Here is a 900270-nt window from a genome sequence, read left to right as displayed (position 1 = left end):
AAGTCCTGAACGCCGCGAACGCGTCCATGGGCCCCGGCACACTCGCGACATCCGCGAATATCGGGAACTTCGGTCGACAGATCGGCAACAGCATCGCCGGTCCGGCCGGCGCTGGGGCCGTTGGCGGTTTCGTTGGGGCGCTGGGCGGCGCCGCGGTCGGCGTGGCCGGCGCAATCGGCCAAACCGTTGCCAGCGGTCTCATCGGCGCTCAAGCCGGCGCTGACTTCGGCAACCAGTTTGGCCTGCTCGGTTTGGTCGCAGCGCCGGTGGGCGCGGCTGTCGGCGCGCTGATCGGCGCGGGCTTCGGCGCAGCGTCCGGCCTCGCCCCCGTCGCGGCAAACATCGCCGCTGGCTACGCGACCGGCGTCACGGGCTACAACGCCCCGATTGACCCGATCAGGACGCCGAACAGCCTCTACTAGCCCGACGGCAAGGAGCAAAACCTAAGAAGGGGCCGAGGTCGCTGCGGCGGTCTCGGCCCCTTCCCCGTCGGAGCCGGCCCCTTCTCCCGCCGAGCGCGCCGCTACCGCGCGGCCAGACGATTTTGGCTTCCTCATCACTGGCAGGGAAGCGACATGATCCCTCTCTTCTAGACAACAACCAGACCCACCCGCTAAAGGAGGTCGGCATGGACAAGTTCGACGTCGTCGTCGTCGGAGCCCGCTGCGCGGGGTCCGCGCTGGCGATGCAGCTGGCCCGGCAGGGACTGCGAGTGTGCGTTGCGGAGAAAGCAAGCGCGCTCGGCGACAAACCGTCCACCCATCTGCTCACGGCCAGCGGAACAGCAGTGCTCGAACGCCTTGGCGTCCTTGACGATGTGCTGGCCGCAGGCGCGACACAGCTGCGCACGATGCAGTTCCGCGTCAACGACGCGACCGTCGCATCGCACATGGACACCGAAATTCTGGGCGTCACGCTCGGGATCCGGCGCGAGGTGCTCGACAACGTCCTCCTCGAGCACGCCGCGAAGGCCGGAGCCGACGTCCGCCTTGGCTGCCCCGTCGACAGCGTCCTCGTCGAGGACAGCCGAGTGGTGGGCGCCGCCACCGCATCCGGGCCGGTGCACGCCGACCTGGTGGTCGGAGCCGATGGCGCGCATTCGACGGTGAGCAAGGCGGTTGGCGCCGAAGAATACCTCGCAATCCCCGGCAATTACATCCCGATGTGGTCCTTCTTCGAGGGGGCGAACCCTAAATTCGACCTCGTCTTCGGGGTCATGAACGGATGCAACATCGTCGCCCCGCGTTTGGACAACGGCATCTACAACGTGCAGTTGGGCTTCCCGACGAGCAACGCCGACGCAGTCTTAGCCGACCGCGGCACGAATTTCGACAACGCCCTGTCCAAGTGCCCGGAACTCGTCAGCGCCGTGCTCGACGCGACCCGCGTCGGGCCACTGCGAATGTATCGGCGGTGGCACGGGTATTTCCGCACTCCGGTCGGCCCAGGCTGGGCGCTGCTCGGCGACGCAGGCCATTTCAAGGACCCTGCGCTGGGGCAAGGCATGGCGGACGCGTTCCGCCACAGCGAGCAGCTGGCGGGAGGAATCCTCCGAGGCTTGGGCGGCGGGGATATCGAGCGCGAACTGCTCGACTGGTGGCGCTGGCGGGACGCCGACGCCTTCGAGATGTACTTCGCCTCATACTTCTTAGGAGACGCCGAGATCCCGTACACGTGGTTCAACTCGCTGGGCCGGGCGCTGCTCAAACGCCCCGACACCGCCGAGCGCATCCTGCAGATGCTCTCGCTGCGCAACGTCAAACCGCGTCACGCGCTCGGGCGGAACATGTCGCTCATGACGGCATACATCGCGCCACGCCTGATCAAAGACATGTCGCAGATCGTGCCGACGATGGTTTCGCTCGACGAGCATCTCTCGCGCATCCTGCAATTGGCAGCAGCCTATCCCGGGCACCGGCTGGGGGCACGTCGGTATCGGAGCCTCCACAAGCTGCCGAAGGAGGCGGCCATGCCCGAACCGGCTCCCTGACGTGTTCCCGTCCGCCAGGCCCTGCATTCGGGGAGCAGCACGCGGGCGCGATCCTCGCGGAGGGCTCCTCGGCACAGCGACAGACTTGGAAAACCGTCAAGAAGCCCCGCGCATGAGCCTAGAGCGGCAGTTCCCCCACGGCCCATTCCGCGCACAGGGTAAAGCGCCCGCCCAAACCAGACGACAAAGGCAGACACGCGAAGCACTCTCTGTTCCGCCGCCAGGACTCGAACCTAGACAAACAGGACCAAAACCTGTCGTGCTGCCAATTACACTACGGCGGATTGCGCAAGGCCCAGTGGGAGAGCTTAGCATCTGCGCGGCGCGCTCGCGACAATGTTCAGCTGCGCGGAGCAGCACGGCCGCCCAAAGCGGAACCAGCCCTGAACGGCAACGGCGCATCACGTGTCGGGCAAGCGCCCGACATGAATTTCTCCCTCGGAAAACGTTCTTCACGAGTTGCGCGTCGGGATAGCACGTCTATACTGGTGAGGCCCGTATGCGGAATACCGCTAGGGTCCGCAAAAGAAAAACACAGAAGGGAACCACCATGGTTTCGACTGCGAAAATCGCTCCTTTTGCCATTCTGGGCCTCATCGGCTTGTACCCGGCCGCCCTCGCCGAAGCGCAGGCGTCGCCTCTCCCGCAGAGCACGCAACATGTGGGATCAGTCCTCCTCAAAGCCGACCCGGACGACTCCGACGACGACGACAACGGCCCTCCCACCTCCGGTAGCGGCTCCGCTCCGGACGGCACCCAGGGCGGCGGCGGCATTAATGGCGGCGGCGGCTCCATCCCCGGCGTCGGCGAAGGCCACGGCGGCCCGCAGGGCGGCGGCGGATGCGTCAACGGCATCTGCGTGAACATCCCGTGACACGCTGAGCGACCCCAAAATTTTGACTGAGAAGGGCTGTTCTCCCGCCGCGCGCGGCGGGAGAACAGCCCTTCTCGCATCGGTCAGAGTTTCGCGAAAGCCTGCGCGAGGACATCGATCCCCTCGCGCAGCAGATGATCCGGCATGACCAGCGGCGGCAAAAAGCGCAGCACATTGCCGTAGGTGCCCGCGGTGAGCACGAGCAAGCCTTCTCGATGGCAACTCGCGGCGATCCGTTTGGCGGCCTCCGCGTCCGGCTCCTTGCCGCCCGGTTTGACCAGCTCCGCCGCGATCATGGCCCCCCTGCCCCGGATGTCGCCGACGAACGCGTGCGCGCGTCGGAGATCTCCGAGCGCGGCGAGCATCGTCGCGCCGATGCCCCGCGCCCGCTCTGCCAGACGCTCCTGCCGCATGAGCCCGATGGCCCCGAGCGCGGCGGCGCACGCCACCGGATTGCCGCCGTAGGTCCCGCCGAGGCCGCCCTCGCGCACGGCGTCCATAAGCTCGGCCCTGCCGGTCACCGCAGCGAGCGGCAAGCCTCCCGCGATCCCCTTCGCGGTGGTGACCAGGTCGGGCACAACACCCTCGTGCTCGGACGCGAACCAGTCGCCGGTGCGACAGAACCCAGTCTGGATCTCGTCGGCCACGAACACCGCCCCGCTCGCCCTGCACCATTCGGCGAGCCGGGGCAAAAAACCTGTCGCGGGCTCGATGAACCCGCCCTCGCCCTGGATCGGCTCGATCACCACGCATGCGACGTTGCCCGCCCCGACCTGGCTCTCGACCAGCCCGATCGCCCGCTCCGCCGCGTCCTTGCCGGTGATCTCGGCTGGCTCGCGGTACGGGTACGACAGCGGCGCGCGGTAGACCTCCCCCGCGAACGGGCCGAAGCCCTGCTTGTACGGGGCGTTCTTCGCGGTCATCGCCATCGTGAGGTTGGTGCGGCCGTGGTAGGCGTGGTCGAAGACCACCACCGCGTTCCTGCCGGTGGCGGCACGGGCGATCTTCACCGCGTTCTCCACCGCCTCCGCCCCGGAATTGAAGAGCGCCGATCGCTTCTCGTGCGTCCCCGGGACGAGGGCGGCGAGCTCCTCGCAGACGGCGACGTAACCCTCGTAGGGGGTCACCATGAAACAGGTGTGGGTGAACGCCCCGACCTGCTCGCGCACGTTCGCGACCACCGGCTCGGCGCTGTTGCCGACGCCGGTCACCGCGATCCCCGACCCGAAGTCGATGAACGAGTTGCCGTCCACGTCCACGATCACCCCGCCCCCGGCCCGCTCGACGAAGACCGGCAACGTGCTGCCGACACCGGAGGCGACGGCGGCACGCCGCCTCGCCGTCAGCGCGTCGGACTTCGGACCGGGCACGGCGGTGACGATCCGCCGCTCTTGCGGGAGAGAGGAGCGCGACATAGGCCGACTATACCGAACGGCCAGCTCGCGAGGGGTAAAACGACGAACATGGCGACAGCTGGCCCAACCGGCGCGACACGGCGGGCCAATCCGCTTCACCTCGCGCCTCCTGTAATGTATCCTCTATCAAGCTATACGGAACGGTAACTCCGTATAGCTCGCCGAAGTCGCACACTGAGCTTTGAAAGGCCGACCTATGACCGCACCGCCCGGGCGGGAGCCGCAGCAGGCTCCTTCCGCCCCCGAGCAGTCCCCACAGAGCGTGCGGCGGAAGCGAAAAATCACCCCGTTCTGGATCTTCAAGCGGATCTGGGTGTTCCTCGTCATCGCGGCCGTCGCCACGGTCGCGGCGTTCTCCGTCGACCGGCTGCACGGGATCTTCGGCTCCGACGTGCACCTGCAGTCCGGCTATGAGCCTATCGCCACCGAGAACAAAAGCTCGAGGCCCAAGCGGGTCCTTTACGAGCTCACCGGCACGACCGGGTCCAAGGCGAAAGTCCGGATCAGCTACTACGACCAGAACACCGAACCACAAGAGCTGATCGTGCACAGCCTGCCCTGGAAGTTGCTGATCAGCACGACGAACACTTCGATGGCGGCCAACATCATGGCGCAGACCGACGGCGACTCCATCAGCTGCCGCATCACGGTGGACGACAAAGTGAAAGCAGAGAAGACAGCGACGGGCCTCAACGCCCTCGTGGGATGCCTGGTGAAATCCGCATGAGCAATTCGCATAAAGAACGGACGTTCTCCGCGCGGATCATCCGCGCCCTCGCGCTGCCGATCATCATCGGCTGGGTCGCCCTCACGGTGATCTTCAACCTCGCCGCCCCCCAGCTGGAGGCGGTCGGCAAGGAGCGCTCCGTCTCGCTCTCGCCCAAAGACTCGCCCGCGCTGATCGCGATGAAGGAAATGGGCAAGGTCTTCCAAGAGTCCGACTCCGACAGCGCGGCCATGATCCTCATCGAGCAGACCGACAAAGACCCGAAGAAAACGCTCGGCAAAGACGCGCACGAGTTCTACGACAGGCTCGTCCAGAAATTCCGCGCGGACACCAAACACGTCCAGCACGTCCAAGACTTCTGGGGCGACCGGGTCACCGAGGAAGGCGCCGAAAGCACCGACCACAAGGCCGCGTACGTCCAGCTCAACCTCGCGGGCAACATGGGCGAGGCGTTGGCGAACGAGTCCGTCGAGTCCGTCCGGAAAATCGTGGCCGACGCCCTCAACGACAAGAACAACCCCCCGCCGCCCGGGGTCACGGCCTTCGTCACCGGCCAGGCTTCGCTCATGAGCGACCAGAACGAGGCCGGCAACGACAGCATGGAGAAGATCACCTCGGTGACCTTCATCGTCATCATCACGATGCTGCTGTTCATCTACCGGTCCATCTTCACCGTGCTCATCATGCTCCTCATGGTGGGCGTCGAGCTCGGAGCCTCCAGGGGCATCATCGCGTTCCTCGGCCACAACGGCATCATCGGCCTCTCCACCTTTGCCACGAATATGCTCACCTCGCTGGCCATCGCCGCCGCAACGGACTACGCGATCTTCTGGATGGGCCGCTACCAAGAGGCGAGAGGGGCCGGCGAGGACAAAGAGACCGCGTACTACACCACCTTCAAAGGCACCGCGCACGTCGTGATGGGCTCGGGCCTGACGATCGCGGGCGCGATCTTCTGCCTGCACTTCACCCGGCTCCCCTATTTCCAGACCATGGGCTTCCCCTGCGCCGTCGGACTCCTGCTCACCGTCCTCGCGGCCGTCACGCTCGGGCCCGCCGTGATCACTGTGGGCAGTAAGATCGGCCTCTTCGAGCCCAAGCGGAAGATGAAAGTCCGGACCTGGCGCAAAATGGGCACCGCCATCGTCCGCTGGCCTGGGCCGATCCTGGTCGTCACCATCGCCGTCGCCTTAGTCGGCCTCGCCGCGCTGCCGGGATATCACCCCAACTACAACGACCGCGAGTACATGCCCAGGACGATCCCGGCCAACATCGGCTTCGAAGCCGCCGACAGGCACTTCTCCCAGGCCAGGATGAACCCCGAGATGCTGTTCATCGAGACCGACCACGACCTGCGCACCCCCGCCGACATGATCGTGGTGGACCGGATCGCGAAAGCCGTCTTCCGGGTGCCGGGCATCGCCCGCGTGCAGTCCATCACCCGGCCCCAGGGCACGCCGCTCGAGCACACCTCGATCCCCTTCCAGCTCAGCATGCAGCAGGCGGGCCAAATCCAGCAGCAAGGCTTCATGCGCGACATGATGTCCAAGATGAAGGTCCAAGCCGACCAGATGACCGTCATGATCGCGACCATGGAACGGATGATCGCCTCCATGGAGAAGATGCAGAACATTGTGCACAGCATGGTCGGCCAGATGGACGAGATGTACGCGACCATCAAAGAGCTGCGCGACGACATGGGGTACTTCGACGACTACATGCGCCCCTTGCGCAACTACTTCTACTGGGAGACGAACTGCTGGGAGCTGCCTTGGTGCTGGGCGTTCCGCTCCATCTTCGACGCGCTCGACGGCATCGACAAGATGACCGACCAGTTCGGCCCGATCATCGAGAACATGCACGACATGGACCGGATCCTGCCGCCCATGGTCGCGGACATGAAATCCATGCTCCCCATCATGCGGAGCATGCGCGACATGATGCTCGAGATGTACAACACCCAGATGGGCATCCTCGACCAAACGGACGAGGCGACCAAGAACGCCACCGCGATGGGGAAAGCCTTCGACGCGTCGAAGAACGACGACTCGTTCTACCTCCCGCCGGAGATCTTCGACAACGCCGACTTCAAACGCGCCATGAAGAACTTCATCTCGCCAGACGGGCACGCCGTCCGCTTCATCATCTCCCACCGGGGGATCCCGGCCAGCGAAGAAGGCATCGCGCATATCGAAAAGATCCGGCAAGCGGCCCAGGAGGCCGTCAAAGGCACCCCGCTCGAGGAAGCGAAGATCTACCTCGGCGGCACGGCCGCCACCTATAAGGACATGAGCGAGGGCTCGGACTACGACCTGCTCATCGCCGGGGTCTCCGCGATCTGCCTGATCTTCATCGTCATGCTCGTCCTGACTAGGAGCCTGGTCGCCGCCGCCGTCATCGTCGGCACCGTGGTGCTCTCGCTCGGCGCGTCCTTCGGGCTCTCCGTGCTGCTGTGGCAGTACATCCTCGGCATTCCTTTGCACTGGATGGTGCTCGCGATGACCGTCATCATCCTCCTCGCCGTGGGATCGGACTACAACCTGCTCCTCGTCTCACGGTTCCAAGAGGAGATCCACGCCGGGCTCAAGACCGGCATGATCCGAGCGATCGGCGGCACCGGCAACGTCGTGACGAACGCGGGCCTCGTGTTCGCCTTCACCATGGGAGCCATGGTGGTCAGCGACCTGCGCATCATCGGCCAGGTCGGCACCGCCATCTGCCTCGGCCTCCTCTTCGACACGTTGATCGTGCGCGCCTTCATGACCCCCTCCATCGCGGCCCTCCTCGGCCGCTGGTTCTGGTGGCCCGTGAAGGTGCGCGCCCGGCCCGCGAAGACGGCGGCTCCGACCTCCTAAGCGGCGGACCGCCCCGAGCCCCTCGGCTCCAGGCCGATCCCTCCAGCTCTGTATCCTGGAAGGACCGGCCTGGAGCCGAGACTCGTTTGAGAGGAGCCGCCATGAGCGCCGCCGTCGCCGGACCTGGCCGGACATTCGCCCCGCCCGTTTTCGACAACCCCGAAGACGAGCGCCAGCACCGGAAAGTCCGCCTCGCCGCCGGGTTCCGCCTCTTCTCCAAAGCGGGCTTCGACGAAGGCGTCGCCGGGCACATCACCGCCCGCGACCCCGAATTCCCAGACACCTTCTGGGTCAACCCCTTCAGCCTGCACTTCTCTCTCATCAAAGCCAGCGACCTCATCCGAGTCGACCACGAGGGCAACGTCGTCGAGGGCGACCGCCCGGTCAACCGCGCCGCCTTCGCCATCCACTCCCAGATCCACCAAGCCCGCCCCGACGCCACCGCCGCCGCGCACAGCCACTCCGTCTACGGGAAATCGCTCTCCGCGCTCCGCGTGCCCCTCTACCCCATCACCCAAGACGTCTGCGCCTTCTACCAAGACCACGCCGTCTTCGACGACTACACCGGCGTCGTGCTCGACACCGAAGAAGGCAAACGCATCGCCCACGCCCTCGGCGACAACAAAGCCGTCATCCTGCGCAACCACGGCCTGCTCACCGTCGGCCAGACCGTCGACTCCGCCGTCTGGTGGTTCATGACCATGGAGCGATCCGCCCAGGCCCAGCTCGCCGCCATGGCCGCAGGCCCGCTCGTCGAAATCACCCCCGACAGCGCCGCCGTCACCCACGGCCAGGTCGGCTCCGAGTACGCGGGCTGGTTCCAATTCCAGCCCCTCTTCGACCGCATCGTCCACGAGCAGCCCGATCTGCAGGACTGATCCGAACACGACCCATCCCGACCGCAGCCGGTTAGGTTCTCGCCCCCACGCTCTGGTAGAGTATCCCTGCTCGGGCGCAGTTTCCGCCCGACACGGGCTGTGGCGCAGTTTGGTAGCGCACTTGACTGGGGGTCAAGGGGTCGCAGGTTCAAATCCTGTCAGCCCGACGCAGGTCACGAGGTGTCTTTCGTGATCTTGAGGTCGGATTTTCCCTCTCGTACCCCAACGCATACCCCAACCAGCTTCGCGGAGCCGCTGGTGAGCGCCGCGCTTGCCAGTCCGCCAGTGCGTCGGCCTGGTCCCCAAATGGTCCCCATCGCTCAAATTCCCAGCACGGCAGAGAGCCCGTCCACCGCCGAACGCGCCGCCTGGTCGGATGTGTGGCCGTAGATGTCCCCGGTGATCGCGATGGAGCTGTGCCCGAGCAGATCGGCCACCGCTTTGATGTGGACTCCGCTCTCAAGCCACGCCATCGCCGCCGAGTGCCGCACCGCGTGAACGTTCGCCTTCTCGATACCGGCCTTCTTGGCGGCGGCTTTCACCACGCGCAGCAGGTTGCGCGGATCGACTATCGTTCCGAACTCGGTCGTGAACACCATGCCGTTGTCTTTCCACTGGTCGCCAGCCCGCAAGCGCTCCTCAAGCTGCCTCTTTCGATGGGCTTTCAAAGCTGTGACCATGCCTTGCGAAAGCGGGATAGTCCGACGCGAGGTCTTCGTCTTCGGATCGGTCAAGACCAGCTCGCCGCCGATGCGCGCTGCGGTCTTACGAACGGTGAACTTGCCGTCCTGCTCTTTCAGCTCGACATCCGACCAGCGCAGGCCAGCCGCTTCGCCTCGCCGTATCCCACTGGCCGCGATGAGCAACAGAGTCGTGTGGTAGCGCGACGAGTCTGCGGCTTTCAAGATCTTCGCGAGGTCTGCGGCCTCGAAATGCACGGCCTCTTTGCGCTCGACTTTCGGGCGCTTGACCTTGGTCGCCGGGTTCTCTGCGAGCAGTCCGTCCCGCACTGCGGTGTCCAGCGCTGAGCGCAGCACCGTGTACGTGGTGCGGACGGTGGACTCGGCAAGGCCCACAAGGTTTTTCTTGCCATCGTCTCCGGTCTGAGCCTTGCCAGCGTTCTTCAAGTGGACGATGAGGGCTTCGATATGGCTCGGCTTGAGCTTGTCCAGGGTCAGCGTCCCGAACTTGCCCGTCTCGATGTGGTGGATGGACAGCCGCTCGTAGAGCTCGATGGTGTTGGCCTTGCGGTCGGACGCTTGCAGCGTGGTCGCGCGCCAATGCGCCATCCACTCTTTGACGGAGGCTTTCGCGTCCGTGGGCGGCGCTCCTTTGTCCAGCCGCTCGCGCGCGTTCTTGAGCTTTTCCCGCGCGGCCTTGGCCGTGTCGGCGTAGAACGACGTCCGCTTACGCTGGCCCGTCTTCGGATCGAGGTAGGCCAATCGTGCTTCCCACAGCCCGTTAGGCCGCTGCCGTACGGTGCCTTCGCCGTTCGCCCGCTTGCTCACTTTTGCTTCTTTCCTTTCGTCGTGGGCGGCAGCAGTCCGTCTCGACGGCAGAGCTGCACGTACCTCGCGGCGGTGCGTTCGGACACGCCGAATGCCCGCTGAATGGCTTGGACCGGGCCGGTGTCGAAGTGCTCGCGGTAGATTTCGGCCACTTGCTTCAAGAGGTCCGGCTTCATCGTCCGGTGAGATTGCTTGCGCGCCCGACGTACCTCGTTAATCCCCTGCTCATAATTATGGTCCTGCCCATAATGGCCATCGCCCAGCCACCTACTAGAGCATGCACCCACGATTACTTCGATCCAATGATCGAGGTTGACGCTGCGGAGGTCTTTGGGTCGCACCTCTGGGCCGTCTTGTTTGGCCACGAACTGTAACTCGGAACAGATCGGCATTCCGTTCCGCACGATGATTTTCATGAACAACGAAGGCTGGTTGTCGCCACCTGGGAAGTCCACCAGTATCTCCGGGGGGATGGCCCGGTCCCCAATCCTGACCCGTTCTGCCACGATGTTGTAGTAGGCGGTGCCAAAGTCGAGATCCACTTCGTACTGGAAGCGGAAGAATCTTGGGGACATGTTCGCCCTTTCGCCTATGCCACAAACCCGCGCTCTACTGACATGGAAAAGTATGTCACTTTTGTGAAAGGATGTCAATGTCAGCACGAACGCACGCTGACTCCGACGATCACAGGAGGTAACCATGCAGGACGCGGCCTCGCAACGGCTGTATCCGATCCAAGCTGCTAGAACGGCACTTGGAGGAATCTCGACAACCACCGTTTATGAGCTGGTCAAGCAAGGCGAGATCACCAAAGTCAACATTGGGCGGCGCGGCTTCATCACTGCGAACAGCATCAACGCCTACATAGAGCGGCTTGCGGCCACCGCCAGCGGGAGCATGGCATGAACTTGATCGAGAAAGAAGGACGCTTCCGCGTGGTCCCGGTGCACCAACACCGGGGCGGAAGCGTCCCGACCAGTCCGAACAACTCTGCTGAAAGGCTCTGGTGATTCTATGATGCCACCGATTGCGCGTGACCGCGATATCGACACAGACGACGTGCTCGTCAAGCTCTCCCCTGATGGGAAAGAATGGCTGTCCTGGGGCGCTGTCTCACTGCTGAGCGGCGTGCCTGTGGAAGAGGTCAAGAATGCTCCGAACCCGTGGCCTGCGAATTGGTGCAAGCAGACCTACCGCCGCCTGAAAGAAGCAGCGGCGTATTGCGGCGACTACTCAAAGCTCACGGCGGTCTTGCACTATGCGGCGGACGCTGGTTGCCCGGTCGAGGTCATCGATTTGACGGGAGGCCGCCCGTGAAGTCATATGAGCGCGTCGTAGGCGCTTTCCAAGACGCTGGCCTCATTGTGACGACGCGAGGGCACGGCAGGGCGCAGGCACAAGGCCCGGATCATTCCGGGCGTGACCGGTCGATCTCGATCACCCACAACGGGCATGATCGCACTTTGGTCTATTCGCACGCGGGCGAGACCCTTGATGAAGTCCTTGCGTCCGTGGGCTTGACGATGGCAGATTTGTTCGACAGTCCGAGCGGGTCGGAGTACCAATACCCGGATGGGCGCACGGTGCTCCGCTCGGTGGATAAAAAGTTCGAGCAACGAGGCTATCGGAAAGGCGACAGCCTTTACCGTGTCGATGAAGTGCGTTCCGCTGTAGCCCGTGGCGAGACGATTTACGTGGTCGAGGGCGAGAACGACGTCCACGCTGTTGAGCTGATCGGCGGCACCGCGACGTGCTCACCGATGGGAGCGGGCAAGGCCAAGCGCTTCGACTGGTCACCCTTGCGAGGCGGTGACGTGGTGATCGTAGCCGACGATGACGATGTAGGTCGCAAGCACGCCGCCACCGTGCGGGACATCCTCACCATTGAGATTGGTGTCAAAAGCGTGCGTATCGTCCAGGCGAAAGAAGGCAAAGACGCGGCGGACCACATCACGGCGGGCCACGGGCTCGATGATTTCGAGCCGTGCGAGCTGCCGGAAAACGAAGAGCGCCGTTCCGCGCGTCGGGCGAAAGTGACATGGGCAGACCAGATCAAGCCCGAGCCGGTGGTATGGGCCTGGGGCGAAGGCGCAGACGGTCGCATACCGGCAGGGTCGCTGTGCGTGGCCGCTGGCCGTGAGGGCACCGGCAAATCCTCATTCGGCATCTGGCTCGCGTCCAAGATCACCACCGGCGAGTTGGAAGGGGCGTGGATCGGCCGCAAACGCAAAGTGCTGTACGTGGCCGCTGAGGACTCATGGAAGCACACCCTCGTACCTCGGCTCATCGCGGCGGGCGCGGACCTCTCCCGAGTCGGACAGTTCGGCGTGGTCGTGTTCGACGACGAAGAGACACCCCTGTCCTTGCCAGTGGACAACGACCTTTTAGAGCGCACGATCTTGGCCGAAGACGTGGGACTGATAGTGCTCGATCCGCTCATGTCCGTGATCTCAGAGCGCGTGGACACCCACCGGGAGCGGGACGTGCGCACCGCATTGGACCCGCTGGCGAAGATCGCAGACCGCACCGGGGCGGTCATCCTCGGCATCGCCCATTACAACAAGTCCACGAACACGGACGCGGCTTCTCTCATCACCGGCTCAGGCGCGTTCAAGAACGTTCCCCGCTCGGTGCTCGGCTTCGCCAGAGACACCGAGAACGGGGAGCGGGTCATGACCCAGGTGAAGAACAGCCTCGGGCGCGACGATCTGCCGTCCCTGGGCTACGCCATCAATCCCGTCGTCATCGACACGGGCAAGGGCGAGGCGATCACCTGCCGGTTGGAGCTCACCGGGGAATCCGAGCGCACCGTCCACGAGATTCTACGATCCGGCACGCAGCCGGTCGAGTCCTCGGGCAACGCCGCGCAAGACTTCCTCAAAGATCATCTGCTCGCCCCTGAGCGCGGCGGCGAAGCACTTGTGGCCGATGTGCTCAAAGCGGGCCGCGCAGCAGGGTTCAACGAAACCGAGCTGAAGAACGCCCGAGCCCGATGCCGAAAGCCGTGGATCATCTCGCGTAAATCCGGGTTCGGCTCAGGATGGGTATGGGCGATCAGCGACGATACCGCCGAAGACATCACGAAGACATCAAAGACATCACCTTCTGAAAACCTGACATCTTCGATGTCTTCGATGACACCTTCGGCCAAGGAGTCAGAACCGACGAACAACCAGCCCGTCTACTGCCAGGAATGCAAACGAGAGATCTTGCACCCCATCGCCAAGCCGCGCGGCATCTGTCACGGATGCAAACCGATCACGCATCGCGAGCAAACCGAGTACTACAAGGCGATGCGCGAAGCCGCTGGACAGACTTCCGCTTGAACCTCTCGATACTCCCCTCGCCCATACATCGGCACCACGCTCGGCCCTGTGGCAGTATCCCCCGACTGCTAGAACCACTTCACACCGTTGCCGCGAAAAAGTGGGGAATTCCCCACTTTTCAGAGTCGCGAAACTTACTTGTGACCCGAGTCACAGATGGTACAGATGCTTCGATCCCGAACGAATCCAAAGATTTTCGGCGAGGCTCTATGCCGGTGCTCCCGGTGGGCGGTCGCGTGCCCGTTGCCACGCGGCTGCGACCTCGTTGGCGCTCACCCCGAGATGGGGGGCTAGGGCTTTGGCCCTGGTGTCGGCGATCGGCGTTTCGCCGCGTTCGAGCTTCGATAACACGGTGGTGGTGATCCCGGCTGCCTTCGCGAGCTGGGGCTGTGTGAGACCAGCCAAGACTCGCAGGTCGCCCAGAGTTTCGGTGCCCTCGGGGATGCTCACGAGCTGAGCGACAGGAATCTCTAAGTATGCGGCGACTTTCACGAGAGTGTCGATGTTCGGGGCGTGCTTGCCGTTCTCCCATGTCCATACGGTCGTGTACGTGACCCCCGCGCAGCGCGCGAGGTCTTGCACCGTGATCTTCCGCTCTTCACGCGCGGCTTTAAGCGCTTCGGGATCGAAGCCGCGCAGGACTCTTCGGCTCACCGGCCTGCGCTCGGCTGGGTCGCTGACATGTGCCCATGTTGGTTTTGCCACCCCCGTTGTGTCATTCGTCAAGCGAATAGACTTAAAATCTCTCGATAGCACCGCGCAGATGGGCGCGGTGTCATAGGATGAACGCCAGCACGCGGCGTTCCTGGCTCGACGGAGGCCCGCGCATATGCGGTCGCACAGTTCACACGCGAGGTTTGAAGAATCATGACTCAGACGATGGGCGCGGACTATGAGGTCATGCTCTCGTACGCCGAGCGGATCGACGCGATGGCTGCTGAGCTAGAGGCGCAGACCGCGCCCATGCTCGCGGCGTTGCAGGACGGCACGGTGATGTCGTCCATGTCGCAGGGCCTCGGGCCTATCGGAGCGCCGTTCACCGCGTCCTACATGGCGGCGATGACGAACCAGTGCATGAACAACATGGAGACAGCGGCAGGTATGCACGCCCACGCCGAGGCCATCCGCGAATCCGCCGAGCAGTACCAGGGCACAGACGAGCTGCACGCCGCTGCTCTCGAAGCCGAACAAACCATGAACGACGACCTCGCCCAAGGAAAAGACCTCCTCAGCGGCGCGACCGAAGCAGCCATGCCGGTCAACCTGAAAGACCAACTCGACCCCCTGGACCCCGGAACAACCCAGTTCGTCAGAGATATAGCCTCCACTCGCGACCCCGCGGGACACGCTGGCATAAAGGGCGCTGACCTCGGCATCCCCGCCAAGCTCGCAGATGGCACCCCGGTCATGCTGTTCGGGGACTGCAACAAGCCGGGAGAACAGGGCGGATACAAGGGCGGGATCGTCGCGGCAACGGTAGAGAACACCCCGGACGGCGTGAAGGTCACCGGCATCGCTGGATGGGGTGCCGACAAGCTCCTAGCTGACCATGCGTTGGAGGACAAGCACAACTACTACCCGAGTGGCGTGATCACGATGTCGGACGGTCGTCAGCTGCTGACGGTCGCCAATGTGGATGTTAGTGGCGATAGCGGAGAACCATTCGTGCCGAAGTCCTCGCATATGGTGCAGATCGGTGGCGCTGAAGGGAACTGGCAGAGCGTCAGTGGGAGCATTGATGTAAAGGACGGGCATCCCTGCTATAGCTACGCTACGGGGCAGCAGATCGGTGACACGGTGTACGTCGCGGCGACGGAGAATAATAACGGTCCGGTGCAGCTCTATGAGATTCCTGCGGACAAGATCACCGACCGGTCGAGTTGGGGTCAATACGCGGTGGGCGAGCCGATCACGGGCGAGGGCGGCGGCACGCCGCAAATGTCGCGTGTAGGAGACCAATGGGTGCTCTCGTATATGAATGATGATGCGCTCGGCAATGGTGTGCATGTCAGGATTTCAGACGATCCGGGGAGTTTCGCGGGCGCGCAGGCACAGTTCGTGGATATCGCCCAAACGGGCGACTATCCCAGTCCGCCAGGCGCTGGTCGCGCTTACGGAGGGTACGTTCTGCCCGACTCGACCCCGGATGACCTCCGGTTTGGGGTCAGCTACTTCAATGAGGCCGAAGACCCGAACGGCGAGCCGTACGGGGTAGGCGAGTGGCGATTTCGGCCGCAACAGTGAACACACAGGCAGCGAGGTTAAGATGCGAGGCATGAGCTTGATCCAGAAAGCCTTGATCACGGCGTGGTCTATCATCGCGACAGGCGAGCAGATCGCGTCGGCAGAACCGTCCGTGCCGGACCTCAAGTCATACGAAGCGTCAGACGTCCAGGAGTACACTCGGTGTTCCGATACTCCTGGAGGACCATCGCATTGCGGGATTTCCTTTCGTTCCGAGGACGGGTTTTACTGTGGGATGGTCTCTGTCCTCGCAGAGGCTCATTGCTTCGACACGGCAGGATTGAGCGAGGATGGTGGTTCTGTCCGCGAGTATTCGGTCAAAACAGCGGGTACCCCGACGATTTTTGTTAAGCATCTCGAAAACGGCAGCTCGCGAGATGAAGCGCAAATTTTGCAGCCGTTGCACAAGCTCTCGTTCAAGTGGGGAGTTGCGTATGCTCCCCCTACGGACCAGTTGAGCTGTGGCGTGGTCGAAGACGGATCTGTGAGCTGCCAAAACATTCAGGGCCATGGATTTGTGCTGTCTCACGACGGCAGCAAAACCTGGTAGGTTGCCTAGCTCGTTGGCTACGCCGGAGCTGCTGACCATCGCCTGATCGGGCAAAGCAGGGTGCGTTAACCCGTACATTCTGCGCGGCGCTATCCGGCCCGTGGCGGCGGGCGTTCGCTGCTGGGGTCCATCCCCACCCCGGCAACCTGCACGTAAAACGCAAAATCCGAAAACCTGTCACGGCGCGAGATGGCCTGGCCGAACGGTCGGCAGTGAGCAGCGCCGGAGATCGCCATACCCCAGGGGAGTAGGACTCCCCCCACGTACTTTGCCTACAGGCCGCGAAGTCGCTGCGTTCCTGTACGCTTGTAGATTTTTCGACACCCCCGGGGGGTACCCCCTCCCCCGGTCGGGCCTACGCCGGATCGTCTTAGACGCTCGCGATTTGTACGAGTCTGGCGGAATTTCATGCGCGCGTGGCAAACTTCTGGCCGCTGTCTGCACGACGATCTAATATGAATCTAGTTGCATACCAATGGTCCGAACGCAAGGAACACAAGCATGGCCGGTAGTCCGATCAAACCACCCGAACTTCGAGCGCGCCGGAACAAAGATCCGGTGCCATTCCGCACGGTGGTGGCCCATCCTGTCGCGCAGCCGCGCTTAGAAAACGTGATGGGCGAAGTGTGCCCGAATGACCAAGCCCCTTGGCATCCCGGCACACTGCGATTCTGGGAATCGTTAGCCACCTTCCCAGTGACACGGGGCCTGCTCGAAGCTCAATGGCTGTCCCTGGCCCGCGCGATGGTCTTAGACCACATGCTCATGACCGGGCAAGGCGACCCCGTGAAGACGCAAAGCGCCCTACGCATCGCCCTCGCCCGGTTCGGCATCGACCCACAAGACATGCTGAAGCTCAGAGTGCAAGTGGTGGACACAGAAGAAGCCGAGCGCCGTAAGCACCCGTTCGGCTTCGGCCAACGCGCTCGTGAGCGCTACGGCGATCTGCTCGGCCCCGACAATCCGCAAGACCAGCTAGACGCATCCACCGGGGAAGCATACTGACACCCCGCGCGCCGAGTCTTGCGACCAGCGCTGAAATTATGGCCGTAGAGCTGGGCTTACGATGGATTTGCATACCCCTACCTATACCCCAACCGGCCTATTTTCGCTGATTTTCACCCCTGTTCGCCAATGGCCGGAAATAGGCTCTCATCTCGCGATCCCGGCCACTGGCGAACATCGGCGCATGTGCTTGTTATGACTGGGGGTCAAGGGGTCGCAGGTTCAAATCCTGTCAGCCCGACGCAGGTGGAGAGGGTTTTCCCTTCTGCCATGCCGATGTTTATGGAGCGTTTGGGGACCAGTTAGCCCACTGACCGGCGCAACTGTGTGCTAGACGAGCCACGAAGCTAAACACAGACCAGAGCGGGCAGGAAAAACCAAGACGGCTACTGAGCCATCCACGACTCCCGGGCAAGCTTGTGTTGTGGTCATGCCACACTCGTTGCGACAACGAGCAGCGCCCGGTGCTCCGCGAAGAGAGAATCTCACGGACTGATGTGTCGTCTGACTAGGTTTGCAGAAGGCTTCAATCTCCTCGAAGATGGCGTTGGCGAGGTGCCACGCAATGGACCTGTATTACGCAACCTCGTTGGGGAGGGCCGTCTCTTTGATATGGCGCAGAATCTCGATGATGGCCTCGACATCCTCATCGGGGAAAAGATGATCGGGGCCAGTCGGCGCATACTCTGTGTACGGCCACTCGAAGAGTCGGCTCGGCTCCATGATGCCGTTCTTGGTGAGCTCGTCGACGATATGGCTCGCGAAGCGCACCTGCTCGACGGAAAACCTGGTGTCGTTGAGGTAATGCTCGAATGCCTCGATCGCCGCAGAGCGGTCGAGGCCGACCAAGTTACGAACGAACAGGCCTAGGCCGCCATTTTGCTCCCCCACCCAGACGATGTCCACGTGTTGGCCCCCGGAGGCGATCAGCATGTGCTCTAGCTCGTTGATATCCTCCGGGGTGAGCTGCCTGTTGCGGCGAAGACGTTGCAGTGCGAGGTTGTCGAGGTGGTCCTTGAGATACGCCTCGGCTTTGGCGCGAAACCGCTCGAAGTTGGTGCTGGGGGTAATGCCAGGCAAGAGCACTTCAACGCTTTCGCCGAGGGTGTCCGCGAAATCTGTGTAGACGGGATTGCGCGACGTCTTTCCGATGAAGCGCACAAGTCCGCGCAAGCGCAGCCGCACTAATTCAAGCATCGAAAGAGTGATGTCAATCCACCACTCGTCGCCAGCAACCGACTCCAAGAGGACGGCTTGCTCGGCGACTGCGAGGATTGCCGTCTTCCCGAGCAGCGCGGAGGCGACGTTCTGGATGGTTTCCCGGAGCTGTTCTGCGAGGATAGTGTCGCCGTTGAGCAGGGCTAACTGGCATCGCAACACGACCAGGTCGAATCGTTTGGCATCCTCGTCGTCATCGCGAACCGACGACGGCAGCCCGGCCAACGTCAGGGCTGTCTCGGCGCTCTCCGGTGTGAGCTCCTTCCAGGCTTCGGGCAGGGTGAATCTCTCGACTGCCCTGCGGTGCTTCCGAACGACGAAGTTGTCCAGGTTCATCCCGGCCACGATCTCGTAGAGCGTGGTCGCCGTCGATCTGCGAAGGTCGGGCTCGTCCTCACCGAGAGCCGCCACCAAGCCCAACCGGGTCTCGAACAGCCGCTGGGACAGCGACTTCTGGATCTGCCCTTCCGAGCCCGGCAGATCCTGGCTGAAGTATTCTAGATTGCCGCAGAAGTCGAAGACGAAGAAATCCTCCTTCTTCCGCCCTGGGCCGAACAGGTCGGGGCACAGCCTCGTGCCGCGCCCGATCATTTGCCAGAATTTGGATTTCGATCGCACCTGCTTAAAGAACACAAGGTTGACGACCTCCGGCACGTCGATGCCGGTGTCGAGCATATCGACGCTGACCGCGATGTGGGGAGCCTTGTCCTTGATCGAGAAATCGTCGATCAGCGACTGCGAGTATGGCGCGGCGTGGGTGATCACCCGGGCGAAATGCCCGCCATGCTCCGGGTAGGCGAGGTTGAAGCGCTTTTCGATGAACTCCGCGTGCATCTGGTTCTTGGCGAAGATGATCGTCTTCCCGAGCCGGTCGCCGCCCGCGACCCTGTACCCCTTTGTCATGAGCGTCTCTAGGACCTTGTCGACGGTGTCCTCGTTGAAGAGGAACCTGTTGAGATCCTCAGCCCCGACCTCGTCGGGCGGCCCGTCCTCGCCCCAGTCGAGCGCGTCCCACTGGGCCTTCTCTTCTTCTGTGAGCTCGTCGTATTTGATGCCCGAGCGCAGGAACTTCGTGCCCACGCTGACGCCTTTCGGCGGCACAAGCCACCCATCGTGGACGGCCTCGTCGAGGCTGTAAGCGTCGGTGGGAACGCCGTCCTCGAGGTGGAAGAGCCGATAGGTGTTGTGATCGACCTCGTCTTTCGGAGTCGCGGTGAGGCCGACGAGCAAGGAGTCGAAGTAGTCGAAAATCGCGCCGTACTTCGCGTATACCGACCGATGCGCCTCGTCGATCACGACGAGATCGAAATAGCCTGGCCCGAAGCGGCGCAGCCCGGCCTCCGTCTCGTCGATGAGGTTCATCATCGTCGGGTACGTCGAGACAAACACCCTGCCCTCGGTGGCTTTCTCCGTGGCTTTCTCAGTCACAAGGTTCACTGTCGTGGAACCCGGCAGATGCGCCTTGAAGGCGTTAGCGGCCTGGTTTACCAGAGCGGTTCGGTCGGCCAGGAACAGCACCCGCTTGACCCAATTGGCTTTCTGCAGCAGGTCGACCAACGCGATGACGGTGCGGGTCTTGCCCGCTCCCGTCGCCATCACTAACAGAGCCTCGCGCTGCTTGTGGTCGAACGCCCCGCAGACCGCCTTGACCGCCCGGATTTGGTACGTCCGTCCGGCGATGGCGGTGTTCACCGGCGAGGTCGCGAGAGGGAGCTTGGTCCGTCGGCGCTGGATGAGCAGCTCCAGCTCGTCCCGGGTGTAGAACCCCTGCACTTCGCGAGGCGGGTAGCCACCTGCGTCGTCCCAGATACGATGCTCATAACCGTTGGTGTAGAAGATCACCGGCCTGCGGCCGAACTGCGCCTCAAGGCAATCCGCATAAAGCTTGGCCTGCTGCTGCCCGATTTCTGGCGATCTGGACGTGCGCTTGGCCTCCACCACTGCCAGCGGCAGGCCATCGGCCCCCCAGAGAACATAGTCGACGAAGCCCTTGCCGCCGATGTTCGGCATACCGCTGACTTCGAACTCCCGGTCGCGTGCTTGGTCCAACGGCCATCCGGCTTCGCCGAGGAGCACGTCGATGAACAGGTCGCGCGCGTCGGATTCGTTGTAATCGCGGTCGTCCGGCTTGGCTGCGGCCTGCGCGGCCGCGATTTGCGCCTTCAGCTCCGCGATCTCCGCCTTATGCGCCGCGAGGCGTTCGTCTTTCTCGGCCAGCGCTTTGACATGCGCCTCGTCCTGAGCTTTGAACTTTTCCGCGAGCCGCGCCACTTCCTCACGCGTCAGCGGCGCAGCCCGCGCCGCCAGCTTAGGGTCGAATTGCGCCTGCAACGGGACAACGCCAGGCAGAGGCGAATGATGGTATGCGGTCCAGACGACAATGTGGAACAACTCCCGCAGCACCTGCAACGAGATATCGGGGCGGACTTTCCGGTTCTCGTGCACGGCGGCGTTGCCGATATGCCGAATCACGGTCATCTTCTGCGTGATGGTCTGCGGCACCTTCGCTTTAAAGGCGGTGTCGCCAATTTTCGCGGCGAGTTTGTTGCTATACGGCGCCTGCAACGACAACACGTTGTAGAGGTAGCCGACGACCTCTTCGACCACGCGCCGGGCGTAGAAGCATGCCGACCGAGGGTCAGAGTGCAGATATGACTCCGCGCGAGCACAGTCTTCGTGAATCGGTGGAAGCGCCTGGCGGACGAAGGTGAAATTGCTCATGCGCCCTCGCGATCGATCCCGAAGTGGTCGGCAAGGCGCTCCAGTGTGAACTCCTGACGGAGTTTGCAAGCGCTGTGCTGGTTAGCGAACAGGCCTTTCTCCCAATATGCCTCGGACTCGGGGCGAGTGCTGAACCACTCGACCGGAACAACCCACTCGGCATCATCGTCAGTGTCACCGTCATGCCGGTAGGCGTTTGAGAGTACTAGGTCTGCGAGCGGTACCAATTCGCCATTATGATGGGATTCCGCTTCCTCGAAACGCACTGCCGAGCCCAATGTTTTGCCCACGCCGACATACCCGGTGTCCGGCACGTTCACCCAAATCCGGGCACCTTTCGGGAGGGAACGCATAGTTTGAGAATAGAACTTTCCGCCACCGGCAGAGACAAATCCAAATTTTCGCGCGTCCTCCCATGGCCGATTGGCACCGAATGAGACGTACCAGTCGATCCCATTCCATGTGGCGCGTTTACTCTTCTTGCTGCCAGCAGAGGCAGTCGTCGATTCCTCTTCGGATGCCGCGAACCACGAGCGTGCGAGATACCGACGACCTTCGTCCTCAAGGTAGGAGAAGAACACCGCGTTGATCGGCACGCCGAAACTGCGAAGATACGTGACAATCCGCTCTGAACTGCTGTCTAGTTCGGAAGCCACTACTGTGAGACTCAGTTCGCCGTTGAGGTCATCCGGCGGCGCAGTCGCGAAGACATCTTCAAACGCTGCCTCAAAGGGCTGACTCAGATGCTTCTCGGCAATATCGATAATCTCGTCACGCGACAGCGTTGATGCCCATGTACCGTAGTCAAGCACTTGTGCGACAACCTCACGTGGAGTCTTGTCACGCTTGAGTTCCAATAGATGCAGATTGCCTTCAACGTCGATCGCCAGCAGATCCAGCCTCTTACCGTACGGGGTCAGCACCTCGCTGCCGATAACAAGAAGACGCTCACCGAGCAAGGAAGGGTCACGAACAAGGAACTCGTGCAGTTCCCTTTCGTTTGGAAGTACCGTTGTGGTCAAGCGACACGGTTGGTCACCGTCAATCCGCCACATCCTCATCTCAACAGTCATCAGTCAAAGCTCCCCTCGGAAAGCGCGCGATTGGAGGGAGGCGAAGAGTTCGTCATGAGTAGCCATTATATGCTGCAGAGCCGCGTGTTTGGATGCAATAGACATCTTACGCTCCAAGAACCTGAGTTGGTCACGCATAGGAGGCATTGGGACTGGAGCCGCCCGGAGCTGAGTCATATTTATTGAAGCGATTCCAGTTGTCTGCTTCGCGCTCCTAAGAAAGTAAGCTCTTGACTCGGAGCTTGCGAGACATTCCGACAGATAGTCAGGCAGTACTATATGTTTGTCCGGACGAACCTTGAATACGTGATTCTGGTGCAAGCAGAGCGCCAATTGACTGCGCCACACTGTGCCTCGGCCCAGTTTGTCGGGGTCTCCCCCCTCCGTAAGAACAAGGTCACCATCTTGCAGAGCGTAACGCTGGATCTCTGCACTTGTTGCTGGAATCTCTTTCACAAGGTCGAGCTTTATGCAACCTGCCTGCACATTTGAAACCGCCAGATAAGGAGTTGGCGTTGTTGATTCATTCGTTTTTCGACCCTTTGTGATTCCTGATGAGACAGCCGCAACCTCGTCCAATCGGAGGGTCTTGTAAGTATGTCCACCAAACGTGTCGTGGAATACGGACCCAGTCAGCGTGGCGAGATGGTTGAGAACTTGGCGGCGCCTGGAGCGGAGGGCATCGGCCTGGTCGAGGATCGCAGCGATGCGGCGCTGCTCAGAAAGAGATGGGAGTGGAATCAGAAACTTTGCAAGCAGGTCCGGGCTGAGCCGAGGCAGGTTCGCCCCTGAGGTGCGCGACGCTGCATAGTCGATCATACTCGGCTGCAGCAGGAAATGTGCAAGATAGTTGCGATCGAGGTGCTTGCCCGGACGGATCGGAATGATGTCGGTGCTACAAACGCCTTCGAATTCCGGTCGGCTGATTTTTCCGAGGTTAGGGCGCAGCTTGCCGAAGAGGACATGCTCCGGCGAGAACCGGAACTTCGTGCTCACAAGTTGTGCGCCCCCTACAGTTTCATAACCGATGATCCGCCCACCCTGCTCAATATGTTCAAGGCCGAGATAACGGGTCTCGGGCACAACTGAACCCGGGTTGACTCCTTGCCTATCGATAGTCGCGACTGACCCTAGATCAACAGTCTTCACGACAGCAACGCTTTCAACTCAGCGAGCCCCTTGACGATCTCGTCTTCGAGCACCTCAATGTCTGCGAGTATCTCTAGGGGTGGGCGATGTTCAACCTCGTCGTGCTGGACCTCCTTGTATCTGTTGATCGACAGATCATAGTTTTGCGCGACGATATCGGCCTTAGGAACGAAAAACGACTGCTCGGTGCGGGAACGCCCCTCCTCTCCCTCGAGGTTCTTCCAGCGCGCGAGCAAGTCTGGGAGGTCGTTTGATTCTACCGGGTTGCGCTTGTCGTCGAGAGAGAAACCATCTGCCCGAACATCGTAGAACCAGACGTTGCCGGTGTCGGCGGAATCGGTCTTGGTGAAGAACAGGATCGCTGTGGACACACCTGCGTATGGCCGGAACACCCCGCTGGGAAGCTTCACCACCGCCTCAAGCTTTTGCTCCTCGACCAGAGTTTGTCGCAATGCCTTGTGCGCTTTGGACGATCCGAACAGCACCCCATCTGGCACGATGACCGCCGCCCGGCCACCCGGCTTGAGCAGTTTGAGGAAGAGCGCGAGGAACAGCAGCTCTGTCTTTTTCGTCTTCACGACCCGCTGGAGGTCTTTGCTGGTGGCCTCGTAGTCGAGCGATCCCGCGAAGGGCGGGTTGGCGAGGATCAGCGTGTACTTCTCCGCGTCCTCGCTCGCGCCCTCAGAGAGCGAGTCGCGGTATCGGATGTCGGGAGCCTCGATGCCATGCTGCAGCATGTTCATCGACCCGATGCGCAGCATCGTGGAGTCGAAGTCATAGCCGTGGAACATCGACCTGTGGAAATGCTTGCGTTGTTCTTCTCCGAGCAACGCGTCAGCGTGCGTATCGCGGATGTACTCGCTCGCGGCGACGAGGAACCCCGCTGTGCCGCAGGCCGGATCGCAGATCTCGTCCTTGGGCTGCGGGTCGGTCATCTTGACCATGAGGTCGATGATGTGGCGCGGCGTGCGGAACTGGCCGTTGACACCGGCGGCGGCGATCTTGGACAGCAGGTACTCGTACAGGTCTCCGTTGGTGTCACGGTCGGTCATCGGGATGTCATCGAGCATGTCGACGACCTTGGACAGCAGTGCCGGTGTCGGGATGGTGAAGCGGGCGTCCTTCATATGCTCGCTGTAGGTGGAGCCATCGCCCAAAGCACGCAGGAAGGGAAACACCTCGTCGGCGACGATCTTGTGCATCACCACGGGTGCAGCATTCTTGAACTCACGCCATCGCAGCTGCGATTGGCCCGGCAAGAACACCGGGTTCTCGATGGCGCCGCCGGTGTGGCGCGCTCTGTTCTCGGCCAGCGTTTGAACGTCGTCGAGACGGCGGATAAACAGGAGGTAGGTGAGCTGCTCGATCACTTCGAGGGGGTTGCTGATACCACCAGACCAGAAAGCGTCCCAGATGCGGTCGATCTTGCTCTTCAGCTCACCGGTAATCACAGCGGTAACTGTAGCCGAGGCCGCATCATTTATAGCGGTGGACATGAGGTCCGCAGCCCCAAGAACGCCTGGTGGGGCCGATCCCCCGCTCCCCTGGGCACAGCTCAGCGGGAGCCAACTCCGCCGCGCAGCCGCAGGATACTCGGGCCTGGCGCAGTCACGCGGACCTGTTTTCCTTTCCCAACGATCGCCACAAAACCGCAGGAAGCACGTTAGATCAACTCCCAAGCCCTGGCCGTGCCCCCCAGTAAATAAAATCCCGGGGACCAGTTGGGGACCACGCGCTCTGCACGATCCTGAACGATCCGCTCGCACATGAACGTGGCGCACGGGACAAAATAGCTTTTGAGCAGCCAAAATGTCTAAATCGATATCTGGGGGTCAAGGGGTCGCAGGTTCAAATCCTGTCAGCCCGACGCAGGTCACGACATGTTTTTCGTGATCTTGAGGTCGATTTTCTCTTCTCGTATCCTAACGCGTCCCCCAACCGGTTTCGCAAAGCCTCTGGTGGATCTGGCGATGTCCGCCTTTTCCAGATGAAGTGATTGGTCCCAATCTGGCCCCAACCGCTCAGTGTCCCGGCACGACGGGCAGCCCGTCCGCCGCCGAGCGAGTCGCCTGGTCGGACGTGCGGCCGCGTGGACATTCGCCTTTCCTTCCGCCACAGCAAATACGGCTGATTCCAGCGCCAACCGGCCCTCCTCCGGAGCGCAATACGTCCGGACGCATATCCTTGGGCTGTGATGTCCATGGGCGCGGTAACACCGACCCCCGCCGACCCTGGTGTTTCTGAGGTCGTGGCGGAACTTCTGCGCCTCGACCCGGATGGGTCGCGAATGGCACAAGTGTTCCGGGCCACTTTCGACCAGCTCTACGACGGGCAACGCACCGGGCGATATAGCGTCGAGCAGCTGTTCAAGACTGAGAAGACCCATTTCGGCACGTTGATTGAGATCAATCTTCAGCGCGAGCTCAAACTCGGCGACGGGGACGTGTTGGACTTCAGGATCGCCGGGCACGAGGTGGACTGCAAATATTCGCATACCGGCGATTGGATGCTCCCCAGGGAGAGCTTCGAGCAGATCGTCCTGGTCGCGCAGGCCAACGACCAGCAATCTCGCTGGAGCGCCGGAGTCGTCCGCGCGACCGAGGAGAACCGCCGCGCTAGCGAGAACCGGGACAGGAAAACCGGGCTCAACGCCCACGGCCGGTCCCAGATCACATGGCTTTTCAAGGACGCGCCGATGCAGCCCAACGTTCTCCTCCGGCTCCCCGCCGATGTGGTGAAAGAGATCATGGCCGGGCGCAGCGGCCAGCAGCGGCTCAACGAGCTGTTCCGCAAGGCGACGAACCGCCGACTGACGCGGAACATCGTCGCCACTGTCGCGCAGCAGAGCGATTACATGAAACGAGCCCGCGATAACGGCGGCTCCCGCGAGGCGTTGCGCCCCGAGGGGTTGCTGATCCTTTGCGGCGACTACAGCATCCAGCGAAATCTGGCGGTCGCGCTCGGCTCCGCGGTCCCGGAGCGCGGCGAGTTCGTCAGCGTGCGCGTTGTTCCTGCTTCTTCGGCCGACGGGACCGAGATCTCGGGCTCTTGGTGGCGTCTGGCGGCAGATGGCGAGCCCCTGACGGCTCCAGCTCCAGTGGCTCCGAAGAAATGACCGAAGCCGATATTCCGGACCCCGACAGCGACGAGCTGCGGCGACTGCTCACCCGCGAGGATCTGCGCTCGCTCTACGCCTTTCTGCACGAGCGCCGTGAGCGTCCTCCGACCATGGTGGAGATTCGCGAACACGCGGCCTCAGCCCGTGGCGCGTCGCATGCGCAGACGGACCGGCGTGTCAGGGAACTGCGCGGTTGGTTCAGGCTATCAGCGGTCCGCTCGGGAGCTGCGCATGTTTACTCCTTGGAGGGACGCGCGGACCAGGTCCAGGGAGGAAGGTCTGGGATCTCCTCGAAAGTGCGCGGCGAGGTGCTCAGCGCCAAGCGGTGCGCGCAATGCGGGAAGACTCCGGCCGAGGACCATGTGAAGCTCGAAGTCGACCACAAGATCCCGCACAGCTGGGGTGGAACCGATAGCATCGAGAACCTTCAGCCGCTCTGCGCGCAGTGCAATCACGACAAACAGGCTTTCTACTCATCCATGGACCCTTATGAGAGCCAGATCCGTGCCGCGACCGAGCATCGAGAGCCCCACCGCCGCATCGGCGAACTCCTCAAGGCATTCCACGCCGCCGGCGTGGAATGCCCTGCCCAAGTGATCGGAGTCGTCGCCTCGATGCACCAGCACCAGGACGACTGGCAGAAGCGGATGCGAGAGCTTCGCGAGCTTGGGTGGGACTACACGACCAGCAAGCACAAGGAGAACGGGCGCGTTGTGAGCTACTACCGGCTCACCGCGTTCACCGACTGGCCAGATGGCAGTATCAGAGCAGAGATCGCGCGGCGAGAGAAGGCCAAACGCGGCCGGGAGGGCTGCTAACTCACAGCGCGGAGTTCCGCCCCTGCGCGCTTCGCCACAGGGAGCGCCACGCCAAGGGCTTCGGCGATCGAGCAGCCGACGGCCTTCGCGACCGGCGGCGGGAACGCATTGCCGATCTGCCGGTACACCGAAGTCTTGCGGCCGGCGAAGCGCCACTCCGGGGCGAAGCCCTGGACTCGTGAAGCCATGTCGTTCGTCAGGCGCGGGATATGGTCGAGCGGGGCTTCCGGGGCCGGGGCTTCGTCGGCGATCCCTTTGCCGTCAACGCCGAGCTGCAGCCAGGCCTGCTTCGCGCGAGTCGGGCCTAGGTCCGCTCCGCCATGCTTTCGAGAGCCGCCCACGATCGTCGGGGCGATGCTGTTGGCGCGGCTGGCCCAGATGTCCGCGCCCGCCCAGCCCCGCGAAGCCATCAGCGGGCGCAGCGCGGAACCGACGGTGGGCGGCGCGCTGATCGCGCGGGGCCACTCGAACTTACGGAAGTCGCGGCGCTTCATCGCGACAAGGATGAACCGGGGACGCAACTGCGGAACTCCGAACTCGCTGGCGTTCAGCAGCTGCCAGTCTGCGTCGTAGCCCATGTCGTCGAGGGCTTCGAAGATGGATTGCCGGTACGAGGCGAACCGCGCCGACGCGAGCCCCTTGACGTTCTCCAGCATAACGGCGGCGGGCCTGGCCTCGCGGACCAGGCGGATCGCTTCTGGGAACAAGTCGCGCTCGTCGTCAGCGCCGAGCTGTTTGCCCGCGATGGAGAACGGCGGGCACGGGACGCCTCCGGCGAGCAGGTCGACGCCCTTGTACTCGCGGCCGTTGACCTCCCGAACGTCGCCTTCGTGAACGTCCCAGGAGGGACGGTTCAGCTGGAGCGTGGCGGCGGCGTCCTTGTCGATCTCCACGGCGAGCGCATGGCCGAACCCGGCCATCTCCAAACCGGAGGACTGTCCGCCAGCGCCGGCGCAGATCTCCAGGACGCTGAGCTGCGGGGTGGAAGTCATGCATCGATCCTCTCATTCTCGCGGCCGGATTCAGGGCTCAACCGCCGACGTGGCGGATCATGTCACAAGCCACCGACGCCTCTCCCCTGCAGGTTCGGGAGCCGCCGGACGGCGGCCTTGTCCGCTTTGGCGGAGCCCGCGCCGCATTTCGCCTCGATACGGCTGACCAAGAGAACCTCGCCTCGCAGGGCCGGGACATGTTGCAGGTCACTTCGCGTCCAGCGCTAGAGTGATGGTGCCGTCATAAACGCGGAGTCCCTTGTCGCGAGGGACCGAAAACTGAGGTCGGAGAGCAACTATGAACGCCCAGCAGTCAACGATCATCTACACGCTGACCGATGAGGCTCCGTTGCTCGCGACCTATGCCTTCCTCCCGATCGTGCGCGCCTTCGCCGAGGAGGCGGGCATCACGGTCAAGACCAGCGATATCTCCCTTGCGGCGCGGATACTGGCCGAGTTCTCCGACTACCTGACCGAGGCGCAGCACGCGCCGGACGACCTGGCCGAGCTGGGCAGGCTGACGCAGTTGCCCGACACCAACATCATCAAGCTGCCGAACATCAGCGCCTCGGTGCCCCAGCTCCTGGCCGCGATCAAGGAGCTGCAGGGGAAGGGCTACGCGATACCGGACTATCCGGGCGATCCGAAGACGGACGAGGAGAAAGCGCTCAAGGCCCGCTACGGCAAGTGTCTGGGCAGCGCGGTGAACCCGGTGCTGCGCGAGGGCAACTCGGACCGCCGCGCGCCCAAGGCGGTCAAGGAGTACGCGCGCAAGCATCCGCACAGCATGGGCGCTTGGTCCCAGGCTTCGCGCACGCACGTGGCGACCATGAAGCACGGCGACTTCTACCACGGGGAGAAGTCGCTCACGCTGGACCGCGCGCGGGACGTGCGGATGGAGCTGGTGACCGGCGGCGGCAAGACGATCGTGCTCAAACCGCTGGTGAAGCTGGACGCGGGGGACGTCATCGACAGCATGTTCATGAGCAAGAAGGCCTTGTGCGACTTCTACGAGGAGCAGATGGAGGACGCGTACAAGACCGGCGTGATGTTCTCGCTGCACGTGAAGGCGACGATGATGAAGGTATCGCACCCCATCGTGTTCGGCCACGCGGTGCGGATCTTCTACAAGGAAGCCTTCGCCAAGCACCAGCAGCTGTTCGACGAGCTGGGCGTCAACGTCAACAACGGGCTCTCCGACCTCTATAGCAAGATCGAGTCGCTGCCCGCCTCGCTGCACGAGGAGATCATCAACGACCTGCACGCCTGCCACGAGCACCGCCCGGAGCTCGCGATGGTGGACTCGGCCAGGGGCATCTCGAACTTCCACTCGCCCAGCGACGTGATCGTGGACGCCTCGATGCCCGCGATGATCCGCGCGGGCGGCAAGATGTACGGGGCGGACGGGAAGCTCAAAGACACCAAGGCGGTGAACCCCGAGTCCACCTTCTCCCGCATCTACCAGGAGATCATCAACTTCTGCAAGACCCACGGCCAGTTCGACCCGACGACCATGGGCACCGTCCCCAACGTCGGCCTGATGGCGCAGCAGGCCGAGGAGTACGGCTCGCACGACAAGACCTTCGAGATCCCAGAGGACGGCGTCGCCAACATCGTGGACGTCGCCACCGGCGAGGTGCTGCTGTCGCAGAACGTGGAGGCCGAAGACATCTGGCGCATGCCCGTGGTCAAGGACGCCCCGATCCGCGATTGGGTCAAGCTGGCCGTGACCAGGGCGCGCAACTCCGGCATGCCGGTGGTGTTCTGGCTGGACCAGGAGCGCCCGCACGAGAACGAGCTGCGCAAGAAGGTCAACACGTACCTGAAGGAGCACGACACCGAGGGCCTGGACATCTCGATCATGTCGCAGGAGCGGGCCATGCGGCACACCATCGAGCGCGCGATGCGCGGACAGGACACCATCGCCGCGACCGGCAATATCCTGCGCGACTACCTCACCGACCTGTTCCCGATCCTGGAGCTGGGCACCAGCGCCAAGATGCTGTCCATCGTGCCGCTGATGGCGGGCGGCGGGCTGTACGAGACAGGGGCGGGCGGCTCGGCCCCCAAACATGTCAGCCAGCTGATCGAAGAGAACCACCTGCGGTGGGACTCCCTCGGCGAGTTCCTCGCGCTGGGGGCCAGCCTGGAGGATCTGGGCGTCAAGACCGGCAACGCGCGGGCCTCGGTCCTCGCCAAGGCGCTGGACCGGGCCACGGGCAAATTGCTCGACAACAACAAGAACCCCTCGCGGAAGACCGGCGAGCTCGACAACCGGGGCAGCCAGTTCTATCTCGCCATGTACTGGGCGCAAGAGCTCGCAGAGCAGACCGAGGACCGAGAGCTGCAGGCGCGGTTCGCCCCGCTCGCGGCGGCGCTGGCCGAGAACGAGGATTTGATCGTCCAAGAGCTCGCCGACGTGCAGGGCAAGCCGACGGACATCGGCGGGTACTACGCGGCGGACAGCGACACGCTCACGGCGGTGATGCGGCCGAGCAAGACGTTCAACACGATCATGGCCGCCCCGCGAGGCTGACTCCGGTCCGAGGCGGCGGCCCCGGCCCGACCGCCCTGTAGACTGCCGTCACCAACGCGCTGAGACTTGGAAGGAACCGTCGTGATCATTCGCCGCGCTCAGGCTCTCGCTCCCGCGCTCATGCTCCTCGCCGTCTTCGTCGCCCCGTCCGCTGCTGCGGACACCGCCGAGGACTGCGCGATCCTGAGGAAAGCGTCGGGCGAGTACGCCAAGCTCGCCGTCGACCTCGCGAACCTGCGCAAAACCGCCGACGCGCAAGAGCAGGCGGACGACATCGCCGCGTTGACCGCGACCCAGCGCAAGATCGTGGACTTGGCCCGAACGATCGGCGGCAAGCTGCACGCGCTACAAGTCCAGATGAAGAATCCGGCCCTCGAGTACGCCTACAAGACGGACGCGGCTTCCTTCAACACCTATGCCGACACGCTCGAAGGGGCGATCAACAACGGCGACGTCGCCGCCACCAATATCCACGTCACGAGGGCGTACAGCCGCAACAGGGAGACCGTCGAAGCCACGAACGACACCTACCACGAGCAGTGCGGCAAGTAGCCGGGGGCAAAGCTTCCCGCACAGTCCCGTAGAGCGGCAGGCTCCCTCGGAGCCTGCCCGAACCGTCCCAATGTCAGCGCTCCTCTGTCTTTGGCTTGCGCGTCCGAGGCCATACGCGTCGGCGATCAGACGAATGAGGCGGTCTTTCTGCGTTTCGACACTGTGCCGTCCAGCCGCGCTTGCCGCTGGCGGTGGCAAGCGGCAGCAGGCTCCGAGACGCGGCAGACGAGCCCGCAGGAGGCCCGGACCTGAGCCCCTGTCCAAGAGAGGTCCGGGCGCGAAACGGCTTCCGACGGGACGGAGCCGTTAGTCCACGCAGGGGATGCCGCCGCTTTCGACGGGCTTCCCGTGGTCCGGGGCCTCCGGGCTCCGGTCGGAGGCGGCGGGCCTGGTCGACCCGTTGCCGCTGGCCCGCGCGGCCTCGGACGTTGCCGCTGGCGCGGGCGCGGGGGCCTTGCGGTAGCCGAACGCCTGCTGCACCTCGTCCGCGACCTTCTTCGGGTCGATGATGTTCACCGATTGCTCGTTGATCATGTCGTAGCGCTCCACCGGCAACGTGCGGAACTCGACCTCCCCGCCGGTGCTGCGCTGGATCTGCTGGATGAAGCTGACCACGTCCCAGTTCGGGGACAGGACGACGTCCTTCTGCACGGCGGACACCAACGAACGCAGCTCGCTCAGGTTCGAGAGCGTGCCCGCCGAAGACAGCTTGTGCTCCACGGCCGCGAGGAACGCCTGCTGGCGATGGGTCCGGTCCAAGTCGCCGTTGTCCAGCCCGTGCCGCTGGCGCACGAACGCCAACGCCTGGGACGCGTCGAGCGTCTGCCGCCCCGCAGGGAAGTTCGCGCCCGAATAGTCGTCGGACACCGCCTGGTTCAGGCAGACCTCGATCCCGCCGAGCGCCTTCGCCACGTCGTAGAATCCGACCAGGTTGACTTCGGCGTACTGGTCGATGGGGACGCCGAGCAGGTCGTGCACCGTCTGCAGCGTCTCCTGCCTGCCCGCCTCCCTGCCCTCGCGCTCGATCCTTTTGCGGTCCGAAACGCCCTTCGCGACCAGCTCGTTCTCTTTCTCGAACTTCTTGAGCCCGTACGCCTCTTTGATCTTGATCTTGCTGTAGCCCTTGATCCCGCGCACGGCGACGTAGTCGTCGCGCGGGATCGAGAACGCGACCGCCTTGCCCCCGCCCGCCGGGATGTGGACCAGGATCAGCGTGTTCGTGTTGTAGCCGCCCTCTTGGCCGTCGCCCGCGTGCAGTTTCGAGAGCATCGAGTACGGCAGGTCGTTCCCGTCCTGGTCCTTGCGGGAGTCCAGGCCGATCAACAAGACGTTGATCGACCCGTCGGACGACTTCGGGCCTGTGATGCCGCCACCTGTCGGAAACTCGGGAAGGAGCTTGAAACCCGCGCCGGTGAGCGTGAGCGCGAGCGCCGAGGCGAAGACGGCAGTCGCCCGCAGCGCGCCCTTCCGCGAGGAGTTCCGCCGGGCCGCGTGCCTTCTCGGCGCGCTGTGTTTCCTCGACGACGAATCAGCAGCCCAATGCCTCCCCTTCATCCGCTGCAGCTCGTTCATGGCGACATCATACGGCACCGGCGTGGCGCAACCGAAGGTTTGCTGCGCCGAAACCAGCGCCTCACCTGCTTGCGCTCAGCCAGACCTGCGACAACCACCTCCCACGCGGCTCCCCCTTCAGAGCGCGCCGGCCACCAGCAATTGGTCCCAGCGGGTGGTGTACGCGGGCGAGAGGAAGTCTCTGCGCATCTCCCAGGTCCGTCTGGCCGACGGCCCGAGCCCAGAGGCGCTTCCGACGGAGCAGGCCGCAGGGCGGCCTTCACATGTTGAAGAATCCGCGCCGATCCTTGGTGTGCGCATGGCTGAAGGGACTGAGCTCGGTGTCGGCAAGGGCGTCTGGCCGAGGATTGAAGCCACAGAGTCCACGAAGGCGAACAGCAGCGGCCAGCTTCGTACTAACCACGAATGACAGTTGGTTTTGGAGAGCAACCTGGACGAGCCTGTGACCGATGTCAGCTTCCCTTACGAGGACAGTCGGGGCGAGCCCCCTCTCGCATTTTGATCCCCTTGCTGATCGACACGAACCAACGGCGATTCTTCCCCCGAGGGAAGGGTGGCCTACCCGATCGTTCGGGTTTGGCAATCGCCTAATTCGGCCCTTCTGCGTTGTGAGCTGGACAGACTCACGCGGTGCGCATCGGGAAACGCGTGCAACAGTTCGGACGGTTTGACAGTTGGCAGATTTGCCAGCGAACGATTGTCTCTCACGTCTGCGCGGCCCGCTCTGCAGCGGCCTTCAGGCTGTTCGCCCCGAGCTGGGAGGAGTGGAGGAAAGGCACCCGCGAGGTGGTCGACGCGTTGGCAGCGGAGGGGAACACGTCACGTTCGGTGGAATCTAAGGCTCGAACATACCTAAGATTCACGGGCATAACCCAGTGAGGGTGGACGTGGACGCTTTGTACCTAACCAGCCTTAGTCCCGATCTTGAGCCCGAGATCCACGCATTCGCAAAGGAGCTGCGGGATTGGCGGAAGTATCGGCGAGCCGAACGGCGATCCGGTAGAGGCTTTGGCTAGGCGTGGCCAAGAGAGCCTGAAGGCCCTGGACGAGGAATATAGTGATCGCCAGACACGTTATAGACACCATTCTCGTCCCTGTGCCCGTCTTTGCACTGGGACGATCGCAAGTTTCGGCAAGCCGGCGCGAGAGCAAGGATGTGACGTGATGCGTGTGGTGGGTTTCACCGAGTTCGGCGGACCGGAGGTGATGCGCGCGATCGAGCTGCCGGAGCCGCACGCGGGCGACGGGCAGGTGCGGGTGCGGGTCGTCGCAGCGGATGTCAATCCATCCGACACTTTGGCGAGAGAAGGGCTGACGAGGGTCGATTATCAAGGCGAGCCATGGTTCCCGCCCTCGGATGTGTACATCGTGGGATGGGACGCCACAGGTCACATCGACGAGGTGGGCGGCGGAGTCGAAGGATTCTCCATCGGAGAGCCGGTGGCGTTGCTGGCGAAACCGTCGCAGACCTTCGGCGCACAGGCGGAATACGTGGTGGCGCCTGCCTGGGCTGTTGTCCGAGTGCCCGAGGAATCCGACCTCATCGCATGGTCGACGCTCTTGATGAACGCGATCACCGCCCGTGACGCGTTGGAGAAACTCGAGCTGGCCTCGGGTGCGACAGTGGCGGTGACCGGGGCAGCCGGAGCTGTCGGCGGCTACGCCGTCCAACTCGCCAAGGCGCGGGGGTTCACCGTCGTCGCAGACGCGGCGGACAAAGACCGCGCGCTCGTCCAGGCGCTCGGGGCCGACCACATCGTCCCGCGCGGCGATGGCTTCGCCGCACGGGTCCGTGCGCTCGCCCCGGAAGGGGCCCACGGCGTGATCGACACGGCGATGCTCACCAACAAGGCCCATGACGCGGTTCGCGATGGCGGAGTCATAGCCCCGCTGCGGCCTCTCACAGAATCTGGCACATTGCAGTCGTACACAGGCCCCAGAGAGCGCGGCGTGCGCTGGGAACTCCCCAATGTCCTAAACTATTTCGGCAATAACGCGGCTCTGGCAGAAATACGCGATCTCGCCGCAGCGGGGACGCTGACACCACGTGTGGCGCGGACGTTCGCGCCCGAGCAAGCCGCCCTCGCCCATAGAGCACTCGAGCTCGGGGGGCTGCGAGGCAGACCCGTGATCGTCTTCGACCCAAACTACCCCAACGCCCACCCACAGGCGGCCGAGCAATAGAAACCTCCATACACCTGTCGAGTGAAGACCCGACGACACAGCCAGCAGGACCTCGTTCGCCCGTCTAAGCCCACAGGCGGCAGATACAGCGCATTGCATCGGCAACCGACCGATGCCTATGCGTCCGTGTCGCCGCCGACCCTCGGACTGGGGTTATCGCCTGCGGTGGCGACAGCACGATACTCATGGGTCGTTCTCCTGCCGTAGAGCTGCTTGTAGTGCAGAACAACCAAGCACCCAGCGTGCTCCACGACGCGTCCGATAGCTGACCGCAGATCCGCAGAGCGCGAGATGTCGGCCAGATGCCTTCGGACAGACACTCCCTTCTCAAGCAAATCGGCGAGTAGACAGGTCCAGAGCCTCGGGGCCTCTCCCCGAGCAAGCCCACGCGATGTCCGGCCCTTCCGGACTACTTGGTCACATCGATCTCGACCCCCAATCCCGTGCCCACGACGAGCACGGCTAATTCTTCGGGAGCACGCCCCAACAGCACCCGCTCGCGCCAATACGGCTCCGGTCGGATAGAGCGACACGCCTCCGCACCTGACGATTCGGACTCGCCGACACCGTGGTGGGTTAGCCCGGATTATTCTGTGATCGCCAATCACTTAGAGTTATGGGGATATTTTGTGTATACTGAACACTAAGATTGACCGGATCGGTCGCCGTTTCGCAGGAGGCGCGTGGAACGCAGTCGCGCACGGCGGGGCGCGGACTCAACCTAAGGAAAGGACGGACGCAGCCAGAACCAGGGCGAGGGGGCTCGCGCAAACCCCTCTCGCCAAGATTCCGACGAGCCCGAAAGCCCTCGAAGGAATCGCGAGCGACACCGGTCCGACCGGCCAACCTTCACCAGGGCGTTCGCCGCCCTCTTATAGGCGCGCATTCGCCCCCATAGACAGTTTGCGTAGAACAGTCCCATTTCCACCCAACTAACGGAAGATGTCGCGGGGAGAGCCGTTCGCAGACACGCCCGCCGAGCGACACCCCCGCAACTACGACCAAGGAGGCTTCGTTGACGAGCACGAGCACCCGCCGTGAGATCCGTTTCCCGTCCGGCGTGGGCGAATGCGCGGCGTGGGCCTATTCACCCGAAACCGATCCTACGGGCACGTCCCCGCCAGTAGTCGTCATGGCGCACGGGCTCGGCGGGGTCAAGGAAGTCCGCCTTGACGCGTTCGCCGAGCGATTCCGCTCGGCTGGATACTCTTGTTTGGTATTCGACTACCGCCATTTCGGCGAGAGCGGTGGCGAGCCGCGCGAGCTGCTCGACGTGCGGCTGCAACAAGAGGACTGGAGGAGCGCAGTCGCGTTCGCCCGTTCCCGTGACGGTTTCTCCGCAGACCGCGTCGTCCTGTGGGGCACCTCCTTCGCGGGCGGACACGTGATCGTCACCGCAGCGGATGATCCGAAGGTCGTCGCCGTGATCGCGCAGTGCCCGTTTACCGACGGGCCCGCCTCCGCTTTAGCGCTCAATCCGAGGGACAGCATCCGGCTCGCCCCGCAGGTGTTGCGGGATCTCGTCGCCATGTGGCGCCGACGCCCCCCGGTGCGAGTCCAGATAGACGGCCTGCCAGGACAGCTCGCGCTATTGACCGCGCGCGACACCAAGCCAGGCTACGAGATGCTCCTCGCAGCTTCCGGGATTTCAGATCTGCCGCGACGGGTACCCGCGCGCGCCGTTCCTCAGATCATGCGTTACATCCCTGGCAGACGCGCGAAGGATGTCCGATGCCCGATCCTATTCTGCGTCTGCGCACACGACTCCGTGGCACCCGCCCAAGCCTCAGTCCGCCATGCCCGCAAAGCGCCGCTCGGCGAAGTCAAGATCTATGACGCAGGTCATTTCGACATCTACCTCGGCGAGCACTTCGAGCGCGTGGTGGGCGATCAGATCGCCTTTCTGAACACGCACGTCCGCACCAGACTCGGCACACATCATTGAGCGCGGCACCCTGGCGACGCACACCGCCCCCGACCAATCGAAGTGACAAAACTTCCGCTGGCCCCATGAATCAATCGGCTGCACCAGCATGGCCAGACCGGTGGCCGGGACTGTTGGCTTCCTTCGCGAGGCACCGCCCCGTCAGATCAGACCCTACGCCATCCACATCCGCTGGTCCCGACACAGCCCGACAAGGCGGACGCGGATTTTGAATTTCAAATGAATTAGACCATGCAATAGGCGCGGAATTACAGAGAAAGGCTTTCCTGCTCATGTTACCTATCTCACCTCGACAACGTTTTGCTTTGGAATTGATCGCCGACACGTTCGCCCCCGGCGACGGAAACAGCACGCCTTCTGCCACCGGGTTAGGGTCGGTCGAGCTATCGTTGGCGTTCTTGGCGCGCAACCCGCGGGCCTTGGAGCTATCAGCGCTGAAGGGGGTGCTGAGCTCGTGGGACACACGGCTCGGGGGGCTGCTCATCTCTGGCCGCCCCCGCAAGTTCTCCGCCACCACCTTGAAAGAGCGCGAAAAAGTTTTGCTCGGCCTGGCGCAGTCCCGACTCTCGCAAAAACGCATGCTGTTCACGATATTGCGCAACGCGTTGCTGTTGCCGTATTACATCGAGCCCGGCAAGGACGAACGCTCGCCGGTGTGGGATTCTATTGGATATCCAGATGCGCCGTCATCGCCGACAGCCCCGGGCGACGGTCTTCATCCGTTGAGCGTCACCGGCGACCTGGAGTTGGGCTGCGATGTCGTGGTCGTGGGTTCCGGCGCGGGCGGAGGCACGGCAGCGGGTGTTCTCGCGGCGGCCGGCCTTGACGTCGTCATCGTCGAGGCCGGCGAGCACTACCGAGAAGAGGATTTCGACGGCACCGAGAAGACTGGGCTGCTCAACCTTTACGCGGGAGCCCCTATGCTCACCGCCGAAGGGCAGATCATGCTCCTGGCCGGAAGATGCGTCGGCGGCGGCACCGTCATCAATTACACGACCTGCTTCCGTACCCCCGACCGTGTGCGCGAGGAATGGGCCGCGCTCGGCGCCCGCCAATTCGCCGAAGACGAGTACGCTAACGCGCTGGACGTCGTCTGGAAGCGGCTGGGAGTCAACCGCGACTACGATCGCGCGGCGGGACGCGACGCGGTCATGGAACGAGGCTTACGCAATCTCGGATGGTCCGTAGGACCGACCGCGCGCAATGTGATCGGGTGCGATATGGGCGAACAATGCGGCCGATGCGGTATGGGCTGCCCGCTCGGAGCCAAGCTGTCAACGGCGAAGACTTGGCTGGCCGATGCCGTCTCCGCCGGAGCACGACTCGTGACAGGCGCGAGTGTCCGCGCAGTCGACACAATCAATGGCCGCGCATCTGGAGTGACCGCGATGACGTCCGCAGGCCACAGGGTGGCCGTCCGCGCCCGTGCTGTGGTCGTCGCCGCAGGAGCAATTCAGACTCCCGCCCTTCTCAAACGGTCGGGGCTGGGTAACCACAATATCGGCCGCCATCTCCGATTACACCCGGCTGTTGCAGTCTGGGGCCAGATTCGAGGATCTACGCCCCCGTGGGAGGGGAGCCTGCAGAGCCGCTACTCCGACCACCACTCCGACCTCGACGGCGACGGGTACGGAGTCATCTACGAGACGCTCCCGGCGACACCCGCATTCGCGGCGCCCGCGCTTCCCTGGCGCGGCGGACAGGCGCACCTTGCGTCCATGAGAGAACTCCGCTCGATGGTCCCGCTCGGAGTCCTCGTTCGAGATAAGGGAGCTGGCGAAGTGGCCATCGGCCGTGACGGCGAGCCGATCGTGCGCTATACTCTCTCCCGCCACGATGCCCGGCATCTGATGAGCGGTATAGAGGGAGCCGCCCGAATCTTGGAGGCGGCAGGAGCTCACAAAGTGATCGCGCCGCACTATGAAGGGATATTTTTCGAGCCCGGCAAGACTGGAACGGTCGATTCCTTCGCCGCCGCGTGTCGCGCCGCAGGCTCCGGTCCAGGCAGACTGAGCATGGCATCCTTGCACATCATGGGTTCGGCACGCATGGGAGCCAATCCCCGTGACAGCGCGACGAACCCAGATGGGGAGATATGGGGAGCCCCTGGAATCGTCATCGCCGATGGCTCTTGCTTCCCCACCGCGTCAGGAGTCAACCCCATGATCTCCATAGAAGCCGTTGCCCACATGAATGCGACCCGGCTCGCCGCCAGGCTCACATAACCAACGAGATCTGCTCGCAACGGCCAGCTCACTGCCCGCGAATGCACACAGCCGACAGGAAAAGCATTCGCCAGACCAAACGGGCGCGTAGCGCCAGTGAAAATGATGGAGATGCATTTCGAGTATTGACATTACGAGCACGTCGCGCGAAGCGGTACAGCACGGCTAGCCCTTATGCGCTTCCAGCGCTGATCTGCCAGGGCGTCCGCGCCCCGTCGCACGCCCGGCGCGGACGCCAACGCCCACCCGCCATCCGCGCCGTTCCGCTGCGATCTCCGGGATAAAATCTTGTAGCGAATCACGGCTTTCAGCCTGACCAAGGCTTTCCATCGCGTTCGATAGCCGCAAGACTCGCAACTAGCGCCCACCGACACGGGATTGCGGCGACACCTGACGCTCGTGGAAGCGCACTCGGCATTCCCACCGGATAGCCGCTTCAACGATGCGGCTTCGACCGACAAGGGATATTAGCGATCAAAACCAGCGGCCTGCTCCAGGCGCATCGTGGAGGGCGTTGCGGATGAATGAGCTGAACTCGTCGATGGCGTCGAACCCGTCGGGGAAAATGTGCGCGTCCATATGGAAGTCGTGCAGCGCTCTGTCCCAGATCTGAAGTTTCACGGGAACTCCGGCCACCTGGCATCGCTCGACGATCAGTTCCGAGTCGAGGCGGAGGACTTCATGGGAGCCGACTTGGAGAAAAACCGGCGGCAGATCAGAGAAGTCGCGGTTCCTCAGCGACCAACCGGGAGCGATTCCCCCCGCGCTTTCCACGGCCCATCGGACCGATAAGGAGTAGACATCCGCAGAGCAGAACCCTTCGCTCTTGTTGTTCGGATGCGCGAGCTTCTCAGCCAGATCGAACTCGGCGAACGGCGAGATCGCAGCGATGGCCCTCGGCGCCGGGAGCCCGCGCTCGCGACAGCTCAACGCCAAGAAGAAGCACAGCCCCGCGCCCACCGAATCCCCAGCCAGCACAATCCGCTCGGCGGGGATCCCTTCGGCCAGCAACAGCCGGTACGCGGCGAAGCAGTCTTCCAGCGTGTCCTCGATACGCGCTCCGTGCGGGATCTGCCGGTATTCGACGTTGAGCACTGGAGCGCCGCAGCCGCGCGCCACCCGGGCGACCATCCCCCGATGGGTGCGCAGGCCGCCGATGAGCAGGCCTCCTCCGTGGAGGTACAAGACCGCCGCCGGGTCAGCGGCCGAGCCCGGGTCGTCGATACCTGGCCCCCAAACCCACTCGGCCCTGAAATCTTGGAGATCAACTGGCCGCAACCGAGTGCCCGGAAGCGGCGGCAGCAGGACCTTGGGCAGAAACTTATTGACTCGTCCGCAGAAGCGCAGGATCTGGCCCTGAGTCATGATGTTGCGGTCGTACGCCCGCGCGACGAGGTCGAAAGACCTGCGGAACGTCGCACGGAGGAAATCATGGAACAGCCTCGTGCCAAGGCGAGTGGTCACCGTTTCCACCACTGCCGTCGAACGGCCCACGCTGTTCGTGCCTTCTCTCTGAGCCTTGGGCTCGTGCATGCTTATCGCCTTTCGGTTCTTTGCCATCCCATGAATCCTTGTGTCCACGATCGTCTTTTCGATTACGACAGCGATCCGCCCCGAGCCTGAAATAACTATGCCCCGCCGTCTCCACCTGCCTTCCTCCGAAGGACCTCGATTCCGAAGAACAGCAGCCAGAGCGGGACCACTGCCCCGGCGGCGGCCAGCAGGACGTCTGCGACCTCGCGGGCACCTGCGGCCTCGACCGCGAAATACGCTGCGTACAACGCTCCGACCAAACCGAGCAACCACCACGACTTGAACCTCGATCGCCGCAGCTGCGGCACGATAGCGAAAGCCCAGAAAGCCATCACCGGCCCCTCGAACCACCACAGGCCGCGCTGCGTCGAGTAGACGAGCGCGAGCCAGACGTGCTCCACCCCCGTCCGCACCGCAGCATCTGTGGAGCGATGGGCTTCGATCATCGGGCCGAGCGCCGCGAACTGACTCGAGGCGCCCGTGACGCCGAGGAGGACATAGACGACGATGCTGAGGGCGGCCATGTCCATCAACGCGCCGCTGCGCGGGCGTAGACGCCCCCAAAGGTAGCCCCCGATGATCAGGAAAGGCAAATAAAAGCTGAAGCAGTCGGCCAACATCCCCACTCGGAACCATCGCGCTGACGCGGCGGACATGGCCAACGCTTCTCCTGGCTCGAAAAAAGTTTTGAGATCGAAGCCCGACGCGATCGCTGTGGCGGCGACAGTGAGCCACGCCAGCGCTGCGGCCACGATTGCCGTCCACCCCGCCAGCTGCCATCCTGCGCCCGGATCCGATCCATCGACAGGGCGCGAGGTTGCGGGCGATTGGCCTGGGGCCGGGGAATCGACAGGGAAGCTCTCGCGCATGAGGACCATCATGGGAGGCCCCCGGCACGACGTCCATGACACATGTCTTGCGGTTCCAGCCAAGGGCGGCTTGGCTGGAACCGCAAGACATGTGTCATGGACGCCAAAACGCGGCACGCACATCATAGATGTATGACCACCCGCTCCAGACTCGTCCAACTCGTGGTGTTCGACGGTTTCGAGTTGCTCGACCTCGCCGGACCGGCCGATGTCTTCAACGCCGCGACGGTTCTCGCGGGCGAGCCCTTGTACGACGTGGAAGTGGTGGCCGCGCAAGCTGGTCTCGTGCGCGCTCTGAACGGCGTGGAGGTCAACGCGCCCCTCGTTGTCGGCGGCGACGAGAGACCTGTGGACACCGTGCTGGTGGCGGGCGGACTCTCTTTCCATCGAGCGAACGCAGACAACGATCTGATCGGGGGCATCCGACGTGTCGCCGATCGGGCACGTCGGGTGGGCTCGGTCTGCGCGGGCGCGTTCCTGCTCGCGGAAGCCGGCCTGTTGCGGGGCCGGACGGTCACCACCCATTGGGCGGGAAGCGCTCTGCTGGCAGAACGATATCCCGACATCTGCGTGGAACCCGACCGCATTTACGTCCAGGACGGCCAGATCTGGACCTCGGCGGGCGTGTCCGCGGGCATCGACCTCGCGATCGCCCTGGTCGCCGCCGACCACGGGCCCGATCTCGCGCGCGAGATATCCCGATGGCTCGTCGTCTATCTGCACCGGCCCGGCGGCCAAAGCCAGTTCAGCGTGCCGGTCGCGGCGGGTCCGCCGCGTTTGGAGCCGTTGCGCGCCCTGCAGGCGTGGATCGAGGAGAACCTCGCCTCCGACCTCTCGTTGGAAGCCCTCGCCCGGCAGGCCCAGATGAGCACCCGTCATTTCTCTCGAGTCTTCGCCGCGCAGTTTGGGACGACGCCGGCCCGCTATGTGGAAGCGACCCGAGTCGCGGCAGCGCGCCGGCTGCTGGAGACCACAGACCTGACGTTGGACCGAGTCGCGGTTGCGGTCGGGCTGGGCCGCGCCGAAACCCTGTACCGGATATTCCAACGCCTACTCGGCGTGGCTCCAGGCCAGTACCGTGAGCGGTTCTCGCGCCCTCGACCCGGCCAGACCACCCCGCTCACCGCGCCCCTTGGCCTTGAAGCGCATCGCGACGATGTGGCAGTGCTCGGCGAGCTCTCTTCAGGCACGCCTTATCAGATATCGAAAGGATGACCCCTCGTGCAAATCGTTTTCGTCGTATATCCGGGAATGACCGCGCTCGACATGATCGGACCCTACGAGGTGCTCCGGGCATTGCCTGATGCGGAAGTGCGTTTCGTCTGGCACGAGCCCGGCCCTATCGTCACGGACTCGGGGGTGTTGCTCTTCGGCGCAACCCACTCGTTCGCCGAGACATCCCGGCCCGACATCGTCCTGGTGCCGGGCTCGGGCACCTCCACCGCGTCCACCGCTCGAGATGAGGCACTACTCGCGTGGCTACGGGAAGTCCATGAGACCACGCGATGGACGCTCTCCGTCTGCAGCGGCTCCGTCATCCTCGCGGCGGCGGGCCTGCTCAGGGGGAAGAAGGCCACGTCGCACTGGCGCGCGCTGGACCTGTTGCGGCCGTTCGGGGCTTCTCCCCAACCCCATTCGCGCATCGTCTCGGCCGGCAAGATCACAACGGCCGCCGGCGTGTCCGCAGGAATGGACTTGGCGCTCTTCATGGTTGGCGAGATAGCGGGGCCTGGGTACGCTAAGGCGCTGCAGCTCGCCCTAGAATACGACCCGCAACCCCCGTTCGACTCTGGGCACATGAGCAAAGCCTCGTTGAAGACGAAAACCCAGGCGCATGCGATTATGGCGAAACACGGCATGTTCAAACCGGCTGAGATGGCAGCGGGCACGCGTCTCCTCTGGGACGCGGCGCTCATGCGAGTGCGTCAAGGCCGCCGCCCCGCCCCCCCTGCCCCTCCGAGTGGGCGCGCGCAACCCATCCTGACCACGCTCGACGGCTTCGAACGGGCGAGACGCGCCAGCAGCCGGTTGACTCCAGCAGAAAGACACCGTTTGCCCAGCACGGTCGGGACTTGCCAAGCAGCCAAGATCCTCGCTCCCTCCGAAAGATCGGGGCGTGCCAGAGGCACATGCGTGTTGTGTCACGAGCGAGAGAGCGTGTCAGCGTCCGTCTGGCCGCTGACAGCGCGCGTCTCGTCCGACTGCGGCGAGAAGCCGGGTGAGCGGCTCGAGCTCGTCGAGCACGAGACGAGCGGGCACCCCTGACGAGGAGAGAACGGGAGCGCGCCGTCGGTGTCGCCGAAGTGGTTCCGCGCTGGACCGCACCGCGAAACCCTGGCCACGTTTCAAATCGACGTCTTCAGCCTTCCCGCCCGCGGACCAGTTCGAGGCAGCGGTCGACCATGCGGTGGGCCGCCTCGGCAGGCAGGCCGCCGCCAGGCCGCTCGGCGCAGTTCGACGCGAATTTGATCACTTCTCTCAGGCCGCCCGCAAGGAACGCGGCAAGCACCTCTGCCGCCTCGTCCTCGATGGCCGATGACCCGCTGTGTTCGCCCCTGGCCCGAGCGAGGGGCCTGCATATCTCCACGAGCAGTTCGTGGAAGAAGTCCGCGAGACGCTCAGACGCCGCGCTCGGGCGGAGGTTGCGGGCGATCGGCTCGCAACCTATGGAGATGTCCACGAGCCGGTGGACACGACTGGATGGGTCGTCGACCTCGCCGTCGAACACGGCCGCTCGGATCATGTCGATCATCGCCGAGGCCACGACATCGTCGCGGTCGGCGAAATGCAAATAGAAAACCTGCCGGCTCGCCGAAGCCCGTTCGGCGATCTCGAGCACGGAGATGGACTCGATCCGGCGCTCGCGCACCAACGCGAGGGCTGCTTCTTTCAATTTCGCCTGGACTCGCACGGAACGGGGGTCCAGGCTCCTCGCCCGAGATGGCATAACTCCTACCTCCGACGCTCTCGTTGACAGTTGCCCATATTATCGGTACGGTCAAGTCATAGGCATATGCCTATGACTTGCAAGCGCCCATACCGGAAGGAAGAACCCCGCCATGACTGAAATCGGTGTTATCGGAGCCGGGCTGCTCGGCGGGACGCTCGCCCGCCAGATCGCTGCGGCCGGGCATCGCGTGGCCGTGGCAAACTCCCGTTCGCCGAGCACGATATCCGACCTCGCAGGCGACGGCGTCACTGTTGGTTGGGCCAACGAGGTGGCGGCGAGCGCTGAAATCCTGTTCCTCGTGCTGCCCTACAGCGCGATCCCGGCTTCCGCGCAGATGTTGGCGGAATTCGTTCCGCCCAGAGCCATCGTCGTGGACGCAGGCAATTACTATCCGGGACGAGACGGGGCAGTGCCCGGCCTCGAGGACGAGAATCCTATCCCAGACACGGCGTGGGTGGCCGAGACCATCGGCAGGCAAGTGTTCAAAGCCTTCAACAGCATCACCTACACCAGCCTGACGAACCTCCGGCTGCCGAAAGGAGCGCCGAACCGTGTCGGGTTGCCGGTCGCGGGCGCAGAGGGAGAAGCCAAACAGCGGCTCTTCGAGCTGGTCGACGGGATCGGATTCGACCCAGTCGACGGCGGAACGCTCGCGCAGTCGTGGCGTCAACAGCCCGGGTCGCCCATCTACTGCACCGATCTCCCAACTGTCGAAGTAAAAAGACACCTCCACGAGGCCAAAGACGAGGACGCTGCCGCCTACCGCGAGAACCGCCGCACATACGACGACACGACCGCCGCGGGGTACGAGCGCATCCGTTCGCTCCGCGCCCAAGGGCTGACGTTCGACGCGATTCTCGACGCGATGGCAGAAGACTACGAACAAACCATGATGAAAGTGCACGAAGCCCAGAAGAAATAAACCGCGCGAGCCCCACTACGAAATTGCCTCTGCCCGCAAAACACGCCACCCCACGATAGGCAGACACTCGAAGGGCTCCCCACGGCCACGCCTGGGATTGTCCGGTACCGTGCGAGCAATCCGGCGTGGCGTCCCGGCTTGGGGCGCTGGGCACTGCGCGTCGTCACAGGCGGGGGGCGCGCGCCGGGATGTCTGCGATTTCGTTCGCGAGCTGCTCGATGGTCGCGAGTTCTGTCCCGTCTTGTTGCCCCGAGGGCAGCGCGGCTTGCGCAATGCCGAGTCTGCCGTAGATGAACCTGTGTTTGACGGGATCGACGATGACGGCACTCGAGCCGAGCTCTTCGAGCCTGCTCAGGTCTTCTCGGATCTGCTCCGGGTTCCCCACGCCCAGGGGGCGCTCGTCCACCGGGACCGCCTTCTCTGTGATCGTCAGGGTGATTCGAGGCGCGACCTCGGGCGTGTCGCGGCCTTCGGCCTCGGCGAGTTCCGCGAGCTTGCGTTTGCCCGTCGCGAGCGCTTCGAGCGTTGGGAACGTGGGATGCCAAGCCGCGCCGAAACGCGCGGCGCGGCGCAGCGCAGCGTCTGACGCGCCCCCCACCCAGATGGGCGGCCCGCCAGGCCGTGCTGGAGCTGGGCCGGGCAGAAGGTCGTCGAACCGCAAAAACTCCCCCTCGAATGACCAATCGCCGGCCCACATCCGCGTGATCGCGGCCAAGTACTCGTCCGTCATCGCCCCTCGGCGCGAGAAGTCCACGCCGAGGGAGGCGTACTCGTCGCTCGACCCGCCGACTCCCACCCCGAACACCATCCGGCCACCGCTGAGCCTGTCGACCGTCGCCGCCGCCCGAGCGGTCAGCAGCGGATGGCGCAGCGGCAGCACCACCACTGTCGTCCCGATCCGGATCCGCGACGTCACAGCCGACAAAAACGAGAGTGAGGCGAACGCCTCGAAGAAGTCCTCGTCGTACACCTGTCGGACCTGCGCGGGCTGAGTCACATGGTCGGTCACCATCGCGTACTCGAACCCCAACCGCTCAACGGCCTGCGCCCAAGCCCGCAGCTTCTCCGCAGATGTGCCATCGCCGTAGTTCGGCACCGCCACTCCAAAATCCACTGCCACTCCTGCAAGCATTCTCGTTCCTGCCAATTGTATGGTTAGCCCGACGGCTTTCAGGGTGCGGAATGTGGCGCTGACAGCGCGCTCCTCCTCTTGATGAGAGGAACAGGCCGCGCCTTCGAGGGTTCCCAAACTGGCGAAAAACGCTTCTTCCTGGAGTTGAAACCGGCCGTATGACAGACATCAGCAGTAGTCATATCTGACCGCCAATCACTACTCGAAACCCGACAACCCTGTCAAGGCTGGCGGGAGAACGGCGGTGTTGCCAGGCGCGGACGACCCCCGCGCCGTAAAAGGCGTTCTCATCCGCCCTGGGCGACAGGAATGTTCTGATAAAATGGCCTTTTAGCTCACCAGAGGCAGCTCGGCGAAGAGGACTGGGATCGGTCAGACTATGACGACGCGCGCGCAAAGCTCAGATCCTCGTGCGATAAAAGCCCGGGCCGCGATTCTTGACGCGTCGTTCAAGCTGATCTCCCGCCGCGCGGTCGACACGATTTCGGTGCACGATATCACCGAGAACGCCAAGGTCGGCCCCGCCACGTTCTATCGTCATTTTCGTGACCGCGACGACGCGGTCTACCACGCTGTCATGCGGTCTTTCGGTTCGTCGCTCGATTCGGTGGAGATCGCCTCCCGGAGCGAAGCGGTCGACCGTGTCCTGCAACTCATGAGATTCGCGTTCGAGAACGCGAATCTCATGCGCAATATCCGCCCCAGCAAAACATACGAGCTGGTCCTCGAAGCCTACCGAGAGGCGCTCCGAGGGCCCGGGGGGAAGATGATCGAGTACGAGATCCTCACCTGGGGCGTCGAAGACGATCCGGCGCTCCCCCACGTGATCATGGAGATGATGTTGGGCGGGCTGATGGGATTGATACAGCGGAGGCTCAGCGCCGAGGCCCCGCTCGACGAGGACCACGTCGTCTTGCGCGCGCTGCGCACCGCGCTAGAAGCGACCGGGGGGCATCGCCCCGCCGGCCTTCCCGCGCTGACGTGGCCCGCCTCCGCGAACTAGGCCCCGACTCGCTCATCGGGGCGCGTCGTGCCGAGGACGCCAGCGCACCACTCGCGGCCACCAGAACCACGGCCCGAGGATCCGCGCTATGGCCGGGACGATGAACGTGCGCACGACGAAGGTGTCGAGCAGCAGCCCGACGCAGATCGTGGAGCCCAGCTGTGGCATGACCTTCATCTCGTTGGGCACCATCGAGAGCATGGTGAACGCGAACACCATGCCAGCGGAGGTCACGACCCCGCCCGTGCTGCCGAGCGATCGGATCAAGCCCGTCTTCAATCCGCCGTGGATCTCCTCCTTCATACGGGAGATCAACAACATATTGTAGTCCGATCCGACAGCCACCAGGAGGATGAAGGAGATCGGCATGACCATCCAGTGCAGCGGCAGGCCGATGACATCCTGCCAGGCGAGGACTGAGAGGCCGAGCGCGCCGAGGAACGAGAAGGCGACGGTGAACAAGATGGTGAGCGCGGCCCCGATGCTTCCCGTCATGGTCAGCATGATCAAGAAGATCAGCGCGAACGCGGTGATCGCAGCGATGGTCAAGTCCGACTCGACGTACTGCTCGATATCACGGGCGTTCGTGCCTGCGCCGCCGAGATAGATCTTCGAGTTCGCCAGGGAGGTTCCCTTCACGGCTTCGCGCGCCGCGCTTGAGATCGCTTGGACGTGCTTGATGCCTTCGGCGCTCTGCGCCTCGCCCTCATGCGTGATGATCAGTTCGGCGGTCTTGCCGTCCGGGGACACCAGCATGCCCAGGGCGAGTTTGAAGTCGGGGTTGGCGAAGACGTCTTTAGATATATAGAACGTGCTGTCGTCGCCGGATTTGTTGAAGTCCTTCCCGATGTCCAGCGAGTCCTTGAGATTCTGCTCGGTCTGGTCGTTGGACAGCTGCGACCTGCCATGGTCCTCGTCCTGCATGGAATTCAGCGCCGCAGTCATGTCGTTAGTGGTCTTCGTGAGGGCCGCCAGCTGCGGGGCGAGGGCGTTCAACTCGTCCGTGGTCGTCGCTTGAAAGGCCATACTCTCGCTCATTTTGTCGATGCTGTCGAGCATGTCGAACATCGAGCGGCCCACCCAGCACCACGGCAGGTCGTAGCAGTTCGTCTCCCAGTAGAAGTAGGCCCGCAGCGGCCTGATGAAGTCGTCGAGGGTCCCGATTTCCGTGACCATGTCTTGCATCATGGGGACCATGTTGTTGTCCGTGTTCTCGGCGATGGCTTTGTTCAGCGCGTTCTGTTTGGCCGTGAGCTTGGCGAGCTCGTACGCGACGGCGTTCATCCTCTTGTTCATCTCCAGCCGCAGGTCTGACGCGTCGTTCCCGGCTTTGGTGAATGGGAGCTGCAATCCTTGTCCGCTGGCCTGCTGGCTGATCATCTGCGCGAGGGACGAGAAGTCCATGGGCCGGCCCTGCCCTCTGGTGATGCTTTGGACGAGTTCGACGCCAGGGGTGTGGAAGATCTTTTTCGACACGTTCTCCAGAGCAATGAAATCGGCCGGGTTCCGTATGTCGTGGTCCGCTTCGATCAGCAGGATCTCGCTGTTCAGCTTGCCTTTCGCGAAATGCCGGTCCGCAGCGAGGAAACCCTCGTTGGCCGGGGTGTTAGGCGGCTGGAAATCGAGGTCGTTGTACTTCGGCGCGTACGTCGGCACGAACACGGCCCCGACCATGACCACCGCGCAGCTCGCCGCCAGGATCGGCGCGGGCCAACGGACCACGCTGGCCCCGATCCGCCGGTACAGGCGCGTCTTGGCCTTGCGCTTCGGCTCGAAGAGACCGAACCGGTTGCCGACGACGAGCAAGGCCGGGCCGAGCGTGAGCGCCGCCAACACGGCGACGAGCATCGCCACAGCGCACGCCGGGCCCATGGTTTTGAAGTAGTCGAGCCGCGCGAAGCTCAGACAGTACGACGCCCCGGCGATCGTCAGACCTGAGCCCAGGATCACGGGAGCAACCCCTTGGAACGCGGTGTAGTAGGCGTCCTCGCGGCTTTGGCGCGCCAGTCGCGCTTCGTGGTATCGGCCGACGAGGAAAATGCAATAATCCGTTCCTGCGCCCATGATCAAATTCGCCACCATGGCGGTGGCGAACGAGGAGGTCCCGATCAATCCGGCTTCTACGAGCGCCGCGACGGTCTGGTTGCCGATCATCAGCTCGCACAGAACCGTGATCAGCGCGAACAACATCGTGAAGATCGAGCGGTAGACGATCAGCAGCATCCCGACGATCACCGCGACCGTGACGAGCAGCACTTTCTCCATGCTCGCGGTGCCGACTTTGAGCAGATCGGTCATGATCGGCGCGGCGCCGCTGACATACACTTTGAGCCCGGCGGGCGGTGGATTCTTATTGACGATATCCCGGACGGCGGAGACGGACTCGTTCGCGAGGGCCTCGCCGATATTGCCGGCGAGCGTCACGCTCACATACGCGGCCTTGCCGTCCTCGCTCTGCGCGCTCGCGGCGGTGACAGTCTTCCCCCAGAAGTCCATGACATATCGGACGTGCTTCTTGTCCTGTTCCATTCGCCGGACCAAGCCGATGTAGTACGCGCGGTCTCCCTCGTCGAGGACGCGGCCGGGCGTCTCGAGCACGATCATCAACGAAGCGGTCGAATCGTATCCGTGGAATTGCTTGCCGAGCTCGACTAGCGCGCGTTGGCCCGGGGCGTCCATGGGGACCACGGCTCCGGCGTGCTCCTCAGTCACCTTCGCCAAACTCGGCACGCCCATGACCAGCCCTATGGCGGCGAGAGCCCAAAAGATCACGAGTGGGACGGCGAGCGCCCGGATCGTTTTGGCGAAGAAGGTGCGTTTTTGGGCGTGCTCCATGTCCAAAGGGACCTCTTTCGCGCTCATGCGGACTTCACCTGGCAGGTGACCGCCGCAGCTGCGTGGTCCTCTGCCTTCTCGTCGCGGACATCGCCGTCCACCGTGATCCGGCAACGCAAAGAGCTGGCCTTGGTCTGTCCCATGAGCGTGGCCGACATCGATGGGAGCGTGGTGGTCTCGGTGTGAGACCACGGCAACGCGGACTGGTCCTGCCGCGGAGCGCCGTCCGCGTCCAAATAGCTGACCGTCACCCCCGCGCCCGCAGGCCCGAGCAACTCGTATGTCACTCGCCTGACGGTGAGAACCTTCGCGGCCTCGATGCCGTTCGCTCCCTGGATAAACATCGCGGGCTCATAGGCCTCCCGCACTTTCACCACGCCGACCGCCGCGAGCGCGGTCACTGTGACGAAGACAAGCGGTATCCACCCACGCCGCAAGAGCCCCCTGCCGATTGCACGTGAACTCATCCTTCTCACTCCTCGCCCAGCGTCTCTGACCTAGCGCCTCTTGCGCAGATGGGGATGCCCACTCAGCACGACGGATTTCCCGCCAGCCGCAGATCAAAGCCATCGTCCACGCCCTGCCGATTTCCATTTCGGATACAACCGTATCACACTTTGGATACACGTCTATCCTACTTCGGATAGATATATCTCACAGATTGACCGACGCTCGGCCGCCCGCTCGGACACAGGGGCATTTGGGAGCCCGTGGCCGCTGGTCGAGCCATGCTGCCGCAATCCCTTTCAAACTGGATTCGCTCCGGCGTCAGAGGAGGCGGTAGCGGAAGTAGTTGCCGAGGCCGTTCCGTTTCCAGTCGAGCGCCATCTTGGGCGTCGGCAGCCAGAATGGGTCCGGGATTGGGATCCCGAGCCATGCGGAACGGCTCAGCCCCAAGCTGCGCGCACGGAAGATCATCGTCAGCAGCGGTATGCGGGGCTGGTAGCCATAGTCGAGCCTGCCTTTTGCGAGCGACGCGCCGATCAGGCGCGACATCTCGTCGGGCGACCGCGTGATACCTGCGGCCTCGGGATGGCCGCGGCGCCATTGCTCGGCCGCGACCTCGGTCGCGAAGAAACTGTTGTAGTCGCACCACCCCACGACGCGATGGGGCATCTCTCGCAAGGGGCGCCCCAGGTGCACGCGCAACGTCTTCGGCGCGTAATCCAGCAGGACGCCATCGCGTCCCACGAGGCGCACCGGCTGTCCGGTCTGCCTGCACACCGAGTCCACGACCACCTCCGAGCCCGGGAACTGGCTCGATATCGCGCACGCTTCGACGGCGCACTCGGCGTACCACTTCTGCTCCCCGTCGACGGTGACGCGGTAATGGTTCTCGAACGCCGCGAACGGGCGCGCGTACACGATCTCTCCCATCCCCGGCTGCCGCGTCGCCAACGCCTCGCCCTGGAAGAACGCGCTATCTGCGTGCTCCTCGTCTTGACGAGCCAGGCAGATAGCGCCTTCGAGGGCGCGGATGTTGGCGGACAGCTCCTCGTCGGACAATCCGAACCCTTCGCGCAATTCGGCGATCGCCGGAGCGGTGCCGCTCTCCCAGATCTGGTCCATAACGCGCTGACGGATCGCACACGCCTCAGCGGATAGTTTTGCCATCGCCACCTCCATTGGCTCGACTGCGCGGCGGATGCATCTCGCCACATTGTGATCGCCACTTATATCGTGAGCGGCGATCACATTATAAGTCGTCGAACGACTCCGTGTCAATCACGGCCACTACACAGCGACCTCGCGGACCGCTCGAAGCCCTGCCCGCCGTCGACAGGAGCTCAAGCAAGGTCCGGCAACAGCGCGACGCGCTCGCGGGAGAAACCCATCCCGACCATGACGGTGCGCAGGTGCGCAGCGTAGAGCTCGTCGACGCTGCCGATAAGCCGCGACGCGCTGCCGAAGACCTCGCCGACGAGAAAGCCGAGGACGGAGCAGAAGCCGTTCACGGCGATCGCCGCCCGACGGAGGCCCTGCGCCCCACCCTGGCCGAAAAGGAAATATGCGCCGAGCTCGCCCGGAACGGGGTCGACGGGCGAGAAGCAGCCGTCCGTGTCAGCCGACCCTTCGCGCAGAGCTTCGTCGAAGGCCGTGTAGACGATCGCGATCACACGCCCGGCGGCGGGACCGGTGGCTTCCGTCTCTGCCCGGAAGCCGGGGATGGGGGTGCCGAAGAGCAGCGCAAACTCATTTCTGTTAGCCAAGGCCCAGCGGCGGAACGCGTGAAACGCCGCCCAAAACCGCACATCGGCGGGATCAGCCGCGTGCGATTCGACGGCGGCCGCCATCGCATCGCCGAGCTCGGCGTACCCGTCCACGCACAACGCGCTGATCAGCTCGGCCTGGCTCGAGAAATACCGATACACGGCCGCAGGGGCCATCCCCATCTCCCTCGTCACCCCGCGCAACGACAATGCTCCGACCCCCCTTCCGCCAGTTGCTCGCGCGCGAGCGACTTGATCTCTGCGAGGGTCTCCCGCCTGCGGGTGTCGCGGCGCGAAGGCTTCGTCGGCTCTCCTGTTGTCATGACAACCATGATCCTATCGCTCCCCGCACCATAGCGAAGCGGGCCCGTGATAGCGCTTTCAGAATTTAACCATGGGAAGAGGGCGGGACGGATTCTCTCGGAGTCCCCGCGCGAAGGCCCGCGCGAGCGCCCTATGCAAACCCACGTCGGGGAAGCGCGAGAGCAGTCTCCGATAGTCCTCCCTACGCACGTTGGAGAAGGCGCGCAAACGGAACACATCAGAGCTGTCCGCCCTCCGCATGGCCTCGACTAGCGGATGCGGGTGCCGGGCCGGGCGCACGCGGTGGTGCTCATCTATCATCGCATCGACCAGCGGCGCGAATCCCCGCTCCTCCTCCCGCAGCTCGGCGAGGGCCCGCCGCCTCGACAAGAGAAGGTAGTCCCAGGTGTTGTCGAACCAAATCGCGGAATCGTGGAAATACGCCGCGACAGCCACGGGGCGCGCGGTCTCCTCGTCCAACGGGACCTGCAGGTCGATCAGGCCGACTACCCGCTGAACGTGCCCCCGGTACGTCGCGAGGTCTTCGCCGAATACTTCCGCGTCGCGCTGGAAGAGCTCGTCGACTTCGCGATGCGCCAGTTCGGCCGCTTCATGGTCGTTGGTCACGATCCGCTCCTGGGTCATCCGATTCAGCGTTATAGTGGTCGGTGTTCACTATAGCACTAGCGATCACTAATGCCGCGACGCGGCTGGATCGGAGGAGGACACCATGTTCAGAGGACAAGCTTCGGTTGACATCGCGGCGCCGGCTGAGGTCGTGTACGACCTCGTCGCCGACCCGGCCAACATGAGCAGGCTCAGCCCGGAGGCGCGGAGCGTGCGTTGGACCGGTGGGCACACCAGCGCGGAACCGGGCGCCCGGTTCCGGGGCACGAACCGCTCCCGCGGCGTGTGGTGGCCGCGCACCGGCGTCGTCACGGAGGCAGAGCGCGGCGTGGTGTACGCCTTCAAGACGGAGCGGGGCCGGCTTTTCTACGACGACTTCGCGGTGTGGCGGTACGAGTTCGAGCGCACCGGACAGTCTAGCGTGCGGGTCACCGAGAGCTTCGTCGTCGACGGGGCGAGATGGCTCATGGCGCTTTGGACAACCATGCGGCGGCCTCAGGAACTCCAGCTCGGCGTCGAGAAAACGCTCGACAACCTCAAACGCCTCGCCGAGTCCAACGCACTCCCGGAGGGGAGTCTGTGATCCACAGCTGGATGCCATGTCGAGCGCCGAAGCGCGCAATGAGGCGCCCGGCGATCTTGTCGGCACGGGAGGTGCTCCGCTCGCGGTTTTGGAATTGTCTGGAACAAGCTGGTCCAAGCCGCCTCCAGATGACTCAAGCTCTGCGTAGCCCAGCCGGGCAGCGCGGGAAATCCCGCCCGATTGACACGGCGAAACCAGAACCCCTCGTGAGCTGTGACGGGCGCCTACCGCGCCTGCGAATAGATCGACTCCTTGCCGTCCACGTCCACCAGCGCGGCCACAAGGCCCCGGTCATCGGACACGGTTGACCGCCCACGTCGCCACGCCCCACACCGCGTCCGGCGCCTCAAGGGCAGCCTGCCGCAGCCGCGTGACGACGAAGCCGTCCTCTCCCGTCGAGGCGACCACGACAGATCCAAGGCGCGGTTCGAGGGAGTGGTCCACCACCAGGAGCGATTCGGGCAAGATCCCCGCCTCGGCCAACGCGTCGCCCCGCGCCCGCCAGCAGAACGTCGCCCCCGGCCGGGGGGCCACGAGCGCGGACAAGTCCAAAGCCCGAGCCTCGTAATCCGCCGCAGGAGAGGGCCATCCTGAGAACGTGCGTTCGATACCGTCCATCGCTCTAGTAGAACATGGATTCGACTATCGCGCAAGCCCTTCCGCGGCGGCCGCCGCGCCCGGGGCCCGGCCGAGCGCGCTAGGCGCCCTTGCCGAGCTGGACCGCCTTGACCACCAGAAGGACCGCGCCGATGACGAGGTACGCGCGCAGGGCGAGCATGGAGAGCTTCGTCCCTGTCGACCATCTCACCGGCTTGAGCAGGGCCAACGGCGGCATGCGCCAGGTCATCTTCGCGGCGGGGCTGAACGTGGGCGGCTCCGGCTGCGCGGGTTGCGGGCGCAGCCGCTCGTACAGCTTGAAGCCCGCCCATGCGAGGATCGCGGCGATCGCGATGGCCCCGGCCAGCCACCAGGTCAGCGCGACCACGTCGAGCCCGTCGGGGAACAACGTGGTCGCCATGAGGATCCCGGACAAGAGCAGCAGCACGGCCACGGTGACGCCCGCGGCGATGTTGAGCCATGGCCGGTTCACCCACGGGCCGAGCACCTCGCGGTCGTTGCACAAGAGCAGCAGGAAGACGCTCGCGCTCGGCAGGAGGAGCCCGGCGAGCGCCTGCACCGCCTGGGTGATCAGGCCCAGCGGCGCGCCGGGGATCAGCGGGACCGCCGCCGCGACGACGATCATCGCCGTGTAGGAGAAGTAGAACTGCTTGGCGTCCTTGAAGCTCCGGTGCAGCGAATGCTTGAGCCCGAACACGTCGCCGAAGGCGTAACTGGTCGAGAGCGTCACCGCAGCGGCCCCGATGATGCTCGCGTCCAGGAGGACGACCGCGAACAAGTGGCCCATCCACGGCGCGTGCTGGCCCAAGAGGTCCGCGATGATCTTCACGCCGTCGTCGTCGTCCCAGTCGGAGCGCCTGCCGCCCGGAGCGGAGCGGGCCGCGTAGTCGGCGATCATCACCAGCGCGGCGGCTCCGATCACCACGACGAAGGAGCCGATCACCGTGTCGGCGCGCTCGTAGCCGATGAACCTCGGCGTGATGCGCTTGTCGACGATGTTGGACTGCTGGAAGAAGAGCTGCCACGGGGCGACCGTCGTTCCGACCATCGCGATGATGAGCAGGATCGAGGCCGAGTTCAGCCCGCCCTCGATGCTGGGGACGACGAAGCCGCGCCCGGCGCGGCCCCACTGCGGCTCGCAGAAGAAGAGCAGCGGAACCTGCAGCAGGGCCACCGCGATGAACGCGAACATGGCGCGCTCCCAGCGCCGGAAGTTGCCGCTCGCCATGATCGCGATCAGCGCCACCGCGGCGGTCGGCACCACGACGTACTTGGATACCCCGAGATGGTCGGCGGCGAGGGAGATGCCGATGAACTCCGTGATGATGGTCAGGAAGTTCAACAGGAACAAGTCGCCAACGGAGAACCAGCCCCAGCCCCTGCCGAAGCGCTCGTTGATGAGCCGCGCGTGCCCGACGCCCGTGACCGCGCCGAGGCGCACCACCATCTCCTGGTTGATGATGAGCACCGGGATCAACAGGAGCAGCACCCACAAGAGGGAGTAGCCGTACACCTGCCCGGCCTGGGCGTACGTCGCCACGCCGCCCGCGTCGTTGTCGCCGACCATGACGATGAGCCCCGGGCCCATGATCGCCAACAGCGTCATCGCCCGCTGCTTGAAGCCTTGGTTGTTGTGCGCCTCGTCGACCTTGATCTTCCCGAAGGCGCCTTCGATGTCGCCGAGGTGCGCCGAGTCGAGGACCGCCGATTTCTGCTGCTCAGTCACCGGAGCCCCCCGAAGCGGCTTCAGAGTCGCCCGCGACCGCCTCGCCGCGTGGATCCGGGGTGCGTCTGCGCCAGTCCTCGGGGATGATCTCCTCGAGGACGTCGTCCACAGTCACGACGCCGAGGATTTTGCCCTCGTGGTCCACCACTGGGATAGTGGGCAAGTTGTAATCGTCCATGAGCAGGGCGACGTCTTCGAGGTCTGTTTCCGGGAGGACGCGCACCGGGTCGTCGTCCATCACCGAGGAGAGCTGCGCGTCCGGCTCGGACTGCAGGAGGGTGATCACTTCGACGACGCCGCTCAGCTGGCCCGTCTCGTTCACGACGTGCACGGTGACCAGGGACTCCGGCTCGAAGTCCTTCGCCGCCGCGATAGCCTCGACGGCCTGGCGGACCGTGTTCGCCGGAGGCAGGGCGATCACGTCGGTGTTCATCCGCCCGCCCGCGCTGCCGGGGTTGAAGCCCATGAGCGTGAGCACCTTGGTCCGCTGCCCCGCGGGGAGCAGGTCGAGCACCCGCTGGCGGCGGGACTGGCGCAGCTCGCTGATCGCGTCGGCCGCGTCGTCCGCCTCCATGTGGGCGAGCACGCCCGCGACCTCGTCGTCGCTCATCGAGCCGAGCAGCTTGGTGGCGTGGTCGGGGTCGAGCTCCTCGAACACGTCGGCTTCCAGCTCGGGGTCGGCGCTGACCTGTTCGAGGATCTCCTCGCCCTCGGCCTTGTCCGCCTCCTCCAAAAGGTCCGCGAGGTCGGCGGGGTGCAGCTTCGCCAAGAGCCCTTGCTTGCCGCGCAGCAGCGCGCTCGGGTTGTGCCCGATGAGCGGGGCGAACGCCTTCCAGTCCCTGCCGGGGTGCCCGTCGCCTTGCCGGACGAGGCCGAAGAACCTGGCCGGACGGCGGGTGTCGAGACGGGCGAGGACCCATCCCTCTGGCGTCTTCTCCAGCTCCACGTCCCACGCGCGGACCAGCTCCACCTCCGCGACGTCGATCAGCCGGTGGTCGAGGATGTCCGAGGACAGCAGCACCTCGCCCTCCCTGCGCTCGAAGCTGCGCAGGTCGACCCGCTCGGAGGCGAGCTGGGCCCCGTTCTGCGTGAGCGCCGCGACCTGGTCGTTGGCGATGTACACGCGCCTGCCGCCGACCTGCGCGACCAAGCCCGTGACGAGCGGATAGTCCGCGCCGCGCAGCCGCACGATCACATCGTCCACCCTGCCGACCGTTTCGCCGGAACGAGCGGTCAGCGGACTTCGCAGGAGCCCGGAGAGGTGGAGGACGGCAACGGTTCCCTGCTCGCTCATAATCAGCGCCTTCCTTTGGCCCCGCGCGCGGGGAGGGATGAGACTTTGGACCGGGACTAAGGATGCCTTGTCCTGCTCCCATCCTCAACACCGGGGCTCGGCGGGGCGAAACCCTGGTCTCGCCACCTGCCTGCTTCGGAGACCCACGTCACTGCGGACCACGCCCGGCAGGCCTCGGGCCGAGGAAGGCGACAAGGGGGACAAGGGATCGGCGGACTTCCTCCGTGCCCGGCTTTATCCGCCTCTCCCCCGGCCAAAAGCGGGGGCTACGAGCTCGAGCTCGACGTCTTCCGCTTGAGCCAGCCGATGACCGCCGTGGCGACGAACAACAGCGCCCCGACATAGACCAACCACGCCAATGTTTTCACAAAGAGCCCCACGATCGTCAAAACCAACCACACGACCAGAAGAAAACCTATCAACGCAAGCATGTTCCCATCTTACCCGCACAACGCGCCCGCCGCAGCTCGAGCGGAACCCCGAGCAGCCGGATTCCGCTGGAGTAGCCTCCCGGTAAGGGGCCAGCGCGCCGTCCGACGCAACCGAGGAGAGCCAGATGACCGCCGACGAGAAAGTCCAGATCGACTTCAGCGGACCGATGCAGACCTGCCTGCTCACCCTCTACGGCAAGGCCCTCGACGCGAGGGCGGCCCAGCCCTTGCTGGGCGACCGGTTCGCCGCAGCGGCCGTCGACCGGCTGGACTACGATTTCTCCCAGATCAAAAGTCCGAAACGGCTCCAAGCCGCCGCGGCCTCGCGGAGCAAATATTTCGACGACCACGTGCGCAAGTTTCTCGCCGAGCGCCCGCGTTCGACGGTCCTGCACCTGGGAGCCGGGCTGGACGCCAGGGTGTGGCGCGTCGACCCCGGCCCGGAGACGGATTGGATCGACGTCGACCTCCCGGAGGTCGTCGCGGCGCGGGAAAAACTCTTCCCCGCCCGAGAGCGCTACCGCGCGTTCGGAGCCTCTGTCGTCGACCCCGCCGTGCTGGAGCAGGCCTCGCCGGACCTTCCCGTCTTAGTCGTTGCCGAAGGGCTGACGATGTACCTCGACCCCGGCGAGGGCCAGGATCTTTTCCGCCGGACCGCCGAGCGCTTCCCCTCCGGGAGCATCGTCTTCGACACGCAATCCAAACTCGCCAACCGGATGGTGGACAGGCTGCTCCGTCGCGTTTTCGGGCAGCCGATGATGCGTTGGCCGATCAACGACCTCGCAGCGCTCGCCGCGAGCCTGCCTCGGACCCGATGCGTCGAAGCCTTCAGCGCGATCGAGGTCTCCGCCAAGACCACACCGATGAGCCGGTCCCAGCGAGTCGGCGCGGCGATCATGCTCGCGATCCCGCCGCTGCGGAACATCGGCCACTACGCGCGGTTCGACTTCGGCTAACGACACGGCGAAGCTGCGCCCTCACTCGATGACGAGCAGCAGGTCGCCGCCTTCCACCCGCGCGGTCGTCGTGACCGCGATCCGGGCGACTTTGCCGGTCCTCGGCGCGGTGATCGCCGCCTCCATCTTCATCGCCTCGATGGTCGCGACCGTGTCGCCCTCCTCGACAGCCTGCCCTTGCTCCACCGAGACGGCGACAGTCCCCGCGAACGGCGAGGGCACATGCCCCGGATTGCTCCGGTCCGCCTTCTCCGCCGCGACCACCTCGCTCTCGATGGAGCGATCCCGCGCCTGCACCGGGCGCAGCTGCCCGTTGAGCAGGAACATCACCGTCCGCATGCCGCGCTCGTCGGGGTCGGAGATCGCTTCGAGGCCGATCAGCAGCTCCACGCCCTGCTCCAGCTGCACCCGGTGCTCGTCGCCGTGCCGCAAACCGTAGAAGAACTGGTTCGCAGACAGCCTGGAGGTGTTCCCGTACTGCTCCCGGTGGGCGAGGAACTCCCTGGTCGGCCCAGGGAACAGGAGGCGGTTGAGCGCCGCGCGGCGCTGGGCGCTCGAACCGTCGAGCTGCGCCTCGTCCTCGGCGGTGAGCTCGGCGACGGGCTTGGCCTCCGCGCGGCCGCTGAGCGCCTTCGTGCGGAACGGCTCCGGCCAGCCGCCCGGCGGGTCGCCGAGCTCGCCGCGCAAGAACCCGATCACTGAATCCGGGATGTCGAACCGGGCCGGGTCTGCGGCGAACTCCTCGCCGCTCGACCCCGGCCCCCACCAGCGCTAGCGCCAGGTCGCCGACCACTTTGGAGAGGGGGTGACCTTCACCAGCCGCCCCAGGATCCGGTCGGCGGCGGCGTAGCACTCCTCGACTTGCTCGAACTGGTCGCCCAAGCCGAGCGCGATGGCCTGTTGGCGCAGGTTGGAGAGCTGGCCGCCGGGGATCTCGTGCTCGTACACCCGGCCGGTCGGCGACGGCAGGCCGGACTCGAACGGCGAGTACACCTTGCGGATCGCCTCCCAGTACGGCTCGAGCGCGCACACCGCGCCCAGGTCCACCCCGGTGTCGTACGGGGTGTTCGCCGCAGCCGCCACGATCGAGGACAGCGCGGGCTGGCTGGTCGTCCCTGCGAGCGGGGCCGCCGCGCCGTCCACCGCGCTCGCCCCGGCCTGCCAGGCGGCCCAATAGGTCGCGAGCTGCCCGCCCGGCGTGTCGTGCGTGTGCACGTGCACCGGCAGATCGAAGCGCGAGCGCAGCGCGGAGACCAGCGTCGCCGCAGCGGGCGGGCGCAACAGGCCCGCCATGTCTTTGATCGCCAGGACGTGCGCCCCGGCCTGGACGATCTCCTCGGCCAGGCGCAGGTAGTAGTCCAGCGTGTAGAGGCGCTCGCCTGGCGCGGAGAGATCGCCCGTGTAGCAGAGCGCGACCTCGGCGACGGAGGTGCCGGTCGCGCGCACCGCGTCGATCGCCGGGCGCATCGCGGACACGTTGTTGAGCGCGTCGAAGATCCGGTAGATGTCGATCCCGGTCGCGGTGGCCTCCCGCACGAACGCGTCGGTCACCTTGGTGGGGTACGGGGTGTAGCCGACGGTGTTGCGCCCGCGCAGCAGCATCTGCAGGCAGATGTTCGGGATCGCCTCGCGCAAGGCCGCGAGCCGGTCCCACGGATCCTCCTTGAGGAACCGCAGCGCCACGTCGTAAGTCGCGCCGCCCCAGCATTCGACGGAGAGCAGGCCCGGCGTGGTCCGCGCGATGTGCGGTGCGACGGCGAGCAGGCCGGTCGTGCGCAGCCGGGTGGCGAGGAGGGACTGGTGCGCGTCGCGGAAGGTGGTGTCGGTGAGCCCCACGCCGGGGCTGTCCCGCAAGTGGCGGGCGAACCCCTCGGGGCCGAGCGCGAGCAGACGCTGGCGGGAGCCGTCCGGCGGGGCCGAGGCGAGGTCGACCGGCGGCAACTTGTCGTGCGGGTACACCTTCGAGGGGCGCTGCCCGTGCGGCCGGTTCACCGTGACGTCGGCGAGGTAGTCGAGGATCTTGGTGGCGCGGTCCGCCGAGCGCCGCGCGGTGACCAGTCCGGGGCGCTCCTCGATGAACGAGGTGGTGATCCGGCCGGCTTGGAAGTCAGGGTCGTCGAGCACCGCCTGGAGGAACTGGATGTTCGTCGTCACGCCCCGGATGCGGAACTCCGCGACGGCCCTGCGGGCGCGGGTGATCGCGGCTTCGAAGTCCCGGCCCCGGCAGGTGAGCTTGACGAGCATCGAGTCGAAGTGCGCGCCGACCGCCGCGCCGAGGCTCGTGCCGCCGTCCAGGCGCACCCCCGCCCCGCCAGGGCTGCGGTAGGCGATGATCCGCCCGGTGTCCGGGCGGAACCCGTTCGCCGGATCCTCGGTGGTGATGCGGCACTGCAGCGCCGCGCCCCGGACTCGGATCGCGTCTTGGCGAAGGCCGAGCTCCGCGAGCGTCTCGCCCGAGGCCACCCGCATCTGGCTCTGCACCAGATCGACGTCGGTGATCTCCTCTGTGACCGTGTGCTCCACCTGGATGCGCGGGTTCATCTCGATGAACACGTGCCGGCCCTGCTCGTCCACCAGGAACTCCACCGTGCCCGCGCAGCGGTACCCGATGTGCCGGGCGAAGGCCACCGCGTCCGCGCAGATCTTCTCGCGCAGCTCCGGGTCCAAGTTCGGGGCCGGGGCAAGCTCGATGACCTTCTGGTGCCGACGTTGCAGGCTGCAGTCCCGCTCGTACAGGTGCACGACCTCGCCATGCCAGTCCGCGAGGATCTGCACCTCGATGTGCCGGGGGTTGATCACCGCCTGCTCGAGGAAGACCGTGCCGTCGCCGAACGCCGCTTCCGCCTCGCGCGAGGCGGCGAGGATCGCGTCGCGCAGCTCCTTGGGCTCCGCCACACGGCGCATGCCCCTGCCGCCGCCGCCCGCGACGGCCTTCACGAACACCGGGAACGTCATCGACTCCGCCGCGGCCAACAACTCGTCCACGTCGGCGGACGGAGCCGCCGAGGCGAGCACGGGCAGGCCCGCCGCCCGCGCGGCGGCGACCGCGCGGGACTTGTCCCCGGCCAATTCGAGGATCTCGGCGGAGGGGCCGATGAACGCGATCCCCGCCTCGGCGCACGCCCGTGCCAGGCGCGGGTTCTCGGACAAGAACCCGTATCCGGGGTAGACCGCGTCCGCCCCGCACCGTTTGGCCGTCGCGACGATCTCGTCCACGTCCAGGTAGGCGCGGACCGGGTGGCCCACCTCCCCGATCTGGTACGACTCGTCGGCCTTGAGCCGGTGCAGCGAGTACCGGTCCTCATAGGGATACACGGCGACGGTGCCCGCCCCCAGCTCGAACGCGGCCCGGAAGGCCCGGACCGCGATCTCTCCACGATTGGCGACCAGAACCTTTTGGAACATGCGCATCACGCTACAACATGGCCCTTCGCCACGCCGGACTCGTCACCCAGTTCGTATAACAATGTCAACTCCTCACGACGTCGGCTCCGCCGCCTCGCCATGCCCGGCCTCCGCCCAGCGTTCCGCCCCAGAGCCGACTTCCGTCACGGCGCGGGCGAGGAATCTCTCATCGGACCGTAGGTCCGAGCCCAGCGCCTCCGACCTCGGCGGGCCAACGGTCCCGATGCGGCTCAGGCGACCGGGCTCCGCGCCTGCCCGGGCCGCCTTTGACTTCTCGCGGCGACCCGGGCAGGACGGGCTTTTCAGTTTCCGGTCAGTTTGTCTTTCACCGCTTCGACGCCGTCTTTCACCTTGTCGGCGATGTCGGTGACCGCTTGCTTGGCAGCAGCCAGGCCTTGGTCGGCTTGCCCTTCGGCTTTGAGCTCGTCATTGCCGGTCACGGCCCCAGCCGCTTCTTTGGCGCGGCCCTTGATGTCTTCTGCGGTGTTCTTCGGGTTGTCGGAGATGCTCATGGTGGAGAGCCCCTTTCTGTTGGTTCATTTTTTCTTATTTCCCGGGCGCCGTCGGAACGAAGCCCAAGTTCATGGGTGTGCGGAGGGAATAGGCCGCCGCGTTGTTCCCGGTCGCGCCGCTCGGGGCCTTGTTCCTGGTCTAGAACAAGGTCGTGTCGGTTTGATCGGGGCTGATGTATTTGACGACGAACTGAACGTCGACGTCGTCGCCTGCCGCGGCGCGCGCGTCGGCTCGGCATCTGCGGGCGAGCCGGGAGATATCGGCCGGCGGGGTGTGCGGCACGAGTTCGGCGACGATGCGTATCACAGGGGCACGGCCCTCTATGCGGGCGGCGGCGCGCGCTTTATGGACTTGTGGATGGCGGGCCAGATCGTCGGCGGCCGCAGCGGCGATCCGGTCCAAGGCGATTTGACCGTGCGGGGACGCGACGGTGCGCGCTGTCGCATGACGCAGATGCGCCAGCACGATCCATAGTCCGACCAGGACCAGCACGAAGCCAATGCCAGCGGCAGCCGCCGGCCACCATGGCCATTGGAGCGCGCGGGCGAACGCGTGCGGGTCGATTCTGTCAGCGCTTTGGCGGGCGATCGGGACCTCTGCGCGGTAACCGGCCAGCCATATCGCGCCGACGAGCAGCACCAGTCCCGCGAATGCGGTCAGAAACCTGTCGGCCAAGCGCAGGGAAGAACTCATCGATCGATCCTTTCGTCCAGCACGCCGTCTTCGAAGCCTCCGCGCTGTTGGTCCTGCCAGTGGCCCAAGGCGGTTCGGGGGAGCCAGACTCCGTCGCCGACGAGGACGTGGGTGCGGGGACGCGGAGCGACCGCCAAAACCACCAGCGCCAGCCCCGTTATCGCGGCCGCGGCCGCGAAGGGCCATGTCCACCACGACCAATGCCCGCCGTCTATCCAGCTCGCGGCGGGCTGGACCAGCGTCGAGCCATGAAGCCACCCGAAGCCGATAGCGGCGTCCCGCAGCGCGCACACCCCCGCGACGATCAGCGCCAAGGCGATCAAGAGCGCCACGACGGTGGCCGAGGCCAGGCCGCGCGGGCCTGCGCCGCTGCGGTTTGCGCCCGTGTCGTCGGCTTCGGCGTGCCCGGCCGCGCACGCCTGGGCGACCTGCGCCGGGGTGCGTTCGCTCTCGAATCGAGCAATCTGCACTCGGACGTGGTCGGGCCGCTCGCCCAAGGACCGATGCAGCTCTTTGGCCACCGCTCGGCGCACTTCGTCGGTGATCTGTCCGCTGTCGGCCGGCCAGCTCGCCGCGATCCGGACGTCCACGATGCTCCGCCCCTCACGGACCTCCGTGCTGACCGACGGAAGGCTTTGGCCGGGCAGAGCGCCCCGCCGCACGACCACTCCTGGAACCGAGAGCGCGGCGCGCTCGATCAACCGCTGACGGGCACGGGCATGCACGACCGTGACCCCCCGGCGGGACGGCGTGGGTGTTTCCATCGCCATCGCCATCAGCTCCGGCGACGGCCAAGAGAAGTCAGGTCGATCGCGCCGTCGAAGTGAGCGCCGACCACTGCCCCTGCTCCGGCGAGCACGATCGCCAGCAGAAAGCCGACCAGGCCTCCGACGACGATCGCGATGGCCAGCAGCAGCCCGCCGAAAAATCCGGCTACCGCGTATTTCCCGTTCATTTCCATCTCCTCCTCGGGAGTTGTCGTTTCTTCCGCCGAGCGCCAAAGACGCCCGACCGTAGGAACACCGCCATCCTGCCGCGCCATGTCCGCCGCGCTCGGACCGGAGCTCGTCGGCAGGCATCTCGCTCGTCGAAGGCCGCCAACGCCGTGATCAGCATCTCCGCGGAACCGCCCGCGTCTGGATGGCAGCGCCGCACGGCTTCCCGGCGCGCCCGGCGCGCGGCCTCATCCGCACGAGCCGCGCTCACTCGACTTGGGCCGAATCCGGTAAGGCCACATCGCCAACGACGACGTCGACCGGCACCCCGGCCACCTCGCTGGCGACATGGCGCACGTGGTCCGCCAGGTCGATCAACCCCTCGCGCAGCTCGAGGACCACTTGGACCTGACCGCCCGCCGGCCCCAGCCGCACCCCCTGGACTGTCCGTCCAGGAAGGTGCGTGGCCGGGGCTCCGGCGCCTCCGGAATAGAGGCCGACGACGCCGTCGATAGCGGTGATCGCGGCGACGAGCCGGTCCACGCTCTCTGCGGCGGACTGGCTCATTGGACTCTCGGCTCCCCCGAAGCGTTCTCATTGTCGTCGTCGTCGCTGAAATGCACGTCGTGGACGGTGATGTTGACTTCGGTGACCTCCAGGCCTGTCATGTTCTCGACGGACGAGATGACATTGCGCCGGATGCCGTCGGCCAGATCATGGATCGCGATCCCGTACTCGGCCACGATGTCGATGTCGATAGCCGCCTGCCGCTCACCGACCTCCACGCTGACGCCCTGGCTCAAGCTGACCGAGCCCGGCAGCGCTTCGCGCAGCTTGCCGACCACGCGAGCCGCCTGGCCGCCCAGGTCGTGGACTCCGTCGACCTCGCGAGTGGCAATGCCCGCGATCTTCGACACCACGACATCGGCAATCGTCGTGACGCCGTGGTCGGAGAGTTGCTCCACATTCTTGCCGGTGCGCTCAGCAGGCTTGGCCACGCTCACCCCGCGGGATTCTGTCGTCGTCATCAGCTTTCTCCTTCAAGTAATTTCGAACTGCCGAAATCTGTACGGCACAATGTTGTGTCGGAGCCCGGCGCAAGCAACGCACGGATTTGAGACGCAGAACACAGAACCTGTCTTCGGCCGTCGCGCGAAGAGAAGAGACGAGAGGACCCCATGCCGCTTTCCGAGGCCCGGCTCCTGGCCTCCCTGTCTGACGACCGGCTCGCCCGGCGCGCCCAGCACGGCGACGCGAAAGCGTTCGAAGCCCTCGTCGCGCGGCACGCCAGCGCGCTTTTGCGGTTCGTCCAGAGCACCTATCCCGAACGCTCCGGTTGCGACGACATCGTCCAAGAAACCTTCATAGCGGCCTGGAAAGCGTTGCCTTCGTTCGAGTTCCGCTCCCAGTTCCGCACCTGGCTGTACTCGCTCGCCTCCCGGAAAACAATCGACGCGCTGCGCAAACGTCGCGCGAACACCGACCTCGACACGATCCCGGAAACCCCTGACGTCCGCCCCGGCCCTGGACAGCAAGTGCTCCACGGCGAATTCCTCGCCGCTCTCAGAAGCCAGTTAGCCCGCCTCCCGTACACAGCCCGCGCCGCGTGGTGGCTGCGCGAAGTCCACGACCTTCCCCTGGCCGAGATCGCCACGATCCTGCACACCAGCGAGGGCTCGGTGCGCGGTCACTTGCAGCGCACGCGCAACCATCTCGCAAAGGCGCTCGAGGAGTTCCGCCCATGAGCCTCCAAAGCTCCTCCCCCGGCCCGAGCACTTGCACAGCTCCTCCCCTCGGCGTAAGACTGGAGAACCGATGAGAGCTAGAGCGGGAGATCGCCATGACTCCGCCGCGGATGCGACGGAGTGGATCGCCGATGCCACCAGAGAACTCGCGGGCCTCACCAAACGGACATCGGCCGAAGGCTCCGACGACACGCCCGACGTGGACCTTCCCGCGCTGGAACAGCTTCGAGCAGCCATCGGGCAGCTGGTCTCAACGCTTCCAAGACCGGTGAGACCGGTCAGCACCGCCGCGCCCGGCATCGCCATCAACTACCTCGCGTTGCGGAAAATACTCATGTGGGCACTCGCCGAACCGGCCGCTGAGGCATCGGCGGCGGTGGCCGATATCGCCATAGAGCTCCAGGGCACCACACTCGCGGCGGTGCACATCGACGTCATCGCGGTCGGCGCGGACGAACGCGAGCACACCTACCTCGACGACGGCGACGCGCTCCGCGCCCGCGCCGCCGCGACCATCGCCGAAACCCTCGGCACGCCCGCGCCGCCGGTCACCCTCGCCTGGGACGATCTCGTCGAACTCGACGACCCCCTCCAGCCATAGGAAGCGGCTTTTTCTTATTCGTTGTTGGCGAGTTGGCGTTTGGCGATGAGTCCGTGGGCGTGGGCGAGTTTGTCGAGGACTTTCGGAGGGAGGACGAAGGGGTAAGAGGTCTTGGTGTCCCATGGAGCGGTTGACCATCTTGAGGAACCAGACCGGGGGTCCACCTCGTCCTCCCACCCGGCGGGCTCGCCCTGGCTGTAGCGCCGGTCGAGCGCGAGGCCACCGACCCGCAGGCAGCTCAGCTCCACCTCGGAGCAGTAGCACCAACAGGCATGGAAGATTCTTCTATAACGCGCACTGCGCTCAGCAAATCCGCGCTTTTGACTTATTTTTCGACAGAATAGCTTCTTGCGGAGAAAAGTGATATACATCTCCTGACCTCGATTTATACGACCATATCCCTACCTCTGCCGAAGGAGCCGCCATGCGGAAGCATGCTTTCGCCGTCCTCGCCCTCGGGCCGGTCGCGCTCCTCTTGTCCGCGCCGACCGCTGAGGCCGGGCCGCTCTACCGGAACTGCTCCGAGGCCAGAGCTGCTGGCACGGCCCCGCTCTATAGAGGCGACCCCGGTTACAGCTCCAAGCTCGACCGCGACGGCGACGGGGTCGCATGCGAAGGCGGCTCCGGTTCGTCCGGGCGGCGCGGATCTGCGCCACCCGTCCCTACCCCGGCTGCGCCAACGCCAGCAGCTCCGACCATCGCGCCATTAGCGTCTGCTGTTCCCCCGGCGACATCGTCCGCAGCTTCACCCGCCGGCTGTTCCGCCCCGATCCTCGACGCGCCCTGCTGCAACGCCGAGCGCTTCATCTTTGGAAAGGGGCCGAACGGTGAGCAACTTGCCTGCGCGTACGCGGGCAACACCACGCCCCGCTGGGTAAGCGCCGCATCCTTCGTTGGCACGAAAACACGTGGCTCGGCCTGTTCGTTTCACACGGATGGCACTGCGGAAACCCCCGACGGCATTGCGTTGATCTGTGTCGGCGATGCATCCAACAGCACTTGGCAGCCCGGACTATGACAAAAAGTCAGCTCCGCTTGGGCTTGGGGCCGCGCTTCTCCCGCTCGCGGACGTTGATCTGGATCGGGGTGCCCTCGAAGCCGAAGGTCTCGCGGAGCTTGCGCTCCAGAAAGCGCCGGTAGCCCGCCTCGAGGAACCCGGTGGTGAAGAGCACGAACGTCGGCGGCTGGGTGGTCGCCTGGGTGACGTAGAGCAGCCTCGGGATCTTCCCGCTGCGCGGCGGGGGCGGGGTGGCGGCGATGATCTCGGAGAACCACTGGTTGAGCTCGCCGGTCGGGATCCGCTCCTCCCAGGAGGAGAGCGCGACGCGCAGCGCCGGGGCGAGCTTGTGCACCGCCCGCCCGGAGAGGGCCGAGATGTTCACCCTCGGGGCCCATGTCACCCTGGTCAGGCCCCGGTCGAGCTCTTTCTCCAGCTCGTGGCGGCGGTCCTCGTCCACGAGATCCCATTTGTTGCACGCGAGGACCATGGCGCGGCCCGCCTCGCCGACCATGCCGAAGATCCGCTGGTCCTGCTCGGTGAGCGGCACGGACGCGTCGATGAGCACGATCACGACCTCGGCGGCCTCGATCGCGCTCTTGGTCCGCACGGCGGCGTAGAACTCGTGGCCCGAGGCGTGCCCGACCTTGCGCCGCAGGCCGGCGGTGTCGACGAACTGCCATTCCTCGTCGTCAAGGGTGATGATGGAGTCCACCGGGTCCACCGTCGTGCCCGCCATCTCGTTCACCACCGAGCGCGTCTCGCCCGCGAGCTTGTTGATCAGGGAGGACTTGCCGACGTTGGGCCTGCCCACCAGCGCGACCCGACGGGGCCGGGGCCCTTCGTGCTCGGCGACCAGGACGGCGGGCACCGATTCGAGCGCGGCGTCCAAGAGGTCGCCGGAGCCCTTGCCGTGCAAGGCCGAGACCGGGTAGGGCCTGCCGAGCCCGAGCGACCAGAGCCCCGAGGACTCGTCCTCGATCTGCGGGTTGTCGGATTTGTTCGCCACAAGGAAGACCGGTTTTTTCGAACGGCGCAGCGACTTCGCCAACGCCTCGTCCACCCCGGTCGGCCCCGCCTGCGCGTCCACGACGAGGAGGATCACGTCGGCGGTGGCCATCGCGAGTTCGGCCTGCTGCGCGATGGACAGCCCGATGCCGGTGGCGTCGGGCTCCCAGCCGCCGGTGTCCTGCACCAGGAAGCTGCGTCCGCCCCACTCGGCATCGTACGAGACCCGGTCCCTCGTCACGCCGGGCACGTCCTCCACCACAGCGGCGCGGCGGCCGACGAACCGGTTCACCAACGTCGATTTGCCGACGTTGGGGCGGCCCACGACCGCGACCACGGGCAAACGCTGCTCCGGCTTCTGCCCTGTCATACCAACCTCCGCTTTTCCAACACGTCCACGAGCCGCTCGATGGCCTCTCGCGCCGACAGCTCCGAGGTGTCGAGCACCAAGGCGTCCGCTGCCTGGCGGAACGGCGAGGCCTCGCGGCTCGCGTCGTACGCGTCTCGGCGGTTGAGGTCTTCGAGCACCTGGGTCCGGTCCCCGCCGATGCGCAGCTCCCGGTTCTGCGCCGCCCTGCGGTCGGCCCTTGCGGCGGGCGAGGCGGTCAGAAAGACTTTCAAGTCCGCGTCCGGGGCCACCACCGAGCCGATGTCCCTGCCCTCCACCACGATCCGGTCGTGCGCGTCGATCAACGCGCGCTGGACCGCGACCAGCTGCTCGCGCAGCTGCGGCGAGGCCGAGACGGCGGAGACCGCGGCGGTCACCGCGTCGCCGCGCAGCTCCTCGGAGACCTCTTCCCCGTCGAGCCAGACCCGGTCGTCGTCCGGGTCGGTCCCCAGCGCCACCCGGCCGGTCGCGGACAGCTTGGCGCTCACCTCCGCGGTCGCGTCGTGGTCCGCCGGGTCCACGCCCTCCCGCAGCACCTGCAAGGCTGCCACCCGGTACATCGAGCCGGTGTTCAGATATTTCGCCCGGCTCGCGACCGCGAGCCCCTTCGCGACCGTCGACTTCCCGACGCCGCTCGGCCCGTCGATGGCCACGACCAACCTGCCGTCTTGTCCGCTCACTCGCGCACCGCTTTCTGATCCACGGCCGCCCACAGCGCGCCGACCTCCTCTGGGGCGAGCGCACGCAGCGCCCCCGCTTGCAAACCGCCGAGCCGGATCGGGCCGATCCGCAGACGCGCGAGTTCGACCACCGGATGCCCGACCGCGTCGAACATCCGCCGCACGATCCGGTTGCGCCCCTCGTGCAACGTGATCTCCACGACGCTGCGAGCCCCGCCGGAGGCATGGCCAGTCTGCGCCTTGCGGAGCGGGGCGGGCCTCGCCTCTCCCTTGACCGCGACCGCGTCCGCCCGCGCCGGGCCGTCCTCGAGCGACACCCCGCGCCGCAGCGCGTCGAGCGCGCCTTTGCCCACCGCGCCGCGCACGGTGGCGAGATAGGTCTTCGGGATCTCGTACGAAGGGTGCGCGAGCCGGTGCGCGAGCTCCCCGTCGTTGCTCACGAGCAGGAGCCCGGTGGTGTCCGCGTCGAGCCTGCCGACGTGGAAGAGCCCGGCGGGGAGGTCCGGCTGCTCGCGCAGCAAGTCGCCGACGCACCGCTCTCTCTGGTCGGACATGGCCGTGACCACGCCTTTCGGCTTGTTGAGCAGGTAGGTGGCGTGCCGGTCGTCCACCGCGACCCGCTTGCCGTCGACTTCCACGACAGCGGTCGCCGGATCCACCTGCATGCCCTGCTCGACGACCAGCCGCCCGTCCACGACGACCCGGCCTTCCGCGATCAGCTGCTCCGCGCCCCTGCGCGAGGCGACGCCTGCGCGCGCCAACACTTTGTGCAGGCGCTGCGCTTTGTCGCCGCCGCCGACAGGCTGCGGCCGGGAGAGAGGGTCATTCGGCATCGACGTTCCAGACTAGCGGAGCGGGCTCTATGCTCGGCGCCATTTCGAGCCTGGGATCGGTCAAGACTTCCTCCACCCCCTCGGGGCCGGGCAGCAGCGGCTCGATGTCGGGCAGCTCCGCGAGCGACGCGACTCCCAGCTGCTCTAAGAACCCGTCGGTCGTCTCGTAGACGATCGCCCCCGTGCCCGGCTCGGTCCCGGTCGGGGCGAGCAGCTCGCGGAGCACCAGAGAGCGCAGCACGCCGTCGCTGTCCACGCCTCGGATCGCGTTGATCTGCGACCGCGTGACCGGCTGCCGGTAGGCGGCGATCGCGAGCGTCTCCAACGCGGCCCCGGACAGCTTCACCCGGCCCTGCTTGCGCAAAAGGCCCCGCACCGCCCACGCTTGCGCCCCTCTGGTGTACAGCCGCCAGCCGGAGCCCGATTGCTCGCTCCCCCCGATTTCGCGCAGCTCCATGCCGCTCCCCCGCGCGGCGAGCCCGTCGGCCAGCGCCCGCAGCGCCGCGTCGACCCTGGCGACGGGCTGGCCGACCGCCTCGGCGAAGTCGTGCGCGGGAGTCGGCGCGGCGACGACGAGGAGCATCGCTTCCAGCGCCGCGCGCAATTGCTCGTCGGTGAGGTCCTGGGGCGGTAGCTCCGGCTCGAACTCCTCGGCCGCCTCGCCTGTCATGCCGCAGTCACCGCCCGCAATCGGAGCGGAGCCAGCGGCTCGTCCTGTTCGAGCTCGATCCTCGACTCGCCGTGCAGGCGCAGCACCGCGAGGAAACGCGCCACCCACAGCTCCCTGCTGCCGAGGATCTCCGCGACCAGCTCGGCGAAATCCCACCACTGCCCCGGAGCCCGCCCGCCGATCTTGCCGAAGAGCAGCTCGGCCTGCTCCGCGACGCTCACCGGCTTGGTGTGCATGTGCCCGGTCGCGACCTCGGGGACCGGTTTCGGCGCGAGCGCCTCGGCGGCGATTCTGGCGAACGCGGCGAGGTCGACGCCGATGCTCGCGGGCTTGGCCCTCGGCGCGCGCAGCTCCTCCTCCACCGCTGCCGGCGCTGCGGGGAAGCGCCGGTTGGAGTCCGCCATCAACTCGGCGAACCGGGCGGCGGCCGACCGGTACGCCCGGTACTGCAGGAGCTTAGCGAACAGCACGTCCCGCGCTTCGAGCAGCGCCAGCGCCTCGGGGTCCTCCGGCTCGGTCGACGGCAGCAGCCGCGCCGCCTTGAGCTGCAAGAGCGTGGCCGCGATGACCAGGAATTCCGTGATCGCGCCCAGATCGCCCGCGTACTGGTCGCCGAGTTTGCGCGTGTGGGCGATGAACTCGTCGGTGACCTCGGCCAGAGCGAGGGTCGTCAGGTCCAGCTCACGCTTCGAGATCAGGTCGAGCAGCAGCTCGAACGGCCCAGAAAAGTTCGTGATCCGGAGCTCGAACGAGGGCTTAGTCACGCAAGGCCCCCTCGGTCACGCTTCCGTCCGGGCGATGAATTCTTTCGCTAAGTTCAGGTATGCCTTCGCCCCGGCGGACTCCGGGGCCCAGGTGATGATCGGCTCCCCCGCGACCGAGGTCTCGGGGAACCGGACCGTCCGGCTGATCACCGTGTCGAAGACGGTGTCCGCGAACACCTCCACCACGCGGGTCATGACCTCCCGCGCGTGCAGGGTGCGGGCGTCGAACATCGTCATGACGATGCCGGTGATCGCGAGCTTCGGGTTGAGCCGGTCGTGCACCTTCTCGACCGTGTCCTGCAGCAGCGCCAGGCCCCTGAGGCTGAAGAACTCGCACTCCATCGGGATCAGCACGCCCTCGGCGCAGGCCAGGGCGTTGAGCGTCAAGAGGCCCAAACTCGGCTGGCAGTCGATGAGGATGTAGTCGTAGTCCGCCTCGACGCCGCGCAGCGCCCGGCCCAGCGCCTGCTCGCGGCCCACCTCGTTGACGAGCTGGATCTCGGCGGCGGAGAGGTCGATGTTGCTCGGCAAAAGGTCGAGCCCGTCGAGCCGGGTGCGCATGAGGACGTCGTCGATGCCGGCCTTCGGGCCGACCAGGAGGTTGTGCACCGTGTTCTCGAGGTCGTGGTGCGCGACGCCCAGCCCCGCCGAGAGCGCGCCCTGCGGGTCCAGGTCCACGAGCAACGTGCGCCTGCCGTACTTCGCGAGGGCGGCTCCGAGGTTGATCGTCGAGGTGGTCTTCCCCACCCCGCCCTTCTGGTTGCAGACCGCGATGATCTTCGCGGGACCATGGGTTTTCAACCGCTTCGGCTCGGGGAGGGGCCGCCTGGGCCGGCCGGTGGGGCCGAGCTCCGGCTCGTCGCCTTCGGCAGGCAGATCCACCAGCGGTGGTTGCTGCGTCGTCATGACGGTGCAGTTTACCCGTCTGGAGGCGGCGCGTTCGACCGACAGGCCTACTTCGCCCCGGCCCGCCTTGCGGCGAGGTACTCGGCGAAGGTCGTCGTGCCGTACGCGGCCTCGGGCGCGAGATTGTGCCCCGCCGCGTAGCCCGCGAACGTTTTGCCGGGCAGCCAGAGCGGGACGACCGGTTTGCGCGACCCGGCCGAGGCCTTCCACTGCCGCGCCCACTCGGCGGCCTTCGCCGCCCGAGGCCCCGCGATGTCCGCCGCCCTGCCCTGCGGGGCCCCGCTCACGATTTCGACGATCTTGTTCGCGGCGTCCCCGACGTCGATCGGCTGGACGGAGAACGCCGGAGCGAAAAGCACGGGCAGGAAGCGCTGTGCGGCGAAGATCTGCTCGACGAGCGAGTGGAACTGGGCGATCCGCAGGACGGTGTGCGCGATCGCGGACTCGCGCAGCAGCTCCTTGACGGCAAGTTTCGTCTTGTAGTACGGCAGCGGGATCTTGTCCACCCCGATGATCGAAATGAAGACGAGATGGCCGACCCCGGCGGCTTTGGCCTCCTCGACGAGCCTGGCGGCGAGCGGCAGATCGCCCTTCCCCGCCGGGTCGTCCTTGCCGATGGTGCTCACCAGGTGCACCACCACGTCAACTCCCGCGACGGCTTCGGCGACGCCCCTCCCGCTCACGACGTCCGCCGTGACCAGCCCCGGCCCGGACTTGCGGGACAGGACGCGGACGTCGTGCCCCGACGCGCGCAGTCCTACGACTGTCGGAGCGCCCAGCTGGCCGGTTCCTCCGGTGACAAGCACAGTGGTCATGAGATGTTCCTTTCCATCGGTTCACCCCTCTCGACCAGACAGCTCCTCGATCTGTGACAGCCGCGCCCGGTCCACGAGCTGCGCCGAGGCGTGGGCGAGCTTCTCGGGGTTGAGCGCCAGCCGGATACTGGCGATTTCCCCGCCCACGACCTCGAAGAACAGGATCGAGTGCAGGCCGCCCGCTCCGAGCACGAGGACGCACGGCTCGCCGTTGGCCTCGCCGATCTCCGCCCGCAGGCCCGATGCGAACCGGGTGGCGATGCCGACGAAGTAGCGGGCGACTCGCTCCGCGCCCCGGACCGCGTTGCGGGCGGCGTTCACGAAGCCGCCGCCGTCCGCCCAGGACGTGGCTTCGCGGGCGAGCACCGACTCCAGGCCCGCCACGTCCCCGCGCTGCGCGGCCGCCAGGAACTTCGCGACCAGCTCGGCCCACTGCTCCGGCGCGACCGGCTTCGCGGCGCGGGAGCCCACGCCCGCTTTCGCCCTGCTGTAGAGCTGGCGGGCGTTGGCCTCGGAGACCCCGACGACCTCGGCGACCTCCCGATGGCTGTAGCCGAACGCCTCGCGGAGCACGTACGCCGCGCGCTCGGCCGGGGTGAGCCGTTCGAGCAGCGTGAGCACCGCGACCGACACAGCCTCGCGCTGTTCGGCCGTCTCCAGCGGGCCCAGCTCACCGCCTCCGGTGAGCACCGGCTCGGGCAGCCACGGCCCGACGTACACCTCGCGTCGGGCACGGGCCGAGCCCAACGCCGTCAAGCACAGGTTCGTCACCATTTTCGTGAGGAACGCCGCCGGGTTCGCCACCTGTGCCCGGTCCGTCCCGCGCCAGCGCAGCCACGCGTCCTGCACGATGTCCTCGGCGTCCGCCGCAGAGCCGAGCATCCGGTACGCGACGGCGAAGAGCCTGCGCCGCTGGGCGGTGAACTCGTCGAGACTGTCCAGGGTCATCGCCTCATTATGAGCGGCCCTCTGCCGCCTTCCGAACCGCCGTCCGGCCACCACGATATGACGATGCTCACCACCGCCCCTGTTCGCGGAACGAATCTGCGCGGCGACGCTGGCCGCGACCGCCGCGCGCACCGGGGTTCGGGCTCCGCTCTTGCCCGCCTCGTTCGCCACGGACTTCCCGTTCTCCGACGTCTCGCGATGCCGGCCGGATCGGCATGGCGGAGGCTCCCTCGCGCTCTCTGCCCTCATGCTCCTGCCGACGCGCAAGTAGTCTGAAAGGGTCCGTGCCGTACGAGACGCCGCCAAGGGCGTTGCGCAACATCGAAGGGGAAGCACATGAGCATGTTCGGGTCGTATCGCCAACGTCCGTCCCAGCCGCAGGACGGACTGTTCCCCCGGCTCGGCACGGAGGACGTGGCCCACATCGAGGGCCTGGTGGCCGACTCGTTCGCGCAGCACAGCCTCCGTGCCTCGGTGAACGGCGAGGAGACCTTGGTCACCGGCGGGCAGACGTACCGGACCAGAGAGGTGATGGACGCCTGCGCCGACGCGGGCGACCCGGATTTCTGGCCGGAGGTGGTGGACCGCTGGGTGAGCAATATCGTCGCCGTGCGCAACATGCCGACCACGATCGAATTCGACCAGAGCGACATGCTCTCGAAAGTGCGCACCAGGATCATCACGCCCGCCTTCGCCGAAGACCTGGAAGCCGAGCACCGCTACCGCAAACCGCTGGTCGGCGAGTTGATCGCCGTCCTAGGAGTGGAGCTGCCCCAGGTCACCGCCGTGCTCACCGACGAGGAGATCGCCGGGCACGACCTCGAACCGCTGTGGGCGCAGGGCCAGCGCGCGTCGAACTACCTGCAGGTCCAGCCCCAGCCCGTGCCGAACAGCCAGTACGACTTGAAATTCGTCCTCGGCGACACGGTCTTCATCTCTGGGAAGGTGCTCGACTTCCCCTCGCTCTTGGAGAGCCTGATCGGCGAGGCCCGGCACGGCGTGCTCTTCTCCGTCCCCGCAGCGAACATCCTGATCTGGCACGTCCCGCGCGAGTCCGCCGCCGCGCTACGAGCGATGGACGAGCTGGGGCAGTCGACCTGGCTCACCTTCAAGGACACCCCGGCCCCGCTCTCCCCCGAGGTCTATTTCTGGCACGAGGGGCAGTACAGCAGGGTCACGTTCCTCGACGGGGACGGCGTCCGCCAGCGAGATCCGCAGACGCCGTTCTGGGGCGTGCTCGACGACCTGGACGGGGCCCCTCGGACTCCGTGGTGAACGACGAGGCGAACAACGGCTGACGAGCTGAATAACTTCTGACGCCTTCGACTGGCTCCACCGCCTCCCCCCGCCGGGGTGGCGCATAATGATCGGCGTGGCTCAAGTGATATCCCCCGCCGCCGTCCTCCGCTGGCTCACGCTCGGCTACCCGCAGGGCGTGCCGCCGCAGGACCGCATCCCCTTGGTGGCGCTCCTGCGCCGCAAACTCACCGAGGAACAGGTGCAGGAAGTGGTCAACTCCCTGATCGCCCCGAACTCGGACGCGTTAGAGGACGGGGTCATCAACAAAGACGAGATCTCCGCGTCCGTCTTGACCGTCAAGGGCGCGGAGCCCACAGAGAGCGACATCGCGCGGGTCGCCGAGAAGCTCGTCGCGGGCGGCTGGCCGTTGGACGAAGCCGACTTCGGCCTGAGCAAGACATCCTAAAGACCCGCACGAGGCGCTCGGAAGGGCGAACCGGCCCCACGGGCGGAAAAGCAGGAGCGAGGGACAGCCGACTGTCCCTCGCTCCTGCTTTTCCGCCCGTCCCGAAACGGGACCGAGGCTCAGCGGCCAATCATCTCGTAGACCGAGTCGCCGACGTGGCTGCGGCAGCTCGTGATCGTGGAGTCCACGACGGACGCTCCCGCCGAGGAGCCCGCGCCCTTGTACGAGAGGAGGTCGCGCACCAGGGTTTCCTGCTGCTCCGGGCGCTGGCTCAGAAAATCCGCGCACTTCGTGTCGATGGGGGAAGCCGACGCGAGCGCGGACGCGGAGAGCAACGCCGCGATTGCGGCGACCGGGGCGGCCACAGCCACCCGAAAACCAGCCCGGTGGAATGTCTTGCGTGTCATGCTCTGAATGCTATGGCGGAAATACCGTGCAACAAGGGCCGCGACCAGTGAAAACCAGCTCTCATAAACTCGTTATGTGTCGCAGGGCATACATTCTCGCGAGTTTTCAGTGGCTTGCAACACAATAGAATCCATCGATCGCCCGAGTCATACCTCGCGGTTTCCGCGACGCTCAGCCGCGAGCGTGCCCGTGGTCTCCGTCTGATCGACAGCAGGGTGCTCGCAGCCCGACGGCCAAGAGCCCCGCGATCAAGACCGACGCGCAGGCCGCGGCGCCGCGCAAGACCATGCCCGGCTCCTCAGCCGCTGAACACCGACCGCACCCAGGGCTCCGCGCAATACGCGCGCTCGGCCGAAGCCGGATCGAGCCCCGCCGCTTTGAGCGCCGCGTCCCGCTGCGCCCGCGAGCCCGCCGGCTCGTCGTCCCCGCTCAACGAGCACGACGAGCCGACGACTGCGCCCGTCGCCCCGTCATGCCGCACTCGGACGTCCAGTTTGAGCACGTCGACCGCTTTGCCGCCCGCGAACCGGTAGAAGTCGAAGACCACAAGGCCCGCGCCGCCTCGGCCGTAGTCGCCGAAGAACTTGCCGTCCGCCGTCCTGCGGAAAGCGCCCTGGCCCGAAATCACGCCCGCGTCGGCGAACCGGGCGGCGGGGCCGCTCGCGCGCCAGACCTCGAACTCCCTCGCCCCGCTGCTGCCGCCGCCTCCGAACGGCAGGAGCACTTCGTCCAGCCCGTCGCCGTCCAGATCCTTGAACTCCGGCAGGCCGAAATGCCCGCCCCCGTCGTCTTGCGGCGGCGGCAAAACCTGCTGCGACGTGCCGCCCTCGGCGAACACCTCGACTTTGTACGGACCCGATCCGGTCACTTCCAGCACACGGCCCGACTTGTCCGAGGCTTTGACCGAACAATCCACGTTCTTCTCGCCGTCGCTGGCCGCCGCGCAGTCCCGCAGCCCCGCCAACCGGCCCGACTGCGACAGGCCGCCCGTCGCGGCCTGCCTCGCGCAGCCCGTCGCGGCCAGCGCGATCGTCAGGATCGCAACGCCGACGCGCACTCCAGAAATCGTCACGGCGGCAGCCTACCTTGTCGAGGTTCCGCCTGTGCGGGCCGAACCGGCCAGCAAGGGCGCCAATGCAACGCCGAACGTCCCCGCGCGCTGCATCACGGCTCTCTCTTCCTTCTTGCGCGTCGGCCCCGCTCTCTCGGACTAGCCCGCCGCCGCGCCCTTGCGGGCCAAACTGGCACGGGCCCTGGCCCAGCCGCGCGCGATGAACACGTCCACCACCGGCGACAGGTACTTCTTGGCCAGGTACGTCCTGCGCCCCTCGAACGGCAGGACGAGCAGGAACCTGCCTTGCCGCACCGCGCGGAACACCGCATCGGCGACCTGCGCCGCCGTGATCTTCGAGCCGCGCATCAATTTCCCGGTCAGCTCGGTGAAGAACGGATCCGTGCTGCGCATCCGGTCGGCGAGGTTCGTCGCGAAGAACGCCGGACAGACCACCGTCGTCTTGATCCCGTGCGGGGCCAGTTCGTGGCGCAGGGTCTCGGACAGCGAAATGACGCCCGCCTTCGTCACGTTGTACGAGGTCATGCCGGGCAGGTTCATCAGCCCGGCCAAGGAGGCGACGTTGACGATATGCCCCGACCGCTGGCGTTTGAAGAGCTCCGTCGCAGCGCGCGCCCCCCACACCACGCCGAGCAGGTTGATCTGGAGGATCCAGTCCCAGTCCTGCGGCGAGATCCGCTCGAACTCCCCCGCCGCCGCGACGCCCGCGTTGTTCACCAGCACGTCCAGCCCGCCCCATTCGCGCTCGCACCACGCGATCGCCTCGGGCCACGCGTCGGGATCGGTGACGTCGAGGCGGCGGTACGCCGCTTCGACGTACCGGGAAACCTCTTCGCGCGCTTTCTCCCCCGCCTCGTCGTTCACATCGGCGATCAGCACTTTCGCCCCCGCGCGGGCGAACCGAAGCGCGATCTGCAAGCCCAAACCCGAAGCCGCTCCGGTCACGAGAACACGTTCGCCCATGCCAGCACCGTAGCACTGGCGAACGCGCTACCGCGGCGTGGGAGCGGCGCGGCGCTCCGCGGCCTCCGCGGTCCCTCGAATGATCGCGTTGAGACTGCCCGAGGCTTCCAGCCCAATCATGTGCCCGGTGTCCGGCAGCACCACGAAACGCTCCAGCCACCCGTGTTCGGCCAGCGCCTCGGCGATTCTCCGGCTGTGCCCGAGCGGCAGCACCCGGTCTTGCGCCCCGGCCACCACGGTCGTCGGCACGGTCAGGCGCTCGACTCCGGACCGGATGTCGAGCGGCACCAGCGCGAGCTGCCATTCTCCTCGCGTCCTCGGCGGACAATCGAGCGCCATGCGGGCGGTGAAGTCCACGTCGGCGGCCCGCGCCGAGGGCGAAAGCGCGTAGTTGCGCACGGCGCGCCTGGTCGCCCAGGAGTTGCGGATCAGGCCCATCGGGAACGGCAGCCCCAGCACGGCGGCGACGGCCTCGTTGAACGCCCGGGGCCGGCAATGGGCCGAGGTGCCGACGAGCACGGCGGCCTTCGCCCGCTCGCCCACCCGGCCGGGATGCCGGTCCGCCCAGGCGATGATGCTCATCCCGCCCATGCTGTGCCCGGCGAGCACCGCCCGCTCCCCGTCCCGCAGGACATGCGCGAGCACCGCGTCCAGATCGTCCGCGAGCAGGTCCACCGAGAACCGCCCCGCCCCCGCGTCGCTCTGGCCATGCCCGCGCTGGTCGAAGGCGACGACGCGGAAATCCCCGACGAGCGTGCGCACTTGCGGCAGCCACGCCTGCGCCGCGCACGTCCAGCCGTGGGCGAGCACCAAAGGGGGCGCATCGGCAGGCCCGTAGGTCAGCACCCGCAACCGGGCTCCGTCCGAGCTGGTCGCCCAGGACTCGCGCGGCGCGTCCTGCGGCGGTTCGAGGTCCGCGTTCGGCAGAGCGCGTTTCGCCGGCCATAGCAGCGCCGCGCCCGCCACTGCCGCCGCGACTCCAGCAAGTGCAGGAAAAAGAGACCGATCGCGCGCCATGTACTCATCGTAGCCACCCCGCCGGGAGGCACAGCGACGGATTCGGCGAAGCGCCCACCGCGTCAGCGGCTGCGCGGCCGAAAGCGTCCCCGCCGCGTCAACCGGCACCCGCCCGCCGTCAACTGCCAGCGTCCCAAGCCCAGATCGGACCGCTGTGCCAGTCCCCCGCCCGTGCCTCAACCGAGCGCGCTATGCCATCTGACGAGGTTGTCGAAGGCTTCGACCCACTACGCGCATCGAGCCCAGCAGGCCCGCCTCTCTGAGGAGGCGCCCGAAGATCCACGAGAGACGTATTGCGATCCCCTGTCGCTGCGGGCCACGGCGCCGCGCGGCTTCGATGAAGCGGCATCCCCCTGCCACAAAACCACACACATGCGCCAGATCGCATGTAAAATCGTGGCATGATAGTGCTTCGTGTGTTAGCGATAGCGGGCTATTTCCTGGCCCGATGGCTGCTACGCGGATGTGGCAGGCTCGGAAAACGGCTGCACGTAGGCGGCATGAGCATTTTCGTCGCCATCACCGCAGCTACCGTGTGCGGAGTAGCCCTGACGCACCTGACCGTCTTCGCCGAGCGCGGACCCCAACCCCTGGTGCTGATATCAACCATGCTCCCGCTGTTTCTCGGAATGTGCGGCTTCATCGCGTACCGATGGGCGACTTTCGACCCAACCGCCCCCGCACGCCGAATGGACGGCTGGATCGACAACTAAACGCCGCTCTTCACAATCAGATCCCCGGCCCGTCCCGGCGATCATGATCGCGGACAGGACAGGCATCCACATGCTCAGAGGGTCCGTCAAGGCCGCTCACCCGACCGTCTGGACGATCCAACTCATCAGCGACGCGGCCCTCGCCGCCGCTGGCTGGCGTCATCGGAGCGAAAAGGCCGAGCGCAAGGCTGCCGAGCGTGAACCCATAGGCTCGACTAGAAGTCCCAGTCCTCGTCCTCCGTGGCCACTGCCTTGCCGATCACGTAGCTCGAACCGGACCCGGAGAAGAAGTCGTGGTTCTCGTCCGCGTTCGGCGACAGGGCCGAGAGGATCGCCGGGTTGACCGACGTCTCGTCCTTCGGGAACAGGCCCTCGTAGCCGAGGTTGTTCAGCGCCTTGTTCGCGTTGTAGCGCAGGAACTTCTTCACGTCCTCGGTCAAGCCCACCGGGTCGTAGAGGTCCTGGGTGTACTCCACCTCGTTCTCGTAGAGGTCGAAGAGCAGCGAGAACGTGAAGTCCTTGAGCTCTTCGCGACGCTGCTCGGTCGAGGCCGCGAGGCCGCGCTGGTACTTGTACCCGATGTAGTAGCCGTGCACCGCCTCGTCCCGGATGATGAGCCGGATGAGGTCGGCGGTGTTCGTGAGCTTGGCCCGCGAGGACCAGTACATCGGCAGGTAGAAGCCGGAGTAGAACAGGAACGACTCCAGCAGGGTCGAGGCGACCTTGCGCTTGAGGGGGTCGTCGCCCCGATAGCGCTCCAGCACGATGGCGGCTTTGCGCTGCAGGTTCGGGTTCTCCTCCGACCAGCGGAACGCCTCGTCGATCTCCGGGGTGTTGCTCAACGTCGAGAAGATCGAGCTGTAGCTCTTCGCGTGCACCGACTCCATGAACGCGATGTTCGTGTAGACGGCCTCCTCGTGCGGGGTGAGCGCGTCCGGGATCAGGCTCACCGCGCCCACCGCGCCCTGGATCGTGTCGAGCAGGGTCAGGCCGGTGAAGACGCGCATGGTGAGCTGCTGCTCGTGCTCGTTGAGGGTGTGCCAGGACTGGATGTCGTTGGACAGCGGCACTTTCTCCGGCAGCCAGAAGTTCCCGACCAGCCGGTCCCAGACCTCGGAGTCCTTCTCGTCGACGACCCGGTTCCAGTTGATCGCCCGGACGAGCTTGACCTTGTCCGGCGCTTTCTGCGAGCTCTCAGTCTCTAGAGGGTGCATGACACGCAGCCTTCCACTTCGGTGCCTTCCAGCGCGAGCTGGCGCAGGCGGATGTAGTACAGCGTCTTGATCCCTTTACGCCAGGCGTAGATCTGCGCTTTGTTGATATCGCGGGTCGTCGCGGTGTCCTTGAAGAACAAGGTGAGCGAGAGGCCCTGGTCCACGTGCTGCGTCGCCGCCGCGTAGGTGTCGATGATCTTCTCGTATCCGATCTCGTACGCGTCCTGGTAGTACTCCAGGTTGTCGTTCGCGAGGTACGGGGCCGGGTAGTAGACCCTGCCGATCTTGCCCTCTTTGCGGATCTCGATCTTCGCGGCCACCGGGTGGATCGAGGAGGTCGAGTGGTTGATGTACGAGATCGACCCGGTCGGCGGCACCGCCTGCAGGTTCTGGTTGTAGATCCCGTGCGCCTGCACCGATTCCTTCAGGCGCTGCCAGTCCGCAACCGTCGGGATGGCGACGCCCGCCCGCTCGAAGAGCTCGCGCACCCGCTCGGTCTTCGGCTCCCAGCTCTGGGTCAGGTACTTCTCGAAGAACTCGCCCGAGGCGTACTTCGAGCGCTCGAAGCCCGTGAACGCCCGGCCCCGCTCGATCGCGATCTTGTTCGAGGCCGAGAGCGCGTGGTAGAGCACGGTGTAGAAGTAGATGTTCGTGAAGTCAATGCCCTCTTCGGACCCGTAGTGGATCCGCTCGCGGGCGAGGTAGCCGTGCAGGTTCATCTGCCCGAGGCCGATAGCGTGCGACTGCTCGTTGCCTTCGGCGATGGAGGGCACCGAGTCGATCCTGGTCTGGTCCGAGACCGAGGTGAGCGCCCGGATCGAGGTCTCCACCGTCCGCCCGAAGTCCGGGGAGTCCATGGTCTTGGCGATGTTGAGCGAGCCGAGGTTGCAGGAGATGTCCTTGCCGATGTGGCTGTAGCTCAGGTCCGCGTTGAACGTGGAAGCCGTGGAGACCTGCAGGATCTCGGAGCACAGGTTCGAGTGCGTGATCCTGCCGTCGATCGGGTTCGCCCGGTTCACGGTGTCCTCGTACATGATGTACGGGTAGCCGGACTCGAACTGCAGCTCCGCGATGGTCTGGAAGAACTCGCGCGCGTTGATCTTCTTCTTGCGGATCCGCTCGTCGTCCACCATCTCGAAGTACTTCTCGGTGACGCTGACCTCGGCGAACGGCACGCCGTACACCCGCTCCACATCGTACGGGGAGAAGAGGTACATGTCGTCGTTGCGCTTGGCGAGCTCGAAGGTGATGTCCGGGATCACCACGCCGAGCGAGAGGGTCTTGATCCGGATCTTCTCGTCCGCGTTCTCCCGCTTGGTGTCGAGGAACCGCATGATGTCCGGGTGGTGCGCGTGCAGGTAGACCGCCCCTGCCCCCTGGCGCGCCCCGAGCTGGTTCGCGTAGGAGAAGGAGTCCTCCAACAGCTTCATCACCGGGATCACGCCGGAGGACTGGTTCTCGATCTGCTTGATCGGGGCTCCGGCCTCACGGATGTTGGTCAACAGCAGCGCCACTCCCCCGCCGCGCTTGGAGAGCTGCAGCGCGGAGTTGATCGACCGGCCGATGGACTCCATGTTGTCCTCGATGCGCAGCAGGAAGCAGGACACCGGCTCGCCGCGCTGCTTCTTGCCGCAGTTGAGGAAGGTCGGCGTGGCCGGCTGGAAGCGGCCCTCGATGATCTCCTCCACGAGCTGGCTGGCCAGCTCCTCGTCCCCGTCCGCGAGGGCGAGGGCGACCATGACCACCCGGTCCTCGAAACGCTCCAGGTAGCGCTTGCCGTCGAACGTCTTGAGCGTGTAGGAGGTGTAGTACTTGAACGCGCCGAGGAAGGTCGGGAACCGGAACTTCTTCGCGTAGGCCTGGTCGAAGAGCCCCTTGACGAACTCCCGCGAGTACCGCCCGAGCACCTCGGGCTCGTAGTACTCGTTCTCCACCAGGTAGTCGAGCTTCTCCGACAGGTTGTGGAAGAAGACCGTGTTCTGGTTGACGTGCTGGAGGAAGTACTGGTTGGCGGCCTCTCGGTCCTTCTCGAACTGGATCTCGCCGTTCGGGCCGTAGAGGTTGAGCATCGCGTTGAGCGCGTGGTAGTCCAAGTGCTCGGCGTGCTGCTTGTGCGCAGGCGCAGAGCCTGCCGCCGCTTGCGCGCCGGCCGGGGTGTTCAGGGTCGATGTCACCTGTGCTCCATTCTGGTTGGACTTCATAGCTTGGTCGGCGACGCCGCGCTCAGGCAGAGAAGGCGAGGTCCGCCTCGCAGATCTCGCGCACCGCCTGCACGTCTTCGGTTGTGCCCATGAGCTCGAACCGGTAGAGGAACGGCACCTGGCATTTGCTCGAGATCACGTTCCCCGCGTAGCCGTACTCGGCCCCGAAGTTCGTGTTCCCCGCGACGATCACGCCCCTGAGCAAAGCGCGGTTCTCCGGGTCGTTCAGGAACTTGATGACCTGCTTGGGCACGTACCCGCCTCCCTTGCCAGGGATGGGGTGCCCTCCGCCGTAGGTCGGGGTGATGAGCAGGTACGGCTCGCGCGCCTTGACGGAGGCCCCGTCGCCTCGGACCGGGATCCTGACGGCTTCGACGCCGAGCTTCTGCACGAAGCGATGGGTGTTCTCCGAGACCGAAGAGAAGTAGAACACGCGCATCGCCGGAAGCCTCCTCGGCCTTAAGCGGCGGCAGCCGAGGAGGCGAGGGCGGCGATCCGGTCCGGGCGGAAGCCCGACCAGTGGTCCCCGCCCGCGACGACGACCGGAGCCTGCAGGTAGCCCAGCGCCATCACGTAGTCGCGGGCTTCGGTGTCCACCGAAAGGTCCACCACCTCGTGGGCGATGCCCGCGCGGTCGAGGGCGCGGTGGGTGGCGTCGCACTGCACGCAAGCCGGCTTGGTGTACAGGGTGATCGCACGCGTCGCGTTGATGTCGCCCATGTCGAGATTGCTCATGTGATGAAAGCTCCTGGCAAGTGCTGAGGGGATAGTTTCTTTGCTCCCTCAACACTACACCTTGTGGCCGACAAGGCAAGCCAACACAACAGGTTGTGAATCACAATTGTGAAATTCCCTGGTCGTAAGCCTGTCCGCGCCACACGCCCCGGCGTGTCGGACTCCTTCGGCGTGTCGGGCCGAGGCTGGCTCTTCGTCCCCGTCCCGCCCGCGCCCGGCGCAAGGGCGGCAGAAGCGGAAAAGCCGGTGGGGCCCCGACGATTCGAGGCCCCACCGGCTTTTCCGACGGAAGCTCAGCCCTTGGCCGCCCCGACCAGCGCGGCCAAAACGGCCTTCACCCCTTCGACGATCTGCGGATCGCCCGACGGCTCGCCGTCCGGCAGCGCCCCGATGGAGGCGAACACCGTCTCCTCGATGACCGAGCCGCCCGCGACCGAGGCCGCCGCGCCAGCGAAGCCGATGGACTGCGGGCCGCCTTTCGGGTTGTACGCCGCGCCGATGACCGCGACCGGCTTGTTCGTGATCGGCCCGTCGCCGTACGGGCGGGAAGCCCAGTCGATCCCGTTCTTGAGCACGGCGGACGGGGCCCCGTTGTACGCCGGGGTCACCAGCAGCACGGCGTCCGCCCCGCTCACCGCGTCTTTGAAGCGCACGACCTCGTCCGGCAGCGGCGGGTTGTCCTCAAGGTCCTGGTTGAAGTGCGGCAACAGCTCCAACCCCGGATAGATGTCCACCGACACGCCTTCCGGCGCTGCTTCCACCGCCACCTGGGCGAGCTTGCGGTTCACCGAACCGGTCCGCACGCTCCCGACCAGCACCAGCACATTCGTCATGACTTACCTTTCCTGCGCGTCGATATGCAGCTCCGCCGAAAAGCCGCCACGACCGCAGCCCGAACTTCTCGACAAACCCCTTAGCCTCCCCGAGCATACCCAAACATCGGCCAGTCCGTCCGGACGACGACCGAAGATCCGTCAGGAGCGCGGGCCCAACGCGGGCGGCGTCATCCGAGGAAGCGCTCGCGCAGCCAACCGCCCAGCCGAGCAGCCGATTCCGCGACCTGCTCCGGCCAGCTCGTCGCCCGCTCGTCGGCCTCGTCGCTGATATGTTTGACGATCTGCAGCGTTGCCCCGAATTCGGCGCAGACGTGCGCCAACGCGAAACCCTCCATGTCCACGAGATGCGCGCCGAGCGCGAGCCTGTCGCGCAGCGCCGTGTCGTTGACGAACACGTCCCCGGTGGCCAGGACCGAGCCGTCGCCCTCGGGAATCTCGTAGCGCGCGGTGAGCGAAATGCCCATCTCCTCGATCGACGTCACGTTCATCTCGTGGTTCACGACGGCAGAGGGGAACCAGAGGCCCGAGAGGCCGGGGCGCAACGCCCCCGCCGTGCCGACGTTCACGACAAGGGGCGGTTTCGGGTCCGGCCAACGGGCCAGCGTCTTCGTGAGCGCGGTCGCCGAGGGAACCTTCCCGATCCCGCAGATCAGCAGGGGCAGGCCGGCCGGGACGCCAGCCGCTTCCGCTTCGGTCGCCGAAACGACAAGCACGTGGTTCATCCCAACAGGATGACATGGCGGAAGAAGGAAACGGCCACGCGCTCCGCGGGCCGGCCGCCGCATCCGAGGGCAGCGCCCCGAACGCCGCAAGCGCGACCCATGCCCTTTGCGCCTCCGGCGGTTACAGTGATCCCATGACGACACTGCGCGCAACGATCATCGCCGAACTCGCCGTCTCGCCGACGGTGGACTCGCAAGAAGAGATCGACCGACGGGTCGGCTTCCTCGCCGACTACCTCGTCGCCAGCGGCGCGAAAGGATTCGTGCTCGGCATCAGCGGCGGACAGGACAGCGCGCTGGCCGGCAAGCTCGCCCAGCTCGCCGCCGAGAAAGCGCGCTCGGACGGCCACGAGGCGCAGTTCTTGGCGGTGCGGCTGCCCTACGGGGCTCAGGCCGACGAGGCGGACGCGCAGATCTCGTTGCAGTTCATCGGGCCGGACCGCTCCGTGGTCGCGAACGTCAAGCCGGGGGCGGACGCCACGGCCAGCGCCGCCGCGACAGCGCTGGAAGGCGGCGAGCTGCGCGATTTCGTGCGGGGCAACATCAAGGCGCGAGAGCGGATGGTGCTGCAGTACGCGCTCGCCGGACAGCTCGGATACCTCGTCGTCGGCACCGATCACGCGGCGGAGGCGGTCACCGGATTTTTCACCAAGTACGGCGACGGCGGCGTGGACGTCACCCCGCTCAGCGGCCTGACCAAGCGCCAGGGGGCGCAGCTCCTTCGCTTCCTCGGAGCCCCGGAGTCGATCACCAAGAAAGTGCCGACCGCCGATCTCGAGGACGACCGTCCCGCGTTGCCGGACGAAGAGGCGCTCGGCCTCACATACACGCAGCTCGACGATTACCTCGAAGGCAAGCCGGTCGCCGAGGAAGTCAGCGCGAAGCTGGAGAAGATCTTCCTCGCGACACGGCACAAGCGGGCCGTCCCCGTGACGCCCTTCGACTCGTGGTGGCGCTCTTAGCCCGCGCACAGCAGAACGCGCCGACCGGAGCCTTGGGCTTCGGTCGGCGCGTTCGTTTTCCCATTCCTGCTGTGCGATGGGAGCCTTGCTGCTGCGCCTAGTTCGCGGGCGCGGGCGGCGCGACCGGCGCAGGAGCGGTCTCCTGCGCGGCCGGAGCCGCCGGGGCGGGGGCGGCGGGCACGGCCTCCGGGGCGACCGGAGAAGCGGGCACCACCGGAGCGGGAGCCTCGGGGAGGACCGGAGCCACCGGAGCGGGAGCCTCGGCCGCGGGAGCGGCAGGAGCCGAAGCTGCGGGAGCCTCGGCGACCGGAGCCGCAGGAGCCGGAGCCGCAGGAGCCTCGGCGACCGGAGCCGCTTGGACCGGGGCCTGAGGGGCAGCAGGGGTCGGAGCGGCGGGATCCGCAGGGTCTTGCTTCTTCGCGGCGCGCTGCTGCTCGAGCTGGACCACGGCCGCGGCCTGCGCCTGCGGGAGCATGTTGGACAAGCCCGGAATCACCGTGTTCATCATGGGCAGGACGGTCTGGATCTGCGAGCCCACAGCCGACACGCCTTGCCCGATGTCCTGGGACTCAGACGTGATCAACCCGCCGGCCTGCTGCGCGATCATCGTCGCGAGCCCGGACACGTCGCCCTTCTCCACCTGCTCCTTGATCTGCGGCACCAACTGCGCGATCGACATCACGTTCGGACCCGAAGGCGCCGCCTGGCCCAAACCGCCGATCCCGCCCGGCATGCTCGGAGTCCAATCCGGACTCGCCCCCGGCGGCGGCGTCAACGGCACCCCCGGCAAGCTCGGATCCACATAGCCCGCGTTCGGATCGCTCGGATTGTACCCAGGGTAACCACCCGTCGCACCAGGATACGACGGAGCCGCAGGCTGCGCGATCGGCTGCCCGCCGCCACCGGACGGATCCGGATACACCGGCGGAGCCGGAGGAGCAGGATCCCGCTTCACACCGCCCAAGAAATCCACGTCAAAACCACCACGCACACCACTCTCCGCCGCAGCAGGAGTCTGCGCCACAGCGCGCTGCTGCTCCAACTGGTTCACGGCGACGGACTGCGCCTGCGGCAGGATGTTGGACAGACCGGGCACCAGCGTGTCCATCATGGGCAACGCGTTTTGGAGCTGCGAACCGACTGCGGACACGCTCTGCTGCACGTCCGTGGAGTTCGTCTCCATCAACCCGTTCGCCTGCTGGGCGATCACCGAGGCGAGGGAGGACACGTCGCCCTTCTGCACGGCCTGCTGGATCTGGGGCAGCATCGAGACGACGGAGGCCACGTTGATGACCGGCATGCCGGTCGGGGCGGCCTGCCCCGAAGTCCCGGCAGGAGCCGTCTGGCCCAAACCGCCGACCCCGGCGGGGATGTTCGGCTGCCAATCCGGGCCCGCGCCAGCGGGAGCCGTGAGCGGCACGCCCGGCAGAGCCGGATCCACGTAACCCGCGTTCGGGTCGTTCTGCGCGTAGCCCTGGTACGACGGAGTCGCGGGCTGGGCGATCGGAGTGCCGGGGACGACCGGCGGGACCGGAGCGGGATCTCGCTTGACTCCGCCCAAGAAGTCCACGTCGTACCCGCCGCGCACCCCGGCGCCCTGCCGAGCGGCGCGCTGCTGCTCGAGCTGGACCACGGCCGCGGCCTGCGCCTGCGGGAGCATGTTGGACAAGCCCGGAATCACCGTGTTCATCATGGGCAGGACGGTCTGGATCTGCGAGCCCACAGCCGACACGCCTTGCCCGATGTCCTGGGACTCAGACGTGATCAACCCGCCGGCCTGCTGCGCGATCATCGTCGCGAGCCCGGACACGTCGCCCTTCTCCACCTGCTCCTTGATCTGCGGCACCAACTGCGCGATCGACATCACGTTCGGACCCGAAGGCGCCGCCTGGCCCAAACCGCCGATCCCGCCCGGCATGCTCGGAGTCCAATCCGGACTCGCCCCCGGCGGCGGCGTCAACGGCACCCCCGGCAAGCTCGGATCCACATAGCCCGCGTTCGGATCGCTCGGATTGTACCCAGGGTAACCACCCGTCGCACCAGGATACGACGGAGCCGCAGGCTGCGCGATCGGCTGCCCGCCGCCACCGGACGGATCCGGATACACCGGCGGAGCCGGAGGAGCAGGATCCCGCTTCACACCGCCCAAGAAATCCACGTCAAAACCACCACGCACACCACTCTCCGCCGCAGCAGGAGTCTGCGCCACAGCGGGCTTGGACGCGGTCTGGTTGCGGGCGGACTGCGCCGGGTCCGCGCCGGAGAGGTAGCGGTTGATCCCGTCCGCGAGGGCGGCGGCGTACCGCTGCTGCCCCTGCGGGCTGGTGAGCTGCGCGGCCTCCTGCGGGTTCGAGCCGTTGCCCATCTCGATCATGAGGTCCGGCACCCGTGCGAGGTTCACTCCGGCGATGTCGGAGCGGACGTCGATCCCGTTCTTGCCGAGGTAGTTGCTGACCGGGAAGCCTGCGGCGGTCATGGCGTCGCGCATGAGGTACGCGGCTTTGCGGCCTTCCCAGGACTGCACCTTGTTCGCTTCGGAGTCCGGCAGAGGGAGCGTCGGCACGATGATGTGGAAGCCGCGCTTCGACGCGTCGGCCCCGCTGGAGGTGGAGTCGGCGTGGATGTTCACGCCGACCGAGGCTCCGGAGCTGTTCTCGGCATCGGCGCGCTCGTTGACGCAGCCGCCCCAGCCGGTGTCGTCTTGACGGGAGAGGACCACCCGCGCGCCCGCCTGCTCCAGGCGCTGCTTGACCAGCTGGGCGACCTGCCAGGTGATCGTGTGCTCGGGCACCCCGGTCACCGTGGTCATCCCGCTCGTCTGGCACGCCTTCATACCGCCTCGGCCGTCGGGGACCTTGCGGTTCAGCTGGGCGGGGTTGTTCGCGGCTTGGTGGCCGGGATCGAGGAACACGGTCTTCCCGGCCAACGTGCCCTCGTGGACTGGCGTCCCTGGAGTGGCGAGCGCCGCTCCTTGGGAGCTGAGCGCCAACAGGGCGGCAGCGACTGCGCCACCGACTTTTTTCGACGTCTTCATACGCTGGCGGACGCGGGTCGGAACTCGCGCCACTCTCCTTCCATCAATAAGTCACAGCAGTAACAAGGATTAACTTCTGCAACAGAAGCCAACTCCTGTGTCACTAGTGAAACAGAGGAAACGCCAGACGCGGTGAGGCCGACACGGAGTCTGACAACCGTTAAACCCCCGTGATATCAGCGAAGCCAAACCGTGGCGGCCCCGACCGGGGTCAGGCGGCGGTCAGCTCGCGGCGTGCTCGGCGATATGCTGTAAGACCAGGTCGGCGACCACTTCCGGCTTCTCGTCCGGAATCCAATGGCTGACCCCTGGCAGCATCTCGAGCCGAAACGGGCCGTCCACGCCGCGCCCGGCCCGCCGCATGGCGACCGGCGAGATCGCCACATCGGCGTCGCTGCCGATCATCAAGGTGGGCGAAGAGACCTTTTTCAGCATCGAGGGAGAGGAGAAGGCGGCCCCCCGGTACACCCCGATGCTGCTGTGCGCGGTCTCGGGATCCGCCATCTTCGCCAGATCTCGCCGAACCCGCTCCGGCGTCTGCCCGCTGCCGATCAGCCGTCGGTAGATGAATCCGTCCTGCCTGGCCAAAAGCCGCTCCGGCAGCCAAGGGATCTGGAACAGCCCGGCGTACCACGAGCGCCGCATCTGGTCGAGGATGGTCCAAGGGCCGACCCCAAGGGCGGCGCGCGGATGCGGCACCGAGATCGCGGTGAGCGTGCGCACCAAGTCCGGGCGGGCCGAGGCCAGCCCCCATGCCGCCATCGCGCCCCAGTCGTGGCCGACCACGTGCGCCGGGGCGAGCCCGTGCGACACGATCAGCTCCACGACGTCCGCGACGATCTCCTGCTGCCGATAGGCGAATCGGGAACGAGGGCGGGCTCCCGGACTCGTGCCGCGCATGAGCGGGACGATGGTCCGGTACCCCCGCGCGTGCAAGATCTCCGCGACCTGATCCCATTCTTCGAACCCTTGCGGCCAACCGTGCAAAAGCACCACGGGCGCGCCTTCCAACGGTCCGGCGTCGCTGACGTCGAAGACGAGTCCGGCTCTCTTGAACTGGGCGATCCGCTGTGTGATGTATGCCATAAAGGCTAATATACCGGACGCGCGATTCCGCCGTTGCCCGGATCTCCCCCAGCCGAGGACGTGGCAGTGGCCACAAGGGCGGTGCGCTCGGCCGTCCCCAGATACCGCAGCGGCTCGCTGCTCTTGCGCCTTCGTGGTCAGCGCTTCCAGCGGCACGGCGCGGGGCGCTTGGAGGCCATGGCGCAAGTCCGCGTCCGGCCGCCCCGCGCGCTGGATTGCCGCCGCGCTCCTTGACCGGCCCTTCAGCCGGCGCCGCTGCCGAGGTTCACCAGCACCACGCCGACCACCGTGACCCCCAGCCCGACCAGCGTCGTCGTGGAGAGATGCTGGCGGAACCACAGCCACCCGATCAGCGTGATGAGCACCGTGCCAGCGGCGGACCAGATCGCGTACGCGACCCCGACCGGGATTTCCTTGAGCGTCAAACTCAAAAAGTAGAACGCGGCCCCATAGCCCGCCACCACCAACGCGAGCGGCAGAGGGCTCTTGGCCCCGTCCACTTGCTTGAGCGATGTTGTGGCGACCACCTCGCACAGGATCGCCGCCACGAGGTACGCCCAGTTCGCGCTGATCACCCGTGCAAGCCTAGCCGAACCGGGCCCACGCCACGACCAGGCCGAAGCCGCCCGCCGCCGCCGAGCGAGCGTCTGGAAAAGCCGTTAGGGTGAGCGCGTCCGCCGCTGGAAGGAGCCTGTCATCCGCCGTCACGCACTCGTCTTGACCGCCGTGCTGTGCCTGCTGTGGGGCGCTGTCGGCTCCCCAGCCAGCGCAGAGCAGGCATTGCGCTTCGGCACCGAAGGCACCTACTCCCCGTTCACGTACCACGACCCCGCCACGGGCGAGCTCGTCGGGCTCGACGTCGAAGTCGCACGGGCCCTGGCCGCGAAAATGGGGCGGCGGGCCGAATTCGTCGAGGCTCCCTTCGACTCCCTTTTCGCCGGATTGGACGCTGGGCAATTCGATTTCGTCGCCAACCAGATCGCGGCCACGCCCGAACGCGAGCAGGCGTACAGCCTCACCGCCCCGTACATCTACGCGACCGGCCTGATCATCACGCGGGCGGGCGACGACTCGATCCGCTCCCCCGGCGATCTGAAAGGCAAACTCGTCGCCGACTCCCCGGTGAGCAACTGGGGCGTGCTCGCCGCGAAGCTCGGGGCCAGGCTCGAAGCTTCCGACGCGACCCAAGCGCTCATCCTCTTAGAGCAAGGCCGAGTCGACGCGGTGGTCCAAGACGACCTGACTTTTCTCGCGTACAAAGCGAAAGTGCCGCAGGCGAAGGTGGACATCGCCGTCCGGCTCGCCGAACGGGCCCCGTCCGTCTTCCCCGCCCGCAAGGGCGACCCGTTGGCAGGCCAGGCCAGCGCAGCGCTCGAGGCGCTGCGCGCGGACGGGACGTTGGATCGGATCAGCGCCAAATACTTGCGGCCGGAGCAGGCCCCCGCTGCGGCCCGGCTCCCGAGCCAGTGGGAGACAGTCGCAGCGAACCTGTGGCCGATGGCCAAGGCGCTGGCGAGGGTCACCCTGCCGCTCGCCGCGATCTGTTTCGTCCTCGGGCTCGTGATCGCCGTGCTCACCGCCCTGGCTCGCATATCGCGCAATCGGGCCGTGTCCGCGCTCGCCCGAAGCTATGTGTCCGTGATCCGGGGCACTCCGCTTTTGGTGCAGCTCTTCTTGATCTACTTCGCCTTGCCCGAGTTCGGGGTGAAGCTGCCGCCGTTCCCCTCCGCCGTCGTGGCGCTCTCCCTCAGCGTCGGGGCGTACGCCTCGGAAGTCGTGCGCGCCGCGATCCTCGCCGTCCCGAGCGGACAGAGCGAAGCCGCTCGGGCACTCGGGTTCTCCCGAGGGCAGACGCTCCGGCTGGTCGTGTTCCCGCAGGCGGCCAAAATCGCCGTGCCCCCGCTGTCGAACACGCTGATCGCGCTGGTCAAAGACACCTCGCTGGCGGCGACGATCCAGGTCACCGAGCTGTTCCGCACCGCGCAAATCGCGGCGGCCCCGATCTTCCGATATTTCGCGCTCTACGCCACGGCGGCCGTCTTCTATTGGGTCGTCTGCCTCGTGCTGTCCTGGTTCCAAGGCAGGCTGGAGCGCCGGCTCGAGCGAGGCGCGGCGAATACCAGCACAATGGTCGGGTGACGCAAAGCTTCTCCGTATGGGCGCCAAACGCGCAACAGGTCCGTGTCCGAGTCGACGGGGACGACCACGTGATGCGCCAGACGGGCGGCGGCTGGTGGGCCGCCGAGGTCGGCTGCTCCCCGCAAGCCCGCTACGGCTATCTCCTCGACGAGGACCCCAAGCCGCTGCCCGACCCGCGCTCCCCGCGCCAGCCGGACGGGGTGCACGGGCTCTCCCAGCGCTTCGCGGTGGACCCCGAGTCGTGGACGGACGCGAGATGGACGGGCAGGCAGCTCGCGGGCGGCGTGCTCTACGAGTTGCACATCGGGACGTTCACCCCGGAGGGCACGTTCGCGGCGGCGGCGGCGAAGCTCGACCACCTCGTCGCCCTCGGCGTCACATTCGTCGAGGTGATGCCGGTGAACGCGTATAACGGCGAATGGGGCTGGGGCTACGACGGCGTGGACTGGTACGCGGTGCACGAGCCGTACGGCGGTCCCGGCGAGTTCGCGAAGTTCGTCGACGCCTGCCATGGCAAGGGCCTGGCGGTCTGCTTGGACGTGGTGTACAACCACTTGGGGCCGTCCGGGAACTACCTGAACCGTTTCGGCCCGTATCTGAACCCGGACGCGACGATTTGGGGCCCAAGGGTGAATCTGGACGGGGCCGATTCCGACGAGGTCCGCCGGTACGTGATCGACAACGCGCTGCGGTGGTTCGAGGAGTTCCACGTCGACGCGCTGCGGCTGGACGCGGTGCACGCGCTCTCGGACTCCACCGCGATCCCGATCCTCGCCGAGCTCGCCTCGGCGGCAGAGGCGTTGTCCGCAAAGGTCGGCAGGCCGCTGTCCCTCATCGCGGAGAGCGACCTGAACGACCCGAAGACCACCACGCCGCAGGCCTCGGGCGGGGACGGCCTCGCCGCGCAGTGGGACGACGACGTGCACCACGCGATCCATACGGCCGTATCCGGAGAGCGGCAGGGCTACTACGGCGACTTCGGCTCCCTCGCGTGCCTGGCCACGACGCTCGAGCGGGCGTTCTTCCACGCGGGCACCTACTCCTCGTTCCGCAAACGCCGCCACGGCAGGCCGATCGACCCCCAGACCGCTCCCGCCTCCCGTTTCGTCGTCTACACCTGCAACCACGACCAAGTCGGCAATCGCGCGACCGGCGACCGGCCCTCCACCTACCTCACGCCGGGGCAGCTCGCCATCAAAGCCGCGCTGGTGCTGCTCTCCCCTTTCACCCCGATGCTGTTCATGGGCGAGGAATGGGGCGCGTCGACTCCGTTCCAGTTCTTCAGCTCCCATCCCGAGCCGGAGATCGCGAAGGCGACCAGCCAAGGGCGGCGCAGTGAGTTCGCCGAACACGGCTGGTCCGCCGAGGAGGTGCCCGACCCACAAGACCCGGCGACCTTCCAGCGCTCCAAGCTGGACTGGTCCGAGATCTCCCGCGAGCCGCACGAGCGGCTGCTCCTGTGCTACCGGGACTTGCTCGCACTGCGCGCGGCCCATCGGGAATTCACCGACCCGCGCCTGACGAACGTCCGGACCGAGCACGATGAGCAGGCGCGATGGTTCCTGCTCCACAGGGGGCGCTTCACCGTGGCGGTGAACCTCGCCGCGCACGATGTCGCCGTGCCGGCTTCGGGCGAAGTCGTCTTGGCCTGGGGCGAGCCCGCCATTGACGGGGAACGCGCGACGCTTCCCCCGCACAGCTTCGCCGTGTTCCTCCGGCCTTCGTCGACGACATAACCGCAGGTCGCACACACGGGACGGAGGGCGGCCCCCGCTTTTTGCGCGCAACGGCACGAGCAATCGTTGTGCCCCACGCCACTAAGTGGTACTCTCGGTATCTGATATCTCATATGAGATACACGATCAATCCTTGAAATCCCGGACCCGTCTGAGGCCCGCCGAGCGCACCCTTGGAGACGACCATGCCCCAGCCCACAAGCACCCGCTACCCGAAAGTCCGGCGAATCCTATTCCGATTCGGCGACCCCGAGCCGATGCGGCGCTACTTCGCGGACAACAACATCGTGTACAGCCATTTCGTCGCGGGGCTCTCGTTCGGCTTCCCGCCCGGCGAAGAAGCCTTCATCCGCGCCGTGCGCCGCTACTCCGACCACGTGGTCGATCCCGTGCTCAAAAAGCGCGTCGCGGGATTCATCGGACAGGAGGCCGTGCACGGCCAGCAGCACAACAGCCTCAACGAGAAGCTGATCGAACTCGGCTACCGCGACCAGGCCGCGAAGAGCCTCGAGCGCATGCGGCGCCTAGAAGAGCGCTACCTCGACAAAATCCGAAGCGCTTCCCCCTGCTGCGCTACGCGACGTTGGCGGGAACCGCTCTGGCCGAGCACTTCACGGCGGTCGCCGCTGCGCGGACGCTCACCACCCCGCAAATTCAGGCGATGATGACCGACCCGGAGGTCCGGCAACTGCTCAACTGGCACGCCTTCGAGGAGCTGGAGCACAAGTCCGTCGCCTTCGACGTCTACCGCGCCGCGAACGGGCCCGAATGGCTCCGCGTCTGGATGATGCGGATCGCCGTGCCCCTCATGACCCCGCTCCTGATCCTCAGCACCTTGGTTTCGATCGTGGCGACCGACCCCGTCGGGCGGCGCCAGCCGGTCCGGATCCTGCGCGAGACTTGGCAGCTCCTGCGCGGCCCGCTGCTCAAAGGCGCGTTCACGGAGGCGTGGGCCTTCACCCGGTGGGGCTTCCATCCGGACGACATCGACACCACCGCCCTGCTGGAGAAGTGGAGCGAGGAGCTTTTCGGCAAGGACGGCGAACTCGTCGGCCACCTCAGATAGCATCGCGCCCAGTCTCCGCCGAGCGATCGCGCGCCGCGACCTCGGACTTGGACCGCCCCCGCGCGATCGTTCGGCGAGACACGCGACTTCCTCCACCAGATTATGCCCGAAACAATTTAGTGATACCATTGGTATGAGATATTTCGCGGGTCCGGAGCAACCACGGAACGCCGCCCTCAAACCGTCAAACGCATAGGAAGCGACCATGGCCCCACAAGCAAAAACGAAAGCGCTCTACCCCAAGGTCCGGCGGATCCGGTTCCCGTTCGGCGAGCCCGAGCCGATGGATCGCTACTACGCGGACGACAACATCGCGCTCAGCCATTTCGTCGCGGGGCTCTCGTTCGGCTTCCCGCCCGGCGAAGAAGCCTTCATCCGGTCGGTGCGCCGTTTCTCGGACAAGGTCACCGACCCGGTCCTCAAGAAGCGAGTGGCAGGGTTCATCGGCCAGGAGGCCGTGCACGGCCAGCAGCACAACAGCCTCAACGAGAAGCTGGCCGAACTCGGCTACCAGAACCGGAGCGAGGCCTTCTTCAAATACTTCATCCGGTACGAGGAGCGATTCCTCGACAGGGATCCGAAACGGCACCCGCTGCTTCGCTACGCCTCCCTCGCCTCGACCGCGCTGGCCGAGCACTTCACCGCCATCGCGGCGACTCGGCTGCTCACCACCCCAGAAGTCCAGGCGCTGCTGACCGACCCCGAGGTGAAGAACCTGCTGAACTGGCACGCCTTCGAGGAGCTGGAGCACAAGTCCGTCGCCTTCGACGTCTACCGCGCCGCGAACGGGCCCGAATGGCTCCGCGTCTGGATGATGCGGGCCGCCGTCGTCCTCATGGGTCCGGCTCTGATCCTGTCCACCGTCGCCTCCATCGCGGCCACCGACCCGGTCGGACGGCGCCAGCCCATCCGGGTCGCCCGCGAGATGTGGCAGCTGCTGCGCGGCCCCTTCATCAAGGGCATCATCCCCGAGATGTGGGAGTTCACCCGGTGGGGCTTCCACCCGGACGACATCGACACCACCGCCCTGCTGGAGAAGTGGAGCGAGGAGCTTTTCGGCAAGGACGGCGAGCTCGTCGGCCACCTCAAGTAGCCGCGCCGCACGCCTCTCGAAGGTGGCGCGCCGTTCTCCGGCGCGCCACCTCGCCCGTCCGGGCCCCGGACAACGCCCGGCAGCCCCGCTTGACGGCCGCAGAATTTTTGAGCGTCCTCGCCTGACAAACATCGTTCGTGGCGCTGACAACCTCACAGGTCAACGGAGAGGGCCGTTGACCTGTCGCGCCAGTCCTCTCCGGCAGGATCGCGAGTATTGCGAGGAAAACATGTCCAACCCCGTGATGACCGTGTCATGCTGGTGAAAACCAGCCCCGAATGACTCGGCTTCCCCATCGACAAGCGATTCGCCAAGCTCACGACGCATTCGGAGTCCGCGCTGCGCCGCCACCCCTCGGTCAAGCTGCGCTGGTTCGACGTCGAGTTCTCCACCACCAAGGCTTCGGACATCCTCGTCTGGGAGACGACCTCCCAGCACGAGTACGAGCTGCTGGTCGAAGAACTCCGCGAGACGCCGCTCTGGGACCGATACTTCACGATCGTGGAGATCCTGCCCGGCGTGGAGAACGCCGACGCGGATAATGACAACCGCAAGGCCGTCGGCGCTTAGCCCGCCGCCGATCGGAAATACGCCACCGAGCGGCGGATTCCTTCAGCGAGGTCGGTGCTCGGCTCCCAGCCGAGCACCGACCTCGCTTTCGCCGGGTCCAAGCAGGAGCGGGCAAGGTCGCCGAGCCGGGCAGGCGCGAACTCCGGATCGTCGGGCACACCGACCGCTTGCGCGACGAGGCTGTGCAGCTCCCGGTCGGAAGTCTCCACGCCGGTGCCGATGTTGAACCGCTCCCCGCCGCCCGAAGCGCCGCTGGCCAGCACGAACGCGTCCACGACATCGTCAACGTACACGTAATCCCTCGTGTTCGTCCCCGCGCCGAAGACTTTCGTCGGCTTCCCCGCCAGCAGCGCCCCGGCGAAGATCGCGATGACCCCCGCCTCCCCGTGCGGGTTCTGCCTCGGCCCGTACACGTTCGCGAGGGCGAGGTGCGAGCAGTCCAGCCCGTGCAGTCTGCGGAACATGTTCAGGTACAGCTCGCCGCAGGCCTTGCTTGCGGCGTACGGGGACAGCGGGGCGACAGGAGTCTCCTCGTCCACCGGGAAACCCGTCGGGTCGCCGTAAATGGATCCGCCCGAGGAGGTGAAGACGATCTTCCGCGCTCCCGCGGCAGCCGCCGCCAGCGCCAAATTCACCGTGCCGAGCACGTTCACCCGCGCGTCGTGGGCCGGATCGGCCACCGATTTGCGGACGTCGATCTGCGCGGCCAGGTGGAAGACCACCTCTGGCTTCGAGTCCGCGAGCACGTCCGCGACCGCTGGCGAGTTCAAGTCCACTTCCCAAAGCCTTTGGAACCGGTCGTTGCGCTCGGCCTGGACGAGGTTCCCGGCTTTGCCCGAGCTCAAATCGTCGAGGACTCCGACCTCGTGGCCGTCCGCCAGCAATCGGTCCACCAGGGTGGACCCGATGAACCCTGCTCCACCAGTCACTAATGCGCGCATTCCGGCACCCTAGCAGGGCCGCGCGGCAGAAGACGCGAACACACCCGTGTGGGCGAGGGCTCAGCCTTTGCAGAAATGGTTCTGGTCGTTCGAGACGACCGGATCTTCCTGGTCATGCCGCACGGCCAGATCTCTGAACTCGTAGATCGTCACCGGCCCGTCGTGGTAAACCGGCAGGACACCGGGCGCGTCGATGAGGTGGACGAAGGGGTCTGGATGATCCGGCCAATAGTTCGGCGGGCTCTGGAGAGCGTAGCGGACACGCAGCCGCCGCAACGCGTCGGCGACCCGCCAATCCCGGCCAGCCGAGGCGGCGAACCAGTAGACGCACGCTTGGTCGGCGCTGAAGCTGGGGCTGCGATAGTGCGCGAACATCGGCTTCAGGCCCGCCTCCGCGTACATCCATCCGGTGCCCTGTTCGAGCTGGTTGAGGACGACCGTGCCGTTCACGTCCGGCCGCGCGGCGAGCCAATGGTACGCCTTGACGTCTTCCGGTCCGACCAGCCAATCGTTTCGGCTGCTCGAGGCCAGCGCCCCGCGTTCGAGGCGCATGTGGTGCCCGTAGCCAAGGATGAGCGCCATGACGAGCCCGAACGCCGAGGGGGCCGCCCAGCGGCGCGCGAACGCCGCCGGGCGCAGAAGCCGTTCGGCGCAGCACAGCGCCGCAGCCACCCCGAAGCCGAAGAACCCGGTCACCAGCAGCGTCAGCACCTCGGCCAAGCGATGGGGGTCGTGGTAGAAGCTGCCGCTGGCTTTGTCCAAGAACCACGGGACGGTGAACGACGGCCAGTCCGAGGAGGGCCTGCCGTCCGGATGCAGCGGCAACGGCCCGCATTGCGGGTACGGATGGCACACGCCAGGGCCGAATGGCACAAGATCGTTCGTGGCGACCACCACGAAGAGCGCCCAGAGCACCGGGGCCCACCACTGCCGCAGCCACAACGCCGCGAGCAGGCCCGCCGCCGCGACGGCGAGCAACGGCAGCATCAGGTGCGCGCGATGCTCGAACGGCGCGCTCTCGTCCGCGGTCCTCGACACGAGACCCGCTGTGCGCAACGCCGCTTGGGCGTGCGTGAGAGTGAGGTCGTACCAGTAGAACGGGAACGCGTCGGTCTCGTTCGAAGCGGACCTGAGGCCCAAAGCCATCGGGGCGAGCAGCGCCCCCGCGCCTGCGGGGATCGCCGCGAGGGTCGCGAAATCCTTCAGACGGGTCGCGACCGGGCTCCACAGCAGCTGCGTCGCCCACCAGAGCATCAGCAAGGCCGCCACCACGACCGTCGCCGAAGGATGCGCGGCGGTCACCCCGGCGAGGGCGAGGACGGCGACCGGCAACCGGGACCGGTCCCGCACGCACGACATCGCGAGCACTGCGACCACCGGGGCGAGGGCGATGGCCACCGCGGAGGGGACCGAGCCGAAAGCCTCTTCCTCGTAGAGCGAAGGGAACAGCGCCGAGCCCGCGGCGGCGGCGCTCGCCCCGTACGCGGCCCACCGCTCCCCGAGTTTGCCCCGCGCGAGCTGCCACGTCAACGCAGCCGCGCTGATCGGGAGGACGACGGCGGGGGTGATCACCGACGCGATGTTGTACAGCTGGGGGTAACCGGACCGGACCCCGAGCAGCGCAGCGGCCGGCTCGCCGAGCGCGACCAGCGCATGCCAGGCGTCCGGATAGAAATGCCCGTCGTGGTTGTCCGAATTGATGAGCTCCCCGGTGCGGATCGGGGAAGCGACCCCGGTCTCGGCGATGAACCGGATCAAATTGGCGTGCCACAGGGCGTCCCAGACCTGGCTGATGTTGTCGAACCCCCGAGAGGTCCGCAGCTGCATCCAACGCAGACAGGTGTAGCTGAAGATCCCCGCGCCGATCGCCACGCCCGAGCCGATCGTGGCGGCCGACCGCCTCGACATGGGCTCTGCCGGTTCCACCGGGGGCCAGACCCTGCCTCGGTACGCCGCCGCGGCCCAGAGCAGGAGGAACACCGCAGAGGCCGCGACGAGGTTCCAGCGGATCGGGGTGAAGCCGAGCCAGAGCGTCGCGAACCCCACCACGCCGAGGGTCACGGCGGGGCCCGCCGCGAGCGCGGACGCGCCGGGCAGGCCCGCCGCTTTCGCGAGCGCCGCGCCAGGCAGGACGAGCAACGCCGCGACGACGAGCGCGACGACGGCGGCTTCGATCATTCGCCAGGCCCAGCGGGCGGCGCGGGCGATTGCTCCGGAGCGGGAGCGGGCGCGGGAGCCCCCTCCGGCGCGGGCGATTGTTCCGGCGCAGGAGCAGGGGCCGGAGTAGGCGCGGGAGCCCCCTCCGGAGCGGGAGCGGGAGCCCCTTCCGGAGCGGGAGCGGGAGCCCCTTCCGGAGCGGGAGCCTGCGTCGTGGGCGGCAGCGTCTCCGAGGGACGGGTGACGGTGGCTTCCGGTCCGACTTCTTGGTGCGGCACGTTCACCCCTGTGGCGAGCCCCCCGGTGTCGGCGGTCTCCGCAGGGGCCGTCGACGAGCTCGGTGACACCAGCTGGTTCAACCATTGGCCGTCGGCGTCCAAGACGAACGGGTGGCCCATGAAGGTGGCCCATGGCGTTCCCCGTCCCCCCTGGCCGGACATCCTCGCCATGTTCCGCAAATGGATTTGGTGCGAGTCGACGTTCTCGCGGTCTTGGCCGGTCGCGATGAACTGCGCAGCGGATTCCGGAGCCCCGACCTGCCGGGCGATGTCCGCCAGCTCTTGGTCGGTGAGGTCTTTGAGCGCGCCTTGATGCGGCTGGATGTCCTTGTCGAAAAGCCTTCGCACGAACTTCCAGGCCATGTCCGCCGTCTGCGACTCCCCTGTCACCAAATAGGCGGCGATCAGCGCCCTGCTGGAATAAGAGGCCGACGCTGAGTACGGGTCGAGGTAGCTGACCAGCCGCAGATTCACCACGAGCTTGCGCGCCTCGATCTGTTTGCGCATTTCCTCGCCGAACAGCTGGATCAACGTCGCGCAGTTCGGGTCGATGAAATCGAGGTACAGATCGATCGGCCGCAACGCCTCCGGGTCGCCGATCTGCAGCACCTCTTCCAGCACTGCCGCCGGAGCCGGGCCAAGATCGGCGGGCGGCTCCGGGTCCGCCGCGCTTCGCACGGCGCAGAAACTTGCCACGATCAGAGCGAACGCGACCGCCAGACCGCACCACCTTGCCAAATTCTGTGCCAAACCACGTTGAGACACGACCGATCCACGCATAGGCTCAGGATAACGAGGCATCTGCCGTCATACCCGCCAACCGGCGCAGGGGCGTGTCCCCCGGTTCCGGAGGAAGGCTCCTCGCCGGGAACGCAGACTCGACTGGCGGGATCCAGCTGCCTTCTACCGGACGGAGCCTTGGAGGGCGACCGCGCAGTAAAAGAGGAGGACGAACAGCGTCGCCCAGTGGCGGGGATGCGCCCCAGAACGCGCGCGGAAGAACTGCCATGCCCCGAGAAAAGGCAAGACAGCCGCGCCGAGCATGGCAGAGTCGAAATCACGGAAGCCATCATCGAGAACTGCCCTGGACACGCGGCCGCGAGTCCTGCCATCGGGTCGCGTCGGACTCGTTCGCAGCGCGACTCGGCTCCCCGCAGCGCGAGACCGTACGCGAGGAGCGCCAGCGCGGTCCACGAGATGAGGGCGCTCACGAGCAGCGCGACCGACGAGGCGAAAAACAGCGAGCAGGCGCAGCAAAGACGCCGGTTGCCTCGCGGGAAAGATGGGGTGGAATCCAGAGCGCGGAACAGCAATTTCTCTCTGAACTCCGACCGCTCGAGCCGATCCGCCCCAATCGGCGCGCGGACCCCGCAGCCCTCGGCCCTCAGCTCTTCGCCGCCCGTGAGGCGCGCGGGCGGAGAACGGCTGCTTATGCTGGAGCCCTCATGCCGAAGCTCCTGGCCGACATCACTCCGCTGAAAACCCCGTCGTTCCGTCGTCTGTGGGTCGCTGGCGTGGTGTCCCAGCTCGGCGCGCAATTCACCGTTGTCGCGGTGCCCGTGCAACTGTACGAGCTCACCAAAAGCTCCGCCTATGTCGGTCTCGCCGGGCTCTTCGCGCTGCTGCCGATGCTGGTCCTCGCGCCGCTCGGCGGCGTTTTGGCCGATCTCTACGACCGCAGGCGCATCCTGATCGTCACAAGCTCGGGGCTCGCGACGACCTCCGTCCTGCTCTGGGTCCAAGCCGCGCTGCCCGTCGCGAGCGGTTCGGCGCAAATCTGGCTCATCCTCGGGCTCTTCTCGCTGCAACAGGCGTTCTTCTCCGTGAACAACCCGACCCGAGGAGCCATCATCCCGCTGCTGCTCCCGCACGGGCAGTTGCCCGCCGCGAACGCGCTGAACTTCACTGTGGTGGGGCTGACCACCTTCGTCGGGCCGATGCTGGGCGGAGTCCTGTTGAACGTCCCCGGAGTCGGCCTCTCCCGGCTTTATCTCATCGACGCCGTGACCGTGTGCGCGACGATCAGCGCGGCGGTCCGGCTGCCGAATCTGCGCCAGAGCCTGCCGGGCAACGCCGCAGATCGCCGCGTGGGCCCCGACAGCGCCGGAGCCAAGGCGCGCGAGGCCATCAAAGCTCTGGCCGACGGCTTCTCCCACTTGCGGGCGGACCAAATCCTGCTCGCCACCTTCGTCGTCGACCTCATCGCCATGATCTTCGGGATGCCTCGAGCGCTTTTCCCCGAAATAGCCCACACAGTCCTCGGCGACCCCATCCACGGGGGAACGCACCTGGGCCTGCTCTACGCCGCGGTGCCGGTCGGCGCGTTCCTCGGCGGGCTCTTCTCCGGGTGGGTTCCCCACGTGCGCAGGCAAGGGCTCGCGATCATCCTCGCCATCGCCGCCTGGGGGATCGGCGTCGCCGGGTTCGGCGGGGCTCTCTCCGTCTGGGGCGCGGCGGGGTTCTGGGCCGCGTTCGCCTGTCTCGCCGTCGCGGGCCTCGCCGACACGTTCTCCAGCGTGTTCCGGTCCACGATGCTCCAGGCCGCCGCGCCCGACGAGCTGCGCGGACGAATGCAAGGCGTGTTCTTCCTCGTGGTGGCGGGCGGCCCGCGCGTCGCCGACTTGCTGCACGGCTACGGCTCGACCGTCCTCGGCCCGATCGGAGCCGCCGCGGTCGGCGGAGTCCTCGTGGTCGTCGGCATCGCAGTTGCCGCGCTGGCCCTCCCCCGCTTCACCGCCTATCGCTCCGACGCGTGAGACGCGTCGGAGCCGTTGCGCGTTCCTCGCTCCGCGCCAGCCTAAGCTTGTCGCCATGAGTGCAACGACGACTCTGCGGCGATCCTGGGCGCGCGCTGCGTCCTTCTCCCTGCTCGCCTTGCTCGCCGCGGCCCTCGTGCCCGCAGCGGCAGCGGCCCCTGCCCCGCAGCAGCTCCAGTTCCACGCGACGACGTTGGACGGCAAGCCATTCAACGGGCTGGACTACGCGGGCAAGCCGGTCGTGTTGTGGTTCTGGGCCTCATGGTGCCCCGAATGCATGCAGGAGGCGCAGCATGTTGCGCGCGCGGCGGCGGCGAACCCCCAGGTGGCCTTCATCGGGATCGCGGGCAAGTCGAGGGCGCCCTCGGAGGGGGAGGCGCTCGCGCAGATCAGGAGTTTCGTCCAAAAGTACGGGCTGGGCGGCATCACACAGGTCACCGACCTGAGGGGCGAGGCGTTCTTCCGCTCCAACGTCACCGCGATCCCCACCTTCGTCTTCCTCAAGCCCACCGGCGAGGCCTCGTCGCTCTCCGACGTGGTCTCCGAACAAGCCCTCTCTGAGCGGGCTCGGCAAACGCTGAGCTGACGCGGGAAGAAGAACGAGCCATCACATGGAACTGACCCACACCCAGATCCTCTACTACGCCTTCATCCAGGGGTTGGTCGGCGCGCTCAACCCTTGCGGTTTCGCCATGCTCCCGGCCTATCTCTCCCTCGTCGTCCTCGGCGAGGACACCACGCAAGAAGGCAGGCGGTCGTTGTCCTCGGCGCTGCGCGCGCTCGTGGCCACTGCCGCCATGGCGCTGGGCTTCGTCCTGGTCTTCGGTTCCTTCGGCCTGCTCTCGGATTCTCTTTCCTGGCGGATCCAGCGCTACCTCCCGGCCGCGACCATGGTCGTCGGCGCGACGATGATCGTGCTCGGGCTGTGGTTCCTCTGGCGGATACTGCGCGGCAATGAAGTGGTGGTCCGGCTGCCGAAATGGTCAGGCGGGACTCCGACTGCCCGGATCGGCTCGATGTTCGGGTACGGCGTCGCGTACGCCATCTCGTCGCTGTCCTGCGGCTTCGGCTCGTTCGTCACGGTGATCAGCCTGACTTTCCGGTCCGGGGCGAACAATTTGGGGCTGCTGGCCTGCCTCGCCTATGCGGGCGGCATGACCGCCGTGGTGGGCTCGCTCGCCGTCTCCGCGGCCCTGGCCCACAACGTGATCTCCGCCGCCCTGCGCTGGGTCCTGCCGTACATCAGCATCATCAGCGCCGCGCTCGTCGTCGCCACCGGCCTGTACGTCGGCTACTACGGCTGGTACGAATACCGTCTGTTCCAGGCGAACGGCGATCCGAACAACCCGCTCATCTCCATGGCGCTCGCCGTGCAGAGCTGGCTCGCCGCCGCGGTCAACGCTTTCTCCGCATGGCAGTGGGTCGCGATCCTCCTGGCCCTCCTGGTCCTCGCCGGAGTCTGGACGGCGGTCGTCCGGCTTTGGCTGCCCCGCCAAGACCTGGTCGACTCGACCGGCCCGGACGCGTAGCCGCGAAACTACCCCGGACCCTCGGTCCGCGAAACCTTTGCGATAGCCTCATGAGAACGCGCGCGGCGTGATGGCGCGCACAGGAAGGCTGTATGGGCGAGTTGGACAATCCGCAGACGCGAGGGCTCTGGACGAGTCCGGACGCGCGTTCGGCCCTCGGGCCTCGCGCGCGGACAGCAGCCGACGACGAGAAGACGGGAGCGTGACCATGCCTTGGCTCGACAAAGAGGATCTCCGCCAGCTCGGAGCCGCAGGAACCGCAGTGCTGCGTTCGAAAATGCTGGTCCCGCCCGGTCCTCGCGCAGCGAGCAGGATGTTCTCAGCGTTCTGGCGCTTCGGCCCGACCGCGGCCCTGCCGATCGCCATCTCCGCCGCCCGCTGGCCGGAGCGCGTCGCGCTGGTGGACGACGACGGCAAGCTGACGTACCGCGATCTCGTCGGCGAGAGCGAAGCCCTCGCTGACGCGCTGGCCGCCTCCTACCAAGAGCTCCAAAGCCGTCGTGCCCACTCGGTCGGCGTGTTCTGCCGCAATCACCGGGGCTTCGTCATCGCCCTGCTCGCGGGCTGCCTGCTCGGCAAAGAAATCGTGTTCATCAACTACGACCTCACCGCCAAACAGCTCGCCCCCCTGCTCTCGCGCCACGGCATCGACCTCATGCTGCACGACGAGGATCTCGGGCAGACGCTCGACGAAGCCGGCTACACCGGGCGAAGGGCGGTCCCCACAGATCCCTCAGCCGTCCCGAGGAAGACCGCCGGACGGCGGCGGCGCACGCCGTCCCTGCTTCCGGTGGAAATGACCCTGCTGACCTCCGGCACCACCGGAGCCCCGAAAGGGGTGCCCAGGGCGATCCGGCCCGTCGCGGGCCTGTTCACCCTCGCCTCGGCGCTCGCAGCAACGCGACTGCGCTCGGGACAAGTCGCCGCAGTGACCAGCCCGCTCTTCCACGGGCTCGGGATCGCGGCGGGCCTTGGCTTCCTCGCCCTCGGCGACACCGTGCTCATCCGCCGCCGGTACTCCGCCGACCTGCTCTATCGGGACATCGAGGAGCACGGGGTCGAAGTGATCATGACGGTCCCCACCGTCCTCGCCCGGCTGACCGAGGCCGCGCGCGCTGCGGAGCGCGCACGCGACATGTCCTCGCTCAAACTGGTGCTTTCCGGGGGCGCGCTCCTGCCCGCCCCGGTGGTCCGCGATTTCACCGCCGCGTTCGGCCCGGTTGCGGTCAACGGCTACGGCACCACCGAACTCGGGATCATCTCGTTCGCCGACCCGAGAGACCTCGCCGAGGAGCCCGCGACCGTCGGCAGGCCCATCGTCGGCGCGTCGGTGAAGATCCTGCGCCCCGACCGCACCGAGGCCGCCGTCGGCGAGTCCGGAGTCATCTTCGCGAAAGGCACTGCGGCCTATGCGGGCTACACGCCGGACCCGAACGCGAAAGTCAAGGCGAAAGAAGTCGTCGCCGGCCATATCTCCACCGGAGACATGGGGCATTTCGACGCCAAAGGCCTGCTGTACGTGGACGGCAGGGAGGACGACATGATCGTCTCGGGCGGCGAGAACATCTTCCCGAGCGAGGTCGAGGAGGCGCTGCTCGCCCATCCATCGGTCGCGGACGCCGCCGTCGTCGGCGTTCCTGACTCCGAGTTCGGACAATGCCTGCGGGCCTTCCTCGTGCTGCGGCAGGGGGCCGCGCGTGTCGAAGACGACGCGCTCAAGGCGTTCCTGCGCGATTCGCTCGAGCGCTACAAGATCCCCAAGCAATTCCACGTGCTGCCGGAGCTGCCTCGCAACCCGTCGGGCAAAGTGCTCCGGACGACCCTGGCGACGCTCGATTAGTCCGGACGAGAGGACCGCCTCCTGGACGCAGCCCTCTCGCCCGAGCGAATCTGGCACTCTGTTCTCGAGACTGCTAAAATCCGTGGTATGCCGACCTATTCGTATGCCTGCACCCAATGCGATAACCGCTTCGACATCGTGCAGTCCTTCTCCGATCCTTCGTTGACCGTGTGCGAGCAATGCCAAGGACGGCTGCGCAAAGTCTTCGACTCGGTCGGCGTGGTCTTCAAGGGCAGCGGTTTCTACCGCACCGACGCGCGGGGCTCGGGCGGCGCTTCCACGAACTCCAGCAAGCCTTCGAGCGAGAGCGCGAGTAGCTCCTCAGCCGCAGCCCCGGCCACGTCAACCGCGTCCAGCGCGGGTTCGAGCTCTCCGGGCTCCAGCTCGGGAAGCGCATCGGCTCCCGCCGCCGCGAGCTAATCGCGGGAGCCTCGTCCGACTCCCCTGTGGAGAACACGCATTCGTTGTCCACAACCGCCGTGAAACGCCGAGCGCGAGCCCTCGAGCGGATTAGGGTCGAGCCATGGGCACATCCGCACATTTTTCGACATTCACCGCGTGGTACGCAAGGTTGAGCTGGTGGCGGCTCGTCGCAGCCCGTCGGATCGCCGCAACGTTGCTGCTCCTGCTCGCCGCCGGTCTTGCCGTCCGGGCGCAGCTGCATCCCGGCGAACTCCCCGTGGTCGTCGCGGCGCACGATCTCAAGCCAGGGGCCGCGCTGCTGCCCGCCGACCTCGGGATCCGTCGCCTTCCGCCCGACCAAGTCCCCGAGGGCGCCGCCACCGCGGCGGAGCAGCTCGTCGGACGGACCGTCGCAGGCCCCGTCCGGACCGGCGAGACGCTCACGGACGCACGCGTGATCGCGCCAAGGCTCGCCCAGCTCGCGACCTCCGTCCCAGAGGCCCGAATCGTGCCCGTCCGTCTTCCCGACCAGGCGCTCGCCGATATGCTCCGGCCCGGCGACGTCGTGGACGTGATCACCGTGCCGCAACGCCAATCGGGATTGCCGGAAGACGCCACGACGAAGCAAACCGGGCTCAGGCCTCCCGAAGTGCTCGCACGGGGGGCCGTGGTGCTGCTCGTCTCCGAGCCGGAGCGCTCCCGCTCCCCGGAGGGACGCGTCGCCCTGATCGCCATGGCGGACAAACCGGCGCAGACGGTCGCCGCCGCGACCCTGGTCCAGCCCGTCACAGTGATCTTGCGCTGAGGACGGGCGAACCCCATCCGTCCGTGCTCTTTCCCTGCTAGCGTGAAGAAGCCGAGATCGCACACCCCCTCGGCGATCCCTCATTTTGTCGAAAGGAACAACAGGAGCCATGGCTGTGTTAGGCGGTTTTAAGAAATTCCTCTTGCGGGGCAACGTCGTCGATCTCGCTGTCGCGGTGGTGGTCGGAGCTGCGTTCACCGCTATTGTCACCGCATTCACCAATAAGATCATTCAGCCGCTCATCGCTGTCCTCGGCGGCGACCACGCGACCGCCGGGCTGGGCTTCAAGATCCTCAAAGACAATCCCGCCACGTTCTTGGACTTCGGCGCGGTCATCTCCGCGGCGATCAACTTCATCCTGGTCGCGGCCATCATCTACTTCTTCATCGTGCTGCCGCTCAACACGCTCACCGATCTGCGTAAGACGAAAGAAATTCCCGAGTCCGAAGCGCCGCCCTCGGAGATCGAGCTTCTCGAGCAAATCCGCGACCTTCTCGCCGCGCAGACGAAAGCCGCGTCGGCCCAAGGCGGCCTGCACGCCGCAGCTCCCGAAAAGAGCGACCCCTCGTTCTGATCCCAAGGCCCGACCGAAACGAAAAGAAGGAGGTCTTCCGCTCGGCGAGCGGAAGACCTCCTTCTTTCTCTTGCAGGCTTCTTCCTGATTTCCAGCCCGGAATCAGCCAATGCTGAAGGGGGCCCCCAGATCATGATGAACGCCATGGTCTTGGAGTTCTTGATACGCACACGCGTGTAAGGCCGCGCCTGGGCGTACCCGGCGCAACCGTCCACCTTGAACGTCACATCCGTGTAGCTGATCCCGCCGTGGTTGCCCGCGAACGCGAAGTAAGAGTCAAAGGTCTGGTTGCCGTAGTCGTCCGGCTCCTCGATCCGCAGCATCGGGTAGTCCACCGCCTGGCCAGGTCCGATGGAGAACCCGATGCTCCCGCTCGGCAAGTACGACGAGGCGACCGGGCCGAGCGCGGTGCCGACCCCCTGCAGGTTCTGCGCGTTCAGCGCCCCGCCGATCGCAGCCGCGTTCAGCCCGGTGCCGGTGTTGCCGGTGCCGCCGTTGAACGAGCCGCCCGCCTGCGCGCCGAAGGTGAACTGGCAGCCGACGATGTAGCCGGGGGTGATGCGGCCCTCGTCGCTATGCCCCTCGATATCCACCCGCACCGTGCCGTTCGCCCACATGTTCCGCGAAGTCTGCACCGCCACCATCGCAGGCGAGATGATCGCGTACTGGTCGCGAACCGACAACGTCACCGCTGTCCCGTCCGGCAGCGTCTGCGTGATCGAGTCGTCCGGCAAATCCACCGTGTTGTCCGCGAACGCCGCCCCTGAGGACGAGAGCACCGCACCCCACGCGCTCAGCCCGGCGGTCAACCCCGCCAGCGCGCGCCGCACGCCGCGCGCATGTTTCCAGCTTCCCATAATGATGGTCTCCTTTGCTCCCGTATGTGCCTTACGTCGTTGTCGTGAGGTCTCGCTTCTGCGGCCTTCGAGGTCAGCCCATGTTGAACGGAGTGCCATAGACCGTGTTCAGTACATAGAAGTTACTCGGGACCTGGACGATCGCGTAGGCGCGCGCCGCCGCGTAACCGCCGCAAAGCTGCGTGGTGAGACCGACGTCGGTGTACTGCAAGTAATACTCCCCCGCGCCCAAGGTGTCGCGATAGGCGATCTCGATGCGGGCCACCTGCCCGGGGTTGAGCGGGATGGTGAGGCTGCCGCCGACGCCGACTCCGAGCCCGTTCAGCGTCCCCGCGAAGTTCAGGCCAGCGCTGAGGCCCTGGATGTTCACCTGGCAGCCGACATCGTATCCGCTGCGGATGATGATGCCGTACTGGTTGTAGTTGTTCGTGAGTTCGAGCGGGCTCTTCCCGTCCACAGCGGGCCCGGTGATCCTCGCGTAGATAGTCCCGCTCGTCCAAGCCGTCCGCCCCGCGCCGTTCGCCGAAAGGTCCTGCGACACCAGCACGTGGTTGTCGTAGAACTTCAGATCCACATAGGTGCCCTCGTCGTTCGTGACGCTGCGCTCCGCGTCGTCCAGGTCGTACCAGACATCCGCGTGGGCCAGATTCGCGTCGAAAGCGCCCCAGCCGAGCGCAAGCGCACCAGCCGCGAGCATCGTCGCGCACCGGCGGACGCGTCCTTGAGCTTTCATAGACCTGATTCTCCTCAAATCACACTGGTGGATTAACAGTTCGGCTGTTCTCGCTGTTGTCTTGGGCTGGGTCCGGCAGCAGTTCCGCAGCGCCGCGGAGCCATCATTATTCCGACCCGTTCCGGTACGTTATCAAATCGTGATCCCCACAAGACGACCGGACCTCCGGAGCCTTTGGATAGCGAGGCCGGGGGCAACGGCAGCTCAACGCCGTTCCCGATCGCTTCCGCGCGGGCTGACCACAAATCCAACAACGGCGACCACAAATCGTGGCCGCCGTCGCACTTGGGCCGAACCGTTACTAGAGCGTCATCGATCTAGCAATCAGATCGTTGCACACCTCGCCCAGATCGGTAAGGCGGAAACGGGGCATTTAAAGTGATTAATATCACAAAGTGAACAAAGAAGTGGGTTGGATCATAGGCAAATGCCACAGTCGTAGAATGCACTGCCGCAACTTGCGCAACAGAAACAAAATACCGATTCCCTCCGGTCGATATTTGTTCACCTAATGTTCAGTCGTCCAGCACCGAAAGTTGATGAATGACGTTCTCCGCCAGAGGGATCAAGGTGGCCATCCCGTCCCGAACGGCTGGCCGCGTCCCGGCGAGGTTCACCACGAGCGTGCTGCCCGACACTCCTGCAGCCCCGCGCGATATGCCCGCCTCGATCGATCCGGCCGACAGTCCGGAAGCGCGCAACGCCTGTTCGATGCCGGGCAGCTGCAAATCTATGAGCTCCAAAGTCGCCTCCGGCGTCACGTCCCGATCGGACACCCCCACGCCGCCGACCGAAACCACCAGGTCAACGCCGCCGATCACGGCGGTGTTGAGCGCGTTTCTGATGTCCGCCATATCGGAGGGGACCACGACGATCGCGTCGACGTGGAAACCCCCCTCGTTCAGAAGCTCCTTCACCAACGCGCCGAGCTGGTCCTCTGGGTGGCCTGACGCGGCCCGATCATCCACCACCACGACTAACGCCCGACCGATCGCCTTCGACACATGCACCACGGTTGACACCGTAGCCGACAGGTCCGACGCCTGGGCCTTTGGGTGAACAGAGATCTTCGAGCGCTCCGACATCACGACATCCCCAGCGTGACCGGCACGGTGCGCTCCGACCCGCCTGGAGAGCCGTCGGTGTATGTGATCTGGATCTTCTCCCCAGGGTCGTGCGCCCGGACTGCCGCCACCAATGCCACCGTGCCGTCGATCGGACGACCGTCGACCTTCGTGATGACCGACCCAACGGAGAGCCCTGCGGTCTCCGCCCCGCTGCCGGAGTTGACTCCGAGCACGCTGACGCCGTGGACCGCCGCTGCGGGATCCGTCCCCCGGACCGTGACCCCCAGCGAAGCATGCGTCGCCTTGCCGTTCTGGATCAACTGGTCCGAGACGTGCTTGGCCAAGTCGATCGGGATCGCGAAACCGAGCCCGATCGATCCGGACTGGCCCTCCCGCTCGCCGAGGGTGTAGATCATGAAATTGATCCCGACCACTTCGCCCTGCATGTTCACCAACGCCCCGCCCGAGTTGCCGGGGTTGATCGACGCGTCCGTCTGGATCGCCTCCAGCGCGCTCGTCCTCCCGCTGCCCTCGTCGCCGCCCGCGGCGACAGGACGTCGCAGAGCGCTCACGATGCCCCGCGTGACAGTCCCCTCCAAGCCCATCGGAGAGCCAATGGCGACCACGTCCTGGCCGACCGCCAGTTTCGCCGAGGAGCCCAGTTTCGCGGTCGGGAGGTCCGATCTGCCTTTCGCCTGGATCACCGCGAGGTCGGTGTCCGGGTCGGCCGCCACCACCGAGGCGGACAGGGTCGTGCCGTCGTGCAGATGCACCTGCATGACCGCCCCGCCCCTCGAAGCGTCCGTCACGACATGGTTGTTCGTGAGGATCTTGCCGTCCGCGCTGAGGATCACGCCCGAACCGGTGATATGTCCGTCCGGGACGACCACCTCGATCTGGACTACTTCGGGTTGGACCAGAGCAGCCACTTCCGCGACCGTCATCGGCCGTCCGCTGGCGGCGGCTGGAAGGCCTTTATTCCCCAAAATCCCCCGGTCGCCGCCGTCTGGCAAGGCTGAGTGCAGTCCCCCCCGATGGTCGAGCGCGTACACAAGGCCCGCTCCCCCCACAGCGCCCGCGCCGGTGGCGAAGACCGCCAGCAGGGCAGTCAGCCCCAGCGCCCGGCCCGCGCGGCCCTTCGGCTTCGCCTGCGCGGCGGCCGGGGCGTGGGAAGCAGGGGCGTGGGAGAAGAAGGCCGAGGTGTGCGAGGACGGGCCAGGGGCCGCGTGGTGCGCCGTCCACGGGGCGAAGCTCTGCGGTTGCGGCGCGGAGCCCTGGGCGGAAGCAGCCTGACCCGGGCGAGACCACATCCAGTGCTCCGCCGGAGCCTGGGCGGGCGCGGGAGGCTCCTGGGCCTGCTCGGGCAAAGGCGCAGTCGCCTCCGGGCCGTGCTGGGCGGCCTGCTGGGACTGCGGTCCATCCGGCTGGGGCTGGGAAGCTGCGGCGTTCGAGTCTTCGCTCATTCTCACTCGTCTCATGTCAGTTGCTACCTGGGGGTTGCGACCATGATGGAGCCCCAAGCTAAATGTCAGCTAAGAGTCAGACTAGCGAGATCCTGAGAAGTTGGCTAGCGGTTAGACCTGTTCGTGACCTGGGCTCTCTTCGGGGACCGCGAGCGTCGGGCTGCCGGGGAAGACCATTCGCACCAACGCACCGCCGCTCGGCGAGGATTCTGCGGACACGCTCCCACCGTGCCGGGCCATGACCTGCTTGACGATCGCGAGCCCGAGCCCTGACCCCGGCATCGAGCGGGCGGACGTGGCCCGGTAGAACCGCTCGAAGACAAGCGCCCTGTCTTCCTCCGGGATGCCGGGCCCCTCGTCCGCGACAACGAGTTCGACCAGCCGGGGAGCGCCGCCGACGGCTTCGGGCGGAGGCTCGACCTCGCGCAGCCGCACCTCGACCCTGCCCCCCGCCGGGCTCCACTTCGCCGCGTTGTCGAGCACGTTGAGCACGCCCCGCGCCACGCTCGCCGGGTCGCCTCGCAGGAACCACGGCGAGAGGCGGACGTCGAACTCCACATCCCCACGCCTGCGGCGCACCCGCTCCACGCAGCTGTCGACGACCTCGCTGAGGTCCACCTGTCCTTCTGCCGGATCCGGCGCGTCCTCTCTCGCGAGGTCGACCAAGTCCGCCACCAAGGTCGAGAACTCCTCGATTTGGGCGAGCACGTCGGCGCGCAGATCCGCCATGTCCTTCTCCGACACGGGCGCGGCTCCCTCCTGCGACGAGGCGATGAGCAGCTCCACGTTCGTGCGCAGCGACGTGAGCGGCGTGCGCAGCTCATGGCCCGCGTCCTCGACGAGGCGTTTTTGCCGGAATCTCGACTCCGCGAGCGCGCGCAGCATGGCGTTGAAGCTCTCGGTCAGACGGGCCAGCTCGTCGTGCCCGCTGACCGGTATCGGCGTCAAGTCGTTGGTCCGGGCGATCCGCTCGGCCGCGGCGGTGAGCCGCCCGACCGGAGCGAGGCCGGTCGCGGCGACGGCGAGCCCCATCACTGCCGCGACGACGACCCCGCACAGGCCGACCAGCACGGAGATCCACGCCAGACGGTCGGTCAGCTCGTCGATCGGCGCGAGCGGGCGGGCCAGAATGAGCGTCTCGCCCTCCGGCAGCTTGTGCGCGAGCACTCGTTGTCCCCGGAACGTCCGCAGCGACTCCGCCCGCAGCCCGTGCGCCACCTCGCGCTCCGCTGAGCCGAAGGGGACTTGGCCGAATTCGAACGCCTGGCCGTCCTCGCGCACCAGCATCACGTTGAACATCTCGTCTCCGACAATCGGAGCCTCCGCCGACTGCAGGACCGCGCGGGTCTGGTCCACCGAGCCGATCATGAGCGCCTCGCGGGCCCGCAGCTGCTCGTCCACGTTGTCGTACAGAGCCCGGCTCACGACGATATACGCCGTGACCGTCAGCACCACCACGGCCGCCGCCACCAAAGACGCGGACAGGATCCCGAGCCGCGCCCGCAACGTGATGTTCCGCTGCCGCCATGGCGTGGTCATTCCGCGATCTCGCTCGGTTGAGGCGCAACCGCTTCAGCCCCCGCCGATCCAGATCGATGAGATGCAAGGCGGCAGGGCGTGTGGTGCGCGACGAGCGGAGTGCCAGCGGAACCGCGCATGAGCGCCCGACAGCGCGGCAGATCGCGATCTGGGCGGTGAGTTTTGATCATGGGGGGGTTTCGCGCAGCACGTAGCCAACGCCCCGGACTGTGTGGATCAGCCTGTTCTCGCCCTCTGCTTCCGTCTTCCTGCGGAGATAGCCGATATAGACCTCAAGGGCGTTGCCCGAGGTCGGGAAGTCGTACCCCCAGACCTCCTCCAGCAAGCGGGTCCGGGTCAGCACCCGCCTCGGATTCTCCATGAGCATTTCGAGCAGGGCGAACTCGGTGCGGGTCAGACTGATCTCGCGCTCGCCCCGACGCACATCGCGCGTGGCCGGGTCGAGGCTGAGGTCTTGGAAGGTCAAGGCTTCCACGCCCGGCTCCAACTGCGGGGTGCGGCGGCGCAGCAACGCCCGCACGCGGGCGAGGAGTTCTTCGAGCGCGAACGGCTTCGGCAAATAATCGTCCGCCCCGGCGTCGAGGCCCGCGACCCTCTCGGAAACGGTGTCTCTCGCGGTGAGCACCAGAATGGGCAGATCGTCGCCAGAGCCGCGCAACCTGCGGCACACTTCGAGCCCGTCCAAACCAGGCATCATCACATCGAGCACCATCGCGTCCGGACGGTCCTCCAGGATTTGCGAGAGCGCTTCGATCCCGTTCTCCGCAGTCCGCACCGAATAACCGTTGAACGACAACGACCGCCGCAACGAGTCGCGCACGGCACGATCGTCGTCGACCACAAGGATGTCCATGATCGATAGTTTGCCTATCTGAGCTGAGACAGAGCTAAGAAGCTACGCAAGAGGCGGCCAACCCCGCCCTGCCGATCCAGACGGATCCGGACGCAAGGCCGAGGACGGCGCGCGCAGCCGGAGCGGGGTAAGGAGCGCCGCGCTTGCGGGGCCGGGCGCTCGGCAGGCCGACGGCCTAGACCTCGACGTAGCCCAGGTGCACGGCCTTGACGAGACGACGGGGGACGCGCACGTCCTGGCCCGCGACGCGGACGGTCACCAGGTCGACAGCGGCGGCCTTCCACTGCGAGCGGCGGGCACGGGTGTTGGAGCGCGACTTGCGCCGCTTGGGGACAGCCATCTCTTCGGATCCTCTTCGTCGGTTTTTCTCGTGTCGTTTCGCTTCGTGTCGCGCGCCGTCAAACGCGCGTTCACGCTGTTGATGGGCATCTTCGCCGACCCCGCGCCCCCGTCCGGGAGCGTGTCGGAACCAGCTGAATTGCTCTCACCTGCCGTTACAGGGTACAGTATTGCAAGCACATTCACGAAACCGAGCTGAGACGTGCCCTCAGCCGGGGGTTGAGAATGTCCTGAACAGGCGAAATGATACGCTACGGCGATCAGCCCCGTCGACACGAGCTTTAATTTTGAAGGAGCACTGACGCATGTCCGCACACTGCCAGGTCACTGGCCGCCAGCCCGGATTCGGCATGGCGGTGTCGCACTCCCATCGTCGGACCAACCGCCGGTGGAACCCCAACATCCAGCGCCGTCGTTACTTCCTGCCCAGCGAAGGGCGGACGATCACCCTCAACGTGTCGGCCAAGGGAATCAAGACCATCGACCGCAAAGGCATTGAGACCGTGGTGGCCGAGCTTCGCGCCAAAGGCGTGAAGGTCTAGGCGCCGGACTCGAAGGATTAGGGAGACAACACCATGGCCAAGAACGAGGTCCGTCCGATCATCAAGCTGAAGTCCACGGCGGGTACCGGGTACACCTATGTCACCCGGAAGAACCGGCGTAACGACCCTGACCGGATCGTGCTCAAGAAGTACGACCCGGTCGCCCGCAAGCACGTCGAGTTTCGAGAGGAGCGCTGATCGCACATGGCGAGCAGAGCCAAGATTGTGAAGAACGAGAAGCGCGCCGAGATCGTCGCGCGTTACGCCGAGCGTCGCGCGGAGCTCAAGGAGATCATCCGCAACCCGCAGAGCACCGACGAGGCCCGCGAGGAGGCTCAGGCCGCGCTGCACAAGCTCCCCCGCGACGCGAGCCCCATCCGGCTGCGCAACCGCGACGCCTCTGACGGCCGCCCGCGCGCGTACCTCCGGAAGTTCGGCCTCTCCCGCGTCCGGATGCGCGAGCTCGCGCACCGGGGCGAGCTGCCCGGCGTCCACAAGTCCAGCTGGTAATCAGCTAGCCGCCGACTGACCATTACGACGTAAAGAAACGAGTGAGCAAAGCATGGCCCGCAAGCCTCCTGTGAAGAAGCTCCGTGTCGCCGAGATCCGGAAGCCGAAGAAGAACCCGTTGAAGGCGCAAGGCGTGGAGCACGTGGACTACAAGGACACGAACCTCCTGCGCACGTTCATCTCCGAGCGCGGCAAGATCCGTTCCCGCCGCGTGACCGGCCTGACCCCGCGCCAGCAGCGCGATGTGGCGGTCGCCGTGAAGAACGCTCGCGAGATGGCGCTGCTCCCCTTCACCAACAAGTGAGCCGTCGCCGCGTCCCCGCGGCGGACACAGCGAAGGAGCCCTCCCGGCCGGGAGGGCTCCTTCGCTTTTCCACGGCCTTCGTCAAGATCCCGTTAGGGATGTCAAAATCCCATCAATACGGCCCACGTGCGGTTCCTTCGGGCGTATGAATGTCCCGTGACTTTGCTCGAGCTCTGCCCCTCGCTCCGGGCCGCCGCCCGGCCTCGGTTCGACCATCGGGCGTGGCCCGCCACGTTGCGGTGCGACGAAGACGGCAGACCTGCCGTCGGCGGCTGCGGCCTGACCGATCTGGCCGATCAGTTCGGCACCGCGTGCGACGTCATCGACGAGGCCGAGGTCCGAGCCCACGCCAAGGCGTACCGCGCCGCCCTTCCCCACGGGGAGATCGCGTATTCCGGCCGCGCCTTGCTCACCCCCGCGATAGCCGGGTGGCTCGCCGACGAGGGGCTCTCGCTCGACGTCGGCTCTCCCGACGAGCTCGGAGCCGCTCTTCGAGGCGGGTTCCCCGCGTCGAGGATCATCGCGGGCGGCGCGGTCAAGACGCGGGAGGAGCTCGCCGCCGCCCTCGCCGCGAGAGTCGGGCGGATCAGCGTCGACACCTTCGACGAGCTCGCCTGGCTGGCCTCGCGCGTCGACCGGCCGCAGCAGATCCTTTTACGGGTCGGCCTCTCCGACGAACTCGAGCAAGCCTTCGGCTTCCCGTTGTCCGGTTTGGCCGAAGAGGCTTGGCTGCGCGCGTCGCGCCAGAAGCATCTGCGCGTCGTCGGGCTGCACTGCCACGTCAGCTCGGGCACGCACGACCAAGCGCAGGGCGCCCTGCTCGAGTTCCTCGACCGTATGCGCGCGGCGCACGGCTTCGTCGCGGAGCAGATCAACCTCGGCGGCGGCGTGTCGGTGGAGACCGCAAGGGCGCTCGCCGAAGCAGCCGTTCCTCGGCCGCTCCCCCGCCTGGTCGTCGAACCCGGCCAAGGCGTCGTCGGCCAGGCTGGCGTGCGCCTGGTCCGGGTCATCGCCAAAAGCGTCGGCGCGCACGGCGAGCCGTGCGCGCACGTCGACGGGCCGTTGCCGACCGCAGGAGCCCTGCCGCGCTCCTGCCCCGGAGCGGATCTGGACGAGTGCCGTTTGGTCAACCGGCACTCGCTCGCCGCCGATGTGCCCACTCGGCTGCTCTCCCGGCCCCGCAGCGAACACCACTGCCCTGCGGAGACCGCCGTCGTCGCGCTCCCGGCGGACGCGCGCGCGGGCGACTTGATCGCCTTCCCCGGCGTCGGAGCCTACGCGCGCGACAGAGCGGTGGGCGCGCTCGTCGGGGTCAGAGCCGGAACTCCGACGAGGGTGTAGCCGGGCGGGGCCCTGTGCGGCCGAATCGGGTCCGCGTTCTCACAAGCGTCAGACGCTGCGTCGTCCTATACCTGAAGCCAGAGGGCTCCTCGGAAATCATCGACACGTCATGCCGTATTCACCCGGGCAGGCCGCCCGGCTGATCGCAGACGACGGGGCTTTCGCCTCCGACGGCGACGGGACAGCGCTGAAAGAGACGGGATCGCGCCGAAAGACCTGCCCCGAGGCGGCTGGAAGAAATCTCGAACGGATATTTTCACGCTGAGCTGACCGGGTTCTGGCGGAACCTGCTGGCCAGCGGTATTCTGTGATGATGACCGACGGCCATCTCCCATCCGGGCGCCCCGCGCGGAACCGGCCGCTTCCCGAAGCGCTCGCCCAGTTCCGCTCCGGCCCGACCGCCTACCGCGCCTCGGACATGGACCGTGAGCAAGTGACCCAGTTGCTCGGCAGGGCCATGGGAGCGGGCCAGATCGACATCCACGAGTTCGAGCGGCGCACGAAGGCGGTGTACGCCGCGAAAACGCACAGCGAGCTCGAAGCGGTGACCTGCGACCTGAGCGTCCACGCGCTCGCCGCCCCGCTGGCCGTGGTCCCCGGATCCGGCCCCAAGCTCGTCACGCTGTTCGGCGTGTTCGGCGGGTTCCGCCGCCGGGGGCACTGGGTGGTGCCGCAGACGCTCAATGTGTTCGTCTTCTTCGGCGGCGGCTTCCTCGATCTGCGCGAGGCCTCGTTCGTCTCCCCCGACGCGCGGATCAACGTCTGGTCGTTGTTCGGACGGACGAAAGTCATCGTCCCGCACGAGCTCGACCTTCGCGTCGAGGGCATTGAAGTGCTCGGCGAATTCGAGGACAAGGCGAGCGGCTCCGGCGAGACCGGTCGCCCCAAAGTCGTGGTCAACGGTGTCTCGATGCTCAGCGGCGTGCACGTGGAACGCCCGTACGGCAAGGGCAAGGCGATGCTCAAGAAAATCCTCAAGGGCGGGCGCTGAGCCGCCTGGGGCTAACGGGGCGGCACCAAGTACACGATGTTGCCGTAAGGGTTGCCGTAGCTGATCCGCTGCGTCCCGTCCGCGTTGACGTTGTTCGAACCGATCAGAGTGATATGGCCGCCGTTGTTGCTCGCGACGAGCTCGGTGTGCTGGCTCCCGTTGATGATCGCGACCGCGCCGGGCGGCGGGTTGCTGGTGACCTGCCAGCCTTGGGCTTGCAGCCGCGCGGAGAGGTCCGCGACTCCGTTCGTGTGCCAGTCGATCATCCCCGACTGCCGCAGGACGGCCGAGACGAAGTTCGCGCAGCAAATGTCGCTGGGGATGCCCGGGTCCATGCCGATGCCCGCGCCCTTGAGGTCTGAGGCGTTGCGTCCGAGGTAGCCCCTCGCGATGTCGAAGGTGGAGCCGGTCGGACCGCCCGGCCCGCCGACGGGCGGCGGCCCGTCGGCGTCGGCCTGGCCGTCTCCCTCGTGCTGGCCGTCTTTTCGCCGCTGGTCCTCGTCGCCCGCGACTTCCTCGATGGCTTTGCGCGCCTGGTCCGCCGCGCTCTTGTCCGCCGCGTCCCACGCGTTCACCACGTCGACGACCCTGGACTGGAGCTCTTTCGCGTCGGAAACCACCCGCATGGTCAGCCGGGTCGGACGTTCGGGCCGCAGGCTCCAGTCGTCGTTGACCCCGTAGCCCAACGCCTCGGCCAATTGCAGTGTGGAGCGCACGTTGTTCGTCGCGGCGGTCATCTCGCTCGCGGCGCTCGTCAGGCCGGACTGGATCCTCGTCAGATTGTCCAGCTCCCGGTGCAAGTCCGCCGCCTTCGCGACGACAAGCTCCCGCGTCGTGTCCCCGAGCTGCCCCAACAACAGCGAGTCCACCGTCCGCTGCGCGCCCTCGATCTGCGCCACCGCGCCGCCGAGACGGCCCGCGAGCGCTCCGACCGTCTGGACGGCCTGTTCCAGGACGGCCGGCCTCATCTGGTCGAATTGCGATTTCGTCGGTCTCATATTCCCTCTTCTCCTCTCGTCACAGGATTTGCGCCCGGTCTGCGGCCGCCCCGGCGGTTTCCCCGCCAGCCGAGGCGCGCTGCCCGGAACTGTGCTGCTCGAAGAACTGGGCGGCCTGCGCGTACGGGTCCATCATGGTCTGCACGTCCGCGTGGACTCCGCCCTCGTGCGGGAAGAGGCCGATCATGCTCTGGTCGTTGGAAAGCCACGGCGATCCGTCCGGCTTCTTGTCCGCGTATTGCAACGACTCCGGGTACTCTGTGCTCCCGTAATTGTGCAAACCGCTCTCGCGCAACGCGGTCTGCAGCGCGGACTGGACATCGCCGTCGCTCACGCCCAGCTGCTTGCCCGCTTCGATGATGGCCTTCGCGTTCTTGGTCTGCTCCGGCGACAGCTTCACCTCGCGTCCGTCCGGACCCATGATCGACATCGTGTCCCCGTCGCCGTCTCCGGTCTGATCCTCGACCGGTTGGGCCGCGTCCTGGGCTCCGGGCAGCCCCTCGCCTTCCGAGGGCTGCCCCTCGCCTTGCTCGCCCGAGCCAGACGGCGCGCCCGAGCCGGAATCGCCGCTCGGCGCGCCGCCGCTGGCGGATCCTCCTCCGCTCGGCGCGCCGCCGCCCGAGGAACCTCCCCCGGAGTCGCCGCCCCCTGAGCCGCCTCTGTCGGAGCCCGATCCTCCGCCGGAGGCGCCGCCGCCCGCGTCGGCGGGGGCTCCGCCCTGCTCGGGCGCTTCTTGGGCCAGGGCCGCCGCAGCGTCGTGGTCGACTTGGGCGATCTGGTCGAGCGCGCCGAGCAGCTTGCCGGAGAGATCCTCGAGCCACTGCCCTTGGTTCTGCAACGCGCCTTTGAGCGTCTCGTCGACATTCGCCACGCCCTTTTCGGTGTCGGTGCCCGGCAGTCCGCCGGAAACCGACTCCGAAATCGAGGTGTTCGCCTGCAGCCCCGTGATCGTGTCGCCAGCCTCGCGGAATTGCAGCGCCGCTATGCGCAACGCGTCGAGGTCTTTGATCGACAGCACGCCCGGCCGCCCGCCGGGATCAGCGCCGTTGTTCATCGTCTCTCCCCTTCTCTTTGTTCTGTGCCTGATAGTTTCCGGGCCGAAGTCACCCGTCCGCGCCCTTCTGCTCCCCGGCCACGCGCCCGCTCAAGACCATGCGCGTCGCCTGCAAGTCTTCGCCGACGCACGCATGCTCGTACGCCAGCTCGGCGAGATGGCTCTTGCCTGGCGGGATGTCGCCCAGCCGCAGGCGCAACAGGATCGCGATCATGGCGCACACCCTGGCCGCGTAGAACGGCCAGGCGTAGCCATGGCCCGCGCTCAACAACATGGCCTCCTGGAACGTCGGCGCGGGCGAATACAAATCGAGCGATCCGAGCCGGGAGTCCGGCACGCGCCGCGCTTGCGCCTGCGCGGCGAGCCTTGCTCCCTCCTGCCAGACGAGTTGGAAGCCTCGCGCGTCGGCCCTGCCCGACCGAAGGCCGTCCAGCACGCAGGAAATCTGGGGGCTCTGTTGGCGGAACGCGCACAGCTCCGCCGCGCTCAACGTCAAATCCAGACCCGCGAGCCAACGTTCTTGGACCGGTATTCTCGCGATGACCGCCTCGGTCGCGCCGCCGTCGACTGCGGCGATCCGGGTCGCGGCCTTAGCCGTCGCGTCGGAGACGGCGCTGCCGCACGGCGCGCCCTCGGCGCACAGCATGTTGCGCAGCTGCGCGACCGCCTCCCCAACAGGACGGCTGCTGACGAGGCTGATCAGCCTGATCTCCGGGCGCGACGAGCGCAGCGCGAGGCAATGGTCGGCGAGCGTGCGCGCCGGGTTCTCCAGACCCAGCCACGGCCCGAGCTCCCCGTCCGCGACAGCAGGGCCGAAGACGTGCCGCAACCGCGCGTCCCATTGCAGTCCGGGAGGGAGGAATCCCGCCCCCTCGTTGCTCACCGCGTAGAACCGTGTCGCGCCCGCGTCCTCGTACGCGCTCACCGCCCAGTCGATCCCCGGATAGGAGCGCGACTGCGCGACCAGGTCCGCCACCATGGCCGCCGCCGTCCGCGCCGCGTCCACGCGGGAGAGGCCAGTCGGATCAGAGGCCCGCTGCGGCTTCGAGACTGGCGCGGGCCTGTGTTGCGCGCTGGCCCGCTTGATCTTCTCCTCGTCGTCGAAATACCCCCAACGCCGCCGGTCCGAGTACGCGTACCAGTCGCTCTTCATACGTCACGCCACCCCTGTGGCGGCGAGAGGAGAACGTGCGGACGGCCATGCCATGCGCGACGCGGGCAGCGCGCAACGCTCCACAGCACCGCGCATGACGACCTCCTCCCAGGACTCCGCCTTCCAAACTTCGCAGAACTGGCGCTTTGCGAATTGCAGACAATGTATCCCGAGGGGGTTCGTCCGTCAATACTTTCGCGAAGTCCCGCAAGTCATGCCCTCCCCGAGTCCGAGTTCGAGCCGGCAAGGGTGGCAAGGGAAATGGGCGCTGTTCCCGCCCGGCAGTTCTTTCATTTTTTCTTTTTCTTTGCGATGGGCGGCACTCGCTAGTGAAGTCAAACTTATGGACGAGAGCGCTGGAATCGTCTTGGGGGAAGTGTTGCAGAGCCTGCCCGCGCCGTCATCGCTCTAGCAGCGCAAAACACTCCACATGATGCGTCAACGGGAACGCGTCGAACACGCGGATCTCACGAACGGTGTAGCCGTGCTCGACATAGAGCCCCACATCGCGACTAAACGCCGCCGTCTCGCAGCCGACGTGGATGATCCGATCAGTCCCTGCCAGCGCCGCGACCACCGCCCGGCCCGCTCCCGAGCGCGGCGGGTCAACGACTGCGACCTGGGCTCGCGGCAGATCCGGCAAAATTTTCTCGGTTGAGCCGGAAAGCACCTCGACATGCCGCAGATCGGCGAGCGATTCGACGGCGGCTCGGCTCGACGCGCCCGCTGAATCCACGGTGAACACGCGACCGGTCGGCCCGACCGCCTGCGCGAGCACAGACGCGAACAGTCCTGCGCCGCCGTAGAGATCCCAGGCGACGGAGCCAGAGCGGTCCGCTTCGGGCAAATCGCCCGTCCACTGCGCCACCAGCGCCGCATACCGGCGCGCCGCCTCCCGATGGGGCTGCCAGAACGCTCGGACCGGAAGCCGCCACGCCCGATCGCCCACACGCTGAACAGCATGCCCAGACCCTGCGAGGTTTCGCCTGCCGCGTTTCCGGTCCGCGAGTTGGACGTGCCGCGTCTGCTCGTCGTCCACGGCCACGAGGATCTCCGCGCCGACGGGGAACCGCCGCCGTTCAAGCCCGTCCAAAGAGCCGGGAGCCGGCTGCGGGCACTGGAGCTCGTGCGTCAGCTCGTCGCTGTGGTAGCGGCGGAAACCGGCGCGCCCGGACTCGTCCACGGCGAGGCGCACCCTGGTGCGCCAGCCGGTCGGAGCCCCCAACGCCTCGGCTTCGCCTTCCCATTCGACCCCGCCCAGCTTGGCGAGCTGTTCGGAGACCACGCGGCCTTTGAGCGAGCGTGCGGCTTCCGGATCGAGGAAAGCGAGGTCGCAGCATCCCGACCCGTGCTTCTCGGCGATCGGGCAGAGCGAGGGCCGCCGATGCGGCGAAGCCTCGAGGACCTCCACGAGGTCGGCGTGCCAGTACGAGCCCTTGTCCTTCACGACACGGGCGCGAACGGCTTCGCCTGGCAGCGCGCCGCGCACGAAGACCGCCCGGTTCTCGTGCCTGCCGACAGCGCTGCCGCCGTTGGCGAGGCTCTGCGTCGAAAGCTCGACAATACGCTCCGCCACGGTCAAAAGCCGCCGCCGCCGGCGTACGTCGCGGCCCGTCTGCGCACGTCGAGGAGGTAGGCAGGCGAGTCGTTGTAGGCGCGCAGCGCGTCCCGCCAGCCTTTCGGGGTCGTCATGTCCCCTCCTCGCGAGCACAGGTAGTGCGCGGCGGTGGCGGCGGCGTCGTCGATATTGTCCGGGTCGTAAACGCCATCCGCGTTGCCGTCCACTTTGTTGCGGTCCCACGTCTCCGGGATGAATTGGAACGGGCCTTTCGCCCGGACATAGATCGGCGGGCCGTCCGGGTTGGGCGGCTCGTAGGTGTCCACCATCTTCACGGTCCCGTCGGTGCCGTCGAGCGCATGGCCCCGGATCTTGGGCCGGACGTCCCCGTTCGGGGCGATGGTGGCGTTGCCGTGCTCGCCGTTCGCGCTCTCCTTCGACGCGATCCCCGCCAATGTCGTCCACGCGATGCCGCATTCGGGATCGTTCTGCCGGGCGAGGACGACCGCGTTCGCATACGCCATGAGCGCTCGTTTCGGGATCCGGGTGTGCCGGGAGATGGGCTCGGCCCATTCGGCGAACAGTTGCGCGGTCGGGGTCTTCGGATGCGGTCCGAAGAGGTTCGGCACCGCTTCGCCCTTCGGCGGCGGCGTCACCTCGATGAGCGGGCGTTCCTGGGTGGACGACACGTACACGAGCGCGACGACGGCGAGCATACCGACGCAGAAGGCTCCCGGCCAGAGCCAGCGGCCACGTCGCGGCTCCGCCGCCGAGGCGGCGTGCGCGGGCTGGATGTGCCTTGGCGTGCGCAGCTCGGAATCTCGCAGTTCAGTCATCGCGCGCCTCCGAGAGAGGCAGCCGCAGCGCCTTGCGTCTGAGCCGCAGGCGCGGCGTGGATCGCGCCCACCACCCGGCGCACGAAGTCGATCAGCGCCGAGCCGCCCGCGTCCTCGGCGGCCTTGCCCGCGCCCGCCGAGGGCAGCGGGACGGTGAGCACCCCGGAGGCAGCGCGCCACTGCGAGCCGGGGAACAACCGCGTGAGCCGGACCTGCTGCGAGTCCAGCAGCGTCACCGGGGAGAGCCGCAGCCGCCGCCCCGACACCGCCGCTTCGGTGATCGAGTGACGGCGGCAGAGGAGTTTGAGCTCGGCGATCTCCCGCAGCAGGGCGACCTCTGGCGGGATCGGGCCGTAGCGGTCTTCGAGCTCGGCGATCTTCGCTTGCACCTGCGCGTGGTCCTCGGCGGCGGCGAGGCCTCGGTACGCTTCGAGCCGGAGCCGCTCGCTCGCGACGTACGAGACCGGGATGTGCGCGTCCACCGGCAGGTCGATGCGCACCTCGACGGGCGTGGCCGGGATCTCTTTCCCGTCGAGCACGGCCCGGTACGCGGTCACCGCCTCGCCCACAAGACGGACGTAGAGGTCGAAGCCGACCCCGGCGATATGCCCGGACTGCTCAAGGCCGAGCACGTTGCCCGCGCCCCGGATCTCCAAATCCCTCATCGCGACGGCCATGCCCGAGCCGAGCGAGGAGTGCTGCGCGATGGTGGCCAGGCGCTCGTGCGCGGTCTCCGACAGCGAGCGCTCCGGGTCGTAGAGGAAGTACGCGAACGCCCGCTCCCCGCCCCGGCCGACGCGTCCGCGCAGCTGATGCAGCTGGGAGAGGCCGAGGGTGTCCGCGCGCTCCACGATGAGCGTGTTCGCGTTGGCGATGTCCAGCCCGGATTCGACGATCGTGGTGCAGACCAGGATGTCGTGCTCCCCGCGCCAGAACGCCTCGGCGGTCGCCTCCAGCGCCTCTTCTCCCATTTGGCCGTGCGCGACTGCCACCCGCGCCTCGGGGACGAGCTCTTTCAGGCGCGCGGCGGTCTTCTCGATGGAGCTCACCCGGTTGTGGATGTAGAAGACTTGGCCGTCGCGCACCAATTCGCGGCGCAGCGCGGCGGCGACCTGCTTCTCGTCGTGGGCTCCGACGTAGGTGAGCACGGGGAAGCGCTCCTCCGGCGGGGTGAGGATCGTGGACATGTCGCGGATGCCCGTCAGGCTCATCTCCAGCGTCCGGGGGATCGGGGTGGCCGAGAGGGTCAGCACGTCCACGTTCACCCGAAGCGCTTTGATGTGCTCTTTGTGCTCGACCCCGAAGCGCTGCTCCTCGTCGACGATCACGAGGCCGAGGTCCTTGAACCGCACTTTCGACTGCAGCACGCGGTGCGTCCCGACGAGGACGTCAACCTCGCCCTCCGCGACGCCCGCGAGCGTCTCTTTCGCCTCCGCCGGGTCGGTGAACCGGGACAGGCCCTTGACCTTGACCGGGAAGGGGGCCATCCGCTCGGAGAAGGTCCGCAGATGCTGGTCTGAGAGGAGGGTCGTGGGCGAGAGGACCACGACCTGTTTGCCGTCCTGCACCGCTTTGAACGCTGCCCGGACGGCGATCTCGGTCTTGCCGAAGCCGACATCGCCGCAAACTACCCGGTCCATCGGGACTTCGCGCTCCATGTCCGCCTTCACCTCGGCGATCGTGGTCAGCTGGTCCGGGGTCGGCGCGTGCGCGAACGCCCCCTCAAGCTCCGCCTGCCACGGGCTGTCCGGGCCGAAGGCGTGGCCTTTCGCGGTCTGCCGCGCGGCGTAGAGCTGGACGAGCTGTCCGGCGATCTCGCGCACCGCCTTGCGGGCTTGGCGTTTGGTGTTCGACCAGTCCGAACCGCCCATCTTCGACAGCGCCGGGGACTCCCCGCCGACGTAGCGGGAGAGCTGGTCGAGTGCGTCCATCGGGACGTAGAGCCGGTCCGGCGGGTGGCCGCGCTTGCTGGAGGCGTATTCGACCACGACGTATTCGCGCCTGGCCCCGGCCACCGTGCGCTCCACGAGCTCGACGAACCGCCCCACGCCGTGCTGGTCGTGCACCACGAAGTCGCCCGTTTTGAGCGCGAGCGGGTCGACTTGGTCCCGCCTGCGGACGCCGAGGCGCTTGGGCGGGCCGATGTTCGTCGTCTTCGAGCCGGTCAGCTCGGCTTCGGTCAGGACGAGCACATCCGGCGGGGCCGTGCCTCTGCCGCCGGCGGGCGGGGCCAGCCGGACGCCCTGCGCCAGCGCGCCGCGCAGGACGGTCACGACCCCGGTGTGCGGCGTCTCGCCCGAAGCTCCTGCCCGCACTGGCAGGTCCGCCGCGCGCAACTGCTCGACGACGCGCTGCACGGTGCCTTGGCCCTGCGCCACCACCACCGCGACGCCGTTGCCGTTCAATTGGGCGCGCAACGCCGCGACAACGGATTCGAGCGCCGGTTCGCCAGGCCGGGCGATTTCCGGCACGGTCAGGCCCAGTTCGATCTGCCGCGAGCTGGGCAGCGCGGAGACTTCCCACACCGCGCAGCCCGCCGCCCTCGCGTCTTCCCGCAGGGAGGCGACATCCCGGTAGGCACTGCCGTCGCCGTCTATCGGGACCGAGTCTTCCGAAGCGACCTGCCAGGCGGCGGCGCGGAACTCCTCGTCGGTCCGGATCAGGTCGGCGGCGCGGGCGATCACTCGCTCGATGTCGCCGAGGAGCAGCTGCGTCCCCGGCCCGAGCAGCGCCACGACGCTGCTGAGCGCGTCGGCCGCCAAAACGTCCCGCAACGCCTCGGCCCCCGGCGCGACGACGCCTTCGGCGAGCTTGGCGAGGGCCTCGGCTATCGGCGCTGGCAGCCCTCCCCTCGCGGCCAGCTCCCCGGCGCGCTCCCGGACCGGCGCGGTGAGCAGCAGCTCCCGGACCGGCGGCGCGATGAGCTCGGCCCGCTCCGATTCGGGGCTGCTCTCCGAAGCCGCGCCCAACGAGCGTTGGTCGATCACGGAGAAAGAGCGCAGCTCGGTGATCTCGTCCCCCCAGAACTGCACCCGGACCGGATGGTCGTCCAATGGGGAGAACACGTCGAGGATGCCGCCTCTGACCGCGAAATCGCCTCGTTCGGCGACCAAGTCCACTCGCGTGTAGCCCAACGCGGTCAGCCGCTCTGCGAGCAGGGTGAGGTCCTGCTCGTCGCCGACCCGGAGCCGCGCGGGCGCGACGTCGAGCACAGCGGGGTCCAGCGGTTGGATGAACGAGCGCACGCTCATGACCGCGATGTCGGGAGCCTGTCCGTCTTCTCTGCCGAGAAACCTGCGCAATCCCCAAAGCCGCTCGCCGACGGCCCGCAGGCTCGGCGAGAGCCGCTCGTGCGGCAACGTCTCCCACGCCGGGACGAAGACGACCCGATGCTTTCCGAGCAGGTCCGTCAGCTCCTGCGAGAGCGTTCCAGCCTCCCGCTCCCCCGGCGTGACGACCAGCGTCCTGCCTCGCTGCGCCACCGCAGCGGCGACGAAAGCCGCCGCGCCCGAGGGGGCGAGGATCTCACCTCCTCGAAGCCCTTCGGCCTCGAGGACTGCACCGAGGGGCCGCGCGATGAGAGCCTCGAGCCCGGCAAGGGGCAGGGAAGGCTCAGACACGTGAAAGACACTCCTTCGGTACACAGGCTCCGCCGAGTCGGCGCTCAACGGGCCTCAACGCCACAGACTCCGCCGCGCAGCAGGGCCTGGAGCTGCTCTCTGAAAGTCCGTGAGGCGTATACGTCTCTAGGTGGTGGCCAGTCCGCCGGACTTTCAGGGCAGCTCATTCGCGGTTTACGCCTTGCGAGACTGGGACCGGGAAAGCCTACCAGAACTCACGCGCAGGCCGGTGGAGGTTCGACCGCCGCTGAAGAGAAAATCCCTCGGCCCGGTCGCGCGGACCGTCGGGCGCAAGGCCCGCGCGACCGGGCCGCGCCAGGCGGGCTTCCCGCCATGCCGCATCGCAAAGACTTCCCGGCCCAGCTCAGCGCCCTTCCCTGCTGTCGCCGGATCAACGGTCGGTCCGGATGAACGGTTGGCATGCGGACGCCCGCGATCACAACAGGGCCGGGCAGCTCCCGGCTGAGCCCAGCGCCCTGAACGCCCCGGAGCGCTGTAGGCTGGTGTGCGCGGCCGACAGCCCGGCCGCGCACACCGCTCGGGGGCCCGTGGACGCGGGCTGAGAGGGCAGGACGACCTGCCGACCGACTGAACCTGTCCGGTTAACACCGACGTAGGGAGCATTGCAATCATGACTATCGCCCAATCTGCCGAAGCCCTGACCCTCGGTCCCCTTCCCGGCAGTTCCAAGCACTACATGGAGCACGACGGGCTGCGCGTCCCGTTCCGCCGGGTGCACCTCACCAACGGGGAGCAGGTGGACTTGTACGACACCTCCGGCCCGTACACCGAGGACGACCCGCAGATCGACTTGGGCCGGGGCCTGCCGAAGCTGCGCGACCAGTGGTCCCGCCCGGACGGCCCGTTCCGCACCCAGCTCGAGCACGCCCGCGCTGGGGTGCTCACCCCGGAGATGCGCTTCATCGCCGCGCGCGAGGGCGTCGCCGAGGAGCTGGTCCTGCAGGAGGTCGCCGCCGGGCGCGCCGTCATCCCCGCCAACCGCAACCACCCCGAGATCGAACCGATGATCATCGGCAAAGCCTTCCGCGTGAAGATCAACGCGAACATCGGAAACTCGGCCGTCACCTCTTCCATCGCCGAGGAGGTCGAGAAGATGGTGTGGGCCACCCGTTGGGGCGCGGACAACATCATGGACCTCTCCACCGGGGCCGACATCCACGAGACGCGGGAATGGATCCTGCGCAATTCCCCCGTCCCGGTCGGCACCGTCCCGATCTACCAGGCGCTGGAGAAGGTCAACGGCGACCCGGTCAAACTCACCTGGGAGCTCTACCGCGACACGATCGTCGAGCAGTGCGAGCAGGGCGTGGACTACATGACCGTGCACGCCGGGGTGCTGCTGCGCCATGTGCCGCTCACCGCCAAGCGCGTCACCGGCATCGTCTCGAGAGGCGGCTCGATCATGGCGGCCTGGTGCCTCGCGCACCACCGGGAGTCCTTCCTGTACACGCATTTCGAGGAGCTGTGCGAGATCCTGCGCGCCTACGACGTGACGTTCTCGCTCGGCGACGGCCTGCGCCCGGGCTCCATCGCGGACGCGAACGACGCGGCGCAGTTCGCCGAGCTCGCGACGCTCGGCGAACTCACCAAGATCGCCAAATCGCACGGCGTGCAGGTGATGATCGAGGGTCCCGGCCACGTCCCGATGCACAAGATCGTGGAGAACGTGCGGCTGGAGGAGGAACTCTGCGAGGAGGCCCCCTTTTACACCCTCGGGCCGCTTGCCACAGACATCGCGCCCGCCTACGACCACATCACCTCCGCGATCGGGGCCGCGATCATCGCGCAGGCGGGCACGGCGATGCTCTGCTACGTCACGCCGAAGGAGCATTTGGGCCTGCCGAACCGGGACGACGTGAAGGCGGGCGTGATCGCCTACAAGATCGCCGCGCACGCCGCCGACCTCGCCAAGGGCCACCCTAAGGCCCAAGAGCGCGACGACGCGCTCTCGAAAGCGCGGTTCGAGTTCCGCTGGCACGACCAGTTCGCCCTTTCCCTCGACCCGGACACCGCGATGGCCTACCACGACGAGACCCTGCCCGCCGAACCCGCGAAGAAGGCCCATTTCTGCTCGATGTGCGGGCCGAAGTTCTGCTCCATGCGGATCTCCGCCGACATCCGGGAGCAAGCCGCTGCCCAGGAGGCGCTGATCGCCGAGGGCTTCGAGCAGAAGTCCCGCGAGTTCGCGGAGGCGGGCGGCTCGGTGTATCTGCCGATCAGCCCGGCCTAGCACCTCGCTGCGGCCGATGCGGAATATTTCGCCCGGTCGTCGGGTTCCAATGCATTGGCACCCGACGACCGAGCGAAAAGAGAGCCATGCCGGAGAACAGGCCGACCACGTCATTGCCGCTCGATCCCAGCCGGACGATCAGCGACGCGCACGCCGCCCCGGCCTCGGTGCTGGGCGCTATCAACGACAACTTCATCGCGCACTTGCGCGCGAACGGCGGGCGGATCGTCGAGGGACCGCTCACGGGGCAGAACTGGCTGGTGCTGCACGTTGTGGGCGCGAAAACCGGCAAGGAGCGGGCCGTCCCCCTGTTCTACCTCGACCACGAGGAGCGCTGGTACTTGGTCGGCTCGTTCGCGGGCGGGCCGAACGACCCCGCGTGGGCGCACAACCTCCGCGCGAACCCTGCCGCCAGGGTCGAAGTCGGGACCCAGACGCGCGCCGTCACCGCTCGTGAGCTGACCGGCCCCGAACGGGAAGAGGTGTGGGCCGCGCTGCTCGCCCGAGCCCCGTATTTCACCGACTACCAGGCGAAGACGGCTCGGCTGATCCCCCTGTTCGAGCTGGTCCGAGGCTGACTGGCCGACAGTTCAGCCCGGCCCTCGCGCACACGAAGCGACGGCCGGCCCTGCCGGTTTGACGCATCGCGTCCATTTCTTTGTTCGGGCCGATACACGCCGTCTACCTTGGTGACTATATTTTCATCCGACAGGAGAAAAATCCCGACAGGAGAAAAATATGGACGAGCGGTGCAATGCCAAAAACCGGGACGGAACGTTCTGCCGCAATTCCGCGCGCACTTGCCCGCGACACTCCAACCTGGAGCGTTCCATGTCGAAGGCGAAGTGGTATCTCGTCGCCTCGGGGGTCGCGGCGCTCGCGCTCTGCTGCATGATCGGTCTGGCCGCGACAGGAATATCGTCGGTCAAACGTTCACTCTTGCCCAGATCCTCCCACTTGACTGCCACATCCGCCCGGACGACCGCCACGACGAGCTGGCGGCCTCGGCCGACGACCGCCACGGTGACCTCAACAGTCACCAGAACCACCGCCGCCCCGTCGCGAAGCGGCGCGGCCCAGCCCCATTGGGAGGGAGCCTGGTTGCGGAACTACTCCCAAGGCTCGAACGACTGCGCCCAGGTCGACAACTATTTCGTAGTCCAGCCGCATGGGAAAGCAGACACGTACATGCTGCGCGACGGCTGTTTCCCGCGCGCTGTCGCCGAGAGCATCAACAGCCATTGCACGAAGCTCTTCCACGGCACAGTCAAGGGGGTTTGCGCGATATGGGACCCTGACCTGACGTTGAGCGACCCGCGCCGCGTCGGGGACATCGCGGTCGTCGCCCTGACCCAAGCCTGCCTCGACCGCGCGCACCTCCCCGGTTACAGCACGCAGCATCCGGTGCATAAGGACTGCGTTGTGCTCCCCCGGTAGGGGTTATCCGAGCAGCCAGACGATGGCGAACACCACGGGGATCGAGAGCAGCGTGGTGATCAGCGAGGCGTCGCGGGCCAGGCTCTTGCCCCGTCCGTAGCGCACCGCGAGGACGTACACCATGTTCGCGGTCGGCAGGGCGGCGAGCACGGTGGCGGCGAGCACCTCGGGCGCGTCCAGGCCGAAGGCGAATTTCGCGAGCAGGTACGCGGCGAGCGGGTACACGGCGCTCTTGAGCGCGACGACGAGCCAAAGCTCCCGCTTGGCGGACCTCTCCCGGTCGAACGCCGCGTCGCCGACGAAGGACATGCCGAAGACCAGCAGCGCCGAGGGCACGGTCATCGCGCCGACCATGGCGAGGGAGGAGTCCAGGAACGCGGGCCGCGACCAGCCCGCCGCGCTCACGGCCACCCCGCACGCCCCGCCGAGCAGCATCGGGTTCGCGAAGCCCCGCAGCGCGTCCGCGAGGCTCCTCTGCTCGCGCGCGCCCTGCCCCTCTGCCGGGCGGCCGAGGCTGAGCAGCATGATCGCGAACGGCTGGTAGACGACCATCTGGAAGAGCACGAGCGGCGTCACGTACTGCTGCCCGCCCAGGATGAACGTGGCGATCGGGATGCCGAGGTTGGTCGAGTTGGAGTACGAGGCGGCGAGCATGCTGAGCACGCTCGACTGCAGATCCCCGCCCCAAAGCCATCGCGCGACCGCGAAGCACGCCGCCGCGACCACGAGCACCGCCGCCCCCGCCACGAGGATTTCGGGCGAGAAGACCTTGTCCGTCGGGGTCTTCGCCAGCATCTCGAACAGCAACGCCGGGGTGGCGATGTAATAGACGACGCGGGCGAGCACGTCGACGCCGTGTTCGCCGAGCAAACGGAACCGCGCCGCGAGGTAACCGATGCCGACCAGCACGAAAATGACGGCGAAGCCGTCGAGCACGCCGCTCATCGGTCCGTCGCGGCCTTGAGCGTCTCGAAGGCGTTGCGCCGGTGGGCCGCGAAGAGCCCGAACGCCGCCTCGGCGTCCCGCGCGCGCAGCGCGGCGGCGAGCTGGCGGTGCTCGTCGGGCATATGCGCGAGGTAGCCTTCGACGCCCGCCCCCATCCTGCCGAGCATGAACAGATGGACTCGGCCCCGGATCGACTGCCACGCCTCCGCCAGCAGCCGATGCCGGGCCGCGGCGTAGACGGCGTCGTGGAAGGCGATATCGCAGCGGACCATCTCGTGCGCGTCCGAGGCCCGCGCCATCCGTTCCGCCGCTCGCTCCACCGCCTGGAGGCCCTCGTCCGAGGCCCGCGCCACCGCCTGCTCGACCGCGAGCCGCTCCAAGGCCTCGCGCAGGCTGTGCAGTTCCTCCAGGTCCTCGGCGGAGAAGGCCGTGACCGAAGTCCCCCGGTGCCATTCGCCGCGCACCAGCCCCTCGCGCTCCAGCCGCAGCAGCGCCTCGCGCACCGGCCCCCGGCTGACCCCGAGCGCCTCGGCCAGCTCGACCTCGCGCAGCTGCGCCCCCGGCTGGTACACCCCGGAGAACACGGCCTCTCGGATCCGGTCGGCGACCTCGTCCGCGAGTCCTCTGCGACGGGCGGGGCGGATGCGGTCCGCTGTCCTTTCCATGTCGTAATGTTAACATTACGACATGGCCGGGCGGCGGAGAAGGCCCGCCCTGGCCGTCAGCCCAACGGCGGCGGCCATGCGGCGCCCGCGTCCGGGGCGAAATCCAGGGCGCGGCGGCCCGAGACCGCCTCCCGGTGATGCGTCGCGAGGATCACCGTGCGCCCGACCGGGACCAAGCCATGGTCGGGGTCGAGCAGCGCGCGCAACAAGGCTGAGGACGACTCTCTGTCGAGATGCTCGGTCGGCTCGTCCAGGAGCAGGATCGGGGCCCGCGAGAGCAGCGCCCGCGCCAGCAGCAGCCGTCGGCGCTGCCCCGCCGAGACTGCCTCCGCCCCGCCCACCAGCACAGTGTCCACGCCACAGGGAAGCGAACGGGCCCAGTCCGACATGCCCACGGAGGCGAGTGCCCGCTCGACCTCGTCCGCGCTGGCCGAACCATTGGCGACCAGAAGATTCTCTCGGACCGTGGTGGCGAACAGGTGGCCGTCCTCGGGGAAATAGGCGATCTGGCCGGGCAGGAGCGCCGGGTCGTCCGACAGCCCGAGCAGCTCGCCGCCCCTCGGCCGCAAGAGCCCGGCGAGCGTCAAGAGGAGCGTCGTCTTGCCGCTGCCGCTCGGGCCGAGCACCGCGAGCCGGTCTCCGGGTTCGATCTCGAAGCTCCCGAGCCGTCTCTGCCGCCCGCCCGGCCAGCCGATTCGCAGCTCGGCCGCGCGGACGCGCGGCGCGGCGGACGGGACCTGCGGGCGGTCCTGCGCGGGCGCTCCCCCGGTTTCGCCGCCCGCCTCGTCGAGCAGCGCCACCACCCTGGCCGCAGCCGACCGCGACGCGACCAGCCGCTGGGCCGCCTCGGGCAAACCGGAGGCGGCGTCGAACGCGGCGAGCGCCAAAAACACCGCCACCCCGAGCAGCGTGGGGCTCGCCGCCGCCGATCGGACCACGTCGGGGTCGAGGAACACCGCGAGCACGGCGAGCCCGGAGCCGAGCGGCACGCCTGCGGCGGCCCACGCGTGCGATTTGGCCGCGCCATCCCGCGCGGCGACCACCTCGGCCTGCGCTTCGCCGAGCGCGGCCAACGCCTTCGGGAGCTTCCCGGCGACTTGGAGCTCGTCGGCGTGCTCCAGGACTGCGACCGCCTCGGCGGCGTATCTGGTCTGGGCGAGCGCGCCCGCCTCCTCGTCGGCGCGAGCCGCCCGCGCGGACAGCGCGGGGACCACGCCCACCACGAGCACCGCGATCACGAGCAGCGCGACGGCCGCAGCCGGGGCGAAAAGCGCCATCGCCGCGACCGCCGAAGCCGCCGTCACGACGGCGACCGCGATGGGCAGCAGCGCCCGCACCACTGCGTCGCCGACTGCGTCGAGGTCCGCGCCGAGCCGCTCGGCGAGCTCCCCCCGGCGCAGGCCGTACGTCGCGGCGGGGTCCCCCGAGGCCAGCGCCACATACACCCGTTCGCGCGCGCCGACGAGCCCGCCGAGCGCGATCCGGTGCGCGGCCAGGCGGTCGAGATAGCGGAACAGGCCGCGCGAGAGCCCCAGCGCGCGCACCGCGACGATGGCGACCGAGAGAAAGAGCACCGGCGGCATCTGCCACGCGCGCAGGATCAACCAGCCCGAGAGCGCCGTAAGCCCGAGCGCGGACAGATGCGTCGCGACGCCCGTGCCGACCGCCCCGACCACCTGCGCTGGCCGCAGCGAGAGGAGCGCGAGCGCCCGTCGCAGTCCCCCGCGAACCGGCGCGGCCCCCAGCTCCTCTGACTGCTGGTCAGGCATGGGCGACCGCCCGCTCCGCGACGCCAACCCGCACCACATGGTCTGCGGCCTCGACGAGCGCGGCGCGGTGCGAGACCACCACGACCGTCGCCCCGGCCCGCGCCTTCGCCCGCAGCGCGCCGACGACTTCGGCCTCGGCGAGCGCGTCCAAATGCGCCGTTGGCTCGTCGAGCAGGAAGACCCGCGCCGGGGAGTCCAGCGCGCGGGCGAGCGCGACGCGCTGCGCCTCGCCGAGCGAGAGCCCCCCGCCCGTCTGCGACGGCGGCGGAGCCTGCGGAACCCAGCGGACCTGCCCCCACCACCAGGCCGGATCGAGCTCGCCGATCGGCACGTCGCCGAGCAGCGCCTCCCCTTCGTCGGGGACGACCAGCCCGAGCAGCACGCGCAACGCCGTGGACTTGCCGCTCCCGTTCGCGCCGACCAGCGCGGTGATCTCGCCGGGGCGCAGGACGGCTCCGAGTCCCTGCGGGGCGCTCCCGTCCCGGCCCGAGACGGTGACCGAGCGCAACTGCAGCGCGGCGGCCGCGTCACCGACCCGATTCCCTCTCGGCCGGGCGGGCAGCTGGTCCAACAGCTCGAACGTCTTCGCGCACGCGGCCACGCCGTCCTGCGCCGCGTGGAACTGCGCGCCCATCGCGCGGATCGGCAGATACGCCTCCGGGGCGAGGACGAGCGCCGCGAGCCCGGCGAAAAGCCCCATCTCTCCGTACACCAGCCGGAGCCCGACCTCGACCGCGACCAGCGCGACGCAGAATGTCGTGAGCAGCTCCAGCACGAGCCCGGAGAGGAACGCCGTGCGCAACGTGGCCATGCTCGCCCGGTAGTGCGCGCGCCCGAGCTCGCGGACCCGTCGGGCTGGCGCGAACTCTCTGCCCAGCGCGCGCAGCGTCGCAAGCCCCGCGATCACGTCCATGAGCTCGGCGGACAATCGCGACAGCGCGTCGAGGCGCTTGGCCGAGCGCCCCTCGCTGTACCTGCCGACGAGGATCATGAACAACACCACGAGCGGAATCCCGCAGGCGACGACGACCCCCGAAAGCGGGTCGAGGACGGCGACGGCGACGACAGCCACCGGCGTGACCGTCGCGGAGAGCACCAACGCGGGCAGGTACCCCGTGAGGTACGCGCGGATCCCGTCGATCTCCCTCGTCGCGAGCGTCGCGGCGAGGCCCCGGTGCTCCATGGCGACGCGCTGGTCGGCCCCGGCCATCCGGACCAACAGCTGGTTCTGCAGCTCGGCCACAGCTCGCGGGGCCGCCCGGTGCTTGTACCTTGCGTGGAGCCAGGCGATCGCGCCGCGCGCGGCGAACACCGAGGCGAGCAGCCCGAGGAGCGGGCCGAAGCCGCCGGGCCGCTCCGGCGAGACCGCGCGCTCGACGAGCGCCGAGACCAGGACCGCCGAAGCGACGACGCAGCCCGCCGTCGCGAGCCCCATCGCGCCGGTGAGCACCAGGTACCGGCGCGCCGAGCGGCTCGCTCCGGCCAAACGCGGGTCGAACGGCGCGGGCATCAGCGATCCCCGGCGTTCCCGTCCGGCTCGCCGGCCTTGCCCGGCGCGGGCAGGCGCGGGCTCAGGCCGATGGACGGCGGGATCTGCGCGGCGGAAATGCGCTTGCGGAACACCCAGTAGCTCCAGCCCTGGTAGACGAGCACGAACGGCGCGGTCCCGAGCGCCGCCCAGGCCATGACTTTGAGCGTGTACGGGCTCGAGGCTGCGGACTCGATGGTGACGCTGCGTTCGGGATACGGCAAGGAAGCGACGAGGTTCGGGTAGAGCGACCCGAAGAACAGCACGGCGAGCGCGAGCACCGAGGCCCCGGTGAGCGCGAACGCCCAGCCCTCGCGCACGAGGCGGACGGCGAGCGCCGCTGCCAGGAGCGCGGCCGAAGACAGGATGGCCGCGTAGAACGGCAATTGCATATCGCGTCCCTGTTCGCCGAGCGCCCAGCTGACCGTCCAGCCGAGCAGGAGGACCACAGGCGCCGCCCCCGCGACGAGGCCGACGGCGAGGCGGCGGGCCGCCACCCGGATCTCGCCCTCTGTCTTGAGCGCCACGAACACCGCGCCGTGCAGCAGGAACAGCAAGCATGTCGCCGCCCCGCCCAGCAGGGCGACGGGCCGCAACAAAACCGGCAGCCCGCCGGTCACGTACCCGTTCTCGTCCAGCGGCACCCCGACGGCGATGTCGGTGAAGGCGATGCCCCAGAGGATCGCGGGCAGCCAGGAGCCAAGGCCGATCCCGACATCGCACCACCTGCGCCAGCGCGGATCCTCGATCTTGCCGCGCCATTCGATGGAGACCACCCGGACGATCAGCCCGAACAGGATCAGCAGCAGCGGCAGGTAGAATCCGGAGAAGAGCGTGGCGTACCACTGCGGGAACGCCGCGAACATGGCGCCCGCGCCGGTGATCACCCAGACCTCGTTGCCGTCCCACACCGGCCCGATGGTGTTAAGCAGCACGCGCCGTTTCACCTCGTCGGAGCGGCCGAGGATCGGCATGAGCATGCCGACGCCGAAGTCGAAGCCCTCCAAGAGGAAGTACCCGCCGAAGAAAACGGCGACCAGCAAGAACCAGAAATGCGGCAGATCCATGGCTTTTCTCCTTGTCCGCTCAGTAGGCGAAGCTCAGCGGCTTGGCCTCGTCGTCCTCGTCCGCTTCGGCGCGCGCCCCCGGCGGATGCGCGTCATGTTCGAGCGGACCCTCGACCACGTAGCGCCGCATGAGCCCGAACCACACCGCCGCGAGGAACCCGTACAGCAGGGTGAAGCCGATCAGCGACGCGGCGACTGCGCCGACGGCGTGCCCGGAGACCGCCTGCTGCACCGTCAGATGGATCTCCTTCACCCCCGTCGGGTTCGGGGCCACCGCCCAAGGCTGGCGGCCCATCTCGGTGAACACCCAGCCCGCGCTGTTCGCGAGGAAGGGCGTCGGGAGCGCCCACAGGGCGAGCCTGCGGAACCACCCCTGGCGCGGCGTCCGACCGCCCCTGGTGAGCCAGAGCCCGGCGGCGGCGAGCGCCGCCGAGCCGAGCGCCCAGCCGATCATCGCGCGGAACGCCCAGTAGGCGACGAAGAGGTTCGGCCGGTAGTTGCCCGGCCCGTATTTCTCGACGCCAGCTCGCTGCAGATCCTCCACGCCTTCCAGCGTGACCCCGGTGAACTGGTCTTTCGCGAGGAACGGGAGCACATACGGCACTTCGATGATGCGGCTGATCGAGGCGCAGTTGTTGTGGGTGCCGGTGGTCAGGATCGAGAAATCGGGGTCGGTCTCGGTCTGGCACAACGACTCCGCGGAGGCCATCTTCATCGGCTGCTGTTGGAACATGAGCTTGCCTTGGACGTCCCCGGTGATCGCCACCGCTCCGCCCGCCGCCACCATCACCCAGAGCGCGAGCCGGACGACGGGCCGGAACATCTCCGAGACGTCGGCTTTCTCTTTCACCAGCCACCACGACCCGATCCCCGCGACGAAGGTGCCCGCCGTGAGGAACGCCCCGGCGATGGTGTGCGGGAACGCGGCGAGGGTCGTGTTATTCGTGAGCAGCTCCCAGATGCTGGTGAGCTCGGCGCGGCGTTTCTCGGGGTTGTAGCGGACGCCGACCGGGTGCTGCATGAACGAGTTCGCGGCGATGATGAAATACGCCGACGCGTTGGTGCCGATCGCGACCATCCAGATGCAGGCGAGGTGCGCGCGGCGCGGCAGGCGGTCCCAGCCGAAGATCCACAGGCCCAAGAACGTGGACTCCATGAAGAAGGCGACGATCCCCTCCAACGCCAGCGGCGCTCCGAACACATCGCCGATGAACCGCGAGTATTCGCTCCAGTTGAGCCCGAACTGGAACTCCTGCACGATCCCGGTCGCCACGCCGAGGGCGAAGTTGATGAGGAAGAGCTTGCCGAAGAACTTCGTCATCCGGTACCAGCGCTCGTCGCCCGTGACGTGCCAGACCGTCTGCATCAGCGCGATGAGCGGGGCAAGGCCGATGGTGAGCGGGACCAGCAAGAAGTGATAGACCGTGGTGATTCCGAACTGCCATCGGGCGATGTCGAGCGCGGTCATAACTGCTCCTCAAGATCGGGCTGCGGGCGTGCCCCGAGCACGGACACGCCCGACTCCCACTGTAGTTGCCGCCGCAACGGTTACTACTACAGTAAGTAGTAGTTCTCATCCTATCCCTCCCCACGCCGCCGCGCGGGGGCGGCCTCGTGTTTTCATGAAGGCGTGACCCTCCCCTCTTCCGCACCAGGGCAGCTCGAGCCAGGGCAGACCCCGCCCAAAGTGCTCACCATCGCCGGCTCGGACTCCGGCGGCGGCGCGGGCATCCAGGCCGACCTGCGCACCTTCGCGCTCGCGGGATGCCACGGCATGACCGCTGTGACGGCGGTGACCGTGCAGAACACCCTCGGGGTGAGCGGATTCCACGAAGTCCCCCCGGAGACGGTCGCCGCGCAGATCCGCGTGGTCGCCAGCGACATCGGCGTGCAGGCCGCGAAAACAGGGATGCTGGCCTCGGCCCCGATCGTCTCGGCGGTCGCCGCCGCCTGCGCGGAGGTCGGGATCGGCGGCGACGGCGGCGTGCCGTTCGTCGTGGACCCCGTGTGCGCGTCCATGCACGGCGATCCGCTGCTCAAACCCGAAGCCCTGGACGTGATCCGCGCCGAGATCTTCCCGCTCGCGACCGTGGTCACCCCCAACCTCGACGAGGTCCGCCTGCTGGTCGGGATCGAAGTCACAGACCGCCCGAGCGCCGAAGAGGCCGCGCGCAGGCTCGTCGGCCTCGGCGCGCGCTGGGCGCTGGTGACCGGCGGGCACCTGCGCTCGGCCCCGGAGAGCGTCGACATCCTCTACGACGGGCGCTCCTTCTTCGAGTTCGCCAAGCCCCGCATTCCGACCGGCAACGACCACGGCGGCGGCGACACCCTCGCCTCCTCCATGACCTGCGCGCTGGCGCGCGGGGCGAGCGTGCCCGAAGCGGTCGCCTTCGCGAAAGACTGGGTGACCGAGTCGCTGCGCTGGTCCTACAACTTGGGCGCGGGGCACGGCCCGGTCAACCCGCTGTGGCGGCTGGGGTGAAGAACCTGATTTCTCGATCTTTATCGTTTCAAAAACGTCCATAGTCAAACGGAGAGCGCGCAAATCAGCGACGCTCCTTTACATATGACACTGGACAATGTCAAGTAAAATCTGACACTGGACAATGTCAAGTAAAATCGTTTTATGACGCAGGCACTGACCGCAGATCTCGCGGCGCCGAAATACCGGTGGACTCCGGAGCGATTCGTGCGCGCCTGGGAGGCCGGGGTGTTCGACGGCGAGCGGGTGGAGCTTTTGGACGGGGAGGTGGTGCCCGTGCAGATCGGGCCGTGGCACGCAGAAACGACAATGCTGGCCGTCGAGCTGCTCCCCGGCCGCGAAGGCGGAACCGTGAAGAGCAATGCGACGCTCCCTTCGGGTTCGTCGTTGCCCGACCCTGACATCTGGGTTCGTCGTGCTGACGCGAAGACAAAGAAGCACCACAGCAAGCTCCTCGCGAGCTGGGATCCTGCCGACGTGCTACTCGTCATCGAAGTCTCCAACACGACGCGAGCGATCGACCTCGGATTCAAGGCGCAGCTCTACGGCTCGTCGGGCTACCCCGAATACTGGGTGGTCACCCCTGAGAAGGTGTACGCGCACCGCGAGCCCTACGCCACCGGCTACCGTACTCGTGTGGAATACACCCCCGGCCAGCAGATCCCCGTCCCCTACGCTCCGGGCCAGACGGTGGACGTGGGCGAGCTGCTCAGCGTCGAGGCCGACGGCTCAGGTGACGATCACGAGCTCGGTCGCTGACGGGGTCTCCACTCGCAGTCCCGCCTTCCGGGCCACCGCGGCCACGCCTTTCAGATCCGTCGGTTCCGCGCGCGTTGTCGCCAAAGCCCTGGCCAGAAGGCCCTTGTGGTGCTTGTTGAAATGGCTCACAACGCTGCGCGAGCCGTCCGCGCGCTCGGTCACCACCGTCGCGGTGATCGCGCCGGAGACCTTGCCCAGCTGCTGGTAACCCCCCGAGCGCAGATCCACCACGAGGCCGAGCCCGGCGTTCGCGAGCGCGGGCTCGAGCACGGGCTTCCAATGCGCGGCGAGCGTGCCGAAGCCGGGGAGCTTGGAGCCCGCCGAGAGCCGGTAGCCTGGAATCCCGTCGCCCGCGCCGACCACGCCGAACAGCGCCGACCCCACGGCCAAGCGCGCGTCCGCTTTGGCCCGCTGCGCCTTGGTGAACGAGGCCACGTCGAGCGCGTCGTAGAGGACTCCGGTGTATCGGGCGAGCGCGGGACGCGTCGGGCTCGACCAGAGCGAGGCGTTCACCTGCGCCAGCTCCTCCGCCTGCGCCTCGCTGATCCCCAGCGCTTTGGCAGTGGCCGCAGCGTCCGTCGCAAGGCTCACCAGCGCGTCGAAGAGTGCCCGCCGCGCCTCGGTCAGCTCGGGCAGCCACAGCGCGTCGGGGTCGACCGGCGGGCCGTCCCCGCCGGAAGCCTTGGTCTCGGAGGGCGGCAGCAGAATGAGCACGGGGTCCGACCTTAGCGGACAGCCGCCACCCGCTTCGCGCATGTGATGGCCTTCATGGAAAAATTCCGCAAAGCCAGCGCGTTGAAGGAGCCGCTTTTGAACAATCCTCCCCCAGCCCTCGACGGGGCCGACACCGCGTGGGTGCTCGCCAGCGCGGCGCTCGTCATCCTCATGACGCCGGGACTGGCGTTCTTCTACGGCGGCATGGTCCGCGCGAAAAACGTGCTGAACATGATGATGATGTGCCTCGCGGCCATCCCCGTGGTCTGGGTGCTGTGGATGGCGTTCGGCTACTCGGCGGGCTTCGGCGAGGACCTCGGCGGCGGCCTGCTCGGCGACCCGACGCAGTTCGCGGGCCTGCGCGGGCTCTTCGCGGGCCCGGACGCCCCGGCCCCCGTGGTCGGGACGGTTCCGGCGCTCGTCTTCGTGGTGTTCCAAGCGGGGTTCGCGATGGTGACCGTCGCCCTCATCGCGGGGGCCGTCGCCGACCGCATGCGCTTCACCTCGTGGATCGTCTTCGCCGCGCTGTGGTCCGCATTGGTGTACTTCCCCGTCGCGCACTGGGTGTTCTCCCCGGACGGGCTGACCGCCGCGCACGGGGGTTGGATCGTCAACCGGCTCAAAGCGCTCGACTTCGCGGGCGGCACGGCGGTGGAGATCAACTCCGGAGTCTCGGGGTTGGCGCTGGCGCTGGTGCTCGGCAAACGGCGGGGCTGGCCGAAAGACCCGATGCGCCCTCACAACCTGCCCGCCGTCATGCTCGGCGCTGGCCTGTTGTGGTTCGGCTGGTTCGGCTTCAACGCGGGATCCTCGCTCAAAGCGGACGGAGTCGCGGCGCTCGCGTTCGCGAACACTCTGGCCGCCGGGGCCGTCTCCCTCGCGAGCTGGCTGGTCGTCGAGCGGATCCGCCACGGCAAGCCCACCTCCTTCGGCGCGGCCTCGGGAGCCGTCGCGGGCCTGGTGGCGATCACCCCGTCCTGCGCGTACGTCACCCCGGTCGGGGCGCTGGCCATCGGGGCCGTCGCGGGCGTTGCCAGCTCGATCGCCATCGAATGGAAATACCGCCTCGGCTACGACGACTCGCTCGACGTCGTCGGCGTGCACCTGGTCAGCGGGCTGGTCGGCACGCTCATGATCGGCCTGGTGGCCAGCAAGGCCGCAGGCGCGAGCCCGGCGGACGGGCTCTTCTACGGCGGCGGGTTCGACCAGCTGTGGCGACAAGCCCTCGCCGCTCTCGCCGTGCTCGCCTATGCCCTGGTGGTCACCACGCTCGTCGGCCTCGCGCTCAAATTCGTCCTCGGCCTGCGCGCCCATCCGCAGGGCGAGGCCGAAGGCCTTGACGAGACCGAGCACGCGGAGTCCGCTTACGACTTCGCGGTGGCCCGAGGCGGGCGGGTCTCCGGCGGCGATTCCTGATCCGCGAGGCCTTGTCACGGCCCGAAAAGCCGAGTACCGTACGCGTGTATGGATAGCCAATACGAGCAGATCGTCGCCGCCATGGTCGCCCTGCTGGCGGGTGGCGGCTTCGAGGCGGTCAGCGTGCGGCACGTCGCCGCCCGCGCCGGCGTGTCCATCGGCTCGGTGCAGCACCACTTCCCCACCAAAGACCTGATGCTCGAAGCCGCCACCGACCGGCTCGGCGCGGCGTTCATGGAGCGGCTGCACGCCGCGCTCGCGGGCGCGGGCGCTCCCGAAGACCGGCTCCGCGCCGCCGTGCTCGCCCTCGTCAACCCCGACCCCGCGCATGGCCAGCTCTCCGTGCTCTGGACCCTGCGCATGGCCCGCGCCGCCGTGCACGAGCCCACCGCCCGGCGGCATCGCTACGACCGGGGCCGGGTGGAGAGGCTCGTCGCCGGGCTCATCGCCGAGGCCCGCCCGTCGCTCGACGAAGCGCAGACGGGAGACCGGGCGGCGACGTTGCTCGCGCTCGCCGACGGCTTGGCCTGCGCGATCGTGGTCGAGCCCGCCCGTATGCCCGCCGAGCGGGCCGTGACGCTCGTCGACTCCGCACTGCGGGTCGCGCTCGACAGCGAGCCATGACGAGCGCCGTGTTCTTGTCCCCTCAGGGGTCCCGGCGCAGCGTGGCGACGGAACCGGCCCCGAAAACCGCCAGCGACCAGGCCGCGAACACGAAGAACGAAACCGAAGGCGAGTACTCCGTGAGCGCGGAGGAGCCCCGGCCCGAGACGAATTCCCCGAAACTCGTGAACGGCAGAAGCGCTTGCGGGATGCGCGCTGCATGGTTGCTGACGCCGATGACCAAAGTCTGCACGAGGGTTTCGAGGACGAGCATCCACACCACGAGCAACGTGATCGCCCCGGCGCTATGCCGGATGAGGTTGCCGACGCCGATGGCGAAGAACGTGCCGAAGAAGACGGCCGCCGGAGCCGTCCAGAGCAGACGGAGGTCTCCGGAGAAGCCGAGCCCGGCCGCGGTCGGCCGCGCGAGCGCCCCCGCGACGAGCACCCCGGCCGAGGCGGAGAGGAATCCGACGACCGCGCCGACGGCCCCGACCACCAGAGCCTTCGCGGTGATCGCCCACAGCCGGTCGGGTACCGCGAGGAAGGTGGTGCGCAATGTGCCCGCGCGCCATTCCCCTGTCACCGCGACCGTCGCCGTCACCAGCAGCAGGATCAGGCCCGGCCCAGGCACCGCGCTCGTCATCCCCGCCAGACCGCTGAGCGCTTCGGCGTTGCTCGGCGAGTACCCCGCCGCGGCCACTAAAGCGGCCAGCCCCACGGCGAGCAGCACGACCAAGAGATAGCTCACCCTCGTGCTGCGGACCGAGGCGAGTTTGATCCATTCGGCTTTGAGCGCGTTCACGAAGCCGCCCCTTCCTGCGCGGATTCGCTCGGCGCGCTGGGCAGCGCGTGGCTGTGGTACTCCACCGCGCTCTCGGTCAGTTTCAAATACGCCTCCTCCAGCGACGCCCGCTGCGCGGTCAGCTCGTGGAGCACGAAGCCGTGCCGGGCCGCGAGCTCGCCGACGTCCGCGCTCGTCGCGTCGTGCACGACCAGCTCGCCCTCGTCCCCCGGCTCGACTCGGTGGCCGAGCCGCACAAGCTCGGCGGACAGGGCTTCTGCCTGCGGGCTGCGCACCCGCACCACATCGTCGGTGGCCCGGTCGATGAACTCCTCGACCGAGCAGTCGGCGATGAGCATGCCCCTGCCGATGACGACCAGATGATCGGCGGTGAGCGCCATCTCGGCCAAGAGGTGGCTGGAGACGAGCACGGTGGCCCCGCGTCTGGCCAGCTCCTTGATGAGCGAGCGGATCCAGCTCACCCCCTCCGGGTCCAGCCCGTTGACCGGCTCGTCGAAGAGCAGCACGTCGGGCTCGCCCAAAAGGGCCGCCGCCACGCCGACCCGCTGCGACATGCCGAGGGAAAGCTGCCGCGCGGGGAGCTTGGCGACCGAGGCGAGTCCCACCAGGTCGAGCACTTCGGCCACCCGGCTGGCGGGGACGCCCCCTGCCGCCGCGATCCATCGGAGGTGATCGGCCACGCTGCGGCTCGGATACGCCCATTTCGCGTCGAGGAGCGCGCCCACCGTCTTTAACGGGTGCGTCAGGAGGCGGTAGGGCTTGCCGAAGATCGTGGCGCTCCCCTCGTTCGGGGCGTCGAGCCCCACGATCATCCGCAACGTGGTGGATTTGCCCGCGCCGTTCGGGCCGAGGAAGCCGGTCACCTGGCCGGGTTTGAGGGCGAACGAAAGGCCCGCGACCGCGGTCCGGGAGCCGAAACGTTTGGTCAAACCCCGGACCTCCACTGGCGGCGAGGTCTCGGCGGGCTTCGCTGGGTCTGTCACGGGACAAATCTTAAAGGCTGCAACGCGCGCGGGCCCCCGAAGCTCGTCGACGCTTTGCCTGACCGGCGATCAGCCGCTCGACTCGATTTCATGATGCGCGCCACAGCGCTGGACCAGGCACGCGATTTGTTGACCCCGGTTTCGTTGTGCGGCGCGGCGGTGCGCCACAAGGCCCTCCCGACACGCTCTCCCGCGCCTGCGGGAACCTCTCATACGCGCGATGACAAGCAGAGCGTTCGTCTGGCCGCACGAGCGACGGCTCCGTCCGCCGCTCTTGTTCGCCGCCGCCTCGGCGGGCGGACAACGCCGAGGCGCTGCGCCTGCACGACGCGGACAAATTCCTCGACGTGCGCCCCGCTCCGGGCGATTTCGCTCAGCCCCTCTCAAATCTCCGCCGCCCCGAAGGTCCGGCGGTCGGGCTCGGCCTCGCCCGACCTATGCCGGGGGAAGCAGCGGAACGGCGCTCGGAGGCGAGCTGGGCCCCGTCCGGGCCGCCGAGGCGACAGCGCGCCCGAGGCTTCCAGCACTACGTCACCGCGACGAAGCCGTGACGCTCATCCGTCCAGCTCCGGCGAGCTCGGTTGCGCCCAGAACCGTTTCGGGATCCGTCCGGCCAGATGGCAGAGCCTGCCCGCCTTGACCGCCGCCGCCATCGCCTCGGCCATGCGCACCGGGTCTTTCGCCCGGTTCACCGCAGTCGCGAGCAGCACGCCGGAACAGCCGAGCTCCATCGCGCGCGCCGCGTCGCTGGCCGAGCCGACCCCTGCGTCGAGGATGACCGGAACCTGCGCCCGCGAGACGATCATCTCGATATTATGGGGGTTGAGCACGCCGAGGCCCGTTCCGATGGGCGCGCCGAGCGGCATGACCGCCGCGCAGCCGAGGTCTTCGAGCCTACGCGCGAGCACAGGGTCGTCGTTCGTGTACGCCAAGACGGTGAACCCGTCGTCCACCAGCGCCTCGGCAGCGGCGAGCAGCTCCACCGGGTCCGGGAGCAGCGTGTGGTCGTCGGCGACCACCTCGAGCTTCACCCAGCTCTCGCCGAGCGCTTCCCTGGCGAGTTTCGCCGTGAGCACCGCGGTGGCCGCGTCCTTGCAGCCCGCCGTGTTCGGCAGCGCCGCGACCTTGAGCCGTTCGAGCACGTCGAGCACGCCGGAGCCGGGCGCAACCCCGGCCCGGCGGATCGAAACCGTGGTGAGCTCGGTCCCCGAGGCCCGCAACGCCTCTTCGAGCACCCCGAGCGACGGAGCCCCGCCCGCGCCCATGATGAGCCGGGATCCGAAGGAACGCCCTGCGATGACCAAAGGATCTTCAGCGTGCGTCACAAAACCCCCAGCGATCCTGGCGGACGAGATGCAACCCGGCACGAAAGGCGCAGGTCGCCTCGCAGGTGCGCGAGCGACCGGCAACGCAGCAGATCGCCGCCAGGGCGCCGGGTTGCCTTACCCACCGGGGACCGCCGTCAGAATCTCGACGACCGCGCCGGGCCGTAGCGGCTGGTCCCATTCGCCGCGTGGGGCCACCACGCCGTTCACCGCGACCGCGATGCCCTTTGGCGAGAGCCCGAGCGCCGCGAGGAGGTCTGCGATCACCGCCCCTTCCGGGAAAGCGCGCTCCTCCCCGTTCACAGTGATGAGGATGTCGCCCATGGATCCAGGTTACCGAACCGAGAAGCGGGCCGGGTCCATCGCTCGCAGCGCCTCCTCCTCCGGCCCGCCGACCTGCTCGTTCTCCAGGAGCGCGACTGCGAGGTCGGCGGTGAGCGGCGCGAGCAGCATGCCGTCCCTGCCGTGGCCGGTCGCGACGAGGCAACGCCCGACGGCTTCCGGCCCCGCCCAGCCAAGGACCGGGCAACGGTCCGGGGTGACCGGGCGGAATCCCGCAGAAGCCTCGACGAAATCGTAGTCCGCGAGGCCGGGGAAAATCGAGGTCGCGTCCGAAAGCAGCTCGAAAACGGACTGTGCCGCCACCGCAGCCCGCTCGTCCCCCTCCAACTCGGTCGCTCCGACCACCACGCCGTCCCGGCGCGGCACGAGGTACACGTGTCGGCCCCGGACCAAAGCGCGGATCGTCCGTTGCGGAGCCCCGACCGTCCTCGGCGAAGCCGCGAGCCGCAGGATCTCCCCCTTCACCGGCCGCACCGGCAGCCCCGGCAGCAAGGCGGGCGTTCCCGCGCCCGCCGCGACGACGACGCAGTCCGCCCCCGACCGGGGCAGTTCGGGCAGGCTGTGCGCCACAAGCTGCGCCCCGGCGCTGCGCGCGGCTTCGGCGAGCGCGGCCAGCAGCGCCCGGTTGTCCGCGGCGGGCTCCTCGGGCAGGAACCAGCCGCCGCGCGCGTCGGCAGCCAGCCCCGGCTCGATCTGCCGGAGCTCGGCCCGCGTGCGCCGTTGCCAATCGAGCCCGACGCTTCGGGCGAACTCGAATCCCGGGTCGAGCGCCTGCAAGTCCGAGGCAGTCGCGCCGACCACGATGGTCTCCCGCGCCGCGAAGACCCCGTCCGGCGCGAACCCGGCGAGCTCGTCGGCGAACCCCGGCCACCGCTCCAAGCTGCGCATCCCGAGCCGCAGCAACGCAGCGTGCCCCGGCCACGCCTCGGAGAACGGCGCGAGCATGCCGCCCGCCACCCAGGAGGCCGAAGCCCCTTGCCGAAGCACGCCGTCGAGTCTCGGGTCGAATAATCGGACCGACCAGCCGCGCTGGGCGGCGCGCCACGCGATCGAGAGGCCGATCACCCCTGCTCCGAGAACGTCGAGGGTGCGGGCCATAGCCTTCGAGCCTACCCGCTGGCCCGGTCGGGCTAGGGTGATGGGATGGACACTCGCGAAGCCCGGCTCGCACGACTCGCGCAGGCGCGGCTGTATGTGTGCGTGGACGCCCGCAGAGACCGGGGCGACCTCGTCGCGTTCGCCGAAGCCGCGTTGTCGGGCGGGGTGGACCTTTTGCAGCTGCGGGACAAATCGAAGCAGGATCCCCTTGAGGCGGGCGACGAGCTGGCCCTGCTGGCGCGGCTCAAACAGTCGACCTCGGCCCACGGCGCGTTGCTCGCGGTCAACGACCGGGCCGACGTCGCCCTCGCGTCCGGCGCGGACGTGCTGCACCTCGGTCAGCGGGATCTGCCGGTGGGGATCGCCCGACGGATCCTCGGCCCCGACGTCCTCATCGGGCGCTCCACCCATTCGCCCGAACAAGCGCGGGCCGCGATCGAAGACCCCGACGTCGACTATTTCTGCGTCGGCCCGTGCTGGACGACCCCGACCAAACCCGGCAGGGCCGCCGTCGGGCTGGAGCTCGTCGCGCAGGTGGCGGCGCTCGCGCCCGCAAAGCCCTGGTTCGCCATCGGCGGCGTCGACCTCGACCGCCTGCCGCAGGTCCGGGACGCGGGAGCGAGACGCGTCGTCGTCGTCCGCGCGGTCACCGAGGCCAAAGACCCCAAAGCCTCGGCCCAGGCGTTGCGCGCCGAACTCGCCTGACCGTCCCTGGACCGTCGTCGCGCGAAAACCTGCGGCGCGTTCAGGAAACCCTGTGGTAACCTGGGCGCAAGGAAAGGGGGCGGAGATCATGGAGAAATTCAGCGTCAACACGTCAGCGCTGCGAGGGTACGCGGAGCTGGTGCAGCGCAACGCCGGGTACGTCGGGCAAATACAAAGCTACCTCGCCAAAGAGGGGGCGCGGGCCGACGAGATGACCAGGGGGCTCGCCGGCTGGCGGCAGACGGCGCAAAAACTGCGGGACCGGGAGGGAGAGCTCGCCGCGACGGCGCAGAAGAACCTCGCCCTCACCGCGGCGGCCGTCGCCGAGACCGCTGGCGACTACGAGACCGTCGACGCGCAGCACGCCGCCGAGATCGACTCCGTCCTGCATCCGGTCTATTCGTATTAAACGTTCGGCTTAAACGTTCAGCGCAAAACTTTTTCAGAAGGGGGCCATTTTGGACGGGCTTGATTTCTCCGACACGATGCATCCGCCGAGCAGGCTCACGCCTCCCGGCAACTACGACCAGCAAGCCGTCGACGCGACCCGCGAAGCGCTTGCCATTGCGCAAGACCTCCAGGACATTCTGCAACGGGTCGTCGGCGTGGACCCGATGGCGAAAGTCGTCGACTTCCTCGGCATCAACTGGGGAGTCTTCCTCAGCCTTCGCGACATGTGGAACTCCGTGTCGTACGCGATGTCCGACGTCGGCGACAACCTGCTGTCCGGGAAGAACACCCTCGACCCGCATTGGAACGGGAACGCCGCCCAATCGTTCGAGGGGTACATGGACAGGTGGATCGCCATGTTCGAGGAGAACCAGCAGGCCGCTGCTGGCGCGCGGGACATGATGAACGATCTGGCCGAGAACTACAAACAGGGCGTCGAGTTCGTGGCTTCGGCGATCAAACTGATCGCAGACAGCGCCCGACCCATCCGAGTCGCGCTCGAAGCGGGCAAACTGCTCGACCCGAGGACGCTGAGAAGCATCTGGACTTTTTTCAACCAGGTCAGAAAAGTGTTCTCGGAAATCATGAAGGTGATCAACACGCTCCTCGACACGATCGCCTTCGTGAAAGAGCTGTACGGGACAGTCGTCGAGCTTCTGGACGACGAGCACGCGGAGATCAAGCTCTACGTTCCAGGCGCCTACACATCGCAGCATGTGGCAGGGAAATAGCGCTCGCGGGGGTATCCGGCTGACATGAGCACCGACAGGGCCGAACGGCTGCGGCGAGTCATCCAGGAGGCGGGCGAGCGCAGCGCGCAGTGCCGCGAAACGATCAGCCAGTCCCGCGCGCAGCTGGACAAGCTGCGCGCGGGCCGCCCCCGGCTGAGCCCCGAGCAAGAGCGCGAGATGGCCGAGCTGTACCGGTCCGGCGGGGCAGGCCCCGCCATGGCGAGGATCCAGCGCCGCATCGACGAGGGCGAGTTCACCTGGGACGACCTCGACAACGGCCGAGTGGCTCCGGAGATCGCGCGGGAGTACAACCGCGCGTTCCCGGCCCTGCCGGACCAGGCAGTGGTGCAGAACCTTTCCTCGGCGATGCAAAGCGGCCTGAGCTTCGAGGAGTTCCTCGCGCAGCAACGCCTGGACGGGCAAGAGAGGCCGCTGCCGGGCCAGCCGCAGAACGAGCGCCAAGACCGGTGGTGGGGCGCACGCCCCCGCTGGGACCGTCACGAGGAGCGCGACGAGGACGAGTAGTCCACGCGATCGGGCGCGTTAACCCCGCAGCCAGCTCAGCGCCGTCTCCCGAGGGACGTCCATCGTCTCGCCCTCCGCGCCCAGCCAGCCGAAGCCGCCGTCCGGGAGTTCGACCGTCCGCTGATGCCCGCCGTGCGCCAGGATCTCGAAGAGCCCGACGAGCTCTTCGTCCGACTGCCAGGGCGCGAGCGTGACCTGGCGGGTCCGGACGCTCGGCCATCCCGAAGCCATGGCGGGGTGCAACGGCAACGACTCGACTTCGCCCTCCGGGACCCAGCGCAGCTCTTCGCTCTCCTCGTTCTTGAACAGCGGAAGCGTTCGCGGCGCGTCGGCGAGCACCGTGATGTAAGTCCAGCCGGCTTCGATCCGCGCGGTCTCGCGCTCACCTCGGACCTTGAGCTCGGCGGGATCGACGCCGGTCTCCTCGAACGCTTCTCGCAAAGCGGTCTCGACCGCGCTCTCATGGCTGTCGCGCGCCCCGCCCGGCAGCGACCACGTGCCGCCCTGATGGCTCCACAGAGCCCGGTGCTGCAGCAGCACCATCGCCTCGCCTCGGTGGCCGGGAGCCCGGAGCAGCAACCCAGCCGCGCCGTACCGGCCCCAGCGTTTGCTTCCGTCCCGATCGACGACCCAGCCGTTCCCATCGCCGCGCATGCCGTCTATCTTTCCACAAGCTGCGCCGGGACGGCGCAGGAAGATGAGCGGCGCAGGCTCAGCAGAGGTGCACGAGCACCCCGCCGACCAGGTTCCCGGTGGCAGGGCCGAGCACGTTGTGCCCGAATCCGCCCAGGACTGTGCCGGTGCTCATGCCGACGACGTTGTCCATCGTGCCCCCGACGCTGGTCGCGAGCATCTGGCCGCAAGTGCTGCCCTTCGGGGCGACGAACGGCAGCGGCAACGCGCGGCGCGGCGCGGCGGCTCCGCCTGTCCGGGCGTAGCCGCCCCTGGACGCGGGGACGTTCACCGGGCCTGCGGGCACGCCGTTCAAATAGTCCTGGTAGTTCTGCTGGTCTCTGCCGTTGAGCATGCCGACCTCTTCGGCAGGGCCCTCCGAGGAGTCCCAAGCCGGGGCCTCGCCGTCCTCGTCCGAGTTCTCGTCCTGGATAGGAGCCTCCTGCCCGGCATCGTCGGCGGGGTCGGCCGAGGCAGGGGCGGCGTTGAAGCCGCCCGCCATGAGGCTGAAACCTCCGGCGAACACGCCGATGGCGAACACCTTCACGATACTTCTCAACATAATGTCTCTCCTCACAGCCGCGCGGATCGCGGCTCTCGCGGACGTACCGAGAGTATCCATTCCGTTTAAGAAGGGTCTGTTGTTATTTTGTGAGTTCTTTGTGATTGTTGCGTTTTCGGCGTGTCGCCGTTGTGTATGTTTATTCGTGAGGCGGGTGTGACATTTGGTTATCAAAAAGTGACCATTAAAGGCGAGTGACGCAGCGCACTTCGGCAAAAGTTAGGCTGCCCTGATCAAAAGTGGGCGTATACAGGGCAATTATCTTTAAGGAAAGAAGAGCCGCATAAGTTACTGACAAGTAACTTACTGGCGAGTAACCTGTCCGTAGGCCCTGCAGCCCGCAACCGGCCGCCGCAACGTGAGGAGACCGCTCCACCGTGAACGCCACCACCATCACCCTCGGGACCATAGGCGTGCTCTTCAGCGTCGTGGCATGGGCCTCGTTCTTCAGCGGGGTCTGGCGCATCGTGCGCGTGATCCGCCTCGGCCAGCCCGACCGCAGCCGCCTGTTCCCGGTGTGGCCCCGTCTGAAGCAAATGCTCGTGGAATTCCTCGCCCACACCAAGATGGTGCAATTCCGCAGCGTCGGCTGGGCGCACTGGCTCGTCATGATCGGCTTCCTCGGCGGCTTCCCGCTGTACTTCGAGGCGTACGGCCAGACGTTCAACCCCGAGTTCCATTGGCCGATCATCGGCGACACCTTCCTCTGGCACCTCTGGGACGAAGCGCTCGGCATCGGCACGGTGATCGGCATCGTCACGATGATCGTCATTCGCCAGCGCAACCACCCGCGCGACGCGCAACGCCTGTCCCGCTTCTCGGGCTCCAACTTCGTCGCGGCGTACACCATCGAGGCCATCGTGCTGGTCGAGGGGCTTGGCATGATCCTGGTGAAGGCAGGCAAGATCGCCACCTTCCACGAGAGCAACCCATACACCGACCCCTTCACCTCGCTCGTCGCCCAGCTGCTGCCGGAAAGCGTGGTCATGGTCTCGGTCTTCGCCTTCGCGAAGATGCTCTCCGGAGCCATGTTCCTGCTTCTGGTCGGGCAGCGGCTCAACTGGGGCGTGGCCTGGCACCGGTTCTCCGCCTTCTTCAACATCTACTTCAAGCGCGAGGTCGGCGACAAAGTCGCGCTCGGCGCGGCCAAGCCGATGACCTCTGGCGGCAAGGTCTTGAACCTGGAGGAGGCGGACCCCGACGAGGACAGCTTCGGTGTCGGGAAGGTCGAAGACTTCACCTGGAAGAACCTCCTGGACTTCACCACCTGCACCGAATGCGGGCGCTGCCAGTCCCAGTGCCCCGCGTGGAACACCGGCAAACCGCTCTCCCCCAAACTCCTCATCACCTCGCTGCGCGACCACGCCTACGCCAAGGCCCCCTACCTCTTGGGCGGCGACAAGGCCCCGGCCTCGGCGGTGGCCGAGGCCGAGCGGCCGATCGTCGGCGGCGTGGGCGAGGACGGCGCGCTCGGCGGCGTCATCGACCCCGAAGTCCTGTGGAGCTGCACCACCTGCGGAGCCTGTGTCGAGCAGTGCCCGGTGGACATCGAGCACGTCGACCACATCATCGACCTGCGCCGCCACCAGGTGCTCATCGAGACGGAGTTCCCGCACGAACTGTCCACGCTGTTCAAGAACCTTGAGAACAAGGGCAACCCCTGGGGGCAGAACGCCTCGGCCCGCACCGGCTGGATCGGCGAGGTCGACTTCCCCGTGCCGGTGTTCGGCGAGGACGCGGAGTCCTTCGAAGGCTTCGAGTACCTGTTCTGGGTGGGCTGCGCGGGCGCTTACGAGGACCGGGCGAAGAAAACCACAAAGGCGGTCGCCGAACTCCTCTACTCCGCCGAGGTCGAATACCTCGTCCTCGGGGCCGAGGAGACTTGCACCGGCGACTCGGCGCGGCGCTCGGGCAATGAGATGCTCTTCCAGGCGCTCGCCCAGCAGAACATCGCGACCATCGACGCTGTCTTCGAGGGCGTCGAGCCCAGCCGCCGCAAGATCGTCGTGACCTGCGCGCACTGCTTCAACGCGCTCAAGAACGAGTACCCCGACCTCGGCGGAGCCTACGAGGTCGTGCACCACACCCAGCTGCTGAACAAGCTGGTCCGGGAGAAGAAGCTCGTCCCGGTCGCCCCGGTCGAGGGCAACAACTCGCTCACTTACCACGATCCCTGCTACTTGGGCAGGCACAACAAGGTCTACGAGGCCCCGCGCGAGCTCATCGAGGCCTCCGGCGCGAAGCTCGCCGAAATGCCCCGGCACGCGCAGCGCTCCATGTGCTGCGGCGCGGGCGGAGCCCGGATGTGGATGGAGGAGACGCTCGGCAAGCGGATCAACATCGACCGCGTGGACGAGGCGCTCGCCACGAACGCGCAGACCATCGCGAGCGGCTGCCCCTTCTGCCGCGTCATGCTCACCGACGGCGTGACCGCCAAGCAGCAGGACGGCGCCGGCGAGAACGTGCAGGTCGTGGATGTGGCGCAACTCCTCTTGGACTCCGTGCGCCGAGGCGGCCCGCTCGTGGTCCGCGAGCAGAAGAAAACAGCCTCCGCCCCCGCCGCCGCGAAACCCGCGCCATCGGAGCAGCCGGCGCAGCCGCAAGCCCCCGCCGCCGAAAACCCGAAGCCAGACACCCCCGCCGCCGCGAAACCCGCAGTCGGCCTCGGCATCGCCGGCCCCGGCAAGCGCCCTGGGGCCAAGAAACCAGCGGCGACAGCGCCCGCAGAACCAGCCGCCGAATCCCCGGGGCAACCAGCCGCCGACCAGGGAGCAGCCCCTGCGGCCAAGCCCGCAGTGGGCCTCGGCATCGCCGGACCGGCCAAACGCCCCGGAGCCAAGAAACCATCGGCAGCGGCGCCCGCAGAACCCGCGACCTCAGCGCCAGCCGAGACGAGCGAGCCCACAGCGGCTGAACCTGCCCCCGAAGCGCCGAAACCGGCTTCCGCGACGACCGCCAAGCCGACAGTCGGCCTCGGCATCGCCGGACCGGCCAAACGGCCTGGGGCTAGAAAGCCAGCGGCCCCGGCCGCCCAGCCAGAGGCGACCAGCGCCGACGAGCCCGAGCAGAAAGACGCGGAGCAGAAGGACGCGGAGCCGATCTCGGCGGCCGACCCCTCCCCACCGACGAGCAAGGGCCGACCGAGCAAGAGGCTCCCCCCGTCGAGCCGGAGCAGGCCGCAGAGCCCGCGCCACAAGCGGTCGAGGTTCCCGAGCCCGCCGACGAGAAACCCTCGGCCGACACGAGCGCGGCGAAGCCGACCGTCGGCCTCGGCATCGCGCCCGGCGCGAAACGGCCCGGCAGGCGCTAAGGCCGGGGCGGCTCAGCCCTGCCGGGCGTGCTCGGCCATGACCGCCTGCATGTCCGGGTGCGACAGGGTCCATTCGCCGGATGTCGCGTGCGTTGTCGTGACGCTGTTCGACTGCATGACCCCGCGCACCTCCATGCAGCCATGCCGCGCGCTGATGACGCAGGCCGAGCCGACCGGGGCGAGGTTGTCCTGGATCGCGGTCACCACTTGCCGCCCGATGCGCTCTTGCACCTGGAGCCTGCGGCTGTACCCGTGCACAAGGCGGGCGAGTTTGGACAAGCCCACGATCTCGCTGGACGCTTGCGGACGATAGGCCACTGTGGCGTGTCCGACGATCGGGAGCAGGTGGTGCGCGCAGGTCGAGACCACGCGAACGCCGCCGACGATCACCAGCCCCGGATCGTCGAAGGCTTCGAACGTGCGCAGCAAGTGCCTTGCGGGGTCTTGCTCGTACCCCGCAAGCGCCTCGGCCCACGCTTTCGCGACTCGGCCAGGCGTGTCTCGGGTGTGCTCTCCCTCGTCGACGCCGAGCGCGTTGAGCAGCTCCGCGACAGCGATCTCCGCCTTCTGCAAATCGATCACCACACCACCTCCGCAGCATTGACATGCGTTTCTGACACCCGGACCCGCGCGACGGCGGCCCCGGTCGCTCCGAGCCCCGCGAGGCAGGCTTGCGCCACTCTCGCCAACAACTCGGCGACGTTCTCCACCGTTGGCCATTCCAACCCCGCCGAAGGCTCGTCGAGCCCGAACCGGAAGAGCTTCACCCCCTCCTCGAGCAGGGCGGGGACGAGGGAGTCTGCCCTGCCGAGCATCGCCCCGTGATCGAGCCGTTCGTCGATCCACGCCCGCAGCTCGGCTTTCAGCGCGCCGAAGTCCAGCACGATCCCCCGCTCGTCAAGCTCGCCCGCCACCGTCACGTCCGCCCACCAGGAATGCCCGTGCAAGTTCACGCATTTCCCGCCGACGAGCGGCAGACGATGGGCCGTCTCGAAGTTATGCCGAACGGTAATAGATGTCACAATATGTGATTGTAGTGGGTTAGGTAACGTGCATGAAATAGATCCCCTACTATCTGTTACATGCGGTCCGCCGTACCCGTGCGACCGGCCGCGCGGAGCCTCGCTGCCGTCGAGCGCTCCTTGCCCCGTTCCACGAGGAGGCCCCTCCATGCAGACAGCCCCGTTCTTGGAGATCGACGACCCGTCGTTCGATTTCGCCTCGCCAGAGGTGGACGAAGCCAGGGAGCGGCATTGGTTCGCCCGCACGCCCCGAGGCCCCGTCGTGCTGCGGCACGCGGAAAGCGTCGAGCTGCTCAAGGACAAGCGCCTGCGCCACAACGGCCACCAGTTCATGCGGATCAACGGGGTGACCGGCGGGCGGCTCTACGACTGGTGGACCACGATGCTCCGCAACCGCGCCCCCCGAGGACCATCTGCGGCTGCGCTCCGCCGCAGCCCGCGCGTTGAGCCCTTCTCGTGTGTTGGCGCTTCGCCCTCAGATCCGGGCACTGGCCCAGACGCTCGCCCTCGCGCTCCCCTCCGGGGAGGTCGTGGACTTCGCCGAGCGGTTCGCCTCGCCGTACGCCAGCGGCGTGATCGCCCGGCTGCTCGGCGTCCCTGACGAGGACCACGAACGGTTCCGCGTCGTGTCGAAAGACGCGGGCCTCGTGTTCGCGTGGAGCGACCTGACCTCGGTGCTGCCGACCGTCGAAAGCGCGATCGTCGAGCTCGGCAGGCTCGTCCACGAGCTTTTCGCGAGCAAAGCGGAGCGTCCGGGCGACGACCTCACGTCGTACCTGCTCGAAGCTTCCGCCGGAGACGAGGCGCTCAGCCGGGAGGAGGCGGAGCATCTGGTGCTCGACATCGCCTGGGCGAGCCAGGAGTCCGTGGCCCAGCAACTGGGCCGGGCGCTGATCGCGTTCCGGTCCCACCCCCGGCAGTGGGACGACGTCGCCCGGAGCCCCGCGCTCGCGGAACGCGCCGCCGACGAAGCCCTCCGCTGGGCCCCGCAGATCCGGATCCTCTTCCGCTTCGCGCTCGAAGAGCTGCGCTACCGGGATCTCGCCGTCGACCGCGACCAACTGATCATGTTCTGCCCGCCCAGCGCCTCGCGCGACCCTCGCGCCTACGACAACGCCGACGAATTCGACATCGAAGCGGGCCGGGACGCCCGTCAGCTCGTCTTCGGCGGGGGCGTGTTCCGCTGTCCGGGGGCCGTCCTCGCGAGGCTGGAGCTGGAAGAGGCGCTCGCCGCGCTGGCCCCTCGGTTCCGCTCTCCGACGCTGCCCGACCTCGCGACGGCGCGCGCCGCGTTGCCCATGGTCAACCTGCGCCACGCGCTGCCGATCCGCTGGGAGCGCCGCGAAGCCGGGGCGGCGGGCGGGCCGCCCGCCCGGACCAGCCGAGGCCCCGCTCAGGTCTAGTTCTGCCGAACTGGCCTGATTCTTCTGCCGATATTGCGGTCGAGGAGCCCCCGTCTGGCACACTTGACAGATGAGCAGTCCCCAGCACACCCCTGTCAATCCGTACTTGCGCACGCTCGGCCAGTCCCGCAAACTGCAGAACGTCGCATACGAGATCCGGGGCCCGGTGCACGCGGCGGCGACGCGGATGGAGGCCGAGGGCCACCGCATCCTCAAGCTCAACATCGGCAACCCGCCCGTCTTCGACCTGCAAACCCCGGACGTGATCCTGCGCGATGTGATCGCCGCGCTCTCCCACGCGCAGGGCTACACCGAGGCCAAGGGCATCCTCTCCGCCCGAAGGGCCATCGTCACCCGCTACGAGCTCGTCCCTGGCTTCCCGTACCTCGACGTGGACGACGTCTTCTTGGGCAACGGAGTCTCCGAGCTCATCACCATGACGCTGCAGGCGCTTTTGGACGACGGGGACGAGGTGCTCATCCCGACCCCGGACTACCCGCTGTGGACTGCGGCCACCGCGCTCGCGGGCGGCACCCCCGTGCACTACCTCTGCGACGAGACGCAGGACTGGAACCCGAACCTCGACGACATCGAGGCCAGGATCACGCCGAACACCAAGGCGATCGTCGTCATCAACCCGAACAACCCGACCGGGGCGGTGTACTCCCGCCAGGTGCTCGACGGCATCGTGAGCCTCGCGCGGAAGTACTCGCTGCTCATCCTCGCCGACGAGATCTACGACCAGATCCTCTTCGACGACTCGGAGCACGTCTCCATCGCCTCCCGCGCGCACGACCTCTTCTGCATCACCTACAACGGTCTGTCGAAGACCTACCGGGCTCCTGGGTTCCGCTCCGGCTGGATGGTGCTCACCGGGCCGAAAGACCACGCGAAAGGCTTCCTCGAAGGGCTCGAAACCCTCGCCGCCACCCGCCTGTGCCCGAACGCGCCCGCGCAATACGCCATCCAGGTCGCCGTCGGCGGGTACCAGAGCATCCGCGACCTCGTCCGGCCTGGCGGCAGGCTGCGCGAGCAGCGGGACGCCGTCGTGGAGGAGCTGGTGAAGATCCCCGGGGTCTCTTGCGTGGTCCCGAAGGGAGCGATGTACGTCTTCCCCCGGCTCGACCCCGAGGTGCACGAGATCCACAACGACGAGCAGCTCGCGCTCGACCTCCTGCTCCAGGAGAAGATCCTGATCGTGCAGGGCACCGGGTTCAACTGGCCGCACCACGACCATCTGCGGATCGTCACCCTGGCCCCGGAGCGCGACCTGCGCAGGGCCATCGAGCGGTTCGGCAACTTCCTCGCGAGCTACCGGCAGTAACCGCGTCTGATGGGACATCATTCGCATGAGCCCGAGCCCCATGCGCCCATACCGCATGAGCGCGGGCAACACGGGCACCACGGGCACGGCCACTCGACCGGCCCGGTCGATCTCCCCCGCTCCCGGGCCACGGTGGCCGTGCTCGCCACGCTCGTCGTCGCGGCTGTCGCCGTCCTCGCCGTGATCGCCCTGACCTGGCCGCAGCACCGCCACCACGACATCCCCCTCCAGTACCGGGACGAACACGGGCACGCCGTGCGCACCGAGTCGGCCTCGGTGCGCTCCGTGGTCCTCACCGATTGCGCTAACCCGCTCGTCAGCGAAGTGCTCCGCGACCCGCCGCAAGTGAGCTTGCGGCCGAACGGGATGTGCTTCGACGCGACCGCTGTTTTGACCTCGGGCCCCGACGCGGACCGTTACGTGCTCCTCGAAATCCCGACGAACCGGGTGACCCAAGGATTGGCCAAGGACTCCGGCGGAGCCGACGATGGCACGGTCCGGCCTGGCCCCGGCCAGCCTCGGCTCAATGCCGGCGACAAGATCCGAGTCATCGCGCACACCGGGCCGGAAGGGCGGTCGTACAACTTCGACGACTTCCAGCGCCGCGTCCCGATGCTGCTCTGGGCGGCGTTCTTCGCCGTCGTGGTGGTCGCGGTCGCGGGCTGGCGCGGGCTCCGGGCGCTGATGGGGCTCGCCGTCGCCTTCGCCGTGCTCACGCTCTACACCTTGCCTTCCCTCTTGAACGGGGCCTCGGCGACGCTCGTCGCCGCCGTCTCCGCCATCGCCATCCTCGCCCTCGTGCTCCCCCTCGCCCACGGGTTGAACTGGCGCACCGCCTCGGCCCTGCTCGGCACCATCGTCGCGCTCGGGGCCACCGCGCTCGCGGGCTGGCTCATCATCGACTCGACGCAGACCAGCGGCCTCACCGAGGAAACAGGCAACGACCTCCAGGTCTACCTCGGCAACGTGTCCATGCCCGGAGTCTTGCTCGCAGGGTTCATCATCGGCTCCCTCGGCGTGCTCAACGACGTCACGATCACCCAAGCGTCAGCCGTCTTCGAGTTCGCCGACGCGGCCCTCCCGCGCAAACGCGTCTTCGGCGCGGCCATGCGCGTCGGTCGCGACCATATCGCCAGCACCGTCTACACGCTGCTCTTCGCCTACGCGGGCGGGGCGCTGCCCTTGTTTCTCTTGCTCTCGGTCTCCGGCAGGCCGCTGAGCGACCTTTTGACCAGCGACGCGGTCGCGACGGAGTTCGCGCGGGCCGTGGTCGGCGGCATCGGGCTCGCGCTGTCGGTCCCCCTCACCACCGCCGTGGCGGTCTCTTTGCTCCCCAGACAGCGATCTACGGCGTAGCGCCAAGCCTCGTGCGCGCTCCGCCTCCTCAGCGCGCCTGGCGTCTCATCTGCCTGGAAAGCAAATCGGCTAGGACCGAGGACCGGCCAACGCGGCGTAGTCCCAGCCCGCCGCGCGCCATTTCGCCGCGTCGAGGCAGCGGCGCCCGTCGACCACCACACGCGAGCGGACGTGCCCCGCGATCTGTTCCGGGTCCAATTCGACGAACTCGGGCCACTCGGTCAGCACGAGCACCCCGTCCGCCTTGCCGCAAGCGTCGACGACCGAGGTCGCGTAGTGCAGCGTCGGGAAGACCCGCTTCGAGTTCTCCAGCGCCTTCGGGTCGTACACGGTCACGTTCGCGCCGCGCAGCTGGAGCATGCCCGCAACGTTGAGCGCGGGCGAGTCGCGCACGTCGTCGGATTGCGGCTTGAACGCCGCCCCGAGGACCGCGAGGTTCGCGCCCAAGACCGAGCCGCCGCACGCGCTGGTGACCAGGTCCACCATCTTCGAGCGTTGGCGCATGTTGATGCTGTCGACCTCGCGCAGGAAGGTGAGGGTCCGATCCGCCCCGAGCTCGCCCGCCACCGCCATGAAGGCTCGGATGTCCTTCGGGAGGCACCCCCCGCCGAAGCCAAGGCCGGCGTTGAGGAACTGCCTGCCGATCCGCTTGTCGTACCCGATCGCGTCGGCAAGCGTGGTCACGTCCGCGCCCGCTGCCGCGCACACCTCGCCGACCGCGTTGATGAAGGAGATCTTCGTCGCCAGGAACGCGTTCGCCGACACCTTCACCAGCTCGGCGGTGGCCCAGTCGGTCGCGATCATGGGGACGCCCTCGGCGAGCGGGGTCGCGTACATCTCGCGCGTCAGACGCTCCACGAGCTCCGGGGCGGCAGGGTCGACCCCGAGGACGATCCGGTCCGGGCGCAGCGTGTCCGACACCGCGTGGCCCTCGCGCAGGAACTCCGGGTTCCACCCCACGTGCACCTCCACCCCGTCGGGGGCCAGCGCCCGGGCGCGCGCTTGCAGCTGCGCCGACGTGCCGACCGGGACGGTGGATTTGCCGAGGATCAAAGCCGTGCGGCGCAGCAGCGGGGCGAGCGCGTCGATGACCGCGTGCACATGCGCGAGGTCGGCCCCGTACTCGCCCTTCTTCTGCGGCGTGCCGACGCCGAGGAAATGCACATCGGCGAATTCGGCGGCCTCCTCGTAGGAGGTGGTGAACCTCAGCCTGCCGTTGGCGAGGTTCTCCCGCAGCACCTCTTCCAGCCCTGGCTCGTAGAACGGGACCTCCCCCGCCGCGAGCTTCGCGATCTTGGACGGGTCCACATCGACGCCGAGGACCTCATGGCCAAGGGCGGCCATGCAGGCCGCATGGGTGGCTCCCAGGTAACCGGTGCCGAACACAGCGCATCGCACGGTGTCTATTGCATCGCGGGGCCGTGAGCGGGAGGCGAAGGGAAACAGACGCGAATCCCAACGGGACATGACAGTCTGGTGCTCTGGCAGGCAAGCCCGGCCGTCACGCCCTCCTCGAAGCCTCCGTCTTATCCGACGTGCGCGCGGGCGGCGGCGCGCAGCTCCTCGCCGACCCGGCCGAGCACCGCCCGCGTTCGCTCGTCCGCGAGAGTTTCGACGCTCAACCGACCCTCGAAGGTGAGAATCACATATATCTGGGTCTCCTCGCCGACGGCCTGATCGTCAGCGGCAGGCGGCGGCGGGAAGGGCGGGAAGCAACTCTGGAAGTCGACGATCCGCAGATCCGACGGGGTTCGCGGCAGAAGGATCCGGCCCCAGTTCGTCGAGTGCAGCACTTTGCCGGGCTGCGGCCCGAAAAGCGGCAGCTCCGCCGCGCCCGTGTGCACCGTTCCATCTGCGGTGGCAGCCGCGAGCTGATCGCCGATTCGGCGCGCAAGCGCGAACAGGCCATCGTCATGGCCGTCTGCCGAGAACGCAATGCTTCGAATCATGTTCGTCACCTCGGTCAACCCGACCGGGGGAACGACACGCCCCCGCAAGTCCACCATGTAGACGTAAAGCGGCAAAGGCGCGTCCTCGCATGCGTGCGCCCGGATCAGCGCCGCAGAGACCAGCGCGTTCACCGTGACTCCTGCGTCGTGGCCAAGGTCGATGAGCGACTGGGTCTCGTCCCTGCTCAACTGCGCTCTGGCGGGCAGCATGGCATTGGACCGGACCCGCCCTTCCGCCCAGTCGACCTGCGGGGAGCCCGCAGAGGGAAGCTCGTCCAAGCCGAGAGACAACTCCGCTCCTGGGTGCTCCCGAGTGTCGAGGTAGTGCTCGAGCGGCAGAGGGAAAGGCTCTGGACGAACCGGCTGGGGCTCGCCCGTTTCGACGCGCTGGGTGTAGCGGCCCCAAAGCTCTTGGAGCAGAGCGAGCGCGTGGCGCCCGTCGGCCGCCGAGTGGTGCACGAACAGCGTGACACGGGTGTCGCCGTCGCCTGGGATGATATCGAGATACGCCAGCCGATCGGTCTGATCGAACTCGGCGCCAAGGCCCGTGACCTGGGCGTGCTGGTCTTCGCCGGAGAAAACCCGAGCGCGGGAGAGAGCGCCCGTGGCGAACTCGAAGCCGGAGCCAGACTCCCGGATGACGCTGCGCAGCAGCGGATACTGCCGCTGCAGCTCGCCGAACGCGTCGTCAAGCGCGCCAAGGTCGAGGGCTCCGACGCACAAGCACGAGTAGCCCACGTAAATTCCAGGGGGGACCGCGCAAAAAGAGCCCCTCGGAGTGGGCGAGCGCTCGGATCGAGCCCGCCCCGCCGCCCGCCGTTCCCCCGGCAACCCGCGTCATAGTCATCGGAACCTTTCTCCCTATCTCCTCGGGCGGATCACTCCGCCAGTAAACGGAACTATCGCTCCACTTACTGATTCGAGGATACCCGAAAGCCCCCGGTTCCAGCACGCAGACTCGTCCAAGCCTGCCGACGCGCGCGGCCCAGCTCCGCCGCAAACGTTCCGAAAAGCCCAATGACCTGCTCGTCCGGAGCAGGCACGGACGAACTGTCCGCGACTGTCCTACTGAAAGTTCAGATAGGACTTCGACGGCGTCGGCCCCCGCTGCCCTTGGTACTTCGAAGCAACGGTGGCGCTGCCGTACGGGTTCGAAGCCGGGCTCGTCAGCCGCAACAGGCACAATTGCCCGATGAGCATGCCCGGCCAGAGCGTGATCGGAAGGTTCGCCACGTTCGACAGCTCGAGCGTCAAATGCCCTGAGAAGCCAGGATCCACGAAGCCCGCCGTGGAGTGGGTGAGCAGACCGAGCCGTCCGAGCGACGATTTCCCTTCGAGCCTGCCCGCGAGGTCGTCCGGCAGGCGCACCACTTCCAAAGTCGACCCGAGCACGAACTCGCCGGGATGCAGCACGAACGGCTCGCCTTCGGCTGGCTCCACCAAGCTCGTGAGCTCGTCTTGGCGCTGCGCCGGGTCGATATGGGTGTAGCGCGTGTTGTTGAAGACCTGGAACATCCGGTCGAGGCGGACGTCGATGCTGGAAGGCTGGACCCGCTTGGGATCGAACGGCTCGATCGACAATCTGCTGGCTTCGAGCTCGGCGAGTATGTCACGGTCGGAAAGGAGCATCGCAATAGCCTAGCGGATCCGGGCGGCCGGGACGGATCGGCCGCAGGGCCCGCTCGGGCGCTAGTTGGGCGGGTAGACGGTGTCCTTCGGAGGAGCCTTGAGGGCGATCAAGAAGTTCGCCAAAGCCTGGGCCGCGGGTCCGCCGGAGATGAGGCGGACCTCGTCCGAGCCGTCGTCAACCCCGACGAAGGTCGCCGCCCCGCCCAACTGGGCCGCCACAGCTTGCGACCAGGCGTAGGGCGACCGGATGTCGTCTTTTCCGCCGATGACGAGCACGGGCGAGGCGGCCGCGCCGGTCGGGGCGGCCTGCGCCGGGCTGGGGAAGCCCAGGCACAAGACGAGGGTGCGGTTCGCGTACGGGGAAGAGCCGAAATGCGGAGCCGCCGCAGCTTGCGCCTGCGCGGTCTTCGCGACGTCGCCCGGCGCAAGCTTCAAGTCGAGGTCCTCGCACAGCCGGAAATCGACCGTCGGGTGCTGCACCGGCGCGTTCGCCGGGATCTCGTCCTTCGGCGCGTCCGGGAACGGCTGGTTCCCGGCGAGCGCCTTGAGGTAGCCCGCCAATTTCGGGTAGTCGGCCTTCACGAGCAACTGGCCGATCTGCCAATTCAGATACGGCTGGTCGAGGCGGACGTCCGGGAACGCCGGATTCACCAGCCCCGCCTCGGAGCCCGCCTTCGCCGCGAGGGCGCTGTACACCCCCCACGCGTCCTGTTTGCCGAGTGCGCAGCCCTGGTCCTCCTGGCACCAGGCCGCGAAACGCTGGTAGCCGCCTTCGATCGCCCCGGCGAGCTGGGTGGCGAAATCGGGCGCGGTGAGGCTCGGCGGGACCGGGGCGTCGAGGACGGTCGCGCGGACGTGGCTCGGGTAGGTCCGCAGGTACGCCTGCGCGGCGAGCGCGCCGTAGCCGTGCGCGTAGAGGCTGATCTGCTCCACGCCGAGGGTCTGGCGGAGCAGCTCAACGTCCTGGGCCGAGGTCATCGCGTCGAAGTGGTCGACCTTCGAGATCCGAACGCAGGAGTTGTACACCTCCGACCCCTTGCTCCTGGCGGCTTCGAGCTGGTCGGTGGTGGTGATCGGAGCGCGCCGGACCGGCTCGGCCTCGTTGAGCACGAATTTGTCGCAGAACGCTTGCGCTTTCGCGGAGCTGGCGGAAACCTCGAACTTGCCCGCGACGCCGCGCGGGTTGAAGCTCACCAGGTCGAAGTTCTTCTCCAGCCCGGCCAACGTCGGATCGTCCAAGATTTGATCGACTCCGGAGCCGTCCATCGCGGGCGGGAAGTAGACGAGCGTTCCGATTTTGGTCTGCTGATCGGTCGCGAGACGGCGGACGACCGCGATGTCCACCGTCGCCGGACCGTTCTTCTGCGAGGGGTCGGCGGGAGCCTTGAGCACCGCGCACTGCGCGTCCCCCGGCTTGGCCTCCGGCCGAGGCTTGCTGGGGTCGAACCGGCAAAGGTCCCAGTGCAGCGCGGCGACCTGCGCGGGAGGCGGCGGAGGCGGTGGGGTCGGCGCCGCGGGCTGACGCGGACAGCCCGCCAAGGCGGCCATCAACGCGGCGGCCCCAAAGGCTCGGAAGACGGACGATCTGGTCGACATGACAGCCCTCACCGCGCGGAGACGATCTGCCGGAACCGCGCCTGCCGCCGCAGGTCTTGCGCGAACGCGGCAATCGCCCCGAACATCGCGATCACCGGGGACCACGCGAGCTTCGGAAGCCCCCGCAAGACTGCCCGCGACTGTTTCGCCAACCCGAATGCGGCCATGACATGTCCTCCACACCTTCGCGTCTCGACCTCTTGCTGGCCGAAGACGACTGCGAGCCTAGCAGAGGCGCCCGCGCCGGACGCAGATCAGGAGCCCAGAGAGACCCCGAGGAGCGCGTCGACGGCAGTCGCAACGAGCGCGGGGGCCGTCGGGTCGGAGCCTCCGTACGCCAACGCCTCCGCGACCCAGCTGTCGACCGCCGCGATCCCCCTCGGAGTGTCGAGGTCGTTCGCCAGATGCTCGCGCAACCGGGCCACCGCGCCCTGCGCCGAGGGGCCGGAGGCCAGCAAGGCCGCTTGCCGCCAGCGCGAAAGCCGCGCCTGCGCCTGCGCCAAAAGGTTCTGGTCCCACGACCGGTCGGCGCGATAATGGCCCGCGAACAAAGCGAGCCGGATGGCCGAGGGGTCGACGCCCGCCGCGCGCAGCTTCGAGACGAAAACCAGGTTCCCCAAGCTCTTCGACATCTTCTCCCCGTCGAGGCCGATCATCCCCGCGTGGACGTAGTTGCGCGCGAATCTGCCGCGCCCATCGGCTCCGGGGACAGAACACCCGCCGACCTGCGCCTGAGCGTGCGCGGCGGAGAACTCGTGGTGCGGGAAGACCAGATCGGCCCCGCCGCCCTGCACGTCGAAGCCGAAACCGATCCGGTCCAACGCGATGGCGGAGCATTCGACGTGCCAGCCCGGCCTGCCGGGGCCGAACGGCGAAGGCCAGCTCGGCTCGCCCGGCCGGGCCGCGCGCCACAGGAGCGCGTCGAGCGGATCGGCTTTGCCCGGACGGTCCGGATCGCCGCCCCGCTCGCGGAACACTCTGGTCATCTCGTCCCGGTCGTAGCCAGAGACGTAGCCGAAGTCCTCGGTGGCGCCGACCCGGTGATAGACGTCCGGGTACTCGCCCTCGGCCACAACGTACGCGGACTGGTTCGCCAAAAGCTTCTCGACCATCGCGACCACCAAATCGATCGACTCGGTCACGCCCACGTAGTCCTGCGGCGGCAGAACGCGCAAAGCCGCCATATCGGTGCGGAAGAGTTCGATCTGTTCCGCCGCGAGCGCCCGCCAGTCCCGGTCGTCTCGCTCGGCCCGTTCGAGCAGCGGATCGTCGACGTCGGTGATGTTCTGCGTGTAATGCACCTCGTGGCCCGCGTCCAGCCAGAGCCGGCACACCAGGTCGAAGGCGAGATAGGTGGCCGCGTGGCCGAGATGCGTCGCGTCGTAAGGAGTGATCCCGCAGACGTACATCCCCGCTTTCCGGCCAGGGGCGACCGGCCGGAGCAGGCGGTCCGCGGAATCCCACAGACGCAATTGCGGCCCTACGCCCTCGAGCTTCGGGACCAGTGGGGTAGGCCAAGAACGCACGCTGCCACTTTAGCCGCTCGAAACGCCTCGCCAGTCCACAGGACCGGACCGCTACATCAGCGGCCAGGGAAGAGCCCTGTCGCTGCTCGGAATCGGCATGATCCGCTCGGCGCGCAGCCGTCCGGCCCGTTCGGCCAATGCGACGATCTCCTCTCCGGACAAATGCTCCGACAGCGTTTCGCCGAGCTGGCCGTCCAGCTCGGCTTCGAGCCGGGCTATGTCCGCGAGCTGGTCTTCGGGGATCGGCTCGCCGGCCCAGCCCCAGAGCACCGTGCGCAGTTTCGGATCCTCGTGCAAACAGACCCCGTGGTCGATCCCCCGCACCTCGCCGCCAGCTTCGGGGAGCACGTGCCCGCCTTTCCGGTCGGCGTTGTTCAGCAGCACGTCGAGCACCGCGAGCTGCCGCAGCCTGGGATGGTCGGCATGGGCGAGCGCCACGTCGGCCCCATCCTCGTCGCTGCCCACGACGATCCCCCGCCAGCCTGCGGGCACCTCGTCGCGCAAGAAGACCCCGACGAACCCGACCGCGGGATCCTCATCCCCGGAGCCATCGGGAGACCGCACCCATTGCTGCGCCATCCCCCAGCCGTACGGCCCGTCGCGCAGCGCGGTCGGCGGGATGAGCGACCAGCCGAGCGCTTCGCTGATCACATAGCTCGCGTACTCCCGCCCGGCGAGCGAACCCTCCGGGAAATCCCACAGCGGCCGCTCCCCGCGCACCGGCTTGTAGACACAGAGCCGCTCTGCGGGGCCGCTCTCGGGGTCGGCGAACTCGCAGAGGAAGACGACGTTCGAGGCGGAGCGCAGCCTGCCCAAGGCTTTCAGCTCGGCGCAGCGCAGCAGGCGCTCCGTCTCGGACGAGGAGCGAGACATCTCTGCGCGCCCTAACCGGTTCGGCGGTGGTAGCCGTTCGACCGGGGGCAGATATGGCCCGCAGGGTCGAGAGGCTCAGAGCACAACGGACAGGTGCGACGGCCCGCCGAGATGACCAGGCCCGAGCGGGCGACGAATTCGCGGGCGGCTTGCGGGGAGAGGAAGACGCGGACCGCGTCCGGGCCCTCCTCCGAGTCCTCCAAGATCATCGATTCGTCCAGCTCCCCCTCGGTGATCGCCATCAGCTCCACCACCACTGTCGCCGACTGGGCGTCCCAGCCGAGCCCCATCACCCCGACCCGGAACTCCGTCTCGATGGGGGTGACCAAGGGGTTCAAGTCGGCCACTTCGGTGACCGGCGGCGGCACCGGAGCCCCGAAACGGCGCGCCACCTCGTCGAGCAGGCTCTCGACGCGGTCGGCCAGCACCTGCACCTGCTGCTTTTCCAGCGAGACGGTGATGACTTGGACCGAATCCACCACTTGGATGAAGAACGCGCGGTCGCCGGGCTCGCCGACGGTGCCGGTGATGAAGCGCTCCGGGCCTCGGAACACATGGATCGCCCTCGCCATCACACCTCCATCGCAGACTCGACCAGCACATCCCTCCGAGGAGCCGCGAAACGCACGCCTCGCCTGGCGGATTCGGACTTTCTGATCAATGTTCTCCCAATTTTCTCATGGTACGGCGCGGCTCATGAGGGCGCGCGGCCTCTGACGGCGCCGAGCCTCGTCACATTCTGGCGGAATCCGCATCAGCTCCTGGCGACCCACCGACTATCCCATCATATGCCGCCTGTTCGGCCTCATCGGCCTTCGGCGCTGCGACGGCGGCGGGCAGGACGTTGAACTTCGCGGGCGGCAATTCCCCGTTCGTGTGGTTCACGCAGGACACGACGGGCAGATGCGGCGTGTACGCGACCACGCTCACCGATGCGGGCTCGACGAGTATGCGCTGGAACTGGTCGAGGTGCGAGCCGACCGCGTCGGCGAGGACCGCTTTGATCACGTCGCCGTGGGAGCACGCCAACCAGAGCGCGCCCGGACCGTGCTCCGCCGCGACCGCGCGGTCGTGCTCGCGGACCGCCGCGACCGCCCGCGCCTGCACCTGGGCGAGGCCTTCGCCTTCGGGGAACACCGCGGCGGACGGATGGCGCTGCACGGTCTTCCACAGCGGCTCTCCCGCCAATTCGTCAAGCTTTCGGCCGGTCCAGCTGCCGTAGTCCACCTCGCTGAGCCGCTCGTCCACCGCAGGCTCAAGGCCAAGCGAATCGGCGAGGGCGGCGATCGTCTCGGCGCATCGCTGCAACGGGGAGCGCACGATGCGCCGAATCGGCAAAGCGGCGAGGCGCGAGACGAGCTCTCGCGCCTGCTGCTGCCCCAACGGGTCGAGGCCGACGCCAAGGCTGCGGCCTGCGAGCGTCCTTGCGACGTTGGACGTGGACCGCGCGTGGCGCACCAGCAGAACTGTCATGCGTCGAGGGTAACGTGCGACACCGGCCGCGCTGTGCGTGCCGCTCGTGGCGACAGAGCTGCGAGGCGGCATGGCAAGATGGCCAGATGCCCTTCTCTCGTACGGACGCCCTGCGATGAAATACCGCACACTCGGTTCGAGCGGGCTGCGCGTCTCCAGGCTGGGCCTTGGCACGTTGAACTGGGGGCTGCGCACGAACTCGGACGAGGCGGCCGGTCTGGTCAGCGCGTTCCTCGACGCGGGCGGAACGCTGGTGGACAGCTCCCCCGCGTACGCGGACGGCGTGTCCCAGACCATACTCGCGGGGCTCTTGAAGAGCCACGTCAAGCGCGAGTCCTTGGTCATCGCCAGCGGATCGGGCATCCATCCGATGATCCATCCGAGGGTCGACTGCTCCCGCCGGGCGCTCGTCGCCCAACTGGACGACACGCTGCGCACGCTCGGCGTCGACCACCTCGACCTTTGGCAGGTCGACGCGTGGGATCCGCACACCCCGGTCGACGAGGTCGCGCAGACGCTGTTCTACGCCGTGCGCCGGGGCTCTGTCCGCTATATCGGAGTACGCGGGTTCACCGGCTGGCAGCTGGCCACTCTGGCCGCCCGATGCGCGGAGTTCCCCCTCGTGTCGGCGGGCATGGAGTACTCCTTGCTCGCCCGCGAGGCCGAGGGCCAGCTGCTGCCCTGCGCGAAGTACCACGGCGTCGGCGCAGTGGTCGCGACACCGTTGGCAGAGGGGGTTCTCACCGGGAAATACCGCCAAGGCGTGCCGAAAGACTCACGGGGCGCGGATCCGACAGCGGCGGTCTCGGTCGAGCGTTTCCGCACCGAGGCGGCGAACCGGATCGTCGACGGCGTCCTCACCGCGGCGGACGGGCTCGCGACCTCGCCGCTCGCGGTCGCGCTCGCCTGGGTCCGCGACCGGCTCGGGGTCTCCAGCGTGCTCGTCGGGGCGCGCGACGTCGCGCAGCTCACCGGGGCGCTCGCCGCCGAGGAGCTGACCTTGCCGAAATCCATCGCGTCCGCGTTGGACGATGTGAGCGGAGCGCAGCCATGAGTTTCTCCCCGTACCGCCTCCTGCGGCCCGTGTTGTTCCGCATGGCCCCTGAGACCGCCCACCACGTCGCCTTCGCAGGCATCCAGCTGGCCTTCCCCCTGCTCCCCCGCCGCGCAGTTCGACCCGGTTCTCGCCCAGCGCCTCTTCGGCGTGGACTTCCCGCCCCGTTCGGCCTCGCCGCCGGGTTCGACAAGGACGCGCGCGGCGCGCGGGCGTGGGGCAAGCTCGGTTTCGGCTTCGCCGAGATCGGCACGATCACGCCCCGGCCGCAACCGGGGAACCCGTCCCCCCGGCTCTTCCGCCTCCCAGAGGACGAAGCGCTCATCAACCGCATGGGCTTCAACAACGAGGGCGTGGCCCGCGCCGGGAGCAGGTTGCGCGGCACGGCTCGCCCGGTCCCGATCGGGGCGAACATCGGCAAGAACAAAACCACGACCCCGGAAAGCGCCGTGGACGATTACCGCGCCTGCGCGCTGGCGCTCTCCCCTGTCGCGGACTTCCTCGTGGTGAACGTGAGCTCGCCGAACACGCCTGGCCTGCGCGATCTGCAGGCGGTGGCGACCTTGGAGCCGATCCTCGCCTCGGTCGCGCAGGCGAGCACGGTCCCCGTGCTTGTGAAAATCGCCCCAGATCTCGCCGAAGCCGACATCGAAGCGGTCGCGGACCTCGCGGCCAGACTGAAGCTCGCGGGCCTGGTCGCCTGCAACACCACGATCGGCCGCGCCGGGCTGCGCTCGGACCCTGCGCTGGTGCAGCGCGCGGGGGCGGGCGGGCTGTCCGGGCCGATCCTGGCCAAGCGCGCGCTGGAGGTGCTGCGCCTCGTGCGCTCGGCGACCTCCGGAAGCCTCGCCTTGGTGAGCGTCGGCGGAGTGCGCACCGCGCAGGACGCATGGGAGCGGATCCGGGCCGGGGCGAGCCTCGTGGAGGGCTACACCGGCTTCATCTACGAGGGCCCGCTCTACGCGCGGCGGATCAACCGGGGGCTCGCGAAGCTCGTCCGCGAGCACGGGTTCGCGACGATCGCCGAAGCGGTGGGCGGGGAGCGGGCGTAGCCCTACCGCGAATACGTGCCGACGATCGTGGCGCGGGCAATTGCCTGGCTGAACAAGTTGAAGGCGAGAATCGCGGGCGCGGCCTCGGGCGGCACGCCGAGTTTGGGAACGCCGACCGCCCAGACCGTGAAAAAGTAGCGGTGCTCGCCGTGCCCCTGCGGCGGGGCGGCTCCCAGGAACTGCCGCACGCCCCCGTCGTTCACCAACTGCACCGCGCCTTCCGGCAACCCCGATCCGGACTCGTCCCCGGCTCCGGTGGCCAGCTCGGTCGTCCCTGCCGGGATGTCCGCCACCGCCCAATGCCAGAACCCGGAAAGGGTGGGCGCGTCGGGGTCGTAGGCGGTGATCGCGAAGCTTTGGGTCTCCGCCGGGAAGCCGGACCAGGACAACTGCGGGGAGATGTCCTCGCCGCCAGCGCCGAAGATCCCGCTCACCTGGGCTTTCTGCAAGCGTCCTCCGTCCGGGAAATCGGCGGAAGCCAGCGTGAAGGCGGGCAGCACGGGCAGCTTTGCGAATGGGTCGTAGCTCATGGTCACTCCTCTGTGTGTGTTCAACTGCGGAGCAGGAAGTCGGTGAACACTCTAGTGCCGAAGACGAGCGAATCCACCGGCACCCGCTCGTCCACCCCGTGGAACAGGGCCGCGAAATTCAAATCGGCGGGCAGCTTGAGCGGCGCGTAGCCGAAGCAGCGGATGCCGAGCGCGTCGAACGCCTTCGCGTCGGTCCCTCCGGAAAGCATGTACGGCGTGGGCCTGGCCTCCGGGTCGTGCGCCAAAAGCGCCGCGTTCATCGCCTCGACCAGCGCGCCGTCGTACGCCGTCTCGTACGCGCCGAGGTCGGCGACCGCGCTGCGCTCGACGTCCGGGCCGATGATCTCGTCCACCTCCTTCTCGAACGCGGCCCTGCGTCCCGGCAGGATCCGGCAGTCCACGACGGCCTCCGCGGTCTGCGGGATGACGTTGGCCTTGTATCCCGCCTTGAGCATCGTCGGGTTCGCGGTGTCTCGCAAGGTCGCGTTCAACGAGCGGGAGAAGTCGCCGAGCTTGGCGATCCGCCCCTCCAGATCCGGGGCGTCCGGGTCCAAGTCGAGCCCGGTGACCTCCGAGACTGTGCGCAGGAATTGCGCGACGGTGTCGGTGATGACGAGCGGGAAGACGTGTCTGCCGAGTTTGGCGACGGCTTCGGAAAGAATCGTGACCGCGTTGTCGCCGTTGAGGAACGAACCGTGCCCGGCCTGTCCTTTCGCGGTCAGCCGCATCCAGTACAGGCCCTTCTCCGCCGTGGAGATGAGATAGAGGCGTTGCGTCCCGCCCTCTTTGTCCGGCACGGTCATCGAGAAGCCGCCGACTTCGCCGACCGCCTCGGTCACGCCCTCGAAGAGGTCCGGCCGATGCTCCACGAGCCAATGCGAGCCGTACGCGCCGCCCGCCTCCTCGTCCGCGAGGAAGGCGAAGACCAAATCGCGCGGCGGCACAATGCCTTCGGCCTTGAACTGCCGCGCGACCGCCAATGTCATGCCGACCATGTCTTTCATGTCCACCGCGCCCCGGCCCCAGACGTACCCGTCCCGCACCGCGCCGGAGAACGGGTGCACGCTCCAGTCCGACGGCTCTGCGGGGACCACGTCCAGATGGCCGTGTATCAGCAAAGCGCCGCGTCCGCTTTCGGCCCCTTTGAGGCGGGCGAAGACATTCCCCCGCCCCGGCGCGCCGGATTCGAGATACTCTGTCTCGTAGCCGACCTCCTCCAGCTGCGCCTGCACCCACCGCGCGCATTCCGCCTCGCCTTTTGTCGTGGCAAGCTCCCCGGTGTTGCTCGTGTCGAACTGGATCAGGCGTGAGACGATGTCCACGACTTCGTGCTCTGCGCGGGATTGTGGCTGAACGGCTTCCATGCCCTCCTGTCTACCATCGTCCGCCGAAGACCGCGCACGGCGACCTGGCGTTCCTCTCCCCCTCCTCGCGCGACACACGCTGCAAATTTCTAATATTTTTTTGCGCTTTTCTTCCTACTTAATAGGGTATAGCTGCGTATTTTTGTCGCTTTTTTGCTTAGCCAATAAACTCTTCCCTTTTAAGGGATTAGTATTCATAAAAAGCGTGCTAGCATCCGTTTATGGGAGATCTCAACAGAACGGTGACGTTAGAGGTGAGGGGGCATTTGGCCAGACGAAGGCTGAAACGCAGCGATGTCGCGAACATCCTCGAAATCAGCCTCCGCACCGTCAGCGATCTGCTCGGGGAACGCCGCCCATGGCGCGTGGACGAGATCGAGACGATCGCCGCGTGGCTCGATATCAGCGTCTCCGACCTGTTGTTCCCGAAACACACCAGCTACAGCGCCCGCCGGAAGAAGGCCCCCGCCGAAGGCGGCCCGTTCGATCTAGAAGCCTCGGTCTTCAAGTTCGACCCATTCCGAGAGATCTCCGCAGAAAGCGACCGGTCGAAAACATCGGAGAACGGGGCCGAGTTCCACCGCGCCGCGCAATCAGAGAAACCGAACCGACGCGAGCTCGGTTCCGGCAAGGACCTTTAACGGCCCCGTAGCCGCGGCGGACCTCAGTTGCCGGAGATCTCGAACACTTCCGCAGGGGCGGAGTACTTCTCGCCCCAGTTCCACCAGGCCATATCGGTCGGCCCGATCACGCTGGCAGCCAAGTCCCACTGTCCCGCTCCGCCGCGCAGCAGCGCCGCGTACACGGACGACCGCTGCTCGCCGTCGAACTTCGTTCCCGCGTAGTCGACTAGTTTTCCGTCCGGCTCCTCGATGCGGGCGTAGAGGAAAGCCCATGCTCCGGACACGTTCAAGCTCCCCACGTCGAGCCGCGCCGGTTTGCCGAGCTCCGCGACGACATCGGCGAGCGCTCCTCGCAAGATCGCTTGGGCTTCGACTGGATTCGTCATGGAAATCTCCTATCCCCTAGATCAGTTTTCCGGATCAGCGGCCCAGCGACGCCGCCGCGCGGGTTGCCGTCGTGATTTGTTTCGAGCTGTCTGCGTCGATGTTGTTCGAGCCGGCCCGTTCCCCGGCCTTGGCTCACACATCCAGCCACTCCCGCACCCCGTTGGACTGCTCCGCGCTCTGGTTGCGCTCGTCGAACCTGGCGGCGATCGCGAACGCCCGCGCCTCAAGCTCGTCCGCGAGCGCCGACACTTCGGTCTCCCCCGCCGGACGGCCCTCGTAGGCGGGACGGCGCACCAGCTCGCCCTTGCGCCCCGCCGATGCCGCGACGCGGAACGCGACAGCGCACGCGGTCGAAAGACGCATGTCCTCGGACGGGGTCGCCACTCCGTCCAGCCAATCCAGATGCTGCTGCGCCAGCTCGAACGCCCGGTCGGCGTCGCCGACGTGCGCGCAGAACCTGATGTGCTCGGAGACCAGCCCCGTCTCGAAGCGATTGTTCCGCAAAGCCGGATACGCCGCGAGATGCGCGCGACGGCCCTGATCGGGCCGCCCGATCTTCAAGCACGGCTCAAGGAGCAACGTCATCATCGCCTGCGGCTCCGAAACGCACCGCTTGCCCGAGTTCAGCGCCGCCCGCGCGACTCGCACCGACTCCTCGTAGTCGCGGGTCCAGTTGTGGTACGCCACTCGGGCAGTCGGATCGCACACCGGGCAATTGGACAGCGCGCCTCTCGTGCTCAGCCCCCAAAGCCGGAACTCCTCGGCCGCCGTGCCGGGATCCCCGATGTGCTGCGCGAATTGGCAGCGGTACTGGTGCACCGGCTGCATCGACTGCCCCGCCTCGCGGAACCGTCGCTCCATCTCGTCGTGCATCGCCCGTCCTTGGGCGAGGGGGATCTGCGGAAACCTGGTGAACCCGTGCGCGACCCACTTGAACGCCCACAGCAACCGGAACTCGTGCTGCCGCTCGCCCCGCTCATACGCCGCCAGGCACCAGGCGAAAGCCGAGAACAGCTTCTCCGTCTCGCCGCCGAAAGTGTACGCCTCGATCAGCCGCACGCGCACGGCGTGTTCCACAACGTCCTGCCCCTGGGATTGCGCTTTGGCCAGCACGAGCTCCATCGCCTCGATCTGGGTCCGGCCATGGCCGAGGGCGATGGCTTCGCGCAACTCGACCATCAGCTCTTCCTCACTGCTCATCGGAGCCCCCGTTGGCCAAAGCCAGCTCCACCAGGCCGAGGAACGAGCGGTTGAGCAGGGCCGAGTCGGCCCCTTTGAGCGGATGCTGCCCGAGCAGCAGCGCGTGCCCGTAGACGCCTTCGAGCACCGGACGCAACAGCCTTGGTTTCCCCGCGAGCCCGACGACCCGTTCCACCAGCGGGTTGCGGAAGTTGAGCACCAGCTGCGGGCCCCGCGCCGCTGGTTTCTCGAACACGGACAGCAGCTGCGACCACAACTCGTCCGCCTGCCCTTTTGTCGCCTGCAAGTCGTTCTGATACGCGTCCGCCCGGTCCAACAAGTACAAAGCGGCGACCCCGGCGGGCTCGAAGCTGCGCATCGCCACCTCGCAGCCGAGCGGGCCGAGGATCTTTCCCGCTTCGGCGAGGAACGGCGCAAGCCCCCTGGCGAGTTCCGGCTCAAGCTCGTCGAGCTGCGTTGCGATATCGCCGGGGCCGATTTCGCGGGCCGAGAACGCCGGGTCGACGCGGGTGTAGCGCCGGATGATCTCCGCGTCGTAGACATAGCCCGCGTTGACCAACACCAGGCCTTGCGCAGCCGCGATTTGAGAGAGCTGGCGGAACTCGTCCAATCGCGGCGTGTACCCGACCGGCCCGCCCCGTTCGGCGAGCGCGGCGAGGGTCATGGGGCCGCAGCTGGTCTGCAGCGGCCAGAATTTCCCGATGAGCCGCAGCATCTCGTCGTCGTGCACCGCGAGGGCTTTGACTCCGAGGTGGTGCGCCTCGAGGAAGACGCCCAACCTGTCCGGATCGGCGACCGAGAGCGCGATCAGCCAAGACCGCAGACGCGCGCCCAACGTCTCGCGCACGCTCGCCAGCAGCTCGTCCTCGTAGAGCGCCTCGCGGCTGGCGGTCGGACGCAGCTCCTCCGCGTTCACCACGCAGCGGGCGAAAAACGCCCAATCCGGCAACAGCCGGTCGGCGTCCTCGGTGAGGAGCATCCGCTTCACGTACACCCGGTGCGCGCCCGATTGCGTCGGGTTCGCGGCGCTCCCCATGATGTACGCGACCCCCGTCAAACCCGCCTCAGGGGCTTCGAGCTCCACGAAGTCGAACGGGGTGAACCCCAGGACGTCCTGGGCGTAGCCGACCAGGTCCGCCGCCCGGCGGCCGGTGCTGCGCCCGTCTTTCTCCCACGGCAGCCCGCCGCCCGAGACGGCTTCGCCGTTGACCGTGATCGGGTACGGCAGCATCGAGCCGAAATGCCGGACGATGTCGCGGACCGTCCTCGGGTCGAACCATTCCCCCGAGCCGGGTCGCGCCGCGAGCCGGACCGTCGTGCCGACCTCGTCGCGTTCGGCGGGCTCGGTCGAGTACGACCCCTCGCTGCGGCCGACCCACCGCACCGGCGCGCTGCCCTCGGCCTTCGTCGTCACCTCGACCTCGTCCGCGACGAGGAACGCCGAAAGCAGGCCGACGCCGAACTGGCCGAGGAACTCGTGCCGCGCAAAACCGAAATCGTCGCGCTTCGAGCTGCGTCCGATCGTGGCAAGGAACTCTCGGACCTGGTCCGGCGCGAGGCCGATCCCCGTGTCGACGACCGCCAAAGCGCCGCCGGAAGCCTCGATCCGGATCTCGGCGGGAGCGTGCGGGTCCACCGCCCGCCGGGCGGTGATCGCGTCCACCGCGTTTTGCAGCAGCTCCCGCAGGTAAACCCGGGGGCTCGAGTACAAATGGTGGGAGAGCAGGTCGACGACCCACGAAGGTCGACCTGGAACGTGTCGTTCATCGGGAGCCAGTGTACGGCTCCCCAGTCATGGCCGCCACCAGGGCCGAAGCGGCAGCCCCGCGCCGCCGCGCTCGTCGGTTTTGACCGCGAGGACCTGGTGCAATTGGATGTTGTTGCGCTCGAAGTTCAGGCGCGACCCGGCGAGGTAGAGGCCCCACACGCGGGCCGTGCCCTCGCCGACCTCGGCGACCGCCTCTTCCCAACGGTCGACCAGGTTGCGGCACCAATCCCGCAATGTCATCGCGTAGTGCTCGCGCAGATTCTCGCTGTGCCGGACCTCCAGCCCGGCGTCTTGGACCTCGACGGTGATCCGCCCGGAGCTCGCGAGCTCCGCGTCGGGGAAGACGTAGCGGTCGATGAACGAGCCCGCGCGATGCACCAGCTTGCTGTCCGGCCGGGTGATGCAGTGGTTGAGCAAAAGCCCGCCGGTCTTGAGCTTGTCGCGCAGGAACCCGAAATACGCGGGGTAGTTCGCCACGCCGATATGCTCGGTGAGGCCGATGGAGGAGACCGCGTCGAAGCCCCCCTCCGCCACGTCCCGGTAGTCGCCGTGGCGGACTTCGGCGAGGCCGCCGAGCCCTTCGCGCTCGATCGCCTGCCCGGCCCAGGCCGCCTGCTGCGCCGAGAGCGTCACGCCCAACGCCCGCACGCCCCGTCTGGCCGCGTGGCGGACCATGCCGCCCCAACCGCAGCCGACGTCGAGCAGCCGGTCCCCCGGCTTCAGCCCCAGCTTCTCGAACACGAGCTGGTATTTGTGCTCCTGCGCCGCCTCAAGGGTCGCGGCGGGATCGGGGTAGCAGGCGCAGGTGTAGGTCATCGACGGGCCGAGCACGTGCTCGTAGAACGTGTTCGACACGTCGTAATGGTGGTGGATGGCCTCGGCGTCCCTCGCCTTCGAATGCCTGACGCCCTCGGCGACCCTCCGCCACCGGGGCCTGGCCTCTTGCGGCGGCGGCGCGATCGGGGCGAGCGCGCGGGGCCCGATCGCGGCCACCGTCTTGATCAACTCCAGCGTCCGGGGCGGATGGAAAGCCAGGTTGTCCGCGAGCAGTCTCAGCGCCTCGTACGGATCGCCCTCGTGCACCCCCGACAAGCGCAGCTCGCCGGAGACGTAGGCGCGGGCGAGCCCCAGCTCGCCCGGCGAGGTGAACAGGTACCGGGCCCCTCGCTCGCTCAGCAAGTGGAACCCGAACGGCGCGCCGGGCGGCCCCGCCGCGCTGCCGTCGAACGCGGTGAAGCGCAGGCCGGGGGCCGCTCCGGCGTGCGGCATCATGCACGAGGCCAGCACGTAGGCGAGGCCGTCGGTCTTCGTCGTTGGCAGTGTCGTGGTCATCGCGCGCTCCTCGGTCATCTGTTCCGAACGGTTTTCTGGTACAGCGTCAGGAATCTGCCCTCCGGGTCGTACCGGGCTTTCAAGTCGCGGTAGCGCTGCCCGCCGTAGAGCTTCTCGAACTCCTCCGGCGCGTAGAACGACTCCGAATACAGCGACTTGTGGCCGGAGAACTCCGCGACGGTCCGCTCGATCAGGCGGTTCGTGCTGCTCGGGTCCCCCGGCCGCTGGGACACGGAGGACCAGAAGCCGACGTTCACCCACGTCTTGCCCGACTCCAGCGGGTAGAGCGGCCACGGACGGGCGGGCCCCGCGCGCTGGCGCAGGACGATCGGGCAGAGCCACACCGGCGCGATCCCCGTCGCGCCGAGGAACCATCGCACGAACTGGGCGAGCCGCTCCACGGGCACCTCGACGTCTTGGACGACCCGCTCCAGCGGCGGGCGCCCCGCGCGGCGCTCCAAACGGTCGGCGACCCCGAACCTGCGGTCGAGGGCGACGAGCTTCCAGTACACGCTCGAGCGCCGCCACCGTCTCGGCCACAGCCGCCGCACGAGCGGGTGCTGCGCGCCGAAAGCCCGCGAGCACCAGAACCAGTCCGTGTCCCAGCGCCACAAATAGTCGTGCGTGGTGAGCCGGTCGCGTTTCGCCTTGCCGGCCTCGGGGTGCCGGATCGACTGGTAGAAGATCCGCTGCCCGGTGTAGTCGCTGGTCGGCCCGGGCTCGTGGGTCTGCCTGCCCAGCACGAGGTAGGACTCACCTGCGGAGAAGACCACGCCGTCGAGGTAGTCCACCGCCTCGCGCTCCCAGGCCCGTTCCGCGCAGATCGCGACGATGGCCGCGCTCAGCTCATCAAGATCGGAAAACCGGACCGAGCGCAGCGCGACGTACCGCGCGGCCTGCTCCAATTCGATCGTCAACCTCGTGGCGTAGCCGAGCGTGCCGTAAGAGTTCGGAAAGCCGAAGTACAAATCGCTGTGCTCCCCGAAGGCCGGGCCGTGACGACCTCCCCCGCCGGGGTGAGCACGTCGATCTCGAGCACCGACTCGTGCGGCAGGCCGTTTCGGAACGAGGCCGACTCCACGCCCATGCCGGTGACCGCCCCGCCGATGGTGATGGTCTTCAGCTGCGGGACCACGAACGGCGAGAGCCCGTGCGGCAACGTGGCGGCGACGAGGTCCTCATAGGTGCACATCCCGCCGACCTGCGCGGTCCGCGACCTCGGGTCCACGTCGAACACTCCGGAGAGGCCGGAGACGTCCAAGCCGGGCGCGGCGGCCTTCGCCCGCTGGCGGAAGAGATTCGACGTCCGCTTCGCAAGGCGTACGGGCTCCCCGGCGGGGATCCGCCGGTACGAATCTGCGAGCCGAAACAAACCGGTCGCGTAATCGACCGCCATACCCTCTACGGTAGCCAATCCTCGCGCCAGGTGCTAGAGGAATGTGATCAACTCCAAGCTCGCCCCACCAGTTACGATGGGAGCCATGGGACAAGTGAAAGCCGAAAGCAGCCTGACCATCCCGGCGAGCAAGGAGAAGACTCTCGCCGCCATCGCCGACTACCGCGAGGTCCGGCCCGCGATCTTGAGCGGCCACTACCGGGACTACCAGGTCCTCGAAGGCGGAACCGGGTCTGGCACGGTGGCGCAGTGGACGCTGCAGGCGACGGAGTCCCGCTCCCGCAACGTCAAAGCGTCGGTCGTCGTGGACGGCTCGACGGTCACCGAGAAGGACGCGAACTCCAGCCTCGTCACCGTGTGGAAAGTCGCCCCGGCTGGCGAAGGGGCCGCACAAGTCACCGTGACGACCACCTGGAACGGCGCGGGCGGCGTCAAAGGGATCTTCGAAGGCATCTTCGCGCCGCTGGGCTTGAAGAAGATCCAAGGCGAGGTGCTCGGCAACCTCGCGAAGCGTCTCGCGGGCTAAAGCCTCCAGCCGGCGCTTTCCGCGCCGCCCGGACGCCCCGCGCGGTCGCGCCTCGGCATGCTGCTTTCCCTTCTTCGCCGCTGTGCCGGCCCTCGCTCGCGAGCCTCTCCCTTCGCGATATCCGCACCGCACAGAAACGCCGCGCACCTGGTCACGAACCCCCTGCAGTGCCCCGGAGAGAAGGGCCGCACCTGGTATGTTCTTCACAATACGAGAGGAGAGTGATGGCGGGTGAGCACAAGCATCCCTGACCCCCGGGCCGTGCTGCAGCAACTGGAGGAGATCAAGCGCAAATACCTGGAAGCTCAAACGGACGTGGCCTCCGTGCGGGCGACCGGTTTCGACCAGGACCGGCAGGTGAGCGTGACCGTGCTCGGACTGGGCGAGGTCAGCGACATCAAAATCGACCCCGCCGCAGTGGACCCGGACGATGTCGAAGGGCTCCAACAGAAGATCTTGCAAGCCTTCCGCAGCGCGAACAACCAGGCGCGGGATCTCGCTTCGCACATTCTCTCCCCGCTCAACATCGCTCTTCCAGAGCCGGAGCCAGAGCCAGAGCCGGAGCCAGAGCCAGAGTCGGAGTCTCCAGAGCCAGAGTCGGACCCGGAACCGGTCCAGCAGCCTGCGGCCGAAGAGCCCGTCGAAGAGCCGTCTCCCGCCGCGCCTACGCTTTCGTCTCCGTCCGTGTCCGTCTCCACGCCCTCGCTGTCGCCAGGCGTCTCCCTCTCCCCCGGTCTCTCCGCGGAGGCGGCAAAGCCCGTCGCGGCCGTCCCAGACCTGGCCCTCCCAGAGTTCCCCGAGGAGCCCGCGCCAGCCGCCGCGCCTGAGCCGACAGCTCCAGATCTGAGCCTGCCCGACCTCCCCGCAGCAGCCCCATCGGCTGAAGAACCCGCGCCATCGCCCGCAGCTTCCGAACCAGCGGCTCCCGCGCACGCAGGCGAAACGGCCCCGCCCGGGCCTGAGCGGCCGTCGCTCGCCAATTATCAGCATTACCGGCCACGTTGGTGAGCCGCGCGCCGTGCGCGCAGTAGACTCCTGGAGTGTTTGAAGGCCCGGTCCAGGACCTCATTGATGAGTTGAGCCGCTTGCCCGGAGTCGGGCCCAAAAGCGCGCAGCGCATCGCGTTCCACCTCGTCGGGTCCCCGAAACCGGAGATCGACCGGCTCGGTTCGGCGCTCGCCAAGATCCGCGACGGCGTGCAGTTCTGCGATATTTGCGGGAACATCGCGGCAGACGAGATCTGCCGGATCTGCAAAGACCCGCGCAGAGATCTTTCCCGCATCTGCGTGGTCTCCCAGCCGAAGGACGTCGTCGCCATCGAACGCACCAGGGAGTTCCACGGCCGATACCACGTGCTCGGCGGAGCGCTCAACCCGCTCGCGGGCGTCGGACCCGACCGGTTGCGGGTCAAAGAACTGCTGACCAGGCTCGCGTCCGCTGTGGACGGGGTGACCGTCACCGAGATCATCATCGCGACAGACCCGAACACCGAAGGCGAAGCGACCGCCACCTACCTCGCTCGGATGCTCGCCAATTTCCCCGACTTAGAGGTGACTCGGCTCGCCTCGGGTCTGCCGATGGGCGGGGATTTGGAGTTCGCCGACGAGATGACGCTGGGCAGAGCGCTCGCCGGACGCCGCAGCCTCGCCTAACCAGCGGACACCGGAGGCGAACCAACCAACACCGAGCCGACGAGATGACGCTGGGCAGAGCGCTCGCCGGACGCGGCAGCCCCGCCTAACCAGCGGACACCGGAGGCGAACCAACCAGCACCGAGCCGACGAGATGACGCTGGGCAGAGCGCTCGCCGGACGCCGCAGCCCCGCCTAAGCCCGCGCAGCCCGCGTGAGCGCCGCGAGCGCGGCCTCGTACTCTCCCCGGTCGAACACGAACGGGCCGAAGCCTTCGTAATCGCGCTCCGGTCGGAACGGCTGCCCGAAACCGCTCCACGTCACCGAGTTCCGGGAAACCTGGATCCGGCAGCAGAACGGCCAGCAGCCCGCCTCCCCGCAACTGCAGCCGAGCAGGGCCGTTTTGCCCTCGCCGAACAACATGTCATCGCTTGTCTCGCCCAGATAGTAGGCGAGCAACGTGCCGGGGCTGCTGGTCAACGGCGCGTAGCCGCCAGACGGGACGAACCCGGCGCGGGCTTCGTACTGGGCGGCGAGCTCCACCAAACTCGTGCCGTCCACCACCGGGACCACACCAGCGAGGAGGGCCCAGCTCTCGAACTCCTGGAGGACGAACGCGATTGAAGAGAACCCGGCCACAGAAGCATCCTGCCGGAGACAGGGCCTTCTGGCAACGAGTTTCCCAAGGCTGCTCGCGCTCGCAGCGCGAAACAGTTTCGAAACCTCATTTCTCCGGGGAAGGGAACCAAACGCGGCCGCAGGGCGTCTAACCGTGTGAGAGCGCAACCCACCACAGGAGGGGGAGTTCTCGTCGCGCGAAGTTCAAGACAATGGCGTCTGAGCCTCAGACAACACAAGACGAGAAACTGAGCGGGAAACCACCCTGATATCTGATTTTTGAGCAAAGGAAACCACGTGAAGACCACTGTCATCGCAGCTCTCTGCCTGTTCGCCGGGGCGCTCGGCTCCCAAGCGCCCTCCGCCGAAGCGGCTCCGACTGCCCACACCAAGCCCGGCCCCGGCAACGGGCGCACGCTGTACACCGTGACCTGCCACTACGTGCAGCGCACCGCGAGCGGAGGCACCCGGTCCGGGGTTTCCTCCTCTTCTGCGCTCAACGCCGCCGAGGCGATGAGCGCCGCGCGCCGGGGCGTCCCGTCGAACGCCCAAGTCACCGGCTGCCAGACCTCGATCCAGCACTAGGGCCGCAGGCGAAAAGCGCGCGGGCAGAGATGCGATCTCTGCCCGCGCGCTTTTTCTGCAAGCCTTTACGACGTGCTCCGGTTGCCGGCTTTCCAGACCTCCCATGGGACATTCCAGTCGCCCAAGCCGTCGTTGCCCGGCAGCACAGTGCCCTTCGTGTTCTTCACCAGCACGACATCGCCGCGCTTGGCGTGCTCCAGGAACCATTTGCCGTCTTCCGGGCTCACGTTCAAGCAGCCGTGGCTCGTGTTCCTCTTGCCCTGCGCCCACAAAGACCACGGGGCCGCGTGGATGTAGATGCCGCTGTAGGAGATCTGGGTGGCCCAATTCACTTTGGTGCGGTACCCCATCGGCGACCACGTCGGCAGGCCGAAGGTCGAAGAGTCCATGATCATGGACTGGTTACGGTCGCCGACGATGTAATAGCCGTTGTTCGTCAACAGCCTCGGGTCGTCCATCCCCATCGACGTCGGCATCGTGCGGACCAACTCGCCGTTCACGAACACCTGGATCTGCTTGGTGTTGTCGTCCGCAACAGCCAGCAGCTCGTCGCCGATGGTGAAGCTCGTGGCGATGTCCTGCTGCCCGTACATCCCGTTGCCGAGGTCCACGCCGTAGTCGTGGACCTCCACAGACACCTTGGTGCCCGTCTTCCAGAAATGCTCGGGCCGCCACCGGACCTCGGTCGGGGAGATCCAGTAGAACGCGCCCTCGACGGCGGGCTCGGTCGTGACCTTGATCGCCTTCTCCGCCGCCGCGCGGTCCGCGATCGGCTCGTCGAACTTCACGCCGACCGGTTGGGCGACGCCGACGACCTCCCCGTTCCCGTTGCCCTTGTTGAAATACGGCATGGTCAGCGCCTTCGGCACCGACGTCGTGAACGTCCGGGTCAGCTTGCTCGCCCCGCTCGCGCCCATGACCTCGGCCTTGAGCGTGTACTTCTTCCCGTAGCCGAGCGGCTCCGCAGTGCGCCAGCCGTGCTTGTCGTCGCTCAATTGCGTCTTGACCGCCGTGCCGTCCGCCCCGGTCAGCGTCGCGGAGACGATCACTCCGCCGGTGGCGGCCAGCGTGACCGGCTCCGCCGGGGAGACCCCGGTCGCGCCGTCTTTCACCGAGACGTCCAGCTTCGGCTGCAACGCCTCCTCCGCGGAGCCCGCCGCGCCCTGCGCGACGCCCGCGGTCGCGTGGCGCTGCTCCGAGCCGCAAGAGACCGAGCCGAGCATCAGCCCGACCGCTGTCGCGGCGGCGACCGAGCGGCTCAACCAAGCATTGCTCGCCTGTCGCGTAGGCCACACAGCCTCAGGCATCTCGCGTCCTCCTTCTGGCTCGCGGCCAGAGTTCCAAGGAAGCGCTCCACCGCTGGTCAAGCCATAGATCGGCCAAACCATAGCGCAGCGCTGAACCCCAATTGATTGCTTCGCCGCCATAGTACGGGATCGCGCGGTCCAACGCCAGTAGCGGACGTGGTGTCGCAAGGGTGTCGCGAGCACCCCTTTGGGCCTGTTACTATTTACGGCACGCGCTAGTAGCTCAACTGGCAGAGCAGCTGACTCTTAATCAGCGGGTTCGGGGTTCGAGTCCCTGCTGGCGCACAACGTCGGGCCTGGTCGGATCGTGTTTCTCACGAACTGGCCAGGCCCGATTTTTTTGCCCATCCGATGTTTTCGTCCAACAAGGCGGCCACTTCGCGGCGGATTTTGTTCCTGCCGTAGTAGACGTTCTGCGTCATCGAGACGTGCGCGTGGCCGATCTGGTCGGACGCGGCCAGATCGTCTAGACCCGCATCTTTGATGCTGGTGGCCGTGGTCTTGCGGTACGTGTGCGTCACAACCCAGTCCAGCCCGAGCGCGACCCGCACGCGCCGCCATTGCCGCTGCGTGTTGCGAGGATCACGAAGCGACCCGTTCGCGGCTGGGAAGACCAGCGGCAGCAGTTCAGCGTCTTTCTGGATCTTGGTGGCCGAGACGAAGCCACGGCGCGCGCTGAGCGCTTGCGCCTTCTTGCGCGCGGCGAGCATGGCGACCACTTTGGACGGCAGGGCGAACACCCGCCCGTCGCCCGCCTCGCTCTTGGTGAACTCCTCGCGGATCAGCCCTTGCCCGCTCCCCCGCGTCACCTTGCCGCTGAGCGTGAGCGTCTTTTCCTGCAAGTCGATGTCCGACCAGAGCAGCCCGAGCAGTTCCCCGGTCCTCAGCCCCGTTCCGGCGAGCATCACGAAGATGTCGACCAGGTCAGCGCTCGCCGCGTACGCCTTGACGGTCGGACGATAACCCTTGGGCTTGACCTGCTTGCCGTCCTTCGGTTCGGGGTTCGAGTCCCTGCTGGCGCACGTCGGCTCCCCAGGTCAGAAGCAATTCCGATCTGGGGGCGTTTTCGTTTTCACGGCTTCTGCGGGCTCCCAAGCGGGTCGATAGGCTTGAGCGCCCCGGAACCGGCGAGAGCCGCTCAGCCGTCGGCGAACCCCGCTTTCGAATGCAGTCGGCCGAGCGGCTTCGGCACCCACCAGTTCCATCGTCCGGCGAGTTTCATGAACGCGGGGACGAGCACCATTCGGACCAGTGTCGCATCCGCGCCGACCGCGAGCACGAGGAACACGCCGAACATCCTCATGAAGGAAACCTGCGCAGAGCACATGGACGCGAAGACGATGCACATGAGCATGGCTGCAGCGGTGACGATCCGACCAGACGTGGCGACGCCGAGCGCCACGGACCGCTCGTTGTCCGCCGGGGTCTGGTCCGACGCGAGCCAATGCTCCCTGATCCTGGAGACGATGAACACCTCGTAATCCATGGAAATCCCGAAAGAAAGGATGGACATGAAGACCAGCATGTTCAACGCCAGCGTGCCGGTGGGAGTGGTCCCGAGCGCCCCGAGGTGGCCTTCTTGGAACACCCAGACCAAGGCTCCGAGCGCCGCCGTGAGCGACAAGGTGTTCAACACGAGGGATTTGATCGGTAGCACGATGCTTCCTGTGAGCAAGAACAGCAGCACGAACGTGCTCAAGGCAATAAGGCCGAGGACGAGCGGCGCGTATGCCATGACGCCGTCCGTGGCGTCCGAGGCCAACTGCTCTTGTCCGGTGAATTCGGCCTTCGCCTGGCCCGGCGGAGGAACCGCGCGCAACGCCCGGAGCTGCTCGGTCGCGGCTTCGGAGAACGCGGCGACCGACGGGGCGCGGACGACGGTGAGCCACACGCGGCCCGCCTTGGCCCCGGCGCTGAACGAGGGGGGACCGATCCGGCTCCCATCGTGGTGCGCCCCGTCCGGGCTGTTCACCACGTCGACCCCGGACACACGGGAGAGCTGGTTCGCGTAGTCGCCGAGCGCGGCGGCTTCCGTCTTGCCGACGTCGGACAGGACGATGGATGTGACATCTGCCGGATTCACCTGGAACTGCGCGCGCAACTGGTCACCCACCTGCCGCGCGGACGAGGACGGGGGAAGGACTTGGTCGGTCGGCGTGCCGAATCGGGCGCGCAAGAACGGGCTGCCCAGCACGAGCAGCACGAGGACGCCGCAAACGAGGGCGAGGACCGGCCGCCGCATGGCCCGCTCGGCGGACCGGCGCCAGAAATTCCGCTCGCCGCCTTCTTGCCGCTGGGCCGACAGCTGCCCGATCCGGTCCCCGAGCAAGACGATGAGCGCGGGGGCGACGACGACCGCCGAGGCGGCGGCGACGGCGACCACGCCCATGGCCGTGTAGGCCATCGAGCGCAAGAAGTACATCGGGAAGAGCGTCATCGAACTCGCGGCAAGCGCGACCGTGACCGCGGAGAACAAGACCGTGCGCCCCGCTGCGCCCACCGCCGCGCGCAAGGCGTCGTCCCGGTCGCCCAGCCGTCGAGCCTCCTCGCGGTATCGGCTCACCATCAGGAGCGTGTAATCGATCCCCAGCGCCAAGGCCATGGCCGTGGTGACGTTCATGGCGTAGACGGAGACCTGTGTGACCTCGGTGAGCAAACGCAGCTCGGCGAGCGTCCCCACCACCGCGAGCCCGCCGACCACGATCGGCAGCATGGCCGCGTACAGCCCGCCGAACACCCAGATCAGCGCGATGAAGCTCAACGGAACGGCAATCGCCTCCATGAGCAAGAGGTCTTTTTGGCTTTGCTCGGCGATCTCGGCCTGCTCGATCGCGGTCCCGCCCGCGAGGACGGCCAATCCGTCGTGCGCCGAGACAACCGCGTCCACGGCGGCCTTCGCGTTGCTCGGAGCCTGTTCCTCGCCTCCGGCCACGGAGGCGAGGACCATGGCGGACTTTCCGTCCTTGCTGACCAAGGACGTCGTCACAGACGGCGGCGCGGTCCACGGCGAAAGGACGGACGCGACGCCCCCGGCGGAGCCGATTTGCCGCGTCATCGCGCGGCCAGCACGGGCCGTTTCCGGATCGTCTATGCCGTTCGGCGTCTTCACAAGCAGCACGAGGTCCATGTCTCCCTGGCCGAAATACTCCGAGAGGAGGCTGTTGGCCCGGGCCGACTGGGAGTCGGGATTGAACTGGCCGCCGCCGAGGAGATGCGAGATCGCGGCGGAGCCGAGCGCGCCGCACGCCGCCGCGAGGCAGACGGCCACGAGCAACACCCTTTTGGGCATGCCGATCGCGAGATCGGCGATGCGGCTGAGGCGTTCAGCCACGGACCGCCCCTAGGTAGGTCGACTCCAACACCAAGTCGGGGATGAACGACTGGTACTCCAGATGCGTCTTGTGCTCCACGGTCCGCCAGTCTTTGCCCTCGTGCTCGCGCATGTGCGCGAGGTACTTCGGCGCGCCGGGGACCTTCACGTTGTCGGCGACCACGACCGCGCCTTCGCGCAGAAACCCCGCGTCGAGCAACAACTCCAGGTCGGAGAGGTACACGCTGTGCTCGTGATCGATGAAGAGGAAGTCCAAGGATTCCGGCCCCAGGCCGAACTCCGTCCGCAGCCGCCCGAGGGTTTTGCCGTCGCCGAGGGCGCCGACCACGGCGGTGATCCGGTCGGCCACGCCCGCGTGCTGCCAGATCGTCGTCGCGGTCTGCGCGTTGAACGGGCTTATCTCCACGGAGTACAGGTGCGCGCCCGGCGGCATGGCCCGCGCGATCCGCAGTCCGCTGTATCCGCAAAAAGCTCCCAGCTCCATCAGTCGGCGCGGCTGGGCCCGCGCGACCGCGCCGTCGAGCAACAGGCCCTTCTCGTCGCCAACGTTCATGAGAAAGGCGCGTTTGCTCCCGAACTCGTCGATCAGCTTGATCACGCCGTCGACGTCGCCCGGTTCGGCGTTCGCCGTCACATGCTCGACCAGCGCTTGCTTGTTCGCGCTGTCCGTGTCTCCCTTTCGCGTCGCCGACTTGGCGAGAGACCAATAATAGGACAACCTGCTCATCGCACGCTCCTCGCTGTGTCGGGGCCGCACGGGGCGACCGTGTGGTAGGCCAGGTCGTAGTCGGCCAGGTCGAGTTTCCCCATCTGACGGCGGTAAGCGGTGACCCCGCCGGGGAACATCATTCCGTTGAACCCGCTTTCGGTCAGGTACCAGCTCTGGCAGCCTGAGTTGAACGTCGTCTTCGCGAGTTTGCGCTGCAACCGAGCGTTGTGCGCGGCTTGGGCTTGCGGTTTCACGTCTAAAAAACGCAGGTCTCTGCTGAGGAGCTCTTTGATCCCCCGGACCGAATAACGGACCTGCTCCTCGATGAACAGCAGTTCGGAGCTGTGCCCGAACGCGTTCGGGCCCATGATCCAAAAGTAGTTCGGGTAGCCGGAGACGTTCACGCTCTTGTAGCCGACCATGCCGTGCGCCCAGTCCTCGGCGATGGTCCGCCCTCCCCTTCCGATCAACCGGAACGCCGAGCCTCGGTCCCCCACGTCGTAGCCGGTGGCGAAGACGATGCAGTCGAGCTTGTGCTCCGAGCCGTCCGCGGCCCTGACGCCGTCCTCTCGGACCTCGACCACCGCATGCGGCACGAACGTGCAGTTCTGCCGCTGTATGGCCGGGTAGAACGCGCTCGTGATCAATGGGCGCTTGCACCCGAGGCGGTAGCGGGGAGACAGTTGCGCGCGCAACCGGGGATCTTTCACCTGCGAGCGCAGATGTCGTCTCGACACGCCTTCGGCGACTTTGGTGAGCGGCGTGATCCAGACAAGGGCGTAGGTCAAAAGCTCGTAGAACGAGTACAGCGCCCCCCGAACGGCTCGTTGCGCGCCGGGGAAGCGGCGGAACAGCCGTTTGAGCGCGTCCGGGATCTGAAAGTTCACCCGAGGGATCACCCATGCCGGGGTCCGTTGGAACACGACAAGCTGGTCGACGACCTCGACCAGCTCCGGGATGACCTGCACGGCGCTGGCCCCAGTCCCGACGACGCCGACGCGTTTGCCCGCGCAGTCGTAGCCCGTGTCCCAGTTGGCGCACAAGATCTTGTGCCCGCCGAACGCGTCGAGGCCGGGCACCTTTGGGAAGCTCGCGTTCGAGAGCAGGCCGTCGGCTCCGATCACCGCGCGCGCCGCGAAACGCCGCCCGTCCTCGGTCTCGATCCGCCATCTGCCCTCGCGCTCGTCGAACGCCGCTTGGCAGACGTTCGCCCCGAACCGAATCGACGGATCCAATTCGAATCGCCGGACGATGTTCTCAATATAATTTTGTATTTCTGACGCAGTGGCGTTCACTGCGCTCCAATCCGGGTTCGGCGCGAAGGACAAAGAGTACAGCCACGCGGGCACGTCCACCTCCGCTCCGGGATACACCGCGTCTCGCCACGTCCCTCCGACTCGTTCCGCCCGTTCAAGAATGGCAAAATCGGAAATACCAGTCTCGCGAAGTTTGATCGCGGAAGCCAATCCCGCGAAACCAGCTCCGACGATGACGACATCGATCAGCACCCAATTGGAGTCTCGCTTCGGCATACGTAGATTCTACTTGAACGCCGAGGCCTCGGTCTGTTTTATATTCATGTTCCTACTTCACGAATAAAGGCGGTGATTTTTTACTTCTTGGTGAACATAAGCGGGAATTCGGCGCACCCGAGGGCATGAGCAAGACACGGGCGGCGATGTTCGCGGATCGAGACTTCTCTCTGCGACAATCCTCCCCGCAACCCTCTCCGTAAATATTTACAAACGGTTACAAACGCCGTGTTTGAAGTTAAAAGCGCCGCGCCTGCTTTACATCGTGCTTAACCGCAGTTCGCACGGCCCATCCCGCTTCATTCGCAATCTTGGCCACGCCCCTATGACGGATATCTCATTGCGCCCCACAGGCGGCCGGACTATCTTTATTACTGTAACGGGCAGCCCCGCTATAGGGCGCCGTGATTACTGCGATGAGCAACAAATTAATAATCTGACAGCCGCATGACGCCGACCCGGATGGGCGGAACGAGAACCCCGTCCGCCATGTCCGACGCACCCTTGCTCGGGGTTTCATGCGCGGTATGAAACCCCGCTATTTCAGCGAATTCCGGCTTGGCGCAACAATCCTGATAGTTTCGCGTGGTGCACGCGTATGCGGTATGTGAAATATTTTCATGGGCCGCTCACATCGATCGGCCGCCGAATCTCGTATCGCTCTTCAGCATCGCAGTCGTCCCTGGCGACATGCGACCTGAAGCCATACCTTATTCAAAATTAGGAGCGCACTGTGGGAATGCTCACCTGGCTCGACAGCCCGTCTCTAGACACCGGCATATATTTCGCGTCGGATGACGCGAATCCCGTGTGGTCGTTCGCCTCGTACGCCGACCTGGCCGGGGATGCGCTTCGCACGGCGAGCCTGCTGCGGCGGCACGGGCTTGAGCGCAACGGCGTCGTGTCCATCCTTCTTCCCGAACCAAGGGACTTCCTCCCCGCCTTCTACGGAGCGCTGGCCGCCGGAGGGACCCCCTCCCCGATGGCGACGCCGCTGACATTCCGATCATTCGATCAGTACAAACAGCACGTCGCCGACATTCTTCACGCCTCCGAGCCCGCGCTGGTGCTCGTGGACCCGGCGCTGGCCGACCTCGTCCGAGCGGCCGTGGCGGCGAGAGAGCTCCGCGCCGTTGTGCTCGAATTCCACGCGGGCCTCGCCGACGGCGAGGAGGCTGGTCCGCCGGGCCTCCTCGCAGACTTCGCCCTCCTGCAGTTCACCTCCGGGTCCAGCGGCACGCCAAAGGGCGTGCAGGTGAGCGCGACAAACCTGACGGACAATATCGCGGCGATAGGCGCGCGCTCCGAAGTGACGCGCGATGACACGTTCGTGAGCTGGTTGCCTCACTATCACGACATGGGCCTCATCGGGGTTTTGCTCCAAATGGCCACGTTCGGGGTCAACCTCCGCCTGCTCAAACCGGTTCAGTTCGTCCGATCGCCGATTGCCTGGCTGCGCTCTCTCGGTCAGGACGGCGCCACGGCGACAGTCGCCCCGAGCTTCGGCTACGCCTACGCCGCGCGGCGGGTGAGGCCCGAGGATTTGGAAGGTTTCGACTTCTCCCGATGGCGGATGGCGGCGATCGCCGCAGAACGCACAGATCCCGTCGGAATCAGGAAGTTCGTCGAACTCGCCGAACCGCACGGGTTCTCCCCCAAGGCGTTCCAGGTGGCGTACGGGCTCGCCGAAGCGACGCTCGGGGTGAGCTCCACCCGGATCGGCAAGCCGATCCGCATGGTCCAGCTCGAACAGAGCGCGTTGCGCGACGACGAACCGGTCGTGATAGCGCAAGAGTCCGTGCTCGGCGCTCCCGTGTCGGAGGGCAACTGGCTGGTGAGCTGCGGCACCGGCGACAAGACGATCCGCCCGGAGATCATCGACGGGAATGGCGACCCGCTTCCTGAACTGCGCCACGGCCAGATCCGCGTGCATGGGTCGAGCGTCGCGCACGGGTACAGGGCGGCTCCGCACGCGCAAACCTCGACCTCGTTCCACGATGGCGTCTTGGACACCGGCGACACGGGGTTCATGCTGGACGGCGAGCTGTATGTCATCGGCCGGATGGGCGACAGCATCAAAGTGCGCGGCGTGAAACTCTTCGCCGAAGACCTCGACGTGAAGATCGGGCTCTCGGCCGGACTGCGCATCGGGCGGCACGCCGCAATCCTCGGCACGGTCGGCAGCACGGACGTGGTCTCGGTTATCGTGGAGAGCCCAGACTCGGCGTGGCTTCCCGCCGTCAAATCCGTGCTCTCCTCTGTCACATCGGAGAACATCGGCGTGGCGGTCTTCCGGGGGGAGGCCGGGGCGATCGAACGCACCTCGAGCGGCAAACCGAGACGTCGTGTCCTATGGCAGCGCCTCCTCGACGGCGAGCTCCCCGTCGAACTGGTCCACACGAACTGGGGCGATGTCGCGACGGGGCCTCATCCATGGCCAACGCGCGAGCGAGCCGCGTCACCGGCATGACGCTCCCGTCGCCAACACGAACTCCCGTATCGAAGGAAACCTTATGACCACAGCGCACATCAATAAGATCGCGACAGCGACTCCCGAATACGACATGCATCGACCGTTCCTCGACTTCGCCGAGAACAACTTCGAGGACACGAAGCAGCGCATGCTTTTCCGCAGGATGGTCGAGCGGGCGAATATCTCCCACCGTTGGACGCATGTCCCCGGCATCGCCGACTTCTACAAGGACGGCCCGAACGACATCGATCTGCGCACCCGCATGGTCCTGTACGAGCAGTACGCGCCCAAGATGGCGGTCGAGACGGTGAACAAGCTGGACCTCGGCCCCGCCACCGCCGAGATCACGCATCTCATCGTCGTGACGTGCACCGGGTTCTTCACCCCGGGGATCGATTTCGCGATCATGAACAACTGCGGCGTTCCCACCTCGGTGGAGCGCACCCAGGTCGCCTTCATGGGCTGTTTCTCGGGCGTCAACGGCATTAAACTCGCCCACCACATCGTCCGCTCAGAGCCGCAGGCCAAAGTGCTCGTCGTCGCTCTCGAGCTCAGCTCGTTGCACCTGCAAGCCAGCCAGGACCTCGAAACAATGCTCGCCTACACGATCTTCGGCGACGGCTGCGCGGCGGCGCTGATCACTGCCGAGGAGGCGGGCATCGCGATGGACTCGTTCAAAGCGCTAGTAATACCCGGGACCGAGAACCTGATGACCTTGAAGATCGGCGAACGTAGCGTGGAGATGTACCTTTCGGGCAAAGTCCCCAACGCTCTGGGCAAAGCCCTCCAAGAGGGAGACGCTATGCTTCTCATCCTCGACGGCGCCAAGAAGCAGTCCATCGATCTCTGGGCCATCCATCCCGGCGGCCGTTCGATCCTCGACGCGGTGGCCAGGGCGGTGGAGCTCACCGAGGAAGACCTCGCCATCTCCCGGAGCGTGCTGAACAACTACGGCAACCTCGCCTCGGCGACAATTCTCTACGTCTTCGCCGAAATCCTGCGCCAGAATGAGGATGGCGAGCTGTCGGGCCAAACGGGTTGCGCGCTGGCCTTCGGGCCGGGGCTCACCGCCGAGACCATGCTCTTCCGAGCCGCGTAGGAGGGTCGCACATGCAGGATCCGGACCACGTGCGCACGCGCGTCTACAACCTCGTCGGAAGGCTCAGCCCAGAAGGGCCGAAGGAAATCCTGCCGACCGATCGGATTATCGACGACCTCGGCTATCACTCGGTGAAGGTGGTGGAGTTGGTCATCGAGATCGAGCTCGAATTCAATCTGCCCCCCTTCAGCGAGGCGGACACCGCTGGCGTGGAGACTGTGGACGATATCGTCCAATTGGTCGAGAAACGGATCGCGACGCGCGCTTTGTAGGGATGAATCCAGCACGATCGCGATACAGCCGGGTTCATCCACGAGGATAATATCTCTATTGATGATTTCATTGATGCTCCAACGCCGATAGAAGCAACTTATCGGCAACTGGAAAACAAGGACGCGCGTCGGCAAAGAGACCCCTCTTGCGCCCGTGATCCAGCGATGAGACGAGCGCCTACTCGCTTTGCTTGCCGGGCGGAAGTTCGCGAATCGGCGTTCCGTCTGGGCAAATAGCTCGCTCCGCTGGATTTCGCCGATCTAGGCGACGCTCGCGTCGTTGATCCGATTGAGCGATTTCACGTCGGCCTTTCCGAATATTCCTTTGAAGACGATCTTGATCGATGAATTGCCGAACCACCAGAGGTCATTTTTTCCAGGGCGCTTATCGCGCTGGAGCAGTGATGCCTTGCAAATGGTCATCTTGTTCTTGAACAGATGTCCTTTGGCCCCCGCGATCTCCTCGGACATCACGCCTTTGGTGAGAACTTTGCCGAGAAAAATTTTCGTCGCTGCGGGCTTCGCTTCCGCCGAACGGGAAGACGGAGATCTTCGCGGGTCGTCGCTGGTTGAAATCCGTCTGCCGCAAGGTCGACCAGATGAGCCTTATGGCCCTCGGCAGCGAAGCCTCGGATGGCACAGCCCCTATGCCAGCGGCAAAGAAGCGCCTGCGATTGGGCGAATTCTCTTGCGAGTCCAACGCTGTGAACTCTGGTGGAAAGTTAGGCAAAATCCTCCGGTTTGGAATTAGGCCAAATCCTCCGGTCGAAAAGTGAGCTACCGCCATAAGCGAGCGGAGGGGACGGCGCTCCGGTGGGCCAGGCGTGAGCCTTGGCCCTTGCTTCTGGCTCCAGGGCCGCAGAGGCTCGCTGGTCCAAGGGGCCGCGAAGCGGCAGCGCGGCAGCGACTCCGTCGACATCTCATGGGGCTAAAAGTCAAGCCGCAGCCGCGAGAGGCGGTGGGAATGCTTGGTTTTCGTCGTAGAAGATTCCGGTTTGGCGGCAGTGGTGGAGGTGGAATCCAACAGTCATCGCAACGCTTGGGGTTGCTGGTGGGACTTGATGAGGGTAGCGAATCGTTGTGCTGGGGTGTCCCAGTTGAGGGTTTTGCGGGGCGGGCGTTGAGCTCGTCGGCGATGCGGGCGAGCGCGCGGGCGTTGTGCAGGTTCAAATCGTTGCGTTTGGGGAAGTAGTCGCGCAGCAGCCCGTTGGTGTTCTCGTTGCTGCCGCGCTGCCAGGCCGAATAAACTTCGCAGCCCTGGCCGAAGCACTGGAATGCGGGATCAAGAAACGGACGACAGGTTTCGGCGGCCAATCCGGTTCGGCAAACTGGCTATCCGTCGGCCGGACCGGGCAAGCCGCCCCCGCCCCGAGGCTTTCACCAGAAGACCATCTTCAGTGGTCGGAGCCGGGCGTGTCCCGACGCGTCCGACATAACGGGCTCGAGTTCGATTCCCTGCTGGCACGCGTCGGCGGGCCTCCGTCTCCTGGTTAGCGGTTGATCCACATAACAACGGCCACAATAATCGCGAGCACACAAAACGCTATGCCCGACACTAGCAGAAAAGGCATCGCGTCCACGGGCTCAATCTACCCCAAGGCCAGGGATCCTTGCTGCTCGAATCCCCGAACCACGATCAGGCGAGAGGCATGTCGAGCGTCTGGCGGTCAGAGCCACTACTACGTGATACTGACCAGTTCCGCGAGGTCGTCCTTCGGAAGACCGCCCTCGACGACGGCGGTGACCACGGATTCGTTGAGGACGATCGCGCCCCGGTGGTTGTCGAGGAACGCGGTATCCGCCGCGTCGCGGCCTGTGGCGATGCGCACGAGCGTGGAGCGAGGAGCCAGGCACGTCGCGTCGACGACCCGCCACGCCCCGCCGACAAGCGCCTCGGCGACGGCGTGGAAGTCCATCGGGTCGCAGCCTGGGGCGTAGACGGCCACCAACCGCGCGGGAACGTTCAGCGCCCGCAGCATGGCCACGACGAGGTGCGCGTAGTCGCGGCACACGCCCCGGCCCGCGAGGAGCGTGTCCACCGCGCCGTCGATGGGGTCGCTGCTGCCGGGGACGTAGCTCAGCCGGGAGCCGACCCACGCGGCGACCTTCTCCAGCAGGACCTCTGTGTCGAGGTATTCGCCGAATTCCGCCGAGGCGAAGCCGAAGAACTTGTCGGCTTCCGCGTATCGGCTCGGGCGGAGGAACACCGAGGCGTCCACGTCGGCGACCGGGGCCGGGTCTGCCCTGCCGGTCACCGTCGCGTCGTAGGCGACGAGCAGCTTGCCTGGCGCGGCGGGGAAGGCGTGGATCCGACTGCCGTGCTCGGTCACGATCTCCTTTGCCTCGACCGGTTTCCCGTCGAGGACGAACGACAACGACTCGTCCACCCTCGCGCCTGGATGCGGGGCGACCGCGATCTGGAATTCGAGGAACGTGGCTTCGACGACATCGACGTCGAGACGAGCGGAAACAGTGCGGACGGTCATGCGCGGCTCCTATCGAACGGCACGGCGCACGCCGTGCCGTTCCTAGCCTAACCGGAAAAGGCGACGGGGGCAGGACGTGCGGATGAAGCCTGGACGACCGGGCGGGAGGGGCCGGAAGCTCGGACTCAGCCGAGGACCGCGACGCCGGTCAGCCCGCCGGGGAGCGTCGCGACCAGCCGGTCGAGGCCGCTCGCGGCGTTGACCTCGCGAATGTTGCCGCCGAGGTCGGTGACGTAGAAATTCCCGCTCGCCTCGTCGCGGTCCACTCCGATCGCCTCGCGGAACCCCGAGGCGAGGATCGTCGGGGCCGCGCCCTTCTCCCCGACTGCGGGGATCGGCGCGCGGTTGAGCGTGTTGCCCTCGGGCGCGGAGCCTCGGTCGGTCCAAGAGATCTCGCCCGCGCCGAGGTCGAGGCACAGGTCGATGGGCTCGGGCAGGTTCTCCCACAAGATCTCGGCGTCGTCGCGGCTCGCGGGGTCTGCGGGGACGACGAGCGGCGCGCGGAAGATCCGGCCCAGACCGCCCTTGCTCGGCCCCTTCTGCGTCCAATACAAATGTCCGCCCGCCGGGTCCACGGCGATCCCCACGCAGTGCCGCAGGACGTCGCCCTGCTCCTCGGGCACGGTGTGGTCGCCGTTCTGCACCAGCACTTCCAGGCCCGTGCCGTCCAGGTTCGCGCGCAAGACCCGCAGGCCCTCGCGGTCGCAGAAGTACAGCTTGCCCGCGCCGAAGTCGGCGACGAGCTGCTTGCCGGTGACGAAACTCCCCGAAGGCAGCACCGTCGCCCGTTCGGACCCGTCGAGGTTCGCCCGTTCCAGGGAGCCGTTGCGCCGGTTGAACGTGCCCGAGCCCCTCGTCAGAGCCGTCGCCGCCGAGCCCCCGTCTGGCGTGCCCATGTTCGTCCAGTACAGCACCCCCCGCGCCTTATCCACGACCACGCCGTCAGGAACCTCGTCCGCCGGGGCCACCAAGGTGGTCACAGCTCCGGTGACGGTGTCGACGGACTGGATCTCGAGGGCTCCTGGGTTCAGGACGATGAGCGTCGGCATGGCGGCGTCCTTTCCTGCGTTCCGCGCAGCGGGCGGCGCAATTCGATTACTTGCCTCAGACTAATTTTATCGGTCGCGCATGGGCGCGAGAGAGAGAACTCGCACACATCCGCAAAGCCTCCGAGGCGGATCGGCGGCGAACCTGTCGGGCAAGCCCCGCACGACGCGCGGTTGCGCGGGTAACGTGGGTGGCGTTCGCCCCGTCGCGCCCTGGCAAGGGGCGCGCAGGCCGAGGACGTGGCGAGCAAGAAGAACCCCGGAGCCCGAGGAAGAATGAAGGCCCCGCTGTGCCGATTGGAGGAGCACGAGCGTGTCAGAAACTGGAACCGAGCTGTCGAAAGCCCCTGTCCCCGATCCTGCGGAGTACAACGCGTTCTTCCCTTCCGCGTACTCGCTCGCCAAATACACCGCGCCAACGAGCGATTTCGGCGGAGCCGATTATCCGAACCCGTACACGGGCGGTCGGTGGAAGATTCTGCTGATCGCCACCGAAGAACGCTACCTGCTCACGAAGAACGGCACGTTCTTCTCCACCGGCAACCACCCGCTGGAGCTGCTGCTGCCGTTGCTGCACTTCGCCGCCGCCGGCTTCGAGGTCGATGTCGCGACCTTGTCCGGCAACCCCGCGAAGTTCGAGCTGTGGGCGCTCCCGAACGAGGACGAGGCGGTCAAAGCAGGGTTCGAGAAGTTCCTCCCCAAGTTCCGCCAGCCGCTCAAGCTCTCGGACGTGGTCGAGAACAACCTCGGGCCGGACTCGGACTACATCGCCCTGTTCGTCCCCGGCGGGCACGGGGTGATCAACGGCATCCCCGAAAGCGAGCTGGTCGGGAAAACCCTGGACTGGGCGCTGACGAACGACAAGCACATCGTGACGCTCTGCCACGGCCCGGTGTTCCTTTCGTCGCTGCTCGCGGTCGGCGCGCGCAGGGACGACTACCCCTTGCGGGGCTACCAGATCACCGTCTTCCCCGACGCGCTGGACGAAGGAGCCAACGTCGAGATCGGCTATCTGCCCGGACGGCTCGTGCGCCTTGTCGCGAAAGAGCTCGAAGAACTCGGCCTTGTCGTGCTCAACACGGGCATCACCGGGCAGGTGCACCAAGACCGCAAACTCCTCACCGGCGACAGCCCCCTCGCCTCCAACAATCTCGGCAAACTCGCCGTGCCGCTGCTGCTGGAAGCGGCTCAAGAATCCTGAGCGCGGCCGACGCCCGGCGGGCGCCCTCGGCCTGCGGACCACCGCGCGCTGCCATGCGGCGATCTCGGTCACGTTGCCGCCTCGTCCGCTTGCGCCAGCCGCCGCGTCGGGTACCGTCCCGGAACGGACAGCTCCGTCTATCGCAACTCCGACCTGCCCATTGGAGGCTTCTCATGGCTCTGCCATCCATCGTTCTTGTCCACGGGTTCTGGGGCGGCGCCGCCCATTGGTCCAAAGTCATCGTCGAACTCGCCGGGCGCGGCTACCAGGACATCCACGCCGTGGAGAACCCGCTCACTTCGCTCGCGGACGACGCGAGGCGCACCCAGCAGATGGTCAAGCAGATCCAAGGCCCGGTCGTTCTCGTCGGGCACTCCTACGGCGGCGCGGTGATCACCGAGGCGGGGAACCTGCCCAACGTCGCCGCGCTGGTGTACATCGCCGCGTTCGCCCCGGACGCGGGCGAGAGCCCCGGCGAGATCAGCCAGAAACGCCCTCCGGTGGCGTTCGAGAACCTCGCCCCGGACTCGGACGGATATCTGTGGGTCAAGCCGGAGAAATTCCACGAGAGCTTCTGCCAAGACCTCGCCTCGGAGGAAGCGCTGGTCATGGCGGTCACGCAGAAAGCTCCGCTCGCGTCCACGTTCGGCGACGCCATCGCCGACCCAGCCTGGCGGCACAAACCGTCCTGGTACCAGGTCTCGTCCGAGGACCGCATGATCCACCCGGACAACGAACGCGAAATGGCCGCCCGGCTGAACCTGCGCGAGCTCGTCGAACTGTCCGCCTCGCACGCTTCGCTCGCCTCCCAGCCTGCCGCCGTCGCCGACCTCATCGACAGGGCCGCCAAGTCTGTCTCCGACGTGTGACCGCCTGCCCGGAGGATCCCAGGCGGGAACACGTTTTCCGGCCTGGGATCCTGCTTTTCCCTGCCGCGCCGCGCGAAGCGCGTCCTGCGGCCCATCAATCAGGGAAGCCAGGTAGAATCGATAGCTTGTGCGCACGCTTGCACTGGCAAAGTGCGCCGTCGGCAGACACACTCGTCGAGGAGGATCTGACGTGTCGGACGTGCAGCAGAACGAGGACCAAGAACGCCTCGACGTGCTCTACACCCGGCTGGACCGCCTGCGGGCGACCGCCGACCGCCGTCTGCGCGACGCGCTCCTCGAAGCCGACGGCGACGACCAGGCGCGCTCGGAGCGGGAGTCCTACGTCCAGCTGTACAGCGAGGACCTCGCCAAATACCACGCGGCGGAGCACAATCTCTGCTTCGGCCGCTTGGACATGGCCGACGGCGAGCGCCGGTACGTCGGCAGGCTCGGGATGTTCGAAGACGACAGCGACGAGATCCTGCTCCTGGACTGGCGCGCCCCTCTCTCCCGGCCTTTTTACCTGGCCACGCCCGCCGCGCCCGAAGACGTGCTGCGGCGCAGGCATATCCGCACCCGCAACCGCAAGGTGCTCGAAGTCAACGACGAGACGCTGGACCTGTCCGCCGCCGGGCAGCAGAACGGCTCTGAGAGCGGCGGGGTCGTCAACGAGGCCGCCCTCGTCTCGGCCCTTGGAGCCGCGCGGACCGGGCATATGGGCGACATCGTCGACACCATCCAGCGCGAGCAGGACCTCATCATCCGCCACGAGCACCGAGGGGTGTTCGTGGTGCAAGGCGGCCCCGGCACCGGCAAAACCGCCGTGGCGCTGCACCGGGCAGCGTACCTGCTCTACACCCACCGCACGAAGCTCGCCCGAAGCGGCGTGCTCATCATCGGCCCGAACGACACCTTCTTGAACTACATCGGCCAGGTCCTCCCCTCCCTCGGCGAGACCGGGGTGCTCCTCGCCACCGTCGGCACGCTCTTCCCCGGTGTCAAGCCGACCGAGGAGGATTCGCTCGAGGCCCGCGCCGTCAAAGGCTCGCTGGCCATGGTGGACGTGCTCAAGGCCGCCGTGCGGGCTCAGCAGCGACTGCCGAAGGCGCGGATCCGCCTGCCGTTCGGCCGGCACGAGCTCACGGTGGACCGCGAGCTCGTGTCCAAGGCGCAGGGCCGGGCCCGCAATTCGAGGCGGCCGCACAATCCCGCCCGCCAGGTCTTCCTCCGCGCCGCGCTCGACATCCTCGCCGACCGGCTGTGGCGCGAGGTCGAGGGCGAGAACAGCAACGACATGGAGAGCTATCAAGAGATCCGGGACGAGCTGCGCGCAGATCCCGACATCCGCGAAGCTCTCGACGAGTTCTGGCCGGAGCTGACCCCGCAGGACGTGCTGCGCGAGCTGTACTCGGATCCGGAGAAGCTCCCCAACCTCACCAAAGCCCAGCGCGCCGCTCTGTCCAGACCGCCAGAAGCCGGGTTCTCCCCCGCCGACGCGCCGCTGTTGGACGAGCTCGCCGAGCTCATCGGGGCCGACGACGAAGTCGCGGCGGAAGAGGCCCGCGCCCGGCGCGCCCAGGCCATCGCCGAGGCGCAAGCCGCGCTGGATCTGATCCGGGACTCGGGCAACGAGGACCCCGAGGACGGCTTCGACTCGGAAGTCCTCATGGCCCACGATCTCCTCGACGCCGAGTCATTGGCCGACCGCCAGACCCGCTCTTCGGGGGCCAGCGCGGCCGAGCGCGCCGAAGCGGACCGCACGTGGACGTTCGGCCACGTCATCGTGGACGAGGCGCAGGAGCTCTCGCCCATGGACTGGCGCATGGTGTTCCGCCGCTCCCCCAACCGGTGGATGACCCTGGTCGGCGACGTCGCGCAGACTGGCGACCCCGCGGGCGCGGTTTCGTGGTCGGACGTCCTCTCCCCGTACGTGGCGAACCGATGGCGGCTCGCCGAGCTCACCGTGAACTACCGGACCCCGAGCGAGATCATGGTGTTCGCCGCAGCCGTGCTGAGCAAGATCAGCTCAGAGCAAACGCCGCCGCGCTCGATCCGCGCGTCCGGCCATGTGCCGTTCGCCGTGCGCGTGGCCGCCGACAAGATCACGACCGCCGCGGCGGACCTCGCAGGCGGGGCCGAATTCACCGGCCTGACCGTGCTCCTCGCCCCGGCGAGCGCCGTGTCCGCCCTTCGCGGCCTCGCGTCGGATTCGGTCCGCGTCCACACCGTCCACGAGGTCAAGGGCCTGGAGTTCGACAATGTCGTACTCATCGAGCCCGCAGACATCGTCGCAGAGTCGCCCCGAGGCGACAACGACCTCTACGTCGCGCTCACCAGGGCGACCCAGCGCCTCGTCGTGGTGCACAGCAAGGCGCTCCCCGAGACGCTCGCCTCCCTCGAAGACCGCCCCGCCCTCACTGGCGAGCCTTCGCCGTCTCCCCTTTCTGGTTAGCCGTCTCGTCGAAGCATCCCGCGCTTCAAGAAGCGCCCAGTGCCTCCGACGCGGCGAACAAGGCGAACCAACCGCCTCGAGAGCAAAACGGCCGCGATCCGTCGCGACACCCCGGCGTTCAGCGGGCGTAGACGAGACGCAAAGGGGAGCCTCCCCGCGCGCGGAGGACAACGAAAACGAAGCAGACCGCCGGGCGGACCCCGAAACCTAGACGGTGTGAACGATTAAGACATCGATGTCGGCCTTGCGGGCGACGTCGGAAGGCACGGAGCCGAGGATGCGGCCGGTGATGGACGAGAGGCCTCGGTTGCCGACCACGAGCAGGTCTGCTTTCACGCCGATCACGAGGTCGATCAGGGCGTCCACGGGGTTCTTGTCCGCAATCGCCCGCTCCTCGATCCTCTGCGCTCCGGCGTTGCGCGCCCGGTCGGCGGCGCTGTGCAGGATCTCGTACGCAGGCGCGTTGCCGGTGATCTGGAAGGCTTCGCCCTTCAGCGCGTCCGAAGCCGGTCCGCTCGAGCTGCCGCCCTGCTGCTGGTACGCCGTCGCGATGTACAAAGTCGCGCCAGCCGCTCCAGCGACTTCTGCCGCGCGCTCCACCGCGCGGAACGACGATTCAGAGCCGTCGGTGCCCACCACAACGCTGCGGTATAACGCCACCTCTTCTACCTCCTTCATCACGCCGCTCGCGGCGTCGCAGAACCTGCTTGATCAATAAGTGCGCTGTCTCACGTTAAAGCCTCGGCCTGCCTGAAGCAAGCAATGCCCCGAATATGCCACAGGTGGGGCCCGGCTGGACAGCCGGGCCCCACCTGCGTGGTGTTTCTACTTCTTGTCGGCGGGGAAGATAACGCCGTTGGCCCGCTTCGCGCCGAACTTCAAAAGCGGCTTGACAAACGGCGCGGCCAGCCGCAGCGGCAGGAAACCGATGAACTTCGGGGTCGCCGCAAGCCGCCATGTCAACTGCGTCCCGCCCCGCTTGGTGGGCTCGAACGTGTACTGCGAGGCCAGCTGCTTGAGCACCGGCAGGGAGGCCCCGACTCCGGTGTAGCCGAAAAGCTTGCCCTGGTCGAACTGGACGACCTTCTCGCCCACCGCGAGCGGCAAGGTCTTCATGTAGCGGGTCGCGCCCGCGCCCTGCTCGCCCACGTAGTGGATGCCTTTGACTCCGGGGATCCAGCTGAACGCCCGCTCGCCGGTGAACGCCGACCACACCTTCTCGACCGGGTGCTTGAACTTCACCTTCGCGGTGACGCGGAAAGAGCCCTTGTCGAGGAAGTCCTCGAAGTCAGCGCCCTCAAGCGCCTTCGCCTTGAAGCGGAACGGAGCCTTGGGGCCCTTCGCGGTCAGGACCAGGAATCCGAGGGCGACCGCCGGAACCGCGACAACCGCGGTGGCGATGGTGTAGAGCAGCTTGTCGTCGGCAGCCGGGTCGTACGCGGGGTAGGAGCTCGGCGACGCGGGCTTGGCCGGAGGGGTCTGAGGCTCTGTCATGTCTTTGCTGTCCTTTGCGGTCCAACCCAGTCCCTGGGTTTGAAGCGATTGTCTGGTGGCCCGCAGTGGGCCACCAGACAATCTAGTCCTCGCCTAGAGAGCTACGACACAGACCCCCGTTACACGGACCCGCAGTCTCACTCACTGGTCTCACTCGCCTTCGACGGCGGCGCAGTCGTGGCTGTTGCCGAGGGAGTCGCCGCCGCCTGCCGAGCAGCCAGGCTCGAACGGAGCGACCGGCTAGGCCGAAGCAAAACCCATTCAGAGCCGGGGACGGCGAAACTGCGGCGCGCTCGACGGAACGCAAAGCTGATGGATTATTGATGGGGTCATTCCATGTTTGCGCGAATTTTTGGGCGGCTCCGCATGCGGAGCCGCCCAAAAATTCGCGTCTCGGATCAGTGGTGCGCGTTACCGCTAGAGCCCGCCGAGCCGCTGTTCACGCCCGAAGAGCCGGGGCCGCCGACGTTGCCGGGACGGCCTTGACCGTTGTTGTCCCCGCTCGAGCTGTTGCTGTTGCCGTTGCCGGACCCGCTGGCGCCGCCGTTGGTGTCGCTGTCCGCGTGCACAGACCCGATGACCTGCGGGGCGGGAGCGGCCGAAGCCTCGAGGGCCAATGCCGGGCTCAACGCGAACACGCCGAGCGCAGCCGCGGAAACGAAGGTGGTAACCGAAGCCATAGTGATCTACTCCTCGCTGAATGGATTCTGAAATGGGCGCCGGGAATCCTCCCGAAGAACACCTATTGCTCATGTCGTGTTCAGTTTTCAAACCCGTATTTAAAAACGGGGAATATTGCGAGCGAGAGCCGATCGGCTCTCGCTCGCAATATTACACTATTAGAACTTGTTCTTTCAGCGCTGGCCGCCGGGGGCGAGGATGTGCACCGGGGCGTTATTGTTCCCATTCTGCGGCTGGGGAAGCTGAGTGCTGTTGCGGCCGTGGCTGTCGCCGCTCCCGGTGCTGCTCGAATCGCCCACCGGCACGAACCCGACGGACTCGTGGGCAGGACCGGCGGAAGCCATGCTGGCCAGACCCGGAGCCAAGGCGAACATCCCGAACGCCGCGGCCGATGTTGCTTTCGCGATTGTTCTCATAGTCAGATTCATGATCTTCTCCTCATTCGCTTTGTTCACATAGGAATTTGTCGTTCTTCTTCAAATCTGCGCGAGCCGGTCGTTCCCATCCGATCGCCTCTACGGGGAAAGAACGCGCGACCGCCCCTTCCCATTCCCGCAATCCCGCCTCGAAAAATCACAGTTTCATCACGCTCCGCCGCCCCATCCTGAAGAATGATCGGAGAGGAACAACGCTCGCCGCCAAATTATTCCCGCATTCTCGAGCCCGTCCCCGACTCGCGCCGAGGAACACGAATTGCAGCACAGGCCCCGCGCGAATTTCCGACAAACGGAAGGCCCGCCGCCCGCCCCGGTGGCATGTCGCCGGGGCGGGGACGAAGGCCCTGGCTCCACGGCAGGGAGGCTTGCGCGATTGTTCGGACAGCCGTGTTCGCGATCTCCCGCCCGCGCGTTCCACGCCCCTCGGAGCCTTCGCCCGAGACTCTCATCCCGCTTTCCCGCCGCCGCCGGGAAGACCTGCGGATCATCCGATGATATTTCGATCCCTATGAGATTCGCGCCACATTGTCTTGCGCTTTCGGGAACGCTGGGGATAGGAGCGGCGAAAGCCGAGGAACGGGTAAGCTGAGCAGATGCCGCCACTTCGATCCAGGACGACCACCATCGGCCGCGCAGCGGCCGGAGCGCGCTCGCTCTGGCGCGCGACCGGGCTCACCGACGCCGACTTCGGCAAACCCATCGTCGCCATCGCGAACTCCTACACCCAGTTCGTCCCCGGCCACGTCCATCTGAAGAACGTCGGGGAGATCGTCGCCGAAGCCGTCCGCGCGGCCGGCGGCGTTGCCAGGGAGTTCCACACCATCGCGGTGGACGACGGCATCGCCATGGGCCACGGCGGCATGCTCTACTCCCTGCCCAGTCGCGAGCTCATCGCGGACTCGGTGGAGTACATGGTGAACGCGCACACCGCCGACGCCCTGGTCTGCATCTCGAACTGCGACAAGATCACTCCGGGGATGCTCAACGCCGCGATGCGCCTGAACATCCCCGCCGTGTTCGTCTCCGGCGGCCCGATGGAGGCGGGCAAAGCCGTGGTCGTCGACGGCGTCGCGCACGCGCCCACCGACCTCATCACCGCCATCGCCGCGAGCGCGAACGACTCCGTCACCGAGGAGGGCCTCGGCGAGGTCGAGCGCAGCGCCTGCCCCACTTGCGGCTCCTGCTCCGGCATGTTCACCGCCAACTCGATGAACTGCCTCACCGAGGCGCTGGGCCTCTCCTTGCCCGGCAACGGCTCCACCCTCGCCACGCACGCCGCGCGCCGAGCCCTTTTCGAACGAGCGGGCTCGGTCGTCGTGGAGATCGCCAAACGCTGGTACGAGCAGGACGACGACTCGGTCCTCCCCCGGAACGTCGCCACCGCGAAGGCTTTCGCGAACGCGATGGCGCTCGACGTCGCCATGGGCGGCTCCACCAACACGGTGCTGCACATCCTCGCCGCCGCGAACGAGGGCGAAGTGCCGTTCGCCCTCGCGGACATCGACGCGATCAGCCGCCGGGTGCCCTGCCTCTCCAAAGTCGCCCCGAACTCCGACTACCACATGGAGGACGTGCACCGGGCGGGCGGCATCCCCGCCATCCTCGGCGAGCTGCGCCGCGCGGGACTCCTGCACGAGGACGTGCACACCGTGCACTCCCCCTCGCTCGGCGCATGGCTCGACACGTGGGACGTGCGCTCCGGGAAAGCCTCCGCCGAGGCGGTCGAACTCTTCCACGCGGCCCCCGGCGGCGTGCGGACCACCGAGCCCTTCTCCACCGAGAACCGGTGGTCGAGCCTGGACCTGGACGCGGTCTCCGGCTGCCTGCGCGACGCCGAGCACGCCTACACCAAAGAGGGCGGGCTCGTGGTGCTCCGGGGCAACCTCGCCCCGGACGGCGCGATCCTCAAAACCGCGGGCATCGACGAGGAGCTGTTCTCCTTCCAAGGCCCAGCGGTGGTGGTCGAGTCCCAAGAGGAGGCCGTCTCGGCCATCCTCGGGAAGAAGATCAAGCCCGGCGACGTGGTCGTCGTCCGCTACGAAGGCCCCTCGGGCGGGCCGGGGATGCAGGAGATGCTCCATCCCACCTCGTTCCTCAAGGGCATGGGGCTCGGCAAAGTCTGCGCGCTCATCACCGACGGGCGCTTCTCCGGCGGCACCTCCGGCCTCTCCATCGGCCACGTCTCCCCGGAGGCCGCCTCCGGCGGCGCGATCGGGCTTGTCGAGAACGGGGACCAGATCCGGATCGACGTCGCCTCCCGCGCCCTTGAGCTGCTCGTCTCCGACGACACGCTCGCCAACCGCCGCGCGAAGATGGAGGCGGCGGAGCGGCCGTGGAGCCCGAAGGAGCGCAACCGCCCGGTGACCGCCGCATTACGGGCGTACGCGGCCATGGCCACATCCGCCGACCAAGGAGCCGTGCGGAGGCTGCCCTCCTGATGAAGCTCCGGGCCCTCGCCGCTTCCACCGCGCTCGCCTGCGCCGTCTCCCTCGTCAGCGGCTGCGCCGATTTCGAGCACCTCAACAACTCGCCCTTCCAGGACGCGTTCCAGGGCTCGTTGCGAAGCGGCAAGAAACCGCCCGCCGACCCCCAACAGACGCCGCCGAACCAGGACCAGCCGAACCAGGGCGACCGCAAACCGGGGCCGTGCGTGGACCTCGACCCCGCGGTCATCGCCACCTGCATCAAAATCACCGGCGGGATCGCCCCCCTCACGGGGGCGGACGCGGTGCTCGTCGCCGAGCGCAGCACCGGCAACATCCTCCTCGCCAAGCGCGGGCCGAGCCAGAAAGCCACAGTCGTGACGCATGTGGACGTCAACCCTGCGGGGGACGGCGGGCTCATGGACATCGCGCTTTCCCCGAGCTTCGCCACCGACGGCGCGATCTTCGCCTACATCTCGACTCCGACGGACAACCGCGTGGTCCGGCTGACGAAAGAGGCGGGCGCGAAAGACGTCCTGACCGGCATCCCGCATTCGAGCGACGAGAACTACGGCTCGATCCAGTTCGGCCCCGGCGGCGCCCTCTACGTGCTCACCAGCAGCGCGGGCGACGAGGCCGAGGCCAGCGACCCGAACTCGCTCGCGGGCAAGATCCTTCGGATCGAGCCGAGCCAGCTGAACGACGGCGCTCCCGCCGATCCGAAGGTGATCGTGAGCGGGCTCGGGACGGGCGGATCGCTCTGCTTCGACCTGGACGACCCCGACACCACCCTCTGGTACACCAACCGCAGCCCGGTGAAGGACGAGCTGCTCCGAGTTCCGAAAGGGTCGGCCACGCCCCAGCTGGTCTGGAGCTGGCCGGAGCGACCGGGCGTGTCCGGCTGCGCGGTCAAGAAATCGGTGGCGTTCGTCGCGGTGCGCGAGAAACTGCTCACCCTCACCATGCCGCCCGGCTCCAGTGGCCTTCCCGTCGAGCCCGTCGTCGCCGTGGACGGCAAGTACGGCGTGCTCAACGACGTCTCGGCCTCTCCTGCGGGGATGCTGTGCTTCGGCACCGCCAACCGGGGCCCCGGCGGCAATCCGGACGAGAACGTCGACGACCGGGTGATCTGCAGCTCGAGCGGGGGCGGCGGCAAGGGCGGCGTCCCCGGCTTCGGCGAACCGCCGAAGCCCAAAGACGACTGACCCCGCGCTAGCCGGCGACGCGGAGCTGGTAGACCCCCCGACTTGTCGCCACCAGCGTCCCGTCCTCCGTCTTCAGCTCGCCTTCGAGGACGAACTCCGCCTTCCCTTTCGTCTCCGCCTCCGCCTGGATCGCGGCGATGGCCTCCTCGGCCAAGCCGACCTCCACTGTCACATCGCTGGTGACCGGTTTGCGGAACTGGATGTTCATCTCTTTCACGATCGGGAAGAACTTCGCGGTGTCGAAGGAGGTCAAATAAAGCAGGCCCCCCGGCAGCTCCGCCAGCGTGAACAACGCCCCCGCGTACATGGTCCCGATGTGGTTCTCGTTCCCTTCGTACGGCATCATGCACCGCACCCTGCCGCGTTTCGCGGCTAAGACCCGAAGACCGCTCCGTTCGACGAACGCGATCCCCAATGCCCCGAATTCCAGCAGCGCCGCCTCGTCCATGGTCCACCGGCCTTTCTGAAAGTGTTGTGAGCGACATTGTGTGAAACAATGTTATCTGACCCACTTTGAGTCCGGTTCGCCCGGTCGCGCGCGTGCAGCCGCAGGCCCGCAGGTTTGAGGGTGAGGCGCCCCGTCGCTTCGAGCGTGGCCGGGCCGAGATGCCGCGTCAACGATGCGAGCGTCGAAGCCTCGCCGCGATGTCGCGCGCCCCTGTGTCCCGCATCGCTTTGACCAGCCTCAATTCGGTTTCGACCGCCGTGTCGTTGCCGGGGTCGGCCAAGTAGGAGACTGGCACGCCGAAATACTCGGCTATCGCCTGGACATTCCGAATCGTGAGATTCGTCCGTCTGTCCGTGCGCAACAGGCATAAATAGGGGGCGCTCATCTGCGCCCCGGTTTTCTCGTAAATCCCCTCGGCCACAACGGCGTCGGACACGGAGCCACTGCGGGCGCCAAGGTCTCGTACAGCATGGCGAGCTTGGCGGCCAGGCCGTCCGCCGACGAGACCTCGGGGCCTCTCTCGCCCTGAATCATGCCCACGATCGCTCCATCCCATTCGCCTGGCTATCGCGCAGCGATCATTCTTGCACTCGCCAGAATGATCTGCAGCAATTCCAACTGCTGGTAAATGCAACTTTGGACACCATTACCAGCAAGCAAAGCCAGTGATCGTGGGCGCTCGGCGTTGCTTGGTTGCCAAGGCGGCCCCGATCTCGCAGAGGAACGCCGCCGAACAGCAGCCCCCGGCCTCCAGCGGCGGACGCACGTGGGTCGTCCGCCGCTGGAGCGCCTCGGGAAACCGTGCCGACGCTAGCCCTGGCCGCACGACTTGAGGATCAAAGCGCGCACCGCCTTGCCGTCCGCCTGGCCCTTCATCGCCTTCATCACCGCGCCCATGACCGGGCCGATGGCCTGCTGGCGGCCTTCGCGGATCGCCTCCGCCTCGGACGGGAACTGCGCGAGCGCCGCGTCGACGGCGGCCTGCAGCGCGCCGTCGTCCCTCACCACCTTCAAACCTCGTTTGGCGACGACCTCGTCCGGCTCGCCCTCGCCCGCGAGCACGCCGTCGATCACCTGCGTGGCCAGTTTGCCGGTGAGCTCCCCCGCCGCGACGAGCGCGAGCGTCTTCGCCACCTGGACCGGGGTGATCGGCAGGTCGGCGAGCGCCGCGCCCCGCTCGTTCGCGACACGGGAGAGCTGGGAGAGCCACACGCCTCGGGCGGCGTCGGCCCCCGCGCCCGCCTCGACGGTCTGGATGAGCAGTTCCACCGCGCCGGCGTTCACCACGTCGCGCATCACCTCGTCGGTGAACCCCCATTCGGCCTGCAGCCGCGCCCGGCGCTTCGCCGGAGGCTCGGGCAGTGTCGCCTTCAGGCTCTCCACCCATGCCGAGTCCGGGGCGACCGGGACCAGGTCGGGCTCCGGGAAGTAGCGGTAGTCCGCGGCGGTCTCCTTGGCCCGCCCCGACTTGGTCGTGCCGTCGTCCTGGTAGTGCCGGGTCTCCTGGCGGATCTCCCCGCCAGCCACGAGCACCGCCGCCTGCCTGCGCATCTCGTGGCGGACCGCCGTCTCCACGCTGCGCAGGGAGTTCACGTTCTTCGTCTCGGTGCGCGTCCCGAACTCCGACGCGCCCTTGGGCATGAGCGAGACGTTCGCGTCGCACCGCAGCGAGCCCTGCTCCATCCGGACGTCGGAGACGCCGAGCGCGCCGAGCAGGTCGCGCAGCGCCGTGACGTAGGCGCGGGCGACCTCCGGCGCGCGCGCCCCGGTCCCCACGATGGGCTTGGTGACGATCTCGATGAGCGGGGTGCCCGCCCGGTTGAAGTCCACCAGCGACTGATCCGCCCCGCCGATGCGGCCGTCGGCGCTGCCGACATGGGTGAGCTTGCCGGTGTCCTCCTCCATATGCGCCCGCTCGATCTCGATCACGACCGTGGTCCCGTCCTCCAGCGCCACCTCGAGGGAGCCGTTCTCCGCGATCGGCTCGTCGTACTGGGAGATCTGGTAGTTCTTCGGCATGTCCGGGTAGAAGTAGTTCTTCCGCGCGAAGCGGCCCCAGGGCCGGATCGAGCAGCCCAGAGCAAGGCCGATCCGCACGGCGGATTCGAGCGCCTTCTCGTTGAGCGACGGCAACGCGCCCGGCAAGCCCAAACAAGTCGGGCAGACCTGCGAGTTCGGCGGCGCGCCGAACACCACCCGGCAACCGCAGAACATCTTCGTCGCGGTGTTGAGCTCGACGTGGACCTCCAGCCCCAGAACCGGGTCGAAACGCTCAAGGACCTCGTCGTAGTCCAACAAATCGGCGGTAGCAGCAGTCATCGGAACAGTTTAACGTCCCGGCGCAGGCGCGAAGCGCTCGCGCTCGCGGAGCGAGCGAACGCCATCGCCCTGCCGAACTCGCGAGTTTCCCGCAAAATAGTTCGGATGATCCGTCGCCCCTTCTCCCAGACGCAGCTCGCCGCCCGGGCCGCCTATCTCCTCAAGGGGAACGACCTCGGAGCCATGACCACCGCCGCTCCCACGCTCTATCCCCACATGTGGAGCTGGGACGCCGCCATCGTCACCGCCGGCCTGGCCTCGCTCAGCGTCGAACGGGCCATCCGCGAGCTCGACACGCTCCTCTCCGCGCAGTGGTCGACGGGCATGATCCCGCATATCGTCTTCGCCCCCGGGGCCACCGGCTATTTCCCCGGCCCGGAGCGCTGGGAGACCGCGCGGCTCGCGCAGGCCGCCCCCAAACGGCCGGAAACCTCGGGCATCACCCAGCCGCCGGTGCACGCCATCGCCGTGCAACGCATCCTCGACCATTCCCGGCATCGGGGCAAGACCGTGCGCAGCGCCGCCGAGGAATTCCTCGACCGCCGCTGGCCGGACCTCATGCGCTGGCACCGCTGGCTCACCACCGCGCGGGACCAAGGGGGGCACGGCCTGATCACGCTCTACCACGGCTGGGAGTCCGGGATGGACAACTCCCCACGCTGGGACCAGGCGTACGCGAACGTCGTGCCGGGGCAGATGCCCGGATACGTGCGCGAAGACATCTCGGTCATCGGCGACCCCGGCCAACGGCCGAGCAACGCGGAGTACGACCGGTACCTCTGGCTCGTGGAGCAGATGAAATCCGTCGGCTACGACGACGAGAAGCTGCCGTCGGTCATGGACTTCCAGGTGCAGGACGTCTTCTTCTCGGCCCTGTTCGCCATGGCCTGCGACATCCTGGCCTACATCGGCGAGGACCACGCCAAGCCGCACGCGGACGTGCGGGAGCTGCGGTCGTGGGCGCAGCTGTTCCAGCGCGGCGTCGCCTCCACCGCGCACCACCGCTCCGGAGCCGCCAGCGACTTCGACCTGAAAACCGGGCAACGGACCTACACCGACACCTTGGCGGCGTTCGCGCCGCTCATCTGCGGCGGCCTTGACCGGCCGAGGGAAATGGCCCTCGCCCGGCTCTTCGAGGGCTCGCGCTGGTGCGGACACCCGGATCTGCTCTACGCCCTGCCCCCGTCCACTTCGCCGGTGTCGAAGGATTACCGGCCGAAGGAGTACTGGCGCGGACCGGTGTGGCCGGTCATCACGTGGCTCTTCTCTTTCGCCTTCGCGCGCCGGGGTTGGCCCGAGCGCGCCACGCAGCTCAAAGACGAGGCGCTGCGCCTGGTCGCGGACGGCAAATTCGCCGAGTACTACGAGCCGCACACCGGCGAGGCGCTGGGCAGCATGCAGCAGTCCTGGACTGCTGCAGCCGTGTTGGACTGGCTGGGCTAGCCGTCCGCGCGGGGCTCCCCGGCCCGCTCCCTGTTCCGGCCCCGGCTCAGCCGAAGAAGGCCTTGGCCTCATCGTAACGTTCGACGGGCACCCGCTTGAGCTGGCGCGTCGCCTCCGACAGCGGCACAAGCTCGATCTTCGTGCCGTGCAATGCCACCATGTTCCCCTCCCCGCCGTTGTGCGCGGCTTCGGCGGCGTGCAGGCCGAACCTGGTGGCGAGCACTCGGTCGTACGGGGTGGGCGTGCCGCCGCGCTGCACGTGCCCGAGCACCGTGACCCGGACTTCTTTGCCGATCCGCTGCTCGATCTCCGCGCCGAGCTGGCGGGAGACCCCGGTGAAGATTTTATGCCCGAACTCGTCGATCCCGCCTTCGGCCAAGGCCATCGACCGAGGGTCCGGGGCCGCGCCCTCGGCCACCACCGCGATGAAGTGCGAGTCGCCGCGCTGGAAGCGCTTCTTGATCATCGTGCAGACCTCCTCCACGTCGAACGGCACCTCTGGGATGAGGGTGAGGTGCGCGCCCGAGGCGAGCCCGGCGTGCAGCGCGATCCACCCCGCGTGGCGGCCCATGACCTCCACGAGCATCACCCGCTGGTGCGACTCGGCGGTGGTGTGCAGCCGGTCGATCGCGTCGGTCGCGATGGCCAGCGCGGTGTCGAAGCCGAAGGTGACGTCCGTGCAGTCGATGTCGTTGTCGATGGTCTTGGGCACCCCGACCACGGGGACCCCGGAGTCCGCCAGCCAACTCGCCGCGGTCAGCGTCCCTTCCCCGCCGATGGGGATGAGCACGTCGATGCCGTTGTCGTCGAGGGTCTGCTTGATCCGGTCCAGCCCGGCACGCAGTTTGTCCGGGTTCACCCTCGCCGTGCCCAGGATCGTCCCGCCGCGCGTGAGGATGCGGTCGATCTTGTCCAGATCGTCGAGCTTGACCCGGCGGTCCTCCAAAAGGCCGCGCCATCCGTCCTGGAAGCCGAGCACGGTGCTCCGATAACGGCCCACCGAGGTCCGCACCACCGCGCGGATGACCGCGTTGAGGCCGGGACAGTCGCCGCCGCCAGTGAGAACACCGATCCGTTTCACTTGACGCTCCTTCAAGGTCAGCCAGCCAATAGCGCCAGGCTACCCGAGCTGGGAGCGGCCCGCAGCGATCAACGCCGCGCCGCTCGGCGCTCCCCTCTGCTCAGAGGAGCTCGCGCAGCGCCTCGACCTGCTGGATCCGCCCGGCGGTGTCCTCGGCCAGCGGGGCCACGTTGATCGTGGTGACCCCGGCCTCTCGGAACGCGGCGACGCGCTCGGCGACGAAGCTCTTCGGGCCGATCAGCGAGATGTCGCGCACGAGCGCGTCCGGGACTGCCGCGATCGCCTCGTCCTTCCGCCCCGCGAGGTACAGCTCCTGGATGGCGTCCGCCTCTTTGCCGAAGCCGTAGGTGGTGGCCAGGCCGTGGTAGAAGTTCTTGCCCTTGGCCCCCATGCCGCCGATGTACAGGGCGAGGATGGGTTTGACGTGGCTGTACAGGTGCTCCACGTCCTCGCCGATGGCGAGCGCGGGCCCGGCGTACACGTCGAGGTCGCCGAGCTGCGGATCGCGCTTTGCTCTGCCCTCGGCGAGCGCGGCCCCCCACACCTCGTTCGCCTTCTCGGGCAGGAAGAACATGGGCTGCCATCCATCGGCGATCTCCGCGGTCAGCGCCACGTTCTTCCCGCCAAGGGCCGCGATCACCACGGGGATGCGGTCGCGGACGGGGTGGTTGATGAGCTTGAGCGCCTTGCCGAGGCCGGTGCCCTGGTCGGCGGGGAGCGGCATGGTGAAGTGCTTGCCCTGGTACTCCAGGCGCTCGCGCTTCCACACCTTCCGGCAGATCTCGACGGTCTCGCGGGTGCGGCCGAGCGGCGAGTCGTACTTCACGCCGTGGAAGCCCTCGATGACCTGCGGGCCGGAGGCCCCGATGCCGAGGACGAAGCGCCCGCCCGACACGTAGTCCAGACCGGCCGCCGTCATGGCGACCAAGGTCGGGGTCCGGGTGTAGAGCTGGAAGACCCCCGAGGCCAGCTTGACGGTCGAAGTCTTCGCGGCCAAGTAGCCGAGCTGGCTGACCGCGTCGTAGGAGTAGGCCTCGGCCACGAACACGATGTCGAGGCCCACCTTCTCCAGCTCCGCGATCTCGTCCGCGACCTCCATGAATCCACCGGCGTAGTTCACCGTCGTCCCAATACGCATAACCGCAATATACCGCCAGAGTGTCCGGTCACATCCGGCGCTCCCTTGTCGCGGACGAAACTGTCCCCGCGTCGCTCAGAGGGAGGCGTGCGGCAGTGCGCCCCGTGCGGCCTCGTACGCCGCGCCGACCCGGTAGAGCCGGTCGTCGGCGAGCGCGGGGGCGAGGATCTGCAGGCCCACCGGCAGGCCGTCGTCCGAGGAGAACCCGGCGGGGACGGACATGCCGGGGTGCCCGGCGAGGTTGGTCGGGATGGTGCACAGGTCGAAGCGGTACATCGCCACCGGGTCGTCCGCCCGCTCCCCGAGCGGGAACGCCGTGGTCGGCGTCGTCGGCGCGAGGATCACGTCGACCTGCTCGTAGGCCCGCTCGAAGTCGCGGGCGACCAGCGCCCGCACCTTCTGCGCCTGGCCGTAGAACGCGTCGTAGTACCCCGCCGAGAGAGCGTAGGTGCCGATGATGATCCGGCGTTTGACCTCCGGCCCGAACCCTGCGGAGCGGCTTGCGGTCATCACCGCCGCCACGTCGGCCCTGCCGTCGTCCCCGACCCGGTTGCCGTAGCGGATCCCGTCGAACCTTGCGAGGTTGGAGGAGACCTCCGAGGGCAGGATCAGGTAGTAGGCGGGCATCGCGAACGGGAAGTGCGGGCAGGACACCTCGACGGCCTCGGCCCCGAGCGCCTGGACCTGCTTCACCGCCGCCTCGAACGCGGCGTACGCGCCGGGCTGGTAGCCGTCCCCGTGGAGCTCCTTGACGATCCCGACCTTCAGGCCCTTCAGATCCCCGGTCGCGCCAGCCCTCGCCGCCTCGACCACCGAGGGGACAGTCCGCTTCGTGGAAGTCCCGTCCTTCGGATCGTGCCCCGCGATGACCTCGTGCAAGAGAGCCGCGTCCAGCACGGTCCGCGCGCCGGGGCCGCCCTGGTCGAGCGAGGACGCGCAGGCGATCATGCCGTACCTGGAGACGGTGCCGTAGGTCGGCTTCACCCCGACGGTGCCGGTCAGGGCGGCGGGCTGGCGGATCGAGCCGCCCGTGTCGGTGCCGACGGCGAGCGGAGCCTCGAACGCGGCGAGCGCGGCGGAGTTCCCCCCGCCGGAGCCGCCGGGGGTGCGGGAGAGATCCCACGGGTTGCGGGTCGGGCCGTAGGCCGAGTTCTCCGTGGAGGAGCCCATGGCGAACTCGTCGGTGTTCGTCTTGCCGAGGATGGGCAGGCCCGCCGCGCGCAGCCGCGCGGTCACGGTCGCGTCGTACGGGGAGCGCCAGCCTTCGAGGAACTTCGAGCCCGCCGTGGTCGGCATGTCCGTGGTGGTGAAGATGTCCTTCAACGCGATCGGCACCCCGGCGAGCGGGGACGCGGGCGCTTCGCCTCGGGCGAGGGACTCGTCCACCGCGCGGGCCGAGGCCAGCGCCTCCTCCCCCGCGACGTGCAGGAAGGCGTGCAGCCGCTCGTCCACCGCGCCGATCCGGTCCAGGTGCGCCTGCACCACTTCGGCCGAGGACAGCTCCCTGCTGTGGATCAGCCCGGCGAGCGCGGCCGCGGTGCTGGTCGTGATCTCTTCCATGTTGCTGTCTGTGCTCATTTGTCGCGCTCCTCGTTCCTCGTCGCGCTCACGGCTCCTCCCCCAAGATCCTGGGCACGACGAATTTGTTCTCCTGGGCGGCCGGAGCGGCGGCGAGCGCGGCCTCCGTCGGAAGCGACGGCAGCGGCTCGTCGGCCCGGACCACGTTCACCGCGCCGAACAGCCAGGGCTCCTGCCACTCCTTGTCCGAGCCCGCGCCCTGCGCCTCCGCCGCGTCCGCCAGATCGCCGACGGCCTTGACCGTCTGGAGGATGTCGTCGAGCTGGCTGGCGAACGAGTCAAGCTCGGTTTCGCCGAGTTCGAGCCGCGCCAACGAGGCCAGGTGCACCACCTGTTCCCTCGTGATCTTCGGTGCTTGGGTCATGGGGAGCATTCTCCCACACACCGCGGACGGGAGGCTCGGGATATACTCGCCGCTCAAGAGAATTGGGCTCGAAGAGATTCGGAGGGGAGCATGAGCGTGCCCTCGGACGCGGACGTCCCGCTGGTCCGCACCTCCTTCACCTGCACGGCGCAGACTGCGGACGCGCTGGCGAGAGAACGCGCCCGGCAGGTGCTGTCCGCGCCCGCGCGGTGGGCTGTGGTCGTGCTGCTCTCGCTCTTCGAAGGGTTCGCGTTCAGCGCGTGGGGACAGTCCCTTCCCTCTTTCGCCGCTGCCTCCGCGATCAGCCTCGTCCTCCTCTCGGCCCTCTTTTTCGGGCTGCGGTACTGGGCCGTCTACCGCAGCGGCCGCCGCGCCCTCGCGGCGAACTACCCCTCCGGAGCGGTCCTGCGCGCGGAGTTCGGGACGCACGGCTTCACCACGCGATCTCCTCGTGGCGTATCCCATGTCGGGTACGGGGAGCTCAAGAGCTTCGCCCTCCACACCCATTCGGCCATCTACATCCTCAGCCACCAGCCTTTGCTCCCGCTGGTGGCGCCGCGCGAGATCTTCCCCGAAACGGCGCTCGCCCTCATCCGCCCCCATGTGAAGATCCGAGGGGAAGCATGAGCGCGCCCTCGGGCGCGGGCGCGCTGCTGGTCCACGCCTCCTTCGCCTGCGCGGCGGAAACAGCGGGCCTCCTGGCGGAGGACCGCGAAAGGCTCCGCCTTTCCAGCCCCGGACTCTGGATCGCGCAGGGATCCTCGTCCTGTTCCTCGCCTTCATCGCCGCGTCCACGGCGCTCCTCGCGGTGAAAACCTCCGGGGCGGAACGCGCCTGCACCGCCGAGTACCCGCCCGGCCCCGCGAGCTGTTCCCCGACGCGGCGCTGGAGTTGATCGAGCCGCACGTGAAGGCCCGCCCACGCGGCTGAAAGCCATGCGCGCTGTCTCGCCTACTTGGCGCTCGGCCCGGAAGAAAGGTAGCCTTGCTGGGTGTCTTACCTGCTCCGTGTCGAACTCGAAGACCGCCCCGGCAGCCTCGGGGCGCTCGCTGTGGCCCTCGGCACCGTCGGCGCGGACATCGTCTCCCTCGAGGTTGTGGAGCGCGGACCCGGCTACGCGGTGGACGACATCGTGGTGGACCTGCCGAGCGACCGCCTGCCCGACTCCCTGATCACCGCCGCCGAACAGATCCGAGGCGTCAAAGTGGACGCGATCCGGCCCTACACCGGCGTCCTCGACACCCATCGCGAGCTCGCGCTGATCGACCAGGTCGCCGCCTCGCCGGAGAACCGGCTACAGATCCTGGCCGACGAGGCGCCCCGGGTGCTGCACTCCGGATGGTGCGTCATCGCGGTGAGCGGCGCGAACGGCGCGGAGCCGATCAACTCAAGCTCCGGGGCCCCCGAGCCGGGGAGCTATCAGATTCCGGTGCTGGGCCTGGACGGCGCGCGATGCTTGGACGGGCAGGCCGACTGGGTGCCGCAGGTCTGGCAGGACCTCGACACCGCGTTGGCCGCCGCGCCCCTCGGCGAGAAAGACCTCGTCATCATCCTCGGCAGGCCGGGCGGGCCCGAGTTCCGCCCCGCCGAAGTCGCCCGATTGGGCTATGTGACCGGCATCCTGGCGACTGTGCTGCGCTGAGTTCGGCGGCCCCAGACGGGGTCACGACGTGTACGACCATCCGCTGACCGCCGTGATGTCGATCCAGATCACCGGCCCGTCGGGCCTGGCCTTCCGGTACTGGTTGTATTTCGCGCACAACCAGGCAAGGGCTTCCTCGCGCTGCGCCCCCTCTGTGACGACGCGCGCGCTCCCGTCGGCCCTGACCCACCACAGCCTGCTCCAGTCCGCGTCGTCGTACTCGTCGGCCAACAGGCTGACCCGGCTGTTCGCCCTGATATTGCGGATCCGTTTGAGGTCGGTGGTCGATTTCGGCTTCTGATCGACCGCGATCACGACGACGTCGTCCTGGAGCGCGAAGACGACCGGGACCAGATGCGGGATCCCGGACGCGCTCGTGGTGGCCAGCCTGGCGACGCGGGCCTTGCCGAACCTTCCCTTGAGCGTCTCGGCGTTCTGGCTCATGCGGCGATGATAGCCCCGAGACAGGGGCCCGGGCTTAGGTCAGGTACTGGTACGCCGGAGTGCCGGGACGCAGCCGCTCGCAGCTCAGGCCCGAGCGGTCCATTCGTTCCACGAGCGGGCCGAGGTCGGCGGCTTTGCCGAGCTCGACGCCCACGAGCGCCGCGCCGAGCTCCCGGTTGTCCCGTTTGATGTACTCGAACACGGTGATGTCGTCCTCCGGGCCGAGCACTTGTTCCAAGAACCTGCGCAAAGCCCCCGGCTCCTGCGGGAAGTCCACCAAGAAATAGTGCTTCAGCCCCTTGTGCACCAAAGACCGCTCCAGGATCTCCCCGTAGCGGGAGACGTCGTTGTTCCCGCCCGAGAGCAACGACACCACGGTGGCCCCGGCGGGCAGGCACAACTGGTCGAGCACGGCCACCGACAGCGCGCCGGCCGGCTCGGCGATGATCCCGTCGTTCTGGTAGAGGTCCAGGATCGTCGTGCACAACGCGCCCTCGTCCACCTGCGTGACCAGCACCGAGCCTGGGGCGAGCGCCGCGCTGTGGCCGTCCGGGCCGGACGAGAGGATCGGCAGGCCGGGAGCCGTCCGCGTCGTGGCCCCCAACGCGGAGAGCACCCGGTAGGCCACATCCCCCACCCGTTTGACCGCCGCGCCGTCCGCGAACGTGTCGATGGCGGGCAACGTCACCGGGGCCCCGGCGACGAGCGCCGAGGCGAGGCAGGCCGCGCCCGCAGGCTCCACTGCGACGATCGCGGTGTCCGGGGAGCGCTCCGCGAGGTACGCGGCGATCCCGGCGATGCAGCCGCCGCCCCCGACCGGCACGATCATCACGTCCAGAGCAGGGGCTCCCCGCTCCGCCAGCTGCTCCAGGATCTCTTTCGCGATCGTGCCCTGGCCCGCAGCGGTCCTCGGGTCGTTGAAGGACGGCACCAGCGTCGCGCCGGTCTCCTCCGCGTCCGTGTGCGCGGCGGCCGCCGCCGCGTCGTAGTTGTCCCCCGTCGAGATCAGCTCGATGAAGTCTCCGCCGTGCGCCCGGATCCGGTCGCGTTTCTGCCGGGGCGTCGTGTTCGGGACGTAGATGCGGCCTTTGATCCCCATCGCCCGGCACGCGTACGCGACCCCTTGGGCGTGGTTGCCCGCGCTGGCGGTCACCACCCCTGCCGCCTTCTCCGCCTCCGAGAGCTGCGCCATCAGGTTGTAGGCCCCGCGCAGCTTGTAGGAGCGGACCACCTGGAGGTCCTCACGCTTGAGGTAGAGCTGGACGCCGAACGCAGCCGACAGGCGCTCAGACCGCTGCAGCAGAGTGCGCTCGGCCACCGACTCGATTCGCGCCGCCGCGGCAATCACGTCTGCCGACGTCACGTCTTGCGGTTGCTGGCGGGTCAGGTTCGGGCTGTTCACCCGTCCATCTTGCCATCTGCGGCAAACGAGTTAACAAAACGACCGCGCAAAGCTCGGCGGCTTGCTGGGCGAAGCGCAAGACGAACGCGACCGGGGCGAGCGCTGGCTGTCCGGTCGCGGCGAGCACATTGGCGAGCGAGGGGCACCAGCAGAACAGCACCGCCCCGAGCGCCGCCGCGGCCCGCCGTTGGCCTCGCCCCCCGTTCCAGTACAGGATCAGCACGGCGGGGATGAAGAACACCGCGCGGTGGATCCAGCTCGCCGGGGTGATCACTGTGGCGGTCACCCCGGCCGAGACGACCGAGGCCAAAAGGCCCGCCCGCCGGAACGTCTCCCGCGCGCACCACAGCCCGGCTGCTCCGACCAAGGCCGCGAGCGCCGTGCCGAGCCAGTGCGGGCCGCCCAAGAACGCCACCGCGCCCTGCACCGACACGTTGCCGGGGCTCGCGAACATCTCCGGGGCGAAAGCCACGTCGTTCGCCAGACCCCAGAACGTGGTCCGGAAGAAGCGGACGGACATCTCGGGGAAGAAGGCGAAACCCGCCGCCGTGGCGCCCGCCGCCCCCGCGAGCGTCCATCCGGCCAACCGCCATTGGCGCAGCAGGAGGAAGAGCGCCAGGAAGAAGATCGGCACCAGTTTGACCGCTGCGGCGATCCCGATCAGCGTCCCGCGCGGCAGCCACCGCCCGAGCCTGGTGTCGTCGCGCCGGGCCACGTCGACCAGGCACATCCCCATGAGCAGCAGATTGATCTGCCCGTACGCGAGATGCTGGTTGACCACGTCGCTCAGCGAGAGGGCGAGCACCAGCCCGGCGAGGACCAGCGGCCATCGGCCGAAGCCCGCCAGCCGGCCTGCGCCTGAGGCGGACCCCTGCCAGGGCGCGGCCCCGTCCGCCCAGGCCGGTCGCGCCAAATGCAGCGAAAGCGCGAGGCAGAGCACCGCGAGCACGCTCCACGAGAACACCGCGAAGCCCGGGGAGAACCATGTGGTCGGCCACAAGAACAGCGCCGCGAACGGCGGATAGGTGAACGGCAGCCCCGGCGGCGCGATGTCGAGCCCGTGCAACCAGCTCGCGTAGACGTCCCCGCCCGCGAACGCCCGTTCGGAGCCGAGACGGTAGACCTGGAAATCCACCGGCTTGACCGTCGAAGTGAGATACCTGCCGACGCACGCGCTCAGCACGCACGCCGCGAGCACCAGCCCCCCGTCACGCCATGGCGGCACGCGAAACCGGTTGAGGCTCATCACGTGTCCATCCTGCCACTGCCGGGGCGGCGGCCAAGAGGACGACCGCGCAAACCTCGGAAGCAGACTGCGCGAACCGCAATGGCAACGCCAACGGCCAGAGCCACCACTGGTGCGCCGCGAGGAGATGGTCCGCGATGGTCTGGCCAGGGATGAACAGCACGACCGCGAGCACTGCCGCGATCCTCCGAGCGGTCCGTCCGCCGTCCATCAGGAGCATCGCGACGGCCGGGAACAGGAACACGGCGTGGTGGATCCAGCTCACCGGAGTGACCAGCGTCGCGGTGAGACCGGCGACGATGGTGCTCGCCAGAAGCCCACGGGCCGCGAACGCGGCTCTGGCGCACCAGATCCCCCCGGCGCAGAGCAAACCCGCCAGAGCGGAGCCGAGCCACATCGGGCCGCCGAAGAACGCCACCGCGCCCTGCACCGAACCGTTGCCCGAGCTCGCGAACATGCGCGGGTCGTAGGCCACGCTGCTGGAGAGATGCCAGACCTTCTCCGTGCAGAAATGCCAAGACATCTTCGGGAAGAAGGCGAACCCCGCCGCCGTGGCGGCCCCCGCCCCGACCGCGGTCCATCCGGCCAATCGCCACTGCTTGATGACGAGGAACTGCACCAGGAACAGGAACGGCGTGAGCTTGATGGCGGCGGCGATCCCGATCAACGTCCCGCGCGGCAGCCACCGCCCGAGCCTGGTGTCGTCGCGCCGGGCCACGTCGACCAGGCACATCCCCATGAGCAGCAGATTGATCTGGCCTCGGACCAAGTGGTACGGGACCAGGTTGCTCGCCGTGAGGAGCAGCACGAGCCCTGCCAGGATCCACGGCCACCGGTCGCCGTCCCAGAGCAGGCCCAGCTTGCCGTCCGGACGCGGCGTCCGGCGGCGGACGTCCGCCCAGACGCACTGCAGCGAAACGGCGAGGCTCGCCATGACGAGCACGTTCCACCACGTGACCGCCACCGATGTGGAGAACCAGGTCGTCGGCCATAGGAACAGCGCCGCGAACGGGGTGTAGGTGAACGGGATGCCTTGGGCCGGAGTCCACCTGCCGTGCAGCAGCATGTCGTACACGTCCTCGCCCGCGAACGCCCGTTCGGAGCCGAGCCGGTAGACCTCGAAGTCCCCGGCCCGGATCGAGTCGAGCAAGACGAACTGGACGAACAGCGTCACCGCGAGGCAGGCGAGCAGCACGGCGAGCACGCCCCACCGCCGATCCGCCCGCACGGGCAGGCTCTTCGCGAAACGACGCCCCCCCGAGTCGGAGGCGTCGCGTTTGGCCTTCGTGAAGAAACCTCCGGTCACGGCGTCATCCTACCGAGCGGCACTCCTCCGTCGCCACCGCGCGTATCGCGGCGCAGATCTGGTCGAGGTCGGCTTGCGAGGAAATATACGGCGGCATCGTGTACACGAGCTTGCCGAAAGGACGCAGCCACACGCCGTGCTCCACCGCCGTCGCGGTGGCCCGCGCGAGGTCCGCCGGGCGTTCCAGCTCCACGACGCCGATCGCGCCGAGCACCCTGACCTCGCGGACCCCGGCCAGCTCCCCCGCCGGGGCGAGACCGCGTTCGAGCGCGGCCTCGATGCGCGCGACCTCGCCGCGCCAGTCGCTCGCGAGCAGCAGCTCCACGGCGGCGACCGCGACCCGGCACGCGAGCGGGTTGGCCATGAACGTCGGCCCGTGCAACAGCGCCCCGGCTCCGCTCGCGTCGATCGCCTCGGCGATCTCGCGCCTGCTCAGCACCGCCGCGAGGGTCATATACCCGCCGGTGAGCGCCTTGCCCACGCACATGACATCCGGGCGGACCCCCGCGCTGTGCCCGGCGGCGCTGTGTTGATGGGCGCTGTGCTGATGGGCGAAAAGCTCACCGGTCCGGCCGAACCCGGTGGCGATCTCGTCGAAGACCAACAGCAGGCCGTGCTCGTCGGCGACCTCGCGCAGCGTTGTGAGGCACCGTGGGTCGTACATGCGCATGCCGCCCGCTCCCTGGACGACCGGCTCCGCGATGATCCCCGCGAGCTCGTGGGCGTGCTTGGCAGCGATCTCGCGCACTTCCCGATCCCAAGCCGGGTCGAACGCCGCTGGCGGGCGGGGCGCGAACACCTGTTCCGCGAGGACGCCGGTCCATTCGGAATGCATGCCGCCGACCGGGTCGCACAGGCTCATCGGGGTGAACGTGTCGCCGTAGTAGCCGCCTCTGGGAGTCAGCAGCTTGCGCCGCTCCGGGCGGCCGACCGCGCGCTGGTACTGCAGCACCGTCTTGACCGCCACCTCGACCGACACCGACCCCGAGTCGCAGAAGAACACCGTATCCATGCCGGTGAGCTCCACCAGCAGCGCCCCGAGACGCGCCGCAGGCTCATGGGTGAGGCCGCCGAACATGACATGGCTCATCGAGCGCAGCTGCTCGGCGGCCGCCGCGTCCAGCGCCGGGTGCCGGTAGCCGTGGATCGCCGCCCACCAGGAGCTCATGGCGTCGACAAGCTCCCTGCCGTCGGCGAGGACCAACCGCGTGCCGTGCGCCTGCGCGACCACCAGCGGCGCGGGATCGCCGCCGATGCGGGCGTACGGGTGCCAGAGGTGCTCCCGGTCGACCCTCGCGATCTCGTCGGAGGAGAGCGACGAGGAGACGGTCCCCGCCGGAGCAGTCCTCACAAGAACGCAGCCGTGGCGATCTTCAGCTCTCCCTCGCCGTTGAGCAGCAGGGGGTGCTTGTCGTCCACGACGGTGATCTCATCCTCTTCCACGTGCAGCACCTGGCCAGTGGAGATGTCGAAGAAGAGCCCGGTCACGCTGAGCCCGCGCTCCTCGGCGGCCGCCATCACAATCGGATGCTCGCGCAACGACCGGACCTGCATGACGACGTTGACTATGCCCAGCTGGTCGTTCGCCCCGTAGCCCTGCAGGGCCGCGGCGGCCGCCACCGGGTGCCCCTTGGCGTACGCGCCGCGGCTGACGTCCACCCGGTCGAGCCACACCCGCATGGGATGCTCGGGCGGCAGCTCCAAGGAAGTGTCGGCCATTGCTCCGCAGCTGGAGTGCCCGCACAGCACGACGGAGCTCACGCCGAGCTTCTCGATGGTGTAGAAGAGGGCCGCGTCCATCGCCGGATCCGTGCCCGCCGGTTTCACGAGATTGCCGACGTTGCGGATGGTGAACAGGTCGCCGGGGCCGCTCGCGGTGATCACGTTCGGGACGATCCTGGAGTCGCCGCACGTGATGAACAAGATGTCCGGCTTCCCGCGCTCGCGCAGTTTCTCCAAATGCGGCAAGAGCAGCGGCGCGTGGCGGCGATGGTAGTGGGCCACGCCGGCGAGGACCGAGCGCACCGCCGGGTGGGCCGTGCTGTCCGGGTCGGACACCTCCGGCGGCGCGTCGCCCGGCTGCCACGAGTCCCACGGGGTGAGGCCTCTGCGCAGCACCTCGCCGAGGGAGCCGCGCTTCGGCGGCGCGTCGCCCGCCGCCCCCAGGTCCACCGGGCCGACCTCTTGGACGATGACGCTCCCGCCCGAGGTCTCGTGCTGGAAGCACCAGTCCTCGATCGCGCTCTGTATGCCGTGGTCGAGGAAATCCACCGCCATGACGATGGTGACCGGGGCTCCCTTCGGAATCTCCGCGAACGCCTCGGTGAGCTTCGGGAGGGCGAGGAAGGTGGCCGACCCCTCGATCGCGATCTGCCACCGGTCCCGGCTCACCGGGGCCGCTGCGACGCCGGAGCCCTGGGCGGGCGCCGCAGCGCCATCGCTCGCCGGGGGCAAGACCGCGATATGGACCCGGACGACCCGCCACAGCACGAGCCCGAGGGCGACGATGAGGCCGAGGATCACGCCTTGGAGCAGGTTCAAGAACACCACGCCGAGGATGGTCACCCCGTACACCAGGAGATCGCCGGTCTTGCGCGCTTTTCGGATCTCGGCGAGCTTGATCAACTGCACGCCGACCACCACGAGCAGCCCTGCGAGGGCGGCGGTCGGGATATGGCCGGCCACGCCGAGGAAGAGCAGCGCGAACACGAGCATCCACACCCCGTGCAAGATGGTGGACGCTCGCGTGCGCCCGCCCGCCGAAATGTTCGCGGAGCTGCGGACGATCACGCCGGTGATCGGCAGGCCGCCGAGGAAGCCCGAGGTCATGTTGGCGACGCCCTGGCCGACCAGCTCGCGGTCCAGATTCGTGCGGGGCCCGCTGTGCAGTTTGTCGGCCGCGACGGCCGAGACCAGGCTCTCCACGCTGCACATGATCGTCACCGTGATGATCCCGGTGACGATCTCCGTCCATTCGTCGGAGACTCCGGGCAGGACGGAGAAGTTCGGGAGCTGGATCGCCGAGAGGAGGTCGTCGTCGATGATGATCGTCTGCGCCGCCCAGCCGGTCGCCGCGACCAGCGCGCCGGCCACGAGGATCGCGACCAGGGACGCGGGCACTTTCTGCCACGCTTTGGGGAAGCGTTTCCACAGGAGGAGCAACGCGATCACGACGGCTCCGATCAGCGCGTCGTGGTAGTCGAGGTGCCGGATCTGGTCGGGGAGCTGGGCGAGGTTGCGCACTGTCGTGCTTCCCGGCTTGCCGCCGAGCACGATGTGGATCTGCTGGAGCGCGAGGGTGATCCCGATCCCGGCGAGCATGGCGTGCACCACCACCGGGGAAATCGCGAGCGTGGCGCGGGCGACCCGGCTGATCCCGAGGAGGATCTGGAGCACGCCCGACACGATGACGATGATGCAGACGGTCTTGAAGCCGAATTCGGCCACCAGCCCCGCGACCACCACGGTCGCGCCGTTCGCCGCGCCGGAGACCTGCACAGACGAGCCGCCGAGGAAGCCCGCGACGACGCCGCCGACGATGGCCGCGATGATGCCCGCCATGATCGGCACGGCCGGGTTGCCGAACTCGTCTTTCACGCCGCCGCTGGAAGCCACCGCGAGGCCGATGGAGAGCGGCAGGGCGACCAAGAACACCACGAACGAGGCGGGCAGGTCGTACCGGAGGATGCTGCGCAGCCCCGCGGCTTTTTGAGGAGCGTCCGATCTGTTTTCGGCGGGCTTGGCTCCGAGTTGTGTCGAGTTGGCGGGCATCGATGGCCTTTCTGGTCATTCGGTGTCACGGCGGCCAGACCGCAGGTGCGCGTCACCGCAGGCGCTCGTCTGTTTCCCACCTGAGTTCCGCGCTTGCGAGTAAGTGCGTCCTTACTCGCAGGCTCTCCCCAGGATAGCGGATTTCGAGGAAAAGGGGCGGTGATATCCGACAGCCTGTCGTAGTCGCCATTTCCGAGAAACTTGTATGAACAAGATATGAATAAATAGAACTTGTATTGATATGTTGGCTGGGGTTGGCCATGCTCGTCCCATGACGAAAACAATTCCCCGCCAAGACCTCGTCGTCGTCGGAGGCGGCGTGGTCGGCCTCGCCCACGCCTACCACGCCCTCCGGCGAGGGCTCTCCGTCACCGTTGTGGACTACGCCGCCAGAGCGGTCGGCTCCTCCGTGCAGAACTTCGGCCACGCCTGCATCACCGCGCAGAGCGGAACGGCCCTCCACTACGCGCGACGGGGCCGCCCCCACTGGCTGCGCCTCGCCCGCGAGGCCGGGTTCTGGGCCAAGGAGTCGGGCACCCACTGCGTGCTGCGCGGCCCGCTCGAGCTCGCGGTGGCGCACGAGTTCTGCGCCGCCAGCGAGCCTGGCGAAGCCCAGTTGCTCAGCCGCGACGAGCTCCTGGCCCGCGTCCCCGTCGCCGGGACGGACGTGACCGGCGGCATGTTCTTGCCCAACGATCTCCAAGTCGACCCGCGCGACGCGGTCCCCGCCATCGCGCGCTGGCTCGAGGCACGAGGCGTGCGGTTCCTCTGGCGCACCTCGGCCATCACAGTCGAGCCTGGGCTCGTGCGCACCTCGCGAGGGAGCGTCCGCGCCGACGACATCGTCGTCGCGGTCAACCACGAAGTCGACCGGTTCTTCCCCGAACTCGCCGACCGGTACGGGCTGCGGCGCTGCGCGCTGCACATGCTCCGCGTCGCGCCCCAAAGACCGCTTTCCCTGCCCACCCCGGTCTTCACCGGATGGTCGCTGGCCCGCTACTCCCGTTTCGCGGCGCTGCCGAGCACGGCGGAGCTGGCCCGCTCGCTCGCCGAGGCGCATCCGGTCGCCGCCCGCCACGACTTGCACCTCATGGCGGCGCCGCAGCCCGACGGCTCGATCCTGCTCGGCGACACCCACCGCGCAGCGGCCAGCATCGAGCCTTTCCAGAGCGAGGAAGGATTCGATCTGCTCCTCCAGCATGGCCGCGAGCTGTTCGGCGCGGCCGAGCTCGACGTCCTCGAACGCTGGCAAGGCGTCTACTGCTCCGGCTCCGCCGGGGATTTCCTCGTCGAAGAGCCGCTGCCCGGCGTGCACGTCGCGACCGTCGCGACCGGCATCGGCATGACCACAGGGCTCGGGCTCGCCGAGGTCGTCGTCGACCGGATCTTCGGCTCTCGCTCCGATCCCCTGCCGTCGGCCCACGCGGACGAGACACAGGACAGCAGGCGGCGCGCGCAAAAAGCGGAAGCCGCGGAGCAGGCGCGCGAGGAGCGAAAGGAGTCAAAGGACGCCGCGCAGGCGGCGGCCCGCAACCCGGAGCCTGTGGCCCTCGTGGTCTTCGACATGGCGGGCACGACCGTCCAAGACGACGGGCTCGTCGTCGCCTCCTTCCTCGCAGCGGACGAAGCCGTCGGGCTTTCGGCCAGCGCCGAGGAGCGCGCGGCGATGATCGACTACGCCAAGGCCACCATGGGCCAGTCCAAGATCGTCGTCTTCCGCCACCTCGCCCGAGGCGACGAGGCCAAGGCGCAGGCCGCGAACGCCGTCTTCGAGCGCTCGTACCAAGAGATGGTCCTGGGCGGCAGGATCAGTCCGATCCCCGGAGCCGAGGCGGCATTCCAATGGCTGCGCGAGCACGACGTGAAGATCGCCCTCACCACCGGATTCGCCCGCACGACCCAGCACGCGATCCTCGACGCGCTTGGCTGGCGCGAGGTCGCCGACGTCGTCCTGTGCCCCGGCGAGGGGATCCGAGGCCGCCCGTACCCGGATATGCCATTGACCGCGCTGCTGCGCGCGGAGGCCGCGTCCGTTGGGAGCATGGTCGTCGTCGGCGACAGCGTCTCCGACATCGCGAGCGGCCTCGCCGCCGGCGCAGGCGAGAGCATCGGCGTCCTCAGCGGCGCGCACGACAGAGCGCGGCTCGAATCGGCTGGGGCCACCTCGGTCCTGTCGAGCGTCGCGGAACTGCCCGCCCATCTGGCCTCCCGCGTCGGAACCCGATAGCAGGGGCGCGCCATGACCACGACCACCGGAGCCTTGTCCTCGACCAGGCCCAAAACCCGACGCACGCCCGAGCAACACGCCCGAGCCCGCCGATGGCAATGGCAGATCTTCGCCATAACCTGGATCGCGTACGCCGGGTACTACTTCACCCGCGAAGGCTTCGCGGTGGCCAAGCTCGGCATCTTGGCCGACCCGGTCGCCGGAGCCGCACTGCCGAAGGAGAATTTGGCCGTGGTGGACTCGGTCTACCTGGCGTTCTATATGGTCGGCCAGTTCACTTGGGGCTCGGTCGCCGACCGTTACGGGCCGCGCGTGGTCGTCCTGTGCGGCCTGGCCGTCTCCGCGCTCTGCACGCTGTGCATGGGATTCCTGCCGACTCTCGCGTTCTTCGCCGCGCTCATGGCCGTGGAAGGGCTCGCCCAGGCCACCGGTTGGGCGCCCTTGCTCAAGAACGTCTCGAGTTTCTTCTCGGTCGAACGGCGCGGGCGCGTCCTCGGCCTGTGGAGCACCAACTACTCGTTCGGCGGCCTGGCCGCCCCTCTTTTCCTCGGCTACGTCGCCTACAGCGTCTTCGACGACTGGCGGGTCGCGTTCTTCACCGGCTCGGCCACAGTGGCGACCGTGTTCTGCCTCGTGCTGCTCTTCCAACGCAATTCGCCCGAGTCGGTCGGCCTCACGGACAGCCGCGTCTTGGCGACGGGAGCCGCCTCGGACGAAGCGGTCCCCGGCAGCGCCGCGGGAGCCTTGCGCGAAGCGCTGCGAAACCGGCTCGTCGTCGCTCTCGCCGCCGCCTATTTCCTGCTCAAACCCGCACGCTACATGCTCCTGCTCTGGGGCCCGGTCATCGTGGCCGAGCGGCTCGGGCTCGGCAAGGACGGGAAGTTCGAGGCGGTCGTCGTCCCCGCCGCGTTCGGCGCGGCGGGCGTCGTCGCGCCGATCGTGTTCGGCCATCTCTCGGACACGTTGTTCCGCAAGAACCGGATCTGGCCCTGCGTGGTCAGCCTCGGGGCCAGCTGCGTGTTCCTCGCCGCGTTCGTGCCGCTGACCGCGACGAAGAACGTCTGGGCGATGACCGCCCTGCTCGCCGCCATCGGTTTCTTCCTCTACGCGGCCGACGCCATGATCTCCTGCGTCGCGGTGACGGACGCGGGCTCGGCCCGCTCCGCCGCCACCTCGGCCGGCCTGGTGAACGGGGCGGGCTCGGCGGGGGCGATCCTCGGCGGCCTGTTGCCCGGCTTCCTCAGCACCGGGGTGCTGTTCTGCGTCTTCGCCGCCACCGCCTTCGCCGCCATGCTCATCCTCATCCCCTTCCGGCGGGCTAGGATGGCGCAAGCGTAGAAGTAGAAAGCGGCGGAGGCACGAAGAAGCGAGGTAGACACGGTGGCCATCGCACTGCACGAGCAGATCGCGACGACGCTCCGGCAGCAGATCGCCACGGGCTCGTACCGGGTGGGCGACGCGTTGCCGAGCGAGGCGGCGTTGCGCGAGGTGTTCGGCGTGTCCCGAGGCCCTGTCCGCCAGGCACTCGCCGCCCTGCAGTCCGAAGGCCTCATCGCGCTCTCCCAGGGCAAACCCGCGACAGTGCGCAGGCTGGAGCAATTCCAAACCTTGCGAACCTTCACCCCCTTCAGCCGATGGGCCCGAAGCGGCGGGCGCGTCCCGTCCAGCAAAACGCTCGAGCTGTCCCGCCGCCGCCCCGCCAGGGCGGTCGCCGAATCGCTCGGAGTCGGAGCCGACGATTTCGTCGTGGAGCTGGTCCGCGTCCGCTTCCTCGACGGCGAGCCCGCCATGGTCGAGCGCAGCTCGTTCGTCGAGCCCGTCGGCTCGCTCCTTTTCGAATTCGACACGGACTCGGGCTCGATCACCGACTTCCTCGCCGCCAAAGGGGTCCGGTTCGAGACCATGGAGCACGTCTTCGACGCGGTCGCCGCCGAAGGCCTCGACGCGGACGAGCTGGGCGTCCCGACCGGCGCGCCGCTCTTGCGGGAGCGGCGGAGCACCTGGGACCAGTCCGGCTCGCTGTTCGAGATCGCCGACGACCGCTACCGCCCTGATCTCGTCACCTTCAAAATAACCAACGCGCAGGGGCTGTGACCTACGTCGTGACCGCGCTCCGGCTCCGGGGTCGCGACCCGTCCGCCGCCGAGGATCGCCGAACGCGGTTTTCCGCCCTCGCGCGCTCATTTCGCGAAACCGCCGCCGCGCCGTCAGTGGCGGCGGAGGGCGGGCCGCGATAAGGTCGAGCACAATGACCGACCCGCAATCCGCCTCGCCGCCCGCCCCAGCCAACGAGCCCTCCGCCCCGCCGCAGGGCTCGTTGCGCGAGGGCGTCGTCCAGTCCCTCACCTCAGCCGACCTTCGGCTCTGGCCCGGCACCCCCTACCCGCTCGGAGCGACGTTCGACGGCGTCGGCACGAACTTCTCGCTCTTCACCGAGGTGGCGGAGCGGGTGGAGCTCTGCCTCATCGCCCCTGACGGCGGCGAGACCAGGGTGCCGCTCGAAGAGGTCGACGCCTACGTCTGGCACACCTACCTCCCCGAGGTGGGGCCCGGACAGCGCTACGCCTATCGCGTCCATGGCCGCTTCCAGCCGGACCAAGGCTTCCGCTGCGACCCGACCAAGCTCTTGCTCGACCCGTACGGGAAGGCGTTCGACCCGGACGGCTTGAAGGGCAGCCCCGCCGGCGCGGGGAGCGACCACACGATGACCTGCGTGGTGATCAACCCGTTCTTCGACTGGTCCACCGACCATCCGCCGAACCGGCCGTACCACGAGACGGTGATCTACGAGGCGCACGTCAAGGGCCTGACCCAGACCCACCCCAAAGTCCCCGAGAACCTGCGCGGCACGTACGCGGGGGTGGCGCACCCCGCGATCATCGACCATTTGACCGAACTCGGCGTCACCGCCATCGAGCTCATGCCGGTGCACCAGTTCCTCCAAGACGGGTTCCTGCTCGACAAGGGCCTGTCCAACTACTGGGGCTACAACACCATCGGCTTCCTCGCCCCGCACGCCGCGTACGCCGCAGCCCGCAACCCGGAGAACGCCGTCGCCGAGTTCAAATCCATGGTGGCGGACCTGCATAAAGCGGGCATCGAGGTGATCCTCGACGTGGTGTACAACCACACCGCCGAAGGCAACCACAAAGGCCCGACCGTCAGCTTCCGGGGCATCGACAACGCCGCCTACTACCGGCTCTCGGACCAGGACAAGACGTACTACGTCGACTACACCGGCACCGGGAACAGCCTCAACGTCCGCCACCCGCACACCCTCCAGCTCATCATGGACTCCCTGCGCTACTGGGTCCTCGAGATGCACGTGGACGGCTTCCGGTTCGACCTCGCGTCCACCCTCGCCCGCGAGCTGCACGACGTTGACCGGCTCTCCGCCTTCTTCGACCTCGTCCAGCAGGATCCGGTGGTGAGCCAGGTCAAGCTGATCGCGGAGCCGTGGGACATCGGCGAGGGCGGCTACCAGGTCGGCAACTTCCCCGGCGTGTGGTCCGAATGGAACGGCCGCTACCGGGACACCGTGCGCGACTTCTGGCGCGGCGAGCCCTCGACCCTCGGCGAGTTCGCCTACCGGCTCACCGGATCCTCGGACCTCTACGCCACCACCGGGCGCAGGCCGGGCGCGAGCATCAACTTCGTCACCGCGCACGACGGGTTCACCCTCAACGACCTCGTCTCCTACAACGAGAAACACAACGAGGCGAACGGCGAGGACAACCGGGACGGCGAGAGCCACAACCGGTCCTGGAACTGCGGGGTCGAGGGCCCCACCGACGATCCGGAGATCCTGCAGCTGCGCGCGCGCCAGCGCCGCAACATCATCGCCACGCTGCTGCTGAGCCAAGGCACCCCGATGCTGCTGCATGGCGACGAGCTGGGCCGGACCCAGCACGGCAACAACAATGTGTACTGCCAGGACAACGAGATCTCCTGGATCGACTGGGCCTTCGCGGAGGAGAACGCGGAGCTCTTGGACTTCACCAAGCACGTCATCGCGCTGCGCAAGTCCCACCCGGTCTTCCGCCGCAGGCGGTTCTTCGCGGGCAGGCCGATCCGAGGCGGGGACCAGGAGCGCGACATCGCCTGGCTGACCCCGGACGGGAGGGAGATGACCGTGGAGGACTGGGACTCCGGCTTCGGGAAATCCCTGATGGTCTTCCTCAACGGCAACGCCATCCCCGAGCCGGACACCCGAGGCGAGCGGGTCGTGGACGACTCGTTCCTGCTCTGCTTCAACGCGCACTACGAGGCGCTCAAGTTCGCCGTGCCGGACAGCGGGTTCGGCAAGCAGTGGATGGCCGTGCTCGACACCTCCCGCCCGAGGGGCCGGGGCAGCTCACCGCGAACGAGGGCGACACCATCAACCTCGCCTCCCGCTCCCTGCTCGTGCTGCAGAAGGTGAAGTAGGAACAGCGCCATGGCACGGCAGATCACGAGCACTTACCGATTGCAATTGCGGCCCGAGTTCACATTCGCCGACGCCGCCGCGCTCCTGCCGTACCTCGACGAGCTGGGGGTGAGCCATCTCTACCTCTCCCCCGTCCTCACCGCGACCAAGGGCTCGGCGCACGGCTACGACGTGACCGACCCGACCACGGTGCGCGAGGAGCTCGGCGGCAGGCCCGGCCTCGAAGCGCTCGCCCGCCAAGCGCACGAGCTCGGCATGGGGCTGGTCGTCGACATCGTGCCCAACCACGTCGGCGTCGCGGTCCCGCATGAGAACCCGTGGTGGTGGGACGTGCTCGCCAACGGCAAGGGCTCCGCGTACGCGAAGTTCTTCGACATCGACTGGGACGAGGAGGACCGGTTCAACCTGCCGGTTCTCGGCTCGGCCCAGGACGTGCAGAAGCTCGAAGTCCTCGACGGGGAGCTGCGGTACTACGAGCACCGCTACCCCCTCGCGCAAGGCTCCGCCGAAGACGGCTCCCCCCAGGAGGTCCACGACCGCCAGCACTACCGCCTCGTGCCGTGGAACACCGACCGGGTCGGCTATCGGCGCTTCTTCAGCGTCAACGAGCTGGCCGGGCTGCGCCAAGAGGACCCCGACGTGTTCGCCGCCACCCACGCGCAGCTCAAATCCCTCCTGGACGACGGCCTTGTGGACGGGGTCCGGGTGGACCATCCGGACGGCCTCGCCGATCCGGCGGGCTACCTGCGCGCGCTGCGCGAGCTCGTCGGCCCGGACCGGTGGCTCGTCGTCGAGAAAATCCTGCACCACGACGAAGCGCTCGACCCGGTCCTTCCCGTGGACGGCACGACCGGCTACGACGCACTGCGCGAGGTGTGCGGGGTCTTCGTGCATCCGGGCGGCGAAGAGCCGCTCACCGAGCTGTCCGCGAGGGCCACCGGAGACCCAGGGGACGCGGCGGCGCTCGCCGCGTCGGCGCGGGAGGCCAAACGCGAGGCGGCTTCCGGGACGCTGCGCTCGGAGCTGCGCAGGCTGGTGCGCAGCGTCGTCGCCGAGACAGGAACGCCCGTCCCCTCCGAAGAGCTGGCCGAAGCCGTCGTCTCGACCATCGTCCGCCTCGACGTGTACCGGACCGACTACCCCTCGCTGCGCGGGAAGCTCGCCAAGGCGATCGCCAAGGCGCGCGACGACGCCCCCGAACTCGCTGCCGCGTTCGACGCGCTGGCCGAAGCGCTCGCCCGAGGCGGCGAGAGCGCGGTCCGGTTCCACCAGCTCTGCGGCCCGGTCATGGCCAAAGGAGTCGAGGACCGGCTCTTCTACCGCACCGCCCGGCTCACCGCCTTGCAAGAAGTGGGCGGGGCCCCGGAGCTGTTCGGCGTCCCGCTGGACGAGTTCCATATCCGCATGGCGACCCGCTCCGAGCGAGACCCGAGGACGATGACCGCCCTGTCCACGCACGACACCAAACGCGGCGAGGACGTGCGGGCCCGGCTCGCGCTGATCGCCGAGAGCCCGCTGTGGCGGCGGCTGGTGTACTTCGACGAAGGCATGCCGGGCCTCCCGACAGAGCACGCCGACCAGCCGGGGTACTTGTTCCCGTCCGGACACGACTTCTCCTCGGCGGCGGGCGGCGTGACCGGCTACCTCCTGTGGCAGGCGCTCTGGGGCGTCCTGCCCGCGCCGCCGCCGGTCCCCGCGCGCATGCGCGAGTTGGAGACGGCCCTGGCCCGGAGGAAAGACTCGACGCAGGACGAGCGGCAGGAAACCGCGCTGGCGGCGCTGCGCGAGGAGTACCGGACCGCGAGCGAGAGCTGGAACCGGCAGCTGGGCGAGCTGCCGGAAGACCTGTTCGGGCGCGTGCGCGACTACGCGCTCAAAGCGAACCGGGAGGCCGGGCTCAAGACCAGCTGGGCCAATCCGGACCTGCGCTTCGAGAACGACATCGACCACTGGCTGAACGCGGTGGCGCACTCCGGCTTCGGGGCGCTCATCCGGCTCTTCCGCTCCGAGCTGGCCGCCTCCGAGCGCGCGAACATCCTCGGGCAGAAGCTGATCCAGCTCACCTGCCCTGGGATCCCCGACGTGTACCAAGGGACGGAGTTCCCCGAGGACTCGCTCGTGGATCCGGACAACCGGCGGCTGGTGGACTACGCGGCGCGGACCGCCGCCCTCGCCGCAGGGTCCGTCGAGAAACAGCAGCTCGTGCGGGCCGCGCTCCGGCTGCGCCGGGAGCGCCCGGACTCTTTCGTCGGCGGCGGGTACTGGCCCGTGCCCGCGCACACCCCCCATCTGCTCGGTTTCGGGCGGGGGCCGAGCACGAGCGCGAAGCCCGACGTCATCGTGCTCGCCACGCGGTTCGCGACCTCGCTGGAGCAGCAAGGCGGGTGGCAGAACCAGGGTCTGGACCTCGGCGACACCCATTGGCAGAACCGGCTGGGCGGGAAACGCTGGACCGGGCTCGTCCCGTACGCCGAGCTGTTCGCCGACCGTCCGGTGGCGCTCTTGGCCGACGTCAAGCCCTGAGCCGACGAAGCCGGCTCAGAGCAGGCCGATCGCTTTCGCCTCGCGCGCCAGCTCGTCGCGGTGCTCGGGGGCCGCGATGGCGATGAGCGCCTTCGCGCGCTGCTGCAACGTCTTGCCCCGCAGCTTCGCGACCCCGTGCTCGGTGACCACGTGGTCCACCGTGTTCTTGAGCGTGGTGACCACGCTGCCCGGCGTGAGCTGGGCACGGATGCGGCTGCGCCCCGACGAGGTGGTCGAGTTCGTGACCAGGAAGGCCTGCCCGCCCTCGGAGTGCATCGCGCCCCTGGCGAAGTCGCCCTGGCCGCCGGAGGAGGACCAGTACTTCCCCGCCATGGTCTCGCTCGCCGCCTGCCCCATCAGATCCACCTCCGTGGTGCCGTTGATGGAGACCATATTGGGCTCTCCCCCGATCAGCCTCGGATCGTTGGTCTGGTCCACCGGGAGCATCAGCACGGCAGGGTTGTCGTCCAGCCAGTCGTAGAGCGCCCGCGAGCCCAGACAGAACGTCGTCACGTGCTTGCCCCGGTTGAACCGTTTGCGCGATCCGTTCGCGGCTCCGGACTGCACCAGCGACATCACCCCGTCGGAGAGCACCTCGGTGTGCACGCCGAGGTCGCGGTGGCCCGACAGCAGCTCCGCCACCTTGTTCGGGATCTTGCCGATGCCGAACTGCACGCACGCCCCGTTGGGCACCCGCTCTGCGATATGCCCTGCGATGGCGTGGTGGCGGGGGTCGTCCGCCACGATATGGCGCTCGTACAGGGGCCGGTCCACCTCGGTCCACCCCAGCACTTGGCTGATGTGGACCTGGTTCAGGCCGTGCGTGCGCGGCATCTGCCGGTTGGCCTCCAAAAAGAACGGGACCTCGCCGATGAGCGCCGCGCAGTAGTCCGCGTTCGTGCCGAGAGAGAAATAGCCGTGCTTGTCCGGCATGCTCGCCCCGGCGATCACCACGCCGTGGTTGGTGAACTCGCGCATCAGCCGGGGGATGTCCGAGAAGTGGTTCGGCATCAGCTCGCAGTGGCCGTCCCAGTACGCCTGCCGCGAGCCTGGGCCGAGATAGTAGTCCACGTGCCGCAGCCGGTCGCCGAACTCGCCCCGGATGTACGCCCGCTCCTTGTACGGGTCCATCCGGTGGATCCGCACGCCGGACAGCCGCTCGTTCCCCGCCTCCATCGCGTCGATCAGCGATTCCGGCTCGCCCGCGAGAATCGGCACGATGACGTCCATGCCGGGTTTGAGGAAGTCCAACAGCCGCTCGGGCGCAATAGAACCAATCATAGGATAAATATTAGCCCGATGGCTTCCGGGCCGACGCGTCGGCCCGGCCTTTCAACGCTCTTCGTCAGTGCTCTTCGGCGAGGGCCCCGTCGATCATCGACTCGATGATCGGCCGCATCGTGCTCACATACGTCCCGCTCAAATGGTTGTCGTCCATGTAGACGTACACATTGCCGACGATCGGCGGGCAGATCTCGCGGGCGCAGATGTAGTCGCTCAGATCCAGGAACGAGACGTTCGGCGGCACGTCGGGCATCGCGAGGTACGGGGCCTCGGATTTGAGCACGTCCGCGCGGGGGGTGTCGCACATCGCCGCGCCTCGGCCGTGGCTCTCCACGCACCTGGCCGGGGCGAAGGAGAACCGGGGGTTGTCCCGTATCGCGAGCACCCGGACGCCGTTGTCGTTCAGCCGCCGCCAGACGTCCACGAACCCTTGGGGGGTCTGCTCGGTGAGCCCGACCCGCGCGTCCCGCGTGCCATTGGTCAGCACAAGGTCGGGCTTCATCTCGAGCACCTCGTCGAGCGCGTCGGCGTTGTGCCGCACGCAGCGCTCGTCGCCCGCGACCGTCTCCGACCCGGTGGAGAACGGGCAGGCCCCCTTGCTGATGTCGATCAGCTCCCAGTTGCGCTCGCGCACGATCGCCTCGACGGCGGGGGTGAACTGCGTGACGTGCGAGTCCCCCACCAACGCGACCCGCAGCTGCGGATGTTCGTGCTCCGAGTCGCGCAGCACGCACACGTCGAGGTCCGGGTGCAGGACGGGCTTGGCGCAGTCGAACTTGTCCGAACTCGCGTAGTCCTTCGGCAGGTCCATCAGCGACGGGACTGGGACGTCCGGCTCGGAATCGTCCTCGGAGGTCGCCTCAAGCGCCAGCGCGCCCGGATGCCCCCCGTTGCGCGCGGCGGCGGCGAGCGCCGCGGCTTTGTGCGCCCCGATCCACTGCCAGCCCTGCGCGGCGACGAGCACCGCCACCAGCGCGGCCGTGCCGAACCGGTAGACCCCCCACCTGGCCCAGAGCCCGACCTCGGAGTCCCGCGCGGGCTGCTCCACGAAACGATGCGTCAGCACCGCCAACAGCGCCGACGCCCCGATGATGGCCGTGCCGCCCAAAAAGCCGGGGTTCTGCCGGTCCCACAGGATGAGCGAGAACACCAGCACCGGCCAGTGCCAGAGGTACAGGGGGTAGCTGATGTCTCCCACGTACCGCAGCGGGCGCGAGCCGAGCACCCGGTCGACGCCGTAGGCGCTGCCGCTCCGCCCTGCCACGACGATCGCCGCCGCGCAAAGCGTCGGCCACAACGCCACATAGCCGGGGAACTGGCTCGAAACCCTCAGCAGCAGGCCGCACAGCACCAAGGCGGCCACCGCCCCCCAGCCGACGACGACCTTGGCCCGCCGAGGGAGCGCCGGGGCGGACACGACGAACACCAGCAAGCCGCCGAGCGCGAACTCCCACACGCGCGTGAACGAGTTGAAATAGGCGACGCGCTGGTCGGCGGCGGTCAACCGCACCGACCAGATCAAAGAGCAGACGAACGCGACGACCAGCAGGAAGAACGCGGGAGCGTTGGGCGAGATCCGCAGCCGCCTGGCGGCCAACGCCACCGCGATGATCAGCAACGGCCACACGAAGTAGAGCTGGCCCTGGATCGACAGCGACCAGAAATGCTGCACCACGCTCGCCTCGTTGTGCTGCGCGAAGTAATCGGCGGAGTCAGCCGCCAGGCGCCAGTTCTCCAGGTACACCGCCGAAGCCATGACTTCCGCGATGGTCTGCTGCCACCGGCTCTCCGGGAGCACAAGGACGCCAGCGACGACGACCGCGCCAAGCACCAGCAAGGCGGCGGGGAAGAGCCGCTTGATGATTCGCGCCCAGAACCGGCGCAGGTCAACGCCTTTGCCGCCCGCGGCCTTCAACAGGCTGGCGGTGATGAAGAAGCCGGTGAGCACGAAAAACACGTCGACGCCGCCGGAAACCCTGCCGAGCCACACGTGGTAGAGCACGACCAGGCAGACCGCCAGGGCGCGCAGGCCTTGGATATCGGGGCGGAACTCAGCCCGCTCGCCCGGCTGCGGACCCGACCGGGCGACCAGACGCGCGAGCCGCGCGCCCGCCCTCGGGGCGGTGAGGGAAAGAGCTGGAAGTGCTAAGCCTCGCAACATCAATTTCCCGAAACCACCATCGCCAGGTCCTCTGCCTATGCTCTGCGGCGAATCCAATTTTCTCCGCATCCTGGTGATAAGAATAATGCAAAAGGCGTATCGTTCCAGCCTGCCGCGCGCGCAGCAGGCCGCCCGACTGCCCAGTTCGCGCCCGGAACGCTGTTCACGTCACCGTCATCAGGCACCGCCATACTGGTTCCGATGACCACGCGCACCGACGACGAGGCGGCCACGGCTCCGTCCGAAACCACACGGCCGGGCTCGCGAAGACAGCGCTTCGCCCTCCCCCCGATCCTCGTCGCCGCGCTCGGGCCGATCCAGTGGGGCGTCAATCCGCTGGTGGTCACCGAGCTCACCGTCCCCGGCCGCTTCATCCTGACCGCGCTCTGCTCCACGCTCCCGGTCGGGCTGGTCATGACCGCCGCGACCCGGTCCTTGCCGAGCGGCGCGTGGTGGTGGCGCTACCTGATCCTCTCGTGGTGCAACTTCGCCATCTCCACACCGCTCTTCTACTACGGCATGCAACACATGCCCGGCGGGATCGCGACGCTGCTCATCGCCACGCAACCGCTCTTCGCGATGCTCCTCTCCCTCCCGATCCTCGGAGTCCGCCCGACCAGAGCGCAGCTCTGCGCCGTCGCCGCCGGCATCGCCGGGGTGGGGTTGGTCGTGTTCAAAGGCCACGCGCGGATCGACCTCCTCGCCTCGGCCTTGCTGCTCTTCTCCGCCATGACCGCCGCGCTCGGGCTCGTCCTCACCAAACGCTGGTCGCCCCCGGTGTCCGCGATCCGGCACAACGGCTGGCAGCTGCTCCTGGCGGGCCTGACCCTCCTGCCGATGACGTTCTTCCTCGAAGGCTTCCCCGCGCACATCACCTGGCGCAACGTCCTCGGCTTCGCCATCATCGGCTTTGTGAGCAAATTGCTGGGATTCGCGGCCATGTTCCGCTCGGTCCCCACGATCGGAGCGACCTCGGCGGCCATCCTGACGCTGCTCACGCCGACTACCGCGTTCGTCCTCGGCTTCCTGTTCAAGGACGAGACCCTCGGAGCCCAGCAGTGGCTGGGCGTGGCGCTCGTGGTCGGAGCCGTCGTCCTCGCCGGGACGGGCGCCAGCTCGCGGCGGGCGCGACGGTAGAGGACCGGGGCACGCGCGGACGGTCAGTGCGCGTGCTGGTGCGTCGTGGAGTCGTACCACTCGGGGAACGGGTCCTCGTAGCGCAGCCACGCCTCCGGGCCAGCCGCGAACTCCTCGTCGGTGACCAGCGCCGCCCCGAGCAGCGCCCGCACGTTCGGCACGTCGAGCTTGACCCCGATGAAGACCAGCTCCTGGTGCGGTTCGAGCACCGTCTCCGCCCAGTACTGCGCGGGCTCGATCACAAGGTTCGGGCCGGCCTGCGACCACACCGCCGCGATGTTCGGCCTGCTCGCGATCCAGCAGAACCCCTTCGACCGCAAGACGCCGCGCAGATCGCGCAGAGCCGCCTGCAGCCGGAGCGGGTGGAACGGCCGGTCCGCCCGGAACACGCAGCTGCGGATGCCGTATTCCTCGGTCTCCGGGGTGTGCCCGCCCGCCAGCTCGTCCTCCCAGCCCTCGGAGAGCGCCGCGGCCTCCGGGTTGTAGCGCCCGGTGTCGAGCACTTCGCCGATCGGCACCTCGCCCCGCACGGTGCGAATGATCTTCGCGGTCGGGTTCATCCGGCGCAGCAGCGCTTCGAGCGCGTCCGCCACCTGGCCGCTCACCAGGTCGGTCTTGTTCAAGAGGATGACGTCGGCGAACTCCACCTGGTCCACCAGAAGATCAGCGATATTGCGCCCGTCCCCCTCGCCCGCCTCCAGGTCGCGGTCCGCGAGGGCTTCGCCGCGCCCGACCTCCTCCAAAAACGTCGCCGCGTCGACCACGGTGACCATCGTGTCGAGCTTGGCGATCTGGCTGAGCGAGAAACCGTCCTCGAACTCCCAGTCGAACGTGGCCGCGACCGGCATCGGCTCCGAGATCCCGGTCGACTCGATCAGCAGCTGGTCGAACCGACCCTCGCGGGCGAGCTTGCCGACCGATTCGATCAGATCCTCGCGCAACGTGCAGCAGATGCAGCCGTTGGTGAGCTCGACCAGCTTCTCCTCGGTCCGATCCAGGCTCCCCTGGCCCGCGACGAGCGCGGCGTCGATGTTCACCTCGCTCATATCGTTCACGATGACCGCGACCCTTCGCCCCTCCCGGTTCGAGAGGACGTGGTTGAGCAGCGTGGTCTTGCCCGCCCCGAGGAAACCGGAGAGAACCGTGACCGGGATGCGGGCGTCGTTGTCGGTGACTTGGGCTGTTGTCATGCCGACGAGTGTAACACCTTATTGAAAATGATTCTCAATAAGGTGTCGCGTCCGTCCCGCCAGCTCCTCGCCGCCCGAGGATCGCGCCGCGTCGTCCATGGCGGGCAGAAGGTCGGCTCCTGGCAGAGCATCGCCCGGACGAGAGACTCCGGGCAGGCCCCGTCGCGGCGTCCAGTTCAACCGTCCCCACCCTTCCCCGCAGGCCGCAGGGCTGCGCCCTACCCGTTCCAGGTTTGCGGCAGCATCGCGGCGGTCGGGGCATCGCCGAAGGAGCCCCGGTCGAGCCGGACCATGCCCGAGGCGGAGACGGGAGCGGCGGCTCCGGACGCGCCGATCTGTCCCGCGCCCTGTTCGCCCGCCGTGACGACCGGCTCCGGCTCAGCCCTCTCGGACAGGCTCATCCATTCGTCGTCCTCGAGGAACCGCATCCGGTATTGGCGGGCGCGGCGGCGACTGCTGGCCGTGCGCCCGTCCTTGTCCTGCGCGAGGATCGCGTCATTCGGCGCGCCCGCCGATCTGCGCGCCGCGCTTGAGGCTCCGCTGGAGCCCCGAGCCTGAGCCCACGCCGAAGCCGCCGCGACGGGCGGGAAGCCCTCGCCCCCGCTCGGGCCGCCCTGGATCGGAGCGTGCGCGGGTTGCGCGACATGGGCCGGGGTCGCGACGGAAGCCGGGGAGGCAGCGGACGCGGGCGAAGAGGCGGGAGCCTGCGCCGTCGGCGCGGGGGCAGCCGCGACGCCTGCCGCCGGAAGCGGGGCGGCCGGCCGCTTCGGGGCCGCGTCTTCCCCTGCGCCCTCCTCCGATGCCGCCGGAGCCTCGCCTTGCGGCAAGACCCCGGCCAGCCCGGCCAAGCCCGCCGCCCCCGGAGCCCCGAGCAGCGCGGCAGGGCTCAGCAGCGGCGCGAACGGAGCCCCGTAGATGACCGGGTCCAGCACCGCGTGCGAAACGATGTTGAACACCTGGCCGCCCAAGAAGGACGACATCGAGTTGACGATTTGTCCCACAACGTTCGCGAGGGGGGCCGGAAGGATCGAGTCGGCGAGGTCGCCGATTTTCTTGACGAACTCCTGCAGCTGTTTGTTGAGCCACTTCACCGGGTCGGTCGACCCGCCTTCCGGCGATTCGCCCGCGCCGCCGCCCTCGGCGGCGAGGACGCTCGGCGCGGGCGGGGTGGACGGCATCGTCGCGAGGTTCTGCTCCACGACCGACTGGTACGCCGTCATCGTCTCCCCGGCCTGGATCCACATCCGGACGTAGTCCGCCTCGTTCAACGCGATCGGGACCGTGTTGATCCCCAGAAAGTTCGTCGACTCCAGCAGCGCGTGCGCGGCGTGGTTCGCCGCGAGCTCGCCGAGGGTCGGCATGGCCGCCAGGGCCGCCGCGTACCCCGCCGCGACGTCCTCATACCGCGCCGAGGCTGCGACCGCCGTCGCCGCCGCTTCCCCGAGCCAGGCGAGGAACGGCTGGTAGGCGGCCACGAACCGATCTGCGGCCTCCCCCTCCCACAGGCCGGACCTGACCAGGCCCAGCTGCTCGGACAGTTGCGCCTGCGCGTCGACGTACTGCTCGGCGAGCGTCTGCATCTGCCCCGCCGCCGCCAAGAGCGAGCCGGGGCCGGGGCCCGCCGACAACAGCGAGGAATGCGTCTCTGGCGGGAACGCGAACCAGATCGGGGCCGACACGGTCAACCGATCTCGGCCACGTACCGGGCGACGGCGAGGGCGTCGCCCTCGCGGTAGCTCGCCGCCGCCTGCTCGACCCCGAGGCCGGAGCGCCCGAGCTCCTGCGAGCCGTCCGCCTCGACGGCCCGCTGCTGCGCGCCGTGCGCGGCCAGGCCCACGGCGGCCTCGACGGAGACCGGGTCCGCAGCGGGCGGGACGATCGCCGAGACGACGGAGCCCGCCTGCGCCTGAGCGGCGAGCAGCTGCGCGGTCACCGCCTCAATCGTGGCCGCGACGGCTTCTAGCCCTTCCGGGACAACGCGCAAGCCCATGGGCCGCTCCTTCCGTGCCGAGCCCCCGAACTCTGTTTTATAAGTTAGCCTAACCTATTCTTAGTAAGATAGCCTAACCTAATTCAAATGGGAAGAGGGTCGCGGACATCGGCGAGCGGCGCGACTTCGAGGAACACAAGGACATACAGGGGCGGACCGGCGCGCCGCGCTCTCTCGGAGCCGACCCCGCACTCGCCCAGATCATGCGCCAGGCGCGCCTCGACATGTTCCTCGCCGCGTTGGCGGGCATCGCCCATGCAACCGTTTTGGCCGGTTCCGCCGGGATCCCGCGCGAGCGTTCCTTCCGGAGGCGATGCGGCCGAAGCTCCGAGGGATGGGGCAGGACTGTCGAGGTCATCCCCCGTCCCGCGCCGGATCAGCCCCGAGCGGGGCTAGCCGCCCAGTTGCTTCCGATCGGGCACGTACCCGCACTCCTTGCCGAGGGCCGCGAACTCGTCCCCGTCTTTCTCCCTGTCCTCCGCGTCTTTTTTCTCGTCCTCCGAGGGCTTTTTCACGATGCCGCCGGGGGTCTCGTCCGTGCCGAACTCGCCGAACGCGTCGGACATCCTCCGGAGCAGCTCCGCGACATGCGGGTCGGGCGTCTTGTCCGCTGCGGCGCGGGCGGCCTCCCCCGCCTTGCGGTAATGGCCGAGTATCTCTTGCGCCGGGTCGTAGCCCGGCGGGAAGCTCGGGCTGGGGCCTGGGTCGATGCCCTTCCCCGTGGCGACCGCGGCGGCCACGATCTCGTCGATCACCGGCTTGATCGCCTGGCAGGTCGCGGGGTCTGGATCAGCGGAGGCCGGGGCGGGCAGGCCCGCCGCAACACAGAGCACGCCCGCGAGGGCAAGTTTTCGAACGACAGACACGGCAGTCTCCTCATAGTCCGGGCCGACCGCGCTGTCGACGGGATGTCAGATGCTTCGTCCCCTGCTCGGCGCTACTGCTCCGCAGGTGCGACCAACGCTTGCAAAGCGTAGAGGATCCACGCGCGCACACCGTCCTCGGCCGCCGCCGCATAGCCTTCTAGACGCTGCCGGTACGCGCGGCCCGAGCGCAGCCAATAGGACTCCGGCAAAGCGAGGTCCCGAGGGTCGGACGCGGTCGCGGCGAGCGTCAGCCTGCTCGCCGCCCTGGCGACGAGCCCGTCCGCCGTGCCGAACGGGCGCAACGCCAGGATCTCGCCGTGCGCGATCGCGGCCAGCACCGGGGCCGGGGCCTTGGTCCCGCCCGAGACGAGTTCTGCGAGGGCCGAGAGCCGCGCGCCGAGCGCCGCGTCGGCCCGAGGCCTGCCCAGCCGCTCGGCGGGGATGTCGAGATCCGCGGCGGCGAGCGTGTGCAGCCGCGCGAGCACCTGCAGCGGCGCGCGCCGCCACGTCTCGCGCAACCGTCCGAGTTCTTCGGCGACCCGGACCGCGCCCGCGAGGAGCGGATCGGGATCGTCCTCCTCCCGCTCGCGCAGGGAAGCCCCTTCGAGCAAGGCCGAGCAGCGCGCCGCCCGACGGGATGTCTCGGTCGCCGCCTTCTCCCAGCCGCGCAAATGTTTGCGGGTCAGATCCGCGAGGGCGTTTTGCGCCGCCGAGGCCGTTTCCGCCACGTCCGGCAGCGCGAGCACGCCTTCGAGGGGTCGCCTGTGGCCGTTGTGTTTTTGGACAGCATCAAGAGATGAGAGTACGGCCAGGGATCGCGGCCAACAGGCGCTGGGTGTACTCCTCGCGCGGGTTGGCGAAAATTTCCGCCACCGAAGCCCGCTCCACAGCCTTGCCTTGGCGCATCACCAACGCCTCGTCGGCGATCTGACGGACCACCGCGAGATCGTGGGTGATGAACAGGTACGAGAGCCCGCGTTCGGCTTGCAGGCTCTGCAAGAGCTCGAGGATCTGCGCCTGCACCAGCACGTCGAGCGCCGAGACCGCCTCGTCGCAGACCACAAGCTCGGGCTGGAGCACCATCGCCCGCGCGATGGCGACGCGCTGGCGCTGTCCGCCGGAGAGCTCGTTGGGGAATCGGCGGAGCATCGACCTCGGCAGGCGCACCGCGTCGAACGCCTCGGCCACGAGCCGCTGTCGGGTCCGCTTGTCGCCGACCCTGTGGGTGGTCAACGGCTCCGCCACCGCCGCTCCGACCGTGTGCATCGGATCGAGCGAGCCGTAGGGGTCCTGGAAGACCACTTGCATCCGCCTGCGCAGCGCGAGTTGTTCGGCCCGGTCGCGCACGAGGACGTCCCCGCCGTCGAACCGGACCTCTCCCCCGGTCGGAGCCTCAAGCCCGAGCGCCATCCGGCCCAGGGTGGACTTCCCGGAGCCGGACTCGCCCACCACTGCGAGGGTCTGCGCCCGGCGCACGACGAAGCTCACCCCGTCGACCGCGGTGAACGGGGTCTTCTGCCACGGCAGCCGTCCGGGGAGCTGGTACACCTTGCGCAGGTCTTTCGCGTCCAACAGCACCGGCTCCGCGTCCGGGGCCGAGGTCGCGAGCGCTCGCGAATCGGGAGCGCCGGCAGAAACGGCCTGGACCAGCCGGTTCGCGCTGAGCCCTGGAGCGGCTGCCAGCAGCGCCCTGGTGTAGCTGTGCCCCGGCTCGGCGAGCACCGCCGAGGACGGGCCCGACTCCACCACACGGCCCTTGCGCATGACCACGATCCCGCTCGCCCGCTCGGCGGCGAGGCCCAGGTCGTGGGTGATGAGCAGCACGGCGGCTCCGAGCTTCTCCTGCAGCTCGGCGATCAGGTCGAGGATCCGCCTCGCGACGGTCACGTCCAGCGCCGAAGTCGGCTCGTCCGCCACGATGAGCTTGGGCTCGCAGGAGAGCGCCATGGCGATCAGCACGCGCTGGCGCATGCCCCCGGAGAGCTCGTGCTGGTACTGCTTGGCGCGGCGGGCGGGGTCGGGGACCCCGACCTCGTCGAGCAGCTCCACCACCCGCTCGCGAGCCGCTTTGCCCCTCGCGAAGCCGTGCGCGCGCATCGTCTCGGCGATCTGGAAGCCGACCGGCCAGGCCGGGTTCAGGTTGGACATCGGGTCCTGCGGGATATAGCCGATGCCCCGGCCCCGCACCGAGCGCAGCTCCCGATCGGAGAGCCCAAGGAGTTCGCGGCCCTCGAACACGATGCTGCCGCCGAGGACGCTCCCGCCTTTGGGCAGAAGGCCGAGCGCAGCCGTCGCGGTGGTCGACTTCCCCGAGCCGGACTCGCCGACGATCGCGAGCGTCTCCCCCGCCCGCACCGAGAGGTCGACGCCGTGGGTCACCTGCGTGCTGCCGTACGCGACGGAGAGGCCCGACACCTGCAGCAAGGGCTCGCTCATCGCCGCCTCGCCTTCGGGTCGAGCGCGTCCCGCAGCGCGTCGCCGAGCAGGATGAACGCGAGCACGGTCACGCCGAGGGCCGCCGCCGGGTAGAACATGACCGGAGAGCCTTCGAGCAGGCGGCCTTGGCTGGTGTTGATGTCCCCGCCCCAGGAGACCACCGAGGGCGGCAGGCCGATCCCGAGGTAGGACAGGGTGGCTTCGGCGACGATGAAAACGCCCAGCGTGATCGTCGTGGTCACGATCACCGGGGCCAGCACGTTCGGGACGATATGGCGCAGCACGGTCCGGGGATGCGTCACCCCCAGCGCCCGTGCGGCGGTGACGAAGTCTCGGGAGCGGATCTCGACTGTGGCCCCTCGGGCGATCCGGGCGATCTGCGGCCAGCCGAAAGCGGTCAGAATCACCACGACCGTCCAGACATTGCGCTCGGGCATCAGCTTGAGCAGCACCACAGCCGCCAAAATCAGCGGGATGCCCGCGAAGATTTCGATCGCCCTGGAGATCAGCGAGTCCACCAGCCCGCCCGCGTAGCCCGCGATCACGCCGGCGACGCTGCCGATCAGGAACACCCCGATCGCGGTGCCGACTCCGACCGCGACCGAAGCCCCCGCGCCGTGCACCGTCCGCGAGAACACGTCGCAGCCCTGCAGGTCGAACCCGAAAGGATGCCCCGGTCCCGGCGGGGCTTGGCTCTGTCCCAAATCGCAATCCCTCGGGTCGGAGCCGGTGAACAGGCCGGGGGCGAGCGCGACGAGGAAGACGAGGACGAGCGCCGCGAGCGCGATCCAGAACTTCGCGCTGCGCCGCAGCCCCGACCACGCCTCGGCGAAGAAGCCGACCGGACGTTGCTCGGCCTGCCCCGTTTCCTCTGCGGCGCTCGGATCCTCCGGCGCGACGTAGTGGGTCATGCGCTCCTCCGGATCCGGGGGTCGAGGAGGGCGTACAGCAGGTCGACCGCGAGGTTCGCGAACAGATACACCACGATGAGCACCGTCACCAGCGAGACCACGGTGCTGGACTCGCCTCGCACGACGGACTGGAAGAGCGTGTTGCCGACCCCGTCGATGTTGAAAATCCCCTCGGTCACCGTGGCCCCGCCCATGAGCGCCCCGATGTCCGCTCCGACGAACGTCACCACGGGGATGAGCGAGTTGCGCAACACGTGGACGACGACGAGCCGGCTCGGGCGCAGGCCCTTCGCCGTCGCCGTGCGCACGTAATCGGCTCCCACGGTCTCCGCGACCGCATTGCGGGTCAGGCGCACCACATAGGCCAACGAGACGAGGCCGAGGACCGTCCCCGGCAGCAGCAGCCTCCCCCAGCTCGCGTTCGGGCCGACCGTGACCGGGACCAGCCCCCACTGCACGCCGAGCACGAACTGCGCGACCAGGCCGAGGACGAAGATCGGCACAGCGATGACCACGAGGCTCGCCGCCAGGATCGTGGAGTCCAGCCATCCCCCCTTGCGCAGCCCGGAGACCACGCCGAGCGCCACGCCGCCGACCAGCTCGACCAGCGCGGCGATCACCGTGAGCCGGATCGTCACCGGGAACTTCTCCGCGATCACCTCCGCCACCGGCCGACCGGAGAAAGAGGTGCCGAGGTCGAAGGTGAAAATGCCCTTGAGGTAGTACAGGTACTGCACCAAGAACGGCCGGTCGAGGTGGTAGCGGGCCCGCAGCTGGTCGATGACCGGCTGCGGCAGCTGCTTGCCCCCGCCGAGCGCGGCGATCGGGTCCCCCGGCATCAGGAACACGAGCGCGTACAGCAGCAGGGTCGCGCCGAAGAAGACGGGGACGAGCTGCAAAAGCCGTTGCGCGATCACGCGAAGCACGCCGTCACCTCTTCACCATGTTCTCGAAGTCGGGCGTGGCGTTCCACGTGGACTGCGGATGGACGATCCTGGTCGAATACCCGGCGATGGTGACTTGGTCCCACAGCGGCAACGACGGGAGGTCTTCGAACAGCAGCTCCTGCGCCCGGTTCGCAAGGATCTGCGATTCTTCGAGGGTCGCCGCCGCCTCGGCTTGGCGCAAAAGCTCGTCGAACCGGGGGCTCGCGTACTTGACGTCGTTGGTCTCCGAACCGCTCAGGAAGTTCGGCTCCAAGTACTGCAGCATCGTCGGATAATCCCCCTGCCAGCCATTGCGGAACGCTCCGCCGATCGTTTTGTCGACAATCGCGGAGCGGAAATCTTTGAACGTCGGGTAGGCCTTGCCCTCGGCGCGGATGCCGAGGTTCTTGCGCAGATAATTCGCCATCGCCTCCACCCAGCGCTGATGGCCCCCGTCGGCGTTGTACCCGATGGTGAACATCCCGTCGTATTTCGAGATCGCGTCCGCCTGCGCCCAAAGCGCCCTTGCCCCGACCGGGTCGAAGGCGATGCCGTCGACTCCGGGGATGGCGGCGCTGTGCCCCGGCAGCACCGAGGCGGTGAAATCGGTCGACGGCTGCACGGTGCCCCGGAAGATGACCTTCGCGATCTGTGCCCGGTCGACGGCCTTGGCGATCGCGCGGCGGCGCAGTTTGCCCTCCTCCCCGGAGAAATGCGGCAGGTACTCCGGAATGGCGAGCTTCTCGGAGTACGCCGTCGGCCGCTGGATCGTCCGGCCGCCCAGATCCCGCTCGTAGACGCCGAGGACGTCGTTGGGCAGGAGGTAGTCGAAGTCCAAGTTGTTCGCGACAAGGTCCGCGTACCCCGCGGTCGGGTTGCTGTAGTAGACGAGGGAGAGCCCCTTGTTCTTCGGCGGGCGCACGCCGCGGTAGGACGGGTTCGGGACCAGGTCGAGCTTCACGTTGTGCTGCCATGCGCCGGGGCCCGCGAATTGATACGGCCCGTTGCCAATCGGATGCTCCCCGAACGCCGCGATGTCCCGGAAAGCGGATTTCGGCAGCGGATAGAACGGCGCCCAGGCGAGCATCACCTGGAAGTCGATCGTGGGCCGCACCAGGTCGACTTCGAGCGTGCGGTCGTCGATCACCCGCAAACCCCGCATGCTGGTCGCGGTCGGCGGATTGGCCGCGAGCTCCTCGTAGCCCTCGATCGGCTCGTAGGCGATGTTCTGCAATTGCGCGTTCGTGGAGAGCGCCCCGTAGTTCCAGGCGTCGGCGAAGCTCTGCGCGGTCACCGGATCGCCGTTGGAGAAAGTCCACCCAGGTTTGAGCACGATGCGGTAATGCCGCCGGTCGGTGGTTTCGACCGACTCCGCCACCTCGTTGTGGGCGTTGCCGTCAGCGTCGAGGGCAACCAGCCCGGCGAACAGCCGGTCCACCACCCAGCCGCCGCCGATCTCGTTCGTGTTCGACGGGATGAGCGGGTTCTGCGGCTCCACGCCGAGGGAAGTGATGAAAGAATCCGGCGTCGCCGCCCCGCGCTGCGCGCAGCCGCCCGTCAGCCCCGCAAGCGCCGCGAACGCCGCCGCCAGCGCCGCGAGCCTCTTCGCTCCGCTCAACCCGACATTCTCCTCATCCAAATCCCAACCGCGCCGCGCGCCGTCCCAAGTGTGATAACGCTAACGGACAACGGCTCCGACCGCCACTCGAAACCGAACCTGGGATTCGCCACCTCCGGCATAGCCCACGTCACATCCCTGGTCTAGTCTCAAAGTCGTGACGCAGCAAGACTTCGACGTGTACGCCCCCAGCCCGGAGTTCGCCGCGAACGCCACCGCAGGACCAGAGCTGTACGAGCAGGCCGACGAAGACCGGCTCTCGTTCTGGGCCGAGCAGGCCGCGCGGCTCGACTGGTCGGTCCCCTTCGAGCAAGTCCTCGACTGGTCCGAGGCCCCGTTCGCGAAATGGTTCGTCGGCGGCAAGCTCAACGTCGCGGCGAACTGCCTCGACCGGCACGTCGCGGCAGGGCTCGGCGGCAAAGTCGCGCTGCACTGGGTCGGCGAGACCGGCGAGCGCCGCGATGTCACCTACGCCGAGCTCACCGCGCTGACGAGCCAGGCGGCGAACCTTTTCGCCTCCCTCGGCCTCAAAGCCGGGGACCGGGCCGCGATCTACCTGCCGATGATCCCAGAGGCCATCGCGGCGATCCTCGCCTGCGCGCGCCTCGGCGTCACCCATACGGTCGTCTTCGCCGGGTTCTCCGCCGCCGCCCTCAAAGCGAGGATCGAGGACTCGCGGGCCAAGCTTGTCGTCACCGCCGACGGCCAGTACCGGCGCGGCGCTCCCGCGCCGCTGAAGGCGGCGGTGGACGAGGCGCTCGCGGCGCTGGACGCGGACCAGGCCGAGGGCAAAGGCGCGAACCCCGTGGAGCACGTGCTCGTCGTGCGGCGCACCGGAGCCGAGGTCGCGTGGCACCGTCGAGACCTCTGGTGGGACCAGACGGTGCCGCAGCAGCCGACGGCGCACGAGGCGGAGGCGTTCGACTCGGAGCACCCCTTGTTCTTGCTCTACACCTCCGGCACCACCGGCAAGCCGAAGGGCATTCTGCACGCCTCCGGCGGCTACCTCGTCCAGACCGCATACACGCACCACCACGTCTTCGACCACAAGCCAGAGACGGACGTCTACTGGTGCACCGCGGACATCGGCTGGGTGACCGGACACAGCTACATCGTCTACGGGCCGCTCGCGAACGCGGCCACGCAGGTGCTGTACGAGGGCACCCCGAACTACCCGAACGAGCATCGGCACTTCGAAGTGATCGAGGAGCTGGGCGTCACGATCTACTACACCGCGCCGACGCTCATCCGCACCTTCATGAAATGGGGGCCGGAGATCCCCAAGGCGCACGACCTCAGCTCGCTGCGCCTGCTCGGCAGCGTCGGCGAGCCGATCAACCCCGAGGCGTGGCGCTGGTACCGCGAGCACCTCGGCGGCGGGAAGGCTCCGATCGTGGACACCTGGTGGCAGACCGAGACCGGCGCGATCATGATCTCGCCGCTGCCGGGGGTCACCGCGACCAAGCCGGGCTCCGCGATGGCTCCCCTGCCAGGGATCAGCGCGAAGGTCGTCGACGAGCGGGGCGAGCCCATCGCGCCCGGCTCCAACGGCTACTTGGTGCTCGACCAGCCCTGGCCCGCGATGCTCCGCGGCATCTGGGGGGATCCGGAGCGGTTCCAGGAGACGTACTGGTCCCAGTACAAGCAGCACCGCTGGTACTTCGCGGGCGACGGAGCCCGGTTGGACGAGGACGGCGCGCTGTGGGTGCTGGGCCGGGTGGACGACGTCATGAACGTCTCCGGGCACCGGATCTCCACCGCCGAGGTGGAGTCGGCGCTCGTCGGCCACGGCCACGTCGCCGAAGCCGCGGTCATCGGAGCCGCCGACGAGACGACCGGCCAAGCGGTCGTGGCCTTCGTGATCCTGCAGCACGAAGCCCCGCCCGTTGGCGAGGAGCTGATCGCCGAGCTCAAGGGCCAGGTCGCCACAGAGATCTCGCCCATCGCCAAACCGAGGAACATCTACGTCGTCCCCGAGCTGCCCAAGACCCGGAGCGGGAAGATCATGAGACGGCTCCTGCGCGATTTGGCCGAACACCGCTCCCTCGGCGACGTCTCCACGCTCGTGGACCCCGGCGTCTTCGAGACCATCAAGAACATCGTCCAAGCATGAGACCCGCCTCTCGTTTCACGAATGAAGGCAGCGGATGGCAAGATAAGGGTTCCGCGAAGAAAGGAACGACGTGAGCTCCCGCGAAACCGGCCCCTCCATCCCCCTGACCGACCTCACCGCCGCGAACGGCGGCGCTGGTTCGGAAGCCAGCGTCGGCGACTTGGTGCGCGAGGCGACTGTTCACGTCTCCACCCTGGTCCGGTCCGAAATCGCCCTCGCGAAATCGGAACTGATCCAGGACGGCAAGAAAGCGGCCGTCTCCGCCGCGTTCATCATCACCGCGCTGGTCATCCTGCTGTACAGCAGCTTCTTTTTCTTCTTCTTCCTCGGCCAGCTGCTCATGGAGTGGCTGCCGGGCTGGGCCGCGTTCGGCATCGTCTTCCTGCTCATGGTCGCCGTCGCCGTCGGCATCGGCGTGGCGGGCTATCTCGTCGTCCGCAGGATTTCCCCGCCCCGCCGGACCATCAAGTCGGTGAAGGACCTGAAGACCCTCATCCCGCAGCGGCCGCAGGACGAAGCCGCCGAGGCCACCACGGTCTAGGGCCCGCCCATGCGCCCCGCCCAGGCGGCCTCTGCGCCTGACCCGTCGGCCGTCCGCCTGCCCGGCCCGTGGACGCACCAAGACGTGCACGCCAACGGCTTGCGGTTCCACACCGTCGAGCCCGTCGCGTCCGCAGCCGACCACGGGCGCGAGCTGGTGCTCCTGCTGCACGGGTTCGCGGAGTTCTGGTGGGCGTGGCGCCATCAGCTCGCGCCGCTCGCGCAAGCGGGCCTGCGCCCGGTCGCGCTCGACCTGCGCGGGTACGGGGACAGCGACAAGCCGCCCCGAGGGTACGACGCGACGACGCTCGCGTCGGACGTCGCCGGCCTTATCCGCTCGCTCGGGCACCGCTCCGCCGTGCTCGTCGGGCACGCCGAGGGCGGGTTGATCAGCTGGGCCACCGCCGCGATGCATCCCGAGCAAGTGCGCGGGATCGCCGTCGTCTCCGCGCCGCACCCGGTCGAAGTCCGGCGCGCCATGCTCACCGACCTCGAACAGATCGCGGCCGCGCTCCCCTCGCTGCTTGGCCATCAAATCCCCCGCCTCCCCGAGCGCGCACTGCGCCAAGACGACGGCGAGGGCGCGGCGCGGCTGCTGCGGGAGCGCTCAGGGCCGAGCTGGCGGCGCACCGCCGACTTCGCCGAGACCGAACGCCTCGTTCGCATGGCGGTGCAGATCCCCAAATGCGCGCATCTCGCGCTCGAATACCAGCGTTGGGCGTTCCGCAGCCAATTCCGCCCCGACGGGCGGCGGTTCTTGCGGCAGATGCGCTGCCCGCTGCCGATCCCCGGCCTCCTTTTACGCGGCGGCCATGACCCCTACGTGCTGCAACGTCCCATGCAGAACAGCCTGCGCTGGCTGCGCGTCGCGGATTCCGCGACCATCCCGGAGGCGGGGCACTACGCGCATCAGGAGAACCCCTCGGCCGTCACGGAACAGGTTCTGGCGTTCCTGGCCCGTCAGGCTCTCGCTGCAAGATAGCCGACACGTCGACCACCCGTCGGCGATCCCATGGCCGCTCCCAGCCCGCTCCGGCCAGGACCGCGGAGAGCAGCCCTCCGGTGAAGCCCCACACGAACATGTCCTCGAGGTCGAACGCGGGGCCCTTGAAGATCGGACCTCGCTTGCCCATGATCCGGTTCCTCGGGTCGGTCAGCTCGCCGACCCGGACCGCCCGCACCAGGTCCGTCTCCTCCGGGTTCACCGGACGGACCGGCGAAGGGCGCTCCCAGAACGCCAGCACCGGCGTCACGTCGAAACCGGACGGCGGCACGAACAGCGGGTCGAGCACGGCGAACGGGCGCACCCCGTCGAGGTCGACCCCGGTCTCCTCTTCCGCCTCGCGCAGCGCCGCGGCCAAAGGGCCCTCGTCCGTCGGATCGATCGCCCCGCCGGGGAACGCCACCTGGCCCGCGTGCGCCCGCATCCGCGACGCGCGGCGGGTCAGCAGGACCGTCGCGTCCTCCTCGGCAGACCCCGCGATCAAGACCAGCACCGCCGCTTGGCGCACTGCGCGCATCTTCTTGAGCTGGGCCACCCACCGGCGGTTGCGCAGCTCTTTGTTGAGCTCGGGGACGCGTTCGGCGAGCGGGCGCAGCCACGCCGGCAGATCCTGGGAGGAGACGAGCGGGCCGGTCATCACATGGCTCCTTGCAGAAACGACTTCGAGTACGAGGTTTTGACCAACCGTTCCGCGAGGACGCGCTCGGTCGGCCCGATCCCGTAGCTCGGGCAATCACGGGCGAGCGGGCACGCGCCGCAGGCGGGGCGCTGGGAATGGCAGACGCTCCGCCCGAACCAGATCACCCGGTGCGAGAGCGCCGTCCAGTCTTTGCGCTCGATCAACGCGCCGACCGCGAATTCGATTTTCACCGGGTCGGTCTCCTCGGTCCATTTCCACCGGCCGACGAGCCTGCCGAAATGCGTGTCCACCGTCAGCCCTGGAACGCCGAACGCGTTCCCCAAGACCACGTTCGCGGTCTTGCGGCCCACCCCCGGCAGCGTGACCAACTCGCGCAACGTGCCAGGCACCTCGCCGCCGAAGCGGTCGCAGAGCGCCGCGCCGATGCCGATCAGGTTCGCGGCCTTGGCCCGGAACAGCCCGATAGTCCGGATCAGCTCCTCCACATCGGCCTGCTTGGCCTCGGCGTAGTCCTTCGCCGTCCGGTATCGCGCGAACAACGCAGGGGTGACCATGTTGACCCGCACGTCGGTGGTCTGCGCGGACAGCACGGTGGCGACCAGAAGCTCCAGCGGAGACTTGAAATCGAGCTCGCAATGCGCGTCGGGGAAAAGCACGGCGAGCTCGCGCGACATGCGTCGGGCGCGCCGGACCAGGCCGAGCGGGGCTCGAGTCTTCGTTGGGGAGGCGGCGGGCATTCCACCCAGCCTAGAGCACAACCCCCTCGAACAATCCGAGACCGAGCGTAGGAGAGATTCGTTGCCGCGTTGAGACCTGCGTCTAGTTGACTACCGGCATGCAAGGCCTCCTGGTGGTGTTAGCGCCCGTCATGTTGATGCTCTTCGCCCTCGCGATGCAACGGCTCGAAGCGCGTCTGGGCAAATCCAACCCGTCCAACCCGCGCGAAGACCAAGTCGAAGAATTTCTGCTGAACGCGAACTCGGAGGAGATCGGCGCGCTCGTCGAGGCGGGCCTGCCCGAAGCCCTGGACATCTTCGACGTGCGCCGGGAGAAGGTCAAGGCCGCGAGCGCCGTTTCCGAAGCCTGAGCAGAGCGCGGGTCCGCTCGCGCGCTCTTAGACACGAGCTTCGAACTTCACCTCGTTCTGCGAGGAGTTGCTTCACTTGAGGCAACTGATATGGTAGAACACTTGCGAAGGGTTACCGCCCTCACCTCATCCTGCCCACACAGCCTAAGGGCGGGATTCTCGAATTTATATAGATTGTGAAGGAAGGCGCGCAGATGGATGAGGTCCTCGCCCGAGCAGGTATTTTTCAGGGTGTCGACCCCGCAGCGGTCGCCGCGCTGACCAAAGAGCTCGTGCCGGCCGAGTTCCCCCGCGGACATGTGATCTTCCACGAGGGGGAACCGGGCGACAACCTGTACATCATCGTCGCAGGCAAGGTCAAGATCGGCAGGCAGAAGGGCGACGGCAGGGAGAACCTGATCACCATCATGGGCCCCTCCGACATGTTCGGCGAGCTCTCCGTGTTCGACCCTGGCCCGCGCACCTCGAAGGCCACTGCGGTGACCGACGTCCGCGCCGTGACCCTGGACCGCGAAGCGCTGCGCAGCTGGATCACCCAGCGCCCGGAGATCGCGGAGCAGCTGCTGCGCGTGGTGGCCCGTCGGCTCCGCCGGACCAACAACACGCTGGCCGACCTCATCTTCACCGATGTGCCCGGCCGGGTCGCCAAGGCGCTGCTGCAGCTCGCGCAGCGGTTCGGCACGCAAGAGGGCGAAGCGCTCCGAGTCACCCACGACCTCACCCAAGAGGAGATCGCCCAGCTGGTCGGCGCTTCCCGCGAGACCGTGAACAAAGCGCTGGCCGACTTCGCCCACCGGGGCTGGCTGAAGCTGGAGGGCAAGTCGGTGTTGATCAGCGACTCCGAGCGTCTGGCCCGCCGCGCCCGCTGAAGTCGGCCCGCCTCGGCGGCGGGCCTCTCACGCGACGCGCCGCGCCCTGCTCCCCTGCGAGCGCGAGGCTCGCTCGTCATCCCGCCGCCGTGCCGCCCGTCCGCCCGGACATCGATTGGGCGGGGGTCAGCTCCGCAGGTACCTCAACTGCACCCGTGTCGAGCTGAGCGCTGCGGGCAGCAGTTTCGCGTCCACGTCTTGGTACACCTCACGGGTCACCTGCCACGCGCTCGCCTTCGAGCCGAGTTTGGCGAGGGCGGCGCGCACCTGGTCAAGGCGTTCTTCGCGATGCCGCAGACCCGTCGCCGCCGCGGCGGCGACGTCGGACAGCTCCGGGCCGTGGCCGGGCAGGCCGGTTATCCCCTCTCCCACCGACATCAGCGTTCGCATCGATCGCAGATAGTCGCCGAGGTCGCCGCTGCGCCGGTCGAGGATCGTGGAGCCTCGACCGAGGATCGTGTCCCCGGTGAGCACGGCCTCCACCCCGCCGTCCCGCCCGTGCAGCAAGAACGAAGTCGAATCCGACGTGTGGCCGGGAGTCGCGACGGCGGTCACCCGCAGTCCGGCGAACTCCAGCGTCTGGCCGTCGCCGAGCGCGCCGATCCGGAGAGAGGAGCCGAACCGGGGCATCCCCAGCCGGAACGCAGGCGACTGGGATTTGGCAGCCATGCTTGGATTCATCGCGAGCGCAACAGTGCTGCGGCCGGAGGCTGCGAGCCGCCGCCGGAGCGCGGGCAGCGCCCGGACATGGTCGAAATGATGATGCGTCAACAGCACAGCGGCGATCTCGCCGAGGGCGAGGATCCCCTCGACATGGGCGGCTTCCGCAGGGCCGGGGTCGACCACCACGCACTCCTGCGACCCTGGAGCCCGGAGCACCCATGTGTTGGTACCCTCCAAGGTCATCGCCGAAGGGTTGCGCGCCAACAGGACCGAGGCCTGCTCGGTCACCGGGCGCACCGCCCCGTACGCGGGATGAGCCAATGCTTCCTGCTCAGCCATGACGACTGCCCCGAGGACTTCAGGAGGCCGGCTGCACCAGGACGGTCAGCTCCACCTCGACGGGTGCGTTCAGCGGCAACGCCGCAACCCCCACCGCGGAGCGGGCGTGCGCCCCTGCTTCGCCGAAGACCTGCCCGAAGAGCTCGGAAGCCCCGTTGATGACGCCGGGCTGCCCGCCGAAGTCCGGGGCCGAGGCCACGAAACCGGTCACTTTGACCACGCGCACGACATTGTCGATCCCGACGAGATCGTGCACGGCCGCCAGCGCGTTGAGCGCGCTGAATTGCGCCAAAGCCTTCGCCTGTTCCGGGTCCACGAGGTCAGGGCCGACACCGACGATCCCGGTCCGGGGCAGCTTGCCGTCCACATAGGGCAACTGTCCGGAGGTGTGGACCAGATCCCCCACGCGCAGCGCGGGCACATACGCCCCCGCAGGCTTGGCGACAGGGGGCAGCGTGATCCCGAGCTCGGCGAGCCGGGCGGACCAATTGCTCATTTCTTCCTCTTCAGGTAGGCGATGTGGCTCTCCCCCGTGGGGCCGGGCAGGACCGTCACCAATTCCCAGCCGTCCGATCCCCACTGGTCCAAAATCTGTTTGGTCGCGTGTGTGATCAGCGGCACGGTGACGTACTCCCAGGCGGGGTTTGCGTCTTGTTGAGGGGACACGGAAGACACTGTAGCCCTTTCGCTTATTGTGGTCAGATGCGGACCTCACAGCGCACTGAGGCGGTGGCCGTGTCAGAACCTGTCCCACAACTCTGGCCGAGCCGAGCCGCCCGCGCCAAATTGCATTTCGTCTCGGGCAAAGGCGGAGTCGGCAAGAGCACGCTCTCCGCCGCCCTCGCCCTCGCCCTCGCATCCGCCGGACGGCGGGTCCTGCTCGTCGAAGTGGAAGGCAGGCAGTCGATCGCCCATCTCTTCGACGTGCCGCCGCTGCCGTACGCGGAGACCAAAGTCGCGAGCGCGGCGAACGGCGGCGAAGTCTGGGCGCTGGCGATCGACGTGGAGTCGGCGATCCTCGAATACTTCGAGATGTTCTACAACCTCGGCTTCGCGGCCAAGGCGATGCGCGCGGTCGGCGCGGTCGACTTCATCACCACCGTCGCCCCCGGCCTGGACGACGTCGTGCTGACCGGCAAGATCTACGAGATCGTCACCCGGACCCAGAACGCCGTCAAGCGCAGCGCGCTGGGCAAGCCGCCGAAATCCGGCACGGCCTGCTACGACGCCATCGTCGTCGACGCCCCGCCGACCGGCAGGGTCAACAGCTTCCTCGGAGCCGCAGCGGCGCTGAAAGAGATCGCGAAGGGCGGCCCGGTCTACCGCCACGCCGAGAACGTCGCGGCAGTGCTGCGCTCGGCGGACACCGTGGTGCACCTCGCGACCATCCTGGAGGCGCTGCCGGTCCAGGAGACGGTCGAGGCGGTCGGCGTGATCAAGAAGCTCGGCGTCGACCTCGGCGCGACGCTCGTGAACCGCTCGCCCCAGCAATACTTGACCCAGGACCAGCTCGACGCGGCGGCGCGGGGCACGGTGGACGCGGGCTCGCTGCGCAAAGGCTTCGCCGCGATCGGACTCGACCTCGCGGACGAGGACTTCGCGGGCTTGATCACCGAGACGATCGACCACGCCGTGACCCAAGCGCGCCAGCAAGAGCAGGCCGCCGTCTTGGCGGGGCTGGAGCTTCCCCAGCTCCCCCTGCCGATGCTCCCCGAGGGCGTGGACCTCGGCGCGCTCTACGAGCTCGCCGAACGGCTGACCCAGATGGGGGTGCGATGAGCGCGACGAGACACTGGAGGAGCCTCCCGCTCGCGGGGGAGGAACGCGACCAGACAAGCGGCCAACGAGAGGCGGCACAGTGACCACGACAGCTCCGCCGAGGGTGCTCCTTGAGGACCCGACGACCAAAGTCCTGGTGTGCTGCGGCTCGGGCGGGGTCGGCAAGACCACCACGTCGGCCGCTATCGCCCTGCGCGCCGCCGAGTTCGGCAGAAAAGTCGTCGTGCTCACCATCGACCCGGCCAAGCGGCTCGCCCAGGCCCTCGGCGTCGCGGACCTGGACAACACCCCCAGACGGGTGCCCCTCCCCGGCTCGGTCGCCGGCGAGCTGCACGCCCTGATGCTCGACATGCGCCAGACCTTCGACGACATGGTGGTCGCGAACGCGTCCGAGGAGCGCGCGCAGGCGATTCTCTCCAACCCCGTCTACCAGACGATGGTCACCTCGTTCTCCGGGACGCAGGAGTACATGGCGATGGAGAAGCTCTCCCAGCTGCTCGGCGACGGGCGGTGGGATCTGATCGTGGTCGACACGCCGCCGTCGCGGACCGCGCTGGACTTCCTCGACGCCCCGAAACGGATGGGGTCCTTCCTCGACGGCAGGCTGATCCGGCTGCTCACCAAACAGGGCCGGGGCGTCGGGCGCGTGGTGAGCGGCGTCTTCGGCGTGGCGATGCGCGGCATCTCCATGGTGATCGGCAGTCAGACCCTGCACGACGTGTCCGCGTTCGTGCAGTCCATCGACACCGTCTTCGGCGGCTTCCGCGAACGCGCCGAGCGCACGTACCGGCTGCTCTCCCGGCCCGGAACCGCCTTCATCGTGGTCACCACCGCGGAATCCGACTCGCTCAGGGAGGCCGCGTTCTTCGCCGACCGGCTCACCGCCGAACGGCTCCCGCTGTCCTGCCTCCTGGTCAACCGGACCCATCCGGCGATCTCGACGCTGTCCGCCGCGCGGAGCCTCCAAGCCGTCGACCAGTTCGACGAGGATCCGGCAGAGCCGGGCGAGCAATTGGCCAAGGCGGTCCTGCAAACGCACCTCGAGCGGTTGGCGATCGGCTCCACCGAGCTGCGCCACCTGCGGACGTTCACGCACAGCCATCCCGGCGTCCGCATCATCGGCGTGCCCGCCCTGCCCTTCGGCGCGAACGACCTCGAAGGTTTGCGCGCCTTGGCGGAACAGATCACCGCGTCCTGACCGCCGAGCCGCAGGAACGGCCTGCGGCGCCCCGCGCTTTGCTCAATCGTCAGGCCGAACCGTTACACTGGCGAGACTATGACCGCACCAACGTCGTCGTCGCAGTCGGGCTCCGTGGGGAACATCCTCATGCGCCTGCTGTGCTACACCGTGCTCGCAGGCGTGCTCATCGCCGGGATCTGTTTCCCCCTCATCGGCGGCGGCGCGCTCGCCGCGGGAGGCGTGGCGACCTCGATCGAGAAATTCGCTGGCGACCTGCTCGTCGGCAACGTCCCAGGGGTCACCACCATCCTCGACAACCGGGGCCAGCCGCTCGCCTACGTGTACGAGCAGTACCGGATCGTGGTGCCGAGCGACAAGATCTCCCCCGATATGAAACTGGCGTTGGTGTCGGTTGAGGACAAGCGCTTCAACTCCCACGACGGCGTGGACTGGCGCGGCACGATGCGCGCCGCGCTGACGAACAACAGCGCTGGCGAGGTCCGCCAAGGAGCCTCCACCATCGACCAGCAGTACATCAAGAACTACCAGCTCCTCGTCCTCGCCAAGAACGAGGAGCAGCGCCGGGCTGCCACCGAGGTCACGCCCACCCGCAAGCTCCGCGAGATCCGGGCCGCGCTCAGCCTCGAGCGCGCGCTCACCACGCAGTACCAGGACAAAGACCACCTCGACGAGGACACCGCCCGCGAGAAGGCGAAGGACGAAATCCTCACCCGCTACCTCAACCTCGTCCCGTTCGGCAACGAGGCCTACGGGATCGAGGCCGCCTCGCGGACGTACTTCGGCATCTCGGCCAACGAGCTGAACGTGGCCCAGTCCGCGATGCTCGCCGGCATGGTCCAGTCCAGCTCGTTGCTCAACCCCTACACGAACCCGGACGGGGTGACCGAGCGGCGCAACACCGTCCTGGACACCCTGATCAAGAACGTGCCCGCGCGGGCGGCCGAGTTCCGGGCCGCGCAGCAAGAGCCCCTCGGCGTGCTGCCCGAGCCGCAGCACCTGCCGCACGGCTGCATCGAGGCGAACCCGAACAACGTCGGGTTCTTCTGCGCCTACGTGGTGCAGTACCTGCAAGAGAGCGGGTTGAGCGAGGAGCAGATCGAACGGGACAATCTGGTGGTCAAGACCACGCTCGACCCCGACGTGCAGGCTTCGGTGCAGAAAGCCGTCAACTCGGTCGTGGACGCGAAGAGCGGCAACATCGCGGGCGTGGAGAGCATCATCGCCCCCAGCCAGCTCAACCACAAAGTGCTCGCCATGGCCTCGAGCCGCGTGTACGGCCTCGACACCGACAACCATCAGACCGTGCAGCCCGAGCCCTTCTCGATGGTCGGCGACGGCGCGGGGTCCGTGTTCAAGATCTTCACGGTGGCGGCGGCCATGGAGAAGGGGCTCGGCACCAGCGCCATCCTCGACGTTCCCGCCTTCTACCAGGTCAAGGGCATGGGCGACAGCAAGCGGCCCGGCTGCCCCGCCACGTACTACTGCGTGAAGAACGCGGGCGGCTACCGAGGCTCCATGTCGATCACCGACGCCCTCGCCACCTCGCCGAACACCGCGTTCGTGAAGCTGCTCTCCCAAGTCGGGGTCCCGCCCGCCGTGGACATGGCGATCCGGCTGGGCATGCGCTCCTACGCGGAGCCCGGCACCTCCGGCCACGGCGACATGAGCCTCGCGGACATGTTCAAGAAGGAGAACCTCGGCTCGTTCACGCTTGGCCCCACCGCCATCAACCCGCTGGAGCTCTCGAACGTCGCGGCCACGCTGGCCTCCCACGGCCGCTGGTGCCCGCCGACCCCCATCGAAGAGGTCCGCGACCGGAACGGCAAGAAAGTGGAGCTGCACGAGGCCCCGTGCAAGCAGGCGGTCGCCCCCGGGCTGGCCGACACGTTGGCGAACGCGCTGAGCAAGGACGACGTCTCGCCCGGCACCTCGGCGGTCCCCGCCGCGAACGCGGGCTGGCACCTGCCGGTGTCCGCCAAGACCGGCACCACCGAGACGCACCGCTCCTCGGCGTTCCTCGCGTTCACGAACCATTACGCCGGAGCCGCGCTCGCCTACGGCGACACCAAGACCCCGGGCGAGATCTGCGTCGGCGCGACGCTCTACAACTGCGGCGACGGCAACCTCTATGGCGCGAACGTCGCGCCCATGTGGTACAAGGCGATGGCTCCGATCGCGGAGAAGTTCGGCCCGATCACCATGCCCGACCCTGACCCCTTCTACACGCAAGGCTCTCCGAAGAGCCATATCCCGAACGTCATCGGGATGCAACAGGACGACGCCGAGAAGCAGCTGAAGGACCTGGACTTCCCGACAACCGTCGTCACGGACTACCGTTGGGAGCCCAAAGGCACCGTCATCAGCCAGACCCCCTCCGGCGGCGGAGGGAGCGTCGTGCCCGGCCTCCCCATCACCATCCACGTCAGCGACGGCAACGCCCCGGTGCCGCCGCCACCGCCACCGCCGGAGGAGGAGAACCCCGACTTCGGTGGCCTGGGCGACTTCGGCACCCATGACAGCGAGCAGGACAACCAGAACGAGGACGACGGCCCGCCTTGAAGGCCTGGAACCCGACCGGGATTCCCCCGTCGGCCCCGTGACTCCAACAACTTCGGAGGGAACTAAGAGTGAAGCCCTGCCCGCGCGGGAGCAATCTCCTCGCGGGCACGGCCGTTCTCTGCGCCGCGCCCTTCCTCGGCTCTGCGCCGAACTCGCAGCCGAAGGACCAGCAGCCCCCCTCCGCCGTCGTCATAGACCGCCGTTGAAGACGAAGGCGCCGTCATCAGCCAAACGCCGGCTGCGGATCAGGCCCCTGGCGGCGAGTCCGGATGCCCGGCCCAGAATCGGAGTAAAATGCCGACAATGAGCACGAGTGTCGTCCGATTCCCGTTCCAAACGGCCAAGACCGGGGTGAAAGCCGCTGCGGCGGCCGCCATGCTCGGGCTCGGCTACGCATCTTTGGTCGAGCGGGTCGCGTTCTGCCTGCGCGAAGTGACCATCCCGGTGCTCTCCCCCGGCTCCCGGCCGTTGCGGGTGTTGCACATCTCCGATCTGCATATGACCCCAGGACAGCGGTTGAAACAGCAATGGCTTCGCGAACTCGACGCGCTGGAGCCGGATTTCGTCGTGGACACCGGCGACAATCTCGCGCACGCTCGCGCCGTGCCCGCCGTGATCCAAAGCCTCGGCGGGCTGCTCGACCGGCCGGGGGCCTTCGTCTTCGGCAGCAACGACTACTTCGGCCCGACTCCGAAGAACCCCGCCCGCTACCTGCGCAAAAACCAGACCAAACGCTCGCACGGCGATCCGCTGCCCTGGCAGGATCTGCGCGCGGCCTTCCAAGAGCGCGGCTGGGTCGACGCGACCCACACCTTCCACGAGCTCGGCGTCGGCGGCGTGCGCATCGCCGTCGCGGGCGTGGACGACCCCCATTTGCACCGAGACCGCTACGAAGCGATCAGCTCTGCCCCAGGTCCGCACGTCGGGCTTCGCCTCGGCCTCACTCATTCGCCGGAGCCGCGTGTGCTCGACCGCTTCGCGGCGGACGGCTACGACTTAGTGCTCGCGGGGCACACCCACGGCGGGCAACTGCGCCTGCCCGGCTACGGCGCGATCGTGACCAACTGCGGCATCGACCGCGCGCGGGCCCGAGGAGCCTCGCACTGGGGGCAGCGCACCCGCCTGCACGTCTCCGCAGGCCTGGGCACCTCCCCCTACGCCCCAGTGCGGTTCTGCTGCCGTCCGGAAGCCACTCTGCTCACCTTGGTCGCGCGGCCGTCCGGAGGCGAACCCCCGATCCGAAGCTCGGATCTGCCCGTCGGCATCGCCCAACCCGTGGGCGACTGACGGATCCCGCTCGGCACGACGACCTGGTCTCCCATATAACTGAGCGCGCCCCGGACCGCATGCGGTCCGGGGCGCGCTCAGTTATCGGAGTCGGCCGTTACTTCAGATGGTCGAGCAGGCGGCCGTTCTCGCCGAAAAGCTCGGCGTGCCACCTGTTGAGCAAAGCCGTCGTGTCGCGGTGGTCCGGATGGAAATTCCACTTCGTGTACTCCAGAACATCCTTGAAGAAGCCCTTCAAGAAGGGCAGGCGGAGCAACTTCACCAGATCCTTGACGACGCGGATCGGGTGTCGACGCGCGTACGAGTCCGTCAGCAAGATCGAACTCAAGGTGGCGACCACCGGGATCGCGGACCCAGTGGCGAGGACGAACCAGGTGCCAACCACGCGGAGCCACTCGGGGCCGCCCGCGGCGCGGTAGACGTCGATCGCGACAGACTTGTGCTCCAGCTCCTCGTAAACGTGCCAGTTGAACAAGTTCTTGACCTCTGGGTCGGTCAGCATCGCTTGGACCTCCTCGTATCCGAGGACCCGTTCCGCCGCGATCGCGGTGAGATGCTCGCTAGCCGCGGTGATGATGAGCATGAAGTAGCGGAGAGTCTTGAACCGGTCCATCCCGTAGAACTCGTCCAGAGCGCCCTCGTTCGCCTTCAGGAAGCCGAAACCGACGTTCATGAGCCTGTTGCGGTACCCGAGCTCGTTCAGCTTCTCATTGAGGATCTCGTGCTGCTGGCTGTGCACCGTCTCCTGGCCGACGAAGCCCGCGACGCGCTTTTTGAGGTCGGCGTCGTTGATGCCCTGGGAAAAACGACGGACCGAGCGGATGAAAAAGTCCTCGCCGCCCGGGAAGGCGAACGACAAAAACGCGACCATATGGCTCAAAACGATATTGTCGGCGGCGAAATACCGGTTCATCGGCTCCGGCTTGCCGAAGGGAAAGCTGATCCGACGGACCTTCGGGTAAACCTTGGCCGCTCGCGTCGGTGTCGTCATGCTCATGATCTCCATCTTTTCCGTAGTGGCATCGGCCGCCCGCCTGCGCGCACACCCAATGAAACCCGCCACATTATCCTGATACTTGCAGTATCACTCATACTACCGAATGTTACGGCGCTGTTTCAAGGCCCCCCGCCGCCCGATAAGCGCCGCCCGAGAGCGCCCGCTGCGGCGCGCCAATCTGACGGACATCCCACGGAGAACCGGTTTTTGGCCCTGCGGCCAGGATGGGGGTAATATCAACTGGCTTGCCACGGGGTGTGGCGCAGCTTGGTAGCGCGCTTCGTTCGGGACGAAGAGGCCGTGGGTTCGAATCCCGCCACCCCGACACTGTTGGTTGAGACAGTAAAGAGGCCCCGGCCGGTGGAGACACCGGCCGGGCCTCTTTGTTTTCAATGTCCCGCCAAACTCGCAGCGATGCTCCGGTAGGCAATGGGTAGGCAGGCGTTTTAGCCGAAGGCGCTCCGGGCGGCCCTCGCAGCCTTGTCGAGCGCTTCCGCAACGGCCTCCAGGTCGTCGGGGAACAGGTCGGCGTAGGTGTCTAATGTCGTACCTCCCCGACTTCCGTCTCACGCTCAAGAAGCCGACTTGGTTCGAGGTCAAGCCCGAGAGCGAGGCTGGACACGAGGACCCACGCTGGGAGCATGTCGCCGAGGCCACCGACATGAGGTTCGTCGTCGCGTACGGCATGCCTCGGGCCGAGGACCCGATCGGCACCTGGAGGTTCGACGATCCCTGCGAGGGCGGACACCCCAAGCTGATCTCCCCGTCGTGGGACATTCATTACGCCTTCTGCGTGTGCCCGACCTGCGGCGAGGTGGGGATCGAGTACGAGGGGCGCGGCGCTCGGGTCTGCGGCCACGACACCCCAGACCACAAGGGCTACTCCTATAGCCATTCGCGCCTGCTCGACGCGTACCAGGCCGCGCGCTCGGCGCGGTTCGAGCACGGGGCTTCGGGCTCCTAAAACGAACCAGTGGCCCCGGCTCAGCCGGGGCCACTGTGACAGCCATCTTCCGCAAACTCTGTCAATGTAAGGATACCTGACATGGGCGACATCCCTCTGACTACGTCTGCAATCCACAACACGGCCCTTGACCCCATGGCCGCGCTTCGCCCGATCTGGGGCGACCAGATCGGCTACGTCTTCCTCCCTGTGATCCGCAGAGGAACGGAAAAATGGACGGAAGGCCGCGCTTTCGAGTGGCCTGCGGAGGCGGAGGCCGTGTGCCAGCACGTCGAACAGCATATGGAAGCACGCGACAACCTCTACTTCACACCGGGGGTCTTCGCCTTGCCAGCTCGTAAGAGAGGACACCTGGCCAGTAGGTCCAGGCTTTGGGCTGATCTCGACGAGGCGGACCCCCGGCTGGCCGAGGCCGCTTTGCGGCCCACCGTGGCCTGGGAGACCTCGCCTGGCCGGTACGCCGGGGTGTGGCTGCTCGACAGCGACGTGAAGAGCACGGCGGATCTGATCGCCGAGGGCGGCCTCAACCAGCGGCTAAGCTACCGCCTCGGCGCTGACAAGTCGGGTTGGGACGAAACGCAGGTATTGCGCGTGCCAGGCTCGTGGAACGCGAAGAGGAAGAAGTTCCCCGAGCCCGTGCCCGGCCGGATCCTCTGGACGAATGGGCCGACTCCGGCCCCGGCCGAGCTGGCCCGGATTCTCCCCGCCCCGGCGGAACCCCGAGTCGGGCGATACGCCCGGACGAACTCCACACGGACGGCCGCGAGAGGCGCTCTGCCCAACGATCTGGCCGAGCTCATCGCAGCGCCGCCCGCTGATGTCGAGGGGCGAGACAGGTCGGAGGTCCTGTGGAGCATCGAGTGCCGACTCGCCGAACGGGGCTTCTCCCCAGAAGAGATCGTCGAAACAGTCGAGAGATCGGTCTGGAACAAGTTCGCGGGCCGCCCCGAGGCGTTGCTCCGCGACGCGCGGAAAGCCTGCGAGAGCGTCGCTCGGCAGGGGTCCGAGGGCTCGACGGCGGACGGCTTCGCCGCGGCCGACTGGGGCGCGGGCGGGGCCGACGAGACCGGCCAGACCGCGATCTTCACCTCGGACGACCCGGTGGAGAAACTGCTGGAGCAGCTCGTCTACTCGGAGGATCTCGATGAACTGCCGGACCCGGAGCCGCTGATCGAAGGGGTTCTGGACCTGGACTCCGAGGCATGGATGATCGGGGTGTCCGGCCATTTCAAGTCGTTCGTGGCGCTCGACATGGCGATGCACGTCGCGAGCGGCAAATTGTGGCGAGGGAGGAGACCCCCCACGGCAGGGTCCTCTACATCGCCGCCGAGGGGATGAACGGGATCAAGCGGCGCAAGAGGGCTTGGGAGAAAGTCTATGGAGCCGAGCCCGACCTCAGGGCGCTGGCATTCCTCCCCATGCCCGTGCAGGCGGGGCGCTGGGCGGACTGGGACGTGCTCGTGAAGGCCGCTACGCGCCTGCGCCCCGCGCTCGTGGTGATCGACACCCAGGCCCGTGTGACTGCGGGACTGGACGAGAACTCCGCGAAGGACATGGGGATGTACGTCGATGCGGTGCGCAAGCTCAGGACGCACACCGAGGCGTGCGTGCTCACCATCCACCACGTCGGGCGCAACGGCGGCGACGCGCGCGGCTCCTCCGTGCTCGACGGGGCGCAGGACACCGAGATCCGGGTGGAGAAGGACAAGAAGGGCCCGGGCGGCAAGTTGCGGGTGAAGATCACGTTGGACAAGCAGAAGGACGGCACGGACGGGGATATCGGGATCGCGGCCACATTGCGGCGTGTGGACCTCGGCGCGAACCAGTACGGCAAGCCGGTGACCTCGCTCGCGCTGGAGCCGCACGACCCGTTCGCCCAGCCGGAGCCAGCCGTGCCCGACCACATCGCGAACCTCTCGGAGAATCAAGGGCTGGTCTACGAGGTGCTCCGCGAGTTCGCGAACCACGAGAACGGTGCGACGGTCGTGGAGATCCAGGGTTGGTTGCTGGAGTCGCCCCGTGTCAAGAAAGCCCGCGGGTCGATCAGCTCGGCCCTCACCGCGCTCGTCGAAAAGGACAAGGTCGTCCGGCTCGGCAAGACCCGGTTCGTGCTCAAGGAGCACACGTGCTGAGCACAGCCGTGGAGCGCCGGAATCCGCCGGAACTGTTTCCGGCGGATTCCGGCGAGTTCTCAAGGATCGACACGATCCGCCGGAATTGCCGGAACTTCGCCGGGCCTCTGACCAGGCATGCCGGAAACCCGCCGGAAGCGCCGGAACACAACCGCGCATCTGCCGGAAAAACGCGCCGGAAACCCCCCTTTAGGGGTTCCGGCGTTCCGGCGAAGCCGACGAAGAATGATTCGAAGTCACCCCCGCCAGGGGCCGAGGTCGGACCACGGCCCGACTTCGTTCTCCACCCAGTCGAGGAGGATCACCGCGAAGAGCGCTCCCCTGTGGTTGTGGTCGAGCGCTTCGCCCAAGTCTGCCCCGCCTAAAAGGCGCTCTCCGATGGTTTCGCGCTCGGCCTCTATCCTCAAGAACGCATCGCTGCCGAACTGTTCTCCCGCCTTCCGGACGGCGTGGCGCAAGTCCGAGGCGAGGACTTCTCCACCCTCGGCGAACCGCCGCAAGACATGGGTGGCATGCCACCCATCCGGGAGCGCCTCTGTCTTGGCGAGCTCCCTCGCCGCACGACGGACGAACGCCGAGGAGACCCACGGGCGCGCGTCGTCCGTCCACGAAAGGACAGCATTTTCCCATTCGTTATCGCTGATCTCGAATCCCGCGTCCGCCTGGACGGTCCTCATGGTCGCTCCTCAGTTTTCTCGTAGATACTCACGCGCAACGCTACAGCGCACCGCCGACAAGCGGACCCAGGCTGATCTCGTCCCTACCCTCGCAGGTCCGACCTCCTGCCGATCCGGGCGGGGCGCCTCCGGTGCGGCCCCCGAAGGGGGCCAGCAGTCGCGGGCGACCGCCCCGCCCGGATCGGCAGGACCCCTTTATAGTCAGTCCTCCTTCCGCGCCCCCCTCGTGGTCGGCCCCATTGGTAGCCTTCGCACCGCCGCGTCCTTCCTGCGCCGACTGACCAGCTGATGGTGTAGCCCGACCAGTTTGCCGATGGCGTGGTTGTTGAGCCCCTTCGCAAAGGCGGCTTCGATGACCTCTTCTCTGAGCCCGTCCGCGGAGGACGATAGCTTTCCCGCCAGCTCCAACGCCTCGCGAATCCCTTCATCGCGAGTGCGTGCGCGTACGCGGAAGAACAGCTCGCGGTCTCGCTCCAAATCTCCCGTGCCGAGATCGCCGGTCTCGACGAGCCGCAACACGGCCCGCAAATCTGCGGCGATCAGCATCAGCTCGCCGATGCGCGCTCCGATGTCCTCGCGGTCGGGGCCGCTTGCGTCTTCCATCACCGAGACCCTATCCGACGCGCATCGGGGTCGATCAAAAGGCCAGCATTACCAAGCTTCTGATCAATTACTAAGATTATTCTATCAATGAGATTGCACATTTCATCATTTTAGCTGTACAATGAGGCTACCCGAATCCCCATCCGATTCACCGACAAGGAAGAGAGCCGAAACTATGGCCAAGATCGTCGTCCTCTCCGCAGAGGAATTCCAGGAGCTCCCCGCGATCGCACGCGCAGGCCTGCTCGACGCGGCACCTGAGCCTACCGCCTACCCGTATGCTGCCGAGCCCGTCGTTTCCGAGAGTCTGACGGCGCTCCATGACGGAGTCCTCGTGGACGGCGCCCTCGCAGGGATCGAGGGTGCGGCCGTGAACACCACGCGTCTGATCGCGAACCTCCAGCGCGCCATCGCCGAGCTGAAGGCGGGTGCCAAGTGAGCGTCAACCGAATGCCCTTGCCCCCGTGTGCAGATGAGAGTCTGCCGAGCGGGCTGATCTGCGACCAGGCCAACAGCTTGCTGGCCGAGCCGCCTGCGACGGACACGCCCGACCCGCATCCGGGCTGCGTCGTGCATGAGGGCCTCCCCGCGATCGTCTCCTGTCCTGGCCGCCCGGAGGTGAGGCTCCCCGAGCCTCCGGTCGACGACTCGTTCACGCCGATGGACAAGCAGCCCACCGCATTCACCGCCTATACGGTCGCCGCCGCCCCCGTGCCCGGCGCCGCTGGTGCGGACGAAGCCCAAGTGGCTCCAGTCGCCGCGTTGGGGCTGGCGGCCGCCCTGTCCTGCATGGGGGCGGCGGCCGTGTTCCGCTCGGCGCGAGCCGCCCGGAAGAGGAGTCTCTCGTGACCGCTGTGTTGTCGGTGGCCGCGCTGGCGCTCATCGTCGCCGCAGTCGTGTTGTATGGGGCCTGGCGCACGGATCCGATGCGCCAGGTCGACCGGAGCTCCCCGTTCGCAGACTCACAACGAGAGCTGCTGCGCTTCCTCGGCAGCGACGAGGGACTGGCGTTGCTGGTCGCGCACGGAGCGGCTTCCCGCGGCGAGGCCGGGCACGACGCGCCCTCGGTGGCCGCAGTGCACGCGACCAGCGTCGACCTGCGGGTGCCAGCGGGCAAAGCCGGGGCGTGGGCCAAGCCGGCGCTGCTCTCGGAGCTCTCGAACGTGGTCACCGCCCGCCTCGTCGCCCGACCCGTCGGGTCGGGCATGGTGCGTGTCGCGTTCACGCCGCATGGGGGCGCCCGATGAGCGCGTTCGACAAAGCCCAGGGGAAGATCGCACAACTCCCCAGCCTCCTCTCCGCGTTGAAGCTCGCATGGACGCAAGAGAAAGAAGACTGGACCCTCTTGAAGGGCAAACACGTCAAGGCCATCCGGCGCGGCGCGGCCGTGCAGAACTGGGGCCAACACGGCGAAGACGGGGACGCGTTCGTCGACTTCGCGTTCCTCACTCCCACGGTGAGCAGGGGCGACCTGCAGAAGCACGAGGAGAAACTCCTCACCCTCTTCGGCGTGCACCGCGCGTCTTGGCAGCGTGTCGGATCCGTCGCGCGCATGGTGCTCACCGACTCGGAGCCCCCGGTCCACCCCCGCGAGGTCGTTCACCGCGCGGGCGGCGGGATCGCCGCAGACGTGGGGTTCGCCCACCACCGCATGCCCGCGGCGGAAAGGGGACAGCCATGAGTTTCGGCGGTTTCCTTTGTGTGGCGGCGGTCGTGATCCTCGCGTTCCTGGTGTTGTGCGGGACGAAGGAGACATTCCGGGCGCAAGGCGAGGCAGCCGCCCGTCGCCGGGCGGCGGAGGAAGCAGCGGTGAGAGCCGCCCAAGCAGCCGAGGAACGCCGCCGCCTTGAGCTGGAGGCCGAACGGCGCAGAGCCGCCGAGGACCGGGCCGCGGCCCGATGGCTCGATCAACAGGAAGAACAGGAGAGACCATGACCGACACCGCCACGACGCCCTCCCGCGAGGCCGTCGTCCGGGTCCTGCGCCAGCGGACGGAGGAGGCATACAGCCATCAGCTCGGCTTGCTCGGGCGAGACGACGAGTGGTTCGCGCTCCTGAAAAAAGCCGGACTGCTGCACGTTCGATCCGAGACCGAGCGCAACCCCGACGGGAGCGCCACAACCCACATCTACGAGACTGCGCCGCGGCTCGCGAAGATCGCGGTGACCCGGCTGGGCCTGGAGCTTTGGTTCCGCCCCCTCACGGGACAGTCGCTCGAAACCTGGAAAGCGGCCTCCGGAGCCTTGCGCACCGCCATGCGCGCTCCCAGGCTCGCCGTTGCCGAGCGACACGACCCCGAAGCCCTCTTCGGCCTCCAACTGCGCGACAAAGACCCCTTCGAGGCCGCAACGGCCGACATGGGCGACACTCCAGCCTCCGCGAAGGACGGGGCTCGCAGCGTCCTCGGCGTCGACGAGGACGGCGAGCCTGCCGAGATCGTGTGGCGAGGCAGCTCCGGCATGGTGGTCGGCGGAGTCCCCGGCAGCGGCAAGACCGCCTCCTTGCTCCCCGTGTTCGCGGGCCTGGCCGGACAAGCCGAGCTGCACGTGTTCGACGGGAAGGCCGGATACGACCTGCACGCCCTCCGCCATATCGCCCGCACCTACGACCGCACCGGCGACGTGGACGCCCCGCTCGCCGCGCTGGAGCGACTGGAAGTCCTGCGCCAAGTCAGATCCGAAGCCCTCTACCCCGCGACCGGGGAGCCGAACTTCTGGAACCTGGCGGCAGACCATCCGCTCCGGCTCTCGAACGTCCCGGTGTTCGCGATCCTCGACGAGGTGCAGACCTGGCTCGACACCTCAGGCATGGACGCGGAGGAGAAAAAGGCCTCGGCCCGGATCACTAGGCTCGTCCGGACCCTGATCCAGAAAGGCCGCAGCGCCGGCGTCGTCACCGTCCTCACCACCCAGAAACCTGACGCGACATCTATTCCGACCGTGATTCGCGATAACGCCGCGCTCAAGCTCTGCTTCAAAGTCTCCACCCAAGAACAGGCGAAGACTGTGCTCGGCGAGCTTCCAGAAGGCGTCGCCCCGACCGCGATCCCTCTGAAAGCCAAAGGCCGCTACGTCCTTGACGTGGAGGGGCAGGGCCACAAGACCGTCCAAAGCCATTACGTGCCGCCGCAGAAGCTCGACGCCCACCTGGCCCAAAGCCAACCGGTCCCCGACCAGCTCGAAGCAGCCCTCGACCTCCTCGACCCCGAACGCCGCGGCCATTACCGCGCCACGCTCACACGGATCGAGAAGACGAGCCGATGACCACCGCCCTGCCGCTCCGGGCCGCAAAAGCGGACCGGCCTCTCCGCGGCGCCATTGTCGGCCTGACCTTGGCCAGCCGCCCGGTGAGCGCCGGGATCGCAGTCCTCGGCGCAGGGTCGGCGGCCCCCTTCGTGACAACGGTGAGCAGCGCCGAGTGCCGGGACCGCGTCGCCGACCACCTCGCGCGGCACCGTTCGCTCGTGGACGAGATCATGGCGGCCGTCCTCGACCAGTGCGAGAGCGTCGCAATGATTGTGATCGAGGACCTGTCGCACGTTTCGGCCGCCGACTCGCCGCAATGCCGCGCCCATGTTTGGTGGGAGCTGGTCAACCGGCTTCACTGCCTCGGCGTCCCGGTGGCGGTCTGCGCGCCGTCCACGCTGAAGAAGTTCGCTGTCGGCACAGGCAACGCGAAGAAGCTTGAGGTCTTCGGCGCGGCGCAGCACCTCTACCCGGAGCTCGTCCTCAAGAAGGACGACGAAGCCGACGCGATCTTCCTCGCGCTCATCGGCGCAGTCGCGCTCGGCCGGGAAACGCCCCTCAGCGCCACACAGACGCGACGCAAGGTGTTGACCGCAGTCCAATGGCCAGACGCGGAGCGCGGGGCTCCTGTGCCGTTCTGAACGGGATAGAGCCGACTTGGCCGGGAGGATCGGGGCTTGCACTGCCGGACCGGGGTCAGCGGCGCGGTTGCGGCGGTTTCGTCGGCACTGGGTCGTATTCGAGGTCAATGTCGAAGTGCTCGCGCAGGATCGCGTCGTGCTGAGTGTCGCCTCGAAGCCCCCGCTCATGTCCGGGCAGGTGGGTCGGATGCCATCGGCTGACGTTCGCCAGCGCGCCCAGCGGCGGCACCGGGTCGGCGGGTCGGGCGACGACGAAGAAGTGCCGGTCGAAGAGCATGGAGAACAGGAACGAGTCCTCGTACTCTCCCCGGAAGTGCGTCAATGTGTACCGGTAGCCTTGCAGCTGCCGCTGGGGCGACTCGTGGAAGTGCACGGTGAGCCGGTCGTCGGTCGAGTCTCCGTCCAGGAACGCGAATAGCTCTGGCGGGATTCTCACCCCTGAGGCTGTCGAGAGCATGATTGCGGTCTTCACCGCCCAGCGGAGCACCACGGAGCGGTGGGCGGGCACGATGAGCCAGCCCTTCTCGTGTAGCTCGGCGACTGGCTCCTCGAATGTTTTCCCGAATTTTCCGTTGCACGACGAGCACAGCATCCTCACCACCACCGGGGTGACGTTCATGCGGTCCGCGAGCCACTTCGGGGTGCAGTGCTCGCGGGTGAGCTGCCCCTCGCCGCTTCCGCAGAGGGCGCACTTCTTCCGCTCCAGGTTGCGCGGGATGAACTCGCCGTCCGCGTCCGCGCCGTAGGTGACGGTCTCGGTGTGGATCTTTCCGTCCGCCTTGAACCCTAGCGCGTCGGCCAGGGGTGTCATGCGGGTCCAGCCGAGGGCGTCCTCTACCAGCTTCGGAGTCAGCTTCCCCCGGATAACCGCGCAATGTGGTGCCGGGAGATCCGTCCCTTTCAAACGCAGCGCGCCGTAGAAATGGCCCTCTTCCGGGTTGACGATATTGAGGCCCAGAGATTGCGAGACACCGAGGAGGTACGCGAAGCGCGGTTTCACAGGAATGGTCATGTACTCGCGCCCAAGGAACTCGATCCGCAGCTCCAGGCCGCGCAGCTCGGCCGTCGCGGTGGCGCTGTAACGGTGCCAGAGCGGCAGGTCGATCCGGCGCACCTCGTCGCTCGTCCTGTGCCCGGCGCCGAGCATCGCGGCGGCCCGGAACGCGATCTCCGAATCTGCGGAGTCAAGGCGCAGCATCGGGACCGCGAGGACGTGGGGCTCGGGCTCCACCATCTTCGAGATCTCGTGCCAAGGCGGCAACGAGTCAGATCCGTCCCAGTTGAGTCTCTCGCGCTCGACCGACTTCTCGCGGACATTGCGCTGGACCACGAAGACTCCCGTCATACAGGTCCCTTCCTGAGCGCCCGTGAGCGTGGTCGCGTACATGTTCGGCCCCTCCAGCTGCCGGTGTCGGACCAGACCCGATCGCGACAAAAATCCCTCGCGCCGCTCGTTCCGCCCGGACCTGCCAGTTTTTGGAGTCTTGGATTTCTTGCCCATGTGTTGATTCTTGCATTCCTCAGGAAAAATGCAATCTCTTTTCTTCCCGGACTTTTTCCCCTCACGTCACCATCTTCAATTTTTAGTTTAAGAGATTCACACACAACAAAACGGGAACCGGGAGATTTGACGGGTCAAACGAGCCCTGTCGCCCACTCGTACGCCTCTCGCATGACGGCTTCGGCCCGTGGCGCCCTGGAAGAAACTCGAATTTCGTGGTATCGGGGATGGGTGATCGCCAATGGCGCGAGATCGTCCTCGCGCAGACGCACGACGGCGTATCCCGCCGCGAGCAGGTCGAGGCTCTTACGCTCGTCAACGAGGACCTTGGCCGGGGCGGCGTGCCAGTAGGCCCCGTCGTACTCAACAACCACCCGGTGGCCTCCGGCCTCGGCGCTGATGTCGACGGTCCAGGATTTCCGCGTGGTGAACGCCGCGTCCTTGATCGTAGCGCCGGAGCGAGACTTGCCGAAAACCTCGGCCGCCGCCGCGTGGTGGTCAAGCTCGACTCTGGACTTGCCCGCCTCGCGGCACTCGGGGCATTCGGATCCTCTGGTCCGACCGCTCAACGGAGCCTGCCAAACGTGCTCCGGGTTGGTCGCGCAAATCCATTCCGGTGTGTACTGCGTCGAGGCGTTCGGACGGATCTGCCAGGCGGTGACCGGGTTCGTTGGACTCCACTCCGCGGCAAGACCAGGGTCTTGCCACGCGAGTGAGTCCAAAATCGTGCGGCAGTTCGGGCAGCGCAACCGCTGGTACTTGTTCCGGCTCACCACCGGTTCCTGCCATTCGTGGCCGCAGCAATCGGCCAACCACCACACCGACCTCTTCGAGCTCCACACCACGTTCTGCGGGGTGTGCTTTCCATTGCGGGTCGGATGCCACTGGGAGGCGATCTCCGGCAGCACATCGGCGAGGTAGTCCTTGTCCTTCGAACTCTCCGCGCCTCTGCAATGCGGGCAGCCCGACTTGAGAAAAGTGAGCGGGCCGATCCTGGGGTGATGCCCCGCCGGGCATCGGAACCGCCGCAACTCCCAACCGCCTGCGACCATCACCTGCCGCGGATCGGAGTCGTCGGCCCACGCCGCCGCCAGCTCTGGCACTGCCGAAACGGGGGTGATCTTCCATCTCTCGTATTCCTCGTGCCACTGCGCGGAACGGCGAGCCGAGCACTCCGGGCAAGACAACCATTGGGTCATCTCGCGAACCTTCGCTTCGAACTGTGCCCCGCACTTCGGGCACAGCCAATGGCACAGCCGGGTCGACAAGAGCGTCACAGAGCGCAACGCGGCCTCGTCATTCCGCTCGTGGTCCCACCACTTCAACGCCGAGGAATCGGAGTCTACAAGCGGGATTCCTCGGCCATAAGGAGCGGAGGATTTCCCGTTCCTCGTGCACGCGCACCCCCAACCGATGTCGCCCATCCTCTGAGCGCTGATCCGTCCGCACGCTCGACATTTTGTGATGATCGGGCCGTTCCCGTCGTTCGCCTCCGATACGAGGGTCACCAAGTCGAAACCGTTCGCATCGAGGTGCTTGATGATCCGGTCTTCGCTCAACGAACGCAACCGAACAACTCCCCGTACAAGATCCCGCTGTTCTTCAGCCCAGCCAGCCCAGTAGCACGCCCGACAGGTCTTCTCGTCGATCGCGTTCTTCTCCAAGACGTATTCCAGCCGGTTGTGGGTTTGAACGCCGCACTTCAGGCAAGTCATCAACCAGTAAGCCTTCGGCCCGGAGAAAGGCTCCGCCGCAGACATGCCCCCCTTCCTCAAGATCCCTTTTAGGCAGTCGAGGCACCATGCTGGCTTCGTGCGCGTGGTGAACGCCGCCGCCTTCGCACACCCCTCCGTCGAGCACTCTTGCGTCTTCATCCTCGTGTCCAACTTCTCATCGGTGGATCAGCCACCACTGAGGATACGACTCATGCAAGCCGCCTCCAGTGGCTCATCCCTCCTCAGACTGAGCGGACGCTTCTAACGCCACGGCAAAATCGTCCCTGCCGAGCGCCCGGTACGCCTTCGCATACTTCGTCCGTAGTTTGGCCTGCCGCTCGGCGGGGAGCGCGGCGAGCCGCTGCGGGTCGGTGTTGTCGGCGAGGTCCGCGAGCTTGACCGCGAGCGCCGACTGATCATTCTTGATCGCTGCGTAGTACTCGTCGTCGGGTTTGCCGGTCCTGGTCAGCAACTCGACCACGCGCACCACGCGCTCGGGGATACCCGCGTTCAGCAAGTCCGCCCTTGTGGTGCTCGTGTCCTCGATGGCGTCGTGCAGCCATCCCGCCGCGACCGCCTCGGGGCCTTCCGTCTCCAAACGCGCCGCTACCCGAGACAAATGCCCTGTGTACGGCTCACCGGCCTTGTCGGTCTGACCCGCGTGAGCGGCGTGAGCGATCGGCTCAGCTACAGAGCCCAGCTCGGAACTCCGAACCGTGCCACTCGCGCCCTTCACGCTCGATCAGCCATCCCGAGTTCGAGGACTCCGACAACGACCGAGATGACACCGCCGAGCACGACCCGCCGCAGCATGCTCCCCGGATCGAACCCCGTAGCACTTCCCGCGATGACCGCAGCCACGGGTTGGTTGCGAAACCGCCTCACCAGCTGCGACGACGGCGTATAACGACGTCTTGTCCATGCATCTCGTCTTCCTTGTCCATAGTTGCTTAGAGCTAACATCTATGGCTTCGCCGTTGTCTTACAGATCTTGCACAGGTACATGTTTTTCGTTCTCCGCTCTGGGGATGCCTGCCATTCACGGTTGCACTGCTCGCACTGCCACCAGTACGGATACTCAGACTTGGCGTGGACATCCTCCGGTGTAATGTCCTCATTCAGAACAGGGTGCCACTGCGAGGCTATTTCTGGGAACTTTTCTGCTAGTGATTTCCCCGGTCGGACCAGTCGAAGACATGTTTTCGGATTTCGGACGCAACTATTGACTCCGGCAGCTCCGGGGACAGTCAGCCATTGTCTACCACACCGAGGACACTTCCATCGAACACGCGTATGACAAGAAGGTGTTAGATCTGTGGGCTTGAGGTTGCCGTTCTCCTCGACATCCCAGAATGGCATGAGTTCGGGGCGTTTGTCTGCGAGCGAGGAACCTGGAGCAGGCACGCTGAACCGTTTTGCCACTTTTTTGGTCGCGCAAGACTTGCAGCCATGTCCTCGTCGCGTTCTTGCCCAGACGATTGCTTGCCATTCGCGATCGCAGACCGGGCACTTCCACCAGGGTCTTTCGCCGCTTGAAGCAGTCACGTCCTCAGGTCTCAGGGAGGGGTTCTTGCTCGGATGCCACTGCAAAGCGAGGGTGGGGTGCGTGTCTGCGAGGGCTTTACCAGGTAGGGGCTTCCTACGTTGCTCGCCGTGAAGCTGGGAGACGCATTTGCGGCAGTTGGGGTTTCTGTTCACGCGTCTGCTGACTATGCCTTGCCACGCCTTGCCGCATCGAGAGCATTGCCACCAGACGTTGTCTGGGGCTGTCAGGGTCACGTCCGCAGGGGTGAGCGTCCCGTTCTTAGTGGGGTGCCACTCTGCCGCGATCAGGGGGCGCAAGTCCTGGAGTGGTGTGTTCCCGTTTCCCCGGACAGGTGAACTTTCTGATCATGCCACACTCGCTGCGGTGGCGGGCAGGGTCTCATAGTGGAGGGGCGAGTGGTAGCCGATCGCGCTGTGCCGTCTGACCGGGTTGTAGAAGGCTTCGATCCATTCGAAGACCGCCTGGGCGAGTTCGGCGCGGGTGTTCCAGTCGCACCGGTCGAGGAGCTCGACCTGCATGGAAGAGAAGAAGGACTCCATCAGGGCGTTGTCGTAGGCGCAGGCCACGGCGCCCATCGACCCGAGCAGTCCCGCCTCTCTCAGCCTGTGTCCGAAGAGCCACGACACGTATTGGCTCCCGCGATCCGAATGCACCACCGTCCCGTGCGGTTTGCGCCGCCAACGTGCCATGTCCAAGGCGTCCACCACCAGTTCGGCGCGGATGTGGTCCGCTATCGACCAGCCCACGACCCTGCGGGAGAACACGTCTAGGACCACCGCGCAATAGACCCAGCCCTCCCTCGTGGGGTGCTGGGTGACGTCGGTGACCCACAACTTGTTCGACCCGTCCGCCTGGAACTGGCGTTTGACCAAGTCGGGATGCGTCGCCGCGTCTGGCTTCCCCCTTCGGAACCGTTTGCGGGCACAGGCTCCCGCGATCCCGGCCGAGCGCATCAGCCGCCAGACGCGTTTGCGCCCCACACGCGTCCCGAGCCCGAGACGCAGCTCGGCGTGGACCCGCCGAACGCCGTAGGTCTCACGCGAGCCCGACCAGACGTCGCGGATCGTGCTGCCCAACGCCTCGTCCGCGACCTCACGCGGGCTCGACGGACGATCTCGCCACTCGTAATACCCCGAGCGGGAAACCCGCAAAACCCGGCAGGCCGCCGTGACGGGCAGACCGTCGTCGGCCATCTCACGGACCAGCCGGAAGATCATTTTGGGCCGGGCAGACTCTCCCTCGCGAACAGGGCCGACGCTCGACGCAAGATCTCGTTCTCCGTCTCCAGCACGCGGTTGCGGCGTCGCAATTCGACCAGCTCCTTGCGTTCCTCGCTGCTCACGCCCTCCTTGCGGCCCTCGTTCACATCCGCCCTGCTCGCCCAGTTCCGCAACGTGCTCTCATGCACGCCCAGGTCTTTCGCGATCCTCGCGAACAGCTGCCCGCCCGACCTCACCAGCTCCACCGCACGACGGCGGAACTCCTCGGGATACGCCTCAGGCACAACAAACTCCATTTCTCTGCCAGAACATCATCCCGGCAAGATCGGCGTCCGGAAAACCGGGAACAGACCAGGGTCGCCGTCGTTCTCTCTGGCTTTGACGGTGAGGTAGGCGATGTCGTGGACGAAGCGGTGGTCGTCCCCGGCTTGGCTTTGTCCCCAGTGGTCGAGTGCTTTGAGGCCGATGAGGGCGCGGTGGTAGGCGAGGTATCCGGTGAAGTGGAACCAGCCGCGCTGCTCCGCTGGGGTCGTCATAGCGTGGTCGAGGTTGCGTTTGGTCTGGGCTGCGACCAGCGCGCCGTCCTGCCACGCCGCCTGCACAGCCTCGGCGGTCGGTAATCGTCCGGATCGGATCGCGCCGACGATGTTAGCGAAGGATTCGCGGTCTTCCGCGCCGGAGCCTTCGATGATGGAGGCGATCCAGCCGAGAGCGGCGCTACGCGCGCGGGGGGCCCAGGGGGTGGCGAAGATCTTCTCCAGCGCTGTATAGAGCTCGGGGGCGGTGAACTGGAGCGGGTGCGCGGTCCCGTCCTCCGGCTCCACGAGCGGGCCGTCCGCCTCCACGATGAAGGGGGCTTCGACCGCGCGAGCCTTTGAGCGCGTCGTTCAAAGGTTGCACGGCTCGTCGTGCGGACTCGGGTTCGGGGATCTGGTAGCTGGTGGCGATCCCGACCAGGGAGTAGGCGAGGCCGTGCGCCGCCCACGCAGCTTGGCGCTCCTCGAAGAGCCGTTTCGCGGAGTAGACGGGGTCGGGGTGGCCGAGCATCCCGGCGCGGGTGTTGTAGTCCCCGGTGTACTCCCACCCCGGCCACACTCCGAGCGGGATCGGGACCAAGAGCAGACCTGGGCCGATGTCGCTGTGCAGGAAGACGTGCTCGCCGCCCTCGGAGTCCAGGTGCATCGCGAGCGCGTAGCGGGGCTCCCCGCTCACCGCCAGGCCGCGCCCGTCCACGAATCCAGGCTGCGCCTTGACCCATTGCGCCAGGCGCGCGAGCCTGCTCTTGGGGTCCTGGGCCAGCGCCCCGTCGCGGCGGTCCCCGAAGAAACCTTCGTCCCCGTGATAGCCACGAGCGCCAGGCGACCGGTACTGCTCCTCCGCGTTGGCGAGGTTGAACGCCTGCCCGGTCATGGAGCCTGCCGCGCCCATCGTCGCGGTGTCAGCCTGTTCCGCGAGGTCGACGTCCACCACCTCGCCCGGCACCGCGAGGTCGGCGGATTGCGCCTCGGTCGCGGCCGGGCTCGTGTCGTGCTCCAGCACGGCGGAACCGGATTGCGCGGATGTCGCGGCGGCCGGATCGACACTCGGGCGGCCCTCGTGCTGCGGGGGCCAGGCGTTGTTGTGGTGCTCGAACGCGCCCGCGTCGGCGGCCTCCCGCCACTGCGCTTCGGCGGGCCGCGCTGCGACCTCTGGCTGTGGTTCGACGGCCGCATTCCTCGCGGGCTGGGCAGCTGGCCCGTCGACCTCGTCCAGATCGACTCGCCCGACGACGATCTCTTCCTCGTGGAGTTTGTCGTGCTCGCGGATCTTCGCCGCGAAGAACGTCTCGGCCTTGTCCGCTCTCGCCTTCGCGGCGGCTTGCGCCTTCGCGAGGCTCTTGGCGGCGAGCTTCTGCACCCAACGCGAGTTCGCGGTCTGTTTGAGCAGCACGTCCCACGACTCCTGCTCGGACTGCGCGTACGCGCCGAGCACGCTGAGATCGACCTTCGCCTCACGCGACTCCAGGGCGGCCTCGTCGAGGATCGCCGCCGCCCTCTCGCAACGCTCCGCGTGCACGTGTAGGGCTGCAGAGTCGCGGCGCAGCGCCTCCGGCCCAACGTCCAGGCCGCCCCCGGCGTGATTGTCTTCCAGCCGTCCCGCGTGGGAGTGGATCTCGTCGCCGCTCGCGCGCTCCAGATCCGCCACTGCGCGCAGCGTCTGCGCGAGATCCGCCAGCTCGACCTCGCTCACCCCCAGCCACACGGGCTCGGCGACCAGCTTCTGCACCTCGCCCCACGGCTCCGGGTAGGGACGCGACCCGATCTCGCTCACCGCAGTTTCCCTCGCATCCGAAGCTCGTCCAGGGCGGCGGCCTTGCGGCGCTCCAGATCCGCGTCGGCGTCCGCCTGTTGGCGCTCGCGCTCCTCCTCGCCCGCTTCTGCTCGGTCACGAAATCGTGCCTGGTGCATTGCAGGTCCATGAGGAACTCTTTGAGCTGCTCGAAGTCCTCCGCCATCTCCTCGGGCCAGTCCGGCAGGCCCCGCGTGAAGTCCACCTCGACCCGCTCGTCCTCCGGCAGGGCCTCACCGACCCCGGCGGTCGCCTCCGCGAGCTGGCGGGCGAGCTCGTTGGCCCACTTCTGCGCCTCGACCCCCGCCGCGCGCAACCCCCAGCACGCGAGTCTCGCAGCCTCCGCGTACCGCGCGGAGGTTATCGACACCGGCAGATCCCGCCCGTCGAGCACCACCGACATCGCGCCCGCACCGGTCTCCGCCATCAGCTCCACATGCGCGACCCGATCGCTATGGCGCTTCAAAAACGCCAACGCGGCGGCGTCGCCCGCCTTCGCCTGCTCCGCCTTCTCCAGGAAATTGACTCGCCCCGACAGCGTGCGGCACCCCGTGGGGGCCTCCAGATCGAAGCCGCTGGCCTCAGCAGCCGCACCGGGCTCCCATGTGCGGGTCGTCCGCCAAACGCTCGTAGAGATCGTAACGCTCCGCCGCCTTCGCCACCGTCCACTCCATGCACTCCCCGAACTCGCGCGGGAAACCGGCGACGGCGAGCAACGGCTCCTGACTGCGGAACACCCGCGACCCGCCATTGCCCAAACGCACCAGAGGCGGCGTGCCAGAAAGTTGGACCGAACCCGACACCTTCGGATGCTTGAACGAGACGAACCCGAGCCGGAAAACCGTCGCGATCTCCTCGCGCAGCGCGGCGTTCTCCCTCGCACCGTCCCACACTGCCATCTCGCGCGGGTCTCGCCGCCCCGCGTCCGTAACCTCCAGCGCCTCGGTCTTCACGAGCCCGAACCGCCGATCCTCGCGCCAGCCGACTTCAATCCATATTCGGCCTCGAAATCCATCTCCCGCACCAATGCCACCCCGGAGAACACGTTCCGAACCGTGCCGACCGTCCGGGCCGCGCCAGCCAATCGCAGCTCCGCCAGTCGGGCTTTCGCCGCTCGCGCCAGCTCCTGCGCGCGGCGACCCGCCTCGTCAGCTGCGCCTTCGAAATCAGAGGTGTCCGCGACCTTGTCCGCCAACAACTGATGCCGCTCCCCGAGCGACTTGAGCACAGCCCGGCACACCGCCTCCGACTCCTCCGAGTCCAGCGAGAATCCACTCGGTTCAGACACGGCGTACCTCGAACATCCCCCGGCATTGGCCTCGCCGGTCATCGTCGTAGCTCCTTTGCACACAGGACAAGTCTCATCATGGTTAGACGCACAAGGGCCCCAATCGGTTCCCTCATCCGGAAATTCGCCGACTCGGGCAACACCATCTCCGCGCCCCCCCACCACGAACATATGCCATCGGGCTCAACCATAACCACCAGCCCTCCTGGATCGAACGTGAACGGTCGAACCACTCGGTCACAGCTATCCATCGTTCCTCCAAGCCGTTCGCCGCGGGCCGTCTCGTCGCGAGAGGGCCCCGCCGCCCCCGTCGCATGTTCAAGGGCTCCGTCCGGGGCCTAGAGCAGTTGCAGCCCCCACTTGGAGAGCCACGGCTCGATCAGCTCGACCGTGACCACCCCGTCGTCGCCGCGCGGGGACCCGTCGAGGACCCCGACCGCGCCGACGCCGCCCGACTTGATCGAGACGAACACGGGGCTGCCCGAGTCGCCGTGCGCGGAGGCCATGCGCCACTGGGCCTTGTTCGTGCCGGGCACCACGCCGATGAAGTCGCCGCAGGTCATCCCGGTCACCGCGCCCCACTTGCACGCCTTGGGCGCTGTCGCGGCCAGCGTCGCCGCGTCCACGTAGCCCCTCACGTCGAGCTTGTAGCCGATCCTCGCGTCCGTCGGGATCCCCGCGGAGGGGTCGACGGCGAGCAGGGCGATGTCCGACCCCGCGTCGTCGCCGTACGCCTTCGCCACGAAGTGCGCGAAGCGCCTCCACGTGTCGGTCGGCGAGTAGGCCATGTGGACCCAGCCGGGCGAGCCCGGCGCGTCGTTGTCGCAGTGCCCCGCGGTCACCGCGCCCGTGCGCCCGTCCGGCAGCCGGGCCAGGAAGCCGAGCGTGCAGAACGCCCGGTCGTTCTGGCTGGAGAGCGAGGGGTTCGCGGTGTTGTCGGTGTCCTGCGCGATCGTCACGGCGGGGGTCACATCTTCCGCAGCGTTCATGGCCGAAGCCGCCGCCGGGCTCAGGAGCGCGGCGAGGGCGGCGAGCGCCAAGGCGATGGTGGGTAGTCGCATGTGGTCGCTCCTCACTTGGCCTTGTAGAAGACGAGCACCACGTTCTCGTCGCCGTTGGGCGAGGGCCGCTGGTCGAAATACGCCCAGCCGTCGTGGCCGCGCTTGCTGATCACGTCCTTGGCGTCCTCCTTGTAGCCCGACGAGCGGACGACATCCACGTTCAACCACTCGTACCGGCGGTCTCCCGCCAGAACCTCGTCTGCCATTCGCGCGCTCCTCGCGTTCTCGTGCGCCCGCACGGACGGCCGTGCCGGCATGGGTCAATGCCAAGAGTCATATGTGACTCACATAACTCAATATTTGGTTCGTCTTGGTCGGGTCTCTGATTTTCTAGTAACTATAAATTCAACAACTCTAATCTACAACTCCACATCGTGCGTCTACGGCACAGCGCCACAAGCATCGGCGGATGGCACGACGAGTGATTCGAGGATGGGCTCCTCACCGGTTGACCAGGCTCCGGGACAAGGAAGGGTGGAGCGAGGCCGAGCTCGGCCGCCTCGCCCGCGTCTCGCCCCAGGCGATCCGCAACTGGGAGTCAGGCCTTACAGAGGGCCCGCAGGTGGACAAGCTCGCCCGCGTCGCCGCGGCCCTCGGCGCGAGCATGGCCGATCTGGTGAAAGTCCCACCGCGCGAGCGGTACCTCAGCGACCTGCGCGTCCTCGCCGGACTCGTCCAGCCCGAAGTGGCCCGGCTCCTCGGTGTGTCCACCGGGTACTACTCCGATTTGGAGCGCGGGGAGAAGAACCTCTCCGACCAGCACGCCGCCGCCATCGCGAATCTCTTCCACACCACGCCCGACATCGTCAGAGCCGCCCACGAGCGAGCACGCCTGCGGCCCCCCGGAACACCGGCATGAAGGATGTCTCCGAGGCCGTCGAATGTCCGGCTGAGCCACCGCTGCGACAGGAGACCCTGACCATGGACGTGCGATCTTGCGAGAATGTCAGTGGTCTCGCACATACTGCTGCCTATGGAGAACGAGACGACAAACCACGTGGAAGAACCGCCTGGAGCGAGTGCCCCACCAGCGACGATAGTCGAACCGGGCAAACACCCGATCCGCGCCGCGCTCGAAGCGGCGCTGGCCGAGGAACGCGCCGTCCGGACTAAACAAAGCGAGATCGCGCAGAAACAACGTGAGGAAACCGCTCCCCCGCCGGACCTTCACCTCGATCCCGCGATCAGCCGCAGTGCGAATCGGACGATGTTCGCACTGTTCGGCGTCGGTATTGCGCTGATCCTCGCGGGAGGGAAAACCGGCGCGGCGTGGCTGGTACAGCTCGGTGAACTGCCGTTCATAGTCTTGTGGCTGCTGGTGATGCTGGGCGGCGCGGTTTTGCTGATAGGTAGGCCCGCCCATAAGCCCGCCGCATCAGGACGGTTCCGCCGCTGGATCGCCCAGCCGCTGGCCTGGTCCGCAGTGTGCCTCGTCGGGTTCGTCGGTTTAGGAGCCTTGGGCCTCAAACTTCTCGGTCGGCCGATCCTGCCGTCGGGAATGTCGGAATCGCTCGCCGGGCATCCGTTCATCGCGGCGATCTGGATCGTCGCCGGCGTTTTCTTCGGTCTCGCGATCATGCTCCCCATCGCCCTCGCTGGCATAGTCACTTACAGAATCAAACGCATGAGCACTGCCGCCCGAGCCGTGGCGGTCGCACGAACAGCGCAAAAGCTACGCCGCGTTTCCGAGCGGCGCTTGGCGTGGGTCTCGGCGTTTGCCGGAGACTACGGGTTACTGATCTTCGCCTCATGGGCTGGGTTGTTCCTACTCATATGGACAGCCGGCTCCTCCCTCTTCGAGTACGCCCTCAATTAGCCCCGAAGAATCACACGCAGAAAAAAGGACTCCACAATGGTCATATCACTCTTAGTCGTCTGCTTCGCGGTGATAGGTCTACTTGTCAGCGGCTACACAGTGCTGCTCGACGCCGGGGTAATCCCAGCGGACTACCTCGTCTACAAGATGCTCGCCGAACGAATCGAAGAAATCACCGGGCAGACCCCCGAACAGCAGTTCAAAGGATTGCGCAACCGGTTCCGCAACACGAGGATCGAGATACTCAGCAGCTTCAGCCAGGAATCCCGCATTCCCTGGACGGTACGACGCTTCTTCAAGAAGCGCTTCTTGAAGAAAGACGAGCCGCCCACCGGGCGTGAGATCATCAGTTTCTTGCGAACTGTCCGAGCCTCGAACGAGCGCTTCTACAACCCGGACTCGGCGCCGAACCTCTGCAACCTGCTCCCGTTCTGCGCCGAGTCATCGGCCAGCACGCTCGCCACTGACGCGGAGCGCCTCGGGCGGCTCGCCATCCGCAGAGGCCAGCTCATCAGCCGCAGCACGACACGCCAAATCGCGGACGCGCAGACGCTCGACGATCTCTACAAAGCCCACCGACACTACACCTTCTGGAAGACCCGGATCATCTTCGAAGCCATGTTTGGGCTCCGACGAATCCAGCGCGGCAAAGGCCCACGCCAAGTCGTCTACTGGAAACGGCTACTCACCTACTCCGGCAAAGGCGGCGGTGTCGGAGCGATCGTCTCCAACGCCTTCTACAGCGCCCCAATCACCAAGACGCTGCCGTTCCCCGTGATCGGCGGAACCATCGCCCTGTTCGCCTTCACCGTCAAAGCACTCACCTTCTTCTACGCGACGCCCGGCCGAGGAGATCTCGACACACGATTCGCCAGGCTCGCGAGGAAACGCCCGCTTCTCGCCGCTTCCCTGTTCGCCCTCGCCATGGCGCTCCTCGCCGCAGGCTTCCAATGGTGGGAGTTCGCCCAGCATCACATCCCCTGGATCGCGAAGTGGGTCAAAGCTCACCATTGAATTTTAACAATCCTGCGAATATCCAAGCATCTCGGCCCATACACGAATCAGACCAGAATGGAATACTAAGTCATCCAGATGCTTTATCACATCGAAAAATAACTTCTAATACCACCGAAACTCGAACGTCTGATTCCTATGCGAACCTGAAATTCCGAAACCGATCCCCCTACTTCAAGCCCTGACGGCAGCTCCGACAGCACCCGAGCCTCCCCCGCCGCCCCCATGGCCCCTATTCGATTAATTACACCCAACGACCTTGCTTCATCCCCACTACATTTTCCGTCAATCGAACTCAAGGAATCCCCTTGGTGGGATACAGAACCTGAACTTATTTCCACAATACTATTTCCCGGAAGCGCAAACGGGTGGTCGTTTTTAGTTTTGGTCGAGTTATCGCTAGTCATCGATGGACGCATTGTACGAAGGCTTTCCTCACAAACAACCCGCCAACTAGTATCACTCAACTCATCACCCCAGACCGGCGTTCCCAGTTCATCTGTCATGAGCTTCTTAACGTACAACCATAAATTAGTAAGAGATCCTTCAATATCCATGTGCCGAGCTCTGTCGCCAGGCATATGGTAACCCCGCTCTTGTTTCGCGTGCATTAGACCCGACCTGAGATCACCGTAGATATTCTTATACACCCAATTGATCGGATCTTGCTCCCCCGGGGGAGCAAGATCCGATACCGACCTTTTTTTATTAGCCACACCGAGCGCCCTTTTAAACCATACCCCCTCTCTTTCACCACTCTTTTGAGGGGCCAAATGATCCAGTAGGCATTCTAATGCCAAAAAGGCGTTTCTATACGCCTCAAACAAAGATTCGGCGGTGCGCGCGGCGCGGATAAACCGAAAAGTGTTATGAAGCCTAGGATCAGGCGGTATCGGCTGAGGAATTTCATTTCCATTAATATCCAAAGGCACAGTTTCTGTAGATAGCACCGGAGAAGAGAGGGGGATCACTACTGTTGCACGCATCACTACATCAGCACCTTGTGCCGCCCATATAAGTGAGTCCGTATCGGGGTCACGAATAACCACATCACAGCCCCCTCCACTTTTAAGACACAACAAATCAAGACCCGCATTGGCAAAATGCACAGCTTCCGGCAGAACATCATCAAGGCAAAACTCTCGCCCGGAGCGAACGACTACAAACTGCTTACCTCGTACGACAGATGTGACCCAGCCGTCCAATTCGATGGAGTCGCTCTTCAACGGTGCGCCCCTCAACAAAAACGCCGCACCGCTCCCGATGTGAGCGCCCTGAAGTTCGACACCCGCGAGTCGACCAACACACATGACGTAATACTACCTTTATGGTAGGCCTCGAAGCATCGGCCCGTTCCCGATGATGCCTAGCATCCTGTCGGCATCGACAACACCGTGGTCAACTCATTCCCGCCTGCCAAGCGACACGCGCCTTTGAACCGAAACCCCTTGGAGCAGACTGAACGCGGAGCCACTCACACCCTCCAGGTACCGGACTAGACGTTCCCATGAACTAGACCCGATGATCCCCGTTCAGATCATTTCAATAGATTAAACATGCAGATGCCTGGTCACGCATTGGTCACACGCCATCTATGTCCAACTATCGCCAGGTGTCGCGACCGCGCCGAGAAAGGCATGGCTGCCTGCGCAGACGATCGTCAAGCATCACTCCCCCACGTCATCTGTCGCGGGCGGGCTCTGACGCTTAATCAGCGGGTTCCACCGTTCGCTCCTCAACCTCTTCGCGAGCCTCTGTGAAGTCGAAGCCCCTGACTGCTGAGACTCTGCTGTACAAGTTCTCAACCGGTAGGCAGTGGGTAGGCAGCGCGACCAATCCGAACCCGTTCGAACCGATCTCAACAAACCCAGATTTCAGCAGTTCACCTGACTGAATCAACCCGATTCGACCCGAACACTCCTCACCCAAACTCCCTGAACAAGTTCGTTCGGGACGAAGAGGCCGTGGGTTCGAATCCCGCCACCCCGACACTGTTGGTTGAGACAGTAAAGACGGCCCCGGCCCGCGAAAACGCGGGCCGGGGCCTCTTGCTTTCCCGAACCCACAAAATAGCCCGAAGAAGCCTCGGCGCGCAGTGGTTCTAGCCGGCCGCGCCGCGTGCTGCCCGCGCGGCTTTGTCGAGCGCTTCGGCCACGGCCCCTAGGCCGTCGGGGAACGCGTCAGTCGGCGTTGTCGAGGCGCAGGAGCCGTTCGGCGTTGCGGTATGCGATCTTCTCTTTCCCGCGCTTGCGCAAGGGAAGGCCGTTGAGGCAGTCCACGACGGGCCGGGACGGTTTGTACGGATAGGTCGGCGGTGAAGAGCATCCAGTCGATCCCAATCGCGTGCAAGGCCGAGGCGAACGGGAGGTACGTGTTCAGCCTGGAGGAGACCCCGATCCAGAAACGGTCTTCGAATGTCTGCTTGACCGGGATGCTCAAGCCGAGTGCCTGATTGCTGAAAAGCGACTCGGCGCGGTCGATCGCGGCAGGCAAGAACTCGCCGAGATGGCCGAGGATCAGCTGCAGGCCGGGGAACCGGTCGAAGACCCCGGCGAGGATGGGCCGCAGACTGTGCAGCGCGTCGATCACCGGCTGCGTCGGCCGGGTGGGGTGCAAGAAAACCGGAACGCCGAAATCGCCCGCCCGCTCAAGGACAGGCCAGTACCGTTCGTTGTCGAGGTATTCGCCATTGACATGGCCATTGATGACAGCTCCGATGAAGCCGAGCTGGTTCACCTCCCGACCGAGATCCTCTGTCGCTCAGCGTGGCCGCCGCAGGGGCCGCTGCGCTCCTCTTTGCGGACGCGTTGTTCGATTATTTCGCGTGGTGGCGACCAGGATCGCCGATACCCTACGGGGCTGGCACGGGGTATATTTTGTTCCCGCTTGCGATGAGCGTCTCGGCAAGCCTCGCTTTGGAAGGTAGGTAGGGCCTCATGCTGAACGAGTTCCTCGGAGTCGATGGGGTCGAAGTGATCAGCTTGTCGCACCGTTTCGCCGAAGGGGAGGTGCGCCATTACCCTGGCGACCCGGAGTACCGGTCAGAGCCCGTGGCCGCGCTCGAACGCGACGGGTACGTCCTCAACTACGTCTCGGTGGGCGAACACACGGGAACCCATTGGGGGGCTCCATCGCACTTCAACGAGGGGGAGGCAGCGGCGCACGAGCTCAACCCCGAGGATTTCTTCCTCCCCGGCGTGCTCATCGACGTCCAACGCCAGGCCGAGCAGGACGACGACTACGCAGTGAGCGTGAGCGACCTTGAAGCGTGGGAGGCCGCGCATGGGCCGTTCCCGGCGGAGTGCGCGGTCCTTCTCAACACAGGCTGGCACAAACGCTGGCCGACGACGCGCTACGACAACCTCGACGCGAACGGAATCCCCCGTCATCCAGGCTTCGCACCAGACGCGGCGCGATGGCTGATCGACCATGGCGCGCTCGGCCGCCGAGGAGCTTTGGGCACCGACGCGTTCAGCCCCGACATCGGCTCCGACGACACGTTCGCCGTCTCGAAGGCCCTCTACCAAGAACACCGGGTCAGCCTCGAAGTCCTCGCGAACCTCGATCAGCTCCCCCCACGCGGATTCTGGCTCGCCGTCGGCGGCTTTGTCAGCATAGACGGCGCTGGTTCCCCTGCGACCATCTACGCCCTCCTCCCGAAAACCTAGAAGGGCAGCGCTGTCCCTCCTGGAGTTTTTCTCCTCCCGGCCAGCTGTCATCCCGGCCTGGTGGAACCGCTGTGGCCAGCCCGCAGCCGACAAGGCCGCAGAGCATGGGCGGGTTTCATGGTGGTCGTCGCGCCCGATCCAAGTCGCTATCGCCAGGCGGAGCTGGCTCCGGTCGGTTCAGGACCGTCTGTTGAGGACATTCTCCTGGAGCGGGGAGAAGAAGGACCCCATGGCGGCGTTGCGCGCTGGTGGGCCGGGGCGCTTGCGGTCTCGGCCCTTCTTCTTGCCGAAGGCGCTCCGCCAGCGGTTCTGCGAGCAGATCCGCTGGCGGAGCGCGCGATCGCAGACCGACAGGCCCCGGCTCGAGCCTCCTCGAAATCGGCTCGGCCGACCCAGCGCCCAGGCACGACTCGCTGATCCCGACGCCTTTCGCGATCTGCTTGAGCGACCCGCCCCACGCTTGCGGGCAAGGCCGCAGCGTCGTCTCGCAGCTCTCTCGGATAAGGCCTCAACAGGGCGGACGTCCTCCCCTCGGAGGCACATGTCCCCTATCCGCGCAATAGAACCCCGATGCCTTCATGGCCCTGAGGACTTCCGCCCCTGCGGTTGAGGACGTTCGACGCCAGAGCGAGGACGTTCGACGCGGGGCGAACGCCGCCGGGCCGGCTTGCATAGAAAGCATGGCAGCCAACTCTCGAACAGCGCGGGAGCGGCGATGACAGCGACCGTTCCTGCGCCCGACACCGCTACCGTCGCGACCCGCCCTTTCCCCGCCCGACGAGGCCCGAAGGGCTCGTTTCTCCACAAGATGGTGACGACGACCGACCACAAGGTGATCGGGAACATGTACATCGTCACCTGCTTCGGGTTCTTCCTGGTAGGCGGGCTCATGGCGCTCTTGCTGCGCGCCGAGCTCGCGCGGCCGGGACTGCAATTCTTGTCCCCGGAGCAGTTCAACCAGCTGTTCACGATGCACGGCACCGTGATGCTCCTGCTCTACGCGACCCCGATCGTGTTCGGGTTCGCGAACGTGGTGCTGCCGCTGCAGATCGGCGCGCCCGACGTCGCGTTCCCCCGGCTCAACGCGCTGAGCTACTGGCTGTTCCTCTTCGGCGGGCTGATCATGTTGTCGGGCTTCCTGACCCCGGGCGGCGCGGCGGACGCGGGATGGACGCTCTACACGAACCTGTCGAGCGCGAAGTACTCGCCCGGAGTCGGCACCGACCTGTGGATCCTGGGGGTCGGCGTGGGCGGCCTCGGCACCATCCTCGGCGCGGTCAACATGATCACCACGGTCATCTGCCTGCGCGCGCCCGGCATGACGATGTTCCGGATGCCGATCTTCACCTGGAACATCCTGGTGGTCAGCGTGCTTGTGCTCATGGTCTTCCCGATCCTGACGGCGGCGGCCATGGGGCTGATCGTGGACCGGCACTTCGGCGGACACATCTACGACGCGTCCAACGGCGGCGTGATCCTCTGGCAGCATTTGTTCTGGTTCTTCGGGCACCCGGAGGTCTATGTGCTCGCCCTGCCGTTCTTCGGTGTGGTCTCGGAGATCTTCCCGGTGTTCTCCCGCAAGCCGATCTTCGGCTACAACACTCTCGTGTTCGCCACCTTGTCCATCGCGGCGCTGTCGGTGGCGGTGTGGGCGCACCACATGTACGCGACCGGCGCGGTCCTCTTGCCCTTCTTCAGTCTGATGACCTTTCTCATCGCCGTCCCGACAGGCATCAAGTTCATCAACTGGATCGGCACGATGTGGAAGGGGCAGCTCACTTTCGAGACCCCGATGCTGTTCTCCTGCGGGTTCTTGGTCACCTTCCTCTTCGGCGGGCTCACCGGCGTGCTCCTGGCCGCCCCGCCGCTGGACATGCACGTCTCGGACACCTACTTCGTGGTGGCGCATTTCCACTACACCCTGTTCGGGGTGATCGTGTTCGCCACCTACGCGGGCGTCTATTTCTGGTTCCCGAAGATGACCGGCCGGATGTTGGACGAGCGGCTGGGGAAGCTCCATTTCTGGCTGACGTTCATCGGCTTCCACACCACCTTCTTGGTGCAGCACTGGCTGGGCGATATGGGCATGGCCCGGCGCTACGCCGACTACCTGCCCTCGGACGGCTTCACCACGCTCAACATGGTCTCCACTGTCGGCGCGTTCATCCTCGGAGCCTCTATGATCCCATTCCTTTGGAACGTGCTGCGCAGCGCGCGGTTCGGGGAGCCGGTGGAAGTGGACGACCCTTGGGGCTACGGCAGCTCGCTGGAATGGGCGACCTCCTGCCCGCCGCCCCGGCACAACTTCCTGGAGATCCCCCGCATCCGCTCCGAGCGCCCCGCCTTCGAGCTGCACTACCCGCACATGTCCGAGCGCATGCGCGCCGAAGCCCACGCGGGCGGCAAAGGGCACGCGCTCGAGCGGTGAGACCGGCCCCGGCCCGTCAGCCCGCGAGCCCCGAGAGCGCGGCGAGCGCCTCCTCGGTCGTGTGCAGGCGCACGCCGATCCGCTCCAAGTCCGCGAGGCGCTCCTCGGTCGTCTGCGAAACGGCGTCGGCGGCCAGCGCCGCGCGGAAGTCCCGCTCGCTGGCGTCGAACAACGTGGCGCGGGGGCAGTTCGGCAGGTTGCAGCCCGCCACAAGGACCGTGTCGCAGCCCTCCGCGCGCAGCCACGTCTCAAGGCCGGTGCGGTGGAAAGCGCTCCACCTGGGTTTGAAGAAGACCACTTCCCGCTCCCCGACCGGCTGCGCGCCGCCCGCGAGCAACACGTCGGGGTCGAGGCGGGCCGAGGGCGGCATGACCCCCTCGGCCACCTCCGCTCCGTCCGAGCCGGGCACGACGATCCGCGCGCCCTCCTCCACCGCCTTGCGGCGGGGCGGGTCCACGTCCGAGCCGCCGGGCTCGTAGAACCGGACGATATGGGCGATCGGCCTGCCCGCCGCGCGGAAAGCCGCCGCGAGCGCGGCAACGTTCGGCACCACGGCGCTCGTCCCCGCGATGGGGGCCACGCCGTCGTCGAGGAAGTCGCGCTGCAGGTCGATCACCACGAGGGCGGCGGCCGCCCAGCGCGGAGCGAGATAGTCGGCCATCGCATGATTCTACCGACCGCACGGCGGTGTGCTACCGTGAGCGCGGGTGCATCGGGATCCGGGGTGTTCGTGCCGCGTTGTCTACCTCCCGATGTTGACAATGAAGATGAAAACCCCCGCTCCGGGGTTGCTGTATGTCTCTGTGTCCGATTGGGAGTACGGGTGTTGCGGCCAAGTCCCGGCCGAAGGCAACTCGCTCGCAGGAACGGTCACCGCGTGGCCTGCCGATATAAAGGAGCAGTTCCAGTCGCCGCCTGTGCTCGACTGGAACCGCGAGTTCGAACTCGTCCGCTTCGCGGCCTATTCCGCGTCTTGGGACCCCAGGCACGGCGACCCCCGGGCGCAGCCGATCCGGCTTGGCGTGTCGTGGCACGGGGGCGGAAACACCGCTATCGCGCCAAGGATCACCGCAGAGATCGCCGAGGTCTACCAGGAGTCGGTCCTGTACCGGCGCTCCGGCCGATCCTTCACGGCGATACAAGGCACCTATGAGCACACAAGGATGGCCGCGGTCGAGAGGTTCCCGGAAGAGCCCGACGCAGAACCGGCTGACGGGGAGACAGTGCGCCGTATGTGCGGGGCCGTGCTGGGCGTGCGGGTCAGCTCCTACGAGGAGCCATCGGCCGAGGCTCTGGCAGAGCATCGCGCCGCGCTCGAACGCGCCTCCCGAACGATCCAGCTGACCGGGCCGGCAGTCGTGTTCGGGCAAATGGTTCCCGGGCGCGGCGACCGGCTGGCGGTCGACCTCGGGGACCCGAGGCTGCAGAAAACGGGCAACCACGCCGAGCGGACCCATGTCGTGCGCGGCGAGGCAGGACAAGTCAGCGCCGCGCATGAAGCCGGCGGCTACGGCGGAACCTGGTACAACGACGTGGCTCCGGGCACCCCCGCCCACACAGTCGCGGAGCCGCTGTTCGTGGTCTTGACCATCGACGCCGAAGACCTTGGCTGAGCGCAGGCCCGGAGTCCGGGCCTGCGTCGCGGGCCTAGCCCCACAACCTTGTGGTGGAGCCCGATTCTCTACCCGTGGCGGAACTCGACCACGTCGCCGTCCGCCATGACGTAGTCCTTGCCCTCCATGCGGACCTTGCCCGCCGCCTTCGCCGCAGCCATCGAGCCTGCGGCGATGAGGTCTTCGAAGGCCACCACTTCGGCTTTGATGAACTTGTTCTCGAAGTCGGAGTGGATCACGCCCGCCGCTTTCGGCGCGGTGTCGCCTTGGTGGATGGTCCAGGCCCTGGCCTCTTTCGGCCCGGCGGTGAGATAAGTCTGCAGGCCGAGGGTGCGGAAACCCTCGCGGGCGAGCGCGTCGAGGCCCGGTTCCTCCTGGCCGATGGACTCCAGCAGCTCGGCCTTGGACTCCTCGTCCAGCTCCAGGAGCTCGGACTCGATCTTCGCGTCCAGGAACACGGCTTCCGCCGGGGCGACGAGCGACTTGAGCTCGGCGACGCGGGCTTTGTCGCCAAGCACCGCCTCGTCCACGTTGAAGACGTAGAGGAAGGGTTTTGTGGTGAGCAGCGACAGCTCCTTGAGCAGGCTCAGGTCGATTTTGTCCCGGACCGAGAAGAGCGTTTTGCCTTCGGCGAGGATGGCGGCGGCCTGCTCGGCGGCGGCGAGCGTCTCGGCGAGGTCTTTCTTGTTCTTCGCCTCTTTCGAGAGCCTCGGCAGCGCTTTCTCCACCGTGGCGATGTCGGCGAGGACCAGCTCGGTCTCGATGGTCTCGATGTCCGACCTCGGGTCCACCCGCCCGTCCACGTGCACCACGTCCGGGTCGGCGAACGCGCGCACGACTTGGCAGATCGCGTCGGCCTCCCGGATGTTCGCGAGGAATTTGTTGCCAAGGCCCGCGCCTTCGCTCGCCCCGGCGACCAGGCCCGCGATGTCCACGAAGGTGACCGAGGCCGGGACGATCCGCTCCGAGCCGAAGACCTCGGCGAGCGCGTTCAGCCGCTTGTCCGGCAATGACACGACGCCGACGTTGGGCTCGATGGTGGCAAACGGGTAGTTCGCGGCGAGCACCCCCGCTTGGGTCAGTGCGTTGAACAGAGTGGATTTGCCGACGTTCGGCAGCCCGACGATGCCAAGAGTTAAGCTCACAAGCCGTTGACTTTACCCTGAACGCGGAGCCCGACACACCCCGATGACCGTACGAATGCAGACGAATCTGTTCAGAACCGGTACCTTTACATGGTGTCCGTGAGATCGACCGAGAGGCCAACGGTTCCTCTCCCGAAGCGCTCCGCGCTCCTGGGGTTCCCCGGGGTGCCCTGGTGGGGCGCGGTCGCGGTGGCCGTCGTGTGCACCGCGATCGGGGCGGCTGTGGACGTTCCGACTCCGTCCAGCTCGATGGGCGACCCCTTCAACTGGCTGTACGGGATCGGCTGCGTGCTCGCGGCGCTCGTCGTCGCGAACACGGGGTTGTTCACAGCCGCCGTCCAGCCGTCCCTGGTCCTGTTCGTCTCCGTCCCCATGGCGGCTTGGCTCTTCTCCCCCTCGGAGCAGGTCTCGGGCAAAGGCGGCGTGCTCTTCCTCGCGGTCCCGCTGATCAGCCGGTTCCCGTGGATGGCATGGGTCTCGGGGATCGTGTTGGCGATCTGCGTCGTGCGCTGGGGGCTTTGGCGCCTGGCCCAGCGCAGGGAGAACGTCGCGGCGGCGCTGGCGAAGACGCGGAGCGCGAAGAAGCCCGCCGAGCGCCGCGCCTCGTCCGCCGCGCCGGTCCGACGGCACAAGAGCTCCCCCGACCTTCCGGCGCGCTCCGCTCCTTCCTTCCCCGCGCGAAAAGCCGGTTTCGCGGACGAGCCCGCGCGCAGAGAAACCGTGCCCGCACCGCGCCGGCGGTCGGAGCCTCCTCTCGAACGACGGTTGGAGCCCCCCTTGGAGCGCAGGGTCGCGGCCCGCGCCAACGGCGGCCCGGCGAGGCCGAGGATCGACCCGCGCGGTTTGGACCCGATGCTGCGGCACACCCCTGCCCGCGGCTTGCCGCCGCTGCCGAGCGGCGCGCGCTACCGACAAGACCCCGCCGCGCGGAGCAGCTCGTCTTCTTCTTCGCGGGGGGCCAAGCACGCGTTGCCGCCCGCCAGAATCCCCGCCCCGCCGTCAGATCCGAGGCAAACGCCTCGCAGGCGCCGCTACGAGGACTGACCAGCTCCCCGGCTGCCAGCACGGCATGCCCGAGGGCTATGCGCGGATCGGCGCGACGGGCCGAGGCGCGGCGCGCAGGACTCAGGAATCAGCCAGGAGTCAGCGGCGGCTGGCGCGAACGCCGGTCGGCAGGCTGAAGACCACCGTCTCTTGCGCGGTGACCACCTGCTGCACGTCGGCGAAACCGTGCTGCGCGAGCATTTCGAGCACTCCCTGCACGAGAATCTCCGGCACCGACGCGCCTGAGGAGATCCCGACCGAGCGGACTCCGTCCAGCCACGCCGGGTCGATGTCTTTGGCGTAATCCACCAAGTAAGCGGCCTTGGCCCCGGCCCCGAGGGCCACCTCGACCAGCCGCACCGAGTTCGAGGAGTTGCGCGAGCCGACGACGATGACCAGATCGCAGTCCGGGGCCATCGCCTTCACCGCGACTTGGCGGTTCTGCGTGGCGTAGCAGATGTCGTCGCTCGGCGGGTCCTGCAGCTGCGGGAAGCGCTCGCGGAGCTTGGTGACGATCTCCATCGTCTCGTCCACGCTCAGTGTGGTCTGCGACACCCAGACCAGTTTCACGCCCTCGCGGACCTGGATCTGGTCCACGGCTTTGACGCTGTCGACCAGTTGGACGTGCTCGGGGGCCTCGCCCGCCGTGCCTTCGACCTCCTCGTGGCCCTCGTGCCCGATGAGCAGGATGTCGCAGTCGTCGCGCGCGAACCGCTTGACCTCCTGGTGCACCTTGGTGACCAGCGGACAGGTGGCGTCGATGGTGCGCAGGCCGCGCTGCGCGGCGAGGTCGCGGACCGCAGGCGAGATGCCGTGCGCGGAAAAGATCAACAGCGCCCCCTCCGGCACCTCGTCCGCCTCGCCGACGAACACCACGCCGCGCTCGGCGAGGGTTTCCACCACGTGCCGGTTGTGCACGATCTCTTTGCGGACGTACACCGGGGCCCCGTGGAGCGCCAACGCCTCTTCGACGGCTTGCACGGCTCGGTCAACGCCCGCGCAATATCCTCGGGGCGAAGCGAGATACACGACTTTCTGGTCCGTCGATAAAACAGCCATACCCTTATGATACCGAGCTAGCATCTCGGCGCCACCTGTGGCAGGATAAACACATGAGTGGTGAACGGGAGCCCAATCGCCCCCTGTCCTGGTCCGATTCGCCGTGGGCGCTTTGGCGAAGAGCTACGAAGACCTCCGGTCCTGGACCGGGCAGGTCCGAGACGATATCGCCCGCCTCCCGGATGAGATCAAGAAGATTCCGTCGAACCTGGCCTCGATCCCGGTCCAGGCGGTGACCGACGCGGTCTCTTCGGCCCTGCGCCTGCAGCAGAACTTCAACGCGTTGGTCATCAAGGGCGATGAGACCCTCGAATTCATCTTCCACAAGCCGGAGGAGAAGCCCGCCTGGGCCACTTTCGACGAGGACGAGGACGAGGAGAGCCCCGCCGAGGCGCAGACCATCGCGCCGGTCACTCCGATCGTCCCGCCGGCCCCTTCGGCCGTCGAGGAGCCGAAGAAGCCCGCCGCGCAGGCTGGACCCGCGCCTCGGCGGGCCGCGTCCCCGGCGCGGGCCACCACGAAGCCAGCCACGGCCAAACCCGCCACGAAGAAGCCCGCCGCCGCGAAGCCGCAGCCCTCGAAGCCGAAGACGGAAAAACCTGCGACCGGGAAGACCGCGGCGGCAACCCCGTCGAGCGCTCCGGCTGAGAAGCCCGCGAAAACGCGTCCAGCCGCCGCCTCGAAACCGGCTGCGCCGAAGAAGCCCGAAGCTCCCAAAGCCGTCGAGCCGAAGAAGCCCGCCGAGCCGAAACCCGAAGCGCCCAAAGCCGCCGAGCCGGGCAAGCCGGGCCGTCCAGAGCTGGTCGATTACCTCGAGTACGAGACGCTCTCCTTGGCCCAACTGCGCGCCAGGGCCCGCAACCTCAGCGTTCCCGAGCTCCACGAACTCCTCTCCTTCGAACGCGCCAACGGGAACCGCCCGCCGTTCGTCACTTTGCTGGAGAACCGGATCACCGCGTCCGGAGCGTGAGCGGCGGACCGGGCGACAAAGGAGCCAACGCAGAGGATTCGCCGTGGTCCGTGAAGACTGTGGCGATGAAAATCGCCGGGTGGATCGACCGGCTCGGCTCCATCTGGATCACCGGCCAGATCGCCGAGCTCAGCGCCCGGCCAGGCTCCCGCGTCGCGTTCGTCACCTTGCGCGACACCGCCGAGAACGTCTCCTTGCAGATCATGTGCCCGATGAAGCTGCTCAAGGAGAACCCAGAGATCAAAGAGGGCTCCGAGGTCGTGGTGCACGGCAAGCCGTCCTTCTACACCGCGCGGGGCACGCTCGCCATCTGGGCTGACCAGATACGGGCGGTCGGGGTCGGCGAGCTTTTAGCCCGGATCGAGCGGCTGCGCAAGCAACTCGCGGCCGAGGGGCTCACCGATCCCAGGCGCAAACGCCCGCTGCCGTTCCTGCCCGCAGGCGTCGGCCTGGTCACCGGGCGCGCCAGCGCCGCCCAGCAGGACGTGCTCTCCATCGCCCGCGCGCGCTGGCCGCAGGTGCGCTTTCATCTGCGCGAGGTGGCGGTGCAGGGGCCGGGCGCGGCGCAGGCCGTGATCGCCGCGTTGCGGGAGCTGCAGGGGCTCTCCGGGGTCGAGGTCATCATCCTCGCCAGGGGCGGCGGCAGCGTGGAGGACCTGCTCACCTTCTCCGAGGAGGCGCTGTGCCGGGCGGTGGCGGCCTGTCCGGTGCCCGTCGTGAGCGCGATCGGGCACGAAACGGACCGGCCGCTCGTCGACGACGTGGCCGATGTCCGCGCCGCCACGCCCACCGACGCCGCGAAACGGACGGTCCCCGACGTGGCGGTGGAACGGAGCCGGCTCCATGAGATGCGCGGGCGCAGCGCCGCCGCGCTGCGCGCCTGGGTGGACCGGGAGCAGGCCCGGCTCGCCGCGCTCGCGGCCCGACCGGTCCTCGCCGACCCGCACGCCATGCTCCGGGCGCGGGCCGACGGGCTCGTTGGCGCGCGGGACGCGTTGCGGCGCTCGATCCTCGGGCGGCTTGAGCGCGAGCGCCACGCGGTCGCCGCGTCCGCCGCGAGGCTCGCGGCGCTCGGGCCCGCGGCGACTCTCGCCAGAGGCTACGCCCTCGTCCAGAGCGCGGACGGCGAGCTCTTGCGCGACCCCTCGCAGACCAAGACCGGCGACCGATTGCGCATCCGCCTCGCGGGCGGCGTGCTCGGCGCGATGACCACGAAGGAGATCCCGTGACCGAACAGCGAGCAGTGCAAGACCTTGGTTACGAGCAGGCCCGCGAGGAACTCGTCGACGTGGTGCGGCAGCTCGAACAAGGCGGGCTCAGCCTCGACGCCTCGGTGGCGCTGTGGGAGCGCGGGGAGGCGCTGGTCAAACGCTGCGAAGAACATCTCGACGGAGCCGCGAAGCGGGTGGACGCCGTGTTGACGACGGCGCAGGGGCCCGAAGAGGACGAGACGGAAGGAACCTCCGAGGGCTGACCCGCCCGCGACGAGGAGCGCGCGGTCACTTGCCGTCGGGCCGCGTCACCGGGGCGGCGGCGACAGCGGCGGCGAGCAGCCGGAAAGCCGTCTCGTCGCCGTTCGTCGCGGTCAGCGCGACCCGCGAGCGGCCGTCGTCCCAGATCCACGCCGAGTTCGGGCCCTGGGCGGTGACCGTCCAGCGCGCGCCGCCGATGTCTTGGGCTCCCTTGTCCTCGCCGTCCGACAGAGCGACCCACGAGAGCAGCGCCGGGACGGTCGCGTCGGTCTGGGTGACCCGGTAGGCGCGGCCCGCCGGGCTCAAATAGTTGACCGAGATCTGCTCCGACGGCAGGTTCGAGGTCTTGATCTCGCCCCGGTCCACTGCGATCGTGCGCCATGTGTCCGGCGCGGCGGGCGTGCGGACAGGGAACGGGAAGAACCGCGCGGCCTCTTCGAGCGAATGCCGCGCGTCCACGTCTTTGATCTCGCTCACGGCGTTCGCGGGACCGGCGAAACCGGTGGGCGAGAAGCTGCATTTCCCGGCCAGACCGGCGATGAGGAGGCAGACGAGGACCAGCGGAGCGAGGGACAGCAACATGTCCCGCTGGTCGTGCAACAGCCGATGCTTCTTCTCCGCGCTCACCGGTCCAGTCTGCCAGTGCCTACGGCAGAGCGCCAAACGCGGCCGCCGCCGCGCGGACCGAAGATCCCACAGCCCACTTGGCGCATAGGCGGCGGGAGCGCAGCGGCTCGTCCTAATGCTCGGCATCGGGTTTGTTCTCGTGCCGGGGCGCGTTGAGAATACCGGCCGGAACCCGGCGCGACGAAGAGGGAATGAGCGAGGCCGAACGCCTCGACGGCCGTGCTGCCTTCGGCGATCTCGGCTGCGCGGATCGCGGTGTTCGCGATGGCTTCTCTGGAGTGGCGCACCTGCTCTGCGAAGTTCGTGCAGGACTTCTCCAATGCTGCCGCTGTTTGATGGAAGGCCGCCAGCGGCCCGATCAGGCTGTCGTACTCGGGGGAGATCTCATCGATCTCGGGAACGCCGTGCAGGACCATCGAGCTGACCGGCGCTGTGCTCGCGTCCGCGATGACCTTTCACCTGGCCCCCGCAGCCTCCGGCGCGCCGGGTCCGCGTTGTGGACCGGGGAGGCGATCCGTTTGAGGATTTCGTCAACGACCCCCGCAGGTCAGCCGCTCAACCACGGGGGTCCCGGCTTATGCCCGGTCAATCGGGCGGCTTATTTATCAGGTCGGCTTTGTCGGGTCGGCGGCGCAGGTTCCGGGCTTTGCGCTCCTCGCAGGCCGCACTCGCCCGGTCCAGTTCGGCGTCGAGGAATATCGGCTCCCCGCGCTCCCTGTAGGGCTTGATCGATCCCTGGTTTTCCACCGGTAGATCGTCTTCGCGGACTTCCCGGCATGCGCGGCGGCTTCCTCGACGGCGAGCGCGGGACGCGTCCACGTCCGCTCGCCGGTTCGCCCGGCCATGGCCTCAGGCGCGATCACACCTCCGAGGAAACGGACACGATGGGCTGGGCCTGGCTCATGTCAGGTCGCTTGGCTGACCGACGACATGTGGAAATCGGGAATTCTGAGCGCAGGTGTGGCGGTCCGCTGGAAATAATCTTTCCATTCCCTCGGCAGGCTCCGCACGGACTCCCCGGCTTGGGTCGCCCGGCGCAGCAGGTCGAGCGGGCTCTCGTTGAACCGGAAGTTGTTCGCCTCGCCGACCACTTTGCCGTCTTCCACGAGGTAGACCCCGTCTCGGGTGAGACCGGTGAGCAGCAGCGCGGCAGGGTCGACCATGCGGATGTACCACAGTGTGGTGAGCAAGAGGCCCCGCTCGGTCTGCGCCACCAGGTCCTCGGCGCTCCCCTGTCCGCCGGTCAGGACGAGGTTGTCCGCGGGCAGCGCGACCGGCTGCCCGAACTGGGCGGCCAGCGCCCTTGGGTACGCGAGGCGTTCGATGACGCCGTCCTTGATCCAATCGACCCGGCCGATGTCGAGCCCGTTGTCGAAGACCGAGACGTAGTCGCCCGACTCCGTTGTGGCGAGGAACGGCGCGCACGCGAGCCCCGATTCCGAGGGGTCGCTGTAGAGCGAGAGGCCGAGCGAGCCCAACCGCTCCCCCACTCGGGTGCCGCCCGCGCGGGAGAACGGGCTGTGCCCCTCCTGCGCCGAGCGGCCCTCCATGCACCAGTACAGGTAGATCATCAGGTCGGCGACCGGCCCCGGCGGCAGGATGGTCTCGTACCGTCCCGCAGGCAGGTCGACTCGCTTGCCCGACCAGGAGATCCGGCCCGCGAGCTCGGCGAGCAGTCCGTCCGTGTCGAAGCCCGCGAAATCCTCCGTGCTCCGGCCCGCCCACACGCTCGTCTTGTCCTGCTTCGCGTTGATCTCCACCGAGCCGGTGGGCTGGGTGAAGCGCCTGCGCAGCCCGGTCGACGAGCCGAGGAACGTGGTCACCAACTCGTGGTGCGCGAAACCGTACAGCGTGGCGGCCCCTGCGAAACCGCCCGGCAGGTCCCGCGCCAAGCCCGAGAAGACCCCGATGTCCGTGGTCGGGACGGGGTCGTCCCAGTCCGCGTCGACGGCCCCCGAGACGAACGGGAGGGCGCCTTCCGCCCCTGGCAGCGAACGCGCGGCGGTCTCGCTGCCCGCGACGAGCTCGGCGAGCTCGCGCTCGTCGGCGACGGTCGCGGTGCGCGTCCCGACGGACTCGCCGACCACCGAGACCACCGACACCGAGCGGGAACGGGACACGCCGTTGGTCGTCATCGTGCTGTTCGCCCAGCGCAACGAGGCTTCGCTTCTCTCATGCACCACCACGGCGGCCTGGTCGGCCTTCGAGAGCGCGAGCGCCGTTTCGACGAGGTCCTGCGCTGTGCGCGCCTCATGCTGGCTCATGCCTTACCCTCCTGCGCGGTGTTGAGCACTCTGACCTGGCGGAACAGGGCGGACGGGCAGCCGTGGCTGACGGCGGCGACTTGGCCGGGCTGGGCTTTGCCGCAGTTGAACGCGCCGCCGAGCACCCAGGTGCTCTCGCCGCCCACCGCCTCCATCGAGCCCCAGAAGTCCGTTGTCGTCGCCTGGTACGCCACGTCCCGCAGCTGTCCCGCGAGCTTGCCGCCTTGGATCCGCCAGAACCGTTGCCCGGTGAACTGGAAGTTGTACCGCTGCATGTCGATGGACCAGGACTTGTCGCCCTCGATGTAGATCCCGTCCTCGACGGCCCCGATGAGATCCGAGGTCGAGCGGTCGGTCTGCCGGTCCGGCTCCAGGGAGATGTTCGCCATGCGCTGGATCGGGACATGGTGCGCGGAGTCGGCGTAGGAGCAGCCGTTGGAGCGCTCGAGGCCGAGGCGCAGCGCGAAGGTCCGGTCGAGCTGATAGCCGACGAGCACGCCGTCCTTGACGATATCCCACCGCCCGGTGGCGACGCCCTCGTCGTCCCACCCGACGGTCGCGAGGCCGTGCTCGATATCGCGGTCCGCCGTGACGTGCATGACTTCGCTGCCGTATCGCAGCGTCCCGAGCTGGTCCGGGGTGGCGAACGAGGTGCCAGCGTACGCGGCCTCGTAGCCGATGGCCCGGTCGTACTCCGTGGCGTGGCCGATGGACTCGTGGATGGTGAGCCAGAGGTTGGACGGGGCGATCACCAAATCGGTCGGGCCAGCCGTCACGCTCGGAGCCTTGGCCTTCTCGGCGAGCAGCTCGGGGATGCGGGCGAGCTCGTCGGCCCAGCCCCACACCGGCCCGCCTGCCGAGGCGGCAGAAGCTCCGCTGCGTTCGTCCAGGTACTCCCAGCCCCTCGCGACCGGCGGGGCGAGGGTCCGCATCGTCTCGAACACCCCCGCGGCCTGGTCCACCGTGGTCGCTTCGAGCTGCGGGTGCAGCCGGACGCGCTGCTGCGTGATCGCGGACCCCGCGAGATCGGCGTAGAAGCTCTGCTCCTTGACCGCGAGGACGTGCGCGCTCACATGCGCCACCGGGTCGGCGGCGAGCAGGCGCTCGGAATAGTCCACGAGCAACGCCACTTTCTCCGCGACAGGCACGTCGAAGGGGTCGCGCTCGTACGCGCCGACCCAGACCGCCCCCGGGTACGCCGGCTCGTCCGCGAGCGTCACGCGTTCCGCCGCCAGCGGGGCCAGAGCCCGCGCGACCTCGACAGATCGCCGAGCCGTCTGCGCTGCGGACTCTGCGGTCAAATGCACGCTGGACGCAAAACCCCAGACTCCGTCCACGAGCACGCGCACCGCGAACCCCAGCTGCGTGGTGCTCGTGACGCTCTGCGGCTTCGCGTCGCGAAGGGCGATCCGCTCCTCGGCGAGGCGGTGCACTCGCAAATCCGCGTGGTCCGCGCCGAGCGCTTTGGCCGAGGACAGGGCCGCGTCGGCGAGCCGCGCGAGCGGCAAGGCTAAGAAATCGGGATCAACCGAAGGCATCTCTGGATCATACTCAAGCAACCGGCCGGCCTCCGGGGAAACACATGCACGAGATCCAAGGCGACAACGCCGCGAAACTCCTGGGGAGCCCCGTGCTTCCAGTTACGCGCGGACATCGCCCATCAGGTCGGCGATCTTCCCGACCGTCTCGCCGCGTTTGGGATCCCGGCTGCAGATCGTCGCCGAGACGATCGCGTAGCCGCTGAGCCTCGCCTCGGAGGCGCAGCCCCAATACGTCGAACCGCCTTGGAGGTTCTCCCATCGCGCCTTGGTCGCCGTGAGCTCGTACACCTTGGGCAGCCACGGGGTGACGGTGCCCAGTTTGCTCTTCGAGGAGAGCATTCGATTGTCGCATTGGGCGAAATTGCTGGTCATGCCGTTGTACGCGTTCCGAGCGGCGGCCTCGCCCGGATACTGCACCATGATCTCCTCCACCCAGACCTCGCTCACCGTGTCGACGAACGGCGGGTGGGCGCTCTTGGTGTCGGCGAGCACGAGCCTGCGGAATTTCGTCCACGACTGCCCCCACTGGTCGGCGTAGCCCGCTTCGCCGACCAGCTGGCATTCGGCGGGCACGACGGTCCACTCGGAGGAGTCGGGCTTGTCGTGCCAGGAGAGTTCGGTCACTTCTGGCTTGACGAATTGGTTGAGCATCGGAGACAGCGGCAGAACCGGATCGTCGAGCCCGGACGGCGCCTCCGCTTGCGCGGAGGCGGAGGGTTTCGCCTGGTGGAGCGGCCCGCATCCGGTCGCGCACGCCACGAGCAAAACGAAAGAAAGCACGGCGGCACGCACTCTCATACGCCTCGCTCACCTCCTCGGGGAAACGCCTCGGGGCCGTCTCACGCCCTCGCGGCGCTTCAGTAGAGCCGATGCTAGCAGCAAAGCGCACGTCTCGCAGGGCTGTCTATTAGACTCAACCGCTATGGCTCCCCATGGCGCGCACCATCATGAAGTCCCCGCCCACCCCGTCTCCCCGGACCGCAACCTTGCGATGGAGCTTGCTCGCGCGACCGAGGCCGGGGCCCTCGCCGCTGGCCGCTGGGTCGGCAGAGGCCAGAAAGAGTCCGGCGACGGAGCCGCCGTCAACGCCATCCGCCAGCTGCTGGCGACCGTGTCCATGCGCGGCGTCGTGGTGATCGGCGAGGGCGAAAAAGACCACGCCCCCATGCTCTACAACGGCGAAGAGGTCGGCGACGGGGACGGACCGGACTGCGACGTCGCCGTCGACCCGGTGGACGGCACCACGCTCATGAGCAAGGGCATGCCCGGAGCCATCGCCGTGCTCGCAGTGGCCGACCGGGGCGCGATGTTCGACCCTTCCGCCGTCTTCTACATGCGCAAGATCGCCACCGGCCCGGAAGCCGCCGACGTGATCGACATCACCGCCTCCACCGAGGAGAACATCGCCAGGGTCGCCAAGGCGAAGGGGGTCAGCCCGTCGGACGTCACGGTCGTCGTCCTCGACCGGCCCCGCCACCAGGAGCTCATCGGCGAGATCCGGGAGACCGGGGCGCGGATCCGGCTCATCTCCGACGGCGACGTGGCAGGCGCTATCGCCGCCGCCCGGCCCGGCTCGGGCACCGACCTTCTGATGGGGATCGGCGGCACGCCGGAGGGCATCATCGCCGCGGCGGCGATCCGTTGCCTCGGCGGCGCGTTCCAGGCAGTCCTCGCGCCGACCGACGAGGCCGAGCGACAGAAGGCACTCGACGCGGGGCACGACCTCGGCCGAGTGCTGCACGCCACCGACCTGGTCGCGGGCAACAACATCTTCTTCGCCGCGACCGGGGTCACCGACGGGGACCTCCTTCGCGGCGTGCGCTACTACGGCTCCAGCGCGACGACGCAGACCATCGTCATGCGCTCGACTTCCGGCACCGTGCGGATCATCGACGCGGACCACCGGATCGCGAAGCTCAAGGAATACTCCGACCTGGTGTAAGTTCGTCGGCGTGAGACCGATGATCATGGGGGCCGCGTCACTTGCCTTCGCCCTGTTGCACCTCGTGCCTGCCTCAGCCGCCCCGGCCCGACCGCATCCGCTCACGGCGCAAGAAATCAGCGCCCTCACCGGGTTGGCCGCCGAGCAGGAAAAAGCGTCGCAGGCCCCGGAGCCCTTCTCCGGCGAATGGGACCGCCCGGAGTGCGCGCCGCTCTTCAGCGTCGGGCAAGAACCCGCTTACGGCGACGACTGGTCCGACTATCAAGAGACTTCGACCAAGGCGGTGAGCCCGAACCTCGGCTATCCCGATCCTTACCCCCACTACATTCGGCAAGTCATCGCGCGCTATCCCAGCGCGGAGGAGGCCGGCGAGCGGCTGGCGGCTCTCCGCGCAGCGCTCGACGGCTGCTCGGACTACCGAGAGACCGGCGCGACTGCGCGGTGCGGCGGTTGGGAAGCCACGCCCATCCCGGTCCCCGGTCCAGCTGTGTCTTGGTATCGCAGGAGCAGCTCGTCCGGCGGCTCCTGCAATGGCAGTACCGCTGTATACGCCATCGCGCGCGGCGAATGGCTGATCCAGGCGAGCGCCAGCGCCTGGCTCCCGAGCACTACGCCGAAAGGTCTCGCCGCCAACCAGATCCCGCAAGCAGTGGCTGAGCGGATCGCCTCTGGTCTGCGATGAGCCCTGCCGTCAGCGAGGGTCGTCCGCAGGAGCGTCCGCGTTCAGCACGTACCAGGGGAACGGCTCCGCCGACAGCGGCACGCTGTAGTGCGTGAGCAGCCACTGGCCGATGTCGTGGAACAACGGGGCCGCCGTCTGGTGGTTCGAGCCGTCCGCGCCCCTCGGCGGCGCGTCCATGTAGATGCCGACGACGAACCTCGGGTTGTCGGCGGGCGCGATCCCGGCGAAGGTGATGTTGTTGTGCATGTCCTCGTAGTAGCACCCGCAAGCCGGGTTCACCTGCTGCCCGGTGCCGGTCTTGCCGCTGATCTGGTATCCGGCGACTCGGGCGGTCGACCCGGTCCCCTGTTGGTAGCCCATCCGGTCGAACTGCGTGATCGCCTCGAACATATTCCGCACCGTCCGCGCCGTCTCCGGCCGGACCACTTGGACCCCCTCGGGCCTTGGCTGCGCGTGGCCCGCGATAGAGCGGAGGATCCGGGGCGGCATCCGCAGCCCGTCGTTCGCGATGGCCTGGTACATGCCGGTCATCTGCAGCAGCGTCATCGAAAGGCCCTGGCCGATCGGCAGGTTCGCGAAAGTCGAGCCCGACCATTGGTCGCGCGGCGGGACCTGCCCCTCGCTCTCCCCCGGCAGGCCCACGTCCGTGCGCTGGCCGAGGCCGAACTTTTTGACCAGATCCATGAACCGGTCCTCGCCGAGGCGCTGGGCGAGCATCAGCGTGCCGATATTGGACGAGAAGCCGAAAATCCCCGCCGTGGTGAGACGCTGGGTGCCGTGGCTCAAGAAGTCGTGGATCGACACGCCGCCCATCTGGAGCAGCCCCGGCACCGGGATCACCTCGTCCGGGTTCGAGAGCCCGTACTCGATCACCCCCGAAGCCGTGATGACCTTGTTCACCGAGCCCGGCTCGAAGGGGCTGGTGATCGCGAGGTTCCCGAGGCTGTCCGGATCGGCGTTGGCCAAACCGCGCGCGGGGTCGAACGTGGAGTCGTTGGCCATCGCCAGCACCTCCCCCGTTTTCGCGTCGAGCACCACCGCGCTCACATGCTTCGCGCCGGATTTCTCGAGCGCCTCTTGGACCCGCTCCTGCACGTAGTACTGCGTCTCGGCGTCGATGGTGAGCTGCACGTCCGAGCCGTTCACCGCTGGACGGCGGTCCCGCCAGCTCCCCGGGATGACGCCGCCGTCGCTGGTCCGGTCGTAGGTCGACGCGCCGTCATGGCCCGCAAGCTCGGAGTCGAGCATCGCCTCGAGCCCGACCATCCCGTGGCCCTCGTCCCCCGTCACGCCGATGAGGTTGGCCCCCAGCGAGTCGTTCGGGTAGACCCGCACGTTCTGCCGTTCCGAGCCGACTTCGGGGAAACGGTCGCTGATCTTCTCGGCGATCTGCGGATCCACCTGTTTCGCGAGGTAGACGAATGTTTGATTGGATTTGAGCTTGCCCAGCAGGTCCGATTCGCTCGCCGAACCGCCGAGCATCTCCCGGATTCCCTTGGCGATCTGCGCCAGCCGGTCCTGCGGCGCGGGCGCGGAGGCGTTCGCCGCGCGCTGTTTCGCCAGTTTCGCCTGAATGGCCTGCGGCTGGAAGGTGAGCTTGCGCAGCTGCACGGTGAACGCGAGCTTGCGTCCGTTGCGGTCGGTGATGACCCCGCGCATCGCCGGGTCGACGATGGTGACCGAACGCTGGTTCGCGGCTTCCGCGTTGTAGTGCGAGGCCCAGATCGTCTGGATGAAGACAAGTTGGACCGCCACCGCGCCGAGCGCGAGGTAGGTCGCCGCAAGGCCCAGTCTGCGGCGGGCGGCGAACCATTGCAGCGGGCCGCGTAATTTGGCGAACGGCGCGCGCGCCGCGTTCATCGCGGCTCGGCGTGCTCGATCACTCATGCTGCTCCTGTTCTGGTTGCTCCATGTTCTTTGGCGGAACCGGCGCTGCTGGCTGGGACGCTACCTGCTCGGGGGCTTCCGGCGCGGGAGGCGCGGGGTTGTCCTCTTGCGCGGGCGGGGCCGAAGGCGCGAGGGGCGCTTGGTCCACCGCCTGCGACAACGACGGAGCCGGATCCGCCGGAGGGCTCGCGGGCACCGGATCCGCCGGGGGGAGAGAGGAGACCGGCGGCAGCGCGGCCGCTTCTGCGGGAGGCTGTCCAGGGGCCCCGTCCGGCGCAGGAGCCTCCGGAACGACCTGCGTCGGGTGGACCCGCTCGACCGAATTGTCCGGTTGCGCGGGGGCGGGAGCTTCGCCTGGAGCAGGCGCGGGAGGCTGTGGTTTCGCAGGCTCGCCCGGATTGCCCGCGCCCGCTTCCAACGGCCGTTCGGGTCCGCCCTCCGCGGGTTTGAGCTGGCCGACCACCTGCACAGAGCCATCGGGCTGCGGCACGAGCTTCGCCACGTCCTGCGCGGGCACCATGCCGAGATCCCCGGCCCGACGGGCCAATTCCGTCACCGACTGCCCTCGCTCCATATCGCGTTCGAGCCGTTCCTTCTCCTGTTGGAGCTCGCGATTGTGCAATCGCATAGCGGAGAGGGTCGAAGCGTCCTCGGTGGATCGGGTCGCGAGCCACAGCGTCGCCGCCAAGCCAACGGCCAAGAGCCCGATCACGCCGATCACAAAGGGCACCCGGCGCAACAGCTCCCGAGACGGGAAGGCGATCATCCACCACAGCTTCTCCCTGTCGGGGAGCGGCGGAAGCCCGGAGCGCATGAAGCCCTTCGTCGGGCCCCGGCTCACCGGCCGACGGCTCGACTCCACATGCGGACGGCGCTCGCTCGCCTGCCCCATCCGCATGTCTCGGCGCCGCAACGCGCGCGCTGCGGCTTTCGAGCGCTGCCGAGTCGCGGTCGGCCCTTGTTTCACCCCGCCGCGCATGAGCCGCCCTCCTCTCCTCGGTTCCCCGAAACTCGTTCGACCGCGCGAAGCCGCACCGAGGCCGCTCGCGGGTTCTCCGAGGTCTCCTCCTCCCCGGCGAGTTCGGCCCCCCTGGTGAGCGAGACGAATTCCGCTTCGAAGCCCGGCAGCTCGACCGGAAGGCCGATCGGCGTGCGGGAGGTCGTCGCCCGCGCGAACTCGTCCTTCACGATCCGGTCCTCGAGGGATTGATACGCGAGCACAACGATGCGCCCCTGCGGCGCGAGGGCGGCGAGGGCTTTCGGCAGCACTGCGCGCAAACTGCCGAGCTCGTCGTTCACTTCGACGCGGAGGGCTTGGAAGGTGCGTTTGGCCGGATGTCCGCCGGTCCTCTTCGCCTTGGCGGGAATGACGTCGTCGATGAGCCGGACGAGCTCGGCGCTGCTGGCGAGGGGCTCCGTCGCACGCCTGCGGACGATCTCCGCCGCAATCCGTGCCGCGAAGCGCTCCTCTCCGTAGGTCCGCAGCACCCTGGCGAGCTCTTTCTCGCCATAGGTGGCGAGCACCTCGTGCGCCGTGAGCTCGGCCGAGGTGTCCATGCGCATGTCCAGCGGAGCGTCTTTCGAGTAAGCGAAGCCCCGCTCGGCCTGGTCGAGCTGCATCGAGGAGACCCCGAGGTCGAGCAGATAACCCTGCACGTTCTCGCCGTCTCCGAGCGCCCGTTCGACCTCGTCGTAGCGGGCGTGGACGAACCTGACCCGGTCCGCGAGGCCGCCGAGGCGCTCTTTGGCGACCTCGATCGCCTTCGCGTCTCGGTCCATGCCCACCACTCGGAGCGTGGGAAAGCGCTCGAGGAGCGCCCTGGTGTGGCCGCCGAGGCCGAGCGTGCCGTCGACAAGGACCGGATCGGGCGCGTCGAATGCCGGGGCCAGCAGGCTCACGACCCGATTGAGCATGACCGGGACATGCTGAGGCTCTTGCGCTGACATCAGGCCTCCTCTGAACGGCGCGGCGATGGGGAGCGGGCGGTCAGCCGAATGCCGATCTGGCGCTGGGGAAGCGCGCCAGATCGGCATTCGGCTGACCGTCGGCGAAAGAAGGGCCGTCATGCCTACAAAATCCCGTCGAGAGAAGCGTCTTGAGCTTGCACGTAGCTCTCCTCGTTCTCCTCGGCGTACTGCTGCCAAGTCTGCGCGTCCCAGATCTCCAAGAAGTCGATCGCGCCGTTCACCACGCAATCGCGGGCCAAGCCCGCGTAATTGCGATGGTCCGAGGAGAGGACGACCCTGCCTTGCGCGTCGGGCCGCTGCTCGTCCGCCCCTGCGGCGAAGCTTCGCACGAAAGCCCTCGCCTGCGGGTTCGACCTGGACGCGGCGGCAGCCTTCCTGGCCAGGTCCGCGAAATGGTCCCTCGGGTACACCGCGAGGCTACGATCTGGCCCTTTCGTCACCACGAGCCCTCCTGCGAGCGCTTCGCGGAACTTCGCGGGAAGGGTGAGCCTGCCCTTGTCGTCGAGCCGTGGCGTGTATGTGCCGAGAAACATGGCCTCACCCACCGCTCCTTACGTACCGTCTCCGAATACGCCAACTTCTGACGCAAGCGCCACACTACCCCACTTTCCCCCACTTTCCAACACATTCGGCCATAACAATAGGGAAAAGGCCGAAATCTGTGGGCAGGAAGACGAAAAAAGCCCGGATCAGGGGGTTCGTACCACCTGATCCGGGCTTATCTCACGCCGGTGGGGGGAAGTGGGGCTCGGCTACTCCTGCTCGAACCTTCTACGGAAACGATGCTCCATGCGTTCGCTCAGACCCGGCTTGCGGCTCTCCCTGAGGGCCTGGCCGCGCTTGCCGCCCCGCGCCTCGACCCTGCCGCCAGCGCCGCCGGAACTGTCCGAAGTCCAGAGCCAGCGGATGCCGGCCGCGAACATGACCACGAAGCCGACCAAACTCACAATCGGGAAAGCGCCGGGGAATTTGAACGGCACGACCACTCCGAGCACTAGAAGCACCAGGCCGACCACGAACAACACGGCGACCTGCAGGCCGATGCGGCTCGACGGAGAACGAAGGCCTTTGCCCCAGGGCGCTGACGCGAATTTCGGGTCCTCCGCGTACAAAGCGCTCTCGATCTCGTCGAGCACCCGCTGCTCATGTTCAGAGAGTGGCATAGCATCCCTCCTCGGGTCTCGCTTCGCCAAGGCGATCAGCACTCGGTATGAGGGGTCCACCTGCTTGAACGCCTCTTGGAGAAATCATACGCTTTCTTCAGCTAGACGTCACGCGGGCTGGGCGCATGGCGAAGCGGCGCGCGGCTACGCGCTCTTCCGGTCCTGCCTGGCTGAAGCCTCCGGGCGGCCCGCCCCCGCCCGGAGGAAATCCTCCACGCCGCAGAGGAACTCGCCGACCTTGCGGACGAACTCGTGGAGCCCCTCCTCGTCCGGAGCTTCCATCACGCCCGCCTGGGCCAAAGCCCTCGTCTTCGAGATCTTGTGAAAATATTGCGCCCAAAGCTCGAAACCAGGGGCCTTCGCGAGCCGGACCCACGCGCTGCGATCCGCCCGCCTGCCGCCGGGCCGCTCGACGGTGACCAACACGGCTCCCGCCCCGCCGAGCGCCGCCTGGTACGCCCGCAAGAACCGCTCCGCCGCGTCCCCCGGCTCCATAGCCGCGAACAGATGGGCGTCCGCCCTGCGCAGCAGCTCACCGCAGAGCCCGGGCGCGCCGCCCCTGACGAACGTCATCGCGCCCCGTCTGAAGGTCTGTGTGATCTTCATATTCCTCGCTTCCGGGTGGGTGAGGCAACAGAAGCCGGCCTCACGGTTATGGTGGTGACATCCGGCCTGCGGCGGACACAGTCGCCGTCGCGGGCCAATCACTTGAGAAGATTGTGCACAAGGGCACTGACAAAAAAGGTGGAGTTCGTTGAATCACCTCGCCGAGCTGGCGGTATACGATTTGTCGCCAACGGTGTTCCTCTCCAGGCTGCACGACGCGCTCACGCTCTACACCACGGCGATGGGGTACTCCTCCGAGGTCATCTCCTACCGCGCCCAGCCTTGGCGCGAAGACACCCGCAGATCCGGCTGGCGCGCCGTCGGAGCTTTTCAGGGGAGCGAGCTCGCCGGGTTCGCGTACGCGTACACGGGCAGCGCAGACCTCCCCTGGCACCAACACGTCGCGAGGGCCGCCAACGGGCTCGGCCCGGCCCGACAGTCCGTCGCCGAGATGCTGGGCGACTACGTGGAGCTCACGGAGATCCACGTCCGTCCCGACATGCAAGGACTGGGCCTCGGCGAGACGCTGCTGCGGCGGCTGATGCTCGACAGGCCCGAAGGCCATGTGCTGCTCTCCACCCCAGAAGTCGCGCTGGAGGCGAATCGCGCATGGCGGCTCTACCGAAGGCTGGGATTCGTCGACGTCATCCGGCAGATGCGGTTCCCAGGAGACTCGCGGCCCTTCGCCATCCTCGGCCGCCCGCTGCCGCTCTGACGAAGAGGCCGGGGCCGCTCGTCGCGACTAGCGCATGAGGGACGGCCCGGTCGCGAGCAGCGCGTCCCGCGTTGGAGCCGTCGCGTTCGGAGCGTTCTTGCGCCAGAAGGCGGAAGCCGCCGCGAACGACACCGCCGCCGCGAAGAACATCGCGGGCACCGAGTACATCTGCTGATCTCCGTCCAATCCGAACATGAACAGCAGCGCCACGGACCAGAAGACAATCGCGGACCGCGCGGCGGGAGTCACGACGAAAGCCGCGAAGATGGCCAGCGGCCAGCCGAAGTACCACGGGAACGCGGCAGCGGAGAGCTCGATCGCCACGACCATGGCCAGGACCGCGCCGACCAGCGCCCGCCGACCGATGGTCTGGTCGGTGTCGCCCGCGAACTTCTGCCGGAGGAAACGCTCCGCCTTGCCGATGAAACCGGGGCGGCTGGACTCGGTCACGGCGGCCTCCTGCGCCGACCACAGCGGCTCGCGCGAGCCCCACCAGAAAGTCGCCAACAGCGCCAGCATGACGACCATGAAGACGTCGCGGGTCGTGTTCAGCACTTCCTGGCTGTTCCAGTCGAAGAGCTGGCCGATCGTGATGGTCAGCAGCTGCGCCACGGCGGTGGGCACGGCCAGCCAGTTCACGACGACCACGGTGTCGAAGATCTCCCGGCTCCAGCCGAGGTCCACGCCCGCGACGATGGTGAAGAACCCGAACACGCCCGCCGTGACGGCAACGACCTTGCCGACCACTTTGGCGTACTCGGCCAACGCCGAGAGCGGCTGCGCGCTCATCGAGAGGCTGCCCCGCCTTGCGACTTGCGCCAGCCAGATCCAGCCGATGAACGGCAGAGCCAGGACGGCGGTCGCTTTGATGCACGCGGCGGCCACGACCAGGGCGACCCCGCCGTACTGCTGGCCGCGCAGCACCAGGACGAGGCCCGAGGTCAGAAGGCCGATCATCAGCATCTCGTTATGCGCCCCGCCGACGAGGTTGACCACCATGAGCGGGTTGAGCAGGGCGAGCCAGACCGCCGTCTCGGGCTTCTTCCCGAAGTGCTTGGCGAGCGAGACCACCGACCAGAACGTCAGCACGACCCCGGGGAGCATGATGATCCTGGTGAGGATCACCCCCGCGACGATATGGTTGCCGACCACGGTGGTCAGCAACTTCATGATGAGCATGAAGAGCGGGCCGTACGGGGAGCCGGTCGTGGACCAGACCTCGGCCACGTTGTCCGTGTACGCGTTCGGGTCCATGACCGGACCATTGCTGTACGGGCTGAGCCCGTCGCGGAGCAAGGCGCCCTGCGCGAGGTAGGAGTAGGGGTCGCGGGTGTAGAGCGGAGCCGCCACCAGGAGCGGGGCCACCCAGCAGACCATGGTGCGGATCAACCAGCGCAGCTCCACCAGGCCTGCCAAGACCAGCCTGCCCGCCCGGACCCAGGCGAGCACGACGAGGCAGAGGCCGAACCAGCCGAGGTAGGTGGCGATTTCCTTGCCGTGGCCGAAGCGCATCCACGACAGGTGCGTGGCCTCCAGTGCCTGGTCGTGCTTGAGGCCGCCGGCGACGGCGACGCTAATGAACGACAGCAGGCATGTCCCGATCACGCCGAGGGCGATCGTCCATCCTTTGCTGAGCGTCGCAGCCGAACGCGCCGACTCGAGTTCCATCTCGTCAGCAGGGTCCGAAGCCGCGGAAAGAACGCTACGCGCCCCGCGTTCCATCATCGGGATAGCCACGTGCCGCTCCTCTCCTCAATCCTCTCACCGGTCCCCCCGCCGCCATATCTAGTCTGACTGCGGTCGGATAATACCCGATCTTGGGGTGCTACGCCAGATGACGGCGAGTCGCTCATGCGAGCAAGGAAGCTGTCAGCTCCGCGAGTCCTGTTTTCGCCGCGCCGGACACCGCCGCCGAGGCGAGCGCCGAAGCGGCCCTCCCCTGCAGGAATTCGATACGGGCGCGGACCTGCGCCCTGGCTCCGAGCCGATCAATCATCGCGACGGCCTCGGCCACGGCATGATCGTCGTCGCCACGTCCGAAAACCGACCGTAACGCCTGTTCCTCGGCGCTTCCCGCCGACCGCGCCGCGCTCAGCGCGAGCGCGGCGAGCACGGTTCGCTTGCCCTCGCGCACATCGTCCCCCGCAGGCTTGCCGGTGACCGCCGGATCGCCGAACACGCCGAGCAAATCGTCTTGCAGTTGGAACGCCGCGCCCACGTCTTCTCCGAAACCGCGGTAAAACGTGAGCAACGCCTCATCGGCCCTGGCGAGGACTCCGCCGAGCTCCAGGGGGCGGGCGACCGTGTACGAGGCCGTCTTCCACCGGATCACCCGCGCCGCAGCCTCTTCGCTCTCGTCGCCTCCCGCTTGCGCCAGGACGTCGAGGCACTGCCCGCCGATCACTTCGGACCGCATCGCGGCCCAAGCCCGCCGGAAAGCGGGCCGGTCCGCCTCCGTCACCGCGTCCAAGCCCTCCGCAGCCAGATCGTCCGCCCAGACGAACGCCAGCTCGCCCGCGAGGATGGCGAGCGCCTCGCCGTGTCGCTCGCTGCGCCCCGCCCATCGCTCCCGGCTGTGCTCCGCTTCGAACCTGCGGTGCAGCGAAGGCTCGCCTCGGCGCAGGTCCGACTGGTCGATGATGTCGTCATGGGCGAGCAAACCTGCTTGGAGCAGCTCCAAGGCCGCGCACACGCGCTGCACGGGGACCGCGCTGGCCCCGGCCGCGTCGCCGCCGGCCCCGAGCCAGCCCAGCCACGCGAACGCGGGCCGGATCCGTTTCCCCGAGCCGAGGACGAACGTCGACAGCTCCGCGACCACGTCCGCGAATTGCGGGCCGATGCGCGCGGCCTCCTCTTGCCGGACGGCGAGGAACTCGATCAGCCGCGCCTGCGTGAAGGCTTGGACAAAACCCAGCGACTGCGCGGGACTCTGCGGAAGGGGCGGGGGGACCTCCCACGAGCCGCCAAGCGAGTGAGGGATTGTCATGGCACGTCATCTCCGAGAACTGTCTGTCGGTGTCTTTTACACTGAACGGGTGAGCACAGCTTCTCTCGCCGAAAGCATCGCCGCGTCGCGGTCCATCCTGCCAGCACGGAGCCCGCTGGCGCAGAGCCCACACGGGCAGAGGCCATCCGCGCAGGCAGGCGATTCGGTGGTCGACGAGTGGCAGCGGATCAAACAGACGCGGACTCCGTTCTCGGTCGAGTTCTACCCGCCGCGCAACGACGCGGAAGAGGCGGCGCTGTGGCGCGCGGCCCGCGTCTTCGAGCGCTTCGGAGCCGCGTTCGCGACCGTCACCTACGGCGCGGGCGGCAAAACGAGGGAGAAGACCGTCCGTCTGACCGGACAGCTCGCCAAAGAGACCACGCTGCCCGTCGTGGGTCATCTGACCATCGTGGACCACACGCTCGACGATCTGCGCTCGATCATCGCGGGGTTCGCCGACCAGGGCGTGCACAACATCCTCGCGCTGCGCGGCGACCCTCCGGGCGACGACCCGTTCGCCGAGTGGGTCAAGCACCCCGACGGCCTCGAATACGCCGAGGACCTCGTGCGGCTCGTCCGTTCGCTCGGGAACTTCCATGTCGGCGTGGCCTCGTTCCCGCGCGGGCATTACCGCGCCGTCGACCTCGAGCACGACACCAAATATTTGGTCCAGAAGCTGCGGGCGGGGGCCGAGTATTCGATCACGCAGATCTTCTTCGACATCGAGGACTACCTCCGCCTGCGCGACCGGGTGTCGGCATACGACCCAGAGCAGGGGCGCAAGCCGATCATCCCTGGCATCATGACGATCACCTCGCTCAAGACGTTGCGCAGAGTGGTGTTCCTCTCCGGCGAGACCATTCCCTCCGCGCTCGAGGAGCGGCTCGCGAAAGCCGCTGGGGGCGGCGAGCAGGAGGACCGCAAGGCAGTGCGGGACATCGGCATCGAACTCGCCACCGAGATGTGCCAGCGGCTCGTCTCCGAGGGCGTGGACTGCTTGCATTTCAACACGATGAACTTCAGCAAGGCGACTGTGGAGGTGCTCACCAACCTGGGCTATACCTTCAAGGCATGACCCGTCCCTCGCCGTCGTCCGATCCGCTGGCCGGAAGAGTCCTCGACGGGCGCTACCGGCTGGACGAGCAGATCGGCTCCGGCGGCATGTGCGTCGTCTACCGAGGCTTCGACCAGCGTTTGGAGCGGACCGTCGCGGTGAAAATAGCCGCCGAGCGGTTCGACGGCGACCACAGGATCGACGAGAGGTTCAAACGCGAGGCGCTGGCCATCGCGCGGCTGTCCGACCCCGGACTCGTCGCGGTGTACGACCAGGGCTCCGTGGGCGGACGGCCGTACTTGGTGCTGGAGTACGTCGCGGGCGGCACTGCGCGCGAGTTGCTCGCCGAGCGCGGGGCGATGCCGCCCTACGCGACCGCCGCGCTCGTGGGGCCGGTGCTTCGAGCGCTCGGCGCGGCCCACGGCTTCGGCTTCGTGCACGGCGACGTGAAGCCGGAGAACATCCTGATCTCCACGACTGGCGAGGTCAAAGTCGCGGATTTCGGGAGCGTCGCGCCCTCTGCGGGCGCTGGCCGGACGCAGGGCTCCGGGGGCGGGCGTGATCGCACGGACGTTTTCGGCACGGTCGGCTACCTCGCGCCCGAGCAGGTGGACGGCGGCTTTTGGGCGGACGTCTCCCCCGCTGTCGACGTGTACGCGGTCGGCGTGGTGCTCTACGAGCTGCTGACCGGCGTTCTGCCGTTCTCGGGCGCGAGCCCGGCCGAGCTCGCGCGCGCCCGGCTCGTCCATGACGTGCCGCCGCCGAGCAGGGCTGTGGACGGCGTCCCGATGCAATTCGACCATTTGGTGCTCCGGGCGACCGAACGGGATCTTCGGAATCGCTACCCCGACGCGAGGAGCATGGCTGAGGACTTGGAGCGCATCCGGGCCGAACTCGGCCTACCTCGGTACACCGTGCCCGCGCCAGCGGTCACGGCGAGACCTCCTGCCCCGCCCGCCATCGTCCTCCTCCCGCCGACGAGCCCCCCTCGGACGGGCGACGCGCCGTCGGCCGAGACACAGCGTTTCGAGCCGAGTTCCGGCCAGCACCACACGACGATCAACCTCGCGGCCATCGCGCCCGGCGCAGAACCCGAGCCGGAACTCGCCCGACTTGGGACGGGCGCCCCGATCCTGCGCTCGGTCCACTGGCGGCGCACCGCCGTCTGGCTCATCGTCGTGCTGGTCTTTGGAGCAGCCGCGATGATCGCCGGATACGGGCTGGCCGCCCTCGTCGAGCACCAATTCAGCTAGGCGGCGGCCCTCGGCTCCGCCGCATGGCCCGCGCCCGCGCCGTTGAAGCGGAGCGGCCACCAGAACCAGCGCCCGAGCAGGCTGGCGATCCCCGGCACGACGAATGTGCGCACGATCAGCGTGTCGATGAGCAGGCCGACCCCGATCGTGGTCCCGACCTCCTCGATGGAGAGGACGTCGCTGGAGAGCATCGCGAACATGGTGATGCCGAAGACGATGCCCGCCGTGGTCACCACCCCGCCTGTGCCGCCGAACGCGCGGATCATCCCGGTCCGCAACCCGTCCCGCTTGCCCCGGTGCGCCTCCACTTCTTCGCGCATCCGGAGGGCGAACAACAAGTTGTAGTCCGCGCCGACCGACACCAAGGCGATCATGGCGATCGACGGGACGGACCAGTGGACCTCCCTGCCGATGATGTCTTGCCAGATCAGCGTGGAGACGCCCAACGCAGAGAGGTAGGAAAGGATCACCGTCCCGATCACCGCTGCCGCCGCGACCGGGCTGCGCAGCATGACGAGCATGATGAGGAAGATCATCGTGAGCGACACAACGGCGAGGAGCAGAAAGTCCTGCTCGACGAAATCGCGCATCTGCGCCGTGCCGATGCCGTAGCCCACCATGCTGGTGGTGTTCCCGACCAGCGTGCCTTCTTTTGTGGCCTCGTGGATCGCCGAGAGGATCCTCGGAGCCCGGTCCGCCCCGTCCGGGCCGAAGACATCGCCGTCCTCGAACACCAGGAAGCGGGCCGCCTTGCCGTCCTTGGAGAAGAAGAAGGCCGAAGCCTGCCGGAACGTCGGATCGTCCCAGGCCCGCTGCGGCAAGTAGAAGCCTCCTTCGCCGCTCCCCGCGAAATCCGCGCTCAGCTCCTGCAAGTAGTCGGTGAGCCCGGCGAACATCGGGCGGATCGAGCCGATCGCCTGGGAGAGCTGCGTGCTCACCGCGTCCAGTTGCCCCAGCGAGGCGCGCATCGACTGGGTGGAGCTCGCCGCCCCGGCGAGCGATTTCGCCATATCGCCCGAACCCGCGCCAAGGACGGCCGAGCCTTTGGCAAGGGTTTCGGCGGCCTCCACCATGCCGTCCATCGGCTCGACCACCTTCATCACCACCGAACAGATGCCGTCGTTCGCGCAGTTGGGGTTCCCGTTCACGATGTCGCGCAGCGGGTCGAGATACCCGGAGACCGTGTTCGCGTTGTCCTGGAGCTGCTCCATGCCCGCGCGCATGCCGTCGGCTCCGCCGTTGACCTGCCGCAATCCTGTGACGCTGCCGTCCAGCCCGGCCTGGAGCTTGGCGATGGCCGAAGAGAACCCGCTCAGCGCGGATTGCAGCCGGTCCAAGGAGGCCAACCGCTCGGACAACCCGGCCATCTGCTCGTCGAGCCGCCCGCCGATGACCCCGGCCTGGTCGGAGAGCTGCGCTTGGGCAGGCACCGTCCCGCCGGGGCGGGAGGCCGACTGGACCATCCGCACTCCTGGAACCGCCATGACGGACCGGGCGACCTTCTCCAGAGCGATAAGCCCCTGCGGGTTGCGCATGTCGTGGTCGGACTGGAGCACAACGACTTCCGGCAATATGGAGTTCGGCGGGAAATGCCGGTCCATCGCCTGATAGCCCCGGTTGGACGGCGTCGTCTCCGGGATGGCGGCGGCCTCCACGTACCCGCGATCAAGGCCAAGCACCGGCAGCGCGCACACGACCAGCGCGAGGACAGCGACCGAGGCGACCGGACCCGGCCAACGCGCGACAGCCGTGCCGATCCTCCGCCACCGGCGCGAGGCCTTCGCCGCGCGCGGCTGCGCCCAACCCCGGCTCCCGAAAAACCCGATGAGCGCGGGCAGCACCGTCAACGAGCTCGCCATGCCAACCAAGATTCCGATCGCGCAGGGCAGGCCGGCCGTGCGCAGCATGTTGATCTTGCCGAACACCAAGCAGGACAGCCCCGCCGCAATGGTCAGACCCGAAGCCAAGACCACCGGCCCCACCTGGCTGTTCGCCGCGCCGAGAGCCTCCGCGTGCGCCACCCCGCGCCTGCGCTCCTCGTGATAGCGGCCAAGGAGGAAGATGCCGTAGTCCGTCGTCGCCCCGAGCATCAACGCGGCCAACAAGGCCACGGAGAAGATCGAGACCTCGATGATGTCGTGCATGCCGAGGAAGGCCACGATCGGGCGTGCGACGGCCAGGCCGAGCCCAACGGCGGTGAGCGGGATCAGCGCGGTGAGCGGGGATCGGTACACCGCGATCAGCAGCAGGGTGATGAGCACGATGGTCGCCCCGGTGATCATCAGCATCTGCCGGTCGATCGCGTCGAACTCATCGGTGATCGTCGTCGCAGGCCCGGTGATGTGCGCGTGTATCCCGCCCGGCGGCGGGTTGCTCGCGACGATGGTCCGCACGGCCTCGATCGCCTCGTTGGCCTGGCCGCTCCCGACATCGCCGGTCAGGCGCACCATCGCGTACACGGCTTTGCCGTCGGCGCTGACTCCCACTTTGGCCGTGATCGGGTCCGCCCAGAGGTCCTGCACGGATTGCACGTGCGCCGAGTCGGCGCGCAGCGCCCCGACCAGCCGGTCGTAGTAGCTCCGCGCGGTTTCGTCGAGCGGGCGGTCGTCCTCCAGCACCAGATAGTTGAGGTTGATGGTGTCCCCGTCGCCGAACAACTGACCGATCTTCGCCGTCGTGTGCAGGATCGGCGTGTCCGAGGGGAAAAAGCTCCTGGCGTGCGTCTGCGAGACAGGTTCGAGCTGCGGCACGAGCAGGTTGCCCGCTCCTGCCGCGAGCAGCCACAGGCCGACGACGAGGATCGCGTACCGCGAGCAGAACGAGGCGAGTCTGGTCCACATGGGGTCGACGCTACGGGACGGACGGGGCCCGATCATCGTGCTTCGGGCGAGATTCCGCCTCCTACCGAGGGAGGAGGCGGAATCTCGCCCGAAGCACGATGTGTTCCTCCGAATACGCTCTAAGCTGGAAGAATGCCTCGGCTCCACGATCTCGTCCAGCGCCGCCTCAACATTATGCCGCTGCCGTACCCTCTGGTGGTGCCGCTGGTCATGCACGGGAGCGCTGCCGCAGTCGCCCTCACCGCGCTCGTGCAGCGGGGTTTCGAACGCCCTGCGCTGCTCATGCTGGCCTTTCTGCTGGCGACAGCCGAAAGCCTGGTCTGCGCCTTTTGGGGAAGGCTGCTCCATCCTGCGATCATCACGCCGCTCGTGCTCGTCGCCGTCGCGATGTTCCTCTTCCTGTGGCCGCCCGTCCCCACGGACGCGGCGCCTTTCCTCTTGCCCTTCGTCGTCGGCTCCATCGGCGCGAAGTCCAATATCCGGACCAGCGCGACGGCAACGGCCGCTTCCGCAGTGTTCTTGCTCTTCGCCGCCGCGAACCACAGGCTCATCGAGCCTGTGGTGTACATGCTCTTCTTCCTCGTCTTCGGCTGGTCGATCGGCCTGATCCTCCAGCTGCAGCAGCAGCTGCTGCTCCAGGTCCGACAGACCCAGACAAGCCTCGCCGAGCAGGCCGCGGGCGAGGAGCGGCGCCGGATCGCCAGGGAGGTCCACGACGTGGTCGCCCATTCCCTGTCCATCACCCTGCTCCACCTCACCGGGGCCCGTCGGGCGTTGCAGGAGGATCGCGACGTGGACGACGCGGTCGCGGGTCTCCTCGACGCGGAGCGTCTCGGCCGCCAGGCCATGGCCGACATCCGACGAACCGTGGGGCTTTTGGACGCGGACCCCGCACATGGGCACAAACTAGCCCCTGGGCAGGGAGTCGCCGACATCCGCGCGCTCGTGGACGATTTCGCCCAAGCGGGCGTCGCGGTGGACTACCGAGTCAAAGGCGACCTCGGGACCGTCTCCGCCCTTGTCGGGCTCGGCCTGTACCGGGTCGCGCAGGAGTCCTTGGCGAATATCGCGAAACACGCGCCGAACGCGCGGGCGGTCCTGAGGCTGCAGATCGCGAAGGGCTGCGCCGAGCTGACGGTCGACAACGGCACGCCCGACCTTCCGCCGAACCCGAACGACACGACGGGCTCCGGCGTCGCCGGAATGCGCCAACGGGTCGAGCTTCTTGGCGGCGAATTGTCCGCAGGCCCAGTCCCACAGGGCTGGTCGGTGCGCGCGGCAATACCGCTCGACCAGGGCGCGGCTCCGGCCCCGCTGTTCCAGGCCGGGAAGTCGGCGAGGGCGCATGGCGGACGTTGACATCGCGGTGCTCCTCGTCGACGACCAGGAGCTTGTCCGAAGCGGCCTGCGCCGGATCTTGCGCCGCAAAGACGGTTTCGTCATCGTCGGTGAATGCTCGGACGGCTCCGAGGTCCCCGCCTCGGTGGCAGAGCACAAACCGGACCTGGTCCTCATGGACCTGCGCATGAAGCAGGTCGACGGCATCGAGGCGACCCGGCTGCTGCGCGCCGCCTCGGGGCCTCCCGTGCTCGTGCTCACCACCTTCGACGACGACGAGCTGTTGTCCGGCGCGCTACGCGCGGGAGCAGCCGGGTTCATCTTGAAGGACTCCCCCGCCGAGGATCTGATCTGGGCGGTGCGCGCGGTCGCAGGGGGCGACGGATTCCTCGACCCCGCAGTCACCGCCCGTGTGCTCGCCGCCTACCGGACCGCCCCCTCCGCCCGACAGAAGCAGGCCTCGGACAAGCTCACCGCGCGCGAGCTCGAGGTGCTGCGCCTGATCGCGCGGGGCGCGAACAACACGGAGATCGCGGAGCGGCTGTTCATCTCCGAAGTGACGGTGAAAAGCCATATCGGACGCATCTTCGCCAAACTCGGCCTGCGCGACCGGGCCGCGGCCATCGTGTACGCCTACGACCAGGGCGTCGTCACCGCCGGATAAGCCTGCCCCTGCTCGCCGAGAGGACGGCTACGCGTCCGCCATCAACAGGAGGGCTTTCGCGGCCAGGTCGCGCACGACCTGCCATTGCGCGGCGCTTTCGAGCGCCTCGTACGTCCACAGGCCCGCGTGCTCCGCGCCGCTGAACGATTCGAGCTGCCGGTCGAGCTCGGCCAACGCGCCAGCGGCTTGTGCGTCCACGCCAAGCTCCGCATACCAGTTCTGCACCGGCACGTAATGGTCGGAGAAAACCAGCGCGAGCTCGTCGACGTCTGCGGAAAGCGGCTGCAAATACGCCAGCTGCGTCTTCTCGTCGCCCGCCAAGACGTGCACCGCGTCCCGCAGCCCCCGAAAGAAACTGACCTTGTTCTCCAAAGTCGTGCTGCTGACTTCCACCTGTACCGCTTTCTCTCATCGCCAGTCCGAACAGACCTCGAACGCGCCGCGCTCGCTCGACGAGCGGCCAACCGAAGAGCGCCCCCCGTCTGGGTCCAAGCCGACAACCATACGCCACCCATGAGCGCGCCGCCGCAACCGGTCTTCGCGCGACCTGGCCGCCCCTGCGCGCCGCGCCGCCGCGAGCGCTACGAGCGCTACGAGCGCTACGAGCGCAGCATCTCCGCGACCAAGAACGCCAGCTCGAGGGACTGCTCGGTGTTGAGCCTCGGGTCGCAGGCGGTCTCGTAGCGGCCGGCGAGGTCGGCGTCGGAAATCTCTTTCGCGCCGCCGAGGCATTCGGTGACGTTGTCGCCGGTGAGCTCGATGTGGATGCCGCCGGGGTGGGTGCCCGCCTTGCGGTGCACCTCGAAGAAGCCCTGCACCTCGTCCACGACGCGGTCGAAGTGCCGCGTCTTGTAGCCGCTCGGCGATTCGACGGTGTTGCCGTGCATGGGGTCGCACTGCCAGATCACCTGATGGCCGGTGGCCTGCACCTTCTCGATGATCGGCGGCAGGAGCGTCCGCACTTTGTCGCTGCCCATGCGCGAGACGAGCGTGAGCCGCCCAGGCTGGCGGCGCGGGTCGAGCCTGCGCACGTACTCGGCGGCTTGCTCCGGGGTGGTGCTCGGGCCGATCTTGAGCCCGATCGGGTTGTTGATCAGCTCCATGAAGGCGATGTGCGCGCCGTCGAGCTGGCGCGTGCGGTCCCCGATCCACAAGAAATGCGCGGAGAGGTCGTAGAGCGCGGGGTCGCCGTCGGGGTTGCCGGGGTTCTCCGCCAACCGCAGCATCGCGCGCTCGTAGTCAAGGACCAGCGCCTCGTGCGAGGCGAAGATCTGCGCGGACTCCAACTCCCGGTCGCTCACGCCGCAGGCGGCCATGAACTTGAGCCCCCGGCCGATCTCTTTGGCGAGCACTTCGTAGCGCGCCCCTGCCGGGGACTGCCGGACGAACTCCCGGTTCCAATCGTGGATCCGGTGCAAGTCTGCCTCGCCCGCCGCGGTCAGCGCCCGGACCAGGTTCATCGCGGCCGACGCGTTCGCGTACGCGCGGACCAGCCTGGACGGGTCGTGCTGACGGCCGCGCTCGTCGGGGGCGAAACCGTTGACCATGTCGCCCCGGTACGAGGGCAGTCCCTGGCTGTCAAGGTTCGCGCTGCGCGGTTTGGCGTATTGGCCCGCGATCCTCGCGACCTTCACCACCGGCATGCTCGCCGCCCAGGTGAGCACCACGGCCATCTGCAGCAGCGTGCGGATATTGCCCTTGATGTGCGGCTCGGTGTTCGCGACGAACGTCTCCGCGCAGTCGCCGCCCTGCAGCAAGAAAGCCTCGCCGCGAGCGACGCTCGCCAGCTGCTCGGAGAGGGCGTCGACCTCGCTCGCCACGCAGATCGGCGGGACGGATTCGAGCACCTTGCGCATCTGCGCGGCTTCCCCGCCGTCCCAGGAGGGCTGTTGCGCGGCGGGCCGGGCCAACGCGTCGTCCAAACGCGCGCGCAGGTCGGAGGAGAGCGGCGGCAAATCCGGCAGCTCGTCGATGGGAACGTCGACCGTCCAGTTCATGGCATTCAGATTAGCCCTCCCTTGCCCATTGGGACAAAACGTTATTCCGGATGCCCGAGACCTGCTCGTTCGCGGTCAAGCAGCCTGGATCGCGAGGTAGCGCTCGCGGCAATGCCTCGCGTCGACGAGCGCGTCGTGCGCGCCGTCGGGGACCGGAGGCAACGACGGGCTGCCGCGATCCTCCCAGAGCTGGCGCACGTCCCTTGTGTACCGGGGAAGCGCCCTCGGCAACGCTGGCATCGCGCCCCAGAGCTGGCAAAGCACCACATGGTCGTACGCCCCCATCCACGCCCACAGCTCGATGGGGTCCTTCCCGCCCGAAGTCAAAAACTCCAGCAGCTCGTCGCGCAGCCGGGACCTCGGCACCCAGAGCGGGGACGAAAGCGGCGGCAACTGGCTCAGCACGTGCTCGCGCACCCATTTCCCGGCTTTCCGAGCTTCGAATTCCGAAGACACCCGGTAGAACTCCCTGCCGTCCTCGGCGACCACGCCGATGGAGACCAGGTCGATCGTGGCCCCGTCTTCGATGAACTCGGTGTCGTAGAAAAATTTCGGCATCAGGCTGCCGAAGGAGTCGTCTTCGGCCCGGAGCCTTTCTCCCCCCCGGATCTCTTCTTCCGGGTCGCGTACGCGTCCACATACTCCTGGCCGCTCAGCCGCATGATCTCGTACATGATCTCGTCGGCGATGGAGCGCTCGACGTAGTGGTTGCCCACGAAGTCGTAGAAGCGCGAGAAGTCCAACGGCTTGCCAATGCGCACGGTCACCGGATGGGGGTGGAATTTCGCGCTGTCGGGGGCCAGAACCTTGTCCGTCCCGATCACGCCGACCGGGATCACGGGGACTTTCGCTTCGAGCACGATCCGCGCGGCTCCGGTCTTGCCCTTGTACAGCCGTCCGTCCGGCGAACGGGTGCCTTCCGGGAAGATGGCGGCCAGATTCCCTTTGGCCAGCACCTTCTTCAGCGACTCGAGGGCGGCCCGAGAGGCGTCGCCGCCGCTGCGGTCGATCGGCACCTGCCCCGCGGACGAGAAGAACCAGCGCTGGAAGGCCCCCTTGATCCCCGTGCCGGTGAAATACTCGCTCTTCGCAACGTGCGTCACCTTGCGGGGCACCGCCAACGGGACGAAGAGCCAGTCGGTGGCGGAGAGGTGGTTGTACGCGATGAGCGCGCCCCCAGAACTCGGAATGTTCTCCACGCCCTCGACCGTGCTCGGGCACAGCAGGTTCAGCGCCGGGCCGATGAGCACATGTTTGAACGCGCGGTACCAGAGCGTGCGCTCGGAATAGTCCTTCGTCAACGCCTTATGCACCGGTTTCTCAACCTCTGGTTTCGCAGCAGCTTGGCTCGTGGTCACGGGTATCACTCTACCTATCGCATCGATCCATTCCAGGGGAACCCGACTCCTGCCGCGAACCCGACGGATCCGGAGAGCGGGGACGCGAGGGGACGAGCCCGGTCGGTCCTCGGGAAACCAAACGGACGATCCCCCGCGCGCGGGGCCCAGACCAGTGCAGCGCCAGCGGAACAAGCGCGCGAGGAGCCGACGACGCGGCGAGGCTCCGTTTGCGGCGCGGATCAGCTCAAGGATTCGACGCGCTTCTTCAGCTCTTTCAGCGCGGTGTCGATGATCGCCCGCTCGGCTTTGCGCCGGAACAGCCCGATCATGGGGATCCGCAAGTCAACGGACAGCTCGTAGGTCACTTTCGTGCCCTTCTCGTTCGGCTCGAGGAGGTACGCGCCCTCTTGCGAGCGCATGATCGTGCTCTCCAGCAAAGTCCACCGCACGGAAAGGCCGTCTTCCGCCCACGTGTAGCGCAATTCGTAGGTGTCCTTGAGCAGCGCCGCGTCGAGCACAAACCGCGCCTTCGCGGCGAACCCGTTCTTGTCGCGCTCGAGGATTTCGACCGATTTGGCGGCGTCCACCCATTCCGGGTAACGGTCGAGGTCGGCGATCACCGCCATCACGTCCGCTGGCTTCGCCCCAATGACAATCGATTGATTCGTGTGATCTGCCATACGCCCAACCTACCGCGTCGGCTCCGGTGCGGGCGCATGGCCCGGCGGCTTCCCCGCCTCGTAGCGGTCTTTCAGCTCGAAACTCATCGCCTTCCCCGCCAGCCTGAGCCTTCGGACGAGCCTGCGCAGCTCGCGGGGACGCAATGGCGCGGCCGGCTCCCCGTGCAGGAAGAAGTGCAGCAGGGTGCCGTCCAGCTCGGGTTTGAGCCAGACTTCCATGGTGCCCTGGACCTGGCCGCTGACCAACCATCGGACGCCTTTTTCGCCCCGAGCCTCACGGACCTTCAGGTCCAGCTCCGGCCACCAACGCAACCAGCGGCTCTGGTCCTCAAGGCCCTGGCCGACGCTCGCTGGAGACGCCGCGACGAAAGTTTGGTCGGCGATCTGAACACTGTGCATAGTGGCAGAAACGCTATCAGGTCGCGCTGCTCCGAGCCTCTGACGGATCCAGGCGGACGAGCCCCGCGAACGGGAGTCGCCCCGGCGGGGCCGAAGGCGACGGCGCGCGCAACGGAGCGAAGAACGAGCGGCGAGGCGCTGCCCCCGAGCGCTGCGAGCAGGAGACTTGGCAATCGGACCGCGTCAGAGGTCGAGCAGTTCCGCCAGCTTGGCCGCCGAAGTGTCCCAGCCCCAGGACTCCTGCACCCAGGCGCGTCCCGCGACCCCCATTTTGCTCGCCCGAATCGGGTCCGAGAGCAGCCGGACGGCGGCGTCGCCGACCTCTTGCACGGACCGTCCCGAAACAACGGTGCCGGTCTCGCCCTCGCGCACGGTCTCCGGAGCGCCGCCGGAATCCCCGGCGATCACCGGGAGCCCTGCCGCCGAAGCTTCGAGGAAGACGATGCCCAGGCCCTCCACATCGAGCCCCTTGCCCCGAGTGCGGCACGGCATGGCGAACACGTCCGCCATGGCGTACCAAGCAGGCAGGTCCTCCTCGGGCACCCGGCCGATGAAACGCACCCGGTCGGTCACGCCGTGCTCGTCGGCGAGCTTGCGCAAATTCTTCTCGCACGGCCCGGACCCGACGATCACGAGCAGCGCGTCCGGAACTTCGCGGAGCACCTTCGGCATCGCCTTGATGAGCACGTCCTGCCCCTTGCGCGGCACCAGGCGCGCGAGGCAAAGCAGAACCGGAGCCTCGCCGAAGCCATGCCGCTCCCGCATCGCCCCGCGAAGCTGAGGGTCGGGCTGGAAGCGCTCGGCGTCCACGCCGGGCGCGAGCCGCACGAAATCCACGCCTGGCCCGAACGCCCGCCGCACGCGCCGCAGCGCGTAATGGCTCACATAGGTGACCGTGTCGACGGTGGAACCGATGCGGCCGAGCGCCTGCCGGGCTCCGGGAGTCATCGACCAGCCCACTTCGTGGCCGTGGGTGCTCGCCACCACCCGTTTCGCCCCCGCCGACCGCACCGCGTTCGCGAGCAGCGCGAAGGGGGCCGCCGCGCCGAACCACACCGAGTCCGCGCCGTGTTCCCGGACGAGCTCTTGAGAACGCCGCGCGGTCCACGGGTTCGGCAGCAGCAACGAACGCGGATGACGGACGATCGGAAAAGGCTGCGCGGCGTCGAACGCGCGCTGCTCGGCCTCGTTCCGCCACGAGGCGGTGTAGACGACGAGCGAATCCGCGGGCAGCCGCGTGGCGAGCGCGTGCACGTACGACTGGATCCCTCCCGGCCTGGGCGGGAAGTCATTCGTGATCAGGAGAGCCTTGGACACCCGACCAGCCTAAATCAAATCGACGGAGTTGAACGACACAAACAGCGTGTTCGAGCTAGGGCGGCTCAGCGCTCAGCCCATCCGGACGAACGCGTGCACCGGGCCCGCCGCGTCGATCGGCGCGACGGTGACCGGCTGGCCGTAGGTCGGCGCATGGACGACCATTCCGTTGCCGATGTAGATCGCGACGTGCGAGACGCCCGAGTAATACGTCACCAAGTCGCCGGGCTGGAGGTCGCCGCGCCCGATGTGCCTGCCGAGACCGTCCTGCGCCTGGCTGGAGTGCGGCAGCGAACGACCGACCTGCTGGTAAGACCACATCACCAGACCCGAGCAGTCGAACACGCCCGGACCGGAGCCGCCCCACACGTAAGGCTTGCCGACGCGGCTGAGCGCGGCCTGCACAGCCCGGCCCTTGGAGGTCGCGCCCGCCTGCTCCTCAGGAGCGTCGGAGGATTCCGGCGGGCGCGGAGCCGCCTCCTGCTTCTTCGGATCCTGGCCGAGGCCGAGGCCGTTCGGAGCATCTTCCTCCGGGAAGACCTGCGCGGGCGGGGCGGCCTGCGGCTGCGGAGTGGCGCCTTCCATCGGGTTGACGCTGAAGTCGTGGAGCTGTTGCGGGGTCAACTTGGCGTACTGGTCTTTGATGGCCGCGATCTGCTGCTGGAGCTGGGCTTCTTTCGCCTGCAACTCGGCTTTCTTCGCCATGGCGCGCTGCTCGGCCGCTTTCGCGGCATCGAGCGCCTGCGCGGTGTCCGCCGCGGCCTGCTGCGCCTTCGCGTAGGAGTTCTTGTAGCTGGTCACCTTGTCGTGCACGTCGGACGCGATGGCCTTGATGTCGGACATCTGGTCCAGAAGCTGCCCAGGGGATTTGCTCACCAAAAGGGCGTACACCTCGTTGAGCCGGACTCCGTTGTAGGCGGTCTCGACGAACATGTCCACCACGCCCTGGTAGCGCTCGACGTCCGCCCGCGCCTGTTCTTCCCTCGCCTGGTCCTCCACCAGCCTGGTCTGCGCTTGCGCGCGGGCCGCGTGCGCCGCGTTCAGGTCGGTGAGCGCTTGGTACTGAGCCTCTTCGGTCTGCTCCGACTGGCGGGCGAGGGCGCGCAGCTCGGCCACCGGGTCGGCGGGATCCGACCAAGCGTTCACCACCGAGAGAGCGGCAGCCACAACAGCGGCGAGCAGCGCCGCCGACATCCGCCGCGCAACAGCAGCGCGGCCCGATGCGGCGCTTCGACGCGAGTGCGCCTCGCTTGTCGAGTCCAGCACCTACTACCTCCAGTCATTGGATCTCATGTTCCGCGCCCGCGTTCCCGCCCTCAGGCGGCGAGACAGAATGACGGCCCCTTGCGCCGTCGCGAGATAACATTTTGGTGTACGTCTCGGATCAGAGTACGAAACGACAGCCAGCATGTCCACTCCGCGCGCGCCGTGTCGGACACAGCGCGTGTTCCAGTCCAGGTCAGAGAACAACAAATTTTATCTGAAAATTTTTCAGAGCGACGAACAGAATTCGACCCACCGGCGCAACAGCGCCGCCGCCGCGCCGCTCGCGAGCGCCTCGTCCGCTTCCCCGAGGCTCTCGGCAATCCCCGTTCGATCGAGCCTTCTGCCCCGCGCCACGGCGACCGCGACCGCTGCGTTCCACCGGACCACGTCTCGGATCGCGGCGACGTCCCAGGCCGCGCCGGATGGCTTCTGCGCGGCAAGGACCGCTGTGACCAATATCGCGCCCTCCTCGGCGGTCTGCCCGCCGAGGAGTTGGCCGATCCCCGCCCTCGGCACGCCGAAATCCGCCGCGTCGAGCCCGAACCGGCTCACCCCGCCCTCCTCCGCGAGCCAGACGCTGTTCCCACCCGTGGTGGTGAGCTCGTCGAGGCCGTCCGCCCCTCGGACCACGGCCACGCGGTCGCCCCGTTTGGCGAAGACGTGCGCCATCGACTCGGCCAGCGGCTCCCACGAGCAGCCGATGAGGCCGAACTTCGGCCTTGCCGGGTTGGCGAGCGGCCCTAAGACGTTGAACACCGTCGGAGCGCCCAACTCCTTGCGGACTGGCGCCACTTCCCGCATGGAGGGGTGGTAGCGCTGAGCGAAGCAGAAGCCGATCCCCACCTCCGCCACGCACCTCGCCAGATCTTCGGGGCCGAGCTCGATCCGCACGCCGAGCGCCTCAAGGACATCGGCAGAGCCGCAGCGGGAAGAGGCCGCGCGGGAACCGTGCTTGACCACCGGCACGCCGCACGCGGCGGTCACCACCGCGGCGAGCGTGGAAATGTTCGCGGTGCCGAGCCCGTCGCCCCCGGTGCCGACCAAATCCACGCAGGCGCGGTCCACCGCAAGGGGCACCGCGCGCTCGCGCATCGCCTCGGCGAGGCCGTCGAGCTCTCCCGCCGTGGGGCCCTTCGTCGTCAGCGCCGCCGCGAACGCCCCGATCCGCGCCCGCTCCGTCCGCCCCGCCATGATCTCCCCCATCGCCCACCGGGCCTGCTCGGCGGAGAGCTCGCGACGGGCGAAAAGCTCGCGCAGGAGCGCGGGCCATGACAGAGAGGACTGGTCCGGGGACGACACAGCGTGATCGTAGCGGCGCCGGTCCGGCGCTCGCGGGCCGCCTACTATGCGAGGATGCGCATCGCCTTCCAAACCTTCGCCGCCCTCGCCGCCCTGCTGCACGTCGCGATCTTCTTCATGGAGAGCGTGTTCTGGACGAAGCCGCAGATATACAAGCGATTCGGCGTGCGTTCGGCGGACGAAGCCGTCGTGATCAAGCCCATGGCGTACAACCAAGGCTTCTACAATTTGTTTCTCGCCGTCGGAGTCTTCGCAGGTCTCGCCGCCCCTGGGACGAGCGGCGAGCTGGTGGCCGTCTTCGCGCTGTCCTGCATCGTCGGGGCCGCTTTTGTTTTGGCCAGCACGGGGCTCTCCCACCTGCGCGCCGCCGTCTCGCAGGGCTTGTTCGCCGCAGCGGCCCTGGCCCTGTGGGCAGTTCTGCCTGCGTAAGAAGTCGTTCGGAACTTTTCCCCGCCGCTATCCGACCCCGGAGGCAGCGAAGCTACTACGAGGTGTCATACTCAAAACATGACGAGCGCGGCAGCCCCTTCGCACGCGGCCATCGCGAGCCGAGTTCACTCGCTCAACAGGCCCAACATGGTTAGCGTCGGCACCATCGTTTGGCTTTCGAGCGAGCTGATGTTCTTCGCAGGCCTCTTCGCAATGTATTTCGTGACCCGGGCCGGGCAGGCTCCCGCGCTGGACGGGCACAAGAACTGGCCGCCGGAGCCGACCGAGCTGAACCTCGCGTTGGCGATCCCGGTCACGACGGTCCTCATCCTCTCCTCGTTCACCTGCCAGTGGGGCGTGTTCGCGGCGGAGCGGGGCGACGTGTTCGGACTGCGCCGCTGGTACACCCTGACGCTGTTCATGGGCCTGTTCTTCGTGTGCGGCCAGGGCTACGAGTACTTCAACCTCTACCGCGAGGGCACCCGCCTGGACTCCAGCGCGTACGGCTCGGTCTTCTTCATCACCACCGGGTTCCACGGCCTGCACGTCATCGGCGGCCTCGTGGCCTTCGTCTTGCTCTTGGCTCGGACCAAGATGAGCAAATTCACCCCTGCCCAAGCGACGTCCGCGATCGTCGTGTCGTATTACTGGCACTTCGTCGACGTCGTCTGGATCGCACTGTTCGCCACGATTTACTTTGTGAAGTAGAGAAGGACAAGCACCAGTGAAACCCCTCTCCCGCCTTAGAGGCGCCCCCCGACGGTCTTCCGAGGGCGGTGACGAGCAGCGCGTCAGCGGCAAGTTCCGCCGCCGGGCACGAAGCGCGGCCGTCATTTTCACCGGACTGGTCGCCGCAGGCTTCGCGACGACTTTGCTCACCCCGCACGCGCAGGTGGCAAAGGCCGACGAGAAAGACCTCTCCCTGATCCGGGACGGCAAGCAGCTGTACGAGACCTCGTGCATCACCTGCCACGGCGCGAACCTCGAAGGCGTCCAGAACCAGGGCCCGAGCCTGATCGGGGTCGGCAGCGCGGCGGTCTACTTCCAGGTTTCGTCGGGCCGGATGCCCGCCGCCCGGAACGAGGCGCAGATCAAGCGCAAGCAGACCGACTGGGACGAGAAGCAGATCGAAGAGGTCAGCGCCTACGTCGACTCCTTCGGCGAAGGCCCCTCCGTCGTGTACGAGAAGAACCCGGACGGGACTTTCAAGCTCGACGCCGACGGCGAGAAGATCGTCGCCCAGGAGTCTCTGCGCGGGAAAGACCCCGAGTCGATCGCGCGCGGCGGCGAGCTGTTCCGCATGAACTGCGCCTCCTGCCACAACTACACCGGACGGGGCGGCGCGCTCTCCTCCGGGAAATTCGCCCCGCCGTTGGACGCCCCGAACGAGCAGCAGATCTACGCCGCCATGCTCACCGGGCCGCAGAACATGCCGAAGTTCTCCGACAGCCAGCTCTCCCCTGAGGCGAAAAAAGACATCATCGCTTACATCAAAACCGCGACGGAGACCAACTCCCCCGGCGGTTACGACCTTGGCGGCTTCGGGCCGGTTTCCGAGGGCGCGGCTATGGCCTTCGTCGGTGTCGTCGCCCTCCTCGGCCTCGCGATGTGGATCGGATCTCGGACATGACCCAGGAACAACCAACTGACCCCACCCCCGAAGAGCTCAGCAGGATGAGCCGGGACGAGCTCGTCACCCTCGGCCTCGCCAAGGACGGCGTCCGCCTCATCCACCGCACCGAGCGTTGGGCGGTGCCCGGCACCAAGGCCGAGAAGCGGGCCGAGCGGCTCGTGGCCTTCTGGCTCTTCCTCGGCGGCTTCGCGGCCCTCGCCCTGCTCGGAGTCTTCCTCTTCGGGCACTGGGAGTACGCGGGCCCCGGCGAGCGCGGGTACACGGCGTACACCTGGGAGACACCGCTCATCGGCATCACCATGGGCGTGTCGATCCTCGCGCTCGGCATCGGCGCGATCGTCTACACCAAGCGGTTCATCCCAGAGGAGATCGCCGTCCAGGACCGCCACGACGGCGGCTCGAAGCCGGTGGACAAGCTCACCTTCGGCGCGATCCTGAACGACTCGCTCGAGACCTCCACCCTGCCCCGACGCACGATGATCAAGCGCGCCTTGCTCTTCAGCGGCAGCGTGTTCGGCGCCGCCGCCGGGATCTTCTTCCTCGGCGGAGCCATCCGCAACCCGTGGGCCAAGGGGAACGACTCGGACCTCTGGCACACCGGCTGGACCCCGCGCAAGGGCGAAGAGGGCAAGCCGATCTATTTGCGCCGCTACACCCCGCAGGACATCTACTCTGTGGAGATCGTCAAGCCCGAGGACCTCGCGTCCGGCGGCATGGAGACCGTCTTCCCCTGGCGGGAGTCCGACGGGAAGGGCGAGACCGAGGAGTCCCGCGAGCGGCTCTTCGAGTCGTTCCACGGGATCCGCAACCCGGTCATGCTCATCCGCCTGCGCCAAGAGGACGCCCAGCGCGTCGTCAAGCGCAAGGGCCAGGAGAACTTCAACTACGGCGAGTACTACGCCTACACCAAGGTGTGCTCGCACGTTGGCTGCCCGACCTCGCTGTACGAGCAGCAGACCAACCGCATCCTCTGTCCGTGCCACCAGTCGCAGTTCGACGCCCTCCACTACGGGAAGCCGATCTTCGGTCCGGCGGCGCGGGCGCTCGCCCAGTTGCCGATCACTGTGAACGAAGAGGGCTACCTCGTCGCGAACGGCGACTTCATCGAACCTGTCGGACCAGCGTTCTGGGAGCGTAGATCATGACCAGCACCGTCGAAACCGTCGTGAACCCGGCTGTGAAGTTCCCCAAGCAGCTGGAAGAAGCGGACAAGCGCTACCACCTGTCTGCGGGCATGCGCCGCCAGATCAACAAGGTCTTCCCGACCCACTGGTCGTTCATGCTCGGCGAGATCGCCCTGTACAGCTTCGTCATCCTGCTCCTCTCCGGGGTGTACCTGACGCTCTTCTTCAAGCCGTCGATGGCCGAGACCGTCTACCACGGCGTGTACCAGCCGCTCTCCGGCGTGCGGATGACCGAGGCGTTCGCCAGCACCCTCGACCTTTCTTTCGAGGTGCGCGGCGGGCTCTTCATGCGCCAGATCCACCACTGGGCGGCGCTCTTGTTCTTGGCCTCCATGGCCGTGCACATGATGCGCATCTTCTTCACCGGCGCGTTCCGCCGTCCGCGTGAGGCGAACTGGCTGATCGGCTGCGGCCTGTTCTTCATCTCGATGTTCGAGGGCTACTTCGGATACGGCCTTCCGGACGACCTGCTCTCCGGCACCGGCATCCGCGCCGCGATGTCCGGCATCGTGCTGGGCCTGCCGCTGATCGGCACCTGGGTCCACTGGGGCCTCTACGGCGGCGACTTCCCCGGCGAGATCATCATCCCCCGCCTCTACATCCTGCACGTGCTGATCTTCCCCGGCATCATCATGGCGCTCATCGGCGTCCACCTGGCGCTGGTCTGGTACCAGAAGCACACTCAGTTCCCCGGCCCCGGCCGCACCGAGAACAACGTCGTCGGCGTGCGCATCATGCCGGTCTTCGCCTTGAAGGCTGGCGCGTTCTTCGCGCTGGTCTTCGGCGTGCTGGCGATCATGAGCGGCATCTTCACGATCAACCCGGTCTGGACGCTCGGCCCCTACAACCCCGCGCAGGTGTCCGCAGGCTCGCAGCCTGACTGGTACTTGGGCTGGACGGACGGCCTGCTGCGCATCTGGCCCGCGTGGGAGCTCTACGTCGGCGGCCACACGATCCCCCAGGCCGGATTCGCCGCGATGTTCCTCGGCGTCTACATCACCCTCCTGTTCGTCTGGCCGTTCCTCGAGCAGAAGCTCACCGGGGACAAGGCGCACCACAACATCCTGCAGCGCCCCCGCGACACTCCGGTCCGCACCGGTGTCGGCGCGATGATGTTCACCGTGTTCGTCCTTCTCACGGCGGCTTGCGGCAACGACATCATCGCCCTGAAGTTCGACATCTCGCTGAACGCGACGACGTGGTTCTTCCGGATCGCCCTTGTGGTCGGCCCGATCATCGCCTACTACTCCACCTACCGGTTCTGCCTCGGTTTGCAGCGCAGCGACCGGGCGGTGCTCGAGCACGGCATCGAGACCGGCATTCTGCGCCGTCTCCCGCACGGCGAGTACATCGAGGTGCACCAGCCGCTCGGCCCAGTGGACGACCACGGCCATCCGATCCCGCTGGAGTACCAGGGCGCGGCGGTCCCGAAGAAGATGAACCAGCTCGGCAGCGCGGGCGCTCCCGGCAAGGGCTCCTTCTTCACGGCCGATCCCGCCGAGGAGAACGAGGCCTTGCTCGCCGCGGAGCACGCCTCCGAGCACCACGCGCTCGAAGCGGTTCGCGAGCTGCAGGCCGAGAACGGCAACGGCCACCACGCCGTCGCGGAAGTGAGCGCTGGCCGCCACAGCAGCGAGCGCTGAGCCCGACTCCCAAACGAAGGAGCCCCCGGTCGGATTTCCGACCGGGGGCTCCTTCGTTTGGGAGTCCAGTCAGACACAAGCCCCTCCCCTACCCCGCGCTCGTCGTTTCCCTGCGAGCAGCTACGCCAATATGGCGAGGAACAACTCGACGAATGCCTGTCTGCGTGATTCGAGATCGCGCCCATAGCATGCTCCCACCAGAAACTGCTGAACCTGTCGCCGCTGTCAAGACCTCGACCTTGCGGCCTTGCGAGAACGCACGAGAGTACGTTTCGACCAAGCCGCCTTCGACAGAAAACGCGACAATTTCCAGCCCGACTCCCGTTCGCTCGGCCCGTGCCTGCGTCCCTCCAGTCGCCGCGCTGGGCGAGGCTGGGCTCTGGTGCGGTCATGGGGGCGTGAAGCGGGTGAAAGCGTATGCGCCACAGCTGGGCAACGGCACGCGACGCGTGCACAAGGTCCGATGCCCCGGCTTCCAGATGTCGTACCAGCCCGGAAGATCTCCCCTTGCCCCAGACAGGCCGCAGACGAGCACAGCTGCCAGCAGAACCCCTGATCGAGCGTCTCAGGAAGCCCTCGGCCTCGCTCTTGCCCCCAGAAGACGCGAGCGGAAGCGAGAGATTGATCTCGAACACCGTTGGAGAGGTCTCGGTAGCGCCCGAAACACTTCCCATCCGGAGCAGAGCATAATGCAAGATCCCGCGTGGACTACCATCAAGGGATGAACGGGATAAGCAAAGAAGCGGCCCGCGCACGTGCCGAAAGCGCACTCGCGGATATGGGGATCGGGGTCGAAGTCAGCATCCTGGACAATAGCGTCTTGGAGACTGAGACAGCCTGGTATTTCCCCTACAACTCCACCGAGTACATCGCTCATGGAACGGTCTCAGCGGCATTAGCGGGCAATCTGCCAGTCAAAGTGCCCAAGGACGGAACTGCAATCGGCTACGACCTTCCTCCTGGTCGCAGGTAAGCCCTCAGCGACAGCGCAACGCCCCCACAGCCAGCGCATCATGCCCGAGACAGCGCCTCAGTGCTTCTCGGCGCCCCGATGGTACTCGAAGACCAGACCGGCGACCGCCGCGACCACGGACACGGCGCCAGCGGCGAGGAGCCAGAACAGGTCCATCGCGAGGGCCACGGCGATGATGCTGGCCCCGCCCGCGACCAGGATGGGCCACCAGCTGCCGGGGCTGAAGAAGCCCAGCTCGCCAGCGCCTTCGGCGATCTCGGAGTCCAGCCGGTCCTCGGGGCGCAGCTCGATGCGCCGGGCGATGAACCGCAGGAACGTGCCGGTGATCAGGGTCAGTCCGCCGGTGAGCGTGATGGCGGTGACGCCGACCCACTCCATGCCCGCACGGCTGTAGGCGGTGAAGACGCCGTAGATCACGGCCATGACGAAGAAGAACCCCGTGAGGATCTCGAATAACCGGGCTTCGACTTTCATCGCGTCATCTCCCTTCGCGCTGCGCTCGTCGCGCTCATTGCGCCTGGCTGCTGTTCGGGCGCTCGGCCGCTCGGACCGGATCTGGCTTCGTGCTCGTCGCGAGCGGCTCCTCGCCGATCAAGGCGAGCGCGTCAGCGTTGGACTTTCCAGCCTTGCGGGCTTCGAGGTACTTCGCGAATTTCTCCGGAGCGACCGCCCTGACCTCGAAGTTCATCATCGAGTGGTACGTGCCGCACAGCTCCGCGCACCGGCCGACGAACGCGCCCTCGCGCTCGATCTTCGTGATCTGGAAGACGTTGTCGGTCTGGTTCTCCTTGGGGTTCGGGAACACGTCCCGTTTGAACAGGAAGTCGATCACCCAGAAGGAGTGGACCACGTCGCGGGAGGCGAGCCGGAATTCGACGATCTTGTCGGTGGGGAGCACGAGCACCGGGATCTCGGTGTCGGTGCCGATGGTCTCGATCTTGTTGAACTCGAGGTAGCTGATGTCGTCCGCGCTGCGGCCGTTCACCGCGAGCGGCAGGCGCTTGCCCTCTTCCTCGCCTTCGCCCTCGCGGTAGTCCTTGCCCTTCACCGTGTTGTCGAGGTGTCCGTCGTAGGAGGAGATGGATCCGACGTTCTCAACCTTGTTGTAGCCGAACTTCCAGTTCCAGCGGAACGCGGTGACGTCGACGACGACGTTGGGGTTCGGAACCTTCTTCTCCACGTAGTTCTGCGTGACCACGGTGTAGTAGAAGAGGCCCGCGACGATGATCGTCGGCAGGATGGTGCAGATGATCTCCAGCACCGCGTTGTAGCCGGTCTGGCGCGGGAACTCGGGAGCCCCCTCTTTCAGACGGGACTTGCGGTCGAAGAACATCGTCCAGAACATCGCCGCCCAGACGATGACGCCGACCACGAGCGCGGCCACGCAGGACCACACCCAGAAGTCGCCCATGGCGGTCGCCTGCGGGGTGACGCCGTGGGGCCAGCCGAAGCGGAAGTCGTCACGCACCGAGCAGCCAGAGAGGCTGATGGCGGCCAAACCGAGGACGGCCGGCCAACGCAGACGACGAAAGTCCAGCGTAGGGCGGAGTTTGCGCACGAACTCTCTACCTTTCTCTCCGACTTAGGGTCTGAGGCGCTCTTCACGACGGGAACTGTCTACTACGCAGCGTAGACCATGGGCGTCCGAGTTCCGAAGCCAGGTCCCTAGTCCGTAGACTGCACAGGTCTGATCTGGCGAACAAGCGAGCGTGAAGGAGTGCGATCGACCGTGTGTGGACTTCTGGGAGCGCTCACCCATCGGCAGACGGCGGCGGCGCTCGCGTCGCCGCTGGACGAGGCCGCCAAACTCATGCGCCACCGCGGCCCCGACGACCCAGGGGTCTGGCACGACGACGACGTGGCGTTCGCGTTCAACCGTCTCTCCATCATCGACGTCGATCACTCGCACCAGCCGTTGCGCTGGGGCCCGCCGGAGTCCCCCGAGCGGTACGCGTTGATCTTCAACGGCGAGATCTACAACTACCGCAAGCTGCGCGAAGAGCTCGCCGCCGAGCACGGCGCGACATTCGCGACCGAGGGCGACGGCGAGGCGATCGTCGCGGCCTGGCACCACTGGGGCGCGGCGGCGCTGCCCAAGCTGCGCGGGATGTTCGCCTTCGCGATCTGGGACACCGCCGAGCGCGTGGTCGTCCTCGCCCGCGACCCGTTCGGGATCAAACCCCTCTACTACGCCGAGTGGTCGGAAGCCGTCGTGTTCGGGAGCGAGAAGAAAAGCGTGGTCGCGCTCGCCCAGGCCGCGTCTGGCCGCCCGCCCGCTCCGCAAGGGCGAGGGCCCTATGCCTCTGGCGGCGACGAGGACATCGACCGCAAAGCGCTCGCCCACTACCTGGCGTTGCAGTACGTCCCCGAGCCGGAGACCCTGCACCGCTCGGTGCGCAGGCTCGAATCCGGAACCCACGCGATCCTGCGCCCCGGCGAGAAGCCGGTGTTCGAGCGCCACTTCCGGCCCGACTTCGGCGCGCCGGGGCTGAACGACCCCGCCGCGCAGATCTTGGCGGCGCTGGAGGACTCGGTCGCCGCCCATATGGTCTCCGACCCCGGCATCACCGTCGGCTCGTTCCTCTCCGGCGGCATCGACTCCACCGCCATCGCCGCCCTCGCGATACGCCACAACCCGAACCTCATGACCTTCACCACAGGATTCGCCCGCGAAGGCTATTCGGAGATCGACGTGGCCGCCGAGTCGGCGCAAGCCATCGGCGCGAAGCACATCGTGAAGGTGGTCGCGGAGGACGAATTCGTCGCCGCGTTGCCGGAGATCGTGTGGTACCTCGACGACCCGGTGGCCGACCCCGCGCTGGTGCCGCTGTATTTCGTCGCCAAAGAGGCGCGCAAGCACGTCAAGGTGGTGCTGTCCGGAGAAGGCGCGGACGAGTTGTTCGGCGGGTACACCATCTACCGCGAGCCGCTGTCCCTTCGCCCGCTCACCGGCCTGCCCGCCCCGGTGCGGCACGGCTTGCGAAGGCTTTCGGCCAAGATTCCCGAGGGAGTTCGGGGCAAGAGCCTGTTGTGGCGAGGCTCGATGACGCTGGAAGAGCGCTACTACGGCAACGCGAGGAACTTCGCCGACCAAGAGCTGCGCGCGCTCACCCCGTGGCGCGGGTCCGACTGGGGCCACACCGATGTGACCGCGCCGATCTACGCCAAGTCGGAGGCGTGGGATCCGGTGGCCCGGATGCAGCACCTCGACCTTTTCACCTGGTTGCGCGGCGATATCCTGGTCAAGGCGGACAAAATGACGATGGCGAACTCGCTCGAGCTGCGGGTGCCGTTCCTCGACCCCGAGGTCTTCGCGGTGGCCAAGCAGTTGCGCCGCCAGGACAAGATCCACGCCGGGACGACGAAATTCGCATTGCGCCAAGCGCTCGCCGAGGTGGTGCCCGCGCACGTGCTCGACCGCCCGAAGCTGGGCTTCCCCGTGCCGATCCGGGTCTGGCTCAAGTCCGGCCTGCTCGCGGACTTCGTCCGTGAGCAATTCGAAACCTCGCGCGCCGGCCAGCTTGTGGACCTCGGTTTCGCGAAGAGCCTGCTGGCCCGGCATCAAGCGGGCGAGGGCGATCACTCCCGCAAGATCTGGACCGTGCTGCTGTTCGTGCTGTGGCATGCGATCTTCGTGGAGGGCCGGATCGTGCCGAGCATCCCCGAACCGCACTATCCCGTCAGAATCTAGCGGCCACCGGCCCGGAACGAAGCGGCCAACACAGCGTGGAGGGCCGGATCGCGCCGAGCATCCCCGAACCGCACTACCCCGTCAGAATCTAGCGGCCACCGGCCCGGAACGAAGCGGCCAACACAGCGTGGAGGGCCGGATCGCGCCGAGCATCCCCGAACCGCACTACCCCGTCAGAATCTAGCGGCCACCGGCCCGGAACGAAGCGGCCAACACAGCGTGGAGGGCCGGATCGCGCCGAGCATCCCCGAACCGCACTACCCCGTCAGAATCTCGCCCGTCAGAATCTCGCCTCGCCGAAATCAACGGCCCGAAACCAAAATCGACTGCCTCCCCGGCTCGGGGCGGCAGTCGATTTTGGGCTTTGTCAGCCGAAGCTCAGTTGAACGAGTCCCCGCACGCGCAGGAGCCCGTCGCGTTCGGGTTGTCAATCGTGAAGCCCTGTTTCTGGATCGTGTCGACGAAGTCGATCGAGGCTCCGGAGAGGTACGGGGCGCTCATCCGGTCCACGACCAGTCGCACACCGTCGAACTCGGAGACCAGATCGCCGTCGAGCGTGCGGTCGTCGAAGAAGAGCTGGTAGCGAAGCCCCGCGCAGCCGCCGGGCTGCACAGAGATGCGCAGCGCGAGGTCGTCGCGGCCCTCCTGCTCCAAGAGCGCTTTGGCCTTGGCGGCCGCGCTGTCGGTGAGCACGACTTCGTGCTCACGCGCCTCGGTCTGCAAGTCGGCGGTCATTCGTTCTCCTTCTTCTCATGCGTGTGTCCGTCGCAAAAGACTTTCATCCCACAATACTCCGAACACGACGGCAGCGCTAAGGTCTAGCCTTGATGCTCGTGAAACTACCGTGGACCCGACGCGCCGAGGAAGAGAACCCCCAGGACGCTCTTTCCGAGCCGCAGCCGTCTGGACAAACCTCCGAACCCCGAACAAGACCCCCGGCAAGGGGCGGCCGACCCCGAAACGCCGGGACGCCGCCGGAGCCCGGCGCGGCCCGGTGCCCCCTACCCCGCTCACCGGAGCCGAGGCGAGGGCGCGGCGCAAAGCGCTCGCCGGGCCGAAGCTCACCCGTGAAGAACGGCGCGCCCAAAGCGCCGCGCGCCGCGAGCGGCAGGCCGACTCCCGCGCTCGGATGATGGCGGGCGAAGAGGCGTACTTGCTCCCGAGGGACAAGGGCCCCGTCCGGGCGTACGTGCGCGACGTGGTCGACTCCCGGCGCAGCCTCTCCGGCGCGTTCATGCCGATCGCGTTCACGATGATCGCCGTTTCGTTCGGCTCTCCGGAGCTGCAGGCGTACGTCGCCCCTGCGATGCTCGTGCTGCTGTTCGCCATGGTGGTCGAGGGCCTGTGGCTCGGACGAAAGGTGAGCCATCTGGTCGCGGCGCGTTTCCCCGACAACACCGAGCCCGGCTACCGCATCGGCTGGTACGCCTTCACCCGGTCGGCGCAGATGCGGCGGATGCGCGTGCCAAAGCCCCAGGTGACTCCGAAGGACAAGGACACGGTGTGAGCCTCACGTTTCCCCCGGCCCCGAGCCCCCGGACCGTCCGGGCGGCGCGGCGGGACGGCTACGGACGGCTGGGCGAGCTGCTGCGTTGGCACGAGTCCTGCCAGGCAGGGGACGATCTCGCCGAACCGGCGGGGGTCAGGCTGTTGATCGGCGAAACCGGTCCGGAATGGTCCCTCGCGGCCTTGCCGGACGATGTGCGCGCGGTGCGGTGGGCCACCGAAGCCGCCGGGATCGGCGCGTTCGAGTTCGGCCGGGGCGTCGTCGATGAGCAAGTGGACTCCGGGGCGGGTTTGCTCCTGCTCGCGGACTCGCCGCACGCCCTGTCCGCCGCGACAGCCGCCATCGCGGCGATCGTCGACATCGAACCTGTCGCCGCGGTCGGCTGGGGCAATCCCGGCGAGGAACGCCGCTGGGTCGAAGAAGTCACCGCCGTGCGCGACGAGCGCCACCGGCTCTACGGCGCGGCGCGCGCGCCCGAGCGCCTTGTGGATCTCGTCGCCAAAGAAATCGCGGCCACGGCGGGCTTCTGCCTGCAAGCGGCCCTGCGCCGCACGCCGGTGCTCCTGGACGGCGAGGTGTCCGCCGCAGGCGCGCTCCTCGCGCAGCGGCTGGCCTCAGGGACCAGCGCCTGGTGGCATGCCGCGCACCGCACCAACCTGCCCGCGCACGAGAAAGGGCTCGCCCGGCTCGGCCTCGCCCCGACGCTCGCGCTCGATCTGGCGGGCGGCGGCCTCGGGCCGCTCTTGGCCTTCGAAGCCCTCCGGACCGCGATCCGCGCGGCGAACTAGGCTCCTGGGCCCCACAATGTGGTGATCCAGTTGTGCGCGTCGGCGAACTGGCCGCGTTGGATGCCGGTGAGCGTGTCGCGCAGCGCCATGGTGACGTTGCCGGCCCCGCCGTCGCCGACGACGAACTCGCCCTCCGCGCTGCGGATCTCGCCGATCGGCGTGACCACCGCCGCCGTGCCGCACGCGAACATCTCGGTGATCTCGCCGGACTGGGCCTTGTCCCGCAGCTCGTCGAAGCTCACCCGGCGCTCTTCGACGGCGTAGCCCGCGTCCACCGCCAACTGCAGGATCGAGTCCCTTGTGACGCCTTCGAGGATCGTGCCGCTCGTCGCCGGGGTGACCAGTTTGGCCTGCGCCCCGGAGCCGAAGACGAGGAAGAGGTTCATCCCCGCGCCTTCTTCGAGGTACTTGCGCTCCACCGCGTCCAGGAAGATGACCTGGTCGCACTCGTGCGCCACCGCTTGGATCTGGCCGACCATCGCGGCGGCGTAGTTGCCGCCGCATTTCGCGTCGCCGGTGCCGCCAGGGGCGGCCCTGGTGTACTCCGAGCTCACCCAGATCTTCGTCGGCTTGACGCCGCCTTTGAAGTACGGGCCGGACGGACAGGCGATCACTAGGAAGCGGTACGAGCGCGCGAGGTGCAGGCCGAGCGCGAACTCGTCGGCGAACGCGAACGGCCGCAGGTAGAGGGAGTGCTCCGAGCCCGCTGGCGGAACCCACTCGTTGTCGAGCGCGATGAGCTGGCGGATCGCCCCGAGGAAGAGGTCCTCCGGCAGCTCCGGGATCCCGAGGCGGCGGGCGGAGCGCTGGAAGCGGCGCGCGTTGGACTCCGGACGGAAGACCGCGACCGAGCCGTCCGGCTGCCGGTACGCCTTGAGCCCTTCGAAGATCTCTTCCGCGTAGTGGAACACGCGCGCGGAGGGCTCGAGGCTGATCGGGCCGTACGGGAGCGCCTGCGCGTCGTGCCAGCCCTCGTCCCTGGTGTACGAGATGGAGATCATGTGGTCGGTGAACGTGGTGCCGAATCCCGGATCCGCCAGTACCGCTTCCCGCTCCGCAGGCGCGAGAGGGGCGGGGTTGCGCGTCACTGCGAAAACGGGGGCGATGGTCATAACCAACTATGATATCCGGCCAGTCGCCTTCGCCGGGTGCCAGGCTCTTCCCGCCCGGCCGCCGGGCCGGCCGCCGTTTTCGATCTCACGAATCGAGACCCTTCCCAGGGTATCCCCGATCCCGTACGGTGCGGCGGATGACCACCGTCGCGAGCGCACCGGCAGAGCCAGAGGCCGCCGCCGGAAATGAGCGCCAGACCCCCACGTTCCGGCAGGCCCTCGCAGTGGCGGTCACCGCGGGGCTCGGCTACGGCTTCGACTCCTACGCGGTGAACATCTACGGGCTCGTGCTGCCCAAGATCCAAGAGACGCTCCACATCACCTCGGCCCAAGCCGGGTACATCGGCTCTATCTTCCTGGTCGGGTACACCATCGGCACCATCGGGTTCGGCCTCGCCTCGGACCGCTGGGGGCGCAAAGCCACCCTCGGAGCCTCGATCCTGCTCTACGGCGTGACCACCGCCCTCGCCGGGCTCACCACGAACCTCGCCGCGTTCACCGGACTCCGGTTCTTGACCGGGGTCGGCGGCGCGGGCGAGCTCGCCGTCGGAGCCCCGTACACCGCGGAGGTGTGGCCAGCGAAAACCCGTGCCATCGGCGTCGGCGGGGTGATCTTCTCGCTCTTCTCCCTCGGCTACGTCCTCGCCGCGACGGTCGCGCTCCTGCTCGTGCCGCGTTTCGGCTGGCAGTCCGTGTTCGTCGTCGCGATCGTCCCCGCAACGCTCCTGTTCCTCGCCAGGCAGGGCATCGTGGAGTCGCACCGCCACGTCGAAGTCCAGGCCACACTCCGCCGAGGAGCGGCCAAGCCGAAACTCCGCCAGCTCCCCGTGGTGCGGCGCAGGCTCGTCGTTGGCTGGCTCGTCTACACCGCCAACGCCATCGGCTACTGGGGGATGACGCTGTTCTTGACCACGTACATCGTGAAGAAGTTCCACGCCGCGCCGACCGACGCGATCCGCTACGCGCTGTGGTTCTTCCTCTTGCAGGCGGTGTTCGTGTTCGTCGGGACCGCGCTGGCCGACTGGATCGGCAGGCGGCCCTCCGCGATCCTCGGAGCCGCCGTCGAGATCATCTCCACCGTCCTTGGAGCCACCTCTGACTCCCTCGCCGAGTACCTCCCGTTCGGCGCGGTCTCCATCGCCGCGCTCGGCTGGCTCTGGGGCGTCGGGGACACCTACATCGCCGAGCTGTTCCCCACCGTGCTGCGCGGCACAGGGTTCGGCCTCGCGGTCGGCGGCGGGCGGGTCGCGTCGATCGCCGCGCCGGCCGTCGTCGGCTGGGCCATCGGGCAGTACGGCCCGCAACCGCCCTACCTGGCGCTTGGCGGGCTCTGGGCGCTGACGGTGGTCGGCTACCTCCTCGGACCGGAGACCAAAGGGGCGGAGCTGGACGACCTCGCCGAAGCCGCACTCCCAGAAGAGGCCGCGCATGCGCCGTGATCTAAGCGCGCGGCTCTCAGCCTCATATGCCACACTGTCCCCACTATGCTGTTCTTCTTAGGGAAACGGCTGGCGGGAGCCATTGTCCTACTCTTTCTCGCGACGTTCTTGACGTTCGTGCTGGCCTCGGAGACCTTCGACCCGATGGCCGCGTACAAGCAGCGCAATCCCCCGCCGCCCGCTGCGGCCATCCAGGCGAAAGAGCATGAGCTGCGCCTGGACAAGCCGGTGCTGGAGCGATACGCGCTCTGGCTCGGCGATATTTCGCGCGGGAGTTTCGGCAACACCATCACCGACACCCCGGTGGCCCCCGAGCTCGGGCACCGGGTCGGGGTGACCTTGCGCCTCGTGCTCCTCGGCGCGCTGATCGGCACCTTCTTCGGAGTATTGCTCGGGGTGCTCTCCGCTGTGCGGCAATACAAATTCACCGACCGGGCCACCACGTTCGCCGCGTTCGTCGTCCTCTCCGCGCCCACCTTTCTCGTGGCGACGATCTTCAAGCTCCTCGCGCTGAAGGCCAACTCGGTCGTCGGGGAGCAGGTGTTCCTCTACACCGGCGAGCAGTCGGCCATCCCGCCAGAAGGCTTCTGGGCCGGATTCGCCGATTCGGGCCAGCACCTCGTCCTGCCGACCCTCACGCTCGCGGTGATCGAAGCCGCGATGTTCAGCCGCTATCAGCGCAACGCGATGCTCGACGTGCTTGGCAGCGATTTCTTGCGCACCGCGCGGGCGAAGGGGCTCACGAAAACGAGGGCACTGTTCAAGCACGGGCTTCGGACCGCGCTCATCCCGATGACCACGCTCTTCGCCTTCGGCTTCGGCGGGCTCATCGCCGGAGCCACCTTCACCGAGCGAGTGTTCGGCTGGAACGGCGTCGGCAGCTGGCTCATCGACGGCATCGGACGGCAGGACACGAACATCGTCACCGCCATCACCTTCTTCGCCGCCGTGGTCATCCTCCTCGCGGGGCTGGTCGCCGATATCGCGCAGGGTGTCCTCGACCCGAGAGTGCGGGTGTCATGAGCGATCCCACGCCGCCCGGCAAGCCGGTCACCAGGGCCAGGCTCGTCGCGAGCCGTTTCGCGGCGAACCGCCTCGCGGTGGCGGGTCTGGGGGTTTTGGCCCTGCTCTACCTCGTCGCTTTCCTGGTCCCGCCTTTCCTGTCGTGGGACTACCAAGTCATCGACTACGGCCACGCGCTCGAAGCCCCCGGCGCGCGACATTGGTTCGGCACGAACTCGATCGGCCAGGACGTGCTCGCGCAGACCCTGCGCGGCCTGCAGAAATCGCTCACCATCGGCCTCTTGGTCGCAGTCCTCGCCTCGGTCATCGCCGCTGTCGTCGGCTCGGTCGCGGGCTATTTCGGCGGCTGGGCGGAACGGGCGATCAGCTGGGGCGTGGACCTTTTGCTCGTCCTGCCCAGCTTTCTCATCATCGCCATCGCGAGCCCGTTGTTCCTCGGGCGCAGCTGGCTCTTTTTAGTGCTGTTGCTCGCGCTGTTCAGCTGGATGCTCTCCGCTCGGGTCGTGCGCGCTTTGACGATCAGCCTCAAGCAGCGCGAGTTCGTGATCGCCGCCCAATACATGGGGGCTTCCCCCGCCAAGGTCATCTTCTCGCACATCCTGCCGAACGTCGCCTCGTTCCTCATCATCGACACCACGCTCACCGTCGGAGCCGCGATCCTCACCGAGACCGGGCTCTCCTTCTTCGGCTTCGGCGTGCAGCCCCCGGACATCTCGCTCGGCACGCTCATCGCGGAAGGCAGCTTCGCCGCGCTGCCCTTCCCGTGGCTCTTCGTCTTCGCGGGCGGCGCGCTGGTCGTCACGGTGCTCGCGGCGAACTTCGCGGGCGACGGCCTCCGGGACGCGTTCGACCCCGGCGCGCAGATCGGAGCGCAACAATGACGCTTCTCGAGGTCGAGGACCTCACCGTCGTCATCGGCCAGACCGCCGTGGTCCGGGGGGTGAGCTTCGCCGTCGACGCGGGCGAGGCGGTCGCCGTGGTCGGCGAGTCGGGCTCGGGCAAATCCGTCACCGCGCTCTCGGTGCTCGGCCTCTTGCCGGACGCGGCGAAGGTGACCGGGTCGATCCGGTTCGACGGCGAGGAGCTGGTCGGGCAGTCCGACAAGCAGCTGGCGAAGATCCGGGGCGCGGGCGTCAGCATGGTCTTCCAGGACCCGCTCTCCTCGCTCACCCCCGTCTACACCGTTGGCGACCAGATCGCCGAGGCGCTGCTCGTGCACGCTGGCCGGAACGGCCGCCCGCACCTCTCGAAGCAGCAGGCGCGGGAGCGGGCGGCGGAACTGCTCGACCTGGTCGGCGTGCCGGATCCCCGGCAGCGGGCCAAATCCTTCCCCCACCAGCTCTCCGGAGGGCAGCGCCAGCGCGTCATGATCGCGATGGCGATAGCGAACGACCCGAAGCTGATCATCGCCGACGAGCCGACCACCGCGCTCGACGTCACCGTGCAGGCGAAGATCCTGCGCCTGTTGCGCACCGCGCAAGAGATCACCGGGGCCGCGGTCGTCCTCATCACCCACGACCTCGGCGTGGTCGCGGAGTTCGCCGACCGCGCCCTGGTCATGTACGCGGGGCGGGTGGTGGAGTCCGCGCCGCTCGAACCGCTCTTCGCCGGGCCCCGCATGCCCTACACCCTTGGCTTGCTCGGCGCGGTGCCCAGGATCGACGCCCCCATCGGCACCCGGCTGGTGCCCGTCCCCGGCACCCCGCCCCTGCCCTCCGCCCTGCCGCCCGGTTGCTCCTTCGCCCCGCGCTGTCCGATGAAGATCGACCGCTGCGACGAGGCCGAACCGCCGCTCCAGCAGGTCGCGCAGAGGCACGCGGCTGCATGCGTCCGCTCCGGCGAGCTCGCCGGGGCCGACGCGGCAGGCGTGTACCAGGTGCCGTCGCGCAACGAGCCGCCGGCGCGGCCCGCCGACCCCGCCGTCGTGGTGTCCGTCGAGGACTTGCGGCGGACCTACCCGGTCACGAAGGGGCTCGTGTTCAAACGAAAAGTGGGCGAGGTGAACGCCGTCGCGGGCGTCAGCTTCCAAGTTCGCGAGGGCGAGGCGCTCGGGCTTGTCGGCGAGTCCGGCTGCGGCAAAACCACCACGATCATGGAGATCATGGCTTTACAAGCCCCGCAGTCCGGGCGGATCGAAATCCTCGGCCAGGACGTCGCGGCGCTTTCCCCCCACGAGCACCGCGAACTGCGCAAGCACATCCAGATCGTCTTCCAGGACTCCATGGCGGCTTTGGACCCCCGGCTGCCCGCCGCCGACATCCTCGCCGAACCGCTCCGCCTGTTCGGCATGCCCGAGGAGCAGCGCCATACGCGCGTCTTGGAACTGCTCGACTTGGTGGGCCTGCGCCCTGGGCATTTGGGCCGCTTCCCGGCGCAGTTCTCCGGCGGGCAGCGCCAACGGCTCTGCATTGCCCGCGCGTTGGCGCTTGAGCCGAAAATCCTGGTGCTCGACGAGCCGGTCTCCGCTCTCGATGTCTCCATCCAGGCCGGGGTCTTGAACCTGCTTTCGGACCTGCGCGCCGAACTCGGACTCTCCTACCTGTTCGTCTCGCACGACCTCGCGCTCGTGAAGCAAGTCTGCGACCACGTCGCGGTGATGCGGGCGGGCGAGATCGTGGAGGCCGGGCCGGTTGCAGAGGTCTACGCCGATCCTCAGCACGAGTACACCCGCGAGCTGATGTCCTCGGTCCCGGTCCCCGACCCTGCGGCGGCGCGGGCGAGGAGGGAGTCATGAGACCGTTGGACCGCCGCGCTGTGCTGCTCGGCCTCGCGGGCCTGCCCGTCCTCGCCTCCTGCGGCCTGGAGCTGACCAGGCCGCAGCAAAGCGACGATCCGACCCGTCGCGCCGACCCCGCCACGTTGCGCCAGGGCGGAGTCCTGCGTTGGCCGCTGGACGAGTTCCCCGTGAACTACAACTACAACCAGGCGGACATGAATGCCTATACCGCGACTGTCGCGGGCGCGCTCATGCCGACCAGCTATACGTCCGACCCGCGCGGCAATCTCCGCGTGAACACCGACTACTTCAGCGCGATCACGCTCGTCCCCGGCGAGCCGCAAACAGTCGTCTACACCATCGACCCCCGAGCCCGTTGGTCCGACGGAACCCCGCTCACCTGGGAAGACCTTCAGGCGCAATGGCTGGCGTTGAGCGGGAAGAACCCCGACTACCAGCTCGTCTCCACCACCGGCTACCGGGATATCGCCGCTGTCGAGCGCGGCGCGGACGAGCGACAGGCTGTCGTGACTTTCCTGCGGAACTACGCCGACTGGCGCAGCCTGTTCTCGTATCTGTACCCCAAGTCCACGAACATCGACCCCGAAGCCTTCAACAAAGGGTGGATCCTGAACCTATCCGGCTTCGTCAACGAACCGATCACCTCGGGGCCGTTCAAGATCGGCTCGTTCGACGTTGGGCAAAAACGCCTCAACCTGGTCCCCGATCCGAACTGGTGGGGGGCCAAACCGAGGCTCGACAGCATCGTCTTCCTCGAGCTCGCCCCGGACGCGCAAATCGGAGCCTTGCAGAACGGCGAAATCGACTTCGCCTCGCTCGGCTCGTCCGCCCCGAATCTCGCCATCGCCGAGAACACCCGGGGGGTGGACATCCGCACGGGTCCGAATCAATTCCTCGGCAACCTCACCTTCAACGGGAAACCAGGAGGCATCTGCGCGGACGTGCGCCTGCGACGCGCCGTGGCCATGGGGATCGACCGGGACCGCCTCGCGAGCACGCTGCTCGGGGCTACCGTCGCAAAACCAGAGGCTTCGTACAACCTCGTCTTCATCAAGGGGGTCGAAGGCTACGAGGACCATCGTGCCGCGCTGCCGTACGACCCGGAGGCCGCGAAAGCGGAGCTTGATCGAATCGGCTGGACGCAGCAGGGCCCGTTCCGGGCGAAAGACGGCAGACCGCTGTCGCTGCGTCTGATCATCCCGGCGCAGACGCCTTCCTCCACGAACAATGCGAAGGTCTTGCAGCAGATGCTTGCGGAGATCGGGGTGAGCCTCAAGATCGTGCCCGTGTCCAGCACAGGATTCTTCCGCGACTATATCAACGTCGGCGATTTCGACCTCACTCTTTTCAGTTGGGGCCACACCGCGTATCCCACCGATATCGGCTCTATTTACGGCCTCTACCGAAAAGCGGACGGCACGATCGACCCGCAGCAGAACTACGGGCAGATCGGCAGCCCCGAGATCAACGATTTGATCGCGCAGATGCAGCAGGAGCTCGACGAGGAGAAAATGCGCTCGATCGGCAACCAGATCGACGTCGAGATCGCCAAGATCGCGCACTCTCTCTCCCTCTTCCAAGCTCCTGCGAACACTGCCGCGCGGACCGAGCTGCGCAATTTCGGCCCGGTCGGGGTCGGGAATGTCGACTACGCAGCCATCGGCTACGCGCGGTGACGCGCGAACGGTCGCGACCACCCGCTCCCCTTAGTCCCTGAAAGAGGATTTTTCTTTCTCTTTTTCTAATTTTTTCCTTGTGATGCGAGGCATTTCCTGCTAAAATCGAACGTATGATCAACACGACGGGGATCGTGTCGGAGGAGAGAATTAGGAGCCTCCGGGCGGAGTTGCGCGCGGGGTCGAAGGCGAGGTTCGCGGCGCTTGCGGAGATCGAGCGCGCGGAGGCTGTGTTGTTGTCGTTGAAGGCGGAGGCCGTTGTCTCTGTCGCGGAGGACGTGGCGCAGCGGAAGGCCGTGGAGGAGCGTCAGGCCGGGAAGGGGATTTTCTCCTTTTCGACTCGTGAGGCGGCGCTTCTCGAACTCGCCCCGGCGTTGGGGGTCTCGTCCGGGGAGGCGAAGGCGATGCTGGTGTTCGCGGAGAACATGACCGAGCATTACCCGGAGTTCGGGGCCAAGCTCGCGAGGGGCGAGGTCACCGCGAAGACCGCCCGTTTGGTGGGCAAGTCGCTGAACGCCGCTCCCGCGGGGTGGCGGGAGAAGCTCGACGCCTGGTTGGCGGAGCGGGCTCCGCGTTGGCGTTTGTGCTCCCAGTCCAAAATCCAAGGATTGATCGAAGCCCAATACATCCGCTGGGACTCCGAATGGACGAAACAACGCCGCCAGAAGGCGCACGCCGAACGAGGCTTGTTCTTCCAACCCATTGGCGACGGCATGGCGAAAATCTGGGGTGCCATGCCCCTCATGGAAGCCGCGATGGTGAAAGACAAGCTCGACGCCACCGCCAGAACCGTCTGCCCCGGAGACCCCAGAGCCATGTGGACCCGCAGGGCCGACGCGCTCGCCGCCCTCGCCGGGCACGGAGACGACCACCTCGCCTGCGAATGCGGACGCGACACCTGCAAGGCGGCGCAACGACCCGCGCCCCAGGCCAAGCCCGTCGAACTCGTCGTGGACCTCGCCGTCCTCGCCAACCTCTCCGATTTACCGGCTTGGCTCAACGGATCACCCATCGACCCCGAACTGGCCCAGAAACTCGCGAAAGCCGCCACCCGGATCAAATTCACCACCACACCCGAGCGCTACAAACCCGCGCCAGCGGTCGAAACCCACGTCAACGCCCGCGACAAGCACTGTCGCTTCCCAGGCTGCCACCGCCGAGCGAGAACCGAACTCGACCATACGAACCCCTTCAACCACCACAACCCCAACACGGGCGGACAAACCGTCCCCCAAAATCTCAAAAGACTCTGCAAACACCACCACCAAGCCAAAACCCACGGACGATGGCGAGACACACAAAACCCCGACGGCACCATCACATGGACATCCCCCACCGGCCAGCACTACACCACCAACCCCGACTGAACCACGCCCACCAGCCACCACCTCCCCCGCGCCGCCCACTGGACCAGCTCAACCAGCCAGCGCCACGCCACGTTCACCCCAGCTCACACCTGGGATTCTGATTACTATCATCGGCATGGACGACCGGGCGGCCGATATCGCATGATCGCTCGCCGCTCGCTGCTCCTCGGACTCGCCAGCCTTCCCCTCGCCGCATCTTGCGGCTTGCCGCTCGTCAAACCCAAACAAGGCGACGACCCGTTGCGGGCGACGGATCCCGAGACGCTGCGACAGGGCGGCGTGTTCCGCTGGCCCGTGGACGATTTCCCGAAGAACTTCAACAGCCTCCAGGCCGATATGACCGGCTACACGAGAGACATCATGGCTCCGTGTCTGCCGACTCCGTTCCGGGCCGACCCGAGGGGCTCCCTCACCCGCCGCGCCGAGTACTTCACCGCAATCGACCTTGAGCCCGGCGAGCCGCAAACAGTCGTCTATACCATCAATCCCCGAGCCCGCTGGTCCGACGGAACGGCGATCACCTGGGAAGACCTGCACTGGCAGTGGCGGGCGCTCAGCGGCTCCGACCCGCGTTATTTCGTCGCCTCCACCACTGGCTACCGGGATATCGCAGCTGTCGACAAGGGCTCCGACGAGCGGCAAGCCGTGGTGTCCTTCGCGCGGCCCTACGCGGACTGGCGAAAGCTCTTCGGCCTCCTCTACCCAAGGACCACGAACGCCGACCCGGACTCGTTCAACAAGGGCTGGATCCTCGGCGCGGGCGGGCCCGGCCGACTCCCGGTGACGGCGGGGCCGTTCAAGGTCGGAGCCTACGACGAGGGGCAAGGGCGCATCGTCATGGTCCCCGACCCGAACTGGTGGGGCCGCAGGCCCCGGCTCGGCTCCCTCGTCTTCCTGAGCCTCCCGAAGGAGGCGCAGATCGGGGCGCTGCAGAACGGGGAAATCGACTACATGAACCTGCTCGCGGCCGCGCCCGCCCTCGCGGTCGCCGAACACACCAAGGGGATCGAAATCCGGCCAGGCCCCTCGTCGACCATCTCGCTGCTCGCCTTCTGCGGCAGGAACGGGAGCGTGTGCGCGGATATCGGCCTGCGCCGGGCTGTGGTGAAGGGGATCGACCGGGGCAAAATCGCGAGCACTTTGATCGGCTCGGTCGCCGCCGACCCGGCGGCCTCGTACAACCTGATGTTCCTGCGCAGCGCCGCAGGGTACGAAGACCACCGCGACGTGCTGCCCTACGATCCGCAGGCCGCGCGCGCGGAACTCGAAGCGCTCGGCTACCGGCGCCCTCGGATCCGTTTCGTCATCCCCGCGCAGAACGCCACCGGCGCGGATATCGGCAAAATCCTCCAGCAGATGCTCGCGGAGATCGGCATCGACCTCGTGATCGAGGCCGTGCCGAGCGCTGGTTTCTTCCGCGACCACATCAATGTCGGCGACTTCGACCTGACGACTTTTCGCACCGAGTGCACCCCGTACCCGTCCGACACCGCGCCCAACTACGGCCTGTACCGCACAGCGCGCGGGGAGCCCGATGTGCAGCAGAACTACGGCCAGATCGGCAGCGACAAGCTCAATGGGCTGCTCGACCGGATGCAAGCCGAGCTCGATCCGGAGCGGATGCGCCGGATCGCGAACGCGGCGGACCGGGAGATAGCGCAGATCGCGCACTCCCTCTCGCTCTTCGAAACCCCGTACAACTACGCGGTGCGCGAGACGGTCCGCAATTTCGGCGCGAGCGGGATCGGCGACACGGACTACGCCGCCATCGGCTACGCCTCGGCCAGGTGAGGACGAGGCGGTTAAGAGAAGGCTCACACCCCTAGCCACGCGGCCCTCAATAGGATAAAATGGAATCGTTCCAGATTAGGAGCCCCTAATTCACGAGAGGACCAGCCGCAATGCCCAAAACCAGCACCGCCAAAGTCATCACCAGCCCCCTGAGCGACGAGAACAAGAAGGTCACCGCGAACGCGCTGCAGAACGCGCTCGTCAACCTCATCGACCTCTCCCTCATCGGCAAGCAAGCGCACTGGAATGTCGTCGGCTCGAACTTCCGTTCCGTCCATTTGCAGCTCGACGAGCTGATCGACCTGGTCCGCGGTTTCTCGGACGACGTGGCCGAGCGGCTCTCGGCCATCGGCGCGAACGCGAACGGCCTGGCGAGCACCATCGTCTCGTCCGCGAAGACCAAAGGGTTCGCCACCGAATTCACTTCGACCGCTGACGTGGTCGGCGGAGTGGTGGACAACCTCAAGATCGTCATCGATGTCATCCGCGATGGCATCGGGGCCACCGAGGATTCGGATCCGGTCAGCCAGGACCTCCTCATCGCCGTCGCGGACGGCCTGGAGAAGCAGCACTGGATGTGGCAGGCTCAGGAAGCCTGAACCGTCTGCGCCTGCGGCTCGCGTGCGCCGTGCTCCAAGCGTCGAACCGACGGGAGGAGCAACGGCCACGCGGCCATCGCGCACCACACTGCGGCTCCGATCCACAGATAGCGCGAGAGCCCGACGAGATCGGCCAACGGCAGGGCCGCGACCTGGCCGAGCGGCATCGCGATCCACGAGCCCAACGCGTCGAAAGACGACACTCTCGACAGCTTCTCGGCGGGGACGTGCTCCTGCATGGACGTGTCCCAGGCGACGCCGAACACGCTGAACGCGATGCCGCCGACGAAGCTCGCGGCCATGAGCCAGCCGAGCGCGGAGCCCATCGCCATCGGGATCAGCGGCAAAGGGGTGGCCACGAGGCAGATCTGGCCAAGGCGCATGAGTTTCACGACGTGCAGCCGATAGAGCAAAAGGTTGCCGACCAGAAAGCCCACCGCCTCCGCGCCGAGCACCAATCCCCAGCCCTGCGGCCCGAAACTGTGCTCCGCGATGACCGGGCCGAGCACGCCCCAGACCCCGGCCTCCACGAAGACGAGCACGGCGAAGCCGACGACGATCGTCCAGATCCAGGTGTGTTTGCGGAATTCCTCGTAGCCCTCGCGCAGCTCGGCGAGCACGCCGACGCGCTGCTCCGAGTCGACCTTGGGAAGCCGCAACTGCGCGAGGCAATACGCCGCGACGAGATAGCATCCCGCGTCGACCGCGAGCGCCCAGCCCCCGCCCACAGTGACCACGAGGAGCCCCCCGAGGCTCGGTCCGAGGATCGTCGCCACTTGGCGGGTGGAGCCCAATAGCGCGTTCGCCTTCTTCACCTGGCCTTCTGGCGCGACCTGGCCGATCATGCCGTAGACGCCGGGACCGGTGAGCGCGGTGAGCGCGCCGTTGAGCGTTTCGGTCGCGATGATGGCGGCGAGGTCGAAGTTCCCGGTGACCAGCATCGCCGCCGCGACGCCCTGGGTCGCCGCCGCGCCGAGATGCCCGGCCATCACCACCTTGTCCCTCGGGTAGCGGTCCGAGAGCACGCCGCCGAAGAGGACGAAGAGGACCAACGCGAGGCTCCGCGCCCCGAGCACCAGGCCGAGGTCGCTGCTGTGGTGCGAGGCTTCGAGCACCGCGAAGGCGAGCGCGATCGGGGCCGCGTTGCTGCCGAAGAGCGAGGCCGAGCGCGCCGCGAAGAACCACCGGAACTTCGCGGACGACAATGGGCCCTGAGCACTCTCGACGCGCATGGCCGCTATTGTGCCCAAGGGAGCCCCGCCGCGCGAGCGGTTTTCGGCTCATTCGTACATGACGTACAGCGGGACGGGATCGAGGGCGAGCACGTCCTGCGGGGACATGAGCGTCTTGCCGGTCTGCACGTCCTCGTCGTAGAACAGTTTGAAGCCGGGGAGCACGTGGTCGGGCTTGGTCGCCATGAGCAGATCCCAGGTGTAGCGCTTGTCCGCCGGTGCGCCGATGCCGTCGACGGACTTCACGATGGCGACCCCGTCATGACGACGCAAGTCCTCCTCCGAGGCGACCACGGCCGGCGCGACCTGGTGGTAGACGAGGACTTTCTCGGGCAAATCGTTCTGGGCGACCAGGTCCGCGAGATACGCGGCGACCGCGTCGATGTCGCCGCCGGTGGTGGAGCCGAACTCGTCGCCCGGTTTTCCTTCGGTCACCGCCCATTCCGGATCGAGCGCGACCCCGACCTCCGGCTCGCGCAGGAAGCGCTCGTATGCCTTGACCTCGTCGAGGAACGAGGATCGCCCAGGCTGGATGTTCAAGAGCAACAGGCCCCGCACGCTGCGCGCGGCGGCGAGGTAGGCTGCGACGACGCTGTCCGAATGCCGAATCCGGAACATGCCGTCCGCGCCGGGCGAAGCCGTCGCCACAGTTGCGATGAGCTCGAGCGTCGGCATGGTCTGCGGGCCTTCGGGGACGGCGTACGGGGCGATCTGGTCGAGCATCCGCCGCGCGGACTCCGCCACGCTCGCCGGAAGCGATTCGGGGTCCAAGTCCCCGGTGAGCCTGCCCAACGCGGTCCCGCCCGGCGCTCCGCACCAGCCGACGAGCCGCGAGCCAGGGAACACCGCTCGCTGCTCGTTCGGCAAGAGCTTCGGCGCGGGGCTCTGCGGCGGGCGCGCGGGAGAGGCGCTGCCTTCCGTGCACGCGACGGCCGCGAAACCGAGCGCGGCGGTCAAAACGCTCCTGCGCGAGCTGCGACCAGCGCGCGGAGAAGGGAATGGGGGCATTCCCTCGATATTAGGCGTAAGACGCGTGTCACATGCCGGGGCGCACGACGCTGAAGCTGTCCCGGTAGATGGCGCGCAGCTCCCAGTCCTCCGGATCCGCCTCCTCGTCGTACGGCCCGTCCACGCTCGCCACCGAGGTGAGCGTGAACCCCGGTTCGAGGACTGGTTGCGCGGCGAGTTCGAACAGCGCGCTGGCGCGCCTCACGTGGTTCGCCGACGTGACGATCACGAGGTGCGCGGGCCGGAGCGAGCGCAGGATCTCCGCGCTGTTGAGCGCGTTCTGCACGGTGCTGGCCGAGTGGTCCTCCTTGTGGATCCGGCCCGGGTCCACGCCCTGCCCGACGAGCCAGTCCGCCATCGCGTCCGCCTCGGTCACCCCGTTCTGCGGTTTGCCGCCGGTGACGACGATCGGAGCCGCCGGATCCGCCTGCGCCACTTCGAGGGTCTTGCGCAACCGGTCGACCAGGACCTGCGGCATCGTCCCGTCCGGGTGCAGGCCCGCTCCGAGCGCCACGATCGTCGTCGACGCTCCCCGCAGCTCGCCCGGCCCCGGCACCTCTTCGGTCAGCTGCGTGCCCGCCTGCTGGCGGATCGCGTCGAGCATCCGGTCCACATCTGCTCCGCGAGCCGGGTCCACGGCTTCAAGCTGGCCCTTGTAGCGTTCCACGTCGTCCTCGTCGCCGAGGAAGGCGGACCAGCCCACGAGGTACATCAAGGCGACCGAGTCCTGCGGATTGACGCTGATCACGCCCCGGTAGTCCTGCACCGCCTGCGCCACGTCGTGCGCCCGGAGCGCGGCGGACGCGTCCGCGAAGAGCTTCCCCGCGCTCTGCGTCGCGCCGACCTGCTGCGCCTGCAGGCTCGAGCAGTCGGACGCGGTTTCCTCGTCGTCGGAATCATCGTCGTCGCGGTGCTCCGAGGCCACGTCGGCGCAGGTCGGATCGACGCCTCGCGAAGGGTCGGCGAGCGCCGCTCCGACGGCTCCGAACTGCGGCAGCAGCGCCAAAGCGCAGGCGATCAAGGGCGACAGGCGCCCGCCATATGAAGCCAACGGTCCTCCTCGGTGATTTGATCACAAGAAGATTACGGCTTGGTGGAGGAACTGTCTAATGGTCCGGCGCTTCTGTCTCCCCCAACGCGGCGGGAGGCCGCAACTTGCTCGCTCCGATCGCGAGGACCATCAGCGTCAGAATGTGCGGGAGGTAGTCGGTGAACTCGTTCGGAAGCTCTGCGGTGAACCAGTACAGGCACCACAGCCCTGCGGCGATCGCCCCCGTCACTGCGGCGGCGGGGCGCTGCCCCCGGACCAATCGCACGGCGGCGAGCGCCGCCAACGCCAGCGCGGCTCCATAGAGGAACGCGCCGACCACCCAGGACGGCGTGGAGAGGCGCAAGCCGTCCGCGTAGCCGAAAAGGGCCGAGGCTCCGAGCAAACCGCCGGGGCGCCAGTTCCCGAAGATCATCGCCGCCAGGCCGATATAGCCTCGGCCCCCGGTCTGCCCCTCGCTGTAGCCGATCTGGCCCGGCGCGATCACCAGCGCCGCCCCGCCGAGCCCCGCCAGGCCGCCAGAGACCAGCAAGGCCGCGTACTGGTGCGCGCGCACCGCGACCCCGAGGGACGCGGCGGCGGCGGGGTTCTCGCCGCAGGAGCGCAACCGCAGGCCGAACCGGGTCCGCCATAAAACCCAGAAGCTCAGCGGGACCAAGAGCAGCCCGCCCGCCGTCAGCGCCGAGAGGCCGCTGGTCACCCCTCCGACCACGCCTGCGAGGTCGCTCGCCAGGAACCAATGCCGGTCGGCGAGCGATTGGCACCAGCCCGGCAGCAGCGGCAGGTCGAAAGCGCGCAGCGTCGCCACCGGCGGAGATTCGCGGGGGTTTTTCGACAGCGGGAAGAACACCAGGTCCGCGAGGTACTTCGTGACCCCTGCCCCGAGCAGGTTGATCGCCACCCCGGAGACGATGTGGTTCACCCGGAAGGTGACCGTGGCCAACGCGTGCAGCGCTCCTCCCGCCGCGCCGAACAGCGCCGCGACGAGCAACCCGAAGGCGGGCCCGGCCTCCAGCGAGCCCCAGGCGGCCCCCCAGGTGCCAAGGATCATCATCCCTTCGAGCCCGATGTTGACGACCCCGGAGCGCTCCGCCCATAGCCCGCCGAGCGCGGCGAGGGCGATGGGGATGGCGAGGGCCAGCCCGGTCCGGACCACGCCGGGGCTGGTCAGATCGTGGGCCTCGGTGAGGGCGGTGACCGCCGAGACCAGCAGCACCAGCGCGCAGACTGGCAGAGTCCGTTGCAGGGCCTTGCTCATGCCGCCCCCATTGCGGTCCGCACTCGGCGCTGTGCCTGCGCGGCCTCGAACCGGCGGGCCAGCTCGTACGCGATCACCACGGCGAGGACCGCTGTTCCCTGCAGGATCAGCACGATCTCCTTCGGCACCGACACCGCGTCCAACGCGACGGCCGATTTGTCCAAGAACGCCCACAAAAGCGCCCCGGCGGCGATGCCGACCGGATGGCCGCGCCCGATCAGCGCGACGGCGATCCCGGTGAACCCGTACCCAGCGGTGGACGTGACGAGATAGCTGTGGTCGCGGCTGGTGAGCTCGGGGAGCGCGGCAAGCCCCGCGATGGCTCCGGAGAGGACCATCGCCGTCACGATCATCCGCCGCGCGTCCACCCCGCCCGCTTGGGCCGCCGAGGGCGATTCGCCGCTGGCCAGCAGCTCGAAGCCGAAACGTGTGCGCGACAGCGCCACCCAGTACCCCGCGCCGACCACGACGGCGGCGAGTGCCAGCCCGAAGACCTTCCCCGAGCCGAAGCCGAAGCTGCCGACCCAGCCGTCCGGCGGGATCGTCTTGGTGCCGATGTTGTTCCCGTTGAGCACGCCCCAGCCTTGTTCGCCCGCCATATACGCCACGATTCCGACCGCGACCGCGTTGAGCATGATCGAGCTGATCACCTCGTGCACGCCTCGGAAGACCTTGAGCAGGGCGGGGATCGCGGCGTACGCGCCGCCCACGGCCATCGCGACCAGGACGATGAGCGCGACGCGCGTGCCGGGCGGCGCAGGCAGCTCCGCCCCGACGACCGAGGCGGTCACCGCAGCCACCCGGTACTGCCCTTCCACGCCGATGTTGAACAAGCCCATCTTGAAGCCCAAGGAGGCCGCGACCGCGATCAGCGCGTACGCGGCCGAGGCGTTGACGATGTCGCACACCACGGACTCGTCCCGCAATTGGCCCAACATGGTGCCCGCGACGAAAACCGGGTCCTTGCCGCTGACCGCGAGGATCAGCGCGGCGAGGACCAACGCGAGCAGCACCGCCCCCAGCGGCGCGAGCAGAGCGGTGAGCCGGTTGAGCCGATTCCTCATTCGGCCCCTCCCGTCATCGCCTCGCCGAGCTCGGCCGCCGTGACCGTCCTCGGGTCCGCCTCGGCGACGATCCGCCCGTCGTGCAGCACGACGATCCGGTCGGAGAGCGCGAGCAGCTCGTCGAGGTCCGCCGAGATCAAAAGGACGGCCAGTCCGGCCTGCTGCGCCTCGCGGAGCTTGCCCCACAGGAGGCTCTGCGCCCCGACGTCCACGCCTCGGGTCGGCTGGGCCGCCACGAGGAGCACGGGACCGTCCGACAGCTCCCGGCCCATGATGAACTTCTGCTGATTGCCGCCGGAGAGCGCGCCGATCGGGGTCGCCACCCCTGGCGCGCGCACGTCGAAGGACTGGCGGATCGTCTCGGCCTGCGCCTTCGCCTCCCCGATAGCGAGCCATTGGCCCCTGGTCAGCCGCGACTGGAAGCCGAGGATCCGATTGCGCCACAGGCTCTGCGCCAGCAGCAGCGAATGCCGGTGCCGGTCCTCCGCGACGTAGCCGATCCCCGCCTCGCGTCTGCGCAGCACCGAGCGTCCGACGAGCGCGAGCGTCTCGCCGGAGCGGGCGCGCAGCTCCAGCGTCCCCGCCGAAGGCTGGCGCATCCCGAGGACGACTTCCGCGAGCGCGGTCTGCCCGTTGCCCTCCACGCCCGCGACGCCGAGGATCTCGCCCTCGCGGATCGTCAGGTCCACGTCGGCGAGCTCGGGCCGCTCGCCCCGCCCGCCCGAGGGGGCGGCGGCTCCCGCTCGCGGGGGAGCGTGGCTCGGTCCCGCAACGCAGACCCCGGACAGCCGCAGCACAGGCGCTCCGGGCTCTCGGACCGCGTCCGGGCGGGAGAGGTCGGGGATCGAGCCGACGATAAGCTCCGCCAACTGCGTGTTCGTCATAGTCTTCGGGTCGGCCGTCGCGACGGTCCGCCCCCTGCGGATCACCGTCACCGTGTCCGCGACGGCCCGAACCTCGCCGAGCTTGTGCGAGATGAACAAGAAGGTGTAGCCCTCCGCCTTCATCCCGCGCAGCACCTCGAAGAGGGCTTCGACCTCGGAGGGGGCGAGCACCGCCGTCGGCTCGTCCAGAATGATGATCCGCGCGCCCCGGTAGAGCACCTTGAGGATCTCCACTCGCTGCCGGTCCGCCACGCCAAGCTCGCTGACCTGGGAGTCGACGTCGATTTCCAGGCCGGAGCTCGCGGCGAGGCCGCGCAAGAACGTCCGGGCCCGCGCGCCGATCCCATGGCTCGCCTCCGCCCCCAGCACCACGTTCTCCAGCACCGTGAGGTTCTCGGCGAGCATGAAGTGCTGATGGACCATGCCGATTCCCGCCGCGATGGCCTGGGCCGGGGAGTGGAACTTGACTTCCTTCCCGTGCACCTCGATCGTCCCCTCGTCCGGCTTGACCATGCCGTAGAGGATTTTCATCAACGTGGACTTCCCCGCCCCGTTCTCGCCGCAGATCGCGTGCACTTCGCCGACGCGGGCCTCGAGCGCGACGGCGTCGTTCGCGACCACGCCCGGGTAGCGCTTGGTGATCCCCGCCAACCGCAGAGCGGTCCCCTCCCGCGTCGGCCCCTCGCTCATCCGCCGAGCTCCGCCCGAGTGGCCGCGACATGGATCCGGCCGCCGACAATAGCCGCCCGGTACGCGTCGAGCACGGCTTGAAGGTCGTCGATCCCGCCGCCGGAGGTCGCCAGGCCCACCCCGCCCAGCGCGAGGTCGAACCGGCTCGGGAAGGAGGCGAGCTGGCCGAGGGCCGTCGCGCGCAGGTAGTCGAAGACCGCGACGTCGACGCGTTTGACCACCGAGGTGATGACGCTGAACCGGGCTTCGCCGAGGTTCTGCTGCTCGTGCTGGTCCGAATCGACGCCGATGGCGAGCTTCCCCGCCGCGTGGACCGCCTGGATCACGCCTTTCCCCGAGGCTCCCGCCGCGTGGTAGACGACGTCCGCGCCGCGCCCCAGCTCCCCGTTCGCGGTGATCCGCCCTTTCGCGGGGTCCTGGAAGCCGGAGTTGTCGCCCGCTGGCGAGAGGTATTTGCGCTCGACGACGATCCCCGGCGCGGCGGCGCGCGCCCCTTGGACGAACCCCGCCTCGAATTTGTGGATGAGCGGGTTGTCCACTCCCCCGACGAAGCCGACGTGGCAGGTCTTGCTCTTATAGGCCGCGACGACCCCGGCGAGGAAGGAAGCCTGCTCCTCCGCGAATTCGATCGACTTGACGTTCGGCCCCGGCACTTGCGCGTCGATGATCGCGAACTGCGTGCCCGGAAACCGAGGCGCGACAGTCGCCAGCCTCGGCGCGTACACGAAGCCGACCGCGATGATCGAGGTGTAGCCGTCCTCTGCCAGCCGGACCAGGCGCGCCTCCTTGTCCGATTCGCCCTCGCCGGAGCTGGGCGAGCGCTCGGCGCGGCGCTCCTGCCGCAGCCCAAGCTCGGCGGTCGCCCGGTCCAGGCCCGCGACCGCCGCGTCGTTGAACGAGGCGTCGCCCCGCCCGCCGATGTCGAAGGCGAGCCCGACTTTCAAACCGCTGCCGTCCGCCTTCGCCGTGTCCGGGGCCGCCGTGGTCGAGACCGGCTCGGCGGCAGGGGGCCGCGCGAGCTGGCACGGCTCGGCTCTGCCCGAGGCTCCGCCCGGCGGCGGTTTCACACAACTCGCCGAGCCCAAAACGAGCGACACCGCCAAGGCGGCTCGCAGACACCCCCCGCCCTTCATCTCAAGTGTTTGCGACCCACCCGGCCATTTTCCGCGCGTGGCCCGGCGCGGGAGTCGCGACGCTGACCAGCTCGCGGGTCCATCCGGACTCCGCCAGCCCGTCCACCTCGGCCACCACGGCCTTCGCCGCCGGAAGATCCCGCACCACCTCGTCGCCGAGGACGCCGTCCTTTCCGATCAGCGTGATGCGCACCCCGGCGCGGCCGATGTTCTGCAGCACCGCGTGGCCGGAACCGCCGTGCGCGGACAGGAAGGCCCGCACGGCCTTCACAGTGCGCGCGGGAGCCGCGCCGAGCTGTTCAGCTGGAGTTTCGCTCATGTTGGAGAATGTACCGTATGAGCACAATGCGCGCGATACAAGTCACGCGGACCGGCGGCCCGGACGTCCTGGTCCCCTCGCTGACCGCCATCCCCGAGCCCGGCGAAGGCCAGCTCCTCATCAAAGTCGAAGCGGCAGGGGTGAACTTCATCGACACCTACCAGCGCTCCGGGGTGTATCAGGTCCCGCTGCCGTTCACCCCTGGCAATGAGGGGGCGGGCGTCGTGGCGGCGGTCGGCGCGGGCGCGACCGAGTTCGCGGTCGGCGACCGTGTCGCGTGGACCGGCGCGCTCGGCGGATACGCCCAATACGCGGCGGTGCCGGAGAAAACCGTGGTGCGTCTGCCAGACGGGATCGACTTCCAGGTCGCCGCCGCCTCGCTGCTCAAAGGGCTGACCGCGCACTACCTGCTCTGGTCCAGCTACGACGCTCAGCCGGGCGAGAGCGTCCTCGTCCACGCCGGGGCTGGCGGCGTTGGCCTGATCCTCACCCAATGGGCGACAGCGAAAGGAGTCCGCGTCATCACCACGGCGGGCACCCCAGAGAAAGCCGAGCTGTCGCGGCGGGCGGGGGCGGCGCACGTGCTCAGCTACGACGAGGACATCGCCGCGCGGGTTCGCGAGCTCACCGGAGGGGAGGGCGTCGCCGCCGTCTACGACGGAGTCGGCAAGAGCACGTTCGACGCGAGCCTCGCCGCCACCCGCGCCAGGGGTTTCGTGGTCCTCTTCGGCGGGGCCAGCGGCCAGGTGCCCCCGTTCGATCTGCAGCGGCTCAACTCCGGCGGCTCCCTCTTCGTCACCCGGCCCACCCTCGCGCACCACCTGCGCGACCGGGCCGAGACGGACTGGCGCTCCGAAGCGCTCTTCTCGGCGATCGGGCGCGGCGTGGTCGAGATCAATGTGACCGAGCGCTACCCGCTGGCAGAAGCCGCGAAGGCGCATCAGGATCTCGAAGGGCGGCGCACGACCGGATCGGTGGTTCTCGTCCCCTGAAGCCTCGCCTTGCGGAGCTGCGGGCCCTGCGACCCTGACCAGGACTTTCTCCTCTGACTAGGATCGGGGGGTTACCCTAGTCATGCCCTGGTCAGGGGAGGGAGCGGCTGGTCCGTCAGAGGATAGCCGCTATTCGGATGCTACCAAATGCTCCTCGAAGAAGGAGAACACTCGCTGCCACGCGTCCTCGGCGGCTTCGTGCGCGTAACTGAATCCGACCACCTTGGCCAGCGTGCCGATAGTCCCGGGGAACTGGTTGGCGAAGCTGTGCCCGGCTCCCTGATAGACTTTCACGTCGTTCGGGATCCCGTGAGTGGAAAGGGCGTGCTCCAGCACGGGGCCGGCTTTTTTGCCGAGCATGGGATCGCGGCTGCCGAGGCTCGCCACCACGGGGCACGAGTGCTCGAGCAGTTCTTCGAACTTCCTGGGCAATTTCCCGCGAGTCACGTTGGACGGGTAGAACGGCGCGGCAACGTCGAACTGCTTGCTCGGCGCGAACAGCAGCGCGTATCCGCCGCCAAGGCAGAAACCGGTGATCGCGATCCGCCCGGTGCACCTCGGGTCGGCGGCCAGAGCGTGGCGCACGGCGGTGATGTCGTCGAACGCGGTCCCTTCCCCCGTGAGCATCGACCGAGCCGTGGAAAGCAGGCACTTGCGCTTGCCCCCTCTGGCGTACAAGTCGGGCAGCGCGACGATGTAGCCCTGATCGGCGACCTTCTGCGCGAGCCTGCGGACATCGTCCACCACGCCGAGGATGTCATGGATCATCACCACACCGGGAACGGAGCCTTCCGACGGCTTCTGCGCGGTGAACACCTCGACGGCGATCGATCCCGCCGGGGCCGGAACGTCGAGTGTGGATGATGCTGCGGCCATGCGGTTGTTCTCCTTCATACAGCGCCGTTCTCCGTGTCCGGAACCACAGTACTCCGGCGAGCAGAAGGATCGCCCCGAAGGTCGCGGCAAACCCAGCGAAGCCCGGCCCGACGCGGATCACGCCGTACGGACACGCGGCCGCCCCTCTCGCCACCGCCACGAGCCACGTCGCCGGGACCCCCGCGAAACGCGTGATCAACTCCCCCGCCGGCTCCCACAGCGCGCCCGCCGCCACGCCCAGGCAGCCGAGGACGGTCATCAATCCGACGACAGGCTCCACCATGGCGTTCGCGGCCAAACCCACCAGGCTCACCTTGCCGGTGAGCATCGCGACGACCGGGGCGGTCGCGACATGGGCCGCCGCTGCCGCCGCGAGCACGCCCGCGCACGCGGACGGAGCCCCTTTCGCCATCAGTTTCTCCTTCCACCTCGGCGCGAGGCGGAGCAACGCTCCGGTGGCGAGGACCGAGAGCACGAATCCGTAGTCCACCGCGAGCGCCGGATCGATCCCGAGCAGCGCGACGACGGTCACGCCCAATGCGCGATCCGCCTGCCGACGGCGCCCCGCGAACAGAGCGACAAGGCCCACCGCCCCCATCGTCCCCGCCCGCAAGACGCTCGGGGACGGACGCACGAGAAGCGTGAGACCGATCAGCGCCGCAAGCGCCAGAACCGCCGACAGCCGGGGGCCCGCGCCGACCGCGCGCAAGACAAGCAGCACCACGCCGAGGACGATCGCGAAGTTCGCGCCCGACACCGCCATCAGGTGCGTGAGCCCGGCTTCCTGGAACTCGTCTTTCAGTTTCCCTGTGACTCGCCCGCTGTCGCCGAGCACAACGGCAGGCAAGATCTTGGACTCGTCTTCCGCCAGCGTCCGCTCGCAGATGGCGGCGAACCGGCTGCGCAGCGCACCCGTCGTCCGCGCCGCCCAGGACTCGGGGCCGACCGCTTGCGGCGGCCCGGTCGCGATGAGCGACGCGACGGTGAGGCCGCTTCGGCGGGGCGGGCCGATCCGGGCCCGGAACGTGACCGTCTGCCACGGAGCCAGCGTCTCGTACCGCGCCCGCGGCGCGAGCACGACGACCGAGGCTTCGCCTGAGGGCGAGCGGAGTTCGGCGGGGATGAGCACGCGGTTTCCCCGGACTGGGCGAGGGTCGTCGGTCGTCCAGACCGTGACGAGGAGTTCGGTCCGTCCGCCGTCGCTCGCGAGCCTCGCGAGCGGGTGGGACTCCGCGTCGCGCGCTCGCGCGGTGGACATCGCGGCGGACGCGGTGAACAAAACCAACGTCGCCAAGCACCATCTTGGGCAGCGGGCCACCAAACGCGCCGCTCCCCCCGTCGGCTCCGACCCCATGCTCGCGACGGCGAAGGCGATCATGGCCACGGCGGCGAGCGCCGAGACCGCCGCGCCCACGCGCCAGCCGAGCGTCAGAGCGAGCGCCGCGCCCGCCAAGGCACCGAGCGCCGGGCCGGTCACACGCGCAGGTGGGGTCGGATTTTCTTCAGCCTGCCCGCGCCGATTTGTTTGACCTTTGCCAACTCGTCGAGGCTTCTGATCCGCCCGTGCGCCGCGCGGTACTGCACGATGGCACGGGCGATGCCTTTGCCGATCCCCGGCACGGCGTCCAGCTCGGCCTCGGTCGCCGTGTTGACGTTCGTCTGTTTGCGGCCGGGCGGCACGGCTCCGGGGCGCGGTTCCCGCCGCAGTCGCAGCGGCTGCTCGCTCGAGGATCTGGAACCGACGGAGCGCGGGGCGGGGCGGGAGGCGCTTTGCGCTGCTCGGCGGGCGGGACAGGAGTCACCGGAACCGTCCCGCCCACCACCACCTGGTCCCCGTCCTCCAAGCGCTGGGCCAGATTGAGCCCCGAGGTCTCCGCTTCGGGGCTCAATCCCCCGACGGCTTCGAGCGCGTCGGACACTCGTGCGCCGGGGACCAATCGGGCCAGCCCTGGGTGACGCACCGCCCCGACGACGCTCACCACGATCTCGCGGGCCTCTGCGGTTGTCGGCGGCGGCTCTCCTGCGCTCGATGTGAGTGGGACGACGCTCGGCAACACGGGATACGGCGCGGCGTGCGAATCTCCTTTCACCGCGCCGAAGACCGTGAAGCACAGCGCGACGAAGCCGACCGTTCCGAGCGCGACGGCGGCGGCCACGCGGCCCGACCACCAGGTCGTGCCCAGCCGGGACCGACGCGGCTCCTCGAATTCCTCGTCCTCGTACTCACCGGCAAGCGGATGGGCGCGTTCCCAGCCCTCTTCCAACGCATCGTGTTTGCTCATGCTTTCGACGCTATGGCCGTCCGGCGGGCGCTCCTCGCCTCCGGACGAGAATGTGGATAACGAATCCCGTCCTCCACAGGCTCCGAGAGCGCCGCAGACCTCGGCCTGTGCCTTAGGGGGAAACTCCCGACAGGACGAGCGCCCCGGTCCCCAAGTGCGCCCCGAGGACCCGGTTGACCGGGCCGATGTCCACGGCTGCGGTCAAGCGAAGCGCGCCTGACAACGCCTCGGCCAATTGAGCCGCTTGTTCCTCGGCCTGCTGGTGGCGGATGGCCACCGTTGTCTCGCTGTCGCCAAAGCGCGTCTTGGCGAGCTCCACCAGCTTGTCGAGGGCTTTGGCGCGGGTGCGGGTGCGTTCGGCGATCTGCAGCTTCCCGTCCGAGATCCGCAGCACCGGTCGGATCGAGAGCGCCGTGCCGACCAGCCAGGTCGTCCGAGGTATTCGCCCGCTGCGCCGCAGCCAATCCAACTTGTCCACGAAACCCCAGGTCGTGGTGGCTTCGGCAGTGCGGCGGGCGATCTCGGCGACCTCGTCGAGCGCCGCCCCGCCCGAAGCCGCGCGGGCTGCTGCGAGCGCCGCGAACCCCACGCCCATCGCCGCTTGCCGCGAGTCCACCACCACGACTGCGCCGACGCGCCGCGCGGCCTTCTGCGCGGACGTCGCGGTCGCCGACAGGGCGCCGGAAAGGTGCACCGCCACCACGCCGTCGCCCGAGCTCTCCGCGAACGCCTTTTCGTAGAGGGCCACGAGCTCTTCCTCGTTCGCGGCGGCGGTCGACAAGCCCGGCTTGGTCAGCCAGTCCTCGCCGAAGCCGTCGTCGCTTCCGGGGTTGTCGTCGTCTTCTGGAATGGCGCGCCCGTCGAGCAGCACGTGCAGCGCGGCTTGCCGGATCCCGTGCGCGGCGAGCTGGTCCGCGCTCAGGCAGCAAGCGGAATCGGTGACCACCCGCACGGTCACTGCCTTCCTCCTGTCGGATCGGCGGACGGCTCCGCCACCTGCCGAAGCTCGCGCAACATCGCGGCGGCCACGCGCTCGTGCCCTTCAAAGCCCCAGTGGATCCCGTCCGGGTTGCCCCGCCCGGCGAGCACATGCTCTTCGACCGCGGCTTTGAGGTCCACCACGGGGAGCCGGTTCCTGCCCGCCCACGTCGAGAGCGCGGCGGCGGTTTTGCGGCGCCCCCGATGCACCTTGGCGTAGCTCGGCGCGCAATGCACGGAGGGCAGCGTCGCGACCACCGGCAGATCTGGGCGCAATGCCGCGACCGAGGAGCGGATCTCCTCCTGGTACTCGACGGTGAGCCTGGCGGGCAGGGCGATGGGCCAGCCGAGGGGCGCGAGCCTCGGCTGCGCCCACTGGTACGCCTCGCGCACGCGGCGGCGCAGCTGCGGCGGCCGGATATAGCGGATGGTCTCGCGCACGGCGGTGGGCAGCGGCGACGGCAGCGTGTCCATGCCGCACACGGCGATCACCAACGCGCCCGCCTTGGGCAGCGCGGCCCACGCGCGAGGGTCTTTGATCAGCGCCCAATACGCCTCTCGGCTGGTCCAGCCGATCTGCGCGACCAGTTCGAGCGTCCATCCGAGCTCGGCGGCCACGAGATTCGGCCAGATGCGCGGATCGTCGGCGGGCAGCCCGCCGTTCGGGCCGAAGTACGCCAACGAGTCGGCGAGGACGAGCAGCGTCCGCGTCGGCTCAGGCATCGCCGACTGACGAAGGACGCCGGTCGTCCGAGGGGGACTGATTGGCCGCGACGCGGAGCCACTGCCGCTCCGCCGGGACGTGGCGCAGCTCGTGCCATGCCCCGTTGTCCAAGCCGCGCACCTGCATCCACTCGGGCAGCGGCAATTCGAGGAGCGCCGCGGTGAGCCCGGCGATCACTCCGGCGTGGGCGACGAACACGACCGGGCGCTCCGGCTCGGCCTCCCAAGCCGAAAAGCGCTCTCGCAGCTCGTCCACCAAAGCCACCGCGCGCGCCCCCACTTGCACTCGGGTTTCGCCGTCAGGCGGCGCGAACGTCGGGTCCGCCCGCCACACCGCCACCGCGCCGGGGTGGGTCTGCTCGACCTCCTCCGGGGTGCGCCCCTCCCATTGGCCGAGATCTGTCTCCCGCAGCCGGGTGTCCACGCGCAGCTCGGCTCCGCTGGCCTCGGCCAGCGCCTGCGCCGTCTGACGCGCGCGGACCAGGTCGGAGGTGACGATGAGCGACGGATCTCGTTTCGCGAGCTCCTGCGCGGACCGCGCCGCCTGCGCCCGGCCGGTGGCGTTCAGCTCCGGGTCCAGATGCCCTTGCATACGCCCGCTGAAGTTGAAATCCGTCTGGCCGTGGCGGAGCAAGACCAACGTTCGAGCGCTCATGCGTCCTCGTCCCCCAAGCCGTCCAGGGCCGGGCTTGGCGGAGCCTGGCTGGCGAACTCGACCTTCGGGCAGTCCTTCCACAACCGGTCGAGGCTGTAGAACTCGCGCTCGTCCCGGTGCTGCACGTGCACCACGACGTCGACCGCGTCGAGCAGCGCCCACCGGCCCGAGCGCTCGCCCTCGCGGCGGACCACCTTGTGGCCCGCGCGGCGCACCGCCTCGTCGACGGCTTCGACGATGGCGTTCACATGCCGCTCGTTGGGGGCCGACGCGATGACGAAGCAATCCGTGATCGCCAGCCGCTCGGAGACGTCGATGATCACCACGTCGCTCGCGAGCTTGTCCTCTGCCGCGGCGGCCGCGATCCTCGCGAGGTCGACCGCTTCGGGGGTAGCCGTCATTTCTTATCCTTACTCTCTCGCGCTCGGTACAGCTGATGCTTGCCGATGTATTGGACCACTCCGTCGGGGACGAGGTACCAGATCGGGCGCCCGTCCCGCGCCCGCTGCCTGCAGTCCGTCGAGGAGATCGCGAGCGCGGGCACCTCCACCAGCGTCACCGACCCCTCCGGCAATTGGGCGAGCCGGTCGCCGAACGCGTCCAACGACAGCTCATAGCCGGGCCGGGACACTCCGACGAACTTCGCGAGCTCGAACAGCTCCTCCCAGCGCTGCCAGGTCAAGATGTTCGCCAGCGCGTCCGCCCCGGTGATGAAGAACAGCTCGGCCTGCGGGTGGCGGCGGCGCAAATCGCGGAGGGTGTCGATGGTGTAGGTGTCTCCTGGGCGGTCGATGTCCACCCTGCTCACAGAGAAGCGCGGGTTGGCGGCGGTGGCGATCACCGCCATGAGATAGCGGTGCTCCGCCTCGGTGACTTCCCGCCCGCCGGACTCAGAAGGAAAAGAGCTTCCCGTCGTTTTCTGCCACGGTCTGCCGCTCGGCACGAACAGCACCTCGTCGAAGCCGAACAGGTTCGCCACTTCGCTCGCCGCGACCAGGTGCCCGTGGTGGATCGGGTCGAACGTTCCGCCCATCACGCCCAGCCGCAGCGCGCGGTTCGGCTCGGACTTCGAGGGCATTGCGCAACGGTATCAGAGTTCGGCGGCCGGATCCGCCCGCGCGGACCGGGTCGACCGGCGCAAGGCGCGCCAGACCGCGAAGAAGCCGACCAACCCGGCCGGGGCCATCCCGAAGAAGAGGGCGCGGGCTGAGGACTCGTACCCAGGCCCGGCGAGGTTGACGAGCAATCCGGCGAACGCCGCCCCGAAGGAGCCTGCGACGAGCTGCGCGACCGAAATGCCCGCCGCCGCCCTGGCCCCTTCGACGGGGTTCTCCACCGACCGCATCGCCAGCACGGCCAAATGCGGCCACGCGACCCCCACGCCGACCCCGGCGGCGAGCACCGCGAGCCCGAACCACAGGCGCGCCGACGACAGGTCGAGCGAACCCGCGACGGCGAGCGCGCAGGCCGCCGCGAGCGGACCCGCGACGAGCATCGTCCGCACGAGCCGCTCGCTGCTCGCTGAGACGCTGGGGAACTCGCCGAGCGTCCAGCCGACCGCGAACAACGCGCCAAGGAACCCCGCCGCGAGCGGCGAGAAGCCGCCGAGGCGCTGTCCGAAGAGCGGGATGAAGATTTCGACCGACGTCGCGGCGGTGAGCATGCCGATGGCGAGATAAATCCATGGCAGCTTGGCCCCGCGCGCGTACGCGGTCGGCGGGAAGACTCCGTGCGCCGCCCGCGAGTCGGCCCAGAAGAAACCGGCGAACAGCGCCGCCGCCGAGGCGAGCGCGAGGCCGAGGCCGAGCAGGCTCGAAGCCGCGCTCGCGACGCTGGCGGCGAGCGAGGCCCCCGTGAGCGCCGCCAGCGACAGCGGCGACGGCAATCCTCGCGGCCTGCCCATGCGATGGCGCTCGCGGAACGCGAACGGCACGGCGGCAGCGACGCACCCGGTCACGGCGAGCAGCGCGAGGAACGCCGCGCGCCAGGCGTGCGCCTGGGCGAACAGCCCGCCCGCAGCGGGGCCGAGGAACGTGCCGACCCCCCACATGGCCGACACCAGCCCGGAAGCGTACGCCCAGAGCCGTTCGGGCAGGGCCGAGTTGATCGTGGCGTAGCCGAGCCCGGACAGCATGCCGCCGCCGAGCCCTTGGACCGCCCGCCCGAACAGCATCTCCGGCATGCCGCCGCTCGCGGCGCAGACGAGCGTCCCGAGCCCGAAGAGCGCCAGCGCCACCACGTACGAATTCCTCGGACCCCACGCGCCCGCGAGCGCCCCGACCGACGTCACGGAGAGGACCGAGCTGATCAGAAACGCGGTCGCGGTCCACGCGTAGTACCGCTCCCCGCCGATTTCGGCGACCGCTGTGGGCAGCAGGCTCGCGGTCAAATAGGCGTTGACGGCGTAGAGCCCGACTCCCGCCGCGAGGACGAACGCCGTCGGGGCCTGCTCGCGGCCGAGCAGCTCGCGCCAAGAGCCTCTTTGATCCGCCGAAAGCCGCTTTTCCCCCGCGCGTGGTTCGGTCGAAGACATGGGTTTAGCCTAATTGCTCAAGCGCGCTTGAGGTCAAACGGATTTCTGCGCCGATGCGATTTCCACGAGGAGGGCGGAGCATGCCGTCTGTCAAAAACCAACCGCTCACCATCGGCGAGGTCGCCGAGCGCACCGGGGCCGCCGTCTCCGCCCTGCGGTACTACGAATCGCTCGGCCTGATCCGGTCGACCCGCACGGCGGGCAACCAACGCCGATTCCCCCGGCACGCCCTGCGCCGGGTCTCGATCATCCTGGTCGCGGGCAGGTTCGGCATCCCGCTCGCCGAGGTGGCCGAGGTGTTCGAGGGACTGCCCGAGGATCGCAGCCCCACCCGCGCCGACTGGCGCAAGATCGCGACACGGTGGCACAGCAAGCTCGAAGCCCGTCGGAGTGCCTTGGAGCAGATGCAGGCGCAGCTCACCGGATGCATCGGCTGCGGCTGTTTGTCGCTCAAGAGCTGCGCGACGCTGAACTGGGGGGACGAGCTGGCGGCGCAGGGTCCCGGCCCGAGGCGTTTGACGGACCCCTCCGCCGATTTGTAGTGATTTGCGCCACTTTTCATGAACGGGGCCGCCAATCCGACGTACAGTCGATCGTGTCAACGTCATTGACACAATGAGAACGCAACACACTAGGAAACACAACACGCTAGGAAGCGAGGGCCTCTTATGAGCGCCGAGAATCAAGTGATGGAGTGGGACGAGGTCTATCGGGGCGAGTCCGACCGGATCTCCGGCGAACCGCCGTGGAACATCGGCGAGCCGCAACCGGAGATCAACGCGCTCATCGAAGCGGGCGAGTTCCACGGCACGGTCCTCGACGCCGGCTGCGGGCACGCCGAGACTTCCCTCAAGCTCGCCGCCCTCGGCTACACCGTCGTGGGCTTGGACCTTTCCCCCACAGCCATCGCCGCAGCGACCAAGTCCGCCGAAGAGCGGGGTCTTTCTGACCGCGCCACCTACGAAGTCGCGGACATCAGCTCCTTCACCGGCTACGACGGCCGCTTCGACACCATTGTCGACTCCACGCTCTTCCACTCCATGCCGGTCGAGTTCCGCGAAGGCTACTTGTCCTCGATCCTGCGAGCGGCGGCCCCCGGCGCGAAGTACGTCGTGCTGGTCTTCGACAAACTCGCTATCCCCGAAGGCGTGCCTGGCCCGAACGGCGTGGACGAGGCGGAGCTGCGCGAAATCGTCTCGAAGTACTGGGCGATCGACGAGATCCGCCCCGCGTTCATCCACGCGAACATGGATCCGGACAGATTCAAAGCTCTCCTGCCCGAAGGCGTCTCGTTCCCGGAGCGCCCGAGGGACGAGAAAGGCCGGATGAAGTCTCCCGCGTGGTTGCTCAAGGCGCATAAAGCCTAACGCGACCGCACGGCGAGAAAGACAGCCCAGGCGGCATTTCGACGGCTCGCCGCCTGGGCTGTCCTCACTTGTTCTGTCCGATGCCCTGTTCCCCGTTCATCTCCGCGCAGCCGCTCCACCACACGAGAAAACCCGGCTCACTTGTTGGCGAGCAGCAGCTTTCCGATGAACTCCGCAAGCTGGCGTCCATTGCGGCACTCGTGCATCGGCATGACGCTCTGGTACCGGTCGGCGGCGGAGTCGCCGCTCCCCCAGCCCTGTTCCGACTCCGGGTTCAGCCAGTGCGCATGCTTCACTTTGCCCGTGATCTCGCGCAACGCGTCCAGATTCGGGTCGAGGTAGTTCGTCCGCCCGTCGCCGAGGATGAGCAGCGAGGTGTTGCGGGTGAGCGCGTCTTCGAACCGCTCGACGAAGAGGCCGAACGCCTTGCCGTAGTCCGAATGCCCCATCGGCCCGGACACGTCCGCCTCGGTGAGCGCGCGCTTGATCATCTCGGCGAGGTCGGCGGATTCCACGAACAAGTGCGTGATCTCGTCCATCCGGTCCACGAAGGCGAAAGCGCGCACCCGGGAGAACCGCTCGCGCAAGGCGTGGACCAGGAGCAGGGTGAACTGGCTGAACGCGGCGACCGAACCGGAGACGTCGCAGAGGACCACCAGGTCCGGACGTTTGGGCCGGGGCTTTTTCTGCACGAGCTTCACCGGCACCCCCGCCGTGGCGTGCGCGCGGTGCAGGGTCTTGCGCAAGTCGATACGCTGCCCGGCTCCAGCCCGCCTCGGCTGGGAGAGCCGGTTCGCGAGCAGCCGCGCGAGGGTGACGATCTCCCGGCGCATCATCATGAGCTCGGCGTTCGTGGCCTGCTGGACGTTGAGGATGGAAAGCGGCGGGCGGACGGAGTATTCCGCGACCCGCTGGCGGCCCTGGATCTGCGCGACTCTGCGGCTGGTCTCCTGCCGGATCTCGTCTTCGAGCCGGGCCACCCGCTGGCGGGCGTCCGCCTGGGCGATGCGCAGCCCGCTCTCGTCGGGGTCCGGGGATCCGGCGAGCAGGCCGTGGACGAGGCGTTCGACCAGACCGTCGAGCTGGAGGCGGCGGGTGGCCTGGTATGCCGAAAAGGAATCGCCCCGCGAGGACTGGTAGCGCCCCAAGCGGTCCACGATCGAGGCCACCATGCGCTCCAGCCGCCGACGGGCCTGGGGCGAGTCGTCCGCCATGAGCTCGGCGAGCATGTCGTTCAGCGCTTCCTGGTCGAGTTCCCCCGCCGCGTCCAACGGGAGTTCGGCCTCCTCTTCCGCCGCTTCGCCCTGGCCCGCCCGTTCGGGGAACCACAGCTCGAAGAGCGCGTCGAAGATCCGTCGGTGCTCCGGGCGCCGCAGGAGCGTGGCCGCGAGCGCCTCGCGCAACTGCCCTCGGTCCAAAAGATCGATCACGGACATGGCCTGGCCCGCGTCGATGACCTGGGAGGGGCTCACCCCGACCTCCGCGTCCCGAAGCGCCTCGACCAGGCTCATCATCCGCTCGCTGACCCCGTCCAGCGGCGAAGGCCGAGGCGGCTCCGGCGGCTGCTCCTTGGACGGCCGCTCGCTCTGCCGCTCGGCCGCGGAGAGCTTTTCGAGCTGGCGCTCCGCGGCCTTGCGCAGCGCGGGGATCTTGGGGAGCCGAAAGCGCGGGCCCCATGGAAAACCTTGGTCTTTGCCCGCGACATCGCCGAGAAGGCGGAAACCGCCGAAGTTTCCCATGGGGGGCAAGCGCGGGGACATGGCTACAGCTTCAGCTCTTGCCGGGCGAGGTCGTGGTCGCCTCGGTGCTTGAGCACCGCGCCGAGGGTCTGCTCGATCGTCTTGTCGGACAGCTTGGAGCCATCGCCCTGCCCCAACGCGATGAGGGTCCGCGCCCAGTCGATGCTCTCGGCCACCGACGGCGGCTTCTTCAGGCTCAGCCCGCGCAGCACGCCGACCACGCGGATCAGCTGCTCGGCCATCGCGGGGCGCAGCTGCGGCACCCGCTCGGCCAGGATCTCCCGCTCCAGGTGCGGGTCGGGGAAGTCGATGTGCAAAAAGAGGCAGCGGCGCTTGAGCGCTTCGGAAAGCTCCCGGCTCGCGTTCGAGGTCAGCAGGGTGAAGGGACGGCGGACCGATTCGATCTGGCCGAGCTCCGGGATCGTGATGGCGAAGTCGGAGAGCACTTCGAGGAGCAGCCCCTCGACCTCGACGTCCGCCTTGTCGATCTCGTCGATGAGCAGCGCCGTCGGCCCGGTCTGGCGGATCGCGGTCAGCAGCGGGCGCTCCAAGAGGAACTCCTCGGTGAAGATGTCGCTCTTGGTCTCGGACCATCCCTGCTCTTTGCCGGTCTGCACCCGCAGGATCTGCATGGCGTAGTTCCACTCGTAGAGCACTCTGGACTCGTCCACGCCCTCGTAGCACTGCAGCCGCACGAACCGCGCCGCCGCCGCCTGCGCGACGGCTTTCGCAAGCTCGGTCTTGCCGACTCCCGCAGGGCCCTCCACCAAGAGCGGCTTGCCGAGCTGGTCGGCGAGGAAGACGGCAGTGGCGACCGCGTCGCTCGCAAGGTACCCGGTCTTCTTGAGCCGCTCGCGCACATCGGCGACACTCGTGAAAAACGGCTGGATCTTCACATCAGGAGAAACCGTCATACGCCCCGGACCTGCCCATCGCCCCAGACCACCCATTTCGTGCTGGTGAGCGCCGAAAGCCCCATCGGGCCCCTGGCGTGCAGCTTCTGAGTGGAGATGCCGATCTCCGCGCCGAGCCCGAACTGCTCGCCGTCGGTGAACGCGGTGGAGGCGTTGACCAGGACCGCCGCCGCGTCCACCCTGGCGGTGAACTCGCGCGCGACGGCGAGGTCGTTCGTGACGATCGCCTCGGTGTGGCCGGTGCCCCATTGCTCGATGTGGGCGACCGCGCCGTCCACCCCGTCCACCACCGCGAAAGCGATGTCGAGGGACAGGTACTCCTGCGCCCAGTCCGCCTCGGTCGCGGGGACCAGGCCAAGGCCGGGGAACGCCCCGGCGTCGCCGTGCACCGTCACCCCCGCGTCCTGCAGCGCGGCGAGGATCTTCGGAGCCGCCACATCGGCGACCGCCCGGTCCACCAGCACGGTCTCGACCGTGTTGCAGACGCTCGGGCGGCGGGTTTTGGCGTTGACCAGGATCGTGATCGCCTGGTCGAAGTCGGCCCCTGCGTGGACGAAGATGTGGCAGTTGCCCACGCCGGTCTCGATGGCGGGCACGGTGGCCTGGGAGACCACGGCGTTGATGAGCCCCGCCCCGCCGCGCGGGATGATCACGTCCACCAGGCCGCGCGCCTGGGCGAGGGCGACGACGCTCGCGTGGCTGGCGCTCGGCAAGAGCTGCGCCGCGTCCTCGGGCAGGCCTCGTTCGGCCAGGGCCTCGCGCACCAGGCCCACAAGGACCTCGTTCGAGCGGGCCGCCGAGGCGGAGCCGCGCAGCAGCACCGCGTTGCCGGATTTGAAGGCGAGCCCGAACCCGTCCACTGTGACGTTCGGGCGGGCCTCGTAGACGATGCCGACGACGCCGAGCGGCACCCGTTCCTGGCGCAGTTGCAGGCCGTTGGGCAGCGTCCGCCCGTCCACCACTTCGCCCACCGGGTCCGGGAGGGCCGCGACTTGGCGCAGCCCCGAGGCGACGCCCTCGATCCGGGCCGGGGTCAGCCGCAGCCGGTCCTTGAGGCTCTCGGCCATGCCGGTGGCCGTGCCCGCCTCCTCGTCCAAAGCGTTGGCCGCGAGGATGTCCTCCGCCCTTGCGGCAATCTTGTCCGCTGCGGCGAGGAGCGTCTCGTTCTTCTGCGCGGTGGACAGGAGCGCGAGCCGGCGCGATGCGGCTTTGGCGCGGCGGGCGAGCTCGCGCACTTCGTGGGCCACGGCCTCGTCAGAGGCGGCGACGGTGGGATGAACGACAGTCACTCTTCAACGGTAACACTTTGTTATGACGTTTCTGATAACCGCTTCCGCGCTCCGCGGTCACCGGGACGCGCTGTCGCGCTCCCACGCCACGCTGAGTTCGTCGCGCTCGCCGAACCGGACGAGATGGCCGCCGACGACGTCCTCCAGTCTGACCAGCTCCTCGTCGCTCTCGGCGGCGACGCGCAGCCGCAGCGCCTCCCCTTCGGCTGCGACGGTCGCCCGCCCGTTGGCGAGGTCGATCCACCCCGCGCCCGTCTCGGCGTCCCATTCGCCGCCATGGCGGCGGCCAAGGTGCCCGACCAGCTGTTTGCCGTACCGATGCGGCCGGTCCGTGCTGACCACGGCGAGCGAAGCCACTGGGTACACATGTTCTGCCATGGCGTCCTCTTTTCTCTGAAGAGGTCCTCGAGCCTGCCTCGGCAGAAGCTCGGCCCTCGACACAGGATACCTCCGACGAGAACGGCTCAGCGGAGGTTGTCCGCCAACGCGCCGTCGCTGCCGAACAGCTCCGCCCCCAACGCTTGAGAAGTTCGGCGTTGTCCCGCTCGTCCGGGTGGAACCCCTGCCGAACGTAGGACTTGATCCGCGCGATCACGTCCGGGCCGAAGAACGGGGACGCGCGCAGGTTGGCGATGCTGGCCGACAGCCTGCGCGGGTTGTACGCGGACCGGTCCGAGGCCAGGCTCAGCGCGGTGCGCACGAAGGTGCCGCCGATGAACCCGATGGTCACGAACCGCATGGCGCGCACCCGCGTGCGCTCGTCGACCCCGACCGCGCGCATCACGTCGAACGCCACCGAGCGATGCTCGGACTCCTCGTAGGCGTGCCACAGCAGCATGCCCCGGACCTCGGAGCGGCCGAGCATCTCTTGGGCGCGGGGCTCGGTCAGGATCGTCTCCGCGAGCACCGCCGTGTAGTGCTCCAGGGCGGCGGTGACGGCCAGGCAGAACTCCGCCGAGAACACCTTCTCGTACAGCCGCGTCGCCCGCCGGGTCAAGCGGTCGACGCTGCGCGTCGGGTAGCCCATTTCCTGCAAGCGGTCGTTGAGCTCCCGATGCTCGCGCCCGTGCGTGACCTCTTGGCCGATGAAGCCGCGCACCCGCTGCGTGAGCACGGGGTCGTCGATCCGGTCGGCGAAGCGGCGGACGGAGCGGATGAAGAACTCCTCCCCCTCTGGGAACACCGCCGAAAGCCCCGCGACCAAATGGCTCATCACCAGGTCGCCTTGCACGTAGTGGCGGTCGAGCGAACCAGCGGGATAGCGGAACGCGATCCGCCTGGTCGTGATCCGTCCCGCCCCTGGTGCTCCGTCGACCGGTTCCATCGCCTGACCTCTCGTTGCGCCATTCCCACGACCTGGTGGTACTTGAAAGTACCACCAGGTTTCGGTGATGTCAACCACAGAATCAGGGGCAATGATGGATCGGTCATTCCACCATCGTGCTAGCGTTGACGCTCCCGAGGCCGCGAGGAGGCCAGAACATGTCCGCCGAGCCGCAGCTCAACGCCCGCCGCGAGGTGCCCGTCCGCCAACGGCTGCTGGACGCTCTCGAACAATCCGTCGTCGAACGCGGGCTCCTGAACACCACCGTCGCCGACATCGTCCGCCGAGCCGCGACCTCCCGGCGCACCTTCTACGAGCATTTCGAGAGCAAAGAGGCGTGCTACCTCGAATTCCTGCGCGTCGCGCACGAACGCCTCGGCGAGCGGGTCGCCCGCGCGGTCGACCCGTCCGCGCACCCCGTCGAGCAAATGCGCCAGGGCGTGCGCGCCTGGATGGCCGCCATCGAGGAGCACGGAGCCATCTACGTCAGCGCGGTCCGCGAGCTGCCCGGCCTCGGCCAACGCTGCCGCCAGCTCCAACGGCGGAACAACGAGGTCATGATCGGGATCCTCCAAGCCCTGACCGACAACCCGCAGCTGCGCGCCCTTGGGGGCGCGCCGGTGCGGCGGGAGACCGCGCTCGTTCTTCTCGGCGGCCTCCGCGAACTCGCCATCACGATCATCGAGGACGGAGGCAGCGTCGCGGACGCGGAGCCCGCCATCTTCGACGCGGTCTACGCGCTCTTCGGCCCAAGGGCGGTCTTGCCCGACGAGGCCTCTCGGACATAGCGGTTCGCCGATGGCAGGAACGTCAGCACCAGCGCCGCGACAGCCGTGAGGACCGCGAAGCCCGTCGCCCAGAGGTCGACCTTGCCCGCCACGTCCTCCACGGTCAACCGCCAGTGGCGGAAGTACCACACCGGGTTGATCGAGCGCAGGCTTAACACCCACACCATGTCGAAGCCGCGCGACGAGATGACGACGAAGGGGCCGAAGACATTCCAGAGAAAGCTCAGAACGGTGAGCGCGCCGCTCGCCGCGAGCACGCCCCTCGCCCACCGCCCGCCGAAGGCGAATTTCACAGCGGCGGCGACGGTCGCCGCGCCCATCGCGAAAAAAATTGCGGCGACAACGGCCAACACCCCGATCCGATACCCGATGGGCACGCCGAACACCACGATCAGCGGGGTCACCACCATATGGCCCGCCAGGCCAGCGCACGTCGCAGCCAGCACTGCGACGAAATGCCAGAACACGAGGCCCGCCCAGGCAGACACCGCGAAGCCGACCGACACAGGCCGCTTCGGCCTCGCTTGGGACAGACAGACAGAAGGCTGCAGTCCCGGACTGTTACCCACATCTCACAGTAACACCGCGCGGGCCGAGGCTGAACGCCGCTCCGGCCCGAGTAATTCCATTTGACGTAAATTTACATTGACTGTACTTTTCTCGTGTGACAGCCTCACCGCCCCGGAACCTCGGCCTGCGCGAGCGCAAGCGGGCCGCGTGCGCCGCCCAGATCCACGAGGCCGCCGTGCGCCTCGTGGTCGAGCACGGCTACGAGGCGGTCACCGTCGCGCAGATCGCCGAGGCCGCGGAAGTCTCCGCGAAGACCGTCTTCAACTACTGGGGCTCGAAAGACGGCGCCATCTTGGGGATCGAGGAAGACGGACCGGATCCGGCCTGGGTCGAGTCCTACCTCGCGCCGGAGAACACGGACCCGTTCGTCCCGATCATCGACTTGCTCGCGAGCCGGTCCGGCACGCTCAGCAAAGAGCACTCCCGCCGTCGGGCGCAGGCGTTCCTCGACCATCCCCGCCTGACCGGGCAACGCCTCGCCTACGTGCAGAAGCTCACCGAAGACCTCGCGGCGCTCTGCGCGCGGAAACTGCGCCAGCTCCGCCCCGAGGAGCCCGACGAAGCCCTCATCCCGGAGGCGAGGCTGATCGCCACCATCGCGCTGACCGTCACCCGGCACGCCTGGCAGGAGTTCACGGACTCCGACGCGCCCACGCCGTTCCACGACCATCTCGCCCGCAGCGTCGCGCTGCATAAAAAGCTTTGCGCCGACTTCGTCGACGGCGCACACTCGTACAAAACATCCGGAGGGAACCCATGAGCCGCGCCACCCGCCCCCCGCTCGCCGGGCCGACAACGACCAGCCTCGGCCCGGTCCTTGCCGCAGTGCTCGCCACGATGCTGCTCGCGGCGCTGGACCAGATGATCTTCTCCACCGCGCAGCCCACCATCGTCGGCGAACTGCACGGCGTGGACCATCAAATGTGGATCGCGACGGCGTACATGCTGGCTTCCACCGTCATGATGCCGATCTACGGCAAATTCTCCGACGTCCTCGGGCGCAAACCCCTCTACCTCTGGGCGATGGGCGCCTTCCTCGCGGGCTCGGTGATCGGCGGCCTCGCCGACACCATGGGGCAGCTGATCGCGGGCCGGGCCGTGCAGGGAATCGGCGGCGGCGGGCTCATGATCCTCTCCCAGGCCATCATCGCCGACGTGGTCCCGCCCCGCCAGCGCGGCAAGTACATGGGGATGATGGGCGGGATCTTCGGCCTCGCCTCGGTGCTCGGCCCCCTGCTCGGCGGATGGTTCACCGAAGGCCCCGGCTGGCGTTGGGCGTTCTGGATGAACCTGCCGCTCGGAGCCTTCGCCATCGCGGCGACGCTGCTCTTCCTGCAACTGCCCGCGAGCCGTCCGGCGAAGATCGGCGCGGACGTCGCGGGCATGCTCGCCATGGCGGCTTCGGTCTCCTGCCTCGTCCTGGCCACCTCGCTCGGCGGGCAGCCCGACCACCCCTGGGGCTCGGCGGCCGTCGTCGGGCTCTTCGCCGCGGCCGCAGCCCTTGCCGTGGTCTTCGTCCTCGTGGAGCTGCGCGCGGAGAACCCGATCATCCCCATGCGCGTCTTCGCCGTGCCCAACGTCCGCCTCGCCGTCTCGGGCGGCCTCATCGTCGGCGTCGCGATGTTCGGCTCCTCCGCCTATTTGCCCACGTACCTGCAAATGGTCACCGGGCTGTCCACCACCAAGTCCGGGCTGCTGATGATCCCGATGATGCTCGGGATGGTCGCCGCGTCCTCGGCAGGCGGGGCGTTCACCACCAGGACCGGCCGCTACAAGATCCTGCCGGCCCTGGGAACCCCGGTGATCGCCCTCGGCCTGTGCCTCTCGTCCACGATGAAGGTCGACACCTCCAACGCCGCCATCGCCGGATACCAGTTCCTGCTCGGCGCGGGCATCGGCATGTGCATGCAGACCCTCGTGCTCATCGTGCAGAACTCCCTGCCGCAGGACGAGGTCGGCACCGCGACGGCGACGCACAACTTCTTCCGGCAGATCGGCATGTCCCTCGGAGCCTCGCTCGTCGGCGGGGTCTTCGTCGGCAGGCTCCACGACCAGATGGGCCGAAAACTGGGCCCGCTGCCCCCGCGCGAGCGCGCCGCGCTCGGCGGCGAGGAACAGTTGCGGCCCGAGCTCGTCAATCAGCTCAAGGCCGCGCACCCGGCGCTGCACGACGCGGTGGTCCACGCGTTCAACTCGGCGATGACCCCGGTCTTCGCCTACCTCGTCCCGCTCGTGGCCGTCGCGTTCGTCGCGGTGCTCTTCGTGCGGGAAGTCCCCTTGCGCACCACGCTCGACGCCCCGGAGGACGCCCTCGCGGCCGAGCTTCCCGCGACCGCCGTCAAGGACAGCTTTCGGCAGCATTGCGTGACCCGGCTGCAGCTGCGACGGCCCGCTCAGGCCGCCGCGCAGAGCCCTGCCCTGCCTTGCTGCGGCGCGGACGCTGTGAAAAACTGTGAAAAACAGGGCGGAATCTCGAAGATGTGCTACTCTGAAGGCGGTTTAAATTCTTTGTGACTCGCTCGCGAGATTTTTTAGCGCGGCGAGCGGCCTCTATCGTTCAGATTTTGAGTACCCCTCCCTGCGGCCCGGAGCCGAAACACGGTTCTGACTCTGCAATCGCAAAGGGAAACAAATAATGCCCCAAGGCACTGTCAAATGGTTCAACGAGGAAAAGGGCTTCGGCTTCATCACCCCTGACGACGGCGGCAAGGACCTGTTCGTCCACTTCTCCGCGATCACCGGCAGCACGGGATTCCGCACGCTGCAGGAGAACCAGCGCGTGCAGTTCGAAGTTCAGGCAAGCGACCGGGGGCCCCAGGCCGCCTCTGTGTCCGTGATCTAACCACAGACCTTCTCGGCAGGGCGGCGATCCGCCGCCCTGCCGACCCCCCATCGACAACGACGAAGGGAAACAAACATCCAAGCCCCCTCGCTTTTCTCATCCGCGCCGGAGCCTCCCGAGGCGTTCGACGGCCCGGCTCCCACAGCTTCCATACTTTTCATCTCGCCGAGCGAGGCCGGGGAGCCCGCTCCTGTCGCCTCGCCTGGCCGCCCCCCTGTCGCCTCGCCTGGCCGCCGTCGGCGCACGTCCGGGCGATAGCCCTCCCGGCCAGAAGGCCGAGCTATTCCGCCGATCCGCGAGGCCTGCCCGCCCCTGCCGCTACCCTGCCGGGCACTCCTGCACGGTCTTGGCGATGACTTTCGCGGACCGCGCGTCGACCGCGAGGTCGTACGCCTTCGCGACGGCGGCGAATTGCCGCGCGTACGGGCAGCGGAAAGCCTCTTCCTTCGGCATCCACAGCCCCGGCGGCTGATCGCCTTTGTCCTCGTTCGCGTCCCCGTCCACCGCGACGAGGTTCGCCGGGTCGTTGGCGAACCTGCGACGAACCTCGGGGGCCCAATTGCGGGCCCCCATGTCCCAGGCGTAGGCCAACGGCACGATGTGGTCGATCTGGACTTTGGCGCTGGTGTCCTTGCCCCGCTGGAAATGCACCCATCGCCCGGTGTACGGGTCGTGCAGATCGCCGCTCGCCACGGCTTGCGGGCAGCGCCGGATCGCAACGTACTGCTTATGCGTCAAATCCCGGTCCAGCACGTCGTTGCGGGTGTCGCAGCCGTTGCGCCCCAACGGAGCGTCCGTGTCGTCGGTCCACGCCTCGCCGAACTCGCTCCGCCGGTAGTCCCGCGCCCTCGGACGGGTCTCCACCACCCGCAAGCCGAGCTGCTGCCCCGCCTGGGCCGCGCTCGGCCCGCCGAAGCCGAACGCCTCCTCGATCCGCTCCCAATGCAGTTGGACCGCCACCGCCACGGCCAGCGCCGCGAACACCGCCGCGTATCGCGTCGGCTTGTGCCGCGCGGACTTCGTCGCGCCCCTCACCATTTCTCCAAGTACCCGGCTTCCGCCTCGGTCAGGACCGAGTCGAGCGTCTCCGCCAGCAACGCCTCCCCCTGCGCGCCTTCGGCCAACGCGTCGGCCACTTCCCTGGCGTCGGCGATGATCTCCTCGTCCCTGGTCACCGACAGCAGCCGCAGCGAACGGGACCGGCCGGACTGCGCCACGCCGATCACGTCGCCCTCGCCCCGGATCTTCAAATCCAACTCCGCGAGCTCGAACCCGTCCATGCACGAAGCCACGCTCTGCAGCCGGTCGAGCGATGCTCCGCCGGCCCGTGTGACGAAGATGCACAGCCCAGGATGCCCGCCCCGGCCGACCCGGCCTCGCAGCTGGTGCAACTGGCTGATGCCGAACCGGTCCGCGTCGAGGATCACCATCATCGTGGAGTTCGGCACGTCCACGCCCACTTCGATCACCGTGGTCGACACGAGCACCTGTGTCTCGCCGGATGCGAAGGAGGCCATGGCCTTGTCTTTCTCCGCCGGAGGAAGACCGCCGTGCATGAGCCCGAGCCGCAAACCCGCGAGCGGGCCAGAGGAAAGCTCCTCGAACACGTCCACCACCGCCCTCGGGGGCGGCGGGCCCTTCTGCTCCGGCGCGGGCTTGGGCTTTGCCTTTGCGGGCTTTTTCTCCTCTTCCTTCTCTTTGTCTTGGATCCGCGCGCACACCACGTACGCCTGCCTGCCCTCGGCGGCCTCTTCGCGCATCCGCTCCCAGACGCGGCGCACCCAGTCCGGCTTGCGCTTCTCGTCCACCACCGACGAGCTGATCCCGGCCCGGTTCTTCGGCAAATGTTTGATCGTGGAGACTTCGAGCTCGCCGAACACGGTCATCGCGACCGTCCTGGGGATCGGGGTGGCCGTCATCACCAGCAGGTGCGGCAGCCGCCCGTCCACGCCCCTGCCGCGCAGCGCGTCGCGCTGGTCCACGCCGAAACGGTGCTGCTCGTCCACCACCAGAAGGCCGAGGTCGGCGAACATGACTTTCTCGGAGAGCAGCGCGTGCGTGCCCACCACGATGCTCGCCTCCCCGCTGACCACCTGCGCGAGGGCGGCCTTGCGCGCCGCCGCGCCCATCGACCCGGTGAGCAGCACGATCTTCAGCCCGTCCGGATCGCCGTCCAGCTCCCCGCCCCGGCCGAGCGGCCCGAGGAGCTTGCGCAGCGTCGCGTGGTGCTGCGCCGCCAAGACCTCCGTCGGGGCGAGCATCGCGCACTGGGCTCCCGCGTCCACCACGCGGAGCATCGCGAGCAGGCTCACCACCGTCTTGCCGGAGCCCACCTCGCCGTGCACCAGCCGGCTCATCGGCTTCGAGGTGGCGAGGTCCGCGTCGATCTCGTCCCGCGCCGCCCGCTGGTCCTCGGTGAGCTGGAACGGCAGCCTCGCCTCGAACTTCGCGACTTTCCCGTCCGCGAGCGGCTGGCACGCGAGCGCTTTGGCCTTCGCGAGCGCCGCCCGCCGTTTCGCGAACGCGAGCTGCACCGCGAGCGCCTCGTCGAAGCGCAGCCGGTCCTTCGCCCGGTTCACCTGGTCCTGCGACTCGGGCGTGTGCACCGCCCGCAGCGATTCCTCAAGGCCTAAAAACCCTCGTTCGGCGCGCATCGCCTCGGTCAGCGGGTCGGGCACCGGGGCGAGCTGGTCCAGCACCGCCTCGACGTACCTGCGCACGTCCCAGCTGGACACGTTTTTGCTCGCCGGGTACACCGCCATGAGCTCGGACCGCCATTCGGAGGGGTCCAGCTGCAGCGACGGGTCCACGCTGCGGGCGTAGGCCGCGATCTGGCCGACTCCGGTGATCTTCCCCGCGCCCGGCTCCTGCACGCCCTGCTCCCGCGCGTCGGGGTCCGGCAACAGGATGAAACCGGGGTGCGCGAGCTGGAGCTTGTTCGCGTACATCGAGACTTCGCCGTCGAACATGTACCGCTGGCCCTCTTCCAGCTTCTCCTGCGTCCATTTCTTCGGGTTGAAGAACACCACCTCGTACACGTTGATCCCGTCCGAGACCGACAGCACCATGCGCTTCTTGCTCGGATCGTTCTTGAACCGCATGACCGACTTCTTGCGGACTTCGGCGATGAGCGTCACGTGCTCCCCGACCTGCGCCAGCCGGTTCCCCAGAAGCTGCCCCGGCCGCGCGTAGTCCCTCGGGTAGTGCCGCAGCAGCTCCCCGACCGTGGCGATCTGCAGCTCCTCGGCCAGTTTGGCCGCCTTCGCCGCGCCGATCAGCGGGGCAAGCGGATCCGCGAAGACAAGGCCGCTCATTCGACCCCCACCTGCGCGATCTCGCCTGGCTGGCCGCCGTCGAGGACGACGAGCTCGATCCCCGGATGGCGGCGGCGCATATGCTCGGCCATGTCGTCAGCGACCGACTCGTCCCCCAACTGCCCCAGCAGCACCGTCACCAGCTCGCCGCCCGAGGCGAGCATGAGGTCCACCAGGTCCGCGCACGCGTGCGCGGACTTCTCGGACACCAGCACGACCTCGTCCCCGACCAGGCCGAGGCAGTCCCCCGCCGAGCATTTGCCCGCCCAGGTGAACGCCTCCTCCTCCGCAGTGACCAAGCGGGCCCAACGCGCCCCCGCCGCAGCCGAGGCCATCGTGTACTCGTCGTCCCCCGCAGGCTGATCGGGGTCGTGCACGGCGATCGCCGCGAGCCCCTGCAGCGGGGAGCCGCACGGCAGGAACCGCGCCTCGCGTCCCGCCGCGCGGATCTCGGAAGCGGCGCGGATCAGATCCGGCCCGGCGAGTGCCCCGTTGGGCAGGACGAACACCTCGTCCGCCTCGATCCCCGCGACCGCCTCGGCCAGCCCCTCGGGGGAAGCCCCTGGGCCGACGTCGAGCACATGCGCGCCCGCGTCGCGGAACAAAGCCGCGAGGCCCTCGCCCGCCGCGAGCGCGAGCACCGCTCTGGTCGGCTCCGGCGCGGACACCGGCAAGTTCGTGATCCGCACCGCGACCACACGTCCGGCTTGGATCCCCGCTAAAACGACAGCTCCCGCGTCGAAAGTGTGCGCATGCGCTTTCAGCCGCGTCCCATCGCCCGCGACCACAACCGAGTCGCCGACGTCGGCCAACCTCGAACGCAATCGGGCCGCGTCCTCCGCCGTCGCGCCGAGCAGCTCCAGCTCGACCTCGTGGTACGCAGGGGCGGGTTCGCGTTTGCGCGCGGGGCCTGAGCCTGCCCGTTTGACGGAAACCGGCTCCGCCGGGCCGATGCTCTCCAGCAGCGCGAGCACCTCTGGCCGGACCTGCTCCGGCTCCGGGGCCGTCTCCGCCTCCTCCCACGCCTCGTGCGCTTCCCGCGCGCGCTTCTCCTCTTCCACGGTCTCGGCGAGGGCGTCGAGGACGCAAAGGACCCCGAGCCCGCCCGCGTCCACCACCTTCGCCTCGGCGAGCGTCGGCAGCTGCTCGGGGGTGCGGGCCACGGCCAGCGCGGCGGCTTCGACCACGGCGGCGGCCACCGCCGCAAGCTCCGCGCGCCCCTCGGCCGCCAGTTCCCGCGCCCGGTCCGCCGCGGCCCGCAGCACGGACCACGCCGTGCCCTCGACCGGATCGGCCACCGACTCCCCGATCAGCGCCACCGACAACGCGAGCGCTTCGGCGTAGCCGTCCGCGTCGAACCTCCTGCGGGCGATCGTCTGCGACACCGCCCGCCAGAACTGGCTGAGGATGATCCCGGAATTGCCCCTCGCCCCGTCCAGCACCCCCTGCAACAGGGTCTGCGCGATGTTGGCGGCGGTCCACGGGATATCGGGGAACCTGTACAACGCGTCGAGGCCCGCCCGCATGGTCGCGAGCATGTTCCTCCCGGTGTCGTGGTCGGCCACCGGGAAAACGTTCACCGCGTCGATCTGTGGCTGCGCCTGGGCGAGCCGTTCGGTCGCGATCCGGGCCCAATGGTCGATCAGGCCCGATTCCCTGTACTCGTCCCAAGGATTCAGAGCGCCCAATCCACCGGCTCCCCGCCCTGCTCCACCAGGTGTTGGTTCGCCCGGCTGAACGGGCGGGAGCCGAAGAAGCCCCGGTGCGCCGACAGCGGCGACGGATGCACGGACTCGATCACAGGCACGCCGGGCAGGAACGGCTTGGCCGTGGCCGCGTCCCGGCCCCAGAGGATCGCGACGAGCGGGGCCTCGCGCGCCCCGAGCGCGCGGATCGCCTGCTCGGTGACGGCCTCCCAGCCTTTGCCCCGGTGCGAGGCGGGCTCGCCGGGGCGCACCGTGAGCACCCTGTTGAGCATGAGCACCCCGTGCTCCGCCCACGGGATGAGGGAGCCGTGCTTCGGACGGGGCAGGCCAAGGTCCGTCGTGAGCTCCTGAAAGATGTTCTGCAAGCTCTTCGGCAGCGGGGAGACGTGCTCGTCCACCGCGAACGAGAGCCCGATGGCGTGCCCCGGCGTCGGGTACGGGTCTTGGCCGACGATGAGCACTTTCACTTTGTCGAAGGGGTAGGTGAAGGCGCGCAGCACGTTCTTGCCCTCCGGCAGGTAGGACCGTCCCGCCTCCAGCTCCGCGCGCAAAAAATCGCCCATCGCCCGGATCTGGCCCTCGACCGGGGCCAACGCCTTCGCCCAGCCCGGATCGACCAGCTCGGACAGCGGACGGGCGCTCACGAGAGCCTCCGCAAGCCGTCGCGGTGCTGCTGGGAGTAGTACAAGTACGCCGCGACGTTGAGCTGGATGTGGTTCTCGGGGACCTGGTAGCCCTCGCGGATCTTCGCCGGGACGCCGAGGGCGAGCGAACGCGCGGGAACCGTCGTCCCCGGCGAGACCACCGCGCCAGCCCCGACCGCCGAGCCCTCCTCGATCACCGAGCCGTTGAGGACCACCGACCCCGAGGCGATCAGCACGTTGCGGCCGATGACCGCGCCTTCGATATGGGCGTTGTGCCCGACCACGCAGTCCTCGCCGATGATCGTGTCGTGAATGGCCGTGCAATGCACGATGGTGCCGTCCTGCACGCTGGTGCGGGCTCCGACGACGATCTTCCCCGCGTCCCCGCGCAGCACCGCCGTCGGCCACACCGAAGAGCCCGCCTCCAGCACGACATTCCCGATGACCACCGCTTCTGGGTGCACGAACGCTTCAGGATGGATGTCGGGAACAAGGTCGCCGAGAGCGTACACAGTCATACGAGGCACAGTACCGAACCCGGCTGACAGGCACTGCCCGCTGTCGCGCTAGAACGACCGCCAGCCGGTGTGCTCGGCGGCTTCCCCGGTCGACAAGCGCACCCATTCCGGCCCCTTCGGCCCGGAGGTCTCCTCCAGCGGGACTGTCCGGCCGATCGGAGTCCACCACTGCGGCACTGCCTCCTCGCTGGGGAAAACCGCCGCGAGCGCGTGGTCTTCGCCGCCGGAGAGCAGCCATCTCGTCGCCGAGGCCCCCAACCGCTCCGCCGCGATGGCGAGCTGCCATGGGCTGTGCAGCGCGTCGACCTGCACCACGATCCCGACTTTGGAAGCCTCGGCCACGTGCCGCAGATCGGCGACCAAACCGTCCGAGACGTCGATCATCGCGGTCGCGCCCGCACGGGCCGCAACGGAGCCTTCCATAAGCGGCGGCCGGGGCGACTGATGGCGTTCGACCAGCTCGATGAGCGCGCCGATGTCCTGCGCCCGCGCGCCGGGCTCGGCCAGTTGCGCTTCGAGGGCTTCGACCGTGAGCCCGGCCTCGATCAGCGCTTGGCCTGCGGCGGAGCAGCCGAGTTCGCCCGCGACCGCGACCACCTGTCCGGGGGCGGCCCCGCCCCTGGTGACCGGGGTCAGCCCGTCCATCGCGCCGAGGACGGTCCCGCTGACCACGATGTGGTCGGCCTCCACCAAGTCGCCGCCGGAAAGCGCGGTCCCCAAGTCGCGGGCTCCTTCCCAGAGGCCTTCGTACAGCTCCTCCACGAAACTCGCGGCCGTGCCTTTCGGACAGGCGAGGCCGATGAGGAACCCGACCGGCCGCGCGCCCATCGCGGCGACGTCGGCGGCGTTCTGCGCGATGACTTTGCGCCCGATCATCCGGGGCGGCGACCAGTCGAGCCGGAAATGCCTCCCCTCGACGAGCATGTCGGTGGAAGCCACGAGCCGTTCCCCGCCGAGCGCGAACACCGCCGCGTCGTCCCCCGGCCCGAGCAGCGTCGACCCTGGTTGCGGACGGCCGTACGCGATCTTCGCGATGAGTTCGAACTCGCCGATGTCGGCGACTGTCAGCTGCGGCGTTGCGGGAGAGAGTTCAGTCATGAGTTGCGGTGCTCCATCGGGGTGCACCCAGACTGTACCCTGGCTCGATATGAGGCTGAATGCTCGCACCCGGTTGGTGATCGTCGCGGTGCTCCCGTTTGTCTTGTTGGCCGTGGTGCTGCTCCTGGCGAAACGCGTGCAGCGTGTCGAACGGGACGACATCGTGCGGCTGGCCGACGTTCCCGCCCCGCAAGCGGGCTCGCCCGACTGCGCGAAACTCCTCGGCGGCCTGCCCGATCGCCTCGGCCCGTTCTCGCGGGCGAAGCTCGCCGATCCCGCCCCGGCGGGCGCGGCGGCGTGGCGGAGCCAGAAGGGCGAGCTGGTGGAGCTGCGTTGCGGAGTCCCCCGCCCGGACGAGCTGCGGCCCGACTCCGCGTTCCAAGAGGTGTCCGCCGTGAAGTGGCTGCGTGTCGGCGAAGGGACCGGCCACGCCGAGCAGACGTGGGTGGCGGTGGACCGCCCGGTGTACGTCCGGCTCGGCTACGACCCCGGCGTGGGCACGACGGCCCCGGTGCAAGCGGTCTCCGATGCGATCTCGAAGACGCTGCCCGCCACAAGCCCGGACTACGCGGGCGGTAAGCACTAACCCACAGACCGCCGCGCGAGCTGGCGCGGCCCGCGTCTCTCAACGCGGCCGGACGAGGTAGTGCTCGCCGATCTCCAGCGCGGCGGGCACGTCCGCGGTGACCACAATCGGCGCGGCGGGCGGCGAAACCCGTTGTTCAGGGCGCCAGGTGGCTTCGGCGGGCACCAGGATGAACAAACCGTCGTGATCGCCCACCGGGCCGAATCTCGGACTCGGCTCGCCGAACGGCAGGAGTCCGAGTCCGTCGCGCATGAGCGCCTGAGCCTGCAGCACGTCGGAGACCCCGAAGCCGACTTCGCTGAGATACCGGATATCGCCGGCCCCGAAGGGGTGGTCGATCCGGTTGTCGAGGACGTTGCGCTCGATGAGTTCGAGCACCGCGTCGTCGGGCCCGGCGAAGTAAATGCTGCGCGCCTGCCAGTTGGGCGGGCAGTCGAACTCGTCGTGCCATTGGCCGTCGGTTTGCAGGGCCACCCGCTGCGACAGCCAGCGCTTGGCCTGAGCCAGGCTTCCTGCGGGAATGGTGAAGGCGATGTGGTGCGCGCCCTGATACGCGGAGCCGGGGACCATCGTCAAGGTGCTGTCCCCGATGTGGACCGTCGCCTTGTCCCGGTCGAGCTTCACCGGCAACCCCAGCGTTTCGGAGTAGAAGCGCGCGGCTCCGGGCACATCGGTGGCGGTGATCTGGACATCGTGCATCTTCATGCCCACGAGCCTAAAACTTCAAGTCTCCTCGAGGTCAAGAACCGGCTGAGCTGGGATATGCCGCCACGCCTCGGCCCAGCAGAGGGCGGTCAGCGCAGGCCGACGCCCCGCGCGAACGCCGTCTCGATGAGCGTGTCCAGCAGCTTCGAGTAGTCCAGCCCGGTCTGCTCCCACATCTTCGGATACAGCGAGGAGGTGGTGAACCCTGGCAGAGTGTTGAGCTCGTTGATGATCGGTCCGCCGTCCTCGGCGATGAAGAAGTCCACCCGGGCGAGCCCGGAGCAGTCCATCGTCTCGAACGCCCGCACCGCCAACGCCCGGATCTCGCTCGCAAGCGGCTCGGACACGTCTGCGGGCACTTGCAGCCGCGCGATGTTGTTCAAGTATTTCGTCTCGAAGTCGTACGCGTCGGGGACGACGATCTCGCCGAGCACGCTCGCCTCCACGCGCCCGTCCGGGAACTCCAGCACCGCGCATTCGACCTCGCGACCGGCGATCCCGGTCTCCACGAGCACTTTCGGGTCGTATTTCCGCGCCACGGCGACCGCCTCGGGCAGATCCTCCCAGCGCTCGACCTTCACCACGCCGAGCGAGGAGCCGCCTCGGGCGGGTTTCACGAACAACGGCAGGCCGAGCCGGTCGCGCAGCGCCGCCTCGTCCACGTCCTCGCCTGGGGCGAGCGCCTCGTACGGGCCGACCGGCAAGCCGCCGCCCCGGAGCAGCACCTTCATCTGCGTCTTGTCCATGCAGGCCGCGCTCGCGAACACGCCGCAACCGACGTAGGGGAGGTTCGCGAACTCCAAGAGGCCCTGCAGGGTGCCGTCCTCGCCGAACGGGCCGTGCAGCACTGGGAACACGACGTCCGCCGTGGCCACCAACGCGCCGTCCGAGACCTGGCGCAGCTCCCCCGAGCCGGTGCGCCCGACGGCGAGCGCCACCCTCGGAGCCGAGGCGTCCACTTGCGGCAAGCCGCCGAGTTTGTCCCCGAGCACCTCGGGCGGCCGTCGGTCCAGAACCCAGTCGCCCTCCTTGGTGATCCCCACCGGGACCGCCTCGTAGCGGCTGGAGTCCAGCTGCGCCAGGATCGAAGCGGCGGACAGGCAGGAGATCTCGTGCTCGCTGCTGACTCCGCCGAAGACAACGAGCACTGTGGTTTTCCGGGTCATTCCGCGCCGATCTTCCTGCCCATGAGGCTCTCGACCGCCTCGCTCACCGCCGCGCCCTGGTGGCACACCTGGTACACCGCCTCGGTGATGGGCATCTCCACCCCGTGGTCGGCGGCAAGCTCGCGCACCGCGCCGCAGCAGGCGTAGCCTTCGACCACGCCGTGCGGCCCGTTCGCCGCAGCCACCGCGCCTTCGCCCAGTCCGAGGCGCACCCCGAACGCGCGATTGCGGGACAACGGCGACGTGCATGTGGCGACGAGGTCACCCACCCCGGCGAGGCCGGAGAAGGTCGCGGCTTTCGCGCCCATCGCGACGCCGAGCCTGGCGATCTCCGCCAAACCCCTGGTGATCAGGACCGCGAGGGTGTTCTGCCCGTACCCGACCCCGGACGCGATGCCGCAGGCGAGGGCGATGACGTTCTTGACCACGCCCGCGAGTTCGACGCCCACCACGTCGTCGTTCGTGTAGACCCGGAAGTTCGAGGCCGCGCAGAGCCGCTGCAGGGCGAGGGCCGCTCGCTCGTCCGAGCAGGCGATCACCGCGCCGGACGGCTGGCCCGCCGCCACCTCCAACGCGAGGTTCGGGCCGGAAAGCACCGCCACCTCGCCGTGCGGCTTGCCCAGCACGTCCTCGACCACTTCGGTCATGCGCAGCTTCGTGCCCCGCTCGAGCCCTTTGGAGAGCGAGAGCAAGAGGGCTCCTGGTTTGATCGCGCCGCCCCATGCCTCCAGGTTCGCGCGCAGGCTCTGCGCCGGGGTCGCGAGCAGCACCGTGCGCGCCTCGGCCACCGCCGCGGCCGGGTCCGCCGTGACGACGACCGAGTCAGGAAGCCGCCAGCCTGGCAAGTATTCCGCGTTCTCCCGGTCCCGGTTGATCGCCTCGGCCAGCTCTTCGCGCCGGGACCACAGCACCACCTTGTGCCCGAGCCCGGCGATCACCTTGGCCATCGCGGTGCCCCAGGAACCTGCGCCCATGACCGCGACCTCCGCCGTCACCGCCTCGTACGTCATGCGCTCAGACTAATCCCGCCAGGGCGGCGAACGCGAATCAACCGCGGCCTAGCGCGCGGTCGCGTCCGGCGGCGGGAGGATGTGGACGTTGGCTTGCGGCTTGGAGTTGGGCAGCGGCGGGTTCGCGTAGCGGTTGCCCTGTCCCTGCGCGTTGTTGCACGGGATCGGGTTGTAGTAACAGGGCCCGTACGAGGAATCGCCGGTGTGCCGGGGAGTCGTCGCGGCGCTCGCGAAACTAACCGGCGTGAGGCCAGCAAGCAGGGCGAAGCCGAAGGCCGTCGCGCCCACGCTGCGGGTCGTCATACCAAAAGGGAACATTGCTGTTGCCTCCTCAATCTCTCAAAAGCGCCTCGTTGCGCTTTACAACCAGCATGATACGTAAACTTAAGATGAACTTAAGATTAAGGACACGGTCTGATAAAGATCAAGTTATTTTCGCCCCTGGCAAGCCCGAGAAGCCGACGGCGAACATCTTTACAATGGTGATCGTGCCCAGACCAGCGCTCCCGCATGCGGTCGTTCTCATCGCCGTCAAACCCCTTCGGGACGCGAAAACCCGGCTTGCGCCGGCGCTCTCCGCCGAGCAACGCGCCCAACTGACGCTCGCGATGCTCACCGACGTCCTCGAAGCCGCGCGCGGGGCCGCTTGGACAAGGGCCATCGCGGTGGTCACCGAAGACCCCCAGGTGCAAGCCCTCGCCCAAGCGTACGGAGCCGTCGCGCTCGACGAACCAGAAGGAGCGGGCGGGCTCAACGCGGCGCTGCGGTCGGCGGACGGGTGGGCGCGCGAGCGGTTCCCCGCCGCGCTGCGGATCGCGTTGCACGGCGACCTGCCCGCGCTGCGGCCCATGGAGCTGCAGCAGGCGCTCCGCGCCGCGCGCGGGCGCAGCCGTGCGTACGTCGCCGATCACGACGGGTCCGGGACCACCGCGCTCATCGCCGACGCGGCAACGGAGCTAGCCCCGGCTTTCGGCCCCGGCTCCTCGGCCCGGCACGCCGCCTCCGGCGCGTTCGCCATCGCGGACCAGCTGCCAGGGCTGCGCCAGGACGTTGACGCGCCCCAGGACTTGCGCAAAGCGGGGGAACTCGGCCTCGGCCTCGCCACGAAGGCCCTCCTCGCCGGATCCGAGCTTGTCTGAGATGATGTTGCGGTGACAGAAACAGCGAAAACTCCAGCCGACAATGCGGCGCGCTCGGCTGGCGCGGAGCAGGCACCGGACGATGTGAGCTTGCCCGAGGATCGCTACCTGAACCGCGAGCTGAGCTGGCTGGACTTCAACGCCCGCGTGCTCGCCCTCGCCGAAGACGACTCGCTCCCCCTGCTCGAGCGCGTGCAATTCCTCGCCATCTTCGCCTCCAACCTCGACGAGTTCTACATGGTCCGCGTGGCCGGGCTCAAGCGGCGCCATCAAACCGGCCTCTCGGTGCGCTCCGCCGACGGGCTCTCGCCCAAAGCGCAGCTCGAGCTGATCGCCACGCGCACCCAGGAGCTCTCCGTCCGGCACGCCCGCGTCTTCCGCGACGTGGTCACCCCTGCGCTGGCCGAGAACGAAATCCGGATCGTGGCCTGGTCGGACCTGGACGCCGGGGAGCAGGGGCGGCTCTCCACGTACTTCCGCGAGCAGGTCTTCCCGGTGCTCACGCCGCTCGCGGTGGACCCGGCGCACCCGTTCCCGTACATCAGCGGGCTCTCCCTCAACCTCGCCGCGACCATCCACGACGAGGCGGGCGGCGGCCAGCACTTCGTCCGGATCAAAGTGCCCGACAACGTCGACCGGTTCGTGTCGGTCCGGGGAATCGCCTCGAGCCCCGAGGCGGACGGGACGCGGCCTTCCTTCAACGCCACGGTCCTCTTGCCCATGGAGGAGCTGATCTCCGCGCACCTCGGCGAACTCTTCGAGGGCATGCGCGTCATGGAGCACCACGTGTTCCGGGTGACCCGCAACGCCGACTTCGAGGTGGAGGAGGACCGGGACGAGGATCTGCTCCAGGCGCTCGAGCGCGAGCTCGCGCGCCGCCGGTTCGGCTCCCCGGTGCGCCTTGAGGTCTCCGACACCATGAGCGAGCACATGCTCGAGCTGCTGCTGCGCGAGCTCGACGTGGAGCCGCACGAGGTGGTCCAAGTGCCCGGCCTTTTGGACCTCTCCTGCTTGTGGCAGATCTACGGGCTGGACCGCCCCGCGCTGAAAGACAAGCCGTTCGTCCCCATCACCCACCCGGCGTTCGCCGAGCGGGAGACCCCCAAGAGCGTCTTCTCGACGCTGCGGGAGGGGGACGTGCTCGTCCACCACCCGTACATGTCCTTCTCCACCAGCGTGCAGCGGTTCATCGAGCAGGCCGCCGCCGACCCGCAGGTGCTCGCGATCAAGCAGACCCTGTACCGCACCTCCGGCGACTCGCCGATCGTGAACGCGCTGATCGACGCGGCGGCGGCGGGCAAGCAGGTCGTCGCGCTCGTGGAGATCAAAGCGCGCTTCGACGAGCACGCGAACATCAAATGGGCCCGCGCGCTCGAGCACGCCGGGGTGCACGTCGTCTACGGGCTCATCGGCCTGAAGACCCACTGCAAGACGTGTCTGGTGGTGCGCCGCGAGGGCAGCCACATCCGCCGGTACTGCCACATCGGCACGGGGAACTACAACCCGAAGACCGCCCGCATCTACGAGGATCTCGGCTTGCTCACCGCTTCCGACGAAGTCGGAGCCGACCTCACGGACCTGTTCAACTCGTTGACCGGCTACTCGCGGCGGGCCAGCTACCGACGGCTCCTCGTCGCCCCGCAAGGCATCCGCTCCGGGATCCTGCAGCGGGTCCAAGACGAGATCGACCATCACCGCTCGGGCTGGGACTCGCGCATCCGGGTGAAGGTCAACTCGCTGGTGGACGAGCAGATCATCGACTCCCTCTACCGAGCCTCCCAGGCGGGCGTGCCGGTCGAGGTCGTGGTCCGGGGGATCTGCGCCCTCAAGCCCGGCGTGCCCGGCTTGTCGGAGAACATCACCGTGCGCTCCATCCTCGGCAAGTTCCTCGAGCACTCGCGCACGTTCCACTTCAAGGCCGCGAACCAGTACTGGATCGGCAGCGCCGACATGATGCACCGCAACCTCGACCGGCGGGTGGAGGTGCTGGTCCAAGTCAAAGACCCCAAGCTCACCGCGCAGATCGACTGGATGTTCGACAGCGCGACGGCCCCCGAGACGCGGTGCTGGGAACTGGACCGGTCAGGCGTGTGGCGCGCGACCCCGGACGAGGACGCGCTCGCGGCGGGAATGGAGAAACGCGACCATCAACGCTCCCTCATCGAGCACTACCGGGAGTTGACCGTCTAGCATGTCTGACGTGTCATCGAGACAGGAGATCCGCGCAGCGGGCGGCGTCCTCTGGCGCCATGCGGACGAAGGGGCCGAACCCCTCGTCGCCCTCATCCACCGACCCCACTACGACGACTGGACCCTCCCGAAAGGCAAAGTCGACCCCGGCGAGATCCCGCCGGTCGCGGCCGTGCGGGAAATCGCCGAGGAGACCGGAGCCAGAGCCGAGCTCGGCCCCTTCCTCGCCACGGTCCACTACCCCGCCCAAGGCTCGTCCAAACGGGTGGACTACTGGGCGGCCTGGGCCGCTTCCGCCCCGGAGTTCGTGCCGAACGACGAAGTCGACCTTCTGGAATGGGTCACCGTCGACGAGGCGCACAAACGGCTGAGCCACGACCTTGACCGCGAGGTGCTCGACGCGTTCCGCGCCGTCCGGCTCGACGTCGAGACGCTGATCGTCGTGCGGCACGCGAGCGCAGGGACGCGCGACACGGCCGACCTTGAGGCCGACCAGCGGCGCCCGCTGGACGAGCTCGGCCTCGCCCAGGCCGAAGGGCTCGCCCATCTCGGCGGCGCGTTCGGCGTGAGCCGCCTGCACGCCTCGGACAAACTGCGCTGCCGCCAAACCCTCGACCCGCTGGCCCAACTGCTCGAAGTGGAGGCCGTCGCCGAGCCGTCGCTCACCGAGGAGCCGTTCGCCGAGAACCCGAAGGCCGGCCTCGACCGGCTGCGCGAGCTCGCGCAGGTCGGGCACACCACCATGGTCTGCAGCCAGGGCGGCGTGATCCCGCAGCTCGTCGCCGAATGGTGCGAGACCCCCGAGTTCGCCACCGCTATCGACGTGGCGAAGGCCTCGGCCTGGGTGCTCTCGGTCGGGAAGACCCCGAGCGGCCCGAAACCCCTTGCCGCCCAGTTCATCGCCAGCCCGTTGGCCGACGAGACCTGGGAGGGAGATATCCCCCACTTCAGCTGGTGAGCGCCCTGAACCGCCGTGCGGCCAGCTTGCCCGCCTGCTAACGTGTGCGGAATGTCGCGGATCAACGTCAGGCGCGCGGTCGCCCTGTGCTGCGGTCCGCTCCTCGCCTTCCCGACAGCTCCGAGTTCGCTCGCCGAGCAGAGCGGGTTCACGAAACAGACTCTGCACTTCTCCGTCGTCATCGGCCCCGAGCGGGATGTGGACTGCGATATCGTCGGCGACCTCTACCTCCCCGAAGGGGCCGGCCCCGGCCATCGGGTGCCCGCCATCGTCGCCACGCACGGCTTCGGCGGGACAAAAGACGACCAGCGCGGCCTCGGCGAGTTCATGACCGGCAGGGATTACGCCGTGCTCGCCTTCTCCTCCCTCGGTTTCGGCGGCTCCACCTGCCGGATCACCATGGACACCCCGGAATACGACGGAGTGGCGGTGAGCCAGCTCATCAGCTTCCTCGGCGGGGCGGACCAGATCGCGTTCGAGGACGCCGCGCACACCCGTCCCGTGCCGCCGCTCGACGCCATCGTGCTCGACGCGGCCGACCACACGGGCAAGCCCTCGGCGCACGACCCGAGGGTCGGGATGATCGGGGCCTCCTACGGCGGCGGGGTCCAGTTCGCGGCCGCGTCGGTGGACCCGAGGCTCGACGTCATCGTGCCGATGATCACGTGGAACGACTCGCTGTATTCGCTGGCCCCGAACAACGCGGACCTGCCCGACGGCGTGGACGAGCGGATTCCCGGCCCGAGCAAATACCTCGTCGCCCAGGATCTGCTCACCAACGCGGCGAAAGAACCGGACCAGGCCCCGCCGCCCGCGAGCTGGAGCGACCACAACTGCCCCCGGTTCTACCCCGCCGCCTGCCAAGTCATTTTGAACTGGTACATCAGCGGCGCGCCGAGCCAGGCGGACATCGAGTCCGTCCGGCACGGCTCGGTGGTCACCTACACGGACAAAATACGCATCCCCACCCTCTTGACCCAAGGCCAGCAGGACACCGTCTTCCTGCTCAACGAGGCCGCCGCCACCTACCAAGCGCTGGCCGCGCAAGGGACCGAGGTCAAGATGCTCTGGCACCGTTGGGGGCACGACACCTCGAACGTCATCCCCGGCGAGCTGGACTGGGCGCACCCGGACTGGGAGCAGCGCTACCAGATCGACGCGATCCTCCGCTGGTTCGACCACCACCTGAAAGGGATCGGGACGGATGATTTGCCCGCGCTCAGCTATTTCCGCGATTGGATCCCCGAGGGGTCGGCGGGCTCGCCATGGGCGACGAGCGACCGCTACCCCGTCGCCGCGACAACCGCGTACCGGCTGTCCGGCGAGGACGCGCTGCTCGCGAGCGGCGCCCCGGTCGCGGCGGCGGCCGCCGCGCGGCCGTGCGCGGCGCAGATGCGCACCGGGCCAGACGGGGCCTCGCTCAGCTGGGCGACCGAGCCGCTGGCCGCCCCGCTCACAGTGGTCGGCGTCCCTCATCTGAAACTCGCCGTCTCGGCGGCCGGAACCGCGACGCTCTTCTTGCATCTCGCGGACGTGGACCCGTCCGGCGGCGAAGAGTCGATCTACCGCCAAGTCGCCCCCGCGAAAGTCTCCGGCTCCGGCTCCGTGACCTTCACGCTGCCGGGCATCGTGCACCGGTTCCCCGCCGGGCACCGGCTCAAACTCGTCGTCAAAGGCTCGTCCGACGCGTTCCGGGGCGACCCGTTCCCCGTTGACACCCAATTCGAGATCGACGACCAAAGCGTGCTGACTCTGCCGACCGTCCCCTAGGAGAAGCATGAACAACACCCACAGCCTGCGGGCCTTCATCAAAAGCTCCCTCATCAGCGCCGCCCCCGCCATCCTCGTGTACTACGCGTTGCGCGCTTTCGGCCTCGTCCAGTACCTCGCGCTGGTCGGCGCGATCGCGGTCTCGTTGGCCCAGACCCTGTTCGGCGCGCTGCGCGCCCGGAAATTCGACCCGGGCGCAGGGCTCGTGCTCCTGCTCGCCAGCTGCGCCCTGCTCGTGGCGCTCACCACGAAGAACGCCCGCGCGACCCAGGTCGCGGACACCGCGCCCGGTTTCTTGTTCGCGACCGCCTTGCTCGTCAGCAGCGCGATCCGCAAACCGCTGACGAAGAAGGCGGCGAGCACCGTCGCCTTTGGCCTCGCCGACGACGCGCTGCCCGCGCGCGGTTGGACCGCGCGGGACGTCCTCGACTGGACGGCCATGCACATCCGGTTGAGCGCGTTCGCCGGCGTGTTCGGGCTCTGCCAGACCGCGTTCGCGCTCACAGTCATCTTCACCTGCGCGGTGGACATCTCTCAAGCGGTCATCGTCGTGGTCGGCAGCGGCAGCACCATTTTCCTCCTCGTCCACTCGGTGAACCGGATCCGCGCGTTCGTCAAGGAGCGCGACGAGCGCGCCTCGGCCGCCGCAACGTCGAAAACCCCGACGGGCTCTCCGTCCTGACGAGCTTGGAACAGGCACTGGGCCGGCCTTCCTCGCCGCCCCTCCACGGGCCGGATCGCCTGCCCATGAGGACCATGACAATGCCGCGCATCGCGACGATTCTGTCGGCTCGAACTCGCCCTTTCCCGCCGTGCCGAGGATCGGACTGAACCCGTCGAGTTAGCATAGGCTACATTTATAAAATGAGTGAACAAGGCCGCTCCACCGACAACGAACCGGTTCCAAGCCCGGGAACGCCCCGCAGCCTCCGGGAGTTCGTCAAAACCACTGTGATCAACGCGGGGCCGCCCCTCGTCGTGTACTACGTGCTCCGCCTCTTCGGCTTCGTCCCCTATTTGGCCCTGGTCGGAGCGGTCGTCGCCGCTGTGGCGCAGGGGGCGTTCACCATGGCGAGGAACCGGAAGGTCGAACCCTCCAACGCGTTGGTGCTCATCGCGGCGGCATGCTCGTTGACCGTCGGGCTCACCACAAAGAACCCCCGGCTCATTCAGCTGATCGAGCTTCTCCCCGCAGCGCTGCTCGTCTGGTCTTTGGTCGTGAGCAGCCTTCTGCGCAAACCAATCACGAAAAGCATCACCGGGACCATTGTGCCCCGTCTTGCGGAAACAGCCTTGCCCGAGCGCGGCTGGACCGAACAAGACGCTCAGGACTGGAACAAGCTGCACGTCCGGATCAGCCTCGGATCCGGCCTGCTCTCGGTCGGATTCCAGATCCTCGCAATCACCTGGATCTTCACCCTCGAAGTCGACATGTCGCAAGCCCTCATCGCCGCGTGCGGAGCCGCGACCATCATTGCCTTGGTCGCGAACGGAATCATCCGGATCCGCGCGTTCGTCAAGGAGCACGACGAGCGCGCCTCGGCCGCCGCAACGCCGAACACCCCGACGAGCCCTCCGTCTTGACGGGCCTGGAGCCATCGCGGGCGGGCATGGACCTGTGCGACTGGGCCAGATCCTGAGCGGAGCGGCCCTGCCCTAGCCCTAGCCCTAGGCCGACTTGTCGAGAATCGAGCCGAACGCGCCGACGAACTCCCCGATCTGATCGTCGGAGAGCAGGAGCGACGGGGCGAGCCGGATGACCTCCGGGCCGGTCGCGCCGACCAGAAAGCCTGCGTCCCGGGCCTCGGCTTCCACAGCCGAGGCCTTGGGCTCGGCCAGGCGCACGCCGACGAGCAGCCCCTTGCCCCTGGCCTCCAGGATCAGCGGGTGGCCGATCGCGCCGAGTTTGTCCCTGAGTTCCTCGCCCGCGTCCTTCGCGCGGGCGACCAGACCCTCGCCCTCGATCACATCGAGCACCGCGAGGGCGGCGGCGGCGCTCACCGGGTTCCCGCCGAACGTGCTGCCGTGCTGGCCGGGTTCGAAGAGGCCCGCCGCCGCTCCGGTGGCGATCGTCGCGCCGATCGGCAGGCCGCCGCCGAGGCCCTTGGCGAGGGTGACCACGTCCGCCACGATCCCCTCTTGCTCGTGGGCGAAGAACGTGCCGGTGCGGCCCATGCCGGTCTGCACCTCGTCGAGGATCAACAGCGCCCCGGCTTTCGCGGTGATCTCCCGCGCGGCCTTGAGGTAGCCAGCCGGGGGCACGACGACGCCGTTCTCCCCCTGGATCGGTTCGAGGAACACGGCGGCGGTGTCCGGACCGACCGCCGCTTCGAGCGCGGCGGGTTCCCCGTACGGGACGTGCCGCACGCCGGGGACCATCGGGGCGAACGGCTCCTGCTTGGGCGGTTGGCCGGTGAGCGCGAGCGCGCCCATCGTGCGCCCGTGGAAGCCGCCCCACGTCGCGACGATCTCGGAGCGCCCGGTGCGCCGGGCGATTTTGAAGGCCGCCTCGTTCGCCTCGGTCCCGGAGTTGGAGAAGAAGACTTTCGCGTCCTCCCCGCCTGGGGTCAGCGCGGTCAGCCGCGCGGCCAGCTCCACGACGTTCGGCGACATGTACAAGTTCGAGACGTGCCCGAGCGTCGAGATCTGCCTGGTCACCGCCGCCACGACGGCGGGATGCGCGTGGCCGAGGACGTTCACCGCGATCCCGGCCAGCAAATCCAAGTACCGCTTGCCGTCCTCGTCCCAGACGTGGGCCCCTTCGCCGCGCACGAGCGCGAGCTTGGGCTGTCCGTAGTTGTTCATCAGGTGCGCGGCCCAACCGGCCCGCAGATCCTCGGTCATGCTTTCTCTCCTGTGTTGTCCGTGACCATGGTGCCGACTCCGGTGGGCGTGAAGAGCTCCACGAGCGTCGCGTGCGGCACGCGCCCGTCGATGATGGACGCGGCGCGCACGCCCGATTCCACGGCGCGCACGCACGCCTCCAGTTTCGGGATCATCCCGCCCGCGAGGCTCGGCAAGAGCGCCTTCGCGTCGGCGAGGGAGATCTCGCTGACGAACGAGTCCCGGTCCGGCCATCGGGTGTATAGGCCCGCGACGTCGGAGAGCACGACGAGCCGGTCGGCCTGCAACGCCCCTGCGAGCGCGCCTGCGGCGATGTCGGCGTTCACGTTGTGCACCACGCCGGTCGGGTCCGGGGCGAGTGAGGCGACCACGGGGATGCGCCGGGCAGCGGTGAGCTCGTCGATCCAGCCCGCGTCCACCGCCTCGATGTCGCCCACCAGGCCGATGTCCACTTCCTCGCCGTCCACGGTCGCGGTTTTGCGCGACGCGGTGAACAAGCCCGCGTCCTCGCCCGAGGTCCCCACCGCGTAGGGGCCGTGGGCGTTGATCGCGCCGACCAGCTCGCGGCCGACCCTGCCGAGCAGGACCATGCGCACCACTTCGAGCACTTCCGGGGTGGTCACCCGCAGGCCCGCTTTGAACTCGCCCTCGATGCCGAGCTTGGCGAGCTGCTCGTTGATCTGGGGTCCGCCGCCGTGCACCACGACCGGGCGGACGCCGCAGGCGCGCAGCAACACCATGTCCTCGGCGAAGGTGGTGGCCAGCGCCGGGTCCACCATCGCGTTGCCGCCGAATTTGACGACGACGGTCTTGCCCGCGAATTTCTCGATCCACGGCAGCGCCTGGGCCAGAACCTCCGCTTGCTGCAGCGCGGTCGTGCTCATCTCGACTGTGTTCCTTCTCGGTCGTTGGCGGGTTAGGTGGAGTAGGCGGAGTTCAACCGGACGTATTCCGTCGAGAGGTCGGTGGTGCGGATCCACCCGGAGCCCTCGCCGACGCCGAGGTCGATCTCGACGGCGATGTCCGGGCCGGACAGGTCCACGTCCCGCGCGCCGGGCACCGCTGCGCCGTTCGCGCAGACCTGGTGGCCGTTGAACTGGACCGAGATCTTGTCCGGGTCCAGCTCCACCGGGGCGCAGCCCACTGCCGCGAGAACCCGGCCCCAGTTGGGGTCCGAGCCGAACAGCGCGGTCTTCACCAGGCTGTCCCGCGCCACGACGCGGGCGGCGGCGACCGCCTCGTCCTCCGAGGCGGCTCCGGCGACCCGGATGACGACCCGCTTGGTGACGCCCTCCGCGTCGGCCTGCATCTGCGCCGCCAGGCTCTCGCACACCGCGAACACCGCCGCGTCCAGCTCGTCCTGGCTGGCCTCGACCCCGCTCGCCCCGCTGGAGAGGAGCAGCACTGTGTCGTTCGTGGAGCTGACTCCGTCCACGTCGAGCCGGTCGAACGTCAGCGCCGTGGCGCGGCGCAACGCCTGGTCGAGCTGGGCCGGGGTGGCGACCGCGTCCGTGGTGACAACGACGAGCATGGTGGCGAGCGAGGGCGCGAGCATCGCGGCCCCCTTGCCGACCCCGCCGATCTTCCATCCAGCAGGATGCTCGCCGAACGCGAGCTTCGGCACGGTGTCGGTGGTCATGATGGCCCGCGCGACGGCTTTCCAGTCGGCGACCGGAGCCATCGAGAGTTCCATGGCCAGACGATCAGTCGCGTTGAGCACCTTTGCAATGGGCAGCCGCTCGCCGATGAGGCCGGTCGAGCACACCGCGACCTGGATCGGCGCGATCTCCGGCTCGCCGTTGTATTCGCGGTAGGACTGCGCCACCCGCTCGGCCGAACGATGCGTGTCGGCAAAGCCATCCGGGCCGGTGCAAGCGTTGGCATTGCCCGCATTGAGCAGCACAGCGCGCAACGCGCCTGACTTCAACACCTGCTGGGTCCACAGCACCGGCGCGGCCTTCACCTTGTTCCTGGTGAACACCCCCGCCGCCGCGTCATGCGGTCCAATATTGAGGACTAACGCCATATCCTCCGAGCCAGAGTTCTTCAACCCGGCGGTTGTCGTCCAGGTGACGAACCCCGGCACGTCGAAACCATTCGAAGCCGGGGCCGCTACGAAATCTGTCATGGAGCCGATCCAATCACAGGCAATCCTTCCGTCTCCGCCCAGCCGAGCGCGAGGTTCATAGATTGCACCGCGCCGCCGGCGGTGCCTTTGACGAGGTTGTCGATGGCGGAGACGGCGACCAGCTTGCCCGCCGCCTCGTCCAGGCCGACGCCCACTGCGGCGATATTGGTGCCGAGCACCGAGGCGGTGGACGGCCACTTCCCCGGCGCGAGCAGCTTGACGAACGGCTCGTCGGCGTACGCCTTCGCGTAGACCGCGCGGATCTCCTCGGCGCTGGCCGAGGTCCGCGCGGTGCAGGTGGCGACGATGCCCCGCGTCGTCGGCGCGAGCACCGGGGTGAACGAGGCCGTGACCGGCGTTGCGGAGCGGGCAGAGAGCTCTTGGACGATTTCGGCGGTGTGCCGGTGCGTGCCCCCGACCCCGTACGGGGCGAGCGAGCCGAGCACTTCGCCCGCGAGCAGGTTGGGTTTGGGCACCCGCCCCGCGCCGGAAACCCCGGACACGGCGACGACCGTGACATCCGGCTCCACCAGACCCGCCCCGACCGCGGGGGCCAGAGCGAGCAGGGAGGCCGTGGGGTAACAGCCCGGCACGGCGATCCGCCGCGCCGCCCGCAGCTTCTCCCGTCCGCCGGAGAGCTCGGGGAGCCCGTACGGCCAGCTGCCCGCGTGCGCGCCGCCGTAGTACTTCGCCCAGGCCGAGGGGTCTGCGAGCCGGAAGTCCGCGCCGCAGTCGACGACCAGCGCCGTCTCGGGCAGCGCCGAGGCGAGTTCGGCGGACGCGCCGTGCGGCAGCGCGAGGAACACGACATCGTGCGCGGCGAGGAGTTCGGCCGTGGTCGCTTCGAGCGCGCGCTCCGCGAGCGGCCAGAGGTGCGGGTGGTGCTCGCCGAGCGCGCTCCCCGCGTTCGCCCCCGCCGTCAACGCGCCGATGGACAGGCGCCCGTCGGCGAACGCCGGGTGGCCGAGGAGCAAACGCAGGATTTCACCCCCCGCATAACCGCTCGCGCCTGCGACGGCGACATTCAGATGCGTGGACATGCGAGTAATAATACACACCTCCGTATTTTTATACAAAGCAGAATGTCGATGTGCCCTTGATCACCACTCGCCTGCCAGGTATTCCCCAGGCGGGTATGTCAATCTAATAGCAGCATGAACCGACCATCTGACCTCCGAGGGCGCCAGCCGGGGCGGCGGGAAGAGAACCCGGCGCAGGGGCTCCGGAGCAAACCCGCCCGTTCCTCCTGGCTCGCTCGCGCCTGCGCGACGGCGGGAGCCGGAGCGGTCGCGCTGGCCGGACAGGCGCTCCTCGCCCCGCCCGTCGGCGCGGACCCCGACACTCGTTCTGTCGTCGACTGCCCGATCCTCGGCTCCGACCTCGACTGCGACCTGCAACGGCGCGTCGTGCGCGCCAACGCGCTGCTGGCGAACGAGGCGCCCGGCGCGGGCTACGTCCTGCGAGACCGCGCGACTGGCGGCGTGTACCGCAACGCGCATGCGGACGACTCGGTCTTCGCCGCCTCCACAGTGAAGCTCGCGATGGCTGTGGACCTGTTCACCAGGGACCGCGCCGGATTGATCACGCTGAGCGCGGCCGACCGCTCGCTCGTCCAGGCCATGCTGCACTCCTCCGACGACGGAGCCGCCGACACGCTCTGGATGAAGTACTGGGGCGCGGACCATATGGCCTTTTTGAACGACTTCCCGAACTACGGGATGACCGACCTGCGCTCGCAGGGGGGTTACGACGGCATCGACGTGTACTGGGGAGCGACCTCCTGCACCGCGAACGACCTCGACCGGCTCATGCAATTCGTGCTCGAGAAGATGGACCCCGCCGACACCGCCTACATCGTCAACGAGATGCAGAACGTCGACGCCGACCAGCAATGGGGCGTGTGGGGGGCTGGAGCCTCCGCCCACCCCGGCAACAAGAACGGCTGGTCCGGGGTCGGCGGATGGGTGCTGCACTCGGTCGGCTTCGCGGGCCTCGGCCAGCGCTACACGCTTTCGATCATGAATCCCGCAGCGGCCAGCTTCGAAGACGGCACCGCCACCGACACCCGGATCGCGCAGATCCTGTTGGCGGACAGAGAATAGATGGGAAGGAGCGAACGGGAGTGCTAGGGAGAAAGAGCGTGCGACAGTTGCTCCGCGCGTGCGCGACGGCAGGCTGCGCCGCGCTGCTCGCGGCCCCGCTCGCATGGGCGGAGCCGGACGAGGGAGAGGAGGCTGGCGCGCGCGGGAGCTGCTCGGCCGCTTCGGCGGACGGCGCGGGAGCCTCGGACCTGGACTGCGACCTGCAAAGCCGCGTGGCCAAGGCCAACGCCTACATCGCCACCCGGCCCGGCGTGGTCAGCTACGTGCTGCGCGACCGCAAGACCGGAGCCACCTACCACAGCCAGCACGCGAGCGAGCTGATCTATACCGCGTCGACCATCAAACTGCTCATCGCGACCGACCTTTTGGTCCGCCAGCGCGCCGGACAGCTCACCCTCACCGGCCCCGACAAAGACCTCATGCACCAGATGCTCAACTTCTCGGACAACGACGCCGCGAACTCGCTGTGGGACAAGTACAACGGGCCGGGCGGGACGACGCTCTTGCGGGTCTTCCAGTCGTACGGCTTTATCGACGAGATCAACCAGCATTCCCCGTCCGCGTCGAGCATGTACTGGGGCAACCACAAAGCGACCGCCGACGACCTCGGGCGGCTCATGCTCTACGTCCTCGAGCAGACCGACCCCGCCGACCGGGCCTACCTGCTCGGCGAGATGCGCGGGGTGGCTTCGAACCAGCAGTGGGGCGTGTGGGGGGCCGGGGCAGCGATGAGCCCTGGGAACAAGAACGGCTGGTGCGAGGAGCCGACCGGATGGGTCGCCAACTCGGTGGGCTTCGCCGGGCCCGACGAGCGCTACATGCTCGCCATCATGAACAATCTCGCGGGCGCGGGCGGGCAGGCCGAGGGCTGGGCCACAGACACCCAGGTCGCGAGCATCCTCCTCGCGGGACGAGCGGACGACATCGGGTAGGGTGAGCCCCATGGTGCGCTTTGATCGTGGAACACTCGGGCTGGGGAAACTCGCGGCGGCGCTCGCCTCGGCCGCGCTGATCGCCGGGGCCACGGGCTGCGGCGGCGACAACCCCCCGCCCCCGGCGCACACCCCCGCGCCCAGCGCTCCCCCGCGGCCTCCTCCGCCCCGGCCCCGACTTCGAACCCGCCCAGCACGGCTCCCCGCGCGGAGGACGAAGACGACTCCGACTCCAGCGACACCTCCACGAGCGGCAGCGCGAAATCGTCGGCGGAAAGCACATCCAGCGCGGAAAGCCCTTCGGAGACGCCTGCGGGATCGAGCCAACCGGCAGACATCACCTGCGCCACCTTCAACTCGCTCGGCGTCGGCAGCCAGCGGGACACCCTCTCTCGCATCGCCAAAGCAAACCCTGGCAGCCCGCTGGAGAAATTCCAGGACGCCTACCTGAACAACGTGCGCGCCACTTGCTCGCAGGAGAGCCAGGAGAACACCAAAGTGCTCGACGTGCTGGCGCTGGACGGGACGAAGTACAGGGCACAGTGAGCCGCGCGGCCGAGCTTGGGCCGCCGCATCGGCATACTCGCGGGAATGCGATTTTTTCCAGCGTCCGACCTGTTACTCTGTGACGATGACTGACACGAAGCCGCTGGCTGCCGCGATCCGGTTCGCCGCGATCCTGCTGACAGCGGGCGTTACGGCTCTCGGCCTGATGGCGTGGCGGCCGTGGGCTTCGACAACCCCGCCCGCCGCCCCGACCATGATGTTCGTGAAGACCGAAGACGGGTTGTACACGGATAAGACATGTCTGGTCGAGGCGAGCGGCCGGGTGGTCGCGTGCTCGCCGCTCGACCACGGGTACACGGTCTACAGGGACGGAGCCCTGCCCCCGGGCAAAGGGCCGGAGCCTCAGCCCACTACGCCTGCCCCGCCCGCGCCCAAGCATTACTAGGCCGGGCTAGGAGGCCATCGTGCTCGCTCGCTTGCCGGTGTGCTTCTCGGCCCAGCCGCTGATCTTGCCGATGAGCTCTTCCGCCGTGATGCCTGCCTCTTCGAGCACCTGCGCCCGCGTGCCGTGGCTGTAGAACCGCTGCGGCAGCGCGATGTCCCGGCACGGGACGTCCACGTCGCGGCCGCGCAGCGTCTGGGAGAGGGTCGAGCCGACCCCGCCGCGCTCCCCGCTGTCCTCCAACGTCACGACCAGCGCGTGCTCGGCGGCGAGTTCGAGCACCGACTCCGGCAACGGCAGCACCCAGCGCGGGTCCACCGCGGTCACGCCGAAGCCCAGTTCCCGCAGCGCTTTGGCGACCTGGAGCGCGAGCGGCGCGAACGCGCCGACCGAGACGAGCAGCACGTCCGCGCGCCCCGTCTTGTCCTCCTCCAGCACGTCGACGCCGTCCGGGAGCCTGCGCGCCGCCGGGATGTCCGACGGCACCTGCCCCTTCGGGAACCGCAGCGCGGTCGGGCCGTCCGCCACGTCGAGCGCTTCGCCGAGCTCCTCGCGCAGCCGCTCCCCGTCGCGGGGGCGGCGACGCGCAGCCCCGGCACGACAGAGAGGATCGAGAGATCCCACATCCCGTTGTGGCTCGCCCCGTCGTCGCCGGTGACCCCGGCCCGGTCGAGCACCAACGTCACCGGCAGCTTGAGCAGCGCCACGTCCATGAGCAGCTGGTCGAACGCCCGGTTCAGGAACGTCGAGTACACCGCGACCACCGGGCGCAGCCCGCCGAGCGCGAGGCCCGCCGCCGAGGTCAGCGCGTGCTGCTCGGCGATGCCGACGTCGAACATCCGGTCGGGGAACCGCTCGCCGAACGCTTTCACCCCGGTCGGCCCCGGCATCGCGGCGGTGATCGCGACCAGATCCTCGCGCCGCTCCCCCTGCGCCACGAGCTCTTTCGAGAACACGCTCGTCCACCCCGGCTTCGCAGGAGCGAGCGCGCAGCCGACCACCGGATCGATCGCCCCGATGGCGTGCATCTGCTCGTCCTGGTCCGCCTCGGCGGGCGCGAAGCCCTTGCCCTTCTGGGTCAGCGCGTGCACGATCACCGGCCCGCCGAAATGCTTGGCCCGGCGCAACGCCTCCTCCAGCGCGGGCTCGTCGTGCCCGTCGATCGGCCCAAGGTATTTGATCCCGAGGTCGGAGAAGAGCGCCTGAGGGCTCACCGCGTCCTTCACCCCGGTCTTCACCGCGTGGATGAGCCGGTAGGCCGTCTCCCCGACGACCGGGACCCGGCGTAAGACCTCGCGACCCCCGCGCAAGAGCTGCTCGTACTCCGGCTGCAGCCGCAGGGCGGTGAGCCGGTCCGCGAGCCCGCCGATGGTCGGCGAGTACGACCGGCCGTTGTCGTTCACGACGATCACCACCGGCCGTCCCGACGCGGCGATGTTGTTGAGCGCCTCCCAGCACATGCCGCCGGTCAACGCCCCGTCGCCCACCACCGCGACCACCGACCGGCCGCCGCCGCCCAGCTCGAATGCCTTCGCGAGGCCGTCCGCGTAGGACAGCGCGGCGGAGGCGTGCGAGGACTCGGTCCAGTCGTGCTCGCTCTCGGCCCGCTCCGGATATCCGGACAGTCCTCCGCGTTTGCGGAGCCGGTCGAAGCCCTCGGCCCGCCCGGTCAACAGCTTGTGCACGTAGCTCTGGTGCCCGGTGTCGAAAACGATGGCGTCGTTCGGCGACTCGAACACCCGGTGCAGCGCGACGGTCAGCTCCACCACGCCGAGGTTCGGCCCGAGGTGCCCCCCGCTCGCGCAGACCTTCTCGATGAGGAATTCTCGGATCTCGCCGACCAATCGCGCCACCTGGCTCGGGGAGAGCGCGCGCAGATCGCCCGGAGACGTTATCGAGCTCAACATGCGCTCAGTCTACGCCACAGGGCGCCCGCCGGGACCGCTCGTCAAACCTCGGCGCAGCGATCCTGGGGCCAGCCCCAACGTGTCGTCCCGTTTGCGCCGCTCAGAAGAATGCAACTGCCACGGCACCGAAGTCACCATGACGCCGGGCTCGAAAAGCAGGGCCCCCTTCAGGCGCAACGCGCTCTGGTTGTGCAGGAACTGCTCCCACCAATGGCCCACCACGTACTCGGGGATGAAGACGATCACCACGTCCCTCGGCGCGTCCCGGCGCAGCCTGCGCACGTAGTCCAACACCGGCCGGGTCACCTCCCGGTACGGGGAGGCGATCACTTTCAGCGGCACTTCGATGCCGCTCTCCTCCCACGCCTCCATGAGCTGGTGGGTGTCCTTGTCGTCCACGTTGACGGTGATCGCCTCGAGGGTGTCCGGCCGGGTGGCCTTCGCGTAGGCGAGCGCCCGCATCGTCGGCAGGTGCACCTTCGAGACCAGCACCAGCGAATGGCTGCGGCTCGGCAGCACCTTGCTCAGCTCCTGCGAGGCGAGCTCGACGCTCACCGAGTCGTAGTGCTTGCGGATCAGCCGCATCACCACGAAGATGACCGACATCGCGAGGATCGCGATCCACGCCCCGGCGAAGAACTTCGTGACCAGCACCACGACGAGCACGAACCCGGTCATCGCAAGGCCGATGGCGTTGATGACCCGTGAGCGCGTCATCTTCCGCCGCGCGGCGGGGTCGGCCTCCGCCTTCAATAGCCTCGTCCAATGCCGGATCATGCCGGTCTGGCTGAAGGTGAAGGAGACGAAGACGCCGACGATGTAGAGCTGGATGAGCGAGGTCACCTGCGCGTGGAAGCTGACCACGAACGCGATGGCCGCGACGGCGAGGAACCCGATGCCGTTGGAGAACGCGAGCCGGTCGCCCCGCGTGTGGAACTGCCTCGGCAAATAGCTGTGCTGGGCGAGCACCGAGCCCAGCACGGGGAAGCCGTTGAACGCCGTGTTCGCGGCCAAGGCCAAGATGAGCGCGGTCACCACCGCGACGAAATAGAACCCTGCGGGGAAGCCCGCGAACACCGCCTGCGCCAGCTGCGCGATCACCGTCTTCTGCTGATAGTCGGCGGGGGCCCCGGCGAGCTGCTCCGAGGACTCCGCGTAGTGCACGCCGATTTTGATCGACAGGACCAAGATGCCGAGAAAGAGCACCACGGCGATCGAACCGAGCATGAGCAGCGTGGTCGCCGCGTTCTTCGACTTCGGCTTGCGGAAAGCGGGAACGCCGTTGCTGATCGCCTCGACCCCCGTCAACGCCGCGCAGCCCGAGGAGAACGCCCTGGCGAGGAGGAACACGAACGCCGCCTGCGTCAGCTGGGAATGCTGCGCGACCAAGTCGAAGCCGGCGGACTCGGCCCGCACCTGGCGGCCGGTCGCCAACTGCGCGAACCCCCAGGCGAGCATGACGCCGATCGCGCCGATGAACGCGTAGGTCGGGATCGCGAAGGCCGTCCCCGACTCGCGCACCCCGCGCAGGTTCATCGCGGTGAGCAGCACGATGAGCACCACCGAAGTCAAGACCTTGTGCTGGTCGATGAACGGAGCCGCAGAGCCTATGTTCTCCACGGCGGAGGAGATGGAGACCGCAACGGTGAGCACGTAGTCGACCATGAGCGCGCTGGCGACGACCAGACCGGGGGTGTCGCCCAAATTCGTGGTGACCACTTCGAAGTCCCCGCCGCCGGACGGGTAGGCGTGCACGTTCTGCCGGTAGCTGGCCACCACGACGGCGAGGACGAACGCCACCGCGAGCCCGATCCACGGCGCGTGCGCGTACACGCCGAGCCCCGCCGTCGACAGGACGAGGAACACCTCCTGCGGGGCGTACGCGACCGAGGACATGGCGTCGGAGGCGAACACGGCGAGCGCGATGCGCTTGGGCAACAGCGTGTGGCTGAGCTTGTCGCTGCGGAAAGGACGCCCCAGGACCAATCGCTTGACTGCTCCTGAGAGCGTCGACGTCACCGCCAAACCGGGCCTCCTCAGGCTCTCTCTGTGGGAAGGGCTTCTGGCGCAGCCCGTTGCCCTTAGGAATAGTAAGGTAGCCTCTGGGCGTGCGTGTAGTAGTCATGGGCTGCGGCCGAGTCGGAGCCGCCCTCTCCCTCGCCCTCGTCAGGCTCGGCCACGAGGTCGCCGTCATCGACCGCGACGGAACCGCCTTCCACCGCCTCGGCTCCGACTTCCCAGGGCAATGCGTCCTCGGGCAGGGCTTCGACCGGGACGTGTTGCTGCGTTCGGGCGTGAAGAAGGCGGACGCGTTCGCGGCGGTCTCCTCGGGCGACAACTCGAACATCATCTCCGCCAGGGTCTGCAAGGAGATCTTCGGCGTCCCGAAGGTGGTGGCGAGGATCTACGACCACAAACGGGCCCAGGTCTACGAGCGGCTCGGGATTCCGACCGTGACCACGGTGCCGTGGGCGACCGAGCGCTTCCTGTTCGCCCTCACCGAGACCAGCGAGATCGCCACCTGGCGCGACCCCTCCGGCGGGATCGAGGTCACCGCCCTGCCCCGGCACGAGCAGTGGGCAGGAAAAGCGGTGAAACGCTTCGAGGAGGCCACCGGGGCGCGGGCGGTGTTCTTGCATCGGTTCGGCGAGCCCATCCTCCCGACCGGGAAGACCATTCTGCAGGCCGAGGACATCGTTTATGTCGCGGTGAAGGTCGGCGACCTGCCGAAAGCCTTCTCCATCGCGGTGGCCGAGCCGAAAGAGGAGGACCAGTGAGGGTCGCGATAGCAGGCGCGGGGGCGGTCGGCCGCTCCATCGCGCGGGAGTTGATCCAGCACGAGCTCGAAGTGCTGCTCATCGAGCGCGACCCGAGCCACATCGACCAGGAGTCCGTCCCCCAGGCGAGCTGGATGCAGGCGGACGCGTGCGAGCTCAAGCACCTTGAGGCCGCAGGGCTGGAGAACTACTCCGTCGTGGTCGCCGCGACCGGGGACGACAAGGCCAATCTCGTGGTCAGCCTACTCGCCAAGACCGAGTTCGCCGTGCCCCGCGTCGTCGCGCGGGTGAACGACCCCCGCAACGAGTGGCTGTTCAACGACTCGTGGGGCGTGGACGTGGCCGTGTCAACGCCGAGGATGCTCGCCGCGCTCGTGGACGAGGCCGTGTCCGTCGGCGACCTGGTCCGGCTCATGACCTTCCGGCAGGGCAAGGCGAACCTGGTGGAGCTCACGCTGCCGCAGAGCACGCCGTGGGCGGGGCGGGCCGTCCGTCAGCTCACCCTCCCCAGGGACACCGCGCTCGTGGCTATCTTGCGCGGAGACCGCGTGATCGTCCCGTTGGCGGAAGACCCCCTCGAAGGCGGCGACGAACTCGTGTTCATCGCGCTGCCCGAGGTCGAGAGCGAGCTGCGCGAGATCTTGGAGTCGTAAGCTCCGGGAGGCTCCAGGGCGGCCAGCGCGCTGGCGATTGCGGCGAAACGTCGGCTCAGCCCGCGCGTCTGTGGAATACGACGAGCCCTCCATGCTTGCGCGCTTGGAAGGTCAGGCCTCTTCCAGCAGCTCGTAATACGGGTTGTACATGACCTTCCGGCCGTTGTCCTTGCAGCCGAGGCGGCCCCTAACCGAGATCGAGCGGCCCACCTCGAGGCCGGGGATACGGGTGCGCCCGATCCACACGAGAGAGACAGTGTCCGTGCCGTCGAAGAATTCCGCGTGCACGCCGACGTTCAAGCTCTTCGGGCAGGTCGAGACGCTGCGCAACTCCCCGACGAGGTTCACGATCTCGCCTGCCGAGCACTCGCCCGCGCGGTCGGCTCCGAGCGCCCGCGCCTCCGCCCTGATCTCCTCGTCGTCGAGTTCGCTCGGGTCGGCGGTGAGCTTCTTGGCCAGTTGTTTGAAGTACTGAGTTGCACTTGGCACAGTGCCACAGTAGACCTCTTTTCCACCCGACGCCACTCGCCCCTCCCGCGCCTTAGACAATAGCCAGCATGTCCTTGTCGCACCCACAGAGCACGGTGGCGGTCGGCCTTCCCGGCGCGGGGGCAGACGCCGAGCTCATGCGCGAGATCTTCGGCCCCGCCGCCGAAGCAGAAGGGATCGCGCTCATCGCCGTCGACCCCGATCCCGGAGCGGTGCGCGAAAGCTATCTCGCAGCGTTGGACCAGGCCAGCAGGGGCGCGGACCGCGTGCTCGTCTGCGGGCTCTCCTTCGGGGCGCATGTCGGGGCGCACTGGGCGAGCGCGCACCAGGACCAGTGCCTCGGGGTGCTTGCCTGCTGGCCCGCGTGGCTCGGCGACCCTGCCGGGGCCCCTGCCGCGCAGAACGCGAGAGAGACCGCGGCGCTGTTGCGCGAGCAAGGCTTGGCCCCTTTGCTCGACGCGATGCGGGCCGGGGGCCCCGGCTGGGTCGCCGAGCGGCTGGCGCGCTCGTGGACCGCGCAGTGGCCGAAACTGCCCGAAGCGTTCGAAGAGATCGGCCGGACCGCGCTGCCGACCGAGGATGACTTGCGATCGCTTCGGCTGCCGGTCGCGCTTGGCGCGATGAGCGAGGATCCGTTCCACCCCGTGGCGGTCGCGCGCCAGTGGGCGGCGCTCCTGCCCCACGCCGAGCTCGTCGCCCTCCCCTTCGCCGCAGTCGGCGAAGACCCCGCGCGGCTCGGCCACGCGACGTTCGAAGCGCTCGGGCGGCTCAGAGCGAAGACTGCAACTGGTTGAGCTGCTGCATGGCGGAGCCCTGAGCCCCCGGAGCCGCAGGATCGGGGAAAGCCGGGCGGAACGGTTCGGGATCCTCGGCAGGAGCGTCCGGCACGAGGTCGACGCGCTCGAAGTCCCCGACAGCGGCGCCGACGACGAGCGGCAGGAGCGCCCGCGCCGGGTGCGGCTCCTCCCCCCGGCGGACCTCCGTCGCGCCGAGCATTTCTCGGGCGAAGTCGGTGAGCCGCGCCGCCCCGTCGTTCGGCCCGACCGAGACCGCGACCAGCGTCCACCGGTCCCCGTCCCGGCCCATCAATCTGTGGAACGCGCCGCCCCCGACCGCGATGAGCTCCCGGCCCCACGGCCCATCCTGGAAGAACAGCCGCAGCCCCTGCGCGCGCAGCTCCTCGGCGAGGTCGGTGAGCATGGGGCGCCACTGCCCGCCGAGATCCGCCCTGACCCCTTTCGGGGCCGCGTGGGCGCGCACCTCGACCTCGCCGAACTCGCAGAGCGCTGCGACCGCGAGGAGCACGTCCCCCGGTCCGAACGTCAGCCGCAGCCTGCCCCCCTCCGGGACGTGCAGGACGATCGACCCGAAGTCGACTTTCCTCATAGGGCGGCGAATCGGATGACGGCGGTCGTCATAGCGCCGCGTGCCCTCCGGAGGAGCCGTAGCCCCCGGAGCCGCGCGTCGTCTCGTCCAACGAGTCGACCTCGTGGAACACCGGCAGCTCGACTCGCTGCACCAGCAGCTGGGCGATGCGGTCCCCTCGCCTGATCTCGATAGGGGCGGCCGGATCGAGGTTGATCAGACAGACCTTGACCTCGCCCCGATAGCCCGCGTCAATGGTGCCGGGGGTGTTCACGATAGACAGGCCGACCCTGGCCGCGAGGCCGGAACGCGGATGCACCAGGCCGACGTAGCCGACGGGGAGCGCGACGGCGACTCCAGTGCCGACGATCCCTCGTTCGCCCGGGCCGAGCGTGATATCCGCGACGGCGCGCAAATCGACGCCCGCGTCTCCGGGATGAGCACGGGCCGGAGGGTCCAGTTCTTGGTCGAGGCGCACGAACGCCACCGTGTCGAGCGAGCCGCCGTTGGGTGAAGCCACGCTCAGAGACTACCGTGCTTCTCATGGCGTACCGCGAACAGCTTTGGGTGCCGTGGTGGTGGTGGCCGTTGGGCATCGCCGCGTCCGGGGCCACGGCGTACACAGTGAGCTTGGCCTTTCGGCCTTTCCCCTATTGGATCCCGGCTTTGGTGTGCGCGGCCCTCGCCTCGCTCGTGCTGTTCTGGCTCTCCCGAGGCGAGGTCGTGGTCGACGAGACCGGCGAGCTGCGGGTGGGCGGGGCGCACATTCCGCTCGCCGTCACCAGCCGTTGCGCTGTGATCGAGCCGAAGGAGAAATCCGCCGCGTTGGGCAGGCAGTTGGACCCCGCTGCTTTCGTCGTCCACCGGGCCTGGATCCCCTCCCTCGTGCTCGTGGTGCTCGAAGACCCGGACGACCCCACCCCCTACTGGCTCTTCTCCAGCGCCAATCCCGAAAAACTCCTCCGCGTCATCGAACAGTGGCAGAACACGCGATCATGACGCGGCGCCGCCGCGTGTGCGGCGAAGGAGCGGCGGCACACGAGGACCGCCGCAACGCCGCAGGTCGCCCGCCGAATGGCGGGAATCAGGCGCAATCGATGCAGATGAGGCTATTACCGCTCTCATGCGCCAGCCGGCTGCGGTGGTAGACCAAGAAGCAGCTGGTGCACGTGAACTCGTCCGCTTGCTTCGGCAGGACTCGGACGGAGAGCTCCTCGCCGGAAAGATCTGCGCCAGGCAGTTCAAAGGCGTCGAGGGGATCGCCATCGTCGATGTCGACGAGCTCGGACTGCCCGTCGTGGCGCCGGGAGGTCAACTCTTCAAGCGAGTCTTCGACGATATCGTCGGCCTCTGTGCGCCGGGGTGCGTCGTAGTCAGTGGCCATAATCTTCGTGCCTACTCCGTTCCTGGATGATCCCTGGGGCTGCAAGAGTGTACATGATTCTGGGAGCTTTATCAGAAGTGCTGATGAGGCGCGGAAGGAGGGCGGATAATCTGTTAGTTCTCACCTGGACGACAAAGCAAGAAAGGCTTGCGCATTGGTATCTCTGATCACCGTGGGATCGGCGACGAACCCGAAGGGCGAACCGTGGCCGCACCGTCGTCCGACCCCGTACTACATCGTTGTCGGGCTTCTGGCCGCCGTGGCGGTCGTCGCGTGGATCATCGTCTGGCCCAAGAGCGAATCCGGGCCGAGCACCGACTGCGGCCATCCGCCGTCCGGGGAGAACACGCCAGCCCAATGGATCAAAGCCAGCCGGGAGCAGCTGCTGCGGGTGGAGCCTTCGGCGCTCGCCGACGTCCGGGTCCGCGTGCTCAACGCCAACGGGGCCGACCAGCAAGCGAGCCGTGTCTCGAGCGAGCTCAACGGGCTCGGCTTCCGGAGCACGGCGGACAACGACTCGGTGTACGCGGAGCACAAGATGTCGTGCTTCGCGCAGATCCGTTTCGGACCGTCCGGACAGCAGCAGGCCGCCGCCGTGTGGTTGACGGCCCCGTGCGCGGAGCTCATCCGCGACGAGCGCGACAACAGCACCGTCGACCTCGCGCTCGGCACGGGGTTCCACACGCTGAACCACAACGCGTCGGCCCGCTCCGTCCTCCAGGCGCTGCGCAAAGGGGATCCTGTGGACCCGAACGCTATCAGCGCCCTCCACACCCCTTCCTGCTAACACGGTCCCGGAGCCGCGCGGCATCGCGCGAACGTAGGTCTCCGCCCTGCGGCGCGGAGCCGGCTCACGCGATGGATTCGAGGAAACCCAGCTCTTCGAGCACGCTCGCCAACTCGTGGTACACCTTCGGGGTCGCGACCAGAACGAGCTCGCCCTGATCGGACCGGGCGGAGGTCGGCGGAATCCGCACCAAAGCCCCCGCCTCCTCGGCGATGAGCGAACCGGCGGCGAAATCCCACGGGTTCAGGCCGTGCTCCACATGGGCGTCCAGGCCGCCCGCCGCCACCAGGCACAAGTCCAACGCGGCGGCTCCGATCCTGCGCAGATCGCGGACGATCGGCAGCAACGTGCCCGCGAGGCGGGCCTGCGCGATCCTGCGTTCTGCCTTGTAGCCGAACCCGGTGGACACCAGGGCCATGCCGAGCGACTCGGTCGCCGAGACCCGTAGTTCCCTTGTGCCTTGGTCCGCGCGCTGCACGGTCGCGCCTTGGCCCCGCGCCGCCGAGTACACCCAGCCCTGGGGCACGTCGACGACAGCGCCCGCGACGGTCCTCCCGTCCACCTGGGCCGCGATGGACACGGCGTAGGCCGGCACGCCGTAGAGGAAGTTGACGGTGCCGTCGATCGGGTCGACGACCCAGACGACCCCGGTCTCGGACGTGCCTTCGGTGTTTCCGGTCGCCTCCTCGCCGAGGAACCCGTCGCCGGGCCGCAACCGCGCGAGCGACTCCCGGATCAGCGTCTCGGACTCGACGTCGACGACCGTCACCGGATCGGTCTCGCTCGTCTTCGAGCGCACCGAGCCCTCGCCCCGGTCGTCCGAGGAGGCGAAGACCTCCGCCCGCCGACGGCGGATCATCTCGGCCGCGGAAGTCGCGACATCGCACGCGAGATCGCGCAGCAAGGCATAATCAGGTACGGACACTGGAGCACTTCCTTCGGTGTTGGACTGCGCTGGCATAGTTCCCATCGCAGCACAAACGTCACGTCCTCGCCACCGCGAGACTGGGACGCGGATGTGAAAGTTTCGTCAAAATGAACCTCAAGACCGAGGAGCGGACACCCATGAGCGACGCGAAAACCACGACCGACGCCTCAGGCCAAAGGGGGTTTGGGGTCGACATCGGCGGGAGCGGGATCAAAGGCGGCGTCGTGGACCTCGCCAGTGGCGAGCTTCTCAACGACCGGATCAAGTACGACACGCCACAGCCGTCCACGCCGGAGGCCGTGGCGGAAGTCGTCGCGAAAATCGTCGACGAGGCGGGCTGGGACGGCCCGGTCGGGATCACCTACCCCGGCGTGGTGCGCGAAGGAAAGATCCTCACCGCCGCGAACGTGGACCAGAGCTGGATCGGGACGGACGCCGTCGAGCTTTTCAAGAAGGCGCTCGGAGGACGCGACGTCGCGGTGCTCAACGACGCCGACGCGGCGGCCGTCGCCGAAGACCAGTTCGGCGCGGCCAAAGACTCCCAGGGCACGGTGCTGCTCTTGACGTTCGGCACCGGCATCGGCTCGGGCCTGTTGCGCGGCGGGGTCCTCGTCCCCAACACCGAGCTGGGCCATCTGAAGATCGGCAAGCACGAGGCCGAGCACCTCGCCTCGTCCGCCGCCAAAGACCGGGAAGACCTCAGCTACCCGGACTGGGCGGCGCGCGTCTCCACCGTGTTGGAAGCCCTCGAAGCAGTCTTGTGGCCGGACGTCTTCGTCGTGGGCGGCGGGATCAGCCGCAAGGCCGACAAGTGGGTTCCGCTGCTCACCTGCCGCACCCCGGTCGTCCCAGCCGTCTTGCGCAACACGGCTGGCATCGTCGGAGCAGCTCACGCGATTGCGACGGGAGCTCAGCCCTGACGGGTTACAATGGTCCGGTCACTGTAGCAAGCTAGAAAGGGTCCCGTGGTAGCAACCAAACAGCGCCGAGGAGCCGCTCCCGCGTCGAAAGAAGACGGACGACCCGAAGCGGAAGCTGCGGCCGCTCCAGCCACCCGCGCGCGCCGGACCACGAAGAAAGCCGCTGCGACAGGCACCGCCGCGGCGGCGAAAAAGACACCAGCCAGCAAGGCGAAAACCTCCCGCGCCGGCGGCGAGGACGAGCCCTCGCTCGACGAGCTGGAGCCGGTCGACGACGATCTCGACATCGACATCGCGATCGAGGACGACTCCATCGCGGGCGACGGGTTCGACGGGGACGCAGCCGAAGAGGCCGAGGGGTCGGAAGCCTCCTCCGGCGAAGCATCGGACGAGGAGGAGCCCGAGCGGACCGCGGGCGACTTCGTGTGGGACGAGGACGAGTCCGAGGCGTTGCGCCAAGCGCGCAAGAACGCCGAGCTCACCGCGTCGGCCGACTCGGTCCGCGCGTACCTCAAGCAGATCGGCAAGGTCGCGCTCCTCAACGCCGAGCAGGAAGTGGAGCTCGCCAAGCGCATCGAGGCCGGGCTCTACGCGCAGGAGCGGCTGCGGATCGCGACCGAGGAGGGCGACCGCCTGCCCACCACCTCGCGCCGGGACATGAACTGGGTCGTCCGAGACGGGAACCGGGCCAAGAACCATCTTTTGGAGGCCAACCTCCGCCTCGTCGTCTCCCTCGCCAAGCGCTACACCGGTCGCGGGATGGCGTTCTTGGACCTGATCCAGGAGGGCAACCTCGGCCTGATCCGCGCGGTCGAGAAGTTCGACTACTCCAAGGGCTACAAGTTCTCCACCTACGCGACCTGGTGGATCCGCCAGGCCATCACCAGGGCCATGGCCGACCAGGCGCGCACGATCCGCATCCCCGTGCACATGGTGGAGGTCATCAACAAGCTCGGGCGCATCCAGCGCGAGCTGCTCCAGGACCTCGGCCGCGAGCCCACCCCCGAGGAGCTGGGCAGGGAGATGGACATCCCGCCGGAGAAGGTGCTGGAGATCCAGCAGTACGCGCGCGAGCCCATCTCCCTCGACCAGACCATCGGCGACGAGGGCGACAGCCAGCTCGGCGACTTCATCGAAGACTCCGAGGCCGTCGTCGCGGTCGACGCGGTGAGCTTCACCCTCTTGCAGGACCAGCTCCAGGCGGTGCTGGAGACGCTCTCCGAGCGCGAAGCCGGAGTCGTGCGGATGCGCTTCGGGCTCACCGACGGTCAGCCGCGCACGCTCGACGAGATCGGCCAGGTCTACGGGGTCACCCGCGAGCGGATCCGCCAGATCGAGTCGAAGACGATGTCGAAGCTGCGCCATCCGTCGCGAAGCCAGGTGCTGCGGGACTACCTGGACTAGCCGCAGGCTCAGTCCAGCTGTCCTCGGTCTGCCTCGGCACCGGCCAGGCTGCGACGCGACGCGGACGAGCGCGGGAAGAGGGGGCGTTGGAACCGGCGCTCGTACCGGCGGATGCACCCGGTGTCCCGCGCGAGCCGGTACGCGGCGGCGCAATCGTCGTCGGACTCCGCCGCGCGCCGGTATCGCTCGTACTCGGCGAGCGACGGGAAGGTGAACAACGCGAAAGCCTCGTCGTTGTCGCTTTCCTCTGGGAGGAAATACCCGTGGTGCTCGCCGCCGAAACGCTCGACAAGGCCCATCCAGCGCCGGGCGTAGTCCTCGAACACGTCGAGCTGCTCCGGGTCGATCGTGTAGCGAAGATGGATCGTGATCATGGCCTGTCCTCCGTGCGGGTCTCGCCCCAAGGATGCCAGGTCCGCCCTCCCCCGCCAAAGCCGCCAGATCGGCGAGTCGGAGCCTGTGCGCCGATCTCTGGAATCTTGCGCGCCGATCTCTGGAATACTGTCCCTCATGCCCCGCGCGCGAATTAGTCCGGTCCGGGCCGTCGTCTCGGCGGGCCGGGGGGCGCTGCGCGTCGTGACCCGCGCGCTCGCGATGAGCTGGGAGCACTCGATCTTCGCGGAATCCGCAGGAGCCGCCTTCTGGCAGATCCTCTCCCTTCCGCCGATGTTCCTCGGCCTCCTCGGCACCCTCGGCTACGTCAGCCCGTGGTTCGGCCCAGGGGTGCTCGAAGACGTGCAGCACAAGATCCTCGCCTTCGCCCAGCAGGCGCTGAGCCAGCAGCTCGTCAACGAGGTGATCCGGCCGACGCTGATGGCGGTGACCGCCCATGGCCGCGAGGAGGTGACCTCGCTGAGCTTCGTCCTCTCGCTGTGGGCTGGCTCCTCGGCGATTTCCGCGTTCGTCGACTCCATCGTCCGCGCCCACAACCAGACCGAGCTGCGCCACCCCGTGCGACAGCGTATTTTCGCGCTCGGGCTCTACATCGTCTTCCTGGCCTGCGCCATGTTCGCCCTGCCGCTGTTGTCGGTCACCCCGCACGAGGTCACCACCCGGCTTCCCCAAGAGACCCACCCGGTCCTGAGCAGCGCGTACAACGACCTCTACGGCCCGGCGCTGTTCGTCGGCGTGACGCTCTTCCTCTCATGGTTCTACCGCATCGCGCTGCCCGTCCCCCCGTCGTGGTGGCGGCTGGTCCCCGGAGCGGTGCTGGCCGTGCTGTTCTTCCTCGTCGGCCGCTCCGGCCTGTTGTGGTATCTCAACTGGGTCACCTCGACGGGCTACACCTACGGTGCGCTCGCCACGCCGATCGCGATGCTCCTGCTCGCCTTCTTCATCGGCATGTCGGTCATCCTCGGCGCGGAGCTCAACTCCGCGATCGAGCATTTTTGGCCGACGCGCAAGGGGGACGAGCGCGAAGGCATGTTCAAGGGCTCGGTGTCCGCCGCCATCAACCAGGCCACCGCGACCCTGGGCCGGGCGGTCGACGAGGTGCTGCCCAACGGATCCCGCAAAGGCGCCCCCGAGAAAGAAAGAGAGCCGAGCTAGCCGCCCTCGCGGGAGGCCGCCGCAGCTGATCGTGACGTGGGTGATCGCGACGTGGGTCGCCGACCCCCTGTTTATGGGTTGATCATGCCTATGAGGTCGTACATCTCTTTGCAGCGCGGGCAGACCGGCGAGTCGGGCTTGGGCGCTTTGGTCACGGTGAAAATCTCGCCGCAGAGCGCCTCGACCACCGTGCCCGTGACCGCGCTCTCCACGATCTTCGCTTTCTTCACGTAGTGGAAGAACTTGGGCCGGTCAGAGTCCGTGTCCTCGTTCAAATCGACGTCGGACCGCTCGATCGTCTGGGTGTCGGCAAGGCCCACGCTCATATGGCTCAGTCTCATAGCCTCAAGTCTACGCCCGAGGCGTAGACTTGAGGCTATGGCGCAGCGACCCGAGCCGTCCCTGATCACCGAGGCCGAACCCTCGCTCCAGGATCAGCAGCGCGCTCGCGTCCGGAAGTACACGATCATGATGTCGTTCCGGATTCCGCTCTTCATCCTCGCCTCCCTGGTGTACGCCGAACTGCACAACGGCATCTTGGCGATGGCCATCCTCGCCGCTTCGATCCCATTGCCGTGGATGGCCGTGCTCATCGCCAACGACCGCCCGCCCAAGCGCAAACAGAAGACGGACATGCTCTCCCCCTCCCAGGGCGGCTCTGGCGATGCGCAGCCCGTCATCGGCAGAGACCGCTCCGTCGTCGACCTTGGGCGGCCCGCGTCCGTCGTCGACCTTGGGCGGCCCGCGACAGAATTGTGACCTAGGACACGAAACATTTCCCGTCTCCGACGCGTTAAACCCTGTAAGCCGTCCGAGAGAGGAAGGTCAGCAATATGGCAAACGCTGTCAAATCGGCATCACAATCCGCACCTGCGAGCTTCGACGTGGCGAAGAAAGCGGCGCGAAGCGCCAAACGGCAAGTCGCTGAGGTGAAATCTGTCGTGAACGCCCCGGAAGAGGCCGAAGTCGAACTCGAGGCCGACGCTTCGGCCGAGGAGATCGCCGAAGCCCCAGGGCGGCTCCACGTCGCGAGCGAGCGGCTGCAGGAAGACCTCGACACGCAGAGCCCCGCGGCGGACTTGGTCCGCGTCTACCTCAACGGCATTGGGCGCACGGCCCTGCTCACCGCGGAGGACGAAGTGACGCTCGCGAAGAGCATCGAGGCCGGCCTGTACGCGGAGCACCTGATCAACACGTCCGAAGGGCTCACGCCGCAGCGTCGGCGCGAGCTGAAAGCCGTGGTCCGCGACGGACGAGCCGCGCGCACGCATTTGCTTGAGGCGAATTTGCGCCTCGTCGTCTCCCTCGCCAAGCGCTACACCGGACGTGGGATCCCGCTGCTGGATCTGATCCAAGAGGGCAACCTCGGCCTCATCCGGGCCATGGAGAAATTCGATTACTCGAAGGGCTTCAAATTCTCGACCTATGCGACCTGGTGGATCCGTCAGGCCATCACCAGGGGCGTCGCGGACCAAAGCCGCACGATCCGGCTGCCCGTGCATTTGGTGGAGCAGGTGAACAAGCTCTCCCGCATCAAGCGCGAACTGCACCAGCAGCTCGGCAGGGAGGCGACGAGCGAAGAGCTGTCCCGCGAGACCGGCATCCCCGAGCACCGCATCGCGGACCTCCTTGACCACAGCAGAGACCCGGTGAGCCTGGACATGCCGGTCGGCGCGGACGAAGAGGCTCCGCTCGGCGATTTCATCGAGGACTCCGAGGGCGCCTCCGCGGAGAACGCCGTGATCGCCGGATTCCTGCATCGCGATGTCCGCAGCGTGCTCGCGACGCTGTCCGATTCCGAGCAACAAGTCATCCGGCTGCGCTACGGCCTCGACGACGGCCAGCCTCGGACGCTGGATCAAATCGGAAAGATTTTCAGCCTCTCACGAGAGCGCGTCCGGCAGATTGAGCGCGAGGTCATGGTCAAACTGCGCAATGGCGATCGAGCCGAGCGCCTGCGCTCGTACGCGAGCTAACATAGTCGGTATGAACGACCTCGTCGATACCACGGAGATGTATCTCCGCACCATCTACGACCTCGAAGAGGAAGGCATTCCCCCGTTGCGGGCCCGAATCGCGGACCGTCTCGAGCAGAGCGGCCCGACGGTGAGCCAAACTGTTTCGCGGATGGAGCGCGACGGGCTGCTGGTCGTCCGCGACGACCGGCGGCTGGAGCTGACCGACAAAGGCCGGATCCGCGCGGTGGCGGTCATGCGCAAGCACCGGCTCGCCGAGCGGCTGTTGGTCGACATCATCGGGCTGCAGTGGGAGCATGCGCACGCGGAGGCGTGCCGGTGGGAGCATGTCATGAGCGACGAGGTCGAGCGACGGCTCGTGGACGTGCTGGGGCACCCGGTGAGCTCGCCGTACGGGAACCCCATCCCCGGCCTCTCCGACCTTGGCGAGAGCAGCGCGGGCAAATCCCCGGACGAAGGGCTGACCCGGCTCAGCGAGCTGCCGAGAGGCGGGCCGATCCCCGTCGTGATCCGCCGCCTGGCCGAGCACGTGCAAGCGGACATCGACCTGATCGCCCAATTCCGCAAAGCTGGGGCCGTTCCCGACGCGAAAGTCACAGCCGAGGTGCGCAGCCAAAGCGTGATCATCGGCGTTCCCGGCCATGAGAGCGTGGAACTCCCCTCGGACCTGGCCCACGCCGTCCAGGTCGAGAAGGTCTAGCCGCCGCGCTGGACCAAGACCCGCAGGGCAGACGGGCGCACGCCCGTGAAGAGGCAGGCCTCGAGCAATTGCGCGAGTTCATGCCCCGGAGCCGCGTCGAGGGCTGTTTCGAGCGCGACGCGCGCGGCCGCCCCTCTGCCACGGGCGTACCAAGCCAACGCCAACAGGACAGCGGCTTCCGCGCGCTCGGCATCCGGGAGCGCCGGAACAAGCCGCGACCATAACAGCTCGGCTCCACCGAGCCCGGTCTCGGCGGCCTCGACCGTCGCCGAGATCAGCCGGTTCCGCAGGCCCCGCTCGCCGAGCGCGACCGCGAAACGCGCCGCCTGCTCCGGCGCGAGCTGCGCCGGGCGCTGCGGAAGCCGGATCGCCTCGAGCATCTCGGACACGGCAGCAGCAGCGACGCCGCTTCGCCGGAACAAGCCGTCGCGCGTCAAACGGCGCATCGCCAAGAGGGTTCTGCCCTGATCCCTCTTGTGCGGCTCCAGCAGTTCTCGAAGCTGCTCGCGGCTGTGCGCGAGAACGTCGCCTCGGAGAACGCCTGCCGCGTAAGCCGGAAGGGCACGAGGATCTGCGACGAATCCGTGCGCGCGAGGGCCGATCAACGACTGCCATACCGCTCCGGGCCCGGTTGACGCGGCACAGGACGCCATCGACAACCGGGAGCCGAAGGGCAGAGCCCGTTCGACGAATCTGGCGCACAGCGCCAGATAGTCCGATCTCTTCCCGCCGCCGAGAACGACAAGCGCAAAATCGCCCGTCCCGGACTCTTCCGCCTCGACCGCGAGGAGGGGGCGGATCCGGGCGAGCGTCTCATCGGTCAATCCGTCGAGATCGACGCGCAGCACATACCCGACCTGCTTCGGCGGGCGGGCGGTCAGCGTCACAACCACAAGGGAGTCGCGGGGCGCGAAGCCCAACAACGCCGGGAGCACGGCGATAAGGCGGCTCGGTTCGTCGAGGGCGTGGCACGAGCTGTTCCTCTGGGTGTTCCATTGTCCGGTCATACCCGTAGGATCTGCCCGAGGTCCGACGCTCCGACCCGCTTTTCGGTCTTGCTGACAGATCTGTGGAAAGCGAATTTTCCCTGTGGATAACGTGTGGGTTTATCCTAGAAGGACGATGAACCAAGAGCCCGCGCAGTTGTACCGACTCGAACCAGAAGATTCGACACATCCCTGGGACCACAGTGGCGGTCTTGTCCTGATTCATTCGCTGGAGGGCTTCCTCGACGCGGGGCAAGCCCCGAAGCTCGCCACGGCGCACCTTTTGGAGTCTTTGCCCGCGACGGCGCTCGCGACGTTCGACATCGACGCCCTGTTGGACTACCGGTCCCGCCGTCCGCCCCTGAAGTTCGCGAAGAACAGCTTCGCGAACTACGAGGAGCCCCTGTTGCGGCTCTACGGGCTCCGGGATCTGAACGGGACCCCGTTCCTCCTCCTCGCTGGCCTTGAGCCCGACCTCATGTGGGAACGGTTCGTGGCGGCGGTCGAGAAAGTCGCCCGGCATTTCGGAGTCACCCGCAGCATCGGGCTCTCCGCCCTCGCGATGGCTGTGCCGCACACCAGACCTCCGGTTGTCATGGCGCACTCCGCCGACCCAGTGCTCATCGCCGACCACCGCAAATACGACGGCGAAGCGCTGATATCGGGAAGCGCCTCGGCATTGCTCGAACTCAGATTGGCGCAGCACGACATCCCGTCGCTCGGTTTCACCGTGTACGTCCCCCATTACCTCACCAACGCGAGCTACCCCGCTTCCGCGCTCGGCCTGCTCGAACAAGTCGCGCAGAACAGCGGGCTCGCGCTGCCGCTGGAGGCGCTGCGCGAGACCATCGCCGCCACGCACGAGCAGATCGAAGAGCAAGTCAGCGCGAGCGACGAGGTGCAGCGGGCTATCGCCGCGTTGGAAGACCAATACGACGGCCACGCGCAGACCGCCGAGGACGAGCTGCCTCCGCTGAGCGAACTCGAAGAGCTGCCGAGCGCCGAAGAGCTCGGAGCGCAGTTCGAGCGCTTCCTCGCCACCCGCCCGGAACCGAGCCCCGGCGAGGACGAGGGCTAGCTGTCGCGGGACTTCTGATGTTCGCGGAGTTCCTTGATAGCGGCTTCGAAATCGGTCGCCGAGTCGAACGAGCGATAGACCGAGGCGAATCGTAAATACGCCACTTCGTCCAGGTCGCGAAGCGGGCCCAGGATCGCGAGGCCGATCTCGTGGCTGGGCACCTCCGCCGCTCCGCCCGAGCGCACGGCGTCTTCGACGTCCCTGGCGAGTTTGAGCAGCGCGTCGTCGTCCACATCGCGCCCCTGGCAGGCGCGTCGAACCCCTTTGATCACCTTCTCGTGGCTGAACGGCTCGGCGATGCCGTTGCGCTTGACGACGGTGAGCACGGCGGATTCGACCGTGGTGAACCTTCTGCCGCAGTCCGGGCACGAGCGGCGGCGGCGGATGCTCCGACCTTCGTCAGCGACCCGCGAGTCCATGACCCGGGTGTCCGGGTGTTTACAGAACGGGCAGTGCATGGCCTGAAATGCTGTGGTGGACGCTGACATGACCCGTCATACCTCCACAATAACGGCCTCGTCCGCGCGCTCACTCGCGACCCGGCCCTTCCGCGCCATCGGCCTGCGCCGCGATCTCTGCCGCGTGCGCCGGAACGCCCTGTTGGTCGGACACGCCCTCGACCGAGGACTGGCGCCACGAACCGAGGAAAAGAACGCCGAAGGCGATGGCGACGAGCAGCACGGCGGTGAGCATCGCCGAGGCCCCGCTCACTCGCGGCAGCTCCGGTTGGACGGTCTTGATCGGCGCGCGGGCGCAACCAGGCTTCTGCGCCGGAGCGCCGCCAGGCGAAACGCGCCGAACGCCGCCGACCAGCGGCGCGTTCGAGCAGACTCTCCCGGCGACAAGCCGTTGCGGAACCGCTCGGCCGCTCCGCGCCGCAGTCATAACCTCGCTCATCACAGCTCCTTTCTCAAGCGAACGCGTATTCGATGAACGCGCATGATGGATATATAGCACGGAGCGCCGACAAAAACCCCGACACCAACGAACACGTGTTTGAAGAATGAATGTCAATCCGTTATAGTTGGCAAGGACGGAAGCTGGCCGGAGAGTCCGGCCTCATGGAGCAAGGAGCCGCCGCCAGGGGGCACAACCCCGAGAAAAATGAATCAGCGAGGGGATTGCCGCACTGCGAATCGATCACGGCCAGAGGGAAAAATCCCCACTTCAGGAGCATGAAAGAAAGGTTGCCATGCCATCCCAAAGCCGTTCGGCCAAAACCTCGAACACCAAGAACAAGAAGCAGGCCGCCGCTTCAGGCGAAACCAAAGCTTCGGCAAAAAGTGTGAAGAAGAACACCCCTGCGGCCGAGCCCGACAACGGCTCGCCGGAGCCCGCTCCCCTCGCCGAAGTCAAAGTGACTCCGCCGCCGCCGGAGCTGAGCCCGAGGCAGCAGGAGATCCTCGAGATCATCCGCTCCTCCATCCGAGAGCGCGGCTTCCCGCCCAGCATCCGAGAGATCGGCGAGGCGGCAGGGCTCGCCTCCACGTCTTCGGTGGCCCACCAGTTGCGCTCGCTCCAGCAGAAAGGCTACTTGCGCAGGGAGGCGAACCGCCCCCGCGCGGTGGACACCCGCTCCATCTCCGCCCCGAGCGGCGAGCTGACCCCGGAAAGCGAAGAGCAGCCCGAGCAGCCGACCCCCACAGCCGTCCTGGTCCCGCTCGTCGGCCGGATCGCGGCCGGCGCGCCGGTGCTGGCAGAAGAGCACGTGGAAGACCTCTTCCCGCTCCCACGGGAGCTCGTCGGCACCGAGGCCGCGTTCTTGCTCTCCGTGGCCGGCGACTCCATGGTCGACGCGGGCATCCACGACGGGGACTGGGTCGTCATCCGCCAAACCAAGACGCCGGTCTACGACGGCGAGATCGTCGCGGCCATGTTCGAGGACGAGGCCACCGTGAAGACCTTGCGCAGGCACGGGCGAGAGGTCTGGCTCTACCCTGAGAACAAGGCGTACCAGCCCTTCCGGGGCGAGAAGGCGAAGATCCTCGGCAAAGTGATCGCAGTCTTGCGCAAACTCACCCCTGTGCTCTAACGCCCGGCACGGAAATGCGGGAGCCCCGGCCAATTTGGCCGGGGCTCCCGCATTTCCGTGCCGGGCGGGAAAACTACAGCCCCAGGGATCTGCCGATGATCTCTTTCATGATCTCGGAGGTGCCGCCGTAGATGGTCTGCACCCGAGAGTCCACGTACGCCTGCGCGATCGGGTACTCCAGCATGTAGCCGTACCCGCCGTGCAGCTGCAGGCAGCGGTCCACCACGTGCAGCTGGCGCTCGGTCGCGTACAGCTTCGCGATGGCCGCGTCCTGGATCGACAGCTCGTTCCGGAGATGGAATTCGATGCTGCGGTCGACCAGCGCCCGCACCGCCGCCTGCTCGGCCGTCAGCTCCGCCAGCTCGAACCTGGTGTTCTGGAACTTCCCGACCGGCTTGCCGAACGCCTGCCGGTTCTGCACGTACTCCAAGGTCGTCTGCAGCGCGAAGTCGATCGCCGCCGCGGCGCCGACCGCGATCGAGAGCCGCTCCTGCGGCAGGTTCCGCATCAGATAGGCAAAACCCTGCCCGACCTCGCCGAGCACGTTCTCCCGAGGAACGAGCACGTCCTCGAAGAACAGCTCGGCGGTGTCCTGCGCCCGCAGACCGATCTTGTCGAGCTTGCGGCCCCGCTCGAAGCCGGGCATGCCGCGCTCGACGACGAACAAGGCGAGCCCCTTCGCGCCCGACCCCGGCTCGGTCTGCGCCACAACGATCACCAAATCCGCGTTGATGCCGTTGGTGATGAAGGTCTTCGCCCCGTTGAGCAGCCAGTCGTCGCCTTTGCGCACGGCGGTCGTCTTGATGCCCTGCAGGTCGCTGCCGGTGCCCGGCTCCGTCATGGCGATGGCGGTGATGATCTCGCCTGAGCAGAACCCTGGGAGCCAGCGCTGCTTTTGCTCCTCGTTCGCCAAATCGGTCAAATACGGCTGCACCACGTCGTTGTGCAGCGGAATGCCGACGCCGGTCGTCCTCGCCTGGGCGAGCTCTTCGAGGATGACCGTGTTGAACCGGAAGTCCTCTTCTCCCCCGCCGCCGCCGAACTCGGCGGGGACGGACATCCCGAGAAAGCCGCCCTTGCCCGCTTCGAGCCACAGTTCGCGGTCCACGACGCCGGATTCAAGCCATGCTTCCCGATGCGGGACGGCGTGCTGCTCCAGCAATGTCCGAAAAGACTGCCGGAAGAGATCGTGCTCCTCGTCGAACAGGGTTCGCCTCATCGTTTCTCCAATCGCCAACATAGGTGTAAACCTGCTAACACAACATAGTTGAGCTGCTCGGACACACTTGATAACTTTGATATGTGAATCTTGGTTAGCATAACGCAGTTTCTAGTCTAGCAATGCGGGCCCCCCGTTTCGCATCGCTCCTTAGACTGGGACAATGCGCCGCCAACACCTCTCGCACTGGGGCACGTTCCAAGTCGAGACGGCAAACGGGGATGTCGCGCGAGTCCACCCCTACCCGCTCGACCCCGACCCCTCCCCGCTCCTCGGGAACATCCCAGGGTCGATCACGCACCGGTCCAGAGTCCGGGGCCCCGCCGTCCGACGCGGTTGGCTCGAGCACGGCCCCGGCCCGAGCGATCAGCGCGGGGCCGACGAGTTCGTGCGGGTCACCTGGGCCGAGGCGACCGAGCTCTTGGCCGCCGAACTGCGCAGGGTCATCGACGAGCACGGCAACGAGGCCATCTACGGCGGCTCGTACGGCTGGGCGAGCGCAGGCCGCTTCCACCACGCCCAGAGCCAGGTGCACCGGTTCTTGAACTGCGCGGGCGGCTACACCGCCTCGCGCAACACCTACTCGACCGGCGCGGCGGAGGTGGTCATGCCGCATGTCCTCGGGCTGGACGACGAGGTGTACCGGGAGGCGACGAGCTGGAACGTCATCGCCGAGCGCACCGAGCTGCTGGTCGCCTTCGGCGGCGTCGCGCTGAAGAATTCGAGCGTCAACCCCGGCGGCTCCTCTGTCCACCCGGCCAGACAGTCCGCCCAGCGGCTCGTCGACCGGGGCGGGCGGATCGTGTCGGTGAGCCCGCTGCGCGCCGACCTGCCCGACCCCCGCGCGCGATGGCTCTCCCTCGTGCCCGGCTCCGATGTGGCGGTGATGCTCGCCCTCGCGCACACGCTGGTCGAGCACGAGCTGCACGACACGGCCTTCTTGGAGCGCTACTGCGTGGGCTGGCCCCAGTTCGAGCGCTATCTGCTCGGGGCGTCGGACGGGCTGCCGAAGACCGCGCGCTGGGCCGAGCCGATCAGCGGGATCCCCGCAGACGAGATCGTGGGGCTCGCCAAGGACATGGCGGCCAAGCGCACGCTGATCGCGGTCAGCTGGTCGCTGCAGCGGACCAAACACGGCGAGCAGGCTCCTTGGGCCGGGATGGTCCTCGCCGCCATGCTCGGGCAGGTCGGCCTGCCCGGCGGCGGTTTCGTCCACGGGCTCGGCGCGACGAACGGAGTCGGCATCCCGAAAGCCCCTTTTGCCATGCCGAGGTTCCCGCAGGGCCGCAATCCGACGCGGTCCTTCATCCCGGTGGCCGCCGTCTCCGAACTGCTCTTGCGCCCCGGCGAAACGCTGGACTACAACGGCGAGCGCCTGCTCCTGCCGGACATCAGGCTGGTCTGGTGGGCGGGCGGCAACCCTTTCCACCACCAGCAGAACCTGCCTCGGCTGCGCCGGGCCTTCCGCCGCCCGGACACCGTCGTGGTGAACGACCCGTATTGGACGGCGACCGCCAAGCACGCGGACATCGTGCTCGCCTCGACCACCTCCTACGAGCGCGACGACATCTCCGGGGCGAACAACGAGCCGCTGCTCGTGGCGATGCAGCAGGCCGCGGAGCCCTTCGCGGACGCGCGCGACGACTACCAGACCTTCGCCGAGCTCGCCGGGGCGCTCGGGTTCCGCGAGGCCTTCACCGAGGGCCGCGACGCGCGGCAATGGCTCGTCCACATGTACGAGACGTGGCGGGCCGAGCGGGTCCGCGACACCGCCGGGCTCAGGGGGCTGCCGGACTTCGAGGAGTTTTGGGCGCGCGGGCATATCGAACTGCCCCTGCCGGAGGAGCAGAATTTCCTCTCGGGTTTCCGGGAGGACCCAGAAAGCCGCCCGTTGTCCACTCCCTCGGGGCGGATCGAGATCTTCTCCACGACCATCGACTCCTTCGGCTATTCCGACTGCGCGGGCCATCCGGCCTGGTACGAGCCGGAGGAATGGCTGCACGGGTGTCGGGCGGAGCAGTTCCCGCTGCACCTGATCGCCAACCAGCCGAGAACCCGGCTGCACAGCCAGCTCGACCACGGCGCGACCAGCCAGGGCTCCAAGGTCAACGGGCGAGAGCCGATCCGGATCCACCCCGCCGACGCGGCGGCGCGGGGCGTCGCGACCGGAGACGTGGTGCGGGTGTTCAACGACCGGGGCTCCCTGCTCGCGGGCGTCGTCGTGGACGAAGGAGTGCGCGAGCGGGTGGCGCAGCTGTCCACCGGGGCCTGGTTCGACCCCGCAGACCCCGCCGACCCGGACTCGATGTGCGGGCACGGCAATCCGAACGTCCTGACCAGCGACGCGCTCAGCTCGTCATTGGCGCAGGGCTGCACCGGACAGCACGTGCTGGTCCAGATCGAGCGCTTCTGCGGGGAACTGCCCCCGATCCGCGCCTACGACCCGCCGGCGTTCCACACGCGATAGCGCCTCCGGCTATATCCCGAGGGATCTGGCCACGATCTCCTTCATGATCTCCGAGGTGCCGCCGTAGATGGTCTGCACCCTGGCGTCGAGGTAGAGTTGGGCGATGGGGTATTCGAGCATGTAGCCGTAGCCGCCGTGCAGCTGCAGGCAACGGTCCACCACGCGCAGCTGCCGTTCGGTCGCGTACAGCTTGGTCGCCGAAGCCTCCGCCGCGGTCAGCTCGCCCCGCAGGTGGGTCTCGACGCAACGGTCCACCAGCGCCCGCACCGCCGCCTGCTCGGCGACCAGGTCCGCGAGGACGAACCTGGTGTTCTGGAACTTCCCGACCGGCTTGCCGAACGCCGTGCGACCCCGCACGTACTCGACCGTCGTCTCGATGGCGAGGTCGATGGCGGCCGCCGCCCCGATCGCGAGGGCGAGGCGTTCCTGCGGCAGGTTCTGCATCAGATAGGCGAAGCCCTTGCCCACCTCGCCGATCACGTTCTCCTGCGGCACGAGGACGTCCTCGAAGAACAGCTCGGCGGTGTCCTGCGCCCGCAGCCCCACTTTGTCGAGCTTGCGGCCCCGCTCGAACCCCGGCATGCCGCGCTCCAGCGCGAAAAGGGTGATGCCCTTCGCGCCCGAGCCCGGCTCGGTCTGCGCGGCCGTCACGACGAGGTCGGCGTTCATGCCGTTGGAGATGAAGATCTTCGATCCGTTGATCAGCCATTCGTCGCCCTTGCGCACCGCGCTGGTCTTGATCCCCTGCAGGTCGCTGCCCGCGCCGGGCTCGGTCATCGCGACCGCGAGGATCCGCTCGCCCGTCGCCACGGCGGGCAGCCAGCGCCGCTTTTGCTCCTCGGTGCCGAAGGAGAGGATGTAGGGCAGGGTCATGTCCTCCTGGTAGGTGACGCCCACCCCGCTCACCTGGGCGCGGATGATCTCCTCGACGAGGATCGCGTTGAACCGGAAATCGTCCGCCCCGCCCCCGCCGTATTCGGCGGGGATCGCTGTGCCCAAGAACCCGTTCGCCCCCATCGACAGCCAGAAATCGCGGTCAACGATCCCGCGCTCCAGCCACGCTGCTCGCTTCGGCACGGCGTGCTGGCGCAAGAACGACCGGAACGACTCGCGGAACAAATCGTGTTCTTCTTCGAACAAGGTGCGACGCATCACACATCCACCCTACGGCTACCCGCCAGCCGGGCGGACAACCGGGGACAGCCGGATCCTTCCGCTACCGGGGCGGGGCGGCGAGCTGGTCGGCCAGCTCCTGCGGGACCAGCGCGCGCACGAAGGTCCCGGCCTCGCTCTCGCGCGATTCGAGCACCTGGCCCGCAGCGCAGATCTGGGCGAGCAGCTCGGGGCGGTCGTCGGGGATCACGCCGGAGGCCTCGACCCGCGCCCGCTCCCCCGACTTGGCGGCGAGCGCTTCGCCGATCCTGCTTTTGAGCTCCTCGATCCCTTTGCCGGTCCGGGCCGAGACCAAGAGCGCGTCGGGGAAGGCGCTGCGCAACGCGGCCAAGTCCACCTCGTCCACAAGGTCCGTCTTGTTGAGCGCCACGATCTCCGGCGGCCACGGAGCCCCGGCCTTCGCGAAGACGTCGCCCAAGATCTCGCGAACGACCCGCACCTGGTCTGTGGGCCTCGGGTCGGAGGCGTCCACGATGTGCACGAGGACGTCCGCCCCGGTCGCCTCTTCGAGCGTGGAGGCGAACGCCTCGACCAGCTGGGTCGGGAGGTGGCGGACGAAGCCGACCGTGTCGGTGATGGTGAACGCCCCGGCGGCCTCGCCCCAGCTCTTGCGGGTGGTCGGGTCCAGGGTGGCGAACAGCTCGTCCCGGATGATGACCGAGGCTCCGGTGAGCGCGCCGAGCAGGCTGGACTTCCCCGCGTTCGTGTAGCCGACGATGACCGCCGAGGGGATCTCGTTGCGCTCGCGCAGCGAGCGTTTCGCGCCCCGGACCTTGCGCATTTCCTTCAACTCGCCGCGCAGCCGGGAGATCCGCTCGCGGATCCTGCGGCGGTCGGTCTCGATCTTCGTCTCGCCGGGGCCGCGCAGGCCCACGCCGCCGTTCGCGCCGCCCGCGCGCCCGCCCGCCTGCCTGGACAGCGTCTGGCCCCAGCCGCGCAGCCGGGGCAGCAGGTACTGCAGCTGCGCGAGCGTCACCTGCGCCTTGCCCTCTTTCGATGTGGCGTGCTGGGCGAAGATGTCGAGGATGAGCGCGGTCCGGTCGATGACCTTCACCCCGACCTGCTGTTCCAGAGTCCGCAACTGGGCGGGGGTGAGCTCGCCGTCGCAGATGACGGTGTCCGCCCCGGTCTCGGCCACCACCGCTTTGAGCGCGGTGACCTTGCCCGAGCCGATGTACGTGGCGGCGTCCGGCTTGTCCCGGCGCTGCACCAGGCCCTCGAGCACCTCGGAACCCGCGGTGCGGGCGAGCGCGGCCAGCTCGCGGATGCTCGCGTCGGCCTCTGCCGCGTCCCGTTTCGGCCAGACTCCGACGAGGACGACGCGCTCCAGCCGCAGCTGCCGGTATTCGACCTCGGTGATGTCGGCGAGCTCGGTGGACAGGCCGGGAACCCTGCGCATCGAGTCGCGCTCTTCCCAGAGCCATTCGGCTTCCTCTTGGACGGCCGCCCAGCCGGAGGTGGATTCAGGATATGACATAGCGGCCCTTATTGTGCCCGACGGAAGACACCGGGCGCATCCCATTTCCCGAGCCGAAACCGCTCATCACACCGCCCATTGCCCGAGGTCGAACTCGCCGCGCGCGACGAGGGCGGACGGGCCGCTCAGGACCGAGGAGCCGTCGGAGGCCACCCGCACCGCCACTTGCCCGCCGGGCGAGGACACCGCCACTTCCCCGGCTCCCGATCCCAGTTCGGCGAGGACGACGGCGGCGACCGCCACCGAACCTGTGCCGCACGCCTTCGTCTCCCCCACCCCGCGCTCATGCACGCGCAGCGTCGCCTTTTCCGGCGAGTGCGGCACGACGAACTCGATGTTCACGCCCTCCGGGAAGACATCCCTGTCGTATTCGGGCTGACGGGCGAGGTCGAGCCCCGCCAGGCCGTCGAGTCCGAGCGCAGGGGCGAGGCACACCAGATGCGGGTTCCCGACGTCGACGGCGAAGCCGTCGAACACCCGCCGCCCCTCCGTCCCCTCGGCGGGCAGCGACGCGGCGGACCGGCCGCCGACGCGCGCCCGGCCCATCTCGACCTCGACCTCCGCGCTGCCCCTGTCGAACGCGAGCAGCCGGACCCGTTTGGCCCCGGCCCGTGTGCCGATCACATGCTCGTCGCGCTCCTCGAGGCCGTTCGCGCGGAGGAAATGCGCGAAGACGCGGGCCCCGTTGCCGCACATCTGCACCGCGCCGCCGTCGGCGTTGCGGTAGTCCATGAACCAGTCCTCCTCGCCGACCCCCTCGGGCAGCGCCGCGATCTCGCCCTCGGCCAAGAGCGCCCCCGCCCGAGCCGCGCGCAGCAGCCCGTCCCCGCCGATCCCCGCCCGCCGGTCGCAGATGCGCGCGACGCGCTCGGCGGACAGGCGCAGCTTCGCGTCCGGGTCGGCGAGCAGCACGAAATCGTTCTGCGTGCCGTGGCCCTTGCCGAACGGCACGGCCGCGTCGAACGACATCGCGAGAGCGGAAACCATCAAGCCAGTCTACTCCCGGCCCCCAACGCCTCCAGCGCTCGATCGAGCAGGCCGCCCGCCCCCGCGTCGAGCCATCGCACGCGCGGGTCGCGCCGGAACCAGGAGCGTTGGCGGCGCACGTGGCGGCGGGTCCGCATGGTCGTGTCCGACACGGCCTCGGCCTCGGTCATCCGGCCGTCGAGCATCGCGAGGACCTGGGCGTAGCCGATGAGCTTCGGCGCGGTGACCCCGTCGCGCAAACCGCGCGCGACGAGCCCTTCCGTCTCCGCCACGAGCCCGGACTCGAACATCGCCTCGGTGCGCAGCCCGATCCGCTCGTCCAGCTCCTGGGTGTCCCGGTCCAATCCGAGCATCCGCGCGCCCCATCTCGGCGCGTCGCCGCGCTGCGGCATCGTCGCCGCGTACGGCTTGCCGGTGAGCGTCACGACCTCCAACGCCCGGACCACTCGGCGCTCGTCGCTCGGTTTGATGGCCGAGGCCGCCGCCGGATCCAGCGAAGCGAGGCGCCGGTGCAGCGCCAGCGCGCCGACGTCGCCGAGCTCCCGCTCCAACTCTGCCCGCAGCGCCGGGTCGGTTGCGGGAATGCGCCATTGGTCGAAAAGCGCTTGCACGTACATCATCGAACCGCCGACGACCACAGGGACGCGGCCTCTGCCAAGGATCGCCGCCACGTCTGCGGAGGCGGCCTCCTGGTATCGGGCCACCGTGGCGGTCTCCACGACGTCGAGCACGTCGATCTGATGGTGCGCGACGCCTCGGCGCTCCTCCTCGGAAGGTTTCGCGGTCCCGATGTCCATGCCTCGGTACTGGGCGGCGGAGTCGATGTTCACCACTTCCCCGCCCAACCGCAGCGCGAGATCCACGCCGAGTTGGGACTTGCCCGTCGCGGTCGGCCCGATCACCGCGATCGGCGTTGCAATCCCATGCATAAGCAGTACCCTATGCCAGCGAAGGTCAAACCTGGTTGAATAGGCAGTAGCGAAAGAACCGGCCGCATGAGATCCGACGCGACCGGGAGGAGAACGAAGGACTGATGAACGCCGAAGCCCCGACCCAGACGGCACCGAAGCCAAGCCCGGCGGCGGTGGGGAGACAACCGCGCCCCGCGCCAAGGCCCGGAGCCGCCCCCGCGCCGAAGACCTCCGGGATCCACAAGTCCGACCCGGCCCGCTACGGGAGGATCGACGAGAGCGGCGCGGTCTGGCTGCGCACCGAGGACGGCGAACGGCAGATCGGGGTCTGGGAGGCAGGCACCCCCGAGGAGGGCCTCGCGCATTTCGGGCGGCGGTTCGAGGATCTGGTGACCGAGGCCGAGATCCTGCGCACGCGCCTTGAGAAGGGCGGCGACGCGCGCAAGACGAAGACGGCCGCCGAGGAGCTGCTGCGCGGTTTGCCCGAAGCCGCCGCGCTCGGCGACTTCGCCGCGCTGCAAGAGCAGCTCTCCGCGTTGGTGGCGCGCGCGGACGAGGCGCAAGCCGGGGAGAGGGAGCGCCGAGCGGCGCACAAACAGGAGGCAGCCGCCGAGCGAGAACGGCTCGCGCAAGAGGCCGAGCAGATCGCGCGCAGCTCCACCGATTGGAAAGCCGCGGGCCAGCGGTTGCGCGACATCTTGGACCAGTGGAAGACCATCAAAGGGCTCGACCGCGATCTGGACGAGGCGCTGTGGGCGAGGTACAAAGCCGCCAGGGAGCAGTTCAACAACCGCCGCCAGGCGCATTTCGCCGAGCTCGACCGCTCTCGCGCCCAGGTGAAACAGCGCAAGGAAGAGCTGGTCGCCAGAGCCGAAGCGCTCGCCAAGACCGCCGACCCTGCTTCCGCCCCCTCCGGCTTCCGGGAGATCCGCGCGGCGTGGAAGAAACTGGGGCCGGCTTCGCGCGAGGACGAGAACCAGCTCTGGGCCAGGCTCAACGCCGCCCAGGACGCGTTCTCCGCGGCCCAGGAGCAGCAGGAGACCGAGCATCTCGCCGAGTACGAGGCGAACGCCGCCGCGAAGGAGGCGCTGCTCGCCCGGCTCGAGCGCACCGACCCGGAGGAGAAGCTCGCCGAAGCGAGAAGCGTGCTGCGCGAGGTCCGCGACCGGTGGGAGAAGATCGGCCAAGTGCCCAAAGACCGCGTCAAAGAGCTTTCCCGGCGGCTGCAAGAAGCCTCCGCGCGGATCGAGGAGGCGGACCGGCACAGCTGGACGAAATCCGACCCGGAGCTCAAAGCTCGCGCGCACCAGTTCGTGGAGCGCGCCGAGCAATTCGAGGAGCAGGCCGCGAAAGCCAAGGCGAAAGGCAAGCTCAAAGAGGAGCAGAAGCTGCTCGAGCAGGCGCAGCAATGGCGGCAATGGGCCGAGCAGGCGCACTCCTCCGTCGAAGGCTGACCAGCCTGCCGACGCGGCTTGCTACACTCAAGCATGCCCGATGTGATCCAAGGCACTGACTGGCCGACGGCGTTCCGCTGGCCCGAACAGCGCGACCATGGGGTTCGGTCCCGGATTCGCGGAGCCGTCAAACGGCTCACCGGGTTCGACCTCTATCCGGACGAGACGACGGCGCGCCGGTTCGGCGAGCTGCTGCGCGAGGGCGACCCCATCGCGGAGCGGTTCGTCGCGCAGACCTACCACGGCGAGCTGGGACCCGCCCGCTCGCGCGAGCTGCTCGAGCGGGCGCTCGCGCTCGGGGTGGACAACGTCCCAGAGGCCCCCGACTCCATGCGGGCGCTCTTCGCGGAGTTCGAGCGCGTCCCCGACTGGGTGGACCCCGAGCTGGTGGAGCGCGGCGCGGCGGTGTGGCGGCGCTGGGGCTACGCGCTTGGGGCGTTGGGCAACGCCGGGACCATGGACACCTACACCGAAGGCTCCCTCGCCGTCCCGCTGTCGCTCTCCGGCGGGTACGCGGGCGAGCGGGCGCTGAACCGCTATTTGGAGACCAGCCGCTGGTGGGTCGAGGTCTGCCGGCCCGGAGCCATTCTCACGCCCGGCTCGCCCGGCAGGAGCATCTCGCTCAAAGTCCGGGTCATGCACGTCTCGGTCCGCCAGCGCGTGGCCGCGCATCCGGAGTGGGACCAGGCCCGCTGGGGCCTGCCGATCAGCCAGGTGGAGATGCTGCTCACCCTGATGGGCGGCACGGTGGCCCCAGGCATCGGCCTCGTCGCTCTCGGCTACCTCACCTCCAAATCGGAGATCGAGGCGGCGATGCACTTCAACCGCTACCTCGGGCATCTGGTCGGGGTCCGCTGCGACGACATCTTCCCCCGCACGCTCGGCGAGGGGTTGCGCCTGCTCTACCTGTTCGACACGGCGCGCTCCTACGACTCGGGCGAGCACGGGCGCGAGCTGGTCGAGTCGTTCGTGCCAGCCTTCGCGCCCGGCCAAGGGCACCGGGGGCTCGCCCGGCTGCGCAGGCTCTTGCACCTGAACATCATGGCCGGGTACGCGCGGCTGTACATGCTGCCGTGGAACCATCGCCGCTATCGCATGCCCGCGCCGTGGCTCGGGCTCGCGTTCCTCCTCGGCAGGGCCCCGTTCGTCCTTGCCGCGGAGCTGGGCAGACGGCTGCATCCCGCCGTTGACCGCCTCTGGCAGCGGCAGTCGGTCCGGTCCTGGGAGCGCTGGCTGCGCTGGCAATCCCTGTCGGCGCAAAGCGCTCGCCCTTGTGGAACGGGCGAGACCGCCTCGGCCGCCGAGTCCTTCGAGGCTGCGCGCGCGCTGCGCCGGTGACCGCCGCCTAGCCGTCGAGACGCGGGGCGGCCAGCCGGACCCAGTTGAACGCGATCGCCACGACGAGCAGGACCGCGAGGAGGAGCCCCGCCTGCGCGCCCGCGTGCGGGCCGTGGCTGGCCTGGCTGGTCTGGCTGTGCCACAGCGCGAGGACGCCGAACGCCGAGGCCACGCAGGACACCGCCGCCGCGAGGAACGCCGCCCCCCAACGCCGCAGCACGAGCGCGAGCGCCGAGACCACCAAGTCCGCGACGACGAAGAACGTGAAGATGCGCGCGATCTTCGAGACTTGGCCGATCTGCTGCGGCCAAGTCCCGGCCACCAGTTCCCGCCCGAGCGCGTGCGCGCCGTTCGCCCCGACGAACGGGACCACGAGCAGATCCGCGACCAGGAGGAACACCGACACCGCCACGACGAAGAGCCGGACCGAAGGCTGGATCTCGGCGAGAATTCTGCGCTCGCTCGCCCGCAGCTCCGAGCGGAGCTCTTCGAGCGCGTCGGGCAGGGGCTCTCGTTCCTCCGGCGTCATGAGCCGGTGATCGCGAGGGAGAGGAGGGGAACGACGCAGGCGAACAGCATGCCCACCGCGAGAAGCACCACCGTGAGGATCAGGCCAGGAGCCTTCTGCGGCTCATGGCCGATCGCGCCCTTGAGCCAGGCGATCGTCGGGGCCTTGTAGAACACGGGCACGGTCTGGCCCGGCTGCACGAACACCGGCAGGCTCGCCCGCCCGACGGGCCACAGGTACCGGGTGTAGACCTCCACGAAGTGCTGCCCGGGTGGCACTACCACCAGCTGCTTGCCCCACGTGCGGATCCGCTCGACCCCGTCGACGCTCACCGACACCCCGGTGAGGGCGAAAATCCAAGCGAGCCAGAAGAAACCCGTGTCGAACGCGAGCTGCCCCGCGCCTTCCGGCAGTGCGGCGGCGTAGGGGTCCGAGGGCTGCTGCCCGTACGGGTTGGGGGTCGGCTGGGCAGGAAAACCCTGCGGCGCGTACGGATTCGGAGCCTGCGGCGGAGGGAAGCCGCCTTGGGGGGCGTACGGGCTCGGGGCCTGCTGCGCCGGATAGAAGTTCGGGTCGGACGGCGGGAAGCCCTGCTGCGGCTGCTGCGCGGGCGCGCCGTACGGGCTCGACTGCCCGGCTTCGGCGGGCGCGGCGGGGCGGATCCTCATCTGCTCGAACGGGTCGTCGCCCTGGTCCGCCCGCCCCTCCGGTCGGATTCGCATCTTCTCAAATGGATCGTCGCCAGCAGAACTGCCGGTTGGCGGCTTGGACACGTTGTGTTTCCTTCCTCAGCGCTCACCGCGCGGGCATCAACGGCAGACCGAGCGATACCCCTGCGCCTCGACTCTGTGACGACTGCCTCTGCGACGGCTCCTGGGCCGCCTGCAAGGCACTGTACCGGTCGCCCGCTTTCGTCGGTCGAAGCGACCCTGGCACGGCCTCCCCGATGAGATGGTGCGGGGCCGCGTGGGCGATCCGCGCGACGACGAAGTCCCCCGGCCTCGGCTGCGCGCCTGGCAGCGGCGAGAAGTGCACGAGCCTGCCGTCCTTCGCCCGCCCGGAGAGCCGCGCGGTCTGCGCGTTCTTCTTCCCCTCGTGCGGCGCGGCGACGACGAGCTCGACCTCGCGTCCGAGCTGTTTCCGGTTCTCCTCCAGGCAGATCCGCTCCTGCAGGTCCACCAGGCGCTGGTAGCGCTCGGCCACGACCTCCTTGGCCACTTGGTCGGGCAGCTCGGCTGCGGGAGTCCCCGGCCGCTTGGAGTATTGGAAGGTGTAAGCGCTCGCGAACCGCGCCTCGGCGACCACCTCGAGGGTCTGCTGGAAATCCTCTTCGGTCTCGCCGGGGAAGCCCACGATGATGTCCGTCGTGATCGCCGCGTCGGGCAGAAGCTCGCGGACCCGGCGCACGATCCCCAGGAATTTGGCGGACCGGTACGAGCGGCGCATCGCCTTGAGGATCCGGTCGGAGCCGGACTGCAACGGCATGTGCAGATGCGGGCAGACATTCGGGGTCTCCGCCATCGCGAGCACCACGTCCTCGGTGAACTCGGCCGGGTGCGGGGAGGTGAACCGCACCCGCTCCAAGCCCTCGATCTCCCCCATCGAGCGCAGCAGCTTCGCGAACGCGCCTCGGTCCCTCGCCAGCGCGGGGTCGGCGAACGAGGATCCGTACGCGTTCACGTTCTGGCCGAGCAGCGTCACCTCGAGCACGCCCTCGGCGACCAAAGCGCGGACCTCGGCCGCGATCTCCTCCGGGGCGCGGTCGAGCTGCTTGCCGCGCAACGACGGGACGATGCAGAACGTGCAGGTGTTGTTGCAGCCGACGGCGATGGAGACCCACCCCGCGTGCAGCGAGTCGCGTTTGCTCGGCAGGGTGGACGGGAACGCCTGGAGCGAGTCCACGATCTCCACCTGCGCGGCCTGGTTGTGCGCCGCCCTGCGCAGCAATGCGGGCAGGGAGCCGATGTTGTGGGTGCCGAACACCACGTCCACCCACGGCGCTTTGCGCAGCACCGTGTCCCCGTCCTTCTGCGCGAGGCAGCCTCCGACCGCGATCTGCATCCCAGGGTTCGCGTCTTTGACCGGCCGCAGGTGGCCGAGGGTCCCGTACAGCCGGTCGTCGGCGTTCTCCCGCACCGCGCAGGTGTTGAACACCACCACGTCCGCGGTCTGGCCCGGCTCGGCTTTGACGTGCCCGTCCGCCTCCAAAAGGCCCGCGAGGCGCTCGGAGTCGTGCACGTTCATCTGGCAGCCGAACGTGCGCAGCTCGTACGTGCGGGACGCAGCCGTGCCAGTTCGCCCAGTCTCAATCGCCGACAGGCTCGCGCCAGCGGTCGGGGCAGGGTTGTCAGGCACGCGACAAGGTTACTCCCGGTCGGACGTTTCGGCCAAAAGGCGGTAGAGTGCGGCCATGGACGAGACGGGACCGGGCATGCCTGAAACCGCGCAGCACATGATCGAGATCAGCGGGGTCAACAAGTACTTCGGGGAGCACCATGTGCTCAAGGACGTGAACCTCGCCGTGCCCTCGGGGCAAGTGGTCGTCGTGCTCGGCCCGTCCGGCTCAGGAAAGTCCACGCTCTGCCGGACCATCAACCGCCTCGAACCGATCGACTCCGGGACCATCGCCATCGACGGGGTCCCCCTGCCCTCGGAAGGCAAGGCCCTCACCAAGCTGCGGGCGGAAGTCGGCATGGTCTTCCAGTCGTTCAACCTCTTCGCGCACCTGACCATCCTGGAGAACGTCATGCTCGCCCCGGTGAAAGTGCGCGGGCTCGCCAGGACCGCCGCGAAAGAGCTCGCCGAGAAGCTCTTGAGCCGAGTCGGCATCGGCGAGCAGGCGAACAAACACCCGGCCCAGCTCTCCGGCGGCCAGCAGCAACGCGTCGCCATCGCCCGAGCCCTCGCGATGAGCCCGAAAGTGATGCTCTTCGACGAGCCGACCTCGGCGCTGGACCCTGAGATGGTGGGAGAAGTCCTCGACGTGATGACCTCCCTGGCCAAAGACGGCATGACCATGGTGGTGGTGACCCACGAGATGGGCTTCGCGCGCAAGGCCGCCGACCGGGTCGTCTTCATGGCCGACGGCAGAATCGTCGAGGACTCCGACCCGCAGTCCTTCTTCACCGAGCCGAAATCGGACCGCGCCAAAGAATTCTTGAGCAAGATCCTCAGCCACTAGCCGTCCCATGTCCTCGCCGCATTCCAATCCCCCGCACCGCCCCAGGCTCGTGCTCGCGCTGCTCGCGGCATTGCTGGCCGCCGCGTGCGCGGGCTGCGGCTCGGGGGCCGGAACCAGGGACGTGCTGGCAGACGCGAAGGCCGGGCGGCTGATCATCGGGGTGAAATTCGACCAGCCTGGGCTCGGCGAACGCCGTCCGGACGGCTCGATGCGCGGCTTGGACATCGACGTCGCCACGTATATCGCGGCCGAGCTCGGCGTGCCCGAAGACCACATCACGTGGCGGGAGGCTCCGTCCCCGAACCGCGAGAACCTTCTGCGCAACGGCGAGGTGGACTTCATCGTCGCCTCCTACTCGATCTCCGGGGCGCGCCTGAACGTCGTGGACTTCGCGGGCCCGTACTTCCACGCCGGGCAGTCGCTCCTCGTGCGCGCCGACGACGCTTCCATCACCAACGTGGCCTCGCTGAACTCCGGCAAACGGCTCTGCTCGGTGACCGGCTCCACCCCCGCGCAGAACATCCGCAAGAACTACCCCGGCGTGCAATTGCAGCAGTACGACAGCTACTCGGCCTGCGTCGAGGCTCTGCACCGGGGCAAGATCGACGCCCTGACCACCGACGACATCATCCTCGCCGGATACGCCGCGCAGTCCCCCGGCGAGTTCAAGCTCGTCGGCCAGCCTTTCTCCGACGAGCTGTACGGCGTCGGCCTCGCCCGAGGCCAGACCCCGGCCAAGGCGCAGATCAACGCCGCGCTGCAGAAAATGTTCGACTCCGCCGCCTGGGACGCGGCGGTGCTGAGCGCGTTCGGCTCCTCGGGGATCGACCCTCCCGCGCGCCCTGCCATCGGCAGCCTCGGCTCGGTCAAGCCGGTCAAGCCCGCCGCGCCGGAAGGCTTGTGGCACAAATACGGACACCGGATCGAACAAGCCTTCGCCACCACGGTCCAGCTGACCTCGGCCTCGGCGGTCCTCGCCCTCGCCTGGGGCGTGCTGCTGGTCGCCGCGCAGCTGTGCCCCGTGCCGGTCCTGCGAAGATCGGCCTCCGTCTTCGTCGACGTGCTGCGCAACTCCCCGCTCACCTTAGTGATCGTCTTCTGCTCCACCGGGCTCTATCAGAACCTCGGGCTCACGCTCGCGTCCGAGCGATCGCCCACCTTCATCAGCGACAACAACTTCTGGCTCGCGGTGCTCGGCCTCGCCGCCTACACCTCGGCGTTCGTCGCGGACGCGCTGCGCTCGGGAGTGAACACGGTGCCGATCGGCCAGGTCGAAGCGGCTCGCTCGCTCGGGTTCGGCTTCACGAAAGTCCTGCGCCTGATCGTTCTGCCGCAGGCGTTCCGGGCCGTCATCCGCCCGCTCGGCAGCCAGTTCATCGCGCTCGCCCGAAACACCACCGTCGCCTCGGCCATCGGCGTCGCAGAAGCCGCGCTGCTCATGAAAGAGATGATCGAGAACGAATCGGACCGGCTCTTCGAGGTCTTCGGCGTCTTCGCCCTCGTCTTCGGCGCGTTCAGCGTCCTGTTCGGGTTTTTGTTCAACGTGCTCGGACGCAAGCTGGAGGTGCGGCGATGAACACGGGGCAAGCCGAAGGCGGCGGCCAATGAGCGCTGCGCAGGCCGGTCTGCTCTACGACATCCCTGGGCCGAGGGCACGAGCGCGCATCGCGATCCTCACCTGGGTGTTCGTCGCAGCCCTCGTCGGGGCGGGCGTATGGGTCTGGCGGGCACTCGCGGTCAACGGGCAGTTCGAGGCGGCCAAGTGGACGCCGTTCCTCGACCACCGGCTGTGGGCCACCTACCTGCTCCCCGGCCTGCTCGGCACGTTGCTGTCCGCCGCGATCTCGATCGTCGTCGCCCTCCTCGTCGGCACTGCCCTCGCGGTGGGCATGATCTCGGACCGACGGCTCGTCCGGACTGCCGCAACGGTGGCGGTCGAAGCGTTCCGCTCGGTCCCCGTGCTCATCCTGATGATCTTCGCCTACCAGCTCTTCTCGAGGTACGCGGTCTTCCCGTCGACCCAAGTGCCGCTCGCCGCCGTCGTGTTCGGGCTGTCGGTCTACAACGGGGCGCTCATCGGGGAAATCCTTCGGGCTGGCCTCGCCGCCCTGCCGAAAGGCCAGAGCGAGGCCGCCGTGGCGGTCGGGCTCACCAAAGGCCAAACCGTGCGCCTGATCCTCTTGCCGCAGGCAGTCGCCGCGATGCTGCCCGCGCTCATCTCCCAGATGGTCGTCGTGCTCAAAGACGCAGCGCTCGGCTACCAGATCGGCTATATCGAGCTGATCCGGTCCGGGCAACAGGCCGCCTCGTTCTACCGGAATTTCTTCGCCTCCCTCGTGGTCGTCGCCGTCATCATGATCGCCATCAACATGGCCCTCACCCGTCTCGCGACGTGGGCGGAGCGCCGACTGCGCGAGAAAAAACGCTCATGAGCGCCGGTGCCCGCCACCGCGCGGGCGGGCACCGCGATATCAGACAGGGAAAAGTGATCTATGTCTCTTTCCCTGCTACAGTGACGCCATGGCTGCTCAACCCGTTGTCATACGAGGCTCTCAGACACTCGTCCGGGATCCCAAAGCGGACGAATACCCGATGCCGTTCGTCCCGTTCGGCTGGTACGCGGTGCTGCGCAGCAAGGAGCTTCCCGCCGGGAAGCTGGTCAGCCTGCACTACTTCGGCAAAGCGCTCATCGCTTTCCGAGGGCCGGACGGCAAACCGGCCGTGCGGGACGCGTATTGCCCGCACTACGGGGCGCATCTCGGCGGCGGGAAGCTCGTGGACGGCGCGGTCGAGTGCCCGTTTCACGGTTGGCGGTTCGACGCGCGGGGCGCATGCGTGCGCGCCCCCTTCGCGCAGCGGCCCCCGAAGGTCGCCATCGGCGGTCTGCCGGTGCTGGAGCACAGCGGCTTGATCTTCGTCTACGTCGGACCCGACGAGCCGACGTGGGAACCCGCAGTCATCCCAGAGGCCGCGTCGGCCCGATTCGCCGAGCCCATCGACGACCGGGTCCGGGTCCGGATCCATATCCAGGAGATGCGCGAGAATATCGTGGACGAGTCGCATTTCCACTACATCCACGGGCAAGCCGAGCCGCCGGTGCAGCATCTGCAGACGGACGGCGGGCCATTCGCGGAGATCAAGGGCCGGATCCGCAGGCGAGTCCTCGGCCGCGATCTGGACAACACCTTCGACTGCGACATGTACGGGCCAGGGGTGATGGTCGTGCGCACGCACGGGCCGACGCTGTCGGTGACCGCCATCGCGCTCACCACCCCGATCGACGACACGACCAGCGAGATCAGGATGCTCTACCTGCTGCGCAAACCGGCGCGGGCGCCGTTCCTCGTGCCGTTCTACAAGCTCGTCTTCAAACGGCTCGCCTTCCCCGAAGTGCGCCACGAGATGCGGATCTGGGACATGAAAATCCATCAGCCCCGTCCGGTGACGCTGCCGCACGAGCAGGGCATCAAAGCGCTGCGCCGCTGGTACCAGCAGTTCTACCCGGCAGAGAGCGCCGACAGCTCGGATCGCACCACGCGCAGCGCGAGCCCGCCGTCGTAGCCCCGGCGGGCGAGCATGCCGACCAATCTGCCGACCAACCGCTGATCGGCGGCTTCGACCGCGTCCGGACTTCGGCCGAGTTTACGCCGCACCAGCTCCCGCGCCCGCTCCTCGCGCTGCTCGGAGTCGAGCTGGTCGAGCGCCGCGCGCACGTCTTCCTCCCCGACGCCGTGCGCGCGCAGCCCGTGGGCGAGCGCCGCGCCGACTTTCCCGGAGCGGTTGTGCTGCTGGAGCACCCAGTCTTGGGCGAACTGCTGGTCGTTCAGCAGGCCCGTCGCGGTGAGCCGGTCCAGCTCTTCCGCCCGGACTTCTTCCTCGAAACCCTTCTCGGCAAGCTTGCGGTCGAGCTCCGCCCGGCTGCGCGCCCGCACGGTCAGCAGGCGCAGGCACACATCGTGCGCCTGCGCCCGCCGCTTGGCGGTTTCCGACCGCAGACCGTTCGGCCGAGCGCTCTCGATCGTCCTGAGCTGTTGCTGAAGCTCGCGGATCAGATCAGAACTCAACGGGGACCGGGGCCAGGTCGTCGTCGTTCACCCGCACGCCGATCTGCAGTTTGTCCCGCAGCAGCATCTCGATCTCGTCCGCCTTGTCGGGATTGGCGATCAGGAACTTCCTGGCGTTCTCCTTGCCCTGGCCGAGCTGCTCGTCGCCGTAGGTGTACCAGGCCCCGGACTTTCGGATCAGGCCGTGCTCGACTCCGAGGTCGATGATCGAGCCCTCCCGGCTGATCCCGGCTCCGTAGATGATGTCGAACTCGGCCTGCTTGAACGGCGGGGCGACCTTGTTCTTGACGATCTTGACCCTGGTGCGGTTCGCCACCGCCTCCGTGCCGTCCTTCAACGTCTCGATCCGACGCACGTCCAGGCGCACCGACGCGTAGAACTTCAGCGCCTTGCCGCCGGTGGTGGTCTCGCTCGGGCCGAACATCACGCCGATCTTCTCGCGCAGCTGGTTGATGAAGATCGCCGTCGTGCCGGAGTTGTTCAGCGCGCCGGTGATCTTCCGCAGCGCCTGGCTCATCAGACGTGCCTGCAGGCCCACGTGGCTGTCGCCCATCTCGCCCTCGATTTCGGCTTTCGGCACGAGCGCCGCCACCGAGTCGATCACGATGATGTCCAACGCGCCCGAGCGGATCAGCATGTCCGCGATCTCCAATGCCTGCTCGCCGGTGTCCGGCTGCGACACGAGGAGGTTCTCGGTGTTCACCCCGAGCTTCTTCGCGTACTCCGGGTCCAGCGCGTGCTCCGCGTCGATGAACGCGGCCACCCCGCCCGCGGCCTGCGCGTTGGCGACCGCGTGCAAGGCGACCGTCGTCTTGCCGGAAGACTCCGGGCCGTAGATCTCGATGACCCTGCCCTTCGGCAGGCCGCCGATGCCCAGAGCCACGTCCAAAGCGATCGATCCGGTCGGGATCACGGCGATGGGCTCGACCGCCTTCTCGCCGAGACGCATCACCGAACCTTTGCCGAAACTCTTGTCGATCTGGGCCATGGCGAGCTCCAGCGCCTTGTTCCGATCAAATGCCTGCGCCATAACGTTCCTTTCCTCAACCAGCCGGATCCCCGGCTCTCTCAGCTGTCCTCGCAACCATACGAAAGGGCACTGACAAAAACACTGTAACGGAACTTATGTTCGATTGTCGGCGACACGCCGCGCCCAGCCTATCGGGTCACCAACGCTGCCGGGGGACGTCGAAGTCTTGGCACAACGCCTGCCACACCAGCTTGGGCTCGGCCCCCTTTTCGATGGCCGTGAGCGCGGTGGCCCCGCCATAGGCGAGCAGGGCGTGGTCGCGCAGCAAGGTGTCGCCGAACTGCCTGCCGAACTCCTCATGGACCCGCTCGCGGAATTCCCTCAGACGCATGGGCTCCCCGTCTCGCCGCTCGCGCGCGCCGCCCTCCGGCACACGGCGACCGGGTCCGCCGCCCGGCCGGCCGAGTCCCCCGCCCGGCGCGCGGCGGCGCGAAAGCCAGGATCGTCCATAAGCTCGAGGACCGCGTCGCGCAGCGCGGCGACGGTCAGCGGGCGAATCGCTTTGGCGCAGCCGAGCCGTTCGGCCCGCTTGGCGACCTCCCATTGGTCGCCGCCCCCCGGCACGACGACCGCCGGGGCTCCGGCCATGAACGCCTTCGCGAGCACCCCGTGCCCGCCGCCGCAGACCACCACCGCCGCCTGGCCGAAAAGCTGGTCCTGCCTGCCGATCCCGGCCACGGCCCAATCCGGCAGCGGCGGCCCTGTCCACCGGAAAGTGGAAACAGCCAGCCGGACTTGCCTGCCGAGCACGGCGGGGTCGAGCGCCTCGAGCGCCGTCTCGCACAGCCCGTCCACCGCCTGCGCGGCGGTCGACGGCGCGAGCGCGACCAGCGGCGCGTCCCCCGGCGGAGGCTCCAGCGTCTGGTCCGAGACCTCGACGAGCACCGGTCCGACCAGCGCCGCCTCGGCCGGCCAGTCCGGACGCGGGACTTCCAGCGCCGGAAGCGCGGCGACGAGCCGCGCCGCCGGTTCGGCCCCGTTCGGCGGCAGTCCGATGCCCTCGCGCGCCGCCCGGCGCTGCGCGAGGCCTCGTCGCACAGAGCGGGCGGAGAGCGCGCGCAGAACCGTGTCGCGGAGTCTGCCCCGCACGCCCCGCCCCGGAGCAAGGCCGCTGCCGATCGGCGGCAACCCTCGGGAAGGCAGATACAGCGGATGCGGCGAGAGTTCGGCCCACGGGACTCCCAAGAGTTCGGCCGCGAGGCCGCCGCCAGCGGTCAACACATCCGAGACCACGAGGTCGGGGCGGAATTCGGCGAGCAGAGGGGCGAGCTGCGCGGCCATGCGGGCCGCGCGCTCGTGGATGCGCCTGCCCGCGTCGAGGTCCTGCTCCCCCGGCGCGAGCTCGAGGCCCACCAATGCCCGCGTCGGCACCTCGTGGTCGCGCGCGAGGGCGAACCACCGCTCGCCGGTGAACAAGAGCGCCTCGTCGCCCGCGTCGCGGAACCGTTCGCAGAGCGCGAGCGCGGGCAACGCGTGGCCCGCGTCCGGACCTGCGACGACAGCGATCCGCACGGCGCCGTGCTACGCCGTCTGGCCAGGCTCCGGGGTCGGGACCGCAGGCGCGGCGGGAGCCGCCTCCGCGGAGCCCGCAGGCAGGGCTTCGCCCCGGATGGAGGCCCGAAGCTGCTCCAGCCTGCTGTGCCCGGCCATTTGGATGGTGGCCTGCTGGACCTCCATCATCTTGCCCTGGACGGAGTTCTGCTGCAGCTCGGTCGCGCCGAGCGCGTTCGCGTAGCGCTGCTCGATCTTGTCGCGCACCTCGTTAAGGTTCGGCGTGTTGCCGGGCGCGGCGAGCTCGTTCATCTGGTTGAGCGAAGCGGCGACGCGCTCCTGCATCTTCGCCTGTTCGAGCTGGCTGAGCAGCTTGGAGCGCTCGGAGAGGAAGCCTTGCAGGCGCTGGGCGCTCTGCTCGACCGCCTGCTTGGCCTTGGTCGCGGCCTGCAGCGCCTGGTCGTGCATCGCCTTCGTGTTCTCGACGTTCTGCTCCGCGGTGACCAGCTGCGTGGCGATCGCCTCCGCCGCGCTGGTGTACTGCTGCGCGGCGGCCGCGTCGCCCTTCGCCGTGGCCTGGTCCGCCATCACGAGCGCCTGGCGGGCCTGCGCCTGGTATTTCTCCACGTCGGCGAGCTGGCGGTTCAACTGCATCTCCAGCTGGCGCTGGTTGCCGATCACGGCTGCGGCCTGCTGGGCGAGCGCCTGATGGTTGCGCTGCTCGTGCTCGACGGCCTGCTGCAACTGGATCTTCGGATCCGCTTTCTCATCGATCTTGGCGTTGAACAGCGCGATAAAGTAATTCCACGCCTTCACGAACGGGTTCGCCATTGCCTACTTTGCCTCCGTGTTGAAAGTTCAGGATCCTCGTCCTCAAGGTTACTCTAACCGCCCGAATCCCCACTGCGCACGGGCTCCCCGAGGTCACGCCACCGCGAGCGAGGCTTTCCCCGGCGCGGGGATGATCACCTTGATGGCGGGGCCGGAGTCCCCCGCGATCGGATGGCGCCCGCCGACCGAGTCCGAGCCGACCGGCTCCATCATGTCCCCGGCTTGGCGCAGCACGTGCGGGATCGGCACCTCGAGCGCGCCGCAGATCGCGGCGAGCAGCTCGCTCGAAGCCTCTTTCTGCCCCCGCTCGATCTCCGAGAGGTACCCCAAACTCATGCTGGCAGCGTTCGACACCTCGCGCAACGTCCTACGCTGGCCAAGACGCAGCTGGCGCAGACTCGCGCCCAACGCTTCCCGCAACAGCATCGCCATATAACCTCCTTGGCAGTGGGCCCTGGTCTTCATTCTATGCCGGGCCTTATAGCTCTAACGCACGAGCTGCCCTCGCTGTTCCCGAAACGGAACGAAGAATCCGCATGACCAGGAGATCGTCGCACGCGCTCCGGGGTTCAGTTCTTCCCGGAGATCCAGGCGAGCCGCTGCAGCAAGCCGTCGATGGCGGCGTTCACCGCGCCGAGCCGGATGTCCCACCGGTCTCCGGAAAGCTCCGGGGTGAGCACCTCCACCGGCCCCATCACCCCTCTGGTGATCGCGATGTACACCGTGCCCGGCGCTTTGCCTTCCTGCGGCTCCGGGCCCGCCACCCCGGTGACCCCGATCCCCCAGGTGGCCTGGCAGGTCCGGGCCGCCCCGATCGCGAGCTCGGTCGCCGTGCGGACCGACACCGCGCCGAGGTCCTCGAGCACGGCGGGCGTCACCCCGGCCAGCGAAGCCTTCAGGTCCGTCGCGTACACCACCAGGCCGCCGCGCAGCACCGACGAAGCGCCCGAGACCCCCGCCAGCGTCGCAGACAAGAGCCCTCCGGTGAGCGATTCCGCCGTCGCGACGGTCTGCCCGTGCGCCGCGAGCAGGGAGACCAGCTGCCACGCCTTCGTCGACGCGACCAGTGGATCGCTCATCTGCTCGTCTCCTCTTCCGCCCTGCGCCCTTGGGCCGCGCAGCGTCCCGGCTTGCTCAACTTGCCCCGGCCAATGCGCCAAGCGTAGTCGAGGCCGGTCCCGACGGTCACCACGACCGCGGCCACGACCAGCGCCATGAGGAAGGGCCGCCACGTCTGCGGCAGCGGCGCGATGAGCAGACCGATGGCGACCGCCTGCAGCATCGTCTTGATCTTGCCGCCAATGCTGGCCGCGACCACGCCGTCGGACAGCGCCCACACCCGCAGCGCCGTCACCCCCGCCTCACGCAAGATGATCACCCCGGTCGCCCACCAGGACAGCTCCGCGAGCAGCGAGAGCCCGACCAGAGCCGATCCGATCAGCGCCTTGTCCGCGACCGGGTCGGCGAACTTGCCGAGCTCGGTGACCATGTCGAACCGCCTGGCGAGATAGCCGTCGAGCTGGTCGGTGACGCAGGCGGCCACAAAGACGCCGAACGCCGCCCACCGCCAGAACGGGTCGTGCCCGTCGCCCGCGAAGAGCGCGACGAGGAACACCGGGACCGCCGCGAGGCGCAGCCCGGTCAAGGCGTTGGCGAGGTTCAGCGAACTCGGCGGTGCTGCGCGCTCGGATACCACAGGCTCAAGGATAAGCTGCGCCTGCGCTACTGTGCTCAGATGCACCCCCCTGCCCCGGTTGTCCGCCGCGCCAGAGTCTCCGACGTGCCCTCGCTCAAAGATCTCGTCGACGCGTACGCGGGCCGCATCCTCCTGGAGAAAAGCCTCGTCACCCTCTATGAGGCAGTGCAAGAATTCTGGGTCGCCGAGCTCGACAGGACGGTCGTCGGGTGCGGGGCGTTGCACGTCCTCTGGTCCGATCTGGGCGAGCTGCGCACGGTCGCGGTCCGCCCGGACTGCCACGGCAAGGGGGTCGGGCACGCTTTGGTGCGTCGGCTGGTCGAGCACGCCCAGGAGCTCGAGCTGAAGAAGCTCTTCGTGCTGACCTTCGAGACAACGTTCTTCGGCAGGCACGGATTCGTCCCCATCGAGGGCACCCCGGTCACCCCCGAGGTGTACGAGGAGATGCTCAAATCCTACGACAAAGGCGTCGCGGAATTCCTCGACCTCAGCTCGATCAAGCCGAACACGCTGGGGAATACCCGCATGCTGTTGCAGCTCTAAAGCCCGTCTCACGCCGCTCGGGCTAGCGGGGGCCGCGCGTCTTGACCAGGCTCGCCGCCACCACGACGACGAGCACCGAGGCGATCACGGCGAGCGAGAGCGGCGTGGAGATCTCCGGCACGCCCGCGCCGCTCTCGTGCGCGGCGTGGAGGATGAGCTTGGCCCCGATGAACACGAGGATCGCCGCGAGGCCGTAGGACAGGTACACCAGGCGGTCTAAGAGCCCGCCGATGAGGAAGTACAGCTGCCGCAGGCCCATGAGCGCGAACGCGTTGGCGGTGAGCACGATGTAGGACTGGTCGGTGAGGCCGTAGATCGCGGGGATGGAGTCCAAGGCGAAGAGCACGTCAGTGAGCCCGAGGGTGACCAAGGCCAGCAGGATCGGTGTGGCCAGGAGCTTCCCGCCCTCGCGCGCCACCAGCGCGCCCCCGTGGAACTGCCGCGTCACCGGCAGCCATCGCGAAAGGAGCCGGGCCATGCGGCTCTCCGTCTCCGGCTCCACGTCGTGGGACTCCTCCTTCTGGAAGGCGAGCCGGAGGGCGACGAACACGAGGTACGCGCCGAAGAGGTAGAACGTCCAGCTGAACGCGTTGATCACCGCCGCGCCGAGGAAGATGAACACCGCGCGGGCGGCCAACGCGATGGCGATCCCGAGCAGGAGCACCTTCTGCTGGCGCTCTCTCGGGATGCGGTTCCGGGACATGATGAGCAGGAAGACGAAGAGGTTGTCCACCGAAAGCGACAGCTCGGTCACGTAGCCCGCCACGAACTCGGTGGCCCGCGCGCTGTCCCACCAGACGGCCATCGCGGCCCCGAAGACGAGCGCGAGCGCGAAATAACCCCCGCACCACAGCGCGGCCTCCCTGGTGGACGGCTCGTGGGCTTTGCGGGCTTGCACGATGAAGTCGAACGCGAACAGGACGAGCAGCAGGGCGACCGTGACGGTCCAGATGAGCGGCGACGGCATAAAACGAACCTCCGGTGGCAGGGCCGCGATACTCGGGAGATCGCGGGCACGAAAAAACCACCGGAGGTCTCTTCCGCCGCACCAGAAGGTCCGGCCGACAGTTCCGGGTTCGCGAGAACCGTGCTGACGAAACTGTCGCGGGAGGAATACTCCCCTCCGATTGCCCCGAGGAAGCAGGGCACCTCCAGTCTACCGCACACACCCTCACGGCGTCCGGCGGGGAGCGCGGCTCCGCGCGGTAGACTGACGGAAACATCGGGGAGGCGCTTATGCGGGGAAAGCTCAAAATCGTCTTCGGCCTCGTCGCCCTCGCGGCGCTCGCGCTGACGGCGGCGCTCTACACGCAGCTGGCTTCGGGCGTTTCCCCCGTCCCGCGACGCCCGGAGACGGTCGCGGCAGGACCTGCGGGCCCGCCTGAGGAGACCATCGTGCTGCGGCTGGAGACACTGAGCCAGGTCGGCAGATTCGGCCTGGTGATGCTGCTCGGGGACGGGACGGTCGTCCGCCAGGACGCGGGATCGCCGACCGGGTACACCGTCGCGGCGTTGCCGCAGCCAGCGTTCGACAACGCGGTCACGGCCGTGCGGGAGGAGCTGGCCAAAGGGCTGGACTATCAAGACGTGCTCGTGACAGACGTCCCCAGCGAAGCGATCCGGGTCCGCGACGGCGATCGCATCGTCTCGCTCTCCGTGGACTGGTTGGACAACTCGGACTACGACAACGGCGCGCGGCGCGCGCTCCGGGCCGTGCTCGCCCAAGCGCAAGGGCTGATCGCGAAGAACGCCGGGCCATCCGCCCCATACCTGCGCCAGCCTGTGGCGACGCTCTCCTACTCGAGCCTGCTCGAACGCGAGGGGGCGAAACCCTGGCCGCTGCCGCGACCGCTGCGGCCCGCCGAGCTGCGCGGCTCCAGCTATGGCTCCGTGCTCTGCACGCCGTTGGACGATGGGGATCTCCCGTCCGGGCCGCAATTCGCCGGCACGGTCGAACCGGAGATCTCAACCGAGCCGGTCCGCGTCGCCCCTCCTCCGGTGCGGTTGACGATCGCCGCGACCCTGCCCGGCGAGCGGGCGTGTGGCGGCGGCGAGAGCCCCGGAGCCGTGCCCGGCGACCCCGATCCGGCCCCAGCTGTGTGGGAGCCGCTAGGACCGGTGGACGAGGCCAAGCCCGCCGAACTCGTCGCCGCCTTGAACCTCGGGCTCGACCTGCAAGCCGCGAAGAAAGCCGACGGGAGCGTGCTCTCCTCGTCCCGCGCCTCCTATCGCATGGCCAGGGTCGGCAACCGCTGGTATCTCGACTGCTCCCTGCGCGCTATGGGCGCAGGCCGACCCGGAAGCTCCGGCAATTGGCTCGCCCGCAGCGATCCTCGTACCGGCGAGATCCTGCGGTTCGACCAAGTCGGCTGAGGCTGACCCCAACGCCTCCGCCCTACTCCAACGCCTCCGGCGGCAAAGCGCCCAACTGCGCCAACAACTCCTCCAACTCCTCCGGCTTATACAACACCTCACGAGGCTTCGAGCCCTCAGACAGGCCCACCACGCCGTTGTTCTCCCATCAAGCACCGCATCAGGCGGCCCGCCCTACTCCAACGCCTCCGGCGGCAAAGCGCCCAACTGCGCCAACAACTCCTCCAACTCCTCCGGCTTATACAACACCTCACGAGGCTTCGAGCCCTCGGACGGGCCCACCACGCCGTTGTTCTCCATCATGTCCATCAGGCGGCCCGCCTTGGCGAACCCGACCCGCAGCTTGCGCTGGAGCATGGAGGTGGAGCCGAGCTGGCTGCGCACCACAAGGTCCACCGCCTGCAGGAACGGCCCGAGGTCGCTGGACGGCTCCGCGTCCGCCTTCCCAGAGCCCGCTGCGACGCTCTGCGTGGTGGTGACGCCCTCGTTGTACTCCGGCTCGGCCTGGTCTTTGACCGAGGAGACGACGTCCGCGATCTCCTCGTCGGAGATGTACGCGCCCTGCAGACGCTGCGGACGGTTCGCGCCCATCGGCAGGAAGAGGCCGTCGCCCATGCCGATGAGCTTCTCGGCGCCCGGCTGGTCGAGGATGACCCGAGAGTCGGTGAGCGAGGAGGTCGCGAACGCGAGCCGGGACGGCACGTTCGTCTTGATCAGGCCGGTGACCACGTCCACCGAGGGCCGCTGCGTGGCGAGCACCAGGTGGATGCCCGCCGCGCGGGCCTTCTGGGTGATCCGCACGATAGCCTCCTCCACGTCGCGCGGCGCGGTCATCATGAGGTCGGCGAGCTCGTCCACGATGGCGAGGATGTACGGGTACGGACGCATCTCGCGCTCGGAGCCCAGCGGGGTGACGATCCGGCCCTCGCGCACCCCGGCGTTGAAGTCGTCGATGTGGCGGACCTTGTTCATCTGCATGTCTTTGTAGCGCTGCTCCATCTCCTCCACGAGCCAGGCGAGGGCCGCCGCGGCTTTTTTCGGCTCGGTGATGATGGGGGTGATCAGGTGCGGCACGCCCTCGTACGGGGTGAGCTCGACCATCTTCGGATCGATGAGGATCAGGCGCACCTGCTCGGGCTTGGCCCGCATGAGCAGGGAGACCAGCATCGAGTTCACGAAGCTGGACTTGCCCGAGCCGGTGGAGCCCGCGACCAAAAGGTGCGGCATCTTGGCCAGGTTCGCGGTGACGAACTGCCCGTCGATGTCCTTGCCGAGCCCGATGACCAGCGGGTGGCGCTCCTGGCGCGCGGCCGGCGCGGCGAGCACGTCGCCGAGGCGGACCATCTCGCGGTCGGTGTTGGGCACCTCGATGCCCACGGCGGACTTGCCGGGGATCGGCGCGAGCAGGCGCACGCTGTCCGTCGCGACCGCGTAGGCGATGTTGCGGGTCAGGTTGGTGATCTTCTCCACCTTGACGGCGGGGCCGAGCTCCACCTCGTAGCGGGTGACGGTCGGGCCACGGGTGTACCCGGTGACCCTGGCGTTCACGTTGAACTCGGCGAACACCCCGTCGATCGCCTTGATCATCGTGTCGTTCGCGGCGCTGTGCTTCTTCGGCGGCTCGCCGAGCTTGAGGATGCGCGCGGCGGGGAGGATGTAATCCCCCGGCGCGGGCGGGGCCTCGGGGAGCTCCAGCTGGTGGCCGGGAGCCTCGACGGCGGGCGGGCGGCTCTCCTGGGGCGCGACCGTCTCGGGGGCGACCGCCTGGACCACGGCTTCCTGCGCGGCGACCGGGGCCGGGGGCGCGGCCTCCGCAGCCGGCTCCGGCGCGGCGGGTTTGCGCCGGCGCACCCGAGGCGCGGGGATCGGCTCCTCTTCGGGCTCGGCGAACGCCTCGTCCGCCTGCGCCGCATCGAAGAACGGCACGTCGAGCTCGTCCGTCTGGTCCGAGGGCTGCGGATGGGAAGTCCGGTACTCCGCGCGGTCTCGCGACACCGCGGGGCTCGGCAGCTGCGACAAGCGCGACTGCGCGTTCGCCGTGAGCTCGCGAATGGTCGCCCCGCTGACGATCAGCGCGCCGAACGCCCCGACGAGCAGGAGCAGCGCGCCCGCCACCCACGAGGAGAAACCGTCGGCGAGCGGCCCGGCGAAGGTGTAGCCGAGGAAACCGCCCGCGCTCGCCCGGCCCTCCGGGGTCTGCGGGGAGCCCGAGACCAGGTGCCACAGGCCGAGGACGGACGCGGCGAGCAGCCCCGAGCCGAGGAGCAGCCTCGGACGGGTCTGCGGGTTGGGCTCGCGGCGCAGCAGCACGAACGCCAGCACGCCGAACAGGATCGGCAAGAGGTTCGCGGCCGAGCCGACGACCGCCCGGACCCCGGCGGCGACCAAAGCCCCGGCCGGACCGCCGACGTGCGACCACAAACTGCCCGCCAGGATGACCGACGCGCCGAGGAGCGCGAGCGCCGCGCCGTCCCGGCGATGCCCCTCGTGCTGGCCTGGCCCGCGCTCGTCGCCGTAGACGTCGACATCCCCGTAGCCCTCGTCGCCCCAGCCCGTCGGCAATTGAGACATGCCGCTGTCGGCGAACCGCGCCCGGCCCGGCCCGGACTCCTCCCGAGGGCCGATCGAGCGCACCGCAGAGCCGAGGCCCCGCGCCAGAAGCGAGAACCCCGCGCCGACTCCCCTGCCCAGCCCGGCGGCAACCTTCATCCCGTTGCCCCCGCCCGCAGATTTGCGCGCCGCAGCGGCCTTCCTGGTCGAGGGGGCAGACTTGCGCCGCTGCGCCGTGCCTTTGCGGCCGGCGGCAGAGGCGCTCTGAGCCTTGGAGCTGCTCCGTGCCCTGGAGCTGGTCTTCGTCGTCACTCGGACAGCCTAATCCCAATAGTCACATGATCAACTCCTGCAACACACAGCCGTGATCCTTCGGTGACACGTCGTGACGCTTCGGTGATGTGGCCCGGAGGGCGGACACGCGGAAGGCCCGTCCGAATGCTCGGGCGGGCACTCTGGGCGGACGGCCCGGCGTTCAGGCGAGTGCCGTGCACACCACGGCCAGCACCTTCCTTTACCCTTCGTCAACCCGTTTTAGAGCTGTTGATCGCACGATCTGCGCCACCGTCTGTGGTGACGACCGCTTCCCACCGTACCGGGATGTCATGCCTACCATCTCTTACCCCTTTTGGGCCGCTGGCCAGCCGGGGACCGGTGCAGGCAGGGGCGGGGGCGCGTCGAGAACCGATTTGAGGATCTGCATTCGTTTCTCAGGCGAGTCGGGCATCTTGTCGTAGCAAGGCTTCCACGACAAAGCCATGCTGGGCTCCACCCGGATAATCCGCCATCTGTCGAAGACATCTCTGGTCGGCGCGGGGAGCGGTCCACTTTGAGGGGGCTGCTTCTCCAAGTCTGCGGATGGCGCCGCAGGGTTGGAGGGAGTGTTGTTTGGTTCCCAATCAAACCGGATTTGGCGGAGCTCCGAAGTCTTTTCGGGGAGGAAATTGTCATCTAACTTCCAAATGCTCTGGTCATAGTAACGGTACTTCCCGTCAGCCTGCCGTTTGAACAGCGAGTAATCGCCCTCGCAGTATCGCGATTCCCACGAACCGTCATCAAGCTGCCGCAGAGAAAGCATGTGGAAGTAAATGGTACCGTAGTGATAACCCATATAGTCCGGGTTCGGATTGTTGATAATCGGTCGAAAAAAACCCGCCCGGTCGTAGGAATTCTGAACTTCGAGCCTGGCTGGCGCTTTGGGGTCGGTCGCACGCTCGAACCCCGGATACGCGGCATGAAGATCCTGGTTCAAGAACGCGATCTCGTAGGACTCCCGATATGCCCGGACGAGAGCAGCAGGACCTGTGGTGAGGTCTATGCCAGGTTCTGCGGACCAGACGAATCGCACATTGGCCGTGTCTTTCGGCAAGTGGTAGAGCCCGTCGTTCGACGGTTGGCGCTCATCAGGAGAAGGAGGGTGTGGCGAGCATCCTGCGATGAGTGTGGCAAGCAGAATAAGAGCCGCAGACTTACGCATCATCGGGTCACCGAGTTGTATGCCTGGGTGTAACGGTCCATCGCTTGGTGCAGATCGAGGTCTCCGTCGTTGGGTTTGATCCTTCGCGCGAGCCAGGCTTCGAGGTGGTTGCGAAACCAGCCCAAATCATGTCCTTTCTGTGTTTGTGAAAATTTCTGCTCTACCGCCGACCAAGGCAGCAGATGACCATCCGGCCCGGTGATAACGTCTTTTAACTCGGGAGGGAAGCCCATTCCAGTACTAGTCGCCACGCTGTAAAGGGTGGCGGCTGGTACAGCCCCTGGAGGGATGCCAGGGCTCGGTGCGTCGCCGAGGAGTTCCATTTTAAGGTAGTTCGCGGCAGCTCCGGTGGCTCCAGCAGCGGCGAACTCCGCAAGCGGACCGCCAGGGACGAGCGCGGCGAGGGCCATAGCGCTGTCTTTGGCGTTGTCAGCCCACATGCTTTTGATCGCGAACGCCTCTTGGTGCTCGCGGTTGGCGATATCTGTGGCGAGCCGGTCGACCATGCCGTCCACAGCCCCTGTTTTTGTCAAGTGGGCGATGTCGTCGGTGTTCATCGCGCCAGGGTGGTCTTTGACAGCAGCTGCGTACTGTTCGAGCATGATCGCTTTCGCGCGCTCCAGAGCGGAGCCGATTTTGTTGGCGTTGCCGGTGTCTTGCTCCAGCACGCTGAGGGCTTCTCTAGTGTTCGGATAGCCCGCTTCGTGGTCTTCGCCCCTATCCAGGTAGTCGAAACCCCGAGTGGTCTCGTGGGGCGGGTGCTCGCCGAACATGGCTGGCATGTACTTCTCCGCAACCGAAGTCATACTCTTGGCGAAGTCGCCGTGCGAATCGATGCTGTCTTTGTTGGCAGCGAGCTCCTTGAAAAATGCGTGCTCGGTCTCCCCTGCGCGGATAGCTTGAGCCTCGCTCACATTCGGCCCCACATCAGCCTCTTTGAGGGCGCTATCGGTCAAAACACTCAGCGCCGTACCGCCGTCAAGCCATTTTGCATGCTCTAACGAGTCCACAAACTGTTTCCCGCTCTGTCCTGTGGCAAGGTCGTGGACCGACATGGTGTCCCTGCCGGCTGCCGCGAGAAGGTCAGCCGCTTGTGGAGGAGCTGCAGGAAAGCCGCGCTCCAGCGCGCAGTTCTTTGCCAAGCTTGCGGCGCTCTCGAGAGCCCCCTTCGTCAGCCCTGAACCGGAGAGCTGGCTGTCAGGCACTTTCGCAACAATAGCGGAGATGCTCTGCAATTCGCCCCAATTCGGGGTATACCTCGGGTCGGTCGGCGGCTCCGCGTACGCGCTCGCAGAGCCGTAAGCGTCCTTGATCGAAGCGGGCAGCTTGTCCGTGCCGAAGGATGCCTCCTTCTGGTCCGGGTGCGCGGGATCCGGAACCGCGCATTTCAGGTGGTCGTTGCCGATGTCGTTGAGTCCCTCCGCGAACACCCGCCCATCTTCCCCCGGCCTGTTCGCCAAAGCTTGGAGCTGCTCGACGCTCATCCCATGCGTCTGCTCAGCGAAAGCCTGCAAGACGCTGTTCTGCTCCGCTGTGACGTAGCCGTTCTTGCCGTCGCGCATCTGCTGAATCGGCCCGCCTTCATCCTCCGATAACTCCAGCGCGGCCTTGACCCGTGCTTTCTGCTCAGGGGTGGCCGTGCCCGCGAGGTAGGCTCGCACGTCGGCTTTCGCTTGCGCGGGGGTCTCGCCGACGAGGGAGCCGATCTGCCTGTCCGTGGCGACCTGCCCGAAGTGCGTGTTGGCGCGGAGGTCGGCGGCGGCTTTGTCGGAGGCTTGTTCTAAGGCCTCGCGGTTTTTGTCGAGTCCTTCTTGCGCGCCTTGCAGCCACGCGTTGAGCGCTTCGTTCTGATCTGGGGTAAAGCTGCCGCTGAACCGCGACAAGTCAGCTTGGATCTTCCAGTCCTCGGTCACGTAGAATCCAGCAGGGAGTCGCGCGAGCCGGTCCCCGTCCTTGATGACGACGGGGCCTACGGCGGCGTTGATGCTGTTTCGCAGGTTCCAGGCGGCGGGCCACAGCGCCTCGTGCGCGGTTTTCAAGACGTTGGCCGCGTTGTCGGTTTCGGCGTGGAACCTGTTGAGCGCCCCCGCGATTGTCTCGCCCTTGTCCTGCGCCGCTTCGCCTGCTTGCCCGGTGAACGGCTCCCCGCCAGGAGCGCGGGTCTGAGCCTGCACGAACGCGGCGTTCAACGAGTAGGGCTCGCCTGATTCCCGCAGCCTGTCCGCCGCCCACTCAGTGTGATCGAACTGCATTTGCAGGAACTGGCTCAACGTGAACATCGCCATCACGCCACCACAAGCGAGGAGAGAGCTGCCGCGCCCTCCTCGTCGGTCTCCCCGACGACGTGCGCGACCGCTGTGAGTGCCTCGCCGAAGTTCTCGTACTCCCCGCACACCCGCCGGTTCGCATCCTCGAACAACCCGCCCACCTCCGTCAACGCATCGGCGAAGGAGAGTCCCTTCAAGTAGTGCGCCAGGAATACGAAAGGGTTGCCCTGCACATCTGCTGAGGCCACGCCCTTGTCCGCTCGGGCTTTCAACTCCACGGCGTGATCGGCCATCTGCTTCCCGGCCTGGGCCAACGCCTCGATATTCACCTGCAATGGGTTCGTCATGCGTCCCTGCCCCTCTCGTCGTTCCCTCTCTGAGCTTTCAACTGCTGTAGCCTACGCTTCTCAGCCCGGTATGCGTCCACGTCCACAAAGATCACCTCGCCCGACCGCACCAACTGGCGCAATCGTTCCTGTTCCTCTCGATCTTCTCGCTCTGCTTGTTCCCGCGCAAGCTCGATCTCAGTTTCCTCTTGGGAGAGTATCCGCCCGTCCTGGCGCATGACGCGCTCCACCGTCTCCAACTCCGTGTCAGATCCGTTCTCGCCGATCCTCAACACGGATGGATCCTCATACCCGTCCGCAACCTCGCTCCGCCCTTGCGGCCCTGTCGAGCTGGCCGGTTCTGACTCCTCTCGGGCGTCCGGGATCCACTCCTCCTCGTCATCTTCGTAGTGGCCGTATTGAGGGGCATCGTCCCAATGATCCCGTGGCATCAGTCGTCACGCTCCTTACAATCGGCATCTACTACAAGGCTGTAGCCGCGCACTACCCACGCCTCGCTCCGTCGATCTTAGATCTCGGCCAAAGCCTGTCAGGCTTCATAGCCACAGCCTGCGATAGATCCTATGACGGCCATCATTGGGGCCCACACGTCATTCATCTGCCGAATGCCCGATGCCACCGGCGCAATTGCCGTGTCAGCCAGTCACACAACGACCTGCGAGCAGCTGCGAAGACCCGAGCCTGCCCGCCTGTGTCCATGATCACGATTGCCGCCCCGGAGAAAAGAGTCGGCTCCCGTCCCTGATCAGGGACGGGAGCCGCTACTGCGGAGGATAGGGGATTTGAACCCCTGAGGGCTGTTAACCCAACCCGCGTTCCAGGCGAGCGCCATAGGCCACTAGGCGAATCCTCCGCCGAGGAGTATAGCGGACGCTTGGCGCAGAGACGAATTCGTTCTCCCTGCCAGCTCGCCCCCTGGCCCGGCGTCCGCGCTCCTGCGGGCGGGCGCTGAGCGTCCGCGCCGGTTTCCGCAAACGGATTGGACGACGGGGAAACCGGCGCGCTACACTCGTCGGCAGGACCCCGTGTGGCGACTATCCTGTGAACCCCCCCAGGGCCGGAAGGCAGCAAGGGTCAACGGGCTCTAGCGGGTGCGCGGGGTCCCCCTGTTCCTATATGCCCCGGGGGATCCTGAAGAGGTGCGAACGACGATGACTGCTGCGCTGCCCTATGCCTCCCTCGGCCCGGCAGAGCTGGCCGCCGAACTCGCGAGCCTGCAGTCGCGTTACGCGGAGCTTGTGGCCAAGGGGCTTTCGCTCGACATCACCAGGGGCGTGCCCGCCGCCGCCCAGCTCGACCTGTCCGCCGATCTGTTGACCCTCCCCGCCGGGGAGTACCGGGACGCGGACGGGGTCGACTGCCGCAACTACGGCGGCGTCCTCGGCCTTCGCGAGCTGCGCGAGATCTTCGCCGAGCTGTTGGAAGTCCCCGTCGCGAACCTGATCGCCGGGAACAACTCCTCCCTCGAGCTGATGCACGGCCTGATCGTCGAGTCGCTGCTGCACACCCCGGTGGACGGGGCCGCGCCGTGGGCCAGCGACCCGAAGCGGAAGTTCCTCTGCCCCGCCCCCGGCTACGACCGGCATTTCGCCGTCACCCAGGACTTGGGCTTCGAGCTCGTCCCGGTGCGGATGCTGGCGGACGGCCCGGACGTCGACCAGGTCGCCGAGCTGATCGCGGCCGATCCGTCCGTCAAGGGCATGTGGCTCGTGCCGACTTATTCGAACCCGACCGGGACGGTCGTCGCCGAGCAGACGATCCGCAGGCTGCTCGCCCTGCCCTCGGCGGCCCCCGATTTCCGGCTGGTCTTGGACAACGCGTACGCGCTGCACCCGATCGTCGGCGACTCGCCGACCGGCAGGCCCTTTTTGGCCTGGGCAGAGGAGGCTGGCCATCCCAACCGCCCGCTGGTCTTCGCCTCCACGTCGAAGATCACTCTGGCCGGGGCGGGCGTGAGCTTCTTCGCGGCCTCGAAGGCGAACCTCGACTGGCATCTCGCCCACGCGGGGAAGCGCAGCATCGGCCCCGACAAGGTCAACCAGCTGCGCCACGTGCTCTTCTTCCGCGACGCGGCGGGCGTGCGGGCGCATATGCGGCGGCACAGGGCTCTTTTGGCCCCGAAGTTCGCGCTCGTCCTGAAGATCCTCGAAGACCGGCTCGGCGCGGCGAAGGTCGCCTCGTGGACCGAGCCGCAGGGCGGCTATTTCGTGAGCCTGGACGTGCTGCCCGGCACGGCGAAGGAGGTGGTGCGCCTGGCGAAGGAGGCAGGGGTCGCCCTCACCCCCGCCGGGGCCACCTTCCCGTACGGCTCCGATCCCGAGGACTCGAACATCCGGATCGCGCCGACCTTCCCCACCGAGCCGGTGCTCGCCGACGCGATCGAGGCCACGAGCACGTGCGTGCTGCTCGCCGCCGCGAAAAAACTCGCCGAGCGGGACGCCGGATAGGCTCCCGCCGTCCGCTACCCTCGTCAGCCATGACTGACACCGCGACAGGGCGTGCCCCCGGCTCTTGGCAACTCTGTTCGTGGCGGCTCGTCGGGGCCGCCGCCGTCGCCGCCCTGCTCGCCCTCTGGGCGCAGCACGCGCTCATCCCCTCCGACATGCCCTGGTGGGGGCTGACGCAGAACGGCACCGACCTGATCGCCTACCAGAACGGGGCGCAGATGGGCTGGCGCGGCCAGCGGCTGTACGACAGCCCTGCGACCTGGGCGGGCTTGGCGCACCAAACCGCGCTCTGGTTCATCTACACGCCGTTCTCTGCCCCGCTGTTCCTCCCGATCAGCTGGGTCCACCCGTGGGGCCTCTCCCAGGCCGTCTGGCTCGTCCTCTCGGTGCTCGTCCTCGCGCTCGTGCTCAACCGGGCGTTGCGGGCCGCAGGGCTGCGGAGCAACCGCGCGCTCGCCGCGCTGAGCCTCGTCCTCGCCGTCGCGGCCGTCGATCTCGAACCGATCCGGGCCACGCTGTGGTACGGCCAGGTCAATATTTTCCTCATGGGGCTGGTGCTGCTCGACCTGGTCCGAAGGCCCGACGCGCGGCTGCGCGGCTTCGGCGTCGGCCTCGCCGCGGGGATCAAGCTCACTCCCTTGATCTTCCTGCCCTACCTGCTCGTCACCCGGCAGTGGCGGGCCGCGCGGACCGCTGTGCTCGTCTTCGCCCTGACCGCACTGGTCGGATGGATCGTCTTCCCCGCCGATTCGAAGGAGTTCTGGGGCGCGGGCGGGCAGGTCGGCCCGATCCAGGCCTTCACCGCGCACTTGGACAACCAGTCCGCCGCCGGGGTGCTCGCGCGGGTCTGGGACCCCGCGCCCGCGCCGAGCCTGCTCGTCCACCTGGTCCAGCTGGTCCTTGTCGTGCTCGGCCTCGCTTGCGCGCGCGAGGCCGACCAGGCGGGCGAGCGCTTCCTGGCCCTCCTGCTCGTCGGCTTCACCGGATGCGCGGTCTCGCCGATCTCCTGGACCCATCACTGGGTGTGGTTCGCGCCCTTCGTCGTCTGGCTCGGGGCGAAAGCCGCGACCTTGCGCCGGGCGGACCTCGCCGTCGCGACGGCGGCGCTCGCGGCCGCGCTCTTCATCTGGGTCCAAAGCCGCGCCGAGCCGCCGGGGGTCCTGCCGACCGTCCACCTCAACGTGGGCATTTGCTACTGGGACCGCCTGCCGAGCGCGCTCGGGCCGATCGCGCACTCCTGGTATCTGATCTTGTGCCTCGCGATCCTGATCGGCGCTCACCGGCTCCTGCGGTACCCTCCCATGCGTGATCGGCAGACCTGAAACCAGCGCGCAGATCCCGTCCCGGCTCCTTTGGGCGGCAGTGGTGCTCGCCGCGGCGGCCCTGGCCGCGCAGTGCGTCCTGCTCCCGTTCGACCTGCTGCACCACGACCTCATCACCAACAGCCGGGACTTTTTGATCTACTCGGACGGAGCCCGCACGGCGCTGGACGGGCGCCCCTTGTACACGGCCCCGGTCGGCGAAGACGGCTTCTTCACGTACCCGCCGTTCGCGGCGTTGTGCTTCACCCCGTTCGCCTTCCTTTCCGGCGAGGCGGGCGCGCTGTCCTGGTCCGTCCTGTGCTACCTCTTGCTCGCGCTCGTCATCGGACGGACCCTTCGGCTCGCCGGATTCCGCCCGGACCTGCGGCTGCAGCTGACCAGCCTGGCGCTGGCCGCCGCCGCGACCGCGCTGGAGCCGGTGCGGACCACGCTCTGGTACGGGCAGATCAACATCCTGCTCATGGCGCTGATCTTCCTCGACCTCTCCCGCCCGGAGGGCTCGAAGCTGCGCGGGGTCGGGGCCGGAGTCGCTGCCGGGATCAAGCTGATCCCGCTCATCTTCCTGCCGTACCTGGTGATCACCCGGCAGTGGCGGGCCGCGGCGACCGCCGTCGCGGCGTTCGCCGCCACCGTCGCGGTCTCCTGGGCGGTGCTGCCGGGGGACAGCGTCCAGTACTGGTTCCACGCCGTGCGCGACACGAGCCACATCGGCGAGCTTTTCCATCCGGCGAACCAGTCGGTCAACGGCTTCCTCGCCCGGATCTGGAAGCCGGACCCCAGCCCCGGCTGGCTCTGGCCCGTCCTCGCCTCAGCGGTGATCGCAATAGGCCTCTGTCTCGCCAAAACCGCGCACGACCGGGGCGAAGGCCCGCTCGGGCTGCTGCTCGTCGGACTCACGTCCTGCGCGGCCTCCCCGTTCACCTGGGGACACCACTGGGTGTGGTTCGCGCCGTTCGCCGCGTGGCTCCTCGCACAGGCCGTCCACGCGTTCGGCAAGCGAGACACCGCATGGATCAGCTGGGCCTCGGCGGCGGGAGCCCTTGACGCGTGGGCGTTCGTCTGGCCGTGGCATAAGCCCCCCTCGACGCCAGAGGACCCCCGAGTGGTCCCCGGCGTCTTCTATCATTTCCTCGACGCTGGTTCCCCGTGGTACCGCCACATCGCCAGCGGCTGGTACGTGCTGGCCTACCTCGCGATCCTGGTCGGGACCGCCAGCTGGCTGCGCGCCGCCCGCCCCGGCGGGCGGCCGGCCCCGACGCATCCCACGGGAGGAGCCTGACGAACATGAACGCCAAGCCTTTGCCCAAAGCCGTGCTCTTCACGGCCTTCGCCGCCGCCGCGCTCGCCTTCGCGGTCCAGTTCCTGCTGCCGCCCGGCACCGCGATCGTCCAGGGCTGCGGCGGCGTGGATTACAACGTCTACCGCGCAGCGGCGCAGGTCGTCCTCGGCGGCGAGTCGCTCTACGACCGCGCGTTGACGCACAATCCCGAGCTCGGATTCACGTATCCGCCGTTCGCCGTGCTCGCCTTCCTGCCGATGGCGGTGTTCCCCCGGCTGATCGGCGAGGCGCTGCACGTGCTCATCTCGATCCTCGCGCTCGCCCTCGTGATCGGGCGGACCCTCGAACTCGGCGGGTTCCGCAGGGACCGGAGGCTCGTGATGGCCAGCGTCGCCTTCGCGCTCGGAGCCGTCAACCTCGAACCGGTCCAGTCCACGCTGTGGTTCGGCCAGCTCAACCTCGTGCTCATGGCGCTGGCGTTCCTCGACCTCCTCGGCCCTCCCGCCAGCCGTTGGCGGGGCTTCGGGGTCGGGATCGCCTCGGGGCTCAAGCTCACCCCGCTCGTCTTCGTCCCCTATTTGCTGCTCACCAAGCAGTGGCGGGCGGCGGGAACCGCAGTCGGGACGTTCCTCGGCACCATCGCGCTCGGCTTCCTCGTTGTCCCGCACGACTCGGCGAAGTTTTGGACCAGCGTCGGCCAGACCACCAGGGTCGGCCCCCTCGCCTGGCCGTCGAACCAGGCGGTCGAGGGCACGCTCGCCCGGATCTGGGCCCCGCACGACCCGCCGAAAGCGCTGTTCTCCGCGCTCGCGCTCCTTGTCGGCGGCGCGGGGCTGCTGCTCGCCGCCTACGCCTACCGCCGCTCCGAGCAGGTGCTCGCCGTCACCGTCGTCGGACTCGTCGCCTGCGTCGTCTCGCCCATCGCCTGGAGCCACCACTGGGTCTGGGTCGCTCCGCTCGTGGTGCTCCTGGTCGCCAAAGCGCTGCCCGGCGACGGCCCGCCGAGGGTCGCGCCCGCGCTCGCCGCGGCGGCTCTGTACCTCTGGGTGTTCGTCTGGCCGAACGACCAGTCCGCGCTGACGTTCGACAGATCCGTCGAGCCCGCCTCCATCGGCGTGTTCTGGCTGCAGCACGGCCCGCCCCTTCTGCGGAACGCGCTCGGAGCCTGGTACGTGTACGCCTACCTCGCGATCCTGTTCTTCGGCTGGCGCCACCTGCGCCGGAAAACCCCGGCATGACCGCGCGGCGGCGCGGCGGCGCGCTGTGGGCGACCGCCCTCGCGCTCGTCCTCGGCTGCGCCGCGGTGTGGGCGCAAAACCGCCTCATCCCCTTGGACGGGGAATACTGGGGGCTGTTGGAGAACGGCGTGGACCTCGACGTGTACCGGGGCGGGGCGAAAGCGGTGCTCGAGTCCCGCCCGTTGTACGGGGCTCCGGTGATGGACGATTTCTGGTTCACCTACCCGCCGTTCGCCGCCGTGGCGTTCGTCCCGCTCTCCGGGCTCGCGTTCGAGTCCGCGCGGACCATCTGGCTCGAAATCTCCTGCCTCGCCCTCGTCCTCGTCGCTTACCGGGGCCTGCGCGGCGGCGGCCTGACCAGCCGAGGCGGCGCGCTTCTCGCGGGCGTCGGCCTCGCTGCGGCGGCGACCGCGCTCGAACCGGTGCGCTCCACGCTCTGGTACGGGCAGGTGAACCTGGCGCTGCTCGCCGTCGTGCTCCTCGACCTCGCCCGGCCCGCCGGCTCGCGCGGCAGGGGCTTCGGGGTCGGCTTGGCCGCCGGGATCAAGCTCACTTCGCTCGTTTTCCTCCCGTACCTGCTCATCACGCGGCAGTGGCGGGCGGCGGGATGGGCGTTCGGGACGTTCGCCGCGACCATCGCCGCCGGATTCGCCGTCGTGCCGGAGGAGTCGAAGCGCTACTGGACCAAGGGCATCGCCGACGTCAGCAAGATCGCGCCCCGCCCGACGCCCGCCAACCAGTCCATCGCCGGAGTGCTCGACCGGTTCTGCTCCCCCGTCGTGACGCCGTCGCTGACCGATCCCCCGTCCTACGCGCCGAACTGGGCGTGGTTCGCGCTGGCCGCGATCCTCGGCGCGGCTGGGCTGGCCCTGGCCTGGCTCGCCAGCCGCAAGGGGGACGAGCTGCTCGCGCTCGCCCTCGTCGGGCTCGTCGGCTGCGCGGTCTCCCCGTTCTCCTGGGGCCACCACTGGGTGTGGTTCGTCCCGCTCGGAGTCTGGCTCTTCGCGCGGATGGCGCGGGAGCGCTCGGCGGCCGCCGGGCTCGGTCTGGCGGTGCTCGCCGCGTGGACTTTCATGTGGACCTCCGTCCAGCCCGACCTGCCCAACGCCCCGGTCCTGCCTGGCTACGCCACCGGCGTGTTCATCCAGCCCTCCGACCCCCCGCTCGGGCCGCTCGGCCAGATCAAGGCGGCCTGGTATCCGATCGCCTATCTGCTCGTCCTCCTGATCGGCGGGGCGTCGGCGGCCGCCGGTAAGATGGGCCGGTGGCGTTATACCGAAGATACCGGCCGGAACGGCTCGACCAAGTCCTCGGGCAAGACCACGTCACCAGGCCGCTGAGCGTCGCCCTCGAAGCGGGCAGGCTCGGCCACGCGTACCTGTTCTCCGGCCCTCGGGGCTGCGGGAAGACGTCGCTCGCCCGAATCCTCGCCCGCTCGGTGAACTGCGAGCGGGGCCCGACCGCGAATCCTTGCGGGGTGTGCGAGTCGTGTTTGGCGCTCGCCGAGGGCGGGCCGGGCTCGGTCGACGTCATCGAGCTGGACGCCGCCAGCCACGGCGGGGTGGACGACACCAGGGATCTGCGCGACCGCGCCTTCTACGCCCCCGCGCGCTCGACCAAGCGGGTGTTCATCATCGACGAGGCGCACATGGTCACCACGGCGGGGTTCAACGCCCTGCTCAAGATCGTCGAAGAGCCGCCGCCGCACCTGATCTTCGTGTTCGCCACCACCGAGCCCGAGAAGGTGCTGCCGACCATCCGCTCGCGCACCCACCACTACCCGTTCCGGCTGCTGCCGCCGAAGACGTTGCGCGAGCTGCTGGTCAAGGTGGTGGAGGCCGAGCAGATGACCGTGGAGCACGACGTGTACCCGCTCGTCATCCGCGCTTCCGGCGGGTCGCCCCGCGACGCGCTCTCCATTCTCGACCAGCTCATGTCGGGGGCGGAGAACGCGACGGTCACGTATTCGAGCGCGGTCGGGCTGCTCGGCGTCACGAACACGAGCCTGATCGACGGCGCGGTCTCGGCGCTGGCCGCTGGCGACGGCGCGGCTTTGTTCACCGTGGTGGACCAATGCGTCAACGCGGGGGGCGATCCCAGGCGCTTCGCGGTCGACCTCCTCGACCGGCTCCGCGACCTCATCGTCGTCCAGAGCGTCCCGAACGCGCTGGAACAGGGGCTTGTCGACGCCCCCGTCGACGCGTGGCCGCAGCGCCGCGAGCAAGCGGAGGGCTTCGGGCAGGCGACGCTCGCCAGATGCGCGCAGACGCTGCACACCGGCATCACCGAGATGCGCGGGGCCACGTCCCCCCGGCTGCTGCTCGAAGTGGTGTGCGCCAGGATGCTCCTGCCGCTCGAGGACTCCGCCGCGCTCGTCGCCCGCTTGGAACGGCTCGAACGAGGCGGCGGCGCGCCCGCCCCTGCCGCCGCGCCCGCCGCGCGGCCTTCCTCGGAACCGTCTGCGCCGCCCCGGTCCGAAAGCCCAGAGCCAGTCGCGCGCGACGCTCCCCGTGAGCCGGGACCGGCGCAGCGCCGGCCCGAGCCGCCGCCCCTCCCGCCCGAGCCTGAGCGAGAACCGGAGCGGGAAGCCCCCAGACCGGTCGCCGAGAAACCCGGCCCCGCCCCCGCGCCCAGCAGACAGCCCGCCGCCCCGGCGGGTTCTCTGCACGAGATCTGGGCGAAAGCGCTCGGTCAGATCCGCGAACGTTCGCGAGTCGCCTACGCCTTGCTCGAAGGCGCGCCGGCCCCGGAACTGCGCGGCGACGAGCTGGTGATCCGGCAAGCCTCCTCGGCGCTGGCCACCCGGCTTTCCGACCCTAAGGTGCTCGACATGGTGTCCTCGGCGCTCCACGAGGCCGCCGGAGTGCGGTGGCGGGTCGTCTGCGAGCGCGGCGCGGCTCCGAGCGCGCCGCCCCCGCCGCCCGCCCAGGAGCCCCCCGCCTTCCCCCGCGAGCAGGAAGAGGCCCCCGAGCCGCCGTCCGCGCAGGCGCGGCGCGCGTTCGCGCAGCGCAGGTCCGAACCCGCCGCGCCCGAGCCGGAGCCGGAAGCGGAATCCAGCCCCCAGCAGCAGGACCGCCCGGCTCCGCCCCAAGACGCGTTGGCTTTGCTGACCACCCAGCTCGGCGCCAAGCCGTTGAAAAGCTGAGGCCGGTATGGACACGAACCGCGCGGTCGCCCGCCCAGTCGTTGGCGGTAGGATGGACGAGTTATGACCCAATGGTCCTCCCCCCGGCCCTCCCGTGAGCATTAGCGCTGCTCCAGCGGTGTATCTCATCGTCGGCGTCCCCGGCAGCGGGAAGAGCACGGTGAGCCGGGCGCTCGCCCAGCGGTACCGGCTCGGCGCGCATATCGAAGTGGACCGGCTCCAGGAGATGGTCGTCTCCGGCGGACGGTGGCCCCGCTTCCGCTGGGACCCGGAGGCCGACCGGCAGACTTACGTCAGGGCGAAGAACGCCGCCGCGCTCGCGCACAACTTCTACCAGGCCGGGATCGTCCCGGTGATCGACGACGTGGTGGTGTGGCGCAACCATTTGGACTACTACCTCGCCAAGCTCGCCGGGCTGCCGCTGCGGTTCATCGTGCTCGCCCCCAGCCCGCACATCGCCGCGCACCGCAACGCGACCCGGCGCAAGGTCCTCACCACCGACTGGAACTTCCTCGACCGGACCATGCACGAGCAGCTGCACGGGATCGGCGCGTGGATCGACAGCTCGGGCATGGACGTGGCCGCCACGGTCAACACCGTGCTCAGCGTGCAGCAGAACGTCCTGCTGCACGCTCCGCCGAACAACGTCGTCCTCCAGCCTCCCCCGCCCCAGCCGTGGGGAGGGCAGGACCAGTACCCCGCCGCGCTGGGGGCGCCTCCCGCGAGCCCTGCGAATGGGGGACAGCAGCCCCAGACCTGGGCGGGCTAAACGCGGCGAGGCGGCGAGCAGCGCCGGGGGTCAGAGGATGCTGATGGCGACGATCAGCCCGATCCCCAGGTGCGCGCCCGCGATGATGAACGAGTCGAAGTCGAAATCGTCGCGCAGCAGCGTCACATTGGTCTCCACGCCGGTCGCGATCTCCAGGAACCGCACCGCGACCACCTGGGCGGCGATGCCGACCACGCCGTAGACCAGCGTGGTCACGATCCCGCCCCAGATGTCCCCGGAGAGCGTGCTGTAGATGGCCGTCACCACGATCATGCCCATGCTGAACAGGCCCACCGCCGTGATGAAGGAGGCGTTCGGCTTCTCGTCCTTGACCAGTTGGCGCAGTTTTCCGGTCGTGGTCAGGTCGATGGCGAAAAACCCGAGGACCATGAGGGCCAGGCCGATGATCGCGTAGATCACGATGGCCGCCACGGACCTGGTGAGATGCCGCCAGAAGTCGCCGCTCGCGACGATGGACTCAAATGCGAGCTGGGAAACGCTCATACGGTCGTGCTCCTCATGTCGTTAGTCGATACTGTCGTTGGTCGATGCTGTGTTGATCGATGCTGGATAGGTCAAGACTGCTTGGGTCAAGACGGCGGCGGTCTCGGCCATGCTCACTCCGCGATCCGGTGCGGCACGAACGCCGCGCCGTCGTCGGTGATCAGCCCGGACGTCTCTCGAATCCCCATCCCCGCCGCGCTGTCCCCGACGACCCACGCGCCGATCACCGGGCGCATGCCGTCGAACTCCGGGAGCGGGTCGAAGAGCTGGTAGATGTAGCCCTCCTTCCCGTACACCCCGCCGGTGGAGGTCTCGTAGCCGGGGGCCACGATCGTCATGTTCGCCCCTTCCCTCCCGAGCTTGGGCTTTTTGATGTACTCGGTGAGGACCCCGGGGTCGTCCAAGTAGGCGGGCAGGAGGTTCGGGTGGCCGGGGTAGTTCTCGTAGAGGATCGCGAGGAGCGCTTTGTTGGAGAGCAGCGTCTTCCACAGCGGCTCGATCCACAAGGTGCCCGGCAGCTGCTCGACCGCGTGCTTGCCGAAGGGGTCTTCGAGCAGCCATTCCCACGGGTACAGCTTGAAGATCGCGCGCATCGGCTCCTCGGCCAAGTCCACGAACCGGTGCAGCACGTTGTCCCAGCCGATGTCCTCGACGGCGAGCCCGACCGTGTCGAAACCCGCCTCGGCGGCGGTCTCCTGCATGTACGTGGTGGTGATGTGGTCCTCGCCAGCGGTGTCGCCTCTGGCGAACGTCAAATGCAGCAGGCTCTGCGGCAGTTGCGCCCGGACCTGGCCCCAGCGCTCCACGAGCTTCTCATGCAGGCTGTTCCACTGGTCTCCGTCGGCGAACACGTCCCTGAACCAGAACCATTGCAGGATCGAGGCCTCCAGGAGCGATGTGGGGGTGTCGCCGTTGTACTCGAGGAGCTTGGCCGGGCCCTTCGCGTCGTACCGCAGGTCGAAGCGCCCGTAGACGTGCGGGTCGCGCCGTCGCCAGGACTGGTCGATATGCGGCCAGACCCATTCGGGCAGCCCGAAGTCCTTGTACCGCTCGGCGAGCACCACGTGCTCCACCGCTTCGAGGCACATCGCGTGCAGCGCCTCCACGTCGGCCTCGACCGATTCCACCTCGTCCATCGAGAACTCGTAGTACACCGACTCGTCCCAGTACGGCCGTTCGGTCCCGTCCGCGTAGCGTGCCGGGACGCCGTAGACCAGCCCCTGGGTCTCGACAGTCTGCTCCCAGCCCGGCCTGGGTGTTCTGCGAAGTCTGCGCATCGTTAGCTCGACGAGCTCCCGCCGCCGCCAGGGTTGATCCCGCCGCGCTGGACGCTGCCGTTGCTCTTCGAGGAAGACTTCCCGGAGGAGCCGTCGGAGCGGTAGCCGCTCCCGCCGCCCGAGTTGTAGCCGCCGCCCGAGTTGTAGCCGCCGCCCGAGTTGTAACCGTTCCCGCCGTAGAACCTGCCGTTGGAGTAGGGCGAGGAGCCGAACCAGCCGGTGTTCATGAAGACGTACGTGCCGCCGGAGTGATAGCTGCTGCTCGTGGTGCAATACGAGCTGGGCATTTCCTGATGGCTGACGCTGTCGTAGCACCGCCGTTCGGGGCTCGCGATGTACACCAGCGCCACGACGCCGACGATGCCGACGACCGCGACCCCGCCGATGAGCCTGCGCCGCCATTTGCGCTTGTTCTCCTCGTGGAGCTCTTCGATCTCGCGCTGCTTCGCCGCCGCTTGTTCGGCTTGGTAGCGCGCGCGGGACTCGGCGAGCGTGGGCGGGCGCGGGGTCGTGACCCCTGGCTCCTGGAACGAGATGCTGCCCGACCGGGGCGAGCCTGGCGGCTGCCCGGCGCCTGTGGGCGCGGCAGACGAAGCTTCGAACGGCGGCGCGGGGAACGCGGGAGCGGCGGGCTCGGCCCCGATCACCGGCGATGTCACGCCGGGGCCAACCTCGGGAACCTCGAACGGCGGGGGCGGGAACGCGGGCGCGGGCTCCGAGGAGCCCTTGTCGCCGAAGCCTCCGGCCGCTCTCGGGGCTTCTTGCTCGCCGCTGGAAGAGACGTCGCCGCGCGGCTCCGAGGACGGAGCGGCCTCGAACGGAGGCCTTGGCATGTTCGGAGTCTCTTCCTGCTCCTGCGACACATCCGTCCTTCCTATGAGCTGCCTTCGGCGGTGTTCAGAATATCGAGCGCCACCTCGGAGCCTGCCTTCAGGGTGCGCCCGACCGTGCACACCTGGTCCACCGCTTTGGCGACGACCACGAGCAAGCGCTCGCGCTCCTCGTCGGAAAGCGCCGAAAGGTCCACCCGAAGCTCCTCGCGAAGCGCCGGGTACACCTCGCGTTCCCGGTCCGCGTCGCCCGACACGGCGACGACGGCGCGGTAGTCGTCGCCGAGCCGTCTGGCGAGCGGAGCGTCCGAGGACAAACCGGTGCAGGCCGCGAGGGCGATCTTAAGCAGCTCCCCCGGCGTGAACGCCCCCTCGACCCCGTGCGAGCCGATCTGGACCTGCGCCCCTCGGTCGTTGTGCCCGGTATAACGGCGCGTGCCGATCCTTCGCACCTGCAGCTCTGCCATGTCCTGCCCTTTCTCTGCTTCGAAGGAGCGATCCTTCGCCCACAAGAACTCTGCCAGACCGGCGCGTTATTCCGTCCGGTCCGGCGTATTTGAGCACAGGTGATTCGATCTTCAGCAGCGCGCGCGCAGCGCTCTGACCTCGCCCGTCGTCGCGACGGCCGCGCAGGGGCGGGCGGCGGCTCGCGCTGCGTACTTTAGCCTGGCCCGATGCATCCGACCGTCTCGCCCTGGCCGCATCGGCTGCGCCGGGCCGGTCTTCCTGCGGCCTCGCTGCTCTTCTTCCTCGCGCTGTGGCAGCTCGCCGCAGCGAGCGGGGCGTGGAGCCAGACCTTCGTGCCGTACCCGAAAACGGTCTGGGACAGCTTCCTCGCCGTGTCGACCACGCGCGACGGCGTGCGCGGGTACCAGGGGTTCCTGCTCTGGGAGCACCTGTACATGACGCTGCGCCGCGTGCTCTTCGGCGTGCTGGCCGGGGTCGCGACCGGCGTGGCCGTCGGCCTGGCGATGGGCACAGTCGGCTGGCTGCGCAACCTGCTCGACCCCTGGCTGACGTTCCTCCGTGCCCTGCCGCCCTTGGCGTATTTCCCGCTGCTGGTGATCTGGCTCGGCATCGACGAGGCTCCGAAAATCACCGTGCTGGCGCTGGCGGCGCTGCCGCCCGCTGCGGTCGCCACCACCGCCGCGGTGCTGGCCGCCCCGGTGAGCCTTGTCGAGGCGGCGCGAGCCTTGGGCGGGAGCAGGGCGCAGGTGATCCGCGACGTGGTGCTGCCCGCCGCCCTGCCCGAAACGCTCACCGGGATCCGGGTCGCGGTCGGCATCGCCTACACCACCGTGGTGGCGGCGGAGCTGTTCAACGGCATCCCAGGGATCGGCGGAATGGTCAAAGACGCCAGCAACTACAACAACACCGCCGTGGTGTTGGTCGGCATCATCGTGATTGGAGTGTGCGGATTAATCGTCGACGGCTTCCTCAAGAGCGCGGAACGGATCCTCGTCCCATGGCGCGGCAAAGCGTGATCCGGGCTGGCCTGGCCCGCGCGCTCGCGCTCGTCCTGCCTGCGGCGCTGGCCGCCGCCTGCGCCATCCACGCGCCGGGGCAGAGTTCCGGCAAGCCCACGATCCGGATCGCCTATCAGACCTTCCCCAGCGGGGATCTGATCGTGCGCCACCAGCGCTGGCTGGAGGAGGCGCTGCCCGCGTACAACATCAAATGGACCAAGTTCGACTCCGGCGCGGACGTCAACACCGCCTTCCTCGCGGGCGAGGTCGACTTCGGGTCCATCGGGTCCAGTCCCGTGGCGCGCGGGCTCTCCGCCCCGCTGAACATCCCGTACCAGGTGGCGTTCGTGCTCGACGTCGCGGGCGACAACGAGGCGCTGGTGGCGCGCGACGGCTCCGGAGTCAACTCGGTGGCCGACCTTCGCGGCAAACGAGTGGGCACCGCGTTCGCCTCGACCGCGCACTACAGCCTCCTCGCCGCCCTCGCGAAGGCAGGAGTCGCCCCCGACGAGGTGCGCTTGATCGACGTGCAGCCGCAAGCCTCCCTCGCGGCCTGGCAACGCGGCGACCTCGACGCCGTCTACACCTGGCTGCCGACCTTGGACGAACTGCGCAAATCGGGCAAAACGCTGCTCACCAGCCGCGCGCTGGCCGAGTCCGGCAAGCCGACGCTCGACCTCGGCGTGGTCAGCCGCGCGTTCGCGGCGCAGCACCCCGAGGTGGTCGACCTCTGGCGCAAGGCCGAGGCCAGGGCGCTGCAGACCATCGCAGAGGATCCCAAGGCCGCCGCGAAAGCGGTCGCCGCCGAGATCGGGATCGACCCCGCCGCCGCGGCGGACCAGTTGCGCCAGGGCATCTTCCTCTCCCCCGCCGACGAGGCCTCGGCGCAGTGGCTCGGCTCGGCGGGCGCGCCCGGCGGCGTCGCCGGGAACCTGCTCGACGCCGCCCGGTTCCTCCTCGCGCAGAAACAAATCCCCGCCGCCCCCGACGAAGCCTCGCTGCGCGAAGCCGTCTACACGAAAGGACTGCCCGCTGTCCTCGCCAGCTGAACCGGCCTCCCCTGCCGACCCGACCGAAGAGCCCGCCATCCGGCTGCGCGACGTCGTGCACCGCTACGGCAAGGGCGAGGCGGCGACCACCGCGCTCGGCCCGGTCTCCCTCGACGTCCCCGCAGGCGAGTTCCTCGTCCTGGTGGGAGCCTCCGGCTGCGGCAAAAGCACGCTGCTGCGGCTGATCGCGGGGTTCGAGCGGCCCAGCGAGGGCTCTGTGCGCCTCGCCGGGGCCGAGCCGAGGCCGGGCGCGAACTCCAGCGTGGTGTTCCAGCAGCCCCGGCTCTTCCCGTGGAAGTCGGTGGGCTCGAACGTGGACCTCGCGCTGGAATACGCCAAAGCTCCGAAAAGCGAGCGGGCCGCCCGCCGGGAGGAGCTGCTGGCGAGGGTCGGGCTCGCCGGTGTCGCCGGCCGGCGGACCTGGGAGATCTCCGGCGGCCAGCAGCAGCGCGTCGCCATCGCCCGAGCTTTGGCCGCCGACACCTCGCTCCTGCTCTTGGACGAGCCCTTCGCCGCGCTCGACGCGCTCACCAGGGAGCGCCTGCAAGAAGACGTCCGGACGCTCGGGGCGGAGTCGGGCAAGACCAAGGTTTTCGTCACCCACAGCGCGGAAGAGGCGGCGTTCCTCGGCTCCCGGATCGTCGTGCTGACCACCCGCCCCGGCAGGGTCGCGCTCGACCTGCGCTCGGCGCTGCCGCGCGCGGGCGCGGCGGCCGACGAGCTGCGCGGCTCGCCCGAGTTCGCCGCGCTGCGCGCCGAGATCGGACACGCGGTCAAGGAGGCGGCCGCCGAGGCGGCGTAGCCTCAGCCTGGCCAGGAGCCTTCTGCGAAGAAATGGCGCAGGGCCTGGCGGTGCGGCTCCAGCTCGACGCCCTGTTCGGCCACCCACGCGTCGTCGAAATAGGTGTCGAGATAGCGGTCCCCGTTGTCGGCGATCAACGTGACCACGCTCCCCCGCGAGCCCGCGCGGACCATCTCCCCCAGCACCGTCAGCGCGCCCCAGAGGTTCGTCCCCGTCGAAGCCCCGACTTTCCGGCCGAGTGCCTGCGAGGCCCATCGCGCAGCTGCGATCGAACCAGCGTCCGGGACGCTGATCATCCTGTTCACCACGCCCGGGACGAAAGAAGGCTCCACCCTCGGCCTGCCGATGCCCTCGATCCGCGAGGGGCCTCCGGCGAACGCCTCGGGGCTCCAGAAGCCGCTCTCCCGATAGCTCAGATACGCGGGGGCGAACGCCGAGCGCTCCGGGTCCACCACGCACAGCTTGGTCGCGTGCCGTTTGTACCGGATGAAACGTCCGATCGTCGCCGAGGTGCCGCCCGTGCCCGCGCCCACCACGATCCATTCCGGCACCGGCTGTTCCTCCAGCTCCAACTGCGTGAAGATGGATTCCGCGATGTTGTTGTTGCCCCGCCAGTCCGTGGCCCGCTCGGCGTTGGTGAACTGGTCCAAATAGCAGCCGCCGCGCTCGCGCGCGAGCCTGGCCGCCTCGGCGTACACCTGATCGGCCCGGTCCACGAAATGGCAGACCCCGCCCTGGCGTTCGATCAGCCGGATCTTCTCCCGCGACGTGCTCCTGGGCATCACCGCGATGAAGTCAAGGCCAAGCAGTCTCGCGAAATACGCCTCGGACACCGCCGTCGACCCGGACGAGGCCTCGGTGACCGTTGTCCCCTCCCCGATCCACCCGTTGCACAGCGCGTAGAGGAACAACGACCGCGCCAGGCGGTGCTTCAGACTCCCCGTGACATGGGTGGTCTCGTCCTTGAGGTAGAGGGCCGCCCCGGAGCGCTCGGCCCGCGCGCCCCAGGCTCCGCACGCCGCGAGCGGGAAACGCAGCAGATGCGTGTCCGCCGACCGCCTCGCGTCCGCCTCGATCAAGCGGACGGCGTTGTCCGCCCACGCGCGCGCCGTCTGCTCGACCATGGGTTCAGGGTAGCCTCCACGCGATCCGCCGGCTCAGACCGATAGCAGAACGCTGCTGTCCGCGCACGTCTGCGCCTTGCGCCGGCCCGAGCCTACGGCTCGAACCGGTACCCCATCCCCGCCTCTGTGATCAGGTGCCTCGGATGGGCCGGGTCCGCCTCCAGCTTGCGGCGCAGCTGGGCGAGGTAGACCCGCAGGTAATGCGTCTCCGTCTTATACGACGGCCCCCAGACCTCGGAGAGCAGATCCTTCTGCGAGACCAATTTGCCCTGGTTCCGCACCAAGAGTTCGAGCATGCCCCATTCTGTCGGGGTCAGGTGCACCTCTGCGCCGTCCTTCGTGACTTTCTTGGCGACCAAGTCGACGGCGAACGAGTCGGTGACCACCACCGGCTCGCCCTCGCCCTGCGTGCGCGCGCCTCGGCGCACCGCCGCGCGCAGCCTGGCGAGCAGTTCGTCCATGCCGAAGGGCTTGGTCACGTAGTCGTCCGCGCCCGCGTCGAGCGCGTCGACTTTCTCGCTGGAGTCGGTGCGGGCGGAAAGCACGATCACCGGCACGTTCGTCCAGCCGCGCAGGCCCGCCAGCACCTCGAACCCGTCCATGTCCGGCAGGCCGAGGTCCAGGACGACGACTTCGGGCTGGCGCTCCGCGGCGGCCCGCAGCGCGCCAGCTCCGGTGGAGGCCGTGGTCACGTCGAAACCGCGCGCGGTCAGGTTGATCCGCAGCGCGCGGAGGATCTGCGGCTCATCGTCCACAACGAGCACCCGTGTCATAACCTCATCCTCCTCTATGGGCCAACTGCCGTTTCGGCGTGTTGGCGTCGGGCAGCCAGACTTGCAGCGTCGCGCCCCCGCCCGGAGTCTCGGCGACGACCACTTGCCCGCCCATCGCCTCGGCGAAACCGCGCACCACCGAAAGGCCCAGCCCAACGCCGACCGTGTTGTCCCGATCCCCCCGGCCGTCCGAGGACGAGGCGGCATGCAGCCGCCCGAACGCCTCGAACGCGCGCTCGCGCTGGTCGGAGCGTATGCCAGGGCCGTGGTCCACCACCGAGATCACCACCTCGCCCTCCTCGCGCTCGGAATGCACGGTCACTTGGGAGTCCGGCGCGTACCGCAGCGCGTTGTCGATGAGGTTCGCGAGCACCCGCTCCAACAGGCCGAGGTCCGCGATGACCGCGTTGACGTCCGGAGTGACCTGCACCCGCTTGCGCGCCGATGCGGGCAGGCTCAGAATCGCGCGGTGGGCGACCTCGTCCACGTACACGCGCTTGCGCTGCGGCGCGATCACCCCCGCCGCAAGGCGCGAGGAGTCCAGGAGGTTGCCCACCAGCGCGGTGAGCTGGTCGGCGGACTCTTCGATCGTCGCGAGCAGCTCGGCGACGTCCTCCGGGGAGAACTCCACGTCCTGGCTGCGCAGGCTCGACACCGCCGCCTTCACCGCCGCGAGCGGGGTGCGAAGGTCGTGGCTGACCGCCGAGAGCAAGGCCCTGCGCAGCCGGTCGGCCTCGGCCAGCCCGTCTGCCTTGGCGGCCTCCCCGGCCAGATCGGCCTGCCTGACCAAAGCGGCGGCCTGCGCGGCCACCGCTTCGAGCACGCGCCGGTCCCGCCCTGCGAACGTCCTCGGCCCGTCGAGCAGCAGCGTGGACTCCCCGTCCGGGGAGTCCACGGCGGTCTGCGCGGCCACCGCGCTTGTCGGAGGGTCCTCGCCTGCCGACGACACCACCGCCCCGGCCCGCACCAGGCTCACCGCGCGAAGCGCGTACGTCTCGCGCACCTTCGCCAGCAGCTCCGAGACGTCCGCGCCGCGCAGCACCACGCCCGCGAACAAGGTGAGCAGCTCCGCCTCTTTAGCGGCATGGCGCGCCTCCCGCGCCCGCGACGTGGCGGAGTCAACGAGCGCCGCGACGGCGACGCCCAGCCCGACCATGACGATGATCGTGATGATCTGCCCTGGGGATTTCACCGCGAAACTGAGCAGCGGCGGCGCGAAGAGGTAGTTGAGCAAGAAGCCCGAGATGATCGCCGAGCACGCGGCGGGAGCCACGCCCCCGAGCAGGGAGACCATGAGCACCACCGCGAAGAACACCGCCGTCGCGCTGGTGAAGTCGATGAAGCCGCCGGCGAGTTTCAGCAGCGCCGCGACGACGGGCGGGGCGACGATCGCGGCGGCCCAACTCGCCTTGAGCCGGCCACCCGTCCTCGGCCGCCACGACCGTCTGCGGCCCGCCTCCTCGTGGGTGACCATGTGGACGTCGATCTTCCCCGACTCCCGCACCACCCGCATGCCGATGCCCTCGCTGAAGAACTGCGCGAAACGCGAGCGCCGCGACGTGCCGAGCACGAGCTGCGTGGCGTTCACCCCTCTGGCGAATTCCAGGAGCGTCATGGGCACGTCGTCGCCGACGACAGTGTGCAGCGAGGCCCCAACGCTCGCCGCGAACTCGCGCAGACGGCCCAGTTCGGCCTCGGCGACGCTCGCGAGGCCGTCGCCCCGGACGATATGCAGCACCATGAGCTCCGCGCCGGACTTCGAGGCGATCCGCCGCGCCCGACGGATCAGCGTCGGGGACTCGGGGCCCCCGGTGACGGAGACGATCACCCGCTCCCTCGTCTCCCAGACGTCGGTGATCCGGTGGTCTTGCCGGTATTTCGCGAGCGCCGCGTCCACCTGGTCGGCCAGCCACAGCAAAGCCAGCTCGCGCAGCGCGGTCAGATTGCCCGCCCGGAAATAGTTGCGCAGCGCGGCTTCCACTTTCTCCTGGGCGTAGATGTTGCCGTGGGACATCCGGGCCCGCAACGCCTCCGGCGTGATGTCCACCAGCTCGATCTGCGCCGCAGAGCGCACGAAGACGTCGGGCACGGTCTCGTGCTGGGTCACGCCGGTGATCTGCGCGACCACGTCATTGAGGCTCTCCAGGTGCTGGACGTTCACGGTGGAGAGCACGTCGACGCCCGCCTCTAGCAGCGCTTGCACGTCCTGCCAACGTTTCTCGTTCGCGCTGCCGGGCGCGTTGGTGTGGGCGAGCTCGTCCACCAGCGCGAGCTCGGGGGCCCTGCGCAGCACGCCCGCGAGGTCCATCTCCTCGAGCACGGCCCCTCGGTACGGGAGCTCCAGCGACGGCACGACCTCCAGGCCGTCGAGGAGTTCGGCGGTCTGCTCCCTCCCGTGCGTGGCGACCACCGCCACCACCACGTCCGCGCCCCGCTCTTGGCGGCGGTGCGCCTCGGCGAGCATGGCGTAGGTCTTGCCGACCCCCGGCGCGGCTCCCAAATAGATCCGCAGCTGGCCGCGCTTGCGCGGGGTCAGCTGCGAGCCTTGGGACGTATCGGCGCTCACGCCTTCCATGAAAGCCTCACACCTTCCATGAAAGCACTGTCAGCCGCAGTTCGACGGGCGCAGGCCGAGCGCGGCGTTGAGCTCGCCCACGTTCACGCGGGGCTCGCCGAGGAAACCGAACTGGCGGCCTTTGGCGTGCTCCGCCACGAGCTTGCGGATCTCCTCGACCGGCTTGCCGTTCGCCTTGGCGACCCGAGCGGCCTGGATCGCCGCGTACGCCGGGCTGATGTCCGGGTCAAGTCCCGAACCGGAGCCGGTCACCGCGTCCGGCGGCACGTCCGACTCCGGGACCGACTCGCGCTCGGCGATGTCGTGTTTGCGCTTGGCGATCCACGCGGCCAGGGCTTCGCTGTTGGGCCCCTTGTTCGACGGGGCTCCCGCCGCAGGGCTGCCCGGCGCGAACGCGTCGTCGCCCGAGCCGACGACGCGGGCGTGGAAATACCGGTCCGGGGCTCCGTCGGCGGTCTTCGAGTCCACCCCGACCAGCTCGCTGCCCACGACGCAGCCGCCGACGACGCGGGGGGAGCCTTCGGCGGAGTCCGGGCCGACGCGGCTGATCCCCCACACCACGAGCGGGTAGGCCACGCCCAACAGGACCGTGAGCCCGGCGAGCAGGACCAGGCCGACGACCGACTGGCGCAAGAGCCGGAACAACAGTGTCATCGCTTCACCTCTCCATCTCAGCCGATCCCCGGCAAGAACCGGACCGCAAGGTCGATGAGCCAGATCCCGACGAACGGCAGGACCACGCCGCCGACTCCGTACACGAGCAAGTTCCGGCGCAGCAGCACCTCGGCCGACGCGGGCGTGTACCGCACGCCTTTCAGCGCGAGCGGGATCAGCCCGAGGATGATCACCGCGTTGAAGATCACCGCGGAGAGGATCGCCGAGGCCGGCGAGTGCAGCCGCATGATGTTCAGCGCCGCGAGCTGCGGGTAGATGCTGGAGAACAGCGCGGGGAGGATGGCGAAATACTTCGCCAGGTCGTTGGCGAGCGAGAACGTGGTCAGCGCGCCCCGCGTGATGAGCAGCTGCTTGCCGATGGAGACGATGTCCAGCAGCTTGGTGGGGTCCGAGTCCAGGTCCACCATGTTCCCGGCCTCTTTGGCCGCCGCCGTGCCGGTGTTCATCGCGACGCCGACGTCCGCCTGCGCGAGCGCGGGGGCGTCGTTGGTGCCGTCGCCGGTCATCGCCACCAGTCGGCCGCCCGACTGCTCCTTGCGGATCAGTTCGAGCTTGTCCTCCGGGGTCGCCTCGGCGAGGAAGTCGTCCACGCCCGCCTCCTGGGCGATGGCCGCCGCCGTCAGCGGGTTGTCCCCAGTGATCATCACGGTGCGGATGCCCATCTGGCGCATCTGCGCGAACCGGGCCGCGATGCCGGGCTTGACCACGTCCGACAACACGATCACGCCAAGGATCCGGGCCTTGCCGCCCTCGTTCCGGGCGACGACGAGCGGGGTGCGGCCCTCTCGGGAAGCCTGGCCCACCGCGTCCTGCACGTCCAGAGCCTGCGGAGCGCCCTGCTCGCGCGCCCATTCGAGGACTTTCTCCGTTGCGCCTTTGCGGATCGAAACGCCGTCGAGGTCCAGGCCCGACATCCGGGTCTGCGCGGTGAACGGCACGAATTCGCCCGCCAGCTCCTCCGGGGCGGCCTCAGCGGCCAGCCCGTGGCGTTGCGCGCAGAACTCCACGACGCTGCGCCCCTCCGGCGTGAGGTCGATGAGGCTGGAGAGCCGGGCCGCCTCGGCGAGCTCGGCCTCCGACACCCCGTCTGCGGGGATCAGCGCGGTGGCGCGCCGGTTGCCGAAGGTGATCGTCCCGGTCTTGTCCATGAGCACCGTGTCGACGTCGCCCGCTGCTTCCACGGCCCGTCCGGACATGGCGAGCACGTTGTGCTGCACGAGGCGGTCCATGCCCGCGATGCCGATGGCGGAGAGCAGCGCGCCGATGGTGGTGGGGATGAGGCAGACCAGGAGCGCGATGAGCTTGACCGGATCCGGCTGCTGTCCGCCGTACGCGCCCATCGGGCCGATGGCGACGACGGCGAACAGGAAGATGATCGTGAGCGAGGCGAGCAGGATGCCCAGCGCGATCTCGTTCGGGGTCTTGCGCCGCGCCGCGCCCTCGACCAGCGCGATCATCCGGTCGATGAACGTCTCGCCCGGTTTGGTGGTGATCTGCACGACGATCCGGTCCGAGAGGACGGTGGTGCCGCCGGTCACCGAGGAGCGGTCGCCGCCGGACTCGCGCACCACGGGCGCGGATTCGCCGGTGATGGCGGACTCGTCCACCGTGGCGATGCCCTCGACCACGTCGCCGTCGCCAGGGATCACCTGCCCGGCCTCCACGACGACCCGGTCGCCGAGGTTCAGCGAGGAGCCGGGGACTTCCTCCTCGGCCCCATCCTCGCGCAGCCTTCGCGCCACCGTCTCCTGTTTGACCTGGCGCAGCGTCGCGGCCTGGGCTTTGCCCCGGCCCTCGGCGACCGCCTCGGCGAGGTTCGCGAAGAGCACGGTGAACCACAGCCACGCGGCCACCGCCCAGGACAGCACGGTCGGATGCAGGAGCGCGAGCGCCGTGGTCGCGGCCGACCCGACGAGCACGACGAACATGACCGGGTTTCGGGCCTGGTGGCGCGGGTCGAGCTTGCGGACCGCGTCCGGCAGGGACTTGACCATCTGGGCTGGCGAGAACACGCCAGCCGAAACTTTCCCCGCGCTCATCTTCCGCCTCCCAATGATTCCGCGATAGGCCCCAGCGCCAAGGCGGGGAAGAAGGTGAGGGCGGCGACCAGGAGGACCACGCCGAGGAGCAGGCCGACGAACAGGCCCCGGTGCGTCGGGAGCGTGCCCGAGGTCGGCGGCGTGTGGTGCTGGGTCGCGAGCGATCCTGCGAGGGCGAGCACCAGGATGATCGGCAGGAACCGCCCGAAGAGCATGCACACCCCGAGCGAGGCCTGGAACCAGTCGTTCGTGGCGGTGAGGCCGCCGAAGGCGCTGCCGTTGTTGTTGGACGCGGAGGCGTACGCGTAGAGCACCTCCGAGTAGCCGTGCAGCGAGCCGAGGGTGCCCGGCTCGCCGCCGTTGCCTTGGGCGGCGAGCGTGGCGGGCAGCACCAACGAGACCGCCGTCCCGATCAGGACCAGCGCGGGCATCACGAGCACCGAGAGCGCCGCGAGGGTGATCTCGCGCTGGCGGATCTTCTTGCCGAGGTATTCCGGGGTGCGCCCGACCAGGAGGCCGCCGACGAAGACCGCGATCACCGCGAGCACGAGGAGCCCGTACAGCCCTGTGCCCACCCCGCCGGGGGCGACCTCGCCGAAGAGCATGTTCACGATGAGCGCTCCCCCGCCGAGCGCGGAGAAGCTGTCGTGGGCGGAGTCCACCGCGCCGGTGGAGGTGCCGGTGGTGGCCGTCGCGAAGAGCGCCGACGCGGGCACGCCGAAACGGACTTCCTTGCCCTCCATCATCGCCCCCGCCAACGTGCCGGCCCTGCCGCTCGGCGCGGACTCGGCGGCCCAGGTCACCGCGAGGACCGCGGTGAAGAGCGCGGCCATCGTCGCGAGGACCGCCAGGCCCTGGCGGCGGTCGCCGACCATCGTCCCGAAGGTGCGGGTGAGCGAGACCGGGATGACGAGGATCGCAAGGATCTCGACGATGTTGGAGAACGGAGTCGGGTTCTCGAAGGGATGCGCCGAGTTGGCCCCGAGGATGCCGCCGCCATTGGTCCCGAGCTCCTTGATCGCCTCCTCCGATGCCACCGGCCCCAGCGCGATTTGTCCCTGCGCGCTCGCGAAGCCGGTGTGGAAGGACTGCACCACGCCCTGGGTCAGCAGGACCACCGCGACCAGCAGCGCGAGCGGCAAGAGGATGCGGACCGTCCCTCGGGTCAGGTCCACCCAGAAGTTGCCGACCTCGCCGCCCTCCCGCACGTGGACGAAACCGCGGATGAGGGCGACGGCGACGGCCATGCCCACGGCCGCGGAGAGGAAGTTCTGCACCGCAAGGCCCAGCGGCTGCGTCCACACGGCCATCGTCGTCTCCGGCGTGTAGGACTGCCAGTTGGTGTTCGTGACGAAGGAAACCGCCGTGTTGAAGGCGACCGCGGGGCTCACCCCGTCGAGCCCGCCGCCGAGGCGGAGCACCCCCTGCAGCCGTTGCAGCGCGTACAGGAAGAGCACGCTCACCAGCGAGAAGCCGAGCAGGCTGAGCGCGTACCACTGCCAGGTCTGCTCCGTCTTCGAGTCCACTCGCGCGGCTTTGTAGAAGACGCGCTCCACTGCGAGGTCGTTCGCGCTCGTGTACGCCCTGGCCATGAAGTCCCCGAGCGGGACGTAGACGGCGGCGAGCACGGCGACGACGAAAAGCAGCTGCGAGGCAGCCGCCACCCACTCGGGCAATCCTGTTGCTGGCACCCTCAGAACCTCTCCGGGTCGACGAGCGTGACGAAGAGATAGACGGCGAGCACCGCGGCGAGGACGAGCAGCACGACGCTCACCGCTCCGGCGAGGGTCATCGAAGCGCGCCCAACGCGCCAAGCAGAACGCCGAACGAGACCAAGGTCAACGCGAGGTAGGCGACATCGGCCACGCGAGCTGTCCTTTCCCTTCTCGAAAACGCGTCGGGAACGCCCGACCGAGGCAAGCCTAGCGCCCGAAACCCGCCCGTCCTGGCTTCCTTACGCTTTCCATACGCGCTGCAGACGTTCGCGGTTCCCCGCAGCGCCTCGGGCGCTGCGCGATCTGCTCGACACCACGACAGAGGCCGTCCAAGCCCACCACGTCGCCGCCGACTGCTTCGTGCTCAAAGTCGTGGCCGCCTCCATGCGCCGCCTGGGGCAGGCGTCCGGGCAGGTCGGCGCGCTCGGCTCGACCACACCAGCGTGCCCCTTGATCGACATCGCCGACGCGTCCCGATGCGCGGGCGGGTTGATGTCGGCGCGGTCCGGGTCATCGGGTCGGCGTGACGGTCGGCGAGGAGGGGTCCGGTTTGTTGAGCGCCGAAAGGGCGGACCTGTTCAAGTAGTCCCACGTGATGAAAGGCTTGCCGGATTCGTCAAGGGGCTCTCCGTACCCGCTCGACTTGGGCGGCGGCGGATTGGCCTTCGGCTCCATATCCGCTTCTGCGGGCAGACGGGGGTGGCTCGGATCCGCGATGCAAGTATCCGCGAGTGGGACGGGCTGATAGGCCGGCCAGCCTTTATCGGCGTGGTGCGGCGCGACGGCTCCGACCACGATCCTCCCTTCGACTGAATAATCGACCACGTGCTCGTCAGGCTGCTCCCAAAGCTCTTCAAAGAGATACGCCGCCGCAGCGTGGTCGAGGTCGGCCGCCGGTTTGGCGAAACCGACCAGGATCCGGTCGACGGCGTAGGCGATATCCGTTTCCCTTCGCGGAGTTGGCCGAAACGGGGTGTCGCCGTGAAAACCGGAGCTGCTCGAGCAGTACACGCCCGTGACGGACCAGCCCGCCCGCTGCGCGGCGGCGATCTCGTCGGCGAGCCCGGCGTAGCCGCCGCCGGGGACCGGAACCTCAGACCAGCGTTTGGTGTTCGACCGGAAGAATGACGGTGGACGTCGGGCGGCCACAGGAGATTTCATTGTGCCGCCCGGAAATGATGCTTCCGGTCTGAGCCAGGGGTCCGCAACGAGTCGCGCCAGCCTGACCCGGTCGACATCGTTGGCCCGCCACGCAGGGTCTGGCTTCGCGTATTCGCAAGCGTTCACAAGGAACAGCGGGAGCAAAGAACGACCAAGAAGAGACGTTTCATTGCGAGAGCACCGTTCCGTCGGCTTTACTGTGCTTGTCACCGGTGATGTTCTCCATGTCGCCGTTCTCGTACTGCTCTTTCGTCAACGTGGTTGCGACACCGCGGCCTGGCTCGTCCCGACCACACCGCGTCCGCGTCGACGTGGATCTTCGCCATCGGCCCTCCCTGAAGGGCGCGCCCGGCTTTCCGCGAGCCGAGGGGCTCCCAGAAAACTCTCATTCCATAAAACTGGACTCGACCGGGCGGGGCTCCCCTTCAGCGCCGTTTCGCCGCCAGCTACAGCTTCTGGCATTTCGGGCAGAAGTGGGAGCTTCGGTTCATGAACGCCTCCCGGCGGATCGCCGCGCCGCACCGGCGGCAGGGCTTGCCCTCCTGGCCGTAGACGGCCAACCAGTCCGAGAACTGGCCCGACTCCCCGTTCACGTTCACATAGAGGGAGTCGAAGCTGGTCCCGCCCTCGGTGATCGACTCGTGCACGACCGAGGCGACCTCGCCCAGCAGCGCGACGGCCTTGCGCTGGCCCAGCTCGGCGGCGGGCCGCTCGCCGTGCAGCCTCGCCCGCCAGAGGGACTCGTCCGCGTAGATGTTGCCGACCCCGGAGAGCACGGTCTGGTCCAAGAGCACCCGCTTGATCGCCGAGCGCTTGGCCCGGATGCGCCGGGCGGCCTGGACGGGGTCGAATTTCGGGTCGAACGGATCGCGGGCGATATGCGCGACCGGGACGGGGACCAGCTCGCCGTCCACCTCCTTGAGCGGCGCGAACTCCCAGCCCCCGAAGGTCCGTTGGTCGAAGAACTGCAGCGTCCGCCCGTCTGCCAGGTCTGCCTCGATCCGCAGGTGGTTCGGGTTCCCCGGCATTCCTTCCTCGCCAATTCTGAATTGGCCGCTCATGCCGAGATGCATGACCACGGAGTCCTCGCCGTCGAGGACCAGCCACAGGTATTTGCCTCGGCGGCAGACCGCAAGGACGTCGCGTCCGGCCAGCGCGGCGGCCAAGAGCGCGCCGCCGCCGGGATGCCTGCGCGCGGCCCTGGGATGCAGCACGCGGACCTGGCGCAGACGCGCTCCGGCCAGCTCCTCGGCGAGTCCCCGACGGACGACCTCGACCTCGGGCAGCTCAGGCATTCACAGCCCGAGGCTCGGGAGCGCCACATCCTCGCCGCTGATCACGCCCCAAGCGTGGCCCGCCGCTTTCATCTCGGCTTCCTTCTTGGTCCGGCCGGACCCGGTGCCGAGGCTCTTCTCCTCGATCAGCACGACGGCGGTGAAAAGCTTCTCGTGGTCCGGGCCTGCCTCGGCGACCTCGTAGACCGGCGGGCGCAGGCCCCGCCGGGCGCAGAGCTCCTGCAGGCTGGTCTTCCAGTCCAACCCGGCTCCGAGCCGGGCGGCCCTCGCCAGAAGCGGCGCGCAGAGATGCAGCACCACTTCGCGCGCCTTCTCGATGCCGTACTGGATGTGCACCGCGCCGAGCAGCGCCTCAAGCCCGTCCGCGAGGATCGAGTCCTTGTTCTTGCCGCCGGTGCGCATCTCCCCGTTGCCCAGGTACAGGTATTCGCCGAGCCCGCCTTTGCCGAGCCTTCGGGCGATCTCCGCGAGTGAGATGGTGCTGACGATGTTGGCCCGCAGTTTGGCCAGCTCGCCCTCCTCCTTGTCCGGGTGGGTGACATACAGCTGTTCGGTGATGACCAGGCCCAGCACCGTGTCGCCGAGGAACTCCAGCCGCTCGTTGGTGGGGACTTCGCCGTGCTCGTTCGCCCACGAGCGGTGCGTCAGCGCGAGGGTCAAGAGCGACTCCTGCAGCGTCACCCCGATGGAATCGAAAAGCTCCGCCGGGTCGGACACGACGCACTCGGAGGCCTTGCGGCGCTTGTCCACCGAACGGACCGGGCCGGCGGATTTCGGCTTCGAAGCCGAGGCGGGCTTGCCCGCGACGGCGTCCTTGCGCCCGCTCGCGGCGCGTTTCTGCGGAGCGGCCGAGCGCGCGGGCGGGCGCCTGGACTCCTGCTGGGCCGCTCGGACCGGAGCCTTCGCGCGCGCGGCCCCGGCGTGGATCGCGGTCAGGTCCAAGTCGTCGCCGGCGCCCCCGTCTTCGGGGTCGACCCTGGGAGCCAGGAACTGCACAGGCTCGACGGCGGGGGGCCCGTCCTGGCGCTCGTCCGACTTGCTCATCACTTGTCTCCAACCTCTTTTCGGTTTGACTGATTCCCCGCTCCCCCGTCCGGCTCAGGCCCGGGTTCGGACGCGCCGAACTTCCCGAGCAGCCCCGCCCATCGCGGGTCGATCTGCTCGTGGCTGTGATCTGCGGGAACGGTCGCCAAAAGCACGCCGCACTCCACGCAGATGCCCCTGCAGTCCGGATCGCACAGCGGCGAAAGCGGGAAGCCGAGGACGACCGCGTCGATCACCGACTGCTCCAGCCCCACCTTGCCGCCGATCGCCACCGGAGCTTCCTCGTCCCCCTCGACCGGCGAAAAGCTGAAGAACTCGCGGAACGAAGCCTCAGTCGAGCCCGTGAAACGCTCGAGGCAGCGCGAGCACTCCCCAACGACCGGAGCGCGGAGGCGCCCGGAGACCGCGACGCCGTCCTCCGTCTCGAACAACTCCACGGCGAGCGAGACCGGAGCCCCTTGCTGGACGGCGAGCAGCTCACCGCCGATCCGATCCGGGGCCGGAAAGTCCAGCTCCCCGCGCAACGGCTCCGAGCCCGGCTGCAGCTGACGGATGTCCAGCGTCCACGGATCACGCGGATCGAAGACGCGCGCCAAAGCATCGGGACTGGTCACCCGCACGAGAATACGCGAGATCCATCCGTCGCGCACATTCGGCGCGCCCGTTTCACCTGCGCGATTCGACGCGTTCCCGATTCTCACGAGTATTGGGCAGGCTGTCGATCAAGTCGTGCGTCCCGGCCCCCGCGCGCAGTTGCTGGCGCCCCCGCGCGACCGTGCGGCTGGTGGTGACGAGGAACTCCTCGAACTCGGCCAGTTTCGTGTCCACGTAGAAGTCGCATTCGGCCCTGGTGCGGTCCGACTCCGCGTGCGCGGCGTCCACCACGCGCGTGGCCTCGGCGCGGGCCGCCTGGGCCACCTCGCTCTGCGAGACCAGGCGGCGCTGCTCGGCGAGCCCCTCGTTCACCGCGTGCTCGTACGCCGAATTGCCCGCCTGGAGCAGACGCTCGGACTCCTCCCGCGCCCGCGTGGTCGAGGACTCGTACTCGCGCTGCGCCTCGTGGCGCAGGCGCTCGGCCTCTTGCTGCGCCTCGGCTAGGAGCCGTTGCGCCGTGGAGTGCGCCTCCTTGACCGTCCGGTCGGCCTGCGCCGCCGCGTCGGAGGTGATCCGCTCCGCCACGTGCTTGGCCTCCTCCACCGAGGACTCCGCCTTCGCGCGCGAGTCCTCGACCGTGTTCTGCGCGTACACCCGCGCCTCTTCGATCAACCGGTCGCGCTGGTCGAGCACGTCCTGCGCGTCGTCGACATCGGCGGGCAGGGCCTCCTTGATGTCGTCGATCAGCTCCAGGACGTCGCCTCGGGGGACGACGCAGTTCGAGGTCATCGGGACGCCCCTGGCCTCTTCCACGATCGCGCCGAGCTCTTCCAGCGCTTCGAACACTCGGTACACGGTCCACCTCATTCTGCTTGTTCCTTGGTGCTTACTCCCATTGTGCCCCCGGCCACGGCCTGAGGCGATCACAATTCCGGCGTGTCTCGAGGTGCGGTTGTGACTGAAGTGATGCATGAGAAGCAGGGCGCCCCTCCCCCAGGGCAACAAGGCCGCCGCATCTCGCGCGGGCGAAACCGATTGGCCAGAGCGGCGAACCCCTGCTACTATCTACCACTGCACCGGGCCACCCACCCGGAGCAAGTCTTGCTGATCAAGTCAGCACACCCTGTCGAGGTGGCGAAATGGCAGACGCGCTAGCTTGAGGTGCTAGTGTCCGATAAGGACGTGGGGGTTCAAGTCCCCCTCTCGACACAAAGAGCCGTAAGGCCAAAATCGCGCGGGCGGGGTTCGCCGTTTTACGGTCAGCGGCCCGTTTGGCCGACAAGCCCGGACATGTCCGTGCCCGTATCGACGGAGCGGACCAGCGCGCTCAGCTGCGCGGCGGTGCGGGGGTCCGTTGTGATTCGGGGAATCAGCTCGAGCGCGGTGCGCATATGCGTCGCGATCACGGTCTCGAGCCATGTCCTGGCTCCCGCCTGTTCGAGCAGCCCTCGGATGCGGAGCAGTTCGGCGTAGTCGGCGACAGTTTTGGCCTGGTAGTAGGCGGCCAGTTCGTCGCCGACGGGACCGGGTTGCTGCCAGGCGAAGGCCACGGGGGCGGTGACCCGTCGTTCCCGCAGGTCCGAAAGAGGGTCGTGCAGATCTCCGTGCGGGTTGTCCCAGATGTTCTCCAGGTCGTTGCGGAACTGGAAGGCCATGCCGAACGACAGGCCGAATTCGGCGGCGGCGCTGACGCTGTCGGCCGGGGCTCCGCTGCACAGCACTCCGCTGGCGACGAAGTATTCGACCGGGTTGCCGGCCTTCGCGGCGGCCACGTCGATCACCTGCTCCAGACTGCCTGCCCGGTTCTGTTCGACCAGCGTCTCCGCCGCTTGACCGGCGTACATGGTTTGCGCGCAGGCGGCCATTCGATCCTGGATTTCGTCCCTGGCCCCGGCAGGCGCGTCACGGAGCGTGCGGAAGGCCAGCGCGAGCAGCGCGTCTCCCAGATGCACCGCGGCGGGCGCGCCGAACGCCTTCCACACCGCGGCGCGCCCGTATCGGCACTCGTCGTGGTCGACCAAATCGTCGTGGACGAGCGCCGAGGCCATCAGAAGCGTGTTCGCGGCGGCGACGGCGCGGGCCCGCTCCCACGCGGATCCAGGGGAGCCCGAGGCGAGAAACGTCAATGTCGCCGCCCGTCGGCGCAGGATCCGCCCGTGCGGGTCGGCGGCGGTTCCGTCGGCTTCGACCCAGCCGAAATGGTATTCGGCCATGCGCCGCAGCGGTTGCGCCAGGGTCGACACCGCGTCGCGCAGCGGGGCGTCGACGTATCGGACCACCTCCTGGCGCACCTCGTTGAGGGAGTGCTGGGCGCAATCGGGCATGCGTATCACCTTCTAGCGGTCGGGCATTCGGGACGGTCCCGAATGGGGTTTATTGGAGATAGCCGGGCAGCTCGTTCGTGCGGTCGGCTCTTTCGTAAGGGGCTTGGTGCTCTCCGAGTTCTTTCATTTGGAGTCGGCACCACGGCGACAGGCCCATGGCTTCGGGCTGGCGGGCCAGTTCGACGAACGAGTCCCAGCGGAGCCAGAGTCCGCCCTCGACCTCTTCGGGGTTCGGCGAGAGTTCGCGGGAGTCCACACGGGCCACGACCACGGGGCAGTACTCCCATTCGACAATGTTCGCGCTCGACACCGCGCGATAGCTGAAATGCGGGAGCACCGTGGACAATTCGCGTATCTCGCAGCCGAGCTCCCGGCGCACCACGCGGCGCGCGGCGTGGTGCAGCGGCTCTCCGGGCAGCGGATGTCCGCACGCGGAGTTGGTGACGACGCCCGGCCACGTCAGTTTGCTGCGCGCGCGCTGGCTGACGAACAGGCGGCGGTCTTGGTCGAACAGATAGCACGACAGGGCCAGGTGCAACGGCGTCTCGGCGTCGTGCACGGTGGCTTTCGGCGCGCTCCCTGCGGGCAGCAACGCGTCGTCGAGCAGCACGACATGCTCCGAATCGGCCGTCAGCGGCGGCTGCTTCGGAGCAACAGGAAGCCGACGCTCGTTGTGGATGATCATCGTCCCTCCGATGCGTGGCGGCTGGCCGGGGTGAAGACCGTGCGGTCGGGGTAGATGTGCATGGTGGCGGCCACGGGCTCTTCGGCGAGCCAGAGGCCGGCGACGCCGTGGTAGCGGGGATTGACGGCGTGGAAGGCGATGGTGCCGCTGAGCAGGTAGTCGAGCCCGATGAGGTATCGGCGGACGGCTTCCTGATCCGAGAAGGGGTGGTCGAAGGCTTCGTCGCGCAAGCGGTAATAGGCCGCTTCGGTTGCGCGGATCTCGTCGCAGACGGCGTCGGCGGCGGCTTGCACGGACATGCCTTGGCGCCGGGCCAGCACCAAGACCAGGTTGGTGGCGTTGTTCTCCTCGAACATCTCCTTGCGGAAGGAGAACAAGCTGTTGACATGCATCATGTGCCAATTCACTACTTGGGATATGTCGCGCAGGAGCGTGCTTTCCTGTTGCTCGGCTCCGATGTCAACGCCCAGGCTGTATTCCAGCAGGCGCAGCACGACCGGCACACCGCCGACGCTGGCGTGCGTTCGTCGGTAGGAGTCGATGTCGTTGATCTCGTCGTGCAGCTTGCTGGTGTTTTCACGAAGACAGCTTTCTGCGTGGGCGGCCATATCGGCAAGGAGGCAGTCCACGTGGCGCTGGCTCATCCCGGTCGCAAGAAGCTCGCCGATCACGTGCGACATCGCCTGCGCGACTCGGCGCGCAGGCCCGTCGCCCTCGAGCGAGAATCCTTTGAGGAGGGCGGCCATGTCGGCCCGAAAGTTGGCGGCGGACCGTTTCTCCATGGTGGCGCTGTCGAGGATGTCGTCGACCACGAACATCAGTTGGAGCATGTCGCAGATCGGGCCGATCCGGTCCGGCAGAGCCAGCGGAAGACCGTACAACGCGGCGTGGTGGTGCCGAGCGCCGGTGAAATCGGCGAACGCGTCCTCTGTCTCGAACAATGCCGCCAGGTGCAGCTGGCAAAACCGCGCGCCTCGGACGTCTTGCTCGTCAGCGGCCGGGTGCAGGCGCGCGCTCGGCAGCCGCACCCGCAGCTCGTCGAACGTCACTCGCAACGGCCACGTATCGCTGTTGCCGAGAAGGTGCTCCGGTGGAGCCGAAATCGCCGCGACGTTTCTCGAAGTCGGCATGGTGGCTTCCTCTTTCCGTGGTCCGATGTCAGTGGTTACGTCTCAGCAGCAGATGCGCGAGGGCTTGGAGTTCGGCGGCCGGACCGGGTTGGGACGTGAGGTTGTCCAGGCAGTCCAGCGCAGCGGCGATATGCCGCTCGGCCCCCGCCATGGCCCAGCTTCGGGCTCCAGCCTCCTCGACCGCGGCGATCACCTCGCCGCATTCCCTGTCCGACAGCAGCTCTCCGCTGGCGTACGCCGCCGACACGGTCTCGGCGGCGGGCGTGCCCAAGCCAAGCACGTAGGCGATCGGCAGGGAGAGCTTGCGCGCCCGCACATCGGAGCCGCGCGGTTTCCCCGTCTGGGCGCTCTCCCCCCATATTCCCAGGACGTCGTCGACGTATTGGAACGCGATGCCAAGGTGGCGGCCGAACGCCGACAACTGCTGCTGCTAGTCGAGATCGACGCCGGCGGCGCTGCCCCCGAGCACGCATGCCAACGCGATCAAAGCCCCCGTCTTGCTGGCGGCCATCGCTTCCACTTCCGACACGGTGGCTCCAGAGCGGCCCTCGAGCAGGATGTCGAGGTATTCGCCTTCGATCACCTCGGTGAACGAGTCGATGACCTTGCCGACGCTGTCGCAGGCTGTTCCGCTCTGCATGGCGGCGGCCCGGCCCATTGCGAGGAAGAACAGCGCGTCGCCGGCCAGCATCGCCGCCGGGACGCCGAACACCGTCCATGCGGCGGGCCGTCCCCGGCGTTGCCGGTCGCCGTCGATGATGTCGTCGTGCAGCAGAGAGGCGTTGTGCAGCAACTCGACACACACCGCGGCGTCCACCGCGAGCGCCGCGGCGCCGCCGAGCGCTTCACAGCTCAGCGTCGCCAGCGCCGCTCGAACGGCTTTGCCGCCGTAACGGATGGGAGCCACGCCAGCGTCCCAGCCGAAGTGGTACTCGATGACCCGACGAACATGCGAGGGCGTCTCGGCGATAGCCTCGCACACAGCCGGGAATACCAATGCCGCGCTGTCGGCCAGCACTGCGGACGCGGAGCGAACCCCGTGGCGATCAACGACCTTGCCGCACTGACGCTGAACTGACGCTTGCTCAACCCGCATCCGTCCTCAACCTATCGCTCTTGGGATGACATCGTGACCCACAAACATCGATTCGTCGCACGGGAGCCTTGACACAACAAGAGGATCGAAACAACGGGCTGCTCACTGCGGACTACTGTTGTGGCCGCGCAAGGATATGCACTTCCTTGTGCTCGAGGCTTTCACCGCCTCGTGACCTAGATCATAGCATGGCGCATCGTGGAATGTACATACGTATTGCGAACATTCGATGTACTCTCGCCAACATCCGATCCGGCTCCGCCGCCGACCGCGCCCCTTCGCTGCGAGGGGCAGGCCGGGGCGAACGCCGAGCGGTCGGGTCAGCGCAGCAGCGACAGCTCGCCGAGCAGCTCGGCGGTGACTTCGGCTGACTCCCCGCCGAGCTGGTCCGCCACCTGCGGGCGCAGCGCCCGCAGCACCGGCAGATGCTCGCCCGAGCACGGCTCCAGACCTGCCAACGGGGCGCGGGGCGCGGGTTTGTCGCCGGTGCGCAACGCGCAGACGACGGCGAGCCGAGGGGCGCGCGGGGCTCCGGCGAGCTCCAGCGCCACCCATCGCTCCGAGGCGGGGAGGCCCCGAACGGCCCGCAGGACGCCGGGCAGGGCGGCGTTCGCGCGGACCCGGTAGGCGGCCAGATATCCGCGCTCGTCCGCGACCGCTCGCCATCCTTCTTTCGCGCCCGGCGCGAAGTCCGGCCCGTCCGGGCGCTCCGCCGCGCGCGCCTGCCAGCCGAGTTCGCGCAAGTGGTCGGCCAGACGACGGCGCGCTGTCTCCGCTGTCTCGCGCAATGGGATCCGGGGCGAGCGCCCCGCGAGCGCGGCCAGGTTGTCCGCCGCGCTCAATGTGAGGCTCGCCCAGACGCAGCCGTCTGAGCCGCCCTTGTCCGCCAGGGTGATCCGGATGGACGAACAGGACACGCCGTATCGGTCGAGGTATCCGGCGAGGAGCTCCACAGGGACTTCGCCGCCGGAAGCCGGGGGCACAAGCTCCAGCGCCACCGTGCTGAGCGCGCCGGCTCCGGCCCGGACGATCTCGGCGGGCTCTTCCGGCGCGCTCCGGGAGAACCGCCGGGACAGCATGCGCAGCCGCTTGCCGACGATGTCGGTGGCGAAGAGGCCGCGCCACCATATCGACAGCGCCAGCGCGAGCGTCCCTGCCGAAGCCGCGGCCCACCGACCGGTGAGATCGCGGCGGCACAGCGCGAAAACGGCGGCCACGACCAGGGTCGACACCAGCGCCAGGCGGAACGTTCCTGGAGCCGGCGGACGGTACAACTGCACTCGTGTGCTCATTCGGCGCTCTCCTGCCGACGACGGGCGGCGGCCGCACCGGCTGCGATCACCGCGATCAGACATATGCCGGAGCCCGCGAAGGCGAGCCTGCGCGGCAGGGGGTCCTCGGGCTTCGGCGCGGACGGAGCCGCGACCGCGCGGGCGCTCGGACCGGCGTGGGGAGCCGTCGGCGGGAAGCTCCCAGGTCAGCGCGGCGACCGGGTCGACGGAGCCGACTCCGACCAGGTTCGAGGGCGAACGGCCCGCGTCGCGGACGGTGCGCTCAAGCCGCGCGACCGTCTGACTCGAGGTCAGCTCAGGGAAACGGCTGCGCACCAGCGCGGCAACGCCGGACACGTACGCCGCCGCGAAGCCTGTCCCGTTGATCGGGACGGGCTTGCCGTCCTGGCCGAGGACCGCATTGGCCAAACCGCCGTCGGGCCGGTTCGACAAGGACGTGACCGATTCGCCTCGGGCCGAGGCCCCGACCCACGGCCCCGGCATGGTGAACCGCGAAGGGCTGCCGTCCGAAGCGACCGAGCCGACCGACAGCACGTAGGGCTGCCACCACGACGGGGTGGAGATCGAAGCCGCCCCCGACCAGTTCCGGGGGTCCGCCCCCGGCCCGGACAGCGGGTTCGCCCGGCAGTTCGGGCCCGAGCCGTCGATGTCGCCCGAAGCCGCCACGACCACGGCGTCCTTGTCCACCGCCGCGTAGCGCAGCGCGGCTCCGAGCGCCGCTTGGTCGACGGGCTTGGCCGCCGAGACGCAGATCGGGACGGACACGTTGATCACGCTCGCGCCGAGGTCGGCGGCGCGCATGACCGCGCGCGCCAGGGTTTGGACGGCGCGCGCGAGACCGCCGACCGCAGGATCCTCGTCCGGGGCGCGTTGCGAGAACTTCGCCGAGGTCTGCCGGATGGAGATCAGCCGCGCGTCCGGCGCGACGCCGGAGAACCCGTCCTCGCCCGGCTGGGCTCCGATGATCCCGGCGACCAAGGTGCCGTGCCCGTCGCAGTCGACCAGGCCGTCCGTCGCCTGGACGTAGTCCCCTCCCGGAAGGACGCGCAGCCGGGGGCTGGGCTGCGCCCCGGTGTCGATGACGGCGACGGTCTGCCCCGCCCCGCGCGAGAAGCGCCACGCCTGCACGAGGTCCGCCGGGGGTTTCTCGGCCCGAGGGAAGCCGGGGGCCAGCAGCGTGGCTTCGCACGCGCCGATCTGCATGACGGAGCCGCCGGGGGCGGAGTCCCTTGGCAGCGCGGCGGGGTCCGCAACCGGGCGCGGCGCGGCGCACGCTGGCGGGGCCGCCGCCGCGAGCAGCGCAAGGACGAGGGCGAGCGCCGGCCTCGTCATCGGTCGAGGACCAGGGCGAACAGGCCGACAAGGTACGCGATGACCGGCAGCAACGACGCGTCGAGACCGGAAGCGACGAACCCGAGCGCCCTCCGGGTCGGGAGCGAATAGCTCTCGGCCTGGCCGATCTTCGGGTTGGCGACGACGACCACGAGCGCGGCGACCAGCGCGGCGAGCGCGCCGAAGGAGCCGAGGGCCGCGGGGAACCGGCCCGAGGCGGCGAACGCCGCGGTCAGCGCCGTCGCGGTCAGGAACGGGACCGCGAGCAGCCATGCCTTGCAGACCGCCGAGTCCCAGACCCTGGCGCGCAACGCGGCCCCGGCCCCGGTCGCGACGACCAAGTACCACGCCAACGGGCTGTGCGCGGCGGAACCGACCGCGAGCGATCCGAGCACGGCGAGCAGCGACGCGCCCGCGATGAATCCGCTCTGATGCGAGTCGCTCAGCTTGACGCGGCGCGGCAGGTCCCTGAGCACCGATATCGGCGGCGCGGACGGAGCTGGGTCGCCCGGCGCGGGGATCGTGGGCAGGGGCAGACGGGCCGACAGCGCCGAGAGCTGCGCGGCTTTGACCGTCACCAGCAGGGCCGCCGCGATCAAGCCGCAGCCCAGCGTCATCATGGGCGGGCTCCAGAGCGTCTGCGCCGCGGCGGCCCCGACGAGGCCGAGGCCGACCACGACCGCCGAAGTGAAGAACGCGACCAGCTCGCGCGCGACGATCAGGTACACCGCCGACCACGCTGCCGCGCCCGAGGCGGCGAGCAGCGCGCGGGGGGCCGCGCTGTCGCCGGGCAGCGCCAACGCCAGCGCGCAGACGATGGGGGCCAACGCCGTGGCCGCCAGCTCGCAGCTGAGCGGCCGCGAGCACGGTCGGGACAAAAGCGCGCCGCCCGCGACGAGCAGGGCGACCGCGCCGAGCGCGGCCAGACCGATCGCGGACCCGGTCTGGAGACGGTGCGCGGTCGCCAGCGCCGTCGCGACAAGGACCGACCCGACCAGGCCGGTCCGGGCCGCTCGGGCGATGTGCGCCGCGCCCCACGGGCGTGTGCGCGACTCGGAGAAGATGACGGCGGCGTCCGCGACGTCCTCCACGACGCCGGGGGCCGCGGGGCCCGCCGGAGTCGGGCGGAGCGTCAAGAGGTCGCCGTCCACGACGCCGACCGTGTCCAAAGTCGCGTCCGCGCTGAACGGCGCGCCGTGCACCGGCGCGAGGCTCAGCCGCTGCGGGAGGTCGGCGGCCTCGGTGGCGAGCATCCGGTGCACGGAAGGGATGATGTCGCGCATCGGCAGCTGCGTCGGCAGCGCGACCTCGGCCAGTTTCTTGTCGCCGAGCACGGCGACCCGGACGATGGGCATCACGGCGTTGTCGGACATAGTGTTTCGCTTGGCTCTTTCAGATAGGGGCGGGGCCGGGGCGGCCAGTGGCAGCCGGTTAGTTGAAACTCTTGGTCAGGCGCGCGTTCGGGAACCAGCGGCCTTCGGGAAGCTCGGCCGTGAGCTGGTCGACCGCGACCGCGATGGCGAACGGCGTCCCCGGCGCAAAAGTGGACAGCCAGACCCCGTCGGCGGCGCGGCGCGGGCTCACCAGGACGCGGCCCGCGCCGGTGTCCACCACGCTCACGCCGACCTCGGTGCTCCGCTTGGCCGCGCCGTCCCGCTGCCCTGCGACCACTTCGACATAGCTGCGCCTTCCGCGCAGCGCCGCCTGGACGACCGGGCGGGCGGCGGGCGGGATGCCGAGTCGCTCCACGACATCGTCCAGCGAAGCTCCGGAGCGGAGTTTCTCGTCCGCCTTCGCGCCCGCCTCGGCGGGCAGCGTGAACTCGGGGAATTGCGCGGGGGCGCGCTGGCTGAGCCCGGCGACCACGCTCGGGACCAACGCCGAGGGCTCGTCCGCTTCGATCGCGGTGAAGGCGACCAGCTGGGCGTTGCGCAACGCGACCACGGTCTGCGACTGCGTCCGCGCGACGAAGCCGCGCAATAGCTTCGGATGCGCGGAGCCGGGGTCGCCGTCCGCGTGCGGGGAGGCGACGACGTAGCGCAGCTCCAGCCATCGGTCGGGGCGGCAGACAGTGTGGATCCACCCGGCGACGGATGGATCCACACTGCCGTCGGCTCCGACGACCCCGACCTCGGCGAGATCCTTGGCGTGCTGCGCGCCCAGACGCACGCGCTGGCGCTCGTCCTGATAGGGCGCGGTGATCGCCAGCGCCCAGGGAAAGGCGCCAGCGCCAAGGCGCTCGCCGAGGAACCACGCCTGCTCGACCGTCAGCTCTGCGGCGACGGGGGGCCTGTCGGCGCGGCTCGCGGCGCGGACGCCCGAGGGGGCTCCTAGACCCATTTGGCGCCTTCGGCCATGTCGCGGGCGTTCATCGAGAGGGTGTTCTGCTCGTACGAGCTCGCCATCGCCCGATACGCCATCACCAACTCCTCCATACTCTGATTCCACCGCGTCTGCCACGCCTGATAACTCGTCCCGGTGTCACCCTGCCACGCCCCGGCCAACGAAGCCTGCTCGCTCGCCACATCCGCCCCCACCACCTGCAAAGCAGCAGCGAAACCATTCATCTCCGCAGCCTGCGCCAACATCGCCGGATACGTGTACATAATCTGCGTCATCACAAACCGTCCTTCCGAAAAAACATCAAAACCGAATAATCAAATAACCGCGAAACCAGACGAACCCGCGACGTCCTCCGCCACATACGAACCACTCGCATCCGCCAAATTCGCCTGCGCCACGTCCAACAACACATTCACCTTCGCCGCAGCCTCCACAAACCGCGCATGCGCAGCCTGAAACGCCAACGACGACTCCCCCACATGAAACGCCTGCGCCCCCAACGCCGCAGACTCCGCCTGCGCCATCGTCGAACGCATCAACGCCGCCTTCGCGCCAAACGCCGCCTCCGAAGCCACCAACTGCGGAATATGAGCATCCAACAAACTCACGATCACTCCTTCACTTTCCTTGATTTTCTTCTTCGCCGAATTCGGATGAATTCGATCGTGTGATGGTTGAGGAGCAGTTTTCGTCCCCTCAGCCGAGCGCGGTCCCGAAGACGGCCGCGCCCTGCAGATCGCCGACGGCATAGCTCTCCGCCGTCTCGGCGACGCCCAGTCCTGACCTGCCGAGCTCCTCGACGGCCTCGGCTGCCACGGCGGTGTGCGAGGAGCCTCGGGCGCTGAATCCCGCCGCCGCCTGCAGCGACACCGGGTCTGCCGCGGGCGGCACGACGGCCCCGATCACAGGAGCAGCGGCGGCCTGCGCCGCCGCAAGCCGAGCCGTCAGCGCCTCGACTTCCGCGCTGGCGGCCATCAAACCTTCCGGCACAACCTTGAGAATCACTGCGAATGCTCCTTTCCTCGAGCGGTCTGCCCGCCACCGGGCGGGCCTGCGGTTTGGACATAGGTCGGCTCGTCCGAGTCGGACAGCAGGACGCCTCGGCCCGCTGGCAGGCGCTCGAAGCGCTGCCCCCGGATCCGTCCGCCGTCCTGCGGGCTGCCGGAGAGCATGAGCGTCGCCGCCTGCAGCTCGTGGAAGCGGCGCAGCAGCGGGTTGGTCATCAGGGCGTGCCCCGAACCGGTGGCGCGCGCGGTCACGATCACGCGCAGACCCACTTCCCGCGCTTCGGCGAGCAGCCCGACGATCGGCGTCCACGGCTGCCTTCCGGCGTAGGGCCCGCTGAACGCGGGCGCGTCGGAGATCTGGTCGACGTCGTCGATGATCAGGTAGTGCTGTTGCGCGGCGGCCGGGGACCAGTCGCGCAGCTGTTGCGCCGAGAGGCCGGCGGGCGGGCGGCGTTGTTCCAGCAGCGCCCCGAGGCCGAGCATCGCGGGGATGATCCGGTCGATGTTCGGCGTGTACTCGTTGTCGGGGAACAGCGGCTCGTCGGCGAGGCGCAGCCGCCGGTCGACGACGGTGAACGCCACCTCCTCCGCCGTGCTGTTGTCGCGCAGAGCGCGGATGATGTGCCGCAGCAAGGTGGTCTTGCCCGCGCCGGAGTCGCCGAGAACCATGAACAGGGGGTTGTGGCCGAAATCGAGCGCCACCGGTGCCAAGTCTTGCTCGCGCTGGCCGATGACGACCCGCCCCCGCGCCGGGCACAGCGGTTCGAGCGCGGACGGAGCCAGGTTGGTCGGCAACAGCCGGACCTCGGGCGCTTTGGCCCCGGCCCATTGGGCGTTGAGGGATTCGACCGAGCCGAGGTCCGGTTCGGCGAACAGGAAGTGCTCGGCCTGCATGGTCAAACCCCTGCCCGGCTGGTCCGCCGGGACGCTCTCGGCGGGCCGGCGCAACGCGCCGGGCACGCGGACGTTGCTGTCCTGCGCGTCGTGCAGCTTGAGCTCGAGACGAAGGCCGAGCGCGTCGCGCATGGCGAGCGGGACCTCGATCCAGTTCGTCGTCGTGACCACCACGTGGATCCCGTACGCCAGTCCGGCGCTGGCCAGCGCCACGAGCCGCGCGAGCAAGGGGTTGCGGGTGTTGAACTGGTCGGTGTTGTCCCTGCTGAACGCGTAGAGGTTGTCCACGACCAGGAACGTCTCGCCGTAGCCGTCGTCGAGGGCCGGGTCGGCCTCGCGCAGTTGGGCGAGCGAGGCGACGCCGTTGTCCCGGAAGAGGCGCTGGCGCGCCGCGAGCAGCTGCTCCAGCTCGCCGAAGGTGCGGCGGACTCGCTCGGGCTCGAGCGCGCTGGCCACGCTGCCGACATGGGCGAGGCCCGCCAGCGCGTGCAACTGCCCGCCGCCGTAATCGACGCAGTAGAACGACACGTCGCGGGGCGAGTGCAGGGCCGCCGCCGACAGGATGAAGGTCTGCAGGGCGGTCGACTTCCCCGACTTCGGGCCGCCGTGGACGATCATGTTCCCCGCTGCGGAGGCGGCTTCGAACACCAGCGGATCGCGGCGCATCTGGAACGGCCGGTCGATCTCGCCGAGCGGCCAGCGCAGCTGTCCCGCCGCCAGCCCGGTTCGGCGCAGCACGTCGGCCAGCGGCACAGCTTCGTCCAGCGGGGGCAGCCACAGCTGCGGGGCGCGGGGGCCGAACGCGGCGAGCTGGGAGCCGATGGTCGAGATCAGCTTGCGCGCGGGCTGGGCCGGGCGCTCCGGTTCGCCCTTGACGATCACCGTGGTCGGATCGGCGGCCACCGGCAGCGCGGTGAACGGTTTGGGCTGCGGGACGGCGCGGACCTCGACCGCGGTGGTCGGCGCGGGCGGCTCGTACACCCCGTCCACGTAGGTGCTGCGGAACTTGACCGGGACCGCGCCGGGCGAGGGCACCAGGAACCCGACGCCCTTGTGGTCCTTGCCGGACTCGATGTGGTGCGCGTCCTCCGTCCCGATGATCTGGCGCGACGCGCTCGGGCTCGCCACTTTCAGCCCGATCCGGTACGAGGTGTTCTTGTCGATGTCCTTGATCCGCCCGACGTCGAGGGTCTGGGAGGCGAACAGGATGTGGATGCGGAAGGACCGGCCCTTGCGGGCCACGTAGTCGAACAGTTCGGCGTATTCGGGGTGGTCCTGGAGCATGAGGGTGAACTCGTCGGCCACCACGAACAGCGTGGGGATCGGCGGGAGGTCGTGGCCCTGCGCGATGGCCTCCTCGTACTCGCGGACGGAGTTGAAGGCGCTGCCCTGGACGTCCCGCCCGGCCTGTTTGAGCAACTGCTCGCGGCGGGCGACCTCGCCGCGCAGGGTGTCCGCGAAGCGGTCGGCCAGCGAGCGCTTCTCTGCCATGTTCGAGATGACGGCGACGACCTGCGGGAAGTCGCGGAAGATATCGGCTCCCGCCTCGCCCTTGAAGTCCGCGTAGATCACGATCAGCCGGTCGGCGGAGTGGGTGGTCAGCAGCGAGAGCAGGATCGACATCAGGGTCTGGGACTTGCCGGACCCGGTCATGCCGATCATGAGCCCGTGCGGCCCCATGCCGCCCTCGGCCTCGTCCTTCAAATCGAAGTACAGCGGCTCGCCGGAGGCGGTCACGCCGATGGGCACGCGCAGCTCCTCGTCGCGCGGGCGCGGCGACCACAGGGCGGGGACGTCGAGCCGCGAGGCGTCCTCGATGCCCAAGAGCGAGGTGAACGCCGCCCCGCCCGCAGTGGCGGAGCGCAGCCCAGGATGGACCGGGTTCGAGTCCCACCGCGAGAGCCTGCGGGCGATATGCGCGGCGGTCTGCGCGGTCATCTGGTCGGCCTGGCCGATGTGCGGCTGCCACTGGCCGCCGTCCCACCGGCTGATGCTGGCCCCGGACTCACCCCGCTCCACCCGCAGCACCGGCCGCTCGGGGTGGAAGTATTCGCCGAGCTTGGCTTCCTCGCCGCGCAGTTGCACGACGGTGACGCCGTCCAGTCCCGAGACGGGGATCGGCGGGTCCGCCCTGTCGAGATCGTATGCGGGGTCGTCGAGGACGATCAGCAGGTGCTTGCGCGCCTCGCCAGCCGCGCCGAACAGCTCCCGGCCCGACAGGGCGGGGTCGAGCGCCTCGAAAAGCTCGGCCCCCGTCCGGCGCAGGGACCGGGCCGGGCCGACGCCGTCCACCTCGCCGTCCACGTCCACATGCGGCAGCCATTTGAGCCAGAACCAGTCCGGGCCGTCCACCTCGGGTCCGGCCATCGCGATGGCCAGCAGCGTCGGGTCGTGGAAAACGGCGGCTTGGGCCACCCAAGCGCGGACCGCCGCGCGGGCCGCCTCGCCGTCGCCGGTCACGGTGACGCGCGAGATCTCCCGAAGGTCGAAGCCGGAGGGGGCGTCGCGCACAGTCCGCTGCACGTCGAGCAGGCCGCGCAGGACGCTGTGGCTCACCGGCTCCAGGTCGATCTCGTCCGCGACGTCCTTCACCCGCACCGCGCTGGCCAGCGGGACGTCGCAGCGCCCGGCGCGCACCACCAAATAATCCCGGTCGCCGGGGTCGCGCTCCCATTGGCGGCGGGTGCCGGGGAAGGTGGCGAGGTCCTCGGGGTCGGGATGCGACCAGAGCAGCGCCGCGCGCTGCTGGGCCGCGTGCGCGCGCAGGTTCTCCCGGACCACGGACAGATAGCGCAGGTAGTCGGCGCGCTCGGCGTCGACCTCCTCGGCGCGGACCTTGTTGTTCCCGCCCCGGAACAGCGCGGTGGCGGCGAGCAGCAGCACGAACGGGAAGAACAACGTCTGTGGGGAGATCAGCCGGATGCCCGACGCGACGAGCGAGACCACCATGCCGATGATCAGGGCCACGAGGACGACGGGCATGGCCCGGCGCAAGAACGACGGCGGCAGCGTCCTCGGCAGCTGCGGCGGAGCCTCGACCAGCACGGAGCCTTCCGGCGAAGCCGGGGCCGGGAGGCGACGGCGAGGTTCGAAAATCAGACGGCTCATCGGGCTCCTCCCCCGCTCGTGAACGGCTCCGCCGGAGCAAGCCCGTCGTGCGCCAACAAGGCGTCGGCGCGAGAGAGCGTCGGGCCGGGCGCGAAAAGGTCCAACATCGACGCGGGGATCGGCAGCGCCGGGCCGCGCAGGCCGAGCGCCCCGAGCGTCTTGTCGCCGTCCGTCTCGGTGTCGACGCCGTAGCGCACGCCGGTGTCCGAGAGCCACTGATACCCGCCGCCGCCGACCGGCCGCACGAGGTACCCGGAGCCGGGGGCGATGGCGACGTTGGTGGCGGACGCGACGAGCCGCACCGTGCGCGCGGAACTGGACAACGGCAGCGCCGACCCGGCGAGCAACGACCACGAGCCCGACGCGGCCCGCGCCGTCTTGGCGAACCCCGCGCACAGGACCGGGGCTTGCTCCTCGGAGACCGGAACCACCGGAGCGCTCGGGAACGCGCGCACGTCGAGGTCCGACGAGACCGGCAAGCGCGCGATCTGGTCGGCGGTCAGCTGCGGCGGGCGCTGCAGTCCGTGCGAGTCGCTCGCCCGCAGCGCCGAGGCGAGGACCGGCGAGATCCGCTGCACGCCGCCCGCGAGCACCGCGTAATAGGCCAGCGTGTTCGCGCTGGAATAGCTGACCAGCACCGAGCCGACGGGAGCCGCGACGGGGAGCGGGTAGGAAGGCTTCGTCCCCGCGCCGGGGATGGCGGGCACGGCCAGCGCCGGGGATTCGGGGATGGCGTTGAGCAGGCGGGCGGTCACCGGGCGAGCCTCTGGCGGGGCCGCGAAGCCAAGCGCGCTGGTGACGGCGGTGTCGGCGAGGTCGAGCGCGCTGCGCCGCCCTTCCCACAACAGCCACGCGCCCGAGTCGGTGGACACCACCGCCGCGCGTCCTGAGGGCAGCGCGGCGGCTTTGTCGGCCCCGCCGTCCAACGCGCCCGCGATGACGGTGACCGCGTGGTCCTCTGCGGATTCGCACACGGTCCATGCCGCGTCCGCCGAGGCGGACTGCGGCATGCGCTCTGGGGCTCCTGGGATGCCGATCGTGTTGCCGCGCGGGAAACGGTCCAGCTCCGCGCTTCTCACCATGGTCGGATCGACCGCCTTGCCCGCGATGAGCCGGGCCGATGCGAGGTTGAGCACCGGATGCAGGTACTCGCCCACCCGCACGTAGAGCGCGGCGGTCGACCGGTCGGCGAGCACGACGTCGTTCCCCGCAACGCCCGCCGGCCGGATCAGCGAGAACACGAAGCAGCCGATCAGGCCGCTGACCACGAGCAGCGCGCCGACCCCGAGCGATCTGGACTGCGTGCGCAGCGGATCGACGAGCATGCGGGCGTCGTGCAACGCGACCGCCGAGGCGATGCGCCGCGAGACGAACCGCCATCCGGTGACCTGGTGGCCGGTGACGAACCCCCGGCGGTACGTGAGCGGCTCCGGGTGCTCGCTGGCTGGCGTGCGCGACGCGAAAGACCGGCGCTCGTGCTGCTCGCTCACGCGACCGCCACCAGTCCCAGGCCGCGCACGATGGCTTCGACGGAGGCGCGGACATCGCCAAGGGTGACGGTCATCAGGTCGTCGTCGCTGAACTCGTCGGCCCCCGAGTTGTCCAGCCGGTGCTCGCGCTCCTCCTCCGCGCGTTCCACCACGTTCCGGACGAACCGGCCGTTGCCCGCGACGTCGATGCTGCGCCGGGCCACGCCCCGCGCGTCGGGGGCCTCTGCCGCGCACATGGCGGCGAAGGCGGCCAGCAGCTCGTCGGCGGCGGCCGCCTCGAACACGCTGTCGCGGGCTTCGGCCATGGCCGAAGCGATCTCGACCAGTTCGGACGGGGTGTAGGAGGGGAAGGCGATGGAGCGGGTGAAGCGCGAGCGCAGGCCCTCGTTGGTGTCGAGGAACTGGTCCAACTCGGCGCGGTAGCCCGCGATGATGACCACGAGGCGGTCGCGGTCGTTCTCCATGCGGGCCAGCAGGGTGTCGATGGCGACCAGGCCGAAGTCGTTCTTGGCCCCGGTGGACACCAGCGAGTACGCCTCGTCGAGGAAGAGCACCCCGTCGAGCGCGCTGTCGATCACCGCGTTGGTCTTCGCCTCGGTCTCGCCGATGTGCTGGCCGATGAGGTCCGCTCGGTGCACCTCGCGCACATGCTCGCGCTTGAGCAGGCCGAGGCCGCAGTAGATCTTGGCGACCACGCGGGCGATGGTGGTCTTGCCGGTGCCCGGCGGGCCCGCGAAGACGAGATGGTGCGCGCGCTGCCCGACGGCCAGCCCGCGCTCCTGGCGGCGCAACGCCATCGCCACCGAGCTCTTCAAGCGCGCCACCTGGTCCTTGACCTCGTCGAGGCCGATGAACTCGCCCAGCTGCTGTTCTGCCTCGGCCAGCAGGACCGCCTTGCGCTCCTGCGCATCCGGATCGATGAAATCGTCCTCGTCCGGCTCGGTGGCCGGATCCCACGGGTCGGCGCGCGCGGCGATCCGCGCGGCGGTGGTGACGCGCAGGCCGACGCTCGGGTCGGACAGGGCGTGCTCGACGTCGGCATTGTCCGGATGCGCCGCGTACAGGTCTTGCAGCGCCTCTGCTGCCGCCTCGCCCTCGCCGTGATGGCGCAGGCACAGCGCGCGGGCCAGCGCCCCGTCGGTCGCGGCCACCGCGATCGGGCCGCTGGGGTCGTCGAGGTGCGCGAGCGCGGGGGCGACCATGCCGAGCTTGGCGAGCGCGATCCCGAAGGCGACGCGCACGGCGTGCGCGGCGGTCGGGTCGGCCGGCTCGTCGGCGACCACCGGGGCCAGCAGCTCGACGACGTCGGACCAGCGCTCGGCCCGGTTGCGGATGGCGACCGCCGTCCAACGCGCGCGGAACCAGTCGGGACGGCGCCGGGTGACTTCGGCGACCAGCTCGTCGGCCTCGGCGTACGCCCCCGCGTCGGCGAGCGCGGCGGCGTGGGCGAGGCGGTAGTCGTCGGGGCCCTCGGCCCGGAACGCGAGGTACAGCCCGGTGTCGTAGGAGAAGGACAGCTCGCCCGGCAGCAGGCTCGCCGCGTGTTGCAGCCGCTTCGCCGTCGCCGAGGTCCGGGAGATGGCGGCCAAAACCTCGACCGTCGCCTCTCCGGACGCGGCCAGCCCGACCCACGCGTCGCATTGCTCGTGCGCCGCGCGGCAGAGCGCGGCGAAGCCGGCTCGGGCCGAGGGCAGGTCCGCCGGGCGCCGTCTGCCGTCGACGGTGAGGCCGAGCACCCGGCAACACGCGGCGAACCGGCTTGCCAGCTCCGGGTCGATGCTCATCCTCGTCTCCTTGTCGCATGTCCTGACGCCTGTCGCGCTCCTCGCCGCGTCGTCCGCAGGCTTGAGCGTAGCAGATTATTGAAAATCATTTTCAATAAACCCTCTTTTCGAGGAACCCGCCGTGTTCACTCCGTACAAGTCGCGACCGCACAGCGGAAAGTTCCCGGCCGCCGTCGAACTCGGCGACGGCTTCGACTCCGAGCGCGACGGTCCGGCGGTCCGCGAGGTAGTCCGCGTACGAGCGGGCGCCGAGCCGTTCGCCCAAGGCGGCCCACGCGTCGATCACCGCCCACCGGCCCGGATTCCGCTTCGCCCAGCCGCTCCGGTCCAGCCGACGCTTCCACTCGGGCAGGTCGAGCTCCTCGGGGCCGAACTGGGCGAGGAATTCGGCGTACGCCACCTTCGCGCCGCGCGCGACGAGGAGCCCGCGCCCGAGCCCCGCAGACCCCGCCAGTTCCGGCAGCAAGCCGAGGAGTCCCCTCGCCACGGCCCTGCCCGTCGTCACTTCTTCCGTCAGCGCGACGGCGGGGTGCGCGCGCAACGCGGCGCAGGCTTGCGCGATCGACACCAGCACGTCGGCGGAGTCCCGCATCTGATCCGCCGTCCCCAGCACCCTTGGCAGGCGCACCAGGGCGAAATCGAGCTCCGGCGGCGAGCCCGCCACGACCAGCTCGGCGAGCGCTTTGGAAGCCGCGTACGGGTACGCCGAGGCGCGCGGGTCGACCACGCGCGGGGCTGCGGCTTCCGCGCCAACGACGAACGTCGACAAATGCGCCAACCGCGCGCCCCTGGCCGCGCACACCTCGACCAGCGCGGCGACCGGCTCCACGTTCGCCGCCCGGAGTTCGCGGTACGGCGCGAGCACGTTCGTGTTCCCGACGCAGTTCACCACCGTCCGGGCCCCGCTCGCTCGGATCAGATCGTCCAGCTCCTCCGCGCCGAGCCGCGCGGGGGCCTGCGCGATCCGTATTCCGGCGACGCCAAGGATCTCCGTCCACGGCGCGCGCTCGGGGATCTCCGACCGCGCGGCCAGCACCACGTCCGGGAGCCGGGCCCCAGCTCGCCGCAGGTCGAGCGCCGCCTGGGCGAACCCGGTGCCGAGGATTCCCGACGCGCCCAGCACGAGGACCGCGCCCGTGCCGCGCGGGCTCCGCCGGGAGCCGGGAGCCGCCAGGCCTCTGCTGCGTAGGTCCGCGAGGTCGCGGGCGATCTCCGCCGCCGCCTCCGCGTCGACCAGCTCGCCAGGATCCGCCCCGGACTCGGCCACCAGGCGGGCGGCGCTGTCCGCGCGGATCAGGTCGAGGATCGTGAGCGGACGGCCGAGGTACGCGCGGGTGTCGGGGAGGATCCGCATCAGGTCCAACGAGCCGACCCCCTCTGCCAGGAGCGAGGAGTCCGGCCCGACTTCGGTCCCGAGCCGGCTGCTCCAGATCGCCGCGAGGCCCGCCGAGGTCTCGTCCGGCTCGGGACCGGCCGGCCTCGCGTCCGAGGCGGGGGACATCGCCCGCAGGCTGTCGCCGTCGATCTTCCCGTTCGGCTTCCTCAGTATCCGCGCCACGCCGACGACGAAGAAGGAGGCGACCCCCAAGCCGAGAAGGACGCTCCTGAGCCGCGCCGCCGTCTCGGCTTCGGCTCCGCCCTCGCTGGTGCGCCGGGCCTGGAACCACACCCCAAGGCTGCCGTCGCGCGCCTCGACCCCGGCGTCGGCGACTGCGGGGTCCTCGGCGATGCGCCGTGCGACTTCGGCGATGTCCACCCGTTTGCCGGAGATCTTGACCACCGCGTCCCGCCGTCCGAGCAGCACGGGGAAGCCCTCGTCGTCGAACGCCACGCGGTCGGCGGTGGCGAACGCCCGACGCGGCGGCCCTTCGCCGGTCGTCACCGTCCCGAAGCTCGGGCTTTCCATCCCCAGATAGCCAGAGGAGACGAGGTCGCCGACCACGACGACCTCGCCGAAAGCGACGAACACCGAGCCGGGGACCAGCGGCCTGCCCAACCGGGCCGCCCCCGCGTCCGCCAGCTCGTCGGCGAGCGGCAGCGCGGTCGCGACGACCGTGGCCTCGGTCGGGCCGTAGGTGGAGACGAGGGAGACATCCCGCGACACGTCGCAACGGACCCATGTGCCCACAGCGCCGGGGCGGACCGCCTCGCCGCCGATGACGATCTGGCGCAGGGCCGAGCAGCGGAGCGCGCCCAGGGCTTCGCCGTCCTCGCACAGCAGATGCCAGACGGCGGTGGGCAGATCGACGACGGTCGCGCGTTTCCCGACGAGGTCTCGGACCAGCCCGGCGATGTCGCCGGCGCGCACTGCGGCGGAGCGGACCAGCTCCGTCCCGCAGGCCGCGCCGCAGAAAATCTCCTCGACGCTGATGTCCGAGGTCAACGGCGCGCATTGCAGGAGGACGTCGTCTGAGCCCCAGCCGTAGGCGGACCGCGCCGAGGCGCAGAAAAGCGCGAGCGAGCGGTGCGAGATCCGGACGAGCTTGGGCCGCCCGGTCGATCCCGAGGTCGGCATGATGTACGCGGTCCTGTCGGCGAGCCCGTCGTCCCGCGCCACTTGCTCGAACCGTCGGCCCACAAGCTCCCGCGACTCGTCGCCGAGATCCGCCGCCAACCGGACGGCGGCGACGTCGACCACGTGCGCGGCGAGTCCCTGCGCGGCGATCTCGTCCGCCCGCTCGGGAGCCTCGTCGGCGCTGTCGCAGACGCTGTAGCCGCAGCCCGCCAGGTGGCAGGCGACCAAGAGGTCGACCGTCTTGTCGGTGTGGTCGTCGGCGAGCACCACGACCTCGCCCGGCTCGATTCCGCGCCGCGCCAGCCAGGCCGCCCAAGGCAGGACGTGGCCTCGGCGGTCGAGGAACGCGCGGACGCTTCCCTCTGGGTCGAGGAACCACGCGGGGGCGCACCGCCGCTCCGCCGGATCCGCCTCGTCCTGCGGACGGCGGGCCCCGTCCGGGCCGATCTCGGCCCATTCGCCCACAATCGTCGCGATCGGCTGGTCCCACTTCGCCGCCATGGACTCCAGCGCCGCCGCGATCCGCTCCGCGATCCGCGCGGGCCTCTCGTCCTCGGGCAGATCCGCGCGGTCCCAGACCGACAGCCGCAGCGAGCGCCGCTCCTCGTCGAGCACGCACGCCACGGTCATCCCCTCGACCGGGCCGATGTCCGCCGCCGCCGGAGCCTCCGAGAGGAACCTGCGCAGGCCGGGCGCGCACGCCTCGCGGATGAAGTTGAGCGTCAACGCCGCAAGGCGCGAAGTCCGGTTGACCGTCAAATACATCCGGCGGTACTGCTCCTCGCGGAACCATCGGCGGCGCACCGCCGCGACGTACGCCCGGTCGAGCGCGCGGGCGACCTCCCGCGTCGAGGCGAACGGGGGGAACCGGACCGGGTGCGCGACCGAATTGACCAGACACGTCGCGACGTTCAAATCGGGATCGCCGAACCGGTTGTCCACCGCGTGGACCAGAAGGCCCTCGACGCTTTGGCGCAGGCTCGCGTCCACCGCCGTCGCCGCGGCGGCGACGAGGACGTTCAGCGGGACGCGCTCGGCCTCGGCGAGGGCGAGGAGCGTCTCGTACGCCTGCCCGGAGACCAGCGCCTCCCCCTGGCGGACCCCTTTCGCGGCGCTCGCGGGGGCGTCGCGGCGCTCCTGGCCGTCGCCCCGGCGCGCCTCGTCGGCGAGCTCGCGCCGCACGGCTTCGGCGAACCGCCCAGAGGCCTCCTCCGCCTTGGCGTTCTCACGGCGGTGCGCCTCGGCCAGTTTGGCCAGCCCCTCCCCAAGGCCGGGCGCCTGCGCCTCGGCCTCGCCTGCGAGATGCCGCGCCAGTTCGGTCTCGATGGCTCCGGTCGCGCCGCCGTCGAACAGGATGTGGTGCGCGTGGGCTTCGAGCCCGGACACAGCGCCGCGCGCGTCCAGGCGCACGGTGTAGCGCATGAGCGGCTTGCCGAGGAGCCCGTCGGACCACGTTCGCGCGAGTTCGCCCCCGAACGCCGCCGCGTCCTCCTCCTCTGGCCGAACGCGCACCAGGTCGTCGAACCCCAGCCTCGGCGCGAGGTCTGGATAGCCGCCCTCGGCGGGCGCGGCTTCCAGCACGCACAGATGCGCCGGGTTCTTGGCGATCGTCCACGCCAAGGCGGCGAGGAACGCGGGCAGCTCCAGCGGGCGGAACCGGTAGCTCTTGCCGATCAGGTACAACGCCGGATCGTCGTTCTGCAGCACCCCGTTGTAGATGTTCCGCTGGGACCTGCTCAACGCGACGCGGTCCGAGGGGCGCTCTGGCTGCTGCGTCACTCGGCGTTCCCCGGCCCGGCCTGCGCCAACGCGTCCGCCCAGCCCGCGACCGACAGGCTCTCCCCCAGCCGGGACCACAGGTCCGACCCCCGGTCGACGCCGAGCCGCTGCATCAGCAGGACGAAACGGACCGAATCCAGCCCGAGGTCGCGCAGATCGGTGGCGTCGCCGTCGACGAGGTCGTCCTCCGCGATATAGAGCACCTCGCAGAGCGCCGCGAGGACTTTCTCTCGCATCGGCCCAGCTTCCCGAACCGCCTCAGCCACCGACGACCGCCTCGGCCCGTTCCCCGCGCAGCGCCGCCGCGAGCGCGGCGCGCATGACCTTGCCGGACTTCGTCCTCGGAATATCCGCGACCAGCGCGATGGCAGAGGGCCGGGCCATCGACTCCGACTCGCGCCGATAGCGGGCCGCGACGGCCCGTTTGAGCTCGGCTGCCCCGGCCGCGTCCAACGCCTCGGACGGGACAACCGCCAGCCCGACCAGCGCGCCGAACTCAGGGTCGGGGATCTCGTAGCACGCGGCCTCGCGCACGCCCTTGACGCGCTCCGCGATGCGGTCGACCTCGTCGGGCACGACGTTGACGCCGCCGGAGATGATCAGCTCCGACGAACGCCCCTTGATGTAGAAGAAGCCGTCCGCGCGGCGCTCCATCAGATCGCCGGTGTTCACCCATCCGTCGACCAGCGTCTCGCGGGTGCGCTCCGGGTTGTTCCAGTACCCCAGCATGTTCGCCGGGGACTTGATCCACAGCGTGCCGAACGAGGCGGAGGGCTTCGAGCCGGCCAGCGCGGGCGCGCAGTCCTCGCTCGCCGCCAGATAGACCTCGACGCCCGGATACGGGCGCCCGACCGCGCCCTCCTCGATCCGGGAGAGCGAATCCTCGTCCGTCGGCAGGCACAGCGCGGTGCAACCGGTCTCGCTCAGCCCGAAGACCTGCGCCGTGCGCACCCCGGCGGCCTCGATGAACCGCACGTCGTCCGGGATCGCCCGCGAGCCGCCGTAGCCGACGAACCGGAGCGACGGCACCTCGGCCCCAGTGGCCTTGAGCTCGGCGACCAGCCTCGCGAGCAGGGTCGGCACCAGGCAGACCGTCGCGACCTCGTTCGCGTTGAGGATCTCCGCCAAGGACGACGAGCCCTCCCCGCCGGTGACGCACGAGACCCCGTTCGCCAAGCAGGTGAGGATCCACCACAGCCCGCCGATGTGCGTCGCGGGCAACGGCGAGTACGCGAACTCGCCCGCTGTCCACTCGATCCACGACAAACCCGCGCCCTGCAAGATGTCCGGAACCGCGAAGAACGTGCGGTTCGCCAGCAGCACCGCCTTGGGCTCCCCCGTCGTGCCGCTCGTGAAGATCATCGCGAGCGGGTCGTCGGGGCCGAGGTCCGGGAGCCCCTTGCCGCAGTCCGGGGCACAGGCGCGCTCCGCCGCCTCTCCAGAGCCGACCGCGATCGTCGGGATCGGGCCGCCGTCCTCGGCCGACCATACGGCCCCGGCTGCGGCCCCGGAGGGGACGAGCACGGCGGCCGGGCCGGCGATCTGGCAGAACCGTCCGACGGTCGCGGGCGGCAGCGTTCCGTCCACCATGACGGCTATGGAGCCGAGCCGCGCGCAGGCCAGCACCGCCAGATACGTCTCGGGCCCGTTGTCCGAGAGGACGACGACCCTGGACTCCCGCGCGACCGACGCGGCCCCGAGCTCCTCGGCGAGCCGCTCGACCGCGCGGACCAGCTCCGCGTAGCGCAGTTCGCCCGTGCCGTCCGCCCGGCGCAACGCGACCGCGTCGGGCCGCTGGAGCGCTTGGGCGCAGATCCGCTCCCACACCGTGGGCAGCACGCCGGTCATCGGCACAACGCCTCCTTCCGTTTCTCGGGGGACGGGAGGTTGAGGACCGCGATCTCGAACTCGCCCGCCGCCAAGCCGCCGTCCTGGTCCCAAAACTCGACAACGCTCTGGAATTGCAAGTAGCGCCACGTCCGCTCGACGATGCGGAAATCGTGCGCCCGCAAGCGAGCGGAGAACCTCCGAGCGTCGATCTGCCGTTTGAACCGCGACGAGGCGCTCTTGATCAACATGCCCGCGAGCTGGTTGCGGCAGTAGTCGTCGATCGACCAGCCGAGGAACGCGTCGATATCCTCGTTGACGCAGCCTTGGGCGAACGCGCTGTAGGTCAGCTGGTTGAAGCACAGCACCAGCTCCACGGCGTTGAAGTGCCCCGTGCTGCGGATGTACGCCGACTCTTCGATGCCGAAGCTGGCGCGCGCGTGCACCACGTCGTCGGCGATGCCGTAGTCCGCGTCCACCAGATAGCGGCACCCTTTGTGGGAGTACGGCTCGAGCACTTTGGCGAGCAGTTCCTCTGGGATCGGGGCTGTGCCGACGGCTCCCGTCTCGATCCGCGCCGAGGCGACCGCCCCGGTCATGCCGCGAGCCCAGGAGTCGCCAGGCCGTCCAGCATGGTCAGCCGGTAGGTCGTCAGCGTGCCGGGGGCGGTGCCGTGCTTCGCCCGGTGCACAAGGGCCCGGTTGTCCCAGAGCACGATGTCGCCGACCTCGTAATGCTGGGCGTGGATGAAGGGCGACGCGTAGTCGGGGTCGAGCTGTCCGGTCGCCTCGAGGAGCGTCTGCAGCAGCGAGGGGTCGAGCGCGTTCCCGTTCCCGTCTTCGATCGTCATGGTCCCCGCCTCGCAGATGTACAGGATCTCCTGCCCGGTCTTGGGGTGTTTGATCACCGTCGGCCAGGTCTGCGGCGGGGTCGTCTCCTCGATCTCCGCAAGGATTTCGCCGATGGGCCGGTACACGTCGCTCGGGCGGATCTTGATGTAGCGCCGGGGCGAATGGATGCTGCGCGTGCCGCGCGCCTTGGCCTGCAAATCGGCGGGCAACGACTCCCACACTTTGTTCAAGTCGATGAAGTAGGTGCCCCGGTCCCGGCCCGGCACGGCGAGCGGCAGCACCATGGAGAACGCGAAGGGCTTGGGCATGAACTGATAGTCGATGTGCCAGAAAGCGCCGGTCCTCGGCACGCCCTGGCCCTGCTCGGTGGAAGAAACGAAGATCTCCGGGTGGTCCTTGTGGTGGTAGATCGGCTCGTAATACGGGACGATCTCGCCGAGGATCCGCCCGAGTTGGAGGAACTGCTCCGCGGACGGGCGGACGTCTTTGAGGACGACGAGCTTGTTCTCGTACACGATGTCGCGGATCTCGTCCGCCCGGATGCTGTCCAGGTCCTCCGGGTCGATCCCGGTGATCTGCGCGCCAAGGCCTTCGCCCTTCACATTGAGCGTCATTGCTCTCTTCTCCTTCGGTTCATCGGCATGCCGAAATACCCTTGGCAGTGATACCAAGGGCGCATTCGGCAAATAAAGCGTCAGTTATAGAACTAGTCGGATCCGGACGGCGAAGAGTTCCCGAGCATTCTCGCCATGCCGCTCACCGGGGTTTCGCTCAGCGCGCCGGCCCGTCCGCCGCCTCGTCGGCGGCGTCGTCGGCCCACGTCGCCGGGAGCATCGGGACTGTGGGGCGCGTGTCGCCGGAGGACCCGTAGACGAGGTGCGCGGCCTGCCCCGCACGCACGGTCGGGGCGGTGCCCGCGAAGCCGAGCGTCCCCGCGCCCCGGCTCGTCGCCATGTGCGAAACCGGTTCGGGGCCCATGTCGGCGGTCGCCTCGAGGAATTCGTCGCGGTGGCCGCGCGCTTTGGCGCTGGCCCTGCCGCGCGCGGCGCGGCGGGCGGCGGCGAGCGCCGGATCTTTCGCCTCGGCATTGGTCCGCGCGCTGCCCGAGACGGAGTCCGGCGATGTCCTGCTGGCTTTCGCGGCGGGGCCGAAGCCCACCCCCGGCGGGGCCAGGCCGGGCACCGCGTAGCTGATGATCGGGGCGGACGCGGGCGCGCCGGCCGGAGCCGGGGCGGGCGCGCCCGGCGCGGGGCCGCCTGAGGGCGCGGTCCCCCCGGCCGGGGCGGGCATCGCGGTGGCCGCCCCGGCCGGGGGGACCGGCTCGATCCGGTGGCGCTCTCGGACGGGACTTGGCTCGGCCTGGCCGACAGGCCGTTCGGCCTCGGGGGCCGTCGCGTCCTGCCCCGCCGGGGCCGCGGCGGCTCCCAGCGCGCCCAACGCGCCGAGCCCGCCAAGCGCGGGGAGCGCCGGGAGGAGGAACGGGAGCAGATAGGAGGCGTAGTAGGGGTACCAGAACAGGTCGTACACGAACAGCATCGCGAGCGCCGCTGCCGAGGAGGCCGATGAGCTCAGGCCCAGCTCCTCGAAGAACTGCTGGAACTCGGCGAGCAACTGCTGGATCTGCTCCGTCGAGCCGGGGGCCTCGGTGAAGAGGGTGCGCAGGATCCGGGAGAGCACGTCCCCCGAGTTCAGCTGCGTGTCGTTCTGGCCGTTCTGCGCCTCCCCGCCCGGCGCGAGGATGGACGGGGCAGGCTGGGCCGGCGGGGTCGCCATGGCCGCCGCGTCCGCGACGGACTGGTAGGCGGCCATCGTGGTGGCGGCCTGCACCCACATCCGGGCGTAATCGGCCTCGTTGACGGCGATGGGAATGGTGTTGATCCCGAAGAAGTTGGTGGCGAGCAGCGCGCCGTGGACGGCGTGATTGGCGGCGAGCTCCGCCATCGTCGGCATGACGGCCAGCGCGGTGCTGTAGGCGGCGGCGATCGCCTCCTGCTGCCCGGCGATGGCGGCGCTACTGGCGGAGGTCTGCTGGAGCCACGCCAGATAGGGAGCGTGCGCGGCAACGTACTGGGCGGCGCTCGGCCCCTCCCAGCTGCTGGCCTGCACGCCCGCCAGCAGCTGGACGAGCTCGGCGGCGGTCTGCGCGTACTGGCCGCTGAGCGCATGCCACTGCGCCGCCGAGGCGAGCAACGGGCCGGGGCCGGGGCCCGCGCTGAGCAGGCTCGAATGCACCTCTGGAGGCAATGCCATCCATATGGGCGCTGTCACAGCTCCACCTCCTCGTACCCGGCCGTCCGGCCTCGCGCGGTTTCGCGCACTGCATCAAAGGTCGGCGGGGCGATAGGAAAAGTTCCCGCGCTCACCCCGGATTCTCGCGGCTGCTCCCCCGAAGTACAGTCCGATCCCATGCCAGCCGATCCCATGCCAGCCATCGACGCCCGCCACCTCGACGGGGTGTCCGAGACCGCGCTGATCACCTTGTATCACCGGGCCGCCGAGGCCGCCAGGGCCGACGGCGTCATCGAGGATCCGATGGCCGTCGCCCTGCGCGAGCGCATCGACTACGACTACGACCACTTCGGGAGCCCGCGCCAGGTGACCGCGCTGCGGGCGGTGATCTTCGACCGAGCCGCCCGCGAGTATCTGGCCGCCCGCCCGCGCGCCACCGTGGTCGCGCTGGCCGAAGGATTGCAGACCAGCTTCTGGCGCGTCGACAACGGCGAGCTGAGCTGGCTCTCGGTGGACCTGGAGCCGGTCATCCAGTTGCGCCAGCAGGCGCTGCCAGCTTCGGACCGGCTGCGCCACTGCGCCCAGTCCGCGCTCGACTACTCGTGGATGGACCAGGTCGACGACGCGGACGGCGTGCTGATCACCGCCGAAGGACTGTTCCAGTACCTCGAGCGCGACCTCGTGTTCGACCTGATCGCGGCGTGCGCCCAACGTTTCCCCGGCGGCTGGCTGGTCTTCGACTCCGTCCCGAAGTTCTTAAGCTCGTTCTCCCAGCGCGGCATGCGGCTCAGCAAGCACTACACCATGCCGCCGATGCCGTTCCCGTTCACCGCCGACCGCTACGACGAGCTGCGCGCGCTGGACGGCGTCCGCGCCGTCCGCGAGCTGCCGGTCCCACGAGGGCGCGGAGCCGTGCTGCGCTGGGGGCTCCCGCTGTTCTACCGGCTGCCCCGCCTCGACCGGTTCCGCGCCCCGCACACCGTCGTCGAATTCGGCTGATCCGCCCAGCCTCCTCACGGCCAGGTCATCGGCGCGGCGGGGACGCGGCGCAGGTCGAACGAAGCGGCTGCCTCCCCGAGCGTGTCCGCCGCCGAGCCGACGGACCTGAGCAGGAGCCGCACCGCCTCCTCCGTCCCCGTCCCCATCGCCGCGAGGTCCGCGAGCGTGACCGCGCCGTCGCGTTTGGCCAGGCGCTGGCGCGACGCGTTCAACACCATCGGCACATGCGCGTACTCGACCTCGGGCAGGCCGAGCAGCGACGCGAGGTAGGCCTGGCGCGGCGCGGAGCTGAGCAGGTCGTCCCCGCGCACCACTTGGGTGACCCCCTGCGCCGCGTCGTCCACGACAACGGCGAGGTTGTACGCGGGCGTCCCGTCCCAGCGAAGGAGCACGAAATCGTCCACCGCGCCGACGTGCCTGCCGTGCACGAGGTCGGCAACCGCGAACTCCCGGACGGCGCTGGCCAGCCGCAGCGCCGGGGGCCTCGGCGCGCTCGACCGCAGCTCGCGGCGGCGCGCCTCGCTCAGCTCGCGGCAGACCCCCGGATACGAGCCCGGCGGGGAATTCGGGGCGCGGGGAGCCTCGGCGATCTCGCGGCGCGAGCACCAGCACTCGTAGACCAGGCCGCGCCCGGCCAGCTCGGCCACCACGGCGCGGTAGACCTCCCGCCTGCCCGACTGCCGCAGGACCGGCCCGTCCCAGTCCACGCCGACCGCCGCGAGGTCGGCGATCTGGCGCTCCGCCACACCGGGGCGGGCCCGCTCGTCGAGGTCTTCGACCCGCAGCTCGAACCCTCCCCCCGCCGAGCGGGCGCAGAGCCAGGCCAGCATCGCGGTGCGCAAGTTGCCGACGTGCAGATCGCCAGACGGGCTCGGCGCGAAACGACCGACGGGCCTCACGTCGCGTTCGCGTACAGCTTCACGGCCTCGTAGAGGAAGTCCCGGCCCTCGCCGAGGCTGCGCACCCGGACCCGCTCGTTCAAGCCGTGCATCCCGTCCCCGTCCGGGTCCATGAAAATCCCAGACAAGCCGTAGGTGGGAATGCCCGCCGCGTTCCAGTACTTGCCGTCCGTCGCCCCGGTCGCCATCGTCGGCAGCAGCGGCGTCCCCGGCCAGAGCTTTGCCGCGACCTCGCGCGCGGGTCCGAGGATCCGCTCGTCCAGCGGCGGCGCAGGCGGGGTCGGGCTCACATCGCCCGAAGGCGAGATCTTGATCTGCGGATCCGCCACCACGCCGGCCAACGTGTCCTGGACCTGTTGGACCGGCACGCCGGGGAAGATCCGGCAGTTGACGTTCGCGGTCGCCCGCTGCGGCAGCGCGTTCGGCGCGTGCCCCGCGCTCAGCTGCGTCGCAACGCAGGTGGTGCGCAGCATCGAGTTCCACACCGGGTCCATCTTGGCCACGCGCTCTCCCGCCGCATGGTCCTGCGGGTCCGCGAGCAGCGCGTGGATCGCCGCCGCCGCTTCGCCGCCCTTCAGATCGGCGATGCTCGCGAAGAAGGCGCGCGTGGCTTCGTTGAGCTGGATCGGGAAGCCGAAGGCCCGCAGCCGCTCCAAACCCGCGCCCAGCCGGTAGATCGCGTTATCCTCGACCGGCACCGAGCTGTGCCCGCCCGGACTGGTCGTCTCGAACGTGAAGTCCTGGTACACCTTCTCCCCTGCCTGCACGCCGAGCGCCACCCGGTTCCCCTGCTGGTCCAGGATTCCCTCCGCGCCCTCGTTCAGCGCGAACTCGGCCTCGACCAGCTGCCGCTTCTGCTCGACCAGGTATTTCGCGCCGTTGAACGGGCCGCTCTCCTCGCCGCAGGTGAGGACGAGCTTCACGGAGCGCTTCGGGGCGAACCCCTCCTGCCGGTAGCGGATCAGGCTGTCCGCCCAGATCGCCGCTTGCGCCTTGTCGTCGTTCGTCCCCCGCCCGTAGTAGTAGCCGTTCTCCTCCACCAGCTTGAACGGGTCTCGCTGCCAGTCCTCGCGCTTGGCCTCGACCACGTCGAGGTGCGCGAGGAGGGCGATGGCCTTCGCGCCGGGGTCGCTCCCGCGCAGCACGGCGACCAGGCCGCCGGCCTTGGGATACTGGGGATCGGCGAAGACCGTCACGTCCTCGTCGGGGTAGCCCGCCTCCTTCAGCCGCTTGGCGACCTTCTCCGCCGCAGCGGTGCAGCTGCCCGACGACAACGTCGTGTTCGTCTCCACCAGCTCCCGGTAGAGCCCGAGGAACGAATACGGGCCGTCCGAGGACGAGCCAGTTCCCCCGCCGCCGGAAGTCGAGCACGCCGCCGCGCACGCGCACGCGGCGAGCGCCACCAACGTCTTGCGGGGAATCCGGGGCCTTCTCATAGGCACAGCCTAATGAATCCCCGGCGGCGGCTGAATCCCCTGCGTCGGCGTGTGCGCGCGGACAGCGCCGGGAGCCCCCAGCTGCGCGACTTGGACCAGCCCTCGCCCCCGCCTCGTGGGAGCTTTCCTCGCGCCGAGGCTGCCATAGCCGCAGCCTAACCGCTTCCGTCCAGTACGATTCCGGGGTGACTTTGCTCGCCGACGCCGAAGCGGCCCCGCTCGCCCGGCGGCTCCAGCGGCTCGCGCCGACCCGGTCCAGCCCCGGCCCCGACCATGTTTCGGAGGATTTCGGCCCGCTCGACGCCTGGCGCGGCTGGATCGTCACGCTCGTCATCACCACGATCGGGGCCGTCCTGAGGTTCTGGAAGGTCGGGGCGCATTCGGACCACGGCACCCCGATCTTCGACGAGAAGCACTACGTCCCGCAGGCCTGGCAGATGCTCGGCAACGGCGGAGTGGAGGACAACCCGGCCTACGGGCTGGTGGTGCATCCGCCGCTGGGCAAGCAGCTCATCGCCATCGGCGAGGCGATTTTCGGCTACAACCCGCTTGGGTGGCGCTTTGCCTCCGCAGTCTTCGGCACGCTGTTGATCCTGCTCGTCATCCGCGCCGCCCGCCGCCTCACACGTTCCACCCTGATCGGGGCCGTCGCCGGAATCCTGCTGATCTGCGATGGCGTGAGCCATGTCGCCGCCCGCTCGGCGCTGTTGGACATCTTCCTCGCGGTCTTCGCGTTCGCCGCCTTCTCCTGCATCCTCGCGGACCGCGACCAAGTGCGCGCCAGGCTCGCCCTGTTCCTCGACGAAGGCGGCATGGAGCGCAGCTCCTTCGGCCCCCGTCTCGGCGCGCGCTGGTGGCGGTTCGGCGCGGGCGTGCTCATCGGCCTGGCTTGCGCGGTGAAGTGGTCCGGCCTCTACTACGCCGTCTTCTTCGGCTTTCTCACGCTGTGCTTCGACTGGTCCGCGCGCAGGCACTACGGCGTCAGGAAACCTCTCCGAGGCGCTCTGGTCCGCGATCTCGCGCCGGGCCTGTGGACGTTCCTTGTCGTCCCCGGCCTGGTGTATTTGGCCAGCTACTGGGGCTGGTACGCCAACGATTTCGGCTACTACCACTACGGCGGCCCGCCAGAGGGCGCGAACCCGACCATCCTCAAGGTCTGCGAGCAGCTGCCGAACGCCATCAAGCACCTCTGCTACTGGAACGCCGACTCGCTCAAATTCCACGAGCACCTCACCAACTCGAACGGCTACCACCACCCCTGGGAATCCAAGCCCTGGCAGTGGCCGATGAGCCTGCGGCCCGTCCTCTACTACTACGAGAACGGGCCTGCCGCGCAGCATTGCGGCGAGGCCAATTGCGTCGGGGCGATCCTGCAAGTCGGCACGCCCGCGATGTGGTGGCTGTCCGTGCCGATGATGCTGTGGGGGCTGTGGCGCATGTTCGCCGTGTGGGATTGGCGCTACGCTGCGGTCCTCGTCGGGTACGGGGCCTCCTGGCTGCCCTGGTTCCTCGACCTCGACCGGCAGATGTACTTCTACTACGCCTCCGCGATGGCCCCGTTCCTCGTCCTCGGGCTCGCGCTCTGCTGCTCGGACATCCTCGGCAACCACGGGGCCGCGCTGTGGCATAGCGACGAGCGGAAGCTGTCGGGCAGGCTCCTGGTCTGTCTCTACGTGGGTTTGGCCGTGGCGAACTTCGCCTGGCTCTACCCCATCCTCGTCGGCGACCCGATCCCGCACTGGCGCTGGAACGCGGAGATCTGGCTGCCGAGCTGGGGGTAGAAACCTCAGGATTTCTTTCCCATTTTCCCTTGTGACGTGCGGCACATTCTGATAGAATCGAACGTATGATCAGCACGATGGGGATCGTGTCGGAGGAGAGAGTCAGGAGCCTCCGGGAGGGGTTGCGCGCGGGGTCGAAGGCGAGGTTCGCGGCCCTCGCGGAGATCGAGCGCGCGGAGGCTGTGTTATTGGCGTTGAAGGCGGAGGCCGTCGTCTCCGTCGCGGAGGATATCGCCGAGCGGAAGCTGGCGGAGGAGCGGCAGGGCGGGAAGGGGATTTTCTCCTTCTCCACGCGTGAGGCGGCGCTTCTCGAACTCGCCCCGGTGTTGGGGGTCTCGTCCGGGGAGGCGAAGGGCATGTTGTCGTTCGCGGAGAACATGACCGTCAACTACCCCAAGCTCGGCGCGAGGCTCGCCGCCGGGGAGGTCACCGTGAAGACCGCCCGTTTGGTGGGCAAGTCGTTGGAGTCCGCTCCCGCCGGGTGGCGGGAGAAGCTCGACGCATGGTTGGCGGAGCGGGCTCCGCGTTGGCGTTTGTGCTCCCAGTCGAAGATCCAAGGGTTGATCGAGGCGCAGTACATCCGCTGGGACTCGGAGTGGACGAAACAACGCCGCGAGCGCGCCCACGCCGAACGCGGGCTCTTCTTCAAACCCATTGGCGACGGGATGGCGAAAATCTGGGGCGCCATGCCCCTCATGGAAGCCGCCCTGGTGAAAGACCGGCTCGACGCCGCCGCAAGGACCGCCTGCCCTGGAGACCCCCGAGCCATGTGGACCCGCCGGGCCGACGCGCTCGCCGCCCTCGTCGGGCACGGGGAAGGCAAGCTCCGCTGCGAATGCGGACGCGACACTTGTCAGGCGGCCCAGCGACCTGTGCCCCAAGCCAAACCCGTCGAACTCGTCGTGGACCTCGCCGTCCTCGCCAACCTCTCCGACCTCCCCGCTTGGCTCGCCGGCGCCCCCATCGACCCCGACTTAGCCAGAGCGATGGCCAAAGCGTCGAAGAACATCCGCTTCACCACCACCCCCGACCACTACAAACCCGCGCCAGCGGTCGAAACCCACGTCAACGCCCGCGACAAACACTGCCGATTCCCCGGCTGTTATCGAAGAGCCAGAACAGAACTCGACCCTCCCCCACGGCCCTGGGGGCCGCGGGCGGTACCCCCACACCCCTTCAACCACCAGAACCCAGCATCAGGCGGGCGGACAAACCGTCCCCCAAAATCTCAAACGCCTCTGCCGACACCACCACCGAGCAAAAACCCACAGCGGATGGCGAGACACACAAAACCCCGACGGCGCCATCGCATGGACATCCCCCACCGGCCAGCGCTACACCACCGACCCCGGCTGATCAGACCCCGGCGAGCGAGGGCCACCGCGTGGCGCGCACATAGACGGTCTCGCCGTCGGAGAGGTCCAGCGCCGACGCGTCGCCCCTGGTGATCTGCGCGATGAAAGACTCCCCCGTCTGCACGGCTTCAAGCTCCACGCGGACCTCGAAGCCGAGCACGACGACTCGCTGCACTTTCGCCTCGACCACTTCGCCCGGATCGGTCGACCGGTCCGGATGCGCGAGCTCCGGGGAGCGTCCGACCCGGATGTCGTGCGGACGGACCAGCTTGCCGTCCAAACGCGAGACCTGGCCCAAAAAGCCCATGACGAACTCGTTCGCAGGCTGGTCGTACAGCTTCGCGGGCTCGTCGATCTGCTCGATCCGCCCCTTGTTGAGCACCGCGATCTGATCAGCGACGTCGAGCGCTTCCTCCTGGTCGTGCGTCACCAGCACCGTGGTCACGTGGGTCTCGTCGTGCAGGCGGCGCAACCACGCGCGCAGCTCCGCCCGCACCTTCGCGTCCAATGCGCCGAACGGCTCGTCCAGAAGGAGCACCTTGGGATCGACGGCGAGCGCCCGCGCGAGAGCCATGCGCTGGCGCTGCCCGCCGGAGAGCTGCGCCGGATACCGGTCCTGGAGCCCCGTCAGGCCCACCACTTCCAGAAGCTCCAAGACCTTCGTCTCGATGGCCTTCTTCGGCTGCTTGCGGATCTTGAGCCCGAACCCGACGTTCTCCCCCACGGTGAGGTGCTTGAACGCGGCGTAATGCTGGAAGACGAAACCGATGCCCCGCTTTCGCGGCGGGGTGCCGGTGACGTTCGCGCCGTCGAGCTCGATCTTCCCGCTGTCGAGCTCCTCGAATCCGGCGATGGCGCGCAAGAGCGTCGACTTGCCAGAGCCGGACGGCCCCAACAGCGCCACGAGTTTGCCGGTGGGGATCTCGATGCTGACGTCGTCGAGCGCCTGGAACGACCCGTAGTTCTTACTGGCCGACGTCACAGTGATCGTCATCGTGCCTTCTCTCTCTTCCGGCTCAAGACAGTCATCAACACCAGCGCGATGACGGCGAGGAGCATAAGCAGGGTTGCGGCAGCGTACGCGCCGTACTCGTTGTAGTCGTCGGTGTAGCGGCTCTGCACCAGCAGCGTCAGCGTGAGCGAGGAGCCGGGGTAGCCAGAGGAGACCATGGTGACCGCGCCGAATTCGCCGAGGCTGCGGGCGATAGTGAGCAGCACCCCGTACACGACGCCCCAGCGGATCGACGGGAGGGTGATCCTCGTGAAGATCGTCCACCAATGCGCGCCGAGGGTTTCGGCGGCCTGCTCCTGCTCGATCCCGATCTCCCGCAGCACGGGCTCGACCTCGCGCACCACGAACGGCAGCGTGACGAAGATGGTGGCGAGCGCCATGCCGGGCAGGCCGAAGATCACTTGGAAGCCCCAGTCCTCGACGAACCCGAACCAGCCGCCGTAGCCCCACAGGAAGATGAGCGCGACGCCGACGATGATCGGCGACACCGCGAAAGGAAGGTCGATCACCGCTTGCAGCGCGCGTTTCCCCGGCACGTTCCCTCGGACCAGGGCCAAGGCGATGGCCACGCCGAACACGGTGTTGATCGGGATGACGATGGCGAGGATGACCAGCGTCAGCTGTGTCGCGGAGACCGCGGCGGGTGTCGTGATCCAGCCCCAGAACGTGCCGAGCCCGTGCTCGAAGGCGCGGAAGAGGATCACGGCAATGGGCACGACCACAAGCACGAGGAGGTAAGCCAGCGCCGCAGTCCGCAGGGTCAGCCGTACAGATCGGGAAATCTTCATGCGCGGCTCACCTCTTCTCCTCGCGCCAGGCGAGCTTCGAGCCCACCAGGCGCAGCAGCAACAGCACGAAAAACGCGATGACGAGGAGCACCACCGAGACCGCCGCCGCGTTCCCCGGCTGGTCGATCTCGATCTGCTGCTGGATGTACTGCGAAGCCACCTGGGTCTTGTGCGGGATGTTGCCGCCGAGGAGCACCACCGAGCCGAATTCCCCGATGGCGCGGGAGAACGAGAGCCCGGCTCCGGTGAAAATCGCCGGGGCGAGCGACGGGAAGATGACCCTGGTGAGGATCGTCGCGTTGCCCGCGCCGAGCGAGGCGGCGGCCTCCTCCACGTCCTTGTCGAGCTCCAACAGCACCGGCTGCACCTGCCGCACCACGAACGGCAGCGTCACGAAGGCGAGCGCGATCACCAGCGCGGGCTGCGTCGCCGCGATCTTCAGATCGATCGGACTCGCCGGGCCGTACAAGGAGAGCAGCACGATGCTCGCCACGATGGTCGGCAGCGCGAAGGGAAGGTCGATGACCGCGTTCACCCATTCCTTGCCCCAAAAGTCGTCGCGAACCAGCACCCAGGCGATCAGCGCGCCGAACACCACGTCCACCAGCGCGACCAGGAACGACACCCAGACGGTGATCTCCAAGGCCGCGAGGGCGTCCGGGCTGGTGACCGCGCGCCAGAAGCCGCCCCATCCTCCGTCGAACGCCTTCACGGCGATGGCCGCGAGCGGCAGGAGGACGATGAGCGAGAGCCAGAGCAACGCCACGCCCGAGCCCAGCGCCGAAGCGGGGCTGCCCAGCCTGCCTGCGATAGTCCCCCGCAAACGGGAGGTGCCCCCCGCAAAGCGCCTCTGTTGCAGTGTGCTCATCGTGTTTGATACGCCTTTGTGATGAGCCCTTTCGGGCCGAACAGGTCGGGGTCCGCGGTCTTCCACCCGCCGAGGTCGTCAATCGTCCAGAGCTTGCTGATCCTGCCGGGGAACAGGCCCGCCGTCTCGGAAGCCACGACGGGGTCGACCGGGCGGAAACCCGTCTCCGCCCAGATGCGCTGCGCCTGGCCGGAGAAGAGGTAGTCGAGGAAGGCGTTCGCCTGCTCTTTCGATTTCGAGGTGCTCACAAGGGCGACGGGGTTCTCGATCTTAAAGGTGACCGGCGGCGTCAGGTACTCGACTTGCCTCGACGGGTCCGTCTTCGCGTTCTGGCGCTGGAGCAAGATCGCCTCGTTCTCGTAGCTGATGAGCACGTCGCCCTGCCCGGCCTGGAACGTCGTCGTCGCCTCTCTGCCGGACTTCGGGTTCACTTTGATGTGGCCTTTGGCGAGCTGCCGCAGGTACGCCGCCCCCGCGTCCCTGTCCTCGCCCCCGTCGGAGAGCGCGGCGAAGGGGGCGAGGAGGTTCCATTTCGCGGAGCCGGAGCTCGCCGGGTGGGGGGTGATCACCTCGACCCCCGGCTTGAGCAGGTCGGACCAGTTGTGGATCCCTTTGGGATTGCCCTTGCGCACGACGAGGGCCACCACCGAGCCGAAAGGGATGGACCGGTACGGGCGGTTCTGCCAGTCCTTGGCCACCAGGCCCGCTTTGACCAGGCGGGTCACATCCGGCTCGACGGAGAAGTTCACCACGTCGGCGGGCACTCGGCGCGCCACTTTCCGCGACTGGTCCCCCGAGGCCCCGTAGGACTGGGAGAAGCCGATGCCTTTGCCGCCCGGCGTGGCCCGGAAGGCCGGGATGATCGCGTCGAAGCCGGGCTTCGGGGTCGCGTAGGCGACGAGGTTCACGTGCCAGCGCCCGCTGGAGATGTCTTTCCCGCCCGGCACGTCGGTCGACCCGCCCGCGCAGCCGGCGGCTGCGAGGGCGAGGCCGCCGATACCGAATATCGCCGTCCGCCTGCTCAGCGTCGGCGTTGGTGGCACCCCCCACGCGCTCTGCGCGTGGGGACAGTCGTCGGCCGCGTCGGCCGGCTGGGTCCTCGCATGAGCGAAGAGAGTAACGGCACTCTGGCCGTGTTCTGACCAACGCGCGGTTCACCGCGTCATCCAGCCGAGCAGCACAAGCACGAGCAGTATCACAAGAGCCCAGGTCACCCATGATTTCGGGAGTGCCGGTTTACCGGAATCAGACAACTTCCGCCCTCTAATCTGACCGCTTGAAATAACCCGGTCGAGCGCTCCTGCCGTCAACCACGCCAATGGGATCACCACGGCCAGCATCAAAACCACTTGCGGCACAAACCCTTGCCCGGCAACCCAGAGCTCGACTCCATCCCACCATCGCAGGACTTGCTCCATGCCCGCCACTGTACTGCACCGCCGAAGCCGAGGGCCTGCCCGCGTGGTCCCGGCGAGCGTGGCTCCGCCAGACGCGCTAGGCTGCAAAAGTGTCGACCACCCGTAATCCGTTCCCGTTGATCGGGGACTACGCGTTCCTCTCCGACTGCGAAACGAACTGCCTGATCTCGCCCAGCGGCTCGGTGGAGTGGATGTGCGTGCCCAGGCCCGACTCGCCGAGCGTCTTCGGCTCGATTTTGGACCGTTCCGCCGGGCATTTCCATCTCGGCCCGTACGGGGTGAAGGCTCCCGCCGCGCGGCGTTACCTGCCCGGCAGCCTCATCGTCGAGACCACGTGGCAGACCTCCACCGGCTGGATCGTCGTGCGCGACGCGCTGGTGATGGGGCGCTGGCACGACATCGAGGAGCGCTCGCGGACCCATCGGCGCACGCCGACCGACTGGGACGCCGAGCACATCCTCCTGCGCACCGTCAAATGCGTGAGCGGGACCGTCGAGATCTCCCTGAGCTGCGAGCCTTCCTTCGACTACCACCGCGACCCCGCCTCCTGGGAGTACACCAGCGACACCTACAACCAGGCCAAGGCGGTAGCCTCGGGGAACCAGGAGAAAAACCCCGAGCTGACGCTCACCACGAACCTCATGCTGGGCTTGGAGGGCCGCGAGGCGCGGGCGAGGACCAGGCTCACCGAGGGCGACAATATCTTCGTCGCGCTGTCCTGGTCGAAGCAGCCCGCTCCCACCTCATGGGACGAGGCCTCCGAGAAGATGTGGGCGACCACGGAGTGCTGGCGGCAGTGGATCAACGAGGGCTCGTTCCCTGACCATCCCTGGCGCGGCTACCTGCAGCGCAGCGCGCTCGCCCTCAAGGGCCTCACCTACTCCCCCACCGGCGCGCTCCTCGCCGCCGCCACCACCTCCCTGCCGGAGAGCCCCGGCGGCACCAGGAACTGGGACTACCGCTACAGCTGGGTGCGCGACTCCTCGTTCGCGCTCTGGGGCCTGTACACCCTTGGCCTGGACCGGGAGGCGAACGACTTCTTCGCGTTCATCGCCGACGTGTCCGGCGCGAACAACGGCCAGCGCCACCCGCTGCAAGTGATGTACGGGGTCGGTGGCGAGCGGACGTTGGACGAGTTCGAGCTCGACCACCTTTCCGGCCACGGCGGGGCCCGGCCGGTCCGGGTCGGCAACGCCGCCTACGAGCAGTCCCAGCACGACATCTGGGGGACGCTCCTCGACTCGGTGTACGTGCACGCGAAGTCCCGCGACCACGTCCCCTCCGCGCTCTGGGGCATGCTGCGCGAGCAGGTCGAGACCGCCGCGCGCAGTTGGCGCGAGCCGGACCGGGGCATTTGGGAGGTCCGGGGCGAGCCGAAGCACTTCACCTCCTCGAAGGTGATGTGCTGGGTGGCGCTTGACCGGGGCGCGAAGCTCGCCGAGCGGCTCGGCGAGGACGCCTACGCCCAGAAATGGTCCGACATCGCGGACGAGATCCGGGAAGACATTCTCGACCACGGCGTGGACGATCGAGGGGTGTTCGTGCAGCATTACGGCACCAAAGCCCTCGACGCCTCCTGCCTGTTGATCCCGCTGCTGCGCTTCCTCCCCGCAGACGACCCGAGGATCCGCGCCACGGTCATGGCCATCAACGACGAGCTCACCGAACAGGGCCTCGTGGTCCGCTACCGGCCAGAGGAGACCGACGACGGCTTCGCCGGCGAATGGGAAGGCTCGTTCACCATCTGCTCGTTCTGGCTCGTCTCCGCCTTGGTGGAGATCGGCGAGCTTGCCATGGCCAAGCACCTGTGCGAGCGCCTGCTCTCCTACGCGTCCCCGCTCCAGCTCTACGCCGAGGAGATCGACCCGGACACCGGCAGGCATTTGGGCAACTTCCCGCAGGCGTTCACCCACCTCGCGCTCATCAACGCCGTGATGCACGTGATCCGGGCGGAGGAGAACGACCAGCACGCGTCGACCTTCGTTCCGGTGAACGTGGGCATCCACTAAAGGTCCGAAGCCGCCCGAGCCCTTATCTGAGCCTGGTTTAGGACCAAGCTGAGAGCAAGCTGAACAAGGCCAAAAATACCCCTTAACCTGGGCATTTCATTTGACAACCCCCTTGTTTTCCGGCCATTCTGGTCGAGTAACAAGGAGGTTAAATAAGTGAATTACAAGAAAACCAGCGCACTCACCGGACTGCTCGTCGGCGCGACGGGACTGCTCATGCCGCTCAGCGAGGCGGGTGCGAACGGCCTGCCTCCGCCGGATCACTACTGCCCGATCACCGGCATCCCCGTGAACGGGAGCTGCACGCTCTCCGGCCCGACCCACATCCGGTTGGCCGACGAGCCCGGCAGAACTCCGGTGCGGCCGAGGAAGTACGACGCGAGCGGCGGGGTCAACAACGCGGGCAGCGGCACCGGCAACATGAGCCGAGGGACCGGCAATGCGGGAGTCCACGGCGGAGCGGCCAACAGCAACCGGGGCAGCTGAGTCAGGAGGAGGCGAGCAGGCGCAGTTCCTCGCCGAGGTTGCGCCGGGCTTGCTCTTCCCAACGCAACCTTGCGGCCTGTGTCCGATACATCGGGTCGTGAGCGAGAAGGGCGCGCAGCACCGCTGCGCGCCCTTCTCGGTACAAAGGCTCGGGGACGTGGCCGTACTCCCGGCGCACCGCCCTCGTGTATACGTCGTACTCCTCGGAGCCTCTGCCGAGCACGGCGAGATCGGCGTCGCTGAACGCCGCGCCGTTCGCGTCCCCCGGCTCGACGCGATGGTCCGAGGTGAGCAGCACCAAGCGGACCACTTCCGAGGCCAGCGGGCCTTGCCCCAGCATCTGCGCGGCGAGTTGGGCCGACCGCGCCTCGTTGTCGGAGGCTTGCGGGTCGTAGACCGCGTCGTGGAACCACGCGGCGAGCGCGGTCGGCTCCTTCTCGAAGCGCGCCCCGGCCCCCGCCAACTCGTCCAAAGCGCCGAGCACGGCATGAAGATGGCCGAGCGTGTGGTAGTGCCGATGCGGCTCGGACCACCGCGCGGTCAATTCGGCGCGCTGGCCGTCCGTCAGGCTCATCCCGGTATCGTAGCGTTCCGATTGACTCGCGGGATCTTCGCTCCGGGCCGTCCCGCCACCCCTTCGGCCCGGAGCGAAGACCGCTGCCGACCTGCCCATAAGCGCTCTGGGCCCTCCACCACAGAGCCCGACACCCCGCACATCCTCCACCCGGCCGACCCGGCCCTCATCCGGATCGGCCTCGCCAGATCGAGCGCCTCTCAGCAGGTTCATTATCTTTGACGCCGAAAACGTCCGAACGGTTCCATTTCACGGAAAATAATTTCAAGTATCGACAATTCCCCAGTTCAGAGTTATTTCGAGAGTCTCAATACAGGACGGCGGGGCCATGCAGTATGTTGATCATGCGTCGGGCGGCAACGCTGACTCGGGGCACAACGTTCACCAGGAACATCAAAGGAGATGGCCCTCATGAAAAAGATCGTCGCCACCGTCACCGCAGCCGGAGCCGTGTCGCTCGGCCTGCTCTTCCCCGCCGCCAGCCAGGCCGCCAAGGACAACTGCTCGCACAGCCTCCGTTCGGACGACGAGTGCGAGGTTCTCGTGGACTACTACTCGTACGACTTCTGCATGACCGGAGGCGAGCAAGACCTCAGCGAGGAAGATTTCCGAGGGTACCGCTACTTCGATTGCATCCAGACCGCGAACGGCTCCTGGCACATCCTGATGCACAACGGCTGATCCGGGAAGCAGCATGTCTTCGCCCCGGGCCGTCCCTTGACCCCCTCGGCCCGGAGCGAAGACCGCTGCCGACCTGCCTATAAGCGCTCCGGGCCCCCACCACAGAGCCCGACACCCCGCACATCCTCCACCCGGCCGCCCCGGCCCTCATCCGGGTCGGCCTCGCCAGATCGAGCGCCTCTCAACAGGTTCACTCAGTTGGACGCCAAAAACGCCCCAACGGTTCCACTTCGCCGAGGAAACTTTTCAGTATCCACAAAGTGGCAGGTCAGCGGAGGTCGCGCTTCAAAACTTTGCCCATGGGATTTCTCGGCAGCTCGGAGACGAACCGAATTTCCCTCGGGCGTTTGTGCGTCGAGAGCGAGGAGGCGACGAACGCCACCAGCTCCTGCGCCCCCACCCCGTCCGCGACCACCCATGCGACGATCCGCTGCCCCAGATCCTCGTCGGGAACGCCGACCACCGCGGCCTCCGCCACGGCGGGGTGGTCGAGCAATGCCGCCTCCACTTCGCCGGCTCCGATCCGGTAGCCGCCGGACTTGATGAGGTCCACGGACTCGCGGCCCACGATGCGGTGGAAGCCGTCCGGCCCGACGGTCGCGAGATCGCCGGTCGAGAACCAGCCGTCCCCGGCGAACGAAGCGCTGGTGGCTTCTGGTTTGCCCAAATACTCGCTGAAGAGCCATGGGGCGCGCACCTCCAGCCGTCCGACCGTCTCGCCGTCCTCGGCGACCGGCTCCCCGGACTCGGACCGCAGCCGGGTCTGGACCCCGCGAAGCGGCAGCCCCACCGAGCCGAGCCTGCGCTCGCCGCCTGCTCGCGTGGAGAGCGTGATGATAGTCTCGCTCATCCCGTAGCGCTCCACCGGGACTTGCCCGGCGGAATCGGCCAACGCTGCCGCGACCGGGATCGGCAACGGCGCGCTGCCGCTCACCAGCAGGCGCGCCCGCCCGAGCGCTCTCGCGTGTTCGGGCTCGCGCACGATCCTCGACCACACGGTCGGCACCGCGAACAGCATGGTGGCCGCGTGTTCTTTCGACGCGACCGCCTCCGCGTACGCCTGCGGGGTCGGGCGGACGGTGTGCGTCGAACCGCCGCCGAGCCGCAACGGCCCGAGCGTGCCGAGCACCAGGCCGTGCAGATGGAAGACCGGCAGGCCGTGGGCCACCGTGTCCTTGCCGGTCCACTCCCATGCCTCGGCGAGCGCGTCCAAACACCCGGCGAGCGCCCGGCGGGAGAGCACGACGCCCTTCGGCGGCCCGGTCGTGCCCGAGGTGTACAGCACCAGCGCGGGCGCGTCCGCCGGAGGCTCGGGAAGCGCGTGCCACGAGCGGGCGTGGACGGAAATCGGGATTCGCGGCAGGTCGGACTGATCCGGCGCGAAGCCGAGCCACGCGTCCGGTTCGCTGTCGGCGAGCACATGCGCGAGCTCCGCCGAACCGGAGTGCGGCGAGACGAGCACGACGGGCACGCCCGCGCGCAGCGCCCCGAGCACCGCGACCAAAGACCGCAGCTCGGGCGTGGCGAAGACCGCGACCCGGCGAGCGCCGAGGATCAGAACCCGCTCGGCGACTGCCGTCGCGGCGGCCAACAGGTCCGGGCCTTCCAGCGTCTCGTCGCCGACGCGCAGCCGCGCCCGGTCGAGGCCCGGCAGCAGGGTCATCGAGCCAGCCCGTCGGCGGCTGAGACAGAGCGCAGGCGCCGCACGACTGCCGCGATATCCTCGTCCGTCGCGGTCAACGCCACCCGGACGTGCCGCTCGCCGTCGGGCCCGTAGAACGAGCCCGGCGCGACGAGCACGCCGCGCTCGGCGAACCAGCCGACAGTCGCCTCAGCGGGCTCTTCCCGAGTCGCCCAGAGGTACAGCCCGCCCTCGGAGTGGTCGACCCGGAACCCCGCCTGCTCCAACGCAGGGCGGAGCGCCTGACGGCGGGCCAGGTACCGCTCGCGCTGCGCGTCCAGCTCCACCACGTCGTGCAACGCGGCGGCGACGGCGGCCTGCACCGGGTCCGGCACGATCATCCCCGCGTGGCGGCGCAGTCCGAGCAGGTCGCGGACGACGGCCGAGTCTCCCGCGATGTACCCGGCCCGGTAGCCAGCCAGGTTCGCGATCTTCGAGAGCGAATGCACGGCGATCACGCCGACCGGCTCGTCGCCCGCCACGCTCGGGTGCAATGCGGAGACCGCTTCCCCCTCCCACGCGAAGCGCAGATAGCATTCGTCGGAGACGAGAGTGGTGCCGTTCGCCCTGGTCCAGGCCAGGATCTCGGTCAACAAAGCGGGCGAAGCCACCGCGCCGTGCGGATTCGCCGGGGAGTTCAAAAACCACAGCACGGGCGGCTTTGCGAGCGGCGGCAGCTCGTCAGGGTGGTCTGCCCGCACCGCCTCTGCCCGCGCGAGCCGCGCCGCGACCTCGTACGTCGGGTAGGCCAAACGCGGGATCACCACCGTGTCGCCCTCTCGCGCGCCGAGCAACAACGGCAGCCACGCGATGGCCTCTTTCGCCCCGATCACCGGGAGCACATCGCTGACCGCCAGATCGAAGTCGCGCGCCGCGGCGGAGACGATCGCCTTGCGAAGCTCGCCCGTGCCCGCCGTTGCCGGGTATCCGTGCGCGTCCGAGGCGGCGGCCAGGGCCGCGCGCGCCGAAGACGCGACCGGGTCCGCAGGAGAACCGACCGAGAGATCGACGAACCCGTCCGGATGCGCCTTGGCCAGCGCTTTCGCGTCGGCGAGGGAATCCCACGGAAAATCGGGCAAATCAAATCCGGGGCTCAAACGGCGATCTCCTTCGTTGCTCCTCACCTCGCGTACCCACACCGCCTCCGTACGCGTCGGCTCGGTGCGCCTTTGGATCTTATCCGTTTGATTCTCCGGATCGCACCGTTGCTTCCATTATTCGTGGGAGGACTTTTGCGGCAAAGACTTCACGTACTCCGCGTCGTGCGGGGTCTTGCCCACCTTCGCAGCACCGCCCGGCGACCCAAGCTCGTCGAAGAACTCCGCGTTCGCGGTCACGAACGGGGTCCACTCGTCGGGCACGTCGTCCTCATAAAAGATCGCCTCGACCGGGCAGACCGGCTCGCACGCGCCGCAGTCCACGCACTCGTCCGGGTGGATGTACAGCATCCGATCACCTTCGTAAATGCAATCGACAGGGCACTCTTCGATGCATGCTTTGTCGAGCACGTCCACGCACGGCTCAGCGATGACATACGTCACTGGGCACTCCTTTATGCTTTCTCCAGGGCTGGTGAAGTTCTGTCAGTGTACTCTCCGACACTGGCGCTCTCGAACAAGACCAACCCGCAGAGGCGCGCGCGGCGGTCACACCCGCTTCGGCAGCGCCGCCACATACGGCGCGTCGTGGTCGATCACGCCGAGGGCGGTCCCGTTCCCCGAGTACGACCCGGGCTCCGGCAAACCGGGGATATCCTTGAAGAACTCCGCGTTCGCTTGCCGGAACGCGCTCCAGCCCTCCGGCACGTCGTCCTCGAAGTAGATCGCCTCGACCGGGCAGACCGGCTCGCACGCGCCGCAGTCGATGCACAAATCGGGGTTGATGTAGACCATCCGATTGCCCGTGTACATGCAATCGACCGGGCACTCTTCGAGACAAGACCGGTCGAGCACATCCACGCATGGTTCGGCGACGACAAATGCCATCCGGCGCTCCTTTCTCGACATTGCCTGAGATTTTCCCGGATTTTACCAACGCGGCAACGGCAAACCAAGCAACCGAGGCGCGGAAAGACGGCCCCTCGGGAAATGAGGACATATGTCCCGGCCGACGAGGGCCGAAGGTCAGGCCAACGGGGCCAAGGGCGCTTGCCGGACCTCGTAGAGCGTCCCCCGCTGGCGGACCGGCCTGCCGATCCCCTCGGCGATGGCCCGCAGCTCCGCGACGGTCTTCGCGGAGCCGTGCTCGGAGCCTGCCATGCGCGAGATCGTCTCCTCCATGAGCGTGCCGCCGAGGTCGTTCGCCCCGCCCTGCAGCATCGCCTGCGAACCGGCGAGGCCGAGCTTCACCCAGCTCACTTGGATGTTGTCGATCCTGCCGTGCAGCATCACTCGGGCGAGGGCGTGCACCGCGCGGTTGTCCCGCTGGGTCGGACCGGGCCGCGCGGCCCCCGCAAGGTACAACGGCGCGCTCTGATGGACGAACGGCAGCGGCACGAATTCGGTGAACCCGCCGGTGCGGTCCTGGATCTGCTGCAGCACCCGCAGATGCGAGACCCAGTGCCGGGGCGCGTCGACGTGCCCGTACATCATCGTGGAGCTGGACCGGATCCCGACCTCGTGCGCGGTGGTGATCACGTCGATCCAGCTCTTCGTCGGCAGCTTGCCCTTGGTGAGCACCCAGCGCACCTCGTCGTCGAGGATCTCGGCGGCGGTGCCGGGGATCGTGTCCAGACCGGCCTCTTTGAGCGCGATGAGCCATTCCCGCAGGGAAACTCCCGCCCGAGCCGCGCCGTTGACGATCTCCATCGGCGAGAAGGCGTGCACGTGCATCGACGGCACCCTGGCTTTCACCGCTTTCACCAGGTCGAGGTAGCCGCTCGCGGGCAGCTCCGGGTCGATGCCGCCCTGCATGCAGACCTCGGTCGCCCCGACCACATACGCCTCCCACGCCCGGTCCGCCACCTCGTCAAGGGAAAGCGTGTACGCGTCCGCGTCGCCTTTGCGCTGGGCGAACGCGCAGAACCGGCAGCCGGTGTAGCAGATGTTCGTGAAATTGATGTTCCGGTTGACGATGTAGGTGACGTCGTCGCCGACCGCCTCCCGGCGCAGGTCGTCGGCGAGCGAGGCCAGGGCTTCGAGCCCCGACCCGTCCGCGGTCGCGAGCGCGAGGCACTGCTCGTCGGTGAGCGCCCGCGCGTCCCGCTCGGCCTGTTTGAGCGCTGCGATCAGGCCGGCGTCACCGCCGGAGGCGCGGAGGCCTCGCCCTCGCGAAGCGGGCGAGTCGTTGTTTCCGGGCGTGGCGGCCAACGACCGCGCGGCTTCGCGCACCGTCTCCCAGTCGCCGAACGCCTGGTCCATATCGCTGCGATGGTCGGTGCTGCGCCCGCTTTCGTCGATCCCGGCGTGCAGGTCGGTCCGGCCGCTGGACTCCCACTCCGGGTCCGGCTCCTGCCACGGCAGGCCGACCGGCCTCGCGTCCGCGTTCGCGAGCCCCGTCTTAGGGTCCATGAGCGCCCGCACGTGCGGGATGAGCCTCGGATCCACCCATGCCGCAGGCGAGAGAAGGTATTTCGGATGCGCGGTGAGGCGCTCGACCAACGTGAATCCGGCCTCAGCGGTGATCGCCGCGAGCGTGTCAAGGTGCGGCCACGGCCGTTCGGGGTTGACGTGGTCCGGGGTGAGCGGGGAGACTCCGCCCCAGTCGTCGACCCCAGCCGCGAGCAGGCGCAGGCATTCCCCTGCCGAGACCAAGTTCGGCGGGGCTTGGATGCGCGCCGACGGGCCGAGGACCACGCGCGTGGTCGCGATGGTCGCCAGGAACTCCTCGAACTCCGCGTCCGGGGTCGCGCGCATCGCCGTGTCCGGTTTCGCGCGGAAGTTCTGCACAATCACCTCTTGGACGTGGCCGTACGCCTTCGACAGGCGGCGCAGGTCCAGGATGGTCAGCGCGCGCTCGGCCAGCGACTCCCCGATCCCCACCAGAAGGCCGGTGGTGAAGGGGATGTTCAACCGCCCAGCTTCGGTGATGACTTGGAGCCTGACCTCGGGGTCTTTGTCCGGGCTGCCGAAGTGCGCCTGGCCTTTCTCGGTGAACAGGCGCTGGGAGGAGGTTTCCAGCATCATCCCCATCGACGGGGCCACCGGCTTGAGGCGGGCCATCTCCTCCCAGCTCATCACGCCGGGGTTCAGGTGCGGCAGCAGGCCCGTCTCCTCCAGCACGCGGATCGACATGGCCCGCACGTAGGCGAGCGTGGAGTCGTAGCCCCGCTCGTCGAGCCACTGCCGCGCCTGTGGCCAGCGGTCCTCCGGGCGGTCGCCGAGGGTGAACAACGCCTCTTTGCAGCCGAGCTCCGCGCCCTGGCGCGCGATGGCGAGCACTTCGTCCGGCTCCAAATACAAGCCCTGGCCCGCTTCGCGCAGCTTGGCGGGGCTGGTGACGAACGTGCAGTAGTGGCAGCGGTCCCGGCAGAGCCGGGTCAATGGGATGAAGACTTTCCGCGAGTAGGTGACGATCCCCCCTCGCCCCTCGGCCGCCAACCCGGCGTCCCGGACCCGGCTCGCCGAACGGACGAGGTCTTCGAGGTCCTCCCCACGCGCCGCGAGCAAGACCTCGATCTCGTCCTGGTTGAGCGTCACTGCGTCCCTTGCTCTGCGCAGTGCTCGTCTCATGGCGGAAGCAGAAGCGGTCACACGGAGATACTACGCCGACCGCGCTGAGGTTATTCCCTCCTGAGGCGTCGTCTCGCGACGACGGCGGGGATCGCCCCTGCCGCCAGGAACAACGGGGCCCGCCAATCCGCAATCGCGAAGAGCAATATCCGGCTCCCGCCTGGTCCCGGCACAAGGCAAACCACGCAGACGAGCAACCAGACCGCCAGCGGGAGCAGCCCCGCCCTCGGCGAAGCCCAGGTGGCGGCCAGCGCGATCGCGACGTTGAGCGCGCCGCAGACCAGCGCGGTCACCGGGAACGGCCGCCCGTCCCACCATAGCGGCAGATAGAACGCGCCGACGAGCGCTTCGAAAGCGGAGAGGAGGCTGAGCGCCGCGAGCAGGACCGCGTTCCACGCGGTGAGGGCGCGACCGCCTGGCGCGGCGCGGTCAGACAACGACGACGCCCGCCAGCAGGTGGTCTTCCCTCGCATGGCCGCCGCCGCGCTGCGGGGCGGGCGCGCGGTGCTGCTGCGCCAACGCGAAGTGCTCCTCGCCGGGCACCGGGTTGAGCGCCTTGTTGGACAGGGCGAACGTCTCCAGCTCCGGGTGGACGGTGATCTGCGTGGCGTGCTCGGCCAGCGCGGCGAGTTTCGCGGAGCGGAACTCGCCGATGTCGAAGACCGTCGTGACCTCGTCGTCCTGCCACGGTTTGGCGACATCGGGGTCCACGACGTGGAACCCCTCGGGGATCGGCTGCGCGGCGAGCGCTTCGACCTCGGCCTTCCACATCGACCTGCCGACGCCCGCCCAGTACAGTTTCGCGATCTGCCACGAGGGGCCCAGCTCCCGATGCGCCTCGGCCGCCGCGATCTTGACCGCCTCGACGGCGATGCGGTTGGCGTGGACGTGGTCCCGGTGCCCGTATCCCCCGCCGGGGTCGTGGGTGACCACCACATGGGGCCGCGTCTCGCGGATCGTCTTCGCGGCGGCTCGGGACTGCTCGCCGAAATCGCCGGCCACGAACGCGCGCTGGTGCGTGTTCCGTCCGGCGGCCATGCCGGAGTCCCGCCATCTTCCCGCTCCGCCGAGGAAGTGTTGACCGATCACGGACCCCCGGCCCGGCGAGCCGAGCCGGTCCAGCGCGGCGCGCAGCTCCGCGATCCGCCATCCGCCGAGCTGGTCGGCGCGATCCGCCGCGAGTTCCCGCAGGGCGGGCGCGATGACCTCCCCTTCCTCGCCCAACGTGCAAGTCAGCACCGACACTTCGACGCCTTCGGCGGCGAGGCGCGCCATCGCGCCGCCGCAGAGAATCGTCTCGTCGTCCGGGTGCGCGAAAATGAAAAGCGCCCGAGCCCTGCCCTTGTCGTTCAATGCAGCTCCCAACTCGCAGCCCCTGCCATCGGTCCGACGACCGAGGGAGTTCCGAACGCGACGCCGCTGATCCCCGGCCCGGCGGCGAGCAAACCGGCGTCGCGCATGAGCGGCAGCTCCACGGCCAACGCCGTCAACCGGGGCAGTGCCTCGGCCTGCAATTCCGATGAGGACAGCCGGCCGCTGAGCGCCCGGAGGAAGTCGGCTTGCAGGTCCGGCAGGCACACGCCCGCGAGGTTGCGCACCCCCCCGACGCCGACCGGGTCCACCGAAGCCGAATCCCCTTGCTGCCCCGGCCGATCTGTCCGGTCCGGACAGCCGTAGCGGGAGTACAGCTCGGCGGCGAGGTCGCCGCCCGCCTCGGACCAGCCCACAATCGCCTGCGCTTTGTTCTCGCGCAGCGCCGAACCATAGAGTTCTTCCGGCGCGAACTGCGCGACGGAGGCGGCGACGCCGACCGACCGCCACTGGTCCGCCGCCGTGCTGGCGACCGCGAACGCCCGCGAGTCGTTCTGCTCCACCCCGATGACCATCGTGAACGGCTGCCCGTCCTTGCCGAGGATCGGCGGGGCCCCGGCTCCGGGCGGCAAACTCGCCGCGAGCGGGGCATATCCCTGCTGCAAGAGCTTCTCCCTCGCCTGGTCCGGCATGATCCGCTCCGGGGGCTCGGCGCCCTCGGCGGGCAGCGCCACCGCGTCCTGCGCGCCGATACGGGCGAGCAGGCCCTGGTCGAGCACGCCGAGCAGCGTCCGGCGCGTCTCCACATCGCGCAGCCGCGCGGCGCGGGCGTTGAGGGTGATGCTCAGCGCGGCCTGCCCTGCTTGGACTTCCGCGCGCACTTGTGGGACCGCCTGCAGCTGCGCGAGCACGGAGGCGCTGCCGTGCACGAGGACGAGCTGCGCCTCCTTGCTGCGCAGGGCCGCAGCGAGCTGCGTCCCCGAGCCCATCCGGCGCAGCAGGATCTTGTCCGCCCACGCGGGGGAATCCCAGTAGCGGTCGTTTCGGACCAGCTCCACTTCCTCTTTATTGCGGTCCATGTGCTCCACCCGGAAGCTGCCGCCCGCCACTGTGATCCCGTTCGCGAAGGCGCGGGGGAAACCGCCGAGGTCGTCCCGCCCGACATGGGCGGGCAGGAGGTTCGCGAACAGCTCCTGCCATCGCGGGTACTCGTCCCGGAAGACGACCGTGACCTCTTTCCCGCCGCTGCCGGAGCGGATCTCATCGATCAGCCCGTAGCCCGCCGGGGCGGCGACGCCGGGCTGGGTCGTCATTTGGCGCCACAAGTATTGGAAGTCCTCCGCCGCGATCGGCGCGCCGTCCGACCATTGCGCCTCGTCGCGCACCCGGTACCGGACGGTGAACGGGGCGTGGCTCACGACCTCCGCGACAGTGAGGAACGAGCGGTCCATATGCCAGACGACTCCGCCTGGCGCGGACGGGTCCGCGACCGGCCGGAACGGGCTCGGCAGCGTCAACGAGGCGACGGCGGCCGTGGCCTCGGAGAGGTCGGCGGCCAGATGCGGGTTGAAGCCGCCGTCGCCGACTCCGACCCCGTCCACCGCGACCACGACCGAGCGCGGGCCAGGCGGGGCGGCGCTCGGCGCGCTCGTGGACGAGCGCCCGTCGGCGGTCGAGTCGTAACAACCGGAGCCCCCGACGGCGAGCGCGAGCCCGAAGCCCAACGTCCGCACCGCTCGCCGCATAGGTGTCACTCTGCCTTCCTCGCTGCAGTCTCCATTCCGCCAAAAAACTCCCTGCAGTATCGCACGCGATCACCGTTTCACACGAGATGCGTCACGATTGCGTCACGTCACCCCAGGTCGGCGCGGAAATAGCAAAACGAGCCGACGATATGGGCGACCATGGCCCGAACGTCAATCACGCCACATCCGTCACACAGGCAACAGGAGACTCCCGTCATGTCGCAGCAGCGCGCACTTCCGCAGAAAATCGTGGCCAGCTCGAAAGGCCGCGCTGCCCGAACGCGCACCGCGCCGGGCTCTCGCGCTCCGCGCGCGTTCGCGGGCGCGCTGCTCGCGGCGGCGCTCATCGGACTCGCCCCCGCCTCGGCCGACCCCGAGATCGCCACGCTCGAGCCTGCCCCCGGAGTGCCGGTCGATCCGACCCCAGGAGCCCCGGTCTCCCTGTCCTCGCTCCCGCAGGGCCTGCCCGCGATCCCGCAGACACTCAACCAGGTGACCATCGACCCCCAGGTGATCCAGGCCGCCACCTCGTACATCCCCGCCCTCATCGGAGCCGTCTCGGAGCCCGGCGTGCGCGACGCCGCCCAGACCCAGCTGCTGCTCCAGCAGGTGGAGAACGTCCTCGGCCAGGCGAATCTTCCCCCGGAGTACCGGAACTCGATGTACCAGGCCGCGGCCATGCTCAGAGGCCAGGAGCCCCCGCCCGCCATGCCCGCGCCGCCCGCCCCCGGCCAGGACAACGCGCCAGGATCGCCCGCGCTCCCGGACGGGGACGAGTCAGCGCCGAAAATCCAGGAGTTCATGCTGCCGACAATCGGCATGAACTGCATCGAGGGCTCGGAGGGAGCCGGGAACGCCATCGGCAAGGCGCTGGTCACCGCCGGCCCGCAGGAGGCCCCGGCCCCCGGACCCAAGGAAGGCGAGGCGGGCTACGTCTTCACCGCCCTCGGCACCGGCCCCGCCGTGACCGACGAGGCGCATCCGCTCTCGGTGAACTGGTTCAACCTCGACACCGGGGTCAAGGGCCAGGCGATCCTGCTCCCCAACCCCGCGATCAACGCCACCACCGGCCCCGCCACGTTCACCGCGATCATCCCGACCGGCAAGGGCCGCGTCCTTTCCACGGTCTACGGCACGGTGACCGCGAAGACCCCCGAAGGCGACCAGCACTCCTGCACCATCACGCCGACCGTCGGCATGTCCCGGATCTGACCTCCGGGCCCGGCCTCGCCGCCGACGGGAGATCGCGGCGAACTCCTGCGCGACGAGCGCGGGCGGGAGCCACACGGCGAAGGCCCGCGCGCGGCACGCCATGTTACTGTCAGGTAACATGGCGGGAAAGGCCCCGCTCGTAGCGCGGCCGTCCCGTGAAGACGGTCTCAAGGAGGAGATCATGCGCGACCGAGAGAACAAAACGCCCTCGGATTCGGAGCGGACCGAGGGCCGCTCCCGATTCACCGTCGCCCGAGCCCTGCTGCTCGGCGCGCTCTCCTTCGGGTCGCTCGTCGGCGGCGAAGCCGCGGCCTGACGGGCTCGGTCACCAGATCGACACCAGCTGCGCGGCTGTGTGCGCCATCGGCGCGCCAGGTTCGCAGCCGAACGCTTGCGCGAAAGCCGGAACATTCGGGGCCACCCCGTCGACGCGGTATCGCTCCGGCGAGTGCGGGTCGCTCGCGAGACGCTCCAGAACGGCCTCCGCCCTGTCTTTGGCCCGCCACGACCTCGCGTACGCGAAGAAGAACCGTTGGGCGGGCGTGTAGCCCTCGATCTTCGTGCCTGCGAACGGACCAGGGCCGGGCTCGGCGGCGAGCGCGTCGAACGCGGTGAGCGCGCCGCCGAGGTCCGCGATATTCTCGCCGAGCGTGAGCCTGCCGTCCACGTGCGCGTCCGGATGATCCGGCAGCGGGGCGTAGGCGCTGTACTGGCCCACGAGTTTGCCGGTGCGGGCCTCGAACTCTTCGCGGTCTTCGTCGGTCCACCAGTTCGCCCGGTTGCCGTCCCCGTCGAACTGGCTGCCCTCGTCGTCGAAGGCATGGGTCATCTCGTGGCCGATGACCGCGCCGATCGCGCCGTAGTTGAGCGCCGGGTCTGCCTTCGGGTCGAAGTACGGCGACTGCAAGATCGCGGCGGGGAAGTTGATCGTGTTGTCCGTCGGCTCGTAGTAGGCGTTGATGGTCTGCGGGGTCATTTGCCATTCCTGCCGGTCGGTCGGCTTGCCGATCTTCGCCACCTGGTAGGCCTGCTCGAACGCTTCGGCCGCGCGGACGTCCGAGATCAGCCCCTTGCCGTCGAGCGTCAGGCCCGACCAGTCGCGCCAGCGGTCCGGATAGCCGATCTTCGGCAGGATCTTCCCGAGCTTGGCTTTCGCCTTCGCTTTGGTCTCGGGCCCCATCCAGTCCAGCCGGTCGATCCGCTCCCCCATCGCCGCGACGACCCTGCGCACCAGCGCGAGGACCGCGTCCTTGGCCTCCTTGGGGAACTTCGCCGCCACATACAGCTGTCCGAGGCCCTCGCCGAGATTGTCCTCCACGAGGGACAACGCGCGTTTGAACGCCGGCAACGGGGCCTTGGCCCCCGATTTGGCTTGGTCGAAGGCGAACCGCGAGTCGCGGAACGCCTTGGGCAGCGCGTCGCTGTAATGGTTCACGACATGGAAGGCCAGATACGCCTTCCACTGGTCGAGCGGCGCGGTCGCGAGCTGCTGGTCGAACGTCTGGAAGAACCGGGTCTGCGGCAGCGAGAAACCTCCTGCCGCGCTCGCCCGCTGGGCCGCGAAGAACGCCTGCCAGTCGAAATGCGGAGTGAGCCGTTGCGCCTCGTCCAGCGAGACGTATTTGAACTGGTTGTCCACCTCGCGCTGCTCGACCTCGGAGAGCGACGCCGCGGCGAACGCCGACTCCAGCGCGAGGAACGGTCCGAGGAGCGCTGCGCGGCGGCCTGGTCCTCGCCGAGCAGGCCGAACACCGTCCGCGCGTGCTCGCGATACGCGTCCAGCACCGGCTTGTACTGCGGATCGGTGTAATAGTCCTTCGACGGCAGGCCCAACGCCGCCTCGGACACGGCGGCGACCTGTTTGGCGGCGTCGCGGAAGTCGGCCGTCGCGGACAAGCGCAGCCCGATCCCGTCGCCCTCGGCCCCCAACTCGCGCAGGACCGCTGCGATGTCCTCGGGCGAAGCGACAGCGGCGATCCTGTCGAGCCGGTCCCTGAGCGGCGCGATCCCCGCCCGCTCGATGGCGGCCTCGTCCTCAGCCTCCTTGTAGAGCAGGCCGACTTTGTGCCGGACCGAGTTTTTGTCCGTCTCCCCTGCCGCGTCTTGCGCGAGCTTGCGCTCGAGCGCGAGATCGTCCTCGGCGAGCTTCGTGTCGATGCTCAACCAGCTCCGGTCGTCTGGAATCGGATGCGAGTCCAACCATTTCTTGTTCACGAAGCCAAAGAGCGAGTCGCACGCCTTGACCGCCCCGTCGAGCTCGGACACGTCGAACGCTTTCGCCTGATGCTCCGAGGCGGACTCGCCGCCCCCGGCGTGCGTGCATCCGGCCGCGAGCACCGCCGCACCGACCGTCGCGGCCCAACGGATCAATCTCATGGCAAATCCTCCTCGCCTCCCACCATAACCGCATGCCGCGCCGCCTCGCGGTCCGCTAGCATCGGCAGCCATGCTTCGTGGACAACTGAGGGCCTTCGCGTTCCGCTTTCTCTCCGCGTGGCTCTTGCTGTACTGGCAGGGCATCTGTCTGATCCTCACCCCGGTCGTCGGCGGCCAGCTGTACCGGACGTACTACGAGCCGATCTGGAACACGCCGACCAGATGGTTCGCCATGTACGCGCTGGGGATGGGCCATCCCGTCCCGAACCATCTCACCGAGGGCTCGGACACCCAGTACTACTGGACCCGCGATCTCCTCTTCGTCGTCCTCGCGCTCCTCGTCGCGCTCGTCTGGACGGCGTTGCGCCGCCAGCATCGGCCGGCCGGACGCGCCTGGGGTTGGCTTTGGCTCGCGATGCGGCTCGTGCTGGGCATGCAGATGTCCACCTACGGCGCGGCGAAGCTCTTCCCGGCCCAGATGTCCGAGCTTATGCCGAGCCAACTGCTCACCCGGATCGGCGACCAGACCCCCATGCAGGTGTTGTGGCATTCGATGAGCGCCGCGCCCTGGTACGAGTCCGCCACCGGGCTCGTCGAGCTTTCCAGCGGCATCCTCTTGGCGCTGCCGGGAGTCTGGACCATCGGAGCCGCGCTCGCCGTCATCGCCATGGGCCAGGTGACGCTGCTCGACCTCTTCTACGACGTGCCGGTGAAGCTGCATTGCACGCATTTGCTGGCGATGGCGGTGATCCTCCTTCTGCCCCACGCCTCCAGGCTCTGGGACGTGTTGGTGGCGAACCGCGCCACCCTGCCCCTGCCGAAGGTCTCGCTCACCGGAAAGCGGTCGTGGGACCGAGCCGTGGCCGCCGCGGCGGCGCTGATCGTCGCGGTGTTCGCGGCGGGGGCGCTCACCGCGTCGCGCGCCGCGTACTCCCTCTTCGGCCCGGACCGGCCGAAACCGCAGTTCTATGGGGCGTGGAAGGCGCGGGGGCCCGCAGCGGTCGGCTACTTCATCGTGGACGGCTACGACCCGGAGGCGCTGTTCGCCGGGGCCGACCTCCAGCACGCCGAAGTGAGCGTCGTCCTCGAACTCGCGGACGGCTCCGTCCAGCGCCTCGCCGCGGAAATCGACCGGCAGGGCCGACAGCTCGTCCTCACCGCGCCCAAACACCCAGGAACGCGGACCACACTGCGCTACGACGAGCTCGGCCCGGACCAGATCAAGCTCAGCGGCGAGTGCCTCGGACCGCCGTTCGAGCTGGTCTTCGACCGGGTCCGCCTCGACCAACTGCCGCTGGTCAAGGACCGAGGCGTCCACTGGGTGGACGAGGCTCCCGTGGAGGAGTGAGGGCGGCCCGTCACGCGGGGCAGCGCAATTGGAGACGCACCGTGCGCGACGAGCGGCCCTTCGCGGTGATCCGGGACGTGCTCCAAGTCCCGTCCCGCGCGTCCTGCTGGAACGAGGCGAGCTCACACCGCCGGAGCAGGCCGCCGACGGCCACGTCCAGTTCGCGGCGAGGGCTCACGTCCAAGCCGGGAAGCTGGCCGGGGTCCGCGACGACGACCCCCCATTGCGCAGCCATCGCCTCGGCTTCTTCTCGCCGCCAGACGCGCTCGTCGTCTTCCTCCGCGTACGCGCCGACCACCAGAGACATCGGAAAGAAGACGAGCAACCCCAGCACCGGGTATCTCTTTTTCACCCTCAGCTTCATCCTCAACAGCACGACACATGCCAGGCTGGCGGCGAAGAGGACCATCGCGGCCGCCAGGGGCGGCCGCAGAAAATCCGGCGGGGCGAGCGTGCGCGTCAACTCGTACGTGGTCATTGCCAAGCACCGCCCGCTCAGCGGCTGGCGGTCATTTCGTCCCGAGCGCGGGGGCGATGACCTGGCCCCAGGAGGCTTCCATCTCCGAGCCGAACAGGCCCCAGTCGTGGCCGCCCTCCTCGCGCCGGTCGTACGTCAGGCTCAGCCCCGCGTCGCGCGCGTCCTGCACGAACTCGTCCGTGCACTGCTGCGACATCGACTCGATGAACGAGCCGCCCAGCCCCTCGCCGTCCGACGAGAGCTGGTCGACCTCGCCGGGGGCCCCGGTCGAGGCGGCAAGGTAGAGCGGCTTGCCTTTGAGCTTGGCCAGGTTCTGCGAAGGGTCGTGCGCGGCCCACTCGTCGCCCGACCACATGTTGGCCGCGTCCCCGCCGCCCGTGTACCGCACCAGCGATCCGGTCTGCCACTGCCGCGCGCCGCTGGTGATCGGGCAGCCGCTGTACGCGGCGGCCGCCGAGAAGAACTTCGGGTCCTGGACCATGAGGTCGATGGCCGGGCCTGCGCTGATCGAGACGCCGCCCACCGCCGTCTTGCCGTTCATGCCGAGCTCCTTGCCAAGAGCTGCGGGCAGCTCCTTGGTGAGGTAGGTCTGCCATTTCACCCGGCCCAAGACCGGGTCGTCCTGGTCCCAGTCGGTGTACATACTGCCGGGATCGCCGATCGGCGCGATGACGTTGACCCGTTTGCCCTTGAAGAAGTCCGGCGCGTTCGTGAGGTCGAACCACGACCTGCCGCCCTGGCCGCCTTCCGCCCCTTGTAGGAGGTAGAACGTCGGCGCGGACTTGGCCGGAGCGCGCAACACGTCGTTGACGATCTCTTTGTCCATGGAGGGCGAATAGACGGTGATCTTCCACCAGTTGTCCGCCACTTGCTCCTTGTCCACGATGCGCGGCCCGTTCTGGCTCGGAGCCGCAAGTGAAGGAGCCGCGAGGCCCCCGAACGCTGAACCCGCGCCCGCGACAAGCGCGAACAAACTCGTACAGGCAGCTTTGACCACGCGACGCGCACCCATCGTTCTCTCTCCATTTCTCATGAAACTCATCGCCTCGTCTCTGAGGCCTAGCGATCATAGCGCGGAAATAGTTGCGCTGGCCCAACCTCTTGAGCCTCAGGCGGGCGCGGCGGCCAACTGGCCGCAGGCCGCCGCGATCTCCTGGCCACGGGTGTCGCGGACCGTGCAGGACACGCCCTTCGCGCGCACGCGCCGGACGAACTCGCGTTGCGCCTCCGGCGAACTCGCGTCCCACTTGCTGCCGGGGGTCGGATTGAGCGGAATGAGGTTCACATGGGCGAGCGGGCCCAGCGCCTGGTGCAAGAGGCCGCCGAGCAAGTCCGCCCGCCACGGCTGATCGTTCACCTCTCGGATCAGGGCGTACTCCACCGACACCCGCCTGCCGGTCTGGCGCGCGTAGCCCTGGGCGGCGGCGAGCACCTCGGCCACCGGCCAACGCGTGTTCACCGGGACGAGCGTGTCGCGCAGCTCGTCGTCCGGGGCGTGCAGCGAGACGGCGAGCGTGACCGACAAGCCCTCGCCCGCGAGGCGCTTGATCGCCGGCACGAGCCCCACCGTGGACACCACGACCGAACGCTGCGACAGGCCGAGACCGTCCGGAGCGGGGCTGGTGATCCGCCGCACCGCCGCGAGCACCCGGTTGTAGTTCGCCAACGGCTCCCCCATGCCCATGAACACGACGTTGGAGAGGTTCCTCGGCCCGCCCGCGACCTTTCCGTCCCGCGCGGCGGCCGCGGCCAGCCGCACCTGCTCCACGATCTCCGCCGTCGAGAGGTTGCGGGTCAGCCCGCCCTGGCCGGTGGCGCAGAACGGGCAGGCCATGCCGCAGCCCGCCTGGCTCGACACACACAGCGTGACCCGGTCCGCATACCCCATGAGCACGCTCTCCACCAGCGCGCCGTCGTGGAGGCGCCACAGCGTCTTCACCGTCTCGCCCCCGTCGCAGCCCATCGTGCGCGCCGGCGTGATCAGACTCGGCAGCAAAGCGTCGGCCAGCTTCCCCCTGCTCGCGGCGGGGATGTCGGTCATCACGCCCGGTTCGGCGGTCAGCCGCGAGTAATAGTGCCTGGCCAGCTGCTGTGCCCGGAACGGCTTCTCCCCGAGCCCGGCGACCGCCTCGCGCAGCTCCTCGGCGGCGAGGTCGGCAAGGTGGCGCGGCGGCATACCGCGCTTTGGCGCGTCGAACACGAGCGGGAGAGAAGTCATGACCAGGCAATTATGCCGCAACTCACGCCGCTGCGCGACCAGCTAAGATGCGCTCATGGCCCAGAACCCCGAAACCCCCGACCGGCCTGTGCTCGTCATCGACTTTGGGGCGCAGTACACCCAGCTCATCGCCCGCAGAGTGCGTGAAGCGCGGATCTTCTCCGAAGTCCTCCCCCACTCGACCCCGATCGAGGACGTCAAGAAGCGCGACCCGCTCGCGATCATCCTCTCGGGAGGACCGTCGAGCGTCTACGACCAGGGCGCCCCCTCGGCGGACCCCGCCCTCTTCGACCTCGGCGTGCCGGTGATGGGCATCTGCTACGGGTTCCAGGCGATGGCCCTCGCGCTCGGCGGGGCGGTCTCCCATACGAACGTACGAGAATATGGCCGCACCGAGCTGACCCTGGCGGGCGGCGGCGGCGCGCTGCACGCGGGAACGCCCGCGAAGCATCCTGTGTGGATGAGCCACGGCGACTCGGTGACCCAGGCCCCGCCCGGCTTCACCGTCACCGCGAACAGCCCGGGCGCTCCCGTTGCGGGCTTCGAGGATCTCGGGCGCAAGCTCGTCGGCGTGCAGTACCACCCCGAAGTGCGCCATTCCCCGCACGGCCAGGCCGCTCTCGAGCGCTTCCTGCACGAAATCGCGGGCATCCCGGCCACCTGGACCCCCGCGCACATCGCCGAGAGCCTGATCGAGGCCGTGCGCGAACAAGTCGGCCCGGAAGGGCGCGCGATCTGCGGCCTGTCGGGCGGCGTGGACTCCGCCGTCGCGGCGGCAGTGGTGGCCCGCGCCATCGGCGACCGCCTCACCTGCGTCTTCGTGGACCACGGCCTGCTGCGTTCCGGAGAGCGGGAGCAGGTCGAACGCGATTTCACCGCCGCCACCGGGGCCGAGCTCATCACGGTGGACGCCCGCGAGCAATTCCTCACCGCCCTCGCGGGCGTCGAAGACCCCGAGGCCAAGCGCAAGATCATCGGCCGTGAGTTCATCACGAGCTTCGAGTCCGCCGTCGCCGAGGCCGCGAAACGCTCGCCCGGCGAGGTCTCGTTCCTCGTCCAGGGCACTCTGTATCCCGACGTGGTCGAATCCGGGGGCGGTAGCGGCGCGGCGGTCATCAAGAGCCACCACAACGTCGGCGGACTGCCAGAGGACTTGAAGTTCGAACTGGTGGAGCCGTTGCGGCTGCTGTTCAAAGACGAGGTGCGGGCGGTGGGCCGCGAACTCGGCCTGCCGGAGACCATTGTCGCCCGCGAGCCGTTCCCCGGCCCCGGCCTCGCCGTGCGGATCATCGGCGAGGTGACCGAGGACCGGCTCGCCACCTTGCGCGCCGCCGACTCGATCGTCCGCGAGGAGCTGGCCGTCCTCGGGCCCGAACTCGGCATCTGGCAATGCCCCGTGGTGCTGCTCCCCGGTGTGCGCAGCGTCGGCGTGCAAGGCGACGGGCGCACCTACGGGCATCCCATCGTGCTGCGCCCGGTGACGAGCGAAGACGCGATGACCGCAGACTGGGCTCGGGTGCCGTACGAGGCGCTGGAGCGGATCTCCAACCGCATCACCGGGGAAGTTGCGGGCATCAACCGCGTCGTTTTGGACATCACGAGCAAACCGCCAGGCACCATCGAGTGGGAATAACAAGCCCGAACACGCCGCTAGGCCGGTGTGCCCGGTGGGCGGTTTTTTGCTCTGCGCCCGCCTTCTGGAGCTCGTCGGGCTGACTCCCAGCGCCGACGAGAGCGGCGCGAGGAGTTGTTCAGGAATGGGACGCATGGCACGTTCGATTTCACCGTAGCTGCTGGTCGGGGCACCGAGCGCTTTAGCGAGCTGGGGTTGGGCGAGCCCTTGAGGATGCGAAGGTCGGAGAGTTTGCGCTGAGCCTTGGGGACTGTGACCAAAGAGCCGATGGGGCGCTTGAGGACTGCCGCGATCTTGACGAGAGCGTCGATCTGCGGCGTGCGCGAGGTGCTGGGGCTGGCGCAGCAGAACGGTTTCGACGTGACCGATGACTGGCAGCTGCAGGAGACTCAGCGGCCGGGGATGCGCAGAGCCGGGATCCAGGAGGAGCTGCAGCAACGCCTCAGCGGCGCGGTCACGACATTGGACCAGGCCGACAACGAGGTCATGGGCGATGTGTCGAAAAGCCACCAGGCGCTCTACGACACACCGCAACCGCAATTCGGCCTCGGCCAAGGAGCAGAACCAGCCCAGCCGAAACCAGAAGAGCCTAAGCCCGAGGACAAGCCGAAGACCGACGACCCGAAGCCGGAAGAAACGCCGCAAGGCCAACCAGGAGACCACATGCCAGGGCCGAACGGGAAGCCAGGCGATCCCGGCTATGTGGTGCCGAAAGCTGAAGGGGATGCGGCTGATTACCCGTCAGAGCCAGGGTGGAAATCCGATGTGCCTGGCGCCGACAACCCGCCAGGGTATCCGCCTGCAGGACCTGGAACGCAGAGAGATCAGAACTGGAAAGACTACCTAGCGGGCAAGAACGCGGACGGATCGATGAGACCCAAAGGTCAAATTCCTGCTGCCTACCCGAACCCTGAATCGGTGGGTGACAAAGGTTTGAAAGTGATTGGAGCTGCCGCAAGACAGCAAGGGACCAGATATGTCTGGGGTGGAGGCGGACCGAACGGCACAAGTCAGCCCGGCACGCGCGATAGTTTCACGGACCAGAACGGAGTCTTTCACCAAGGGTTTGGGGATTCTCGTCATGATTATGAACATAAAGGATTCGATTGCAGTGGTTTGGCCGAGTATTCTGTGTTCCAGGCGACCGGGTACGATCCAGACCATAACAGTAAGGCTCAGCTCGGTAAGATAACAAGTGGCGAAAATCCTGCCGGCGTAGTCGTGCCACCCTCCCAGGCACAGCCTGGGGATCTTGTTTATTATAGCCCCAAGGGAAGTGAGCATGTCGCGATTTATATGGGGAATGGGGTGACCGTGGAGACGAATACGTCAGGAACTCCTGTGCATATGCAAACGAGAATATCCCTTGATGATGGTCGTGGAATAACAGTCGTCCACCTTCGTTAGGCGAATTGGCTACGTTATCTTGTTGGCGACTTGCGCAATCAACCCGCTGGCTTGTTTGGCTCCCGATTCGGGATCGGAGGATTCGATCTGAATCAAAACATTCCTCACCCTTGTGACATTGTTGTGCAATCCGAGCGGAAGGGAATGCGTTTCACTGGCCGGAATGTTCGAATGCCATTGTGCGTAATTGCCCACAACCGCGTCAAGCGAGAACTCGTCGTTGGTCGCACAGGACCTGACCCCGGTTCCAATTCTGGAAAAAGCTTCTTCGGCTAACTGCTCGCTCGGGTAAACTGCTACAATCAAGCGTATATAGACATTCTGCGTGGCATCATATTCGGATGACCGAAAGGAAGACCAATTCTCGCCCACCGAATAAACCGTTCCAATCGCTAATGCTTTGCCGCACGATGTGGTAGGCGGTTGCGCCTGCGAAAATGGCTTATCTTCTATGGGAGCCTGGTTAAAAAACTTCGTTGCCCGCCCTGGGGCCACAGTCCTATTCACCTCGTCTAGGCTCAACAGGAGCGTGTCGACTTTCTCCGGGGGGAACACGCCCGGCGAGATCTGTGTCGTGGTGGGGTCGGCGCGCGCGGTCGAAGCGCCAAGTCCCGCGCCGGTCCTGTCACAAGCGGAGACAGTCGCGAGGGCGAGGATGGCGAACGCTGCGATTCGGGCGCGTGTCATGTAGTCAGTCTAGGAGATCATGGCTGCGCCCCTGGGGTGGGCGTGCAGGGCTCGCCAGATTTGGGTCTCACTCGTGTGTGGTCGTGGTAGCGCGCGGATGTTTGATCGCACACAAGGTCTGGCGTTTTGACCAAAGGGCATTTGGGCGGCAAAGGGCGCCGTGTCGAATTGCGGACGCACGTTGACGCGCGAGGCCGGCGGCGCGGCCCGACTGTGGGGACGTGACCCCCACGGCGGTCGAAATAGCCGCCCCTCCGACACGATCCCCATCGTGCTGCTCGTACATTCGATTCTGCCGAAAAGCGCTCTCTACAAGGACTCGACATAGAAAATAAATATCTATTCACATATTTTCAATGAATACGAATAAATACGAGCGAAGCCGGTGTGGAGCGGGCGCGCCTGCTCCACACCGGCTTCGCAACCGGCCTCAGCGCCCCTGGCGATGGCGCCGCTCCCCGCCGCCGTCGTCCGAAAACCTCGGCGGAGCTCCGCGCCACACATGGACGCTGCCCAGATCGGCGGTGAGCTCCAACGTCAACGTCGGTTCACCGGGCTTGGCTTCGTCGAAGCCCCCGCACCCGGCGCTGCCAACGCCGACGTGGCACACAGCCCTGACGTTCGCGTTCTCGGGGACCGACACCTGGACCTCTCCGGTCCGCACGCTCACCCGAACGGTGCGGTCGCGAACGAGCGCGAGATCGCGCAGGTTGAGCGACACCTGGCCCACGCTCACCCCGTACGCGTCTTGCAGCTCCCCATCCGTCCGGGCGATGAACGTTCGATCGCCGATCTTCCCGTCTGGCTTGTCGGCGGAAAACGCCCAAGCGAAGAACGTCAGCCCGCCGGCCAGCGGCAGGAGGAACACCACTGCGACGACGGCCCAAAGCCCGCGCCGCCTGCGCGGGCTCACCGCAGGGGCTTGGGCGACGGCCTGTGCGAGCCCAGGATCCCCCGGCGAAGCCGCCGCAGACGGCACGCCCTCGGGCGGGATCGGGGTCCGGCGGTGCAGGAACCACACGGCGAGGAACCAGCCGGCGAGCCAGAGCGCGCCGGGATACACGTCGTGCCAGCCGATCCCCCCGAGCGAGACGAGGAGCGCCAACGTCAGCAGCACTGTCTTCCATTTCGCGACGCTGCTCGTCCGTCTGCCGAAGAGCGCCCCCAACGCCGAAGCCTCGTCGGCGTTGCGCGGCAGCAACAGCCAAGCGGCCAGGTACAACGTGATCCCGACCCCGCCGAAAACTGTCGAAAGCACGAATGCGATCCGGACGACCAGCGGGTCGATCGCGTACCGCCAAGCGAATCCCGCGCAGACGCCCGCGAGGTAGCCGTGCTTGGGGAAACGGCGGGGACGGGTTCGCCAGATCTCGGCGAGCCGGTCGTCCCAACGCTGCGAGCCTTGCGAGGCGTCGGGTTGGGGAGGTTGGGGAGCCGGCTCGCTCCCGCCGCCCGCTGGCGGCAACGCGAGAGGGCTCGGCGGCGGTGGTAACTCGTTCATGCCTCGACTCTGCCCGCCAGGCGGCCGCTTTCGCATCAGGGACACCCCTGATTCCCACCCTGAACTCCCCGGTCGGACAAAACTCAGGGAAAGCCCGGATACCGCGTCAGGCCGGTCCATGCCAGGATCGAAAGATGCAGCCCACCGAGACGGAGCCCGCGCCCGCATTCCGCGCGATGACCCGCCGTGCTCAGGGCCGGGTCATCGGCGGCGTCGCCGCCGGGCTCGCCGAGCATCTCGGGGTCAAAGTCGTCTGGGTGCGCGCCGCGTTCCTCCTGCTCATCCTGTGCGAAGGCGCGGGCGTGCCCGCGTACGCGACGCTCTGGCTGCTCCGCCCGCTCGACCAAGACGGCTCAGACTCCGAGCTCACGCCGAGCAGCAGGCTCCGAGACCTCGGGCTCATCCTCGCGGCTTTCGTCGGGCTTGCCGTGATCAATAGCGACGACCGGGCCGCCTGGGCGCTCGGCATCGTGGTCGTGGTCGGCGCGGGCTTGATGTGGCGGGCGCTCGACGGCTCGGCGAAGCGCGGGGTGGCCGCTTGGCTCACCCCTGTCGGCTGGCTCTGGGCGATCCTCGGCGCGGCGCTCGTCGTCGCGGGCCTCTCGGTCGTCCTGCTCGCGCAAGTCAGCTTTTCCTCGCTGCGAACCGCGTTGGCCGCCGTCCTCGTCACGCTTGTCGGCACGGGACTCATTCTGCTGCCGGTGCTCGCGAAGCTCTGGCGCAGCCTCGACGCCGAGCGGGCCGCCCACGCGAGGGAAGAAGAGCGGGCCCGGCTCGCCGCGCACGTGCACGACTCCGCGCTGCAAACGCTCACCCTCATCCAAAAGCAGGCTGAAAACCCGCGAGAAGTGCTCCGTCTGGCCCGAAGCGGGGAACGAGAGCTGCGCCGGTGGCTCTTCGAGCCGCAGCCTGAGGGCAGCGGCGGCGCGGCTCCGTGGGATTGCGCCGAAGGGCTGCACGAGGCTCTGCGGGCCATCGTCGCGCACGTCGAAGACGATCACCGGGTGCGTGTCGGCGCGGTCTTCGTCGGGGAGCCGAGCCCAGGCTTCTCCCCCGAGCGCGCGGAAGCTCTGATCGGAGCCACCAGGGAAGCGCTGGCCAACGCGGCCAGGCACAGCGGCGCGCTCGACATCGCCCTCTACGTCGAGTCCGACGCCAAGGGCAGCTCCGTCTACGTGCGGGACCGGGGCTCGGGTTTCGACCCGGACGCCGTTGCCGCAGACCGGCGCGGGGTCTCGGTCTCGATCATCGATCGGACACGCCGCCATGGCGGACAGGCGGAAGTGCGCTCCGAAGTCGGCGGCGGAACCGAAGTGCGATTGTGGGTGCCGACGTGAACGAGCGAAACGAACAGATCCGGATTCTCCTGGTGGACGACCACGCGATGTTCCGCAGCGGGGTGAAGGCCGAGTTGGCCGCGCACCCGGATCTCGTCGTGGTCGGCGAGGCTTCCGGCCCCGCTGCGGCGGTCGCCGCGATCCGGGCCGAGAGCCCGGACGTGGTGCTGCTCGACGTGCACATGCCGGACGGCGGCGGCCTCGCGGTGCTCAAGGCTGCGCTCAAACCCGAAGGGGCTCCCGCCGGGCCGGTGCCGAAATTCCTCGCCCTTTCCGTCTCCGATTCCGCCGCCGACGTCATCGCCCTGATCCGCGCTGGCGCGCGGGGCTATGTCACGAAGAGCATTTCCGGGGACGATCTCGCCGAATCGGTGCGCCGGGTCGCCTCGGGCGACGCGGTCTTCTCCCCCGGCCTCGCCGGGTTCGTGCTCGACGCGTTCGCCTCTGCGGCGGTGGCCGAGGAGCCCGTCTCGAATCCGGACCTCGACTCGCTCACCCCGCGCGAGCTCGACGTGCTGCGGCTGCTCGCACGGGGCTACACCTACCGCGAGATCGCGTCCGAGCTTTTCATCTCGGTCAAAACCGTGGAGACCCACACCTCGAACGTCTTGCGCAAGACCCAGCAGTCCAACCGCAACGCGCTCACCTGGTGGGCCAAAGACCAGAAGATCTGACAGCGGGCTCCCAGCCGGGCATGATAAAGATAAAAGGCACAGCTGGAGGCCGAGCATCCCAGAACAGGGAAGGAGCGAATGGACATGAAAATCCGATCCGCATTGAGCGCGCTCGCGTGCGCGTTGGCTTTCGGCGGCATGGCGGTCATCGATGTGGCGCGTCCAGGAGCCGCGCACGCCGCGCCCGCGCCCGTCCACTCCTACGACGACCCTGAGGACGACGACTGGGACGAGCCCGAGCCGCCCGTGGACGACAACGGCGACGGGCCGCTCTCGCGCTACATCTGCAGGCTCGGGATCGGGCACTGGACGCATCCGCTCGCGGACGCCATCACGGTGTACGTCTGGGCGCACGATTTCAACGAAGCCGACCAGAAGGCCCGCGACGACCACCCGACCACGCCGCCGTTCGAGTACATCGCCTGGTCCCGCTGCGACCCCGCGTGACTGGCCATAGCCGTTCCCGTCTCGGCTAGAACGGCCACCACCAGCGCTTCTTGGGCGGCGACTGCGCCGCCTCAAGGCTCGCGACGTACTCGCGTCCTGGGGCGTAGCCCCGCTCCGCGGAATCCATGGCTTCCTCCGCGGACTCGTAGACCTGACCGCCTTGCGGGTCGTACACCTGCAACCCGGTCAGCTTGGCGACCGCGAACGCGACTTCCAGCATGACATCGAGGTACTGGTCGGAACTCTCCCAGTACGGGATGCTCAACCCCGCCGACTCGCTGAACAGCGAGAACTGGAGGCCGCTGGCTTTGTCGCTGATCTCGAAGCCGAAGTCCCTGTGCGTGAACTCGAACACCTCCCCGTCCGGCAGCAACTCCAAGACCTTGGCCTTGACCTGGCCTGCGGCCGCCGCGATCACCGGATCCACCGGAGCGTTCTCGTCCGAGCCATGCTCCTGCTCGACCCACTCCTGGACCGACATCCCCTCCGGGATCCGAACAAGGTGTATGTCGTAGCTCATCGTGCCGATTCCCTCCCTAGTTTCCCCATGTGAGCGTGCCCGTCGAAGCCGCTCCGGCTACGACGGCTCCTCGCGCTGCGGATATGCGAGGAGCCGTTGCGGGATCTCGGACTTCCGCTTCGCCCCTACGGGGCTCTCTCCGCTGCGGATCGTCTCTGCGGTGAGCACCTGTCCGAGTTGCGGATCGTAGATCGCGAGCCCGGTTTCCTCGGCCACGGCGAGGGCGATCTCGGCGAGAAGCGCGACGCCTTCCTCGAACCCCTCCCCGTAGGAGAGGTTCACGTCGGCTCCTGCGGGCTCCAGGCCGAAAACGATCTGTGGACCGCCATCGGGGACGAAGATCTGGAACCCGAAATCGTCCTCGTATTCGTTGACTTCGCCACCGGGCAGCAACGCGAGCACGCGGGCCTTGACCCGTTCGGCCGCCTCGGCGATGAGCGGGTCGACCGGAGCGTCGCCGGTGTCGGGCTCCTCCCACACCGGCTCGTACCACTCCTCGAACGACAATCCGTCCGGGATCCGATACAGATGCAGGTCGTAGCTCACCGCTCAGCCCTCGCCCGGAAGCCCTGAGGTCAGGGCTTCCAGGTGGCGAGGACGTTCTTCAGCGGCTCGACGAGCAAGCCCTGGAGGAACGGGCCGAAGCTGATCCGTCCGACGCCGATCTCCTTGAGCGCGGCGAGGTCGTCCTGGTCCGGGCGCGCGATGGCGTTCACCGGCAGCGGGAGCTCGGCGACCAGTCGCTTGTGCAGCTCGGGGGTGTGGAAGCCCACCGGGTACAGCACGTCGGCACCGGCTTCCGCGCACAGCTTCAAGCGCGCGATGGCGCGGTCGGCGCGGTCCTCCTCGGAGCCGTCCTGACGCAGGAAGAGGTCCGTGCGGGCGTTGATCACAAAACGCAGGCCGAGCGCGTTCGACTGCTCGCGGATGTCCCGGACCAGGTCGGCGTGCTCCTCGGGGCTGCGCAGGCGGCCTTCGTCGCTGTGGACGGTGTCCTCGATGTTCAGGCCCGCCACGCCGGCGTTCAGGAGGCCGTTGACGATCTCCTCGCCGGAGAGGCCGTAGCCCGACTCGACGTCCAGGGAGACCGGGATCTCGACCGAACGGGCGATCTCTTTGGCCCGGTAGACCAGCTCCTGGAATTTCATCCCCTCGCCGTCGGGCTTGCCGACGGAGTCCGCCACCGGGTGGCTGCCGATAGTCAGGGCTTTGAAGCCCAAGCCCTCGGCGATCCGCGCCGACCAAGCGTCCCACACGGTCGGAGCGATGACGGGATCTCCGGGGACATGCAGCTTCCGGAAGGCCGCGGTCTTCGCGGAAACATCAAGCAACGAAGCCAAAACTACCTCCTAGTCAAGGGCGCGATGGGGTCCACGCGCTGGACCATCCTAATGGCGCCAATCTGGCAACCTGCTGGGGGTCTGGTGTCGTGTCGCTCATGCGACGTCCGCCCGCAGCTCTTCGACCACAGTGCCCACCACTGCCCGCAAGTCTCCGTCGGACCGCTCCGCCGCCGCTCGCTGCCGCTGGTACGACCCGCCGAGCCTGGGAATCTGCTCCACCGAGGAAAGCTCGTCGACGCAGTCGAGCTTGCGCGCTTGCGGCATGAGCCGTTCGAGCAGATCCGCCAAGTCCTCGGTGACCAACCGCTCATTGCTGCGCTCGTCCACGATCACGATGGCTTCGAGCCCGTAGCGGGCCGCGCGCCATTTGTTCTCCTGCACGTGCCATGGCGGCAGCGAGGGCAAGGGCTCGCCTCGGTCCAGCCGCTCGCCGAGGTCGGCGACCAGGCAGCAGATGAGGGCGGTGAGCGCGGACAGCTCGCGCAGCGTGCTCACCCCGTCGCAGATCCGCACCTCGATGGTGCCGTGCGAGGGGGCGGGCCGGATGTCCCAGCGGATCTCGTTGACCTGCTCGATAATGCCGGTCTTGGTCTGGTCGAAGACGAACTCCTCGAATTCCCGCCACTCGGCGAACTGGAACGGCAGCCCCGCCGTCGGGAGCTGCTGGAACATCATCGCCCGGTTGCTCGCGTACCCGGTGTCCACCCCCGACCACAGCGGCGAGGACGCGGAGAGCGCGAGCAGATGCGGGTAGTGGTTCAGCAGCGAGCTGAGAATGGGCAGCACCTTTTCCCGCCGGTCGACGCCGACGTGCACGTGCACGCCCCAGATGAGCATCTGCCGCCCCCACCACTGAGTGCGGTTCATCAGCTCGTGGTAGCGCGGCGCGTCCGTCCACTGCTGGGCAGACCACTGCGCGAACGGGTGCGTGCCCGCCGCGAACAGCTCGGCGCGCTGCGACTGCGCCGCCTTGCTCACCACCGAGACGGTCTGACGGATGTCGTCCATGGCCTCGCCAACGGTCCGGCAGACGCCGGTGACGACTTCGACCGTGTTGCGCAAGAACTCGCGGTGCACCTTGGGGTTCACGCCGTCGCTGATGACGGTCACCTCGTCGATCACCGCGCTCGCGCAGTTCACCAGGTCTTTGGTGTCTTGGTCCACCAAAGCGAACTCCCACTCCACGCCGAGGGTGTTCGCGGCGCTCGAAGCGAAGGGGACGGGAAAGCGCTCCCGCGCTCGGTCAGGCTGCTGGAGCAATGACCCCGCAAACGGCCCTGCCGCCTGCGTCCTCGGTGTTCATCGTCGTCTCGTCGGGCACCTGGCCGTCTTCTTTCGCCGACTTGTAGCGGTCGGCGGGGATGTTCGCGAAATTGCTGGCTTTCTCGTGGACGATGATCGAAGTGCCGGAGCCGTCCGCGAGCTGGGACAGATGGAAGGCTTCCGTCTCCTGCGTCAGCTCGCCGGTCCCGTCTTTGAGGACGAGCAGGTTGGTCAGGTCCCCGCTCATCGGCATCCCGGTGTGCCCTGGGACCTGGTAGTGCCCGCCCGAGGAGAGGAACGCCCCAGGGGCGCCCTGGCCATTGGGAGCCGTCGAGTTCGGCTCGCACTTGCCGACCGCATGGATATGCACGCCGTGGAAACCGGGCGCGAGGCCCTTGACCGCGATCTTGATGACGACTTTGTCGCCGGTCTGGGTGAACTCCACCGTTCCGGAGTCGGCTCCCTGCGCGTTCTTCAGCTCCACGACCTTGTGATCGGCGTGATCGGCCCCGCCTTTGCCTTCGGCGGCGGAAGGGCCGCGCTTGGCCGGGGCGCTGGAAACGCCGGAGTGCGCGGGCCCGGCTTTCGGCGAAGCGCCCGATCCGCCAACGGTCGAGTCTTGCTCGCTGTTCGTGCATCCGGCCAGCGCCGCCAGCGCGGCGAACGCCCCGACGGCGCGGATGATGCTCTTACTGTGGACGTGCGACATTGGATTGCCTCCTCAATGTTTGGGCGGTGGCTGCCATCATCCAGCCTACTGGTTCATTCGGAAAGGATGAGCGCGAGTTCGCCCTTGCACGCGTTGCCGAGATCCACGTTGCCCGGCAAAGGCTCGGTCTTCGGCGCGGGGCTCAGCCCAGAGGCTTCGGCCACCTTCTGCGCTTGGTTCTGATAGGCGTCCTTGTAGTAGACGACCGACCCTTCGACCTTCCCGGGGCTGTACCCGTCCGCGACCTCCGCGTCCACGCCTTTGCCCTTCAGGACCGTCGCCACGCTGCTCGCCCAATTGCGATGCCCAGGGCTGTAGCTGTACACGCACACCTTCCCAGGAGGCGGCTCGGGCGCGGGCGCGTCCTGCGGCAGCTGCGCGGCGGCAGCAGCGGCTCGCGCCGCCTTGTCCGCCGCGGCCTGCAACGGATCCACTTGGGGCCCGCTGTTCGCAACAGCGCGCACCCCCAGCAAGAGGAACACCACGGCCAGGGAGAAAAGGACCATCGCGACCGCCCGCAACGGGAGGCCCCATTTCGCCAATCGGTCTAACATCGGGGACAGTGTACCGCCCTTTTGCCTCGAGCTTCGCGGCTCAGCGGTCGAGGTCGTAGACGCCGAGCCGCCGAGCGACCCGCGCCTTCGTCCGGGCGGCCCGCAGCCTGCGCAAACGCTTCACGAGTAACGGGTCCGCGCGCAACGCCTCCGGGCGGTCGATGAGCGCGTTGAGCAGTTGGTAGTAGCGCGTCGCGGACATCCCGAACAGTTCCCGGACCGCGGCCTCCTTCGAGCCCGCGTGTTTCCACCATTGCCGCTCGAACGCGAGGACCTCCCGCTCACGGCGGGACAGCCCCTCGCCGCCCGCGAGCTCTTCGGCTGACTCGGGGAGGCGGGGGAGGTCGGGCAGGGCGCGCTCGGAACTGGACATCGCTGAACAGTGAAGCATGGAACGCCGACATTTCTGCGGAAGCAGGGCGGGCAAACTGTAGTCTCGTCGGCTATGACCATCCTTCCCATTCGGATCGCCGGAGACCCGGTGCTGCACCGACCGACCGAACTCGTGCGGCTGACCGACGAGGGCGCCGCCCCGCCCGACGTGATCGTCCTCCTCGAGGACATGTACGAGACGCTCAAGGCTTCGCACGGCGTCGGCCTCGCCGCGACCCAGGTCGGCGTGGGGCTGCGGCTGTTCGTCTACGACTGCCCGGACGACACCTCGGGGAAACGCGTGAGCCGCAAAGGCGAGGTCATCAACCCGGTGCTCGAGACGAGCGACATCCCCGAGGGCATGCCGGACGAGGACGAGGACGAGGAGGGCTGCCTCTCCGCCCCCGGCCTTCGATACCCCACCGGTCGCGCCGCCTGGGCCAAGGTCACCGGCGTGGACCGGGCGGGCCAGCCCGTGGAGATCGAGGGCACGGGCCTGTTCGCCCGGATGCTCCAGCACGAAGTCGGCCATCTCGACGGGAAGCTCTACTTGGACGTGCTCGTCGGCCGCTGGGCCCGCAAAGCGAAGAAAGCGGTCAAACAGGAGGGCTGGGGCGTGCCGGGCTTGTCGTGGACTCCGGGCGTGGACCCCGACCCGTTCGGGCACTGACAGCAGCCGTCCGGCGCGGACGGACTCGCGGCCAAATACCGCGACGGAGATTTCGACGACGAGGACGACGGCTCCGAACTCTGAGCCGAGGAGCCTGCTCGGCTCCACCGTGCTGCTAGCGCTCGCCGCCTTCGAGGCCAAGCTCCCCGGCAGCCTCAGCCAGGCGGACCGCAGGCGCGTCTTCCCGATCCCGGGCGGCTCACACCACCCGCGCGCCCCGAGCGGGGCCGTGCGCCGCCCGGACCGACTGGCACACCCCGGCCCCCGCGAGCTGCGCGGCGATGTCCACCGCGTGGTGCGCGTCTTCCGCTAAGAACATGCAGGTCGGACCGGATCCTGCGATGATCCCGGCCAGCGCGCCCGCCTCCCGGCCCGCAAGGAGCGTGCGGCGCAAGTCCGGGCGCAACGACAGCGCGGCGGGCTGCAAGTCGTTGTGCAAAAGCCCGGCGACCTGGGACACGTCGCCGGAGACCAGCGCGCGCAAAAGCTCGTCGCAGTCTGTGGCCTTCGGCTGTGTGCCTGCCGCGCGAAGCCGGTCCAGCTCGCGATACACCGCGGGCGTGGAGAGCCCTTCCCCGGAGAACGCGAGCACCCAGTGCAGCGTGGCGCGGGCCAACGCGGACGTGAGCAGCTCCCCTCTGCCAGTCCCGATCGCGGTGCCGCCGAAGACGCAGAACGGCACGTCGCTGCCCAGCTCGGCGGCGAGCTCGAGCAATTCTTCCCGCTCAAGCTCCTCCCCCCACAGCGCCGCGAGTCCGACGAGCACGGCGGCGGCGTCCGTGCTGCCCCCCGCCATGCCCCCGGCGACGGGAATCGATTTGAGGATCGCGATGTCGACGTTCGGGTCGCGGCCCACATGCTCGGCCAGAAGCTCTGCCGCCTGCCAGGCCAGATTACGCCGATCCGTCGGCACGCCGACTGCTCCGCCGCCGCGCAGACGCACATGCAGCTCGTGATGCTCCGCGATCGTCACCTCGTCGGCCAGAGACACCGATTGGAACACGGTGCTGAGCTCGTGATACCCGTCTTCGCGCAGATCGCCGACCTTGAGGTAGAGGTTCAGTTTGCCCGGCGCGCGCACCACCACAGACCGGTTCGGAATCACAGACACGAATCCAACAGTAATGAGTGTCATTCGATAGGCTGCTTCCGATGGCCGAAATACCTGCGCAATATCTCCTGTCCGCACACGCGCCGGCCGAGCGGACCCTCTGGGACGTGCTAGCCGCGACAGCGGCGGAATTCCCCGACACACCTGCCGTGGACGACGGCGACCTGCAGCTCACCTACGCCGAACTCGTGGAGGCCGCGCAGGAAGGTGCCGCGCGGCTCGCCGCGCTCGGCGTCGGGCGGGGCGGACGGGTCGGCGTGCGCCTGCCCTCGGGCAGCTGCGACCTGTACGTGGCCATTCTCTCGGTCATCGCGGCGGGCTGCGCCTACGTCCCCGTGGACGCGGACGATCCGCAAGAGCGCGCGGACCTCGTCTTCTCCGAGGCCGAGGTCGAGGCCACGATCACCGTCGACGGCTGGCTGCCCCGCCGACCAGATGGCGATCCGCCGCGTTCCGACGAGCCGAGGGGGGTGCCTCCCGCGAGCGCCAGCGAGTGGGGGAGGCGCTCCGCCTCCCCAGTTGTCGAGCCTCCGGCTCCGTCGGACGACGCGTGGATCATCTTCACCAGCGGTTCTACCGGCAAGCCCAAGGGGGTCGCGGTGACCCACCGCAACGCGGCGGCGTTCGTCGACGCGGAGGCGCGGATCTTCCTCACGGACGAGCCCATCGGCCCGGACGACCGGGTGCTCGCCGGGCTCTCGGTCGCCTTCGACGCGTCCTGCGAGGAGATGTGGCTCGCGTGGCGGCACGGGGCGTGCCTCGTCCCCGCGCCTCGCGCGCTGGTGCGCAGCGGCATGGACCTCGGCCCGTGGCTGGTCGCCAGGGACATCAGCGTGGTCTCGACCGTCCCCACCCTCGCCTCGTTGTGGCCGCCGGAGGCGCTCGAGGCGGTGCGCCTGTTGATCTTCGGCGGCGAGGCCTGCCCGCCGGACCTCGCCGCGCGGCTCGCGGGCGAGGGCCGCGAGCTGTGGAACACCTACGGGCCGACCGAAGCGACCGTTGTCGCCTGCGCCGCCCCGCTGACCGGCGACGACGTGGTTCGGATCGGCCTGCCACTGCCCGGCTGGGACCTCGCGGTCGTGGACGCGGACGGGGCACAAGTCGGGTACGGGCAGTCCGGCGAACTCGTCATCGGCGGCGTGGGCCTTGCCCGTTACCTCGATCCGGTGAAAGACGCGGAGAAATACGCCCCCGCCCCCGCGTTGGGCTGGGAGCGGGCGTACCGGAGCGGCGACCTCGTGCGCCTTGAGCCGGAAGGCCTCGTCTTCCTCGGCCGCGCCGACGACCAAGTCAAGATCGGCGGGCGGCGGATCGAGCTCGGCGAAGTGGACGCGGCGCTCGCCGCCCTCCCCGGAGTCACCGCCGCTGCCGCCGCTGTGAAAAAGACCGCCTCGGGAGCCTCCCTGCTGGTCGGCTACCTCTCCAGCGCCGATCCAGATTACAACCTCGAAGCCGCCCGCGCCGAACTCGCCGCGCACTTGCCCGCCGCGTTGGTGCCCCGACTGGTCCTGTTGCCGGAGCTGCCGGTGCGCACGTCGGGGAAGGTCGACCGCGCCGCGCTGCCCTGGCCGGTCGCGGGCGAAGCGGCGCACGGCCTCGAAGGCACGGCGGGCTGGCTCGCGGACCTCTGGGCGGAGGTGCTCGGCGCGCAGATCGACGGCGACGACGCGGACTTCTTCTCGCTCGGCGGCGGCTCGCTCGCGGCGGCCCAGCTGGTCTCCGCGCTGCGGACGCGCTATCCGACCGCCACGGTCGCCGAGCTCTACGACCATCCCAGGCTCGGCTCGCTCGCGGACTTCCTCGACGAGCAGGCCCCCGCCGCAGCCGCGGAGCCCCGGCACGTCCGCCCCACTCCTCGGCTCGCCCGCGCCGCGCAGACGCTGATCATGCTCGTCACGGCCACCCTCGGCGGGCTCCAGTGGGTCGCCTGGCTGCTGCTGCTCAACAACGTCCTCGCCCACACGGTCGCGTGGGCGAGGCCGACCTGTTGGTGGGCCGTCGGGGCGAGCCTCCTGCTGTTCGCCACCCCGTTCGGCCGGGTCGCCGTCGCGGCCCTCGCGGCGAGGATCCTCACCTTCCGCCTCGCACCCGGAGCCTATCCGCGCGGCGGGCCCGTCCATCTGCGGGTCTGGACCGCCGAGCACCTCGCCGCAGCCCTCGGCGCGGAAAACCTCTCCGGAGCCCCATGGATGACGCTCTACGCCAGAATGCTCGGCGCGAAGATCGGGGAGGGCGTGGACCTGCACGCGATCCCGCCGGTGACCGGGATGCTCACGCTCGGCGACCGCAGCTGCGTCGAGCCCGAAGTGGACCTGCGCGGGCATTGGCTCGACGGGGACGTCTTCCACGTCGGCGAGATCGTCATCGGGGCGGACGCGGCGATCGGCGCGCGCACCACGCTCCTGCCCGGCGCGCAGGTCGGCAAGGACGCGGACGTGGCCCCCGCCTCCTGCGTGGTCGGCAAGGTCAAAGGCGGCAGGTATTGGAAGGGCTCCCCCGCCGTGAAAGCAGGCAAGGCGCACCACCCCTGGCCGCAGCGCCGCCCGAAGCAGGCAAGGCGCTGGGCCGCCGTGTACGCGGTGAGCGCCGCGGCGATCGGCGGGCTGCCGCTGTGCTCGTGGGCGGTGGGGCTCGCGGTCATCGGCGCGGCGGTCCGAGGCTCCGCGTCGCTGCGCGAGGCCGTCTGGCCCGCGCTGGCCGCGACGCCGCTTGCCGCGCTCGCCGCCGTCCTGACGTACATGCTCGCCACCCTGGTCGGCGTGCGCCTCGGCTCGCTCGGCGTCGCAGCGGGCTACCATCCGGTGCGCAGCCGGGCCGGCTGGCAGACCTGGGCCGTCGAGCGGCTGATGGACGCGGCGCGGCTGCACCTGTTCCCGCTGTACGCCAGCCTCGCCACCCCGGTGTGGATGCGCCTTCTCGGCGCGAAGATCGGGAAGAACACCGAGATCTCCACCGCCGTGCTCGCGCCGAAGTTCACCACGGTGGGCGACGGGGCCTTCCTCGCGGACGACACCATGGTCGGCTCCTACGAACTCGGCGGCGGCTGGATCCACATCGCCGAGACCAAAGTCGGCGAGCGGGCCTTCCTCGGCAACTCCGGCATCACCCAGCCCGGGCGCAAGATCCCCAATGGCGCGCTGGTGGCGGTGCTCTCCGCGACTCCCTACAAGGCGAAGAGCGGCTCCTCCTGGCTCGGCAGCCCGCCGATCCGCCTGCGGCGCAAAGCCGACGAGGGCGACGCGGCGCGCACCTTCGCGCCGCCGCTGCGCCTGAAACTCGCCAGAGCCGCCGTGGAGTGCTGCCGGATCGCGGCGGTGATCACCTCGTTCTGGATCGGCGCGCTGGTACTCCTCGCGCTCCAAGCATTGCTGCTCCGGTTCGGGCCGGTCGGGGCGCTGCTCGGAGTCGGCCTCGTGCTGCTCGCCGCGGGCGCGCTGGCGGCGCTGGTGAGCGTCCTCGCGAAATGGCTCGTCATCGGCCGGTTCCGGCCGCAGGAGCACCCGCTGTGGTCGAGCTTCGTGTGGCGCAACGAGGTCGCGGACACGTTCGTCGAATCCGTGGCCGCGACCTGGTTCGCCCGCCACGCCAGCGGCACGGGCGCGCTCAACCTGTGGCTTCGGGCCATGGGCGCGAAAATCGGCAAGGGCGTGTGGTGCGAAAGCTACTGGCTGCCCGAGGCCGATCTGGTGACGCTCGGCGACGGGGCGAGCGTTGGCCGGGGCTGCGTGGTGCAGACGCACCTCTTCCACGACCGGATCATGCGCTTGGACACGGTGGCCCTCGAAGCGGGGGCCAGCCTCGGGCCGCACTGCGTCGCCCTGCCGGGCTCGGTCGTCGGCGCGGGCGCGACGGTGGGACCGGCCTCGCTGGTGCTGCGCGGCGACGTGGTGCCCCCGAGCACCCGTTGGCTCGGCAACCCCCATCTCTCCGTGGCCCGCCGATTCCGAAGCGAAAAAAGGGAAGAAGAAGTGAGCGCGGATCCGTACTGTCCGGGACAAGGCAATAGCGGATACAACGTCGACCGCTACGAACTCGACCTCGCGTACCAGGTGGCGAGCGGGCGCCTGGAGGGCGAGGCGAGGATCTTCCTCACGACCACCGGCCCGGCTTCGGAGCTTGTCTTCGATTTGGCGGAGCACGTGAAGATCGGCAAGCTCGCCGTCGACGGGCAACGCCCCGCGCGGCACCGCCACGGCGCGGGCAAGCTCGCCCTGGTGCTGAAATCGCCCGCCCCCTCGGGCAAGCGCTTGAAGGTCGTCGTCCATTACTCGGGGAACCCCAAGCCGATCCGCACCGTCTGGGGCGAGATCGGGTTCGAGGAGCTCACCGACGGCGCGCTCGTCGCGAGCCAGCCGAACGGCGCGCATAGCTGGTACCCATGCGACGACCGCCCCACGTCGAAAGCGTCCTACCGGTTCGAAATCGCCGTGCCCAACGGCTACCGGGCCGTGTGCAACGGCAAGCTCGTCGGGCGCAAGGCCAAGTCCTCGCAGACCATCTGGACCTACGAGCAGGCCGAGCCGATGGCCCCCTATCTCGCCTCGCTGCAGATCGGCAGGTACGAGCTGGCCACGATGTCGGAAGACCCCGTGCCCGACCGGATCGCCGCGCCGGCCGATTTGGCGCGCAAGCTCGCGCCCTCCTTCGGCCGCCACCCTCAAATGGTGCGGGTCTTCTCCGAGCTGTTCGGCCCGTACCCGTTCGCGGAGCACACCGCAGTGGTGACCGCCGACGAGCTGGAGATCCCTATCGAGGCGCAGGGCATGTCGGTGTTCGGCGCGCAGTTCGTCGGCAAAGGCAGGGACGCGGAACGCCTGGTGTCCCACGAGCTCGCGCACCAATGGTTCGGCAACTCGGTGACGTGCAAACAATGGCGCGACATCTGGCTGCACGAGGGCTTCGCCTGCTATGCGGAGTGGCTGTGGTCGGAGCGCTCCGGCGGGGCCCCCGCCGCGCATTGGGCCGCCAGGCACCACAGACGGCTCGCGGAGCTGCCGCAAGACCTGCTGCTCGCGGACCCAGGAGCGAAAGACATGTTCGACGACCGGGTCTACAAGCGAGGCGCGCTCGCCCTGCACGCGCTGCGCACCGTCGTGGGCGACGAGACGTTCTTCCAGATTCTGCGGACGTTCGCGGCCCGGTTCCGGCACGCCAACGCGTCCACCCAGGACTTCATCAACCTGGTGGACGAGGTCGGCCGCCGAGGCCTCGCCTCCCTGTGGCAGGAGTGGCTGTACGAGCGGAAGCTGCCCGCGCTGCCCTGAGAACGTGAGACGCGCCGCATCGGCGCGTCCAGCGCTGCGGGCTCGGCGAGCCTTTGCGATTTGATATATGATTCCGTTATCAAATCGATGCAATGCGGCAATAACGCAAGACTCACAGCATGGTGGTATGGGTACTCGAATAAGAGAATTCTCTCAGGTGGACGTGTTCGCTTCGGCCCCGTATTTGGGCAACCCGGTCGCAGTGGTCCTCCGGGGCGACGGCGTGACCGCGGTGGAGATGCAGCGGTTGGCGAGATGGACCAACTTGTCGGAGACCGTTTTCGTGCTCCCCGCCACCAAAACCAAAGCCGACTACCGGCTGCGCATCTTCACGCCGGGCGGCGAGCTCCCGTTCGCCGGGCACCCCACGCTCGGAGCCGCCCACGCGTGGCTGGACAACGGCGGCATCCCCCAGTCCCCCGGCACGATCGTCCAGGAATGCGCGGCCGGGCTGGTCGAGATCCGGGTCAAACAGGACGCGCTCTCCTTCGCCGCTCCCCCCACGCTGCGGACCGGACCGCTGGACGACGAGTTCCTCGCGCAGATCTCCGACGCGTTCGACCTGATCCCCGGAGCCATCGTCGCCCACCAATGGGTGGACAACGGTCCCGGATGGGCCGTCGTCCAACTCTCGTCCGCGGACGAAGTCCTCGCGCTCGAGCCGGACCTGTCCAAAATCCCCCACGCCAAGATCGGCGCGATCGGCCCGTACCCCGAGGGGGCGCAACACGCCTTCGAGATACGCGCTTTCGCACCGGGGGTCGGCGTGCCCGAGGATCCGGTGACCGGCAGTTTGAACGCCAGCGTCGCCCAATGGCTCATCGGCTCAGGAGCCGCGCCCTCGGCGTACCGGGTCTCCCAAGGGGCTCGCGTCGGACGCGCGGGCTCCATCCAGATCACAGCGGACGACGACGGCACGGTCTGGGTCGGCGGCAACTGCGCCACCCTCGTGAAGGGCACCATCGCCATCTGAGGGCCGAGGACTGAGCCTCAGCCAAACCTGCCCGCAATATAGTCCTGGGTCGACTGCTGGCTCGGCTCGGTGAAAATCCTCGTCGTCGGGCCCGCCTCCACGAGCCGTCCGGGTTTGCCGACTGCTTCGAGGTTGAAGAACGCGGTCTGGTCGCTGACTCGGGCCGCCTGCGCCATGTTGTGCGTCACGATCACGACGGTCAGCTCCTGTTTGAGGTCGAGGATGAGCTTCTCGACCGCCTCGGTGGAAATGGGGTCGAGGGCGGAGCAAGGCTCGTCCATCAGGATGACTGCGGGCGAGACGGCGACCGCGCGGGCGATGCAGAGCCGCTGCTGCTGCCCGCCGGAGAGGCCGCCGCCCGGCTTGTCGAGCCGGTCTTTGACCTCGTGCCACAGGTTCGCCTGGCGCAGCGAGCGTTCGAGCGTTTCCGTCAGCCGGGCCTTGTCGCGAACCCCTTGCAGGGCGAGCCCGGCGAGCACGTTCTGCCGGATCGACATCGTCGGGAACGGGTTCGGGCGCTGGAAGACCATCCCGACCGTGCGGCGCACCTGTGTCGCGTCCGCTTTCGGCCCGTACACCTCGTCCCCGTCGAGGAGGACCTCGCCGTCCACCCGCGCCCCCGGAATCACTTCGATCATCCGGTTGATCGCCCGCAGCACCGTCGACTTCCCGCAGCCCGAGGGCCCGATGAAGGCCGTGATGCTGTTCGGGGGCATCGTCAGGCTCACCTCGGAAACCGCTTGGAACGAGCCGTAGCGCACGCCCAATCCGCGTAGCTCCACTTGCTTGGCCAACGTCATCTTCCTTTCTGCTGCCGCGACCGCCCGCCAGCGAGCATGGCAAGCGCGAGCAACACCGCGATCATGACGATGAGCGTCAGCGCCGCCCCCCACATCCGGTCCACCCCCGCCTGCGCGGAGATGAGCTGCTGGTCGAGCATGAACGACGGGAGCGAGGCCATGTTCCCTTCGAAGGGGTCGAAATTGATCGCCGAGCTGTAGGGCAGAAGGACCAAGAGCGGCGCGCTCTCCCCGAGCGCCCTTGCCAGCGCGAGCATCACCCCGGTCGCAATGCCCGTCCGCGCGACCGGGAGCACCACGCGCAGAATCGTGCGGGCCTTGGTGATCCCGAGCGCGTACGAGGCCTCGCGCAAATCGCCAGGCACGACGCGGAGCATCTCCTCGGTGGAGCGCACCACGAGCGGCACCATCAGCAGCACGAGCGCCGCCGCCGCCGCGAAAGCGGAGGTCGGCAGTCCGATGACGAGCACCCAGAGGACGAAGACGAACAGCGTCGCGACGATCGAGGGCACGCCGGCGAGGATGTCGACCAAGAAGGTGGTCGCCGCCGCGAGCCGGGACCTCTGGCCGTACTCGACCAGATAGACCGCCGTGAGCACGCCGAGCGGAACGGCGACGAGCGAACAGATCGCGCCGAGGATCAGCGTGCCAGCGACGGCGTGATAGGCGCCGCCGCCGACCTCCGAGCTGTCGACCGCGTACATGGAGTGCGAGAACCAGCCGCGCCAGGCGAGCGCGCGGGAGCCCTCGCGGACCACAACGGCGAGCAGCCAGACGAGCGGGGCAACCGCGATGGCCGCGCATGCCGTCACACACACCCTCGCAACCAGGTCAGCGGCCTTGCGCCGCCAGCTCAGCCCCGCGCTCATCCGGCCGCCCCGCGCTTTGCCACAACCCTGGCCAGCGTGTTCACCGCGAACGTCACCACGAACAGCACCAGCCCGATGGCGATGTACGCCCCCGCCGTCACCCCGTGGCTCACATCCAGCTCGCCCGCGCCGAGCGCGATCTTCGAGGCGATCGTGGCCCCGCCGTCGAACACCGACCAGCTGAACTTCCTCGCGACCGTGGCGAGGATGAGGTATACGGCCATCGTCTCGCCCAAGGCCCTGCCGAGGCCGAGCATCGCCCCTGCGATGAACCCGCTGCGGCCGAACGGCCACACCGTCATGCGGACGACCTCCCATTTGGTCGCGCCGAGCGCGAGGGCGGCTTCGATCTGCTCGCGCGGAGTCTGTGCGAACACTTCGCGGGAGATCGCCGTGATGACCGGCAGGACCATCACGGCGAGGACGATCCCTGTGGTGAAGAGGTTCCGACCGGTCTGCAGATTCGGCGGGTCGCCCGCCCCGTGGTGGAAGAGGAAGAGCCACCCGAGATGGCCGGCCAGCCACTGCGAGACCGGGGCGAGCTTCGGCGCGAGGAACAGCCAGCCCCACAGCCCGTACACGATGGAGGGCACAGCCGCGAGCAGGTCGACCACCCTTGCGACGGGAGCGGCCAGAGCGCGGGGCGCGTAGTGCGAGACGAAAAGCGCGACGCCGAGCGCGACGGGCACGGCGAGAGTCAGCGCGAACGCGGACACCAGAATGGTGACCAACGCCAGCTCGGCCATGCCGAACGAGAGCCGCCCCGGATCGGAGAGGTCCCACGCGCTGCTGGTGAGGAAGTTCGCCCGATCCTGCGCGAGCGCAGGAATCGCCCGCAAGAGCAGGAACACGCCGATGGCGGCCACCATCGCGGAGACGAGCGCCGCAGAGCCTGCGGCCGTGAGACGGAAGACCCGGTCCTCCGCGTTACGAGAGAGCGTCAATCGCGGCGACCAGTTTCGACTTGAACTCTTCCGGCAGCGGGACGTAGCCCTTCGACGCGAGATCGGCCTGCCCCTTCGAGGCGGCGTTGCTCAGGTACGACTTCACCGCCTGGGCGGTGGCTCCGTCATAGCCTTTGGAGCAGACCACCTCGTAGGTGGCGAGCACGAGCGGGTACACGCCCGGCTCCTTGGACCCGTAGATCGAAGCGAGGTCGAGCTTGAGGTCGTGCGCGTCCCCGCTCGCCGTCTTCGCGCCGGTCACCGCCTTGCCCGCCGACTCGCTGGTGAGGGCGACCGGGCCGGAGCCGTTGTCGATCTGCGCGACGGCGAGCTTGTTCGCGTCGGCGAAAGACTTCTCCACGTACGAGATGGAGCCGGGCAGTTTGGCCACGTTCTGCGCCACGCCGTCCGAGCCCTTCGCCCCTTCGCCGACGCCTTTGAACGCCTTGCCCGCCCCTTTGTCCCACGCGCCCTGCCCGGCCACGCCGAGGTAGGTCTGGAAGTTGTCCGTCGTGCCGGAGTCGTCGGAGCGGTGGAACACGGAGATCTTCTCCGTGTTGCCCTTCAGCTGCGGGTTCGCGTCGACCAATGCCGAGTCGCCCCACGTCGCGATCGCGCCGTTGAAGATCTTCGCGAGGTTCTCGCCGGTGAGCACGAGCTTGTCCACTCCGGGGAGGTTGTACGCGATGGCGACCGGGCCGAACACCAGCGGCAGGTGCCAGGCGGCGTTGCCGCCGCACCGCTTGGCCGCGCCCGCAGCCTGCTCGGCGCTCAGCGCGGAGTCCGAGCCCGCGAAATCGACTTGGCCGTTCACAAAGCCCGTGATGCCGCTGCCGGAGCCGTTGGCCTGGTAGTCGAGGTTCTTGCCGGGGCACACCTTGGCGTAGGAAGCAGTGAAGGCCTGAACGGCGTTCTTCTGGGCGGTGGACCCGGCGGCGGTCAGTTTGTCTTTGCCTTTGCAGTTCGCCGTCGAGGCGACCGAATTGTCTTTGGCCGAACTCACGTTGTCGTCGCTGCCGCAAGCCGCGAGGCCTGCGACGGAGAGCAAGGAGGCGAGAACCGAAACGGCGCGGAGCGAGGAGCGGGAATGCGATGGTGCAGCCATGCCCAGGACATAACTGGGAGAAAACCGACAACGCCCGGCCTCGCGCTGAACATGAGGAAAATTTCTCGGAACAAGCTGGACCGCCGAAGCCCTCGGTCGGCCCTCCCTCGGCCAGCCCTCCCTCGGCTCCTGCGCGGCTAGCGCAGCCGGACGACGGCGGTGCTCGTCAACCGGTCCTGCAGGCCCCTGCCGTCCTTGTCCATGAAGAACACCGGGATGACCAGCGCCAGCAGCACCGCGCGCCCGACGGCGCGCAACACGCCCACCGGCTTGTCCCCGCCTTTCCCCTGGCTGTCCGGCACCCGGATCACCCTCAGGCCGACGAACAGCTGCCCGGGGGTGAACGAGAACAGCGAGACCGCCGTCGCGCCGACAGCCGCCCACACCGCCATCACGGCGGTCGAGTACATATTCGAGGTGAAACCGGTGAAGAGAAGGGCCACCGCGCCGGAAAGCACCCAGTCCACGAAGAGCGCGAGCGCGCGCTGCGGCAGCGGGGCCAGCGATCCGACTCCGGTTTCCGGGAAGACAAGGGGCATGCCTTCAGACTAGCGGCTTGCCCTTCTTGATCCGCCGCCGCAGATCCCAGAGGAAAACAGTCGTCGGCAGCATCCGGACCGAACGGGGCGCGAACGCGCACGCGACCCGGTTCGCGGCGACGAAGGCCCGGAAAACAGCCTGTCGCGCCGGGCCCCAGCCATAGCCCATCTCCGCCCGGAACTTCGGCGGCAGGAACGCCGCCGTGAAATAGCGGTTGGCCCAGCCGAACAAGAAGCCGAGCCCGGGCAGGAACCGCACGCTCGCGATGTCGTCGAGCATCTTTCGGACCGGCTCGTCGATGCGGACCAGCTCCTCGTGCTCCGCCCACGACCGCTCGAACTCGGCCATCGTGGCGGGCCACATGCTCTCGGGCACCTGCAACGTCGTCGCGAGCGGCGCGCAGGCCCGCAGGATCTCTTCCTCCGCCTGCGCGGACAACGGAAAGACGCTCATCAGCCTGAGCACGTCCAAAGAGCCCTTGAACAGGCACATGGCCACCCAGAGCTGTAGCTCCGGCGCGAAAGCGTTGTACTCGACCGGGCTTTTCCGCCCGGTCACCCGCTCGACGTTCGCGGAGTTCACCTGCGCGTGCGCCTTGTTGACCGCCTGGCGGTAGGCTTTGCGCTCCTCCTCGGTGCCCAACATGGCCACCGCGAGATACGTGAACGTGGTACGCCCCCGTTTGATCGGCCGTTTGTCGAGCCGCCCGCTCTCCACGACGCTCTCGTACACGCCGTAGCCGACGGGACGGACGCCCAGCTGCATGATGACATTGGCGACCGCCGCCAGCGCGGCGAGCGGCCAGACGGACTCGACCAGACGCACCCGGACCTCGCGGTCGGAGTCCCAGGCCTGCGACTTCTTGTGTGACGCATCTAACTTCACCATAGTTTTGTTATACCAGAGCGAGATTCATAACACTAGCCCTCGGCATGTTACGCCTCATGCCCGCCCGGTTACCAGCAGGTTTCATGCCAGCCCCGGTCGTCGCACCCGCTCAGTGCCGTGTACGCTCTCGATCTCGGAGGCCGATATCGGCCTTAAATTCCATGAGGACCGTCGAAGGAGCATCGAGTGGCGTTCAGCAGTGCCGAGGATGTTGTCAAATTCATTGCCGATGAAGAAGTCGAGTACGTCGACGTCAGGTTCACCGACCTGCCCGGCGTCCAGCAGCACTTCTCCATTCCCGCTTCCGCGTTCGGCCCCGACGTGGTGGAGGACGGCCTCGCCTTCGACGGGTCTTCCGTCCGAGGCTTCCAGTCCATCCACGAGTCGGACATGCTCCTGCTCCCGGACCTGTCCACGGCGAAGATCGACCCGTTCCGCGCCGCGACGACCCTGAACATCAACTTCTCCGTGCACGACCCCTTCACCAAGGAGGCGTACAGCCGCGACCCGCGCAACGTCGCGAAGAAGGCCGAGGACTACCTGATCTCGACCGGGATCGCCGACACCGCGTACTTCGGCGCGGAGGCCGAGTTCTACATCTTCGACTCGATCCGCTACGACTCCTCGATCAACGGCGCGTTCTACGAGATCGACTCGACCTCCGGCTCCTGGAACACCGGGATCGAGACCGAGGCCGACGGCGGCCCGAACCTCGGCTACAAGGTGCGGCTGAAAGGCGGCTACTTCCCCGTCGCCCCCTACGACCACTACGTGGACCTGCGCGACGACATGTCCACGAACCTGATCAACGCGGGCTTCGTGCTCGAGCGCGGCCACCACGAGGTCGGCACCGCGGGCCAGGCCGAGATCAACTACAAGTTCAACACCCTGCTCCACGCCGCTGACGACCTGCTGCTGTTCAAGTACATCATCAAGAACACCGCCTGGCAGAACGGGAAGACCGTCACCTTCATGCCCAAGCCGCTCTTCGGCGACAACGGCTCCGGCATGCACGTGCACCAGTCCCTGTGGAAGGACGGCAAGCCGCTCTTCTACGACGAGGCAGGCTACGGCGGCCTTTCCGACCTCGCCCGCCACTACATCGGCGGCATCCTGCACCACGCCCCGTCGCTGCTGGCCTTCACCAACCCGACGGTCAACTCCTACCACCGCCTGGTGCCGGGCTACGAGGCCCCGATCAACCTGGTCTACAGCCAGCGCAACCGCTCCGCCGCCGTGCGCATCCCGATCACCGGCTCGAACCCGAAGGCCAAGCGCATCGAGTTCCGCGCCCCCGACTCCTCCGGCAACCCGTACCTCGCGTTCGCCGCGATGCTGCTCGCGGGCCTGGACGGCATCCGGAACAAGATCGAGCCGCAGGCCCCGGTCGACAAGGACCTCTACGAGCTCGCCCCCGAGGAAGCCTCGAACATCCCCCAGGCCCCGACCAACCTCTCGGTGGTCATCGACCGGCTGGAGCAGGACCACGAGTACCTCACCGAGGGCGGCGTGTTCACCCCGGACCTCATCGAGACCTGGATCAAGCTCAAGCGCGAGCAGGAGATCGCCCCGATCAACCTGCGACCGCACCCCTACGAGTTCCAGCTCTACTACGACGTGTAAGCCGGAAATAGGTTTGAGCAGTGCGGGAGCGGCCCATTGGGCCGCTCCCGCGCTGCGTTTGCGTGCGGTTTTCACGATCGCCGAACGCTCCGAAGAGGCGGAGCCACGACGTCGTGGCTCCGCCTCGCCCGTCACCGCCATGTGCGCGCCCAGCGAAGCCGCGCCAAAATCAGGGCTGGCTCTTCGCCCGCTAGCCGAGCGCCTGCGACGCTCAGCCCTTACACTGAAGAAAATTCGCGTCGACCGAGGAGAGTCGTCAATGCCGTCCTCAACTTTGAAAGTCCGTTTCTTCGCGGCCGCTGCGGCAGTCTTCACCGCGCCTCTGACGCTCGTCCCGGCTGACCTGGCCTTCGCGGAGACCGCCGTCCACGACGTGGAGTACTCCGTCGAAGCGTCGAGCGGCGGCGGAACCATGTCCGTGCGGTACGCAACCGACCCGCACGACCACTCCGATCCCACCGAGAAACACTTCGCCCAAGACGTGGTCGGCCTCCCTTGGACAACCTCTCTCAGGATCGGCGAAGAGGAATACCGCGCGGGAAGCACCGTTCCGGACTCGAAGCCCTTCAAGGGGTTAGACCTCGGCTTGACCGTCACCGCAGAAGGGACGGCTTTGAACGAGGGGCTCACCGACGGCTCGGGCAAATTAAGCGGGCAGCAGGCATGGGATGCCTGGACCGGTGGACAAGAATTCCAGAACTTCTATACCTGCCGTATCACCGTGGACGGCGAGGTGGTCGCAGAGCAGACCATGAAGGGACTCTGTTCTGTCCAGTACAAGAAGCGTTCCCGCACGGCACCGTAACCCGCCGGGCGCGCGATCAGGCCCCGCGTCTTCGTCGTCGCTCGCGCCGCTGGCCGAGCCCCAAGATCTCGACCGAGGGGCATCCCAAACCCGCACAGTTCATGTTCGGCGGGGACTCGCCGTGATACCAGTCGAACTGCCCCGCTCGCCCACGTGCGACGCTCGGTTGCGGCGGTTCGACCGGATGCCCAGTAGTCGAAACGACTGCGGTCGGAGTATTTGTTGACTGCGGCGTGCGAGGGCGCTGGTGCGAGTTCATGCGTCCCGGAGCACTTCCTCTCGGCGTCTTCGGCCCAGAGCGCCTGCGCCTGCTGATCGGGATTCGGCCCGTAGACCAGACGCGCAGGCATCGACGCTCGCAGGCGCAAGCACATAGGTCAAGACCAACGGCAGCTTTCTGCACGGGAGTGCTTTCAAACCGCCCGATGACGAGTCCCCGCGCGCATATAGCTCGTCGGCGTCGTCCCGAGGACGCGCTGGAAGGCTCGGACGAGGGTCCGGTCGGATCCGAAGCCCGATTCGACCGCAAGTTTTTTCAAAGAGATATCTCTTCCGCCTGCTGCAAGAATATCTCTCACGTAATAGACCCGCTTACGCTGGATGAGTTTATAGGGCGACTCAGGTTGGTCCTCAAAAACCCTGTAGAGCATTCGCTTGGATATCCCCAAGCCTGCCGCTATCATATCCGAGCACAGATTCGGATCCGTAATGTGCCCATCCACATACGACTGGATTTCGCGAAGAAGCACGAGTTGCTCGCGCAGCATGCTGGATTTGTCCGCGCAATACGCTTTTCGCATACTGCGCAGCGTCAGGCTAACTACGCCTGAGATATATTGCTTGACACCGAAAGCGTCGAGGCCATCCACAGAGAAGATCTCTTGCACCAACCTCTCAAACAACGAAACCATAGCTTGATCATTCGAGAGGACTGAGAAAGTCATCTGCCGCAACACCCGTTCGGGAATATTCGCCATCGACGAAGAGAACTCTAAGCCGACTATATGGTGGGGGCCTTCGTAGAATATTGTCCGAGGCTCACTCGCGTCGACGAGATAGAGAACGCGCGGACCCAGGACGTGCTGACCGCCACGGGTGATGACCATACAGTTTCCCGCCAGGACACTGAAAATCTTGAACTTGGGCGGAGCGTTATCATCTTCCACTCGTTTATAGCCGTTCCTAAGAATTAAGGAACTCGCCGTCCGGTAGTACGCTCTGGCGTTGATACCTCCAATCGACCCGCACTCGGCTAAGAATTCTTCTGGATCACAACGATGCCGGGAGAATTCCGCGCCTTCTATACTGGCGACAAGTTCCTGAAACCGCTCGAACCTTTCCGCCGGAAGGGCGTTATGATTGCGCACGACCGAAGCCTGCACCAGACTGTCATCCCAACCTAAAGCAAAAAAGTCACGATTTTCCATTCTCATCTCGTACTGCTCGGCTGCATTACGCGCCAGAGCCAATCCGCGCAGGCAAGAAAGCCGAAGAGAGCGCCGCAGCCGCTGAGCTCCATTGTGATCACGCCAAACAACTTTTTCCGATATCGAGGAAGCTGTCACTAGCACGCCTGTTTGACTCGGAGAGCTTCCCGACCCATTCGTATGCCGCAGGCCTTGTGAGATTTTGTCCGCGACGGTCGTTCACGACCATGCTGACTTGCCCCAGCGCAGCTTTGTAGGCTTCGACTTTCGCGCGCTGCCCAGGATCTTCGATGCCGGACTCCGCATACACCAAGTATTGCTCAACTTGGTTGAGGACGTTGAGGTCCTTGTCCACCGCTTGTTCGCCGAGCTCGGTCGAGGCAAACCCTTGCGCGATCGGGACTTGCCCGCTCATCAAAGCGTTGACCCGGTCGATGGCGTACTTGATCGCCACGCAGTCATGCCCGGAGGCCGGGCCGCCCACGCCCGCGTCGTCGTCCTCCAGAGGAGGGGACGGCTCGGCGGAGTCGGCTTCTGCCGTGTCATCCGACTCGACCCCCGCAGCAGGAGACGGGGTCGGAATGGCCGGAAAATCGGGGTCTGCGACGGACCGGCCCGGGGCGACGGCGGCGAATGTCAGCGCAGCGCCCACAGCAAAAGCCCAGACAACGACGCGTGCCCTCGGTCTCATTCGTCGTCCTCCGGATCAAGCTTGCGAGCCATCGACTGGTCCCCGGTCGGCAGCGACTCGTCGTCCCCGCCTTCCGGCTCAAGCTGGCGGGCCATCGACACGTCCGGAGCGGCCTCGTCGTTGTCTGGGTCTTCCGGGTTCGAGTCGCCCCCTTGCGCCAACGGCCCCCACTGATGGTCCCGCCCGACCGGCGGCAAGCCGGGCAACGGCCGAGGCTCAGGCTGTCCCGGCAGGCTCTCCGGGGGCGCCTGAAAGTAGTTGTCCGGGAATTCCGGCCTGGGGAAACCGCGCAGCGAGCCGGGCTGTAACGCGTTCGTGCCCGGCCGCAACCCACTGGTGCCCGTGCTCAGTTCTGTGGACAACGGCGCGTTCGATCCTGGGACAGTGCCCGACACCAAGCCTGGCACTGGCGAGCTCGCCCATGGGTTCGGACCTCCAGAGAACGGACTAGTCTCCCCGTAGATCCCGCCCGCCCCCGTGGGGTCTACCGGGGCGGGAGCCGGATCTGCGGCCGCGTCCGCGCCCCGCATCAGGCTTGGAGCCAACAGGAGCACCGCCAATACAGACTTGTGCGCGTAGACTTTCATACTCATCCTTCATCTTTGCCGTTATGCTTTCAGGAATCTTCGATTCCAGGGGCCAAGAGAGCTAACGCATAGAGGATGCCGGCTCGCCTTGGCCTGCATTAGAATTAGATCGGGTACTCGGTGCCGTATGTGGCCAGTGTCGAGTGGGAGTAATCCGTGGCCACGCTGAGCAAGGCGAACGAGCGCACGTTGACCGGCCCGCCGCACGCGTCGATCTTGACGTTCACATTCCTCACTCGCAGTCTCGCCTCGCTGCCTTTCAAGGGAATTCGGTCCATAGGGATGGCGACGATCCCGCCGGGCCGAAGCGTGAACTGGATATTGCCGCCGATCGAGCCGCCAATGCCTTCACGCGCGCCGACACCAGCTCCCACACCGCCGCCAGCTGCGCCGCCGACGCCGCCGCCGACCCCGCCGACTCCGCCGACCCCGACTCCGGGAAGGGGTGGAATACCGCCGACGCCGCCCCCGACACCGCCGACGCCAGCGGTGCCGACACCAGCTCCCACACCAACACCGGCGCCTTGATATAAGTCGATGCCGGCGTTGCCGTCGATATGCCCCCCCAGGGTCACGCCCTGGCTCACATCGATCTGGCATCCGAGCTGGTACCCTATGGTCAATTCAGCCGCCGTGACGGGGTATTTGCCTTTCCCGAGAAGCTTGCCAACCCCAGTGAATTGGACGAACCCCTCACGAGTGAACGCGGTGTCCGCCAGGTTCGCCACAGGGTTCACCTCTTCATCGAGCGTCTCGACCACCATCTCCCACCCGTCCTCGGTGACATCGTGCAGCACCGTGTCCGGCAGCCCTTGCGCGAAGGCAAGGGACGACCCGTCTGCGAACAGCATGAGAAGAGCCGTCGGCACAGCGAACGCCCTGAATCCCGAGAGCCTTTCCTGACTTTGACTTCTTCCCGAGCAGAACACTCTCATCCAAAGGTTTCGCCGCACATCGGCTTTCATACGCCCAACTTTGACCTTTATAATATTCGCCATAAAGTTTTTCCTTAACCGTGAATTTTTCCTTAACCGTGCTCAAAGACATGGCGCGCACGCCCTCTTCATCAAGATTGACCGACACTACTTATCCAATCAAGTTATCCAATCAAAAAGCAAGAATTATCACAGCGTGCGCATCGCTCTCACAGCCCCTCACGACCCATCGCGCGCGATTCAGCGCCCAAGCAGCGGGCGCTATCGTTCACGAATATTGGGCGACGAATCATAGAGAAAATCGATCCGTTGATGCCGCGCTTCGGAAAAACCTCCTAAGATTTCGCCCCAAAGCAGCCTTGTCGCCTGCGGGACGAACAAAGCAGCCTGCGGGAATTTAAACCATCGGCTAAGTTAGATGATCCCGATTTCGTCCGTACTGACACAACATCGGCCATGCGCCTATCGCGCGCATTCATTTAAAACATCCACATAATTCAAGAATGGGCCGAGTATTTACTTTATCGCCGGCTCGCCCAGAATAACCCGATTCATGCGTAGTCCACAACCTATTGGCACGCATTGTCGATACATTGGCGCCATTTGTCTCTGCTATTGCCTTCTTGTTCAAGGCACGTGGCCGCCTCCACGTGATCCAATACCAAATGGCACTTAGCTTGACTCGCAGCTTCATATCAGAAATAAGCGGCCCGAAGTGGCCGCGGCAGCTAAGGTTCCGGCTCAGACCGGGACGCGGCCCGCGAAGCGGTATCGGAAGCCTGGCCCGGTCGAGACGACCACGTCGTAGTAGCCGTGCTCGTCCAGCGGCCACGCCACGTCCTGCTCGGAGCCGCCCGCGAGGGTCGCGCTTGCCGTGTGGTCGGTGAAATCGTTGGCTTGCGCGGTGAACGAGACCGAGCTCGCGCCAGGGTTGCTCAGGCGCAGCGACACGCTCGGTTGCGCCCCGCCTGCCGAGGCGGCGGTCACGGCCGGAGCCGTCGCGAGCGCCGTCTTCGCGAAGAATCTGCGCAAGAACCCGTCTGGCCCGTAGACGCTGATGTCGTAGTTGTCCGCGCTTTTCGGCCAGGTCCAGCTGCGCTGCTCCCCCGGCCGGACGGTGAGATGCGTGGGGACGAAGTCGAGGGCGACGTTCGGGAAGAGCGCCAGCGCCGCCGCGTGCTGGCCATTGTTCGACACGACGACCGTGACCGTCCCCGCGCTCGTCGCGATGTTCGCGTCGAGCAGGTACGCGCCGGGCCGCTTGCGCCGAGCAGGCTCTGACTCCTGCCCCGGCTGCGGCACGCTGCCCGCGGCGGGGATCGGCACGGCGGGAAGGGCGCGGTCCTGGTCAGCCGCCGCCACCAGAGCCTGGGTGTCCGGCAGGTCGGGGACGGTGAAATCCGGATTGGCGAAATCGAAGCAGCTCATGAGGTCGCCGCTGATCTCCCTGCGCCATTCGGAAATGTTCGCGGCGCGCACCCCGGTGAACTGCTCAAGGAACCGGATGATCGAGGTGTGGTCGCTCACTTGCGAGTTCACCCAGCCGCCCCGTGTCCACGGGGAGACGACGATCAGCGGCACCCGCACCCCGTAGCCGATCGGCTCGCCGTTCACGAACTCGTCGGGGGTGTTCGGCTCGGGGATCGGCGGGAGCACGTGGTCGAAGTAGCCGTCGTTCTCGTCGAAATTGAGGATCAGCGCCGTGGAGCGGCGGATGTCCTCGTTGCTGTTGATCGCGTCGATGACCGTCTTGATGTAGTGCGCGCCGTAGTTCGGGCTCGAGGCGGGATGCTCGCACCAGGCGTACGGGGCGACGATGTACGAGACCTGGGGCAAGGCTCCGTTCTGGCAGTCCGCGATGAACTGGGCCAGAAGGTGCCCGGTGTCCAGGCCCTGGCCCGAGTCCGGTTTCCAGCCGTCGTGCAGCCCGCCTCGGATCGCGAGCTGGCGCGCCGCCGGGTCGGTCGAGGCGAGCGAGTCGTGGTACTGCTGGAACAGCCAGAGCGGGTTGTCGCCGTAGTCGCCGACGTACGGATGGCTGGACGTGCTGTCGCCGACCTCGTCGTTCGCGTACGTTTGCCAGCTCACCCCGGCCTGCTGGAGCTGCTCCGGGTAGGTGGACCAGCGGTACACGGGCTGGTAGTCGGGCGGGTTCCCCGTGGCGGGGCCGCCAGCGCGCCCGGCGGGGTCGATGGTCGCGGTCCACTGGTAGAGCCGGTTCGGGGTGGTCGGGCCGAGGAGGGAGCAGAAATACTGGTCGCAGATGGTGTACGCGTCGGCGAGGGCGTGCTGGAACGGGATGTCCTGCCGGGTGAAGTAGCCCATGGTCTGCGGCGACTTCGCCGCGATCCACCTGTTCCACGCGCCGTTGTGGCACATCACGTGCGTGGAGGCCCAGTCGTGGAGCAGGTCGTCCGCGTTCTGCGCGTTGTACTTGGTGGAATCCATCCGGAACGGGCGCAAGGTCTGGCCGTTGGGGTTGAGGTCCGTATCGAAGCCGAGCGCGGCGAGCCAGTGCAAGAGCTGCGAGAACCATGGGTCGGACTGCTCGAACACAGACCGCCCGTCCGGGTACTCGAGCACCTGCTTGTCGGCGAAGCCGCGCACTCCGGAAAGGGAGCCGAAGTAGTGGTCGAACGACCGGTTCTCCTGCATGAGTATGACGACGTGCTTGAGGTCGGCGGGCGTCCTCGTTGGCTCTGGGCTGCTCATCGGGCTCCTCTCGGCTTTCCCACGCGCAGCTGCTCGCCGCCCTCCGTCTACGACGGTAGCCAGCGGCGTGAACGCTCGCCGGTCCCCCGCCTGACGGACGGGTTATTTCTCGCCGAACAATCGCCGCGCCGGCCTGGCGAAGTCACGACGGCTGGCCGCGCCAGCGCACGACTTCCAACGCGGCGGCGACAGCGACGATATTGTGCGGCAGCGGCAGCGGCAGCAGCTCGTCGGCGCGCGCGAGCCTGCGGATGATCGTGTTGCGGTGCGTGTAGAGCCGTTCCGCCGCGCGGGAGGTGTTGCACTGCTCGCGGATGTACGTCGCGACCGTGTCCCGGATGTCCCGCTCGGCGGTCAGCAGGCCGCCGAGCGTGTCGCGGAGGAATTCGTCGGCGCGGGCCGAGTCGCTGGTGAGGAGGGCGACCAGGGCGATGTCGTCGTAGTGGGCGACCTGGTGCGGCGAGGTGAGCCGGGCGAGCATCCGCTGCGTTGCGACCGCGTCGAGATGGCTGCGGCGAAAGCCCGCGAGATCCCGGCCCGGCCTGCCGATCCCGATCCGGACGTCGGGGACGGCCGCGATGTGCGGGGCGAGCTGCTCGGACGACGGCACCGCCGAAACCGGCAGCCAGAGCCAGATCGCCGCCGAGCTGGCGAGGACGGTCAGCCTGCGGGCGGCTCCGCTGGCTTTGGTGAACGCTTCGGCGGCCATTTCGAGCTGGTCCGCGGGGGTCGTCGGGGCGCCCCAGACGACTGCGGCGACGTGCGGCCCGGTGAGCTGGTAGCCCAGTTGCGCCTCGGCGCGGGCGGGCGGGATCGGCGCGCCTTCGAGCAGGAGGGTGACCGCCGCGAGGCGGTCGGCGTGGCTGCCTCGCACGAGCTGGTCCCGCTCCACAGCCATCCGCGCGACGATAGCGTCGATGGTGTCGTCGACGAACGTCCGGATCGACCGCTCGGAGAGGACGAGCAGCTCGTGGAGCTCGCCAGGGTCCGAAGTCAGGCCGAAGCAGATGTCCATCCACCGCCGCCAAGCCACGCTCTGCCCGGTGCGGTACGTGTCGAGGGCGGTCTGGTCGAGGCCGCGCCGCACCATGTCGCGGGCGGTCTCGAGCGAGCCTTGGGCGAGGTTCGGCGGGACGCGCTCCCCCGGACGCTGCACATTGGACGAGGCCCAGTGCAGCAGGTTCGCGAGGCTGCTCTGGCGCACGCTCTCCGCGAGCACGGGGTCCTCGGCGACCGCCCGTATCCGCTCCCCGCTGAGCGTCGCGCCGTTCAGCTCCTCGATCCATTCCTGCTTCGGGGCGAGCGCGATCAGCGCGCCCTGCCGCATCAGCTCCTGAATGCGCCGCGACGGCGCGGGCCACGATGCGTCCATGCGAACACTATGCACCATGAAGCTGACGAAACGAGGACAAAGTGCTCTAGCGAGCAAGGGCCTCCGCCGGGCATGCTAGAGGAGAAGAACCATACTCCCCCATCCCAGGAGCCACGATATGACCGACATCAGCACCCCGTCCGGAGTCGAGCACCTCGACGTTCTGATCATCGGCGCGGGGGTCTCCGGCATCGGGGCCGGGCGCTATCTGCGCAAGCTGCAGCCGTCGAAGACGTTCGCGATCCTCGAGGCGCGGGGCGCCTCCGGCGGCACCTGGGATTTGCACCGGTACCCGGGCATCCGCTCGGACTCCGACCTGCACACGTTCGGCTACGAGTTCAAGCCGTGGCGCGACGAGCAGTCGATCGCGGACGGGCCGAGGATCCTGTCCTACCTGCGCGAGACCGCGGCGGAGAACGGGCTGGACCCGCTCATCCGCTACCACCACAAAGTCATCCGCGCGGACTGGTCCGGGGCCGCTGCGCGCTGGCTGGTCGAGATCGAGCGCACGGACACCGGCGAGCGGCTGCGCCTGTCCGCGGGGTGGATCTTCTGTTGCAGCGGCTACTACCGCTACGACGAGGGGTACATTCCGGACTTCCCCGGCCGAGACCGGTTCCAAGGACAGCTCGTGCACCCGCAGCTCTGGCCCGAAGACCTCGATTACAGCGGCAAGCGCGTGGTCGTGATCGGCAGCGGGGCCACGGCGGTCACCCTGCTGCCCGCGATGGCGGGCACGGCGGCGCACGTGACGATGCTCCAGCGCACGCCGACCTACATCATGCCGTTGCCGAAGAAGGACCCGATCGCCAACGTGCTGCGCAAACTGCTCGGCGACGAGCGGGGCTACGCGCTGTCCCGGCAGAAGAACATCCTGCAGCAACGCCTGGTCTGGGAATTCTGCCAGCGGTTCCCGAAGGCGGCGCGCAAACTGATCCGGGCGGTGAACGTCGCCCTGCTGCCGAAGGGCTACCCCGTCGACGAGCACTTCAACCCGCCTTACGACCCGTGGGACCAGCGGCTGTGCGCCGTGCCGGACGGCGACCTCTTCGCCGCCCTGCGCAAGGGCTCCGCGTCGGTGGTGACCGACCGGATCAAGACCTTCACCGAGAAGGGGATCCTGCTCGAGTCGGGCCGCGAGCTCGAGGCGGACATCATCGTCAGCGCGACGGGTTTCCACCTGCAACTGCTCGGAGCCATCGAGTTCAGCATCGACGGCCGGCCCATACCGCTGGAGGACGCGATCGCCTACCGGGGCGTGATGCTGTCCGGCGTGCCGAACTTCGCGATGGTGATCGGCTACACGAACTCGTCGTGGACGCTGAAGGTCGGTTTGATCTGCGAGTATTTCTGCAAGCTGCTGGGGTACATGGACGCGAACGGCCTCGACACGGTTTGGGCGGCCTCGGACCCGCAGATGGAGACCAGGCCGCTGCTCGATTTCGGCGCAGGGTATGTGCAGCGGTCGTTGGCGAAGCTGCCGAAGCAGGGGCCGAGCGCGCCGTGGCTGATGTCGATGAGCTACTACGCCGACCGCAAGCAGCTGCTCAACAGCCCGGTGGTCGACGAGCACCTGCGCTTCTCGAACGCGGCACGGCGAGAGGGACGGCCGGATTCCATCGCCCTGCACGCGTGACAGTCCGGGGCTGCCTCGTCGCGCTGCTGCGGCCCGCGCCGTGCGCCTGGTGTCCGCGCTCGAGCGCAGGCCTGCCCGCTGGTCCCGCTCGTCAGCCTTTGTGGCCGAGCCTGGTGATCGAGCCGCCCAGATGCGGGACGACGTAGTACAGGCCCCCGCCCACCAGCGAGTCTCCCGCGTCGGCGGCGCCGGCTCTGGCGCAGACCAGATACTGCCCGTTCTCGCTCCTCGGGCTCGTCCAGGACCGCTTGCCGGTGGCCAAGTCGTACGCGAAATACGTCTTCTTGCCGCCGTCGAAAGACACGGCCAGCAGGGTCGACCCGTCCGTCCCGACGACCGACCACGAGGCGACGTCCACGGCGATGGTCCCGGTCTTTTCGCCGGTGTCGAGTTCGAAGACGCTCACCGTCTTGGAGCCATTCGGACGCACAAGCAAGTAACCGCCGACGCAGGACATGCTCTTTGTCGATAAGTCCCCGCCCGCCTGCGCCTGCCAGAGGACTTGGCCGGTCGCCGCGTCGGCTGCCGCGATGGCTCCTGTCTCGTTGCCGAGCATGATCTGCCCGCACTGGCTGCTCGACGGACGCATGAAAGAGTCTGGCGAACTCCACCCCGCGATCAGGTTCGTCTGCTTGCCCTGAGCGTTGAAGACACGGACCTGCCTCGAGGTCGCGATCGTGAACCCCGAGCCGTTCAAAGACGCGTGAATGCCTTTCGCCTCCGAATCCTCCGCGCCGGCCACGGCGGAGGAGTCCGCGATCTGTTGGCCGGTGTCCACGTTATACACGGTCGCCGCGTACGACCCGCTCAGCAGGAGCAAACCTGTTGCCGCGGAATAGCTCACGTTCGGCTGGTTCGGCGGGCCTGTCACAGTCCAGCGCTGATCGCCGGAGTTCGAGAAACGAGTGACCAGTTGCATCGGACCGTCAACGGCGCTTTGTCGCACGAGGAATCCGTCCTTCAGCGGATACATTGTCGTGGTTTTCCGTCGATCGGCTCCTTCCTGATCCAACGTGAACGTCTTGCCCGCCGCGCCGTCCGGGCCGAAGAAGGCCAGCCGGAGCCCGTCCGAAAGAGACGTGTCGAGCGACGAATCGGCGGCGAACTCGGTCGTGCAGAGCACGCTGCTGTCCCCGGCGAGATCGCATGACGTCATCGACGAGCCGAAGGGGGCGGGAGCCTGCCATTTCTTCTTCCCGGTCGCAGCGTCCAGCTCTGCGAGCAAATACGTTCCGCCCGCCCCGCCCTTCAGAACGCTCAGGAGCACTGTGTCCTCGTTCGCGGACAGGAAGCGCACGGACGAGTTCGCATCGCCGACGATATCCCCCGCCTGATCCGTCCACAGGGACACCGGCAAGGTGGGGATCGGGTCGAGGAAGGGGCCGCCGGTCCTGCGCCTGTCCTTGGCCTCCACGGGGGCGCTCTGCTGCGCGTTCTGCGTTTGATGGCCCCTTCCGGGGACGAACATGACCGCGAGCACTGCCACGACAACGACGACGAGCGCCGCCGCCCCGATGCCCAGCAAGAGCCGCAGACGGCTCTTATCCGCAGGTCCGGGCGGCTGGGGGTACGGAGAAGGCGGCTGGGCGTACGGCGATGGCGGGCGCCGCTCCGGCGACGGCCCGTATGGTCCTTGCTGAGGTCCCCAACCTCCTGGCGGCGTGGTCATGGCCCGCTACCTCCTCGTCACGCGTTCAACGAGCACAAACATAGCATCGGCCGCGTCGTGCCGAAGCTGCGAGACAGAGTCGCACGCGCGTTAAGGCTTCTGGCCGAGCCGCGAGACAGACTTCTCCGAAATGAGGTAGAAGGCCCCGCGCATCAGCGCCCCGCTCTGGCCGGGGTCTCCTCGAGACGCGCAGAAAAGGTACTGGCCGCCGCTGCCGGGCGGGCCGCTCCACACCAGCTTGCCGCTGGCCAAGTCGTACGCTTGGTAGACCGACTGCGAGCCTGCGCCGCGCAGCAGCACGCGCGAGCCGTCCGTGCCGATCACGACGGGGTCGTTCTCCGCAGGGATCGATCCCACTCGTTTGCCGCTGGCCAGCTCGTAGACGCCGAACGTCTTCTCGTGGCCGATCCGCAGCAGGAAGTACTCGCCGAGGCACGCCCCCCGCAGCATGCGCATATCGCTGCTGGCCGGGGATTGCCACAGGATCTGTCCCGAACCGGCGTCCGCCGCCGCGATGGCCCCCGAGCTGTTCTCCAAAAGGATTTTCCCGCACGAATCGCTCGTCGAACGGAGCTTCGGCCACAGCGTCCTCCACGCCGCGATCTGGTTCACCTTCTTCCCCTGCGCGTTGAAGACGTCCATCAACTTGCCGTTCTCCACGGTGAAGCCCGCCGCGTGGAATTCCACCCGCAGCGCTTGCCGGTCCGTCTCGGCAGAGTTCTTGAGATTCGAGAAGTCGCCGATCTCGCGACCGTCGGACAGTTGGAAAACCTGGACGGGCTCGGTCTCCCCGATCGAGAACAAGCCCAGGTCTTCAGACACGGCCGCTTGAGGGCGCCCGCCGCCGCCCTGCCTCGCCCACCGCTGCTCCCCCGAGCTTGAGAAAACGGTCGCCGTGCTGGTCGAGCCCTCCGTGATGTACGGGCTTTTGAAGACCAAGAAGCCGTCCCGCAGCGAGAACACTTCGGCTTTGCCGGGATCGGAGAGATCTCTCTGTTGCACATCGCCCTTCTGAGAGATGAACAGAAGCCGCGTGGTGTGCGGCGGGATGCCCTCGCCCGAAGCCGTGTCGAACGGATTGTCCCGCCAGCACAGCACGTGGCTGTCGCCTGAGAGGGCGCAATCGACCACGATCAGCGGGATTTTAGCCTGGAACTGCCATTTCTTCGCGCCGGTCGCCGCGTCGAGCGCGACGAAGCCATGGGTGCGGCCGAGAAAGTCGACCAGCGCGGTGACCAGCACGGTGTCCTGGTTGGCCGCTGCGAAATTCGGACTTGCGCCATGCGGGAACAAGCCCTCTTGCGGCGTGGTCCAGACCGGCCGCGGCAACGCGGGGAACGGATCGAGGAACGGGCCGCCGAAGCGGGGTTTCGCCTGATCGCCCGACGCCGCCTGAGCCTGCTGCGATCCGCCGAGCGCGCTCCGTCCTCGGCCCGAGGCGAACACGAGCCCGACGGCCAGCGCGACCGCGCACACCAGAGCGAGAACGGCAATCCCCAACGCCCACAACCACGACGAACGCCGCCGAGGGGGCGCGGTCCCCCAACCTCCCGGTGCGTCCATTGCCCGAACCTCCTCGTTGAAGCCGACTTCCCGTGCCTTCACAGAGTACGCCCCGGCGACTAGACTGTGACCCATGCCTCCTGACGCAGCCCTGAAGACAATGAATCTCGTCCACCGCGCCCTGCTCAAGGTCAGCGGCGGAAAGCTCGGCAAGCAGTTCGGGCCGATGCCGGTCGTGGAACTCACCACCACGGGGAAGAAATCCGGCCAGCCGCGCACCGTCCTGCTCACCTCTCCGGTCCAAGAGGCCGGGAAATGGCTCGTGGTCGCCTCCCGAGGCGGCGACCCGAAGCACCCGGCCTGGTACACCAATCTCGTCGCGAACCCCGACGTGACCTACACCGTGGTCGGCCAGGCCCCGACGAAGGCCGTGGCGACCACCGTCTCCGCCGAAGAGCGCGAACGCCTGTGGCCGCTGGTCGTCAAGGCGTACCGAGGCTACGAGGGCTACCAGAAGCGCACCGCTCGGGTGATCCCCCTGGTCTGGCTCCAGCCCGTGGCCGGCTGAGCGCCCGCTAGCGTTCTCGGAAGCCCGACAGGCGCCGCCTGTCGGGCCGTTCTGCTTCGCCTCCGCTCGGGTTCCGCGCGCCGCGCCGCTCCTATCGCGAGGGTCTTCTCGGTGGCGATGTTCGTCACAAACTGTAGACGAGCGGGCCGGTCTGCCGCCTACACTGTTCGTGTACGAACAGTTGTTGTCGCTGATTCGTGCGCAGCCCACCGCTTCGAGAGGACCACCAGCTCTCTCGAAGCTCATGAGAAAGGAAGGCCATGGCCGAAACCTCCACGAAAACCGCCGTGCTCGTCGGCCGGTCGGAGATCATCCCCGAAAAAGGCAGGCTCATCGTCGACGTCGACGACCGCACGATCGGGATCTTCCGCGTCGGCGACAAGCTCTACGCGTACGAGAACGTCTGCCCGCACCAAGGCGGCCCGGCCTGCCAAGGGCGGATCGTCCCGAGGGTCAGGGAGAACATCGACGAGCAGCAGCTCGCCCACGGCATGCGTTTCGACGAAGACGAGCTGCACGTGGTGTGCCCGTGGCACGGGGCCGAATACAAGATCACAACCGGCCAGCACGTCACGGTGCCGCAGATGCGGCTGCACGGCTTCGACGTCGAAGAGCGAGACGGTGAGATCTATGTCCTGGTCTGAAACCGCCGTCGCCCCTGAAACCGCCCCCGACTTCGGGGACGTCGCAGACCAGCTGCGCGCGTTCGTGCGCAGGCTGCAAAACGGCGAATCGGCGACCGTCACCGCAGAAACCCTCTCCCGCGCCGTCGGCGACCTGGCCAAGCTCTATTTCGCCTGCCAGGAGGCTTCGGGCCAGATCCCCGCGATCTCCCCGGACGACGTCTCCGGCACCGAAGCCGTTGCGTTGATCGCGGGCCTGATGGAGGCGCAAAGCCTGAACACGTTCGATTTGGCTCTGTGGCTGTCCCGTGCGCAACGTTCCGAGAAGCTCTAGAAGGAGAACCCCATGACCACCAGCACCAACCAGCCCGCCGTCGCGGTCCATCCCGTCCAAGAGATCACGACCACCACCGACTCGCGCGAGATCCTCGCCAACGCCCGCCGGGACACCGAGCAGTTCGGGCTGCGCAAAACGCTCATCGTCGATGTGGACTCGCACCACGTCGAACTGGACTCCTGGCCCGACATCATCGCCGCCATCGACGACCCCGTCCTTCGCGACTACGGCAAGCAGATCATGCGAAACTGGCCGGAGGCGCACCACCTCGCGCTCAGCGCGCACATGCCGGGACTCACTTTCCAGGACGTCGCGGGCCGGATCCCGCACCAGACGAGCCTGGCCGAATACGTGCCGCCGGGCCAGTTCCACCGCGACGTTACTTTGGTGCAGCGCGCGATGGACTCGATGGCGATCGACTACCAGATCGTCTTCCCCCAGCCGATGCTGGAGATCGGCCTGCACCCCGTTCCGGAGTTCGCCACAGCGCTCATGCTCGCCTACAACAAGTGGTTCACCAGCACCATCCTGGGCAAGGACCCCCGGATCAAGACGATGCTCGGGCTCCCGTTCGAGAACCCGGACGCTTCGCTCGACACGATCCGGACTTACCACGACCACCCCGACGTCATCGGCTTCCTGGTGACCAGCCAGCGGCACATCGGCGTGCACCAGAACCAGTACATCCCGGTCTACGCGGAGCTCGAGCGCCTCGGCATGCCCATGGGCTTCCACGCCGGGCCGACCTGGGGCGACACGATGACCTCGACCATGAACCGCTTCACCGGGGTCCACGCCATGTCCTTCGTCACGTGCAACATGACGCACATGACGAACTGGCTGCTCAACGGCATCCCCACGCGCTTCCCGGACCTGAAGGTCATCTGGATCGAAAGCGGGCTGGCCTGGTTGCCGTTCATGATGCAGCGGCTCGACCACGAGTACATCCTGCGCACGTCGGACGCGCCGCTTTTAGAAAAGCTGCCCAGCCAGTACATGCGGGAGATGTTCTACACCTCCCAGCCGCTGGAGGTGACCGACTTCAACCTGCTCCAGTCGACCTTCAAAGCGATCGACGCGGAGAACACGCTGATGTACTCGTCCGATTGGCCGCACTGGGACTTCGACCTCCCCGGCCGGATCATGCGGCTGCCCTTCGTCTCGGAGCAGGGGAAACGGAACATCCTCGGCGAGACGGCGCGAAAGGTCTTCGGGTCGAAGCTGGCGTGGCCGGCGGCGGCCCCGGTTTGAGCAGAAGTCGTGGCCGGCGGCGGACTAGGTTTGAATAGAGGGCGTGAAACCCGCCGAAACCCCCGCCCGCAACGACGTGATCCGCTCTCCGGAGGAACAACTCATGGTGCTCCTCCGGAGAGTGGATCAACGGCATTCGACGCTGTGGCGGGACGAGGGCCCCGCGATCACCCGCCTCCACTACCTCGTGCTGCGCACCGTGGAGCGCTCCCCGCAGATCGGCCAAGACCAGCTCGGCGCGCTCGTCGCCGTCGACAAAGCGAGCCTGACCGCGTTGATCAACCGTCTGGAGAAAATCGGGCACCTCGTCCGACACGTGCACCCCGAGCACCGGTCACGACGGCAGTTGACGCTCACGGACGCGGGCAGGGCCGCGCTTGAGGAAGCAGCCCCCTCCGCCCGAAACGTGGAGCTACAGTTCTGCGAGAGGCTCGACGAGAACGAGCTGGCGGCGCTGCTCTCCGGCATGCAAAGCATCGCCTGACGGGCTTCGGGGGCCGCAGGATCCGGCCTTCTGGCTTAGGCCTGCTCGGCTTTGACGTCGTTCGCGACGCCCCGCAGGAACGCGCGGACCATCATGGCCGCGCAGAACGCGAGCCCTGCTGACAGGCCGAGCCACACGCCAGGAGCGCCCCAGCCGAGGACGAGCCCCCCGGCCAGAGCCACGGGCAGGCCGACCCCCCAATACCCGATCAAGGTGATCTTCAACCCGCTCTTCGCGTCGCCCAGCCCCCGCAAGAGCCCCACCGCGATGTTCTGCGCGTTGTCGAAGAACTGTTGCACGGCGGCGACCATGAGGAGCGTCCCCGCGATGGCCGCCGACGGCCCGGAGAGCTGGAACGGCCAGAGCACCAGCCGGGGAGCGACCAGGTAGACCGCGCCGACCAGCGCCATAATCGCCGCGCCGACGGAGAGCACGGTCTTAGCGGCCTCGCGCGCCTCGGCCTTGTCGGCGCGTCCCATCGCGTGGCTCACCAGCACCGAGGAGCCGTGCGAGAGGCCGACGCTGATCTGGAAGACGATGTAGATGATCTGGTTCACCGCCGTGTGCGCGGCGAGCGCCGCAGGGCCGAAATGGCCGATGACGAGCGCCGCGACCGAAAACAGGCCCGCCTCCGATCCGTAGGTGAGCGCGGTGGGCACCCCGAGGCGCAACACGTCCTTCACCTCCTGGACGGTCGGCCTGCCCGGTCCGGTCAAATACGGCGCGAGATCCCGGTCGCGGCGCAGGATGAGCCAGAAGGCCCCGACCGAGAAGAGCTGCACGACCGTGGTCGCGAGCCCGACCCCGGTCAGGCCGAGCCTCGGCGCGCCGAACAAGCCGTAGATGAAGACGAAGTTCAACGCCACGTTCACCGCGATGGAGGCGAGCATGACCGGCAGAAGGGACTTGGGCTTGCGCATGCCCGTCGCGAACTGCCGCAGCGCCTGCAGCCACAGCAGCGGGATCAATCCGGGGGCGAGGGCCGCCATCATCGGACGGGCTCCGGCGAGCACCGCCGGGGCCTGGCCGAACCAGGCCAGAGCGTAGCTCAAGGCGACCAGCCCGACCGCCCCCGCCAGACCCGCGAGCGTCGCGACGGCCAGGCCGGCGCGCACGATCCCCCGGACCTCGTTGTCGGCGGCCTTGCGGCCCTGCGCGTGCGCGATCTGGTTCCCCAGGCCGGTGATCAAACCGACGCACATCGTGCGCACCTGGTTGAACAGCGTGATGGCCAGTCCGCCCGCCGCGAGCGCCGCCACGCCGATCACGCCCATCATCACGGTGTCGGTGGTGGTGAGCGCGACTTGGGCGAGCTGGATCCCCGCGATCGGGGCGGCGAGCGTCGCGAGCTCCTTGACGCGGTCTTTGGTCGTGGTCACTGTGGTCACAGTACTGCGGCCTCGGCCCGCTGGCGCGAATCCGGCACGCCGAGCGCGGTGAGCACAGCCCCGACCGCCGCTTCCGCGTCGGGGTCCAGAAGGCCCCGCGCGGCCATCCACTCCTCGTCGAACACGGTGTCCAGGTATTTCTCGCCCCCGTCGCACACGATGGAGACCACAGTGGAGCCTGCGGGCAGCTGGGGGAGCTTCTGCAAGGCCGCGTGGACGCAGCCGCCCGACGAGCCGCCGATCAACAGGCCGGTGCGCCTGCCGATCACCCGCGCGGTGGCGAACGCGTCCACGTCCGAGACCTTCACGCCCTCGTCCAGCAGCTCGTAGTCCACCGCCGTGCCGATGATCGCGCCCTCCGGCGTGCCGGTGCCGGACTGCCAGTAGTCGCCGCCGGGACCGCCGAACGCGATGGACCCGACCGGCTCCACGCCGATCACCTGGGTCTGCTGGCCGAGCTTGCGCAGCTCGCGCGCCGACCCGAACAGCGAGCCGCCGGTGCCGACCGCGCAAATCATGTAGTCGACCTCGCCGAGGTCCGCGATCAGCTCGCGCGCGAGCGCCGAATACGCGGCGGGGTTGCTGTCGTTGTTGTGCTGCTCGGTGAAGAACGCCTCCGGATCCTCGGCGGCCATGGCCTCGGCCAGCTCCTCCCGCGCTGCGGTGTTGAGGCTGTCGTCGCCGTCTTCGGCGACGTAGACGAGTTCGGCCCCCATCGCCGCCATCGCGCGGATCTTGTCGACCGCCGCGTGGTGGTCGACCACCGCCGTGAACCTCAAGCCCAGCTCGGCGGCCACCACCGCCAATCCGAGACCCGTGTTGCCGGACGTGGACTCCACGATCCGCCCGCCCTTGGGCAGCCTGCCGTCTTCGAGCGCGTCGAGCACCATCTGTCGGGCCATCCGGATCTTCATCGAGCCGGTCGGGTTGAACTGCTCCAGCTTGAGCAGATAACGGGTCCCGTTCTCCAGGCGCACCAGCTCCAAGAGCGGGGTGTTTCCGATCAAATCGGAATATTTGGTCACGATCATCGCGCGCTCTCTTCTCTCAACACCGCTCTCCTATCAACGCAGGCTCCGCTCATCCGCATGCTTTCCACGCCGCCTCCTCGAAGAACCACCGAGGCTCGGGGCCCGTCAGGTCCAGCACCACTTTTTTCGGAATCGGCAGCTCGTGGAACGCCGACTCGTTGGAGTCCATCTGGTACCCGGCCGTGTTCGGGTAGACCAGGAAATCCCCCCGCTTCGGCGGCCTCGGCAGCGGGAGCTTGCGCCAGGTCAGCATGTCCGAGTCCAAACAGCTCGTGCCGCCGACCGCCGAGGGGGTGCGCTGCTGCGCCCCGCCTTCCGGCCACAACCTCGGCTCGGGCAGGAACTCGCTGGCGAACCATTGTTCGGAGAGCGACAGGCTCGTCCCCGCCACCGTGGCAATGCCGTATTGCAGATGCTCTCGCCATTTGAAGCCTTGGACCTCGAAGACGCTCACCCCGGCGTCCGCGAGCAAGGCCCGGCCAGGCTCGACGGCGAGCTTGATCCCCTTCGCCCGCAGCGCCTCGGCAATCGTCGCTTCGCGCAAGTCCGGCCCTTCGCTCCCGTAGCGGCTGGTCAAGACCTCGGCCAAGGCGCCAGCCCCGGAGACCGGGCTGTGGTAGGGGTAGAAGCCGCCGGGGAACTCTTTCTTCGCGTGGAACTGGCTGGGGCCGGTTTCGGCTTGGAACGCCTCCCAATCCTCTTGCCGCACATAGTCCACGGCGAACCCGCCGCCGATCGAGATCGTGTCGGCGGGCAGCCCCAACGCCCTCGCCTGGCCGATCTCCACGGCCAGCCGCCCGGCTTTGACCGCCCGCGCGAGGGGGTCGTAACCGGAAAGGTGGAGGCTGAACCCCTCCATCCGAACCGCCGCGCCCGCGTCGGCGCAACGGTGGACGGCGGCCTTGCGCTCCGGTCCGCTCATGCCGAACCGGGTGTCCGGCTGCTCTGCGGCCACCGCGCGGAGCAGCACGCGCACGGGCTGCTCTTGGCTGCCGAACGCGATGGCCCGCTCCAGCTCGGACAGCTCGTCCACCGCGATCAGCGCGCCGTGCCGAACCGCGAGCCAAAGCAGCTCGTCCGATTTCGCGGGGCCGGTGACCACGAGTTTCTCGCCTCGGACTCCATGTCCGAGCGCGGAGCGGAACTCCCCGAGGCTCGCGACGTCGACCCCCGCCCCCGCCTCCGCGACCGCTCGCAGCCACGCTGTCGATTTGTTCGCCTTCTTCGCGAAATAAACGAGGCCTTCGATCTCGAATTCTGTGAAAACCGCCTGGAAGTCGGCGAGGTTCCGGGCGAACGTCGGCGGGTGCACGACATGGAACGCGCCGCCGGCTCCGTCGGCGATCTGCTGGAGCAGCGTCGGATGCGCGATCAGAGCTTCCGCCCAGTCCGGCCACACGGCGGGCAAGCTCACGCCCACAGCTCGACCTCCTTGCCCCGGCCTTGCGCGATGGCGGCGCGGGCGAGGATGGTCCCGACCGCGACGTCGGTGATGACCATGCCGCTGTTGTAGGCGAAAATCCGCTGGCGCTCCCCGCCCGGCCTCGCGCCCTGCCGAGGAGGACGTCCGGCAGCTCCGCGTCCGCCGCCCGCAGCCCGGTCTGCGGATGGGCGAAATCCTGGCCGGTGAGGGCCATCTGCTCGGCGTTCGTGGCGACCAGCCTGTCCGCCGACCACAGGACGTCCGGCTCGACCCCGTAGCCGACGAGGACGGTGAGCGCGCCTTCGCGGATTTGATCTGCCCGGATCCGGGCAGGCGTCTTGGGCCCTGCGACGGCGAGGACGATATCCGCCTCATTCGCCCGGTCGAGGTTCTCGAGCACTTCGACCTCACGGTTCGCGTCGTGTTCGCGCAGCCCGTCGCGCACTGCCGCGATCCCCTCCAGGTGCGTGCCGAACAAGAGGGTCCGCTCCACCCCCGGCAGCGCCGACAAGAGGAACGGCAGCGCCGCACGTCCCTGCGCTCCGGTGCCGACCACCAGCGCGGTCTTCGCGTCCGGGGCGGCGAGCTCTCGCGCGAGGAGGGCGGAGACCGCGGGAGTGCGCAGCGCGCCTATCCGCCCGCAGTCCATGAGCGCGATCGGCAGTCCGGTCGCCTCGTCATAGAGGGCCAAGGTGGTGTAGTAGAGCTTCTCCCCGGTCCCGTTGTTGGTGTAGGAGGTCTTGAACCCCACCACGCCGTCCGTTTTGCCCAGCATGGCGTAGCTGATCGAGGGGCCTTTGGTGATGTTGAGCTTGCGCGGATTGCCCGAAGGGTCCGCCGCGTGCGCCCGGTAGGCCGCTTCCACGGCGGCGATCACCTCTGAAGGGGTGATCGCCACCTCGGCGAGATCGCTCTCGCTCAGGACGGTCACCGCGCCCGGACGGCTCACAGGATGCCTGCCAACACGTGCGCGGGCGGGGCGAAGTCATCCACGATCTTCTGGCCGTAGCCGTGTTCGAGCGCCTCGTGCCCAGTGCGGCGGGCGCGGGGGAGAACGAGACGTTGACCCGCTTGAGCCAGCGGTCGGTGCCGTCGTAGCGCGCGGTGAACGGGGCCCGCCCGTGCACCGCCACGTCGTTGTCGATGATCGCCATGTCCCCAGGCTCGAGCACCACGGCCTCGCTCACCTCCGCCAGCGCCTCCCCGAGCCTGCGGTACGCAGCCTGGTATTCGGCGGAGGCCTCCGCCAACGGGGTGTACGCCGGGTCGTAGCGCATCGCGAGCCCGTCGTGGCGCTCCCACAGCGTCGCAACGGGCAGGGAGGGCAACGAACGGTCCCAGTCGTAGGAATCATCGGGCAGGATCGGCACGACCCGCTCGCTCAGAACCCGTTGGTCCGACTCGGAGATCCGGGCGCGGCGCACGGAGGCCACCGTCGTCGGGACCTGCTGCGGGTTGCGCACGCAGAGGAGCATGAGCAGGTTCGCCCGGTCCGGGTGGAAGGCGTCCTCGGTGTGCGGGGCGAGCAACACGGAGGACGAGGCTCCCGTCTGCTCGTGCTCCTTCCCCGGCTCGGGCAGGATGTTGTTGACCAGCCGCCCGTCTTGCTGCCCGGCCCACGCGAAGGGGCGGCCGGCGATCGCGGCGAGCAGAGCCAGGCTCGCGTCCAGCGGAGAGAGCATGCGCTCGTCCACGGCGCGCCACCCGGCCGGCGTCGGGCCTGCCACGGCGTGGTCGACGACCAGCCCTCGGACCACCGCGACGCCGGACGCGCTTTTCGGCGCGGCGACGGCCTCGCGCAATTCGGATCCCTCTGATCGAAGATGCGCGCCGATGTTCTCCAATGCCCGCTGCGCGAACGGATCGGCGAGCCCGTCGTAGACAGAAGCCGTCATCGCGCCTAACTCGTGCACGAGTTCGCCAGCTTTGGCGCTCAATGTCCGAATCTCCGCCGTCATGATCTCTCTTTCGCTTTCGCTATCCTCGTCCACATACCCCCAGGGGGTATGTGGACGAGGATAGCATAATCTCACCAACACAACTAGTCGCAATCCTCGGCAAACAAGTTCCCAAATAAATTCAATGCTTCGTAACCCTGCCGAAACGAGCCTCAATGCTCCTGAAACAACTCCCTGAGGCTAGCTGAGGCTGACCTAACGAGGCAAGCCTTCGCTGCGCGCCCATCAGTTAGTTTTCTCACTCTGGCGAGGGCGGCTACGCGGTGTTACGCTTGGCATAACAGGATCCGGTCCTAGCCTGAAGTTGGCGCGCAGCGCCTCATAATCCCGATAGATCGCATCGGATGACAAACTCCGAATTCTTATGTAGGCAAATGATTCCCAGATAAGGAAAGATGGGAAAACGTGAACCGTCCGGCAGGCCTGGGTGCTCATTTCAGCCCGAATGGAGTGACGCGATGACCGACACCATCCCTCGCGTCGACAGCTCGCCAAGCCTGATACCAGCGTCGCGAAGCCAAAACGAGAGCAGCGCCTCGCCGTCCCAGCGCCCCCTCGGCCTCCTGACGAAAAAAACGGTTCTCAACGCCGTGAAATGGACCGTGGTGGTCGCAGGGATATACGTCCTTTCGGAATTAGGAGCCTTCGCGGGACTGCCCGCGACGCAGATGCTTTTCGCCGCGGTCCTCGGCATCATCGTGGCGCTCTCCGGGCGGCCATGGCTCGCCGTCTCGAAGCGGACCCAAACGGGCACCCAGGCCCTCATCGGCGTGGTCATGGGCGGGTATATGCAACTCGGCCAGCTCAAGACCCTCGGGCCGCTGATCGGGCCGATCCTCGGACTCACCGCCGTCACCCTCCTCCTGTCCATCCTGATCGGCTGGGCGTTTTTCCGACTCGTCCCAGGGGTCAGCCTGTGCACGGCCGTCCTCGGGACCGTGGCGGGCGGTTCGGCCGCCGTCGTCTCCGCAGCCGAGGACTTGCACGCGGACTGCCGCGTCGTCGCGTTCATGCAGTACTTCCGCATGCTCCTCGTCGTCGCCACCACCCCGTTCCTCGTGGCGTGGGTCTTCGGCGCGGTCCCCAAAGGGGACTCGCGCAGCATGGACCTGAATTCGAACTTCTTCGAGCACTACCGTTGCACGCACAACGCGCAGTACCTTTGCATCCTCACTGGCCGAGGGGACTGGTTCGCGGGCGTCTGCATCGCGCTCGTCCTCTGCGTCGTCGGCATCAAATTCGGCCGGCTCCTCCACCTCCCCTCGCCCGCCACCCTCGGCCCGATGATCGTCACGGCGATCGTCACCTCGCTCGGGGTCAGCCACGGCTACGCGCCAGACGGGATGCTCAAAGAGCTGCTCTTCATCCTGATCGGGCTCGACGTCGGCCTGAGGTTCACCAGGAAGTCGCTGCGCCAGGTGTGGCTGTTGTTCCCCGCGATCCTCGTCGCGACGGTCACCCTCGCCGTCGCGACGGCGGTGATCCCCGCCCTCGCCGCCATCGTCTTGCACGTGCCGCAGACCGATATGTACCTCGCCACCACGCCTGGCGGGATCAACGCCGTCATCGCCACCGCGTCGTCGGTGGAGTCCAACATGCCGCTGGTCGCGAGCACGCAGAGCCTGCGCCTCATCATGCTTGTCATCCTCCTCCCGTTGCTCGCGAGGCAGCTCGCCAAAGTCAAGCAGCCGCCCGCCGCCGCGCCCGTTCCCGCTGTTCCCGCCGGGGTCTGACCGGAGCCGGACCGCGAACGATTGCGGACACGCATCCGCTCGGTTAGGCTCTGCCCAGCTCATCTGCCCAGCGAGTCCAGCCGAAGGAGTGAAGACTGACGATGCGCGTCAGCCGACGAACGGCCTTGCGCCTGGGGTTTGTGGGCACAATCGCCATCGCCGCCGCGCCGAGCTGCTCCCGCCGACAGCCGCCCTCGGACACGTTGCGGGTCGGCGCGCTCGGCCCCTCCTCCACCGCCACCACGAATCCCTACAGCACGTTCGCGGGCGATTTCGACATGACGCTCATGTCCCTTGTGTTCGACCCGCTGACCGTGCCGGGCGGCGACACGCAAGTCGCGCCGAGACTGGCCGCTTCTTGGCGCGGCGACGACAATCTCGCCAGCTGGACCTTCCAACTCGCCGAACACGCGACGTTCCACGACGGCTCGCCCGTCACCTCGGAGGATGTCGCCGAGTCGCTGCGCGTGCTGCGCCGCACACCCGGCCAGGCGTGGAAAATCCCCGTCCCGGAGGCGGGCATCCGCGCCACCGGACCGCACGAGGTCACATTGACCTTGGACCAGCCGAACAGCCAGCTGCCCATGCTGCTTCGCCTGATGACCTTCACGACCAAGAACGGGACCAGCCGCACCTTGGGCGGATCGCCAGGATCCGGGCCGTTCAAGGTCGATTCGGTCGGCTCGCGCGCCCTCGACCACGTCCGGCTGACCCGTCATGACGGGTGGCCGGGCAATAGCGCGCTGGCCGCCCCGCAAGCGGGCGGGACGCGAGTCGCAGCCCTCGAGCTCACGAGGTTCGCGAGCGTGCAGGCCTTGGCCGACGCCGTCGTCGCAGGACAGATCGACCTCGCGATGAACGTCGGCCCGCTCGCGGCGCGCGCGATGGCGGGCAGGCCGGACCTGCAAGTGATCCGCAGGCCGGGCGACCTCGTCGTGCCGTTGGCCGTCCGCTGCTCGGACGGCCCGTTCGCCAATCCGAAAGCCAGGGAGGCGATTCGCCTCGCCGTCGACCGCGAGGCGCTGGTGAGCCAGGTGCTCTCCGGATACGGGAGCGTGGCGAACGACGTGCTCGGCACTGCCGACCCCGCCTACGACCGGGCTCTGCCCCAACGGACCCGCGATCTCGACCGCGCCCGCTCGCTGTTCGCCGAAGCCGGGGTCGATCTGAGGCGCACCTATCAGCTCTTCACAAAAGACGAAGCGTTCGGCGAAGTGAACACGGCCAAGCTCATCGCGGGGCAGCTCGCCGAGGCAGGGTTGAAGATCGAGGTCGTGCAGCAGGAACCAGAGGTCTTCGCCGCCGAGTCCTGGCACAAGGCGGCGCTCACCACGGTGAGCTGGGGGACGAACGACTCGGTCCTCTTCTTCGCGGACAAGGTGCTCGACTCCAAGAGCCAGATCAACGAAACCGCCTTCCGGGACCCGGACTTCGACGCGGCGCACGCGACGGCGGTGTCGGGGGCTTCGGCGGAGGACCGCGACAGGGCGACGCGCGAACTCCAACGGATCCAGCACGAGCGCGGCGGTTACGTGGTCTGGGGCACCGCCGACGGCGTGGACGTGGCTTCGGCCCGAGTCCACGACGCCCCGAAGCTCGGGGGCTGGGGCAGAACCCAACTCGAACGAGTGTGGCTGCGCTGAACCAGGTGGGGCCGAGGCAAAGCCGACCGCTCCGTTAGGCTAGCCATAGCTATGCTCCGTCTCCTTGCCCGCGTTCTCCTGCGCCGCGCCGCTCTGCTCGTCTGCGCGCTCGCCTTGGTCTCGCTCACGCAGAGCCTGTTGCCGGGCGACGGCTTGCGCGGCGCGCTCGGCCCGCACGCCACCGACGAGCAGCGGTCCGCCCTTCGCCACGAGCTCTGGCTCGACCGCCCGTGGCCCGTTCGGTTCGGCCATTGGACCGCCTGCGCGCTCACCGGAGACTTCGGGACCACCCTGCGCGGGGCCGGAGTCTCCGAAATCGTCGGCGCGGCCTTGCCGAACACGGCGCTGCTCGCCGGGTGCGCGCTCGTGCTCGTTGGCGCGCTCGCCCCAGTCCTCGGAGGCTGGTGGGCTTTGTCCAAATCGAGGCTGCTCGGCCCCTCGACCACGCTGTTGATCGCCACGCCGGAGTTCGTCGTCGCGGTCGGGCTCGTGCTCGTCTTCGCCATTTGGCTCGGCTGGCTGCCCGCCGCTTCGATAGGCGAGCCGGACCCCGCCGCCTTGGTCTTGCCGATCGTCGCGCTCACCGCTCCGCAGTTGGCGTGGAACACCGCCGTCGCGCACGCCGCCGTCGCGGACCAGCTGCGCGCGCCGCACGCCGCCGCCTCGGTCCGCGACGGCCTGACTCGGAGCCAGGTGCTCGCCCGCCATGTGCTGCCCTCGGCCCTGCCGACCATCGCAGGATCGCTGGGGACCACGGCTGGCCTGCTGTTCTCCGGAGCGCTCGTCGTCGAGAGCGTGTTCAACATCCCCGGCCTCGGCCAGATCATCACCTCGGCGGTGGCCGGCCGCGACGAGAACTTGGTCCTCGGGGCGCTGGCCCCTGCCGCAGCGCTCATCTCGCTGGTCCTCGCCGTTGCCGACATCGCAAGGAGCCGGGTGTGACGCGGGCTTTCTCGCGCGGAGCCGTCCGGAGCCGCATCGTCGCAGTCGCCCCGGCCGCCGTGCTGTGCCTCGCCGCGCTGTGCGGCCCGCTCTTCGCCCCGCACAGCGCCGACGAGACGGTGACCGGCCCGTTCGCCCCGCCTGGCCCCGCAGCGCCGCTCGGCGGGGACGAACTGGGCCGCGACGTGCTCTCCCGCCTGCTCGACGGCGGCCTCGGGCTCACGCTCACCGCGGCGGTCATCGCCGTCCTGGTCACCGCGCTCGCCGCCGTGCTCGGGACGCTTTCCGCACTCGAAGGCCCCCTGGCTCGGGCGATCGACATCTGCACCGATCTGCTCGTGCTCCTGCCGCCGCTGCTGGTCGCCATGCTCGTGCTGCTCCGGCTGGGCGGCGGGTCGAGCTGGACAGCGGCGGGAGCGTTGCTCCTCGTCGCCGTCCTCGCCGGGACTCCGTATTCGGCGCGGGTCTTCGGCGGGGCCGCCTCGGTCGTGGCGAAAAGCGGCTTCGTCGAGGTGGCGCTGTCGAACGGGTCCGGGCACTGGCGCGTCGCGGTCGAGGAGATCCTGCCGAACCTGCGGGCCACGTTCATCACCCAGCTCGCGCTCCGGTTCGTGGAGGCGACCGCGCTCGTCTCCACCGTCGCGTTCCTGCGTCTGCCCGCCGCGCTCGGCCCGTCGAACTGGGCGGTCATGGTGCGCGATTCGGTCGGACCGGGACTGTGGCTGAATCCGTGGTCCGCCGCCGCGCCCGCGATCGCGATCGTCGCGCTCTCCCTCGCCGTCCGCCGCGCGATCATGGCGTGCGCCCCGGCTCCCGGCCAAGCCGCGCAAGTCCTGCCGCCGACATCGGCGCTCGAGCCGAAAGCGGGCAAAGTGCTCGCGGTGCTCGGCGCGTCCGGCTCGGGGAAGACGACCGCGCTGCTGCGTCTGACGAGCCCGCCGGGGCTCGACGGGGAAGAGCTGCGGATCTTCCGCCGCGCCCAGATCAGTTTCGTCGGCCAAGACCCTGGCTCCGAACTCACCCCGACGATGCGGGTCTCGGCCCTCCTCGCGGAGACCGCCGCCCGTCCCGACCGGATCCCCGGCGTCATCGCGCGGCTCGGGATCGACGAGTCCCACTTGCGCAAAAAACCGCGCGAGCTTTCCGGCGGAGAGCAGCGCCGGGTGGCGTTCGCGAGGGCGCTGCTGCGGGAGAACCCCGTGTTGGTGGTCGACGAGCCGTTCGCCGGGCTCGACGGAACCCGAAGGGACGCGGTCGCAGCGCTCTTGCGGGAAACCGCCGACGAAGGCAAAGCCGTCGTGGCAAGCGGGCACGACGAGACGGCGTTGCGGGCTATCGCGGACGAGGTGGCCGTCGTCGGGGCGGCAGAGCAGCTCCCAGCGGAATCCGCACCGCGAAGCCGCCAAGACCCCGCCCTCCTCGGCGGGCCTTCCGCGCCGTCCTCGCCCCGGAAGGTCGTGTTCGAGGCGCGGAATCTGTCTGTCTGCTGCGCGAACGGCCGCACGCTCCTTCAGGACGGCGGCTTCGAGCTGTCCGAGGGGACGCTGACCGGCTTGGTCGGCGACTCCGGAACGGGCAAGACCACGCTCGCCCGCGTCATGGTCGGCCTCGGGAAGCCTCGAGCCGGCGATTGGACGGCGCTGCCGCCGCGAGCGATCCAACTCGTGCCGCAAAACCCGGCGGGGACGCTCAACCCCCGGCGGACCGTGCGCCAGACGCTCCTCGCCGCGGCGCGCGGAGCCGACGTGGCGGGGCTGCTCGGGCAGGTGGGGCTTGCTCCCGAACTCGCGGACCGGCTGCCGGGACAGTTGTCCGGCGGTCAGCGCCAGCGCGTCGCCGTCGCTCGGGCGCTCGCGTACCAACCCTCGGTGCTGGTCTGCGACGAGGTCACTTCCGCGCTCGACGCGAAGACAGCCGATGGGGTCATGCTCCTCATCGCGGAGCTGGCCGCGAAAGAAGGGCTCGCGGCCTTGGTCATCAGCCACGACTTGGAGCTCGTCGGGCGCCACTGCCGCCGAGTGCTCAGACTGGACGGCGCGAGACTTCTGACGGCGTGATCGCGGGCGCTCGATACACTGGCCGATATGACGGGCCCAAACGAGTTTCCCCTGCGCGAGTTCTCAGAGGAAAACTTCCAGTCTTTTCTCATGGCCGTGGAACGAAGCCTCCTGCTCCAGGAGTTCATCGGCTCCGACCCCGAGCATGGCGGCCTCGCCCTCCGGCTCCCAGAGGGGACCGTCACGCTCCATCCAGGCCGGCCGAACCAGATCACCACTGCCGCGCAGCTGCTCGGCGCGGCGTTCCGCGACTCCGAAGGCGGCTGGACGTGGCATTGGGGCTGGGAGAACCCCTACGGCCTCGACGAGTCCGTCTTGAGTTTCGCCCGCGAGGTCTTCGAGCTCGGATCGCACCAGGAGGGCGGCCTTCAACGGCTGTTCTGCGAGCGGGCCTCGGCGCTCGGCGCGGGCCCGCAGCCCGCCGTCTGGAACGGGTATTTCGCGTCTGGCCTGCTCGCGCGGCACAATCTCGCCCCGCTCTTCTTCGACGAGGGCGAACAATACCTCGTCCTCGCCGTCCAGCTTTGGGAGCCGTCTCCGCCGGCGACCGCGAGACTGATCGCCCAAACGCTGCGCGCCGCGCAGGAGGTTCCCGACCTGCCGTGGCAATCGGCGCTCGCGAGCTACGCAGCGCAACGCGGACTACGGCTGGAGGTCCGGGAGGAGTCCGACGCTCCGGACGATCCTTCCCACATCACGATGCGCTGTTCCCTTTCCGGGGCCGAGGGCGGTCCCGTGCACGCCGTCCTCGACGCGGCAGGCCGTTTGATCGCGATTGAAAGCGCCGAAGGCCACGCTGTTTTCGAGTACGACGGCGCTTCGCCCGATCCTGTCGCCCTGGTGGGCCCAGCCCAGCCCGTCAGGGAAGACTCGTGGAGCGCGGTGTTCGACCAGGCGCTCCTCGCCGGGGTCGAACAGCGCCTTGCCCTTGGCGAGTTCGTCGTCGGCTTCCGATATTTCCTGAGCGAGGGGCACGTCCTGCTCAATCCGGACAGCGACAGCCCGGTGAACGCTCCGGCTCAGTTGTTGGGCGTGGCCGCGCTCGAGGAAAACGGCGACTGGGTGTGGCGCTGGGGCTGGGAAAATCCGTTCGGCTTCCCCGACCAGGCGCTGACCATATCCCGCCAGCTGCGGTCCATCGCGGAGCGCAAAGGCATCGAGCCGCTGCTCGAGCCCTCGGTGCTCCTGCCGAACGGGCCGGGCGCGGCGGAAGGCTACGGCATGATCGCCGCGCACCTCATGCCTGGGCTCTCTCCCTTGTTCATCGAGCAGGACGGCCAGGTCGCGGTCGCGATGATGCATTTCGAGGTGCGCGCGAAAACGACCGCGCGCCGTATCGCGCGCGCCGTCGCCGCCGCCGCGCAGTCCGCAGAACCCGCCGACTGGCCGCGCGCGCTGCGCGGCTACGCTGAGCGGCGCGGGCTCGAGCTGTCCGTGCGCCCCGAAGGTTTTGTCTTCCAGGGAGCCGACGGCGGCCCGGTGACCGTCGTTCTCGACCAACGCGCGCGGATCATCGCAGTCGATTCCGAGGAGGGGCGGATCGAGCTGCGCGACGAGCACGATCCCGCCCCCTCGGCTCGGGCCGGCGTCGGCGAGCCGCCTCCCGCGTACCCCTTGAGCCAGGAGCTTTTCGCCGACGTGGCGCTGTGGTCCTGGGACCAGCAGCTGCGCCTTGAGGACGTCGTCGGCGGCGACAGCCCCTACAACGGGCCGTTCTATCCGGATGTCCAGGCCGGATCGATCACGTTCAACCATGGCAGGGAGCCATCGTTCACCGCGAAGGCCCATGTCCTCGGCACGGCTTCTCCCCGCCAGGGCTCCTGGCTCTGGGGCTGGGCGAACCCGAACGGCCTCCCTTCGCAGGTCGTCGCCGCTTCGGCGAGCGTCCGCGACTCTCTCCTCAGCCGTGGGCACGAGATGCTCGCCGAGCCCGAACTGCCGCTGCGGGGGGAGGCGCGGGAGGTCGCCAGACGGATCGGCGCAGTCGCGTCGCACGTCACCGGCCTGCCTTGTTTCACGTTCGAGGCGGGCGGCGGGCTGATCGTCGCGCTCCTCGTGGAGCATCCCATGCTCGCGCTGCGCGAGCCCACCACGTTCCGGATCGACCAAGTCCTCGTGCGGGCGGTCTCGGCCGGCGTGGTCGCCGATTGGCCGAGGGCGTTGGCCGCGTACGCCGAAAAGCGCGGCCTGGGTTTGGAGCGGGATGAGACCGGGTACGCGCTGCTGCTCCCCAGCGGCGGCGCAGTATCCGTGGAGCTGGACGACCATGGCCGAGTGGGCCTGATCAGCAGCCGTCTGGACCGCGATTCCCTCTCGCGCGTGGCTCCTCGCCGAGACCGCTGATCGTCCATGTTCGGAAGCGATTCGGGGGGCGCCACGTCCACGTTTCTTGGACAAAAGATGGCCTCTTGTCTAATCTAGCGACAAATGCTAGCGTCATGCGCACGATATGAGTGATGTTCCTCATTGGCTAAAGGCGCATTATTGGCCGATAGTGAATCCGACCGACCGCAAGGAGTCGTCGTGACAGCCCGTATCGCAACCGATCGCATCACCGCCGCAGCCACCACGAGGACGTCGCCCTCCCGAGCCTGCGCAGCCGGGCAAACGCGCGAAACTGCCCGCGCGGTACGGCAAGGCCGCGCGATGGCCGCCTACCGCTGCCCCGTCTGCGAGTATGTCGACGAGGAATCCGCCGGGGACCCGGGGGAAGGCTGCCCCTCGGGCACGCCATGGGCCGCTGTGCGCGACGCATGGGCATGCCCGGACCGCAGCGCGCGTGAGAAGATGGACTGCAAACCGCTGGGAGCCTCCCCGGCGCGCTGCGCAGGCCAGAACGGAACGTCGGCCGGAAAGGAAGGAGACGCGGTGAGCGAGAGCACCGAGTACACGCTGTACTTCTGCCCGCGAGGCGGGTCCGAGTACGACGAAGCCCCCGACTGGCCGGAAGACGGCGTCGCCCCCGGCGCCCGGCGGAACGGCATCCCCGAGGGCTGGACCTGCCCGGACCGCGGCGCGGCCAAGCCCGACTTCGAGATGGTGGAGAAAGCCCGTTCGTGACCCAACCCCCGAAAACCCGACACTCGGCCCGCTCGCCTTACGCCGAAGCCTCTCGCATGCTGCTGCGCGAGTCCGTTCTCGACGCGCTCCAACAGCTCCTCGAGCATGAGGACTGGTCGGAAGTCACCATGGCCGACGTCGCCAAAGCGGCGGGGGTGAGCAGGCAGACCCTCTACAACGAGTTCCAATCCCGCACCGGGCTCGTCGAGGCCTACGCGCTCCGGCTCGCCGACCGCCTGGCCGACGCCGTGGACGACGCCATTCAAGCGAATATCGGCGATATCCACCAAGCCCTGATCCAGGGTTTCCAGATGTTCTTCGTGCAGATCGCGAGCGATCCTCTGGTGGTCTCGTTCCTCGCCGGGGAGGCCAAACCAGACCTGATGCGCCTGCTGACGACGGACAGCGGGCCGATCATCGAGCGGGCTTCGGCCCGGCTGACCGACTCGCTCGCCGCGAGCTGGGTCGCGCCCCGGCTCAGCGACGCCGGGATTTTCGCGAGGGCGCTGGTCCGCTTGGCGCTGAGTTACGTCTCCGCGCCCCCGGAGACCGGGCACGACGTGCCCGAAGAACTCGCGCTTTTGCTGCAGCCGTTCATCGAGAAGGCGCAAGAGCGGGCCCGGCAGGGCGACAATCCCCGCTAGCGGGCGGAAGGGACGCCTGCCGCCTCCCACGACCAGCCGAGGGCGAAAAGCGCGTACCAAATCGCGACCATGGCCATCGGCCAGTACCACAGCTGCCATTTCTTCACCAGGCAGACCACGACCCCGGCCGCTGCGACGAGCATCGCGGCGGCTCCGCTGAACGTCACAGCGAACCATCCCCGTGTGAAAGCGTCCCAGTCGCACGCCTCGGAGCCAGAAGCGATGCTGCAATGGTCCGTCGCCATCACCGACATGGATCCGACGAAGAACGAATACAGCGACAGCGCCGCCCCGCCGAGCACCAAGACCGCCGAGGTGAAAGCGATCTGCGCCCATCCGGCTCCGGCCTTGCGGGCCTTCGGCGCTCCGAGCGCCGCCGGAGCGGGCTCCAGCTCCCCCTCCGCGCCGGACATGCTCAGTCTTTCCGGCCGCCGAACAGCCGGCGCAACGCCAAGAGCGTGAACAGTCCACCGAGGCCGAGCAACGAGTATTTCACCGGGGGCTCGTTGAGCTTGAGGACCAGCCAATGCTTGGCCTCGTCGGTGACCTTCTTCGGGTCGAGGCGCTCCGCAAGCTGGTCGATGACGCGCGCGAGCTCCTCACGGGCCCGTTCGACCTCGCGCTCGATACGATCCGGATCGTTCGACAACCTCTGGCCTCCAAACTCTCGCGCGCCTGCTTCTGCTCATCGGGGCGGCGCCCGGCCAGCTTACCCGAAAGTGCGGTTAGGCTTGCAGCATGACCGCATCTGCCCGCCTCTCTGTCGGGGACGCCGCCCCGGCGTTCACCCTTGCGTCGGACTCCGGCGCGTCCGTTTCGCTGGCCGACTACGCCGGCCAGCAGGTGGTGGTGTACTTCTACCCCGCCGCTTCGACGCCGGGCTGCACCAAGCAGGCGTGCGACTTCCGCGACAGCTTGGCGCAGCTGAACGCCGCCAAGATCGCCGTCGTCGGGATCTCCCCGGACCCGGTCGCGAAGCTGGTGAAGTTCCGCGAAGCCCAAGAGCTCACGTTCCCGCTGCTCTCCGACCCGACGAAAGAGACCATGGTCGCGTACGGCGCGTTCGGCGAGAAGACCATGTACGGGAAGAAAGTCGAAGGCGTCATCCGCTCCACGTTCTTGGTGGACGCAGAGGGCAAAATCCAGCTCGCCCAATACAACGTCAAAGCGACCGGCCATGTCGCGAAACTGCTCCGCGATCTGAGGCTGTGAGCCGGACGCGCCCTGCCGAACTCATGTACTATTGGCCTCAATCCGGAAGGAGGGCCATGACACAAGTAGTCATCGAACGCGTGTTGTCGGAACATGAGCTCGCCGCCTTTCGCGCGTTCGCCGTACAACATCTGCGCAAAACGCAAGCCGACTGCGCCCAAGCGCGGCGTGAGCGAAAACTCACCCTCGCTCGAGCAGAGCATTTTCGGCTCTCCGCCATCGCCGCGAAGCTTTTCGGGCGATTGGGCGACCCGCAGCTCCCCGCAGAAGCTCGGCGGAGGCTCTGGACCGCGCTCGGCGAGCCGGACCCGGCGCGCCCCGAGATCGGGCACGCCGCCCTCCGCGCGGCGGCCCAGCTCGACGCGCCGCGCCGCGCCCACCCGGCGCGCCGAAAACACAACGCCGAGTCCCGCGCCTTGGCGCGGCGGACCGCCGTGCAACTCCACCTCGCGGACAAAGTCCCCGTCAAAGACCTCGCGCCCAAGTTCGGGGTGACCCCGGAGACGATTCGGCTCTGGGTGCGCAACCACTTGAAAGCCCAAGGCCTCTACGAGCGCAGGCAACGGAACGAGGCTCCGCACTCGATGAAAGCCGAAGCCGCGCGGCTGGTCGTCGCGGGCTCGCACAGCGTCGCCCAGCTCGCCGAGAAGTACGGCTACCACCCGACCACCGTCGCGCGATGGGTGCGCGAGCATCGGTCCGCCGAAGGCATCCCGAAACCGAACCGACCGAAAGTCCCGGACGAAGTGCGGCTGAAAACCCTGCGCCTCATCTTCCAAGAAGGCCTTTCGCCCACCGTCGCGGCCCGGCAGTCCGGCGTGTCCTCGAACACCGCGCACCAATGGGCGGCGCGCTACAAGGCGGAGCACGGCGCTCCGATCCCGAAATACGACCGAGGGCCGAGGCACTGCTATCCCCCCGAGCTCAAAGCCGAGGCAATCCGGCTCGTTTTCACCGAGGGCAAACGTGTCTCGCAGGCAGCGCTGGCGCTCGCCGTCCCGGTCGCCACCGCGCGGACCTGGGCCGAAGAGCATCAGCGGGAAACCGGCGCGGAGATGCCGGGGCTCGCCCCGATCAGCAGGGATCTCCGAGAGCAGGCCGCCCGAGCGCACTATGAGCTCGGCGTGCCGATCGAGGAGATCGCCAAACAGCTCCGCGTGCTCCCCCGCACGGTCAAAGCGTGGACTTACGCCCACGCGCCGACCAGGACAATCCCGCCCGCCCCGCAGTAGCGGGGAACCCGCCGCGCGGACCTGAGGATGCTTCCCCCAGGCTTTGCGGGCGGGGAGGAGGGGGATCAGTCTTTGTCGCCGAGGCTCCGGCACGCCCGCGTCCGAAGCCACGTCACGTACTCTTGCGGCGCTCCGGCGACCTCTGCCGCCTCCGACATCACGCCGAGGTAGCGGGCCGACGGCAGGCCTCCCTCGAAGGCGTCGAGCACGTACAGCCACGCGAGCACCGGCCCGTCCGAGGTGTCCACCCTGGCTTTGAGCTTGCGGCGCAGCCGCAGTTCGGAGCCCTCCCACCGGTCGAGCGCCTCTTCGTCCTCGCGGGTGAGGTCGTAGAGGACCACGAACACTTTCGAGTCCGGGCTCTCTTTGTCCTCGACCACGGTCGCGAGCGCGCCCTCCCAGCCGATGTCCGCCCCGCCGAACGTCAACCGCCAGCCGCACAACCACCCAGTCGTGGCAACCGGAGAGTGAGGCGCGCGCTGCGCCATTTGGGCTGGATCCATGTTCGACCCGTACGCGGCATACATAGGCACCTGACAAGATTAAGGCGCCCCTGTTCGCTGCACGGAGGGGCCAGAGCGACTACCGTGGTCGCCAGAACGATCAGAACACCGACAAGCCAGGGAGCCGCACTTGACAGACGTGGTCATCATCGGTGGCGGCCCCGCCGGATACGAGGCGGCGCTCGTCGCGAGAGACCTCGGAGCAGAAGTCGTCATTCTCGACCAAGCAGGCATGGGCGGCAGCTGCGTGCTCTATGACTGCGTGCCTTCGAAGACGTTCATCGCCTCCACTGGGATCCGCACCGAGCTGCGACGGGCGGAGAACCTGGGCTTCGACGCCGCCAGCATCGAGGACCTCATCACGCGCCGCACGCTGCGCGCGATCAACAACCGAGTCAAAGAGCTCGCCAGCGCCCAGTCCACCGACATCCACGACAAGCTCGCCAAAGAGGGCATCCGCGTGCTCATCGGGCGGGGCGAGGTCGCCGACGAGCAACCGGGCATGGCGACCCACGAGGTGATCGCCACCGTGAACGGGCGCGTCGAGAAACTGCACGCCGACGTGGTGCTCATCGCCACCGGCGGCAGTCCCCGGACGCTGCCCAGCGCGCAGCCCGACGGCGAGCGGATCCTCACCTGGCGGCAGATCTACGACCTCGACGAGATCCCTGAGCATCTGATCGTCGTCGGGTCCGGGGTCACCGGCGCGGAATTCGTCCACGCGTACACCGAGCTGGGCGTGCCGGTGACCGCGGTGTCGAGCCGCGACCGCGTGCTGCCGAGCGAGGACGAAGACGCCGCCCGCGTCCTGGAGGACGCGCTCGCGCACCGGGGCGTGACCATCGTCAAGAACGCCGCCGCCGAGTCGGTGCAGCGCACCAAGACAGGCGTGCGGGTCGCCCTCGTGGACGGGCGTTCGGTGGAGGGCAGCCACGCGCTCATGACCGTGGGCAGCGTGCCGAACACCCAAGGGCTCGGCCTCGAGAAGGCCGGGATCGAACTCACCGAACGCGGCCACATCAAAGTGGACCGGGTGTCGCGCACGAGCGCGCTCGGGATCTACGCCGCCGGGGACTGCACGGGCCTGCTCCCCCTCGCGTCGGTCGCGGGCATGCAAGGGCGCATCGCGATGTACCACGCGCTCGGAGAGGCGTTGACTCCGATCAAGCTGAGCACGGTCACCTCCGCGATTTTCACCCGCCCGGAGATCGCCCAGGTCGGCGTCACCCAAAAGGAGGTCGACTCGGGCAAGGTCCACGCCAGAGTCGTCTCGCTGCCGCTGGCCACCAACGCGCGGGCCAAAATGGGCGCCATCACCAGGGGCTTCGTGAAGCTTTTCTGCTCCACGGGCTCGGGCCGCGTCCTCGGCGGCGTCATCGTCGCCCCGAGCGCCTCCGAACTCATCCAGCCCATCGCCCTCGCGGTGAGGAATAAACTGACAGCGGAGGATGTGACGCGCACCTTCACCGTCTACCCGTCGCTGATGGGCTCGGTCAACGAGGCGGCGCGCATCCTGTCCAACGACGAAGACGAATAGCGACCAAAAGCCAGAAACCCTGGCCGACATAGTGGAACGAGAACGATGACGAACCGGATCGCAACCAATCTCACAGCACATCAACTCGGCCCCGAGCAGCGCCAACAGGCGTGGGAGCAACTCGGCAAACAGCATTTCGACGTGATCGTGATCGGCGGCGGCATCGTCGGGACGGGCGCGGCGCTCGACGCGGCGACGCGCGGGCTCTCCGTCGCCCTCATCGAGGCGAGGGACTGGGCTTCGGGCACGTCCAGCCGTTCCTCGAAGATGTTCCACGGCGGGCTGCGCTACCTCGAGCAATTAGAGTTCGGCTTGGTGCGCGAGGCGCTGCACGAGCGCGAGCTGGTCATGACCAAACTCGCCCCGCACCTGGTCAAGCCCCAGGCCTTCATCGCCCCGCTCTCCCACCATCTCTGGGAGCGGCCGTACATGGCGGCGGGCTTCTTCCTCTACGACACGATGGGCGGCGCGAAGACCGTCCCCCGGCAGCGGCACTACACCAGGGCCGGGACGTTGCGCCTCGCGCCGAGCCTGAAGCCCGAGGGGCTGGTCGGCGCGATCCGCTACTACGACACGGTCATGGACGACGCGCGCTACGCGCTCACCGTCGCCCGCACGGCGGCGCATTTCGGCGCGGTGGTGCGCACGTCGACGCAGGTGGTCGGCTTCCTCCAGGACGGCGGCAGGGTGCGGGGCGTCCGCGTCCGCGACAGCGAGTCCGGCGAGACCACCGAGGTCTTGGGGCACGCGGTGGTGAACTGCTCGGGCGTGTGGACCACGGAGCTGCACAAGGCCGCGGACATCCGGGGCCGCTTCCAGGTGCGGGCCAGCAAGGGCGTGCACATCGTCGTGCCGCGCGACAAGATCATCAGCGATGTCGCGCTCATCCTGCGCACCCCCACGAGCGTGCTCTACGCCATCCCCTGGCGGGAGCGCTGGCTCATCGGCACCACCGACACGGACTGGAAGCTCGACCTCGCCCACCCCGCCGCCACCCGCGCCGACATCGAGTACATCCTCGGCCAGGTCAACCGGGCGCTGAAGGTGCCGCTCACCCCTGCCGACATCGACGGGGTCTACGCGGGGCTGCGGCCGCTGCTCGCCGGCGAGGACGAGGCCACTTCGAAACTCTCCAGGGAGCACGCGGTCGCGGTCGACGCGCCCGGCCTTGTGTCCATCGCGGGCGGCAAGTACACCACCTACCGGGTGATGGCCAAGGACGCGGTCGACGCGGCGGTGCCCTTCCTGCCGACCGGCGCGCCCGAGTCGGTCACCGAGAGCGTGCCGCTGCTCGGCGCAGACGGCTACCCCGCGCTGAAGAACAAAGCCAGAAGCATCGGCCAGGATTGGGGCGTGCCGCACGACCGGGTGGTCGACCTGCTGGACCGGTACGGGTCGCTGCTCCCCGAAGTGCTCGCGCTCGCCGAGGAGGACCCTGGCCTCTTGCGCCCGGTCCGCGACGCCTCGGACTATCTCCGGGTGGAGATCAAGTACGCCGTCGTCGCCGAGGGCGCGCTGCATCTGGAAGACTTGCTCGCCCGTCGCACCCGGATCAGCATCGAGTACGCCCACCGGGGCGTCGCCTGCGCGCGCGAGGTCGCCGAGATCGCGGCGGGCGTGCTGGGCTGGGACGAGCGGCGCATGAAAGCGGAGATCGAGCTGTACACCGCTCGGGTGGACGCCGAGCTGCGCTCGCAGTCCCTCACCGACGACGCCTCGGCGGACGCGCTGCGGGCGAAGGCTCCCGAGTCTCGGGGCGAGATCCTCGAGCCGGTGCCCGCTGGCGGTCTGGACAGCTGAGCCGGTCGCGCCGCGCTCTCCGCACGAAGGCGCTGCTCGTCGTCCTGTCGATTCCTGTCGTCCTGCTGGCCCTCACATGGAATTCCTCGCCGAACCTGCGCCCGCGTCCGGACACAGCAGGCGAAGCCCTGTGTGCGGGCTACGAGCGGGCAGTAGCGCCGACCCGTCCTGTCCACGACGCTTTCGTCATGCATCAAGCTGCCGCGCAGACGCGGCAGTGGGACGACTTCATGGCTCGGCTCGGCATCGAGCTCCACACGGCGCTCACGCTGGAAATATCACGGCTGCGGCCCCTGGAAGAGCTTGCCAAGCCCCGCCGAACCGATCGGTCCCCGGATATCGCCGAAGCTGTCCGCGTCGACGAGCGGATCGTGGACGCGCTCGTCTCGCATCCCGATTCCTCGCTCGCGGAGCTGCGCGTCGACCGATACGGGCCCTTCCGCGAGAGCGCTCTGCGGGACTGCGCCTTCCTCCGGGAACGAAACGCCGCGCTCGAAGCCGACCTGCGCGTCTGCGAACACAACCGCAAACGCGATTTCCAAGACTGGTGGACTGTCCGCTGCGGCTGGGATCCGCCCCGGTGACGACGGACCAGTCCAGCTTGTGAACAGCCAGCCCGTCGGACCAGCTGGTGACAAGACACGACCGGGCTCCGCCGACACGGACGACCGTGCGCTACGATCGGCGGATGAGGGCCTTTTCGTCGTGGGTGTTGACCGTCGCGTGCTGTTTGGGGCTGGCGTATCCAGTCGAAGCGTCGGCCGCGCCCGATTTCTCGGCGCTGTGGGATCTTGTGGACCGCTCCTCGGCTGCCGCGCCGCTCCAGTCCTGGAAGGCCGAGCAGCTCCTGTCGACGAAGATGCTCTGGATGGACCGGATGAGCGACGGCAGCATGTTCGGCGACGGCGATTGGCAGGAGTGGCGGGGCGGCCCGGTCGCCGTTGGCCAGGGGGTCAAGCTGTCCGGCGTCCTCGTCTACGACCGCGACGGCGCGTGGTGGACCACCATCTACCACGTCGAGTCGGCCAGCTGCGTCGGCCCTGAGAGCATCCGGGCCCGATACCCTGAGGCCGAGAAGGTCGCGCTCGACATGGACGCGGACCCCTCCGCCGAGGCGTGGGTTCTGCGCAGGCCCGCAGCGCAGGTGAGCCTCGGCGTGCACGGACAGCCGCAATGCCTCCAGTCGATCATCTTCGTCCCGCCAAAAAGCGACGACTGACCGCCCGTCGCCCGCGCTTTCGGTATCGTTGACTCGCCATGCCTGCTGACACCCCCATCCTCTCCCTCGCCGCCCAAGCCGACAGCGCCCTGCGCGCGGCGTTCGAAGCCGCCCTCGGCCCGCAAGCCGCTGGGGCGGACCCGATCATCCGCCCCTCCGAGCACGCCGACTACCAGGCCAACGGCCTGTTGGCGCTCGCGAAGAAGCTCAAGGGCAACCCCCGCGAGCTCGCGGGCAAGGTTGTGGCGCAACTGGACGGCTCGCCCCTGTTCGCCCATGTCGAGGCTTCCGGGCCGGGGTTCGTGAACCTCACGTTCGCCGACACCGCACTGGCCGGGCAGCTCGCGGCGCGGGGATCGGACCCGAAGCTCGGCCTCGGCAAGGCCGCGTCCCGCCCGGTCACGGTGGTCGACTACTCCGCGCCCAACATCGCCAAGGAGATGCACGTCGGGCATCTGCGCTCCACGATCATCGGCGACGCGCTCGTGCGCCTGCTCACGTTCTCCGGTTCGGAGGTGATCCGGCAGAACCACGTCGGCGACTGGGGCACGCAATTCGGGATGCTCATCGAACATCTTCTGGAGAATCCGGACGTGGCGGGCGGCGAGGAGGACGGGGACACCCCGACGATCTCCCGGCTCGCCGCCCTGTACAAAGCGGCCCGCGCCCGGTTCAACGCGGACGAGGAGTTCCAGACCCGCTCGCGCCAGCGCGTGGTCGCGCTGCAGTCCGGCGATCCCGAGACGCTCGCAGGCTGGCAGGAGATCGTCGCCGAGTCCAAGACGTATTTCGGCGAGATCTACTCGAAGCTCGGCGTGCTGCTCACGGACGAGGACATCGCCGGAGAGTCGAGCTACAACGACGAGCTGCAAGGGATCGCCGACGATCTGGAGCGGCGCGGGGTGGCCGTGCGCTCGGAGGGCGCGCTCTGCGTGTTCTTCGACGACGTGGTGGACAAAGACGGCAAGCCGGTGCCGTTCATCATCCAGAAGTCCGACGGAGGCTTCGGCTACCCGGCGACCGACCTGGCGACGCTGCGCCACCGGGTGCGCGACCTGAAGGCCGCCCGGCTGCTGTACGTGGTCGGCTCCCCGCAGGCGCTGCACTTCAAGATGGTGTTCGAGACGGCCAGGCGGGCCGGCTATCTGCCGGAGGGGGTCGAGGCGGAGCATGTGCAGTTCGGCTCGGTGCTCGGCGCGGACGGCAAGCCGTTCAAGTCCCGCGAGGGCGAGACGATCCGGCTCATCTCCCTGCTGGACGAGGCCGTGGCGCGCGCGCGGGCGACTATCGCGGAGCGCAGCCCAGGGCTGTCGGCGCAAGCGCAGGAGCAGCGCGCGCAAGAGGTCGGGATCGGCGCGGTGAAATACGCGGACCTTTCCACCTCCCGCACCCGCGACTACGTCTTCGACCTGGACCGGATGCTCTCGCTCCAGGGCAACACCGGCGTGTACCTGCAATACGCGCACGCGCGGATCCGCTCCATGCTCGCCCGGCTCGCCGAGGCCGAAGCGGCCCCCGACGGCTCCGAGGCGCCCCCGCTCGAACCCGCCGAGCGCGCCCTGGTCCGCACGCTCGACGAGTTCGGCGCGACCCTCGACGCGGTGGCCGAGAGCCTGGAGCCGCACCGGCTCTGCGCGTACCTGTACGCGCTCGCGCAGGCGTTCTCGGACTTCTACGAGGCATGCCCGGTGCTCAAGGCTCCGACCGCGCAGATCCGGGCCCGTCGGGTGGCGATCTGCGAGCTCACCGGGGACACCCTCGCGCTCGGCCTCTCATTGCTCGGAATCGCCGCGCCCGAGCGGCTCTGACGTTCGGCCGGACACGCCAACGGCCAAGGAGCCTCGCGAGACGCGCACAAGTTCGCAACGTTTCGGCATCCGCGCGGGCGGGAACTCCCCGGACCGCCCCGCGCGCGGATATATTTCGCCACATGTTGAAAACGCCGCTGCGCATGGGTGTCGCCGGGCTCGCCGCACTCGGCGTCGTCGGTTATGTCGGCAAGGACAAGGTCCAGGAGTTCGTGTTCGGCGACACCACTTACGAAGTCGCCGGGTCGGGCCAGGCGAAAGCGGTGGTCAGCTACCGCAGCGGCGTCACCGAGCAGATCACCAAAGAGGTCGACCTGCCGTGGAAGGAGACCGTGCGCCTCGGCGAGTCCTGGGACAAGGCCAGCGTCACCGTGAGCCCGAAAGACGTCGCGGGCGCGGTCGCCGGAAAATTCACCTGCTCGATCACCCACAACGGGACGCGGGTGGGCTGGTCCACCAGCTCCGTCCTGCCGACCACCTCCTGCACGGCGCTGCCGGTGCAGCCCATGGGCGGCCAGCGCTAGCCCAAGTCGAGGGATCGCCCCCGTCGTGGCTGTGGTCGACCCCTCGATGTAGCGACCGCAGCCACGCCCCCGGCTTGACTGAAATTTCTACTTCAAAATTTCTATTTCAAGTCAAGTTTCTCTACCGCCAGTAGACTATAGGATTCGGTCGAGTTGTCAACTCTCAGAAGAATTTTTCTCCACTGATCCTGCTATCGTTGGTCGTATGCCTTGGAGCGGCCAACCGCTAGCCGTGCGCCTCGACCGGCCTTTCCGCCCCCTCGGCCGGACGGGAAATTCTGGACGAACGACCAGGTGGCCGAGGAGCTCAAACGCCGCAACCCCGAACTCCGGGTGAGCGGCGGGCACCTCTCGGCGCAACCCCGAACTCCGGGTGAGCGGCGGGCACCTCTCGGCGTTGCGCAACGGCGGCAAGAGCCGCCCCTCGACGGGGCGTTTGTCGATGGCCGATTTCTTCGGGGTGCCGATCGCCTACTTCACGAACCCGGAGGCGCACGCAGAAGACGCCCAGCAAGCCGCCCGCGCTCGTGGACCAGGTAGGAGTGCGGGCCATCGCGTTGCGCGCGATCGGCGTGCAAGAAGAGAGCCTGGCGACCATCACAGCGGCGCTCGACAACATCCGGGCGCTGCAGGACCTCCCTCCCGTTGAAGAGATCTACACCGATGGCGCGACCGAACTCGCTGACCGAGGCCCCTGCGCTCAAGCCGCTCGGCTCACCGTGGCCGAGCGACTGGAGTGCCCGAAACCGAAACCAACTGGCTCCGCCAGACCGCACACCACTACGCTCGCAGACACACGCCCCGCCCGCACAAGCCCTTGGGAGTCCCCGTATGACACGACACGACATCGCCCGCGTCCCTGTCTCCCAAGCCGATTTCACCTCGATCCGCTTCTTCGCGATCCCGTTGAACGTGCGGTTCCGCAATATCACGGTGCGCGAGGGCGTGCTGCTGGAAGGGCCTTCGGGCTGGGGCGAGTTCTGCGCGTTCGACGACTACGACGACCACGAGTCGCTCCCCTGGCTGCGCACCGCGCTGGAGGCCGCGTTCCTCGGCTGGCCCGCCCCTGTGCGCGGCTCGATCCCGGTGAACTCGATCATTCCGGCGGTCGGCCCCGAGGAGGCGCACCGCCGGGCGCGCGAGGCCCAGTCCGCCACCGCGAAAATCAAGGTCGCCGACCATCCGGACTCCTTGGCCGAGGACATCGCCCGAGTCGAAGCCGTGCGCGACGCGCTCGGCCCGGCGGGGCATGTGCGGATCGACGTGAACGGCAAATGGGACGTGGACACCGCCCTCAAGCAGATACCGATCCTCGACAAGGCCGCGGGCGGGCTGCAATACGTGGAGCAGCCGTGCTGGACGGTCGAAGAGCTCGCCGCCGTGCGCAAGGCGGTGGACGTGCCGATCGCCGCCGACGAGTCGATCCGCCGGGCCGAGGACCCGCTCAAGGTCGCCGTCGCCGGAGCGGCCGATGTCGCGGTGATCAAATGCGCGCCCCTCGGCGGGGTGCGCCGGGCGCTGCAGGTCGCCGAGGCCGCCGGTCTGCCCGCCGTGGTCTCCTCCGCGGTGGAGACCAGTGTCGGCATGGGCGCGCAGGTCGCCCTCGCCGCTGCGATCCCCGAGCTGCCCTACGCCTGCGGCTTCGGCACCGGCTCGCTATTGACCGGGGATCTGGTCCGGCCCGAGCGGGACCTGAACCCGAGGGACGGGGCCGTCGCCGTCCCCTCGGCCGGGCTCGTTCCCGATCCGGACCTGCTCGACCGGTGGGCGATGGCCGACCCCGCACGGCTGCAGTGGTGGTCCGACCGTCTCGACCGGGTGCTCGCCCTGCACAACGCGGAGGCGAACGGGTAGCGCCGCGCAGGGCTCACTCGTGCCCGAGGTGCCGCCACGGGATCTCGGACAAGGGGCTGCCGGTCTCCAAGAGCGACTTGAGGTTGGACAGCACGGCGGGCCACCCGCCGCTGATCGCGCGGAACTCGGCTTCGTCGGCGAGATGCTCGTGGGTGACGGTGAGCTGGACGATTGTGCCGTACGGCTTGATGTCGAAAGTCACCTGCGAGGCCGCCTCCGGCGCGGCGGGCTGCGCCGTGCCTCCAGAGCCGGCGGGCTGCGCCGTGCCTCCAGAGCCGGCGGGCTCGGCCCACGTCGTCACGAGTTTGCGCGGCGGATCGCTCACCAGCACTGTGCCGACCACGTCCACGGCTTCGGAGCCGTCGGCGCGGCGATGCTCCCACGACGAGCCGACCTGCCAGTCCGAGACGTTGTTGTGGCCCCAATAGCTCGCGGTGACATCGGCGTCGGTCAACGCCTGCCACACCTGCTCCGGCGTGCTGTCGATATAGGTGATGTACACATAGCTGGGCTTGCTGGTCATAGATTCCTCCGCTCGTTGTTTGATGGCTTCGAGCGCCTGAAGGCGCGGACGCTCGAACGTGTCGATCCACCGCCGACCGATCTCGTGCAGCGGCACCGGGTTGAGGTAGTGCAGTTTTTCCCTGCCGCGCCGCACCACGGCGACCAAGCCCGAGGCCTCCAAGACGGCCAGATGCTGCGCCGCGGCCTGCCTGCTCATCGCGACCGGCTCGCTCAACTCGCTCAGCGTCTGGCCGTTCCGCTCGCGCAACCGGTCCAGCAAGCTTCGCCGGGTCGGATCGGCGAGCGACTTGAAGACCTTGTCCGCGTCCGGATGCACCCTTCAATTATGCAAGCAAATTATTGCATGTCAACCCTCAGGCTTCGTCGAGCTGGCGCATCCGCTCCCCGTTCGGGCCGTAGATCCCGATGTATTCGACCGGCTCCGGGCCCGCGCTCGCGAGCCCGTGCGGCACGCGCGTGTCGAACTCGGCGACCTCGCCCGCCCGCATGACGATATCGCTGTCGCCGAGCACGAGGCGCAGCGCGCCGTTCAAGACATAGATCCAGATGTAGCCGTCGTGCGAACGCTGCGGCGGCACGGCCCCGTCCGGGTTGGGCGGATGCACGAATTTGAGCGCTTGCAGGCCGCCCGGCCTTCGGGTGAGCGGGACGATGACCTTGCCGTCCCTTCGAATGGGCTTCAAATGCACGCGGGGGTCGCCCGTCGGCGGCGCGTCGACGATGTCGTCGAGCGCGACGCGGTAGAGCCGCGCGAGCGGCAGGAGCAGCTCCAGCGTCGGTTTGCGCTGGCCGGATTCGAGCCGGGACAGCGTGCTCGTCGTGAGAGCGGTGGCCTCGGCGACGTCGCGCAGCGTCATCGCGCGTTGTTGGCGCAAGCGCCGCAGCCGAGGGCCGATCAGTTCGAGCGCGACAGGGTCCACGCGCTCCATTATTGCAGTTTTCGCAATTTTTGTTGCTTCTCGATCTATGTCGCGGCACCATGGTCGCCATGGACGAGAACGAGTGGAACGAGCTGTACCGGGAACGCGAGCAGATCTGGAGCGGCATGCCGAACGCCGCCCTGGTCGCCGAAGCGGCGGACCTCGCCCCGGGCCTTGCCCTCGATGTGGGCTGCGGCGAAGGCGGGGACGCGCTCTGGCTCGCCGAGCGCGGCTGGAAAGTCGTCGCGGCGGATATCTCCTCCGTCGCCATCGAGCGCGCCAGGGCCGCGGTCCCCCTCGCGGCGGTGACCTGGCTGCGCGCCGACCTCATCGCCGACCCGCCCGAGCGCGGACGGTTCGACCTGGTCTCCCTGCAGTATTACCCGCTGCCGCGCACGGCGGGCGAGGAGGGCGTGCGCGGCTTCCTCGAAGCCGTCGCGCCGGGCGGCTTCCTCGTGGTCGTCGGCCACGACATGGCCGGCCATCAGCCCAAAGACGCTCGCTTCAACCCCGCCGACTACTACAGCGTCGGCCAGATCGCCGAACTCCTCGGCTCCGGCTGGGAGATCCTGACGCATGAGGCGCGCCCGCGCGAGCGCCGGTTGCCGGACGGGCGCGAGGCTCCGGCGGACATCGTGCTCAAAGCCCGCAAGCGCTGAGGCTCAGCGGGCGTTGCCGCGCAGCCGCACCAGCAGAGCGAACTGCCCGACAAGGGAGAACGCGGCGAAGACCGCCCGCACGTACGGGAAAGCGGGCCGCAACAGCGTCCCGTCGTCCTTGAAGAAGATGTATTCGGGGGCAGCCGCCTGCGCGTCGGCGACGAGGAAGATGATCACCGCGAGCAGCACGACGGGCAGGCCGATCCGGAAGAGCCAGGACCGCCACATCGTGTCCGAGGCGCGCAGCAAGGCTTTCGCCCCCGAGGCGACCGCGACGGTCATCGCCACGACGAACACCCACGGCGTTTGCGTCTTGAGGTCGGGATGCGCGTTGAAGACGAGCGCCCCGGTGAAATAGTTCGTCGCGAGGAACGCGCCGACCGCGGCGTCCACGGCCGCAATCGCGACCATGATCCAGAGCGTCGCAGGCCCGGTCGAATCCACTGCGGTCCTCAGACGCTCGCCGATCTTCACGGGCAATGATTCTGGTCGAGCCCGACGCAAAGGTCAACTGGCGCGACGGCCGCGCCTTAGAGCGAGGCCGCCGTGCTGAGCAAAGCCGTCGAATCCGGGGCAAGGATGGCGAGCGCGGGCAGATGGGCTCCGCGATGCGGTTGCAACCCGGCGGGCAGCAGCTCCACAACGCCTTGTTTGCGCAGCGCGCAGGCAACCGTGAGCGTCGCGCTCGCGGGCGAGCCGGTGAACTCCAGCACCGTCCATGTCTCCTGCGCCGGGTACGCGGCGATCTCCGCCAGCCGCGCGTCGAGGTCGCCGCCGGTCGACACGGCGTACGCGGCGACGCGCTCCTCGCCGTCGACCACGCCGTTCCAGTCCTCAGAGCCTGCCCACACCAGCTTCGGGGCCGTGTCGGCGTGCTCGGCGGCGAAACCCTCCTCGCGCAGCTGCGCCGCGAGCCTGCGCCGGGTCGCCTCGGCGAGCTCGTGCAGCGGGATCCGCGCGCTGCGCGCCTCGAGCGCGGCGAGGTTCTCCGTCGCGTCCACCACGAGGGTGATCCAGGCTTCCTGGCCGTATCGCCGGGATCGGCGGAAAGCCACCCGCACGGCGGCGCACCGCACCCCGTAGCGGTCCAGGTAGCTCGCGATCAGCTCCAGCGGCAGCCAGTTGCGAGACTCGGCCCCCGCCGGGGGCTCGACCCGCACGAACACCGCGACGCGCGAGGAAGAGCCCGCCTCGGGCTTCGCAGAGCCCTCCGCCTCGGCGGAGACCCCCCGCTTCGCCCGCGACGACAAGGCGATCCGGCGGCGCAGGATCTGGGTGACGTGCGTCCCGCCCCAGCTGCCGAGCACGAGCGCCAGCAGCACCGCGACGGCTCCGAGGAACCAACCGGCGGAGGGCCGCCACCCGGTGCGGAGCGAATCTGCGCCGACGAGAACAGCGGCGAAAACAAGCGCGAGGGCGAGCGTGGCCCTCGCGCGACTTGGCTTAGCAGGGGCGATGCTCACCGATCCGTTCCTTTCCGTCGCCATGCCGCGATTGCCGCGACCGCGCCGACCACCAGGGCCAAAACGCCTGTGCCCGCGAGCGCCACGGTCTTGGGCAGGCCAGGGTCCAGCGGCGGCGGCGCGGGGGGCTCGATTTGTTTCACGGCCGCCCGTGGGGCCTGCGCCTCGCCCGCGGGCAGATCCCACGTCAGGGCCGCGAGGGGGTCGACGGTCCCGAAGCCGACCAGATTCGAGGGCAGCCGGGCCGCGTTGTGCGCGGACAACGTGATCCGGCTCATCGCCTGATGCGCGGTCAACTGCGGGAACCGGGACCGGACCAGCGCCGCGACCCCCGCGACGTACCCCGCCGCGTACGCGGAGCCTTGCACGGGGACGGGCTTGCCCTTCTCGTCCAGCAGGGCGTTCGCGACGACGACGTCGGGGGCGTTGGACAACGACACGACCGACTCGCCAGGCGCGGCGACCGACACCCACGGACCGGCGAGCGCGGTGGCGGACGGCTGGCCCTGCGGCGTGATCGAAGCCGTGGACAGCACGTACGGCTGCCAGAGGGAGGGGACGGAGAGCGTCGCGACGCTCTCCCAATCCCGAGAGTCGCCCGGCCGCCCCGGTCCGCCGACCGGGTTCTCCGAGCAGTTCGACTGGTTCAGATCCCCCGCCGCGGCGACGACGAGGACGTTCTTGTCCACCGCCGCGTAGCGCAGCGCGGCTCCCACCGGCGCGAGGTCGACGCCGACGTCCGCCGGAACGCACAGGACCGAGCTGATCACGATCACCGTGGCCCCGAGGTCCGCGGCGCGCACCACCGCGCGGGCCAGCGCCTGAGCTTGGACCGCTGCCTGCGCGAGCATCGGGTTGTCGCCCGGCTCTTTGAGGTTGAACATCGCGGAGGAGACCCGCAACGACAAAATCTTCGCGGCGGGCGCGACCCCGACGACGCCGTCGCCCGGCGCGGGCTGCGCCCCCACGATCCCCGCGACGAGGGTGCCGACGCCGTCGCAGTCGTCCAGGCCGTCCGTCTGGCCGACGTAGTCCCCGCCGCCGACGAGGTTCGGCAGCCTGGGATTGCGCGCCACCCCGGTGCCAAGGATCGCGACCGTCTGGCCGTCCCCCCGCGCGAGGCGTTGGGCTGCGGGCAGGTCGAGGGCCGCGAGGTCCGGCGGCAAACCGGTCAGCGCCTGGTCGGGCACTCCGCCCGCGAGGACGCAGGCGCGGCGGCGCTCCATCGGCTGCGGCGGGACCGGGGCCGAGTTGGCGGGCAGCGCGCCCTCGTCCACGGCGGGCGGCCCGGAGAGGGGCGCGGCGGAGGCGGCAACCGGCGCGGCGGCCAACATGGCCACTGCCGAAGCGAGGGCCAGCGCCCGCCTCATCCGGCCACCTCGCACACCGAACTCGCCCGAAGCCACACGCCCAACAGCGCTCCCCGGCCGCGCTCCTCATACTTCGTCGCGCTCATCCGGCCAGCACCCACTGGAACACGCCGCACACGTACGCTATCGTCGGGATCAGCGAGGCGTCGAGGGCCAGCGCGAAGAGGTTCACCACGCGGCGGACCGGCAGCGAGTAGCCCTCCGGGTCCGCGAGTTTCGGCCGAGCGGCGACCACCAGCCAAATCGCGGCGATCACGCCGAGCGCGCCCGCCATGATAAGCGCCCAGCACCACTGCCCCTCGCGGATGGCGATCACCGCGCCGAGCGCTCCCGCGAGCGTCGGAGCCGTGACCAGCCACGTCTTCGCCGCAGCGCCTGCAGGAACCCTGGCCCGCAACGCGGTGGCTCCGAGCGCCGCGAGCGCCACATACCAGCGCCACCCGTTGGCGAACGCAACCGGCGGCAGGTACAGCGCGCCGATCACCAGCGCGAGCGTCGCGCCTGCGACCAAACCCGTGTGCAACGACGCGGCCCGACGCGCCCGACGCGGCAAATCGGCCAGCAAGCCAGGCGCGACGACGGGCAACGGATCGCCCGGCGCGGGCAGATCCGGCAGCGGCAGCCGCGAGAACAACACCGACAACGCGGGGGCGGCGACAGTCACCGCCAGCCCGAACACGATCAACAAGCATTGCGTCGTCGGCGACGACACGCCCCAGACGATTCGAGCGACGGACACGACGAGGACGGCGAGCGCGACAGTCGCAGCCCCGGTGAAGAAGGCCGTGGCGCGTTCCACCGTGTTGACCTGGGCGGGCAGCAGCACGACCACCACCGACCACGCGAGGGCGGCCGCGGCGGCGAGCAGCGCGTGCGCGGCTGCGAACGAGCCGGGGACCACCGCGGCGGCGGCGAGCGTCACCGGGAACAGGGCGACGACGGACAGCAGCACCGCAGCGCTTGGCGCGCGCAGCCGCGCGAAGAGGCTCGCGGCGGCCGCCGTCGCGGCGGCGACGACGAGCGCGCCCCGCGCGGGCACGCCGCCCCTGTTGTGCCACCACGCGGCGGCGACCGCAGTGAAGATCAGCAGGAAAATCGCAACGGTCGCGCGGGCCGCTCGTCCGATGGCCTCGGCGTTCCATCCCGGTCCGACTCGCGAGCCCTCGAGCGCCGCCGCGTCCGCGATGTCTTCCACCACGCTGGCGGCCGAGGGCCCGGCCGGCTGCTGCTGCAACACGAGCAGCTCCCCGTCCACCGTCCCGACCGCGTCCAGTGTCGCGTCGAGGCTGTACGGAGCCCCGCCGAGCGGCGCGAGGCTGAGCCGCCGACCCTCCGGCGCGGCAGGAGAGCCCTCCGCAGTGCCTTCGTCAGCCGAGCCGGGGGCGACCAGCCTGCGCACTGCGGGGATGATCTCCCGAAGGGGCAGATCGGTCGGCAACGCCAGGTCGGCCAGTTTCCCGTCGCCGAGCACGGCCACCCGCACCAACGAAGGCGAACTCTCCCATCCCTGGGGGGATTGCTGCTGCGGCAGCGTCAAACCCTCGGTCATCGAACCTCTCTCCATCTCTTGCCACTGCTGTCATCTATCACGAATGTCGCGCGGGGACCATGCCGCGCTTTCGGGCTCTTGCGCGAGCCCGGTCTCTTCGGCGAGCGCCGCAAGGGCCGCCGCGACCGCCGCCGCCGTTCCGGGCGAAAAAGTGGAGACCCACTGCCCGTCCGGCGCTCGGGAGGGGGCGACGAGCACGCGGCCCGCCACGGTGTCGAGCACCCCGATCCCGATGTTCTCCGCCGAGCCCGGCTTCGAGCGGAACGAGATCTCCACATAGGAGCGCGGCCCGGCGAACATCGCCCGGAGCGCGGCGCTCGCCTCCTCTGGGATTCCGAGCCCGGCGAGCACCGCGTCGGCGGAAACGCCAGCCCGCAGCCGCTCGTCCGCCTTCGCCCCGTCCGAGGTCGGCAGCGCGAACTGCCGGAATTTCGCAGGCTCCGCTCCGGGCAGGCCCGCTGTGAGCACGCTGGCGAGCGTTCTCGGGTGCGGGGCGCCGAGCTGCGTGAACGTCACGAGGGCTCCCGCGCGCATGGCGACCACGGTCAGCCCGTCCTGCTGCGCGACAAGTGTCCGTAATTGGTTCGAGCGCGCGTCCAGCGCGGGCACGCCGCCGCGCACAGTGCGCGCTTCGAAGCATCGCCGCGCCGCGCAGACCGTGCGAACCCACGTCGCGACCCGTTGGTCGATTTCGCCGTCCTTGCCGATCACGCCGAGGGCGGCGAGTTCTTGGCGCAGCTCGTCGGCGATCTTGTCTGCGACCAGCGGGCTGCCGAACGGCTGGGTGATCGCGAGCGACCACGGGTACTCCCCTGCGCCGATCTGGTCTGCGATGAACCAGGCTTGCGCGGCGGTGAGTTCCACCGCGTCGGGCGCGCCCGACGCGGTGGAACTCTTGGGGGAGCCGCCCGCAGCCCGCTGGGGCTGTGGGGGGCTATCGGCCACTCGGGCTCACATCCATTTGGCGCCTTCGGCCATGTCGCGGGCGTTCATCGAGAGGGTGTTCTGCTCGTACGAGCTCGCCATCGCCCGATACGCCATCACCAACTCCTCCATACTCTGATTCCACCGCGTCTGCCACGCCTGATAACTCGTCCCGGTGTCACCCTGCCACGCCCCGGCCAACGAAGCCTGCTCGCTCGCCACATCCGCCCCCACCACCTGCAAAGCAGCAGCGAAACCATTCATCTCCGCAGCCTGCGCCAACATCGCCGGATACGTGTACATAATCTGCGTCATCACAAACCGTCCTTCCGAAAAAACATCAAAACCGAATAATCAAATAACCGCGAAACCAGACGAACCCGCGACGTCCTCCGCCACATACGAACCACTCGCATCCGCCAAATTCGCCTGCGCCACGTCCAACAACACATTCACCTTCGCCGCAGCCTCCACAAACCGCGCATGCGCAGCCTGAAACGCCAACGACGACTCCCCCACATGAAACGCCTGCGCCCCCAACGCCGCAGACTCCGCCTGCGCCATCGTCGAACGCATCAACGCCGTCTTCGCGCCAAACGCCGCCTCCGAAGCCACCAACTGCGGAATATGAGCATCCAACAAACTCACGATCACTCCTTCTTTTGAGATTGACAATTGCGTGTGGGTTCTGGTCCTCGTTGACCGTCGCCCGATATATGTGCTGCTAGATATGTGCTGCTAAGCCTCGATGGCGTATGTCGCAGCGGCGGCGAGGTCGCCCTCTTGGTAGCTCAGCCCCGAGTCCGCGACGCCGAGGCTCGACGCGGCCAGTGCCGAGACTCCGGTTGCCCCGGAGATCTGGCGCTGCGCGCCGTGTACGGACAGTTCCGTCGCCGCCGAGGTCGAGACCACGTCGATCGCGGGCGGGACGACCGCCGTGATGATCGGAGCGGCTGCCGCGTGCGCTGCGGCGAGGCGTGCGGTGATCGATTCCATCAGGGCGCTGGTCGCGGCCATGCCCTCCGGCAAAGTGCGCAAGATCATCGACGACCTTCCTTTCTGTTCTCAGTGCTCTGCGCGTTGGCGAGCTGGATAAAGGCGGGGACGTCGTCGTCGCCCACGAGCACCGCCCTGCCGGGCGGAAGACGGGAGAAGCGGTGGCCCCGGATCTTCCCGCTGTCGTGCGGGTTGCCGGAGAGCATGAGCGTCGTCGCCTGCAGGTCCACCAGCGAGCGCAGGAGCGAGTTGGTCATCACCGTGTGCCCGGAGCCTGCGGCCCTGGCGGTGACGATGACGCGCAGCCCGAGGTCCGCCGCCGAAGCCAGCACGCTGACGATCCCGGCCCACGGGCGCTGCCCGATGTGCGGCCCGCTGAACGCGGGCGCGTCGGGGATCTGGTCCGCGTCGTCGATGATCAGGTAATGCGTCTGGCCTGGGTCGAGCGCTGTCGCCGGGAAGGTCCAGTCGCGCAGCTGTTGCGCCGAGAGGCCGGCAGGCGGGCGGCGGCGTTCCATGAGCGCGGTGAGCCCCAGCATCGCGGGGATGACCCGGTCCAGGTGCGTCGTGTGCTCGTTGTCCGGGAACAGCGGCTCGTCCACCAGCCGAAGCCGCCGGTCGACGACGGTGAACGCCACCTCCTCCGCCGTGCTGTTGTCGCGAACGGACCGGATGACGTGCCGCAGCAAGGTGGTCTTCCCCGCGCCGGAGTCGCCGAGGACGAGCAAGAGCGGGTTCGCGGCGAAGTCCACCGCCGCCGGGGCGAGGTCCTCCTCGCGCAAGCCGACGACCACCAGGTCTCGCCTGGGCAGGACGGGCTCGATCTCGCGGGGGTCAAGCGAAACCGGCAGCACCCGCACTTTCGGCGCGGCGAGCCCCTGGTAGCGCGCGGCCAACTGCCGCGCCGACTCCGCAGTCGCGGCGGCGAGGCCTTCGGCGGTGTCCGCCGTGTCGAGCCTCGGCGCGGCGATGAGGAAATGCTCCGCGGCCATGGTGAGGCCACGGCCCGGCTGGTCGGCGGGGACGGATTCCGCGGGTTTGCGCAGCGCTTCCGGGTCGCGGACGTTGCTGTCGCGCGGATCGGTGAGCCGCAGTTCGAGACGCATGCCGAGCCCGTCGCGCATCGCGAGCGGCACGTCGAGCCAGTTGGCCGTGGTCACAAGGACGTGGATGCCGTAGGCGAGGCCGGAGGTCGCCAGCTCGGAGATCTCGGCGAGCAGCGGGTTCTTGGTCGTGAACTGGTCGGTGTTCGCCCTGCTGAACGCGGTGAGGTCGTCGAGCAGCAGGAACACGTCGCCGAACCCGTCGCGCAGCGCGGCTTCGCTGGCGCGGCGCTCGCGGAACTGCTCGATCGAGGCCACCGAGTGGTCGCGGAACAGCCGCTGGCGGGAGCCGAGCAGCTGGCGCAGCTCCGCGAGGACGCGGCGGACCAGCTCCTCGTCGTGCGGGGAGGCGACCGCGGCGACATGCGGGAGCGGCGCGAGGGCCGCGAGCCTGCCTCCGCCGTAGTCGAGCACGTGGAACTGCACGTCCTCCGGGGAGCAGGTGGCCGAGGCCGAAAGGACCACGGTCATCAACGCGCTGGACTTGCCCGATTTGGGGCCGCCGTGGATCGCGATGTTGCCCGCCGCCGAGGCCGCGTCGAAGACGAGGGGGTCGCGGCGCATCAGGAACGGGCGGTCGATCTCGCCGATGGGCCAGCGCAACGGCTCGGCGGGGACCCGTTCGAGCAGGCCGCCGAGCGAGATCGGCGTGTCCAGCGGGGCAAGCCAGAGTTCGGGAGCCTTGGGGCCGAGTTCGGCGAGCTGCTCGCCGATGACGCTGATCAGCTTGCGCGCCTTGGTGATCGGCGCGATGTCTTCCACCGTCGCGGGGACCTCGGCCTGATCCGGCTGCGCGAACGCGGCGGTGAAACGCTTGGGCTCGGCCACGGCGTACGGAGCCGTGACGGTCGCCGCCCTCGGCGGCTCGTACACCCCGTCGACGTAGGAGGCGCGGAACTTGACCGGTATGGCCCCGGGCGAGGGCACGAAGTAGCCGACGCCCTTGTGCTCCTTGCCGGACTCGATGTGGTACGCGTCCTCGACCCCGATGACCTGGCGCGAAGCCGCCGCGCTCGCGACTTTCAGCCCGATCCGGTACGAGGTGTTCTTGTCGATGTCCTTGATCCGCCCGATATCGAGGGTCTGGGAGGCGAAGAGGATATGCACCCGCAACGAGCGGCCTTTGCGGGCCACGTGGTCGAAGAGCTCCGCGTACTCCGGATGCTCGGCGAGCATGAGGGTGAACTCGTCCGCCACCACGAACAACGTGGGGATCGGCGGGAGGTCGTGGCCGTGCGCGATGGCGTTCTCGTATTCGGCGACCGAGTTGAAGGCGCTGCCTTGCACCCGTCTGCCGGCTTCGCGCAGCAGCTGCTCGCGCCGGGCGATCTCGCCGCGCAGGGTGTCCGCGAAGCGGTCGGCCAGCGAGCGCTTCTCGGCCATGTTCGAGATGACGGCGACGACCTGCGGGAAGTCACGGAAGATATCGGCTCCCGCCTCGCCCTTGAAGTCGAGGTAGATGACGATGAGCCGGTCCGCCGGATGCGTGGTGAGCAAGGAGAGGAGGATCGCCATGATGGTCTGGGACTTGCCGGACCCGGTCATGCCGATCATGAGCCCGTGCGGCCCCATGCCGCCCTCGGCCTCGTCCTTCAAATCGAAGTACAGCGGCTCGCCCGTGCTCGTGACCCCGATCGGCACCCGGAGCTCACGATCCCGTGGACGGCTGGCCCACAGCGAGGTCACGTCCAAATCGGCGGCGTCTTTGATGCCGAGCAGCGCGGGGAACCCCGAGACATGCCCGCCAGCGCCACGCGAGTCCGAGGCCACGGGCCCGGAGTTCCACCGGGCCAGCTGCCGGGCGAGGTGCGCCGCTTCCGCCGCGCCGAGCGCGTCCGCCTGCGCGGCGAAACCGCGCCACGCGCCGCGCTCCCAGCGCTGCAGCGCGCCGCCCTCGACCTTGAGGACGAGCCTGGCCGGGTCGTCGAGCTCGTCGAGGTCCGGGGCCCGCTCGGACCGGCGCACGACCACGACGCCTGCGAGCCCTTCGGCTGGCAGCAACGTCTCCGGGCGCCAGGCCGGATCGTCCACGACCACCATCAGGTGCCCGAACGCCGCCGACTGGGCCGCATTCTTCTGCGCGGCGCGCGGCGGCCGCCCGTGCAACATGTCGGCGACGAGTCCGGGCAAAGCCGCGGGGTCGGCGGCGAGCCGGCGCGCAGGGCCGAGCCCGTCCGCTTTGCCGGGGATGTCGGTGTGCGGAAGCCATTTGAGCCACGTCCACGCGGGCGAGTCCAGCTCGGGGCTCGCGGCGGCGAGGGTCAGCACGGCGGGGTCGTGCCAGGTGGTCGCGGCGGCGATCCACGCGGCGATGGCCTCGCGCGCCTCGTCCGCGTCGCCGTGCACGACGATCTCCCGAGTCGCGGCGAGGTCCACGGTCACCGGGGCCTCCGCGAGGTCGCGGTGCGCGTCGAGGAGCGCGGCGAGGCTGGTCTGGCACACCGGCTCCAAGTCGGTCTCCTCGCCGCTCTCGCCCACTCGCAGCGTCGCGGCGGCGGGCACGTCGCCAAGGCCGACGCGCACGGCGAGGAAGTCAGCGTCGCCGGGGTCGCGCTCCCACTGCCTGCGCGTCCCCGCGACCGGGGCGAGCCCGTCCGGGGCGGGGTGGGACCATTCGAGCGCCGCGCGCTGCGCGGCGGCGGCGGATCGGGCTTCGCCCCTGACGCGCGCGAGGTAGCGCAGATAATCCGCGCGCTCCTCGTCCACTTCGGCGACCGGGGTGCCCGAGTTCGAGCCTCGGAAGATGCCCGTGGCCGCCAGCAGCAGCACGAACGGGAAGAACAGGGTCTGCGGGGTGATCAGCCGCATCCCGGTGGCGAACAGGGCGACGATCATGCCGACGACCAGGAGGCCGATCACCCAGGGCATCGCGCGGCGCATCAGCGACGGCGGGACGAGCCGGGGCAGCTCGGGCGGCGGCTCCACCACGATCACTCCGGAACGGGCCGCAGGAGCGGGCAGCCTTCGTTTGGCTTCAAAAAGAACACGCGTCATTACTGGCCTGCCTCCGTTGCAGGAACTCGACCGGGACGGGGGTCCGCCGGAAGACTGTCGTGGGCGAGGAGCGCGTCGGCTCGCGAGAGGGTGGGCCCGTTCGCCAAGAGGCGCAGGATCGACCATGGGATCGCGACCGATGGCCCGCGCAAGCCGAGCGCTTCGAGCGTCTTGTTGTCCTTGCCGGTCGTGTCCAGCCCGTAGCGCACGCCCGTGTCCGACACCCAGAAGCGCGCCTCACGGGTCGGCGAGGCGGGCTCTTGGCCGACGATCTGGACCAGATACCCCGTGCCCGGCGCGATCAGCACGCGGTCCGCGACGCCCTGGGCCCCCGCCGCGACAAGGCTCACCGCCCGCTCGGGCGAATCGACCGGCAGCGCGGCTCCGGAAAGGAGCATGAGCGTCGAGACGGCGGAGCCCTCGGGCTTCGCCCAACGCGCGCACAGCACCGGCTCCGCGGCGGGGTTGATCACGCTCACCGGGTCCGCCGGGTACACGGACGTGTCGATCCGATTGACGACTGGGATGCGGGCGATCTGGTCCGGGGTCAGCATCGGCGGCGACGTGAGGCCGTAGGAGTTGGTGTTGCGCAGGATCGCGGCGAGCACGCGGGGCACCGGCTGCAGCCCGTCCCGGAGCACGGCGTAGTTCTGCGTCTTGCCGTCGAGCGTCCGGGCCGCGACGACCGAGCCGACGGGGTGGCGCAGCGCGAACCGGGGCTGCTCCCCGGCTCCGGAAATGGCGGGCACGGCCAGTTGCGGCCCTTCCGGAATGACGTTCACCAAGGCTTCGGACAAAAGGCGGGGGTTCGGGGAGTCCGAGCCCAGGCCCAATGCCGAGCTCACCGCGTGGTCCGCGAGGTCGATCCGCGCGCGGTGTCCGTTCCAGATGAGCCACGCCGAAGTCGCGGTCCTGGCGAGCACTGCGGCGTTGCCGGACAGGGAGGCGGCTTTGCCCTCGCCCGAGGCGAGCGGGCCCGCGATCACAGTGACCGTCGGCGCGAAGCCGTGCGCGGGCGGCGGGGCGGCGTCGCACACCGTCCACTGCGCGTCGCGCTCCGCGCTCTGCTCGAGCCGCTCGGGGGCTCCGGGAATGCCGAGGACGTTCCCCCGGCGGTACTGGTCGAGTTCGGCCCCGCGCACCCAGGTCGGGTCTTCCGCCCGTCCCATGATGAGCCGCGCGGAGGCGAGGTTGAGCACCGGGTGCACCGTGTCGCCGAGGCGCACATACAGCGCGGCGGTGGCCTTGTCGGCGAGCACGGCGTGCTCGTTCGCGGCCCCGACCGGGCTGATGAGCGAGAACACGAAGCAACCGACAACGCCTGCGATCAGCAGCAAGAGGCCAAGCCCGAACGCCCGTGACTGGGAGCGCAGCGGCTCGACCAGCATCCGCGTGTCGTGCAAGGCCACGCCGGACGCGGCCCGGCGCAGCGTGAACCGCCAGCCAGTCACCTGATGCCGGGTCACGAAGCCACGCCGTGGCTCAGGACGCTCCCCCGGGGCTTGCGACAAAATGACCTCCAATGAAATGGCTCGACTCTTCCGAGTTAGGTAAGCATTACATAAACTCTCGATGCGGGCAACCCCATGCCCGCCCTTGCATCCATTGGCGGAAAACGCATCCGCCCGGCCTCGACCAGACCGTCGATGCCGGGCGGATGCGTCGCGCAGAGTTCAGCCTTTTTCGGCGAACCACTCCGAACGCTTGAAGAGGGCCTCGTCCAAACTGAGCTTGCCCGGACCCGCGACCGCGAGCACGAGCGCGAGCAGCAGGAAGAAGAACGCCGGAGCGCCCGCCCATCCCGGCACGGCATTGGGGTCGAAGAGATTCGCGAGACCGCCGCTGAAGTGCGGCCCCTTGAACAAATGGCCCGGAGCGGTCAGCAGCGCCCCCACCATGGCGATGCCCGTCGCCGCTCCGGCGAACGGCGTGAGCAGGCCGAACGCCACGAGGAGCGGGGCCAGCAGCTCGCCGACAATCGCGACGGCGGCGGAGAGCTCGGGGAGCGGGACTCCCATCTGCCCGAAACTCGCGGCCACGTTGGAGAACCCGTAGTCATGCACTTTCTGCCACCCATGGGGGAGCAGCGCTGCCGCGAAGCCCAACCTCGCCAGCAACAACCCGACATCACGAACCTTGGCGGACATGTCACATTCCTTTCTTGATCGACGAACCATGCGAGGGGAACCATCGGGGCCCTCAGCGCACAGCTTGAACGTTCAAGCTAATTTTTGAGAAAAACATTCCCGGTAGACCGCGCCCGCCTCCGCTCAGACTCCGCGCACGGCGAGGTCCGGACGGCCCGCGAGCACGCAGGCCATGTTGTAGCCGGTGATGCGCAGCTGCCCGTTCGCCCCGAGCCTCGGGTAATCCGCATGGCCCTCGGCCCCGTCGTGATGCTGGCCGTCCCCCGGCCCGACCGCGGCCCTGGTCGAGAGCCGCTGGATCCACCACGACTGGACCACGGGATCGCTGAACCAGCCGCTCGCCCGCCGGATCATGTCGCCCTCGGCCTGCATGGCGAACACGTGCCCCGGCTCGATGTGGAGCTGTTCGACGGTCTTGGCCTTGATCCCAGGGGAACCGAAGAACACCACGTCTTCCACCACGCCTTTCGGCAGCGACTGCAGGGCGAAAGACGCGGTGAGCGAACCGTAGGAATGCCCGAGGACGGTGAGCGCGGGCTTCGTCGGCGCGTCGGCGTGCCCTTCGGGGCTGTGCCTCAGGAGGCCGAGCCCCATCAGGAACCTGGCCAGCTCCACCGCCCCCCGCCTCGCTTTTCCGACGCTCAACAGGCGCAGCGCGCCCACCGCCCCGTCGCCCCAGCCCGGACCGAATCGCCTGCTGCGCATCATGCTCAGGTCAAGCTCGGCGTGCGGGGTCTCGTACCCGATCCAGCCGACACAGGCCACCGTCTCGCCCGAGCCTTGGTTGCGCAGGATCGCAGTCGCGCAGTCGCGCAGCGCGTTCGCCTCGCGCGCCATGTCCACCATGCTCCGGCCCGGCGTCGTGTTCATCCCCGGCACAGCGACGGAGATCCGGTCCGCCGCGCCGATGTCGCCGACCGCAATCGCGGCTTTCCCCCGCGCTCCGAACCGCATGTCCAAAAACACGAGCTGGGCTTCCGGATGTTCGGCGAGTGCCTGCTCGATGGCCGCGAGGTCTTCGAGCTTGCGCTGCGCGTACCACAGATCGGAGGCGCGGTTGTTGAACCAGCCGGGGCATCGCTGCGCCGCGAGCACTCGCCGCAGTCTCGCGCGCTCCGCTTCCAACCTCGTCCGTTCAGCCGCCAGCAGCAGGCGGTTCTCTTGGTCCAGGGCCGAGGCGGAACCCGTGGATCGGCTCGACACCGCGCGGCTCCTTCCTGCTCGTCGACTGCAACACGTGTGCTGCGAAGCAGTCTATTCGGCCTCAAGTTTTTCTTCTTTTTCCGTTGTGACTTTGGGCACTTTCTGGTAGAATCGAACGTATGATCAGCACGACGGGGATCGTGTCGGAGGAGTTATTTTCCAGCCTCCGGCCGGACGCGTGCGCGGATATGAAGGACGTGCATGCGGCGCTGCGGGAAGTGGAGCGCCTGGACGCGGTGCTGCTGGCCCGCAAGGCCGAGCTGGTGGCGGACGCGGCGGAGCGGATCGCCCGGCGGAAGTTATCGGAGGAGCGTCAGGGCGGGAAGGGGATCTTCACCTTCTCCACGCGTGAGGCGGCGATCCTCGAACTCGCCCCCGCTCTTGGCGTCTCGTCCGGCGAGGCCAAAAATATGTTGTCGTTCGCGAAGAACATGACCGAGCACTACCCCAAGCTCGGCGCGAGGCTCGCCGCCGGGGAGGTCACCGCGAAGGTCGCCCGTTTGGTGGGCAAGTCGTTGGAGTCCGCTCCTGCGGGGTGGCGGGAGAAGCTGGACACCTGGTTGGCGGAGCGGGCTCCGCGTTGGCGTTTGTGCTCGCAGTCCAAGATCCAGGGCCTGATCGAGGCCCAATACATCCACTGGGACTCCGAATGGACGAAACAACGCCGCGAGCGCGCGCACGCCGGACGAGGCTTGTTCTTCCAACCCATCGGGGACGGGATGGCGAAAATCTGGGGCACCATGCCGCTCATGGAAGCCGCCCTGGTGAAAGACCGGCTCGACGCCGCCGCAAGGACCGTCTGCCCTGGGGATCCCCGCGCCATGTGGACCCGCCGGGCCGACGCGCTCGCCGCCCTCGCCAGGAACGGGGAAGACAAACTCCGCTGCGAATGCGGCAAAGAAACGTGCAAAGCCGCCCAACGCCCCGCGCCCCAGGCCAAACCCGTCGAACTCGTCGTGGACCTCGCCGTCCTCGCCAACCTCTCCGACCTCCCCGCTTGGCTCAACGGATCACCCATCGACCCGGAATTGGCCCGAATGCTCGCCAACGCGGCGAAGCGGATCAAATTCACCACCACCCCCGACCAGTACAAGCCGACCCAGGCGGTCGAAACCCACGTCAACGCCCGCGACGGGCACTGCAGATTCCCAGGCTGCCACCGCCGAGCGAGAACAGAACTCGACCATACGAACCCCTTCGACCACCAAAACCCAGAATCAGGCGGGCAGACAGTCCCCCAAAACATAAAACGACTCTGCCGACACCACCACCGAGCAAAAACCCACAGCGGATGGCGAGACACACAAAACCCCGACGGCGCCGTCACATGGACATCCCCCACCGGCGAAACCTACACCACCGCACCCGGCTGAGCCAGATCGTCTGCGCGCCCCCCACCTCCCCCACCTCCCCCACACCAAGCGCCGCGCGCGCCCGGACGCCCCCGACCTCATCCCAGCGAGTCCACCCGCGACAAAACAGCGAGACAACACCCCAGGCTCGCTCACGCTTGCAAGAAGTGCCCCAGCGCCCGACTGCGCGGTCCACGAGACCAGTCCTCCAACGGGCCAGCGCTCCGCCACCACAACGGGCTCGCGAGCGCTGCCTACCGGAGCAATGCACTCATCCGGAGAACGCGGCGGCCCTGCTGGCTCCTGGAGCCTCCGCCCCCTCGATCAGCCCGCCGAGCACACGGTCGGACAAAAGGCCGAGGCTGCTCAGGTTCGGGAAGCCAGGGCCTTGCGCGGGTCCGGCGAGATTGGGCAAAAAGAGCTTCGGCTCCAGCCCCGACACCGACATGTCGTGCCCGATCGAAGCTTCTAAGGACTCCTGCGTGATCGGCCAGCCCACCGCCAGCTCCACGCGGTCGAGCGCCTCCTGCGCGAACACGTCGAAGAACCACAGGGGGCGCACGCCGATGGCGTCCACCACCAGGTCGAAGGTGTGCGTCGCGTCCGGGCGGCCGGGGTTTCGGATCGCCAGATCCACCCGCCCGCCGTTCTGCGCCGCATACCCGACCCTCCCGCGCATGTGGCTGACCCGGTCGTCTCGCAATAATTCGGTTTGGACGTGGGCGGAGAAGACACCCCGGTCCGTCCTGCGGATCAGCTCCTGCCGCTCCGCGAGCGAGAGCGCCATCCATTTGGACGGATCGCTGTACATCGTGTTCTCGAAGTAGCTCTCGCCTCTCGTGTACACGGTCGGATTCGGCGACACCACGGTCACCACCCCGATTTCGCGATGCTCGACCAGCTCGTTCACCACGGCGGCAGCGGTCTCCCCGCCGCCGATCACCGCGACCCGGAACGATTCGGGCAACTCACGGCGCAGCACCAACTGCCAGAACCGCGCGACGCTGAGCACCTGCGGACAGCCCGGCAACAACGAACGTTCGGCGCTGCCCGGCCCGGTCAGCATGAGCGCGTCCGCCAAGACGGTCTGCTCGCCCCGGACGCGCCATTTCCCGTCCTCGCAGCCGATAGACGTGACCGTGTCCGTCACCACCCGCAGCTCCGCCTTGCGGGCCGCCCACCGCAAGTAATCCGCCCACGTCCGATGCTTCGGGTTGGGCTTGCCCCGGTCCACCCAGTCCGCGAAGCCGCCCTGCGAGACCAGGTACGCCTGCCAGCTGTAGCGCAGCATCGCGTCGGCGAGGTCGGGGCGGTACGGGAAGCCGAGGTCTTTCTCCGGGCTGGTGCCGAGACGTTGCTGCCCGTCCGTCCAGCCCCCGTCGGCCGTCCAATGCGCGCCGACCGACCGGGACTCCACCGCAACGACGTCCGGGGCGGGCAGGCCGAGCTCGCGCATCACGCGCGCCTTCACCGCGACGGCGACGGCCTTCGGCCCGGCTCCGACGATAGCGAGCGTGGTCATGCTTGGCTCCTGAGCGACTCGTCCCATATCTCTTGCAGCTCGGCGATCTGCTCCTCGGTGAAGATGTCTTTGTGCCAACGCCATGTGCACACCAAGCGCGGGCCGTCGCCGTCCTCGACCGTCGCCGCGAGGAGCGCAAGCTCATGGCGTATCGGCAGATCCGGCTCCGGCGTGTTGAGATCATCCGCAATATCCCAGTTCACGACTACCTGCCAGGGGCGTTCCTGCGCGCCTGCCACCACGATTCGCCCGAGGTAGTTGAACAGCACCTGTGTGGCGGGCTCAAGCGGCGAGATCGACGCGAACAGCCCCACCGTCGAGGACGTGTCCCACGGCTCGTCGGGCCTGCCGTGCGACTCGACCGCCACCGCCACCGGGCCCCGCCATTTCGCGAGCGTCCTGTGGAGCGCCTCGAGCAACTGCTCGTTCGAGACCATCGTCTCGGGGCGCTGGACCGTGAACCGGACGCCCGCCATCGTGTCCTGCCCTTGGCGAAGCCGCCGATTGCCCAACGGAGCCTCATACCGCTGAAGACCTTCGGTTTGCTTGTGGTCGGCGCGGGACTTCGCGACCTCCTGAGACCATTGCGCGTAGCTCGTGACCTCCGCAACCGGACCAGGCGACTCGCCGCGTTCCAGCTCGGTCCACCATTGCGCGAGCTCGCCGAGGATGATCTGCCAGGACACCGGGTCCACGACCAGGCTGTGCACGACGAGGATGAGCCGCCCGTCATCGGGGAGCCACACCGCCTGCACCATGCGCCCGGATTCCGGATCGAGCCGCTCCAACGCGGCCCGCGCCTCTCGGGTGGGATCGTGTCCGACGTGGAGGAAGTCCTCGGCCCGGACAGAGCCGACGGGCGCGGGCGACAGCAGCTCGCCGTCGAGCCGGGAGCGCAGCATCGGATGACTGTCCACAAGCAGTTGGAGCAGCGTGCGCAATTGCTCCACGCCGATCTGTTCGGGCAGGCGGATGGTGTGCCACTGTCCGAACCTCCGGAACCCGCCGAGCTCGACCAACCAACGCCCCACGGGCAGCAGCGGCGCGGGTTCGAGCGGGTCGGCCGAAGCCGCCGCCGCGACAGCGCTCTCCGCCTCGGCGGCCAGCGCGCGGACGGTGCCCGCCCGCATGATCATGCGGGGCGTGATGCGCACGCCGCCGCGCCTGGCCTTGCCCACCAGCGCGATAGCGGTGATGCTGTCAACGCCGAGATCGAAGAAGTCCTGGTCCACCGCGACCGACCGGACCCCCAACTGCTCCGCCAAAAGGCCCGCGATGAGGCATTCCGTCGGCGTGCTCGGCTCCTCGCCCTCGGCCTCGGCCATATCGGCGAACACGCTCGCGTCCAGTTTGCCGTTCGCGGTGAGCGGCAGTTGGTCGCGGACCACCAGGCGGGCCGGGATCATGTAGCCGGGCAGCCGTTCCGCGAGCGCCGCGCGCAACCGCGCCGCCGCCGGAGTCATGGACGTTTGCCCTTGCGAAGCGGGCAAGTCCTCGAACGCGCCCTCTTTCGGCACCACGCAGGCGGCGAGGACTAGCCCGCCGCCGGACGAGGAGCCAACGCCGTCCCCGTTCGGACGCGCCACGGCGGCCACCGCCGCGGCGCGCACTTGGGGCAACGCCAACAGCGCGGCTTCGACCTCGCCGAGCTCGATCCGATGCCCCCGGATCTTGACCTGCTCGTCGGCCCTACCAAGGCATTGCACCGCGCCGGAAGGGAGCCTGCGGGCGAGGTCGCCCGTGCGGTACATGCGCCTGCCGTGGACGAACGGGTCCGCGACGTAGCGTTCCGCAGTGCGCGCCGGGTTCGCGGCATAACCGCGGGTCAGCTGCGCCCCCGACACATACAGCTCGCCGACTACGCCGTCTGGGACCAGGCGCAAACCGGAGTCGAGCACGTACGCGGCCATCCCCGCCGTCGGGTGGCCGATGGCGGGGACCGCATGCTCCGCGACTGCGGCGACCAGTGTCTCCACCGTCGTCTCGGTGGGCCCGTAGCAGTTGTGCGCCTCGGTCGTCGGCAGGGCGGAGAGCCGTGCCCACTGCGCGGGGCTGAGCGCTTCGCCGCCGAGCGCGAGCACCGAGAGCTGCGGCAGGTCGAGCTGCGCGAGCATCGACGGGGAGGTGTCGATCATGTCGAGGCCGTGGCGGGCGATGCCGTCCGCCAAGCGCTGCGCGTCGCGCATCTCCTCCTCGTCGAAGAGGTGGTTCGCGTGCCCGCCCACAAGCCCGGCGAGCGGCTGCCAGGAGGCGTCGAAACTGAACGACCAGGCGTGCGCGATCTTCAACGGCCTGCCGAGGCGCTCCTGCGCCGGGCGCAGCATCCGCTCCCAGTGGTCGCGGACGTAGCTCGCCAGAGCGCGGTGGGTGCCGACGACGCCTTTCGGCTCGCCGGTGGAGCCAGACGTGAAGATCACGTACGCGGCCTGGTCGGGATGCACGCGGACCGGCGCGGCGAGCGGCGCGCCGACCGCCTCGAACACAGGGTCGCCCTCGGCGAGGACCAGCGCCGGGGCCGCTTGGCGCAGGATCGACTCGCGCCGGGCCTCCGGCAGCGCGGGGTCGAGCGGCACGTACGCCGCGCCCGCCGCCAGCACGCCGAAGAGCGCGACGACGAACTCCGGCGAACGGCGCAGGCTCAGCGCCACGACTGTCTCCGGCCCGACACCGCGCTCGGCGAGCCGGGCCGCGAGGAGCGCCGCTCGGTCCGTGAGCTCCCGATAGGTGAGCGAGCCGCCCGACCAGGACAACGCCACCGCGTCCGGGGTCTGCGCGGCGTGCGCCCACAACATCTCCGCGACGGAGGCTTGCTCCTGGTCCGGAGCGCTCCGGGCGGGAAGGCCGGGGGCGACGCTCGCCGCGAGGATCTGCTCGCACTCGCCCGGCAGCAGCGCGTCCAGGTCGTCGGGGCTCCCGTCGAAGCATGCCGGCATCTGCCGCACGATGGAGAGCAACCGCTCCCCCAGCAGGCTGGCCGGGGCCGGCAATACGCCGGGCAACGCCTCGATCGTCACTTCGAGCCGGTTCTGGAACAGCAGCGGCACCACGGTGAGCGGGTAATGCGTCAAAGTCTCCAGCCCGAGCGGGCGCAGCCGGACTCCGCCCGGCAGCAGGGCGGCCTGCGTCGCATCGCCGATGGGCGCGTTCTCGTACACGAAGAGCGTGTCGAAGAGCGTGCCGTGCCCGCTGGCGCGTTGCGTCTCGGACAGGCTCAGATAATCCACATCGCGCAACCGCGACGCGTCGCGCTGCAACTGGGCGCACTGCTCGCGCACGGAAGCCGACGGATCGATCCGGACTCGCGACGGCGTCGTGTTGATGAACAGCCCCACCATCGACTCCACGCCCGAGAGCGAAGCGGGCCGACCGGCGACGACCACGCCGAACACCACGTCGCTGCGGTCGCTGAGCCTGCTGAGCAGCACCGCCCAGGCGTATTGCGTGATCGTGCTCAGCGTCATGCCCTGCGCCCGCGCCCACTCCACGAGGCGCGCGGTCTCGTCCTCGTCCAGCGCGGCGGTGTGCTTCTGCGGGGCGAGCGCCTCCGAGGAAGCCTCGGCGGGCTCGCACAAAAGGAGCGGGCTCGCCCCGGCGAGATGCTCTCGCCACACCGCGAGCGCCTCGGCATGGTCGCGAGCCTCTAACCAGCCGATGTAGTCGCGGTACGGGCGGGCGGGGGGCAGCCCTCCCGTGTCGCCGCCCGCCGCGTACACGGCGAGCAGCTCCCGGTAGAAGATCGCCATCGCCCAGCCGTCCATGAGGATGTGGTGGACGGTGAAGACCATCCTGCGCGTGCCGTCCGGCAGCGTGAACAGGAGGAAGCGCAGCGCCGGCCCCCGTTCGAGGTCGAACCGTCGGACACGGTCCTCCGCCACAGCCGCGTCGAGATCCTCGGCCGCGATGTCGAGCTCCTGCCAGGGCAGTTCCGCGAACGACGGGATGATCTGCACCGGCTTGGGCAGATCCCGGTCCCAGAACGAGGCGCGGAGGTTCGGGTGCCGGTCCAGCACCGCCTGCGCGCTGCGCCGCAGCAAGCCCGCGTCCAACGGCCCTTCGATGTCGACGACCAGCTGGACCGTGTACATGTCGGCCTCGTCCCCGGCGAGCTTCGCGAGGGAGAAGAGCCCGCCTTGCAGGGGGCTGAGCGCGAGGACGTCCTCGATCCTGGCCTTCTGCTGTTGTTTCGCGCCCTCGGCTGCTGTCGTCATCGCGCCGCCTCGGGGCTGGCGAACAGCGCCATCAGGTCTTTGACCGAAGCCCCGGCGAGCATATCGGCGATCGACAAGTCGTGGCCGAGTTCCGTTTTGACCCTGCGCCGCAGCTCCAAAGCTTGCAACGAGTCCAAGCCGAGCGCCACCATCGGAGCGTCGACGTTGATGCTGCCCGCGCTCCCGTCGCCGACGACGTCCGCGAAAATCGCCAGCAACGATTCGGGCCCGCCTCCTTTGGCCGGTCCGGCTTGTCCGGTCTCGGCGGCTTGGGCGGGAGCGGCCGTCGCGACCAGGCCGGAGAGCAGCGGGCCGTAGCCGTACGGCTCCAACACGAAACGCGCCTGGTCGAGATCGAGGGCCGCGACGATGAAGTTCGCGGCGGAACCGCTCATGCCGAGGGCGAGCGCCTGCGCGGGCCGCAACGGACGGATGCCGGAGCCCGCCAATTTCTTCAAACCGTGCGCGCCGAGGTCCATATGTGTTTCCCATTGCCCCCATTGCACCGAGGCGCACGCCGTACCGTCGGCGCGCAGCCTCGTCGCGAGCGCGTCGAGCATGCGGTTCGCGGCGGCGTAAACGGCCTGTCCTCGGCCGCCGATGGTCGCCGCGACCGAAGAGCACAGCACCACGCGGAAATCGCGGGCGCGCGGCAATGCCTCGCAGGCCCACGCCGCGCCCAGCACCTTCGCGTCCAAGACGCGCCGTGCCTTCTCCGTCGTGATGTCCTCCAGCTCGATGTCCGCGTAATCGACCGCCGCGTGGACCAACAGGTCCACCGGCGCGTCTTGCAGCGTCCGCGCGAGCTGGGACACCGAGTCCTTGTCGCTCACATCGCACGCGACCAGTTCGATCCTCGCGCTCGTCGCCGCGCGGATCCGGTCAAGCCGGTCCGAGCCCGCCGCCGCCCCGGACCTGCTCACCAGGGAGATCCGCTTCGCGCCGAGGGCGGCGAAGTGCTCGCAGAACTCGACTCCGAGCTTGCCCGTGCCGCCGGTGATCACCACATGGTCGGGCCGCCCGACCGGCTGCTCCGCGTGGCTCGTCTCGACCAGCCGCTTCGCGTACACCTCCGAGCCGCGCAGCGCAAGCTCTGGTTCGCCCGCCGTGTGCAGGGCGGCTATGAGCGCCGAGGCGGCTCCCGGCTGCAACGGCTCGCAGTCCAGGTCCACATGGCGGAACGAGACTCCGGGGCGCTCCACGCCGACGCTGCGGAAACCCGCGCTCGCGGCCGCGTGCGCGAGCGACGGCGGCCGGTCGGCCTCGGTCACGGACTCTCCGCCGATGGTCACAAGACAGCAAGCCCGCGCCCCGGCTTCCGGCCACCACGCGCGGTCGCCGAAGAACGACGCGGTGTCCGCCACCGCTGTCGCGGCTTCCTCGTCCGAGGCCGCAGGCAGCAGCACGACGAGCGTGTCGAGCCCGGCCGTGTCGTCCGACGGCTCGATCACCCGCGCGGTCGCCCCGTAGTTCTCGGCGGCGGCGAGCAACGCGGCCGCCGAAGCGGCGCATTTGCCGGTGTGGTCGATCAGGCCGATGGCGGAGGGCCGGGTCATCGAACGCTGCGACAGCCGGACCCAGCTCTCGGCGAGCAAGCGCGCATCGGACCCGTCGGCCTCCCGCCGCGCCTCGGCGGCAAGGGCCGGGGACTGGGCCGGAGCGGCGACAGGCTGCTGGCCCGCCGTCCGATACGGCAGCCACAACCGCAGCCGCCGCATCGGCGCGTTCGGGAAATCGGCCAACGGAGCTGGCGGCGGGCCCGGGACCTCCTCGCGCAACCGGTCCCACCGGTAGCGCAGATCGCGCACAGCCAATGTCGCGAGATTGCGGACGAATTCGTCAAGGCCCACAGCGGTCCGGCTGGACGTGCCGACCACGGCGCCCTCGTCCCCGGCGCGCTCGCCGAGGTTCTCATGGATCGCCATGCGCAGCGTTGGGTGCGCGGCGAGCTCGACGAACACATCGGCCCCGAGCTGCGCAGCCGAAGCGACCGCCTTGTCGAACCGCACCGTGTTGCGCAGGTTCCGGAACCAGTACTCGCCGGGCTGGAACTCGGGCGTGATGGGTCCGCCGAACGTCGAGCCCACGCAGGCGACTGCGGCTTCGGCGAAAACGCGGTGGTCGAGCGCGCCGTCGATGGCGGCGGCGAAGCGCTCGTCGAGGCGGGCGATCTCGCTGGTGTGCGCGGGGAACCGGACTCGGATCATCCTGGCGAACACGTCGCGTTCGGCGAGGGCGTCGACAAAGCCCTGCAGGGTTTCGCGGTCGCCGGAGACGCCGATCATGTTCGGCGAGTTGACGACGGACAGCTGCGCCCAGCCGGAGCTGCGGGCGAGCACCTCTTCGCAGACGTCCCGGCTCACGGCGGCGACCGCCATCGCGTAGTCGCCGCCGGCGAAGTCGTCGGCGAAGGCCGAGCGGACCCCCACCGCGCTCACCGCGTCGTGCAGCGTGACCATGCCCGACACGTAAGCCGCGGCGATCTCGCCCTGGCTGTGCCCGATTGTGAACGCGGGCTCGACCCCCGCCGCCCGCCACATCGCGGCGAGGCCCGCCATCTGGGTGAACAACGCGGGTTGGGCGACGCGCGCGCGGTCGTCTTCCGGCGCGTCCTCTCGCACGAGGTAGTCCAGCGGCGACATGCCGAGCTGCGCCTCGAAGGCCTGGGCGCAGCGGTCCGCCTCGGCCCGGTACGCGGGGCTCTGCTCGTAGAAGACACGGCCCATCCCCGCCCGCTGCGCTCCTTGTCCGGGGAAGACGAAGGCCGTCCGCCTCGCCGAGGCGGGGGCGTCCGACTGGACCACAAGCGGATGGGCGACTCCGTCCTTGACCGCTTGGAGCGCGCTGATCAGCTCCTCGCGGTCGGCGACCATGGCCAAGGCGCGCTGCCTGCGGGCGACTCTGGTGCCGAACACCGCGTCGGCGGCCTGCTGCGCCGAGACTTCGGGATGGCCGACGACGAAGGAGTGCAAGGCTGCGGCTTCGGCGCGAACCGTGTCGACGGAGTCTCCCGACAGCAGCACGGGGATGGAGCGGTTTGGTAGGCGGTGCGTGTGCATGATGTGCCTCCTCTCAGGCGGGCATTGCGATGATGGCGTGCGCGTTGGCCCCGCCCGCGCCGAACGACGACACAGAGCCGTAGCGGAATCCGTCTTTCGGCTCCCATGGGACAAGCCGGTCGGCGAGCCGGAGGCCGGTCATGCCCCACTCCACTTTCGTGGTCGGCTTGTCCGCGAACAGAGTCGGCGGCACGGCTCCGTGTTCCCCCGCGAGCAGCAGCTTGATCAGGCCGAGCATGCCCGCCGCCGCCTGCGCGTGCCCGACGTTCGACTTCGACGATCCCACCAGCGCCGACGATCCCGCCGCGCCGTACGCGTGCTGGAGCGCGAGGAGTTCGATCGGGTCGCCCACCCGCGTGGCGGTGCCGTGGCCCTCGATCATGCCGATGTCGACCGGATCGACCCCGGACGCGGCGATCGTCGCGCGGAAAAGGTTCAGCTGCGCGTGCATGCGGGGCACGAGGATGTGTTTGCCTTTGCCGTTGTGGTTCGTCCGGACGGCGAGCACCCGCCCGTACACGCGGCGCCCCGCCGCGAGGGCGCGCGACTCCGGCTCGACGAGCACGACGCCCGCCCCTTCGCCCCATAGCGTCCCGCTTGCTTCGTCCGAGTACGCGCGGCAATGCCCGTCCACCGACAGCGCGTTGCTCTTGGAGAACTCGTAGAAGCCGCCGGGAGAGCCCATCACCGACACCCCGCCCGCCAACGCCCACGAGCATTCGCCCGAGCGCACGGCGCTGATGGCCAGCTGCAGCGCGGTGAGCGAGGACGCGCACGCGGAGTCGATGCACATCGACGGTCCGATCAGCCCGAGACAGTGCGAGACCCGCCCCGCGACGCCCAGCTGGCCGCCGCCGACGATCCGGAATCCGTTGTAGTCGTTCACCTCGCCCGCGCGTGGGCCGTACTCCTGGGGCGAGGCCCCGATGAAGCAGCCGCCGTCCGACCCTTCCAAATCGCCGGGGTTGACTCCCGCGTTCTCCAACGCGCGCCACGCCACCCGCATCCCGACCCGCTGCTGGGGGTCCATGGCGATGGCCTCGCGCTTGGTGATGCCGAAGAAGTCGGGGTCGAACACGGTGGCATCGTCGAGGAATCCGCCCGCGTCGGCGACATTGCTCCACCCGTCCAGCTGCGAGAGGGACAGCACTTCCTCGAGCGGCCATTCCCGGTCGCGCGGGAACGGGCCGACCAGCTCGCGGCCTTCGGCGAGCGCGGACCAGTACGCCGAGGGGGTGGCGGCTCCGCCGGGAGCCTCGACCGCCATGCCGGAAATCACGATGGGCTCGGCCTCCTGCGCCGCGTACGCCGTCACCGCGCCGCCCCCGTGCCAGCCTGCTGCCCCTGCGCCGCCTCGACCAGCAGCCGCGAAAGCGCGTCCATATGCTCGTTGAGATAGAAATGACCGCCGCTGAAGACCGTCACCTGCACGTCGTCTGCGTGCTTGTCCCAGTCGTAGAGGTCGCGCATCGTGACGACCGGGTCCGCGTCGCCGCCGAGGACGTGGACGCGGGAGGACACTTTGACGCCTTCGGCGCAGGAGTAGGCGTCGAACGCCTGGTAGTCGCCCTTGATCGCGGGGAGCGCGGCGCGCATGAGATCCCGATTGGCGAAGATGGCGGTGTCGGTCCCTTCGAGCCGCCCGAGATGGTCGAGGATCTCCTCGTCCCCGGTCGGGTGCGAGGGTTTCTCGGCGGCGCGGCACGGCGCGATGGCCGCCGAAACGACGAGCTGCGGCACGGCGACTCCCCGCTCCTGCGCGAGCCGCGCGAACTCGAACGAGACCAGACCGCCCATGCTGTGCCCGAACGTCATGATCGGCGCGCCGGGGCGGTGCCCGGCGGCCTGGAAGTCCTCGAACGCCCCGGCCGCGATTTCGGGCAAACTCAGCAGCGCCGGTTCCCCCGCCCGGTCTTGGCGGCCAGGGTACTGGAAGATCACGACGTCGAAGCGCTCGCTGAGCGCCTTGGAGAGGGCGCGGTACGCGGAAGCCCCCGCGCCCGCGTGGGGGAAGACGAGCAGAAGGGGATTGTTCGGGTCGGCGGGCCGGTGGAATTGCCGGACCCACCCCTGCGGGTGTCGCGTGAGAGCCATGCTGTTTTCTCCTTGAACCGCTCGCCGATACGGCACGTGCCGACACGACGCGCGGAGGGGGCGGATGGATGTGTCGAGCGGAAACCTTACCAGGTGAATTAGGTTAGCATAACCTAAATCTTCTGTCTCCTTCGTCTCTGTTCAAGGCGCTTGCCACGATTCGGCGAGCGAAGCCAGCATGTCCTCGGAAAGACCCGAGACGCTCATCGGCGCGTGGCTGCGATCGCCGTTCTGCTCCTGCGCGGGGTCTGCCGCGTCCACGGCAGCGGCGAGGCCGGAGAGAGAGGCGTGCTCGAAGACCATCTGCGGAGTGAGCGCCAAACCCGCGTCGTTCGCCCGACGAGCCCACTGGACCGAGAGGACGCTGTCCCCGCCGAGCGCGAAGAACCCGTCGCCGCGCCGGATGTCGTCGATCTCCAACAACTCCTCGAGCAGCGCCGCGAGCGTCCGCTCGGTCGGCGTGGCCGGAGGGCTGTCGTCGTACGACTCCTCGATGACCGGAGCGGGCGCGAGCGGCGCGCCAGCGGAAGCCCCGACCCGCGAGTCGGGATCGTCCGCGAAGACCTCCAGCACGCGCAGCAGCTCCGCGAGGAGCCGCTGCGCCGTCGCGCGCTCGTACAGGTCGGTGTTGTAGACGATGCTCGCGGAGACTTCTTCCGCCGAGGTGAAGAAATTGAAGCTCAAGTCGAGGTACGCCGTGCCGAACGGGAGCCGCAGCATCTGCGCCGCGAGATGCTCGCCGAACGCGGGCAGCTCGGTCTCGGCCTCCCGGTAATGCATCATCACCTGGAACAACGGGTTGTACGAGCGGGAACGTTGCGGGCTGATCGTCTCGACCAACCGCTCGATCGGCAAGTCCTGGTGCTGGTACGCGTCGAGCGAGACCCGCCGCGACCGGCGCACCAGCTCCCTCGCGGTCGGATCGCCTGAGACATCGGCGCGCAGCACCACCATATTGGCGAACACGCCGACCAAACCGTCCGCGCCAAGATCTGAGCGGCCCGAGACCGGCGAGCCGATAGGAATGTCCTCGCCCGCGCCGAACTGGCGCAAAAGCAGCGCCACAGCGGCTTGGAGCACCATGAACTCGCTCGCCGACTCGGCGCGGGCGAGCTCGCGCAGTCGTCCGACGACAGCAAAAGGCACACTGGCCTCGACTGACCCGCCCGCCACGCCGAGCACCGGGGGCCGAGGTTTGTCGTGGGCGACATCAATCCGCCTCGGCGCTCCCGCGAGCGCCTCGACCCAGTAGTCGAAGTGCTCGGCAGATTCCGGCTTGCCGTCCCTTCCGGATCCGGCGAACCGTTCTTGCTGCCACAGCGCGAAGTCCGCGTACTGCGCCGCAAGCGGCTCCCACGTCGGCGCGCGGCCGCCGAGGCGGGCCTGGTACGCCGCGCTCAGGTCGGCGAACAGCACCCCCGCGGACCAGTGGTCCGCGGCGATGTGGTGCACCACTATCGTCAGCACGTGCTCCTCAGCTCCGTTGCGCACGAGCCCGGCGCGGATCGGCAGCTCGCGGGCGAGGTCGAAGACATGGTCCGCGACATCGGCGGAGAACTCGAACGGAGCCGGGGGGAGCACGAGCTGGTACGGGACGCCATCCGCTTCGGGGAACGTCGTGCGCAGCACTTCGTGACGCTCGAGCACATCGCCGAACGCGGCGGCGAGCGCGGCAACGTCCAGCGGACCGGTCAGCCGTGCCGCGAACGGGATGTTCAACACCGTCCCGCCGACTAGGCGCTGCTGGAACCAGATGGCCAGCTGCGCGTACGACAACGGCACCCGCTCCGGCCTCGGCCTGCGCGTCAACGCTGCTCCCTCGGCCGACTGGCGGCACGTCGTCAGCATCGCCGCGAGCTCGGCGGGGGTCGGCGCGTCGAACGGGGCGCGCACCGGCACCTCGAAGCCGAACTCGGCCCGGATCCGCGCGACGAGGCGGGTGGCGAGGAGCGAATGCCCGCCCAAGTCGAAGAACGAGTCGTCCGCGCCGACCCGCTCCACGCCGAGCACGCTGGCGAAGATCTCCGCGAGGCGGCGCTCGTCCTCAGTCGCGGGCGGGCGGAACTCCACCGACGTGGCGGCCTGCGGCTCGGGCAGCGCCTTGCGGTCGAGCTTCCCGCTCGGCGTGAGCGGTATGCGGTCGACCTGCATCACCACGGCGGGGCGCATGTGCGCGGGCAGCACAGTGGCGGCCTGTGCCTTGATCTGCGCGACTTCGAGCGAGCCCTCGCTCGGAGTCACATAGGCCACCAGCGATTTCCCCGCGCCGGGCAGATCCGCCGCGACCACGACGCATTGCGCGACGTCGGGATGGGCCGCAACCGCCGCGGCCACCTCGCCGAGCTCGATGCGGAACCCTCGGATTTTGACCTGCTCGTCCGCCCGTCCGACGAACTCCAACTGTCCAGCCGCGTTGCGCCTGGCGAGATCGCCCGTGCGGTACATCCGCGCGCCTTGGCAGAACGGGTCTGCGACGAACCGCTCCGCCGTGAGCGCCGGCGAGCCCAAATAGCCACGGGCCAGATGCTCGCCGCCGAGGTAGATCTCGCCGACCACCCCCGACGGGACGAGTTCGAGCGCGTCGTCGAGCAAGTACGCCCGCGCCCCGGCGAGCGGCTTGCCGATCGGGGCGAGGGCCGCGCCGGCCGGGCGGACCCCGATCTGCCCGGTCGCGCACACCACCGCCTCGGTCGGGCCGTAGAAGTTGTCGAGCTCGACGCCCCACAGCGCGCCAGCCTTCGCCACAAGCTCGCCGCTGAGCGCCTCGCCGCCGACCGGCACCCGGCGCAGCGTCCGCAGCGCGCTCGCCTCTGGCAGCGCGAGGATCGCGTCGAGCAGCGACGGGACCATATGCATCACCGTCACCCCGTGCCTGGCGACGAGCGCGCCGAGCGCGGGGACGTCGGTCGCGACCCCCGGCTCCGGCACCACCACGCTCGCGCCGACGATGAGCGGCGTGAAGATCTCGAAGAAGGACGCGTCGAAGCTCACCGAGGTCAGCTGGACCAGCCGGTCCTCAGCGCCCAGCCCGTAGTTGTCCGCCATCCCCCGCATGTGCGCGGCGATCTCCCGATGCGCCACCGCCACCCCCTTCGGCTTCCCTGTGGAGCCCGAGGTGTACACGATGTAGGCGAGGTTCTCAGGACGCAACGGGCGCGCCCGGTCCGTGTCGTCGAGGTCGTGGTCGGCGAGCCCTTCGGCCTCGGCCTCGGCTTCGGCGAGCGCCTTGGCGTCGAGCACGAGCTTGGGGCGGGCGTCCGAGAGCATGTGCTCGATCCGCTCGCGCGGATACGCGGGGTCAACCGGCACGAACGCCCCGCCGGCTTTGAGCACCGCGAGGACGGCCGGGATGAACTCGACGCAGACACCGAGCTGCAACGCCACCACGTCCTCCGCGCCGACGCCCCGGCCAACCAGCCAACGCGCGAGCCTGTTCGCGCGGGCCCCAAGCTCGCCATAGCGCGACTCGCCGCCGTCCCACACCAGCGCGACCGCGTCCGGGGCGGCTGCGATCCGTTCTTCGATGAGGACGTGCAGCAACCGGGCCTCTGGCGCGGCGGGAGCGCCGCAGGAACAGGCGATCTCTTCGGCGCGTTCCGCCCCGAGCAGATCGATCTGCGACAACGGACGGTCGGGCTCCGCGAGCGCGCCCGCGAGCAGGCGCGCGTACCGGCGGGCGAAACCGGCGGCAACCTCGTCCGGCACGACGTCGACGCGGTGCTCCACCTCGATCACGGCCCCCGAAGCGCCTTGCTCCACCGCGACGGACAACGGCAGCTGCGTCACAGGGGAGCGCAGGTCGATCCGCTCTGCCGCCATCCCGCCGATGCGCAGGCACTCCCCCGCGCCTCGGACGCTGAACCCGACGCGCGCCGCCTCCGCGCTCCCCTTCGCTCCCACCGCCACCGCCTCGCTCAGGTCGAGGTCCTGGTGGGCGAACGCGGCGAGGCACAGCTCGCGGGTGCGCCGCGCGAGCGAGCGCAACGAGTCTGCCGCGTCCACCGAGCAGCGCAGCAACAGCACGTTGCCGAAATAACCGATCCGCGACCCGGACCCGCCCCGGCCGCCGACGGGGACGGAGACGAAGAACTCCGAGACGTTCTCGGCTTCTGCGCCCTGCGCGGGGCAATGCCTGCGCACTGTTGCCGCGAACGCGGCGAGCAGCACCATGAACGAGGTGGCCCCCACTTCGTCCGCGAACTCCTCAAGCCTGGCCGCCAGCTCCGCCGGAGCCTCGACCTCGTGCCGGTTGGCGCGCGGGGACGAACCGGAGCCCGCCCCGGCCGCCCCGGGCAGCTCCAACGGCTCGGGAAGCCGGGCGAGCTCGTCGCGCCAGTACGCGACGCTCTGCGCGGAAGCCGGGGAGGCTTCCGGCTCGGGCTCGGGCGGAGGCAGCTCGCCACCTCGGTACGCCACGTCCACATCGTGGAAGAACACCGACCACGAGTCGTCGTCCCACGCGATGTGGTGGGCGGTCAAAGCGAGGACGTGCTCGTCGGGCCCGAGCCGGAACACGCTGACGCGCAGCGGCGACTCGGCCGAAAGGTCGAAGGGGCGGGCGAAGTCCCGCCGCGCGAGCACCTGGAGGCGCTGCGCTCGGCTCTGGGGCTCCGACAGCTCGGAGAGGTCGTGCAACGCGAACGCCGGAGACAGCTCCTCGTGGACCTGCGAGCGCAGCTCCCCGTCCGCGCCGAGTTCGAAGGTGGTGCGCAGCGCCTCGTGCCGCCGTGAGACCTCGGCGACGGCCCTGCCCAGCTCCACGGCGTCCAGATCGCCGACCAGCCGAAAGCCCAGGCAAATATTGAGCGTGCTCGACTCGGGGTCTTGGTTTTGCGCGAGCCACATGCGCCGCTGGGCAGCGGAGGGCCCCGAGGGCGGGGCCTGCTCGGCCCGCGCGGTCAGCCCCTGTTCGGCGAGACGGCGCCGCAGAAGCTCCCGCCGACGCTCCAACAGATCCTCAGGCATAGCTCTCCTCTTCGTTGGTCTGGGCCAGCAGTTCGTCCTCCGACAGATCCGCTACTTCGAGATAGACCTCGGCGACCTGTTCGAGCCGCCCCGGCTCGCCGTCCTTCTCCGCAAGCCGTCGGGCCAAGCCTGCGACCGTGCGCGCGGCGAAGAAGTCCGCGACTGCCGCCGACGGGGAATCGAGCCAGTCGCGGATCCGCGCCACCGCTTTGATCGCGAAGATCGAGTCGACCCCGAAACGGAAGAAGTCCTCCTCCGCTCCGATCTCGCGGCCGAGCACGTCGTGCAGGATGCGCACGAGCGCCGCTTCGAGCTTGGTGCGCGGGGCCCGCTGGCTCCGCGTCGGCCCGGCTTCTTCCAAGAGCCTGCGCACCGCCGCACGGTCGAGCTTCCCGTTGTCCGTGAGCGGCATTGATTCGAGCACGAGCAGCTGCGTCGGAACCATGTGCTGCGGCATCGACCGGGCCAGAGCGGCGAGCACCTCGTCCGTGTCGGGCCTGTTGCCCGGAGCGCCCGCGACAGCGGCCGCGATCCGAGTTCCCATCCGGGCGGTCGGCTCGCCGAGCGCCAACGCCACCGCGCGCAGCACCCGAGGAGCCTGACGCAGCGCGGATTCCACCTCGCCGAGCTCCACCCGGTAGCCGCTGATCTTGACCCGATGGTCCGCGCGTCCGACGAACTCGACGGTGCCGCCCGGCCAATGCCTGCCGAGATCGCCTGTGCGGTACCACCGCATCCCCTCGTGCTGGACGAAACGTTCCGCCGTGCGAGCCGCATCGCCCCGGTAGCCCTCGGCGATGCCGGGGCCGCCGAACCAGATCTCGCCCACCGCCCAGTCCGGGCAATCCTCGCCCCGCGCGTTCACCACGCGGCAGCGCATTCCGCGCAGCGGGCGGCCGTACGGCACCGAGAGCCAGCCGTCCTGCGGCTGGTCGACCTCGCACACGGACGCGTGAATGGCCGTCTCCGTGGCTCCGCCGAGCCCCGCGAACCGGGAGCGCGGAGCGCGCTCGCGCAGCCTGCGCGGCAAATCCACGCTCACCCAATCCCCGCCGAGCAGGACGACGCGCAACGAGCCGAGGTCGCCAGACGGCGTGTCGAGCAGGATGTCGAGCCATCCGGGGATCCAGTTGACGCAGGTGACAGCATGCCGCTCCACCAGTCGCGCCCACGTCGCGGGCTCCCGGCGCGAGGACTCGTCGATGACGACGACCGCGCCGCCGACGCCGAGCGGAACGAAGACGTCGAAGACCGACATATCCGACTCCAGCGCCGCCAGCGAGAGACAACGGTCGCTCTCGGCGATCTCGAACCGCCAGACCAAATCTTCCAGCGTGTTCATCGCGGCCCCGTGCCGCAGCTCCACTCCCTTGGGCACACCGGTGGAACCCGAGGTGAAGAGCACATACGCGAGATCGTCCCCGGTGACGGGCACCGGCTGGGGAAGCGGACGGCAATGCTCGGCCGCACGGGCGAACGCGACGACCGGCACGCCGGGCGCGGCAAGGTCCTCATCGGCCGCGGCGATCACCGCGCGCACGTCCGCCGTCTGCGCCATCTGCTGACGGCGGGCGGGCGGCTGGTCCACGCCGACCGGCACGTACGCCGCGCCAGCGGCGAGGATCCCGAGGAGGGCGGGCACCTGCGCCGCGCCTTTGGGCAGGGCGACAGCGACCGCGTCGCCGCGCTTGACCCCGGAGTCCACGAGCGCGCCCGCGACCGCGAGCGCCTGCTCGCGCAGCTTTCCGTAGCTCGTGGTCGTGCCGTCCTGCGCGATCACCGCGACCGCGTCGGGGTTTTCCTCGGCGCACTCGAAGAAACCGCCGTGCAGCGTCTGGCCCGAGCCCTGCGGGGCCGGACCAGGATCGAACAGCGCATCGCGCGCCGCCCGCTGGTCTTTGGAAGCCGCACCGGCCCCAGAAGGCCGCGACCACTGCTCCGCGTTGTCCGCGAGCCGGTCGACCTCGGCGGTGTACCAGGCGAACATCGCCTCGGCCGCCCCAGGCCGCAAGTACGGCTCGCGCACGTCCCAGTTCAGCAGCAGCCCGCCGGAGACCTCGGTGACCTGCGCGTCGAGCGCCACTTGCGGGCCTTGCGAGATGATGTGGACCGGGCTCCCGAACGTCTGGGTCACCGAGTCCGCGAAAAGCTCGCCGAGGCCGATCGCGCTCGTGTACACCACGTTGGCGAGCACCTGCTCGCCGTGCAGGCGGCTGAGGTCGCGCAGCACCGAGAGGCCGGAGTACGCGCTGTGCGCCGCCGCCTCGTGGAACGCGCGCTGCACCTCGTGGGCGCGCTCGCCGACCGTCGCAGGCGCGGAAAGGTCAACGCCGAGCATCACCGAGGAGGTGAAATCGCCGACCACCCTGTCCAGGCCCGCTTCCGTCTCTTCCCTGGTGAAAAGGGGCAGGTTCAGCAGGAACTTCGGGTTCGCCGACCAGTTCCCGACCGCGGCGGCGAAGATCGAGGCGAGCGCCATCGCCGGGGTGACGCCGTGCTCGTGGCATCGGGCGTACAGCGCGGCCTTGCGCTCGGGGGCGAGCCAATGATGGTGGCGCACGGTGCGCGCGTCCGGCGCGTAGTCCGCCTCGGCCACGACCGGCAGCTGCGGGGGCGACGGCAGCTCCTCGAGCCGCCCGGCCCACCAGAGCCGGTCCGCCTCCGAGGCGGGATCGCAGGCCGCGAGCTTTTCGACGAGGTGCCGACGAAAGTCCTTCTGAGGTTTTTCGAGGGATTCGCCCTGGTAGAGTGCGGCGAGATCGGCGACGAGCACGCGGTAGCTCATCGCGTCCGCCGCGATCATGTCCACATCCAGGCACAGCCTGCTGCGCCCGCCCGGCAACGAGACGAGGAGGACGTCGATCACTTGGCCCTCGTGCACCGCGAGGGTCTGGCTGCTCTTCGCCTCGCGGATCTCGGCGAGGCGGAGCCTCGCCTCGTCCTCGTCCGCTTCGCGCAGATCCACAGCCTCGAAGATCTGGAGTTTCGGCTTGGGCAGCACCTGCTGCGTGCCGTCGGGCAGGACCTGGACCCGAAGCATGGGATGACGCCGGACGAGCTGGTCCACAGCCGAGGCGAGCCGGTCCGGGTCGATCCCGGCTCCGCCCGATCCTGCACCGTCGAACTCGACGTACAGGTGCGCGGCGACGCCGCCGAGGCGCTGGCCGCCGTCACGGCCGACCCATTGCGCGTGCTGCATCGGGGCGAGCGGGAACGGCTCGGCCGACTCCTGCGCCTCCGGCTCGGGGGCGGCGGGCGCGGCCCGCGTCTCAAGCCTTGGCGCGGCCCGCAGGATATCGCACCAGCACCGCAGGGTCGGGTTCGCGGCGAGCTCGGCGAACCCGACGGCGAAGCCGCGCTTGCGCCATCTGCCCGCGAGCGACATCATGCGCAGCGAGTCGAGGCCGAACGAGATGAGGTCGTCGTCCTGCGCGAGCGATTCGGCTGGCACCCCCAACAAGCCAGCCACCTGATCCCGAATGTCCTCCAAGGCGATCGGCGGCTCGGTCACATCTGCTCCTTCGGCTTCGTTGGCGGGCGGGTCGAAGCCAAAGCGTAACATAGGGTAGCCTTGGTTTTGTTTGGGTAGCCTTACTTAGCTTGCCGGACCAGCCATCGACCAGCACATCCTTAAGAGGAGAACTCCATGCCGCCACCTCGATCCGAGACGCTCGTCACACTCCCTCGCGAGCTCGTCGATCTTTCGGAGCAGGTCCGCCAGGCTCCGGCCCCGGCGGCTCCGAAGCTCCCCCCGCCGTACTCCCTCCGGCTGGTCGACCCCGAGGGCGACGACCCCGAGCTGATCGCGGCATGGATGGCGCGGCCCCATCTCGCCGCAACGTGGGAGCAAAGCTGGCCCGCCGAGCGGTGGCGCGCGGACAGCCGGGCCCGGCTGTCCGGGGCGTACTCGCGCCCCTACCTGCTCGACTACGACATGGCCGACGCGGGCAGGCCGGAGGACGGAGTCCGCCCGGTCGGCTACATCGAGTACTACCGTGTGGCGAAAGACGAATGCGCCCGTTGCTACCCCGCCGACCCGTGGGACGTCGGATTCCACATCGCCACGGGCGAAACGGAGCTGATCGGGCGGGGCATCATGTCCCGGTGGATCGGAGTGATGGCGGCCGAGGTGTTCGCGGCAGAGCCTTATTGCCGCCGCCTCATCTGCGACCCGGACCATCGGAACGCGCCCATGCGCCGCGCGCTCGAGAAATGCGGCTGGATCCTCCTCGGCGAGCATCAAGTCCGCCCGGAACGGCGCATCGCGCTCTACTGCCTGCCACGCACCCCCGAAGACCTGCCCCGCCTCGCCGAAGGAGACTGAACCCCATGAATCAACCGATCAAACCGACCAATCCGCACGTGTTGCGGCTCGAAGTGCTGCGCAACGAGCAAATCAGCCCGAACATCAGGCGCATCACCGCCGGCGGAGCCGACCTCGCGAAATTCGCCCCGCTCGGGGCGGACCAATGGTTCCGCCTCTTCTTCCCCCGCGAAGGGCAGAACGAACTTCGTCTGCCGACCACCGCGTCGAATCTCTGGTACGCGCAGTTCCTCGCCATGGGCAAGAACAAACCGAGGGTGCGCAACTACACCGTGCGCGCGTTCCGGGGCGGCGCGGCTCCAGAGCTCGACATCGACATGGTCGCCCACGGCGACACGACCCCGGCCAGCGCATGGGCGAACCGGGCGAAACCCGGCGACCCGCTCGGGATACTCGACCAGGGCTGCTACTACAACCCGCCAAAGGACTGCTCCGAGCTGTTGCTCGTCGCCGACGAGTCGGGCCTGCCCGCGATCATGGGCATCCTGGAGACCCACAGGCCGCAGGTGCCGACCCGCGCCTTCATCGAGATTCCCGACGCGGCGGACGCCCAGCCGCTGCCCGAGGGGCTGGGGAACGTCGAGGTGGCGTGGCTGCCGCGCAAAGACCCGCACGCCAGGCCGGGCGAACTCGCCCTGCACGAGGCGAAGCACGCCAAACCGCCCGCAGCGGACAGCCACACGTTCGTGGTCGGCGAGAGCGGTCTGCCGACCGGGCTGCGCAGACATCTGGTGAACCTCGCCGGCGTGCCGAAGAGCAGGGTGACGTTCGTCGGGTACTGGAAGTACGGCAAAGCGGAGCCGATGTGAGCCCGGCAACGGCGGGAAACGCCGATACGGAGCCCATTGCCCTTGGCGCGCTCCTGACCCGCGCCGCCGAGCGTTGGCCGGACCGCGTCGCCGTTGCGCAGGCCGACCGGACGCTCACCTACCGAGAACTCGAAGACGAGGCGCGGTCGTTCGCCATGGGCCTCGCCGCGTTCGGCCTGGAGCCCGGAGAGAAAGCGCTCCTGCAGATCCCCAACTCTCCTGAGTTCCTCATCGCGCTGTTCGGAGCACTCACGGCTGGCGTCGTGCCGGTCATGTGCCTGCCGGGGCACCGCGATGCCGAACTCGCGCATTTCACCAGGGTCTGCGGGGCCGTCGCCCATCTGACCACCCGGCATATGGCCAAGCTGGTCTCGCCCCCTGTCCGCGCCCTCACCACGGACGTCGTCCTCGCGGCTGGCCGCGCGTACGCGAAGAACGTCAGCGAGCCCGTGCTCGATCCGGACTCCCCCGCCCTGCTGCTCGTGTCGGGCGGGACCACCGGGCTGCCCAAGCTCATCCCCCGCACCCATCGGGACTATCTGTACAACCTGTCCGCCGCCGCGCGGGTCTGCGAGCTTTCCGAATCGGACGTGTACCTCGCCGCCCTGCCCGTGGCACACAATTTCCCGCTCGCCTGCCCCGGAGCGCTCGGAGCCATGAGCCTCGGCTCCGCGGTCGTCTTCGCCGCCGATCCGAGCCCGGAGGCGGCGTTCGCCGCCATCGAGCGGCACCGCGTCACCGTCACCGCCCTCACCCCGCCGCTGGCGGGGCTATGGGCGAGCGCCGCCGAGTGGGAGCCCGCCGATCTGGGCTCGCTGCGGCTGCTGCAAGTCGGCGGAGCGAAGCTCGAGGCCGAGCGAGCCAAGGAAATCCTGCCAGCCCTCGGCCTCGACCGAGCCTCGAACGCGGGGCGCATGGGCCTGCAGCAAGTGTTCGGCATGGCGGAGGGCCTGGTCTGCTTCACCCGGCCGGACGACCCCGACGAGCTGGTCTTCGAGTCCCAAGGCCGCCCCATGTCCGACCAGGACGAGGTGCGCCTGATGGACGAGAGCGGCGCAGAAGTCCCCGACGGCGAGGTCGGCGAGCTCGAAACGCGCGGCCCGTACACGATCGCCGGTTACTACAACGCCCCGGAGGCGAACGCGCGCGCCTTCGCCCCTGACGGCTTCTACCGCAGCGGCGACCTCGCCAGGCGGCTGCCCTCCGGCCACCTCGTCGTCGTCGGGCGGGCCAAGGATGTGATCAACCGGGGCGGCGAGACGATCTCCGCGGAAGAGGTGGAGGAGCATCTGCACGCCCATCCGGAGATCGACCTCGCAGCGGCAGTCCCCTGCCCGGACGAGTTCCTCGGCGAGAAGATCTGCGCGGCGGTCGTCCTGCGCACGGGGGCTTGCGAGTCCGGGCCTCTGGACCTGCCCCGGCTGCGAGCGTTCCTCGCCGCCCGAGGGCTCTCCGCCGAGAAACAACCGGACATGCTGCTCCAGCTGCCGACGCTGCCGATGACCCCCGTGGGGAAAGTGGACAAACGCGCCATCGCGGCCCAGCTGCGGTGAGCGCCAAAGGCGAGACGCGTCGATAGACTGGCTCTCGTGACGCAAATCATCCTTCCGATCGGCAAGACGAACCGCAAAGCCGCGCACCGCGTGCTCGCGACGGCGTTCGCGCGCGATCCGGTCATCCGTTGGACCGTCGCCGACCCCAGACGCGACGAGGCGGTCTTCCGTGCGCTCGATCTGGCGATGCACGGCGCGGACGAAGGCTCCGACCTGCTCTACGAGGACGGCGTCGCCGTCGGGGCCGCGTTCTGGGACCCGCCGGGCTTCACCCCGCCGCTGACGCAGACGCTGCGCGCGGTTCCCGTCCTGATGGGCGCGCTGCGCGCCCGGCTGTACCGGGGCGGGGCATTCGCCGCCACGGTCATGCGCCACCGCCCCCGAGAGCCGCACTGGTACCTCGCCGCCATCGGCGCGACGGCGTCCGGGCGCGGCTTCGGGTCGGCCCTCTTGCGGCACCGGCTCGACCAGATCGAGGGCCCGGCCTATCTGGAGAGTTCGAACATCCTGAACAACCCGCTCTACGAGCGGTTCGGCTTCCAGGTGGTCGCGGAGATCAAACTGCCGTTCGGCGGGCCGTCGATGTGGGCGATGCGCCGGGAATGACCGGCGCGCCGGACGGCGTCACTGCTTCGCGATGAGATGCTCCGCCACGCAGGCGAGCTTCTCGCAGGTCTCCTCGAACTCGCGCTCGGGCCTGGACTGGCCGATCACGCCCGCGCCGGCGCGCAGCCACGCACGGCCGCCCTCCTGGTAGACCGCGCGGAGCACCAGCGCCGCGTCGAGACTGCCGTCCCGGCCGGCGGAGAACACCGAGCCGGAGTACAAGCCACGAGACGGGCCGTCGAGGCGGAAGATGGCTTCCACCCCTTCGGCCTTGGGCAGGCCCGAAGCGGTGACCGCGGGGAACAACGCCGCGAGGGCGTCCATCCGGCCGTGCTCGCCCGTGAGCCTGCCCCGCACTGTGGAGGCGAGGTGCTGCACGCTGCCCCGCTCGCGCACCACCATGAACCGCTCCACCTCGGCGCTGTCGGGCTCGACCACGTCGGCGAGGTCGTGCAACGATCCGCGCACCGAAATCGCGTGCTCGTGGATCTCCTTCGGATCCGACTCCAGGTCCCGGCGGGCGGCGAGGTCCGCGTCCTCCCCCCTGCCGAAGGCGCGAGTGCCCGCGAGCGGCTCGGTGGTCACCAGGCCGTCTGGGGCCACGACCGCGACCATCTCGGGGGAAAAGCCCAGCGCCTGAATGCCGCCGAGGTTGAGCAGGAACGAGCGGGCCGGGGTGTTGTGCTCGCGCGCCCGCTCGTAGCTGGCCGGGAAGTCCACCTCGAACGGGAGGTCCACCCGCCGGGAAAGGATGACCTTCTGGTAGTCGCCGCGCTGGATTTCCGCGACCGCCTGCGCGACCCTGCCCCGATAGTCGGAGGGGTCAAGGCGCACGTCCACCGGCGTGGGCCCGTGGTCGGCTCCGGGCAGCGGGGCCGACAGCGCCTGGGACACAGCCGCGCGGGCCGCCTCGTCATCGGACTCCACGACGACCTCGTCGCCTTCGACCCTGACCAGGACCTCCGGGGCCAGCAACGTGGCGAGCGGCACGTCCGGCGGCAGCCGGTCCGCGAGTCCGTGCCGGTACGCGCCGAACTCGAAAGCGACCCAGCCGAACACCCGCTCGGCGTGTTCGAGGAGCCACGCCGTGGCGCGCTCCAGCGCCGCTTCTGGGCCGCCGGACCACGGCTCGGACACCGTCGGCTCCCCAGCGCGCGAGAGCGACAGCGAACCGCTCGTGAGTTTCGCCGTCGCGAGCGTCCCCCCCGCGTACCACCAGACTCCGCCCCTTTCATAGACAACGTATTCTCGGTGCAAACCCGACGCGGCAAGTCGGGCCATCAGGATCGGGGCGCAGGCGCGTGCGAGGACTTCAGGCATGTTTCGGCTCCGCATTCTAGAATCGACGGGGTGGGCAGTTAAGGCTAACCTTTATTAGGTTAGCATTGGCTTACACGAAAGGAGCACACATGCCGGTCAACCCCTTCGACGACGAGCGCGGTCAGTTCTTCGTGCTGGTCAACGACGAGGAGCAGCGCAGCCTCTGGCCAGCGTTCGCCCCCGTCCCAGCCGGATGGACGATCGAGCATGGCGCTCCGAGCGGCGACTCGCGCCAGGCCTGCCTCGACTTCGTCGAAACCGCGTGGACGGACCTGCGCCCCCTCGGGCTGCGCAAGGCGATGGCCGTCGGAGCACACGATGGCGCATAACCCCGAGACGGTGAGCCGCTTCGCGACCTGCTGCCTCGCGCTGGGCCTGCCAGTCCGAGGCAGACGCCGCCCTGCGGACCTCGCCGCCGCGCGCTCCGGCTTCGCCGCGCTGGCGCGGACCGCGCACGACTCCTGCGACGCCTGGGTCGGCCTCGCCGCCTCAGGCGATCTCTCCCTCCCCGTGCTGGAGTCCGCCGTGGCGAACTCCGCCAACTCCGGCGAGCTGAGCAGAGAGATCGGCCTCGGCCCCGACGCGTTGGGCTTCCGGTACGAGTCCGGCCTCTACCTGCGGCTGCGCGCCGCCGACCCCGCCGGACTGCGCCTCGCGCTCGCCGCCGCGCTCGCCGAGAACGGCAAGCTCGAACAGGCGCACGAGATCGCCGAAAAGGTCGCCAAGGAACATCCCGAGCGGTTCGACGCCCGCTGGACCCAGGCGGCCATCTGCTACCGCGCGGCCCGCTGGCCCGACGTCGTCGCGCTGCTGACCCCGGTGGTCGCCGACAGCGCGGACCTCGACCCTGCCTCCGCGCACGCCGCGCGGATCTCCCTCGGCATCGCGCTGGCCCGCCTCGGCATGCACACCCCCGCGCTCTCGCATCTGGACGAGCACCAAGGCCCGATCGCGGTGGCCGCGACCGACGGGGCGCTGGCCCGCGCGCTGTGCCTGCGCGCGCTCGGCGACGAGGACGGAGCGCTCGAAGGGCTGCACGAGCTGTACGCGGCGGACCCCGGCAACGCGCAGGCCGAGCACGCGCTCGGCGACGCGAGCTTCGGCCTGCCCACCACCACCGCCGCGCGGATCGACGCGCGCACCGACCCGTGGGACCCGGACACCGAGCCGGACGAGGACAGCCACATCGACCCCGCCGCCGCAGAGCGCAAAGCGGCGCTCCTCTCCATCGCGGAGCACGAGCTCGACCAGTTCATCGGCCTCGACGAGGTCAAGGACCAGGTGGCGCGCTTGAAGAGTTCGGTGGCGATGGCGTTGCGCCGCCAGGAGCGCGGGCTGGCCGTCGGGCAGCGCGCGCACCATCTCGTCTTCGCGGGCCCGCCGGGCACCGGCAAGACCACCATCGCCCGCGTGGTCGCCAAGATCTACTGCGGCCTCGGCCTCTTGAAGAAAGAGACCATTCGCGAGGTGCATCGGCCCGACCTGGTCGGCCAGCACATCGGCGAGACCGAGGCGAAGACCAACGCGGTGATCGACAGCGCGCTCGACGGGGTGCTGTTCTTGGACGAGGCGTACTCGCTGGTGTCCACCGGGGCCAAGAACGACTTCGGCCTGGTCGCCATCGACACCCTGCTGGCCCGCATGGAGAACGACCGCGACCGCCTCGTGGTCATCATCGCGGGCTACCGCGCCGAGCTCGACCTCTTCCTCTCCGCGAACGAGGGCCTGCGCTCGCGCTTCACCCGCTCCATCGCCTTCCCCTCCTACGCCCCCGCCGAACTGGTCGAGATCGCCGTCCGCCTCGCGCACTCCCGCGACAGCCTCTTCGACGAGCCCGCGCAGGCCGAGCTCGCCCAAGTCCTCGGCAGACTCGCCACCGGCACGACGCCCGACCACAACGGGACGCCCCGCCCCAGCATCGACATCGCCGGCAACGGCCGGTTCGTCCGCAACCTGGTGGAGCGCTCCGAGGAGGAACGCGAGCACCGGCTCGACCACGCCGAGAACGTGGACGACTTCACCGACGAAGAACTCATGACCATCACGATTGACGACGTGCGCCGCGCGGAAACGATTCTGCTGCGCGGCCTGGGATTGGAGACAAACGCATGAGCGCGCCATTTTTCGGGGCTTTCCCGCCCGAGGTGTTTTCCGCCCTGTTGAGCACCGGCCCCGGTTCGGGGCCGCTGCTCGCCGCCGCGACGGCGCTGCAAGATCTCGCCGCCCAATACGCGGGGGCGACCGAGGAGCTTCTCGCGGCGCTCGCCGAATCCGCAGCGGGCATCTGGGAGGGCCCGAGCGCGGAGCAGTTCCAAGCCGCGCATCAGCCCTTCCTCGCCTGGCTCGCCGAATCCGGGGCCGCAGCCGCAGCAGCAGCCGCGCAGCACGAGGTCGTCGCGGGCGCGTACGAGGCCGCGCTCGCCGCGATGCCGACCATGGCCGAACTCGCCGCGAACCACGCCACGCACGCCGCGCTCATGGCGACCAACTTCCTCGGCATCAACACCATCCCCATCGCTCTCAACGAGGCCGACTACGCGCGGATGTGGGTCCAGGCCGCCACCACCATGACCGTGTACCAGGCCACAGCCGGAGCCGCCACCGCCGCCGTGCCCACGACCATGGCCGCGCCGCCGATCACCGATCCGGGCATGAGCGCGATGAGCCGCATGGCCGCCGCCCCGTACCAGGCGAACGCCATGTCCGACGCGGTGCAGGCGCGCTCCCTCCTGGACAGCAGCGACAACAACTCCCTCCAAGAGATGCTCAAAGACCTCGTCAACCAGGTGGAGAACTTCATCGACCGCATCCGCCAAGGGCTTGAGACGCTCCTGGCCAGCCCGGCTTTGCTCTCGCTCGCCAGCATGCTGTTCTTCATCGCCTACGAGGCCTTCTTCATCCCCTTCGGGTTCACGTTCTGGGGCGTGGTCCTCGCCGCCCCCTTCCTCATCCCGGTGGCGCTCGGCGTGGCCATCCCGCTCGCCGTCACGGGCCTGCACCAAGACGCCCCCGCAGGGGAGCCGGACGATCCGGACAACCCCGGCAACCCCGACAGGCCGAAGAACCCGGACAAACCGCAGACCCAGCAGGTCACCGTCGTGACCTCCTCGCCCGCGCCTTCCTCGCCCGCCACGCCGAGCCCCCCTGCCCCGGCCACGCCGACCACCGCGTCCGCCCCCGCCCCGTTCACCCCCGCAGGCGCGGAAGGCGGCTACGGCTACGCCGTGGAGGGCGAAGACCCGCCCGGCGCGCAATTCGGGCCCACCTCCACCACCGGAGCCTCCGCGCCGGCATCCAGCTCCGCCTCCTCCTCCGCGGCCGCCGTCGCGGCCTCCTCCGCCAAAGAATCCTCGACGCTCAAGCGCAGACAGAGCGCGCGGGCCCGAGGCCGAGGCCGCCAAGTGGTCATGGAGGAAGGCGAACGCATGCACGCCGACGGGTTCATGGACCTTGACCCGCCGTCCACCGGCCCCTCCGCCTCCGAGATCGGCGCGGGCCTGTTGGGCTTCGCGGGCGCGGCCCCCGGCCAAAAGGCCGAAGCCGCCGGTTTCGCCAAACTGCCCGACGGCACCTTCCAGACCGGGCCGACCGTCCCCATGCTCCCGCAGACCTGGGCGGACGCAGAAGCCGACGCGCAGGAGAACCAGGCTTAAGCCTGGTTCTCCTGCGCCCCGAGGCAGAGAAAACACCACGTCACGGGAGCTAATTGGCGTATCCGAGGCCCATGCCGTATTATCGGATAGTTCGCGCGGGCGACCGTCGCGGCGAGGAAGCACCCGTAGCTCAACGGATAGAGCATCTGACTACGGATCAGAAGGTTAGGGGTTCGAGTCCCTTCGGGTGCACATCATCGCCCCAGCTCAGACTGCGTTTCTGAGCTGGGGCGCTCTCGTTTCCGAGGCTTCTACGGGCTTCGTGGTCACGGATTGGTCACCAGCCCCCTGAGAAACCCCCTCCGGGGCAGTCTTGGATCGGCCCGAGCGGGGCACCAGCGCAGCGGCCTTCTCCGCAGCGGCCAAACCCACCCCTTCCAGCAAATGAGCGTACGTGTCGCTCGTGAAAGCGTGACGAGAATGGCCGAGGCGTTTCGACACGACAGCCATGTCAACGCCCGCCGCGAGCATGAGGCTCGCCTGTCCGTGGCGAAGGTCGTGGAGCCTGACCCGCCGCAGACCGAGGTCATCCGTGAGCTTGTTGAACTTCTCCGTCACGTCGTCTGGAGGGATAGGGTTCCCGTCCTCTCGGGCGAACACGAGCCCGTGGTCGACGTAGAGGTCTCCCCACTCCTCACGTTCCGAGTCTTGCGCGAGCTTCTGCGCCATGAGCACACCGACTGTCGCGGCGTCCAAGTCCACCACTCGGGACTCCCCGCTGTCGGTCTTCGGAGTCGAGAACCGGAACTGCTTGTGCTCTGCGGAGCAATATGGGCAAATGATTCCCGCGCTCGGGATGGCCACAAGCTGCTCGCGCACGACGATTTGGTTCCGCTCCAAATCGACACAATCCCAACGAAGAGCGCACAACTCGCCACGCCGAAGCCCGGTCAAAGCCGAGACCTCGAACATAGGGCCGAACCGCTCCCCCGCCGCATGGTCGAGGAACGCCCCGAGGTCTCTCGGTTCCCAAGGACGGACCTTCGGCCTGTTCGCCGCTGGACGATCCGCGTCCACCGCCGCGTTAAAACTGATCAGCCTCTTGCGCTTCGCCGCCCCCAACGCAGAACTGAGAGTTGCGTACACTCGGCGCACCGAACTGGGGCTGAGCTGTTTCGGATTCCGCCGCTTCCCCTTCGCGATCTTCTCCCCCGGCTCAGGGGCCTTCGGCGGCTTCGCGACCTCCCTGAGCATCTTCTCCACATGAGTGGCGCGCAGGTCCCTGAGCTTGATATGTCCAAGGTGAGGAACCAAATGCGCCTCGATGTGCTGACGGTAGCTCAATACGGTCTTCGCCCGAAGTCCCGACTCTTCCTTCGCGTCGATCCAATCCCGTAGGTATTGGGCCGTGGTCATCGAGCGATCCACGTGGACACCCTGCCGAATCTCGGCCAACCGCTCTGTCAGAGCGTCCTCAGCCTCGTCCTTTATGCGGAAGCCCCGCTTACGCTCCTGGCGACGCTTACCCGTGACCGGGTCCGGGCCGAGGTCAACACAGTAAAACCAAGTGCCGCCTTTTGCCTTCTTCACGCTCCCGCGCATCTTTTACCTCCTGATCGTGCTGGGAATTTATTGTCCGACGAGGCACCGACAGAACGGCGGTCTCGGGCGCTGGCACCAGCTCACGAGTCGCCCTCCTCAGCGTCGGGTGATTCTTGTTCTGGGAAAGCGATGGGCTCGCCTTTGGCGCACTGCTCCATGCGTTCCATGGCTTTGGCGAAGAGGTCGCGTGTGGGATTCAAGGAGAGGAACTCGAAGAGCGTGTCGGGCGGCATCCGTGTGCTCGTCAACTCGCCTTTCGGCAGTTCGCTGATCAAATCCGCCTGGCCCTCCTCCCAGGTTGTCGCGGCGTTGGCAGCGGCTTCTTGCCAGGCTTCCCACGGGCCTCGAACGGTGAGGAGCAGGAGTCGGCTCGCCCGCCGAACCTGCTCCAAGCTCGCCTGGACCTTCGCCTCGACCGTGGCTTTCGGGGTAGAGATCATCGCCTCGACCGTGGAGCCTAGGACTTCGGCGATGACGAACGCCTCCCCGAGCTTCGCCGGTCGTTCACCAGACTCCAGGCGCTGCACGGTCGTCTGATGGAACGCCAGGCCGCGTTCTCGGAGTTTGCGGGCCAGCGCGCCCTGCGTGAGGCCCTGCTCCTCTCGGAGTTGTTGCACCTGGCGTGCGAAATTCTGGTCCTGGTCGTCGGCCATGGGGGCTCCTTCGGGTGGTCGGTCCACCTAGACTCTAACAAAATGATGTGATTCTGTGCAACACATTGTGTTTTCGAGTATGATTGGGTTGCGCCATCAGACGACAAACCAACAAGGAGACAGAGAAGATGAAGACAGAACCCTGGACCGAGGAGCGGATCAAGACCCTCGGTCCCACGACGAAGGCGCGTATCGCCTTCCAGCTGCTCGGGGTGAGCGAGATGACCGGATACGCCGCCCTGCGCGCGGGAACCTTCCCCGTCCGCGCCCTGAGGATCGGCAAGAAATGGGTAATCCCGACTGCGGGACTCATCGAAGTTCTCGGCCTCGCCGCCTCGCCCGAAACCGCAGCCTAACGACCCGACAAATGGAAAAACCCCGCCGACCAGGGCGGGGTCTCCAAAATAGTTTTTGCCGAAGTCACCAAAACTTCTATCAGTGAGGATATCACATCATGGCTTTGCCCGACCCGTTGAACATCCCAGACCTCCCTGGCGTGCCCCTGACCCCTGAGCATGTGGAGTACCTCGTCAAAGAGGGTTTTCCCGCCGAGTATGTGGCGCAGGCAGTGTTGATCCGCTCCTCGCGGGCGAGTACAGACTTGCCCGCAGGGTTCCGTGAAGCGTTCCCGGATGTGGACCCGCGCGGGATTCTCTTCGGCTGGCGGTTCACGGGTGTGGACGGCAAGGAGCGGGTGGAGTGGCAGTTCCGCCCCGACCACCCGCCATTGGACGAGGCGGGGAAGCCGAAGAAATACTTGTTCCTCCCCGGCACCGGCATCCGCTACGGGCTCCTCCTGAAACGCTCAGGCCCCCGCTTGTGGATCGTTGAGGGCACCAAACAAGGCCACGTCCTCGCGTCGGCGGTGCCGGTGACGGACAGCGTCGTGGCGATCCCCGGCTGCTACGGGTGGCAACGCGACGGCCAAGCACCCCCAGGACTCGTCAAACTCGCGCAGAACAAGCAAGTCGTCGTGGTCCTGGACGCCGACGCCTCCTCCAACCAGCTCGTGTTCGACGCGGGCATCAAACTCAAAGAAGCCCTCCCCAACGCCGCCACCCTCCGCTTCGGGCAAATCCCAGGCGGCGGCAAAACAGGCGTGGACGACTACCTCGCCGGACTCGGCCCAGACCCCAAACAACGCCAGAAAGCCATCGCCACCCTCGCCGAACGAGCACTCCCCAAACCAGCCAACCGCAGGCCGCCCAAAAAAACCAAAGGCGCCACCGAAGAAGAAGACGACCAAGAATGGATGTTCGGGCCAGATGGGAAATTCCTCGTAGACACCGTCGCCCGCCGTGTCTCCGCAGAGCAGCCCTTCGCGCTCACAGCAGACGGCAGACTCGCGCAATACAAAGACGGATGGTTCCAAACCGAAAAAGCCGAGGAACGCTTCCTCGGCCTCTGCGCCAAACTACTCGGCAACCATTCCACCGCAACGATCCGCAACAACCTTCGCGATCACCTCATCGGCCTCTGCGCGAACGAGGGCCGAGTCCTCGGAGATTTGAGCGACGAGCCGCTCATCAACCTGAAGAACGGCATGCTCAACTGGGTCACTGGCGAAAAACTCGACCACGACCCGAAATACTTGTCCGCCTATCAATTCCCCGTCGACTACGACCCTGAAGCGACATGCCCCGTGTACGAGGCGTGGCTGCGCGAGTCGACCCTCGTCGGCGGGGAGGACCAGACCCTGATCCTGGAATCCGTGTTGAGCCAGCTCATCGACTTCACAGCCCCGCCAACGAAAGCCCTGTTCCTCACCGGCCCCACGAAATCAGGGAAATCAACACTCATGGAACTGATGGAGGCCCTCGTCGGCGGCGACCTGACCTCCGCCATCGAATTCCACAAGATGGAGGACCCGTTCTCCGTCGCCGAACTGTACGGCATGCGATTGAACATCGACGCCGACATGCCCGCCAATTACGTCCCAGAGGTGGCGACGTTCAAGAAACTCACAGGTCGGGACAAGATCAACGCGAACAGGAAATTCGGGAGGATGTTCAAGTTCAAGAACTTCGCCGTGCTCATTTTCTCCGCGAACAAAATGCCAGCGGTCGGGGAACGCTCCCGCGCGTTCCTCTCCCGCGCCGTCCCCGCCTCCTTCCCCCACTCCCTGGAGGGGAGCGAGAAGATGAACGGGAAGCTCCCCGCCCTCCTCAAAGCCGAGCTACCGGGCGTCCTCAACCGCCTCATCATGGCCTTGCGGGAGCGGAAAGCCCGCGCCGAAACCCAAGGCGGCGACGGCTTCCTCCCTCCGAACAAGACCGTGATGCGGGAATTCGAAGCCTCGATCAGCATTGCCCATGAGTTCACGCAACAAGCCCTGTGGATTTGGCCGCGCGGAGGCGAAGGATGGGTCGGCCCAAAAACCATCCGATCCGGCGCCGAATGCAACTACGGAATGACCGTGAGCCAATTGTTCGAATTGTTCAAGGACTGGATGGGACAGACAAACAACGAAGTCCACATGAACATGAAATCGTTCAAAGACCGCATCCTCGCGGTCCGGGACGTCGTTCTCGCTCAGAATCAGGCCAGGGGCGATTTCATCAACGTCACACCGAAATTGAACGCCGAATGGGGCACCCCGAACACCACCGGGTTCCACAATCGGCCCAAATACCCCCTGACCCCACCAGGCGCTCCCGAGCGCCCCATGGAGGAGCTGAAAGCCGTTCTCGCGCCAGTCCTGCCCCTGGTGAAACCTGAGACTGAGCCTTTCCGGGCACGGAGAATCAGCGACATCCCTGCTCGCCCCGTCTTCGCGGATTAGGGGCGAGCAGGAATGAGATTCCCAGTCGAAAAATCCTTCTACGTCGACGGAGAGAAAGCCGCATACCGCCAGGTCAATGACCCCGATCCGCTGCATGTCGCCGCCGAGCTCCCTTCCTACCCGGACCTGTGCTCCGACCTCGGTGAGGCGAAAGCCCTGCTCGGTGAGGCGGATTGGCGCCTTGTGGTCCTCGCGGCCCAAGCGATAGCGGAGCGGTTCCCAGCAGCTGAGACCCCGAACCCAAAGGTCAGGGTCCGCGAACTCTGGGATTTTATCTGCAACGACCTCGGCGTCGAATACATCGGAGGACTCGAATTCAAAGCCGCGCTCGCCGCCGCAGGCCACCGTATCGGCGAGACAGAGGACGGCGAAGAGACCGTCAGCGTCCCGGCTGCGGTGTGGGCCGCTGAGACGGCTCGCCGCAGGCCCTACGGCCAGGACTGGGGATTCACCGCTGCGGGTGTGACCGCCCGCTGGCTCGCCCCCGTCGAGGTGACGCGGGCCAGGCTCGGCTCCGCTCTGCTCGCCCACGGGGAACTGTCGGCCCTCGGGGTCGAGGGCTCGGCCAGCAACATTCATCTCTGGCGGGCAGCGCAACGCGCATGCCGTGATCTTCTCGAAGACCTCCCCGCACGCCATGTTCAGGAGGTCGTGGACCATCTCGCCCGTTATTACCCGGCTTGCGACGAGGCGACAGAGGAGAGCCCGTCGAGTTATGTGGTCAAGCATGCTGTTGAGGACGCTCTTGGGCGGTATGTGTCGAATGGGGAGTTGATTCTGGCGACGTTGGTGCTCGGGTATCCGACTCGCCGCGACGCCCCGAACCTTTTGATCGGCACGCCGGAGTGGGTGGTGGCCTCGCGGGCGGCTTACGGGCGGTCGGTGGCCTCCGCTCGGAGGCGTGAGCGGGAAGCCGCCTGACCCCTTCCTTCAACTCTGCCTAGGTTGTGAGCCTCGCCTCATGTCCTAGGCAGGGTTTTTCATATGACGGCCATCATAATCGTCTTGATCGGGGCCTCCAGACCAACCCCAAATAGGGTGACGACCATCACCAGTCTTCGCGACAACACCGGACGCGAGCAAAAACAAGGCCCCATACGAGCAAATCCCGAACCGAAACGGCTCGTCAAAAAAAGCCTTGACCTGCGGCGATAGAAACCACGAGCAAATCCCGAACCAGAATTGCTCGCGACAAAAACGCTGCCTGAACAGGGAATATAGTCATGCCACGAGCAATTATGCCCCTATATGAGCTAGGAGGAGTGTTGAAAAAATTCTCTCCAACCACTGGACGAGAGGGAGGGAAAATATTCCATACGGCCTCTATAGGACTTTTCCTCGAAAATCACTCGCCACCAAGCTGTCACAGACCATAACCCCAGGTCAAAGCCTATCTCCCACCTCGGAATCCGCGAGCAATACTACGCCCGAAACTGCTCGCAACACACGATAATCCCAGTTCAAAGCATGTTTCCAGGATGGTCGCAGATTTGCTCGCGGCAGGGCTCGCGGTTCGACCGCCCACCATGAGGTACGCCAAGCGTGCATCCTCTAGGTCGAGGGTATGAGCCTGGCTCATCCCCTTTGTTCCGAGCCTTCGGGCGACACGCCGGAGGACGCTGGCTTGCCAGCCCTCCCTCTTGATGGCCGATAGATTTCTGGTCATGGACGACGAACCGACGAAGCTCACTATCCGTATGAGCGCCGCCTTGCACCGGAGGGTGAAGATCGCGGCGATCACTGAGAACACCAGCCTCCAGGACTTCGTCATCGAAGCCTTGGAGAAGAAGCTCGCGGAGCTCGGCCAAGTTTGATCCTCGATCTTTTCTCGGGGGTGGGTGGTTGGTTGGAGGGTCTCGGCCCTGGTGTTCCTCATGTGGGCGTGGAGATCGATCCTGACGCTGCGGCGACCTCTCGCGCGGCTGGTCACAATGTCGTACAGGCGGATGTCACCTTGCTCGACCCGAGCGACTACAGCGGCATCGTCGGGATCACCGCGAGCCCGCCATGCCAAAGCTTCTCTGTGGCAGGGTCAGGGGCGGGCAGGGCCGCGTTGGATCGTGTGCTGAGCGCCGTTCGGGGCAACACGCCAGCTCTTGATCGGCGGACGCGGCTCACCGTTGAACCTCTGCGCTGGATCAAGATTCTTAAACCTGAGTGGGTGTGTATGGAGCAGGTGCCGACCGTCCTTCCCGTGTGGCGGGCGTACTCGGATCGGCTACGCCAGCTCGGCTATGCGGTCGATGTCGGTGTTCTCGACGCATCCTATTTCGGTGTGCCGCAGTCAAGGAAGCGTGCGGTGTTGATCGCCTCCCGGCTCGGCAAAGTCGAACTTCCCTGGCCTGGTGAAGTGACTCCGATGAGCGTCGTGTTCGCCCACTCGGACGGTAGGGTTCAGCGCTCGAATTATTCGGGGAGCGGACCAGTTGGTGCGCGGACGGCGCAGGAGCGTGGCCGGACGATGCGCGGACTCGACCAGCCGAGTGTCACCATCACGCGCCGTGCGCCGCAATGGGAATTCGGGGATGGTGATCGGCGGACGTTCACCGTCTCGGAATGCGCCGCATTGCAATCGTTCCGACCTGACTTCCCATGGAGCGGAGGCGTGAACTCGGCCAGACTCCAATGCGGCAACGCTGTGCCGCCGCTCCTCGCGCGAGCTTTGATCGCTGCCGCGACGAAACCAGTGGGCCGGGTCGATCCAGCGCCATTCGCTCGTGTCGGAATCCTGGTCCCGAGGGGGTTATCGAAGCGGCTACGGCTCGCCGCCACCAGTCTCGGTGTCTCAGCGAGCGATCTCGCGCGGGAAGCAGTCGAGAACGCCGTCAAGAGCCACGCCGTCACGAATAATTGATGGCTTGCTGGCACGGCCCCCGCTGGGGTTAGGCTGGTGCTCCTGGGGGTCGGTTGTGCGCCCGCGCCCATGCTTCGGAGAGTTGATCGGGTGTTGCTCCGAGTAGTTGGGCGAGCCGTGCGGCTTTCTCGGGGGTGAGTTTGGTTTCGCCTCGTTCGAGGGCGGCGTAGGCGGGGGTTGTGAGGCCGAGGGCGCGTGCGGTTTTTGTTTGGCTGAGTCCGGCGAGGTGACGCCAGTCCGCGAGGGTGCGTTGCCTGACCGGGACTTTTATGAGTCGGCGTAGCGGGACGCGGAGGGCTGCGGCGGCTTTTGTGACGGTCTCGATGTTCGGGGAGACCTCGCCGGATTCCCATTTCTGGATCGTGCTCGTGGAGAGGCCTGTGAGGCGGGAGAGCTCGGATCGGCTCATCTTGTGTTTGGCGCGGGCTTTGACGAGCGGTGCGAGGTCGAGGCCCCGAATGGCGCGGTCAGGGGTCATGAGCCCAGGGTCGCGGCAGCCAACATGCGGTCACGTTCGCCCTGAGGCGTGTTTTCGTTCAAACACAACTTTATTCAGTTATTAAGTCGAGAGGCCCGATCTTGTCTTATATTCCCAGTTCAAAGCATGTCTATAGCGATATATGCCCTGCTTGTTTTCTCGGTTCCACGAGGGGTTACCCTTGGTGCGCGGCCCCGCGCCGCGTCCAAAACACTGAAACTTGAAACTCTGAACTGAAAAAGGAGGGCTGACATGGCCCGATACAAGACCGTGACGACGTACGAGAACAACGTCGACAGCGAATCATCGTTTTACGGGCGCGACGGTTGGCGGGTCGAAAGCGTGACCAGGGTCGATGGCCATTCCGACAAGGTCAGGATTCAGTTCGTTCAAGACTGAAAAATCCAGCTCACAAGGCATTTCGGGAGATGAGATGAGCAAATCAACCCCTATCCTGGTCGGCGCGGCTGTCGGGATAGTCGTGGCCGTCGCCCTCAACACGGCGGGTCAGGGGCACCGTCACGTGCCTTCTGCCTGGGTGTACGTGCTCGCGGTGGTGGCGTTCGCCCTGGTCGGGATGGCAGTGGGCCAGTTCATGGGCCGCGATAAGGGCAAGACGACAGCAGCGGAGCCTGGGCCGACTGCGCCTGGCGCTGGCCTGGCCGTCCCCGAGAACGATGAGGTGCGCACGAGTCGCTTCGTCTCGTCTGAGCGGGTCGGATCAGATGGGTTGCCGAGGCCCCGTGCCAGCGATATCGATGTGGCGCCGATCAGTGTCGAGGTTCATCGCGAGAGGGGCAGGTCGTGAGCCTGCTCGGGGCGTGGGGGGTGTTCGTCCTGGTCGTGGTGCTCGGTGTTCTCGGTTGGTTGTGCTGGCACGCAGCCCGCTTGTATCGGGCGGGACGCGTGCGAACCATCGGCGAGGATTCGTGATCGTGCGGGCACGGCGCGCGGCCTGGACCGTAATGGGTTACGCTGCCTGGAATTGCTCGTTGAGAGCTGGGGTTTAAGCGTGCCTCGGCTCGGATTCGGAGAACACATGCTCTCGCCCATAGGGCTGCTCGCGCGGCTCTTGCCTCCTTCGGCGGTGGCGCGTGGCTGAGTCGTCCCATCCGTCGAATCCCGCTCCGCTGGCTGATGTCTATCTCGATCCGGATCGTGCTCGTGTGCTGGCCTTGGAGGCTCAGGAGGCTGTGCGGAACTGCTCGCGTGATTCGAATGAGGCCCTGTCTCGCAGGCCCGAGCTTGGCGGCGCGGACGACGAGGCCAGCTATGCGGTCAAGGAAGCGCTCTCCGCGTTGCTGTCGGCTTCGCAGGACCGGGACGCGAAGGCTTCCGAGAAGGCCAATGACACGTTGGCCTCGACTTTCCAGGGCATCGATTTGACCACCGGCACGGACGCAGCTTCGGGCGAGGACATCGGGAAGGTCATGCGATGACGGAGCCTGATGGGGTGTGGCAGGGCAAGGCGAACGAGTGGATGGTCCGCAAGCGCCCCGAGGGCTGGTACGAGGGCCGCGACGAGCGGGAGGTTCGGATCGCGGAGGCCGGGGACAGGCTGGTCGCGGAGTTCGACCAGCACGAGAATTTCATTGTCGGGGGCGGGGTGTCGTTCCAGGCCCCGACGTTCGCCGGGGCGGTGGACATCAGCGGCGCTCCGAAGCGCGGCCAGTGGGACGACCCCGACTACGGTTTGCTGCGGTTGACGGTGGGCGGTGGCGAGTTCATCATCGCGGCCTATGAGGGGGCGATGTGGCTTGCGCGGCGCTACATCGCGCACGCGACGTCGTTCCTCGATCCGAGCATCCCCCCGCCAGGCCCGGAGGATTTGCCGTACCGGCCCACGGGGGCGAGGTTGAGCGACCAGGTGGAGGGCGCGATCCACGACGCGAAGCTCCTGTTGGAGCGCGCGAAGGCGAGGCGCGGCAAGAACGACCTGGACGACCTCACCGCGCACCGCGACCGCAAACGCACGTACAGGTTCACGCTGCACACGACGGCTGCGGTCGGGGATGTGATGGTCGAGGTCGATGGGCGGGGCCTGGTGCGCGAGGTGTACTTGCAGCGCGAGCCGGTGCTGGGGCGCAAGCTCGGGTGGGCGTTGCGGAAGGCCGGGAGTCGAGGCGCAAGCCTGGTGCGCTGAGGTCGTCTCCCCGCTCTTGGCGCAAGTGCCCTCGTTGGGCGATATCGTGCCGGGGTTCGGGGAAGACCTCGGATTGAACCTCACCTACGGGGTGCCGGATTGGCCGAAGGTCGCGGACGGCGAGTACATGCGCCAACGCGACGAGGAGTTCCTGCCCGAAGTCCGGTTGTTCCGGTTCGCGCCCGGTGACGCCGAGAAGAACCAGATCAAACGGGCGCTCGCCGCGCAGGCCGAACGCAGAGCGGCGGAAGGACTATGAGCATCGCCGCATACCCGCGCCCCACCGGGGAGATCGAATCCAAAGTCGTCGATCAGCTGTGGGTCGAGCTGAGCGAACTCCTCGTCCAGCAATGGGCCGACCGCTTCAAGGATGTGCGGGGCTTCGAGCTGGCCTGCTCGCACACTTTGGGCACCAACTCGAAACTGTTGGTCGACGTGTTCACCGGGGACGGCGGCTATGCCGCGCAAGACGCCCTCGACCGCCGCAAACAGGACTACGCGAATAACAGCGACGCCTCGGAGCAGGACCGCGCCCACGCGCAGAAGCTCGCCGACGACATCCGCGACACCAAGATCAAGATGGCGCAGGTCGCGAACACCGTGAAAATCAGGGTGGACGCGATCCGGTTCCGGGGCAAGCTCCAGAACAAACCCGCCAACGTCATCGACGCTGAGGTGAACGACCAGATCGCCCAAGGCCGCAAAGCCTGCAAAGAGCTCGCCGACCAATTGCGCGACTCCGCGAAGACCATCGCCAGCGGAAGCGACGACTCTGGCAACGCGGATTCTGAGGACGGGGGCGATGTCAGTTCCCGTAGCCGCAAGCCTGTTGTGGAGAAACACCTCGCTCCTGAGCCGAGCACGCCGCAGAGCGAAGCGGACGGGCCAGATGTCGCACGCCGTGGTGGCTCTGAGGCGGTGGCGAAGTCGCAGCCTCGGTCTGATGAGCAAGAGGCGAAGCCAGCGAGCCAGGAGCAGTCCGTGCAATCTGCTCCATCCTCGTCTCCCGCATCGCAGTCGTCCGTAAAGCAGGGTGGCGAGTCCCATGCCACAGCACAGGGCACGGCTGCCCCAGCCGCAGCGACACATGTGTCGTCCGCCGCCCCAGTCGATCATGCGCCCCCTCCGAGCGCGCACGCTGCACCGATCCAACAGCAGCCTGCGGAGCGTCCAGGGTTCTTCTCGGCTCCTGCTCCGTTCTCGCGACCGTCCCAGCCTCAGCCACGCTCGTCGTCGCAGACCACAGCGCAGTCGGGGGCGCAAGCAGCCGCCCAACCGCAGCCCGCGCAAGAACAGCAGCATCGTGAGGACCATCTCGTCGGGCACGAGCAAGCGCAGCAACAGCAGGCGTCGTGGTCGGATGGGGGCGCGACGACTTCTGCGATGGGCGCTGCCGCGCTCGCCCCACCTCCAGCAGGGCATATGGGCTGGTCCGCGCCTGTCACGTCATTGGAGTCCAGGACTGGGTTCTCCGCTTCCAGTTTCGGGTATCAGGGCGAGAGCGGGCACACGCTGGGCCATGACGGGGTGCTCGGCTCGACAGATGGGAACCGGGAGTATCTGGCGTGGGCAGCTGCGGCGGTCGGGGCGACAGCGGCCCGTTGCCGGATCGGCGGGGTGGAGTTCGCCGCCGTCGTCTACTACCAGCCCGAGACCGGGGTCAACGGGCTCTCCACCATGCTGTGCTCGAACTTCGGTCTCGCCTACTTGCCCCCTGATGTTGTGCCGCCGCAGGCGGTTGGGGTGATGTACGCGCCGGAAACGGAGTTCAGCGACTGGCCCTCCTGCTTGCCGTGCGCCGCGCAAACCGCGTCGGTGTGGTTCGAGGAGCTGGAACGGTCAACCCATTTCGGCTGGGAGCCGCCGCGTTTGCTGGCGCTGGTCTCCACCGTCCCCGTGCCCCCGGTCTTGGAGCAGTGGGCCTGGCAGCGCGGCGGACAGGCTGTTGTCGCGAGAAGAGGCGGGTGGGACCAGTTCCGTCAAGGAGCCTTCTCGCCCACCAGGCTCGCCGCCGTGGCCCCGCAGCTCGCAGGAGCGTTGCGGACGCTGCCGCCCGAGCCCGCGAAGGAGCTGGGGTTCGAGGTCGCGGAGTGGGCGGCGCGATCCACTCGTCTCGCGGACAGGGACGAGTACGTGGGCGGGAAGATCGTGCCCTGGTTCAAGAAACGCAAGAAGCTGCCCGCTGACGTGTTCGAGGCGTTGGGCTCCGTCGCGCAGCGCCACGACTCGATGTGGATAGCGCAGGCGGCGGCGCTGCCCCCTGCGCCTGGCAGCGAGGGTCAGGGGTGGGATGATCGAGCCGTGCCACCCCTGATGCGAGTGCTGGACCGTCCGGTGCCGTTGGGGGCGCAGATGGAGTTCGGTCGTGCCCGTGCGGCGCTCGCTTTGCGGGCGGCGTTCGCGGCTCCTGGGCATCCTGACGCGCTCGCAGACGTGATCTATGAGGCGTGGTGCGCGACGAGCGACTGGAAGAGCGTTGTGCAGCGGGTCAACGCCCGCCTGAGCGGAAGAGGAACCACATGGTGAACATGACACGAGCGGCGGTCGCATTGGCGGTCTTGTCCGCATTGGCTGGGTGCGACCGTGGCGGGCAGGCCGCGCCGCGCCAAGCCGCCACAAGCGCTGTCGCCGCGACCCCGACCAGCGCTGGCCTGTCTGGTCCCGAGGCGGCGCAGCAAGCCTGCGACGTGTACAAGACGCAGCACAAAGCGGCCACCACCGCGTATGAGAAGTTCAACAAGTCCGTCCCGCAGGGCGCTTCTCTCGATGACCCTGACGCTGCGGCGAAGGCGAAAGAAGCTGCGGACGCGCTCGACTCAGCGGCCAGCGCATTGCAGTCGAAGCTCGACCAGCTTTCCGACAAGCTCAACGACGGGTTGAAGAAGAACCTCTCCGAGTTCGTGCGCGTCGTGAAGAAAATGGTGCAAGACCTCCGCAGCCACGCCCCGGACTCGACGCTCGACGACGACGCCGACTACTACAAAGGCGCGTCGAACGACGCGAGGGCGGTGTGCGGCATCAAATGATCGGTCAAGGCCACGGGCAAGAAGGGAGCTGAGGATGAGCGAGCAAGGCGGTTTGACGCAGAGCCCTGCGGCGTTGGAGAGGATCCATCAGGCGTACATGCGCCACAAGGCTGCGATGGTGGACGCGGAGGCCCGCGCGATGAAAGAGGCTGATGCTGGTTTGGGGAGCGCGTCGTGGGCGTTCGGGCGTTCCAACCCGGACGCGGACCAGGCCCGCGACCGCTGCTTGGAGCAGGCCGGGGCGATGGCGAACGCGATCAAGGCTCTTGGGGCGTGGTCGGACTCGTGGTGGCAGCGGGTGACCGAGGGGCATGGGCATGTGCAGGACTCCGACGAGGTGGCGCAAGCCCAGTTCGACAAGGCCCGCAAGGAGATGGAGGACGCGCAGAGGCCCGCGCCGCCACCGCCTCCCGCGCCACCTGGCAGCCCCAGAGTCTTGGCCCCTGGCGAGCCTGGCAGCCGTCCCAGCTCGACTCAGGGCGAGGTGTGAGCGGATTGTGAGCTACAAGGATTACGTCGCTGACGAGTATGAGCGGGACTTCGAGTCGAACAAGACGAGCCTGCAATACATCGGCCTGGGCAAAGACAAGCGCGAGGAGCTGTTGAAGTTCTGGCGCGAGACCGCGCAGTGGCTGCGGGACTGGCACGCGGACCTCATGAAGTCGTTGGAGGAGGCGATCAACCCGGACGGGTTCGACCCGAACGACAAGACCAGATGGGCGGGAACGGCGGCGTCCTCCGCGTTGGGCGAGGCTCGGGCGGTCGGGAAGATCGTGGAGCAGCTCGCGGACGCCGCGCAACAGACCCATGACACGCTCGGGCAGGTGACGGGCAGGTTCGACTCCACCGACGCCCTGGTCTCGTGCCTGGTGTCGATGAACGACGGCACCAACGCGGGGAAGATCGAAGCGATGGAGGCGGTCGCCAAGGCCCTGCAACACGCCTACCTGCCGCTCGGGGATGTCGTTATCGGTGATCTGCCCGCGTTCGACATGATCGCCCGCCTCCCAGGCGGCGCACCTGGCGGACTACCTCCTGTGGCTGGAGCGCCAGGCGCTGCGTCTCCGCGCTCGGGAGCCCCAGGCGGCGCTCCGACGCCCGACGCGCTCAAAGCTCTCACCGAGCAAGCGCAGCGGGAAGCTGCTCTCGCGCAACAGTCGCAGCACGACAGCGAAGCGCCCGCGACCAGCGCGGACCCGTCACAGGCTGTGAAGGGCGCTGCGGACGCGCTCGGGCAGGCAGGTCAGGCGGCGGGGCAAGCGGCGCAAGGCGCGGGGCAGGCTGGGAAGGGACTGGACCCCTCCCAGCTCGCCTCCGGTCTCGCGGACGCGTTGAAGCCGAAAGACGGCGCTGGCCTCGGGGCTGGGACTGACGCGGCGCTGGACGTCAGCGACTCAGAGGCGGGATTGCCCGGATCGTTGGACGCGGCTCCCGCAGCTTTCGCAGCACCGATAGGCGGCGGCAGCTTCGGCGCGGGCGGCGGCGGTGCTACTGAGCCTCGTCGTCTCTCTGCCGCTTCTGGTCATGGCGGTGGTCCAACCCAGCAAGCGCAGCCAGCGTCACAGTTGTCTTCCCTCGCGCAGCCTGGCTCCGCTGCCCCCGCTGGCGGGATGGGCAGTATGCCGATGGGCGGCGCTCCGATGCACGGCCAGCAGGGGCAGGGCGGCAAGGCGGTCGGCCCCAACAAGTATTTGCGGGACGCTGCGGCGAACAAGGAGGCGTTCCTGTCTGCGATCCCCACAGTCCCGCAAGAAGTCTTGGATGGCGTTGGCGTGGTCGGCGCGCTCACCGACGCCGAACGGACAGAAGCAGCAGCGACCGTGGCGGACGCAGAGTCGTCGGTTGAGTCGGACGCTCGGGAGTTCAAATGACCACGGAGCCCGACACGTCTTGGATCGGTGTGCCGTTGCCGGGGAACGAGGCGATGGCGAAGAAGGCGCGGGCGCTCGCTGAGGGCGCGTTGAAGGCTACAGGCAAGGTCGGTTACCTGCGGGAGTCTTTGGCCTCGAAGCGCGGAGCCGGGTCGGACCCCGATGGTGTCGCTGTGGCGACGGTGGACTTCTCGGGCAGGGTCGCCAGCACGGTGTTCGAGGAGCGCAAGTGGCGCGAGCTGGACCAGGACCGCGCGGAGCGCGCCGCGCAATCCGCGTTGAACGCGGCGCTCGCGGATTTGCGTGCGAAACGGCAACAGACCGAAGCGGCGTTTTTCGGCGGCTTCGGCATGGAGAACATGCCGACGTTGGACGACCTGCGCCAGGAGCACGGCGGGGAGGACTCGGGCAGCGAGCCTGCGGCGGGGCGCGGCTCCGACCCCGAAGCCTTGGTGACTGTCGTCGTGGTGGGCGAGGACGTGACCGGGGTGGTGTTCAACCGGCAACGGTTCGGGGCGCTCACCCGCGAGCAGGCGGGCAAAGCGGTCACAGATGCGGCGAACAAAGCCCTCGCTGACGCGCAGGCGAAGACCCTGACAGCCTGCAAACAAGAACTCGAGAACCAGGGCCTCGGGGATCTGCTCGACCCGAGCGGGATCTTCGCGAAACTCTTCCCCGAACAAACCGAAGAACAGAAACAGAAGCAGCGAGGAGGACCACGGTGAGCGACGGCAAGTTGCATATGAAGGCGGAACGGGTGCGCGAAGCCGCCCGAGCGGTCGGAGCATTGGCGGACAAGATGGACGCCGACAAACAGAAGCTCGACGGGGAGCTCGCGGCCACGGACGGCTCCTGGGGCAATGATGACGCGGGACGAGACTTCGCCAAAGGGCATGTGCCCGCGACCCAGACCAGCGGCGAGAGCGGGAAAGGCTTGATCGGGGCCGTCCGCTCCCTCTCCGTCGCGCTCGGTGAGGCCGCTGATGGCGTCGAGGGCAAGGACGAGGGCAACGCCCACAACCTCGACACACGAGCCTGACCGGAGCCTGCGCGGATGACGACGCGACTGCCTGGTTGGCTCACCGGGGTCTTGGACCTGGTGGGCATGCACTTCCCCGAGGGCGACGAGGATAAGCTCGCCCAGCGGGGGCATGCGTTCGACGCGGAAGCTGCCGCGTTGGAGGCTGACGGGGACGAGTTCAAGCGCATCGTCGGGCTGATCGAAGAGGCTGTGGGCGGGAAGATCGAGACCGCCGTCAAAGAGTTCATCGACCAGCTCGTCACACAAAGCCTGCGCCCCGACCAGCAGAACCAGAAGCAGCTCGCCGAACAAGCCCGAGCGATGGCAGAGGCCACCCAGTTCGGGAAGTACGAGATCATCTTGACCCTCGCCGCGCTGGCGGTGCAGTTGCTGTGGTGCGCGGCGAACTTCTGGAACGGCAGCGGCGAAGTGGAGGCAGCCGCAGCTGTGGCGGTCACGCGCGGGATCGTCGCGGATATTCTGGAGCAGATCGGCTTGAAGACCCTCGCGAAGATCGCCAGCAGCCAAGTCGTGAAGTTCGCGGCCAAGCAAGCCGCTATCGGCGCGGCGATGGGCGCAGGTGTGGACGCGGGGGCGCAGGGCTTGCAGATCGCGCAAGGAACCCGCCACGGATTCGATGTGAAACAGTTCGCCGCCGACACAGCGGCGGGGGCCGTGGGCGGGGCGGTCGGCGGACTCGCGGGGCACGCCGTCGCGGGCAAAGAGGCGCAGACCCTGCTCGGGAAACTCGGGAAGAACGCTCTTGGAGGAGCGGTGGGCGGCGGCGCTGGAGCCGTGGCGGGCGGACTCACTGGTGGGCTCATCCAAGGCGGGATCAGCCACGCCCTCGACGGAGCCGGTGGTCAGGCGCTCCTCGGCGGCGTCATGGGAGCGGGAGCCGGGGCGCGCGGAGCCCACTTCGCACCCGAGGCCAAACCCGTCGAAGCCGCACCAGCGCACGAGGCCCCGCACATCGACATCGGGAAACCTGGCGAAGCAGTCCCGAGCGCGAAACCAGGCGGTACAGGCGAACCAACCCCGTCATCGGCGCTCGCCGCGCAAGAACATCCGAACGGGCAAGGGCACGACACGGCAGCCCCCGTCGCCCAGCCCCGCGAAGATCCAGCGGCCAGAGACCAGCACGAGCAATCCGCGCAAGCTGTCTCACCTGCGGATCAGCGCTCTACGGTTGGAGAACCAAAACCTGGCACGGAGCAGCGCGCCACCCCGAACGGCGACCCGCAGCGAGCCGTCCCGAGCAGCGACCCAACGCGCACCACATCACCGAACGGCGACCGCCCGCTCACTGGCCGAGAGCAGCCCGCCCCGAACACGAGCGGCGAACGAGCAGCTGCTCCAGGCCCGCGCCTACCCGAGCAGCCAGCCGCCAGTCTCAGCAACACAGCCAGAGACAAGCACCTCGCAGGCGCAGCATCAGCCACCACGCGAGAAGCCCCCGTGGTCAAAGCCACAGAGCCCGTCACCGCGAAAACCAGCGAGCCAGTCAGAGCAGTCGCTGGCGTCCCCGAGGCGCGTCCTGTCGAGCAACGGCCAGCGGTCGAGCCCAAGCACGCCGAGGGCAACACGACCGAGGTCGAACCATCTGCGCGACGAGACGACCACGCAGGAATATCGCGCGAGGCCGACACTGGGGCTCCGCGTGACACGGGGCGTTCGCCGGAGGATTCGACACACGGCCATAGCTACCATACGAACGACAGCACGCTCTCCAGGGAACACCACGACTCGGTGCCACCCCGCGAGAACGGTTCCGACGACCATACGGCGATGCTCCGCGACGTGCTCGACGGTCGGGAGCCATTGTTCCACGGCGACGAGCCCACCCCGGTCGAGAAGCAGGCGCTGCGGGACTTGTGGGAGCACGCCACCCCCGAAGAGCGCGCCGAACTGTTCAAGCAGCATCCGATGTTCGGTGAGCACGCGGAACTCCCCACAAGAGAGACGGACCAGCACGCCCGTCAAGCGGCTGAATCCCTCCGTGACGAACTGCGCGACAAACAGGACCGCGAGGGCTTGACCCGAGACGAGCAACGCCGCCTGCGCGCGCTCGACAACATCCTCGATTCGGTCCACTACGGGCCAGACCAGACACCACGGTTCCTTCTCGGGTTCGAGCACGACGGCAGAAGCATCACCAGCATCGGTAACCCCGACACATCTACCCACACTGTCGTCTTCGCCCCAGGAACCTTCACCAGCCACGAGAAACTCAACCAGCATCTCGAAGACCGAAGCGTCAAGAACCTGTGTGGGTTGCGGGAGCCAGAGCAAAAACCCGGCTACATGGAAGTCAGCCGACGAATGCATGACTCCCTGGCATACGAGGTCGGTCATGAGAATGTCGCTGTAGTTGATTATCAGAACTACCATGCTCCGCAGCATTTGAAGCGACCGTGGAGCGGGGCCGCGAACCCGAAGTACGCCAAAGCCGGTGCGGGAGCGTTGCGCAACCACTGTGACCGGCTCCAACACACCAATCAAGTCGAGGGGAACAAGCTGCTCGTCACCGGGCACTCCTACGGCACCGTCCTCGTCGGCGAAGCCGCCAAAGGCGGGCACGGCCTCAACGCGGACGGCATCCTCAACCTCGGCAGCCCAGGATTACGGGTCGCGGATGTCACCGGATTGCAGCTCAAAGGTCAGCACCTCTCGCCAGGCGACGGGCGCGTTCACACCATGACCCGCCCTGACGACCCAATCCGCCTCGTGGACTACGCGCGCAAACTCCACCTCGACAAGCTCGGGATCGGACACGGCCTCATGCCGCACCACGAGGCGTTCGGCAGCACGGTCCACACCACCGGGCACGACCCCGCAGGTCCGAGGCACCACGACCCGCACAGCGCCTACTTCGACGAGCGCGGCGTCGAGATGAAGAACATCGGGAAGATCGCAGACAAGCTCGACCAACTCCCCGAACCACCACCTGAAATCAAGCCGCGTCCAGATTCCACGAGCGGACCACATAGCCCAGACACCGAGCACCCGCATCCCTCACCAGATGAGTCCTACATAGCGAGCGACCTCGCCCGCGACACGGCGCACTCGATCTACGAGTGTGCTGTCGCTGCGGAACCGGCGATCTCGGGAACCGTCGTCGAAGCGGTCAGCTCGGTCGGCGGACACATGGAGCGATTCGAGTACAGGTTGAAAACAGAGCACTCCCTCGCGCGCAAGCTCGACAGCGAGTTGGAGTTCGTGGACCCTTCCGACTTGGAGAAGATCGAGAAGGTGAAGGCCGACATCAAGGACTCAGTTCGCTACACCGCCATTGTCCCCGACGACGGGTACTGGGCGAGCGGCAATTCTGTCGCCGCAGCTTTGTCTGACAAGGGGTATACATTGCAGAAGTCGCCGCCAGGCTGGGCGCGCGAGGGATACAAGGGCCGGAACATGACCTTCAAAGGCCCCGATGGCGTCGAGTTCGAGGTGCAAGTCCACACACGGTCGAGCCTGGACGCGGCAGAGCAGGCCCATAAGCTCTACGAGGTCGAACGACTCCCCACCACCCCATTAGAGGAGAAACAACGGCTGAGGGAGATCATGCGAGCTATATTCGATCAAGTGCCGGTCCCGCCTGGCACGCCCTGGAAGGATTGACGGATGGCGACGAAGTACTACGCGAAGCTCCTCAGCGGGGGCGAGCCGCTGGCGGTTGCCCGGATACACGGCGACGAGACCGTGGACGTGTACAGCTCCCGCCAGGAGGGCTGGCAGCCAGATCGCGGCGGCTTGTACTCGGAGATCCTGTTCAAAGGCGACTGGGACTCTCTCACAGAAACGCAAGCCCTGGACTTGTTGCGCCGACTCGACGAGGAACGCCAACGCCGCACGTCCAACGGAGCAGCCGCCCTCGCCTACAGTTACTGGCTCTCCGTCCCCGAGAAGGAGGAAGAGCCGCAAGTGCTGCTCCGATCAGGGGACGGAAAAACTCTCGAAGGCTACGCGGTCTCATCCGCCGCGTGGGAGAAACTGCCCTATCCCGCCACCCCCGCGCTGGACGATCCGAACCTTTGGGAGAAGATCACGGACTCCGACGTTCCCGACGTACTGGGGCACCTGCACGCGGCGTGGGACGAGCACCTGCGCGAGGAGTTCGACGCGACGGCCCCCGAACTGGTGGACACAGAGCTGACCGAAGCCGCCGTCCGCCAAGGCGTGGTCCACTACACCACGGAAATCCTCAAAGTAATCCCGAAACTGCTCGGCTACGACCTCACCGTGGGATTCAAAGCACCGAATGGCGGTTCAGCAGGAAGCGCGGGCAGTGGCGCTGTCGGCCCGAAAGGTACCTGGAATTTCCAAGTCAGCTACAGGATTTGGGGGTTCCCCGAAGGCACGCAAGGCCAAGTGCTCGACTCTTTCAAGAGACTCTTCGACGAGTGGCGTTGGACCTATGACTACACCGAGGACGCTCCTAATGACCGAGATGTCTACGCGCGGACGAGCGAGGGCGGCGTGAAGACCAAGACCTCCTACCACGTCACCATCTCGCAGCGTCCGCACGGAGGAATGGCAATGGTCTGGACCTCCCCGTACTTTCCTGGTAGCGCCGCGATGAAGCCAGGCCCCGGCTATCAGGTGATGCCGTCCGTGATCACGAAAGACGGCGTGCAATCCTACGAGCAGCCGCATAGGGGATGACTCATTGGTCGAGCAGTGCCTGAGCGGCTCCGAGCTTGTGGCCGCAGCGGAGCGGATCGCCCGCGCCGCCCACGCGGATCAGACCGACAAGGCCGATGAGCCGTACACCGAGCACCTGTCTCGGGTAGCGGCGAGATTGGAGACGGAAGGCCCCGAGGCAGTCGCGGCGGGATGGCTGCACGACACCATCGAGGACACCGCCACGACATCGGCGGACCTCTTAGGCGCAGGTGTCCCCGAGAGTGTGGTGCGCGTGGTCGAGCTGTTGACCAGGACCGGCAAACCCGACGACGAGTACTACGCGGCTATCAAGGACGACCCGTCAGCGCTCGCGGTGAAGCTCGCGGACCTCGCGGACAACACAGACCCGGCTCGGCTGGCCGTGCTCCCCGTCGAGCAGCAGACGAAGTTGCGGGCGAAGTACGCGAAGGCGTACCTGGCGCTCGGCAAGGACGATCTGGCTGAGGTCTTGGAGGAGCTGTGACCAGGCATGGGGGCGTTTGGCGCGGTGGGGCTGTGCCTGAACGGTTCGCTAGGTTCGCCGCCGTGTACGAGGAGTGGGCTGGGTTGGACCGCGCTGCTCGCGAACGACGGTTCGGGCCGAGGCTTTCAAGGGGGATGAGTGGACTCATGCGTGAGGATGGGTTCGGTGTGTCGGTCGGCGAGTTCCTGTACTTCGTGAGCGACGCGCGAGGCGAGGTGGTCGTGGAGCGGCAGGAGCGCGGCCTTGGGCAGACGGTCGCGGAGTTCTCCTCGTTCGACGACGCGGAGAGGTATCTGCTGGTGCTTGTGGGCGACGAGGTTCGACGTGGGCACGGGTTGGCGCAGCTTCATAAGCAATGGCGCGCGAAGGGGCTCCGGGCGGGGGCGAGGTTCTATCCCGATCCAGATTTCTACGGGGCTTCCAGCGACTTGTACACGGGTGATGGTCCTGCGCCGAGGGGGCGGATGGGCCTTTCGGACGCGGAGTGGTTCAGCCATGCCGCCGCCATGGATTTCGAGGAGATCGACACAGCTCTTCGGAATGGGGTCGACGGCGCGGGATGGTCTCCCCGAGTTCGGGCACTGGATGGTTCGACCGGAGGGCAGCCGAGGTTCCTGGGCAAGGGCGCTCGGCTCGACTGGATCACCGCGCTGCTCGTCGGGATTGTGTTGGCGGGTGCTGTGTGTCTTCTCTGGAGTCTGGTTTCGGGGTCTTTGACATTCGGCAAAGGTGTTGCCGTGCTGGCGGCTGTGGCGCTCTACTGTCTGCTGGTCGTGCTCGGGTTCTTCGCGGCGGCGGGCACGTTGATGAGCGCTATGCAGTTCGAGGACGCGCGTCGGCGAAGTTTGGCGTACGCGGCGGCTGGGGTTGCGCTGTTGGGTGTCGTGGCGAGTTGGCTGGTCGGGTTCGGCGGGCTCGCCGCTTTCGATTGGTCGGCGCTGCGTTGCGCCGCGTCGGGGTTGCTGCTCCTTGCGGTGTCGTCCGTGCTCGCTGTTTTGATCGGCAAAGTCGCTGGAGTGTGAGAACCGCGCACGCCCCCTCCTTTCGGCTCTGGGCAAAACGAGGAGCGCCGCCGCGAAACAGGTTCAGCGGCGGTGCTCGATCAGTTTCTGCGCGACTATTTTCTAGTCGTCCAGGGGCACGGAAACGACTCATCGCTCCTATTGAATCCCGCGTCGTGGCATTGCGTCGGCAACTGTCGCGGTGCCTCCGATTCGGGGTCGTCCGAATCGGAGGCTGGTTCTTGCGGGGCCTTGGAAACGGGGCCGACGCGGAGTGGGATGTCATAGGGCGAGGGATCGTTCCCGCCGCCGTCCATGTTGAGCGGCGCGAGGCCGAGGACAGCGAGCGCGGCGACCGCGAAACCATTCATCGGTGGGCCCCCAGCTTCTCGCGGAGCTCCTCAGGCGTGAGCTTCTGGCGTGTTGCGAGGGGGTGGTCCGTGTTGGCGGTCAGCTCAATCTCATCGCGCGTCATGCGCTCGGCGAGCTGGGCGATGAGATGGTCGGATTTGGCTTGAGCTTCGGCCTGCGCGGCGGCTTGCTCAGTCGCCTTCTCGGGGCTCACGGCGACGTAGGTGACGGGGATTGCGAACAGGACGCCGCCGACTCCTGAGAGGACTGCGGCGAACGCTGCTCGCCGCTTGGTGATGGTGGATGTCATGGGGTCTCCTTGGGGTTCGGACGTGAATTACACAGGTGTAATTCTACTCTCGTCTACTCTCGGAAACAATGCTCTGACGAGCCCTTTTGTGCCCCGGTTGGGTCTTGGTTAGAGCTGTCGTTGACAGTGAGCTTCGTCACATCAGCACATGTGACGGGATGCGCTACGCGCGCCCCTCATTCCGCCCCCCAGGAGCGTCACGGACCCCTCGATCCAGCCCCATTTGCCGTGTTACGCGCCACCTCCTCCAGGCCCTCTCGGGAGGGGGTCCGGACACGAGGCCATCCACGCCCATATATGGGCTCCTGCCAGCGGGAATGTTATAGGCCACGTCGGACTGGCCGAGGCTCGCGGCGATGTTACGCGCCGTGTTACGCACGGCGTCACGGCTCATGTCACGGACTGCGTCACGGCCTGCGTTACGCGAAACCGCGAACGACCTGTCGAATCTTTTTCAAAAGAGAGAAAGAGTAGTCAACAAGTCAGCTTCTCACGTTCAGAAACGAGCAAAAAGCTCGCAAGAGTGAGAAATCTCATGTAAAATCTAATCGGCAAGGACTCCGTCCTCACCGCCCCAGGAAGACCGCCCGGAAGGAGGCGAACGATGAAGACAATCGGCATCAGCGCATTGGTTCTGTTCGCCCTCGTCTTCCTCGGCGGCGGGCACGAGATCATCGCCGCGCTCCTCATCCTCGGCGCCGCCGCCTGGGGCATTTCAGGTCTCCTCAGCCGCCTCGGAGGGAGCGGTCACGACGCCTATATCTCTCCTCTTCGCGAGGCTCAACGGGAGGCGCAATCGCTTCTCGCGCGGGCCGAAGCGGACGGCGAAGCGATGTTCACGAAGGCCCAAGTCCGCGCCGCGCAGGCTGTTCAACGGGCTCGTGATTTCGCCGACGCGGAGGCCCGGAACGGGGGGTGGGTCTGATGGCGATGAGCGATTGGGAGCGCCGTCGCGAGGCCGACCGCCGTCGTGCTGAGCGTCGTGACGACATGGTCTTCGCGCAACAACTACGGCGCGAGCAAGCCGAGGCGGCAGAGGCCCGGAAGATCCTGGACCGCACCCCGAAGGAGGCGCAGGCCGTCCTCGACAGGTTCGAGAAGATGGCCGCGAAGATCGCCGCCGACGCGGCTGCGGAGGAGAAACGACTCCTCTCCGCGCCAGTCGTTCGGCGGACGGGCGGCACGAGGAACAACCCGAATCTGATCATCGTGAGGCATTGGAAGTGCTCGCTTCCGACCGCTCTCGCGGCCCGCTTGGGGCTCGGCGCAGCGTCCAAGAATCACGGCCCTCTGCTCGGCTTGCGACCCGGTGGAGGAGTCTCGGAGACGGACATCGCGCCCGCGCAGTTGCTCGCTACTGACCCGCTGCTCGCCACCGACCCAGCCTTCGCAGAGTGGGCTGTGAAGGCCCGCGCGATCCTGGCAGAAGTCGCTCAACGCTACGGCCTCCTGCTTGAAAAACTGCGGAACGACGACGCGATGGCGGAACTCTTCGAAGCCGCAGGCGTCACCTCATCGACCACGAGAACCGAGAACGTGACGGGTGTTTACGGCACTGTGGAGCGCCGCGTCACCGTCGTCCCCATCCCAGTTTTGCGGTCAGTCGAGATCGAGCAGGAAGGCTTGATCCTCACGTACGCACACCGTCTCGGGGACTCCGCGAAGACCTGGGCGGCGCGGCTCGACCCATTGCGCGCGGCGTTCAAAAACACAGGAGTCCGCGCCGAGAACCTCTCAATCCGCGAAGACCGCTGTGGGAATCCGCAGTTGCATTTCGACGACGCGCCCTCCAGTTTCCCCCTCGCGATTGCCCCCGAACCGCCCGCGACAGTGGTGCGGGATCGGGCCGACGCCATCGCTAGGTATCAGGACGCGGCGTGGACGCTCGGCCCCGACGCGAGAGGCAACGTCCTCAAATACCCCGTGAAGAAATACCCGCATGTCCTCGTGGCCAGCTCCACGGGCGGCGGAAAATCCACTTGGGCGAGAGGGATGATCGAGCAGTTCCGGGTCACAGGCTGGACGTGTTTCATCGGCTCAGGGAAGGTGAGCGACTTCGCCACGATGCGCTCGTTGCCTGGTGTAGCGATGGTCACGGGCGGGGATGATGTGGCTCAGTTGGCCGTGATGGTTCGGCGTGTGCGGGTGGAGATGGAGCGCAGAAACACGCAGGCGGCTGAGGCGAAACAACGGGGCGACACGCGAGCGTTCGACTACCCTCCTATTTTGCTCCTCTTGGACGAGTGGGGGGCCGTTGATGTGGCGTTCCGAACCAGCTACAAGAAGAGCGACGCCTTCCTGCGCGATGTCGATCTGATCTTGCGGGTCGGGCGCGAAGCCCGCGTACACGCCGTGCTTCTGTCTCAGACGATCCGTAAAACAGGCGACGGCGCCGTGCCCGGTAGCTGGCAAGAGAACCTTGGCCTCACTACCTCGCTCGGCTCCCCCTCGGAGATCACCTTGCAGTCCGACGCGTTCACCGCCGAGACGCGGGACCGTGCCGCGATGCTCGGCGCACGGCTCAAAGGCAAGCAGGGACGAGGGTTGACGGTCGAGCGCGAGAGCGGTCGCATCGTGGAATTCCAGTCCTTCTACGGGTGGAGCCCCGGCACCACGAGCCTCGACCGCAACGCCGCACCCGAGGTCCGCCCGCCCACCGATGAGGTCCGCGCGCTGTGGCAGCGGTGGGAGCCGATCTCGGCGGCGGTGCCGTGGATCATGCCGAGAGTCGGCATCAAAGTCTCTAGCCCAGCGTGGCGCACGGGCGACCTGAGCGAGGTCGCGAACACGCCGACTGTCGCTTTGACCGACGAGCACGGAACCGTGAAACCAGGGATGGCGCAGTTCGACCCAGCCTCCGATGAGTGGCTCGGAAAACAACAAGCGAGCACCGCCACGGGGTTGCACGAAGACCTGAGTTTCGACAGTCCGAAACCGAGCGCGCCGACCGCGAACATGGCCGCGATGACCGACGACGAGATCAAAGAAGCGGTGCGGCAAGAAGCGATCCGCCGTGGTCTGATCCCCGCCGACGAGGCTCCCGAGGCTGAGGCACCACCAGCGGCGCAGGCTCCGAAACCCGCAGTGAAGAGCGCTACGAAACGCCCACGGATCGAGGGGGAAGTCTGAAAATGTCCCGATCAGTCCTCGCCCTCGACGTCACCGTGCGGGCGGTGAGCACAGCCCGCATCACAGACGGTGCCGTGCCGAAATGCTCCCTCGTGCACAGCGACGAAATCCACGGCGTCCACGGCCCGAGGGAGAACGTGCGCCGTCATGTGGAGCACGCCCACCGCCTCGTCCAGGCGATCATCGCGAACCCACCGGAACTCGTCGTCATGGCGAAGAACGTTTGGGCGGATATGAGCCGCGACCCGAGCGGGGGCCGTCGCTCAGCGCTCTTCTTCGAGATCGTCCGCCAACTCGACCACGCCGACATCCCAGTGTGCGAACTCTCAGTCCTGAGCGCTCAGAAGACGATTGTCGGGGCTGCGAAATTCGGGGCGAAAGGCAACGAAAGCCTCGCCCAGGAGGTCCGCCGCCTCTACCCGGAACTGGTCACCCCGCCCGACCCGGAGAAAGAAACCGAGCCGAGATACAGGGTCACGACGGTCGGGCTCGCCTTGTGCGGAGCGATGGCAGCGGGGATTCCGACACGGCTGGAAGTGACGACGACCAGGCTGATAGCGCTCCAGGCCGGTGACTGGCCGAGACGGTTCAAACCCCTTTCGACAGCGACCGAATGGGAAGCGAAGTTCGGGGGACCACCAGAAGCAACCGGCGACGAACCGTTGTCGGCGTAGGAATCAGATCGAGTCAAGGAGACAGAAGAATGACGAACACGAGCAATCCCGTAGAGGTTTTGAACGCTCACCTGGCCGAGTTGGCTTCGGCCAAATCGCTCTACGGCGAAGCAGCAGACGCACTGGCCGAAGCCACAGCGGAGTCGGACAAGACGGTCGCCCAAGCTGACGCGCGAGGCAAAGCTGAGGTCGCAGAGGCGAAGGTGCGGGCTGCCGCGCTCATCGACGCGGCGAAGAAGAGTGCAGCAGCCGAACTGTCGGCGGCGAAGACGAATCGGGCCGAGCATTTGAATCCACGGATCGGTGAGGTCAACGGTCTTGGCGGTGAGTATGCGGCTGCAATCCAGGCTGCTGTGTCCACGGGTTGGAGCACCCCAGCAGCCCTTCGCGGCCTGGGCTTTGATGCCCCGAAGCCGATCAAACCAGTTCCCGTCCCAGGATCGGACGCTGAAAACCACGATCAGGAGCGTGCGGCATGAACACCACAAAGATGATCTTGGCGGGGCCGCAAGGCCCAGTGATGAACCTCCTCGGGAGTCTCGGCGCGATAGCCCTTGGGTTGGTGTTCGTCGGGTGCTTAATCTGGCTCGCTGTGAACCAGAAGCACGATCCAGATCCAGACCCTGAGCCGACCCCATCCCCGCAGCAACCCTTATATCAGGCCCCAGTTGCCAGCAGTTCTTCGAGCTGGCCGGAGCCATCCGATGATGATTTGCCTCCGATCAGAGTCACAAGCGGCAATGACCCAGGCGGATCGGGCACCACTCCGAGCGGCACTGCGACGGGCGGCGGCGACTTCCTCAGCGCGCTCCGCGCACAGTCGGGAGGCGATGAATGAACCATCGATTCAGCATCGCGGCCCTCGCCGTCCTAGCCCTCGCGGGCGGGACGGCGGGCTGCTCGCACGCAGCCCCAACCCCGGTGCCGAGTAGCGCGAACGCGGCCCAGGTCGCGGCATCGACCAAGGTTCCAGGCTCGATCAACGGTGCCGAGTTGGTGCAGATGTGGAACCGGCTACGAATGCCGTGCCCCGACCCCGGACCATCGTTGCCCGCTGGATCGCGGGCGACGGAGGAGGCGCTCGGTGACCAACTCCCCACGATCCAGAGCGTTGCCACCGCCTTGGCGAACACCACGGCCACGGTTCCGCAGGAACAGGTTGTCGCATTGTTGCAGCAGCTTCGGGCAGCGCTCCTCCAAGTCCGGGCGGCGATGGTGGACAGGGCGGAACGGTCACCTGACGGAGCCCGCGACGAACTGCTGAAACCCGCTCGCGAAGCCTTCGACAAGTTCCAAACCCAGGTCATCTCGGCCTTGCGCGGGCAGGGGAAGCTCGACCCAGACCTCATCGACCGTTTCGATATCAACACCACTTGCCCGGTACGGAGGTGACCTCATGAGCGACATCCACAAACCAGACGACCCGTACGGACTCCTCGGGGAGCATTGGCCCGAAGAGAGCGAGACCAGCTACACGGACGCCGAGTCGGACTGCATCTCAGCGAACAACACAACCGTTGAGGCCGCTGGCGACTGCCGCCATGACGCAGGTCAGGTCGGCGAGGAGTTCAAAGGAAAAACGGGCACGGCGGTCAGTGACAAGCTCACTGCCGCTGCTGCCGATCTCGATACCCATGCTACTGATTTGAAGTCGCTGGCCAACGCCGCCTACTCAGCAGCTGTTGAGATCAAGAATGCGAAGAACCTGATCACAGACCAAGTCTCAGCGGGCACTGCCGCGATCAAACAGGCCCGCGAGTTGGAGGCGAACGGGCAGTCTCCGAGCGAGAGTTCCGCATCCCTCGTAGAGAAATATCGCGCGAAGATCGCTGGGTTGAAAACAGACTACGACGCTGCCATGAAGACGGCTATCACCGCCCCGGAGCAGCATCAACCAGCTCGTTTCGGCAGATACTCGGATGAGAATGTTGCCTATGCGGGAGCGTCGAGCACGGCTCGCCGCGACGAGCTCTCCCACGAGCAGGGCAAGGATTATCAGCGGCTTGTCGATGATCCCCAGGAGGATACGGAGCCGACTGTCGAGCATCGCCCGACTGCTCCTGGCACGTCGAACCCCGTCCCGACAACGCCGTTGAGCAACGCCGCTCCCGTGCAGCAGCAAGCGCAGTCGGGTGTGCCGACCACGCCGCTGAACTCGACGCCCGCGACCCAAGGCCACGGCGGTGTGCCGTCCACGCCGTTGTCCTCCTCGGCTTCTGGTAGTGCGAGCAGCGCCCAACACAGTGCGCCGCCCGCGCAGGCCACAGGCAGGGAGGCTCCGCGTCGGGACTCCTCAACACCGATAATGCCACTCCCGAGCACGGTTTCGAGCACCCCGAGCAACACTCCAGTCGCAGCGCCGATCACCCGCCTCTCATCATCGGAGTCCCCACAAGAGGCGGTGCGAGCCGCCTTGTCGGAGTTGCGAGCGGATCGACCAGCAGGCACCATGTCGAACCCTGTGGCAACCACACCGTTGAACTCGACACCGCCTGTCGCCGCTCCATCAACCCCAGTTGTCGCGCCCCAAGCCCTGGCATCGGGCAGTCCCGTGCCATTGGCCCCGGTCACGCCACCGTCATCGACGCCCCAGGCCGTGAGCCCCGTAGCACCAACCCCACAACCCGAACGACGCAGCGGTGAGCGAACTGATCCAGGAGCCTTCGTCGGCCTCGTCGGACAACCGAAGGAAGAGAAGAAGGTGACGGAAGTGGAGCGACAGAACATCAAGCAACAGGATGAACCGCAATCGTTCATCAACACACTGAGCATGCCCGAAGCCCTCGCCCACAGGGCGTTGAGCAGCCTCCGCGCCGAGTTCGAGCGCACTGGTTGGGCTCAGCCCCTCGCCGTCGCCGTGGTCCGTGTCGAACACGGATTGCTCATGGTGTACGCAACAGCGGACGGCGCCAGCATCTGGCCGAGCCGAGTCCAACTCCCCGAGGATATGACCCCGTTGGCCGACCTCGTGGACGTGCCGCCCGTGCTGTGGGGGTCGACGGACCCCGCCGTGAAACTGATCTGTCTCGCGCACGCTGGCCTGCGAATCGAAGCCCTCCTCGGCAACAGTGAAGGGACTGCTCTCGTTGTTCAAACCGCTGAGCAGCACGCCGAGTTGCAGGCCACAGGTGACGTGCTCCCCGCCGTCCGGTCACGCAGCGAAGGCAGTGACATCGAACCCTCCGACGTCACTCGTGCGGAGCGGCTCGTCTGGGACGCGCCGCGTGTCCTCGACCCGGAGGAAGCAGGCAAGCGTCTCCGAGCATTGCGCTGGACCGACTCCCAGCCCGCTGCGTACGAGGCCGCGCACGGGGATTGGGTCATCGCCGAAATAGCCAGCTCGTTGGCGAATCAGAACTTGGCATCCGCCATATACCTAGCGGACCAGGCGTTCGTGCAATTGCACGACAACGAGAACCCGAATTGATTGGAGAAACACACATGAGCGACATCGATCTTCACCCCGAAGAGCAAAATCGCCGACATGCCGCATCAGCAGGCAGCCTCCGGGCAAGCGCCGATGCGCTCCCCGACATCAAACCCGAAGGCCTGCGCCCGGAGCATGCGGCCATCTTGCAAGCTGCTATCGGCGCAGCCCGAACGACCATGCGTGCCGCCGCGAGCACCCATGATGTCGGGGCACGCGCCTCGACCGCGTTCGGTTCCCAGGAGGCGGCGAACGCTCAGCGGATCAGCGAGGCGTGAGCCGATCTGTCCATCCGCCCCGCTGAGAGATTATGCTGGCGGGATGGACAGGGAGGCGATGGACCGTCAACTCGCCGAGATGCGCGCATTGATCACGGAGTTCGGGGCGCTCACAGATCGGACACTGGATTTCACGCTGCCCGTCGAGGAGCTCACAGCCGCGATCACCGCACGGGGCGCAGTGATGGACCAAATGACCCAAATCTCCCGAGAGATGGGCATCGACACCGAGCTGATGCGCATCGAGGCCCTCGGGCACAAACTCACCCGCGAAGCAGACCAAGCAGAATAACCCGCAGGTAAGCGGGTACAGGCAGCTCACTCCCGATCCAGGCCCAGCCTGTTCTCGCCCTCGAATCCGAGGGTCTTCCAGTAGCAGCGGGCGAACATCAACTCCCACGCCTGCAGCAAATCACTGTCGATCCCGATGCGCGCGGCGAGATCGGGCCAAGATTCGAGGAGCTGCGCACCAGCCGTGCGCGCCGCCCCGACACCGCGCATGAGCGCTATCACCTCGACCCGCTGCTCAGGCGGCACCGGGTAGAGGCGGGTCACAGACAGTCCTCGAATCTGGGGTCGGGCAACCGCTCGATCCGGGCAATGGCGGACGACTGCCGCCAATACTCCTTCATCGGATCATCTGGCACGTCGAAGAAAACCAGGCTCGTGCCCCCGATCTTCGGCCACCGCCCGACCCGCGACAACCGCACCAGCTGTCTGTCCATCGGGAAAGCGCCGGACAGGCTCTGCGGACCCGGCACGCGCACATAGCCCGGAGGATGCGTCTCCAAATCCCAAATGTGGCGGGAGCCTTGCGTCACAACGAGCCAGAGCCCCCTCATGTCGGAGGTCAACTCCTCGACGGTATCGGCGGTCTTGTTCTTGACGTTCTTGCTCATGCGCCGATGATCGCACGAGAGACTGACAATATAGTGGTCACTGATAGTCTCAAAACCCCAGGCCAGGGGACGTGCAGCGTGGTCACGCCGTGGTCACACACCATCTATAACAAGATGAGGCGAGACATCACGATAAGGCACGGAAACCACCCCTGGCCTGCACAAGACGAACCAGCCCGTCACGCCGAATCGCCACCTGTCACGGGCGGGCTCTGACTACGGATCAGAAGGTTAGGGGTTCGAGTCCCTTCGGGTGCACAGTTCCGCCCCAGGCCACAACTTGTTGTGGCCTGGGGCGGTTTTCGCTTCCACATCCCGCCCAAGGGACCAGTCCCCTCATCTTCCACGAAAGGCCCGGCTTCGCCGAAGCCGGAAAAGTGCCGTTCTGGATTGCGGTCGCCGACCCAGCGCGCGGCACACGCGAGCGGGCGGACGATCACGGCCGATTCCCTCCAGGCGCAAGACCACACGTCCCGCCAGGTGGGGCCAATCTCGGTCGCATGCTGGTAGACGATTTCAGGATCGGGCACGGCTCCGGTCGTCGAAATCCCGCAGGTCGTGTGATTATCCGCATAGGTGGAATGTTTGGATCATTCGCTGTGTTGAACGACAAGTCCGAAGGATGCCGAAAAACCCAAGTCCTAAAAGACCCCGAAAAGCAAGCCTCTCTCAACGGCGATTCACCGTTGAGAGCTAGATCCCCCGAAGGAGCGTTCCGTCATGTTCTTCCTCTTCAACTTCTTCCCGCTCCTCGCGGCCGCCCCCGCAGACATGTCTCTGGTCCAGGCGTCCACGAACGATGTCGTCGCAGCGTCGCACGTCGGCCCGGTCCTTCAGGACGGCAACGCCGGATCCGCGGGAAGCGGCGACAGCCACGGGCACAACGGCTGATCCTGCCTTGCGTCAATGCTTCGGGCCCCCGCTGCGGCGGGGGCCCGAAGCATTTCCTGGTCCAATCCGCCGGGGTTCAGCGGGGCTCGGCCATCGCACCGTTGGCATCAATCAGGTCCGCATCCCTCGTAACGCCTCTCGGTCTCGAATCCGCGCCGTAGGTCTGTGGTGGTGCCGCTTTGGCGCGGTTGCTGTCCCGGCGCGCGGCCTCTTCGCTCGCCAGCGCATCAGCGCCGCCCTTGCCAAGGTGGGATGATGGTGACCCACGGCGTACGCTCCGGGGCACGGCAAATTTTTGGCCTGGGGCGGTCTCATTTCCCCATCCTGCCCGACATTTGCCACATCCAACCCGGCATCACGGGATGGCGAGCACCACGAACACCGCCGCCACGACCAGGAGGAAGACTGCGAGCAGCCCGGCGAAGGCGGCGTTCTTGACCTTCCGTCCTCGCATGCCTGCCCACAGGAGGAGGCATCCGAGCAGGAACCAGCCGCCGGATGTCCAGTACAGCCAGTGTTCGACCTCCAGCGAGCGGCCGGACTGCCACTCGTGGCCGTAGTCGTCGCTCGTCGTGCCGAGGTTTTTCACGCCGCGCGCGGCGATCACGCAGGTGCCCCATGCGGCATAGCTGATCAGAGCGGCGCTGACCCCCGCGAACATCCTCGCCGAGCTTTGCAATTCATGTTCTTCCATGCCGGACATCATCACAGGGCCGCCGCAACGCCCGTCCGCCGCAGCCGAATCCCAGCCATCGGCCTGGGCTCGTCGCAGCGGGCTTGGGCTTGTCGTGCCAGAGCGCTGCGGCGAGGGCGGCCGCTGCGGTCAGCGGAACGAGGGCCACCACGAAATGCGCGAAGAGGGGGTGCGCTGGCAAATCGCCGATCCGACCCACTTCCACGCGTCTCTCCGATCCTGTGGCTGCAATCTCCGCCAAAGCTCACGCGCGAGACCGGGAACGGCGTGGCGAACGCTGCCGAGGTGCGACCTTCGTCACCTTGCGGATCCTTCGGAATAAATAATTGGATGATTGGGTTTATTTAGGCATAAGCGAATGACGGCCGACGACCGAGAAGCCTCGACCGGACGACAAGACAAGAAAGGACCACCGCCATGAAAACTTTCGCAGCCAGCGCCCTGATCGCCCTCTCCGGCCTGTTCGGAGCCGCCGCGTACGCCTCGGCCGCCCCCGCGCACGAGACCGTGGTGGTCGCCCACCTCAGCGGCGACGCCCATGGGCACAACTACCGGAACCCCGACAACAACGACACTGTCACCAGCCAAGGCCCCAACAAGGCCACCGGAACGCTGCACGACACCATCGGCACCGCCCTCGGCGCCCGCTGAGCCGCAGCCCTCTCCCGAAAGGCCGCCCCGTCATGACGGGGCGGCCTTTCGCCGATGACGGCAGGGCAGTTAGATCAGCCCTGGGGCGAGCACGTCCCGGATCTGCCCGAACGGCACATGCCCCGTCTGCGGCCCAGCCGCGTAGCAGGCGACTTGGTACGGCAGGAAAAGGAAGCGCACCTCGCCCGGGGCGAGGACGAAATGCTGGTAATGCTCCGGATCGGCCCCGAGGCCTTGGACGATATTGAGCTCGAGGGGGTCCGAGGCCTCGACCGGCCGTCCCGCCAAAAGCTTTCGCTCAAGGTCCGCCTGCACGATCGGGGAGACGGCACGCAACGCCGAGGCGACATCGGGAAAGAGGTCCGCGAGCCCGATTCTGCGGTCGCCCTTGAACACCAAGGTCCGATAGCCCGCGACCGGATGGTACGCGCCGACCTCGGCGAAGACGGTCATGACGATATTGGTCACCCCGTCCGGGCCGGGGATCTGCTCGTAGGTCTCGCTGAGCGAGAACGGGCGGTCCGGCGTGGCGCGCGCCGCGTCGTGCTCGAATGTGGCCCGCAACGCGGCGAGCTCGTCGTCCGCCGCCTGTTGGACCGGCGGGTCAAGATCGAGCGGGACTTGCACCGACTCGGTGTACGCGGAGGCCGAGACGCGCACGACACAGCGGGACTGCGCCGCATCCCATGAGCCAGCCCGCGCCGAGCAGCCGAGGGGGTCGGCCTCGGCGGGAGCGAGGCCGAGACCCGCCAACAACGCGAAGGCCAACCACCCCGCGCGACGCTTGCCCATGCGCACAGCGTAGCGCGCGGGCGCGGCTATCCGGTGAGGATGGTGTTGAGGAGCAGGGCGAGGCGTTCGCCCGCCAGGTGGAGGCGTTGCTCCGCGACAGGCAGGTACTGCGCGGTGTACGGGGCCCCGATGGTCGAGGAGTCCGGGTAGGCGTGAATGGCGATCTCGCAAGACTCCTGGACCCACGTCGCCGGATCGTTCTGCAGGTCGGGCGCGGGCAGCTGGTCGTCGGGCATCGACTCGAGGCGCTGGACGAAGGCGACGTCCGAGAGGCCCAGCGTGGCGATGAGCCGGGTGTCCCACACGGAGTGCATGTTCGTGTGGACGCCGTTGTAGGTGATCGGGTGGTCGTTCCCGCCCCGGTCGCTCTCGTACCCAGCGTGGAACGGCTGGTGCGCGTCCCCGACGAAATGGACGACGAACTTGAGCGCCTGCGCCCGGTCCGCGTCGGACTCGGTCGTGTCGGCGAGAATCCTCGTCTGCTCGCGCAGCGCTTCCACGACATTCTGCCCGCCGCCCGCCGCGTCGGTGTAGACGCAGTTGTTGTCCGCGATGTCCGCGAAATGCCATGGCGCGGAGGTCCTGCCCAGCTCCGAGCCGCTGGAGCGGATGTCGTCCGCCCACGTCGCCACGCCCGCCAGCGTCGGGTTCGCCTCGCCAGCGAGCAGGCGGCCCACCACGCCCTTGGCCTCTGGAGTCAGATGGTTGTCGGCGTAGCCGCCGACAACGTCGTGGCCTTGGCGGCCCCACGCGAAAGCGGCGGGCGCGGGGGCGATGAGAGCGGCGGCGAGCATGGCTGCGACAGATGCGGAGAAACGGGAGAATTTGGCCATGCCGCCACCCTGCCGACTCGCCCCCGGCGCACGGAAGCGTCAAGGCACGGACTTTTCGGGCATGTCATCGACAATTCATCCGCCATCAGGGCGCTCGGCCCCGCAGTTCATTTCGAGTTCGTCGTCGCGCCCGGACGCAGCGATTTGAGGACTTTCATCGCGAATCGGGACGAGAGCTTTTGCACGCTGGGGATCGTCATCACCCGGTTGGTGAGGAATGCCTCATAGGCCGCCAGATCCTTGGTGGCGACGCGCACGAAATAGTCCGGCGAGCCGAACAGCCGGTACAGCTCCAGCACCTCGGGGAACCCGGCCATGGTGGCTTCGAACTCCTCGACGCTCGCGCGGTCGAACACGGTCAACGCCACCTCCAGCATGACCTCGAAGCCTTGGTCGAGGGCGGACGGGTCGACCACGGCCCGATAGCCGAGGATCACCCCGTCGGCCTCCAGACGTTGCACGCGGCGCAGACACGGGCCCGGCGTGAGATGCACCCGGTCGGCCAAGGCGACATTCGACAATCGGCCGTCTTCTTGCAGATGGCTGATTATTGCTCGATCTGTTGAATCAAGATCCATTTATTGCATATTACTCGGCATTGCCGCGATACTTCACAATAATAATCGGGCGTTCTTCTGGGAAAATTGCTCAACGTGAGCAATGATCTGACCCTCGGCCAAACGTCCCCGCCGCAGGCGGCCCGACTGCCGACATGGCGCGCGGAAGCCGCTGCGGGAGTGCGCCTGTCGCTGGCCGCCGGACTGGGCATGTACCCCATCGGCGTGGCGTTCGGGCTCTTCGTGGTCCAAACCGGTCTGCCGTGGTGGATCGCCCCCGCGTTGTCCGTCGCCGTGTACGCCGGATCTCTGGAATTGCTGCTGGTGGGCATGGTGGCCGCCACGACCCCCTTGGCGACGATCGCGCTCACGACGCTCCTGGTCAACTTCCGGCACGTCTTCTACGCCTTCACCTTCCCGCTTCGGACAGTGAGCAATCCCATCGCGCGCCTCTATTCCGTCTACGCCCTCATCGACGAGGCGTACGCGGTCACCGCCGCGAGGCCGGGGCCGTGGACGCCGTGGCGGCTGCTCGCCATGCAAGCCGCGTTCCAGTGCTACTGGGTCGGCGGCGGGCTCACCGGCGTGCTCGTCGCCACCGCCCTCCCCGGCCCGGTCAAAGGGCTGGAGTTCGCGCTGTGCGCCCTGTTCGTCACCCTCGCCCTCGACGCCTGCCGCTCCCGCGAGCACGTGCCCTCGCTCGCGCTCGCGGGCCTGAGCTTCTCCCTCGCCTTGGTCCTCGCCCCGGGATCGGCGCTGTTCGTCGCGCTGACGCTGTTCGTCGCCGCGCTCGCGGTCCGCTACGCCCTCGCCCGCAGGCGGAGCGCCCGTGCCTGATCCGCAGTACATCGCCGCCGCCTTGGCGATCGCCTTCGCCATCACCTTCGCGCTGCGCGCCGCGCCGTTCGCGGTGCTCGGCGCGTTGCGCTCCTCGAAACTCGTGTCCGCGATGGCGCTCTGGATGCCCGCAGGGCTCCTGGCCATCCTCGCCGCCTCGACGTTCCGCAACACCGTCCAGGCGGACCCCTCGTCCTTCCTCAAAGCCGCGCTCTCCGTGGCGGTGACCTCGGCCGCGCACCTCGCGTTCGGCCGCCGAACCCTCTTGAGCGTCGGCCTCGGCACCCTCTGTTTCGCCGCGCTGACCAATCTATTGTGATCAATCTAACATAGGAGTAGCCTGAATGGCGTAGGAAAGGAGTGCTCCGATGAGTCTTCGCAACACCTTCGCTGAATGGGATCTGCTCAACCGCTTCGCCGCCTGGACAGGCTACTTCACGGCGTTGCTCGTCACCGCGTCAACCGCGTGCATGCTCGTGGCGTTCGCGTCCAAGCACATCGGCTGGGGCTTGGTCGCCGCGGCAGCGGTGGCCATCGAGCTGGTCTTCGGCTCTGCCGTGGTCGGCGGCGTCAGCCTCTACGACCGCCGACACCACCACGAGATGCCGCATCTGCTCTAGAGCGCCTGGGCAAGTCCGGCTCGGACGCGCCGCTATTTCGCGCTATTTCGCGTGCTTCGGCCGGTGCCGGTGGATGTCGTCCGCCCACGTGGTCTCCCATGCGCGCTCGCGGGCGCTGGGGCCGGACTCCTCGGCGGCGACGGGCGGCGGGGCCTGCCAGTCGAGCTCGTCGAGCCCCTCGACCCGCTCCTCGCCCGGATCGCGCCACGTCGGCCTGGCGGGGGCGGACGATGGCAATGTCACACGCAGCGCCGGCGGTTGCTGGCTGTCCTCCTGTGCTCCCACCGGATCCGCGCTGAACTCGAAGTATGGCTGCGGTTCTGGGTGATGCGGGGCCTGCTCGCCGAAATACGGCTCCGGGGCGAGCATCGGCTGGGCGGGCTCGGCCTCCCACGAAGAAGACGGGAACTCCGGAGCCGACCACGAACCGGACAGCCGCGCGGCTTCAGCGGCGGTTTGTCGCTGAAGCTCCTCCTCCGCCCACATCTCTTCCCACGTGATGTCGCCGTCGGTCATTGCTCCAGCGTACTCGCGCCGGGCCGGATCACCGCCTGCCCTTACCAAAAAGAGACTTTGAGATTTCCCTGCCGAGCGTCGAGCCGAGATTGCGCATAAAACCCTTCACCGCCTGGTTCCCCAACACTTTCTCCACCAGCCCGGGCTCCTCTTTCTCCCGGCGCGCAGGCTTCGCCTCGGGCGGCGCGGCGGGCCCGGAGGCCTCGGCCTCCTGGGCCGAGCCGGAGGCTGCGGGCGGTTGGCTCAACGCCTCGTACGCGGACGGACGGTCCTGGGTCTGCGCGTACTTCGCGTACAGGGCGCTGCGCGCCGAAGAGCCGTGGATCGCTTCGCCGCCGATGGCGCCCATGAACGAGCGCGGCGCGCGCAGCCGCGTCCACGCCACCGGCGTCGGGGCTCCGGTCTCGGAGAGCACCGTGACGATCGCCTCGCCGATCCCCGCCGAGGTGAGCGCCGACTGGATGTCGTAGACCTTGCTGGTCGGATACGTCTTCGCGGTGCGCACGAGCGCTTTTTGGTCCTCCGGGGTGAAGGCGCGCAGCGCGTGCTGCACCCTGGCTCCGAGCTGGGAGAGGATCTCATTGGGGATGTCCGTGGGCAGCTGCGTGCATAAGATCACCGAAACGCCCTTCGAGCGGATCAGCTTCACCGTCTGCTCGATCTGCGCGATGAATGCCTTCGAGGCGTCTTTGAACAAGAGGTGCGCCTCGTCCAGGATGAACACCAGCTTCGGCTTGTCGACGTCGCCGATCTCCGGAAGGGTCTGGAAAAGACGGGAGAGCACCCACATCAGGAAGGTGGAGAAGAGCACCGGCCGGGCCGACTGGTCGCCGAGCTCGAACAGGGTGATCACGCCCCGCCCGTCCGGGGTGACCCGCAAGAGGTCGTTCACATCGATCTCCGGCTCGCCGAAGAACACGTCGCCCCCGTCGCCCTCAAGGTTCGCCACCGCGCGCAGGATGACGCCCGCGCTCGCGGACGACACCCCGCCCAGCGCCTTCAGCTCCGCCTTGCCCTCGTCGCCGGTGAGGTAGCCGATGACCGCTTTGAGGTCTTTGAGGTCGACGAGGTCGAGCCCCTTGTCCTTCGCCCACCGGAAGATGAGGCCGAGCGTCGACTCCTGGGTGTCGTTGAGGCCGAGGATCTTCGAGAGCAGGATCGGGCCGAAGCTCGCGACCGTGCCCCGGATCGGCACGCCGATCCCCTCGGTGCCGAGCGAGACGAACTCGGTCGGGTACGCGGTCGGGGTCCAGTCGTCGGCCAGCTGCTCGGCGCGCTGGGCGATCTTCTCGCCCGGTTTGCCCGGCATGGCGAGGCCGGAGAGGTCGCCTTTCACGTCGGCCATGACCACCGGGACCCCGTTCGCCGACAGCTGCTCGGCGACGAGCTGCAAGGTCTTCGTCTTGCCCGACCCGGTCGCGCCGGCCACCAGCCCGTGCCGGTTGAGCGTCGCGAGCGGCAGGTTCACCGACGCGGCCGAGTCCACTTTCCCGTCGACGAGGACGGCTCCGAGGCGCAAGGCGAGCCCCTCTGTCTTATAGCCCTCGGCAATCTCTTGGGCGGCGGGGATCTGCTCGGCTCCAGTTGGGCTCATCGGAGGTCCTTTCCTCGATCAAGGCGTGCGGACAACATTATGCTGTATCCATGGCGCGCCGTCGCACTTCTGACGAGACAGTGCCGGACGGCAGCTGGGCCACCAGCGTCGCGACCCGCAAGTCGATGCTGAGCAACCGGAGCCGCGACACCTCTCCCGAGCTCAAACTCCGCAGGCTGCTGTGGGCGCAGGGGCTGCGCTACCGGGTCGCCGCGAAACCGCTGGCCGACCGCCGGCGCAGCGTCGACATCGTCTTCGGGCCCGCGAAAGTCGCCGTCGAGATCCACGGCTGCTTCTGGCACGGCTGCCCCGAGCACTACCGGCCGCCGGGCAGCAACGTCGAGTACTGGTCCGCGAAGATCGCCCGCAACCAAGCACGGGACGCCGTGAAGCTCGTCGCGCTCGAAGCCGAGGGCTGGGAAGTCATCGTGGCGTGGGAGCACGAGAACCCCGAGGACGTCGCGCTCAGAGTCGCCGAGGCGGTCGCCCGCCGCAGGCCGAGGCCCAAGCCAAAGCCGCCCTGCTGACCATACGGACGCATCGCAAGGCGGCAAGGCCAAGCCGCCCGGCCGATCCACATGGCCGGGGTGCCCGGCGCGGCGCGCGGAAGAGCGAGGAACGGCGGGGATGACGACGGGGGACCGCCGTTTGGGCGGACGGAAACTCTACTTGGCTTGGCCCGTCGTCCGCTCGATGTACTTCTTGCGGGCGCTGACGTCGACCCCGCCGCCGGTCATGACCGTGCTCAGCCCCAGCACCCTTGTGACGAACACCGTGAGCCTCGGCGACCAGCGCACCATGGCGAGGAGCGGGTCGAGCGCCGTGACGAAGCCGGGCACCCAGCGGTTGCGTCCCCGGCCCGCCGCGGAGACCACGATGGCTTCGGCGACTTTCTCCGGGGGCTGCGGACGGACGATCTTGAGGATCAAGGCATCCTCCACGTTGATGCCGTCGATCAGCCCCGTCTTGATGAAGGACGGCATGATGGTGGTCACTTCGACGTTGTGCTGCGAGAGTTCGAAACGCAGCGCCTCGGAGAAGCCGACGACGCCGTACTTCGCAGCGTTGTAGGTGGACAGGCCCGCGACGCCGATCTTCCCGGCGATCGAGGCGATGTTGACGATGTGGCCGGTCCGCCGGGGGATCATCCGTTTCGCCGCTTCCCGGCTGCCGAAGATCACCGAGTTCAAATCGATGGACAGCTGCTTGTCCGTGACGCGCTGGGACTCGTCCACAAGGTCGCCGACGATCATCACGCCCGCGTTGTTGACGAGCACGTCGATCGGGCCGAACGCCTTCTCCGCCTCGTCGATGAAACTCGCGAACTGCTCGTAGTTGGTCACGTCCAAAGGAAGGGCGATGATGTCCCCGCCGATCTCGTCGGCAGCCTTCTTCGCCAGGTCGATGTCGAGGTCCCCGATGGCCACCTTCGCGCCTTGCGCGATGAACGCCTCTGCGGTCACACGGCCGATGCCCTGGGCCCCGCCGGTGATCAAAACGACTTTGCCCCGCAATTTGCTCAGGTCACGCGCCATCTGTTCGTCCTTCCTTGCTCCGCTGCTCCGAAGATCCCGTCGCAGAAATCTCCGGTCATTTACTATAACAACGTTCAGGCTGTTCGTCGCAGTCCGTTCGCCATTGCGCGACCGCGCGCGAAGCCGCGCCTGTGCGAAGTGCTAGGAAAAGACGCATGGCATCCTCCCCCGTCCCCGGCGAGCACGACATGGACCTGCTCTTCGCCGGACTCGCGGCACAGCTCCCGCCTGGCGTGGTGATCGACGACCCGGACATCCTCGAGAGCTACCGGCGCGACCGCGCCGACGACCCCAAGGCAGGAACGCCGCGCGCGGTGGCCCGGCCCACTTCCGCCGAGGAGGTGAGCCGCATCCTGCGGTGGGCGAGCGCGAACGCCGTCGCCGTGGTCCCGCGCGGCGCAGGGTCCAGCCTGTCCGGCGGCTCCACCGCCGTCGACGGCTGCCTCGTCCTGTCCACCGAGCGGATGCGCGCCGTCGCCGTCGACCCGGTCACCCGTGTGGCCGTCGTCGGGCCGGGCCTGCTCAACGCCGAGCTCAAAGCCGCAGCGGCCGAGCACGGCCTGTGGTACCCGCCCGACCCCTCTTCCTACGAGTTCTGCAGCATCGGCGGGAACATCGCCACGAACGCGGGCGGGCTGTGCTGCGTGAAATACGGCGTCACCACCGACTACGTCCTCGGCCTTGAAGTGGTCCTCGCGGACGGCGAGGTGCTGCGCCTCGGCGGGCCGAGGATCAAGGACACCGCAGGGCTGTCCCTGCTCAAGCTCTTCGTCGGCAGCGAGGGGACCCTCGGCGTGTTCACCGAGGCCACGCTGCGCCTGCTGCCCGCCCAACCCAAGCCGAGCACGCTGATCGCCACCTTCGGCGAGGTCCGCAAGGCAAGCGAAGCGGTGCTCGCGATTTGCGGCAAACTGCGCCCCGCCATGCTCGAATTCATGGACCGCGCCACGATCAACGCGGTCGAGGACATGCTCCGCATGGGGCTCGACCGCCAGGCAGAGGCCATGCTCGTCATCCAATCCGACGCCCCCGGCGAAGCGGCGGGCTCCGAAGTCGAGCTGATCGCCGAGATCGTCGGCGCGGTCGGGGCCGCCGAGGTCTTCGTCACCACCGACCCCCACGAGGGCGAGGCGTTCGTCGTCGCCCGCCGCGCCGCGATTCCCGCCGTGGAACGCCTCGGCCACCTCCTCCTCGAAGACGTCGGCGTGCCCATCCCGAAACTGCCGGATCTGATCGACGGGGTCCGCGCCATCGGCGCGGCGAACGAGGTGACCATCGCCGTCATCGCGCACGCGGGCGACGGGAACACCCATCCGCTCATCGTGCACGACCCCGAGGACGAGGACGAGACCCGCCGGGCCGAGCGCGCGTTCGGCGAGATCATGGACCTCGCGATCCGCTTGGACGGCACGATCACCGGGGAACACGGGGTCGGCAGGCTCAAAAAAGGCTGGCTGCCCGACCAGATCGGGCCGGCGGCCATGGCGCTGTCCCGACGGATCAAAACCGCGCTCGACCCCGAGGGCGTCTTGAACCCCGGCGCGATCTTCTAACGGGCCTCGGCCATGCCCCTGCGGCACGCGGCGGCGGACCGGATCTTCGCCGGGAGATCCACCATTCGGCCACAGGAGCCCCATCTTTCCCAGGCGTAAAGTTCCTCTTTTCTCCCCCCGCAGCAGGGCGTACTATCTGCGAGATGTCCACGCTGGAGTCCAAGCTCGAAGCCATCGTCGGCACGGCGCACCTGCTCACCGATCCAGATGTGCTCGTCGGCTGGGCGACCGATTGGACCGGCAGGGACCGGGGGGCGGCCCGCGCGGTGGTCCGGCCGGGGGACGCCGACCAAATCGCCGAGGTGTTGAACGTATGCCGCGCCTCGGGCGCGCCGGTCACCATCCACGGCGGCGGCACCTCGCTGGTGTCCGGCACCGTGCCCCGGCGCGGGGACGTGCTCCTGTCCACCTCCCGGCTGACCGAGGTCGGCGCGGTCGACCCCACCCACAAATGCGTCCGGGTCGGCGCGGGGACGAAGCTCCAGACGCTGCGCTCGCTCGCCGCCGAGCACGGCCTGCTCTTCGGCGTCGACCTCTCCGCCCGCGACAGCGCGACGATCGGCGGCATGGTCGCCACGAACGCGGGCGGGCTGCACACCATCCGCTACGGCCGGACCAGCGAGCAAATGCGCGGCCTTGAGGCGGTGCTGCCCGACGGCTCGATCATCAAACGGTTCCCCCGCGTCCCCGACGACCGCAGCGGCCTCGACCTCGCCTCGTTGTTCGTGGGCAGCGAGGGCGTGCTCGGCGTCGTCACGGCGGTCGAAGTGGCGCTGCGGCCCCGGCCCCGGCACCGGGTCACCGCGCTCGCTGGTTTCGCGGCCCTCGAGGACCTCGTCGCGGCGGCAGTCTGCCTGCGCGACGTCCCTGGGGTGGACGCGCTCGAACTCCTCGACGGCGAAGGGGTGCGCCTCGCGTCGGACCGGCTGGGGCTCGCCTGCCCGGTGAAAGCGGAATGGCTCCTCTTGGCGGAGCTCGCGAGCGACAGGGAACAGCTCGTCGAGCTCGCCGAGTTGCTCGCCGCCGCCGAGGTGGTCGAAGAACCCGCGATCAGCCAGGACTCCGTCGGGCGCGCCAAGCTCTGGCAGGTCCGCGAGTCCTTCGCCGAAGTGACCAAGCTCTTCGGCCCGCCGACGAAATTCGACCTCTCGCTGAACTTCGAGTCCGTCGCCCCGTTCGCCGCCGACGCGGCCGCGCTGCTAGCCGAGCAGGCTCCCGACGCGATCCCCGTCCTTTTCGGCCATATCGGCGTCGGCAACCTGCACTTGAACGTGCTGCGCTGCCCCGACCCGAGCCGCGTCTTCGGCCCGATGCTCGATTTGATCGCCGAGCACGGCGGGAACATCAGCTCCGAGCACGGGCTCGGCAGCCTCAAACGCGACTACCTCTCCCTCGCGCGCAGCCCCGAGGAGATCGCCGCGATGCGCTCGGTCAAACGGGCCTTCGACCCAGACGGATACTTGAACTCGGCAGTGCTCTTCCCCACAGCCTCCGAGTGATCCGCTCTCGCCCACATCGGAGGACCCCCTCGGCCTTACCAACCTCTCAGAAAGGCGAGTATTCTGAATGGCGCTCCGACAAAACCGGAGCTGAAGGACCGGGTCGCGCCGTCCCGGTCAAGCACACCGCGCAAGTGGGCAAGAGGGAAAGTGGGCGAGAGCTCCTGTGAGTGAGACCACCGTCGATTTCGGACAGAACTCGTGGCTTGTGGAAGAGATGTACCACCGGTTCAAGGAGAACCCGAGTTCGGTCGACCCGAGTTGGCACGAGTTCCTGACGGACTACCACTCCACATTGGACTCGATCGCTGGAGCCGACAACGGCAGCCACGCCCCGGAGCCCGCCCCCGCGCCAGCCCCGAAGGCTCCGGCCCCGACTCCTCCTGCCCCGGCGGCTCCGCCCGCCCCGAAGGCTTCGAACGGCAGCGCCCCGGTCGCGCAGAGCCCCGCCCCAGCCGCCCCCAAGCCCCCCGCTCCGGCGGCTCCCGCCCCGCAACCCGCCGCGCCGTCCGCCCCGGCCAGCGACGAGAGCGTCCCCCTCAAAGGCATCGCCGCCGCTGTGGCGAAGAACATGACCGCCTCCCTGAGCGTGCCGACGGCCACGAGCGTGCGGGCCATCCCTGCCAAGGCGATGATCGACAACCGCATCGTCATCAACAACCACATGAACCGCACTCGCGGCGGCAAGATCTCCTTCACCCACCTCATCGGCTACGCCGTGGTGCAGGCGGTGAAGAAGTTCCCCGGCATGAACCGGCACTTCGCCGAGGTGGACGGCAAGCCCCAGCTGGTCACCCCCGCGCACATCAACCTCGGCATCGCCATCGACACCGTCGGCAAGGACGGCAAGCGGACCCTGGTGGTCCCGGCGATCAAACACTGCGAGGAGTTCGGCTTCGGCCAGTTCATCGCCGCGTACGAGGACGTCGTGCGCCGGGGCCGCGAAGGCAAACTCGGCACCGAGGACTACGCCGGGGTCACCATCTCCCTGACCAACCCCGGCACCATCGGCACCGTCCACTCCGTGCCCCGTCTCATGGCGGGCCAGGGCGCGATCATCGGCGTGGGCGCCATGGAGTACCCCGCCGAGTTCCAGGGCGCGAGCGAAGAGCGCATCGCCGAACTCGCGGTCGGCAAGCTCATCACCCTCACCTCGACCTACGACCACCGCATCATCCAGGGGGCCGAGTCCGGCGACTTCCTGCGCACCGTGCACCAGCTGCTCGTCTCCGACGAGTTCTACGACGAGCTGTACACCGCGCTGCGGATCCCCTACGAGCCGATCCGGTGGCGCTCGGACATCGTCGAGCACGGCGTGGACAAGTCCACCCGCGTCCTTGAGATCATCTCCGCGTACCGCTCCCGAGGGCACCTCATGGCGGACACCGACCCGCTGCTCTTCAACCAGCAGCGCCGCACCGGCCACCCCGACCTCGACGTGCTCAACCACAACCTGACCCTGTGGGATCTCGACCGCACCTTCAACGTCGGCGGCTTCCAGGGCAAAGAGCGGATGAAGCTGCGCGACGTGCTCGCGGTGCTCCGCGACTCGTACTGCCGCCACGTCGGCGTGGAGTACGCCCACATCCTCGAGCCCGAGCAGCGCGAATGGCTCCAGGAGCAGGTGGAGGTCCGGCACCAGAAGCTGAGCGTCAACATGCAGAAGTACATTCTCTCGAAGCTCAACGCCGCCGAGTCCTTCGAGAACTTCTTGCACACCAAATACATCGGACAGAAGCGCTTCTCGCTCGAAGGGGCCGAGACGACCATCCCGATGATGGACGCCATCATCGACCGGGCCGCCGAGCACGCGCTCGACGAAGTCGTCATCGGCATGCCCCACCGAGGCAGGCTCAACGTGCTCGCCAACATCGTCGGCAAGCCCTACAAGTTGATCTTCAACGAGTTCGAGGGCAACCTCGACCCGAGCCTCTACCACGGCTCCGGCGACGTGAAGTACCACCTCGGGGCCGAGGGCACCTACTTCCAGATGTTCGGCGAGAACGAGATCAAGGTCTCCCTCACCGCCAACCCCAGCCACCTCGAAGCCGTGGACCCGGTGCTCGCGGGCATCGTCCGGGGCAAGCAGGACCAGGTCGAGGACGGAGCCGAGCGGTTCCCGATCATGGCGCTCGCCCTGCACGGCGACGGCGCGTTCGCGGGCCAAGGCGTGGTCGCCGAGACCCTCAACATGTCCGGCCTCACCGGCTACAACATCGGCGGCACCGTCCACATCGTGGTGAACAACCAGATCGCCTTCACCACCTCCCCGGACGAGGGCCGCTCCAGCGTGTACTGCACCGACGTCGCCAAGACCATCGGCGCCCCGGTCTTCCACGTGAACGGGGACGACCCCGAGGCCGCCGTGTGGGTCGCCCAGCTCGCCGTGGACTTCCGCGAACGGTTCCACCGCGACGTCGTCATCGATCTGATCTGCTACCGCCAGCGCGGCCACAACGAGGGCGACGACCCTTCGATGACGCAGCCGACCATGTACGACGTGATCGAGAACAAGCGCTCGGTGCGCAAGAGCTACACCGAGGCGCTGATCGGCCGAGGCGACATCACCATCAAAGAGGCCGACGACGCCCTCCGCGACTACCAGGGCCAGCTGGAGCGGGTGTTCAACGAGGTCAAGGAGCTCGAGCGGATCCCGCCCGCTCCGAGCCACTCGGTGGAGGCCGACCAGCAGCTGCCGATCTCCCTGGTCACCGCGGTGCCGAAAACCGTGTTGGAGAAGATCGGCGACGCCCTCGTGGACCTTCCGGAGGGCTTCACGCCGCATCCGAAGGTGTTCCCGGTCAACCAGCGCCGCCACGAGATGTCCCGCTCCGGGAACGTCGACTGGTCGACCGCCGAGCTCTTCGCCTTCGGCTCGCTCCTTCTGGAGGGGCGCGGCGTGCGGCTCTCTGGCCAGGACTGCCGCCGTGGCACGTTCAGCCAGCGCCACGCGCTGCTCATCGACCGGCACAACGGCGAGCTGTTCAGCCCGCTCTCCGTCCTCGCCGCGAAAGCCGGGAGCGACGCCCGGTTCGAGGTGTACGACTCCCCGCTGTCCGAGTACGCGGTCATGGGCTTCGAGTACGGCTACTCGCTCGCCAACCCGACCACCCTCACGCTGTGGGAGGCGCAGTTCGGCGACTTCGCCAACGGAGCCCAGTCCATCATCGACGAGTACATCTCCTCCGGCGAGGCCAAGTGGGGACAGCGCTCCGACGTGGTGCTCCTGCTCCCCCACGGACAGGAGGGCCAAGGCCCCGACCACAGCTCGGGCCGCATCGAGCGCTACCTGTCGCTCTGCGCGGAGAACTCGATGACCGTGGCGCACCCGTCCACCCCGGCGAGCTACTTCCACCTGCTGCGCAGGCACAGCCTGGACGGTATCACCCGCCCGCTGATCGTCTTCACCCCCAAGTCGATGCTGCGCAACAAGCACGCGGTCAGCTCCATCGCGGACTTCACCGAGGGCAAGTTCCTCTCCGTGCTCGACGACCCGACGACCGCGACCGAAGCCGCCGCCCAGAAAGTGCGCACGGTGATCCTCACCAGCGGCAAGCTCTACTGGCAGCTCGCGGAGCGCAAAGAGAAGGAAGGCCGCGAGGACATCGCGATCGTCCGGATCGAGCAGCTCTACCCCGAGCCGGTCAAGCGCCTGCGGGCCGCCCTTGAGCGCTACCCGAACGCCTCGGACTTCCGCTGGGCGCAGGAAGAGCCTGCGAACCAGGGCCCGTGGCCGCACCTTGGCCTCGCTCTGCCCGAGCTTCTGCCGGACCTCTTGCCGAAGCTCACCAGGGTCTCCCGCCGCGCGATGAGCGCCCCGTCCTCGGGCTCGGCGAAGGTGCACGAGGTGGAGCAACAAGAGCTGCTTCGCCAGGCGTTCGCCTGACGGAGAGATCGCCGGGGTCATGCCCCCGCAATGGACACGACGGCCTCGACGAGCGGGACGACGACGCGCTCGTCCGTCTGTTCTCTGGTGAGCAGCGCCCGGTAGTAGAGGGGCGCGACGAGCATCTCCAACAGCAGATCCGGCGGCATGTCACGGGCGAGTTCGCCACGGGCGGCCGCTCGGTCGAGCATCACGTGGGCCAGGTCGAACCGCGACCGCCAGAACGCGGCGCGTTGTTCGTCGAAACCCGGATCGTCGACCATGATCAACGACCGGACGAGCGCGAGACCGAGAGGTGTGGACAAGTAGGCCGTCATCGCAAGGGCGAACGCCATGAGGTCGCCTCGTAACGAACCGGTGTCCGGAACAGGAAGCTGCTGTTCGCTGTAGGCGAGCAACGCGTCGACGACAAGGTGTTCGCGGCTCGGCCAGCGCCGGTAGACCGTCGTGTCGTGCACGCCCGCCGTTCGAGCGATCTGGCTGATCACGACTCCTGCAACGCCATGTTCGGCGACCGCGTCCAAAGTCGCCCGCAAGACCCGTTCGCGCACGACGGCGGAGCGTCCGCCCGTGCGGCGGCGGACAGATGAGCTCTCCTCGCGCATATGTCCGATATTAACGCAGAATCCTTGCGATAAATCGGCGTTCGGACTAGAGTGGGAGTTAAAGCAAGACAACTGCGTTAACTCTCACTCGTCGCAACGCCCCCAGGAAAGGCCGTCATGCCCGCCCCTCCCGACCTCGACTCGCTCACTCCGGCGCAACGCGCCGTCTACGACCGCTTCCCCGCCAATCTCATGCGCTACATGGTGCTCGCAGAGGCTTCCGCGCAGCCATACCTCGACCTCGGCATGTCCTTCCGGCGCGCGTCGCTGCCCCCGAAGGACCGCGAAAGCGTCATCCTGCGAGTCGGCGGCCTGCTCGACAACGCCTACGAGGCGATGCAGCATAAGGAAATAGCCCGCTCGGTCGGCGTCGACGACAGCGACATCGAGAAACTGCTCGCCAAATCCGTCGACTTCGAGGACCCTCGACTCGCGCGGCTGATCGCATACGTGGACGCCGCAGTCGCCAACGCCGTCACGCCCTCCGTTGTCGCCGCGCTCGCCGACGACCACGACGACCGGCAGATCGCGGAGATAGCCCTCCTGGTCGGCCACTACGTGATGACGTCGATCTTCCTGAAATCCTTCGAGATCCCCTTGGACGCGGAGCCCACCCCATGGGGCGACATCCCACAATAGACCGGCGCACCAGGAGGAACACCATGGCTGAGACAAACGGCGCAGACGACGAAGCGGTCATCCGGCGATACATCGCAGAATGCTCCAATTGGGGACGATGGGGCGAGGACGACCAGGCAGGGACCTGGAACCTCGTCGGACCGGAGCAGGTCAAACATGCCGCTTCCCTGGTCCGGCAGGGCAAATCTATCCCGCTGAGCCTGCCGTACGACCAACACGGCCCGCAGACAGGGGTCTGGGGCCGTTTCAACCCGATTCTGTACGCGGCGGCGACCGGCACCGACGTGGCCTCCGGGCGGCAGGACCTCGTCGCGATGGGCCTCGCTCCCCGTCCGGGCGTCGGGTTCTCCGACCATGTCGTGCTCATGCCGACGCAGTCCGGCACGCAATGGGACTGTTTGAACCATGTCTTCTGGGAAGGGAAGATGTACAACAACCGCCCCGCAGCAGAGGTGACCGCCGCCGGGTCCGCGCACAACTCGGCCGAGCATGTCGCGGACCGGGGGGTCGCGCGAGGCGTGCTGGTCGATGTCGCGCGGCACAAAGGCGTCGACGCCCTCGAACCGGGCTATGCGATCACCAGCGACGATATCGAGGAATGCCTCGAAAGCGAGGGAGTCGAGATCTTGCCGGGGGACGCATTGCTCGTGCGCACAGGCTTCCTCGGGGCGCGACGCGGCAATTGGGGCGATTACGCGGGCGGGGACGCGCCGGGAGTCTCCTTGCACGCCGCGCCGTGGATCCGCCACCACGACATCGCGGCGCTCGCGACCGATACCTGGGGCATCGAAGTCCGTCCCAACGAGATCGGGTACTACCAGCCCCTCCACGCCGTGCTGCTCGTCCACGCCGGTCTGGCCTTCGGCGAGATATTCGACCTCGACGCGCTCGCCGACGACTGCGCCCGTGACAAGGTGTACGAGTTCATGTTCGTCGCCCCGCATCTGCCGATCACCGGCTCCTCCGGCACACCGGTCGGGGCGTTGGCGTTGAAATAGCGGCGGCTTCCGAGCCGCCCCGACAGCTGGTCTTCCAGCTTCTCCCGATCCGTCTTGTTCCTGTGCTAGCCCGATTCCAACAAGACAAGCCACTACAGCTGGTCTTCCAACTTCTCCCGATCCGTCTTGTTGAAATTGTGCGCAATGAGCCAGCGGCCCGTGATCGCGTCGATGTCCCCGCCCTGCTGCACGGCGTGGACGAGGGCGGCGAGCTCGGACGCGTTGAGCTGGTCCGCCAGAACGCCGAGCCCTTTGCTGTGTTTGTAGGTGAGCGAGCCGATCCGGTACACCGCGACGCTCCCGTTCGGGGTGATGTCGCTGATGTCGAGCCCTTCGGGCAGTTGGCCCGAGAGCTGTCCGGAGAGCCCGAAGACGTTCTGCTCCGGAAGGATCCTCGGGTTCAGCGCGGCGAGCAGGCCTCGGCCCTCCTCCGCGGTCACCGCCCAGTCCCCCGAGTCGACCGCAGCCAGGCGCTCCTGCCAAGTCGCCTTGCCGGACGGGGCGAGGACCGCAGGCACGGCGGCCGAGTTGAGCGTGCCGACATAGAGCCTGGCGAGGATCTGCGAAGGGATCTGCGTGCCGGCTCCGACCACGACGCGCGGAGCCGGTTGGCGCACGTCCGCCCAGACGATCGCCGCGCCGACGAGCGAGCACGCCAGCAGCGCGCGTTGGCACCGCCCCGTCGCGGCCCACGCGCGCGCCGCGACGGCCTGCAGCCACCCGATGATCACGGTCGCGTTCATATCCGAACAGCATAACCTCCATCCCTCTCCCCAGTGCTAGTTTGGATGCAGGTTGTCGCACGTCGGAAAGGAGTTCGCTATGACCGTGAGGCGGCGAAGACCCCTCGACCCGGCCGCCGCGGCCGACGGGCAGCCGGTCGCGCGCGATCTCTACGATTACGTCCGAATGTAAAGCAACGTTTAGGAGGAACCATGCCCCCGCTCCCCCCGAAGGGCGCCTCTCGGTTCCGCAGCACAGCAGAGTCGCAGCCTTCCCCCCTCGCGACCCCGCTCTCGGTCTTGGGCTTCTCCTCCGCAGCGCAGTCCGCCGCCGCGAAGAAGCCCGCGCCCCGCGCATCCAGGATCGTCGTGGACTGCGCCGTGTATGTGGACGGCTTCCGCCAGCCCGGCAAGCCCACTCCTGCCGAGGCGCTCGCGCAGGTCCGCGATCCGCTGCCGCAGAACGGCGAGGAGCAGCCCAAATCGCGATTCGTCTGGGTCGGGCTCTTCGAGCCCGACGAGGAGCAGATGCGCTCGGTCGGCGCGGTCTTCGGCCTGCACGAGCTCATGATGGAGGACGCGGTCCACGCCCACCAGCGGCCGAAGCTGGAACAGTACGACGACATGTTCGAGCTTGTGCTCAAGACGGTGAAATACGTCGCGCACGAGTCCATCTCGCAGGCGAAAGAGATCGTGGAATCCGGAGAGATCATCCTCTTCGTCGGCCGCGACTTCATCGTGACCGTCCGTCATGGCGGCCACGGCGAGCTGACCGGCGTGCGCAAGCATTTGGAGAGCCAGACCGCGAAGCTGGCCATCGGCCCGCTCGCGGTGATGCACAGCATCGCCGACCACATCGTGGACGGCTACATCACAGTCACCGAAGCAGTGGAGCTCGACATCGACGCCATGGAGGAGTCGATCTTCACACCGGGCGCGAGCACCGAGATCGAACTCATCTACCTGCTCAAGCGCGAGGTCGTGGAGCTACGCCGGGCGGTGAACCCGCTCTCCTCGGCGCTCACCCGCCTCGCGAACCCCGACCCGACGCTCACCATCACCGTCCCGAAGGAAGTCCGCCGCTACTTCCGGGACGTGCTCGACCATCACACGGCAGTCGCGGAGCGGGTGTCGAGCTATGACGAAGTGCTCAGCTCCCTCGTCCAAGCCGCGCTCGGCAAGGTGGGCATGCAGCAGAACACCGACATGCGCAAGATCACCGCTTGGGCGGCGATCTTCGCCGTCTCGACAATGGTCGCGGGCATTTACGGGATGAACTTCGACAACATGCCCGAGCTGCATTGGCATTACGGCTACTTCATCGCGCTCTCGGTCATGGCTGTGGTCAGCGCGAGCCTCTTCATCGGCTTCCGCCGCAGCAAGTGGCTCTAGTCCAGGTCCAGCGCACGTCAAACGGCTAGGCGATGAGCGCGTGGAGCACTTGCCCCGCCGCGGCGAGACCGGCGAGGCTGCTGAGCAGCAGGCCGACTGCCAAACGCGCCGCGTTTGGCTCTCCGCGCAAACCGATCGCGAGGAAGAGCGGCGCTGGGACCAACGGGAGGAGCCCGAGCGCGCTCAACGCGGCTCTGATAGCGACGACTCCGTCGTAGTCGATATCGGAGCTCTTGCCGAAAGCTCCGAGCGGCAGAAACGAGAACCGGAGAAAGAGCAGAACGCTCACCACGACCGCGAAAGCGGCGCTCGCCAGGCTCGCCCACGAAAGAAGCTCGAAGCCGCGTGCGCGGGGGGCGCGCGATTGCGGCGTAGGAACGGTCATGCTCTGATCGCGCCGCTTCCCCCGGACCCGGCCTCCCCCAGGTCCAGACCGAGGTCCAGCGCCCGCGCCGAGTGGGTGAGCGCGCCGACCGCGAGGTAGTCCACCCCGGTCTCGGCGTAGGCGCGCGCGTTGGCGAGCGCGAGCCCGCCCGAGGATTCCAGCAGCGTCGCCGGGGAGCGCTCGTCGCGCAGCGCCACCGCCTTCGCCGTGGTCTCCACGTCGAAATTGTCGAGCAGGACCAGTTCCACCCCTTCGGCCAGGATCTCTTCGAGCTGCGCGAGCGTGTCCACTTCGACCTCCACCGCAAGCTGCGGCGCGAAGGCCCGCACTCGGCGCAAAGCCTCGGCAACCGAGCCGGCGGCAGCGACATGGTTGTCTTTGATGAGCGCGGCGTCGCCAAGGCCCATGCGATGGTTCACCCCGCCGCCGCACACCACGGCGTGCTTCTGCAAGAGACGCAGGCCGGGGAGCGTCTTACGGGTGTCGCGCACCTTCGCCTTGGTGCCCGCGAGCTGGTCGGCCCAGCGCGCCGTGGCGGTGGCGATCCCCGACAGATGGCACATCAGGTTCAAAAGCGTGCGCTCCGCCGTGAGCAGCCCCCGCAGCGGCGCGGTCACCGAGAACGCCGCGTCGCCGGGCAGGACCCGGTCGCCGTCCGACTTGCCGCCGCGCAGCGCGTACCCGTCCGGCCCGAGCACCTCGTCAAGGACGAGGACCGCGGCTTGGACCCCGGCGAGCACACCGGGCTCGCGGGCCACGACCGAGGCCGTGCCGGACTGCGCCGCGTCCACCGTCGCCAGCGTCGTCGCGTCCGGCCCGTAGGCGAGGTCTTCGGCGAGCGCGGCCCGCACCGCGGCGAGCGCCGCCTCGCGCTGGGCCCCAGTCAGCGAAAGGCCCATCACTCCCCCGAACCGGGGTTGCCGATCTCGATCATCCGCGTGACGCTCGCCCGCGCCCGGTCGGCGACCTGTGGGTCCACGAACACCTCGTCCAGCCCGTCCGCGAGGCAGCGGATGAGCGCAGCCGCGTTGATCCGCTTCATGTATTGGCAGCTCGCGCGGTCGTTCACCGGCTGGAAGTCCACGCCGGGGGCGGCGTTGCGCAGCTGGTGGAGCATCCCGACCTCAGTCGCCACCAGCACCGAGCGGGCCTGGGTCGCGCGCGCCGCGTCGAGCATGCCGCCGGTGGAGAGGATCTTGACCCGCTCTTTCGGCACGGCTCCTTCGCCCGCCAGATAGAGCGCGGAGGTCGCGCAGCCGCATTCGGGGTGGACGAACAGCTCGGCCTCGGGGCTGCGCTGCGCCTGCGCTGCGAGCTCGTCCCCGTTGATGCCCGCGTGCACGTGGCATTCCCCCGCCCACACGTGCAAGTTCTCCCTGCCGGTCTCCCTGCGCACGTGCGCCCCGAGGAACTGGTCCGGCAGGAACAGGACGGTCCGGTCGGCGGGGATGGAGGCGACCACTTCGACCGCGTTCGAGGACGTGCAGCAGATGTCGGTGAGCGCTTTCACCTCCGCGGTGGTGTTCACATAGGAGACCACCACCGCGTCCGGGTGCTCCTTGCGCCACGCCCGCAACTCGTCCGCGGTGATCGAATCGGCCAGCGAGCAGCCCGCGCGCTCGTCAGGGATGAGCACGGTCTTCTCCGGGCTCAGGATCTTCGCTGTCTCGGCCATGAAATGCACGCCGCAGAACACGATGGTCCCCTCGGGCGCTGAAGCCGCGATCCGCGAGAGTGCCAGCGAGTCCCCGACGTGGTCGGCGATGTCCTGGATCTCCGGAAGCTGGTAGTTGTGCGCGAGCAGGACCGCGCCGCGCAGGTCGAGGAGCCTGCGCACCTCCTGCGTCCAGCGCTCGTCCGGCGCGACGCCGGAGTAACCGGCGGGGCCGTCGACGACCTCCGCTCGCAGCGGGGAGTCGAACTGTTCGAGCCGGTGGCTCAACGTCGTGGTCACATCTGCTCCTTCATCCTTCGCGTCCACGTCTTGCGTCATTGGAAGGTCGCGGCGGTGTCGTCGGGCTCCGCACTTTTCGATCTATAATCGAAAAGTGCGGAGCTTCCATCATAGCACCCGGCACGAGGTGCTCGTCACAGTCTTGCAATACCGCCACGGCGAGATGCATGTCCTGCTGTGGGAGAGGGGAATAGCCCCGCAAGCGGGCACATGGTCGCTGCCCGGCGGGACGCTCGGCGACCGTGAAGACGTCGAAGCCAGCGCGCGCCGCCAACTCGCGGAGAAGGTCGACGTCCGCGAAATCCAGCATCTCGAACAGCTCAGCGTGTTCTCCGCGCCCGACCGCGTCCCCGACGAGCGGGTCGTCGCGACCGCGTTCCTCGGCCTGGTCCCCACCACAGCGGACCCGGCCCTCCCCCCGGACACGGCCTGGTTCCGGGTCTCGGACCTGCCCAAGCTCAGCTTCGACCACGCGGACGTCGCCGCAGCCGCCCGCGCCAGGCTGGCCGCGAAGCTCTCCTACACGAACATCGCGTTCGCGCTCGCGCCCGAGGAGTTCGCCCTCTCCACCTTGCGGCGGATCTACAGCGCGGCGCTCGACCGCTCAGTGGACGCCACGAACCTCGCCCGAGTGCTCGGCCGCCGAGGCGTGCTCGTCCCCACCGGCGGCAGCGTCAAATCCGGCGGAAGGCCCGCCACTGTGTACCGGTTCGCGGACCGCGAGCTGCGAGTCACCGACGAGTTCGCGGTCCTCAAACCGCCCCGCGCCCACGAATGAGCCGTACGCCGGAGCGGCGGAGGCCGCCAGGAAGAGGGCCACGGCGGCTCCGAGCGCGCACGCCAACGCGGCCACGTCGACCTCGGATTCGGAGAGCCTGACCGCGGCCTGGCTGATCGAGCCGGGGCCTTGGCCCGGCCCCGGATAGATCAGCGACCGGACCGCCCCGCCCACCTCGACCGCGAGGAAGCCGCCGAGGCCCGCGCCCGCGAGCGTCGCGCCGATCAGCCAGACGCCTCGGACCGGCTTGCTGATGAGCCACACCACGAGCGCTGCGGCGGCTCCCGCGACCAGCTCGACCCCGACCAACCAGGCGAACGCCTCGAACAAGTGGCGCACTTCGCCTGGCTGCAACGGCACCACGTCGCCCCCGCGCACGCGTTTGGCCCCGACGGTCGGCGCGGCCACCGCCCAGACCAGCCCGGCGATGACGGCGACAACGACTTGAAAGCCGAACCCCCGCCCAAGGAGCCACAACGCCCTCGCGCTCACTGGGCCGTCTCCCGCAGTTTCTGCTGCAAAACGAAGCGCTCCCACACTTCCGAGTCGACGGAGCCGTGGCGGGAGCACGTCGCGGACCAGCCGCGCGGATGCACCTGCACCACCATCCGCCTGCCGCACTGGCCGCAGAACCTCGGCGGCTCGCCTCCCGCTCGGGCGTTCGGAGACAACGCCGGGGCCTCGCCCTCGGACAAGAGGACGCCGGTGTGCCAGCAATGCAACCTCGGCTCCGCGAGCGGTCCGAGACCCTCCCCCTCCGTCGCGGCCCCGCCGATGCTCATCGCGCCGCCCCTCGTAAGCTCCGCGGGCTCATAGCGTCTGATTGAGCGCTTTGATCGGCATCTTCAAGTTCTCGAGCATGTCCAGGTCCTCGTCCACGGGGCGGCCGAGGTTGGTCAGATAGTTGCCGACGATGATCGCGTTGATCCCGCCGAGCATGCCCTGCTCCGCCCCGAAATCGCCCAGCGTGAGCTCTCGCCCGCCCGCGAAGCGCAGGATCGTCCTCGGCAGCGCGAGCCGGAACGCCGCGACCGCCTTGAGCGCCTCTTCCGCAGGCACGACGGGCAAGTCCGCGAACGGCGTGCCCGGCTGCGGGATCAGGAAGTTCAACGGCACCTCGTCCGGCTCCAGCTCGGCGAGCTGCGCCGCGAACTCGGCGCGCTGCTCCAGGCTCTCCCCCATGCCCAAGAGCCCGCCGCAACAGACTTCCATGCCAGCCTCGCGCACCATGGTGAGCGTTTCCCAGCGCTCCTCCCAGGTGTGCGTGGTGACGACCTTGTCGAAGAAGGAGCGCGACGTCTCAAGGTTGTGGTTGTAGCGGTGCACGCCCATGTCGGCGAGCTCGTCGACCTGCTCCTGGGTGAGCATCCCGAGCGAACATGCGACATTGATCTCCACCTCGGCGCGGATGGCCTCGATGCCCGCCTTGACCTGGGACATGAGCCGCTTGTCCGGGCCGCGCACCGCCGCGACGATGCAGAACTCGGTCGCCCCGGACTTCGCCGTGGCTTTCGCCGCCTCGACGAGCGAGGGGATGTTCAGCCACGCGGAGCGCACCGGCGAGGCGAACAGGCCCGACTGCGAGCAGAAATGGCAGTCCTCCGGGCAACCGCCGGTCTTGAGGCTGATGATGCTCTCCACCTCGACCTCAGGCCCGCACCAACGCATCCGGACCTCATGGGCGAGTTGCAGCAGATCGCCAAGCCGGTCCTCTGGGAACTCCAGCGCCTCGAGCACCTGCCCCTGCGCCAGTCCCACGCCGCCCTCGAGCACCTGCTCGCGCCACTGGGCGAGCAGGGAGTCCGGGCTCTTGTCCAGGTTGCCGTCCGAGCCGGCGGTTCGTGCTGGTGCCTGGGTCATTGTGTGCGCTCCTTATAGCCCCCCGCGTTTTTCCGTTCTTCGGCGGAACTAGTTTGCCATAGTCCGGCGAGATGGGCCTCCTCGAACCACCCGAGCGCCTGGGATTGGAACTCCCCCGGCCCCAACGACCCCGCGCCGCGCGGGATCTTTCCGAGCACTCCGACCCCCGTGTGCTCGGGGAAGGCTTCGAGGTTCGTGCGGTGCGCGAGCTGCGGCTCGGCAGGCCAGCTGCCGACGACCAACCCGACGACCTCGACTCCGGCGGCGCGAATGGCGCGCACGGTGAGCTCGGCGTGATTGAGCGCGCCGAGTTCGCAGCCTGCCACCACGACCATTGGCGCGCGCAGGAGCCTCGCGACGTCGAGCAGGGTCGCGCCCTGCTCGCCGAGCCGCACAAGCACGCCGCCCGCGCCCTCGACCAGAACGAACTCGTCGGCCGCGAACCGACCGGCCTCCGCCGCCAGCTCTTGGGCGGTCCAGAGCCGCCTTCCGCTGCGTCGCGCGGCGATGATCGGCGACAACGGCTCGGGATACCGGACGAACTCCGCCGAGGGCACGCCCGCGAGCCGGGCCGCCTCATCCGCGTCGCCCGGCTCGCCGTCCGGCAACCCGGTCTGCACCGGTTTGCAGACGCGCACGTCGAGCCCCCGCCGCGCAGCCAACGCGGCCAGCGCGGCGGTGACGACGGTCTTCCCCACATCGGTGGAGGTGCCGGTGATCGCTACCGCTGGCATATGCGTCTCGACTCGTGGAACACTTCGGCGGCGCGGCGCACGTCTGCAGACGTGTGGCTCGCCTTGACCGCGAACCGCACTCGGCTCGTGCCCTCGGGCACGGAAGGCGGGCGGAAACAGCCGACCAGCACGCCCTGCTCCCGGCAGGCCGCCGCGACCGCGACGGCGAGGCTCGGGTCGCCGAGCACCACGGAGAGGACGCTCGACTGCGGCGGCTCGGGCAGGCCGAGCAGCTCCGCGAGCTCCAGGGAACGCTCCCGCACGTGCTGCGCCAGGCTGGGTTCTGCGGCCAGAACCGCAAGCGCCGCCGCGGCGGCGCCGACGCTCGCAGGGGCCAGCGCGGTGTCGAAGATAAAGCTGCGCGCCGTGTTCAGCAGATGTTCGCGCACCGCCCCGCTCGAAAGCACGGCCCCGCCCTGGCCGCCGAGCGACTTCGACAGCGTGGCGGTGAGCACCACGTCCGGTTTCCCCGCAAGGCCGCAGGCGTGCGCGTGGCCGCGACCGCCCGGCCCGACCACGCCGAGCGCGTGCGCCTCGTCCGCGACGAGCACCGCGCCGAACTCCTGGCAGACTTGGTGCAGCTCGGTCAGAGGCGCGAGGCTCCCGTCCACGCTCGACACCGAGTCCACCACGACAAGCGCCCTCGGCTCGGCGCGGTCGGCGAGCGCCCTTCGCGCCGCTTCGACCGAATCCGACGGGACGACCACGACCCGCGAGCGCGAGAGCCGACACGCGTCGATCAGGGAAGCGTGCACGCCCGCGTCCGAAACGATCAACGCGTCGCTGCCGCCCAGCGCGGAGACCGCCGCGAGGTTCGCGAGGTAGCCGCTGGAGAAGACGAGCGCCGCCTCGCTCCCGAAGAACGCGGCGAGATTGCCTTCGAGCGCCTCGTGCAATTCCGTGGTGCCAGTGACCAGCCGAGAGGCCGTGGAGCCAGCGCCGAACTCTTTCAAGGCAAGCGTCGCGCCGTCGAGCACGCGCGGGTCCTGGGAGAGGCCGAGGTAGTCATTGGACGCGAAATCGAGCAGGTCCGCCATGACCGGCTTCGGTCCGGGCGTGCGGCGCAATCCGAGCTGTTCGCGGCGGCAAGCCGTCTCCTCCAACCACGCTTGGAACAAAGGACGCGCGGCTTCGGGCATTCGACCATTCTACCGGCCCTCCGCGCTCGCTCAGTCCGCCAGCCAGTTCCCGTGGAACCCGGTCGGGACACGGACCGGAAGATGCACCGCGGCGACCGTCTCCAACGTCTGCGCGTCGAGGAAGACGAGGTCCGTCTCGCTCCGCCCCCGATGGCACGCGTAGCCGACGAGCACGCCTTCGTCCTCTCCCCGCCCGGTCGGCACGAAGACCAGCTCGCCGAGGCTCATCTCCGGGGCGAACTCCCGCGCCTGGCTACGGCCGGTCTGGAAGTCGTGTTTGAGCACTGTGCTCAAATCTGCTTCCAAGCTCAGATCGGGCGAAGACCTCGCCACCGTGTAGCCGTACCGATGCTCCTTGCCGGTCAACCGCTCGTCGATCCTCGGGAATTCCTGGGCCCGGTCGTCGAACCGGTCGGCCCTGACTTTCCCGCCGTCCAGTTCGACGGTCCAGCGCTCAAGGACGGGGTTGCCTTCCGTCGGCCCGTTGAGATCTCTGTCGAACACCTTCTCATGCCGGACGACATCCAGCACGACCCGTTCGTTTCCTCGCTCGTCCGTCTCGTCATAAGCGTTCAAGGTGTGAAAGACGAAACAGGGGTCGACATCGAACCACCGGACGTCCTCCGCGCTCCCCTCCCTCGGCAGAAGACCGATCCGAGCCGGGTAGTTCCGGTCCCATCGGTACGGCAGCCGGTCCACTCGAACCGGGGCCCGATTGACCATGGCCGCAAGCGGGCTTGGCAGCTTGACTTTGCCCACCAACGCCCCCAGCACGATCGAGGCGGGCTTCGCCAACCACAGCGGGGCGACCATTTGGCTGAGCTGGGACGGGTCGAGCACACATGGCAGGTCGTAGATGACCACGTATTTGTTGGTGAGCGCGAAGTCGTGCATCATCGGCGCCCCATGGGTTTTGAACTCAACGGAACGTTTGGCTCTGCCGTCCACGCCGATCACCGTGTATTCGACCGCTCTGCCCCTCGCCGCGGAGTACGAGAGCGCGTGCAGCTCGCCAGTGTCGGGGTCCCGATGCGGATGCGCGGTGTAGCCGCCCAGCAGCGTGCCGTCGAAATCACAGGTGCCTACCGTGTCCAGCTCGTACGTGAGCTCGTAACTGGCCGCCCCGCCCTCGATCAACGCGAGCGTGCGCCCGGCATGGCCGATGATATTCGTGTTGGGCGGGATCTGCAGCATCCCCGCGCGGGCGCCGATGCGTCTGGGAGGAGTTTCGCCGAGGAGCCGCGCCACACGGGGCGAGCGCACCCAGCGGTTGCGGTACCACTCCGCTCTGCCGTCCCGAATGCGCACGCCGTGCGTCATGCCGTCGCCCATGAACCAGTGGTAGGCGATCGGGTCCACTTCGGCCACCGGATTCGGCCCGATCCGGAGATAGCGCCCGTTGAGCTGTTCGGGAATCGAGCCGGTCACCGGCAGGTCGACGAGAGTGACTTCCTCGTCGACCGGGGCGAAATCCCCGAGTAAGAATTGGTTGTGGACTGTCGAGGTCATCGCCGCTCCTCATGCCGGGCCGCCCAGTACGCTTCAGGACATACGGTCTGTTTCATACTATTGTAAAGTCTGTTTCGGACTATGGCAAGAGTCACTTTGGACCGGGCCAGCGGACCTCGAAACAGACCATTGGACGAAAACGCGCCTGCACACTGCGTGCGCACTGTTGACGCGAGAAACGCCGAACAGGGAGCCGCGCTCGAGGAAGGGCGGTGCCCGGAAAATAAAAAAGGACCCGCCGAAGCGGGTCCTTTTTTAAAAATATGTACGGCGATGTCCTACTCTCCCACACGCTCCCGCATGCAGTACCATCGGCGCTGAAGAGCTTAGCTTCCGGGTTCGGAATGGGACCGGGCGTTTCCTCTTCGCTATTGTCACCGTAACTCTATGAGGTTATCGTGGCCGAGCCTCTCTGTCAAAAGAGTCTCAGGCGTGCTGCCTCAGAACCGCACAGTGGACGCATAATATCTTGTTAGATGTAGTAAGCCCTCGGCCTATTAGTACCGGTCACCTGCACGTATTACTACGCTTCCAGTTCCGGCCTATCAACCCGATGATCTGTCGGGGGCCTTACCCACTCAAGGTGGTGAGAAACCTCATCTTGAAACGAGCTTCCCGCTTAGATGCTTTCAGCGGTTATCCCTTCCGAACGTGGCTAATCAGCGGTGCTCTTGGCAGAACAACTGACACACCAGAGGTTCGTCCGTCCCGGTCCTCTCGTACTAGGGACAGCCTTTCTCAAGTTTCTAACGCGCGCGGCGGATAGAGACCGAACTGTCTCACGACGTTCTAAACCCAGCTCGCGTGCCGCTTTAATGGGCGAACAGCCCAACCCTTGGGAACTACTACGACCCCAGGATGCGACGAGCCGACATCGAGGTGCCAAACCATCCCGTCGATATGGACTCTTGGGGAAGATCAGCCTGTTATCCCCGGGGTACCTTTTATCCGTTGAGCGACACCGCTTCCACTTGCCGGTGCCGGATCACTAGTCCCGACTTTCGTCCCTGCTCGAGCTGTCACTCTCACAGTCAAGCTCCCTTGTGCACTTACACTCAACACCTGATTGCCAACCAGGCTGAGGGAACCTTTGGGCGCCTCCGTTACATTTTGGGAGGCAACCGCCCCAGTTAAACTACCCACCAGGCACTGTTCCTGAACCGGATTCACGGTCCGAGGTTAGATGTTCAATACGATCAGAGTGGTATTTCAACGTTGACTCCACAAGAACTGGCGTCCCTGCTTCACAGTCTCCCACCTATCCTACACAAATCGAACCAAACACCAATACCAAGCTATAGTGAAGGTCCCGGGGTCTATTCGTCCTGCCGCGCGTAACGAGCATCTTTACTCGTAGTGCAATTTCGCCGAGTCCGTGGTTGAGACAGTAGAGAAGTCGTTACGCCATTCGTGCAGGTCGGAACTTACCCGACAAGGAATTTCGCTACCTTAGGATGGTTAGAGTTACCACCGCCGTTTACTGGGGCTTCAATTCTCAGCTTCGCCTTGCGGCTAACCGGTCCTATTAACCTTCCAGCACCGGGCAGGCGTCAGTCCGTATACATCGTCTTACGACTTCGCACGGACCTGTGTTTTTAGTAAACAGTCGCTTCTCCCTGGTCTCTGCGGCCTCACTCAGCTCACCAAGCAAGTTGGGTCACCAAACGAGGCCCCCCTTCTCCCGAAGTTACGGGGGTATTTTGCCGAGTTCCTTAACCACGGTTATCTCGATCACCTTGGTATGCTCTACCTGACTACCTGTGTCGGTTTAGGGTACGGGCAACGTGAAACCTCGCTAGAGGCTTTTCTCGGCAGCATAGAATCACGGAATTCGCCTCATCGGCTACGCATCACCTCTCAGGCTTGTGTGGTACGGATTTGCCTATACCACGCCCCACGGGCTTACACCAGTACTACCATTCACTGGATCCGCTATCTTCCTGCGTCACCCCATCGCTTGACTACTACCAGTTCGGGTTCTATGCCGCCACGGTTGTTCCCGAAGGAACGCACGCTTTGGGATAGTTAGCATCCCTGGATTCATCATGGGCGGTTTCACGTCGGTACGGGAATATCTACCCGTTGTCCATCGACTACGCCTGTCGGCCTCGCCTTAGGTCCCGACTAACCCTGGGCGGATTAACCTGGCCCAGGAAACCTTAGTCATACGGTGGCAATGTTTCTCACATTGCTTTCGCTACTCATGCCTGCATTCTCACTCGAATAGCCTCCACCACTGGATTACTCCGCAGCTTCAAAGGCTATTCGACGCTCCCCTACCCATCCATACGATGTATGAATGCCGCGACTTCGGCGGTGTGCTTGAGCCCCGCTACATTGTCGGCGCGGAATCACTTGACCAGTGAGCTATTACGCACTCTTTAAAGGGTGGCTGCTTCCAAGCCAACCTCCTGGTTGTCCATGCGAATCCACATCCTTTTCCACTTAGCACACTCTTAGGGGCCTTAGTCGGCGATCTGGGCTGTTTCCCTCTCGACTAACGAACCTTATCGCCCGTAGTCTCACTGCCGCGCTCTCACTTACCGGCATTCGGAGTTTGGCTGATTTCGGTAAGCTTGTGGGCCCCCTAGACCATCCAGTAGCTCTACCTCCGGCAAGAAACGCGCGACGCTGCACCTATATGCATTTCGGGGAGAACCAGCTATCACGGAGTTTGATTGGCCTTTCACCCCTACCCACAGGTCATCCCCTCCATTTTCAACTGAAGTGGGTTCGGGCCTCCACGAGGTCTTACCCTCGCTTCACCCTGCCCATGGGTAGATCACTCCGCTTCGGGTCTAGAACATGCGACTCTACGCCCTATTCGGACTCGCTTTCGCTACGGCTGCCCCTCTCCGGGTTAACCTTGCCACATGCCGCTAACTCGCAGGCTCATTCTTCAAAAGGCACGCCATCACCTTGCGGCTCTGACGGATTGTAGGCACACGGTTTCAGGTCTATTTCACTCCCCTCTCGGGGTACTTTTCACCTTTCCCTCACGGTACTGGTCCGCTATCGGTGACCAAGGAGTATTTAGGCTTACCGGGTGGTCCCGGCAGATTCACAGCAGATTTCACGGGCCCGCTGCTACTTGGGTGCCTCACACAACAGACATAGAGTTTTCGTGTACGGGATTCTCACCCTCTGTGATGGAGCGTTCCAACTCGCTTCCACTAACACTATGTTTTCTGACTGTTGGCCATTGAGGTAACAATGACAAGTGAGGTCCCACAACCCCCTGCACGCAACGCTTACCTGCTATCACGCGTACAAGGTTTGGCCTCTTCCGATTTCGCTCGCCACTACTCTCGGAATCACGGTTGTTTTCTCTTCCTGTGGGTACTGAGATGTTTCACTTCCCCACGTTTCCTCCCTCTGCCCTATATATTCAGGCAGCGGTGACCACGACTTTCGTCGTAGACGGGTTTCCCCATTCGGAAATCCTCGAATCTCGGCTTGGTTGACAGCTCCTCGAGGCTTATCGCAGTCTCCTACGTCCTTCATCGGCTCTTGGTCCCAAGGCATCCACCGTATGCCCTTGCATACTTACTACAAAATTACACTTGTAATTACAAGATGCTCGCGTCCACTGTGCAGTTCTCAAACAACACGCCACACAATCACTGGCGGGATTTGGCTCCCTCGGCCTCCGCATTGAGGAGGCCGGTGATTGCATGCCCTGAGAGTCGGCGCTCGAAGCGCCTGCGTGTTCTCTCAGGACCCAACAGTGTGTCGATATAGTCGCCAGAAGGATTTCCCCAGGTACGAGGGGGTAGGCCATCTATCGGCAACGAAGTCAGCGTTCCATCCATGAGCTTCCGCCTCTTATTCGTTCGATAAGAGCGCGGTCTCTGCCTCTTTCCCGACCTGCCTTTGCAGAGGTACTCGAGGAGATGTGCTCCTTAGAAAGGAGGTGATCCAGCCGCACCTTCCGGTACGGCTACCTTGTTTCGACTTAGTCCCAATCGCCAATCCCACCTTCGACGGCTCCCTCCTAAAAGGTTGGGCCACCGGCTTCGGGTGTTACCGACTTTCGTGACTTGACGGGCGGTGTGTACAAGGCCCGGGAACGTATTCACCGCAGCGTTGCTGATCTGCGATTACTAGCGACTCCGACTTCATGGGGTCGAGTTGCAGACCCCAATCCGAACTGAGACGCGCTTTAAGGGATTCGCTCCACCTTGCGATATCGCTGCCCTCTGTACGCGCCATTGTAGCATGTGTGAAGCCCTGGACATAAGGGGCATGATGACTTGACGTCGTCCCCACCTTCCTCCGAGTTGACCCCGGCAGTTTCCTGAGAGTCCCCGCCATTACGCGCTGGCAACACAGGACAAGGGTTGCGCTCGTTGCGGGACTTAACCCAACATCTCACGACACGAGCTGACGACAGCCATGCACCACCTGTGAACCGACCACAAGGGGGGCCGTATCTCTACGGCTTTCCAGTCCATGTCAAACCCAGGTAAGGTTCTTCGCGTTGCATCGAATTAATCCACATGCTCCGCCGCTTGTGCGGGCCCCCGTCAATTTCTTTGAGTTTTAGCCTTGCGGCCGTACTCCCCAGGCGGGGCGCTTAATGCGTTAGCTACGGCACGGATTTCATGGAAGGAAACCCACACCTAGCGCCCACCGTTTACAGCGTGGACTACCAGGGTATCTAATCCTGTTCGCTCCCCACGCTTTCGCTCCTCAGCGTCAGTTACTGCCCAGAGACCCGCCTTCGCCACCGGTGTTCCTCCTGATATCTGCGCATTCCACCGCTACACCAGGAATTCCAGTCTCCCCTGCAGTACTCTAGTCTGCCCGTATCGCCTGCAGACCCGTGGTTGAGCCACGGGCTTTCACAGGCGACGCGACAGTCCGCCTACGAGCTCTTTACGCCCAGTAAATCCGAACAACGCTCGCACCCTACGTATTACCGCGGCTGCTGGCACGTAGTTAGCCGGTGCTTCTTTTGCAGGTACCGTCACTTGCGCTTCGTCCCTGCTGAAAGAGGTTTACAACCCGAAGGCCGTCATCCCTCACGCGGCGTCGCTGCATCAGGCTTTCGCCCATTGTGCAATATTCCCCACTGCTGCCTCCCGTAGGAGTCTGGGCCGTGTCTCAGTCCCAGTGTGGCCGATCACCCTCTCAGGCCGGCTACCCGTCGTCGCCTTGGTAGGCCGTTACCCCACCAACTAGCTGATAGGCCGCGGGCTCATCCTGCACCGAAAAACTTTCCAACCTCCACCATGCGGTGGAAGCTCATATCCGGTATTAGACCCAGTTTCCCAGGCTTATCCCAGAGTGCAGGGCAGATTGCCCACGTGTTACTCACCCGTTCGCCACTAATCCACCCCGAAGGGCTTCATCGTTCGACTTGCATGTGTTAGGCACGCCGCCAGCGTTCGTCCTGAGCCAGAATCAAACTCTCCGTGAAAGATTGAGCTCGACTGTTTTGGCAGAGAACTGCCAAGATCGTCGAAAACTTTATTCTGTTCTCACAGATCGCTAGCGTGAAACAAATTTCACTAGCTGTAAAAATTGACGTGAACCCACTCCCGAATTATACTTCGAGAATGGCTTGTCACTACATGCGCTCGATCTTCATATAATTGAAGACTTCCTGCATGCGTACCAAAAATTTGGCACTGACATTCGTCGACACACTGTTGAGTTCTCAAAGAACACGCGCCACCCTTGCTAGAATCTCACTGAGATTGTCGCGAAGGCAACTTGTCCAGTCTACACCATCCGGTTGAGCTTGTCAACCCGCTCCGTTATCTCGCGTTTTTGGCCTGTTCAGATTCAGTCAATCTTCTCAGATCCGGTTCGCTTTGATCCGGGGCGCCAGGTCGGTGTCCGCCTGGCTTGCTTTCGGCGTTTCGCTTTGGCCTGATGAATGTACACCGGTCATTTTGCGAATGTCAACTCTGCAGGTCAGAGCGTTATTTGTGCGAACTTGGGCCGATCGGCGGCCGAACGGCGCGGCGCACCCCCCGCCGTTCGCAGACAAGGGCAAGGAAGCCTCTGGTTGGCACGAGGGCTCACGAACGGGCGGGAAAAAGAAAAAGCTTGGGGTCCTCGACGATTTCGAGGCCCCCAAGCTGTCGGGGAAAGGGATCCCGCGCGAGGCCGTCCGCCAGGCGGCGGGTCGCCGGGACGGGACGGACTCAGCTCACGCGCTCGACGCTGGCTCCGAGCCGGTTGAGGTTTTCGACGAAAAGCGGATAGCCACGGTCGACGTGATGGACTTCGTGCACTTCGGTCACTCCGTCAGCGACCAAACCTGCGAGGACCAGACCCGCCGCCGCTCGAATATCCGAGGCCCAGACCGGAGCGCTCGACAACCGCGGCACCCCGCGCACCACAGCATGGTGTCCGTCCGTGTGCGCGTCGGCTCCGAGCCGGATCATCTCTTCCACGAAACGGAACCTCGCTTCAAAAACGTTTTCCGTGATGATCGACACCCCCTGAGAGACCGCGGCCAGCGCAATCGCGATCGGCTGCAAGTCCGTGGGGAAACCTGGGAACGGGAGTGTGGAGTAGTTCACCCCGATTGGGCGCTCCTGCTGGCGGACCTGGAAACTCTGCTTGCCTTCGGTCACTTCTGCTCCGACGTCGCGAAGTTTGCCGAGCACAACTCGCAAATGCTCGGGATCGACCCCGTTCACCCGCACATCCCCTCCGGTCAGCGCGGCAGCCATGCCCCAGGTCGCGCCGACGATCCGGTCCCCGATCACGTTGTGCTCCACCGGTTCGAGCCGTTCGACCCCGTCGACTTTGATGACCGAGGTGCCCGCGCCCTCGATCTTCGCCCCCATTTTGTTGAGCATGTCGCAGAGATCCACGATCTCCGGCTCGCGCGCGACGTTCTCGATCACTGTGCGGCCCTTCGCCAACACAGCTGCCATCAGAATGTTTTCCGTCGCGCCGACCGAGGGGAACTCCAAGAGAATTTCCGCCCCGTGCAGATCGTCCGCTTCGGCGATCACTTGTCCGTGCTCGATCGAGCAATGCGCGCCCAGCTTGCGCAAACCGGCTTGATGCATGTCGAGCGGTCGGGAGCCGATCGCGTCTCCGCCCGGAAGAGCCACAACTGCCTTCCGGCATCGGGCGATCAGCGGGCCGAGCACGCACACTGAGGCCCGGAACTGCCTGACCGCCGGAAAATCTGCTTGATACTTCGGCTCGGCAGGAGTGTCGATGCGGACGACATCCCCTTCGAGTTCGACTCCGCAGCCAAGGCCGCGCAGGACTTCCGCCATGAACGGGACGTCCAAGATGTCCGGACAGTTCGCGATCGTCGTGGTCCCCTCGGCGAGGAGCGCGGCCGCCATCAGCTTGAGCACGCTGTTCTTCGCCCCGCTCACGTGGACTTCCCCCACAAGGCGGGCCCCTCCGGTTACCCGGAAATACTCGGTGCGCTCATTCACAGGCTCAGCGTACCCGTTGAATACCGGCTCGCTTTAATGGCTGACGCCGACTCGACCAGTCTCGGAAAGCAGCGCCGCGTTCAATCGCGCCTGTGCTTTCAAGTACTCGCCCGTTCCTTCTTGCGCTCCGGCGAGAATCGCCTCTTGCGCAGCGGTGTCGACGTCCTTCGCCCACTGGGCGTCCTCGGCGAGGATGGTGACCAGGGTCGGGGTGACCGAGATGAAACCGCCGTCCACAGCCGCCACATGCCGGACGCCCTCAGGGTCGACGATGGTCACAGTGAACCCTTCGGCGAGCTGCCCGAACACCGGGATGTGTCCGGGCAGGACGCCGATCTCGCCGACCGTGGTGCGCGCGAGCACCTCGGTCGCGGGGCTGTTCCAGAACTTCTCTTCGACGGAGATCAGCTCGACAGTGAACTCAGACATCGGCTCCTACTTCTTGGCGAGCTTCTTCGCGGCGGCCTCGACGTCGTCCAGCCCGCCGAGGCTGTTGAATGCCTGCTCCGGGTAGTGGTCGAACTCGCCCTTGCAAACCCGGTCGAAGGCTTCGATGGTGTCGCGCAGCGGCACCACCGAACCCGGCTGGCCGGTGAACTTCTCGGCGACGATGAAGTTCTGGCCGAGGAATTTCTGGATGCGGCGGGCCCGGCCGACGAGGACCTTGTCCTCTTCGGAGAGCTCGTCCATGCCGAGGATGGCGATGATGTCCTGCAGCTCCTTGTACTTCTGCAGAATGCGCTTGACCTCGTTGGCGACCCGGAAGTGCTCGTCGCCGACAATCGAAGCCTCGAGGATGCGAGAGGTCGAAGTCAACGGGTCCACAGCGGGGTAGATGCCCAGCTGGGAGATCGGGCGGGAAAGCTCCGTGGTCGCGTCGAGGTGCGCGAAGGTCGTCGCCGGGGCCGGATCGGTGTAGTCGTCGGCGGGCACGTAGATGGCCTGCAGCGAGGTGATCGAACGGCCTCGGGTCGAGGTGATCCGCTCCTGGAGCTGGCCCATCTCGTCGGCCAGAGTCGGCTGGTAGCCCACGGCGGACGGCATACGGCCGAGCAGCGTGGAGACCTCCGAGCCCGCCTGGGTGAAGCGGAAGATGTTGTCGATGAAGAGCAGCACGTCCTGGCCCTGCACGTCGCGGAAGTACTCCGCCATCGTCAGCGCGGAGAGCGCGACCCGCATACGGGTGCCGGGCGGCTCGTCCATCTGGCCGAAGACGAGGGCGGTGTCTTGGAGCACGCCCATCTCTTCCATCTCGAGTTTGAGGTCGGTGCCCTCACGGGTGCGCTCCCCCACGCCGGCGAACACCGAGGTGCCGGAGAACTCGCGGGCGATACGGGTGATCATCTCCTGGATGAGCACGGTCTTGCCGACGCCCGCGCCGCCGAACAGGCCGATCTTGCCGCCCTTGACATACGGGGTGAGCAGGTCGATGACCTTGATGCCGGTCTCGAGGATCTCGGTCTTGCCCTCAAGCTGGTCGAAGGCGGGCGGCTTGCGGTGGATGCCCCACTGCTCGCCGTCGCGGCCCGTGCCAGGCGCGTCGAGGCAGTCGCCGAGCGCGTTGAACACATGGCCCTTGACCACGTCGCCGACCGGCACCGAGATGGGCTTGCCAGTGTCGGAGACCGGGACGCCTCGGACCAGTCCGTCCGTCGGCTGCATCGAGATGGTGCGCACGATGTTGTCGCCGAGGTGCTGCGCCACTTCGAGCGTCAGCGTCTTGGCGACGGAAGGCAGCGTGACCTCCGCGTGCAGCGCGTGGAAGAGTTCGGGGACGGAGTCGCGGGGGAACTCGACGTCCACAACGGGGCCGATGACGCGGACGACGCGTCCGCTTCCGGATTTCGCCGATTCGATGGTGCTGGATTGCAACGTAGCGGTCACTTGTTCTTAGCCTCTTCCTGCGCTAGCCGACAACGCGCCAGCGCCACCGACGATTTCACTGATTTCTTGGGTGATCTGGGCCTGGCGGAGCTGGTTCGCCTGGCGGGTCAAAGTCTTCGCCAATTCGCTCGCGTTGTCCGTCGCAGCCTTCATCGCGGTGCGGCGGGCGGCGGACTCGGAGGCGGCGGAGTCGAGCAACGCGGCGTAGACGCGGGAGCTCAAGTACTTCGGCAGGAGCGCGCCGAGCAGCTCCTCCGCCTCCGGCTCGAACTCGTACTCGGTCGTGTCGCCCTCGGCCTTTTGCGCGCTGGTCGACGCGGGGGCGGAGAGCTCGTCCTCGTCGGAGTACTCGATGTCGAGCGGCGCGAGACGACGGGCCTTCGGGCGCTGCGTGAGCATCGAGACGAACTGCGTGTACACGATGTGCAGCTCGTCAACGCCTTCGATAGTCCCGGAGCCGTCGTGCGCGGGGATCTCGGAGCCGGAACCTGCGAGGAACAGCTCCACGAGGTGCCTGCTCGCCCGAGCGGCGTCGTCGTAGCCCGGCTGCTGGGAGAACCCGGTCCACGAGCCCGCGATCTTGCGGTGGCGGAAGCCGTAGTAGCCGACGCCCTTCTGGCCGAGCACGAAGACCACTGGCTCCTTGCCCTCGAGGCGCAGCTTCGCGTACAGCGCCTCCGCCTCTTTGAGGACGTTGGAGTTGTAGCCGCCGCACATGCCCCGGTCGCTGGTCACGACAAGCACGCCAGCGCGCTTCGGCTCGGGACGAGCGGTCAAGAGCGGATGGTCCAGCGAGGACGACGCGTTCGCCAACGCGGTGAGGACCTCGGTGATCTTCTCCGCGTACGGGCGCGACGCGGCGACTCGGGCCTGCGCCTTGGTGATGCGCGAGGTGGCGATCAGCTCCTGCGCCTTGGTGATCTTCTTGGTGGAGTTGACCGACCTGATGCGCGAGCGGAGCTCACGGATGCTGGCCATGGATCAACCTTTCTTCTTGACGGTCACCGTCTCGGCGTCTTCATGCTCAAGCGCCTCGACCTCGGACTTGTCCACGACGCTGCTGCCGTCCGACGCGGTGAAGCCGCGCTTGAACTTGACCGTCGCCTCCACGAGGGCGTGGGCGTGGTCGCCGTCGACCGCGGCCTTGCCGCCCTCGATGGCGGCGTACACGCCCTGCGCGTGCTGGTGCAAGTACTCGAGCAGCTCGGCGTTGAACCGGCGGATGTCGCCGACCGGCACCGAGTCGTAGTGGCCTTCGCCAGCGAGGTAGATCGAGACGATCTGGTCCTCCACCTTGACCGGCGAGTACTGGTCCTGCTTGAGCAGCTCCACCCAGCGGGCCCCGCGTTCGAGCTGCGCCTTGGAGGCGGCGTCGAGGTCAGAGGCGAAGGCCGCGAAGGCTTCGAGCTCGCGGTACTGCGCGAGTTCCAGACGCAACGAGCCGGAGACCTTCTTCAGGCCCTTGGTCTGCGCCGCGCCGCCGACGCGGGAGACCGAGATGCCGACGTTGATCGCCGGGCGAACGCCCTTGTTGAACAGGTCGGACTCGAGGAAGACCTGGCCGTCGGTGATGGAGATGACGTTGGTCGGGATGAAGGCGGAGACGTCGTTCGCCTTGGTCTCGATGATCGGGAGGCCCGTCATCGAGCCGCCGCCCATCGCGTCCGACAGCTTGGCGCAGCGCTCCAAGAGGCGGGAGTGCAAGTAGAAGACGTCGCCAGGGTACGCCTCGCGGCCCGGCGGACGGCGAAGCAGCAGGGAGATGGCGCGGTAGGCCTCGGCCTGCTTGGTCAGGTCGTCGAAGACGATGAGCACGTGCTTGCCCGCGTACATCCAGTGCTGGCCGATGGACGAGCCGGTGTACGGCGCGAGCCACTTGAAACCGGCGGAGTCCGAGGCGGGGGCAGCGACGATGGTGGTGTACTCCATCGCGCCCGCAGCGTCGAGCGCGGCCTTCACGCCCGCGATGGTGGAGCCTTTCTGGCCGACTGCGACGTAGATGCAGCGCACCTGCTTGGTCGGGTCGCCGGTCTCCCAGTTCGCTTTCTGGTTGAGGATCGCGTCGATGCAGACGGCGGTCTTGCCGGTCTTGCGGTCGCCGATGACCAGCTGGCGCTGGCCCCTGCCGATCGCGGTCATCGCGTCGATAGCGGTGATGCCGGTCGCGAGCGACTCCTCAACCGGCTGGCGCTCGAGCACCGTGGCCGCCTGGAGCTCCAGCACGCGGTTCGACTCGGAGGCGATGTCGCCGAGGCCGTCGATCGGCTGGCCGAGCGGGTTGACGACCCTGCCGAGGAACGCGTCGCCGACTGGCACCGAGAGCACGTCGCCGGTGCGCTTGACCTGCTGGCCCGCCTCGATGGACTCGAAGTCGCCGAGGATGACCACGCCGACCGCGTCCTCTTCGAGGTTCAGCGCGACGCCGAGGATGCCGCCGGGGAACTCCAGCAGCTCGTTGGTCATCACCGAGGGCAGACCGCTCACGTGCGCGATGCCGTCGCTGGTGTCGATGACCTCGCCGATCTCCTCACGAGCCGACTCGGGGGTGAAAGAGGCGACGTACTGCTCGATCGCGCTCTGGATCTCTGTTGGGGAGATCGTCAGTTCTGCCATGTCTCTTCTCGTTCCTTCATTCCGTATGTGGTGTTACGTTCGTTCGCGTCTTGGTTGTTCGCCTAGTTCGGCAACCCGCTCGAGGCGGCTGCGAGCTTCGCGGCGATGGTGCCGTCGATGACCTCGTCCGCCACGGTGATCCTCAGGCCTCCGAGGACGTCGGGGTCGACGTCGGTCTGCACCGAGATGGGCCGTCCGTAGATTTTGGCCAGCACCGCCTGGAGGCGGGCGACCTGCTGGTCGGTGAGGGCGGTCGCAGCCACGACGTGCGCGACGGACTCGCCGCGCCTGCCAGCGGCCAGCTCGGCCAGCCAGGCGACCGTCCGGTCCAAGCTGTGGTTGTCGAAGGTGTGGAAGACAACCGCGCGGCGCAAGAGCTTCGCGGTGGCGGAAGTGGTCTTCCCGCCGAGAACCTGGTCCAAGAGCCGGATCCGGCCCTCGATCGGCGTGATCTTCTCGCTCAGATGGCCGTTGAGGTCGGCGTTCGCCTCCAGCACTCGGCTGAAGCGGAACAGCTCGTCCTCGACCTCTTCCAGCTGGCCGACCCGTTCCGCGTCGATGAGCAGGCTCAGGTTGCCGAGCTGGACCAGCGCGAGCACGATGTCCGATCCGGTGGACCATTCCTCTTTGGCAAGCGCGCGGACCACATCCAGCGCGGCGGGGCCGATTTTTCCGGTGAAGAGCGCGTCGGCGAGTCGGACCTTCGAGTCGGCGCTCTCGCTTGAGCTGGCGAAGATCTGCCGAAGCGCGTGGGTCTCTTTGAAGAAACGCGCGGTCTGCGAGAGGTCCTCGAACAGCCCGGAGAGCTCCGCGGAACTCAAGCCCGCCGCTTTCGCGTCGAACTGCTGCTTGACCGACTGGTACGCGTTCCGGCTCGTCGAACGGATCATGCCGCGCCTCCTTGACGGTTCGCGAGCGCTTCGAGCTCGTCGATGAAGCTGTCAATGCTCGCGGAACGAGCCGCGTCGGTCCCCAGGCGCTCCTGCACGATGACGCTCGCGCCGCCGTGGACCGCCTTGCCCAGTTCCGCGCGCAGCTCGCGGGTGAGCTGCTGCCGGTGCAACAGGGCCTGCTCCTGCCCGTGCTGCTTGACCCTGGCGACCTCGGCCCCGGTCTGCTCGCGCAGCGCGGCGAGGATCTTCGCCGAGTCCTCTTTCGCCTCCGCCCGCAGCTGCTCGCCCTCGGCCCGAGCCTTGGCAACCGCGTCGGCGTATTCCTGCTCGGCCTTCTTGCGGGCGGCAGCGGCGTGCTCGCTCTCCGCGATCTGGTGGCGCACCTGGTCCTGCTGCTTCGCCATGACCGCCTTGATCGGCGGAGCCACGTACTTGACGATGACGAAGACGATCACCGCGAAGCCGATCAGCTGGCCGATGAAAACGCCAAGGTCGAAGTTGAACTCGAATTTATCGACGTGCAATCCCATTGCTCAGCTCCGTCCCGCGAAATCGTGCGCCAACCCGTCGGCGCGCGCCTGGCCCGCGCCAGCGGACAGCACCTTGCCCGCGAGCTCTTCGGACAGCGGCCCGACCGAACTCTTCAGTTCCGAGCCGATGCGATCGGCTTGCGCGCGAAGCTCGCCTTCGGCTTGCGCCTGCGCCTGGTCGGCTTCGGCTTGCGCCTCGGCACGGGCGGCGGCGAGCACCTTCTGCCCTTCGGCGCGCGCCTGCTCCCTGATCGCGGTCGCCTCGGTCCGCGCTCCAGCCAGCTCCTCGGAGTATTTCCGTTCGGCGTTCTGAAGGGCTTGCGCCGCCTTCTGGTTGTCCTCGTTCGTCTTCGCGACACGCGCCTCGCGGTCCTGAAGCACCGATTGAATCGGCGGAACGACGAACTTCCAGATGATCGCGAGCACGATCAGGAAGATGACGAGCTCCACAAGGAAGGTGCCGTCGGGGATGAGGAAGTTGCTCTTCTTCTCCCCTTCGGCGAGCACGGAGGCGGTCATCTGAGTCATGGGTTTCGGCGTCCTATTTCGCTACTTACTCAGTCGGGAGCAGGCCCGGGGTCGCGAAGGCGAAGAACGCCATGAACGCGAGGTTGATGAAGTACATGGCCTCACAGAGGCCGACCGTGATGAAGAACGGGGTGAAGAGACGGCCCTGCGCCTCCGGCTGCCGAGCGACGCCGGCGATCAGCTGGCCACCGGCCAGGCCGTCACCGATCGCAGCGCCCATCGCGCCGCCGCCGAGCATGAGGCCGCCACCGATCAAAGCGCCAGCAGTGATCGTCGCGTTCGCGCTTGCCACATCAGCCATGAGTGTTCCTTTTCCTTCTGTTCTCCGCGCGCGCTGCGCGGGTGGTTTTTCTTTTTTGTCAGCTAAGCCGTGTCAAGACGGCGGAGTCGCCCGCCGCCGGTGGTCAGTGGTGCTCGTCCTCCAGCTCCATGGATTGGCTGAAGTACAAGACCGTGAGCAAGGCGAAGATGAACGCCTGGATCAATCCGACGAAGAGGTCGAAGAGCTTCCAGACCGCGTTCGGGCCCCACTGGATGTACCAGGGGAACATCGCGATCAGCGCCACCATGATGCCGCCGGCGAACATGTTGCCGAAAAGACGGAGGGAGAGCGAGACGGGCTTGGCGAGCTCTTCGATGATGTTGATGATGAAGAGGATCGGCGAGTGCCCCTTAACGACCTGCTTGAGGTGCTGGCCGACACCGCCTCGGCGGCGGATGCCCGCGACGTGGTAGAAGAGGAACACGAACACCGCCAAAGCCAACGTGTAGTTGATGTCGGAGGCGGGCGGCTTGAGCAGCTCCTCGTCGCCGATCTGCACCGGCAGCACGGAGAGCCAGTTGGAGATCAGGATGAAGACGAAGATCGTCACCGCGAGCGGCAGCACGAAAGGCGCCACTTTCAAGCCGATGGCGCTTTCGATCTGCCCGCGCATCTGCACCGTGACCGCTTCGAAGAACAGCTGCACGCCGCCCGGCACCCCGGAAGTGACCTTCGCGCGCAAGTAGAACGCGAGGCCGAGCACGATGGCCGCCGCGACGACAGTGGCGATAATGGTGTCGAGGTTGAACGAAAGGCCGAACAATTCGGCCTTCCAGTGCTCGCCGACCTTGATGGAGGATTCGGCGAGAACACGCGACTGGGCGAGAAGAACCTGGTCAGTCATGACTGCTGGCGAAGTCCTTTCAGAACGGGCACGGAAGTGTTGACCAAAAATACGACCTGGAAGACCGCCAGGCCGAGGAAAACCCCTAGGCCATCTGGCCGGTCGAGGAACCCTACCACAAGCGCAAAGAGCGTGATGACGCCCAGTCGCTTAAAGGAGGAAAGCGCCATGAGCTGCTTGCTCGGGTTGTTTTCCGCGGTCACCCTCGCGACCGCGCGTTGCACCAGCCAAAGGTTGACGAGGCCGAGGACAAGGCCGAAACAGGCGAACGCGCCCATGTACGGGTGGCGCAACGCGCTGGCGACCGCGACGAAAATCATCCCGAACACGACCGAGACGATGATCGGCCATTGCAGGCTCAGGGACGCGGCGGGCATGACGAACCCGTCATGGTCCGGGGCGGTCCCCTCCGAGGCGGCCTCGGCCGAGGTCGGCTGAGCGGAAGTCTCTTCGCTCAATCCAGTGCCTCCTTGGAACACGATGTCTCCTTGCTTTGCTCCTCGGCCGAGGGATCCGCTGAGGCGAATCGGCGGACTTGGAGCGCGATCACTGCCGCAGCGGCAACCACGCCGATCGCGAGACCGGCGAACAGAAGCGCTGGAGAAGTGCCGCAGAGCGCGTCGAGGGCGTATCCGAGCACCAAGCCCAGGATCACCGCCCCGGCGACAGAAGCGCCAAGACCGATCAACTCCCGTGAGCTCGGGCCTGAAGCGGCCATCTCTGTGCTCTCGCTCCTTCCGGTTCAGCAGTCTGTGGGGCGACGGCAGGGCTGGCCGCCAAGTTTGACTCGGCCCCCTCCGCGCTTTCAGCCGACATCGGGCTCCGATACCGGTTGAACTGCTATAACCTCGTCGCTGTGCAGCGTACCACAGCCAAAACGCCGCTGTCCACTACGAATGGTAGTAGCCCAAGCGTCACGAACGCTTCGGATGCTTGAGCTTCGGCCACACCGTGACCAATCCTGCGGTCAGCAGGCCCGCCACCGTCAACGCGAGCACCGCAAGCCTCGGATAACGCGTGCTCGCCACCACCCCGAAGGTCAGCACCCAGACCCATAAGTAGAAGACCAGCACCGCGCGGGGATGACTGTGCCCCAGCGCGATCATCCGGTGGTGCAAGTGCAGTTTGTCCGTCGTGCCGAACGGGCTCTGCCCCGCCCGCACCCGCCGGACCACCGCCAGCAGCACGTCGAGGAATGGCACGAACAGCGTCGCGACGACGAGCAGCAGCGGCGCGAGCAACGCGTAGCCGTCGGTTGCCCCGAACGCGGCTTGCGTGATCCGCCCCGAGGCGGACGTGGCCCCTGCCGCGAGCATCAGGCCGATGAGCATCGCCCCCGAATCCCCCATGAAGATCTTCGCCGGGTGGAAGTTGTGCGGCAAGAACCCCAGGCACGTCCCGGCGAGGGCCGCCGAGATGAGCGCGGGCGGATAACTGCCCACGTCCCCGCCCTGCTTTTGCAGCAGGCCGATGGAGAACAAACAGATGCCCGCGCTGACGATGAACCCCAATCCTGCCGCGAGCCCGTCGAGACCGTCGATGAAGTTCATCGCGTTGATCGCGAGCACGGTGACGCAGCAGGTGATGAGCCCGCCTTGGAGCCGGTCGAGCACCACGACCCCGACATCGCTGAACGGCACGTAGAGATACTCCCAAGAAAGCCCGAGGAGCACGAGCACCGCCGCCGAAGTCAGCTGGCCGACCAGCTTGGTCGCCCAGTCCAGCTCGAATTGGTCGTCGATCGCCCCGACCAGCACGATGATGCCCCCCGCGACCATCACAGCGGCCATATCCGTCGAATACGAGAAACCACGCTTGAGCGCGGGGAGCTGGGACGCGAGGAGCAGCGCCGCCACCACCGCAGTGTACATGGCCACTCCGCCCATCCTCGGCGTCGGGATATGGTGCATGTCCCGCTCCCTCGGCACGTGCACCGCCCCGGCCCGGACCGCCGCGGCTCCGACCGCGCCGGTCAAGAAATACGTCACAACGGCGGCGGTGAGGAAGACCAAGGCGAGCTCGCGATATGGCACGCCGAGGAGATACATGCTCAGCGACATTACCCGGTGCGCCTGAGCGCCGGGCTCATCACGCCGCAAGCCCGGTCAACCAGTCGGTGTTCGCGGGGGCTCGAAGAGAGCTGGCCGACCGCCGAACACAAGGCGCGGCATAACGCCTCAGAGCGCGGGGACGCCAAGGACTTCGGCGATCCGCTCTGCGGACAGCGCCCCCTCGCGCAGCACTTTCGGCGCGCCGGACGAGAGGTCGAGGATCGTGGAGGGCTCGCCGAGCGGGGCGGAACCGGACTCGAGGTACACGGCGACCGAATCTCCGAGCTGTTCTTTGGCCTCTGCCGCAGTTCGCGCTGGCGGCTGCCCCGAGCGGTTCGCGCTGGACACCGCCATCGGCCCGACTTTGCCGAGCACTTGCAACGCCACCGGGTGCAGCGGCATGCGCACCATGACGGTGCCTCGAGTCTCCCCCAGATCCCAGGCGAGCGACGGGGCGACCGGCAGCACCAAGGAGAGCGGGCCCGGCCAGAACGCGTGGATGAGCTGCCAGGCTTGGTCGGTGACGGCGGCGGTGAGGCCTTCCACCGTGGCCCAAGAGCCGACGAGCACCGGAGTCGGCATGTCCCTGCCCCGGCCTTTGGCGGACAAGAGCGCGGCAACCGCGGCCTGGTCGAAGGCGTCGCAGCCGAGGCCGTAGACCGTGTCGGTCGGGATCACCACCAGATGCCCGCCCTGCGCGGCGGCTGTCGCAGCGCCGACCCCGGCTTCTCTGCCGTGGTCGGTCGAGCAGTCGTACACAATGCTCATCTGGCCGCGCTCCTCGCTCGATCTCTGCTCATGCGCGCCTCCCCGTCACGAACCTCGGGCGACCGGCGAGATCGCTCATGGTCTTGACCTCGCGGAATCTTTCCTCCTTGGCGAAGAGCGCGCGGACCTGGTCCGCGTGTCCTTCGTCGTGCTCCACCCCGAACGCCCCGCCCGGCTTGAGCCATCTGGCGATATTGCCGACCAACCCGACGATGACGTCGAGCCCGTCCGGTCCGGCGAACACGGCCTGCGGCGGATCGAAGTCGGCGACTTCTGGGGGAGTCGGCGTGCCCGAGGGGACGTAGGGCGGATTGGCGACGACCAGGTCGACCGTCCCCGCTCCGTCCGGCAAAAGCGCCTGGTCGGTGACGTCGCCCTCGACCACGCGCACCGGGGCGCGGCCGCTGGAAGCGCCCGCTTGCACGTTCTTGTGGGTCCACACCAGCGCTTTGGGGTCGTTCTCCACGAGCGTCACCGCCGACTCCGGCACGCTGTGCGCGATGGAGAGGCCGAGCGAGCCCGATCCCGAGCACAAGTCGAACACCACCGGCTCGGGGATCTCCCAGAGCCTGGCGCGCAGCGCGGTGAGCGCCCAGACGTGCAGCTGCTCGGTCTCCGGCCTCGGGATGAACACGCCGGGGCCGACGAGCACCTCGACCGAGGCGAAGAAGACTTTGCCGAGCAGATACTGCAGCGGGACGCGGCGGGAGCGTTGGACGACCAGCCAATCGAACTGTTCCCGCTGCTCTTCGGACAGCGAGTCGACTTGCCACACGAACCCGGGTTTCACGCCGAGCACGTGGGCGGCCAACACTCTGGCGTCGTGCTCCGGGCTCGGCACGCCTGCCGCGCGAAGCGCTTGTTCGGCAGCGCGGAGCTCCTCGCGAAGACTGGGGAGCTGGGCTCGCGGCGAGTTCGTCACGGACGGCAGTCTACTCGCTGGCCTTCAGCTTCAAGCGCAGTTCGGAGAGCATCGGCTCTAAGTCTCCTTCGAGCACCATGTCGAGATTGCTCGCCTTGTAGCCGATCCGGTGGTCGGCGATGCGGTTCTCCGGGAAGTTGTACGTGCGGATCCGCTCGGAGCGGTCCACCGTGCGAATCTGCTCTTTGCGGCCGGAAGCCGCGTCGGCGGCGGCCTTCTCCTCGCGGAGCTGTTCGAGCCGCGCCGCGAGCACGACCATCGCCCGCGCTTTGTTCTGCAGCTGCGAGCGCTCGTTCTGGCACGTCACGACCAGGCCGGTGGGCAGGTGGGTGATGCGGACGGCGGAGTCCGTTGTGTTCACGCCCTGCCCGCCCTTGCCGGAGGAGCGGTACACGTCGATGCGCAGCTCGGACTCGTCGATGACGACTTCCGGCGCGTCTTCCGGCTCCGGGTACGCGAGGACTCCGGCCGCAGAGGTGTGGATGCGGCCCTGCGACTCGGTGGCGGGCACGCGCTGCACGCGGTGCACCCCGCCCTCGTGCTTGAGCCAGGCCCAGACTCCCTGCGCGGGCGACTGGTCTCCTCCGGTGCGTTTGATCGAGATCGTCGCGTCTTTGACGCCGCCGAGGTCGGATTCGGCGATGCTGAGCACCTCGACGCGCCAACGGCGGCGCTCCGCGAACTTGGTGTACATGCGGATGAGGTCGCCCGCGAAGAGGGCGGACTCCTCGCCGCCCGCTCCGGCCTTCACTTCGAGGACCACGTCCTCCCCGTCGTGCGGATCGCGCGGCGCGAGCAGCTCGTCCAACTCCTCGTCGAGCTCCGAGATGCGTCCGGTGAGGCGTTCGACCTCTTCCTTCGCGAACTCGGGGTCGAGCTCCGCGAGCTCATGCGCGGCCGCGAGGTCCGCTTGCGCGGCCTCCCGCTGCGCGTGCGCCTCGTAGATCGGCGCGAGTTCCGCGACTCGTTTGCCGACCTTCTTCGCCGCCGCGACGTCCTCCTGCAGCGAGGGGTCCGCCCAACGCTCTTGCAGGCTCTCGTATTCGGCGATGAGCTCGTCTAATGAATTCGTCATAGCAACAGGCCAAAAAGCAAAGGTCGGCGCGCGCAACGCGCGCGCCGACCTCGTCGCTCGTCAGCTGATCCTTACTTCTTCCGCTTGCCGTAGCGAGCCTCGAAGCGGGCCACGCGGCCGCCGGAGTCGAGGATCTTCTGCTTGCCGGTGTAGAACGGGTGGCACGCCGAGCAGACTTCGACCGTGATCGCGCCTTTCGTCTCGGTGCTCCGGGTCTGGAAGGTGCTGCCGCAACCGCAGGTGACGGTCGTCAGCACGTAGTCGGGATGGATCCCAGCTTTCATGGTTCAGCCTATCGTTGTGGCCCTGGTCTTGGTCAGGGCCGGCTTATCAGGTCGTGTGTGTAACGCGCAGAGCGCGGCCGGTATTCCAGTGTAGATATGAGTCCGCCGAAAAGCGAATCACCGATCTCGGCCGGGCTAGTTGTCCTGGTCCAATTGCCCCGGAGCCGTCTTCGAGACCTGCACAAGGAACTCGACGTTGGACTTGGTCTTGCGCAGCTGCGAGATGAGCAAGTCGATGGCCTGGTGCGTGTCGAGGCCCGAGAGGAGCCTGCGCAGCTTGTGCACGACCTGGAACTCGTCGGAGCCGAGCAGCAGCTCGTCTTTGCGCGTGCCGGAGGGGTGCACGTCCACAGCGGGGAAGACACGGCGCTCGGCGACCTTCCGGTCGAGTTTGAGCTCGGCGTTGCCGGTGCCCTTGAACTCCTCGAAGATGACCGTGTCGCCGGTCGACCCGGTCTCGACCATCGCGGTGGCGATGATCGTGAGCGACCCGCCGTTCTCGATGTTGCGGGCGGCCCCGAGGAATCGTTTCGGCGGATAGAGCGCGGTCGCGTCCACGCCGCCGGAGAGGATGCGGCCCGAGGCCGGGGAGGCGTTGTTGTACGCGCGGCCGAGGCGGGTGATCGAGTCAAGCAGGACCACGACGTCCCTGCCGAGCTCCACGAGGCGTTTGGCCCGCTCGATGGCGAGCTCGGCGACCATCGTGTGGTCGGCGGGCGGGCGGTCGAAGGTCGAGGCGATGACCTCGCCGCGCACCGAACGCTGCATGTCGGTGACTTCTTCCGGACGCTCGTCCACGAGCACCACCATGAGGTAGCACTCCGGGTTGTTCTGGGTGATCGCGTTGGCGATGTCCTGCAGGATCGTGGTCTTACCCGCTTTGGGCGGCGACACGATGAGCGCGCGCTGCCCCTTGCCGATCGGCATGATCAGGTCGATCACACGCGTGGAAAGCCGGTCCGGCGTGGTCTCCAGCCGCAGCCGCTGGTTGGGGTAGAGCGGGGTGAGCTTGGAGAACTCCGGGCGGCGCAGCGCGCGATCCGGCTCGATCCCGCTCACCGAGTCGATCCGCACCAGCGGGTTGAACTTCTGCCGCTGGTTGCCGCCGTCGCCCTGGCCGCCGCTTTCCTTCGGGGCCTTCACGGCTCCGATGATCGCGTCGCCCCGCCGCAGGCCGTACTTGCGGATCATGTTCATGGAGACGTACACGTCGCCCTGCCCCGGCACGTAACCGGAGGTGCGCAGGAACGCGTAGTTGTCCATGAGGTCCAAAATGCCGGCGACTGGCTGGAGCACGTCGTCTTCGCGCGGGGCGGAGACGACGCGGTCGTCGCCCTCGCCGCGCTCGCCCCTGCCTCGGCGGCGGTCGCGGTCGCGGAACCGCCTGCCGCGACGGCCCCGCCCGCCTTCCTCGTCGTCATCGACTTCGGCGGCGGAACGCGGCGCGGCTCCGTTCTCCGCCGCGGCGAGCCCGTTCTCGGCGGGTTTCCCCTCAGAGGCGCCGTTCTGCCCGCCGGTGGGCTCAGCAGGGGTTGCGTTGTCCTGATCCTGCTCCTCGCCGGAGCGGCGCGAGCCCGAACGGCGGCGGCGCGAGCTGCGGGACGAGCGGCGCTCGTCCGACTGCTCCGCGCCGTTCTGCTCGGTCTCGTTGCGCTGCTCGGTCTCGTTGCGCTTTCCCCCGTCGGCTTCGGCGGCGGGAGCCTCTTGCGGCTGCGCCGTCAACGGCTGCTGCTCGGCGGTCGGCGCAGGCGGAGCCTGCTCCTTCGCGGGAGCCTCGGCGGGCTTGGCGGCCTTCTTCTCGGAGCCGCCGCCTTTCTGCTTGCTCTCGATCGCCTCGATGAGGTCGCTCTTGCGCATCCCGGAAATGCCCGTCAAGCCTAAGCCGGAAGCAATCGCCCGCAGCTCGGTGAGGACCATGGTGTTCAACCTCGGGCCGGAAGCCGGAGCGGTCAACAGATCCGTATCAGTCACGGATGATCCTTTCTTCGTTTTCTTGTGAGTCTGAAGTTTCTTGAGTCTGAGGTTTTCATCTCGCGCGAGGCTTGCGCGGGCGCGGGGCCGAGGCCCTCTCTTCCTCCTTGAACCGCGCGAACGCGGCCCGCGACCAAGCCGTCAATCGTCATTGCGTGCTGATGATTCCCTACGTTCACTGCCTGTCCCGCGAGGACTGCGACACACGAAACCGCTGATCGAAACATATCGACGAAACGGCAAACGGACTTGAGCGCAAGCGCAAGTACTGTTCGCACAAATTTCGCACAAATAATGGTCGCTTGCCCCAGCGCAGAATGTCCCTAGCTGGACGAAGCCAAGTATACCGACTTTTTTTCGTCTCTCGCAACAGCCCCCCGGTGTGGCGGCTCCCCGATCTCGCTCACCGTGCTTGGACGCCCTGCGCGAACGAGACCTCCCGACGCTCCCAGCAGTGCCCGACCGGCGCTTCGGCGCAGGCGAGCCGATCCGCGTCCCCCGAAGTCAAAGCCAAAACGGAAGGCCCGGCCCCGGAGACCATCGCGGCGACGCCCCGGTCGCGCAGCGCCTGCACCAATGCGGCGGTCTCCGGCTGCTCGGCGGCCCGGTGCGGCTGGTGGAGCCGGTCTTCCGACGCGGCGAACAGCAGCGCGGGGTCGGCGCTGAGGGCCAGCACCATGAGCGCGCTGCGCGAGAGATTCGCAACCGCGTCCTCGCGGGGCACGAGCGACGGGAGTACGCCGCGCGAGACATGCGTCAATCCGCGCGATTGCGGGATGAAGACCACCGGCGACACCTGCGGGGAGAGTCGGATCGGCGCGGCTCGGTACTGTCCGCCGCCCTCGGCCCAGGACACCACCGCTCCGCCGAGCGCGCTCGCGGCGGCGTTGTCGGGATGCCCCTCGAACTCCCCGCCGAGCTGGACGAGCTGCGCTTGGTCCAACAGTTCCTCGCTGCCCGCCGCTTTGGCGGCGAGCGCCTGCGCGACGGCGAGCCCCCCCACCGCGGCGGCGGCGGAGGAGCCGAGCCCGCGCGCGTGCGGCACGGCGTTGACGCAACGGACCAGCAGCCCAGGAGCGCTCCAGCCCCGAGCCTGGAGCCCTCGGCGGATGGCTTGCACGACCAGGTGCCGCTCGTCCACCGCCACCACGTCGGCGTCTTCGCCGACGACCTCGACGCGCAAGCCGCTCTCCGCGACGGTCGCGGTCACCTCGTCGTAGATCGCGAGCGCGACGGCGAGGGAATCGAAGCCCGAGCCGAGATTGGCGCTGGAAGCGGGCACTCGGACCGTCGCGGACAGCCCGAGGGGCAACGCGTCAGCCAAGGCCGAGCTCGCTCAACACGAGCGCGGGGTCCACGTCGATCGCCTTGAGGTCGGGCATGGATTTGAGCGCGGTGTCGGGGTCTTTGAGCCCGTTGCCGGTCACGGTCGCGACCACGAGGCTGCCTTCGGGCACCCAGCCCTCTGCGTGGGCGGCGAGCAGGCCCGCGACCGAGGTCGCGGACGCGGGCTCGACGAACACGCCTTCCTTGCTCGCCAGGAGCCGGTACGCCTCCAGCAGCACCTCGTCGGTCACCGCCCGGAACTGCCCGCCGGACTGGTCTTTCGCGGCGACCGCGGAGTCCCACGAGGCGGGAGCGCCGATCCGGATCGCCGTCGCGATCGTCTCCGGCTCCTTGACCGGGGCTCCATGCACGAGCGGGGCGGCCCCTGCCGCCTGCACGCCGAGCATCTTGGGCCTGGAGGGCACGACCCCTGCCTCGTGCCACTGCTTGTAACCACGCCAGTACGCGGTGATATTCCCGGCGTTGCCGACCGGCAGCGCGTGGATGTCCGGAGCCCGGCCGAGCGCGTCCATGATCTCGAAGGCGGCGGTCTTCTGCCCTTCGATGCGCACCGGGTTCACCGAGTTCACGAGCGCCACTTGGGGGAACGAGGCGGCGGTCTTGCGCGCGAGCTCCAGGCAGTCGTCGAAATTGCCGCGCACCTGGATGATCTTCGCGCCGTACACGACGGCCTGGGCGAGCTTGCCCGCCGCGATCTTGCCCTCGGGGATCAGGACGGCGCAGGCCAGGCCCGCCCGCGCGGCGTACGCGGCGGCGGAGGCGGAGGTGTTCCCCGTCGAAGCGCACAGCAGCACCTTCTGGCCGCGAGCCACCGCGTCGGTCACCGCGGCGGTCATCCCCCGGTCTTTGAAGGAGCCGGTGGGGTTCGCGCCCTCCACCTTCAGCCAGACCTCGCCCCCGACGAGCTCGCCGATCCGGGGCGCGGGGACGAGCGGGGTGTTGCCCTCGAGGAGCGTCACCGGCTCGGCGGCGGAGCCTTGGGCCGCCCCGAGGTCCAGCCACTGCCGATACGCCGTGATCAGCCCCGGCCAAGCTTTGCTAGTCATTCTCGAACTCCAATCGCAAGACGCTCTCCACCTCGACCACCGCCGGGAGATCTTCCACCTCGCGCACCGTCTCCGCGAGGGCGCTGCCCAACGCGGAGTGCGTGATGATGATGATCTCCGCGCCGCCTTCGATCACGCCTTTCTGCAGCACCGTCGCGATGCTGACGTCGCGTTTCGCGAAAACCGAGGCCACCGAGGAGAGCACGCCGGGGCGGTCGTCCACCCGCATGCGCACGAAATACCGTGCGGCCACGTCCCCGATGGAGGCGATAGGCAGCTTCGCGTACGTCGACTCGCTCGCGACCGCCCGCCCGAGCACCACGTTGCGGGCGGCGGCGACGAGGTCGCCCGCGACCGACGAAGCCGTCGGCGCGCCGCCCGCCCCCTGGCCGTAGAACATGAGCCTGCCGGCGTTCACCGCTTCCACGACGACCGCGTTGTACGCGCCGTTGACGCTCGCCAGCGGGTGCGAGCGCGGCACGAGCGCCGGGTACACCCTTGCCGAGACCCGCTCCTTGCCGTCTTCGCCGACCACCCGCTCGGAGAGCGACAAGAGCTTGATCGTGTAGCCGAGTTGCTTGGCCGACTCGACGTCCGCCGCTGTGATCTCGGTGATGCCTTCGACATGCACGTCCGAGGCGGTGACCCTGGTGTGGAAGGCGATGGAGGCGAGGATCGCGGTCTTCGCCGCCGCATCGTGCCCGCCGACGTCCGCCGTGGGGTCAGCCTCGGCGTAGCCGAGCTCCTGCGCCTGGCGCAGCACGTCGGCGTAGTCGTCGCCCTCCGAGTCCATAGCAGAGAGGATGAAGTTCGTTGTGCCGTTGACGATCCCGGCCACCGTGGTGACCCGGTCCCCCGCCAATGACTGGCGCAGAGGGCGGATGACCGGGATGGCCCCCGCGACGGCCGCCTCGAAGAACAAATCGACCTTGGCCTTCTGCGCCGCCTCGAACAGCTTCGCGGAATGCGCGGCGAACAGCGCCTTGTTGGCGGACACGACGGACTTGCCCGCGCGCAACGCCTGCCGGATGAGCTCCTTCGCGGGGTTGATCCCGCCGATCAGCTCGACCACGACGTCCACGTCGTCCCGTTCGACCAGTTCGGCGGCTTCGGTGGTCAGCAGGGCCGGATCGACCAGCCCCGCCGAGGCCCCCCGGGCCGCGTCGAGGTTGCGCACGGCCACGCCGCGCAGCACCAGCTTCGCGCCCACCCTTGCGGCCAGCTCCTCGGCGTCCTCGATGAGCACCCGCGCCACTTCGGACCCGACAGTGCCGAGTCCGAGCAGCCCGACTCCGATCTCGCGGCGCGTCTCGTCGCTCTTATTCGCCATCTGGCACCTCCAGGCTCAACAAGTCGGCTTCGGTCTCCCTGCGCAGCATGAGCCACGAACGTCCGTCCTCCACCGCTGCGACCGCAGGCCTGAGCAGCGCGTTATAGCGGCTCGAAAGCGAGTAGCAGTACGCGCCGGTGCTCGCGACGGCGAGGACGTCGCCCGGAGCGACGTCCTGCGGCAGGAGGCAGTCCCGCACAAGGATGTCCCCGGTCTCGCAATGCTTGCCGACCACGCGGGACTGCGCGGGCTCGGACGCGCCGACCCGGGAGACGAGCCGCGCGTCGTATTTCGCCCCGTACAAGGCGGGACGGATGTTGTCGCTCATCCCCCCGTCGACGCTCACGTATGTGCGGGTCGCCCCGCCGTCGAGCACGACGTGTTTCACCGTGCCGACAGTGTAGAGGGTGACCGTGCCCGACGCGATGACGGACCGGCCTGGCTCCACGGCGACGGAAAGTCCCGCCGCCGCCGGGTACTGCTCGATCTCTTTGCGGACGGCTTCGGCCAGGTCCGAAGGGGCGGGCGGGCGTTCGTCCGGCTGGTAGGAGACGCCGAGCCCGCCGCCGAGGTCGAGCACGCGGAGCGTCGGAATCGCGCCGAGCGCCCGGACCGCCTCTTCGGCGAACGCGGCGACCCGCCCGGCGGCGAGCCGGAATCCGTCGAGGTCGAGGATCTGCGAGCCGATGTGGCTGTGGAAGCCGATCAAGCGCAGCCGAGGTCGCGCGAGCACGCGGCGCACCGCCTCGAGCGCCACCCCGGAGGCGACTGAGAAGCCGAACTTCTGATCCTCATGCGCGGTGGCGATGGCTTCGTGGGTGTGCGCCTCGACCCCGACGGTGAGGCGCACGAGGACGTCCTGCTCCCGCCCCAGCTCCGCGCAGACCTCGTCCAGGCGCGCGATCTCCTCGAACGAGTCAAGGACGACCGCCTCGACCCCGACATCGACCGCCCGCCGGAGTTCGGCGACCGATTTGTTATTGCCGTGCAAAGTGATCCGGCCGGGCGGGAACCCCCCGCGCAGCGCGATGGCCAGCTCGCCGCCCGAGCACACGTCGAGGGCGAGGCCCTCCTCGTCCAGCCAATGCGCGAGCTGCCCGCTTAAGAACGCCTTCGACGCGTAATGCACGTTCCGGGGGCCGAACGCCTCGGCCCACCGGCGGCACCGGTCGGTGAAATCGTCTTTGTCCACCACGAAAAGAGGGCTGCCGTAGCGCTCGATCAACTCGTCCACGCGAACGCCTGCGAGCCGGACGGCCCCGTCCGCGCCTCGGGCCGCATGCTTCGGCCAGACCTCAGGGGCTAATGCGGCAAGCGTCGTCGCCGCTTGGTCCACCGGAGTCACGAGGCAACATCTTAGGCTGCGCGGGAACCGGCCGACGAGCTGGGACCCTTTCTGCGTCACGTGGGAAAAGCGTTTTTGCGTCAAAGCCCGAATGCGGTAGGATGAACCGTCCCAACTGCTGCACACGCCTTCGTAGCTCAGGGGATAGAGCGTTCGCCTCCGGAGCGAAAGGTCGCAGGTTCGAATCCTGCCGAGGGCACCCACGGTCCAGACGTCCCGTCGTCACGACAGTGACGCGCGCCGAAGGCTTTTCCGCCCCCGTCCGCCGCGTCTTCCGCCTTGTGCGCGCAGTCAGCCAAACACCCAGAAGAACGCCGCCACGAGCCCGATCAGCACCAGCACCAGGGTCATGAACGACAGAAGCAGGCTCGCCGAGACCGCGAAGCTCTCCACTCCGCGCTCGACCGCGCGTTTCCCCAACCGGGCAAGCACGACCCCGACGACAGTCCACGCCAGCGCGAGCCACCAGTCCAGCCCCGAATGTCCGGATCCTCGACTGCTTTCCGACCATACGGCCCGCATCGCCAACATCAGGAATGTCGCGGCCAGGCCGAGGCTCACCACCGCCGCAGCGCGCAATCCCGCGCTCGCGGCCCACGCCGCCGACGTGTCGTCGCCCCGCGCCGATCCCTCTTCGCTCATAGCGACATGATCGCAAACCTCCACGGTCCGGGCAAGATGGGCGAGGAGACCTCTCGCCCGCCTTTCCATCCCATAAAAGACTAGAAACTTGTGATCATCCAAGGCTCAGTCCTGAGCGTCCGCGCTCTCCTATGGTGCGGCGGATCGGCGCGTGCCAGAATGGAAGGAAGCGCTGATGCGGGGCGCTGGGAGCTGAGGGAACCAAAACCGAGGCCGATGCGTCTAAGATGAAGAGGGTCACAGACAGGAAAGGGGCATGGAGCATGACTATTCCGCTCGGCAAAGGGGCCGAGGGCGCAGAATTCGCCTTCGACAGCGACCAGGCCACCGTCGCCGGCGGCAAAATCTCCGCGCTCGCGGACGGCATTCGAGGACTGCCCCAGCTGGCGGGGGCGCAGAGCGGGATCCCGAGCATCGGCTCCGACCGGGTGAGCAAAGCCGTCGCCGAAGTCGTCTCCTCGCAAAACCAGGTCATCTCCGCAGGCTCGGCGCATATCTCCGGAAGGCTCGAAATCGCCGCGGGCCACTTCACCTCCTCGGCCAAAGAGATCGACGAAACCGAATCCTCCAACGCGCAGTCGCTCACGGCGCATCCGGCAACAGGAGCTTAGTGCTCACTTCGACGAGAACGGCGAGCACAAGCGTGACCGAGCACAACGAGAGCGAACCAAGCAGAGACACGTCTGAGTGGATGGCCCAGCTCAGCCCCGCCACGCTGGAGCTGGCGTACGAGCTCATCGAGCGCCAGAACCGCCGTCAAGCCTTCCTCGACAGCGCGCACCGGCGACGCATCGTGCTGACCACCCCGGCTGGCGCTGTGCAAGTCGAGACCAATTACCTGCTGCTCCCCCAGAAAGTCGTTTTGCGCGACCACGCCGCTTTCGCGCCGTACTTGACCCACGCGCTTCGGCTCACCGCGCAGCAGGCTCGGCAGATCGTCGCCGAGGAAGAGGAGGCCGCCGGGAACGGGCTCGGCGAAGCGGCCCCGTTCTTCCCGACCGTGTCCGAGGAGGACGACTTGCTCGACCCAGGCGAACTCCCGCCGGAGATGGCCGAGAACGCGGCGAACTCCGAGTTCGCCGAGGAGTTTCGCAATTTCATCCGGACCGAGTTCTCCGGAGAGCGGACAGCCCGCCCCTCGGGCCGCCCGACGTTGTCTTTGAATTTCGAGACGCCGCGCGGCGAGCTGGGAGTCTCGGTGGACCGGTTCGGCCTTCCGATGCATATTTTCTCGCGTTTGCCGAAGCAGTACTCCGAGAGCGTCGTCTGGATGGCGCACGACGGGGCGCGCAGGATGCGCGCGCACCTGCGCGACGAGGCGCACGAGCTTCGCAGGGGGACGTTCGAACTCGCCGACCTCGTCCCAGGGGCCCCGAAATTCGCCGACCTCGACCAGCAGCCCGAGTTGACGGGCCCGTACTTCCCTGACGAATACGAGCAGGAGCGCCACGACAGGTTTGTCTTATCTCTACGGGAATTGAAGGAGACGGAGTAATGGTCACAGTGAACGTCAGCGCGTCGGCGGGGGCGAGCGCGTCGGGCTCGGGGGGGCAATTCGGCGAATTGGCGACCCTCATCATCGGCGATAACAAGATCGAGCTGGACGTGAGCTTCTTCGCGCAGCTCCAGCAGACCCGGGACCCGTTGACGCAGCTCGTCGGCCAGACCCTCGACGGCCTCAACTCGATCAACAGCGCGGCGAGCGGGTGGTGGTCCGGCACGTCGTACGGAACCGCTTCGGACCTGCTCACCAGCATCGGCAGCGGAGACGAGACCTCGCTCTCCAAGTTCGCCGACCAGCTGGTCCAGCAGAACTCGCAGAACCAGCAGCTCAGCCACCTGGTCAGCCAGGCGAAGGACGATATGAACCGGATCGTCCTCAACGCGTACGACCAGATCGGACAGCTCGGAGTCAGCGGCGCTTCGGGGACAGGCGGGTACGGCCCGCAAGCGATGTCGGTCATCAACAACGCGCGCAAAGCGGTGGACGACCTGGTCGTGGTGCTGCTCGGACAGATCCGCAACATCAACGACTCCGCCCAAGACGCGGCAAGCCGCTTCCAGAACGGCAAGCAAGAAGCCAAAGCGGACGGGAACGCCAACGCGTCGCCCTCCGGCCAGGGGCAAGGGGTGCAGATCGACGAGCCGAACCAGAGCGTCCATGGCAAGGACGGTTCCGCCGCATCGGGCAAGGACGCTGTCGTCACGGGCAAGGACAAAGACGGCAACACCACCTATACGACCACGCACAAAGACGGCTCGGTCGACACCACCGTCACAAACAAGGACAAAGACGGCAACCTCGTCTCGGCGACCACGCGCGGCGACGGCTCCAAAGCCGAGAACGTCTACAACCCCAAGGACAAGAAAGACACGTCCACCGAGTCGAACGGGGCGAAAACCACCACAACGACAAAGCCCGACGGCTCGCAGGAGAGCACGCACGAGCAGCCGCACGACGCGTCGGGCAGGGGCGGCAACGACTCGTCCGGGCACAGCGACGACACGCCGAGACACGGCGATGGGCGCGACCAGCCTAGCTACGCCGGACCGTCTCAGCCCACCCTGTCCGACAGCGGCCCCGGACCCGGCGGACCGGGCGGCGGCGGCAGCCACGGCGGCATCGGCGGCGGCCCCGGACCGGGCGGACCAGGCGGTGGCGGCGGCGACCACAGCAACAACCTCTTCGGCGACCGAGGCCACGACAGCCAGAACGGGCAAAACGGCCAGAACAGCCAGCAGAACCCCCAGGACGGCCGTCCGAACAATATTTTCGCGCCGACGCAGAGCAATCCGGACCACACCGCGCACCCGGCCGGGGTGACCGGGGAAACCCGTCCGACGCCGGCCACAGGCTCGTTGCCGTCCACCGTGCCGCAAGGAGCCGGCCCCGTTTCGACCAGCCCGCAGAGCAGCAGTCCGAGCAGCACGCAGACCAGCCAGAACAGCACCGAGTCTCGACAGAACGCCGCCCCGGCGCAAAGCGGCGGCAATACGAGCGGCGCTCCCGCGCCCGCCTCGCCGGCAGGACCGCTCGGCCAGCTCGCGAACGCGGCGACCCAAGCGGCCGCGCCCATCGGCAACCTCGCGGGCATCGGCGGGAACGTGGCAGGCACCGCTGCGGGCATCGGCGGGAACGTGGCGGGCCTCGCCGCGCAGCTTGGCCAACAAGCCGCGCCGCCGACACCAACACCGACGACGCCGGGAGCGACCGGCTCCGGCCCGCTCGGCTCCGACATCAAGCCCGCTCCGGCCAATGTCAGCTCGACCAACTTCAGCGGCGGCTCCAGCGGCGGCGGCGCGGCAGGCGGGACAGCGCCCCCTCCCCCGCCGCTCAGCCCGGCTCCGCCGGGCAACGCCGCCCCGCCGCCCAACCCCGGAGCCGCACCGGCCCCGCCTGCCGCGCCGCCTGCGGGCTCCGGTGGCGCTCCCACCGCCCCGATGGGCAGCGCCTACCCCATGACCCCTTACGGCGGAGCCGGGCAAAGCGCGCCGACAGGCGGACGGCATTCCTCCCGAGGCCCGACCCCATGGCTGGCTGACACGAGCTACACCGGGCCGAACACGATCGATCCGCTCGGCAACAGCCACCCCAACCAGGACTCGATCGACGCGACCATTCGTCTGCTGCGCCATGTGCTGGCCTCAGACTGGTCCGCGCGGGAGCACTACCCGCCAGGAATCAGCCCCTACTACGCCATCTCCGCGCACGCGGATGCCGACGAGATCGTGCATTACTTCTTCTTCACCAACCAGGGCAGGGGGTGGACTCCGCCGGGCGTCGTCGTGCCGCGCGCGACACAGCTCGGCTGGGAGACGGTGCCGCCGACCGGGCGCGGCGGGCTGCTCGGGCGCAGCGACCCCGGCGTGCAGGCGCTGCGCCACTTCGAGTCCATGTCGCAGGAGCACAGCGCGAACGGGAAGCGGTACCGGCTGATCGCCATCGCCACGAGCATGGAGATGCGAGACGAGCTGCAAACCGCGATCCTTCGGGCGAACGACAAAATCGTCGGCGAGGTCGCGCTCGCGCCCGAACCGCGCTACGTCGACCCTGTCTCAGCGACGGGCAGCGCGCTCGCGGACAGCTCCACGGACCTGCTGCACCGTTTGGCGGCCGTCGCGCCTGACGCGCACCGGAGGATCTCCGCCCTGCTCGCGGAGAAGGCGGACGTCGTCTCCCAGCTCGCCATGGACCTGGCCGTGGACACCGTCGAGGCTTCGTTCGCGTACGACCGGCCCGCGTTCTTGGACGTGATCGGCGCGCTCAAACGCGGCGAGCCCATCACCGAGAACATGATCGGCGCGCTTCGCGAGGACGTGGTGGCCGCGGTGACCAGCGCGGAGATCGAACGGAGCCAGCAGGAGGCCAAACCGCTCGCCGACCAGAAGCTGGTGAAGTACGCGAGCGATCACACGAGGATCTCCGCTGGCGTCGCCCTCTTGGCGCTGCTCGAAGGCGATGACGAGTCCGTCCTCGACATCGCGTACGAGCATTACGCCACGAACGCGCGCCCGGATAAAATCATCGGGCTCGTCAACCAGCTCGCCCCGGGCCCGGCTCCTGCGGTGTAGGCAGTATGCTGTCGCCTATGGCACACCTCCTCGCGAAGGCGGCGCTGATCGCTTCGCTCGCCGTAGGCGGAACGTTCGTCCCTGCCTCAGCGGCTCCCGACATGCCCTCGTCCCCGTGCGAAGTCATGCTCAAGGCTGTGGACGACGTGGCGGCGGCGCTCAAGCCGTACCGGCAACGCATCGACGTCGACGGCTGGAGCTACGACGACCCCGGCATGGAATACCTCGCGGACGACGTCTGGAGCAAGATCCGCAAGGCGCGTTTGAAAGTGGCCCTGCTTCCGGACAACGGTTTCCCGCAGTGGTGGACGAACCTCGCCCACCGTTATGTGAGCCGGGCGAGCAACCTCGCCGAGACCATCCGGATCCGCGCGATGCCCGAACTCGACCGCGAGGACATCTACCTCTATCTCGCGCGCTACGACGATGTGGCGACCGACGTGGTCGGCGTGTGCACCTCGCCCGATCCCGAGGCGAACTTCTAGGCCCTCGCTTCCAGGCCGCCGAGTCAGAGCCGAACAACCGTGCCGACCCCGCTGAACCGCTCGGGAAAACAGGTCAGCACGATCACCTGGCCGGCCGTCGCGGCCAACGTGTCTCGCATCTTCGCCAACCGCTGCGGATCGCTGTGGCCGAGCGCGTCGTCGATGACGACCGGCGCGCCCTCGAGCGGATCGACGAGTTTCGCGCACGCGAGGCGCACCAGCATCCCGATCTGCTCTTTCGCCCCTTCCGAGAGCGAGTCGAAGTCGACGGTCGTCCCGAGCAGGGTCCGGGTGTCGACGCGCAACTGCCCGTCGAGCTGCACCGCGAACGAGTCGCCGAACACCGATCCGCCAAGTTCGTTGATCGCCCGCTCCAGCGGGGCGGCGTAGCGGCTTTGGGCCGCGTCTCGCCGCGCGGTCACCGTCTCCCAGAGCAGCTGGGCCGCGCGGGCGCGCCCGGCGACTCGCTCCAGCGCTTCCTTCGCGTGCACCAGACGGGAACTCGCCGTGTCGAAGGCTTCCTGATAACCGCCTTGGGCGCTGGCGAGCAGCTGTCCGTTCACCTGCGCGAGATCTTCGCGGAGCGCCGCGACACGGGCCGTGGCGCTCCGCTCGCGCTGGTGCGCCTCTTCGAAGGCGGCGCGCACAGATTCCACGTCCTCGTCTGACACCTGGGCTTGGAGTTGCGCGAGCAGGCCCTGCGCTTCGAGGTCGGCGGCGGCCAGCTCCCGCGCTCGCTGCGCGAGCTGTTCGTCGGACTCGCGCTCGCGGGACTGCGCGAGCTGGTCGACGGCGGCCGCCAAGACGGTTTCCGCGTTCGCCGAACGAAAGTCAAGCTCGCTGACCGCGCGCTGCGCCTCCGCCGTTTCGCGTTGCGCTCGCGCCAGCTCCTCCTCTGCCTGCGGGAGATCCTGCGCCTCGGACTCCTCGAATTCTTCAAGAGCCTGATCGTCCCGTTGGCTCGCGGCCGCGACCCGCTCCCGCAACAGAGCCGTCTCGCTTCGGAGCCTGTCGAGCGACTGCGACCCAAGCGCCCCTGCGAGCAACGCCCGGCTCTCCTGCGCTTCGCCGAGGGCACGTGCCCGCTCCGCGAGTCGCCCGCGCACAGCCTCCACAGTGTCCGCCTCGGCGCGTTCGAGCGCCCGCGCCAGCGCCGACCTCGCCTGCGCGAGCTGGTCGGCGACTTTCTCCCCGGCCGATCCCGGGCTCAGCGTGGCGGTGAAGAAGCCTGGCGCGGTCAGATCTGTCGGCTGGACGATGATCCGCTCCAACGAAGCGCCCGGTTCGAGCTGGTGCAGCGCTCCGTCGATTTCGATCGGCCCGGACGACAATGCCATGATCCGCATCCGCGCCGAGGCCGTTTCCACCCGCGCCTCCGCGAGTTCGACCTGCCGGGCCGCGTCGAACACGTCCTGGGCCGTTCGTTCTTCGATGGCCGAGGCCAGCGCCGCCTGCGCCTGCTCGAGGCATTCGGCCGCCTCCTCCGCTTGTTCCAGCCGGTCTTCCGCCCGCCCGAGCTCTTCGCGCTGCTGGCGGTCTCGCAGCGACTGGCACGCCGCCGCCGCTCGTCGCGACGCGCCCTGCGCGGCGATGAGTTTCAGCTGAGCCTCGCGCCGGGAAAGCGAGAGGTCGGCGAGCAGTTTCGTCTGAAATTGCGCGCTCGCGGCCAGCCGTTCTCGCTCCTCCTTGCTTTTCTGCGCCTCAAGGGAACGCGCGGCGGCGTAGCCAGCGCGCTGTTTGGCGAGTTCGAGCTTGTCGGCGAGCCCCCCGACGCGGTCCCAATGCTCGCGCGCCGCGCGCAGCGCGGCTCCGGACTCTTCGCGTTCGGCCTCCGCCCGAGCCACCTGGGCCGCCAGCTCATCGTGCCGCTCCGCTGCTGCGCGCACCGCCTCTAACGCCGCTTCGGCGCGGACCTGCCCCGCCTCTGCCGAGGCGTGGTTCTCCTGTGCCGCGCGCAGCTCCTTCGTCGCCCGCCCGCCCGGTGTGTAGTAACGCCGCACCTCCTCCTCGATCCGCGCGAGCAACGTCGTCTCCGTCCCCGTGAGCGTCACCGGGCCGGAAGCCGCGTCCAGTGCTTTGAGCAGCGCCGGGCAGCCGTCGACTTCCACCTGGCCCCGCGCGGTTTGCAGCATGCGCAGCGCTTTCCACAGCGACAAGTCGACCGTCGAGGCGAGCATGGCGTGCGCTCGCTCATGGGCGGCTTCCCCGGTGAGCTGCTCGCGTTTCGGCGCGAGGACGGTGAGCGTCGTGGAAGGGCGCTTGAGCCACTGCTTCGCGTAGACGAACCGATAGGGCCCGCTCTCCAGCTCGGCCTCCACGGAAGGGGCAGCGTCAGCCCCTTTCGGGGCGATCGCGCGCACCTGTCTGGTCTTCGAGGCGTCCTTCGCCTCGAAGAGCAGGTCCAACGCCTCGATCATCGAGGACTTGCCCGACTCGTTCGGCCCCTCGACCACGGTCACTCCGTCTGCGGCGAAGACCACCTCGCGGTCCCGCACCCCCCGGTAGTGTTCCAACTTGATCCGGTGCAGCCTCATGCCCGCGCCCCTGAACTCAGCCGCAGGAGCAGGCCAAGCGCCTGTTGCGCGTCTTCGTTCCCCGTGTTCGCCCGGCCCGCCAGCTCTTCGACCGCTTCGCCGACGAATCCGGAGAAACCGTCGAACTCCCCGTCTGCGGGCAGCACCGCGAGCTCCGTGCGCCGCTCCCACAATCGCAGACTTGCGAACTTCCTGCTCTGCCGGTCGAGCAGCGAGTCGAGGTCGGCCCGGTCGGTGAGCGACAACGTGCCGCGCAACGCGAGCCGCAACACAGTCGTGGTCTTGTCCGGCAGATCGGACAAAGTCCGGTCCAGGTCCGCCAAATCCTCCGCGCCGTCCGTCTGGCGTTCGATCGTGCCGAACCGCCACGCCCCGATTCGACACGGCCGGACCTGCGCTTGCCTCCCGGCCAATTCCACGACGAGGACTTGGCCGGAGTCTTTCTCGACATCGTCGAAATTGGTGGGCTCTGGGCTCCCCGAGTACCAAATACGATCTTCGACCTCAGTCGCCGAATGCCGGTCCCCCAGCGCGACAAACCCGACCCTGTCCATGGCGCGCCGCAGGTCAGCCAGTCTGATGATCCCGTGCGCCTGCGGGCTGTGGGGGAACACGTCCATCCCCCCGTGGGCCGCGAGGATCACCGAGTCCCCGTCCCGCCATCCCTCGACCGACGCGAGCGCCTCGGCGACCGGATCCCGGTCCGGCCGTTTGCTCGTCCACGGCGCGGCCACGACCACCACGCCCTTGCGGACTTCGTGGGCTCCAGCCCGGTCCAGCACCACGACGTTCGGCGGACGCTCCTCGAGGAACTGCCCGTTCGTGTAGATGGATCCGGCCGAGAGCGGGTCGTGGTTGCCGGGGAGCAGGTAGAACGGGACTTTCGCTTGGCGCATCGCCTCGAGCGCCCGGCTCACGGTCTCCGCCGAAAGCTGGTTGCTCTCGAACACGTCCCCGCAGACGAGGACGAACTCGCAGTGCTCCCGCTCGGCGAGCCGCCCGATGGCCCCGATCGCCGCGAGCCGCGCGTCGCTGTACCGGGCCTGGGCTTCTTCCGAGAGAAAATGCCTGGTCATCCCGAGCTGCCAATCGGCGGTGTGCACAAAGCGGACCATGCCGCCCATGCTACGGCGGGCCGCCGACAACATGCGGCAGGCAGGCGGAGCCCCGCGCGGGGAGAGGTATGACGCCGTTACAACGCTCGGCGGCGGACGCGTAGGATCTCCTCAGGGACAGAAAAAGAGAGCAGGTTCACACTATGGGCACAGCGCCGAGTCCACGCACGATCGGGCACTTCATCGACGGCAAGCCGGTCACAGGTTCCTCCGGGGACTTCGGCAAAGTGTACGACCCCAACACTGGCGAAGTGCAGGCTCTGGTGGCGCTGGCCGATCAGGCCGAGACCGAGGCCGCCGTGGCTTCCGCGCTCGCCGCGCAGCCCGGCTGGGCCGCGTGGAACCCGCAGCGCCGAGCCAGAGTGCTGCTGAAATTCCTCCAGCTCGTCGAGCCCGAACGCGACGAGCTGGCCCGGCTGCTCTCCTCCGAGCACGGCAAGACCCTCGCGGACGCGCACGGCGACATCCAGCGCGGCCTTGAGGTGGTGGAGTTCGCGGCGGGCGTCCCGCACCTGCTCAAAGGCGAGTTCACCGGCTCGGCCGGCACCGGCATCGACACGCACTCGCTACGCCAGCCGCTGGGCGTGGTGGCCGGGATCAGCCCGTTCAACTTCCCCGCGATGGTCCCGCTGTGGCAGCTCGCCCCGTCCATCGCCTGCGGCAACGCGTTCGTGCTCAAACCTTCCGAGCGCGACCCCTCCGTGCCGTTGCGGATCGCGGAGCTCTTCCTCGAGGCTGGCCTGCCGCCGGGGGTGCTCAACGTGGTCAACGGGGCGCACGCGGCGGTGAACACGCTGCTCACCGATCCGAGGGTGGCGGCGGTCGGCTTCGTCGGCTCCACCCCGGTCGCCGAGCACGTCTACCGGACGGCAGCCGAGACTGGCAAACGCGCGCAGTGCTTCGGCGGGGCGAAGAACCACATGGTCATCATGCCCGACGCGGACCTGGACCTCGCTGTGGACGCGTTGCTCGGGGCCGGGTACGGCAGCGCGGGCGAGCGGTGCATGGCGATCTCCGTCGCAGTGCCGGTCGGCAAGGCCACGGCCGACGCGCTGGTCGCCAAGCTCGTCGAGCGCGCGGGAGCGCTCAAGGTCGGCCACAGCTTCGATGAGAACGCCGACTTCGGGCCGCTCATCGGCCCGGACGCGCTCGAAAGGGTGCGCGGCTACATCGAAGCCGGTGTGGCGGAGGGCGCAGACCTCGTGCTCGACGGCAGGGGGCTCTCGGTGCCCGGCCACGAGAACGGGTTCTTCCTCGGACCATGCTTGTTCGACAACGTGAAACCCCAGATGCGGATCTACCGCGAGGAGATCTTCGGCCCGGTGCTGTCCGTGGTGCGCGCCGACGACTACGAGAGCGCACTGCGCCTGCCGAGCGAGCACGAGTTCGGCAACGGCGTCGCGATCTTCACCCGCAGCGGCGACGTCGCGCGGGACTTCGCCGACCGGGTCCAGGCCGGCATGGTCGGCGTCAACGTGGCGATCCCCGTGCCGGTCTCCTACCACGTGTTCGGCGGCTGGAAGCGCTCCGGGTTCGGCGACCTCGGCCAGCACGGGCCCGACTCGATCCGGTTCAACACGAAGACGAAGACCGTGACGTCGCGCTGGTCCGAGGGGCCCGCCGCGTCGAGTTTCGTCATCCCCACCATGCAGTGAGCGAAGGAGCACAAAGATGAGCACCACTGTCGCCTTCATCGGTCTGGGCCAAATGGGCGGCCCGATGTCCGCCAACCTCGTCAAAGCGGGGTTCGACGTCGTCGGCTACGACCTGTCCGACCAGGCCCGCGCGCTCGCGGAGGCGAGCGGGGTCCGCGTCGCCCCCGACGTCGTCGCAGCCGTCAACGGGGCAGAGTTCGTGATCACGATGCTGCCGACCGGCCAGCATGTGCTCGACGTGTACGCCGATCCCTCGTTCTTCCCCGCGACCAGGCCCGACGCCTTGTTCGTCGACAGCTCCACCATCGCCGTCGACCAGGCCCGCAGCGCCGCCGAACTCGCAAGGGCGGCAGGCCGCACCGCGATCGACGCGCCGGTCTCGGGCGGCATTTTCGGCGCGCAGAACGCCACGCTCACCTTCATGGTCGGCGGCGACGAGGCGGACGTCGCCTCGGCCAAGGGCGTGCTGGAGGGCATGGGCAAGCGCGTGGTGCACTGCGGCGGCCACGGCAGCGGGCAGGCCGCGAAGATCTGCAACAACATGGCCCTGGGCATCTCCATGGTCTCGATCTGCGAAGCGTTCGTGCTCGCGGAGAAGCTGGGCCTCGACCCCCAGGTGTTCTACGAGGTGGCCTCCACGTCCTCCGCGCAGTGCTGGGCGTTGACCACGAACTGCCCTATCCCCGGCCCGGTGCCCGCGAGTCCGGCCAACCGGGACTACCAGGGCGGGTTCGCCACCGCCCTGATCGCGAAAGACCTCGCGCTGGCCTCGGACGCGGCGGACTCGGTCGGCACCGCCACCGAGTTCGGCCGCCTCGCCGCCAAGTACTTCCGCCAGCACGCCGACAACGGAGCCGGGAAGCTGGACTTCTCCTCGCTCTTGGTCGCGCTGCGCGAGCAGGCGGGGGTCGAGTCATGAGCGACGGCCCGCTCACGGGAATCCGCGTCCTGGAGTTCGCTGGCATCGGCCCCGGCCCGCACGCCGCCGTGCTGCTCGCCAACCTGGGGGCCGACGTGGTCCGCGTGCAGCGGCCCACCGAGCCGCTGCACGCGGACCAGCAGCTGCGCGGGCGGCGGACCGTCGTCGCGGACCTGCGCGATCCCGAGCAGCTCGCCAAGGTCAAATCCCTTGTCGAGCGCGCCGACGTGCTCATCGAGGGGTTCCGGCCTGGCGTGATGGAGCGCAACGGCCTCGGCCCCGAGGAATGCGCGAAGCTCAACCCCCGGCTCGTGTACGGCAGGATCACCGGTTGGGGCCAGGACGGCCCCTTCGCCCCGCGCGCCGGGCACGATCTGAACTACCTCGGCCTGACCGGGATCCTGAACGCCATCGGCCCGGCGGACTCCCCGCCTCCGCCGCCGCTGAACATGGTCGCCGACTTCGGCGGCGGCTCGATGTTCCTCGTGATGGGCGTCCTCGCCGCCCTGGTGGAGCGGGGGCGCTCCGGCCTCGGCCAGACCGTCGACGCCGCCATGGTGGACGGGGTCAGCGCGCTCGCGCACTTCATCTGGTCCTTCCGCGACGCGGGGCTGTGGACCGACGAGCGGGAGGACAACCTGCTCGACGGGGCGGCCCCGTTCTACCGCACCTACGAGACCTCGGACGGCAAGCACATCGCGGTCGGGGCCATCGAGCCGCAGTTCTACGCCCAGTTGCTCGCCGGTCTCGGGCTGGAGGCGGACGATCTGCCTTTCCAGCTCGACAAGAGCAGCTGGGCCGAGCTGTCCAAGACGTTCGCTGGGATCTTCCGCACCAAGACGAGGGACGAGTGGGCCTCGATCTTCGAGCACACCGACGCCTGCACGACGCCGGTGCTGTCGTTCGCGGAGGCTCCGCTGCACCCGCACATGGCGGCGCGGGGGAACCTGCTCGACGTGGACGGGACCACCCTGCCCGCGCCTGCCCCTCGGTTCTCCCGGACCAAAGGCGAGCTGGCCGGGCCGCCGCCTTTGGAGCCAAGCGACCCCGCTACGCTCTGGCGCTGAGCTTCGCCGCGCCGGGGCCGGAGAGTTCGCCGAGCGCGGACGAACGGCCCGCCATCGCCATCAGGAGTGCCTCTCCCGCGCCTCTGGCCTCGGGGCCTCTGCCCCAGGACCAGTCCAGATCGGTCGCGACGAGCCGGACCCCTCGGACCCGCCACGCGCCGCGCAGAGTCGGGCTCACGAGCGTGAAATTCAATGTCGCGCGTAGCCTGTCCGCAGGGATTTCCCGCCGCAGGCCCAGCGACCGCCGAATGTCTTGATGGTGGATCATCCCATCGTGCAGCGCAGCCCTGCCGCCATACAAAGTCATCATCCCGTTCGGGCGCAGGCTCGCCCCGAACCTGGCGAGCAGCTCCCGCGTGCTCTGCCCCCGAGCCCGAGCGACTTCGGCCTCGTTGATCCGGTCCACCGACAGCCCTCCCGCGAGGAAACGTTTCGCCAATTCGCTCGCCCCCAGCCCTTCGTAGCTGATCACATGCGCCACCACGTCGCGCACCCGCCACTTCCCGCACAGGGTCGGGGCCTCCCATTGCTCCGGCGTGAGCGTGCCGAGGAAGGCGGCGAAGTCGGCGCGCTCGGCCTCGGCGAAATCCATGGCAGTCATATCATGAGGATAATCGCTACCAGGTTTGTCGCGCGCCAGCGCGACAAGGACTGTCCGACGACAAGGGGGACCACCGCAATGCTCCGAGTTCGCTTCGCAGGCTCGCTCGCGTCGCTGCTGGCTGCTTTCGCGCCAGCGGCAGCCGATCCGGCGCTCTTCCCCGCCGACAGGATCGACAGCGTCATCCTGAGCAGCGCAGAGCTCGACCAGATCTCGGCTCAGGACAACCCCGCCAGCACAGGCGAATTCCACGCCGAAACCGCCAACGCGGCTCGGCGGCCCGACTCCTCGAACCCTGATAAAAGCCCGTGCGGCAATGCTTCGTGGCTCGGCAGCGCGGCTTCGTTCGGCGACAACTGGACCGCGTTTCGCTCGTTGTTCGCCATCGGCGGGACGAACAACGCCGGGGTGCATCTCGTCGTCGCCGTCTATCCGGACCCGCAGACCGCGCGAGAAGCCTTCGCCCGTATCGCCGAAGGCCTCAAGACCTGCGCGGCCAAGACCACCGTGGACGCCGCGCTCCCGGAAGCGGTCCGATGGCGGACGAGTTTCTTCTACGCTCCGGGCGGTGTGGACTCGCAAACATACGCCGAAGCTAGATCGGTCGGGAACGTCGTGCTCCAAGCCGAGGCGGAGAGCTTGTTCCGCGACCCCGGCCCGGCGGTGACCGCCATCGTGGACCGCATGGCCCAACGCGTCCGGCGGGGCTGAGCCTACTTCACCCCGGCGGCCTCCATGCCGCGCAACTCCTTCTTGTATTCGGCAAGCTCGTCGCGCAATCGCGCCGCAAGCTCGAAGCGCAGCTCGCGGGCCGCGGAGAGCATCTGCTCGTTGAGCTCGGCGATGAGCGCCTCCAGGTCGGACTTCGGGGTGCCGCCCGCCGCTTTCTTCTTCGCGGTCTTTTTCTCGGCTTTGCCGTTCTTCGCTTCCGCGTCCGCCGTGTCCGCCGACTCTTCGTAGACCCGGTCGAGGATGTCGGCGATCTTCTTGCGCAGCGGTTTGGGGTCGATCCCCCGCTCGAGGTTGTAGGCGATCTGTTTCTCGCGCCGGCGCTCGGTCTCCTCGATAGCGTTGCGCATCGAGTCGGTGATCCGGTCCGCGTACATATGGACTTCGCCGCTCACGTTGCGCGCGGCGCGGCCGATGGTCTGGATGAGGCTGGTGGTCGAGCGCAAGAAGCCTTCCTTGTCCGCGTCGAGGATGGCGACGAGGGAGACTTCCGGCAGGTCGAGACCCTCGCGGAGCAGGTTGATGCCGACGAGCACGTCGTACTCCCCTTGGCGCAGCTCCCGCAGAAGCTCCACCCTGCGCAGGGTGTCGATGTCGGAATGCAGGTAGCGCACCCGGATGCCCAGCTCCAGGAGGTAATCGGTGAGGTCTTCGGCCATCTTCTTGGTGAGCGTGGTGACCAGCACCCGCTCGTCGCGCTCGGTGCGCAGCCGGATCTCGTGCACCAAATCGTCGATCTGCCCCTGGGTCGGCTTCACGACCACGTGCGGGTCCACCAGCCCGGTCGGGCGGATCACCTGCTCCACGAACTCGCCGCCAGCCTGGCCCAGCTCGTACGGGCCGGGGGTGGCCGAAAGATACACCGTCTGGCCCACCCGCTCGGAGAATTCCTCCCAGGTCAGCGGGCGGTTGTCCACGGCGGAGGGCAGCCGGAAGCCGTACTCGACGAGGTTGCGCTTGCGGGCCATGTCGCCCTCGAACATCGCTCCGATCTGCGGCACCGTGACATGGGACTCGTCGATGACGGTGAGGAAGTCCTCTGGGAAGTAGTCCAAGAGCGTCGCGGGGGCGGTGCCGGGGCCGCGGCCGTCCATATGCCGCGAGTAGTTCTCGATGCCGGAGCAGAACCCGACCTGCTGGATCATCTCAAGGTCGTACTCGGTGCGCATGCGCAGCCGCTGCGCCTCCAAGAGCTTGCCCTGCGCTTCCAAGGTCGCCAGCCGCTCGGCGAGCTCCTGGCGGATCGCCTCCATCACTTGGGCCATCCGGCCCTCCCCGGTGACGTAGTGCGTCGCGGGGAAGATCCGCACTTGGTCCACCTCTGCCACCACGTCGCCGGTGAGCTTGTTGAGGTAGCTGAGCGCGTCGATCTCGTCGCCGAAGAACTCGATCCGCACCGCGAACTCCTCGTACGCCGGGATGATCTCCAACGTGTCGCCCCGCACCCGGAACGTCCCCCGCGTGAACGCCACGTCGTTACGGTCGTATTGCATGTCCACCAGCAGGCGCAACAGCTGGTCGCGGGCCACCTCCTGGCCTTTGACCAGGAGCACGGAGCGGTCGAGGTAGGACTGCGGGGAGCCGAGGCCGTAGATGCAGCTCACCGAGGCCACCACGACCACGTCCCGACGGGAGAGCAGGCTGCGCGTCGCCGAGTGCCGCAGCCGCTCCACGTCGTCGTTGATCGAGGAGTCCTTCTCGATATAGGTGTCCGTCTGGGCGATGTACGCCTCGGGCTGGTAGTAGTCGTAGTAGGAGACGAAGTACTCGACGGCGTTCTTGGGCAGCATCTCGCGCAGCTCGTTCGCCAGCTGCGCGGCGAGCGTCTTGTTCGGGGCGATCAGCAGAGTCGGGCGCTGCAGGCGCTCGATGAGCCAGGCGGTCGTCGCCGACTTTCCGGTGCCGGTGGCCCCGAGCAGGACCACGTCCCGCTCCCCTGCCTCCACCCGGCGCTGCAGCTCCGCGATGGCGCTCGGCTGGTCCCCCGCGGGCTGGTGCTCGCTGACCACCTCGAAGGGCTGCTCCAGACGGCGGACCTCGGCGAGCATGCCCGGCGGGACCGCGCCAAGCGGGTACTCGTGCTCGTGGTCCATCTCGCTCGCAAAAGCCATGGCACCAGGGTACTCAGGGCCACCGACATGTTTTCGGCGACGGCCTCGGCACGAGGCCGCGCGCATGGCCGGACAAACTTCGTGACGGTGCTCACGCCCGCCTCGCCCGCCCGGCTGGCCGACCCCGGTTTATTCCCTGGCGGCATCGATTCCCCCGGCTTCGCGCATTTCCCCCGTCCGCCTCCTCGGCAGAAGATGAAGATCGAGGAGGCGCCATGACCACGTGCCAAGAGACCACGATCAGCCGCGCGGCCGAGGCCGGCCGCCCCGAAGAGCCGCACGCCCACGGATCACCCGGATACCGGGGGATCACATTGGCCTTGTTCGCGGCGGGGCTCACCACCTTCATGTCGATGTATTCCGCGCAGGCGCTGCTGCCCGCGTTCTCCGAGCACTTCAAGGTCGCGCCCGCCACATCGGCGCTCGCCGTGTCCCTCACGACCGGCTTCCTCGCCCTGGCGCTGATCCCAGCGGGCGTCCTCTCCGACCGGTACGGGCGCACCAGGGTCATGGCGGCTTCGGCGCTCGCGGCCTCCGTCATCGGGCTCCTGCTGCCGCTGAGCCCCACCGTCGGGGCGCTGCTCTTCGGGCGGGCGCTGCAAGGCTTCGCCCTGGCCGGGGTGCCCGCCGTTGCGATGGCGTATCTCGCCGAAGAGATCCACGGCGACTCGCTCGGACGGGCCATGGGCCGCTATGTCGCGGGGACCAGCCTCGGCGGCCTGATCGGCAGGCTCGTCCCCTCGTTCGCCCTCGATGTCGTGCCGTGGCAGTACGCGATGGAGATCGCGAGCGTCGTGTCCCTCGTGTTCACCCTCGTGTTCATCCGGGCCTTGCCTCGGTCGCGGTTCTTCCGCCCGGAGCCGGTCGGGCTCTGGACGGTGGCCAAAGGACTGCTCGGCCACGTGCGCAATCCCGCGCTCGTGTGCCTGTTCGCCCTCGGGTTCATCCTCATGGGCGGGTTCGTCACGGTCTACAACTATCTCGGCTACCGGTTGGCCGCAGCGCCTTTCCGCCTGCCGCAGAGCCTGGTCGGCCTGGTGTTCCTCCTGTACCTCGCGGGCACGTTCTCCTCGGCGCAGGCGGGCAGGCTGGCCGACCGGATCGGCAGGCCGAAGGTCCTCGGTCTCGCCGCCGCCATGATGGCGGCTGGGCTCGCGATCACCCTGCCGGATTCGGTGTGGGCGGTCCTCGTCGGCATGCTGTTCTTCACCGCTGGCTTCTTCGCGGCGCATTCGGCGGCCAGCGGATGGGTGAGCGCCATCGCGGTCACGAACCGCGCGGGAGCCTCGTCGCTCTACCTGTGCTGCTACTACCTCGGCAGTTCGTTCCTCGGCGCGCTCGGGGGCCTCGCATACAGCCGAGGCGGCTGGGCGGCGATCGCCGCGTACGTGGGCGCGCCCCTCCTCGTGGCGTTCGCGCTGATCGGCTTTCTCGCTCGGCGCACCCGCCCCCAATCTCGCGCAACCAGCGTCTAAGGATCCGGCGGATCATCGCCGTCTGCCTTCCGGGCAGGGCGCGAGCGACGGATGCGGCCTCGGGCGGCCCGTGTCCGTCTCCCGCCAGACCCCGCTCCCGCCGGGGCAGCACCGGGCCGCCCACCGAGGCCGCCCGGCCTGCCGCATCCGGCACCGCGAGCATCGGCACAGCTCCTCTCCCTCTTCAGCCACAACCCACCACCGTCTCTCCGCCTTGTTCCGCACAAGGAGGGGCGTGTCGCCTTTATCCTCCTCTGCAATAAGACGTAATCCAGGTCACATTGGTTCCATGGCGAGATCGGGAGCCGGCAAAGGCCCGAACACAACCGTGAACCCGAGCTGAACAACAAACCGACAACCTCCGGGCGCCTCGTGGCGGCCAGCAAGCTCTGGTAGCTTGTGCTTCGCCGCGCCCGACGGGCGGACGACCCTGCCGACCGGCGAGTGCAGCACCCTGTATTCAACCCATCGAAAGGTGCATCGTGGCAACTCTGCAAGCCGGCCAGTCCCTCGCCAAGGGACAGAGCCTTTCCTCTGACAACGGCGTTTTCACCCTCACCCTGCAGGATGACGGCAACCTCGTCCTCGCCGAGGGCTCGACCCCGGTCTGGTCCACGCAGACCAACGGCACCGGCGCGTCCCGGCTCGAGGTGCAGACCGACGGCAACGTCGTGCTCTACACCGATTCGAATGAGTCGAAGTGGGCGACGGGCACCTCTGGCCAGGTGCGGCTCGAGCTCCAGAACGACCGCAACCTCGTCGTTTACGGCGCGGACGGCTCCGCGCTGTGGAACTCGGGCACGGTGACGGACAAGCCGATCGTCCCGACCCCCGCGGCCGCAGAGGTCGTCGAGGAGGAGCCTGCCGCGCCCGAGCCGCAGACCTACGTCGTCGAGAGCGGCGACACCCTCTCCGCCATCGCGCAGAAGTTCTACGGCGACGCGAACCTCTACCCGCAGATCGCCGAGGCCAACGGCATCGCCAACCCCGACCTCATCAACGTCGGACAAGAACTCACCATTCCGGCGCTCTGAGCCCGGATCCGACTGGAAAGGCATATCGTGACGAACCCCGAACACCCGGAGCAGGCGGCCGACCTCAACGGCGCTCTCGGCCTGGGCGACGAGCCCGAACAGCGCGATATCTCCGACCCGGACACCCCGGAGTGGCAGAAGCACACCCGCCACTGAGCCGCGCTGCTCGCAGGGGCCCCGCCGGACGCGTCCGGCGGGGCCCCTGCCCGTTTCCGGGAACTTGTCGTCGGCCTGGTTCGTTCCCCCTTCAGCAAGAAGGCCCCGGAACGAAGGGAAGGACAGCGCAGATGGACACCAGCGCAGTCGCGAGAGCGCAGGCCGAGCTGCGCCAGAGCAGCAACACCGCCACGAGCCTCCTCGACGGGCTCGCCGCCAAGCTCAAGGCGGCCGCCGACGCGGGCGATCTGAACGCCAGGGAATGGCAGCTCGACCTGCGGGAGGCGAGTTTGGCCGTCCGTGAGGAGTCCAGCCTCGCCGCGAGCCTGGTCAACATCGTGGGGCTCGGCAACCCCGATGTGCTCTCGCAGACCCAAACCGCGCTGGCCGACCGCCAGTCGCAGTCCTCGACGTTGCTCATCCGGCTGGCCGACAAGCTGAAGGCCTCCGCCGACCTCGGCGATCTGAACGCCAGGGAATGGCAGCTCGACCTGCGGGAAGCGACGCTTTCGATCAACGAGCAGTCGCGGCTGGCTCTCGATCTGGCGCGAGCGGCGGCCGGGCCCGCCCCTGCCAGGGACTTCGCCGGTTCTCCGTACGCGGCTCCGTATGCCGCCGCCCCCCACGCAGCCGTACGCGCAGCCCCCGGCTCCGTACGGGCAGCAGTACGCCCAGCCTCCTGCCGCGGCCTACTATTCCCCCGCAAGCGGGAGGTACCCCCACCCCGCAAGCGGGGGGTACCCCCAGGGCCAACCGCAGCAGGGCGGCTTCTTCAACCGGCTCATGGGCAGCGGGTTCGGGCAGGCCATGGCCATGGGCGCCGGGTTCGCGGTCGGCGAGGAAGTCGTCGACGAGATCTTCGACGACATCTTCTGAGCGTCAGGACAGACCGTGCGCGTCTTCGACCTCGATCCCGGCCTCTGCGAGGAGCAGCCCGCCGAGCATGATCGCCTGGTCTGGCGAGACCCGCGCCCCCCGCAGGGAGCCGGCCCCGGCAATGTCGTCCAGTTTCGACCCGTGCAGCGAAACGTCCTGCAGCTGCGCGCGCTGAAAGCTCGCGCCACGTAGGTCGGAATGCACCAGGCGCGACTGGGCGAGCGCCGCCTCGTTCCAGTCCGCCCCGCGCAGCATCGAAGACTCCACGTGCAGCCGCCTTGCTTTGGCCATCCGCAAGCTCATCAGCTCGGCTCCGCAGCCCTCGATCCGCACGTCAGTGAGCGCAGCCCCGCTGAGCGCCAGACCCGTCATCCGGCAATCGCGGAACACCACCCGCTCTAGCGAGGCGCTGTCCCAGACTCCCCCGGACAGATCGCACCGCACCAGCTCGACGTCGAGCAGCCGGAATTGCGCGAGCGTGGCTCCGACGAGGTTCACTTCGACGAGGCGGGAGGCTCGGAAGGAGAGCCCGTGCAACTCGTCGCCGAGCGCGGGCAGCAGCGCGCCCCGCACGTCCAGCGCGCTGAAGTCGTTGTCGTACCAGTCGACCTGCTCCCCCGGCTCGGGATACACATCCAAGCGGGCCGGGATCTTCGGCGGCCGGGTCGCGGTCTTGTCCGTGGCCGTCACGGCCGCCAGCCGGTCCGCTCCGCCCACGCCAGAGCGCGCGGGTACGCGGCGGCGAACCATGGCTCTTTCACCTCGTAGTAGCCGTCCGCAGGGTCGTCCGTCTCCCGAGCGCGCGCCTCGGCGCGCTGTTTGAGCCGGGCGTACTCATCCGCCACAGCCGGGTTCCCGCGCAGCCAGTCGCGGAAGAGCAGCGCGAAGCGCTGGTTCGGCCAACCCTCCACCCGCAGGTGCAGGTTCGCTTGCCGCCCTGGGTCCGCAGACGTGTGGAACCGCTTGCGCCACTGGTCGGGAGCCTCCCCCGAGGCGAGGGCCGCGCCCTGCGGGTCGTCGTGGTCGATATGGTCGAGCCTGACGAACCCAGCGTTGGCGAGCGGGGCCGCAAGCTCGTCCGCGACCTCCAAGGAGGCCACCGTGAGCTGCAGGTCGATCACGTCTTTCGCGATCAGCCCCGGCACCGAGGTGGAGCCGATGTGGTCCACCCGGATCGCCTTCTCGCCTGCGGCGACCCTGATCCGGTTGATGAGCCGTTCCGCTTGGACCGGCCATGCCGGGTTGTGCGGGACAAGCTCGTACGCGGGGCCCGCGAGACGCTCGCCCGTCAAAAGGCCCGCGTTGAACGGTTCGAGGCGCTCGGCCCAGAGCCGCCGCGCCCGGTCGCGAAGCTCCTCGGGCGAGCCGCTGTTGTCGAGCCAGATGTCGGCGGCCGCGCGGCGCTGCTCGTCGGAAGCCTGCGCGTCGATTCTGGCGAGCGCATCCTCCCGGTTCATGCCCCGCGCCTCGGTCAACCGGCGCAGCCGCTCCTCGATCGGCGCGTCCACCACGACCGCGAGATGGAAGAACGGGGCGAGGTGCAATTCCACGAGGAGGGGGATGTCGCGGACCACGATCTGTTCGGGCGGCGCGGCGGCCATGAGCTCCTCTCCTCTGGCCGCCACTAGGGGATGCATGATCGCGTTGAGCTTCGCGCGGGCCCCCCGCCTCCATCAGACTCCGTGTCGCCGAACGCCTTCGCCGCGAGCTTCGGGCGGTCCAGCGTCCCGTCCTTGGCGAGGATGTCTGCCCCGAACGTCTCGACCAGCGCCGCGAGCCCAGGGGTGCCCGGCTCCACCACCTCCCGAGCGATCTTGTCCGAGTCCACGATGAGCGCTCCAAGCTCCGCGAATGCTTGCGCTGCGGCGGATTTGCCTGCGCCGATCCCTCCGGTGAGGCCGATTTTCAGCATGTGGGGAGTCTATCGGAGCACACCGACGAAAACGCCGATGGCCGCCTGTCGGAACAGGCGGCCATCGGCGTTTTGTGGCTGTTAGGCCTTGGAGGCCAGCTTCTCGCGAAGCGCCTCGAGCTGCTCGTCGCTCGCGAGCCGCGAGCCGGACTCCGGCTCGCCGGAATCCGACCGGCCTCGGCCGTTGGAGCCGCTGCGGGCCGGGGCGGCCTTGACGGCAGCCGCGAAACGCTCGATCTGCTCGCCGTGCAGCTTCCACAGCCGCTCGGACTCCGCGTAACGGGCCTCCCACTCGGCGCGCTGGGTCTCGAAGCCTTCGAGCCATTCGTTGGTCTCCGCGTCGAAGCCCTCGGGGAAGATGTAGTTGCCGTCGTCGTCGTAGGAGTCGGCCATGCCGTAACGCGCCGGGTCGAACTCCTCCGGGTAGTCCTCGTTGGCCTGCTTGATGGACAGCGAGATCCGGCGGCGCTCCAGGTCGATGTCGATGACCTTCACCAGCACCGCGTCGTCCACCGCGACCACGGACTCAGGCTGCTCGATGTGGCGCTCGGACAGCTCCGAGATGTGCACAAGGCCCTCGATGCCCTCGCCGACGCGGACGAACGCGCCGAAGGGGACGAGCTTGGTGACCTTGCCCTGCACGATCTGGCCGATGGCGTGGGTCCGGGCGAAGTGCCGCCACGGGTCTTCCTGCGTCGCCTTGAGCGAGAGGGAAACACGCTCGCGGCTGAAGTCCACGTCGAGCACCTCGACAGTGACCTCGTCGCCGACCTTGACGACCTCGGAGGGGTGGTCGATGTGCTTCCAGGACAGCTCCGAGACGTGCACGAGGCCGTCAACGCCGCCCAGGTCCACGAAGGCCCCGAAGTTGACGATGGAGGAGATGACGCCCTTCTTGATGTTGCCCTTCTGCAGGCGGTTCAAGAACTCGGTGCGCACCTCGGACTGGGTCTGCTCCAGCCAGGCCCGACGCGAGAGCACCACGTTGTTGCGGTTCTTGTCGAGCTCGATGATCTTGGTCTCGATCTCCTTGCCGATGTACGGCTGCAGGTCGCGCACCCGGCGCATGTCCACGAGGGAGGCCGGGAGGAAGCCGCGCAGGCCGATGTCGACGATCAGGCCGCCCTTGACGACCTCGATGACAACGCCCTTGACGGACTCGTCCTTCTCCTTGTGCGCCTCGACCTCGCCCCAGGCGCGCTCGTACTGGGCGCGCTTCTTGGAGAGGATGAGCCGGCCTTCTTTGTCCTCTTTGGTGAGGACAAGGGCCTCGACGGTGTCGCCGACCGAGACGACCTCGCTCGGGTCGACGTCGTGCTTGATGGACAGCTCGCGGGACGGGATGACGCCCTCGGTCTTGTAACCGATGTCGAGCAAGACCTCGTCGCGCTCGACTTTCACGATCGTGCCTGACACGATGTCCCCGTCATTGAAGTATTTGATCGTGGCGTCGATGGCCTTGAGGAGGTCCTCGGTGCTCCCGACATCATTGACGGCGACAGCAGGGGAGGTGGTCGTAGGGGTTGGCATAAGGTTCGGGGACTCCGGATGTTTCTTTGAGTTGAAGGGTCAAGCTAGCTACACTCGCAGCAGGTCAAGGACAGTTTTTAGTTATTCCGAGACTCGCAGCCGCATTTCAATACCGGCGAAGCGCCGACATGCGAAACACACGTGTGAGGCATCAGAGTACCCGCTCGGCCTCGGAAGAGCAAATGAGCCCGATCACTCCGCGAACCCACATTTCCTGGGGAATCCGCGCGGAGCACGGGGAATCAGTTGAAAGGCGGGTTGGGGTGGATCGGCCCCGCGTCGGGCGGGACGGGAGCGCCGTCGCAGTTGGCCGCGAGCTCGCGGGTCTTGGACTCGACGGCGGCGAGGTTCGCCTTGAGCGTCCCCGCGTCCGCCTGGTCGTCAATCGACCCGTCCAGCTCGCGGAGCAGGTCCGCGTACTCGCCGTACTCGTCGTCCCATGGGTTCGGGTCGTTCACCCAGATGTTGCCCTGCGCGGCTCCGCCGGTCACCCGGTCGAGCCGGTTGATCGTCGTGGAGAGGTCCGTGCCGACCCACGCCACGGCCTCCTGCACCACAGGGTCGTCCCAGCTCCAGCCCGGCTTCGCCATGGCGGCCCGCAAGTGGTCGACATCGCGCTGCACGATACCGGTCACGCCCCGGTTCATCTCGCACCAGTTGGGCCGCGCTTCGGCTTGCGGCGGGGCGAGGAGCGCTGCGGGCGCGACGAGCGCGAGGGCCGCCATGGCGGCCCTCCTCCGGGAGAACGTGATCCGCACGGTGTTCAACATAACAGCGCTCAGCATAGCCGAGCGTCGGCGCGTTCTCCCGGCCTGTTCGGCCTATTCCTCGGAATCCTCGGAGTCGCTGGAGCCGTCCGACGCTTCGGGCTCGTCGGCTCGGTCGTTCGGGCAGCCGCCGTTCTGGGCCATGCCGCCTGCGCGGAAGTCGTAGCGCTCGCAGCCGGGGGGCGCGAGCGGGGTCTGGTTGGTCTCCGCGAGCGGCGTGAAGGGCCGGTGCGGCGAGGGCGGGGCGGAGGGGTCGTCCGGGTCCGGCACGTCCACGTCGACCCAGCCGGGGGTGTGCGGCCACGCGGTGTTCTCGATGCCTGGCGGGCGGGCCGTGTCCGGGCTCGACCCTTCGGGCCATTCCGGCTGGCCAGGCGGATGCACGCCGGGCACGGCGGTCTCGCCCCAGCCGATGCAGAGGTTCTTGACGACGTCGTACTGCTCTTCGAGCGAGATCCAGTCCCGCGTGAGGTCTTGCGCGGAGACCTCCTCGCGCTCGTCGCCGATGATCTGGCCGAACTTCTCGCTCAGGGCGCTCCCCGCGTCTTGCAGCTCAGCCCACCAAGTCATAGCGACCAGGGTGTTGATCCGGCGGAACAGCAGCGGGGACTTCTCCTCGAACTGGTCAACCGCGTCCTGCACCTCGGGGTCGCCCCATGCCCATTGTTTGGCGGGAGCGGGGCCGGTCGGGGCGGCGGGAGCCGCCGAGGCCGGGTCCGAGGGCTGGTCCGCCGGGGGTTGCGGGAGCGGGAGCGAGTGGGGCTCGCTGTAACGCGGGCGCAGCGGATTGCCGTCCTCGGTGTAGGGCGGCTGGTCCGGGTTGCTGTTCACGTTCGGGGCGGGCTTGGCCGGCTTGGGCTGGCCCGCCTGACGCTTCGCCTTCGCGATATCCAAGTCGTGCGCGACCGTGGCGGCGCGCAACGGGTCCAACGCCTCGCGCAGCTGGATGTAATACGTCGTGGCCTGCGGACACCAGATCGGGTGGAAGTCCTGCTCCGCGGCGGCCTGCCCCGAGGAGGACAGGCCCGCAGCCCCGACGGCGGAGAACAGCACAGCGGCGGCGGTCAGTTTCATAGCCGAGGATGATCCCGCGAAAGACCCCGCCCCGGACAGGCGCTTCCGCGCGCTCGCGAGCGAGAATCCCTTGTCAGACATATCGGGCCGCTTGTGCTCCAATTGAGCGGAATAGACCGCTCGATCATGGAGTTCCTGCTGGCATGCCCCTGCTGCACACGCACCTTTTCGGCCCCGTGGACGGCCCGCCCGTCCTCGCCATCCACGGAGTCACCGGTCACGGCGGCCGTTTCCGCCGGTGGTCGGCAACGCAGACGCCCCACGCGCGGGTCATCGCCCCGGATTTGCTCGGCCACGGCCGCTCCTCGTGGACCGCGCCGTGGAGCATCGAGGCCCAAGTAGACGCGCTAGAGGACACCCTGCGCGAGCACGCGAGCGGGCCCGCCGTGGTCGTCGGCCACTCGTACGGAGGCCGACTGGCCGTGCACCTCGCGAACCAGGCCCCAGATCTGGTCAAGGCTCTGCTCCTCTTGGACCCTGCCATCGGCACCGACCGGGAGCAGCTCACCGAGTCCGCCGACTGGTCCGTCGACCACCACTCGTTCGCCGACCGCGACGAGGCCGCCGCCGCGAACAAATCCGACGCCTGGTACGCGCTGCCCGACGAGGCGCTCGAAGCCGAGCTGGACGAGCATCTGGTCCCCTTGCCGGACGGGCGCGTGGCCTGGCGGTTCTCCCCCGCCGCGCTGGTCACCAGTTGGAGCGAGCTCGCCCGGCCCTGGGCCCTCCCGCCCGACGGGCTCTCCACCACAGTGGTCGTGGCCGATCAGATCCAGCCCCCGTACCTCAGCCCGGCGTACGAGAAAGAACTCGGCGAGCTGCTGGGAGAGCACCTCTCGCTGCTGCGCGTCGATGTGAACCACATGGTGCTCGAACATCGCCCGGATCTCGTCGGCGAGCTCGTCAGAGGGCTGCTCTAGCCCGCCTTCACCTTGTCGACCAGCTTGTGCAGCATCGCGCGGAGCGTCGTCTGGTCCAACGGCTCCTTCCCCTTTTCGACGCTGGTCGTCCGGCTCGCCGAGCCGAAGACGACATCTCGGCCGACCGGCACGGCGATGAGCACCCTGGAGAAGGCGTACTCAATGCCCGAGGGCGCCTGTAGCTGCGCCTCCAGCGTGTACGCGAGACCGCCGTCCGGAGCCTCCGCCGGGACGATGCCCCCCTGCCCCGGCCCGATTCTCTCCGATTTGACGGAGAACCGACCGCAACCGGCGAGCGCCTGCCGGTACTGGTCGAGCGGAACAGGATCTGTCGTCACGACGAAGACGAGCGTCGTCGAGACCCGCTGGTCGATGCCGAGCGAGCTGCGGGTGTGGGCGGGCGCGGGCGCGACCGGCCCCGCCGCAGTGTGGTACGTGGGGCGGCGCCCCACGTCCATCAGCAGCGCGCAGGCCTGCTGCTCGGTCGAGAGATGGTCCAGGGTGAGTTTCGAATAGTCGGGGAGGCGGCGGTCCTTCTTTTTCGCGCCGAGCTCGACCACGTCGAGCTCGCGCAGATCCCGGTCGTCGTGGAATTCGTACCCTTCCGGGAAATCCTGCCTCGCCAGCGCGAACGAGGCGGGGACGCTCGACGGGTCCGAGGGCGGGGCCGGGGCGGAGCAACCTCCCGCCAGGGCGGCGAGAACAACGAGAGGCGGCGCGAGCCGATTCCAACGCATCTGGTGAAGCCTAGAATAGGCAACTGTGCATTCGTCCGGCGTCCCCCATCTCGGCCCCTTGACCGGCCTCGGCCCCCTCCGACTCGCGATCGGACTGATTCCGCTCATGCTGAGCGCCGGTTGCGGGCTGATCGCCGGAGGCGACCGCGTCACGATCGCGACCGCGACGGTGACTGTCACCCCGGAGAGCACGAGCGCCGAGCCGACCTCTGCGAGCCCAAGCCCGTCCTCGGCCCCGGCCACGACCAACGAGCCCCCCGAGTTGCGCGACCTCCAACTCGGCGACCCCTCCGCCTTCACGAACGGATCGGGGCATTGGTCGTTCTCCGCCGTTTCGGGGAACGCGGTGTGCCGGTTCGTCGCGGGCGAGAACGGCTTCTGCCACGTCACAGACGACTCCGGGCCCGCGTGGAACCCGAACGCGGTCTGCGACCTCCACCGCGACCAAGACCCCGAAGGAGCCCAGTCCAGCCTGGTCGGATGGGACGGGGACTACCGGCAGAAGGCGTGCCACACCTTGTTGGCCGGCGACTGGCCCGATTCGGCTCCCGCCCTCGCAGACGGGAAGAAACTCGTGCTGCAGGTGGATCCCGACCACGGCGTCACCGTGACGTGCGGCCAGCAGGGCGCGACCCTCACATGCGCGAACACCGCTGGCCACGGATTCACCATCGGCAAGGGTTCTGTGAAGCTCTGGTAGCGGGCGCTGATCACGCCCGCTCACACCCAGGTCAGTCCATATTTCTGCGCGCCTCGACCTTTCCGCGCATTTTTTGGATACCGCTGGTAGCATATGCCTCCAGTCACATTCTCCGAGATCTTGAGATGTGACTGACAAACGCCGCACGCCATATTTCGCCCTCGAGCTTGCTCTAACGACGTGGCCGACGAATTGCCGAACACCGCGCCCGACCAAAATTCGAAAAAGGAGTGCCAGTGGGGAGAAGCCTGACCCAAGCAGACTTGTTGCGCGAGTTGGAGCCCGTCGCAGCGCGAGAGGTGAACCGGCATCTGGCGGCGGCGAAGCACTGGCATCCCCATGACTACGTGCCATGGGACAAAGGCCGGAATTTCGCCGCGATGGGCGGGGTGGACTGGGATCCGGAGCAGTCCACGCTCTCCGAATTGGCGAAAGCCGCCATGGTCGTGAACCTGCTCACCGAAGACAACCTGCCCTCCTATCACCGCGACATCGCGCTGGCGTTCACCAGAGAGAGCGCGTGGGGCGTCTGGGTCGGAAGATGGACAGCCGAGGAACACCGCCACGGCATCGTGATGCGCGACTATCTCATCGTCACACGGGGAGTCGACCCGGTCGCGCTGGAGAACGACCGGATGACGCACATGACCAACGGATTCGACCCGATCCTGTCGATCCCGCCAGGCACCGCCGAGATCTTCGCGCATACGCTCGCCTACGTCTCGTTCCAAGAGCTCGCCACTCGCGTGAGCCACCGCAACACCGGGATGATCTGCGGCGATCCGGTCGCCGAGCGGATGTTGCAACGGATCGCGGCGGACGAGAACCTGCACATGATCTTCTATCGGAACCTCTACGAGGCCACCTTCGAGGCCGTGCCCGATCTGGCGATGGAAGCGCTCGCCGCAGTCGTGACGAACTTCCAGATGCCCGGAGCCGGAATGCCGAACTTCCGGCGCAACGGCGTGCTCATGGCGAAGCACGGCATCTACGACCTGCGCCAGCATCTCGACGAAGTGGTCAAACCGATCCTGCGACGCTGGTGCGTCTTCGACCGGACCGACCTCACTTGCCGGGGCGAGCAGGCCCGCGAAGAGCTCGCGGCCTATATCCACAACCTTGAGACCGTCCGCGTGCCGAAGTTCGAGGAACAGCGCGACCGCGCTCTCGCCCGCGAACGCGAGCGCGGCGCGTTGGTGTGAGCCGCCCGCCGATCGGGTTCGCGGCCGAGTGCGCGTGGAGGGATTCGAACCCCCGGCCGCTGGTGTGTAAAACCAGCGCTCTAACCATCTGAGCTACACGCGCTTGAGACCCAGGAATCATAGCCGAAGCGACCCCCCGCTGCTAGTTCGATCAACCCGTCCCGCCGAACGCCCGCCCGATGCTTTCTCACGGCCAGGCTGTGGCTTCGACGCGGATGGGTAACGCCTCGCGAGGCGCGCCGCCGAATCGCCCCCCGAACGCTTCGATAGTTGCCATGCGCAAACCAATTTCCCGAAAAGTTCCGACAGCTCTGCTCGTCGCGGGCGCGTCGACGCTCGTCTTCACCGCCCCGGCAAGCGGCGCTGACCCTGCGGCTCCGCCCGTCGCAGACTCCGCCGATGTCTCGTGCTCGGCGCTGAGCAAGGTGCAGCCCGAGATCGACGACCTACGGGACAAAGCGGGCTCGTATATCGCCAATCCGAGCCAGATGACCGGCGGTCAGCAGAAGGATTCGACCAGCGCCGCGACCGCCGCCTCGCCCGGAGTCGCGAATCTGCAGAACATCACAGACTCGCTGCGCCACCTCGGCGGAGAGCTGAAGACCGCCTCGCCGACCGTCAAGGACGCTTCGCTGCGCAGCTCGACCGACAAGCTCGCCACAACTGTCACCGAAGCCGCGTCGGACATGGCCGCCATGCAATCCGGCAGCCCCAACTTGTTCAAGCTCGGCTCCCTCGGCTTCAACATCACCAGCGCGATCGTTTTCTACCAGATCAACCACAACCGGGTCTGCGGGCAGGCTCCCGCCGACCTGCAGGCAGCGCCGACCACGACTCCCGCGCCAGCCAAACCCACAACGCCGGCCAAACCCACAACGTCCCAGCAAGCCGAGCCGAAGGCCGCGAAAAAACCGGCCTGACCGGAGCTGGAAACTCCGATACGGACCAATTCGGCTACCGGCGCGCGGCGCGCAGGGCGAGCGGCACCGCCCAGGCGAACACGCCGAGGTCGTACACGAACGTGGACGGCAGTCGGTTGTGCACAAGCGCGACGGAGAGCTGCCGCGTGGGATCGGCCCAGCCGAAGCAGCCGCCGAGGCCGACATGGCCGAAGCCTTTGGCGAGCCCCGGCAGCGGCGTCGAGTGAAAGCCCATGTTCCACATCATCGGGACTCCCAGCACCCGGTCGAAGCGGAAGCCGAGTTTGCGCGGGAACCGGGCGACCGATTCCGGGGAGAGCAGCCGGAACCCGTCGACGCTGCCGTCGCCAGCGACCGCCGCGTAGATCTTCGCCAACGCCCGCGCGGTCGCGACGGCGTTGGCCGAGGGCATTTGCGCGTCCACCCCCGCCGTATGCGGCTCGCAGAGGAGCCGCGCGGTGCCGGAACCGGCGTAGGCGGTGTCGACGATCGCCCTGGTCCTGCTGCGGCGGGACAGAGCGTCGAGCAGTTGGTCGTTGCACAACTTGGCGTATCTGTTGTACGGGTCGACCAGCGGCACGAGATGGACGGGGCTGTCCTCGGGCGGGCGGCCCAAATGCACCTCGTCGATCCCGAGCGGGGCTCCCAGCTCGCTCTGATAAAGCTCGCGCATGTCCTTCCCGGTCACCGCGCGGGCGAGCCCGGAGAGCAGCCACCCGATGGTCAGCGCGTGATACGCGGGCTTGCGCGCGAAGCGGTCGCGCGGCGCGGCGGCCAGACGGCGCTCCATGAGACGGTGGTCGAGCAGTTCGTTGGCGTTGTTCGCGATTCCGGGGAGCTGGGACAGCCCGGCCTCGTGGACGAGGACGTCGCGCACGGTGACGGACTCCTTGCCGTTCGCCGCGAACTCCGGCCAGTACGCCGCGACCGGGCGGTCGTAGTCGATGAGCCCCCGGTCCGCGAGACGATGGACGACAAGGGAGGAAAGGCCTTTCGAGGCCGAGAAGATGATCGGAGCCGAGCCTCGTTCCCACGGGCTTGCGCCGAGTTCGTCGGTCGTCCCCGCCCAGACGTCCACGACCGGCTCGCCGCGCAGATACACCGCGAGCGCTCCGCCGCCGGGACGGGCGTTGGCGAACACCTTCCCGAACGCCCGGACGAGGGAATGGAACCGAGGGTCGGCAACGCCGCTCACCGCTTGCAGGCCGACTTCGCGCGTCGCGCGGCCTTCTTCTAATGCATATGCCATCTCCCCATCATGCCATAACGCTGATATCCGCATCACATTCCGCGCGGCGGACCGATCCAGTCACACCGCGCGGCTGCTGATCTCGATCCCGTCTTCGCCCCTGACCACGAAATTCGAGCTCACATACCCGTTGGCCGGGTCGCGGACATGCTCCAAATACGGCTCCAGCCCCTGGTGCTCGGTGTTGTCGGCGACGATCAAGGCTCCGGGGGCGAGCTGGGGCTCCAACAGGCGCAGCACCGGCAGATAGAGGTCCTTCCAGCCGTCGAGCAGTAGGAAGTCCACTCGCCCCGCGAGGTCGGACAGCGTCTGCGTGGCGTCGCCCTCGAAGATGGTGATGAGGTCGTCCAAGCCGGTCTCCGCGAACACGGCTCGCGAGGCGGCGATCTTTTTCTCCGAAAGCTCGGTGGTGACGACGCGGCCCACTCCGTTGTCGCGCACAGCGGCGGCAAGGTGCAGCGCGGAGATCCCGAACGACATGCCGAACTCGACAACGATGGTCGGGCGCGCGGCCCGGACGAGCGAGTACAAGAGATTGCCGGTCTGGGGCGTGACCGGCATGTAGATGTCCGAGGCCGCCTCGGACCGCTCATGCACGCTGCGCGACGACTGGAGATCGGGGAATTGCGCCCCGCCGCTGCGGAAATGGGCGAGCTGTTCCGCCGAAGCCGTGTACATGCGGTCTAAAGCGGCGACGACTCGCGGATCCTGCAAAGTGTTGGCCATGCCACCACAGTAGTCAAAATCAGGATCGCCGCACAGTCCCCAGGATCAGCGCACGGAGAGTTCGGCGAGGGTCAGAGTCGGCTGCGACCCCTTGCCGATGCCGGTCGGCCCGCTCGCCGGGGGAACCCCGCGCAGCGTTACCCGTACCATCCTGGCCGTGGTCCCCGCCGGGGGGCGGGCTTCGACGGCCGTCCATGTTTTTCCGTCCTGCGAGACTTCGAGGACGGAGCTTCCCGGCGGGGTCGGCCCGAAGTCGAGGCCGATCTCACGCACGGGGCGCGGCTCCCCGAGGTCCACGGTGAGCGTCGCCTCGTCGCCCGCCGCACGCCACACGGTCGCGGCGCTGCCGTCCACGGCGGCGCTCGGCAGGGAGTTGTACGCGCCCTCGGTCGAGGCGACCGGGCGGCACAGCGCGAGGTTGTCGCTGGGCACGAGGTCCGGGCGGCGCGTCGCGAGCGTCACCGGCTTGCCGGGAGCCACGGTCCCGCGCCCGTCTGGGGCGGCGATCTGCGTCGGACCGCCGGAGACGAGGCGCACGGTGGTGTCCTTCGGCCCGATCTCGATGTCGAGCTTGCTGCCCCGGTAGGCGAAGCCGGTGATGCGCAGCCCGCCTCGGGCGAACCGTTTGGGCAAAAGCGGGTTCAGCCGCAACGCGTCCTCGTCGAACCGCGCGCCGGTCGGGGCGATCAGCAGCGCCTGCAGGAAGCTCGCCTGCCCGGTCACGAAGATCCACGCGGCCTCGTTGCGGCCCCAGACCGGGTCCAGTTTGCCGCCCGCCGTGTCCGGAGCGACCTCGGCGGACATGGCGAACGGGCCCTTGACGTACGGGCCAGAGGCCTGGTCGAGGAACGTGTCCGTCGCGCATCCCGGCCGACCGAGCTGCGCTTCGAGGATCGCGCCCATCCCGTTCGTCATGTTCGGCCCGGTCGGGTCGGTCCGGGGGAAGTAGTAGTCCACGGTGGCTTGCTCGTCGTACCCCGGCCCTCGGTAGTCGAAGGGGTAGCTCAGCAGCACCGTGTCCGCCTGCTTGATCTGTTTGCCCGCGTAGCCTTCGTACTCGGCGGGAACGCCGGGGGCGATGTCCGGAGGCATCGCGAGGCGGTCCGCGGTTTCGGCCCACCTCGGATCGCCCCGCTGGCCGAGGGCTTCCCGGACGCGCTGGGCGAGGTGAAGCGTGTTCTTGGCTCCCGCGACGGCCAGTGCGTGGTCGTCGATGTTCTCGACGTACTCGTCCGCGCCCGCCGCTTTGCGGTAGTGGTATCTGCCGTCCGCGTCGGGCGGGCCGATCCTGGAGACCAAGTAATCGGCGATCGATGTGATCACCGGGGCTCCCGAGCGCGCCAGCCAGTTCTTATCTCCGGTCGCGGCGTAGTACTGCCATTGCGCGAGCGCGATCTCGTTCTCCAAATGCTCCTCGTACCAGTCGCATTTGTATCTGTTCGGCGGGCAGCGCATCGCGGGCCCGCTGTTCCACGGGTAGACCGCGCCCTGGTAGCCGAAGGCTTTCGCGTTCTCTTTCGCCTGGTCCAGCGCGTTCGCCCGCATATCGACCACTGCGCTCGCAAGCTCGGGGTGCGTCGCGAGCAAGGTCGGGAAGATCCAGGTGTCCGCGTCCCAGAACAGCCAGCCCGCGTAATCGTCGGAGGAGAGGCCTGCGGGCGGCACCGACCATCGCGCTCCGGCGCGCACGCTGGAGTACAGCGCGTAGAAGGAGCTGTGGATCCAGGATTGGAAGTCCTGATCGCCCGGCGTGACGATGTCGGAGGCCCACAGGTCCGCCCAATCGCGCTCATGCGCCGCGAACGCCTTGTCCCAGCCTTCCTCCGCGCCGTGCGCGGCGGCTTGCCGCGCGAAGCCCTCGGGATCGGGGGAATCGTCCTCGGTGGCGATCCCGACGTATTTCGTGAACGTGTACGTCTGGTTCGGGCTGACCTGCTCGTCCACGGCGGTCTTCGCGGAGCCTGCTCCGACATCGGAGGCCGTCGCCGCGCTCGAGCCTTGGGCCGGCGCGAACACGGAGGACACCGCCGCGAGCCTGCCGCCCTCGCCCTCGGCTCGGACCACGACGGTGCCGGTGAGCGGATTGGCGTAGCGGGCATTGCCCTCGGGCCGCGCATGGCGGATCGCGCGGCCGTCGATGAGGTCGGCGACGGTGATCCGGCCGGAGAACCGGGGCTTGACCTCGACCGAGATCGCCGCGAGGTTCGGCTCGGCCCGCGAGACGAACGCGCGATACACGAGGTCGAGCGCATGGGCGGGATCGGGAGTCCAGGTGACCTCGGTGGTCGCGACCGCCGCGCGCTCGTCGAGGGTCTGCCGGAAATTCGACAAAGTCGCGGGATCGACGCCAGGGGCGTACTCATGGCCCCCGACCTCGACCGATAATCCGGACCAGGCCGGGAGCGCCACGATGTCCTCGTCGCCGCCGTACTGCGCGACCTGGTGCGTGACCGCCAAGCGGTCGTAGTACCCCGCGACGAACGTCCCCGTGTACCGCTCGGCGAGCAGCGGATAGGAGCCGAACCGGCCGGGGAAGGACTCGTACCCCTGCCCGACCCCGGCGAGCGTTGTGCCGATCCTCCCGTTGCCGAGGAAGACGCGGGCATAGGGGTCGTCAGAGTACCGGTCGGCGGTGTGGATCCAGGACTCAGGCGCGGCGACCGCGCGGCTCGGCCCGGAGTCGGGAGCCTGGTCGCGCAGCCGCCACACGATCCCTGCCGCGACCAGAAGCGCGACCGAGGCGAGCGCTAGAACGATCCGCATCGGTGAAGCCAGGAGTGTGCGCACGGGAGGAGAAGTCTAAGGCGTCCCGTCGCTGCCTGCCACCCTTCGCGGGCAAGGGTCTCGGCCGGGACAGGGCTCAACCATGGCAGAGCCGGACCAGGAGGAAAAACAGTGTTCCGCGCTCGCACGAGCGTATCCGCATCGCTCCCGCGCTCGGTCGTCGAAACCGGCGTCACCGGTGACGACCGGCGTCCCCGGAGGCGAAGAAACGAGCCCTTCCCCCGCCTACTGCTTGAGCTGAGGGATCAAAACAGCTTCCCCTCGGCGTCGTCCTGGCCTTGCAGCCAGCCGTAGTCCACGACGACGCACCGGATGCCCCGGTCTTCGGCGAGAACGCGGGCCTGGGGTTTGATCTTCTGCGCGGCGAACACGCCCGCCACCGGGGCGAGGGTCGGATCCCGGTTGAGCAGCTCAAGGTAGCGGGTCAGCTGCTCCACCCCATCGATCTCGCCCATGCGTTTGACCTCGACGGCGACCACCTGCCCCGCAGCGTCCCGGCACAAAAGGTCCACCGGGCCGATCGCGGTGGGGAACTCCCGGCGGATCAGGCTCAGGCCCGGCCCCAGCGCCTCAAGGCGCTCGGCGAGCAGGGCTTGCAGCTGCGCCTCCACGCCGTCTTTGACCAGGCCGGGGTCCACGCCGAGCTCGTGCTCGGAGTCGTGCTCCACCTCGAGGAAGGTGATCCGCAATTCCTCCCCCGCTTTGTTGACGACCGTCCAGCCGGCCTCGGTCTCGGTGCGCCAGCACGGCGGGGACATCCAGTTCAGCGGCTTGTACGAGCCGCCGTCGGAATGCACGAGCACGGAGCCGTCGGCCTTCACGACGATCAGGCGCTTCGCCGCAGGCAACCGCGCCGCGAGGCGCCCCGCGTATTCGACCTCGCATGTCGCAATCACCAAACGCACCGGGCGATCCTACCCTCTTGCGCTCCCCGGTAGTCTCATCCCATGAGCACAGACCGCGCGAGCGCAGCCCCGCTCGGCTCGCGCCTGCTCGGCAGGCCGGACGAGAACGCCCGAATCCGTCGGATCCGGGTGCAGCTCCTCCTGTCCTCCTCCATCATCATCGCCAACATCGGCGGCATGTTCCTGGACATGGCGCTCATCGGAGCCGTCCTGCCCGGACCGTTCGACCCGTTCGACGGCAACCTGATCCTGATCAACTTCGTCGCGCTGCCGCTGTACCTGATGTTCGCCGTCGTCATCGGGGCCATCATGGGGACAGTCGAGAGCCTGCGCGTGCTGGACTGGGCCAACGCGGAGCGGACCCCCTCCGAGCAGGAGGCCCGCCGCGTGTTCGAGGTGCCCTGGCGGCTCACCCGGGTGCAGGGGATACTCTGGGGGATCGGCGCGGGACTGTTCACCCTGCTCTACGGGCTGGTGTACCCGGAATTGATCTGGAAGATCCTGCTCGGCACCATCTTGTCCGCGATCCTCGTCTGCACCATCGCGTACTTGCTCACCGAGTTCTCGCTCCGGCCCATCGCAGCGCTCGCCCTGCAGTCCGTCCAGCTGCGCCAGCGCAGCGGGGTGGCCCGCCGCAGCCTGGTCTACTGGGCGTTGTCCACCGCCGTGCCGATCCTCGTCCTGATGATCCTCGCCGTGTACGCGCTGGTGGTGGACACAGTCTCCAAAGACCGCCTCGCGGTCGTGGTGCTCTCGCTCGGCGTGGTCGCCCTCGTCACCGGGCTGTACGTCACGTATCTCACGATCCGTGCCGTGACCGTGCCGATCGGCGGTCTGCGCAACGCGATGAAGCGCATCAGCCAGGGCGATTTCGCCGCGCGGGTCGTCGTCTACGACGGCACGGAGGTCGGCGAGCTGCAAAGCGGGTTCAACGTCATGGCGCACGGCCTGCAGGAGCGCGAGGAGATCCGTGAGATCTTCGGCAGGCACGTCGGGAAAGAGGTGGCCCGCGCCGCGCTCACCCAGGCCCCCGAGCTCGGCGGCGAGGACCGCAACATCGCGGTGCTGTTCGTGGACATCATCGGCTCGACGACGATCGCGGCGACCCGTCCGCCGATCGAAGTGGTGCGCCTGCTGAACCGGTTCTTCAAAGTGATCGTCGCCGAAGTGGACAAACGCGGCGGCTTCATCAACAAGTTCGAGGGCGACGGGGCCCTCGCCGTCTTCGGCGCGCCCTCCCTTTTGGAAGACCCGTCGGGCAGCGCCTTGCAGGCGGCCCGCGCGATCAGCCGCCGCCTCGCGAAGGAGGTGCCCGAACTCCAGGCGGGCATCGGCGTCTCGTACGGGATCGCGGTCGCGGGCAACATCGGCTCGGACCAGCGGTTCGAGTACACAGTGATCGGAGACCCGGTGAACGAGGCCTCCCGGCTGTGCGAACTCGCCAAGACCAAGCCTGGCCGGGTGCTGGCCTCCGGAGCGGCGCTCGCCGCGACAGAGGCCGCGGGCTCCGCGACGTCCGAGGCCGCGAAGTGGGAGCTTTGCGAGGAAATCGTCCTGCGCGGCCGGACCAATCCGACGCGCCTGGCGCAGCCGATCGTCCAATCCGCTGTGCAGCCTGCTGTCCAGCCCGTCGCCCAGAGCGTGTAACGGCTACCATCAGAGGGCATGAGCCTTCTCCGGATCAGTCGATCCCGCGCACGACTCGTCTGCGCGATCATCCTCAGCGTGTCCGGGGCCTTCGCCGCAACGCGAGGAGCCGCCGCCGTGCCCTCCAACGGCGCGAGCCAGATCGTCCTGCCGATCGCCGACGCGGCGGCCCTGCTCGCCCTCCCGCTCACGACGGAAAGCCCGTTCGACGGGCCTCGGCAAGACTTTCAAACCAGCCTCCCGGCCTGCGCGGACGCGGCTGACGTCGGGACGCCCCGGATCTTCGGCCGCCCCGACCTCACAAGCTTCCACGGCTCGCTGCTGCGCGACGACTCGGAGGATGGCCGCCACATCGTCAAACAGGCGGTCGGGGTCTTCGGCAGCTCGGCGGCGGCGGCCGCCGCGCAAGGCGAACTCATCACGCGCACGGCGGCGTGTTTGAAAGCCCAGAGCCTCGCCGCGCGCGAGGACGACACGACTTCCGGCAGCGCGGGCAAGGACTGGACGTTCGTCAACATGAACGCCGCGGCCGACCGGATCTCTTGGCGCAAAGTCGAGAACCAGGAGAACGGCTGGCAATGCGGCCTCGTCAGCCAGGCGCAGGACAACGCGCTGCTCCAGGCGCTGGTCTGCGAGCGCACCCCGCCGCCGAAGGGACCGGCGACGGAGCTGCTGAACGCCATGGTCGCCCGGATCCCGCAGGCGGCCCCCGAGCTCCCGGCCCCAGAACCGGCTCCGACCAGCTGAGCCTTGGCCGCAGCCGCTACCATCAGCAGGTATGGCTACTGTTCGGGTTCGTGGGATTTCTGTTTTGGCGATGCTCAGCGCTGTCCTCATCGCCCCTCCTGCCGTCGCCGAGCCCGCGAAGCCGGACGACATTCCGCGCATCCTGCTCTCGGTCGATGAAGTCAACACGGTGGTCGGGGCTCCAGTCACGATGGAGAACCCCTCCGACGAGCCCTACCAGGACTTCGAGACCGACACCCCTGCCTGCGCCGAGGCCGCGGATATCGGCCTGCCCTCGACGTTCGGCGGCAACGGGTTGACCGGCTTCCGGATCTCGCTGATGCGGGACAAACCCGAGAAGGGCGGATACTTCGTCAAACAGGTGGTCGGGGTCTTCGACAGCGCCGCCGAAGCCACAGCGGCGCAGAACGCGGTGACCTCGGCCGTGCGCAACTGCCTCGCGCTCGGCAAGCCCATTGAGATGACCTTCCCCGCAGGGGGCAGCGACCCCGAGCATTGGGCGTTCAAAGACCTCGTCACCGCAGGCAACGGGATCGGCTGGCACAAAGACGAGGTCCAAGAGGCCCATTGGCAGTGCGACTTCGCCAGCATCATGCGGAATAATCTGGTGCTGCAGGCGAAAGTCTGCGAATACTCGCCGACGAAAATCCCGCTCACGAGGCTCCTCGTGGAGATGACGGGCCGGGCCGACCGATGAAGAAGCTCCTCCTCGCGCTGGCCTGCGCCGCATTCGCGCTCCCCGCCGCCCCGGCGGGAGCCGACCCCGAGTTCCCGGATATCGACTCGCTGCCGATGACCGCGGTCAAGTACCCGGACGGCTTCAGCCCGACCGATGGGAAGCAATGGCCGGTCGAGAACATCTTCTCCCCCGCCGAAGGGGTGTACTGCCGCCTGCGGTTGCAGGCTTGGGGGAATTTCCAGATGCCTCCTGCGGATGTCGCTTGCGTCGGCGATCTGCCCGGCATGCCGAACGGGGAGAACGTCGCCCGGATCGATATCGAGGGCAACAACGAGCCGACCGTCCGGTTCCTCAACGGGGCCAACAACGTGGGGAACACCGCCGACTTCCCGCATTTCTCCACCGGGAAGCAGTTCCAGGTGTTTCTGAACGTCCCGGCCATTCTGCTCACCTGCGGCAGCGGGGATGGGAACGCATTCCTCTTCGCGTGCCGGGCAAGGCAGAGCCTTGGGCAAGAGCGCTTCCCTCCGCACGGTTTCGTGCTTAGCAAACACGGCAGCTGGACGTTCTAACCCCCTCGCCTGCACCCGACCAGGGTCTGTCGAGGGTAGAAATATCTTTCGATTTTTCCTTGTGAGCTGGGTCATTTTCTGGTAGAGTCGAACGTATGATCAGCACGACGGGGATCGTGTCGGAGGAGAAAATTAGGAGCCTCCGGGAGGAGTTGCGCGCGGGGCCGAAGGCGAGGTTCGCGGCCCTCGCGGAGATCGAGCGCGCTGAGGCTGTGTTATTGGCGTTGAAGGCGGAGGCCGTCGTCTCCGTCGCGGAGGATATCGCCGAGCGGAAGCTGGCGGAGGAGCGTCAGGGCGGGAAGGGGATTTTCTCGTTCTCGATCCGTGAGGCGGCGATCCTTGAACTCGCCCCGGCGCTCGGGGTCTCGTCCAGGGAGGCGAAGGGCATGTTGTCGTTCGCGGAGAACATCACCGAGCGCTACCCCAAGCTCGGCGCGAGGCTCGCCGCCGGGGAGGTCACCGCGAAGACCGCCCGTTTGGTGGGCAAGTCGTTGGAGTCCGCTCCCGCGGGGTGGCGGGAGAGGCTCGACGCCTGGTTGGCGGAGCGGGCTCCGCGTTGGCGGTTGCACTCCCAATCGAAGATCCAAGGGTTGATCGAAGCCCAGTACATCCGCTGGGACTCCGAATGGACTCGCGAGCGGCGCGAGCGGGCGCACGCCGAACGAGGATTGTTCTTCCAGCCGGTCGGGGACGGGATGGCGAAAATCTGGGGCACCCTGCCGCTCATGGAAGCCGCCCTGGTGAAAGACCGGCTCGACGCCGCCGCAAGGACCGTCTGCCCTGGAGACCCGAGAGCCATGTGGACCCGCCGGGCCGACGCGCTCACAGCCCTCGCCAGGAACGGGGAAGACAAACTCCACTGCGAATGCGGCAAAGAAACGTGCCAGGCCGCCCACCGGCCCGCGCCCCAAGCCAAACCCGTCGAACTCGTCGTGGACCTCGCCGTCCTCGCCAACCTCTCCGACCTCCCCGCTTGGCTCAACGGATCACCCATCGACCCCGAACTCGCCCAGAAACTGGCGAAAGCCGCGAAGAACATCCGCTTCACCACCAAGCCTGAGCACTACAAACCAACCCAAGCAGTCGAAACCCATGTGAACGCCCGCGACGGGCATTGTCGATTCCCAGGCTGCCACCGCCGAGCGAGAACAGAACTCGACCATACGCACCCCTTCAACCACCACAACCCAGAATCAGGCGGGCAGACAGTCCCCCAAAACATAAAACGACTCTGCAAACACCACCACCGAGCAAAAACCCACGGCAAATGGCGAGACAAACAGAGTCCAGACGGAACAATCCTATGGACATCACCCACCGGCCAGCACTACACCACCAACCCCGGCTAAAACACGCCCTGCCGTCACTATCCCCCGCACCAGGCTGATCACTCCGCCTGCGCCCAGTAGTCCCGCTGGAAAATCGCCATCCGGACTGCGTCACGGTACCCGCCCGAAGCGAAGAACTCCTCGCGGAGCACGCCTTCCGCCACAAAGCCGACCTTCTCGTACACATGGACGGCTTTGACGTTCTCCACGTCCACGAGCAGATACACCTTGTGCAGGTTGAGGATGTCGAAGGCATGGCGGATCCCGGCCCGCGTCGCCTCGTACGCGATCCCCTGCCCCTGGAACTCCGGCACAATCGCGATGGCGAACTCGCAGTTGCGGTGGATGTAGTCGATCTCCATCAATTCCACGACGCCCGCCTGCTGGCCTTCGCGCTCGATGATGAACCGGCGCTCGCGCACATCGTGGATGTGCCGCTCGTAGATGTCCACCAGCTCCGCAAGGGACTCGAACGGCTCCTCGAACCAGTACGACATGGCCCGCGAATCGTTCGCCACCCGGTGCACGAACGGCAGATCTGGACGCTCCAGCGGACGTAACAGCACTTCAGGAGCAGGATCCATGCTTGCAGTCTAGCGACCCCGGTCCACATCCGAAGAGCCCGTCCCGAGCCCCGAGAACAAATCGTCTACCTGTCGGCACCGAGACTAGTGGGGTTGAAATAGAGCTTTTCATTCTCTGCGGCCTCGCGAAGCGCCCACAGCTTGGCACCCATTTCGAGATGGTCATCGACACTGATGTACTCGTCCGGGTTGATCGTTTTCTCCTCAGCGAGCAGCGCCCTGAGATACGACGCGCGAATAAGCCCCTGCCGTCCGTCCTCTGCCGATACCAGCGCAAACGTTGGTTCAACGCGTACCACTGTCACCAACTCCGCTTTGCTGCGCGGTTGGGCAATGGCCCGCGCGTTCTGCGCTTTGATGTCGTCGGCGACCTTCTGCGCAAGTTCGTCGACAGAAGCAAGCAGGTCAGCCATGGTCTTCGCCAACGCATTGTGGAACGCTGTGGGCTCCGAGCCATCGCTATTTTTGTAAAAGTTCTCATGCGTCAGCTCTCCCCAGGCATCCTGCAGTCGAGTCTTTATCTGCACCTCGACCTTGACCCCAGGAAACTCGCCATCAGGAGCCAAGACGGGCATGACCAACACAGCGTGGAAAGCCCGGTAGCCTGATTCTTTCGGCTGCGCGATGTAGTCCACCACATCGTCTTTGCCCCTCTTTTGCGCGAATGTGATGTTCTTCCCTGACTGGCACAGGCTTCGCAGCTTGGCAATAGCGACCTTCGCTTCGTCTGTGTTATTGCACGTGAGCTTCACCCCGACCCAGTCGCTGATGAGACTCTCCACCTTCTGCGCCAGATCTTCCTCCCGAATGCCGTCGACTCGCGCTCGAAGCTTCGTTATAGCGCGTTCCTGGTTCTTGATGCGCGGCTCGCTGATCGAGTACCCGTACTCTCCAGCTGGATCCGCGCCCATGACCACTTCGCGCAAAAAGTCTTTCGCTAAGTCACCAGCCCTTGACCACGAACTTTTCTTCTTACTGTAAAGAGCGGCAACCGCTTCTTCGAGTTTCGGCATGAGACTATTGTCACTAAGGCCGAGCGCGTTCCTGCAGCGGGTTCCCATTGGCCCCACGAGTCACGCGTTTTGCGGGCGCGCTCCCCGGTCCACGTCCGGCTCGATGTAGATGAGATCGATCTCCGGCAGCCGCTCGCGCAGCCTGGCCTCCGCCGCGTCCACCGCTTTCGAGACGGTCGCGAGGTCCGAGGCCCCGGACACCGCGACCTTCGCCGCGACGAGCAGTTCCTCGGGGCCGAGGTAGAGGGTCCGGCAGTGGATGACGCGCTCGACCTCGGGCCCCTCTTGCAGGGCGAGCAGGATCTGACGCTGTTGTTCGGGGGTGGCTCCTTCGCCGATCAACAGGCTGCCCATTTCCACGATCAGGACCAGCGCGATGGCCGCGAGCAGCACGCCGATGCAGAGGGTGGCGATCCCGTCCCAGACCGGGTCGCCGGTGATCAGCGACATCCCGACGCCGCCGAGCGCGAGCATCAGGCCGACGAGCGCGCCCGCGTCTTCCAGAAGCACCACGGGCAGTTCCGGGTTGCGGGTGTGCCGGATGAACTGGAACAGCGACTGCCCGCCCATGCTCTTGCGGGACTCGCCCCACGCGGTGGTGAAGCTGTAGCCTTCGAGCAGGACCGCGACGCCGAGGATGACGACGCCGATCCACGGGTTCTCCAGCTCGTGCGGCTCGTGGATCTTCTCGACGCCCTCGAGGATCGCGAACATCGCGCCGAGCACGAAGATCACGAGCGCCACGATGAACGCGTAGAAATACCGGGATCGGCCATACCCGAACGGGTGCTGCTGGTCCGCCGCCCGTTTCGCGGCGGCCTGGCCGCGCAGCAGGAGCGCTTGGTTCGAGGTGTCCGCGACGGAGTGCACTCCCTCGGCGAGCATCGAGGAAGACCCCGTGAGCGCGTATCCGACGAACTTCGCCACTGCGATGCCGAGATTTGCGGCCAACGCCGCGATGATCGCTTTACGGCCGCCCTCTGCTGACATGAGTGGGAAGCCTACCGGGTACCGACGCGAGGAACACTGTGGTGTTGTCCACATGCGCGAAAATCCGTGTTTCCGCGTCGCTCGCCGCCAGCCACACGGCTTCGCCCGGCGCTAGGCGCTCCCGGCTCCCCCTGACGTGGACCTCTGCCCTTCCTTCGACGCAGAGGAGGATCCTCGGCCCATCGGCTTCAGGCTCGCTTCTGGCGACGCCCGCGGGGAGGCGGTACATGGCGAGTTCGAACTCCGCCGCCAAGGCGGGGAATTCGATAGACGTCGGCCGCTGTTCGCCTCCGACCACCAGACGTTCGGGCGGGATCGGCTCGAAATCCACGATCGCGAGCAGCTCGTCCGCGGCCACGTGTTTGGCGGTGAGCCCGCCGCGCAGGACGTTGTCCGAGTTCGCCATGATCTCCACCCCGAGTCCGCCGAGATGCGCGTGCAGCACCCCCGCCGGGATGAAGAGGCCTTCGCCCGGCTCCAGGACGATGCGGTTGAGCAGGAGCGCGATGAGCACGCCGGGGTCTTGCGGGTAGCGCTGCGCCAACGCGGCCCCTGTGGCGTGGTTCCGCTCGCGCACGGCCGTCACTCTGCGCGCCACATCCTCGACTGGCATGGACAGCCAACGCTGCACAAGGCCGCAGAAGTTCTCGTCGTGCAGCAGCACGGTCTCGGGCAGATGCTCGAGCAGCCCGGCCTGGGCCAACTGCCCCAGTGTCTCCCTGGGGTCTTGGAATCCGGCCAACGCGTCGAACCGGGTGAGCGCGACGAGAAGCTCCGGCTTGTGCCGTGGATCTTTGTAGTTCCGCTTCGCGTCGTCCAGCGCCAAGCCCAGCGTGTTCTCCCGCTCGAAACCGGCCTGCGCCTGCTCGGCGGACGGGTGCGCTTGGAGGGACAGCGGCTCGCCCGCCGCGAGAAGTTTGAGCAGGAACGGCAGCTCTGCGCCGAATTGCCGCACGCATCGCGCGCCGAGCTGCTGTGCCGGGTCGGCGGCGATCAAGTCCGCGAGCACGCGCCCCTCGTCTTCGCCGTTCGGGTCGGCTCCGAGCGTGCACGGTTCGGCGGGATGCGCGCCGTACCAGATCTCGGCCTCCGGCTCGGCGCTGGGAGCGGGCCTGCCTGTGAGCTCGGCGAGATGCGTGCGCGAACCCCAGGGGTAATGCCGCATTTGTCCATGCAGCTTGCGCATTAGCGTTCCTCGCCCAACCTCAAATACACCGACGCGAGCGCGAGGCGTTGCGCGAGGACCGCGAACTGCGGCAGATCCGCGAACTCCTCCTGCCGGGGGAAGCGGCGGGCCGACGGCTCTGCCGTCGAGGCCTCCGCCATCACTAACTCGGCGTCTGGCAACCGCCTGAGCTGAGCCTCGACGTCCCAGCGGCTCTGGGCCGAAGCGAGCGCGAACACTCTCGGCGCGGCGGGCAGGGGGCCGTCCAGCTCCGGGTCGTGGAACAGGGCGGCTTCCCCGGTCAGCGCGACCGATGCCAGCCGTTCGCCCGCGACGAGGGCCGTCGCCAGATCGACGGCCTGCGCGGGCTCCCCGGCGACACGCAGGAGCGCGCCGGCCCCGTACCGGGCGACGGAGGCCGCGGCCGAGCCGTCGCCGGCGAGCACCACGCGCCGCCCCCGCATCCGCTCCGCGAGCGCCCGAGCCGGGTTCTCGAAGATCGGGCGGGACGGATGGGCCAAAAAGATCTCCTCGTCGATCTGGTCCGCCAGGGCCAAAAGGTCCACGAGCGAGCCGCCTCGGGAGGAACGCACCGCGCGGGCGACCGCGACATGCGCCGCGAGGGATTGGACGAAACCGAAGGAATCGCCGCCGGCGAGGCGGGGCGCGAGATCGATCACCCGGCTGTCGGCCGCGGCCCGCAACGGGCCTTCCAGCGGAGCGGAGGCCACGGTCGCGACCCCTCGGCGGGAAGCCGTGGACACCGCTTCGACGAGCAGGGGGTCCCCGGAGTCGGCTCCTGCGACGAGCAGCACGTCGAGCGGCCCAGCCCAGGACGGCAACCGGGGGGAGCGGACCACGGGGATGTCCCAGTCGGCGCCGGCTATCGCGGCGAAGACATCGGCTCCATGAGCCACGTCACCAGATCCCGTGACAGAGATGAGCGCCCTTGGCCGCAACGATTCGAGCTCGGCGAGCGCGCCGCTGGCCGAGGCGGAGCCGATTGCCCGCGCCTGCGCTCCGCCATGGGCCGCGACCTCGAACAACACCATCGCCGCGCGTTCGGCGGCGGGTGCGTTTGTGAGGTCAACCATGCCGGTCATCCTGGCAGGATAGCAGAAAAAACTCGAATCGCTCTTTGAAGATGCTGCTCAGGGACGGCATTCCGCTGAGGGCTGAGCGTCCGCGCCGCTACTCGGCGCGAATCACGCCGAGCACTTCTTGCGCGATCTCGTCGACTGCCGCCCGGTCCGGGGCCTCGGCGTTCAAACGCAGCAGCGGCTCGGTGTTCGAGGCGCGCAGGTTGAACCACGCCCCGCCGCCGAGGTCCACCGTCACGCCGTCGAGCTCGTCCACGGACTTCGCGCGCCCGGCGAACCGGTCGAGCACCCGCGCGATGGCCGACTTCGCGTCGCTGACGGTCGAGTTGATCTCACCGGAGGCCGCGTAGCGCTCGTAGCCGCCCATAAGCTCGGACACGGTCCCGTCCGAGCCGCCGAGCGCGGCGAGCACGTGCAGCGCGGCGAGCATGCCGGAGTCGGCTCCCCAGAAATCGCGGAAGTAGTAATGCGCGGAGTGCTCCCCGCCGAAGACGGCTCCAGTCTCCGCCATGCGCTGTTTGATGAACGAGTGCCCGACCTGCGTGCGCTCCGGGACGCCGCCAAGCTCGCGCACCAGCTCCGGGACGGCGCGGGAAACGATGGCGTTGTGGATGATCACCGACCCTGGGCTCTTCGCGAGCGAGCGCGCCGCGACCAGCGCCGTGATGGCCGAGGGCGAGATCGCCTCGCCGCGCTCGTCCACCACGAAGCAGCGGTCAGCGTCGCCGTCGAAGGCGAGGCCGAGGTCCGCGCCGGTCTCGCGCACCTTCGCCTGCAGGTCCACGATGTTCTTCGGGTCCAGCGGGTTCGCCTCGTGGTTCGGGAAATTGCCGTCGAGCTCGTAGAACAGCGGGATGATCGTGAGTCCTTCGACCGGGTCGAGCACGGCGGGCGCGGTGTGCCCGGCCATGCCGTTCCCGGCGTCCACCACGACGGTGAGCGGGCGGATGGCGGAGAGGCCGACGAGGTCGCGCAAATACTGCGCGTACTCGGCGAGCACGTCTTTCGTGGACTTCTCGCCTGGACGCACGTCTGCGCCCGGCACGCCCGCGACGAGCGCTTTTGCGATCTGGTCGAGCCCGGTCTCCTTGCCGACCGGCTTCGCGCCCGCCCGGCAGAGCTTGACGCCGTTGTACTTCGCCGGGTTGTGGCTCGCGGTGAACATCGCGCCGGGCCGGTCCAGGATCCCCGAGGCGAAGTACAGCTCGTCGGTGGAGGCCAGCCCGATGCTGGTGACGTCGAGCCCTTGCTCGAGGGCTCCTTTGGCGAACGCGTCCGAGAGCGGGAGGGAGGAATCGCGCATGTCGTAGCCGATCACCAGGCTCGTCGCGCCTTCGCCGCGCACGAGCCGGGCGAACGCGGCCCCGAGGTCTTCGATCAGCGCCTCGTCGATCTGCTCGCCCACCACGCCCCGCACGTCGTAAGCCTTCACCACCGCCGCGACGGCTTCTGGGGTGCGCACGCCGCCGGTCATTCCGCGTCGACCGGGTCCGGAACGACGCGCAAATGGCCTCGGCGCCCCGTCGAACTCGCCGCGGGCGGGGCCGGACGGGACTTGCGCTCCCCTCGGCCCGCCTCGCGGACCGCCTCGGCGAGCGCCGTCAGATCGTCGTCCTCGGCGTGGACCGGAGTGAACGAGCCCTCGCAGCGCATCATCGCCCAGCCTTTCGGCGCGGTGATGCGTTGGGCGTGGATTTCGCAGAGATCCCAGGCGTGCGGCTCGGCGTTCGTGGCGAGCGGCCCAACGACTGCCGTCGATTCGGCGTAGACGTAGGTCAATGTCGCGACGGCAGGCATCTTGCAACCGGGCCTGGAGCAGCGGCGTGGAATCCTCACGGGTGGTTAGCGTAGCGGCCTCAGCCCCGAAACGCGAGTCCAAGAGAGCATGGCGCGACTCGACTGTGACAGTGTCGGTATCAACTTGCCCCGGAGGGATTACAATAAAGCGATGACGGCTCGACCTTCGCACAGCCATCAAGCGTCCAACAACCAACGCCGCCAGCGCGCGCGGCAAGTCGGGCCGGGGCAGGCCGCGCAAAACACGGGGCTCTCGGGGCGGGTGACCCGGCGGGCCAACCGGAGAGGCCGCGACCTGCGCGGCGACCTCGTGCCGCAGCAGCTTCCGGCGTGGCGGAGCAAACGGGAGAAGTTCGACTCGCTCGTCCTCGAAGCGCTCTCCCCCATCGACCAACGCTGGCACGACCACCTCGTCGGACTGGACATCGCGGTGGACGACGTCCCCAGGATGCACCCGCTGCACCAGCAATTCGTGCAATGGCCCCCCGAAGTGACCGCGGACGGCCCCGTGCCGCTCGCCCGGCTCATTCCGGCAGGCGTGGACCTCTCCGGCAGGCACACCAGGGCCCGCGTCGTGCTGTTCCGCCGCCCCCTTGAGGACCGGGCGGAGGATCCGGACGAGCTGGTCGACCTGCTGCACCACGTCCTGGTGCGGCAAATCGCGACGTACCTCGGGCTGACGGAAGAAGCGATCGACCCCGAGGGCACGACGTACGACTACTAGCTCGTTTGTGTTCCAGACGACAGTTCACAAGGCGCGCTGACTCGGCGCGCCTTGTGTCTCGTCCGGGGCCGGGACGGATCGCCGCCTTGGACGTGAAGGGCTCTACGCCAGTCGCCGACGCAGCCTGCGGCGCTCGCGCTCGGACAGGCCGCCCCAGATCCCGAAGCGCTCGTCATTCTGCAGCGCGAACTCCAAGCACTCGTCTTTGACATCGCAGTTCAAGCAGATGCGCTTCGCCTCCCGCGTGGAGCCGCCCTTCTCTGGGAAAAAGACTTCCGGGTCGGTCTGGGCGCACAGCGCGTTCTCCTGCCACTGTCCTGTGCCTTCTTCCTCGGCTATGGCGAGAAAGATCTGTTGGGTGATGTCAAGCGAGTCTTTCATGTGGTCCCTCGGCTACTCTCTCGTCAGGATTCCCGAGCCGTCGCCGTCGTGGCGCGCCTGGTTGACATGTTCTCGAACGGATGGTCTACTGCTGTTGTCTGGGTGCGCGTCTCATCCAGTGCTGCGACACTGTTCGCGTCGTCCTCGCTTCTAAATGACACATGTGTGATTACACATGGCGCGCGGCGTCTGGTCAAGTCCGAAGATTCTTCTTTATGCTTCCGTCATGTTCATGTCGGCGTGTCGCGGCAACCGTCACGGCGGTGTCACATTCCAGCGGAACATCGGCGAACCGGTACCCTGAGCGCACTTCGCGGTCGAGCAACCGCGCCGCAAGCATGAAATGGAGGCCCCATGCCCAACCGCCTCGCCGCAACAGTTTTCGCCTTGGCTTTCGCCGGGGTCTGGTCGCTGCCCGCCGCGACCGCCGAGCCGACCCAGGTCTCGCTCGCGCCCGGAGCCCCGCTCATGCTCGGCGGCACCCCTCGGACCTCTGGCGAGGAGATCCAGATGGAGGCGTGCAGGCTCACCGCCATCGGCTACGACGACGAGCAACGCCTCGTGGGCATCACAGCGGGCCATTGCGCCAGGATCGGGCGGGTCGTGTATTCCGAATTGGTCGGCAGGCTCGGCCAACTCGGCCAAGTCGTCCGCGTCCACCACGACATGGGCATTCCCGCCGAGATGGACATGAGCCGCCCGTGGCACGAGGACATCGACTTCGCCATCATCGAGTTCGACCAAGCCAAGGTCGTCCCGAGCGCGGCGGCCCGCGTCGGCGGCAATGACGTCAAAGTCGCGGACGTCGGCGGGGCTCCGAAGGTCGGGGACAAGGCGTGCCAGTCCGGTCGGACGACCAGCAATGTCTGCGGAACCGTCACGGAGGTGCAGGACTGGCAGCACAGAGCGGAGTTCTGCACGAGCGAAGGCGACTCCGGAGCCCCTGTTTTCGTCGGCGACCGCATCGTCGGCCTCGTCACCACCGCCTTGAAGACCAAGGAGAACGCCTGCGGCACCGAACTCGGCTCCAACCTCGACGCGGTCCTCGAAGCCATCGGGCCTGGAGTCGGCGAGGGATTCCAACCGTTCGTCGGCTAATCCATGGCTCTTGAGGATTACGATCTGATCGCACGCGACTACGCGGACGCGTTCGGCGACGAACTCGACCGCAAACCGCTCGACCGCGCGACGCTGAACGCGTTCGCCCTGCTGGTCGGCGAATCGGGCGGTCGGGCGGCGCTCGACGCCGGCTGCGGCCCCGGGCATGCGGCGGGCGCGCTCGCGCAGGCGGGTCTCGCCGTCGAGGGGGTCGACCTCTCCCTCGAAATGGTGTCGCTGGCCCGACAGCGGCACCCTGGACTGCGCTTCGCCACGGCGGATATGGCGGCGCTGCCCTATCCGGACGGAGCCTTCGACGGCGTATGCGCCTGGTACTCCGTCGTCCACACCCCCGCCGACGAGCTGGCCGGGCTGTTCGGCGAATTCGGCAGGGTCCTCGCCCCGAGCGGCTGGCTGCTCCTCGCCTTCCAGACCGAGGCTCCCGCCCTCGACCTCGACGAGGCGTTCGGCCATTCGGTGGCGCTGCGGTTCCTCCGGCACGACGTGGCGGCGGTCCACGAGGCACTGCGCGCGGCCGGGTTCGATGTGTTCGCCACGACCAGACGCGAGCGCGACGCGGCGCAGGGCGAGACCGCGGCCCAGGCGTTCGTGATCGCGAGGCGGAACCTGGAGCGGCGAGCTGGCCGATAAGCCGGATTCTGTCGTGAGCGGCCATCCATCTGCGACGCCCGTCGCCGGACGCCTGAATGCGGTCTACCCGCAAGCTCGGGCGAGCAGCCCTCGAGCGCCTGCGCACCCGCACCGCGAGGGTGCGGGCATTTGACCTTGCTCCAGGTGGGGTTTACCGAGCCGCCCCGGTCACCCGGGGCGCTGGTGCGCTCTTACCGCACCGTTTCACCCTCACCGGCTCCGTGGCGAGCCACGCGCCGGCAGTCTGTTCTCTGTGGCACTTTCCCGCGAGTCGCCTCGGGTTGCCGTTAGCAACCACCCTGCTCTGTGGAGTCCGGACTTTCCTCGACCTCGGACCCGGCGCGACCTGCCCGCCTGTCTCCGAAGCCGCGACCGCTTGGCCAGCTCGCCGCGGAGAAGATAGTACCCGGTCCCTGAGGGCAGGGCTCAATGCTGCCAGTGCGAAATATCATTGACCAGCCGCACCGAACTGCGGCCCGACGGGGCGCGGTCGACGACCGACAGCGACGCAACGTCCAAGAACAACCTCGTCAACAGCTCCCAGCCGCTGCCGAGCGCGGACTTCAGCGCCAATTTGATCGGGGTCACGTGGGAGACCAGGACGATGTTCTCGCCGGGATGCCGCTCGACCACGTCGCGGACGAACTCATCCACGCGGGCCGCCACCTGGGCGAAGCTCTCCCCGCCCGGCGCTTCTGTCGTCGGCTCGGCGAGCCACCGCTCGCGCAGCCCGGGGTCGCGCGCCTGGATCTCCTGGCCGGTCAGCCCCTCCCACTCGCCGAAGTCCATTTCGATGAGCCGTTCGTCCTCGACCACGGGCAAGCCGAGCGCGTCGCCCACCGCCGCCGCGGTCTGCACCGTCCGGAGCAACGGCGAGGCGTAGATACGCGCGATATCCCTCTGCGCGCCGAGCCGAGCGGCGAGCGAGCGGGCCTGGGCCATGCCCTGCTCGGTGAGCGGGAGGTCGGACCGCCCGCATTGGCGGAACACGCGGGAAGCCTCCGTCTCCCCGTGCCGGACCAAGAGCAGCCTGGTCGCGGCGGACTTCGGCGGCTCCCAGCTGGCGGCGGGCTGCTCCTGGACGGCCTCCCGTTTTTGCTTCGGCGGCTCGGCGGCCTCCGCCTTCCCCGCGACCTCTTTCCCGTCGAGAGCGGCGTTGAGCAGCGCGTCGGCCCGCTTGTTCTGCTCCCGAGGCACCCAGGTGTAGCTCACCTCGTCGAATCCCCTGGCCAAGGCCGCGGCCCGGCTCGCCAGCTCCCGCATGTCCTCGTGCTTGATCTTCCACCGGCCCGACATCTGCTCCACGACCAGCTTCGAGTCCATCCGGACCGCGACGCGCCGCGCGCCGAGCTCTTTGGCGGCCTCAAGGCCAGCGACCAGCCCCCTGTACTCGGCGACGTTGTTGGTCGCCCTGCCGATCCGCTCGGCCCGCTGCGCGAGCACCCGCGCGCCGGACCCCTCGGAGTCGAGCACCACCGCGCCGTACGCGGCAGGTCCGGGGTTCCCCCGCGAACCGCCGTCCGCCTCGACAACCACTCGCATCTACGAACCCGTCCTGACCAAGATCGCCTCGCATTCCGGGCACCGCACCACGTCGTCGGGCGCGGACGAGGAGATCTGCGACATCTCCACCGGGGTGAGCTCCAACCGGCAGGCTCCGCACCGCCGTCCGTCCAACCGCCCTGCCGCAGTCCCCCGCGCGCGCAGCCGCTCGTAGAGCCCCAACAGCTCGGCGGCCCCGAACTGGTCTTTCAGCCGCGCAGTGCGTTCCGCCCGCGTGGCCTCGGCGGCGCGAAGCTGCTCTTTCAGCCGCTGGTCGGACTCCGCGAGCGCCGCGGCGGCGGCTTCGGCCGCAGCATCCGCGGCCGACCTGCGCGCCTGCGCCTCGGCGAGCACTGCCCGTTCCTCCTCACGCCGCTCCATGAGCACGAGCAGCTCGTCTTCGAATGCAGCCTGGCGCTTGCGCAGGCTGCTGAGCTCGTGCTGGACGTCGTTCTGCACCCTGGAGTCCAACGAGCCGGACTTGAGCAGCTGCTCGTCCCGCTCCTCCCGCTGCCGCACGGCGTCCACGTCCCCTTCGCGCTTGGCGATCTCCCGGTCCACGTCCTCGATCCGCATCGCGACGACAGCGGCCTCGTCGGCGGCGGTCTGGGCTGCGGCTTTGGCCGAGGCGAGCTGCCCCGCTTCGGGGAGGGATTGCAAACGGTGGGTCAGCTGACGCACTTGCGTGTCGAGCGCCACGACGTCGAGCAGCTCGCGCTGCGCCTTCGGATCGGCTTTCATGCCTCTCACGTTATCCTTGCGGCGGGCGCAGGACGTCGAACGCCCCCGAAAGATCGGGACGCTGGCGCGCGGCGGGGTCGTCGAGCTCAAAATATTCGCTCTGCTGGAACCCGAATGCCCCGGCGATCAAATTCGAGGGGAACGACTCGACTTTGACGTTAAGCTCGCGCACATTGCCGTTATAGAACCTGCGGCTCGCCGCGATCCGGTCCTCGGTGTTCGCGAGCTCCGATTGGAGCTGGACGAAGTTCGCGTTCGAGCGCAACGTCGGATAGGACTCGGCGACAGCGAAAAACCCGCGCAGCGCGGAGCTGAGCTGTCCCTCGGCGTACGCGGCGCGCGCGACGGAACCGCTGAACCCCGAAGCTTCGACCGCGAAGTTCCGCGCGGCGACCACTCGCTCGATAGCGCCGCGCTCGAACTGCGCCGCCGCGACCGTCGTCTGCACCAGGTTCGGCACGAGGTCGTGACGGCGCTGCAGCTCCACATCCACCTGCCGCCAGCTCTCCCGCACCGTGTTCCGCAACCGGACCAACCCGTTATAGCTCGCCCAGACTCCGACCAGCACGGCGAGCACCACCAGGCCGAAGCAGCAGGATCCGGCGACCAGCACCGCCATGATGGAAGACATGCGGCCACTGTAACAAGCTCAGCTCGAGCCCCAGACGAACCTCGGCGTCCGGTCCAGGATCTCGCACAGCCATTCCAAACGAGGCCCGATCTGTTGCGGATCGAGCCTCCCCGGCGACCATGTGGCCAGCTCCGCGCCCGCGAAACGGAACGGCCACATGCCGAATCTCCAGTCCGCGAGCATCCATTCCATCGTGGTCGGCGCGAGCACGTCGTAGGCGAATCGGGGATTGTCGGTCGCGATGAGAAACCGGTCGTTGAAGGCTTTGCTCTCCAGCTGCAGGTCTCGCGACCCGAAGAATCCTGCGATCTTCGAGCCCACCCCCTCCAAGGTGACTTGCAGCGTCGGGCGCCAGGCGGGGGTCGCCACGACGACGACCATGAAGCGATAGGTGGTCGTCGTGGAACGGGTATCGCCGCTGCCGGTCTCGGTCGTGATCTGGTACGAGTACTCGAAAGCCGTGAAAGGGCGGCCACGGTGCTGCCCGGAGAACACGTCGTAGGCCCTGCGACGATCGCCCCGCCCGAAAGGCGGCCCCGAGTACCGCCGCCAGAGCCCGCCGACCTCGGGCGCGTACCGCCAGCCAGCCTGCCGCGCGAACTCCCAGTTGTAGGCCATCTCGGCCTGTCTGCGACGCTGCGCGTCCTTGACCTGTTTGACCGCGAGGAAGACCAGACCGCCGATCAACGATATGACGGCGAGCGCCGTGAAACCGGCGCAGCACGCCGACCCGACCACCACGTCCATCTCAGACACGCTCCCAGAACATCACGCTGTCGCCATCGAGCGAGGGTCAGTCCCGTCCAGCCTGGACGGCGAGGGCGTTGTAATGGACTATGGCGATCTTGTCCGGTTGTCCCACCGGATGCACGGCGAGGTCGGCGGTGACATCCGGGGTGTCGTCGACTATGACCACCTCTGTGGTTCCCGGTGGCAGGTCAGCCGGATTGAGCCCGCTGTTGACCGGATCGTCCACCAGGATTTTCGCCAAGCGTCCGCGCAGCCCCTCAGAGTCGAAAGACAGCGGCTCCCAGCTTTCGCTGTCATTTGCCATCTCGCGCCTCCATGCGGCTCGCGCTTCTCTGCTTCTCGCGACTTTGTACGGCCATCATGCTATTTCCCCCCTCCGTTGCCCGCCGTACTGCCCGGCGCTTTACCCGCTGTTGCGCAGCGCCGTGGCCAAGCCGTTCATCGTCAAATGGATGCCGAGGCGCACCCGCTCGGACTGGTCGCCCGCGCGGTAGCGGCGCAAGAACTCCACCTGCAGATGGTTGAGCGGTTCGAGGTACGGGAAACGGTTGTACACCGAGCGTTTCAACGCCGCGTTGTCCGCGAGCAGGTCGTTCGTGCCGGTGATCGCGGCGTGCATTTTGAGCGTGCGGGCGTGCTCGTCCTGGATCGCGCCGAAGACCTGCTCGCGCACCGAGACGTCGGGCACCAGCTCCGCGTAGCGGGCGGCGAGCCCGAGGTCCGACTTCGCGAGCACCTGGGCGAGGTTGGAGAGCACGGCCCGGAAGAACGGCCACCGCTCGTTGAGCTCGCGCAGCTTGCCGAGCTTGGCCGGGTCGTCCCCTGCCCATTCCTCGAACGCCGTGCCCACGCCGTACCAGCCGGGCAGCATCACGCGCGACTGCGACCACGCCAGCACCCACGGGATCGCCCGTAAGTCCCGGATCGACGCGGTCGGCTTGCGCGAGGCGGGGCGCGAGCCGATGTTGAGCGCGCCGATCTCCGACACCGGGGTCGAGGCGAGGAAGTACTCCACGAAGCCGGGGGTCTCGTGGACGAGGGCGCTGTAGGCGACCCGCGCCCGCTCCGCGAGGTCGTCGAAGAGCGCGTACACTTCCTCCGCCTCCTCGCCGAGTCCCTCGACGTCGAGCAGCGAGGCCTCCAGCGTGGCCGCGACCAGGATCTCAAGGTTCCGATACGCGCGGCGCGGCTCCGCGTATTTCGCGGCGATGATCTCGCCCTGCTCGGTCAGCCGCAGCGACCCCGCGACCGCGCCGGGGGGCTGGGCGAGGATCGCGCTGTAGCTCGGGCCGCCGCCCCGCCCGACGGTGCCGCCCCTGCCGTGGAAGAGCCGCAGCCGGATCCCCGTCGCGCGCGCGGCTTCCACCAGGTCGAGCTCGGCCCGGTACAACGCCCAGTTGGCGGCGAGGTAGCCGCCGTCCTTGTTCGAGTCCGAGTACCCGAGCATGACTTCTTGCAGCATGCCCTTGCCCGCCACCAGCTCCCGGTACAGCGGCACCTCCAGCGTCGCGACGAGCGTCGTTGCGGACTGGCGGAGATCCTCGATGGTCTCGAACAGCGGCACCACGTTCATCGGACAGGTCGGCGGCTCGTCCGGGGAGCCCGGGTCGTAGATCCCCGCCTCTTTGAGCAGCAGCAGCACTTCGAGCATGTCGCTCACCGACGTGCACATGCTGATGATGTAGTTCGGGATCGCCGCAGGGCCGAGCGCGCGGATGATCGTCGCCGCAGCCCTGTTGATCCCCAGTTCTTTCGCGGCGACCTCGCTGAAAACGGCGTGCGGCCCGATGAGCGGGCGGCGAGTGGAAAGCTCGGCGGTCAGGAGCCGCACCTTCTCGTCCTCGGCGAGCTCGGCATAGTCCCGGCACGCCCCAGCCCAGGACAAAAGCTCCGCCACCACCTGCTCGTGCACCTCGGAGTTCTGCCGCAGGTCCAGGCTCTGGAGGTGGAAGCCGAAGGTGGCGACCGCCTCGCGCAGCACGGCGAGGCGCCCGTCCGCGAGCATCGTCCCGTGGTGCTCGCGCAGCGACGCGTCGAGCGCGTCGAGGTCGACAAGGAATTCCTCCGGGGTCGCGTACGGCGGCGCGCCCTCCGGATCGGAGGAATGCTCGACCGGCCCGCCCAGCAAGTACAGCGCCGAAGCCGACAACCGCGCTCGGAGCCGGTAGAGCGCCTGCCGGTACGGCTCGTCGGCCCGCCACTCGGACGACGGCCCCGCCTGCGCGGCGAGCTGCGCCACCGCGTCGCTCACCGCGACGAGGCGGCGCGACATCGCGAGCTCGTCCTGCAACAGGACCAGCTCGTTGAGGTAGTGCTCAAGGACCACCGCAGTCGCGCGGTGGCTCGCCCGCACGACCACCGACGCGTCGATGTTCGGGTTGCCGTCCCTGTCGCCACCGATCCACGAGCCAGGCCGGACGATCGGCTCCGCCGATGCGGGCCGCGCGTCGGGCCAACGCTCCCGCAGCTCCCGGTCCACGGCCAAGTTCAGCTTCGGAATCATCTCCAAGAGGGAAGCCTGGTAGTACCGCAGGCCCATCTCGATCTCGTCCTGGATGCGCACGCGGGACAGGCGGGTGATCGCGGTCTGCCACAGCGCGGTCACGTGCCGTCGCAGCTCGGCCACCGTCTCCTCTCGCTCGCTCTCATCAAGGGCGGTCCGGTCGAGGTAGCGCATAAGCTCGGTGATCCGGCCCTGCGCCTCGAAGACGCTGCGCCGGCGGGTCTCCGTGGGGTGCGCGGTGATCACCGGGGCGACCAGCGCTCCCACGAGCGCGGCGGCGACCCGCTCCGCCTCCGGCGGCGTTTCGTCGAGCTTGCGCCAGGTGGCCGCCAACGTGCTGTCCGGGGCCGCTTCGCCCGCCTGGACGTGGACCCGCCTGCGCCGCTCGGTGTGGATGTCCTCGGCGAGATTGGCGAGCAGCAGGAACTGACAGAACGCCCGCACCACCGGAATCGCCTCGTCGACGCCCACGTTCGCGAAGAAATCCGCCAATTCGGCGCGGTCGATCTCCGAGCGGCGCACCCGGAACGACTCGGTGCGAGCGTGCTCGACAAGATCGAAAATATGCTTCCCGGACTGCTCGGCGATGATGTCGCCGAGCACCCGCCCCAGGAGGCGGATGTCCTCGCGCAGCGGCTCGGTGGCGATTCGTTCCGGATCGTTCGGGTCGAACAAAGATACCGCGTCAGTCACACAGCCCAGTATTCCCGGCTGCCGGGCATCTCGCCACCCGAGCGATCAGCGGGACGGCGGAGCCGGGGGCGCGGGAGGCTGCTGTTCCTGCGGGTTCGCGGGGGCGGGCGGCTGCTCCTGTGGGACTTGCTGCGGCGCGATGGGGGGCATCTGCGGCGCGCCGCCGGAGCCCATGCCGCCGCCGATCCCGGCGGAGTAGCCGGGGTCGTTGGCCCTGCGCTCGTCCTGCTCGGTCTTGAGCTTGATCTGGTAGCTGATCCCCGTGATCGCGACGAACCAGACAAGGCCGACGAAGATGGTGATCCGGTTCAGGTTGCGCTCCGCCTGCGTCGAGCCCGCGAGGCTCGACTGCACGCCGCCGCCGAACAGGGACGACAAGCCCCCGCCTTTCCCCCGGTGCAACAGCACCAGAAGGACCAGCAGCAAGCTGCTCACCAGAATGGTGATCTCAAGCGTTAACCTCACGGCGGGCTATTCTACCCCATCCGTCCGGCCCAGATGACGACCTGCTGCGCCATCCCCCTCGAGTTCTGCGAGCGGGGGGCAACCCGCGCGCAATCTTTTTCCGCTATGGTGACCCACATGACACTCGAAGCGTTGGATCGCGCCGCGCCAGACCGCCTGAGCCTGACGAGCGTGGTGAATTTCCGGGATGCGGCGGGGCACCCCGGACCGCTGGTCGGCTTCGGCGGCAAGGCGCTGCGCCCCGGCCAGTTCTACCGGTCTGGCACCCTCGACCCCGACGAGACCGAGGGCGCGCAGCTCGCCGGCCTCCCCGTCTCCCTCGTCGTGGACTTGCGCACGACGTGGGAGGCCGAGCGCAGGCCCGACCGGGTCCCGCAGGGCGCGCGATACGCGCACATCAGCGTCCTCGGCGCAGGCACCCAAGCCGAGCAGGCGGTGTACGGGCACATCCCGGACCCCGACGAGGCGCGCGAGTCCCTCAGACGGCTCAACCGGGGCTTTGTGACCGAAGCGGAGCAGCGCGACCAATTCCGCGCCGTGTTCCACGCGTTCGCCGAGGCGGAGGGCCCGGTGGTCTTCCACTGCTCCTACGGCAAGGACCGCAGCGGATGGACCGCCGCCATGCTGCTGTCCATCGCGGGCGTGCCCGAATCCGGCATCTTCGCCGACTACCTGCTCAGCAACGAATTCCTCGCCGAGGTCAACCGCGTCCGCCTGGAGCAGGCGCACGCGCAGGACGGCCCGGAGGCCGCGAACGCGCGCGCCCCGATCTTCGAAGTGCACCCGGATTACTTGCGCACCGGCCTCGCCCAGGTCGAGCGGGACTACGGGACGGTGGACGAGTACCTGCGGCGCGGGCTCGGCCTCGACGAGCAGGTGCTCGGACGACTGCGCGCGAAACTGCTGGGGTAAGCGGGCTGCTCGGCCGGACTATTGGGCTTTGGCGGCCAGCGACGCGAACGCGATGATGGCCGCGAACTCCTCGACCTTGAGCGAAGCCCCGCCGACCAGCGCGCCGTCCACATCGGGCTCCGCCAACAACTCTGCGGCGTTGCTCTTGTTCACCGACCCGCCGTAGAGGATCCGCACCGCGCGGGCGACATTGTCGCCGCCGACCTCGGCGAGCGCCTTGCGCAGCGCGCCGCAGACCTCCTGCGCGTCCTTCGGGCTCGCGACCCTGCCGGTGCCGATCGCCCAGATCGGCTCGTACGCGACGACGATCTGGAGCAATTCCGCCTCGGACAGACCGGAGAGCGCCGCGCGGAGCTGGTCGCAGCAATGGACCACGTGCCCGTTCTCGTCGCGGATGTCCTCGCCCTCGCCGACGCAGAGGATCGGGGTCAGCCCGTGGCGCAACGCGGCCCTGACCTTCGCGGCCACCAGCTCGTCGGTCTCGTGGTGGTACGCCCGGCGCTCGGAGTGGCCGACGACGACCTGGGCGCAGCCGAGCTTGGCGAGGAACCCGCCGGACACCTCGCCGGTGTACGCGCCCGCGTCGTGCTGGGAGAGGTCTTGCGCGCCGTATTTCACCGGCAAGCCGTCCGACTCCACCACCGCCTGCACGCTCCTGATGTCCGTGAACGGGACGAGCACCGACGCGTCCACCGTGGTGAAGTGCTCCGGTTTGAGGGCATGGCAAAGCTTTTGCACCAAGGCGATGGCCTCGAAATGGTTGAGGTTCATCTTCCAGTTGCCCGCGATGAGGGGCTTGCGCGCCGCAGAAGTCATAGGTGACGACTCTAGCGGTCGAGCACGGCGATGCCGGGCAGGGTCTTGCCCTCGAGGAATTCGAGGGACGCGCCGCCGCCGGTCGAGATGTGCGAGAAGTCGTCCTCGCCCAGCTCCAACGTCCGCACCGCAGCGGCGGAGTCGCCGCCGCCGACCACGCTGAACGCGCCTATGGCGGTCGCCTCGACGATCGCGCCGGCGATGGTGCGCGTGCCCCAGGAGAACGCCGGGAACTCGAACACGCCGAGCGGGCCGTTCCAGAAGATCGTCTTCGCCGCTCCCGACCCGCCGGACTCCAGCAGCGCGGCGGCGAAGAACTTGTGCGTCGCCGTGCCGACGTCCAGGCCCATCCAGCCGTCCGGGATCGCGTCCACGGCGACGTTCTGCGTCCGCGCGTCCGCCGCGAACTTGTCCGCGACGACCACGTCGACGGGGAGCTTGATCACCGATCCGTAGCGATCCAAGAGGCTCTTGGCGTTCTCGATCTGGTCCTCCTGCAAGAGGGAGGCCCCGACCGAGTGGCCTTGTGCCGCGAGGAACGTGAACGCCATACCGCCGCCGATCACCAACGTGTCCACGCGCGGAGCCAGGTTCTCGATCACGGCGAGCTTGTCCGAGACCTTCGAGCCGCCGAGCACGACCGCGTACGGGCGCTCGGGGGACTCGGTGAGCCGCTGGAGCACGCCGACCTCGACGGCGACCAGGTCGCCCGCGTACGCGGGGAGGAGCTTGGCCACGTCGTAGACCGAGGCCTGCTTGCGATGCACCACGCCGAAGCCGTCGGAGACGAACGCGCCGTCCTCGCCGACCAGCTCGACCAGATCGCGCGCGAGCGACTCGCGCTGCGCGTCGTCCTTGCTCGTCTCGCGAGGGTCGAAGCGCACGTTCTCCAGCAGGAGCACGTCGCCGTCGGTCAAGCCCTCCGAACGCGCGAGCGCGTCCTGGCCGACCACGTCGCCCGCGAGCTGGACGTGCCGTCCGAGCCGTTCGGCGAGCTCGGCCGCCACCGGGGCGAGCGAGTACTTCGGGTCCGGGGAGCCGTCCGGGCGGCCGAGGTGCGCGGCGACCACGACCTTCGCTCCCGCCTCGGCGAGCTTCTTGATGGTCGGGACCGAGGCGATGATCCGGCCGGGGTCGGTGATCGCGGGGCCGTCCAGCGGCACGTTCAGGTCGGAACGGACCAGCACGCCGCGCCCGGAGACTCCGGACGCGATCAGGTCTTCAAGCGTGGAAATCGCCATGCGTCGAAACCCCTTCTCAGGACAGGGACTTGCCGACCAGGCCGATGAGGTCCACCAGTCGGCTGGAGTAGCCCCACTCGTTGTCGTACCAGGCCGCGACCTTGATCTGGCCAGCGACGACCTTGGTCAGCGGCGCGTCGAAGATGCTCGAATGCGGGTCGCCGATGATGTCGCCGGAGACGATCGGGTCGGTCGAGTACTTGAGGATGCCCTTGAGCGGGCCTTCTGCGGCGGCCTTCACCGCGGCGTTCACAGACTCCACCGTGGCCTCCTTCTCGACGTCGAGGGTGAGGTCGGAGATGGAGCCGGTCGGGGTCGGCACGCGCAGCGCGTAGCCGTCGAGCTTGCCGACCAGCTGCGGCAGCACCAGTCCGATGGCCTTGGCGGCTCCGGTCGAGGTCGGGACGATGTTGAGCGCGGCGGCGCGGGCGCGGCGCAGGTCTTTGTGCGGACCATCCTGCAGGTTCTGGTCCTGCGTGTAGGCGTGCACGGTGGTGAGCCCGCCCCGGACGATGCCGAAGGCCTCGTCGATCACCTTGAGCACCGGCGCGATGGAGTTCGTGGTGCAGGAGGCGTTGGAGATGATGTTCTGGCTGCCGTCGTACTTGTCCTCGTTGGCCCCGAGCACGACGGTCAGGTCCTCGCCGGTGGCGGGGGCGGAGATGATGACCTTCTTGGCCCCTGCTTCGAGGTGGCCCTTTGCCTTGGCCGCGTCGGTGAAGATGCCGGTGGACTCGACCACGACGTCCACGCCGAGCTCGCCCCATGGCAACGCCGCCGGGCCCTCTTTGATCGCGAGCGCGCGGATCTTCTGGCCGCCGACGACGATGTCCTGGCCGTCGACCGAGACTTCCTCGGGGAAGCGGCGCAGGATCGAGTCGTATTTGAGGAGGTGGGCGAGATGCGCCGGGTCGGTGAGGTCGTTCACGGCGACGATCTCGAAGTCCGCGCGCCCCGCCGCTTTCGCCGCGTGCGCCGCCCGGAAGAAGTTCCTGCCGATCCGTCCGAAACCGTTGACGCCTACTCGAATGGCCACGTGCGAACTCCTTCGTAAGTCAGTTGTGAGTCAGTGATGCGGATACGCCGCCTAGCCTAGTGGTTTTCTCCGCGCGCCATGCAGACACCCCTACCCCGTGACGGGGACGGGCCTGGTCATGAGATCGACGTACCAGTCGTAGAACCGGTTGTTGTCGAATTGAGTGAGCACTGTCACCGGCCGCCGCCCCGCGACGGGGTGCGCGCTGTAGGAAACGGAGCCGTCGTCCGCCCCTGTCTTCGTGCCCACCGTCGGCCACACCACGCGCCGCTCGGTCGCGAAACTCGGATCCACCGCGTACGCCAGCGCCAGCTCGTCCCATAGCGGCTGGGTGTAGCCGGGATCTTCCTCGTATCCCCCGCTGCCGTTCAAGCCCGCGCCGACGATCTCGCGGTAGAGCCCGGTGACTGCCGTGGGGCGCGGCGGATACGCGATCCGCCGGTAGACCTCGTTCGTCAGCGGCACGGTGTTCGACAAGTCGAGCGGGGCGATCACCGCCGGAACCGGCAGTTTGAGCACCTCGTCCGCCGCCTTCGGGTCGAACCACCAGTTCAGCTCGGCCTTCGCCGTGCTGTTCCCCGGCGCGTCGAACGCGCCGCCCATGATGACGATCCGCTTGACGAGCGGGATGGCTTCGGGATGCGCGTTGGCCAGGAGCGCGAGATCGGTCAGCGGCCCGATCGCGACGATCGTGACCTCGTGCGGATGGGCGCGCAGCTGGTCGGCCATGAAGTCGACGGCGCGTTCGGCTCGGGGGGCGACACGCGCCGCGAATCCGTCCGGCGGCGGGACCAGGTCGGCTTCGGACTTCGGTTTCTTCGTGCCCCAAGCCCCGACGAACCCGTCCCCCGTCGCGAGGGCGGCCGCGTCCGCCGCGACCGAGGCGCTGCCGTGGTCGAGCGGGTAGTCGGCCCCTGGGTACACCCCGACCGTGTCGCCGATCCCGAGCCGCTCGGTCGCCTTGACCGCCTCGGCGATCTCCTGGTCTCGCCACTCGTCCCCGGTCACCACGGTGATCCCGAGCAGATCGACCTTGCCTTCCGCCTGCAACTGCGCCGCCATGGCCACCACCTGGCCGTCGTCCAGCATGGTCGCGAAGTCGGTGTCCACGATGATCTTCTCCGGCCCCGCCTCGTCCGCGAGGGCCGGGACAGGAACGAGCACTGCGAGGAGTGCCAGGACCAGGGAACCCTTAGTCTTCATCTTCCAACAGATCGGGGCTCACCGCGGACTCCGTGTCGGGGATGCCGCGCTGCGAGGCGACCTTGTCCGCCATCGACAGCAGCCTGCGGATCCGACCGGCGATGGCGTCTTTCGTCATCGGCGGGTCGGACAACGAGCCAAGCTGCTCCAACGACACCTCTTTATGGGCCATGCGCAACTTGCCCGCGACCAGCAGATGGTCGGGCACCTCGGGGCCGAGGATCTCGATGGCCCGTCCGACTCGGGCCGCCGACGCGAGGGCGGCGCGGGCCGAGCGGCGCAGATTCGCGTCGTCGAAATTGGCGAGCCGCTGCGGAGCCGCGCGGACCTGGCGCTGCTGGCGATGCTCCTCCCACACCTTCCAGCTGCTCTTCGCGCCCATCCGGGTGAGCAGTTCGCCGATCGCCTCCGCGTCGCGCACCACGACCCGGTCCTGGCCGCGCAGTTCGCGGGACTTCGCCTGGACTCCGAGCCTGCGGGCCGCGCCGACCAGCGCCAGCGCCGCCAACGGGCTCGGCGCGACGATTTCGAGCGCGGCGGTCCGGCTGGGCGCGGCCAGCACCCCGCTGGCGAGGAAAGCGCCCCGCCAAGCGCCCTCCACGTCCTCAAGGCTCCCGTTCACCACGGCGGCGGGCAGCCCAACCACCGGACGGCCCTGGTTGTCGATCATCCCCGTCTGACGGGCCAGCATCTCCCCGCCCCGAGTCACACGCACCACGTACCGGTGGTACTTATGCGATCCGCCTGGCGGCAGGACGTGGACCTCGCTCGCCGCGCCGTGGAGCTCGTGCAGGCCGACGCGGAGCCGTTTCGCGGATCCTGCGTGGTCGAGCTCCGCGCCCACCACGATCCGCCCGGACAAGATCTGCAGGCCGCCGCCGAACCGCAGCACGGCGGCCACCTCCGCTTTGCGGGCCGCGAGCGTCCCAAGCGGGACCTGGCACAGCTCGTCCTTGATATCCGTCGTCATCCCGTTGCTCATACACCGTCCTCTTGCCCTATCAACTCCACGAGCGCTCCGGCGAGCGCCTTCGGATCGTGCTGATGCGTCCCTGGGATCGCAACCTGTGCGAACGTGGGGCGCGCCCCGAACCGGGCCGCCGCCCGCGCGAGCTGTTCGCGTTCCATTCCGTCCTGCACCGAGGCCGCATCGACCACAATATGATCCACGGTCAACCCTGGAGCATGCTGTGAAAGCACATGCAGGTGCCGCTCGGTGGAGAAGCCAGCGGTCTCGCCCGGTTCAGGGGCGAGGTTCAGCACGAGCACTTTTCGCGCCGCTGTCGCGGTCAACGCGCGCAGCTGTTGTGGCACGAGCACATGCGGGATCACGCTGGAGAACCACGACCCCGGCCCGAGCACGACCATGTCGGCCCGCAGGATCGCGTCGACTGCCTCCGCGCAGGCTGGCGGCTCCATCGGCAGCAGCCTTACCCTTCGAACTTTACCCGGTGTCGTCGCGACCGCAACCTGGCCTCGGATCCGGCGGATGAGGCGAGGGTCCTCCTCGATGCCCGAAACCTCCGCCTCGATGTGCAGCGGCACGGTCGACATCGGCAGCACCCGGCCCTGGATCCCGAAGGTCCGGACCATCGCGTCGAGCGCCCGGACCGGATCGCCGAGCACCTCGGCCAGCCCGGCGAGCAGGAGATTGCCGACCGGATGCCCGGCCAGCGCCCCCACCCCGCCGAACCGGTGCTGGAGCACCTGGGCCCACACGCCCGACTCGCCGTCGTCGGGGGCGAGCGCCACGAGCGCCATCCGCAGATCGCCGGGCGGGATCACATCGAGCTCGTGCCGCAGCCGGCCAGAGGAGCCGCCGTCGTCCGCCACCGTCACCACCGCCGTCACGTCGGAGGTGAGCCGCCGAACCGCCGAAAGCGTCGCGTAGAGCCCATGCCCGCCCCCTAGCGCAGTCACCGCGAGCCTCCTGGCGGCTGGCTCCGGAGCGGCGTGCGCGTGCCGGGCCATCGTCACTCCAGCCCTAGATCGCGGTGGATCACTCGGACGGTCAGCTGGTCGTCCTGCCCGATCAGCGCCCCCAACGCCACCGCCATCGCCACGCTGCGATGCTTGCCCCCGGTGCAGCCGACCGCGATCGTCATGTAGCGCTTCGCCTCCTTGCGGTAGCTGGTGAGCATCAGGCGCAAAAGCTCGTGGTACGTCCGCAGGTACTCCCTCGCCCCCGGCGCGCCCAGCACGTATTCCGACACCTCGTGGTCGAGCCCGGTGTGGTCGCGCAGATGCCGCACCCAGTGCGGGTTGGGCAGGAACCGGACGTCGGCGACCATGTTCGCGTCGAGCGGGAGGCCGTATTTGAACCCGAAGGACTGCACCGTCACGCTGGTCTTCGCCCGAGCGGCCGAACCGCCCCACTCTTGCTCCACCATGTCGCGCAGCTCTTTGACCGAGGAGACCGACGTGTCGAGGATCGAGTCCGCCTCGGCGAGCAGCGGTTCGAGCAGGTTGCGCTCCCGCTTGATCCCTTCCGCCAACGTGTCCTGGCCTTGCAGCGGATGACGGCGGCGCACCTGCTCGAACCGGCGGATCAGCACCTCGTCGGAGGCTTGCAGGAAGAGCACTTTCGGATCAAGGCCCTGGCCGCGCAGCTCGGCGAGCAGGGAGTGGATGTCTCCGGTGAAGTCCCTGGTCCGCGAGTCCACCACCACCGCGAGCCTCGGGATCTGGGTCTGCGGGTCCAGGCCGATCTCCACCATGCGGGTGACCAGCTGCGGCGGCAGGTTGTCGGCCACGTACCAGCCGACGTCTTCGAGGATCTTCGCGGCGGTGCCGAGGCCCGCCCCGGAGAGTCCGGTGAGGAAAAGGACCTCGATCGCGGGGCTCTCAAGCTTTTTCTCCGGTTCCGTCATGAGGCCGCTCCCGCAGTGTCGCCTTTCCCGTCCAACGCCGCCGTGCTCGGCTCCGCCTTGCGCAGCGCCGCGACCACAGAAGCCGCGAGGACCGGGCCGAACCCCGGCAGCGCCACGATCTCCTCCGCGCTCGCGGCCGAGAGTTTGCGCACCGAGCCGAAATGCTTGACCAGCTGGGCGCGCCGATGCTCCCCGAGCCCTTTCACCTCGTCCAGCGCCGACGCGGTCATCCGTTTCGAGCGCTTGCTGCGGTGGTGGCCGATGGCAAAACGGTGCGCCTCGTCCCGGATCCGCTGCAAGAGGAACAGGCCGGGGCTGCGGCGCGGCAGGATCACCGGGTCGTCCTCGTCGGACAGCCACAGCTCTTCGAGGCGTTTCGCGATCCCGACCACCGGGATGTCGGAGGCCCCGGCTTCGACCAGCGCCTCGAACGCGGCCCTGACCTGGGGCTGTCCTCCGTCGATGACCAGGAGGCCGGGATCGGGGCGGGAGTCGGAGCCCTTCTCGGACTGGCGATGCGCGAACCGTCGCCGGACGACCTCCGCGATGTTCCCGGTGTCGTCGTTCCCGACAACGCCGTCCGCCCCTTTGATCGTGTAGTGCCGGTAGTCGGCTTTCTTCGGGAGGCCGTCGTCGAAGACGACCAGCGAAGCCACCACGTCGGTGCCCTGGACGTGCGAGATGTCGACGCATTCCATCCGGATCGGCGGCGCGGGCAGGTCCAGCGCCTCGTAGATCTCTTGCAACGCCGCCGAGCGCTCGGTGAAGTCCCCGCTGCGGCGCAGCTTGTGCTGGGCCAGCGCCTCGTGGGCGTTGCGGGCGACCGTCTCCATGAGCTTGCGTTTGTCCCCGCGCTGGGGCACCCGCAACGCCACCGCGCTGCCGCGCAGTTCGGAGAGCCAGGTGGTGACGCCTTTGACGTCGTCCGGCAGCTCGGGGACCAGGATCTCGCGCGGCGCGGCGACGAACCGCGCGGACCGCCCGAACCGGTCCGTCGCCGCCGCGTATTCGGCGAGGTCGCCGTAGAACTGGAGGAGGAACTCCTCCACCATCTCCCCCTTGGCGTTCTCCGAATCCCCGTACACGTTGTCCACCACCCAGCCGCGCTGGCCCCGCACCCGGCCCTCGCGCACCTGGAAGACCTGCACCGCCACTTCCAGATCGTCCGAGTCGAAGGCCACCACGTCCGCGTCCGAGCCGTCCGCGAACACCACGGCTTGATGCTCCAGCGCCTTGTCCAGCGCCGCGAGCTCGTCGCGCAACCGGGCCGCCGTCTCGAAATCGAGCTCGTCGGCAGCCGCGAGCATCCGTTTGCGGGTGTCGCGCACCAACGTGTCGGCCCCGCCCGCGAGGAAGTCGCAGAACGACTCCACGATCGCCCGGTGCTCGTCCGCGCTCACCCGCCCGACGCAAGGCGCGGCGCATTTGCCGATGTAGCCGAGCAAGCAGGGGCGGCCGATCTGGCCGTGCCGCTTGAACACGCCGTTCGAGCACGTCCGCGCGGGAAACACTTTGGTCAGCAAGTCGACGGTGTTGCGGATCGCCCAGGCGTGGGAATAAGGGCCGAAATACCGGACGCCTTTGCGCCGCGCGCCGCGGTAGACGAACAGGCGCGGGTACTCCTCGTTCAGGCTCACCGCCAGCATCGGGTAGCTCTTGTCGTCGCGGTAGCGGACGTTGAACCGGGGGTCGAACTCCTTGATCCAGTTGAACTCCAGCTGCAGCGCCTCGACCTCGGTGGCCACCACCGTCCACTCCACGGTGGAGGCCGTCGTGACCATCTGCCGGGTGCGCGGCGCGAGGGCGTAGAGGTCTTGGAAGTAGTTCGACAGCCGGGCGCGCAGGTTCTTGGCCTTGCCGACGTAGACGACCTGCCCGTCGGGATCGCGGAACCGGTAGACGCCAGGCTCGGTCGGGATGGTCCCCGCGGCGGGACGCGCGACGCCTCCGCTGAGCCGAGGAGCAATCGCCGGGATGGTCACGTCAATAAGGCTAGCGCGCTCCCGGCTCATCGACGCTGTGCGGTGAAATATCCGCTCGTGCGCCACAACTGGGCGAACAGCTCCGGGAACGGCCTGCCCTGCGCGGCGGCGAGATCCGCCCGGCCGACCGGCGCGACGGCCCAGCCGCGCGCGCCGAGCCACTGCTGCGGATCCTCCCTCGGATCGTCGTACCACAGCGTGGTCACGTCGAAGTCGGATTCGCCGGGGCTGAGCGCCGCGCCCCGCTGCGCCGCCTCGCGGATCCGCGCGATGTCGCCGGGGCGGAACCCGTTCTCCGCGCCGATGTGGCTTCCCGGCGCGGACAACTCGTAGATCTGCGCGAACAGCGCGTCCTGCGCCGCGCCCGGCAGGTAGATCAAGAGGCCTTCGGCGAGCCAGGCCGTCGGTTTCGCCGGGTCGAACCCGGCTCCGCGCAACGCGCCCGCCCAGTCGTCCCGCAAATCGACCGCGACCTCGTGGCGTTCCACAAGCGGCTGCGCCCCCAGCTTGCCGATCACCTCCGCCTTGAACCGCAGCACCTCGGGCTGGTCGACCTCGAAAAGCACCGAGCCTCTGGCCCACGGGAGCCGGTAGGCCCGCGAGTCCAGCCCCGCCGCGAGGATCACGATCTGCGGCGTCTGCGCGGCGGCGAAGTACTCGTCGAAATAACGGGTGCGCGAGCCGAAAAAGTCCGCCCACAACGCTGTCCGCTCGTCCCAATCCTCCTCCGCGCCCGCGTTCGCGAGCTGCGCCTCCGTCTCGGGATGGCCGGCCGCCTTGACGAACGCCTCCGCGAACGGGTCGCTCGCCAGCGGCTGCGCGCGCCTGCTTTGCAACGCCCGTGCCGACGCGACGTTCAGGGCCGTGAAGCCGACGCTCGACACAATGTCCCAGGAATCGTTGTCACTGCGCGCGGAGGGATGATTGGTTGTCATAGTGCAACTATAGTCCCCTCGACCGACATAGACTCTGGCTATGAAAATACGGGCAGGAAAAGAAGCGGCGTTCCTCGAGCTGGCACGGGAGCATCTTGGCAACGAGGTCGCGGAACAGTTCTGGGCGCTTCGCAAACCCGCCGCGCACCTCCAGACCGGCCCGCCCGCGCCGCCCGGCAGCCGCCGCGCCCCATCTCGTCGGCGGCTGGCCGTACCCGGTCCAAACACATATTCCGATCTTCGAGGACATCCACCGCGAATGGGAGCACACGCCTTACGCCATCGCCGAAGCGGACATGCGGTTGCTGCTCCAGCTCGAATGCGACGGGAGCGTCGTCCCCGCCTCGCTGAGCAGCACCGCGCGCTTCACCATGACAGAGGGATGGAGCTGGGGCGACGCAGGTTCGATCTACTTCGTGGCCAGTTCGTCCGATCTCGCTCGTGGCGCTTTCGAGCGGGTCTGCCTGAGCAGACAGACGTACTAGCTCAACCGAGCGCCGCGACGACCGCCTGCGCCGCCTGCCGGGTCGTCGCCGTGCCGCCGAGGTCCGCCGTGACCTGAACCCCGCGCGCCACCACCGCGCGCACCGCCCGGCGCAACGCGACCGCCTCGGCCCGCGAGCCCAAGTGCTCGGCAAGACCCGCGATAGACAGGATCATCCCAAGCGGATTCGCGATCCCCCGCCCGGCGATATCGGGGGCGCTGCCGTGGACCGGCTCGAAATAGCTCCACCGCGCGCCGATATTGCCGCTGGCCGCGAGGCCGAGCCCGCCCGCGACGCCCGCCGCGACATCGGAGAGCACGTCGCCGAGCAGGTTCTCCGCGACGATCACTTCGAATCCGTCCGGCTCCGCCACCAGCCGCATCGCCACCGCGTCCGCGTTCTGGACCTCGGCCCGCACCTCCGGATACTCCGGCGCGACGAGCGCGATCCGCTCGTGCAAATGCAGGCCGCTCGCGCGGAGGATGTTCGGCTTGTCGGCGACGACGAGCCTCCCCCGCCCCTCCCTGCGGGCGAGGCCGAAGGCGAACCGGAGGATCCGATCCGTCCCGAAGTCGGTCTGCAGCCGCAGGCCGACCCGGACCCCCTCCGGCCCCGAGCGCGCCGCGTTCGGATGCCGCCGCACCAGATCCCACAGCTCGCCCTGGACGTCGGCGACGTCGAAGCCCGCATAGAGGCCTTCGGTGTTCTCCCGCACGATGACGTAGTCGAATCGCGGGGCATGGCCCCGAAAGTCCACGACCGGGCGCAGATTCGCGTAGAGATCGAGCCGCTGGCGCAATTGGAGCACCGGCGAGACGTACGCGCGGCCCTTCCCGCGCAAGCTCGGGTCAAGCTCGGCCTGCGCCTCACGCTCCGGCTTGCTCGTCACCGCGCCGAGCAGGCCGCCGTCCGACTCCTCGATCAGCCGCCACGTCGCCTCGGGCACCGGGTCGCCCCCGCGCCGCCAGCACGACCAGCCGATCTCGCCGAACCGCAGCTCCCACGGCAGGCCGAGGGCCGCGACCACGGGCAACGCCGCCTCGACCACCTCGGGGCCGATCCCGTCGCCGGGCAGCACGACGATTCTCATTCGCGTAGCGTATCCGCCCCGGTGTTCGGCAGTGACAAACACCGGCTCCTCGGAGTACAGTAGTTTTTGGCGCACATGTGACACATATCACTTCACCCTGGGCAGTCGGCGCCGCCGCCTTCGCCAGCAGCCGCGCAGACGACCACGCGCTGCGCGCCCCACAACTGGAGGCATCATGAAACTCCACTTCCTCCCCGCACTCGCCCTCGCCGCCCCGCTCGCAGGGCTCGCCCCAGCGCACGCCGAGTCGGCCTCGGCGGCTGCCTCGTGCGCCGCGCTGCAAGAGGCGCTCCCCGGCCTCGTCTCCCTGCAAGCCCAGTACCACGACCTCGCGGGCACCACGGGCGAGGTCGACGTCATGGCGTGGCAGAACGACCCGGTCGGCCTCTACCGCAAGGGCCAAGAGCTCTCCTCGTCCTTGCACCAAACCGGCGGCGAGCTGCGCGACGCGGAGCCTGGCATCACCGCGCCGAAGCTGCACGCCTCGACCGTCCAGCTGGCCGATATGGTCGACGAGGGCACCGGTGCCATCGACAGCTACCTCGCCGACCCGTTCTCCGCGCTGCGCCCGGAGGCGAACGAGCAGCTCACGGATCTCGCGCAACGCGGATTGGCCTCGTTCGTGCATTTCCAGAACGCGTACCAGGCTTCGTGCGGAGCGCTGCCCACCGACGGCATCCCCGCGCAGCTGCCCCCGCGATGACGGCCTGATCCAACGCCGGGAGCCGAGCCGCGCGCCCGTGTAACGTGTCGGCATGAAGCCGCTCCTCGTCGCGCTCCTGCTCCTCTCGGGCTGCGTCGGCTGCTCGCCGAAAGCCCCGGCCCAGCTCCCGTCCTGCGCGGACATCAGCCCCGGCACGCTTCTGCGGAAAAGCGGCGCGGCGAGCGGGGGCGACATCGCGAGCCACCCGGAGCACGCCAACGGCTACCGGACCGGGATGCGAGCGGTCGACACGCGCGGCTACATGGTGATCACGGCGAATCCGCTCGCCAGCAAAGCCGCCTGCGAGACGCTGAGCGCCGGCGGGACCGCAGCGGACGCGCTCGTCGCGGCGCAGGCCGTGCTCGGCCTCGCCGAGCCGCAGTCCTCGGGGATCGGCGGCGGCGCGTTCCTCCTCTACTACGACGCGGCCAAGCGCGTCCTGGAAGCCTACGACGGGCGGGAGACCGCCCCCGCCGCCGCGACCGGCGACTACCTGCGCTGGATCAGCGGCTCCGACCGGACCGGGCCGAAACCGAGCGCGCGTGCGAGCGGTCGCGCCATCGGCGTGCCCGGCGTGCTGCGCCTGCTCGAACTCGCCCATCGCGAGCACGGGGCGAAGCCGTGGCGCACGCTCTTCGACTCCGCTGTCTCGCTCGCCGACAACGGTTTCCCGATCAGTCCGCGCATGGCGGACGTGCTCGCTCCCGAGGCCGCGAACCTGCGGCTGGACCCCGAGGCCAGCGCCTACCTCTTGCACCCGGACGGGAGCCCGAAAGCGGCGGGCGAACTCGTGACGAACCCCGCGTACGCCAAGACCCTCGGGGCAATCGCCGACGAGGGCGCTGACGCGTTCTACACCGGGGCCATCGCCGACGACATCGTGGCCTCCGTCGGATCGACGGCGGGCGGACGCACCCCTGGGCTGATGACGCTCGCGGACCTCGCCGGGTACCGGGCGAAGAAACGCGAGCCCGTCTGCGCCGGTTATCGGGGGAACCAAGTCTGCGAAATGCCCGGCCCGTCCTCGGGCGGGATCGCAGTGGCGCAGACGCTCGGGATCCTCTCGCATTTCGACCTGCGCGCCCTGCGCCCCGCCGGAGACGGCGGCGGGCGGCCCGACGCTCGCGCCGTGCACCTGGTCGCGGAGGCCGAACGGCTCGCGTACGCCGACCGGGACAAATATCTAGCGGACCCGGATTTCGTCCCGCCGCCGGGCGGCTCCCCCGCGAAGCTGCTCGACCCCGCGTACCTCGCCGCGCGCGCGAGGCTCGTCGACCCCGGCCGCAGCATGGGCCTCGCGGCGGCCGGGGACTTCGGCCCCGTCGATTTCGCCGTCGCCCCCGGCCACGAACACGGCACCAGCCAGATCACCGTCGTGGACTCCCTCGGCAACGCCGCGAGCATGACCACGACCATCGAATCGGCGTTCGGGTCGTACCACATGGTGGACGGGTTCTTCCTGAACAACCAGCTCACCGACTTCTCCGCGCAGCCGGCCGACGACGCGGGCCGCCCCGTCGCCAACTGCGTCCAGCCGGGCAAACGACCGCGCAGCTCGATGTCGCCGACCTTGGTGTTCGGGGCGGGCGGCCCCCGATCCGGCGATCTTCAAGACGCCCTCGGCTCCCCCGGCGGCTCCACGATCATCCAGTACGTGGTCAAAACGCTGGTGGCGTTGTTGGATTGGGGCCTCGACCCGCAGCAGGCGGTCGGCATGGCCGACTTCGGCGCGAGCAATTCGCCGACGACCTCTCTCGGCGGGGAGCACCCGCTCGTGGACCCGGCGGACGGCGGGGCGCGCGACCCGCTGGTCGCCGCGCTGCGCAGGCTGGGGCACACGGTCGACGTCGAGCCGCAAGACTCCGGACTGTCCGCGATCCGGCGCGTCGCATCCGGGTGGGAGGGCGGAGCCGACCCAAGGCGGGAAGGCGTGGTCATGGGCGACAAAGAGCACGTCGGCTGAGGAAAGCGCCTCCCGAGGGGCGCTCAAAAAGACGCTGCGCCGTTGATACCATTCCGGTATCATGGGGTCATGAGCATGACGCTGCGTTTGACCGAGGAACAAGACCGCATGCTCACCGACCTTGCCGCGCGCGAAGGGCTCAGCAAGCAGGAGGCGGTCATCCGCGCGATCGCCGACCGGGCATCGCGGCTGTCCCGCGACAGCGAGATCCGCTCCGTGACAAGGAAAGCCATCCTCCGCTATGGGCCGCTGCTCGACCGCTTAGCAGAATGACGGCTCCATGGCCGATACATCGGAAACCCGGTATCTCGTCCTGGAGGACCTGCTCGCCATCTGCGAAGAAGTCGGCAACCTTCAGGTGGCCGACCTCGGACTTCTCGACGCAGCCTGCGCCCGACCTAGGTCGAGCGTCTTCGGGATGGACGCGTACCCGGACCTAGTCACCAAAACAGCCGCGCTCCTCCAGTCCATTGTTCGCAATCGTGCGCTGGTCGACGGCAACAAGCGTCTGAGCTGGCTCAGCGCGTACGCGTTCCTCGCCATCAACGGCCACGATCTCGACGCGCCGGAAGACGACGCGTACGACCTCGTCATCGGCGCGGCGGCCGGGGCTCTGGACCTCATGGAAATCGCGGCGGCGCTGCGCGCGTGGGTCGTCCCGGCGGAATAACGACGCTCAGCTGTCCCTGCCGAGCCGCCAGAGGGCGAGTTTCGCCCCCGCCACCAGCAGCCAGACCACAGCCAAGAACGACGCGACCCGAAGCGCGGACCAGCCGAACCCCCGGTCCGCGACGCGCACGAGATCGGGGTGCGAGCGCGAGTACTGCACCATCACGCCCTCCCCCGTCTGCGGCACGTCCGTCGTGATGAGGCCGAACACTCCGCCCGGCGAGAGCAGCCCGTTCGTGCGCAGGCTCGGTGTCGCAGCGGCGACGTAGCGCACGACCACTTTGTTCGAGTCCGCAGAGACCACGTCCGCGCGGGTCGTCACCGAGTCCGCGTCGATCTTCCGATTGTCCTGCCACGTCCCCGCGAGCAGCAGCCCGCACATGACGGTGACCAGGACTCCGACCGAGGCGAAGCCCCGCCACACCCAGGTGGCCGTCCGGACGCTCATCGGAGGTCGAGTTCTTTCATGGCGCGATGCAGCTCCCGCAACGCGGAGCGGTCCGTCCTGACTTCGACCACTCGCAGGCAGCCGGGTTCCGAGGCGAGCGCCTCGGGCAGCTCGCCCGGCGCGGCGAGGACGTGCGTCGCGCCGAGCCCGGCGCACAACGCGGCGATGTCTTTGCCGTGCGGCGTGCCGAAGATCCGTTCGTACGCGTCCCCGAACGCCCCGCCCCGGTATTCCGGGCCGCCCTGCTCCAGCAGTTCGAAAATGCCCCCGCCGTCGTCGTTGGCGACGACGATGGTGAGCGAGCGCGGCGTGGGCTCGCTCGGCCCGATCATGAGCCCTGCGATGTCGTGGAGGAAGGTGAGGTCGCCCATCAGCGCGAGCGTGCGGCCCTGATGGACGAGCGCGGCCCCGACCGCAGTGGAGACCACGCCGTCGATGCCCGACACGCCCCGGTTCGAGCGCACCGAGGCCCCGTGCGGGATCTGGCCGACGATTGCCACGTCGCGGACCGGGTTCGAGGCCCCGAGCACGAGCTGGTCGCCCGGCCGCAGCGCGGCGAGCACCGCTCGGGCCACATGCAGGCCGGTGGCCGCGCCTTCTGCCGCCAGGGCTTGGCCGACCGATGCGGCCGCGGCGGCCTGGGCGCGGGAGCAGAGCTCCAGCCACGCCGGCGACGGCTGGCCGACCGGGACGACACGGGTGCCGGTGGCCGCGACGTTGCCCGCGACGTCCGGCCAGCGCGGGCCGGTGGTCAACGCGTAGACCCGGACGTTCGGATCGGCGAGGAGGGCGGACACCTGCCGGTGCAGGGTGGGGCGTCCGCAGATGATCGCCTGCTTGGCCCCAACGTGCGGGACCGCGAACGGGTGCAGCGGGTTTTGCGGCACGGGGGCGGTCGGCTCCGCGACGGTCGGCAGCGCGGCGAGCTCCGGATGCGACCCCGCGCCGTGGCCGGAGACGACCACGGTGTCCACGGAAAGATCGATCTCGACCGGGATCTCGAAGCCGCCTTCGGGGATCCGGGTCCATGGGCCGCCGTCCGCCCGGCCCGCGAACGCCCCTCCTTGGTAGCCCTCCAGATCTTCCGCCTCGACCTCTGGGACCAGCGGCTCGCGGAACGGGACGTCGAACTGCACCGGGCCAGCGTTGCCGCTGCGCGCGCCGGTCGCCGCCGACAACGCCCTGACCACGCGCGCCCGCCATTGGCTGCCGGACCGCGCGGACAAGTCGGCCTGCCCGGCGGAGACCGACTCGCGCACCTGGGTGCCGAAGAGGCCGAGCTGCTCGATCACTTGGTTCACCCCGGAGCCGAGCACGTCGTAGGGCTGGTTGGCGCTCAGCACGATCAGCGGAACCCGCGCGTAGTTGGCCTCGCAGACCGCAGGCCCGAGGTTGGCGACCGCCGTCCCCGAGGTCATCACCACGATGACCGGCGCGCCAGAAGCCGCCGCGAGCCCGACCGCGAGGAAACCCGCCGAACGCTCGTCGATGCGCACGTGCAACCGCACTCGGCCCGCGCGCTCCGCCTCATGCAGGGCGAAGGACAGCGGGGCGTTGCGCGACCCCGGACAAAGCACTGCGTCGCGAACCCCGCCTCGGAGGAACTCGTCGACCAGCACCCGGGCTTGGAGTGTGGACGGGTTCATGGGTGAAGAGCCTGCCAGATCACACGCTCGGGAAATCAGTTGGGCCGCACGGCGGCGGCCCAGTAGGCTCTCACCTCATGCACGACCTCGATGTCCTCCTGACTCCGGAAGCTGCCGCGAAGCTCGCCCGGCGCGGCTACCAGCTCGACATCACGGGCCTTGGCGCCCTGCGCGACCAGCGCAAGTCCCTGCGCAGGCAGGCCGACGAGCTGCGCACGGAAGTCCGCGCGCTCGGCAAAGCCGGCAAGGACGCGGTGGACAAGCAGGCGCACGCCGAGCACGCTCGCGCGGTGAAAGAGCAGGTCCGACAGGCCGAGGCGGAACTGGACGCCCTCGAAGCCCGGTTGCGCGAGGAGCTGCTCGGCATTCCGAACCTGCCTTCGGACGCCGCGCCCGAAGGGCTGCACGAATCGGACTACCAGGTCGTCCGAGTGGTCGGCGAGCCTCCCGTCTTCGATCCCGCCGACTACCCGGACGGGCCGAAGGACCACGTCACGCTGGGCGAAAAGCTCGGCGTCCTCGACCTCGGCCGGGCGACCAAGCTGTCCGGGCCGAGGTTCTCGGTGCTCAAAGGGCTCGGCGCGCGGCTCGAACGGGCCCTCGCGACGTTCTTCCTCGACCTGCACACCAAAGAGCAGGGCTACGAAGAGTTCTCCGTGCCGCTCATCGTCACCGCCGAAACGCTCACGGGCTCGGGGCAGCTGCCGAAGTTCGAGGGCGACCTCTTCCGCGTCTCCGGGGAGGAAGCGCGCTATTTGATCCCGACGGCGGAAGTGCCGCTGGTGAACTACTACTCCGGAGAATTCCTCAGCGCCGACCAACTGCCGCTTGCCGTGGCCTCGCATTCGAACTGCTTCCGCTCGGAGGCGGGTTCTTACGGCAAAGACACCCGAGGCATTCTGCGCCAGCACCAGTTCAGCAAGGTGGAGCTGGTGCGCGTCGTACTGCCCGAGGAGGCCGCCGCGCAGCAGGAGCTGATGCTCGGCCACGCCGAGCGGTGCCTGAAGGAGCTTGGGCTGCATTACCGGGTGATCGACCTGCCCGCCGGAGACTTGGGCTTCACCGCCGAGCGGACTTTCGACATCGAGGCGTGGATTCCGAGCCAGGGGCTGTACCGGGAGATCTCCAGCGTGTCGAGCTGCGCGGACTTCCAGAGCCGCCGCAACGGCCTGCGTGTGAAGGGCAAGGACGGCGAACGGATCTGGCCTGCGACTCTGAACGGATCGGCGTTGCCGATCGGTCGCACGATCATCGCGATCTTGGAGCAGTTCCAGCAGCCGGACGGCAGCGTCATCGTGCCGGAAGCGCTGCGCGATTTCGTCGGCGCGGACGTGCTGCGCCCCTGACCGGAACTACGGTTTCCCTCCTTATCCTTCGCTCGATTTCCCCTTGTGACGTGCGGCACTTTCTGGTAGAATCGAATGTATGAGCGGGACTGCGGGGATCGTGTCGGAGGAGAGAGTCAGGAGCCTCCGGGAAGGGTTGCGCGCGGGGCCGAAGGCGAGGTTCGCGGCGCTCGCGGAGATCGAGCGCGCTGAGGCTGTGTTGTTGTCGTTGAAGGCGGAGGTCGTCGTCTCTGTCGCGGAGGACGTGGCACAGCGGAAGGCCGTGGAGGAGAAGGTCTTGGGGAAGGGGATCTTCACCTTTTCGGCTCGTGAGGCGGCGTTGGTGGAGCTGGCCCCGGCGCTCGGTGTCTCTTCTCGCGAGGCGAAGGGCATGCTGGTGTTCGCGGAGAACATGACCGAGCACTACCCCAAGCTCGGCGCGAGGCTCGCCGCCGGGGAGGTCACGGCGAAGACCGCCCGTTTGGTGGGCAAGTCGTTGGAGTCCGCCCCTGCGGGGTGGCGGGAGAAGCTCGACGCGTGGTTGGCGGAGCGGGCTCCGCGTTGGCGTTTGTGCTCGCAGTCCAAGATCCAAGGGTTGATCGAAGCCCAATACATCCGCTGGGACTCCGAATGGACCCGCGAGCGCCGCGAGAAGGCGCACGCGGAACGCGGCCTGTTCTTCCAGCCGGTCGGGGACGGGATGGCGAAAATCTGGGGCGCCATGCCCCTCATGGAAGCCGCGATGGTGAAAGACCGGCTCGACGCCGTCGCCAGGACCGTCTGCCCTGGAGACCCCAGAGCGATGTGGACCCGCCGGAGCGACGCGCTCGCCGCCCTCGTCGGGCACGGGGAAGACAAACTCCGCTGCGAATGCGGACGCGACACTTGCAAAGCGGCGCAAAGGCCTGTGCCGCAGGCCAAACCCGTCGAACTCGTCGTGGACCTCGCCGTCCTCGCCAACCTCTCCGACCTCCCCGCTTGGCTCGACGGATCACCCATCGACCCCGAATTGGCACAGAAATTGGCCAAAGCGTCGAAAACCATCCGCTTCACCACCACCCCGAACAGTACAAACCGACCCAGGCGGTCGAAACCCACGTCAACGCCCGCGACAAACACTGTCGATTCCCCGGCTGCCACCGCCGAGCGAGAACAGAACTCGACCATACGCACCCCTTCAACCACCACAACCCAGCATCAGGCGGACAAACCGTCCCCCAAAACATAAAACGACTCTGCCGACACCACCACCGCGCAAAAACCCACGGCAAATGGCGAGACACACAAAACCCAGACGGCACCATCACATGGACATCCCCCACCGGCCAGCACTACACCACCAACCCCGGCTAAAACACACCCTGCCGCCACTATCGCGTCCGCTGGACCGGCCAAACTCACGTCCCGACGTCAGGCTGATCACGCCAGAGCGAGCGCCACGAACTGCTCGATGCCAAGCTCTTCGCCCCTGGCCGAACCGGGCACGCCTGCGGCTTCGAGCCGCCGACGCAGCTCCTCGGGGGAACCCGCCCACGGTTTGAGGACCGCGCCGAGGGTCTTGCGCCTGCTCGCGAACGCGGCGTCGATGAGGCGGAACACCGCTTGCCGGGTCTGCTCGTCGGTCGGCCACGGCGAGTCCTCGCGCCGGGTGAAGCGCACCAGCGCCGAGTCCACATTGGGCCTCGGCCAGAACACCTCGGGCGAGACCTTGTTCGTGAGTTCGGCTTCGCCGTAGAAGGCGGTCTTCAGCGTGGGGACGCCCCCCTCTCGCGCGCCCGGCTTGGCCGCCAATCGCTGCCCGACCTCCAACTGCACCATGACCAGCGCTCTGCGGATGCTCGGGAATTCGGCCAGCGCGCGCAAAAAGACCGGGACGGCCACGTTGTAGGGCAGGTTCGCGACCAACGCGGTCGGCGCTGTCGGGAGGTCGGCGGCGTCCAGTTGCAGCGCGTCCTTCACGACAAGCCGGAACTGCCTGCCCGGAGCCCGCTCCGCGATGGTCCTCGGCAACGCCTCGGCGAGCTTGGGGTCCACCTCCACGGCGGTCACGTCGTGGGCGACGTCCAGCAAGCCGAGCGTGAGCGAGCCGAGCCCTGGTCCGATCTCCAACACCGAATCTTCAGGCCGCAAACCCGCCGCCGCGACGATGCGCCGAATCGTCCCCGGATCGTGGACGAAGTTCTGCCCGAGCCGTTTCGTCGGACGCACGTCGAGCTGTCCGGCAAGCGCACGGACGTGCCCGATCCCGAGGTACTGAACCGGAGGCGGCTCGCTCAGCGGAGGCCGGCTTTGATCGAACACACCGGCCACGCGCCCCAACCTTGGGCCTGCTGGGTGGTGCGGGCGATGGCGATCTGCTCTTCTCGGGTGGCGAGGTCCGCGCGGGGCGCGTATTTCTGGCCGCCGTGGGCGATCCAGGTGCCGAAGTCGAACTGCACGCCGCCGTAGAAGCCGTTGCCCGAGTTGATGTGCCAGTTGCCGCCGGACTCGCATGAGGCCAACGCGTCCCACGAAGCCCCGTCGAGCACCGGGGGCACTTCCGTGCCCGGCTTCGCGCCGACTTCCATGACCCTGGCGCGCCCCTCTTCGAGAACAGTGCGCCCCAGCGGCGTGCGCTCCACGGCTTGCCCGTTGACGTACCGGATGGAGTAAGTGACGCGCTGGGAGCCTTCGGAGCCAGGATCGTCGAGCTGCGACCAGCTGAAGTTCTTCGACTCGTCCTTGATCAGCTGGTCTTCCGGCTGATAGGACTCGGTCACCGTCTCGGTCTTCACTTCGACCCGGTTGACGGCGAGCGCCTGCACCCCGTCGATGGACGCGTCGAGCCCTGGGGTGGCGAAGTCTTGGGCTCCGAGGCGCACGCCGGCGCTGTCGAGCACCTGGCGCACCGTGCCGCCGACGACGCGCACCTGATGCGAGACTCCGCCGTCGGACACGGTGATCGTCCGGGGCGAGCGCAGTTTGACGACGAGGCCGCCGAGCGGGATCTGCTCGTCGCCGATGGCTCCGACGCTGCCGTCCGTCGTGGTCAGATCGTGCTCGGCGAGCGCGGCGGTGACGGTGCTCTGCGTGGTGACGAGATTGCGGTCGGACACCGGCTTCCCGTCCGGGCCGAGCGCGATCACGCGCAGGATCCGGGCGCGGGCGAGCGTGATCCGCTGCCCGTCGACGATCTGCGAGCCGAACGCGGGGCTGACCCTGTCGCTGTTCCTGAGCTTGTAGCCCGCCTCGGCGAGCGCCTCGCCGACATTGCCCTTCGTGGTGGTGAACTGCCGAGCGGACCCGTCGACGTCGATGGTGACGGTGTGACGGTTGGCGAGGACGAACGCGCCGCTCGCGCCGATGGCGAGGAGCAGCGCCCCGACGGCGCCCCGCAGAGCCAGCCGCTCCCGCAAGGACCGGGAGGGCTTGGTCTCGCCGGGCTGAGCCTGATCGCTCGCGGCGGTTCGGCTGGAATCGTTCTCGTCGGTCATCGTTCTCCCATGCGGCGCGCCTGAAAGGCTCCGCCGCGTGCTTGTTTCTTCGCGATCATCGATAATTACGACAGCATAACGAGCCTCGGCGAACGTTGGCAAGCGAAAGAATGCGACACACGGGGCGCGTGTGACCCATGTGACTGGTCAACGCGCTAGCGTGAAGGATTTTCTCTGAGAATTCTTAAACGCCAGCCGGGGTTCGCGCCGCGCCCAAGCCGTACACCCGCTCCGCGGTCGCGGTGCTGGTCTCGGCGAGCTGGGCGGGCTCGACACCGCGAAGCGCGGCGAGCGCGGCGACGGTGTACGGCAGGCAATAGGACTCGTTCGGGGCTCCGCGATACGGGTGCGGGGTCAAGAAAGGGGCGTCCGTCTCCACCAGCAGCTGCCCGTCCGGGACCAACGGGGCCGCCTCACGCAGCGAAGCCGCGTTGGAGAAGCTCACCGTGCCCGAGAAGGACAGCACGTAGCCCCGGTCCACGCATTCGCGCGCCATCTTCGCGTCGGAGGAGAAGCAGTGCATGATCACGGCCTCGGGGGCCCCTTCCGCGTCCAGCGCGGCGAGCAGGTCCTCGTCCGCCTCGCGGTTGTGGATCATGAGAGGCTTGCCGACCCGCTTGGCCAGATCGATGTGCCAGCGGAAAGCCTCGAACTGCTCCGCTTTGCTCGCGCAGCCTTCGAGCCTGCCGATCCAGAACCACTCCAGGCCCGTCTCCCCCACGGCCACGGTCCTCGGATCGCGGGCGAGGGCTTCGAGCTTCGTCTTGGCGGCTTCGTCAAGGACGTTCGCCCGCGAGGGGTGCACGGCCACCGCCGCCCACACCCGAGGGTCCCAGTGCGCCGCGGACACGGCGAACTCGGCGGAGTCCAGCCCGTCCGCCACCGTCACGACGCGGCCGACTCCGACCGCCTCGGCGCGGTCCAAGACCCGGCCGACCGACTCGGCATCGCGCGCGCCGCACGCGTCGAGGTGGGTGTGCGCGTCGACCAGCGCGCCGACCGGCTCGGGCGGCGGCGGAGGCTCTTTGGACTTGGACTTTGCCACCGAACGAGCTTATCCGGAACTTCCCTGTCGGGGCCAGCTACCCTTAGAGCACCATGACGCGGACCCCTTACTACATCACCACCGCCATCACGTACGCGAACGGCACGCCGCACTTCGGGCACGCGTACGAGTTCATCTCGGCGGACGCCCTCGCCCGATTCGCCCGATTGGACGGCAAAGAAGTCTTCTTCAGCATGGGCATGGACGAGTACGGGCTGAAAGTCCAGCAGAGCGCCGAGAAAGAAGGGGTCAGCCCGCAGGCTTTCGTCGACCGGGTGGCCGAGCGTTTCCGCGAGCTGCACGCCGCGCTGGGAAGCTCGTACGACCGGTTCATCCGCACCACCGAGCCCGCGCACGCGAAGGCGAGCCAGGAGCTCTGGCGGCGGATGTCCGCGAACGGGGACGTGTACGAGGGGCGCTACGCGGGCTGGTACAGCGTGCGGGACGAGGCGTTCTACGGCGAGGAGGAGACCCAGCTCGGCGAGGACGGAGTCCGGATCGCCATACCCACCGGGACGCCGGTCGCCTGGACCGAGGAGTCGACTTATTTCTTCCGGCTCTCGGCGTACCAGGACCGCCTTCTCCAGCTCTACCAGGAGCATCCCGAGTTCATCGGCCCCGAATCCCGGCGCAACGAGATCGTGAGCTTCGTGTCGCAAGGCCTGAAGGATTTGTCCATATCCCGGTCGAGCTTCAACTGGGGGGTGCCGGTCCCCGACTCCCCCGGACACGTCATGTACGTGTGGGTGGACGCCCTCACGAACTACTTGACGGCCATCGGCTTCCCCGACGACACGGCGAACGTCGCGAAGTTCTGGCCCGCGGACTTGGAGATCATCGGGAAGGACATCACCCGCTTCCACGCCGTGTACTGGCCCGCGTTCCTCCTCTCCGCCGGGTTCGAGCCGCCCAAGCGGGTGTTCGGGCACGGCTTCGTGCTGAACAAGGGCCAGAAGATGTCCAAGTCGGCTGGCACCGGCCTCGACCCGTTCTGGCTCGTCGAGACGTTCGGCCAGGACGCGGTGCGGTTCTTCGCGCTGCGCGAGATCCCGTACGGCCAAGACGGCTCGTACAGCGACGAGGCGATCGTGACTCGCGCGAACGCGGATCTGTCCAACGGGCTCGGCAACCTCGCGCAGCGGTGCCTCACGATGATCGCGAAGAACTTCGGCGGAGCCGTGCCCCGGCCCGCCGCGTTCTCCGCCGAGGACGAGGCGCTGCTCGGCCGCGCGGACGCGCTGCTCGCCGAATACCGCCCGCACTTCGAGGCGCAGCGGCCCGACCTGGCGCTGGCGGCGGTGTTCGACCTCGTGTCGCAGGCGAACGGGTACTTCACCGCCCAAGCGCCCTGGACGCTCAAAGAAGACCTTGACCGGATGGGCTCCGTGCTCTACGTGACCGCAGAGGTGGTCAGGCAGGCGGCGATCCTGCTCCAGCCCGCGATGCCGCAGGCGACGGAGAAGCTGCTCGACCTGCTCGGGCAGGAAGCCGCCGCCCGGTCGTTCGCCGACTTGGCCTCCCGGATCTCGCCGGGCCTCGCGCTCCCGGAGCCGCATGCCGTGTTCCCCCGGCTGGCCCTGCCCAAGGAAGACGCATGAGGGCTCGCGGACTCCTCGTCGCGGCCGCCGCCCTCGCGCTGGCCGCGAGCGGCTGCGGAACAGACTCGCCAGCGCGTCGTCCGGCGGACAGCCCGGACGACAAAACCAGCCTGGGAGACGCCCAGCTGGACGGGCTGCGGGCCGCCATGCCGACGAAAACCGACTTTCCAGACGGCTGGAAGGTGCAGACGCAGTCGACCCCCCTCGCCGTCCTTCCGGGGTTCAGCGGGACGAACACCCAGATCAGCTCGGTCACGCCCAGCCAGTGCCTCGACTTCGTCGCAAGCTTCGTCTCCGCTCCGGGATCCTCGATCCCCGGAGAGTTCATCGCGAGCGTCTCCGCGCAGACGCCGGGAGCGGGGACGAGAACCGTCACCGTCATCGCCGTGCGGAAAGCCCGGAACTGGGAGAACCCGGCCAAGATTCGCGACAATCTCCGGGACTGCGCCGCAGTCACAGCGGACCTCGCGTTCAGCGGCACAGCGAGCACCGCGACTTTCACCTCCACGCCGATCGACGCAAGCGCGATCAAAGGGGACGCGGCCGGACGGACCACCCTGATCCGCGCGGGCGGCGAGACGGCTTCCATCTCCGTCGTCAGCGCGCAGACTCGCGAGGTCCTGATCGTGGCGACCGACCAAATCGGCTCGGACCCCGACGACGATCCGAAGGCGCTCCTCGTGAAGCTGATCAATCAGACGGTGAGCAAAATCGACGCCCTCTGAGCGTTATTCCCATGACTTTCGCCAGAAAAATACGATATATGGCATACGTGCCATATGCTGCGAACTGGGCTTTTGCCGACCGATGCCGAACCGCCAAAGTTACTGTAGCGTCCTTACCAGGATTAGGTAGATAATTGCGTGACGAAGACAACAGCGAGGGCAAGGCAGGAACCTGAGATGATCGCACAACCGCACCCCGCGAAGCGCCGGAAGCCAGGGCCGGTCGGCCCTGGCGCTCTCTTCGCGGCGCTCAGCGTGTCCTTGCTCGCCTCGGGTTGCGGAGCACGGGCCACCGAGCACGCCGCTCCCGTCCGGAACGACCGTCCGGCTCCGTCCGCGGCGGCGGACGTGCTCAAGAGCGCGATGCCTCTCGAGTCGGACTTTCCGACAGGCTGGCACGTGCAGCGACAGGACACCCGTCCCGTGGCGCTGCCGGGGCTCAACGACGCCGACACCGCGATCAACGCGGTCGTTCCGAACGAGTGCCAAGCGTTCGCCGAAGGTTTCGTCTCCGCGCCCGGATCGTCGATCCCAGGGGAGTTCGTCTCAAGCGCCATCGCCATGATCCCGGACGACAGGGGCGAATTCGACCAGAGCTCCATCGTGTTCTTCGCCACGAAGAGCGCGAACGGTTGGGGAGCCCCCCGAAGGGTCCAAGACAGTTTGCGGTCGTGCAAAGAGGTCACCGCGCAGATGGTCATGCAAGGGCAGACGATGCGCACCGACTTCACCTCCTCCCCCATCGACACGAGCGAGATCAAATGCGAAGCCGCCGGCCGCACGACGGTCGTCCGCGCGAACGACGCGCAGATCCGATTCGCGGTCGTCCACGCGACGACGAAAGGCCTGCTGATCTCCGCGAGCTCGATGATCGTGTCCAAATCGGGCGACGACCAGAAGGCACTGCTGGTCCGGCTTGTCGCGCAGACGGTGGACAAGCTCAACGCATTAGGGTGATCGCTGTGACCGAACCTCCCGACCCCCGGCGAACGGCTCCGCCGCGCAGACGCATGGCCAAGGGCGCGAGCGCGCTCGCCGTGACCGTCATGCTCGCAGCTGCGGTCTCGTGCGGCCAGCACGGCCAAAACGGCCAACACGGTCAAAACAACGGGCGCGATCACAGCAGAACTTCGCTCGAAACCGAGAACGTCGGGAGGCTGCTACAGGCGCTGCCTTCGAAATCCGAATTCGAGAGCGCATTCCCCGGCTGGGCGGTCGACTTCCACGGCCCGAGCGGCCAGCGCGAATCCCAGCAGAGCAAACAAGCCCCTCCTGCTGTGACGCCCGCGTCGTGCCAGCAGGACTATCTCGCCTCGGTCCACAGCAGGATCCATCCGGAGCCGGGCAGCGAGACGCTGCTCTCTGTGGACGCGAGTCTCGGCCGAAGTTATTCGTCCCCGACCGTGAATTTCCGCGCCGTCCGCAAATTCGGAACGATGTTCAACCCATCGGCCATGCGCGCCCTCGCGAAATCCTGTCCATCGGTCACGCTGACCGCTGGCGGAGCCGACGGGGCAGCACCGACGAGCAGCTCCGTCTCGTTCACGATCAAGCCCGTCTTGGTGACCGGGGTCGACGCGGACATCGGGGCGCTTGAGCTCGAAGCCACTCAGTCCCCCGCGAGCCCCGGCCCCCGCCTTGCGATTGTCGCGATCACCCGAGACATCGCCATCGAGGCGACTGGCGGCCCCGGCCAAACAGACGACTTGGTCAAGCTGATCAGAGAAGCCACCGGCAAGCTCAACGCGATCTAATCCTTCTGGCACTCTTGTTGCATGCGCGTCGAATGCCTCGGTGAGGGCGTCAGCCCCGGTTCGGCGCTGCGCGCCTTGCGCCAGCTCGCCGAGCGGTCCGGCTCCGCTCCCCCCGCCGCGCTGATCGGGGATTGGTTCGGCTCACGCGCCGTGCTCGCCCCGAGCCTGGCCGCCGCCCCCGACGCGCCGCTGCCCGACTTCGGGCCCGGCGCCCGTGAGGACCAACAGCGCCGCCGCGAGGACCAGTCCGGCGCTGCGATTGGCGGCGGTTGGATCGGCGCGCTCGCCTATCCGGACCGGGCCGGGGACGACGGCCTGCCGGTCCGAGTCGGCGGGTTCACGGACTGTGTGCTGCGTCTGGACCAGGCGGGCTGCTGGTGGTTCGAATCCCAGGCCGACGAGCCGTGTCCGCCGCAGCTTCGGGCGGCGGCAGTCCGGGCCGGCGGGGCAACGCGGCCGTTCGACTGCGCGTGGACGGAGCCCGACCGGGCCGCCCATGACCGCGCGGTGCGCGAATGCCTGGCGGCCATCGCCGACGGCGAGGTCTACCAAGCGTGCGTGACCACGTATTTCAAAGGAGAGCTGCGGGGCGATCCGCTTGACTTCTTCCTCGCCGTCGCCGAGTCCCAGACGCCCGCGAAAGCCGCGTACCTCGCGGGCGAGTGGGGAGCTGTCGCCTCCTTCAGTCCCGAGCTCTACCTGCGCAGGCACGGCGCCAGCGTGGTGGAGAGCCCGATCAAAGGCACCTTGCCGAGACGGCTGGACCCGGCGCTGCTGCGCTCGTCGGCCAAGGACGTCGCGGAGAACGTGATGATTGTGGATTTAGTGCGCCACGACCTCGGCCAGCTCGCCCGCACCGGCTCGGTTCGAGTCGTCGAGCTCCTGGAGGTGCGCGAGGCCCCCGGCGTGTGGCACCTGGTCTCCAGCGTGGCGGCCGAACTCGATCCGGCGGTCACCGACGCCGAGCTGGTCGCCGCGACGTTCCCGCCCGCGTCGGTCACCGGCACGCCGAAGCGGCGAGCCCGCGAGCTGCTCGCGGGCTGGGAGCCCGACGGTCGCGGCATGTACTGCGGCGCTGTCGGGATGTCCTCGCCCGCGCAGGGGCTGGAGCTCAACGTCGCGATCAGAACAGTGTCGATCGCCCCGGACGGGTCGATGCGCCTCGGGGTCGGCGGCGGCATCACCTCGGACTCCGACCCCGAGCAGGAATGGCAGGAGTGTCTGGACAAGGCCGCCAGCACTGTCAGCGCCAGCTCCAGCGGTCAGTCCGCCTCGGCTTTGCGCGCGGCCACCGCCTCCGCGTAAAGCTCGCGCTTTGGCACGCCCGCCTCGGCGGCGATCAGCGACACCGTGTCGCTGAACCGGGCCCCCGCCGCGACGAACTGCTCCACCTTCCGCACCAGGCCCGGCATGTCCGCGCGACCGGCTTCCGCCCCGGAGAGCACCACGGTGATCTCGCCCCTGACCCCGTCCCCGGCCCATGCCACGAGTTCCTCGAGCGTGCCCCGGCGCACTTCCTCGTAAGTTTTGGTGAGTTCCCGGCAGACGGCGGCGAGCCGTCCGGCCCCAAGCTCGGCGACCGCGTCGGCGAGACATTCCGAGAGCCGGTGCGGTGCCTCGAAGAAGACGCAGGTGCGCGGCTCGGCGCGCAGCTCGGCGAACCAGGCGCGTCTGGCCTGCGACTTGCGCGGGGCGAACCCCTCGAAGCAGAACCGGTCGGTGGCCAGCCCCGAGAGCGCCAGCGCCGTGGTGACCGCCGAAGGCCCTGGCAAACAGGTCACCGGCAGATCCGCCGCGACCGTCGCGCGGACCAGCCGGAAACCAGGGTCGTTCACCAGCGGGGTCCCGGCGTCGCTGATGACGAGCACCGTCCGCCCGTCCTGCAGTTCGGCCACGAGCTGCTCGGTCCGCTGCTCCTCGGCGTGGTCGTGGAAGCTCACCAGCCGCCCCTCGATCCTGACCCCGAGCGCCCGCGCCAAATCCTTCGCCCGCCTGGTGTCCTCTGCCGCGACCACCTCGGCGGACGCGAGCGCGTCTTTCAGCCGCTGGCTTGCGTCCAAGGGGTTGCCGAGCGGGGTGGCGGCGAGGACGAGGGTTCCCGCCGAAATTTTTGGCGTTCCGCGCAGTCCAGCCTCTCTCACCGACACATCTCCTCAGCAGCCAAAAACTTCGACGGGGTCTCGAGCATCCCCCCAGCTTACGGTGCCTACGCTCTCGGGACTCCGATCCCCGGATCGATCTTGACCGGCCCGGCCGCCGACGGGACCACGGGGAAGTCGAAGATCGCCGTCGGCAAATACACCGTCGCGCACGCATTGGGGATGTCGACCACCCCGGAGAGCCTGCCCTCGATCGGAGCCGCGCCCAAGATCATGTACGCCTGCTCCGGGGCGTAGCCGAACGCGGTGAGGTAGTCGATGGCGTGCAGGCAGGCCCGCTGGTAGGCGAGGAACGGGTCCAAGTACCGCTGCTCCCCGTCCAGGGTCACCGAAGTGCCCGAGAAGGCGAGCCATTGCGAGTACTGCGGGTCGGTGTTCCCCGGCACGAAGATCGCGTTCTCGGACACCCCGTACGTCGCCATGCCGTCCTTGATCACCTCCACCCGCAAGTCGATGAACCCGCCCATCTCGATCGCCCCGCAGAACGTGATCTCCCCGTCGCCCTGCGAGAAATGCAAGTCCCCGACCGAAAGGTTCGCGCCGTCCACGAACACCGGGTAGAACACCCGCGTGCCCTTGGTCAGGTTCTTGATGTCCTGGTTGCCCCCGTTCTCCCTCGGCGGCGCGGTCCGGGCGGCCTCGGCGGCGACCCGGTCGAAAGCCGCGCCAGCGAGCGAGCCGAGGATGGCGCTCTCCGGCTCCGGGGGCAGCGCGAGCGGCGGCGTCCGCTCGGGATCGGTCGCGATGAGAGCGCCCTCCCGGGCGTTCCACCTCGCCAACAGGCCCGCCGAAGGCGCGGTGCCCATGAGCCCTGGGTGGACGATCCCCGTGAAGCTCACATGCGGAACGTGCCTGCTCGTCGCCGTCTGCCCGGAGAAATCCCAGACCGCCTTGTACGCGTCGGGGAACTGCTCGGTGAGAAAGCCACCGCCGTTGCTGGTCGGGAAGATCCCGGTGTAGCCCCAGCCCTGCCCTGCGAGGGGGCCGGAGTCCTCCTGCGGGATCGGGCCGACGTCGAGGATGTCCACGAGCAGCAGATCGCCGGGCGCCGCGCCCTCCACGCCGATCGGGCCGGACAGCACGTGCACGCCGTTGAGCGGGGCGTGCTTGATGTCCTCGGCGGAGTCGTCGTTCTGGACCGCCCCGTCGAACCACTCCCTGCAGTGCACACGGAACGAGTCGCCGGGTTTGACCCAGACCGCCGCCGGGATGTCGGGGTGCCAGCGGTTATGCCCGACGATCTCTTGCTCGGTGAAGGATTTCGTTGAGTCGAGGGGGAACACGACGTCGGGCATGGCACGGCCTCTCTAGGGCTTGGGGAGTTTCGCGGTTCTCGGATCGGCTCCCGCGCGGCGGACGGGCCGCGCGGGCGGCCCGGACACCACGGCGGGGGCGTGCGCGCTTTCCCGTGTGCGGTCGGCGAGCCTCATGCCGACCGAACTCCCCCTGCCCAGGGCTATCGGCGCGAACACTTTCCGGGCGCAGGCCGAGCAATTCGGGCAGGGTCGGACGGAGCTGTCCGAAGCAAGCGGGATCGTTTCCTCGAACTCGCCGCACTCCGCGCAGCGGAATCGGTAAGCGGGCACGAGACCGAGCCTCGTCGGCCAAGATCGCAGAGCGATTGCCGCATGGTTTCTGCCTCGTGAAAAGACGGCGAAGCATATGGCCGAGCGCACAGAAAACTGCTGTCGGCGCTCAAGTCCGCTCCAGGCAATCGGTGAGGACTCCACGGCAAACACCACCGCGAGCGGAGCGGAGGGCAGCCCCTGGCTACTCCTCCACGTCGTCCTCGCCGCCCTTGGAGTACCGCGTCGGGTATTCGCGCGCCACCCATTCGGCCTCGGCGGACGAGCCGCTGTGGCCGAGTTCGACGAGCACGCCGGGGGTGCGCAACGCGGAGAGGGAATTGGACGGCATGTTCTCCATCGCGCGGCGCAGCAGCACCAGCGGGCTCATGCCGAGGATGTCGGAGAGCTGTTCGAGCTCGCTGACCGTCAGCGCGCGGCGCACATGCTTGCCCAGCCGCTGATCGACATAGTTGCGCGAGCCGAGCACTCCGAACAAACCGGAGACCGGCTTGCCGAGCCTTCGGAACTCCGCGCGGATCTGATTCGCAACAGCGAGTGCCAGAGGACTTGGTGGAGGCTCGGCTGTTGGGCTCATGGTTAAACCATACATCAATGTTGGGGAGTCTTTGCGGTGTACGCGGCGCATTCTCGCAGCTATGCGCGTGTAGGCTGGCCCTGTTCAATACATTGTTATACGGATGAGGAGACGGCTTTGGCCACGACAGCCCAACCGCGTATCGCGCCAGGCGGATTCTGGAAAATCGGCCCGCTCGCCTGGGTCATCGACCAAGCGGGACGGCGCCGCTTGCGGATCTCCCAGTTCCGCGTCATCTCGACCCTCGGTCGCAACATCCGCCTTTTCCCGTTCTTCATCGGCTACACGGGGTACTTCCAAGGCCTTTCGAGCATCCGGCTCCGGAATGTGGAGCTGGTGATCCTGCGCGTGGCGAATCTGCGCGGCTCGGCCTACGAGCTGAACCACCACATCCGGATGAGCGCACGGGCCGGCGTCACCGACGAGGAGCGCGCGCGAGTCGCCGAGGGCCCCTCGGCTCCAGGCTGGTCCGCGAAGGAGAAAGCATTGCTCACCGCGGTCGACGGCTTCGTGAAGGACAAAGCGATCGGCGACGCGGACTGGGCCGAACTCGCCAAGCACTTCACCGAAGCGCAGATCATCGAGATCCTGATGCTCACCGGGGCCTACGACTCGCTCGCGACGACGATCGACATCGTGGGCATCCAAACCGAGTACCACTAGCGCGCGGCCGCGCCGAAGCGGGATACGCCGCTGGCATACTGCGCGGGCGGGCTGCGGGCGGTAGGCTGGTCAGGTGACAGTTGAGGAGCACACCAAGCCCGCGACCCTGGGGGAACTCCGAGCCTCGGGGCACCGGGAGCGGTCGGTCAAACAAGAGATCGCGGAGAACCTTCTGGCGGCTTTGGCCGAAGGGCGCAGCCCGTGGTCGGGCCTTTTCGGCTTGGAAGACACCGTCCTGCCCCAGCTTGAGCGCGCGCTGCTCGCGCACCACGACTTCGTCCTGCTCGGCGAGCGCGGCCAGGGCAAGACGCGGCTCTTGCGCTCGCTGGCGAACCTGCTCGACGAGTGGACCCCGGTCATCGCGGGCTCCGAGCTGGGCGAGCACCCCTACCGGCCGATCACGCCCGCGTCGATCCGCCGCGCCAAGGAGCACGGCGACCAGCTGCCCGTCGCTTGGAAGCACCGCTCCGAGCGCTACACCGAGAAGCTCGCGACCCCGGACACCTCCGTGGGCGATCTGATCGGCGACATCGACCCGGTGAAAATCGCCGAGGGCCGCAGCCTCGGCGACCCCGACACCATCGCGTACGGCCTGATCCCCCGCGCGCACCGGGGGATCGTCGCGATCAACGAGCTGCCCGACCTCGCCGAACGGATCCAGGTCGCCATGCTCAACGTCATGGAGGAGCGCGACATCCAAGTGCGCGGCCACACGTTGCGCCTGCCGTTGGACGTGCTCATGGTCGCCTCGGCGAACCCGGAGGACTACACGAACCGAGGGCGGATCATCACGCCGCTCAAGGACCGGTTCGGGGCCGAGATCCGCACCCACTACCCGTCCGATCTGGACGCGGAGGTGGCGGTGATCGAGCAGGAGGCCGGCCTCGCCGCGAGCGTGCCCAGGTACTTGGCAGAGATCGTCGCCCGGTTCACCCAGCTCCTGCGCGAGTCTAGCTCCGTCGACCAGCGCTCCGGAGTCTCCGCCCGGTTCTCCATCGCCGCGGCCGAGACCGTGGCCGCCTCCGCGCTGCGCCGGGCGACCCTCACCGGCGAGGAGGAGGCCGTGGCCCGCGTCGTTGACCTCGGGGTCGTCGTCGACGTGCTGCGCGGCAAGATCGAGTTCGAATCCGGCGAAGAGGGCCGCGAGCAGGAAGTCCTCGGCCACCTGCTGCGCAGGGCGACCGCCGACATCGCGCGCAGGGCGCTCGGCGGGGCCGACGTCGGGCCGCTGTTGACCGCCGTGGAGAACGGGCAGACGGTGACCACCGGGGAGCTGATCCCGGCGAAGGACGTCCTCGCCTCCGTGGAGAACCTCGCAGTGACCGACGTGATCGCCCGCCAGCTCGGCGCGTCGAGCACCGGCGAGCGGGCCAGCGCGGTGGAACTCGCCCTCGAAGCGCTCTACCTGGCGCGCAGGCTCGACAAAGTCTCCGACGCGAAGACTTCCGTCTATGGCTAGGCAGCATGAGTAACGCGAGGCTGTATGGGTAATTCGAGGTATGGCCGCTACACCGGAGGGCCCGACCCGCTCGCCCCTCCGGTGGACCTTCGTGAGGCGTTGGCCCAGGTCGGCGACCAGGTCATGGCGGGCTCCTCGCCGCGCCGAGCGCTCTCCGAGCTGATGCGCAGAGGGCTGCGCGGGCGCAAGGGGCTCGACGACCTCGCCGCCGGGGCGCATCGGCGCAGACGCGAGCTGCTCGCCAAGCACAACCTCGGCGGCACGCTCCAAGAGGTCAAAGACCTTTTGGACGAAGCGATCCTGGAGGAGCGCAAGGAGCTGGCGCGGGCGCTGGACGACGCGGCGCGCTTCCAGGAAATGGAGCTGATGGCGCTCGACTCCTCCCCCGCCAAGGCCGTCCAGCAGTTGAAGAGCTACCGCTGGCGCAGCCAAAAGGCGCAACAGGCCTATCAGAAGATCGGCCAGCTGCTCGGCCAGGAGATGCTCGACCAATACTTCGACGGCATGAAGCAGTGGTTGCAGGAGGCGGACGACCCCGAGGTCCGCGACCACGTGCGGCGCATGCTCGCCGACCTCAACGCGCTGCTCGACAAGCACGCGCGGGGCCAGGACGTCTCCGACGACTTCCATTCGTTCATGGCGGAACACGGCAGGCTGTTCCCCGAAAGCCCCCGCAACATCGAAGAACTCATCGACGTCCTCGCGAAACGGGCCGCAGCCGCCCGGCGGCTGCGCAACAGCCTCTCCCCCGAACAGCGCGCCGAGCTCGACGCGCTGGCCCAGCAGGCTTTCGGCACGCCCGAACTCGGGAACGCGCTCGACCAGCTCAACCGGCACCTGGAAAACGCCCGGCCCGGCGAGGATTGGCATGGCGGCGAGGATTTCGACGGCGACACCCCGCTCGGCCTCGGCGACGGAGCCCGTGCGATGGCGGACGTGGCGGAGCTTGAGCAGCTCACCGACGCGCTCTCCCAGGGCTACGACGGGGCCAGGGTGGACGATGTCGACCTCGACGCGCTCGGACGCCAGCTCGGCGAGGACGCGGTGGAGGATCTGCGCCAACTGTCCGAGCTGGAGCGGGCCATGCTCGAGCAGGGCTTCTTAGACCGGGGCGCGGACGGGCAGTGGCGGCTCTCCCCCAAGGCGATGCGCCAGCTCGGCCAGGCCGCGTTCCGCGATCTGGTCGGCGAACTCGGCGCCCGCGCCGGGGCGAGGGAGACCCGGCGGGCCGGGGCCGCCGGGGAGCCCACCGGGCAGTCCCGCCCCTGGCAGTTCGGCGACCTTGAGCCGTGGGACATCTCGAAGACCGTCACCAACGCCGTGCTCCGATCGGTCTCGGAGGGCTCCGCCGCGCCCCCGATCCGGCTGCATGTGGACGACGTCGAAATCCAGGAGACCGAGGCGCGCCAGCAGGCCGCCGTCGCCTTGCTGGTGGACACGTCGTTCTCCATGGTGGTCGAGGACCGCTGGCTGCCGATGAAGCGCACCGCGCTCGCGCTGAACCATCTCGTCTCGACGCGCTTTCGCTCCGACGACCTGCAGATCATCGGTTTCGGGCGCACCGCCCAGGTGCTCACCTCGGCCGAACTCGCCGCGCTCGACGGCGTGTACCAGCAAGGCACGAACCTGCACCACGGGCTGCTGCTCGCGCTCAAGCACTTGCGTCGGCATCCGAACGCGCAGCCGGTGGTGCTCGTCGTGACCGACGGCGAGCCGACCGCGCATCTGGACGAGCGGGACGGGGAGTCGGTCTTCCACTACCCCACCAGTCGAGAGACCCTGCGCCTCACGCTGGACGCGTTCGACCAAGTGGCGAGGCTCGGCGCGCAGAGCACCATCGTCCGCCTCGGCGACGATCCCGGCCTCGCGCACTTCCTCGACCAGGTTGCCCGCCGAGTCGGCGGACGCGTCGTGGCCACCACCACCGACGGGCTGGGAGCCGCCGTCGTCGGCGATTACCTCAAGGCGAAGCGCAAGCGCTGACCAGGCCGCAGCGCAAGACGAACCTCCCGCTCACTGCTGAGTCGGAGCCGAGAAATGCACCGTCACGCGGCCTTTCTCGCTGTCGAACGCCGTCTCCTCCGCCAGCGGGTCCTCTGCGATCACAAGCGATGGCAAGCCTCCTTGGGGAGGCGGGAGCTTCGGCGGGGAAGACTGTCCCGCTCCTCCCGTTCCGATTCCACCGGTCCAACCGTCGGCGAAACGCTTGTAGTCCCCTTCGACGACCTCGGAGCCTTCCTCTGCGCCGCGATCATCGAGACCTCGCCCCCATACGCTCATAGCATCACTGTAACAACAGGGCCTGAGCGCTAAGGACGGCCCGGCCTCACGCCTCGGCGGAGACCGACCGCCCGGCCCGCTCCGACCGGGGCGCGCTGAGGAAACTGTCGATCAGCGCGGTGACCTCCTCGGGGCTCTCCATCATAGGCAGGTGGCCGCGTCCCGGCAGGAACACCTCCCGCTCCGGGCGCAGCGTGCGGTTGAGCTCGCGTCCGGCCTTCGCCGAGAGCACATGGTTTGACTCGCCCCACACCACCATGCACGGCGGAAAGTCCGGGCCCGGCTCGATCCGGTCCACCAGGCCGAGCTGCACGGGGTCGGAGAGGATCTCCATCATCGCGCCAGCCCTGCCCCGCGTGTTCCAGGTGGCCGCGATGGCTTCCGCTCCGGGGGGTTGCTGGACCAGCCCCCGCCACCACCCGCGCGGCGCGTACTGCAGCGCGACCACGAACCTGCCGAACAGCTTCGGAACCCAGAACAAGCGCGACAGCCAGATTATCGGGCGGGGGAATATCGCGAGCACACGCGAGAGCCTGCCGACGGCTCCCCTGCCGAGCGTCTGCGCGCTCGCCGGGTTGATGATGACCATTCTGTCGAATTTCTCCGGCCTCCGATCGGCGAGGAGCAGCATCATCGCGCTCCCCATGCAGTTCCCCACGACGGAGATCCGGTCGAAGCCGAGATGGTCGATGAACGCCGACAGCATCGCCGCGTATTTCTCCACGGAGTAGCTGGAGCTCGGGATGTCCGACTCGCCAAGCCCGATATGGTCGAGCGAGATCACCTCGTGTTTGTCGCGCAACGCCTCGGCTTGTTGGACCCATGACTCTTTCGTGGAGCCCATATTGGAGAAGAAGAGCACCGGAGACCCCGAGCCCTGCCGGGTGTAAGCGAGCCGGTCGCCCTGGAATGTGAAGTACAACGTCGGAACGCTCATACGGGCAAGAATACGGGAGCCGAGTGTCCTAGGACACTCGGCTCCCGTCTTGCTGTTCCTCGCAGTGGCGCGATCAGGCCTCTTGGACGGTCACCCGCTCGATCATGACCGCGTCGACCGGACGGTCGTTGCGGTCCGTCGCGGTGGTCGCGATCGCGTCCACCACCTTCTTGGACGCCTCGTCGACCACCTCGCCGAAGATCGTGTGCCGACGGTTCAGGTGCGGGGTCGCGTCGACGGTGATGAAGAACTGCGAGCCGTTCGTGCCGGGGCCCGCGTTCGCCATGGCCAAAAGGTACGGCTTGTCGAACTTGAGGTCCGGGTGGAACTCGTCCTCGAAGCGGTAGCCGGGGCCGCCCCTGCCGGTGCCGGTGGGGTCGCCGCCCTGGATCATGAAGCCGTCGATCACCCGGTGGAAGACGGAGCCGTCGTAGAACGGGCCCTCCAGCTCGCCGGAGGCGTTCTCTTCGGTGTACTCCTTCTCGCCGGAGGCAAGGCCGACGAAGTTCGCCACCGTCTTCGGGGCGTGGTTGCCGAAGAGCTCGACGACGATGTCGCCGCGGTTGGTGTGCAGAGTCGCGGTCTGGGTTGCAATGCTCATCTCTTCATCCAATCACGCCGGGAATAAGAGCGGCCCGGCAGGGGTGTCCCCTGCCGGGCCGCTGAGCGAAGGAGATCGCCGTCTGGGCGGTCAGGCTGGCCAGCCGTCGAAGTCGAACTCGTCAGGCTCCGGGCCCAGCTTCGGCTCCTCCGGCAAGCCGCTGATCCGCGCCACTTGCTCCGGGGTGAGCTCGAAGTCGAAAACCTCGAAGTTCGCCGCGATGCGCTCGGGCGTCTGCGACTTCGGGATGACGATGTTGCCCAGCTGCAAGTGCCAGCGCAGGATCACCTGGACCGGGGACTTGCCGACGGATTCGGCGATCTGCTTGATCGCAGGGTCGAGCTCCTCGCCGACCCGGATCTTGCCGAGCGGGCTCCACGCCTCGGTCGCGACCCCGAGCTTCTTGTGGACCTCGCGCAGCGCGGCCTGGACGTAATGCGGATGCAGCTCCACCTGGTTGAGGACCGGCGTCTCTCCGGTCTCCTCGACGACCTGGCGCAGCTGCGGCTCCTGGAAGTTGGACACGCCGATGGAGCGGACCTTACCGTCCTCTTTGGCCTTCTGGAACGCGCGGAAGGTGTCGACGAACAAGCCCTTCTTCGCCAGCGGCCAGTGGATCAGGTACAGGTCGACATAGTCCAGGCCGAGGCGTTCGAGGCTCGCGTCCAGCGCCTTGAGGGTGCTGTCGTAGCCCTGGTCCGCGTTCCACAGCTTCGTCGTGACGTACAGCTCCTCGCGCGGCACTCCCGATTTCGCGAGAGCCCTTCCGGTGCCGCGCTCGTTGAGGTACACGGCGGCGGTGTCGATATGCCGGTACCCGACTTCAAGGGCTTTGGCCACGGCGGGCTCGGCCACGTCGTCGGGGACCTGCCACACGCCGAAGCCGAGCTGGGGGATGGTTTTGCCGTCGTTGAGAGTAAGAACTGGAACAGTCACTTAGCCAGCCTAGCGAAATTTCCGAAAGCGCGGCGCGTCCCGCGCAGCCAGATTCCAACGTACGATCAATGTCCGTGTCAACATCGTCCCTGTCCTCGCCCGACCAGCCGAAGCGCCCGCCCGCAGCCCTTGTCGTCGCGCTCCTCGCAGGCGTGTTGGCGGTGCTCGGAGCCGTCGCCGTCCCGTTCTTGCCCGTCAAGGAGCGCACAGCCGCGCTGACCTGGCCGAGCCGAGTGGTCGGCAACACGAACGCGCCGTTGTTGTCGTATTTCCCCGAATCCTTCGACCTGCGCGTCCCGTGCCGCGTCGTGGCGGACAAGGCCGCCGCGCCCGGCGACACGACGATCTTCTCCACCATTCCCGCGAGTTCCTCGCTCGCGACCACGCGGGGGCTCGTCGTCCGCGTGGTCGGCCCGGAAGGGGCGCGCAGCCTCCAAGTCGTCCTGCGGGGCGAGACACTGGTCACCGCCGACGCGGCGAAATTCGCGGACCCCGGCTGCCAAGCGCTCGTCGTGCGCTCCACACGGAGCGAGACCGCCGTCGAAGCGCACGGGGCCCCCGCCGTGTCCGTCCATCGCACGGGGGCCAACCTTCGCCCGCAGATCGTCGGGTTCTACACGGACCTCTCCGGCGCGCGGGACGACCAGGCGCTCGCCGGGCTCCGGGCGAACGCCGTCGTCGACTCCCGCTTCCTCACCGAACCGACCCCGCTCAAGCTCGGCGTGCTCGTCGCCACCTCGGTCCTGCTCCTGATTTCGCTCATCGCGCTCGCGCTCGGCGACCGGCGCGGACCGAGCCGGCGGCCGATCCCATGGCGGCTGCTGCTCACGCCCCGGCCGGCGGACGCGGTGGTCGCCTCGGCGCTGGCGGTCTGGCATGTCATCGGCGCGAACACCCCGGACGACAACTACCTGGCCACCATGGCCAGAGCGTCCAAAGACGGCGGCTACATCGCGAACTACTACCGCTACTTCGGCGCGCCCGACGATCCGGTCGGCTGGTTCTACCAGATCATCAAGCTGATGACGGAGACCGGAGTCTCCAGTCCGTGGCTGCGCCTGCCCACGCTGTTCGTGAACCTCGGCACGTGGATCGTTCTCTCCCGGTTCGTCCTGCCGAGGCTGCTGCGACAGACTTCGAAGGCGGCCGCGTTGATCGGCGGCTGGTCCGCCGCGCTCGTGTTCCTCTGCTTCGTGCTCGCGTACGACAACGGGCTGCGCCCGGAGTCGTGGATCGCGCTCGGCGTCCTCGGCACCTGGGCGCTGGTCGAGCACGGGATCACCGCCCGCAGGCTCCTGCCGATCGGTCTCGCCGGGATCACCGCGTCGGCCACGCTGACCTGCGGCCCCACCGGAGCGATGGTGTACTTCACCGCGATCCTCGCCGCGCGGCCGTTGCTCCGCCTGTTCAAGGAGAAGGCGGCGCGGCTTATGCCCGGCAGCGGTCGCGGCCACGTGGTCTTTGCGTACGCCGCGATCCTCGCTCCCATCGCAGCCGCGTTCTGCTCGGTGAGCCTGATCGGGTTCTGGCGCATCTCCTACGGGGCGTTCCGCGCGGCGACGGCGGCGAAGATCGTGGTCGGCCCCCGGCTGCACTGGTACGAGGAGATCGCCCGCTACCAAGGGCTCATGGGATTCTCCCCGGACGGCGCGTTCTCCCGTCGTTTCCCGATGCTCATCATGCTGCTCGTGCTCGTTGTCGTCGCCGGGATCCTCTGGCGCGCGGCGATCACCGCGCGGCTCGGACGGCACGCCCGGCTGGATCTGCGAGTGGGGCCCACCCGCAGGATCGTCGGCCTCACGTTCGTCGGACTGCTCTGTCTGATGCTCACCCCGACGAAGCCGACGCACCACTTCGGCGCGTTCGCCGGGCTCGGGGCCGCAGTCGTCGCGGCCGGCGCGGCGGCGGTCTTGGCCATCGCCACCGCCCGCACTCGCGCGGTGTACGCGGCGGCGCTGCTCTTCCTGATCGGCCTGACCTACACCGCGCCGAACGACTGGTGGTACCCGGCTGGCTACGGCGCTCCGTTCCGGACCACGGCGATCCGGTTCGGAGTCAGCCTCGGCACCGTCTTCTACTACCTCGGCGGCCTCGCCCTTGCGGTGGCGTTCTTCCTGCATCTCTTCGGCAACGGCGGGCGGCTCGGCCGCGTGCTGCTGGACCGCCGGTTCATCGCCTCGGGCATCCTGATCGGCGCGCTCCTGACCCTCGTCGTCGAGCTCGGGGCCACATCGGTCCAGGCCGCGACGGTCAGCTACAGCACAGGCGCGCGGAGCGTCTCCGCCGTCGCGGGCCGAGGCGAATGCGGCCTCGCGGACGCGGTGCTCGTGGACACGGATCCGCAAAAGTCGATCCTGCGCCCGGTCTCGGACTCCGGCAGCGCGGCGGACGCCCTCCTCGGCGAAGGCGCGCGAGGTTTCGCCATCACGACCCCGCACGATCAAAACACCGAGAGCCTCTTGGCCCAGGCGAACCTGCCCGATGTCGGGCCGACGGTCGATCCGCTCCATCCGGTCCCGCCCGCCGACCCCGCCGACCTGATCGGCTTCGGCCTCGACCCGAAGGCGACGCCGCTGGTCATCAGCGCCACCGGGCAGAGCGCGGGCGCGGCCGGCGCGGTCCCGCCGCTCGCGGAGCTGACCAGCCGCTGGTACCGGCTCCCCGAGAACCCTGCTCTCATAACGCTGGCGGCAGTGGGCTACTTCCCGACGAGCGCGGTGCAGCTCGAATTCTCCCCCGCAAGCGGGGGAGATCTCCACGACGACCCGTCGAAGAACAAGGCGCAAGGCCCTTCGGTCGCCATGATCGCGGCCGACCGCGCGCCGGGTTGGCGCGATCTGCGCCTTGGCGATATCCCGAAGAACGCGAAGGCGGTGCGGGTCAAGGTGCGCCTCGACCTCCCCGGCCCCAGCCAGTGGATCGCGCTCACCCCGCCGAGGGTCCCCAAACTCGCCACCCTGCAGCAGGTCGTCGGACGGACGGACCCTGTCTTCGCCGATTGGGAGGATGGGCTCGGTTTCCCCTGCATGCGGCCCTTCGGCTATCGCAACGGCGTCATCGAGCTGCCCAAGTACCACATCTCCCCGGACCGGGTGACCGACTCGGCGTTCCGCCCGTGGATGGACGCTTTCGGCGGCGGGCCCGGCGGCATCGTCGAGTCCGTGGCGCACGCCGTCACGATGCCCACCTATCTCAAGGGAGCCTTGGGCGTGGACTGGGGCAAGGCACAACGCCTCATCCCCCGCGAGCAAGGCCTGCCCGCCGAGGTGACGACCGAGACGGTCACGCGCTCCGGACTGGCCAACCCCGGCCCGCTCGGGTCCGGTGTCGCGGGCTCTTCCTGGGAGACCGACCCGTCAAAGCTGCACTAGCGCAGCTCAGCCGCGCGGGTTGCTGCCGCCCAGATGGCCGCTGCCGTTGAGATGTCCGTTGCCGTTCGCGGAGACAGCGCCGCCCTGCGACAGATTCGGATTCACAAGGGCGTGGCCGTCGTCGCGCAATTGCGCGATGGGCGAGCCGTGCTCCGCAGCGAAGTCGGCGCGCGCGGCGGGCTCCTCCTGCTGCTCCAGCTCGTACGGCAACGGCTTGCGGAGGAACTTCGGCACCCGCGCCGCCACCCTGCCCAGCGGGGTGGCGGCGGCGTTGAGGTTCTCCGCGACCTGGCGCAGATCGTTGATGGTCCCGTCCAATTGCGCGAGCTCCGGGGCAATCGCGTCTTTGATCACCGCGTGCAGCCCGTCTGCGCTGGCGAGCCGGTCGATCAGACCTCCTTGGGAGAAAAGCCGATCGATCGCCCCGCCAGGACGCAGCGCCTCCCCGAGCGGACGATCCGCGCCGACCAGCCCGACCATGGCCTCCAGCGCGTCGAGCAGGTTGCCGATCTGATCCTGTTTCGTCTGACTGCCTTCGGCTTCGGGGTCGAGCAGGTTGATCACAGCTTTCGCGAGGTCAAGGCCAGCCTGGGCCGCATCGATGCCAAGACGAGCCCCTCGGTGGGCGATGCGCAGGCCCATCTTGAAGATTCCATCGATCATCATGCGCCCATTGTAATCTGCGCCACAGCGGAAGCTACATAGCGTTGCACACGTCCATGAGATCGGCATCGAGCCGTTTGCGGAGATCTTCGGGCAATTGCGCGGCTGGCAGCACGAACACGTCGACCACGGAAAGCCCCAACGTCTCCACCCGAGCCTCCAGCACGCTCACCCCTGCTTCGGCGAACACGGCGGCCAAGCTGGCGAGCAGCCCGACCCGGTCCGCCGCTCGCACCTCGACCGAAGCCTGGTCCTCGGCCGGTCCCGGTAGCCAGAACACCTTCGGCGCGGCAGTCCGCGACGCAGTCGGCACGGCGACCGGCAGGACCGAGCGCACCCGGTTCTCCGCCTCCTTCCGCGACCGGTCGGCAAGCGCCTCCAGCACATCCCAGCCCTCGCCCAACGCGCGGAGCAAATCCTGCCGGATAATCTGCGCCGAAGGCAACGAGCCGAATCGGGGGCTCGCCGCGAACGCCGCGACCGCGAACCCCTCGGTCTCGGCGAGTTCGGCGCGATGACAGCGCAAACCATGCAGCGCGAGCACCGCGGTGATCTTGGCCAGCAGGCCGATGGAGTCGGGGGCGACCATGATGAGCTCCCCCGCCCCGCCATCGGCCTCTCCCGGCTGCCATGCCCATTCGACAAGCACTCGACCGGGCAGCTCGCGGGCTTCTTTGGCTCGGGCGAGCAACGGCTCGGCCCGGTCCGTCAGCCGCGCCGAAGGAGCGGCCTCGGCTTGCTGCTCGCCGTCCTCTCCCGCCAAGAGCCTGCGGCAGCTCGCGACAAGCTCACCGATCAACCGCGCCTTCCACTCGCCCCACACGCCCGGACCGGTCGCCAACGAATCCGCCTCGGAGAGCGCCGCGAGCACTTCGAGCACCACCTCGTCCTTGCCTATCTCGGCCATGACGAGCTCGGCGGTCGCCCGGTCGCGCACATCTCGGCGCATCGCAAGGGTCGGCAAGAGCAAATGCTGGCGCACCACAACCGCCAGCCGGTCCACGTCCACGCCGGGCAGGCCCAAACGCTCGCCGATCTGCCGGGCCAGGCGCTCCCCGATCACGCTGTGGTCCCCGTCCCGCCCCTTGCCCACATCGTGCAGCAGCGCCCCGATCAGCAGCAGATCCGGGCGGGCGACCCGCGTGGTCAGCGAAGAAGCCTGCACAACGGCCTCCACGAGATGCCGGTCGACGGTCCAGACATGGATAGGGTCTTTCGGCGGCAGATCGCGCACCGCATCCCATTCGGGGAACATCCGCTCCCACAGCCCGGTCCGGTCCAACGCCTCGACCACCCGCACGGTCCGACTGCCCGCGCCGAGCACGGTGAGCAAGTTCTGGCGCATCTCCCGCGTCCACCGCTGGCTCACGTCCGAAGCGGCGAGCCGCAAGAGCGTGGCCTGGCTGATCGGCAGCCCCGAAGCCGCCGAGGACGCGGCGACTCGAAGCACCAACCCGAGATCCGGACGCGCCTCTTTGGCCAAGGCCACTTCGCCGCCATGGGCGACCACGCCCTCCCCCAAAGGACGGCGCTGCCGGGCGTCTGGCGCGGACACCGCGTTGTGCGCCACCCGAAGGCCCACCTCGACGCAATACTCGACCGTCCGGCCGATCCCGCTCAGCGCCCTCGCCAGATCGAACCGGTCGCCGACTCCGAGGCCCGCCGCCACCTCGTCCGCGTCTTGGGCGAGCAGCTGGTCGCGCCCCTTGCCGGTGACCCGGCGCAGCTGCGTGCGGATATCGAGCAAGTCCGCGTACGCCCGCGCGAACCCGCCGCCAGGCGATTCGTCGGTGAGCGCGGGCACGCCGTCGGTGAGCTGGGCCAGCGCCAACGCGTCGAGCAGCTCCGCGTCCCTGGTGCCGCCCTTGCCGGATTTCAGATCCGGCTCCGCGCGGTGCGCCACCGAGCCGAACCGTTTCCACCGCTCCCGCGCGCTGCCGAGCAGCTCGGGCAGGCGCTCGCGCGCGCTGCGCCGCCAGCTGCGCAGCACCGGGTCGACGGCGGCGCGGTACAAGTCCTCGTCGCCGGCGACGAGCCTGCGGCGCAGCAGGCCGAGCGCGGCGCGCAGGTCCGACTGCGCCACGGCGAGCATCTCGTCCGTCGTGCGCACCGCGTGGTCGAGATCGATGTTCGCGTCCCAAATCGGGTACCACAGCCCCTCGGCGACGGCCTTGACCTCGTCCGGCGACCGGTCCCGATGCAACAGCACCAGGTCGAGGTCCGAATGCGGCAAGAACTCGCCCCGACCGAGCGCGCCGACAGCGACCAGGGCGAGGCCCGAGCCCGGTCCGACGCCCAAACCCGCCGCCAGATCCGCGAGCCACCCCTCAAGCAATCCTTGCAGCTCGCCTCGGAGCTGGGCGGCAGGGAGCTCGGAGGCGACGAGCGAGCGAACGCTGTCGCGAAGGCCGACCGCCGCGCCATGACTCATACGCTCAGTGTAAGGAGACGGCGCGACAGAGCGCGGAAGGAGCGGCCGACAGGCGCGGCGGCCCGATGTCCAACCTCGCTGGAAAGAGCGAGGAACAGGCAGAGAACGCCGTGCGGGCCCGCTACAGCGCGTCGGTGCCGCGCTCGCCCGTCCGAACGCGGACCACCGACTCCACCGGCGTGATCCACACCTTGCCGTCGCCGATCTTGCCGGTGCGGGCGGCGTCCACGATCACCTGCGCGACCTGGTCCGCCGCGGAGTCGTCCACGATCACCTCGACGCGGACCTTCGGCACGAAATCCACGGAGTACTCCGCGCCTCGGTAGACCTCTGTGTGACCTTTCTGCCGCCCGTAGCCTTGCACTTCGCTCACGGTCATGCCGACGACGCCGGACTGCTCCAGCGCGGTCTTCACGTCTTCGAGCGTGAAGGGCTTGACGATCGCGGTCACCAATTTCATCTCATTCACTCCTTAATCCGGCCTCAGCGAACGCCCGCCGTTCTGCTGAGCCTGAGCCGACGGCACTGAAATCGTACGCGGACTCCGCGTGCTCGCTCTCATCGAGTCCTCGTGCCTCGCCCTCTGGGTCGGCGCGCAGGCCGATGGTGTGTTTGATCGCCAGTGCGATGACCGCGGTCACCGCTGCCGAGTACAGGAGCACCGCGCCCGCGCCGACGGCCTGGCGCCAAAGCTGGTCGAAGCCCCCGCCGTAGAAGAGCCCCTTGATCCCCGCAGGCGCTTCCGGAGCGGCGAACAGGCCCACCAAGAGGGTTCCGGTGATGCCGCCGACCATGTGCACGCCGACCACGTCGAGGGCGTCGTCGTAGCCGAGCCGGTACTTCAGGCCGATGGCTACCGCGCAGACCGCGCCGCCCGCCGCGCCGATGGCGAGCGCGCCGAGCACGTTCACCGACGAGCAGGACGGGGTGATCGCCACCAAGCCCGCGACAATGCCAGAAGCCGCGCCGAGCGAAGTGGCGTGGCCGTCGCGGAGCTTCTCCACCAGCAGCCAGGAGAGCATCGCGGCGGCGGTGGCGACGGTCGTCGTGACGAACACCGTGCTGGCGGTCGCTCCGGCGGTGAGCGCCGATCCCGCGTTGAATCCGTACCAGCCGAACCAGAGCAAGCCCGCGCCAAGCATGACGAACGGCAGATTGTGCGGGCGCATGGAGGTCTTCGGCCAGCCCTTGCGCTTGCCGAGGATGATCGCGAGCACCAGGCCCGCCACGCCCGAGTTGATGTGGACGGCGGTGCCGCCCGCGAAGTCGATGGCCAGCAGCTGGTTCGCGATCCAGCCGCCGTGGTGGACGATGTTCCCCTTGTCGTCCTTCCCGTTGAAGTCGAAGACCCAGTGGGCGACCGGGAAGTACACCAGTGTGGCCCACAGCGCCGAGAAAAGCAGCCACGGGCCGAACCGCAGCCGGTCGGCGACCGCCCCCGCGACGAGGGCCACGGTGATGATCGCGAACATGAGCTGGAAGGCCACGAACGCCATCTGCGGCGTCGTGCCGGACATCGGGACCGCCGCGCCGTCCGCGTCCTTCCCGATCAGCCCTTTCAGGCCGAAATACTGGGGGATCCTGCCGAAGAAATGCCACGTGTCGTCCCCGAACGCCTCCGAGTAGCCGTACAACGCCCACAGAATCGTGACCACGCCGAGCGCGCTCATGGTCATCATGAGCATGTTCAGCACGTTCTTCGACCGGACCATGCCGCCGTAGAAGAACGCCACGCCTGGGGTCATGAGCATGACCAGGGCGGCGCTGACGAGCAGCCACGCGGTGTCGCCTGCACTGAAACTCGGGGGCACTACGCATTACCTCCATCGGGGTCGGGCTCGCGCGGGGCGAGTTCGGTCGGCTTCGACCTCCGAGCAGAGTGCAGAACGCATATTGCGGTCACGCCATGATCATGTTACAGAGGCGTTAACGCGAGGAACTACCCCAGCAAAGCGTCGACGAAGGCGTTCGGCTCGAACGGCGCGAGGTCGTCTTTCCCCTCGCCGAGGCCGACCAGTTTGACCGGCACGCCAAGCTCCTTTTGCACGGCGAAGACGATGCCGCCCTTGGCGGTGCCGTCGAGCTTGGTGAGCGCCACGCCGGTCACGTCCACGACCTCGGAGAAGACCTTCGCCTGCAGAAGCCCGTTCTGGCCGATGGTGGCGTCGAGGACGAGGATCACCTCGTCCACCCCCGCCTTGCGCTCGACAACGCGCTTGATCTTGCCGAGTTCGTCCATCAGGCCGGTTTTGGTGTGCAAACGGCCCGCCGTGTCGATGAGGACCACGTCCGCGCCGGCCTCGACCCCCCGGCTCACAGCCTCGAAGGCGACCGAAGCCGGGTCTGCGCCCTCGGCCCCCGCGACCACTTCGGCCCCGACCCGCTGGCCCCAGGTCTTGAGCTGCTCCACGGCCGCCGCGCGGAACGTGTCCGCTGCTCCGAGCAGGACGCGGCGCCCGTCCGCGACCAGCACACGGGCGAGCTTGCCGGTGGTCGTGGTCTTCCCGGTGCCGTTCACTCCGACCACGAGGACCACCGACGGCCGGTCGGCGTGCGGCAACGCTCGGACCGAGCGGTCGAACTCCGGCTTGAGCTCGGCGACCAGCACGTCTTTGAGCACTGCCCGCGCTTCGGCCTCGGAACGCACTTCCGAGCGGGCGAGGGCTTCGCGCAGCTTCTCGATGACCCCTTCGGTGGTGCTGGCCCCGAGGTCGGCGGTGAGCAGCGTCGCCTCGACATCTTCCCACGACTCCTCGTCCAGGTCGCCGCCGCCGAGCAGGCCGACGAGGGCGCGACCGACGCTGTTCTGCGACCGCGCGAGCCTGCCGCGCAAATTGCCCCACCGCTCCCCCGAGGGCACGATCTCCTCCGCCGGGGGCTCCTCAGGCGCAGCTTCCGCCTTGGGCTCCGCAAGAACAGGTTCGGGTTCCGGCTCCGGCTCGGCGACATGCTCGGGCTCTGGCTCGACCTCAGGCTCAGCGGCCTCTGGCTCTGGCTCCGCTGTCGGCTCGGGCAGCTTGACGTCGCGCAGCGTGGGCTTGGGCGAGTCCACCGGAGTCGAGGCGTCGTCCCCCACCCCGGGCAGGCCCGTCGGGGCCCAGGCCTCGGTCTCTGGCTCCGCTCCCCCCCTCGTGTCCCTCTCTTCCGGCGCACCGCGGCCCGGCGCGCCTTGGATCTCATCGCCCTGGTCCCCCGGCCTCGTCGCCTCGACCTTCGCCGGTTCTTTGGGAGCTTCCGGAATCCTCGCGGGGGGCGGCTCCAGCGTCGTCGCGCCGGAGCCCCCTTCGCTGAAGCTGAAACCGCCCTTGGCCTGGTACGTCGAAGCCTCCGGCTTCGAATCGGCCTTCGGGGCGAGGCTGATCTTCCGTTTGCGCGAGACGAGCAGAGCGCCGCCCGCCGCCGCCAAAATCAGAAGGACCGCGACAACGGCGACGACGATCCAGCTCTCTGTGCTCACTTCACTCCCTCACAATTCGCCCGAGCCTGCCGCAAGCTGTCGGCTCCGACTGCCACGCCGACCCGGCTTATCTGTTCCTGGGCCGTTCTTTGACCTTCTGCCCCGCGCAGCCGGCCATGCCCTGCTGGGAGGCCGCGTCGATCTGCTGGAGACCGACTGAGATCCTACAGCTGAACTTCGCCGTCGGATCGATGTTCGCCGGGTCGGACATGACCATGACCATGGCGTAGTCGGCCCCGAGGCTCAAAAACACGTCCTTGCGCCACGGCGAGCCCACCGTCTCGCTCTCGGCTTTCTCATGCGTCCGGTTGAGGTCGTCCGCGTCAGTCGCCACCACGTACATCACCTTGAAGGGCTTGCTGCCGGACGAGGTGACCTCGTAGGTCACCCCCGCCCCGTCCGCGAAGGCCGGGCTGGGGGCGAAGAGCCCCACAGCCGCGACGAGCGCGGCGACGAGGAGCGCCGCGGCGCTCCTCGTCGGGGCAAGGGCCGAACGACAGACGGTCACGACGAGGAACCCGCCTTCTTCACCTGGTCCCGGAGCTTGAGCCCGGCGCAGCCGATGACGCCCTGCTGGTCCTTTTTCTCGTCCACGGTCTTCCCGTCCGCGACGATCTTGCAGGAATATCTCGTCGCTGTGTCGAAGTTGGTCAGATCCGGGGTCACGACGACCATGGCGTAGTCGGTCCCCTTGCTCAGGACGACCTCTTTCTTCCACGACGAGGCCGCCGTGGCCGTCGCCATCGTCTTCTCGAGGTCCGCCGCGCTGTCCGAGTCGGTCTTCTCGATGTAGGTGACCCGGAACGGCTTGGCGGTGGTCGAGCTGATCTCGTATGTCACCTTCACTCCGTTCGCTTCGCTCGCGGAGCCATTCCCCGAATCGTCTTTCCCGCAGCCGGCCGCGCCGCCCGAGGCGAACGCGGCGACAGCGACGGCGCAGAACATTTTTCGGGAGAATCTTCTGGGCATCATGAGTCTGTTCCTTTCGCAGAGCGCCGTTCGGCGGCCTCTGCCACTGTACCGGCTCAAGCTAAGCTCACAGCATGCACTCTCCGCTCGGCGAACGGGCCACTGTGGCTGTTTTGCTGGTGCTGACGTTCACCGCCGGGCTGATCGACGCGGTCGGTTTCCTGCGGCTCGGCCACGTCTTCGTCGCGAATATGACCGGCAACGTCGTGTTCCTCGGCGTGAGCGTCGCGGACGGCTCCGGCCGGAACGCGCTGGGCAGTTTCGTCTCGCTCGTCGCCTACATGTGCGGAGCGGCCGCGGGCGGCAGGCTGTGGCGTTCGCTGCGCCACAGGCCGCGAGACTGGCACACGGCGGTCTGGGGCCTGCACGCGCTCCTCTTGCTCACCGCCGCGCTCCTCGCTTTGACCACCCGGTTCCGCGAGGATTTGGCGTTGACCTCCGTTTTCATCGCTCTCCTCGCCGTCGGATTCGGCCTGCAGAACGCGACTGTGCGCATCATAGGCATGGCCGATTTGACCACGACGGTGCTCACCACCACGATCACCCAACTCGCCTCGGAAAGCCGGTTCGGAGCCGGCGCTCGGCCGAAGCCATGGCGCAGAATCGCCTCGATCAGCATGATCATGGCGGGAGCCGGCGTTGGAGCCCTGCTCCTGCGGGTCTTTCCCGCAGGAGCGGCGACCGCGGGAGTCACCGCCGTCGCGGCGGCCTCCGTGACCTGCGTGACGCTGGCGCACGCTTTCGCGCCGAGGAAAGCCGAGGAGCCCGAGACGGCCCGGGGCTAAGACAGGAACAGCGCGGGGGCCGAGACCGGTCGTCTCGGCCCCCGCGCCGTCACAGTTCGGACCTCAGTGGGTCGGGCCAGCCGTGCCCAGCGTCCGGGGCGGCGGCGTCGAGGTCACAAAGGACGTGGTGACCGTGGTCTGCGGCGTGCTGGACGAGGTCTTCGAGCTGCTGGTCGGGCGGTCCTTGCACTCGCCGTTGTCCTTGGCCTCTTTGCGCTCGTCCTTCGCCAGGTCGTCGCAGAACGGCAGGTCGTCCGAAGGCTCGGCCTCCTCGCCCGCCTGCTCGTCCGCAGGAGCGGCGTCGTCGTCCGTGTCGGCAGGACCAGCGTCGTCACCGTCCTCGTCCGCGGCCGCGGCAGCAGTGGCCTGCGGGGCGAAAGTCGACGGCGCGAACCCGGACACCGCGAAACCAGCGGCGACCGGCAGACCCAGCGCGGCCAGCGCGGCGATCAAGGCGCGACGAGACGGAATAGCGGAAATACCCATAGGGCGAACTCCATTTCGATGTCGTGTGATCAATCCCTGCGCGGGAGACCCCCTCGCGAGACAAACGGATCATAACCCCCCACCACCAGCAGGCCCAACCAAACCTGAGAATTCCCAGCAGCCTCGCAGAAAACCCGAGCCACACCGCTCTCCCTAGCGGGAGGCCCGCTCGACGGCGAGGAGGAAGCGCCGCACGAAAAACCGCTGCACGACGCGCAGGACGGGCAGCGCGAGCAGCCATGGCCCCGACGGCAACGAGATGGAGCTGACCTCGACGCGGACCTCGTCCGTCTGCGGGTCCCAAGAGACGAGGAACCGCTCCTCCCCGCGCTCTGGATGCCCCGGCAAAGTGCCGTACGCGAAGCCCTTGCGGCGCGGCTCGTCCACGACGTACACCACCCGGCAGGGCGCGGAGACCGGGCCGACGCGCTGGTCCACCACCTCGCCCTCGGCGACAAAGGACGCAGAGGCCCGGACGGTGATCCCGGCGCCCCGTTGCGCCTGCCAGGTGAGCACGGCGGCCGCCGCCCGATGGAAACGCGCCTCGCCAGTTCCGATCGCCTTCGAGGCCGCGAGCGGCAGGAAGAACCTCTGCCGGTCCGTCTCGCCCCTGGTCGCCCCCTGGGCCGAATACGTGAACGGGGCCGCGCGCAGCACCCGCGCCCTGTCCTCCGGCAACGGGACGTACCGACCACTGAGCGCGCTGGCCCTGAACGACATGGGCCGAGCTTACTCGCGCGCCTCACAGCTCGGCGTCAGGGGACGGCGCTACAGTGCTCGCATGTTCCGGCGCAACCTCAACCGCACTCGGCCGAACCGCTCCTCCGCGAAAACCGTCCTGCCCGCTTTCCTCCTGCTCGCGGCGTTCGCGGTCGTGCCCGCCCTCGCCGGTTGCGAGCACGGCGGCTCGATCAACGGCCCCTCGCACGGCAAAGAGAGCCAGTCGGGCAAACGCGCCGCCCCCGAGGCGTACGCGGAGGCCGACTCCGGCCCTGGGTATATGGACTCGGGCATACCTGGTGTGCCCCTGACCCCGAGGGGAGCAAGCCCCAACTGGGCTCCGAGCGCTCCTTCCTCCCCCTCCATGGCCACAACGCAGACCCTCCGGGTGGAGACCGGCGACCTGAAGAAGGCCAAGGAGGACGCGCTGCGGATCGGAGCCGAGTCGGGAGCCTCCGTGCAGCAGCAGAACGAAGGGGACAACGTCCGGGAGGTCGATCCGACCAAGACCGCCGAAAAGGCGAAGGACTACAGCGGCTACGTCGCCTTGGGGCTGCAGATCCCGGTCGACACGTTCGACCAGGCCGTCTCGCGGCTCCGGGCGCTCGGCGAGGTCACGTACGCCAACTCGCAGTCCACGAACACCAGCCAGCAGAGCACCGACCTCGCGGCGGAGTTTGCGGACGTCCAAGCCACGATCGGACGGTTGGAGCAGCTGCGCGCGCAGACGAACGACCCCGATGTCCTCGTCAAGGTCCAGAACCAGCTCACCGCCCAGCATTCGCGCCTCTTGGAGCTGCAACGCCAGCAGCAGGGGCTGGACAAACGGACGCAGACCGTCTCGCTCACCCTCACCTTGCTCGGGAAAAAACCCGCAGAGCCGCAGCGCGGCTGGGTGAGCGCGGGACTGCATTCCGGCTGGTCCGACCTCGTCGCCACCGTGCGATGGGTGGTGACCTCGATTTCCTGGCTCGCGGTGTGGGCCGCCCCGGTCGTCGCGGCGCTCATTGCCGCCCGCTTGAGCTGGCGGCTGCTGCGCGGGCGGCGCGCCTAAGCGCTCAGCGCTCCGGGAGCGTCCCCGAGGCGATGGCCTCGGCGAGGCGCAGCGCCGCGTGGTCGCGCTCGGAGCGCAAGAACTCGATCGCGTGGCCGTGCGCGTCCTTGCTCGGCCAGGCGATGGCGAGCGCCGGGTCGAGCGCGTCGACCGAGCGCTCCAGCCGGGGGTCGTACTCGCTGGAGCAGAGGTAGAGCAAGACCGTGTCCTCCGTCAACGCGAGGACGGCGTGCCCGAGCCCCGCCGAGAGGAACACCGCGTTGCGCCGCTCGCCGCTGAGCAGCACCGCCTCCCATTTCCCGAAGGTGGGCGAGTCGGAGCGCAGGTCCACCACCACGTCGAAGACGCTGCCCGAAGCGACAGTCACGTATTTCTCCTGGCCCCCGGCCAGAGTTCCGTCCGGACCAAGGGCCAGATGCACCCCGCGCAGTACGCCGGCCTTGGAGACTGAGCAGTTGACCTGCGCCGTCGTGAAGTCCCGGCCGGTCGCCTCGCGCGTGGCCCCCGCCCGGAAGAGCTCCGCGTTCACGCCCCGGTCGTCCGAGTGCAGCTCGGGCGTGATCTCCCAAGCCCCTGCGATGGGCAATTCCCGCCACTGCGTCATAACTGTCCTGTCTCCTTCGCCCTCGGGTGGGCGAGCAGCGTCGCCAGATACGCGCCGTACCCGGAGTTCGCGTGCGCTCGCGCCGCGCGGTCGAGTTGTTCGTCGTCGATGAGCCCGCGCCGCCAGGCGACCTCTTCCGGGCAGCCGATGCGCAGCCCCTGGCGCTCCTCGATCACCCGCACGTAGTTCCCCGCCTCGAGGAGGGAGTCGAACGTGCCCGCGTCGAGCCACGCGGACCCCTTCGGCAAGACGCGGACCGAGAGCCGCCCTGCCGCGAGGTACGCGAGGTTGACATCGGTGATCTCGTACTCCCCCCGCGCCGAGGGCCGCAGCTCCTGCGCGATGGAGACCACGTCGTTGTCGTAGAAGTAGAGCCCGGTGACGGCGTGCTTCGACTTCGGCCTCGCGGGTTTCTCCACAAGGCCCACCGCGTTGCCGTCCTCGTCCCACTCCACAACGCCGTACCGGCCGGGGTCGGACACCTCGTACGCGAAAACGACGCCGCCGCGCAGCGGGGCTGAGGCCGGGCCTTCCAGCTCGGGCTCAAGACCGGCTCCGGCGAGGATGTTGTCGCCGAGGATGAGCGCCACGTCGCCACCGCCGATATGCTTTTTCGCGATGACGAACGCCTGGGCGATGCCCTTCGGCTCGGCCTGCTCGGCGTAGCTCAAGCGCACGCCGAATTGCTCGCCCGAGCCGAGGAGCCGCGCGAAGGCGGGAGCGTCCTGCGGCGTGGTGATGATCAGGATGTCGGTGATCCCCGCGCTGATCAGCGTGGTCAGCGGGTAATAAATAAGCGGCTTGTCGTACACCGGGAGGAGCTGCTTGCTCACGCCCAAAGTGATCGGGTGCAGCCGGGAGCCTGCGCCACCGGCGAGGATGACGCCTCGCATACGGTGAAGACTATCAGGGAGCCTGCGGTCAGCTCGCGCCGCGCTCGTCGTGCTTCATCGCGTCGAGCACGGCGATCCGCGTCTCGGCCGAGCCCGCGATGTCCTCCTCCCGCGCGCCGTGGCGCAGCATGGCGCGCAACCGCTCCGAGTCGTACTCGGCTGGCTCGGTGGTCTCGATGAATTCCTCCACCACGCGCACGAAACGCGCCGGATCGTCGTGGAACGGGAAATGGCCGGAGCCTTTGAACACCTCCAGCCGCGAGCCCGGCATCGCGCAGTGCGCGAGTCGGGCGTGGCTGACCGGGATGACCTGGTCCTGCGTCCCCCAGACCAGCTGCACCGGGATCGACTCGGCCAAATAACATCGGTCGAGCATGGTGACCACCTGCCCGCGCCAATCGACCACCGCGCGCAGCGTCCGCGCGAACGCGGAGGACGCGGTCGGCTCCGGCAGGTCCGCGAGGATGCGCACCACGTCGGGGATGTCGAGCTGCAGCCCCGCGGTCCGCAGCATCCGGTCGAGCGCGTCCCCCGCGAACCGCAAAGAAGCCAGCGCGCCAGGCAGGCGGAGGAGCGGCAGAGACTCCGCGACGAACGGCAGCGAGGCGACGCGCAGCACGATGTTCACGTCCTTGGTGACTCCGCCAGCCGCGACGAGGACCAGGCGCTCCACGAGCTGGGGGAACTGGTACGCGAACTGCATCGCCACCCCGCCGCCGAGCGAATGCCCGACCACGGTGACCCGGTCGATCCCGAGGACGGACAAAAGGTCGCGCATGCCGTTGGCGTACGCGGCGATGGAGTAGTCCGCCCTCGGCTTGTCCGACTTGCCGTGGCCCAACAGGTCCGGGGCGATCACGGTGAACCGGCTCGCCAACGCGGTCTGCACCTCGTCCCAGGTGGACGAGTTGTCGCCGATGCCATGGATGAGGAGCACGGCGGGGCCGGAGCCGGCGACGCGGTAGGCGCGCCGATAGCCGTGGACGGTGCAAAACTCCAGCGAAGGGCTCTGCCCGGCCCCCCGCGCCGGAGGAGTTTGGATCGCAGTCATCGCAATATCATCGCCGCTCGGCGCGTTCCGCGCGACCGGAAGCGCCCTGCGGAGCCCGTCGCGGCTTCCTGCGACGGGCTCCGCGACGGCGGCGGCGCTTCTGCGATACTGGGGCGCATGAAGCTTCTCGTGACCGGCGGAGCCGGGTTCATCGGGGCCAATTTCGTGCACAGGACGTTGCAAACCCGGCCAGAGGTCGACATCGTCGTCCTCGACGCGCTCACCTACGCGGGGAACGCGGACACGCTCGGCGCGGTCGCGGAGCGGATCGAGTTCGTCAAAGGCGACGTGACCGACGAGGCGCTGGTGGACGATTTGGTCCGCCAGACGGACGCGGTGGTGCATTTCGCGGCGGAGACGCACAACGACCATGCGCTCACCGACCCCGGCTCGTTCGTGCGCACCAACGTCCTCGGCAGCTTCGCCCTGCTCGAAGCCGTCCGTCGGCATGGGGCGCGATTGCACCAGGTGTCCACCGACGAGGTGTACGGGGACCTCGAGCTTGGCGAGGACCGGCGCTTCGCCGAAGGGGACGCGTTCAATCCGTCGAGCCCCTATTCCGCGTCCAAAGCGAGCGGGGACCTGCTGCTGCGCGCCTGGGTGCGCTCGTTCGGGATCGAGGCCACCGTCTCGCACTGCACGAATAATTTCGGCCCATGGCAGCATGTGGAGAAGTTCATCCCGCGCCAAATCACGAACCTGCTGCTCGGCGGGCCGGTGAAGGTGTACGGGGACGGCAAGCACGTGCGGGACTGGATCCACGTGGACGACCACAACGACGCGGTGTGGGCGATCTTGGCCAAGGGCGAGCCTGGCCGGACCTACCACATCGGAGCCGACAACGAGCAGGGCAACCTCGCCGTCGCGCAGCTGCTGTGCGAACTCGTCGGCGCGGACCCGGAGCGCATCGAGCTCGTCGTCGACCGCCCAGGGCATGACCGCAGGTACGCGCTCGACGCAGGCAGATTGACGGCGGAACTGGGCTGGAGCCCGCGCAAAACCGACTTCCGCGCCGCCCTTGGCGAGACGGTCGAGTGGTACCGGGAGCACCGGGACTGGTGGATCGGGGAGAAATCCGGGGTCGAAGCGCAGTACGCTCGGCGGGAACAAGGCTCCCGTGGCTGAGGATCAGAGCTGGTCGCGGATCGTGGCCTCGCTGAACGAGCAGAACGCTCGGACCAGGGGGCAATTCGACCGGACCCGGCTCGTCGCCGACCGATTGTGGGAGCTGTGGGCGGGGGAAGCCGCCACCCTATTCGGCGCGGAATGGGAGCTGGCAGACGGGAGAGCCCGCGCGCTTTTGGACGAAGAGCTCGCCATCCTCGCGCTCTTGCCCGCAGCGGACTCGGCGCGGGGAGCGCCGCAGCCGCCGTCTGGGACGGCGGATCGAGTTTGGACGGAGGTGGAGCTCTTCGAGCTGATGGAGCACGCCGCCGCGCACTTCCAGGCGCAAGAGGAAGAGCTCAAGGCCGCGCTGGCAGGTCGGGACGAGCTGATCGGCCAGGCGGAGCGGCATCTCGGCGAAGACGGCTCCGGGTATGCGGCAGAGCACCGGCTCTGGCTCAAGCGCGCGCAGGACGTCGCCCTGCGCCTCGCCAAGCTGGGCGCGGGGGTGCGCGCCGCGAGGGAGGCGTACGCGCGAGCCGATCGGATGAACGCCCGCATGTTCCGCGCGGATCTGTTCGCCGAGACCCAGCCGGAGCGGTCCGAAGCCGCGTCGGCGGCCGCCGACGCGGCGGAGCAGGCCGGGTTGTACGGCCACCTCTCCCCCGTCGGCCTCTACCTCCTCGCGGATGTCCTCGTTGCGGCGAACGAGGACCTGCTCAAGGCGTTGATCGCGGCGGCATTGGCGCTGGAGGGGGTCGGCCCGCTCGCCGGGCGCAAAGAGCGGGAGTGGGCGGAGCAGTACGACCTGCGCTCGCAGGCGGTGTTCCTGCTCGCGGGCGACTGCCTCCGGGCCATGGGCCTGCTCACCAGGTCCGTCCGCCAGGCGGGCCGGAACTGGGAGATCACGGAGTGGGGCGCGGGCGGCGGGCGCGGCTTCCTGCCGGATGCGGCGAAGGTCAAAGAGGTGGTCGAAATGCGGATCGCGCCGCCGCCGTCCGCGTTGGGCCAAGCCGTCGTGGAGCCGGACGGGCTGCGCAAGGCCGGGGCGGTGTGGCGGGCGCTCGCCGAGTCCGTCGACACTCTGGACAGGGCGGTCGTCGCAGCGAGCGGCTTCGACTCCGAGGAGGGCGCGGCGTTGGAGTCTGCTGTCGGCCAGATCGCGGCTCGGCTGTGCGCGGTGCAGGACGGGGCGGCTGAGATCGCGGAACTATGCGCCAAGCAGCGCGCCTGGCTCCAACTGCCCTGGTGGCGGCGGAGCAGATTCCGCGCCGCCCCGATCCCGACGTAGCCGCTCTACTCCTCGCCAGCCGCGCCGTTGGTTTTTTCCGCTCGATGTCGGCGAGGGCTTTCGCCAGCGCCGCGCGCTCGGCGGCCTTGGCTTCCCAGGCTTCTTTCCGGTTCTTCACCACGCGGGCGGGCGCGCCGACCGCGATGGAGAAGTCCGGGACCTCGCCTTTCACCACGGCATGCGCCCCGAGCACGCAGCCTCTGCCGACCCGCGTGCCCCGCAGCACGCTCACCTTCGCGGCGATCCAGGTGTCCGGGCCGATCCGCACCGGCCCTTTGACGATGCCCTGGTCCTTGATCGGCGTCGTGATGTCGTCGATGACGTGGTCGAAGTCGCAGATGTAGCACCAGTCCGCCACCAGCACCGATTCGCCGAACTCGATGTCGAGGTAGCAGTTCACGACGTTGTCCTTGCCGAACACCGTCTTGTCCCCGATTTTCAACGACCCGTCGTGGGCGCGGATCGCGTTGCCGTCCCCGATGTGCACCCATCTGCCGATCTCCAGGCGGGCGAGGCCCGGTGTGGCGTGGATTTCCACGCCTTTGCCGAGGAAGACCATGCCCCTGGTGATCACGTGCGGGTTCAGCAGCTTGAATTTCGCGAACCGCGCGTACCGCACCAAGTACCAGGGAGTGTAGGCGTGGTTGCGCAGCACCCATTTCAGCGAGGCCAGCGTCAGAAATTTCGCCTGCTTCTCGTCGCGCAGCCGCTCGCCGCGCCAGCGTTCGCGCAACGGGGCGTTCCACATGCTCGTCATATCGGGAAAAAGAGTAATAGACTCCAAAAATGCGAGTGGTCATAGCTCCTGATTCGTTCGGCGGAACGCTCTCCTCGGCCCAAGCCGCGAGGGCCATCGCCGAAGGCTGGTCGGCGGCGCGCCCGGCGGACGAGCTGGCCCTCGCCCCGCAGTCCGACGGCGGCCCCGGTTTCGTGAGCGTGCTCGCCGCGCAGTTCGGCTCGCGCAAGACCACCTTCGTCCAAGGGCCGCTCGGGGCCGCGACAAAGGCCCGCTGGCTGATCGACGCCGTCGGCGACTCCGAACACCTCGTCGCCTATTTGGAGTGCGCGCAGGCCTGCGGGCTCCACCTCCTGGACGGCCCCCCGACGCCCGAGACCGCGCTCGCCGCCCACAGCCGGGGCGTCGGCCAGCTCATCGTCGACGCGGTCGACTACGGCGCGACGACGATCGTCGTCGGGCTCGGCGGCTCGTCCTGCACGGACGCCGGGGCAGGGATGCTCGCGGTGCTCGGCGGGCTGGCCCAAGCGAGGGGCATCCTCGCCGGGGTGGGGCTGATCGCCGCGACCGACGTGGAGCACCCGCTGCTGGGGCCGTCCGGCGCTGCGCGCGTGTTCGGCCCGCAAAAAGGCGCGGACGCGGCGACGGTCAAACTTCTCGAGGCGCGGCTGTCCTCGGCGGCCGCCGAGTTCCAGCGCGTCGTCAAACGCGATGTGGCCAGTCTGCCAGGGGCCGGGGCGGCGGGCGGGCTCGGAGCCGCGCTGTTCGCGCTGGGAGCCTCGCGGCGTTCTGGCGCGGAGCTGATCGCCGAGCGCACCGGCCAAAGCGCGCTGCTGGCCCGCGCCGACTTGGTGATCACCGGCGAAGGCAGGCTCGACGATCAGTCCGTGCGGGGCAAAGTCGTCTCCGCGCTCGCGAAAGCGGCGGCTCGGGCCGGAGCGCGGACGATCGCGCTCGCCGGGCAAGTGCGGCTCGACCCCGCGCAAGCGCGCATCGCGGGCATCGCGGACGCGTATTCGATGAGCGAGTTCGCGGGCTCGGTCGACCTCGCGCTCACCGACGCGGAGAACCAACTGCGCAAACTCGCCGAGCACGTCGCGGCGAATTGGACCGTGGCGAACACGAAGACGGCAAACCACTAAGCTCGACCCGATGCGCCGGATATTGATATCGCTGTTGCTCGTGGCCGGACTGGCCGCGTGCCAGGACGACTCGTGGGTGCGGCGGGGCTATTCCGAGGGTTGGCCCGGAGCCCGAGGGGACGGCCGGAACTCGGGCCACGCCGACCAGCTGCCGCCCGAGCGGCTCGCGGTGCTCTGGTCCCGCCCGCTGCTCGGCCAGAGCTACGCCCAGCCGTCGGTCTCCTCCCGCGGCTTCGTCGGGGTCACCGCGCTCACCGAGTCCGGCTGCAACACGTTCTCGTTCGACCTCGCGGACGGGCGCAAACGCTGGTGCCTGCGCCGTTATCTCGGCGTGGAGCTGTCCACCCCGCTGGTGGACCAATTCGACACCACGTATCTCGGGCAGGCCGGGACCGTGGCCGCCCTCGCCCAGAACGACTCGGTGAAATGGAGCGATCCTGTTCTCGGGACCCCGGTCGGCTCCGCCTTCACCGGGGACGGCAACCTCCTCGTCGTCACCCACCTCGGGCAAATCGAAGTCCTCGACACCGTCAACGGGCGAACGACGAGCCCGCCGATCGAACTCGTGCCGGTGTCCAATCGCGCGGACTCGGCGCAAGGCCTCGCCGACTGCGCGGTCCGAGGCCCGCGTTGCCCCGTCGCCGCTCCTGCCGCCTACGACTCCCGTTCAGGACGGTTCGTGCTGAGCTTCTGGCCGCCGGGGGCCGAAGCGGCCCAGCTCGTCGGGATGCGCTACGACGCGGCGGGCAAGAGCCTCTGGGTGGACTGGCGGGCGACCGCCGAACATTCCGGCCCGTTCGGCACACCCGTGATCAGCGCGGACGGGGCCGCCGTTGTCGCGGTCGACGGCGGGGGCCAGCTCTCCGCGTATCGCATGGACAGCGGGGCGAAACTCTGGAGCGCGCCCACCGGGCGAGCCGGGACGAGCGTGCCCGCGATGGCTCCGGACGGCACGACCATCCTCGGCGCGGGCTCCGATCCTGCCGCGCTCGCCGCGTACACCGACAAAGGACAGCTCTGGAAACGCGACGACCTGCGCTGCCTCTCGCCTGTGACCTTGACCGGGGCGAGCGACGGTTTCGTCCTCATCGCCTCGCCCGGCGGGACTGGGTCGGCGCTGCTGCGCTTCGACGCGGGCACGGGCGCGACGCGCTCGACAACCGAGCTGCCCGACCTGCGGCCCGGACCTTCCCCGGGGATCTCCGTCGCGCCGGGCGGCCAGATCGTGTTCGCGCAGGGCGGGCAGCTCATCGCGCTCGGCTAGCGCTGACGCATCCGGCTCGTCCGGTTCTACCCGAAGCTGCTGGTCAAAGACTCGATCTCAGGTTCCTCGACCGGTCCTTCCTGGATGGTTTTAAAGCTCCTGCCCCCGTCGGCGTCACTCCGCATATGCTTCAAGCGGCGGGCAGGAGCACACCAGGTTGCGGTCCCCCGCGACCCCGTCGATGCGGGCCGAGCCTGGCCACACCTTCGGCCTCGGGCGCGCGGTCGCCACCTTCGGGTACGCCGCCACCTCGCGCGAGTACTTCCGGTCCCACGCATCGGCGGTGACCGCCCTTGCGGTATGCGGGGCTCCGCGCAGCGGGCTCTCCTCCGCGGTCCACACACCGCGCGCCACCTGGTCGATCTCGCCCTTGATCGCCGTCATCGCGGCGACGAACGCCTCCAGCTCCTCCAGGCTCTCGCTCTCGGTTGGCTCCACCATGAGCGTCCCCGAGACCGGGAAGGAGAGCGTCGGGGCGTGGAAGCCGTAGTCGGCGAGGCGCTTGGCCACGTCCTCTGCAGTCACGCCGGTCTCTTTGGTGATCTGCCGCAGATCGAGGATGCACTCGTGCGCGACCAGACCGTTCGCTCCGGTGAACAGCACCGGGAAGTGCTGGTCGAGCCTCTTGGCGAGATAGTTCGCCGACGCGATCGCGACAAGCGTCGCCCTGCGCAGCCCCTCGAACCCCATGAGCCGGACGTACGCCCAGCTGATCGGCAGAATCGACGCGGAGCCGAACGGGGCCGCCGAGACCGGGCGCCCGTCGCCGAGCTCCGGGCGCAACGGGTGGCCCGGCAGGAACGGGGCGAGATGCTCGCGCACCGCGACCGGCCCGACTCCGGGGCCGCCGCCGCCGTGCGGGATGCAGAAGGTCTTGTGCAGGTTCAGATGGCTCACGTCGCCGCCGAAGTGGCCGGGCCGGGCGAGGCCGACGAGCGCGTTGAGGTTCGCGCCGTCGATGTACACCTGGCCGCCCGCGTCGTGCACGAGGCCGCACAGCTCTTTGACCTGCACCTCGTACACGCCGTGCGTGGACGGGTAGGTGATCATGATGGCGGCGAGCTTCTCGCCGTGGACTTCCAGCTTGGCTTTCAGATCGTCCAGGTCCACGTCGCCGTTCTCGCGGCAGGCGACCACCACGACCCGAAGCCCCGCCATCACCGCCGAGGCGGCGTTGGTGCCGTGCGCGCTGGACGGGATAAGGCACACGTCGCGGTGCGGCTCGTTCCTGCTGCGGTGGTACTCGCGGATCGCGAGCAAGCCCGCGAACTCGCCCTGGCTGCCCGCGTTCGGCTGCAAGCTCACCCGGTCGTAGCCGGTGATGAACGCGAGCTCGTCCTCAAGCCCCTTGATCATCGCGCGGTAGCCGACGGTGTCGGCCTCGGGCGCGAAGGGGTGGATCCCGGCGAAGCCCGCGTAGCTGATCGGCTCCATCTCGGCCGCGGCGTTGAGCTTCATCGTGCAGGAGCCGAGCGGGATCATCGAGCGGTCGAGCGCGATGTCCTTGTCCGAAAGCTCGCGCAGGTAGCGCAGCATCGCGGTCTCGCTGTGGTAGCGGTTGAAGGACGGATGCGTGAGGTACGGAGAAGTCCGGTCCGCGACCTCCGCGCAGCGGGGCTCCGCCTGTGCGACCCCGAACGCGTCGAGCACCGCCGCGACATGGGCCTCGGTGGTCGCCTCGTCGCACGACACCGACACGTGGTCCGCGTCGACCAGACGCAGGTTGATCCCGCTCCGCTTCGCGGCGGCGACCACGGCTTCCGCCCGGCCCGGCACGCGGGCGAGGACGGTGTCGAAGTACTGGTCGTGCACCAGCGCGTCCCCGAGGGAGGCCGCGATCGTCTCCGCGTGGCCGTGCGCCCGGCGCGCGATGGCTTTGAGCCCGTCCGGGCCGTGGTAGCTCGCGTACATCGCGGCGAGGATGGCGAGGAGCACCTGCGCGGTGCAGATGTTGCTCGTCGCCCGTTCGCGGCGGATGTGCTGTTCGCGGGTCTGCAGCGCGAGCCGGTAAGCGGGCTGGCCGTCTGCGTCGACCGAGACGCCGACCAGACGGCCGGGGAGCTGGCGGGCGTGGGTTTGCTTGGTGGCGAGGAACCCGGCGTGCGGCCCGCCGAACCCCAGCGGCACCCCGAAGCGTTGGGCCGAGCCGTAACAGACCTCCGCGCCGAGCTCGCCAGGCGGGGCGACGAGCGTGGCTGCCAGCAGGTCGGTCCCCACCGCCACCAGCGCCTCGCGGCCATGCGCGGCGGCGACGATATCTTTCACCGGCAAGCGCTTCCCGCTCGCGCCGAACTGCTGGAGGATCACGCCGAAGAAGTCCCCCGGCGGCAGCCCTTCCTCTCCCTTGGCGAGGTCGGCCTCGAACAGCTCGATGCCCAGCGGCTCGGCCCTGGTTTCGAGCACCGCGCGAGTCTGCGGGTACAAGTCCGCGTCGACCACGAGGCGGTCGGACTTGCTCTTGCTCGCCCGGCGCAAGAGCGTCATAGCCTCCGCAGCGGCGGTCGCCTCGTCCAGCATGGACGCGTTGGCGATCTCCTGCCCGGTCAAGTCGCTCACCATGGTCTGGAAGTTCAACAGCGCCTCGAGCCGCCCTTGGCTGATTTCGGGCTGGTACGGGGTGTACGCCGTGTACCAAGCGGGGTTCTCGACCAGCGCCCGGCGCAACACCGTCGGCGTGATGGTGTCGTAGTAGCCGAGGCCGATCATCGAGACAGCGACGGTGTTCTCCCCCGCGAGCTTCGTGAGCTGGTCGAGCACCTCGTGCTCCGCCTGGCCCCAGGGGAACTCGCGCTCCGCCGAGGCCCCGAGGCCGTAACCGGGGGCCGCGTCGAGAATGGAGCCCGGCACGGCCTGCGCGGCGAGCGCCTCCAAGCTCTCCACGCCAAGCTCGGTGAGCATCTTCGCGAGTTCCGCCTCGTTCGGCCCAATATGCCGATCAGCGAACACACGCCCGGTCGCAGCGCTCAAAAAAGCCTCCAAGGGTAGGGGTAACGAGACTCCCCAGTTTAGCGCGCGCCGCCAAATCCCAGGTTCGGCGGGAACTTCTAACTGACGCGCGTTTTCGACTTCCGGCGCGCGGAAAGCTCGTCCTCGACGCTGGGCTCGGGGTCCTCAACGTCGACGCGGAACGACTGCATGCCGATGACCGCGCCGGAAAGCTCGCGCATGGCTCCGCCCACCGCGATGCCGAACACGCCCTGGCCGCCCCGGAGGAGGTCGACCACCTCTTCCCCTGAGGTGCATTCGTAGACGCCGACCCCGTCGGAGAAAAGGGTCACGTTCGAAAGCTCTTTGACGCCGCGCTGATGCAGGTGCTCGACAGCGAGACGGACGTTCTGCAGCGAGACCCCGGTGTCGAGGAGCCGTTTGACGATCTTGAGGACCAGGATGTCTTTGAAGGAGTACAGCCGTTGGCTGCCCGACCCCACCGCGCCGCGCACCGAGGGGACGACGATCCCCGTGCGCGCCCAGTAGTCGAGCTGGCGGTACGTGATCCCGGCGACCTCGCTCGCCACGGGGGCCCGATAGCCGAGGAGTTCGAGGTCGACCGCCTCGTCCGAGGAGGCGGGCGCTGCCGCGCCGAGCGACTCTAAGGGAAAGAGCCCCTGTTCTTCACTGGTCGGCTCGTCCTTTTTCGTCGAACCCGACTTCACCCGATCGTTCACCGGCGATGATCTCCCATCGTGCGTCTTGCTTGCCTCGTTGAGGGTACGGTCCCTGGGAGGCAACGGCCAACAGCCCACGCCCGCCGCCCGAGCGCCGCATCAACATGTGACAACGCTGTGATTTCACAGTTTTTTCTTAGAATCGCCGTCTGGCTTGCACAGCGCCGCCGCGCCGCAGGGCTCCCCCCGTGCGCGTCCACGGTCACTCCCCCTCGGGGGCGGTGAAATCCCTCGGGCTCACCGAGTCGAGGAATTCTTTGAACTTGGCCAGCTCTTCCTCCGGGACGTCGACATCGGACTCCGATTTCGCGCCTTCGACCACTTCCACTTCCTCGTCCGAGAGGAAGAGTCCCGCTTCGGCGAGCACCTTCTCGTCGGCGTAGATCGGCACTCCGGCCCGGATGGCGAGCGCGACCGAGTCGGAGGGGCGGGCCGAGACGTGCACGCCGTCGGCGAAGACGAGGTCGGCGAAAAAAGTGCCCTCCTGGAGGTCGGTGATCCGCACTTCGCGCAGCTCGTGCCCAAGGGCGACAATCACTTCCCGCAGCAAATCATGTGTCAACGGACGCGTCACCGGAGTCCCTCGCTGATGGATGACGATCGCGGCGGCCTCGGCCTGCCCGATCCAAATCGGCAAGTAACGGTCGCCTGTCGTTTCCCTCAGAAACAACACCGGTTCGTTCTGCGGCTGCTCAACCCGGATGCCGACCACCCGCATTTTGCTCATCGTTGCCAACCTCCGCATTTGTGACGGGCCGTCTGCTGGCCCGTCACCCCAGTTTAGGCGAAACCACCGACACTCGCTGAGAGTATTCCGCGCGCCAGGTCCAGAACTTGACCCCTGCCCCAGTGGTGGCCGATGTGGGGAAAGCGAGGAATGCGCCGGGGCGCAGCCGACCGCCACATCGGCCTGTGGAACTAGCTGCCGGTGACGAAAACCAACCGGAACTTCCCGATCTGGACTTCGTCGCCGTTGGACAACAGCGCCGAGTCCACCGGCTCGCGGTTCACATAGGTGCCGTTGAGGCTGCCCACGTCGACGACCGAGAAACCGTTCTCGGCCCGCCGGAACTCGGCGTGGCGGCGGGAGACGGTCACATCGTCGAGGAAGATGTCGCTGTCGGGGTGCCTGCCCGCCGAGGTGGTGTCCTGGTCCAGGAGGAAGCGGGAGCCCGCGTTGGGCCCGCGTTTGACGACCAGAAGGGCGGCGCCCGCAGGCAGGCCTTCGACGCCGGGGATCGCCGTCTCGCTGGAAGGCGTGGTGGCCCCGGACTCGATCTCGCCGATCAAATCCGAGCGGAACAGAGAGGTGGTCTCAACCGGCGCCTCGGGTGCGCCCTGCTCTGGTCTGTTGTAATCGGTCACCATAGCTCCTTCGTCACTCACACAACACCTACCCTAAACTGCGGGCCCGATGCTTGGGGCTCGGCATGCCGAGCATGCCTACAGTATTCCAGTCCGGAGATCGCGGCAATGTAGCGCCCCGAGATCAACCAGTAATCGCGCGGTAGCCTTCGGCGTCGAGGAGGCCGCCGAGCTCGCCCGCCAAAACAGCGCCGTCCGAGGCGGTGATCTCCACCAACCAGCCGCTGCCGTACGGCTGGGCGTTGACCAACTCCGGAGCGCCTTCCAGCGCGTCATTGATCTTCGTCACAGTGCCGCTCACCGGCGCGAAGACGTCGGAGACGCTCTTGGTGGACTCCACTTCCACGAGCGGATCGGAAGCCGAGACTTCCGTCCCGACCTCCGGCAGCTTCACGTACACGAGATCGCCGAGCTGCGACTGCGCGAAATCGGTGATGCCGATCCGCACGACCTGGCCGCCGAGCTCGTGGACCCATTCGTGGTCCGTCGCGTAGCGCAAGTCTGCCGGGGTGCTGTGCTCAGTCACGTGGGCGCTCCCTGTATCTCTCGGCTCCCGCAGGAGGAAGCTCAGTCGTCTCGTTCATTGTCTCGTGCGCAGTGTCGCCACGGTTTGCCACCAGTAAAGGATGGCCGTCCAAAGATACATCGCGCCACCCCAGCCTAGTAGGGCCCATCCGAGCGATGAAGACAGGACCGCCACTGGCGAGTCGAGCCTGCCCAGAAGCAGCCACGGGAACGCCGACATCAGCGCGAATGTGGCCGCTTTCCCGAGATAGAGCACTTCCAGAGGCTCCCAGCCCTTGCGGCCGAGCAACGCGGCCGAGACGGCGAGCGCCACGTCCCGCGCGACGAGCCCCGCGATGATCGGCCACGGGACGATGTCCCGCGCCGCGAATCCGACCGCCACCACCACCAGGTACAGCCGGTCGACGACCGGGTCAAGCAGCGCGCCGAGTTTCGACGACTGATCGAGCAGCCGCGCCAGCTTGCCGTCCGCCCAATCTGTGATTCCGCTCATCACGAGCACGATCAGCGCCAGCAAGTCGTGGTGCGCGGCGAGCGCCCAGCAGAGCACCGGAATGCCCGCCAGACGCAGAAAACTGAGCAGGTTGGGCACGGTGAGCACCCTTGAGCTCAGCTCTCCCGATCGCTCGTCCATCGTCGGCCCGATCAGCTGAGACCGAGCGACTGGAGCAATTGCCCTGCCTCGCTGAGCGGGTTGTTGTGCACCATGTACGTCCACGTGGAGTGCGCGCGCCTGAGGCCCGCCGCGTCCAAGTCGACCCCGTCTTCGGTGATCGGGATGGTCGCGAAGCTCCGCTCGGCGCGCTCCACCGCGTCCTCGGCCAGACGTTTGAACGCCTCCACCGCGCTGCGGTGGAACTCGTCGAGCGGGTTCAGCCTGCCGAGCGCTCGCAGATGGATGCTCTCGCGCAAATCCGAGAGGAAGGCCAAATGCTCGATCCAACACCGGTCCAGATGGTGGAGCATGATGTGCCGGGCCGCTGTGACCAGCGTCTCCTCCGAGATGTCGGCGGCGCGCAGCTCCTCGGCCCGCTTCTTGTCCGCCTCCGACAGCTCCTCCCACGCCCGTTCGGTCGTCAACAATTCGTGGCGGCGCTCGCCGACGATGTCCCGCTGCACGTCCACCAGCTGGCTGTACTGCCACGTGCTGGCGTGCACCTGCAGCATCGCCGCCTCCGCGACGCGCTGCGCGTGCTCGACCAGCTCCAACGCCTTGGCTTGGGCCAGCCGCCCGTCCTCGCCGGGCTGGAACGGGCTCTTCGGCGGGTTGACGTTGCGCGTCACCACGGTGTCTTCCATGCTGGAGAAGAACACCGACCGGCCGGGGTCGCCCTGGCGGCCCGCGCGGCCCCGCAACTGGAAGTCCAGCCGCTCGGTGGAATGCCGCGCCGTGCCGACGACCAGCAGCCCGCCGAGCTTCTTGACCTCTTCGTAGCCCTGCTCGTCCGATCCGCCGAGCCGGATGTCCACGCCTCGTCCGGCCATCTGCGTGGAAACGGTCACCGCGCCCTTCGCGCCCGCCTCGGCGATGATCGAGGCCTCCTGGGCGTCGTTTTTCGCGTTGAGCACCACCGGCTCGACCCCGGCCTTCCCCAACCGGGCCGCGAGATCCTCGGACTCCTTGACGTCGTGCGTGCCGATGAGGACCGGCTGGCCCGCCTCGTTGGCCTCGCGGACCAGCTCCACGATCCCGGCGACTTTATGCGCGGCGGTGTCGTACACCCGGTCCGGCTCGTCCTCCCGGATGTTCGGGGTGTTCGGCGGGATCTGCGAGATCCGCAGATCGTAGAATTGGCGGAATTGCTCCCCCGCCGCGAGGGCGGTGCCGGTCATGCCGCTCACCGTCGAGTATTTGCGGATCAGCGCCTGCACGGTGATCGTGTCGATGACCTCGCCCGCGTCGGTGCGCTCCAGCCCCTCTTTGGCCTCCACGGCGGCCTGCAGCCCGTCCGGCCAGCGCTGCAGCTTCGCCACCCGTCCCCGAGAGGCGTTCACCAGCTCCACTTTGCCGTCGCGCACGATGTAGTGGACGTCCCGCTTCAAGAGGACTCTGGCGTGCAACGCGAGGTTCACCTGCACCAGCGTCGTCCCAACGTGCTCCACGTCGTAGAGGTCGACGCCGAGGCGCTCCTCCACCCGCGCGGCCCCTCGCTCGGTGAGGAAGACGTTGCGCTCGTCGGAGTCCACGCTGTAATGCGCTCCGGGCTGCAAGTCCTCCACCGCCGCCATAATCTCATCGGACGGCCGCTCGCCGCTCGTCGCGCCCGCGAGGATCAGCGGCACCAGCGCCTCGTCCACGAGCACCGAGTCCACCTCGTCCACGATGGCCACGTCCGGGGTCGGCGCGATCAGCTCGTCGGCCTCGTAGGCCAGCCGGTCGCGCAGCACGTCGAAACCGATCTCGTTGACCGAGGCGAACACCACCGGCTTCGCGTACACCGCCCTTCGCTCTTCCGGGGCCGTGTCCTCGTCGAGCCAGCCGTGCTCGACGCCGAGCAGCGTCAGCAGCGGACCCATCCATTCCGCGTCGCGGCGGGCCAGGTAGTCGTTCACCGAGATCACGTGGACCTGCCTGCCCGCGAGCGCGTAGCCCGCCGCAGCGATGGCTCCGACCAGAGTTTTCCCCTCGCCGGTCGCCATTTCGATCACATCGCCCGCCAAGAGGCGGAGCACCGCCTGCAGCTGCACGTCGTACGGCCGCAGCCCAACCGAACGCTCCGCCGCCTCGCGGGCCAGAGCGAGGAAACGGTGCTGGTCCTTCGCCGAGCCGAAGACGTCGAGCTCGGCGGCTTCTTTCGCGATGTCCTCGTCCGAGAGCCCCGCCGCCCATTCCTCGTGCTCGCTCGCCGACTTCGCAGCGCCCGCCGAGCGCCCTTGCTCACGCCCGGACTGCCACGAGAGCGCCTTCCAGAGGGTCGTTCCCAGTTTGCTCATGAGCTATGACTGTACAAGCGTTGTCTGGGCGCTGGCGGGGAGGAGCTAAGCCTCGACGATTTTCGGCTCCACCACCACTTCGGAGTTGATGGAGTTCGCGATGAAGCAGATGTCGTGCGCCTTATGGGCGAGCTCGACCACCAGCGCGTGGTCCGTGCCCGGCGCGACCGTGATGACCGGGCGCAACGTGATCCTGGTGATCCGCACCGGCTTGGAGTCCGACGGCATCTCGCCGAACGCGTCGTCCTCGTACGCCCGCACGTCGATCTTTTTGCGGTTCGCGAGCGCGAGGAAGGAGAGCATGTGGCAGGAGCTGGCCGCCGTCACCAGCAGCTGCTCCGGGTTCAGCAAGTCGGCCTCGCCGACGTACTCCGGCGCCGAGCTCAGCCGCAGCTCGGCCTTCGCCGGAGGGTTCGCCGCCGTGTGGGCCCGCGAGTACTCGCGGTAATCGCCCGCCGTCGAGCCGCTCCACTCGAGTTTCGTCTGGAATTGGTGCGTCGTCATACCGCCAGCCTACGCGCCCTCCGGCAGACGCAGTCCACACCACGGGCAGTGCCGGATGACGATGAACGAGCTTCCGCCGTCGTGGATGATCAGCCCGTATTCCCGCAGCGCGGCGCTGTAGTGCACCAAAGCATCCGGGCAGTCGAACGGATCCTTGTGCTGGCCGCAGGTGGCGTCGACCCGCATGGCCATCGCGTCGCAGCAGTGCTCGGGCATGCACGAACCCTAGAGGAATGCGCTGCGCCGCGCATCCCTTTTCCCGCGCCGCCGCTTACAGGTATTGGCCAGTGTTGTTCTCGGTGTCGATGGCCCTGCCGGACGTGCCCTGCTTGTTCGAGATGAGCGTGCGGATGTAGACGATCCGCTCGCCCTTCTTGCCCGAGATCCGCGCCCAGTCGTCCGGGTTCGTGGTGTTCGGCAGGTCCTCGTTCTCCGCGAACTCGTGCACGATGGCGTCGTAGAGGTGCTGGATGGACAATCCGGGCTTCCCGGTCTCCAGCACCGACTTGATCGCCGACTTCTTCGCCCGGTCCACGACGTTCTGGATCATCGCGCCCGAGTTGAAGTCCTTGAAGTACATGATCTCCTTGTCGCCGTTGGCGTAGGTGACCTCGAGGAACCGGTTGTCCTCGTTCTGCGCGTACATCCGCTCCACGACACGGTCGATCATCGCGGCGACGCAAGCGGCCTTGTCGTTCCCGAACTCGGCGAGGTCGTCGGCGTTGAGCGGCAGGTCCGGCACCAGGTACTTCGAGAACACGTCCACAGCGGCCTCGGCGTCCGGACGCTCGATCTTGATCTTCACGTCGAGCCGCCCTGGGCGCAGGATCGCCGGGTCGATCATGTCCTCGCGGTTGGAGGCTCCGATGACGATGACGTTCTCCAGGCCCTCCACGCCGTCGATCTCGGCGAGCAACTGCGGGACGACCGTGGTCTCCACGTCGGAGGAGACGCCGGAGCCCCTGGTGCGGAAGATCGAGTCCATCTCGTCGAAGAAGACGATCACCGGAGTGCCTTCGGACGCCTTCTCCCGCGCACGCTGGAAGATGAGCCGGATGTGACGCTCGGTCTCGCCGACGAACTTGTTCAAAAGCTCCGGGCCCTTGATGTTCAAGAAGAACGACTTCGCCTCGCGCGAGTCCTCGCCCCTCGCTTCGGCGATTTTCTTCGCGAGCGAGTTGGCGACCGCCTTGGCGATCAGGGTCTTGCCGCAGCCAGGAGGGCCGTAGAGCAGCACGCCCTTCGGCGGCCGCAGCGAGTATTCCTTGAACAAATCCCGGTGCAAGAACGGCAGCTCCACCGCGTCGCGGATCTGCTCGATCTGCCGGGTGAGCCCGCCGATGTCCTCGTACTGGACGTCCGGCACCTCTTCGAGCACGAGGTCTTCGACCTCGGCCTTGGGGATGCGCTCGAACGCGTACCCGGCTTTGGTGTCCACCAACAGCGAGTCGCCCGGGCGCAAGTGGCGGAAGCCGCCCTCCTCGTCGTCCTCCTTCTTGGTGAGCGGGTCGGCGAGCCAGACGACGCGTTCCTCGTCGGCGTGCCCGACCACGAGCGCGCGGTGCCCGTCCTCGAGCACTTCGCGCAGGGTGGAGATCTCGCCGACCGCCTCGAACAGCTCCGCGCCCACCACGGTGAGCGCCTCGTTCAAGCGGACGGTCTGCCCTTTGCGCAGCAGCACGGGATCGACGTTGGGCGAAACGGCCAACCGCATCTTGCGCCCGGAGGTGAACACGTCGAGAGTCTTGTCGTCGTTGACCCCGAGGAGCACGCCGTAGCCGCCGGGGGGCTGGCCGAGCCGGTCCACTTCTTCCCGAAGCGTGACCAGCTGCGCCCGCGCGTCGCGCAACGTGTCGAGCAGTTTCGCGTTCCGCTTGGTCAGCACGTCGATCTTCTCGCGAAGCTCGGCCGGATCGTTCGATTCAGGCTGCCGAGAGAGGCGCCCCGCGCCGATCCGGTCGTCCGGGCCGCTGTGCGCGCCCGACTCCTCGAAGGGGTCGTAGTCCGTGCGATCCGAGGTGCTCATATTCACCACTCCCTTGTCAGGCGTGTCGCTTTACAGCGCTGGTTCTACCACCGTACCGGTGAATCGCCTCCGGCGTCGGAACGGAGCGCGCGACCGGCCAATCTCTCCATGTGGTAGTGATCATATTGACACAGCGGAACCGCCCGTCAAAGCAAAGATGAACGCGCGGTTCCAACGGTGGGCCCTTCAGCGCGGGATCCAGCCGCTATTGGGCGCAAAGCGACGTGAAACGGCTCCTCACCGGTCGGCGGCCGAATGCTCCACTTGCTCCTGCGTGGCGGCGTTTTTCTCCTGCGGGACGGCGTTCGGCTGTCGTCCCCGACGATGCGGCTTCGGAGCCGACACCCCGTCCGCCAACCGACGCGCGCTGACCAGGAACCCGGTATGCCCGCGCATCTGGTGCGAAGGACGCACCGCAAGGCCGACCGCCTGCCATTCTCGCACCAGGCTCTCCCAGATCCTCGGCTCAGTCCACACTCCTTGCGCGCGCAAGGCTTCGACCACGCTCGAGATCTGTGTCGTGGTCGCCACGTACACCACGAGCACCCCGCCGGGGACGAGCGCCTTGGCCACCACGTCGAACGTCTCCCACGCGGCGAGCATGTCGAGCACCACCCGGTCCACTTGGCCGCCGCCCTGCTCCGGGTCGAACTCGGCCAGGTCGGCCACGGTGAGCCGCCAGTTGTCCGGGAGCCCGCCGAAGAAGCGCTCCACGTTGGCCACGGCGAATTGCGCGTGGTCCTCTCGGATCTCGTAGGAGATCACCTCGCCAGCCGGGCCGACCGCGCGGAGCAGCGAGCAGGTCAGCGCCCCGGATCCGACGCCAGCCTCCAGCACCCGCGCGCCGGGGAAGATGTCGCCCTCCATGACGATCTGGCCCGCGTCCTTCGGGTACACGACGGCCGCGCCGCGCGGCATGGCGAGCACGTAGTCCGCGAGGAGCGGGCGGAAGGCCAGGTACTCCGCGCCGGACGCGGCGACCACGACACTGCCTTCGGGAACTCCGATGAGGTCGTCGAAGGCGATGGCCCCGTGGTGGGTGTGGTAGGTCTTGCCCGCCTTGAGCACCACGGTGTACTTGCGCGCCTTCGCGTCGGTGAGCTGCACGCGCTCGCCCTCGCGAAACGGGCCAGAGGGTTTATCGGCTTGAATCACGGCGCCCATCATGGCATGCCGCCGCCCGCGTCCCGCTCGCGCCGCCGCTAGATCGCGGGCGCGCAATGCCCGAGGTGCGGCCCGAAACCGTACGATGAGCGCATATCGCGCTCCGCGTCGGCCTGCGCCGCCTCCCGCGTGTCCCCTATCCCCTGCGCGTACCCCACCAAATGGACGTTGTCCGGGCCGCCCGAGCCCCAGACCTCGCAGCTCAGGACGACCGGATCCGCAGAGGCGAGCGGAGCGGGAGAGGCCCCGAGCGCCACCGCCGCGACCAACGTTCCGCATTTCCACACGGCTCTATTGAACCAGGTCGGCCAATCAGATGGGGTGACAGTTCGACAGGTACGGGTTCATGTAGCTCCACATTTTCCGCTGCGCGTCCTGCATCGCCTCCCCCTCGTCCGAACCGATGCCGATGACCTGGCCGACCGGCATGCCCCCTCCGCCGCCGAACGGGCCGCCGAACCCGCTGTTGGAGTACACATCGCATTGCACTTGGTACTCGCCCTCGCCCGGAGCCGCGTTCGCCATGAGCTGACCCGTCAGCCACACGCTTGCCGTCACCCCTGCGATCGCCGCGATCGAACCCAACCCGCGAACAATCTTCATCCTAGCCCCTTCCAATAAAAAATTCCCTGCCGAAACCCACCCCCTTGTGGTACGGATCAAGATACCGCATGACGCGCGAGAAATTCCCCAAGATCAAGAACGGCGAGGCGCACTGTGCGGGAAGTCTCAGAGCAAACCGGCTTTCGCCATCGCTTTGTCCCAGGTCATCGGCCCGAACGTTTGCAAAGGCGCGCCAATGGCCTCGTGTTTGGCCGCCGCTCGTTTCTTCGCCATCTCCATCGCGGCCCCGATGGACTTGCCGTAGCCTTTGACGCTGCCGTCCCGCTTGTCCACACGTCCGTCCGGAAGGAGCTTGTAGGAGCCGACTTTGACGGCCCAGAAGTCTTTGACCTCTGGCGGCTTGCCGCCTCCGCTCGGGTCGGCCGCCGCCCACTGCCCGCCCAGCAGCAACATCGCGGCCGCGCCGAGCGCCGCCCGTTTGAAAATGCTCCGCACTGTCGGCCTCCAATGCCCGTTGTGTCCGTCCGGCTCCGTGTCCGTCCGGCTCCGTGTCCGTCCGGCTCCGTGTCCGTCCGGCTCCGTGTCCGTCCGGCTCCGTGTCCGTCCGGCTCCGTGTCCGTCCGGCTCCGTGTCCGTCCGGCTCCGTGTCCGTCCCGCTCCGTGTCCGTCCCGCTCCGTGTCCGTCCCGCTCCGTGTCCGTCCCGCTCCGCGGCTGCTGGATTAGACGCGTCCGCCCGATATTCGGTTCCATCGATCCGCGCGCTTCGTTCGGTGGTTGTCGGACAGCCTCGCTAGGCTCGAGCCATGACGAAATCAACCGTCGAGTCTTCGCCGAGCAGAAGACTGGCGCTCTCCCCCTCACGGGCGAGCGACTTCCGCCAGTGTCCCCTGCTGTACCGGCTGCGGGCCATCGACCGCATCCCCCAGCCGCCGACCCTGGCGATGGTCCGGGGGACGCTCGTGCACGCCGCGCTCGAAGACCTCCTCGCGCTGCCGGCCGAATCCCGGACCTTGGACGCCGCGCACGGGCTCGTCGCCCCCTCGTGGGAGCGGGTGTCGGGCGAGATGGCAGAGGACAACCGGCTCGATTTGGACGAACAGGGGCTTGAGCAGCTGTTCGAGCAGTCGAAGACCCTTTTGGCCGGATATTTCGCGCTGGAAGACCCTGCCAGCGTCACCCCGCACGCCTGCGAGCTGCGGGTCGAGGTGGAACTGGAGCCCGACGTGCCGCTGCGCGGGTTCGTCGACCGGGTGGACGAGCTCGCGGGCGGCGAGCTCCGCGTGGTCGACTACAAGACCGGGCGCGCGCCGGGCGGGCTCTACGAGGCCAAAGCGCTGTTCCAGATGAAGTTCTACGCGCTGGCGCTGTGGAAGCTGCGCGGGGTCGTGCCGAACGAGCTGCGCCTGATGTATCTGGGGTCAGGGGACACGCTGACCTACGAGCCCGAGCCCGACGAGCTCGACCGGTTCAGCCGCACGCTCGTCGCCATCTGGCGGGCGATCCAAGCCGCCGGGCGGACCGGCGACTTCCGGCCCAACCCTGGGCCGCTGTGCAAATGGTGCGAGCACCAGAGCCGGTGCCCCGCGTTCGGCAACACTCCGCCCGAATATCCGGGATGGCCCGACGAAGTGGACGACGAGGCCCTCGTCCTCGAGCTTTTAGCCGAATAACGGCTCGGGCGGCTCAGGCCGCCCGCCTGTCCGACGAGCGCGCGGATGTCCCGTTCGATTTCCATGCGGCATGGCGTGGCCTCGTCGAAAAGGACTTGGCCAGCATGTCCAAGGCCGCGTCGCATTGGTCGCGGACGACACAGCCCCGCCGGGATCTGGATCTGATCGCGCTTCGTCCGCGCGGGGTCAGTCCAGCGCGGTCAGGACTTCCACGCCGTCCTCGGTGACCAGGATCGTGTGCTCGAACTGGGCGGACCACTTCTTGTCCTTGGTCACCACGGTCCAGCCGTCCTGCCAGATCTCGTAGTCGAGCGCGCCCGCGTTGATCATCGGCTCCACGGTGAAGACCATGCCCGGTTCGATGACCGTGGTGACCTGCGGCGCGTCATAGTGCAAGACGGACAGCCCGTTGTGGAACGTCGTCCCGATGCCGTGTCCGGTGAAGTCCCGGACCGTGTTGTAGCCGAACCGCGACGCGTACGCCTCGATGACACGGCCGACGACATTGAGCTGCCTGCCCGGCCGGATCGCCCTGATGCCCCGGTCCCGCGCCTCGCGCGCCACGTCCACCAGCTGACGCGCCTCGTCCGAGACCTCGCCCGCGAAGAAAGTCGCGCAGGTGTCCCCGTGCGCGCCGTCGATGTACGCGGTCACGTCGATGTTCACGATGTCGCCCTCCTCGACCACGGTGGAGTCGGGGATGCCGTGGCAGATCACCTCGTTGAGGGAGGTGCAGCAGGACTTCGGGAACGACTTGTAGCCAAGGGTCGACGGGTACGCGCCGTGGTCCACCATGTAGTCGTGGGCGATCCGGTCCAGCTCGTCGGTCCGGATCCCCGGGCGCACCGCCGCGCCCGCCTCGGCGAGGGCGCCTGCGGCGATCTTGGAGGCGACCCGCACGGCGGCGATCGTCTCCTCGGTCTGCACCCACGGCTCGCTGCCCTCTTTCGCCGTCGGCTTCCAGACGTACTCGGGTTTGACGATCGAGTCCGGCACGGTCAGGATCGGGCTCGGCTTGCCAGGTCGCAGCGGCTTGCGGGGCGCCGGGGGCGTCGCCCACGAGGTTTGCGAGTGGGGGAGGGTCATAGCATGCCAGTGTACTCAGTCCGAGCCCCGCACAGCGCATGTCTCCCGGCCCTCCCCTTGCCGGGGTCTGCGCGGCAGATCGCGATCCGAGCCGAAGCCGGCGCGGCTAGAAGTCGCTGTCGGGGATGCTCTTGAGGAAAAGTTTGGTGACCGCGACCGCCGCCTCCGAACTCCCGCCTCGGACCACGAGCGTCGCGAAGGCGACATCGCCGCGATACCCCACGAACCACGCGTGCGAGCCGCCGTCGATCTCGGCCTCGCCTGTCTTCCCGTAGACCTCTCCGCAGTCGGCGATATGCGTCGCGGTGCCCGCTGTGACCACTTGGCGCATCATCGGCCGCAGGCCTTCGACGATGGCCGGGCTCAGCTCGGGCCGGTCTCCTGACACCTGGGTCGGGGAATCGAGGCGGTACACCGGGACCACCGGCGAGCCGTGCGCGACCGTCGCGGCCACCACCGCCATGCCGAACGGGCTGACCGTCACCATGCCCTGCCCGAAGCCGTCCTCCGTTCGGATGGTGAGATCGTCGGCTTTGGGCACCGAACCGGAAATCGTCGTCAAGTCCGGGATCTGATAGTCCACGCCGAGGCCGAGCGAGGCCGCGGCGCGGGTGAGCGCGTCCGGCGACATCTCGCTCGCGAGCTTCGCGAACGTGGTGTTGCAGGAGTGCGCGAACGCCGTGCGCATCGGCACGGCTCCGAGGCTGAACTCGTTCTCGTTCGGGATGCTGCGCTCGCCGATGTCCACCCGGCCGGGGCAGCCGACGTACGACTCCGGATTCGCCAGGCCCTGCGCCATCGCCGCGCTCGCGGTGATGATCTTGAAGGTGGAGCCGGGCGGGTACTGCCCCTGGGTCGCGAGCACTCCGGCCTCGTCCGCAGCGCGGTTCTGCGCCACGGCCAGGATATGGCCGGTGGACGGCTGGATCGCCACCATCATGGTCGCAAGGCCACGGCTGTCGACGGCGTGCTGCGCCGCGTCCTGGACGCGGCGGTCGATGCTCAGCATGATCGCCGGGGACGGCTGCGACCGCGTCTCGTGGAGCACGTCGAACTCGACGCCGTCTGCGTTCACGGTGACCACTCGCCACCCCGCTTTCCCGTCCACTTCGGCGAGCGCCTGCTTCTTCACTTGTCCGACCAGATCGGGCGCGAAGTTCACATCGGTGGGCACCAGATCGTACTCCTGGTTGAAGCCCACCCCGGAGATCATGCCGATCTTGTCGAGGATCGGCTTCGCCTTGTCGTTCGGGAGCAGCACGACTCCGTACGCCTTTTTCCCCGCCGCGGTCGCTTGCTCGGCGAGGGCTTGGCCGGTCAACCCCTCGGGCGCGAGGTCGCCGAGCGCGTCGACAATGCGCTTGGCGACCGAAGTGACGGTGTCAGGAAGCCGCACGTCTTTGGGGGTGAAAAGGATGCGGGTCACCGTCCCCGGCACCAGCAACGGGGAGCCTGTGCTCTCGATCACCGAAGCTCGAGGAGGGGCGAAGGCGCGCAACGCGACGGTCTGCGTGTCGCCGAGCTTGGGATGCAGGTCCGTGTTCGTCCACAGCACTCGCCATTCGCCCCGGATCTTGCCAAGGTGCAACTTGCCGTCGTACGCCCAGACCCTGCCTTTCGGCAGGCTCCACTCGTAGTGATACCCGACCTTGGCGGTGTCGCCGCTGATCTCGGCCTCGCCGATCCGCGCGGTCAACGCGCTCGCCTGCAACCCGTTCCACATCTGGTCGATGGCCCGGACGGCGCGGTCCGGGAAGTCGGTCTGGTCCGCGGCCTCCCGCGTCTTGTGCTTGGCGAGCAAACCGAGGAATTTCAGCGCCTCAGGGTTCGGGCCGACCGGTTTGGGCGTGCAGGCTGTCATCCCGACCGGCAGCAGCACGGCCAGCGCAAGCACGACCGCTCGACACAAAGGGCTCCGCATATCCGCAGATGGTAAGCTTTTTCGCGCCTTATTCGGAAGAGGCGCACCGAGACCGCGTGACCTTGCTGTTAGCTCACAGTGACTTGCGGGGAGCCTCGCTCCCCGGTTTCCTCCGCGATGCGCAGGGCTTCTTCGATCAGCGTCTCGACGATAAGGTGCTCTGGCACGGTCTTGATGACCTCGCCCTTGACGAAGATCTGCCCCTTGCCGTTGCCGGACGCGACGCCAAGGTCGGCCTCCCGCGCCTCGCCCGGCCCGTTGACCACGCAGCCCATGACCGCGACCCGCAACGGCACCTCGATCCCCTCCAGACCCGCTGTGACCTGCTCCGCGAGCGTGTACACGTCGACCTGCGCGCGGCCGCAGCTCGGACAGGAGACGATCTCCAGCGTGCGCTCCTTCAAGCCGAGGGACATCAGGATCTGCTGGCCGACCTTCACTTCCTCCACCGGGGGCGCGGAGAGCGAGACCCGGATCGTGTCGCCGATGCCCTTCGAGAGCAGCGCGCCGAAGGCGACGGCGGATTTGATCGTCCCTTGGAATGCGGGGCCCGCTTCGGTGACGCCGAGGTGCAGGGGGTAGTCGCATTGCTCGGCCAGAAGCTCGTAGGCGCGGACCATGGTCACCGGGTCGTTGTGCTTGACCGAGATCTTCAGGTCGAAAAAGCCGTGCTCCGCGAACAGACCCGCCTCCCACAGCGCCGACTCGACCAGCGCCTCCGGGGTGGCTTTGCCGTATTTGGCGAGAATGCGCGGGTCCAGCGAGCCCGCGTTGACGCCGATGCGGATCGGGGTTTTCGCGTCCGAGGCGGCCAGCGCCACCTCTTTGACTCTGCCGTCGAATTCCTTGATGTTGCCGGGGTTCACCCGCACGCCCGCGCAGCCCGCCTCGATGGCGGCGAAAATGTAGCGGGGCTGGAAATGGATGTCGGCGATGACCGGGATCTGGCTCTTCTTCGCGATGGCGGCCAGCGCGTCGGCGTCCTCCTGGCGCGGACAGGCCACCCGGACCACATCGCAGCCCGCCGCGGTGAGCTGCGCGATCTGCTGCAGCGTGGCGTTCACGTCATGGGTCTTGGTCGTGGTCATCGACTGCACCGACACCGGGGAGTCGCTGCCCACGCCGACCGGTCCGAGCCTGAGCTGCCGGGTCCGCCTGCGCGGGGCGAGCACCTGGGCTGGCGGGGCGGGCATGCCGAGTTCGACGGAAGTCATGGCAACAGTCTAATCGTTCGGCCTGTCGGACCGGGCGGGAACTAGAACAGCCGGATCGGGTTGATGACGTCCGCCGCCAGCACGAGCACCATGTACACGCCGACGACCGCGAGCACCACATATGTCGCCGGGGCGAGCTTGAGGTAGTCCACCGGACCGCCTGCCGCCTTGCCCCGCAGCCGGCGGACGCTGTCACGGACCTTCTCGTAGCCGACCACCGCGATGTGCCCGCCGTCGAACGGCACGAGCGGCAGCAGGTTCAAGATGCCGAGCACGAAGTTCAAACTGGCCAAGAGCAGCACGAACGTCGGCCACGCGCCGTCGTTCTTGTCGGCGTGTTCGGCAAGCTCCCCGCCGATGCGGCTCGCGCCGACCACGCTCATCGGAGTCTCCGGGTCGCGCTCCCCGCCGCCGAGCGAACGCACCACCGCGCCGACCTTGGCCGGGATCTTGGTGATGCCTTCCCAGGTCTTCTCGAACATGATCCCGGTGAACTCGAACGTGGCGGGGACGGCGGTCGCCGGGTTGTACCGGGTGATGATCGAATCGACAGGGGCCACGCGCACGCCGACCTTGCTCAGCTCGCGCATGACCGGCTTCCCGGTGGCAGGGTCGTAGCGGTACTTCCCGGTGGCCGGGTCGAAGTCGAACCACGAGACCCGCTCCGGGGTCACCTCCAACGAGAGCGCCTTCCCGTCGCGGAGCACGTCGAAGCGCACCGCGCCGGGCGCTCCCGCGATCGCCTTGATCAGCTCGGGCGGGCTCGCGACATGCACGCCGTTCACCGCCGTGACGATGTCCCCCGCCCGCATGCCCGCGCGCTCGGCGGGCCCCGCGCCCTCGCAGCGGGCGAACTCGTCCTCGGCGAGCTGGGTGGGCGCGACGCATTCCAACTTCGGCACGAAGACCCCCGAGACGCGGGACATCCCCGGCAGCCCCCACGCCAGCGTGACCATGTAGAGCAGCACGACGCCGAGGATGAAGTTCATCGCGGGACCGGCGACGAGCACGAAGACCCGCTTCCAGGGCTTCTGCTTCCACATCGCCCGGTCTTCCTCGTCCGGGGCGAGCTCGTCCATCGCCGTCATCCCCGCGATGTCGCAGAACCCGCCTGCGGGAATGGCCTTCAAGCCGTACTCGGTCTCGCCGCGCCGGATCGACCAGATCTTGGGGCCGAACCCGACGAAGTACCGCCTGACTTTCATCCCGGTGGCGCGCGCTGCCCACATGTGCCCGCACTCGTGCCAGGCGACGGAGGCGAGGATGCCGAGCGCGAAAAGCACCACTCCAAAGACGAACAACTCGGGCACTACTCCTTTTTCACCAGAACGCGTCGCGCCTCGCCGCGAGCCCACCGGTCTGCTTCGAGCGCCTCCTCAAGAGTACCCGGCTTCACGGCCCACTGCGATCCCCTCGACAAGACCTCCTCGATGACCTCGGCGATCTGGGGGAAACGGAGCTTTTCGGCGAGGAACGCGGCCGCGGCCTCCTCGTTCGCCGCGTTGTAGACCGAAGGGAGCGACCCGCCGCCCTTCCCCGCCTCCCTCGCGAGCCGCACGGCGGGGAACGCCGCGTCGTCCACCGGCTCGAAGGTCCACGTGTGCGCCTTCGAGAAGTCAACGGGGCGGATCACGTCCGACAGCCGGTCCGGCCAGGACAGCGCCAGCGCGATGGGCAGCCGCATATCCGGCGGGCTCGCCTGGGCGATCGTCGAGCCGTCGACGAACGAGACCATGGAGTGCACGACCGACTGCGGGTGCACAGTCACCTCGATCTGGTCGCAGTGCAGGCCGAAAAGATAGTGCGCTTCGAGAAGTTCGAGCCCCTTGTTCACCAACGAGGCGGAGTTGAGCGTGTTCATCGGGCCCATCGACCAGGTCGGGTGCTTGCCCGCCTGCTCGGGGGTGACCGCGTCCAACTGCTCGCGGGAGAACCCCCGGAACGGTCCGCCGGAGGCGGTGAGCACGAGGCTCGCCACTTCTTGCCCCGTCCCTGAGCGCAGGCATTGGGCGAGGGCGGAGTGCTCGGAGTCCACCGGGACCAACTGGCCGGGCTTCGCAAGCTCCATCACGACCGGGCCGCCCGCGATCAGCGACTCCTTGTTCGCGAGCGCCAGCCGCGCGCCGGTTTTGAGCGCTTCGACGGTCGGGGCTAGCCCCACCGCGCCGACCATGGCGTTGAGCACCACGTCGGCCTCTGTCTCGCGGATCAGGTCCAGCACCCCGGCCATGCCGTCGGCCCCGGTGGCCGTTCGGGACACGTGGAACTCGGCTGCCTGCTGCGCCAACAACCCGGCCCGTGCTCCCCCTGCGGCGAGACCTGCCACTTCGAACCGGTCCCGATGGCGGGCGATCACGTCGAGGGCCTGCGTCCCGATAGAGCCGGTGGAGCCCAAGATGAGCACACGGGTGGTCATGGACAAAGCCTAGAGGCCCTTGGAACTGCCGTGTCGGGCGACGCCGCTGGTGCGGCCGGAGCCCCGCGCATCGGCCGCACCAGCGGCGTCGCGTTGGGCGGCGAGCAGCAGGAGCAGCGGGCGCGTGAAGCGCTCCTGCCGCCACCCGCTCTTGGCCAGTTGCTCGTCCTCCGCCGTCCCGAGCGCCGTGCTCACCCGAGCCCTCGGGCTAGCCCTCGGCCCCTCGGAGCGCGGACAGCTCGACAGCCGTCCCGCCCTCGGGGAACAACCAGTGCAAAAGGTCGGCGAAAATCCCAACGCCGTCTCTGGTGAGCACGGATTCGGGATGGAACTGCACCGAGGCGAGCCCCCGGCCGCGCAGCGCGTGCACCTGGCCGGTCTCCTCGTCCACCGCCAGCTCCAGCTCGGGAGCCTGCTCGGAAAGGAGCGGCGGGCGCTGGGCGGCGTAGGCGTTGTAGAACCCGACCGTGCGCCGCCTGCCGAACAGATCGATCTCCAACTGCTTGCCCTGGTTCGGGGACGGCCTGCGCACCAGCGGCAAGCCAAGGTGGTCGCACAGGATCTGGTGGGAGAGGCACACCGCGAGCAACGGCAGCTCGGACGCTCGCGCCTCGGCGATGAGCGAGCGCATCGTGCGGATCTTCGGATCGGTCTGCGAGGTCGGATCGCCGGGCCCAGGCCCCATGACGACCAAGTCGTAGCCGCCGGAGGAAAGCAGCGCGCCGAAGCCGTCCGCGTCGTCGAAGCGCACGAGGTCGACGGCGAGGCCGAGCGAGCGCAGCTGCAGGGCGATCATCGAAGTGAAACTGTCCTCGGCGTCCACCATGATCGCCGAGAGCCCGGAGAAAAGCCCGCAGCGGCGATGCCCGGCGGCCGCCGCGCACAGCTCGCTCGCCGCGACCTGGCCGAGCCAAAAATCCCCGATGTCCGTATTGCGCTTCGCGAGCGCGGCAAGGACCTCCGGGTGCGCGCCCAAGCTCGGGCGGACGTCGCCGGTGATGGCGGCGAGGAACCCCGCCGCTTTGCCCCGAGTCTCGGCGACCTCGCCGAGCGGGTTCGAGTGGCGCACGATGGTCGCCCCCGTTGCGAACTCCAACCTGCCCGTCCTGTCGATCTCCGCGGTCCGGATCAGGATGGACGAGTCCAACGCCCGCCCGCCGAGCTGATCGGTCCCGAAAAGCGCGACGACGCCGCTGTAGTAGCGCCTGCCGAGCGGCTCGTGGCGGGCGATGACCCGGCAGGCCGATTCGAGCGGGCTTCCGGTCACCGTCGGCGCGAACATCGTCTCGCGCAGGACGGCCCTCGGGTCCTGGTCGGTCGTCCCGGTGATCAGGTACTCGGTGTGGGCGAGCCGCGCCATCTCTTTGAGGAACGGGCCTTGCGCGCGGCCGCCTTCGGGGCAGATTCGCGCCATCATCTTCAGCTCCTCGTCCACCACCATGTAGAGCTCGTCGGTCTCCTTCGCGTCGTCGAGGAAGCTCAGCACGCCTTCCAAGGTCGGGCCTTCCGCCGGATAGCGGTAGGTGCCGCTGATCGGGTTCATCACCGCGACCGAGTTGTTCACGCTGATATGCCGCTCCGGGGTCGCTCCGATGAACGTCGCCTCGCGGGTGTGCACGAGGAAGGTCCAGTACGCCCCGCGCTCCATCGCGAGGAGCCTGCGGTAGATCGCGAGCGCGGTGGCGGTCGAGTACTGCTGCAGCTGGCCGATGAAGGTGCGCTTGAAGACGAAGTTCGCGCCCGCTCCCCGACCGATCTCCTCCTCGATGATCCGCCGCACGCCCGCCGCGTACTGCTCGTCGTCCAGGTCGAAAGCTCCGTTCTCGAGCCCAAGCTTGACCGGCGGCACGCGACGGACGAACTCCTCGGAGGGCACGACGGCCTGAGCGGCGACCCGCATGGCCTG

813 protein-coding genes, 10 tRNA genes, 3 rRNA genes, 2 other RNA genes, 31 pseudogenes and 1 riboswitch (2 of these 860 cut by a window edge) are annotated in these 900270 nt (G+C 68.0%); of the genes and pseudogenes, 341 read left to right on the top strand and 518 right to left on the bottom strand.

The window, feature by feature from the left end; all coding sequences use genetic code 11:
• Together HMPREF9336_RS18735 and HMPREF9336_RS15135 are read left to right on the top strand one after the other, a co-directional pair.
• Positions 1 to 422, top strand: partial view of a hypothetical protein gene (locus HMPREF9336_RS18735; protein WP_007468549.1) — the 3' portion only. The gene continues 337 nt to the left of window position 1, outside the view; only the last 422 of its 759 coding nucleotides appear in the window; its start codon lies off the left edge, out of view; it ends in the stop codon at positions 420 to 422.
• Positions 423 to 628: 206 nt separating this feature from the next.
• Positions 629 to 1990, top strand: coding sequence for an FAD-dependent oxidoreductase (locus HMPREF9336_RS15135; RefSeq protein ID WP_007468548.1), 1362 nt, complete (start codon positions 629 to 631; stop codon positions 1988 to 1990).
• A gap of 212 nt (positions 1991 to 2202) precedes the next feature.
• Here the strand turns inward: HMPREF9336_RS15135 and HMPREF9336_RS15130 are convergent.
• Positions 2203 to 2274, bottom strand: a tRNA-Gln gene (locus tag HMPREF9336_RS15130).
• Positions 2275 to 2651: 377 nt separating this feature from the next.
• On the opposite strand from HMPREF9336_RS15130, the gene HMPREF9336_RS15125 reads away from it, so the two are divergent.
• Positions 2652 to 2864, top strand: coding sequence for a hypothetical protein (locus tag HMPREF9336_RS15125; RefSeq protein ID WP_156920432.1), 213 nt, complete (start codon positions 2652 to 2654; stop codon positions 2862 to 2864).
• Positions 2865 to 2947: 83 nt separating this feature from the next.
• Here the strand turns inward: HMPREF9336_RS15125 and gabT are convergent, their stop codons facing one another.
• Complete coding sequence (gabT, locus tag HMPREF9336_RS15120; protein ID WP_007468544.1) at positions 2948 to 4279, bottom strand: 4-aminobutyrate--2-oxoglutarate transaminase; 1332 nt, start codon at positions 4277 to 4279, stop codon at positions 2948 to 2950.
• 196 nt (positions 4280 to 4475) lie between these two features.
• Between gabT and HMPREF9336_RS15115 the strand changes: the two genes are divergently transcribed.
• The 4 genes from HMPREF9336_RS15115 (at position 4476) to HMPREF9336_RS15100 (ending at position 8906) form a co-directional block, all read left to right on the top strand.
• Complete coding sequence (locus HMPREF9336_RS15115) at positions 4476 to 5006, top strand: MmpS family transport accessory protein (RefSeq protein ID WP_021030813.1); 531 nt, start codon at positions 4476 to 4478, stop codon at positions 5004 to 5006.
• A complete protein-coding gene (locus HMPREF9336_RS15110; protein WP_021030812.1) occupies positions 5003 to 7861 on the top strand; it encodes an MMPL/RND family transporter in 2859 nt (952 codons plus the stop codon). The genes HMPREF9336_RS15115 and HMPREF9336_RS15110 overlap by 4 nt, the downstream gene beginning before the upstream one ends.
• A 101-nt stretch (positions 7862 to 7962) precedes the next feature.
• Complete coding sequence (locus tag HMPREF9336_RS15105) at positions 7963 to 8739, top strand: class II aldolase/adducin family protein (protein ID WP_007468537.1); 777 nt, start codon at positions 7963 to 7965, stop codon at positions 8737 to 8739.
• A 93-nt stretch (positions 8740 to 8832) separates the two neighbouring features.
• A tRNA-Pro gene (locus HMPREF9336_RS15100) sits at positions 8833 to 8906 on the top strand.
• A 153-nt stretch (positions 8907 to 9059) separates the two neighbouring features.
• Here the strand turns inward: HMPREF9336_RS15100 and HMPREF9336_RS15095 are convergent.
• On the bottom strand, positions 9060 to 10247 hold the full coding sequence (locus HMPREF9336_RS15095) for a tyrosine-type recombinase/integrase (protein WP_007468534.1): 1188 nt from the start codon (positions 10245 to 10247) through the stop codon (positions 9060 to 9062).
• Positions 10244 to 10822 carry a Fic family protein gene (locus HMPREF9336_RS15090; protein ID WP_021030811.1) on the bottom strand — a complete coding sequence of 193 codons (579 nt, stop codon included), beginning with the start codon at positions 10820 to 10822 and terminating at the stop codon, positions 10244 to 10246. The genes HMPREF9336_RS15095 and HMPREF9336_RS15090 overlap by 4 nt, the downstream gene beginning before the upstream one ends.
• Before the next feature lie 124 nt (positions 10823 to 10946).
• Here HMPREF9336_RS15090 and HMPREF9336_RS15085 point away from each other — a divergent pair, with 124 nt between their 5' ends.
• From HMPREF9336_RS15085 to HMPREF9336_RS15075, 3 genes are all read left to right on the top strand, one after another.
• Positions 10947 to 11153 carry a helix-turn-helix domain-containing protein gene (locus HMPREF9336_RS15085; protein WP_007468531.1) on the top strand — a complete coding sequence of 69 codons (207 nt, stop codon included), beginning with the start codon at positions 10947 to 10949 and terminating at the stop codon, positions 11151 to 11153.
• Positions 11154 to 11261: 108 nt separating this feature from the next.
• A complete protein-coding gene (locus tag HMPREF9336_RS18730; protein WP_007468529.1) occupies positions 11262 to 11564 on the top strand; it encodes a hypothetical protein in 303 nt (100 codons plus the stop codon).
• A gap of 266 nt (positions 11565 to 11830) precedes the next feature.
• Positions 11831 to 13573 carry an AAA family ATPase gene (locus HMPREF9336_RS15075; protein WP_169727325.1) on the top strand — a complete coding sequence of 581 codons (1743 nt, stop codon included), beginning with the start codon at positions 11831 to 11833 and terminating at the stop codon, positions 13571 to 13573.
• A 207-nt stretch (positions 13574 to 13780) separates the two neighbouring features.
• On the opposite strand, the gene HMPREF9336_RS15070 is transcribed toward HMPREF9336_RS15075, so the two are convergent.
• Positions 13781 to 14227 (bottom strand): helix-turn-helix transcriptional regulator, encoded by a 447-nt coding sequence (locus tag HMPREF9336_RS15070; RefSeq protein ID WP_007468525.1) that lies wholly within the window; start codon positions 14225 to 14227, stop codon positions 13781 to 13783.
• A 213-nt stretch (positions 14228 to 14440) separates the two neighbouring features.
• Between HMPREF9336_RS15070 and HMPREF9336_RS15065 the strand changes: the two genes are divergently transcribed.
• The 3 genes from HMPREF9336_RS15065 (at position 14441) to HMPREF9336_RS18560 (ending at position 17372) form a co-directional block, all read left to right on the top strand.
• Positions 14441 to 15817: a DUF4185 domain-containing protein gene (locus HMPREF9336_RS15065; RefSeq protein ID WP_007468522.1), complete on the top strand. Its 1377-nt coding sequence runs from the start codon at positions 14441 to 14443 to the stop codon at positions 15815 to 15817.
• Positions 15818 to 15848: 31 nt separating this feature from the next.
• Positions 15849 to 16367 (top strand): hypothetical protein, encoded by a 519-nt coding sequence (locus tag HMPREF9336_RS18565; protein WP_156920431.1) that lies wholly within the window; start codon positions 15849 to 15851, stop codon positions 16365 to 16367.
• Positions 16368 to 16868: 501 nt separating this feature from the next.
• Positions 16869 to 17372: a phage terminase small subunit gene (locus HMPREF9336_RS18560; RefSeq protein ID WP_021030807.1), complete on the top strand. Its 504-nt coding sequence runs from the start codon at positions 16869 to 16871 to the stop codon at positions 17370 to 17372.
• Positions 17373 to 17948: 576 nt separating this feature from the next.
• On the opposite strand, the gene HMPREF9336_RS15055 is transcribed toward HMPREF9336_RS18560, so the two are convergent.
• The 4 genes from HMPREF9336_RS15055 to HMPREF9336_RS15035 all read right to left on the bottom strand — a co-directional run bounded on the left by HMPREF9336_RS15055 (position 17949) and on the right by HMPREF9336_RS15035 (position 24984).
• The gene (locus HMPREF9336_RS15055) at positions 17949 to 21311 is read right to left on the bottom strand and encodes a DEAD/DEAH box helicase family protein (protein ID WP_007468518.1); all 3363 of its coding nucleotides are present in this window, start codon (positions 21309 to 21311) and stop codon (positions 17949 to 17951) included.
• Positions 21308 to 22384 carry a PDDEXK family nuclease gene (locus HMPREF9336_RS15050; RefSeq protein ID WP_021030806.1) on the bottom strand — a complete coding sequence of 359 codons (1077 nt, stop codon included), beginning with the start codon at positions 22382 to 22384 and terminating at the stop codon, positions 21308 to 21310. Before HMPREF9336_RS15050 ends, HMPREF9336_RS15055 begins: the two co-directional genes overlap by 4 nt.
• A gap of 3 nt (positions 22385 to 22387) precedes the next feature.
• Positions 22388 to 23467: a restriction endonuclease subunit S gene (locus HMPREF9336_RS18100; protein ID WP_169727324.1), complete on the bottom strand. Its 1080-nt coding sequence runs from the start codon at positions 23465 to 23467 to the stop codon at positions 22388 to 22390.
• 62 nt (positions 23468 to 23529) lie between these two features.
• On the bottom strand, positions 23530 to 24984 hold the full coding sequence (locus tag HMPREF9336_RS15035; RefSeq protein WP_007468512.1) for a type I restriction-modification system subunit M: 1455 nt from the start codon (positions 24982 to 24984) through the stop codon (positions 23530 to 23532).
• Between the two features lie 743 nt (positions 24985 to 25727).
• Here HMPREF9336_RS15035 and HMPREF9336_RS15030 point away from each other — a divergent pair.
• A complete protein-coding gene (locus tag HMPREF9336_RS15030) occupies positions 25728 to 26648 on the top strand; it encodes a NaeI family type II restriction endonuclease (RefSeq protein WP_007468510.1) in 921 nt (306 codons plus the stop codon).
• Positions 26645 to 27469, top strand: coding sequence for an HNH endonuclease (locus HMPREF9336_RS15025; RefSeq protein WP_007468508.1), 825 nt, complete (start codon positions 26645 to 26647; stop codon positions 27467 to 27469). The genes HMPREF9336_RS15030 and HMPREF9336_RS15025 overlap by 4 nt, the downstream gene beginning before the upstream one ends.
• Here the strand turns inward: HMPREF9336_RS15025 and HMPREF9336_RS15020 are convergent.
• Positions 27466 to 28461 (bottom strand): DNA cytosine methyltransferase, encoded by a 996-nt coding sequence (locus tag HMPREF9336_RS15020; protein ID WP_007468506.1) that lies wholly within the window; start codon positions 28459 to 28461, stop codon positions 27466 to 27468. The two genes, HMPREF9336_RS15025 and HMPREF9336_RS15020, sit on opposite strands and share 4 nt — an antisense overlap.
• 298 nt (positions 28462 to 28759) lie before the next feature.
• Here HMPREF9336_RS15020 and HMPREF9336_RS15015 point away from each other — a divergent pair, with 298 nt between their 5' ends.
• Together HMPREF9336_RS15015 and HMPREF9336_RS15010 are read left to right on the top strand one after the other, a co-directional pair.
• Positions 28760 to 30997, top strand: a complete 2238-nt coding sequence (locus tag HMPREF9336_RS15015; protein WP_007468504.1) for an NADP-dependent isocitrate dehydrogenase — start codon at positions 28760 to 28762, stop codon at positions 30995 to 30997.
• Between the two features lie 81 nt (positions 30998 to 31078).
• Positions 31079 to 31549, top strand: a complete 471-nt coding sequence (locus tag HMPREF9336_RS15010; RefSeq protein ID WP_021030802.1) for a hypothetical protein — start codon at positions 31079 to 31081, stop codon at positions 31547 to 31549.
• Between the two features lie 306 nt (positions 31550 to 31855).
• Here HMPREF9336_RS15010 and HMPREF9336_RS15005 read toward each other — a convergent pair whose 3' ends face one another.
• Both HMPREF9336_RS15005 and HMPREF9336_RS18095 read right to left on the bottom strand, forming a co-directional pair.
• On the bottom strand, positions 31856 to 33121 hold the full coding sequence (locus HMPREF9336_RS15005) for an LCP family protein (RefSeq protein WP_021030801.1): 1266 nt from the start codon (positions 33119 to 33121) through the stop codon (positions 31856 to 31858).
• A gap of 117 nt (positions 33122 to 33238) precedes the next feature.
• Positions 33239 to 33421 (bottom strand): DUF4113 domain-containing protein, encoded by a 183-nt coding sequence (locus HMPREF9336_RS18095; protein WP_084206702.1) that lies wholly within the window; start codon positions 33419 to 33421, stop codon positions 33239 to 33241.
• Positions 33422 to 34285: 864 nt separating this feature from the next.
• Between HMPREF9336_RS18095 and HMPREF9336_RS15000 the strand changes: the two genes are divergently transcribed.
• From HMPREF9336_RS15000 to HMPREF9336_RS14990, 3 genes are all read left to right on the top strand, one after another.
• Positions 34286 to 35305 carry an alcohol dehydrogenase catalytic domain-containing protein gene (locus HMPREF9336_RS15000; protein WP_007468498.1) on the top strand — a complete coding sequence of 340 codons (1020 nt, stop codon included), beginning with the start codon at positions 34286 to 34288 and terminating at the stop codon, positions 35303 to 35305.
• Between the two features lie 1015 nt (positions 35306 to 36320).
• Positions 36321 to 37250, top strand: a complete 930-nt coding sequence (locus tag HMPREF9336_RS14995) for an alpha/beta hydrolase (protein WP_040585672.1) — start codon at positions 36321 to 36323, stop codon at positions 37248 to 37250.
• A 272-nt stretch (positions 37251 to 37522) separates the two neighbouring features.
• The gene (locus tag HMPREF9336_RS14990; RefSeq protein ID WP_021030799.1) at positions 37523 to 39475 is read left to right on the top strand and encodes a GMC family oxidoreductase N-terminal domain-containing protein; all 1953 of its coding nucleotides are present in this window, start codon (positions 37523 to 37525) and stop codon (positions 39473 to 39475) included.
• A gap of 474 nt (positions 39476 to 39949) precedes the next feature.
• Here HMPREF9336_RS14990 and HMPREF9336_RS18725 read toward each other — a convergent pair whose 3' ends face one another.
• On the bottom strand, positions 39950 to 41008 hold the full coding sequence (locus tag HMPREF9336_RS18725) for an alpha/beta hydrolase (protein WP_007468492.1): 1059 nt from the start codon (positions 41006 to 41008) through the stop codon (positions 39950 to 39952).
• Between the two features lie 95 nt (positions 41009 to 41103).
• A complete protein-coding gene (locus HMPREF9336_RS18720; protein WP_007468490.1) occupies positions 41104 to 41664 on the bottom strand; it encodes a hypothetical protein in 561 nt (186 codons plus the stop codon).
• A gap of 345 nt (positions 41665 to 42009) precedes the next feature.
• Between HMPREF9336_RS18720 and HMPREF9336_RS14975 the strand changes: the two genes are divergently transcribed.
• Together HMPREF9336_RS14975 and HMPREF9336_RS19120 are read left to right on the top strand one after the other, a co-directional pair.
• The gene (locus tag HMPREF9336_RS14975) at positions 42010 to 43092 is read left to right on the top strand and encodes a GlxA family transcriptional regulator (protein ID WP_007468488.1); all 1083 of its coding nucleotides are present in this window, start codon (positions 42010 to 42012) and stop codon (positions 43090 to 43092) included.
• A 6-nt stretch (positions 43093 to 43098) separates the two neighbouring features.
• Positions 43099 to 43815 (top strand): annotated as a pseudogene (locus HMPREF9336_RS19120) (DJ-1/PfpI family protein); the annotation flags it as partial.
• Between the two features lie 421 nt (positions 43816 to 44236).
• Here HMPREF9336_RS19120 and HMPREF9336_RS17660 read toward each other — a convergent pair.
• On the bottom strand, positions 44237 to 44824 hold the full coding sequence (locus HMPREF9336_RS17660) for a TetR/AcrR family transcriptional regulator (RefSeq protein ID WP_007468485.1): 588 nt from the start codon (positions 44822 to 44824) through the stop codon (positions 44237 to 44239).
• A 112-nt stretch (positions 44825 to 44936) separates the two neighbouring features.
• Here HMPREF9336_RS17660 and HMPREF9336_RS14960 point away from each other — a divergent pair, with 112 nt between their 5' ends.
• Entirely contained in the window at positions 44937 to 45749 is an 813-nt protein-coding gene (locus HMPREF9336_RS14960) for an NADPH-dependent F420 reductase (RefSeq protein WP_007468483.1), read from the top strand.
• A 163-nt stretch (positions 45750 to 45912) separates the two neighbouring features.
• On the opposite strand, the gene HMPREF9336_RS14955 is transcribed toward HMPREF9336_RS14960, so the two are convergent.
• Positions 45913 to 46869, bottom strand: a complete 957-nt coding sequence (locus HMPREF9336_RS14955) for a TIGR03619 family F420-dependent LLM class oxidoreductase (protein ID WP_007468482.1) — start codon at positions 46867 to 46869, stop codon at positions 45913 to 45915.
• A 391-nt stretch (positions 46870 to 47260) separates the two neighbouring features.
• Here HMPREF9336_RS14955 and HMPREF9336_RS17655 point away from each other — a divergent pair, with 391 nt between their 5' ends.
• Positions 47261 to 47884: a TetR/AcrR family transcriptional regulator gene (locus HMPREF9336_RS17655; protein WP_007468480.1), complete on the top strand. Its 624-nt coding sequence runs from the start codon at positions 47261 to 47263 to the stop codon at positions 47882 to 47884.
• A gap of 12 nt (positions 47885 to 47896) precedes the next feature.
• On the opposite strand, the gene HMPREF9336_RS14945 is transcribed toward HMPREF9336_RS17655, so the two are convergent.
• The 6 genes and pseudogenes from HMPREF9336_RS14945 to HMPREF9336_RS14925 all read right to left on the bottom strand — a co-directional run bounded on the left by HMPREF9336_RS14945 (position 47897) and on the right by HMPREF9336_RS14925 (position 53859).
• Positions 47897 to 50746, bottom strand: a complete 2850-nt coding sequence (locus HMPREF9336_RS14945) for an MMPL/RND family transporter (RefSeq protein WP_007468478.1) — start codon at positions 50744 to 50746, stop codon at positions 47897 to 47899.
• Positions 50743 to 51186, bottom strand: a complete 444-nt coding sequence (locus HMPREF9336_RS14940) for an MmpS family transport accessory protein (RefSeq protein WP_021030794.1) — start codon at positions 51184 to 51186, stop codon at positions 50743 to 50745. The genes HMPREF9336_RS14945 and HMPREF9336_RS14940 overlap by 4 nt, the downstream gene beginning before the upstream one ends.
• A 301-nt stretch (positions 51187 to 51487) precedes the next feature.
• Positions 51488 to 52333, bottom strand: a complete 846-nt coding sequence (locus HMPREF9336_RS14935; RefSeq protein ID WP_021030793.1) for an alkylmercury lyase family protein — start codon at positions 52331 to 52333, stop codon at positions 51488 to 51490.
• A 173-nt stretch (positions 52334 to 52506) separates the two neighbouring features.
• Positions 52507 to 53013: a TetR-like C-terminal domain-containing protein gene (locus HMPREF9336_RS14930; protein ID WP_280110268.1), complete on the bottom strand. Its 507-nt coding sequence runs from the start codon at positions 53011 to 53013 to the stop codon at positions 52507 to 52509.
• Positions 53014 to 53058: 45 nt separating this feature from the next.
• Positions 53059 to 53145 (bottom strand): annotated as a pseudogene (locus HMPREF9336_RS19230) (TetR family transcriptional regulator); the annotation flags it as partial.
• A gap of 165 nt (positions 53146 to 53310) precedes the next feature.
• On the bottom strand, positions 53311 to 53859 hold the full coding sequence (locus HMPREF9336_RS14925) for a hypothetical protein (protein WP_156920428.1): 549 nt from the start codon (positions 53857 to 53859) through the stop codon (positions 53311 to 53313).
• A gap of 103 nt (positions 53860 to 53962) precedes the next feature.
• Here HMPREF9336_RS14925 and HMPREF9336_RS14920 point away from each other — a divergent pair, with 103 nt between their 5' ends.
• The gene (locus HMPREF9336_RS14920; RefSeq protein ID WP_007468464.1) at positions 53963 to 54442 is read left to right on the top strand and encodes an SRPBCC family protein; all 480 of its coding nucleotides are present in this window, start codon (positions 53963 to 53965) and stop codon (positions 54440 to 54442) included.
• Between the two features lie 291 nt (positions 54443 to 54733).
• On the opposite strand, the gene HMPREF9336_RS14915 is transcribed toward HMPREF9336_RS14920, so the two are convergent.
• From HMPREF9336_RS14915 to HMPREF9336_RS18715, 4 genes are all read right to left on the bottom strand, one after another.
• Positions 54734 to 55060 (bottom strand): S24 family peptidase, encoded by a 327-nt coding sequence (locus tag HMPREF9336_RS14915; protein ID WP_007468463.1) that lies wholly within the window; start codon positions 55058 to 55060, stop codon positions 54734 to 54736.
• A 79-nt stretch (positions 55061 to 55139) separates the two neighbouring features.
• Complete coding sequence (locus tag HMPREF9336_RS14910; protein WP_007468462.1) at positions 55140 to 56786, bottom strand: Nramp family divalent metal transporter; 1647 nt, start codon at positions 56784 to 56786, stop codon at positions 55140 to 55142.
• The gene (locus HMPREF9336_RS14905; protein WP_007468460.1) at positions 56779 to 58080 is read right to left on the bottom strand and encodes a magnesium transporter MgtE N-terminal domain-containing protein; all 1302 of its coding nucleotides are present in this window, start codon (positions 58078 to 58080) and stop codon (positions 56779 to 56781) included. The genes HMPREF9336_RS14910 and HMPREF9336_RS14905 overlap by 8 nt, the downstream gene beginning before the upstream one ends.
• Before the next feature lie 266 nt (positions 58081 to 58346).
• Complete coding sequence (locus HMPREF9336_RS18715) at positions 58347 to 58511, bottom strand: hypothetical protein (RefSeq protein ID WP_007468457.1); 165 nt, start codon at positions 58509 to 58511, stop codon at positions 58347 to 58349.
• Between the two features lie 125 nt (positions 58512 to 58636).
• Here HMPREF9336_RS18715 and HMPREF9336_RS14895 point away from each other — a divergent pair, with 125 nt between their 5' ends.
• Positions 58637 to 59467 (top strand): class I SAM-dependent methyltransferase, encoded by an 831-nt coding sequence (locus HMPREF9336_RS14895; protein WP_007468454.1) that lies wholly within the window; start codon positions 58637 to 58639, stop codon positions 59465 to 59467.
• Positions 59468 to 59488: 21 nt separating this feature from the next.
• On the opposite strand, the gene HMPREF9336_RS19115 is transcribed toward HMPREF9336_RS14895, so the two are convergent.
• The 8 genes and pseudogenes from HMPREF9336_RS19115 to HMPREF9336_RS14860 all read right to left on the bottom strand — a co-directional run bounded on the left by HMPREF9336_RS19115 (position 59489) and on the right by HMPREF9336_RS14860 (position 66041).
• Complete coding sequence (locus HMPREF9336_RS19115) at positions 59489 to 59794, bottom strand: biotin/lipoyl-containing protein (RefSeq protein WP_244431703.1); 306 nt, start codon at positions 59792 to 59794, stop codon at positions 59489 to 59491.
• A gap of 60 nt (positions 59795 to 59854) precedes the next feature.
• A pseudogene (locus HMPREF9336_RS14890) lies at positions 59855 to 62872 on the bottom strand (pyruvate carboxylase); the annotation flags it as partial.
• Between the two features lie 302 nt (positions 62873 to 63174).
• Complete coding sequence (locus HMPREF9336_RS14885) at positions 63175 to 63384, bottom strand: CsbD family protein (RefSeq protein WP_007468450.1); 210 nt, start codon at positions 63382 to 63384, stop codon at positions 63175 to 63177.
• 139 nt (positions 63385 to 63523) lie between these two features.
• A complete protein-coding gene (locus tag HMPREF9336_RS14880) occupies positions 63524 to 64078 on the bottom strand; it encodes a hypothetical protein (RefSeq protein ID WP_007468448.1) in 555 nt (184 codons plus the stop codon).
• The gene (locus tag HMPREF9336_RS14875) at positions 64075 to 64848 is read right to left on the bottom strand and encodes an Asp23/Gls24 family envelope stress response protein (RefSeq protein WP_021030788.1); all 774 of its coding nucleotides are present in this window, start codon (positions 64846 to 64848) and stop codon (positions 64075 to 64077) included. Before HMPREF9336_RS14875 ends, HMPREF9336_RS14880 begins: the two co-directional genes overlap by 4 nt.
• A 5-nt stretch (positions 64849 to 64853) precedes the next feature.
• Positions 64854 to 65033, bottom strand: coding sequence for a hypothetical protein (locus HMPREF9336_RS14870; protein WP_007468437.1), 180 nt, complete (start codon positions 65031 to 65033; stop codon positions 64854 to 64856).
• Between the two features lie 247 nt (positions 65034 to 65280).
• Complete coding sequence (locus HMPREF9336_RS14865; RefSeq protein WP_007468436.1) at positions 65281 to 65580, bottom strand: hypothetical protein; 300 nt, start codon at positions 65578 to 65580, stop codon at positions 65281 to 65283.
• A complete protein-coding gene (locus HMPREF9336_RS14860) occupies positions 65577 to 66041 on the bottom strand; it encodes an Asp23/Gls24 family envelope stress response protein (protein ID WP_007468435.1) in 465 nt (154 codons plus the stop codon). The genes HMPREF9336_RS14865 and HMPREF9336_RS14860 overlap by 4 nt, the downstream gene beginning before the upstream one ends.
• 150 nt (positions 66042 to 66191) lie before the next feature.
• On the opposite strand from HMPREF9336_RS14860, the gene HMPREF9336_RS14855 reads away from it, so the two are divergent.
• Together HMPREF9336_RS14855 and HMPREF9336_RS14850 are read left to right on the top strand one after the other, a co-directional pair.
• A complete protein-coding gene (locus HMPREF9336_RS14855; protein ID WP_007468434.1) occupies positions 66192 to 66758 on the top strand; it encodes an RNA polymerase sigma factor in 567 nt (188 codons plus the stop codon).
• Between the two features lie 70 nt (positions 66759 to 66828).
• Positions 66829 to 67359 (top strand): hypothetical protein, encoded by a 531-nt coding sequence (locus HMPREF9336_RS14850; RefSeq protein WP_007468433.1) that lies wholly within the window; start codon positions 66829 to 66831, stop codon positions 67357 to 67359.
• 14 nt (positions 67360 to 67373) lie between these two features.
• On the opposite strand, the gene HMPREF9336_RS14845 is transcribed toward HMPREF9336_RS14850, so the two are convergent.
• The gene (locus HMPREF9336_RS14845) at positions 67374 to 67607 is read right to left on the bottom strand and encodes a hypothetical protein (RefSeq protein ID WP_040585668.1); all 234 of its coding nucleotides are present in this window, start codon (positions 67605 to 67607) and stop codon (positions 67374 to 67376) included.
• Between the two features lie 176 nt (positions 67608 to 67783).
• Between HMPREF9336_RS14845 and HMPREF9336_RS19110 the strand changes: the two genes are divergently transcribed.
• Positions 67784 to 68377: an excalibur calcium-binding domain-containing protein gene (locus tag HMPREF9336_RS19110; protein ID WP_007468431.1), complete on the top strand. Its 594-nt coding sequence runs from the start codon at positions 67784 to 67786 to the stop codon at positions 68375 to 68377.
• Between the two features lie 7 nt (positions 68378 to 68384).
• Here HMPREF9336_RS19110 and der read toward each other — a convergent pair whose 3' ends face one another.
• Genes der through HMPREF9336_RS14805 form a run of 8 tightly spaced genes read right to left on the bottom strand, consistent with a single transcriptional unit; the run spans position 68385 to position 75368 of the window.
• The gene (der, locus tag HMPREF9336_RS14840) at positions 68385 to 69734 is read right to left on the bottom strand and encodes a ribosome biogenesis GTPase Der (RefSeq protein WP_007468430.1); all 1350 of its coding nucleotides are present in this window, start codon (positions 69732 to 69734) and stop codon (positions 68385 to 68387) included.
• On the bottom strand, positions 69731 to 70432 hold the full coding sequence (gene cmk / locus HMPREF9336_RS14835; protein ID WP_051357374.1) for a (d)CMP kinase: 702 nt from the start codon (positions 70430 to 70432) through the stop codon (positions 69731 to 69733). The genes der and cmk overlap by 4 nt, the downstream gene beginning before the upstream one ends.
• A complete protein-coding gene (locus HMPREF9336_RS14830) occupies positions 70429 to 71265 on the bottom strand; it encodes a pseudouridine synthase (protein WP_007468428.1) in 837 nt (278 codons plus the stop codon). The genes cmk and HMPREF9336_RS14830 overlap by 4 nt, the downstream gene beginning before the upstream one ends.
• Positions 71255 to 71935: an SMC-Scp complex subunit ScpB gene (scpB, locus tag HMPREF9336_RS14825; protein ID WP_021030786.1), complete on the bottom strand. Its 681-nt coding sequence runs from the start codon at positions 71933 to 71935 to the stop codon at positions 71255 to 71257. Before scpB ends, HMPREF9336_RS14830 begins: the two co-directional genes overlap by 11 nt.
• Entirely contained in the window at positions 71932 to 72699 is a 768-nt protein-coding gene (locus tag HMPREF9336_RS14820) for a segregation and condensation protein A (RefSeq protein ID WP_007468424.1), read from the bottom strand. Before HMPREF9336_RS14820 ends, scpB begins: the two co-directional genes overlap by 4 nt.
• Positions 72700 to 72714: 15 nt before the next feature.
• On the bottom strand, positions 72715 to 73605 hold the full coding sequence (locus HMPREF9336_RS14815) for a ParA family protein (protein WP_007468423.1): 891 nt from the start codon (positions 73603 to 73605) through the stop codon (positions 72715 to 72717).
• A gap of 47 nt (positions 73606 to 73652) precedes the next feature.
• Positions 73653 to 74420 (bottom strand): SDR family oxidoreductase, encoded by a 768-nt coding sequence (locus tag HMPREF9336_RS14810; RefSeq protein ID WP_007468421.1) that lies wholly within the window; start codon positions 74418 to 74420, stop codon positions 73653 to 73655.
• A gap of 21 nt (positions 74421 to 74441) precedes the next feature.
• Positions 74442 to 75368 (bottom strand): RNA polymerase sigma-70 factor, encoded by a 927-nt coding sequence (locus HMPREF9336_RS14805; protein WP_007468420.1) that lies wholly within the window; start codon positions 75366 to 75368, stop codon positions 74442 to 74444.
• A 336-nt stretch (positions 75369 to 75704) separates the two neighbouring features.
• Between HMPREF9336_RS14805 and HMPREF9336_RS14800 the strand changes: the two genes are divergently transcribed.
• Positions 75705 to 76643, top strand: coding sequence for a hypothetical protein (locus HMPREF9336_RS14800; RefSeq protein ID WP_007468418.1), 939 nt, complete (start codon positions 75705 to 75707; stop codon positions 76641 to 76643).
• A gap of 88 nt (positions 76644 to 76731) precedes the next feature.
• Entirely contained in the window at positions 76732 to 77073 is a 342-nt protein-coding gene (locus HMPREF9336_RS14795) for a DUF3349 domain-containing protein (RefSeq protein WP_007468416.1), read from the top strand.
• A 119-nt stretch (positions 77074 to 77192) separates the two neighbouring features.
• Here HMPREF9336_RS14795 and HMPREF9336_RS14790 read toward each other — a convergent pair whose 3' ends face one another.
• The 4 genes from HMPREF9336_RS14790 to HMPREF9336_RS14775 form a co-directional block, all read right to left on the bottom strand.
• Positions 77193 to 77480 (bottom strand): hypothetical protein, encoded by a 288-nt coding sequence (locus HMPREF9336_RS14790; protein ID WP_007468414.1) that lies wholly within the window; start codon positions 77478 to 77480, stop codon positions 77193 to 77195.
• Positions 77481 to 77779: 299 nt separating this feature from the next.
• Entirely contained in the window at positions 77780 to 78553 is a 774-nt protein-coding gene (locus HMPREF9336_RS14785) for a hypothetical protein (RefSeq protein WP_007468412.1), read from the bottom strand.
• 138 nt (positions 78554 to 78691) lie between these two features.
• A complete protein-coding gene (locus HMPREF9336_RS14780) occupies positions 78692 to 79516 on the bottom strand; it encodes an SDR family oxidoreductase (RefSeq protein WP_007468410.1) in 825 nt (274 codons plus the stop codon).
• Between the two features lie 27 nt (positions 79517 to 79543).
• Entirely contained in the window at positions 79544 to 80533 is a 990-nt protein-coding gene (locus HMPREF9336_RS14775) for an alpha/beta fold hydrolase (RefSeq protein WP_040585664.1), read from the bottom strand.
• A gap of 500 nt (positions 80534 to 81033) precedes the next feature.
• On the opposite strand from HMPREF9336_RS14775, the gene HMPREF9336_RS14770 reads away from it, so the two are divergent.
• Positions 81034 to 81246, top strand: coding sequence for a hypothetical protein (locus tag HMPREF9336_RS14770; protein ID WP_040585662.1), 213 nt, complete (start codon positions 81034 to 81036; stop codon positions 81244 to 81246).
• A 215-nt stretch (positions 81247 to 81461) separates the two neighbouring features.
• Here HMPREF9336_RS14770 and nrdF read toward each other — a convergent pair whose 3' ends face one another.
• The 6 genes from nrdF to HMPREF9336_RS14740 form a co-directional block, all read right to left on the bottom strand.
• Positions 81462 to 82460 carry a class 1b ribonucleoside-diphosphate reductase subunit beta gene (nrdF, locus tag HMPREF9336_RS14765; protein WP_007468405.1) on the bottom strand — a complete coding sequence of 333 codons (999 nt, stop codon included), beginning with the start codon at positions 82458 to 82460 and terminating at the stop codon, positions 81462 to 81464.
• On the bottom strand, positions 82448 to 84529 hold the full coding sequence (nrdE, locus tag HMPREF9336_RS14760) for a class 1b ribonucleoside-diphosphate reductase subunit alpha (RefSeq protein ID WP_244431702.1): 2082 nt from the start codon (positions 84527 to 84529) through the stop codon (positions 82448 to 82450). The genes nrdF and nrdE overlap by 13 nt, the downstream gene beginning before the upstream one ends.
• Before the next feature lie 154 nt (positions 84530 to 84683).
• Complete coding sequence (gene nrdI / locus HMPREF9336_RS14755) at positions 84684 to 85100, bottom strand: class Ib ribonucleoside-diphosphate reductase assembly flavoprotein NrdI (protein ID WP_007468401.1); 417 nt, start codon at positions 85098 to 85100, stop codon at positions 84684 to 84686.
• A gap of 20 nt (positions 85101 to 85120) precedes the next feature.
• Positions 85121 to 85396, bottom strand: a complete 276-nt coding sequence (nrdH, locus tag HMPREF9336_RS14750) for a glutaredoxin-like protein NrdH (protein ID WP_007468399.1) — start codon at positions 85394 to 85396, stop codon at positions 85121 to 85123.
• Positions 85397 to 85689: 293 nt separating this feature from the next.
• Complete coding sequence (locus HMPREF9336_RS14745) at positions 85690 to 86229, bottom strand: NAD(P)H-dependent oxidoreductase (RefSeq protein ID WP_007468397.1); 540 nt, start codon at positions 86227 to 86229, stop codon at positions 85690 to 85692.
• Between the two features lie 170 nt (positions 86230 to 86399).
• Positions 86400 to 86954, bottom strand: coding sequence for a nucleosidase (locus HMPREF9336_RS14740; RefSeq protein WP_021030783.1), 555 nt, complete (start codon positions 86952 to 86954; stop codon positions 86400 to 86402).
• Positions 86955 to 87088: 134 nt separating this feature from the next.
• Here HMPREF9336_RS14740 and nadE point away from each other — a divergent pair, with 134 nt between their 5' ends.
• On the top strand, positions 87089 to 87916 hold the full coding sequence (gene nadE, locus HMPREF9336_RS14735) for an ammonia-dependent NAD(+) synthetase (protein WP_007468394.1): 828 nt from the start codon (positions 87089 to 87091) through the stop codon (positions 87914 to 87916).
• A 97-nt stretch (positions 87917 to 88013) separates the two neighbouring features.
• Here nadE and HMPREF9336_RS19105 read toward each other — a convergent pair whose 3' ends face one another.
• The 3 genes from HMPREF9336_RS19105 to HMPREF9336_RS14715 form a co-directional block, all read right to left on the bottom strand.
• Complete coding sequence (locus tag HMPREF9336_RS19105; protein WP_021030781.1) at positions 88014 to 90950, bottom strand: N-acetylmuramoyl-L-alanine amidase; 2937 nt, start codon at positions 90948 to 90950, stop codon at positions 88014 to 88016.
• Between the two features lie 222 nt (positions 90951 to 91172).
• Positions 91173 to 92036: an alpha/beta fold hydrolase gene (locus tag HMPREF9336_RS14720; protein ID WP_007468390.1), complete on the bottom strand. Its 864-nt coding sequence runs from the start codon at positions 92034 to 92036 to the stop codon at positions 91173 to 91175.
• A gap of 242 nt (positions 92037 to 92278) precedes the next feature.
• Positions 92279 to 92611: a DMT family transporter gene (locus HMPREF9336_RS14715; RefSeq protein WP_007468388.1), complete on the bottom strand. Its 333-nt coding sequence runs from the start codon at positions 92609 to 92611 to the stop codon at positions 92279 to 92281.
• A gap of 142 nt (positions 92612 to 92753) precedes the next feature.
• Between HMPREF9336_RS14715 and HMPREF9336_RS18070 the strand changes: the two genes are divergently transcribed.
• The 5 genes and pseudogenes from HMPREF9336_RS18070 to HMPREF9336_RS19365 all read left to right on the top strand — a co-directional run bounded on the left by HMPREF9336_RS18070 (position 92754) and on the right by HMPREF9336_RS19365 (position 98640).
• Positions 92754 to 94175, top strand: coding sequence for an ABC transporter substrate-binding protein/permease (locus HMPREF9336_RS18070; protein ID WP_007468386.1), 1422 nt, complete (start codon positions 92754 to 92756; stop codon positions 94173 to 94175).
• On the top strand, positions 94172 to 95911 hold the full coding sequence (treZ, locus tag HMPREF9336_RS14705) for a malto-oligosyltrehalose trehalohydrolase (RefSeq protein WP_007468384.1): 1740 nt from the start codon (positions 94172 to 94174) through the stop codon (positions 95909 to 95911). The genes HMPREF9336_RS18070 and treZ overlap by 4 nt, the downstream gene beginning before the upstream one ends.
• Before the next feature lie 185 nt (positions 95912 to 96096).
• Positions 96097 to 96977: pseudogene (locus tag HMPREF9336_RS18065) on the top strand (metal-dependent hydrolase).
• Between the two features lie 205 nt (positions 96978 to 97182).
• Positions 97183 to 98070 (top strand): metal-dependent hydrolase, encoded by an 888-nt coding sequence (locus HMPREF9336_RS14695; protein WP_007468381.1) that lies wholly within the window; start codon positions 97183 to 97185, stop codon positions 98068 to 98070.
• A 294-nt stretch (positions 98071 to 98364) separates the two neighbouring features.
• Complete coding sequence (locus HMPREF9336_RS19365; RefSeq protein WP_211235483.1) at positions 98365 to 98640, top strand: darcynin family protein; 276 nt, start codon at positions 98365 to 98367, stop codon at positions 98638 to 98640.
• Here HMPREF9336_RS19365 and HMPREF9336_RS14690 read toward each other — a convergent pair.
• Genes HMPREF9336_RS14690 through HMPREF9336_RS17645 form a run of 3 tightly spaced genes read right to left on the bottom strand, consistent with a single transcriptional unit; the run spans position 98637 to position 102712 of the window.
• Entirely contained in the window at positions 98637 to 99581 is a 945-nt protein-coding gene (locus HMPREF9336_RS14690) for an NAD-dependent epimerase/dehydratase family protein (RefSeq protein ID WP_007468379.1), read from the bottom strand. The genes HMPREF9336_RS19365 and HMPREF9336_RS14690 overlap by 4 nt on opposite strands.
• 60 nt (positions 99582 to 99641) lie before the next feature.
• Positions 99642 to 101759 carry a DUF6541 family protein gene (locus HMPREF9336_RS14685; RefSeq protein ID WP_021030777.1) on the bottom strand — a complete coding sequence of 706 codons (2118 nt, stop codon included), beginning with the start codon at positions 101757 to 101759 and terminating at the stop codon, positions 99642 to 99644.
• Positions 101756 to 102712 (bottom strand): DsbA family protein, encoded by a 957-nt coding sequence (locus HMPREF9336_RS17645; protein WP_244431679.1) that lies wholly within the window; start codon positions 102710 to 102712, stop codon positions 101756 to 101758. Before HMPREF9336_RS17645 ends, HMPREF9336_RS14685 begins: the two co-directional genes overlap by 4 nt.
• 749 nt (positions 102713 to 103461) lie before the next feature.
• Between HMPREF9336_RS17645 and HMPREF9336_RS14670 the strand changes: the two genes are divergently transcribed.
• The 7 genes from HMPREF9336_RS14670 to mscL all read left to right on the top strand — a co-directional run bounded on the left by HMPREF9336_RS14670 (position 103462) and on the right by mscL (position 109922).
• On the top strand, positions 103462 to 104772 hold the full coding sequence (locus HMPREF9336_RS14670) for an MFS transporter (protein ID WP_007468373.1): 1311 nt from the start codon (positions 103462 to 103464) through the stop codon (positions 104770 to 104772).
• Between the two features lie 55 nt (positions 104773 to 104827).
• On the top strand, positions 104828 to 105358 hold the full coding sequence (locus HMPREF9336_RS14665) for a TlpA family protein disulfide reductase (RefSeq protein ID WP_007468372.1): 531 nt from the start codon (positions 104828 to 104830) through the stop codon (positions 105356 to 105358).
• A gap of 25 nt (positions 105359 to 105383) precedes the next feature.
• Complete coding sequence (locus HMPREF9336_RS14660; RefSeq protein WP_007468370.1) at positions 105384 to 106301, top strand: cytochrome c biogenesis CcdA family protein; 918 nt, start codon at positions 105384 to 105386, stop codon at positions 106299 to 106301.
• Positions 106302 to 106509: 208 nt separating this feature from the next.
• Complete coding sequence (locus HMPREF9336_RS14655) at positions 106510 to 108141, top strand: AMP-binding protein (RefSeq protein ID WP_021030774.1); 1632 nt, start codon at positions 106510 to 106512, stop codon at positions 108139 to 108141.
• A gap of 87 nt (positions 108142 to 108228) precedes the next feature.
• Complete coding sequence (locus tag HMPREF9336_RS14650) at positions 108229 to 108561, top strand: FmdB family zinc ribbon protein (protein ID WP_007468367.1); 333 nt, start codon at positions 108229 to 108231, stop codon at positions 108559 to 108561.
• Between the two features lie 103 nt (positions 108562 to 108664).
• A complete protein-coding gene (locus HMPREF9336_RS14645; RefSeq protein ID WP_007468365.1) occupies positions 108665 to 109348 on the top strand; it encodes an SAF domain-containing protein in 684 nt (227 codons plus the stop codon).
• Positions 109349 to 109463: 115 nt separating this feature from the next.
• Positions 109464 to 109922, top strand: a complete 459-nt coding sequence (gene mscL / locus HMPREF9336_RS18055) for a large-conductance mechanosensitive channel protein MscL (protein ID WP_021030773.1) — start codon at positions 109464 to 109466, stop codon at positions 109920 to 109922.
• A 125-nt stretch (positions 109923 to 110047) separates the two neighbouring features.
• Here mscL and HMPREF9336_RS19225 read toward each other — a convergent pair.
• The 7 genes and pseudogenes from HMPREF9336_RS19225 to rpmF all read right to left on the bottom strand — a co-directional run.
• Positions 110048 to 110779: pseudogene (locus tag HMPREF9336_RS19225) on the bottom strand (MspA family porin); the annotation flags it as partial.
• A 73-nt stretch (positions 110780 to 110852) separates the two neighbouring features.
• On the bottom strand, positions 110853 to 111512 hold the full coding sequence (locus tag HMPREF9336_RS14635) for an MspA family porin (RefSeq protein ID WP_007468360.1): 660 nt from the start codon (positions 111510 to 111512) through the stop codon (positions 110853 to 110855).
• A 515-nt stretch (positions 111513 to 112027) separates the two neighbouring features.
• Entirely contained in the window at positions 112028 to 112597 is a 570-nt protein-coding gene (locus tag HMPREF9336_RS14630; RefSeq protein ID WP_007468358.1) for a MogA/MoaB family molybdenum cofactor biosynthesis protein, read from the bottom strand.
• Positions 112597 to 114042, bottom strand: a complete 1446-nt coding sequence (locus HMPREF9336_RS14625) for a S1C family serine protease (RefSeq protein WP_007468356.1) — start codon at positions 114040 to 114042, stop codon at positions 112597 to 112599. Before HMPREF9336_RS14625 ends, HMPREF9336_RS14630 begins: the two co-directional genes overlap by 1 nt.
• 111 nt (positions 114043 to 114153) lie before the next feature.
• Positions 114154 to 115581 carry a sensor histidine kinase gene (locus tag HMPREF9336_RS14620; RefSeq protein WP_007468354.1) on the bottom strand — a complete coding sequence of 476 codons (1428 nt, stop codon included), beginning with the start codon at positions 115579 to 115581 and terminating at the stop codon, positions 114154 to 114156.
• A 166-nt stretch (positions 115582 to 115747) separates the two neighbouring features.
• The gene (locus HMPREF9336_RS14615) at positions 115748 to 116434 is read right to left on the bottom strand and encodes a response regulator transcription factor (RefSeq protein WP_007468352.1); all 687 of its coding nucleotides are present in this window, start codon (positions 116432 to 116434) and stop codon (positions 115748 to 115750) included.
• Between the two features lie 175 nt (positions 116435 to 116609).
• Complete coding sequence (gene rpmF, locus HMPREF9336_RS14610) at positions 116610 to 116774, bottom strand: 50S ribosomal protein L32 (RefSeq protein ID WP_007468350.1); 165 nt, start codon at positions 116772 to 116774, stop codon at positions 116610 to 116612.
• A 304-nt stretch (positions 116775 to 117078) separates the two neighbouring features.
• Here rpmF and rpmB point away from each other — a divergent pair, with 304 nt between their 5' ends.
• The 6 genes from rpmB (at position 117079) to HMPREF9336_RS14580 (ending at position 120461) form a co-directional block, all read left to right on the top strand.
• Positions 117079 to 117315, top strand: coding sequence for a 50S ribosomal protein L28 (gene rpmB / locus HMPREF9336_RS14605; RefSeq protein WP_007468346.1), 237 nt, complete (start codon positions 117079 to 117081; stop codon positions 117313 to 117315).
• 33 nt (positions 117316 to 117348) lie between these two features.
• Positions 117349 to 117513 (top strand): 50S ribosomal protein L33, encoded by a 165-nt coding sequence (gene rpmG, locus HMPREF9336_RS14600; RefSeq protein ID WP_007468344.1) that lies wholly within the window; start codon positions 117349 to 117351, stop codon positions 117511 to 117513.
• A gap of 6 nt (positions 117514 to 117519) precedes the next feature.
• Positions 117520 to 117825: a 30S ribosomal protein S14 gene (gene rpsN / locus HMPREF9336_RS14595; protein WP_007468340.1), complete on the top strand. Its 306-nt coding sequence runs from the start codon at positions 117520 to 117522 to the stop codon at positions 117823 to 117825.
• 52 nt (positions 117826 to 117877) lie between these two features.
• Positions 117878 to 118129, top strand: a complete 252-nt coding sequence (rpsR, locus tag HMPREF9336_RS14590; RefSeq protein WP_007468338.1) for a 30S ribosomal protein S18 — start codon at positions 117878 to 117880, stop codon at positions 118127 to 118129.
• Between the two features lie 156 nt (positions 118130 to 118285).
• Positions 118286 to 119470: a diaminopimelate decarboxylase family protein gene (locus HMPREF9336_RS14585; RefSeq protein ID WP_007468336.1), complete on the top strand. Its 1185-nt coding sequence runs from the start codon at positions 118286 to 118288 to the stop codon at positions 119468 to 119470.
• A 313-nt stretch (positions 119471 to 119783) separates the two neighbouring features.
• On the top strand, positions 119784 to 120461 hold the full coding sequence (locus HMPREF9336_RS14580) for a DUF1707 SHOCT-like domain-containing protein (protein ID WP_021030770.1): 678 nt from the start codon (positions 119784 to 119786) through the stop codon (positions 120459 to 120461).
• Between the two features lie 11 nt (positions 120462 to 120472).
• On the opposite strand, the gene HMPREF9336_RS17640 is transcribed toward HMPREF9336_RS14580, so the two are convergent.
• From HMPREF9336_RS17640 to mfd, 6 genes are all read right to left on the bottom strand, one after another.
• Positions 120473 to 121459 carry a CHAP domain-containing protein gene (locus HMPREF9336_RS17640; protein WP_007468332.1) on the bottom strand — a complete coding sequence of 329 codons (987 nt, stop codon included), beginning with the start codon at positions 121457 to 121459 and terminating at the stop codon, positions 120473 to 120475.
• Between the two features lie 19 nt (positions 121460 to 121478).
• Positions 121479 to 122513: a hypothetical protein gene (locus HMPREF9336_RS17635; RefSeq protein ID WP_007468331.1), complete on the bottom strand. Its 1035-nt coding sequence runs from the start codon at positions 122511 to 122513 to the stop codon at positions 121479 to 121481.
• A gap of 49 nt (positions 122514 to 122562) precedes the next feature.
• Positions 122563 to 123666, bottom strand: coding sequence for a hypothetical protein (locus HMPREF9336_RS14565; RefSeq protein ID WP_007468329.1), 1104 nt, complete (start codon positions 123664 to 123666; stop codon positions 122563 to 122565).
• A gap of 400 nt (positions 123667 to 124066) precedes the next feature.
• Positions 124067 to 125248 carry a class I SAM-dependent RNA methyltransferase gene (locus HMPREF9336_RS14560; protein ID WP_007468327.1) on the bottom strand — a complete coding sequence of 394 codons (1182 nt, stop codon included), beginning with the start codon at positions 125246 to 125248 and terminating at the stop codon, positions 124067 to 124069.
• A complete protein-coding gene (locus HMPREF9336_RS18555; RefSeq protein WP_007468325.1) occupies positions 125245 to 126060 on the bottom strand; it encodes a lytic transglycosylase domain-containing protein in 816 nt (271 codons plus the stop codon). Before HMPREF9336_RS18555 ends, HMPREF9336_RS14560 begins: the two co-directional genes overlap by 4 nt.
• On the bottom strand, positions 126057 to 129680 hold the full coding sequence (mfd, locus tag HMPREF9336_RS14550) for a transcription-repair coupling factor (RefSeq protein WP_021030768.1): 3624 nt from the start codon (positions 129678 to 129680) through the stop codon (positions 126057 to 126059). Before mfd ends, HMPREF9336_RS18555 begins: the two co-directional genes overlap by 4 nt.
• A 528-nt stretch (positions 129681 to 130208) precedes the next feature.
• Positions 130209 to 130317: riboswitch (TPP riboswitch) on the top strand.
• On the opposite strand from mfd, the gene thiC reads away from it, so the two are divergent.
• Positions 130312 to 131931, top strand: a complete 1620-nt coding sequence (thiC, locus tag HMPREF9336_RS14545) for a phosphomethylpyrimidine synthase ThiC (RefSeq protein ID WP_007468322.1) — start codon at positions 130312 to 130314, stop codon at positions 131929 to 131931. Its footprint overlaps the riboswitch before it by 6 nt.
• 86 nt (positions 131932 to 132017) lie before the next feature.
• A complete protein-coding gene (locus tag HMPREF9336_RS14540; protein ID WP_007468320.1) occupies positions 132018 to 132509 on the top strand; it encodes a nitroreductase family deazaflavin-dependent oxidoreductase in 492 nt (163 codons plus the stop codon).
• 123 nt (positions 132510 to 132632) lie between these two features.
• Here the strand turns inward: HMPREF9336_RS14540 and HMPREF9336_RS14535 are convergent, their stop codons facing one another.
• Positions 132633 to 132971 carry a hypothetical protein gene (locus tag HMPREF9336_RS14535; RefSeq protein ID WP_040585652.1) on the bottom strand — a complete coding sequence of 113 codons (339 nt, stop codon included), beginning with the start codon at positions 132969 to 132971 and terminating at the stop codon, positions 132633 to 132635.
• Between HMPREF9336_RS14535 and HMPREF9336_RS14530 the strand changes: the two genes are divergently transcribed.
• The gene (locus HMPREF9336_RS14530; protein WP_007468316.1) at positions 132955 to 133368 is read left to right on the top strand and encodes a hypothetical protein; all 414 of its coding nucleotides are present in this window, start codon (positions 132955 to 132957) and stop codon (positions 133366 to 133368) included. The genes HMPREF9336_RS14535 and HMPREF9336_RS14530 overlap by 17 nt on opposite strands.
• Before the next feature lie 3 nt (positions 133369 to 133371).
• Here the strand turns inward: HMPREF9336_RS14530 and HMPREF9336_RS14525 are convergent, their stop codons facing one another.
• From HMPREF9336_RS14525 to HMPREF9336_RS14500, 6 genes are read right to left on the bottom strand one after another with little or no spacing between them, the layout of a single operon-like run.
• Positions 133372 to 134313 (bottom strand): AEC family transporter, encoded by a 942-nt coding sequence (locus tag HMPREF9336_RS14525; RefSeq protein ID WP_007468314.1) that lies wholly within the window; start codon positions 134311 to 134313, stop codon positions 133372 to 133374.
• Complete coding sequence (locus HMPREF9336_RS14520; RefSeq protein ID WP_007468313.1) at positions 134310 to 134978, bottom strand: GntR family transcriptional regulator; 669 nt, start codon at positions 134976 to 134978, stop codon at positions 134310 to 134312. Before HMPREF9336_RS14520 ends, HMPREF9336_RS14525 begins: the two co-directional genes overlap by 4 nt.
• A gap of 56 nt (positions 134979 to 135034) precedes the next feature.
• On the bottom strand, positions 135035 to 136747 hold the full coding sequence (gene cydC / locus HMPREF9336_RS14515; protein WP_021030766.1) for a thiol reductant ABC exporter subunit CydC: 1713 nt from the start codon (positions 136745 to 136747) through the stop codon (positions 135035 to 135037).
• Positions 136740 to 138257: an ABC transporter ATP-binding protein/permease gene (locus HMPREF9336_RS14510; protein ID WP_021030765.1), complete on the bottom strand. Its 1518-nt coding sequence runs from the start codon at positions 138255 to 138257 to the stop codon at positions 136740 to 136742. The genes cydC and HMPREF9336_RS14510 overlap by 8 nt, the downstream gene beginning before the upstream one ends.
• On the bottom strand, positions 138257 to 139342 hold the full coding sequence (gene cydB / locus HMPREF9336_RS14505) for a cytochrome d ubiquinol oxidase subunit II (protein ID WP_007468310.1): 1086 nt from the start codon (positions 139340 to 139342) through the stop codon (positions 138257 to 138259). Before cydB ends, HMPREF9336_RS14510 begins: the two co-directional genes overlap by 1 nt.
• Before the next feature lie 19 nt (positions 139343 to 139361).
• Positions 139362 to 140810 carry a cytochrome ubiquinol oxidase subunit I gene (locus HMPREF9336_RS14500; RefSeq protein ID WP_007468309.1) on the bottom strand — a complete coding sequence of 483 codons (1449 nt, stop codon included), beginning with the start codon at positions 140808 to 140810 and terminating at the stop codon, positions 139362 to 139364.
• 162 nt (positions 140811 to 140972) lie between these two features.
• Here HMPREF9336_RS14500 and thiD point away from each other — a divergent pair, with 162 nt between their 5' ends.
• Together thiD and HMPREF9336_RS14490 are read left to right on the top strand one after the other, a co-directional pair.
• Positions 140973 to 141824, top strand: a complete 852-nt coding sequence (thiD, locus tag HMPREF9336_RS14495) for a bifunctional hydroxymethylpyrimidine kinase/phosphomethylpyrimidine kinase (protein WP_007468308.1) — start codon at positions 140973 to 140975, stop codon at positions 141822 to 141824.
• Positions 141825 to 141968: 144 nt separating this feature from the next.
• Positions 141969 to 142583, top strand: a complete 615-nt coding sequence (locus HMPREF9336_RS14490) for a Uma2 family endonuclease (RefSeq protein ID WP_007468307.1) — start codon at positions 141969 to 141971, stop codon at positions 142581 to 142583.
• Here the strand turns inward: HMPREF9336_RS14490 and yaaA are convergent.
• Complete coding sequence (gene yaaA, locus HMPREF9336_RS14485; RefSeq protein WP_007468306.1) at positions 142554 to 143297, bottom strand: peroxide stress protein YaaA; 744 nt, start codon at positions 143295 to 143297, stop codon at positions 142554 to 142556. The genes HMPREF9336_RS14490 and yaaA overlap by 30 nt on opposite strands.
• 54 nt (positions 143298 to 143351) lie before the next feature.
• On the opposite strand from yaaA, the gene HMPREF9336_RS14480 reads away from it, so the two are divergent.
• On the top strand, positions 143352 to 144713 hold the full coding sequence (locus HMPREF9336_RS14480) for an ammonium transporter (protein ID WP_156920426.1): 1362 nt from the start codon (positions 143352 to 143354) through the stop codon (positions 144711 to 144713).
• 48 nt (positions 144714 to 144761) lie between these two features.
• On the top strand, positions 144762 to 145337 hold the full coding sequence (locus tag HMPREF9336_RS14475) for a TetR/AcrR family transcriptional regulator (protein WP_021030763.1): 576 nt from the start codon (positions 144762 to 144764) through the stop codon (positions 145335 to 145337).
• Between the two features lie 22 nt (positions 145338 to 145359).
• Here HMPREF9336_RS14475 and HMPREF9336_RS14470 read toward each other — a convergent pair whose 3' ends face one another.
• From HMPREF9336_RS14470 to thiO, 5 genes are all read right to left on the bottom strand, one after another.
• Positions 145360 to 146121 carry an ABC transporter permease gene (locus tag HMPREF9336_RS14470; RefSeq protein WP_007468301.1) on the bottom strand — a complete coding sequence of 254 codons (762 nt, stop codon included), beginning with the start codon at positions 146119 to 146121 and terminating at the stop codon, positions 145360 to 145362.
• Complete coding sequence (locus HMPREF9336_RS14465; RefSeq protein WP_156920425.1) at positions 146118 to 147104, bottom strand: ABC transporter ATP-binding protein; 987 nt, start codon at positions 147102 to 147104, stop codon at positions 146118 to 146120. The genes HMPREF9336_RS14470 and HMPREF9336_RS14465 overlap by 4 nt, the downstream gene beginning before the upstream one ends.
• A gap of 554 nt (positions 147105 to 147658) precedes the next feature.
• Positions 147659 to 148429 carry a thiazole synthase gene (thiG, locus tag HMPREF9336_RS14460; protein WP_156920424.1) on the bottom strand — a complete coding sequence of 257 codons (771 nt, stop codon included), beginning with the start codon at positions 148427 to 148429 and terminating at the stop codon, positions 147659 to 147661.
• Positions 148430 to 148546: 117 nt separating this feature from the next.
• On the bottom strand, positions 148547 to 148753 hold the full coding sequence (thiS, locus tag HMPREF9336_RS14455; protein ID WP_007468295.1) for a sulfur carrier protein ThiS: 207 nt from the start codon (positions 148751 to 148753) through the stop codon (positions 148547 to 148549).
• Positions 148754 to 148762: 9 nt separating this feature from the next.
• A complete protein-coding gene (gene thiO / locus HMPREF9336_RS14450; protein ID WP_021030760.1) occupies positions 148763 to 149869 on the bottom strand; it encodes a glycine oxidase ThiO in 1107 nt (368 codons plus the stop codon).
• Between the two features lie 45 nt (positions 149870 to 149914).
• On the opposite strand from thiO, the gene thiE reads away from it, so the two are divergent.
• From thiE to HMPREF9336_RS14430, 4 genes are all read left to right on the top strand, one after another.
• The gene (thiE, locus tag HMPREF9336_RS14445) at positions 149915 to 150574 is read left to right on the top strand and encodes a thiamine phosphate synthase (RefSeq protein ID WP_007468288.1); all 660 of its coding nucleotides are present in this window, start codon (positions 149915 to 149917) and stop codon (positions 150572 to 150574) included.
• An 88-nt stretch (positions 150575 to 150662) separates the two neighbouring features.
• Complete coding sequence (locus tag HMPREF9336_RS14440) at positions 150663 to 150983, top strand: hypothetical protein (RefSeq protein WP_007468286.1); 321 nt, start codon at positions 150663 to 150665, stop codon at positions 150981 to 150983.
• Positions 150984 to 151032: 49 nt separating this feature from the next.
• A complete protein-coding gene (locus HMPREF9336_RS14435; protein ID WP_007468284.1) occupies positions 151033 to 151755 on the top strand; it encodes a WXG100 family type VII secretion target in 723 nt (240 codons plus the stop codon).
• 24 nt (positions 151756 to 151779) lie between these two features.
• The gene (locus HMPREF9336_RS14430; protein WP_007468282.1) at positions 151780 to 152280 is read left to right on the top strand and encodes a hypothetical protein; all 501 of its coding nucleotides are present in this window, start codon (positions 151780 to 151782) and stop codon (positions 152278 to 152280) included.
• Between the two features lie 18 nt (positions 152281 to 152298).
• Here HMPREF9336_RS14430 and HMPREF9336_RS14425 read toward each other — a convergent pair whose 3' ends face one another.
• A complete protein-coding gene (locus HMPREF9336_RS14425; protein WP_007468280.1) occupies positions 152299 to 152934 on the bottom strand; it encodes an NUDIX hydrolase in 636 nt (211 codons plus the stop codon).
• A 58-nt stretch (positions 152935 to 152992) separates the two neighbouring features.
• The gene (locus HMPREF9336_RS14420; RefSeq protein ID WP_021030759.1) at positions 152993 to 153514 is read right to left on the bottom strand and encodes a hypothetical protein; all 522 of its coding nucleotides are present in this window, start codon (positions 153512 to 153514) and stop codon (positions 152993 to 152995) included.
• Between the two features lie 377 nt (positions 153515 to 153891).
• On the opposite strand from HMPREF9336_RS14420, the pseudogene HMPREF9336_RS14415 reads away from it, so the two are divergent.
• Positions 153892 to 156702 (top strand): annotated as a pseudogene (locus HMPREF9336_RS14415) ((Fe-S)-binding protein); the annotation flags it as partial.
• A 134-nt stretch (positions 156703 to 156836) separates the two neighbouring features.
• Here the strand turns inward: HMPREF9336_RS14415 and folE are convergent.
• Together folE and HMPREF9336_RS18820 are read right to left on the bottom strand one after the other, a co-directional pair.
• Positions 156837 to 157406 carry a GTP cyclohydrolase I gene (folE, locus tag HMPREF9336_RS17630; RefSeq protein ID WP_244431678.1) on the bottom strand — a complete coding sequence of 190 codons (570 nt, stop codon included), beginning with the start codon at positions 157404 to 157406 and terminating at the stop codon, positions 156837 to 156839.
• Complete coding sequence (locus tag HMPREF9336_RS18820) at positions 157403 to 157846, bottom strand: 6-pyruvoyl trahydropterin synthase family protein (protein WP_021030758.1); 444 nt, start codon at positions 157844 to 157846, stop codon at positions 157403 to 157405. Before HMPREF9336_RS18820 ends, folE begins: the two co-directional genes overlap by 4 nt.
• Before the next feature lie 461 nt (positions 157847 to 158307).
• On the opposite strand from HMPREF9336_RS18820, the gene HMPREF9336_RS14405 reads away from it, so the two are divergent.
• From HMPREF9336_RS14405 to HMPREF9336_RS14395, 3 genes are all read left to right on the top strand, one after another.
• Entirely contained in the window at positions 158308 to 159249 is a 942-nt protein-coding gene (locus HMPREF9336_RS14405; RefSeq protein ID WP_156920423.1) for a cytochrome P450, read from the top strand.
• A 70-nt stretch (positions 159250 to 159319) separates the two neighbouring features.
• Positions 159320 to 160573: a pyridoxal phosphate-dependent aminotransferase gene (locus tag HMPREF9336_RS14400; protein ID WP_007468270.1), complete on the top strand. Its 1254-nt coding sequence runs from the start codon at positions 159320 to 159322 to the stop codon at positions 160571 to 160573.
• Positions 160574 to 160582: 9 nt separating this feature from the next.
• The gene (locus HMPREF9336_RS14395; protein WP_021030756.1) at positions 160583 to 161929 is read left to right on the top strand and encodes a YibE/F family protein; all 1347 of its coding nucleotides are present in this window, start codon (positions 160583 to 160585) and stop codon (positions 161927 to 161929) included.
• 69 nt (positions 161930 to 161998) lie between these two features.
• On the opposite strand, the gene HMPREF9336_RS14390 is transcribed toward HMPREF9336_RS14395, so the two are convergent.
• The 9 genes and pseudogenes from HMPREF9336_RS14390 to HMPREF9336_RS14355 form a co-directional block, all read right to left on the bottom strand.
• Entirely contained in the window at positions 161999 to 163327 is a 1329-nt protein-coding gene (locus HMPREF9336_RS14390; protein WP_040585649.1) for a UDP-glucose dehydrogenase family protein, read from the bottom strand.
• A 128-nt stretch (positions 163328 to 163455) separates the two neighbouring features.
• On the bottom strand, positions 163456 to 164616 hold the full coding sequence (locus tag HMPREF9336_RS14385; RefSeq protein WP_021030754.1) for a phthiocerol/phthiodiolone dimycocerosyl transferase family protein: 1161 nt from the start codon (positions 164614 to 164616) through the stop codon (positions 163456 to 163458).
• A 327-nt stretch (positions 164617 to 164943) separates the two neighbouring features.
• Entirely contained in the window at positions 164944 to 165507 is a 564-nt protein-coding gene (gene dcd, locus HMPREF9336_RS14380; RefSeq protein ID WP_007468263.1) for a dCTP deaminase, read from the bottom strand.
• A 60-nt stretch (positions 165508 to 165567) separates the two neighbouring features.
• Positions 165568 to 167103, bottom strand: a complete 1536-nt coding sequence (locus HMPREF9336_RS14375) for an alpha/beta fold hydrolase (protein ID WP_021030753.1) — start codon at positions 167101 to 167103, stop codon at positions 165568 to 165570.
• An 8-nt stretch (positions 167104 to 167111) separates the two neighbouring features.
• Positions 167112 to 167270, bottom strand: coding sequence for a hypothetical protein (locus tag HMPREF9336_RS18550; protein WP_021030752.1), 159 nt, complete (start codon positions 167268 to 167270; stop codon positions 167112 to 167114).
• An 87-nt stretch (positions 167271 to 167357) separates the two neighbouring features.
• On the bottom strand, positions 167358 to 168629 hold the full coding sequence (gene mshC, locus HMPREF9336_RS14370) for a cysteine--1-D-myo-inosityl 2-amino-2-deoxy-alpha-D-glucopyranoside ligase (protein ID WP_040585647.1): 1272 nt from the start codon (positions 168627 to 168629) through the stop codon (positions 167358 to 167360).
• A 51-nt stretch (positions 168630 to 168680) separates the two neighbouring features.
• On the bottom strand, positions 168681 to 169502 hold the full coding sequence (locus HMPREF9336_RS14365; RefSeq protein ID WP_007468254.1) for an SCO1664 family protein: 822 nt from the start codon (positions 169500 to 169502) through the stop codon (positions 168681 to 168683).
• Between the two features lie 23 nt (positions 169503 to 169525).
• Positions 169526 to 170074, bottom strand: a pseudogene (locus HMPREF9336_RS14360) (DUF3090 domain-containing protein); the annotation flags it as partial.
• 160 nt (positions 170075 to 170234) lie between these two features.
• A complete protein-coding gene (locus HMPREF9336_RS14355) occupies positions 170235 to 170975 on the bottom strand; it encodes an MSMEG_4193 family putative phosphomutase (protein WP_007468249.1) in 741 nt (246 codons plus the stop codon).
• Positions 170976 to 171090: 115 nt separating this feature from the next.
• On the opposite strand from HMPREF9336_RS14355, the gene HMPREF9336_RS14350 reads away from it, so the two are divergent.
• The gene (locus HMPREF9336_RS14350) at positions 171091 to 172029 is read left to right on the top strand and encodes an aldo/keto reductase (protein ID WP_007468247.1); all 939 of its coding nucleotides are present in this window, start codon (positions 171091 to 171093) and stop codon (positions 172027 to 172029) included.
• Positions 172026 to 173081, top strand: coding sequence for a quinone-dependent dihydroorotate dehydrogenase (locus HMPREF9336_RS14345; RefSeq protein WP_021030749.1), 1056 nt, complete (start codon positions 172026 to 172028; stop codon positions 173079 to 173081). The genes HMPREF9336_RS14350 and HMPREF9336_RS14345 overlap by 4 nt, the downstream gene beginning before the upstream one ends.
• A 2-nt stretch (positions 173082 to 173083) precedes the next feature.
• On the opposite strand, the gene HMPREF9336_RS14340 is transcribed toward HMPREF9336_RS14345, so the two are convergent.
• Complete coding sequence (locus tag HMPREF9336_RS14340) at positions 173084 to 173611, bottom strand: YbhB/YbcL family Raf kinase inhibitor-like protein (protein WP_007468241.1); 528 nt, start codon at positions 173609 to 173611, stop codon at positions 173084 to 173086.
• A 20-nt stretch (positions 173612 to 173631) separates the two neighbouring features.
• Positions 173632 to 174975: a M20/M25/M40 family metallo-hydrolase gene (locus HMPREF9336_RS14335; protein WP_007468239.1), complete on the bottom strand. Its 1344-nt coding sequence runs from the start codon at positions 174973 to 174975 to the stop codon at positions 173632 to 173634.
• 221 nt (positions 174976 to 175196) lie between these two features.
• Here HMPREF9336_RS14335 and HMPREF9336_RS14330 point away from each other — a divergent pair, with 221 nt between their 5' ends.
• Positions 175197 to 175616 (top strand): helix-turn-helix domain-containing protein, encoded by a 420-nt coding sequence (locus tag HMPREF9336_RS14330; protein ID WP_007468237.1) that lies wholly within the window; start codon positions 175197 to 175199, stop codon positions 175614 to 175616.
• Between the two features lie 23 nt (positions 175617 to 175639).
• Here the strand turns inward: HMPREF9336_RS14330 and HMPREF9336_RS14325 are convergent, their stop codons facing one another.
• The 5 genes and pseudogenes from HMPREF9336_RS14325 to HMPREF9336_RS14305 all read right to left on the bottom strand — a co-directional run bounded on the left by HMPREF9336_RS14325 (position 175640) and on the right by HMPREF9336_RS14305 (position 181681).
• A complete protein-coding gene (locus HMPREF9336_RS14325) occupies positions 175640 to 175984 on the bottom strand; it encodes a hypothetical protein (protein WP_007468234.1) in 345 nt (114 codons plus the stop codon).
• A 133-nt stretch (positions 175985 to 176117) separates the two neighbouring features.
• A complete protein-coding gene (locus tag HMPREF9336_RS14320) occupies positions 176118 to 177185 on the bottom strand; it encodes a hypothetical protein (protein WP_007468232.1) in 1068 nt (355 codons plus the stop codon).
• Positions 177175 to 178896: an HSP90 family protein gene (locus HMPREF9336_RS14315; protein WP_007468230.1), complete on the bottom strand. Its 1722-nt coding sequence runs from the start codon at positions 178894 to 178896 to the stop codon at positions 177175 to 177177. Before HMPREF9336_RS14315 ends, HMPREF9336_RS14320 begins: the two co-directional genes overlap by 11 nt.
• 81 nt (positions 178897 to 178977) lie before the next feature.
• On the bottom strand, positions 178978 to 180225 hold the full coding sequence (locus tag HMPREF9336_RS14310) for a class I SAM-dependent methyltransferase (protein ID WP_244431700.1): 1248 nt from the start codon (positions 180223 to 180225) through the stop codon (positions 178978 to 178980).
• Between the two features lie 74 nt (positions 180226 to 180299).
• Positions 180300 to 181681: pseudogene (locus HMPREF9336_RS14305) on the bottom strand (FAD-binding oxidoreductase).
• An 85-nt stretch (positions 181682 to 181766) separates the two neighbouring features.
• On the opposite strand from HMPREF9336_RS14305, the gene HMPREF9336_RS14300 reads away from it, so the two are divergent.
• The 3 genes from HMPREF9336_RS14300 (at position 181767) to recR (ending at position 183859) form a co-directional block, all read left to right on the top strand.
• Positions 181767 to 182207 (top strand): SRPBCC family protein, encoded by a 441-nt coding sequence (locus tag HMPREF9336_RS14300; protein WP_040585646.1) that lies wholly within the window; start codon positions 181767 to 181769, stop codon positions 182205 to 182207.
• Between the two features lie 231 nt (positions 182208 to 182438).
• Complete coding sequence (locus tag HMPREF9336_RS14295) at positions 182439 to 183215, top strand: YbaB/EbfC family nucleoid-associated protein (protein WP_021030744.1); 777 nt, start codon at positions 182439 to 182441, stop codon at positions 183213 to 183215.
• A gap of 32 nt (positions 183216 to 183247) precedes the next feature.
• Complete coding sequence (gene recR, locus HMPREF9336_RS14290) at positions 183248 to 183859, top strand: recombination mediator RecR (protein ID WP_007468224.1); 612 nt, start codon at positions 183248 to 183250, stop codon at positions 183857 to 183859.
• Positions 183860 to 184033: 174 nt separating this feature from the next.
• On the opposite strand, the gene HMPREF9336_RS14285 is transcribed toward recR, so the two are convergent.
• The gene (locus HMPREF9336_RS14285; protein ID WP_007468223.1) at positions 184034 to 184477 is read right to left on the bottom strand and encodes a hypothetical protein; all 444 of its coding nucleotides are present in this window, start codon (positions 184475 to 184477) and stop codon (positions 184034 to 184036) included.
• A gap of 276 nt (positions 184478 to 184753) precedes the next feature.
• Between HMPREF9336_RS14285 and HMPREF9336_RS14280 the strand changes: the two genes are divergently transcribed.
• A complete protein-coding gene (locus HMPREF9336_RS14280; protein ID WP_021030743.1) occupies positions 184754 to 185041 on the top strand; it encodes a hypothetical protein in 288 nt (95 codons plus the stop codon).
• Positions 185042 to 185106: 65 nt separating this feature from the next.
• On the opposite strand, the gene HMPREF9336_RS14275 is transcribed toward HMPREF9336_RS14280, so the two are convergent.
• Positions 185107 to 186348 (bottom strand): L,D-transpeptidase, encoded by a 1242-nt coding sequence (locus HMPREF9336_RS14275; protein ID WP_021030742.1) that lies wholly within the window; start codon positions 186346 to 186348, stop codon positions 185107 to 185109.
• Between the two features lie 212 nt (positions 186349 to 186560).
• Here HMPREF9336_RS14275 and HMPREF9336_RS14270 point away from each other — a divergent pair.
• Positions 186561 to 186633, top strand: a tRNA-Lys gene (locus HMPREF9336_RS14270).
• A gap of 29 nt (positions 186634 to 186662) precedes the next feature.
• Here HMPREF9336_RS14270 and HMPREF9336_RS14265 read toward each other — a convergent pair.
• From HMPREF9336_RS14265 to HMPREF9336_RS14250, 4 genes are all read right to left on the bottom strand, one after another.
• A complete protein-coding gene (locus tag HMPREF9336_RS14265) occupies positions 186663 to 187253 on the bottom strand; it encodes a site-specific integrase (protein ID WP_021030741.1) in 591 nt (196 codons plus the stop codon).
• Between the two features lie 233 nt (positions 187254 to 187486).
• The gene (locus HMPREF9336_RS14260; RefSeq protein ID WP_007468218.1) at positions 187487 to 189679 is read right to left on the bottom strand and encodes an MMPL family transporter; all 2193 of its coding nucleotides are present in this window, start codon (positions 189677 to 189679) and stop codon (positions 187487 to 187489) included.
• A complete protein-coding gene (locus HMPREF9336_RS14255) occupies positions 189672 to 190406 on the bottom strand; it encodes an O-methyltransferase (protein WP_007468216.1) in 735 nt (244 codons plus the stop codon). The genes HMPREF9336_RS14260 and HMPREF9336_RS14255 overlap by 8 nt, the downstream gene beginning before the upstream one ends.
• Positions 190403 to 191920, bottom strand: a complete 1518-nt coding sequence (locus HMPREF9336_RS14250) for a flavin-containing monooxygenase (protein ID WP_007468214.1) — start codon at positions 191918 to 191920, stop codon at positions 190403 to 190405. The genes HMPREF9336_RS14255 and HMPREF9336_RS14250 overlap by 4 nt, the downstream gene beginning before the upstream one ends.
• A 739-nt stretch (positions 191921 to 192659) precedes the next feature.
• Here HMPREF9336_RS14250 and HMPREF9336_RS14245 point away from each other — a divergent pair.
• The 3 genes from HMPREF9336_RS14245 to HMPREF9336_RS14235 are packed head-to-tail and all read left to right on the top strand — an operon-like array spanning position 192660 to position 195764.
• Positions 192660 to 194390 (top strand): AMP-binding protein, encoded by a 1731-nt coding sequence (locus HMPREF9336_RS14245; protein ID WP_007468212.1) that lies wholly within the window; start codon positions 192660 to 192662, stop codon positions 194388 to 194390.
• A gap of 43 nt (positions 194391 to 194433) precedes the next feature.
• Positions 194434 to 195492, top strand: a complete 1059-nt coding sequence (locus HMPREF9336_RS14240) for a type III polyketide synthase (RefSeq protein ID WP_007468210.1) — start codon at positions 194434 to 194436, stop codon at positions 195490 to 195492.
• Positions 195493 to 195503: 11 nt separating this feature from the next.
• Positions 195504 to 195764 (top strand): acyl carrier protein, encoded by a 261-nt coding sequence (locus HMPREF9336_RS14235; RefSeq protein WP_007468208.1) that lies wholly within the window; start codon positions 195504 to 195506, stop codon positions 195762 to 195764.
• Positions 195765 to 196025: 261 nt separating this feature from the next.
• On the opposite strand, the gene HMPREF9336_RS14230 is transcribed toward HMPREF9336_RS14235, so the two are convergent.
• From HMPREF9336_RS14230 to HMPREF9336_RS14220, 4 genes and pseudogenes are all read right to left on the bottom strand, one after another.
• A complete protein-coding gene (locus HMPREF9336_RS14230; RefSeq protein WP_007468206.1) occupies positions 196026 to 196235 on the bottom strand; it encodes a hypothetical protein in 210 nt (69 codons plus the stop codon).
• Positions 196236 to 196791: 556 nt separating this feature from the next.
• Positions 196792 to 197018 (bottom strand): annotated as a pseudogene (locus tag HMPREF9336_RS19095) (transposase); the annotation flags it as partial.
• A 425-nt stretch (positions 197019 to 197443) separates the two neighbouring features.
• Complete coding sequence (locus HMPREF9336_RS14225; protein ID WP_007468204.1) at positions 197444 to 198250, bottom strand: transglutaminase-like domain-containing protein; 807 nt, start codon at positions 198248 to 198250, stop codon at positions 197444 to 197446.
• 125 nt (positions 198251 to 198375) lie between these two features.
• Positions 198376 to 199299 carry a hypothetical protein gene (locus tag HMPREF9336_RS14220; protein ID WP_007468203.1) on the bottom strand — a complete coding sequence of 308 codons (924 nt, stop codon included), beginning with the start codon at positions 199297 to 199299 and terminating at the stop codon, positions 198376 to 198378.
• A gap of 310 nt (positions 199300 to 199609) precedes the next feature.
• Between HMPREF9336_RS14220 and hchA the strand changes: the two genes are divergently transcribed.
• The 3 genes from hchA (at position 199610) to HMPREF9336_RS14205 (ending at position 203818) form a co-directional block, all read left to right on the top strand.
• A complete protein-coding gene (gene hchA, locus HMPREF9336_RS14215; protein WP_007468202.1) occupies positions 199610 to 200497 on the top strand; it encodes a glyoxalase III HchA in 888 nt (295 codons plus the stop codon).
• 173 nt (positions 200498 to 200670) lie between these two features.
• Positions 200671 to 201366, top strand: a complete 696-nt coding sequence (locus tag HMPREF9336_RS14210; protein ID WP_007468201.1) for an alpha/beta hydrolase — start codon at positions 200671 to 200673, stop codon at positions 201364 to 201366.
• Positions 201367 to 201556: 190 nt separating this feature from the next.
• Complete coding sequence (locus tag HMPREF9336_RS14205) at positions 201557 to 203818, top strand: HelD family protein (RefSeq protein ID WP_007468200.1); 2262 nt, start codon at positions 201557 to 201559, stop codon at positions 203816 to 203818.
• A gap of 207 nt (positions 203819 to 204025) precedes the next feature.
• Here the strand turns inward: HMPREF9336_RS14205 and HMPREF9336_RS14200 are convergent, their stop codons facing one another.
• The 4 genes from HMPREF9336_RS14200 to HMPREF9336_RS14185 all read right to left on the bottom strand — a co-directional run bounded on the left by HMPREF9336_RS14200 (position 204026) and on the right by HMPREF9336_RS14185 (position 206421).
• A complete protein-coding gene (locus tag HMPREF9336_RS14200; RefSeq protein ID WP_007468199.1) occupies positions 204026 to 204478 on the bottom strand; it encodes a universal stress protein in 453 nt (150 codons plus the stop codon).
• Positions 204479 to 204643: 165 nt separating this feature from the next.
• Positions 204644 to 205312, bottom strand: coding sequence for an SRPBCC family protein (locus HMPREF9336_RS14195; protein ID WP_007468198.1), 669 nt, complete (start codon positions 205310 to 205312; stop codon positions 204644 to 204646).
• A gap of 398 nt (positions 205313 to 205710) precedes the next feature.
• Positions 205711 to 205992, bottom strand: coding sequence for a hypothetical protein (locus HMPREF9336_RS14190; protein WP_007468197.1), 282 nt, complete (start codon positions 205990 to 205992; stop codon positions 205711 to 205713).
• A 174-nt stretch (positions 205993 to 206166) separates the two neighbouring features.
• Positions 206167 to 206421, bottom strand: a complete 255-nt coding sequence (locus tag HMPREF9336_RS14185; RefSeq protein WP_021030738.1) for a hypothetical protein — start codon at positions 206419 to 206421, stop codon at positions 206167 to 206169.
• A 602-nt stretch (positions 206422 to 207023) separates the two neighbouring features.
• Between HMPREF9336_RS14185 and ilvD the strand changes: the two genes are divergently transcribed.
• Positions 207024 to 208868 (top strand): dihydroxy-acid dehydratase, encoded by a 1845-nt coding sequence (ilvD, locus tag HMPREF9336_RS14180; protein WP_007468194.1) that lies wholly within the window; start codon positions 207024 to 207026, stop codon positions 208866 to 208868.
• Positions 208868 to 210058 carry a PQQ-dependent sugar dehydrogenase gene (locus tag HMPREF9336_RS14175; RefSeq protein WP_021030737.1) on the top strand — a complete coding sequence of 397 codons (1191 nt, stop codon included), beginning with the start codon at positions 208868 to 208870 and terminating at the stop codon, positions 210056 to 210058. The genes ilvD and HMPREF9336_RS14175 overlap by 1 nt, the downstream gene beginning before the upstream one ends.
• Positions 210059 to 210065: 7 nt before the next feature.
• Here HMPREF9336_RS14175 and HMPREF9336_RS14170 read toward each other — a convergent pair whose 3' ends face one another.
• The 3 genes and pseudogenes from HMPREF9336_RS14170 to gatB all read right to left on the bottom strand — a co-directional run bounded on the left by HMPREF9336_RS14170 (position 210066) and on the right by gatB (position 212825).
• Entirely contained in the window at positions 210066 to 210506 is a 441-nt protein-coding gene (locus HMPREF9336_RS14170) for a PaaI family thioesterase (RefSeq protein WP_007468190.1), read from the bottom strand.
• A 184-nt stretch (positions 210507 to 210690) separates the two neighbouring features.
• Positions 210691 to 211040 (bottom strand): annotated as a pseudogene (locus tag HMPREF9336_RS14165) (XRE family transcriptional regulator); the annotation flags it as partial.
• Positions 211041 to 211316: 276 nt separating this feature from the next.
• On the bottom strand, positions 211317 to 212825 hold the full coding sequence (gene gatB / locus HMPREF9336_RS14160) for an Asp-tRNA(Asn)/Glu-tRNA(Gln) amidotransferase subunit GatB (protein WP_021030736.1): 1509 nt from the start codon (positions 212823 to 212825) through the stop codon (positions 211317 to 211319).
• A 105-nt stretch (positions 212826 to 212930) separates the two neighbouring features.
• On the opposite strand from gatB, the gene ggh reads away from it, so the two are divergent.
• Positions 212931 to 214268: a glucosylglycerate hydrolase gene (gene ggh / locus HMPREF9336_RS14155; RefSeq protein ID WP_007468181.1), complete on the top strand. Its 1338-nt coding sequence runs from the start codon at positions 212931 to 212933 to the stop codon at positions 214266 to 214268.
• Positions 214269 to 214314: 46 nt separating this feature from the next.
• On the opposite strand, the gene HMPREF9336_RS14150 is transcribed toward ggh, so the two are convergent.
• The 4 genes from HMPREF9336_RS14150 to gatC form a co-directional block, all read right to left on the bottom strand.
• The gene (locus tag HMPREF9336_RS14150) at positions 214315 to 215349 is read right to left on the bottom strand and encodes an ATP-dependent 6-phosphofructokinase (protein ID WP_007468179.1); all 1035 of its coding nucleotides are present in this window, start codon (positions 215347 to 215349) and stop codon (positions 214315 to 214317) included.
• A 100-nt stretch (positions 215350 to 215449) separates the two neighbouring features.
• A complete protein-coding gene (locus tag HMPREF9336_RS14145) occupies positions 215450 to 216487 on the bottom strand; it encodes an LLM class F420-dependent oxidoreductase (RefSeq protein WP_007468177.1) in 1038 nt (345 codons plus the stop codon).
• Between the two features lie 75 nt (positions 216488 to 216562).
• Positions 216563 to 218047, bottom strand: coding sequence for an Asp-tRNA(Asn)/Glu-tRNA(Gln) amidotransferase subunit GatA (gatA, locus tag HMPREF9336_RS14140; RefSeq protein WP_211235480.1), 1485 nt, complete (start codon positions 218045 to 218047; stop codon positions 216563 to 216565).
• A 46-nt stretch (positions 218048 to 218093) separates the two neighbouring features.
• Positions 218094 to 218429 carry an Asp-tRNA(Asn)/Glu-tRNA(Gln) amidotransferase subunit GatC gene (gene gatC / locus HMPREF9336_RS14135; protein WP_007468173.1) on the bottom strand — a complete coding sequence of 112 codons (336 nt, stop codon included), beginning with the start codon at positions 218427 to 218429 and terminating at the stop codon, positions 218094 to 218096.
• 90 nt (positions 218430 to 218519) lie between these two features.
• Here gatC and HMPREF9336_RS14130 point away from each other — a divergent pair, with 90 nt between their 5' ends.
• Together HMPREF9336_RS14130 and HMPREF9336_RS14125 are read left to right on the top strand one after the other, a co-directional pair.
• The gene (locus HMPREF9336_RS14130; RefSeq protein WP_007468171.1) at positions 218520 to 219056 is read left to right on the top strand and encodes a hypothetical protein; all 537 of its coding nucleotides are present in this window, start codon (positions 218520 to 218522) and stop codon (positions 219054 to 219056) included.
• Positions 219057 to 219420: 364 nt separating this feature from the next.
• Positions 219421 to 220071 carry an ACT domain-containing protein gene (locus HMPREF9336_RS14125; RefSeq protein ID WP_007468169.1) on the top strand — a complete coding sequence of 217 codons (651 nt, stop codon included), beginning with the start codon at positions 219421 to 219423 and terminating at the stop codon, positions 220069 to 220071.
• A 21-nt stretch (positions 220072 to 220092) separates the two neighbouring features.
• Here HMPREF9336_RS14125 and HMPREF9336_RS14120 read toward each other — a convergent pair whose 3' ends face one another.
• The 6 genes from HMPREF9336_RS14120 to HMPREF9336_RS14095 are packed head-to-tail and all read right to left on the bottom strand — an operon-like array spanning position 220093 to position 228240.
• The gene (locus tag HMPREF9336_RS14120) at positions 220093 to 220515 is read right to left on the bottom strand and encodes a TIGR03668 family PPOX class F420-dependent oxidoreductase (protein ID WP_007468167.1); all 423 of its coding nucleotides are present in this window, start codon (positions 220513 to 220515) and stop codon (positions 220093 to 220095) included.
• 34 nt (positions 220516 to 220549) lie between these two features.
• Entirely contained in the window at positions 220550 to 221917 is a 1368-nt protein-coding gene (gene ilvA / locus HMPREF9336_RS14115; protein WP_051357369.1) for a threonine ammonia-lyase IlvA, read from the bottom strand.
• Positions 221802 to 223163, bottom strand: a complete 1362-nt coding sequence (locus tag HMPREF9336_RS14110; RefSeq protein WP_007468163.1) for a glycosyltransferase 87 family protein — start codon at positions 223161 to 223163, stop codon at positions 221802 to 221804. The genes ilvA and HMPREF9336_RS14110 overlap by 116 nt, the downstream gene beginning before the upstream one ends.
• The gene (locus HMPREF9336_RS14105) at positions 223126 to 224469 is read right to left on the bottom strand and encodes a glycosyltransferase family 87 protein (RefSeq protein WP_007468161.1); all 1344 of its coding nucleotides are present in this window, start codon (positions 224467 to 224469) and stop codon (positions 223126 to 223128) included. Before HMPREF9336_RS14105 ends, HMPREF9336_RS14110 begins: the two co-directional genes overlap by 38 nt.
• A 4-nt stretch (positions 224470 to 224473) precedes the next feature.
• Entirely contained in the window at positions 224474 to 225820 is a 1347-nt protein-coding gene (locus tag HMPREF9336_RS14100; RefSeq protein ID WP_021030733.1) for an adenosylmethionine--8-amino-7-oxononanoate transaminase, read from the bottom strand.
• A complete protein-coding gene (locus HMPREF9336_RS14095) occupies positions 225817 to 228240 on the bottom strand; it encodes a solute carrier family 23 protein (protein WP_021030732.1) in 2424 nt (807 codons plus the stop codon). Before HMPREF9336_RS14095 ends, HMPREF9336_RS14100 begins: the two co-directional genes overlap by 4 nt.
• Positions 228241 to 228481: 241 nt before the next feature.
• Between HMPREF9336_RS14095 and HMPREF9336_RS14090 the strand changes: the two are divergent.
• The 6 genes and pseudogenes from HMPREF9336_RS14090 to treY all read left to right on the top strand — a co-directional run.
• Positions 228482 to 229612 (top strand): annotated as a pseudogene (locus HMPREF9336_RS14090) (TIGR03364 family FAD-dependent oxidoreductase); the annotation flags it as partial.
• 171 nt (positions 229613 to 229783) lie between these two features.
• A complete protein-coding gene (locus HMPREF9336_RS19090) occupies positions 229784 to 230467 on the top strand; it encodes a phosphonatase-like hydrolase (protein ID WP_425277276.1) in 684 nt (227 codons plus the stop codon).
• Between the two features lie 12 nt (positions 230468 to 230479).
• The gene (locus HMPREF9336_RS14085; RefSeq protein WP_007468151.1) at positions 230480 to 231805 is read left to right on the top strand and encodes an MFS transporter; all 1326 of its coding nucleotides are present in this window, start codon (positions 230480 to 230482) and stop codon (positions 231803 to 231805) included.
• A 42-nt stretch (positions 231806 to 231847) separates the two neighbouring features.
• Positions 231848 to 232561, top strand: a complete 714-nt coding sequence (locus HMPREF9336_RS14080; protein WP_007468149.1) for a GntR family transcriptional regulator — start codon at positions 231848 to 231850, stop codon at positions 232559 to 232561.
• A gap of 154 nt (positions 232562 to 232715) precedes the next feature.
• Positions 232716 to 234892: pseudogene (glgX, locus tag HMPREF9336_RS14075) on the top strand (glycogen debranching protein GlgX).
• Positions 234893 to 234902: 10 nt separating this feature from the next.
• The gene (gene treY / locus HMPREF9336_RS14070; RefSeq protein ID WP_007468145.1) at positions 234903 to 237416 is read left to right on the top strand and encodes a malto-oligosyltrehalose synthase; all 2514 of its coding nucleotides are present in this window, start codon (positions 234903 to 234905) and stop codon (positions 237414 to 237416) included.
• Between the two features lie 15 nt (positions 237417 to 237431).
• Here treY and HMPREF9336_RS14065 read toward each other — a convergent pair whose 3' ends face one another.
• Both HMPREF9336_RS14065 and HMPREF9336_RS14060 read right to left on the bottom strand, forming a co-directional pair.
• Positions 237432 to 238697: an acetyl-CoA hydrolase/transferase family protein gene (locus tag HMPREF9336_RS14065; protein WP_007468143.1), complete on the bottom strand. Its 1266-nt coding sequence runs from the start codon at positions 238695 to 238697 to the stop codon at positions 237432 to 237434.
• A 64-nt stretch (positions 238698 to 238761) separates the two neighbouring features.
• Positions 238762 to 240861 carry an acyltransferase family protein gene (locus HMPREF9336_RS14060; RefSeq protein ID WP_007468141.1) on the bottom strand — a complete coding sequence of 700 codons (2100 nt, stop codon included), beginning with the start codon at positions 240859 to 240861 and terminating at the stop codon, positions 238762 to 238764.
• A 201-nt stretch (positions 240862 to 241062) separates the two neighbouring features.
• On the opposite strand from HMPREF9336_RS14060, the gene HMPREF9336_RS14055 reads away from it, so the two are divergent.
• The gene (locus tag HMPREF9336_RS14055) at positions 241063 to 241998 is read left to right on the top strand and encodes a DMT family transporter (protein WP_007468139.1); all 936 of its coding nucleotides are present in this window, start codon (positions 241063 to 241065) and stop codon (positions 241996 to 241998) included.
• 23 nt (positions 241999 to 242021) lie between these two features.
• Here the strand turns inward: HMPREF9336_RS14055 and HMPREF9336_RS14050 are convergent, their stop codons facing one another.
• The 3 genes from HMPREF9336_RS14050 to HMPREF9336_RS14040 all read right to left on the bottom strand — a co-directional run bounded on the left by HMPREF9336_RS14050 (position 242022) and on the right by HMPREF9336_RS14040 (position 245178).
• Positions 242022 to 243188 carry a GTP-binding protein gene (locus HMPREF9336_RS14050; RefSeq protein ID WP_007468138.1) on the bottom strand — a complete coding sequence of 389 codons (1167 nt, stop codon included), beginning with the start codon at positions 243186 to 243188 and terminating at the stop codon, positions 242022 to 242024.
• Positions 243189 to 243406: 218 nt separating this feature from the next.
• Positions 243407 to 244867 (bottom strand): PPE family protein, encoded by a 1461-nt coding sequence (locus tag HMPREF9336_RS14045; protein WP_021030731.1) that lies wholly within the window; start codon positions 244865 to 244867, stop codon positions 243407 to 243409.
• 2 nt (positions 244868 to 244869) lie between these two features.
• A complete protein-coding gene (locus tag HMPREF9336_RS14040) occupies positions 244870 to 245178 on the bottom strand; it encodes a PE family protein (protein ID WP_021030730.1) in 309 nt (102 codons plus the stop codon).
• A gap of 107 nt (positions 245179 to 245285) precedes the next feature.
• Between HMPREF9336_RS14040 and HMPREF9336_RS19360 the strand changes: the two are divergent.
• Positions 245286 to 245462, top strand: a pseudogene (locus tag HMPREF9336_RS19360) (imine reductase family protein); the annotation flags it as partial.
• A gap of 108 nt (positions 245463 to 245570) precedes the next feature.
• Here HMPREF9336_RS19360 and HMPREF9336_RS14035 read toward each other — a convergent pair.
• From HMPREF9336_RS14035 to HMPREF9336_RS14010, 6 genes are all read right to left on the bottom strand, one after another.
• Positions 245571 to 246044, bottom strand: coding sequence for a hypothetical protein (locus HMPREF9336_RS14035; RefSeq protein WP_007468134.1), 474 nt, complete (start codon positions 246042 to 246044; stop codon positions 245571 to 245573).
• 71 nt (positions 246045 to 246115) lie between these two features.
• Positions 246116 to 246790, bottom strand: a complete 675-nt coding sequence (locus tag HMPREF9336_RS14030) for a Fic family protein (RefSeq protein WP_007468131.1) — start codon at positions 246788 to 246790, stop codon at positions 246116 to 246118.
• A gap of 43 nt (positions 246791 to 246833) precedes the next feature.
• Entirely contained in the window at positions 246834 to 248480 is a 1647-nt protein-coding gene (locus HMPREF9336_RS14025; protein ID WP_007468129.1) for an ABC transporter ATP-binding protein, read from the bottom strand.
• The gene (locus HMPREF9336_RS14020; RefSeq protein WP_007468126.1) at positions 248477 to 249391 is read right to left on the bottom strand and encodes an ABC transporter permease; all 915 of its coding nucleotides are present in this window, start codon (positions 249389 to 249391) and stop codon (positions 248477 to 248479) included. Before HMPREF9336_RS14020 ends, HMPREF9336_RS14025 begins: the two co-directional genes overlap by 4 nt.
• Positions 249388 to 250317: an ABC transporter permease gene (locus HMPREF9336_RS14015; RefSeq protein WP_007468124.1), complete on the bottom strand. Its 930-nt coding sequence runs from the start codon at positions 250315 to 250317 to the stop codon at positions 249388 to 249390. The genes HMPREF9336_RS14020 and HMPREF9336_RS14015 overlap by 4 nt, the downstream gene beginning before the upstream one ends.
• A gap of 4 nt (positions 250318 to 250321) precedes the next feature.
• Positions 250322 to 251935: a peptide ABC transporter substrate-binding protein gene (locus tag HMPREF9336_RS14010; protein ID WP_007468122.1), complete on the bottom strand. Its 1614-nt coding sequence runs from the start codon at positions 251933 to 251935 to the stop codon at positions 250322 to 250324.
• A gap of 157 nt (positions 251936 to 252092) precedes the next feature.
• Between HMPREF9336_RS14010 and acs the strand changes: the two genes are divergently transcribed.
• The 3 genes from acs (at position 252093) to HMPREF9336_RS13995 (ending at position 255570) form a co-directional block, all read left to right on the top strand.
• Positions 252093 to 254048, top strand: a complete 1956-nt coding sequence (acs, locus tag HMPREF9336_RS14005; RefSeq protein WP_021030729.1) for an acetate--CoA ligase — start codon at positions 252093 to 252095, stop codon at positions 254046 to 254048.
• 70 nt (positions 254049 to 254118) lie between these two features.
• Complete coding sequence (locus HMPREF9336_RS14000) at positions 254119 to 254589, top strand: phage holin family protein (protein ID WP_007468116.1); 471 nt, start codon at positions 254119 to 254121, stop codon at positions 254587 to 254589.
• 9 nt (positions 254590 to 254598) lie between these two features.
• Complete coding sequence (locus tag HMPREF9336_RS13995) at positions 254599 to 255570, top strand: alpha/beta fold hydrolase (protein ID WP_007468114.1); 972 nt, start codon at positions 254599 to 254601, stop codon at positions 255568 to 255570.
• Here HMPREF9336_RS13995 and HMPREF9336_RS13990 read toward each other — a convergent pair.
• Both HMPREF9336_RS13990 and nth read right to left on the bottom strand, forming a co-directional pair.
• Positions 255518 to 256228 carry an NUDIX hydrolase gene (locus HMPREF9336_RS13990; RefSeq protein WP_021030728.1) on the bottom strand — a complete coding sequence of 237 codons (711 nt, stop codon included), beginning with the start codon at positions 256226 to 256228 and terminating at the stop codon, positions 255518 to 255520. The two genes, HMPREF9336_RS13995 and HMPREF9336_RS13990, sit on opposite strands and share 53 nt — an antisense overlap.
• Positions 256228 to 256968: an endonuclease III gene (gene nth / locus HMPREF9336_RS13985; protein WP_021030727.1), complete on the bottom strand. Its 741-nt coding sequence runs from the start codon at positions 256966 to 256968 to the stop codon at positions 256228 to 256230. Before nth ends, HMPREF9336_RS13990 begins: the two co-directional genes overlap by 1 nt.
• A 98-nt stretch (positions 256969 to 257066) precedes the next feature.
• Between nth and HMPREF9336_RS13980 the strand changes: the two genes are divergently transcribed.
• Both HMPREF9336_RS13980 and HMPREF9336_RS13975 read left to right on the top strand, forming a co-directional pair.
• Positions 257067 to 257318, top strand: a complete 252-nt coding sequence (locus HMPREF9336_RS13980) for a hypothetical protein (protein WP_007468109.1) — start codon at positions 257067 to 257069, stop codon at positions 257316 to 257318.
• Positions 257319 to 257512: 194 nt separating this feature from the next.
• A complete protein-coding gene (locus tag HMPREF9336_RS13975; protein ID WP_007468107.1) occupies positions 257513 to 258187 on the top strand; it encodes a Crp/Fnr family transcriptional regulator in 675 nt (224 codons plus the stop codon).
• Between the two features lie 126 nt (positions 258188 to 258313).
• Here the strand turns inward: HMPREF9336_RS13975 and HMPREF9336_RS13970 are convergent, their stop codons facing one another.
• Genes HMPREF9336_RS13970 through sp36 form a run of 3 tightly spaced genes read right to left on the bottom strand, consistent with a single transcriptional unit; the run spans position 258314 to position 259864 of the window.
• Positions 258314 to 259189: an MBL fold metallo-hydrolase gene (locus tag HMPREF9336_RS13970; protein WP_007468106.1), complete on the bottom strand. Its 876-nt coding sequence runs from the start codon at positions 259187 to 259189 to the stop codon at positions 258314 to 258316.
• 19 nt (positions 259190 to 259208) lie between these two features.
• Positions 259209 to 259685, bottom strand: a complete 477-nt coding sequence (locus HMPREF9336_RS13965) for a RidA family protein (RefSeq protein ID WP_007468104.1) — start codon at positions 259683 to 259685, stop codon at positions 259209 to 259211.
• Positions 259682 to 259864 carry a Sp36 family protein gene (gene sp36, locus HMPREF9336_RS18545; protein WP_007468102.1) on the bottom strand — a complete coding sequence of 61 codons (183 nt, stop codon included), beginning with the start codon at positions 259862 to 259864 and terminating at the stop codon, positions 259682 to 259684. Before sp36 ends, HMPREF9336_RS13965 begins: the two co-directional genes overlap by 4 nt.
• 27 nt (positions 259865 to 259891) lie before the next feature.
• Here sp36 and bagA point away from each other — a divergent pair, with 27 nt between their 5' ends.
• From bagA to HMPREF9336_RS13945, 4 genes are all read left to right on the top strand, one after another.
• The gene (bagA, locus tag HMPREF9336_RS13960; protein ID WP_021030726.1) at positions 259892 to 260968 is read left to right on the top strand and encodes an ATPase BagA; all 1077 of its coding nucleotides are present in this window, start codon (positions 259892 to 259894) and stop codon (positions 260966 to 260968) included.
• 79 nt (positions 260969 to 261047) lie between these two features.
• A complete protein-coding gene (bagB, locus tag HMPREF9336_RS13955; RefSeq protein WP_021030725.1) occupies positions 261048 to 262166 on the top strand; it encodes an ArsA family ATPase in 1119 nt (372 codons plus the stop codon).
• A 78-nt stretch (positions 262167 to 262244) separates the two neighbouring features.
• Complete coding sequence (locus HMPREF9336_RS13950; protein WP_021030724.1) at positions 262245 to 264728, top strand: penicillin-binding protein; 2484 nt, start codon at positions 262245 to 262247, stop codon at positions 264726 to 264728.
• 294 nt (positions 264729 to 265022) lie between these two features.
• A complete protein-coding gene (locus HMPREF9336_RS13945) occupies positions 265023 to 266015 on the top strand; it encodes a metallophosphoesterase (RefSeq protein WP_007468092.1) in 993 nt (330 codons plus the stop codon).
• A gap of 97 nt (positions 266016 to 266112) precedes the next feature.
• Here HMPREF9336_RS13945 and HMPREF9336_RS13940 read toward each other — a convergent pair whose 3' ends face one another.
• The gene (locus HMPREF9336_RS13940) at positions 266113 to 267012 is read right to left on the bottom strand and encodes a metal-dependent hydrolase (RefSeq protein ID WP_425277269.1); all 900 of its coding nucleotides are present in this window, start codon (positions 267010 to 267012) and stop codon (positions 266113 to 266115) included.
• 251 nt (positions 267013 to 267263) lie between these two features.
• On the opposite strand from HMPREF9336_RS13940, the gene HMPREF9336_RS13935 reads away from it, so the two are divergent.
• From HMPREF9336_RS13935 to HMPREF9336_RS19355, 3 genes and pseudogenes are all read left to right on the top strand, one after another.
• Positions 267264 to 267337, top strand: a tRNA-Pro gene (locus HMPREF9336_RS13935).
• Between the two features lie 216 nt (positions 267338 to 267553).
• Positions 267554 to 267976: a hypothetical protein gene (locus tag HMPREF9336_RS13930; protein ID WP_007468086.1), complete on the top strand. Its 423-nt coding sequence runs from the start codon at positions 267554 to 267556 to the stop codon at positions 267974 to 267976.
• An 81-nt stretch (positions 267977 to 268057) separates the two neighbouring features.
• Positions 268058 to 270108, top strand: a pseudogene (locus HMPREF9336_RS19355) (AAA family ATPase).
• Positions 270109 to 270344: 236 nt separating this feature from the next.
• On the opposite strand, the gene HMPREF9336_RS13915 reads toward HMPREF9336_RS19355, so the two are convergent.
• Together HMPREF9336_RS13915 and HMPREF9336_RS13910 are read right to left on the bottom strand one after the other, a co-directional pair.
• Complete coding sequence (locus HMPREF9336_RS13915; protein ID WP_007468080.1) at positions 270345 to 270785, bottom strand: hypothetical protein; 441 nt, start codon at positions 270783 to 270785, stop codon at positions 270345 to 270347.
• A 201-nt stretch (positions 270786 to 270986) separates the two neighbouring features.
• Complete coding sequence (locus tag HMPREF9336_RS13910) at positions 270987 to 271388, bottom strand: hypothetical protein (protein ID WP_007468077.1); 402 nt, start codon at positions 271386 to 271388, stop codon at positions 270987 to 270989.
• A 175-nt stretch (positions 271389 to 271563) separates the two neighbouring features.
• Between HMPREF9336_RS13910 and HMPREF9336_RS13905 the strand changes: the two genes are divergently transcribed.
• Genes HMPREF9336_RS13905 through HMPREF9336_RS13875 form a run of 7 tightly spaced genes read left to right on the top strand, consistent with a single transcriptional unit; the run spans position 271564 to position 275274 of the window.
• The gene (locus HMPREF9336_RS13905) at positions 271564 to 271827 is read left to right on the top strand and encodes a hypothetical protein (protein ID WP_007468075.1); all 264 of its coding nucleotides are present in this window, start codon (positions 271564 to 271566) and stop codon (positions 271825 to 271827) included.
• Complete coding sequence (locus HMPREF9336_RS13900) at positions 271824 to 272237, top strand: hypothetical protein (RefSeq protein WP_007468073.1); 414 nt, start codon at positions 271824 to 271826, stop codon at positions 272235 to 272237. Before HMPREF9336_RS13905 ends, HMPREF9336_RS13900 begins: the two co-directional genes overlap by 4 nt.
• Positions 272234 to 272635: a hypothetical protein gene (locus HMPREF9336_RS13895; protein WP_021030720.1), complete on the top strand. Its 402-nt coding sequence runs from the start codon at positions 272234 to 272236 to the stop codon at positions 272633 to 272635. Before HMPREF9336_RS13900 ends, HMPREF9336_RS13895 begins: the two co-directional genes overlap by 4 nt.
• Entirely contained in the window at positions 272632 to 273069 is a 438-nt protein-coding gene (locus tag HMPREF9336_RS13890; RefSeq protein WP_021030719.1) for a hypothetical protein, read from the top strand. Before HMPREF9336_RS13895 ends, HMPREF9336_RS13890 begins: the two co-directional genes overlap by 4 nt.
• Positions 273066 to 273323 (top strand): hypothetical protein, encoded by a 258-nt coding sequence (locus tag HMPREF9336_RS13885; RefSeq protein ID WP_007468068.1) that lies wholly within the window; start codon positions 273066 to 273068, stop codon positions 273321 to 273323. Before HMPREF9336_RS13890 ends, HMPREF9336_RS13885 begins: the two co-directional genes overlap by 4 nt.
• Positions 273320 to 274651, top strand: coding sequence for a hypothetical protein (locus HMPREF9336_RS17625; protein ID WP_007468066.1), 1332 nt, complete (start codon positions 273320 to 273322; stop codon positions 274649 to 274651). Before HMPREF9336_RS13885 ends, HMPREF9336_RS17625 begins: the two co-directional genes overlap by 4 nt.
• Positions 274648 to 275274 carry a hypothetical protein gene (locus tag HMPREF9336_RS13875; protein WP_007468064.1) on the top strand — a complete coding sequence of 209 codons (627 nt, stop codon included), beginning with the start codon at positions 274648 to 274650 and terminating at the stop codon, positions 275272 to 275274. Before HMPREF9336_RS17625 ends, HMPREF9336_RS13875 begins: the two co-directional genes overlap by 4 nt.
• Before the next feature lie 55 nt (positions 275275 to 275329).
• On the opposite strand, the gene HMPREF9336_RS13870 is transcribed toward HMPREF9336_RS13875, so the two are convergent.
• From HMPREF9336_RS13870 to HMPREF9336_RS13825, 14 genes are all read right to left on the bottom strand, one after another.
• Positions 275330 to 276619 (bottom strand): hypothetical protein, encoded by a 1290-nt coding sequence (locus tag HMPREF9336_RS13870; RefSeq protein ID WP_040585639.1) that lies wholly within the window; start codon positions 276617 to 276619, stop codon positions 275330 to 275332.
• Positions 276620 to 276909: 290 nt separating this feature from the next.
• Positions 276910 to 278490 (bottom strand): zinc-ribbon domain-containing protein, encoded by a 1581-nt coding sequence (locus HMPREF9336_RS13865; RefSeq protein ID WP_244431676.1) that lies wholly within the window; start codon positions 278488 to 278490, stop codon positions 276910 to 276912.
• Positions 278491 to 278722: 232 nt separating this feature from the next.
• Positions 278723 to 279226, bottom strand: a complete 504-nt coding sequence (locus tag HMPREF9336_RS13860) for an HD domain-containing protein (RefSeq protein ID WP_007468058.1) — start codon at positions 279224 to 279226, stop codon at positions 278723 to 278725.
• Positions 279223 to 279351: a hypothetical protein gene (locus tag HMPREF9336_RS19220; protein WP_280110262.1), complete on the bottom strand. Its 129-nt coding sequence runs from the start codon at positions 279349 to 279351 to the stop codon at positions 279223 to 279225. The genes HMPREF9336_RS13860 and HMPREF9336_RS19220 overlap by 4 nt, the downstream gene beginning before the upstream one ends.
• A gap of 102 nt (positions 279352 to 279453) precedes the next feature.
• Complete coding sequence (locus HMPREF9336_RS19350) at positions 279454 to 280332, bottom strand: zinc-ribbon domain-containing protein (RefSeq protein WP_084206691.1); 879 nt, start codon at positions 280330 to 280332, stop codon at positions 279454 to 279456.
• A 48-nt stretch (positions 280333 to 280380) separates the two neighbouring features.
• Positions 280381 to 281229 (bottom strand): IS3 family transposase, encoded by an 849-nt coding sequence (locus tag HMPREF9336_RS13855; protein ID WP_040586003.1) that lies wholly within the window; start codon positions 281227 to 281229, stop codon positions 280381 to 280383.
• Between the two features lie 20 nt (positions 281230 to 281249).
• The gene (locus HMPREF9336_RS13850) at positions 281250 to 281540 is read right to left on the bottom strand and encodes a transposase (protein ID WP_007468054.1); all 291 of its coding nucleotides are present in this window, start codon (positions 281538 to 281540) and stop codon (positions 281250 to 281252) included.
• Between the two features lie 27 nt (positions 281541 to 281567).
• On the bottom strand, positions 281568 to 282080 hold the full coding sequence (locus tag HMPREF9336_RS18540; RefSeq protein WP_156920420.1) for a hypothetical protein: 513 nt from the start codon (positions 282078 to 282080) through the stop codon (positions 281568 to 281570).
• Positions 281974 to 283566, bottom strand: coding sequence for a hypothetical protein (locus tag HMPREF9336_RS13845; protein ID WP_007468051.1), 1593 nt, complete (start codon positions 283564 to 283566; stop codon positions 281974 to 281976). Before HMPREF9336_RS13845 ends, HMPREF9336_RS18540 begins: the two co-directional genes overlap by 107 nt.
• Positions 283563 to 283703 (bottom strand): hypothetical protein, encoded by a 141-nt coding sequence (locus tag HMPREF9336_RS19085; protein WP_021030715.1) that lies wholly within the window; start codon positions 283701 to 283703, stop codon positions 283563 to 283565. The genes HMPREF9336_RS13845 and HMPREF9336_RS19085 overlap by 4 nt, the downstream gene beginning before the upstream one ends.
• 462 nt (positions 283704 to 284165) lie before the next feature.
• Positions 284166 to 284483: a hypothetical protein gene (locus tag HMPREF9336_RS19080; protein WP_244431674.1), complete on the bottom strand. Its 318-nt coding sequence runs from the start codon at positions 284481 to 284483 to the stop codon at positions 284166 to 284168.
• 50 nt (positions 284484 to 284533) lie between these two features.
• A complete protein-coding gene (locus tag HMPREF9336_RS13835; protein WP_244431673.1) occupies positions 284534 to 284872 on the bottom strand; it encodes a hypothetical protein in 339 nt (112 codons plus the stop codon).
• A 338-nt stretch (positions 284873 to 285210) separates the two neighbouring features.
• Positions 285211 to 285933 (bottom strand): chymotrypsin family serine protease, encoded by a 723-nt coding sequence (locus tag HMPREF9336_RS13830; protein ID WP_007468045.1) that lies wholly within the window; start codon positions 285931 to 285933, stop codon positions 285211 to 285213.
• 11 nt (positions 285934 to 285944) lie between these two features.
• Entirely contained in the window at positions 285945 to 286139 is a 195-nt protein-coding gene (locus HMPREF9336_RS13825; RefSeq protein ID WP_021030714.1) for a hypothetical protein, read from the bottom strand.
• 203 nt (positions 286140 to 286342) lie between these two features.
• On the opposite strand from HMPREF9336_RS13825, the gene HMPREF9336_RS13820 reads away from it, so the two are divergent.
• From HMPREF9336_RS13820 to HMPREF9336_RS13805, 3 genes are all read left to right on the top strand, one after another.
• Positions 286343 to 286792, top strand: coding sequence for a helix-turn-helix domain-containing protein (locus tag HMPREF9336_RS13820; RefSeq protein ID WP_007468041.1), 450 nt, complete (start codon positions 286343 to 286345; stop codon positions 286790 to 286792).
• Positions 286793 to 286906: 114 nt separating this feature from the next.
• The gene (locus tag HMPREF9336_RS13810) at positions 286907 to 287749 is read left to right on the top strand and encodes a hypothetical protein (protein WP_156920419.1); all 843 of its coding nucleotides are present in this window, start codon (positions 286907 to 286909) and stop codon (positions 287747 to 287749) included.
• Between the two features lie 36 nt (positions 287750 to 287785).
• Complete coding sequence (locus HMPREF9336_RS13805; RefSeq protein ID WP_007468037.1) at positions 287786 to 288763, top strand: hypothetical protein; 978 nt, start codon at positions 287786 to 287788, stop codon at positions 288761 to 288763.
• Between the two features lie 86 nt (positions 288764 to 288849).
• On the opposite strand, the gene HMPREF9336_RS18535 is transcribed toward HMPREF9336_RS13805, so the two are convergent.
• Positions 288850 to 290073 (bottom strand): hypothetical protein, encoded by a 1224-nt coding sequence (locus HMPREF9336_RS18535; protein WP_021030712.1) that lies wholly within the window; start codon positions 290071 to 290073, stop codon positions 288850 to 288852.
• 850 nt (positions 290074 to 290923) lie between these two features.
• A pseudogene (locus tag HMPREF9336_RS13800) lies at positions 290924 to 291511 on the bottom strand (amidohydrolase family protein); the annotation flags it as partial.
• A 188-nt stretch (positions 291512 to 291699) separates the two neighbouring features.
• On the opposite strand from HMPREF9336_RS13800, the gene HMPREF9336_RS13795 reads away from it, so the two are divergent.
• Positions 291700 to 292431, top strand: a complete 732-nt coding sequence (locus HMPREF9336_RS13795) for a cyclase family protein (RefSeq protein ID WP_007468033.1) — start codon at positions 291700 to 291702, stop codon at positions 292429 to 292431.
• 715 nt (positions 292432 to 293146) lie between these two features.
• A complete protein-coding gene (ctaD, locus tag HMPREF9336_RS13790; RefSeq protein WP_007468029.1) occupies positions 293147 to 294859 on the top strand; it encodes an aa3-type cytochrome oxidase subunit I in 1713 nt (570 codons plus the stop codon).
• A gap of 16 nt (positions 294860 to 294875) precedes the next feature.
• Here the strand turns inward: ctaD and HMPREF9336_RS13785 are convergent, their stop codons facing one another.
• Positions 294876 to 295520 carry a cysteine hydrolase family protein gene (locus tag HMPREF9336_RS13785; protein WP_007468027.1) on the bottom strand — a complete coding sequence of 215 codons (645 nt, stop codon included), beginning with the start codon at positions 295518 to 295520 and terminating at the stop codon, positions 294876 to 294878.
• Positions 295521 to 295620: 100 nt separating this feature from the next.
• Here HMPREF9336_RS13785 and HMPREF9336_RS13780 point away from each other — a divergent pair, with 100 nt between their 5' ends.
• Positions 295621 to 296472, top strand: a complete 852-nt coding sequence (locus HMPREF9336_RS13780; protein WP_007468025.1) for a hypothetical protein — start codon at positions 295621 to 295623, stop codon at positions 296470 to 296472.
• 68 nt (positions 296473 to 296540) lie between these two features.
• Here the strand turns inward: HMPREF9336_RS13780 and ychF are convergent, their stop codons facing one another.
• Positions 296541 to 297617: a redox-regulated ATPase YchF gene (gene ychF, locus HMPREF9336_RS13775; protein ID WP_007468023.1), complete on the bottom strand. Its 1077-nt coding sequence runs from the start codon at positions 297615 to 297617 to the stop codon at positions 296541 to 296543.
• A 99-nt stretch (positions 297618 to 297716) separates the two neighbouring features.
• Here ychF and HMPREF9336_RS13770 point away from each other — a divergent pair, with 99 nt between their 5' ends.
• A complete protein-coding gene (locus HMPREF9336_RS13770) occupies positions 297717 to 298661 on the top strand; it encodes a DUF6542 domain-containing protein (RefSeq protein ID WP_040586001.1) in 945 nt (314 codons plus the stop codon).
• Between the two features lie 99 nt (positions 298662 to 298760).
• On the opposite strand, the gene HMPREF9336_RS13765 is transcribed toward HMPREF9336_RS13770, so the two are convergent.
• The gene (locus HMPREF9336_RS13765; protein WP_021030710.1) at positions 298761 to 299744 is read right to left on the bottom strand and encodes a 4-hydroxy-3-methylbut-2-enyl diphosphate reductase; all 984 of its coding nucleotides are present in this window, start codon (positions 299742 to 299744) and stop codon (positions 298761 to 298763) included.
• Positions 299745 to 299823: 79 nt separating this feature from the next.
• Here HMPREF9336_RS13765 and HMPREF9336_RS13760 point away from each other — a divergent pair, with 79 nt between their 5' ends.
• The 3 genes from HMPREF9336_RS13760 to HMPREF9336_RS13750 are packed head-to-tail and all read left to right on the top strand — an operon-like array spanning position 299824 to position 302164.
• Complete coding sequence (locus HMPREF9336_RS13760) at positions 299824 to 300690, top strand: lipid droplet-associated protein (protein ID WP_007468017.1); 867 nt, start codon at positions 299824 to 299826, stop codon at positions 300688 to 300690.
• Positions 300687 to 301919: an exodeoxyribonuclease VII large subunit gene (gene xseA, locus HMPREF9336_RS13755; RefSeq protein ID WP_021030709.1), complete on the top strand. Its 1233-nt coding sequence runs from the start codon at positions 300687 to 300689 to the stop codon at positions 301917 to 301919. Before HMPREF9336_RS13760 ends, xseA begins: the two co-directional genes overlap by 4 nt.
• Positions 301916 to 302164 (top strand): exodeoxyribonuclease VII small subunit, encoded by a 249-nt coding sequence (locus HMPREF9336_RS13750; RefSeq protein WP_021030708.1) that lies wholly within the window; start codon positions 301916 to 301918, stop codon positions 302162 to 302164. The genes xseA and HMPREF9336_RS13750 overlap by 4 nt, the downstream gene beginning before the upstream one ends.
• A gap of 25 nt (positions 302165 to 302189) precedes the next feature.
• Here the strand turns inward: HMPREF9336_RS13750 and HMPREF9336_RS13745 are convergent, their stop codons facing one another.
• The 4 genes from HMPREF9336_RS13745 to HMPREF9336_RS13730 form a co-directional block, all read right to left on the bottom strand.
• Positions 302190 to 302789 carry a DUF4245 domain-containing protein gene (locus HMPREF9336_RS13745; RefSeq protein WP_007468009.1) on the bottom strand — a complete coding sequence of 200 codons (600 nt, stop codon included), beginning with the start codon at positions 302787 to 302789 and terminating at the stop codon, positions 302190 to 302192.
• A gap of 905 nt (positions 302790 to 303694) precedes the next feature.
• Positions 303695 to 305053, bottom strand: a complete 1359-nt coding sequence (locus tag HMPREF9336_RS13740; protein ID WP_007468004.1) for a metallopeptidase TldD-related protein — start codon at positions 305051 to 305053, stop codon at positions 303695 to 303697.
• Positions 305050 to 306591: a TldD/PmbA family protein gene (locus HMPREF9336_RS13735; protein WP_007468002.1), complete on the bottom strand. Its 1542-nt coding sequence runs from the start codon at positions 306589 to 306591 to the stop codon at positions 305050 to 305052. The genes HMPREF9336_RS13740 and HMPREF9336_RS13735 overlap by 4 nt, the downstream gene beginning before the upstream one ends.
• A gap of 102 nt (positions 306592 to 306693) precedes the next feature.
• Positions 306694 to 307392, bottom strand: a complete 699-nt coding sequence (locus HMPREF9336_RS13730; RefSeq protein ID WP_007468001.1) for a sensor domain-containing protein — start codon at positions 307390 to 307392, stop codon at positions 306694 to 306696.
• Positions 307393 to 307516: 124 nt separating this feature from the next.
• Between HMPREF9336_RS13730 and glpX the strand changes: the two genes are divergently transcribed.
• Both glpX and HMPREF9336_RS13720 read left to right on the top strand, forming a co-directional pair.
• Positions 307517 to 308536, top strand: a complete 1020-nt coding sequence (gene glpX, locus HMPREF9336_RS13725; RefSeq protein WP_007468000.1) for a class II fructose-bisphosphatase — start codon at positions 307517 to 307519, stop codon at positions 308534 to 308536.
• A gap of 19 nt (positions 308537 to 308555) precedes the next feature.
• Entirely contained in the window at positions 308556 to 309218 is a 663-nt protein-coding gene (locus tag HMPREF9336_RS13720) for a sensor domain-containing protein (RefSeq protein ID WP_007467999.1), read from the top strand.
• 9 nt (positions 309219 to 309227) lie between these two features.
• Here the strand turns inward: HMPREF9336_RS13720 and HMPREF9336_RS13715 are convergent, their stop codons facing one another.
• The 6 genes from HMPREF9336_RS13715 to HMPREF9336_RS13690 form a co-directional block, all read right to left on the bottom strand.
• Positions 309228 to 311078: a peptidoglycan D,D-transpeptidase FtsI family protein gene (locus tag HMPREF9336_RS13715; RefSeq protein WP_007467998.1), complete on the bottom strand. Its 1851-nt coding sequence runs from the start codon at positions 311076 to 311078 to the stop codon at positions 309228 to 309230.
• A gap of 19 nt (positions 311079 to 311097) precedes the next feature.
• Entirely contained in the window at positions 311098 to 312084 is a 987-nt protein-coding gene (gene ftsL, locus HMPREF9336_RS13710; protein ID WP_007467997.1) for a cell division protein FtsL, read from the bottom strand.
• A complete protein-coding gene (gene rsmH, locus HMPREF9336_RS13705) occupies positions 312069 to 313052 on the bottom strand; it encodes a 16S rRNA (cytosine(1402)-N(4))-methyltransferase RsmH (RefSeq protein WP_021030705.1) in 984 nt (327 codons plus the stop codon). Before rsmH ends, ftsL begins: the two co-directional genes overlap by 16 nt.
• 122 nt (positions 313053 to 313174) lie before the next feature.
• The gene (mraZ, locus tag HMPREF9336_RS13700; RefSeq protein ID WP_021030704.1) at positions 313175 to 313606 is read right to left on the bottom strand and encodes a division/cell wall cluster transcriptional repressor MraZ; all 432 of its coding nucleotides are present in this window, start codon (positions 313604 to 313606) and stop codon (positions 313175 to 313177) included.
• 219 nt (positions 313607 to 313825) lie between these two features.
• Complete coding sequence (locus HMPREF9336_RS13695; RefSeq protein WP_007467994.1) at positions 313826 to 314236, bottom strand: DUF3040 domain-containing protein; 411 nt, start codon at positions 314234 to 314236, stop codon at positions 313826 to 313828.
• A gap of 144 nt (positions 314237 to 314380) precedes the next feature.
• Positions 314381 to 314842, bottom strand: coding sequence for an SAV_6107 family HEPN domain-containing protein (locus HMPREF9336_RS13690; protein WP_007467993.1), 462 nt, complete (start codon positions 314840 to 314842; stop codon positions 314381 to 314383).
• A 148-nt stretch (positions 314843 to 314990) separates the two neighbouring features.
• Here HMPREF9336_RS13690 and HMPREF9336_RS13685 point away from each other — a divergent pair, with 148 nt between their 5' ends.
• Positions 314991 to 315557 (top strand): GNAT family N-acetyltransferase, encoded by a 567-nt coding sequence (locus HMPREF9336_RS13685; RefSeq protein WP_007467992.1) that lies wholly within the window; start codon positions 314991 to 314993, stop codon positions 315555 to 315557.
• 27 nt (positions 315558 to 315584) lie between these two features.
• Here HMPREF9336_RS13685 and mptB read toward each other — a convergent pair whose 3' ends face one another.
• Positions 315585 to 317294 (bottom strand): polyprenol phosphomannose-dependent alpha 1,6 mannosyltransferase MptB, encoded by a 1710-nt coding sequence (gene mptB, locus HMPREF9336_RS13680; protein ID WP_021030703.1) that lies wholly within the window; start codon positions 317292 to 317294, stop codon positions 315585 to 315587.
• 112 nt (positions 317295 to 317406) lie between these two features.
• Entirely contained in the window at positions 317407 to 318543 is a 1137-nt protein-coding gene (locus HMPREF9336_RS13675) for a polyprenyl synthetase family protein (protein WP_007467990.1), read from the bottom strand.
• Positions 318544 to 318709: 166 nt separating this feature from the next.
• Between HMPREF9336_RS13675 and HMPREF9336_RS13670 the strand changes: the two genes are divergently transcribed.
• Both HMPREF9336_RS13670 and HMPREF9336_RS13665 read left to right on the top strand, forming a co-directional pair.
• A complete protein-coding gene (locus HMPREF9336_RS13670) occupies positions 318710 to 319618 on the top strand; it encodes a methylenetetrahydrofolate reductase (protein WP_007467988.1) in 909 nt (302 codons plus the stop codon).
• The gene (locus HMPREF9336_RS13665; RefSeq protein ID WP_007467986.1) at positions 319615 to 320850 is read left to right on the top strand and encodes a protein kinase domain-containing protein; all 1236 of its coding nucleotides are present in this window, start codon (positions 319615 to 319617) and stop codon (positions 320848 to 320850) included. Before HMPREF9336_RS13670 ends, HMPREF9336_RS13665 begins: the two co-directional genes overlap by 4 nt.
• Here HMPREF9336_RS13665 and HMPREF9336_RS13660 read toward each other — a convergent pair.
• On the bottom strand, positions 320847 to 323690 hold the full coding sequence (locus HMPREF9336_RS13660) for an MMPL/RND family transporter (protein ID WP_007467984.1): 2844 nt from the start codon (positions 323688 to 323690) through the stop codon (positions 320847 to 320849). The genes HMPREF9336_RS13665 and HMPREF9336_RS13660 overlap by 4 nt on opposite strands.
• A gap of 132 nt (positions 323691 to 323822) precedes the next feature.
• Here HMPREF9336_RS13660 and HMPREF9336_RS13655 point away from each other — a divergent pair, with 132 nt between their 5' ends.
• Positions 323823 to 325049, top strand: coding sequence for a sensor histidine kinase (locus HMPREF9336_RS13655; RefSeq protein WP_007467983.1), 1227 nt, complete (start codon positions 323823 to 323825; stop codon positions 325047 to 325049).
• A complete protein-coding gene (locus HMPREF9336_RS13650) occupies positions 325036 to 325692 on the top strand; it encodes a response regulator (protein ID WP_007467981.1) in 657 nt (218 codons plus the stop codon). Before HMPREF9336_RS13655 ends, HMPREF9336_RS13650 begins: the two co-directional genes overlap by 14 nt.
• Before the next feature lie 27 nt (positions 325693 to 325719).
• Here HMPREF9336_RS13650 and HMPREF9336_RS13645 read toward each other — a convergent pair whose 3' ends face one another.
• The 9 genes from HMPREF9336_RS13645 to trpD form a co-directional block, all read right to left on the bottom strand.
• The gene (locus HMPREF9336_RS13645; protein ID WP_007467979.1) at positions 325720 to 326085 is read right to left on the bottom strand and encodes a hypothetical protein; all 366 of its coding nucleotides are present in this window, start codon (positions 326083 to 326085) and stop codon (positions 325720 to 325722) included.
• A 206-nt stretch (positions 326086 to 326291) separates the two neighbouring features.
• Positions 326292 to 327689 (bottom strand): class II 3-deoxy-7-phosphoheptulonate synthase, encoded by a 1398-nt coding sequence (locus HMPREF9336_RS13640; RefSeq protein WP_007467977.1) that lies wholly within the window; start codon positions 327687 to 327689, stop codon positions 326292 to 326294.
• Between the two features lie 75 nt (positions 327690 to 327764).
• Positions 327765 to 328247, bottom strand: coding sequence for a polyadenylate-specific 3'-exoribonuclease AS (locus tag HMPREF9336_RS13635; protein ID WP_007467975.1), 483 nt, complete (start codon positions 328245 to 328247; stop codon positions 327765 to 327767).
• A complete protein-coding gene (locus tag HMPREF9336_RS13630; RefSeq protein WP_007467973.1) occupies positions 328247 to 329002 on the bottom strand; it encodes a lysophospholipid acyltransferase family protein in 756 nt (251 codons plus the stop codon). Before HMPREF9336_RS13630 ends, HMPREF9336_RS13635 begins: the two co-directional genes overlap by 1 nt.
• A gap of 266 nt (positions 329003 to 329268) precedes the next feature.
• The gene (locus tag HMPREF9336_RS13625) at positions 329269 to 329709 is read right to left on the bottom strand and encodes an SRPBCC family protein (protein WP_007467972.1); all 441 of its coding nucleotides are present in this window, start codon (positions 329707 to 329709) and stop codon (positions 329269 to 329271) included.
• Between the two features lie 9 nt (positions 329710 to 329718).
• Entirely contained in the window at positions 329719 to 330108 is a 390-nt protein-coding gene (locus HMPREF9336_RS13620; RefSeq protein ID WP_007467970.1) for a hypothetical protein, read from the bottom strand.
• Between the two features lie 183 nt (positions 330109 to 330291).
• The gene (locus tag HMPREF9336_RS13615; protein ID WP_007467967.1) at positions 330292 to 331425 is read right to left on the bottom strand and encodes a glycosyltransferase family 4 protein; all 1134 of its coding nucleotides are present in this window, start codon (positions 331423 to 331425) and stop codon (positions 330292 to 330294) included.
• Between the two features lie 72 nt (positions 331426 to 331497).
• On the bottom strand, positions 331498 to 332691 hold the full coding sequence (locus tag HMPREF9336_RS13610; RefSeq protein ID WP_051357361.1) for an NlpC/P60 family protein: 1194 nt from the start codon (positions 332689 to 332691) through the stop codon (positions 331498 to 331500).
• Positions 332692 to 332916: 225 nt separating this feature from the next.
• Positions 332917 to 333990 (bottom strand): anthranilate phosphoribosyltransferase, encoded by a 1074-nt coding sequence (gene trpD, locus HMPREF9336_RS13605; protein WP_007467963.1) that lies wholly within the window; start codon positions 333988 to 333990, stop codon positions 332917 to 332919.
• A gap of 54 nt (positions 333991 to 334044) precedes the next feature.
• On the opposite strand from trpD, the gene HMPREF9336_RS13600 reads away from it, so the two are divergent.
• From HMPREF9336_RS13600 to HMPREF9336_RS18040, 6 genes are all read left to right on the top strand, one after another.
• Positions 334045 to 334419, top strand: a complete 375-nt coding sequence (locus HMPREF9336_RS13600) for a DUF1304 domain-containing protein (RefSeq protein ID WP_007467962.1) — start codon at positions 334045 to 334047, stop codon at positions 334417 to 334419.
• Between the two features lie 78 nt (positions 334420 to 334497).
• Positions 334498 to 335127, top strand: a complete 630-nt coding sequence (gene ctaE, locus HMPREF9336_RS13595; RefSeq protein WP_007467960.1) for an aa3-type cytochrome oxidase subunit III — start codon at positions 334498 to 334500, stop codon at positions 335125 to 335127.
• A gap of 16 nt (positions 335128 to 335143) precedes the next feature.
• Positions 335144 to 336049 (top strand): cytochrome bc1 complex diheme cytochrome c subunit, encoded by a 906-nt coding sequence (qcrC, locus tag HMPREF9336_RS13590; RefSeq protein WP_007467957.1) that lies wholly within the window; start codon positions 335144 to 335146, stop codon positions 336047 to 336049.
• A complete protein-coding gene (gene qcrA / locus HMPREF9336_RS13585) occupies positions 336046 to 337197 on the top strand; it encodes a cytochrome bc1 complex Rieske iron-sulfur subunit (protein ID WP_007467956.1) in 1152 nt (383 codons plus the stop codon). Before qcrC ends, qcrA begins: the two co-directional genes overlap by 4 nt.
• On the top strand, positions 337194 to 338879 hold the full coding sequence (gene qcrB / locus HMPREF9336_RS13580) for a cytochrome bc1 complex cytochrome b subunit (protein WP_007467954.1): 1686 nt from the start codon (positions 337194 to 337196) through the stop codon (positions 338877 to 338879). The genes qcrA and qcrB overlap by 4 nt, the downstream gene beginning before the upstream one ends.
• Positions 338880 to 339600: 721 nt before the next feature.
• Complete coding sequence (locus tag HMPREF9336_RS18040; RefSeq protein ID WP_156920413.1) at positions 339601 to 339852, top strand: YrhB domain-containing protein; 252 nt, start codon at positions 339601 to 339603, stop codon at positions 339850 to 339852.
• A gap of 57 nt (positions 339853 to 339909) precedes the next feature.
• Here the strand turns inward: HMPREF9336_RS18040 and HMPREF9336_RS13575 are convergent, their stop codons facing one another.
• Together HMPREF9336_RS13575 and ctaC are read right to left on the bottom strand one after the other, a co-directional pair.
• Positions 339910 to 340326 carry a cytochrome c oxidase subunit 4 gene (locus HMPREF9336_RS13575; RefSeq protein WP_007467950.1) on the bottom strand — a complete coding sequence of 139 codons (417 nt, stop codon included), beginning with the start codon at positions 340324 to 340326 and terminating at the stop codon, positions 339910 to 339912.
• A gap of 34 nt (positions 340327 to 340360) precedes the next feature.
• Positions 340361 to 341410 (bottom strand): aa3-type cytochrome oxidase subunit II, encoded by a 1050-nt coding sequence (gene ctaC, locus HMPREF9336_RS13570; RefSeq protein WP_007467949.1) that lies wholly within the window; start codon positions 341408 to 341410, stop codon positions 340361 to 340363.
• 171 nt (positions 341411 to 341581) lie between these two features.
• Here ctaC and asnB point away from each other — a divergent pair, with 171 nt between their 5' ends.
• Complete coding sequence (asnB, locus tag HMPREF9336_RS13565) at positions 341582 to 343543, top strand: asparagine synthase (glutamine-hydrolyzing) (RefSeq protein WP_007467947.1); 1962 nt, start codon at positions 341582 to 341584, stop codon at positions 343541 to 343543.
• Positions 343544 to 343921: 378 nt separating this feature from the next.
• Here asnB and erpA read toward each other — a convergent pair whose 3' ends face one another.
• Positions 343922 to 344278, bottom strand: a complete 357-nt coding sequence (gene erpA, locus HMPREF9336_RS13560; protein ID WP_007467945.1) for an iron-sulfur cluster insertion protein ErpA — start codon at positions 344276 to 344278, stop codon at positions 343922 to 343924.
• A 109-nt stretch (positions 344279 to 344387) separates the two neighbouring features.
• Here erpA and HMPREF9336_RS13555 point away from each other — a divergent pair, with 109 nt between their 5' ends.
• Complete coding sequence (locus tag HMPREF9336_RS13555) at positions 344388 to 345050, top strand: DUF3043 domain-containing protein (RefSeq protein WP_051357358.1); 663 nt, start codon at positions 344388 to 344390, stop codon at positions 345048 to 345050.
• On the top strand, positions 345047 to 345838 hold the full coding sequence (locus HMPREF9336_RS13550; protein ID WP_007467941.1) for a nicotinate-nucleotide--dimethylbenzimidazole phosphoribosyltransferase: 792 nt from the start codon (positions 345047 to 345049) through the stop codon (positions 345836 to 345838). The genes HMPREF9336_RS13555 and HMPREF9336_RS13550 overlap by 4 nt, the downstream gene beginning before the upstream one ends.
• Here HMPREF9336_RS13550 and HMPREF9336_RS13545 read toward each other — a convergent pair.
• The gene (locus HMPREF9336_RS13545) at positions 345835 to 346950 is read right to left on the bottom strand and encodes a branched-chain amino acid aminotransferase (RefSeq protein ID WP_007467939.1); all 1116 of its coding nucleotides are present in this window, start codon (positions 346948 to 346950) and stop codon (positions 345835 to 345837) included. The genes HMPREF9336_RS13550 and HMPREF9336_RS13545 overlap by 4 nt on opposite strands.
• A 137-nt stretch (positions 346951 to 347087) precedes the next feature.
• On the opposite strand from HMPREF9336_RS13545, the gene HMPREF9336_RS13540 reads away from it, so the two are divergent.
• From HMPREF9336_RS13540 to HMPREF9336_RS13505, 8 genes are all read left to right on the top strand, one after another.
• Positions 347088 to 348389: an MFS transporter gene (locus HMPREF9336_RS13540; RefSeq protein ID WP_007467937.1), complete on the top strand. Its 1302-nt coding sequence runs from the start codon at positions 347088 to 347090 to the stop codon at positions 348387 to 348389.
• A gap of 45 nt (positions 348390 to 348434) precedes the next feature.
• A complete protein-coding gene (locus HMPREF9336_RS13535; protein ID WP_007467934.1) occupies positions 348435 to 349412 on the top strand; it encodes an ABC transporter permease in 978 nt (325 codons plus the stop codon).
• Positions 349409 to 350293 (top strand): ABC transporter permease, encoded by an 885-nt coding sequence (locus HMPREF9336_RS13530; protein WP_007467932.1) that lies wholly within the window; start codon positions 349409 to 349411, stop codon positions 350291 to 350293. Before HMPREF9336_RS13535 ends, HMPREF9336_RS13530 begins: the two co-directional genes overlap by 4 nt.
• Complete coding sequence (locus HMPREF9336_RS13525; protein WP_007467931.1) at positions 350290 to 352146, top strand: ABC transporter ATP-binding protein; 1857 nt, start codon at positions 350290 to 350292, stop codon at positions 352144 to 352146. The genes HMPREF9336_RS13530 and HMPREF9336_RS13525 overlap by 4 nt, the downstream gene beginning before the upstream one ends.
• On the top strand, positions 352143 to 353825 hold the full coding sequence (locus HMPREF9336_RS13520; RefSeq protein WP_021030695.1) for an ABC transporter family substrate-binding protein: 1683 nt from the start codon (positions 352143 to 352145) through the stop codon (positions 353823 to 353825). Before HMPREF9336_RS13525 ends, HMPREF9336_RS13520 begins: the two co-directional genes overlap by 4 nt.
• 113 nt (positions 353826 to 353938) lie before the next feature.
• On the top strand, positions 353939 to 355192 hold the full coding sequence (locus tag HMPREF9336_RS17620) for an HNH endonuclease signature motif containing protein (protein ID WP_007467926.1): 1254 nt from the start codon (positions 353939 to 353941) through the stop codon (positions 355190 to 355192).
• Positions 355193 to 355333: 141 nt separating this feature from the next.
• Complete coding sequence (locus HMPREF9336_RS13510; protein ID WP_007467924.1) at positions 355334 to 356983, top strand: ABC transporter family substrate-binding protein; 1650 nt, start codon at positions 355334 to 355336, stop codon at positions 356981 to 356983.
• 110 nt (positions 356984 to 357093) lie between these two features.
• On the top strand, positions 357094 to 357582 hold the full coding sequence (locus HMPREF9336_RS13505; RefSeq protein WP_007467922.1) for a Dps family protein: 489 nt from the start codon (positions 357094 to 357096) through the stop codon (positions 357580 to 357582).
• Here HMPREF9336_RS13505 and HMPREF9336_RS13500 read toward each other — a convergent pair.
• The 8 genes from HMPREF9336_RS13500 to HMPREF9336_RS13465 form a co-directional block, all read right to left on the bottom strand.
• Positions 357570 to 358814, bottom strand: a complete 1245-nt coding sequence (locus HMPREF9336_RS13500) for an MFS transporter (RefSeq protein ID WP_040585620.1) — start codon at positions 358812 to 358814, stop codon at positions 357570 to 357572. The two genes, HMPREF9336_RS13505 and HMPREF9336_RS13500, sit on opposite strands and share 13 nt — an antisense overlap.
• A gap of 48 nt (positions 358815 to 358862) precedes the next feature.
• On the bottom strand, positions 358863 to 359822 hold the full coding sequence (locus HMPREF9336_RS13495) for a hypothetical protein (protein WP_040585618.1): 960 nt from the start codon (positions 359820 to 359822) through the stop codon (positions 358863 to 358865).
• Positions 359823 to 359850: 28 nt separating this feature from the next.
• On the bottom strand, positions 359851 to 360873 hold the full coding sequence (locus tag HMPREF9336_RS13490; protein WP_021030693.1) for a YdcF family protein: 1023 nt from the start codon (positions 360871 to 360873) through the stop codon (positions 359851 to 359853).
• 55 nt (positions 360874 to 360928) lie between these two features.
• Positions 360929 to 362128 (bottom strand): ABC transporter permease, encoded by a 1200-nt coding sequence (locus HMPREF9336_RS13485; protein ID WP_007467912.1) that lies wholly within the window; start codon positions 362126 to 362128, stop codon positions 360929 to 360931.
• On the bottom strand, positions 362125 to 363192 hold the full coding sequence (locus HMPREF9336_RS13480) for an ABC transporter permease (protein ID WP_007467910.1): 1068 nt from the start codon (positions 363190 to 363192) through the stop codon (positions 362125 to 362127). Before HMPREF9336_RS13480 ends, HMPREF9336_RS13485 begins: the two co-directional genes overlap by 4 nt.
• The gene (locus HMPREF9336_RS13475; protein WP_007467908.1) at positions 363189 to 364766 is read right to left on the bottom strand and encodes an ABC transporter ATP-binding protein; all 1578 of its coding nucleotides are present in this window, start codon (positions 364764 to 364766) and stop codon (positions 363189 to 363191) included. The genes HMPREF9336_RS13480 and HMPREF9336_RS13475 overlap by 4 nt, the downstream gene beginning before the upstream one ends.
• On the bottom strand, positions 364763 to 365833 hold the full coding sequence (locus tag HMPREF9336_RS13470; RefSeq protein ID WP_244431672.1) for a BMP family lipoprotein: 1071 nt from the start codon (positions 365831 to 365833) through the stop codon (positions 364763 to 364765). Before HMPREF9336_RS13470 ends, HMPREF9336_RS13475 begins: the two co-directional genes overlap by 4 nt.
• Positions 365834 to 365900: 67 nt before the next feature.
• Positions 365901 to 366218 (bottom strand): hypothetical protein, encoded by a 318-nt coding sequence (locus HMPREF9336_RS13465; protein ID WP_007467903.1) that lies wholly within the window; start codon positions 366216 to 366218, stop codon positions 365901 to 365903.
• A gap of 26 nt (positions 366219 to 366244) precedes the next feature.
• Here HMPREF9336_RS13465 and HMPREF9336_RS13460 point away from each other — a divergent pair, with 26 nt between their 5' ends.
• Positions 366245 to 367210 (top strand): quinone oxidoreductase family protein, encoded by a 966-nt coding sequence (locus HMPREF9336_RS13460; RefSeq protein ID WP_007467901.1) that lies wholly within the window; start codon positions 366245 to 366247, stop codon positions 367208 to 367210.
• A gap of 129 nt (positions 367211 to 367339) precedes the next feature.
• Here HMPREF9336_RS13460 and HMPREF9336_RS13455 read toward each other — a convergent pair whose 3' ends face one another.
• The 10 genes and pseudogenes from HMPREF9336_RS13455 to HMPREF9336_RS13415 form a co-directional block, all read right to left on the bottom strand.
• Positions 367340 to 367978 (bottom strand): dienelactone hydrolase family protein, encoded by a 639-nt coding sequence (locus tag HMPREF9336_RS13455; protein ID WP_021030691.1) that lies wholly within the window; start codon positions 367976 to 367978, stop codon positions 367340 to 367342.
• Positions 367968 to 369563 (bottom strand): ComEC/Rec2 family competence protein, encoded by a 1596-nt coding sequence (locus HMPREF9336_RS13450; RefSeq protein ID WP_021030690.1) that lies wholly within the window; start codon positions 369561 to 369563, stop codon positions 367968 to 367970. Before HMPREF9336_RS13450 ends, HMPREF9336_RS13455 begins: the two co-directional genes overlap by 11 nt.
• Complete coding sequence (locus tag HMPREF9336_RS19345) at positions 369560 to 369706, bottom strand: ComEA family DNA-binding protein (protein ID WP_425277268.1); 147 nt, start codon at positions 369704 to 369706, stop codon at positions 369560 to 369562. The genes HMPREF9336_RS13450 and HMPREF9336_RS19345 overlap by 4 nt, the downstream gene beginning before the upstream one ends.
• A 260-nt stretch (positions 369707 to 369966) precedes the next feature.
• Positions 369967 to 370368, bottom strand: a pseudogene (locus tag HMPREF9336_RS19340) (SLBB domain-containing protein); the annotation flags it as partial.
• Between the two features lie 112 nt (positions 370369 to 370480).
• Positions 370481 to 371326, bottom strand: a complete 846-nt coding sequence (locus HMPREF9336_RS13440) for a DegV family protein (RefSeq protein ID WP_007467895.1) — start codon at positions 371324 to 371326, stop codon at positions 370481 to 370483.
• Positions 371323 to 372069: a diglucosylglycerate octanoyltransferase gene (gene octT, locus HMPREF9336_RS13435; RefSeq protein WP_021030688.1), complete on the bottom strand. Its 747-nt coding sequence runs from the start codon at positions 372067 to 372069 to the stop codon at positions 371323 to 371325. The genes HMPREF9336_RS13440 and octT overlap by 4 nt, the downstream gene beginning before the upstream one ends.
• Positions 372062 to 372724, bottom strand: coding sequence for a histidine phosphatase family protein (locus tag HMPREF9336_RS13430; protein WP_007467891.1), 663 nt, complete (start codon positions 372722 to 372724; stop codon positions 372062 to 372064). Before HMPREF9336_RS13430 ends, octT begins: the two co-directional genes overlap by 8 nt.
• Entirely contained in the window at positions 372721 to 373125 is a 405-nt protein-coding gene (gene rsfS / locus HMPREF9336_RS13425; RefSeq protein ID WP_007467889.1) for a ribosome silencing factor, read from the bottom strand. Before rsfS ends, HMPREF9336_RS13430 begins: the two co-directional genes overlap by 4 nt.
• Positions 373122 to 373802 (bottom strand): nicotinate-nucleotide adenylyltransferase, encoded by a 681-nt coding sequence (gene nadD, locus HMPREF9336_RS13420; RefSeq protein ID WP_007467886.1) that lies wholly within the window; start codon positions 373800 to 373802, stop codon positions 373122 to 373124. Before nadD ends, rsfS begins: the two co-directional genes overlap by 4 nt.
• A 12-nt stretch (positions 373803 to 373814) precedes the next feature.
• Positions 373815 to 375257, bottom strand: coding sequence for an MFS transporter (locus tag HMPREF9336_RS13415; RefSeq protein ID WP_021030687.1), 1443 nt, complete (start codon positions 375255 to 375257; stop codon positions 373815 to 373817).
• An 80-nt stretch (positions 375258 to 375337) separates the two neighbouring features.
• Here HMPREF9336_RS13415 and soxR point away from each other — a divergent pair, with 80 nt between their 5' ends.
• Both soxR and HMPREF9336_RS13405 read left to right on the top strand, forming a co-directional pair.
• The gene (soxR, locus tag HMPREF9336_RS13410; protein ID WP_007467880.1) at positions 375338 to 375799 is read left to right on the top strand and encodes a redox-sensitive transcriptional activator SoxR; all 462 of its coding nucleotides are present in this window, start codon (positions 375338 to 375340) and stop codon (positions 375797 to 375799) included.
• Positions 375800 to 375925: 126 nt separating this feature from the next.
• A complete protein-coding gene (locus HMPREF9336_RS13405) occupies positions 375926 to 376624 on the top strand; it encodes a class I SAM-dependent methyltransferase (protein WP_021030686.1) in 699 nt (232 codons plus the stop codon).
• A 137-nt stretch (positions 376625 to 376761) separates the two neighbouring features.
• On the opposite strand, the gene HMPREF9336_RS13400 is transcribed toward HMPREF9336_RS13405, so the two are convergent.
• The 5 genes and pseudogenes from HMPREF9336_RS13400 to HMPREF9336_RS18030 form a co-directional block, all read right to left on the bottom strand.
• Positions 376762 to 378384 (bottom strand): vWA domain-containing protein, encoded by a 1623-nt coding sequence (locus HMPREF9336_RS13400; RefSeq protein ID WP_244431671.1) that lies wholly within the window; start codon positions 378382 to 378384, stop codon positions 376762 to 376764.
• Between the two features lie 2 nt (positions 378385 to 378386).
• On the bottom strand, positions 378387 to 379277 hold the full coding sequence (locus tag HMPREF9336_RS13395; RefSeq protein ID WP_007467875.1) for an AAA family ATPase: 891 nt from the start codon (positions 379275 to 379277) through the stop codon (positions 378387 to 378389).
• Entirely contained in the window at positions 379274 to 380566 is a 1293-nt protein-coding gene (locus tag HMPREF9336_RS13390) for a glutamate-5-semialdehyde dehydrogenase (RefSeq protein ID WP_007467874.1), read from the bottom strand. Before HMPREF9336_RS13390 ends, HMPREF9336_RS13395 begins: the two co-directional genes overlap by 4 nt.
• A gap of 57 nt (positions 380567 to 380623) precedes the next feature.
• Positions 380624 to 380944 (bottom strand): DUF2218 domain-containing protein, encoded by a 321-nt coding sequence (locus tag HMPREF9336_RS13385; protein ID WP_007467872.1) that lies wholly within the window; start codon positions 380942 to 380944, stop codon positions 380624 to 380626.
• 86 nt (positions 380945 to 381030) lie between these two features.
• A pseudogene (locus HMPREF9336_RS18030) lies at positions 381031 to 381890 on the bottom strand (metal-dependent hydrolase).
• A gap of 158 nt (positions 381891 to 382048) precedes the next feature.
• Between HMPREF9336_RS18030 and HMPREF9336_RS13375 the strand changes: the two are divergent.
• The gene (locus tag HMPREF9336_RS13375; protein ID WP_007467868.1) at positions 382049 to 382678 is read left to right on the top strand and encodes a TetR/AcrR family transcriptional regulator; all 630 of its coding nucleotides are present in this window, start codon (positions 382049 to 382051) and stop codon (positions 382676 to 382678) included.
• On the opposite strand, the gene HMPREF9336_RS13370 is transcribed toward HMPREF9336_RS13375, so the two are convergent.
• Positions 382624 to 383166 carry a hypothetical protein gene (locus HMPREF9336_RS13370; protein ID WP_007467866.1) on the bottom strand — a complete coding sequence of 181 codons (543 nt, stop codon included), beginning with the start codon at positions 383164 to 383166 and terminating at the stop codon, positions 382624 to 382626. The genes HMPREF9336_RS13375 and HMPREF9336_RS13370 overlap by 55 nt on opposite strands.
• 176 nt (positions 383167 to 383342) lie before the next feature.
• Between HMPREF9336_RS13370 and HMPREF9336_RS17610 the strand changes: the two genes are divergently transcribed.
• The 3 genes from HMPREF9336_RS17610 to HMPREF9336_RS13355 all read left to right on the top strand — a co-directional run bounded on the left by HMPREF9336_RS17610 (position 383343) and on the right by HMPREF9336_RS13355 (position 386090).
• Positions 383343 to 384008, top strand: coding sequence for a TetR/AcrR family transcriptional regulator (locus HMPREF9336_RS17610; RefSeq protein WP_021030683.1), 666 nt, complete (start codon positions 383343 to 383345; stop codon positions 384006 to 384008).
• On the top strand, positions 384005 to 385762 hold the full coding sequence (locus HMPREF9336_RS13360) for an MDR family MFS transporter (protein WP_007467861.1): 1758 nt from the start codon (positions 384005 to 384007) through the stop codon (positions 385760 to 385762). Before HMPREF9336_RS17610 ends, HMPREF9336_RS13360 begins: the two co-directional genes overlap by 4 nt.
• Positions 385763 to 385883: 121 nt before the next feature.
• On the top strand, positions 385884 to 386090 hold the full coding sequence (locus HMPREF9336_RS13355; protein ID WP_007467859.1) for a cold-shock protein: 207 nt from the start codon (positions 385884 to 385886) through the stop codon (positions 386088 to 386090).
• Between the two features lie 318 nt (positions 386091 to 386408).
• On the opposite strand, the gene HMPREF9336_RS13350 is transcribed toward HMPREF9336_RS13355, so the two are convergent.
• From HMPREF9336_RS13350 to HMPREF9336_RS13325, 6 genes are read right to left on the bottom strand one after another with little or no spacing between them, the layout of a single operon-like run.
• The gene (locus tag HMPREF9336_RS13350) at positions 386409 to 387128 is read right to left on the bottom strand and encodes an HNH endonuclease family protein (RefSeq protein WP_021030682.1); all 720 of its coding nucleotides are present in this window, start codon (positions 387126 to 387128) and stop codon (positions 386409 to 386411) included.
• Positions 387122 to 389404 (bottom strand): ATP-dependent DNA helicase RecG, encoded by a 2283-nt coding sequence (locus tag HMPREF9336_RS13345; RefSeq protein WP_007467855.1) that lies wholly within the window; start codon positions 389402 to 389404, stop codon positions 387122 to 387124. The genes HMPREF9336_RS13350 and HMPREF9336_RS13345 overlap by 7 nt, the downstream gene beginning before the upstream one ends.
• Positions 389401 to 391092 (bottom strand): DAK2 domain-containing protein, encoded by a 1692-nt coding sequence (locus HMPREF9336_RS13340; RefSeq protein ID WP_021030681.1) that lies wholly within the window; start codon positions 391090 to 391092, stop codon positions 389401 to 389403. The genes HMPREF9336_RS13345 and HMPREF9336_RS13340 overlap by 4 nt, the downstream gene beginning before the upstream one ends.
• Positions 391080 to 391754 (bottom strand): uracil-DNA glycosylase, encoded by a 675-nt coding sequence (locus HMPREF9336_RS13335; protein ID WP_007467851.1) that lies wholly within the window; start codon positions 391752 to 391754, stop codon positions 391080 to 391082. The genes HMPREF9336_RS13340 and HMPREF9336_RS13335 overlap by 13 nt, the downstream gene beginning before the upstream one ends.
• Positions 391751 to 392272, bottom strand: coding sequence for a gamma carbonic anhydrase family protein (locus tag HMPREF9336_RS13330; RefSeq protein ID WP_007467849.1), 522 nt, complete (start codon positions 392270 to 392272; stop codon positions 391751 to 391753). The genes HMPREF9336_RS13335 and HMPREF9336_RS13330 overlap by 4 nt, the downstream gene beginning before the upstream one ends.
• Before the next feature lie 48 nt (positions 392273 to 392320).
• The gene (locus HMPREF9336_RS13325) at positions 392321 to 393370 is read right to left on the bottom strand and encodes a thiamine-phosphate kinase (RefSeq protein ID WP_007467847.1); all 1050 of its coding nucleotides are present in this window, start codon (positions 393368 to 393370) and stop codon (positions 392321 to 392323) included.
• Positions 393371 to 393419: 49 nt separating this feature from the next.
• Between HMPREF9336_RS13325 and HMPREF9336_RS13320 the strand changes: the two genes are divergently transcribed.
• Positions 393420 to 393956, top strand: a complete 537-nt coding sequence (locus HMPREF9336_RS13320; RefSeq protein ID WP_021030680.1) for a DUF3515 domain-containing protein — start codon at positions 393420 to 393422, stop codon at positions 393954 to 393956.
• 39 nt (positions 393957 to 393995) lie between these two features.
• Here the strand turns inward: HMPREF9336_RS13320 and HMPREF9336_RS13315 are convergent, their stop codons facing one another.
• The 4 genes from HMPREF9336_RS13315 to HMPREF9336_RS13300 all read right to left on the bottom strand — a co-directional run bounded on the left by HMPREF9336_RS13315 (position 393996) and on the right by HMPREF9336_RS13300 (position 397140).
• Positions 393996 to 394661 carry a VOC family protein gene (locus HMPREF9336_RS13315; RefSeq protein WP_021030679.1) on the bottom strand — a complete coding sequence of 222 codons (666 nt, stop codon included), beginning with the start codon at positions 394659 to 394661 and terminating at the stop codon, positions 393996 to 393998.
• Positions 394662 to 394750: 89 nt separating this feature from the next.
• A complete protein-coding gene (locus HMPREF9336_RS13310; RefSeq protein WP_007467841.1) occupies positions 394751 to 395827 on the bottom strand; it encodes a D-alanine--D-alanine ligase family protein in 1077 nt (358 codons plus the stop codon).
• Positions 395824 to 396837, bottom strand: coding sequence for an NAD(P)H-dependent glycerol-3-phosphate dehydrogenase (locus HMPREF9336_RS13305; protein WP_007467839.1), 1014 nt, complete (start codon positions 396835 to 396837; stop codon positions 395824 to 395826). Before HMPREF9336_RS13305 ends, HMPREF9336_RS13310 begins: the two co-directional genes overlap by 4 nt.
• Positions 396838 to 396885: 48 nt before the next feature.
• Positions 396886 to 397140 (bottom strand): hypothetical protein, encoded by a 255-nt coding sequence (locus HMPREF9336_RS13300; protein ID WP_040585611.1) that lies wholly within the window; start codon positions 397138 to 397140, stop codon positions 396886 to 396888.
• 176 nt (positions 397141 to 397316) lie between these two features.
• On the opposite strand from HMPREF9336_RS13300, the gene cofC reads away from it, so the two are divergent.
• The 6 genes from cofC to HMPREF9336_RS13270 all read left to right on the top strand — a co-directional run bounded on the left by cofC (position 397317) and on the right by HMPREF9336_RS13270 (position 404478).
• Complete coding sequence (gene cofC, locus HMPREF9336_RS13295) at positions 397317 to 397976, top strand: 2-phospho-L-lactate guanylyltransferase (protein ID WP_007467835.1); 660 nt, start codon at positions 397317 to 397319, stop codon at positions 397974 to 397976.
• A 12-nt stretch (positions 397977 to 397988) separates the two neighbouring features.
• The gene (locus HMPREF9336_RS13290; RefSeq protein ID WP_007467833.1) at positions 397989 to 400166 is read left to right on the top strand and encodes an RNA degradosome polyphosphate kinase; all 2178 of its coding nucleotides are present in this window, start codon (positions 397989 to 397991) and stop codon (positions 400164 to 400166) included.
• Position 400167: 1 nt separating this feature from the next.
• Positions 400168 to 401124 carry an NUDIX hydrolase gene (locus tag HMPREF9336_RS13285; RefSeq protein WP_021030676.1) on the top strand — a complete coding sequence of 319 codons (957 nt, stop codon included), beginning with the start codon at positions 400168 to 400170 and terminating at the stop codon, positions 401122 to 401124.
• Positions 401125 to 401175: 51 nt separating this feature from the next.
• Positions 401176 to 402894: a CocE/NonD family hydrolase gene (locus HMPREF9336_RS13280; RefSeq protein WP_021030675.1), complete on the top strand. Its 1719-nt coding sequence runs from the start codon at positions 401176 to 401178 to the stop codon at positions 402892 to 402894.
• Positions 402895 to 402901: 7 nt separating this feature from the next.
• Positions 402902 to 403576: a VC0807 family protein gene (locus HMPREF9336_RS13275; RefSeq protein ID WP_007467825.1), complete on the top strand. Its 675-nt coding sequence runs from the start codon at positions 402902 to 402904 to the stop codon at positions 403574 to 403576.
• 182 nt (positions 403577 to 403758) lie between these two features.
• The gene (locus HMPREF9336_RS13270; protein WP_007467822.1) at positions 403759 to 404478 is read left to right on the top strand and encodes a VC0807 family protein; all 720 of its coding nucleotides are present in this window, start codon (positions 403759 to 403761) and stop codon (positions 404476 to 404478) included.
• Positions 404479 to 404562: 84 nt separating this feature from the next.
• Here HMPREF9336_RS13270 and HMPREF9336_RS13265 read toward each other — a convergent pair whose 3' ends face one another.
• Genes HMPREF9336_RS13265 through argC form a run of 4 tightly spaced genes read right to left on the bottom strand, consistent with a single transcriptional unit; the run spans position 404563 to position 408906 of the window.
• Positions 404563 to 405738, bottom strand: a complete 1176-nt coding sequence (locus tag HMPREF9336_RS13265) for an acetylornithine transaminase (RefSeq protein ID WP_007467820.1) — start codon at positions 405736 to 405738, stop codon at positions 404563 to 404565.
• Positions 405735 to 406622, bottom strand: coding sequence for an acetylglutamate kinase (gene argB / locus HMPREF9336_RS13260; RefSeq protein WP_007467818.1), 888 nt, complete (start codon positions 406620 to 406622; stop codon positions 405735 to 405737). The genes HMPREF9336_RS13265 and argB overlap by 4 nt, the downstream gene beginning before the upstream one ends.
• Positions 406623 to 406654: 32 nt before the next feature.
• Complete coding sequence (argJ, locus tag HMPREF9336_RS13255) at positions 406655 to 407866, bottom strand: bifunctional glutamate N-acetyltransferase/amino-acid acetyltransferase ArgJ (protein WP_007467816.1); 1212 nt, start codon at positions 407864 to 407866, stop codon at positions 406655 to 406657.
• The gene (gene argC, locus HMPREF9336_RS13250; protein ID WP_021030674.1) at positions 407863 to 408906 is read right to left on the bottom strand and encodes an N-acetyl-gamma-glutamyl-phosphate reductase; all 1044 of its coding nucleotides are present in this window, start codon (positions 408904 to 408906) and stop codon (positions 407863 to 407865) included. Before argC ends, argJ begins: the two co-directional genes overlap by 4 nt.
• 114 nt (positions 408907 to 409020) lie before the next feature.
• Here argC and HMPREF9336_RS13245 point away from each other — a divergent pair, with 114 nt between their 5' ends.
• The 3 genes from HMPREF9336_RS13245 (at position 409021) to HMPREF9336_RS13235 (ending at position 411852) form a co-directional block, all read left to right on the top strand.
• Positions 409021 to 409968 carry a hypothetical protein gene (locus HMPREF9336_RS13245; RefSeq protein ID WP_007467811.1) on the top strand — a complete coding sequence of 316 codons (948 nt, stop codon included), beginning with the start codon at positions 409021 to 409023 and terminating at the stop codon, positions 409966 to 409968.
• A 38-nt stretch (positions 409969 to 410006) separates the two neighbouring features.
• Complete coding sequence (locus HMPREF9336_RS13240) at positions 410007 to 410900, top strand: serine hydrolase (protein WP_007467809.1); 894 nt, start codon at positions 410007 to 410009, stop codon at positions 410898 to 410900.
• Positions 410901 to 411531: 631 nt separating this feature from the next.
• On the top strand, positions 411532 to 411852 hold the full coding sequence (locus HMPREF9336_RS13235; RefSeq protein ID WP_007467807.1) for a hypothetical protein: 321 nt from the start codon (positions 411532 to 411534) through the stop codon (positions 411850 to 411852).
• A gap of 6 nt (positions 411853 to 411858) precedes the next feature.
• Here HMPREF9336_RS13235 and dxs read toward each other — a convergent pair.
• Together dxs and HMPREF9336_RS13225 are read right to left on the bottom strand one after the other, a co-directional pair.
• Positions 411859 to 413756: pseudogene (gene dxs, locus HMPREF9336_RS13230) on the bottom strand (1-deoxy-D-xylulose-5-phosphate synthase).
• A gap of 9 nt (positions 413757 to 413765) precedes the next feature.
• The gene (locus HMPREF9336_RS13225) at positions 413766 to 415781 is read right to left on the bottom strand and encodes an APC family permease (RefSeq protein WP_021030670.1); all 2016 of its coding nucleotides are present in this window, start codon (positions 415779 to 415781) and stop codon (positions 413766 to 413768) included.
• A gap of 83 nt (positions 415782 to 415864) precedes the next feature.
• On the opposite strand from HMPREF9336_RS13225, the gene HMPREF9336_RS13220 reads away from it, so the two are divergent.
• Complete coding sequence (locus HMPREF9336_RS13220) at positions 415865 to 416533, top strand: potassium channel family protein (protein WP_007467799.1); 669 nt, start codon at positions 415865 to 415867, stop codon at positions 416531 to 416533.
• Positions 416530 to 417186, top strand: coding sequence for a potassium channel family protein (locus tag HMPREF9336_RS13215; protein ID WP_007467797.1), 657 nt, complete (start codon positions 416530 to 416532; stop codon positions 417184 to 417186). Before HMPREF9336_RS13220 ends, HMPREF9336_RS13215 begins: the two co-directional genes overlap by 4 nt.
• 111 nt (positions 417187 to 417297) lie before the next feature.
• On the opposite strand, the gene HMPREF9336_RS13210 is transcribed toward HMPREF9336_RS13215, so the two are convergent.
• Entirely contained in the window at positions 417298 to 417675 is a 378-nt protein-coding gene (locus HMPREF9336_RS13210; RefSeq protein WP_007467795.1) for an OB-fold nucleic acid binding domain-containing protein, read from the bottom strand.
• A 68-nt stretch (positions 417676 to 417743) separates the two neighbouring features.
• On the opposite strand from HMPREF9336_RS13210, the gene HMPREF9336_RS13205 reads away from it, so the two are divergent.
• Complete coding sequence (locus tag HMPREF9336_RS13205; RefSeq protein WP_021030667.1) at positions 417744 to 418469, top strand: alpha/beta fold hydrolase; 726 nt, start codon at positions 417744 to 417746, stop codon at positions 418467 to 418469.
• Here HMPREF9336_RS13205 and HMPREF9336_RS13200 read toward each other — a convergent pair.
• Complete coding sequence (locus HMPREF9336_RS13200; protein WP_021030666.1) at positions 418444 to 419061, bottom strand: DUF3710 domain-containing protein; 618 nt, start codon at positions 419059 to 419061, stop codon at positions 418444 to 418446. The two genes, HMPREF9336_RS13205 and HMPREF9336_RS13200, sit on opposite strands and share 26 nt — an antisense overlap.
• Positions 419062 to 419089: 28 nt before the next feature.
• Entirely contained in the window at positions 419090 to 419560 is a 471-nt protein-coding gene (gene dut / locus HMPREF9336_RS13195) for a dUTP diphosphatase (protein WP_007467788.1), read from the bottom strand.
• Between the two features lie 23 nt (positions 419561 to 419583).
• On the opposite strand from dut, the gene HMPREF9336_RS13190 reads away from it, so the two are divergent.
• The gene (locus HMPREF9336_RS13190; protein ID WP_021030665.1) at positions 419584 to 420039 is read left to right on the top strand and encodes a DUF3093 domain-containing protein; all 456 of its coding nucleotides are present in this window, start codon (positions 419584 to 419586) and stop codon (positions 420037 to 420039) included.
• Positions 420040 to 420124: 85 nt separating this feature from the next.
• Here the strand turns inward: HMPREF9336_RS13190 and HMPREF9336_RS13185 are convergent, their stop codons facing one another.
• A complete protein-coding gene (locus tag HMPREF9336_RS13185; protein WP_007467784.1) occupies positions 420125 to 420424 on the bottom strand; it encodes a DUF4193 domain-containing protein in 300 nt (99 codons plus the stop codon).
• A 154-nt stretch (positions 420425 to 420578) separates the two neighbouring features.
• Here HMPREF9336_RS13185 and cei point away from each other — a divergent pair, with 154 nt between their 5' ends.
• Complete coding sequence (gene cei / locus HMPREF9336_RS13180; protein WP_007467782.1) at positions 420579 to 421211, top strand: envelope integrity protein Cei; 633 nt, start codon at positions 420579 to 420581, stop codon at positions 421209 to 421211.
• 64 nt (positions 421212 to 421275) lie between these two features.
• Here cei and HMPREF9336_RS13175 read toward each other — a convergent pair whose 3' ends face one another.
• Positions 421276 to 422172: an inositol monophosphatase family protein gene (locus HMPREF9336_RS13175; protein ID WP_051357353.1), complete on the bottom strand. Its 897-nt coding sequence runs from the start codon at positions 422170 to 422172 to the stop codon at positions 421276 to 421278.
• 104 nt (positions 422173 to 422276) lie between these two features.
• Here HMPREF9336_RS13175 and ppgK point away from each other — a divergent pair, with 104 nt between their 5' ends.
• Both ppgK and HMPREF9336_RS13165 read left to right on the top strand, forming a co-directional pair.
• Positions 422277 to 423059, top strand: coding sequence for a polyphosphate--glucose phosphotransferase (ppgK, locus tag HMPREF9336_RS13170; protein WP_007467778.1), 783 nt, complete (start codon positions 422277 to 422279; stop codon positions 423057 to 423059).
• Positions 423060 to 423104: 45 nt separating this feature from the next.
• On the top strand, positions 423105 to 424463 hold the full coding sequence (locus HMPREF9336_RS13165; RefSeq protein ID WP_007467776.1) for an RNA polymerase sigma factor: 1359 nt from the start codon (positions 423105 to 423107) through the stop codon (positions 424461 to 424463).
• 8 nt (positions 424464 to 424471) lie between these two features.
• Here the strand turns inward: HMPREF9336_RS13165 and HMPREF9336_RS13160 are convergent, their stop codons facing one another.
• Positions 424472 to 424837, bottom strand: a complete 366-nt coding sequence (locus HMPREF9336_RS13160; RefSeq protein WP_007467774.1) for an NIPSNAP family protein — start codon at positions 424835 to 424837, stop codon at positions 424472 to 424474.
• Between the two features lie 136 nt (positions 424838 to 424973).
• On the opposite strand from HMPREF9336_RS13160, the gene HMPREF9336_RS13155 reads away from it, so the two are divergent.
• Positions 424974 to 426011, top strand: a complete 1038-nt coding sequence (locus tag HMPREF9336_RS13155) for a YihY/virulence factor BrkB family protein (protein WP_007467772.1) — start codon at positions 424974 to 424976, stop codon at positions 426009 to 426011.
• Between the two features lie 71 nt (positions 426012 to 426082).
• On the opposite strand, the gene HMPREF9336_RS13150 is transcribed toward HMPREF9336_RS13155, so the two are convergent.
• Positions 426083 to 426337 carry a DUF3039 domain-containing protein gene (locus tag HMPREF9336_RS13150; protein WP_007467770.1) on the bottom strand — a complete coding sequence of 85 codons (255 nt, stop codon included), beginning with the start codon at positions 426335 to 426337 and terminating at the stop codon, positions 426083 to 426085.
• 52 nt (positions 426338 to 426389) lie between these two features.
• On the opposite strand from HMPREF9336_RS13150, the gene HMPREF9336_RS17605 reads away from it, so the two are divergent.
• The 3 genes from HMPREF9336_RS17605 (at position 426390) to HMPREF9336_RS13135 (ending at position 428687) form a co-directional block, all read left to right on the top strand.
• Positions 426390 to 426770, top strand: a complete 381-nt coding sequence (locus HMPREF9336_RS17605) for a DUF3099 domain-containing protein (protein WP_007467767.1) — start codon at positions 426390 to 426392, stop codon at positions 426768 to 426770.
• A 74-nt stretch (positions 426771 to 426844) separates the two neighbouring features.
• Positions 426845 to 427987, top strand: a complete 1143-nt coding sequence (locus HMPREF9336_RS13140) for a sigma-70 family RNA polymerase sigma factor (RefSeq protein WP_021030664.1) — start codon at positions 426845 to 426847, stop codon at positions 427985 to 427987.
• Between the two features lie 10 nt (positions 427988 to 427997).
• Positions 427998 to 428687 carry an iron-dependent transcriptional repressor DtxR gene (locus tag HMPREF9336_RS13135; protein WP_007467765.1) on the top strand — a complete coding sequence of 230 codons (690 nt, stop codon included), beginning with the start codon at positions 427998 to 428000 and terminating at the stop codon, positions 428685 to 428687.
• Here HMPREF9336_RS13135 and HMPREF9336_RS13130 read toward each other — a convergent pair.
• Entirely contained in the window at positions 428684 to 429694 is a 1011-nt protein-coding gene (locus tag HMPREF9336_RS13130; protein WP_007467764.1) for a DUF4192 domain-containing protein, read from the bottom strand. The two genes, HMPREF9336_RS13135 and HMPREF9336_RS13130, sit on opposite strands and share 4 nt — an antisense overlap.
• Before the next feature lie 115 nt (positions 429695 to 429809).
• Here HMPREF9336_RS13130 and HMPREF9336_RS13125 point away from each other — a divergent pair, with 115 nt between their 5' ends.
• Entirely contained in the window at positions 429810 to 430751 is a 942-nt protein-coding gene (locus HMPREF9336_RS13125) for a PAC2 family protein (RefSeq protein ID WP_007467763.1), read from the top strand.
• Here HMPREF9336_RS13125 and nrdR read toward each other — a convergent pair.
• Both nrdR and HMPREF9336_RS13115 read right to left on the bottom strand, forming a co-directional pair.
• Complete coding sequence (nrdR, locus tag HMPREF9336_RS13120; protein ID WP_007467762.1) at positions 430748 to 431209, bottom strand: transcriptional regulator NrdR; 462 nt, start codon at positions 431207 to 431209, stop codon at positions 430748 to 430750. The two genes, HMPREF9336_RS13125 and nrdR, sit on opposite strands and share 4 nt — an antisense overlap.
• Before the next feature lie 70 nt (positions 431210 to 431279).
• Complete coding sequence (locus tag HMPREF9336_RS13115; RefSeq protein ID WP_021030662.1) at positions 431280 to 431648, bottom strand: hypothetical protein; 369 nt, start codon at positions 431646 to 431648, stop codon at positions 431280 to 431282.
• 295 nt (positions 431649 to 431943) lie between these two features.
• Here HMPREF9336_RS13115 and lexA point away from each other — a divergent pair, with 295 nt between their 5' ends.
• The gene (lexA, locus tag HMPREF9336_RS13110; RefSeq protein ID WP_007467760.1) at positions 431944 to 432783 is read left to right on the top strand and encodes a transcriptional repressor LexA; all 840 of its coding nucleotides are present in this window, start codon (positions 431944 to 431946) and stop codon (positions 432781 to 432783) included.
• A gap of 73 nt (positions 432784 to 432856) precedes the next feature.
• On the opposite strand, the gene HMPREF9336_RS13105 is transcribed toward lexA, so the two are convergent.
• Positions 432857 to 434002 carry an acyl-CoA dehydrogenase family protein gene (locus tag HMPREF9336_RS13105; RefSeq protein ID WP_007467758.1) on the bottom strand — a complete coding sequence of 382 codons (1146 nt, stop codon included), beginning with the start codon at positions 434000 to 434002 and terminating at the stop codon, positions 432857 to 432859.
• A 163-nt stretch (positions 434003 to 434165) separates the two neighbouring features.
• Between HMPREF9336_RS13105 and HMPREF9336_RS13100 the strand changes: the two genes are divergently transcribed.
• Positions 434166 to 436469: a molybdopterin-dependent oxidoreductase gene (locus tag HMPREF9336_RS13100; protein WP_007467757.1), complete on the top strand. Its 2304-nt coding sequence runs from the start codon at positions 434166 to 434168 to the stop codon at positions 436467 to 436469.
• Positions 436470 to 436478: 9 nt separating this feature from the next.
• On the opposite strand, the gene HMPREF9336_RS13095 is transcribed toward HMPREF9336_RS13100, so the two are convergent.
• From HMPREF9336_RS13095 to miaA, 4 genes are all read right to left on the bottom strand, one after another.
• A complete protein-coding gene (locus HMPREF9336_RS13095; protein ID WP_007467755.1) occupies positions 436479 to 437621 on the bottom strand; it encodes an acyl-CoA dehydrogenase family protein in 1143 nt (380 codons plus the stop codon).
• 64 nt (positions 437622 to 437685) lie between these two features.
• A complete protein-coding gene (gene hflX, locus HMPREF9336_RS13090) occupies positions 437686 to 439119 on the bottom strand; it encodes a GTPase HflX (protein WP_007467753.1) in 1434 nt (477 codons plus the stop codon).
• Between the two features lie 66 nt (positions 439120 to 439185).
• Complete coding sequence (dapF, locus tag HMPREF9336_RS13085; RefSeq protein ID WP_040585932.1) at positions 439186 to 440070, bottom strand: diaminopimelate epimerase; 885 nt, start codon at positions 440068 to 440070, stop codon at positions 439186 to 439188.
• Between the two features lie 35 nt (positions 440071 to 440105).
• Entirely contained in the window at positions 440106 to 441035 is a 930-nt protein-coding gene (gene miaA / locus HMPREF9336_RS13080; protein WP_007467750.1) for a tRNA (adenosine(37)-N6)-dimethylallyltransferase MiaA, read from the bottom strand.
• Between the two features lie 104 nt (positions 441036 to 441139).
• On the opposite strand from miaA, the gene HMPREF9336_RS13075 reads away from it, so the two are divergent.
• Both HMPREF9336_RS13075 and HMPREF9336_RS13070 read left to right on the top strand, forming a co-directional pair.
• The gene (locus HMPREF9336_RS13075) at positions 441140 to 442471 is read left to right on the top strand and encodes a DUF349 domain-containing protein (protein ID WP_007467748.1); all 1332 of its coding nucleotides are present in this window, start codon (positions 441140 to 441142) and stop codon (positions 442469 to 442471) included.
• A gap of 33 nt (positions 442472 to 442504) precedes the next feature.
• Entirely contained in the window at positions 442505 to 443809 is a 1305-nt protein-coding gene (locus HMPREF9336_RS13070; protein WP_021030660.1) for an oxygenase MpaB family protein, read from the top strand.
• 7 nt (positions 443810 to 443816) lie between these two features.
• Here the strand turns inward: HMPREF9336_RS13070 and HMPREF9336_RS13065 are convergent, their stop codons facing one another.
• The 3 genes from HMPREF9336_RS13065 to miaB form a co-directional block, all read right to left on the bottom strand.
• Entirely contained in the window at positions 443817 to 444338 is a 522-nt protein-coding gene (locus tag HMPREF9336_RS13065; RefSeq protein ID WP_007467741.1) for an Rv2732c family membrane protein, read from the bottom strand.
• Positions 444335 to 445039: a hypothetical protein gene (locus tag HMPREF9336_RS13060; RefSeq protein ID WP_007467740.1), complete on the bottom strand. Its 705-nt coding sequence runs from the start codon at positions 445037 to 445039 to the stop codon at positions 444335 to 444337. The genes HMPREF9336_RS13065 and HMPREF9336_RS13060 overlap by 4 nt, the downstream gene beginning before the upstream one ends.
• Before the next feature lie 73 nt (positions 445040 to 445112).
• Entirely contained in the window at positions 445113 to 446636 is a 1524-nt protein-coding gene (gene miaB / locus HMPREF9336_RS13055; protein WP_051357423.1) for a tRNA (N6-isopentenyl adenosine(37)-C2)-methylthiotransferase MiaB, read from the bottom strand.
• Between the two features lie 133 nt (positions 446637 to 446769).
• Here miaB and HMPREF9336_RS13050 point away from each other — a divergent pair, with 133 nt between their 5' ends.
• From HMPREF9336_RS13050 to HMPREF9336_RS13035, 4 genes are all read left to right on the top strand, one after another.
• Entirely contained in the window at positions 446770 to 447498 is a 729-nt protein-coding gene (locus HMPREF9336_RS13050; protein WP_084206720.1) for an amino acid ABC transporter ATP-binding protein, read from the top strand.
• 7 nt (positions 447499 to 447505) lie between these two features.
• Complete coding sequence (locus tag HMPREF9336_RS19070) at positions 447506 to 449074, top strand: transporter substrate-binding domain-containing protein (protein WP_021030657.1); 1569 nt, start codon at positions 447506 to 447508, stop codon at positions 449072 to 449074.
• Positions 449075 to 449102: 28 nt separating this feature from the next.
• Positions 449103 to 449930: an amino acid ABC transporter permease gene (locus HMPREF9336_RS13040; RefSeq protein ID WP_007467736.1), complete on the top strand. Its 828-nt coding sequence runs from the start codon at positions 449103 to 449105 to the stop codon at positions 449928 to 449930.
• 88 nt (positions 449931 to 450018) lie between these two features.
• Complete coding sequence (locus HMPREF9336_RS13035; protein ID WP_244431669.1) at positions 450019 to 451059, top strand: Rieske 2Fe-2S domain-containing protein; 1041 nt, start codon at positions 450019 to 450021, stop codon at positions 451057 to 451059.
• Here HMPREF9336_RS13035 and HMPREF9336_RS13030 read toward each other — a convergent pair.
• The 8 genes from HMPREF9336_RS13030 to pgsA form a co-directional block, all read right to left on the bottom strand.
• The gene (locus tag HMPREF9336_RS13030; protein WP_007467734.1) at positions 450996 to 451562 is read right to left on the bottom strand and encodes a regulatory protein RecX; all 567 of its coding nucleotides are present in this window, start codon (positions 451560 to 451562) and stop codon (positions 450996 to 450998) included. The genes HMPREF9336_RS13035 and HMPREF9336_RS13030 overlap by 64 nt on opposite strands.
• The gene (recA, locus tag HMPREF9336_RS13025) at positions 451552 to 452592 is read right to left on the bottom strand and encodes a recombinase RecA (RefSeq protein ID WP_007467733.1); all 1041 of its coding nucleotides are present in this window, start codon (positions 452590 to 452592) and stop codon (positions 451552 to 451554) included. Before recA ends, HMPREF9336_RS13030 begins: the two co-directional genes overlap by 11 nt.
• Positions 452593 to 452728: 136 nt before the next feature.
• Entirely contained in the window at positions 452729 to 452923 is a 195-nt protein-coding gene (locus tag HMPREF9336_RS13020; RefSeq protein WP_007467732.1) for a DUF3046 domain-containing protein, read from the bottom strand.
• Positions 452914 to 454104 (bottom strand): glycosyltransferase, encoded by a 1191-nt coding sequence (locus HMPREF9336_RS13015; protein WP_021030654.1) that lies wholly within the window; start codon positions 454102 to 454104, stop codon positions 452914 to 452916. Before HMPREF9336_RS13015 ends, HMPREF9336_RS13020 begins: the two co-directional genes overlap by 10 nt.
• Positions 454105 to 454113: 9 nt before the next feature.
• Positions 454114 to 454914, bottom strand: coding sequence for a PspA/IM30 family protein (locus HMPREF9336_RS13010; protein ID WP_007467729.1), 801 nt, complete (start codon positions 454912 to 454914; stop codon positions 454114 to 454116).
• Between the two features lie 93 nt (positions 454915 to 455007).
• Entirely contained in the window at positions 455008 to 455346 is a 339-nt protein-coding gene (locus tag HMPREF9336_RS13005) for a helix-turn-helix domain-containing protein (RefSeq protein WP_007467727.1), read from the bottom strand.
• A 137-nt stretch (positions 455347 to 455483) separates the two neighbouring features.
• The gene (locus HMPREF9336_RS13000) at positions 455484 to 455993 is read right to left on the bottom strand and encodes a CinA family protein (RefSeq protein WP_007467725.1); all 510 of its coding nucleotides are present in this window, start codon (positions 455991 to 455993) and stop codon (positions 455484 to 455486) included.
• Entirely contained in the window at positions 455990 to 456610 is a 621-nt protein-coding gene (gene pgsA / locus HMPREF9336_RS12995) for a CDP-diacylglycerol--glycerol-3-phosphate 3-phosphatidyltransferase (RefSeq protein ID WP_244431668.1), read from the bottom strand. Before pgsA ends, HMPREF9336_RS13000 begins: the two co-directional genes overlap by 4 nt.
• 39 nt (positions 456611 to 456649) lie before the next feature.
• On the opposite strand from pgsA, the gene HMPREF9336_RS12990 reads away from it, so the two are divergent.
• Positions 456650 to 457153 carry an amino-acid N-acetyltransferase gene (locus HMPREF9336_RS12990; RefSeq protein ID WP_007467720.1) on the top strand — a complete coding sequence of 168 codons (504 nt, stop codon included), beginning with the start codon at positions 456650 to 456652 and terminating at the stop codon, positions 457151 to 457153.
• A 22-nt stretch (positions 457154 to 457175) separates the two neighbouring features.
• On the opposite strand, the gene HMPREF9336_RS12985 is transcribed toward HMPREF9336_RS12990, so the two are convergent.
• Complete coding sequence (locus HMPREF9336_RS12985; RefSeq protein ID WP_007467718.1) at positions 457176 to 458120, bottom strand: TerC/Alx family metal homeostasis membrane protein; 945 nt, start codon at positions 458118 to 458120, stop codon at positions 457176 to 457178.
• Between the two features lie 269 nt (positions 458121 to 458389).
• Between HMPREF9336_RS12985 and HMPREF9336_RS12980 the strand changes: the two genes are divergently transcribed.
• The gene (locus HMPREF9336_RS12980; RefSeq protein WP_007467716.1) at positions 458390 to 459526 is read left to right on the top strand and encodes a hypothetical protein; all 1137 of its coding nucleotides are present in this window, start codon (positions 458390 to 458392) and stop codon (positions 459524 to 459526) included.
• A 174-nt stretch (positions 459527 to 459700) separates the two neighbouring features.
• On the opposite strand, the gene HMPREF9336_RS12975 is transcribed toward HMPREF9336_RS12980, so the two are convergent.
• The 6 genes from HMPREF9336_RS12975 to HMPREF9336_RS12950 form a co-directional block, all read right to left on the bottom strand.
• Positions 459701 to 462388, bottom strand: coding sequence for an FtsK/SpoIIIE family DNA translocase (locus HMPREF9336_RS12975; protein WP_021030651.1), 2688 nt, complete (start codon positions 462386 to 462388; stop codon positions 459701 to 459703).
• A 307-nt stretch (positions 462389 to 462695) separates the two neighbouring features.
• Positions 462696 to 463556 (bottom strand): hypothetical protein, encoded by an 861-nt coding sequence (locus HMPREF9336_RS12970; RefSeq protein ID WP_007467713.1) that lies wholly within the window; start codon positions 463554 to 463556, stop codon positions 462696 to 462698.
• Positions 463553 to 465838, bottom strand: a complete 2286-nt coding sequence (locus tag HMPREF9336_RS18815; protein WP_007467711.1) for a TPR repeat domain-containing protein — start codon at positions 465836 to 465838, stop codon at positions 463553 to 463555. Before HMPREF9336_RS18815 ends, HMPREF9336_RS12970 begins: the two co-directional genes overlap by 4 nt.
• The gene (locus HMPREF9336_RS12960) at positions 465838 to 466167 is read right to left on the bottom strand and encodes a hypothetical protein (protein WP_007467708.1); all 330 of its coding nucleotides are present in this window, start codon (positions 466165 to 466167) and stop codon (positions 465838 to 465840) included. Before HMPREF9336_RS12960 ends, HMPREF9336_RS18815 begins: the two co-directional genes overlap by 1 nt.
• Positions 466164 to 466598, bottom strand: a complete 435-nt coding sequence (locus HMPREF9336_RS12955; protein WP_007467706.1) for a hypothetical protein — start codon at positions 466596 to 466598, stop codon at positions 466164 to 466166. The genes HMPREF9336_RS12960 and HMPREF9336_RS12955 overlap by 4 nt, the downstream gene beginning before the upstream one ends.
• Before the next feature lie 336 nt (positions 466599 to 466934).
• Positions 466935 to 467020, bottom strand: a tRNA-Ser gene (locus HMPREF9336_RS12950).
• 161 nt (positions 467021 to 467181) lie between these two features.
• Here HMPREF9336_RS12950 and ffs point away from each other — a divergent pair.
• The 8 genes from ffs to HMPREF9336_RS12915 all read left to right on the top strand — a co-directional run bounded on the left by ffs (position 467182) and on the right by HMPREF9336_RS12915 (position 476367).
• Positions 467182 to 467278: signal recognition particle sRNA small type (gene ffs / locus HMPREF9336_RS18015), an RNA gene on the top strand.
• A 40-nt stretch (positions 467279 to 467318) separates the two neighbouring features.
• Positions 467319 to 468614: an aspartate aminotransferase type Ic gene (locus HMPREF9336_RS12945; RefSeq protein WP_007467704.1), complete on the top strand. Its 1296-nt coding sequence runs from the start codon at positions 467319 to 467321 to the stop codon at positions 468612 to 468614.
• A gap of 29 nt (positions 468615 to 468643) precedes the next feature.
• On the top strand, positions 468644 to 469936 hold the full coding sequence (locus HMPREF9336_RS12940) for a glycosyltransferase 87 family protein (RefSeq protein ID WP_007467702.1): 1293 nt from the start codon (positions 468644 to 468646) through the stop codon (positions 469934 to 469936).
• Positions 469920 to 471215, top strand: coding sequence for a glycosyltransferase 87 family protein (locus HMPREF9336_RS12935; protein WP_007467694.1), 1296 nt, complete (start codon positions 469920 to 469922; stop codon positions 471213 to 471215). The genes HMPREF9336_RS12940 and HMPREF9336_RS12935 overlap by 17 nt, the downstream gene beginning before the upstream one ends.
• Before the next feature lie 5 nt (positions 471216 to 471220).
• Complete coding sequence (locus HMPREF9336_RS12930; RefSeq protein WP_007467692.1) at positions 471221 to 472453, top strand: glycosyltransferase 87 family protein; 1233 nt, start codon at positions 471221 to 471223, stop codon at positions 472451 to 472453.
• The gene (locus HMPREF9336_RS12925; RefSeq protein WP_021030650.1) at positions 472450 to 473793 is read left to right on the top strand and encodes a glycosyltransferase 87 family protein; all 1344 of its coding nucleotides are present in this window, start codon (positions 472450 to 472452) and stop codon (positions 473791 to 473793) included. Before HMPREF9336_RS12930 ends, HMPREF9336_RS12925 begins: the two co-directional genes overlap by 4 nt.
• Entirely contained in the window at positions 473718 to 475598 is a 1881-nt protein-coding gene (locus HMPREF9336_RS12920) for a DNA polymerase III subunits gamma/tau (RefSeq protein WP_040585605.1), read from the top strand. The genes HMPREF9336_RS12925 and HMPREF9336_RS12920 overlap by 76 nt, the downstream gene beginning before the upstream one ends.
• Before the next feature lie 94 nt (positions 475599 to 475692).
• Positions 475693 to 476367 (top strand): P-loop nucleotide/nucleoside kinase family protein, encoded by a 675-nt coding sequence (locus HMPREF9336_RS12915; RefSeq protein ID WP_007467685.1) that lies wholly within the window; start codon positions 475693 to 475695, stop codon positions 476365 to 476367.
• A 30-nt stretch (positions 476368 to 476397) separates the two neighbouring features.
• Here HMPREF9336_RS12915 and HMPREF9336_RS12910 read toward each other — a convergent pair whose 3' ends face one another.
• The 4 genes from HMPREF9336_RS12910 to HMPREF9336_RS12895 all read right to left on the bottom strand — a co-directional run bounded on the left by HMPREF9336_RS12910 (position 476398) and on the right by HMPREF9336_RS12895 (position 479445).
• Positions 476398 to 476871 carry a DUF350 domain-containing protein gene (locus tag HMPREF9336_RS12910; protein ID WP_007467682.1) on the bottom strand — a complete coding sequence of 158 codons (474 nt, stop codon included), beginning with the start codon at positions 476869 to 476871 and terminating at the stop codon, positions 476398 to 476400.
• A 113-nt stretch (positions 476872 to 476984) separates the two neighbouring features.
• Positions 476985 to 478148: a glutathionylspermidine synthase family protein gene (locus HMPREF9336_RS12905; RefSeq protein WP_007467681.1), complete on the bottom strand. Its 1164-nt coding sequence runs from the start codon at positions 478146 to 478148 to the stop codon at positions 476985 to 476987.
• 2 nt (positions 478149 to 478150) lie between these two features.
• On the bottom strand, positions 478151 to 478981 hold the full coding sequence (locus tag HMPREF9336_RS17595) for a hypothetical protein (protein ID WP_007467680.1): 831 nt from the start codon (positions 478979 to 478981) through the stop codon (positions 478151 to 478153).
• 41 nt (positions 478982 to 479022) lie between these two features.
• Positions 479023 to 479445: an OsmC family protein gene (locus tag HMPREF9336_RS12895; protein WP_007467679.1), complete on the bottom strand. Its 423-nt coding sequence runs from the start codon at positions 479443 to 479445 to the stop codon at positions 479023 to 479025.
• Positions 479446 to 479652: 207 nt separating this feature from the next.
• Here HMPREF9336_RS12895 and HMPREF9336_RS12890 point away from each other — a divergent pair, with 207 nt between their 5' ends.
• Genes HMPREF9336_RS12890 through HMPREF9336_RS12880 form a run of 3 tightly spaced genes read left to right on the top strand, consistent with a single transcriptional unit; the run spans position 479653 to position 482295 of the window.
• Positions 479653 to 480462, top strand: coding sequence for an ABC transporter permease (locus HMPREF9336_RS12890; protein ID WP_007467678.1), 810 nt, complete (start codon positions 479653 to 479655; stop codon positions 480460 to 480462).
• A complete protein-coding gene (locus HMPREF9336_RS12885; RefSeq protein ID WP_021030646.1) occupies positions 480444 to 481493 on the top strand; it encodes a taurine ABC transporter substrate-binding protein in 1050 nt (349 codons plus the stop codon). The genes HMPREF9336_RS12890 and HMPREF9336_RS12885 overlap by 19 nt, the downstream gene beginning before the upstream one ends.
• The gene (locus HMPREF9336_RS12880; protein WP_040585603.1) at positions 481477 to 482295 is read left to right on the top strand and encodes an ABC transporter ATP-binding protein; all 819 of its coding nucleotides are present in this window, start codon (positions 481477 to 481479) and stop codon (positions 482293 to 482295) included. Before HMPREF9336_RS12885 ends, HMPREF9336_RS12880 begins: the two co-directional genes overlap by 17 nt.
• Before the next feature lie 2 nt (positions 482296 to 482297).
• Here HMPREF9336_RS12880 and cds1 read toward each other — a convergent pair whose 3' ends face one another.
• The 12 genes from cds1 to HMPREF9336_RS12820 all read right to left on the bottom strand — a co-directional run bounded on the left by cds1 (position 482298) and on the right by HMPREF9336_RS12820 (position 496145).
• Positions 482298 to 483419, bottom strand: a complete 1122-nt coding sequence (gene cds1 / locus HMPREF9336_RS12875) for an L-cysteine desulfhydrase Cds1 (RefSeq protein ID WP_007467675.1) — start codon at positions 483417 to 483419, stop codon at positions 482298 to 482300.
• 92 nt (positions 483420 to 483511) lie between these two features.
• A complete protein-coding gene (locus HMPREF9336_RS12870) occupies positions 483512 to 484192 on the bottom strand; it encodes a response regulator (RefSeq protein ID WP_007467674.1) in 681 nt (226 codons plus the stop codon).
• Positions 484193 to 484196: 4 nt separating this feature from the next.
• Entirely contained in the window at positions 484197 to 486767 is a 2571-nt protein-coding gene (locus HMPREF9336_RS12865; protein WP_007467669.1) for a sensor histidine kinase, read from the bottom strand.
• 30 nt (positions 486768 to 486797) lie between these two features.
• Positions 486798 to 487421, bottom strand: a complete 624-nt coding sequence (locus HMPREF9336_RS12860; protein WP_007467667.1) for a potassium-transporting ATPase subunit C — start codon at positions 487419 to 487421, stop codon at positions 486798 to 486800.
• Positions 487422 to 487438: 17 nt separating this feature from the next.
• Positions 487439 to 489481: a potassium-transporting ATPase subunit KdpB gene (gene kdpB, locus HMPREF9336_RS12855; protein WP_007467666.1), complete on the bottom strand. Its 2043-nt coding sequence runs from the start codon at positions 489479 to 489481 to the stop codon at positions 487439 to 487441.
• Positions 489478 to 491157 carry a potassium-transporting ATPase subunit KdpA gene (kdpA, locus tag HMPREF9336_RS12850; protein WP_007467664.1) on the bottom strand — a complete coding sequence of 560 codons (1680 nt, stop codon included), beginning with the start codon at positions 491155 to 491157 and terminating at the stop codon, positions 489478 to 489480. Before kdpA ends, kdpB begins: the two co-directional genes overlap by 4 nt.
• Before the next feature lie 17 nt (positions 491158 to 491174).
• Positions 491175 to 491273 (bottom strand): potassium-transporting ATPase subunit F, encoded by a 99-nt coding sequence (locus HMPREF9336_RS12845; protein WP_021030643.1) that lies wholly within the window; start codon positions 491271 to 491273, stop codon positions 491175 to 491177.
• A 433-nt stretch (positions 491274 to 491706) separates the two neighbouring features.
• On the bottom strand, positions 491707 to 492345 hold the full coding sequence (locus tag HMPREF9336_RS12840; RefSeq protein WP_040585601.1) for a hypothetical protein: 639 nt from the start codon (positions 492343 to 492345) through the stop codon (positions 491707 to 491709).
• A gap of 458 nt (positions 492346 to 492803) precedes the next feature.
• Positions 492804 to 493652: a bifunctional DNA-formamidopyrimidine glycosylase/DNA-(apurinic or apyrimidinic site) lyase gene (gene mutM / locus HMPREF9336_RS12835; RefSeq protein ID WP_007467662.1), complete on the bottom strand. Its 849-nt coding sequence runs from the start codon at positions 493650 to 493652 to the stop codon at positions 492804 to 492806.
• Positions 493653 to 494402: a ribonuclease III gene (gene rnc / locus HMPREF9336_RS12830; RefSeq protein WP_040585901.1), complete on the bottom strand. Its 750-nt coding sequence runs from the start codon at positions 494400 to 494402 to the stop codon at positions 493653 to 493655. It lies immediately after the preceding gene.
• Between the two features lie 293 nt (positions 494403 to 494695).
• The gene (locus HMPREF9336_RS12825; protein WP_244431666.1) at positions 494696 to 495310 is read right to left on the bottom strand and encodes a YceD family protein; all 615 of its coding nucleotides are present in this window, start codon (positions 495308 to 495310) and stop codon (positions 494696 to 494698) included.
• A 52-nt stretch (positions 495311 to 495362) separates the two neighbouring features.
• Positions 495363 to 496145, bottom strand: coding sequence for a flotillin family protein (locus HMPREF9336_RS12820; RefSeq protein ID WP_040585898.1), 783 nt, complete (start codon positions 496143 to 496145; stop codon positions 495363 to 495365).
• A gap of 270 nt (positions 496146 to 496415) precedes the next feature.
• Between HMPREF9336_RS12820 and HMPREF9336_RS12815 the strand changes: the two genes are divergently transcribed.
• Positions 496416 to 496499: transfer RNA gene (locus HMPREF9336_RS12815), tRNA-Leu, on the top strand.
• 50 nt (positions 496500 to 496549) lie between these two features.
• On the opposite strand, the gene HMPREF9336_RS12810 is transcribed toward HMPREF9336_RS12815, so the two are convergent.
• The 20 genes and pseudogenes from HMPREF9336_RS12810 to HMPREF9336_RS12715 all read right to left on the bottom strand — a co-directional run bounded on the left by HMPREF9336_RS12810 (position 496550) and on the right by HMPREF9336_RS12715 (position 522997).
• Complete coding sequence (locus HMPREF9336_RS12810; protein WP_007467658.1) at positions 496550 to 497614, bottom strand: polyprenyl synthetase family protein; 1065 nt, start codon at positions 497612 to 497614, stop codon at positions 496550 to 496552.
• 49 nt (positions 497615 to 497663) lie between these two features.
• Positions 497664 to 498299 (bottom strand): isopentenyl-diphosphate Delta-isomerase, encoded by a 636-nt coding sequence (idi, locus tag HMPREF9336_RS12805; RefSeq protein ID WP_007467657.1) that lies wholly within the window; start codon positions 498297 to 498299, stop codon positions 497664 to 497666.
• Positions 498296 to 499429 carry a terpene synthase family protein gene (locus HMPREF9336_RS12800; protein ID WP_007467656.1) on the bottom strand — a complete coding sequence of 378 codons (1134 nt, stop codon included), beginning with the start codon at positions 499427 to 499429 and terminating at the stop codon, positions 498296 to 498298. Before HMPREF9336_RS12800 ends, idi begins: the two co-directional genes overlap by 4 nt.
• A 28-nt stretch (positions 499430 to 499457) precedes the next feature.
• Positions 499458 to 500525: pseudogene (locus HMPREF9336_RS19065) on the bottom strand (polyprenyl synthetase family protein).
• A 320-nt stretch (positions 500526 to 500845) separates the two neighbouring features.
• Positions 500846 to 501757, bottom strand: a pseudogene (gene eccE, locus HMPREF9336_RS12790) (type VII secretion protein EccE); the annotation flags it as partial.
• A 56-nt stretch (positions 501758 to 501813) separates the two neighbouring features.
• Positions 501814 to 503149 (bottom strand): annotated as a pseudogene (gene mycP, locus HMPREF9336_RS12785) (type VII secretion-associated serine protease mycosin).
• Complete coding sequence (gene eccD, locus HMPREF9336_RS12780; protein WP_021030638.1) at positions 503146 to 504522, bottom strand: type VII secretion integral membrane protein EccD; 1377 nt, start codon at positions 504520 to 504522, stop codon at positions 503146 to 503148. The pseudogene mycP (HMPREF9336_RS12785) and the gene eccD (HMPREF9336_RS12780) overlap by 4 nt, the downstream one beginning before the upstream one ends.
• A gap of 58 nt (positions 504523 to 504580) precedes the next feature.
• A complete protein-coding gene (locus HMPREF9336_RS12775) occupies positions 504581 to 505489 on the bottom strand; it encodes an ESX secretion-associated protein EspG (protein WP_007467646.1) in 909 nt (302 codons plus the stop codon).
• Entirely contained in the window at positions 505480 to 505767 is a 288-nt protein-coding gene (locus tag HMPREF9336_RS12770; protein ID WP_007467644.1) for a WXG100 family type VII secretion target, read from the bottom strand. The genes HMPREF9336_RS12775 and HMPREF9336_RS12770 overlap by 10 nt, the downstream gene beginning before the upstream one ends.
• Before the next feature lie 39 nt (positions 505768 to 505806).
• On the bottom strand, positions 505807 to 506100 hold the full coding sequence (locus HMPREF9336_RS12765; RefSeq protein ID WP_021030637.1) for a hypothetical protein: 294 nt from the start codon (positions 506098 to 506100) through the stop codon (positions 505807 to 505809).
• 88 nt (positions 506101 to 506188) lie between these two features.
• Positions 506189 to 506497 (bottom strand): PE family protein, encoded by a 309-nt coding sequence (locus tag HMPREF9336_RS12760; RefSeq protein ID WP_007467639.1) that lies wholly within the window; start codon positions 506495 to 506497, stop codon positions 506189 to 506191.
• Complete coding sequence (locus tag HMPREF9336_RS12755) at positions 506494 to 510501, bottom strand: type VII secretion protein EccC (RefSeq protein WP_007467637.1); 4008 nt, start codon at positions 510499 to 510501, stop codon at positions 506494 to 506496. The genes HMPREF9336_RS12760 and HMPREF9336_RS12755 overlap by 4 nt, the downstream gene beginning before the upstream one ends.
• Positions 510498 to 511991, bottom strand: coding sequence for a type VII secretion protein EccB (gene eccB / locus HMPREF9336_RS12750; protein WP_007467635.1), 1494 nt, complete (start codon positions 511989 to 511991; stop codon positions 510498 to 510500). Before eccB (HMPREF9336_RS12750) ends, HMPREF9336_RS12755 begins: the two co-directional genes overlap by 4 nt.
• Positions 511988 to 513775, bottom strand: coding sequence for a type VII secretion AAA-ATPase EccA (gene eccA / locus HMPREF9336_RS12745; protein WP_021030636.1), 1788 nt, complete (start codon positions 513773 to 513775; stop codon positions 511988 to 511990). Before eccA (HMPREF9336_RS12745) ends, eccB (HMPREF9336_RS12750) begins: the two co-directional genes overlap by 4 nt.
• Positions 513776 to 513866: 91 nt before the next feature.
• The gene (locus HMPREF9336_RS12740; RefSeq protein WP_007467633.1) at positions 513867 to 518069 is read right to left on the bottom strand and encodes an AMP-binding protein; all 4203 of its coding nucleotides are present in this window, start codon (positions 518067 to 518069) and stop codon (positions 513867 to 513869) included.
• Positions 518066 to 518305, bottom strand: a complete 240-nt coding sequence (locus HMPREF9336_RS12735) for an acyl carrier protein (RefSeq protein ID WP_007467632.1) — start codon at positions 518303 to 518305, stop codon at positions 518066 to 518068. Before HMPREF9336_RS12735 ends, HMPREF9336_RS12740 begins: the two co-directional genes overlap by 4 nt.
• Positions 518306 to 518327: 22 nt before the next feature.
• Positions 518328 to 519917: a fatty acid--CoA ligase FadD10 gene (gene fadD10, locus HMPREF9336_RS12730; RefSeq protein WP_007467631.1), complete on the bottom strand. Its 1590-nt coding sequence runs from the start codon at positions 519915 to 519917 to the stop codon at positions 518328 to 518330.
• On the bottom strand, positions 519914 to 520495 hold the full coding sequence (locus tag HMPREF9336_RS12725; RefSeq protein WP_007467630.1) for an FcoT family thioesterase: 582 nt from the start codon (positions 520493 to 520495) through the stop codon (positions 519914 to 519916). Before HMPREF9336_RS12725 ends, fadD10 begins: the two co-directional genes overlap by 4 nt.
• Entirely contained in the window at positions 520492 to 521361 is an 870-nt protein-coding gene (gene scoE, locus HMPREF9336_RS12720; RefSeq protein WP_007467629.1) for a (3R)-3-[(carboxymethyl)amino]fatty acid oxygenase/decarboxylase, read from the bottom strand. The genes HMPREF9336_RS12725 and scoE overlap by 4 nt, the downstream gene beginning before the upstream one ends.
• Before the next feature lie 157 nt (positions 521362 to 521518).
• Positions 521519 to 522997 carry a PPE family protein gene (locus tag HMPREF9336_RS12715; protein ID WP_040585595.1) on the bottom strand — a complete coding sequence of 493 codons (1479 nt, stop codon included), beginning with the start codon at positions 522995 to 522997 and terminating at the stop codon, positions 521519 to 521521.
• Positions 522998 to 523168: 171 nt separating this feature from the next.
• On the opposite strand from HMPREF9336_RS12715, the gene HMPREF9336_RS12710 reads away from it, so the two are divergent.
• Positions 523169 to 523975: a class I SAM-dependent methyltransferase gene (locus HMPREF9336_RS12710; protein WP_007467627.1), complete on the top strand. Its 807-nt coding sequence runs from the start codon at positions 523169 to 523171 to the stop codon at positions 523973 to 523975.
• A gap of 14 nt (positions 523976 to 523989) precedes the next feature.
• On the opposite strand, the gene gluQRS is transcribed toward HMPREF9336_RS12710, so the two are convergent.
• Positions 523990 to 524874 carry a tRNA glutamyl-Q(34) synthetase GluQRS gene (gene gluQRS / locus HMPREF9336_RS12705; RefSeq protein WP_021030634.1) on the bottom strand — a complete coding sequence of 295 codons (885 nt, stop codon included), beginning with the start codon at positions 524872 to 524874 and terminating at the stop codon, positions 523990 to 523992.
• On the bottom strand, positions 524871 to 526310 hold the full coding sequence (locus HMPREF9336_RS12700; RefSeq protein ID WP_007467625.1) for a M20/M25/M40 family metallo-hydrolase: 1440 nt from the start codon (positions 526308 to 526310) through the stop codon (positions 524871 to 524873). The genes gluQRS and HMPREF9336_RS12700 overlap by 4 nt, the downstream gene beginning before the upstream one ends.
• A gap of 185 nt (positions 526311 to 526495) precedes the next feature.
• Here HMPREF9336_RS12700 and HMPREF9336_RS12695 point away from each other — a divergent pair, with 185 nt between their 5' ends.
• Both HMPREF9336_RS12695 and HMPREF9336_RS18005 read left to right on the top strand, forming a co-directional pair.
• Positions 526496 to 528091, top strand: a complete 1596-nt coding sequence (locus HMPREF9336_RS12695) for a dolichyl-phosphate-mannose--protein mannosyltransferase (protein ID WP_007467624.1) — start codon at positions 526496 to 526498, stop codon at positions 528089 to 528091.
• A 65-nt stretch (positions 528092 to 528156) separates the two neighbouring features.
• Positions 528157 to 529447: pseudogene (locus tag HMPREF9336_RS18005) on the top strand (HNH endonuclease signature motif containing protein).
• Here HMPREF9336_RS18005 and HMPREF9336_RS12685 read toward each other — a convergent pair.
• The 5 genes from HMPREF9336_RS12685 to HMPREF9336_RS18000 all read right to left on the bottom strand — a co-directional run bounded on the left by HMPREF9336_RS12685 (position 529448) and on the right by HMPREF9336_RS18000 (position 533532).
• Positions 529448 to 530440 (bottom strand): sulfate/molybdate ABC transporter ATP-binding protein, encoded by a 993-nt coding sequence (locus HMPREF9336_RS12685; RefSeq protein ID WP_007467620.1) that lies wholly within the window; start codon positions 530438 to 530440, stop codon positions 529448 to 529450.
• Positions 530437 to 531246, bottom strand: coding sequence for a sulfate ABC transporter permease (locus HMPREF9336_RS12680; RefSeq protein WP_007467618.1), 810 nt, complete (start codon positions 531244 to 531246; stop codon positions 530437 to 530439). The genes HMPREF9336_RS12685 and HMPREF9336_RS12680 overlap by 4 nt, the downstream gene beginning before the upstream one ends.
• Before the next feature lie 7 nt (positions 531247 to 531253).
• Positions 531254 to 532114: a sulfate ABC transporter permease subunit CysT gene (cysT, locus tag HMPREF9336_RS12675; RefSeq protein ID WP_021030633.1), complete on the bottom strand. Its 861-nt coding sequence runs from the start codon at positions 532112 to 532114 to the stop codon at positions 531254 to 531256.
• On the bottom strand, positions 532111 to 533157 hold the full coding sequence (locus tag HMPREF9336_RS12670) for a sulfate ABC transporter substrate-binding protein (RefSeq protein ID WP_007467616.1): 1047 nt from the start codon (positions 533155 to 533157) through the stop codon (positions 532111 to 532113). Before HMPREF9336_RS12670 ends, cysT begins: the two co-directional genes overlap by 4 nt.
• 111 nt (positions 533158 to 533268) lie before the next feature.
• Entirely contained in the window at positions 533269 to 533532 is a 264-nt protein-coding gene (locus tag HMPREF9336_RS18000) for a GTP-binding protein (protein WP_156920410.1), read from the bottom strand.
• Positions 533533 to 533621: 89 nt separating this feature from the next.
• Between HMPREF9336_RS18000 and HMPREF9336_RS12665 the strand changes: the two genes are divergently transcribed.
• Positions 533622 to 535541: a glycoside hydrolase family 15 protein gene (locus tag HMPREF9336_RS12665; protein ID WP_007467612.1), complete on the top strand. Its 1920-nt coding sequence runs from the start codon at positions 533622 to 533624 to the stop codon at positions 535539 to 535541.
• Positions 535542 to 535697: 156 nt separating this feature from the next.
• Entirely contained in the window at positions 535698 to 536027 is a 330-nt protein-coding gene (locus HMPREF9336_RS12660) for a hypothetical protein (RefSeq protein ID WP_007467604.1), read from the top strand.
• A 1-nt stretch (position 536028) separates the two neighbouring features.
• Here HMPREF9336_RS12660 and HMPREF9336_RS12655 read toward each other — a convergent pair whose 3' ends face one another.
• Positions 536029 to 536601 (bottom strand): HD domain-containing protein, encoded by a 573-nt coding sequence (locus tag HMPREF9336_RS12655; protein ID WP_021030632.1) that lies wholly within the window; start codon positions 536599 to 536601, stop codon positions 536029 to 536031.
• A gap of 411 nt (positions 536602 to 537012) precedes the next feature.
• Between HMPREF9336_RS12655 and HMPREF9336_RS12650 the strand changes: the two genes are divergently transcribed.
• Entirely contained in the window at positions 537013 to 537282 is a 270-nt protein-coding gene (locus HMPREF9336_RS12650; protein WP_021030631.1) for a hypothetical protein, read from the top strand.
• Positions 537283 to 537550: 268 nt separating this feature from the next.
• Here HMPREF9336_RS12650 and HMPREF9336_RS12645 read toward each other — a convergent pair whose 3' ends face one another.
• From HMPREF9336_RS12645 to HMPREF9336_RS12610, 8 genes are all read right to left on the bottom strand, one after another.
• Entirely contained in the window at positions 537551 to 538945 is a 1395-nt protein-coding gene (locus tag HMPREF9336_RS12645) for an acyl-CoA synthetase (protein WP_007467587.1), read from the bottom strand.
• Positions 538942 to 540060: a succinyldiaminopimelate transaminase gene (gene dapC / locus HMPREF9336_RS12640; protein ID WP_007467585.1), complete on the bottom strand. Its 1119-nt coding sequence runs from the start codon at positions 540058 to 540060 to the stop codon at positions 538942 to 538944. Before dapC ends, HMPREF9336_RS12645 begins: the two co-directional genes overlap by 4 nt.
• Before the next feature lie 117 nt (positions 540061 to 540177).
• A complete protein-coding gene (fdxA, locus tag HMPREF9336_RS12635; RefSeq protein WP_007467577.1) occupies positions 540178 to 540504 on the bottom strand; it encodes a ferredoxin in 327 nt (108 codons plus the stop codon).
• Positions 540505 to 540609: 105 nt separating this feature from the next.
• Entirely contained in the window at positions 540610 to 540948 is a 339-nt protein-coding gene (fdxA, locus tag HMPREF9336_RS12630) for a ferredoxin (RefSeq protein WP_007467576.1), read from the bottom strand.
• 138 nt (positions 540949 to 541086) lie between these two features.
• Positions 541087 to 543633, bottom strand: coding sequence for a bifunctional FO biosynthesis protein CofGH (locus HMPREF9336_RS12625; protein WP_244431694.1), 2547 nt, complete (start codon positions 543631 to 543633; stop codon positions 541087 to 541089).
• Positions 543634 to 543683: 50 nt separating this feature from the next.
• Positions 543684 to 544070 (bottom strand): hypothetical protein, encoded by a 387-nt coding sequence (locus tag HMPREF9336_RS12620; protein ID WP_007467573.1) that lies wholly within the window; start codon positions 544068 to 544070, stop codon positions 543684 to 543686.
• On the bottom strand, positions 544063 to 544998 hold the full coding sequence (gene mshB, locus HMPREF9336_RS12615) for an N-acetyl-1-D-myo-inositol-2-amino-2-deoxy-alpha-D-glucopyranoside deacetylase (RefSeq protein ID WP_040585589.1): 936 nt from the start codon (positions 544996 to 544998) through the stop codon (positions 544063 to 544065). Before mshB ends, HMPREF9336_RS12620 begins: the two co-directional genes overlap by 8 nt.
• Positions 544983 to 546689 (bottom strand): ABC transporter family substrate-binding protein, encoded by a 1707-nt coding sequence (locus tag HMPREF9336_RS12610; RefSeq protein WP_021030628.1) that lies wholly within the window; start codon positions 546687 to 546689, stop codon positions 544983 to 544985. The genes mshB and HMPREF9336_RS12610 overlap by 16 nt, the downstream gene beginning before the upstream one ends.
• 216 nt (positions 546690 to 546905) lie before the next feature.
• Here HMPREF9336_RS12610 and HMPREF9336_RS12605 point away from each other — a divergent pair, with 216 nt between their 5' ends.
• Both HMPREF9336_RS12605 and HMPREF9336_RS19215 read left to right on the top strand, forming a co-directional pair.
• Positions 546906 to 547901: an Rv1157c family protein gene (locus tag HMPREF9336_RS12605; RefSeq protein ID WP_021030627.1), complete on the top strand. Its 996-nt coding sequence runs from the start codon at positions 546906 to 546908 to the stop codon at positions 547899 to 547901.
• Between the two features lie 181 nt (positions 547902 to 548082).
• The gene (locus HMPREF9336_RS19215; RefSeq protein ID WP_021030626.1) at positions 548083 to 548217 is read left to right on the top strand and encodes a hypothetical protein; all 135 of its coding nucleotides are present in this window, start codon (positions 548083 to 548085) and stop codon (positions 548215 to 548217) included.
• A 9-nt stretch (positions 548218 to 548226) separates the two neighbouring features.
• Here the strand turns inward: HMPREF9336_RS19215 and HMPREF9336_RS19210 are convergent, their stop codons facing one another.
• Both HMPREF9336_RS19210 and HMPREF9336_RS19205 read right to left on the bottom strand, forming a co-directional pair.
• Positions 548227 to 549591 (bottom strand): M13-type metalloendopeptidase, encoded by a 1365-nt coding sequence (locus tag HMPREF9336_RS19210; RefSeq protein WP_280110267.1) that lies wholly within the window; start codon positions 549589 to 549591, stop codon positions 548227 to 548229.
• A 32-nt stretch (positions 549592 to 549623) separates the two neighbouring features.
• A pseudogene (locus tag HMPREF9336_RS19205) lies at positions 549624 to 550277 on the bottom strand (hypothetical protein); the annotation flags it as partial.
• A 70-nt stretch (positions 550278 to 550347) separates the two neighbouring features.
• Between HMPREF9336_RS19205 and HMPREF9336_RS17580 the strand changes: the two are divergent.
• Complete coding sequence (locus HMPREF9336_RS17580; RefSeq protein WP_007467555.1) at positions 550348 to 551625, top strand: hypothetical protein; 1278 nt, start codon at positions 550348 to 550350, stop codon at positions 551623 to 551625.
• A gap of 10 nt (positions 551626 to 551635) precedes the next feature.
• Here HMPREF9336_RS17580 and HMPREF9336_RS12590 read toward each other — a convergent pair whose 3' ends face one another.
• From HMPREF9336_RS12590 to rlmN, 3 genes are all read right to left on the bottom strand, one after another.
• On the bottom strand, positions 551636 to 552103 hold the full coding sequence (locus HMPREF9336_RS12590; RefSeq protein WP_007467553.1) for a Ras family protein: 468 nt from the start codon (positions 552101 to 552103) through the stop codon (positions 551636 to 551638).
• 31 nt (positions 552104 to 552134) lie between these two features.
• Positions 552135 to 553115 carry an alpha/beta hydrolase gene (locus HMPREF9336_RS12585; RefSeq protein ID WP_021030625.1) on the bottom strand — a complete coding sequence of 327 codons (981 nt, stop codon included), beginning with the start codon at positions 553113 to 553115 and terminating at the stop codon, positions 552135 to 552137.
• Between the two features lie 96 nt (positions 553116 to 553211).
• Positions 553212 to 554321, bottom strand: a complete 1110-nt coding sequence (rlmN, locus tag HMPREF9336_RS12580) for a dual-specificity RNA methyltransferase RlmN (protein ID WP_007467549.1) — start codon at positions 554319 to 554321, stop codon at positions 553212 to 553214.
• 55 nt (positions 554322 to 554376) lie between these two features.
• On the opposite strand from rlmN, the gene guaA reads away from it, so the two are divergent.
• Positions 554377 to 555954, top strand: a complete 1578-nt coding sequence (guaA, locus tag HMPREF9336_RS12575) for a glutamine-hydrolyzing GMP synthase (protein WP_007467546.1) — start codon at positions 554377 to 554379, stop codon at positions 555952 to 555954.
• 318 nt (positions 555955 to 556272) lie between these two features.
• Positions 556273 to 557361, top strand: coding sequence for a C40 family peptidase (locus tag HMPREF9336_RS17990; protein WP_244431665.1), 1089 nt, complete (start codon positions 556273 to 556275; stop codon positions 557359 to 557361).
• 9 nt (positions 557362 to 557370) lie between these two features.
• Here HMPREF9336_RS17990 and HMPREF9336_RS17985 read toward each other — a convergent pair whose 3' ends face one another.
• On the bottom strand, positions 557371 to 558048 hold the full coding sequence (locus HMPREF9336_RS17985) for a sensor domain-containing protein (protein ID WP_007467542.1): 678 nt from the start codon (positions 558046 to 558048) through the stop codon (positions 557371 to 557373).
• Between the two features lie 430 nt (positions 558049 to 558478).
• Positions 558479 to 559549, bottom strand: coding sequence for a PspC domain-containing protein (locus HMPREF9336_RS12570; protein ID WP_021030623.1), 1071 nt, complete (start codon positions 559547 to 559549; stop codon positions 558479 to 558481).
• Between the two features lie 134 nt (positions 559550 to 559683).
• Between HMPREF9336_RS12570 and HMPREF9336_RS12565 the strand changes: the two genes are divergently transcribed.
• The 3 genes from HMPREF9336_RS12565 to HMPREF9336_RS12555 all read left to right on the top strand — a co-directional run bounded on the left by HMPREF9336_RS12565 (position 559684) and on the right by HMPREF9336_RS12555 (position 562007).
• Complete coding sequence (locus HMPREF9336_RS12565) at positions 559684 to 560886, top strand: ATP-binding protein (protein WP_007467538.1); 1203 nt, start codon at positions 559684 to 559686, stop codon at positions 560884 to 560886.
• Positions 560883 to 561560: a response regulator gene (locus tag HMPREF9336_RS12560; protein ID WP_007467536.1), complete on the top strand. Its 678-nt coding sequence runs from the start codon at positions 560883 to 560885 to the stop codon at positions 561558 to 561560. Before HMPREF9336_RS12565 ends, HMPREF9336_RS12560 begins: the two co-directional genes overlap by 4 nt.
• A gap of 84 nt (positions 561561 to 561644) precedes the next feature.
• Positions 561645 to 562007: a hypothetical protein gene (locus HMPREF9336_RS12555; protein WP_021030622.1), complete on the top strand. Its 363-nt coding sequence runs from the start codon at positions 561645 to 561647 to the stop codon at positions 562005 to 562007.
• Positions 562008 to 562032: 25 nt separating this feature from the next.
• Here HMPREF9336_RS12555 and HMPREF9336_RS12550 read toward each other — a convergent pair whose 3' ends face one another.
• The 7 genes from HMPREF9336_RS12550 to HMPREF9336_RS12520 all read right to left on the bottom strand — a co-directional run bounded on the left by HMPREF9336_RS12550 (position 562033) and on the right by HMPREF9336_RS12520 (position 566769).
• Positions 562033 to 562527, bottom strand: a complete 495-nt coding sequence (locus tag HMPREF9336_RS12550) for a hypothetical protein (RefSeq protein ID WP_007467531.1) — start codon at positions 562525 to 562527, stop codon at positions 562033 to 562035.
• 57 nt (positions 562528 to 562584) lie between these two features.
• A complete protein-coding gene (locus HMPREF9336_RS12545) occupies positions 562585 to 563073 on the bottom strand; it encodes a hypothetical protein (protein ID WP_007467530.1) in 489 nt (162 codons plus the stop codon).
• 29 nt (positions 563074 to 563102) lie between these two features.
• Positions 563103 to 563858, bottom strand: a complete 756-nt coding sequence (locus HMPREF9336_RS12540; protein WP_040585878.1) for an isocitrate lyase/PEP mutase family protein — start codon at positions 563856 to 563858, stop codon at positions 563103 to 563105.
• A gap of 105 nt (positions 563859 to 563963) precedes the next feature.
• Entirely contained in the window at positions 563964 to 565130 is a 1167-nt protein-coding gene (locus tag HMPREF9336_RS12535) for a glutamate--cysteine ligase (protein ID WP_007467528.1), read from the bottom strand.
• Positions 565114 to 565842 carry a superoxide dismutase[Cu-Zn] gene (gene sodC / locus HMPREF9336_RS12530; protein ID WP_007467527.1) on the bottom strand — a complete coding sequence of 243 codons (729 nt, stop codon included), beginning with the start codon at positions 565840 to 565842 and terminating at the stop codon, positions 565114 to 565116. The genes HMPREF9336_RS12535 and sodC overlap by 17 nt, the downstream gene beginning before the upstream one ends.
• 53 nt (positions 565843 to 565895) lie before the next feature.
• Positions 565896 to 566396 carry a LytR C-terminal domain-containing protein gene (locus HMPREF9336_RS12525; protein ID WP_007467526.1) on the bottom strand — a complete coding sequence of 167 codons (501 nt, stop codon included), beginning with the start codon at positions 566394 to 566396 and terminating at the stop codon, positions 565896 to 565898.
• 40 nt (positions 566397 to 566436) lie between these two features.
• The gene (locus HMPREF9336_RS12520; protein ID WP_007467525.1) at positions 566437 to 566769 is read right to left on the bottom strand and encodes a DUF3263 domain-containing protein; all 333 of its coding nucleotides are present in this window, start codon (positions 566767 to 566769) and stop codon (positions 566437 to 566439) included.
• Between the two features lie 72 nt (positions 566770 to 566841).
• Here HMPREF9336_RS12520 and HMPREF9336_RS12515 point away from each other — a divergent pair, with 72 nt between their 5' ends.
• On the top strand, positions 566842 to 567438 hold the full coding sequence (locus HMPREF9336_RS12515; protein ID WP_007467523.1) for a peptide deformylase: 597 nt from the start codon (positions 566842 to 566844) through the stop codon (positions 567436 to 567438).
• A 199-nt stretch (positions 567439 to 567637) separates the two neighbouring features.
• On the opposite strand, the gene HMPREF9336_RS12510 is transcribed toward HMPREF9336_RS12515, so the two are convergent.
• Positions 567638 to 568573 carry a 4-(cytidine 5'-diphospho)-2-C-methyl-D-erythritol kinase gene (locus HMPREF9336_RS12510; protein ID WP_007467522.1) on the bottom strand — a complete coding sequence of 312 codons (936 nt, stop codon included), beginning with the start codon at positions 568571 to 568573 and terminating at the stop codon, positions 567638 to 567640.
• Between the two features lie 17 nt (positions 568574 to 568590).
• On the opposite strand from HMPREF9336_RS12510, the gene HMPREF9336_RS12505 reads away from it, so the two are divergent.
• Positions 568591 to 573813, top strand: coding sequence for a Pls/PosA family non-ribosomal peptide synthetase (locus HMPREF9336_RS12505; protein ID WP_021030621.1), 5223 nt, complete (start codon positions 568591 to 568593; stop codon positions 573811 to 573813).
• A gap of 127 nt (positions 573814 to 573940) precedes the next feature.
• On the top strand, positions 573941 to 574786 hold the full coding sequence (locus tag HMPREF9336_RS12495) for a PhzF family phenazine biosynthesis protein (protein WP_007467513.1): 846 nt from the start codon (positions 573941 to 573943) through the stop codon (positions 574784 to 574786).
• Between the two features lie 17 nt (positions 574787 to 574803).
• Here HMPREF9336_RS12495 and pstB read toward each other — a convergent pair whose 3' ends face one another.
• The 6 genes from pstB to HMPREF9336_RS12465 form a co-directional block, all read right to left on the bottom strand.
• The gene (gene pstB, locus HMPREF9336_RS12490) at positions 574804 to 575580 is read right to left on the bottom strand and encodes a phosphate ABC transporter ATP-binding protein PstB (protein ID WP_040585873.1); all 777 of its coding nucleotides are present in this window, start codon (positions 575578 to 575580) and stop codon (positions 574804 to 574806) included.
• Positions 575581 to 575582: 2 nt separating this feature from the next.
• Positions 575583 to 576455, bottom strand: a complete 873-nt coding sequence (gene pstA, locus HMPREF9336_RS12485; RefSeq protein WP_007467511.1) for a phosphate ABC transporter permease PstA — start codon at positions 576453 to 576455, stop codon at positions 575583 to 575585.
• Entirely contained in the window at positions 576452 to 577399 is a 948-nt protein-coding gene (gene pstC, locus HMPREF9336_RS12480; RefSeq protein ID WP_007467510.1) for a phosphate ABC transporter permease subunit PstC, read from the bottom strand. Before pstC ends, pstA begins: the two co-directional genes overlap by 4 nt.
• The gene (pstS, locus tag HMPREF9336_RS12475; protein ID WP_007467508.1) at positions 577383 to 578504 is read right to left on the bottom strand and encodes a phosphate ABC transporter substrate-binding protein PstS; all 1122 of its coding nucleotides are present in this window, start codon (positions 578502 to 578504) and stop codon (positions 577383 to 577385) included. Before pstS ends, pstC begins: the two co-directional genes overlap by 17 nt.
• A 137-nt stretch (positions 578505 to 578641) precedes the next feature.
• Positions 578642 to 579043: an RDD family protein gene (locus tag HMPREF9336_RS12470; protein ID WP_007467506.1), complete on the bottom strand. Its 402-nt coding sequence runs from the start codon at positions 579041 to 579043 to the stop codon at positions 578642 to 578644.
• 4 nt (positions 579044 to 579047) lie between these two features.
• Positions 579048 to 579932, bottom strand: a complete 885-nt coding sequence (locus HMPREF9336_RS12465) for an oxygenase MpaB family protein (protein ID WP_007467505.1) — start codon at positions 579930 to 579932, stop codon at positions 579048 to 579050.
• 186 nt (positions 579933 to 580118) lie between these two features.
• On the opposite strand from HMPREF9336_RS12465, the gene glnA reads away from it, so the two are divergent.
• Positions 580119 to 581555 (top strand): type I glutamate--ammonia ligase, encoded by a 1437-nt coding sequence (gene glnA / locus HMPREF9336_RS12460; protein WP_007467504.1) that lies wholly within the window; start codon positions 580119 to 580121, stop codon positions 581553 to 581555.
• A 259-nt stretch (positions 581556 to 581814) separates the two neighbouring features.
• A complete protein-coding gene (locus HMPREF9336_RS12455; protein ID WP_021030619.1) occupies positions 581815 to 582360 on the top strand; it encodes a hypothetical protein in 546 nt (181 codons plus the stop codon).
• A gap of 413 nt (positions 582361 to 582773) precedes the next feature.
• Here HMPREF9336_RS12455 and HMPREF9336_RS12450 read toward each other — a convergent pair whose 3' ends face one another.
• The 6 genes from HMPREF9336_RS12450 to HMPREF9336_RS12425 form a co-directional block, all read right to left on the bottom strand.
• Positions 582774 to 583787 (bottom strand): helix-turn-helix domain-containing protein, encoded by a 1014-nt coding sequence (locus tag HMPREF9336_RS12450; protein WP_169727320.1) that lies wholly within the window; start codon positions 583785 to 583787, stop codon positions 582774 to 582776.
• Between the two features lie 97 nt (positions 583788 to 583884).
• Positions 583885 to 584439: a hypothetical protein gene (locus HMPREF9336_RS12445; protein WP_040585581.1), complete on the bottom strand. Its 555-nt coding sequence runs from the start codon at positions 584437 to 584439 to the stop codon at positions 583885 to 583887.
• 35 nt (positions 584440 to 584474) lie between these two features.
• Positions 584475 to 585071 carry a hypothetical protein gene (locus HMPREF9336_RS12440; RefSeq protein WP_007467500.1) on the bottom strand — a complete coding sequence of 199 codons (597 nt, stop codon included), beginning with the start codon at positions 585069 to 585071 and terminating at the stop codon, positions 584475 to 584477.
• A 98-nt stretch (positions 585072 to 585169) separates the two neighbouring features.
• On the bottom strand, positions 585170 to 586063 hold the full coding sequence (locus HMPREF9336_RS12435) for an MspA family porin (RefSeq protein ID WP_021030615.1): 894 nt from the start codon (positions 586061 to 586063) through the stop codon (positions 585170 to 585172).
• A gap of 678 nt (positions 586064 to 586741) precedes the next feature.
• Positions 586742 to 588712 carry a phosphocholine-specific phospholipase C gene (locus HMPREF9336_RS12430; RefSeq protein ID WP_021030614.1) on the bottom strand — a complete coding sequence of 657 codons (1971 nt, stop codon included), beginning with the start codon at positions 588710 to 588712 and terminating at the stop codon, positions 586742 to 586744.
• Positions 588713 to 588854: 142 nt separating this feature from the next.
• Complete coding sequence (locus HMPREF9336_RS12425) at positions 588855 to 590084, bottom strand: PucR family transcriptional regulator (RefSeq protein WP_021030613.1); 1230 nt, start codon at positions 590082 to 590084, stop codon at positions 588855 to 588857.
• Positions 590085 to 590202: 118 nt separating this feature from the next.
• Here HMPREF9336_RS12425 and HMPREF9336_RS12420 point away from each other — a divergent pair, with 118 nt between their 5' ends.
• Positions 590203 to 591720 carry a flavin-containing monooxygenase gene (locus HMPREF9336_RS12420; protein ID WP_007467493.1) on the top strand — a complete coding sequence of 506 codons (1518 nt, stop codon included), beginning with the start codon at positions 590203 to 590205 and terminating at the stop codon, positions 591718 to 591720.
• 91 nt (positions 591721 to 591811) lie between these two features.
• On the opposite strand, the gene HMPREF9336_RS12415 is transcribed toward HMPREF9336_RS12420, so the two are convergent.
• Together HMPREF9336_RS12415 and HMPREF9336_RS12410 are read right to left on the bottom strand one after the other, a co-directional pair.
• Positions 591812 to 593389 carry an outer membrane protein assembly factor BamB family protein gene (locus tag HMPREF9336_RS12415; protein ID WP_007467491.1) on the bottom strand — a complete coding sequence of 526 codons (1578 nt, stop codon included), beginning with the start codon at positions 593387 to 593389 and terminating at the stop codon, positions 591812 to 591814.
• A gap of 90 nt (positions 593390 to 593479) precedes the next feature.
• Positions 593480 to 594952: a PQQ-binding-like beta-propeller repeat protein gene (locus HMPREF9336_RS12410; RefSeq protein ID WP_021030612.1), complete on the bottom strand. Its 1473-nt coding sequence runs from the start codon at positions 594950 to 594952 to the stop codon at positions 593480 to 593482.
• A 73-nt stretch (positions 594953 to 595025) separates the two neighbouring features.
• Here HMPREF9336_RS12410 and HMPREF9336_RS12405 point away from each other — a divergent pair, with 73 nt between their 5' ends.
• From HMPREF9336_RS12405 to HMPREF9336_RS17575, 5 genes are all read left to right on the top strand, one after another.
• Positions 595026 to 595460: a nitroreductase/quinone reductase family protein gene (locus HMPREF9336_RS12405; RefSeq protein WP_007467487.1), complete on the top strand. Its 435-nt coding sequence runs from the start codon at positions 595026 to 595028 to the stop codon at positions 595458 to 595460.
• 260 nt (positions 595461 to 595720) lie between these two features.
• Entirely contained in the window at positions 595721 to 596104 is a 384-nt protein-coding gene (locus HMPREF9336_RS12400) for a Rieske (2Fe-2S) protein (RefSeq protein ID WP_007467486.1), read from the top strand.
• Positions 596091 to 596417, top strand: a complete 327-nt coding sequence (locus HMPREF9336_RS12395) for a hypothetical protein (protein ID WP_007467484.1) — start codon at positions 596091 to 596093, stop codon at positions 596415 to 596417. Before HMPREF9336_RS12400 ends, HMPREF9336_RS12395 begins: the two co-directional genes overlap by 14 nt.
• A gap of 12 nt (positions 596418 to 596429) precedes the next feature.
• Positions 596430 to 597671 carry an amidohydrolase family protein gene (locus HMPREF9336_RS12390; RefSeq protein WP_007467482.1) on the top strand — a complete coding sequence of 414 codons (1242 nt, stop codon included), beginning with the start codon at positions 596430 to 596432 and terminating at the stop codon, positions 597669 to 597671.
• A gap of 43 nt (positions 597672 to 597714) precedes the next feature.
• Complete coding sequence (locus HMPREF9336_RS17575; protein ID WP_007467480.1) at positions 597715 to 598155, top strand: MarR family winged helix-turn-helix transcriptional regulator; 441 nt, start codon at positions 597715 to 597717, stop codon at positions 598153 to 598155.
• A gap of 35 nt (positions 598156 to 598190) precedes the next feature.
• Here HMPREF9336_RS17575 and HMPREF9336_RS12380 read toward each other — a convergent pair whose 3' ends face one another.
• From HMPREF9336_RS12380 to HMPREF9336_RS19255, 5 genes and pseudogenes are all read right to left on the bottom strand, one after another.
• Complete coding sequence (locus tag HMPREF9336_RS12380; RefSeq protein WP_244431664.1) at positions 598191 to 599534, bottom strand: MATE family efflux transporter; 1344 nt, start codon at positions 599532 to 599534, stop codon at positions 598191 to 598193.
• A 5-nt stretch (positions 599535 to 599539) separates the two neighbouring features.
• Positions 599540 to 600574: a PLP-dependent cysteine synthase family protein gene (locus tag HMPREF9336_RS12375; RefSeq protein WP_007467478.1), complete on the bottom strand. Its 1035-nt coding sequence runs from the start codon at positions 600572 to 600574 to the stop codon at positions 599540 to 599542.
• 49 nt (positions 600575 to 600623) lie between these two features.
• Complete coding sequence (locus HMPREF9336_RS12370; protein ID WP_021030609.1) at positions 600624 to 601994, bottom strand: type III PLP-dependent enzyme domain-containing protein; 1371 nt, start codon at positions 601992 to 601994, stop codon at positions 600624 to 600626.
• Between the two features lie 175 nt (positions 601995 to 602169).
• A pseudogene (locus tag HMPREF9336_RS19260) lies at positions 602170 to 602772 on the bottom strand (ornithine cyclodeaminase family protein); the annotation flags it as partial.
• On the bottom strand, positions 602675 to 603955 hold the full coding sequence (locus tag HMPREF9336_RS19255) for a TauD/TfdA family dioxygenase (protein WP_021030607.1): 1281 nt from the start codon (positions 603953 to 603955) through the stop codon (positions 602675 to 602677). The pseudogene HMPREF9336_RS19260 and the gene HMPREF9336_RS19255, both read right to left, overlap by 98 nt.
• 590 nt (positions 603956 to 604545) lie before the next feature.
• On the opposite strand from HMPREF9336_RS19255, the gene HMPREF9336_RS12355 reads away from it, so the two are divergent.
• From HMPREF9336_RS12355 to HMPREF9336_RS12325, 8 genes and pseudogenes are all read left to right on the top strand, one after another.
• Positions 604546 to 605688 (top strand): AbrB family transcriptional regulator, encoded by a 1143-nt coding sequence (locus tag HMPREF9336_RS12355; RefSeq protein ID WP_244431663.1) that lies wholly within the window; start codon positions 604546 to 604548, stop codon positions 605686 to 605688.
• Between the two features lie 140 nt (positions 605689 to 605828).
• Complete coding sequence (locus HMPREF9336_RS12350; RefSeq protein ID WP_244431662.1) at positions 605829 to 607331, top strand: ABC transporter substrate-binding protein; 1503 nt, start codon at positions 605829 to 605831, stop codon at positions 607329 to 607331.
• A 51-nt stretch (positions 607332 to 607382) separates the two neighbouring features.
• Positions 607383 to 608273 carry an ABC transporter permease gene (locus HMPREF9336_RS12345; RefSeq protein ID WP_007467473.1) on the top strand — a complete coding sequence of 297 codons (891 nt, stop codon included), beginning with the start codon at positions 607383 to 607385 and terminating at the stop codon, positions 608271 to 608273.
• The gene (locus HMPREF9336_RS12340) at positions 608270 to 610330 is read left to right on the top strand and encodes an ATP-binding cassette domain-containing protein (RefSeq protein ID WP_021030606.1); all 2061 of its coding nucleotides are present in this window, start codon (positions 608270 to 608272) and stop codon (positions 610328 to 610330) included. Before HMPREF9336_RS12345 ends, HMPREF9336_RS12340 begins: the two co-directional genes overlap by 4 nt.
• A 90-nt stretch (positions 610331 to 610420) precedes the next feature.
• Positions 610421 to 612673: a DUF6882 domain-containing protein gene (locus HMPREF9336_RS12335; RefSeq protein ID WP_040585568.1), complete on the top strand. Its 2253-nt coding sequence runs from the start codon at positions 610421 to 610423 to the stop codon at positions 612671 to 612673.
• Between the two features lie 303 nt (positions 612674 to 612976).
• Positions 612977 to 613099, top strand: a pseudogene (locus HMPREF9336_RS19200) (rubredoxin); the annotation flags it as partial.
• A gap of 99 nt (positions 613100 to 613198) precedes the next feature.
• Entirely contained in the window at positions 613199 to 613390 is a 192-nt protein-coding gene (locus tag HMPREF9336_RS12330) for a rubredoxin (protein ID WP_040585864.1), read from the top strand.
• A complete protein-coding gene (locus HMPREF9336_RS12325) occupies positions 613387 to 614034 on the top strand; it encodes a TetR/AcrR family transcriptional regulator (protein ID WP_007467465.1) in 648 nt (215 codons plus the stop codon). The genes HMPREF9336_RS12330 and HMPREF9336_RS12325 overlap by 4 nt, the downstream gene beginning before the upstream one ends.
• Here HMPREF9336_RS12325 and HMPREF9336_RS12320 read toward each other — a convergent pair.
• Together HMPREF9336_RS12320 and HMPREF9336_RS12315 are read right to left on the bottom strand one after the other, a co-directional pair.
• Positions 614031 to 614447, bottom strand: a complete 417-nt coding sequence (locus HMPREF9336_RS12320) for a hypothetical protein (RefSeq protein WP_007467464.1) — start codon at positions 614445 to 614447, stop codon at positions 614031 to 614033. The genes HMPREF9336_RS12325 and HMPREF9336_RS12320 overlap by 4 nt on opposite strands.
• A 2-nt stretch (positions 614448 to 614449) precedes the next feature.
• Complete coding sequence (locus HMPREF9336_RS12315; RefSeq protein ID WP_007467455.1) at positions 614450 to 614683, bottom strand: DUF3618 domain-containing protein; 234 nt, start codon at positions 614681 to 614683, stop codon at positions 614450 to 614452.
• Positions 614684 to 614772: 89 nt separating this feature from the next.
• Between HMPREF9336_RS12315 and bcp the strand changes: the two genes are divergently transcribed.
• Together bcp and HMPREF9336_RS12305 are read left to right on the top strand one after the other, a co-directional pair.
• Positions 614773 to 615246: a thioredoxin-dependent thiol peroxidase gene (bcp, locus tag HMPREF9336_RS12310; protein ID WP_007467453.1), complete on the top strand. Its 474-nt coding sequence runs from the start codon at positions 614773 to 614775 to the stop codon at positions 615244 to 615246.
• A 56-nt stretch (positions 615247 to 615302) separates the two neighbouring features.
• Positions 615303 to 616478: a helix-turn-helix domain-containing protein gene (locus HMPREF9336_RS12305; RefSeq protein ID WP_021030604.1), complete on the top strand. Its 1176-nt coding sequence runs from the start codon at positions 615303 to 615305 to the stop codon at positions 616476 to 616478.
• Positions 616479 to 616543: 65 nt separating this feature from the next.
• Here the strand turns inward: HMPREF9336_RS12305 and HMPREF9336_RS12300 are convergent, their stop codons facing one another.
• On the bottom strand, positions 616544 to 617011 hold the full coding sequence (locus HMPREF9336_RS12300) for a gamma-glutamylcyclotransferase family protein (RefSeq protein WP_007467447.1): 468 nt from the start codon (positions 617009 to 617011) through the stop codon (positions 616544 to 616546).
• 100 nt (positions 617012 to 617111) lie between these two features.
• Between HMPREF9336_RS12300 and HMPREF9336_RS12295 the strand changes: the two genes are divergently transcribed.
• The 7 genes from HMPREF9336_RS12295 (at position 617112) to HMPREF9336_RS12265 (ending at position 625723) form a co-directional block, all read left to right on the top strand.
• Positions 617112 to 618518, top strand: a complete 1407-nt coding sequence (locus HMPREF9336_RS12295) for an NAD(P)H-quinone dehydrogenase (protein WP_007467445.1) — start codon at positions 617112 to 617114, stop codon at positions 618516 to 618518.
• A 45-nt stretch (positions 618519 to 618563) separates the two neighbouring features.
• Positions 618564 to 620318: a glycerol-3-phosphate dehydrogenase/oxidase gene (locus HMPREF9336_RS12290; RefSeq protein ID WP_007467443.1), complete on the top strand. Its 1755-nt coding sequence runs from the start codon at positions 618564 to 618566 to the stop codon at positions 620316 to 620318.
• A 188-nt stretch (positions 620319 to 620506) separates the two neighbouring features.
• On the top strand, positions 620507 to 620902 hold the full coding sequence (locus tag HMPREF9336_RS12285; RefSeq protein ID WP_007467441.1) for a hypothetical protein: 396 nt from the start codon (positions 620507 to 620509) through the stop codon (positions 620900 to 620902).
• Between the two features lie 104 nt (positions 620903 to 621006).
• The gene (locus HMPREF9336_RS12280) at positions 621007 to 621537 is read left to right on the top strand and encodes a hypothetical protein (RefSeq protein ID WP_040585565.1); all 531 of its coding nucleotides are present in this window, start codon (positions 621007 to 621009) and stop codon (positions 621535 to 621537) included.
• 38 nt (positions 621538 to 621575) lie between these two features.
• The gene (gene argS / locus HMPREF9336_RS12275) at positions 621576 to 623345 is read left to right on the top strand and encodes an arginine--tRNA ligase (protein WP_007467437.1); all 1770 of its coding nucleotides are present in this window, start codon (positions 621576 to 621578) and stop codon (positions 623343 to 623345) included.
• Between the two features lie 122 nt (positions 623346 to 623467).
• On the top strand, positions 623468 to 623869 hold the full coding sequence (locus tag HMPREF9336_RS12270) for a hypothetical protein (RefSeq protein WP_007467435.1): 402 nt from the start codon (positions 623468 to 623470) through the stop codon (positions 623867 to 623869).
• Between the two features lie 831 nt (positions 623870 to 624700).
• Complete coding sequence (locus HMPREF9336_RS12265; protein ID WP_007467433.1) at positions 624701 to 625723, top strand: o-succinylbenzoate synthase; 1023 nt, start codon at positions 624701 to 624703, stop codon at positions 625721 to 625723.
• A 13-nt stretch (positions 625724 to 625736) separates the two neighbouring features.
• Here the strand turns inward: HMPREF9336_RS12265 and HMPREF9336_RS12260 are convergent, their stop codons facing one another.
• Complete coding sequence (locus tag HMPREF9336_RS12260; protein ID WP_007467431.1) at positions 625737 to 626564, bottom strand: ArsR/SmtB family transcription factor; 828 nt, start codon at positions 626562 to 626564, stop codon at positions 625737 to 625739.
• Positions 626565 to 626601: 37 nt separating this feature from the next.
• Positions 626602 to 627177 (bottom strand): helix-turn-helix domain-containing protein, encoded by a 576-nt coding sequence (locus HMPREF9336_RS12255; protein ID WP_007467429.1) that lies wholly within the window; start codon positions 627175 to 627177, stop codon positions 626602 to 626604.
• Between the two features lie 59 nt (positions 627178 to 627236).
• On the opposite strand from HMPREF9336_RS12255, the gene HMPREF9336_RS12250 reads away from it, so the two are divergent.
• The gene (locus HMPREF9336_RS12250) at positions 627237 to 627827 is read left to right on the top strand and encodes a class I SAM-dependent methyltransferase (RefSeq protein ID WP_040585863.1); all 591 of its coding nucleotides are present in this window, start codon (positions 627237 to 627239) and stop codon (positions 627825 to 627827) included.
• A 3-nt stretch (positions 627828 to 627830) separates the two neighbouring features.
• Here the strand turns inward: HMPREF9336_RS12250 and HMPREF9336_RS12245 are convergent, their stop codons facing one another.
• The 12 genes from HMPREF9336_RS12245 to HMPREF9336_RS12190 form a co-directional block, all read right to left on the bottom strand.
• Positions 627831 to 628301 carry a hypothetical protein gene (locus HMPREF9336_RS12245; protein ID WP_007467425.1) on the bottom strand — a complete coding sequence of 157 codons (471 nt, stop codon included), beginning with the start codon at positions 628299 to 628301 and terminating at the stop codon, positions 627831 to 627833.
• 56 nt (positions 628302 to 628357) lie between these two features.
• Entirely contained in the window at positions 628358 to 629290 is a 933-nt protein-coding gene (gene eccE, locus HMPREF9336_RS12240) for a type VII secretion protein EccE (RefSeq protein ID WP_007467424.1), read from the bottom strand.
• Positions 629287 to 630660, bottom strand: coding sequence for a type VII secretion-associated serine protease mycosin (mycP, locus tag HMPREF9336_RS12235; RefSeq protein WP_021030599.1), 1374 nt, complete (start codon positions 630658 to 630660; stop codon positions 629287 to 629289). Before mycP (HMPREF9336_RS12235) ends, eccE (HMPREF9336_RS12240) begins: the two co-directional genes overlap by 4 nt.
• An 82-nt stretch (positions 630661 to 630742) precedes the next feature.
• Positions 630743 to 632209 (bottom strand): type VII secretion integral membrane protein EccD, encoded by a 1467-nt coding sequence (gene eccD / locus HMPREF9336_RS12230; RefSeq protein WP_021030597.1) that lies wholly within the window; start codon positions 632207 to 632209, stop codon positions 630743 to 630745.
• Between the two features lie 30 nt (positions 632210 to 632239).
• Positions 632240 to 633154: an ESX secretion-associated protein EspG gene (locus HMPREF9336_RS12225; RefSeq protein WP_007467420.1), complete on the bottom strand. Its 915-nt coding sequence runs from the start codon at positions 633152 to 633154 to the stop codon at positions 632240 to 632242.
• 6 nt (positions 633155 to 633160) lie between these two features.
• Entirely contained in the window at positions 633161 to 633448 is a 288-nt protein-coding gene (locus HMPREF9336_RS12220; RefSeq protein ID WP_007467419.1) for a WXG100 family type VII secretion target, read from the bottom strand.
• A gap of 39 nt (positions 633449 to 633487) precedes the next feature.
• Entirely contained in the window at positions 633488 to 633781 is a 294-nt protein-coding gene (locus HMPREF9336_RS12215; RefSeq protein ID WP_007467418.1) for a hypothetical protein, read from the bottom strand.
• Positions 633782 to 633871: 90 nt separating this feature from the next.
• The gene (locus HMPREF9336_RS12210) at positions 633872 to 634177 is read right to left on the bottom strand and encodes a PE family protein (RefSeq protein ID WP_007467417.1); all 306 of its coding nucleotides are present in this window, start codon (positions 634175 to 634177) and stop codon (positions 633872 to 633874) included.
• On the bottom strand, positions 634174 to 638226 hold the full coding sequence (locus tag HMPREF9336_RS12205; RefSeq protein WP_021030596.1) for a type VII secretion protein EccC: 4053 nt from the start codon (positions 638224 to 638226) through the stop codon (positions 634174 to 634176). Before HMPREF9336_RS12205 ends, HMPREF9336_RS12210 begins: the two co-directional genes overlap by 4 nt.
• A complete protein-coding gene (gene eccB / locus HMPREF9336_RS12200) occupies positions 638226 to 639749 on the bottom strand; it encodes a type VII secretion protein EccB (protein ID WP_007467414.1) in 1524 nt (507 codons plus the stop codon). Before eccB (HMPREF9336_RS12200) ends, HMPREF9336_RS12205 begins: the two co-directional genes overlap by 1 nt.
• A 150-nt stretch (positions 639750 to 639899) precedes the next feature.
• A complete protein-coding gene (locus tag HMPREF9336_RS12195; RefSeq protein WP_007467412.1) occupies positions 639900 to 640373 on the bottom strand; it encodes a DoxX family protein in 474 nt (157 codons plus the stop codon).
• A 123-nt stretch (positions 640374 to 640496) separates the two neighbouring features.
• Positions 640497 to 641576, bottom strand: coding sequence for an alpha/beta hydrolase (locus HMPREF9336_RS12190; RefSeq protein ID WP_007467411.1), 1080 nt, complete (start codon positions 641574 to 641576; stop codon positions 640497 to 640499).
• A 119-nt stretch (positions 641577 to 641695) separates the two neighbouring features.
• On the opposite strand from HMPREF9336_RS12190, the gene HMPREF9336_RS12185 reads away from it, so the two are divergent.
• Positions 641696 to 642949 carry an HNH endonuclease signature motif containing protein gene (locus HMPREF9336_RS12185; protein WP_007467409.1) on the top strand — a complete coding sequence of 418 codons (1254 nt, stop codon included), beginning with the start codon at positions 641696 to 641698 and terminating at the stop codon, positions 642947 to 642949.
• Positions 642950 to 643199: 250 nt separating this feature from the next.
• Here the strand turns inward: HMPREF9336_RS12185 and HMPREF9336_RS12180 are convergent, their stop codons facing one another.
• The 7 genes from HMPREF9336_RS12180 to HMPREF9336_RS12150 all read right to left on the bottom strand — a co-directional run bounded on the left by HMPREF9336_RS12180 (position 643200) and on the right by HMPREF9336_RS12150 (position 662338).
• Positions 643200 to 644450, bottom strand: coding sequence for a SidA/IucD/PvdA family monooxygenase (locus tag HMPREF9336_RS12180; RefSeq protein ID WP_007467408.1), 1251 nt, complete (start codon positions 644448 to 644450; stop codon positions 643200 to 643202).
• Positions 644447 to 648658 (bottom strand): non-ribosomal peptide synthetase, encoded by a 4212-nt coding sequence (locus HMPREF9336_RS12175; protein ID WP_007467407.1) that lies wholly within the window; start codon positions 648656 to 648658, stop codon positions 644447 to 644449. Before HMPREF9336_RS12175 ends, HMPREF9336_RS12180 begins: the two co-directional genes overlap by 4 nt.
• Entirely contained in the window at positions 648655 to 651717 is a 3063-nt protein-coding gene (nbtC, locus tag HMPREF9336_RS12170) for a nocobactin polyketide synthase NbtC (RefSeq protein WP_021030594.1), read from the bottom strand. The genes HMPREF9336_RS12175 and nbtC overlap by 4 nt, the downstream gene beginning before the upstream one ends.
• 13 nt (positions 651718 to 651730) lie before the next feature.
• Positions 651731 to 653032 carry a beta-ketoacyl [acyl carrier protein] synthase domain-containing protein gene (locus tag HMPREF9336_RS12165; RefSeq protein WP_007467405.1) on the bottom strand — a complete coding sequence of 434 codons (1302 nt, stop codon included), beginning with the start codon at positions 653030 to 653032 and terminating at the stop codon, positions 651731 to 651733.
• Positions 653029 to 653811 carry a thioesterase II family protein gene (locus HMPREF9336_RS12160; RefSeq protein ID WP_007467404.1) on the bottom strand — a complete coding sequence of 261 codons (783 nt, stop codon included), beginning with the start codon at positions 653809 to 653811 and terminating at the stop codon, positions 653029 to 653031. Before HMPREF9336_RS12160 ends, HMPREF9336_RS12165 begins: the two co-directional genes overlap by 4 nt.
• 141 nt (positions 653812 to 653952) lie before the next feature.
• Positions 653953 to 658776: a non-ribosomal peptide synthetase gene (locus HMPREF9336_RS12155; protein WP_007467403.1), complete on the bottom strand. Its 4824-nt coding sequence runs from the start codon at positions 658774 to 658776 to the stop codon at positions 653953 to 653955.
• Positions 658769 to 662338: a non-ribosomal peptide synthetase gene (locus HMPREF9336_RS12150; RefSeq protein WP_007467402.1), complete on the bottom strand. Its 3570-nt coding sequence runs from the start codon at positions 662336 to 662338 to the stop codon at positions 658769 to 658771. The genes HMPREF9336_RS12155 and HMPREF9336_RS12150 overlap by 8 nt, the downstream gene beginning before the upstream one ends.
• Before the next feature lie 84 nt (positions 662339 to 662422).
• Here HMPREF9336_RS12150 and HMPREF9336_RS12145 point away from each other — a divergent pair, with 84 nt between their 5' ends.
• From HMPREF9336_RS12145 to HMPREF9336_RS12130, 4 genes are read left to right on the top strand one after another with little or no spacing between them, the layout of a single operon-like run.
• Positions 662423 to 663100 (top strand): GNAT family N-acetyltransferase, encoded by a 678-nt coding sequence (locus HMPREF9336_RS12145; protein ID WP_007467400.1) that lies wholly within the window; start codon positions 662423 to 662425, stop codon positions 663098 to 663100.
• A gap of 5 nt (positions 663101 to 663105) precedes the next feature.
• Positions 663106 to 663909, top strand: coding sequence for a siderophore-interacting protein (locus HMPREF9336_RS12140; protein WP_007467398.1), 804 nt, complete (start codon positions 663106 to 663108; stop codon positions 663907 to 663909).
• Positions 663906 to 665462, top strand: coding sequence for a (2,3-dihydroxybenzoyl)adenylate synthase (locus tag HMPREF9336_RS12135; protein ID WP_007467397.1), 1557 nt, complete (start codon positions 663906 to 663908; stop codon positions 665460 to 665462). The genes HMPREF9336_RS12140 and HMPREF9336_RS12135 overlap by 4 nt, the downstream gene beginning before the upstream one ends.
• A 36-nt stretch (positions 665463 to 665498) precedes the next feature.
• Positions 665499 to 666068 carry a GNAT family protein gene (locus HMPREF9336_RS12130; RefSeq protein WP_007467395.1) on the top strand — a complete coding sequence of 190 codons (570 nt, stop codon included), beginning with the start codon at positions 665499 to 665501 and terminating at the stop codon, positions 666066 to 666068.
• A gap of 18 nt (positions 666069 to 666086) precedes the next feature.
• Here the strand turns inward: HMPREF9336_RS12130 and HMPREF9336_RS12125 are convergent, their stop codons facing one another.
• Positions 666087 to 667388 carry a salicylate synthase gene (locus HMPREF9336_RS12125; protein WP_021030593.1) on the bottom strand — a complete coding sequence of 434 codons (1302 nt, stop codon included), beginning with the start codon at positions 667386 to 667388 and terminating at the stop codon, positions 666087 to 666089.
• 89 nt (positions 667389 to 667477) lie between these two features.
• Between HMPREF9336_RS12125 and HMPREF9336_RS12120 the strand changes: the two genes are divergently transcribed.
• The 4 genes from HMPREF9336_RS12120 (at position 667478) to HMPREF9336_RS12105 (ending at position 671233) form a co-directional block, all read left to right on the top strand.
• Entirely contained in the window at positions 667478 to 667717 is a 240-nt protein-coding gene (locus HMPREF9336_RS12120; protein WP_007467393.1) for an MbtH family protein, read from the top strand.
• Positions 667707 to 669500 carry a type VII secretion AAA-ATPase EccA gene (gene eccA, locus HMPREF9336_RS12115; protein WP_007467392.1) on the top strand — a complete coding sequence of 598 codons (1794 nt, stop codon included), beginning with the start codon at positions 667707 to 667709 and terminating at the stop codon, positions 669498 to 669500. Before HMPREF9336_RS12120 ends, eccA (HMPREF9336_RS12115) begins: the two co-directional genes overlap by 11 nt.
• Positions 669497 to 671041: a PPE family protein gene (locus tag HMPREF9336_RS12110; RefSeq protein ID WP_007467391.1), complete on the top strand. Its 1545-nt coding sequence runs from the start codon at positions 669497 to 669499 to the stop codon at positions 671039 to 671041. Before eccA (HMPREF9336_RS12115) ends, HMPREF9336_RS12110 begins: the two co-directional genes overlap by 4 nt.
• A gap of 119 nt (positions 671042 to 671160) precedes the next feature.
• Positions 671161 to 671233, top strand: a tRNA-Arg gene (locus HMPREF9336_RS12105).
• A gap of 15 nt (positions 671234 to 671248) precedes the next feature.
• Here the strand turns inward: HMPREF9336_RS12105 and HMPREF9336_RS12100 are convergent.
• Together HMPREF9336_RS12100 and HMPREF9336_RS12095 are read right to left on the bottom strand one after the other, a co-directional pair.
• Positions 671249 to 672583, bottom strand: coding sequence for a site-specific integrase (locus tag HMPREF9336_RS12100; RefSeq protein WP_007467390.1), 1335 nt, complete (start codon positions 672581 to 672583; stop codon positions 671249 to 671251).
• A gap of 80 nt (positions 672584 to 672663) precedes the next feature.
• Positions 672664 to 673236: a helix-turn-helix transcriptional regulator gene (locus HMPREF9336_RS12095; protein ID WP_007467389.1), complete on the bottom strand. Its 573-nt coding sequence runs from the start codon at positions 673234 to 673236 to the stop codon at positions 672664 to 672666.
• Positions 673237 to 673364: 128 nt separating this feature from the next.
• Between HMPREF9336_RS12095 and HMPREF9336_RS12090 the strand changes: the two genes are divergently transcribed.
• From HMPREF9336_RS12090 to HMPREF9336_RS17965, 5 genes are all read left to right on the top strand, one after another.
• Complete coding sequence (locus tag HMPREF9336_RS12090) at positions 673365 to 673592, top strand: hypothetical protein (protein WP_007467388.1); 228 nt, start codon at positions 673365 to 673367, stop codon at positions 673590 to 673592.
• A gap of 98 nt (positions 673593 to 673690) precedes the next feature.
• Complete coding sequence (locus HMPREF9336_RS12085; protein ID WP_007467385.1) at positions 673691 to 676018, top strand: phage/plasmid primase, P4 family; 2328 nt, start codon at positions 673691 to 673693, stop codon at positions 676016 to 676018.
• 12 nt (positions 676019 to 676030) lie between these two features.
• The gene (locus HMPREF9336_RS12080) at positions 676031 to 676939 is read left to right on the top strand and encodes a hypothetical protein (protein ID WP_007467383.1); all 909 of its coding nucleotides are present in this window, start codon (positions 676031 to 676033) and stop codon (positions 676937 to 676939) included.
• A gap of 743 nt (positions 676940 to 677682) precedes the next feature.
• Positions 677683 to 677832, top strand: a complete 150-nt coding sequence (locus HMPREF9336_RS17970) for a toxin-antitoxin system HicB family antitoxin (protein ID WP_169727319.1) — start codon at positions 677683 to 677685, stop codon at positions 677830 to 677832.
• Positions 677829 to 678872, top strand: coding sequence for a DNA cytosine methyltransferase (locus tag HMPREF9336_RS17965; protein ID WP_007467380.1), 1044 nt, complete (start codon positions 677829 to 677831; stop codon positions 678870 to 678872). The genes HMPREF9336_RS17970 and HMPREF9336_RS17965 overlap by 4 nt, the downstream gene beginning before the upstream one ends.
• A gap of 28 nt (positions 678873 to 678900) precedes the next feature.
• Here the strand turns inward: HMPREF9336_RS17965 and HMPREF9336_RS17960 are convergent, their stop codons facing one another.
• The gene (locus tag HMPREF9336_RS17960; protein ID WP_007467374.1) at positions 678901 to 679350 is read right to left on the bottom strand and encodes a helix-turn-helix domain-containing protein; all 450 of its coding nucleotides are present in this window, start codon (positions 679348 to 679350) and stop codon (positions 678901 to 678903) included.
• A 252-nt stretch (positions 679351 to 679602) separates the two neighbouring features.
• Here HMPREF9336_RS17960 and HMPREF9336_RS18515 point away from each other — a divergent pair, with 252 nt between their 5' ends.
• The 16 genes and pseudogenes from HMPREF9336_RS18515 (at position 679603) to HMPREF9336_RS12005 (ending at position 693582) form a co-directional block, all read left to right on the top strand.
• A complete protein-coding gene (locus HMPREF9336_RS18515) occupies positions 679603 to 679749 on the top strand; it encodes a hypothetical protein (protein WP_021030591.1) in 147 nt (48 codons plus the stop codon).
• Between the two features lie 34 nt (positions 679750 to 679783).
• Positions 679784 to 680158 (top strand): hypothetical protein, encoded by a 375-nt coding sequence (locus HMPREF9336_RS12070; RefSeq protein ID WP_007467371.1) that lies wholly within the window; start codon positions 679784 to 679786, stop codon positions 680156 to 680158.
• Positions 680155 to 680283: a hypothetical protein gene (locus HMPREF9336_RS19195; RefSeq protein WP_280110261.1), complete on the top strand. Its 129-nt coding sequence runs from the start codon at positions 680155 to 680157 to the stop codon at positions 680281 to 680283. The genes HMPREF9336_RS12070 and HMPREF9336_RS19195 overlap by 4 nt, the downstream gene beginning before the upstream one ends.
• 161 nt (positions 680284 to 680444) lie before the next feature.
• Positions 680445 to 680789 (top strand): hypothetical protein, encoded by a 345-nt coding sequence (locus HMPREF9336_RS12065; protein ID WP_007467370.1) that lies wholly within the window; start codon positions 680445 to 680447, stop codon positions 680787 to 680789.
• On the top strand, positions 680786 to 681493 hold the full coding sequence (locus tag HMPREF9336_RS12060; protein ID WP_021030589.1) for a hypothetical protein: 708 nt from the start codon (positions 680786 to 680788) through the stop codon (positions 681491 to 681493). Before HMPREF9336_RS12065 ends, HMPREF9336_RS12060 begins: the two co-directional genes overlap by 4 nt.
• Positions 681494 to 681509: 16 nt before the next feature.
• Positions 681510 to 681752: a hypothetical protein gene (locus HMPREF9336_RS12055; protein ID WP_007467368.1), complete on the top strand. Its 243-nt coding sequence runs from the start codon at positions 681510 to 681512 to the stop codon at positions 681750 to 681752.
• On the top strand, positions 681749 to 684019 hold the full coding sequence (locus tag HMPREF9336_RS12050; protein WP_007467367.1) for a hypothetical protein: 2271 nt from the start codon (positions 681749 to 681751) through the stop codon (positions 684017 to 684019). Before HMPREF9336_RS12055 ends, HMPREF9336_RS12050 begins: the two co-directional genes overlap by 4 nt.
• On the top strand, positions 684013 to 684519 hold the full coding sequence (locus HMPREF9336_RS12045) for a hypothetical protein (RefSeq protein ID WP_021030587.1): 507 nt from the start codon (positions 684013 to 684015) through the stop codon (positions 684517 to 684519). The genes HMPREF9336_RS12050 and HMPREF9336_RS12045 overlap by 7 nt, the downstream gene beginning before the upstream one ends.
• Positions 684520 to 684553: 34 nt before the next feature.
• Positions 684554 to 685009, top strand: coding sequence for a hypothetical protein (locus HMPREF9336_RS12040; RefSeq protein WP_007467365.1), 456 nt, complete (start codon positions 684554 to 684556; stop codon positions 685007 to 685009).
• Between the two features lie 7 nt (positions 685010 to 685016).
• Positions 685017 to 686390, top strand: coding sequence for a hypothetical protein (locus tag HMPREF9336_RS12035; RefSeq protein ID WP_007467364.1), 1374 nt, complete (start codon positions 685017 to 685019; stop codon positions 686388 to 686390).
• On the top strand, positions 686387 to 687115 hold the full coding sequence (locus tag HMPREF9336_RS12030) for a hypothetical protein (protein ID WP_007467363.1): 729 nt from the start codon (positions 686387 to 686389) through the stop codon (positions 687113 to 687115). The genes HMPREF9336_RS12035 and HMPREF9336_RS12030 overlap by 4 nt, the downstream gene beginning before the upstream one ends.
• Entirely contained in the window at positions 687112 to 687429 is a 318-nt protein-coding gene (locus tag HMPREF9336_RS12025; protein WP_007467362.1) for a hypothetical protein, read from the top strand. Before HMPREF9336_RS12030 ends, HMPREF9336_RS12025 begins: the two co-directional genes overlap by 4 nt.
• Before the next feature lie 12 nt (positions 687430 to 687441).
• A pseudogene (locus HMPREF9336_RS12020) lies at positions 687442 to 691032 on the top strand (WXG100-like domain-containing protein); the annotation flags it as partial.
• A 3-nt stretch (positions 691033 to 691035) separates the two neighbouring features.
• Positions 691036 to 692076: a hypothetical protein gene (locus HMPREF9336_RS12015; RefSeq protein WP_007467360.1), complete on the top strand. Its 1041-nt coding sequence runs from the start codon at positions 691036 to 691038 to the stop codon at positions 692074 to 692076.
• Between the two features lie 4 nt (positions 692077 to 692080).
• Positions 692081 to 692560 carry an HD domain-containing protein gene (locus tag HMPREF9336_RS12010; RefSeq protein WP_021030586.1) on the top strand — a complete coding sequence of 160 codons (480 nt, stop codon included), beginning with the start codon at positions 692081 to 692083 and terminating at the stop codon, positions 692558 to 692560.
• Between the two features lie 146 nt (positions 692561 to 692706).
• Positions 692707 to 693582, top strand: a complete 876-nt coding sequence (locus HMPREF9336_RS12005; RefSeq protein ID WP_007467358.1) for a hypothetical protein — start codon at positions 692707 to 692709, stop codon at positions 693580 to 693582.
• 346 nt (positions 693583 to 693928) lie between these two features.
• Here HMPREF9336_RS12005 and HMPREF9336_RS12000 read toward each other — a convergent pair whose 3' ends face one another.
• On the bottom strand, positions 693929 to 694222 hold the full coding sequence (locus HMPREF9336_RS12000; protein WP_007467356.1) for a hypothetical protein: 294 nt from the start codon (positions 694220 to 694222) through the stop codon (positions 693929 to 693931).
• A gap of 604 nt (positions 694223 to 694826) precedes the next feature.
• Here HMPREF9336_RS12000 and HMPREF9336_RS11995 point away from each other — a divergent pair.
• The 8 genes from HMPREF9336_RS11995 to HMPREF9336_RS11960 all read left to right on the top strand — a co-directional run bounded on the left by HMPREF9336_RS11995 (position 694827) and on the right by HMPREF9336_RS11960 (position 702022).
• A complete protein-coding gene (locus HMPREF9336_RS11995) occupies positions 694827 to 695147 on the top strand; it encodes a hypothetical protein (RefSeq protein WP_007467355.1) in 321 nt (106 codons plus the stop codon).
• Entirely contained in the window at positions 695147 to 697351 is a 2205-nt protein-coding gene (locus HMPREF9336_RS11990; RefSeq protein ID WP_211235465.1) for an FtsK/SpoIIIE domain-containing protein, read from the top strand. The genes HMPREF9336_RS11995 and HMPREF9336_RS11990 overlap by 1 nt, the downstream gene beginning before the upstream one ends.
• Positions 697352 to 697353: 2 nt before the next feature.
• The gene (locus tag HMPREF9336_RS11985; RefSeq protein ID WP_007467353.1) at positions 697354 to 698025 is read left to right on the top strand and encodes a hypothetical protein; all 672 of its coding nucleotides are present in this window, start codon (positions 697354 to 697356) and stop codon (positions 698023 to 698025) included.
• A 29-nt stretch (positions 698026 to 698054) separates the two neighbouring features.
• Positions 698055 to 698504: a hypothetical protein gene (locus tag HMPREF9336_RS18510; protein ID WP_007467352.1), complete on the top strand. Its 450-nt coding sequence runs from the start codon at positions 698055 to 698057 to the stop codon at positions 698502 to 698504.
• 355 nt (positions 698505 to 698859) lie between these two features.
• Positions 698860 to 699417 (top strand): hypothetical protein, encoded by a 558-nt coding sequence (locus HMPREF9336_RS11980; protein ID WP_007467351.1) that lies wholly within the window; start codon positions 698860 to 698862, stop codon positions 699415 to 699417.
• Between the two features lie 4 nt (positions 699418 to 699421).
• Positions 699422 to 701452, top strand: a complete 2031-nt coding sequence (locus HMPREF9336_RS18505; protein WP_007467350.1) for a hypothetical protein — start codon at positions 699422 to 699424, stop codon at positions 701450 to 701452.
• 14 nt (positions 701453 to 701466) lie between these two features.
• Complete coding sequence (locus HMPREF9336_RS11965) at positions 701467 to 701730, top strand: hypothetical protein (RefSeq protein WP_007467349.1); 264 nt, start codon at positions 701467 to 701469, stop codon at positions 701728 to 701730.
• 43 nt (positions 701731 to 701773) lie between these two features.
• Positions 701774 to 702022, top strand: a complete 249-nt coding sequence (locus HMPREF9336_RS11960; protein WP_007467348.1) for a hypothetical protein — start codon at positions 701774 to 701776, stop codon at positions 702020 to 702022.
• Positions 702023 to 702048: 26 nt separating this feature from the next.
• Here HMPREF9336_RS11960 and HMPREF9336_RS11955 read toward each other — a convergent pair whose 3' ends face one another.
• Positions 702049 to 702285: a hypothetical protein gene (locus HMPREF9336_RS11955; protein ID WP_021030581.1), complete on the bottom strand. Its 237-nt coding sequence runs from the start codon at positions 702283 to 702285 to the stop codon at positions 702049 to 702051.
• The gene (locus tag HMPREF9336_RS11950; RefSeq protein WP_007467346.1) at positions 702282 to 702629 is read right to left on the bottom strand and encodes a hypothetical protein; all 348 of its coding nucleotides are present in this window, start codon (positions 702627 to 702629) and stop codon (positions 702282 to 702284) included. The genes HMPREF9336_RS11955 and HMPREF9336_RS11950 overlap by 4 nt, the downstream gene beginning before the upstream one ends.
• A 191-nt stretch (positions 702630 to 702820) precedes the next feature.
• On the opposite strand from HMPREF9336_RS11950, the gene HMPREF9336_RS18500 reads away from it, so the two are divergent.
• Positions 702821 to 702887: transfer RNA gene (locus HMPREF9336_RS18500), tRNA-OTHER, on the top strand.
• A 462-nt stretch (positions 702888 to 703349) separates the two neighbouring features.
• Positions 703350 to 703520 carry a hypothetical protein gene (locus tag HMPREF9336_RS18495; protein ID WP_021030580.1) on the top strand — a complete coding sequence of 57 codons (171 nt, stop codon included), beginning with the start codon at positions 703350 to 703352 and terminating at the stop codon, positions 703518 to 703520.
• 355 nt (positions 703521 to 703875) lie between these two features.
• Here the strand turns inward: HMPREF9336_RS18495 and HMPREF9336_RS11945 are convergent, their stop codons facing one another.
• Both HMPREF9336_RS11945 and HMPREF9336_RS18490 read right to left on the bottom strand, forming a co-directional pair.
• The gene (locus HMPREF9336_RS11945) at positions 703876 to 704214 is read right to left on the bottom strand and encodes a hypothetical protein (RefSeq protein WP_040585553.1); all 339 of its coding nucleotides are present in this window, start codon (positions 704212 to 704214) and stop codon (positions 703876 to 703878) included.
• Positions 704201 to 704419 (bottom strand): hypothetical protein, encoded by a 219-nt coding sequence (locus tag HMPREF9336_RS18490; RefSeq protein ID WP_156920405.1) that lies wholly within the window; start codon positions 704417 to 704419, stop codon positions 704201 to 704203. Before HMPREF9336_RS18490 ends, HMPREF9336_RS11945 begins: the two co-directional genes overlap by 14 nt.
• A 212-nt stretch (positions 704420 to 704631) precedes the next feature.
• Here HMPREF9336_RS18490 and HMPREF9336_RS11940 point away from each other — a divergent pair, with 212 nt between their 5' ends.
• Positions 704632 to 704865: a hypothetical protein gene (locus tag HMPREF9336_RS11940; protein ID WP_007467344.1), complete on the top strand. Its 234-nt coding sequence runs from the start codon at positions 704632 to 704634 to the stop codon at positions 704863 to 704865.
• A gap of 69 nt (positions 704866 to 704934) precedes the next feature.
• Here HMPREF9336_RS11940 and HMPREF9336_RS11935 read toward each other — a convergent pair whose 3' ends face one another.
• From HMPREF9336_RS11935 to HMPREF9336_RS11925, 3 genes are all read right to left on the bottom strand, one after another.
• Entirely contained in the window at positions 704935 to 705657 is a 723-nt protein-coding gene (locus tag HMPREF9336_RS11935; protein ID WP_007467341.1) for an RsiV family protein, read from the bottom strand.
• 26 nt (positions 705658 to 705683) lie between these two features.
• Complete coding sequence (locus tag HMPREF9336_RS11930) at positions 705684 to 706490, bottom strand: S1/P1 nuclease (RefSeq protein ID WP_007467339.1); 807 nt, start codon at positions 706488 to 706490, stop codon at positions 705684 to 705686.
• 107 nt (positions 706491 to 706597) lie between these two features.
• Positions 706598 to 707068, bottom strand: coding sequence for an Lrp/AsnC family transcriptional regulator (locus HMPREF9336_RS11925; RefSeq protein ID WP_021030579.1), 471 nt, complete (start codon positions 707066 to 707068; stop codon positions 706598 to 706600).
• A gap of 75 nt (positions 707069 to 707143) precedes the next feature.
• Here HMPREF9336_RS11925 and HMPREF9336_RS11920 point away from each other — a divergent pair, with 75 nt between their 5' ends.
• From HMPREF9336_RS11920 to HMPREF9336_RS11910, 3 genes are read left to right on the top strand one after another with little or no spacing between them, the layout of a single operon-like run.
• Positions 707144 to 707884, top strand: a complete 741-nt coding sequence (locus tag HMPREF9336_RS11920) for an AzlC family ABC transporter permease (RefSeq protein ID WP_021030578.1) — start codon at positions 707144 to 707146, stop codon at positions 707882 to 707884.
• Positions 707877 to 708203, top strand: a complete 327-nt coding sequence (locus tag HMPREF9336_RS11915) for a branched-chain amino acid transporter permease (protein WP_007467332.1) — start codon at positions 707877 to 707879, stop codon at positions 708201 to 708203. The genes HMPREF9336_RS11920 and HMPREF9336_RS11915 overlap by 8 nt, the downstream gene beginning before the upstream one ends.
• 49 nt (positions 708204 to 708252) lie before the next feature.
• The gene (locus HMPREF9336_RS11910; RefSeq protein ID WP_007467330.1) at positions 708253 to 708504 is read left to right on the top strand and encodes a hypothetical protein; all 252 of its coding nucleotides are present in this window, start codon (positions 708253 to 708255) and stop codon (positions 708502 to 708504) included.
• A 42-nt stretch (positions 708505 to 708546) separates the two neighbouring features.
• Here the strand turns inward: HMPREF9336_RS11910 and HMPREF9336_RS11905 are convergent, their stop codons facing one another.
• Both HMPREF9336_RS11905 and HMPREF9336_RS11900 read right to left on the bottom strand, forming a co-directional pair.
• Entirely contained in the window at positions 708547 to 709020 is a 474-nt protein-coding gene (locus tag HMPREF9336_RS11905) for a hypothetical protein (RefSeq protein ID WP_007467328.1), read from the bottom strand.
• A gap of 28 nt (positions 709021 to 709048) precedes the next feature.
• Positions 709049 to 710614, bottom strand: coding sequence for a helicase HerA-like domain-containing protein (locus tag HMPREF9336_RS11900; protein ID WP_007467326.1), 1566 nt, complete (start codon positions 710612 to 710614; stop codon positions 709049 to 709051).
• Positions 710615 to 710664: 50 nt separating this feature from the next.
• On the opposite strand from HMPREF9336_RS11900, the gene HMPREF9336_RS11895 reads away from it, so the two are divergent.
• Positions 710665 to 711141 carry a very short patch repair endonuclease gene (locus HMPREF9336_RS11895; RefSeq protein WP_021030577.1) on the top strand — a complete coding sequence of 159 codons (477 nt, stop codon included), beginning with the start codon at positions 710665 to 710667 and terminating at the stop codon, positions 711139 to 711141.
• 138 nt (positions 711142 to 711279) lie between these two features.
• Here HMPREF9336_RS11895 and HMPREF9336_RS11890 read toward each other — a convergent pair whose 3' ends face one another.
• Positions 711280 to 712149 carry an SDR family oxidoreductase gene (locus tag HMPREF9336_RS11890; RefSeq protein ID WP_007467321.1) on the bottom strand — a complete coding sequence of 290 codons (870 nt, stop codon included), beginning with the start codon at positions 712147 to 712149 and terminating at the stop codon, positions 711280 to 711282.
• A 155-nt stretch (positions 712150 to 712304) separates the two neighbouring features.
• Between HMPREF9336_RS11890 and HMPREF9336_RS11885 the strand changes: the two genes are divergently transcribed.
• The 3 genes from HMPREF9336_RS11885 (at position 712305) to HMPREF9336_RS11875 (ending at position 719087) form a co-directional block, all read left to right on the top strand.
• On the top strand, positions 712305 to 713702 hold the full coding sequence (locus tag HMPREF9336_RS11885) for an FAD-binding oxidoreductase (protein WP_007467319.1): 1398 nt from the start codon (positions 712305 to 712307) through the stop codon (positions 713700 to 713702).
• 143 nt (positions 713703 to 713845) lie between these two features.
• On the top strand, positions 713846 to 715201 hold the full coding sequence (locus HMPREF9336_RS11880) for an FAD-binding oxidoreductase (RefSeq protein ID WP_021030576.1): 1356 nt from the start codon (positions 713846 to 713848) through the stop codon (positions 715199 to 715201).
• A gap of 217 nt (positions 715202 to 715418) precedes the next feature.
• Entirely contained in the window at positions 715419 to 719087 is a 3669-nt protein-coding gene (locus tag HMPREF9336_RS11875; RefSeq protein WP_051357408.1) for a multifunctional oxoglutarate decarboxylase/oxoglutarate dehydrogenase thiamine pyrophosphate-binding subunit/dihydrolipoyllysine-residue succinyltransferase subunit, read from the top strand.
• A gap of 17 nt (positions 719088 to 719104) precedes the next feature.
• Here the strand turns inward: HMPREF9336_RS11875 and HMPREF9336_RS11870 are convergent, their stop codons facing one another.
• The gene (locus HMPREF9336_RS11870) at positions 719105 to 719692 is read right to left on the bottom strand and encodes a TetR/AcrR family transcriptional regulator (RefSeq protein ID WP_007467311.1); all 588 of its coding nucleotides are present in this window, start codon (positions 719690 to 719692) and stop codon (positions 719105 to 719107) included.
• Positions 719693 to 719809: 117 nt separating this feature from the next.
• On the opposite strand from HMPREF9336_RS11870, the gene HMPREF9336_RS11865 reads away from it, so the two are divergent.
• On the top strand, positions 719810 to 720331 hold the full coding sequence (locus HMPREF9336_RS11865; RefSeq protein ID WP_007467308.1) for a carboxymuconolactone decarboxylase family protein: 522 nt from the start codon (positions 719810 to 719812) through the stop codon (positions 720329 to 720331).
• A 23-nt stretch (positions 720332 to 720354) separates the two neighbouring features.
• Positions 720355 to 721329: a cyclase family protein gene (locus HMPREF9336_RS11860; protein WP_007467306.1), complete on the top strand. Its 975-nt coding sequence runs from the start codon at positions 720355 to 720357 to the stop codon at positions 721327 to 721329.
• Between the two features lie 92 nt (positions 721330 to 721421).
• Here HMPREF9336_RS11860 and HMPREF9336_RS11855 read toward each other — a convergent pair whose 3' ends face one another.
• Positions 721422 to 722072, bottom strand: coding sequence for a hypothetical protein (locus HMPREF9336_RS11855; RefSeq protein ID WP_007467304.1), 651 nt, complete (start codon positions 722070 to 722072; stop codon positions 721422 to 721424).
• A 192-nt stretch (positions 722073 to 722264) separates the two neighbouring features.
• Between HMPREF9336_RS11855 and corA the strand changes: the two genes are divergently transcribed.
• Positions 722265 to 723443, top strand: coding sequence for a magnesium/cobalt transporter CorA (gene corA / locus HMPREF9336_RS11850; protein ID WP_007467303.1), 1179 nt, complete (start codon positions 722265 to 722267; stop codon positions 723441 to 723443).
• Between the two features lie 25 nt (positions 723444 to 723468).
• Here corA and HMPREF9336_RS11845 read toward each other — a convergent pair whose 3' ends face one another.
• Genes HMPREF9336_RS11845 through nadA form a run of 3 tightly spaced genes read right to left on the bottom strand, consistent with a single transcriptional unit; the run spans position 723469 to position 725782 of the window.
• The gene (locus tag HMPREF9336_RS11845) at positions 723469 to 723828 is read right to left on the bottom strand and encodes a hypothetical protein (protein ID WP_007467301.1); all 360 of its coding nucleotides are present in this window, start codon (positions 723826 to 723828) and stop codon (positions 723469 to 723471) included.
• Positions 723825 to 724727, bottom strand: coding sequence for a carboxylating nicotinate-nucleotide diphosphorylase (nadC, locus tag HMPREF9336_RS11840; RefSeq protein ID WP_007467300.1), 903 nt, complete (start codon positions 724725 to 724727; stop codon positions 723825 to 723827). Before nadC ends, HMPREF9336_RS11845 begins: the two co-directional genes overlap by 4 nt.
• Positions 724727 to 725782, bottom strand: a complete 1056-nt coding sequence (gene nadA, locus HMPREF9336_RS11835) for a quinolinate synthase NadA (RefSeq protein ID WP_021030573.1) — start codon at positions 725780 to 725782, stop codon at positions 724727 to 724729. The genes nadC and nadA overlap by 1 nt, the downstream gene beginning before the upstream one ends.
• A gap of 94 nt (positions 725783 to 725876) precedes the next feature.
• On the opposite strand from nadA, the gene HMPREF9336_RS11830 reads away from it, so the two are divergent.
• Positions 725877 to 726560, top strand: a complete 684-nt coding sequence (locus HMPREF9336_RS11830) for an NUDIX domain-containing protein (RefSeq protein ID WP_280110260.1) — start codon at positions 725877 to 725879, stop codon at positions 726558 to 726560.
• Between the two features lie 488 nt (positions 726561 to 727048).
• Here HMPREF9336_RS11830 and bsaP read toward each other — a convergent pair whose 3' ends face one another.
• The 30 genes from bsaP to lysA all read right to left on the bottom strand — a co-directional run bounded on the left by bsaP (position 727049) and on the right by lysA (position 759033).
• Complete coding sequence (gene bsaP / locus HMPREF9336_RS11825; RefSeq protein ID WP_007467294.1) at positions 727049 to 727342, bottom strand: biotin synthase auxiliary protein BsaP; 294 nt, start codon at positions 727340 to 727342, stop codon at positions 727049 to 727051.
• A gap of 28 nt (positions 727343 to 727370) precedes the next feature.
• Positions 727371 to 728420: a biotin synthase BioB gene (gene bioB, locus HMPREF9336_RS11820; protein WP_007467292.1), complete on the bottom strand. Its 1050-nt coding sequence runs from the start codon at positions 728418 to 728420 to the stop codon at positions 727371 to 727373.
• Positions 728417 to 729154: a dethiobiotin synthase gene (bioD, locus tag HMPREF9336_RS11815; protein ID WP_021030571.1), complete on the bottom strand. Its 738-nt coding sequence runs from the start codon at positions 729152 to 729154 to the stop codon at positions 728417 to 728419. Before bioD ends, bioB begins: the two co-directional genes overlap by 4 nt.
• Entirely contained in the window at positions 729142 to 730293 is a 1152-nt protein-coding gene (locus tag HMPREF9336_RS11810) for an 8-amino-7-oxononanoate synthase (protein WP_007467288.1), read from the bottom strand. The genes bioD and HMPREF9336_RS11810 overlap by 13 nt, the downstream gene beginning before the upstream one ends.
• Positions 730294 to 730323: 30 nt before the next feature.
• A complete protein-coding gene (locus HMPREF9336_RS11805; protein WP_007467286.1) occupies positions 730324 to 731802 on the bottom strand; it encodes a carotenoid oxygenase family protein in 1479 nt (492 codons plus the stop codon).
• Between the two features lie 265 nt (positions 731803 to 732067).
• Positions 732068 to 732184 (bottom strand): 5S ribosomal RNA (rrf, locus tag HMPREF9336_RS11800).
• A 95-nt stretch (positions 732185 to 732279) separates the two neighbouring features.
• A 23S ribosomal RNA gene (locus HMPREF9336_RS11795) occupies positions 732280 to 735354 on the bottom strand.
• Between the two features lie 354 nt (positions 735355 to 735708).
• Positions 735709 to 737224: ribosomal RNA gene (locus HMPREF9336_RS11790) — 16S ribosomal RNA — on the bottom strand.
• Together the 16S, 23S and 5S rRNA genes form the textbook arrangement of a ribosomal RNA operon.
• Before the next feature lie 733 nt (positions 737225 to 737957).
• Positions 737958 to 739220 carry a UDP-N-acetylglucosamine 1-carboxyvinyltransferase gene (gene murA / locus HMPREF9336_RS11785; protein WP_007467284.1) on the bottom strand — a complete coding sequence of 421 codons (1263 nt, stop codon included), beginning with the start codon at positions 739218 to 739220 and terminating at the stop codon, positions 737958 to 737960.
• Positions 739221 to 739253: 33 nt separating this feature from the next.
• Positions 739254 to 739649, bottom strand: coding sequence for a F0F1 ATP synthase subunit epsilon (locus HMPREF9336_RS11780; protein ID WP_007467282.1), 396 nt, complete (start codon positions 739647 to 739649; stop codon positions 739254 to 739256).
• 6 nt (positions 739650 to 739655) lie between these two features.
• Positions 739656 to 741104, bottom strand: a complete 1449-nt coding sequence (gene atpD / locus HMPREF9336_RS11775; RefSeq protein ID WP_007467280.1) for a F0F1 ATP synthase subunit beta — start codon at positions 741102 to 741104, stop codon at positions 739656 to 739658.
• Between the two features lie 6 nt (positions 741105 to 741110).
• Entirely contained in the window at positions 741111 to 742082 is a 972-nt protein-coding gene (locus tag HMPREF9336_RS11770) for a F0F1 ATP synthase subunit gamma (protein WP_007467279.1), read from the bottom strand.
• A 3-nt stretch (positions 742083 to 742085) separates the two neighbouring features.
• A complete protein-coding gene (atpA, locus tag HMPREF9336_RS11765) occupies positions 742086 to 743717 on the bottom strand; it encodes a F0F1 ATP synthase subunit alpha (protein WP_007467278.1) in 1632 nt (543 codons plus the stop codon).
• Positions 743718 to 743779: 62 nt separating this feature from the next.
• A complete protein-coding gene (locus HMPREF9336_RS11760) occupies positions 743780 to 744607 on the bottom strand; it encodes a F0F1 ATP synthase subunit delta (RefSeq protein ID WP_007467277.1) in 828 nt (275 codons plus the stop codon).
• Positions 744604 to 745140, bottom strand: a complete 537-nt coding sequence (locus tag HMPREF9336_RS11755; RefSeq protein ID WP_007467276.1) for a F0F1 ATP synthase subunit B family protein — start codon at positions 745138 to 745140, stop codon at positions 744604 to 744606. Before HMPREF9336_RS11755 ends, HMPREF9336_RS11760 begins: the two co-directional genes overlap by 4 nt.
• A 3-nt stretch (positions 745141 to 745143) precedes the next feature.
• On the bottom strand, positions 745144 to 745668 hold the full coding sequence (locus HMPREF9336_RS11750) for a F0F1 ATP synthase subunit B (RefSeq protein ID WP_007467275.1): 525 nt from the start codon (positions 745666 to 745668) through the stop codon (positions 745144 to 745146).
• A 25-nt stretch (positions 745669 to 745693) separates the two neighbouring features.
• The gene (locus HMPREF9336_RS11745; protein ID WP_007467273.1) at positions 745694 to 745969 is read right to left on the bottom strand and encodes a F0F1 ATP synthase subunit C; all 276 of its coding nucleotides are present in this window, start codon (positions 745967 to 745969) and stop codon (positions 745694 to 745696) included.
• A gap of 103 nt (positions 745970 to 746072) precedes the next feature.
• On the bottom strand, positions 746073 to 746834 hold the full coding sequence (atpB, locus tag HMPREF9336_RS11740) for a F0F1 ATP synthase subunit A (protein WP_007467272.1): 762 nt from the start codon (positions 746832 to 746834) through the stop codon (positions 746073 to 746075).
• Positions 746831 to 747292 carry an ATP synthase subunit I gene (locus HMPREF9336_RS11735; RefSeq protein WP_007467270.1) on the bottom strand — a complete coding sequence of 154 codons (462 nt, stop codon included), beginning with the start codon at positions 747290 to 747292 and terminating at the stop codon, positions 746831 to 746833. Before HMPREF9336_RS11735 ends, atpB begins: the two co-directional genes overlap by 4 nt.
• Complete coding sequence (locus tag HMPREF9336_RS11730; protein ID WP_021030568.1) at positions 747289 to 747552, bottom strand: AtpZ/AtpI family protein; 264 nt, start codon at positions 747550 to 747552, stop codon at positions 747289 to 747291. The genes HMPREF9336_RS11735 and HMPREF9336_RS11730 overlap by 4 nt, the downstream gene beginning before the upstream one ends.
• Positions 747553 to 747748: 196 nt before the next feature.
• On the bottom strand, positions 747749 to 748894 hold the full coding sequence (locus HMPREF9336_RS11725; protein WP_007467266.1) for an MraY family glycosyltransferase: 1146 nt from the start codon (positions 748892 to 748894) through the stop codon (positions 747749 to 747751).
• A 117-nt stretch (positions 748895 to 749011) separates the two neighbouring features.
• A complete protein-coding gene (locus HMPREF9336_RS11720; RefSeq protein ID WP_007467264.1) occupies positions 749012 to 749653 on the bottom strand; it encodes an L-threonylcarbamoyladenylate synthase in 642 nt (213 codons plus the stop codon).
• Positions 749654 to 749681: 28 nt separating this feature from the next.
• Positions 749682 to 750575, bottom strand: a complete 894-nt coding sequence (gene prmC, locus HMPREF9336_RS11715) for a peptide chain release factor N(5)-glutamine methyltransferase (RefSeq protein ID WP_007467263.1) — start codon at positions 750573 to 750575, stop codon at positions 749682 to 749684.
• 10 nt (positions 750576 to 750585) lie between these two features.
• Positions 750586 to 751650: a peptide chain release factor 1 gene (prfA, locus tag HMPREF9336_RS11710; RefSeq protein WP_007467261.1), complete on the bottom strand. Its 1065-nt coding sequence runs from the start codon at positions 751648 to 751650 to the stop codon at positions 750586 to 750588.
• A gap of 71 nt (positions 751651 to 751721) precedes the next feature.
• The gene (gene rpmE, locus HMPREF9336_RS11705; RefSeq protein ID WP_007467259.1) at positions 751722 to 751934 is read right to left on the bottom strand and encodes a 50S ribosomal protein L31; all 213 of its coding nucleotides are present in this window, start codon (positions 751932 to 751934) and stop codon (positions 751722 to 751724) included.
• 135 nt (positions 751935 to 752069) lie between these two features.
• Positions 752070 to 753851: a transcription termination factor Rho gene (gene rho / locus HMPREF9336_RS11700; protein ID WP_156920457.1), complete on the bottom strand. Its 1782-nt coding sequence runs from the start codon at positions 753849 to 753851 to the stop codon at positions 752070 to 752072.
• A gap of 457 nt (positions 753852 to 754308) precedes the next feature.
• Entirely contained in the window at positions 754309 to 755229 is a 921-nt protein-coding gene (gene thrB, locus HMPREF9336_RS11695) for a homoserine kinase (RefSeq protein WP_021030567.1), read from the bottom strand.
• Complete coding sequence (gene thrC / locus HMPREF9336_RS11690; protein ID WP_007467252.1) at positions 755222 to 756298, bottom strand: threonine synthase; 1077 nt, start codon at positions 756296 to 756298, stop codon at positions 755222 to 755224. The genes thrB and thrC overlap by 8 nt, the downstream gene beginning before the upstream one ends.
• Complete coding sequence (locus HMPREF9336_RS11685; RefSeq protein WP_007467250.1) at positions 756291 to 757628, bottom strand: homoserine dehydrogenase; 1338 nt, start codon at positions 757626 to 757628, stop codon at positions 756291 to 756293. The genes thrC and HMPREF9336_RS11685 overlap by 8 nt, the downstream gene beginning before the upstream one ends.
• Positions 757618 to 759033: a diaminopimelate decarboxylase gene (lysA, locus tag HMPREF9336_RS11680; protein ID WP_021030566.1), complete on the bottom strand. Its 1416-nt coding sequence runs from the start codon at positions 759031 to 759033 to the stop codon at positions 757618 to 757620. The genes HMPREF9336_RS11685 and lysA overlap by 11 nt, the downstream gene beginning before the upstream one ends.
• A 66-nt stretch (positions 759034 to 759099) precedes the next feature.
• Here lysA and HMPREF9336_RS11675 point away from each other — a divergent pair.
• Positions 759100 to 759172 (top strand) — tRNA-Arg (locus tag HMPREF9336_RS11675).
• A gap of 92 nt (positions 759173 to 759264) precedes the next feature.
• On the opposite strand, the gene HMPREF9336_RS11670 is transcribed toward HMPREF9336_RS11675, so the two are convergent.
• Positions 759265 to 759615: a hypothetical protein gene (locus HMPREF9336_RS11670; RefSeq protein WP_007467247.1), complete on the bottom strand. Its 351-nt coding sequence runs from the start codon at positions 759613 to 759615 to the stop codon at positions 759265 to 759267.
• 263 nt (positions 759616 to 759878) lie between these two features.
• Here HMPREF9336_RS11670 and HMPREF9336_RS11665 point away from each other — a divergent pair, with 263 nt between their 5' ends.
• The 4 genes from HMPREF9336_RS11665 (at position 759879) to HMPREF9336_RS11650 (ending at position 764672) form a co-directional block, all read left to right on the top strand.
• Entirely contained in the window at positions 759879 to 760226 is a 348-nt protein-coding gene (locus tag HMPREF9336_RS11665; RefSeq protein ID WP_007467244.1) for a hypothetical protein, read from the top strand.
• 80 nt (positions 760227 to 760306) lie between these two features.
• The gene (locus HMPREF9336_RS11660; protein ID WP_244431660.1) at positions 760307 to 761110 is read left to right on the top strand and encodes a hypothetical protein; all 804 of its coding nucleotides are present in this window, start codon (positions 760307 to 760309) and stop codon (positions 761108 to 761110) included.
• The gene (locus HMPREF9336_RS11655; RefSeq protein ID WP_021030564.1) at positions 761110 to 764187 is read left to right on the top strand and encodes a hypothetical protein; all 3078 of its coding nucleotides are present in this window, start codon (positions 761110 to 761112) and stop codon (positions 764185 to 764187) included. Before HMPREF9336_RS11660 ends, HMPREF9336_RS11655 begins: the two co-directional genes overlap by 1 nt.
• A 17-nt stretch (positions 764188 to 764204) precedes the next feature.
• Positions 764205 to 764672: a hypothetical protein gene (locus HMPREF9336_RS11650; protein ID WP_021030563.1), complete on the top strand. Its 468-nt coding sequence runs from the start codon at positions 764205 to 764207 to the stop codon at positions 764670 to 764672.
• A 23-nt stretch (positions 764673 to 764695) separates the two neighbouring features.
• Here the strand turns inward: HMPREF9336_RS11650 and HMPREF9336_RS11645 are convergent, their stop codons facing one another.
• Both HMPREF9336_RS11645 and HMPREF9336_RS11640 read right to left on the bottom strand, forming a co-directional pair.
• Positions 764696 to 767206, bottom strand: coding sequence for an AAA family ATPase (locus HMPREF9336_RS11645; protein WP_007467234.1), 2511 nt, complete (start codon positions 767204 to 767206; stop codon positions 764696 to 764698).
• Positions 767203 to 768321 (bottom strand): metallophosphoesterase family protein, encoded by a 1119-nt coding sequence (locus HMPREF9336_RS11640; RefSeq protein ID WP_040585839.1) that lies wholly within the window; start codon positions 768319 to 768321, stop codon positions 767203 to 767205. Before HMPREF9336_RS11640 ends, HMPREF9336_RS11645 begins: the two co-directional genes overlap by 4 nt.
• Positions 768322 to 768464: 143 nt before the next feature.
• On the opposite strand from HMPREF9336_RS11640, the gene HMPREF9336_RS11635 reads away from it, so the two are divergent.
• From HMPREF9336_RS11635 to HMPREF9336_RS11625, 3 genes are read left to right on the top strand one after another with little or no spacing between them, the layout of a single operon-like run.
• Complete coding sequence (locus HMPREF9336_RS11635; protein WP_007467231.1) at positions 768465 to 769976, top strand: CoA-acylating methylmalonate-semialdehyde dehydrogenase; 1512 nt, start codon at positions 768465 to 768467, stop codon at positions 769974 to 769976.
• 16 nt (positions 769977 to 769992) lie between these two features.
• Positions 769993 to 770895, top strand: coding sequence for a 3-hydroxyisobutyrate dehydrogenase (gene mmsB / locus HMPREF9336_RS11630; protein WP_007467229.1), 903 nt, complete (start codon positions 769993 to 769995; stop codon positions 770893 to 770895).
• A complete protein-coding gene (locus HMPREF9336_RS11625; RefSeq protein WP_007467227.1) occupies positions 770892 to 771962 on the top strand; it encodes a CaiB/BaiF CoA transferase family protein in 1071 nt (356 codons plus the stop codon). The genes mmsB and HMPREF9336_RS11625 overlap by 4 nt, the downstream gene beginning before the upstream one ends.
• On the opposite strand, the gene HMPREF9336_RS11620 is transcribed toward HMPREF9336_RS11625, so the two are convergent.
• Positions 771946 to 772554 carry a maleylpyruvate isomerase family mycothiol-dependent enzyme gene (locus tag HMPREF9336_RS11620; RefSeq protein WP_021030561.1) on the bottom strand — a complete coding sequence of 203 codons (609 nt, stop codon included), beginning with the start codon at positions 772552 to 772554 and terminating at the stop codon, positions 771946 to 771948. The two genes, HMPREF9336_RS11625 and HMPREF9336_RS11620, sit on opposite strands and share 17 nt — an antisense overlap.
• 87 nt (positions 772555 to 772641) lie before the next feature.
• On the opposite strand from HMPREF9336_RS11620, the gene HMPREF9336_RS11615 reads away from it, so the two are divergent.
• On the top strand, positions 772642 to 773274 hold the full coding sequence (locus HMPREF9336_RS11615) for a sensor domain-containing protein (RefSeq protein ID WP_021030560.1): 633 nt from the start codon (positions 772642 to 772644) through the stop codon (positions 773272 to 773274).
• A gap of 2 nt (positions 773275 to 773276) precedes the next feature.
• On the opposite strand, the gene uvrB is transcribed toward HMPREF9336_RS11615, so the two are convergent.
• A complete protein-coding gene (gene uvrB, locus HMPREF9336_RS11610; protein WP_007467223.1) occupies positions 773277 to 775403 on the bottom strand; it encodes an excinuclease ABC subunit UvrB in 2127 nt (708 codons plus the stop codon).
• 215 nt (positions 775404 to 775618) lie between these two features.
• Between uvrB and HMPREF9336_RS11605 the strand changes: the two genes are divergently transcribed.
• The 4 genes from HMPREF9336_RS11605 (at position 775619) to HMPREF9336_RS11590 (ending at position 778944) form a co-directional block, all read left to right on the top strand.
• On the top strand, positions 775619 to 776878 hold the full coding sequence (locus HMPREF9336_RS11605; RefSeq protein WP_021030559.1) for an MFS transporter: 1260 nt from the start codon (positions 775619 to 775621) through the stop codon (positions 776876 to 776878).
• Positions 776879 to 777357: 479 nt separating this feature from the next.
• Positions 777358 to 777912, top strand: coding sequence for a LysM peptidoglycan-binding domain-containing protein (locus HMPREF9336_RS11600; RefSeq protein ID WP_169727332.1), 555 nt, complete (start codon positions 777358 to 777360; stop codon positions 777910 to 777912).
• Positions 777913 to 777939: 27 nt separating this feature from the next.
• Entirely contained in the window at positions 777940 to 778068 is a 129-nt protein-coding gene (locus HMPREF9336_RS19190; RefSeq protein ID WP_021030558.1) for a hypothetical protein, read from the top strand.
• Positions 778069 to 778677: 609 nt separating this feature from the next.
• Positions 778678 to 778944: a hypothetical protein gene (locus HMPREF9336_RS11590; protein ID WP_007467217.1), complete on the top strand. Its 267-nt coding sequence runs from the start codon at positions 778678 to 778680 to the stop codon at positions 778942 to 778944.
• 3 nt (positions 778945 to 778947) lie between these two features.
• Here the strand turns inward: HMPREF9336_RS11590 and HMPREF9336_RS11585 are convergent, their stop codons facing one another.
• The 5 genes and pseudogenes from HMPREF9336_RS11585 to HMPREF9336_RS11565 all read right to left on the bottom strand — a co-directional run bounded on the left by HMPREF9336_RS11585 (position 778948) and on the right by HMPREF9336_RS11565 (position 784227).
• Positions 778948 to 779634, bottom strand: a complete 687-nt coding sequence (locus HMPREF9336_RS11585; protein ID WP_244431659.1) for a pentapeptide repeat-containing protein — start codon at positions 779632 to 779634, stop codon at positions 778948 to 778950.
• Positions 779631 to 780856, bottom strand: a pseudogene (gene coaE / locus HMPREF9336_RS11580) (dephospho-CoA kinase). The gene HMPREF9336_RS11585 and the pseudogene coaE overlap by 4 nt, the downstream one beginning before the upstream one ends.
• 81 nt (positions 780857 to 780937) lie before the next feature.
• The gene (rpsA, locus tag HMPREF9336_RS11575) at positions 780938 to 782386 is read right to left on the bottom strand and encodes a 30S ribosomal protein S1 (protein ID WP_007467209.1); all 1449 of its coding nucleotides are present in this window, start codon (positions 782384 to 782386) and stop codon (positions 780938 to 780940) included.
• Positions 782387 to 782628: 242 nt separating this feature from the next.
• Positions 782629 to 783156 (bottom strand): hypothetical protein, encoded by a 528-nt coding sequence (locus HMPREF9336_RS11570; RefSeq protein ID WP_040585540.1) that lies wholly within the window; start codon positions 783154 to 783156, stop codon positions 782629 to 782631.
• Positions 783157 to 783207: 51 nt separating this feature from the next.
• Positions 783208 to 784227: a hypothetical protein gene (locus HMPREF9336_RS11565; protein WP_007467205.1), complete on the bottom strand. Its 1020-nt coding sequence runs from the start codon at positions 784225 to 784227 to the stop codon at positions 783208 to 783210.
• A gap of 143 nt (positions 784228 to 784370) precedes the next feature.
• Here HMPREF9336_RS11565 and HMPREF9336_RS11560 point away from each other — a divergent pair, with 143 nt between their 5' ends.
• Positions 784371 to 785147, top strand: coding sequence for an alpha/beta fold hydrolase (locus HMPREF9336_RS11560; RefSeq protein ID WP_007467203.1), 777 nt, complete (start codon positions 784371 to 784373; stop codon positions 785145 to 785147).
• On the opposite strand, the gene HMPREF9336_RS11555 is transcribed toward HMPREF9336_RS11560, so the two are convergent.
• Entirely contained in the window at positions 785144 to 785884 is a 741-nt protein-coding gene (locus HMPREF9336_RS11555) for a hypothetical protein (protein WP_021030554.1), read from the bottom strand. The two genes, HMPREF9336_RS11560 and HMPREF9336_RS11555, sit on opposite strands and share 4 nt — an antisense overlap.
• Before the next feature lie 25 nt (positions 785885 to 785909).
• Here HMPREF9336_RS11555 and HMPREF9336_RS11550 point away from each other — a divergent pair, with 25 nt between their 5' ends.
• Together HMPREF9336_RS11550 and HMPREF9336_RS11545 are read left to right on the top strand one after the other, a co-directional pair.
• Positions 785910 to 786584 (top strand): hypothetical protein, encoded by a 675-nt coding sequence (locus tag HMPREF9336_RS11550; RefSeq protein WP_021030553.1) that lies wholly within the window; start codon positions 785910 to 785912, stop codon positions 786582 to 786584.
• 236 nt (positions 786585 to 786820) lie between these two features.
• Positions 786821 to 787786: an acyl-ACP desaturase gene (locus tag HMPREF9336_RS11545; protein ID WP_007467198.1), complete on the top strand. Its 966-nt coding sequence runs from the start codon at positions 786821 to 786823 to the stop codon at positions 787784 to 787786.
• Between the two features lie 29 nt (positions 787787 to 787815).
• Here HMPREF9336_RS11545 and HMPREF9336_RS11540 read toward each other — a convergent pair.
• A tRNA-Val gene (locus tag HMPREF9336_RS11540) sits at positions 787816 to 787889 on the bottom strand.
• A gap of 172 nt (positions 787890 to 788061) precedes the next feature.
• Here HMPREF9336_RS11540 and HMPREF9336_RS11535 point away from each other — a divergent pair.
• The gene (locus tag HMPREF9336_RS11535) at positions 788062 to 788706 is read left to right on the top strand and encodes a hypothetical protein (RefSeq protein WP_021030552.1); all 645 of its coding nucleotides are present in this window, start codon (positions 788062 to 788064) and stop codon (positions 788704 to 788706) included.
• Positions 788707 to 788740: 34 nt separating this feature from the next.
• Here the strand turns inward: HMPREF9336_RS11535 and HMPREF9336_RS11530 are convergent, their stop codons facing one another.
• The 4 genes from HMPREF9336_RS11530 to nucS all read right to left on the bottom strand — a co-directional run bounded on the left by HMPREF9336_RS11530 (position 788741) and on the right by nucS (position 794370).
• Positions 788741 to 789955 (bottom strand): serine hydrolase domain-containing protein, encoded by a 1215-nt coding sequence (locus tag HMPREF9336_RS11530; protein ID WP_051357344.1) that lies wholly within the window; start codon positions 789953 to 789955, stop codon positions 788741 to 788743.
• A gap of 60 nt (positions 789956 to 790015) precedes the next feature.
• Complete coding sequence (locus tag HMPREF9336_RS11525) at positions 790016 to 790681, bottom strand: O-methyltransferase (protein ID WP_007467195.1); 666 nt, start codon at positions 790679 to 790681, stop codon at positions 790016 to 790018.
• Between the two features lie 45 nt (positions 790682 to 790726).
• Entirely contained in the window at positions 790727 to 793444 is a 2718-nt protein-coding gene (locus HMPREF9336_RS11520; RefSeq protein WP_021030551.1) for a discoidin domain-containing protein, read from the bottom strand.
• A gap of 266 nt (positions 793445 to 793710) precedes the next feature.
• Positions 793711 to 794370, bottom strand: coding sequence for an endonuclease NucS (gene nucS, locus HMPREF9336_RS11515; RefSeq protein WP_007467193.1), 660 nt, complete (start codon positions 794368 to 794370; stop codon positions 793711 to 793713).
• A gap of 42 nt (positions 794371 to 794412) precedes the next feature.
• Between nucS and HMPREF9336_RS11510 the strand changes: the two genes are divergently transcribed.
• The 5 genes from HMPREF9336_RS11510 to HMPREF9336_RS11490 all read left to right on the top strand — a co-directional run bounded on the left by HMPREF9336_RS11510 (position 794413) and on the right by HMPREF9336_RS11490 (position 799364).
• Positions 794413 to 796017, top strand: a complete 1605-nt coding sequence (locus HMPREF9336_RS11510; RefSeq protein WP_007467191.1) for an adenylate/guanylate cyclase domain-containing protein — start codon at positions 794413 to 794415, stop codon at positions 796015 to 796017.
• Between the two features lie 18 nt (positions 796018 to 796035).
• The gene (locus tag HMPREF9336_RS11505; RefSeq protein WP_084206679.1) at positions 796036 to 796764 is read left to right on the top strand and encodes a sensor domain-containing protein; all 729 of its coding nucleotides are present in this window, start codon (positions 796036 to 796038) and stop codon (positions 796762 to 796764) included.
• 70 nt (positions 796765 to 796834) lie between these two features.
• Positions 796835 to 797461, top strand: coding sequence for a sensor domain-containing protein (locus HMPREF9336_RS11500; protein WP_021030549.1), 627 nt, complete (start codon positions 796835 to 796837; stop codon positions 797459 to 797461).
• Complete coding sequence (locus HMPREF9336_RS11495) at positions 797458 to 798015, top strand: hypothetical protein (RefSeq protein ID WP_007467185.1); 558 nt, start codon at positions 797458 to 797460, stop codon at positions 798013 to 798015. The genes HMPREF9336_RS11500 and HMPREF9336_RS11495 overlap by 4 nt, the downstream gene beginning before the upstream one ends.
• Before the next feature lie 95 nt (positions 798016 to 798110).
• Entirely contained in the window at positions 798111 to 799364 is a 1254-nt protein-coding gene (locus HMPREF9336_RS11490) for an HNH endonuclease signature motif containing protein (RefSeq protein ID WP_007467183.1), read from the top strand.
• A gap of 38 nt (positions 799365 to 799402) precedes the next feature.
• Here HMPREF9336_RS11490 and speG read toward each other — a convergent pair whose 3' ends face one another.
• From speG to HMPREF9336_RS11455, 7 genes are all read right to left on the bottom strand, one after another.
• A complete protein-coding gene (gene speG, locus HMPREF9336_RS11485) occupies positions 799403 to 799927 on the bottom strand; it encodes a spermidine N1-acetyltransferase (RefSeq protein WP_007467182.1) in 525 nt (174 codons plus the stop codon).
• 65 nt (positions 799928 to 799992) lie between these two features.
• Positions 799993 to 800940, bottom strand: a complete 948-nt coding sequence (locus HMPREF9336_RS11480; RefSeq protein ID WP_007467180.1) for a GTP pyrophosphokinase — start codon at positions 800938 to 800940, stop codon at positions 799993 to 799995.
• Between the two features lie 60 nt (positions 800941 to 801000).
• Positions 801001 to 801930: a cation diffusion facilitator family transporter gene (locus HMPREF9336_RS11475; RefSeq protein ID WP_007467177.1), complete on the bottom strand. Its 930-nt coding sequence runs from the start codon at positions 801928 to 801930 to the stop codon at positions 801001 to 801003.
• The gene (manA, locus tag HMPREF9336_RS11470; protein ID WP_007467175.1) at positions 801908 to 803116 is read right to left on the bottom strand and encodes a mannose-6-phosphate isomerase, class I; all 1209 of its coding nucleotides are present in this window, start codon (positions 803114 to 803116) and stop codon (positions 801908 to 801910) included. The genes HMPREF9336_RS11475 and manA overlap by 23 nt, the downstream gene beginning before the upstream one ends.
• Positions 803116 to 804198 carry a hypothetical protein gene (locus tag HMPREF9336_RS11465; RefSeq protein ID WP_040585537.1) on the bottom strand — a complete coding sequence of 361 codons (1083 nt, stop codon included), beginning with the start codon at positions 804196 to 804198 and terminating at the stop codon, positions 803116 to 803118. The genes manA and HMPREF9336_RS11465 overlap by 1 nt, the downstream gene beginning before the upstream one ends.
• Positions 804199 to 804286: 88 nt before the next feature.
• A complete protein-coding gene (locus tag HMPREF9336_RS11460) occupies positions 804287 to 805669 on the bottom strand; it encodes a phosphomannomutase/phosphoglucomutase (RefSeq protein ID WP_021030546.1) in 1383 nt (460 codons plus the stop codon).
• A complete protein-coding gene (locus HMPREF9336_RS11455; protein ID WP_007467168.1) occupies positions 805666 to 806031 on the bottom strand; it encodes a DUF3499 domain-containing protein in 366 nt (121 codons plus the stop codon). The genes HMPREF9336_RS11460 and HMPREF9336_RS11455 overlap by 4 nt, the downstream gene beginning before the upstream one ends.
• A 112-nt stretch (positions 806032 to 806143) precedes the next feature.
• Between HMPREF9336_RS11455 and HMPREF9336_RS11450 the strand changes: the two genes are divergently transcribed.
• Entirely contained in the window at positions 806144 to 806716 is a 573-nt protein-coding gene (locus HMPREF9336_RS11450) for a metallopeptidase family protein (protein WP_007467166.1), read from the top strand.
• A 102-nt stretch (positions 806717 to 806818) separates the two neighbouring features.
• Here HMPREF9336_RS11450 and HMPREF9336_RS11445 read toward each other — a convergent pair whose 3' ends face one another.
• Positions 806819 to 807097: a WhiB family transcriptional regulator gene (locus HMPREF9336_RS11445; protein ID WP_007467164.1), complete on the bottom strand. Its 279-nt coding sequence runs from the start codon at positions 807095 to 807097 to the stop codon at positions 806819 to 806821.
• Positions 807098 to 807451: 354 nt separating this feature from the next.
• Between HMPREF9336_RS11445 and HMPREF9336_RS11440 the strand changes: the two genes are divergently transcribed.
• On the top strand, positions 807452 to 808195 hold the full coding sequence (locus HMPREF9336_RS11440) for a chymotrypsin family serine protease (protein WP_007467162.1): 744 nt from the start codon (positions 807452 to 807454) through the stop codon (positions 808193 to 808195).
• Between the two features lie 3 nt (positions 808196 to 808198).
• Positions 808199 to 808684, top strand: a pseudogene (locus tag HMPREF9336_RS11435) (class I SAM-dependent DNA methyltransferase); the annotation flags it as partial.
• 143 nt (positions 808685 to 808827) lie between these two features.
• On the opposite strand, the gene rnpB reads toward HMPREF9336_RS11435, so the two are convergent.
• The 8 genes and pseudogenes from rnpB to secG all read right to left on the bottom strand — a co-directional run.
• Positions 808828 to 809234: RNase P RNA component class A (gene rnpB / locus HMPREF9336_RS17720), an RNA gene on the bottom strand.
• 38 nt (positions 809235 to 809272) lie between these two features.
• Positions 809273 to 810388, bottom strand: a complete 1116-nt coding sequence (locus HMPREF9336_RS11430) for a bifunctional RNase H/acid phosphatase (protein WP_007467158.1) — start codon at positions 810386 to 810388, stop codon at positions 809273 to 809275.
• Positions 810389 to 811129 (bottom strand): zinc ribbon domain-containing protein, encoded by a 741-nt coding sequence (locus HMPREF9336_RS11425; protein WP_007467156.1) that lies wholly within the window; start codon positions 811127 to 811129, stop codon positions 810389 to 810391.
• 10 nt (positions 811130 to 811139) lie between these two features.
• The gene (locus HMPREF9336_RS11420) at positions 811140 to 811760 is read right to left on the bottom strand and encodes a LemA family protein (protein ID WP_007467154.1); all 621 of its coding nucleotides are present in this window, start codon (positions 811758 to 811760) and stop codon (positions 811140 to 811142) included.
• Positions 811761 to 811778: 18 nt separating this feature from the next.
• Positions 811779 to 812516, bottom strand: a complete 738-nt coding sequence (locus HMPREF9336_RS11415) for a hypothetical protein (protein WP_156920402.1) — start codon at positions 812514 to 812516, stop codon at positions 811779 to 811781.
• Positions 812517 to 812553: 37 nt separating this feature from the next.
• The gene (locus HMPREF9336_RS11410) at positions 812554 to 812814 is read right to left on the bottom strand and encodes a DUF7161 family protein (RefSeq protein ID WP_007467149.1); all 261 of its coding nucleotides are present in this window, start codon (positions 812812 to 812814) and stop codon (positions 812554 to 812556) included.
• A gap of 99 nt (positions 812815 to 812913) precedes the next feature.
• Positions 812914 to 815706, bottom strand: a complete 2793-nt coding sequence (ppc, locus tag HMPREF9336_RS11405) for a phosphoenolpyruvate carboxylase (RefSeq protein WP_007467147.1) — start codon at positions 815704 to 815706, stop codon at positions 812914 to 812916.
• A gap of 240 nt (positions 815707 to 815946) precedes the next feature.
• Positions 815947 to 816171: pseudogene (gene secG / locus HMPREF9336_RS19030) on the bottom strand (preprotein translocase subunit SecG); the annotation flags it as partial.
• A gap of 117 nt (positions 816172 to 816288) precedes the next feature.
• Here secG and HMPREF9336_RS11395 point away from each other — a divergent pair.
• Positions 816289 to 817083: a tyrosine-protein phosphatase gene (locus HMPREF9336_RS11395; protein ID WP_244431658.1), complete on the top strand. Its 795-nt coding sequence runs from the start codon at positions 816289 to 816291 to the stop codon at positions 817081 to 817083.
• Between the two features lie 18 nt (positions 817084 to 817101).
• Here HMPREF9336_RS11395 and tpiA read toward each other — a convergent pair whose 3' ends face one another.
• The 9 genes from tpiA to HMPREF9336_RS11350 all read right to left on the bottom strand — a co-directional run bounded on the left by tpiA (position 817102) and on the right by HMPREF9336_RS11350 (position 827166).
• A complete protein-coding gene (tpiA, locus tag HMPREF9336_RS11390) occupies positions 817102 to 817899 on the bottom strand; it encodes a triose-phosphate isomerase (RefSeq protein ID WP_007467141.1) in 798 nt (265 codons plus the stop codon).
• An 11-nt stretch (positions 817900 to 817910) separates the two neighbouring features.
• Positions 817911 to 819140: a phosphoglycerate kinase gene (locus HMPREF9336_RS11385; RefSeq protein ID WP_007467138.1), complete on the bottom strand. Its 1230-nt coding sequence runs from the start codon at positions 819138 to 819140 to the stop codon at positions 817911 to 817913.
• Positions 819141 to 819156: 16 nt separating this feature from the next.
• Positions 819157 to 820176, bottom strand: a complete 1020-nt coding sequence (gene gap, locus HMPREF9336_RS11380; RefSeq protein WP_007467137.1) for a type I glyceraldehyde-3-phosphate dehydrogenase — start codon at positions 820174 to 820176, stop codon at positions 819157 to 819159.
• Between the two features lie 90 nt (positions 820177 to 820266).
• Complete coding sequence (locus HMPREF9336_RS11375) at positions 820267 to 821340, bottom strand: nucleoside hydrolase (protein ID WP_007467135.1); 1074 nt, start codon at positions 821338 to 821340, stop codon at positions 820267 to 820269.
• Positions 821341 to 821368: 28 nt separating this feature from the next.
• Complete coding sequence (gene whiA, locus HMPREF9336_RS11370; protein WP_040585536.1) at positions 821369 to 822349, bottom strand: DNA-binding protein WhiA; 981 nt, start codon at positions 822347 to 822349, stop codon at positions 821369 to 821371.
• An 8-nt stretch (positions 822350 to 822357) separates the two neighbouring features.
• Entirely contained in the window at positions 822358 to 823350 is a 993-nt protein-coding gene (locus HMPREF9336_RS11365; protein WP_021030542.1) for a gluconeogenesis factor YvcK family protein, read from the bottom strand.
• A gap of 2 nt (positions 823351 to 823352) precedes the next feature.
• On the bottom strand, positions 823353 to 824249 hold the full coding sequence (gene rapZ / locus HMPREF9336_RS11360; RefSeq protein ID WP_007467129.1) for an RNase adapter RapZ: 897 nt from the start codon (positions 824247 to 824249) through the stop codon (positions 823353 to 823355).
• Positions 824246 to 826261: an excinuclease ABC subunit UvrC gene (gene uvrC, locus HMPREF9336_RS11355; protein WP_007467127.1), complete on the bottom strand. Its 2016-nt coding sequence runs from the start codon at positions 826259 to 826261 to the stop codon at positions 824246 to 824248. The genes rapZ and uvrC overlap by 4 nt, the downstream gene beginning before the upstream one ends.
• A complete protein-coding gene (locus tag HMPREF9336_RS11350; RefSeq protein WP_007467125.1) occupies positions 826258 to 827166 on the bottom strand; it encodes an SAM-dependent methyltransferase in 909 nt (302 codons plus the stop codon). The genes uvrC and HMPREF9336_RS11350 overlap by 4 nt, the downstream gene beginning before the upstream one ends.
• A 95-nt stretch (positions 827167 to 827261) precedes the next feature.
• Between HMPREF9336_RS11350 and HMPREF9336_RS11345 the strand changes: the two genes are divergently transcribed.
• Positions 827262 to 827651 carry a DUF1963 domain-containing protein gene (locus HMPREF9336_RS11345; RefSeq protein WP_040585535.1) on the top strand — a complete coding sequence of 130 codons (390 nt, stop codon included), beginning with the start codon at positions 827262 to 827264 and terminating at the stop codon, positions 827649 to 827651.
• 1 nt (position 827652) lies between these two features.
• On the opposite strand, the gene HMPREF9336_RS11340 is transcribed toward HMPREF9336_RS11345, so the two are convergent.
• Entirely contained in the window at positions 827653 to 828741 is a 1089-nt protein-coding gene (locus HMPREF9336_RS11340; protein ID WP_021030540.1) for an isocitrate/isopropylmalate dehydrogenase family protein, read from the bottom strand.
• A 175-nt stretch (positions 828742 to 828916) separates the two neighbouring features.
• On the opposite strand from HMPREF9336_RS11340, the gene HMPREF9336_RS11335 reads away from it, so the two are divergent.
• The 4 genes from HMPREF9336_RS11335 (at position 828917) to HMPREF9336_RS11320 (ending at position 832077) form a co-directional block, all read left to right on the top strand.
• Positions 828917 to 829444: a hypothetical protein gene (locus tag HMPREF9336_RS11335; RefSeq protein ID WP_007467121.1), complete on the top strand. Its 528-nt coding sequence runs from the start codon at positions 828917 to 828919 to the stop codon at positions 829442 to 829444.
• A gap of 52 nt (positions 829445 to 829496) precedes the next feature.
• Positions 829497 to 831407, top strand: a complete 1911-nt coding sequence (locus HMPREF9336_RS11330) for a gamma-glutamyltransferase family protein (protein WP_007467118.1) — start codon at positions 829497 to 829499, stop codon at positions 831405 to 831407.
• A 69-nt stretch (positions 831408 to 831476) separates the two neighbouring features.
• Positions 831477 to 831680: a hypothetical protein gene (locus HMPREF9336_RS11325; RefSeq protein WP_007467117.1), complete on the top strand. Its 204-nt coding sequence runs from the start codon at positions 831477 to 831479 to the stop codon at positions 831678 to 831680.
• 7 nt (positions 831681 to 831687) lie between these two features.
• Positions 831688 to 832077, top strand: a complete 390-nt coding sequence (locus HMPREF9336_RS11320; protein ID WP_007467115.1) for a type II toxin-antitoxin system death-on-curing family toxin — start codon at positions 831688 to 831690, stop codon at positions 832075 to 832077.
• A gap of 6 nt (positions 832078 to 832083) precedes the next feature.
• On the opposite strand, the gene HMPREF9336_RS11315 is transcribed toward HMPREF9336_RS11320, so the two are convergent.
• A complete protein-coding gene (locus HMPREF9336_RS11315) occupies positions 832084 to 832524 on the bottom strand; it encodes a hypothetical protein (protein ID WP_007467112.1) in 441 nt (146 codons plus the stop codon).
• Positions 832521 to 834170 (bottom strand): 2-succinyl-5-enolpyruvyl-6-hydroxy-3-cyclohexene-1-carboxylic-acid synthase, encoded by a 1650-nt coding sequence (menD, locus tag HMPREF9336_RS11310; RefSeq protein WP_021030539.1) that lies wholly within the window; start codon positions 834168 to 834170, stop codon positions 832521 to 832523. Before menD ends, HMPREF9336_RS11315 begins: the two co-directional genes overlap by 4 nt.
• A 77-nt stretch (positions 834171 to 834247) precedes the next feature.
• On the opposite strand from menD, the gene serS reads away from it, so the two are divergent.
• Together serS and HMPREF9336_RS11300 are read left to right on the top strand one after the other, a co-directional pair.
• Positions 834248 to 835516, top strand: a complete 1269-nt coding sequence (gene serS / locus HMPREF9336_RS11305; protein WP_007467107.1) for a serine--tRNA ligase — start codon at positions 834248 to 834250, stop codon at positions 835514 to 835516.
• 79 nt (positions 835517 to 835595) lie between these two features.
• Positions 835596 to 836848, top strand: a pseudogene (locus HMPREF9336_RS11300) (HNH endonuclease signature motif containing protein).
• Positions 836849 to 836914: 66 nt separating this feature from the next.
• Here the strand turns inward: HMPREF9336_RS11300 and rsmA are convergent.
• From rsmA to HMPREF9336_RS11285, 3 genes are all read right to left on the bottom strand, one after another.
• Positions 836915 to 837805 (bottom strand): 16S rRNA (adenine(1518)-N(6)/adenine(1519)-N(6))-dimethyltransferase RsmA, encoded by an 891-nt coding sequence (gene rsmA / locus HMPREF9336_RS11295; protein ID WP_007467101.1) that lies wholly within the window; start codon positions 837803 to 837805, stop codon positions 836915 to 836917.
• The gene (locus HMPREF9336_RS11290; RefSeq protein ID WP_007467099.1) at positions 837769 to 838968 is read right to left on the bottom strand and encodes a resuscitation-promoting factor; all 1200 of its coding nucleotides are present in this window, start codon (positions 838966 to 838968) and stop codon (positions 837769 to 837771) included. The genes rsmA and HMPREF9336_RS11290 overlap by 37 nt, the downstream gene beginning before the upstream one ends.
• Positions 838969 to 839152: 184 nt before the next feature.
• The gene (locus HMPREF9336_RS11285) at positions 839153 to 840013 is read right to left on the bottom strand and encodes a TatD family hydrolase (RefSeq protein WP_007467097.1); all 861 of its coding nucleotides are present in this window, start codon (positions 840011 to 840013) and stop codon (positions 839153 to 839155) included.
• A gap of 53 nt (positions 840014 to 840066) precedes the next feature.
• On the opposite strand from HMPREF9336_RS11285, the gene metG reads away from it, so the two are divergent.
• From metG to HMPREF9336_RS11260, 5 genes are all read left to right on the top strand, one after another.
• The gene (gene metG / locus HMPREF9336_RS11280; protein WP_007467095.1) at positions 840067 to 841611 is read left to right on the top strand and encodes a methionine--tRNA ligase; all 1545 of its coding nucleotides are present in this window, start codon (positions 840067 to 840069) and stop codon (positions 841609 to 841611) included.
• Positions 841608 to 842336 carry a hypothetical protein gene (locus tag HMPREF9336_RS11275; protein WP_007467093.1) on the top strand — a complete coding sequence of 243 codons (729 nt, stop codon included), beginning with the start codon at positions 841608 to 841610 and terminating at the stop codon, positions 842334 to 842336. The genes metG and HMPREF9336_RS11275 overlap by 4 nt, the downstream gene beginning before the upstream one ends.
• 177 nt (positions 842337 to 842513) lie before the next feature.
• Positions 842514 to 843293: a hypothetical protein gene (locus tag HMPREF9336_RS11270; protein ID WP_007467091.1), complete on the top strand. Its 780-nt coding sequence runs from the start codon at positions 842514 to 842516 to the stop codon at positions 843291 to 843293.
• A 5-nt stretch (positions 843294 to 843298) separates the two neighbouring features.
• Complete coding sequence (locus HMPREF9336_RS11265) at positions 843299 to 844090, top strand: hypothetical protein (RefSeq protein WP_156920401.1); 792 nt, start codon at positions 843299 to 843301, stop codon at positions 844088 to 844090.
• Positions 844091 to 844111: 21 nt separating this feature from the next.
• Complete coding sequence (locus HMPREF9336_RS11260) at positions 844112 to 845395, top strand: aminodeoxychorismate synthase component I (RefSeq protein ID WP_021030536.1); 1284 nt, start codon at positions 844112 to 844114, stop codon at positions 845393 to 845395.
• Here HMPREF9336_RS11260 and rsmI read toward each other — a convergent pair.
• From rsmI to HMPREF9336_RS11245, 4 genes are all read right to left on the bottom strand, one after another.
• Complete coding sequence (rsmI, locus tag HMPREF9336_RS11255) at positions 845353 to 846231, bottom strand: 16S rRNA (cytidine(1402)-2'-O)-methyltransferase (RefSeq protein WP_007467086.1); 879 nt, start codon at positions 846229 to 846231, stop codon at positions 845353 to 845355. The two genes, HMPREF9336_RS11260 and rsmI, sit on opposite strands and share 43 nt — an antisense overlap.
• A 65-nt stretch (positions 846232 to 846296) precedes the next feature.
• A complete protein-coding gene (fmdA, locus tag HMPREF9336_RS11250; protein ID WP_007467084.1) occupies positions 846297 to 847544 on the bottom strand; it encodes a formamidase in 1248 nt (415 codons plus the stop codon).
• Positions 847545 to 847556: 12 nt separating this feature from the next.
• Positions 847557 to 847835 carry an FmdB family zinc ribbon protein gene (locus tag HMPREF9336_RS18485; protein ID WP_156920400.1) on the bottom strand — a complete coding sequence of 93 codons (279 nt, stop codon included), beginning with the start codon at positions 847833 to 847835 and terminating at the stop codon, positions 847557 to 847559.
• A gap of 184 nt (positions 847836 to 848019) precedes the next feature.
• A complete protein-coding gene (locus HMPREF9336_RS11245; RefSeq protein ID WP_021030535.1) occupies positions 848020 to 848412 on the bottom strand; it encodes a hypothetical protein in 393 nt (130 codons plus the stop codon).
• Positions 848413 to 848529: 117 nt separating this feature from the next.
• On the opposite strand from HMPREF9336_RS11245, the gene HMPREF9336_RS11240 reads away from it, so the two are divergent.
• From HMPREF9336_RS11240 to HMPREF9336_RS11230, 3 genes are all read left to right on the top strand, one after another.
• Positions 848530 to 849075: a carboxymuconolactone decarboxylase family protein gene (locus HMPREF9336_RS11240; protein ID WP_007467078.1), complete on the top strand. Its 546-nt coding sequence runs from the start codon at positions 848530 to 848532 to the stop codon at positions 849073 to 849075.
• Positions 849076 to 849148: 73 nt separating this feature from the next.
• Entirely contained in the window at positions 849149 to 850534 is a 1386-nt protein-coding gene (locus HMPREF9336_RS11235) for a sigma 54-interacting transcriptional regulator (RefSeq protein WP_007467076.1), read from the top strand.
• Between the two features lie 24 nt (positions 850535 to 850558).
• Positions 850559 to 852517, top strand: coding sequence for a vWA domain-containing protein (locus HMPREF9336_RS11230; protein ID WP_007467074.1), 1959 nt, complete (start codon positions 850559 to 850561; stop codon positions 852515 to 852517).
• Positions 852518 to 852547: 30 nt separating this feature from the next.
• Here the strand turns inward: HMPREF9336_RS11230 and HMPREF9336_RS18480 are convergent, their stop codons facing one another.
• From HMPREF9336_RS18480 to HMPREF9336_RS11215, 4 genes are all read right to left on the bottom strand, one after another.
• A complete protein-coding gene (locus HMPREF9336_RS18480) occupies positions 852548 to 852814 on the bottom strand; it encodes a hypothetical protein (RefSeq protein WP_007467072.1) in 267 nt (88 codons plus the stop codon).
• Positions 852815 to 852860: 46 nt separating this feature from the next.
• Positions 852861 to 853751: an alpha/beta fold hydrolase gene (locus tag HMPREF9336_RS11225; protein WP_007467071.1), complete on the bottom strand. Its 891-nt coding sequence runs from the start codon at positions 853749 to 853751 to the stop codon at positions 852861 to 852863.
• 73 nt (positions 853752 to 853824) lie between these two features.
• The gene (locus HMPREF9336_RS11220) at positions 853825 to 854352 is read right to left on the bottom strand and encodes a peptidylprolyl isomerase (protein WP_007467070.1); all 528 of its coding nucleotides are present in this window, start codon (positions 854350 to 854352) and stop codon (positions 853825 to 853827) included.
• A 90-nt stretch (positions 854353 to 854442) separates the two neighbouring features.
• Entirely contained in the window at positions 854443 to 855288 is an 846-nt protein-coding gene (locus HMPREF9336_RS11215) for an aldo/keto reductase (RefSeq protein WP_007467069.1), read from the bottom strand.
• A 74-nt stretch (positions 855289 to 855362) separates the two neighbouring features.
• Here HMPREF9336_RS11215 and HMPREF9336_RS11210 point away from each other — a divergent pair, with 74 nt between their 5' ends.
• Entirely contained in the window at positions 855363 to 858659 is a 3297-nt protein-coding gene (locus HMPREF9336_RS11210) for an arabinosyltransferase domain-containing protein (protein ID WP_040585818.1), read from the top strand.
• A 6-nt stretch (positions 858660 to 858665) separates the two neighbouring features.
• Here the strand turns inward: HMPREF9336_RS11210 and HMPREF9336_RS11205 are convergent, their stop codons facing one another.
• The 7 genes from HMPREF9336_RS11205 to HMPREF9336_RS11175 form a co-directional block, all read right to left on the bottom strand.
• Positions 858666 to 859325 (bottom strand): hypothetical protein, encoded by a 660-nt coding sequence (locus HMPREF9336_RS11205; protein WP_021030533.1) that lies wholly within the window; start codon positions 859323 to 859325, stop codon positions 858666 to 858668.
• A 31-nt stretch (positions 859326 to 859356) separates the two neighbouring features.
• Entirely contained in the window at positions 859357 to 861753 is a 2397-nt protein-coding gene (locus tag HMPREF9336_RS11200) for a [protein-PII] uridylyltransferase (protein WP_021030532.1), read from the bottom strand.
• 121 nt (positions 861754 to 861874) lie between these two features.
• Entirely contained in the window at positions 861875 to 862213 is a 339-nt protein-coding gene (locus HMPREF9336_RS11195; RefSeq protein WP_007467060.1) for a P-II family nitrogen regulator, read from the bottom strand.
• Between the two features lies 1 nt (position 862214).
• Entirely contained in the window at positions 862215 to 863564 is a 1350-nt protein-coding gene (locus tag HMPREF9336_RS11190) for an ammonium transporter (RefSeq protein ID WP_007467058.1), read from the bottom strand.
• Positions 863565 to 863692: 128 nt separating this feature from the next.
• Positions 863693 to 865210 carry a signal recognition particle-docking protein FtsY gene (gene ftsY / locus HMPREF9336_RS11185; protein WP_007467056.1) on the bottom strand — a complete coding sequence of 506 codons (1518 nt, stop codon included), beginning with the start codon at positions 865208 to 865210 and terminating at the stop codon, positions 863693 to 863695.
• Between the two features lie 67 nt (positions 865211 to 865277).
• The gene (locus HMPREF9336_RS11180) at positions 865278 to 865718 is read right to left on the bottom strand and encodes a hypothetical protein (protein ID WP_007467053.1); all 441 of its coding nucleotides are present in this window, start codon (positions 865716 to 865718) and stop codon (positions 865278 to 865280) included.
• Positions 865715 to 866182: a hypothetical protein gene (locus HMPREF9336_RS11175; protein WP_007467051.1), complete on the bottom strand. Its 468-nt coding sequence runs from the start codon at positions 866180 to 866182 to the stop codon at positions 865715 to 865717. Before HMPREF9336_RS11175 ends, HMPREF9336_RS11180 begins: the two co-directional genes overlap by 4 nt.
• A 71-nt stretch (positions 866183 to 866253) precedes the next feature.
• Here HMPREF9336_RS11175 and HMPREF9336_RS11170 point away from each other — a divergent pair, with 71 nt between their 5' ends.
• Positions 866254 to 866964 carry a YoaK family protein gene (locus tag HMPREF9336_RS11170; RefSeq protein ID WP_007467049.1) on the top strand — a complete coding sequence of 237 codons (711 nt, stop codon included), beginning with the start codon at positions 866254 to 866256 and terminating at the stop codon, positions 866962 to 866964.
• A gap of 63 nt (positions 866965 to 867027) precedes the next feature.
• Here HMPREF9336_RS11170 and HMPREF9336_RS11165 read toward each other — a convergent pair whose 3' ends face one another.
• A complete protein-coding gene (locus tag HMPREF9336_RS11165; protein ID WP_007467047.1) occupies positions 867028 to 867450 on the bottom strand; it encodes a hypothetical protein in 423 nt (140 codons plus the stop codon).
• Positions 867451 to 867603: 153 nt separating this feature from the next.
• Positions 867604 to 868170 carry a DUF1990 family protein gene (locus tag HMPREF9336_RS11160; RefSeq protein ID WP_021030531.1) on the bottom strand — a complete coding sequence of 189 codons (567 nt, stop codon included), beginning with the start codon at positions 868168 to 868170 and terminating at the stop codon, positions 867604 to 867606.
• A 61-nt stretch (positions 868171 to 868231) separates the two neighbouring features.
• On the opposite strand from HMPREF9336_RS11160, the gene HMPREF9336_RS11155 reads away from it, so the two are divergent.
• Positions 868232 to 869224, top strand: coding sequence for a DUF4349 domain-containing protein (locus HMPREF9336_RS11155; RefSeq protein WP_007467043.1), 993 nt, complete (start codon positions 868232 to 868234; stop codon positions 869222 to 869224).
• Between the two features lie 4 nt (positions 869225 to 869228).
• On the opposite strand, the gene HMPREF9336_RS11150 is transcribed toward HMPREF9336_RS11155, so the two are convergent.
• From HMPREF9336_RS11150 to HMPREF9336_RS11140, 3 genes are read right to left on the bottom strand one after another with little or no spacing between them, the layout of a single operon-like run.
• Positions 869229 to 869828, bottom strand: coding sequence for a dTDP-4-dehydrorhamnose 3,5-epimerase family protein (locus HMPREF9336_RS11150; protein WP_007467042.1), 600 nt, complete (start codon positions 869826 to 869828; stop codon positions 869229 to 869231).
• The gene (rfbA, locus tag HMPREF9336_RS11145) at positions 869825 to 870721 is read right to left on the bottom strand and encodes a glucose-1-phosphate thymidylyltransferase RfbA (RefSeq protein ID WP_007467040.1); all 897 of its coding nucleotides are present in this window, start codon (positions 870719 to 870721) and stop codon (positions 869825 to 869827) included. Before rfbA ends, HMPREF9336_RS11150 begins: the two co-directional genes overlap by 4 nt.
• A gap of 28 nt (positions 870722 to 870749) precedes the next feature.
• On the bottom strand, positions 870750 to 871772 hold the full coding sequence (locus tag HMPREF9336_RS11140; protein ID WP_007467038.1) for an alpha/beta fold hydrolase: 1023 nt from the start codon (positions 871770 to 871772) through the stop codon (positions 870750 to 870752).
• A 117-nt stretch (positions 871773 to 871889) separates the two neighbouring features.
• Here HMPREF9336_RS11140 and rfbB point away from each other — a divergent pair, with 117 nt between their 5' ends.
• Together rfbB and HMPREF9336_RS11130 are read left to right on the top strand one after the other, a co-directional pair.
• Complete coding sequence (gene rfbB, locus HMPREF9336_RS11135; RefSeq protein WP_007467036.1) at positions 871890 to 872897, top strand: dTDP-glucose 4,6-dehydratase; 1008 nt, start codon at positions 871890 to 871892, stop codon at positions 872895 to 872897.
• Positions 872890 to 874167: a hypothetical protein gene (locus HMPREF9336_RS11130; RefSeq protein WP_007467034.1), complete on the top strand. Its 1278-nt coding sequence runs from the start codon at positions 872890 to 872892 to the stop codon at positions 874165 to 874167. The genes rfbB and HMPREF9336_RS11130 overlap by 8 nt, the downstream gene beginning before the upstream one ends.
• A 31-nt stretch (positions 874168 to 874198) precedes the next feature.
• Here HMPREF9336_RS11130 and HMPREF9336_RS17955 read toward each other — a convergent pair.
• Positions 874199 to 874924: pseudogene (locus HMPREF9336_RS17955) on the bottom strand (acyltransferase); the annotation flags it as partial.
• A 29-nt stretch (positions 874925 to 874953) separates the two neighbouring features.
• Between HMPREF9336_RS17955 and HMPREF9336_RS11115 the strand changes: the two are divergent.
• On the top strand, positions 874954 to 876045 hold the full coding sequence (locus HMPREF9336_RS11115) for a glycerate kinase family protein (protein WP_021030528.1): 1092 nt from the start codon (positions 874954 to 874956) through the stop codon (positions 876043 to 876045).
• Positions 876046 to 876055: 10 nt separating this feature from the next.
• On the top strand, positions 876056 to 877309 hold the full coding sequence (locus tag HMPREF9336_RS11110) for an outer membrane protein assembly factor BamB family protein (protein ID WP_007467028.1): 1254 nt from the start codon (positions 876056 to 876058) through the stop codon (positions 877307 to 877309).
• Between the two features lie 114 nt (positions 877310 to 877423).
• Here the strand turns inward: HMPREF9336_RS11110 and gcvP are convergent, their stop codons facing one another.
• The 14 genes from gcvP to HMPREF9336_RS11040 form a co-directional block, all read right to left on the bottom strand.
• Positions 877424 to 880207: an aminomethyl-transferring glycine dehydrogenase gene (gene gcvP / locus HMPREF9336_RS11105; protein ID WP_021030527.1), complete on the bottom strand. Its 2784-nt coding sequence runs from the start codon at positions 880205 to 880207 to the stop codon at positions 877424 to 877426.
• 146 nt (positions 880208 to 880353) lie between these two features.
• Complete coding sequence (locus HMPREF9336_RS11100) at positions 880354 to 880974, bottom strand: MerR family transcriptional regulator (protein WP_007467025.1); 621 nt, start codon at positions 880972 to 880974, stop codon at positions 880354 to 880356.
• Positions 880975 to 881176: 202 nt separating this feature from the next.
• A complete protein-coding gene (locus tag HMPREF9336_RS11095) occupies positions 881177 to 881701 on the bottom strand; it encodes a bifunctional nuclease family protein (protein ID WP_007467023.1) in 525 nt (174 codons plus the stop codon).
• Between the two features lie 191 nt (positions 881702 to 881892).
• Complete coding sequence (odhI, locus tag HMPREF9336_RS11090) at positions 881893 to 882342, bottom strand: oxoglutarate dehydrogenase inhibitor Odhl (protein ID WP_040585528.1); 450 nt, start codon at positions 882340 to 882342, stop codon at positions 881893 to 881895.
• 121 nt (positions 882343 to 882463) lie between these two features.
• Positions 882464 to 882865: a glycine cleavage system protein GcvH gene (gene gcvH / locus HMPREF9336_RS11085; protein WP_007467018.1), complete on the bottom strand. Its 402-nt coding sequence runs from the start codon at positions 882863 to 882865 to the stop codon at positions 882464 to 882466.
• A 54-nt stretch (positions 882866 to 882919) separates the two neighbouring features.
• Positions 882920 to 883498: a CDP-alcohol phosphatidyltransferase family protein gene (locus HMPREF9336_RS11080; protein ID WP_007467016.1), complete on the bottom strand. Its 579-nt coding sequence runs from the start codon at positions 883496 to 883498 to the stop codon at positions 882920 to 882922.
• Between the two features lie 11 nt (positions 883499 to 883509).
• Positions 883510 to 885798: an accessory Sec system translocase SecA2 gene (gene secA2 / locus HMPREF9336_RS11075; protein WP_007467013.1), complete on the bottom strand. Its 2289-nt coding sequence runs from the start codon at positions 885796 to 885798 to the stop codon at positions 883510 to 883512.
• 45 nt (positions 885799 to 885843) lie between these two features.
• The gene (locus tag HMPREF9336_RS11070) at positions 885844 to 886302 is read right to left on the bottom strand and encodes an OsmC family protein (RefSeq protein WP_007467011.1); all 459 of its coding nucleotides are present in this window, start codon (positions 886300 to 886302) and stop codon (positions 885844 to 885846) included.
• 9 nt (positions 886303 to 886311) lie between these two features.
• The gene (locus tag HMPREF9336_RS11065) at positions 886312 to 886518 is read right to left on the bottom strand and encodes a DUF6980 family protein (RefSeq protein WP_007467009.1); all 207 of its coding nucleotides are present in this window, start codon (positions 886516 to 886518) and stop codon (positions 886312 to 886314) included.
• A gap of 55 nt (positions 886519 to 886573) precedes the next feature.
• A complete protein-coding gene (gene arc, locus HMPREF9336_RS11060) occupies positions 886574 to 888328 on the bottom strand; it encodes a proteasome ATPase (RefSeq protein WP_021030525.1) in 1755 nt (584 codons plus the stop codon).
• 237 nt (positions 888329 to 888565) lie between these two features.
• On the bottom strand, positions 888566 to 889495 hold the full coding sequence (locus HMPREF9336_RS11055; protein WP_007467005.1) for a tRNA (adenine-N1)-methyltransferase: 930 nt from the start codon (positions 889493 to 889495) through the stop codon (positions 888566 to 888568).
• Between the two features lie 35 nt (positions 889496 to 889530).
• A complete protein-coding gene (locus HMPREF9336_RS11050; RefSeq protein ID WP_021030524.1) occupies positions 889531 to 889779 on the bottom strand; it encodes a hypothetical protein in 249 nt (82 codons plus the stop codon).
• 25 nt (positions 889780 to 889804) lie between these two features.
• Positions 889805 to 890095, bottom strand: a complete 291-nt coding sequence (locus HMPREF9336_RS11045) for a hypothetical protein (protein ID WP_007467003.1) — start codon at positions 890093 to 890095, stop codon at positions 889805 to 889807.
• Between the two features lie 126 nt (positions 890096 to 890221).
• Positions 890222 to 890551 (bottom strand): hypothetical protein, encoded by a 330-nt coding sequence (locus HMPREF9336_RS11040; protein ID WP_007467001.1) that lies wholly within the window; start codon positions 890549 to 890551, stop codon positions 890222 to 890224.
• A gap of 309 nt (positions 890552 to 890860) precedes the next feature.
• On the opposite strand from HMPREF9336_RS11040, the gene HMPREF9336_RS11035 reads away from it, so the two are divergent.
• Positions 890861 to 891727, top strand: a complete 867-nt coding sequence (locus tag HMPREF9336_RS11035; protein WP_007466999.1) for a RecB family exonuclease — start codon at positions 890861 to 890863, stop codon at positions 891725 to 891727.
• Positions 891728 to 891913: 186 nt separating this feature from the next.
• Here the strand turns inward: HMPREF9336_RS11035 and map are convergent, their stop codons facing one another.
• The 7 genes from map to HMPREF9336_RS11000 form a co-directional block, all read right to left on the bottom strand.
• Positions 891914 to 892813, bottom strand: coding sequence for a type I methionyl aminopeptidase (gene map, locus HMPREF9336_RS11030; protein ID WP_007466997.1), 900 nt, complete (start codon positions 892811 to 892813; stop codon positions 891914 to 891916).
• A gap of 106 nt (positions 892814 to 892919) precedes the next feature.
• The gene (locus HMPREF9336_RS11025) at positions 892920 to 894734 is read right to left on the bottom strand and encodes a penicillin-binding transpeptidase domain-containing protein (protein ID WP_021030523.1); all 1815 of its coding nucleotides are present in this window, start codon (positions 894732 to 894734) and stop codon (positions 892920 to 892922) included.
• Between the two features lie 68 nt (positions 894735 to 894802).
• Complete coding sequence (gene ispG, locus HMPREF9336_RS11020; RefSeq protein ID WP_007466993.1) at positions 894803 to 895948, bottom strand: flavodoxin-dependent (E)-4-hydroxy-3-methylbut-2-enyl-diphosphate synthase; 1146 nt, start codon at positions 895946 to 895948, stop codon at positions 894803 to 894805.
• A gap of 41 nt (positions 895949 to 895989) precedes the next feature.
• Positions 895990 to 897258 carry a M50 family metallopeptidase gene (locus tag HMPREF9336_RS11015; protein ID WP_007466991.1) on the bottom strand — a complete coding sequence of 423 codons (1269 nt, stop codon included), beginning with the start codon at positions 897256 to 897258 and terminating at the stop codon, positions 895990 to 895992.
• Positions 897258 to 898364, bottom strand: a complete 1107-nt coding sequence (gene dxr, locus HMPREF9336_RS11010; RefSeq protein WP_007466989.1) for a 1-deoxy-D-xylulose-5-phosphate reductoisomerase — start codon at positions 898362 to 898364, stop codon at positions 897258 to 897260. The genes HMPREF9336_RS11015 and dxr overlap by 1 nt, the downstream gene beginning before the upstream one ends.
• Before the next feature lie 9 nt (positions 898365 to 898373).
• Positions 898374 to 898559, bottom strand: a complete 186-nt coding sequence (locus HMPREF9336_RS11005) for a hypothetical protein (protein WP_007466986.1) — start codon at positions 898557 to 898559, stop codon at positions 898374 to 898376.
• Positions 898560 to 898572: 13 nt separating this feature from the next.
• Positions 898573 to 900270, bottom strand: the 3' portion of a protein-coding gene (locus HMPREF9336_RS11000; RefSeq protein WP_007466985.1) for an anthranilate synthase family protein. The gene runs 255 nt beyond the window's last position; only the last 1698 of its 1953 coding nucleotides appear in the window; its start codon lies off the right edge, out of view — the gene reads right to left on this strand; its stop codon occupies positions 898573 to 898575.

The sequence above is a fragment of the Segniliparus rugosus ATCC BAA-974 genome (assembly GCF_000185725.2).
Taxonomy (GTDB): domain Bacteria; phylum Actinomycetota; class Actinomycetes; order Mycobacteriales; family Mycobacteriaceae; genus Segniliparus; species Segniliparus rugosus.
Note: the sequence above shows the minus strand (reverse complement) of the source record. Positions and strands in the feature narration are given on the sequence as shown.

Bases quoted from the DNA above. Each gene is read 5' to 3' on its own strand.
- HMPREF9336_RS15135 (WP_007468548.1), top strand. From the start codon at position 629: ATGGACAAGTTCGACGTCGTCGTCGTCGGAGCCCGCTGCGCGGGGTCC.
- gabT (WP_007468544.1), bottom strand. From the start codon at position 4,279: ATGTCGCGCTCCTCTCTCCCGCAAGAGCGGCGGATCGTCACCGCCGTG.
- HMPREF9336_RS15115 (WP_021030813.1), top strand. From the start codon at position 4,476: ATGACCGCACCGCCCGGGCGGGAGCCGCAGCAGGCTCCTTCCGCCCCC.
- HMPREF9336_RS15110 (WP_021030812.1), top strand. From the start codon at position 5,003: ATGAGCAATTCGCATAAAGAACGGACGTTCTCCGCGCGGATCATCCGC.
- HMPREF9336_RS15105 (WP_007468537.1), top strand. From the start codon at position 7,963: ATGAGCGCCGCCGTCGCCGGACCTGGCCGGACATTCGCCCCGCCCGTT.
- HMPREF9336_RS15090 (WP_021030811.1), bottom strand. From the start codon at position 10,822: ATGTCCCCAAGATTCTTCCGCTTCCAGTACGAAGTGGATCTCGACTTT.
- HMPREF9336_RS15085 (WP_007468531.1), top strand. From the start codon at position 10,947: ATGCAGGACGCGGCCTCGCAACGGCTGTATCCGATCCAAGCTGCTAGA.
- HMPREF9336_RS18730 (WP_007468529.1), top strand. From the start codon at position 11,262: ATGATGCCACCGATTGCGCGTGACCGCGATATCGACACAGACGACGTG.
- HMPREF9336_RS15065 (WP_007468522.1), top strand. From the start codon at position 14,441: ATGACTCAGACGATGGGCGCGGACTATGAGGTCATGCTCTCGTACGCC.
- HMPREF9336_RS18565 (WP_156920431.1), top strand. From the start codon at position 15,849: ATGAGCTTGATCCAGAAAGCCTTGATCACGGCGTGGTCTATCATCGCG.
- HMPREF9336_RS18560 (WP_021030807.1), top strand. From the start codon at position 16,869: ATGGCCGGTAGTCCGATCAAACCACCCGAACTTCGAGCGCGCCGGAAC.
- HMPREF9336_RS15055 (WP_007468518.1), bottom strand. From the start codon at position 21,311: ATGAGCAATTTCACCTTCGTCCGCCAGGCGCTTCCACCGATTCACGAA.
- HMPREF9336_RS15050 (WP_021030806.1), bottom strand. From the start codon at position 22,384: ATGACTGTTGAGATGAGGATGTGGCGGATTGACGGTGACCAACCGTGT.
- HMPREF9336_RS15030 (WP_007468510.1), top strand. From the start codon at position 25,728: ATGTCCATGGGCGCGGTAACACCGACCCCCGCCGACCCTGGTGTTTCT.
- HMPREF9336_RS15025 (WP_007468508.1), top strand. From the start codon at position 26,645: ATGACCGAAGCCGATATTCCGGACCCCGACAGCGACGAGCTGCGGCGA.
- HMPREF9336_RS15020 (WP_007468506.1), bottom strand. From the start codon at position 28,461: ATGACTTCCACCCCGCAGCTCAGCGTCCTGGAGATCTGCGCCGGCGCT.
- HMPREF9336_RS15015 (WP_007468504.1), top strand. From the start codon at position 28,760: ATGAACGCCCAGCAGTCAACGATCATCTACACGCTGACCGATGAGGCT.
- HMPREF9336_RS15005 (WP_021030801.1), bottom strand. From the start codon at position 33,121: ATGAACGAGCTGCAGCGGATGAAGGGGAGGCATTGGGCTGCTGATTCG.
- HMPREF9336_RS18095 (WP_084206702.1), bottom strand. From the start codon at position 33,421: ATGCGCACACCAAGGATCGGCGCGGATTCTTCAACATGTGAAGGCCGC.
- HMPREF9336_RS15000 (WP_007468498.1), top strand. From the start codon at position 34,286: ATGCGTGTGGTGGGTTTCACCGAGTTCGGCGGACCGGAGGTGATGCGC.
- HMPREF9336_RS14990 (WP_021030799.1), top strand. From the start codon at position 37,523: ATGTTACCTATCTCACCTCGACAACGTTTTGCTTTGGAATTGATCGCC.
- HMPREF9336_RS18725 (WP_007468492.1), bottom strand. From the start codon at position 41,008: ATGCACGAGCCCAAGGCTCAGAGAGAAGGCACGAACAGCGTGGGCCGT.
- HMPREF9336_RS18720 (WP_007468490.1), bottom strand. From the start codon at position 41,664: ATGTCCGCCGCGTCAGCGCGATGGTTCCGAGTGGGGATGTTGGCCGAC.
- HMPREF9336_RS14975 (WP_007468488.1), top strand. From the start codon at position 42,010: ATGACCACCCGCTCCAGACTCGTCCAACTCGTGGTGTTCGACGGTTTC.
- HMPREF9336_RS17660 (WP_007468485.1), bottom strand. From the start codon at position 44,824: ATGCCATCTCGGGCGAGGAGCCTGGACCCCCGTTCCGTGCGAGTCCAG.
- HMPREF9336_RS14960 (WP_007468483.1), top strand. From the start codon at position 44,937: ATGACTGAAATCGGTGTTATCGGAGCCGGGCTGCTCGGCGGGACGCTC.
- HMPREF9336_RS17655 (WP_007468480.1), top strand. From the start codon at position 47,261: ATGACGACGCGCGCGCAAAGCTCAGATCCTCGTGCGATAAAAGCCCGG.
- HMPREF9336_RS14945 (WP_007468478.1), bottom strand. From the start codon at position 50,746: ATGAGCGCGAAAGAGGTCCCTTTGGACATGGAGCACGCCCAAAAACGC.
- HMPREF9336_RS14940 (WP_021030794.1), bottom strand. From the start codon at position 51,186: ATGAGTTCACGTGCAATCGGCAGGGGGCTCTTGCGGCGTGGGTGGATA.
- HMPREF9336_RS14935 (WP_021030793.1), bottom strand. From the start codon at position 52,333: ATGGCAAAACTATCCGCTGAGGCGTGTGCGATCCGTCAGCGCGTTATG.
- HMPREF9336_RS14930 (WP_280110268.1), bottom strand. From the start codon at position 53,013: ATGGCGGCCGCCGTCGAATCGCACGCGGCTGATCCCGCCGATGTGCGG.
- HMPREF9336_RS14920 (WP_007468464.1), top strand. From the start codon at position 53,963: ATGTTCAGAGGACAAGCTTCGGTTGACATCGCGGCGCCGGCTGAGGTC.
- HMPREF9336_RS14915 (WP_007468463.1), bottom strand. From the start codon at position 55,060: ATGGACGGTATCGAACGCACGTTCTCAGGATGGCCCTCTCCTGCGGCG.
- HMPREF9336_RS14905 (WP_007468460.1), bottom strand. From the start codon at position 58,080: ATGAGCGAGCAGGGAACCGTTGCCGTCCTCCACCTCTCCGGGCTCCTG.
- HMPREF9336_RS18715 (WP_007468457.1), bottom strand. From the start codon at position 58,511: ATGCTTGCGTTGATAGGTTTTCTTCTGGTCGTGTGGTTGGTTTTGACG.
- HMPREF9336_RS14895 (WP_007468454.1), top strand. From the start codon at position 58,637: ATGACCGCCGACGAGAAAGTCCAGATCGACTTCAGCGGACCGATGCAG.
- HMPREF9336_RS19115 (WP_244431703.1), bottom strand. From the start codon at position 59,794: ATGTTCCTGCTCAACGGGCAGCTGCGCCCGGTGCAGGCGCGGGATCGC.
- HMPREF9336_RS14885 (WP_007468450.1), bottom strand. From the start codon at position 63,384: ATGAGCATCTCCGACAACCCGAAGAACACCGCAGAAGACATCAAGGGC.
- HMPREF9336_RS14880 (WP_007468448.1), bottom strand. From the start codon at position 64,078: ATGAGTTCTTCCCTGCGCTTGGCCGACAGGTTTCTGACCGCATTCGCG.
- HMPREF9336_RS14875 (WP_021030788.1), bottom strand. From the start codon at position 64,848: ATGGCGATGGAAACACCCACGCCGTCCCGCCGGGGGGTCACGGTCGTG.
- HMPREF9336_RS14870 (WP_007468437.1), bottom strand. From the start codon at position 65,033: ATGAACGGGAAATACGCGGTAGCCGGATTTTTCGGCGGGCTGCTGCTG.
- HMPREF9336_RS14865 (WP_007468436.1), bottom strand. From the start codon at position 65,580: ATGAGCCAGTCCGCCGCAGAGAGCGTGGACCGGCTCGTCGCCGCGATC.
- HMPREF9336_RS14860 (WP_007468435.1), bottom strand. From the start codon at position 66,041: ATGACGACGACAGAATCCCGCGGGGTGAGCGTGGCCAAGCCTGCTGAG.
- HMPREF9336_RS14855 (WP_007468434.1), top strand. From the start codon at position 66,192: ATGCCGCTTTCCGAGGCCCGGCTCCTGGCCTCCCTGTCTGACGACCGG.
- HMPREF9336_RS14850 (WP_007468433.1), top strand. From the start codon at position 66,829: ATGAGAGCTAGAGCGGGAGATCGCCATGACTCCGCCGCGGATGCGACG.
- HMPREF9336_RS19110 (WP_007468431.1), top strand. From the start codon at position 67,784: ATGCGGAAGCATGCTTTCGCCGTCCTCGCCCTCGGGCCGGTCGCGCTC.
- der (WP_007468430.1), bottom strand. From the start codon at position 69,734: ATGACAGGGCAGAAGCCGGAGCAGCGTTTGCCCGTGGTCGCGGTCGTG.
- HMPREF9336_RS14830 (WP_007468428.1), bottom strand. From the start codon at position 71,265: ATGCCGAATGACCCTCTCTCCCGGCCGCAGCCTGTCGGCGGCGGCGAC.
- scpB (WP_021030786.1), bottom strand. From the start codon at position 71,935: ATGACAGGCGAGGCGGCCGAGGAGTTCGAGCCGGAGCTACCGCCCCAG.
- HMPREF9336_RS14815 (WP_007468423.1), bottom strand. From the start codon at position 73,605: ATGACGACGCAGCAACCACCGCTGGTGGATCTGCCTGCCGAAGGCGAC.
- HMPREF9336_RS14810 (WP_007468421.1), bottom strand. From the start codon at position 74,420: ATGACCACTGTGCTTGTCACCGGAGGAACCGGCCAGCTGGGCGCTCCG.
- HMPREF9336_RS14805 (WP_007468420.1), bottom strand. From the start codon at position 75,368: ATGACCCTGGACAGTCTCGACGAGTTCACCGCCCAGCGGCGCAGGCTC.
- HMPREF9336_RS14800 (WP_007468418.1), top strand. From the start codon at position 75,705: ATGAGCATGTTCGGGTCGTATCGCCAACGTCCGTCCCAGCCGCAGGAC.
- HMPREF9336_RS14795 (WP_007468416.1), top strand. From the start codon at position 76,732: ATGATCGGCGTGGCTCAAGTGATATCCCCCGCCGCCGTCCTCCGCTGG.
- HMPREF9336_RS14790 (WP_007468414.1), bottom strand. From the start codon at position 77,480: ATGACACGCAAGACATTCCACCGGGCTGGTTTTCGGGTGGCTGTGGCC.
- HMPREF9336_RS14780 (WP_007468410.1), bottom strand. From the start codon at position 79,516: ATGGGCGAACGTGTTCTCGTGACCGGAGCGGCTTCGGGTTTGGGCTTG.
- HMPREF9336_RS14775 (WP_040585664.1), bottom strand. From the start codon at position 80,533: ATGGCGCGCGATCGGTCTCTTTTTCCTGCACTTGCTGGAGTCGCGGCG.
- HMPREF9336_RS14770 (WP_040585662.1), top strand. From the start codon at position 81,034: ATGAGCATTTTCGTCGCCATCACCGCAGCTACCGTGTGCGGAGTAGCC.
- nrdF (WP_007468405.1), bottom strand. From the start codon at position 82,460: ATGCACCCTCTAGAGACTGAGAGCTCGCAGAAAGCGCCGGACAAGGTC.
- nrdE (WP_244431702.1), bottom strand. From the start codon at position 84,529: ATGCTCAACCTCTACGGCCCGAACGGCGAGATCCAGTTCGAGAAGGAC.
- nrdI (WP_007468401.1), bottom strand. From the start codon at position 85,100: ATGCGCGTGTTCTACTTCTCTTCGGTCTCGGAGAACACCCATCGCTTC.
- nrdH (WP_007468399.1), bottom strand. From the start codon at position 85,396: ATGAGCAATCTCGACATGGGCGACATCAACGCGACGCGTGCGATCACC.
- HMPREF9336_RS14745 (WP_007468397.1), bottom strand. From the start codon at position 86,229: ATGACGAATGTGCTGGTGCTGGTCGGGAGCGTGCGGACCGGTTCGGTG.
- HMPREF9336_RS14740 (WP_021030783.1), bottom strand. From the start codon at position 86,954: ATGAACCACGTGCTTGTCGTTTCGGCGACCGAAGCGGAAGCGGCTGGC.
- nadE (WP_007468394.1), top strand. From the start codon at position 87,089: ATGACGACACTGCGCGCAACGATCATCGCCGAACTCGCCGTCTCGCCG.
- HMPREF9336_RS19105 (WP_021030781.1), bottom strand. From the start codon at position 90,950: ATGAAGACGTCGAAAAAAGTCGGTGGCGCAGTCGCTGCCGCCCTGTTG.
- HMPREF9336_RS14720 (WP_007468390.1), bottom strand. From the start codon at position 92,036: ATGGCATACATCACACAGCGGATCGCCCAGTTCAAGAGAGCCGGACTC.
- HMPREF9336_RS14695 (WP_007468381.1), top strand. From the start codon at position 97,183: ATGGCCCCACAAGCAAAAACGAAAGCGCTCTACCCCAAGGTCCGGCGG.
- HMPREF9336_RS14690 (WP_007468379.1), bottom strand. From the start codon at position 99,581: ATGCGCGCATTAGTGACTGGTGGAGCAGGGTTCATCGGGTCCACCCTG.
- HMPREF9336_RS14685 (WP_021030777.1), bottom strand. From the start codon at position 101,759: ATGATCGAAGCCGCCGTCGTCGCGCTCGTCGTCGCGGCGTTGCTCGTC.
- HMPREF9336_RS14670 (WP_007468373.1), top strand. From the start codon at position 103,462: ATGCCGAAGCTCCTGGCCGACATCACTCCGCTGAAAACCCCGTCGTTC.
- HMPREF9336_RS14665 (WP_007468372.1), top strand. From the start codon at position 104,828: ATGAGTGCAACGACGACTCTGCGGCGATCCTGGGCGCGCGCTGCGTCC.
- HMPREF9336_RS14660 (WP_007468370.1), top strand. From the start codon at position 105,384: ATGGAACTGACCCACACCCAGATCCTCTACTACGCCTTCATCCAGGGG.
- HMPREF9336_RS14655 (WP_021030774.1), top strand. From the start codon at position 106,510: ATGCCTTGGCTCGACAAAGAGGATCTCCGCCAGCTCGGAGCCGCAGGA.
- HMPREF9336_RS14650 (WP_007468367.1), top strand. From the start codon at position 108,229: ATGCCGACCTATTCGTATGCCTGCACCCAATGCGATAACCGCTTCGAC.
- HMPREF9336_RS14645 (WP_007468365.1), top strand. From the start codon at position 108,665: ATGGGCACATCCGCACATTTTTCGACATTCACCGCGTGGTACGCAAGG.
- HMPREF9336_RS14635 (WP_007468360.1), bottom strand. From the start codon at position 111,512: ATGAAAGCTCAAGGACGCGTCCGCCGGTGCGCGACGATGCTCGCGGCT.
- HMPREF9336_RS14630 (WP_007468358.1), bottom strand. From the start codon at position 112,597: ATGTCGGAGCGCTCGAAGATCTCTGTTCACCCAAAGGCCCAGGCGTCG.
- HMPREF9336_RS14625 (WP_007468356.1), bottom strand. From the start codon at position 114,042: ATGAGCGAAGACTCGAACGCCGCAGCTTCCCAGCCCCAGCCGGATGGA.
- HMPREF9336_RS14620 (WP_007468354.1), bottom strand. From the start codon at position 115,581: ATGACCACGCCATGGCGGCAGCGGAACATCACGTTGCGGGCGCGGCTC.
- HMPREF9336_RS14615 (WP_007468352.1), bottom strand. From the start codon at position 116,434: ATGGACATCCTTGTGGTCGACGACGATCGTGCCGTGCGCGACTCGTTG.
- rpmF (WP_007468350.1), bottom strand. From the start codon at position 116,774: ATGGCTGTCCCCAAGCGGCGCAAGTCGCGCTCCAACACCCGTGCCCGC.
- rpmB (WP_007468346.1), top strand. From the start codon at position 117,079: ATGTCCGCACACTGCCAGGTCACTGGCCGCCAGCCCGGATTCGGCATG.
- rpmG (WP_007468344.1), top strand. From the start codon at position 117,349: ATGGCCAAGAACGAGGTCCGTCCGATCATCAAGCTGAAGTCCACGGCG.
- rpsN (WP_007468340.1), top strand. From the start codon at position 117,520: ATGGCGAGCAGAGCCAAGATTGTGAAGAACGAGAAGCGCGCCGAGATC.
- rpsR (WP_007468338.1), top strand. From the start codon at position 117,878: ATGGCCCGCAAGCCTCCTGTGAAGAAGCTCCGTGTCGCCGAGATCCGG.
- HMPREF9336_RS14580 (WP_021030770.1), top strand. From the start codon at position 119,784: ATGACCGACGGCCATCTCCCATCCGGGCGCCCCGCGCGGAACCGGCCG.
- HMPREF9336_RS17640 (WP_007468332.1), bottom strand. From the start codon at position 121,459: ATGAGACCGACGAAATCGCAATTCGACCAGATGAGGCCGGCCGTCCTG.
- HMPREF9336_RS17635 (WP_007468331.1), bottom strand. From the start codon at position 122,513: ATGAACAACGGCGCTGATCCCGGCGGGCGGCCGGGCGTGCTGTCGATC.
- HMPREF9336_RS14565 (WP_007468329.1), bottom strand. From the start codon at position 123,666: ATGAAGAGCGACTGGTACGCGTACTCGGACCGGCGGCGTTGGGGGTAT.
- HMPREF9336_RS18555 (WP_007468325.1), bottom strand. From the start codon at position 126,060: ATGACTGAACTGCGAGATTCCGAGCTGCGCACGCCAAGGCACATCCAG.
- thiC (WP_007468322.1), top strand. From the start codon at position 130,312: ATGACTATCGCCCAATCTGCCGAAGCCCTGACCCTCGGTCCCCTTCCC.
- HMPREF9336_RS14540 (WP_007468320.1), top strand. From the start codon at position 132,018: ATGCCGGAGAACAGGCCGACCACGTCATTGCCGCTCGATCCCAGCCGG.
- HMPREF9336_RS14525 (WP_007468314.1), bottom strand. From the start codon at position 134,313: ATGAGCGGCGTGCTCGACGGCTTCGCCGTCATTTTCGTGCTGGTCGGC.
- HMPREF9336_RS14520 (WP_007468313.1), bottom strand. From the start codon at position 134,978: ATGGAAAGGACAGCGGACCGCATCCGCCCCGCCCGTCGCAGAGGACTC.
- cydC (WP_021030766.1), bottom strand. From the start codon at position 136,747: ATGCCTGACCAGCAGTCAGAGGAGCTGGGGGCCGCGCCGGTTCGCGGG.
- HMPREF9336_RS14510 (WP_021030765.1), bottom strand. From the start codon at position 138,257: ATGCCCGCGCCGTTCGACCCGCGTTTGGCCGGAGCGAGCCGCTCGGCG.
- cydB (WP_007468310.1), bottom strand. From the start codon at position 139,342: ATGGATCTGCCGCATTTCTGGTTCTTGCTGGTCGCCGTTTTCTTCGGC.
- HMPREF9336_RS14500 (WP_007468309.1), bottom strand. From the start codon at position 140,810: ATGACCGCGCTCGACATCGCCCGATGGCAGTTCGGAATCACCACGGTC.
- HMPREF9336_RS14490 (WP_007468307.1), top strand. From the start codon at position 141,969: ATGACGCAGGCACTGACCGCAGATCTCGCGGCGCCGAAATACCGGTGG.
- HMPREF9336_RS14480 (WP_156920426.1), top strand. From the start codon at position 143,352: ATGGAAAAATTCCGCAAAGCCAGCGCGTTGAAGGAGCCGCTTTTGAAC.
- HMPREF9336_RS14475 (WP_021030763.1), top strand. From the start codon at position 144,762: ATGGATAGCCAATACGAGCAGATCGTCGCCGCCATGGTCGCCCTGCTG.
- thiS (WP_007468295.1), bottom strand. From the start codon at position 148,753: ATGGGCGACATCCTCATCACTGTGAACGGGGAGGAGCGCGCTTTCCCG.
- thiO (WP_021030760.1), bottom strand. From the start codon at position 149,869: ATGGCCCGCACCCTCGACGTTCTCGGAGCAGGGGTGATCGGCCTCTCG.
- thiE (WP_007468288.1), top strand. From the start codon at position 149,915: ATGGACACTCGCGAAGCCCGGCTCGCACGACTCGCGCAGGCGCGGCTG.
- HMPREF9336_RS14440 (WP_007468286.1), top strand. From the start codon at position 150,663: ATGGAGAAATTCAGCGTCAACACGTCAGCGCTGCGAGGGTACGCGGAG.
- HMPREF9336_RS14430 (WP_007468282.1), top strand. From the start codon at position 151,780: ATGAGCACCGACAGGGCCGAACGGCTGCGGCGAGTCATCCAGGAGGCG.
- HMPREF9336_RS14425 (WP_007468280.1), bottom strand. From the start codon at position 152,934: ATGCGCGGCGATGGGAACGGCTGGGTCGTCGATCGGGACGGAAGCAAA.
- HMPREF9336_RS14420 (WP_021030759.1), bottom strand. From the start codon at position 153,514: ATGTTGAGAAGTATCGTGAAGGTGTTCGCCATCGGCGTGTTCGCCGGA.
- HMPREF9336_RS14400 (WP_007468270.1), top strand. From the start codon at position 159,320: ATGAGCAGTCCCCAGCACACCCCTGTCAATCCGTACTTGCGCACGCTC.
- HMPREF9336_RS14395 (WP_021030756.1), top strand. From the start codon at position 160,583: ATGGGACATCATTCGCATGAGCCCGAGCCCCATGCGCCCATACCGCAT.
- dcd (WP_007468263.1), bottom strand. From the start codon at position 165,507: ATGCTCCTTTCCGACCGTGACATACTCGCCGAGCTCGAAGCCAGCAGA.
- HMPREF9336_RS14375 (WP_021030753.1), bottom strand. From the start codon at position 167,103: ATGTCGACCAGATCGTCCGTCTTCCGAGCCTTTGGGGCCGCCGCGTTG.
- HMPREF9336_RS18550 (WP_021030752.1), bottom strand. From the start codon at position 167,270: ATGGCCGCATTCGGGTTGGCGAAACAGTCGCGGGCAGTCTTGCGGGGG.
- HMPREF9336_RS14365 (WP_007468254.1), bottom strand. From the start codon at position 169,502: ATGTCTCGCTCCTCGTCCGAGACGGAGCGCCTGCTGCGCTGCGCCGAG.
- HMPREF9336_RS14355 (WP_007468249.1), bottom strand. From the start codon at position 170,975: ATGACAGTTCTGCTGGTGCGCCACGCGCGGTCCACGTCCAACGTCGCA.
- HMPREF9336_RS14350 (WP_007468247.1), top strand. From the start codon at position 171,091: ATGAAATACCGCACACTCGGTTCGAGCGGGCTGCGCGTCTCCAGGCTG.
- HMPREF9336_RS14345 (WP_021030749.1), top strand. From the start codon at position 172,026: ATGAGTTTCTCCCCGTACCGCCTCCTGCGGCCCGTGTTGTTCCGCATG.
- HMPREF9336_RS14340 (WP_007468241.1), bottom strand. From the start codon at position 173,611: ATGAGCTACGACCCATTCGCAAAGCTGCCCGTGCTGCCCGCCTTCACG.
- HMPREF9336_RS14335 (WP_007468239.1), bottom strand. From the start codon at position 174,975: ATGGAAGCCGTTCAGCCACAATCCCGCGCAGAGCACGAAGTCGTGGAC.
- HMPREF9336_RS14330 (WP_007468237.1), top strand. From the start codon at position 175,197: ATGGGAGATCTCAACAGAACGGTGACGTTAGAGGTGAGGGGGCATTTG.
- HMPREF9336_RS14325 (WP_007468234.1), bottom strand. From the start codon at position 175,984: ATGACGAATCCAGTCGAAGCCCAAGCGATCTTGCGAGGAGCGCTCGCC.
- HMPREF9336_RS14320 (WP_007468232.1), bottom strand. From the start codon at position 177,185: ATGAGCAGTGAGGAAGAGCTGATGGTCGAGTTGCGCGAAGCCATCGCC.
- HMPREF9336_RS14310 (WP_244431700.1), bottom strand. From the start codon at position 180,225: ATGATGCCGCACGCCGGAGCGGCCCCCGGCCTGCGCTTCACCGCGTTC.
- HMPREF9336_RS14300 (WP_040585646.1), top strand. From the start codon at position 181,767: ATGGGACAAGTGAAAGCCGAAAGCAGCCTGACCATCCCGGCGAGCAAG.
- HMPREF9336_RS14275 (WP_021030742.1), bottom strand. From the start codon at position 186,348: ATGCCTGAGGCTGTGTGGCCTACGCGACAGGCGAGCAATGCTTGGTTG.
- HMPREF9336_RS14265 (WP_021030741.1), bottom strand. From the start codon at position 187,253: ATGCTCGCCGGAACGGGGCTGAGGACCGGGGAACTGCTCGGGCTGCTC.
- HMPREF9336_RS14255 (WP_007468216.1), bottom strand. From the start codon at position 190,406: ATGAGCAGGTTGTCCTATTATTGGTCTCTCGCCAAGTCGGCGACGCGA.
- HMPREF9336_RS14250 (WP_007468214.1), bottom strand. From the start codon at position 191,920: ATGCCGAAGCGAGACTCCAATTGGGTGCTGATCGATGTCGTCATCGTC.
- HMPREF9336_RS14245 (WP_007468212.1), top strand. From the start codon at position 192,660: ATGCTCACCTGGCTCGACAGCCCGTCTCTAGACACCGGCATATATTTC.
- HMPREF9336_RS14240 (WP_007468210.1), top strand. From the start codon at position 194,434: ATGACCACAGCGCACATCAATAAGATCGCGACAGCGACTCCCGAATAC.
- HMPREF9336_RS14235 (WP_007468208.1), top strand. From the start codon at position 195,504: ATGCAGGATCCGGACCACGTGCGCACGCGCGTCTACAACCTCGTCGGA.
- HMPREF9336_RS14230 (WP_007468206.1), bottom strand. From the start codon at position 196,235: ATGTCCGAGGAGATCGCGGGGGCCAAAGGACATCTGTTCAAGAACAAG.
- HMPREF9336_RS14225 (WP_007468204.1), bottom strand. From the start codon at position 198,250: ATGACCGTCCGCACTGTTTCCGCTCGTCTCGACGTCGATGTCGTCGAA.
- HMPREF9336_RS14220 (WP_007468203.1), bottom strand. From the start codon at position 199,299: ATGCCGACGCTCATCGTCCTGAACCCAGGAGCCCTCGAGATCCAGTCC.
- HMPREF9336_RS14210 (WP_007468201.1), top strand. From the start codon at position 200,671: ATGGCTCTGCCATCCATCGTTCTTGTCCACGGGTTCTGGGGCGGCGCC.
- HMPREF9336_RS14195 (WP_007468198.1), bottom strand. From the start codon at position 205,312: ATGACAGAGCCTCAGACCCCTCCGGCCAAGCCCGCGTCGCCGAGCTCC.
- HMPREF9336_RS14190 (WP_007468197.1), bottom strand. From the start codon at position 205,992: ATGGCTTCGGTTACCACCTTCGTTTCCGCGGCTGCGCTCGGCGTGTTC.
- HMPREF9336_RS14185 (WP_021030738.1), bottom strand. From the start codon at position 206,421: ATGAATCTGACTATGAGAACAATCGCGAAAGCAACATCGGCCGCGGCG.
- ilvD (WP_007468194.1), top strand. From the start codon at position 207,024: ATGCCGCCACTTCGATCCAGGACGACCACCATCGGCCGCGCAGCGGCC.
- HMPREF9336_RS14175 (WP_021030737.1), top strand. From the start codon at position 208,868: ATGAAGCTCCGGGCCCTCGCCGCTTCCACCGCGCTCGCCTGCGCCGTC.
- HMPREF9336_RS14170 (WP_007468190.1), bottom strand. From the start codon at position 210,506: ATGGACGAGGCGGCGCTGCTGGAATTCGGGGCATTGGGGATCGCGTTC.
- gatB (WP_021030736.1), bottom strand. From the start codon at position 212,825: ATGACTGCTGCTACCGCCGATTTGTTGGACTACGACGAGGTCCTTGAG.
- ggh (WP_007468181.1), top strand. From the start codon at position 212,931: ATGATCCGTCGCCCCTTCTCCCAGACGCAGCTCGCCGCCCGGGCCGCC.
- HMPREF9336_RS14145 (WP_007468177.1), bottom strand. From the start codon at position 216,487: ATGCGTATTGGGACGACGGTGAACTACGCCGGTGGATTCATGGAGGTC.
- gatA (WP_211235480.1), bottom strand. From the start codon at position 218,047: ATGGAAGAGATCACGACCAGCACCGCGGCCGCGCTCGCCGGGCTGATC.
- gatC (WP_007468173.1), bottom strand. From the start codon at position 218,429: ATGACCCAAGCACCGAAGATCACGAGGGAACAGGTGGTGCACCTGGCC.
- HMPREF9336_RS14130 (WP_007468171.1), top strand. From the start codon at position 218,520: ATGAGCGTGCCCTCGGACGCGGACGTCCCGCTGGTCCGCACCTCCTTC.
- HMPREF9336_RS14120 (WP_007468167.1), bottom strand. From the start codon at position 220,515: ATGAGCCAGAACGCCGAGACGCTCAAGGGAAGGTTCGGCAAGGCCCGC.
- HMPREF9336_RS14110 (WP_007468163.1), bottom strand. From the start codon at position 223,163: ATGAGCCTCAACCGGTTTCGCGTGCCGCCATGGCGTGACGGGGGGCTG.
- HMPREF9336_RS14095 (WP_021030732.1), bottom strand. From the start codon at position 228,240: ATGCCCGCCAACTCGACACAACTCGGAGCCAAGCCCGCCGAAAACAGA.
- HMPREF9336_RS14085 (WP_007468151.1), top strand. From the start codon at position 230,480: ATGACCACGACCACCGGAGCCTTGTCCTCGACCAGGCCCAAAACCCGA.
- treY (WP_007468145.1), top strand. From the start codon at position 234,903: ATGGCACGGCAGATCACGAGCACTTACCGATTGCAATTGCGGCCCGAG.
- HMPREF9336_RS14065 (WP_007468143.1), bottom strand. From the start codon at position 238,697: ATGATTGGTTCTATTGCGCCCGAGCGGCTGTTGGACTTCCTCAAACCC.
- HMPREF9336_RS14060 (WP_007468141.1), bottom strand. From the start codon at position 240,861: ATGTTGCGAGGCTTAGCACTTCCAGCTCTTTCCCTCACCGCCCCGAGG.
- HMPREF9336_RS14055 (WP_007468139.1), top strand. From the start codon at position 241,063: ATGACCACGCGCACCGACGACGAGGCGGCCACGGCTCCGTCCGAAACC.
- HMPREF9336_RS14050 (WP_007468138.1), bottom strand. From the start codon at position 243,188: ATGACAACAGCCCAAGTCACCGACAACGACGCCCGCATCCCGGTCACG.
- HMPREF9336_RS14040 (WP_021030730.1), bottom strand. From the start codon at position 245,178: ATGGGCTTGCGCGTTGTCCCGGAAGGGCTAGAAGCCGTCGCGGCCACG.
- HMPREF9336_RS14025 (WP_007468129.1), bottom strand. From the start codon at position 248,480: ATGAGCGAGCCCTTGCTGCAGGTGTCGGGCCTCTCCGTCGCGTACGGC.
- HMPREF9336_RS14020 (WP_007468126.1), bottom strand. From the start codon at position 249,391: ATGACCCACTACGTCGCGCCGGAGGATCCGAGCGCCGCAGAGGAAACG.
- HMPREF9336_RS13995 (WP_007468114.1), top strand. From the start codon at position 254,599: ATGCGCCCCGCCCAGGCGGCCTCTGCGCCTGACCCGTCGGCCGTCCGC.
- HMPREF9336_RS13990 (WP_021030728.1), bottom strand. From the start codon at position 256,228: ATGACCGGCCCGCTCGTCTCCTCCCAGGATCTGCCGGCGTGGCTGCGC.
- nth (WP_021030727.1), bottom strand. From the start codon at position 256,968: ATGCCCGCCGCCTCCCCAACGAAGACTCGAGCCCCGCTCGGCCTGGTC.
- HMPREF9336_RS13980 (WP_007468109.1), top strand. From the start codon at position 257,067: ATGCAAGGCCTCCTGGTGGTGTTAGCGCCCGTCATGTTGATGCTCTTC.
- HMPREF9336_RS13975 (WP_007468107.1), top strand. From the start codon at position 257,513: ATGGATGAGGTCCTCGCCCGAGCAGGTATTTTTCAGGGTGTCGACCCC.
- HMPREF9336_RS13970 (WP_007468106.1), bottom strand. From the start codon at position 259,189: ATGGCTGAGCAGGAAGCATTGGCTCATCCCGCGTACGGGGCGGTGCGC.
- HMPREF9336_RS13965 (WP_007468104.1), bottom strand. From the start codon at position 259,685: ATGAGCAATTGGTCCGCCCGGCTCGCCGAGCTCGGGATCACGCTGCCC.
- bagA (WP_021030726.1), top strand. From the start codon at position 259,892: ATGCGGACCTCACAGCGCACTGAGGCGGTGGCCGTGTCAGAACCTGTC.
- HMPREF9336_RS13950 (WP_021030724.1), top strand. From the start codon at position 262,245: ATGACCGCACCAACGTCGTCGTCGCAGTCGGGCTCCGTGGGGAACATC.
- HMPREF9336_RS13945 (WP_007468092.1), top strand. From the start codon at position 265,023: ATGCCGACAATGAGCACGAGTGTCGTCCGATTCCCGTTCCAAACGGCC.
- HMPREF9336_RS13940 (WP_425277269.1), bottom strand. From the start codon at position 267,012: ATGAGCATGACGACACCGACGCGAGCGGCCAAGGTTTACCCGAAGGTC.
- HMPREF9336_RS13930 (WP_007468086.1), top strand. From the start codon at position 267,554: ATGTCGTACCTCCCCGACTTCCGTCTCACGCTCAAGAAGCCGACTTGG.
- HMPREF9336_RS13915 (WP_007468080.1), bottom strand. From the start codon at position 270,785: ATGAGGACCGTCCAGGCGGACGCGGGATTCGAGATCAGCGATAACGAA.
- HMPREF9336_RS13910 (WP_007468077.1), bottom strand. From the start codon at position 271,388: ATGGAAGACGCAAGCGGCCCCGACCGCGAGGACATCGGAGCGCGCATC.
- HMPREF9336_RS13905 (WP_007468075.1), top strand. From the start codon at position 271,564: ATGGCCAAGATCGTCGTCCTCTCCGCAGAGGAATTCCAGGAGCTCCCC.
- HMPREF9336_RS13890 (WP_021030719.1), top strand. From the start codon at position 272,632: ATGAGCGCGTTCGACAAAGCCCAGGGGAAGATCGCACAACTCCCCAGC.
- HMPREF9336_RS13885 (WP_007468068.1), top strand. From the start codon at position 273,066: ATGAGTTTCGGCGGTTTCCTTTGTGTGGCGGCGGTCGTGATCCTCGCG.
- HMPREF9336_RS17625 (WP_007468066.1), top strand. From the start codon at position 273,320: ATGACCGACACCGCCACGACGCCCTCCCGCGAGGCCGTCGTCCGGGTC.
- HMPREF9336_RS13875 (WP_007468064.1), top strand. From the start codon at position 274,648: ATGACCACCGCCCTGCCGCTCCGGGCCGCAAAAGCGGACCGGCCTCTC.
- HMPREF9336_RS13870 (WP_040585639.1), bottom strand. From the start codon at position 276,619: ATGACGGGAGTCTTCGTGGTCCAGCGCAATGTCCGCGAGAAGTCGGTC.
- HMPREF9336_RS13865 (WP_244431676.1), bottom strand. From the start codon at position 278,490: ATGACTTGCCTGAAGTGCGGCGTTCAAACCCACAACCGGCTGGAATAC.
- HMPREF9336_RS13855 (WP_040586003.1), bottom strand. From the start codon at position 281,229: ATGGCCGACGACGGTCTGCCCGTCACGGCGGCCTGCCGGGTTTTGCGG.
- HMPREF9336_RS19085 (WP_021030715.1), bottom strand. From the start codon at position 283,703: ATGCACCAGGCACGATTTCGTGACCGAGCAGAAGCGGGCGAGGAGGAG.
- HMPREF9336_RS19080 (WP_244431674.1), bottom strand. From the start codon at position 284,483: ATGGCAGTGTGGGACGGTGCGAGGGAGAACGCCGCGCTGCGCGAGGAG.
- HMPREF9336_RS13830 (WP_007468045.1), bottom strand. From the start codon at position 285,933: ATGCGACTACCCACCATCGCCTTGGCGCTCGCCGCCCTCGCCGCGCTC.
- HMPREF9336_RS13825 (WP_021030714.1), bottom strand. From the start codon at position 286,139: ATGGCAGACGAGGTTCTGGCGGGAGACCGCCGGTACGAGTGGTTGAAC.
- HMPREF9336_RS13820 (WP_007468041.1), top strand. From the start codon at position 286,343: ATGGCACGACGAGTGATTCGAGGATGGGCTCCTCACCGGTTGACCAGG.
- HMPREF9336_RS13810 (WP_156920419.1), top strand. From the start codon at position 286,907: ATGGAGAACGAGACGACAAACCACGTGGAAGAACCGCCTGGAGCGAGT.
- HMPREF9336_RS13805 (WP_007468037.1), top strand. From the start codon at position 287,786: ATGGTCATATCACTCTTAGTCGTCTGCTTCGCGGTGATAGGTCTACTT.
- HMPREF9336_RS18535 (WP_021030712.1), bottom strand. From the start codon at position 290,073: ATGTGTGTTGGTCGACTCGCGGGTGTCGAACTTCAGGGCGCTCACATC.
- HMPREF9336_RS13795 (WP_007468033.1), top strand. From the start codon at position 291,700: ATGCTGAACGAGTTCCTCGGAGTCGATGGGGTCGAAGTGATCAGCTTG.
- ctaD (WP_007468029.1), top strand. From the start codon at position 293,147: ATGACAGCGACCGTTCCTGCGCCCGACACCGCTACCGTCGCGACCCGC.
- HMPREF9336_RS13785 (WP_007468027.1), bottom strand. From the start codon at position 295,520: ATGGCCGACTATCTCGCTCCGCGCTGGGCGGCCGCCGCCCTCGTGGTG.
- HMPREF9336_RS13780 (WP_007468025.1), top strand. From the start codon at position 295,621: ATGAAGATGAAAACCCCCGCTCCGGGGTTGCTGTATGTCTCTGTGTCC.
- HMPREF9336_RS13765 (WP_021030710.1), bottom strand. From the start codon at position 299,744: ATGCTAGCTCGGTATCATAAGGGTATGGCTGTTTTATCGACGGACCAG.
- HMPREF9336_RS13740 (WP_007468004.1), bottom strand. From the start codon at position 305,053: ATGAGCCAGCATGAGGCGCGCACAGCGCAGGACCTCGTCGAAACGGCG.
- HMPREF9336_RS13735 (WP_007468002.1), bottom strand. From the start codon at position 306,591: ATGCCTTCGGTTGATCCCGATTTCTTAGCCTTGCCGCTCGCGCGGCTC.
- HMPREF9336_RS13730 (WP_007468001.1), bottom strand. From the start codon at position 307,392: ATGAGAGTGCGTGCCGCCGTGCTTTCTTTCGTTTTGCTCGTGGCGTGC.
- glpX (WP_007468000.1), top strand. From the start codon at position 307,517: ATGGCTCCCCATGGCGCGCACCATCATGAAGTCCCCGCCCACCCCGTC.
- HMPREF9336_RS13720 (WP_007467999.1), top strand. From the start codon at position 308,556: ATGATCATGGGGGCCGCGTCACTTGCCTTCGCCCTGTTGCACCTCGTG.
- HMPREF9336_RS13715 (WP_007467998.1), bottom strand. From the start codon at position 311,078: ATGAACGCGGCGCGCGCGCCGTTCGCCAAATTACGCGGCCCGCTGCAA.
- ftsL (WP_007467997.1), bottom strand. From the start codon at position 312,084: ATGCGCGGCGGGGTGAAACAAGGGCCGACCGCGACTCGGCAGCGCTCG.
- rsmH (WP_021030705.1), bottom strand. From the start codon at position 313,052: ATGTCAGCGCAAGAGCCTCAGCATGTCCCGGTCATGCTCAATCGGGTC.
- mraZ (WP_021030704.1), bottom strand. From the start codon at position 313,606: ATGTTTCTCGGCACATACACGCCACGGCTCGACGACAAGGGCAGGCTC.
- HMPREF9336_RS13695 (WP_007467994.1), bottom strand. From the start codon at position 314,236: ATGCCACTCTCTGAACATGAGCAGCGGGTGCTCGACGAGATCGAGAGC.
- HMPREF9336_RS13690 (WP_007467993.1), bottom strand. From the start codon at position 314,842: ATGAAGATCACACAGACCTTCAGACGGGGCGCGATGACGTTCGTCAGG.
- HMPREF9336_RS13675 (WP_007467990.1), bottom strand. From the start codon at position 318,543: ATGACAATCCCTCACTCGCTTGGCGGCTCGTGGGAGGTCCCCCCGCCC.
- HMPREF9336_RS13665 (WP_007467986.1), top strand. From the start codon at position 319,615: ATGACCCGTCCCTCGCCGTCGTCCGATCCGCTGGCCGGAAGAGTCCTC.
- HMPREF9336_RS13660 (WP_007467984.1), bottom strand. From the start codon at position 323,690: ATGTGGACCAGACTCGCCTCGTTCTGCTCGCGGTACGCGATCCTCGTC.
- HMPREF9336_RS13655 (WP_007467983.1), top strand. From the start codon at position 323,823: ATGCCTCGGCTCCACGATCTCGTCCAGCGCCGCCTCAACATTATGCCG.
- HMPREF9336_RS13650 (WP_007467981.1), top strand. From the start codon at position 325,036: ATGGCGGACGTTGACATCGCGGTGCTCCTCGTCGACGACCAGGAGCTT.
- HMPREF9336_RS13640 (WP_007467977.1), bottom strand. From the start codon at position 327,689: ATGAACTGGACGGTCGACGTTCCCATCGACGAGCTGCCGGATTTGCCG.
- HMPREF9336_RS13635 (WP_007467975.1), bottom strand. From the start codon at position 328,247: ATGCCGAAATTTTTCTACGACACCGAGTTCATCGAAGACGGGGCCACG.
- HMPREF9336_RS13625 (WP_007467972.1), bottom strand. From the start codon at position 329,709: ATGGCAGATCACACGAATCAATCGATTGTCATTGGGGCGAAGCCAGCG.
- HMPREF9336_RS13620 (WP_007467970.1), bottom strand. From the start codon at position 330,108: ATGCACAGTGTTCAGATCGCCGACCAAACTTTCGTCGCGGCGTCTCCA.
- HMPREF9336_RS13600 (WP_007467962.1), top strand. From the start codon at position 334,045: ATGCGCATCGCCTTCCAAACCTTCGCCGCCCTCGCCGCCCTGCTGCAC.
- ctaE (WP_007467960.1), top strand. From the start codon at position 334,498: ATGACGAGCGCGGCAGCCCCTTCGCACGCGGCCATCGCGAGCCGAGTT.
- qcrA (WP_007467956.1), top strand. From the start codon at position 336,046: ATGACCCAGGAACAACCAACTGACCCCACCCCCGAAGAGCTCAGCAGG.
- qcrB (WP_007467954.1), top strand. From the start codon at position 337,194: ATGACCAGCACCGTCGAAACCGTCGTGAACCCGGCTGTGAAGTTCCCC.
- HMPREF9336_RS18040 (WP_156920413.1), top strand. From the start codon at position 339,601: ATGAACGGGATAAGCAAAGAAGCGGCCCGCGCACGTGCCGAAAGCGCA.
- HMPREF9336_RS13575 (WP_007467950.1), bottom strand. From the start codon at position 340,326: ATGAAAGTCGAAGCCCGGTTATTCGAGATCCTCACGGGGTTCTTCTTC.
- erpA (WP_007467945.1), bottom strand. From the start codon at position 344,278: ATGACCGCCGACTTGCAGACCGAGGCGCGTGAGCACGAAGTCGTGCTC.
- HMPREF9336_RS13545 (WP_007467939.1), bottom strand. From the start codon at position 346,950: ATGACCATCGCCCCCGTTTTCGCAGTGACGCGCAACCCCGCCCCTCTC.
- HMPREF9336_RS13540 (WP_007467937.1), top strand. From the start codon at position 347,088: ATGACCACCGTCGCGAGCGCACCGGCAGAGCCAGAGGCCGCCGCCGGA.
- HMPREF9336_RS13535 (WP_007467934.1), top strand. From the start codon at position 348,435: ATGCTGTTCTTCTTAGGGAAACGGCTGGCGGGAGCCATTGTCCTACTC.
- HMPREF9336_RS13530 (WP_007467932.1), top strand. From the start codon at position 349,409: ATGAGCGATCCCACGCCGCCCGGCAAGCCGGTCACCAGGGCCAGGCTC.
- HMPREF9336_RS13525 (WP_007467931.1), top strand. From the start codon at position 350,290: ATGACGCTTCTCGAGGTCGAGGACCTCACCGTCGTCATCGGCCAGACC.
- HMPREF9336_RS13520 (WP_021030695.1), top strand. From the start codon at position 352,143: ATGAGACCGTTGGACCGCCGCGCTGTGCTGCTCGGCCTCGCGGGCCTG.
- HMPREF9336_RS17620 (WP_007467926.1), top strand. From the start codon at position 353,939: ATGATCAACACGACGGGGATCGTGTCGGAGGAGAGAATTAGGAGCCTC.
- HMPREF9336_RS13510 (WP_007467924.1), top strand. From the start codon at position 355,334: ATGATCGCTCGCCGCTCGCTGCTCCTCGGACTCGCCAGCCTTCCCCTC.
- HMPREF9336_RS13505 (WP_007467922.1), top strand. From the start codon at position 357,094: ATGCCCAAAACCAGCACCGCCAAAGTCATCACCAGCCCCCTGAGCGAC.
- HMPREF9336_RS13500 (WP_040585620.1), bottom strand. From the start codon at position 358,814: ATGCGCGTCGAGAGTGCTCAGGGCCCATTGTCGTCCGCGAAGTTCCGG.
- HMPREF9336_RS13495 (WP_040585618.1), bottom strand. From the start codon at position 359,822: ATGCCCCCATTCCCTTCTCCGCGCGCTGGTCGCAGCTCGCGCAGGAGC.
- HMPREF9336_RS13485 (WP_007467912.1), bottom strand. From the start codon at position 362,128: ATGAGCAAGGCCCTGCAACGGACTCTGCCAGTCTGCGCGCTGGTGCTG.
- HMPREF9336_RS13480 (WP_007467910.1), bottom strand. From the start codon at position 363,192: ATGAGGAATCGGCTCAACCGGCTCACCGCTCTGCTCGCGCCGCTGGGG.
- HMPREF9336_RS13475 (WP_007467908.1), bottom strand. From the start codon at position 364,766: ATGAGCGAGGGGCCGACGCGGGAGGGGACCGCTCTGCGGTTGGCGGGG.
- HMPREF9336_RS13465 (WP_007467903.1), bottom strand. From the start codon at position 366,218: ATGAGCGAAACTCCAGCTGAACAGCTCGGCGCGGCTCCCGCGCGCACT.
- HMPREF9336_RS13460 (WP_007467901.1), top strand. From the start codon at position 366,245: ATGCGCGCGATACAAGTCACGCGGACCGGCGGCCCGGACGTCCTGGTC.
- HMPREF9336_RS13455 (WP_021030691.1), bottom strand. From the start codon at position 367,978: ATGATCCATGACATCCTCGGCGTGGTGGACGATGTCCGCAGGCTCGCG.
- octT (WP_021030688.1), bottom strand. From the start codon at position 372,069: ATGCCTGAGCCGACGCGGACGCTGCTCGTCCTCGCCGACTCGTTGGCG.
- HMPREF9336_RS13430 (WP_007467891.1), bottom strand. From the start codon at position 372,724: ATGAGCGCTCGAACGTTGGTCTTGCTCCGCCACGGCCAGACGGATTTC.
- rsfS (WP_007467889.1), bottom strand. From the start codon at position 373,125: ATGACGGCTACCCCCGAAGCGGTCGACCTCGCGAGGATCGCGGCCGCC.
- nadD (WP_007467886.1), bottom strand. From the start codon at position 373,802: ATGCCCTCGAAGTCCGAGCCGAACCGCGCGCTGCGGCTGGGCGTGATG.
- HMPREF9336_RS13415 (WP_021030687.1), bottom strand. From the start codon at position 375,257: ATGTCTTCGACCGAACCACGCGCGGGGGAAAAGCGGCTTTCGGCGGAT.
- soxR (WP_007467880.1), top strand. From the start codon at position 375,338: ATGCCGTCTGTCAAAAACCAACCGCTCACCATCGGCGAGGTCGCCGAG.
- HMPREF9336_RS13405 (WP_021030686.1), top strand. From the start codon at position 375,926: ATGAGCGCCGAGAATCAAGTGATGGAGTGGGACGAGGTCTATCGGGGC.
- HMPREF9336_RS13400 (WP_244431671.1), bottom strand. From the start codon at position 378,384: ATGTCCCCGCGCTTGCCCCCCATGGGAAACTTCGGCGGTTTCCGCCTT.
- HMPREF9336_RS13395 (WP_007467875.1), bottom strand. From the start codon at position 379,277: ATGACGGTTTCTCCTGATGTGAAGATCCAGCCGTTTTTCACGAGTGTC.
- HMPREF9336_RS13385 (WP_007467872.1), bottom strand. From the start codon at position 380,944: ATGGCAGAACATGTGTACCCAGTGGCTTCGCTCGCCGTGGTCAGCACG.
- HMPREF9336_RS13375 (WP_007467868.1), top strand. From the start codon at position 382,049: ATGTCCGCCGAGCCGCAGCTCAACGCCCGCCGCGAGGTGCCCGTCCGC.
- HMPREF9336_RS13360 (WP_007467861.1), top strand. From the start codon at position 384,005: ATGAGCCGCGCCACCCGCCCCCCGCTCGCCGGGCCGACAACGACCAGC.
- HMPREF9336_RS13355 (WP_007467859.1), top strand. From the start codon at position 385,884: ATGCCCCAAGGCACTGTCAAATGGTTCAACGAGGAAAAGGGCTTCGGC.
- HMPREF9336_RS13350 (WP_021030682.1), bottom strand. From the start codon at position 387,128: ATGGTGAGGGGCGCGACGAAGTCCGCGCGGCACAAGCCGACGCGATAC.
- HMPREF9336_RS13345 (WP_007467855.1), bottom strand. From the start codon at position 389,404: ATGAGCGGCCTTGTCTTCGCGGATCCGCTTGCCCCGCTGATCGGCGCG.
- HMPREF9336_RS13330 (WP_007467849.1), bottom strand. From the start codon at position 392,272: ATGACTGTGTACGCTCTCGGCGACCTTGTTCCCGACATCCATCCTGAA.
- HMPREF9336_RS13325 (WP_007467847.1), bottom strand. From the start codon at position 393,370: ATGACTGAACTCTCTCCCGCAACGCCGCAGCTGACAGTCGCCGACATC.
- HMPREF9336_RS13320 (WP_021030680.1), top strand. From the start codon at position 393,420: ATGAGGCTGAATGCTCGCACCCGGTTGGTGATCGTCGCGGTGCTCCCG.
- HMPREF9336_RS13315 (WP_021030679.1), bottom strand. From the start codon at position 394,661: ATGAAGATGCACGATGTCCAGATCACCGCCACCGATGTGCCCGGAGCC.
- HMPREF9336_RS13310 (WP_007467841.1), bottom strand. From the start codon at position 395,827: ATGACCCGGAAAACCACAGTGCTCGTTGTCTTCGGCGGAGTCAGCAGC.
- HMPREF9336_RS13305 (WP_007467839.1), bottom strand. From the start codon at position 396,837: ATGACGTACGAGGCGGTGACGGCGGAGGTCGCGGTCATGGGCGCAGGT.
- HMPREF9336_RS13300 (WP_040585611.1), bottom strand. From the start codon at position 397,140: ATGACGACCCGCAGCGTGGGCGCGACGGCCTTCGGCTTCGCCCTGCTT.
- cofC (WP_007467835.1), top strand. From the start codon at position 397,317: ATGGTGATCGTGCCCAGACCAGCGCTCCCGCATGCGGTCGTTCTCATC.
- HMPREF9336_RS13285 (WP_021030676.1), top strand. From the start codon at position 400,168: ATGTCTGACGTGTCATCGAGACAGGAGATCCGCGCAGCGGGCGGCGTC.
- HMPREF9336_RS13280 (WP_021030675.1), top strand. From the start codon at position 401,176: ATGTCGCGGATCAACGTCAGGCGCGCGGTCGCCCTGTGCTGCGGTCCG.
- HMPREF9336_RS13275 (WP_007467825.1), top strand. From the start codon at position 402,902: ATGAACAACACCCACAGCCTGCGGGCCTTCATCAAAAGCTCCCTCATC.
- HMPREF9336_RS13270 (WP_007467822.1), top strand. From the start codon at position 403,759: ATGAGTGAACAAGGCCGCTCCACCGACAACGAACCGGTTCCAAGCCCG.
- HMPREF9336_RS13265 (WP_007467820.1), bottom strand. From the start codon at position 405,738: ATGACCGAGGATCTGCGGGCCGGTTGGGCCGCGCACCTGATGAACAAC.
- argB (WP_007467818.1), bottom strand. From the start codon at position 406,622: ATGAGCACGACCGCGCTGCAGCAAGCGGAGGTTCTGGCCCAGGCGCTG.
- argJ (WP_007467816.1), bottom strand. From the start codon at position 407,866: ATGACAGATTTCGTAGCGGCCCCGGCTTCGAATGGTTTCGACGTGCCG.
- argC (WP_021030674.1), bottom strand. From the start codon at position 408,906: ATGTCCACGCATCTGAATGTCGCCGTCGCAGGCGCGAGCGGTTATGCG.
- HMPREF9336_RS13245 (WP_007467811.1), top strand. From the start codon at position 409,021: ATGAACCGACCATCTGACCTCCGAGGGCGCCAGCCGGGGCGGCGGGAA.
- HMPREF9336_RS13235 (WP_007467807.1), top strand. From the start codon at position 411,532: ATGACTGACACGAAGCCGCTGGCTGCCGCGATCCGGTTCGCCGCGATC.
- HMPREF9336_RS13205 (WP_021030667.1), top strand. From the start codon at position 417,744: ATGTCCTTGTCGCACCCACAGAGCACGGTGGCGGTCGGCCTTCCCGGC.
- HMPREF9336_RS13200 (WP_021030666.1), bottom strand. From the start codon at position 419,061: ATGAGGAAAGTCGACTTCGGGTCGATCGTCCTGCACGTCCCGGAGGGG.
- HMPREF9336_RS13190 (WP_021030665.1), top strand. From the start codon at position 419,584: ATGGCGTACCGCGAACAGCTTTGGGTGCCGTGGTGGTGGTGGCCGTTG.
- HMPREF9336_RS13185 (WP_007467784.1), bottom strand. From the start codon at position 420,424: ATGGCCACTGACTACGACGCACCCCGGCGCACAGAGGCCGACGATATC.
- HMPREF9336_RS13175 (WP_051357353.1), bottom strand. From the start codon at position 422,172: ATGCCAGCGCAGTCCAACACCGAAGGAAGTGCTCCAGTGTCCGTACCT.
- ppgK (WP_007467778.1), top strand. From the start codon at position 422,277: ATGAGCGACGCGAAAACCACGACCGACGCCTCAGGCCAAAGGGGGTTT.
- HMPREF9336_RS13160 (WP_007467774.1), bottom strand. From the start codon at position 424,837: ATGATCACGATCCATCTTCGCTACACGATCGACCCGGAGCAGCTCGAC.
- HMPREF9336_RS13155 (WP_007467772.1), top strand. From the start codon at position 424,974: ATGCCCCGCGCGCGAATTAGTCCGGTCCGGGCCGTCGTCTCGGCGGGC.
- HMPREF9336_RS13150 (WP_007467770.1), bottom strand. From the start codon at position 426,337: ATGAGCGTGGGCCTTGCCGACACCCAGACGATCGAGCGGTCCGACGTC.
- HMPREF9336_RS17605 (WP_007467767.1), top strand. From the start codon at position 426,390: ATGGCGCAGCGACCCGAGCCGTCCCTGATCACCGAGGCCGAACCCTCG.
- HMPREF9336_RS13140 (WP_021030664.1), top strand. From the start codon at position 426,845: ATGGCAAACGCTGTCAAATCGGCATCACAATCCGCACCTGCGAGCTTC.
- HMPREF9336_RS13135 (WP_007467765.1), top strand. From the start codon at position 427,998: ATGAACGACCTCGTCGATACCACGGAGATGTATCTCCGCACCATCTAC.
- HMPREF9336_RS13130 (WP_007467764.1), bottom strand. From the start codon at position 429,694: ATGACCGGACAATGGAACACCCAGAGGAACAGCTCGTGCCACGCCCTC.
- HMPREF9336_RS13125 (WP_007467763.1), top strand. From the start codon at position 429,810: ATGAACCAAGAGCCCGCGCAGTTGTACCGACTCGAACCAGAAGATTCG.
- nrdR (WP_007467762.1), bottom strand. From the start codon at position 431,209: ATGCACTGCCCGTTCTGTAAACACCCGGACACCCGGGTCATGGACTCG.
- HMPREF9336_RS13115 (WP_021030662.1), bottom strand. From the start codon at position 431,648: ATGAGCGAGGTTATGACTGCGGCGCGGAGCGGCCGAGCGGTTCCGCAA.
- lexA (WP_007467760.1), top strand. From the start codon at position 431,944: ATGCCATCCCAAAGCCGTTCGGCCAAAACCTCGAACACCAAGAACAAG.
- HMPREF9336_RS13105 (WP_007467758.1), bottom strand. From the start codon at position 434,002: ATGAGGCGAACCCTGTTCGACGAGGAGCACGATCTCTTCCGGCAGTCT.
- HMPREF9336_RS13100 (WP_007467757.1), top strand. From the start codon at position 434,166: ATGCGCCGCCAACACCTCTCGCACTGGGGCACGTTCCAAGTCGAGACG.
- HMPREF9336_RS13095 (WP_007467755.1), bottom strand. From the start codon at position 437,621: ATGCGTCGCACCTTGTTCGAAGAAGAACACGATTTGTTCCGCGAGTCG.
- hflX (WP_007467753.1), bottom strand. From the start codon at position 439,119: ATGTCATATCCTGAATCCACCTCCGGCTGGGCGGCCGTCCAAGAGGAA.
- miaA (WP_007467750.1), bottom strand. From the start codon at position 441,035: ATGCATGGGATTGCAACGCCGATCGCGGTGATCGGGCCGACCGCGACG.
- HMPREF9336_RS13075 (WP_007467748.1), top strand. From the start codon at position 441,140: ATGAACGCCGAAGCCCCGACCCAGACGGCACCGAAGCCAAGCCCGGCG.
- HMPREF9336_RS13070 (WP_021030660.1), top strand. From the start codon at position 442,505: ATGCCCGATGTGATCCAAGGCACTGACTGGCCGACGGCGTTCCGCTGG.
- HMPREF9336_RS13065 (WP_007467741.1), bottom strand. From the start codon at position 444,338: ATGACGCCGGAGGAACGAGAGCCCCTGCCCGACGCGCTCGAAGAGCTC.
- HMPREF9336_RS13060 (WP_007467740.1), bottom strand. From the start codon at position 445,039: ATGCGAATCCGACCGGAGGGGCGGGCGGACCAGGGCGACGACCCGTTC.
- HMPREF9336_RS13050 (WP_084206720.1), top strand. From the start codon at position 446,770: ATGATCGAGATCAGCGGGGTCAACAAGTACTTCGGGGAGCACCATGTG.
- HMPREF9336_RS19070 (WP_021030657.1), top strand. From the start codon at position 447,506: ATGTCCTCGCCGCATTCCAATCCCCCGCACCGCCCCAGGCTCGTGCTC.
- HMPREF9336_RS13040 (WP_007467736.1), top strand. From the start codon at position 449,103: ATGAGCGCTGCGCAGGCCGGTCTGCTCTACGACATCCCTGGGCCGAGG.
- HMPREF9336_RS13035 (WP_244431669.1), top strand. From the start codon at position 450,019: ATGGCTGCTCAACCCGTTGTCATACGAGGCTCTCAGACACTCGTCCGG.
- recA (WP_007467733.1), bottom strand. From the start codon at position 452,592: ATGGCGCAGGCATTTGATCGGAACAAGGCGCTGGAGCTCGCCATGGCC.
- HMPREF9336_RS13020 (WP_007467732.1), bottom strand. From the start codon at position 452,923: ATGCGTCTGAGGGAATTCCGCGAGCGGGTCCATGAGGAGTTCGGCAGG.
- HMPREF9336_RS13010 (WP_007467729.1), bottom strand. From the start codon at position 454,914: ATGGCGAACCCGTTCGTGAAGGCGTGGAATTACTTTATCGCGCTGTTC.
- HMPREF9336_RS13005 (WP_007467727.1), bottom strand. From the start codon at position 455,346: ATGGCGATGCTGTTGCGGGAAGCGTTGGGCGCGAGTCTGCGCCAGCTG.
- HMPREF9336_RS13000 (WP_007467725.1), bottom strand. From the start codon at position 455,993: ATGAGCGATCCACTGGTCGCGTCGACGAAGGCGTGGCAGCTGGTCTCC.
- HMPREF9336_RS12990 (WP_007467720.1), top strand. From the start codon at position 456,650: ATGCACCCCCCTGCCCCGGTTGTCCGCCGCGCCAGAGTCTCCGACGTG.
- HMPREF9336_RS12985 (WP_007467718.1), bottom strand. From the start codon at position 458,120: ATGCCGTCGCCGCTCATCTGGACCGTCACGGTCGCCCTGCTGCTCGTC.
- HMPREF9336_RS12980 (WP_007467716.1), top strand. From the start codon at position 458,390: ATGCGGGGAAAGCTCAAAATCGTCTTCGGCCTCGTCGCCCTCGCGGCG.
- HMPREF9336_RS12970 (WP_007467713.1), bottom strand. From the start codon at position 463,556: ATGATGCGTAAGTCTGCGGCTCTTATTCTGCTTGCCACACTCATCGCA.
- HMPREF9336_RS18815 (WP_007467711.1), bottom strand. From the start codon at position 465,838: ATGGCGATGTTCACGTTGAGCCAGTTCCTGCAAATGCAGTTCGATCAC.
- HMPREF9336_RS12960 (WP_007467708.1), bottom strand. From the start codon at position 466,167: ATGACGAACCCATTGCAGGTGAATATCGAGGCGTTGGCCCAGGCCGGG.
- HMPREF9336_RS12955 (WP_007467706.1), bottom strand. From the start codon at position 466,598: ATGCCACGGGATCATTGGGACGATGCCCCTCAATACGGCCACTACGAA.
- HMPREF9336_RS12945 (WP_007467704.1), top strand. From the start codon at position 467,319: ATGACTGCTGCGCTGCCCTATGCCTCCCTCGGCCCGGCAGAGCTGGCC.
- HMPREF9336_RS12940 (WP_007467702.1), top strand. From the start codon at position 468,644: ATGACTGACACCGCGACAGGGCGTGCCCCCGGCTCTTGGCAACTCTGT.
- HMPREF9336_RS12930 (WP_007467692.1), top strand. From the start codon at position 471,221: ATGAACGCCAAGCCTTTGCCCAAAGCCGTGCTCTTCACGGCCTTCGCC.
- HMPREF9336_RS12925 (WP_021030650.1), top strand. From the start codon at position 472,450: ATGACCGCGCGGCGGCGCGGCGGCGCGCTGTGGGCGACCGCCCTCGCG.
- HMPREF9336_RS12910 (WP_007467682.1), bottom strand. From the start codon at position 476,871: ATGAGCGTTTCCCAGCTCGCATTTGAGTCCATCGTCGCGAGCGGCGAC.
- HMPREF9336_RS12905 (WP_007467681.1), bottom strand. From the start codon at position 478,148: ATGCGCAGACTTCGCAGAACACCCAGGCCGGGCTGGGAGCAGACTGTC.
- HMPREF9336_RS17595 (WP_007467680.1), bottom strand. From the start codon at position 478,981: ATGCCAAGGCCTCCGTTCGAGGCCGCTCCGTCCTCGGAGCCGCGCGGC.
- HMPREF9336_RS12895 (WP_007467679.1), bottom strand. From the start codon at position 479,445: ATGGCAGAGCTGCAGGTGCGAAGGATCGGCACGCGCCGTTATACCGGG.
- HMPREF9336_RS12890 (WP_007467678.1), top strand. From the start codon at position 479,653: ATGCATCCGACCGTCTCGCCCTGGCCGCATCGGCTGCGCCGGGCCGGT.
- HMPREF9336_RS12885 (WP_021030646.1), top strand. From the start codon at position 480,444: ATGGCGCGGCAAAGCGTGATCCGGGCTGGCCTGGCCCGCGCGCTCGCG.
- cds1 (WP_007467675.1), bottom strand. From the start codon at position 483,419: ATGGTCGAGCAGACGGCGCGCGCGTGGGCGGACAACGCCGTCCGCTTG.
- HMPREF9336_RS12870 (WP_007467674.1), bottom strand. From the start codon at position 484,192: ATGACACGGGTGCTCGTTGTGGACGATGAGCCGCAGATCCTCCGCGCG.
- HMPREF9336_RS12865 (WP_007467669.1), bottom strand. From the start codon at position 486,767: ATGGAAGGCGTGAGCGCCGATACGTCCCAAGGCTCGCAGCTGACCCCG.
- HMPREF9336_RS12860 (WP_007467667.1), bottom strand. From the start codon at position 487,421: ATGACACTGTTGTTCCGGCTCTTGCGCCAGTCGGTCGTCGGCCTGGTC.
- kdpB (WP_007467666.1), bottom strand. From the start codon at position 489,481: ATGAGCGCGGGGAAAGTTTCGGCTGGCGTGTTCTCGCCAGCCCAGATG.
- HMPREF9336_RS12845 (WP_021030643.1), bottom strand. From the start codon at position 491,273: ATGACCCTCGCCGGAGCGGTGAGCGTCGTGCTGCTCGTCCTCGCCGCG.
- mutM (WP_007467662.1), bottom strand. From the start codon at position 493,652: ATGCCTGAGCTGCCCGAGGTCGAGGTCGTCCGTCGGGGACTCGCCGAG.
- HMPREF9336_RS12810 (WP_007467658.1), bottom strand. From the start codon at position 497,614: ATGCCCGATTGCGCCCAGCACTCCCTCAACGAGGTGCGCCAGGAGGTG.
- idi (WP_007467657.1), bottom strand. From the start codon at position 498,299: ATGATCATCCACAACGAGCGTCGGCTTCCTGTTGCTCCGAAGCAGCCG.
- HMPREF9336_RS12800 (WP_007467656.1), bottom strand. From the start codon at position 499,429: ATGCCGACTTCGAGAAACGTCGCGGCGATTTCGGCTCCACCGGAGCAC.
- eccD (WP_021030638.1), bottom strand. From the start codon at position 504,522: ATGTCCGACAACGCCGTGATGCCCATCGTCCGGGTCGCCGTGCTCGGC.
- HMPREF9336_RS12775 (WP_007467646.1), bottom strand. From the start codon at position 505,489: ATGGGTCTAGGAGCCCCCTCGGGCGTCCGCGCCGCGAGCCGCGCCGAC.
- HMPREF9336_RS12770 (WP_007467644.1), bottom strand. From the start codon at position 505,767: ATGACGCAGATTATGTACACGTATCCGGCGATGTTGGCGCAGGCTGCG.
- HMPREF9336_RS12755 (WP_007467637.1), bottom strand. From the start codon at position 510,501: ATGAGCCGTCTGATTTTCGAACCTCGCCGTCGCCTCCCGGCCCCGGCT.
- eccA (WP_021030636.1), bottom strand. From the start codon at position 513,775: ATGAGCATCGACCCGGAGCTGGCAAGCCGGTTCGCCGCGTGTTGCCGG.
- HMPREF9336_RS12735 (WP_007467632.1), bottom strand. From the start codon at position 518,305: ATGCGAGAGAAAGTCCTCGCGGCGCTCTGCGAGGTGCTCTATATCGCG.
- fadD10 (WP_007467631.1), bottom strand. From the start codon at position 519,917: ATGACCGGCGTGCTGCCCACGGTGTGGGAGCGGATCTGCGCCCAAGCG.
- HMPREF9336_RS12725 (WP_007467630.1), bottom strand. From the start codon at position 520,495: ATGACCGGGGCGGTCGCCTCGGCGCGGATCGAGACGGGAGCCGTCGGC.
- scoE (WP_007467629.1), bottom strand. From the start codon at position 521,361: ATGACGCTCAATGTGAAGGGCGAAGGCCTTGGCGCGCAGATCACCGGG.
- HMPREF9336_RS12715 (WP_040585595.1), bottom strand. From the start codon at position 522,997: ATGGCATTGCCTCCAGAGGTGCATTCGAGCCTGCTCAGCGCGGGCCCC.
- HMPREF9336_RS12710 (WP_007467627.1), top strand. From the start codon at position 523,169: ATGCCAGCCATCGACGCCCGCCACCTCGACGGGGTGTCCGAGACCGCG.
- HMPREF9336_RS12700 (WP_007467625.1), bottom strand. From the start codon at position 526,310: ATGAGAAGGCCCCGGATTCCCCGCAAGACGTTGGTGGCGCTCGCCGCG.
- HMPREF9336_RS12685 (WP_007467620.1), bottom strand. From the start codon at position 530,440: ATGACGATCACTGTGACGTCGGCCAGTAAGAACTACGGGTCGTTCCAG.
- HMPREF9336_RS12680 (WP_007467618.1), bottom strand. From the start codon at position 531,246: ATGAAGATTTCCCGATCTGTACGGCTGACCCTGCGGACTGCGGCGCTG.
- cysT (WP_021030633.1), bottom strand. From the start codon at position 532,114: ATGAGCACACTGCAACAGAGGCGCTTTGCGGGGGGCACCTCCCGTTTG.
- HMPREF9336_RS18000 (WP_156920410.1), bottom strand. From the start codon at position 533,532: ATGGAGCAAGTCCTGCGATGGTGGGATGGAGTCGAGCTCTGGGTTGCC.
- HMPREF9336_RS12655 (WP_021030632.1), bottom strand. From the start codon at position 536,601: ATGAGCCTGACGGACGGCCAGCGCGCCGAATTGACCGCGCGGTGGTCC.
- HMPREF9336_RS12650 (WP_021030631.1), top strand. From the start codon at position 537,013: ATGAAAAAGATCGTCGCCACCGTCACCGCAGCCGGAGCCGTGTCGCTC.
- HMPREF9336_RS12645 (WP_007467587.1), bottom strand. From the start codon at position 538,945: ATGACCCTGCTGCCGGGCCTCGACCGGGCGCGGCTGCGCGTCGGCGAC.
- fdxA (WP_007467576.1), bottom strand. From the start codon at position 540,948: ATGGCATTTGTCGTCGCCGAACCATGCGTGGATGTGCTCGACCGGTCT.
- HMPREF9336_RS12625 (WP_244431694.1), bottom strand. From the start codon at position 543,633: ATGAGACGAGCACTGCGCAGAGCAAGGGACGCAGTGACGCTCAACCAG.
- HMPREF9336_RS12610 (WP_021030628.1), bottom strand. From the start codon at position 546,689: ATGCGGCGAGCGGTGCGGACGTTGGGCTTCGGGCTCGCGCTCGCCGTC.
- HMPREF9336_RS12605 (WP_021030627.1), top strand. From the start codon at position 546,906: ATGTCGCAGCAGCGCGCACTTCCGCAGAAAATCGTGGCCAGCTCGAAA.
- HMPREF9336_RS19215 (WP_021030626.1), top strand. From the start codon at position 548,083: ATGCGCGACCGAGAGAACAAAACGCCCTCGGATTCGGAGCGGACCGAG.
- HMPREF9336_RS17580 (WP_007467555.1), top strand. From the start codon at position 550,348: ATGCTTCGTGGACAACTGAGGGCCTTCGCGTTCCGCTTTCTCTCCGCG.
- HMPREF9336_RS12590 (WP_007467553.1), bottom strand. From the start codon at position 552,103: ATGACCACGTACGAGTTGACGCGCACGCTCGCCCCGCCGGATTTTCTG.
- HMPREF9336_RS12585 (WP_021030625.1), bottom strand. From the start codon at position 553,115: ATGGGTGCGCGTCGCGTGGTCAAAGCTGCCTGTACGAGTTTGTTCGCG.
- rlmN (WP_007467549.1), bottom strand. From the start codon at position 554,321: ATGACTTCTCTCCCGCTCGTGTTCGACGCGCCAAAGCGCGGTATGCCG.
- guaA (WP_007467546.1), top strand. From the start codon at position 554,377: ATGGCCCAGAACCCCGAAACCCCCGACCGGCCTGTGCTCGTCATCGAC.
- HMPREF9336_RS17985 (WP_007467542.1), bottom strand. From the start codon at position 558,048: ATGACACGCGCCCGAATCGCAGCGTTCGCCATCCTCGCCCTCGCGACT.
- HMPREF9336_RS12570 (WP_021030623.1), bottom strand. From the start codon at position 559,549: ATGAACGAGTTACCACCGCCGCCGAGCCCTCTCGCGTTGCCGCCAGCG.
- HMPREF9336_RS12565 (WP_007467538.1), top strand. From the start codon at position 559,684: ATGCAGCCCACCGAGACGGAGCCCGCGCCCGCATTCCGCGCGATGACC.
- HMPREF9336_RS12555 (WP_021030622.1), top strand. From the start codon at position 561,645: ATGAAAATCCGATCCGCATTGAGCGCGCTCGCGTGCGCGTTGGCTTTC.
- HMPREF9336_RS12550 (WP_007467531.1), bottom strand. From the start codon at position 562,527: ATGAGCTACGACATACACCTTGTTCGGATCCCGGAGGGGATGTCGGTC.
- sodC (WP_007467527.1), bottom strand. From the start codon at position 565,842: ATGTCGCACGTCCACAGTAAGAGCATCATCCGCGCCGTCGGGGCGTTC.
- HMPREF9336_RS12525 (WP_007467526.1), bottom strand. From the start codon at position 566,396: ATGTTAGACCGATTGGCGAAATGGGGCCTCCCGTTGCGGGCGGTCGCG.
- HMPREF9336_RS12520 (WP_007467525.1), bottom strand. From the start codon at position 566,769: ATGTCCAGTTCCGAGCGCGCCCTGCCCGACCTCCCCCGCCTCCCCGAG.
- HMPREF9336_RS12515 (WP_007467523.1), top strand. From the start codon at position 566,842: ATGACCATCCTTCCCATTCGGATCGCCGGAGACCCGGTGCTGCACCGA.
- HMPREF9336_RS12510 (WP_007467522.1), bottom strand. From the start codon at position 568,573: ATGACACTCATTACTGTTGGATTCGTGTCTGTGATTCCGAACCGGTCT.
- HMPREF9336_RS12505 (WP_021030621.1), top strand. From the start codon at position 568,591: ATGGCCGAAATACCTGCGCAATATCTCCTGTCCGCACACGCGCCGGCC.
- HMPREF9336_RS12495 (WP_007467513.1), top strand. From the start codon at position 573,941: ATGGGTACTCGAATAAGAGAATTCTCTCAGGTGGACGTGTTCGCTTCG.
- pstA (WP_007467511.1), bottom strand. From the start codon at position 576,455: ATGAGCGCGGGGCTGAGCTGGCGGCGCAAGGCCGCTGACCTGGTTGCG.
- pstS (WP_007467508.1), bottom strand. From the start codon at position 578,504: ATGGCTGCACCATCGCATTCCCGCTCCTCGCTCCGCGCCGTTTCGGTT.
- HMPREF9336_RS12470 (WP_007467506.1), bottom strand. From the start codon at position 579,043: ATGCCCCTTGTCTTCCCGGAAACCGGAGTCGGATCGCTGGCCCCGCTG.
- HMPREF9336_RS12465 (WP_007467505.1), bottom strand. From the start codon at position 579,932: ATGGTGAAGTTAGATGCGTCACACAAGAAGTCGCAGGCCTGGGACTCC.
- HMPREF9336_RS12455 (WP_021030619.1), top strand. From the start codon at position 581,815: ATGCCGTCCTCAACTTTGAAAGTCCGTTTCTTCGCGGCCGCTGCGGCA.
- HMPREF9336_RS12450 (WP_169727320.1), bottom strand. From the start codon at position 583,787: ATGGAAAATCGTGACTTTTTTGCTTTAGGTTGGGATGACAGTCTGGTG.
- HMPREF9336_RS12440 (WP_007467500.1), bottom strand. From the start codon at position 585,071: ATGAGTATGAAAGTCTACGCGCACAAGTCTGTATTGGCGGTGCTCCTG.
- HMPREF9336_RS12435 (WP_021030615.1), bottom strand. From the start codon at position 586,063: ATGGCGAATATTATAAAGGTCAAAGTTGGGCGTATGAAAGCCGATGTG.
- HMPREF9336_RS12430 (WP_021030614.1), bottom strand. From the start codon at position 588,712: ATGAGCAGCCCAGAGCCAACGAGGACGCCCGCCGACCTCAAGCACGTC.
- HMPREF9336_RS12425 (WP_021030613.1), bottom strand. From the start codon at position 590,084: ATGGACGCATCGTGGCCCGCGCCGTCGCGGCGCATTCAGGAGCTGATG.
- HMPREF9336_RS12420 (WP_007467493.1), top strand. From the start codon at position 590,203: ATGACCGACATCAGCACCCCGTCCGGAGTCGAGCACCTCGACGTTCTG.
- HMPREF9336_RS12415 (WP_007467491.1), bottom strand. From the start codon at position 593,389: ATGACCACGCCGCCAGGAGGTTGGGGACCTCAGCAAGGACCATACGGG.
- HMPREF9336_RS12410 (WP_021030612.1), bottom strand. From the start codon at position 594,952: ATGGACGCACCGGGAGGTTGGGGGACCGCGCCCCCTCGGCGGCGTTCG.
- HMPREF9336_RS12405 (WP_007467487.1), top strand. From the start codon at position 595,026: ATGCCTCCTGACGCAGCCCTGAAGACAATGAATCTCGTCCACCGCGCC.
- HMPREF9336_RS12400 (WP_007467486.1), top strand. From the start codon at position 595,721: ATGGCCGAAACCTCCACGAAAACCGCCGTGCTCGTCGGCCGGTCGGAG.
- HMPREF9336_RS12395 (WP_007467484.1), top strand. From the start codon at position 596,091: ATGTCCTGGTCTGAAACCGCCGTCGCCCCTGAAACCGCCCCCGACTTC.
- HMPREF9336_RS12390 (WP_007467482.1), top strand. From the start codon at position 596,430: ATGACCACCAGCACCAACCAGCCCGCCGTCGCGGTCCATCCCGTCCAA.
- HMPREF9336_RS12375 (WP_007467478.1), bottom strand. From the start codon at position 600,574: ATGATCGTGACCAAATATTCCGATTTGATCGGAAACACCCCGCTCTTG.
- HMPREF9336_RS19255 (WP_021030607.1), bottom strand. From the start codon at position 603,955: ATGACGGCGGAGATTCGGACATTGAGCGCCAAAGCTGGCGAACTCGTG.
- HMPREF9336_RS12345 (WP_007467473.1), top strand. From the start codon at position 607,383: ATGCTCCGTCTCCTTGCCCGCGTTCTCCTGCGCCGCGCCGCTCTGCTC.
- HMPREF9336_RS12335 (WP_040585568.1), top strand. From the start codon at position 610,421: ATGGCCGTGGAACGAAGCCTCCTGCTCCAGGAGTTCATCGGCTCCGAC.
- HMPREF9336_RS12320 (WP_007467464.1), bottom strand. From the start codon at position 614,447: ATGTCCGGCGCGGAGGGGGAGCTGGAGCCCGCTCCGGCGGCGCTCGGA.
- bcp (WP_007467453.1), top strand. From the start codon at position 614,773: ATGACCGCATCTGCCCGCCTCTCTGTCGGGGACGCCGCCCCGGCGTTC.
- HMPREF9336_RS12305 (WP_021030604.1), top strand. From the start codon at position 615,303: ATGACACAAGTAGTCATCGAACGCGTGTTGTCGGAACATGAGCTCGCC.
- HMPREF9336_RS12290 (WP_007467443.1), top strand. From the start codon at position 618,564: ATGACGAACCGGATCGCAACCAATCTCACAGCACATCAACTCGGCCCC.
- HMPREF9336_RS12285 (WP_007467441.1), top strand. From the start codon at position 620,507: ATGCATCAAGCTGCCGCGCAGACGCGGCAGTGGGACGACTTCATGGCT.
- HMPREF9336_RS12280 (WP_040585565.1), top strand. From the start codon at position 621,007: ATGAGGGCCTTTTCGTCGTGGGTGTTGACCGTCGCGTGCTGTTTGGGG.
- argS (WP_007467437.1), top strand. From the start codon at position 621,576: ATGCCTGCTGACACCCCCATCCTCTCCCTCGCCGCCCAAGCCGACAGC.
- HMPREF9336_RS12270 (WP_007467435.1), top strand. From the start codon at position 623,468: ATGTTGAAAACGCCGCTGCGCATGGGTGTCGCCGGGCTCGCCGCACTC.
- HMPREF9336_RS12265 (WP_007467433.1), top strand. From the start codon at position 624,701: ATGACACGACACGACATCGCCCGCGTCCCTGTCTCCCAAGCCGATTTC.
- HMPREF9336_RS12255 (WP_007467429.1), bottom strand. From the start codon at position 627,177: ATGGAGCGCGTGGACCCTGTCGCGCTCGAACTGATCGGCCCTCGGCTG.
- HMPREF9336_RS12250 (WP_040585863.1), top strand. From the start codon at position 627,237: ATGGACGAGAACGAGTGGAACGAGCTGTACCGGGAACGCGAGCAGATC.
- mycP (WP_021030599.1), bottom strand. From the start codon at position 630,660: ATGAGGCGGGCGCTGGCCCTCGCTTCGGCAGTGGCCATGTTGGCCGCC.
- eccD (WP_021030597.1), bottom strand. From the start codon at position 632,209: ATGACCGAGGGTTTGACGCTGCCGCAGCAGCAATCCCCCCAGGGATGG.
- HMPREF9336_RS12220 (WP_007467419.1), bottom strand. From the start codon at position 633,448: ATGACGCAGATTATGTACACGTATCCGGCGATGTTGGCGCAGGCTGCG.
- HMPREF9336_RS12210 (WP_007467417.1), bottom strand. From the start codon at position 634,177: ATGATCTTGCGCACTTTGCCGGAGGGCATGGCCGCGACCAGCGCCCTG.
- HMPREF9336_RS12205 (WP_021030596.1), bottom strand. From the start codon at position 638,226: ATGACGCGTGTTCTTTTTGAAGCCAAACGAAGGCTGCCCGCTCCTGCG.
- HMPREF9336_RS12195 (WP_007467412.1), bottom strand. From the start codon at position 640,373: ATGTCCGCCAAGGTTCGTGATGTCGGGTTGTTGCTGGCGAGGTTGGGC.
- HMPREF9336_RS12185 (WP_007467409.1), top strand. From the start codon at position 641,696: ATGATCAGCACGACGGGGATCGTGTCGGAGGAGTTATTTTCCAGCCTC.
- HMPREF9336_RS12180 (WP_007467408.1), bottom strand. From the start codon at position 644,450: ATGACCACGCTCGCTATCGTCGGAGCCGGGCCGAAGGCCGTCGCCGTC.
- HMPREF9336_RS12175 (WP_007467407.1), bottom strand. From the start codon at position 648,658: ATGACGACAGCAGCCGAGGGCGCGAAACAACAGCAGAAGGCCAGGATC.
- nbtC (WP_021030594.1), bottom strand. From the start codon at position 651,717: ATGCACACGCACCGCCTACCAAACCGCTCCATCCCCGTGCTGCTGTCG.
- HMPREF9336_RS12160 (WP_007467404.1), bottom strand. From the start codon at position 653,811: ATGGCTCTCACGCGACACCCGCAGGGGTGGGTCCGGCAATTCCACCGG.
- HMPREF9336_RS12155 (WP_007467403.1), bottom strand. From the start codon at position 658,776: ATGCCTGAGGATCTGTTGGAGCGTCGGCGGGAGCTTCTGCGGCGCCGT.
- HMPREF9336_RS12150 (WP_007467402.1), bottom strand. From the start codon at position 662,338: ATGTTACGCTTTGGCTTCGACCCGCCCGCCAACGAAGCCGAAGGAGCA.
- HMPREF9336_RS12145 (WP_007467400.1), top strand. From the start codon at position 662,423: ATGCCGCCACCTCGATCCGAGACGCTCGTCACACTCCCTCGCGAGCTC.
- HMPREF9336_RS12140 (WP_007467398.1), top strand. From the start codon at position 663,106: ATGAATCAACCGATCAAACCGACCAATCCGCACGTGTTGCGGCTCGAA.
- HMPREF9336_RS12125 (WP_021030593.1), bottom strand. From the start codon at position 667,388: ATGCCTGAAGTCCTCGCACGCGCCTGCGCCCCGATCCTGATGGCCCGA.
- HMPREF9336_RS12120 (WP_007467393.1), top strand. From the start codon at position 667,478: ATGCCGGTCAACCCCTTCGACGACGAGCGCGGTCAGTTCTTCGTGCTG.
- eccA (WP_007467392.1), top strand. From the start codon at position 667,707: ATGGCGCATAACCCCGAGACGGTGAGCCGCTTCGCGACCTGCTGCCTC.
- HMPREF9336_RS12110 (WP_007467391.1), top strand. From the start codon at position 669,497: ATGAGCGCGCCATTTTTCGGGGCTTTCCCGCCCGAGGTGTTTTCCGCC.
- HMPREF9336_RS12100 (WP_007467390.1), bottom strand. From the start codon at position 672,583: ATGCGCGGGAGCGTGAAGAAGGCAAAAGGCGGCACTTGGTTTTACTGT.
- HMPREF9336_RS12095 (WP_007467389.1), bottom strand. From the start codon at position 673,236: ATGGCCGACGACCAGGACCAGAATTTCGCACGCCAGGTGCAACAACTC.
- HMPREF9336_RS12090 (WP_007467388.1), top strand. From the start codon at position 673,365: ATGAAGACAGAACCCTGGACCGAGGAGCGGATCAAGACCCTCGGTCCC.
- HMPREF9336_RS12085 (WP_007467385.1), top strand. From the start codon at position 673,691: ATGGCTTTGCCCGACCCGTTGAACATCCCAGACCTCCCTGGCGTGCCC.
- HMPREF9336_RS12080 (WP_007467383.1), top strand. From the start codon at position 676,031: ATGAGATTCCCAGTCGAAAAATCCTTCTACGTCGACGGAGAGAAAGCC.
- HMPREF9336_RS17970 (WP_169727319.1), top strand. From the start codon at position 677,683: ATGGACGACGAACCGACGAAGCTCACTATCCGTATGAGCGCCGCCTTG.
- HMPREF9336_RS17960 (WP_007467374.1), bottom strand. From the start codon at position 679,350: ATGACCCCTGACCGCGCCATTCGGGGCCTCGACCTCGCACCGCTCGTC.
- HMPREF9336_RS18515 (WP_021030591.1), top strand. From the start codon at position 679,603: ATGGCCCGATACAAGACCGTGACGACGTACGAGAACAACGTCGACAGC.
- HMPREF9336_RS12070 (WP_007467371.1), top strand. From the start codon at position 679,784: ATGAGCAAATCAACCCCTATCCTGGTCGGCGCGGCTGTCGGGATAGTC.
- HMPREF9336_RS12060 (WP_021030589.1), top strand. From the start codon at position 680,786: ATGACGGAGCCTGATGGGGTGTGGCAGGGCAAGGCGAACGAGTGGATG.
- HMPREF9336_RS12050 (WP_007467367.1), top strand. From the start codon at position 681,749: ATGAGCATCGCCGCATACCCGCGCCCCACCGGGGAGATCGAATCCAAA.
- HMPREF9336_RS12045 (WP_021030587.1), top strand. From the start codon at position 684,013: ATGGTGAACATGACACGAGCGGCGGTCGCATTGGCGGTCTTGTCCGCA.
- HMPREF9336_RS12040 (WP_007467365.1), top strand. From the start codon at position 684,554: ATGAGCGAGCAAGGCGGTTTGACGCAGAGCCCTGCGGCGTTGGAGAGG.
- HMPREF9336_RS12030 (WP_007467363.1), top strand. From the start codon at position 686,387: ATGACCACGGAGCCCGACACGTCTTGGATCGGTGTGCCGTTGCCGGGG.
- HMPREF9336_RS12015 (WP_007467360.1), top strand. From the start codon at position 691,036: ATGGCGACGAAGTACTACGCGAAGCTCCTCAGCGGGGGCGAGCCGCTG.
- HMPREF9336_RS12005 (WP_007467358.1), top strand. From the start codon at position 692,707: ATGCGTGAGGATGGGTTCGGTGTGTCGGTCGGCGAGTTCCTGTACTTC.
- HMPREF9336_RS12000 (WP_007467356.1), bottom strand. From the start codon at position 694,222: ATGACATCCACCATCACCAAGCGGCGAGCAGCGTTCGCCGCAGTCCTC.
- HMPREF9336_RS11995 (WP_007467355.1), top strand. From the start codon at position 694,827: ATGAAGACAATCGGCATCAGCGCATTGGTTCTGTTCGCCCTCGTCTTC.
- HMPREF9336_RS11990 (WP_211235465.1), top strand. From the start codon at position 695,147: ATGGCGATGAGCGATTGGGAGCGCCGTCGCGAGGCCGACCGCCGTCGT.
- HMPREF9336_RS11985 (WP_007467353.1), top strand. From the start codon at position 697,354: ATGTCCCGATCAGTCCTCGCCCTCGACGTCACCGTGCGGGCGGTGAGC.
- HMPREF9336_RS18510 (WP_007467352.1), top strand. From the start codon at position 698,055: ATGACGAACACGAGCAATCCCGTAGAGGTTTTGAACGCTCACCTGGCC.
- HMPREF9336_RS11980 (WP_007467351.1), top strand. From the start codon at position 698,860: ATGAACCATCGATTCAGCATCGCGGCCCTCGCCGTCCTAGCCCTCGCG.
- HMPREF9336_RS18505 (WP_007467350.1), top strand. From the start codon at position 699,422: ATGAGCGACATCCACAAACCAGACGACCCGTACGGACTCCTCGGGGAG.
- HMPREF9336_RS11965 (WP_007467349.1), top strand. From the start codon at position 701,467: ATGAGCGACATCGATCTTCACCCCGAAGAGCAAAATCGCCGACATGCC.
- HMPREF9336_RS11960 (WP_007467348.1), top strand. From the start codon at position 701,774: ATGGACAGGGAGGCGATGGACCGTCAACTCGCCGAGATGCGCGCATTG.
- HMPREF9336_RS11950 (WP_007467346.1), bottom strand. From the start codon at position 702,629: ATGAGCAAGAACGTCAAGAACAAGACCGCCGATACCGTCGAGGAGTTG.
- HMPREF9336_RS18495 (WP_021030580.1), top strand. From the start codon at position 703,350: ATGTTCTTCCTCTTCAACTTCTTCCCGCTCCTCGCGGCCGCCCCCGCA.
- HMPREF9336_RS11945 (WP_040585553.1), bottom strand. From the start codon at position 704,214: ATGGAAGAACATGAATTGCAAAGCTCGGCGAGGATGTTCGCGGGGGTC.
- HMPREF9336_RS11940 (WP_007467344.1), top strand. From the start codon at position 704,632: ATGAAAACTTTCGCAGCCAGCGCCCTGATCGCCCTCTCCGGCCTGTTC.
- HMPREF9336_RS11935 (WP_007467341.1), bottom strand. From the start codon at position 705,657: ATGGGCAAGCGTCGCGCGGGGTGGTTGGCCTTCGCGTTGTTGGCGGGT.
- HMPREF9336_RS11930 (WP_007467339.1), bottom strand. From the start codon at position 706,490: ATGGCCAAATTCTCCCGTTTCTCCGCATCTGTCGCAGCCATGCTCGCC.
- HMPREF9336_RS11925 (WP_021030579.1), bottom strand. From the start codon at position 707,068: ATGGATCTTGATTCAACAGATCGAGCAATAATCAGCCATCTGCAAGAA.
- HMPREF9336_RS11910 (WP_007467330.1), top strand. From the start codon at position 708,253: ATGAGTCTTCGCAACACCTTCGCTGAATGGGATCTGCTCAACCGCTTC.
- HMPREF9336_RS11905 (WP_007467328.1), bottom strand. From the start codon at position 709,020: ATGACCGACGGCGACATCACGTGGGAAGAGATGTGGGCGGAGGAGGAG.
- HMPREF9336_RS11900 (WP_007467326.1), bottom strand. From the start codon at position 710,614: ATGAGCCCAACTGGAGCCGAGCAGATCCCCGCCGCCCAAGAGATTGCC.
- HMPREF9336_RS11895 (WP_021030577.1), top strand. From the start codon at position 710,665: ATGGCGCGCCGTCGCACTTCTGACGAGACAGTGCCGGACGGCAGCTGG.
- HMPREF9336_RS11890 (WP_007467321.1), bottom strand. From the start codon at position 712,149: ATGGCGCGTGACCTGAGCAAATTGCGGGGCAAAGTCGTTTTGATCACC.
- HMPREF9336_RS11885 (WP_007467319.1), top strand. From the start codon at position 712,305: ATGGCATCCTCCCCCGTCCCCGGCGAGCACGACATGGACCTGCTCTTC.
- HMPREF9336_RS11880 (WP_021030576.1), top strand. From the start codon at position 713,846: ATGTCCACGCTGGAGTCCAAGCTCGAAGCCATCGTCGGCACGGCGCAC.
- HMPREF9336_RS11875 (WP_051357408.1), top strand. From the start codon at position 715,419: ATGTACCACCGGTTCAAGGAGAACCCGAGTTCGGTCGACCCGAGTTGG.
- HMPREF9336_RS11870 (WP_007467311.1), bottom strand. From the start codon at position 719,692: ATGCGCGAGGAGAGCTCATCTGTCCGCCGCCGCACGGGCGGACGCTCC.
- HMPREF9336_RS11865 (WP_007467308.1), top strand. From the start codon at position 719,810: ATGCCCGCCCCTCCCGACCTCGACTCGCTCACTCCGGCGCAACGCGCC.
- HMPREF9336_RS11860 (WP_007467306.1), top strand. From the start codon at position 720,355: ATGGCTGAGACAAACGGCGCAGACGACGAAGCGGTCATCCGGCGATAC.
- HMPREF9336_RS11855 (WP_007467304.1), bottom strand. From the start codon at position 722,072: ATGAACGCGACCGTGATCATCGGGTGGCTGCAGGCCGTCGCGGCGCGC.
- corA (WP_007467303.1), top strand. From the start codon at position 722,265: ATGCCCCCGCTCCCCCCGAAGGGCGCCTCTCGGTTCCGCAGCACAGCA.
- HMPREF9336_RS11845 (WP_007467301.1), bottom strand. From the start codon at position 723,828: ATGACCGTTCCTACGCCGCAATCGCGCGCCCCCCGCGCACGCGGCTTC.
- nadC (WP_007467300.1), bottom strand. From the start codon at position 724,727: ATGGGCCTTTCGCTGACTGGGGCCCAGCGCGAGGCGGCGCTCGCCGCG.
- bsaP (WP_007467294.1), bottom strand. From the start codon at position 727,342: ATGAGCATCGGCGGGGCCGCGACGGAGGGGGAGGGTCTCGGACCGCTC.
- bioB (WP_007467292.1), bottom strand. From the start codon at position 728,420: ATGACCCAGGCACCAGCACGAACCGCCGGCTCGGACGGCAACCTGGAC.
- bioD (WP_021030571.1), bottom strand. From the start codon at position 729,154: ATGCCAGCGGTAGCGATCACCGGCACCTCCACCGATGTGGGGAAGACC.
- HMPREF9336_RS11810 (WP_007467288.1), bottom strand. From the start codon at position 730,293: ATGCCCGAAGCCGCGCGTCCTTTGTTCCAAGCGTGGTTGGAGGAGACG.
- HMPREF9336_RS11805 (WP_007467286.1), bottom strand. From the start codon at position 731,802: ATGACCTCGACAGTCCACAACCAATTCTTACTCGGGGATTTCGCCCCG.
- HMPREF9336_RS11780 (WP_007467282.1), bottom strand. From the start codon at position 739,649: ATGTCTGAGTTCACTGTCGAGCTGATCTCCGTCGAAGAGAAGTTCTGG.
- HMPREF9336_RS11770 (WP_007467279.1), bottom strand. From the start codon at position 742,082: ATGGCCAGCATCCGTGAGCTCCGCTCGCGCATCAGGTCGGTCAACTCC.
- atpA (WP_007467278.1), bottom strand. From the start codon at position 743,717: ATGGCAGAACTGACGATCTCCCCAACAGAGATCCAGAGCGCGATCGAG.
- HMPREF9336_RS11760 (WP_007467277.1), bottom strand. From the start codon at position 744,607: ATGATCCGTTCGACGAGCCGGAACGCGTACCAGTCGGTCAAGCAGCAG.
- HMPREF9336_RS11755 (WP_007467276.1), bottom strand. From the start codon at position 745,140: ATGGGATTGCACGTCGATAAATTCGAGTTCAACTTCGACCTTGGCGTT.
- HMPREF9336_RS11750 (WP_007467275.1), bottom strand. From the start codon at position 745,668: ATGACTCAGATGACCGCCTCCGTGCTCGCCGAAGGGGAGAAGAAGAGC.
- HMPREF9336_RS11745 (WP_007467273.1), bottom strand. From the start codon at position 745,969: ATGGCTGATGTGGCAAGCGCGAACGCGACGATCACTGCTGGCGCTTTG.
- atpB (WP_007467272.1), bottom strand. From the start codon at position 746,834: ATGACTGACCAGGTTCTTCTCGCCCAGTCGCGTGTTCTCGCCGAATCC.
- HMPREF9336_RS11730 (WP_021030568.1), bottom strand. From the start codon at position 747,552: ATGGCCGCTTCAGGCCCGAGCTCACGGGAGTTGATCGGTCTTGGCGCT.
- HMPREF9336_RS11725 (WP_007467266.1), bottom strand. From the start codon at position 748,894: ATGTCGCTGAGCATGTATCTCCTCGGCGTGCCATATCGCGAGCTCGCC.
- HMPREF9336_RS11720 (WP_007467264.1), bottom strand. From the start codon at position 749,653: ATGAGCATTGTGTACGACTGCTCGACCGACCACGGCAGAGAAGCCGGG.
- prfA (WP_007467261.1), bottom strand. From the start codon at position 751,650: ATGACGAATTCATTAGACGAGCTCATCGCCGAATACGAGAGCCTGCAA.
- rpmE (WP_007467259.1), bottom strand. From the start codon at position 751,934: ATGAAAGCTGGGATCCATCCCGACTACGTGCTGACGACCGTCACCTGC.
- rho (WP_156920457.1), bottom strand. From the start codon at position 753,851: ATGGTCCTCACCGAGCTGCGGGCGATTGCTTCCGGCTTAGGCTTGACG.
- thrC (WP_007467252.1), bottom strand. From the start codon at position 756,298: ATGACTAGCAAAGCTTGGCCGGGGCTGATCACGGCGTATCGGCAGTGG.
- HMPREF9336_RS11685 (WP_007467250.1), bottom strand. From the start codon at position 757,628: ATGGCGAATAAGAGCGACGAGACGCGCCGCGAGATCGGAGTCGGGCTG.
- HMPREF9336_RS11670 (WP_007467247.1), bottom strand. From the start codon at position 759,615: ATGAGCGAAGAGGGATCGGCGCGGGGCGACGACACGTCGGCGGCGTGG.
- HMPREF9336_RS11665 (WP_007467244.1), top strand. From the start codon at position 759,879: ATGACTATTCCGCTCGGCAAAGGGGCCGAGGGCGCAGAATTCGCCTTC.
- HMPREF9336_RS11660 (WP_244431660.1), top strand. From the start codon at position 760,307: ATGGCCCAGCTCAGCCCCGCCACGCTGGAGCTGGCGTACGAGCTCATC.
- HMPREF9336_RS11655 (WP_021030564.1), top strand. From the start codon at position 761,110: ATGGTCACAGTGAACGTCAGCGCGTCGGCGGGGGCGAGCGCGTCGGGC.
- HMPREF9336_RS11650 (WP_021030563.1), top strand. From the start codon at position 764,205: ATGGCACACCTCCTCGCGAAGGCGGCGCTGATCGCTTCGCTCGCCGTA.
- HMPREF9336_RS11645 (WP_007467234.1), bottom strand. From the start codon at position 767,206: ATGAGGCTGCACCGGATCAAGTTGGAACACTACCGGGGGGTGCGGGAC.
- HMPREF9336_RS11640 (WP_040585839.1), bottom strand. From the start codon at position 768,321: ATGGTCCGCTTTGTGCACACCGCCGATTGGCAGCTCGGGATGACCAGG.
- HMPREF9336_RS11635 (WP_007467231.1), top strand. From the start codon at position 768,465: ATGGGCACAGCGCCGAGTCCACGCACGATCGGGCACTTCATCGACGGC.
- mmsB (WP_007467229.1), top strand. From the start codon at position 769,993: ATGAGCACCACTGTCGCCTTCATCGGTCTGGGCCAAATGGGCGGCCCG.
- HMPREF9336_RS11625 (WP_007467227.1), top strand. From the start codon at position 770,892: ATGAGCGACGGCCCGCTCACGGGAATCCGCGTCCTGGAGTTCGCTGGC.
- HMPREF9336_RS11620 (WP_021030561.1), bottom strand. From the start codon at position 772,554: ATGGATTTCGCCGAGGCCGAGCGCGCCGACTTCGCCGCCTTCCTCGGC.
- HMPREF9336_RS11615 (WP_021030560.1), top strand. From the start codon at position 772,642: ATGCTCCGAGTTCGCTTCGCAGGCTCGCTCGCGTCGCTGCTGGCTGCT.
- uvrB (WP_007467223.1), bottom strand. From the start codon at position 775,403: ATGGCTTTTGCGAGCGAGATGGACCACGAGCACGAGTACCCGCTTGGC.
- HMPREF9336_RS11605 (WP_021030559.1), top strand. From the start codon at position 775,619: ATGACCACGTGCCAAGAGACCACGATCAGCCGCGCGGCCGAGGCCGGC.
- HMPREF9336_RS11590 (WP_007467217.1), top strand. From the start codon at position 778,678: ATGCCGCCGCCCCCCACGCAGCCGTACGCGCAGCCCCCGGCTCCGTAC.
- rpsA (WP_007467209.1), bottom strand. From the start codon at position 782,386: ATGCCAACCCCTACGACCACCTCCCCTGCTGTCGCCGTCAATGATGTC.
- HMPREF9336_RS11570 (WP_040585540.1), bottom strand. From the start codon at position 783,156: ATGTTGAACACCGTGCGGATCACGTTCTCCCGGAGGAGGGCCGCCATG.
- HMPREF9336_RS11565 (WP_007467205.1), bottom strand. From the start codon at position 784,227: ATGAAACTGACCGCCGCCGCTGTGCTGTTCTCCGCCGTCGGGGCTGCG.
- HMPREF9336_RS11560 (WP_007467203.1), top strand. From the start codon at position 784,371: ATGCCCCTGCTGCACACGCACCTTTTCGGCCCCGTGGACGGCCCGCCC.
- HMPREF9336_RS11555 (WP_021030554.1), bottom strand. From the start codon at position 785,884: ATGCGTTGGAATCGGCTCGCGCCGCCTCTCGTTGTTCTCGCCGCCCTG.
- HMPREF9336_RS11535 (WP_021030552.1), top strand. From the start codon at position 788,062: ATGCGCAAACCAATTTCCCGAAAAGTTCCGACAGCTCTGCTCGTCGCG.
- HMPREF9336_RS11530 (WP_051357344.1), bottom strand. From the start codon at position 789,955: ATGGCATATGCATTAGAAGAAGGCCGCGCGACGCGCGAAGTCGGCCTG.
- HMPREF9336_RS11525 (WP_007467195.1), bottom strand. From the start codon at position 790,681: ATGGCCAACACTTTGCAGGATCCGCGAGTCGTCGCCGCTTTAGACCGC.
- HMPREF9336_RS11520 (WP_021030551.1), bottom strand. From the start codon at position 793,444: ATGCGGATCGTTCTAGCGCTCGCCTCGGTCGCGCTTCTGGTCGCGGCA.
- HMPREF9336_RS11510 (WP_007467191.1), top strand. From the start codon at position 794,413: ATGAGCACAGACCGCGCGAGCGCAGCCCCGCTCGGCTCGCGCCTGCTC.
- HMPREF9336_RS11505 (WP_084206679.1), top strand. From the start codon at position 796,036: ATGAGCCTTCTCCGGATCAGTCGATCCCGCGCACGACTCGTCTGCGCG.
- HMPREF9336_RS11500 (WP_021030549.1), top strand. From the start codon at position 796,835: ATGCTCAGCGCTGTCCTCATCGCCCCTCCTGCCGTCGCCGAGCCCGCG.
- HMPREF9336_RS11495 (WP_007467185.1), top strand. From the start codon at position 797,458: ATGAAGAAGCTCCTCCTCGCGCTGGCCTGCGCCGCATTCGCGCTCCCC.
- HMPREF9336_RS11490 (WP_007467183.1), top strand. From the start codon at position 798,111: ATGATCAGCACGACGGGGATCGTGTCGGAGGAGAAAATTAGGAGCCTC.
- speG (WP_007467182.1), bottom strand. From the start codon at position 799,927: ATGGATCCTGCTCCTGAAGTGCTGTTACGTCCGCTGGAGCGTCCAGAT.
- HMPREF9336_RS11480 (WP_007467180.1), bottom strand. From the start codon at position 800,940: ATGCCGAAACTCGAAGAAGCGGTTGCCGCTCTTTACAGTAAGAAGAAA.
- HMPREF9336_RS11475 (WP_007467177.1), bottom strand. From the start codon at position 801,930: ATGTCAGCAGAGGGCGGCCGTAAAGCGATCATCGCGGCGTTGGCCGCA.
- manA (WP_007467175.1), bottom strand. From the start codon at position 803,116: ATGCGCAAGCTGCATGGACAAATGCGGCATTACCCCTGGGGTTCGCGC.
- HMPREF9336_RS11465 (WP_040585537.1), bottom strand. From the start codon at position 804,198: ATGACCGGCATGGTTGACCTCACAAACGCACCCGCCGCCGAACGCGCG.
- HMPREF9336_RS11460 (WP_021030546.1), bottom strand. From the start codon at position 805,669: ATGACCGGCGGCGTGCGCACCCCAGAAGCCGTCGCGGCGGTGGTGAAG.
- HMPREF9336_RS11450 (WP_007467166.1), top strand. From the start codon at position 806,144: ATGACGGCTCGACCTTCGCACAGCCATCAAGCGTCCAACAACCAACGC.
- HMPREF9336_RS11445 (WP_007467164.1), bottom strand. From the start codon at position 807,097: ATGAAAGACTCGCTTGACATCACCCAACAGATCTTTCTCGCCATAGCC.
- HMPREF9336_RS11440 (WP_007467162.1), top strand. From the start codon at position 807,452: ATGCCCAACCGCCTCGCCGCAACAGTTTTCGCCTTGGCTTTCGCCGGG.
- HMPREF9336_RS11430 (WP_007467158.1), bottom strand. From the start codon at position 810,388: ATGCGAGTGGTTGTCGAGGCGGACGGCGGTTCGCGGGGGAACCCCGGA.
- HMPREF9336_RS11425 (WP_007467156.1), bottom strand. From the start codon at position 811,129: ATGAAAGCCGATCCGAAGGCGCAGCGCGAGCTGCTCGACGTCGTGGCG.
- HMPREF9336_RS11420 (WP_007467154.1), bottom strand. From the start codon at position 811,760: ATGTCTTCCATCATGGCGGTGCTGGTCGCCGGATCCTGCTGCTTCGGC.
- HMPREF9336_RS11410 (WP_007467149.1), bottom strand. From the start codon at position 812,814: ATGGCAAATGACAGCGAAAGCTGGGAGCCGCTGTCTTTCGACTCTGAG.
- HMPREF9336_RS11395 (WP_244431658.1), top strand. From the start codon at position 816,289: ATGACACTCGAAGCGTTGGATCGCGCCGCGCCAGACCGCCTGAGCCTG.
- tpiA (WP_007467141.1), bottom strand. From the start codon at position 817,899: ATGACTTCTGCGGCGCGCAAGCCCCTCATCGCGGGCAACTGGAAGATG.
- HMPREF9336_RS11385 (WP_007467138.1), bottom strand. From the start codon at position 819,140: ATGGCGATTTCCACGCTTGAAGACCTGATCGCGTCCGGAGTCTCCGGG.
- whiA (WP_040585536.1), bottom strand. From the start codon at position 822,349: ATGACGACGGATATCAAGGACGAGCTGTGCCAGGTCCCGCTTGGGACG.
- HMPREF9336_RS11365 (WP_021030542.1), bottom strand. From the start codon at position 823,350: ATGGCCCGGCACGCGCACGCCGCTCCGGAGCCAGCCGCCAGGAGGCTC.
- rapZ (WP_007467129.1), bottom strand. From the start codon at position 824,249: ATGACGGAACCGGAGAAAAAGCTTGAGAGCCCCGCGATCGAGGTCCTT.
- uvrC (WP_007467127.1), bottom strand. From the start codon at position 826,261: ATGAGCCGGGAGCGCGCTAGCCTTATTGACGTGACCATCCCGGCGATT.
- HMPREF9336_RS11350 (WP_007467125.1), bottom strand. From the start codon at position 827,166: ATGACAACCAATCATCCCTCCGCGCGCAGTGACAACGATTCCTGGGAC.
- HMPREF9336_RS11340 (WP_021030540.1), bottom strand. From the start codon at position 828,741: ATGAGAATCGTCGTGCTGCCCGGCGACGGGATCGGCCCCGAGGTGGTC.
- HMPREF9336_RS11335 (WP_007467121.1), top strand. From the start codon at position 828,917: ATGAAACTCCACTTCCTCCCCGCACTCGCCCTCGCCGCCCCGCTCGCA.
- HMPREF9336_RS11330 (WP_007467118.1), top strand. From the start codon at position 829,497: ATGAAGCCGCTCCTCGTCGCGCTCCTGCTCCTCTCGGGCTGCGTCGGC.
- HMPREF9336_RS11325 (WP_007467117.1), top strand. From the start codon at position 831,477: ATGAGCATGACGCTGCGTTTGACCGAGGAACAAGACCGCATGCTCACC.
- HMPREF9336_RS11320 (WP_007467115.1), top strand. From the start codon at position 831,688: ATGGCCGATACATCGGAAACCCGGTATCTCGTCCTGGAGGACCTGCTC.
- HMPREF9336_RS11315 (WP_007467112.1), bottom strand. From the start codon at position 832,524: ATGAGCGTCCGGACGGCCACCTGGGTGTGGCGGGGCTTCGCCTCGGTC.
- menD (WP_021030539.1), bottom strand. From the start codon at position 834,170: ATGAACCCGTCCACACTCCAAGCCCGGGTGCTGGTCGACGAGTTCCTC.
- serS (WP_007467107.1), top strand. From the start codon at position 834,248: ATGCACGACCTCGATGTCCTCCTGACTCCGGAAGCTGCCGCGAAGCTC.
- HMPREF9336_RS11290 (WP_007467099.1), bottom strand. From the start codon at position 838,968: ATGACCGACGAGAACGATTCCAGCCGAACCGCCGCGAGCGATCAGGCT.
- metG (WP_007467095.1), top strand. From the start codon at position 840,067: ATGACGCGGACCCCTTACTACATCACCACCGCCATCACGTACGCGAAC.
- HMPREF9336_RS11275 (WP_007467093.1), top strand. From the start codon at position 841,608: ATGAGGGCTCGCGGACTCCTCGTCGCGGCCGCCGCCCTCGCGCTGGCC.
- HMPREF9336_RS11270 (WP_007467091.1), top strand. From the start codon at position 842,514: ATGATCGCACAACCGCACCCCGCGAAGCGCCGGAAGCCAGGGCCGGTC.
- HMPREF9336_RS11260 (WP_021030536.1), top strand. From the start codon at position 844,112: ATGCGCGTCGAATGCCTCGGTGAGGGCGTCAGCCCCGGTTCGGCGCTG.
- fmdA (WP_007467084.1), bottom strand. From the start codon at position 847,544: ATGCCCGACGTCGTGTTCCCCCTCGACTCAACGAAATCCTTCACCGAG.
- HMPREF9336_RS11245 (WP_021030535.1), bottom strand. From the start codon at position 848,412: ATGAGCCCAACAGCCGAGCCTCCACCAAGTCCTCTGGCACTCGCTGTT.
- HMPREF9336_RS11230 (WP_007467074.1), top strand. From the start codon at position 850,559: ATGGGTAATTCGAGGTATGGCCGCTACACCGGAGGGCCCGACCCGCTC.
- HMPREF9336_RS18480 (WP_007467072.1), bottom strand. From the start codon at position 852,814: ATGAGCGTATGGGGGCGAGGTCTCGATGATCGCGGCGCAGAGGAAGGC.
- HMPREF9336_RS11225 (WP_007467071.1), bottom strand. From the start codon at position 853,751: ATGAGCGTTCCGACGTTGTACTTCACATTCCAGGGCGACCGGCTCGCT.
- HMPREF9336_RS11220 (WP_007467070.1), bottom strand. From the start codon at position 854,352: ATGAGCATTGCAACCCAGACCGCGACTCTGCACACCAACCGCGGCGAC.
- HMPREF9336_RS11205 (WP_021030533.1), bottom strand. From the start codon at position 859,325: ATGATGATCGATGGAATCTTCAAGATGGGCCTGCGCATCGCCCACCGA.
- HMPREF9336_RS11200 (WP_021030532.1), bottom strand. From the start codon at position 861,753: ATGAGTCATGGCGCGGCGGTCGGCCTTCGCGACAGCGTTCGCTCGCTC.
- HMPREF9336_RS11195 (WP_007467060.1), bottom strand. From the start codon at position 862,213: ATGAAATTGGTGACCGCGATCGTCAAGCCCTTCACGCTCGAAGACGTG.
- HMPREF9336_RS11175 (WP_007467051.1), bottom strand. From the start codon at position 866,182: ATGATGCCCAGAAGATTCTCCCGAAAAATGTTCTGCGCCGTCGCTGTC.
- HMPREF9336_RS11170 (WP_007467049.1), top strand. From the start codon at position 866,254: ATGCACTCTCCGCTCGGCGAACGGGCCACTGTGGCTGTTTTGCTGGTG.
- HMPREF9336_RS11165 (WP_007467047.1), bottom strand. From the start codon at position 867,450: ATGGGTATTTCCGCTATTCCGTCTCGTCGCGCCTTGATCGCCGCGCTG.
- HMPREF9336_RS11160 (WP_021030531.1), bottom strand. From the start codon at position 868,170: ATGTCGTTCAGGGCCAGCGCGCTCAGTGGTCGGTACGTCCCGTTGCCG.
- HMPREF9336_RS11155 (WP_007467043.1), top strand. From the start codon at position 868,232: ATGTTCCGGCGCAACCTCAACCGCACTCGGCCGAACCGCTCCTCCGCG.
- HMPREF9336_RS11150 (WP_007467042.1), bottom strand. From the start codon at position 869,828: ATGACGCAGTGGCGGGAATTGCCCATCGCAGGGGCTTGGGAGATCACG.
- rfbA (WP_007467040.1), bottom strand. From the start codon at position 870,721: ATGCGAGGCGTCATCCTCGCCGGTGGCGCAGGCTCCCGGCTGCACCCG.
- HMPREF9336_RS11140 (WP_007467038.1), bottom strand. From the start codon at position 871,772: ATGACTGCGATCCAAACTCCTCCGGCGCGGGGGGCCGGGCAGAGCCCT.
- rfbB (WP_007467036.1), top strand. From the start codon at position 871,890: ATGAAGCTTCTCGTGACCGGCGGAGCCGGGTTCATCGGGGCCAATTTC.
- HMPREF9336_RS11115 (WP_021030528.1), top strand. From the start codon at position 874,954: ATGCGAGTGGTCATAGCTCCTGATTCGTTCGGCGGAACGCTCTCCTCG.
- HMPREF9336_RS11110 (WP_007467028.1), top strand. From the start codon at position 876,056: ATGCGCCGGATATTGATATCGCTGTTGCTCGTGGCCGGACTGGCCGCG.
- gcvP (WP_021030527.1), bottom strand. From the start codon at position 880,207: ATGCTCACCGAGCTTGGCGTGGAGAGCTTGGAGGCGCTCGCCGCGCAG.
- HMPREF9336_RS11095 (WP_007467023.1), bottom strand. From the start codon at position 881,701: ATGAGCAAAATGCGGGTGGTCGGCATCCGGGTTGAGCAGCCGCAGAAC.
- odhI (WP_040585528.1), bottom strand. From the start codon at position 882,342: ATGGTGACCGATTACAACAGACCAGAGCAGGGCGCACCCGAGGCGCCG.
- HMPREF9336_RS11080 (WP_007467016.1), bottom strand. From the start codon at position 883,498: ATGGACGAGCGATCGGGAGAGCTGAGCTCAAGGGTGCTCACCGTGCCC.
- secA2 (WP_007467013.1), bottom strand. From the start codon at position 885,798: ATGAGCAAACTGGGAACGACCCTCTGGAAGGCGCTCTCGTGGCAGTCC.
- HMPREF9336_RS11070 (WP_007467011.1), bottom strand. From the start codon at position 886,302: ATGACGACGCACCAATTCCAGACGAAACTCGAGTGGAGCGGCTCGACG.
- HMPREF9336_RS11065 (WP_007467009.1), bottom strand. From the start codon at position 886,518: ATGCCCGAGCACTGCTGCGACGCGATGGCCATGCGGGTCGACGCCACC.
- arc (WP_021030525.1), bottom strand. From the start codon at position 888,328: ATGAGCACCTCGGATCGCACGGACTACGACCCCTTCGAGGAGTCGGGC.
- HMPREF9336_RS11055 (WP_007467005.1), bottom strand. From the start codon at position 889,495: ATGATGGGCGCCGTGATTCAAGCCGATAAACCCTCTGGCCCGTTTCGC.
- HMPREF9336_RS11045 (WP_007467003.1), bottom strand. From the start codon at position 890,095: ATGAAGATTGTTCGCGGGTTGGGTTCGATCGCGGCGATCGCAGGGGTG.
- HMPREF9336_RS11035 (WP_007466999.1), top strand. From the start codon at position 890,861: ATGACGAAATCAACCGTCGAGTCTTCGCCGAGCAGAAGACTGGCGCTC.
- map (WP_007466997.1), bottom strand. From the start codon at position 892,813: ATGACCCTCCCCCACTCGCAAACCTCGTGGGCGACGCCCCCGGCGCCC.
- HMPREF9336_RS11025 (WP_021030523.1), bottom strand. From the start codon at position 894,734: ATGCGGAGCCCTTTGTGTCGAGCGGTCGTGCTTGCGCTGGCCGTGCTG.
- ispG (WP_007466993.1), bottom strand. From the start codon at position 895,948: ATGACTTCCGTCGAACTCGGCATGCCCGCCCCGCCAGCCCAGGTGCTC.
- dxr (WP_007466989.1), bottom strand. From the start codon at position 898,364: ATGACCACCCGTGTGCTCATCTTGGGCTCCACCGGCTCTATCGGGACG.